Raw genomic sequence first — 880,255 nt, 5'->3', positions numbered from 1 at the left:
TCGCAGCCTCCCGCACCTACCCCGCGGGGGTCGCACGTTCGTTCGACATCGTGCTGCCCCTGCCGCTGCCGTACCTCTTCGCGCACCGGTACGCCGCGATCCCGCCCGTCACCGCGGTCCGGGACCAGGCCTCGTGGGACACGGCCGGCCAGGCCCGCACCATCGTGCTCGGTGACGGCGGCACGATCCTGGAGACCCTCACCGACGTGGACCGACCGCACGCGTTCGGCTACCGACTCACCGACATCACCGGCCCGATGAAGGGGCTCGCCACCGCCATCGACGGCCGCTTCACCTTCGACCCCGCCGGCACCGGAGTCCGCGTCACCTGGGCGTGGACCGTGCACCCCCGGGGCCGCCTCGGCGCCCTCGCGATGCCGGTGTTCGCCCGCATGTGGCGGCCCTACGCGCGCATCGCCCTGGAGCGTCTCGAGGACGTCCTGGTGGCCTGACGGGTCGATTCGGAACACCCGTGGGGCTGGTGCTAACGTTGCGCTCCGCAACATCCTGGGGCTGTGGCGCAGTTGGTAGCGCGTCTCGTTCGCAATGAGAAGGTCAGGGGTTCGAATCCCCTCAGCTCCACCAAAACCTGCAGGTCAGGCGGTAACTCCAGGCTCCTCCCCGAGGAGACGGAGTGAAAAGTCGGCACAAACTCGGCACTTCAGCCATTCACACCCTGGCGTCTCGGCGCCACACGGCGTGGCCTCGGCTGCTCTCGGCGCGGCCCGCGCACCTGAGGGTCATGGAGACCACCAACGCACACCCCTCCGCCCTCGAAGCCGTGCTGACGATCTCGGGGCTGGCCGCTGACCTCGGGGTGAGCGTCCAGGCGATCTACGACTTGCGCAGCCAGGGCCGCGGACCGCGCGGGTTCCGGGTCGGCCGGGAGCTCCGGTTCCGGATCAGCGAGGTCGAGGCCTGGCTCGCCGGTCTCGAGGACGCCGACCAAGAGCGCCACCCGCGCCGGAGCGCGCCGTGAGCGGCGGCCACCCGCGGACCTCGATCGGCGCGTACGGCGAGATCTACGCGAAGCCATGCGCTGCCTCAAGCGCAGGATCTCCGATGCCGTCTACCGAGAAACTGGTCGCCGACACGCAACTGGCGGCCGGCCGATTTCTCTGACACGGGCCCCGGAGGGCACTGCGGGGCGTTTCAAGAACCCAGCGCGGCCGACTCCCACCCGCACATCGCACGTCGGATCAGCCACTTCCCCCGACCCACGACGACGACGCTACGCCCGCCATAGGCGGCCGGAAGGGGACGCTCACAGCGACCGGTTGAAAACAGAAGGGAGCCGCCCGGGCTACTCGGTACTTGTACTGGTGGCGTCACGACCACCGGCGGGGGTGCGAGGCCCGCCGGTCACCTGAGCCTCAGCGCAGCGCGGATCGGCGGGCTCCCCGCTGCACTTCCCTTGCGACTTTGGCCGGTGCGAACATCTCCGCGCCGAGTGGATTGGGGTCCGTCGCGAGCCGTGTTGTCACATGTGTGACGACCAGGAGAAACGCCACCCGGGTGACCGGTTGCCTCTCTGCGGTGCAGGGTGAGGTCGACCGCTTCGCCGCGCTCCGGGGCCGCGTAGACAACGTGGGGATCGTGGTCGAGATGGCCCGCGCCCGGGGCTCAGTGACCCAAGCCGATGAGCAGGTCGGCGGCCCCGAGGTAGCCCGCGAGCATGGCGCGGGCAGTCAGATGCAGGTCCCCGTCGGTCGGGAGGAACGACGGGGAGTGCAGCGGCTCGTTGGTCTCGCTGCCCACGAACATCATCGCGGAGGGCATCCGCTCGGAGAAGAAGGAGAAGTCGTCGGAGCCCAGCGACCGCAGGGTGGTCGAGAGGCCCATCCCCTGGTCGGTGAGGTGCGCGGAGATGGCGCGCACGAGCTCCGGATCGTTCTCGAGCACGGGCTCGCCGTCGGTGATCGTCACCTCCGCCTCGCACCCGTGCGCCCGGGCGACGTGCTGCGCGACCGTGACGATGCGGTTCCGCAGCAGGGTGCGGGTGTCGGGGCCCAGCGCCCGGATGGTGCCCGTCGCCCGCGCCAGGCCCGGGATCACGTTCGCGGCCTGGCCCGACGAGAACGACGAGACCCCGACGACGGCCGCCGACATCGGGTCCACGGAGCGGCTGACGACGCTCTGGAGAGCCACCACGATCTCGGAGAGGGCGAGCAGCGGGTCGCAGCTCAGGTGGGGGTAAGCCGCGTGGCCGGACGCTCCGTGCACGCGGATCTCGAACTCGTCCGACGACGCGTTCACCCCGCCCGGCACGCATGCGACGACACCCGGCGGCAGCGAGGGCTGGATGTGGGCGCCGATCATCGCCGCGCACTCCTCGGCCTGGAGGATCCCGTGCTCTGCGATGTCCTTGGCGCCCGACGGGTAGGTCTCCTCCCGGGGCTGGAGCACGACGAGCAGGGGGACCGTGCCGCCCGCCTCGTGGACCGCCCAGGCGACGGCCACCAGCGCGGCGAGGTGGAGGTCGTGGCCGCAGGCGTGCATGGTGCCCTCGTGCCGCGAGGCCCAGGCGACGCCGGTCCGCTCACCCACCGGGAGCGCGTCCATCTCGCCCCGGATGCCGATGCTCCGGCCGGGTCCGCCCAGCCGGAGGACGGCGCCGGTCTCGGCGACCTTGGTCGGCGTCTGGTTGCCCGGCAGCGCCTGGAGCACCCGGTCCCGGGTCATCGACTCATCGCCGGAGAGGTCGGGCTCGCTGTGCAGCAGCCGCCGCAGCTCGGCGGCCCGTCCCAGGTGTCGCTCGAGCAGGTCCCACACGGTGGGGTCAGCCATGGTCGCTCCCGTAGAGGTGCTCGGCATTGGTGCGACCGACCATGGTCGCGACCCGGATGGCGTCCGCGACGGACCACTCGCCCTCGTCGACCCAGCCCGAGAGCGCGCGGGTCATGCCCCGGCGCCACAGCAGGGAGCCGAGGAGGTGGAGCTCGGGCGGGCCCCACGCGTCGGAGGAGTAGAGGACCTTGCCGAACGGCGCGAGCTCGAGCGACTCGGCGATCACGGCCGCGGAGGCCGCGCCGGTGTAGTTCACGGCGAGGCCGACGTCGAAGTAGACGTGGGGGAACGCCTGCGCCAGATAGCCCGCCTGGCGGTGGAAGGGGTAGCAGTGCAGCAGCACGACCTCGGTGCCCAGCGGCTCGACGAGCTTGATCCAGGCGGCGAGCAGGAGCGGGTCGCACCGCCGCAGGTCGAGGTCCGGGTCGCCGTAACCGGCGTGCAGCTGCACGGGCAGCCCGGTCTCGACACCGGCCCAGAGGGCCATCCGCAGCAGCACGGGGTCGGTGACTCGCGGCGTCGCGCCGCCCTCGAGCTCGGCCAGCCACTCCGCAGCGGCGGCGCGGACCTCGCCGGCCGACGGTCGCTGCGGGTCGAAGTCGAAGCCGTACCGGTAGGCGATCACGGACTTCAGCCCCGCCGCGCCGGCACTCGCCCGGTCGAGCGCGACCCGGAAGCGCTCCTCCAGGGTTGTCGCCTCGGCGCTCACGACGACGTCCTCGAGCAGGGTCTCGAGCCGGACGATCTCCTGGACCCTGGCGTCGGGCACCCGGGAGGCGAACGTGGGGAGGTCCAGGATCTCGTCGCCCTTGAAGCCCGTGTCGACCAGCCACCGGTCCACGCCGGCGGAACCCAGGAGCCGTCGGTCGAGCTCGGCAGGAGCAAGGAGCTGGCGGGCATGCCAGTACTCCTCGATGTCGGCATGGGGCGAGAGGCCGAGGAGCGGCGCGCAGTGACGACGTACGGCGAAACCCACCTGCGAGTCGAAGCGCGACGTCCCGCGAGCGGGTGGCCGGTCGGACTCGGTGAGCAGGTCGCCGAAGCCGGCCAGGCTCGGTGCGGCCGTCGAGCAGGTGTGCACGTGGTGGTCGACCAGCGTCAGGGCGGCGACCGCCTCCGCGATCTCAGTAGACATCGGCCATCTTGGCGCAGAGCTGGACGTCGTCGAGGCCCGCCACCGCGGCCAGCTCGGCACGCTTCACGGCGAGGTGGGTGGCGAGCAGGTCGGGGTCGAACCAGCGGGCGACGACGGGGTCGGCGGCGAGATTGTCGAGCGCCTCACCCAGGCCGGAGGGCAGGGTGGGGACCCCCGCCAGCTCCGGCTCGGTGACCGTCTCCGGCCAGATCGTGGGCTCGTCGTACTCCCCGGTGAGACCCGCCAGACCGGCGCGCACGAGCACCCCGAGGGTGAGCCACGGGTTGGCGGTGGCGTCGGAGGGACGGAACTCGAGGTTGTACTGCCCGGCGGTGTCGCCGCCGCCGACCGTGCTGGTGGGACAGATGCGGAGGAGCGCCTCGCGGTTGCGCTCGGCGAGGAAGATCCCGCCCGCGCTCCAGCGGTGCGGCGTCAGGCGCAGGTAGGAGGCGGGGCTGGGCGCCGTGAGTCCGAGGAGGGCGGGCGCGTGGGCCAGGACGCCGGCCGCGAAGCGGTGCCCGAGTGCGGAGAGCCCCGCGGGTCGGGTGGGGTCGTACAGCACCGGAGCGCCGGTGCTGTCGCGCAGCGAGAGGTGCACGTGGACGCCGTTGCCGCTCCCGTCGGGGTGGAGCAGGGGAGCGAAGGTGACGCGCCGTCCGTGGCGCCGGGCGAGGTCGCGCACCAGCTCCTTGACCAGCACGGCGCGGTCGGCAGCGACGAGGCCGGGGGCAGGCTGGAGGGTGATCTCGAACTGGTCGGCCCCGAACTCGGGGAGCCAGTTCTCAGGCTCCAGGCCGGCGCCCTCGAGGAGCGCGACCAGCTCGGAGCCGAAGGGCTCGATGCTGCGGTGCCGCTCGAACGAGAACGGGCCTGTCTTGGGCAGACCCGCCACCATGAACTCGTGCTCGAAGGAGGCGACAACGTCCAGACCCGTGGCCGCACGCAGGTCCTCGAGCGCCGTACGAGCGAACGTGCGCGGGCAGCACGCCCACGGTGTGCCGTCGGGGAGCGTCTGGTCCGCCAGGACGACGGTCACTTTCGGGTCGTCCTTGTGGGCGGGGATCTCGACCTGCGTCGCGGCGTCCGGCATCAGTCGCAGGTCGCCGGTCGAGCCGAAGACGTTGGCCGCGATGGCGCCGAACGCCGTGATCGCCAGGTCCGCCGGCACCCACCCGACGCCACGCCGCAGCACGGAGTCGAGGGCGCTCGCGGGGACGGAGCGACCGCGCATCTGGCCCGCGAGGTCACTGGTGGCGACGAACACTGTGGGGTCGGGGGTCATGCTCCACCTTCTCGGATCGCTGGGCGCCACGGAGCTCGACGAGCCAGCCGGTCAGGATGGCGTGGTGTCACGGCGTCGAACACACAACCAGATTGATATATCCATTTCAAAAATGCGTCAAGCGCGACGGTCTGAAATATTGGTTTCGAACTTCGGGGTCGAAGCCGCGGTGGCCGTGTCTGGCATCCGCGTTACAGAAAGTTCGTCGATTGCCATTGCCGTAAGAGATATTTCATCCTACCGTGAGGGTCGTCGCCCAGTGGAAGGAACCCGATGAGCACCAAGGTCCGCTTCAGGAACCTGGCCGAGGCCGAGCGCCTGGCCAAGCGTCGGCTGCCCCGTGCCGTGTGGCTGGCCGTCAAGGCCGGCAACGAGCAGGGCTGGACGCTCGACGAGAACCTGCGGGCGTTCAACGAGCTGGGGTTCTCACCCACCATCTTCGACCGGCCCACCACGTTCGACACGCGGACCAGCATCCTGGGCCTCGAGGTGGACTTCCCGGTGCTGGTCTCCCCGGTCGGCGCCCAGGCGATCCACCCGGACGGCGAGGTCGGCGTGGCCCGGGCCGCGGCCCGCGCCGGGACGGCGATGGGGCTGAGCTCGTGGGCGTCGGACGCGGTCGCCGACGTGACCCGGGCGAACGACAAGACGCTCTTCCAGCTCTACTGGGTCGGCACGAAGCCGCAGATCGAGGCTCGCGTCGAGGCGGCGCGCGCCGCCGGCGCGAAGGCCCTCATCGTCACCCTCGACTGGTCGCACACCCCGCGCCGCGACTGGGGCGTCCCGCCCGCTCCTCCCAGCGACATGGGGCTGCGGACGATGGCGAACCTGGCTCCCGAGGCGCTGTCGCGGCCCCTGTGGTTCGCCAGCTACCTCCGCCGTGGCCGGATCCCGGAGCTGAAGGTCCCCAACCTTTTCGAGGCCGACGGCACGGTGCCGTACTTCGGCAAGGCGTGGTCGGAGTTCGAGAACACCCCGCCGCCGACCTGGGCAGACGTCAAGTGGTTGCGCGAGCTGTGGGGCGGCCCGTTCATGGTCAAGGGCGTCAACACCATCAAGGACGCCAAGATGTCGGTCGACCTCGGCGCCGACGCCATCTCGCTCTCCAACCACGGCGGCAACAACATCGACGGCAGCCCCTCGCCGCTGCGCTACCTGCCGTACGTCGTCGAGGCCGTGGGCGACCAGGTCGACGTCATGGTCGACGGCGGGATCCGTCGCGGTTCGGACGTTGTCAAGGCCGTGGCGCTCGGCGCCAAGGCGGTGTTCGTCGGGCGTGCCTTCCTCTACGGGCTCGCCGTGTCCGGCGAGGAGGGCGTCCACGAGGTCCTCCAGATCCTGCGCCGCGGGATCGAGGAGACGATGTTCGGCATCGGGCACAGCAGGCTCTCGGACGTGTCCCGCGACGACCTGATGTTCCTCAACCCGCACTTCCTCGTCCCCCCGGCCAGCTGAGCGAACGAACAGAACCGGAGCAACTGATGGCACGCATCATCGTCGTGGGCGCGGGCAGCGCCGGCTGCGTCGTGGCCGCGCGGCTCAGCCAGCACCACGGCCACGAGGTGGTCCTGCTCGAAGGCGGGCCCGACCACGCCGGCACGGACGTCGGCACCCGGCTGGCATCGGCCAACTGGATCGACGCCATGGGCGCGACCGCGGCGTTCGACCCGGACCTGCTCGCGACCCGGCTCGCCACCGACGCGCCGCGGCAGTACCACCGCGGGCGCGGTCTCGGCGGGTCCGGCTCCGTCAACGCGATGCTGGCACTACCCGGGCTGCCGCGCGACTACGACCGGTGGGCCGAGGTCTACGGGCTCGACGACTGGTCGTGGTCGGCCGTCGAGGGCACGTTCCGCGCCCTGAAGCGCGACCTGGTCGCCACCCCGCCAGCGGGCTACACGCCGACGGACCGTGCGCTGGTGAGTGCCGCGGCGGAGCTCGGGCTGCCGAGCGACGTCGACACCCACACCCCGCAGGACGGCGCCGGCACCCTCTGGCGCCACGCGGACCGCACCGGACGGCGCTCGAGCCTGGAGACCTACCTCGCCCCGGCCCGCGACCGCGACAACCTGCTCGTCCGCACGGACGCCCGGGTCGACCGGCTGCTGGTCGAGGACGGCGACGTCACCGGCGTGCTGCTCACGGACGGCTCCCTGCTCCACGCCGACCAGGTCGTGCTGAGCGCCGGCACGATCGAGACGCCGGCGATCCTGCTCCGCAGCGGCTGCGACCGCCCCGGTGTCGGCAAGGGGCTGCAGGACCACCCGGCGGCCTCGATCATGCTGGCGCTCAAGCCCGGTCACCAGGACGTGCGTGCCGGGGAGTCCTGCATCAACGCGGTGCTGCGGCTCTCATCGCAGGTCGCGGAGGGCGACATCCACATCCTCCCGATGCAGGGGGCGCTGTCGGTGAGCTCGCCCCAGCACCACGCCGTCGTGATGGCGGCTGTGATGACGGTGACCTCCACGGGCGAGGTGCGGCTCGATCCCGAGCGGCCGACCGGACCGCCCGTGATCGCCGAGCGGATGCTCACGACCGAGCGCGACCGCGCCGTGATGCGCGAGGCCATCGGGCACGCCGTACGCCTGCTCGAGACCGAGGCCTTCCGGGAGATCGTCGAGGAGGCGTTCATCGACGCCGACGGGACGCCCGTCTCGGCGCTGGACGACCCCGACACCTACGAGCGCTGGCTCGCCGGATCGGTCGGTGACTACTTCCACGCGGTCGGCACGGCCCGGATGGGGTCGTTCGACGACCCGGGAGCGGTGGTCGACCAGCGCGGCCGGGTCCACGGCCTGGACCGGGTGCGGGTGATCGACTGCTCCGTCATGCCCGAGGTCCCCGCCGCCAACACCCACCTGCCGGCGGTGATGCTGGCCGAGCGGCTGAGCAGCGCCCTGCTGGCCGACCTCGCGACCGGGACCCAGCGCGGCCCGCTCGCCCACCACCAAGGAGGGACCCGTGTCCACAGTCTCTGAGCAGCTCGACCAGGCCGCCACGTGGCGGCGGGCCGAGGCGTCCGTGCCCCGCGGAGTGTCGTCGGGTCACCGGGTCGGCTGGCAGCAGGTCTTCGTGCGCACCCAGGGCGCCTACATCTGGGACCAGGAGGGCAACCAGTACGTCGACTACCTCAACGCCTGGGGTCCGATCGTGCTCGGGCACAGCGACCGCCGCGTCAACGAGGCGGTCCTCGCCGCCGTCAACACCTGCGACCTCACCGGCGTCGGTCCCCAGGCCGGGGAGATCGAGCTGGCGGAGAAGATCTGCGAGGTGATGCCGTCGGCCGACAAGGTCGCGTTCTGCACGTCCGGCACGGACGCCACGATGCACGCCGTCCACGTCGCCCGTGCGGCCACCGGCCGCCTCAAGGTCCTCAAGTTCCACGGGTCGTACCACGGCTGGAGCGACCACGTCGCGGTCGGCAGCTCGCGCAAGGACCTCACGGCGACGTCGGCCCTGAACACCCCGAACGGCGGTGGCCTGCACCCGGCGGTCGTCGACGACGTGGTCGTGGTCGAGTGGAACGACGAGCCCGGGCTCCGTGCCGCCTTCGAGCAGCACGGCCACGAGCTGGCCGTCGCGTTCGCCGAGGGCTACGTGCACAGCTTCGGCTGCGTCCCCGCCGCCCCCGGCTTCCTCGAGCTGCTGCGTGATCTCTGCACGCGACACGGAGCCGTGCTGGTCTTCGACGAGATCAAGACCGGCTTCCGGGCGGCCATGGGCGGCTACCAGTCGATCTGCGGCGTGACCCCCGACCTGACGGCCTTCGGCAAGGCGGTCGCCAACGGGTACTCGCTCGCGGGCCTCGCGGGCTCGGACGCGCTGATGGGCCACCTCGGTGCCTACAGCAAGAACGAGGCCACGATCGACGGCACCTTCAACGCCTCGCCGTACGCACTCGCGGCCGCGAACAAGACCCTCGAGCTGATGGAGTCCGACGACGTCTTCACCACCCTGTACGCCCGGGGGGCGCAGATGCGGGCCGGCATCCAGGCGGCCATCGACGAGACCGGCGCACCCGCGACGGTGACCGGGCTCGGCTCCGAGTGGTGCGTCTACTTCCGTCCGGAGCTGCCGACCAACTTCCGCGAGGCGATGGAGTCGGATCCGCACCTGTACGGCCGCTACCACGCGTCCCTGCTCGCCCAGGGCGTGCTCGAGCCCGCCTTCCCGACGGGCGACCGACGGCTCAACGCCTCCACCACCGAGGCCGACGTGGCCTCCACGATCGAGTGCGTCCGGGTCGCCCTCCGAGCTGCGATCAGCTGAGCTCACCGCACGGCACCACCCACCTCTCCACCCCTTCACACACCTAGGTAGGACAGATGCTCTCCTCAGCGCGCCCATTTTCGGGCCGGAAGGCGATCCTCGCGGCAGCCGCCGTGGCCTCGCTGGTCGTCACTGCCGGCTGTTCCGACAGCGCATCCGACAGCTCGGCGAGTGACGCCGACGTGATCACCATCGGGTTCGCCCTCAGCCAGAGCGGCAACATGGCGCCCTTCGACGTGGAACCCGGCAACGCTGCCATGCTCCGCATCAAGCAGATCAACGCCGACGGTGGCGTGGACGGCAAGCAGATCAAGACCGTCGTCAAGGACGTCCGCTCCGACCCCGACACGGTCGGCACCGCGGCCACCGAGCTGGTGGCGGACGGCATCGACCTGCTGGTGACCCCGTGTGACTTCGACCTGAGCGCCCCGGGCGCGGCGGTGGCGCAGGCGGCGTCCATCCCGTCGGTGTCGATCTGCGCGGGTGACCCCAAGATGGCCGACACCACGACCCTGGGTGACTACGTCTTCTCGGCCAACGCGGGCAGCGATGTCGAGGGCGCCACGGGCGCGGCCTGGGCCGACGCGCAGGGCTGGACCTCGGCGTACCTGCTCCAGGACGAGAGCATCGAGTACACGAAGTCGGCCGGCCGCTACTTCCAGGCGGAGTTCGAGGAGCTCGGCGGCACCGTCGTCGGGAATGACGCCTTCCCGGGCGGTGACAACGTCAACATCAGCAGCCAGGTCGCCCGGATCAAGGGCCTGGCGACGAAGCCCGACTTCGTCTACGTCGCCAGCTGGAACCCGGGCGGCGCCACGGCGATCCGCCAGCTGCGCGAGGCCGGCGTGGACGTGCCGGTCGTCGGCCCGGCCGCGCTCGATGGCCAGGTGCTGCTCGACATCGTCGGCGACGGCGCCAGCGACGTCTACTACACCGGGTTCGCCTGCTACGTGTACTGCACCGGTGCCGACTCCGCCGACCTGGACACGTTCGTGGCCGACTACGAGGCGGAGTACGACTCCAAGCCGGCCTCGAGCTACGCCCTCCTCGGCTACAACATGGTGTCGGCGCTCGCCGGTGCACTCGCAGACGCCGACTCGCTCGACGGCGCCGACATCAAGGCGGCGCTCGAGAACGCCGGTCCGGTGTCGACGCCCATCGGCGACGTCCAGTACTTCTCCGACACCTGCCACAAGATCATCGACATGCCGCTCTCGGTGGTCGAGGTCGACCACGGCGCGATGAAGTACGTCGACCAGCAGCGCGTCGACAGCATCCCGGACATCGGCGACGAGAACGCCTGCGCGTCATGACCGACGCCGCCCAGCTCTCCCGCCGGTCATCCGTTCTGCGGATGGCCGGCGGGGGGATCCACTTCGACGGCGTCAAGGCCGTCGACGGGGTCACCCTCGAGGTTCGCAGCGGCGAGGTGCTGGGGCTGATCGGCCCGAACGGCTCCGGCAAGACCAGCACGCTCAACCTGCTCAGCGGGATGCTCCGCGCCACGTCCGGGCGGATCCACCTCGACGACCACGACCTGACCCGCTCGTCGATGCGGCAGCGGGTGCAGCGGGGCGTCGTACGCACCTTCCAGAGCGGCCGCGTGTTCGGCCGCCTCACGGTGGCGGAGAACGTCGAGGCGGCCGCCCTCGGAGCGGGGTCTCGCCGCGGTCCCGCTCGGCGGCTGCGCGACGAGATCATCGACGAGCTGAGCCTCGGCGAGGTGGCCGCCACTCGCGCGGACAGCCTGACCGCCGGTCGGATCCGCACCACGGCCATCGCCCGGGCGCTCGCCGCCCGCCCCCGGTTCCTCCTCCTCGACGAGCCGGCCGCCGGGCAGAACGAGGCGGAGGCCGTCGAGCTCATCACCTCCATCCGTGGCTTCGCCCGGCGCCGTGACTGCGGGGTCCTGCTCGTGGAGCACGACATGTCCGTGGTGATGGGCACCTGCGACCGGCTGCACGTCCTGGACAGCGGCCGGACCGTGATCGAGGGCGAGCCCGCCACGGTCCGCAAGGATCCCCGCGTCATCGAGATCTACTTCGGGAAGCGACACTGACATGGTCCTGCGCATCGATGATGCCTACATCCAGTACGGCGCCTCCGTCATGGCGGTGCAGGGCTGCTCCCTGCACGTCGCCGAGGGCGAGCTGGTCTCCCTCATCGGCCAGAACGGCGCGGGGAAGAGCACGCTGGTCAAGGCCGTCATGGGCCAGGTCCCGCTGCACGGCGGCACGATCACGGTCGACAACCGGTCCGTCACGGACCGGACCTTCTCGACGGTGCGCAACCGCATCTCCCACGTCCCCGAGGACCGTGGCATCTTCGCCAGCCTGACCGTCGGCGAGAACCTGCGCCTCGGCGGGATCACCCGCAAGGACAAGTCGGCCCTGGCGGCCGACCTCGAGCGAGAGCTCGAGCGGTTCCCCGTGCTCCGCAAGTACTGGAGCAGGGGAGCGAGCCTGCTCTCCGGCGGTGAGCAGCAGCAGCTCGCCATTGCCCGGGCACTGCTCCTGAAGCCCCGGCTCCTGCTGCTCGACGAGCCCACCCTCGGGCTGGCGCCGATCATCGTCGACCTGATCTTCGACGTCGTGGTTCAGCTGCGCCAGGAAGGCATGACGATCCTGCTCGTCGAGCAGAACGCCGTGCGCTCCCTGGAGGTCTCGGACCGTTCGTACGTGCTCCAGGCTCCCGGGAAGGTGCTGGGCAGCGGCTCGGCAGCCGAGCTCGGGAAGCTTCCCGCCGTGGTCGAGTACCTCGGCTTCTCTGCTGCCGAAGTGGGTGTCGCCCGATGATTCTCGAGTTCCTGATCTCCGCGGTCGGCCTCGGTGCGCTCTACGCACTGCTGACCATCGGCGTCGCGCTGCTGTTCGGCGTCCTCGGCCTGATGAACTTCGCGTACGGCGAGATCGTCATGGCCGGCGCCTTCGCGATGTACCTGTTCCGCGACCAGCCGTGGTTCGTCGCCCTGCTGATGGCGATCGTGTTCGCGGTCGTCGTGGCCCTCCTGAGCGAGCGGCTCGCCTTCCACCCCTTGCGTAACGCCGACCCGGTCACCCTGATGATCGCGTCGTTCGCGGTCAGCCTGGCCATCCAGAGCCTCGCCCGGATGACGGTGCTGCCCCGCACGCGTGGCGTGCCGCCCGAGGACTTCCTCTCCCACCGGGTCGACCTCCTCGGCGCCGACGTGAGCGTGCTGGACCTGCTCACCCTGGCCCTGTGCGGCGCCATGCTGGTCGCGGTGGCGTGGATGATGGGCCGCACCAGCCTGGGCATCCAGCTCCGGGCCGCGGCCGAGGACTTCCAGATGGCCTCGAGCCTGGGCGTCCGGGCCAACCTCGTCATCCCGAGCGCGTTCGTCACCGTTGGTGTCCTGGCCGCGATCGGCTCGGCCGTGCTGGTGGCGCGGCAGGGCGCCGTCTCGGCGGACATGGGGCTCCAGCCGATGCTGATCGGCGTCGTCGGCGCCGTGCTGGGCGGCATGAGCAGCCTCAAGGGCGCGGCCCTCGGTGGCTTCCTGCTGGGCGCGGCGACCGCGCTCCTCGAGTCCCTGTTGCCGACCGACCTCATCGCGTTCCGCGACGCGTTCCTGTTCTCCGCCCTGATCGTGGTCCTCGTCGTTCGGCCCCAGGGCCTCCTCTCCGGTGCGAAGGTGCGTGTCTCGTGAAGAAGCTCGGTCCCGTCACCCGCACCGTCGAGACGCCCGTGCTGCTCGTCGGGCTCGTGCTGCTCGCCGTCCTCGTCGGTGTCGGCGGCGACGTCACCATCGCGCGGGTCGCCACCCTGGCGATCGTCTCGGTCGTGTTCGTCACCGGGCTGTCGATCTTCTCGGCCAACTCCGGGGTGATGTCCTTCGGGCACGTGGCGTTCATGGCGGTCGGCGCCTACACCACGGCGTACCTCATGATCCCGGTGAACCTGAAGGCCGCGCTCTTCACGGACCTGCCCGGCTGGCTCTCCTGGCTGGTCGACGTCCACGCCGGCTTCCTGGTCGCCCTCGTCGTGAGCGGCCTGGCGGCCGCGGCGGTCGGCGTGCTGACCTCGCCGATCGTGGCGCGACTCAGTGGCCTCCAGTCCGGCATCGCGACCCTCGCCCTGCTGCTCATCGTCTACAACGTCCTGAACAGCTGGACCGACGTGACGCGTGGGTCGTCGAGCATGATCGGCATCCCGCGCAACACCACCATCTGGCTGGCCTTCGCGGTCGCAGCCGTGTCGATCGCGGCGGCCTGGGGCTACCGTCGCTCGCGCAGCGGACTGCAGCTCCAGGCCTCACGCGAGGACTACTGGGCGGCGCAGGCGTCCGGGATCGCGGTCGGTCGGCACCGGGCGCTCTCCTGGATCCTCAGCGCCTTCGTCTGCGGCCTCGCGGGTTCGCTGTACGCCGGCTACCTGACGTCGTTCAACGTCAACGCGTTCTTCCTCTCCGCGACCTTCGCCTTCATCGTGATGGTGGTGCTCGGCGGCTACCTGTCGCTGAGCGGGGCCGTGATCGGTGCGCTCGCCGTGAGCGCTCTCCAGGAGGTGCTCCGCCGGCTCCAGGACGGCCAGTTCACGGGAGGCAGCGCGCTGCCCGCCGGGACCGCCGACCTGATCCTCGCGGCGGTGCTCCTGCTCGTCCTCATCAAGGCGCCGCTCGGACTGATGGGGGTCCGAGAGTTGAGCCTGCTCCGACGTCGCCCGGTGTCGGGCGAGCGCCCGGACAGCGGAGTCGAGGTCGTCAGCGAACCCCTGGACCGGGCGACGCAGGGCGTCGCGCGAGGCTGACTGCTCGCGACCCGTCGGCCTCGTCGGCCGGCGGGTCTTCGCGCGCCGGGAGCGGCGCGCGGGCCGTCACTCGACGGCTTCCTCGACGAGCTCGAGCCGGGCGATGCCGGCGGTGCCCAGGCGCTCGGCGACGCCGGCGACGATGCTCTCGGTGACGGCCATCGAGGCCACGAGCGAGTCGAACGGCGACGCCGAGTCGACGCGGGCCGGCAGCACCACCTTGGCGACCTTGGCGATGGGCGAGAGCCAGTTGTCGGTCATCAGGCAGACGACGGCGCCGCGCGCCGCCATCCGCTCGGCGAAGACCAGGTTCTGGTCGGTGTAGCGGCGGTAGTCGTAGATCACCAGCACGGTCCCCGGGCCGGCGTCTGCGACCGTCGTACGCCGGTCGATCTCGTCGTCGGCCCCGACCCCGTGGACCCCGGACCTCAGCAGACGCAGGTGGGCGACCAGGTAGTCCGCCACCGAGCGGCTGAACCGGCCGCCGGTGACTCGGATGTCCCGCGCCGGGTCGCACAGGAGTTTGACGGCCTTCTTGAACTCGGACTCGGGCAGCTCGGAGTAGGACGCCAGCAGCATCTCGGCGAAGGCTTGGTGGGTCTCGGGGAGGATGCCCAGCGCGGACGGGCCGCCCTTCTCGGGGTACTGCTTCAGGGGCGAGCCCAGCTCGCCGTTCAGCTCGTGCACGAGGGCGCGCTGGAAGGCCGGGAACCCCGTGAACCCGAGCCGGGTCACGAAGCGGACCACCGTGGGCGGGCTGACTCCGGAGATCTCCGCGAGGTCGACGACCGTCGTCAGGCCGGCGGTGGGGTACTGCGCCATCAGGGCGCGGGCCACCTTGCGTTCGCCGTTGCTGAGGTCGTCGAGGGTGGACATGAGCAGCTTGCGCACGGAGGCGTGGCCGCCCGGGATCTCACTCACCATTAGATTTTACCAAGATTCACTAGGTTGAGTAACTTTTGTTACAGAGTCCCCTGGTGGGTTCCTCTCAACCCATGTGCGGGTAGCCGTGCTCGGTCGCGGGGACGAAGGTCTCCTTGATGGAGCGGGGGCTGGTCCAGCGGAGCAGGTTGGTCGCGGCCCCGGCCTTGTCGTTGGTGCCCGACGCGCGTCCGCCGCCGAACGGCTGCTGCCCGACGACGGCGCCGGTGGGCTTGTCGTTGACGTAGAAGTTGCCGGCCGCGAACCGCAGCCGTTCCGAGAGCCGGTGCACCAGGGTGCGGTCGGTGGCGAGGACGGCGCCGGTGAGGGCGTACGCCGAGACGGACTCCAGCTGGTCGACCACCTGGTCGAGGTCCTCGTCGGCGTACACGTGGACGGCCAGGATCGGACCGAAGTACTCGGTCGAGAACGCCGGGTGGGCCGGGTCCTCGATCTCGAGGACCGTCGGGCGGACGAACCAGCCCCGGCTGTCGTCGTACTTGCCGCCGGCGATGACCTGCACGCCCTGGTCGGCGTGGGCGTCGTCGATCACCGCACGGTGCTTGGCGAACGCCCGGGCGTCGATCACCGCTCCCATGAACTGGGTGTGGTCGCGCACGTCGCCCGCATCGAGACCGTCGGTCGTCGCGACCAGATCGCTCCGCACCTGGGCCCAGAGGCTCCGCGGCACGTAGGCGCGGGAGGCGGCCGAGCACTTCTGCCCCTGGTACTCGAAGGCGCCGCGCACCAGCGCCGTCCGCAGGGCGACGGGATCCGCACACGGCGTAGCGAGCACGAAGTCCTTCCCGCCCGTCTCGCCCACCAGCCGCGGGTACGCGTCGTAGTCGTCGATCCGCGCCCCCACCTCGCGCCACAGGTGGCGGAACGTCGCCGTCGAGCCGGTGAAGTGGATGCCCGCGAGGTCCGGAGCGCCGAGCACCACGTCACTGACGGCCAGGCCGTCGCCGGTGACCATGTTGATGACCCCGGGCGGCAGTCCGGCCTCGGCCAGGATCTGCATCGTCAGGCTCGCGGCGAGCTGCTGGGTGGGGGAGGGCTTCCAGACGACGGTGTTGCCCATCAGGGCCGGGGCCGTGGCCAGGTTGCCCGCGATCGCGGTGAAGTTGAACGGCGTGATCGCGTAGACGAAGCCCTCGAGTGGGCGGTGGTCCGTCCGGTTCCACACGCCGGGGCTGTTCGCGATCGGCTGCTCGGCCATGATCTGCCGCGCGAAGTGGACGTTGAAGCGCCAGAAGTCGATGAGCTCGCAGGCCGCGTCGATCTCGGCCTGGTGGCTGGTCTTCGACTGTCCGAGCATCGTGGCCGCGACCAGCCGGGCCCGCCACGGCCCGGCCACCAGCTCGGCCGCGCGCAGGAAGACCGCGGCGCGCTCGTCGAAGGGCAGGGCACGCCACGCCGGCGCCGCCGAGCGGGCCGCATCGACGGCGGCCGCGGCGTCGCTGCGGGTGGCGTTCCGGCCTGTGCCGAGCAGCAGGGCGTGGTCGTGCGGTGCCCGGACCTCGAACGCCTCGCCGTCACCGACGAGCGGCCGCCCCGCGACGATGTGCGGGAGGTCCGTCGCCACCGACGCGAGATCCGCGAGGGCCGCGTCGAGGGCGTCGCGCTCGGGGCTCCCGGGAACGTAGTCCAGCACGCGCTCGTTCACGGGGGTGGGCACTCGGGTGGTGGCGTCCATGGGGGCTCCTGGCATCACGACAGTGGAGAAATATTTATTACAGACTAGCCTAGTTGACAGATATTGGTACAAATTGTTCTACTAGACGAGATGCCGGAGAACGCGCCCGGATGCTCGAGCACGCAGTGAGAGGTGGAGACCCGTGACCACGACTGAGAGTGACGTCGCGACGTCGACGTCGGCGCACATCGAGCAGACGGAGCGGTACGCCGCGCACAACTACCACCCGTTGCCCGTGGTCGTCGCCGAAGGCAGCGGCGCCTGGGTCACCGACGTCGAGGGTCGGCGCTACCTGGACTGCTTGGCGGGCTACTCGGCGCTCAACTTCGGCCACGCCCACCCGCGCCTCGTGGCCTGCGCCACGGAGCAGCTGCAGCGGCTGACGCTGACCAGTCGGGCGTTCTACAACGACCAGCTCGGCCCGTTCGTCGAGGCCCTCGCGGGACTCACGGGCAAGCAGATGGTGCTGCCGATGAACTCCGGCGCCGAGGCTGTCGAGACCGCCATCAAGGTGAGTCGCAAGTGGGGCTACCAGGTCAAGGGTGTGGCTCCCGGCGCTGCCACCATCGTCACGATGCAGGGCAACTTCCATGGCCGCACCACGACGATCGTGAGCTTCTCCGACGACGACGAGGCGACCGCCGACTACGGACCCTTCACGCCGGGCTTCGTGAGCGTGCCGTACGGCGACCTCGCCGCCGTGGCCGAGGCCATCGACGACACAGTGGTCGCCGTGCTCTTCGAGCCGGTGCAGGGCGAGGGCGGCGTCGTGATGCCGCCGGCGGGGTTCCTCCGTGGCCTCCGCGACCTCTGCACCGAGCGCGGCGTGCTCATGGTCGCCGACGAGATCCAGTCCGGCCTCGCTCGCACCGGGCGCACGTTCGCCTGCGATCACGAGGACGTCGTGCCGGACATCTACATCCTCGGCAAGGCACTGGGCGGTGGCCTCTACCCGGTGTCCGCGATCGCCGCGGACACTGACGTCCTCGGTGTCGTGCAGCCGGGCACTCACGGCTCCACGTTCGGCGGCAACCCGCTGGCCGCGGCCATCGGGCGCGAGGTAGTCGAGATGCTCGCCACCGGCGAGTTCCAGGCGCGCGCGCGGTCTCTCGGAGAGCGGCTGGAGCGCGGCCTCGCGCCGCTCGTCGGTGCCGGACTGCTCGCCGTTCGGGTCCGCGGGCTGTGGGCCGGAGTGGATGTCGACCCAGCACTGATGACCGGCCGGGAGGTCTGCGAGGCTCTGCTCGAGCGGGGCGTGCTGGCGAAGGACGCGCACGGCTCGACGGTCCGCTTCGCGCCCCCCATCGTGGCCAGCGAGGACGACATCGACCTGCTGGTCAAGGCGCTGCACTCCGTCCTGGACGAGCGCTGCCCCCTCCGAGCCGCCCGGCTCTAGTTCAGGGGAGTCACCGGAGAGATGACGTTGAGTGTCACGCGGTCATCGGCGACCGATCGCGGGTGTTTCGTCTGTGCGCCTGGATTCCAGATAAAAAACGAACGTTTCGTTTGACTCAGGATTTCGGCGGCCCGATCATCGTCGCGTGATCGACACCACGGGCGGTTCACCCACCGACCTCGACCGGCCCACCGGCGACCCGGACGTCATCGGAGTCCTCAAGGAGGCGAGCCCGGGGGAGACCAGGGTCGCTGCGACTCCCGCAACCGTGCGGCAGCTGGCCGCCCTGGGCTACGACGTCGTCGTGGAGGCCGAGGCTGGCGCGAGATCCGGCTTCGACGACGCTTCCTACGTGGCGGCGGGCGCCGTCATCGGGGACCCGTTGCGTGCAGGCGTCGTGCTCGGCGTGAACGCGCCCACCGACGAGCAGCTCGAGGGGCTCCGCGACGGTGCGACCCTGATCAGCATCCTCGGCCCGGCATCGAACCCCGACGTGGTCGAGGCGCTGTCGCGGCGTCCGATCACCGCACTGGCGATGGACGCGGTCCCTCGCATCTCCCGCGCCCAGTCGCTCGACGTCCTCTCCTCGATGGCCAACGTGGCCGGCTACCGCGCCGTGGTCGAGGCCGCCCACGTCTTCGGACGCTTCTTCACCGGCCAGGTCACCGCCGCGGGGAAGATGCCGCCGGCCAACGTCCTGGTCGTGGGCGCCGGCGTCGCCGGCCTGTCCGCCATCGGTGTGGCCGGAAGCCTCGGTGCCGTGGTCAAGGCGACCGACCCGCGGCCCGAGGTCGCCGACCAGGTCCGTTCGCTGGGCGGCGAGTACCTGCCGGTCGAGTCCGCGGACGTGGAGGTGTCGGCGACCGGCTACGCCCGAGAGATGTCCGATGACTACGGCTCCCGCGCCGCGGCGCTCTATGCAGCCACGGTCCCTGGCATGGACGTCGTCATCACCACCGCACTCATCCCCGGCCGGTCCGCGCCGGTGCTGGTCACCGCGGAGGTCGTCGCCGCCATGAGGCCGGGCAGTGTCATCGTCGACATGGCTGCGGCCAACGGAGGCAACGTGGAAGGCACCGTCCCCGGCGCCGCGATCGTCACCGCCAACGGCGTCACGATCATCGGTTACACCGACCTCGCCGGCCGACTGCCGGCGCAGGCCTCGCAGCTCTACGGCACCAACGTGGTGAACCTGATGAAGCTGTTGACGCCGGAGAAGGACGGTCGGCTGGTCCTCGACCTCGAGGACGCCGTCCAGCGAGCGATGACGGTCGTGCGGCACGGCGAGCCGACCTGGCCACCACCGCCGGTACACGTCTCGGCAGCTCCCGCGGAGCCCCCCGCCGCCGATCCGGCGGTCGCCCCACCGTCGAGTGCGAGACGCAATACGGCGGACCGCCTCGGGGGGACTCTGGCGCTCGGCTTCGCCCTCCTCCTCCTTGCGGCGCTCGCGCCCCCGACGCTGCTGCCGCACTTGACCGTCTTCGCCCTGGCGATCGTCATCGGGTTCTACGTCATCGGCCACGTGCACCACGCGCTGCACACCCCACTGATGTCGGTGACGAACGCGATCAGCGGCATCATCGTCGTCGGCGCCCTGCTCAACCTGGCCAACGACGAGCCGGCGGTGATCGTGCTCGCTGCCGCGGCGACGCTGCTGGCCTCCATCAACATCTTCGGTGGCTTCGCGGTGACGCGACGCATGCTCGCCATGTTCTCGAGGAGCTGACCGTGACCATCGAGACTGCGAGCCAGGCGGCGTACCTGGTGGCCGCCCTCTTGTTCATCCTCGCCCTCGGGGGACTCTCCAGGCACGAGACCGCCGGCGTCGGCAACCAGCTCGGCATCGCCGGCATGGCGCTCGCGCTCGCCACGACGACTGCCGTGACGGTCCACGACAACGTCCCGGTCACGAACCTCGTCGTGCTCGTCGTCGCGACGGCGCTCGGCGCGGGCATCGGCCTGCGGCGGGCCCGGGTGGTCGAGATGACCGGCATGCCCGAGCTCATCGCGCTGCTCCACTCGTTCGTGGGCCTGGCTGCCGTGCTGGTCGGATGGAACGGCTACCTGCTCGTCGAGCACGCCGCCCACGGGGCAGAAGCGCTGGACCTGCAGTCCCAGGACATGCTCGGCATCCACCATGCCGAGGTCGTCATCGGGGTGTTCATCGGCGCGGTCACCTTCACGGGGTCGATCGTCGCGAACCTGAAGCTCTCCGCGAGGATCAGGTCGGCCCCGCTGACGCTGGCGGGCAAGAACCTCCTCAATCTCGGCGCCCTCGCCGCCTTCGTCGGGCTGACGGCGTGGTTCTGCGCCCGCCCGCAATTGTGGGTGCTGGTCGCGGTCACGGTCGTCGCGCTGGCCCTGGGCTGGCACCTGGTCGCCTCGATCGGCGGCGGAGACATGCCGGTCGTCGTCTCGATGCTCAACAGCTACTCGGGCTGGGCCGCCGCGGCGTCCGGCTTCCTGCTCGACAACGACCTGCTGATCATCACCGGTGCCCTGGTCGGCTCCTCGGGCGCGTACCTGTCGTACATCATGTGCAGGGCGATGAACCGCTCGTTCGTCTCGGTCATCGCCGGTGGCTTCGGCATCGTCGGCGTTCCGGCCGAGGACGGGGACGTCGGCGAGCACCGGGAGATGAGCGCGGAGCAGGTCGCCGGGCTGCTCTCGGGTGCGTCCTCGGTGATCATCACCCCGGGCTACGGGATGGCGGTCGCCCAGGCCCAGTACGGCGTCGCGGAGCTGACTCGGAAGCTCCGCGACCGGGGCGTGCAGGTCCGCTTCGGCATCCACCCGGTCGCAGGTCGTCTGCCCGGCCACATGAACGTGCTGCTCGCCGAGGCGAAGGTGCCCTACGACATCGTGCTCGAGATGGACGAGATCAACGACGACTTCCCGGCCACCGACGTCGTGCTGGTGATCGGCGCCAACGACACGGTCAACCCGGCCGCCGCAGAGGACCCCACCAGCCCGATCGCGGGCATGCCCGTGCTCACCGTGTGGGAGGCATCGAACGTCATCGTCTTCAAGCGCTCGATGGCCGTCGGCTACGCCGGTGTCCAGAACCCCCTGTTCTTCCGGGAGAACAGCTCGATGCTCTTCGGCGACGCCAAGGACCGCGTCGGGGACATCCTCCGAGCCATGTGACCGCACCGACGACCCGTCACGACCAACCGAGCAGAGGAGAAAGAGATGCCCGAACCCTGGTTCGCGACGTCACCCTTCGGGCTGGAGCAGGCGCCCGAGGCGACCGGTCCGATGGACCCGTTGCTGTACCTGGTCCATGCCAAGACGGTCGGCACGTCCCGTTCCGCGTGCGGCCAGGATGCGAGTGGCTGGCAGAAGCACTGGGCCGCATTCGACACGGTGCCGCACGACCGGGCGTGCCCGGACTGCGCGGCCGCTGCGACCGTCGGCGTCGAGGCGTCCGCCTAGCCGCGAGGAGGGCGCGGGCGGCCCTGGTCGAACAGGGGCCCGACGTGCGCGGACCGGGCCTGCGCGCGGAGCTCGCCGTACAGGAACGGGGACCGGGCAGCGCCGATGACCACCACCCCCCTCCACAGGAGGTGGGCGACGTCGTGCGCCACGAGCTTCAGCAGAGCGGCCATGGGGGCCACGTCCTTTCGGTGCGATCCGTGTGATCGGTGAGACGTCATGACGACCTCGGCGTGAGGTCGTACTGGTCGCGAGCCTGGGACAGCTCGGCGAGGGTGCGCCGCACGACCCTCCTGGGACTGGCGGCAAGGCCGGCCCGGCGGCGGAGCCGGCGGCGCTCCCGCGGGGTGGTGCCGGCCCAGACGCCGTACTGCGCATCCGTGGTCACGGCGAAGGCGAGGCAGTCGCCGCGCACCGGGCAGCTCGCGCAGACGACGCGGGCCGCCTCGATCTGACGCTGTGCCCGGCTTCCTTCCCCGCGGGGGAAGAACAGCTCGGGATCTTCGTGGAGGCAGCTGGCGTCCGTGCTCCATTCGTGCATGTCCGTGCGCCTCCCAGGAGTGGCTCGGTGTTCGAGATGAGGAACAAAGATCATTATAACGAACATACGTCGTCGGGATCCGGATGTGAAGTGACGCTTGACACGGGTCTCCCGGCGACCTACGGTGTTCGAAATCCTGATGAAGGTTCAGGATAATGAACAAGGGATCGACGTGCAGGCACTCGAGGGCATCAAGGTGATCGACGCGGCGACCATGGTCGCCGGCCCCCTGGGTGCGTCGATCCTGGGCGACTTCGGAGCGGACGTCGTCAAGGTGGAGCCGATCGGCGGTGACGAGTCGCGTACCTTCGGCCCGGGCCGCGACGGGATGAGCGGGGTCTACTCCGGGGTCAACCGGAACAAGAAGGCGGTCGCGGTGGACCTGCGGACCGCCGAGGGCCGCGAGGTCTTCCACCGCCTCCTCGCCGGCGCCGACGTCCTCATCGAGAACATGCTCCCCGCGGTCCGCGAGCGGTTCGGGCTGACCGCCGAGGAGCTCGAGGCACGCCATCCGCACCTGGTCGCGCTCAACGTCAGCGGGTACGGCGACCAGGGTCCGCTGGCCGGTCGGCCGGCGATGGACCCGGTCGCCCAGGCGATCACCGGATTCATGGCCGCGACGGGGCCGCGCGACGGTGACGCCATCAAGGCGGGACCGCCGATCGCCGACAGCTCTGCCGGATACCTCGTCGCCGTCGCCGCGCTCGTGGCGCTGTTCGCGCGGCAGCGGTCGGGAGCGGGTCAGAACGGATCGGTCTCGCTCGTCGGCGCGCTCTTCCATCTCCAGGCGCCGTGGTTCGGCCAGTACCTCTTCGCCGACTACGTCCAGGAACGGCCGGGCAACGCGAGCAACTTCTACGCGCCGTACAACGCCTACCGGACCAAGGACTCGGGACTGGTCCACGTGGTCGCGTTCAACGACCGGCACTTCGCCAAGCTCGTGAACGCGACCGGACAGCCCGAGCTCCTCGAGGACCCGCGGTTCGACACCGCCGCACATCGGCTCGCCAACGCGGCGGCGATCGATGCGGCACTCGCGCCGTGGTTCGCCGAGCACGACCGCGACGAGATCGTGGCACTGCTGTCGAGCCACGACATCATCTGCGCCCCCGTCCTCGCCTACGACGAGGCGGTCGCCCACCCCCAGATCCGCGCGATGGACCTCGTGGTCGATGTCGCGCACGACGAGCTCGGTCCCCTTCGCATCCCGGGGATCCCGATCAAGCTCCAGGACACGCCGGGCAGCATCCGCCGGCCACCGACGTCCGTCGGGGAGCACAGCGTCGAGGTCCTCCTCGACCTGGGCTACTCGACGGAGGACGTCGATCGGCTGACGGCCGCGTCCGTCGTCCGATGACCACCGAAGCACTCACGAGAGGAACATGTAGATGAAGGTCGGAATCAGGATCCCGGGCGCAGGCCCGTGGGCTGGCCCCGATGCGATCACGGAGATCGCCCAATTCGCGGAGAGGGTCGGGTTCGACTCGCTCTGGATGACCGATCACGTCGCCCTGCCGACCAAGGTGGAGACGCCGTACCCCTACACCGCTGACGGCAAGTTCCTCTGGGCGCCCGAGACCCCGTACCTCGACTGCCTGACGTCCCTGACCTGGGCCGCGGCGGCGACCGAGAACATGGAGCTCGGTACGTCGTGCCTCATCCTGCCGTGGCGACCCCTGGTCCCCACCGCCAAGACGTTGGTCAGCATCGACGTGCTGTCCCGCGGACGGCTCACGGTGGCCATCGGCGTCGGCTGGATGAAGGAGCAATTCGAGGCGCTCGGCGCGCCCTTCAAGGACCGAGGGCGCCGGGTCACCGAGATGGTCGGGTTCATGCGCCACATGTGGGCCGAGGACGAGGTCGACTTCACCGGTGAGTTCTACGACCTGCACGACTTCAAGATGTACCCGAAGCCGGTGCGCGGCACGATCCCGATCTGGTTCGCGGGCTACAGCGACGCCTCGCTGCGCCGCATCGCCGCGATCGGCGACGGCTGGCACCCCCTGGCCGTCGGTCCCGAGGACTACGCGGGCTACCTGAAGACCCTCACGGAGCACGTCGAGAGCGCGGGCCGCGACATGAGCGAGATCACCCTGACGGCGCGACCGCTCCGCACGGCGCCGTACAACGCCGAGACCATCGAGGCCTACGGCGAGCAGGGTGTCAGCCACTTCATCTGCGACACCTCCTTCGAGCACGAGACGCTCGCCGAGGCGATGGACGAGCTCCAGGAGCTCGCCGAGGCCGTGCTCCCCACCGCACACCGGCTGTCCTGATCGGTGGTGACGGAGATGGAAGCACTGACAGACAAGGTGTCCATCGTCCTCGACGGTGAGCTCGTCGAGGCATCGACCGGCGCCCGCTTCGACACGGTCAACCCGGCCACGGGCGCCGTCCTCGCGTCCGTCGCGGAGGCGTCGGCCGACGACGTCGACCGAGCCGTCCGATCCGGACATGCCGCTGCCCGGAAGTGGCAGCGCATGCGTCCTTCGCAGCGTGCTCGGCTGATGGTCCGCTACGCGGCCCTGGTCGAGCAGCACGGCGACGAGCTCGCGCTCCTGCAGACCCGCGACATGGGCAAGCCGATCCGTGAGTCGCAGGGCATCGACGTCCCGGTGATGGTCGAGACCCTGGAGTACTTCGCCGGTCTCATCACGAAGATCGAGGGCAGGACGACACCTGCTCCGGGACGGTTCCTCAACTACACCGTGCGTGAGCCCATCGGGGTGATTGGCGCGATCACGCCGTGGAACTTCCCGGCGGTCCAGGCGATCTGGAAGATCGCGCCGTCGCTCGCGATGGGCAACGCGGTCGTCCTGAAGCCGGCGCAGCTGGCCCCGCTGGTCCCGGCTGCGCTCGGCGAGCTCGCTCTCGAGGCGGGCTTGCCCGCCGGCCTGGTGAACGTCCTCCCCGGTCGCGGTTCGGTGGCCGGCAACGCGCTGGTCGAGCACCCCGGGGTCGGGAAGATCAGCTTCACCGGTTCGACCGACGTCGGTCGACAGATCGGCCGGTCGGCGTCGGATCGGCTGATCACGGCGTCCCTGGAGCTCGGTGGGAAGTCCGCGCTGGTCGCGTTCGGCGACTCCTCGCCCGCAGTCGTCGCCTCGGTCGTGTTCCAGGCGATGTACAGCAACCAGGGAGAGACCTGCACCGCTCCGAGCCGCCTGCTGGTCGAGCGGCCGATCTACGACGAGGTCATCGCCCTGGTCGTGGAGAAGGTCGAGGCGGCGCGGGTCGGCAACCCCGAGGACCGGGAGACCGAGATCGGACCGCTCGTCGACGCAGCGGCTCGCACGTCCGTCCACTCCTACGTGACGGCAGGCGTGGCCGAGGGGGCGACCCTCGCCGCCGGCAGCGCCGCGGACCCGTCCAGTGCCGCGCCGGGGTTCTTCTACCAGCCCGCTGTCTTCACCGACGTGACCGCAGGCATGCGGATCGCCCAGGAGGAGATCTTCGGGCCGGTGCTCTCGGTCCTGCCGTTCGAGGGCGAGGACGAGGCGATCGCACTGGCGAACGACACCATCTACGGACTCGGCGCGGGCGTGTTCACCCGTGACGTCGGTCGCGCCCTGAGGTTCGCGCAGACCCTCGACGCCGGGAACATCTGGGTCAACAGCTGGGGAGTGCTCAACCCCGCGTCGCCGTACAGCGGCTTCCGGTTCAGCGGACATGGCAGCGATCTCGGGCAGGCCACGGTCGACGCCTTCACCAAGGAGAAGAGCGTATGGGTGCGACTGGACTGACCGCGCCCACGGTCATCTCGCGACTGCGGGACGCCCGGGACCAGTCGGACTGGCTCCCGGATCCCAGCTACTCCATGGTCAGGGACGCGCTCTTCGACCAGGATCCCCGGGGGGTCGCGATCCTGACGTCCGGGATCCACCAGTGCGGCGAGGTGACGTTCGGGGACATCCAGGACGCCGCCCGGCGCATCGCCGGGGCCTTGGCGTCCCGCGGGGTCGCGCCCGGCGACCGGGTCGCCGTGTACCTGGACCCGTCGCAGGCGGCCGCCGAGGTCGTGTGCGGTGTGCTGACCGCGGGAGCCGTGATCCTGCCGATCCCCCGGCTCCTCGGCGGGCACTCGGTCACCCACCGGCTGCGCGACGCCGGCGCGCTGGTCCTGGTCACGGATGCCGCAGGCAGCCGTCGGCTGATGGCGACCGAGGTCGCCACTGTCGGCATCGCGGTGCTGACCGTCGACGGCTCGTCGGCCGACGACCTCCTCCAGGAGGCGAAGCGCTCAGCACCTGCCGAGCCGCACGTGCCCCGGATGGACGACCCCGCACTCCTGATGTACACCTCGGGGACCAGCGGGGAGCCGAAAGGGATCGTGCACGCCAACCGGGTGCTGCTCGGTCATGCCGGCGTCGACTTCGCCTTCGAGCTCTACCAGGAGGGCGACGTCTACTACGGCACCGCCGACTGGGGCTGGGTCGGTGGGCTGATGCTCGGTCTCCTGATCCCCTGGAGCTTCGGGGTGCCGGTGGTCGCGTTCCGGCAGCAGAAGTTCGATCCGGTCACGACCCTCGCCATCCTCGAGCGGTTCGGAGTGACGATCGCGTTCCTCCCGCCGTCGGTGCTCCGCCTGCTGGCGGCCCACGGCCAGGGTCCGCGCCGGCGACTCCGGGCGGTCGTCACCGGGGGTGAGCCGGCCGGCCGGTTCGAGATGGCCTGGGCGCGACGTCACCTGGCGGCCGCCGTCAACAAGGCGTTCGGACAGACCGAGGCGAACGGACTCATCGGGGACTCCGTGGTGCTCGGGTCCGTTGACGACGCCACCATGGGCGCGCCGTACCCGGGCCACACGGTCCGGCTCCTCGACGACTCCGGGGCGGAGGTCGCGCCCGGCGAGGTCGGGGAGATCGCGCTGCTCCTTCCTGACCCGGTCGCGATGCTCGGCATCTGGAGCGCCGAGCTGGAAGCGCCCACGGTGGTCGAGGAACGCTGGCACCGGACGGGCGACCTCGCCCGCCGCGCGTTCGGGCAGCGGCTCGAGTACGTCGGGCGGGCCGACGACGTGATCAAGAGCCGCGGCTATCGCATCGGACCCGCCGAGGTCGAGGAGGCCCTCAAGCTCCACCCCGCGGTCTCGGACGCCGCCGTCGTCGGCGTGTCCGACCCGCAGCTCGGCCAGCTCGTCAAGGCGTTCGTCCAACTGGACCGCGCCGTGCTCGACGACTCGCTCGCGGGAGCCCTGCGCGAGCTGGTGTCCCGGACCGTGGGGCCGCACGCGCGGCCACAGGACATCGAGGCCATCGAGCAGATGCCCCGGACCGAGACCGGCAAGCTCCTCCGTCGCGAGCTGCCCGCCCACGCCTGAGACGCGCCGACCCCGGCGCGTCGTGCCCGCAAGCCCAGCTCTCGGATCAACCAGCCCCATCACATGAGGAGATGAAATGAGATCACGTCTACTGGCTGCGCTCGGCGCAGGTGCGGCTCTCGCGCTGCTTGCCGCGTGCGGGAACGGCGGCGCGGACGGCGCGCGGCCCGGGGTCACGGGCAAGGCCGCGGGGGATGAGGTGACCGTCGGCCTGGTTGCTCCCTCCACCGGCGTCTACGGCCTGTACGGTCCGGTGCTCGGCGGCATCATGAAGGGCGTCTTCGGCCACGACGGCACCTCCGGGCTCACCTTCGAGCAGGCCGACGACGCCGGCGACCCGCAGACCGCCCTCACCAAGGTCCGTCAGCTGGTCCAGCAGGAGGGCGCAGACGTGATCGTCTGCTGCGTCAACGGCGCCGCGACGCTCGCCGTCGCGCCCTACCTGGAGAGCGTGGGTGTCCCTCAGATCGCCCCGATCCCCGGCCCGGGAGGCCTCGACGAGTTCAGCACCGCCTACTCGGTCGGCTTCTACGCCCAGCAGCTGACGAAGCCCTTCGGGGCGTACGCCGCGCAGGAGCTCGGGTACAAGAAGGCCGTCATCATGGCGAGCGACTTCGTCCAGGGCCACGACGTGGCCGACGGCTTCAAGGAGGGCTTCACGTCGGCCGGCGGGACCATCGTCAAGGAGGTCTACCCGCCCCTCGACACCTCCGACTACGGGCCGTTCCTGAGCCAGATCTCCGGCGCCGATGTCGTCTTCGGCTTCTTCGGAGGCGCGGACGCGGTCCGCTTCGTCAAGCAGTACGCGGCGGCCGGCCTGAAGGACAAGGCTCAGCTGATCGGGCTCGGGCCCATGGTGTCCCGCCTGGTCCTCGACCAGATCGGTGATGCCGCCGTCGGTGTCGAAGGGGTCTTCCACTATGCGGAGACCGGCACCGCGAGCCCCGCGGACGAGGCCTTCGCTGCTGCGGCCGCCGCCGCCGCACCGCCGGAGGTGACGCCGAACTTCGTCCAGGCGAACGCGTGGACGACCGCGAAGGTGATCGAAGAGGCCATCAAGGAGTCCCGCAGCTCCGGGGACTCCCTGACCGAGGCGATCGCCGGCACGCACGTCGACGCGCCGTGGGGTCCGTTCTCGTTCGACCCGACCACGCACTACCCGGTGCTCAAGGGACTCCTCTTCCAGGTCGTCAAGGGCCCGCAGCGCCTCGACCACAAGGTCCTCGCCACGTTCGAGGGCGAGAAGTAGCGATGGGGCAGTGGCTGGCGATCGTCGTCAACGGCCTGGCGTTCGGGATGCTGCTGTTCATCCTGTCGTCGGGACTGACCCTGATCTTCGGGCTCGGGCGCTACGTGAACCTCGCCCACGGTGCGGTCTACCTGCTGACGGCGTACCTGACGATCGAGACCTACACGCGGACCGGCTCGTACTGGGCCGCGGCGGGTGTCGCGCTCGGTTCGGCGGCGTTGGTCGGGGCCGTTCTCTACGCGGCGTTCGTGCGGGGTCGTGCCTGGCTCAGGGGAAATCCGTTGCCCCAGGTGCTGCTGTCCTTCGGCATCATCTACGTGATCGCGGACCTGACCCAGGCGCGCTACCACGGCCTGGCCCAGTCACTGCCTCTTCCCACGTCGGTCTCCGGCTCCGTGACGGTGGCGGGAACCACCGTCACGGAGTACCGGTTGGTCCTCATCGCAGCGGGTGTCCTGGTGGCATCGGGACTCTGGCTGCTCCTGAGCCGCACGCTGTTCGGCTCCGCCGTGCGCGCCGGAGTGGACGACCACCAGATGCTGTCGGCGATCGGTCGCAACCCCGAGTGGCTCTTCGGGACGGTCTTCGCGCTCGGCTTCGCCCTGATCGGGGTGTCCGGGCTGCTCGGCTCGGCCTTCATCGGCGCCTCTCCCGGCGTCGAGTACACGATCATCCTCTACACCCTGCCGATCATCGTCGTGGGTGGCATGGGCAGCCTGTCGGGCGCGTTCGTCGCCAGCATCCTCGTCGGGGTGGGCGACTCGGTCGGCAAGGCGTACTTCCCCGAGGTCTCGCTGTTCCTCATCTTCGCGATCGTGGTGCTCACGCTCGCGTTCCGTCCGGAAGGGCTGGTGCGAAGTGCCTAGTCGTCCGCTCGTCATCGGCATCGTCCTCGCCGTGGTCGCGATCGCACTCGTGCGCAACGGGTCGAGTGGCTACGCGCTCTCGGTCTGGTCCCTCGCCATGGTCACCGGCGGACTGGGCATGAGCCTCAGCCTGCTCGTCACCCACGCCGGCATGCCCTCCCTCGCGCAGGCGGCCTTCTACGGCACCGGCGGCTATGCGGTGGGAGTCCTCGCCGTCCGCACGAGCCAGGACAACCTGTGGGTGGGCCTCCTGGTGGCTGCCGTGGTCGCAGGGGTCCTCGCCCTCGCCCTCGGCGCCGTCAGCCTGCGCACCCGTGGCATCTACTTCCAGATCATCACGCTGTCGTTCACTGCGATGATCTGGGGACTGGCGGTCAAGTGGCGATCGCTGACCGGAGGGGACGACGGCCTCGTCGGCATCTACCCGCCGAGCCTGTCGCCGCTTCCCGGGTACCTCGTCTCGCCACAGGACGTCTTCCTGTGCTCGGCGATCGCCCTCCTGGTCATCTGCCTCCTGGTCCGGACCGTGCGCCACTCCACGTTCGGGCACGTCCTGGTCGGCATCCGCGACAGCGAGTCCCGCATGGCGGCGCTCGGCTATCGCACCACTGCCTACCGCCTCGGCGCCTTCGTCATCGCCGGTGTCCTCGCAGCCATCCCGGGTGCGCTGCTCACCTACCAGCTCCAGTTCTCCAGCCCCGCCCAGCTGAACTTCGTCGTCTCCATCCAGGCCCTGCTCGTGGTGGTCCTCGGCGCCGGCACCCTGATGGGCCCTGCCTTCGCCGGGATCGGGGTCGTGTGGCTGCAGGAGCTCCTGCAGCGGCACACGAGCCACTGGCTGCTCGTGCTCGGCGGGATCTACATCGCTGTCGCGCTGCTCAACCCGCCTGTCCTCGCCCAGCGCGTCCGGCGCCGTCTGGCGCCGTCGCGCGGACGCCACGACGCGCCCGAAGGCTCGCTGGAGGTGGTGTCGTGATCGGCACGGGCCAGCACACTGCGGCGCTCGAAGCACACTCGGTCTCGGTGCGGCTCGGGGGCGTCCAGATCCTTCACGACCTGTCGATCTCGATCGACAGGGGCGAGCGGCGCGCGATCGTCGGACCGAACGGCGCCGGGAAGACGACCATGTTCAACGTCCTCGGCGGAGGCCTCCGTCCTGACTCCGGTCGCGTCTCCCTGAACGGTCGGGACGTCACTCGCTGGAACGTCAGTCGGCGGGCCTCGGCCGGCCTGGCGCGGACGTTCCAGGTGACCAACCTGATGCACACGATGAGCGTGGTGGACAACGTCGTCCTCGCGCTCGCCGCTTCACGACCGCGGGTACGTCGTGACGTGATCCGGCCGTTGCGGTCGAGATCGCTGGACGGATCGGCCGCGGAGCTCCTGGAGCGGTGGGGGCTGGGCGACAGGGGCAAGGCCCCGGTCGAAGCACTGTCGTACGGAGAACGGCGAGAGCTCGAGCTGGTCCTCGCGGTCGCCGGGTCCCCGGACGTCCTCATGCTCGACGAACCGGCGGCAGGTCTGTCGCCCGCCGAGACGGCGCGGGTCTGCGAGCTCATCGAACGGCTTCCCCGCAACACCAGCATCGTGCTGATCGAGCACGACCTCGACATGGCCCTCGCCCTCTCCGACACGGTGACGGTGATGGCCGAGGGGACCATCCGCGGGACTGGTCGCGCGGACGACCCGGGCGTCTCGGCGCTCGTGAAAGAGGTCTACCTCGGTACGGAACCCGTCCAGGAGGAGACACATGCTTGAGGTGAGGAGCCTGCGCTCCGGGTACGGCCACATCGAGATCGTCCGGGGCCTCGATCTGTCCGTCGCCCCGGGCGAGGTCGTCGCGCTCGTCGGCCGCAACGGTGCCGGCAAGTCCACCCTGGTGAACTCCCTCATGGGTTTCGTCCCGGCGCACGGTGGCTCGGTGCACGTGGAGGGTCGCGAGCTCACCCGGGCTGCACCGCACGTACGCAGCAGGGCGGGGCTCGCGGTCGTGCCGCAGGGACGACGCGTCTTCGGAACCCTCACGGTCGAGCAGACCCTCGACCTCGCCGGTCGTTCGGGCGGCTGGGACCTGGACCGGGTGGCGGCGGTCTTCCCACGGCTTGCCGAGCGACGGAACACGCGCGCTCGCAACCTCTCCGGCGGTGAGCAGAGTGCCCTCGCCATGGCGCGCGCCCTTGCGACCGGACCGCGAATCCTCCTGCTCGACGAACCGTCGGAGGGAATGTCTCCTCAGGTCCTGCGCGCGCTGTCGTCGGTGATCGCAAGCCTGCGCGACGACGGCGCCGGCGTCCTGCTCGTCGAGCAGAACCTCGCGTTCGCGCTGACCGTCGCCGATCGCGTCCTGGTGATGGCCCGGGGGCACATCGCCCTGACCATCGCTGGAGACGACGCACGCGCGGACCCTGACTCGCTCTCGCGGCACCTGGTGCTCCAGTCCGTCGCGACCGAGACCTGACTTCACCACACGACATCACAGAGAGAAAGGAAGTGATCACCGTGCGCAGGTTCTGGCACGTGGGCATCAATGTCACCGACATGGATGCCACGATCGAGTTCTACGAGAAGATCGGCTTCGAGGTCGTCCAGGACAAGGAGGTCGACGACGCCAACCTGGCTCGAGCCTTCATGTTCGACGGCGCGAGCAAGCTGCGCTTCGCACACATGCGCCTGCCGAACGACTCGGCCGACGAGGCGCTGCTCGACCTGATCCAGTGGCACGACGAGCGGGCGGCAGGCCGTTCGCAGACCGACCTGATCCACCCGGGTCTGTGCCGGTTCTCGATCCTGACCGATGACATCCAGGGTGAGTACGACCGGCTGAGTGCCACGGGAGTGAAGTTCCTGTCCGAGCCCCAGGCCGTGATGGACGCCGACGGGACGACGGGATGGAAGCTTCTCTTCGCCGAGGACCCGGACGGGACGCTGTTCCACTTCGTGGAACTGGTCGGTGCCGATACCGTCGACTGACCAGATCAAGAGGAGGCACGACGAGTGAGCACGGATGAGAGCCGGTCACCGGAGCAGAGCGACACGGAGTCTGCGGAGGCGCCCACGGGACTCGTACCCGCGGTGACCCGAGCGACCCGGGTTCTGGACGCACTCGTGCGCAGCCGCAACGGGGCCAGCCTCACCGAGCTGGCAGAGCGATGCTCCCTGGCGAAGAGCACCGCTTCCAACCTGCTCAGGACGATGGTCGCCGAGGACCTGGTGAGCTACGACCAGCAGACGCGGCGTTACAACCTCGGCTCGGTGCTGATCGAGTACGGCGTCGCGGCGATCACCCGGACGACGGCCGTGACCGAGGCGCGGCCCTACATGGAACGCCTCGCCGAGCAGAGTGGGCTGGCGTGCCTCGCGATCCAGCCGATGCCTGATGGTCACTTCACGGCGATCGCCAAGATCGAGAGCCGCAAGGCCATCAAGATCACGATCGAGGTGGGTGAGCGGTTCGACCGCACCGCCCCGCTGCTCGCCAGGCTCTCGGCGGCCTGGGGGACAGCGCCGGCGCCGCGCGGCGTCGACAAGGCCGTCCTCGCCGAGATCCGGAGCCAGGGTTTCGGCGTGGCATGGGGGGAGTACCGACCCGAGCTGAACGTGATCGGCTTCCCGGTGTTCGACCGGGACGAGCAGCCCTGCCTGTACATCGCCCTCCTCGCGATGGGGTCCGACCTCACGGACGCCAGCGTCCAGGAGATGTCCGAGTACATCGTGGAGGCTGCTCGCTCCATCACCGTCAGCAGCGGCGGGAACCTCCCTACTGACTATCCGACCGCCGGCACCCGGAGCGACTTGGTCGGCTGAACCTGGCTCGCGGCCCTCGAGGCGTCACCCACCGTGATGGACGTCCTCGGGTCCTGTTGCCCTGCCCTCACACGCATCCAAGGAACTGGAGAATCGACATGACTTTTCACAAGATCGCCATCATCGGTGGGACCGGCCCGCAGGGCCGGGGGCTCGCGCTCTGGCTCGCCCGCGCCGGACACACGGTCGTCGTCGGGTCCCGCTCGGCCGAGCGAGCCGCTGAGGCGGCCGCGGAGATCGAGGCGCGGAGCGGCGCGCAGGTCACCGGCACCGACAACGAGGGCGCGGCGAGCTCGGCAGAGGTGGTGTTCATCGTGGTCCCGTGGGACGGCCACGAGGCGCTGGTCAGGGCGCTGGCGCCAGTGCTCGACGGGAAGGTCGTCGTCAGCTGCGTCAACCCCCTCGGATTCGATGCCCGGGGTGCCTACGGGCTGGTCGTCGCGGAGGGCAGCGCTGCCGAGCAGACGCAGGGCCTCGTGCCCGGAGCTCGCGTGGTCGGCGCCTTCCACCACCTGTCCGCGGTCTCGCTCTGGGAGAGCGAGGAGCCGCTCGACCACGAGGACGTCCTCGTGTGCGGCGACGACGCCGAGGCGAAGTCCCTCGTGCTCGAGCTCGCTGCTGCGGTGACCGGGCGGGCAGGGATCGACGCCGGGGCCCTGCGCCTCGCCGGCCAGCTCGAGCCGTTGACGGCCGTGCTCATCGGGGTCAACCGCCGGTACAAGACGCGTTCCGGCGTCGCGATCGTGGGGATCGACCGTTGATCGACGAGCTGCGTGAGTACGTCGCGTGCCCGGGGCGCGCGGACCGGCTGCACCGGAGGTTCGCCGAGCTCACCTTCGAGCTGTGGGAGGAGATGGGCCTCGACGTCCGTGGCTTCTGGAACGTCGTCGACGACCCCGGCCGCATCGTCTACCTCGTCAGGTTCCCGAGCGTGGAGGCCGCCCGAACCCACTGGACGCACTTCAGCACGGATCCTCGCTGGCTCGCGATCAAGGCCGCCACCGAGCAGGACGGGCCGTTGATCGAGTCGATCAACGTCACCTACCTGAGCGCGCCGGACTACGCCGCTTCCTGAGCGTCCGGCTCTTGACCATGGCATCGCCCTGTCCATAATCTGTTCACAATGATGATCGAAGTTCAGTAAAATGAAATGAGTGCTCTCATGATCACAGGCATCCAGCTGCACGCGTGGGCCGGCGCGCCCGAGATGGTCGCCGTCGCGGAGATGGCCGCCCAAGAGTTCGAGACCGTCTGGGTGACCGACCAGCTGCAGTCCCGCAGCGTCGCCGCCGTGCTCGGTGCGGTCGCAGCGCGGACGGGGGTCGGCGTCGGCACGGCAGTGACGTTCCCCTTCGGCCGCAACCCGATCGAGCAGGCGTCGACCATGGCCACCCTCGCCGAGTTCATGCCGGCCGGCCGCCGGGTCAGCATGGGCATCGGGACCGGGGGTGGCCTGGTCAGCGCCCTGATGCCGCGCGAGAGGCCCGTCGACGCGGTCGCCGAGCTCATCACCCTCTGCCGTGCGCTGTGGCGCGGGGAACAGGTGCGCCTCGGCGACTACCCGCTGACCTGCGCCCGGCTGCGGATGCGTGAGGAGGGCAAGGTCGACTTTCCCTGGGTCGACGACGCCGATGTCCGTGTCATCGTGGCCGGTGCCGGACCGAAGGTCCTCGAGATGGCCGGCGAGCTCGCCGACGGCGTCATCTGCGCCAGCAACTTCCCGGCACACAGCCTCGCGGCCTTCCGTTGCGGTCAGTTCGACTCGATCAGCAACCTCGACAGCCTGGAGCTGGGTCGCGCCAGGAGCGAGCGGCCGGACTTCGCCCGGATCTACGGGGTCAACATCTCGGTCTCGCTCGACCGGGACGCCGCCTGTGCCGCGGCTCGGCGCCAGGCGACCTTGATCGTGAGCCAACAGCCGCACGAGAACCTGGAGACGGTCGGCTTCGAGCAGGCGGACTATGCCGCGACGCGCGAGGCGGTCCACAACGGCGAGAGCGTCGCCCGCGCCGCGGAGCTCCTGCCCCAGCACATCGCGGACCACCTGGTCGTCTCGGGCACTCCGGACGACTGCGTGTCCGCGCTCGGCGAGCTGCTCGACTTCGCGAAGGCCGCCGGCTTCACCGAGGCCTATGTCGGCGCGCCCGTCGGTCCTGATCCGCGCGAGGCCGTCGAGCTCCTCACCACCCACGTCCTCCGGGGGTTGATGTGAGCGTGGTGACCACCGGCTCGCAGGAGCTGTGCCGTCTCGAGCTCGATGCGCCGACGGCGACCATCTCGCTCAACCGACCCGAGGCGCGCAACGCGCTCGACCTCGGCCTGCTCGAGGCGCTCATCGGGCGCCTCGAGGAGTGCATCGCGGCCGGGATCTCCGTCCTCGTGCTCCGCGCCGAAGGGTCGGCCTTCTGCGCCGGTGCCGACATCCGGTCCGACGACGGCTCCGCGAGTGGCAGGCCCGGCAGGCGTCGCCAGCTGATCGAGGACGCCATCACCCTGGTGAGCTCGTTCCCGGTCGCCATCGCCGTCGTCCAGGGCCCCGCCGTGGGTGGCGGTTGGGGCCTGGCGTTCGCCGCGGACGTCGTGCTGGCGGACGAAGGGGCACTGTTCAAGTTCCCCGAGCTCGCCCTCGGCTTCCTCCCACCGGAGCCGATCGTGCGCCGGTTCGTCGAGGCCGCCGGGGCGGTCCGCTCGCTGCGTCTGCTCGGTTCGGGGGAGTCCTTCCGAGCCGACGACGTCGCGCTCCAGGGGCTCGTCGAGCCGGTGCCGCGCGACCTGCTCGACAGCCGGGCGCACGAGCTCGCCGCCCTGTTCTCCCGCGCGGCTCCTGACCTCCTCGGCGTCCTGAAGCAGCAGATCAACTCTTCCTCAGCACGAGAAAGGAAAAACGATGAGTGACACCGCCACGCTCGAGACCGACGACCAGGTCGAGCTGCGCCGTACCGCCCGAGCCCTGTTCGCCAAGCAAGCGCCGGAGCGGGACGTGCGGATCTGGGACGAGGAGGGTTCCTACCCCGGATCGCTCTACGAGGAGATCGCCCGGCTCGGCTGGTACGACATCGTCGCTGACGGCCCGATCGACGGGACGGCCGGCCTCCTGACCTCGTTGTGCGAGGAGATCGGTCGGTCGAGCTCTGACCTCGTGGCACTCTTCAACCTGAACCTGAGCGGCATCCGCGACCTCCAGCGCTGGGGCACCCCCGAGCAGCAGGCCAGGTACGCGGCGCCCGTGCTGCGCGGTGAGGGCCGGTTCTCCATCGCGGTGAGCGAGCCCGACGTCGGGTCCGACGCGGCCAGCGTGGTCACGCGTGCCGAGCCCGTCCGGACGGGCGAGGCGGGATGGATCCTGACTGGTCAGAAGACCTACTGCGAGGGCGCCGGCCTCCCGGGCGCCGTGATGGAGGTGCTCGCGAAGGTCGGCGACGGGGGGCGGAAGCGTGATCACCTGGCCGTGTTCCTGGTGCCCGTCGACTCGCCCGGCGTCGAGGTCCGGCGGATGCCGGCGCTGGGCCGCAACATCAGCGGGATCTACGAGGTCTTCCTGGAGAACGTCGCCCTGCCCGCCGACGCGCTGCTGGGCGAGGTCGGCCAGGGCTGGCAGATCCTCAAGGAACGTCTCGTGCTGGAGCGGATCATGATCAGCTCGGGCTTCGTCGGCAGCTCGAGCGCGGTCATCGACATGACCGTGGCGTACGCGAACGAGCGGGAGCAGTTCGGCAAGACGATCTCGTCCTACCAGGGGGTCTCCCTCCCTCTTGCGGAGATGCACGTGCGGCTCGACGCGGCGCGCTGCGCGGTGCGCAGGTCGGCGGACCTCTTCGACCGGGGCCTGCCGTGCGAGGTGGAGAGCACGATGGCCAAGTACCTCTGCGGTCAGCTCTACGCCGAGTCGTCGGCGCTGGCCGTGCAGATCCAGGGTGCCTACGGCTACGTGCGGGACCATGCGCTCCCGATGCACCACTCGGACGGGATCATCGCGCGCGTCGTGGCCGGTCCGCCGTCACTGCAGCTCGACTACGTGGCGCGGTCCATGGGCCTGCGTGTCGGCTCGTGAGCGCCCCGGGGTTGCGGCGCGCGCTCGCCCGGGTCACGGCGGGGAAGGCGATCGACCGCGCGGAGGCCGAGGTGTTGCTCTCGGCTCGCGACCAGGACCTGGACGTCCTGTGCGCCGCGGCAGCGGGCATCCGCGACGCCGGCCTCGCGGCCGCCGGCCGTCCCGGCCTGGTCACCTACAGCCGCAAGGTCTTCATCCCGCTGACCCGGCTCTGCCGCGACCGTTGTCACTACTGCACGTTCGCAACCACTCCGGGTCGCGTGGAGGCGCCCTACCTCTCGCCTGACGAGGTGCTCGAGATCGCCCGGCGGGGCGCCGAGCTCGGGTGCAAGGAAGCGCTGTTCACCCTCGGTGACCGCCCCGAGGATCGCTGGGGCGCTGCGCGGACCTGGCTGGACGAGCGCGGGTACGAGGACACCCTCGGCTACGTGCGGGCCATGGCGATCCTGGTCCTCGAGGAGACCGGCCTGCTTCCCCACCTGAACCCGGGTGTCATGACGTGGGCCGAGCTGCAGCGGATGAAGCCGGTCTCGGGCTCGATGGGCCTGATGCTCGAGTCGACCGCCACCAGCCTGTGGGCCGAGCCCGGCGGTTGCCACTACGGCTCGCCCGACAAGGAGCCGGCGGTTCGGCTGCGCTCGATCGAGGACGCCTCACGCAGCAACATCCCGTTCACGACCGGGATCCTGGTGGGTATCGGCGAGACGCTCGCCGATCGGGTGGAGTCGCTGTTCGAGCTGTGGCGGATCGCGCGCCAGTACGGCGCGATCCAGGAGGTGATCGTCCAGAACTTCCGTGCGAAGGACGACACGGCGATGCGCCTGGCTCCCGACGCGGAGGTCGAGGACTACCTCGCCACCGTCGCACTGGCGCGCGTCATCCTCGGGCCACGGATGCGCATCCAGGTTCCGCCGAACCTGAGCGACCCGGCCGAGTGCACCCGGCTGGTCGCTGCGGGGATCGACGACTGGGGTGGGGTCTCCCCTCTCACCCCGGACCACGTGAACCCGGAGCGGCCGTGGCCCCAGATCGAGGCGCTTGCCGAGCTCACCTCCCGGGCCGGCTTCACTCTCGGCGAGCGGCTGGCGATCCAACCCGAGTACGTGCTCGACCCCGAGCCCTGGGTGGACAACCGGGTGCTGCCGTTCGTACGCGCGCTGGCGGACCCGGTCACCGGGCTCGCTGCCGACATCCTTGCCGAGGGCCGACCGTGGCAGGTTCCCTCCGCCGAGGTGTTGTCGAGCGGGCGGACCGACCTCCATCTGGGCATCGACGACGAGGGTCGTCGCACGATCGCCCGTGGCGACTTCGCCGCTGCCTTCGGTTCGTGGGACGTGCTCGCCGAGGAGATCGACGAGCGCCACCTGGACGCTCGCCACAGCAGGCCGCCGGCGCGGATCGACGCCGACGTCCTCGAAGCGCTCCGCGCCGCCGAGCGCTCGCCCGGCGACCTCAGCGAGAAGCACGCCCTGACGCTCGTCCATGCCGACGACCACGACCTGGACGCCTTGTGCTCGCTGGCGGACGCGGTGCGCCGCGACACCGTCGGCGAGGCCGTCACCTACATCGTCAACCGGAACCTCAACTTCAGCAACGTCTGCTACGTGGGCTGCCGCTTCTGTGCCTTCGCGCAACGCGCCACCGACGCCGACGCCTATCGCCTCTCCCTCGAGGAGGTAAGGGCTCGCGTCGCCCAGGCCTGGGAGGTCGGGGCGACCGAGATCTGCATGCAGGGCGGCATCGACCCTGGGCTGCCGAGCGACTTCCACCTCGACCTGGCGCGCGAGGTCAAGCGCACCAGTCCTGACATCCACCTGCACGCGTTCTCACCGATGGAGGTGATCAGCGGCGCATCGAGGATGGGCATCTCGGTGGAGGAGTGGCTCGCGGAGGCCAAGGCCGCCGGACTGGACTCCATCCCGGGCACCGCTGCGGAGATCCTCGACGACGAGATCCGGTGGATCCTGACGAAGGGCAAGCTGCCTGCGTCCGAGTGGGTGCGGGTGGTGAGCACGGCGCACCGCCTCGGCATCCCGTCGACCGCGACGATGATGTACGGGCACGTCGACGAGCCGCGCCACTGGGTCGGGCACCTGCGCCTGCTGGCCCGTCTCCAGGACGAGACGGGTGGCTTCAGCGAGTTCGTCCCGCTCCCCTTCGTCCACCAGAGCTCGCCGATCTACCTGGCCGGCGTGGCACGCCCCGGACCCTCCCGGCGCGACAACCGGGCAGTGCACGCGATGGCTCGTCTGCTGCTCCACGGCCGGATCGACAACATCCAGTGCTCGTGGGTCAAGCTCGCGCCGGACGAGTGCGTGGAGCTCTTGGCGGCAGGTGTGAACGACCTGGGCGGGACCCTGATGGAGGAGACGATCAGCCGGATGGCCGGCTCGTCGAACGGCTCGATGAAGACGATCGCCGAGATCCGCGAGATGGCGACGCTGGCCGGGCGCCCGGCACGGCAGCGTGACACGACGTACGGGCCTGTCAGTACAGAGCGTGCCGCGGCAGCCGAGTCGTTCGACGTCAGCGCTCCGCGGGTTCTCCCGGTCAGCGTCGGCTTCGTCGGTTCGCCATGAGTGACTCCACGGTGCTGCTCGTGCCGCAGAAGAACCTCGACCAGGCGAAGAGCAGGTTGACCCTGCCGCGCGCTCGCCGGCGGCAGCTGGCGGTCGCGATGCTGCGAGCCGTGCTGACCAGCGCGACCGCGGCAGGGTTCGCAGCGGTGGTGGTGGTCCTCGACGAGCCGGACGACGAGCGGGAGGTCGCCGACCTCGACGTGACCGCGTTCCACCCGGGGTGCCACGGGCTGAACGCCTCGCTCGCCGCCGCCGACGAGGCCGCACGCACGTGGTACGGCCCGGTGCGCCTGGCGGTGGTGCCGGCGGACCTGCCGCTCGTGACCCCCGGGCTGCTCGACCTCTCGCTGCGGGCGGCGGAGCCGCACGCCCGGGCGTTCATCGCGGACCGGTCGTCGACGGGGACGACGCTCCTGTTCGCCGGAGCCGGCGTCGCGCTGCGGCCCGCCTACGGTCCGGGCTCCGCGGCCGCACATGCCGCCCAGGGCGCCCATCGAATCGACGACGCTGACCTCGACCTCCTCCGGCGCGACGTCGACGACCTGACGGACCTCGCGGCGGCGAACATCCATTTCCGACACACCGAACGATGGGGAGAGCAGCGTGAAGCTCTTGGACGGCAGGACAGCACTCGTCACCGGCGGGGCGCAGGGTCTCGGTCTGGCGACCGTGGAGGCATTCGTTGAGGCGGGTGCGCAGGTGGTCATCGCGGACCTCGACCTGGAGCACGCGCGTGCGGCAGCGGACGCCCTGCGGGACCGGGGAGCGGCGGAGGCGGTCCGCTGCGACGTGCAGGACGGCGACGAGGTGGGCGCTGCCGTTGCGACCGCTGTCGCGGTCTTCGGCTCCCTCGACGTCATGGTCAACAACGCGGGGATCGCGCGGGACGCAACCATGCGGCGGATGACCGAGAGCCAGTTCGACCAGGTGATCTCGGTGCACCTGAAGGGCTGCTGGAACGGCCTGCGGCACGCCGCCGCCGTGATGCGCGAGCAGCGATCGGGCTCGATCATCAACCTGTCGTCGATCTCCGGGAAGGTCGGCTTCGTCGGCCAGACCAACTACTCGGCCGCCAAGGCCGGGATCGTCGGCATGACCAAGGCCGCCGCCAAGGAGCTGGCACACCTGGGCGTCCGTGTGAACGCCGTCCAGCCCGGCCTGATCCGGACGGCGATGACCGAGGCGATGCCGCAGCACATCTGGGACACGAAGCTGGCCGAGATCCCGCTCCAGCGTGCGGGCGAGCCGTCCGAGGTGGCCTCCGTGAACCTGTTCCTCGCGTCCGACATGTCGTCGTACCTCACCGGGACCGTCACCGAGGTCACCGGCGGACGGTACATGTGAGATCGGGCCGACGTGGCGCCCCGGGGCCGCGGCCGCTGCCGCATGCCGGAACATTTCGCGGGACGCCTGTGTTCGAAATAATGATGCAAGTTCAGGATAGAGAACGAAGGACGTCATGATCCTCCTCGGTTACCGTGACCGGAACGTGCACGAGCTCATCGGTCACGCGGTGGCCGTCCGGGCGGGGAGCTACCGGCGCGTCGGCGTCGAGGTCCGGGCGGTGTCCGGCGCCGAGCACCCCGACGCAGCGCTCTCCGCAGGCCTGGGTGGGTCGCTGGTGGAGACGCTCAACGGGCAGCGGAGCTGGCGGGCTGCGCTCGTGCACACCCTGCACCCCCTGTTCTGGGGGTGGGGGCGCCCCGGCACCTCGTGGTCCGATGCCGGACGGGTCGCCGGTCACCCCCACGGATCGATCGTCTGGGCGTTCACGGAGAAGGTGCTCGGCGACCGCGGCGTCGCCACCGAGGCTCTCGACGTGCAGCGCTTCCCGGTCGGGACCGAGGGGGACCGCCAGCGCCTCGAGGCGCTGAGGGCCGGCGCCGCCGACGTCGCCGTCGTGGGCACGGCGTTCGCGCCCAGCGCCCTGGAGCGGCTGGGGCTCGTCCAGCTCGTGTTCTTCGGGGACGAGATCAGGTTCCCGACCGCCGGGGTCGCCGTCGACACGGAGCTCGTCCCCCCGGACGACCCGGGGGTGCGAGCGGTGGTGGAGGCGCAGCGAGAGGCCCTCGGCCTGATCCGGTCCCAGGCGCCGGTGGCGGTCGACGCCGCCCTCGAGCTCCTGCCGGGCGCGACGCGCGAGGACGCAGAGGGTCTGCTCAGCCACTACCTGGCCCCGCAGTACGGCCCGGCCCGCACGGACGTCGACGCCGTCGGCGGCGACGCGATCGCCTGGCTCTCGCAGGTCCTGACCGCGGCGCCGGGTCCGGCGCAGACCTTCTACGAGGAGATCCGATGACGTCGGCACGACGTGAGCAGCTGGTGGTCGAGGCGACGCACGCAACCAAGGGCCTCGCCGTCACCGCGCGCAGCCACGGGTTCACGATCGACGAAGCCGAGAAGTACGGCGGGCACGACGCCGGTGCGAATCCGGTCGAGCACATGCTCGCCGGTCTCGCAGCCGCCTCGCTGGTGGTCCTCCGGATCCTGGGCCAGCCCGACATCGCCGCTGCTGCGCGGCTCACGATCTCGGCGACCCTGAACGTCGATCGGGTGATGGGGGTCGACGACGGGGCCGCGTTCGACCTGATCACCCTCGACTGGGAGGTCGAGGACGAAGACCACGCCGCACGGCTGCGCCGGGTCCTTCCGGACCTGGCAGCGCGCCGGCCAGGACAGGCGCTCGTCGACGGCGCGGCGGTCGTCGTCGAGGAGATCACAGCTCGTTCATGAGCCCGGTCGCGAGGGAGCGACTGTCGGCTGCACGGAAGCAAGCAAGGAGACGAGTCGGGAGCTGATCCCGAGTCGAAGGTGGAGATGGCAATGACAGCAGAGACCCTGGACCCCCAGGCGAGGACGATCCCGGCACCGGTCAACGGCGTGCCGAGGCCAGCAGTGCCGGCGGAGCCTGTCGCCGGGGACGCGCGTGACGAGGCGACCGTCGAGCCTCTGCGGGGGGTGGCCCGGACGATCGCGGCGAACATGGACCTGAGCCTGGGCGTCCCGACAGCGACGAGCGTGCGGACGGTGTCCGCGAAGGTCCTGGTCGAGAACAGGGCCGCGATCAACGAGCACCTCGGCCGTACGGTCGGCGGCAAGCTCACGTTCACGCACCTGATCGGCTGGGCCCTGGTCAGGTCCCTGCGGACCTTCCCAGGGATGAACGCCCACTACGAGGAGCAGGGTGGGCGGCCGGTGCTCGTCACGCCGGCGCACGTGAACCTCGGTGTCGCGGTCGACGTCGTCCGGGCGGACGGAACACGGACCCTGGTCGTGCCCAGTGTGAAGCGCGCTGACGAGATGGGCTTCCGCGAGTTCGTCGACGCGTACGACGACCTCGTGCGGCGCGCCGGCCGGAACGCGCTCGTGCCGGCGGACCACGCCGGCGCCACGCTGTCGCTCACCAACCCCGGAGGGGTCGGCACCCAGCAGTCGATCCCCCGGCTGATGGCCGGACAGGGCCTGATCATCGGCGCGGGATCGCTCGAGCTCCCCGCCGGATACAGCGGAGCGTCCGGGCACGCCCTGGCTGACCTCGGCGTCGGGCCGGTCATCACCCTGACGAGCACCTACGACCACCGCGTGATCCAGGGGGCGGCGTCGGGTGAGCTGCTCCGCGCGGTCGACCGGCTGTTGAACGGTGCCGACGACTTCTACGAGGAGATCTACGCGGTCCTCAAGATCCCGTACGCCCCGGTCGAGGCGGCCACGGACGTCTACGTCCGCGAGGACTCCGAGGTCGGCCGGCAGGCGCGCGTCCAGGCGCTCATCGAGGCGTACCGGATGCGGGGACACCTGATCGCCGACGTCGATCCCGTCGCCTACCAGCAACGCTCCAACCTGGACCTCGCGCTCTCGAGCCACGGGCTGACCCTCTGGGACCTCGATCGGGAGCACGTCGCGGGTGACCTCGGCGGCTCGGGTCCCCGCCGACTACCGCTGCGCGACATCCTGAGCATCCTGCGCGACGCCTACTGCCGGACCCTCGGGGTCGAGTACATGCACATCGCCGACCCGGTCCAGCGGCGCTGGTTCCAGGAGCGGCTCGAGAAGCCGTACCGGCGCCCGAGCCACGAGCAGCAGGTCCGCATCCTGGCGAAGCTCAACCAGGCCGAGGCGTTCGAGACGTTCCTGCAGACCAAGTACGTCGGTCAGACGCGGTTCAGCCTGGAGGGCTCGGAGGCGCTGCTCCCGCTGCTCGACGAGCTGATGAGCGAGGCTGCTGTCGAGGGGTTCGACGGCGCGGAGCTCGCCATGGCCCACCGGGGCCGCCTGAACGTCCTGACGAACATCGCGGGCAAGCGGTTCTCGGAGCTCTTCCGGGAGTTCGACGGGACCCAGGAGCTCGACGGGTCCGGTGACGTGAAGTACCACCTCGGCACGTCCGGCGTGTACCGGGGCCTCCAGGGGCAGGAGCTGCCGGTCCACATGACCGCGAACCCGTCGCACCTCGAAGCCGTCGACGCCGTCCTGATGGGCACCACCCGGGCGCAGCAGGACCGGAGGGGGAGCCGGAGCTCGACGCTTCCGGTGATCATCCACGGTGACGCCGCGATGGCCGGGCAGGGTGTCGTCAGCGAGACCGTTCAGATGTCCAAGCTGGCCGCCTACGACATCGGCGGCAGCATCCGGATCACGGTGAACAACCAGATCGGTTTCACCACCCTGCCGAGCGACGCGCGGAGCTCGACGTACGCCACGGACGTCGTGAAGGCGGTGCAGGCGCCGGTCCTCCACGTCAACGGTGACGACCCCGAGGCAGTCGTGCGCGCCGCGCAGCTCGCCTTCGACTACCGCCAGACCTTCCACCGCGACGTGGTCATCGACCTCATCGGGTACCGCCGTCGCGGCCACAACGAGGCCGACGACCCGTCGATGACACAACCGGGGATGTACGACCTCATCGGTGGCAAGGCCAGCGTGCGGAGCGTGTACCTCGACGCACTCCTTCGCCGTGGCGACGTGAGCCAGGCAGAGTTCGACGCCGCCCACCGCGACTTCGAGACCGTCCTCGAGCAGGCGTTCGCGCAGGCGCGTGAGGACGAGCGGCGGCCCGCGCCGCCCGAGGAGCAACGCTCGGGGGCTCCGGCGCCGGACTCGACCCGACCGACCGTGCACGACCTGGGCCGGCTGGCCGAGGTGATCACGACACCGCAGGCCGGCTTCGTCCCGCATCCGCGGGTGGCGAAGCTGCTGGCGAAGCGACGGGAGTCCGTCCTCACCGGCGAGCTCGACTGGGCGACCGGTGAGCTGCTCGCCCTGGGCAGCCTGGCGCACGAGGGCACTCCGGTCCGTCTGGTCGGCCAGGACTCCGGTCGCGGAACGTTCGCGCAGCGGCACGCCCTGGTCTACGACCGCTTGACCGGCGCGCGCTGGTCGGCACTGGAGGCCGCCGCCGCGGACGGAGTTCGCGCAGGCGTCCACGACTCGTTCCTGAGCGAGTACGCCGCGATGGCCTTCGAGTACGGCTACTCGGTGGAGAGCCCCGAGTCCCTGGTGCTGTGGGAGGCGCAGTTCGGTGACTTCGCGAACGGTGCCCAGATCGTCGTCGACGAGTTCCTGTCGTCCGCCGAGCAGAAGTGGGGGCAGCGCAGCTCACTGGTGCTGCTGCTGCCGCATGGGCTCGAGGGCAAGGGCCCCGACCACTCGTCGGGCCGGATCGAGCGGTTCCTGCAGCTCTGTGCCGAGAACAACATGATCGTCGCTCAGCCGACCACGCCCGCGTCGTACTTCCACCTGCTCCGCGAACAGGCGGCCCGCTCGCCGCGGAAGCCCCTGGTCGTCTTCACGCCCAAGTCGATGCTCCGTGCCCGTGGCGCGACCAGCACCGTCGACGAGCTGGCCGGCGGGACCTTCGCCCCGGTCCTGGACGACGCGCGGATCAAGGACCCCGCAGCGGTGCGGCGCGTCCTCGTCGTGTCCGGAAAGATCTACTACGAGGTGCAGAGCCGCCTCGAGAAGCTCGCGCCGGAGGTGGCTCAGGCCGTCGCGGTGGTGCGGCTGGAACAGCTGTACCCCGCACCGGTGGACCAGCTGCGCGCAGTCCTGGACCGGTATCCGGCGGCCGAGTGCGTGTGGCTCCAGGAGGAACCCCGGAACCAGGGGGCCTGGACCTTCATGGCGACCGAGGTGTTTCCCGCGGTCGGTCGGACGAGCCGGGTCGTCTCACGGCCGCGCGCTGCTGCGCCGGCCACGGGCTCGCCGGCGCGTCATGCTGCCGAGGACGCTGCGTTGATCGCAGAGGCGCTCTCCATCGGCCCCGCCCCGCGGGAGCTGTGATGGAACCCGAGTCGGTCGTCTCGATGTCGGAGGAGGCGCTCAAGTCCTGCCCGGTGGGCGTCCGGCACTTCGAGGTCGCAGGCTTCGACCCTCCTGTCGACCGGGCGCCCCCTGAGGCCGGTAGGGCGAGGTCGAGGTACGCGGCGCCGGGGCCGCCGGCGCCGACGGTGAGGACCTCTGTCGAGCTCAACCTCCGTCTTCCGAGCCGGGCCGTGGTTCCGGCGCGCGTGATCACTTTCCGGGATCTCGCCGATGGTGGCGAGCACGTCGCGGTCGCCCTGGGGGAGCAGGTCGCGGCTCGCCGCGCGGGTCGTCCTCCGCTGGTCCGCATGCACTCCGAGTGCCTGACAGGAGACGTCTTGTGCTCGGCCAGGTGCGACTGCGGTCCTCAGCTGCGAGAGGCGCTGGAGGCACTTCATCGCGAAGGTGGGTACCTGCTCTACCTTCGCCAAGAGGGCCGCGGCATCGGTCTCTACTCGAAGATCGACGCCTATGCCCTCCAAGATGACGGGCTCGACACCTTCGCTGCCAACAGGGCGCTCGGATTCGCCGATGACGAGCGCGACTACGAGGTCGCGGCGCAGATGCTGCAGGCGCTCGGTGTGGGCGCCGTCGAGTTGCTGACCAACAACCGGACGAAGACCCGAGCGCTCGAGTCGTTCGGGATCTCCGTGGTGCGCCAACGCCCGACCGGGGTGTTCGAGACGCCGGAGAACTCCCGATACCTGGCGGCGAAGGCCGAGGCCGGGCGCGGCTGACGCGCAGCCGCACCACGAGGGCGCTCGAACTCGCTCACTCGCGCCCGTCGCGGTCCCGACGGGGCTACGAAGGCGCCCTCCGGGCCGCCACCTCGTCGGAGCGCCTCGCGCCCTGGTGTCGTCCCGGACGACCTCTGGTGCGTTCGGCGTCGGTTGGCCGCACACTGGTGGGAACCCCTGCCCCCTTCCTACGGAGCGAGACGATGCCCACCTACCGGATGATGTACGGCGAGACCGAGGCCGACGCGGTGACCGAGACCTATGACGGTGTCGACGTCGAACGTGAAGACGGCTGGGTGGTCTTCTTCCGTGGTCGCGAGGCCATCCTGCGCGTGCAGGAGGCTCACGTCTGGTCCCTCGAGCAGGTGTCCGACGACGACTCCTCGGCTGCCGACTAGGCGTCCGGCGGGCCGGCTGGACGCGGCCGGAGCGCTCACGACCCCGGTGTCGTGACCGCGACCTGGATCACCCGGTCCACTGCCGCGGGTCCGGCACCATCGCGCTCGACTTGCGTCCGGGCGCCGCGCCGTGTTCACTAAACAGAACATCTATTCTGTTTTGGAGGACGTCGTGCGCGCCAGACTCATGGCCCACCCGCCGTGGCGGCAGCTCTTGATCGTGTCCGTGGTCCTGCCGATGGTGGTGGTCCTGGCGGTCTGCGCCTTCGCGTGGCCCACGTCCCAGGTCCGCCCACGGGAGCTGCCGGTGGGTGTCGTCGGGTCCGATGCCGCCACGGAGCAGGTGTTGACCGCCCTCGACCAGTCCGCGCCCGGTGCGTACGACCTGCGGATCTACGCGGACGAGGACGCTGCCGAGCAGGCGATCGAGGCGCGCGAGGTCTACGGGGCGCTGGCCGTCTCGCGGTCCGGGGTCAGCGTCCTGACGTCCACTGCGGCCAGCCCGACGGTCGCCCGCCTCCTGACCGACCTCGCCGGGACGATGGCCGCGAGGACCGCGCAGGGGGACATCGACCCGCCGGTCCGTATGACGGACGTCGTCGCCGCCGATCCGGACGACCCGAACGGCGCGGTGCTGAGCTCGGCGCTCCTGCCGCTGTCCATCTGCAGCCTCATCATCGCGGCGGTCGTCGCGCTGCTCCTGGAGTTCGGTCCGGCCTGGCGGATGACACTGGCACTGGTCTGCGTCTCGGCGTTGGCCGGTCTCGGCGTCTACGCGGTGGGCCAGTGGTGGCTCGGCGTGCTCCCGGGCGAAGCCGTCGCGACCTGGGCGGCGCTGGCCCTGCTCGTGCTCGCGATGAGCTCGACCACCGCCGGCCTGATCTCGCTCGTCGGGTCACCGGGTCTCGGGATCGGCGCCGCCATCATGGTCTTCATCGGCAACCCCTTCTCGGGCACGACCTCGGCCCCCGAGCTCCTGCCCGACATCGCCGACCACGTGGGGCAGTGGCTGCCACCCGGCGCCGGTGCGAACCTGGTGCGCTCGACGACGTACTTCGGCGGCAGCGGCGCCGAGCCGCACGTCCTGGCGCTCCTGGTGTGGGTCGCCTTCGGGCTGGGCGCGATCGCCAGCGGACACCGCAGCTTCACGGGGTTCGCGGCGCGCCGTCAGCGCGCGCGGGCGGCCGGTCACGGAGCGGTGATCGCGACCAGGCCGTCGACGTAACGTTCCCGGTCGACCCCGCGATCGACGACTTGCTGGACGACCAGCCCGTCCAGGAGGCCGACAAGGACGAGTCCGACCGCTGCCGGGTCCGCTGCGGCGGAGACCGTCCCGTCCGCCTGACAACGCGCGACGGCCGTCGCCACCGCAGCCCGCAGCTTCGTGAACCGATCGGCCGCCATCGAGCCGACCTCCCGGTCCCGGGCCGCCTCCGCCCAGATCTGGACGGCGATCGTGGGTGAGATGTCCCCGTACGTCGAGGTCGCCGAGTCGATGAGCTCCTCCACGACGTCGCGCAGCGCGACCGGGGCGTCGCGCTCGGCGAGGCGGAGCAGCCGCTCGCCGGTGGGTTCGAGCGCTTCCCCGGCCAGGGCACGGATCAGGTCCTGCTTCGACGCGAAGTAGCCGTACACCGCGCCCGCCGAGAGGCCCGCCGCCGCGATGACGTCGGCCATCGTGGTCCGGTGGAACCCCTCCTTGGCGACGCACCGCGCGGCCGCCGCGAGGATCTGCGCCCGACGGTCGGCGCGGTACTGCTCGGAGACCTTGGGCACTCTCGCAGCATAGGACGGCGGGCAGGTCAGAGGCGCTCGCCGGCCTCGACGCGGGCCGCGACGGTGTTGCCCGCGGGCGCGAGCGGGCAGCGCCAGCGGTCGTCGTAGCGACACGACGGGTGGTAGGCGAAGTTGAGGTCGAGCACGAGCGAGCTCGCGTCACCGCCCAGCCAGGCGCCCTTCGCGGTGTCGAGCAGGTACCGACCGCCGCCGTAGCTGCCGGCGCCCGCCGTGCCGTCCCGCAGCGGCACGAAGATCCCGCCGGCGTACTGGTGCAGCCACCAGACGTCCAGGCTCGCCGCGACCGGCGCGGGGAGCTCGACCCGGCCGATCCGCTGCAGGGTGAGGGTCCCGTCGGCGCCGGTGTCGACCTCGCGCTCCTCCGGCTCCGCCTCGAGCAGGGGTACGACGAAGCGCAGGGCCGGGTCGTAGGGCCAGTAGCCCACGACCTCGGACGTCGGGCTGTCCGGATGCGTCGCGAAGAGCGCGGCGCGGCCCTCGCGCCAGAGCCGGTGGCCCTCCTCGGGATCGGCGGCGGCGCGGACGGCGGCGTACAGGTCGGCGACCCGCATCCGCCAGTCGACCAGGGTCAGCTCGGAGGTCGTCATCCCGCCAGCGTGCCAGCAACCGGCGCAGCGGTCCTCTGCCCCGTCGGCCGTCAGCCCGCCGAGCGCCTCCTGCTGAGCCGCGCGTCGCGGCGCCGGCGGAGGCGGCGGACCAGCCGCGGCGCGTGCGCCTCGGCGGCGGGGTTGTCGATGAGCCGGTTGAGGAGCTGGTGGTAGCCGGTCGGCGTGAGGTCGAACCGCTCGCGGACCACGGTGTCCTTGGCCCCGGCGTGAGCCGCCCAGTCCTGCTCGAAGGCGAGGATCTCGCGGTCGAGGTCGGTCAGGTCGTCTGCAGGCACGGGGAAATCCTCACACGAGGCCCCGGGACGCCAGGAACCGGTCCACCTCGATCCGGACGCCGACGCGCAGCGGGTTCGGGCTCGGCTCGCGGTAGCGGCCGGCGTACTGCACCTCGGCGCGCCGCACCGAGGCCTCGTCCGTGCGCACGGCCGCCCGCCCCTCGAGCGTCGACCAGTGGCGACCCTCGACCTGGCAGATCGCCACCACCGCGGAGTGCTCGAGGTTGCGCGCCTTCTGCGATGACGCGTTGGTGATCACCCACGCGCACCGCTCCTCGAGGTCCAGCACCGCCCCGACGGGTACGACGTGCGGCAGTCCGTCCGCCCGCAGCGTCGTGAGCGTGCACAGGCGGCGCTCGGTCCAGAAGTCCAGCAGGGCCTGGGGGAAGTCGTCCCAGCCGGGTCGCCATGAGGTCACGTGGCCGATGCTGTCACGACCGGCTGGCTAGGTTCGAGGCATGGCCCTCGCGTCCCTCGTGGACACCCTGCTCGACCGCACCGTGGTGCCCGGCTACACCCGCATCGGTCCCGCCGTACGGCGCCGGCTGAGCACCTGGCCGGCCGATCCGCCCGCGGACGCGCTCGCGGGTGCGCGGGTGCTGGTCACGGGGGCGAGCAGCGGGCTCGGGGTCGCGACGGTCGAGGGACTGGCCGCCCTCGGGGCCGAGGTCGTCCTCGTCGTCCGCGACACCGACAAGGCCGCGCGGGTGGTCCGCCAGCTCCACGGCCGCAACCCGCTCGCCCGGCTCGAGGTGCGGCGCTGCGACGTCGGCGACCTGGAGGACGTACGCCGGTTCGCCGGCGAGCTCGAGGGCGACGTCGACGTGCTCGTGCACAACGCCGGGGTGATGCCGGCCGAGCGCACCGAGTCGCCGCAGGGGCACGAGCTGTCCATGGCGGTGCACGTCCTCGGCCCGGTGCTGATGACCGACCTGCTCGGCGAGCGGCTGGCCGGCGGCCGCGTCGTGCTGGTGACGTCGGGCGGGATGTACACGCAGCGGCTGCGCGACGACGACCCGGAGTACCTCGACGGCGACTACTCGGCGACCACGGCGTACGCCCGCAGCAAGCGCGCCCAGGTCGAGCTGCTCCCGCTGCTCCAGCGCCGCTGGCCCGCGACCGACGTGCACGCCACGCACCCCGGCTGGGCGGACACCCCCGGCGTCGCCGACTCGCTGCCGACCTTCCGCCGACTCACGGCCCCGCTGCTGCGCGACGCGGCGGAGGGCGCGGACACGACGATCTGGCTCGCCGCGACGCAGCCCCCGCCGCCCGGTGGGCAGCTGTGGCACGACCGACGGCCGCGTCCCACCCAGCTGCTGCCGAGGACGCGCACCGGCGTGGTCGAGGCGGAGCGGATGTGGGCGTGGGTGGCGGCGCAGACCGGGCTGAGCGGCTAGCGCCACAGCTTGAGTCTCGATACGCCGGTCGCGGCCTCGTTCCTCGGCCGCGCGGCTACTCGACCTGGCACCGGGATCCCTGCCTTCGCAAGCTCAGACAGGGCGGTGCTCAGATCTCGATACGCCGGTCGCGGCCTCGTTCCTCGGTCGCGCGGCTACTCGACCTGGCACTGGGATCCCTGCCTTCGCAAGCTCAGGCAGGGCGGTGCTCAGATCCACCTCGAGAACCAGATCCGGTCCAGCCACTCCGAGTGCGTGAGCAGCTGGTTGGTCCAGATCGGCCAGAACCACGCGAAGTTGACCAGCGCGAGCACGAAGAACGCGCCGGAGACGATCACGCCGAACGTCCGTCGCCCCGACGGCACTCGCGCGGTGCCGATCAGCTTGCCCATCGCCAGGGTGAGCGCGAGCACGACGAAGGGCAGCGTGACGACGGCGTAGAACAGGAAGATCGGCCGGTCGTCGTACTGCAGCCAGGGCAGCCAGGTCGACGCGACACCGACCACCGCGACGCCGAACCGCCAGTCCCGCGCCCCGATCCACATCACCAGCGCGAACAGCAGCGCCAGGCAGCCGGCCCACCAGATCGTCGGGTTGCCGAGCAGCAGCACCTGGCGCAGGCAGTCGCTGCCCTCCGGGGCGTGGCAGCCCTGCGTGCCGGGCTTGATGCCGGTGTCGGCCGCGACGCCTACCGGCCGGTTCTGGAGCAACCAGCCGGACGGCTTCGACTGGTAGGTGTGCGTGCTGCCGTTCAGGAAGTGCGTGTGGAACGCGTAGACGTCGTGGTGGTAGTACCAGAGCGACCGCAGCGACTGGGTGACCTCGCCGAGGCCGGACGCGTCCGGTTCGGTGCGGGTCGGCCAGTCCTGGCCGCCGTGGTAATGCGTGTACTGGGTCGCGGAGAGGTGCTCCTCGTACTGGTGCGCGTGCATCAGCCAGCCGGTCCACGTCGCGACGTACACGACCAACCCGACCAGCACGAGGTGGACGAACGCCGGGATGCCGTCGGCGACCGCCGACCTCACGACCGGCCACCGGACGCCGAAGGACCGGCGCGCGCCGGCGGACCAGACCCAGCACAGCAGCCCGAACGCCGCGAGCGGGTAGATCGCCTCCCACTTGGTCCCGAGCGCCAGGCCCCACGCGAGGCCGCCGACCAGCAGCCAGGGCCGGAACAGCACCTGGGGGCCCCAGCCGTGGCGGACCGGCTCGTCCAGCCGGGACGCGAGCCGGAGCCGGAACCAGTCGCGGTCGGCGACGATGCAGTGCACGCCGCACAGCACGAAGAAGGCCACGAAGATGTCGAGGAGCGCGAGCCGCGAGAGCACGAACTGCAGTCCGTCGAAGCTGAGCAGCAGCCCGGCGATGACGCCTAGCGCGGTCGAGCCGGTGATCCGCCGGGCGAACCGGCACATCACCAGCACCATCAGCGATCCGACGACGGCCGCGGAGACCCGCCAGCCGAACGGGTCCATCCCGAACGCCTTGATGCCCAGCGCGATCAGCCACTTCCCGACCTCGGGGTGCACGATCATCTCCGGGCTGTCCTTGTAGACGCCGGTGAGCGTGGTCCCGTTGAGGATCAGGTCGTTGGCCTTGTCGGTGGCGTCCCGCTCGAAGCCGAAGTTCAGCAGCGACCAGGCGTCCTTGGCGTAGTACGTCTCGTCGAACTCGAAGACGTGCGGCTGGCCGAGGTGCCACAGCCGCAGGAACAGCGCCAGCAGCGCCACCGCGATGCAGGCCGTCCAGCCGACGAACGGGTCCTCGAGCCGGACCCGGGCCCGCGCCCGCTCCCACGCGGAGGGCACCGGCCGGCCGAGCGCGGTGCGGGAGAGACCGGCGCGCGGAGGCTCGGGCGGCGCGGCGGTCGTCACGGTGGAAGACTCTACGGCCGTGGCCCCCAGCACCGGCGTACTCGTCCTCGCAGCGACCCCCATCGGCCGGGTCGCCGACGCGCCACCCCGGCTCGCCGAGGAGCTCGCCACCGCCGACGTGGTCGCGGCCGAGGACACCCGGCGCCTGCGCCGCCTCACCGGCGACCTCGGCGTCACCGTGTCGGGCCGGGTCGTGTCGTACTTCGAGGGCAACGAGACCGCGCGGACGCCGGCCCTGCTGGAGGCCCTCCTGAACGGCGAGCGGGTGCTGCTCGTGACCGATGCCGGGATGCCGAGTGTGTCGGACCCGGGCTACCGGCTGGTCGCCGCCGCGGTCGAGCACGACGTGACCGTGACCGCGGTGCCGGGGCCTTCGGCGGTGCTGACCGCGCTGGCCGTGAGCGGGCTTCCGGTGGACCGGTTCTGCTTCGAGGGCTTCCTGCCCCGCAAGGCCGGCGAGCGGGCCCGCAGGCTCGGCGCCCTCGCGAGCGAGGAGCGCACGATGGTGTTCTTCGAGGCGCCGCACCGCACCGAGGCCGCCCTCGGCGCGATGGCCGAGGCGTTCGGGTCGGACCGGCCGGCGGCGGTCTGCCGCGAGCTGACCAAGACCCACGAGGAGGTACGCCGGGGGCCGGTCGGCGACCTGGTCACCTGGGCCGCCGACGGCGTGCGGGGCGAGGTCACCATCGTGGTGCAGGGCGCGGACCCGACTGCCGGGATCGCGACCGACCCGGACAGCCTCAGGGCAGCGGTCGCCGAGCTCGAGGCCGACGGCACCAGTCGCAAGGAGGCGATCGCGGAGGCGGCCAGGCGCGCCGGCGTACCGAAGCGTGAGGTCTACAACCTGGTGCACGGGGCAGGAGAGCGGGCATGAGCGAGCGGATCACGACCATCAGCAACGAGGGCCTGACCTTCGACGTCCTCGACGAGGGGCCGGAGGACGGCAGCCCCGTCGTGCTCCTGCACGGCTTCCCCGAGCGCAGCAGCACCTGGCGCGAGGTGGCCCCGATCCTGCACGCGGCGGGCCTGCGTACCTACGCGCTGGACCAGCGGGGCTACTCGCCGGGCGCCCGGCCGCGCCCGCGCTCGGCGTACAAGATGCACCATCTCGTGGGGGACGTCGCCGCGCTCGTCCAGCAGGTCGGCGCGCCGGTGCACCTGGTCGGCCACGACTGGGGCGCGGCGGTCGGATGGGCGGTGTCCGGCCGGTTCCCCGACCTGGTCAGCAGCTACACCGCGATCTCCGTGCCGCATCCGGCGGCGTTCGCCCGCGCGATGAAGGACCCGGCCCAGCGGCGCAAGTCGCGCTACATGGCGTTCTTCAACGTGCCGCTGATCCCCGAGCTCACGGCCCGCAGGGCCGGCGGGCGGTTCGACACGAGCATGGCCAGGGCCGGCATGACGCCCGAGGAGGTGGCGCGGTTCCGTCGCGAGATCGTCGAGTACGGCGCCCTGCCGCATGCGCTGGGCTGGTACCGCGCGCTGCCGCTGACGAGGCCGGGCACCACCGACTTCACCGTCACGGTCCCGACCACGCTGGTGTGGAGCACCCGCGACATCGCCATCGACCGGGTCGGCGTGGAGGGCACCGAGCGCTGGGTCGAGGCGCCGTACGACCTGGTCGTGCTCGACGGCGTGAGCCACTGGATCCCGACCCACGCGCCGCGGGAGTGCGCGGACGCGATCCTCGCGCGGGTCCGCGGGTGACCCGGCCGCCGGCGCCGGAGCCGCTGCCGCACCCGGTCGTCGACAACCACTGCCACCTCGACGTGGTCCGCTCGGGCGACGACGGCCTGCCGGTCGAGGAGGCGCTGGCGGCCGCGGCCGCCGTGGGCGTGACCCGGATCGTCCAGATCGGCTGCGACCTGCCCGGCGCCCGGTGGGCGGTCGAGGCCGCGCTGCGGTACGACGCCCTCGTCGCCGGCGTCGCGCTGCACCCCAACGAGGCGCCGCGGCTCGCCGACCTCGACGGCGCGATGGCGGTGATCGAGTCGCTGGCCGGTGCGCACGACAAGGTGCGCGCGGTGGGGGAGACCGGCCTCGACCACTTCCGCACCGGCGAGGAGGGGCGTGCCGTGCAGGTCGAGTCGTTCCGCCGGCACATCGACCTCGCCAAGCGGCTCGACAAGGCCCTGGTCATCCACGACCGCGACGCGCACGCCGAGGTGCTGCGTGTGCTCGACGAGGAGGGCGTGCCCGACCGCTGGGTGATGCACTGCTTCTCCGGCGACGCGGCGTTCGCCCGCCAGTGCCTGGACCGCGGCGCCTACCTGTCGTTCGCCGGGACCGTCACGTTCAAGAACGCCGAGCCGCTGCGCGAGGCGCTGGCCGTCACGCCCCGCGACCGGGTCCTCGTCGAGACCGACGCGCCGTACCTGACCCCGGTGCCGCACCGCGGCCGCACCAACGCGTCGTACCTCGTCCCGCTCACCATGCGCGCGATGGCCGAGGTGCGCGGCGACGACCTCGGCGAGCTGTGCGCCGCCGTCGACGCGAACACCGCGGTGGCGTTCGGTGGGGGTTGGGGCGACACGTCGGGTTTCACCGGCTGACCGGAGAAACCCGACGGACACGCCGAGGCCCCACGGCGTGTCCGTCGGTTTCAGCGGACAAGTACGTCGCACATGTGGCGGAAGATGCCAGTGAGGCCGGTGAGGCCGCCGCAGACAACAGGAAGCTCAGCGCGCCTCCGCGAGTACGGCGTCGCGGTCCTCGGGCAGCACGAAGCCGGCGGCGATGGCGGCGTCGGTGGCCGCGGTGTAGGCGGCGAGGTACTCCTCGTGCGACGACCAGATCGAGCGCGGCAGCGGCCGGGTGCTTCCGAACAGCCAGCAGATCGGCGGCCCGCCGGGGGCGGCGAAGCCGGACACCAGGTCGGCGGGTGCGTCCACGACCGGCGTCCGGACGCCGCCGCGCGCGTTGCCGACCTCGTCGAGCACCAACGACTCGCCGGAGACCTCGAGCAGCGGGGCGGACGGCGCCGACGGCCCGCCGCGCGCCCACGACTCCAGCCGGCGCAGCGCCGCCCGCACGACGTACACCTGCTGCCCGCGGTTGACCGGCTCCGGGCAGCCGAGGAACGGCTCGTGCCGTCCGATCTGGAACTTGTCGGCATGGGCCGTGCCCGCGACCTCCCAGGTCCGGAGCAGGTCGTCGTCGGGCTGCCGGCTGAGCACCGACCAGAGCGGCCCGAACAGGTCGGTCTCGGTCTGGAGCACGATGACCGGCGCCGTCAGGTCGCGGAAGAGCACCGGTCCGTGCTCGACGACGTCGTCGAGGCTGGCGCCGCGCCCGGGCACGCGGGCCGGCAGCCCGGCGTGGTCGCGGCTGTGCACGAGGAACCCGTCGAACGGGTGCTCGCGCACCGTGTCGAGATAGCTGGTCAGCCCCATCGCCGACTGCGACTCGCCCACCGCGAGCACGCAGTCCGACCCGAGATCCGCGGCCAGGCCGCGTGCGACCTGCGTGTAGAGGTCCAGGCAGTACGCGTCCCCCGGATGCGACAGGCTGCCGTAGCGCTCCGGGTCGAGGGCCGTCAGCCCGCGCGCCTCGAGCCCGCTCTCGACCGCCGGCGGTCCGCCGTGGACGCCGTTGAACTGCGCCGACACCCCCGCCCACGTGTGTCCCCGGCGCACGATCTCCTCGGCGAGGTAGTTCCAGTCAGGAGTGGCGTCCTGGCCGCCGCTGACATTGAGCCACTCCACCACCAGCGTGCCGCTGCCCTTGCCGGCCGGCCGGCGGACCGCCACCCGGGTCGCGTACGCCGCGGGCGGTTGGCTGGCGTACGAGAGGGCCGTCCCCGAGGCGCGAAGCTCCTCCTCGACGTACCCGCGCGCCGGAAGGTCTGGACCGGCGACCGGCGGGACCAGCGCGACGCCGTTCCCGCAGGTCAGCGCCGAGAAGTCGGCGCGAGCGGGTGCGGTCACGAGCGGACTTTACCGTCGAGATCCTGCTCACGTCCGGGCGAGATGTGGCAGGTTCGGCTTGCAATCGAGCGGAAAGGCTGGTGCGCTGGAACGACTTGAAGGCCGGGATCGGGACTGATTCCGCCAGTGCTGGTGGCCCACGGGCCCCGCAGAAGACACCCCCGAACGCATCGCCCCCCGCAGCCGCGGAAGCGCGCGTCCGGCGCGCTGGCACCCGAGGCCCGGGGAGTACGACGTTCGGAGAATCGTGCAGGACAGCAAGCCCACCAGGCTCAGCCGGATCGTCCGCAGCCGACCCCTCATGATCGCCCTCGCGGGCGTGGTGGTCCTGGCGGTCGCCGGCTCCACCTGGGGTTACAGCGCCCTCAGCAAGACCGTCACCCTCAGCCTCGACGGCAAGTCCGAGCGGGTGACCGCCTTCGGCGGCACGGTCGGCGACGTCCTGGAGGCGCAGGGGGTCGACGTCAGCAGCCGCGACGTGGTCGCCCCGAGCCTCGACGAGAAGGTCGAGGACGGCAGCAAGATCACCGTGCGGTTCGCCAAGCAGCTCCAGCTCGACGTGGACGGCAGCACCAAGACCTACTGGGTCACCGCCACCACCGTGTCCCGCGCACTCGACGAGATCGGCCGCAGCTACCGCGACGCCGACCTGTCGGTCAGCCGCGGCGGCAGCATCGACCGCGAGGGCATGACCCTCCAGGTGATCACCCCCAAGACGCTGCACGTGAAGCTCGGCGCCCACAGGATGGTCAAGAAGACCGTCACCGCCCTCACCGTCGAGGACGCCCTCGACGAGCTGGGGGTGCAGGTGGGCAAGCACGACGAGACCAAGCCGGCGCCGAAGCACACGCTCCAGGACGGCGACACGCTCGTCTTCACGAACGTCAAGATCGTCACGAAGCACGTCAAGGGCGAGGTCGTGGACTACCCGACCGTGGAGCAGGACGACTCCTCGATGTACGAGGGCCAGACCTCTGTCGCCCGCGACGGCAGCACCGGCCTGCGCGACGTGACCTACCGGATCGTCTACCGCAACGGCGAGGTCGCGGTGCGCAAGGTGCTGCACCAGCAGGTGCTGCGCCAGCCCGTCCCCGAGCTCGTCAAGGTTGGCACCAAGAAGCAGCAGGCGACGACCAACTTCGCCGGCGGGAGCACCGTCTGGGACGCGCTCGCGCGCTGCGAGTCGGGCGGCAACTGGGCCACCAACACCGGCAACGGCTACTACGGCGGCCTGCAGTTCAGCCTCGGCACCTGGCAGGCGTACGGCGGCTCCGGGCTGCCGAGCAACGCCAGCCGGGAGACCCAGATCGCGATCGCGACCAAGATCCGCGACGCGTCGGGCGGGTACGGCGCCTGGCCGGCCTGTGCCGCGTCGCTGGGGCTCCCGCGCTGACGGTTACCCTTCCGGACATGTCGACGTCCGCGGGCCCCCGTCTGCTGGGGCCCGCGGACGTTCGCGCGTTGGCGGCCCGTCTCGACCTGCGCCCGACCAAGCAGCGCGGGCAGAACTTCGTCATCGACGCGAACACGGTGCGCCGCATCGTCCGCGAGTCCGGGGTCGGCCCGGACGACGTCGTCGTCGAGGTCGGCCCGGGCCTGGGCTCGCTGACCCTGGCCCTGCTCGAGGTCGCCGGGCGGGTGGTCGCGATCGAGGTCGACGACAAGCTCGCCGGGCTGCTGCCCGAGACGATCGCCGACCACGCGCCGGCCCAGGCCGACCGCTTCGAGGTCGTGCGGGCCGACGCGATGCGCATCGAGGACGTGCCCGGCCCGCCACCGACCGCCCTGGTGGCGAACCTGCCCTACAACGTCTCGGTCCCCGTGCTGCTCCACCTGCTCGCCCTCCTGCCCAGCCTCGAGCGCGGCCTGGTGATGGTGCAGTCCGAGGTGGCCGACCGGCTGGCCGCGCCGCCGGGCTCCAAGGTGTACGGCGTGCCGTCGGTCAAGGCCGCCTGGTACGCCGAGGTGCGCCGGGCCGGCGCCATCGGCCGCAACGTGTTCTGGCCCGCGCCGAACGTCGACTCCGGGCTGGTCGCCTGGACCCGGCGCGAGCCGCCGGCCACCAGCGCGACCCGGCAGGAGGTGTTCGCGGTCGTCGACGCGGCGTTCGCGCACCGTCGCAAGGCGCTGCGCGGCGTGCTCCGCTCGCTCGCGTCCGGCGAGGCGGTCGACGCCGCGCTCGCGGCAGCCGGCATCGACCCGCTCGCGCGGGGCGAGTCGCTCGCGATCGACGACTTCGTGCGGATCGCGGAGGGGCTGACCGCCGCGTGAACGAGCTGACGGTCCGCGCGCCCGCGAAGGTCAACCTGCACCTCGGGGTCGGCGCCCCCCGCGAGGACGGCTACCACCCGCTGGTCACCGTCTACCAGGCGGTCGGGCTGTACGACGACCTCACCGCCCGCGCGGCGCCCGGCTGGGCGCTCGCGGTCGGCGTGCCCGACTGGATGGACGCGGCCGCCGTACCGACGGCGGGGGAGAACATCGTCGACCGGGCCGCGGACCTGCTCGCCGCGCACCACGGCATCGAGCGCACCGGCGAGCTGCACATCGCGAAGGCGATCCCCGTCGCCGGCGGGATGGCCGGCGGCTCCGCCGACGCCGCGGCCGCCCTCGTCGCGCTGGACCGGCTGTGGGAGGTGCGCACCTCCGACGAGGACCTGCTCGCGCTGGCCGCGCAGCTCGGCAGCGACGTGCCGTTCGCGCTGCTCGGCGGGACCGCGCTCGGCACCGGCCGCGGCGAGCTCGTCGACGCGGTCGAGGACCGCGGCACCTGGTGGTGGGTGGTCGTGCCCGCCGAGGTCGGCACGTCGACGCCGGAGGTGTACCGGCACTTCGACCGGATGTTCCCCGACGCGCCCACGGAGCCGGTGCCTGCCGACGCGTTGCTGACCGCGATCGCCGAGGGCGACACCTGGGCGCTCGCCGACGCGCTGCACAACGACCTGGAGGCCGCCGCCATCGACCTGCGCCCCGAGCTCGGCACGCTGATCGAGGCGGGGGAGGAGGCTGGGGCGCTCCGCGGCATCGTCTCCGGCTCCGGGCCGACCTGCGTGTTCCTCTGCGGGTCCGCCGACCACGCCCGATCCCTGGCCGCGGACCTCCAGGGCAGCGGCCACCCCGTCGTCCTCGCCGCCAACGGCCCGGTCGCCGGCGCCCACCTGGTGTCCTATGCCTAGGGGGCCGTGGTGACGGTCCCCAACCTGCTCAACCTGGAACGGGTGTCCAAGTCCTACGGCATCCGCCCGCTCCTCACGGACGTCTCGCTGGGCATCGCCGTGGGCGAGCGGATCGGCATCGTCGGCCGCAACGGCGACGGCAAGACCACGCTGCTCGAGGTGATGACCGGCCTCGAGGAGCCGGACACCGGGCGGGTGTCGATGCAGCGCGGGCTGCTGGTCGGCTACCTGCACCAGGGCGACCAGCTCGAGGACACGCACACCGTGCGCGAGGCGGTGCTCGGCGGCCGGTCCGACCACGAGTGGGCCGCCGACCCGCGCACCCGGGAGGTCGTCGACGTGCTGCTGGCCGGCGTCTCCCTGGACCGCGCGGTGGTCGGCCTCTCCGGTGGCGAGCGCCGCCGCTGCTCGCTGGCCGCGCTGCTGCTCGACGACCACGACCTGGTCGTGCTCGACGAGCCCACCAACCACCTCGACGTCGAGGCGGTCGCCTGGCTGGCCCAGCACCTGGCGAACCGCCCCTCCGCGCTGGCCGTCGTCACCCACGACCGGTGGTTCCTCGACGCCGTCTGCCAGTGGACGTGGGAGGTGCACGACGGCGTCGTCGACGCCTACGAGGGCGGGTACGCCGCGTTCGTGCTCGCCAAGGCCGAGCGCCAGCGCCAGGCCGCGGCCTCGGAGATCCGCCGGCAGAACCTGGTGCGCAAGGAGCTGGCCTGGCTGCGCCGGGGTCCGCCGGCCCGGACCTCGAAGCCGAAGTTCCGCATCGACGCGGCCAACCAGCTGATCGAGGACGTGCCGCCGCCGCGGGACCGGATGGAGCTCCAGCGCTTCGCGGCCCAGCGGCTCGGCAAGGACGTGATCGACGTCGAGGACGTCGACCTGTACCGCGGGGACCGGCAGCTGCTCGCGCACGCGACCTGGCGGCTCGGGCCGGGCGACCGGGTCGGCATCGTCGGCGTGAACGGCGCCGGCAAGACCTCGGTGCTCGCGATGCTGTCCGGCGAGCTCGCGCCGGCCGTCGGACGGGTCAAGCTCGGCCGCTCCGTCGCCCTCCAGCACCTCACCCAGCAGCTCGACGACCTCGACCCCGGGGGGCGGGTGCTGCCGACGGTCGAGTCGATCCGGCGCGTCACCCGCACGGCGGACGGCGAGATCACCGCGTCCGCGATGCTGGAGCGGTTCGGGTTCACCGGCGACCGGCTCACCGCACGCATCGGGGACCTCTCGGGCGGCGAGCGACGCCGGTTCCAGCTGCTCCGCCTGCTGCTCACCGAGCCGAACGTGCTGCTCCTCGACGAGCCCACCAACGACCTGGACATCGAGACGCTGAACGTCCTCGAGGACTTCCTCGACGGCTGGCCCGGCACGCTCGTCGTGGTCTCCCATGACCGGTACTTCCTCGAGCGGGTCACCGACTCGGTCTGGGCGCTGCTCGGCGACGGGCAGATCTCGATGCTGCCGCGCGGCGTCGACGAGTACCTCGAGCGCAGGGCCGCGGCGCTGCACCTGGAGATGACTCCGCCGACACCGCCGGAGCCGGCGCCCGCCGTATCCGTGAAGGTCAAGGCGGGCAGCGCCGAGGAGCGCAACGCCCGCAAGGTGCTGGCCCGGACCGACAAGCAGCTGGAGCGGATCGCCGAGCGCGAGGCGGCGCTCAACGCCGAGATCGCCGAGCACGCGCAGGACTACGTGCGGCTCGCGGAGCTGTCCGCCCAGCTGGACGAGCTGGCCGCCGAGAAGGAGGAGCTCGAGCTCGAGTGGCTCGAGGCCGCGGAGGTGCTCGAGTAGGTCAGCCGGCGAACGGCGACAACAGGGTCCGCAGCAGGCCGGCCAGGCGGGTGCGGTCGCGGTCCGGCAGGCCGGCGAGGAACCCCTGCTCGGCCGCGAGCAGCTCCTCGAAGGCGCGGTCGACGGTCGTCCGCCCCTCGGGGGTGAGCCGCACGAGCACGCCGCGGCGGTCGTGCGGGTCGGGCAGTCGCTCGACCAGGCCGCGGGCGGCGAGCCGGTCCACCCGGTTGGTCATCGTGCCGCTGGTCACCAGGGTCTCGCGCAGCAGCCGGCCCGGTGAGAGTTCGTACGGCGCGCCGGCCCGGCGCAGCGCGGCCAGCACGTCGAACTCCCACGACTCCACCTGCGCGGCCGTGAACGCGTCGCGGCGGGCCAGGTCCAGGTGCCGGGACAGCCGGCCGATCCGGCTGAACACCTCGACGGGCGCGAGGTCGAGGTCCGGGCGCTCGCGCGCCCACGCCTCGACCAGCTCGTCGACCTCGTCCCGCATGGCGGCAGCGTAGCGGATCCGTCGAGAATCTTGACATCAAGATAAATCGGACGCACGATGCTGCCATGAGCCACACCTGGGACCCCGAGCGCTACCTGGCCTTCGCCGACGAGCGGGGCCGCCCGTTCGTGGAGCTGGTGGCGCGGATCGGCGCCGCCGCGCCGCGCACCGTCGTCGACCTCGGCTGCGGACCCGGCAACCTGACAGCCCTGCTCGCGGACCGCTGGCCGGACGCCGAGGTCGCGGGCCTGGACTCCAGCCCCGAGATGATCGAGAAGGCCCGGGCGACCGGCGCGCGGGTGGGGTTCGACGTCGCCGACCTGCGCGACTGGGTGCCGTCCGCGCCCGTCGACGTCCTGGTGTCCAACGCGACCCTCCAGTGGGTGCCCGGCCACCTCGGGCTGCTGCCGCGGCTGGTGTCCGCGGTCGCGCCGCGTGGCTGGCTCGCCTTCCAGGTGCCGGGCAACTTCGACGAGCCGAGCCACACGATCCGCATCGAGCTGGCCGCGGAGGAGCCGTACGCCGCGCACACCGGCGGCGCCGCCGTGCCCTCGAGCCACGACCCCGCCGTCTACCTCGACGCGCTGGCCGGCCTCGGCTGCGCGGTCGACGCGTGGGAGACGACGTACCTCCACGTGCTCACCGGCCCGGACCCGGTCTTCACCTGGGTCTCCGGCACCGGCGCGCGGCCGACCCTCCAGGCGCTGCCCGAGGACCTGCGGCCGGCGTTCGAGACGGAGTTCCGGCGCCGGCTGGCCGCGGCGTACCCGCAGCAGGAGTACGGCGTCGTGCTGCCGTTCCGCCGGATCTTCGTCGTCGCGCAGGTGCCCGCATGAAGCTCCACCACGTCCAGCTGGCCTGCCCGCCCGGCGGCGAGGACGGCGCCCGGCGGTTCTGGGCCGAGGGCCTCGGCATGACCGAGGTCGACAAGCCGGTCGCGCTGGCCGGTCGCGGTGGCTGCTGGTTCCGCGCCGGGAGCGCGGAGGTCCACATCGGCGTCGAGGAGCCGTTCGCGCCCGCGCGCAAGGCCCACCCGGCGCTGCTGGTCGAGGACCTGGACGCGGTCGCCGCGCGGTTGGCGGCGCTCGGGTTCGACGTCGACCGGCGCGAGCGGCACACGTTCCCCGGGTTCGAGCGGTGCCACGTGCTCGACGCGCACGGCAACCGCGTCGAGCTGCTCGAATCGGCTTCCTGAGCGGCGCCGCCGCGCTAGCGTCGGGCCGCCTCCGGTCAGGGGCAGCCGAGCCCCGGAGGGTCCCCATGTCTTCTGCCCGGACGTCGACCCGGCTGCTGGTCGCCGGCCTGTCCCTGGCGCTCGGCGCCGCCGTCGGTCCGCCCGCGGCGACCGCCGGTGACCCCGCCCGCCCCGGCCACGCGGCGTACCGCGACCAGGTGCGCGCGCTGATGGATCACATGACCCTCCGGCAGAAGGTCGGGCAGCTGTTCGTCATCGAGGTGGCCGGTCGCGACGCCACCCTGGTGAGCGACGCGGCAATGGCCGTCAACCAGCAGCTGTACGGCGTCGACACGCCCGCCCAGGTGATCGCCAAGTACCGTCCGGGCGGCGTCATCTACTACACGGTCCGCAACAGCGACGACAACATCGGCGACCCCGCACAGGTGGCCACCCTGTCCAACGGCCTCCAGACCGCCGCGCTCGCGCAGCCGCGGCACGTCCCGCTCCAGATCTCGGTCGACCAGGAGGGCGGCTCGATGGTCGCCCGGTTCGGCGCGCCCGCGACCCAGCTGCCCGGCAACATGGCGCTCGGCGCGGGCCGGTCGGTGGTCGACGCCCGGCAGTCGGCGAAGGTCATCGGCGCCGAGCTGGCCGCGGTCGGGGTGACCCAGGACTACGCACCGGTCTCCGACGTCAACATCAACCCGAACAACCCCGTGATCGGGATCCGCTCCATCGGTGGCGACCCCGGCCTGGTGTCCGACCTGGCGGCGGCGCAGGTCAAGGGCTACCACGCCGGCGGGGTCTCCGCGGTCGCGAAGCACTTCCCGGGGCACGGCGACACCGGCGTGGACAGCCACTTCGGGCTGCCCGAGGTGACCCACACCCTGGCGCAGATCCACCAGATCGACCTGCCGCCGTTCGAGGCGGACATCGCCGCCGGCGTCGACACGATCGTGACCGCGCACGTCGTGATGCCGGCGATCGACCCGGGCGTGCCGGCGACGATGTCGCACCGGATCCTCACCGGGCTGCTGCGCCACGCGCTCGGGTTCGACGGGCTGATCGTCACCGACGCCCTCGACATGGCGGGCGCGACCGCGACGTACCCGCCCGACGTGGCGCCGGTGAAGGCGATCCTCGCCGGCGCCGACCAGCTCCTGGTCCCGCCGCAGATGGACACGGCGTACGCCGCGGTCCTCGCCGCCGCCCGCAGTGGCCAGATCAGCACGCACCGCCTCGACGCGTCGGTGTACCGGATCCTGCTGCACAAGTTCCGGCGCGGGCTCTTCGCGGACCCGTTCGTCGACCCGGTCACGGCGCCCGACGTCATGGGCGCGCCCGCGCACCTCGCCGTCGCCCAGGCGATCACGGACCGCACCACCACGCTGGTCAAGAACGACGCCGGGCTGCTGCCGCTCGCCACCGGCCCGCGCGACGTGCTGGTCACCGGCTGGGGCGTGACCACGACCGCGACGATGGCGACCTCGCTCGCCGCGCGCGGTGCGACCACGCAGGTCCTCCAGACCGGCACCACCCCGGCGAAGGCCGACATCGACGACGCGGTGGCGGCCGCGCGGGACGCCGACCTGGTCGTCGTGTCGACCAACAACGCCTACAACGTGGACGCGACGACCGGCCAGCCGACGGCGGCCGCCGCTGCCCAGACCCAGCTCGTGCGGGCGCTGCTCGCGACCGGGACCCCGGTCGTGGTCGCCGCGATGCGCAACCCCTACGACGTCGCCTCGTTCCCCGCGGCGCCGACCGTGGTCGACACCTACGGCTACACCGCGGACCAGGTCGAGTCGCTGGTGCGGGTGCTCTTCGGCGAGGTGGACCCGGCCGGCCGGCTGCCGGTCACGATCCCCGGCCCGGACGGCACCGGCGAGCTGTTCGAGTTCGGCCACGGCCTGGGCTACTGACCGGTCAGGTTACTGACCGGTAATGTGTCCGGCATGAGCCAGGTCCTCATCCTCTGGAACAAGGCGAGCGGGCTGCCGCTGGGCGGCCGGGTCTTCTCGCTGCTGTTCGCCCGGAAGGCGCCGTACTTCGCCACGATCCGCCCGCGGTTCACGGTCCTCGAGCCGAACCACGTCGAGCTGGTGATCCCGAAGCGGCGCCGGGTCCACAACCACCTCGGGACCGTGCACGCGATCGCGCTGTGCAACGGCCTCGAGGCCGCGATGGGCGCGCTCGCCGAGGCGAGCATCCCGCCCGACAGGCGGTGGATCCCGAAGGGGATGGAGGTCGCCTACACGGCCAAGGCCACCGGCGACGTCACCTGCATCGCCGAGACCGCCGCGGAGCAGTGGACCTCGCCGGACCCCGACCTCCCGGTCCGCGTCCGCGGCGAGCTCGCGGACGGGACGCGGGTGATCGAGGGCGTCATCCGGCTGTGGGTCACGAGCCGCCGCTAGTGCGGTCGCGCAGCCAGTGCCAGGCGAGCGCGCCGATCCACAGCTCGTAGGCGAGGCTGCTCAGCGCCAGCACGGGGAACGCCGCGCCGGCCACCAGGGTCAGCGTGCCGGCGGCGCTCGCGATCGCGATCGCGACGCCGGTCCGCTGCAGCCACGGCGAGTCGCCGGCCAGCCGCAGCCCGAGCACCAGGGCGAGCAGCAGGAAGATGCGGGGGAGCGCCGAGAACGCGAGCGCGTACGGCGCCGCCCCGTCCCACCCGGCGAGGATCCGGACGTCGGCGCCGGTCTCGGCGGTGTCGAGCGCGACGTCGTGCAGCACGCCGGCGAACGGCCAGATCAACGTCAGCAGCGTGCCCGCGGCGACTGCGACGGTCGCCAGCACACCGGTCGCGTCGACCCGGCGGAGCCGCACGTGGATCGCGCCGAGGAAGCCGAGCAGCAGCACCCCGGCGAGCATGAAGACGTAGTTGCCGACCCGGTAGGTGTCGGCGGCGTCGAGGACGCGTTGTCCCCGCTCGAGCGCGGGATCGCCCGGCGAGCCTGCGTGGGGCAGGACGAAGATCGCCATGCACACCATCACGGCGAGCTGGCAGATCGTGAAGGCGACGCCGCACCAGGTGCTGATGCGGGTCACGTCGGGGCCGGCGACGGGGGTCTGTTCCCGGTCGCGGGGAGTGTCGAGAAGTGTCATGCCGGGACCGTACGAACGGCCGCTGTCCCGTCGCATCGACCGCTGGGCGGCTCTCCGGCTCAGCCCCAGGGCTGAGGACCGCGGGGTCCTCCGGGCCCTACGCTGCCCGCGTGACACCGACTCCGGGCCGCCTCGGCATGGACCGCACGGACGCCGTCCTCGCGGCCGTGTTCGTCGTGCTGGGCTTCGCGCAGGTGACGCTCTGGCCGATCGCCGACTCGGTCCTGGGCCAGGTCTACGTGCTGGGCACCACGCTGCCGCTGGCCTGGCGCCGCACTCGTCCGCTCGCGGCCGCGCTGACGTCGACGGTCCTGTGGGCCGTGCCGACCGACGGCTTCCCGGTGCTCGGGTACGTCGTGGTGGTCCTGCAGTTCTTCGCGCTCGGGTCCTGGGGCCGGCCGCGTCGCGCGGTGGTCGCCCTGACGGCGTGGGCCTCGGTCGTGACCGCTGTGGTGACGCTGCTCGGGCCGGAGGCGCCGTTCGCGGCGATCGGGGCGGTGATCGCGGTGGTGGCGCCGGTCCTCGCCGGGCAGCTCGCCGCGCACCAGCGGGCCCAGAACGCCGAACTGGCCCGGCTCGCCGGGCGGCTGCGCTTCGAGCAGGAGCGGGCCGAGGAGTCCGCGGTCGAGGTCGAGCGCGCCCGGATCGCGCAGGAGCTCCACGACGTGCTCGGGCACGAGGTCACGCTGATCGCGGTGCAGGCCGAGGCGGCCGCCGCCGCCCTCCGGGTCGCGCCCGAGCGCGCGGTCGAGCCGGTCGAGGCGATCCGGGTGACCGCGCACCGCACGCTGGCGGAGATCAGGGGCGTGCTCGACGTCCTGTCGGCGGACGAGGACGTGCGGGCGGCGTACGACGACCTCGACGAGGTGTCCCGTCGGGCCGGCGCGGCCGGGATCGCCAACACCCTCACCCAGCGCGGTGCGCCGGTCGCGGGCCAGGAGCAGGTCCGGCTCGCGGTGAACCGGATCGTCCGGGAGTGCCTCACGAACGCCGGGCGGCACGCACCCGGTGCGCCCGTCGACCTCGAGGTCTCCTGGGACGAGCACGAGGTGCGGGTGGGTGCGGCGAACCCGACGGGGCTCGCCGCCGTCCCCGCGCCGGGTCGTGGCCTGACCGGCATGCGGCACCGGGCCGAGCTGCTCGGCGGCTCGTTCGACGCGGCGGTGTGCGACGGCCGGTTCACCGTGCGCGTGGTGCTGCCGCGATGACGCGCGTGCTGCTGGTCGACGACCAGGACCTGGTCCGGCAGGGGCTGCGCCTCATCCTCGAGCTCGCCGGGATGGAGGTCGTGGCGGAGGCGCGCGACGGCGAGGAGGGCGTCGCCGCGGCCGTCGCGTGCATGCCGGACGTCGTGCTCATGGACCTGCGGATGCCGGGCGTCGACGGCATCGAGGCGACCCGTCGGATCACCGCGACGCAGGCCGCCCGGGTGATCGCGCTGACGACGTTCGACGTCGACGAGCACGTCGTCGAGGCCCTGCGCGCCGGTGCGGTCGGCTTCCTGCTCAAGGACGCGACCGCGGACGCGCTCGTCGACGCCGTACGCCGGGCCGCGGCGGGCGAGCCGGTCGTCGCCCCAGCGGTGCTGGAGCGGCTGATGGCCAACTTCGCCACCCGCCCGCCGGTCACCGCGGTGGCGCCGCCCGGCTTCGCCGACCTCAGCGAGCGGGAGCGCGAGGTGCTGGCGATGATCGGTGCCGGCCGGTCCAACGCGGAGATCGCGGCCGCACTGGTGATCAGCATGGCGACGGTGAAGACCCACGTGCGCCACATCTTCGCCAAGCTGGACCTGCGCGACCGCGCCCAGGCCGTCGTGGTCGCCCGCGAGGCGGGGCTCAGCTGACGAAGATCGGGTTGGTCAGCGCGACCATCGGGTCGTTGAACAGCGGACCCTGCCGGATCTCCACGCGGACGAACGGCGTACCGCCCGCGACGTCGGCGACCAGGGTGATCGCGCCGCCGTCCGCCGTCGCGGTGGCCAGCGGCGTCTTCGTCCCCTGCGGGCCGACGAGCCGCGCGGTGCAGCCGTCGACGCCGGTGGCGTCGAGGTGGACGGCGACGTGCTGGCCGGCGCCGCTGGGCACCCGGTCGCCGCACTCACCGCTCACGTCGTCGAGCGTGGCGGTGAAGTGCAGGTCGACCGCCGACGACCCGGCGATCCAGGAGTGCCCGCCCCGGTAGCCCGCGACGAGTGCCTCGGTCGACAGTGACTCGGCGCGGACCACGGTCTGGGCGAGCCCGATCGTCTGGCTCTGCTTGTGGGTGTCGGAGTTGCCGACCGCCGGGACGAACGTGCCGGTCGTGAGCAGCTGGTGCCAGCGGGTGAGCGCCTGCTCGTCGAAGCCGTCCCACGGCCCGTTCCATACCTCGACGGCGTCCATGCCGGCCCAGTCGGTGCCGAAGTCCCACCGGATCGAGGGCACTGGGATGTAGGGGTGGGCGACGATCGCGAGACCGCTGAGGTCGTGCACCTGCTGGACGAACCCGGCCAGCGCGCCGTCCTCTGGGCGGTAGCGCCAGTCGATCCAGGTCCCGGCCGGGAGCCCGGTCGCCAGCCAGTGCCCGGCGCGGGTGGTGACCTCCTCGCCGCAGACCACCAGGAAGTCGTCCGGCACGTAGCGACCCCACGTCCCGGTCGCGGAGCTGGTGTTGTGCTCCGAGGTGCCGATGAAGTCGAGGCCCGCGGCCTTGGCGTACCCGATCACGTCGCGCTGGGTCTGGGCGCCGTCGGAGTGGACGGTGTGCACGTGCAGGTCGCCGCGGTACCAGCCGGTGCGGGTGCCCTCGACGCCGGTCGGCGCCGGGGACGGGTCGAAGCGCTCGCCCTTCCTGCCGAAGTGCAGCGTGACGGTGACCTCGTAGTCGACGTCGGTCACGATCTGGTACGGCCCGAGGGCGATCCGCCAGCGGCCCGAGCGGATCGGACCGGGCAGGTAGCCCGGCGTCGCCCAGGTCCGGCTGATCCGGAACTCCGTGCGGGCCCCGCCCGACCACCCGCGGAAGCCGTCGGCGTTCCCCAGGCCGGTGCCGGACTCGTCGAAGATGCCGATGTCGACGACGTTCTTGCTGTAGCCGAGGTGGGTGTCGATCGGCGGCGGGTACGAGTAGGACACCTGGATCTGCCGCACCCCGCTCGGCACCTGGAACGGCAGGTAGACCCAGTCCTCGGTGGTGCCGGCGGTGAACGTCCCGCGGAACCTCTTGGTCACCTTCGCCCCGGCTTCGGCGGGCTCGAAGGTGAGGACGGCGGCGGTGGTCGCGAGGCCGGCGCCGGCGAGGAGCAGGGCGCGGCGGTCGAGGTGCAGGTTGCTCATGTCGGGTCCAAGGATGGACTACCGACGGGCGCGGTGTACTGCGAACCCGGTCACCAGCGCCAGCGCGACCGCACCGGACGTACGCCGGCCCATCCGGGCGCGGTTGCTCTGGCTGCTCATCGTCGAGCGGTTGCTCTGGTGGGACATCAGCGACAGGTTGCTCTGGTACGACAGCGCCGAGCCCGTCGACATCCAGGAGCCGATCGAGAACGCCGACAGCGCGGAGCCGATGCTGGCCAGCGAGGCGACGGAGCCGATGCTGCCGACGGAGAGGATCGAGCCGGTCGAGCAGATCGAGAGGATCGAGTTCTGCGAGCGCCAGGAGAGCACGGCGTCAGCGTAGTCGGGACCGGCCGTCACCCGCTCCAGGCAGCTGCTCGGTTGGGCCCGGCCGGACGTCCCGCCGTACCCTGTGCGGGTCATGACACGCACCTACGAGGTCCGCACCTACGGGTGCCAGATGAACGTCCACGACTCCGAGCGGCTCTCCGGGCTGCTGGAGGACGCGGGCTACCTCCCGTTCGACCGGGAGAGCGTCCCCGAGGGCGAGCAGGCCGACGTGGTCGTGTTCAACACCTGCGCGGTGCGCGAGAACGCCGACAACAAGCTCTACGGCAACCTCTCCCACCTGGCACCGGTGAAGGCCGCGAAGCCGGGCATGCAGATCGCCGTCGGCGGCTGCCTGGCGCAGAAGGACCGCTCCACGATCACCGCGAGGGCGCCGTACGTCGACGTCGTCTTCGGCACCCACAACATCGGGTCGCTGCCGGTCCTCCTCGAGCGCGCTCGCGTGCAGGAGGAGGCGCAGGTCGAGATCCTCGAGTCGCTCGAGGTCTTCCCGTCGACCCTGCCGACCAAGCGCGACTCGGCGTACGCCGCCTGGGTGTCGATCTCGGTCGGGTGCAACAACACCTGCACCTTCTGCATCGTCCCGAGCCTGCGCGGCAAGGAGAAGGACCGCCGGCCCGGTGAGATCCTCGCCGAGATCGAGGCGCTGGTCGCCGAGGGCGTCTCGGAGGTCACGCTGCTCGGGCAGAACGTCAACGCGTACGGCGTGGAGTTCGGCGACCGCCGGGCGTTCTCGAAGCTGCTCCGCTCGTGCGGCTCGATCGAGGGGCTCGAGCGGGTGCGGTTCACGTCCCCGCACCCAGCGGAGTTCACCGACGACGTCATCGAGGCGATGGCCGAGACGCCGAACGTGATGCCCCAGCTGCACATGCCGCTCCAGTCGGGCTCGGACCGGGTGCTGCGCGAGATGCGGCGCTCCTACCGGCAGCGGAAGTTCCTCGGCATCATCGAGCGGGTCCGCGCCGCGATGCCGGACGCGGCGATCACCACCGACATCATCGTGGGCTTCCCCGGCGAGACCGAGGAGGACTTCCAGGAGACGCTGCACGTCGTGCGCGAGGCGCGGTTCTCGGGGGCGTTCACGTTCCAGTACTCCAAGCGGCCCGGTACCCCGGCCGCCGTGCTCGCCGACCAGGTCCCGCCGGCGGTCGTCAGGGACCGCTACGAGCGGCTGGTCGCCGTCGTGAACCAGATCGCCTGGGAGGAGAACAAGGCGCTCGTCGGCCGCCGCGTCGAGCTGATGGTCGCCGAGGGCGAGGGACGCAAGGACGCCGCCACGCACCGCCTCTCCGGCCGCGGCCCCGACAACCGGCTCGTGCACTTCGCCCCGCCGGCCGGCGTCCAGGTGCGCCCGGGCGACCTGGTCACCGTCGAGGTCACCCGGGCCGCCCCGCACCACCTGGTCGCGGACACCTTCGTCTCCGCGCGCCGGACCCGCTCGGGCGACGCCTGGGAGGCACGCACCGCCGCGCCCGGGTCGTCCGGTGTCGCGCTCGGCATGCCGGGCCTCGGCGTACCCGCACCGCTGCCGGACGCCCCCGCCTGCCGCTGAGGGTCCGTCGGGATCCCCGGTTAGCCGGGGATCCCGGCGCATGTGGGGCATTGCAACGCCCGAGAAGTGCAGGGAGTGCCCGTGAAGCGCGACCGGTCAGACCTCGTCGTCGTCCCGCGGGTCCTTCGAGGAGTAGCCCGCCTTGGGCGGGAGCCCCTCCGGGTTGTCCTCGGGGTTGCCGACCGACTGCTCCGGCGGCGCGTCGTCGGACGGGACCTCGGCACGCGCGACGTCGCGGAGCCCGTCGGTGGCCTCCTGGCCTGGGCCGGCGTGGCCGACCCGCTCGCTGCTGGCGCCGAGGTCGCCGGCCGCCCGGGAGGGTCCGCTGGAGTTCGGGGTCGAGGACTGCAGCTCCTCGTCGGAGTCGTCGCGGCCGGTCATGCCGGCGACTCCTTCTCCGGCTGGTCGTCCTCGCCGTCATCGCTGCGGGTGGCCTCGGTGGAGGTGTCCTCGCCCTCTTTGACCGACTCCTTCAGCGGGTCGGGGGCCTCCTCGATGGCGGGGTTCTCCTCGGGGGAGAGGTCGGGCACCGTGGGCCGGCCCTCGTCCGGAGGGATGGCGTCGACCCCGCCCGGGTTGGGCTCGCCGGGCTCGATCTCGGGGTCGGGCAGGGGTCCGAGGTCAGACATCAGTGCTCCTTGAAGCCGAACGTCGAGTACGCCGCCGACGTACCCGTTCGCAGCCCCTCCAACACGGCCAGCTCGTGGGGGACGACCGGGTCCGGCAGCGCGTCGAGCCGGGCCCACCGCAGCCCGCCCGACTTCTCGGGCTCGACGACCCGCGGCTCTCCCGACCACGACCGGGCCGTGAAGAAGAAGTCGATCCGCTCGTCGATCGGCTCGCCGCCCTGGGTGCGCTGCATCGCGGTCACGAAGCACAGCGCGAGGTCACCCACGCCGATCTCCTCGAGCGCCTCGCGGTGGGCGGCGTCGTACGCCGTCTCGCCCTGCTCGACGTGGCCGGCCGCGGCCGCGGCCCAGTGGTCGTCCATGTACCCGGTGTTCCGGCGGAGCTGGAGCAGCACCTCGGTGTCCGGGCCGGAGCCGCGCAGCAGGAAGACGTACGACGCAGGGACGACCACGAAGCGGCCGTGCGTCACTCGGGCACCTCGGTCTCCTCGGGATCATCGGGGTCCTCCAGGTCGTGGGGCGTCAGCTCCGCCTCACCCTCGGTGCCGTAGACCGTCCCGGTGTCCTCCGAGACCGGCGACTCCTCCTCCTCGGGCAGCGGATCCTCGTGGAAGTCGAACTCGCTCATCACTCACCTCCCGCGTCGTCCGACGGCTCGTCGAGCGACGTCTCGGCATTCTCCTCCTGGCCCTCCCGCGGCGGACCCTGCGGATCGCGCTCGTCGTGGTGGGGCTCGGGCGGCGTCGGGCTCTCGCTCATGCTTGTCACACTAACCACATGCCGCCGACGCCCAGCACCCCGATCGTGGCCGTGGTCGGGGCCACCGCGTCCGGCAAGACCGGTCTGTCCCTCGACCTCGCCGAGCGGCTCGGTGGCGAGGTCGTGAACACCGACGCCATGCAGGTCTACCGCGGCATGGACATCGGCACGGCGAAGCTCCCGGTCGCCGAGCGGCGCGGGATCGCGCACCACCTGCTGGACACCCTCACCGTCCGCGACCCGGCGACGGTCGCGGAGTTCCAGGGCTGGGCCCGCGCCGAGATCGACGAGATCCGCGGTCGTGGGCGCACGCCGGTGCTGGTCGGCGGCTCGGCGCTCTACACGCGGGCGATCCTGGACCGGTTCGAGTTCCCGGGCACCGACCACGCGGTCCGGCGGCGCCTCGAGGACGAGCTCGCCGACGTCGGCCCGGTCGCGCTCCACGAGCGGCTGCGCGCGGTCGACCCCGAGGCCGCGGACCGGATCCTGGCCGAGAACGGCCGCCGCGTCGTGCGCGCCCTCGAGGTCGTCGAGATCACCGGGCGGCCGTTCACCGCGTCGCTGCCGACCCTGGAGTACGCCGACCCGTGCACCGTCCAGATCGGGGTCGACATCGACCGGCCCACGCTCGACGCGCGGATCGAGGCGAGGGTCGAGACCATGTTCGAGTCCGGGCTCGTCGTCGAGGTCGAGCGCCTGCTGGCCGACGGTCTCGCGGAGGGCCGGACCGCCGGCCGCGCGATCGGCTACCGCGAGGTCGCGGCGTACCTCGCCGGCGAGATCTCGCTCGACGAGGCCCGGGATCGCACGGTCACGGCCACCCGGCGCTTCTCGCGTCGTCAGGACTCGTGGTTCCGCAAGGACCCCCGCGTGGTGTGGATCCGGTACGACGACCCCGACCTGGTCGAGAAGAGCCTGAGCAAGATCGGTCGGGCGCCGGAGGGCCGGCCGACGCCAGACTGAGCCCATGACCGGACGCGACCGACTCCGCGAGCTGCTCGACGCGGTGCTCGAGGAGGAGCACCGCAGCCTCGACGACATGGCCGGTGGCGCGTACACCTCGCCGTTCCACTTCACCCGCCGGCTCTCCCGCGAGGCCGGGGAGCCGCCGGTCGCGATGCGGCGGCGGGTGATGCTCGAGCGCGCCGCCTGGCAGCTGAGCCACGGCGAGAGCGTCACCGACGCGGCGTTCGCCGCCGGCTACGACTCCGTCGAGGGGTTCAGCCGCGCGTTCGCCCGCGCCTACGGACACGTGCCCAGCCAGCAACGGACGCAGCCGCGAGCAGGCAGCCACTGGCTGCCCGCACCGAACGGCATCCACTTCCACCCGCCCACCTCGCTGTGGGTCCACTCCGGGGAGCGCACCATGAGCCAGCCGATGGACCTGATGGTCCACCACGACCTCGACGACACCCGGGCGCTGCTGGACCTGGCCAAGCAGCTGCCCGACGAGGCGTACCGACGCCAGGTGCGCCCGGTGCTCTCCTGGGAGGGCGACGAGACGACGCTCGCGCGCGTCCTCGAGCGACAGGTCAGCACCCTGGAGGTGTGGCTGGCGGCCATCCTCGGCGAGGAGTTCCCGCCGGAGCGCCCGGACGACCCCGGGGCCCTGATCGCCCGGCACGACGAGGTCGCGCCGCGCTGGCTGGAGATGGTCCGCGACGTCGACCGGCGCGATGCCTGGGACGACCGGGTCGTCGACGCGCTCTGCGAGCCGCCGGAGAGCTTCGTGCTCGGGAGCATCGTCGCCCACGTCCTCACCTATTCCGCCCACCGCCGGCTCGGCGCCCGAGCGATGCTCGCCGAGCTCGGCGTCGAGGTCGACGAGGGCGACCCGATCAACTGGCTGCGGCGGCGGGGAGGTGCGGAGTGAAGACCGTCTACTACACGGCGAGCTCGCTCGACGGCTTCATCGCCGACCCGGACAACTCCCTCGGTTGGCTGCTGAGCCGCGACATCGACGAGCACGGGCCGATGAACTACGGCGAGTTCCGGGCGACCGTCGGCGCCTGTGCCCTCGGCGCCACGACGTACCGGTGGATCCTCGACAACGACCCGAACGGCTGGGACTTCACCCTGCCCGCCTGGGTCTTCACGCACCGCGAGCTCCCACCGCAGGAGGGGGTCACCTTCACGGCGGAGGACGTGCGCACCGTGCACGCCGCCATGGTCGAGGCAGCGGCAGGCAAGGACGTGTGGCTCATCGGCGGTGGTGACCTGGTGGGGCAGTTCTCCGACGCGGGCCTGCTCGACGAGGTGTGGGTGCAGTACGCGCCCCTGGCGCTCGGCGGCGGCGCGCCCTTGCTCACGCGGAGGGTCGAGATGCGGCTCGAGGAGCACGCCCGGAACCGCGAGTTCCTGTGCGCGCGGTACACCGTTTCCAGGCCGGGCTGACCGGGCACCGGGCGGTATGCGCCGTCTCGGGATCGTCGTACCGCTCGCCCTCCTCGCCACCGCCCTCGCCGCGCCCGCGCAGGCGACGCCGCCCAAGCACCCGACCGCCCGCGGGTACGGCGGTGCCGTCACCTCCGTCGACCCCGATGCCTCCGCGATCGGCCTCGAGGTGCTGAAGGCCGGCGGCAACGCCGTCGACGCCGCGGTCGCGACCGCCGCCGCCCTCGGCGTCACGGAGCCGTTCAGCAGCGGCATCGGCGGAGGCGGCTACTTCGTCTACTACGACGCGAAGACCCGCGAGGTCCACACCATCGACGGCCGCGAGACCGCGCCGGCCGCGATGCCGCACGACGCGTTCATCGACCCGAAGACCGGCAAGCCGTACGGCTTCTCGCCCGCCCGCGTCACCAGCGGCGTCTCCGTCGGCGTGCCCGGCTCGCTCGCGACCTGGCAGCGCGCGCTGAGGGAGTGGGGCACCCGCTCGCTCGCCCGCTCCCTCGCCCCCGCGGAGGCACTGGCCCGCCGGGGCTTCCGCGTGGATCCGACCTTCCATGGCCAGGTGGTCCAGAACCGGCGCCGGTTCGATGCCTTCGTGCCGACGAGGAGGCTCTACCTGCCGCACGGCCGGGCGCCGCGGGTCGGCTCGACGTTCCGCAACCCCGACCTGGCGCGCACCTACGACCTGATCGCCCACCGCGGCACGCGCGCGCTGTACGACGCGCGGCTGACGAGCGAGGTCGTGCACGCGGTTCGCAGGCCGCCGACGACGAAGGACACGACGCTGCCGGTCCCGAGGGGCTTCATGCGACGCAGCGACCTCACCGGCTACCGGCCGGTCGACCGGGCGCCAACCCGGGTCGGGTACCGCGGCCTCCACGTCTACGGCATGGCGCCCTCCTCGTCCGGCGGCTCGACGGTCGGGGAGGCGCTCAACATCCTCGACCGCTACCCGCTCGGGTCGATGACCAGGGCCCGCGCGCTGCACCTCTACCTCGAGGCCAGCGCGCTGGCGTTCGCCGACCGGAGCGCGTACGTCGGCGACCCGGCCCAGGTCGACGTACCGCTGAAGGACCTGCTCTCGCAGAAGTACGCCGACGAGCGCGCCTGCCGGATCAGGGTCGGCCGGGCGTTCCCGACGCCGGTCGAGGCGGGCGACGTCTCGTCGTACGACGGCCGCTGCGGCGCCGGCCGCGGGACCGCGACGTCCGCCGGGGACACCGAGAACGTCGAGACCACGAACCTCACGGTCGCCGACCGGTGGGGCAACGTCGTCGAGTACACCCTCACCATCGAGCAGACCGGCGGCTCGGGGATCGTGGTGCCCGGACGCGGCTTCCTGCTCAACAACGAGCTCACGGACTTCACCGCCGTCTACGACGACGCCGACCCGAACCGGATCGAGCCCGGCAAGCGCCCGCGCAGCTCGATGTCGCCGACCCTCGTGCTGCACCGGAATGGCAGGCCTGTGCTCGCGGTCGGCTCGCCCGGCGGCTCGACGATCATCACGACGGTGCTGCAGATCCTGGTGAACCGGCTCGACCTCGGCATGACCCTGCCGCAGGCGATCGCCGCCCCGCGCGCGACCCAGCGCAACACGGAGGACGACCTCGCCGAGCCGGCGTTCCTGCGGCGGTACGGCCACGCCCTGAAGAGGCTGGGCCACCACGTCGACAAGTACCAGGACATCTTCACCGGGACGACCGAGATCGGTGCCGCGACCGGCATCGAGTTCGGTCCCGGCGGGCTGCTGACGGTCGCCGCCGAGCCACGGCGGCGCGGGGGTGGCGCTGCGACCGTCGTCACACCGCAGCGTTGAGCGCAGGCGGGGCTGCGGCCGCCGGTACCGTGGTGGGGTGACGACCGCCGCCGCCTGGACCGAGCTCACCACCGTCGAGGAGCTCGTCGACCTGCTGGGCGAGCCGAACGCCCGTGCCCGCGACAAGGGCCGCACCGCGCTGCTCGACGTCGACCGGGCCTGGCTCGCGGCCACGCCGTTCTGCGTGCTCGCCACCGCATCCGCCGACGGCCGCTGCGACGCCTCCCCGAAGGGTGACCCCGCCGGCTCGCTCGTGCACGTCGTCGACGACACCACGATCGCGCTCGCCGAGCGGCCCGGCAACAGGCGCGCGGACGGCTACCGGAACATCCTGGACAACCCGTACGTCGGCCTGGACTTCTTCATCCCCGGCCGCGGCGACACCCTGCGCGTCAACGGCCGCGCCCGGCTGGTCGGCGCCGCGCCGTTCTTCGACGAGATGGTCGTCAAGGGACACCGGCCGGTCCTCGCCGTCGTCGTGGACATCGAGGAGGTCTTCTTCCACTGCGCGAAGGCCTTCCTCCGGTCCGGCCTGTGGAAGCCGGAGACCTGGGACCCGAACGGCGTCGTCCCGCGTCGCGCGGTGATCGCGCGTGACGTCGAGCCGAGCGGCATGACCCTGGAGCAGCTCGACGAGTACTACAGGCCCGAGAACTACGAGAAGGGCATGTATGCCTGACTACGAGTACCTGTTGGGGCACGGCACCGAGAACGACTTCGTGCTGCTGCCCGACCTCGACGGCACGGTCCACGGCGACCTGTCGCCGGAGCAGCTGGCGGAGCGGGTGCGGGCGCTCTGCGACCGCCGGGCCGGCATCGGCGGCGACGGCGTGCTGCGCGTGCTGCGCCAGGGCGACGGCTGGTTCATGGACTACCGCAACGCCGACGGCTCGCTGTCGGAGATGTGCGGCAACGGCATCCGCGTCTTCGCGCGCTACCTCGTCGACGCGGGCCTGGCCGACCCGGCGCGGCCGATCCCCGTCGACACCCGCGACGGCGTCAAGGTCCTCACGGTCGACGGCGACCTGATCACCGCCGACATGGGCACCCCGCAGGTGCTCGGGGAGACCAAGGTCGGCGTGGCCGGCCGGGCCTGGGTCGCGCGGCACGTCGACATGGGCAACCCGCACGCCGTCGCGTTCGTCGACGACCTCGCGGACGCCGGCCCGCTGCTGGAGGCGCCCGAGCACGACCCCGCGACGTACCCCCGGGGCGTCAACGTCGAGTTCGTCGTACGTCGGGGAGCCCGGCACCTCGCGATGCGCGTGCACGAGCGCGGCTCCGGCGAGACCCGGTCCTGCGGCACCGGCGCGTGTGCGGTCATGGTGGCCGCGGCCGTCGCCGACGGCGCCGAGCGCTCCGGCGCCTACCGCGTGGACGTCCCCGGCGGCACCCTCACCGTCACCTGGACCGACGACGACCGGGTGCTGCTCACCGGCCCCGCCCTCATCGTCGCGCGGGGCACCACCTCGCTCTGACGACACGTCGGGTTTCACCGGCTGACCGGAGAAACCCGCGCGACACGCCGCGGCCCACCGGCGTGTCCGTCGGGTTTCCCACGACAAGCACCCGCAGATCGTGACCCGACCGCGACAGTGCTGCTGTGAGCATGGTTATCCTCCGCAGCATGGACATCAACGGAGCCAGTGCCATCGTCACGGGTGGTGCGTCGGGCATCGGCGCGGCGGCCGCCCGCCAGCTCGCCGCGAAGGGTGCGGTCGTCGTGGTCGCCGACCTGCAGGCCGACAAGGGCGAGGCGCTCGCCGAGGAGATCGGCGGCGTCTTCGCCCAGGTCGACGTCACCGACACCGACCAGATCAAGGCCGCGGTCGAGGCCGCCGCCGCGATCGCACCCCTGCGGGCGTGCGTGAACTCGGCCGGGATCGGCTGGGCCCAGCGCACCATCGGCCGGGACGGCGAGTTCGACTCCGCCCACGACCTCGCGGCGTTCTCGCGGGTGATCGCCATCAACCTGATCGGCACCTTCGACATGACCCGCCTCGCCGCGACCGCGATGAGCCGCAACGAGCCCGACGCGGACGGGTGCCGCGGCGCGATCGTCAACCTCGCGAGCGTGGCGGCGTTCGACGGCCAGATCGGCCAGGCGTCGTACTCCGCCTCCAAGGGCGGCGTCGTCGGCATGACCCTCCCGGTCGCCCGCGACCTCGCCGCCTCCGGCATCCGCCTCAACACCGTCGCGCCGGGCCTGATCGACACCCCGATCTACGGCGAGGGCGAGGCGGCCGAGGCGTTCAAGGCCAAGCTCGGCGAGAGCGTGCTGTTCCCCAAGCGCCTCGGCGTCCCCGACGAGCTCGCCAGCATGGTCGTCGAGTGCATCACCAACAGCTACATGAACGGCGAGGTCGTCCGCGTGGACGGCGGTATCCGGATGCCCCCCAAGTAGCGCGTTCGGGTCGTCCGCCTCTCGCGCGTGAATACGCCGCCCTCAGGCGGACGACCCGCGCCGGCTCAGGCTCGCCGCCCCGTCCGGGCGAGGAGCCTCGCCTGCCGGTCGGCGTCCGCCGGCACCTGGGCGGGCCGCCTGAAGACGCCGTCGTCGTAGGCGTGGTCGCCGAAGCCCTCGAACGCCACCTCGATCGTGTCCATCTCCGCGTCGGTGAACGTCGTCGGCCGGCCGTTGGCCGCGCCGAGGTCCCAGCCGTGCACGACCAGGTCGAAGCCGTAGAAATCGTCGAGGGTGGCGCCGATCGTGGTGCGGCCGAAGAAGCCGTCGTACTCCCGCGCGCGAAGCTCGTCGGTGACCAGGGACCGTACGGCGGCCTGGTGCGCGGCCCACACGTCGGCAGGTGAGCCGGAGGGGCGGTCGCCGACCTCGACGTCCATCCGCGACAGGTAGTCGCGCTCGGTGTCCACCACGTGGTCGACGACGTCCGCGGCGGTCCAGCCCTCGCACGGGCTGGCGGCCGACCAGTCGGTGGTGGCGTCGACGGTGGCGGAGAAGCGGTCTGCGGCCCGGAGGAAGAAGTTCATGCCACCAGCATCGCGACGACGCTGTCGCCGGCTCTTGAAAGAATCCGACACATGAGCGGGAACCGCCGGATCGACCCCACGGAGCGCGCGCACCTGCTGGACGCGAGCGGCTACACGCCGCCGATCCACCGGTTCGCCCCGTCACCGGACCTCGCGCCGCTGGTCCGGCGCTACTGGATGCCGGTCTGGTCGCTGCCCGAGGGGGTCACGTCCACGCAGCGGGTGCTGCAGTACCCCGTCTGCCTGGTCGTCGTGTCGCCCGAGTACGCCCTGCTCGTCGGGCCGAGCAGCGGCCTGTCGACGCAGGAGCTGAGCGGCACGGGCTGGGCGCTCGGCACCATGCTCCAGCCCGCGGCCGGACTCGCGCTGGCCGGCGGGCCCGTCGAGCGACTGACCGACCAGGCGGTCACGCTGCCCGACGAGGACCTCGCCCGCCGGATCCGCGACGCTGTCGGGGACGTCCCGGAGGACCCAGAGCGCCAGCAGGCCGGCGTCGCCGCCATCGAGACGACGCTCCGGGCACTGGTCCCCGTCGACGAGGAGGGGCTGCTGGTCAACGCGATCGTCGAGTACGTCGAGGGCGACCCGGAGGTGCAGCGCGTCGGTCAGGTCTGCGAGAAGTTCGCCATCACCGAGCGCACCCTGCAGCGGCTGACCGCGCGCCGGATCGGCCTGAGCCCGAAGTGGCTGATCCAGCGCCGCCGCCTCCACGAGGCCGCCGAGCGGCTCGCGCGCGACGAGCGACCGGACCTGGCCCGCGTCGCCGCCGACCTCGGGTACGCCGACCAGGCGCACTTCGGCCGCGACTTCCGCGCGGTCACCGGCCTCACCCCGGGCGCGTTCGCGGCGGAGCCGCGTTAGACCTCCACGACCAGGTCGGCACGGTCACGGGCCGCCTCGACGAGCCGCGCGTTGGCCTCGTCGACCCGGGCCACCCAGGCGCGGGCCTCGTCCGGCGCCTTGCCGAACTCGACGTGCCGCGCGATCAGCCGTTCGACGCGCAGCGCGTCATCGGTGACCAGGTGCCACACGACGTCGATGGCCTCGCGCACCGCGCGCCAGCGCGGCTCGTCGAGCAGCAGGTAGTTCCCCTCGGTCACCACGGTGCCGGCCGGCGGCACCCAGGTCGCACCGGCCAGCGGCTGCTCGAGGTCGCGCTCGAACACCGGAGCGACGACGTCCTCCTCGCCCGCGCGCACCCGCCGCAGCAGCGCGGCGTACCCGGGAGCGTCGAAGGTCTCCGGCGCGCCCTTGCGGTCCCGGAGCCCGCGGCGGACCAACTCGACGTCGGCGTAGTGGAAGCCGTCCATCGGCACCACCGGCAGCCCGAGGGACGTGGCGACCGTCGACTTCCCGACACCGGGCGCCCCGGTGATGCCGAGCAGGCGGATGCCGGGCGGGACGTGCGGGGTCACCGCACCATGGTGGCAGCCTCGTCGACCGTCCCGGCGTAGCTCGCCATCTGGGCCGGCAGCACCGCGAGGACCTCGGTGGTGCGCGCCGCCCAGTCCCAGCGGATCAGCAGATGGTCGGTCGAGTCGGGCGGGACCAGGCTGATCAACGCCGAGTGGTCGTCCACGGCCAGCAGCTGGGAGAAGTCGACGCCGTCGACCGGGCTCATCCGCACACCGAGGAGCTCGCCGGAGTGCCGATCGACGGCGGCGACAGCCGTCCTGCCCATGTAGGTCGTGCTGCCGACGCGGTGGTTGAAGCCGGCCAGCTGGACGATGACCCCGTCGCCGACCAGGGGGACGGTCCGCTGGGCTCCGGAGTCGCCTCCGACGGCGGGCGTCCCCGCCAGTCCGTCGAGACCCCAGGTCACCGCGGTGCCGTCGGGCAGCACCCGTGTCGACTGCTCGAGGTCGGTGTCCACCAGGGACCCCGTGTCCAGGTCGAGCTCCCGCATCGTCTCCCGCTCCTCGACCCTCACCAGCAGGTGGTCGTCGCCGGCCCACGAGGTCGCCTTGTTCAGCCCCGGCACGTCGTACCGGTGCGACCGCCCGGTGGTCAGCTCGACCACCACCACGGCGCCAGGCTGGGCGAGCGCGAGCTCGGTGCCGTCGGCGCTCAGGCTGGTCGGCGTCAGGGGGTACCACTGGTACCCGCCGACATCGTGGGTCGGCACCAGGCCCTCGAGGTCCAGCGAGCGCCAGCGGCCGTCGTCGCCGAGCACGTCGATGGTGGTCCACCGGGCATCTCCCGGGCCCGCCGAGCTCGGGACCACGGCGAGCACCGCGCGGCCGACGGGATCCTCGGACAGCGGCACCGGGTCGGTGATCGCCAGCCGCGGCGCGCCGGAGGCGGCTGCGGTGTAGTCCGCGGACGTCCAGCGGGGACTGATCAGGGATCGCGGCACGGTGGCGTCGGCCACGGCCTCGGGCGACCGGGTCGGTGTGGTCACCGGCGGAGGCGTCGAGGTCTGGTGCCGGTCCCCGACCAGCGGGACCGCTGCGACCACGATCAGGGCCGCGGTCACCGTCGCGACGGCGGCCGCGGTGCGGCGCCGGCGTACCCGCGCCCGCGCCCGGTCCCAGGCGGCGTCGGCCACGCGGGTCTCCGGCAGCTCCATGGTCTCGGCGATCTCGGTCAGCCTCATGAGCGGTCCTCCGCGAGGTCGGCGAGCCCGGGGGCGTCGGCACGCAGCCGCGCCAGCGCCACCGAGCCGAGCTTCTTGACGGTGCCGACGGTCACCCCGAGCACGTCGGCGGTCTGGGTAGCGGTCAGGTCGTCGACGTACCGGAGCAGCACGACGGCTCGCTGCCGCGGGGTGAGCACGCCCAGGGCGTCGCGCAGCATCGCCGCCGCCTCTCCGGGTCCTGCCGACCCGCGCTCGTCCGGCACCTCCGCGACCCGTCGTTCGCGCCGATGTCGCCGCCACCACGAGACGTGGTCGCGGTACATCACCCGCCGCACCCAGGCCTCCGGCTGCTGACCACCGAGGGTGTCCCAGCGCAGGGCGGCCTTCACGAGCGCCTCCTGGAGGAGGTCCTCGGCGAGGTACAGGTCGCCCGTGAGGAGGTACGCCGCGCGCAGGAGGCGCTGCTGCGACACCCGGGCCCAGGATTCGAACGACTCGCGGTCTGTCTCGCGCACGGCCACCTCCTCACCACTGGAACGCGCGGGACCCGGCAGAGGGTTGACGCGGTGCGCAAACGTTTGGCCACGGCGTGGGGCCCGAACGTACTCTTGTGGACATATGACGAACGCTGAGCCTGACTTCAACCTCGACGACGAGCTCGAGGCGACCGACGACTGGGACTCCGAGGAGCTCGAGACGGACCTGTCCGACTCCTGGCCGGACGAGCCGGATCCCGAGGACGTCACCACCGGCGAGATGGACCTCGCCGAGCGCCACCAGCTGCGCCGCGTCGCGAGCCTGCGCACCGAGCTCGAGGACATCACCGAGGTCGAGTACCGCCAGCTCCGCTTGGAGCGCGTCGTGCTCGTCGGGGTGTGGACCGAGGGCACGGTCGAGGACGCCGAGAACTCCATGGCCGAGCTCGCGCTGCTCGCCGAGACCGCCGGCTCCGAGGTGCTCGACGCCATCTACCAGCGGCGCCAGTCGCCCGACCCCGCGACGTACGTCGGCCGCGGCAAGGTCGAGGGCATCGCCGAGATCGTGGCCGCGTCCGGCGCCGACACCGTGATCTGCGACGGGGAGCTCGCGCCCAGCCAGCTGAGGAACCTCGAGGACCGGCTCAAGGTCAAGGTCGTCGACCGGACCGCGCTGATCCTGGACATCTTCGCCCAGCACGCGAAGTCCGGCGAGGCCCAGGCCCAGACCGAGCTGGCCCAGCTCAACTACATGAAGCAGCGGCTCCGCGGCTGGGGTGGCAACCTCTCCCGGCAGGCCGGTGGCCGGGTCGCCGGCGGTGCCGGCATCGGTGGCCGTGGACCCGGTGAGACCAAGATCGAGACCGACCGGCGCCGGATCAACACCCGGATCGCGAAGCTCCGCCGCGAGCTGCGCGAGATGAAGGGGACCCGCGACACCAAGCGCCAGGAGCGCCGGCGCCACCACATCCCCAGCGTGTCCATCGCCGGCTACACGAACGCCGGCAAGTCCTCGCTCCTGAACCGGCTCACCGACGCCGGCGTGCTCGTCGAGGACGCGCTGTTCGCGACCCTCGACCCGACCACGCGGCGTACGACCACCGCCGACGGCCGGGTGTACACGATGAGCGACACCGTCGGCTTCGTCCGGCACCTCCCGCACCAGCTCGTGGAGGCGTTCCGCTCCACGCTGGAGGAGGTCGCCGACTCCGACCTGGTCCTGCACGTCGTCGACGGGTCGCACCCCGACCCGGAGGGCCAGCTCGTCGCGGTCCGCGAGGTGTTCGCCGAGATCGGCGCGGGAGACGTCCCCGAGCTGGTGGTGATCAACAAGGCCGACGCCGCCGACCCGATGGTCCTGGCCCGGCTCCGCCAGCGCGAGCCGCACTCGGTCGTCGTCTCGGCGAAGACCGGCGAGGGCATCGCCGAGGCCCTGCGGGTCATCGAGGGCGAGCTGCCCCGGCCCGACGTGGAGTTCAAGGCGCTGGTGCCCTACGAGCGCGGCGACCTGATCAACCGCCTGCACCAGCACGGCGAGATCGCCTCGATGGAGCACACCGGCGAGGGCACCGTCGTCGTCGGCCGCGCGAACGAGGACCTCGCCGGCGAGCTCGCCGCCTACGCGCTGGGCTAGGCAGCCGCCGGGACCTCGCCCCGGGCGGCCACGTCCTCGGCGCCGGCGATCCGTCGGCCCAGGATGCCGAACGCGAAGGCGATCGGCAGCACCACGCTGCCCATCGACGTCACCATCGGGATCAGGATCATCCCGGGGACGGCCAGCGTCAGCAGCGCGGCGGGCAGGCCCACGCCCCGGCGGAGCAGGACGATCCCCAGGAACGTCGAGCCGACCATGGTCAGCAGCACGAACGGGAGTGACGCCAGGAAGATCGGATCCATGAGCGCGTCGTCGACCGCGGTCCACTGGGTCCAGTACTCGAGCGCGACCGAGACGCAGGCCCCGACGTACGCCGTGAGCGTGAGCCGCCAGGCCCACTTCTCGACGCCGACCGGCCGGCGCCGGCGGCGTACGACGAACGCGCAGAGGGTGAACGCGACGAACACCGGCAGCCAGAGCTTCCCGTACGTCAGGTAGACCGTGTCGGGCGACGCCCAGCCCAGCAGGGGCGCGAAGATCTCGCGGGCGGGATCCGACCAGGCCCGCACGAGCCCGGACTCGAGGTCCTCCTTGCCGTCCGCGGTCTGGTGGCGCGCCATCGCGTGCAGCTGCCCCAGCACCAGCCCGAACCATGCCATCCACCACGCCACGCGCCCGATCCGGCGCTGGCTCTCGATCGACCCGAGCATCGTGTCCTCCTGTCGTCCGGCGCCCGGGCGGCGCCCTCGCTGACGACGCTAGGTAGGTCGCGCTGCCCGGTCGTCAACCCCGGTGCCGAACCGGGTGTCCACCCCAGGGTGGACGTCCCACGGCCGCGCCGGCCTTACGCTCGGTCCGTGGCTGTGCGCCTGCGCCTCGCGGACGTCCTCGTCCCTGCGATGCTCCTGCTGGTCGGGGGCGTCGAGCTGGTGCTCGCGCAGCCGGACGGCTGGGGGGTCGGGCTCCTGCTCGAGGGGCTGGCCGCGGCCGTGCTGGTCGCCCGTCGCCACGCGCCGCTGGTCGTCGGGACGACCGCCGCGGTGATCGTGCTCGCGATGCCCTGGGTCGGACCGGAGCTCGAGGACGTGGCCGCCCCGATCCTGTTCATCGCCGTGTGCGGCTACTCGTTCGCGCGCTGGATCCCAGGCCTGCGTGGGCTGCTCGGCATCGGCGTGATCCTCGCCGTGCTGCTGGCCGACTACCTGGTGGACCCGCGCGGCCACGACATCACCGACGTCGTGTTCGTCGCGGCCCTGGTGCTGCCGCCGTACGTCGTCGGCCGGATCACCCGGCGGCTGGCGGACCAGGCCCAGCAGCTGCGCGAGCAGCAGGCGGTGCTCACGGAGCTCGCGGTGCGCGACGAGCGGGATCGGATCGCCCGCGAGCTGCACGACGTGATCGCCCACTCGATCAGCGCCATGGTCGTCCAGGCGGCCGCGGCCGAGGACCTGGTGCGCACCGACCCGGAACGCGCCGCCGGGCTGCTCCGGTCCGTGACGGCGTGCGGCCGCAGGGCGCTCGACGAGACCGGGCGGCTGCTGCATCTGGTCCGCGACGACGCCGACGACGTTGACGAGCTCGGCCTGCACCCACCGCCGGGCGTCCGCGACCTCCCGGCGCTGGTGGAGTCGTTCCGCGCCGCGGGGCTGCAGGTGGACGCCGAGCTGGAGCCGCCGGACCCGCTCCCCGACGGCGTCGACCTCTCGGCGTACCGCATCGTCCAGGAGGCCCTGACCAACGCGGCCCGGCACGGTCGGGGCGCGGTCCGGCTCGGCGTGGGAGTCGAGCGTGGGCAGCTCCGCGTGCGCTGTGTCAACCAGGTCGCCGCGGACGACGAGCCGGGCAGCGGTCTGGGGCTGCGCGGCATGGGGGAGAGGGTGGCGATGCTCCGCGGCACCCTGGTCAGCGGCGTGACGGCCGAGGGATTCGTCGTCGACGTCCGGCTCCCGCTCGTCCCGGAGCCCGTGTGGTGACCCGGGTCGTCCTCGCCGACGACCAGGAGCTCGTCAGGTCCGGACTCCAGGTCCTGCTCGAGGCGCGGGGTTGCGAGGTCGTCGCCGCGGTCGGTGACGGCCGCTCCGCGGTCGAGGCGGTACGCCGCACGCTGCCCGACGTGGTGCTCATGGACATCCGGATGCCCGTGCTCGACGGGATCGCGGCGACGCGCGAGCTCTGTGCGACCGGGTCTCCGAGCCGGGTGATCGTGCTGACGACGTACGACCTCGACCGCTACGTGTACGAGGCGCTGAGCGCCGGCGCGTCCGGCTTCCTTCTCAAGGCGACCCCGCCGGACCGGCTCGTCCAGGGCATCCACACCGTGTGCGCCGGCGAGGCACTGCTCGCGCCGCAGCTCACGCGGCGGCTCATCGAGGAGTACCTGCGTCGGCCGCCGGCTGCCGAGTCACCCGCCCCGCTCGCCGGGCTCACCGACCGCGAGCGCGAGGTGCTGGTGCTGATGGCGCGCGGCCTGTCGAACGACGACATCGCCGCCGAGCTCGTCGTCGCGGTCGCCACGGTCAAGACGCACGTGAACCGGGTGCTCGCCAAGCTCGGCGCCGGGTCGCGGGTGCAGGCCGTGGTCGCGGCGTACGAGAGCGGACTCGTCCGCCCGGGCCTCGCCTAGCCCGGTTCAGCGTCCGCTCAGCCGCTTGAGGTCGACCAGGACGTCGTCGAAGCGAAGGAGCACCGACAGGTGGCCCTGGTCGTCGAACAGGTGGGCCTCCGCGCCGGGGACGTGCGCGGCGAGCCACTCGCCGTGCGCGAACGGCACCATCGCGTCCTGACGCCCCTGCCAGATCGCCACCGGCACCCGGATGTCCGCGAGGTCGAAGCCCCAGGGCGCGACCGCCGCGATGCCGTCGTCCCGCACACCGGTGACACCCTGCGCGCCGGCGTGGTGGAAGAGCCGGGCCATCCAGTCGGTGAACGCCGGCGTCATCGCCGCCTGGCCGACCGGTGTGACCAGGCCACCCATCGCCTCGGCGACCTCGTCGGCCGAGGCCTGCAGGATCGGCAGGAAGTTCTCGAGCAGGTACCGCTCGTAGACCTCCCGGCCCTGCTCGGCCGCGTGGTACTCGTCGTGGTTCTCCCCCGCCATGCCGTCGAACCAGTCGAGGCCCTCGCCGTGGTACGGCGCCACGCCCGCGATCGACGCCGCGGCCCGGCACCGCTGGGGCAGCAGCGCGGCGCAGGCCAGCGCGCGGGGGCCGCCGCCCGACCACCCGGCCGTCAGGAACTCGCCGATGCCGAGGTGGTCCAGCACGACGGTCGACTCCTCGACGTCGTCGACGTACGCCCCCGCCGCCGCGCGCGGCGTCGAGGCGCCGTACCCGGGCCGCGAGTAGGTCACGAACCGCAGCCCGAGGTCGTGGCAGGTCCGGTCGAACAGGTTGAACTCCGCGACCGCGGACGGCGAGCCGCCGTGGAACAGCAGCGGGAACCCGCCGGGGTCACCGGCCACCAGCACCTCGATGCTGCGACCGTCGGGACCGGGGACCTGCAGGCGCTCGCTCATGGCCCCAGCCTCACATTTCGTGCGCCGAGGTCACGGGTTGGCAACAACGCCGACGCCGCGGCCGGCGCGGCCGCACCATTGCTCTCGTGGTCCTCCGGGGGGTCGCGGGGCCGAGCCCGCACTGGTCAGCACGTCGACGCACCGTCACGGTCGCCGCGCTGGTGGCGTTCGTCCTCGCCTCGATCCTGGTCGTGCACGTCGCGGACCGGGCCGGCGCCGACGGCGACCGCTGTGACCGCTTCGAGTCCGACTCGCTGGCCCGGGCCGCGGCTGTCACCGGCTCCGGCCAGCGGGTGGTCGTGATCGGCGACTCGTGGTCGGCCGGCCTCGGCCTGGACCGGATCGCGTCCTCCTGGCCGTCCTGGCTGCCCGGCTCCGTGCACGTGGCCGGCTTCTCGGGCTCCGGCTTCAGCGAGCAGGCCGGCGACTGCCGCGACGTCTCCTTCGCCGACCGGGCCCCGGCCGCGCTCCGGGGCGGGGCCGACCTGGTCGTCGTCGAGGGCGGGCTCAACGACTACGACGTCCCGAACGCCGACATCCGCGCCGGGTTCGACCGCCTGATGGGCGAGCTGAAGGGCGACCGGGTGGTCATCGTCGGGCCGGCGAGCGCGCCGTCCCGCGCCACCGAGGTGCCGCGCGTCGACGCGCTGCTGGCCCGGTTGGCGGCGTCGCACGGCGTCGGCTACGTGCGTACGTCGGGCCTCACGCTGCCCTACCTCGACGACCGGCTGCACCTCACGCCCGCGGGCCACGAGCAGTTCGGCGACTTCGTCGCGGGGGAGCTCGCTGCGCTCACGGCCTAGGATCGCGCCGTGCGTCTATCCCTCGCGGGCCGCGCGGAGAACGCGATCCAGGCCCGCATCCTCGTCCAGCTGCGCGACGAGGGCCCGCTGTCGAAGGCCCAGCTCGCCGACCGCCTCCAGGTGTCCCGGACCACCGTCGCCGCCGAGGTCGCCCGGCTGGCCGAGATGGGGCTCGCCCAGGAGGCCGGACCGGCCGCGTCCCGGGGTGGCCGGCGCTCGACGCTGGTCGACCTGTCGCAGGAGATCCGCTTCGTCGGCATCTCGATCGGCGCGACCGGCCTGTCCGTCGGCGTGACCGACGGCCGGCTGTCCGTGCTCGCCACCCGTTTCAAGGCCTGCGACATCCGGCAGGGCCCCGAGGCGGTGCTCGCCGTCGCCCTGGCACTGGTCCGTGAGGTCCTGCACGAGGTCGGGGTCGACAAGCCGATGGGCGCCGGGATCGGCGTACCGGGCCCGGTCGACTTCCACCGCGGCGTCTCGGTGTCGCCGCCGATCATGCCCGGCTGGGACGGCTACCCGGTCCGGGACGCGGTCTCGCGGGAGCTCGGCTGCCCGGTCGTGCTCGACAACGACGTGAACGTGCTGGCCGTGGGGGAGCAGCACGCGGGCGTGGCCAAGGGCGCGCAGGACTTCCTGTTCGTGAAGATCGGCACCGGCATCGGGTGCGGCATCGTCATCGACGGTGAGCTCTACCGTGGCGTGAACGGCTGCGCCGGCGACATCGGTCACATCCGGGTCGAGGAGTTCGGGCCGACCTGCGCGTGCGGCAACTCCGGATGCCTGGAGGCGTTCTCGGGCGGCGCCGCGCTCGCCCGGGACGCCACGGCCGCCGCACGCAGCGGCCGCTCGCCCGCGCTGGCGGCGCTGCTGGAGGAGCGGAGCGAGCTGACCGCCGCCGACGTCGGCATCGCGGTCTCGCAGGGCGATGCCCAAGCGGTCCAGCTGATCCGCGACAGCGGCCGGCACATCGGCGAGGTGCTCGCCGGGCTGGTGTCGTTCTTCAACCCGGGCCTGATCGTGATCGGCGGCCGGGTCACCGGCCTCGGGCACGCGCTGCTGGCCGAGATCCGGGGTGTCACCTACCGGCGGTCGCTGCCGCTGGCGACCGGCAACCTGCCGATCGTGCTCTCCGAGCTCGGCGACGAGGGCGGCGTGATCGGCGCGGCCCGGCTCATCAGCGAGTCCGTCTACTCCCCGTAGCGGCGCCTCACCCAGCAGACTTTCGCAGGTAACTTTCAAAAGTTTGCGCAGCAGTGTGGATTCTTTCGCCTGAACCCCTTGCAGATCCTCGGTCCGGGCGCCTACTTTGTGCGACGTCACAACAAACGGGGTGACGGTCGTCACGAGGGAGGTCGCCGGTGCGCAGCACCAAGCTCTCCCTCGTCCTGCGGCAGCTGCGCGACGGCGGCCCCCGCTCCCGGGCTCGGCTCGCCACCGACCTCGGCCTGACCCGGTCCTCGGCCTCGGCACTGGTCGGGGAGCTCGAGGAGCTCGGCTTGGTCCGCGCGGCCGGCGTCGAGCGCGGTGGCCTGGGCCGCCCGGGCACTGCCGTGGAGCTCGACGGCCACCGGGTCTGCGGCATCGGCGCCGAGATCAACGTGAACCACGTCGCCACCATGGCGCTCGACCTCGCCGGTGACGTCGTCGCCGAGCACCGGGCCCCGATCGACTCCACCCGGCTCGCCGTCTCGGCGGTGCTGGACCTGCTCGCCGAGCTGGTCGAGCAGACCGACGCCGACGTCCGTGCCGGGGGCGGGCAGACCGTCGGCTGCGTGGTCGGCGTCGCCGGGCTGCTCGACCGCACCCACGAGGTGCTGACGGTCGGCCCCAACCTGGGCTGGAAGGACGTCCCGGTCGGCGCGGAGCTCCGCGGCCGCCTCGGCGCGGCGTACCCGGTCACCATCGAGAACGAGGCCAACCTCGCGGCGGTCGCCGAGGCCGTCCCGGGCGACGCGTCCCGCCAGGACATCCTGGTGATCTTCGGCGAGGTCGGCATGGGCGGCGGCATCGTCGCCGGCGGCCGGCTGCTGCGCGGCCACCAGGGGTACGCCGGCGAGTTCGGCCACATGATCGTCGAGCCCGGCGGTCGCCGCTGCGGCTGCGGCCGGGTCGGCTGCTGGGAGACCGTCGCCGCGCTCCGGCCGCTGCTCGACGCCGCCGCCGACCCTGACGACCCGATCCGGGACCCCGCGCTCGCGCTCGACGAGCGGCTCGCGGAGATCAACCGGCGAGCCGACCTCGGCGACAACCGCACCCTGGCCGCGCTCGACCAGGTCGGCAGCTGGGTCGGCATCGGCGCCGCGATGCTGACCAACGCGCTCAACCCCGCGGCGATCGTGCTCAGCGGCTACTTCGCCGAGATCGGCCACCACATGCGCCCCGCGATCCAGGAGCAACTCCTCGCCGGCGTGCTGGCACCGCAGGGCGGCGGCACCCGGGTGGAGTTCTCGACGCTCGGCTTCACCGCCGCGGTGCGCGGTGGCGCGACCGAGGCCCTCGAGTCCGTCTTCGACGACCCGACCACCGTGGCCCCGCGGCCCGACGTACTCCTGGGAGGAGCGCGATGAGTGTCCTGCTGCAGATGACGGGGATCGTCAAGGAGTTCCCCGGGGTCCGTGCCCTCGACGGCGTCGACCTCGACGTCCGCGCCGGGGAGGTGCACTGCCTGCTCGGGCAGAACGGCGCCGGCAAGTCGACGCTGATCAAGGTGCTCTCGGGCTTCCACCAGCCCGACGCCGGCACCATCACCTGGGAGGGCGAGCCGGCGCCGCTGTCCACGCCCGCCAAGGCGATCGAGCGCGGTGTGGGCACGATCTACCAGGAGCTCGACCTGGTGCCGCACCTCGACGTCGCCGAGAACATCTTCCTCGGCCACGAGGTGTCGGTCGGCGGCTTCACCCAGCGCGGCCGGGCGCACCAGCAGGCCCGCGAACTGCTGGACCGGCTCGGCCATCCGGAGATCTCGCCGACCCGCGTCGTCGGCGACCTGTCCCCGGCGAAGCAGCAGATCGTCAGCATGGCCAGGGCGCTGTCGCGGGACACCCGGCTGCTGATCCTCGACGAGCCGTCCGCGGTCCTCGACCAGGGCGAGGTCGAGAACCTGTTCCGCGTCATCCACGACCTCACCAGGGACGGCGTGGCCGTCATCTACATCTCCCACCGGCTCGAGGAGATCCGTCAGATCGGCGACCGGATCACCGTCCTCAAGGACGGCCGCACCGTCGCCACCGGGCTCGCGGTCCAGGAGACCCCGACCGCGGAGCTGATCAGGCTGATGACCGGCCGCCTCCATCGAGTACGTCTTCCCGCCCCGGCCCGACACCGCACTCGACCGTGGTGCCGCCGTCCTGGAGGTCCGGGACCTCGCCCTCGCCGGCGTGTTCACGGGGGTCGACCTCACCGTGCACGCCGGCGAGATCGTGGGGTTCGCCGGGCTCGTCGGCGCCGGGCGCTCCGAGATCATCGAGACCGTGTACGGCGCCCGCCGGGCCACCGGCGGCACCGTCACCGTCGACGGGAAGCGGCTGCGCCGCGGCTCCGTCGCCGCCGCGGTCAGGGCCGGCGTCGGGCTCGCCCCCGAGGAGCGCAAGAGCCAGGGCCTGCTGCTCGACCAGGCCGTGTACGCCAACATCACGGTCTCCTCGATGAGCCGCTTCGCCCGCCTCGGGTTCCTGGACCGGGGTGAGGAGCGGCGCCAGTCGCAGGAGCTGACCAGCAGTCTCGACGTACGCCCGGACGGGGTGACCCGGGCGGTCCGCACGCTGTCGGGCGGCAACCAGCAGAAGGTCGTGCTCGCCCGGTGGCTGATGCGCGACTGCCGGGTGCTGCTGCTCGACGAGCCCACCCGCGGCGTCGACGTCGGCGCGCGTTCCGAGATCTACCAGCTCATCCGGTCGCTGGCCGACCGCGGCGTCGCCGTCGTGGTCGTGTCCAGCGAGATCGAGGAGGTGCTCGGCCTGGCGGACCGGGTCCTCGTCGTCCGGGAGGGCGTGGTCGTCCACGAGTCCGCCGCCACCGCGATCGACGAGGCAGAAGTCCTCGACCTCGTCATGGAAGGAAAGGTTCCGGCATGAGCCAGGACAGTGTCCGCGTCGAGCGCGCCGCGCTCGAGACGAGCCGCGAGGAGAGCCGCTTCCGTGCGGTGATGAACAGCAGCGTCGGACGCAACTCCGGCCTCGTGATCGCGCTCCTGATCGTCTGCATCGTCGGGGCGGCGACCGCAGGCGACCGCTTCACCTCCACCGACAACGCGCTGACCATCCTGCGGCTCGCCGCCACGACCGGCGTGGTCAGCATCGGCATGACCTTCGTGATCATCGGCGGCGGCATCGACCTCTCCGTCGGCGCGATCGTCGCGCTGTCGTCGGTCTGGTGCACCACCATCGCCACCCAGCAGCTGGCCGAGGACACGCACTGGCTCTGGATGGTCGCGGTCGCGTTGCTCGTCGGGGCCGGCTGCGGACTGGTCAACGGGATCCTGATCGCCTACGGGAACGTCGTGGCGTTCATCGCCACGCTCGCGATGCTCGCCAGCGCTCGCGGTCTCGCGGAGATCATCAGCGACAAGAAGACCCAGATCCTCGGTGCGAACGGCATCGACGTCAAGGGATTCAAGGACTTCTTCACCGCGGACATCCTCGGCGTCGACGTGCAGATCTGGCTGTTCGCGCTCGTCGCGGTCGCCGGGTGGGTCCTGCTCAACCGCACGACCTTCGGTCGGCGGACCGTCGCGGTCGGCGGCAACCCCGAGGCCGCCCGCCTGGCCGGCATCAACGTCAGGCGGCACACGGTCTACCTCTACGTGCTGATCGGCGTCTGCTGCGGCATCGCCGCCCTGATGCTGGTCGCCAAGACCACGACCGGCAGCTCGACGCACGGCACCGGCTACGAGCTCGACGCGATCGCGGCGGTCGTCATCGGCGGGACGCTGCTCACCGGCGGTCGCGGCACCATCGTCGGCACCGTCCTCGGCGTCCTGATCTTCTCGACGCTCTCGATCATCTTCACGCTCAACAACCGCTCCTTCTCGGAGCAGTCGCTCCTCAAGGGAGCCATCATCGTCGCCGCCGTGCTGCTCCAGCAGCGCCTGGCGTCTCGGAGCAGCACCTAGCAGCACGCCCGCACCACCCCACCACCTCGGCACCACTCCTCTGCACGAAACAAGGAGCACCACCATGTCCCTGCGGTCCACCACCCGAAAGTCCAGGAAGGTCGCCGCCGGCCTGGTCGCCGGCATCGCGGTCCTCGCCCTGGCCGGCTGCACCAGCAACAGCGACGGCGGCGGCGACACCGCCGACACCTCCGGCGGCACGTCTGCCGCGACCGGCTCGAACGACGAGAGCGGCGACAAGGTCGTCATCGGCTTCTCCGCCCCGGCCGCCGACCACGGCTGGATGGGCTCGATCACCGAGTCCGCCAAGAAGGAGGCCGCGAAGTACGACGACGTCGAGCTCCGCGTCGCCGAGGGGACCAATGACGTCAACCTGCAGATCAGCCAGGTCGAGACGTTCATCAACGACAAGGTCGACGCGATCGTGCTGCTGCCGTTCGACGGCGCGGCGATGACCCCGGTGGCCCTGAAGGCCATGAAGGCGGGCATCCCGGTCATCAACGTCGACCGCGAGTTCGACGACCCGAACGCCGCGCGCGTCACGATCCTCGGTGACAACTACGGCATGGGCGTCTCGGCGGGCTCCTACATCTGCGACCAGGCCGGCGGCAACAAGGACGCGATCGTCGCCGAGATCGCCGGCATCGACTCGCTGCCGCTGACGCAGGACCGCAGCCAGGGCTTCAAGGACGCGCTCGCCGAGTGCGGTCTCGACGTCGACAACCGCGTCGCCGCCGACTTCACCGTCGAGGGCGGGTCGGACGCCGCCGAGCAGCTCCTGCAGGCCGCACCGAAGATCGACTACCTGTGGAACCACGACGACGACCAGGGCGTCGGCGTCCTCGCCGCGATCGACAACGCCGGCCGCGACGAGTTCACGATGATCGGTGGCGCCGGCTCCAAGAACGCGATGGAGGCCATCAAGAGCGGCGACAGCGTCCTCAAGGCGACGGTCATCTACCCGTCGACCCAGGCCGCCGACGGCGTCAAGCTGGCCCGTCTCCTCGTGCAGGGCAAGTCCATGTCGGACCTGGTCGAGGTCGAGGTCCCGCGCAAGGTCCAGCTGTACGCCCCCGTGGTGACGGCGGACAACGTCGACCAGTTCATCGGATCCGCGTTCGAGTCCTGACCGACAGCGTGCCCGCCCCCGGACTCCGTCCCGGGGGCGGGCACCACCCTCTCTCCCGGGAGCTCGCATGACTGACCCGAGCAAGCCCCTGCGCGTCGCCATGGTGGGCCACGCGTTCATGGGCAACGCCCACTCGCAGGCGTGGCGCACGGCGCCGCACTTCTTCGACCTCCCGCTCCGGCCCGAGATGGCCGTGGTGGTCGGCCGCGACGCCGACCGGGCCGCCGAGGCGGCCACCCGGCTCGGCTGGGCCGAGAGCTCCACCGACTGGCGCGCGGTCATCGCCCGCGACGACATCGACCTGGTCGACGTCTGCACGCCGGGCGACACCCACGCCGAGATCGCGATCGCCGCGCTCCGCGCCGGCAAGCACGTGCTCTGTGAGAAGCCACTCGCGAACACCGTCGCCGAGGCCGAGCAGATGACCGCGGCCGCCCAGGAGGCGCACGCCCACGGCGTACGCACCATGGTCGGCTTCACCTACCGCCGCGTGCCCGCCATCGCGCTCGCCCGCCGGATGGTCGAGGAGGGCCGGATCGGCGAGGTCCGGCACGTCCGCGCGCAGTACCTCCAGGACTGGATCGCCGACCCGGACGCCCCGCTGTCCTGGCGGCTCGACAAGGCGAGAGCCGGCTCCGGCGCCCTCGGTGACATCGGGGCGCACGTCATCGACCTCGCGCAGTACGTCACCGGCGACCCGGTCGCCGAGGTCACCGCGCGGCTCGAGACCTTCGTCAAGGAGCGGCCGTACCCGGCCGGCGACACCGCGGGCGGCCTGGGCGGCGGAGGTGCCGCCACCGAGCGCGGCCCGGTCACCGTCGACGACGCGGCGACGTTCCTCGCGACGTTCCGCTCGGGGGCGATGGGCGTCTTCGAGGCGACCCGCTTCGCGACCGGCCGGAAGAACGCCATCCGCCTCGAGGTCAACGGCTCGCTAGGGAGCCTGGCCTTCGACTTCGAGGACATGAACGTCCTGGAGTACTTCGACGCCCGTGAGGACGCCGAGGTCGCCGGGTTCCGGCGCATCCTCGCCACCGATCCCGGGCACCCGTACGTCGCCGCGTGGTGGCCGCCCGGCCACGGGCTCGGCTACGAACACGGCTTCACCCACCAGGTCGTCGACCTGGTGCAGGCGATCGCGGCGGGCGGAGACCCCGCCCCCTCGTTCGCCGACGGCCTGCAGGTCCAGCGCGTGCTGGCCGCGGTCGAGACCAGCTCAGACACCCGCACCTGGCAGGAGATCCCCCAGCAATGACTTCGGCGACCTACGACCCGACCCCCGACGACAAGTTCAGCTTCGGACTCTGGACCGTGGGCTGGCAGGGCGTGGACGTGTTCGGCCCCGCGTCCCGCGAGCTGCTCGACCCGGTGGAGGCGACGTACCGGCTCGCCGAGCTCGGCGCGGCCGCGGTGACCTTCCACGACGACGACCTGCTGCCCGACGACGGCACCCGCGAGGCCACGCTCGACCGGTTCCAGAAGGCGCTGGCCGACACCGGCCTCCGCGTCGAGATGGTCACCACCAACACGTTCTCCGACCCGGTGTTCAAGGAGGGCGCGATCACGGCCAACAACCGCGAGGTGCGCCGCTACGCGCTGGCCAAGGTGCTGCGCAACATCGACCTCGCCGCCTCGCTGGGCGCCGAGACGTTCGTGATGTGGGGTGGCCGCGAGGGCGCCGAGCACGGGGGCAGCAAGAACGTGCCGGCCGCGATGGACCGGTTCCGCGACGCGCTCAACATCGTCTGCGCGTACGTCAAGGAGCAGGGCTACTCGATGCGGTTCGCGCTCGAGCCGAAGCCGAACGAGCCGCGCGGCGACATCCTGCTGCCGAGCATCGGGCACGCGATCGCACTGATCTCCGAGCTCGACCACCCCGAGATGGTGGGCCTCAACCCCGAGGTCGGCCACGAGGAGATGGCGGGGCTGAACTTCGCGCACGGCATCAGCCAGGCGCTGTGGCACGGCAAGCTGTTCCACATCGACCTCAACGGCCAGCACGGGCCGCGATTCGACCAGGACCTCCGCTTCGGTGCGGGCAACCTGCGCGGGGCGTTCTGGACCGTCGACGCCATGCTCGGCGCCGGCACCGACCGGCGCTACGACGGCTACGTGCACTTCGACTACAAGCCCCCGCGGGCCGAGGCGATGGACGGGGTCTGGGAGTCCGCGCGGGCCTGCATGCGCAACTACCTGATCCTGCGCGACAAGGTGCAGGCGTTCCGCGCCGACCCGGAGGTCACCGCGGCGCTGGAGGCGGCCGGTGTCGGTGAGCTCGACATCCCGACGGTCGCGGCCGGGGAGTCGCTCGACGACGTCCGCAACGCGACGTACGACCTGGAGACGCTGCGCGGCCGCAGTGTCGCCATGGAAGCCCTCGACCAGCTCGCGATGGAGCACCTGCTCGGCGTGCGCTGAGCCCGTCACCGAAGGAGAGTCAGATGCCACGACCGATCACGCTGTTCACGGGCCAGTGGGCCGACCTGCCGTTCGAGGAGGTCGCCCGGCTGGCCGCCGAGTGGGGGTACGACGGGCTCGAGATCGCCTGCTGGGGCGACCACCTGGACCCGTGGCAGGCCGCCGAGGACGACGGCTACGTGCAGGGCAAGCTCGACCTGCTGGAGAAGTACGGGCTGAGCGTCTACGCGATCTCCAACCACCTCAAGGGCCAGGCGGTCTGCGACGACCCGATCGACGCGCGGCACGAGGCGATCCTGTCGGCGAAGGTGTGGGGCGACGGCGATCCCGAGGGCGTCCGGCAGCGGGCGGCCGAGGAGATGAAGATGACGGCTCGCGCAGCGCAGCGGCTGGGGGTCAAGACCGTCATCGGCTTCACCGGGTCCTCGATCTGGAAGTACGTCGCGATGTTCCCGCCGGCCACCGAGGAGATGGTGGCCGCGGGCTACCGGGACTTCGCGGACCGGTGGAACCCGATCCTCGACGTCTTCGACGAGTGCGGGGTGCGGTTCGCCCACGAGGTCCACCCCTCCGAGATCGCCTACGACTACTGGACCACCAAGGCCGCCATGGAGGCGATCGGGCACCGGGAGGCGTTCGGCCTGAACTGGGACCCCTCGCACTTCGTGTGGCAGGACCTCGACCCGGTCGGCTTCCTCTGGGACTTCCAGGACCGGATCTACCACGTCGACTGCAAGGACGCGAAGCGGCAGACCGGCAACGGCCGCAACGGCCGCCTCGGCTCGCACCTGCCGTGGGCCGACCCGCGCCGCGGCTGGGACTTCGTGTCCACCGGGCACGGCGACGTCCCGTGGGAGCAGTGCTTCCGGATGCTCAACACCATCGGGTACGACGGGCCGATCTCGGTCGAGTGGGAGGACGCCGGCATGGACCGCCTCGTCGGTGCTCCCGAGGCGCTCGAGTTCGTCCGCCGGCTCGCCTTCGACGCCCCCGAGGCCGCCTTCGACGCAGCGTTCTCGACGAAGGACTGACCGCCCGCCCACCGGTGGCTGGGGATGGCGCCGCCGCCCTGTCCACGGGCGCGGCTAGGGTTTCCGGGTGCCTGAGACGCCGTCCGTGACCGAGCTGCTGAGCACCGCGGTGGCGGCGCTCGGCGGCCAGGAGCGCGCGGGCCAGGTGGCCATGGCCGAGGCCGTGGCCGACGCGATGGAGAAGGGCGAGCACCTGCTCGTCCAGGCCGGCACCGGCACCGGCAAGTCACTCGCCTACCTGGTCCCGAGCCTGCTGCACGGCGACCGGGTCGTGGTCGCGACCGCGACGCTCGCCCTCCAGCACCAGCTGGTCGAGCGGGACCTGCCGCGGCTGGTCGAGGCGGTCAGTGAGAGTGGCGTCGACACGTCGTACGCCGTGCTCAAGGGCCGCTCCAACTACGCCTGCCTGCACCGGATCCGCGAGGGCGTGCCCGACGACCAGGGCGCGCTGGTCGAGCTGCCCGAGGGCTCGCTCGGCAAGAAGGTCCTCGAGCTGCGGTCGTGGGCCGAGCAGGAGTCCGAGGGCGGCGGCAGCGGCGAGCGCGACAACGCCCCGCGGCACACCGACAAGGAGTGGCGCCAGGTCAGCGTCAACCACCGCGAGTGCCTCGGTGCCTCGAAGTGCCCGTTCGGCCAGGAGTGCTTCGCCGAGCGCGCCAAGGAGAAGGCGCACCGCTCCCACCTGGTCGTCACCAACCACAGCCTGCTCGCGATCGACGCCATCGAGGGCGTGCCGATGATCCCCGAGTACGACGTCGTGGTGATCGACGAGGCGCACGAGCTGACCACCCGGGTGACCCAGGCGGCGACCGACGAGCTGTGGGCCGCCGAGGTCGAGCGGGCCGCCCGGCGCAGCCAGCGGCACGTCGACGGCTCCGAGGCCGACGACCTCGCCGACGCGGCGGACGCGCTCCGCCAGGCGATCAACGAAGTGCGTCCCGGCCGGTTCGACCGGATCCCCCAGGACCTCGGCGACGCGTTGGTGCTGGTCCGCGACGCGGCCCGCGCGTGCCTGTCGGCCTACCCCAAGGGCAGCGACGACGCTGACGCCGGCAGGCAGCAGGCCAAGGGCGCCGTGCAGGAGGTGTTCGCGACCGCCGAGCGGATGGCCGCCGACCTCGACTCCGACGTGCTCTGGATGAGCGAGGGCACCGAGCGGATGCCGCCGCGGCTCTGCGTCGCGCCGCTCCAGGTCTGGGGGCCGATGCGCCAGAAGCTGCTGACCGACAAGACCGTGGTGTTCACCTCCGCGACGCTGCGGCTCGGCGGTGACTTCGGCACCGTGGCGACCAGCTTCGGGCTGCGGCCGGACGACCAGGAGATGCCGTGGCGCGGCCTCGACGTCGGCAGCCCGTTCGACTACGGCCGGCAGGCGATCCTGTACGTCGCCCGGCACCTGCCGCCGCCGGGGCGCGACGGCCTGGGCGCAGCCCAGCTCGACGAGATCGTCGACCTCGTGGACGCGGCGAACGGCCGCACCCTCGGCCTGTTCTCGAGCCGGCGCGCGGCCGAGGCGGCGGCGGTGGTCGTCCGCGAGCGGCTGCCGCACCTGACCACGCTCGCACAGGGCGACGCGCAGCTGCCCGAGCTCGCGGCGCAGTTCGTCGGCGACCCGCACACCTGCCTGTTCGGCACCCTGTCGCTCTGGCAGGGCCTGGACGTCCCGGGCGACACCTGCCAGCTGGTGCTCATCGACCGGATCCCGTTCCCGCGCCCGGACGACCCGCTGCTCAGCGCGCGCCAGAAGGCCGCGGACGACGCCGGCGGCAACGGCTTCATGCAGGTCGCCGCGACGCACGCCGCGCTGCTGCTCGCACAGGGCTCGGGCCGGTTGATCCGGACCCACACCGACCGCGGTGTGGTCGCCGTCCTGGACCCGCGGCTCGCGACCGCGCGGTACGGCGGGTTCCTCAAGGCCAGCCTGCCGCCGATGTGGACGACGACCGACCCGGGCGTCGCCCGTCAGGCGCTGGCGCGGCTCTCGGCCACCGCCCTGGACCTCAGCGCAGCGCCTTCGCCCGCACCCTGAGCGCCAGGTCGTCGTCGAGCGGCTTGCCCTGGCAGGAGTAGCCGGTGTCCGTACGCCGCCAGCAGTCGTAGTCGGTGCCGGCGTTCGCGAGGGTCACCTCGACGTACTTGACGCCGTGGCCGAAGTCGACGCTGGCGGTGGCGTTGCCGGCCGCGTCGAGCCGGATCGGTCCCGTGGTCGGCCGGCCGGTGGTGCGGTAGACGGTCGCCACCGCACCGGAGCCCCGGGTGGTCGCCGGCAGGTCGAGCCTGAGCCTCAGCGAGCTGGCCCGCATCCCGGGCGCGCGACTGAACCGCACCGTGCTCGCCGCGAGGTGGTCGACGCGCCGGGTCTTCCAGCCGGAGTCGCGGGCGCTGCCGGTGAGGGCGACCCGGCCGCCGAGGTTGCCCGTCGGGTAGTGGTTCGCGCGGCCCTCGTCGTACGACGTCCCCGGCCGGCGGTTCGCGTCGGCGAAGTCGGCCCACACGGCGCGGAGGCTGGTGCCGCGGTCGCCGAGGGCGCCCGAGACCGCCTGGATCGAGTACTGGTTCGGCCCGCCCTTGGCGCCGTCGGCCAGCCCCCACATGTCGCGGATGATCGTCGGGAGCCCGCCCTCGGCGTTCGCATAGCGCTCGGTGAGGTAGCGGAAGAAGATCCAGTCGCCGTACTGCAGCACGCCGTAGTCCTCGAAGTGGTCCATCGAGCTGGCCGGCTGCGACAGCGGGCTCTCGGCGAGGTACTGGAGGTTGTCGTTGACGCCGTCGTAGAGCTCGTCCTCGGCCCAGGTCGCCGTCGCCTCCATGAACCACGTGTCCTCGTCGTAGTCGTAGGCGAACTGGACGGCGTGGAAGAGCTCGTGCGCCGCGGTCACCTGGAGGTTCTCCAGCGGCGTGTGGCTCGGGAACTCGGCGTAGTCGTTGTCGAAGGCGCAGTACGCCGGCGCGTCGTACGGGCCCGGGTCCGTCGGCGTGCGGTCACTGTCGCAGTAGCCGTACAGCCCCTGGCTGCCGAGGTCCGCGAGGTAGATGTCGAGCAGCGCGTTGCCGCCGAGGCTGCCGTCCGGCTCGGGCGCGCGGTAGCCGGCGGCGGCGTACGCCTTCAGCACCGACTGGGCGGTGCGGGCGACCTTGTCGACGTAGGTCTGGGTCGAGCGGTCGGGGCCGGAGGAGTACCAGTGCACGCAGACGGTCGTGAAGCACTCGGACTGGCCGCCGCCGGGCCGCTGCAGCAGCGCGTCGGCCCGAGCCCGGTCGGTCGCGCCGAGCTCGTCGCGGTGGGTCCGCAGGTCGCGCAGTACCAGGGTCTGGTCACGGCTGCCGTCCGGGTGCTCCGCCGCCGCGAGCGCCCGTGCGGCGAGCGGGCTGCTCAGCAGCCGGTGGGCCGGAGCGACCGGGTCGGGCTCACCGGCGTACGCCGGGGCGGCGACCAGGGGGAGGAGGGGGAGCGTGGCGGCGACCAGGACGGCGAGGGGGCGTCGGAGCACGCGCCTACTCAACCGCACGTGCCTGAGAATCCCCAACGGAGGCGTGCTCGAGCTCGACGGGCTCGCCGGCGGGTGGTCGTTGCCAGCGCCGGTGCAGCGGGATCCGGCCGATCGCCTCGGCGAGTGCCCACCCGACCAGGATGACCATCCAGCCGACGACCGCGTCGATCACCCAGTGGTTGCCGGTGCCGACGATCACGATCGCGGTGCCGAGCGCGTACAGCCAGCCCAGCGCGCGCACCCAGTAGCGCGTCGCGTAGATCTGCAGCGCGAGCGCGACCCACAGCGACCAGCCGGCGTGCAGCGAGGGGAACGCCGCGAGCTCGTTGGTGAGCCCGCCGAGTCCGCGCGGTGCGGAGGCGTCCGCGCCCCACCAGCCGTCGGCGGAGTGCAGGCTCAGCACGTCGACGTACCCGGCCAGGAAGCGCGGGGGAGCGGTCGGCATCGAGATGTAGGCGAGCAGGCCGAGCAGCGTGCCGATGACGAGGGCGCGGCGGGCCGGGCCGTAGCGGTCCGCGCCGAGGCGCCACAGCCAGATCAGGACCGCGCCGGTGACGACGTAGTGGAGGGTGGCGTACCAGTAGCTGCCGACCAGCCCGACCAACCGGTAGTCGGTGAAGAGCTGGTTGAGCGGACCCTCCCACCGGATGCCCATCAGGGTCTCGAGGTGGAGCAGCTCGTTGGCGCGGTGCAGCGCGGGATCCATGTTGGTGTCCGCGAGCAGCCGGGCCAGGCTGTAGAGAGCCCAGAGCCCGACGATCAGCACGAGCTCGAGGATGGCCCGGATCCACCGGGGCATCGTCCGGTGGTGGGCGTACGCAGGTGCCGTCGTCACAGCACCAGCGTCGTTCATGCATCCTCCCGCCGCATCCGGGTACTACCCGGAATCAACACCAGGGTCTGCTCAGGTATTTCCCCGTCTAGTCCGGAGTGTCAGACCCGGCGCAGCACCGCTGTCACTTTACCGAGAATAGTGGCGTGAGTGCCGTCAATAGGATCGTAGGCGGCGTTGTGCGGCAGGAGCCACACATTTCCGTCCTTGCGCTGGAAGGTCTTGACCGTGGCCTCGCCGTCGATCATCGCGGCCACGATCTCGCCGTTCTCCGCGGTCGGCTGCTGCCGGATGACGACGTAGTCGCCGCTGCAGATGGCCGCGTCGATCATCGAGTCTCCGCTCACCTCCAGCAGGAACAGCTGCCCGTCGCCGACGAGCTGCTTCGGTAGCGGGAACACGTCCTCGACGCGCTCCTCGGCCAGGATCGGGCCACCCGCGGCGATCCGGCCGACCACGGGCACGTACGCCGGCGCCGGGGCCGCGTCGCCCACCCCGGTCTCGTCGAACGCGGTCTCCTCCGCGCTCGACATCGAGCGGCGAGCCGCCATCACCTCGGGGAGGAAGACCTCGAGCGCCCGGGGCCGGTTCGGGTCGCGCTTGAGGAAGCCCTTCTCCTCGAGCACCTTCAGCTGGTGGGCCACGCTGGAGGAGCTGGTCAGGCCGACCGCCTCCCCGATCTCCCGCATCGAGGGCGGGTAGCCGCGCTTCTCGATGCAGTCCTTGATGTGCGCGAGCACGCGCTGCTGGCGCGGGGTCAGGCCCGTCGCGTCCGGCGGTCCGTCGGGGAGCTCGCTGACTGTGGGAGACGCCTTCTTCTGGGTGGCCATGGCCTGACGGTAGTCCTCCGGACCGTCCGGGTTCAAACATCTGTTCGAACGGCGTGTCGCCCGGGTGCGGACGGAAAAGCGTTCGAACAAATGTTCGTGTCGCTGCTTGTGTCGTTCGAACACCTGCTCTACCGTCGTACACACGTTCGATCGAACACCTGATCGAGAGTCCGGTCCAGACCGGTCCGCGAGGACTGTCGGTGGCCGCCTCTAGAACTGGTGTCAGGCCACTTCCCCCAGCCGTCCAGCCAGGAGCCTTCGATGAGCACGATGACCGCAACCCCCACGTTCCGCCCCAGCTCGTTCCAGCCCAGCTCGTCCCAGCCCAGCTCGTTCCAGCCCAGCTCGGGCCGGCACGGCAGCGTGCGGCTGACCCGTCGGGGCCGCCTCGTCGTGCTCGTCGTCGCCCTGCTCGCGGTCCTCGCCGTCGGGCTCGTGCTCGCCTCCGGTGCCGTGGGCACCGGCGAGGCGGGCACCCCCGAGCCCACCAGGGTCGTCCTGGTCGGCACCGGCGACACCCTCTGGGACATCGCGGCGGGCCTCGCCGACGACGGGGACGTGCGGGCGATGGTGGACAGGATCGAGAAGCTCAACGCGCTCGACTCGGGCATGGTCTCCGCCGGCCAGAAGCTGGTCGTGCCGCTGGGCTGAGGTCCGGTTGACGCTGGACAGAGACTTTCGCCGGTCGCTTCGACCCCGGCCGGCGAAACCGGGGAAGACGAGGGGCGGGACCACGCTGTGGTCCCGCCCCTCGCGGCGTCCGCGGCGCAGGCCCTACCGTCGGGCCATGGCCGGCTACTCGGGCACTCCGCTGGAGCGCAAGCTCGGGATCCGCGCCGGTCACACGCTGTTCCTCGACGGGGCGCCGGACGACCTGGCGCTCGACGTCCCCGGCGCGCACGTCGTACGCCGGCTCCCGGCCGTGGCCGACGTGACACTGACCTTCCACACCACGCTGGCCGGCCTCGCGGGCCGGCTGCCGGTCCTGCTCGAGCGGACCAGCACCGCCGGCATGGTCTGGGTGTGCTGGCCGAAGAAGGCCGCGCAGCGGGCCCTCGGCATCGCGAGCGACCTGGACGAGGGCCTGGTGCGCGACCTCGGGCTGCGGCTGGGGTTCGTCGACGTGAAGGTCGCCGCGATCGACGACACCTGGTCGGGGTTGAAGTTCGTGCGCCGGCTCGCCGACCGGTGACCGGTCGCTAGCGCGCCGCCCGTCGGCCGCCGATCGGGCGCGGCTCCTCCGGCTCGCCCGTCATCCTCGGCTCGGGACCGCGGGTGATGCCGAGCCGGCGCAGCACCCGCGCCACGAGCATCAGCCCGACGAACAGGCAGGCGACCGCGCCGACGGATGCGAGCGCGAGGAACCACCACGCGACCGAGTCGCCGTCGCGGGCGGTGGAGCCGAAGTCGATCGCGGCGTACACGAGGTATCCCCACGCGACGATGCACGCGGTGATGCCGAGCGCGAGCAGGAGCAGCATCGGCTGGAAGGAGCGCTTCGGGCGCGCGCCGCGGCGCGAGCCCGCGTGCTTGCTGCCCGTCCCCGATGCCACGAGGCCATCCTCCCCGATGGGGCCTGAGGTGTCTTAGCCTTGGGGGGTGGTGCACGACCCGGTCGACTCCGTCGACTCCGTCGCGAGCGCCGCGCTGCGGGAGCTGGTCGGCATCCCCGGCGTGCGGCGTGCCGCCATCGCGCTCAGCGAGGGTGGCGGCCGCCGGCTGCGGTTCCGCTCCAGCGACGGCGGCGCGTGGTGCCACATCGACGCCTACGACGACGTACCGCTGACCACCGTGGTGCGCACCGGCCGACCGCTCCTCGACCACCTGGACGGGCTGCGCGCGCAGTTCGCGGGCGTCGTCGAGCGGCAGCGGGCCGACGGCACGGTCGCGCTCGCGGCGCTGCCGCTGCCCGGCCGGCACTCACCGATCGGCGGGGTGGTCCTCTACTTCGACGTCGAGCAGGCGTTCGACGCCCCCCAGCGCGGGCTGCTCGATGCGGTCGCGCACCGGATCGCGGAGTCGGTACGCCGGGTCCGCTCGGCCGTGGCCCATGACGACCTCACCCAGCGCGCGACCCTGCGGCTCGAGGACGACCCGCGGGCGGCGGGCCGCGCGCGGCAGTTCCTGCGCGGCCTGCTGACGGCGTGGCAGGTCAGGCGCGACGTCGCCGACACCGCCGAGCTCTGCGTGTCCGAGCTGGTGACGAACGCCGTGATCCATGCCGGGACCGGCTCGGTGCTGACGGTCAGCCTGGCCGCAGGCGTGCTCGACGTGCAGGTGCGCGACCACGGCGCCGACACGGGCGTGGCGCTCGTCGACGACGAGGACCCGCTCCGGGTGTTCGGCCGCGGCCTCCAGCTCGTCGCCGCGCTCGCCGACCGGTGGGGCGCCGACCACGACGACGCCGGGACGACGTCGTGGTTCTCCCTCGAGGTCGGCGCCCCGGCGTACGCGTGATGCCTAGGCCGCGACCGTCAGCTCGGCGCGGAGCCGGGCGACCAGGCGGGCCAGCAGCCGCGAAACGTGCATCTGGCTGACGCCGATCTCCTCGCCGATCTCGGCCTGGGTACAGCCCCGGAAGAACCGCATCTCCACGATCAGCTGCTCGCGGCGCGACAGCTTCGCCAGCAAGGGAGCGAGGGTGGCACGGGCCTCCGCCAGGTCGAACTCGGGGTCGATGCCGCCCAGCCGGGCACCCACCGTCTCCTCGCCGTCGGCCATGCTCGGGGTGTCCAGGGACGCCGGTGCGAAGCAGCCGTTGGCGCCGAGCGCGTCGATGACCTGCTCGAGCTCGAGGCCCAGGTGCGCGGCGATCTCGCTCGGGCGGGGCGCGCGGCCCAGCTGCTGGTACAGCTCGCCCTCGCAGCCGGCGATCTTCTGCTGGGTCTCCTGGATCGACCGCGGCGGCCGCACGGTCCAGCCGAGGTCGCGGAAGTGCCGGCGGATCTCGCCGCGGATGGTCGGGACGGCGAAGCTGATGAACTCGCTGCCCTGGTCGTGCTTGAAGCCGCGGACGGCCTTGACCAGGCCGACGTACGCGACCTGCTCGAGGTCCTCGTCGGCGATGCCGCGGCCGCGGAAGCGGCGCGACAGGTCGCGAGCGAGCGGCATGTTCAGGCGGACGATCTCGTCCTCGATGGCGCTGCGCCGGGCCGGGCCAGCGGTGGCACGGTCGGCGATCAGGCGGGCGGTGGCCTCGGAGCGACTCTCGGGGGCCTCGGTGAGTACAGCTGACGCAGTCAACGAAGGAGCCTCTCTGATGCGGTGGTGCTGCGGCCGTTCTGGCCGCCTCAGAACACCTTCCGTATCTGGTTGAGGCAGAAACCACCCGTTCGGGTGGACCTTCGCGACCGGAGCCCGGCGGCCCGTGGTGGAGCCGCTCGCCAAGGCCGGGAGCAGGGCCGCGACACGCCCTCTCCGCGGACCGATTTCCGGCGCCGAAAGCGGGCCTGACCTGCGGCTTTACGGGACCGGGCGGACCTCCGTGAGGAACTTCTCCGGTTCTGCTTGCGCGCCCCCGGGTCCGGGCGTACGGTTACCCCAACATCTAGTAGTTACAACAATGTAGTTATCCACATCTAGTGCACAGCTCAGAGGTGGAAGCCCACAGCGTGACTGCTTGTTGTACACAGTGAGACCCCCGATATCCACAGGCGCCGCACCCTCGTCGAGGGTCTTCGTGGCACGCCCGGGTACCGGCGACGAGCACAACCCGACGAGCCACACCGAACCAGCGAGAGAGGAGGACCGGGATGCACTGTCCGTACTGCCGCAACACCGACACCCGGGTCCTCGACTCCCGCGTCGCCGAGGACGGCGGCTCGATCCGCCGCCGGCGTACCTGCTCGGCCTGCGAGCGCCGGTTCACGACCGTCGAGATGATGCAGATGACCGTGCTCAAGCGCTCCGGCGCCACCGAGCCGTTCACCCGGGACAAGGCCATCGCCGGCGTCCGCAAGGCGTGCAAGGGCCGCCCGGTCACCGAGGACCAGCTGGCCTGCCTCGGCCAGGAGGTCGAGGACGCGCTGCGGCTCGCCGGTACGGCGGAGATCCCGGCCCACGAGGTGGGCCTGGCGATCCTCGGCCCGCTGCGCCGCCTCGACGAGGTCGCCTACCTGCGGTTCGCGTCGGTCTACCGCGCCTTCGAGTCCGCTGACGACTTCGAGGACGAGATCGCCGTCCTGAGGGCCGAGCGCGACCTCGCCCCTGCACCCGCCTCGAGCGGGTGACCCAGACCGCCCGGCGTGTGTAGTGGGGAAGCTGCATGCGCCGGGCGCACCAACGTCGCCATCGACTGTCGGTGGCAGCAGCAATGATGGAACAGCAACCTCGAGAGACGGGACCAAGAGGGATGACCGAGACGGTGAGCGGGAAGGCCGCGCAGACGGGCGCAGGCCTGAAGATCGAGCGTGTCTTCAGCACGGAAGGGGTGCACCCGTACGACGAGATCACCTGGGAGCGCCGCGACGTCGTGCAGACGAACTGGAAGACCGGTGAGACGGTCTTCGAGCAGCGCGGCGTGGAGTTCCCCGACTTCTGGTCGGTCAACGCCTCGACCATCGTCACGACCAAGTACTTCCGCGGTGCGGTCGGCACCGACGTCCGCGAGTGGAGCCTGAAGCAGATCATCGACCGGGTCGTGAAGACCTACACGAAGGCCGGCGTCGACCACGGCTACTTCGCGAGCGCGGCCGACGCCGAGACGTTCGAGCACGAGCTCACCTGGCTGCTCGCCCACCAGTACTTCTCCTTCAACTCCCCGGTCTGGTTCAACGTCGGCACCCCGTCGCCGCAGCAGGTCTCCGCCTGTTTCATCCTCTCCGTCGACGACTCGATGGACTCGATCCTGAACTGGTACAAGGAAGAGGGCTTCATCTTCAAGGGCGGCTCCGGCGCCGGCCTGAACCTCTCCCGGATCCGCTCCTCCAAGGAGCTGCTCTCCTCCGGCGGTACGGCGAGCGGCCCGGTCTCCTTCATGCGCGGTGCCGACGCCTCGGCCGGCACCATCAAGTCCGGTGGCGCCACCCGTCGCGCCGCGAAGATGGTCGTCCTCGACGTCGACCACCCGGACATCGAGGAGTTCGTGCAGACCAAGGCGCGCGAGGAGGACAAGATCCGCGCGCTTCGCGACGCCGGGTTCGACATGGACCTCGGTGGCGCCGACATCACCTCGGTCCAGTACCAGAACGCCAACAACTCGGTCCGGGTCAGCGACGAGTTCATGCGCGCGGTCGAGGACGGCACCGACTTCGGGCTGCGGGCCCGCAAGACCGGCGAGGTCATCGAGCGCGTCGACGCCCGCGAGCTGTTCCGCAAGATCGCGACCGCCGCGTGGGAGTGCGCCGACCCGGGCCTCCAGTACGACGACACCATCAACGACTGGCACACCAACCCCGAGACCGGCCGGATCACCGCGTCGAACCCGTGCTCGGAGTACATGTCGCTGGACAACTCCTCGTGCAACCTGGCGTCGCTGAACCTGCTCAAGTTCCTCAAGGACGACGACACCTTCGACGCCGAGCTGTTCGCGCAGGCCGTCGAGCTGATCATCACCGCGATGGACATCTCGATCTGCTTCGCCGACTTCCCGACCGAGGCGATCGGCAAGACCACCGTCGACTACCGCCAGCTCGGCATCGGCTACGCCAACCTCGGCGCGCTGCTGATGGCGATGGGCCTCGGCTACGACTCCGACGGCGGCCGGGCGATGGCGGCCACGATCACCTCGCTGATGACCGGTACGTCGTACAAGCGCTCGGCGGAGCTCGCCGGCGTCGTCGGCCCGTACGCCGGCTACGCCCGCAACGCCGAGGCGCACAAGCGGGTGATGCGCAAGCACCAGGCCGCGAACGACACCGTCCGCACCCTCGGCATCGCCGACAACCAGGTGCACAAGCTGGCCACCCAGGCCTGGGCGGACGTGGTCGCGCTCGGGGAGACCAACGGCTTCCGCAACGCGCAGGCCTCGGTGCTCGCGCCGACCGGCACCATCGGCTTCATGATGGACTGCGACACGACCGGCATCGAGCCGGACTTCTCGCTGGTCAAGTTCAAGAAGCTGGTCGGCGGCGGCTCGATGCAGATCGTCAACCAGACGATCCCGCGGGCCCTGAGGAAGATGGGCTACCAGCCCGAGCAGGTCGAGGCGATCGTCGCCTACATCGCCGAGCACGGCCACGTGATCGACGCGCCGGGCCTGAAGACCGAGCACTACGAGGTCTTCGACACCGCGATGGGTGCCCGCTCGCTGAAGCCGATGGGCCACGTGCGGATGATGGCGGCGGCGCAGCCGTTCCTGTCCGGCGCGATCTCGAAGACGGTCAACCTGCCGGAGTCGGCGACCGTCGAGGAGATCGAGGAGGTCTACCTCCAGTCCTGGAAGCTCGGCCTCAAGGCGACCGCGATCTACCGCGACAACTGCAAGGTGGGCCAGCCGCTCGCCGATGGTGGCGGCAAGGCCAAGAAGGACGCTGCCGACGCGGCGGCCGCGGCCGACGACGCCGCGACCAAGGTGGTGGAGAAGATCGTCTACGCCCCGACCCGCAAGCGGCTCCCGAAGTCCCGCGTCTCGCGCACCACCTCCTTCACCGTGGGCGGCGCCGAGGGCTACATGACCTCGGGCGCGCACGAGGACGGCGAGCTCGGGGAGATCTTCCTCAAACTCGGCAAGCAGGGCTCGACCCTGGCCGGCGTGATGGACGCGTTCTCGATCGCGGTCAGCATCGGCCTGCAGTACGGCGTTCCGCTGGAGACCTACGTCTCGAAGTTCACCAACCTGCGCTTCGAGCCCGCCGGTCTCACCGACGACCCGGACGTGCGGATGAGCCAGTCGATCATGGACTACATCTTCCGCCGCCTGGCCCTGGACTACCTCGACTACGAGAAGCGCTCCGCCCTCGGCATCTACTCCGCCGAGGAGCGCCAGCGCTACCTCGAGACCGGCTCCTACGAGCCCGTCGAGGAGACCGGGTCCCCGGCCGAGCTGATCGAGGCCCCGGTCGTCGAGCTCGTCGACACGGTCGAGGCGGAGACTGTCGAGACCAAGGACACCCACGGCTCCGAGGCCCGCGAGGTCCCCGCCAAGCCCGCGGGGACCGCCCACACCTCGGCGGAGCTCCTCGAGCAGATCACCGGCCACGCGGTCGACAGCCCGCTCTGCTTCACCTGCGGCACCAAGATGCGGCCCGCCGGCTCCTGCTACGTCTGCGAGGGCTGCGGCAGCACCAGCGGCTGCAGCTGATTCGTCAACGCACGAACGTCGGGCTCGTCACCGGAAGGTGGCGAGCCCGTCTGTTTATCGATGATCGGAGCCCCAGAGGCAGGGTCTTCCTCGCACGGCCTACTGCACCGCCACCGCGGCGGCTTGGAAGAGGTCGACAGGCATGGGGTGTGCCAGCTTCCAGGTGATCGCGATAGGTCGCTCTCCTTGGTGGCCGGCGTAGGTAGCGGGGCCGAGGAACTCGTACGGCGCGGTGCCAAACGGGTCTTGGTGGGTGTCGCGGACGAAGAGCAGGATGTTGCTCGTGCCATCGAGATACCGCCGCCCAGTTGGCGACGCAACAGTGGTGGCGTTCTGGGACTCCCAGTGGAACAGGGTCGGGCTGATCGGGTAGTCGCGGTACATCGTGGTGGGGGAGTAGTCGGCCTCTGACTTCTTGAGGGTGGCCATGAGGAGGTCGGCGTTCGCTGCGGGAGCGTAGGCGACGCCTTGCATCATGCTCGTCGGCTTGCGGTCGAGCGTGGCGTAGTCGACGGCTGCCAGGATCTCTTCACGCTGGTAGCGACCGTGGACGCGCAACGGATAGCTGCTGAGGGTGCCTGCCAGTGGGCTCGTCACGTGATCGGCGGCATCGAGACCGAGGCCAATCACCAGGGCGAGCTCGTCGCGCACCGCTTCTTCTTGTCGTAAGGCCTCCAGACCGGCGTTGTACGACGAGAAGCCGCCGCCGTCGGGCCAGAGCGAGAAGAACAACATGCGCGCGTACCGCCGATCGACCTCATTCAGATCCGCGTACCGCGCTGCATTGTCGGCAAGCAGGCGGATGTACGCGGCGGCCCGGTCGGGGTCGTCGACGTGCGCGAGAGCCCGCCCGCGTTTGGTGAGGTTGATGGCGTTCTCGCCACGCACTCGAATGGGCAGTCCCGCGTCAACGCGGAGCTGCGTCCACGACTTCTGCCCCTGTCGGAGCACCTCGGAGAGTGGCAAACCGGAGCGGTCGAGAAACTCCGGCAGCGTGGTGTCGCCCATGGATCGCAACTCCTGAACCACCTGGGGCCAGCGCCTGGTGACCTGAGCCTTGACGTTCTCGAGGATGAGCTCCTGCGAGGTTCGGTCCAGGATGACCTGGCACCCAGACGGCAGGAACGGGAAGCCTTCCTCGACGTCTTTGATCAGCTCACCTCGAGCGCGTCCGGTCAGAGCCCGCAACTTGGCGTCCCATCGGAACTCGACGTGATGGTGCCCGACGAAGTCAAAGGCGGTGAGGACTGCCTTCTCGGTCGTACGCCGAAGGCCGCGGCCGAACTGTTGGAGGAACACCGTCGCGCTCTCGGTGGGACGCAGGAACAAGACGGTATCGATGTCAGGGATGTCCAGGCCCTCGTTGAAGAGATCGACTGCAAAGACAACATTGACGCGGCGACCCCGCAGATCGCTCAACGCCTGTTGTCGTGCCGTCGGGGCGGTCTCGCCGCTCACAGCCACAGAGGGAATCCCCGCATCGTTGAAGACCTTTGCCATGTAGTGCGCGTGAGCGACGCTCACGCAAAAACCCAAGGCACGGATCGACGACAGGTCGGCTACCTTGTCGCTGAGCTCGCGCAAGACGATTGCTGCGCGCGCGGCATTCCCGGTGTAGATCCGTTCCAACTCGGCGTCGTCGTACCGCCCGCGACGCCAGGTGACCGCCGAGAGGTCCGTGTTGTCGGCCACCGCGAAGTAGTGGAATGGGCAAAGAAGGTCCGATTCGAGGGCGTCCCATAGGCGCAGCTCGGTGGCGATCCGGCCATCGAAGAAGTCCCGAACATCAGTGCCATCCGCCCGCTCGGGGGTCGCCGTCAACCCCAAGAGTTCGCGCGGGGTCAGATGATTGATGATCCGCCGGTACGTAGGCGCTTGGGCATGGTGGAATTCGTCGATCACGACGATGTCGAACGCATCAGCCGGGATCTGATGGATTCCGTACGAGTTGAGCGACTGCACGCTGGCGAAAAGATGGTCACCACGCTCTGGCCGTGTGCCGCCGTACCACGCTTCTCCGAAGTTCCCATCCGCCAGCACCTCGCGGTAGGTGCGGCGCGACTGCTCGAGGATCTCGGAACGGTGCGCAACGAACAGGAGCGTCGGCCGGGGGCCTGCCGAGTCACGCGCCAGGCGCCGGTAGTCGAGAGCCGCGACGACCGTCTTGCCCGTCCCGGTCGCAGCCACGACGAGGTTGCGGTGCCGATCGCGGATCGTTCGCTCGACATCGAGGTCATCCAACATCTTCTGTTGGTAGCTGTACGGGCGAACCTCCAGCCCCGAAAGCGTGAGCGTGACCCGGTCGTGCTGCTTGCGACCACTCGCCTCGAGGAGTGCATCGTCGAGACGATCGCGATCCTGAGCGGGGTCGTAGCGCTCGAAGCTCGCGTCGTTCCAGTAGGAGTCGAAGGTGGCCTCGAACTTCTGGAGCAGGCTCGGCGTTGCGATCTTGGACAGCCGAACGTTCCACTCGACCCCGTCGAGGAGCGCGGCACGCGACAAGTTGGAGGATCCGACGTACGCCGTGTCGAACCCGGTGTTGCGTCGGAGCAGCCACGCCTTCGCGTGTAGCCGGGTCCGTTGTGAGTCGTACTGGACCCGAACCTCGGCACCGAACTCCTCGGCGAGCCGATCCAGTGCTCGTCGCTCGGTCGACCCAAGATAGGTAGTGGTGACCACGCGGAATGGGACCCCAGCTCGCTGGAGCTCGCGGAGGTCGCCCTCGAGCAGCCGGACACCGTGCCACCGAACAAAGGCACAGAGCAGGTCCACAGAATCCGCCGACGACATCTCCGCACGAAGCTCGGCCGCGAGGCTTGGTTCATCCCTGGCATTGGTGAGAAGCGCGGCGTCCGACAGCGGTGTCTTGGGTCGTGCCGCAAGGCGACCTGAGCCGCGCACGTCCCCATCGTCGAGCAGGGAGCCGAGCAGGCGGGTCGGAGCTTCGATGGTCTCGTGTGCATCGAGGGCCGTCAGCACGGCATTGACGGTGGTCAGTCGCCGGTCGCGGTCGGCGATGCTCTCGAGGTGTCGCTGCACGACGTGAGCGACATGCCGCGCAATGACGTGTGGTTCGTCCGCCTTGTCGACTGAGAGCTCAGTGGCCGCAAGATGCTGGGCCGCTGCGAGGCGGGCCCGAAGCTCCGGCGTGACGACTGATTCGTATAGGCCTTCGTCCACGGGGGGAGCTTGCCAGGGTCTGAGGCGTGGGACTGGGATTCCGGAGTGGACTCTGAAAGTTGCTCGCCTCAGATCCTTCATTCTGACGCTACAAGTCCCGATGATGCTTCTGACGGACATCGGGGAGCGGAGACGGGATGAGTGCGGGTGCTTCGGCGCACTACGAGGCTCAGCGCTCCCTCCTGGAGGCAGGCGAGTACGAGCGACTCGCGTGTCAAGCGCGTGATTTGGCGGCGAGGTATGAGGTCGCCAGTCGCAGTGAAGCCGCCGTCGGTGCCCGCCTACGAGCGCTTGAGGCAGTGGGGTGGCGCGTACTCGAGGACCGCCGCTGGGCCGGATCGCGACGCGCGAACGTTGACTTTCTGCTCGTCGGGCCGGGGGGCGTGGTGGTGGTGGACGTCAAAGCCTGGCGGGCGCTGCAAGTCGTCAACGCCAGTCTCTTTTGTGAGGATGAATGTCGAGACGACGAGGCGGCCAAACTCCTGAGTCTGGTCGACCGTGTCCAAGACTCGGTCGCGGAGCTTGGAGTGACTCCGCAGGCGCTCCACGCGGCACTGGTGTTCAGCGGTCGAAAGTTGGCGCAGCGACTACCGCGGATCGCCCTGCTCGGGGAGTACGACCTCGCCACGTGGGTTACCCAGCTCGGGTTCCGGTTCGACGCGGAGCAGGTTGAGCAGGTCTACCAAGTGCTCGACCGAGACTTCCCGACCTACGCCCTCGAGCCACTGGGCAAGGCAGTGGTGCCGCTCGTTCGGGTCGTCATGCCGTCGCACGTGCAGCAGCCCGCCGAGCCGCTCTTCGATGTGGACGAGTTGACGCAGGCGCTCCTGGAGTCGCATCTCGCTGGTCCGATCGAGGACTGGATGACGTTTCTCCATCCGGACCAGCTGAAGTTGATCTCCACCTCGTGGAGCGGGCCGGCGCGCGTCCGTGGCCCGGCCGGCACTGGCAAGACAGTCGTCGGACTCCATCGGGCGGTCTATCTCGCCCAACGCACGCAGGACCCAGTGCTATTTGTGACCTTCGTGCGCACACTTCCCGTCGTACTTGCCGGGCTCTGTCAGCGATTCGCACCGGCGGCACGGGAACGTATTCACTTCACCGGTCTGCATCGGCTCGCCATGGACGTCATTGAGTCCGCAGGTGCGCGGGTCCGGATCGACGACAAGGCTCGCAGACGGGTCTTCGCTGACGCGTGGAACGCGGTTGGTCGAGACAGTGTGCTGGTCAAGCTCGACGAGCGGTCGGCGTACTGGCAAGAAGAGCTTGACTACGTCATCAAGGGTCGGGGGCTGACCGACTTCCAGGAGTACGCCGATCTCGCCCGGGTCGGCCGACGTACCCCCATGCGTCTGGAGCATCGGGAGGCGATGTGGGCCGTCTACGTTGAGTACGAGCGGCTACTGAGGGCGGAAGGCATCCAGGACTTCAACGATGTGCTGATCACCGCCCGGGACCTGTTGAGGACCGGCCAAGCGAAACAGTCGTACGGCGCCGTGGTCGTTGATGAGGTTCAAGACCTGTGCCTCATCGGTCTCGAGCTCCTTCATCAGATCGCGGGCGACGGTCCCGATCGACTGCTCCTCATCGGGGACGGTCAACAGAACGTCTACCCTGGCGGATTCAGCCTCGCGGAGGCGGGAATCTCGGTCTCGGGGCGGGCCAGTGTGTTGAGGATCAATTACCGCAACACGGTCGAGATCGTCGAAACAGCCGCTTTGCTCGTCGCCGGCGATCAATTCGACGATCTCGACGGCGAGGTCTTCCAGGGAACGCGCGACGCGAAGGTGCATCGGCATGGGCATCCGCCGATGATCGTCCGCAGCGATAGCGAGTCGCGGATGGAGGAGGCGATGGTCGAGCAGATCCTCGCTACTCGCGACCGGTTGCGTGTGCCGCTCGGCGACATGGCTGTCCTGGTTCGGACGAACAAGGAACTGCAGCACTACTCTCGGTTGCTGACGAGGAAGCGGATCGACTGGGTGAATCTCCTCCATTACGACGGAGTTACTGTCGACCGACTGAAGGTCGGAACGTTGAAGCGAGCGAAGGGTTTGGAGTTCAAGTACGTCCTGTTGCCCGGCCTTCGCGGTGGATCGCTCGATCCGTGGCCGGGTGAATCTGATGCCGCGTTCCAAGAGCGATCTGAACGAACCCGCCGGGAGCTCTTTGTTGGCATGACACGGGCACGCGACGGACTCTGGCTCGGCTACGTGGACGACTAAGCGGTCTACCTACGGATCGGTCAGTTGTCAGCGGCCATGATGTGGCCGTGACCTTCGACATCGACCGCATTCGCAAGGACTTCCCGGCCCTCGGCGAGGGCATCGCGTACTTCGACGGCCCCGGCGGCACGCAGGTGCCGCGGCAAGTCGCCGCGGCGATCGCCGAGACGATGACGTCCGGCATCTCCAACCGAGGGACGGTGACCGCCTCCGAGCGGCGGGCGGAGGACGTCGTGGCGGGTGCCCGCCAAGCGGTGGCGGACCTGCTCGGCTGCGACCCGGGCGGGGTCGTGTTCGGGCGGTCGATGAGTCAGCTGACGTACGACGTGTCCCGGGCGCTCGCGAAGGAGTGGGGGCCCGACGACGAGGTCGTGGTGACGCGGCTCGACCACGACGGGAACATCCGGCCGTGGGTGCACGCGGCGGAAGCCGCGAGGGCGAGGGTGCGGTGGCTCGGGTTCGACCGGGAGACGGCCGAGCTGGGCGTCGACGACATACGGGCTGAGCTCTCGCCTCGCACGAAGTTGGTCGCGGTGACCGGGGCGTCGAACGTGCTCGGGACGCGGCCGGACATCACGGCGATCGCGGAGGCGGTGCACGAGGTGGGGACGCTGCTGTACGTCGACGGGGTGCACCTGACGCCGCACGCGCCGGTGGACGTCGCGGCGCTGGGCGCCGACTTCTACGCCTGCTCGCCGTACAAGTTCTTCGGCCCACACCACGGCGTGGTCGTCGCGGCGCGGGAGCTGCTGGAGCGGATCCAGCCTGACAAGCTGTTGCCGGCCAGCGACGAGGTGCCGGAGCGGTTCGAGCTCGGGACGCTGCCGTACGAGCTGCTCGCGGGCACCACGGCGGCGATCGACTACATCGCCGGGCTGGCGTCGGATGCCGGCGACCGGCGGACCCGGGTCCTGGAGTCGATGCGCGCGGTGGAGGAGTACGAGGATGCGCTGTTCGAGCGGCTGCTGGAGGGGCTGCGGGCGATCGACGGCGTGACGTTGTACGGCAACCCCGCGCGGCGTACGCCGACGGCGTTCTTCTCGGTCGCCGGCCGGGAGAACCGCGAGGTGTACGAGCACCTCGCCGCAGCCGGCGTGAACGCCCCGGCCAGCAGCTTCTATGCGATCGAGGCGTCGCGATGGCTCGGTCTGGGCGACGGGGGCGCGGTGCGGGCGGGCCTGGCGCCGTACACGAGCGCCGACGACGTCGAGCGCCTCCTCGCAGGCGTGGCGGAGGTCGCGAAGTGACGGCGCGCGGCGTTCTGGTGACCGGCGGCTCCCGCGGCATCGGCGCCGCGATCGTGCGCGCGTTCGCGGCGCAGGGCGACCAGGTGGCGGTGCACTTCGGGTCGTCGGCCGACCTCGCCGAGGGCGTCGTGGCATCGCTGCCGGGCGACGGCCACACCACCGTGCAGGCGGACATGACCGACGCGGAGGCGGTACGGCGCGCCGTCGACTCCGCCGCGGAGCGGCTGGGCCGGCTCGACGTGCTGGTCAACAACGCCGGCATCTTCGTGGCGCACCCGCCGCTGGAGACGTCGTACGACGAGTGGCAGGCGGCCTGGTCCCAGACGCTGGCCACCAACCTGGTCGGTGCCGCGAACGCGGCCTACTGCGCGATCCCGCACCTGCGGGCGGTCGGCGGCGGGGCGATCGTCAACGTGTCGAGCCGAGGCGCGTTCCGCGGGGAGCCGAGGAACCCGGCCTACGGGGCGTCGAAGGCCGGGATGAACGCCTTCGGCCAGTCGCTGGCGATCGCGCTGGCGCCGGAGGGGATCACCGTCGGGACGGTGGCGCCGGGCTTCGTGCAGACCGAGATGGCGCGCGAGGTGCTCGACGGCCCCGGCGGCGACGCCGTGCGGGCGCAGTCGCCGTTCGGCCGCGTGGCGCGGCCGGAGGAGGTCGCGGCGGCGGTGCTGTGGCTGGCCTCGCCCGAGGCGAAGTTCTCGACCGGCACGATCATCGACGTGAACGGCGCGTCCTACCTGCGTAGCTGAGCCCGTGCACGTACGGCGGTGCTGGCGCGCTCGCCGGCCGGTACCCGCTCGCGGCGGGTCAGTCGCAGTAGTCGCAGGCCCCGGAGGCAGGCAGGGCCAGGAAGCAGGTCGGGCAGGTCGCGACCACGGGCTCGATGCCGTTGGTCCGGCGCTGGTTCGGGATGCTCGTCGTCGGGACCGACGCGACCGAGCTGTCCTTCTCCGGAGACAGGACCTCGAAGTCGAGATCGCGCAGCACCCTCGCGGCACCCGACTTGCCGCCCGAGAAGTCACCGGACGTGGCAGCGGTGCCGGTGGCGTACCGGACCGCGGCGCCGAGGACGGCCTTCGAGTCGTAGCTGTGGTCGTTGTATCGCAGGACGTACTCGCGTGACCGGGCGAACCCGTAGCGATCGAGGAACGCATCCTGGCCGACCTCGTCGTACTCGTGGATCGCGGCGAGAACGTGCTGACGACCAACTGCTGACCACGCGACCATGTCCCCACAGTAGGTCCGCGACCCCCGGTTCCCCTCATCTCGGGCCGACGGTCGTCGGCGGCCTGTGATCGAATGCTGGCAGGGGCCACCGGGGTGGCCCGTTCTCGGGAGGACAGTCATGACATCAGGAGCACGAGTTCGCCGTACCGCTCTGGCAGTGGGTACGGCGTTGCTGTTGCCGCTCGGCGTCGCCCAGGCTGCGCCGGCCGGCGACACGACCGGAGCGCGGGGGATCGGCGATCCGTACTACCCGGACTACGGCAACGGCGGGTACGACGTCGACCACTACGGCATCCACATCACCTACAAGCCGAAGACCGACCACCTCGCGGGGCGGACGAAGATCACCGCGCACGCGACGCAGGACCTGACGAGGTTCGACCTCGACTTCGTGCTGCCGGTGTCGAGCGTGAAGGTCAACGGCGAGCGCGCGACGTACACGCAGGGCAAGCACGAGCTGGTCGTCACGCCGCGGCAGGCGTTGGCGACGGGCGAGGAGATGACCGTCGACGTTGCGTACGCGGGGAAGCCGTCGACGGTGCGGTCCGACGGGGTCCGGCCCTGGATCCGCACCGACGACGGCGCAGCCGCCGTCGGTGAGCCCGAGATCGCAGCGTGGTGGTACCCCGCCAACGACCACCCGCGCGACAAGGCGACGTACGACGTCAGCGTGACAGTGGCGAAGAGCCTCGAGGTGCTCGGCAACGGCGTCCTCGTCTCGCACGACGCCAGGAACGCGAGGCGGACCTGGCACTGGCGTGAGGCGAAGCCGATGGCGGCGTACCTCGCGTTCTTCGTGGCCGGGCAGTTCGACATCGAGCGGTCGCGGGTGGACGGCCTGCCGGTGATCACGGCGGTCGCCTCGCACGGGGGCCGCGAGGGCCGGTACGCGGCCAGGGACCTCCGGCGGACGCCGAGCGTGCTGCGGTTCGAGGCGCAGCAGTACGGCGCGTACCCGTTCGACGCGATGGGTGGCGTCGCGCCAGCCGCCGACTTCGGGTTCGCGCTGGAGAACCAGACCCGACCGGTCTACACGCGCGGGTTCTGGAGCACCGGCTCCAACATCTACGTCGTCGTCCACGAGAACGCCCACCAGTGGTACGGCGACTCGGTCTCGGTGCACAGCTGGCGCGACATCTGGCTCAACGAGGGCTTCGCGTCGTTCACCGAGTGGCTCTGGTCGGAGAAGCACGGTGAGGGCACGGCGAAGCAGCTGTTCCGCCAGTACTGGCGGGCCTACGGCCGCGGCAACGACATGTGGAAGGTGAAGATCGGCAACCCGGGGGCGCACAACGAGTTCCACTACGCCGTCTACGACCGCGGTGCGATGACGCTCCAGGCGCTGCGCACCCGGATCGGCAACGCCGACTTCATGGCCGTCATGCGGGACTGGGCGGCGCAGCACCAGTACGGCAACGGCTCGATCCCCGAGTACATCGCGCTGGCCGAGAGCGTGTCGGGCGAGGACCTCGGGTCGTTCTTCGACGCCTGGCTCTACAGCGACCGGCGGCCGGCGCCGACGGAGGCGAACGGCTTCCCGCCGGGCTTCCGCTCGCGGGTCGCGGCGACCGAGCGCTCTGCGGTCCCGGCCTCGTGGTCGAAGATCCAGCACACCCATGCCGTGCTCGCGCGGGTCGAGGGGCGCTGAGGGTTAGCCGACCCGCATCTCCCCGAGCTCGGACCACTCCGTGCCGTCGACCTGGAAGTTCACGATCCTCGGCGTCTCGACCAGGTACGGCCGCAGGTCGGCCTGCGCCTGCTTGAAGTGGTCCGAGCTCACGTGGGCTCCGGCTGCGTCGTCCTGGAACGCCTCGACCAGGACGTACTCGCTCGGGTCGTCGACCGAGCGGGACCAGTCGAACCACAGGTTGCCGGGCTCGGCGCGGGTGGCCTCGGTGAAGGAGCGGGTGATCTCGGGCCAGGCGTCGGCGTGCTCGGGCTTGATGCGGAACTTGGCGGTGATGAAGATCATTTGCCCTTCCTAGCACCGCCGGGCTCAAGGAACGCCCTCCGAGGCGCGGGTGGTGGACGGCGTCGACATCGTCCCGGGCCAGAAGCTCGTGGCCTGGCTCCGGTCGCTCGACGGCGACCAGGTCCCGAAGGACGCTGCGCGCGACGCCCTGCGGAAGCTGCGCGAGTACCGCGCGAAGTCCTGGGAAGCAGCCACTGCTGCGGAACGTCGGCGGGACGCGACGGCCGCCAACTGACACCGAGCCCCAGCGAGTCCGCGCAGTAGCGGATAGGCATTGCATTCGAACACATGTTCGAGTAGACTCGCGCCATGTTCTCCCTCACCGCGATCGCCACGGCCGACGAGGCCGTCGCGCGCTTGAGTGAGATCCGGTGGGACGAGGTGCCGGTCGAGGACCTGCCGGCCGCCGTGGTCGAGCTCGAGCGGGTGCAGGCGCGTCTGGATGCCGCGAAACTGAAGGCCGCGGAGCGGCTGGAGCGCACCGAGGCCGCCGCGACGGTGGGCTGGGCTTCGACGAAGGACTTCCTGACGGCGGTGTCGGGCGGCCGCAAGGGCGCCGGGGGCGGGGTGCTGCGCCTGGTGGCGGCGCTGCGCGAGCTGTCGCGGACCCAGCGGGCTCTCGCGGACGGCTGGCTGTCGGCCGACAAGGCGCGCGTGATCGGACGCCGGGTGGGGCAGCTGCCCGCGGTCGAGGAGCTGCGCGGCGCCGCCGAGGGGCTGCTGCTGGCGCGGGCGCGCGACCTCGACGCCACGGACCTGGACCACGCCTGGCCGGCCGTCGTGGCCGAGCTCGATCCGGACCACCGGTTGCGGGGTGCCGACCTGTCCCTGCCCCGGGCCGAGCGCGCCGCGCACCGCGCGCGCTTCCTCTCGTTCTCCGACGACGAGTTCGGCGGCGTCTGGATCAAGGGGTACGGCAGCGGTGAGGAGGTCGAGCAGCTGAAGTCGGTGCTGATGCCCTTGGCCGCGCCGGTGAGCGGCACGCCCGGCGCCTGCGGCGGCCGACGGCGCGACCTCACGGACCCGGGAGACCGGGGCACTCCGTGTCCCGAGCAGGCCTGCGCACACGACGGCCGTGACCCCCGCGACTTCGGCGTGCGGATGTGGGACGCGCTGGTCGAGGCCTGCCGCCGGCTGCAGACGGCCGACCTGCTGCCCGAGAGCCACGGTGCGACGCCGCGGATGGTCGTGACCATCTCCCTCGACGACCTGCAGCGTGACCTCGAGACCTCCGCCGGGCTCCTGCCCGGCGGCCGGCCGCTGTCGGCCCGGGCTGCCCGGCGGATCGCCTGCGACACCGAGCTGATCCCGATGGTGCTCGGCGCCACGGGCCAGGTGCTCGACGTGGGTCGCACGCAGCGGCTGGTGACGACGGCGATCTGGCACGCGCTGGTCGCTCGCGACGCCCACTGCGTCTTCCCCGCCTGCAGCCGGCTTCCCGAGGCGTGCGACGCCCACCACGTCGTCCACTGGGCCGACGGTGGTCCGACCAGCCTCGACAACCTGGCGCTGCTCTGCCGACGACATCACACCACCGTGCACCAGACAGCCTGGCGGCTCCGGATCGATCCGGTCACCCGAAGACCGGCCTGGTCCCCGCCACCGCGAGCCGACGACAGCGGCCGCTACACCTTCCTGGTCTCGCCACCGTACCGAGCTGCCTGAGCGCGCCCTCGACCGCTGCGATCTGCCCGGCTCACTTCCCCATGGGAGCCCAGGACAGGTCGGACCTGCCGACTCGGTAGAGGACGTGGGAGCCCGGGGAGCTGATGCTGCCCACCTGCCAGACGTAGATGTGGCCGGTGTCGACGACGTAGTTCTCCGCGGCCGAGCGGCACGCGACGGTGACGGTGTACTGGGTGAGCCCGTTCGTCCGCGGATAGGCGTGCTCGAGCGGGACGGTGGCCCTGCCGGTGACGTCGGTCTCGCCCATGTCGTCCCAGCTCGGGCTCGTGGAGGCGCCCAGCTGGCACTGCATCGAGTCGGTCACGCTCGACAGTGCGGTGACCCCCGCCGTGACGACGTAGTTGACGGACGGCGAGAGGGAGACCTGGCCGAGCACCGTGCCGCCCGGCGTCACCGTGGCGCCGGCCGGGATGACCACCGTCTGGACCGACGAGACCCCGGCAGGTCCCTGCGGACCCGCCGGCCCCTGGGGGCCAGCCGGTCCCTGAGGCCCGGCCGGGCCACCAGGCCCGGTCGCTCCCGGGAGACCGTCGGCGCCGGCGCTGCCCGGGTCGCCCTGCGGCCCCGACGGACCGGCCGGACCGGCCGGACCGGCCGGGCCGACCTCTCCCTGCGGGCCCCGCGGACCTTCCCCACCCTCCGGACCCTGCGGGCCCGGCAAGCCGAAGACGCGGCGGGCCGCGGTGCTGAGGTCCGCCTCCTGGAGCGTCCCGTCCTTGACGTCGACCGAGGCGACGGTGCCGTCCTTGATCTGCTTCGAGGTGATCAGGCTGCCTGCCGCCGCTCCGCCCACGCCACTCGCCGCGATCATCGCGGCGGCGGTGAGCACCACCGCTCCGGTCCGTGACCGCATCACCTTCACCGCTGTGTCGTCCCTTCGTCGTGGGTCGTGCCCTGTCGTCACGTCCCCGGACAGGGACGGCGACCGTCGGCCGTCATGACGCACTTCAGAGGTCGTGCCTGGAGCGGGTGTCACGGACCTCTCGCAACTGGGTACCAGAGGCCCATGACCGAGCAGCGGGTGGAACCGAGGACGGGCATCTTCCGGCGGAAGCCGGTGCAGACCGAGGAGAGCGACGGGGGGCTCGAGCGCTCCATCGGGCTGTGGCAGCTGACCGCGATCGGCCTCGGCGCGATCATCGGGGCCGGCATCTTCGCGCTGGCCGGGGCCGGTCGCGAAGGACACGGCGGGCCCGGCGGTGACGGTGTCGTTCCTGATCGCGGGCGTCGCGAGCGCGTGCGCGGCGCTGTCGTACGCCGAGTTCGGCGGGCTGATCCCGGTCGCCGGGTCGGCGTACACCTACGGCTACGCCGTCCTCGGCGAGGCGGTCGGGTGGTTCATCGGATGGGACCTGCTGCTGGAGTACACCGCGATCGTCGCGGTCGTCGCGATCGGGGTCTCGCAGTACATCACCTTCCTCGCCGACGCGATCGGGCTCGACCTGCCCGCGTGGATGCTCGGTGCGCCCGGGACCGGTGACGGGCACCGGATCGACCTGTTCGCGGTGCTGCTCTGCCTGGGCGTCGCGTGGCTGCTGAACCGCGGCATCAAGACCAGCGCCAAGGTCGAGACCTGGCTGGTCGGCGTGAAGCTCCTGATCGTGCTCGCCGTGATCGTGGTCGGCGTCTTCTACATCGACACCGACAACCTGACGCCGTACTTCCCGCACGGGCTGAGCGGCGCGGCGACGGGTGCGGCGACGGTCTTCTTCGCGGTCTTCGGGTACGACGCGATGAGCACGGCGGCCGAGGAGTCGAAGGAGGCCGAGCGGAACCTGCCCAAGGCGATCATCTACTCGCTCGCGATCGCGATGGTGCTCTACCTGCTGGCGGCGACCGTGCTGACCGGGATGGTCGACTACCAGGACCTGAGCAGCACCGCGGCGTTCAGCGAGGCGTTCCAGTCCGTCGGGCTGGGCGGGTTCTCCAAGGTCGTCGCCGTCGGCGCGATCGTCGGCATCGTCACCGTGCTCTTCTCCTTCACCCTGGGTGCGAGCCGGGTCTGGTACGCGATCAGCCGCGACGGTCTGCTGCCGGCCTGGTTCGCGAAGACCAACGAGCACCACTCGCCGAGTCGGCCGGTGTGGATCGTCGGGATCGTGTCGGCCGGCATCGCCGGCTTCGTGTCGATCGGGGATGCCGCCGAGCTCACCAACATCGGCATCCTGCTCGCCTTCGTGGTCGTGTCGGCCTCGGTGATCGTGCTCCGCTACCGCTCGCCGGAGCTGCCGCGCACGTTCCGGACGCCGCTGATGCCGTTCACGCCGCTGCTCGGCATCGCGTTCTCCCTGTGGTTGGTCACCAAGCTCCAGCCCGAGACGTGGGTGCGGTTCGCGGTGTGGTTCCTGATCGGCGTGGTGGTCTATGCGGTCTACGGCTACCGGCACAGCAAGCTCGGGCACGGGACGGTCGTGCAGACGAAGGACACCTGAGCCGGGGCCTGTGGAGAGCGCGCACGGCGCTCCGCGATCTGTGGTTGCGTTCCCGGCGGACCACACCGGGTGGTCCCTTCTCGGGAGGAAGCCACATGTCTTCACACGCACGCGTACGCCGCCTCGCCGTCGCTCTGGTGACCGTCGTGCTGCTGCCCGCGGGTGCCGCCCAGGCCGCGCCGGCGGACGCGCCCGACGCCGGCCGGGGCTACGACGTCGACCACTACAACATCCGGGTCGCCTACACACCCAGCACCGACCGGCTCACGGGGAACACCTGGATCCGCGCCCACGCCACGCAGGCGCTGTCCCGCTTCGGCCTCGACTTCGCGCTGCCGGTGTCCCGGGTCTGGGTCAACGACCGGCCGGCATCCTTCACGAGTGCTGGGCACGAGCTGGTCGTGACACCGTCGACGGCGCTGCGCGAGGGCCAGGCGATGATGGTCCGGGTCAAGTATGCCGGGGCGCCGTCGCGGATCCGGACCAGCAGCGGGGCGGTGGCGGCCGGGAGGTCCGGGACCTCGGCGTGGTGGTACCCGTCGAACGACCGGCCGACCGACAAGGCGACCTACGACGTGCGCGTCACCGTGGCCAAGGGCCTCGAGGCGATCGGCAACGGCAACCTGGTCTCGAAGCACGTCCGGCACGGCCTGCGCACCTGGCACTGGGGCGGGCCGGACCCCATGGCGCCGTACCTCGCGTTCTTCGTCGTCGGTCAGTACGACATCGCGCGCACCCGGATCGACGGGCACCCGGTGGTCACGGCGGTCGCCACCCACGGCCGCCGGGAGGGTCGCCGGGCCACGGCCGCGCTCGCCCGGACGCCGGAGGTGGTGGAGTTCGGCTCGCGCGAGTTCGGCGCCTACCCGTTCGACGCCATGGGTGGCGTCGCGACCGACGGGAGCACGGGGTTCACGATGGAGAACCAGACCCGGCCCGTCTACGCCCGGTCGTTCTGGCACGACGGGCCGAACATCTACGTCGTCGTCCACCAGGTCGCGCACCAGTGGTTCGGCGACTCGGTGTCGGTGGAGGACTGGCGCGACATCTGGCTGAACGAGGGCTTCGCGTCGTACGCCGAGTGGCGCTGGTCGGAGCTGCACTCCGGCGGGAACGGGCGCCAGCTGTTCCGCGCCGCCTGGGACGACCATGCCGGCGACAGCGCGTTCTGGAGCGTCCCCATCGGCGCCCCGACTGCTCGCCAGGAGTCCGGCCTCGCCGTCCTCGACCGTGGCGCCATGGCCCTGCAGGCGTTGCGCACCCGCATCGGCGGCCCGGCGTTCTTCTCGGTCCTGCGTGCGTGGGTGGCCCAGCACCGCCACGCGAACGCCTCGACCGACGACTTCGTCGCGCTCGCCGAGCAGGAGTCCGGGGAGGATCTCGGCTCGTTCTTCGACGCTTGGCTCTACACGGGCGAGCGGCCCGCGCCGACCCGGGCGAACGGGTTCCCCCGGGACTTCGACACGAGCTCGACGGGGCGGTCCTCGGCACCGCCGTCGTGGGCCGAGATCAGCCGCACCCACGCGCTGCTGACGTCGAGCCCCCGCTGATCCTCACACCGGGACGCCCGCGCGACGGCCAGCCGGGCCTCGTCGCCATCGAGGACGGCGCGACGATCGCGGTGTACGCGTTCGGGATCACCGACGCCCGGGTGCGGGTCCGGGTGATGCGCAACCCGGAGAAGCTCCGCGTCCGGCGGGACGACGCCTGAGCCCGCCTCAGCGGCGGCGCAGCCGGGCCACCTCGTCCTCCAGCGCCCGGACCCGGCCCTCGAGCCGGAGGACCTCGGCGATGCCGGCGAGGTTGAGGCCGTCGGCGAGCAGCTCGCGGATCCGGTGGAGCCGCTCGATGTCGTCGGCGCTGTAGAGCCGGGTGCCGCCTGACGTACGGTCCGGCTCGAGCAGGCCGCGGCGCTCGTAGACGCGCAGGTTCTGTATCTCCATGGACACCATCTCGGCGGCGACGGAGATCGCGAAGACGCCTTGGCTGCTGTGCGGCACGCTCTTGATCATGCCTGATGAATCGGGTATAAGAAACCTGTAACCATCGTTACAGATACGGACCCGGTCCCCGGGCCCCGGCAGAGAACCAGGAGGACAGTGATGTTGCTGCGCACCACCGACCCGTTCCGCGACTTCGACCGCCTGACCCAGCAGCTCCTCGGCACCACCAACCGTCCCGCGGTGATGCCGATGGACGCCTGGCGCGAGGGCGAGCGCTTCGTGATCGAGTTCGACCTGCCCGGCGTCGCGAAGGACAGCATCGACCTCGACGTCGAGCGCAACGTGCTGACCGTCCGCGCCGAGCGGGTGGCCCGCAACGGCGACTGGGAGGCCCTGGCCTCCGAGCGGCCGAAGGGCGTGTTCAGCCGGCAGCTCGTGCTCGGCGACAACCTCGACCTCGACCGGATCGAGGCGGAGTACGCCGACGGCGTGCTGCGCCTGGTCGTCCCGGTCGCTGAGAGGGCGAAGCCGCGCAAGATCGAGATCGGCGGGCTGAGCGAGCCCGATCGCGCCGCGATCGAGGCCTGACCCGCTCCCGGCCCCACATCCCCGGCACACAGCGGGGCCGCCCGTGCAGGGCGGCCTCGCTGCGCTGCGAACCCGGGGGGAACGTGCCTGGTGGGGCCCCTGCGGGATGTGGGGCCTGAGGGTCGCCTGAGGCTGTACTCGGAGAACCCGTGGCGCGGGGAAGGGGTGATCCGTGGCCCGGCCGGGCACACTGGCGACATGACCGTCACGATCGAGCCCACGCGTACGACGCCCGGTGGCCTGAGCGAGGCCGAGGTCGAGGTCCTGGGCAAGGAACTGGACGCGATCCGCCAGCAGGTGCTCGACAGCCGCGGCGAACGGGACGCGGCGTACATCCGCCGCCTCGTGAAGGTCCAGCGGCTGGTCGAGCTCGCGAGCCGGGCGACGCTGCTCCGCAGCCGCAACCGGACGGCGTGGGTGGCCGGGACGGCCGGTCTGGCGCTGGCCAAGATCCTGGACAACATGGAGATCGGGCACAACGTCCTGCACGGCCAGTGGGACTGGATGCGCGACCCCAAGATCCACTCCACGACGTGGGAGTGGGACCACGTCACGCCGGCGGCCCAGTGGCAGCGGGCCCACAACGACACCCACCACCGGTTCACCAACATCGTCGGCATGGACAACGACCTCGGCTACGGCATCATGCGCGTCGACGAGGCGCAGGAGTGGCAGCCGCGCCACCTCGTGCAGCCGGTCTGGAACTTCGTGACCGCCTGCATCTTCGAGTACGGCATCGCGATGTTCGACCTCGACCTCGGCGACCACATCCGGGACAAGCGCAACATGTCGCCGGAGAAGATGGCCGAGGTGCGGATCGCGCTGAAGAAGGCCGGCCGCCAGCTCGGCAAGGACTTCGTCGTCTACCCGGCGCTGTCCGGACGCGGCTGGAAGTCGACGCTCGCGGCGAACGCGACCGCGAACCTGGTCCGCAACCTGTGGAGCCACTCGGTGATCATGTGCGGCCACTTCCCCGAGGGCGTGTCCACCTTCGAGCAGGCGCAGCTCGACGAGAACGAGAGCCGCGGGCACTGGTACCTGCGGCAGATGCTCGGCTCGGCGAACATCTCCGGCTCCAGGGCGCTGCACCTGATGACCGGCAACCTGTCCCACCAGATCGAGCACCACATCTTCCCGGACCTGCCGAGCAACCGGTACTACGAGATCGCGCCGCGGGTGCGCGAGGTGTTCGCGAGGTTCGAGCTCCCCTACAACGCCCGGCCGATGGTCAAGCAGGTCGCGAGCGCGTGGCACAAGGTGCTCCGGCTGTCGCTGCCGAACGGCTGGCTGGCCGAGACCAACCGGCGCAACCTGCGCCCGCAGCTGCGCAAGCTGCTCAGCCCCGCTCCCGCCTGACGCCGCCGTAGATGCCGCGGCGCACGATCCAGGGCTGGAGGATCGTGTCGATCGACCACCCCGGGATGCGGAAGCCGCGCCCGGACGGCGTGAAGACGAGCAGGCCCTCGGGCTGGAAGCCCAGCACCGACCCCCAGCGGCGGCGGGCCGGGGTGTAGTCCCGCAGCGGGCGACCGTCGAGGTGGGCGCGGATGTTGCGCGCCAGGAGGCGGTCAGCGCGGTTGCGCGCGGTCGAGCGCAGCGGGTCCGTGGCGGCGACGTCGCCGATCGCGAAGACCCCGGGTGCGCCGACCACGCCCAGGTCGGGAGCGACCCGGACGAACCCGTCCTCGTCGAGCACCTCGGCCGGCAGCCACCCGGTGTTGGGGCGGACCCGGCCCACGGCCCACACGGTCGCGTCCGCGACGGCCGCCGGCTGCCCGGTCGTCCACTCGACCGGGTCGGCCGTGATCTCGTCACAGCCGGAGCCGGGAGGTACGACGGCGCGGTGACCCGCGTGGATCCGCACGCCGGCGTCGCGCAGGCGGCTCTCGACCTGGTGCCAGACCCGCCGGTGGTGCTGGGGGAGCGCGTGCTCGCCCGGGAACCAGAGGTCGATCTCCGTCGCGGGCCACGTGGTCGCGAGGTTGAAGGCGGTGTTCACGGCCGCCGCGCCGCCGCCGACGACGTTGATCGAGCGGGCCGCGGCGAGCCGGGCGTGCGCCGCGCCGACCGCCGCCCGGACCTCCGCGAGTGACTGGAGCTCGGGCCGCCGCCAGAAGCCGTTGGTGACCCCCGTCGAGATGACGAGCGCGTCGTACCGCTCCTGCTCGGTCGTGCCGCTGGCCGACCGGACCTCGACGGTGCGAGCGACCGGGTCGAGCCCGGTCAGCGTCCCGTGGACGACGCGCGCGCGGTCGAGCCGGCGGTACCGGTCGAAGCCGACGAAGTAGTCGCGCGCCCACGCGTCGGGGCGGGCGAGGCGGGTGCCGAGCTCCTGGCCGCTCACCAGTGCGGGCTTGGAGCTGATCCCGACGACGTCGGCGTGCCGCGACAGGTGGATCGCGGTGAGGAGGCCGGTGTCGCCCAGCCCGGCGATCACCACGCGTGGCCGCACGCCCACGTCAGCGGGCACGCCGCGGCGGGCGCGGGAGCAGCATCGGCACCCGGTCGATCACGTCCTGGTAGCTCGGCCGCCGCTCGAGGCTGCGGTTCTCCATCATCGGGATGCTCGCGAGCAGGAAGAGCAGGACCATGGCGAGGGCCCCGAGGAACACCAGCCACCAGTGCGACGGGGACGCCGCGAGGCCGAAGATCCCGAGCGAGACCCAGAAGAGGATCTCGCCGAGGTAGTTCGGGTGCCGCGACCAGGCCCACAGGCCGCGGTCCATCACCTCGCCCGGCTGCTTGATCCGGGCGAACCGGTACATCTGCGCGTCGGCGACGAGCTCCAGTGCGACCGCGCCGAGCCCGACCACGACCGCCATGGCGTCCAGCCAGCCGACGTCCCGGCCGGTCCGGGTGACCGCCACGTAGGCCGGCACCAGGCCGAGGAAGACCTGGAGCGTCGGGACCAGGTGGATGCCGAACAGGTCGACGACGAAGGCCGCGGCCGGGCTCTTCCCCTCCCGCAGCATCGGGTAGCGCCAGTCCTCGTGCGGGAAGCCCGGGAACGCGTAGACCCAGTTGCCGGTCAGCCGGACCGCCCACACCACGATGACGCCGATCACCAGCCACGCACGGACGTCGTTGGTGTCCGGGGTGCTCTCGGACCACCAGTAGACCGCCAGCAGCGGAGGCAGCGCGCTCCACCAGGCGTCGTAACAGCTCGAGTTGCGGTACGCGCGGCTGAACCCGAAGACCACCAGGGTGCCCAGCAGGTCCGCGATCAGCCCGTCGAGCCACAACCGGCCAGAGTCAGGGCCGAGGTACAGCCAGGCGGCGCCGACCCCGATCGCCAGGACGTAGCAGCAGCCGACGCGCGCCAGGGACGCCGCTTTGGTCATGCCCGAACCGTACTAGAACACGTTCCAGTTCGTGGCGGACGTGGTCAGCCGGACCGCGGCGCCGGTACGACGGCCAGCGGGCGCGCCTCGTCGGTGAAGTACGACGGGTCCTGCACGTACGTGCCGCGCACGGCCGGGTGCCGCAGGTAGGAGAGCCGGCTGACCTCGTGGCGGGACTTGCGGGTGCCGTCGATGACGACCCCCGCCAGCAGCAGCAGGGAGGCCATCATCACCAGGAACGACGCGACGATCAGCGAGGGGATGCGCGGCACCAGCCCGGTCTGGACGTACTCGACCAGCACCGGCGTCGCGAGCGCGATCGAGACCAGCGTGAGGAGCGAGGAGACCAGGCCGAAGAAGTAGATCGGGCGCTCGTGGCGGGTGAGCATCAAGATCACGTTCAGGATCTTCCAGCCGTCGCGGTAGGTGCGCAGCTTGGACTCCGAGCCCTCGGCCCGGTCGGTGAAGCCGACATCCACGGTGGCCGACGGGATGCGCAGCGCGAGCGAGTGCACGGTGAGCTCGGTCTCGATCTCGAACTCCCGCGACACCGCCGGGAAGCTCTTCACGAAGCGGCGTGAGAACACCCGGTAGCCGCTGAGCATGTCGCCCATCGTGTCGCCGAAGATCGCGCAGACGATCCGGTTCAGCAGCCGGTTGCCGAACTCGTGGCCGGAGCGGTACGCCGAGCCGCGGCGTACGCCGACGACCTGGTCGAGGTTCTCGGTCACCAGCCGCTCGATCATGGCCGGGGCCGCGGCGGCGTCGTAGGTGTCGTCACCGTCGATGATCAGGTAGATGTCGGCGTCGATGTCGGCGAACGCCCGGCGCACGACGTTGCCCTTGCCCTTGTGCGGCTCGGAGCAGACGATCGCACCGGCCTCGAGCGCGCGCTCGACGGTGCGGTCGGTGCTGCGGTTGTCGTAGACGTAGACGTCCATCCCGGGTACCGCGGCCCGCAGGTCTGCGACGACGGTGGCGACCGCCGCCTCCTCGTTGTGGCACGGCACGACCGCCGCGATGCGGTAACGCTCTGCCCATGACATAGGAGACCCCCGGTCGGTCGATGGTCCCGAGATCGCCAACGCCCTCCCAACGGGGCAGTCAACAGGGGGTTACGCCCCGGTAGCTCTGATCCAGATGCTGGACGTGGACGTCCCAGGAGTAGGACGCCGCGACGTGCGCGCGTCCCTCGGCCCCCATCCGCCGCATCTTCTCGGGATCCGCGACCAGCTCGCGCAGCGCGCCGGCCAGCTCGCCGGCGGCCATGTCCACGAACCACACCCCAGGACCGACGGTCCACGGCGAGTGCAGGGCCGGGTCCTCGCGGAGCAGCACGGGCAGCCCGGACGCCATCGCCTCGATCACGGTCAGCGGGCACTCGCCCACCGACGCGACGACCATCACGTCCGCGTCGCGGTAGACCTCGGGCATCGCGGCCGCGGGGACCGAGCCGAGGAAGGACAGCCGCGGGTCGTCGTACCCCGGGGGTCGCTGGCCGCCGGCGAACACCAGCTCGTACTCGTCGCCCGCGGCGGCTGCGACCACGTCGAAGCCCTTCTTCGGCACGAACCGGCCGGCGAACAGCACCCGGGGCCGGTCCCGCCCGACCGGGGGACCCGGGTGGAAGCGGTCGACGTCGACGCCGTTGCCGAGCACCTGCGCGCCCGCGAGGCCGCTCGCGACGTGCTCGTCGATAGCGAGCACGGCGCCCGCCCGCGACAGCACCAGGCGACCCATGGTGCCGAGCACGACCCGCTGCACCAGCCGCACCAGCGCGGAGGAGTGGTGCACGAAGCCGACGTGCCGGTGCACGACGTACGGCGTGCGCAGTGCGATGCACCACATCGCGGCGACCCAGCTGGAGAGGTAGAGGACGTCGTGGACGTGCACGACGTCGGCGCGGCGCACCTCGCCGTACAGCCGGGAGAGCAGTCGCGGCGAGAAGAGCGGGAACGGCACGCCGAACCGCTCCTCGAGGCCGTTCCACGCCCGCACCCGCACGGTGCGCACGCCGTCCTCGTCGCGGACGCCGGGGCCGACCTCGCCGGCGCTGCTGACCACCGCGACCCGCCAGCCGCGAGCGAGCAGCCCCTGGGTCTCCGCCGCGACCACCGTCTCCAGGCCGCCGACGTGCGGCAGCATCTGGTGCGCCACGTGCAGGACGCGAAGTGGTTCAGACCGGCTCACCCGCGCAGTATGCCGCGCGTAACCGGCCCGAGGGCCCTGCGTTGACCCGACGTGCTGAGGGAGCGCTGGTGGAGTCGCGTCGTCCCGGTCACCGCGCTGGCGGTCGGACTGGTGGCGCTGCTCGCCGTCCTCCTGCCCGGCGTCCGCCACCAGGTCGCGCTCTCGGCGTCCCACCAGCCGCAGCAGTACGTCGGCCTGGCGTTCGGCCACGCCGCCGACGGCACCGTCGTCACCTGTGCCGGCGCCGGTGACCGCTTGCGCGTCGCGTTCGACGTCAGCAGCCACCTCGACGAGGTCCGCGACCTGCGGTACGTCGTGTCGGTCGCCGGCCACGACACCCCCGGATCGGTCACCGTCGACCCGGGCGAGACGGCCAGCGTCGTCCGCGACCTCGACCGCCCCTCCCGGGACAGCTACGAGGTGCGCGTCGAGCTTCCGGGCGAGGACCGCCAGGTCTTCGCCCACTGCCCCGGGACCGCGACATGAGGCGGGCGACATGAGGCGGGCGACATGAGGGTGGCGATCGTGACGCCGCGGTTCCCACCGGACCCCGGCGGCGTCGAGCAGTACGCGGCCTGGGTGGCCCGCACCGTCCGTGACGCCGGCCACGACGTCCTCGTGGTCACCACCGGCCGCGGCCGGCGGCTGGTGCGCACGTCGTACGAGGGCATCCCGGTCGTCCGCCTGGGCACCTGGCTCACGCTGTCCAACACCCCGGTCAACCCGCTGTGGGCCTGGCAGCTGCGCCGGCTGCTGCGCGGCGCGGACGTCGTGAACGCGCACGCCCCGGTGCCCGGCCTGGCCGACCTGACGGCGCTCGTCGCCACGCAGCCGGTCGTGCTCACCTACCACTCCGGATCGCTGGCCAAGGGCGGCGTGGTCGACCCGCTGCTGCGCGCCTACGAGCGGCACGTGCTCCCGCGCGTCTTCCGCCGCTGCGCCGCGCTGGTCGCCGTCTCCCCGGTCTCGCTCGCGCACGCCACCGGCCGCGCGACGTTGATCCCACCCGGCGTCGACGGCGCGCTCTTCGCGCCGACCGGCGAGCCCCGCGGGCGGACCGTCCTGTACGCCGGCCGGGTCGAGCGCACCTCGCGCTGGAAGGGCCTGCAGGTGCTGGTCGACGCGCTGCCGCGGCTCCGCGCGCTGGTCCCGGACGTGCGCCTCGAGGTGGTCGGCGACGGCGACGACGTCGAGACGCTGCAGAAGCGGGCCGCCGAGCTCGGGGTCGCGGACCTGGTCGCGTGGCACGGACGGATCGCGCACGGCGAGCTCCCGGCGTACTACCGGCGCGCGGGCGTGACGGTGCTGCCGTCGCTGACCGAGTCGGAGTCGTTCGGGATGACGCTCGCTGAGGCGCTGGCCTGTGGGTGCCCGGTCGTCGGCTCGGACGTCGGCGGCATCCCGTTCGTGGTGCGCGACGGCGTCGACGGCCGGCTGGTGCCGCCGGGCGACCCGGCCGCGCTGGCCGATGCCCTGGCCGGCGTGCTGGCGAGCCCGATGGCCGTCGAGCCGTCGCGCTGGGACTGGGAGCAGCGGGTGGGACCGACGCTCTCCGTGCTGGAAGCAGTGAGGGAGGACGTGGCATGACCGCAGAGCAGATCGCCGCCCGGATCCGGGCCCGGGTGCCGACAGCGATGCTGCCGGCGGTGGTGGCCGCGCGCTCCCGCGCCGCCTGGCTGCGACCGGCCGCCCGCGAGGACGCCCTCGCCCAGATGCGCTTCCTGCTCGAGCACACCCGCCCCGGCGCCGACCTCGACGCGATCGCCCGCGACTACGTCCGCTACCAGGCCCGCCGCGGCGAGCTGCGGTGGCACCCCGAGCTGCTCACCAGCCTGCGCGTCGACGGCATCGGCTTCCTGCTCGGGGCCCGGTCGGCGGGCCGCGGCGTGCTGCTGAACTTCGTCCACCACGGCTACTACGACGGCGGCTTCCCGTCGATCGCACGGCGCGGCGCGCCGGCCCACATGGTCGTCTACCCGTACATGCTCGAGCCCGACGCCCCGCTCTGGCTGCAGCAGCACATCCGGATCGGCACGGCGAACGGCGGCACCGCCGTCAGCGCCGCCGTCGGGACCGCCGGGCTGCTCGACCTGCTGCGCGAGGGCCAGGTGCTCGCCATCGCCTCCGACGTCCCCGGCCGGACGCCGATGAAGTTCGTCGGCCGGGAGGTCCTCGGCTCGTTCGGTGCCGCCCGGCTCGCCGCCGAGGCCGGCGCGCCGGTCGTGGTGATGACCTCCGAGGAGGACGAGCGGGGGCCGGTCATCCGCCTGCACGAGCCCCTCGACCCCGCCGACTTCGACACCCCCCAGGCCCTGCTCGAGCAGATGCTGGCGATCCACGAGGACGTCATCCTGCGCTGGCCCGAGGCGACCGACCTGCCGCTGTCGCGGTGGGGCAGCCTGGAGGCCGGCCATGCGTGACGCCGGGGACACCGTGCTCCTCGACGGCCCGGTCCCGTCGTACGTCGAGCTCACGCCGGCGCCCCGGCGCACCGGGCTGCGCTGGCCGCTGCTCGCCCTGGTCCTCGCGCAGGCCGTCGTCGCCCTCGACCTGGACATCCCCGTGCTGCGCGCGGCGATCGCCCTGGTCACGTTCGTCGCGCTGCCCACGCTCGTGCTCCGGCGCCGGGCGACGACGCTGCCGTACGCGTTCGGGGTCACCCTGCTCGGCCTGGTCGTGGGCGGACTCGCCCTCGACACCGTGCTCGGGTGGGTCGGCGTCGACCACCCGCTGGCGCCGCTGCCGCTGGCGGTCACCTGGCTGGTGGTCGACGCCGCGCTGCTGGCCTGGCGGCGACAGGTCCCGGTCCTCACCCGGCGCGAGGTGCGCCGGGCGGCCCGGGCGGTCCTCGACGCCCGGTTCGAGCTCGCCCCGACCCTCGCCGCGGCCGCGCTGCTGCTCTCCGTTATCGGCGCGATCCGGCTCAACAACGGGGCTTCGGGCTTCGTGTCCGTGACCGCCGTCGTCGTCTCCGGCGGCGCGCTGCTGGCGCTGATGCTCGGGCGCGAGCGCTCCACGGCGTACGACGCCTGGATCGTCGGACTGGTCTCCGCGGGCCTGCTGCTCGCCACCTCGCTGCGCGGCTGGAACATCACCGGCCACGACGTCCAGGCGGAGTACCTCGCGTTCACGCTCACCAACACCGCCCAGAACTGGGAGATGTCGGCGCTCCCGAGCGCCTACAACGCCTGCCTGTCGGTCACCATCCTGCCGACGGTGCTGGCGCAGACGACCGGCCTCTCGGGGCTGGTCGTCTTCAAGCTCCTGCTGCAGCTGGCGTTCGCGCTCGTGCCGGTGCTGACGTACCTCTTCGCGCGGCGGCTCGTCGACCGCCGGACGGCGATCGCTGCGGCGGTGCTCACGGTCGCGTTCCCGACGTTCTTCACCGACATGCCGTACCTGGTCCGCCAGGAGGTCGCGTTCTTCTTCCTCGCGCTCGCGCTGCTCGCCGCGACCGAGCCGCGCAGCCGCACCACCCGGGCCCTGGTGCTCGCCTTCGGCGTCGGCGTGATCCTGTCGCACTACTCGACGACATACGTGCTGCTGATGGCGATGGTCGCCGCGCTCGCCGGTCTCGGCGTGATCGCGCTGGTACGCCGCCGGCGCGGCCAGGAGCGCCCCGACACCCACACGCTCGTGCTGCTGCACCCGGCGATGGTCGCCGCGCTGGTCGCGATCACCCTCGCCTGGGCCGGTCCGGTCACCCACACGGGCGGGCACGCGAGCGAGGTCCTGCACGACACGGTCCGGTCGCTCACCGGCCACGGCGCCGACGGGCCCGGCTCGTCGGACACGTCGTACGCCAAGCCGTTCGGAGACCGCACCTCGCCCGAGCAGCGGATGCACCTGTTCGTGCAGGCGACCCTGGACTACCGCGACCAGGAGATCCCGCCCGACCTGCGCGCCATCCCCGACCCCGGCCCGGCGGACCTCGCGCCCGCGGTGCAGACGCAGCCCGCGACCCCCGTGAAGATGGTCTGCGCGCTGCTGATGGAGGGCTTCCTGTTCCTCGGCCTGATCTGGCTCTTCCGGCGCCGCACTACCAGGTCCGGCGGAGACCAGGCCCTCCCGCGCGAGGTGACCTTCCTGACCTGGGGCTCGATGGCCGCGCTCGGCCTGATCGTCGTGGTGCCCAATCTCTCCGTCGACTACGGCGTGCTGCGCGCGTTCCAGCAGACCCTGCTCGTCGTGGCCCCGGTGATGGCCATGGGCATCTGCTGGGTCCTGCGCAAGCGGGTCCTGACCGCGGTCGTCCCGGTCGCGCTGCTCGTCGTGCTCGCCGGCACCCAGCAGCGGATCGGCCTCGAGAACGCCGGCACCTACTACGACCGGTTCTTCGCCAGCGACTCCGAGATGCAGGGCCTCACCTGGCTCGGCCGGGTCGACCACGCGGACCGCACCAACGAGCGGATCATCGCCAGCCGGAACCTCAACGTCCGGTTGCTCGCGCTCAGCGAGAACCGCGCCCCGGTCTCCGACCGGCTCTACCCGACCCTGCTGTCCCGCGACGCCTACGTGTTCGTGGACGGGCAGATCCTCGACCAGGGCGAGTCGACGGTCTTCTACACCGGTGACCTGCTCACCTACGCCTACCCGCTGCACGAGCTGGACCGGCACCTCGACCTGCTCTACGACGCACCGCAGGCACGGGTGTACCGATGAGGCTTCCCTCGTGAGCAGGCTGATGAGCAACTCGCTGCTCGTCTTCGTCACCACGATCCTGATGGCGGGGGCGGGCGCCGCCTTCTGGGTGATCGCGGCCCGCCTGGCGTCCCCGCAGGACGTCGGCCTGGCCGGGTCGCTGGTGGCGGCCGGCGACTCACTGGCGCTGTTCGCCCAGCTGGGCCTGAACATCGCGATCGTGCGCACCCTCCCCGCCAGCTCGCGCAAGGCGGCCGACGTCGTCACGGCCGCGCTGGTGGTGCTGACCGCCGGTGCGGCGTTCGCGCTGGTCTACGCCCTGCTGCTCCCGATGACCTCGCCCCGGCTCGCGGACGTGCTCTCCTCGCCGCTGACCATCGCGCTGTACGCCGTCCTCGTGGCGGTCACCGCGCTCAACGTGCTCACCGACAGCGTGTTCCTCGCCATCGACCGGGTCTGGTCGTTCCTGCGCCTCAACGGCGTGCTGATGGGCGTGCTCAAGTGCGGCCTGCCGTTCCTGCTCGCCGGTGCCGGCGCGTTCGGCCTCTACGGCTCGGTGGGCCTCGCCGTCGGCGCCTGCGGCGTGGCGAGCCTGCTCGTGATCCTGCGTCACGTCCCCGGCTCGCGGACCCCGCGCCCGTCCCCGCAGCTGCTCGCCAACCGCGGCTTCGCGGCCGCCGGCTACGTGACCTACGTGCTCACCGTGCTCCCGCTGCTGGTGTTCCCGCTGATCGTGGTCAACGCGCTGGGCTCGGCCCAGGCGGGCGCCTACTTCATCAGCTTCCAGGTCGCCGCGCTCCTCAATGCGGTCGTCCTGTCGGTGGCGAACCTCTCCTACGCCGAGGTCGAGCGCGCGCAGGACGGCCGGCACGCCGTCGTCCGACGCAGCGGGCTGCTCCTGCTCGGGGGAGCGGTGCTCGGCTGCGCGGCGATGGTCGTGCTGGCGCCGTACTTCCTCGCGATCTTCGGCAGCCACTACGTCGACGAGGGCACCACCACCCTGCGCGTCCTGGCGCTGGCGTGCGTCGGGGCGGCGTTCAACTACTGGGGCATGCTGCGGCTCCGGCTGGCCGCCCACCTGACCGCGATGATCGGCGTGCAGGTGATCAGCACCGTGGTGATGCTGGTGCTGGCGATCCTGCTCGCGCCGCACGGCACCGTCTGGGTCGGCGCGGCGTGGGGGATCGGCCACGCCGTCGGCGGCCTGCTCGGCTACCTCGCCACCGCGACCTTCGCCCGCTTCCCCGACCGGGCGCCGGACCTGGAGCTCGAGCCCGCATGAGGAACCTCGCCCTCACCGCCGTGCTCGGGACGCTGCGGCTGGTCCTCCACGCGCTCTCGCACGTGGTGCCGCAGAGCCGCTCGGTCGTCGTCTCCGCCTACCCGGAGACCGAGGGCAACGGCGTCGAGACCGCCCGCGCGCTGGTGCGGCGGTACGCCGGCCGGGTGGTCTGGCTCCGGGACCGGGGGCCGGTGCCCGCGGCGGTGAGCGAGCTCGAGGCGCAGGGGCTGGTGCTGGTCCCGAAGGCGAGCCTGCGCGGGCTCTGGGCCTACCTGCGCGCCGAGGCGGTGCTTTTCACGCACGGCCTGTACGGCAGCCCGCGGCCGGTGCCGCGGAAGCCGGTCGTCAACATCTGGCACGGTGACGGCCCCAAGGACATCACGCCCGGGAAGGGCGTCGGGGCGCACATCGCCAGCACGTACTTCGTCGGCAGCACCTCCCTGTTCTCGCCCTGGCAGGCCGCGGCCTTCGACGTACCAGCGGGGTTCGTGCTGGCGACCGGCAACCCGCGCACCGACCAGCTCTGGCAGGCCGTCCCGCGGGAGCGGCTGGCCGCGCTCGGCATCACCGGTCCGTTCGTGGTCTGGATGCCGACGTTCCGCACCCCACGCGCGGTCGGTGCGGTCCGCGTCCACGACACGCTCGCGACCGAGGACCGGGCGGGCCTGGACGTGCTCCTGGCCGGCCTGCAGGAGCGCGGGGTCCAGCTGGTCGTGAAGCCGCACCCGATGGACGCCGACCGCCGGCAGTGGCCGGGTGCGGTCACGGTCGACGAGGACGACCTGGCTGCCGCCGGTGTGTCGCTCTACGCGCTGCTGGGCGCCTCGGTCGGGCTGGTGACCGACTACTCCAGCGTGTGGGTCGACTACCTGCTGGTGGACCGGCCGATCGCGTTCCTGGTGACCGACCGGGCCCGCTACGACCGGCCGCTGTACCCCGCCGACATCCTGGAGTGGGTGCCCGGTGAGGTCGTCGACCTCGGCTGCCGCCCGTTCACGGGGTTCTTCACCGACCTCGACTCCGACGGCAACCGGGGCCGGACCAAGCGCCGCGCCGTCGCCGATCGGATCGGGCTCAACCAGACCGAGACCGCCGCCGACGACCTGGTGACCGCGTTGGTCAAGCTCGGGGTGCTGGGCTCCGCCTGATCAGGTGCGACGCTCGTTCGAGGGCGAGGGTGACGCGGGCCGGTCGTCGATCCGCCGCGGCGACAGCACGTCGCTGCGGGCCCGCAGGAACGGCTTCTCCAGGTAGCGGTAGCTCAGCGTCGTGAGCGCGATCGCGGACGCGACCGCGACCAGCCCGAGGAGGGGCTTGGGTGCTGGAGCGTCGGCGAGCAGCAGGAACGGCACGACGTGCCAGAGGTAGAGGCTGTAGCTGCTCCGGCCGATGCCGGCCAGCCAGGGGTGCGCGAGGAGGCGGTGCACGATGCCGGCCTGGTCGCCGTAGCCGGTGTGGATGATGGTCACCGCCGCGGCCACCGCGAGCGGGACGCCGACCAGCCGGTAGAGCGGGCTGTGCCCGTCCGGCCCCAGGAGCGCGTACGCCGCGACCGCGGCGAGAGCCGTCACCGAGGCGGCGGTGGCGCCGCGGCCGTGCGTGGGCTGCCCCGCGTGCTGGAACCACAGTGCGAGGGCGGCGCCGGCGAGCAGCTCGCCGCAGCGCTCGGTGGGACCGAAGTAGAGGACGAATGTCGGCAGCGGCAGCGACAGGGCGTACGCCGCCGCGGCGACCGCCACGCAGGCCATGGCCAGCCGGCGAGCGCTCCAGCCGCGGCGGCGGGCGGCGAGCAGGAGCACCGGCCAGAGGAGGTAGAAGTACCACTCGACCGCCAGCGACCAGGTCTGGCCGAAGGGCTGGAGGCCGGGCAGCCACAGGCTGCCGGACTGGCCGGCGGCCCAGACCGAGGTGGTCTGAGTCAGCACCAGCAGGCCGCGCTCGGCGACCTCGGCGGGGCTGTCCGGCGCCCAGGGCACCACGGCGTACAGGACCAGGGCGCCGACGACGAGCCCGACCAGGGCCGGGTAGAGGCGGACCACCCGGCGGCGGAAGAACGGCACCCACCCGGTCGGCGTCCGCCACAGCATCGTGGTGATGATGAAGCCGCTGAGCACGAAGAACAGGTCGACGCCGATCGAACCGCCGTGGAAGAGCGGCGTGTACCAGCTGGCCCAGTGCAGCGCGAGCACCACCGAGATCGCGACCGCCCGGATCCCGTCGAGGTAGTCGAAGCGCCCCGTCCCCGCCATGCGGGCGTAACGAAGAACACGGAGCGTCCGTTATGCGGGGCATGGGGAGGACTAGTCGAGCTCTGCTCGCGTCGCTGACCGCTGCCCTGGTGCCGGCGCTGGTGCTCGCGCCGGGGGCGGCCCAGGCCGCGCACCCGGCCCAGCGCGGCACGCACGACCGCGCCGTGGCACCGCTGCAGGCGATCTCGTCCGACTCGGTCGCCGACAGCTACGGCGTCGGCATCCACCTCAACTTCCTGAACACGCCGTACCAGGACGCCGGCGCGGTCGCGGACGCGCTGTCCGGTCTCGGCGTCCGGCACGTGCGCGACGACCTGTTCCTCGACTCGCCGCGGCAGTACCGCGCGATCAGGACCGTCGCCGACCGCGGGATCGGCTTCGACCTGATCATGGGCCGGCCGGAAAGCGGCGGGACGCCGGCCGACTACGTGCGGACCGTGGCCGACCAGCTGCCCGCCGGTGCGGTCGAGAGCCTGGAGGGCGCCAACGAGTGGGACCTGTCCGGCGGCGACGGCTGGGTCGACGAGGTGCGCGGCTGGCAGCAGGGGCTGTACGCCGCCGCGCACGCGAACGCCGCGACCAGGGACCTGCCCGTGCTCTCCCCGGCGCTGGCGTTCAAGTGGAACTACACCGACCTGGGCGACGTCTCGGCGATGGCGGACCTCGCGAACGCGCACATGTACCCGGGCGGCTACCAGCCGTCGAACCAGATCGGCGCAATCACCCACGCGGTCCGGCAGTCGATGCCCGACCAGCCGCTGGTCACCACCGAGGCCGGCTACACCAACGCGATGAACAGCTCCAGCAGCCACCGGCCGGTGCCGGAGGACGTGGCGGGCGTGTACCTGCCGCGGCTGCTGCTCGAGCACGTCGCCCGCGGCGAGCAGCGGGTGTACAGCTACGAGCTGATCGACTCCTTCGACGACCCGGACCAGACCAACGTCGAGGCGCACTTCGGCCTGCTCCGCCACGACCTGTCGCCGAAGCCGGCCTACACCGCGATGCGGGACCTGCTCGGCCTGCTGGCCGACCCGGGCCCGACCTTCTCGCCCGGCGCGCTGGCCGTCGGCGCCGAGGGCCTGCCGAACGACGCGAGGTACCTGCTCACCCAGCAGCGGGACGGGCGCTTCGTGCTGCTGCTGTGGCGCGACGTGCGCATCTACGACCCGGACCAGCAGAAGCGGATCCCGGTGACGCCGGCCGACGTCACGATCCGGCTGGACGTGCCGCACGACCTCACGGTCTACCGCCCCACCGACGGGCCCGACCTGGTGCGCGAACGCGTCGGCACGACGGTGCCCGTCGCGCTCGACGGGCAGGTCACCGTCGTCACGATCGACCCGACCGACCCGCCCGCGCCGGCGAACCTGACCGCGACCCCGGGCGACGGCAGCGCCACGCTGCGCTGGAAGCTGCCGCCGACGTCGGCCCACGTGACCGGCTTCGAGGTGACCCGCGGCGGCGGCGAGCCGGTCCGCCTGCCCCCTGGCGCCCGCTCGTACACCGAGAGCGGGCTGGTCAACGGCGCGGCCTACGACTACACGGTGCGCACCGTCGGCGCGGACGGCTCCTCGGACCCGGTCGCCACGACGGTCGTCCCCGCGACGGTCCCGACCGCGCCGGGCATCGTGAAGGTGACGCCCGGCAAGGGCCGGGTCGCCCTCACCTGGACGCCTGCCGATGGGAACGGCCGGCCGGTGACGGCGTACCGCCTGACCGCCGGGGGACGCACGATGACCGTCGGACCGGACGCCCGGCAGGCGACGGTCCGGAGGCTGGTGTCCGGCAAGCGGCTGCGGGTGACGGTGCAGGCGCGCAACGAGATGGGCTGGGGAGACGTCGCGAAGACCAGGCGGGTCCGCATCCGCTAGTTATCATTAACTGTGGTTAATGATATCGACCAGCTCCAGGTCGACCTCGGCGACGGCTTCCAGCTGGCCACCAAGGTCGTCATCGCGGCCTTCCTGTTCGGCGTGGCACTCGACGTCCGGCCGTCCGACCTGCGCGACGTCGTGCGCCGCCCACGCGCCATCGGCGCCGGGCTGCTGGCCCAGTACCTCCTGATGCCAGTGCTCACGGTGCTGCTCACGCTGGCGCTGGACGTCCGCGGCTCGGTCGCGATCGGGATGATCCTGGTGGTCTGCTGCCCGGCCGGGAACCTCTCGAACATCCTGACCCACCGGGCGGGCGGCGACGTGGCGCTCTCGATCTCGCTGACCACCGCGTCGAACGTCGTCGCGATCGTCCTCACCCCGGCGGCGGTCGCGTTCTGGTGCGGCCTGAACCCCGCCGCCGACGACCTCCTCAATGACGTGTCGATCAACGCGTGGGGCATGGCCGCGGAGGTCGCGCTGCTGATCGGGCTGCCGTTCGCGGGCGGGCTGCTCGTGGCCTGGCGGTTCCCAGGCTTCTCCGCGCGGGCCCGCCGCTTCGTCGAGCCCGGGGCGCTGGTGCTGCTCCTGCTGATCGTGGTCGGCGGCCTGGCCGGGCAGTTCGCGGCGTTCCGGACCTACGTCGGCGCCGTGGCGCTCGCGATCGTGCTGCAGAACGCGATCTCGCTGCTGGCGGGCTACGGCACGGGGCGCGGGCTGCGGCTCGCGGTGCCCGGAGTGCGCGCCATGACCTTCGAGCTCGGCGTCCGCAACACCGGTCTCGCGCTGGTGCTCGCGCTCGGGTTCTTCGGCGACCTCGGCGGCGTGGCGTTCGTCGCCGCGCTCTGGGGGCTGTGGGACGTCACGACCGGGCTGGTGCTCTCGAGCTGGTGGAGGCGGGCTACGGCTCCCGCAGCACCCGCGGGATCGCGGGGGACCCCCGCTGCGCGATGACCGTGAGCCCGCGGCGCAGTGCGGTCGCCCGACTGCCGAGCGACTCCTCGAAGTCGGCGTGGAACCGGCGCGCGTCGAAGAGCGCCGCGTGCCCGAGGGCGGTGGCCCTGATCGCGCGGACCCGACGGTCGCCGGGGGCGGCCACCCGCTCGACGTATCCGTCGCGCACCATCGCGTCCACCACCTTCAGGGCCGCCGGGCTGGACACCTCGAGCAGGTCCGCCACCTTCCGGAGGCTGAGGGCGTCGGTGCCGAGCACCCGGAGGACGAACCCGGTGCGGGTGCTGAAGCCGGCGTAGCCGGAGTCGCGCATGTGGGTCTGCAGCCCGTCGACGAACGTCGCGTTGGCGATCGCCAGCAGCACGCCGAAGTCCGGTTCGTCCACGAGGGCAACTCTAGGGAAGCCGCGACGGGACCGGTTCCTCGCTCAGCTGCAGCAGGTGCTGAACCGGGTCCCGGGCCAGCTCAACTCGGACGGACGGTCTCCGGCTCCACGTCGGCCTCGGCCTCCGCCCGGGGACCGGGGACGACGTGGGTCCGGACCCGCACGATCGGCACGAACGCCCCGACGACCGCGGCCCCGGCGGCGACGATCGCGAGGACGGCGAAGCCGTGGGTGTAACCGGACTCGTGGGGGAACCCCGACGGCTGCACGTTCGCGGTGATGACGCTGGTGACCACGGCGGCGCCGATGGCGCCGCCGACGGTGCGGATGTTGGTGTTCATGCCGGTCGCGACGCCGGTCTGGCTCTGCGGCACGGCGGCGACCACGAGGTTCGACATGGCGGCGAACGCGAGGCCGAACGCGAGGCCGAGGCCGCTGGTCGCGACGAGGACCTGCCAGATCTCGTCGTGGGCGAGCGTCAGCGCGAGGGTGGACGCTGCGGTCAGTGCCGCGCCGAACACCATCATCGCCTTGGACCCGAAGCGCACGGTCAGCCGGCCGGCCATCACCCCCGCGATGAACGACGCGACCGTCTGGGGGAGCAGCAGCAGGCCGGACTCGGTGACGCTCACGCCGAAGCCGTAGCCGGCGGACTCCGGCGTCTGGAGGAACTGCGGGAGGAACGCGTACGTCGCGTACATGCCGGCGCCGAACAGCAGCGCGACCAGGTTCACGGTCCACACGGTCGGGATCCGCATCATCTTCATGTCGACGAGCGGCTGGTCGCTGCGGGACTCCGCCCAGACCCAGACGACGAGGAGGATCGCGGCGATGACGAACAGGCCGATCACCCGCGCCGACGACCAGCCCCACAGGTGACCCTCGGTGACGCCGACGAGGAGCGCGACCAGCCAGCCGGACATGAGCAGCGCCGTGCCGACGTTGATCCGACCGGGCGTGCGCTCCGGGGACTCGGGGACGTAGAAGGCGGCCGCGAGTGCGGCCACGACGGTCATCACCATCGGGATCCAGAACAGCCAGTGGTAGCTCAGCGCGTCGACGACCGGCCCGGCGATCACCAGGCCGACGCCGCCGCCCACCGCGAGCAGCGCGGACGCCGTACCGATGGCGCCGGCGACCTTCTCGCGCGGGAACTCGTCGCGGACGATGCCGAACGTCAGCGGCAGCACGCCGCCGCCGATGCCCTGCACCACCCGGGCAGCGATCATCACGCCGATGCTCGTGGCGATCGCGGCCATGAATGAGCCGACGGCGAGCGCGGCGAGCGCGACGACGAGCATCCGCTCCTTGCCGACCTTGTCGCCGACCCGGCCGATGATCGGGGTGAACACGCTCGCGGACAGCAGGTACGCCGTCAGCACCCAGCTCACGGTCGCCTGGTCGGTGCCGAGGCCGGCCTCGATGGTCGGGAGCACCGGGTTGACCATCGACTGGAGCAGCGAGAACGCTCCGACGCCGAGGCAGAGGACGGCGAAGGTGACGCGGTAGTCCGCGCGTCGTTCCAGGGGAGCGGTCACGTGGTGCCGCAACCGCGTGGCCGCCCGATTCATTCCGTAGCCTTGGCCCGTCATGATCTGCGACCACTTCGATGCGGGCCGCTGCCGCTCGTGCAGCTGGCTCGGCACGCCGTACGACGCGCAGCTGGTCGCCAAGCAGCGGCAGGTCGAGGACCTGCTTCGCGGCCACCGGGTCGCGTGGGACGCGCCGGTCGCGAGCCCGCAGCTCGGCTTCCGCAACAAGGCGAAGATGGTCGTCCACGGCACGGTCGCCGAGCCGACGCTGGGGATCCTGAACCCGGCCGGCGCGGGGATCGACCTGCGCGACTGCCCGCTGCACACGGCCGGGATCCGGACCGCGCTCCCCGTCCTGGCCGCGTTCGTCACGCGGGCGGCGCTGACGCCGTACGACGTGCCCTCGCGCAGCGGTGAGCTGAAGCACCTGCTCGTGACGGAGTCGCCGGACGGCGAGCTGATGGTGCGGTTCGTGCTGCGATCGCAGGAGCCAGTCGCCCGGATCCGCAAGCACCTGCCGTGGCTCCAGGCGGAGCTGCCGGAGGTCGTGGTCGCGTCGGTGAACCTCCAGCCCGAGCACAAGGCGGTCCTCGAGGGGGAGCGGGAGATCCCGCTGAGCCGGCAGGAGACGCTGACGATGCGGTTGACGGGGCTCGCGCTGCACCTGCGGCCGCAGAGCTTCTTCCAGACGAACACGCCGATGGCGGCCGAGCTGTACCGGCTCGGGCGGGAATGGGTGGCGGCGGTCTCGCCGCGGTCGGTGTGGGACCTGTACACAGGAGTCGGGGGATTCGCCCTGGCGATCGCGGGCACCGGGGCCGACGTGACCGGCATCGAGATCAGCCGCGAGGCGGTGGCGTCGGCGACGCTGAGCTCAATGGAGATGGGCTCAATGGAGATGGGCTCAATGGAGATGGGCTCAATGGAGATGGGCTCAATGGAGATGGGCTCGACGGAGACGGGCGCCGCCGGGCCGGGTGCGGTGCGCTTCAAGGCGGGCGATGCGACGGCGTACGCCGTGGGCTCGGCCGCACCGCCGGACCTCGTGGTCGTGAACCCGCCCCGCCGCGGCATCGGCCCCGAGCTGGCCGGCTGGCTGGAGTCGTCCGGGGTCGGGCACGTCCTGTACTCGAGCTGCAACGCGCAGTCGCTGGCGAAGGACCTCGACGCGATGCCGTCGCTGCGGGCGGTCCGCGGCCGGCTGCTGGACATGTTCCCGAACACCGCCCACTACGAGGTGCTCACGCTCCTGGAGCGGGCGTGAGCGACCCGCGCGCACGGCTCGAGGCGGAGCACCGGCGGACGGCGGCGCGGCTCGCCGCGCTGCGCGGCGACCACCGCGGGTTCGTCGAGGCGTCGAAGGACTCGAACGCCGACGACGAGCACGACCCCGAGGGCGCCACGATCGCGTTCGAGCGGTCCCAGGTCGCGGCACTGGTGCGGCAGGCCGAGGAGCACCTGGCCGCGGTCGAGGCGGCGCTCGCGCGGGTGGACGCCGGGACCTACGGGGTGTGTGCCGTCTGCGGCCGGGACATCCCGGCCGAGCGGCTCGAGGCCCGGCCGACGGCGGCGACCTGCGTCGCGTGCGCTACTTCGGGGGCAGCGACCGGGCGTAGGTCACCCCGACGTTGACCCAGCGCCGGAGCTCGACGTCGGTGCCCACGCCCTCGGGGACGACGCGCAGCCAGCCGTTCATCGCCCGCCCGCGCATCACGAACGGGTCGGTGTGCGGGTGCGCGAGGTGCTGCTCGGCCTCGTCCGGGTCGACCCGGAGCAGCAGCCCGCCCTCGTGACTGGCAGCGACCGCCATGTTCCCGCCGACGAGGAAGGCCAGGCCGCCGAACATCCTCTGCTCGGTCACGCCCGGCTCGCCCTCGACGAGCTCGCGGATCCGCTCGGCCAGCCGCTCGTCGTACGCCATGCCTCGATTGTGGGACCCTCGAGCATGAGCATGGGAGAGGTGAGCGGCGCGTCGGTCTCGCTCGGGGCGGCGTTCCGGCCCGAGACCATCGGCGATGCCGCGGTCGCGCAGATGATCGCGGTGCTCGACGCCCAGGACGCCGCGCCGTCGATCGAACGACTGCGGGCGTGGATGCTGGCCGCGGGCGACGTACGGCGCGGGGAGGTCTGCGTGGACGTCGGCAGCGGCACGGGGACCATGACCCGCCGGCTCGCGGCCCTGGCCGGACCGGACGGCCGGGCGCTCGGCGTGGAGCCGAACGGCATGCTCCGCGTGGTGGCGGAGGCCCGGGCCGGGGAGGTCGACTCGGCCGCGGAGTTCTGCCAGGGCCTGGCGACCGAGATCCCGTTGCCCGACGAGAGCGTCGACGTGCTGTGGTGCGAGCGGGTGCTCCAGCACGTGCCGGAGCCGGCAGCGGCCATCGCGGAGTTCGGGCGGGTGCTGCGGCCCGGCGGTCGGGCGCTGCTGCTCGACTCCGACCACGAGTCCCGCGTCGAGTCCGATGTCGACCCGGCGGTGTCGCGGGCGATGACGACGGCGTTCATGGGCCAGCTCGCGAACCCGAGCGCCGCGCGCAACATCCCGCGCCAGGCGATCCAGGCGGGCCTGTCGGTCGACCCCGACGTCGGCTCGTCGGCGCTCGTCCAGTCACAGGACATGCTGCTCCGCTCGGACCTGAGCCGGATGTCGGCCGAGCAGGCGATCGGCGACGGCACGATCACGCCCGAGCAGGCCGCGGCGGCCCTGACCGCGCAGGCCGAGGCGGCGCGGAACGGCTGGGCCTTCTGGGCGGTCACGGTCTTCGGATTCGTCTGCCGCAAGGACTGAGGAGGACACTGTGGGAATGCGCCGTCTGCTCCTCGCCCCGGTGGCACTCATGGCGCTCGCGACCGCCGCGCCCGCCGCGCCGGCCGTCGCCTTGGCGCCGCCGACCGAGCGGACCATCACGGACCCGGTCGAGCCGCACAAGGCCTACGACATCGTCTCGGTGACGCTGAAGGCCGCCTCGGCGGCGGGCCGCAAGGCTCGGGTGACGGTGGTGCACGGCCGCCGGGTCGACGTCGGCGACGGCATCGACGTCTGGGTCGACACCGACGGCGACCGGGTGCCCGACCTGTTCATCACCGGGGTGTCCTTCAGCGAGTACGGCGTCTACAAGGCCCGCGACTGGGACCGCCACCACCGGGACATCAGCGACCGTGGGTGCGCCTCGGTGCGGATGATCGGGACGAAGTCGGTGATCCGGTTCGACCCGAGCTGCCTCGGTCCCTCCGAGCGGTTCTCGGTGTCCGTGCGGTCGCACGTCCAGGACCGGGCGGCCCGCACCGACGACTACGTCCCTGGGGTCCACCGGCTGACGAAGCGGGTCCTCTCCTACACCGGCTGAGCCACTCGAGTCCCAGGCCCGGCCCGGTGCCGCGCTCGGGACGCGGCGCCGGACCGGGTGGTCGGTCCCAGCCTCAGTCGTTCTGCTCCGGAGACCCCCGATCAGCCAAGGCGTTGGCGAGCGGGGACCGCTACGTCAATTCCGGGTAACTGCCGCGCGGCCGCCCGCCCACCGGCTTGTCAGACTGTGTCCATGGAGCAGCGCGTCCTCGGAAGGACCGGCCGCGAGGTCTCGGTCGTCGGTCTCGGCACCTGGCAGCTCGGCGCGGACTGGGGCTCGGTCTCCGAGGCCGACGCCCATGCCGTGCTGGAGGCGTCGGTCGAGTCCGGGGTGACGTTCTTCGACACCGCTGACGTGTACGGCGACGGCCGGAGCGAGGAGATCATCGGGACCTTCCTGCGGACCCACCCCGACGTCTTCGTCGCGACCAAGATGGGGCGCCGGATGGCGCAGGAGCCGGACAACTACCGGCTCGACAACTTCCGCTCCTGGATCGACCGCTCCCGGCGCGGCCTCGGCCTGGACCGGCTGGACCTGGTGCAGCTGCACTGCCCGCCGACGGAGGCGGTCGAGGCGGACCGGATCTACGACGACCTCGACACGCTGGTGGCCGAGGGCGACATCGCGGCGTACGGCCTGAGCGTCGAGACCGTCGACCAGGCGCTGGCGGCGATCGCGCGGCCGCACGTCGCCACGGTGCAGATCATCCTGAACGCGTTCCGGCTCAAGCCCCTGGACGAGGTGCTGCCCGCGGCCGCTGCGGCCGGGGTCGGCGTCATCGCGCGCGTGCCCTTGGCGTCCGGCCTGCTGTCGGGGAAGTACGACCGGTCGACGACGTTCGCCGCCGACGACCACCGCACCTACAACCGCGACGGCAGCGCGTTCGACGTGGGTGAGACGTTCTCGGGCGTGGACTTCGCGGTCGGCGTGGAGGCCGCGCAGGCCTTCGTCGACCTGATCGACACGGTCGGCCCCACGGGGCTCAGCCCCGCCGAGGTGGCCCTCGCGTGGGTCTGGCAGCAGCCCGGCGTCACGACGGTCATCCCCGGTGCCCGCAACGCCCGGCAGGCGCGCGCGAACGCCGCCGCCGGCGATGCGGACCCGCTCCCGCCGGCGTTCCTCGACGGGGTGCGGGACCTGTACGACCGGTACTTCCGGGCGGCCGTGCACGAGCGCTGGTAGGGCCGGTTCGCCTCCGAGCTGTCAGGCGAGCAGCTTGCGGAGCCGCGCGCCGGCCTGGAACCGGTGCTGCCGGCGGCGCAGGTCGCCGCGGCGGCTGCGAACCCGGCCGAGCTCGTCGACCTCGAGGTGGGTCAGCATCAGGGCGGTGGTGGGGTCGATGTTCAGTGAGGCGATCATGAGGGCGACGGTGCGCGCCTGAGGTGGTCGCCCACATCGGGCGACCTCCTTAGATCCCCCTGTCGGGTACCTCAGACCCCGGTCTAGGCTGGGTGCCGATGAGCGCCGAGGACTACTGCGACCTGTGTGACCTCCCGAAGTCCCAGTGCATCCACGGGAACCCACCGGCGCCCCCGCCGCCGCGCGCGACGGCCCGGACGGCGACGCCGCGGGCCGGCAGGCCGGTCGTCAAGAAGGCCGCGCCGAGCCGGTCGGTGCCGCGCAAGTGGACGCCGCCGGAGGCGTTCCGGCCCGACATCGTGGCGGTGCTGGAGGAGGCCGGTGGCCAGCTCGAGCAGGAGGAGCTGTTCCGGGCGCTGGAGGACCGGATGGCCGAGCGTCTCACCGAGGCGGACCACCAGACGACGCCCGAGGGCGAGCTGCGGTGGCGGTACGCCGCCCGCCGGGCGCGCCAGGCCCTGATCGCCGACGGCGAGATGACCAAGGGCCGGCCGGGCGTCTGGTCGCTGGGATGACCGGGCAGCCGGACGAGGTCAACGTCCTCGGCGGCGTCCTGGAGCCCTGCGGTACCGACCCGGTCACCGGCTACTTCCGCGACGGCAGCTGCCGCTGCGGGTCCGAGGACATCGGCCTGCACGCCGTGTGCGCGGTGATGACCGAGGAGTTCCTCGCCCACCAGCAGGCGGTCGGGAACGACCTGTCGACGCCGCGACCCGATTACGCCTTCGCGGGCCTGCACCCCGGCGACCGCTGGTGCGTGGTCGCCGCGCGGTGGCTGCAGGCGTACGCGGACGGGTTCGCCGCGCCCGTCGTGCTCGCCGCTACGAACCAGCGGGCGCTCGAGATCGTCCCGCTGCGCGCGCTCGAGGAGCACTCCGTCGACGTCCCCGGGGACCCCGGCTCGTTGCTCTGACTCCCCGTTGATCTGACTCAGGGCACGACCGAACAGCCGGGTGGCAGCGGCTGACGTCCGGTGAGAGCGAGCAGCACGTCGGTGCCGAGGCCCAGCTCGAGGGCGCTGGCGCTCGCGAGCTCGAGCGCCTCGGCGAGCGCGACGGCCGGCGGCGTGAACGCCAGCCCGGTCGCCCGGGCGATGTCCAGGCAGTGCACGGTCAGCTCGAAGGTGCGGGTCGGGAGGTAGTCGCTCACCCGCATCCCGCCGGCGATGGTCTCCACCACCGGGTCGCCGTCGAGTGCGCCCAGCGCCGCGTCGGCGTCGGCCCGGTGCTGGTGGAGGGCGGCGACCGGGTCGTCGCCGAGGGCCTGCCCGGCGTCCACCCCGCGCTGGTGGATGGCCGCGGTCGTCTCCGCCGTGGCGAACCGGTCGACCGCGACGTAGTACGCCGCGGGCGACGCCACCGCGACCGTGTCGGCGCGGGTGCGGAGGTAGGTCGCCACGGTCACCAGCGAGCGGCCCGTGTGCCCGATCAGCGAGCGCAGGTCCCAGTCGCCGACCCCCGGTCCGTCGTACCGCTCCCGAGGGACGGCGCCGACGAGGTCGAGGAACGCGTCGGCGGCGGCGTCGAAGCTGGCGCGGGGCTGCATGCCGCCATTCTCACAGCCGTGGGAGATTAATTCGGAGGCGCGGGGACAGGCTCCGGGCGCACGATGGGGGGCATGAACGGGCAGCTCGCGCGGCACCGGGCCTGGCACGCGCTCACCGGGGAGCAGAAGCAGCTGCGCCTCGACGAGCTCCGCCGCCGCCAGCAGGCGCAGATCGAGATGGAGCTGCGGTTCCTCCGCCGAGCCTGACTCCCACAGCCGGTCCAGTCCAGTGGGGTTTCGTCCCTCGCGGGGCCGGACGCGGATTAGCGTTTGCCGACGCCAATCGGCGACCGGCTCCCTGAGGAGGGACCTCTCCATGACCGACACCAACGAACCCCTACCGACCCAGTCGGCGGTTCCGCCGCCGTACGAAGCGGCCCCGGCCGCACCCGCGGCCGTTCCCGCGATGGCGGGCGGCGCCGCAGCCGCGCCGTACGCCGTCCCGAGCGGTGCGCCGCTGGGCAAGATCCGCAGCACGGGCACCTGCGTGCTGCTCACGATCGTGACGCTCGGCATCTACTCCTGGTACTGGTGGTACAAGACGCACGACGAGATGAAGCGTCACTCCGGCGACGGCATCGGCGGACCGATCGCCCTGCTCCTCGCGGTCGTGGTCGGCATCGTGATGCCGTTCATCACCTCCGCGGAGGTGGGCAAGCTCTACGAGCGCGACGGCAGGCCCGCGCCGGTCAAGGCCGCCACCGGCCTGTGGTACCTGCTGCTCGGCTGGCTGTTCCTCATCGGCGCGATCGTGTGGTTCGTGAAGACGAACGGCGCGCTGAACGACTACTGGCGCTCGAAGGGCGCCCGCGAGGACTGAGCCTCGCTGTCGGGACGTCGAGCGGGCGAGGCCTTCGGTTGGCCTCGCCCGTGTGACGTCAGGCGGACGTTCCGCCGTAGCCCGGTCGAGCAGGGGCGTACACCATGCGCTTGTCGTTGCCGGGCCATCCGTTCACCCAGTCGGGCCCGTTCCACCGCTCGATCTCGACCCGAACGTCCCCACCCGTGAGAGCGTCGATCTCCGAGGTCAGGTCCGACGGAAACTCAGGGTCGTCGAAGGCGCGCGTGGTGGCCACGTTGATCCGGAGGGTTCGAGTCGATGCGTCCGTCTCGATGGAGATCGCCTGGACCGCAGGGTCGATGACCCCGATCCCGGCTTGAACCACCGCCAGGACCATCTCGTTCTCGAACGCGAGGTCCTTCATCACTTCACCTTCGTGGCCGGACTTACGGGCACGACGCTGGGGTGCGCGGTGCCCTTGATCATGAACATGTGCGTCGGCTGGTCAACGTATCCGGCGTAGGCGTTGTTGTTGAACCCGGTGATTCCGTCGTAGCGGACGAGCAGGCCGCCGTTGGGCAGTCGACAGAGAATCGTTGCCGAACCATCGTGAACGGCATCGAGCACCGCCTGAGCTTCGTTCGGTGCGTGGAAGTAGCCACCACGACCGCGATCGATCCACAGGTCTGAACCGAAGAGATGCCGCTCCTGCCGCTGGAGACTGATTCCCCAGCTCAGGCCTCGGGTGTCGCGCAGCAAACGCACGGAGGGCGCGAGCGCCCGCGCGTCCGACGCGAGCACCAGCCCGGCGAACCTGCCGAAGGTCGACCGGGCGCGCAGCACGATCTCGCCCGCGGACCGCATCACCGCCGCCGCGGCGGCGGCCGCCGTGCGGACCGCCTCGACGAACTGCAGGATCCGGGGCATCTCGGCGCCGACGCGGGCGATGTTGATCGCGGTGGCGCCCGCGGCGGTGCCGCCCGCGGTGACGAAGCTCAGCCCGATGCCGATGCCCTCGATGATCAGCGAGTCGCGGAGCAGGTCGAACAGGAAGTCGAGCATCGCGGCGCGCTGCTGCTCGACCTGGTCGGCGTACTGCTCGCAGGCGCCGGCGATCGCGACGTACTGCTCGGCCAGGTCACAGGTGCCGCCCTTGAGGGTGCGCACGGCGTCGAGGGCGAGCGGGATCTCGGGAGAGTGCTCCTCGCCGAGCGCCGAGACGACCAGGTCGCAGTGGTTCACGAGGGCGGCGAGGCCCCCGGCGGCGCCGCGCCACGTCGCCCCGGCCGCGCGCAGCCTGTCGACGTCGGCGTCCGGCCAGATGAACGCCTCGACGTGGTCGAGGAGCCAGTTCAGCGTGTCCGGCAGGCCGGACGGATCGCCACCGAGCGAGGACGGCGGCGCTATGGGGCGTACGCCGGTGTACGCGACGTCGTCCAGGCCGGCCAGTCCCTCGGCGGCGCGGTGGTTCTGGTGCGAGCCGTGCGTGAGGCGGCCGAGGCCGGCGAACGAGTCGGCCAGGTCGGCCAGCGCCGCGAGGCCGTCGGCGGCGGCGGCGTCGTAGGTCTCGGCGAAGTCGGCCGAGCTGGAGGAGTCGCCGGCCATGGCGGCGTAGCCCGCGAGGGCCGCGGACAGAGAGTCGCAGCGCAGTGCCGCGGCGTGGTTGGCGTGCCCGAAGGCGCTCGTCGCGGTCGTGTAGCCGCCGCCGTCGATGAGGAGCCTCATGCCGGCAGGCTGCCCGCGAGGAGGTGCCGCGACGCGGTCACCGCCCGGGCTGTGGACAACCGGCGCCACGACCGTCACCGGCGCACCCCTCGGGGACCGCCGCTACCTCAGGTGACGATCCGGATCTCCTCGCCGAGCCGCGCACCCCGCAGCAGCTCCAGGTCGTCACCGGACCAGAACTTCCCCGGGTCGTAGTAGTTCGTCGGCCGGCTCCCGTCGAGCAGGCCCATCGCGGTGTACGTCGCCGCCACGACCTCGGCGCAGTACGTCAGCTCGGCGGAGGCCGCCCGGCGCACCCGCCCGCGCGCCCAGCGCCCGATCAGCTTGGCCGTGGCGGGGAAAGGCGTGCCGTCCAGCCGGGCGATCGTCCTCAGCACCGCGTCCTCCATCTCGCGGGTGACGGTCCCGTCCAGCTGGCGCAGCCAGGCCTGCTGTTCATACCGGCCGGTCCACTGGTCGACGGCGGCGCGCAGGTCGTGCAGCTGCACGCCGCGGTGGTGGCTGTTGGTCCAGACGTCCATCAGCCCCTTGCCGAGCTCGGCGTGCCACATCAGCGGTGGCAGGTCGTCGAGGACGACGGCCATCCCGACGTGGTTGACGGGTGCGTTGGTCAGGACCCGGATAGCGTGGTCCGCGGTCGAGTGGCCGCGGAACAGCCACAGGTCGCCGGTGCGGGTCAGGTCGACCGCCGTGTCGAGGTGCAGGTCGGTCATGGAAGGGGTCCTCGTGAAGCTGTGGAAGTGGCTCGGGCTCGCCGGGGTGGCCGGCGTCGCCGCCACCGGGGTCATCATCGCCCGTGACCAGCGCCAACGGGCGGAGCTCACGCCGGAGCAGGTGCGCGACCGGTTGCACGAGCGGATCGCCGAGCCTCCTGGCACCTCGGGGACCTAGCGGCTCCAAGTCGGCTCCCAGTCGCCTCCAAGGGCGCGCGCGCACGATGGGCGTGCCCGCCAGGGAGGTGGGCACAACCCGAGAGGAACCGACATGAAGACCACGCTGATCGAGCGGCGTACCACCTGGCGCGCCCTGCCGCCCCAGGACAAGCAGCAGCGCCTGATGGACCTGCGCCGGAAGCACCAGCGGCAGGTGGAGTTCGAGATGCTGCGACTGCAGACCATCCGGTGACCCCTGCCATCCCCGGCCCCGCCCAGGGCGGAGCCGCGACCCGCGGGGCGACCCGGGCACCGTGGAGGGGACGTGACGTCGTGCGCGCGTCCCGTCCTCGGTGCCCCGGCCCCCGTCAACCGGTGGCAGCGACCTGTTGCCACATCCGTACGTTCGTGTCGGCCGCCGAGCGGTAGCGGTCGTGCGCGGTCGAGCCGGCCGCGCGCATCGCGGCGAGGCCATCGCGCATCTCGCGGAACCCGGACTCCCACTCCGCCTGGGCCGTGGCCTGGGCGCCGGCGGCGCGGCCGCTCCAGGTGTCGTGCAGCACGGCGACCCGCCCCGCGATGGCGGCCAGCAGCTCGTCGAGCTCCTCGCCGCACCGGCCGAGCAGGTCGACGGTCGCGAGCAGCTCCTCGAGGTCCACGGCGTACATCAGCCCAGCCTCGTGGTGAGCCGGCCGAGCTCGGCGCCGGCGCCGGCGTCCGTGGCGGAGAAGTCGGCGTCGGCCGACTCGAGCAGGGTCGCCATCGAGCTCAGCCCCTCGAGGACCCGGGCGGCCCCGGCACACCACGCGTCCCACCCCTCGGCGTACGACGACGCGACGGTGCCCGACCAGGTGCCGAGGAGCGCGTCGACCGACCGGGCCGCGCGGTCCCGGTCGGCGGTGAGCCGCGAGGCGGCGTCGCGCAGGTCCGCCACGGCCGACCGGAAGGCCTGGTGATCAGTGGTCAGGGTGCCCATGACCTGACGATGCCCCGTGCCGACGGCCATCGACACGGGGCACCCGCGATCTGTGGAGAACTCCCCGGGCTCAGGGCAGCGGGTCGACCTCGTCGTACCCGCCCACGCCGGCGGCCAGCAGCGCCAGGTGGTGGTTGCCGTCGCCGAGCAGGTGGTCGAGCGCGGTGAGCCGGCTGGTGTAGGACCCGATGGAGTACTCCGCGGTCATGCCGATGCCGCCGTGCAGCTGGATCGCCTCCTGGCCGATGTGCCGGCCGGCCCGGCTGACCTGCAGGGCCGCCCGCGACGCCGCGACCGACGCCTCCTCGCCCGACGCGTCCGCGAGGACCATCGTCGCCCACACCGCCATGCTGCGGGCGAGCTCCAGCGAGACGTACAGGTCGGCCGCGCGGAAGGTCAGCGCCTGGAACGTGTTGAGCGTGACGCCGAACTGCTTGCGGCTCTTGAGGTACGCCGAGGTGGTCTCCAGCGCCACCTCCATCAGCCCGATCGCCTCGTTGCACGCGGTGATCCGAGCGATGTCGAGCACCCGGGAGACGACCCCGGTGGCGTCGCCGCCCGAGCCCAGCGGGACCGCGGCGGTGCCGTCGAAGGCGACCCGCGCGGCCCGGCCGCCGTCGTGCGTCGGGTAGCCCTCGCGGGCGGCATCGGTGCCCGCGACCACGAACAGCCCGGTGCCGCCGTCCGGCAGCGCCGCGCTCACGACCAGCACGTCGGCGCGGGCGCCCTGGACGACCGGCTCCTTGACCCCGCTCAGCGTCCAGGCGTCCCCGGAGGAGGTCGCCTGCACGGCGGTCGCCGAGGGCGACCAGCGCGAGCCCGGCTCGGCGTGCGCGAAGGCGAGCACCGTCTCGCCGGACGACAGTCCGCCCAGCAGCTCGGTCTTCTGCTCCTCCGAGCCCGCCGCCGCGACCAGTCCGCCGGACAGCACCACCGAGGTCAGGAACGGCTCGGGAGCGAGCACCCGGCCCAGCTCCTGCGCCACGATCCCGACCTCGATCGCACCGGCGCCCATGCCGCCGTACTGCTCCTCGAAGGGCAGGCCCAGCACGCCCATCTCGGCGAGCTGCTGCCAGACCTTGTCGCTGAAGCCCGGCTCCTCGGCGACCGTGCGCCGGCGGTTCTCGAAGTCGGAGTACGCCTTGCCCACCAGGCCGCGGACGGCCTCGCGGAGGGCCTGCTGCTCCTCGTCGTACGTGAAGTCCATGCGCTGCTCCTCAGAGTCCCAGGATCGTGCGGGCGATGATCTGGCGCTGCACCTCGTTGGAGCCGCCGTAGATCGAGGCCTTGCGGAAGTTCAGGTACACCGGCGTCGAGCGCCGGGTCCACCACGGCAGGTCGGAGTCGTCGCCTGCGCCGGAGGCGAGCGAGGCCGGACCGGCGACGTCGACGACCAGCTCGGTGACGGCCTGCTGGAGCTCGGTGCCCTTGAGCTTGAGGACGGAGGACGCCGGGTGCGGCTTGCCGTCCGCGGAGTGGGCGACCACCCGCAGCGCCGTGAGCTCGAGGGCGAGCAGCTCGTTCTCCAACTCGACGATCCGCGCCGCCAGCAGCGGGTCCTCCTCGAGCATCGGGCCGGCCCACTCCTTGGCCTGCGCGAGCACCCGCTTCGTGGCACCCACCGGTGCGACGCCGACGCGCTCGTTGCCGAGCAGGAACTTCGCGTAGTCCCAGGCGCGGTTCTCCTCGCCGACCAGGTTCTCGACCGGCACGCGGACGTCGGTGAACCACACCTCGTTGACCTCGTGGCCGCCGTCGATCAGCTCGATCGGCCGGACCTCGACGCCTGGGGAGCTCATGTCGATGAGCAGCATCGAGATGCCGGCCTGCTTCTTGGCCTCGGGGTCGGTGCGCACCAGGTTGAAGATCCAGTCGCCGTACTGCCCCAGGGTCGTCCAGGTCTTCTGCCCGTTGACGACGTACTCGTCGCCGTCGCGCACCGCCCGGCACTTCAGTGCTGCCAGGTCGGAGCCGGCGTCCGGCTCGGAGAACCCCTGCGACCACCAGATGTCGAGGTTCGCGGTCGGCGGCAGGAACTTCTCCTTCATCTCCTGCGAGCCGAACTGCGCGATCACCGGGCCGATCATCGAGGCGTTGAAGGCGAGCGGCACCGGCACGTAGGCGCGCTGCATCTCCTCGTGCCAGATGTGGCGGCGCAGTGGCGACCAGTCCCGGCCACCCCACTCCGTGGGCCAGTTGGGTACGGCGAGGCCGTGCGCGTTCATGACCTGCATGCTCTCCACGAGCTGCTCGCGGGTGAGCTCGCGCCGGTCGCGCACCGCGTCCCGGATCTCTTGGGGGATCTTCGTGGTGAAGAACTCCCGCATCTCGTCGCGGAACTCGGCGTCCTCCGCCGACAGCGCCAGCTGCATGGGTGGCCTCCTGATGGGTCGGTGGGGCCACGTTACCGGCCGGTATGGAGGCGCGCCTCGACCGGCCGGGGACTGGAAGCCATTCCGTCCGACGGCCTGCCGGGGACTGCGGCTACGACAGGCGCGGGACGAGCAGGTCGGCGAGGCCGATCCGGGAGAGGAACTGCTCGCGGACCCGGTCGCCGAGCAGGTTGACCTCCTCGGCGCCGTCACCCACCGGGTCGACGTGGACCCGGAACGGCCGGCGACCCTTGGGCAGGTCGACGACCCGGACGATCTCCCGGGCGACCTCGGTCGGGTCGGCGGACTCCGGGGCGAGCTCGGCGAGGCGCGCCGCCACCTGGTCGAGCAGCCCGGCGTACCGGGTCTCATAGGCGGCGGCGGTCCCGGCGTCCGTCGGCCCTCCGGCGTGGGCGAAGTGGTTGGTGCCGGTCGTGAACGAGCCCGGGACCACGATGGTGGTGTCGATCCCGAAGCGGGCGAGCTCGGCGGCGTAGCTCACCGCGAGGGCGTCCTCGGCGGCCTTGGCGGCGAAGTACGGCGCCAGGTACGGCGGAGTGCCGCCGCGGCTGCTGGAGGAGCCGACCCAGACGAGCAGGCCGTCGCCGCGAGCCCGAAGGTGCGGAAGCACCGCGCGGTTGACCCGCTGGGTGGAGAGCACGTTCACGTCGTAGACCTCCGCGAGCTCCTCGGGGGTGAAGGCCTCGGCTGGGCCCAGGACCATGTGCCCGGCGTTGTGCACGACCACGTCCAGGCGACCCGCGTCCTCGAGGATCTCCTTCACGGCGGCGTCGACGGACGCCTGGTCGCTGACGTCCATCTCGACGGCGCGGGCGTCGACGCCGTGCGCGCGGGCGTACTCGGCGAGCTCGGCGACCGCCGGGGCGTTGCGGGCGGTGGTACCGCGCATCCCGGCGTACACCCGGTGACCCGCGTCAGCCAGCGCCCGGGTGGTCATCGCGCCGAAGCCGCTCGACGCGCCGGTGACGACGATGTTCTTCTGCACGAGCTCTCTCCTCGGGGACTGGTGACGTGCCGGGAATCGCGGGTGCCGCTCAGGCGATGCCGCCGTTGACGTAGATCACCTGGCCGTTGACCCAGCGGCCCGGGCCGGCGAGGAAGGCGACGGTCTCGGCGATGTCCTCCGGGGTCCCCAGCCGCTGCGTCGGCGACATGTTCGCCAGGCGGTCGAGCGTCGCCTGGTCCTTGCCCTCGAAGAACAGCGGCGTGGCGGTCGGGCCCGGGGCGACGGCGTTGACGGTGATGTCGCGCCCGCGCATCTCCTTCGCCAGGATCATGGTGATCGCGTCCACGGCGCCCTTGGTGGCCGCGTAGCCGGTGTAGGTCGGGAAGGCGAGCTTGACCACCGACGAGGAGAAGTTGACGATCGCGCCGCCGCGGCGCAGCCGACGAGCGGCCTGCTGGTTCACGACGAAGGTGCCGCGGATGTTGGTGCGATGCATCCGGTCCAGGTCGTCCAGGCTGAGCTCGGCCAGCGGCGACAGCAGCATGATGCCGGCGGTGTGCACCACGACGTCGATCCCGCCGTGCTGCTCCTCGGCGCTGGCGAACAGGTCCTCGACCTGGTGCTCGTCCGCGACGTCGGCCTGGAAGATGCTGGCAGAGCCTCCCGCGTCCGTGATCGACGAGGCAACCTCCTCGGCGTGCGCAGGGTTGCCGGCGTAGTGCACCACCACGCTGACCCCGTCGGCGGCAAGTCGCTCCGACACGACCCGCCCGATCCCTCCTGATCCGCCCGTGACGATGGCTACCCGTGGGTCGCCGCTGCTGGTGTTGGTGGTCGGGCTGGACATGCGGGCTTCCTCCTCGAGCGCACGGGCAGGGGCTTGAGCTGAGGTCAGCCTCGTCGCGGTCCGGGCGGCTTCGCATCAGCCACTGGCCAGCGCAGACGCTCGGCCACCGGCTCGGCAGGTCCGGACCCACCCCGAGCGCCTCCCCGTGATCGGGGCCTGCGCTCCGTACAGTGCTGGAGTGCGACGCTTCCTCCCTTCCCCAGCCCTCGTCGTGGCGACCCTGGCCCTGGTCCTCTCCCTGGGCGGCGTGAGCTACGCCGCCGCGAAGATCGGCACCCGCGACATCGCCAACGACGCCATCATCAGCGTGAAGGTCAAGAACGGCTCGATCCAGCCGGCCGACCTCGGCCCCGCGGTCGCGAAGGTCATGCAGGTCCGCGCCTACACCAGCGTCGTGATCAGCCCGACGATGGCGATCGACACGACCCGGAGCAAGGGCTTCGCGACGGTGACGCGCCCCTCGACCGGGATCTACTGCCTGACACTGGACGACAGCATCGACGCCTCCCGCACGGCGCCCGTGGTGACCGTCGACTGGGACAACTCGTCCGGCAACAACCTGTCGGCGTTCGTCTCCAAGTCCGCCCATGACTGCCCGGCCGGGACCGACCTCGGCGTACGGACCTACGCGTTCAAGGCCGGCACGGCGAACGCGCTCACGAACATCGTGGCGTTCACCGTCGTCGTCCCCTAGGTGCGGCGGCTCGTCGACACCCGGACACCGCGGCACCCCGCTGCCGCGGTCCTGGTGCTGCACGGCGGCGCCAGCCGGGCCGACCGGCCCGAGGTCAGACCCGCCCAGCTCTCGGTGCTGCGGATGGTCCCGGTCGCGCGCCGGGTCGCCCTCGCGGGGCACGGCCGGCTGGCGGTGCACCGGCTGCTGAACTCCACGCGCGGCTGGGGCACCTCCACCACACCCGTCGACGACGTCCGGTGGGCGCTCGGCGAGCTGCAGGAGAGGTACGGCGACCTGCCGGTCGGCCTGGTCGGGCACTCGCTGGGCGGCCGGGCCGCGCTGCTCGCCGGCGGCGAGCCGGCGGTCCGCTGCGTGGTCGCGCTCAACCCGTGGGTCTACCCGGACGACGACGCGGACCTCACCGGCCGTGCCGTGCTGGTCGTGCACGGGACCGAGGACCGGGTGGCCTCGATCGGTCGCTCCCGCACGGTCGCCGCGCGCCTGGGCCGGCGTACCGACGTCGAGCTGCGCGAGGTCCCGGGCGGCACCCACGCGATGCTGCAGCGGCGCGGCGAGTTCGACGGCGCGGCCGCGACGTTCCTCGCGGAGCACCTGCTCGGCTAACGTGGCGACATGCCGCCTCCTCTCGTGGTGATGGGTGTGTCAGGGTCGGGCAAGTCGACCGTCGGCGCTGCTCTGGCGCAGCGGCTCCGGGTGCCGTTCGAGGACGCCGACGACCTGCACCCGCCGGCCAACATCGCCAAGATGTCGGCGGGGCACGCGCTCGACGACCACGACCGGTACCCGTGGCTGGAGAAGGTCGGGGAGTGGCTCGCGGCGCACCCGGACGGCGGCGTGATGAGCTGCTCCGCGCTCAAGCGGAAGTACCGCGACCAGCTGCGCCACCACGCGCCGCACCTGCGGTTCGTCCTGCTGGAAGGCTCCTTCGAGGTGATCTCGCGTCGGCAGGCGAGCCGGCCCGGCCATTTCATGCCCGCGTCATTGCTGCGGTCGCAGTTCGCGACCCTCGAGCAGCTCCAGCCCGACGAGGACGGGGTGGTCATCGACGTCGATCAGAGTGTCGATGCCATCGTCGAGGGGTACGTAAGGGGAACGCACCTCGAGGAGAACTGATGGACCTCACCGAGCCGGTCGCAGCCGGCTGGCAGCTGATCACCGCCGCGCTCGTCGCGATCGCGCTGATCGTCGTGCTGATCACGCTCGTCAAGATGCACCCGTTCCTGGCCCTGATCCTGGGCGGCCTGACGGTCGGCATCCTGGCCGGGCAGAACGTGAGCGACGTGCTCGTCTCGTTCACCACCGGCTTCGGCACGACGGCCGCCGGCGTCGGCGCGCTGATCGCGCTCGGCGCCATGTTCGCCAAGCTGCTCGCCGACTCCGGCGGCGCGGACCAGATCGTCGACACGATCGTCGGCCGGGCGTCCGGGCGGCTGCTGCCGTGGGCGATGGCCCTGGTCGGCGCGATCATCGGCCTGCCGATGTTCTTCGAGATCGGCCTTGTGCTGCTGATGCCGGTGATCTACCTGGTCGCCCGGCGCGCCCGGGTCTCGCTGATCACCGTCGGCATCCCCGCGCTGGCGGGCCTCTCCGCGATGCACGGCTTCGTGCCGCCGCACCCCGGGCCGGTCATCGCGATCCAGAACCTCGACGCGAACCTCGGCGTGACCCTGGGCCTCGGCATCGTGGTCGCGATCCCGACGATCATCGTCGCGGGCCCCTTGTTCGGGGTGCTGGCCGGCCGGTGGGTCGTCGTCGAGCCGCCGACCACATGGGAGCGAGAGGATCGCGAGGACATCCGGCGCCCGTCGTTCGGGATCACGCTCGCCACCGTGCTGCTCCCGGTGGTGCTGATGCTCGGCAAGGCGATCCTCGACATCGTCATCGACGACCCGGAGAACAACGTCCAGCAGGTCGGCGACGTGATCGGCAACCCGTTCATCGCGCTGCTGATCGCGGTCCTGGTCGCGATGCTGACCTTCGGCGTCGGCACCGGGATGGACCGGGCGCGGATCTCGACGTCGGTCTCGGAGGCGCTCCCGCCGATCGCCGGGATCCTGCTGATCGTGTCCGCGGGTGGCGGCTTCAAGCAGGTGCTCGTCGACACCGGCATCGGCACCCTGCTCGCCGACTGGGCCAAGGACGCGAACGTCTCGGTGCTCCTGCTGGCGTGGGTGCTCGCCGTGCTGATCCGCCTGGCCACCGGCTCCGCCACCGTCGCGACGATCACCGCGAGCTCGCTGATGGTCGGCCTGGTGCAGGGCCTCCCGACCGGTGAGGTGTCGCTCGTGGTGCTCGCGGTCGGCGCCGGATCCCTGTTCTTCTCGCACGTGAACGACGCGGGCTTCTGGCTGGTCAAGGAGTACTTCGGCATGACCGTCGGCCAGACCGTGAAGTCCTGGTCCCTGATGGAGACCGTGCTGTCGGTGACCGGGCTCCTGGCCGTCCTGCTGCTCGGGGTGTTCGTGTAGCGGTACCTCCGCCCCGGTGAGCACGCCGGACCGACCAGCCCGGGACCCGGCCGGGACGCCGCGATCGAGCAGGTCGAGGGCGCCCGGCGGGACGGGGCGATCAGGTACGACCCGACGGAGCATCGAGCCCGTCGAGGTAGCGGCTGGTCGGGACCAGGTCGAGGTCGTGGTCGGCGCCGATCCGGGCGACGCTGGCCATCAGCTCGCCCAGCCGGCGGTGCAGCTCGGCGTCGTCGCCGCCGCTGCCGTAGAAGGCGTGCATGTCCGCGATCCCCGCGCTCGGGAACAGCTCCTCGACGATCGCGTCGATGCCGGGGGCCGCCGCGGTGACCGCGCCGGTCACGACGTTCTGCACGTAGCCGAAGGTCGCCTGCGTGCGGATCGCGACCGGCGTGTGCTCGACCATCCAGCGGCGGATCCACTCGTCCCGTGCCAGCTCCTGCGGCCGCCGCAGGATCGCGACGTTGGCCAGCGCGTCCGCGCGGCTCCCGTCCCACGCCTCCGGCGGGTCCAGGCGGCGACGCTCGTCCACGGCGTACCCGTGGACCGTGGCCGCGACCTGTCCCAACGCAGCGGCGACCGCTGCCGGGTCCGCGTCCCAGGTGCTCACGATCGCCCGCACCGGCTCCTCGAACTCGCCGAACCGCATCGCGTCCGCCACGTGCTCGTCGTCGACGTTCAGCTGGAGCCGGCGGACGCCGGCCGCGTACAGCGCTCCGTGGAGGCCGTCGTCGTGCAGGCCGTCGTCGTGCAGGCCGTCATCGTGTAGGGCACTCGGGTCGACGCCCCACAACAGGAACATGTTCTTGTCCACGGGGTGACGGTAGCGGGCCGTCAGAGCACGGAGCGGTAGACCTCGACCGTGCGCTCGGCGATGGCGTCCCAGGAGAACGACGAGATCGCCCGCTCGCGACCCGCCCTCCCCATCTCGGCGGCCCGCGCCGGGTCGGAGACGACCGAGGTGAGCGCGGCCGCGAAGTCGGCGACGTACCGGTCCGGGTCGAGCGGCGTGCCGGTCCCGTCGGTCGCTTGGGAGATCGGCACGAGGACGCCGGTGGAGCCGTCGACCACCACCTCCGGGATGCCGCCGGTGGCGGTGGCGACCACGGCGGTCTCGCAGGCCATCGCCTCCAGGTTCACGATGCCCAGCGGCTCGTAGATCGACGGGCAGGCGAACGCCGTGGCGTCGGTCAGCAGCGCGACGACGTCGCGGCGCGGCAGCATCTCCGGGATCCACACGACGCCGGACCGCGACGAGCGCAGGGAGGCGACCAGCCCCTCGACCTCGGCCATGATCTCGGGAGTGTCCGGCGCGCCCGCGCACAGCACGATCTGCACGTCGGGCGGCAACGCGGCGCAGGCGCGCAGGAACAGCGGCAGCCCCTTCTGCCGGGTGATCCGGCCGACGAACACCACCGACGGGCGGTCCGGCTCCACCCCGAGCGCGCGCACCCGGTCGGGCGAGGGGACCGGCGCCCAGTCGACGGTGTCGATGCCGTTGTGCACCACGTGCACGCGAGTCGGGTCCACCGCGGGGTAAGACGCCAGCACGTCGTCACGCATCGCCGCCGACACTGCGATCACCGCGGCCGCCGCCTCGTACGACGTCCGCTCGACCCAGGACGAGATCGCGTAGCCCCCGCCGAGCTGCTCGGCCTTCCACGGCCGCAGCGGCTCGAGCGAGTGCGCGGAGACGACGTGCGGGACGTCGTACAGCAGCGCGGAGAGGTGGCCGGCGAGGTTGGCGTACCAGGTGTGGGAGTGCACCAGCTCGGTGCCCGCGCAGCCGTCGGCGATGGTGAGGTCGACTCCCAGGGTGCGCAGCGCGGCGTTCGCGCCGGAGAGCTCCGCGAGGTCGGGGTACGACGCCGTGAGGGCCTCGTCGCGGAACGCACCGAACGCGTGGACGTGCGCCTGCACGTCGGGCCGCGCGCGTAGGGCGCGGACCAGCTCGGCGACGTGCACGCCGGCGCCTCCGTAGACCTCGGGTGGGTACTCGCGGGACAGCACGTCGACTCGCACGCTCCCGAACCTATCCGGCGGGCACTACCTTGGGCACATGTCGCTCAGCTCCCGGAAGAAGGTCCTCGCGATCGTCCTGGCGGGAGGTGAGGGCAAGCGGCTGATGCCGCTCACCGCCGACCGGGCGAAACCGTCGGTGCCGTTCGCCGGCATCTACCGGCTCATCGACTTCGCGCTCTCGAACGTCGTCAACAGCGGCTACCTGAAGATCGTCGTGCTCACCCAGTACAAGTCGCACAGCCTGGACAAGCACGTCACCCAGACCTGGCGGATGTCGACCATGCTCGGCAACTACGTGGCGCCGGTGCCCGCGCAGCAGCGGGTGGGCAAGAACTGGTACCTGGGCAGCGCCGACGCGATCTACCAGTCCCTGAACCTGATCCGCGACGAGCGGCCCGACACCGTGGTCGTCGTCGGCGCGGACCACGTCTACCGGATGGACTTCGCCCAGATGGTGGCCGCGCACTGCGACAGCGGCGCGGCGTGCACGGTCGCCGCGATCCGGCAGCCGATCGAGCTGGCGGACCAGTTCGGCGTCATCGACGTGCACCCCGACGAACCGACGAAGATCCGGGACTTCCTGGAGAAGCCGAAGAACCCGGTCGGCCTGCCGGACAGCCCGGGCGAGGTGCTCGCGTCGATGGGCAACTACGTCTTCGACGCCGACGCGCTGGTCGAGGCGGTGACCCGGGACGCCACCGAGATCGGCTCGAAGCACGACATGGGCGGTGACATCGTGCCATCGTTCGTGCGCCGCCAGCAGGCGAACGTCTACGACTACAAGGACAACGACGTCGCGGGCTCGACGGACCGCGACCGCGGCTACTGGCGTGACGTCGGGACCCTCGGCTCCTACTATGCCGCGCACATGGACGTCGTCTCCCCCCTTCCGATCTTCAACCTCTACAACTTCGACTGGCCGATCTACACCTCCTACGGCCCGCAGCCGCCGGCGAAGCTCGTGAAGGGCGTCGCGGGCGAGAAGCCGTTCGTCGACGAGGCCGTGCTCTCGCCCGGGGTGGTCGTCACGGGCGGTCGCGTGCAGAGCTCGGTGCTGTCGCCGGCGGTGCGGGTCGGCGCGGGGGCGGAGGTCGTCGGCTCGGTGCTGATGAACGGAGTCCGCGTCGGCGACGGCGCCCGGGTGCACAACGCGATCATCGACAAGAACGTCGTGGTCCCGCCCGGGGCCGAGCTCGGGCTCGACCCGGCCGCCGACCGGGCGCGCGGGTTCGTCGTCGAGGACGGGCTGACCGTGCTCGGCAAGGACCAGGTGTTCCCGGGCTAGATCACGCCGGCGGCACGAGCGGCCTCGGCGTACGCCACCGCCAGCGACGCCGCCGTCTCGTGCGCGTTCAGCCCGCTCGGGTTCGGCACGACCCACAGCTCCGCGCCGGCGAGCGGCTCCGGCTGCCGGCCCGGCGTCGCCAGCTTGCGGTCGAAGGCGGTGCGGTACGCCGTGATGCCGAGGATCGCCACCACCCGGGGCGAGGTACGGCGCACGGTCGCCTCCAGCTCGGCCGCCCCCGCCCGCAGCTCGGCCCGGGTCAGCTCGTCGGCGCGGGCCGTCGCCCGCCGCACGATGTTGGTGATCCCGATGCCGCGCGAGCGGAGCAGGTCGCGGTCGGCGTCGGTCATCCCGCCGGAGGGGCTCAACGGCTCCTCGATGATCCCCGCGGCGTACAGCGCGGGGTAGAAGCGGTTCGACGGGGACGCGAAGTGGGTCCGGGTCGCCGCGGTCCACAGGCCGGGGTTGATCCCGACGAACAGCAGCTTGAGCCCGGGCCCGACCAGGTCGGGCACCTCGTGGTCGCGGTAGGACAGCAGCTCGGCGCGGGTGAAGCGGGGCACCCGCGCAGCCTGCCATGGCGGAACCCGGCGGCGGTCAGTACCGTCCCATCACCATGCGACGACTTCTCGGAACGCTCGCACTCCTGGTGCTGCTCGCCGGCTGCGGTGACGAGGCGGGCGGGCGGTCGCCCGATCCCCAGGACGCGCCGGAGCCCGAGATCATCCTGGTCCACGCCACCGCCGGGGGAGGGGACCCGGAGGCGCAGGCGACCGACGTGACCGACCCGGCCGACCTGGCGTCCTACGTCAGGCAGTTCAGCGACGGGCTGGCCGGGCAGGTGACGAAGGCCGCCGGTGCTGCGGGCGGCAACCCCGTCCTCGCGCAGGTCGTCTCGGTCGGCTGCGACGTGCCGCCCGGCGCCGACCTCGAGCAGGACGTGATCGTCCCCGAGACGGTCGCGAAGCCGATGCCGGAGTGCCTCGCCCCGGTGACGACCGTCGCCGTGGCGAGCGTGCCGGCGCTCCAGTGACCGTCAGGGCTTGTGGTACTCGATCGCCACGGCGTTCGCGACCCATCGCTGGAAGCCGTCGGAGGGCGTGTTGAGCACGGCGGCCGCGCCGTTGCGGTTCTCCCCGACCATCGTCGAGGAGCCACCGCCGTCGAGGTTGATCGCCTCGTCGGCGCCGAGATCGATCATCAGGTTCGCGAGCTCGACCATCGTGTAGCCGCGGCTGCGTGAGCTGCGGCCGTCGACCACCAGGATCAGCACCTCACCGGTGTCGGCGTCCACGCCGATCGCGGTGCGCGGTGCCAGCGTGCGGTCGTCGACCGCGCGGATGATGCCGTCGTGCACGAGGAAGTGGTTGCCGCTGATCGCCATCTGCGGGCGGCCCCGGAGCGACCACTGCACCTTGACGCGGGCGCCCTTGGGGAACTGCTTGCGCAGCAGCGCCGCGCCGTCCCCGCGGCCGACGAGCATCAGGCCGGGGATGACGGTGTCGTTCGCGAGCTTGCCGCGGTTGCTGACGACACGACCGTTCGCGACCATCACCTGGCGGACCCGCTCGGTCTGGCCCTGCGTGACGGCGTACCCCGCGGTGCGCCCGAACCGCGGCGTGTAGACGCCGAGCCCGCCGGGGATGACGAAGGACGAGTTCAGGTTGGTGACCGCGAGCCTCGGGTGGAACAGCACCTTCGCGGTCATCGGCACGTCGTCGATGCCGGCGCGCCCGTTCCGGTTGATGAAGAACGCGTTGTTCCAGCCGTCCTTGCGGGCGTGCAGCAGACCGCGCTGCCGGTCCTTGCCGAGCCCGAGCGGCGCTCCCGTGTGACCGATGTCGTAGAAGTCGCCGTTCACGCCGGCGACCGCGCCGTCCGCGGCGAGGATGTCCTTGACGGGCGCGACCCGGCGCACCGACGGCATGCTCGCGTAGTCGATCCTCAGCCCGGGGGTGCTCGGGTCGACGGTCAGCAGGTGCGCGACGATCGGGCCGCGTGCGTCGGTCTGCGTCCAGCGGGTGTACTTCACGCCCGGCGCCACCCGCCAGCCGACCCGGTCGTCGGTGGTCGCCCGGGGGTAGGTCGAGGTGCGGGGCGCCGCGGTCGCCTCCGGATAGCCCCCGGAGCTGTCCTTGGGATGCAGCTTGCGGGGGACGTCGGGGCCCTGGTGCCCGGGGCGTGCGGGGTCCCCGGCGAGGGCGGGCGCCCCCGCTGCGAGGGCGCACGCCACCAGGCCGGCCGAGAGGGTCAGGCGGATGCGCACCCCCGCAAGGCTAGGCCGTTCACCCGCCCACGACGGGGAGGTGGACGGCCGTGTCCTCGAGCACCACGGCCCCCGGGGTCCGGCTGCCCATCCCCACGAAGGTGTCGCTGACGGGGGTCGCCAGCAGGTACAGCGTCTGCCCGGCCGGCACGTCGATCGCGACCGACGGCAGGGCGATCCGGCGCTGCTCGCCGACCACCGGCGCGGTGGTGCTCAGCGGGAGGACGTTGTTCTGCACCAGGTGGGCGTCGGCCGGCGAGGTGCCGACCGCGAGGCCGTAGAACGCCCGGTTGTTCACCCCGAGCGCGGTCAGCGTGCCGGTGAGGAACGGCGTCCCGGCGACCCGGATGGGGCCCTGGGCGACGGCGTAGGCGATCGGGGCGCCGCCGGTCTCCGGGGTGGCGACCGTGCCGACGTCGTACGTCGTGTTGGCGCGGGGGGTCGCCACGGTGGTGCAGGTGCTGTCCGGGGTGGCCAGGTGCAGCTTGCCGTAGCCGCGGAGCCCGGTGTGCCGGCCCTCGAGCTGCTCGTCGAGGAACCGGATCGTCAGGTCGGTGAAGGTGCCACCCGCGAGCTGCTCGCTGCACGGGTCGGAGGCGACGCTGACCCCGCTGGGCAGCACGGCGGGCAGCGTGTGGCCGCCGTTGTACGCGACGAAGATGCTGTGCCGGCGCGCGTGCGGGGTGATCGCGGTGCGCCAGTTCGCCAGGCCCTGCTGCAGCGGGAAGAGCGTGTCGGTGGTGCCCTGCCCGAACAGGACCGGGATGTCGAGCCGGCGCCCGTGCTCGACGTGCCACCGGGGCCCGTTCTCGCGGAAGAAGGAATCCATGTCCTCGGTGCCGGGCACCGAGCCGTCCGGCCAGCTTCCGGTCGCCGAGCCCTCGACCAGCGCCTGGTAGACGTTGGTCGGCAGCGCGTCCGAGGGGACTGCCCCGGCGCTCAGCGCCGCCGCCCACTCGGTGCGGACCACGCCCTCCGGCGCGAGGCTGTCGCTGAGGTCGTTCCAGGTGATCTCAGGCGCGAGCGCGTCGAGGACCGGCTTGCCCTTCAGGCGCAGCTCCTCGAAGGCGGTGAGGAACTGGTAGCCGCCTCCGTAGCTGCCGCCGATCGCGGCCATCCTCGGGTCGCCCGGGCCGTCCTGCTCCACCCAGGGCAGACCGCTCACCAGGGTCACCAGCTTCCGGACGTCGTGTCCCTCGACGCGCGGGTTCTCGACGTACGCGTGCCCACCGCTCTCGCCGAAGCCGCGCTGGTCGAAGGAGATGACGGCGTACCCGCCGCGGAGGAGCTTCGTGAACGCCGAGGGGTCGGTCTCGCGCTGTCCACCCCAGCCGTGGCTGTGCATCACCATCGGCACCGGGCGGCGAGCGGTCGCCCCGGCCGGGCGGAAGATCGTGTAGCAGATCTGGACGGGGTTGCTGGTCCCCGGATCCGGGACGCTGGTCAGGCAGCCGTCGGTCGTGGAGGCGAGGGGGCGTGCGGCGGCGGTCGTCGTGGGTACGGCGACCAGCGTGGCGGCGAGCAGCGTGGTGGCGATCAGCGTCTTCATGGTGCGGTGTCAACGCCGTTCCCGAGGTCGGGGTTACTCACCAACGGGGATGCGGGCGGCTAGGTTGGCGCCGTGCCGTGGAACACGTTCGTCGAGGGCGACAACCTCGACGTGCTGCCCACCCTGCCGACCGTGGACCTCGTCTACATCGATCCGCCGTACAACACCGGCAACGACTTCGCCTACAAGGACGCCTTCGGCGGCCATGCCGCGTGGGTGGCGTTCATGCGGCCGCGGCTCGCGGCGGCCCGCGACGTGCTGCGCGAGACCGGCGCGATCTTCGTCAGCATCGACGACAACGAGGCCGCGCACCTGAGGCTGCTGATGGACGAGCTGTACGGCGAGCAGAACTTCCTCGCCCAGGTCGTGGTCAACCTCAACCCGAAGGGCCGGCAGCTGGGCAAGGGCTTCGCGACCAGTCACGAGTACCTCCTGGTCTACGCGCGGGACGCCCGGCGCACCGTCCTCGACGCGACCTCCGCGGACACCGTCGACGAGCGCGACTTCCCGCTGACGACCCAGGACGGCCGGCGGTACCGGCACCTGCCGCTGCGGAACACGAACAAGAAGTTCAACCCGGTGACCGCGCGGACCCTGCACTTCACGGTCTGGGGCGACCCGGAGAGCGGACGGGTCAGCACCACGCCGTTCGCGGGCGCCGTCGAGATCGGCCCCGTCTTCGGCGACGGGCGGCCCGCGGTCTGGCGGTGGAGCCGCCCGCGGATCGACGAGCGCCCCGACGACCTCGTGTGCCGTCGGGTGCAGGGCAGGCTGGGGGAGCGGGTCGACGTGTTCCAGCGCGACTGGCTGCATCCCGGAGTCCCGGGCGGGCGCCGCAAGAAGCTGCGCACGATCTGGCTCGCCGAGGAGGTCGGGTCGACGGACACCGCCGTGCAGGAGCTCAAGGACCTGGTCGGCCACGTCTTCGAGTCGCCCAAGCCGACCGGGCTGGTCCGCCGGATCCTCTCGACGATGCCCGACGACGCGGTCGTGCTCGACTTCTTCGCCGGGAGCGGGACGACGGGCCACGCGGTCGCGCTCCAGAACGCCGCGGACCGCGGCTCCCGTCGCTGCATCAGCGTCAACTCGGCGGAGCCGACCCGCGATGGATCGAACGCCCGCAACGCCGGCTTCCTCACGGTCGCCGACATCACCCGCGCCCGGCTGCGCGCCGTCGCTGAGACGGTCGGTGGCGGCCTCGAGGAGGTCGGGGGCAGGATCGACGCATGACCTCCGCCCGCGTCGCCCTCGTCACCGGAGCATCCAGCGGCATCGGGGCGGACGCGGCCCGCGGGCTGCGCAGTGCCGGCTTCGAGGTGTACGCCGTGGCCCGACGGGTCGACCGGATGGCCGGCCTCGAGAAGGACGGGGTCCGGGTCCTCGGGATGGACGTCACCGACGAGGAGTCGATGACGTCGGGGGTCGAGCGGATCCTCAGCGAGGGCGGTCGCATCGACGTCCTCGTCAACAACGCCGGCTACGGGTCGTACGGCGCGGTCGAGGACGTGCCGCTCGACGAGGCAAGGCGGCAGTTCGAGGTCAACCTCTTCGGCCTGGCCCGGCTCACCCAGCTCGTCACGCCGGGGATGCGGCACAACGGCGGTGGCCGGATCATCAACATCTCCTCGATCGGTGCGGTCATCTACGAGCCCTTCGGCGCGTGGTACCACGCCACGAAGTTCGCGGTCGAGGGCTTCAGCGACAGCCTGCGCGTGGAGCTCAGGCCGTTCGGCATCGACGTCGTGATCGTGCGCCCCGCCGGCATCGTCACCGAGTGGAACACGATCGCGCGGGAGCGGCTCGCCGCGACGAGCCGCGGCGGCGCCTACGCGCAGTACGCGGACAGCGCCGTCCGCACGCTGGCGAGGGTCGACAACCGGATGATGTCCAGCGGCCCGGAGGTGGTCGCCAGGACGATCGTCAGAGCGGCCACCGCCCCACACCCCCGCAGCCGCTACGCGACCGGCAAGGGTGCGCGGATCATCCCCGCCGTACGCCGGGTGCTGCCCGACCGGGCCTTCGACGCGGTGCTGGCCCGGGCGTTCCTCCGCTAGACGCCCGCTGCCCTCTCCAGGGCCGCGACCTCGTCGTCGAGGTGCGTCAGCAGCCGCTGGAGGTGCGGCACGGTCCGCCGGCAGCCGATCAGCCCGAAGCCGAGGTTGCCGTCGTAGGAGATGCAGGTGATGTTCAGTGCCATCCCGTTGATCGGGATCGACAGCGGGTAGTGGCCGACCAGCTTCGCGCCGTTCCAGTACTGCGTCGACCGCGGGCCCGGGACGTTGCTGATGATCAGGTTGTACGGCGGCCGGATGATCCCCGACATCCGCAGCAACGGCGCGACGATCGCCGGGGCCTGGCCGAGGGCGCTCATCGCCATGATCTGCGCCGGCGTCATGCCGGAGAGGGCCTCCTTGCCGTCGAGCATCGAGGCGTGGATGCCCTCGAGCCGGCCGGCGGGGTCGTGGAGGTCGGTGCCGAGCTGGCACATCACCGCACCGACGGCGTTCCCGCCCTCGGTCGAGGCGATGTGGGACTCCTTCGCCTTGAGGCCGACCGGCACCATCGCGACCAGGGGCGCCTCGGGCAGCGCATCGTGCTCGAGCAGGTAGCGGCGTACCGCGCCTCCGCACATCGCGAGCACGACGTCGTTGATCGTCGTCCCGGTGGCCTTGCCGATCCGGTGCAGCCGCTCGATCTCCCAGTCCTGGGCGGCGAACCGGCGCGAGCCGGTGATCTTCTGGTTGAAGATCGTGCGCGGCGCGTGCAGCGAGATCGACGAGGTCTCGTTGCGGACGCCCTTGCTGATGGTCTTGATCAGCGCGCCCGGCATGCCGGCCGCCTCGGCGGCGATGCCGAGGGCCGACCGCATCACCTGGGTCGGGATCTCGGCCAGGCTCGTCTCGTCGGACTTCGTGCGCTGGGGCCGGTCCCGCCGGGTCCGCGCGTCCCACGGCGGCGGCATCTCGCGGGTCGCGGCGTCGGGGCTGAGGGTGCTCTGGACGAGCCGCATCGCCGAGATGCCATCGACGAGGGAGTGGTGGACCTTGGTGTAGAGGGCCACGCGCCCGTCGCGGAGCCCCTCGATGATGTGCGCCTCCCACAACGGCCGCTCCCACGCGAGCCGCGTGCTGTGCAGGCGGCTGCTCAGGTCCAGGAGCTCCCGGACCCGGCCGGGCTTCGGCAGCCCGCTGTGCCGGATGTGGTGGTCGATGTCGAACTGCTCGTCCTCGACCCAGACGAGCTGCCCGCCCGTGGACAGGGAGCGGTGCGGTCGCTTGAGGAACAGCGGCGCGATCTCCTCGACGTCCCGCATCGACTCATACATCTCCCGGCCGTAGTTGCGGCCGGCGCCCTCGGGCTTCTCGAAGAGCTGGAGCCCGCCCACGTGCATCGGCATGCTGCGGTTCTCCGCCAGGAGGAACGCCGTCCCGGTCGGGTCGATCGGTGAGACCACGCTTCCCCCTGGTTTCGCTCCGGTCCCGGATGGTGCCGTCCGAGTGTGGCGGCTCGTGGCGACCGCCACAACCCGTCAGTGGTGCCGCCCGTGCTTCTTCGGGCCGTGCGGCTTCTTGTGGTGACCGGGACCGTGACCGTGCGGCTTCGGGTGGTGGTGCTCCGGACGGTGCTTCGGCGGCGGTGGAGGAGCGGAGCGCGCCGCCCCGGTCGCCGCCGGCTTCGTGGAGCCGGCGGTCGCCTGCACCGGGTGCGGCGTCGCCGACGTGGTGTGCCGAGCGGCCGCCGTGTCGGCAGCGGCCGCCGGAGCGGTCGGGTCGCGCCCCTGGAGCGCGGCCAGCAGGAGGGCCGCGACCAGGACGACCGCCCCGCCCGTGACGACGACGATCCGGCGCCGGGCCCAGGGCCCGACCACGACGGGCGGCGCCGGCGGTGTGGCGGGCATCGGCGGCACCACGACGGTGCGGGTCGTGGGTGCCACGGCGGCCCGCGCGGCGACCTCGGCCGCGGTCGGCCGCTCCTCCGGCGTACGCGAGAGCATCGCCCGGAGCAGCGTGCGGAGCCCGGCCGGTACTCCGCTGGGCAGCTCGGGCGGGTCGTCGCGCAGGTGGGCGAGCGCGGTGGCGACCGGTGTCTCGCGCTGGAACGGCGAGCTGCCGGTGAGGCACTGGTGGGCCACGACGCCGAGCGCGTAGACGTCGGACGCGGGTGTCGCCGGGGCGCCCTCGACCTGCTCGGGGCTGAGGTACTCCGCCGTTCCGACCACGAAGCCGGTCTCGGTGAGCGGCTCCGCGGTGTCGGACCGGGCGACGCCGAAGTCCACGAGGACCGGCCGGCCGTCCGACGTGAGCAGGATGTTCGAGGGCTTGAGGTCCCGGTGGACGACGCCGGCCGCGTGCGCGGCGGCGAGCGCCTGACCGATCCCGACCAGCAGGTGGGCGACCCGGCCCGGTGGGAGCGGGGCGGTGAGGGGAATGCCCTCCACGAGCTGCATGACGATGTACGGCGTCGTGCCGGCCGGGCCCTCCTCCTCGCCGTAGTCGTACACGCGCACGATGCCCGGGTGCTGCAGCCCGCCCGCGAACCGCGCCTCCGCCCGGAGCCGGGCGCGGTGGACCTCGTCGTCGGTCGTGCGCAGCACCTTGACCGCGACCGGCCGGTCCAGTCGCGTGTCGTGGGCCCGGTAGACGGTCCCCATGCCACCGGACCCGATCCGCTCGGTCAGCTGGTAGCGCCCGTCGAGCAGGCGCAGTCCGCCCGTCACACCCTCAGTCACGCCCCGGTGGTACCCAGGCGGGGTTGATCGGGAACGCGGACCCGTCGGCGTGCGCCGGCCCGCGGATCGTCCACAGCCCCGGCTCCGGCAGGGTTCTCCACAGCGGGAGGCCGACCCGGCCCGCGAGGTCCGCGACCGCTCCTAGCGTCGCCGGCATGAGATGGATCATCGGCATCGCCCTCGTCCTCGGCACCTGCGTCGGAGGAGCCGCGGTCGCGGCCGTCGACCCGCCGCCCGGCGACACCATCGTCGACGTCACCGGAGACCCCGCCAACGGCTTCGAGATCCGGCACTACGACGGCTCGGCGGAGTACCCACCGACCGACTCCGAGGCACGCGCCGAGTGCTCGGAGTACCACGCCCGGCTACGGGAGGTCCGGTGCCGGACCGAGGTGCGCACCTGGTACCGCGACCTCGGCGACCTGGAGCAGGCGCTCGACTGGGCGCACTCCTCTTGAACGACGCCGTGGACGGCATTTTCACGGCGCCGTGCTCGGCACCGTGCTCGGCGCCGTGACGGTGCGGGCCCGCGTGGCAGGATCGCCCGCATGGAGGCGGGGCCGCTCGACCGGATGTGGGACCGCGGGCGCACCTCGTTGCGCGCCCGGATCAAGCGGCTGGAGTCGAAGACCTGGCAGATCGGGCAGTGTGCGATCGCCGCCGGGGTGGCCTGGTTCGTCGCCGCCGACCTGTTCGGCCACCCGACCCCGTTCTTCGCGCCGGTCGCAGCGGTCGTCGCCCTCGGGACGTCCTACGGCCAGCGGCTGCGCCGGGTCGCCGAGGTCACCATCGGCGTCGCCGTGGGGGTCCTGCTCGCCGACCTCCTCGTGGCCTGGCTCGGGTCCGGCGGCTGGCAGATCGGGCTGATCGTCGCGCTGTCGATGTCGGCGGCGTTCCTGCTCGACGAGGGCCCGCTGTTCGTGACCCAGGCTGCGGTGCAGTCGATCGTGATCGCCGGGTTGGCGGCCGACCCCAGCCAGGCGTTCACCCGCTGGACCGACGCCGTGATCGGCGGCGCGGTCGCGCTGGTGGCGGCGACGATCGTGCCGGCGGCGCCGTTGCGGCGACCGCGTGAGCAGGCCGCGGTCGTGATGCGGAAGGTCGCGGCGCTGCTGCGGGCCGCGGGTGAGGTGATGTCCGACGGCGAGGCCGCGCGGGCGCTGGCGCTGCTCGCCGACGCGCGGTCGACGGACTTCCTGATCCGCGAGCTCCAGGACGCGGCGGACGAGGGCCTCTCGGTCGTCGAGTCGTCACCGTTCCGGGTCCGGCACCGCGACGACCTGCGCAAGATGGCCGAGCTCGTCGACCCGCTCGACCGGGCGCTGCGCAGCACCCGCGTGCTGGTCCGGCAGACCGCGGTCGCGGCGTACCACCGCCGCCCGGTCCCGGGCTCCTACGCGCTGCTCGCGCTCGACCTCGCCGACGCCGGCGATGCCGTGGCCGAGGAGCTGGCCGCCAACCGGATGGCCACGGCGGCCCAGCCGGCGCTGCTGGCGGTCGCCGAGGCGACGGGACAGGTGGAGCGCACCGACGTGCTCGCGGCCGAGGCGGTCCTGGCCCAGCTGCGGTCGGTCGTCGTCGACCTGCTCATGGTCACGGGCATGGACCAGCTGGAGTCGACCGACGCGCTGCCGCCGCCGCGATGAGCCCGGCCGTGGCGGGCGAGCGGTGGGTGCTGCACGTCGACCTGGACCAGTTCATCGCCGCCGTCGAGGTGCTGCGCCGCCCCGAGCTGGCCGGGCTGCCCGTCGTCGTGGGCGGACGCGGCGACCCCGCCGAGCGCGGGGTGGTGGCGACCGCGTCGTACGAGGCCCGCGCGTACGGCGTCGGGTCCGGGATGCCGCTGCGGGTGGCCGCCCGGAAGTGCCCGGACGCGGTGTTCCTGCCGGTCGACAAGGACGCGTACGACGCCGCGTCGGCCGAGGTGATGGCGACGCTGCGCGGCCTGGAGTGGGGTGGCGTGCCCGTCGTGCTCGAGGTGCTCGGCTGGGACGAGGCGTTCCTCGGCGCGGGCGCGGGGCACGCGGACCTCGGCGACCCGCGGGAGTTCGCGGAGCGGGTGCGGACAGCCGTGCTGGCCGCCACCGAGCTGCACTGCTCGGTCGGCATCGGCGACAACAAGCTGCGCGCCAAGATCGCGACCGACTTCGGCAAGCCGCGCGGTGTGTGGCAGCTGACGGAGGAGAACTGGTTCGAGGTGATGGGGGAGCGGCCGACCACGGCGCTGTGGGGGATCGGCTCGAAGACCGGCAAGAAGCTGGCCGCGCTCGGCATCGACACCGTCGCCCAGCTCGCGAGCTCCGACGCCCGGCTGCTGGCCGCCGAGCTCGGACCCACGATGGGGCCGTGGTACCACCGCCTCGCCCGGGGCGCGGACACCGGTCCGGTGGACGCCACGCCGTGGGTGCCGCGCGCGCACGGGCGCGAGGAGACGTTCCAGCAGGACCTCGAGACGCCGGAGGAGGTCGCGGCCGCGATCCGGGAGCTGACCCGGCGCGTGGTCGCGGACATCGACGCCGAGGGCCGGCCGGCGGCGCGGGTCGGCCTCAAGGTTCGGCTGAAGCCCTTCGTCACCGTGAGCCGCAGCCTGACCCTGCCGGCGCCCACGAACGACCCGTCCGTGCTCGGTGACGCGGCGGTCTCGCTGCTGGACCGGCTCGATGACCGGCACCGCGACCGGCCGGTGCGGCTGCTCGGCGTCCGGCTGGAGATGGTGCCCCCGGACGGGGGCTACTGAAGGCCGGCGCGCAGCTCCCGCACCACGGAGTCGACGACCGCGACCAGGTCGCCGTCGGTGGCCTCGGCGACCGCCCGCTGGCGCTGGTACGACGCGCCCCGGCGCGGGATGTCGGCCACCGAGTCCAGCTCGGCGGCGCAGCCCAGCCGGTCGGCGACCGGGCCGAGGCGCTCGAGCAGGTCGGCGAGGTCGTCGGTGACCAGTCGCTCGTTCGACGCCGCGTCCGTGATCACGATCGCGTCCAGGCCGTAGCGCGCGGCGCGCCACTTGTTCTCCTGCACGTGCCACGGCGGCATCGTCGGGAGGATCTCGCCCGCGGCGAGCCGGGTGTCCAGGTCGATCACGAGGCAGTGCATGAGCGCGACCAGTGCCGCGAGCTCGGTGAAGTTGGAGACACCGTCGCAGACCCGGTTCTCGAGCGTGCCGTGCGCCGGCGCCGGCCGGAGGTCCCAGCGGATCTCGGTGAGCTCCTCGATCACGCCGGTGACGACCTGGTCCTGGGCGAACGCCTCGAACTCCGACCACGTCTCGAACTGGAACGGCAACCCGGCCGTGGGGAGCTGCTGGAACATCAGGGCGCGGTTGGAGGCGTACCCCGTGTCCGTGCCGGCCCAGATCGGGGACGAGGCCGAGAGTGCCTGCAGGTGCGGGTAGTAGGTGAGCAGGGCCGAGAGCACCGGCATCACCCGCTCCTTCTCGGGCAGGCCCACGTGCACGTGCACGCCCCAGATCAGCATCTGCCGGCCCCACCACTGGGTGCGGTTGATCAGCTCCTCGTAGCGGTGGCCCTCGGTGAGCTGCTGCCCGGTCCAGGTCGCGAACGGATGGGTGCCGGCGCCGTACAGGTCGATGTCGAGGTCGTCGCCGGCCGGGAGGACCACCTCGAGGGTCTGCTGCAGGTCCGCCATCGCGGCACCGGCGGTGCGGCACACGCCGCTGACGAGCTCCACGGTGTTGCGGAGCATCTCCTTGTGCAGCTTGCCCGGGTCCGGGAGCCGCGGCTTCGCCCGGGCGAACAGGTGCGTGGCGTCGTTGCGCAGGTCGCGGGTGCGCCGGTCGACGAGCGCCAGCTCCCACTCCACGCCCAGCGTCGGCTCGGGAGATCCGTGGAAGTCGATGCGCACCCGACCAGCGTTCCACAGGTCAACTGAGGGGCATGTCCTCCACCCGGGCGATCCAGCTCGCGGCCACGCCGTGGTACGGCGCCGCGCCGGCCGCCACCGCGGCCTGCACGCGGTCGCACGACGCCATCGCCGCAGCCACCAGGTCGTCGGGGTAGCGGAACCGGATCCGGTGGTCCGCGAACTCGTCCTCGTCGTCGACCCAGACCCGGCCGGTGTTCCCGCGGACCACGTCCAGGTCCAGGTCCACTGCGCGCACGACGGTGCCGTCCCAGACCGGCGGGGTCGTGACGTCGACGTACACCTGCAGCGGTCCGTCGACGTCGTGGAAGGTCGCCAGCCAGCCGCGGCCCTCGTCCGGCCCGGCCGCCGGGATGAGCCCGACCTGGCGGGTGGGCGCGACGTAGGTCATGCCGGGCCGGGTCATCACGGTGCCCGGCCGGATGCCCAGCCAGTCGCCGTGCTCGTCGCTGCCGAGGTAGGTCGTGCCGAGCTCCCAGTGCGGCCGGTCACCCCACTTCGACATCACGATCCGGACGGGCGTTCCCGGTGGTGGGGTCACGTGACCTGTCTACCAGCCGGCTGCGACCATGACGGCCATGTTGGAGTCCCGCGAGCTCAACCTGACCCTGGACTTCTGCCTCCGCGTCGGCGAGCTCCTGCTCTCGTCCGGAGCCGGCGCGGCGGACGTCACGGCGACCATGCAGGCGCTGTCCTGGGAGTACGGCGTGCGCCGGCCCGAGGTCGACGTCACCTTCACCTCGCTCTCGATGAGCTTCCAGCCCGACCCCGAGGAGCCGGCGGTCGTGCTGATCCGGCAGGTCAAGCAGCGCGACATCGACTACGAGGACCTGACGCTCGTCGACCAACTGGTCCGCGACGTGCTGCGTGGCGAGGCCGATCTGAAGGACGCCCGGGCGCGGCTGGCCCGGATCGTCTCCTCCGGCCACATCCTGCCGCGCTGGGCGGCCACCCTCGGCTGGGGTGTGATGGCCGCCGGCGTCGGGCTCCAGCTGGGGGGGAACGCAGCCGTGGTCCTGATCGCGGCGGTCGCGGCGATCGCCATCGACCGGTTGCAGCTGGTGATGGGGCGGCGACGGGTCCCGTTCTTCTACCGCCAGGTCGCCGGTGGCGGGGTGGCCACCCTGATCGCCGTGCTCGCGAAGGCAGCCTGGGGCGACCTCGACCCGTCGCTGGTCGTCACCGCGAACCTGATCATGCTGCTCGCCGGCATCGGCTTCATGGGCGCGCTCCAGGACGCGCTCACCGGCTTCTACGTCACGGCCGGCGCGCGGCTCACCGAGGCACTGCTGGCGACGGCAGGGATCATCGCCGGCGTCAGCGGCGGCCTCACCGTGGCCGACCTGCTGGGCATCTCGGTCGGGAAGATCGAGGTGGGCGCCGCGTCCAACCTCCGGGACGTGACGATGATGGCGGTCGGGGCGGGGATCTGTGCCGCGGCGTTCGCGTTCGCGTCCTACGCCCCGCGCCGCACCCTGGTCTGGATCGGGGTGGTCGCCGCGGTGGCGATGTTGATCAGCCAGACGATCACGCTCGGCGGCGTCGGCAGCACCTGGTCGACGGCACTGGCGGCGTTCTTCGTCGGCCTCGTGAGCTACACGGTCGCCGGCCGGCTGCTGGTGCCACCGCTCGTCGTGGTGGTCTCCGCCGTCGTGCCGATGCTGCCGGGCCTCTCGATCTACCGCGGGCTGAGCCTGCTGGCCGAGGGCGGCCACTACACGTCGGAGGGGCTGCTGGCGATCATCACGGCCGCGTCGGTCGCGATCGCACTGGCCTCCGGCGTGATCCTCGGTGAGTACGTCGCCCAGCCGCTCCGGCGCGAGGCACGCCGGCTCGAGGGCCGGCTCGCGGGACCGCGCCTGGTCGGCCCGCTCAAGGTGCGGACCCGTCGGGTCAGACGACCGTCGTCCGGTCCGGAAGCACGCGACTAGCGGCCTTCGCCACGATGTCCTGGTAGCGCGAGCCGGTGAGCTTCGCGAGGTGGTGGACCGCGTGCGCGTCGAGCCCGACGAGCACCCGCGCCTTGTCGTGCAGCACGCCCTTGACGATGATCTCGGCGGCCCGCTCCGGGGTCATCTTGGCGAGCTTCTCGTCGAACAGCCTCGCCGTGCGCTCCTTGTCCTCCTTGGCGGAGACGCGGGCGTTGCGCGCGATCGCGGTCTTGATGCCGCCGGGGTGCACCACGGTCACGCCGACCGGGTGACCGGCGACCAGCATCTCCTCGCGGAGCGCCTCGGACATGCCTCGGACGGCGTACTTGGCGGCGTTGTACATGCTCTGGCCGGGCATCGAGACGAGCCCGAACAGCGACGAGATGTTCACGACGTGGCCGTCGCCCGACGCGATCAGGTGGGGCAGGAACTCCTTGGTGCCGTGCAGCACGCCCCAGAAGTTGATGCCGACGATCCAGTCCATGTCGCCGTACTCGAGGTCCTCGAGGTTCCCTGCGAGCGCGACACCGGCGTTGTTCACGACCACGTTCACCCGGCCGAGCTGCTCGGCCACCGAGGAGGCGTACGCCGCGAACGCGGCGCGGTCGGCGACGTCGAGGTGGTCGGAGCGCACCTCCCGGGCGCCGGCCGCCTTGACCAGGTCGACGGTCTCGGCCAGCCCGGCGTCGTCGACGTCGGAGATCGCCAGCAGCGCGCCCTGGCGGGCCAGGTTGATCGAGAGCGCCCGGCCGATGCCGGAGCCCGCTCCCGTGATCGCCACGACCTTGTCGTCGAAGGACTTCATGCGGGCTGTTCCTCCCTGCTGGTGGGGACCGGGGTGGTGTCGTAGGCGTCGGCGTCGAAGCGGGCGAGGTTGCGGCGGAACGTGAAGGTGGCCTTCGGCCACAGCGTGGTGTTGCGGCCGTGCTCGTCCAGGTACCAGCTCTCGCAGCCGCCCGTCGTCCAGACCGTGCGCTTCATCCGGCGCTGAACGCTGCGGTTCCACTTCCGGTGCGCCGCCTCGCGCGGCTCGATCGCGCCGAGGCCGCGCTCGCGCATGGTGCGCACGGCGTCGCGGAGGTAGGCGACCTGGGCCTCGATGATGAAGACCATGCTGGTGTGGCCCTGGCCCGTGTTGGGGCCGACCAGGACGAACAGGTTCGGGAAGCCGGGCACCGTCGTGCCCTTGTACGCCGCCATGCCCTGCTCGCGCCAGACGTCCGCCAGGCTCCGCCCGGCGGTGCCGGTGACGTGCTCGGCGAACGGCAGGTCGGTGGTGTGGAAGCCGGTTGCCACGACCAGGACGTCGACCGGCCGCTCCACCCCGTCGGCGGTGACGACCGCGCTGCCGGTGACCTTTGCGATGGGATCGGTCACGAGCTCGGTGTTGTCCGCGGCGAGTGCCGGGTACCACGTGTTGGAGCGCAGGATCCGCTTGCAGCCGATCTCGAAGTGGGGAGTCACGCGCTCGCGCAGCGCCGGGTCCTTGATGCCCTTGCGGATGTTCGCGAGCGCGGCCTGCTTGGCGGGGGCGGCGATCTTCGGCTCGATGGTGAACGCGGGCACGTAGGCCTCGTGCGCCCAGTAGATGCCGGTCCGGTAGACCTTCCGCAGCAGCGGGAGCCGGCGCAGCGCGCGTCGCTCGAGGGCGCCGTACCGACGGTCGTTGCGCGGGATCACCCACGGGGCGGTGCGCTGGTAGACGTCGAGGTGGCCGCCGCTGGCCGCCAGGGACTGCTGCAGCTCGGGGACGATCTGGATCGCCGAGGCGCCGGTGCCGATCACCGCGACCCGCTTGCCGGCCAGGTCGACGTCGTGGTTCCACCGCGCGGAGTGGAACAGCTCGCCCTGGAACGTCTCGATGCCTTCGATCTCCGGCGGCTTCGGCTCCGACAGGCTGCCCGCGCCGACGACCAGCGTGCGCGACACGACCGTGCGCTCGCCGTCCGGCCCGGTGATCCGCGACCGCCACACCTGGGCCGCCTCGTCCCAGGTCGCGTCCTCGAAGCGGGTGTCGAACTCGAACCGGTCGAGGGTGCCCGAGCTCTCGGCGACCGAGCGCAGGTAGGCCTGGATCTCCGGCTGCGGGGAGTACGACATCGACCACTCGGGATTGGTCGCGAACGAGTACGAGTAGAGCTGGCGCTCGGGACGTCGCACGCCGCGCCGGGGTAGGTGTTGTCACGCCACGTGCCGCCGACGTCCGACCCCTTCTCGACCACCAGGAAGTCGGTCTCGCCGTCCTCCTGGAGCTTGATGGCGGCGCACAGTCCGGCGAAGCCCGCTCCGACGATGAGGTGCTCCACATGCATGGGCCGACCGTACTGGCGTTATTGAAAAAGTGTCAATAGAGTGGTGGCCGTGAGTCAGCCTAACCTCCGCCAGACGTCTGGGGGCCGGACCCGCCTGTCGCCCGAGCAGCGGCGGGAGCAGCTCCTCGACCTGGGCGTGAAGCTGCTCGCCCACCGGTCCCTCGATGAGCTCTCGATCGACCTGCTCGCGGAGGAGGCCGGGATCTCGCGCGGGCTGCTCTACCACTACTTCGGCAACAAGCACGCCTTCCACGAGGCCGTCGTACGCCGGGCTGCCGACGACCTGATCGAGCAGACGGCACCCCCGGTCGACGGCGAGCCGATGGAGCGGATGCTGACCTCGTTGTCGGCGTACCTCGACTACGTCGTGGACAACCACGAGGGCTACCTGTCCCTGGTGAAAGCGGCGGCCGGCGGCAACGAGACGCTGCGCGAGATCTACGAGGAGGCCCGGTCGGCGCTGAACGGCCGGGTCTTCCGCGAGGACGCGCAGGGCGACATCATCCCCGACACCCCCGCGACCCGGCTGGTGGTGCGCGGCTGGTCGGCGATGGTGGAGGAGCTGGTGCTCTCCTGGATCGCCGAGCCGCGCGGGGTGACCCGCGAGGAGCTGCTCGAGATCATGGCCGCGTCGCTGCCCGCGATCGTCGAGGTCACGCCGGGCCGGTAGCCGGGGCGGGAGCCGGAGGTCTCGACACGCTCGCTGGCGCTCGCTACTCGACCACCGACGACTGCTTCGTTGGTCGAGTAGCCCGCCGCGAGGAACGAGCGGTGGGCGTATCGAGACCCGCCCGCCCGAGCGGGCGACGACACCCCGACGGTCCCCACGAGCGCCAGGGCAGTGACGAGGAGGGAGCGACGGGCAAGTGCTACGTGCTGGACCGCAGGTCCCGCACCGCGAGCGACGCGAAGACCATCGCGGAGCCGAGCGGCGCGCCGGGGCCGGGGTACACCGTGCCGAAGACCGACGCGGCGGAGTTCCCGGCGGCGTACAGGCTGGCGATGTGACTGCCGCCCTCTCGTAGCACGCGCCCGGCGGCGTCGGTGACGAGCCCGCCCTTGGTGCCGAGGTCGGAGAGCACGAAGCGGGCCGCGTAGTACGGCGCCTGTGTCACCGGGGTGAGGGCCTTGTTGGGGCCCTCGCCGCCGGCGAAGAAGGTGTCGTACTCGTCCTCGCCGCGGCCGAAGTCCTCGTCGACGCCCGACTCGCAGAAGCCGTTGAACCGCTCGGCGGTGGCCACCAGCTCCGCGGGCGGTACGCCGATCGCGGCGGCCAGCTCCGGCAGCGAGTCCGCTTGCACCCAGGTGCCGGCCGCGAGGTGGGCGGCCGGGTCGCCCTCGGGCATCGCGATGGCCGGCAGCCGGCCGCCCTCCCGGGAGTCGAAGACGTACCAGGAAGGGATCCGCTCCGGCGCCTCGGCCATCGCCCGGCCGAACCGGTCGTAGGGGAGGGACTCGTTGGCGTACCGGCGGCCGGCCTGGTCGACCATCAGCCCGGACCGGAAGCCGAGGGTGAACGAGCCGCCGCCGTCCGGCTGCTCGAGACCGGGGCAGAACCATCCGATGCCGCGGTAGTCGGTCGCGGCACCGATGGACGTGCCGGCGACGATCGGCTCGCCGGTGTTGGTGCCGGCCGGCGCCATCGTCCAGGCGACATCGCCCGGCACGCCGTGCTCCGCGCGCAGCCCGGCGTTGCCCTCGAAGCCACCCGCGGCGACCAGCACGCCGCGGCGTGCACGGATCTCCTTCGGACCCTCGGGGGTCATGCCAGCGACACCCACCACGCGGTCGCCGTCCAGCACCAGCCCGGTCACGGGCAGCTCGGTCAGGACGGTGCCGCCGTCGCGCAGGAATCCGTCCAGCAGTCGCGCGATCAGCGCCTGCCCGCCGCTCAGGGTGTTCCGGCCGCCCTCGCCCGCACGGTCGCGCTCGACCGGCGGCCGCACCAGCGCGCCGACCCGCTCCGGCAGGTCGCCGCGCTTGACGTTGGCCGGCTGGATCGACCTCCCGAACGGCACCCGGCCGGGCGCGGCGTAGTACTCGGGGAACGGCAGCCACTCGAAGTCGATCGCCTCGTCGGCCTCCAGCTCCGCGACGAGCTCGGGCGCGTGCGCGAGGAACGCCTCGACCTTCGCCTCGTCGGGGTCGACGAGGATCGCGCCGAGGTATTCCCGCGCGGACTCCGTCGAGTCCGCGATGCCCGCGCGCTGCTGCACGTCGCTGCCGGGCAGCCAGCACGCCCCACCGGAGTACGCCGAGGTCCCGCCGAGCAGGCCGGTCTTCTCGACCACCACGGTCGACAGCCCGGACTTCTGGGCGAGGAACGCGCCGGTCATCGCGCCCCCACCCGAGCCCACGACCACGACGTCGTACACATCGGTCATGCGGGCGATACTAGAACACGTTCCATTCCAGGCGCCGAATAGCGAGTGCAGGTCGGTGGCCGACGTCCGCCGCTCGTTCCTCGCGGCGGGCTACTCGACCAACGAAGCAGTAGTCGGTGGTCGAGTAGCGAGCGCCAGCGAGCGTATCGAGACCTGCGTGTGGCGGTGGGTCTCGATACGTCCGCCGCTCGTTCCTCACGGCGGCCTACTCGACCAACGAAGCAGTAGTCGGTGGCCGAGTAGCGAGCGCCAGCGACCGTATCGAGACCTGCGTGTGGCGGTGGGTCTCGATACGTCCGCCGCTCGTCCCTCGCGGTGGCCTACTCGACCAACGAAGCAGTAGTCGGTGGTCGAGTAGCGAGCGCCAGGGAGCGTATCGAGACCTGCGTGTGGCGGTGGGTCTCGATACGTCCGCCGCTCGTCCCTCGCGGTGGCCTACTCGACCAACGAAGCAGTAGTCGGTGGTCGAGTAGCGAGCGCCAGCGAGCGTATCGAGACCCGCTGTCCACAACTCCCGGAGACGCGGTGGCGCGGCCGCACTGCGATCGGCACCGTGGAGAGGTGACCGCCTACACCTACATGCTCCGATGCTCCGACGGCTCCCTCTATGTCGGCAGCACCTACAACCTGGGCCTCCGGCTGCACCAGCACCAAACAGGAGAGGGGTCGGTGTACACACGTCGCCGGTTACCGGTGGAGCTGGTCTGGCACGAGGAGCATGAACACATCGGTGACGCGTTCGCACGCGAGAAGCAGATCCAGAACTGGGGCCGCTCCAAGCGGCTGGCCCTGATCGACCAGGACTACGCCGCGTTGCCCGCTCTCTCGGAGAAGGACTTCGGAGGGTAGGTCTCGAGTAGCCCGCCGCTCGTTCCTCGCGGCGGGCTACTCGACCAACGACGTGTTCGGTGGTCGAGTAGCGAGCGCCAGCGAGCGTATCGAGACCTCCGTGAGGCGATGGGTCTCGATACGCCCGCCGCTCGTCCCTCGCGGCGGGCTACTCGACCAACGACGTGTTCGGTGGTCGAGTAGCGAGCGCCAGCGAGCGTATCGAGACCTGCGTGAGGCGGTGGGTCTCGATACGCCCGCCGCTCGTCCCTCGCGGCGGGCTACTCGACCAACGAAGCGAGCGCCAGCGAGCGTATCGAGACCCGCGTGTAGTGGTGGGTCTCGATACGTCCGCCGCTCGTTCCTCGCGGCGGGCTACTCGACCAACGAAGCAGTAGTCGGTGGTCGAGTAGCGAGCGCCAGCGAGCGTATCGAGACCTCCGTGAGGCGGTGGGTCTCGATACGCCCGCCGCTCGTCCCTCGCGGCGGGCTACTCGACCAACGAAGTGTGCAGTGGCCCGGCACAATGGACCGGTCATGACCGAGCTCCAGATCGCCTACCCTCCGGAGCTGCCGGTCACCCAGCGCCGCGAGGACATCGCCGCCGCCATCCGCGACCACCAGGTCGTGATCGTGGCGGGGGAGACCGGCTCGGGCAAGACGACCCAGCTGCCGAAGATCTGCCTCGAGCTCGGCCGCGGCACGAAGGGCCTGATCGGGCACACCCAGCCGCGCCGGATCGCGGCGCGCTCGGTCGCGGAGCGGATCGCCAGCGAGCTGAGGACCGACCTCGGCGACCTGGTCGGCTACCAGGTCCGCTTCACCGACCGGACGTCGAAGCAGAGCCGGGTGAAGCTGATGACCGACGGCATCCTGCTCGCCGAGCTCCAGCGGGACCGGCAGCTGCGGAAGTACGACACGATCATCATCGACGAGGCGCACGAGCGGAGCCTCAACATCGACTTCCTGCTCGGCTACCTCAAGCGGCTGCTGCCGAAGCGCCCCGACCTGAAGCTGGTCATCACCTCCGCCACCATCGACGTCGACCGGTTCGCGCAGCACTTCGACGCGCCCGTCGTCGAGGTGTCCGGCCGCACCTACCCGGTCGAGATCCGCTACCGGCCGCTGATGGCGCTGTCCGAGGAGGACGACGAGGGAGAGGTCGTCGTGCGTGACCAGACCGAGGCGATCGTCGACGCGGTCAAGGAGCTGTCGGCGGAGGGACCGGGCGACGTGCTCGTCTTCCTGCCGGGCGAGCGCGAGATCCGCGACACCGCCGACGCGATGAAGGACCTGCCGCGCACCGAGATCGTGCCGCTGTACTCGCGGCTGTCCGCCGCCGAGCAGCACAAGGTGTTCTCCTCCCACACCGGACGCCGGGTCGTGCTGGCCACCAACGTCGCGGAGACGTCCTTGACCGTCCCGGGGATCCGGTACGTCGTCGACACCGGTGTCGCGCGCGTCAGCCGCTACTCGGTGCGGACCAAGGTGCAGCGGCTGCCCATCGAGCCGATCAGCCAGGCGTCGGCCAACCAGCGGTCCGGACGTTGCGGCCGGGTCGAGGCCGGTATCGCGATCCGGCTCTACTCCGAGGAGGACTTCGAGGGCCGGTCCGAGTTCACGGACCCGGAGATCCTGCGCACCAACCTGGCCAGCGTCATCCTCCAGATGGCCTCGCTGGGGCTGGGTGACATCGCCCGGTTCCCGTTCCTCGAGCCTCCGGACCGCCGCAACGTCACCGCGGGGGTCCAGCTGCTGGAGGAGCTCGGCGCCCTCCGGGACGGGAAGCTCTCGCGGATCGGCCGCCGGCTGGCGCGGCTGCCGATCGACCCGCGGCTGGCCCGGATGATCCTCGAGGCCGAGCGGCTCGGCTGCGTGCGCGAGGTGATCGTGATCGCCGCGGCGCTGTCGCTCCAGGACCCGCGCGAGCGGCCGGCCGAGATGCAGGCGCAGGCCGACCAGCAGCACGCCCGGTTCAAGGCCGACGGCAGCGACTTCCTCAGCTGGCTCAACCTGTGGCGGTACGTCAAGGACCAGCAGCGCGAGCTGTCCTCGTCGGCGTTCCGCCGGATGTGCAAGCGCGAGTTCCTCAACTACCTGCGGGTGCGCGAGTGGCAGGACTTCGAGTCCCAGCTGCGCCAGGTCTGCAAGGAGATGGGTCTCGATACGAGCCGCTCGTCCCTCGCGGCTCACTCGACCACCGACCACGGGGCGGTCGACAGCGACGGCATCCACCAGGCGCTGCTGTCCGGGCTCCTCTCCCACATCGGCCTGCTCGAGGTGCGGGAGAAGGGCGAGCGAGGCATGCGTGAGTACCTCGGCGCTCGCGGCGCGAAGTTCGCGATCTTCCCGGGCAGCGGGCTGCACCGGAAGAACCCGCAGTTCCTCATGGCCGGCGAGCTCGTCGAGACGAGCCGGCTCTGGGCGCGGCAGAATGCCGCCATCAAGCCCGAGTGGGCCGAGCGGCTCGCCGGCGAGCTGGCGAAGCGGACCTACTCCGAGCCGCACTGGAGCAAGAAGCGGGCGGCCGTGATGGCCCACGAGCGCGTCACGCTGTACGGCGTGCCGCTGGTCGCGGACCGCCTGATCTCCTACGGCAAGGTCGACCCGCCGCTGGCGCGGGAGCTCTTCATCCGGCATGCGCTCGTGTACGGCGAGTGGAACAGCCGGCACCGCTTCCTGGAGACGAACCGCCGGCTGCTGGAGGAGGCCGAGGAGCTCGAGCACCGCGCCCGGCGGCGCGACATCGTGGTCGACGAGCACACGCTCTTCGAGTTCTACGACCAGCGGATCCCGGCGGACGTCGTGAGCGGCGCGCACTTCGACAGCTGGTGGAAGCAGGAGCGGCAGCGCCACGGCGGACTGCTCACGTTCGACCCGTCGATGCTCACCCACGACACGGCCGGGGAGATCAGCGAGGGCGACTACCCGGAGCTCTGGGAGGCCGAGGGCCTGACGTTCCCGATCAGCTACCACTTCGAGCCCGGCGCCGCCGACGACGGCCTGACCATCGACGTGCCCGTCGCGACGCTGAACAGGGTCGAGGCCGACGACTTCTCGTGGAACGTCCCCGGGCTGCGGGAGGAGCTGGTCACCAGCCTGATCCGCAGCCTGCCCAAGAACCTGCGCGTGAACTTCGTGCCCGCGCCCAACAAGGCGCGCGATTTCCTGGCCGCCGTGCCTCCGGGGGAGGAGGGGCTGCTCGACGCCCTGGAGCGGTGGTGCCGCTCGACCACCGGCGTGGTCGTGCCCCGCGACGCCTGGGACTGGTCGAAGGTGCCCGAGCACCTGCGACCGACGTACCGCGTCGTCGACGACGCCGGCCGCGAGCAGGCCCGCGGCAAGGACCTGGAGGCGCTCAAGGAGCCGCTGCGGCCGAAGTTCGCCGAGGCGATCCGCGAGGTCGCCAGCGAGAGCGGGCTGGCGCGCACCGGGGAGACCACGTGGGCGTTCGGCACCGTCGACGCCTCGTTCACCCAGCACCGCGCGGGCCACGAGGTGCAGGTCTTCCCGGCACTGGTCGACGAGGGCGAGACGGTCGGGCTGCAGGTGTTCGGCTCGGCCGACGAGCAGGAGGCCCGGCACCGTCTCGGCGTCCGGCGGCTGCTGCTGATCGAGCTACCCTCGCCGGTCAAGCGGGTGCTGGACGGACTCACCAACACCGAGAAGCTCGGTCTCGCCGGCTCGCCGTACCCGACCGTCGCGGAGCTGCTCGAGGACTGCCGTGCGGCCGTCGTCGGGGCCGCGGTCGACGCCCGGCCGCCGGTGCGGGACGAGGAGGCGTACGCCGCGCTGAGAGCCGAGGCGTCCCGCGACCTCGAGGCGCACCTGCGCGCGGTGATGGCCGACGTGATGCGCGTCCTCGACGCGTGGCGAGGAGTCGAGAAGAGCCTCAGCGGGCGGGCGGACCTGGCCCTGCTGCCCGCCCTGACCGACCTGCGCGCACAGCTGGCGCGGCTGGTGCACCGCGGGTTCGTGGGCGAGGCGGGGACGACCCAGCTGCGCCGCTATCCGACCTACCTCGCCGCGGTGGAGCACCGCCGGGAGCGGCTCGGGGCGCAGGTCAGCCGGGACCGGCAGCTGATGGACCAGGTCGCCGACCTCCAGGACGCCTACCTGCACCAGGTGGACGCGCTGCCGGAGGGCCGGCCGCTCGGCGAGCGGCTGCGCCAGGTGCGGTGGATGCTGGAGGAGTACCGCGTCTCGCTGTGGGCCCAGCAGCTCGGCACGCCAGCCCCGGTCAGCGACCAGCGCATCCGACGCAGCCTCGCCCCGGAGCGCGCCCCGTAGTGTGCAGGGCGTGAGTGATCGTCAGCACCACCGGCCGATGACGCCCGGCGGACCGTTCTTCGAGTCGCTCGTCGGCGGCACCGACCCGGCGCTCGTGAGCGAGGCGGCGGACCGGGCCGCGACCCTGCTGGTGCGCGGCGCCAGGGACTCCGACGACTCGGAGGTCGCGGACCGGCTGCTGCACCTGGCCGACACCGAGGGCATCGAGACGATCGCCGAGGTGTGGTCGGGGTCGCCCGCCGACTCGCTGGCCGGCTGCCTGTGGCGGCTCTACCTGCTGCGCTCGTGGGTGTACGCCGACCCGGTCGGCGTCGCGCGCGAGTTCGAGGCCGGCCGGCGCCCGGCCCAGGTGGCGCGCGTGGTCGCGGGCGTCGCCGACCCGCCGGGGCCGGACCAGCTCAGGGCGATGGTCGACGAGGTGCTCCGCGGGATCGCGGGCAGCGACTTCGCCGACGTCCTGCTGCGCGCGGCGGCGTTCGCCCGGGTGGTGGCGACCGGTCGCGCGGCGCTCGGCTCGAGCTCCACGGCCGAGGTGCAGCGGGTGCTGGTGCTCTCCGAGCAGCTCGAGTCCGCCGGACATGTGGAGATGGAACAAGGCCTGGCCTGATCCCGTTACACTCATCGCGAGTACGTCGGGCTGTGGCAGCCCCGGGTCCCACAATAAGCCGCTACGAGCGGCCACGCGCCGTGAGGCGCTCCCGGTCCGGCGTACTCCCTCATCTGCGGGCCTCCTCCGCAACCGTGCGAGTCTGGGCCCATGCGAGCCCTCCGCCGGCTGTTCCGCCGCAAGCCCGTCCAGGCCGTCTACGCGCCCAAAGCCGACGGGCGCCCCGACCCGGGCGAGGTCGTCTGGGGCTGGGTGCCCTACGAGGACGACCCGGCGGAGGGCAAGGACCGGCCGGTGCTGCTGCTGGCCCGGGACGGCAAGCGGCTGCTCGGCCTGATGCTGACCAGCAAGGACCACGACCGCGACGCCGCCCAGGAGGACCGTTGGGGCCGGCACTGGATGGACGTCGGCACCGGCGGCTGGGACCGTGAGCGGCGACCGAGCGAGGTCCGGCTGGACCGGCTGATCGTGCTGACCGCGTCCGGCGTACGCCGGGAGGGTGCCGCGCTCGACCGCTCGGTGTTCGACCGGGTCGTCACCGAGGCCCGGAAGTTCCACACGATCTAGGCCGCACTACCTAGAAGGTGCGCGCGATCCGGCGTACGGCTACCCGGGCCGGGTCCCAGTCGCGCGGGTAGCGGTCACCGTTAGCGGCGACCTCGACCATCGTCAGGTAGCTGCCGGTGCGGAGGATGCCGAGGCCGGCGGACCGGGCGCGGAAGGAGCCGCGATAGCTGTCGCCGGTGCCGGTCCGCACGGTCACGGGCTGGAGGGGGCCGACCGTCGAGCGCTGCACCCGGGACTCGCAGTCGTCGCGCCAGGCGACCAGGACCTGGTGGGCGCGCCAGGCCGACCTCGCGTCCGGGAACCGCGCGACCAGCTGGGTCGCGGTGAGCCCGTCGTCCGCGGTGAACGACCGGCGGGCGGTCGACATCGCGCCGATCGTCTCGAGCGCGGTCTTCTGGCAGGCGCCGACGGGGCCGACGGGCTGGTCGGTACCGATGGTCCAGGCGCGGCCGCCGATCGTCGGCAGCCGGTCGGCGGCGAGGAGGTGCACGTCCCCGGCCGTGCTCGTGCGAGTGCGTGGAGCGAGCGTGCCGACCTTGTGCCCGGGACGGCGGGTCGGGCCGGGTGCCGCGGTCGTCGAGGGGGTGGGCTCGGGTGTCGCGGTCGCGGTGTGGGTGGGGAGCTGCCTCGGCTCCGGCGCGGACGCGCGCTCCGGCGCACCACCGTCGCCGCAGCCGGCGAGGGCGAGGGCCGTGAGCATGGTCACGGCGGCGAGGGGAACCCGAGACACAGCGCTCATCGTACGGAGGAACGAGGTCGGAGCCGGGTTCCGACACTCGGTAGGGTGGCTCCGGCCGACGGAACGAGGAGGACGCAGTGCGGGGGACCCGGGTACGCCGCACGCTGGCGGGAGCACTCGCTGCCGGCGTCGTGCTGGCGGCCGTCGGTTGCACCGACGAGTCCGACCCGCCGGCATCGCGCCTCCCGACGTCCACGTCGCCGGCACCGGTCACGCACCTGACGTTCGGCGTCTACGGGCCGAGCACGCAGATCGCGGCGTACCGCTCCACGGTGGACCAGTGGAACGGCCTCACCGACGGCCCGGACGTGCGGCTCCGGGTGTGGAAGACCCGCGAGGCGTTCCGCGAAGCCGTCGAGTCCGGCGCCGACCTGCCCGACGTGTTCCTGACCTCGCGCACCGACCTGCGCTGGCTGCTCGACGACAAGCTGACCCAGCCGGTCGACGAGCTGCTCGACGAGCGCGGGGTGGACTTCGGCGACGGCTACTCCCGCGACGCCCTGCAGGCGTTCAGCGTCGACGACCGCCTGCAGTGCATGCCGTACGGCGTCTCGCCGATGGTCATCTACTACAACAAGCGCCTCGTGGACTTCGCCCGGATGACCAGGCGCGGCCTGGACGCACCGGACCCGGACTCGACCAGCTGGTCGTTCGACCAGTTCAGCGCCGCGGCGTCCTTCGCGAGCCGTCCCGGCCGCGGCACCAAGGGTGTGCACATCAGCGCCACGCTGCCCGGCCTCTCGCCGTTCATCGTGTCCGGCGGCGGCTCGGTCTTCGACGACGGCTCCGACCCGAAGTCGCTGACGCTGTCCAGCAGCGACTCCAGGGTCGCCCTGGACACCACGCTGCAGCTCCTGCGCAACCCGCAGGTCACGCTCGACGAGCAGCAGCTCGACCGGGCGACGGCGCTGAAGTGGTTCGAGCGCGGCAAGCTCGGGATGATCGCGGGGTACCGCTCCCTGGTGCCCGAGCTGCGCCTGGTCCCGGACCTCGACTTCGACGTGATGGCGATGCCGTCCCTCGGCAGCGCGGCCACGGTCGGCGACGTCAGCGGCCTCTGCCTCTCCCGGAAGGCGGCCAGCCCGCCGGACGCCGCGGACTTCATGGTCCACGAGCTGTCCGTCGACTCGGTGACCCGGGTGACCCGCACCGGCTACCTCGCGCCGGCCAACCTCCAGGTCGCGCTCTCCGACACGTTCCTCCAGCCGGCCCGCGAGCCGCAGCACAGCACGGTCTTCAACACCGCCGTGCGGAGCATGGTCCAGGCCCCGCTCGTCGACACGCTCCCAGCCCTCCAGGAAGCCGTCGAGCCGGACCTCGAGCAGCTCGTCTTCGGCGTGGGCGTGCTCGACCTCGACGGCATCACGCAGCGGATCGACGACACCTCCAAGCCGATCCTCGACCCGGAGTACTCGTCCTCGCCGGGGCCGTCGGAGTCGCCCTCCGACTGACGTCGGCGACCCGTAGCGGCGCGGTGCCTGTGGCTTGCGGGGTGGTGGTGGTTGCGACCGACGTGGCAGCGACGGGGACGGTGGGCGGGTGGTTGCGGTCGGCTCCCGGCTTCGGGTTCCGCGACGCGGATGCAGCCAAGATCGTGACCTGTTCGTGACCAAACCCCTGTGGAACAAGGGGTTCTGGGCCCGTCGAGTGTCGGTGGCCAGTGCTTGAGTAGGTGCCATGGTGGCCACCACGATCTCCCGCGAAGCGCAGGTGATCGACGCTGCCCGCGAGCAGCACCGGATCGAGAACGCCGCCGCGCTCCGCAAGCTCCAGCTCGCCATCGAGTGGGTGCTGCTGCATCCCGGGGACGAGGTCGGGGACGGGGTCGACGAGACCGTGGACTGGTCGATGCGAGACCTGCAGATCGCCGGCGAGGGCGCCCCCACGATCGATGAGGGCGCGGTGGCGGAGTTCGCGCTCGCGGTCGGGCTGTCCACCGACGCGGGCCGCAGCTACCTCGGGGACGCGGTCGAGCTGGCCTACCGGCTGCCGCGCACCTGGCGACGCGTCCTGGACGGCCGGCTGCCGGTCTGGAAGGCCCGGAAGATCGCCCAGGCCACCCAGTCCCTCCCGGTCGGCGGGGCCGGGTTCGTGGACCGGGCGTTATACTTCGTGGCCCACAGGTGCACGTTCGCCGAGATCGAGCGGCAGGTCGAGAAGGCCCGCGCCGAGTTCGACCCCGCCGAGACCGAACGCCGCCGCCGCGCCGCGGCCGAGCAGCGGCACGTGAAGACCTACCTGGGGTTCATGACCCACGACGGGCTGGTCCCGATCTCGGGGATGCTCGACGTCGCCGACGCGGTCTGCTTCGAGGACTACGTGGCCACCGAGGCCGAGAAGCTCGACCACGCCATCCCGCTCCAGGTCCGCCGCTCCCTGGTCCTGGGCATGCTCGGCAACCGGCCCGAGAGCACCGACACCCCGGTGGCCCAGCGGGAGGTGGTGATCTACGCCCACACCCGCCCCGGGCAGGCCATGGTCGACCTCGACAACACCCGCTCCACGATCACCCCCGAGCACCTCCGGGACTGGTGCCGGGCCGCCGGCACCCAGGTCACGATCCGGCCGGTGATCGACCTCAGCGAGGAGCTCTCCACCGATTCCTACCGGCCCACCCCGGTGATGCGGGAGCAGGTCCGGCTCCGGCACCCCCAGTGCCCGTTCCCGCTCTGCCACCGGCCCTCCTGGCGGCAGGGCCAGCACGCCGACACCGACCACATCACCGAATGGCCCGAAGGCGCGACGACCACCTCGAACCTCGCGCCCCCGTGCCGCCAGCACCACCGGCTCAAGACCTTCACCGACTGGACCTACCAGCACGTCCCCGGCACCGGGTTCGTCTGGACCAGCCCGCTGGGACACCGACATATCGGCTGACCCCACCCCGCCGACCACGGCCGGCGGGGCCATACTCGCGCCGTCGTGCCGCGTGGCGTCCGGCGGGTGCGAGCTCGTCACGCTCCAGGTAGCGGACACAGCCCGGTCCGCCGAGAGCACGGCCACGTCGGGACCGGCGCCCGCGACCCCGACGGCAGGTGGGCACCGTCGACGGCGGTGACCACGACCGAGTCCACGCTCAGTCCTCCGCCGGGCTCTCCTCGACCGGAGCGTCGTCCGCCACAGCGTCCTCGACCACGGTCTCCTCGGCGGGCGCTTCCTCCACCGGCTCCTCGGCCTTCAGGATCGCCTCGACCAGGATCGGTCCGGCGATCTCGACCTGCCACGGACGGGCGCCGTAGCCGGCGAGCTGGTCGGCGACGGCCGCGCCCAGGCGCTCGGCGTCGCGGGTGGACGGGGGAGTCCAGAGGGTGCGGCGCAGGTAGTCCGGGGTGAGCACGTTCTCGACGGGGAGGTTGAGCTCCTCGGCGCGGGCGGTCATCGCGTCACGGGCGAGGGCCAGGCGGCGGGCCGCGACCGGGTCCTTCTCGGCCCAGGCACGGGGCAGCGGCGGGCCGTCGCCCCGCGGCGAGCGCGTGGGCAGCTCGGACTCGGGCATCTCCGCTACCTCGCGGAGGGCGGCGACCCAGCGGCTGGCGTAGCGCTCGGCGCCGCGGCCGTGGAATCCCTTGGTGGACAGCAGCGTGTCGCGGTCGGTCGGCAGCGCCTGCGCGGCCGCGACGATGGCGGCGTCGGGGATGATCCGGCCCGGCGTCACGTCGCGCTGCTCGGCGAGGCTGTCCCGCACCTCCCACAGGGCGCGGACGGCGCCGAGGCCGCGGCGACCGCGCACCCGGTGCACCCCGGAGGTACGCCGCCACGCCTCGAAGCGCGGCGTCGGCTCGAAGCCGCGGAGGTACTCGAACTCCTGCCGCGCCCACTCGTCCTTGCCCGCAGCGATGAGCTCGGCCTCGAGGAGCGTGCGGAGCTCGACGAGCACCTCGACGTCGAGGGCGGCGTACTCCAGCCACGGCTGGGGCAGCGGGCGCGTCGACCAGTCGACCGCCGAGTGCTCCTTGGCGAGGCGCGCACCGAGCAGGCTCTCGACGAGGGTGGCGAGCCCGACCCGGGGGTAGCCGAGCAGCCGCCCGGCGAGCTCGGTGTCGAACAACGCCGACGGGCGGAGCCCGACCTCGGCGAGGCAGGGGAGGTCCTGGGTCGCCGCGTGCAGGATCCACTCGGCGCCGTCGAGCACCTCCTGCAGGGTCGGCAGCGAGCCGAACGGGATCGGGTCGAGCAGGAAGGTGCCGGAGCCCTCGCGGCGCAGCTGGATCAGGTAGGCGCGCGAGGAGTACCGGTAGCCGGACGCCCGCTCGGCGTCGATCGCGACGGGGCCGCTGCCGGCGCCGAGCTTCTCGACCAGGTCGGCGAGGCCGGCCTCGGTGTCGACGACGGCCGTCAGGCCGTCGCGCAGGGTGAGGAGGGGCGGTTCCGGGGCTTCCTCAGAGGTCATGTCAGCGCCCCGGGCCTCGCTGCCCGCGACGGCTCGGCATCACGGCGACGCCTTCCGGCACGGGCGGCAGCCCGACGGCGGTGCACAGCAGCTCGCCCCACGCCTCGACGTGCGGGGCCAGGTCGAGCGGCGCCAGCGCGGGCGCCTCGTCGGGGATCATCGGCGTCCACGAGGCGCGGATCTCGATCTGGGCGGTGCCGCCCTCGTCGGACATCCCGCCGAAGCTCTCGGTCGAGACCCGGGTGACGGTGCCGGAGATCGCGCCGTACGACGCGCCGTGCGCGTCGAGCGCCTCGGTCAGCCAGGACCACCCGACGGCGCCGAGCATCGGGTCGACCGCCAGCTCGAGGTCCACCTCGGCGCGGGCGTACGCGACGCAGCGGAAGGTGCCGTCCCAGGCGTCGTTGCCCGCGGGGTCGTGCAGCAGGATGATCCGGCCGGTGCCGAGATCGGTGTCGTCGACCGTCACGTCCGCGGACAGGGCCGAGGCGTACGGCGCGATCCGCTGGGGCGCGGGCATCTCCTCGCAGAGGATCTCGGGGCGCAGCCGCGCCGCGCGCATGGTCGACACCGCGTCCCGGAACTCCGGGGGCACGGCGCCCGCACCCGTTCCCGGGTGCGTCTCCTGACCGACGACCATGAAGTCACAGTAGGTCGATCCGGCCGGTCCCGATGTGCGAACACGCCGGGTGACCTGCGAGGCTTCACCCGTGACGAGCGCCTTCCTCCTCGCCGCACGGGGCGAGCCGGTGCCGCACACGCCCGTGTGGTTCATGCGCCAGGCGGGGCGCTCGCTGCCCGAGTACCTCGAGGTCCGCAAGGGCGTCGGCATGCTCGAGTCCTGCATGGACCCCGACCTCGTGACCGAGATCACGCTCCAGCCGGTCCGCCGCTACGGCGTCGACGCGGCCATCTTCTTCTCCGACATCGTGCTGCCGCTCAAGGCGGTCGGTGTCGACCTCGACATCAAGCCCGGCATCGGCCCGGTCGTCGCGAAGCCGGTCGAGACGCTCGCCGACGTCGAGGCGATCCCGGACCTCACCGCCGAGCACGTGCCCTACATCGACCGGGCCGTCCGCAACCTGGTCTCCGAGCTGGGCGAGACGCCGCTCATCGGGTTCGCGGGCGCGCCGTTCACGGTCGCGTCGTACCTCGTCGAGGGCGGGCCGTCCAAGGAGCACGCCCGCACCAAGGCGATGATGTTCGGCGCCCCCGACGTCTGGGACGCGCTGATGCGCAAGATCGCCGGCATCGCCGCGACGTACCTCGAGGTCCAGGTCGGCGCGGGCGCCTCCGCGGTGCAGCTGTTCGACTCCTGGGCCGGCGCCCTGACCCCGGCGGACTACGAGGCCTTCGTGATGCCGCACTCCGCGCGGGTGCTGGAGCGGGCGGGCGCGCTGGGCGTGCCGCGCATCCACTTCGGTGTCGGTACGTCGAACCTGCTCGGCCTGATGGGTGCGGCCGGCGCGGACGTGGTCGGTGTCGACTGGCGGACGCCGCTCGGCGACGCGATCGACCGGGTCGGCGACCGGTGCGTCCAGGGCAACCTGGATCCCACGCTGGTGTTCGCGCCGACCGAGGTGATGACCGCCCGCGCAGCGGAGATCGTCGAGGCCGGCCGGAGGGCGAAGGGCCACATCTTCAACCTCGGCCACGGCGTGATTCCGTCGACCGACCCGGACCAGCTCAAGCGGCTGACGGAGTTCGTGCAGACCTACCCGCGCTGATCCGGCGCCGGATCGCCCGGACCAGCAGGTACGCAGGCGGCCCGAGGATCCCGAGCACCACCAGCCACGGCAGCAGCGCGCCCAGCAGGGTCGCCAGCCCGATGGCGAACGCCGCCAGCGCGTCCCAGCCGGCCGACAGCCCGGCGAAGAACCCGGACCTGTCCTCCTCGGCCTTCGGGACCACCTTGGCGGGGGTCTCGTCGATGCTCACGGTGATCGTCGACATCGAGGTCTGGCCGCGCAGGTACGCCGCCTGCCGCTCCAGCGAGTCGAGGTCGGCCTGCCGCTGCGAGAGCTCCGACTCGATCGCCATGATGTCCCGGATGCTCTGCGCCCGGTCGAACAGCACGGTGATCCGGGCGATGCTGCGCTTCTGGGCCGCGAGCCGGCTCTGGGTGTCGATCAGCTTGGTCGTGACGTCGTCCTCGCTGGAGTTCGCCGACACCAGCTCGGTGCCCTCGGTGCCCTGGAGGTCGGCCATCGCGTCGCCGAAGCTCTCGGTCGGGATCCGCAGCACCATGTTCGTGTACGCCGGCTTGCCGTCGTCGTCGGTGGTGGTCTTCTCCTCGGTGACCTCGCCGGCGTAGCGGCCGACGACGCGGCGTACGTCGAACTGCGCCTTGCCGACGTCGTCGGCGCGCAGCTCCACGTTGCCCTTGCGGATCACTGCCCGCGACATCACCTCGGGACCGGGCTCGACCCTGTTCCTGGCGCCCGCGCCGTACGACTGCGCCAGGTCGGCGTTCGCGCGCACGCCGTCGGCGGGGGCCGGTGCCTCGGCGGCCACCGGGGCCGAGCCCGCGGCGCCCGAGTCGCCGCCACCGCCGGCACCGTCGCTGCCGCTGCACCCGGCCAGGGCGCCCGCCAGCAGCACGGAGAGCAGGGCGAGGCCGGGGAGGAGGGTGCGCTTCGGCGCACGGGACGGGGTCATGCGCTCTGGGACGTGACCTCCGCGAGATCGGTTCCCGCCCGGTGCGCACGGGCCCGGGCGACCAGGGCGGCCTCGAGGTCCCGGACCGGCCGCGGCACGTGCTGCAGGCGGCGCTGCTGCAGCACCAGGCTGACCGAGGTGCTGTCGTTCGCGAGCCGACGGGCGGTGATCAGCCCGGCCCGCTCCAGCGGGTCGCCCGCCACGCTGTAGTCGGGGAGCACGGCGAGACCGAGGCCCTCGGCGACCATCACCTTGCCCAGCTCCGCGCCGTGGGTCGTGTACGACGTCGAGGGCATGTCCGGGCCGAAGAGCCGGTTCGCGAACCGGTGCATCAGGTAGCCCTCGCGCATCGCCACGAACGGCTCGGCGCGCAGCTGGTCGGTCGTCACCTCGGCGTACGCCGTGAGCGGGTGGTGCGCCGGCAGCACGGCGACCGGTCGCCCGTGCACCAGGCTGGTGCCGACCACGTCGGTCGGCGGGTCGTCGCCCTCGAGCACGTTGACGAGGCCCAGGTCCAGGGCGCCGTCCAGCAGGCCCTGGTGGATGTCGGCGGGCTGGTTGCTGACCACCTCGACGGTGCAGCCGGGATCGGTGCCGCGGAGGTCGCGGACGGCCGGGACCAGCAGGGTGGCCGTCGCCGCGCTCACCGTGCCCACCCGCACGACGTGGTGCGCGGCCGCCTGGTCCCCGGCCGCGGTCCGGAGGCGGTCCACGGCCTCGAGCACCTCGGCCATGTTCTGCAGCAGCTCGCGACCGCGGCGGCTGATCCGCGCCCCGGAGCGGCGCCGGTCGAGCAGCGTCACGCCGAGCTCGCGCTCGAGCTTGGTGACCGCCTCGCTGAGTGCGGGCTGGGAGATGTGCAGCCGCTGGCTGGCCCGGCGCAGCGACCCGTGCTGGGTCACCGCGGTGACGTACTCGAGCTGTTCGATGCGCACCTGGTGGTCTCCTCTCGCGGTGGGTGAGAGGCGGTCCCTGTCACCCGATCACCGACTCCGCCCGCCGTGAGGGGCCGATCGGCTTGAACCGCCACCAAAAGTACAGCAATCTGATCGACATAAGTTGGAAAGAGCGGAGGTGGTCGGAATGTCGCAGCACGACCCAGCGGGTCGGCCCACGGCCCGGGTGTCCGTGGTCGTCGGGAACCCGAAGCCGCGCAGCCGCACGTTGGCGGCCGCGACGTACCTAGCCCGCGAGCTCGCGGGGCACCAGCCGGACCAGGTCGTCGACCTGGCCGACCTCGGGCGGCGGCTGCTCGACTGGCAGGACGCGCTGGTGGGCGAGCTGGTCACCGAGGTCGGCGCCGCCGACCTGGTGGTCGTCGCGTCGCCGACGTACAAGGGCACCTACACCGGGCTGCTCAAGCTCTTCCTGGACCGCTTCGCCACCGACGGGCTGGGCGGCGTGGCCGTGTCCCTGATGCTCGGCGCCGGGCCCGGCCACGCGCTGGCACCGGAGCTGACGCTGCGGCCGGTGCTCACCGAGATCGGCGGCATCGTGCCGGCCAGGGGCCTGTACGTCGTCGACTCGGCGTACGACGACCCCGCGGCGTACCAGCCCTGGCTCGACCTCGCCCGGCCCGTCATCGGCGCCGTCCTCGACAGCAGAACGGGAGCCACGGCATGACCGTCAGCCACCTGCCCACCAACCAGGACCTCGACCCCGGGCGGCTGCGCGAGGCGTTCGGGGTCTTCCCCAGCGGCGTGGTCGCGGTCGCCGCCGAGGTGGACGGCGAGCTGGTCGGCCTCGCGGCGAGCTCGTTCACCTCCGTGAGCCTCGAGCCGGCCCTGGTGTCGTTCTCCGTGGCGAACTCCTCCAGGACCTGGCCGACGCTGCGCCGGTCCGGCCACCTCGGCGTCACCATCCTCGCCGACCACCACGACGACGTGTGCCGGCAGCTGGCCGGCCCGGTCGCGAGCCGCTTCGACGGGCTCGCCGTCACCACGACCGACGACGGCGCGACGCTGCTGGACGAGGGCCTGGCGCGCTTCGACTGCACGATCTACCGCGAGGTGGAGGCGGGCGACCACACGATCGTGCTGCTGGAGCTGCACGCCGTGGAGCACGAGACCACGTCCTCGCCGCTGGTGTTCCACCGCAGCGGATTCGGCCGACTGGCCGGTTGATCTCCCGCGCCGCGGCCGCACGCACCCGCTGCCGCGGCGCGGGCCCCCTCTGGGACACTCGAGGGGTGAGCAGGGTGGTCGTGGTCGGCGCCGGTGTCGCCGGACTGACCGCGGCGCGTGACCTGGTCTCCGCGGGTCACGACGTCCTGGTGCTGGAGGCAGCGCCCCGCGTGGGCGGCAAGCTGCTCCGGGCGTCGGTCGGCGGCGTGACCGTTGACGTGGGCGCGGAGGCGATGCTGAACCGACGCCCCGAGGGCGTCGAGCTGGCCCGCTCCCTCGGGCTGCCCCTCGAGCACCCGACGCTGGCGTCCTCGCGGATCTGGACCCGGGGCGCGCTGCGGCCGCTGCCGCGGTCGCTCATGGGAGTGCCGCTCGAGGACCCCGGCCCGTCCGGCGTGCTCTCCCCGGAGGGCCTGGCCCGGTTCCGCGCGGCGGTGCCCGCGCCCGTGGAGGGCGACGTGTCGGTCGGCGACCTGGTCGACGCCGTCTACGGCCCGGAGGTCACCGACCGGCTGGTCGAACCACTGCTCGGCGGCGTGTACGCCGGGCACGCGCGCCAGCTGTCCGCCCGGGCGACCGTGCCGCAGCTGGTCCCGCTCGTCGAGGGCGGGGCGCTCCCCGCGCCGACCTCCGACGAGCCGGTGTTCGCGGGTATCGAGGGCGGCATGGGCCGGCTCCCGGAGCTGCTCGCGGCGACGCTCCCGGTGCGGACCGGTGCGACGGTGCGCGACCTGCGGCGCACCGACTCCGGCTGGGCGCTGACCGTCGGGCCGACGACCACCGCCGAGGAGCTCACCGCCGACGCGGTCGTCCTCGCCGTGCCCGCCGCACCGGCGGCGCGCCTGCTCGCCGGCGTGGCGCCGGTCGCCGCCGCCGAGCTCGGCTCGATCGACTACGCCTCGATGGCGGTGGTGACGTTCGCGTTCCGCGCGTCCGACGTCCCCGGGCTCGCGGGGACCGACTCGTCGGGCTTCCTGGTGCCCCCGGTCGACGGCCGGCGGATCAAGGCCTCGACGTTCTCGTTCGCGAAGTGGGGCTGGGTCCGCGCCGCCGGCGGGGGCCTGCTGCTCCTGCGCACCTCGCTCGGCCGGCACCGCGAGGAGTCCGCCCTGCACGCCGACGACGAGGACCTGGTCGCCTGGTCGCTCGCCGACCTCCGCGAGGCGGTCGGCGGGTCGGCGGCCCCCGTGGACGCCCACGTCCAGCGCTGGGGCGGCGGCCTGCCGCAGTACGCCGTCGGCCACCTGGACCGGGTGGCGCGGATCCGGGCCGCGGTGTCCGCCGTCCCCGGCCTCGCGGTCTGCGGAGCCGCCTACGACGGGGTGGGCATCCCGGCCGTCATCGCGTCGGCGCACCGGGCCGCCGCGGAGATCGACTAGGCGACCGGCGTCCCCTCGGACGCGGTCCGCTCGAGGTACGCCGCGGACAGCCGGGTGACGAGCGGACCGGGCCGGCCCGCGCCGATGGTGCGGCCGTCGACGGTCAGGACCGGGGTGACGCCGCCCATCGTGCCGGTCACGAACACCTCGTCGGCGGTGTACACCTCGGTCAGCGAGAAGTCCCCGACGACCGTCGGGATCCCGGCCGTCGCACACAGCTCGAGGATGGTCTCGCGGGTGATGCCCTCGGGGCAGGCGCGGGTCGTCGAGGTGCGCACCACGCCACCCTTCACGTGGAAGACGTGCGTGGCGTTCGTCTCGGCCACGAACCCGGCGTCGTCGAGCATCAGCGCGTCGTCCGCCCCTGCGACGTTCGCCTCGATCTTCGCGAGGATCGAGGTGAGCAGGTTGTTGTGGTGGATCTTCGGGTCGAGCGAGTCCGGGCGCGTCCTGCGCACCGACGACGTGACCAGCGAGATCCCGCTGTCGTCGTAGACCGGCGACTTGAACTCCGCGAGCACGATCAGCGTCGGACCGGACTGGTTGAGCCGCGGGTCCATGCCGCTGGTGACCTTCACGCCGCGCGTGAGCGTCAGCCGGATGTGCACGTCGTCGGTCATCGCGTTGGCGGCGAGGACGGCGCGGATCCTGGCGGTGATCTCCGCGTCGGACGGCACCGAGGTGAACGCCAGCGCCTGCGCCGACCGGCGCAGCCGGGCCAGGTGCTCGGTGAGCTTGAAGATCCGGCCGCCGTGCAGCCGCAGCCCCTCCCACACCGCGTCCCCGCCCTGCACGACCGAGTCGAACGGGCTGATCCCGGCCTCGTCGCGGTGCACCAGCCGGTCGTCGATGCCGACGACGAGGTCCCGGTTGCGCTCGTCCCAGTGCTGCTGCATCAGCCCTCCACTCGCTCTCCAGGTTGGTCCGCGGGGCGGAGGCGGTACGGCGCGAGCGCCTCGTAGTACGGCCGGCACTGCTCCAGCAGCGGCGCGAGCCGGTCCGGCAGCGGGTCGCCCGCCCCGGGGGAGTACGCCGTGAAGCCGGTCGACGCCTCGACGCCGGCGTACCAGTGCGGCGCCCAGACGCCGTCGGTGTCCCGCGGCCCCGCGGGCCAGGACAGCATGGCATCGTCGAACGCGATGCCGAGCGCCGAGCAGAGCAGGCCCAGCGTCCCGCGCGGGTCTCGCAGCACGTCCCCGGCGTCGACGACCGGTCCGCCGTACGTCTCGAACAGCTCCAGCTGCTGCGGCAACCCGAGGTCCTCGAGCGTGGGCTCGTCGCGGACCTTGGCGTACGACGTGAGGACCCGCTCGGGGTCTCGGACCAGGAACGCGTGCGCGAGCGATCCCAGCCCGGTGCGGGGGAAGCCGGGCAGCAGGTGGTGGGTCATGTGCTTCTGGTACTGCACGGGCGTGGGCACCGGGCCCGAGGTCAGCTCGCGCACCACGGTGGCCGGGTCGGTCGGCTGCGAGGCGATCACCTCGTCGCGGCCCGGGTGGTCGAGCCCGGTCGCGGCCAGGTACGCCGCGTACAACGGCTCGTCGACGACCGAGCAGTCGGCGCGGTTCTCGAAGCTGCGCATCAGGGCGGTCGAGAGGTTGCGCGGCCCGGACCACATCGCGATCCGCAGCGCGGGGGTGGCGTCCATCGGCAGCAGTCTGCCCGGTTGTCCCTGTCCCGTGGGACATCGGGCCCGACAACCTCGGGTCATCGGAAATACCCACCCTCAGAGAAAGCGCTCCGCGATGACCACCCACGTCACCACCCACGTCACCACCCACAACCCCGTCCGCACGGACCTGGCCGGCACCCCGGTCGCCCCCCGGACCTCCCGCGCCTGGACCCTCGCCGGACTGGGCGCCGGCCTCGCCGGGATCGCGACCATCGCGACCTCCTCGATGATCGACGTCGTCTACCGGGACGAGTACGCCGGCACGACCGCCGGGGTCGCCGACGCCCTGCAGGACAAGGCCGGCGTGATGTTCGCCTTCCACTCGATCACCACGCTCGGCGCCCTGCTCATGGTCGTCTTCGCCGCCGGCCTGCACCGCCGGCTGCGGGCCGTCGCCCCCCACGGACTGGCGCCGGTCGTCGCGCTAGCCGGCCTCGCCGGCACCGCCGTCGTGAGCGTGCTCGGCGCCGGGCTCGACACCGAGTTCATGATGCCGCTGGCCCAGGGCGACGGCATCGTCGACGACAGCACGGGCGCGATGTACAACCACTGGATCGGGACCATCCCGTGGGTCTGGGTCCTCGCGGGCCTGGCCGGCCTGGCCCTCCACGTCGTGGCGCGCAGCGGTGGCGTCCCGCGGTGGATCGGCCTCGTCGGCCTGGTGCTCGGCGGCCTCACGGTCGTGCTCGGCGTCTCGCCGCTGGAGTACATGGCCGGCGTCACCGGCTCGCTCTGGCTCGTCGTGACCGCTCTCGGGTTCTCCTTCGGTGACCGCGCGTTCCGGTCATGATGTGCGCGTGAGCAACGAGCAGCGACCGGCCACTTGGCCGGTCGCTGCTCTCCCTCCGGCCGCGACCGCGCTCTGCCTGGTCGCGATCGTCCTGCTCGACCTCGCGACGCGGGACCGCTCCGTGCTCTACGCGCTGGGCCCGGACAGCGACGTCGGCACCGGGCTCGGCACCGGGCTGGTCGGGCTGGTCCTCGGCGTGCTGTCGGCCGTCGTGCTGCGCAGCCCAGGGCACCGGGTGATCGGCTGGACGATGGCCGGCGTCGCGCTGTTCTGGAGCCTGGACGGGCTCTCGGAGGCCTACGTGCGGCTCGGGCTCGTCACCGAGGACGCGCTGCCGGGGATGACCTTCGCGGTCTGGTTCCTGTTCCGCTTCACCTCGCTGCTCATCGCGACCGTCGTGGTGCTGCCGCTGCTGTTCCCCGAGGGCCGGTTCCTCCCCGGCCGGTGGGGCGTCGCGAGCTGGGCCTGCATGGGCGCGATGGTGCTCAGCGCCCTGGCCCTCGACGTCGTGCCGTACCGATCGAAGACGACTCCCGGTCTCCTCCCTCCCGGCCTCGACCTGGACCCCACCACGATCGCGGCGACCGGGCCGATCGCGGACGCCCTGATCGGCACCCTCCAGGCCGTGACGTTCCTGGGGCTCGTCGTGCCGGTGGGCGTCGTCGTCAGCCGTTACCGGTCGTCGCGCGGCGCGGCCCGCGACCAGATGCGCTGGCTGCTCTGGGGCGCGCTCGTGACGGTGGCCGTCGTGGTCGTCTCGATCGCGCTCGACCTCGGGCCGCTGAGCGACGCCGCGTTCTTCCTGGCGATCACGCTGGTGCCGATCTCGATGACGGTCGCGATCGTCGACCCGTCGCTGGTCTCGATCGAGGACCTCCTCGGCCGGACCATCGTGGTGGCCGCGCTCGCGGTCGTGCTGGTCGGCGTCGACCTGGCGGTCGTCGCCCTCCTGACCGCAGTCCTCGGGGACTCCCTCGAGCAGCCGCAGGTGATCCTCGTGGTGCTGCTGCTGACGATCCTGCTCTACGGCCCGTTGCGGCAGCGGCTCTCGCGCTGGGTGCGCCGGCTGCTCCTCGGCGACCGTGCCAACCCCTACGACGCCGTCGCCGGCCTCGCCTCCACCCTCGAGTCCACCGACGAGGGCACCGAGCAGCTCGCGGCGGTCGCGCGCGCCGTCGCGAGCGCCTTCGGCGTCGGCTTCGTGAGCGTCGAGGTCGACCGGAGCGGCGGCGAGCGGCTCGTGGCGACGTACGGCGAGCGGCCGGCCGCGACGCGCACCCTGCCGATCGCCTACCGCGACAGCGAGGTCGGCCGGCTGGTGCTGCCCGCTCGCGGGCTGCGCAGCCGGCTCTCCCGCCGCGACGAGGAGCTGCTCGGCGACCTGGTCCGCCAGGCCGCCACCGCCGCCCGTACCAGCAGGCTGGCCGAGGAGCTCCAGGAGAGCCGGGAGCGGCTGGTCAGCGCCCGCGAGGAGGAGCGCCGGCGGATCCGCCGCGACCTGCACGACGGGCTCGGCCCCGCGCTCAGCGGCGTGGTGTTCCAGCTCGAGTCGGCGCGACTGCTGGTCGACAGGGACCCGGGCGCGGCCAAGGCCCGGATCCACGGCACCAGCCAGCACGTCCAGGAGGTCGTCGCCGACGTACGCCGCCTCGTGCACGACCTGCGGCCCCCGGCCCTGGACGACCTGGGCCTGGTCGGGGCGCTGCGCCAGCAGGCGGAGCAGCTGGACCCGCCCGCGACCGTCGAGGCCGGCGAGCTCGGCACCCTGCCGGCCGCGGTGGAGGTCGCGGCGTACCGGATCGCGGGCGAGGCGATGACCAACGTCGCCCGGCACGCCGGCGCGACCCGCGCCGCGGTCCGCCTCGACGTCGTCGACAGCGCGCTGCTCGTCGAGGTCGCCGACGACGGCGCCGGCATCCCCGCGGACGCGCAGGCCGGGATCGGCCTGGTCGGGCTGCGGGAGCGCGCCGCCGAGCTGGGTGGCCGCAGCGAGGTCACCTGCCCACCCACCGGCGGCACGGTCGTGCGCGCCTGGCTGCCCCTGAGGAGCGACCGATGACCGAGCCGTCCGACATCCGCGTGGTGGTCGTGGACGACCACCAGATCGTCCGCGAGGGGCTGGCCAGCCTGCTCGGGGCGCTGGAGGGGATCGAGGTCGTCGGGACCGCAGCCGACGGCCGGGACGCGATCCACGTCGTCGCCGAGACCGGGCCGGACGTGGTCGTCATGGACATCCAGATGCCGCAGCTGGACGGGATCGAGGCGACCCGGATGATCACCGGGCGCCAGCCCGGCGTCCGGGTCGTGATGCTGACCATGAACGAGGACGACGAGACCGTGCTCAGCGCCATGCGCGCGGGCGCGAGCGGCTACCTGCTCAAGGGGTCCGGTGCCGACGAGGTGCAGAACGCGATCCGCGCCGCGGCGTCCGGCGGCATGGTGTTCGGCGCCAGCATGGCGGCCCGCGTCGCGGCGTACGTCACCGGCGCGGTGACCCGTCAGGAGGAGCCGTTCCCGGAGCTGACCGCGCGCGAGCGCGACGTGCTCCGGCTGCTCGCCGCCGGGCGCTCGAACGACGCGATCGCCGCCGAGCTCTACGTCTCCGGCAAGACCGTCCGCAACGCGGTCTCCGGTATCTACGCCAAGCTGCACGCCGCCGGCCGGGCCGAGGCGATCATCAGGGCGAGGGAGGCCGGCTACGGCCGCGATTGAGCCCGGGGAGACAATGGAGGCATGAGCAGCAAGGCGCAGAAGGCACGGGAGATCAACGACAGCATCCGCTACACGATGTGGTCGGTCTTCGCGCTCGCGGACCCGCTCGGCACGCCCGACATGGGGGCCGACCGCGCCGCCGAGGGCGCCGAGGTCGAGAAGCTCTTCGCCGAGCTCGCCGAGTCCGACGTCGTCGTGCGCGGTGTGTACGACGTCTCCGGCCTGCGCGCCGACGCCGACCTGATGGTCTGGTGGCACGCCGCCACCTCCGAGCAGCTGCAGGCGGCGTACAACCGGTTCCGCCGGACGGCGTTCGGCAGCCGCCTGGACCCGGTCTGGTCGCAGATGGCGCTGCACCGGCCGGCGGAGTTCAACAAGAGCCACGTGCCGGCGTTCCTCAGCGACGAGGAGCCGAAGAAGCACGTCTCGGTCTACCCCTTCGTGCGGTCCTACGACTGGTACCTGCTCGAGGACGCCGACCGCCGCCGGATGCTCGCCGACCACGGCAAGATGGCGCGCGACTACCCGGACGTGCGGGCGAACACGGTCGCGAGCTTCTCGCTCGGCGACTACGAGTGGATCCTCGCGTTCGAGGCAGACGAGCTGCACCGGATCGTCGACCTGATGCGCCACCTGCGCGGGTCGGAGGCCCGGCGCCACGTCCGCGAGGAGGTGCCGTTCTACACCGGCGCCCTCGTCGGGGTCGCCGACCTCGTCGACCGGCTGCCCTGACCCCGGGCTCTGGTGCGGAACCGGTGCGGGCCGGGCGCCGTCGTACCGGCATGAAGCTCGCCCTCGCCCTGGCCGCCGTGCTCCTCGTCGCCGCGTGCGGCAGCGACAGCGGCACCACCGCGACCGACCCGGCCGGCGCGGCGAGCCCGACCGCCGTACCGGCCGCACCGGGCCAGGTCCGCACCCGCGCCATCGCCACGGTCATGGACACCGGCACACCCGAGCTCTGCCTCGGCGCCGTGGCGGAGTCCTGGCCGCCGCAGTGCAGCGGCCCGCCTGTCGACGGCTGGGACTGGACCCGGCACGAGGGCACCTACCAGAAGTCCGACAGCACCCGGTGGGGGCAGTACGTCGTGACCGGCACCTGGGACGGCACGACGCTCACCTACGAGGACGCCGTCCCCGGGGCCGCCTACGACCCGATGGCCGAGCCGTCGCCGACGTACCCGCTCCCTTCGGTCGAGCACACACGCGCCGAGCTGCAGGACATCGCCGACGAGGTCGGGCGCGACCTGCCCGGCGCGCAGGGCGCGTCCGTCGACGGCAGGCGCGTGCTCGTCGACGTGGTCTACGACGACGGCTCGCTGCAGGACCAGGTCGACGAGCAGTACGGCGAGGGCGTCGTCGTGGTCGTCCCGGCGCTCGTGGACTCCGAGTAGGCCGGGTCAGCCCACCGGGTGGTGCCCGACGAAGCGGCCGGCGGGGTCGACCGCGGCCTTGACCGCGCGCAGCCGTTCCCAGCGGTCGCCGTACATGCTCGAGACGTCGGCCACGGTCTCGGTGAAGTTGGTGACCCGGGTGCCGGTCGTCCACGGCGCGAGCGCGGCGCACGCCGCCAGGGCGTCGGCCCGGCCCTGGGCGGCGGCCGCCGGGAACGGCGCCATCGCGCAGCAGAACAGCGCGTAGCCGCCCTCGAGGTGCGAGGCCACGCCACCGTTCTCGGCCGGCCGGCCGAGTGCACCGCCGAGGTGGCGGAGCTCCGCGAACAGCAGCGACGTGTCCGAGCCGGGGCCGACCTCGGCGAGGTACGCCGCCACCGCCTCCTCGGGCAGGGCCGCGAGCACCGCGTGGTCCGCGACGGCCGGCACCGGCGCGGGCGGGTCCATGTGCACGTGGACGAGCCCTGCCGAGGGGATCCGGGCGAACGTGTCCATCTCCGGCTCGAGCGCCCGCAGCGGGGCGAGCAGCTCGGCCGCGCGGTCGTCGTCCTCGAGCACGGCGCCGTCGATCACGACGATCCGGCGCCCGCTGAGGAACGGCGGCAGGTCGGGCAGCGGCGGGAAGCTCATCACCCGCAGTGACGTGGTCACCGACTCGGGGAGGTCCGCGGTCCAGGCGGCCCACGCGCGCACGACCGCGGGTGCCCGCTCGCGGTCCCAGAGCAGCATCCCGGCGTACACCTCGGCGTACGGCAGCAGCTCGACCTCGAACGCGACGGCGACCCCGAAGTTGCCGCTGCCGCCGCGGACCGCCCAGAACAGCTCGGCGTTCTCGTCCGCGCTGGCGCGCACCAGCGCGCCGTCGGCGGTGACGAGCTCGACCGCGCGCAGGCTGTTGGTCGCGAGGCCGTGCCGGCGGCCGTAGAAGGACAGGCCGCCGCCGAGCACGTAGCCGGCGACCGCGACGTCCGGTGAGCTGCCGTGCAGGGCCGTGAGCCCGTGCGGCGCGCTGGCGTCGATGACCTCCTGCCAGAGGGTCCCGCCGAGCACCCGCGCGACGCGGGCCCCGGGATCGACCGTGACGCCGGTCAGCTCGTTGAGCCGCACCAGCACGACGTCCTCGAGGCCGCGCTCTCCGAGCGGGCCCGCGCCGTGGCCGCTGCTCTGCGGAGCGACGCGGAGGCCGGCGGCCGCGGCGGCCCGGACGACCTCGGCCACCTCCTCGGCCGAGTGCGGGACGGCGACGGCGGCCGGGCGCTGGTCGACGGCGAGGTTCCAGGGCGTCCGCGCGGCGTCGTAGCCGGGGTCGCCGGGCAGGTGCACGCGACCGCCGCAGAGGCCGCGCAGGTCGTCAGCGGGGGAGAGCGGGGTGGTGGTCATGCGCAGCACGATGCTCCGCGCCGGCGTGCCTCGTGGCGAGTTCGCCGACCCGCCACCTGTTGGTCTGGTCCAGTCGCGCCTACTGCTGGTCGGCGGGCTCCAGCGTGAGGCTGATCGAGTTGATGCAGTACCGGTCGCCGGTCGGGGTCCCGTAGCCGTCGGGGAACACGTGACCGAGGTGCGAGCCGCAGTTGGCGCAGCGGACCTCGACCCGCTTCATGCCGTGCGAGGTGTCCTCGATGTACTCGACCGTGTCGGTGATCGGCTGGTAGAACGAGGGCCAGCCGCAGCCGGAGTGGAACTTGGTGTCGGACTCGAAGAGCTTGGCGTGGCACGCCTTGCACGAGTAGACGCCCTTGGTCTCGGTGTCGGTGTACTCACCGGTGAACGCCCGCTCGGTGCCGGCCTTGCGGAGGACGGCGTACTCCTCGGGCGAGAGCTGCTCACGCCACTCGGCGTCGGTCTTCTCCACGTGGTGGGCCATGCCTCCATTCTAGGGACCGGGGAAAGGTCACCCTCAGGGGCGTTGACGCATTGGGAGAACAAGTGTTCACTGAGGAGACATGGCCGCCACCGTCCCCTGGGAACGGCTCCGCACCGCCGGAGCCAAGCTGACGACTCCGCTCCACCCGGACGACTACCTCCGCCTGCTCAACCCGCTGTGGAGCGAGCGTGAGCTGCGCGGCCGGGTCGAGGAGGTCCGGCCCGAGACCGAGGACGCCGCCACCCTGGTCATCCGGCCCGGGTGGGGGTGGCGCTACGACCACCGGCCGGGGCAGTACGTCGGGATCGGCGTCCAGGTCGACGGCCGGTTCCAGTGGCGCTCGTACTCCGTGAGCTCGCCCCCGCGCCGCTCGGGCCGCTCCATCTCGATCACCGTCCGGGCGATGCCCGAGGGCAAGCTCTCGAGCCACCTCGTCAACGGGCTCGCGCCCGGGACCATCGTCCGGCTGGCGCGGCCCGAGGGCGACTTCGTGCTGCCCGAGCCGCCGCCCGCGAAGATGCTGTTCCTCGTCGGCGGCAGCGGCGTCACTCCGGTGATGGCGATGCTGCGCACCATGGACCGGCGCTCCCAGAAGAGCGGCCGAGCGATGCCCGACGTCCTCATGCACTACTCGTCGCCGACCCCGGAGCGGATGATCTTCCGCGAGGAGCTGGACCGGCTCGAGGAGAAGCACGACGGCCTGACCGTGCACCGGCTGCACACCGACACCGAGGGCATGCTCGACCTCGCCGACCTCGACCACATCTGCCCGGACTGGCGCGAGCGCGAGACCTGGGCGTGCGGGCCGGGTCCGATGCTCGACGCGATCACCGAGCACTTCGAGGCCGCCGGCCTCGAGGACCGCCTGCACCTCGAGCGGTTCTCCCTCCAGCTCGGCGGCGAGGGTGGCGAGGGCGGGACGATCACGTTCCGCACCTCCGGCAGGACCATCGACGCCGACGGTGCGACCACCGTGCTCGAGGCCGGCGAGGAGGCCGGCGTCGGCATGCCGTACGGCTGCCGGATGGGCATCTGCCACACCTGCACGCTCACCCTCGTCAGCGGCACGGTCCGGGACCTGCGCAACGGCGAGGAGTACGACCAGCCCAACGAGCAGGTGCAGACCTGCGTCACCGCAGCGGTGGGCGACTGCACCCTCGACATCTGACGCGACGAACGACTCACGAACGACTCGACGAACGACTCGACGAAGGAGAGACATGGCGATCGCGGACGTGAAGGAGTACACCCACCTCACCGAGGAGGAGGTCGACCAGCTCGGCCGTGAGCTCGACGCGATCCGCGCCGAGATCGAGGAGTCCCGCTGCGACCAGGACGCGGCGTACATCAACCGGTTGATCACCGTGCAGCGCGGCCTCGCCGCCGCCGGCCGGGTCACCTTGATGGCGGGCCTGCACTCGAGGAGGACGCGGAAGCCGGCGTGGCTCGCCGGGGCCGCCATGCTCGGCGCGGCCAAGATCCTCGAGAACATGGAGATCGGCCACAACGTCATGCACGGCCAGTGGGACTGGATGAACGACCCCGAGATCCACTCCTCCAACTGGGAGTGGGACACCGCCCAGCCGGCCGAGCAGTGGAAGCACTCGCACAACTACATCCACCACCAGTTCACGAACGTCCTCGGCCACGACAACGACATCGGGTACGGCGTGCTGCGGATGGCGCGCGAGCAGCGGTGGCACCCGGTCTACCTGGGCCAGCCGGTCTTCAACGCGCTGCTCGCCGGCCTCTTCCAGTGGGGCGTCGCGCTCCACGACCTCGACCTCGAGGCGATCCGGAAGGGCAAGAAGGACCCGGTGGAGATGAAGCGCCAGCTCCGCCAGATCGCGCGCAAGGGCCGCAACCAGGTCCTCAAGGACTACGTCGTGTACCCCGCGCTGAGCGGCAAGCAGTGGAAGTCCACCCTCAAGGCGAACGCCACGGCCAACCTGGCCCGCAACCTCTGGTCCTACATGATCATCTTCTGCGGGCACTTCCCGGACGGGGCCCTGCACTTCACCGAGGAGGAGCTCGAGGACGAGACCCGCGCGGAGTGGTACCTGCGCCAGATGCTGGGCTCGGCCAACTTCGACGGCGGTAGGTTCCTGCACATCATGTCCGGCAGCCTCGGGTTCCAGATCGAGCACCACCTGTTCCCGGACCTGCCGAGCAACCGCTACCCGGAGATCGCGGTCAAGGTGCGCGCGCTGTGCGAGAAGTACGACATCCCGTACACGACCGGCCCGCTGCACCGTCAGTACGGCCAGGCATTGCGCACGATCATGAAGCTCTCGCTGCCGAACCACATGACCAGCTCCGACCAGCCCGAGCCGCCGTCGCCGTCGATCGACCGGGGCCGGCGCACCGACGCCGAGCGCCCGAGCCGGCGTACCGAGACCGGTGGCTACTTCCGCAAGCGTGCGTCGGCATGAGCGTCGCGACGATGGACCGCAAGTGGGTCACCCAGTGCGCGCTCAGCCGGATCTGCGGCGTGTGCGCGCGCCCGCTTGGCCGCCCGATCGCGTTCCTGGGCACGCCGCAGGAGGTCGGCCGCAATGCCTTCCACCTGCCGCCGATGCACGTCGCCTGCGCCGTCGGCCTGGGCGAGCGCGAGGAGACCGAGCTGGTCACGACCGCCGGCTTCGAGTTCGTCCGGCCGACCCGCGAGGACGACGACCGCCGGCCGACCTTCCAGCCGAACTCGCTGCTGTAGCGGTTGGCCGCGCACCGCGCGCCGCGCGCCCGTCGGCCCGACCGCTCGCGGCATAGCCCGTTTCGGGTATTCCACGACGACCCCGCTCGCCAGCCGTCTGTCTCGAGGGTAGGACGGAGAGCGGTATCCGATGCGAACGACGAGGAAGCGGGGAAGTCACATGGACGACACGGGGAAGGTCTCGGACGCTCTCGTTCATACCGCCTCGATCTTCAAGAGCGCGGCAGAGATCCTGGGTTACGTGACGATTGCCGTCATCCTGGTGACCGTCATGGCCCTGTTCGTCTCGGGCTTCTACGGCATCGTGCACGACGGCGACGACTTCGGCGTCGACCTGGGCTCCCACCACAGCCGGGGCGCCGGGGACTAGGACTCTTGCCGGCTGTCGTCGTTCGTGGACGCGCTGGCCGACGTCGGGCCTGCCTCCGATGAGCGCGCACCGACCTCGGAACCGCCGGCGTCGCGGGCTCGTCGTACGACCATGCCGTCGTTGAGCTCGTCGAACGTCTCGACTGCTGTCGGCGCGCTTCTCGGCCTTGCGTCCGCCGCACTGCTCCTCGCCGGATGCGATGTGCCCTGGTCGGACACCGCGACCGCGAACGAGCCGGAGGTACATCCCAGCGAACTCACCGAGGCGGATGGAAGACCCTGCCCACGGGAACTGCCCATCGGTGAGGACCCGTCCGGTCACGGCTTCGGCGCCGAGGAGGTCGCGGACGAGCTCCCGACGCTCCTCGCACCCCAAGAGGCGTGGGTCTGCCAGTTCAACTCCTTCGATGTCGGCACGACGCCCGACGGGGTTGTCTACGGGTGGAGACGCGCGGGGCACGCCGAGCCCGTCGCCGCGGCTGACCTTCCGGACCTGAAGGACGCCCTGGACGAGCTTGCCCCCGCTGACCACAGCGGCGGATGCGCCGCCGACCTCGGCCCGCGATGGATGGTCGTCTACAGCCATGCCGGCGACCTGACCGGAGTGGTCATCGACGACTACGGATGCCGCGACGTCCGTCTCACCGACAACCCCACCACGACGCCACCGGGAGCGGACGGCCAGGTCGGGACGGTCGGCGGCGTCCTCGACGGAGGTACCGCGATCCTGGACGTCCTCGGCCTCGGTCGCTCGAGCTGACCGTCCGCATCTGCCGCAGGCGGGCGGCCACGCGCCGCGCCGATCGGCCGGTCTGTGTGGTGCTTCGTCGGGCCGGTCGGTCTAGGGGCGTCGGTGGAACCTGGTGTGGTGTTTCGGGCAGAGGAGCCGGCCGTGTTGCACGTCGGTGGGTCGGCCCCTGCTGAACGGCGGTTCGTGGTGGACGTGACACATCGCGGGTGGCCAGTCGCAGCCGGGTTCGGTGCAGCCCTTGTCGCGGATCCCGATCGCGGTCCGTTGGGCCTTGGTGTGGAACCGGCGGGTGCGGCCCAGGTCGAGCACCTCGGAGGTGCCGCCGAGTACGGCGGGGATCAGGCCGGCCTCGCAGGCCAGCCGGCGGGCGGTGTCGGCGGTGATCTTCTCCCCGGTGTCCAGGAGTGCGGCCTGCTCGAGGCGGCCTTCCAGGGTCTCGAGGGTCATGGTCACCACGACGGTCGCGGAGACTCCGCCGGTCTGGGGGAGCTGGTGGGCGGGGTAGCGCTCGATCAGCTCGCAGAACGCCCGCCCCAGCCGTTCCCGACCGGGCAGGGGCACCACCCCGGCGCCGGGGGCTGCGGGGCCGTCGGTGGCGGTGCGGTGCTGGGGCGCGGCGATCGCGAGCAGCATCTTCTTCAGCGCGGCGCCGTGGAAGGACGGGACCGTGAACCGGCCGTGGCACTTGCCGTGGCCGTCGTCGACCATCGTGAAGGTGGTGGCCAGCAGCGCTTCGCGCTCTTCGCGTTCGAGCTGCCGCGCCTCGTACTCATCCGCCAGGTCGGGGGCGACCACGTCCATCAGCCGCTTGCCCAGGATCCGCAGGGTCGGGGCGGTGTGCTCGCATCCGGCGGCCACCAGGTGCCGCTCGGCCCGGTCGACCAGGGCCGGGTCGAGGTCGCCGGGGAGCTGGTCGAGCGCGGTGATGATGACCTTGGCCTGTTCGACCACCAGGTCACCCGCGGCCAGCGCGTCGCGGACCTGGCCGCGGGTGACCAGGGCCTGGCCGAGCTTCACCTGGCCGAGCACCGCGGGCTTGGTCTGCCGGGTCCGGTGCGCCCACGTATCGACCTGTTCGTCGTCGGCGTGCTCGGCGACCCGGGCCTCGAGCTCGGCGACCTGCGCCTTCAGCCGGGTGATCGAGACGAGGGTCGCGGTGGTCTCCGCGGCGTCCATGGACCACACCGACGCATCGGTCACCGAGCCGGCCAGATCGCGCATCTGCGCGACCGCCACCGAGACCCGGTGTCGAGGTCTGGCCATCGCTGTCATGGCTCTACTCAAGCACCGGCCACCGACACTGAGAGGCCCAGAACCCCTTGGCTCCACAGGGTCCTGGGTCACGAACAGGCCACGATTCCGAGCCGCTTTCCACAGCCGGCGCGGCCCCCCGGGACCGCACGCCGGAAAGCCGGGAACCGGTGACGAGCACCCACCCCCCCACCCTTCCCGTAGCTGCCCTGTCGGTCGCAACCACCCACGGCCAGCAAGCCACGGACACGGGGCCATCGACCCGCGAGCCGGGCAACAGCAGCGACCACCCGCCCGCCGTTCCGTTCGCTGCCTTTCGGTCGCCACCATCTACCAACCCGCAGGACCCGGGCAGCCGCCCGCATTCGTCCCGAGCACCGCAACGCGGTCCTTGCGGGGGTCCCGAAGGATCCCGCCCTGCCGGGTCGCGCCTCGTCATCCTGGGCCATGGCGCTCCGGGCGCGACGGGAGCATGATCGGTCTGTGGCGAAGTCCCTGCTGTGCCGTCTGGGCTGGCACAAGTGGCGTACGGAGACGAACGACTCCGGCGAGCACTTCAAGACGTGCCAACGGTGCGGGAAGTTCGACAACGGCCCCGGTGTCACGCCCTGGATGGGTGGGGGCTGAGCCCGGCACGGTCGCGGCCGTACCGGGAAAGCGACACCTCATCGTGCCCACCAGCACATGAAGACTTCTTCAGTTGATGTAGGCTGCATGTCGTGACCGTGCCGCTCTACCAGGCGAAAGCCGAGTTCTTCAAGACGCTGGGGCACCCGGCGCGGATCCGGATCCTCGAGCTGCTCTCCGAGCGTGACCACGCCGTTCACGAGCTGCTCGAGGCCATCGAGATCGAGCCGAGCAACCTGTCGCAGCAGCTCGGAGTGTTGCGACGTACGTCGTTGGTGGTCTCGCGTCGCGAGGGCGGCGAGGTCATCTACTCGGTCAGCGTGCCAGAGGTACGTGACCTGCTGCTGGCGGCCCGGCGCATCCTGACCGGGCTGGTCCACCTCGAGGAGCCGGGATCCGTCATGGCCTCGGCGCCCGGGACGCGATGACCACCGGAGCCCGACTGGCGACCCTGCTCCCGAGACCGTCGGACTGGACGCGCGCCGACCTGCGCCGGGACCCCGTGGCCGGCGTGATGGTCGGGCTGGTCGCGTTGCCGTTGGCACTCGGGTTCGGTGTCAGCTCCGGGCTCGGCGCCGAGGCCGGTCTCGTCACTGCGGTGGTCGCGGGCGCGATCGCTGCGATCTTCGGCGGGAGCCGGGTCCAGGTCAGCGGACCGACCGGTGCCATGACGGTGGTGCTGGTCCCCATCGTCGCCGCGCACGGCGCCGACGGCGTGCTGGTCGTCGGGCTCCTGGCCGGGGTCATCCTCATCGGGCTCGGGTGTGCGGGCGCCGGCCGGTTCATCCGGTACGTGCCCGTCCCCGTCGTCGAGGGCTTCACGGTCGGGATCGCCGCCATCATCGCGCTCCAGCAGCTCCCGGCCGCACTGGGCGTCAGCGTCCATGCGGACAAGGTCCTCGTCCTCGCCGCCCGGGCGGTCGCCGCCTGGGTCGCCAGCCCGGCCTGGGTCTCGCTCCTCCTCACCGGCTCCGTCATCGGCGTGATCCTGGTGGTCGCACGGCTGCGGCCCACCTGGCCCGGCGCCCTGCTCGCCGTACTGGTGGCAACCGTCGCGAACCAGTTCTTGGACCTCGGAGCGCCGACCATCGGCCACATCCCCAGCGGCCTCCCCGCACCGCACCTCCCGACCGTCCCGTTCGGCGACCTCGACGCGCTGCTGCTTCCCGCGGTCGCGGTCGCCGCGCTCGCAGCCCTCGAGAGCCTCTTGTCGGCGACCGTCGCCGACGGGATGAGCGTCGGTGAGCGCCACCAGTCCGACCGCGAGCTGACCGGCCAGGGGCTGGCGAACCTGGCTGCACCACTCTTCGGCGGCATCCCTGCCACCGCCGCGATCGCCCGTACGGCGGTCAACGTCCGGGCCGGCGCGACCTCGCGACTGGCGGCTCTGGTCCACGCGTTGTTCCTGCTCGCGGTCGTGCTGGTCGCGGCCCGCTGGGTGGCCCAGATCCCGCTCGCCGCGCTGGCCGGCGTCCTCATCGCGACCGCCGTGCACATGGTGCGCGTCTCGAGCCTGCTGGCCCTGGCCCGGGCGACCCGGGGCGACGCGCTCGTGCTCGTGGTCACCGCGACGGCGACGCTGCTGTTCGACCTGGTCACCGCCGTCATCGTCGGCGTGCTGCTCGCCGGAGTCGTCGCGATCCGCCAGACCGCCCTCACCGCGCGGCTCCACACGACGCCGCTGGACGACGCCGTGCCAGGTGACCACCGGGTCGAGGAACGCGCGCTCCTCGACGACCACATCGTCGCCTACCGCCTGGAGGGGCCGCTCTTCTTCGCCGCCGCCCACGACTTCCTCCTCGAGCTCTCGGACGTGAGTGACGTCCGGGTCGTCATCCTGCGGATGTCGCGAGTGACCACACTCGACGCGACCGGCGCGCACGTCCTCGCCGACACGATCGGGCGCCTCGAAGGTCGTGGCGTCACCGTGCTGCTCTCGGGAGTCCGGACGGGCCACGAGCGCGTGCTGCGCGGGCTGGGAGTCCACGACCGGCTCTCCCACGAGCGGCACCTCTTCGCGACCACGCCCGAGGCCATCGACCACGCCCGTCTCCACGCCTCCAGGACCGAGCACCGGCCCGCGGACGACACCGTGGCCTGAGGTCACTCGGACCGAACGGCGATGGGCTTCCGCATCACGGGACCATATGCGAGCGAGGAGCCGGTGCCGGATCGGCGGGTGCGTCGGCACGACTCGCTATCGTCGCCCCATGCCGAAGACCCCCGCAGCCGAGGTCGACGCCGGCGGTCGCGCCGTCCGCGTGTCCAGCCCGGACCGGGTGATCTACGAGGCGACCGAGCACACGCCGGAGGTCACCAAGCTGATGGTCGCGGAGTACTTCGCGAGCGTCGACGACGGGATCATGCGCGCGCTGCGCGATCGCCCGACCGCGCTCGAGCGGTGGACGTCCGGCGTCCGCGAGGGCATGAAGCTCGCCACCGGCCCGCAGGACAAGGACGCCGACGCGTTCTACCAGAAGCGGGTTCCCAAGGGCGCCCCCGAGTACGTCGAGACCGTCGAGATCACCTTCCCCTCCGGGCGGACGGCCGAGGAGATCTGCCCGACGGAGGTCGCCGTGCCGGTGTGGTGCGCGCACATGGGCACGCTCGTCTTCCACCCCTGGCCGGTGCGTCGCTCGGACGTCGACCACCCCGACGAGCTGCGGATCGACCTGGACCCGCAGCCGGGCACCTCGTTCACCGATGCGGTGCGCGTCGCCGGGGTCGCGAAGGAGCTGCTCGAGGAGCTCGGCCTCCGCGGCTACCCGAAGACGTCGGGCAACCGCGGCGTCCACATCTACGTGCGCATCAAGCCGGAGTGGGAGTTCACCGACGTGCGGCACGCCGCGATCGGGTTCGGCCGCGAGCTGGCGCGGCGCGACGAGGGCGTGACGGTCGCCTGGTGGAAGGAGGAGCGCGGGCAGCGGATCTTCGTCGACTTCAACCAGAACAACCGGGACCGCACGATCGCCTCGGCGTACTCCCTCCGGCCGCTGCCCGGCGCGCCGGTGTCGACGCCGATGACATGGGAGGAGCTCGCCGGCGTCACCGACCCGCGCGAGTACAACCTCTTCACCGTCCCCGATCGGGTGCGGGACGGTGACCCCTGGGCGACCATCGACGACACGGCGTACTCCCTCGAACCGCTGCTGCGACTGTGGGAGGAGCTGCCCGGCGGCGAGCTGAACTTCCCGCCGGACTACCCGAAGATGCCCGGCGAGCCGCCACGGGTGCAGCCGAGCAAGAAGGTGGCCGAGCACTGGGACGACGACGGCAACCGCGTGGAGTAGTTGGATTCACCCTTTGGGGTGAAACGTGTCGGGTTTTGACCGAATCGGCACCGGGAATGCCCTCCTCGGAGAGGTAGTCCTGGGAGGTGTCACATCATGGTCCGCGTGGGCCTGATCTCGGAGCAGTCCATCGTCCGAGCCGGCGTCCGCACCCTGCTGGCCGCGTACGCCGACCGCGTCTCGGTCGTCGACATCGGGCCGGAGGCCGACCTCGGTGAGGCCGACGTCGTCCTGTACGACGTGCTGGGGCTCCACCAGGGAGACGGCAAGGACCTGGAGACGGCGGTCAAGCAGCACCCCGGCAGGGTGCTCGCCCTGTCCCGCGATCTGCAGCCGGGACTGTCCGCCCGGGCGCTCGGGATCGGCGCGATCACCTCGATCTCGCTGGGCGTCGGGGCGGAGGAGCTGGTCGACGCGATCGAGGCGTTCGCCGCCGGCCATCTGGAGGACGGCTCGCGGGCGGACCTCGAGAACCGGGCCGACCGGCGCCGCCAGCAGGGCCGCGGCGTCAACCTCTCGCCGCGTGAGCTCGAGGTCCTCGGCCTGATCGTCCAGGGCCTCACCAACGACGAGCTGGCGGGCGAGCTCTTCCTCAGCATCAACACGGTGAAGTCCGTGATCCGGTCGGTCTACCGGAAGATCGGGGTGACCAGCCGCTCCCAGGCCGTCGCGTGGGGCGTCGAGCACGGCTTCCCGACCATGAGCACGATCGACGCGTGAGCGAGGACAACCGGGTCGCGAGTGCCGACGGCGAGCCGAGCAAGCACGGGCCGGCAGGCGCGCAGCGCTGGGCGGCGTACCTCGACTGGGTCCGGCAGGAGATCGCCGACGCCGTGCTCGGGCTGGACGAGCACGAGCGGCGCACGACCCGGCTGCCGTCGGGCTGGACGCCGATCGAGCTGCTCAGCCACGTGCTGCACATGGAGCAGCGATGGTTCGTGTGGGGGTTCCTGGGCGAGCACGTCGAGCAGCCGTGGGGCGACTGGACCGTCGACGAGCCGTGGGACGCAGAGCTCGGCGGCCGGTGGGCGGTGCCGGACGACGTCAGCGTCGAGGACCTGGTCGCCGCCCTGTGGGCGGTCGGGGAGCGGACCCGGACGATCCTGCGGGACTTCCCACCGGACGCGACCGCGTCGCCGGGCGGCCGGTTCGCGGCGGACCCGCCGTCCCTGGAGTGGATCTGCTTCCACGTGCTGGCCGAGTACGCGCGGCACGCCGGCCACCTCGACATCGCTGTGGAGCTCGCCGGCGGCTGACGCCGGCCCGAATGGAGAAGGCCCGCTCCGCCTTCTCGGGAACCGAGCGCGCGGAGCGGACCTTCCGGAACCGACCGGTGGCGCCCCCCCCGGCGCGCCCGCGGATCCCCACGTCCCGCGACGGTCGTTCCGAACCATGTTGCCGAGAACCAGGTGTCTGGCTTCCCGTGCCGGTGTTCCCCCTGACCGACAGGAGGACAGTACGACGGGCACTTCCACATCCGACCCACGGCACATCCACAGGACAGCCAGGATTCGGTGACGCGTTAGCCTCGGCGGGTGCTGCTCGCCTTCGACACCGCCACCCCGCTGGTCACCGTCGCCCTGCACGACGGGGAGGACGTCGTCCTGGAGCTGACGGCGGAGCGGCCGATGAAGCACGCCGAGCAGCTCGCGCCGCTGATCGAGCGGGCACTCACCGAGGCCGGGCTGGTCCGCCAGGACCTGACCGCGATCGCCGTCGGCGTCGGGCCCGGCCCGTTCACCGGCCTGCGGGTCGGTCTGGTGACCGCACGCACGCTGGCGTTCGCGCTGGAGATCCCGGTGTACGGCGTCTGCTCGCTCGACGTGCTGGCCGTCGAGGCCGCCGCGGCCGGGATGCCCGGCGAGTTCGTGGTCGCCACGGACGCGCGCCGCAAGGAGGTCTACCTGGCGTCGTACGACGAGCAGGGCGCTCGCCTGGACGGACCGGTCGTCGGCAGGCCGGCCGACCTCGCGACCGATGCCCCGGTGGTGGGGCTCGGGGGCGACCTGTACCCCGAGGCGTTCCCGCACCGGGCCGGGCCCGCGGCGCCCAGCGCCGGCTGGCTGGCCCGCGCGGTGGCCGAGGAGCGCGCGGAGCTGCTCGACCCGGAGCCGCTCTACCTGAGACGCCCCGACGTGGAGACCCCGCACGCGCCGAAGCGCGTGTCGTGACGGTCCGGCCGGCGCGCACCGACGACGTCGCCGCCATCGCGGCGCTCGAGCGCGACAGCCTCGGGGACGACGCCTGGTCGGAGGGGCTGGTCGCCGAAGGGGTCGCCGGCAACCTGCCGACGATCGGCTACCTGGTGGCGGACGTGGGCGGCGAGGTCGTCGGGCACGCCGTCGCCAGCGTCGTCGGCGACATCGCGGAGCTCCAGCGGATCGCGGTCGACCCGGCGCACCGGCGTACCGGTCTGGCGACGCTGCTGCTGGACGCAGTGATCGGCGCCGCCTGGGAGGGCGACGCCGATCGGTTGCTGCTGGAGGTGCGGGAGGACAACGCCGGGGCGCTGGCCTTCTATGCGGCCCGTGGCTTCGTGGAGGTCGACCGGCGCCGCCGCTACTACCGCGACGGCGCCACCGCGATCGTCCTCCGCCTGGGCCTCGGCCCCACCTGCGGCTAGGGCAGGTAGTACGTCGGGTTGGGCAGCTTGACGACCCGGTCGGACGAGCCGCCGATCAGGTCGCTGAACTGGTCACCGAAGTTGGCCACGATGTGCAGGCCGAGCTTGTCCTGCACGTACTTCCGGGTCGACGCCTTGTAGTCGATCGTCGAGCAGGACGCGGTGTTGCCGTCCAGCCCGCAGTCGACGTACGCCGGCGGGGTGTCGGTGCTCGTCCACTTCGTGAAGTAGAACGCCGACTTGAACAGCGGGTTGCCGTCGCTGTCGTGGTAGTACCGCGCCAGGTTGTCGAGGGTCGCGATCCGCTGGGCGTTGTTGCGACCGGTCAGGCCCACGATCTTGCAGCCCGCCTTGGCGGCCGCCTGCACGACGCCGGGCATCCGCGGGGTCGCCGGGAAGCGACCCTCCTGCACCCACGTGTTCTGGAGGGTCGGGTCGAAGTTGAAGTGCATCGCCCCGTCCTCCATGTCGTAGGTCATCAGCGTGGTGTCGTCCGCGTCGAAGACCACGGCGGGGTGCTGCTTCTTCTTCACGCCTCGGTTGCAGGCGTTCGTGAGCTTCTGCTTCCAGCGCTTGGCGATGTTGGTCATCTGGGTGATGTACGGCGAGGTGTCCTTGTTCGCGATCCCGTTGGTCGCCGCGTAGTACGCCCGGATCTCGGCCTTGACGTTGTCGATGTTCGGGATCTGGTCACCCGGCGTCGTCAGGCCGCTGGACCCGTCGGCCGCCATGTCGAACTCGGTCGGCAGCGCGAGGCTCGCGTCGGAGGCCGGAGCGCCCTGGACGTCCGGGCTCGGCAGGTAGTACGTCGGGTTCGGGAGCTTCACGTTCTTCAGCGCGTGCCCGCCCTGCAGGTCGGAGTACTGGTCGCCGATGTTGAGCACGATCGTCTCGCCGGTCGACTCGATGTACTTCCGGGTCCCGGACTTGTACTCGACCGTGGTGCACTTGGCCGGGTCGTCGTTGGGGTCGACGCTGGTGTGGCAGTCGAGGTAGTCCGGCTTCGGGGACGTGGCGTCGAACTTCGTGAAGAAGTTGTCCGCGTCGAACGCGTCGTAGCCGACCTTCGTGAGGTTGTCGAGGGTGGCCTGCTCCTGGCTCGCGCCGCGGCCGGTGATCCCGTAGACGTCGTACCCGCGGTCCTGGACCTCCTGGACGAAGTCGACCATGCCCGGGGTGGCCGGGAACTTGCCCGGGACCACCCAGTCGTCGTTCTGGATCTTGGGGTCGAAGTTGAAGTGCATCGCCCCGTCCTCCATGTCGTAGGTCCAGAGCGTCGTGTCGTCGGCGTCGAAGACGACGGCGAGGTGCTGCCCGGGGGCGGCGTCCGGCAGGTGGGCCAGCACGTCCTGCTCGATGCCCTCCATCTCGGTGATGTAGGGCGAGGAGGTCTTGTCCGCGATGCCGGCGCTGCTGGCGTTGTAGTACTTCCGGATCGTCGACTTCACCGAGTCGATGTTCGGGATCCTCTCACCGTTGGCCGGCGGGGCAGGGGTGCTGCCGTCCGGGTTGAGCGGCTGCACGACGAAGTGGGTGTGCGGCGTGAGCGTGGAGTCGTCGACGGTGCGGGCGGTGGCCAGCCCCGGCGACGAGATCACGAGCGCGGCGGCCGCCGTGGCGGCCAGGGCGACGCCCGTCCGAGATGTTCCCGGGATGTGCATGTGGTGGCTCCGAATCTTTCCGAGTGGCTGAAGCCCGGACAACGTACGTCCGGACGCGGGTCTTGGGTAGGGGGCGCACCGGGACCCAGCACCGGGACACAATGGTGCGGTGACGGAACCCCTAGTGCTGGGCATCGAGACCTCCTGCGACGAGACCGGAGTCGGGATCGTGCGCGGCCACACCCTGCTCGCGGACGCGGTGGCGAGCAGCGTCGACGAGCACGCGCGCTTCGGCGGCGTCGTGCCCGAGGTCGCCAGCCGGGCGCACCTCGAGGCGATGGTGCCGACCATCGAGCGGGCGTGCGACACCGCCGGGATCCGGCTCTCGGACGTGGACGCCATCGCGGTGACCAGCGGCCCGGGCCTGGCCGGCGCGCTGATGGTCGGGGTGGCGGCGGCCAAGGCGCTGGCCATCGGCGTGGGCAAGCCGATCTACGGAGTGAACCACCTCGCCGCCCACGTCGCGGTCGACCAGCTCGAGCACGGCCCGCTGCCGGAGCCGTGCCTCGCGATGCTGGTCTCGGGCGGTCACTCCTCGCTGCTTCGCGTCACCGACGTGACCGGGCAGGACGGCGGCGTGGACCCGCTCGGCGCGACCATCGACGACGCGGCGGGTGAGGCCTTCGACAAGGTCGCCCGGCTGCTCGGGCTGCCGTTCCCGGGCGGACCCCACATCGACCGCGCCGCCCGCGAGGGCGACAGCGTGTACGTCGACTTCCCGCGCGGGCTCACCTCCCGGCGTGACCTCGAGAGGCACCGCTTCGACTTCTCGTTCTCCGGGCTCAAGACCGCGGTCGCGCGCTGGGTCGAGGCGCGGGAGCGGTCGGGTGAGCCGGTGCCGGTGAACGACGTCGCCGCGTCGTTCCAGGAGGCGGTCTGCGACGTGCTCACGCGCAAGGCCGTCGACGCGGCCGTGTCCGAGGGGATCGAGGACATCCTGATCGGCGGCGGGGTCGCCGCGAACTCCCGGCTGCGCGCGATGGCCGAGGAGCGGGCGGCCGCGAAGGGCATCCGCGTCCGGATCCCGCGCCCCGGCCTCTGCACGGACAACGGTGCGATGGTCGCTGCGCTGGGGGCGGAGATGGTCAGCCGCGGACGGACCCCGTCCGCGCTCGACCTGCCCGCCGACTCGTCGCTACCGGTGACTGAGGTGCTCGTCTGACGGCTGCTCCGAGAGCTCCTTCGGAGCCTTCTCGTCCTCGTGGCCGGGCCACCAGGCGGCGTGCCCGAGCAGCGCCGTGATCGAGGGGGTGAAGAACATCGCCATCACGAACGCCGCGATGAAGATGCCGAAGCTGATCGCGAAGCCCATCTGGGTCAGCAGCGAGTTGCCGGCGAGCATGAGCGATGCGAACGTGCCGGCGAGGATCAGGCCGGCGGCCGCCACCGTCGGCCCGGCGTGCCGCACGGCCTGCGCCGCTGCCTCGCGTGGGGACTTGCCCTCGCGCGCCTCCTCGCGCAGCCGCGCGATCATCAAGATGTTGTAGTCGGTGCCGAGGGCGACGACGAACAGGTAGATGTAGATCGGCAGCAGGAACACCAGGCCCTCGTGGCCGGCGATGTGCTGGAAGACGATCACCGAGGCGCCGAGCGTCGCACCGAAGCCGAGGCCCACGGAGAGCATGAGGTACCACGGCGCGACGAGCGAGCGCAGCAGCAGCGCCAGGATCAGCATGATGATGAGCGCGGCGACCGGGAAGACGACCGAGTAGTCACGATTCATCGCCGACTGGAAGTCGACGAAGACCGACGTGATGCCGCCGACGTACGCCGTCGTGCCGTCGGGGGCGAGGTCATGGACAGCGGGCCGGACCGTGTCCCGGACGGCGACCAGCGCTGTGTCGGACGTCGGGTCGTCGTCGAGGACGGTCATCACGATCGCTGTCGAGGAGTCACTGGGGGACACCTGGGCGCCGATCACCTGGGCGATCCCGTCGACCCCCTTCAGGTCGGCAGCGAACTGGTCGACCTGCTCCTGGGTGAGGTCGCCGGAGGAGTGCAGCACGACCGGCGTCGGCTGGGTGGCGCCGGCCGAGAAGCCGCCGTCCTCCAGCGTCCTGGTGGCCTTCGCGGACTCGACGGTGCTGGACGAGGACGACGAGCCGAGGTCGAAGGTGGGGTTGAAGCCGAGCGCGAAGGCGGTGAGCACGGTCAGCGCACCACCGGCCGCCACGGCGTACCGGACCGGGTGCCGGCCGAGCGAGCCGCCGATCCGCGCGAAGCGGTCGCCGGTCGGGGCCTGCTTCCACTTCTTGGACGGCCAGAACAGGGCGCGGCCGAGCACGGACACCAGCGCCGGGAACAGCGTCAGCGCGGCGACCAGCGTGACCGCCACGGCGATGGCCAGCGACGGGCCGATCGAGCGGAAGATGCCCAGCGAGGACAGCACGAGGGTCATGAACGCGACGAAGACCGCGGCGCCCGCGGAGGCGATCGCCTCGCCCGCGCGCTCCAGCGCGTGGGCGACCGCGGCCCGGTGCTCCTCGCCCTCCCGCATCCGCTCCCGGTAGCGGAACAGGAAGAACAGGATGTAGTCGGTGCCGATGCCGAAGAGGACGACGATGAGGATGACCGTCGTCGAGTCGTCCTTCTGGAGGTCGAAGAGCTTCGCTGCGATGTTGATCAGCGCCGACGAGACCGGCGACAGGATGAACCCGACCGCGAGGATCGGCATCAGTGCGATCAGCACACTGCGGAAGATCACGCCGAGCAGCACGAGGATCAGGACGACGGTCGCGATCGCGACGATCGCCTCGGCGCTGCTGCCCGACTGGGCCTGGTCGTAGGTCTGCGGCAGGTTGCCGGTGGTCTGGGCGCGCAGGTCGGTGCCCTTCGTCGCGGCGGCGAGACCGTCGCGGAGGTCCTCGACCTGGTTGTACTCGTCGGGGTCCTGGCCGGTCGCGTCCGGGTCGAGCGTCAGGTTGACGATCGCGACCTGCTTGGTCGGGGATACCTGGATGTCCTCGGCTCCCGTGAAGACCGGCGGCAGGTCCAGGTCGTCGACGACCTTCTGGGCGGCGGCGACGTCGTCGTCGCCGAGCGGCTCGCCGTCTGTGCGCTCGAAGACGATCGTCGCGCCCGCGTCCTGCTGCTGCGGGAACGCGTCGGTCACGAGGTTCGTGGCCTTGATCGACTCGTACTTGTCGGGCAGGAAATCCGCCTGGTCGGTCGTCGAGTCGACCTTCGGGGCGAACATCACGAGGAGGATCGTGACGACGACCCAGGTGGCGATGATCCACCACGGACGACGGGCAGCGAGGCGACCAAGAGCGGCGAACACGTTGAGCAACCCTAGCGACGGCGGGTGTCCGGAGTCCCCCGACTTTCGGCTACTCCGAAAGGATGTACTCCGCGACCCGCTCGGGGTTGCTCCCGGTCGCGGGGCCCTCGAGGACGTCGGGATCGGCGCCGTCCAGCCCGACGCGCTCGAGCGTCCAGGTGCTGCTCTGCCAGTCCGTCACGCTCGCGAGCACGTGATCGGCGTCCGCCCACGCCACGCGGCTGACAGCGCTGGTGCGGCCGGCGGGCTTGACGGTGGCGACCGGTCGCAGGTCGAGGTCGAGGACCTTCACGCCGCCCACCATGTTGTTCTCGTAGTACCCGCTCACCAGGTGCTGGCCGTCCGGAGCGAACGCCAGCGTGTAGGCCGAGCAGCTCTGCGCGGTGATCTCGCGGGTCTCGGGGTCGTAGAGCCCGGCGCAGCCGCCGTCCTCGTGGGCCGCGTCCGGGACGAACGACACCGCCCAGAGCGTGCCGTCCGGGCTGACGTCGAGCACCCGGAACTTGTCGTGCTCCGCGAGATCGGTGGCGCCGCCCGGGGTCAGCTCGCCGCTCGTGGTCGTGCCGTCACCGACCAGGAGGTGCTCCGCGTCGAGCACGGCGTCGATGGTCCCGTAGGCCTCGCCGGGCATCGGGATCCCGGGGAGGACCGCCGGGTGCTCGATCCCGGTCGACAGCACCCGGACCGTGCGGTCCGGGTCGACCCACGCCACCGCGTCGTCGCGGGCGCTCATCGTGATCGCGTTGGACGAGACGGGGAACTCCTGCTGGAGCGTGCCGTCGGGCTGGTAGACCCGCACGACGTACGGCTTCTGCATCGCCACCACGATCCGGCCGTCGGTGAGCACGCCGAGCTGGGCGACGTGGGCGTTGTCGACCGGCAGGTCGACGGTGGTCCCGTCGGGCATCTCGACCTTCCGGTCGTGCAGGACTGCCGTGTGGCCCGGGACCGGGGGCGCCGGCTCCGGCGCCCGGGAGTCCTTGCCGTGGCCGCCGGTCAGCACGGACGGCACGATCACCACGAGGGCCACCGCGGCCGCGACCGTGCCGGCGACCGCCGCCCGGCGGCGGCGCTGGATCGAGCGGGCCCGGCCGCGCACGTCCTGGAAGGAGAGCGGCGCCGCGTGCACGTCGTCCGCCCGGCGAGCGAGCTCGCGCTCGAACGTCTCCTGGCTCATCGTGCCTCCTCCCCGATCCGCTCCCGCAACGTGGCGAGCGCCCGGCTCGTCTGGGACTTCACGGTCCCGACCGAGATGTCGAGTGCCTCGGCGGTCTCCGCCTCGGACAGCTGTTCGTAGTACCGCAGCACGACCACGGCGCGCGCCCGGCGCGGCAGGGTCTGGACGACCGCCCACACGGCGGCGCCGGTGCCCTCGTCGTACTGGTCGTGGAAGGGCGTGGCCTCCGGAACCGTGTCGGTCGTCAGCTCCCGGCGGCGCCATGCGCGCCGCCAGAGCGAGTTGTTCTCGTTGACCATGATCCGCCGGACGTAGGCGTCGACGGCGCCGCGGTCACGCACCTTGTCCCACGCCAGGTACAGCTTCGCCAGCGAGATCTGCAGCAGGTCCTCGGCCTGGTGCTGGTCGCCGGTGAGCAGGTACGCCGTGCGCAGCAGCCTCGCCTGGCGTGCCTCGAGGTACGCCGTGAAGTCGGTGTCCCGATCCACCGCAGTCGCTCCCGTCCGTTCCATCAACACACCACCCTGACGCGATCGCCCGCGGGATGGTTGCAATTCTCGCGCGATCCGCTTGGCTTGGCGCATGCATCAGGTGAAGGGCGTCGTCGCCCGTGGCAAGGGACAGCCGGTCGAGCTGACGATGATCAACGTGCCGGACCCGGGTCCGGGTGAGGCGCTGGTGAAGGTGCAGGCGTGCGGGGTGTGCCACACCGACCTGCACTACCGGGAGGGCGGCATCAACGACGACTTCCCGTTCCTCTTGGGCCACGAGGCCGCGGGCGTGGTCGAGGCGGTCGGCCCGGATGTCACCACGGTGGCGCCGGGTGACTTCGTGGTCCTGAACTGGCGCGCGGTGTGCGGTGACTGCCGGGCCTGCAACCGCGGCGAGCCGTGGTACTGCTTCAACACCCACAACGCGACCCAGAAGATGACGCTGGCGGAGGGTCCGGATGCGGGCACCGAGCTGTCCCCGGCGCTCGGGATCGGTGCGTTCGCCGAGAAGACCCTGGTCGCTGCGGGCCAGTGCACCAAGGTCGACCCGTCCGCGCGACCGGCAGCCGTCGGTCTGCTCGGGTGCGGCGTGATGGCGGGCATCGGCGCGGCGATCAACACCGGCGCGGTCACCCGCGGGAAGTCGGTCGCGGTCATCGGCTGCGGTGGGGTCGGCGTCGCAGCGATCGCGGGCTCTGCGCTGGCCGGCGCCAGCCCGATCATCGCGGTCGACGTCGACGCCGGGAAGCTCGAGGCCGCGAAGCGGATGGGCGCGACCGACACGATCGACTCCTCGAAGACCGACCCCGTCGCGGCGATCCAGGAGCTCACCGGCGGCAACGGCGCGGACGTCGTGATCGAGGCGGTCGGCCGGCCCGAGACCTGGCAGCAGGCGTTCTACGCCCGGGACCTCGCCGGCACCGTGGTGCTGGTCGGCGTACCGACCCCGGACATGAAGGTGCCCGACCTCCCGCTGATCGACGTGTTCGGCCGCGGTGGGTCGCTGAAGTCCAGCTGGTACGGCGACTGCCTGCCCAGCCGGGACTTCCCGATGCTGGTGGACCTCTACCTGCAGGGCCGGCTCGACCTGGACGCGTTCGTGTCCGAGGAGATCGGGATCGGTGACGTCGAGGCGGCGTTCGAGAAGATGCACCACGCCCCTGAGGGGCAGAGCGTCCTGCGGTCCGTGGTGATCCTGTGACTGCCCCTGGATCCACACGGGTCGACCACGGGACCACCAGCGGCACGTTCAGCCTCGACGGGCAGACCTTCGACGTCGAGAACAACGTCTGGGTCGTCGGCGACGACACCGAGTGCGTCGTCATCGACGCCCCGCACGACGTGGACGGCATCCTCGCCGTGGTGGGCGACCGGAGGGTGAAGGCGATCGTGTGCACGCACGCGCACGACGACCACGTCCGCGTCGCACCCGCGCTGCGCGAGCGGGTCGTCGCGCCGATCATGCTGCACCCCGACGACCGGCCGCTCTGGGAGCTCACGCACGCCGACCACCTGTGGGACCTCGACCTGGCGGACGGCGTCCGGATCGAGGTCGGCGGTACGACGCTCGAGGTGCTGCACACCCCGGGGCACGCCCCGGGCGCGGTGTGCCTCTACGCACCCGACCTCGGTTGTGTGTTCACCGGCGACACCCTCTTCAACGGCGGACCCGGCGCGACCGGCCGGTCCTACTCCGACGCCGACCAGATCGTGGCCTCGATCCGAGCCAGGCTCTTCGTCCTCCCGCCCGACACCGTCGTGCACACCGGCCACGGCGACGACACCACCATCGGCGCCGAGAGGTCGGCGCTCGGCTGATCCAGCGGGGGACCTAGGTCCCACCGCCTCCCACCTTCGGGCCCTGCTCCCAGTGCGCCGCCTTTCCTAACGTGATGGGTGAAGCGAGGACGACAAGGGAATCCCCGCCAGCAGAGGGAGGCGCATCATGCGCTCGGCATTCGACAAGTTCATCTCGTGGACGGGCCTGGCCATGGCCGCCGTCCTGATCCTGGCCGGCGGGCTGTTGTGGTGGGCCAACTCGTTCATCGGCGACCAGGTGCACGACCAGCTCGCCATGCAGTCCATCACGATGCCCTCCGGCGACGCGCTGTCCGGCCTGCCCAAGTCCGACGCCGACGCCCTGAAGCAGTACGCCGGGAGCCCGCTCGACACCGGGCCCGAGGCCAAGGCCTTCGCCAACCACTACATCCTCGTCCACATGAACGAGGCCAGTGGCGGCCAGACCTACGAAGAGGTCTCCGGCCAGTTCATGCAGATGTCGGCCGACAAGACCGCGAACCCCGACGACGTCGCGGCGCTCGGTCAGCTCCGGCAGACGCTGTTCATGGGCGACACCCTGCGCGGCCTGCTCCTCTACGGCTACGCGTTCGCGACCATCGGCACCATCGCCGGGATCGCCGCCATCGTGTCCTTCGCCGGCGCGGCCCTGCTGCTGGTGCTCTTCGGCCTCGGCATCTGGCACGCACGCCGGGCCGAGCAGACCGAGAAGGGCGAGGTCGTCGGCGCCGTTCCCCAGGCTGTCTGACCGACCTGCAGTCACCACACCGACACTCCCGGGAGTCCACCAGGGCTCCCGGGAGAGTCGCGTTCAGAACGGCGCGACGAGCAGCGCCGTACCCGATCCGGCGACCCGCGTCAGCACGAGCGTGGCCTCCTGCTCGCCGTGCAGGTCGAGCCGCTGGCGCAGCTGCTCGGGTACGACGTCGACGCCGCGCTTCTTGATCGTCAGCCGTCCGACGCCGCGCTCACGGAGCGCGGCGCGCAGCTGCTTCTCGCGGTAGGGGAGCTCGTCGAGTACCCGGTAGCCGCGTGCGAACGGGGTGCGGAACGACTCGTCGGACGTCACGTAGGCGATGTGCTCGTCGACCAGGCCGCCGTTCACGCCGGCCGCGACGGCAGTCACGAGTCCGGCCCGGATCACGGCGCCGTCCGGCTCGTAGAAGTACTGACCGATGCTCCGCACCGGCGCGCCGGGGTCGTCCTCGTCGGTGAGGGTGGCCAGCCCGCCCTCGCCGATCACGGTCGCGCGGCGGGCGGTGGTCGAGAGCCGGCCGGACCAGAGCGCGGCCTCCTTCACCTCGCCGTGGTCGCTGACCCACTCCGCCTCCACGCCCGCCGGGACGAGCGCGTGCGGGATGCCGGGCGCGACCTTCACGCACGCATCCCGGGACAGCAGGGCCGCCACGAACGACCACGGGGGAGTCCAGTCGTCGACGTCGAAGGTCCGCCCGCGGGCGCCCCGCCGGGCCGGGTCGGCGAACGCGACGTCGAACGGCGAGGTGTCGACCATGGTCGCGTCCGCGACCATGACCGCGCCGGGCAGGCCGAGGGCGGCCAGGTTCGCCTCGGCCACTGCGACGCGCACCGGGTCCAGGTCGACACCGGCCGCCGTGATGCCCGCGCGAGCGTTCGCGAGGAGGTCGCCGCCGATGCCGCAGCCGAGATCGACCACGGTTCGGGTCGAGGCGGCGACCAGGCGGGCCGCGCGGTGCTCCGCGACCCGCTGCCGGGTGGCCTGCTCGAGCCCGTCGGGGGTGAAGTACATCCGGTCGGCGTCCGCACCGAACTTCTCGCGTGCCCGGCGCCGGAGGGTGGCTTGGGTGACGGCGGCGGCGGCGTGCTCCGGCGCAGCGGTGCGCCGCAGCCGGGTCTGCGCGGCGAGCGGGTCGTCCCCGGCGTTCTCCAGCTCGCGGGTCGCCGCGGCCAGGAGTTGCTGGCCGTCCTCGGTGAGCAGCCAGCCGAACGCCTCGAGGTCCATCCCCGGATCCTGCCGCACGGGGGCCGCTCTGGCACTCAGTTGGTGAGAGTGCTAGTTTCTGGTCTGGCACTCTCCCCGTGAGTGTGCCAGCGCTTGCGACACGGTGCGACCCCCGCGACGGCGTACCCGAAACGCAGGCACCAGACGTGCACCCACCTCACCTACGAAGTGCCAGAAAGTGGAGGTTGATCAGTAGTGTCGGTCAACATCAAGCCCCTCGAGGACCGGATCGTCGTCAAGCCGCTCGACGCCGAGCAGACCACGGCCTCGGGCCTGGTCATCCCGGACACCGCCAAGGAGAAGCCCCAGGAGGGCGAGGTCCTGGCGATCGGTCCCGGCCGGATCGACGACAACGGCAACCGTGTCCCGCTCGACGTGAACGTCGGCGACAAGGTCATCTACAGCAAGTACGGCGGCACCGAGGTCAAGTACGCCGGCGAGGAGTACCTCATCCTCTCGGCTCGCGACGTCCTCGCAGTCGTTTCCTGATTTCACCGGGTCGTCCGCCTCTCGGCTGCCTCTGGCCAGCCCTGAGGCGGACGACCCGAACTCGTTAGAGGAGAGTCATGCCCAAGATCCTGGAGTTCGACGAGAACGCCCGCCGCGCGCTCGAGCGCGGCGTGGACGCCCTCGCCAACGCCGTCAAGGTGACGCTCGGCCCCAAGGGCCGCTACGTCGTCCTGGACAAGAAGTGGGGCGCCCCGACCATCACCAACGACGGTGTGACCGTCGCCCGTGAGATCGAGCTGGACGACCCGTTCGAGAACCTCGGTGCGCAGCTCACCAAGGAGGTCGCGACCAAGACCAACGACGTCGCGGGCGACGGCACGACCACCGCGACCGTGCTGGCCCAGGCGATGGTCCACGAGGGCCTGCGCGCCGTGGCCGCCGGTGCGAACCCGATGGGCCTCAAGCGCGGCATGGACGCCGCCGCCGAGGCCGTCGGCGACGCGCTCAAGGAGGCCGCCCGCGAGGTGGAGTCCGTGGAGGACATGGCGTCCGTCGCCACGATCTCCAGCCGCGACGCCGTGATCGGCGAGCTGCTGTCGCAGGCCTTCGACAAGGTCGGCAAGGACGGTGTCATCACCGTCGAGGAGTCCAACTCGATGGGCACCGAGCTCGAGTTCACCGAGGGCATGCAGTTCGACAAGGGCTACATCAGCCAGTACTTCGTCAGCGACCCCGAGCGGATGGAGGCCGTCCTCGACGACCCGTACATCCTGCTGCACCAGGGCAAGATCTCGGCCGTGGCCGACCTGCTCCCGCTGCTGGAGAAGGTCATCCAGTCCGGCAAGCCGCTGTTCATCCTCGCCGAGGACGTCGAGGGCGAGGCGCTCTCGACGCTGGTCGTCAACAAGATCCGCGGCACGTTCAACGCCGTCGCGGTGAAGAGCCCGGCGTTCGGTGACCGCCGCAAGGCGATGATGCAGGACATCGCGACCCTGACCGGCGGCCAGGTCGTCGCTCCGGAGGTCGGCCTCAAGCTCGACCAGGTCGGTCTCGAGGTGCTGGGCCAGGCCCGTCGCGTCGTGATCACCAAGGACAACACCACGATCGTCGACGGCGCCGGTGACGCCGCCGAGGTCGCCGGCCGCGTGAACCAGATCAAGGCCGAGATCGAGTCCACCGACTCCGACTGGGACCGCGAGAAGCTCCAGGAGCGCCTCGCGAAGCTGGCCGGCGGCGTGTGCGTGATCAAGGTCGGCGCCGCCACCGAGGTGGAGCTGAAGGAGAAGAAGCACCGCATCGAGGACGCCGTCTCCGCGACGCGTGCCGCGATCGAGGAGGGCATCGTCCCCGGCGGTGGCTCGGCCCTGATCCACGCCGTGTCGGTCCTCTCCGACGACCTCGGCCTGACCGGTGACGAGGCGGTCGGCGTACGCATCGTGCGCAAGTCCGCCGACGAGCCGCTGCGCTGGATCGCCGAGAACGGCGGCGAGAACGGATACGTCGTCACCACCAAGGTCCGCGAGCTCGGCGTCGGCAACGGCTACAACGCCGCCACCGGCGAGTACGGCGACCTGGTCGCCCAGGGCGTCCTGGACCCGGTGAAGGTGACCCGCTCCGCGCTGGTCAACGCCACCTCGATCGCGGGCATGCTGCTCACGACCGAGACGCTCATCGTGGAGAAGCCCGAGGACGAGGAGCCCGAGGCGGCCGGTCACGGCCACGGGCACGGTCACGGCCACTGATCCACCCCGAGTCGGCGCAGTCTCAGCTGAGACTGCGCCGACTCGGCATTTGGGGGGCTGAGACTGCGCCGACTCGGCGTTCGTAGCACGGGGGAAACACGGAGGACGCCGAGGTGTGATCCGGCCGGTGCACCCTGATCCCATGTTGTGGAGAGTGCGGACGACGCTGCCCGACCGGCCCGGTGCCCTGGCCGCGCTGGCGGCGGCCTGCGGCGATGCGGGCGTGAACATCCTGGGCCTACAGATCTTCCCCGGCGTGGAGGCGGTGACCGACGAGCTGGTGCTGCGCACGCCGGAGGACTGGGGGGCGCCGGAGATCGCCGACCTGCTCGCTCGCGCGGGCGGGCACTCGGTCAGCACGGCACCGTGCACCGAGGCGGCGCTGACCGACCAGCCCACCCGCTACGTGCAGGCGGCCCGGTCGATCCTGGCGCGCCCGGCGTCGTTCCCGGAGGTGGTCGCGCGGCTGTTCGACGCCGAGGCCGGCCCCGGTGCGCAGGACGTCATGGACCTGGTGGTCGGCGACGTGCAGGTGCAGGTCAGCCGGTCCGCGCCGTTCACGGCGACCGAGCACGCCCGCGGCGCGGCCATGGCCGACCTGGTGTCCGACGTGCTCGAGCGCGGCCACGCCGTACCGCGGCCCGCCGCCGGACGCGTCGGCACCGGCGCGACGCCGGAGTACGTCGCGGACGGGGACTCGGTCGCGGCCACGGTCGACGGCGTCCCGATCGGGCTGGCGACCGTGGGTGTGGACGGGGAGGTGGCGCTGCGCGTCGACCCGGCCTGGCAGCGACGCGGCATCGGGACGCGGCTGCTCGTGGACGCCGCGAGGCTCGCGAACGGGCTGGGCGTCGACGAGATCCTGCTGGCCACCCGGTCCGACAACCAGGCGGTGCTGCCGATGGTGATGGCGACCGGGCTGCGCGGCCGGATCCGGATGGCCGGGGACACGCTGACGGTGCGCATCGCCGTACGTGACCTGAAGCCGCTGCGCGCGTAGCCGGTCGGTAGGCTGGGGGAGTGGAGGTTCCCGAGAAGTTCGCCACCCTGGGCCTGACCTACGACGACGTCCTCCTGCTGCCCGGTCATTCCGACCTGGCGCCGGCCGACATCGACCTGACCACCCGGCTGACCCGCGAGCTCACGCTGAACGTGCCGCTGGTGAGTGCGGCGATGGACACCGTGACCGAGTCGCGGATGGCGATCGCGATGGCCCGCCAGGGCGGCCTCGGCGTGCTGCACCGCAACCTCTCGATCGAGGACCAGGCCTACCAGGTCGACCTGGTGAAGCGGACCCAGACCGGCATCATCCCGAACCCGGTCACGATCGGGCCGGACGCGACCCTGGAGCAGCTCGACCAGCTGGCCGGCGAGTACCGCATCTCCGGCTTCCCCGTCGTCGACAGCGACAGCCGGCTGCTCGGCATCATCACCAACCGCGACCTGCGCTTCACCCCGGTCGCGGAGTGGGCGACCACGAAGGTCGACGAGGTGATGACGCCGATGCCGCTGATCACGGCGCCGTCCGACATCAGCCGCGAGGACGCGACCCTCCTGCTGCGCAAGCACAAGCGGGAGCGGCTGCCGCTCGTCGACCCCGACGGCCGGCTCACCGGCCTGATCACCGTCAAGGACTTCGTCAAGGGTGAGCAGTTCCCCCTCGCGTCGTACGACGGGTCGGGCCGGCTGCTCGTGGGTGCCGCGATCGGCTACTTCGGCGACGCCTGGCAGCGCGCGACCACGCTCGTGGACGCCGGCGTCGACGTGCTCGTCGCCGACACCGCGCACGGCAACGTGCGGATGCTGCTGGACATGGTCCAGCGGCTCAAGTCCGACCCCGCCACCAGGCACGTCCAGGTCGTCGGCGGCAACGTCGCGACCAAGGAGGGCGCCCAGGCCTTCGTCGACGCGGGCTCGGACGCCGTGAAGGTCGGCGTCGGCCCCGGCTCGATCTGCACGACCCGGGTCGTCACCGGCGTCGGCGTACCCCAGGTCACCGCGGTGTACGAGGCGGCACTGGCCTGCAAGGCGGCCGGCGTGCCGGTCATCGCGGACGGTGGCCTCAAGCACTCCGGCGAGATCGCCAAGGCCATCGTGGCCGGGGCGGACACCGTGATGATCGGCTCGCTGCTCGCCGGCTGCGAGGAGTCGCCGGGAGAGCTGGTGTTCGTGAACGGCAAGCAGTTCAAGTCCTACCGCGGCATGGGCTCCCTGGCCGCGATGTCGAGCCGTGGCAAGAAGTCGTACTCCAAGGACCGCTACTTCCAGGCCGAGGTCGACAGCGACGACAAGATCGTCCCCGAGGGGATCGAGGGCCAGGTCGCCTACCGCGGCCCGCTCGCGGCCGTGGCGCACCAGCTCATCGGCGGCCTCAACCAGTCGATGTTCTACATCGGCGCGCGGACCGTCCCGGAGCTGCAGGAGAAGGGTCGCTTCGTGCGGATCACCCAGGCCTCGCTCCAGGAGAGCCACCCCCACGGCGTGCAGATGACCGTCGAGGCGCCGAACTACTCGGGCCGGTGACCTCGATAGTCTGAGCCGGTGACGGACATCGAGATCGGCCGCGCCAAGCGGGCCCGCCGCGCCTACTCCTTCGACGACATCGCGATCGTGCCCTCGCGGCGCACGCGCGACCCGGAGGAGGTCAGCACCGCCTGGCAGATCGACGCGTACCGCTTCGAGCTGCCGGTGCTCGCGGCGCCGATGGACTCCGTGATGTCCCCGGCGACCGCGATCGCGCTCGGGCAGTACGGCGGCCTCGGGGTGCTCAACCTCGAGGGCCTGTGGACCCGCTACGAGGACCCGGACCCGCTGCTCGAGGAGGTCGCCGGTCTCCAGGGCGCCGACGCGACCAGGCGGCTCCAGGAGATCTACACCGAGACGATCAAGCCCGAGCTGATCACCGAGCGGCTGCGGGAGATGCGCGAGTCCGGCGTGACGGTGGCGGGGTCGCTGTCGCCGCAGCGGACCAAGGAGTTCGCGAAGGCCGTCGTCGACGGCGGCGTCGACATGTTCGTGATCCGCGGGACGACCGTCTCAGCGGAGCACGTCTCGTCGCAGGCCGAGCCGCTCAACCTCAAGGAGTTCATCTACGAGCTCGACGTCCCGGTGATCGTCGGCGGCTGCGCCACCCACCAGGCCGCCCTGCACCTGATGCGCACCGGCGCGGCCGGCGTGCTGGTCGGCTTCGGTGGCGGGGCGGCGCACACGACCCGGACGGTGCTCGGCGTCGCCGTCCCCATGGCGTCAGCGGTGGCGGACGTGGCCGCTGCGCGCCGTGACTACCTCGACGAGTCCGGCGGCCGCTACGTGCACGTGATCGCGGACGGCTCCATCGGCAAGTCCGGTGACATCGCCAAGGCGATCGCCTGCGGGGCGGACGCCGTGATGGTCGGCTCGCCGTTCGCGAGGGCCTCGGACGCGCCGGGCCGCGGGTTCCACTGGGGTACGGAGGCCCACCACCACGACCTGCCGCGCGGCCAGCGGGTGCAGTTCGAGACCGTCGGCACGATCGAGGAGATCCTGTTCGGGCCCTCCCGGGTCGCCGACGGCACCATGAACCTGATGGGCGCACTGCGCCGCTCGATGGCCACCACCGGCTACACCGAGCTCAAGGAGTTCCAGCGGGTGGAGGTCGTCGTCGAGTGAGGGCCCCGGCCTCGCTGTCCGCCTGGTCCTCCCGGAGCCCGGGGTTGCCGCCGACGCCGCCGACTGCTGCGCGCACCGAGGCCAGGTGGCTGCCGGTCGCGTGCCGGATCCGGATCGGGTCGCCGCCGCTGTAGTGGTTCCACTGGGTCGGCAGGTACGACGCGCGCGTGACCAGCCAGCTGCCGTCCGGCTGCTCGGTGAGGTCGAAGTGCACCGTGATGCCCTCGTAGGCCGACGGCCGCTCGAGCTCGCTCTGCGCGACCATGTTGCCGAGGCCGTAGACGACCCACTTCCCGTTCACCTTCGTGACCGGCTGGACGACGTGCGCGTGCTCGCCGAGCACGAGGTCGATGTCCGGCGACGCGGTCAGCCCCCGGGCGAGCGCGACCTGGGTGGCGTCCGGGAGGTGGTCGTACTCGGTGCCCCAGTGCACGTGGGCGACCACGATGTCCGCGCCGGCCTCGCGGGCGCGGCGGGCCTGCGCGAGCAGGCCGTCGGCGTCGCCGAGCTGGGAGACGGCGTACTCGTGACCGGTGGGGAGCACGAACCCGTTGAGGCCGTACGTCGCCGCGACGATCCCGACGCGGACGCCGTTCGCGGTCGTGAGGATGACCGGCGCCCGGCGCTCGGCGGGCGATCGGAAGGTGCCGACGTGGGCCACCCCGGCCGCCTCCAGCAGGTCCGCCGTCTCGTCGACGCCCTCGACCCCGTCGTCCAGGCTGTGGTTCGACGCGGTCGTGCACGCGTCCCATCCCATCGACCCGATCCATCCGGCGATCTGGTGAGGCGCCCGGAACACCGGGTAGCTGCTGAGCCGCTCGCCCGGTGACGCGAACGGCACCTCCTCGTGGCAGATCGCGAGGTCCGCGGACTCGATGACCGGCTTCAGCCACGCGAACATGGGGTCGAAGTCGTAGCGGTCGCCCACGCCGGTGCGCCGGTGGTCCTCGGCGGCACTCGCCCAGACCGTGTTGTGCCAGAGCAGGTCGCCCCCCATCACCAGCGAGACCGTGCGCGGTGCCGGCGCCTGGCTGGTGGGCGGGGGAGGGGCGAGCGTGGGGACCGAGTCGACGGCGACCGGCTGCACGGGCGCCGGGGTCTCCTGGCAGCCCGTCGCCACCAGGGCGGCGACGAGTGCCAGGGCGGCCCCCGTCATCCGCATCCGGCCATTGAATCGGTTCCGGGTGGCGTGCGTGCGCACATCGGGAAGACGGCCGTTTGCGAGACTGGACACATGAGCGTGCCCAGGAGTGAGCCCAGCGCCCTCAGCCCGCAGGCTCGCGACGACGCCCTCGCGACGATGCAGGGGCTCGGCGGGCAGGCCGAGCTCGACGTGCTGGTCGTGGGTGGGGGAGTCGTGGGTGCCGGCGTGGCGCTCGACGCGGTGACCCGCGGGCTCTCCACCGGGCTGCTCGAGCAGCGCGACCTCGCCAGCGGCACCTCCAGCCGGAGCAGCAAGCTGGTCCACGGCGGCCTGCGCTACCTGGAGATGCTGGACTTCGGGCTGGTCCGGGAGGCGCTCGGGGAGCGCGGCCTGCTGCTGACCCGGCTCGCCCCACACCTGGTCCGCCCGGTGCCGTTCCTCTACCCGTTGACCCACCGGGGCTGGGAGCGGCCGTACGTCGCCGCCGGCCTCACGATGTACGACGGCATGGCGCGGCTGGGCGACGCCCCCGCCGGTCTGCCGCGGCACCGGCACCTCTCGCGCAGGAGCGTCGAGCGGATCGCGCCCGACTTCGACCCGGGCTCGCTGGTCGGCGCGATCAAGTACTGGGACTGCCAGGTCGACGACGCCCGCCTGGTGCTGACGATCGCGCGCTCCGCCGCCGCCCAGGGTGCCCAGGTGGCCACCCGGGTCAAGGTGACCGGGTTCCTGCGCGAGGGGGAGCGGGTCGTCGGCGTACGCGCGCGGGACCTGGAGCACGGTCGCGACCTCGAGGTCCGCGCAAGGGTCGTGATCAACGCGGCCGGGGTGTGGACCGACGAGATCCAGGAGCTGGTCGGCGGTCGGGGCGCCCTGCACGTGCAGGCCTCGAAGGGCATCCACCTGGTCGTGCCGCGGGACCGGATCCGGTCCGAGGCGGGGTTCATCGTGCGCACCGAGAAGTCCGTGCTGTTCGTGATCCCCTGGGGCCGGCACTGGATCATCGGCACCACCGACACGCCGTGGGACCTCGACAAGGCGCATCCGGCGGCGTCCCGGGCCGACATCGACTACGTCCTCGGCCACGTCAACGCCATCCTGCGCGAGCCGCTCGACCACTCCGACGTCGAAGGGGTGTACGCCGGGCTCCGGCCGCTGCTGTCCGGGGAGTCCGAGCCCACCTCGCGGATCTCCCGCGAGCACACGGTGGTCACGCCGGTCCCGGGCCTGGTGATGATCGCCGGCGGCAAGCTCACGACGTACCGCATCATGGGCCGCGACGCCGTCGACGCCGCCGCGCACTCCCTCTCCTCCACGCTCGGGCTCACGATCCGCTCCTCCATCACCGACCGGGTGCCGCTGGTCGGCGCCGCTGACTGGGAGACGCGCTCGAACCAGAGAGTGTTGCTGGCCCGGCGCTCCGGGTTGCACGTCGCCCGCATCGACCACCTGCTCGGGCGGTACGGCGGGCTCGTCGACGACCTGCTCGCGCTGGTCGCGTCGCGGCGACCGCTCGGGCTGCCGCTCGAGGGCGCCGAGGACTACCTCGCCGCCGAGATCGTGTACGCCGTCACCCACGAGGGTGCTCGGCACCTCGACGACGTCCTCACCCGGCGGACCCGGATCTCGATCGAGACCTTCGACCGCGGCGTCTCAGCCGCCCCCGTCGCCGCGGCCCTGATGGCCGCCGAGCTCGGCTGGGACGACGCCCGCACCGCCGAGGAGGTCGACCACTACCTGCGCCGGGTCGAGGCGGAGCGGCAGTCCCAGCTGATGCCCACCGACCAGGAGGCCGACGAGGCGCGGGTGTCGGTGCGCGACATCGTGTAGCGACTCCCCCTGAGTGGGCGGGCCGGCCCCGTTGACAACTAGAACACGTTCCACCGATGCTGAGACCCACGTCACAGCGTCACCTCAGGAGGGAACGTGACCCAGGCGCCCCCGCCGGCCGACATGAAGATGCAGCGCTCGAGCAGGGATTCGAGCACGTTGCCGACCCGGCTGGCCGACTGGCTGGCCACGCTCCTCCCGGACGGCGCCGACCCGGTGGTCACGCTGCACAGCGGCGTCGACGCCAACGGCATGTCCTCGGAGACGATCATCCTCGACGCGGACTGGACCGAGGGCGGCGTGCCCAGGCACGGGGAGTACGTCGCCCGCGTGGCGCCCGCCGCCGAGGACCTGCCGGTCTTCCCGAACTACGCGCTCCAGGACCAGTACGACGCCATCCGGCTGGTCGGCGAGCTGACCGGCGTGCCGGTGCCGGCGGTCCGCTGGATGGAGCCGACCGGTGAGGTGCTGGGCACGCCGTTCTTCCTGATGGACCGCATCGAGGGCGTCGTGCCGCAGGACGTGCTGCCGTACAACTTCGGCGACAACTGGCTCCACGACGCGAGCCCGGAGGACCAGAAGCGGCTGCAGGACAACAGCGTCGCCGTCCTCGCGGAGCTGCACGGCATCCCGGACGCCCAGCAGACCTTCGGGTTCCTCGCGCCGCACCACGACGGCGCGACCATGCTCGCGCGCAACGTCGCGCGCACCCGCGCCTGGTACGACTTCGCCGTCCCCGACATCGGCCGCAGCCCGACGGTCGAGCGCGCGCTGGCCTGGCTGGAGGCGAACCTCCCGGCCACCGACGAGGCCGTGCTGTGCTGGGGCGACTCGCGGATCGGCAACGTCATGTACCGCGACTTCGAGCCGGTCGCGGTGCTCGACTGGGAGATGGCCGCCATCGGGCCGCGCGAGCTCGACGTGTCGTGGATCGTCTTCGCCCACCAGGTGTTCGAGGCGATCACCGGGATGCTGGAGATGCCGGGCATGCCGCACTTCCTGCGCGAGGAGGACGTGAAGGCGGAGTACGAGCGGGTCGCGGGAGTCGAGCTCGGGGACCTGCACTGGTACCACGTCTACAACGGCGTGCAGTGGGCGATCGTCTTCATGCGCACCGGCGCCCGGCAGATCCACTTCGGCGAGGTCGAGCGGCCCGACGACATCGAGAGCCTGTTCCACCACAAGCCGCTGCTGGACCGACTGCTCGCGGAGGCCGGCGCATGAGCGACATCATCCCGCTCGACGAGTTCCCCCTGCACCAGGCGCCGCTGCCCCTGGCGTACGCCGACAGCAGCGACCGGAACTTCTACGACCGCTGGTACTTCAACGCCCACGACCGCACCGGTGACATCATGCTGGTCACCGGCATGGGCTACTACCCCAACCTCGGCACCAAGGACGCGTTCGTCCTCGTCGCCCGCAACGGCAAGCAGACCGCCGTCCACCTCTCGGACCTGATGGACCAGGACCGGATGAACCCGCGGGTCGGCAGCTACCGGATCGAGGTGCCGGACCCGCTGCGCCAGGTCCGCGTCGTCCTCGAGGAGACCGACGGCCTGGCGCTCGACCTCACCTGGGAAGGCACCTGCGAGGTGGTGCAGGAGCAGCCGCACGTGATGCGCAGCGGCAGCCGGGTGACCCTCGACGCCCAGCGCTTCGCGCAGCTCGGCGCGTGGAGCGGCACGATCGTCCTCGACGGCGAGGAGATCGCCGTCGACCCGGACGTCTGGCTCGGCAGCCGCGACCGCTCCTGGGGCATCCGCCCGGTCGGCGAGCCCGAGCCGCCGGGCGCGCCCGCGGACCCGCCGTTCGAGGGCATGTGGTGGCTCTACGTCCCGGTCCAGTTCGAGGAGTACGCCGTCGTCGTGATCATCCAGGAGGGCCCGGACGGCTACCGGACGCTCAACGACTGCACGCGGATCTGGAACGACGGGCGCGTCGAGCAGCTCGGCTGGCCGGTCATCGACGTCCACTACCGGTCCGGCACCCGGACCCCGACCGGCGCGACCATCCGGTGCGCGACACCGGAGGGCAAGCCGGTCGTGATGGAGGTCGAGTCACGGCTCGCCGTACCCCTGCACGTCGGCGGCGGGTACGGCGGCGACCCGGACTGGATCCACGGCACCTGGAAGGGCGAGCGCTTCGCGGAACGGGTCACCTACGACATGGCCGACGACGCCGTTCAGGGCCGCTTCATGTTCGGCTGCGTCGACCACGTCGGCCGGGCCACGATCGACGGCCACGAGGGCTTCGGCCTCTTCGAGCACTTCTGCATCGGCCGGCACGACCCGTCCGGCTTCACCGACTTCTTCACGCTCGCCCCGTAAACCCAGTCAGCAAACAGGAGACACCATGACCCTCGACCGCGACGCCTTCTTCATCGACGGCGACTGGGCGGCCCCCGTCACCGGCGACCTCATCGAGGTCGTCTCGCCCCACACCGAGCAGGTCGTCGCGACGGTCCCGGAGGGCAGCGCCGCCGACATCGACGCCGCGGTCGCCGCCGCCCGCCGTGCCTTCGACTCCGGCCCGTGGCCGCGGATGAGCCCCGAGGAGCGGATCGAGGTCGTCCAGGCCTTCTCGAACCTGTACGCCGGCCGGATGGGTGAGATGGCCGAGCTGATCTCCACCGAGATGGGCGCGCCGCTGTCCTTCTCCAACCTCGCGCAGGCGCCGGCCCCGTGGATGCAGATCGAGGCGTTCCTCGGCATCGCCCGCACGTACCCGTGGGAGGAGACCCGGGCGGGGTCGCTCGGCGAGGTCATCGTCCGGCGCGAGCCGGTCGGCGTGGTCGCGGCGATCCCGCCGTGGAACGTCCCGCAGTTCACGATCATGTCCAAGCTGGTCCCGGCGCTGCTCGCCGGTTGCACGATCGTGGTCAAGCCGGCGCCGGAGACCCCGCTCGACACCTACCTGATGGCCGAGCTGCTCCAGGAGGCCGGCGTGCCGGCCGGCGTCGTCAACATCGTGGCCGCGGGCCGCGAGGTCGGCGAGCACCTGGTCTCGCACCCGGGCGTCGACAAGGTCGCGTTCACCGGCTCCACCGCCGCCGGCCGCAAGATCGCCGCGGTCTGCGGCCAGCAGCTCAAGCGGGTCTCGCTCGAGCTGGGCGGCAAGTCCGCCGCGATCGTGCTCGACGACGCCGACCTGGCCGCCACCATGGAGGGCCTGAAGTTCACCGCGCTGATGAACTCCGGCCAGGCCTGCGTGGCGCAGACGCGCATCCTCGCGTCCCGCTCGAACTACTCGACGGTCGTGGACGCGCTGGCCGAGGCCGTCTCCGGCATGCAGGTCGGAGACCCGCTCGACCCGGCCACCGAGATCGGCCCGATGGTCGCGCAGCGGCAGCAGGAGCGCGTCGAGAAGTACATCGCGCTGGGCCAGGAGGAGGGAGCCCGCGTGGTCATCGGCGGCAACGGCATGCCCGACGGCCTCTCGTCCGGCTGGTACGTCCGGCCGACGATCTTCGCGGACGTCGACAACGGCATGCGGATCGCGCAGGAGGAGATCTTCGGCCCGGTCCTCTCGGTCATCCCCTTCGACGACGTGGACGACGCGATCCGGATCGCCAACGACTCGGAGTACGGCCTGGCCGGCACCGTGTGGACCGGCGACGTCGAGAGCGGCCTGGACGTGGCCCGTCGGGTCCGCACCGGCACGTACGGCGTGAACACCTACACGATGGACTTCGCCGCGCCCTTCGGCGGCTTCAAGAACTCCGGCATCGGCCGCGAGTTCGGCCCCGAGGGCCTCAGCCACTACACCGAGGTGAAGTCGATCTACAAGCCGTAGACCCGTTCGTAGACCCGTTCGTAGACCAGGTGGGTCAGTGCTGCCACCTGCCGGTACGGGTCCACCCCGCTGACCGCCAGCTCGGCGGCGACCCGCTCGTCGATGTCGTCGCCGGGCGGCGCGTCGCCGGGCAGGTGGTCGCTGAAGACCCGCACGCCCCACCAGTGGGTACGCCGGAGGCCGCGTGCCCCGCATGCCTCGTCGAGCTGCTGCGGGGTGTGCGCCCGGGCCGGCAGCCCGAGCCGGTTGGTGTAGCCGGAGGCCGACAGCGCCGGTCCGACCGCGGCCCAGTCGCCGAGGAGGCCGGGCCGCATCGCGAGCGCCAGGCCGTTGCGCACCAGCAGGCTGAGCCGGCCGCCGGGCGCCAGCGCCCCCACCAGCGCGTCCAGCATCGCATCGTCGTCGTCGAGGTACATCAGGACTCCGTGGCAGAGCACCACGTCGAACTCGCCCAGCGCGGCCGCCGTCTCCCCGGCGCCCTCGACGAGCGTCACGCGCCGTCGTACCTCGTCGGGCTCGTCCTCCAGCGCGGCGCGGAACCGGTCGAGCAGCTCGGAGGAGAGGTCCAGGCCCGTGACGGTGTGCCCGAGCCGGGCCAGCCGGAGCGCCTGGGTGCCCTGGCCGCAGCCGACGTCGAGCACGGCAGACGGCGGCCTCACGACCGTGTCGAGCTGGGTCGCGACCAGCGCCTGGCGAACGGCGTCGCGCAGCCGTCCGAGCTGGCGCGCCCACTGGTCCGTGCCCGCCCCGAACCTGTTCTCCACGAGACCCTCCCTCAGCAAACCTACCCGGAGGTAGCCTGACCCCATGAGCGCCCAGAACCCCGCCTCGCCCGGTGGCCCGGTGGTCGAAGGTCCGCACGACCCCGAGCACGACCCGCGAGCGTCGTACGCGCTCGAGCCCGAGTACACCGCAGCGCTGACCCGGCGCCTGGTCGCCACGTCGGGAACGACGGCGGAGGTTCGCTCGCCGCTCGACGACGCGCCGCTGGCGCACGTTCCTCAGAGCACCGAGGGCGACGTCGCCGACGCGTTCGCGCGGGCCCGGAAGGCGCAGCTCGCCTGGTCGCGCACCCGGCTCGACGAGCGGGCCGCCGCGCTGCTGCGGCTGCACGACCTGATCCTGGAGCGCCAGGAGGAGATCATCGACCTGATCGTGCTGGAGTCCGGCAAGGCGCGGAAGCACGCCTTCGACGAGCCCCTCCACGTCGCGCTGACCGCGCGCTACTACGGCCGGACGGCGCACCAGCACCTCGACAGCGAGCGCAAGAGCGGCGTCGTGCCCGGGCTGACCCGGGTCGAGGTCAACCGGGTCCCCAAGGGCGTCGTCGGCATCATCTCGCCCTGGAACTACCCGTTCACCATGGCGCTCTGCGACGGCCTCCCGGCACTGCTCGCCGGCAACGCCGTGGTCGCCAAGCCCGATGCCCAGACCATGCTGTCCGCGCTGCTCGCGGCCGAGCTGCTCGAGCAGGCCGGCTTCCCGAAGGACCTCTGGCAGGTCGTGTCGGGTCCCGGTCCGGAGATCGGCGGTGCCATCGTCGCGCGAGCCGACTACGTCTGCTTCACCGGCTCCACGGCGACCGGCCGGCTCATCGCGAAGGGCTGCGCCGAGCGGCTGATCGGCTGCTCGCTCGAGCTCGGCGGCAAGAACCCGCTCCTCGTGCTCCGCGACGCCGACCTCGAGAAGGCCGCCGAGGGCGCGGTGCGCGCGTCGTTCTCCAACTCCGGCCAGCTCTGCGTCTCGATGGAGCGGATCTTCGTCGCCGACCAGGTGTACGACCGGTTCGTCGAGAGGTTCGTGGCCCGCACCCAGGCGATGACGCTCGGGGCGACCATGGACTGGGGCAACGACATGGGCCCGCTGATCTCCCAGCAGCAGCTCGACACCGTCACCGCGCACGTGGAGGACGCGGTCGCCAAGGGCGCCCGGGTGCTCACCGGCGGCAAGGCCCGCCCCGACCTCGGCCCGTACTTCTTCGAGCCGACCATCCTCGAGGGCGTCACGCCGGACATGACCTGCTTCGGCAAGGAGACGTTCGGGCCGGTCGTGTCGCTCTACCGGTTCCAGGACGAGGCGGACGCGGTCGCCCGTGCGAACGACGGGCAGTACGGCCTCAACGCCTCGATCTACAGCCAGGACGGCGACCGGGCCCGCGCGATCGCCCGCTTCATCAAGTGCGGGACCGTGAACATCAACGAGGCCTTCGCAGCCACGTTCGCCAGCCTCGACGCGCCGATGGGCGGCATGCGCGAGTCCGGCATGGGCCGCCGGCAGGGCAGCGAGGGCATCCTGCGCTACACCGAGACCCAGTCGGTCGCGACCCAGCGGCTGATCCGCTTCTCGCCGCAGTTCGGCATGTCCGACGAGACGTACGCCAAGGTGATGACCGCCAACCTCCGCCTGATGAAGAAGCTGGGCCGGGCGTGACGGCTGAGCGGTTCGACTACGACGTCCTGGTCGTCGGGTCGGGCTTCGGGGGCTCGGTCACGGCCCTGCGACTCACCGAGAAGGGCTACCGGGTCGGCGTCCTGGAGGCCGGGGCGCGGTTCGAGGACGACGACCTCCCCGAGACGTCGTTCGAGGTCACCAAGTACCTCTTCAGGCCCGAGGTCGGCTGCTACGGCATCCAGCGGATCGACGCGCTCAGGGACTGCCTGATCGTCTCCGGCGCCGGGGTCGGCGGCGGGTCGCTGGTCTACGCGAACACGCTCTACGAGCCGCTGCCCGCGTTCTACGCCGACCCGCAGTGGAGCCACATCACCGACTGGCGCGACGAGCTGGCGCCGTACTACGACCAGGCCAAGCGGATGCTCGGCGTGGTGGAGAACCCGCTCCGCACCCCGTCCGACGACGTGATGGAGAAGGTCGCGACCGAGATGGGGGTCGGCGACACGTTCCACCCGACCCCGGTCGGGGTCTTCTTCGGCGGCCCGGGCGCCGGCATGGGCCAGCAGGTCGACGACCCGTTCTTCGGCGGCGCCGGCCCCGCTCGGCGTACCTGCACCGCCTGCGGCTCGTGCATGACCGGCTGCCGCCACAACGCCAAGAACACCCTGGTCAAGAACTACCTCTACCTCGCCGAGCAGAACGGCGCCCGGATCCTGCCGCTGACCACGGTCACCCGGGTGCGCCCGCGCTCGGGCGGCGGGTACGACGTGCACGTGCGCTACACGAAGGCGAAGGTCGACCGCAGGATCGGGCGGCGGGTCCTCACGGCCGAGCAGGTCGTCTTCGCGGCGTCCGCGCTCGGCACCCAGCGGCTGCTGCACCGGATGCGCGACGAGGGCCACCTGCCCCGGATCTCGCAGCGGCTCGGCTTCCTGTCGCGCACCAACTCCGAGTCGATCGGCGGCTCGATCGCGCCGGACCTCAGCGTCGACTACAGCCAGGGCATCGCGATCACCTCGAGCTTCCACCCCGACGCCAACACCCACGTGGAGCCGGTGCGGTACGGCCCCGGCAGCAACCTGATGTCGCTGCTCCAGTCGGTGCTGACCGACGGGGACGGCGACCAGTCGCGGTGGCGGACCTGGCTGCGGGAGATGTGGCGGCAGCGCCGCGAGGTCGCGAACCTCTACGACATGAAGCACTGGTCCGAGCGGACCGTGATCGCGCTGGTGATGCAGAGCCTCGACAACTCGATCACCACCTACACGAAGCGGATCCCGGGCACCCGCAGGCGCTACCTGACCTCCCAGCAGGGCCACGGCGTCCCCAACCCGACCTGGATCCCCGCCGGCAACGAGGCGATCCGGACCATGGCCGAGATCATGGGCGGCTTCCCGGGCAGCGCCGTCGGCGACGCGTTCAACAAGCCGCTGACCGCGCACTTCCTGGGTGGCTGCGCCATCGGCGACTCGCCCGAGACCGGTGTGGTGGACCCCTACCAGCGCGTGTACGGCCACCCCGGCCTGCACGTCGCCGACGGCTCGGCGGTGACCGCCAACCTGGGCGTGAACCCGTCGCTCACGATCACCGCCCAGGCGGAGCGGGCGATGTCGTTCTGGCCGAACAAGGGGCACACCGACCTCCGCCCCGACCTGGGCGCGCCGTATCGCCGGATCTCCCCGGTGAGTCCGCTCGCCCCGGTGGTGCCCGAGGACGCTCCGGGCGCCCTCCGGCTGCCCATCGTCGGCGTCAGCTGAGGTTCCGTCGGAAACCGTCGAAAAAACTCTTCGAAGAGGGTGTCCGACCCCGTAACCGCCGTCTGGACGCGTCGTTGAGAGGTCGGACCCGGTCAATACGCTCCCTCCCACCGCCGGGTCCCATGTCCAGGCTCTGTCCAGCAGATGCGTGGACGATCAGGGCCCGGCCATCCCTCCCTCCCCGGCCGGGCCCTGATGCGTTTCGCCAGTCGGGCGCGCGGAGCGCGTCCGGCGTCGGCGAAACGGGTCGAGTAGGCGCGATCCCCTGAGCCGAAGCGACGGGATCGACCGCCGTATCGAGACACCAGTCGATGGCGAGAGCGAGCGGCGACCTCGCTAGGCTCAGCGCATGACGCAGGCGGCGGAGCACGATCTGGTCCTGGTGGTCGACTTCGGGGCCCAGTACGCCCAGCTGATCGCCCGGCGCGTCCGCGAGGCGCGGGTGTACTCCGAGATCGTCCCGCACACCACGCCGGTGGCCGAGATGCTGGCCCGCAAGCCGAAGGCGATCGTGCTCTCCGGCGGCCCGTCGTCGGTCTACGAGGAGGGCGCGCCCGCCATCGACCAGGCGTTGTTCACGTCCGGTACGCCCGTGTTCGGCATGTGCTACGGCTTCCAGCTGATGGCCCGCGGCCTCGGCGGCGAGGTCGCCCACACCGGCGCCCGCGAGTACGGCCGCACCTCGGTCAGCGTGTCCAGCGAGGGCACCCTGCTCGCCGACGTACCCGCCGAGCACACCGTGTGGATGTCGCACGGCGACTCCGTGGTCGCGGCACCGGCCGGCTTCGACGTGCTCGCGTCGACCGACAAGACCCCGGTGGCGGCGTTCGAGGACGTCGGTCGCGGGCTCGCCGGGGTGCAGTGGCACCCCGAGGTGCTGCACACCGAGCACGGCCAGAAGGTGCTGGAGCACTTCCTGGTCCAGATCGCGCACTGCCGCCAGACCTGGACCATGGTCAACATCGTCGAGGAGCAGATCGAGAAGATCCGCGAGCAGATCGGCGAGCGCGGCCAGGCCATCTGCGGCCTCTCCGGCGGGGTCGACTCCGCGGTCGCCGCGGCCATCGTCCAGCGCGCGATCGGCGACCGGCTGACCTGCGTGTACGTCGACCACGGCCTGATGCGCCAGGGCGAGTCGGAGCAGGTCGAGCGGGACTTCGTGGCCGCGACCGGCGCCGACCTCAAGGTCGTGGACGCCGAGAAGCAGTTCCTCGACGCGCTCGCCGGCGTCTCCGACCCCGAGGAGAAGCGCAAGATCATCGGTCGCGAGTTCATCCGGGTATTCGAGGCCGCCGAGGCCGAGGTGCTGGGCGAGGCCGCGGCGGCCGGGGACAAGGTCGCGTTCCTCGTGCAGGGCACGCTCTACCCCGACGTCGTCGAGTCCGGCGGGGGAGCCGGCACCTCGAACATCAAGTCGCACCACAATGTCGGTGGCCTGCCGGACGACCTCGAGTTCGAGCTCGTCGAGCCGCTGCGCACGCTGTTCAAGGACGAGGTCCGCCTGGTCGGCGAGCAGCTCGGCCTGCCCCCCGAGATCGTGTGGCGCCAGCCGTTCCCCGGCCCCGGCCTCGGGATCCGGATCATCGGCGAGGTCACCCGCGAGCGCCTCGACATCCTCCGCGAGGCCGACGCGATCGCCCGCGAGGAGCTGACCCGCGCCGGCCTGGACCGCGACATCTGGCAGTTCCCGGTCGTGCTGCTCGCCGACGTCCGCAGCGTCGGCGTCCAGGGCGACCACCGCACCTACGGACACCCCGTCGTGCTCCGCCCGGTCACCTCCGAGGACGCGATGACCGCCGACTGGGCGCGGCTGTCGTACGACGTCCTGGAGCGGATCTCGACCCGGATCACCAACGAGGTGCGCGAGATCAACCGGGTCACCGTGGACATCACCTCGAAGCCGCCGGGCACCATCGAGTGGGAGTGACGCAGGTCTCTTCGGGAAATTGCGCGAAAAGCGGGACTTCACCCGTTCGGGTGGTTACAGTGGTACTCGAACCGCTGGGGACCCGAGACCCCGGCGGTTCTTCTATTTCCGGGATGGGTACTGCGCGGGCATGTCGACCAACACCCGCCTCATCCATGCCACGCCCGAGCAGGTATGGGACGTCCTCTCCGATGGCTGGCTCTACCCGCTCTGGGTGGTGGGAGCCACGCGGATGCGCGACGTCGACGACAACTGGCCCGAGGTCGGCTCGCGGCTGCACCACTCGGTCGGGACCTGGCCGCTGGTGATCGACGACTCCACCGAGGTGGTCGAGTCGGTCCCCGGACTGCGGCTCGTGATCCACGCGAAGGCCTGGCCGACCGGGACCGCCGGGGTCACGATCCGCCTCGAGGCGGTCGGCACGGAGACCGAGGTGACGATCGAGGAGGACGCCGCGCGCGGCCCGGTGCGGCTGATTCCCAAGCCGCTGCGCGACCTCCCCCTGAAGTGGCGGAACACCGAGTCGCTGCGCCGGCTCGCCTACATCGCGGAGCGGCGCAGCGCGGGCAGCACCTCGCTGGCGTAGAACTCGAAGAACGGCTCCTGGTCGGGACCGATCTGGCCGACGTAGAGCTCGTCGAACCCGGCCTCGGCGTACGCGCGTAGCTTCTCCACGTGCTCGTCGGGGTCCGGGCCGCACGGGACGGTCCCGCCGATCATCTCCGGCGTGACGAGTTCCGCCGCCTGCTCGAAGTGCGCCGGGCTGGGGAGCACCTGGGCCAGCTCGCCCGGGATCCCCGTGTTCGGCCAGAGGTGGTGGGCGAGCGCCTGCGCCTTCTCCCGGTCGGGGCCGAAGCAGGCCTTGGCGCCGGCCATCGCGGGCCCCCGGCCGCCCTGGTCCCGGTACGACGCCAGTCCCTCGGCGTCCGGCTGCGCGGTGACGAACCCGTCGCCGATCCGCGCCGCCAGCTCGATCGCGGCCGGGCCGAAGGCGGACACCGGGATCTCGACCGGTCGGTCGGGCAGCGTGTAGATCCGCGCGTCCTCGACGGTGTAGTGCCGCCCGTGGTGGGTGACCCGCTCGCCGGTGAGCAGCCGGCGGATCACCTCCACCGCCTCCTCCAGCATCTCGAGGCGCACGTCGGCGGTCGGCCACCGCGAGCCGGTCACGTGCTCGTTGAGCGCCTCGCCGGAGCCGACGCCGAGCCGGAATCCGCCTGCGCACATCCGGGCGCTGGTCGCGGCGGCCTGGGCGATCACCGCGGGGTGGATCCGCACGGTGGGGCACGTGACGGCCGTCGTCACCGGCAGGTCGCAGACCTGGGCGACGGCCCCGATCACGCTCCAGACGAACGGGCTCTGCCCCTGCTGGGTGTTCCACGGGTGGTAGTGGTCGGAGATCCACAGGCCCTCGAAGCCCGCGTCGGCGGCCAGCCTCGCCTGCCGGACCAGCTCCTCGGGCGGATGCTCCTCGCAGGAGAGGAAGTAGCCGATCCTCACCGGTCAGCTCTTCTTCTTCGCCGCCGCCTTGCCGCCCTTGCGGCCGGCCTCCTTCTTCTGGGCGGTGGTGCCGCCCTGGCTGCTGTCGCCGCCCTTCCCGGACTGCTGGCCCCCGTGCTTGGAGGAGTCCTTCGCGTTCGCGATCTTCGCCGCGCGCTGCTTGGACATGCCCTTGTCCTTGAGGGCCTCGTACTGCTTCTCGTTCTTGATGTTGCTGGACTTGTTCGGCATGCCACTGGGTACCCGTGTCCCGAGCGACCATGCAGACCATCGAGAACCTGGAGACCCGCGCCCAGGGCGCGGCCGCGATCTGGAGCAGGCGGGGATTCCTCGTGCTGCTCCTCGTCTTCGTGCTCGCCGGCGCAGCCGGGCTGCTCGGCGTGCGCACCGCCACGGACTCGGCCGCGGGCGACGGCTGGACCCTGGAGCTCGACCACGCGACGACGGCCCGCGCCGGGCTCGACGTTCCGTGGCAGGTCACCGTCACGCACCCGGGCGGGTTCGGCAAGGACCTGACCCTGGCGGTCACCGGCGACTACTTCGACATCTTCGAGACCCAGGGGTTCCACCCCGACCCGTCGGACTCGACCCGGGACGGGGACACGCTGTACCTGACGTTCGCCGCGCCGCCGGGCGACACGTTCGTGGTCGCGTACGACGCCTACATCCAGCCCGCCAGCCAGGTCGGCCGCGGCGGCTCGGTGAGCGTGATGACCGACGGACGGCGGGTCGCCACCGTGGACTTCGAGACGACGTTGCTGCCATGAGGGGACCGGCATGGAGATCGTGATCCGGGCTCTCGTGATCTTCCTGTTCCTGTGGCTGGTGACCCGGGCGGTCGGCCGCTCCACCCTCGGCGAGCTGAGCACCTTCGAGCTGCTCCTCTACGTCACGATGGGCGACCTCGTGCAGCAGGCCGTCACCCAGCAGGACTACTCGGTGACCGGCGGGATGCTGGCGGTGAGCACGTTCGCGTTGCTGACCGTCGGGCTGTCCTGGCTGCAGTGGCGCTTGCCGCGGTTCCGTCCGGTGCTCACCGGGCGGCCGGTCCTGGTCTTCGCCGACGGGCGACCGCTGGAGGACGGGATGCGCCGCGAACGGCTCTCGATGGCCGACCTGCTGGTCGCGGCCCGCGAGCAGGGCATCCGTAGCACCTCGGAGATCGAGTACGCCGTCCTGGAGGCGGACGGCCGGATCTCGTTCTTCACCCACGACGCCGACCAGGAGGGCGCTCCGGAGCGGCCCCCTGCTGGATGAGCGGACGAGCAGGGCAGGCTAGGAGCCGAGGGGCACGAGCACGTCCGCCGCGAACCGCGCCAGCCCGTCGAGCTTCTGCTCTAGCGTGCAGTCCAGCCCGTGGTACATCGCCCACGGCATCGTCCAGCAGTCGGTGACGCCGCCGGCCGTCGCGCGCGCGAAGTGCTCGGGGAGGAACGCGTCGCTGAGCGCGGCGACCACCGAGAAGTCGCCCTCGGCGCCGATCTGGCGGCGTACCTCCGCCAGCCGCGCGGCGTGCGCGATGGCCTCGTCGGTCGTGTAGATGTCGCCGACCCAGCCGTCGTGACGCGCCGCCCGGCGGAACGCGACCTCGGACAGCCCGCCGACGAGGATCGGGATCCGCTCGGTGGGCGTGGGCTCCATGACCAGCCGGGGTGCCGAGTAGAACTCGCCCTCGAACTCGGTCCACCCCTGCTCCCAGAGCTCGGCCATCAGCGCGAGCGCCTCGTCGGTGCGCTTCCCGCGGGTCGAGAAGTCCTGGCCGAGCAGCTCGAACTCCTCGCGGCACCAGCCGATCCCGACGCCGAGGCCGACCCGGTTGCCGGACAGCACCGCGGCGGTCCCGACGCTCTTCGCGACCTGGAAGGGGTTGCGGATCGCGGGTACGTACACGGAGGTGAAGAACCGCAACCGGGTGGTGACCGCGGCCAGTGCGCCGACCAGGACCCACGGGTCGGGCCAGGCCGCGTCGTGGCCCCACCGGCGGCCGCCGTCGGCGGTGTAGGGGTACGGCGTCTCGAGCTCCTCGAGGTCGACGACATGGTCCGGCACCGCCATCGAGTGGTAGCCCAGCTCGTCCGCCGCACGGGCCAGGGCGGGCAGGTGGTCGACCGGCTGGAACGCCGTGCTGATCGAGAAGCGCACGGACCCAGCCTAGCCGGAGAACTAGAACGCGTTCTATGAAAAATCACCCGAAAGGATAAGGATGGCAGTGCCCCCGGGGGGTACCTTCACGAGTGCGACGGGACCGCGCGGCTCACGCAGGCGTGCGGGTCCCGTCGCCCATGCCGGGCGAGGGCGAGGGCAGGAGCGGGTCCGGGTCATGGTCCGCCGGGCACCCGGGTACCCCGCCGTCATGTCCGAGGAACGACCTGGCGCAGCCGAGTGGGTGCCGGAGCGGCTGAGCCTGACGGCGCTGCGCGAGGCGGTCCAGGACTGCCGCGGCTGCGAGCTGTACCGGGACGCGACCCAGGGCGTGATGGGCGCCGGACGGCGTACCGCCCGCCTGATGGTGCTCGGGGAGCAGCCCGGGGACCACGAGGACCAGGAGGGCGAGCCGTTCGTGGGGCCCGCGGGGAAGGTGCTGGACCGGGCGCTCGCCGACGCCGGCATCGATCCCGACGACGTGTTCCGGACCAACGTCGTGAAGCACTTCCGCTGGTCGGGCACGCGCGGCAAGCAGCGGCTGCACAAGTCGCCCAGCAGGGCGCAGGTCGCCGCGTGCGCGCCCTGGCTGGCGGCCGAGCTGCAGCTGATCCGCCCGACCGGCGTCGTGCTGCTCGGGGGTACCGCCGGGAAGGCGGTCTACGGGTCGTCGTTCACGGTCGGCGACACCCGCGGCCGGCTGGCGACGTGGCCGGACGACTTCGTGGTGGGCCGGCCTCCGGCCTGGGTGCTGGCGACCACGCACCCCTCGGCGGTGCTCCGCGCAGACGACCGCCAGGCGGCGTACGAGGATCTCGTGGCCGACCTGGCGGTCGCTGCGCGTGAGTTGGGCTAGCTACTTGTGGAAGATGCTGTAGCCGCCGGGACCGACGGCGAAGCCGACGATGATCAGCACGATGCCCCACAGCCAGGCGCCCTTGAACAGCTGGACGATGCCGGCGATCACGAGGATCACGGCGATGATCCACAGCAGGAATGCCATGTGTTGGTACCTCCCTCTCGGATTCGGAGGAGAGTTACCCGTTCGGGTGGGGTTCTACTCGTCGGGGAAGTCCTCGACGATGTGCACGGCTGCCTCCTCGGCGGACGCGCCCGCGCCGTCGATGCCGACGTCGTCGCCCACCAGGTCCTTCTCGGTGTCCTCGCCGAGGCCCTCGTCGGAGTCGACCAGCCGCCCGGCGCGGCGGTCACCGACCTCACCGTCGTCCACGAAGTCGTCGTCGACCTCGGCGTACGGGTCCACGTCGGGCTCCTCCTGCGCGACCCGCTGGTCGATCCCCTCGCGGTGCTCCTCCTCCCAGGGCGTGTTGCCGTAGCCCTGGCCGGCGGAGTACTTCTCCGGTGGGGAGTAGCCGCGGTCGAGCTCGTCCTCGACGTCCCCGTCCGGGATGTCCTCCAGGTTCGAGGGCTGGTCCTCGTCGTCGACGCTGTAGTCGCCGTAGATCTCCTGGTCGCCGTCTCCGTGACTCATGGGGGACACGCTAGCGCTCAGGACCAACGTCCCGTCCCCTCACCCGAAACGACCCATTGCGTGGAGCGCGGCATCGCGGAACCGTGGGGTCATGGATCCGGAGTTCGTGACCCTCGACCGCTGGTGGCGCGCCGCCAACTACCTCTCCGTCGGCCAGATCTACCTGATGGCCAACCCACTGCTGCGCGAGCCGCTGGTCGCCGACCACGTGAAGCCCCGGCTGCTGGGCCACTGGGGGACCACTCCCGGGCTCAACTTCGTGTACGCGCACCTGAACCGCGCGATCATGGCGCGCGACCAGCAGATGATCTTCATCACCGGCCCCGGCCACGGCGGACCCGGCGTGGTCGCCTCGTCGTACCTCGAGGGCACCTACTCCGAGATCTACCCGGAGGTCGGCCTCGACGAGCGCGGCCTGGGCCGGCTGTTCACCCAGTTCTCGTTCCCGGGCGGCATCCCCAGCCACGCGGCTCCGGAGACGCCCGGGTCCATCCACGAGGGCGGTGAGCTCGGCTACGCCCTCTCGCACGCGTACGGCGCCGCGTTCGACAACCCCGACCTCGTGGTGGCCGCCGTGGTCGGCGACGGCGAGGCCGAGACCGGGCCGCTCGCGACCAGCTGGCACTCCACCAAGTTCGTCGACCCGCGCCGCGACGGCGCCGTGCTGCCGATCCTGCACCTCAACGGCTACAAGATCGCCAACCCGACGGTCCTCGCCCGGATCCCCGAGGAGGAGCTGGTCTCGCTGCTGCGCGGGTACGGCCACACGCCGTACATCGTCTCCGGATCGGACCCGGCCCAGATGCACGCGGACTTCGCCGGCACCCTGGACCGCTGCCTCGACGAGATCGCGGACATCCAGGGACAGGCCCGGTCCGCGTCGGCCGCCGTACCTCGACGGCCCTGGCCGATGATCGTGCTCCGCTCGCCCAAGGGCTGGACCGGCCCCAAGGAGGTGGACGGCAAGAAGGTCGAGGGCTACTGGCGCTCCCACCAGGTGCCGTTCGCGAACGCCCGCTCCGACGACGCGCACCGCGAGGTGCTCGAGGAGTGGATGCGCAGTTACGACCCGGAGTCGCTGTTCGACGAGGCCGGGGCACCCGCGCCCGACATCGCCGCCCTGCACCCCGAGGGCGACCTGCGGATGAGCGCGTCGCCGCACGCGAACGGCGGCCTGCTGCTGAAGCCGCTGCGGATGCCGGACTTCCGCGACTACGCCGTCGAGGTGGCCTCGCCCGGCACCGGCGCCGTGGAGTCGACCCGCGTGATGGGCACGTTCCTGCGCGACGTGATGGCGCGCAACATGGACAACTTCCGGATGTTCGCGCCGGACGAGAACTCCTCGAACCGGCTCCAGGACGTCATGGACGTCACCGACCGGACCTGGAACGCCGAGATCCTCGACTACGACGACCACCTGTCCCCGGACGGACGGATCATGGAGATCCTCTCCGAGCACACCTGCCAGGGCTGGCTGGAGGGCTACCTGCTCACCGGACGGCACGGGCTGTTCTCGTGCTACGAGGCGTTCATCCACCTCGTCGACTCGATGTTCAACCAGCACGCGAAGTGGCTCGAGAGCACCCGGCGGATCGAGTGGCGGCGGCCGGTGGCGTCCCTCAACTACCTGCTCACGTCCCACGTCTGGCGCCAGGACCACAACGGCTTCTCCCACCAGGACCCCGGCTTCATCGACCACGTCGTGAACAAGAAGGCCAACGTCGTCCGCGTCTACCTCCCGCCGGACGCGAACACGCTGCTCTCGGTCACCGACCACTGCCTGCGCAGCAAGCAGTACGTCAACGTGGTGGTCGCGGGCAAGCAGCCGGCGCTGCAGTACCTCTCGATGGACGACGCGATCGTCCACTGCACCAAGGGCGTCGGCATCTGGGAGTGGGCGTCGAACGACAGCGACACCGGTCCGGACGTCGTGATGGCGTGCGCCGGCGACGTGCCCACCATGGAGACGCTGGCCGCGGTGTCGCTGCTCCGGGAGCACGTGCCGGACCTGCGGGTCCGGGTCGTGAACGTCGTCGACCTGATGCGGCTGCAGCCCGCCAGCGAGCACCCGCACGGGCTGTCCGACGCGGACTTCGACGCGCTGTTCACGGCGGACCGCCCGGTGATCTTCGCCTACCACGGCTACCCGTGGCTGATCCACCGGCTGACCTACCGCCGCACCAACCACGAGAACATCCACGTCCGCGGCTACGTCGAGGAGGGGACCACCACCACGCCGTTCGACATGGCCGTGATGAACGGGATCGACCGCTTCGACCTGGCCATCGACGTGATCGACCGGGTGCCGCGGCTGGCCGCGACGTCGGGTGCGGCGCGCGAGATGCTCAAGGACTCGCTGATCCGGCACCGGCAGTACGTCCGCACCTACGGCGAGGACCTGGCCGAGGTCCGGGACTGGGAGTGGACCTCCTGACGTGCGCGTCCTGGTCGTGAACCCCGGATCGAGCAGCCTGAAGACCTCGCTCCTCGACGACGGGCAGCTGGTCGAGCACGCGGAGGGTCCGTACGACGCGATCGGCGTCCGGTTCGTGCACGGCGGCCCGGACCACACCGCGCCGGTGCTCGTCGACGAGGGCGTGCTGGACGCGCTCGAGGAGGTCTCGGACCTGGCGCCGCTGCACAACCCGCCGGCGCTGCGGGCGGCTCGCGACCTGCTCGCGCAGCATCGCGGCGTGCCGGTCGTCGCCTGCTTCGACACGACCTTCCACGCGACGATCCCGGCCGCGGCCTCGACGTACGCCCTGCCCCGGGAGTGGAACGAGCGCTGGCGGCTGCGCCGGTACGGCTTCCACGGCCTCTCGCACGCGTGGGCGTCGCGGCGCGCGGCGGAGCTCGTCGGGCGGCGGCCCGAGGACCTGCGGATGGTGACCTGCCACCTCGGGGGCGGCGCGTCGCTCTGCGCGGTGCGCGCGGGACGGTCGGTCGACACGACGATGGGGTTCACGCCGCTCGAGGGCGTCGTGATGCAGACCCGGAGCGGCTCGGTGGACCCCGGGCTGATGCTGCACCTGATGCGACGCGAGGGCGTCTCGGCCGACGAGCTGTACGACGTGCTCGACCGGGAGTCCGGCCTCAAGGGCCTGTCGGGGACCTCCGGCGACTTCCAGGAGGTACGTCGGGCGCGCGAGGCGGGTGACCCGGCGGCGGAGCTGGCGTTCGAGGTGTACGTGCACCGGCTGGTCCGCGAGGCGGGCGGGATGGCCGCGGCCGCCGGCGGGCTGGACGTGCTGGTGTTCACCGGCGGGATCGGCGAGCACGCACCCGAGCTGCGGTCGGCGGTCGCGGCCGGGCTCGCCCACCTCGGCGTCCGCATCGACGAGGAGCGCAACCGCGCGGCCGAGGGCGACGCGCTGCTGGGTGAGGGCGTCGCCGTGGTCGAGGCCCGAGAGGATCTGGAGATCGACCGGCAGGTGCGGTCCTTCCTGGCCTAGCCTGCTCCTCGTGCTCCCACGCCTGGCCGTCGCCGCCGCGCTCGTGCTCGGACTGGCCGGCTGCAGCGGCGACGGGCCCGCCGAGCCCGCTCCGACGCCCACCTCGGCGACGTCGGCCAGCGCCGACCCGAGCGGCACGATCGCGCTGCTGATGCCGGGCCCGCCCGCAATGCGCAGCGAGGCGTTCGACAGGCGCAGCTTCTCTGAGGCAGTGGCGGAGCGGTGCCCCGACTGCCGGGTCGTCTCCTACGACGCCCGGGGCGACGCGGCCCGGCAGTCCGAGCAGCTGGCCGGCGCGACCGACGCGGGCGCGCGGGTGCTCGTGATCGACGCGGTCGAGCCGCTCACCGTCGTCAACCAGCTCAGCGCGGCGCAGGAGCTCGGCGTGAAGGTCGTCGGCTACGACACCCTGCTCGAGGACCTCGACTACTACGTCGCCTACGACCGCGAGCAGGCCGGCGAGCAGCAGGCGCACGCACTGCTGAAGGCGGCGGGCGGCTCGGGCGACCTGGTGATGCTCAACGGCTCGCCGGCCGACGCCGGCGCGGTCCAGGTCAAGGGCGCGGCGCACCAGGTCCTCGACGCGAGCCGAGCGACGGTGGTGGGCGAGTACGACGCCCTGCCGGACCGGCCGAAGGCCACGCACACCTGGCTCTCGACGATCCTGACCTTCTTCCCGCCCAGCACGCTCGCGGGCCTGTACGCCGCCGACGACGCGCTCGCCGGTACCGCGATCCACGCGCTCGGCGGGGCCGACCTGCCGGTGACCGGTGCGGGCGCGACGCTCGCGGGCGTGCGGCGGCTGGTGAGCGGGCGCCAGCTGATGACGGTGTACCGCCCGGTCGACCCCGCGGCCACCACCACCGCGAGGATCGCGGTGGCGGCGCTGACGGGCGGCGACCCGGGCCAGCCCACGAGGACGCTCGACGGCGTGCCGACGTACCTCCTGGACCCCGTGCCCGTGACGCTCGAGAACCTCGCCGACACCGTGGTCGCGGACGGCTACTGGACCGTCGAGGAGATCTGCACCAGGCGGCTGCGTGCCGCGTGCGACGACGCGGGACTGCGCTAGCGGCGAGCGTAGGTCGTGGTGCGCTCGACCACCGGCCGGCCGATGCCGGCCCCGATGTCGACGAGCTCCTCGACGGTCTTGGCGGACCCGTGCTCGGAGCCGGCCATCCGCGAGATGGTCTCCTCCATCAGGGTGCCGCCGACGTCGTTGGCCCCGGCCCGCAGCATCGCGCGGGTGCCGTCGACGCCGAGCTTCACCCAGGACGTCTGGATGTTCGGGATCCGGCCGTGCAGCAGGATGCGGGCCATCGCGTGCACCGCGAGGTTGTCGCGGAGCGTCGGCCCGGGGCGGGCGACGCCGGCGAGGTAGATCGGCGCGCTGGTGTGCACGAACGGCAGCGGCACGAACTCCGTGAAGCCGTGGGTCTCGTCCTGGATCCGGCTCAGGACCCGGAGGTGGTTGACCCAGTGGCGCGGGTTGTCGACGTGGCCGTACATCATCGTGGAGGTCGTCGGGATGCCGACCCGGTGAGCGGTGGAGACGACCTCGATCCAGGTCCGGGTGGGGAGCTTGCCCTTGGTGAGCACCCAGCGGACCTCGTCGTCGAGGATCTCCGCGGCGGTGCCGGGCAGCGAGCCGAGTCCGGCTTCGCGCGCCTTGATCAGGAAGTCCTCGATCGAGAGGCCGGTGCGCGCCGTACCGTTCACGACCTCCATCGGGCTGAACGCGTGCACGTGCATGCCCGGGACCCGCTGCTTCACCGCGGTGACCAGGTCGAAGTACGCCGAGGCGGGCAGCTCCGGGTCGATCCCGCCCTGCATGCAGACCTCGGTCGCGCCGAGGTCCCAGGCCTCCTGGGCGCGGTCCGCGACCTCGTCCATCGAGAGCGAGTAGGCGTCCGCGTCGGTGCGCCGCTGCGCGAACGCGCAGAACCGGCAGCCGACGTAGCAGACGTTGGTGAAGTTGATGTTCCGGTTGACGACGTAGGTCACCTCGTCGCCGACGGTCTCGCGGCGGAGGTCGTCGGCGAGTCGGCAGACCTGCTCCAGCAGCGCACCCTCCGCGGTCATCAGCGTCAGCGCGTGCTCGTCGGAGAGGTTGCCCGGGTCACGCTCCGCCGCCCGGAGGGCGTCCATCCCGACGGTCTCGGTGCGTCCACCGACTCCACTCTCGATGGTCGAGTAGCGAGCGTCAGCGAGCGTATCGAGACCCTCGGCCGCCTCCTTGACCGAGTCCCAGTCGCCGTACACATTCGCGAAGTCCGAGCGGCGGTCCTCGGTGCGGCCCTCGGTGTCGACGGCCGCGAACAGGTCGGTGCGCCCGACGCTCGCGAACCCGCCGTCCGGCTCCTGCCAGGGCAGCCCGTTCGGACGTACGCCCGGCTTCGCCAGCCCCTCGTCGGTGGCGAGCGCGGCGACGTGGGCGGAGATGCGCGGGTCCAGCCAGGGCTCGCCGGCGCGGACGTACTCGGGGTGGACCGTGAGCCGCGCCTGGAGGTCGAAGCCGCACTGCGCGGTGATGTCCCGGAGGCGGTCCAGCGACGGCCACGGGCGCTCGGGGTTCACGTGGTCGGGGGTGAGCGGCGAGACGCCGCCCCAGTCGTCCACCCCGGCCTCCAGCAGGGCCCGGCACTCGGCGAGGTCGACGAGGTTCGGGGGCGCCTGGACGCGTGCCTTCGGTCCGAGGACGAGCCGGGTGACCGCGATCGCTGCGCGGTACTCGTCCAGGCCCAGGTCGTCGGCGTGCCGCATCGCGGTGTCGGGCTTGGCCCGGAAGTTCTGGACGATGACCTCCTGCACCGCGCCGTACGCCTTCATGGTCGCGCGGAGCGCGAAGATCGTCTCCGCGCGCTCGGTGAGGGTCTCGCCGATGCCGACCAGCAGGCCGGTGGTGAACGGGATGGACAGCCGGCCGGCGTCCTCCAGGACCCGGAGCCGGACGCGAGGGTCCTTGTCGGGTGAGCCGTGGTGCGCCTCGCCCTTGGTCTCGAACAGCCGCCGCGAGGTGGTCTCCAGCATCATGCCCATCGAGGGGGAGACCGGCTTGAGCCGGTTCATCTCCTCCCACGACATGACACCGGGGTTGAGGTGCGGCAGCAGCCCGGTCTCCTCGAGCACCCGCACCGCCATCGCGCGGACGTAGGCCAGCGTCGAGTCGTAGCCCTGCTCGTCGAGCCACGCCTGTGCCTCGGGCCAGCGATCCTCGGGCCGGTCGCCGAGGGTGAACAGCGCCTCCAGGCAGCCGAGCTCCGCCCCCTCGGCCGCGATCGCGAGGATCTCGTCGGGGGAGAGGTACGGCGCCCGCCCGTCGCGGGCCGCCTGGCCGGGTGTCTCGACGAACGTGCAGTAGTGGCACCGGTCGCGGCACAGCTTCGTGACCGGGATGAAGACCTTCGGCGAGTACGTCACGACGCCCGGCCGGCCGGCGGCGGCCAGTCCGGCGTCGCGCACCCGGGCCGCGACCACGGTGAGCCGGTCCAGGTCGTTCCCGGACGCCGCGAGCAGGGCGGCCGCCTCGACGACGTCGAGGGCGGCGCCCCGCTCGGCCCGGGCCAGCGCCCGGCGTACCTGCTGAGGGGTGGGCTGGTCGCTCACCCCTAGAGGCTAACCGGGACCGGCTCCTCCTCGTCGGTGGGCTCCGACGGCTGGACCGGTGGCTTGCGGTCGAGCGCGCTCGGCCACCAGATCTTGCCGCCCAGGTCGAGGTTGATCGCCGTGACCAGCACCGACCGGACGATGATCGTGTCCAGGATGACCCCGAAGGCGACGGCCGTGCCGAGCTCCGACAGGAACACCAGCGGCAGCGACCCGAGCACGGCGAACGTCGCCGCGAGGACCAGGCCGGCCGAGGTGATCACGCCGCCGGTGGCGCGGAGTCCGACCAGGCTGCCCTGCCGGGTGCCGTGGGTCTGGGTCTCCTCGCGGACCCGGGTCATCAGGAAGATGTTGTAGTCGATGCCGAGCGCCACGAGGAACGTGAACACGAAGAGCGGGAACGACGCATCCGTGTGCAGGAACCCGTTGCCCTCCGTGAACAGGTGCGAGTACACGCCCCGGAAGATCAGCGTCGAGATGCCCAGCGCGGCCCCGAAGGACAGGATCACGGTGAGGATCAGGATCACCGGGGACGCGACAGCCCGCAGCAGGAGCATCAGGATCAGCATCACGACGATGAGGACGACGGGGATGATCACCCAGTTGTCCCGGTGCGAGGCGTCCTGGATGTCCAGGTACAACGCGGACGTGCCACCCACCTCGGCGTCGGCGCCGGGCACCGCGTGCACGGCGTCGCGGACCTCCTTGACGATGTCGAAGGCCGCCTGGTCGGCGACGTCGCCCGCGACCGGGACGGTGATCAGCGCCGTGCCGTCCTGCGGCGGGATGTCGGTGCTGGGCTCGGCGGCCCCGTCGACCGTCCGGACCGCGTCGGCGACGGCCTGGGTCTGGTCGGCGTTCGCGACGATCATGATCGGGCTCGAGGTGTCGACCATGCCGTGCTGCTCGAGCAGCCGCTGGCCCTTCACGGACTCGAACGTCTTGGTGTACTGGTCGGTCGAGCTCAGCCCGCCGGTGTCGAGCTTGAAGATGCCGAGGCACGCGACCATCAGGATCACGGCGGTGGTCACCCACACCGTGCGCGGCCGCGGCGCGATGGAGCGGCCGACCCTGGACCAGAGGCCCGAGGCGGTCGGCTCGGCGGAGCCGAACGCCGGGCGCTTGGGCCAGAAGATCCAGCGGCCGAAGATCACGAGCCACGCCGGCAGCACGGTGATCATGACCAGCAGCGTCACGCCCACGCCGATGGCGAGGACCGGGCCGAGACCCGCCGTGGAGTTCATCTCGGCGAGCGTGAGGCAGAGCATGCCGACGGCGACCGTGGACGCGCTCGCGATGATCGCCGGCGCGGCACGGTGGAGTGCGAACGCCATCGCCTCGTGCCGGTCCTCGTGACGACGGAGCTCTTCTCGATATCGCGCCACCAGGAGCAGTGCGTAGTCCGTGCCCGCGCCCACCACCAGCACGGTCAGGATGCCCTGGCTCTGGCCGTTGACCGTCAGGTCGGCGTACTTGGCGAGCAGGTAGACCAGGCCCTGGGAGATCTCCAGGGCGCAGACCGCCGAGAGGATCGGGACGACCCAGAGGATGGGGCCTGCGGTAGGTGAACAGCAGGATCAGGATCACGACCCCGAGGGTCGCGAAGAGCAGCGTGCCGTCGATGCCGGCGAACGCCTCCGCGGAGTCGGCCGCCTGGCCGCCCTGGCCGGCGATGTTGACGTCCACGCCGTCGATCGCGGCGATGTCACGCAGCTCGTCCGCGGTGTCCGGCAGGTCGTTCCAGCCGTTCTTGCCGAAGTTGTAGGTGACGATGGTCTGGGCGACCTCACCGTCCTCGGACACGACCGGCCCCTTGGCCTCGCCGACCACGCCGTCCATCCCGGAGATGTCGGGCAGCTGTCCCTTGATCGCCGCCAGGTCGTCCGGCGTCAGCCCGCCGTCGCGGTGGTAGACGACGATCGTGGGGATGTCGTTCTGGTCCTGGAACGGCGCCAGCCGGTCCAGCGCCTTCGTCGACTCCGCGCTCGACGGGAGCCACGACGAGGCCTCGTTGTTCTGGACGTCGGTGAGCTTGAAGCCGAGGGCGGCCATCGGGAAGAAGACGAGGAGCGCGATGGCGGCGACGACCCACTTGGTCACGCGGTTGGTCAGGCTTCCGGCGATCTGACGGTGCATGGGGCAACTCTTTCAGGGAGCGGGGACAGTCGGCATCGGGGTTTTCCCCTAGTTCGACCTCCGCAGCGTGGCGGACTCATCGGACACCCTTAAGTCGAACGGCGCCGGCCGTTCTCGACATGGTCCGTGCGGGTGATCTCGGGGACGAGGTTGCCGCCGAGCTGCCGTCGGGGGACGCTGGCACGATGGCCGACCTGCTCGTGGACTTCATCACCTCCCTCGACGGGTACGCCGCGGCCGAGGGTTGGCCCGGCTTCTGGGGACTCGAGGGGCCCGAGTACCTCGGCTGGCTCGAGGAGTCGGCGGAGCGGGACTGGACGGTGCTGATGGGCGCCACGACGTACCGGCTGATGTCGGGGTTCGCCGACGCCGGCGCCGGGATGGCGGCGCTCGAGGCGGTCCCGAAGGTCGTCTTCTCCTCGACACTCGCGGAGCCGCTCTCGTGGGCGAACAGCCGGCTCGTCACCGGTGACCCGGTCGCGGCCGTGCGGGCGCTCAAGGACGCGGACCTGCGGGGGCTGCGGACGGTCGGCAGCGTGACGCTGTGCCGCTCGCTCCTCGCCGCCGGCCTGGTCGACCGCTTCCGGGTGGTCGTCTTCCCGGTCATCACCGGCGCCACCGGCGCCGAGCGGATCTACGACGCGTACCCGGACGTCGCCCTCGAGATGGTCGACCACCGCACCTTCGACGGCCGGATCCAGCTGCTCGAGTACGTCCCGACGGTCCTCGAGGGTCCGCCCGGGGGCTGATGCGCCTTCGGGCTTGCGCGTCCTTCGATCGGCTGCGGGTCCGCGCCTGGTCGCGTGCAGCTGTGCGTCGGCTGCGGGTCCGCCCGGGATTACGACCGAAAGGCGGCGAGGCGGGTACCGCGGGCGGGTGGCTGCGGTTGCTTGCCGGCTTGCGGGTCCGCTGCTGGGCGCGTGGGCTGCGGGTCCGCCTCGGGCTGCGACCGACGGGCAGCGAAGCGGGGACGGCGGGCGGGTGGTTGCGATGGCTTCCCGGCTTCAGCGTCCGCGGCTGGTGGCGTGGAGCTGAGCGGTGGGCTGCGGGCCAGCTCGGAGTTGCGGCCGAAAGGCAGCGAAGGGAAACCGCGGGCGGATGGTTGCGGCTGCTTCCCGGCTTGCCGGTGGTCGAGGAGGGCGCCTTCGAGAGAACTACTCGCCGCAGCTCAAAAAATAGTTTGAAAATTCTCAGAACCCCTGTGGAACAAGGGGTTCTGAGCCTCTCAGTGTCGGTGGCCAGTGCTTGAGTGGAGTCATGAACCAGCCCGGCACCCTGACTCCCGAGTCGGTGCTGGATGCTGCCCGCGCGACCCGCGCCGGCATCACCGATCTCGAGATCGCCCAGTTGCAGCAGGCCGTCGAGTGGGTGCTGCTCCACCCCGGTGACGAGGTCGACGAGAGCGTGGACTGGTCGATGCGGGAGATGGAGATCGCCGGCGACGGCGCGCCCACGATCGACGAAGGAGCGATCGCCGAGTTCGCGCTCGCGATCGGTGTGTCGACGGACTCGGGCCGGTTGTACCTGGGTGACGCGGTCGAGCTGAGGTACCGACTCCCTCGGATCTGGCGCAAGGTCCGGGCCGGTGTGGTGCCGGTGTGGAAGGCGAGGAAGGTCGCGCAGGCCACCCATTCCCTTCCCATGGCGGGTGCGGCGGCGGTGGACCGGGCGTTGTACTTCGTGCTCCACAAGTGCTCGTACGCCGAGATCGACCGGCAGGTCAACAGGGCACGGGCCGAGCACGACCCGGTCGAGGCCGGGCGCCGGTACGTGGACTCGCTCGAGAAGCGACACCTCCACGTCCACCTGAAATACATGACGAGCGATGGCCTGGTCCCGGTCTCCGGGATGCTCGACGTGGCCGACGCGGTCGCGTTGGACGCCAGCCTCGCCGCGAAGGCATCAGGGCTAGACCCCCGCCCTCAGCCTGGACGTGCGGCGATCGATGGCCGCCGGCATGCTCGGCACGGGTGAGACCCACCGCGAGGTGGTGGTCTACGCCCACACCCGCCCGGGCCAGGCCATGGTCGAGGTCGAGAACACCCGCTCCGTCATCACCCCCGGACACCTGAAGGAGTGGTGCCAGCAGTTCGGCACCAAGGTCACGGTCCGGCCGGTGATCGACCTCAACGAGGAGCTCTCCACCGACTGCTACGAGCCGACCGAGCTGATGAAGGAGCAGGTCCGGCTCCGCCGCCCGCGGTGCGTGTTCCCCCTGTGCCACCGCCCCGCCCGGCCCGGCGACGCCGACCACATCGTCGAATGGCCTCTCGGGAGGACGACCACCTCGAACCTGGCCCCGCTGTGCCGCGGCCACCACCGGCTCAAGACCCACACCGCTTGGACCTACTCCTGGGTGCCCGGGATCGGGTTCGTGTGGACCAGCCCCCTGGGCCACCGACATACCGGCTGACCCGGACCCCGCCGACCACGGTCGGCGGGGCCATTCGAACGCGCTGCGTCAGCGACGGTAGAGCCAGACGACGAGATCTCGACGTCCGGGTGGGAGTGGCCGCGTCGTACCTCGACCACGTCTCTCCAGCCCTAGGAACGAAGGTTCTCAGCGACCCCGGAGACACCGCGGTCCCCGTTGTTCTTGCCGACGATCAGGCGACCGCCCGGCGCGACGACCTCGGTGAGCAGGTGACGGACGTACGCCGCGCGCCGATCGTGCGGGACGTACTCGAGCCCGGTGCGGACGAACTCGAAGCGCATCGGGGGCCGCCAACCGGCGGCGTTCGCCGTCCAGATCCGGTTCCGCCAGTGCGGGTAGCGCTCGCGGGCCTGCTCAGCGAGGAGCGCTGAGATCTCGACGCCGTACGGCTCCACTCCGGCCCTCGCTCGCGTCCCCAGCGGGCAACGGACGCCATCAGCAGCCCGTTCGCGCACCCGACGTCGAGGAAGGTCCCGCCATGGTCGACCGCCTCCATGACCAGGCCGCGCGACGTCTCCCAATCCTCGGCGGGCCCGGAGTGTCCGGAGCCGAGCCGCTCTGAGGTTGCCGACAGGTAGGCGGGCTCGACGACCGCCCGGGCCCGCTCGTGCCACTCCTCGTGGGAGATCTCACCACGCTCGTACGCCGCGTCGATCGGTGCCAGGAGGTCGTACCCGCGCTCCTTGGCGCGCTCTCGATCGTGGTCGCGGTCCACGGCTCCATCCAACCCGCCGCCAACGGACGAGGACTAGGTTCGCGGGATGTATCCCGGGACATGGGCGGCGAAGAGCCCCGAGAAGCCGGCGCTGGTGATGGCCGGGTCGGGGCGGACCCTGACGTACGGCGAGCTCGACGACCGCAGCCTCCGGCTGGCGCACGTGCTGCGCGACGCCGGGCTGGGCGTCGGGGACGTGGTGGCCCTGCTGTCGGACAACCGGCCGGAGGCCTACGAGGTCTACTGGGCCGCGCTGAGGTCGGGGCTGTACGTGACGGCGGTGAACCACAACCTCTCGGCCGAGGAGGCGTCGTACATCGTCCGCGACTGCGGGGCGAAGGCGCTGGTCGTGTCCCCGGCCAAGGCGGACCTCGCGGAGCACCTGGACGTCGACGTGCCGACGAGGCTGACGTTCGAGGGCGACTACGAGGACGCGCTGGCCGGCGCCAGCACCGAGCCGCTGGCGGAGCAGCCGCACGGCGAGGACCTGCTCTACTCCTCCGGGACGACGGGCCGGCCGAAGGGCATCAAGCCGCCGCTGCCGCCGATCCGGGTCGACGAGCCCGGCTACGTGTACGTGCGCGTGTTCGGTGCGTTGTACGGGTTCGACGAGGACACGGTGTACCTCTCGCCGGCGCCGGTCTACCACGCCGCGCCGCTGCGGTTCGGGGGCGTGATCCACGCGCTCGGCGGGACGCTGGTGATGATGGAGAGGTTCGAGGCCGAGGGCGCGCTGCGGGCGATCCAGGAGCACCGGGTGACCCACACGCAGATGGTGCCGACGATGTTCGTGCGGATGCTCAAGCTGCCCGACGACGTACGCCTCGGGTACGACGTGAGCTCGCTGCAGGCGGTCGTGCACGCGGCGGCGCCGTGCCCGGTGGAGGTGAAGCGCCGGATGATCGAGTGGCTCGGCCCGATCGTGCACGAGTACTACGCGTCGACCGAGGCGAACGGCGCCACCTTCATCGACAGCCAGGCCTGGCTGTCGCACCCCGGCTCGGTCGGCACGGCGCTGATGGGCGTGCTGCACGTCTGTGACGACGACGGCCGCGAGCTCGCGGCCGGCGAGGTCGGGACGGTCTACTTCGAGCGCGAGCAACGGACTTTCAGCTACCACAACGACGAGGAGCGGACCCGCAGCACCGAGCACCCGCAGCACGACAGCTGGACCACGGTCGGGGACCTCGGGTACGTCGACGACGAGGGCTTCCTCTACCTCACCGACCGCAAGGCCTTCATGGTCATCAGTGGCGGGGTGAACATCTACCCGCAGGAGGTCGAGGACCTCTTCAGCCTCCACCCGGCGGTCACCGACATCGCGGTGATCGGGGTGCCGGACGACGAGATGGGAGAGCGCGTGGTCGCGTTCGTCCAGCCCGCGCCCGGTACGACGCCCGGCGACGAGCTCGCGCGGGAGCTGGCGGCGTACGCCCGCGACCGGATCGCACACTTCAAGGTGCCGGCGGAGTTCCACTTCCGCAGCGAGCTGCCCCGGACCCCCACGGGCAAGATGGTCAAGCGCCGGCTGCGGGACGAGTACGTTCAGCCGTAGAGCCGGTCGACCACGTCGGCGTACTTCTGGTGGACGACCCGGCGCTTCAGCTTCAGCGTCGGGGTGAGCTCCTCGGACTCGGCGGTCCACTCGACCGGCAGCAGCTCGAAGGACTTGATCTGCTCGGGCCGGGAGAGCCGCTCGTTCGCGGAGTCGACGGCCGCCTGGGCCATCGCCACGATCTGCGGGTGCTGGGCCAGCTCGGCGAGGCCGGTGGCCTCGATGCCGAGCTGCTGGGCGACCAGCGGCGCGATCTCGCCGTCGAGCGTGAGCACGGCGACGACGTACGGACGGCTGTCGCCGATCGCCATCGCGTGCCCGATGATCGGCGACTCCTTGAGGTAGTTCTCGATGTTCGACGGCGCGATGTTCTTGCCCGCCGAGGTGATGATCAGCTCCTTCTTGCGGTCGACGACCGAGAAGAAGCCGTCGTCGTCGAGGGTGCCGATGTCACCGGTGTGGATCCAGCCGTCCTCGTCGATCAGCGCGCGGGTGGCCTCCTCCTGGAGGTGGTAGCCGGGCGTGTTCACCGGGCCGCGGACCAGGATCTCGCCGTCCTCGCCGAGCACCACCTCCATGCCCGGGTTGGCGGCGCCGACGGTGCCGAGCTTGAAGCCGGAGGGCCCGTTGGCGGTCACGGCGCCACAGGTCTCGGTCATCCCGTAGACGTCGTACACCGTGAGCCCGAGACCGGCCATGAACTTCGCGACGTCGAGCGGCATCGGGGCCGCCGCCGAGCCCGCCCAGGTGACCTGGTCGAGGCCGAGCAGGAGCTTGAGGAAGCCGAGGATCTGCTCGTCCGCCCGGCGGTACGCCGCCTCGACCTCCGGGGTCATGGTGCCGCCGACCTCCTGGGCCTCGACCCACGCCAGCCCGGCGGCCATCGCCTTCTCGACCATCTCCCGGTTCGCCGGGTCCGGGTCGGCGGCGAGCTTCGCGGAGATCCCGGTCTTGATCTTCTCCCACACCCGGGGGACGCCGAAGAACGCCGTCGGGTGCACCTCCCCGAGCGCGCCGAGGAGCTCGGCGGGGTCGCCGATCGCGTACATGTGGCTGCCGGTGATCTGCGGGCCGTACAGGCCGAGCACCCGCTCGGCGATGTGGGCGAGCGGCAGGTAGCTCACCGAGCGCTGCGGGTCCATCAGCCCGGCCTTCTCCTGCGTGGAGATCGCCTCGTAGAGCACGTTGTGGTGGGTCAGGACGACGCCCTTGGGGTTCCCCGTGGTGCCGGAGGTGTAGAGGATGGTCGCCGGGTCCTCAGGGGTGAGCTGGGCGGCGCGCGCCTCGACGGCGCCGAGGTTCGCGGAGCGGTGGGCCGCGCCCGCGGCCACCAGCGCATCCCAGTCCTCGTCCAGCATCACGACGGTGCGGATGCTGTCGACCTCGTCGAGCGCCTTCGCCCAGCGCGCCCGGTGGTCGGCGCTCTCGAGGAACACCACGACCGGCCGTGCGTGCGCGGCGACGTACGCCACCTGCTCGGGGGAGAGCGTGTTGTAGATCGACATCGGTGTGGCGGCGGCGTGCACCGCGCCCATGTCGGCGAGGAAGTGCTCGATCCGGTTCGTCGCCATGATCGCGACGGTGTCGCCGGGCGCGACGCGGAGCTCCAGCAGCCCGGCCGCGACGTCGAGGGCGCGCTCCCGGGTCTCGGCCCACGTCAGCGTGCGCCAGGACTCGCCCTCCGGCGCGTGGTGCCGGTCGGAGTACGCCGGCTTCCCGCCGTGCTCCCGGACGGTGTCGGCCAGCGCGTGCACGAGGGTGCGTCCCTCGACCTGCTCCTGGATGCGCGCTCGCTCGCGGGCGATGTCCGGGGCCACGTGTGTCATGGCTCACAGGTTAGGACCCGTGTCTAGATCCCCAGGCTGCGGCCGATGATCTCCTTCTGGATCTCGGTCGTGCCGCCGTAGATCGTCTGGATCCGGCTGTCCGTGAAGGCCTTCGCGATCGGGTACTCCAGCATGTAGCCGTACCCGCCGTGCAGCTGGACGCCCGCATCGACGACCTGCTTCTGCAGCTCGGTGGTCCACCACTTCGCCATCGCCGCGAGCGTGGTGTCGACCTCACCCGCGTTCAGCTTGAGGATGCAGTCGTTGACGAACACCCGGGCCACGTGCGCGTTCGTCGCCATCTCCGCGAGCACGAAGCGGTTGTGCTGGAAGGAGCCGATCGGCCTGCCGAACGCCTGCCGCTCCTTGGCGTAGGCCAGCGACAGGTCCAGGACCTGCTCGATGGCGGCGACCGCCATCGCGGCGATCGAGATGCGCTCCTGGGGGAGGTTCATCATCAGCGAGATGAAGCCCGAGCCCTCCTCGCCGAGGAGGTTCTCCTTCGGCACCTCGACGTCGTCGAAGAAGAGCTCGGCGGTGTCCTGGGCCTTCATGCCGACCTTCTCCAGGTTGCGGCCCCGCTCGAAGCCCTTCATGCCGCGCTCGACGACCAGCAGCGAGATGCCCTTGTGGCCCGCGTCCGGGTCGGTCCGGCAGACCACGATCACCACGTCGGAGAGGATGCCGTTGCTGATGAACGTCTTGGAGCCGTTCAGCACGTAGCAGTCCCTGTCGGGCTCGAAGACGGCCGAGGTGCGGATGCCCTGGAGGTCGCTGCCGGCGCCCGGCTCGGTCATCGCGATCGCCGAGATGAGCTCGCCGCTGACCAGGCCGGGCAGCCAGCGCCGCTTCTGCTCGGGCGTCCCCAGCGAGGAGATGTAGGGGACGATGATGTCGCTGTGCACGGGGAAGCCGGGGCCGCTCGCGCCGACCCGGGCCATCTCCTCGGCGACGACGGTGTTGTAGCGGAAGTCCCTGACCCCCGCGCCGCCGTACTCCTCGTCGACGTCGAAGCACAGCAGCCCGGCCGCGCCGGCCCGTTGCCAGACCTCGCGGCTGACCTGGCCGTCCTTCTCCCACTGGTGGTGGTGCGGCACGACCTCCTTCTCGAGGAAGGTCCGCACGCTCTGCCGGAAGTCCTCGTGCTCCTGCTCGTAGATCGACGGGCGCTGGATCGACGCCGTCATCAGGACACCCACTCCTTGACCTGCGCGACGGTCGCGGCCGGGTCCTCGGTGACCGGGCTGATCTGGAGGTTGGTCACGCCGGCCTCCCGGAAGGCCGCGATCCGCTCCCGGACGTAGGACGCCGGTCCGACCAGGTTGCCCGCCTCGAGCCACTCGGTCGGCACGAGCGCCTCGGCGTCGCGCTTGTTGCCGTCGAGGTAGAGGTCCTGGATCTGCTTCGCCTCCTTCTCGTAGCCGTAGTGGCAGGCGAGCTCGTTGTAGAAGTTCTTGCCGCGGGCGCCCATGCCGCCGACGTACAGCGCGTACAGCGGCCGCATCAGGTCGAGCAGCTTCTTGGTGTCCTCGCCCTCTCCGATCGCGACCATGCCACCGGCGGAGACCTCGAGCGGCGCCAGGTCGGCGGAGCGCTTCGCCGCGCCCTTGGCGAGGGCCTCGCCCCAGACCTGGTGGGCCTTCTCGGGCAGGAACAGGAACGGCAGCCAGCCGTCGGCGAGCTCGGCGGTCATCGCGACGTTGGCGTCCCCGAGCGCGGCGACCCAGATCGGCACGACGTTGCGCTCGACCTTGGTGAGGATCTTCAGCGGCTTGCCGAGGCCCAGGCCCTGGTCGGCGGGCAGGGGGAGGGTGAAGATCTTGCCGTCGTGGACGAGGGTCTCGCGGCGCAGCCCCTGCCGGAGGATCGAGATGACCTCGCGGGTGCGTCCCAGCGGCCTGTCGTACGGCAGGCCGTGGAAGCCCTCGATGACCTGCGGACCGGAGGCGCCCAGGCCGATCACGGCGCGGCCGCCGGAGACGTTGTCGAGGCCCGCGGCGGTCTGCAGCAGCGCGCTCGGGGTCCGGGAGAAGACGTTGAGGATGCCGGCGCCGATCTCGATGGTCTCGGTCTTGGCGGCGAGGTAGCCCATCAGCGTGGGGGAGTCGAACCCGTAGGCCTCGGCCACCCAGACGGTGTCGAGGCCGGCCTTCTCGAGGCCCACGACCTGGTCGGCGGCCTCGCGGGGGTTGCCGGAGTACAACAGCGGCGTCGAGAGCTTCATGTTGACAGCATAACTGTCACAATCGGCCTAGTTGCCAGCCCCTCGTCCGTGCCAGCTGTCCCAGAGCGCCGCGTAGGAGCCGCCGGCGGCGACCAGCTCGTCGTGGGACCCGAGCTCGGCGATCTTCCCGTCCTCGACCACCGCGACCCGGTCCGCGTCATGCGCCGAGAAGAGCCGGTGCGCGATCGCGATCACGGTCCGGCCCTCCAGCACGGCCGCCAGCGACCGCTCGAGGTGGCGGGCGGCCCGCGGGTCGATGAGCGAGGTCGCCTCGTCGAGCACCAGCGTGTGGGGGTCCGCCAGCACGAGGCGGGCGAGCGCGACCTGCTGTGCCTGCGCGGCGGTCACCGCACGGCCGCCCGACCCGACGACGGTGTCCAGGCCGTCCTCGAGCGCGTCGACCCAGTCCAGCGCGTCCACGGCGTCGAGCGCGTCGCGGATGTCGGCGTCGGAGGCGCCCGGCCGGGCGAGCGCGAGGTTCTCCCGGATCGTGCCGACGAAGACGTGGTGCTCCTGGGTGACGAGCGCGACGTGGCCGCGCAGGTCGTCCAGCGGCAGCTCGGTCAGCCCGACGCCGCCGACGGTGACCGAGCCGGTGCGTGGCGGGTGGATGCCGGCGAGCAGCCGCCCGAGCGTGGACTTGCCGGCCCCGGACGGGCCGACCATCGCGATCCGCTCGCCCACGCCCACCGCCAGGTCGACGCCGTGCAGCACGTCCCGGCCCTCGACGTACGAGAAGCGGACGTCCTCGGCGTCCAGCTTCTCGCCCTCCGGCTCGCGGCCGCTGACCTCGCGGTCGTCCGGCACCTGGGCGACGCCGAGCAGTCGCGCGAGCGACGCGGCGCCGAGCTGCAGCTCGTCGAGGATCGAGACGATCCGGTCGACCGGGTCGATGAGCATCTGCACGTACAGCGTCGCGGTGGTGACGGCGCCCAGCGAGACCTCGCCCTGGGTGTAGAGGTACCCGCCGAACATCAGCGTCGCGACGGTCGGGACCAGGTAGGCGATCTCCATGTTGGGGAAGAACACGGTGCGCAGGTAGAGCGTGTAGCGCTCCGCGCGGAACGATCCCGCGATGTCCTCGTCGATCGCGCGGAGCCGCTCGTCACCGAGGCCGAGCGCCTCGACCGTGCGCGCGCCCTCGACCGTCTCGGTGAGGGTCGCGTTGATCTGGGAGTACGTCGCGCTCTCGCGCAGGTAGCCGTCCTTGGCGCGCCTGAGGTACCACCGCAGCCCGATCACCAGTGGGGGCACGCCGAGCACGCAGGGGATCGACACCCACCAGCCGACGCTCAGCGCCGCGACGAACGTGACCACCGCGGTGACCACGGCGATGGTCCACTCCGGCAGCGCCATCCGCACCGACCAGCCGAGCTGGTCGACGTCGCGGCTGGTCCGGGTGAGCAGGTCACCGGAGCCGGCGGCCTCGACGACGCCGACCGGGAGCGCCAGCGTGTTGTCGACGAAGTCCTCGCGCAGCTCGGCCAGCACCTGCTCGCCCAGCACCTGGCTCAGGTAGCGGGCGAAGCGGGTCAGCACCGTCTGGAGCACGAGGAAGCCGGCCAGGAGGGCGACGATCCGGTCGACGTGGCCGACCGTGGTGCCGTCCTCCACGGCCTGGACCAGGTCGCCCATCAGCCGCGGCGCGGCCAGCGCGGCGAGCGCGGCGAGCACGTGGAGCGACAGTGCGCCCCACAGCATCCTCGGGTGCCGGCGGGCCAGCGCGGCGGCGTACCGCCGCACGCCGCGGCTGTCGGCCACCGGCAGGTGGGTCGTGGCGCTCATCGCGGGGCCACCTCGCTCACGGCCAGCTCGGCCTCGGTCTCGCGGGTGACCACCCGGCGGTACTCGGCGTTCGAGCCGAGCAGCTCGCCGTGGGTGCCGGTCGCGACCACGCGGCCGCCCCGGAGGAACGCCACCACGTCGGCGCGGTCGAGCATCAGCGGGCTGGAGGTGGTCACCACCGTCGTGCGCCCCGCCCGGTGGCGGTGCAGCCGGTCCGCGACCCGGGCCTCGGTGTGGGCGTCGACCGCGGAGGTCGGCTCGACCAGCACCAGGATCTCCGGGTCGACGGCGAGCGCGCGGGCGAGCACCAGCCGCTGGCGCTGGCCGCCGGAGAAGCTGCGGCCGCGCTCGGCGACCACGGTGTCGAGGCCGTCGGGCAGGGCGTCCAGGATGTCGGCGGCGGACGCGGTGTCGAGGGCGCGTTCGACGTCGCCGCGACCGGTGACGTCCAGGCGGTCGCCGAGGCGGCCGGAGAAGAACAGTGCGCCGGTGTCGGAGACGACGATCCGGCGGCGGACCTCGGCGGAGGACAGCGCCGTCAGCGGCACGCCGCCCAGCGTCACCTCGTCGTCGACGGGCGCGTGCGTCATGCCGAGCCGGTCGGCCAGCTCGGCCGACTCGTCCGGCTGCTCGCTCACGACCGCCGTCAGCACGCCGTGGCGGACCAGGAGCCCGGTGCGGTCGTCGCGGAGCTCGGCCCCCGGTGCGGGCGAGCCCGCGGGGTGGGCCGGCTCACCGACCTCGGGCTCGAGCGCGAGCACCCGCACCACGCGGGCGGCGGCGACCCGGGCGCGGATGATCTTGTTGGCGTACTCGGTGGCCGTGCGCAGCGGGATCATCAGGAACGCCGAGTAGCCGTAGAAGGCGACCAGCTCGCCGGGCGTGATCGTGCCCTCCACGGCGTACCGGGCACCGATCCAGACGACGATCACCACGAACAGCCCGGGCAGGAACACCTGGAGCGCGTCGAGCACCGACTGCAACCGGGCGACCTGGACGCCCGCCTGCCGGGTGGTCTGCGACTCGCGGACGTAGCGCTCGTGGAAGACCTGCTCGCCGCCGATGCCGCGCAGCACCCGCAGGCCGCCGACGATGTCGCTGGCGGTGTTCGAGAGCGCGCCCATCAGGTGCCGCTGGTGGGCGCTCCGGCGCTGCAGCGGGCCGAGGATCGGGGCGACGCCGAGCATCAGCAGCGGGACGCCGACCAGCACCACGAGGCCGAGCGTGACCGAGGTCTGCAGCAGGATCACCGCGACCAGGACGAACGAGACGCAGGCGCCGGCGAAGCGGGCCGAGACGTCCATCAGCTGGCCGAGGTGGGAGAGGTCGTTGGTGCCGATCGCGACGACCTCGCCGGTCGACACCTTGCGGGGGAGGGTGCCGCCGAGCCGCACCGTCTGCCGACTCACCAGCTGGACGGTCCGGTACGCCGCGATCAGCCAGTTGGTCACCGCGAACCGGTGCCGCATGATGCCGCTGGCCGCCTGGACCAGGCCGATCGCGAACAGGATCGCCGCCCACTTGGCCAGCTCGGTCGTGTCCTTGTCGGCGACGCCGCGGTCGATCGCGAGTCCGATGACGGCCGGCATGACCGCCTGCGCGCTCATCCAGACGATGCCGAAGCACATCCCGCCGACGAGGGTCGGCCACTGCTGCCGGGCCATCCACCACAGGAAGCGCCCGGGGCTGCGGTGGTCCGGGACTCCGGGGTGGTCGTGGGGCAGGTGGTGCACGCTCCCACGCTACGGAGAAGAGTGTTTCGGGAGCGAATCATTTACGCGGTGAGCGTCGTCACGCCCGGAGGCTAGTCGTCGCTCCGCACCAGGGACAGCGGCAGCACCGCGAGCAGCAGCACGAGCACCAGGAAGATCGACCCCGACGCGACGACGGCGTAGGTGCGGTCCACCACGACGTCGAAGATCAGCATCACCATGCCGGACACGAGGAACGTCAGGCACGTGAGGACGCCGTACACGAGCCGGTGCGCGGTGTTGACGAGCCGCTCCTTGATGTGGCGACCGGAGAGCCGGCGGTGGATCGCGACCGGCGCCAGCACCAGCGCGGTCGTCAGCGCGGCCAGCACCACCAGCGTGAGGTAGAGGCCGGTCGCGAAGTCGTCCAGGTCCTGGAACGTCGACTGGAAGGGCAGGGTCAGCAGGAAGCCGGCGGTCAGCTGCGCGCCGGTCTGCATGACCCGCAGCTCCTGGAGGAGGTCGTTCCACTTCCGGTCGAGCCGCTCCTCCTCGGTCTCGTTACGCCCGTCGGTCACGACGCCAACCCTGGCACGACCTCGGCTCCCGGTAGCTCACCCGCGAGGGCGCCCGGGATCAGCAGCTTGGACCTGCGGACGCCGGAGCCGATCACGGCGACCTCGATGTCCAGGACGCGCGGGTCGACGAGCAGTCGCCACTCCTCGGGCATGCCGACCGGGGTGATGCCGCCGTACTCCATGCCGGACTCCTCCACGGCGCGGTCCATCGTGAGGAACGACGCCTTGCGGACGTCGAGGGTGCGCTTGACCAGGTTGTTGACGTCCGCGCGGGTGTCGGCCCGGACCAGGCAGGCCGCGACCCGCTCGACGCCGTCCCGGCGGCCGGCGACGACGACGCAGTTCGCGCCGGTGTCCATGCCGAGCGCGTACGCCTCCGCCAGCGCGGCCGTGTCGGCGAGGGCGGGATCGATCTCGACCACCCCGACGCGGTCGGCGTGCGACCAGGAGGTCAGTGCGGCGAGGACCGGCGCGGCCAGCAGGTCGGGGCGGTCCAGAGCGGGAACGGTCTCGATGCGTCCCAGGCTGGGCCCGAGGCGGGGACTGGTCATGGCCGTCATCCTGTCATCCGGGTGCACGTCCTTCCCGCCGTCAGCACGCTCGAGGCGTGCCGGCTTCAGACCTCCGGCATCAGGATCCACGCCGCGACGTAGGCGACGAGGGCGGCGCCGAAGCTGAACACCAGCCCCACGACGGCCGCGACCCGGACGAGCGTCACGTCCACGCCGAGGTGGTCAGCCACCCCGGCGCACACCCCGGCGACCATCCGGTCGTCGCGTCGGCGTACCAGGTTCTTCATGCGCAGGTCGTTCATCGGAGCTCCTCGGTGTCGTCGGTGTCGTCGGTGTCGGCTGTGGCGTCGTTGGTGACCCAGCCGGTCTGTCGGGTCGTCCACTTGCGGCTGCTGGACAGCCCGATTGCGAGCAGGCCGCCGAGGCCCGCGAGGACCCACGGGACCGGCAGCAGCCAGCGGACGTCGCCGTTCCCGACGGCGTCGGCCTGGACCAGGGCCCAGACACCGACCATCCCGAGGAAGGCGATGCCCATCACCAGGTGGCCGACGTTGACGGGGTGGCGTGCGGACTCGCGGTTCATCGGGTCACCTCGATCGTGCCGACGCTGAGCTCGAGGTCCAGCGTGACGGTGGGGTCGCCGGGGGCGCCGGCGGTGCGCTGCTGCTCGATGTCGATGCCGCCGTGCTCGTCCCCGAACAGCTTGATGTCGCCGGGTCCGTGGACGCGGGCGTCGACCAGCACGCGCACGCCCTCGGGCAGGGTCACGTCGATGGAACCGAGGTCACCGTCGACGTGGATCGTGCGCCCGTCGAGGCTGTCGAGGTCGGCGACCCGGGTGAGGTCGACGTGCTGCTCACCGACGCCGAGGGAGTACGTCGAGTCGACGGCTGCGGCCGTCGTGGGCGCGACCGACACCGAGTCGGTGTCGATCTTGTCGGCTGCGGTGGAAGCGGCCAGCGCGACCGCGGCGACCAGGCCGAGGAGGATGATGCCGCCCGCGCGACCGAAGAACGCGCCGAGGACCAGCATCGCGCCACAGATGGCGACGGCGAGGGCCGGGTACGCCGGGCCGGCGACGTTCGCCCCGGCCAGGTCGATGATCCCGAGCAGGCCCTCGCCGAAGGCGATCAGCGCCAGCGTGAACCAGAACAGGATCGGGCCGCGCTTGCGCGGGTTCGGCGGCCGCGTGTAGGTCACCGGCGGCACGTAGGGCTGGTAGGGCTGGTAGGTCTGGTAGGTCTGGGGGGCGGCGGGGTACGCCGGGGGCACCGGGCCGGAGGCGGCGGGCGGCGGCGGCGCCGCCGCGGGCGCGGCGGGGGACTGCGGATTGTTGCGCGTCAGCAGCCACAGGGCGATCAGCGCGACGACGGCGACCGGCCAGGGGAACCAGAAGGCGCCCCACGAGTCGCCGATGAGCGCCGCCGCGGCGACCACGCCGACGATCAGCAGCGCGACCGAGCGGCTGCGGTCGTCGAGGTGGATGGCCGCCCGCTCGGCGCCGTCGTCGGGGACCAACAGCCAGCAGGCGCCGTACAGGATCAGGCCGGCGCCGCCGAAGAACACCAGCACCACGAACGCGACACGCAGGATCAGCGGGTCGACGTCGAGGTGGCGGGCGAGGCCCCCGGCGACACCCGCGACCTTGCGGTCGGCGCGGGAGCGGCGGAGGCGGCCCAGGTCGCGGACCTGGTCGCCGGTGACCCGGGGGCCGGTCGGCCCGCCGGACGGTGCTTCGGGTGGGGTGGTGGTCATGGCACCAAGGTTGTCGCTCCGCACGCCTCGGGACCATCGGGGACGCCCCTGATCCTGGGCCGGGGGAGGCGATCCGCGGTCAGGGTCGGGCCGGGGTCCACCCTCATGGTGGGGGGCCTCCCGCTGTGTGACGATTGAGCCACGATGAGCAGTCCCCACACCACCGCCGACGCGACGGTCCCGCTCGGCGGCCGGCGCGCCGCCCGCGACACGCAGGAGCCGATCTTCGGCGGCGTCGCCTCCGGACTCGCCCGGCACCTCGGCGTCCCTGTCCTGTGGGTGCGCGCGGGCTTCGTGCTGGCGGCGTTCCTCGGTGGCATGGGCGTCGCGCTGTACGCCGGCCTGTGGTGGATGCTGCCGTCGGACTCGCACTTCGAGACCGGCGCGCCCGGCATCGAGAGCGCGACCCGCGGCGGCCGTCGCCCGGGCCGGATGCGCCGGCTGGGCGACATCGGTCCCGTGATCGCGCTGGCCGCGCTCGGTCTCGGCGCGATCCTCCTGCTCGACGCGGTGCTCGGCCGGGGCGCGGTCTTCTGGCCGCTGCTGATCGGCATCGTCGGCATCGGCCTGCTCTGGCGGCAGGCCGACGAGGCACAGCGTGAGCGGTGGCTGGACAGCTCCGGACGGATCGACCCGGTGCGAGTGGTGTTCGGCCGCGGCGGCTGGGCGTCGTACGCCCGGGTCGCGGTCGGCGTGCTGCTGATCCTGCTGGCCCTGGTGCTCTACTCGGCGCACGGCGGCTCGGTCTCGATGGCCCGCGACGTGGCGGTCGCCGCGATCCTCACGGTCGTGGGCCTCGGCATCGTGATCGGTCCGTGGATCTACCGGCTCGCCGCCGACCTCACCGACGAGCGTGCCGAGCGCGTGCGGACCCAGGAGCGCGCCGACGTCGCCGCGCACCTGCACGACTCCGTGCTGCAGACGCTCGCGTTGATCCAGAAGAACTCCGACGACGGCGCGACGGTCGCGCGGCTGGCCCGGGCCCAGGAGCGCGACCTGCGGGCCTGGCTGTACGCCGGGGAGTCGACCGACGAGCGCACCGTCGCCAGCGCGCTGCGCGGCGTCGCGGCCCGGGTGGAGGACGAGTACGCCGTCTCGGTGGACGTCGTCTCGGTCGGCGACTGCGACCTCGACGAGCAGCTCGGACCGCTCGTGAAGGCCGCGGGCGAGGCGGTCACCAACGCCGCGAAGCACGCCGGGACCGGCCGGGTCGACGTGTACGCCGAGGTCACGCCGGCCGCGGTCGACGTGTTCGTCCGGGACCGCGGCAAGGGCTTCGACCCGGCCGGCGTGCCGTCGGACCGGTACGGCGTCCGCCACAGCATCGTGGACCGCATGCAGCGCCACGGCGGGACGGCCGAGGTCCGGTCCGCTCCCGGCGAGGGCACCGAGGTCCGGCTGCACCTCGCCCGTCAGTCCCAGGAGGAGAGCCATGAGTGACCCGATCAGCGTCGTCATCGTCGACGACCACGCGATGTTCCGGCGCGGGGTCCGCGCGGAGCTCGAGAGCGCCGGCCACGGCCTCGTGGACGTGCTCGCCGAGGCGGCCGACGTCGACGAGGCGGTCGCGGCCGTGTCGGCGTACCGCCCCTCCGTCGTGCTGCTCGACGTGCACCTGCCCGGCGGCGGTGGGGTCGAGGTGATGCGCAAGGTCACGGCCACCGGCGCCTCTCCCGAGACCCGCTACCTCGCGCTGTCGGTGAGCGATGCCGCCGAGGACGTGATCGGCACCATCCGCGGAGGTGCGCGCGGCTACGTCACCAAGACCATCACCGGGCCCGAGCTGGTGCAGGCGATCCAGCGGGTGTCCGAGGGCGATGCGGTGTTCTCGCCGCGGCTGGCCGGCTTCGTGCTGGACGCGTTCAGCGGCACGATCGAGGTGTCCGCGGTCGACGAGGACCTGGACCGGCTCACCGAGCGCGAGCGGGAGGTGATGCGGCTGATCGCCCGCGGCTACGCCTACAAGGAGGTGGCCAAGGAGCTGTTCATCTCGATCAAGACCGTCGAGACCCACATGTCGAGCGTGCTCCGCAAGCTCCAGCTCTCCTCCCGGCACGAGCTCACCCGCTGGGCGTCGGACCGCCGTCTGCTCTGACCGGGAGCCTCACTAGGATCCCCGCATGGAGTTCCTGCGGCACCTTCTCCTCGTGATCCACATCCTCGGTTTCGCCGCCCTCCTGGGCGGTCTGCTCGTCCAGGCACGCAGCCCGGAGAAGTCGGTCAACGCGCTCATGCGGGACGGCATCGGGACGGCGTTCGTCGCGGGCCTCGCGCTGGTCGGCGTGCTCGAGGCCGACGACCAGGACGTGAACCACGCCAAGATCGCGGTGAAGGGCGTCGTCGCGCTGCTGATCCTGGTCCTGGTGATGGCCAACCTGCGCAAGCCGAGCATCTCGAAGGGCCTGTGGGCGCTGCTCCTGCTGCTGACCGTCGGCAACATCTGCGTCGCCGTCTTCTGGGTGTGAACCGGCCCCGGTGACGCGTCGGTGCCCCGCCGTAGGCTGGGCACCGAGATGAGCAGCCCGATACCGCTTCCCGGACTCGAGTCCGTCGCGCCCGACGAACCCCGCACCACCAGGAGCGGTCCCACCGCCGAGGAGCTCCTCGAGGGGCTCAACGAGCCGCAGCGCGCGGCCGTCGTCCACGAGGGCGCGCCGCTGCTCGTCGTGGCCGGCGCCGGCTCCGGCAAGACCCGGGTGCTGACCCGCCGGATCGCGTGGCTGATCCAGGAGCGGAAGGCCCACCCGGGCTCGATCCTGGCGATCACCTTCACCAACAAGGCGGCCGCCGAGATGAAGGAGCGGGTCGAGGAGCTGGTCGGCAAGCGCGCCCGGATCATGTGGGTCTCGACGTTCCACTCGGCCTGCGTGCGGATCCTCCGCAAGGAGGTCACTGCGTTCGACAAGGTGGGGCTGGGCTACAAGTCCAACTTCTCCATCTACGACGCGGCCGACCAGAAGCGGTTGATGACGCTGGTCTGCAACGACCTGGACCTCGACCCGCGCCGCTACCAGCCCGGAGCGCTGCTGCACTGGGTCTCGAACCAGAAGAACGAGCTGCGCGACGCCGAGGACGCGACCAAGGACGCGCGCAACCACCTCGAGGAGACGTACGCCGCGGCGTACACGACCTACCAGCGGCGCCTCCGCGAGGCGAATGCCCTGGACTTCGACGACCTGATCATGCTCACCGTGCACCTGTTCCAGCAGTTCCCGGAGGTCCGCGAGACCTACCGGCGGCGGTTCCGGCACGTGCTGGTCGACGAGTACCAGGACACCAACCACGCGCAGTACGCCTTCATCCACGAGCTGTGCGCGGACCCGCTGGAGGAGAAGGGGCTGACCGAGCCCGAGCGGGTCGAGCCGGCCGAGTTGATGGTGGTCGGTGACGCGGACCAGTCGATCTACGCGTTCCGCGGCGCGAACATCCGCAACATCCTCGACTTCGAGCAGGACTTCCCGAACGCCACCTCGATCCTGCTCGAGCAGAACTACCGCTCCACGCAGACCATCCTGACCGCCGCCAACTCCGTGATCGGGCACAACAAGGGGCGCAAGGACAAGCGGCTCTGGTCGGACGCGGGCGACGGTGAGCGGATCGTGGGGTACGTCGCGGACGACGAGCACGACGAGGCGCGGTTCGTCAGCGAGGAGATCGACAAGCTCACCGACGCGAAGGCCTACCGGCCCGGCGACGTGGCCGTCTTCTACCGGACCAACGCGCAGTCGCGAGTGTTCGAGGAGGTCTTCATCCGCCTCGGCATGCCGTACAAGGTCGTCGGCGGCGTGCGGTTCTACGAGCGGCGTGAGGTCCGCGACGCGCTGGCGTACCTGCGGATGCTGGTCAACCCCGCCGACCAGGTGTCGCTGCGGCGGATCCTGAACACCCCCAAGCGCGGCATCGGCGACCGCGCGGTGGCCTGCGTGAACGCGCTCGCCGAGCGCGACCGGATCACGTTCTGGGAGGCGCTGCGCAGGGCGGAGGACGCCCCCGGCCTCGCGACCCGGTCCCTGACCCAGATCCAGGGGTTCGTGGCGATGGTCGAGGAGCTCCAGTCGATGGTGGACGGGGGTGAGCGCCCCGACGTCGTCCTGGAGGCCACCCTCGCGCGGTCGGGCTACCTCACCTCCCTCGAGGAGAGCGACGACCCGCAGGACGAGACCCGGCTGGAGAACCTGGCCGAGCTCGTCGCGGTCGCCCGCGAGTTCGCCGACGACCCCCAGGCCGGCCCGTCCGCCGACCCCGCCGACGTCGAGGCGGGCACGGTCGCGCCCGGGCTCGGCGACTTCCTGGAGCGGGTCGCACTGGTCGCGGACGCCGACCAGATCCCCGACGACGACCCGGACCAGTCCGGCGTGGTCACGCTGATGACCCTGCACACCGCGAAGGGGCTGGAGTTCCCGGTGGTGTTCCTGACCGGGCTCGAGGACGGCGTGTTCCCGCACGCCCGCGCCCTCGGCGACCAGCCCGAGCTCGAGGAGGAGCGCCGGCTGGCGTACGTCGGGGTCACCCGCGCCCGCGAGCGCCTCTACCTCTCGCGTGCCGTCGTGCGGTCCGCCTGGGGCGCGCCGTCGCACAACCCCGGCTCCCGGTTCCTCGACGAGCTCCCCGTCGACCTCGTGGACTGGCGGCGCACCGAGGCCGCGCAGACTCGGTGGGGCCGGCCGGACCTCTCCGGCGGTCAGCGCTTCGGCGAGCCGACCGCGGCGGGCCGACGGAACTTCTCCGCGGCGGCCGTGCGCGCCGACGCCGCCGCACGGGCGAAGCCGGCCCGCGAGATCCCGAGCCTGGAGCCCGGCGACCGGGTGCTGCACGACTCCTTCGGCATGGGCACCGTGGTCGCGCTCGAGGGCGCCGCCGACAAGACCGTCGCGTCGATCGACTTCGGGTCCGAGGGCGTGAAGCGGCTGCTGCTGCGCTACGCGCCCGTGGAGAAGCTCTGACCCTCCTCGTTGGCGGATCGGGACCCGGTGAGGTGGGCCGCTCGTTGGTCGAGTAGCCGTCGTGAGGAACGAGCGACGGCGTATCGAGACCCGATGAGGTGCCGGGCCGAGGACGAGCCGCTCAACCCGACGGGTCTCGATACGCCCGCCGCGACTTCGTCCCTCAGTCGCGCCGAGCTACTCGACCACCATCGATCTGACCGGCTCCGCCGCTCAGATCACGGGTGCAGCCCGTGGACCACCAGGGCCTCGTACGGGTCGACCGGGTCGCCGGCGCCGGGCCGGACCTCGAGGTGGAGGTGCGGACCGGTGGTGTTGCCGGTGGAGCCGACGTAGCCGATCAGGTCGCCGGCGTGGACCTCCTGGCCGACGTCCACGGCGTAGGAGTTCTGGTGGCAGAACCAGAGCTCGGTGCCGTCGTCCAGGGTGATCACGGTCTTGTTGCCGTACGCGCCGTCGTACCCGACGGAGGTGACGACACCGTTCGCGACCGCGTGGATCGGGGTGCCGGTGGGCGCCGCGAAGTCCAGGCCGGTGTGGAAGTGCGACCAGAGGCCGGAGTACTCACCGAAGCCGGCGGTCAGGTGGTAGGCGCCCGGGTCGACCGGCAGCACCCACTGGTTGAGCTTGAGCTTGGCCGCCTGCTGCTCGGCCTGCTGCGCGAACTTCGCCAGCGCGGCGTCGCGCTGCTTGAGCTGGCTCTCGGCCTGGTCGACGAGCTGGGCGTCGGCAGCGTCCGCGAGGGCGTCGCGGCGCGAGTCGCGCGAGACCGTCTGGCGGTCGAGCAGGCTGACGCTGGAGACGTCGCTGGCGCCGCTGAGGGCGCTGGCCTGGCTGAACTTCGCGGCGTCGTCGCCCAGGCCGCCGCCCGCCGCCGTGAGCGCGCCGCCCGCGGAGATCGCGAGGGCCGCGACGCCGAGCAGGATCGGAGGGGAGGGCAGGCCGCGGAAGAGGGGGCCGCGCGTCGAGGAGTGGCGGCTGGCGACGCGCTTGCCGGCGGGGGTGCCGTGGGACTTCTGGCTCGGACGGGGCTGCTCGTTCTCGGTCGTGGGTGCGGCGGTGATCGCTGCGGCACGTTCGATGCGGTCGGCCTTCGCGGGCTTGTCGGCCCTGCGCTTCCCGACCGCGGTGGTCGCGGCGGCGACCGGGGTCGGGAGGTCCGAGGGACGGCGGCTGGGGCCGCGACGATCCGCTCGGTGGTTACCCATGAATATTCTCTCCGCTGCTCGGGGGTTCAGACGGCGAGGCCCGACTGTAACGGACTGATCACGGTCGTGGGGAATCGATGCGGCGCTCAGTGGGTAATTCTGGAGGTCGACCTCCGGTCGACCGACACCGCCCCCGCCCCGGGCCGAGGCGTGACCCTCCTCACGCGTCGGCTAGCCTGCGCTCATGACGAGCACCGCCCCCACGCGACGGATCCGGATCGTGGTCGGCAAGCCCGGCCTCGACGGGCATGACCGGGGCGCGAAGATCGTCGCTCGCGCGCTGCGGGACGCCGGCCACGAGGTGGTCTACACCGGCCTGCACCAGACGCCGGAGCAGATCGTCGAGACCGCGATCCAGGAGGACGCCGACCTGATCGGTCTCTCCGTGCTCTCGGGCGCGCACATGACGCTGTTCAAGAAGCTCGTCGAGCTGCTCCGCGAGCGCGACGCGTCGGACATCGTGGTGTTCGGAGGCGGGATCATCCCGGAGGAGGACATCCCGCTGCTCGAGGAGATCGGCGTCGCCAAGGTGTTCACGCCGGGCGCCCCGACCACCGAGATCACCGGCTGGGTGGCCGAGCACTTCGCCGAGTGACCGCGGGCCGAGACCTCACCGAGGGGTGCCCCACGTCACGTCGGCCCGCCCTCGTCGTACGCCCGAGGCCGGGACTAAGGTGCGACGGACACCCCTGAGCACGTCGCGGGCGCCCTGTGGAATGCCATGGGCAGCGCCCGCCCGCTCCGACTAGAGACTTGGTGGATCAGTGGATCTGATGGAGTACCAGGCGAAGGAGCTCTTCGCCAAGCACGGTGTGGTGACGACGCTCGGCGTCGTCGTCGAGACCGCCGAGGCCGCGAAGGCGGCCGCCGAGGAGATCGGCGGTGTGACCGTCGTCAAGGCGCAGGTCAAGGCCGGCGGCCGCGGCAAGGCGGGCGGCGTGAAGCTCGCCAAGACCGCCGACGAGGCGTTCGAGCACGCGTCGAACATCCTGGGCATGGAGATCAAGGGCCTCCGGGTCAACCGGGTCCTGGTCACGCCGGCGACCCCGCCGGAGGAGGAGTACTACTTCTCCTTCCTGCTCGACCGCGCGAACCGCCGGTACCTGTGCATCGCCTCCGTCGAGGGCGGCGTCGAGATCGAGGAGGTCGCCAAGACCAACCCGGACGCCGTGAAGCAGATCCCGATCGACCCCGGCGCCGGCGTCGACGAGGCGAAGGCCCGGGCGATCGCCACCGAGGCGAAGTTCCCCGAGCCCGTCTTCGAGCAGGCCGTGGCGATGATCCAGTCGCTTTACCGGGTCTTCGTCGAGGAGGACGCCACGCTGGTCGAGGTCAACCCGCTCGCGCGGCTGGCCGACGACAAGCTCGAGGCGCTGGACGGCAAGGTGTCGCTGGACGACAACGCCTCCGAGGTCCGGCACCCGGACCACGAGCAGTTCGAGATCCGCGAGGAGGCCGACCCGCTCGAGGCGAAGGCCAAGGACAAGGGCCTCAACTACGTCAAGCTCGACGGCCAGGTCGGCATCATCGGCAACGGCGCCGGGCTGGTCATGTCCACGCTCGACGTCGTCGCGTACGCCGGTGAGAAGCACGGCGGCGTGAAGCCGGCGAACTTCCTCGACATCGGCGGCGGCGCGAACGCACAGGTGATGGCCGACGGCCTCGACGTGATCCTGCACGACCCGCAGGTCAAGAGCGTGTTCGTGAACGTCTTCGGCGGCATCACGGCGTGCGACGAGGTCGCGAACGGCATCAAGGGCGCGCTGGAGATCCTCGGTGACGAGGAGAACAAGCCCCTCGTCGTACGCCTCGACGGCAACAACGTGGCGGAGGGACGCCGGATCCTCCAGGAGCTGGACCACCCGCTGGTGACCCTGGTCGACACGATGGACGGTGCGGCCGACAAGGCCGCCGAGCTCGCGAACGCGTAAGGACGAGAAGCAGATGTCTATCTACCTCAACAAGGACTCCAAGATCATCGTCCAGGGCATGACGGGCGGGATGGGCTCCAAGCACACCACCCTGATGCTCGACGCCGGCTCGAACATCGTCGGCGGCGTGAACGCGCGCAAGGCGGGCACCTCCGTCGAGCTCGGCGGCCAGGAGCTGCCGGTGTTCGGGACCGTCAAGGAGGCGATGGCCGAGACCGGCGCCGACGTGTCGGTCGTCTTCGTGCCGCCGGCGTTCACCAAGGACGCCTGCATCGAGGCCATCGACGCCGGCATCGGCCTGCTGGTGGTCATCACCGAGGGGGTGCCCGTCCAGGACACCGCCGAGGTGTGGTCCTACCTGCAGGGCAAGCAGACCCGGATGATCGGCCCGAACTGCCCCGGCATCATCACGCCCGGCGAGTCGCTGGCCGGGATCACCCCGCACACGATCGCGGGAACGGGCCCGGTCGGCCTGGTCTCGAAGTCCGGCACGCTGACCTACCAGATGATGTTCGAGCTGCGGGACCACGGCTTCTCGACCGCTATCGGCATCGGCGGCGACCCGGTCATCGGCACCACCCACATCGACGCGCTCGAGGCGTTCGAGGCGGACCCCGACACCAAGGCGATCGTGATGATCGGCGAGATCGGCGGCGACGCCGAGGAGCGTGCGGCGGCGTACATCAAGGACCACGTCACCAAGCCGGTCGTCGGCTACGTCGCCGGCTTCACCGCGCCCGAGGGCAAGACGATGGGCCACGCCGGCGCCATCGTGTCCGGCTCGTCCGGCACCGCCCAGGCGAAGAAGGAGGCCCTCGAGGCCGTCGGCGTCAAGGTCGGCAAGACGCCGTCCGAGACCGCCGAGCTGATGCGGGAGATCCTCAAGAGCCTCTGAGCTCGACACGCGAACGGCCCCGGACGGTCTCGTCCGGGGCCGTTCGCCGTCCGTCACTCGCCGGGGGCGTCCGGGCCTTCGGAGACCTGGCGCAGGGTCGCGACCATGCTGACCTCGGGCCAGTGCTTCGCGTGCAGCGCCGCGAACTCCTCCTGGTCGGCCACGGCCTCCTCCAGGGAGTCGTACTGCATCAGCGCCCAGCCGCCGACGACCTCCTTGGCCTCGGCGTACGGCCCGTCGACGCGGCTGACCTCGCCCTGACGGACCACGAAGTTCACGGCGTCCTCGGTGCCGAACAGGCCGCCCCCGTCGAGGAACACGCCCGAGGCGGCGCGTTCGCCGATGTGGGCGTCCATCGCGTCGAACAGCGCCTGCGGGGGCGTCCCGACGCCCTCTTCCATCCGCACGAATCCCATGAAACGCGGCATCTCGATCACTCCTCGTGGTTGCTGGTTCTGCTTCTCGCACGTACGTCGAACGGTCGCCGGGTTCTTCGACACCGATCTCCGGAATCTCATGCCGCCGCGGTCTGTCGCTACCGGGACATCGAGGCCGATCCTAGGACGCGCCGGGGTCTCGTTCGCCCCCAACCGCAGCCCGCGCGTGTCATCAGCAATCGCCGGGACCGAACTCGCACATCGCGGCGACGACGTCGGTCGAGCGCTCCTCGAGAAGGTCAGCGGTCTGCTGGACCACCTGCGGGTCGCCACCGCCCATGGCGTAGGTCGTGTCGACGAGGAGTGCGTTGCCGACGCGGACGACCTGGTGGACGAACATGTCGCCGGCGTCGGACATGTGGTCGGCGTACACGATCGACCCGTCGCCGATCTCCGACGGCACCACCTCTGCCGAGCGGTTCTTGCCGGTGGTCTGCGCCGCACACCCCTCGACGTTCGCGTCGAGGGCCTGGAGGGCGGCGTCGGCGTCGCGCTCGCTCGGGTAGAGCGCCAGCGTCCGGTCGGCCCCGCCCTCGGTCTCCCCGGTGTAGATGGCCTGGCGGATGTCGGTCGTGCTCCCGTCCGGGTTCCACGCCTCGCTCTCGCAGACGTCGACGGCCTGCTGCTCGTAGTCGTCCCGGGTCTTCGTGGAGGCCGGCATGCCCTCGGTGAGCGGGAAGCTCGCCGGGATCTCGTGCACCCACGTGACCGAGGGTGACGGGGACGGCGCGACCGGCGGCTCCGAGGACGTGCGGTCGTTCGCCATCACCGCGAACGGCGTGGCGATGGCCGCGATGACGGCGAGGCCGCCGACGGCGGCGATGGCGTTGTTGCGCCGGCGGATCCGGTCGCCGCGCCGGCGCACCTCTCCGGGAGGCAGCGGGGTGGTGTGGGGCATGGTGAAGCCTTCGAGCTCATCGATGGGGTCAGGCATGACTCGCTCCTTCGGTTCCGAGCAGTGCGGCGAGCGCGGTGCGGCCGCGGCTGAGCCGGGCCTTGACGGTTCCTTCGGGGACGCCCATCTCGCGGGCGACCTCCTGCACGGGCAGGTCGGCGATGTGGTGCAGCACCAGCGTCTGCCGCTGCGCCTCGGGGAGCCGCTTGAGCGCGGCGACCAGCGCCACGTGCGCCTCGCTGGGAGCGGCGGTCTCGGTGGGCAGCCCGACCGCCCGGTCCACCGGGCGGCGGCTGCGGACGGTACGCCGCCAGCGGCTGACAGCCAGCCGGTACGCCGTGGTGCGCACCCAGGCCTCGGGGTGCTCCGCCCGGTCCAGCTTCCTGCGGTGTGCCCAGGCCCTGGCGAACGCCTCCTGGACGCACTCCTGCGCCTCGTCGCGGTTGCCGATCATGGCGTACACCTGTGCCGTGACCCGCTGGAACGACGCGGAGTAGAAGTCGTCGAACTCGCGTTCGTCCATCGACCCGTCCCGTCTCGTGTGCGACTCAGCGGGGCGCTGAGTCGGGAGGGATACGCCTCACCCGCGCACACGGTTGCACGGCAACCGGGGGAATTTCCGGACTAGCCCTTCGGCGGCGGCATCGCGTCGAGCCGCGCCAGCGCGCGATCCACGATGGCGACGAACGCGCCGGGGGCGAAGCCGACCTTGGGGGCGGGGACGAAGCCGACCTGGGCGATCGAGGTGCCGTCCCGGGCGACGCCCATCAGGTACTCGACGGTCTGGTGGTCGCTGATCTCGGTGCTCACGTGCCAGACGGAGACGTCGCGACCCTTCTCCTCGACCTTCCTGACCGGGGTGACCTCGGTGCCCATCTGCTTGTCCGAGCACTTCGCGAGGTCGGCGCGGATGGCGTCGACGAACGCCGCAGCCATCTTGGCCGGCAGCGATCCGACGGTCTCGGTGAGCCCGAACTGGTCGGGGAGGTCTGCGCCCGGCACCAGGAACGTGCGGGTGACGTTGTTGGACGTCCCGCTGAAGTCCGTCTGGTCGCACCCGGTGGAGGCGGCGTTCGACCTCGCCTGCCGCGGCTCGGTGCCGACCCACGGGCGGTCGACACCGGTCACTGGCGGCAGGTCGACCTCGGCGAGCATCGCCGGCACCGGCGCTGCGGGCACGGGCGCGGCATCGCGGACGACCGGGTCGAAGGCACAGGAGCCGGCGTCCTGGAGGTTGCAGAGGCCCGACACCGCGTCCGCCAGCAGCCGGGCGGAGTGCTGGAGCGACGGCTGCTCGCCGACCGGCGTCCGGGTGAGGGTGGTCGTGGTGAGCTCGCCGGTGCGGGCGACGCCCGCGACCAGGCTCGACCCGGCCCCGTCCCAGGTGCGGAGCACGAGCAGCATCGCGTCGTCGCCGACCCCGCCGACGGTGTGCGTGCCGACCAGCTGGGCCCGGTCGTCGTGGCAGCCGGCGAACCAGCCGAGCGCGGTGGCGTACCCGCGGTTCGCCGCCTTCTCGGACGCCGAGGCCTGGACGGTCTGCACGGCGGTCGGGGCGGGCGCCGCCTTCGGCGCCTTCATCGGGTCGAAGGTCCGGACCAGGGCGGCCGTGCCGCGCGGGTCGGCGTACCGCTGGCCCTGGCACGGCATCACGATGCCGCTGCCGGCGCTGTTGTCGTCGGTCCTCGTCAGTGTCCAGGTCCTGCCCGGCGTCGCTTTGGAGACCTGCTCGGGGACGAGCAGCGCCTCCTCCGGCAGGTCCGCCGGCTCCGGGGTCGGCTGGGCCGCCTTGCTGTGCGGCTGGCCGGCCTCGACCCGCTCTCCGGTCAGCGTCGGCCGGACGCCGGCGGCGTCGCTCACGAGGGTTCCGGTGACGACCAGGGCCGCCACCGTGGCCACGGTGCCGATCACGGTGTGCGTACGACGACGGGTGGCGCCCGCGCGGCGGATGATCGTGGCGCGCGGCCAGCGGCCGGCGCCGACCACGTGGGCGCGGACCGGCTCGAACACCGACCGCAGCCCGGTCGTGGGGACGTCACGGGCGAGGGCGAACTGCGAGGCCGCCGTCTGCAGCGCGCGCTCCGCGTCGGTGCGGGGGAGGCCCGCCTCGCGTGCGATCTCGGCCATCGAGGCGGTGGACAGCTCGGTGAGCAGCAGCACCCGACGCTGGGCCAGGGGGAGCTTCCCGAGCGCGTCCAGGGTGGCCTTCACCTCGGGGTCGAGGCCCTTCTCGCGGTGCCAGAGCTTGGCGGTGTGCCGGCGCTGTGCGTGGGCGCACGCCCGCACCCGGGTCCACGCCTCGGGGTCCTCGAGCTTCGAGACCTTGCGCCAGTGGTGCCACGCGACGACGAAGGCGTCCCGCACGGCGGCGCGCGAGGACGGGAGGTCGCCGGTCAGGCAGTACGTCAGCACGAGCAGGCGGTCGCGGACGTCCTGGTAGAACTGGTCGAACTCGTCGGGGTCCTTCATGGCGCCGTCCACGGTAACCGAGCGTCGACGCTCCGCCCGAAATGACGGTCGGGGGCCGAAACGGCGTGGGAGCCCCGATCGCCGCCTGGCGGCGGTGAAGATGACAGGGTCATGACTTCGCTGCTCCCGGGATCCGCCTCCGCCGTCGCGGAGGACCGGTACGACGCGCGCCACCGCCGTCCGCTCGTGCCCGTCGCCGTGCTCGGCGGCGGCGCGGCGGCGCTGGCGACGCTCCTGGTCTGCCTGGCGCTCGGGGTCGTGGGCTGGTTCCTGGCCGATGCCGGCGCACACGGGACTCCGCGCGACGGGCTCCGCGTGGGGGCGCTCGGCTGGCTGCTGGCCCACGGCTCCGGCATCCGCGTGAACGGCGTCGCGGTGACCGTGGTCCCCCTCGGGCTCACCGCGCTGGCGGCCTGGTCGGTCTGGCGCCTCGGCCACCGGGTCGGGGACTCGGTCTCCGGGCACGGCCCCGACGCTCAGCGGATCGCGGACGGCGAGCGCGACTGGACCGTCCCCGCCGCGACGCTGGCGTTCACCGCCGGGTACGTCGCCGTGGCGTTGGTCACGCTCCGGCTGGCCGCCACGCCCGAGACCGCGCCGTCCCTGTCCCGGGTCCTGCTGTGGTCGCTGCTGCTGTGCCTCACCTTCGGGCTCGGCGCCATCGCGGTCGGATCCGGACGCGCCGCCATCTGGGCCGCCCTGCTCCCGCCGTCGGCGCGGGCGGCGGGGGCCACCTGCCTGCGGGTGCTCGGCGGCTACCTCGCGGTCGCCGCGATCGCGTTCGTCGCGGCCCTGGTCGTCGACTTCGGTACGGCCGTGAACGTGATGTCCAGGCTCCACACCGACGCCGGCGACGCGACCGTCTACACCGCGCTGAGCGCGACGGTCCTGCCGAACTCCGCGCTGTTCTCCGCGAGCTACCTGCTCGGGCCGGGCTTCGCGGTCGGCGCCGGCACGCTGGTCTCGCCGACGCTGGTGCAGGTCGGCGCGCTGCCGATGTTCCCGCTGCTGGCCGCGCTGCCCGACAACGGGCCCACGCCGGCCTGGACGGCGTACCTCATCGGGCTCGCTCCGGTCGTGGCCGCACTCGCAGCGGCCCGGTCGCAGCGGCGCAACCCGACGCTGCGCTGGGACGAGGGTGCGCTGCGCGGCTGTGCGGGCGGTGTGCTGGCCGGGCTGCTGCTCGGCCTCCTGGCGGCGGTGTCCGGGGGTGCGGTCGGCCCGGGCCGGATGCGCGTGGTGGGACCGGAGGCCTTCGACGTGCTGGTGCACGCGATCACGGCGTTCGGGATCGGCGGCCTGGCCGGCGGCGTGCTCATGACGTGGTGGCAGCGACGCGCCGCCAGGAGGGCATCTCTAGACTCCCTCGCGTGACCCCCCGCCCCGCCCGTCTCGTCGTGCTGGTGTCGGGCTCGGGCACCAACCTCCAGGCGCTGCTCGACGCGTGCGAGGACGCGTCGTACGGCGCCCGCGTGGTCGCCGTCGGGGCGGACCGGGACGGCATCGAGGGCCTGGCCCGGGCGGAGCGGGCCGGCGTCCCGACGTTCGTCAAGCAGGTCGGGCAGTTCACCAGCCGTGAGCACTGGGACCGGGCGCTCGCCGACACGGTCGCCGGCTTCGAGCCCGACCTCGTGGTGCTCGCCGGCTTCATGAGGCTCGTGGGGCAGGAGTTCCTCACCCGGTTCGACGGCGGGGTCGTCAACACGCACCCGGCGCTGTCGCCGTCGTTCCCCGGCATGCGCGGCCCCGCCGACGCGCTCGCCTACGGGGTCAAGGTGACGGGCTGCACTCTCTTCGTCGTCGACGCCGGGGTCGACACCGGCCCGATCGTCGCGCAGCAGGCGGTCGCCGTCGAGGACGACGACACCGTCGAGACGCTGCACGAGCGGATCAAGGTCGCCGAGCGCGGGATGCTCGTCGACGCGGTGGGCCGGATGGCCCGCGACGGATTCACCATCAACCACAGAAAGGTCCGGTTCGGACGATGACCACTCTCGACCAGGTCCCGATCAAGCGCGCGCTCGTCTCCGTCTACGACAAGTCCGGGCTCGAGGAGCTGGTCCGGGGGCTGCACGAGGCGGGGGTCGCGCTGGTCTCGACCGGGGGCTCGGCGACGCTGATCGAGGGCCTCGGCGTCCCCGTCACGAAGGTCGAGGACCTGACCGGCTTCCCCGAGTGCCTCGACGGCCGGGTGAAGACCCTGCACCCGAAGGTCCACGCCGGGATCCTCGCCGACCGCCGCCTCGACTCCCACGTGGAGCAGCTCGCCGAGCTGGGCGTCGAGCCGTTCGACCTCGTGGTCTCGAACCTCTACCCGTTCGTCCAGACCGTGAACTCCGGTGCCACCCCCGACGAGTGCGTCGAGCAGATCGACATCGGCGGCCCCTCGATGGTCCGCGCGGCCGCCAAGAACCACCCCTCGGTCGCGATCGTCACCTCCCCGGCGCGGTACGCCGAGGTCCTGGAGGCGGTCGCCGCCGGTGGCTTCACGCTGGCGCAGCGGCAGCGGCTCGCCGCGGAGGCGTTCACGCACACCGCGTCGTACGACGTGGCCGTGGCGTCGTGGATGGGCAACGTCCTCACCGACACCGGCGACGGCACCGGCTTCCCGGCGTGGACCGGTGCCACCTGGGAGAGGGCCGCGGTGCTGCGGTACGGCGAGAACCCGCACCAGCCGGCCGCGCTCTACCGGGCTCAGTCGTCGCCGGGCAGCGGCGGGCTGGCCGCCGCGGAGCAGCTGCACGGCAAGGAGATGTCCTACAACAACTTCGTCGACACCGACGCCGCGCGCCGGGCCGCGAACGACTTCGCCGAGCCCGCCGTCGCGATCATCAAGCACGCCAACCCGTGCGGCATCGCCATCGGCGCGGACGTCGCCGAGGCGCACCGGCGGGCGCACGCGTGCGACCCGGTGTCGGCGTTCGGCGGCGTGATCGCCGTGAACCGCCCGGTGTCGGTGGCGATGGCCCAGCAGGTGGCCGAGGTCTTCACCGAGGTGATCGTCGCCCCGGCCTACGACGAGGGCGCGGTCGAGGTCCTCCAGGGCAAGAAGAACATCCGGATCCTGGTCTGCCCGGTCGACGAGCACCCGGATCCCGTGGAGTTCCGGGGGATCAGCGGAGGGGTGCTGATGCAGCGCGTCGACCACGTCGACGCCGAGGGCGACGACCCGTCCACCTGGACGCTGGCGAGCGGCGAAGCCGCCTCGCCCGAGCTGCTCGCCGACCTCGCGTTCGCGTGGAGGGCCTGCCGCTATGTGAAGTCGAACGCGATCCTGCTCGCGAAGGACGGCGCCTCGGTCGGCGTCGGCATGGGCCAGGTGAACCGCGTCGACTCGTGCCGGCTCGCCGTCGAGCGGGCGGGGCAGCGGGCCGCGGGCTCGGTCGCCGCGTCGGACGCGTTCTTCCCCTTCGAGGACGGCCCGCAGGTGCTCATCGACGGTGGCGTGGCCGCGATCGTGCAGCCCGGCGGCTCCGTGCGCGACGAGCTGACCATCGAGGCCTGCAAGGCCGCCGGCGTCACGATGTACTTCACCGGCACCCGGCACTTCGCGCACTGAGAGGATCGGCATCGTGACTGCACAGAAGCTGGACGGCACCGCCACGCTGAAGGCGATCAAGGCGGACCTGACCGAGCGGGTGGCGAAGCTGCGCGAGCAGGGCGTCGTGCCCGGGCTGGGGACCGTGCTGGTCGGCGACGACCCGGGGTCGCAGTGGTACGTCGCCGCCAAGCACCGCGACTGCGCCGAGATCGGCATCGCCTCGATCCGCGTCGACCTGCCGGCGACGGCCACCCAGGCCGAGGTGGAGTCGGAGATCGACCGGCTGAACGCCGACCCCGCCTGCACCGGCTTCATCGTGCAGCAGCCGACCGGGCTCGACGAGTTCCGGCTGCTGTCCCGCGTCGACCCCGACAAGGACGTCGACGGCCTGCACCCGACCAACCTCGGCAAGCTGGTGCTCGGCGAGTCCGGCCCGTTGCCCTGCACGCCGATCGGCTGCATCGAGCTGCTGCGCCGGTACGGGGTCGAGCTGAACGGCGCGGAGGTGGTGGTGATCGGCCGCGGCATCACCGTCGGCCGGCCGATGGGCCTGCTGCTCACCCGGCGCAGCGAGAACTCCACCGTCACGCTCTGCCACACCGGCACCCGCGACCTCGCCGCGCACACCCGCGCCGCCGACGTCATCGTCGCCGCCGCGGGAGTGCCGGGCATCGTCCGGGGCGACATGGTCAAGCCGGGCGCCGCCGTACTGGACGTGGGCGTGTCCCGCGTGGACGGCAAGATCGCCGGCGACGTGGCCGCGGACGTCTGGGACGTCGCGGCCTGGGTGTCGCCGAACCCCGGCGGCGTCGGTCCGATGACCCGCGCGATGCTGCTCTCGAACATCGTCTCCGCGGCCGAGCAGTCGGTGGCGTGACCGAGGAGGAGCCGGAGCCGATCCCGGACGGACCGGTCGAGGAGGAAGGGCGTCGCTACCCGTCGACGATCGGGGGCGCGTTCTACCTCGTCGTGCTCGCCGTCGTGGCCATCTCGATCGGGATCGTCACGACCGGCGACTGGCGTCTCGGCGTGCGCTGGTTCGGCGGCGCGCTGATCTTCGCCGCCCTGGTGCGTGCGGTGCTGCCGGCCAAGGACGCCGGCATGCTCGCCGTCCGCCGGAGATGGTGGGACTGCCTGCTGCTGGCCGGGACCGGCGTGGCGCTGATCCTGCTCGCCGGCTCGATCCCCGACCAGCCCCTGTAGGGCGACGTATCAGCCGTTCGTCGGTCGAGTAGCCGCCGCGAGGTACGAGCGGCGGTGTATCGAGACCTCTCGGCCGCTGTGGTCTCGATACGCCGGTCGCGAGCTCGTTCCTCGCTCGCGCTGCTACTCGACCTGGCTGCTGGTCTTCGTCGCCCGAGCAAGCTCGGGCGACGAAGGCAGCTCAGATCAGGCCGAGCTCGGTGACGGCCTCGCGCTCCTCGGCGAGCTCCGCGGTCGAGGCGTCGATGCGAGCGCGGGAGAAGTCGTCGATCTCGAGACCCTGGACGATCGCCCAGCTGCCGTCCCTGGTGGTGACCGGGAACGACGAGATCAGGCCCTCGGGCACGCCGTAGGACCCGTCGGACGCGACCGCCATCGACACCCAGTCGCCCTCGGGGCTGCCGAGCAGCCAGTCGCGGGCGGCGTCGACGGTCGCCGACGCGGCGGAGGCGGCCGAGGAGGAGCCGCGCGCCTCGATGATGGCGGCGCCGCGCTTGGCGACGGTCGGGATGAAGGTGTTCTCGATCCAGTCCTGGTCGCCCACGACCTCGGCGGCGTTCTTGCCGCCGACCTCGGCGTGGAAGATGTCGGGGTACTGGGTGGCCGAGTGGTTGCCCCAGATCGTCATCCTCTTGATGTCGGTGACGGCGGCGCCGGTCTTCGCGGCGAGCTGCGAGATCGCGCGGTTGTGGTCGAGGCGGGTCAGCGCCGAGAACCGCTCGCGCGGGATGTCGGGGGCGTTGGTCATCGCGATCAGGGCGTTGGTGTTCGCCGGGTTGCCGGTCACGCCGACCCGGACGTCGTCGGCGGCGACGGCGTTGAGGGCCTTGCCCTGCGCGGTGAAGATCGCGCCGTTCGCCGAGAGGAGGTCGCCGCGCTCCATCCCCGCTGTGCGCGGTCGGGCGCCCACCAGGAGAGCGAGGTTCACGCCGTCGAAGATCTGCTCGGCGTCGTCGCCGATCTCGACGCCGGCGAGGTTCGGGAACGCGCAGTCGTCGAGCTCCATCACGACACCCTCGAGCGCCTTGAGCGCCGGGGTGATCTCGAGCAGCCGCAGCTCGATCGGGCGGTCACCCAGCAGCGACCCGCTCGCGAGGCGGAACAGCAGGCTGTAGCCGATCTGGCCGGCGGCGCCGGTGACGGCGACCTTCAACGGGGTTGAGCTCACGACGACTCCTCGATCACGGTCCGGTCCTGTCGGCTCCCGACGCTAGCAGCGGTTACGTACCCTGCGATGCTGGGGTCCATGACGGCGCGAGCGGTGGTGCTGCTCACCCTGCTCGCGTTCCTCGCCGGGTGCGGCACGGCGTCCGTCCCGAGCCCGCCCGCCGGCGTCGACGAGCTGGTCATCCCCACTCCGCGCCCGGATCCGGCCGACTTCGTGGGCACGGTCGACAACCCGTGGTTCACGCTCACGCCCGGCAGCCGGGAGGTGTACGACGTGGCGGACGCGGCCGGCGACCACCCGATGGTCGTCACCGTGGAGAAGGGGCCGGCCGTCGCCGGCGTACCGACCACGGCGCGGGTGCAGACCGAGTCCGGGAAGCGGACCGTCGACTGGTACGCCCAGGACGACCGCGGCAACGTCTGGTGGTTCGGCCGAAAGGGGGAGTGGGCGGCCGGCACCGACGGCGCCGAGGCCGGGCTCGCGATGGCCGCGACGCCGCGGGTCGGCGACGGCTACCGCACGGCGTACGCCGAGGGCGTGGTCGAGGACCACGCCACCGTCGAGTCGGTGGCCGACGACCTGGTCACCGTCGTCGTCCGGTCGGCGCTCCGCCCGGGCACGAGCGCCGAGCAGACCTACCTCCGCGGCACCGGGCTGGAGTCCGAGCGGGTGGTCGCCGGTGCCTACCGCGTCGTGAGGCTGCGGCAGTGACGCCTCGGTCGGCTACTGGGGCGGCCGGATCTGGGTCTGGTCGCCCGGGTCCTCGGCGCCCGCGCGCTGCTCGGCCGCGGCCTGCTGCGCCCGCCACTGCTCGGGCGTCTGCCCGACCGGGTGCCACTGCTGGCCGGCCGGGTCCCACTGCCATCCGTCCTGGATGATCGGCTGCTGCGCGGTGTAGCCGGTGGTGGTCTCCTGGTTCCACTGCTGCTGGTACTGGTCGGGTCCGACGACGACGGCCTGCGCCCGCGCCCGGGCCAAGGTGAGGCCGGAGCCCGGCACCACGTCACCGCCGCGACCGAACAGCGCCGGGTAGCCGAAGCCGGCGGCGGCAGCGCCGACCAGCGGCGCCAGGATGAAGAGCCACAGCTGGATGATGTGGTCGCCGCCGGCGAACAGGGCCGGGCCGATCGACCGAGCCGGGTTCACCGACGTACCGGTCGCCGGGATCATCACGAAGTGGATGGCGGCCAGGGTGAAGCCGATCGTCAGCGGCGCCAGCGCGGGGTGCTCGAAACGCTCGTCGGTGACCGCGAGGATCACGACGACGAACACGGCGGTCATCAGCGCCTCCATGAGGAACGCCGCCCACCACGCGTAGTCCGACCCGCCCTGGTCGCCGAAGAAGTTCTGTCCCATGTTGTTCCGGGCGCTGTACCCGTCGAAGCCGTGCATGAGGACGAAGAGCGCCGCCGCGCCGAGGATCGCCCCGAGCACCTGCGCGAGCGCGTAGAAGCCGGCGTCCCGCCACGAGATCCGGCCGCCGATCGCCGCACCCACCGAGACGGCGGGGTTGAAGTGCCCACCCGAGACCCGCCCGAAGGCGTAGGCCATGACCATCACCGCGATGCCGAACGTGAGGCCCACCGTGGTGATGGTGGAAGGCGCCCTCGTGTTGCTCGCGTAGACGACGCTGCCGCAGCCGAAGAAGACGAGGACGAACGTCCCGATCACCTCGGCGGTCAGCTTCTGCTGGACGCCCGGAAGGGCGGTCGACTCTGCCATGGCCCGACTCTAGTCACGTTTCGGGTCACGTTGCCCGGTCGCGAGTCGGATGCGAGTCTGGAACGTGGGACCTCATCAGGTATCTTGACGTCAAGGTAATTCCCCCAAGCCCCAGGAGTCGCGGAGCATGGCCACGATCATCTACACCCACACCGACGAGGCGCCGCTGCTCGCGACGTACTCGTTCCTGCCGATCGTCCAGGCGTACGCCGCGCAGGCCGGTGTGGACGTGGAGACCCGCGACATCTCGCTGGCGGGTCGGATCCTGGCGCAGTTCGGGCTGGCCGACGACGCGCTCGGCGAGCTCGGCGCGCTGGCCCGGACGCCCGAGGCGAACATCATCAAGCTGCCGAACATCTCGGCGTCCGTGCCGCAGCTGAAGGCTGCCGTCAAGGAGCTCCAGAGCCAGGGCTTCGACGTCCCGGACTACCCGGAGAGCCCCTCGACCGACGAGGAGCGCGAGATCCGGGCGACGTACGACAAGGTCAAGGGCTCGGCCGTGAACCCGGTCCTGCGCCAGGGCAACTCCGACCGCCGCGCGCCCGCCTCGGTGAAGAGCTACGCGAAGGCACACCCGCACCGGATGGGTGCCTGGACGTCGGACTCGAGGACCAACGTCGCCACCATGGGCCAGCACGACTTCTTCTCGAACGAGAAGTCGGTGGTCATCGGGGCGGACGACACCCTGACCATCAAGCACCTCGCCGCCGACGGCACCGAGACCGTCCTCAAGGACGGGATCAAGGTCCTCGCGGGCGAGGTCGTCGACGGCACGTTCATGGACGTCGCCGCGCTCCGCCGCTTCCTCACCGAGCAGATCGCCCGCGCCAAGGCCGAGGACGTGCTGTTCTCCGTGCACCTCAAGGCCACGATGATGAAGGTCTCGGACCCGATCATCTTCGGCCACGTCGTGCAGGCGTTCTTCCCGACGCTGTTCGAGCAGTACGGCGAGCAGCTGGCCGCCGCCGGCATCTCCCCGAACGACGGCCTGGGCGGCCTGCTCGGCGCCGCCGCCGGGCTGCCGGAGGGCGAGGCCATCAAGGCCGCGGTCGACACCGGCCTGGCCGAGGGCCCGCGGATGGCGATGGTCGACTCGGACAAGGGCATCACCAACCTGCACGTGCCGTCCGACGTGATCATCGACGCCTCGATGCCGGCGATGATCCGCACCAGCGGACACATGTGGGGCCCCGACGGCAACGAGGAGGACACCCTCGCGGTGATCCCGGACTCCTCCTACGCGGGCGTCTACCAGACCGTCATCGACGACTGCCGCGCCCACGGCGCCTTCGACCCGGCCACCATGGGCTCGGTGTCGAACGTCGGCCTGATGGCCCAGGCGGCCGAGGAGTACGGCTCCCACGACAAGACCTTCGAGGTCCCGGCGGCCGGCAAGGTCCAGGTCGTCGACGCAGCCGGCGAGGTGCTCATCGAGCACGACGTCCAGCCCGGCGACATCTGGCGCGCCTGCCAGACCAAGGACGCCCCGATCCGCGACTGGGTCAAGCTCGCCGTCACCCGCGCCCGCGCCTCCGGCACCCCGGCGGTGTTCTGGCTCGACGAGAACCGCGCCCACGACGCGCAGCTGATCGCGAAGGTGAAGGAGTACCTCCCCGAGCACGACACCGACGGGCTGACCATCGAGATCATGGCCCCGGCCGAGGCGACGGCGTACTCGCTGGAGCGGATCCGCCGCGGCGAGGACACCATCTCGGTCACCGGCAACGTGCTGCGCGACTACAACACCGACCTGTTCCCGATCCTCGAGCTCGGCACCTCGGCGAAGATGCTCTCCGTCGTCCCGCTGATGAACGGCGGCGGCCTGTTCGAGACCGGCGCCGGCGGCTCGGCCCCGAAGCACGTGCAGCAGCTGGTCAAGGAGAACTACCTGCGCTGGGACAGCCTCGGCGAGTTCTTCGCGCTGGTGCCGTCGTTCGAGCTGTACGCCGAGCAGGCGGGCAGGCCGGGCGCGAAGGTGCTGGCCGACACCCTCGACCGGGCGACCGGGACGCTCCTCAACCAGGACAAGTCGCCGACCCGACGCGTGGGCGGCATCGACAACCGCGGCTCGCACTTCTACCTGGCCCTCTACTGGGCGCAGGAGCTCGCGAACCAGTCCGACGACGCCGAGCTCGCCGCCGTGTTCAAGCCGCTCGCGGACACGCTCGCGGCAGCGGAGGACACCATCGTCGCCGAGCTGAACGGGGTGCAGGGCTCGCCGGTCGACATCGGTGGGTACTTCCGGCCCGACGACGAGAAGGCGTCGGCCGTGATGCGCCCGTCGAAGACCCTGAACGAGGCGATCGCGTCCCTTGGCTGACCACGAGCCCCGGGAGCAGCCGGCGTACGACCGCTGGTCCCGCCCGCAGGCACTGAGCAACCGGGGGTACGTCCTCGCGGTGGCGGTGCCCGTCCTCCTCGCAGCAGCCGCGTTCGGCGTCGTGTCGCTGGTCTCCGCCGGCGACGACGTGCGCTCCGGCGTCTCGGTGCACCTCCCGGTCTCGGGCTACGCGCCGGCCGGCGGTGCCGGCAGCGCGGTGATCGAAGGGGTGCTCTCGATCGACGCGGACCACTGCGCCTACCTGGCGCCGGTCCCCGGCTCCGACGGCCCCGCGAAGGTCTGGCCGGTCTGGCCGGCCGGCTACCACGCCACGCTCGACCACAACCGGCTGTCGTTGTACGACGACCACGACAAGTCGGTCGCCGTCGACGGTGACCACGTCCGGATGACCGGCGGCTCCGCCCCGGTCGGCAACTTCGCCTCCGAGCCGTGCCTCCCCGACACCGGCGACGTCCCCGTCGTGCAGTCCGACGTCGAGCTCGTGCAGTAGCTGCTTGTTCTCGTGGAATAGGTACGCAGCGGGTCCGGGTTGGAGACTGGGACGCCCGCGACCCGGAAAGAGCTGCCGCCACCCATGACGACGACCACGCCGAGTCCCACGACGGCGAGCACCCGCAGCCCCGCGGCGCACTTCACCCTCGCGGTGCTGGCGCTCGCGCTGGGCGGGTTCGCCATCGGGACGACGGAGTTCGTCACGATGGGGCTGCTGCCGCAGATCGCGGATGGCGTGGACATCACGATCCCGCAGGGCGGGCACCTGATCTCGGCGTACGCGCTCGGCGTGGTGATCGGCGCGCCCGTGATCGCGGTCTTCGGCGCCAAGCTGCCGCGGCGGGCGCTGCTCGTGGGCCTGATGGCGGCGTACGGCGCCTTCAACGTGCTGAGCGCGATGGCGTCGAGCTACCACGTGCTGTTCCTGGCGCGGTTCCTCGACGGGCTGCCGCACGGTGCCTACTTCGGCGTCGCCTCGCTGGTCGCGGCGAGCCTGGCCCCGCCGGGACGCGCGGGCCGCGCGGTGGCGAGCGTGATGCTCGGCCTGTCGGTGGCGAACGTCGTCGGCGTCCCCGCCGCGACCTGGCTGGGCCAGCAGGCGGGGTGGCGCGCGGCGTACCTCTCCACGGCCGTGCTCGCGGTCGCGACCATGGTGATGATCCTGGCGTTCGTGCCGAGCATCGCGGGCAACCCGCACGCGACGGGCCGCAGGGAGATGGCGTTCTTCCGCAACGGCCAGGCGATGCTGACCCTGCTCGCCGGCGCGGTCGGCTTCGGTGGGCTGTTCGCGGTGTACTCCTACATCGCCCCCACGGTCACCGAGGTGAGCGGGCTGCCGGAGTCCGCGGTGCCGGTGTTCACGGCGGCCTTCGGCATCGGGATGGTCGCCGGCACCTGGGTGGCCGGCCGGCTGGCCGAGTGGTCGGTGTTCCGCACCCTGATCCTGTCCGGGATCGCGTCGTTCTTCGTCATGCTCCTGGTCTGGGCGGTCGCGCCGTTCGGCTGGGCGCTGCTGCCGGCGGTCTTCCTCGTGACCGCGACCGGCTCGGTGCTGGTCGTGAACCTCCAGCTCCGGCTGATGGGCGTCTCCGGGGAGGCGCAGACGCTCGGCGCCGCCATGAACCACGCGTCGCTGAACATCGCCAACGCGCTCGGCGCGTGGCTCGGCGGCCTCGTCATCGCCGCGGGCTACGGCTACCGGTCGCCCGCGTTGGTCGGTGCGGCGCTGTCGGTCCTCGGCATCGGGGTGCTGTTCTGGTCCGCCCACTCGGACGCCAAGAGGTCGTAGCCGACCAGATCGACGGGAGTGCCGTCGCCGGTGTGCGCCGCCTGTCGTTGTACGCCGATCCGTTGCATGCCGAGCTTCTCCAGCACCTTGAGCGACGCCGCGTTGCCTGCTGAGGCGTAGCCCGCGAGCCGGGACAGACCGAGCTCCTCGAACCCGTGCCGTACGGCGAGCGCGGCGGCGCGCGTCGTGAGCCCGCGACCGCGGGCCTCCGGATGGGTCCAGTAGCCGATCTCGGGCTCGTCGCCGAACCGGTAGAGCCCGACCGCCCCGAGCAGCCGGTCGTCGTCCGTGGCGCTGAACGCCCACGTGATCGTGTGCTGGGTCGCCAGCCGCTCCTGCACCTGCTCGAGGTAGCGCCGGCCCTCGGCCTCGCCGGGCTCGCGCGGCATGAACGCCAGCCAGTACTGCGTGTCCGCATCACCGATGCCCTCGACCACGCGGGTCGCGTCCGCGTCGGTGAACGGGCGGAGCCGGACCCCGTCACCCTCGACGACCGGGTTGTCCAGCCAGGTGGTGCGCGGCTCCCGCGGGTCCTCGCGCAGCAGGGTGCCGACCCAGGAGGTGCGCAGCTCGCCACGCTGGGGCTGCCAGTCCCGCACCGTGCCCTCGAAGGTGAACCCGAGTCTCCAGGCCACCCGGCGCGACGCCCAGTTGCCGACGTGGGCCCACCAGATGACGGTGCGGACGTCCATCTCCTCGAAGCCCCACGCCAGCAGCAGCCGCAGCCCGCGCTCGACGTACCCCTTCCCGCGGGCGGCCGGGTGCGCGCCGTAGCCCAGCTCGGCCCGGCCCTCGCCGAGGTTCCGCAGCGAGACCGTGCCGGCGTACCGGCCCTCGGCCTCCAGGGCGAAGCCCCACTCGGTGTTCTCGGCCCAGCCGCGCGGCATCAGCTCGGTCACGAAGAACTCGGCGTCCGTGCGCTCGTACGGCACGGGGACGGTCGTCCAGCGCTGGGACTCGGCGTCCAGGGACTGCTCCATCGCGGCCACGACGTCCTCGGCCCGGTGGGCGCGCAGCGTGACGACTCCGTCGGTCAGCGTGGGGATCATGGCGCGACCCTAGACGGGTCACCCCGGATGCCCGAGCGACTTCCCGCATGGGTCAGAATGACGCCCATGTCCACCACGACCGCGCCCGAGGTCGCGACGTCCGCGGAGGGGACCGGGACCGCTCGTCCGCGGGTGCTCTCCGGCATCCAGCCGACCGCGGACTCGTTCCACTTCGGCAACTACCTGGGCGCGCTGCGGCAGTGGGTGGACCTCCAGCAGGACTACCAGCCGTTCTTCTTCATCGCCGACCTGCACGCGATCACGGTGGAGCAGGACCCCAAGGTCCTCCGCGGGCGCACGCTGCGCGCGGCCGCGCAGCTGATCGCGATGGGGATCGACCCGGACCGGTCGGCGATCTTCGTGCAGTCGCAGGTGCCCGAGCACGCCCAGCTCGGCTGGGTCCTCCAGTGCCTGACCGGCTTCGGCGAGGCGCGCCGGATGACCCAGTTCAAGGACAAGGCGGCCAAGGGTGGCGAGGGGGCCGCCAGCGTCGGGCTGTTCACCTACCCGATCCTCCAGGCGGCGGACATCCTGCTCTACCGCCCGCACTTCGTCCCCGTCGGCGAGGACCAGCGCCAGCACCTCGAGCTCACCCGCGACCTCGCGCAGCGGTTCAACAGCCGCTACAAGAAGACCTTCCGCCTCCCGGAGCCCTACATCCTCAAGTCCACGGCGAAGATCACCGACCTCCAGGACCCCACCGCGAAGATGTCGAAGTCGGCGTCCTCGCCGTCCGGCATCATCGAGATGCTCGACGACCCGAAGGCGTCGGCCAAGAAGATCCGGTCGGCGGTCACCGACTCCGGGTCCGACATCCGGTTCGACACGGCCGAGAAGCCCGGCGTCAGCAACCTGCTCACGATCTACTCGGCCCTCTCCGGCCGCAGCATCGCCGACCTCGAGGAGTCGTACGGCGGCCGCGGGTACGGCGACCTCAAGAAGGACCTGGCCGAGGTGGTGGTGGACTTCGTGACGCCCTTCCGGGAGCGCACCCTGGAGCTGCTCGACGACCAGACCTACCTGACCGAGGTGCTCCGCCGCGGCACGGAGCAGGCTGGTGCGGTGGCCAGGGCGACTCTCGGTGACGTCTACCAGAGGGTCGGCTTCGTGGCGGCGAGTCAGTAGGGTCGACGAGTGCCGACCATCGGTGTAGCAGTCGCGATCCCGGAGCCCTGGGCGACAGAGCTCCAGGACTACCGGACCGCGGTCGGGGACACCACTGCTGCCATGATCCCCACCCACATCACGCTCGTCCCGCCGACCGAGATCGACGACGTCCACCTCGCCGAGGTCGAGAAGCACCTCGAGGAGACGGCCGCCGAGTTCGGGGGCTTCCGCGTGCACCTGCGAGGCACCGGGACGTTCCGGCCCGTGTCGCCGGTGGTGTTCGTGACCCTGGTGGAGGGCATCTCGCGCTGCGAGCAGCTGGCCAAGTCGCTGCGCCGGGGTCCGCTGGACGTGGAGCTGCAGTATCCGTACCACCCCCACGTGACCGTCGCCCACCACCTCGGCGAGGAGCAGCTGGACCGGGCCTTCGCGGATCTCGCCGACTTCGAGTGCGAGTTCGACGTCTCGGCGTTCCACCTCTACGTCCACGACGCCGAGACCGGCTGGAGACCCACGCGGAACTTCCCGCTCCAGGCGGCCACGGCGCGCTGATGGCAGCCCTGGTCGAGCGGGTCCGGGCGCGCATCGACGACGTACGCCGACGGCGTCCACTCCTCGACCACCTGGTGCGGATGCAGGAGCACTACGGGAAGGTCAAGGCCGGTCAGCAGGCGGGCGCGGTCACCTACTTCGGGTTCCTCTCCTTCTTCCCGATCGTGGCCCTGTCGTTCTTCGTGGTCGGCTGGATCTCGCGGGTCTACTCCGGCGCACGCGCCGACCTCAGGGACGCGCTCAACGGCGTCATGCCCGGGCTGATCGGCAGCGAGCAGGGCCAGGCGACCCTCGGCCAGATCGAGAAGGCCGCGAGCACCCTCGGGATCATCGGTGCGGTGCTGCTGCTGTACTCCGGCCTCGGCTGGCTGTCGGCGATGCGCGCCGCACTGGTGACGGTGTTCGAGACGCCCGCGAAGGAGCAGCCCGGCTTCGTGAGCGCCAAGCTGCGGGACCTCCTCGCGCTGGTCCTGATCGGCACGGTGCTGTTCCTGTCGGTCGTCGTGGCCGGCCTGGTCGGCGGCTTCTCGAGCGCGCTGCTGGACCGGATGGGCGTCTCCGTCGACCTCGGCTGGCTGCTCACGCTCCTCACGGTCGTGCTCGGCTTCGCCGCCAGCCTGCTGCTGTTCCTCCTCATGTTCCGGCTCCTCGGCGAGCCGCAGGCGCCGCGCAGCGCGCTCGCCCAGGGCGCCGTGCTCGGCGCGCTGGCCTTCGAGGTGCTCAAGCAGCTCTCGAACCTGCTGCTGCGGGTCACCCAGGGCAGCCCGGCCTTCCAGGCCTTCGGCATCGCGCTGATCGTCCTGGTCTGGATCAACTACTTCTCACGCGTGGTGCTCTACGCGGCTGCGTTCGCCCAGACCGCGCCGGCGACCCGTGCGCTGCACGGGCCGGAGCCGGCCGCGCCCGTCCAGGGTCCGCCGTCGCCGGCGGTCGCGGCCGTGCCGGCGGGGGAGGCGCCGGCCTGGGTGACGCCGTACGTCGCCGGCGCGGTGAGCACCCTCGGCCTGGTCGCCCTGGTGCGGAGGTTCCGGCCTAGTGACCGTGGCGCAGCGCGGCGTGCAGGTCCCAGTTGAGCCGGGAGATCACGTCGAGCGGGATCTCCTTGGGGCACGCCGCGGTGCACTCGCCGATGTTCGTGCAGCCGCCGAAGCCCTCGGCGTCGTGCTGGGCGACCATGCCGACCACCCGCGAGTCGCGCTCGGGCTGACCCTGCGGCAGCTCGCCGAGGTGGGTGATCTTGGCGCCCATGAAGAGCGAGGCCGAGCCGTTGGGGCAGGCCGCCACGCAGGCGCCGCAGCCGATGCAGGTGGCCACGTTGAACGCGCGGATCGCGTCGTCGCGGGGGACGGGGACCGAGTGCGCCTCGGGCGCGGAGCCGGTGTTGACCGAGATGTAGCCGCCGGCCTGGATGATCCGGTCGAAGGCGCCGCGGTCGACCACGAGGTCCTTGACCACCGGGAACGCGTCCGCCCGCCAGGGCTCGACGACGATCTCGTCGCCGTCCTTGAACGACCGCATGTGCAGCTGGCAGGTCGTGGTGACCTCCGGGCCGTGGGCCTGGCCGTTGATCATCAGCCCGCAGGCGCCGCAGATGCCCTCGCGGCAGTCGGAGTCGAACGCGACCGGGTCCTCGCCCTTCGCGATCAGGTCCTCGTTGAGCACGTCGAGCATCTCGAGGAACGACATGTCGTCGGAGACGCCGTCGATCTCGTAGGTGTGCATCGCGCCCTGGGTCTCGGCGTTCGGCTGACGCCAGATCTTGAGGGTGAGTCTCACTTGTAGCTCCGCTGCTTCATCTCGATGGCCGTGTAGACGAGGTCTTCCTTGTGCAGGACCGGGAGCTCCTCGTCGCCCGCGAACTCCCAGGCGGCGACGTAGGCGAACTGGTCGTCGTGGCGCAGTGCCTCGCCGTCCTCGGTCTGCGACTCGCTCCGGAAGTGACCGCCGCAGGACTCGCGGCGGTTCAGCGCGTCGATGCACATGAGCTCACCGAGCTCGAAGAAGTCCGCCACCCGTCCGGCCTTCTCCAGGGACTGGTTGAGCGACTCGGCGGTGCCGAGGACCTTCACGTTCCGCCAGAAGTCGTCCTTGAGGCTGCGGATCAGGTCGATCGCCTTCTTCAGGCCGTCCTCGCTCCGCTCCATGCCGCAGTACTCCCACATGATGTTGCCGAGCTCGCGGTGGTAGGAGTCGACGCTGCGGGTGCCGTTGGTGGACAGGAAGTGCCGGACCCGGTCCTCGACGGACTTCCGCGCCTCGACGACCGCGGGGTGGTCCTCGTCGATCTTCTCGAACGGCCCGTCCGCGAGGTAGTCGCGGATCGTGTGCGGGAGCACGAAGTAGCCGTCCGCGAGGCCCTGCATGAGCGCGGAGGCCCCGAGGCGGTTGGCGCCGTGGTCGGAGAAGTTCGCCTCACCGGTCACGAACAGGCCCGGGATCGTCGACTGCAGGTCGTAGTCGACCCACAGGCCGCCCATCACGTAGTGCACGGCGGGGTAGATCCGCATCGGCGTCTCGTACGGGTTCTCGCCGGTGATCCGGGAGTACATGTCGAAGAGGTTGTCGTACTTCTCCTCGATCCCCTCACGGCCCAGCCGCTCGATCGCGGAGCTGAAGTCGAGGTACACGCCACGGCGTACGCCGTCGACGGCCGGGCCCACGCCGCGGCCCTCGTCGCACACGTTCTTGGCGGCGCGGGAGGCGATGTCGCGGGGGACCAGGTTGCCGAACGACGGGTAGATCCGCTCGAGGTAGTAGTCGCGGGCCTCCTCCGGGATCTCCCGCGGGTCCTTCTCGCAGTCCGCCTTGTTCTTCGGAACCCAGATCCGGCCGTCGTTGCGCAGCGACTCCGACATCAGCGTCAGCTTCGACTGGTGGGTGCCGGTCACCGGGATGCAGGTCGGGTGGATCTGCGTATAGCAGGGGTTCGCCATGTAGGCGCCCTTGCGATGCGCGCGCCACGACGCGGTGACGTTGGAGCCCATCGCGTTGGTGGACAGGAAGAAGACGTTGCCGTAGCCGCCGGTCGCGAGGACCACGACGTCGGCCAGGTGGGTCTCGATCTCGCCGGTGACCAGGTCGCGGGCGATGATGCCGCGCGCCTTGCCGTCGACCACGATCAGCTCGAGCATCTCGTGGCGGGTGAACTGCTCGACGGTGCCGGCCGCGACCTGGCGCTCCATGGCCTGGTAGGCCCCGATGAGCAGCTGCTGGCCGGTCTGGCCGCGGGCGTAGAAGGTGCGGGACACCTGGACGCCGCCGAAGGAGCGGTTGTCGAGGAGGCCGCCGTACTCACGGGCGAAGGGCACGCCCTGCGCGACGCACTGGTCGATGATGTTCGTGCTGACCTCGGCCAGCCGGTAGACGTTGGACTCGCGGGAGCGGTAGTCGCCGCCCTTGACCGTGTCGTAGAAGAGCCGGTGGACGGAGTCGCCGTCCTCCTTGTAGTTCTTCGCCGCGTTGATCCCGCCCTGCGCGGCGATGGAGTGGGCACGCCGCGGCGAGTCCTGGTAGCAGAACGACTTGACGTTGTAGCCGGCCTCGCCGAGCGTGGCGGCCGCCGAGCCGCCGGCCAGGCCGGTGCCGACGATGATGATGTCGAGCTTGCGACGGTTGGCCGGGTTGACCAGTCGCGCCTCGAACTTGCGGGTCTGCCAGCGCTGGTCGATCGGGCCGTCGGGCGCCTTGGTGTCGAGCAGCGGGCTGCCCGGCGTGTAGTAGCCCGCGGCGTCGTCGCCGTGCTGGCCCGGCGCGTCGTGGGAGGGGTCCCCGGTGAGGGTGGTGTCAGGCATGTCGGTCATGGCGAGACCCCTTACTTGGTGATGACGCCGGCGAGGACGAAGATCGGGACGAGGGAGAAGCCGCCGGCGATCACGACCGCCAGGATCCAGCCGAGGGCCTTGGCGTTGCGGCGGGCGCGGACGGTGTTCGTGAGGCCGAGGGTCTGCGACGCGCTCCACGTGCCGTGGTGCAGGTGCATGCCCAGCGCGAGCATCGCCAGCAGGTAGATGATCGTCATCCACCAGGTGTCGAAGGTGTCGACCAGCAGGTTGTAGGGGTCGTTGGTGGCGCCACCGCTGACGTTCACCTTGCCGATCGAGAAGTTCAGGAGGTGCCAGACCAGGAACAGCAGGATGGCCACTCCGCCCCACCGCATCCAGCGCGACGAGAACGACGAGGCGAGGTTCTTCTTCACGACGTACCGCTGGGTGCGAGCGCGCTTCGCCCGGCGCCACAGGGCGGCCGCGGCGTACACGTGCACGACGAGCGCGATGATCAGGCCCGCGCGCAGGATCCAGAGGAACCCGGAGGCCGGCAGCAACGGCTCGCCCAGCGTGCGTAGGTGCGCGGCGTACTCGTTGTAGGCGTCGTGGCCCGAGAAGGCCTTCAGGTTCCCGTACATGTGCGCGAGCACGAACAGGATGAAGGCGATGCCGCTCACGGCCATCAGGAGCTTGAGGGTGATCGTCGAGCGCGACGCCCGCGCTCCGGTCACCAAGGTCGTCGTTGCCACGAAGGGCCACGCTACCTCGCGGGTCGGGCCCCGCTGGTGCCGGGACGGTGTGACTTACGTCCGGTTACCCGCGGGTCGCCAGCGGCCCCGGCGATCGGCATGCCCCACCGTGGACCGGAGAGGTTGCCGGCCGGTCGCACCGAGGTCGACGCCCGGTGAACCGTCGGGCGCCACGCTCATGGAACACGTTCTCGGAAACTCGGTGTGGACCCTTTCGGATCGGGCCGCGAGTGTGCAGACTGCACAGGCACCCGACCCAGCGGAGGTGGCGATGGCGTCGACGGACGCGCGAGAGACGGCAGCAGGTTCGACAGGTGTCGACGGGCCCACCCGGGCCCGGATCGGGGCGAAGACGCTCCGCACGGACACCTGGTGGCTCTACCCGGCAGCGACGTTCGTGGTCTTCGCGGCGTTCGTCGTCTACGCCACCTGGCGGGCCTTCGACGGCGACAACTACTTCTCGGAGCCGTACCTGTCGCCGTTCTACTCGCCCTGCCTGACGGACTCCTGCACGGCGGGATCCTCGGACTTCGGCAACCCGATCACCTGGTGGAGCCTCTCGCCAGCGCTGATCATCCTGATCTTCCCGCTCGGCTTCCGGCTCACCTGCTACTACTACCGCAAGGCGTACTACCGGACGTTCTGGCTGTCGCCGCCGGCCTGCGCGGTCGCCGAGCCGCACGGCAAGTACACCGGCGAGACGCGATTCCCGCTGATCCTCCAGAACATCCACCGCTGGTTCTGGTACGCCGCGGTCGTGGTCGCGCTGATCCTCACCTACGACGCGATCCTCGCGTTCGGCCCCGCCCCGGGTGAGTCGGACGGCATCCACATGGGCCTCGGCACCGTGCTGATGTGGGTCAACGTCGCGCTGATCTGGCTGTACACGCTGTCCTGCCACTCCTGCCGGCACATCACCGGTGGCCGGCTGCGGCACTTCTCCAAGCACCCGGTCCGCTACCGGATGTGGACCTTCGTATCGAAGCTCAACGCCGACCACGCGCGGTACGCCTGGTACTCCCTGTTCTCCGTGGCGCTCGTCGACCTCTACATCTACCTGCTGGCGACCGGCACGTTCGACGACCCGAGGTTCTTCTAGTGACTGACCGACACCCGATGACCGGCAACGAGATGTCCGGCGCCAGCGAGGGCGGCATGGAGCGGCACCAGTACGACGTCGTCGTGGTGGGCGCCGGCGGGGCGGGGCTGCGGGCCGCGATCGCCGCGCACGAGGCCGGTGCGCGGACGGCGGTGGTCTGCAAGTCGCTGCTGGGCAAGGCGCACACGGTGATGGCCGAGGGCGGCATCGCGGCGGCGATGGGCAACCGCTGGCCCGAGGACAACTGGGAGGTGCACTTCCGGGACACCATGCGCGGCGGGAAGATGCTCAACAACTGGCGGATGGCGCAGCTGCACGCCCAGGAGGCTCCCGAGCGGGTCCAGGAGCTCGAGGACTGGGGTGCGCTGTTCGACCGCACGGAGGACGGGCTGATCTCCCAGCGCGACTTCGGCGGCCACAAGTACGCCCGGCTCGCGCACGTCGGCGACCGGACCGGCCTGGAGATGATCCGCACTCTCCAGCAGCGTACGGTCCAGCTCGGCATCGACGTGTTCATGGAGTGCACGGTCACCGAGCTCCTCAAGGACGGCGAGCGCATCAGCGGCGCCTTCGGCTACTGGCGCGAGACCGGCCGCTTCATCACCTTCGACGCCCCCACGGTGATCCTCGCGACCGGCGGCATCGGCAAGTCCTTCAAGGTCACGTCGAACTCGTGGGAGTACACCGGCGACGGCCACGCCCTGGCGCTCCGGGCGGGCGCCGCGCTGATCAACATGGAGTTCGTGCAGTTCCACCCGACCGGCATGGTCTGGCCGCCGTCGGTGAAGGGGCTGCTGGTCACCGAGTCGGTGCGCGGCGACGGCGGCATCCTGCGCAACTCCGAGGGCAAGCGGTTCATGTTCGACTACATCCCGGAGTTCTTCCGGTCCGAGACGGCCGACACCGAGGAGGAGGCCGACCGCTGGTACGACGACAAGAAGAACAACCGACGGCCTCCGGAGCTCCTCCCGCGTGACGAGGTCGCGCGGGCGATCAACTCCGAGATCAAGGCCGGCCGGGGCACGCCGCACGGCGGCATCTACCTCGACATCGCGTCGCGCCGTACGCCGGAGTTCATCCGCAAGCGGCTGCCGTCGATGTACCACCAGTTCAAGGAGCTGGCCGACGTCGACATCACCCAGGAGCCCATGGAGATCGGCCCGACCTGCCACTACGTGATGGGAGGCGTCGAGGTCGACGCGGACACCCAGGAGAGCGCGGTCACGGGCCTGTACGCCGTGGGCGAGTGCTCGGGCGGCATGCATGGATCGAACCGGCTCGGCGGCAACTCACTCGGCGACCTGCTCGTGTTCGGCAAGCGGGCCGGCGAGGCGGCCTCGGCGTACGCGGCAGGGCTCGGGGCCGCCCGGCCGGCGATCCGCGACGAGGACCTGAAGGCCGCGCAGGCGAGCGCGCTGGCCCCCTTCGAGGTCGAGGGCGGGGAGAACCCGTACACGATCCAGCAGGACCTCCAGCAGTCGATGAACGACCTGGTCGGGATCATCCGCACCGGCGCCGAGCTCGAGGAGTCGCTGCGCGAGATCGAGGCGTTCAAGGAGCGGGCCAGGACGATGGTCGTGGAGGGTCACCGGCAGTACAACCCGGGCTGGCACCTCTCCATCGACCTGCGCAACATGCTGCTGGTCTCGGAGGCGATCGCGAAGGCGGCGCTCGCCCGCGAGGAGTCCCGTGGCGGTCACACCCGCGACGACTTCCCGAAGACCGACAACGAGGTGTGGGGGACCAAGAACCTCGTGGTGACGCTGGACGCCGGCGGGACCGGCGTCGACCTGCACGAGAAGCCGCTCCCGGTGATGCCGGACGAGCTCAAGAAGTACTTCGACTGAGTGTGAGCAATGGGAGAGGCTAGGACATGGGCTACGACCTCAAGATGCGCGTCTGGCGCGGCGACACCGACGGCGGCGAGCTCGTCGACTACACGGTCGAGGTCTCCGAGGGGGAGGTCGTCCTCGACGCGCTGCACCGGCTGCAGGCCACCCAGTCCGGTGACCTCGCGATCCGCTGGAACTGCAAGGCCGGCAAGTGCGGCTCCTGCTCCGCCGAGATCAACGGCCGGCCGAAGCTGCTGTGCATGACCCGGCTCTCGGACTTCGAGCCGACCGAGACGATCACCGTCACCCCGATGCGGACCTTCCCGGTGATCCGCGACCTGGTCACGGACGTGTCGTACAACTACGAGAAGGCCAAGGAGCTGCCGTACGCCCAGCTTCCGCCGCGGGACGCGGACGGCAAGCGGCGGATGGCCCAGATCGACGTCGAGCGGGGCCAGGAGTTCCGCAAGTGCATCGAGTGCTTCCTGTGCCAGAACACCTGCCACGTCGTCCGCGACCACGAGGACAACAAGCCGGCGTTCGCGGGTCCGCGGTTCTTCCTGCGGTACGCCGAGCTCGACATGCACCCCCTCGACACCCACGACCGGCGGGCGCTCGCCCAGGGTGCCGCCGGCATCGGGATGTGCAACATCACCAAGTGCTGCACGGAGGTCTGCCCCGAGGGCATCAAGATCACCGACAACGCGATCATCCCGATGAAGGAGCGGGTCGTGGACCGCAAGTACGACCCGCTGGTGTGGCTCGGCAACAAGATCGGCATCCGCAACAAGGACAACGACGGACGGACCGAGGTCTAGCCCGAGGCGGCGCCGTTCAGCACGGCCACGAGGAGCTTGGCGAACACGAACGTCACGAGCCCGGCCGCGCCCGCGATCATCGCGGTGACCAGCACCAACGTGAGCAGTGCGCTGAGGATCGTCCCCGTGCGCGTGGGGGTGTCGCGATGGTGGAGCAGTAGTGCCATGGCCCGTCCCTCCCGAGTGACCGAGCTGTGGGTCCCCAGCGTGCGCCCGGTCGGCACGCGTCGGTATCGCCCGCTTCGGGTGATACCGGTGAGACGCCGGCGAGGCGCGGTCTCGTTGCCGGTCGGCGGGTTGCGATCGGGTCACGAAACGATCGAAAACGGGATCAGTCCGGTGTCGGTGGACGGTGCTTGGCTTGGCGCCATGGCGGATCGGGGCGTGGCGGTCAGGATCGACGAGGCGGGGCTGCACATCACCGGGGACGGTCCGGGGCTGGAGCGGTTCGTCGCGCTGCTGCGCGAGGAGGCCGCGAAGCTCGCCGCGCTCGGCGACCGCAGCCCGCTCGAGGTGCGGATGGCGCGGGCCCTCGGCGTGGTCGCGGACCGCCAGTCGGCGCTCGACCTGTCGGCCGGCTCGCAGGTCACCTGGTGCGGCTGGACCCGCACGGACGCCTAGCCCGGGGTCCGCACCTTCCAGGACCCGCTGGCCAGGCGGCGGGGGAGCGGAAAACGTCACACTGAGTGGCTGTGGCGCGGAACCACTCCTATCGTTCGCACCATGACCGAACCAGGGACCGTCGAGGGCGGGCTGGACGAGCCCGCCGACCTCGAGCCTGCGCAGGGCTCGCTCGACCTCGCGTCCCCCGAGGACCGGTGGACGGTGGCCGACTGGGAGCGCGAGGCCGCGGCCGTGCTCCGCAAGTCGCGCCGGGTGACCGACGAGGATCCGAACGACGTCGTCTGGGACCGGCTCACCCGCACCACGCTCGACGGGATCGCCGTCACGCCGCTGGGCACAGCGGCCCTCGTGGCTGACGTGGAGGTCCACGGACGGCCGACCCGGCAGGGCGACTGGGACATCCGGGCCCACGTCGACGGCCGCGACGCCGAGCTCGCCCACGACGAGGCGCTGGTCGACCTCGACGGCGGCGTGACCAGCCTCTGGATCACCGGCGGAGGCGACCTGGCGACGCTCCTGGAGGGAGTGCTCCTCGACCTCGCGCCGGTCGTCCTCGACGGTGCGGACCCGCAGGCCTTCCTGGCGTACGCAGAGAGACGGGAGCTGCACCCCGCGACGAACCTCGGCGTCCCGGTCGCCGACGCCACCGCGGACCTGGCGCGCCTCGCGCTCGAGCGCGGGATCCGGTGCTTCGTCGTCGACGCGACCGCGATCCACGACCGCGGCGCCTCGGACGCCCAGGAGCTCGGGTGGTCGATGGCCGCGGCGACGGCATACCTGCGCACCCTCGCCGAGGCCGGCGTCTCCGTCGACGAGGCGGCGGCGCTCGTGGAGTTCCGCTACGCCGCCACGGACGAGCAGTTCCCGACCATCGCCAAGCTGCGCGCCGCTCGCCGGCTCTGGGCGCGGGTGCTGGAGATGAGCGGGGCTCGGCACCGCGAGATGCGCCAGCACGCCGTCACCAGCCGGCCGATGATGAGCAAGTACGACCCCTGGGTGAACATGCTCCGGACGACCGTCGCGGCCTTCGCCGCCGGCGTCGGGGGCGCGGACGCCGTCACCGTGCTGCCGTTCGACAGCCCGCTCGGCCGCCCCGACGCGTTCGGCCGCCGGATCGCGCGCAACACCTCGCACCTGCTGATCGACGAGTCGCACGTCGCCCACGTCGCGGACCCCGCGGGGGGCGCGTACGCCGTCGAGAAGCTGACCGACGACCTCGCCTCCGTCGCGTGGGGGATCTTCGGCAGGCTGGACGACGGCGCGGACCTGGCCGACGAGATCGCGGCCACCGTCGCCGAGCGCGAGCGGCAGGTCGCCACCCGCCAGCGTCCGATCACCGGCCTCACCGAGTTCCCGAACCTCGCCGAGGTGCTCCCGCAGCGCGCAGGGGAGCCCGACCCGGTGCGGCGCTACGGGGCCAGCTTCGAGGCGCTCCGCGACGAGCCCGCCGGCAGGCCGGTATTCCTGGCCACCCTCGGCACCGTGGCGCAGCACACGGCCCGAGCGACCTTCGCCAGCAACCTGCTGGCGGCGGGCGGCATCGCCGTCGACGTGGCCGGCCCGACCGCGGGCGTCGACGAGCTCCTGGCGGCGTACGCCGGTCAGCCCGTGGTGTGCCTGGCCGGTGCCGACCCGACCTATCGGGAGTGGGGCGAGGCCGCCGCGCAGGCCCTGCGCGCGGCCGGAGCCACGCGCGTCGTGGTCGCCGGCAAGCCGGTCGACTGGGCCGACGACTCCTGCGCGATGGGCGTGGACGCCCTCGACTTCCTGACCCGGACCCGGGAGGTGCTCGGATGAGCGTCCCGAAGAGCTTCAGCGGCGAGCCCTGGCTGTCGCCCGAGGGCATCGAGATCAAGCCGATCTACGGCCCACGGGACCTCGAGGGCCTCGACGCGCTCGACACGCTGCCCGGCCTGAGCCCGTTCCTGCGCGGCCCCTACCCGACCATGTACACGACGCAGCCGTGGACGATCCGGCAGTACGCCGGGTTCTCGACCGCGGAGGAGTCGAACGCCTTCTACCGCCGCAACCTGGCGGCCGGGCAGAAGGGCCTCTCCGTCGCGTTCGACCTGGCCACCCACCGGGGCTACGACTCCGACCACCCGCGGGTGCGCGGTGACGTCGGCATGGCGGGTGTCGCGATCGACTCGATCTACGACGCGCGCACGCTGTTCGACGGCATCCCGCTCGACGAGATGTCGGTGTCGATGACCATGAACGGCGCCGTGCTCCCGATCATGGCGCTCTACATCGCGGCGGCGGAGGAGCAGGGGGTGAAGCCGGAGCAGCTCGCGGGGACCATCCAGAACGACATCCTCAAGGAGTTCATGGTCCGCAACACCTACATCTACCCGCCGGCGCCGAGCATGCGGATCATCAGCGACATCTTCCAGTACACCGCCGAGCGGATGCCGCGGTTCAACTCGATCTCGATCTCCGGCTACCACATCCAGGAGGCCGGTGCTACCGCCGACCTGGAGCTGGCGTACACGCTGGCCGACGGTGTCGAGTACATCCGCGCTGGTCTGGCCGCGGGCCTGGACATCGACCGCTTCGCGCCACGGCTGTCGTTCTTCTGGGCGATCGGCATGAACTTCTTCATGGAGATCGCCAAGATGCGCGCGGCCCGCGCGCTCTGGGCCCGACTGGTGCGCGAGTTCGACCCGAAGAGCCCGAAGTCGCTCAGCCTGCGCACGCACAGCCAGACCTCCGGCTGGTCGCTGACCGCACAGGACGTCTTCAACAACGTGCAGCGCACCTGCATCGAGGCGATGGCCTCCACCCAGGGACACACCCAGTCGCTGCACACCAACGCGCTGGACGAGGCGATCGCGCTGCCGACCGACTTCTCGGCGCGGATCGCCCGCAACACCCAGCTGCTGCTGCAGCAGGAGAGCGGCACGACCGGGACCATCGACCCCTGGGGCGGCAGCTACTACGTCGAGCGGCTGACCCACGACCTCGCCGAGCGGGCGTGGGCGCACATCCTCGAGGCCGAGGCGGCCGGCGGCATGGCGGCCGCGATCGAGCAGGGCATCCCGAAGATGCGCATCGAGGAGGCCGCCGCGCGCACCCAGGCCCGGATCGACTCGGGCGCGCAGAAGGTGATCGGCGTGAACACCTTCCGGCTCGCGGCCGAGGACAAGCTGGACGTCCTCAAGGTCGACAACGACGACGTCTACCGGCAGCAGGTCGCGAAGCTGGAGCGGCTCCGGGCCGAGCGGGACGACGAGGACGTCCGGCGCACGCTCGAGGCGCTCACCAACGCCGCGGAGCGTGGCGATGCCCGGTCCGGGGGAGGCAACCTGCTCGAGCTGGCGGTCGACGCGGCCCGGGCGAAGGCCACCGTGGGCGAGATCTCGGCTGCGCTGGAGAAGGTCTACGGGCGCCACCAGGCCGTGATCCGTACGATCAGCGGCGTGTTCAGGGACACCTCGTCCGAGTCGGGCGACACGCTGGTGCAGCAGGTGCTCGACGCGACCGCGGAGTTCGAGGAGTCCGAGGGTCGCCGCCCGCGCATCCTGGTCGCCAAGATGGGCCAGGACGGCCACGACCGCGGCCAGAAGGTCGTCGTGAGCGCCTTCGCGGACATGGGCTTCGACGTCGACGTGGGGCCGCTGTTCTCCACGCCGGAGGAGGTGGCCCAGCAGGCCGTCGACGCGGACGTGCACATCGTCGGGGTCTCGTCGCTGGCGGCCGGCCACCTGACCCTGCTGCCGGCGCTGAAGCAGGCGCTGGCCGAGCAGGGTCGCCCCGACATCATGGTCGTCATCGGCGGGGTCATCCCGCCCGACGACGTGCCCACGCTCACCGAGATGGGCGCGGCCGCGGTGTTCCTGCCCGGCACTGTGATCGCCGAGTCGGCGCTCGACCTGCTCGCGCGGCTGCGCGAGCAGCTCGGCCACTAGCCGAAGCCGAACACCGGCGGCAGCACGACGGTCACGGCGACCGCCCACGCGGCGTACACCGGCAGGTACGACGTCTGCCACCGCTCGAGCCGTCCCAGGCCGTGCCGGTGGCGCAGGAAGCCCCAGCTCAGCCACGCCGACCAGACCAGGTTGACCAGCAGCACCACGTTCAGCCCGAGGGCGGTGACCCGGTTCGCCGACCACCCCCACTCCGCGACCCGGCTCACCATGGCGACGGCGACGAGCGCGTCGACGAGCAGCGCGACCACGACCAGGCCGAGCTGGAGCGCGTCGAAGATCCCCGGCGGCTCGTCCCGCTCGCGCGCGGAGAGTGCGTAGAGCACCAGGCCGACCACGAGGACCAGGATCAGGTCCATCACCAGCAGCAGGCTCCGGTCGACCGCGAGGACGCCCGGGCTGGCGATGAACGCGCCAGCGACCGCGACCAGCATCACGACCGTCAGCGGCGTGAACACCTTGGTGAGCACCGGGGCGATGTTCTCGATGACGCCCTGCTTCGCCTCGACCAGCCAGGCCGCGACCACCACGGCGCCTGCGGCGCCGCAGGGCAGCACGGTCTGCGCCAGCCAGTCGTCGATGGTGACCCCTGCGGCCTCGAACGCGCCGGCGCAGAGTCCGACGAGGACGCCGCCGCCCAGCGCGAGCAGCGCGTAGTAGACAACGACCTCGCCGGTGAACCGGATGAAGTCCATCCGTCGCCGGTCCGAGCGCCAGCGCCCCCCGGCGTACGCGATCCCGACTCCGAGCAGCCACAGCGCGACCGCGGCGTGGATCGCGGCGATCGGGGCCGTGGTGCCGTCGACGTCGAAGGGGTAGACGTTGAGCAGGACCGCGGCCGCGGCGTACGCCGCGACCGCTGCGCCCACGGTCACGGCCGCGGCCCGGCGCTTGTGCAGGAAGTAGGCGGTGACGAACGGCAGGACCAGCAGCGCGGCGTTGAGGGCCGCCCGCTCGGGGCTGAGTACGGCCACCGCGAGCCGGACCGCGACCGCCGCGCCGATGGCGAGCGCGATCGTGAGCCAGAGGTCAGCGCTGGGACGGTACGCCGGCTCCTCGCTCGTGACGAGCTGCTTCCAGAGCCGCTCGGTGTGCTCCTGGGCGAACTCCTGCGAGACCGCGTCCAGGTTCCCGATCCGCTTCACGGCCACCAGGAACGCCTCGTCGTCCTCCAGTCCGACGGCGACCAGGTCGTTGACCTGGTCGCGCAGGTGGGCCTCCATCTCGTCCACGTCGCGCGCCGAGATCGCCCGGTGCCGCTCGACGTGGCCGCGCCAGCGACCGATCTCCTGGTCCAGGCTCATCGGGCACCTCCCAGCGAGACCGCGCGTGCGGGCGCCGGGCCGTCGCGCCAGAGCCGGTCCAGGGTCTCGGTGACCGCGGTCCACTGCCGCTGCTGCTCGCCGAGCGCGTCCCGGCCGGGTCCCGTGATCGCGTAGTGCTTGCGGCGCCGGCCCTGCTCGGAGACCTGCCAGGCGGCGTCGACGTACCCGAGCCGCTCGAGCCGGTGGAGCAGCGGGTAGAGCATGCCGTCGGTCCAGGCCAGCCGACCCTGCGAGAGCTCGTGGACGCGCTTGCCGATGGCGTAGCCGTAGGACTCGCCCTCGACCAGGATGCCGAGCACGAGCGGGGTGGCCGAGGCGGCCACCAGGTCCTTGTCGATGCGCACGGGTGCCTCCTGATACCTAGAAGTACGAGGTATGCATACCTTGCACCTCTAGGGGTCGCGACCGCAAGCCCTAGACTCGCGGCCGTGGCGGACGTGAGCGCGCTCCTCGAGGGCATCCGTGCGGGTCGGCGGGCCGCGGTCTCCCAGGCGATCACGCTGGTGGAGTCGACCAGCCCCCGGCACCGCGAGCAGGCCCGGGAGCTGCTGGCCGGGATCGAGCAGCGCGAGGCGGTCCGGGTCGGGATCAGCGGCGTGCCCGGGGTCGGGAAGTCCACGTTCATCGAGGCCCTCGGCACCCGCCTGACCGCCGCCGGCCACCGGGTCGGCGTGCTCGCTGTCGACCCGTCCAGCGTGCGCACGGGCGGGTCGGTGCTCGGCGACAAGACCCGGATGGCCCGGCTGGCCACCGATCCGGCCGCCTTCGTCCGGCCCTCGCCGAGCGCCGGCACGCTCGGTGGCGTGGCGCGGGCGACCGTGCAGGCGATGGCCGTGCTGGAGGCGTCGGCGTACGACGTCGTGCTGGTCGAGACCGTGGGCGTCGGCCAGTCCGAGGTGACCGTGGCGGGGATGGTCGACACCTTCCTCTTCCTGACCCTCGCGCGCACCGGGGACCAGCTCCAGGGGATCAAGAAGGGCATCCTGGAGATCTCCGACGTCATCGCGGTGAACAAGGCCGACGGCGACCGCCTCCAGGAGGCGCGGGTGGCCGCCCGGGACCTGGCCGGGGCGTTGCGGATGGTCCGCGGCAGGGGGGAGTGGGCGCCGCCGGTGGTGACCTGCTCCGCCCTGGAGGACGACGGCGTCGACGACGTGTGGGACCGGGTGCTCGAGCACCGCCACCACCTCGGAGCCGAGGGCCTGGCCCGCAAGCGTGCGGCGCAGCAGCTCGACTTCACCTGGGCGCTGGTCCGCGACGAGCTCGAGCAGCGGCTCCGGCACTCGTCCGCCGTCCGCGCGATCCGCACCGAGCTGAGCGAGGCCGTGCTGTCCGGCGAGCTGCCCGCGACCGTCGCCGCCGACCGGATCCTCCAGGCCTACGACGCCGGCTGACCGGGCCGATCGGTCTGGACCACTCCGGCCGATTTCCGGCTTCCGACGGACCCGTCCGCATATCCCGCGTATCAGGGACCCATGCCCCGTGCTCTTGGGACACCGGGCCGCCAAGACTGGCGACCTCATCGTGAACACCTACGGAGGAAGCACATGCGTCGAACCCCCCTGATCCCGCTGGCGGCAGCAGCGCTCTCGCTCGTGGCCACCGCGTTCGCCCCCGCGGCGAACGCTGCCGACCCGGACACCCTCGCCGACGGCCTCGTCTCGCCGCTCACGCTCGCCGTCGCGGCCGACGGCACCGTGTACGTGACGGAGAACAACAAGTCCGTCCTCGACAAGATCACCCCAGGCGGCGAGGCGACCCCGATCTACGCCGACGAGGCCCAGCGCGAGGTCGGCGGCGTATCGGTGTCCGGCGACGTGGTCACGTTCACCACGACCGGTTTCCACGACTCACGCGTGTACACCCTGACGCCGAACGGCGACGGGTACGACCAGGCCGAGATCGCGAACACGTGGGCCTACGAGAAGGCCCACAACCCCGACGGCAACCGGACCTACGGCATCAGCGGACTCTCGAGGTCCTGCAAGCACCGCATCCCGAAGGACGTGCGTCCCTTCGTGGTCAGGTACCACGGCATCAAGGACTCCCACCCGTACGCGACGGCCGTGGTCGGTGCGACGACCTACGTCGCCGACGCCGCCGGCAACGCCATCCTCGCGGTCGACGCGACCGGCATCAGGACCGTCGCGGTGCTCCCCGCGGTCAAGGTCACGGTCAACAAGAAGCTGCGCAAGGGGCTGGGGCTGCCGAAGTGCACGCAGGGCAGGACCTTCAAGGGCGAGCCGGTCCCGACCGACGTCGAGCTCGGGCCTGACGGCAAGCTCTACGTGACCACCCTGGGCGGCGGCCTCGGCGAGTTCCTGCCGGTCGGCGCCGTCTACCAGGTCGACCCGGCCACCGGGACGATCGCGTCGCAGGGCAGTGGGCTCTTCGGGCCCGTCGGCCTGGCGATCAGTCCCACCGGTACGGCGTACATCTCGCAGCTGTTCGCCGGCAACGTCCTGGCGAAGCCGCTCGGCGGGGACCCGTCGGTGTTCACCGAGGTCTCCGGTGGTCCCGGCGGCGTGGAGCTGAACGGCACGGACCTGTACGCGACCGACACCGACCTGCGCGGCAACCCGGACGACCCGCACGGCAAGGTCCTGAAGTTCTCGACGGTCGGCTGACCGCCGGCTGACGCCAGTCGGAACGCGGTGCGGGCCCAAGTCGATGGACGGGGCCCGCACCGCCACTCCCGGGTGAACTAGGCTCGACCCGATGCCTGAGGTCCCCGATGCCGGTGCGGTGGTCGACGCCGCCGTGGAGGAGTGCGCCGGCGAGCTGATCGCGCTGCGCCGCGACCTGCACGCCCACCCCGAGCTGTCATGGCGGGAGATCCGCACCACGGCGCTCGTGGAGTCCTGGCTCGGCCGGCACGGCTGGCGGGTGACGCAGCTGCCGCGCACCGGCCTGGTCGCCGAGATCGGCGAGACCGGCCCCGTCGTCGCGCTGCGCGCCGACCTGGAGCGCGCTGCCCGTGCCCGACCTCACCGACGACCCGTGGTCGAGCACCGTCGAGGGCGTCACGCACGCCTGCGGCCACGACGTGCACACCGCGGCGCTGGTCGGCGCCGCCGTCGCGCTCGGCTCCGTCCACGACCGGGGCCTGCTGCCCGGCCGGGTCCGGCTGCTGTTCCAGCCGGCCGAGGAGGTGATGCCCGGCGGGGCGTTGTCCCTCATCGAGCAGGGCGCCCTCGCCGACGTGGAGCGGATCTTCGGACTGCACTGCGACCCGAGCCTGGACGTCGGCAAGGTCGGGCTGAGGGAGGGCCCGATGACCGGCGCCGCGGACCACCTCGAGGTCACCCTGAGCGGTTCGGGCGGGCACACGTCGCGTCCGCACCTGACCGAGGACCTCACCTACGCCCTCGCCAAGGTCGTCACCGAGCTGCCCGCGATCCTGTCCCGTCGGCTGGACCCGCGGGCCGGCGTCAGCGTGGTGTGGGGCATCGTCGAGGCGGGCTCCGCCCACAACGTGATCCCGGCGACCGGGCGCATCGGCGGCACCGTGCGGATGCTCGACGCGGTGGCCTGGTCGGAGGCGGAGAAGCTGGTGCCGGTGCTGGTCGAGCAGATCGTGGCGCCGTACGGCGTCGTCGCGCAGGTCGACTACCAGCGCGGTGTGCCCCCGGTGGTGAACGACGTTGAGTCGATCGTGCTGCTCGGCCACGCGGTCGAGGGGGTGGTCGGCACGCGTGGGCACGTCCCCACCCAGCAGAGCCTCGGGGGCGAGGACTTCGGCTGGTACCTCGACCGCGTGGCGGGAGCGATGGGGCGCCTCGGCACCCGCACGCCCGGCGGCCCGGTCTACGACCTCCACCAGGGCAACCTGCAGGTCGACGAGCGCGCCGTCGCGATCGGCGCGAAGGTGCTCGCGCACGCCGGGGTCGCCGCGCTGGCCCGACCGGCAGACCGCTAGCCCTTGCGGTAGGGGATGCCGTCCGCCGCCGGCGGCCGGGAGCGTCCGACCAGTCCGGCGACCGCGAAGATCGTCACGACGTACGGCAGCATCAGCATGAACTGGCTGGGCACCGGCGACCCGATCACGGACAGCACGCCCTGCAGGTTCGACGCGAAGCCGAACAGCAGCGCGGCCAGCGTGGCGCGGATCGGGTCCCACTTGCCGAAGATGACCGCGGCGAGCGCGATGTACCCGGCGCCTCCGGTCATCTCCCGGTTGAACTGAGGGACGGAGACCAGGGTGTAGAACGCGCCGCCCATGCCGGCGACCGCGCCGGCGATCAGGATCGTGCGGTAGCGGGTCCGGTTGACCTTGATGCCCACGGTGTCGGCGGCCTTGGGGTGCTCGCCGACGGCGCGCACGCGCAGGCCCCACTTGCTGCGGTACAGCGACCAGGTCACCAGGGCGACGGCCACGTAGAGCAGGTAGACGATCACCGTCTGGCGGAAGAAGATCGGGCCGACCAACGGGATGTCGCCGAGCACCGGGATCGGGATCGCCTTGAAGTGCGGTGGGGCGTTCAGCGAGGCTGCGTTCGGCGCGAGCACCTGCGTGAACATGAAGCTCGTGAGGCCGAGCACGAGCACGTTGAGGACGACGCCGACGATGACCTGATCGACGAAGTAGGTGATCGCGAACAGGCCGAGGATCAGCGCCACCAGCACGCCGGCCGCGCTGGCGGCCACGAGACCGGCCCAGGCGGAGTCGAGGACCGACGCGACCATCGCGGCGGCGAACGCGCCGGCCAGCAGCTGGCCCTCGATGGCGATGTTGACGACGCCGGAGCGCTCACCGAGGACACCACCGAGAGCGCCGAACACGAGGGGTACGGCGAGCGCCAGCGACCCGGAGAGGAGACCGACGAGAGGGATCGTCCCGCCCGTGGCGGCCCAGGTGAGGAACCCGAACACCCAGGCCACCGAGTAGACGACGACCAGCCAGAGCGGGGTCGGCCGGTGGCGGCGGTACAGCACGACCGACCAGGCGGCGCAGAGGCCGCAGACGACCACGACGATCCAGGCGGTCAGGGTCGAGGGGACCGTCACGGTCGGCAGTTGCGCGAAGTCGCTCGGGACGGCCAGCCGGTAGGTGGTGTCGCCCGACTTCGGCCAGATCGCCACGATCGCCAGCAGGAGCAGGGCGAGGGTGCTCAGGAGCACCGGTGTCTTCTTCTCGATCACAGTGGTGACGCCCGCCAGCGGGGTCTCGTGGATCGGGATGCTGGCCTCACCGGTGGTGGTGCTCACTTCGCCTCCTTGGCGGGCAGGCGGAACAGGGTCCGGATCAGGGGTGGCGCCGCCAGGAACAGCACGATCAGCGACTGGACCACGAGGACGATGTCGACGGGGATGTTCTGGGACGCCTGCATGGCGAAGCCGCCCGCCTTGAGGGCGCCGAAGAGGATGCCTGCGGCGAGGATGCCCAGCGGCCGCGAGCGGCCGAGCAGCGCCACGGTGATCGCGTCGAAGCCGATGCCCGCGTCGAGGTCGACGGTGACACCGCCCGTGACCGTGCCGAGGACCTGGTTGGCGCCGGCCAGACCGATCAGGGCGCCGGCGATCAGCATGACCACGACGTACGTGCGGCCGACGTCGATGCCGTTCGCCCGGGCCGCCTCGGGATTGATGCCGACCGCGCGGATGCGGAAGCCGAGCGCAGACCGGTCCAGCAGCCACCAGGCGAACGCGACGGCGACCAGGGCGATGATGAAGCCGAGGTGCAGGTTGTACTGGTCACCGAGCAGCTTCGGCAGGACGGCGGAGTCCTTCATCGGCAGCGACTTCGGATTGAAGGAGTTCGGGGCCTGCAGCAGGCTCTGCTTCGAGAGCGCGAAGAAGACCAGGTAGAACCCCACGTAGTTGAGCATGATCGTCACGATCACCTCGTGGGCGCCGGTGCGCGCCTTCAGGAAGCCGGCGATGCCGGCCCACAGGGCCCCGCCGACCATGGCCGCGACGAGGGCCAGGGTCAGGTGCAGGACCGCCGGGAGGTCGAACTGGTAGCCGACCCAGCCCGCCGCCGCGCCGGCGATCAGCATCTGGCCGCGGCCGCCGATGTTGAACAGGCCCGCGCGGAACGCGACGCCGACGCCGAGTCCGGAGACGATCAGCGGCGCCGCGAACTTGGCGGTCTCGGTCAGCGGCTTGACGCCCAGCTGGAAGTTCTCGGCGTCGGTGTTGTAGACCGACCCGCGGAACAGCGCCGTGTAGGCGCCCCAGATGGCGTCCCAGGTCGCGTTGAAGAAGTCCCCAGGCCGCGCCCCGATGTAGCCGGCCGCCGACCGCACGTTCTCGTCGGTGACGGCGATGAGCACCGAGCCGACGAGGACCGCCAGGAGGACGGCGAGAAAGCCGTTGAACATGCTCCCGGAGGCGATCTCACGCAGGGCGGTGCCCCAGCGGTCCTGCTGCGGGGGCTGCTCCGGCTCGGTGGGCGGCTGCTCGGCCTCGACGGCGCTGCTCACGCGGGGTCCCCTCGGAAGTGTGGGCTGGAGGAGCGAAGCGGGGGAAGCCCGCAGTTTCGTGGGGTGTTCATGCGATCGCCCCTTCCGGACGCTCTCCGGTCATCATCAGTCCGAGCACCTCTCTGGGTGTGTCGCCGGGGACGATGCCGACCACCCGACCCCGGTAGAGCACCATGATCCGGTCGGCCAGGGCCGCCACCTCGTCCAGCTCGGTGGAGACCACCAGGACGGCGACGCCGGCGTCGCGGCCGGCCACGATCTGCTTGTGGATGAACTCGATCGAGCCGACGTCGACGCCGCGCGTCGGCTGGGCCGCGACGAGGAGCTTGATGTCCCGGGAGAGCTCGCGGGCCACCACGACCTTCTGCTGGTTGCCGCCGGACAGCTCCTCGGCGAGCGAGGTCACCCCGGCGGCGCGCACGTCGTACTCGCGCACCTTCTCCTCGGCGAACTTCTCCAGCTCGTCCAGCACGAGCGACCCGCGGCGGACGAACGGCCCGCTGTGGCTGCGGTTCAGCATGAGGTTCTCGGCGATGGTGAACTCACCGACCAGGCCCTCGACCTGCCGGTCCTCGGGGATGAAGCCGACGCCGGAGTCGAGCACGTGGCGGACCGAGCGGCCGACCAGCTCCTCGCCGTCGAGGCGGATGGACCCCTGGACGTGGTCCTGGAGCCCCATCAGGGCCTCGGTGAGCTCGGTCTGGCCGTTGCCCTGGACGCCGGCGACCGCGAGGATCTCGCCGGTTCGGATCGAGAAGCTGACGTCGTCGACGTGGACGCGTCCCGCGTCGTCGAAGACCCGGAGGCGGTCGACGACGAGCAGCTCGTCGCCCGGCGCGGCCGGGTCCTTGTGGACCGTCAGCTCGACCGGACGGCCGACCATCAGCGAGGCGAGCTCGGCGTTGCTCGCGGTGGGCTCGGCCTGGCCCACGACCTTGCCGAGCCGGATCACCGTGATCTTGTCGGCGACGGCCCGCACCTCGCGCAGCTTGTGGGTGATGAAGACGATGGCCTTCCCGGCCTCCTTGAGCTCACGCATGATCTGCATCAGCTCGTCGGTCTCCTGCGGCGTCAGCACGGCGGTGGGCTCGTCGAGCACCAGCACCTGGGCGTCGCGCGACAGGGCCTTGATGATCTCGACGCGCTGCTGGACGCCGACGGGGAGGTCCTCGACGACCGCGTCGGGATTCACGTCGAACCCGAACTGGTCGGAGATCTCCTTGACCCGGCGGCGGGCCGCGTCGAGGTCGAGGGAGCCCGCGAAGCCGGTCGACTCGTTGCCGAGCATGACGTTCTCGGCGACCGTGAAGACCGGGATCAGCATGAAGTGCTGGTGGACCATGCCGATGCCGGCGGCGATCGCGTCGCCGGGACCCGAGAAGTGCTGGACCGCGCCGTCGAGCTCGATCTCACCCTCGTCGGCCTGGTAGAGGCCGTACAGGACGTTCATCAGCGTGGACTTGCCCGCGCCGTTCTCGCCGAGGAGGGCGTGGATCTCGCCGGGTTCGACGGTGAGGGAGATGGCGTCGTTGGCGACCAGCGTGCCGAACCGCTTCGTGATGCCGCGGAGGACGAGCTTCATGGGACGGGATCCTAGTGGCGTGGGGGCGTAGGAGTGCGAGAAGGGGAAGGCCGGCGTGAGCCGACCTTCCCCTCTCGGTGGGACTGTTCGAACTACCGGGTCAGAGCCGGGATCAGGACGGGTTCAGGTAGGAGTTCACCGGGATGGAGCCGTCGATGATCCCCTTCTTGATGTCGTCCAGCTTGCCCTGCAGGCCCGGGTCGACCTTGCTGTCGAAGTTGTGGAACGGCGCGATGCCGACGCCGTCGTTCTCGAGCGTGCCGACGTACGGGCTGAAGTCGAAGTTGTCGGGGTCCTTCTGCGCGGACATGATCGCCTCGTAGGTCGAGACCTTCATGTTCTTCATGATCGACGTCAGCACGACGTCCTGCGTGGTCGGGTCGGTCTCGAACAGGTCGGCGTCGACGCCGATCATCGCGATGTCCTTGCCGGAGTCGCCGATGGCGGTGACGGCGCCCTGGTAGATCGGGCCACCGACCGGCAGGATCACGTCTGCGTCCTGGTCGATGATCTGCTTGGCGGTGTTCGTCGCCTTCTCGTTGGCCTCGAAGCCACCGGTGAAGGAGCCGTTCTTGCCGTCCCAGCCGACGACCTTGACGTCCTTGCCGTTCTGCTGGCTGTAGTAGTCGGCGCCCTGCTTGAAGCCGTCCATGAAGATGGTGACGGTCGGGTACGGCTGGCCGCCGTAGGTGCCGACGACGCCGGTCTTGCTGTAGTCAGCCGCGGCGTAGCCCGCGAGGAACGCGGCCTGTGCGGTGTCGTAGAGCAGCGGCTTGATGTTCGGCTCGTCGGCCTTGCCGTCGAACGTCTGGCCGTCGTCGCCACCGTCGGCGGCGTCGTCGATGAGGACGAACTTGATGTCCGGGTTGGCCTTGGCGGCGTCCTTGGTCGCGGCCGCGAGGTTGAAGCCGACGGTCACGATGACGTCGCAGTTCTGGGAGACCAGGTTGTCGATGTTCGGCGCGTAGTCCGCGTCGCTGTTGGACTCGACGGCCTTGAAGTCGGTGCCGAGCTCGTCCGCGGCCTGCTTCACGCCCTCGTAGCTCAGCTGGTTGAACGACTTGTCGTCGAAGCCGCCCGCATCGGAGACGATGCAGGGCAGGAAGTCCGACGCCGCGCTGGTGCTGCCGCCGTCGCTGCCGCCACTGGACTCGTCCGGTGCGCTGCCACATGCCGCCAGCATGGTCGCGGCCACCAGGGCGGCAACGCCGCCGCCTGCGGCCTTCCTCAACTTGTTCACTATTGCCTCCAGAATCTTCGCCCGTCGGATACGGCGCGACAGTCGGTCACCGTACCGTCCATCGTCGTGTCAGCCAGCCGTTACGCGGGAAAGATTGTGTAACAGTTAGGGTGGGCTCGTGGGGGCTACCGAGGCCGACTGGGCCGAGCTGCGTGCGGTCGCCGACGAGGCGGCCACGCACGCCTACGCGCCGTACTCGAAGTATCGCGTCGGCGCCGCCGCGCGGGTCTCGGACGGGCGGGTCGTCGCGGGCTGCAACGTCGAGAACGCGGCGTACGGCGTGACGCTGTGCGCCGAGTGCGGCCTGGTCAGCGACCTGCACCTGGGCGGTGGCGGACGGCTGACCCACTTCGTCTGCGTGAACGGCGACGGCGACGTGATCATGCCCTGCGGCCGCTGCCGGCAGCTGCTCTTCGAGAACGGCGGGCCGGAGCTCCTGGTCTGGACCGTGTCCGGTATCAGGACGATGGCCGAGGTGCTCCCGGATGCCTTCGGGCCAGAGGACCTCGCCTAGGGTTCCGGGCATGCCGACCCGACACGACGCCGTCGAGGTGATCCTCGCCAAGAGGGACCGCCACGAGCTCACCGACAGCCAGATCGACTGGGTGATCGACGCCTACACCCGCGGCGACGTCGCCGACGAGCAGATGGCGGCGCTGGCGATGGCGGTCCTGCTCAACGGCATGAACCGTCGCGAGATCGCCCGCTGGACCGGCGCGATGATCGCGTCGGGGGAGCGGATGGACTTCTCCAGCCTCTCGCGCCCGACCGCCGACAAGCACTCCACCGGGGGCGTCGGCGACAAGATCACGCTGCCGCTGGCCCCGCTGGTGGCCGCGTGCGGCGTCGCCGTCCCCCAGCTCTCGGGGCGCGGCCTGGGCCACACCGGAGGCACGCTCGACAAGCTGGAGTCGATCCCGGGCTGGCGGGCCGCGCTGTCGAACGAGGAGATGCTGGCCCAGCTGGAGTCGGTCGGCGCGGTGATCTGCGCGGCCGGCGACGGCCTGGCCCCGGCGGACAAGAAGCTCTACGCCCTGCGCGACGTCACCGGCACCGTCGAGGCGATCCCGCTGATCGCCTCCTCGATCATGTCCAAGAAGATCGCGGAAGGCACCGGCGCGCTCGTCCTGGACGTGAAGGTCGGCACCGGCGCGTTCATGAAGTCGCTCGACTCCGCGCGCGAGCTGGCCGAGACGATGGTGGCGCTCGGCCAGGATGCCGGGGTGCACACGGTCGCGCTGCTGACCGACATGTCGACGCCCCTCGGGCTGACCGCCGGCAACGCGGTCGAGGTGCAGGAGTCGGTCGACGTGCTGGCCGGCGGCGGACCCGCCGACGTGGTCGAGCTGACGCTGGCACTGGCGCGCGAGATGCTCGCCGGCGCCGGGCGTACCGACGTCGACCCGGCCGAGGTGCTGGCCTCGGGCCGGGCCATGGACGCCTGGAAGGCGATGATCCGGGCGCAGGACGGCGACCCCGACGCCGCGCTCCCGCAGGCGCGCGAGTCCCACGTCGTGACCGCGCCCTCGTCCGGCGTGCTCACCCGCCTGGACGCGATGGCAGTCGGCCTGGCCGCGTGGCGCCTCGGTGCCGGCCGGGCCCGCAAGGAGGACCCGGTGCAGGCGGGCGCCGGCGTCGTCTGGCACGCCCGCCCGGGCGACCCGGTGACCGCGGGACAGCCGTTGTTCACGCTGCTCACCGACGAGGCCGAGCGCTTCGACCGGGCGCTCGCGTCGCTCGAGGGCGGCTACGACGTCGCGCCCGAGGGCACGCCGTTCACGCCGGGTCCGATCGTCATCGACCGGGTGAGCTGACGCCGAGTCGGCGCAGTCTCAGCTGAGACTGCGCCGACTCGGCGTCAGACCAGCAGCAGGACCACGGTCTCGGCGACGCAGGCCGGCTTGGCCTCGCCGTCGATCTCGATGGTGTGGCGCAGGGTGACCTGCTTGCCCGAGGGGAGGTCCGCCACGTCACCGACGGTGACGGTGGAGCGGATCCGCTGGCCGACCTTGACCGGGTGGGGGAAGCGCACCTTGTTGGCGCCGTAGTTGAGCTTGGCGCCGGGGGTGTCGAACCCGAAGACCTGGCTGCCGAGGAACGGGATCAGCGACAACGTCAGGTAGCCGTGCGCGATGGTGCCGCCGAACGGCCCGTCCTTCGCGCGCTCCACGTCCACGTGGATCCACTGGTGGTCCCCGGTGGCCTCGGCGAACAGGTCCACCCGGTCCTGCTCGATGGTGAGCCAGTCGGAGGTCCCGAGCTCGTCGCCGCTCGCGGCAGCGACCTCGTCGAGGGACGTGAAGACGCGCATGCCCGAGAAAATAGCGAACTCTGGAAGGATCGCGGGCATGACCCCGTCCCTCGAACAGATCCGCCGGGCACCGAAGGTCCTGCTGCACGACCACCTCGACGGCGGACTGCGTCCCCAGACGATCATCGACCTGGCCGCCGAGGTCGGCCACGCGCTGCCCGCCGTCGAGGGGCCGATGACCGCGGAGTCGCTGGGACAGTGGTTCGCTGAGGCGAGCGACTCCGGGTCGCTGGAGCGCTACCTCGAGACCTTCGACCACACGGTCGCGGTCATGCAGACCGCTCCGGCGCTGGCCCGGGTCGCCCGGGAGTGCGTGGAGGACCTCGCGGCCGACGGGGTCGTGTACGCCGAGGTGCGGTACGCCCCCGAGCAGCACGTCGGCCAGGGGCTGACCCTCGACGAGGTGGTCGCGGCCGTGCAGGAGGGCTTCGACCAGGGCGTCGCCGCGGCGGGCGGCCGGATCGTCGTACGCCAGCTGCTGACCGCGATGCGCCACCAGGCCCGCTCGATGGAGATCGCGGAGCTCGCGATCGCGTGGCGGGACCGCGGCGTGGCGGGCTTCGACATCGCGGGCGCCGAGGCGGGCTACCCGCCGACCCGGCACCTCGACGCGTTCGAGTACCTCCAGCGCGAGAACGCGCACTTCACGATCCACGCGGGCGAGGGCTTCGGCCTCCCGTCGATCTGGCAGGCGATCCAGTGGTGCGGGGCGGACCGGCTGGGCCACGGCGTGCGCATCATCGACGACATCACCGTGCACGACGACGGCAGTGTGGAGCTCGGCCTGCTGGCGGCGTACGTCCGGGACAAGCGCATCCCGCTGGAGATGTGCCCGTGGTCGAACGTGCAGACGGGTGCCGCGCCGTCGATCGCCGAGCACCCGATCGGGCTGCTGAAGAAGCTCCGCTTCCGGGTCACGGTCAACACCGACAACCGCCTGATGAGCCGCACCTCGATGAGCCACGAGATGGCGTCGCTGGTGGAGGCCTTCGGCTACGGCATCGACGACCTGCGCTGGTTCACGATCAATGCCATGAAGTCGGCGTTCCTGCCGTTCGACGAACGGCTCGCGATCATCGAGGACATCGTCAAGCCGGAGTACGCCGCGCTGGCGGCCGAAGGCGGGCCCGAGGCCGAGACGTGAAGATCCACTACGTCCCCACGGTGCTGCTGCTCGGGTCGGCGGTCCTCGTCATCGTGGTGGCGGGCGTGCTGCTGCTCAAGGGCCGGTCGGTCCGGCGTACCGCCGCGACGTTCCGTGAGCGGGCGGTCACGGCCACGGCAACGGTGACCGCGCTCGAGGCCAAGGACCTCAGCTTCGGCGCTGAGCCGGACACCCGGTACTTCCCGAGGGTGAGCTTCACGCCCGACGGCGCCTCGGAGCCGGTGGAGGTGCTGACGCTGACCGACGTCCCCGCGCCGCCGCCCCGCGTCGGCGCGGAGATCGAGGTCGCGTACGACCCGCAGCGGCCGGACCGGGTCGACGTCGCGGCGACCGAGGGCGACGTCGAGGGGGCGGGCCGGACCTGGTTCGTGCTCAGCTCCCTCGTGGCGCTGGTCGGCCTCGGCATCGCCGCCGCCTGGCTGGTGCTGGTCCTCGTCGTCTGGACGAGCTAGGCCGATCCGGTGCCGGGCGCGGGAGAGTCGCTGTTCTGGATCGCCCTGTGTGCCGTGCTCGCTCCGCTGCTCGTCGGCCTGGTGCTGCGGAACAAGGTGCCGGAGGTGGTGCTGCTCCTCGTGCTCGGCGTCCTGATCGGCCCGAACGTGCTCGAGCTCGCCGTCGCAGGCGAGGGCGTCACGATGCTGCGCGAGCTGGGGCTCGGCATGCTGTTCCTGCTCGCGGGCTACGAGGTCGAGCCGGCCGAGCTCGTCGGCCGCGGCGGGCGCCGCGCGCTCGTCACGTGGGTCGCCTGCCTGCTCGTCGCGCTCGGCATCGTGCTGCTGCTCGACCGCACCGGCCAGATCGACGGTGAGATCGCGGTCGCGATCGCGCTGACCTCCACCTCGCTGGGCACCCTCCTGCCGATCCTCAAGGACACCCACCTGCTGGGCACCGGGTTCGGACGCGTCGTCATGAACCACGGTGCGTACGGCGAGCTCGGGCCGATCCTCGCCATGGCGGTGCTGCTCGGCGCCCGCGGTCCGCTGGAGTCCCTTCTCGTGCTGGCCGGGTTCGGCCTGCTGGCCGTCGTGCTGCACCGGTTCTCCGCGCGGTTCAACCCGGAGGGCTCGGTCCTGGCGGTGATCCGTCGTGGCGCCGAGACGTCCGGCCAGACCCAGGTGCGGCTCGTCGTGCTGCTGCTGGTGACGCTCACGGTGGCCGCCGCGGCGTTCGACCTCGACGCCGTTCTCGGTGCGTTCACCGCGGGATTCGTGCTGCGCCAGCTGGTTCCGGAGGGCCACGAGAGCCTGGAGCACAAGCTCGAGGGGCTGGCGTTCGGCCTGCTCATCCCGGTCTTCTTCATCACCTCCGGCATGGCGATCGACCCGCACGCCGTCGTCGAGGAGCCGGTCGCGCTGGTGGCCTTCGTGGCGCTGATCCTGCTGGTCCGTGGCGGTCTGGTCTTCCTCGCCACGGTCACCGAGGGTGGCCTCGGCCGGCGACAGAGCGCCGCCGCCGCCCTGTTCGCCGCGACCGGCCTGCCGATCATCGTCGCGGTGACGTCGGTCGCCGTGAGCGCCGGCGAGATGACGGCGACGAACGCCTCCGTCCTGGTCGCGGGCGGCGCCCTCACCGTGCTGGTGTGCCCGCTGCTGGGCCAGCGGCTGCTGTCGCCCGGTCACCCGGATCGGGTGAGCCTCCGGACGAGACCACCTGTCTAGGGTCGCCGCGTGGACAGCTTCTGGGACTTCTTCTGGTTCATCATCTCCTTCTTCCTGCTCATGGCGTACCTCATGGTGCTGTTCCAGATCCTCACGGATCTGTTCCGCGACAAGGGCGTCAGCGGCGGGATGAAGGCGGTCTGGGTCTTCTGCCTGATCTTCTTCCCGATCGTCACCTCGCTGGTGTACCTGATCGTCCGCGGGCAGGGCATGGCCGAGCGCAACGCCGCGGTGATGCGCGCTGCGCAAGCGGACACCGAGGCCTACATCAAGACCGTGGCCGCCGAGACGGGTGGCGGCGGGGGATCTGCCGCCGACCAGATCGCGCAGGCCAAGGGACTCCTCGACTCCGGGGCGATCACCCAGGCGGAGTACGACCAGCTCAAGGCCAAGGCGCTCAGCTAGTCATCCGAGTCGTCGTGCGAGTCGCCCGGGGTGACGGCGTCGACGACGCGCCCCGCGACGTCCGCCACCCTGTCGCGCACCTCCGAGACGCCGTCCACCACCCGTTCGGCGGCCCCCTCGACTGAGTCCTCGACCGTGTCGACGGCGCCCTCGATGGCGTCGCCGACAGCGCCGACACTGCCGGACAGCTTGTCCTCGACGACGTTCGCAGCCACGTCCCTGGTGAGCCTCTCGGCGCCTTCGGAGAGCGCGTCCGGCAAGGTCGCCCCTCCCTTGTTCCACAGGTCGAGTCGATTGGTGGCTTCGGCGAACCGCAGGTACGTGTCAGCGCTGGCCACGATCACTCGCGCGTCGATCGTCAACAGCTCGATGCCCACGACCGATACGCGCGCGTAGGCGTCGATGACGATCCCGCGGTCGAGGATGATGTCGACGACGTCCGCCAGTCCGCTCGGCGCGGGCCGGCTCAGGTATCCGCCGCTGGTCTCAGGCATGGCCCTCCCGCCGTGCCGTCCGAGTGGCCGGGAGGCCACCCCTCGAGGTCGGGCGGTACCCGCCCGATGCGCATCCAGTCGCCAAGGACGAGGATTTCACGTTCGTCGTCCTTCCGCCGAAGCTGCTGGGCGAAGGTGGGATGGACTTCCGGCCCCGGTCATGAACTGTCGAGACGTCGCTACTCTCGGCGGGTGGATGGGTTGGACTCTGTCTCGACGTGGCGTCAGCCGATGCCGCCGGCCGCCTCCTCGTCTCGGTCCACCCTGGTGACGCGGATGGCAGCGGAGATCCTGGCGCGTTCAGATCGACGGATCCGGGTCGCCGTCGACGGCCGGACCGCGGCCGGCAAGACCTCCTTCGGACACGAGCTCGCGGCGGCTGTCCGCGGGTTCGACCGACCGACCTTGCGGGCCTCCCTCGACGATTTCAAGCACGCGTGGCCGCACGCTGACGAGCACGGATACGACCGGCTCTCAGGCGAGGGCTACTACCGCAACGCCCACGACCACGACTCGGTGCGACGACTCCTGCTCGAACCCGCCGGACCGACCGGATCGGGCCAGGTCGTCCTGTGCGCGCATGACCCCCTGACCGGCATCGACCACCGCGACGTCGTCGTCGAGGCCCGTCCCGACGCGGTCCTGATCGTGGACACGGTCTTCGCGTTCCGCCCCGAGTGGGACGACCTGTGGGACTACAGGATCTGGCTCGAGGTCGCTGCCGCCGAGTCGCTGGCACGCGGCGTCGCCCGCGATGGTTCCAGGGACGGCGCGTTCGAGGCGGCTCGGGTGCACCAGGACCGGTACGCGGTTGCCGAGGCCCTCTACATCGCCGAGGTGGACCCCGTCTCCCGCGCCGACGTCGTCATCGACAACCACGACTGGGCGGCCCCGCGCGTCGTTGGGTGACCGGCGGCGTGAGGTCGGCGCCTAGGGTGTCCGGATGGGAGCCGAGAACGACGACGTCCATCGCGAGGAGTTCGTCCACCTCGTCGATCTCTCGCATGACCGGGTCCTGATCGGATGGGGAGCCTTCTGGTTCCGCCACGACCAGACGGCCGACCGGTGGAACATCCTCGATGACTCCGAGCTGCAGGGCGCCGTGGGCCGGCGTACCTCGATCGGGCATGGCGCGGAGCCGTTCGGTGACGCCCGCGTCGAGGTCCTGGAGTCCGGTGGCGAGGTCGTCGCCGAGGTGGGCACCGAGGATCGGACCTGGGTCTGGGTCGAGGGCCTGGAGCCGGACACGGAGTACCGCTACCGGATCCACGTCGACGGCCGCGAGTGGGCGTCGGGCGTGCGGTGGGACTGGGAGCCCACCGCGTCGGGCGGGTACGACCTTGGACCCGGCAGGGCTTACGACCTCCGGTTCCGCACCTTCCCGGCCCCGGACACCGCGACCCCGGTCGTGCGGTTCGTAGCCATGGGCGACTACGGCGTCGGGATCAGGTCGGACAGCGAGTCCAGCCGCCGGCAGCGCCGGATCGCGGAGGTGCTCGACGAGCTCGTGCGGCACCACGACGTCCGGTTCGTGCTGTCGTTGGGCGACAACATCTACCAGGGCGAGCTGGGTCAGGTGGACGACGAGAGCGGCGGGGAGGACGACGACTGGTACTCCAGCTTCTTCCAGCCGTATCGCTACGTCATCGCTCGGGTCCCGGTGTTCCCCGCCATCGGCAACCACGACACCACCGACACCGAGGGCAGCGACGACCGGGCGCAGATGGAGGACAACTTCCACGTCCTCGAGCGGTTCCGCGCTTGGCAGGACCGCGCCTCGGTCGGTCCGGGGCTGTTCTACCGCTTCGGCTACGGCAAGGACCTCGAGCTGATCTGCATCGACACCTCCCAGGACAGCGAGGATCCCGAGTACCACCGCTTCTTCGAGGTGCCGGACCACCAGCGATGGCTCGCGGACGCGCTGGCTGTGGCCGATCCCGGCTGGCGGATCCCCTTCTCCCACCACCCGCTGCTCTGCGCCGGACCGGAGCACGGGAACGACCAGGAGATGCTGGAGACCCTGTTGCCGCTCTTCGAGCGGGGCGGCGTGCGGCTCGTGCTGGCCGGCCACGAGCACAACTTCCAGGTCTCGGAGCTGGACGGCCGCACGTACGTCGTCTCCGGGGCGGGAGGCCAGCTCCGGGAGGAGATCCCCAGCGGGTTCGACGACGCCCACACCACCGCCTGGGCGGCTCAGGCGCACCTCCTGATGGTCGAGATCGACGGTGACGAAGCCCGCCTCACACCCGTCTCGGGTCTGCTGCCCGACGGGTCGCTGCACCTGATGACGGCGCTCACGAAGGACAACGAGGTCGTGCGCCCGCCGTTCCTCGTGCGCCGGCCATGACGGGAGGCGCCGGGCAACCGGCGGGCTCGGTCTGCTGGGCGACCGCACCTCGGAAAGACGCGTGCTGCCCCGCACGGCGCGTACCGGTTCGGTGTGGGCTTGTCATGCCCGAATTCGATGATTCGGGCGCCTTCACGACCGCGCTAGGTTCCATGTTTAGCCGGGAGCGGACGCACGCCACATGTGCGGGGGCCGCTCGCCGGGACGTGGCAGGAGACGGGCCATGCACCACGATCACCGAGCTCAACCACCGCCCTCGGACGTGGGGCGCCGCCGTGGAGTCACGAGAGCCGGCGCCTAGCGCCTGCTAGTGCTGTGCACACGTCCCGCCCGGCGTTCCTTGCCGGCGGGGACGTCTCGTTCGCTGCCCGGGTGACCGGGTCTCGGACGCATCGTGCGTTCGCGCGCCCGCGTGCGGACGTATTCGGGGTCCACACCCCCTTCGCGGCGGCTGTGCGGCCGATCGGACGGAGACCTACCTTGAGACACGCACGCACTACTCGTGGATGGCGGCCCTGGCTCGCCGTCTTCGCACTAGCAACGGCGACCAGCGCCATGGTCGTCACCCCCACCGCCGGGGCGCACGCGGCCGGCGGCTCCGGGCCGCCGCAGTGGCCGATGTTCGGGCAGAATCTCAACAACACGGCGAACGCGCCCGCCACCAAGATCGGCACCGGCAACGTGGGCGCCCTCAAACCGAAGTGGGCCTTCACAACGGGCGGTGACATCTCGGCACGCGCCGCGGTCGTCGACGGCGTCGCCTACTTCCCCGACTGGTCCGGCCACCTCTACGCGATCAAGTCGAGCTCCGGGAAGCTCGTGTGGTCGAAGACCATCCTGGCCGATTACCTGTCCGACGCGTTCTCGCCGGCACCGGCCAAGGTCGTCTCGCGCACGAGCCCGGCTCTCGACACAGCCACCAACACGCTCTACGTCGGTACGCAGAAGGGCGCCTATCTGCTCGCGATCAACGCGACCACCGGCGCGCTGAAGTGGCGGACGCAGCTCGACTCGCACCCGCTCGCCATCGACACCGCCTCCCCGGCCGTGTTCAACGGCGTCGTCTACGTAGGCGTGGCATCTCTCGAAGAGGGAGCAGCCGTCGACTCGACCTATCCCTGCTGCTCCTTCCGCGGCAGCGTGATGGCGGTGAACGCCACGACCGGTGCGGTGCTGTGGAAGACCTACACCGTGCCCACCGGCTACAACGGCGGTGCCGTGTGGGGCAGCACGATCGTCCCCGACCCGGCGCGGGGCTTCGTCTACGCCACGACCGGCAACAACTACTTCACCCCGACCGACCCGGACTACACAGCCTGCATCGACGCAGGTCGGACGCAGGAGCAGTGCAACTCGCCCGATGACCACGTCGACTCCGTCATGGCGTTGCGGATCGCCGACGGCACGATCGCGTGGAGTGACCGGTTCGCGACCTCCGACGACTGGACCGTCGCGTGCTTCTTCGGCGGAACGAACTGCCCGGTGAACTCCGGGCCCGACTTCGACTTCGGCTCCGGGGTGCAGCTGTTCACCGCCCAGACCGCGACCGGCCCGAAGACGCTGATCGGAGCCGGCCAGAAGAGCGGCGTGTACACCGCCATCGACCCGAGCACCGGAACGGTCGTCTGGGCCACCCAGGTCGGTCCCGGCTCCTCCCTCGGTGGGATGGAGTGGGGCTCGGCCACTGACGGCAAGCGGATCTACGTCCAGATCGCCAACTTCTACGGGATCCCGGACCAGGTCGGCAACGGCACCACGACCCAAGGTGGGGAGTGGGCGGCCCTCGACGCGGCCACCGGCAGAATCATCTGGAAGGTCGCCGACCCGAACGGCGCCGTCGACCTCGGCCCGATGACCGTGGCCAACGGCGTGGTGTACGCGGCGTCGATGGCTGGCGGAGCGACGAACAAGACGATGTTCGGCCTCGACGCTGCAACCGGCAAGACCCTCTGGAGCTACGCCGCAGGGTCTTCGGTCAACGCCGGAGCATCCATCGCCAACGACACCGTGTTCTGGGGCTCGGGATACTCGAACCTGGGGATTCCCGGCTTCACCGGCAACAACAAGCTGTACGCCTTCAGCATCGGCGGACAGTAGGAGTCGACGTTCGGCCGGGCGCGCTCGGGCGCTCCGGCCGGCGGCGACCCACCGCCCACGACCGACCCAGACCAACGGCCGGCCGAGATCGACCTGGCGCAACCCCGCACGCGTCCCGACGAGGTCGCTGTCTCGCGTCGCCGCCAGGACGATGCCCCGCCGGTCCCACGCGGGTCCTCCTGGCGCCTCTTGAGAAGCCAGACAATCCCGGAGGTCCACGAGACCACCACGCCGCCCACCGCGATGCCGAACCCGAGAAACGCTCCCAGGACGAAGACCGCCGGGACGGCTGGGCTCGTGGGGTGGCTGGCCGCCCTGATCAGGGATGGAGGTTGAGGTGGAGGTGGCCGTAGCCGGCGAACCCTCGGGGGTGGCCGATCTGCGCGTACCACCGCAGGTAGGTCCACTCGACCTGCACATGTCGGACGCTGTGAGCCGCGACCCGAACGGTGCGCTGGGCGCCCGCGATCTCGGGGTCGTCGATCCGGACACGGACACTGTCGCCGTTCCGGTTAGCGATCCGCAGGTCGCCGCCGTGGGCTGTGACGCCCACCGGCCTGGCGCGGCGCAGGTGGACGGTGACGGTGCCGGGGGCGAGGCGCGCAACGTTGCAGGCGTAGTAGGTGATGGTGAAGGTCCCGTTGCTGTCCTGATCCGTCGAGACCTGGAAGCCGGTGTTCGACAGCTGGGTGAAGGCGGAGACAGCGCGGCCGCTCGAGTCGATGCGGCAGACATCGAGGTGCTGCCCCTGCGGGTCGTGGTCGTTCGCGAGGACATGCACGCGGGCCTGGGCGCCGGCCCACCAACTCACCTCGTCGAACTGGGTGACCGGTGGCGCGACCGTGGTCGGGTCGATCCCATCGCCAGTGCGGCGTGCCCCCGTCGCCGCGTTCGAGCGGCGCGGTAGGGCCGCCCTGCCGTCAGCCCGCGTGTTGTCCAGCGCGTCGGCCAGCGGGTCAGCCAGCGCGTCAGCCAGCGCGGAGGGGACGCGGACGCGACCGACCGCGCTGGCGGGACGGGGGTTGCCGGATGGTTTCAGGCCGCGCACGGTGCCGTAGCCGGTGTAGACCCCGACCTCGCCTTCGGCGAAGCCGGCCGCCCAGTCAACCCGGGAGGTGCCTGCCCGGACCAGCTGCGAGCCACCTGAGGCGATCCGCACGATGCCGAGGAAATCGTCGGCGCTCGGCGGCCCCCACAAGAAGAAGACGCGGTGCTGGTCCGGGTTCGTCACCCGCAGCAGGCGCGGGCGTCGCGGTACCTTCTCGACCGTCGTCACGCCCACGGGCTGCACGTCCAGCGTCAGCGTGGCCGGGACGAGGTAGGAGCGATCGCAGACCTGGTAGTCGTAGGTGTAGACACCGGTCGCGCTCGGATCGAGGCTGACCTCGACCCGGCCGTTGCGCTCGCCGTCCTCGGGCTCGACGTCTAGGCGCCAGTCGGGCTGCGCCTCACCGAACCGGCAGACCTGCAGCTTCTCGCCATCTGGGTCGGAGTCGTTCGCGAGAAGCTTGACCACGGCCCCGGAGGTGCCGGCCCACAGCGTCACGGTCTCGCCTTGGGTCACCGGCACCTGGTCGACCTGATCGGCCGAAGCCGAGGACACTCCGAGCGCGACCCAGCCCACGGTTGCCAGGGCGAGGACGGCGCGGAGAGGACGGCGGCGGTGCATGCGGCACACCGTAGGCGACGGCATCGTCGCTCGGACCGATTCCGGGCAACACACGATCGCCGGCCTTGGACGCACCGAGACCAACTCGACGGCGACCACGTCGAGGGCAAGACGTGGGTCCATGCCATGGCATCAGCGCTCAGGAACTCGTCTCGACAGCGTCCGGATCTGGCCGCATTCCGCGCGGGTCGCGGCGCTGGGGTTTGTCAGGCAGGACCGCGCCCATCGGCCGGTCTGTGGTTGAGGGTTGTCGGACCGGTCGGTCTACGTCCGTCGGTGGTAGCGGGTGTGGTGCTGGGGGCAGAGCAGCCTGCCGTGATCTACATCGGTGGGTCCGCCTCGGCTGAACGGCGGCTCGTGATGGGTGTGGCACATCGCGGGGGGCCAATCGCAGCCGGGCTCGGTGCAGCCCTTGTCGCGGAGGGCGATCGCGGTCCGCTGGGCCTTGGTGTGGAACCGGCGGGTGCGGCCGAGGTCGAGGACCTCGGAGGTGCCGCCGAGCACGGCGGGGATGATCCCGGCCTCGCAGGCCAGCCGGCGGGCCATGGCGGCGGTGATCTTCTTTCCGGTGTCCAGCAGCGCCGCCTGCTCGAGCCGGCCCTCCAGGGTCTCGAGGGTCATGGTGACCACGACGGTCGCGGACACGCCGCCGGTCTGCGGGAGCAGGTGCGCGGGGTAGCGCTCGATCAGCTCACAGAACGCCCGACCCAGCCGCTCCGGGCCCGGCCGGGGCACCACCCCGGCGGCGGGGCCGTCGGTGGCGGTGCGGTGCTTGGGGGCGGCGATCGCGAGCAGCATCTTCTTCAGCGCGGCGCCGTGGAAGGACGGGACGGTGAACCGGCCGTGGCACTTGCCGTGCCCGTCGTCCCACATCTCCAGCCGGGTGGCCAGCAGCGCGTCGCGTTCCTCGCGGGCGAGCTGCCGCGCTTCGTAGGCGTCGGCCAGCTCCGGTGCCACCACGTCCATCAGTCGCTTGCCCAGGACCCGCAGTGTGGGGGCGGTGTGCTCGCGTCCGGCGGCGACCAGGTGCCGCTCGGCCTTGTCCACCAGAGTCGTGTCGAGGTCGCCGGGGAGCTGGTCCAGCGCGGTGACGATCACCCGGGCCTGCTCGACCACCAGGTCACCGGCTGCGAGCGCGTCGCGGACATGGCCGCGGGTGACCAGGGCCTGGCCGAGCTTCACCTGGCCCAGCACCACGGGCTTGGTCTGCCGGGTCCGGTGCGCCCACGCGTCCACGGCCTCGTCGTCGGCGTGCTCGGCGACCCGGGCCTCGAGCTCGGCGACCTGCGCCTTCAGCCGGGTGATCGAGACGAGCGTGGCGGTGGTCTCCGCGGCGTCCATGGACCACACCGACGCATCGATCACCGAGCCGGCCAGATCGCGCATCTGCGCAACCGTCACCGACACCCGGTGCCGAGGTGTGGCCATCGCTGTCATGGTCCTACTCAAGCATCGACCACCGACACTGAGAGGCCCAGAACCCCATGTTCCACAGGGATCTGGGTCACGAACAGGTCACGATTCCGAGCACATTTCCACAGGCCCGAAGACGGCGGGCCCGCAAGCCGGGGATCGGCGCCGACCACCCGCCCACCGTTCCGTTTGCTGCCTTTCGGTCGCCACCACCCACTGCCGGGAGGTCGCGGACATCACCCCGCCACCACCCGGTCGCCACCACTCACGAACCGGCCCAGCGCGTGCAGCTAGTCCGGCAGGACCGCCCACCAGGCCCGGTCCCACCCTGCCAGGCCGATGCGGGACCGGCGGAACTCCTCGCGACCGACGTCCATCAGTCGTCCGGCGGCGGGTTCGAAGAACCGCAGCCGGCTGCCCTCCTCACCGAGCGCGAGCACGACGTGGCGCGGCAGCCAGCGGCTGCCGACGTACACCGGCACCGGCCGGAGGTCCCGGGTGGCTGCGACGATCGCGTCGTACCCGGCCGCGGGGGAGGTCCGGATCCAGCGCACGTCGCGGTCACCCAGCTGGCGCGCGACAGCCCACGGCGGCGTGCCGAGCGCACGCGGCCAGGGCAGCTGGAGCCGGCCGTCGTTGACCAGCCCGGTGACGTGCTGGTGCATCATCAGCACCTCCGCGCGGAACCGGTCCGGAACCGACGGCGCGGAGCCGACGTACTCGCCGTACGCGTGGTCGGTGATCATCCGCGCCACGACCAGGCAGGTCGCACCGCAGCTCACCCGGTCCGGCTGGGCCAGCCGCTCCCGGAAGACCCGCTCGGGCCAGTCCTCGGTCACGCCTGCGACCCCTGGCCGAGGAGGGCGCGGATCGCGGCGAACGCCTGGTCCGGACTGACCGGCAGGCAGCCGCGCTCGACGGCGTGCGCCACGACGCGCTGCTGGTCGCGCATCAGGGCCAGGCCGCGCCGGACCAGCACCAGGGGCGGCTTGCGGTGCTCGCGCAGGTCGCGGGTGAGTCGCCGCCAGAACGTCACCATCGGGTGCTGCCGCACGCAGTACGCCGCCGCGAGCAGGCCCGCCTCCCGGCAGTGCGACACCACCTCCTGGGCGAAGATGCCCTCGGCCACGAAGAGGTCGTGCCCGCCGAGGTCCAGCGTCTGCCAGCCGCACCGGCCGTTCTGCGCGATCTCGTAGACCGGCACCTCGGCCCGCCCGGTCCGGCACAGCTCGTCGAGCGCGGCCATCGCGTCCTCGAGCAGCCACGACTCGGGATCGTCCCAGTCGACGATGCCGGCGTTCGCGCCCTCGGTGATGAGGGGGAGCGTGGGGTCACCGGCGCTCTTGTAGAAGTCGTCGAGCCGCAGCACCGGCAGGCCGATGCGCTCGGCGAGGCGGGACTTGCCGGCCCCCGAAGGGCCGGCCAGGACGATCACACGTGCGCGCACCGGCGGGTCAGACGCCGATGGGGTGCCAGACCGTCTTGGTCTCGAGGAACGCCGTCATCGGGTCGATCCCGGGCGCGGCAGCCCAGTCCGGCTCGGCGGCCGGCGCGCGGCGTACCCGCTTCAGGTTGTCGGCCGCGGCGACCTCGAGCTCGGTCGCGAGCGACGCGTCGCCGGCGATGCCGGTGAGGTCGATCGCGTTCACGTCCATGTGCGCCGCCAGCCACGGGCCGATCGTCGCTGCCGAGCCGGTCAGGATGTTGACCACGCCGCCCGGGACGTCGGACGTCGCGAGCACCTCGGCGAACGTCACCGCCGGCAACGGCCGCTCGTACGACGAGACCACGACGGCCGTGTTGCCCGTCACGACCACGGGCGCGACGGCGCTGACCAGGCCGAGCAGGCTCGACTGCTGCGGCGCGAGCACCGCGACGACGCCGGTCGGCTCCGGGGTGGACAGGTTGAAGAACGGACCCGCCACCGGGTTCGCGTTGCCGACCACCTGGGTGATCTTGTCCGCCCAGCCGGCGTACCAGACCAGCCGGTCGATGGCCTCGTCGAGCGCCTTGTCCGCCCTGGCGGCGGAGAGGCCCTCGGACTGGGTGATCGCCTGCACGAACTGCGGACGGCGGTCCTCCATGACCTCGGCGACCCGGTAGAGGATCTGCGCCCGGTTGTACGCGGAGCGTGTCGACCAGCCGCCGAACGCCTTGCGGGCGGCGACGACGGCGTCGCGCGCGTCCTTGCGGGACGCGAGGGCGGCGTTCGCCACGAACTTCCCCTTGCTGTCGGTCACCTCGTAGGAGTGGCCGGACTCGGACCGGGGGAACGCGCCCCCGATGTAGAGCTTGTAGGTCTTCCGGACGTCGATGCGGGCGCTCATCGCAGGTAGGCCTCCAGACCGTGCCGGCCGCCCTCGCGGCCGTAGCCCGACTCCTGGTAGCCGCCGAACGGGCTGGTCGGGTCGAACTTGTTGAACGTGTTGGCCCACACCACGCCGGCGCGCAGCTGGTTCGCCATGTGCAGGATCCGGGAGCCCTTGTCGGTCCAGACGCCGGCGGAGAGGCCGTACGGCGTGTTGTTCGCCTTCTCGACCGCCTCGGACGGCGTGCGGAACGTGAGCACCGACAGCACCGGGCCGAAGATCTCCTCGCGCGCGATCCGGTGCGCCTGCGAGACGCCGGTGAACAGCGTCGGCGGGAACCAGAAGCCCTTCGTCGGCAGGTCGCACGCGACCTCCCAGCGCTCCGCGCCCTCGGCGTCGCCGAGCTCGGACAGCTCGCGGATCCGCTTGAGCTGCTCGCCGGAGTTGATCGCGCCGATGTCGGTGTTCTTGTCCAGCGGGTCGCCCATGCGGAGCGTCGACATCCGCCGCTTCAGGCGCTCGAGCAGCTCCTCGGAGATGCTCTCCTGCACGAGCAGGCGGGAGCCGGCGCAGCAGACGTGGCCCTGGTTGAAGAAGATCCCGTTGACGATGCCCTCGACCGCCTGGTCGATGGGGGCGTCGTCGAAGACGATGTTCGCGGCCTTGCCGCCGAGCTCGAGCGTCACCTTCTTCTCGGTGCCGGCGACGGAGCGGGCGATCGCCTTGCCGACCTCGGTCGAGCCGGTGAACGCGACCTTGTCGATGTCCGGGTGGCCGACGAGTGCCTGACCGGTGCCGCCGGCGCCCGTGACGATGTTGACCACGCCGGGCGGGAGGTCCGCCTGCTGGCAGATCTCCGCGAACAGCAGCGCGGTCAGCGGGGTCGTCTCCGCCGGCTTGAGCACCACCGTGTTGCCGCACGCGAGCGCCGGGGCGATCTTCCAGGCCAGCATCAGCAGCGGGAAGTTCCACGGGATGATCTGGCCCGCGACGCCGAGCGGCTGCGGGTCGCTGCCGCGACCGGCGTACTCCAGCTTGTCGGCCCAGCCGGCGTAGTAGAAGAAGTGCGCGGCCACGGTCGGGACGTCGACGTCGCGCGACTCCTTGATCGGCTTGCCGTTGTCGAGCGACTCCAGGACGGCGAGCTCGCGGCTGCGCTCCTGGATGATCCGGGCGATCCGGTAGAGGTACTTGGCGCGCTCGCGGCCCGGCATCCGCGACCAGACCTTGTCGTAGGCCCGCCGGGCGGCCTTCACCGCGGCGTCCACGTCGGCCTGGTCGGCCTCGGCGACCTCGGCGAGGACCTCCTCGGTGGCCGGGCTGATCGTCTTGAACGGCGTGCCGTGGCCGTCGGTGAACTCGCCGTTGACGAAGAGGCCGTAGGACGGCTTGATGTCGACGATGCTCCGCGACTCGGGGGCCGGGGCGTACTCGAACGGGTTGGTGTCTGCCATCAGGAGATCAGTCCAGCGTGAAGTAGTCGGGACCGGAGTAGCGGCCGGTCTTCATCTTGGTGCGCTGCATCAGCAGGTCGTTGAGCAGCGTGGAGGCGCCGAAGCGGAACCAGGCCGGGTCCAGCCAGTCCGGGCCCGCGACCTCGTTGACCATCACGAGGTACTTGATGGCGTCCTTGGCGGTGCGGATGCCGCCTGCCGGCTTCACGCCGACCATGGTGCCGGTCTGCTCGCGGAAGTCGCGGACCGCCTCGAGCATCACCAGCGTGACCGGCAGGGTCGCCGCCGGCTGCACCTTGCCGGTGGAGGTCTTGATGAAGTCGGCGCCGGCCATCATCGCCAGCCAGCCCGCCCGGCGGACGTTGTCATAGGTCTGCAGCTCGCCGGTCTCCAGGATCACCTTCAGGTGGGCGCTCTCGCCGTCGGCCCGGGCGCACGCCTGCTTGACCGCCACGATCTCCTCGAACGCGTGCAGGTAGCGACCGGCGAGGAACGCGCCCCGGTCGATGACCATGTCGATCTCGTCGGCCCCGGCCTCGACCGCGTCGCGGGTGTCGGCGAGCTTGATGTCGAGGGCGGCACGGCCGCTCGGGAACGCCGTGGCGACGGCGGCCACGTGCACGCCGCTGGTGCCCAGCACCTCGCGGGCCGTGGCGACCATGTCGGGGTACACGCAGACCGCTGCGACCTGCGGCGTGGTCGGGTCCGCGGGGTCGGGCCGCATCGCCTTGGCGGACAGGGCGCGGACCTTGCCGGGGGTGTCCTGGCCCTCCAGGGTCGTCAGGTCGACCATCCGGATGGCGAGATCGAGCGCGTACGCCTTCGCGGTGGTCTTGATGGAACGGGTGCCGAGCCCGGCCGCGCGCGCCTCCGCGCCGACCTGGTCGACGCCGGGCAGCCCGTGCAGGAACCGCCGCAGTGCGGCCTCGGACCTGGTGACGTCGTCGAACGCCGGGTCGAGGAGGGTGGAGGTGCTGGTCACCGACCCAGCATAGGGTTGTGGTCGCGAAGCACCACAAACCAGGAGATGCCCCCATGACCGACCGGCCCGCCGAGCCCGCCGTCGAGCGGTTCCACGCCACGAACGGGCGGATCAGCGGGTACGTCGGGCTCGGCTGCACCGCCGTGGTCCTGGTCCTCGCGATCGCCGGCTGGAGCACCGGCCGGGCGCTCGGCGTGGCGATCGTCGCGGTCCTGGGCGCGCTGCTCGTGTGGGTGGTGATGCTCCGCCCCGGCATGTGGGTCGAGGACCGCGACCTGGTGATGCGGAGCATGTACCACACCGACACGATCCCGCTGGCCGCCATCGACCGGGTCGCGGTCGGGCAGGTCACCGCCGTCAGCGTGGGCGAGAAGCGCTACCTGTCGCCGGTAGTCGGCTACACGGCCCGGCAGACCGTCCGGCAGCGCTCCGCGGCGAAGAAGACCGGGTCGGCCGCGAGCCCCCTCGACACCTACCAGGTCTTCGTCGAGGAGCGGCTCACCCACCTCGCCACGGAGGCGCGGGAGAGGTACGGCGCCGTGACCGACGGCGTCCGCCGCGCCTACGCCTGGCCCGAGCTGGCGGGCACCGTCGCGCTGATCGTCGCGTTCCTGGTCTGGCTCCTGGTGTTCTAGCCCAGGATCCCGGCCGCGGTCCTGATCCCGTCGCGCAGCGCGTCGAGCCGCCCGACCGCCGCGATCCGGGCTGCGTCAACGTCGTCCTCGGAGCGCACCGGCACCACGACCTCGAGGTAGCACTTGAGCTTCGGCTCGGTGCCGCTCGGCCGCACGACGACCCGGGCGCCGTCGGCGAGCCGGTAGCGCAGTCCCTCGGTCGGCGGCAGGTCCGCGCTGCCGACCGCGAGGTCGTCGACCCGCTCGACCGCGAGCCCGCCCAGCTCGGCGGGAGGCGCGGCGCGCAGCCGCTCCATCGCGGCGGCGATCTCCGCGAGGTCGGTGACCCGCACGGAGAGCTGGTCGGTCGCGTGCAACCCGTGCTCGCGGGCCAGGTCGTCGAGCACGTCGACGAGGGTCCGGCCCGCGGCCTTGGTCTCGGCCGCGAGCTCGCAGAGGAGCAGGAGCGCGGAGACGCCGTCCTTGTCCTTCACGTGCTCGGGGTCGACGCAGTAGCCGAGCGCCTCCTCGTAGCCGAAGGCCAGCCCGTCGACCCGGCCGATCCACTTGAAGCCGGTCAGCGTCTCGGCGTACGGCTGGCCGGCGGCGGCGGCCATCTTCCCGAGCAGGCTGGAGGACACGATGCTGCACGCGTAGGTGCCCCGGGTGCCGCGGCTCAGGAGTGCGTGCGCCAGCAGGGCGCCGACCTCGTCGCCGCGCAGCATCCGCCAGCCGTGCGGGCCGGGCACGGCGGCCGCACAGCGGTCCGCGTCCGGGTCGTTGGCGACCACGAGGTCCGCGCGGCGGCGCTCCGCGAGCGCGACCGCGAGGTCCATCGCCCCCGGCTCCTCGGGGTTCGGGAACGCGACGGTCGGGAACTCGGGGTCGGGCTGCTCCTGCTCGGTGACGACCGCCGGCTCGTCGAAACCGGCCGCCTCGAGGACGCGGAGGACGGTCGTGCCGCCCACGCCGTGCAGCGGGGTGTAGACGAGACTCAGATCCCGCGGCCCGTCGACCGCGAGCCCGGCGACGGTGTCGAGGTAGCGGTCCACGATCTCCTCGTCGAGGACCGTGCCGCCGCTTCCGCGCGGCACCTCCGCGACCGCGCCGACCGCCTCGATCCGGGCCGCGATCTCCGCGTCGGCCGGTGGCACGATCTGGCTGCCGTCGCCGAGGTAGACCTTGTAGCCGTTGTCCTGCGGCGGGTTGTGGCTGGCGGTCACCATCACGCCGGCCGCGCAGCCGAGCTCGCGGATCGCGAAGGCGAGCAGCGGCGTGGGCAGTGGGCGGGGGAGGACGTACGCCGTGAAGCCGGCGCCGGTCATCACCTCCGCGGTGTCCCGGGCGAAGACGTCGGAGTTGTGGCGGGCGTCGTACCCGATCACGACCGAGGCGCGGGTGTGGCCCGTGTCGCGCAGGTAGGCGGCGAGCCCGGCCGCGGCCCGGGTGACCACGACCCGGTTCATCCGGTTCGGCCCGGCCCCCAGCGCGCCCCGCAGCCCGGCGGTGCCGAACTCGAGCGGTCCCGCGAACCGGTCGGCCAGGTCGGCGTCGCCGCCGCCGGCCTCGACCTGGGCGATGACCCGCTCGAGCTCGGCGCGGGTCTGCGGGTCGGGGTCGTCGGCGGCCCAGGCGCGCGCAGCCGTGAGGAGTTCGGTCATGGGGGGCACGATACGAGGGTGCGCGCGTCCTTCACCTTCTCCGGTACCTGGGAGATCCCTGCGCCCGTCGCCGCGGTGCACGCGCTGCTCATCGATCTCGAGCGCTACCCCGACTGGTGGCCCCAGGTCGTCGCGGTGGCGTCGCTGGGTCCGGACGACGCGCGGGTGCTGTGCCGCTCGGCGCTGCCGTACACGCTCGACCTGGTCCTGCACGCCGTCGACCGCTCGCCCGACCGCCTCGAGGTCGCCGTGTCCGGCGACCTCGAGGGCTCGGTGCGCTTCGTGCTGACGGCCACCCCGGGCGGCACCCGCCTCGACCTCAGCCAGGACGTCGCGGTCATCGGACTCCTCGCGCTGGGGTCGTACGCCGCGCGGCCGCTGCTGCGCTGGAACCACCAGCGGATGATGGCCGGCTGCGTGGCCGGGCTGCGGCGTCAGCTGTCGATCGTGGACATGTCCCCGTAGCGCTCGCCGACCACGGCGTCGCGCGGGACCGCCGCCTCGAGCGCCGCCAGGTCGTCGGCGGAGAGCACGACGTCGGCGGCCGCGGCGTTCTCCTCGAGGTACTTCACGCGCTTGGTGCCGGGGATCGGGACGACTCCCAGCCCGGCGTCGCCCTGGGAGAGGACCCAGGCGAGCGCGAGCTGACCGGGCGTGCAGCCCTTCTGCTCCGCCAGGGAGCGTACGGCGTCGACGAGCCTGAGGTTGGCGCGCAGGCCCTCGCCGTTGAGCCGGGGGAAGTACGCCGAGCGCCGCGAGTCGTCGGGGTCGAGGGAGTCCTCCGAGGTGATCGCGCCGGTGAGGATGCCGCGGCCGAGCGGGGAGTAGGGCACCAGGCCGATGCCGAGCTCGCGGATCGTGGGCAGGATCTCGTCCTCGAGGTCGCGCGTGAACAGCGAGTACTCCGTCTGCAGCGCGGTGATCGGGTGGACGGCGTGGCCGCGGCGGATCGTCTCCGGTGACGCCTCGGACAGCCCGAGGTGGCGCACCTTGCCGGCCTCGACGAGCTCCTTCATGGCGCCGACGGTCTCCTCGATCGGCACGGTCCGGTCGACGCGGTGCTGGTAGTAGAGGTCGATGTGGTCGACGCCGAGGCGCTGGAGCGAGGCGTCGCACGCGGTCCGCACGTACTCGGGCCGGCCGTTGATGCCGACGCGGGTGCCGTCGGGACGCCGCTCGTTGCCGAACTTGGTGGCGAGCTGGACCTCGTCGCGACGGCCCGCGATCGCCTTGCCGACGAGCTGCTCGTTCGTGAAGGGCCCGTACATGTCGGCGGTGTCGAGGAAGGTGACGCCGAGGTCGAGGGCGCGGTGGATGGTCGCGACCGCCTCGCCCTCGTCGCCGCGGCCGTAGAACTCCGACATGCCCATGCAGCCGAGGCCGAGGGCGGAGACGGTGAGGGACGAGGTGGTTCCGAGAGTGCGCTGGTGAAGGGTCATGCCGTCCACTCAAGCGGTTCGAGCGCGCTCCAGGTCAAGGTCCCGGCTCAGGAGCTTGTCCTCGTAGATCCCGATCTTCGCGTCGATGGCGCCCAGGTGCTCCTGGACCTCGGCGAGCTGGGCGAGCACGAGCTGGCGGTGCGCGCGCAGGAGCGCCAGCCGCTCCTCCTCGTTCCCGTCGCCGGTCCGCACCAGCTCGGCGTACCGGCGGACGTCGCGGATCGGCATGCCGGTCCCGCGCAGCCGGGTCAGCAGCTCGATCCAGCGCAGGTCGGCCTCGGTGTAGCGGCGGTGCCCGGAGGAGGTGCGCCCGACGGGCCGCAGCATCAGCCCGTCGTGCTCGTAGTACCGCAGCGTGTCCGGGGTCAGGCCGGTGCGCTCGGCGGCCGCGGCGATGCTCAGTCCGGTGCTCACGCCCCCCAGTGTCACTCCTGGAGCGCACTCCAGGTCAAGACCGGTCGAGCGCGGGGCGTTCCTGCGCGGGCGACGCGTAGTCACCACCGACGTACGCGCCGTCCGCCGTGTCGTCCGGACCGGGCGCGATGGACGCCGCGAACTCCTCCGCGTCGTCGAGCGGCTCGTACCCGAGCGCCCGGCCGGGCTCGAGGTCCCACCAGCCGCGGGTGTTGGCCGAGATGCCGTACAGGACTGCGAAGCCCGGGGCGGGGGCGGTGAGCGCGGCGTCGACCATCCGCACGCAGTCGTCGTGCGACAGCCAGGTCGAGAGGTGGCGGACGGTCTCCGGACGCTCGAGGTAGGACCCGATCCGGCACGCCACGGCGTCGATGCCGTAGCGGTCGGCGTACAGGCTCATCAGCGCCTCGGCCGCGACCTTGCCGACGCCGTAGAACGTGTCCGGGCGCGGCCTGGTGTCGACGCCGACCAGGTCGCTGCGCGGCGTCCGCCCGACCGCGTGGTTGGAGGAGGCGTAGACGAAGCGGCGCACGCCGTGCTCGACCATCGCGTCCAGCAGCGCGGCGGTGGTGATCACGTGGGAGGACAGCGAGTCGGGCAGGCTCGCCTCGTGCGGCCGGCCGGCCAGGTGTACGACGCCGTCGAACGACTCCTCGTCGAACACCGCGGCGACCGCGTCCGCGTCGGTGCAGTCGACGCTGAACCACGGCACGTCCTCGCCGGTGGGCTCGGGCACCCGGTCCAGGCCGACCACGGTGTGGCCACGGTCGGCGAGGCCGACCGTCACGACGCGTCCGATGCTGCCGGCTGCGCCGGTGACGAGAACCTTCACGCGGGAAGGCTAGCCGCGAGCTCGGTGAACAACGCCTGGTTGAGCCGGAACGCGACCCTCACCTCGTCCACGACCCGGGCGATCGCACGGGACGAGAGGCCGAGTGCGTCGAGCCGGGCCCGGTAGCCGTCCTTGTAGGCCTTCGGCCGCCCGACGGCCGGGAAGTCGTAGAACGCGAGGCCTCGGCCGGCCAGCCCGAACCCGCGGTCCAGGATCCGGCCGATCGCCTGCCCGCCGGAGAGGTCGCCGAGGTAGCGCGTGTAGTGGTGCGCGGCGAGCAGGTCGCCGCTGGTGGCGGCGGCCGTCAGCCGGTCGCGGTACGCCGCGGCGGCAGGGGAGTCCACCGTGCGCGGCCCGCCCGGCAGCCAGTGGTCGAGGTCGGCGTCGATCGCCGGGAGGCGTTCCAGTCCCGGATCGAAGACCGCGGCGACCGCGGGGTCGTCGGTGTTCTCGCGCACGACCGCCTCCATCGTGGCGTAGACGGTGCGCAGCCGGAGCAGGTAGTCGGCGTAGCCCCGCTCGTCCACGCGTCCCGCGAGGAGCTCGGACATGAACGCGGAGTCCTCGGCCTGCGCGTGCTCGGTCCGGGAGCCGTCGCGCATCGCCGCCGAGAGTGAGGAGGGCACGGACCGAGACGCTATCTCGCCGGGCCCTCGGCCTCCACCCGGCAGGTGGGCGCTTCAGACGTCGACGGGCGGGGCGGTGGCCATGCCGGCGGCCATCGCGACCAGGTTGCGGACGAACCGCTCGGTGGGCAGCTGGGCGCGGCCGGGGCTGTCGACCTGTCGGGCCCGGTCCGCGACCGAGCGCAGGATGAACCCGGTCACCAACGCCAGCCGCTCGTTGCGCAGCTCGTCGTCGAGCGGCGGCATCCGGTCCTCGAGCAGCGCGTACACGTCGTACCCGCCGGTGTGGCGGAGCGCCTCCGCCACGTCGGGGTGGACCCGGTCGTACTCCTCGACGAGCTCGCCGACGATGACCAGGTAGCGGCGGCCCGACGGGCCGGTCTCGGCGAGCTCGACCGCGGGCCGCACGATCGCCTCGAGGACGGAGCCGAGGTCGTCGTCGGGCGTGGTGCGGGCGTGCTCGAGGAGCTCGCCCTCGCGCTGGGCGAGGAACGCCGCGTGCTGCTCCAGCACCGCCGCGAGCAGACCCTCGCGGGAGCCGAAGTGGTAGTGCACGGCGCCCCGGTTGCGCTGGCCCGCACGGCGGGTCACCTCGACCAGGGACGCCGCGAAGACGCCGTGCTCCGCGAACACCTCGGTGGCCGCCTCGACGAGCGCGCGACGGGTGTCGGCCATCAGATCCGCGGGACGATCCGTCCGAGCAGGTCGCCCATCCGCGTGGCGGCCGCCCTGCCCGCCTCGAGGACCTCCTCGTGGTTGAGGGGCTGGTCGCTGATGCCCGCGGCGAGGTTGGTGACCAGGCTGATGCCGAGCACCTCCATGCCCGCCTCGCGGGCGGCGATCGCCTCGAGCGTGGTGCTCATGCCGACCAGGGAGCCGCCGATGATGCCGGCCATCCGGACCTCGGCCGGGGTCTCGTAGTGCGGGCCCGGGAACTGGACGTAGACGCCCTCGTCGAGGCTCGGGTCGATCTCGCGGCACAGCGTGCGGAGCCGCGGGCTGTACAGGTCGGTGAGGTCCACGAAGTTCGCGCCGACGATCGGGCTGGCGCCGGTCAGGTTGATGTGGTCGCTGATGAGCACCGGCGTGCCCGGCGTCCACGTCTGCTTGAGGCCGCCGCACCCGTTGGTGAGCACGATGGTGCGACAGCCGGCCCGGCCCGCCGTCCGGACCCCGTGGACGACGGCCGCGACGCCCCTGCCCTCGTAGTAGTGGGTGCGGCTGAGGAAGACCAGCAGCTGCCGGTCGCCGGCCCGGATCGAGCGGATCCGGCCGGAGTGGCCCGCGACCGCCGCCTTGCTGAAGCCCGGCAGGTCGGTCGTGTCGATCTCGGCCGTCGCCTCGCCCAGTGCATCGACCGCGGGCAGCCAGCCCGAGCCGAGGACCAGCGCGACGTCGTGCCGCTCCACCCCCGTGAGCTCGGCGAGCCTGTCGGCGGCCTCCTGGGCGAGTTGGTCAGGGGTCTGGTCCGTCACCCTGCGGACTCTAGTGCGGACTTCCCGCGGGGGCGATTTCGTGCAGGGTAGGGGCATGATCGACCACCTGGGCATCAACTGCTCCGACCTCCAGCACTCCGCGGACTTCTACGACGCCGTCCTCGGCGTCCTCGGCCACCGCCGCCTGACGGACCACGGTGTGGCGATCGGCTACGGCACGTCGCACCCGGCGTTCTGGATCGGCCGCCAGCCGGAGGAGGGCCCCGCTTCCGGGCCGAACCGGGAGATCCATGTCGCCTTCGGCGCCGCCTCGGCCGAGGACGTCCGGGCCTTCTTCGACGCCGCCGTCGCGTTCGGCGCCGAGGTGCTGCACGAGCCGCGCCACTTCCCCGAGTACCACGACCACTACTACGGCGCCTTCGTGCGCGACCCCGACGGCAACAACGTCGAGGCGGTCTGCCACACGGTCTCGCCCGGATGAGTCACCGGCCGGGGGCCGGCCGGCCCTACAGTCCCGTGGATCGACAGGGGCGGCGTCGGAGGGCGGCGACGTAGTCGGCCGGGGCGTCGGCGGCCTCGGCGGCGTCGGCGAGGATGCCGAGGTACGACGCGCTGGGCAGGCCGCCCTCGTAGGCGTCGAGGACGTAGGTCCACACCACCATCGAACCGGTCATGGTCGCGACCCGGACGCGGGTCTTGCGGTAGAGGCCGAGGTCGGCGCCCTCCCAGCCGTCCAGGGCCGCCTCGTCCTCGCGGGTGACGTCGTACACCGCCACGAAGACCTGCTCGATCGGGTCCTCGACGATCGTCGACAGGGCGCCGTCCCAGCCGTGCTCCTCCCCGCCGAACGTGAGCCGCCAGCCCTGCAGCCACCCGGTGGTGGACATCGGGGAGTGCGGGCACCGTTCGCTCATCCGGACGGGATCGAGGTTCGTCCCGTAGGCCGCGTAGAGCGTCATCGGGATCCCCGCGGCGATGCGAGCGCAGCGAGCAGCGTCGAGGGGTGAAGCGTCACGCCCGAAGACTAAACGACCGATGCGGAGTGGGCTGCCTCACGTCAGTACGCTGACTGCTGTGACCACGCACTTCAACGTCCTCGTCCTCGGCGCCGGCCCCGGAGGCTACGTCGCCGCGATCCGCGCCGCCCAGCTCGGCCAGACCGTCGCGGTCGTCGAGGACAAGTACTGGGGCGGTGTCTGCCTCAACGTCGGTTGCATCCCGTCGAAGGCACTGCTTCGGAACGCCGAGATCGCGCACATCATCACGAAGGAGAGGGACACCTTCGGGATCAGCGGCGACGCGGTCATGGACTTCGAGATCACCCACAAGCGCAGCCGGGGCGTCGCGGACGCCAGCGCCAAGGGTGTGCACTACCTGATGAAGAAGAACAAGATCCAGGAGATCGACGGCTGGGGCACGCTCAGGTCGGCCACGGAGATCGAGGTCGAGAAGGACGGTCAGAGGACCACCTACACCTTCGACAACCTGATCATCGGCACCGGTGCGAAGGTCCGGATGCTGCCGGGCATGAGCCCGAGCGAGAACGTCGTGACGTACGAGGAGCAGATCCTCGACGCCGGGCTGCCGAGGAGCATCATCATCGGCGGCTCCGGCGCGATCGGCGTCGAGTTCGCCTATGTGCTCGCCAACTTCGGTGTCGACGTGACCATCGTGGAGTTCCTCGACCGGATGGTCCCGACCGAGGACGCCGACGTGTCGAAGGAGCTGCTCAAGCAGTACAAGAAGCTCGGCGTGAAGGTCCTCCTCTCGACCAAGGTCGAGGACGTCGAGGACACCGGCAGCGGGGTCAGGGTGACGGTGAGCAAGGACGGCAACAGCGAGGTCCTCGAGGCCGACCGGATGCTGGCGGCGTTCGGCTTCGCGCCCCGCGTGGACGGCTACGGCCTCGAGAACACCGGCGTCAAGGTCTCGGACCGCGGCGCGATCGAGGTCGACGCACGCGGCCGCACGAACGTCGAGAACGTCTACGCGATCGGCGACGTGACCGGGAAGCTGATGCTGGCCCACACCGCGGAGGCGATGGGTGTCGTCGCCGCGGAGACGATCGCCGGCGCCGAGACCGTCGAGATCAACTTCGACATGATCCCGCGAGCGACGTTCTGCCAGCCGCAGATCGCCTCGTTCGGCTACTCCGAGGCCCAGGCCAAGGAGAAGGGGTACGACGTCAAGGTGGCCAGCTTCCCCTTCTCGGCCAACGGCAAGGCCCGCGGGATGGCCGAGGGCGTCGGCTTCGTGAAGATCGTCGCGGACGCGCAGTACAACGAGATCCTCGGCGCCCACATGATCGGCCCCGAGGTCACCGAGCTGCTCCCGGCGCTCACGCTGGCCCAGCAGTGGGACCTCACCGCAGACGAGGTCGCGCGGAACGTGTTCGCCCACCCGACCCTGTCGGAGGCGATGAAGGAGGCCGTCGAGGGCATCGCCGGCCACATGATCAACCTGTGACGAGCAGCCGGGTGCGAGGAACGAGCGCGCGGCGTGGGCTCGGCCAGATCGAGTAGCCGCCGCGGCTGAGGCACGAAGCCGCGGTGCGGCGTATCGAGACCTGACGGGACGTGGGAATGACCGGCAACAACGAGAGAGTCGTCATCATCGGCGGTGGCCCCGGTGGCTACGAGGCCGCGCACGTCGCCGCCCAGCTCGGCGCCGAGGTCACGATCGTCGACAGCGACGGGGTGGGCGGCTCCGCGGTCCTCACCGACTGCGTGCCGAGCAAGACGCTGATCGCCACCGCCGAGGTGATGAGCGAGCTGTCCGGCGCGGCCGAGCTCGGCGTCGAGTTCCACGACGCCGAGGGCGACGCCGCCACGACGATCCGGGTCGACCTCGAGCGCGTCAACGCCCGGGTCAAGGCGCTCGCCACGAGCCAGTCCGAGGACATCGGGCGGCGCCTCGCCCGCGACGGGGTCACGGTTCTCAGGGGCCGCGGCAGCCTGGCCGGCGCCGACCGGGTGGTCGCGCAGCTCGCCGACGGCTCCGAGCAGATGCTCCGCGCGGACGCCGTCCTGATCGCGACCGGCGCGGCGCCGCGCACGCTGCCGTCCGCGCAGCCCGACGGCGAGCGGATCCTCAGCTGGGAGCAGGTCTACGACCTGACCGAGGTGCCGACCGAGCTGATCGTCGTCGGCTCCGGCGTGACGGGTGCCGAGTTCGCCAGCGCCTACCTCAACCTCGGCATCCCGGTGACGCTGGTCTCCTCCCGGGACCGGGTGCTGCCCGGCGAGGACGCCGACGCCGCCAAGGTCCTCGAGGACGTACTCACGCGCCGGGGCATGACGGTCCTGTCCAGGTCCCGCATGGAGTCGGTCGCGCGTGACGGCGACGTCGTCACGGTCACCCTGACCGACGGGCGGACCGTCCAGGGCTCGCACTGCATCCTCGCGCTCGGCTCGGTCCCGAAGACCGACGACATGGGCCTCGAGGAGGCCGGCGTCATCCTCAAGGACGGCGGGTTCGTCAACGTCGACCGGGTCTCGCGCACGTCGGCCCGCGGGGTGTACGCCGCCGGCGACTGCACCGGCGTCCTGATGCTCGCCAGCGTCGCGGCGATGCAGGGCCGGATCGCGATGTGGCACTTCCTCGGGGACACGGTGCATCCGCTCGACCTGAAGACGGTCTCGTCCAACGTCTTCACCGCCCCCGAGATCGCCACCGTCGGCTGGTCGCAGCAGGCCGTCGACGCCGGGGAGATGCAGGCGGAGGTCGTGACGCTGCCGCTGTCGGGCAACCCGCGGGCCAAGATGCAGGGCGTCCGCGACGGCTTCGTGAAGCTGCTGTGCCGCCCCGGCACCGGGATCGTCGTCGGCGGCGTGGTCGTGGGCCCGCGCGCCAGCGAGCTGATCCACCCGGTCTCGATCGCGGTGGCGGAGTCGCTCACGGCCGACCAGCTCGCCCAGGCGTTTACTGTGTACCCGTCGATGAGCGGCTCGATCGCCGAGGCCGCTCGGCGCCTGCACCGCATCTGATCTCGGGGGTCACCACATGCTCGGACGGCTCGTCGTCGCCACCGCGACCCTGCTCCTCGCGTCCGCCGCGCCCGCGGCCGCGGCCGATGCGTGGGACGTCCCGCACTCGGCGACGATCACCATCGACGGCCACGGGCACGGTCACGGCCGGGGCCTGTCCCAGTACGGCGCGAAGCACGCCGCCGAGGACGGCGTCGGCTACCGGGAGATCCTCGACTTCTACTACCGCGGGACCTCGTGGGGGACCGCGACCGGGCAGGTCCGCATCTTCCTGGGCCGGGGCGACCTCGGCGACACCGTCCAGGTGGAGCCAAAGCGCGGCCTGGTCGCGCGCGCCGGCGGCCGCAGCTGGGACCTCAACCGGGCGAAGCCGCGCGCGCAGCGCTGGCGGATCGTGCCGAAGGGCGACGCCCGGAGCAGCCTGCAGTACCGCCGGTCCGGCTGGCACCAGTACCGCTCGGTCGCCGGGACGCTCGAGTTCGCCGCGAAGGGCAAACCGATCAGGCTCGACACGCAGGACGGTCCGATGTCCTACCGCGGCTCCGTCCGCTCGGTCCCGTCCAGCCCCGGCCACCGGATGGCGATCAACGTGCTGCCCATGGAGGCCTACCTCCGCGGCGTGGTGCCCGCCGAGGTGGTCGCCTCGACGTGGCCGCAGCAGGCGCAGCGCGCCCAGGCCGTCGCCGCGCGCAGCTACGCAGCCCTCAAGCGGTCGACCCGTCAGGACAAGCCCTACGACCTCGACGACACCACGAGCTATCAGCGGTACCTCGGCGTCGACCGCGAGTGGCCGGCCTCGGACACCGCGGTCGCCGCCACCGCCGGAAGGATCCTCACCTACGGCGGCGAGCCCGCGTTCACCGAGTTCACGGCGAGCAACGGCGGCTGGACGGTGGCCGGCGACGCGCCGTACCTCCAGGCCCGGGAGGACCCGTGGGACCGGACCCAGGCCTGGGAGGAGACGCTCTCCGACACCGACGTCGAGTCGGCGTGGCCGTCGGTCGGCGACCTCACCCACGTGGAGATCGCCGGGCGCGACGGCCACGGCGAGTGGGGAGGGCGAGCCGGGACGGTGACCCTGACGGGCACGGGCGGGACCGTCACGGTCAGCGGCGCGGCCTTCGCACTGCGGCTCGGACTGGCCTCGCCGTGGCTCACGATCCGGGTGAGCTGAACTACAGATCTGTAGTTACCGCGACTCCGTTGCGGGGCTGATGTGACGCATGGTGCGATTGTGACCATGCGTGCGATCCCCGGACTGCTGGCGACCGCGCTCGCCGCGTCGCTCGGCCTCGTCGCACCCGCGAGCGCGGCGAGCGCGGACGTCTGGAAGGTCCCCGCGGACGCGACGATCACCGTCCGCGGGCACGGCTACGGGCACGGCCACGGGATGTCGCAGTACGGCGCCGAGGGGGCGGCCCGGAAGGGCTTGACCTACCGGCAGATCGTGCGGTTCTACTACCCGGGCACGGACTGGGGGCAGGCCCGGGGCCGGGTGACCGTGCTGATCACCGCGGACACCACCGACGACCTGGTCGTCGTCGCCCGGAAGGGGCTCACGGTCCGCGACACCGCCGGGGGCAAGCGGCTACCGCTGCCGGACAACGGCGCGAGCCGCTGGAAGGTCGCGGTCGGCAGCGACGGCGTCAACCGGGTGCTGTTCCGCACCCACCGCTGGCACCGGTGGCACGCGCTCGACGGCCAGGGCGAGTTCTACGCCGCCGGCGAGCCGGTCACGCTCGTCACCCCGACCGGCGAGCGGGCGTACCGGGGCCGGTTGCGGGTCGGCGTCACGTCCTCCGGTGACCGGGTCACCGTCAACGACCTGGCCCTGGACAGCTACCTCCGGGGCGTCGTGCCGCTGGAGATCCCGGCGTCCTGGAGCCCCGACGCCGTCCGCGCGCAGGCGGTCGCCGCGCGCACCTACGCGGCGTACGAGCGCGCCCACCCGCAGTCCGCGGCGTACCAGCTCTGCGACACCTGGTCCTGCCAGGTGTACGGCGGGTACGACGCTGAGTACCCCGCCTCCGACACGGCGGTCCAGGACACGGCGAAGCAGGTGCTGCTCAGCGGCGGCGACCCGGCGTTCACGCAGTTCGGGTCGAGCAGCGGCGGCTGGACCTCGGCCGGGTCGGTGTCCTACCTGCCGGCGCAGAAGGATCCGTACGACGGGTGGGCCGGCAACCCGGTGCACACCTGGTCGACGCGGCTCGGCGACGAGGTGCTCGAGCGGACCTGGCCCGCGGTCGGCGACCTGCGGAGGATCGCCGTGACGAAGCGCGACGGCAACGGGGACTGGGGCGGACGGGTCGTCTCGCTGACGCTGAGCGGCACCGACGGCAAGGTCACGGTCTCCGGCGACACGTTCCGGTCCCTGCTGGGGCTGCGCTCGACGTGGATGACGTTCAGGGTGTCGTCAGCAGCTTGAGGGCGTTCCTGAACACCAGCCAGTCCATGAACAGCAGCACGCCGCCGAGCACCACGACCATCAGGCCACCTCGGACCGTGGTCGCCCAGACCAGCACCCCCACCCCGCCGACGAGGCTCAGGACGCCGAGGTCCCACACGATCTTGCCGGCCCGCACCGACGCCCACGCGAGCATCGTCGCGACCAGGCTGAGCGCGGCGAACAGCGCGAGCAGCCAGAACATCGTCGACCCGGGGTCGTCGCGGCCGATGTCGTTGGCGGCGAAGACGCCGAGGGCGATGATCAGCGCGTGGCCGACCGCGGACACCGCCGTACCGCGGTTGACGGCCCGGTCGTACGCGGCGAGTGCCGGCGTGCTCATCAGCCGATGACCGCGGACGGCCAGTTCTCGGCGCCGAAGTCGCCGGTCTCGTTCGCGACCTGGAGGAACGTCGAGTTCGCGCCCGAGGCCGCCGCACGGAGGTTGATGACCGCGCTGGCCAGGGCCGCGATGGCGACCACCACGGCGCCGAGGATGGTGGCGGGCACCGCCGGCAGCCCGATGATGCTGACGGTCTCGCCCCCGGCGGCGATGATCGCCACGACGAGGGCCGCCAGGGCGGCGGCGGTGAGGACGTAGAAGACGTACAGTGCCGACGCGACGGCGCCGAGGGCCGGACCGATCTGGGCGGTCAGCTTGCTCTGCACGGCCGAGAGCGCCTTGCCCTGGGGGCCGAGGGAGAGCGCGTAGCGGTCGGCCGCCCGGCCCTTCCACTCCGTGTCCACCGCGCTCTGCGAGCGGTCGGACTCGCTCGCCCGCGCGGCGACCGGCCCGCCGACCTCGATCCACGCGTCCTTCGCCGAGTCGAGGTCCCACGGCGCCCCGATGTTCGAGGCGATCTCGCCGACCTTGTCCCAGAACTCGCCCAGCTTCTCCATGGCCTTGTTCCAGAGGTCCTTGAACTTGTCGACGACCCAGCCCAGGCCCCACGGGACCCAGGACAGGATGTCGTTGACCTTGTCGGTGACCCACTGGATCTTCTCGTCGATCTCGTCGAGAAGGTCCATGATGCGGTCGACGGTCTCCGGTCCCATCAGCCTCTCCTCACTCCGGGATCCAGACGGACTGGACCTGGTGCACGACGTTCTCGTCGGTGCTCTGGAAGTCGCGACGCACCTCGCGCAGCGCGTCGGCGAGCTGCTTGGTCTCGCGGGTGCCGGCAGTGAGGACGTCCTGGACGTGCTGCCGGGCCCGGGCGTAGCTGGCGTCGAGCCCGACCATCCCGCACACGAAGGAGAACTGCGCGGCGGACAGGGTCAGGCCGGCCACGGTGCCCTCGGCGTCACCGAGCGCGCGGGACGTGTCGTCCCACTCGCCCGCCTCGCTGGTCAGGGCCTCGAAGCCCGCTTGCATCGTCATCGGTCGTTCCCCTCTGGCGTGGTCGTGGCGCCGATGGCACGCCGCGCGATGTCGGCGAGCCGGGACGCCTGGATGGCGGCAGCGAGGCCCTCCCGCCGGGCGCGCCGGGTCGCGGCGAGCATGGCCTCGGTGATCTCGCGGCCCAGGTTCGCCGGGTGCGCACGCGACACCCAGCCCAGGTCGAGGTCGAGGCTGTCGACGTCGCCGTTGCCGAGCGCGGTGGCGGCCACGTGGCCCGAGGTGCTGCGGGCGGTGAAGGTGCGGCCGGCGTGCTCGTCGAGCAGCCGGTTGGCCTCGTCGAGGCCCGCGCGGACATCCATCAGGACGTCCTCCGCGAGCTCCCGGGCGACGGCCGTGCCGTCGGCGCCGGCCGCGACCCGCTCGTCGAAGGCCTCCAGCACCGCGACGCTGGGACGGGCCGGGCGCGCCGGGGGTGCGGGCTCGTCCTCCAGGTCGCGCAGGGCATCGCCGTACTGCTCGATCTGGCGCACCTTCGCCTCGGCCACGGCTGCCAGGACGGCCGCTGGCAGCTCGGCCGCGGCCAGCTGCTGGTCCCAGGTGAACCCGATCCGGACCCACTCGAGCCGGCCCTCGGCGTCCACCCGGATCGTGACCTGTCCGCTGTCGTCGGCGGCCTCGAGGGGCCCGATCCGCTCCTGGGCGCCGGCCAGCTGCTGGAGCAGCACGTCGCTGCTCTCCCTGAGGACGGCCAGGTCCTCGATCAGGTCGGTCATCGTCTGTCTTCCCCCGAGTGGTCGTGACGCCCAGACCCTTGCCCGCACCTCCCAGGACTCAAACGCGGGCGCGCAGCAGGGGCCGCAGCACCAGTCCGGCGAGCAGCGCCCAGAACGCCGCACCGATGCCGAGCACGCTGATCCCGGACGCTGCCACCAGGAAGCAGACCGCCGCGGCCTCGCGACCGTCCTCGTCCGCGAGGGCGCCGGCCAGGGCCGTGCCGAACGTGCCGATCAGCGCGAGGCCGGCGGCCGCCGGGATCACGTCCCCCGGTGCCGCGGCGACCAGCGCGGCCAGAGCAGCGGCGGCCAACGCCAGCACGACGTACGTCGCCGCCGCGCTGGTGGACGCGATCCAGCGCCGGGATCGGTCCGGCCCGGCCATCGGGCCGGCCGTCATCGCGGCCGTGATCGCCGCCAGGTTGACCGCGTGCCCGCCGAACGGCGCGCCGACGAGCGTCCCCACACCGGTCACGGCCATCGACTCGCGCCACGGCACGGTCCAGCCGAAGCTCGACATCACCGCGACCCCCGGCACGTTCTGTGACGCCATCGTCACGACGTAGAGCGGCACCGCGATGCTGACCACCGCCGCGACCGTCCAGTGCGGGGTGGTCCAGGCGAGGGCCGGCAGCAGGTCGCCGCCGTGTACGTCGGAGCCCGCCTCGACCAGGACGACCACGAGTGCGACGACCAGGGCCACCGGCACCGCCCAGCGCCGCGAGACGCGGTGCATGACCAGCCAGGCCAGCACGACCGGCCCGACGACGGACGGCGAGTCCGCGAGCCCGGTGACCGGCTCGAGGCAGATCGGCAGCAGCACTCCGGCGAGCATCGCCCGGGCCAGCGAGACCGGGATCCGCGCGATCAGGTCGCCGAGCCAGGGCACCAGCCCGGTCAGCACGATCAGCACCGCCGTGACCATGAACGCGCCGACCGCCGCCGGCCAGCCGCCCTCGACGGCGCCGGTGGAGATGAGCAGCGCCGCGCCCGGCGTGGACCACGCGAGCGCGATGGGCTCCCGGGTGCGGACGCTCAGCCAGACCATGCCGAGCGCCTGCGTCACGCACAGCGCGAGCAGGCCGGAGGCCGCCTCGGCCGAGCTGGCGCCGACCGCGACCAGGCCGGCGAGCACGACCACGAACGCGCTGCTGAAGCCCACGACCGCGGTGACGATGCCGGCCACGACCGGCGTGCCGTGCGCGGTCGGCACCGCCGTGCTCAGGAGAGCACCAGCACCAGGTCGCCGCCGTCGACGGCCTGGGTGCCCGGCAGGGCCACGCGCTCGACCGTGCCCGCGACCGGCGCGGTGATCGCGGCCTCCATCTTCATCGCCTCGATGGTGGCGACCGTGTCGCCGGCGGCGACCTGCTGGCCGGCCTCGACCACGACCGTCACGACGCCCTGGAACGGCGCAGCGACCTGGCCCGGCTTCGAGGCGTCGGCCTTCTCGGCGGCGGCGACCTCCGACGCGACGCTCGTGTCGCGCACGTTGACGGGCCGGAGCTGGCCGTTGATCGTGGCGAGCACCGTCCTGATGCCGCGCTCGTCGGGGTCGCTGATGGCCTGCAGGCCGAGGATCAGCCGCTTGCCCTCCTCGATCTCGACCTCGTGCTCGACGCCCTGGCGCAGCCCGTAGAGGTACTCCAGCGTGGGCACCACCGACAGGTCGCCGTACCGCGCACGGGACTCGGTGAACTCGCGGGTCGGGCCGGGGAACAGCAGCTCGTTGAGCGTACGGCGGCGCGTGGGGCTGCCACCCGCCAGCGCGTCGCGCTGGTCGGCGGTGAGCTCCTCGGCCGGCGGCTTGTGGGTGCGGCCCTCGAGCGCCTTGGTGCGGAACGGCTCGGGCCAGCCGCCCGGCGGGTCGCCCAGGTCGCCGCTGAGGAAGCCGATGACGGAGTCGGGGATGTCGAACGACCCGGGATCCTCGGCGAAGTCGCGCGGGTCGGCGCCGACCGCGACCAGGTGCAGCGCGAGATCGCCCACGACCTTCGACGACGGCGTCACCTTCACGATGTTGCCGAGGATGTCGTTCGCGGCGGCGTACATGTCCTCGATCTGCTCGAACTTCTCGCCGAGGCCGAGCGCGATCGCCTGCTGGCGCAGGTTGGAGAGCTGCCCGCCGGGGATCTCGTGCCGGTAGACGCGGCCGGTGGGCGACGGCAGCCCGGACTCGAACGGCGCGTACACCCGGCGGGTCGCCTCCCAGTACGGCTCGAGGGCGTTCACCGCCGTCAGCGACAGCCCGGTCTCGCGCGGGCCGTGGTCGGTGGCGGAGACGAGCGCCGACAGCGGCGGCTGCGAGGTCGTGCCGGCCATCGAGGCGGTCGCGGCGTCGACCGCGTCGACACCCGCGTCGATCGCGGCGAGCAGGGTCGCGAGCTGGCCGCCGGGGGTGTCGTGGGTGTGCAGGTGGACGGGCAGGTCGAAGTTCTCGCGCAGCGCGGTGACCAGCGTGCGCGCGGCCGGCACCCGCAGCAGGCCGGCCATGTCCTTGATCGCCAGCACGTGCGCGCCGGCGTCGACGATCCGCTCGGCCAGCTTCAGGTAGTAGTCGAGCGTGTACAGCGACTCGTCCGGGTCGGACAGGTCACCGGTGTAGCAGAGCGCGACCTCCGCGACCGCCGTGCCGGTGGCGCGCACCGCCTCGATCGCGGGCCGCATCTGCTCGACGTCGTTGAGGGCGTCGAAGATCCGGAACACGTCGATGCCGGTGCTCGCCGCCTCCTCGACGAACGCGTTGGTCACATCTGTCGGGTACGGCGTGTATCCGACGGTGTTGCGGCCGCGGAGCAGCATCTGGAGGCAGATGTTCGGGACTGCCTGGCGCAGCGCGGCCAGCCGCTCCCACGGGTCCTCGGCGAGGAAGCGCAGCGCCACGTCGTACGTCGCGCCGCCCCAGGCCTCCAGCGACCACAGCTGCGGTGTGGTGCGGGCGACGTGCCCGGCCACCGCCAGCAGGTCCCGGGTCCGGACCCGGGTCGCGAGCAGCGACTGGTGGGCGTCGCGGAACGTCGTGTCGGTGACCGCGACGTCCTTCTGCCGCCGCAGCCGCCGTGCGAACTCCTCCGGCCCGAGCTCGAGCAGCAGCTGCCGCGAGCCGTCGGGCGCGGGGACCTCGAGGTTGACCTCCGGCAGCTTCGAGACCGGGTCGACCTTCACCGGCGCCGGGCCGTACGGCTGGTTCACGGTGACGTCGGCGAGGTAGTTGAGCACCTTGCTCCCGCGGTCGCCCGAGCCGCGCGCCTGCAGCAGCTGCGGGTGCGTCTCGATGAACGCCGTGGTGACCCGGCCGCCCGCGAAGTCCGGGTCGGCCAGCACCGCCTGGAGGAACGGGATGTTCGTCGACACGCCGCGGATGCGGAACTCCGCCACCGCACGCTGCGCCTTCTCCACCGCCTTCTCGAAGGTCCGGCCGCGACAGGTGAGCTTCGCGAGCATCGAGTCGAAGTGGGCGGACACCTCCGCGCCGGTGTACGTCGTGCCGCCGTCGACGCGGACGCCGGGCCCGCCGGGGGAGCGGTAGGTCGTGATCACGCCGGTGTCCGGACGGAAGTTGTTGGCCGGGTCCTCCGTGGTGATCCGGCACTGGAGCGCGGAGCCGCGCAGCTGGACGGTGTCCTGCGACAGCCCGAGGTCCGCCAGCGTCTCGCCGGACGCGATCCGCAGCTGGGACTGCACGAGGTCGACGTCGGTGACCTCCTCGGTCACGGTGTGCTCGACCTGGATGCGCGGGTTCATCTCGATGAAGACGTAGTTGCCCTGTGGGTCCACCAGGAACTCGACGGTGCCGGCGTTGCGGTAGCCGATCTCCCGGGCGAACCGCACGGCGTCCGCGCAGATCCGGTCCCGCAGGTCCGGGTCGAGGTTCGGCGCCGGCGCGATCTCGATGACCTTCTGGTGCCGGCGCTGCACGGAGCAGTCCCGCTCGAACAGGTGGATGACCTCACCCGTGCCGTCGGCCAGGACCTGCACCTCGATGTGGCGGGGGTCCACGACGGCCTGCTCGATGAACACCGTCGGGTCGCCGAAGGCGCCGTCCGCCTCGCGCATGCAGGTCTCCACCGCCTCCCGCAGGTCCCTCGGCTCGTCCACGCGTCGCATGCCGCGCCCACCGCCACCCGCGACGGCCTTCACGAACAGCGGGTACGGCAGCTCGGCCGAGGCCTCGACCAGCGCCTCGACATCGGTCGACGGGTCGACGCTGGCCAGCGTCGGTACGCCGGCGGCCTTGGCCGCCCCGATCGCGCGGGCCTTGTTGCCGGTGAGCGTCAGCACCTCGGCGCTGGGGCCGATGAAGGTGATGCCGGCGTTCGCACAGGCCTCGGCGAGGCCGGGGTTCTCCGACAGGAACCCGTAGCCCGGGTAGACCGCGTCGGCGCCCGCCCGGACCGCGACCGCGACGATGCCCTCCGGGTCGAGGTAGGCGCGCACCGGGTGGCCGCGCTCGCCGATCTCGTAGGCCTCGTCGGCCTTCAGCCGGTGCTCCGACCAGCGGTCCTCGTAGGGGAAGATCGCGACCGTGCGCGCTCCGAGCTCGTACGCGGCACGGAACGCCCGGATCGCGATCTCGCCGCGGTTCGCGACCAGCACCTTGGAGAACATGCGCACACGCTATAAGGGCGTGCCGCGACCCGGCCGGTCCCGTGGTCGTCGCGAGACGGGTCAGCGGCCGATGGTGATGCCCACCCGGTGCCCCGCGCGGAGAACGGTGTCGGCGGGGATGGACTGGCTGAGCACGTAGCCCCGCTTCCACGCGGCGGCGTGCCGGGTCCGGACCGCGCCGAGGCTGCAGTTCGCCCACTCCAGCTCGGTCCGGGCGACGCGGGCGCGGAGCCCGCGGAGCTCGGGGACCAGGCACCCGGTGCCGGAGCGGGTGGCAGCCGCGGTGGGCGGGTCGGCGAGGTCGACAGACGTCGCCCCGGCGGGCTGGACCCAGGCGAGGCACGCGGCCAGCGCGACGGCCGTGGCCAGGGCGCAGTCCAGCCCTCGACGACGTACGGCTCGGCTCGGCATCGATGCTCCAGGGGGCGCTGAGGTGCCCGAGCACCCGAGGAGCTCCCACGCTAGGCCACCGCGGCTCCGGGCAGGGCCACGTCAGCGACTGGTCCGGACCGGTTCCTCCTCCAGGAACTGGCCGACCATGTCGGGGTGTGCTTCCCGGGCCAGCGCCACGGCCGCCGGCTCGGGGACGTCGAGCGCGGTGACGGCCTGCCGCCCGCCCGCGGTCGTCGCGACCAGGGTGGTGAGCCCGGCGCGTCGCTGGAACCAGGTCGCGCGCAGGTTCCACCCGATGACGCCGTCGGTCTCCAGGGCCTCGCGGCGTCGGTCGAGGCTGCCGGAGCGGACCACGACGTACCCGCCGACCAGCGCGTGCCCGAGCGCGCGCACCCGGTCCGCGGCCAGGGCCGCCGCGGCCGGTACGCCGAGCGCGGCGAGGACCGGCAGCCACAGCGGCGCGTCCAGGAGCGGGACGACGGCGACGGCGGCGAGCAGGACGAGGACGGCGGGGCCGACCGCCCGGGTGTAGCGCCGGGTGCGGGCGCGCGGACCGTGGGCGACGAGCGCCACGTCGAGGGGACCGGGCGTGCGCAGCACGGCGCCGGCGGCCCGGTGCACGACGTCGCGCGGGGCGGGCGGGACCAGCAGCGCCGACTGGCCCCGGCCGAGACCCGTCGCGATGGCGGAGGCGCGGCCGCCGCCGGCCAGGCGCAGCCCGAGCGGCTCGCCGACGGCGACGCCACGCAGCCGCGCGTCGTCGATCGTGGTCTCGCGCGTGGTGAGCAGACCGCGGCGCAGGTGCCAGGCGCCGCCGGCGTGGGTGAGCGCGAAGCCCCAGTTGGTGACGACGTACCCGCCGATCGACAGCACGGACACGACGACCACGAGACCGGCGAGGGCGGCGGGGACCGCGACCCAGGGCGACCAGGCCTCCGCGTCGTGGGCGATCCGGTCGGGGTCCAGGCGCTGGAAGCCGCCGACGGTGTTGAGCGCCTGGCTGGCGACGGCCAGGACGCCGCCGGCGAGGGCCAGGCCGGCACTCGTGAACGGTGCGAACCGCACCCAGGACGGGTCGAGCACCAGCACCGGAGCCGCCTCCGGCACGTCGACCTCGGGGGCGGGCCCGGCGCCCAGCAGGTCCGTCCGGAGCTCGCGGGCCTGCTCGACCGGGAGCCCGTCGAGGACGAGCTGCTCGTCGTCGTCGGTCGACGCGGTCCCGGTGCCGACCCGCACGCTGGTCAGGCCGAGCAGCCGGTGCACGGGCGGTGCGGTGATGTCGACGCTGCGCACCCGGTCGAGCGGCGTGGAGAGCACGTGCCGGTTGACGAGCCCGCGGCGCAGCTCGATGCGTCCGCCGGCGACCCGGAAGAACGTCGTCCAGTAGCGCAGCACGCCGAGCCCGACCGGGATCAGCACGCCGACGGCGTTCCACCACTCGCCGGCCCCACCCGACGCCGTGCCGGCGATGAACAGGCCGATCAGCACCGGCAGGAACCGGACCAGCTCCTTGACCGGGTAGACCAGCAGCATCCGCGGGTCGAGCCGCCGCCAGTCGGCCGTCGAGCTCACGTGGCGTCGCCGGGGACGCTGTCGGCCATCACCGTCAGCTCGTCGACGAGGGCGAGGGCGCGGGCCCGTTCCAGGCCGGCGATCTCCAGCGCGCCCGCCGCCGACGCGGTGGTGACCGTGACCGTCGACAGGCCGAAAAGCCGGGCCACGGCCCCCTCGACGTGGTCGACGGTCTGGATCCGCGACATCGGGGCGATCCGGCGCTCGCGCGCCCACCAGCCCGTCTGCGTGTAGACGGCCGTGTCGGTGACCTCCCAGCGGTGCACGGCGTACCGCCACGAGGGCACGATGAGGACGTACGCGACGACCACGAGGGCGACAATGAGGACCGACCACCACGGCAGCGGCAGCCAGTCGGTCAGCGGACCGGCGACGGCGAGCGCGACGACGAGCACCAGCCCCTCCGCGGCGGCGGTCAGCGCCCACATCGTCCGGGCGCGCGGGCTCACCCGCTCGCGCGGCTCGCGAAGTCGCATGCAACCGACCCTACGGTCTGCGCGTATCCCCGGTATGAGCGCTCTCGGCCCCGTCTCGGGCGCCGCCCTGGTGGCCGCCCTCCTCGTCCCGATGTCGCCCGCTGGGGCGGCACCCGTCCCCACCTGCCAGGGCGAGCCGGCGACCGTCGTCGGCACGCCGCACGCGGACCGGCTGGTCGGCACTCCCGAGGCCGACGTCATCGTCGGCCTGAACGGCGACGACGTCGTGCGGGGGCGTGGTGGTGACGACCTCGTCTGCGGCGGCGACGGCGCCGACATGCTGCTGGGCGGTGCCGGCGCGGACCGGCTGTACGGCCAGCGCGAGGCGCGGATCTCCGACCGGGGCGGCACCTACTTCATCGCCGACCGCCCCGACGGCGGCCCCGGCGACGACCTGCTGGACGTCGGCGGCGACCGTCGCTGGGTCAACTGGGGCTCGCACGGCGACCTCGACTTCGGCAACGCGGCGTCCGGGGTGACCGTCGACCTCGCTGCCGGCACCGCCAGCGGCCAGGGCACCGACACGGTCGTCGCCTACAGCGGCACGGGATGCGACTTCAGCTGCTACGGCGTCGGGCTGCTCGGCTCGGCCCACGACGACGTCCTGTCCGGCACCGACGCGAGCGACCTGCTGGTCGGCAACGCGGGCGACGACCACCTCGTCGGCCTCGGTGGGGCGGACGAGATGCACGGGGAGGCGCAGTACGGCGGCGGCACCCCCGGCGACGACAGCCTCGACGGCGGTCCGGGCACCGACGCCCTCTACGCCTACGCGGGCAGCGACGTGCTCGAGGGCGGCGCCGGCCGCGACATCGTCTGGCAGACCGGCGGCGGGCCGAGCGAGCTGTACGGCGGATCCGGTGACGACCGGCTGTCGGGCTGGTTCGCGACCGAGCCGGGCCTCGTGCTCGACGGCGGGGAGGGCACCGACAGCGTGGCCGTCGCGGGTCCGTCGCGGCCGGGCGCCGGCGGACGGCCGGCATCCGCGACGCTGACCATGGCCGACGGGCTGATCGTCGCCGCCGGGGTCACGTGGGGCACGTTCGCCGGCGAGGACGTGGGCCTCTACACCGCGATGGAGTGGGAGTACCTGGGGACCGACGATCCCGAGGTCGTGCACACCAACGGCACGTGGCTGCACGCGACGACGTACGGCGGTGACGACGAGATCTGGGGCAGCGACGGCCCGGACCGGATCGATGCCGGGGACGGCACCGACAAGATCCGCGCCGGCCGTGGTCGGGACACCTGCCGGTCCGGCGAGAACGTCCGCGGCTGCGAGCGGATCGACTGAGGGTCGGGCGGCCCTACAGTGGCCCCATGACGGTGCGCGTCGTCTTCGCGGACGACAACTACCTGGTGCGGGAGGGTGTCGCGGGGCTGCTGGCCGAGTCGGCCGAGGTCGACCTGGTCGAGACCGCGGCCGACACCGAGGCGCTCCTGCGCGCCGTGGCCGTGCACCGGCCGGACGCGGTGCTGACCGACATCCAGATGCCCCCGACGTTCACCACCGAGGGCATCGACGCGGCGAAGCGGATCCGGGCGAGCTACCCGGGCACCGGGGTCGTCGTCCTCTCGCAGTACGTCGAGGGGGACTACGCGCTCGCGCTCCTGTCCGAGGGCGTGGAGGGTCTCGGGTACCTCCTGAAGGAGCGGGTCAGCGAGGTCGACGAGCTGGTCCGGGCGCTGCACGACGTCGCCCGCGGCGGCTCTGCGCTCGACCCGAGGGTGGTGGAGGGCCTGCTCGCGCGGAAGAACCAGGAGTCCGGCTCGGCGCTGCGCGGTCTCACCGAGCGGGAGAGCGAGGTGCTCCGCGAGCTCGCCGCCGGGCGCAGCAACGCGGCCACGGCGAAGGCCCTGTTCATGAGCGAGCGCGCCGTCGAGAAGCACGTGGGCTCGGTCTTCCAGAAGCTCGGCCTGTCCACCGAGGCGGACGTCAACCGCCGGGTGATGGCGGTGCTGGCCTACCTCGAGGCCACCGGAGGTACGGCGGCTCCGTGAGCGGCCAACCCCCGGCGGGCCTGCGGCCAGCCCCCCTGACGAGGGCACTCTCCGACGGGCACGATGTCGGCGAGGAGGTGGTCGCGTGGGCGACGTACGGGTGTTGATCGTCGACGACCAGGAGCCGTTCCGCCGCGCGATGACCGCTGTCGTCACGGCGACCGACGGGTTCAGCGTGGTCGGCTCCGCCACCACGGGGGAGGACTCCCTGGCGGCCGTGGCCGAGCTGAGTCCCGACCTGGTGCTGATGGACGTCAACCTGCCCGGCATCGACGGCATCGAGGCCACCCGGCGCTTGACCGCGGGCCCCGGTGGGCCCGTCGTCGTGCTGCTGTCGACGTACGACGTCGACCAGGTCGATCTCGCGGGCAGCGGCGCCGCGGCGTACCTCGCGAAGGCCGACCTCGGGCCGGACCGGCTCTCAGCCGCGTGGCTCGACGCCTGCGACGGCCTTCGCGACCACGGCTGACGCGGGAACCGACACGAGCAGGACCCGACCGTCGATCTCGACCGACCCGCCGGCGGCGCCCAACCGGTCGGTGATCGTCACGAGGTCGAGCCCGGGCGGGTCGACCTCGGCGATGCGCAGGCGGAGGTCGGGCCCGTCGAGCTCGAGCCGCAGGGAGGACACCGCGTGTTCGGGGCGGGTGGCCTCCACGCAGCAGAAGTAGAGCGCGGCCTCCACCCGCGGCGAGAACCGCAGGCCGGCAAGGCCCTCGACGGTCAGGGTCGGCGCGCCGTCGACCCGGGCGAGCATCGAGCCAAGCGCCGGGACCAGGCCGGCACGGGACAGCTGCGCGGGGAAGACGCCTCTGCTCAGCTCACGCAGCGACTCGAGGGCGGCGTTCGTGTCGGCCACGAGCGGGTCGATCCCGGGGTCGAGGCCACCCGCCGCGATCGCCGAACGGACCACGCCGACCCGGGCCGGCAGGTCGGCGATCAGGGGCAGCACCTCCCGCGCGATCGTCGCCTCGAGGCCGCGCCGGGCCTCGTCGTCGGCCTGGACCAGGCGAAGCCGGGACGCCGTGAGCTGCCTGGTCCTGCGCTCCAGCTCCTCGACGTGGGCCGCGAGCTGGCTGGCGAGGACCGTGTTCCGGAAGGCCATCGCGGCCTGCTGGGCCACCGCCTCGAGAAGCCGGAGGTCGCCGCTGTCGAGGGCGCGCCCGCGGGGGAGCGCCACGTCGATGGAGCCGAGCACGCGTCCCTCGAGGCGCACCGGGAGGGTGTGGTCCCACCGCTCGGTCGGGTCGCCCCAGACGCCGGTCAGTGGGTCGGCCCCGGGTACGACGAGCGTGGCGACGGCTCCGGTCCCGGACACCGCCCGGGCCGCGGTCTCCGCCACGGCCGGCAGGAGCGCGCCCGGCGGTGGGGCGGCCGCGAGGCGGCTGCTGAACGCGGCGAGCGCCTCGTAGGGTTGGGCGCGGCGACCGTAGGCGAGGCGGTTCGCGAGCCGGACCAGGCTGCGACGCAGCGGTTGGAACGCCAGCGCGACCACCGCCGTCCCCAGGAGCGAGAGCCAGAAGCCGCTCCCGTTGTCCTCCATCAACCGGCCCAGCAGGACGACGAGCACGGTGTAGCCGGCGGCGGCGAAGGCGATCCCGGCCACGACCACGACCGTGCGGTTGATGATCACGTCGAGCTCGTAGAGCTGGTGTCGCAGCACGGCGATCGCGAAGAGGATCGGGAGCAGGAAGTACGACACGAACAGCGGGAGCGACGCGGCCCAGGTCTGCTCGTCACCGTTGCCTCCCTGCACCACGAGCAGCCAGATCACCCCGAACGTGGGCAGCGCGGCCGCCACGGCGATCAGCCGGAGCTGCTGGCGCTGCTCGCCCGTGCTGCGGCGCAGGCGGATCAGCATCGACACGACCGAGGCGACGAGACAGCCGAGGATCGACAGGAACCCGACGTTCAGCGCCACCAGTCGGGCCGGTCCCAGCTGGTGGCCGTCGGTGTACAGCCGGAACTCCGTCGGCGGCACCGACAGCACGGCCAGCATGCACAGCAGAGCGCCGAACCCGGTCACCCACACGGCGTACCGCCAGCGCCGAGAGAGCAGCCGCCCGTCCGGGGCGACCAGGAACATCAGCGCCAGCCCCGCGATCTCGACCTGACCGCCGGTCAGCGTCGACACCCAGGCGGCCACGCCGCCGAGCGAAGCCGAGCCCGGCCCATCGCCCTCCTGGACCCAGTAGGCGTACGCCTCGGTGACGAGGGAGACGGCGCCAGCGGTGCCGACGATGCTCAGCAGCCAGCCGATCGGGTGCCCCGGGTAGCGCGCGACGATCAGCGCACCCATGACGGCCGAGCCGACGACCGCGCCGTGGATGAACGGAAACCCGTGCACGGCCACCGCCGTCTCGGACCAGAGCTGGACCGCTTGCGCCGAGATGACCACGTCGAGCGTGACCAGGACGACGGTGAGCCAGGCCAGTGCACGGGCCGCGCGGGAGGCACTCACGTCGTGCCCCCGCCCGGCAGGACGGCGTGGATCCGGGTGCCGAGCCCCGGGACCGAGCTGACGACGAGCGAGCCGCCGACGGACTCGACCCGCTCGCGGATGTTGGTGAGACCGGCGCCGCGGCTGCCGGTGCCCGGGTCGAAGCCGCAGCCGTCATCCTCGATGCTGATCTCCAGCCTCGTCGGGGTGCCCACCAGGACGACCTGGATGGACGTCGCGTGCGCGTGCTTGGCGGCGTTCTGGAGCGCCTCGAGGGAGCAGAAGTACGCGGTCGACTCGATCGCCGGGGCGTAGCGGCCGACCCCGTCGGCCCGCAACCGGACCGTCGGTCCCAGCGCGGCGACGGCCGGCCGGAGCGCCTCGGCGACGCCGAGGGCCTCGAGGCGCGGCGGGAAGATGCCGCGGGCGAGCCGGACCAGCGTGGTGATCGCGTCGGAGGCGGCCACCTCCTGCTCGGCGAGAAGGGCGTCGGCACGGTCGCGGTCGCGGGTGGCGAGGGTGCCGGCGAGCCGCAGGTTGACCGCGAGCGCGACCAGGTGCTGCTGGGCGCCGTCGTGGATGTCCCGCTCCAGGCGCCACCGCTCGGCGTCGTGGGCGTCGACCAGCCGCTCACGCGAGGTCCGCAGCTCCTCCGCGCGGGTCGACAGCGCCGCCAGCCGGAGCTCGAGCTCGGTGCGCAGCCGGGCGCCGCGCAGCACGAGCCCGGCCTGGTCGGCGAGTCCGGCGAACAGCCGTTCCTCGACCCGGGTCAGGGCGACGCCCGGGTGCTCGCGGACGACCAGGGCGCCGAGCACGTCGTCGCCGTGCCGCACCGGGACCCGCCGCGCGACCGATCCGGCGGTGGCGACGTGCGTCGGCGGCCAGGTGGCCGCGAGGACCGACCGGTCCCCGATCGCCACCCAGACCTGCGCGGACTCCGCGCCGGTCCCGTCGGCGAGCACGCGGGCCATCCGCTCGGGCAGTTCCTTGTCGGGGTGCTGGCCGGCGAGCGTCGTGGTGAACCGCCGCACCACCTCGTACGGCGAGGTCCGGCCGCCCAGCACGACCCGGGACACCCAGCGGTCAAGCCGGGACTGCACCGGGTCGAACGCCACGGCGACGACGGCGGTGGCGAGCACGGACAGCCCCAGGCTCGGGGAGGAGGTGCGCCCGAGGAGGGCGCCGCCGCCGAGCACGACCACGACGTACACGAGCACGACGAAGGCGGTCAGCCCGGTCCCGACCAGGCCGGTCGCGAGCAGCTCGCGCCGGCCGCGCCGACGCAGCAGCGGGGTCATGCCAGCAGTCTGCGCGCTCGGCCGCTCCGAAGGGAGGGAGGAACCCGAACGCCGGGGGTGGGGCCAGCCGTACGGGCAGCCCCGGGAAGCGCGCGGCCAGCGCCCCTGGTGGGGCGCTCAGCCCGATCCCGCCCGGCACTCGGCACGCGGTGTCCTCGATGCATGCCCTCCGACCGGAGTGCAACGACAAGGAGAGATCGCCATGACCCCCACCGCCACCGCCCCGACCACCGCCGGCTTCCCCGGCGCGGCCGACGGTGCCCACCTCGCCGCCCGCGCCGAGCACCTCAGCAAGGCGTATGGCGTCGGCGAGGCGACCGTCACCGCGCTCGACGACGTCAGCGTCGGACTGGACCGCGGTCGATTCACCGCGATCATGGGCCCGTCCGGCTCCGGCAAGTCGACGCTGCTGCACCTGCTCGCGGGCCTCGACCGGCCGTCGTCCGGCACGGTGCACCTCGGCGACACCGAGATCACCTCGTTGCGCGACAAGGCGCTCACGATCCTGCGCCGCGACCGGATCGGCTTCATCTTCCAGTCCTTCAACCTGTTGCCGACGATGACGGCAGCGGAGAACATCGTGCTGCCGATGCGGATCGCCGGGCGCCGCCCCGACCCGCACTGGGTCGCCTCGATCGTCGAGACGATCGGCCTCACCGACCGCCTCGGGCACCGTCCCTCGGAGCTGTCCGGCGGCCAGCAGCAACGCGTCGCCGCGGCGCGGGCACTCGCCTCGCGTCCCGACATCGTCTTCGCCGACGAGCCGACGGGCGCACTCGACTCCCGCTCCGGGACCGAGCTGCTGAAGTTCCTCCGCAGCGCGGTGGACGACCTCGGGCAGACGGTCGTCATGGTGACCCACGACCCCGGCGCCGCCTGCTACGCCGACCGCGTCATCTTCCTCGCAGACGGCCACGTCGTCGACGAGATGAGCGAGCCGTCGGCCGAGGGCGTCCTCGACCACATGAAGCGCCTGGGGGGCTGAGCGATGTTGACCGCAACCATCCGCAACATGGTGGCGCACAAGCTGCGCCTCTTCCTCACGACCATGTCGATCACCCTGGGCGTCGCGCTCCTCGCCGGCACCATGATCCTCACCAACACGATGGGGATCGCGTTCGACATGCTCTTCGGCAAGATCTCCGCCGGCACCGACGCGGTCGTCCGCGCCGAGGCGCCGTTCACCGCCACGGAGGGCGTCGGCACCGACCGCGGCCCGATCAAGGCCTCGGTCCTCGACCGGGTCCGTCAGGTCGACGGCGTCCGCGCGGCCGAGGGCTCGGTCAGCGGCTATGCGCTCCTGACCGACAACGACGGCAGGGCGATCACCACCAACGGTGGCGCACCGACCAACGGCTACTCGATGCCGGCCGACGACGAGCTGCTCGGCGACGTCGAGCTCCTGTCGGGCCATGCTCCGAAGGGTCCCCACCAGGTCGTCATCGACGGCACGAGCGCCGACGACCACGACATCGCCGTCGGCTCGACGATCAAGGTGCTGTTCCAGGGGCCGACGCAGGAGTTCACCGTCGTCGGCACGGTCGGGTACGGCGACGGCATCACCGACCTGGGCGGCACGACGTCGGCGTACTTCGACACGGCGACGGCTCAGCGGGTGCTGGGCAGCCCGGGTGAGTTCGACAGCATCGACGTCAGCGCCGACCCCGGCGTGTCCCAGGACGAGCTGGCCGACCGGTTGTCCGCGGTGATCCCGCAGGGCACGGAGGCGGTCACCGGCGAGGCCGTCGCGGCCGAGAACGCCGCCGCGACCAAGTCGAGCTTCGCGATCGTCGGGATGGTGTTCGGCATGTTCGCCGCCATCGCCCTCTTCGTCGGCTCGTTCATCATCTGGAACACCTTCACGATGACCGTCACGCAGCGCTCGCGGGAGATCGCCCTGCTGCGTGCGATCGGTGCTCGTCGGCGACAGATACTCGGCAGCCTGCTGCTCGAGGCACTCGTCCTCGGCCTGGCCGCGTCGGCAGCCGGGATCGGGCTCGGCGTGCTGGTCGCCAAGGGGCTGAAGTCGCTCATGGACGCCGTGGGGCTGGCGCTGCCGTTCACGACCCTGCAGGTCCCGACCAACGCCATCTGGGCATCGATCCTGGTCGGCACCGGCGTCACCGTCGTCGCCGCGCTCGTGCCCGCCCGCCGGGCCACGAAGGTGTTGCCGGTCGAGGCGCTGCGGGAGTCGACGCCCGGCGCCGAGAAGCCGTCGATGCGACGTGCCGTCATCGGCGTGACCGTCCTCGCCGCGGGTGTCGGCGGGATGCTGGCCTCGCTGTACGGCGACGCGAGCTTCCGGGTCTTCGGGCTGGGGCTGCTCGCGGTCATGGTCGGCGTCCTGGTCGCACTGCCGCTCGCGGTGCGTCCGCTCGCGGCCGCGATCGCGGCACCGCTCACGCTCCGCGGCATGCCGGGCGAGCTTGCGCGGCAGAACGCGACGCGCAACCCGCGCCGTACGTCGGCCACCGCCGCGGCGCTGATGATCGGCCTGACCCTGGTCGTCAGCATGGGTGTGTTCGCGTCCTCGCTGAAGACGTCGTTCGGCGACGTGCTGGACGACCGGACCGACGCCGACCTGTACGTCGCCACCTCGAGCGCCCAGGCGCCGGGCTTCAGCCCGTCGGTCGTGGACGCGGTGGCGGCCGTGGACGGGGTGGCCGAGGTCTCGGCCAGCGGTTGGGGCGAGGCGCACTTCGAAGGGGCGTCGTCGAGCTACTCCTCGATCGACCCGAGCAACGCGAACGAGGTCATGAACCTCGAGCTCTCGCAGGGCTCGTTCACCGACCTCGGTCGTGACGGCGTCGTCGTCGCGAAGTCGGCCGCGACGTCTCACGGCTGGAGCCTCGGCGACACGGTCACGGCCCAGTTCGCCCAGAGCGGTGACCACACCCTGAGGATCGTGGGCATCTACGACGCCAAGGGCTGGATCGGCGACGACTACGTGATCAGCCTTGCGGAGCAGCGCGCCTTCGCCGGCCCGCAACTGGTGTCGACGGCCTTGGTCACGGTGGCCACGGGTGCCGACGTGGGTCAGGTGCAGGACGCGATCGACGCGGCCCTGGCCGACCACCCGGACGCGCAGGTGCTCGACCAGGCCGGCTTCCAGAAGGTCGCCAGCGGGTTCATCGACGACCTGCTGACCCTGGTCACCGTGATGCTGGCCCTGGCCGTCCTGATCGCGCTGCTGGGCATCGTCAACACCCTGGCGCTCTCGGTCTTCGAGCGCACCCGGGAGCTGGGCCTGCTCCGTGCGGTCGGCATGACTCGCGGCCAGGTCCGGGCGATGGTCCGTTGGGAGTCGGCGGTGATCTCGCTGATCGGCGCCGTGAGCGGTGCGGTCCTCGGCATCGGCATCGGGCTGGCGCTCTCGCAGGTCCTGAAGGACGAGGGCATCAAGTCCGTCTCGGTCCCGGTCGTCCAGATCCTCGTCTACCTCGCCCTCGCCGCAGTGGCGGGCGTGGTCGCCGCGGTCGGCCCGGCTCGCTCGGCCGCGAAGGTGGACGTGCTCAAGGCGGTGGTGACCGACTGACCGACCGACCGGCGTACGACGGCTCCCGGGATCATCCCGGGGGCCGTCGTCGCACGCGCGCGGCTCGGGCCGGGGGAGCTCAGTCCTTCAGCTCGCAGATGACCGCGCCGTTGGCGACGGTCTGGCCGACCTCGGCCTGCAGGCCGGTCACGGTGCCGGCCTTGTGCGCCTTGATCGGCTGCTCCATCTTCATGGCCTCGATGACGACCACGGTGTCGCCCTCGGCGACCTCCTGGCCCTCCTCGACGACGACCTTGACGACCGTGCCCTGCATCGGGCTGGTGACGGCGTCGCCGCTGGCGGCCGCGCCGGACTTCTTGCCGGCCGTGCGCTTCGGCTTCTTCGCCCCGCCGGCCGGAGCGGCCGCCAGGCCACCGAGGCCGCCCGGCAGCACGACCTCGAGCCGCTTGCCACCGACCTCGACCACGACGCTCTGGCGCTCGCCGGCCTCCTCGGCTTCGGCGGAGTCGCCGGCGTAGGGCTGGATCTGGTTGTCGAAGTCCGTCTCGATCCACTGCGTGTAGACGTCGAACCTCTCGCCGTCGCCGACGAACGCCGGGTCGGAGACCACCGCGCGGTGGAACGGGATCACGGTCGGCATGCCGTCGACCACGAACTCGTCGAGCGCGCGCCGCGAGCGCTCCAGCGCCTGGGTGCGGTCGCGGCCGGTGACGATCAGCTTGGCGATGAGCGAGTCGAACGAGCCCGGGATCGTCTCGCCGTTCTCGTAGCCGCCGTCCAGCCGGATCCCCGGGCCGCTCGGCGGGCTCCAGGCCGACAGGGTGCCGGGCGCCGGCATGAAGTTGCGCCCGCCGTCCTCGGCGTTGATGCGGTACTCGATCGAATGGCCGCGGATCTCCGGGTCGTCGTACCCGAGCTCCTCGCCGGCCGCGATGCGGAACATCTCGCGCACCAGGTCGATCCCGGTCACCTCCTCGGAGACGCAGTGCTCGACCTGGAGCCGGGTGTTGACCTCGAGGAACGAGATCGAGCCGTCCTGGGCGACCAGGAACTCGCAGGTGCCGGCGCCGTAGTAGCCGGCCTCCTTCAGGATCCGCTTGGAGGACTCGTACAGCTCGGTCAGCTGCTCGTCGGTCAGGAACGGCGCGGGCGCCTCCTCGACCAGCTTCTGGTTGCGGCGCTGCAGGGAGCAGTCGCGAGTGGAGACCACCACGACGTTGCCGTGCTGGTCGGCCAGGCACTGGGTCTCGACGTGCCGGGGCTTGTCGAGGAACTTCTCGACCAGGCACTCGCCGCGGCCGAAGGCGCCGACCGCCTCGCGCACCGCGGACTCGAAGGCGTCCGGGATCTCCTCGAGGGTGCGCGCGACCTTGAGGCCGCGCCCGCCGCCGCCGAAGACAGCCTTGATCGCGATGGGCAGCCCGTTCTCCTCGGCGAAGGCCACCGCCTCGTCGGCGTCCTTGAGCGCGTCCTTGGTGCCGGGCGCGAGCGGCGCGTTCGCCTTCACCGCGATGTGCTTGGCCTTGGCCTTGTCGCCGAGCGCCTCGATGGCCGCCGGCGGCGGACCGATCCAGGTCAGGCCGGCGTCGATGACGGCCTGGGCGAATCCGGCGTTCTCCGCCAGGAAGCCGTAGCCCGGGTGCACCGAGTCGGCCCCGGTCTTCTCCGCGACCGCGATGATCTTGTCGATGTCGAGGTAGGAGTCGGCCGGGGTGGCCCCGCCCAGGGAGTGTGCCTCGTCGGCGAGCCGCACGAACAGCGCGTCGCGGTCGGGATCGGCGTACACGGCCACGCTCCCGATGCCGGCGTCCTTGCACGCCCGGATCACCCGGACCGCGATCTCGCCGCGGTTGGCGATCAGGACCTTCTGCAGCGGCTTCGTGTCCGGCACCTGCGACTCCTGCTCCTGCGAGGGGAAAGGGAGGGATCTCCGCGGGGCAGGGTATCGCCAGCGGGCCCGCCCCGGCGTGTGGGCCATGTCGCACCGCGAGGTTAACAATCGCTAACCGGTCGGGCTAGCATGCGCGACATGAGCACCCAGTCAGGCTTCGAGCTGTCCCGCGAGCACGAGGAGTTCCGCCGTACCGTCCGCGACTTCGCCGAGGCGGAGATCGCGCCGCACGCCGCGCAGTGGGACCGCGAGCACCACTTCCCGGTCGACGTGGTGCGGAAGATGGGCGCCCTCGGCCTGTTCGGCCTGACCGCTCCCGAGGAGTTCGGCGGCATGGGCGAGGACGGCGACTTCACCAGCCTCTGCGTCGCGATCGAGGAGATCGGTCGCGTCGACCAGTCGATGGGCATCACGCTCGAGGCCGCGGTCGGCCTCGGCATCAACCCGATCCTCACCTTCGGCACCGCGGAGCAGCAGCAGGCCTGGCTGCCCGACCTGGTCGCCGGCACCACCCTGGCCGGCTTCGGGCTGACGGAGCCCGGCGCGGGCTCCGACGCCGGCGCCACGAAGACCCGGGCGGTGCTCGAGAACGGCGAGTGGGTCGTGAACGGCGCGAAGCAGTTCATCACCAACTCGGGCTCCGAGATCACCAGCCTGGTCACGGTCACCGCGCGCACCGGCGAGCGGGAGGACGGCCGGCCCGAGATCAGCACCATCATCGTGCCGAGCGGCACGCCCGGCTTCATCGCCGAGAAGGCCTACGACAAGCTCGGCTGGCACGCCTCCGACACCCACCCGCTGTCCTTCCAGGACGTGCGGGTCCCCGAGGCCAACCTGCTCGGTGAGCGTGGCCGCGGCTACGCGCAGTTCCTGGCCACGCTCGACGACGGCAGGGTCGCGATCGCGGCGCTCGCCGTCGGCTGCATCCAGGCCTGCCTCGAGATGAGCCTGGCGTACGCCGGGGACCGGCAGACGTTCGGCGGGCCCATCGGGCGCAAGCAGGGAGTCGCCTTCCAGGTCGCCGACCTCGAGGTGATGCTGCACGCCAGCCGGATGCTCACCTTCCGGGCCGCGGCCATGAAGGACGGCGGCGCCCCCGTGAAGGACTTCAAGCAGGCGGCCGCCGTCGCCAAGCTCTACGCCACGGAGTCGGCCGTGACCGCGACCCGGATCGCCACCCAGGTGTTCGGCGGCTACGGCTTCATGGAGGAGTACCCGGTCGCGCGGTTCTACCGGGACGCGAAGGTCCTGGAGATCGGGGAGGGCACCTCGGAGGTGCAGCGGATGCTGATCGCCCGGGGTCTCGGCCTGCCCGTCGAGTGAGCGTTGACCTCAAGCGCGGTTGAGCTCCTAGGCTCGCCGCCATGGACATCTCCGTGCTCGGCACCGGGGCGGTCGGCCGGGCTGTCGCCGGCCGCCTCGACGACCTCGGCCACCACGTCACGATGGCGACCCGGGACCCGGAGGCGACCTCCGGCCGTGAGGACCACGCGGGCTGGGCGGCGGCGCACCCCGGCGTCCGGCTCGTCGCGTTCGCCGATGCGGGGGCCGACGCCGACCTGGTCGTGAACGCGCTCGGCGGCGACGTCGCCGAAGGGGTCCTGGCCGAGGTCGGGGAGGGGCTGGCGGGTCGGGTCCTGCTCGACATCTCGAACCCGCTCGACCACAGCCAGGGGTTCCCGCCCCGGCTCTTCGTGAAGGACGACGACTCGCTCGCCGAGCGGATCCAGCGAGCCCACGCGGAGGCCCGGGTCGTGAAGGCCCTCAACACCATGAACAGCGCCGTGATGGTCGACCCGGCCCGGCTGGGGGAGGAGACCACGGTCTTCGTCTCGGGTGACGACCAGCACGCCAAGGCCACGGTGGTGGGGCTGCTGCGCGAGCTCGGGCACACCGACGTGATCGACCTCGGCGGGCTCGAGACGGCGCGCGGCGCGGAGATGTTCCTCCCGCTCTGGGTGCGGACGGCCCTCGCGCTCGGCGGCTCCGACTTCAACATCAAGGTGGTGCGGGGCCCGTCGCTGCTCGACGCGAGGCCCAGCGGCTAGCCTTGGGCGCATGTCTCACCGGTGGCGTCGCCTCCTCACCGAGGTGTACCGGTTCCTCGCCGTCGGTGGTGTCGCGACGGTGGTCGCGTTCCTGATCTTCAACTTCCTCGTGCACGGGTTCGCCACGGGGTACGACGCCCCGCTGTCCGGCCAGCCCTACCTGGCCTACGCGATCGCGAACATCATCGGCATGGCGGTCAGCTACCGGGGCAGCCGGAGCTGGGTGTTCAAGGACCGCCCGCCCCGCACCGCCGACGGCGGCCGGCTGATGTTCATCGCGATCAACCTGGGCACGATGCTGATCCCGATGGCGTGCCTGTGGGTCAGCCGCAACGTGCTCGGGCAGGACGACCCGTTCTCGGACAACATCGCCGCGAACGTGATCGGCCTCTTCCTCGCCATGGTGGCGCGGTTCTACCTGTTCCGCACCCTGGTCTTCCGCCGGCCGGTCCACCTCGCCGAGCTCAAGCAGCACCCCATGCAGGTCTTCGAGCTCAGCGAGCTGCGGATGGACACCGGCCCGATCGTGCTGCCGCCCGACCTGCCGGGCGGGCTGGCGGACGGGCTGGTGGAGCGGGTCATGGACGGGTCCACAGCTCCGTCCACGAGTGACCCAGCTCCGCGGCGAGCTCCCTGACCAGCGGCAGGCTCACCCCGACCACGTTGTGGTGGTCGCCCTCGATGCCGGTGACGAACGCGCCACCGAGACCGTCGACCGTGAACGCCCCGGCCACCTCGAGCGGCTCGCCGGTCGCGACGTACGCCGCCACCTCCTCGTCGGTGACGTCGGCGAAGTGCACGGTCGTCGAGGCGGTCGCGGCGGCGACCCGGCCGGTCGCGGTGTCGCGCAGGCAGTGACCGGTGCGCAGGATCCCGGTGCGTCCGCGCATCGCGTGCCAGCGGCGTACCGCCTCGTCGGCGTCGCCGGGCTTGCCCAGTGCCTCGCCGTCGAGGTCGAGCACCGAATCGCAGCCCAGCACCAGCGCGCCCGCCGGCACCTCGTCCCGCGCGGCGACCGCCGCGCACTTGAGCTCGGCGAGCTGCAGCGCGAGCTCGGCCGGAGGCAGGCCGTCGAGCCGGGACTCGTCCACGCCGGAGACGATCACCACCGGGTCGATGCCGGCGTTGCGGAGGGTCTGGAGGCGGGCGGGGGAGGCCGAGGCGAGGACGAGCTGGGTCACGCGCCCGATTCAAGCAGTTCGAGCGCGTCGCCGAAGGCGCAGGCCGCGAGCACGCTCAGCGGGTCGTCCGGCGTCATGTGGTCGGCGGCCCCGATCGAGAGCATCACGTTGAGCAGCATCCCGTGGGCGACGAAGTCCCGGCACCGTTCGTCGTCCCAGCCGGTGCGCCTGATGGTCTCGAACACCTCGCCCATGCAGCGCCGGGCGGCGGCCGCGATCTCCGGGACCCCGGCGCTGGAGAAGCCGTGCATCTGGACCTGCAGGAAGTCGTGGTCGGCGAGCAGCTCGGCGTAGGCGATGCCCATCCGGGCCTTGTCGTCCTCGCTCTCCGGGTCGAAGGGGCCCGCGTCGAGGACCTCCTCGAAGGCCGCCTTGATCCGGTCGGCGGAGCGCTCGAACACCTCGAGGAACAGCTCGAGCTTGGTGCCGAACATGCGCACGACGTACGGCTGGGAGATTCCGGCCTCGCGGGCGACGGCGTCGGTGCTGGTGCCGTGGTAGCCGCCGCGGGCGAAGGCACGCGTCGCGGCCTGGAGGATCAGCTCGCGGCGGTCCTCGGCGTTCATCCGCGGGGCCGGGGGAGAGTTCATGGTTGACATGTTATCAGTCGATTACTTACTGTCGTCGCCAGTAGTAATCATTCAATGCCTACCTTCGGAGGTCGCGATGACCGCACTCGACACAGCACCCGCCGCCCCGGTCGACGTCGGCCCTACCCGCGGCCGGCACGTGCCGGTCTGGCTCGCGGTGGTGGCGGCGTCCGTCCCGATGTTCATGGCGACTCTGGACAACCTGGTGATGACCAGCGCCCTCCCGGTGATCCGCGCCGACCTGGGCTCGTCGGTCGGCCAGCTCTCCTGGTTCGTGAACGCGTACACGCTGTCCTTCGCGACGTTCATGCTCCCGGCCGCGACCCTGGGTGACCGGCTCGGCCGGCGCCGGATGATGCTGGTCGGGCTGACGGTCTTCACGCTCGCGTCCATCGCCTCGGCGCTGAGCACCACCTCGGAGGCGCTGATCGCCGCCCGGGCCGTGCAGGGCCTCGGCGCGGCCGCGATCATGCCGCTCTCGCTGACCCTGCTCGCCTCCGCCGTGCCGCCCGCGAGGCGGGCCGCCGCGATCGGGATCTGGGGAGGCGTCAGCGGCCTCGGCGTCGCGCTCGGCCCGGTCATCGGCGGCGCCGTGGTCGAGGGCGTCAGCTGGCAGGCCATCTTCTGGCTCAACGTGCCCGTCGCCCTGGTGGCCGGTCCGCTGCTGCTGATCGCGATCCGCGAGTCGCGCGGCACCTGGCAGAGGCTCGACGTGGCGGGGGTGCTGATGCTCGGTGGCGCCGTGTTCCTCGGCGTCTGGGGCATCGTGCACGGGAACGACGACGGCTGGAGCGACCCGCGTGTGCTGGTGCCGCTGGTGGTCGCCGCGCTGCTGCTCCCGGCGTACGTCCTCTGGGCTCGCGGCCGCTCGTACGCCGTGCTCCCGCTCCGGCTGTTCTCCTCGCGCAACTTCTCGGTGGCGAACGTGATCGCCCTGTTCTTCACCATCGGCATGTTCGGCACCGTGTTCCTGCTCGCCCAGTACCTCCAGATCGTGCAGGGCTACACCCCGCTCGAGGCGGGCGTCCGGACGCTGCCGTGGACCGCGGCCCCGATGGTGGTCGCGCCGATCGCCGGGGCGCTCGCCCCGCGGGTGGGGCTGCGGCCGCTGCTGTCGATCGGCCTGGTGATGCAGACGGCATCCCTGGTGTGGTTCGCGGTGCTGACCGAGACCGGCGCGGCGTACCCGGCGTTCGTGCCGGCGCTGCTGCTGGCCGGGGTCGGGATGGGCCTGACCTTCGCCCCGATGGCGACCGCCGTGCTCGACGGCTTGCCGGACAGTGACTTCGCGATCGCCAGCTCGGCCAACTCGACGGTCCGCGAGTTCGGCGTCGCGATCGGTGTCGCCCTGCTGACCGCGGTGTTCCTGGCCAACGGCGGCGAGCTGACGCCGTTCGGGTACGACGGTGCGATCGGCCCGGCGCTGCTCACCGGTGCCGCCGCCGTGGCGATCGCGGCGGTCGCCAGCGCCTTCGCCCCGGGTCGCGGGAAGGCAGTCTCGCCTCGGGCATGATGTGCCGGTGCCCCTCCACCTCCGCCGGCTCGCGGCCGGGCTGCTGTCCTGCGCACTGCTGGCCGGGTGCGGCGTCGGGGGCTCCGAGGGGCAGCCGGCCGACACCCGCGACCCGCAGTCGGTGAACCGGTACGCCGACGCCGCGGGCTACGCGGACCCCGACTCGCCGGCGGCACAGGCCGCCGCGCGGGCGAAGAAGGACGGCGACACCGGGGCCGAGGCGGTCTTCGAGCGCCTCGCCACCACGCCGAGCGGCATCTGGCTGACCCCCGAGCAGTACCCGGCCGGTCAGGTCGGTGCCTTCGTCTCGCACGTGGTGGAGGTGGCCGCAGATGCCGGCCAGGTGCCGACGTTCGTCGTCTACGGCATCCCCGACCGCGACTGCACCGGCGGGTTCTCCGAGGGTGGGCTGCCCGCCGACGACTACGGCCCCTGGGTGCAGGAGATCGCCGATGCCGCCGCGGCGGGGCCCTCCGTCGTGGTCGTCGAGCCGGATGCCGTGGCGTCCAGCCTCGAGTGCGCGCACCGCGAGGAGCGGATCCGGCTGATCGCCGACGCCGTCACGCGGTTCGACGACGCGGGGGTCACGACGTACGTCGACGGCGGCCACTCGAACTGGGTCGACCCGGACAAGCTCGCGCCGCTGCTGGAGCAGGTGGGGGTCGAGGACGTGCGCGGCTTCGCCAGCAACGTCTCGAACTACCAGTCGGACAGCGACGAGCGGAAGTACGACGAGGAGCTCAGTGGCCTGCTGAACGGCGCGCACTACGTCATCGACACCGGCCGCAACGGCAACGGCTCCACGGAGAACTGGTGCAACCCGGCGGACCGGGCCTACGGCACCGACCCGGCCGCCGCGCCGGCCGGCGACGCGGCGCACCTGGACGCCTATGTCTGGGTGAAGCCGCCCGGCGAGAGCGACGGCGAGTGCGGCGGCGGTCCGCCGGCCGGTGAGTTCTGGCCGGAGCGCGCTCTGGCGATGGCGGCGTCGTCCGGGTGGTGAGACTCTCCGGCAAGTCCCGACACACCTCCGGCCCGTCCACCGGGGGCCGTTGTTAGCATTCGCCCCATGCAGCCGGGCAACGACTGGGTGGCGGTCATCATCGAGGACGATCCCGATGTACGCGACCTCATCGACATCGTGCTCACCCAGTCCGGCTTCCGCACGGTGGTGACCGAGAACGGCCCCGAGGGCGTGGAGGCGGTGCGGCGGCACAACCCGCTGATCACGACCCTCGACGTCAACATGCCCGGCATGGACGGCTTCGCGGTGGCCAAGCGGCTGCGCGAGTTCAGCAGCACCTACCTGATCATGATCACCGCGCTGGCGGACGAGATCGACGTCGTCCAGGGCTTCGAGGCCGGCGCCGACGACTACCTGGTCAAGCCGTTCCGGCCGCGCGAGCTCCGCGCCCGTGCCGACTCGATGCTGCGCCGGCCGCGCACCCGCTTCGACACTCCGGCCGGCTGGGCCGAGGGCACCGACGCCGCCGAGCAGGCGGCCCCGGAGCCGCAGGAGGAGTCCTGGGCGGCGCAGGCCGCGCGGGACCTGACCGCGAACGCGCCGCTCCCGCCGCTCCACGAGCAGCCCGCCCCGCAGCCGCCGGCCCCGCAGCCCCCCACCCCACAGGCGGAGTACGAGCAGCCGGCGCCCGCGCCGCAACAGCCGGCGTACGAGGAGCCGCAGCCGCCGGCGCCGGTGCCGGTGCCGCCGCCGCAGTACCAGCAGCCGGTGGCGCCCGCGCCGCAGCAGTACCAGCCGGCCCCGCCGCCCCAGCACGTGCAGCAGCCCGCACCGCAGTCCCATCAGCCGGTCCCTCCGGACCCCGCCGCGCACGGCGCCCCGCCGAACCAGGGCGGCTGGACCCGCTTCAACGGCCTCGCGCTGAACAACGAGACGCGGGTCGTCACCGTCAACGGGGCTGCGGTCGACCTGACCCGGACCGAGTTCGACCTGCTCGCGTCGCTGCTCAGCACCGGTCGGCGGGTCCGATCGAAGGCGGACCTGGTGCTGACGATGCGCGGCCAGCAGTACGTCACGTCGTACTTCGTCAACGAGGCCGACAAGCGCTCGGTCGAGGTCCATATCGCGAACCTCCGCCGCAAGATCGGCGACGACGCGGGCACCCCGAGGTTCATCGAGACCGTCCGCGGCGTCGGCTACCGGCTGGCCGAGGCGGCCTGAGGCATCGTCCGCGGCTTCGCCTGCGGGCTGTGTCGGGGCCGTCGAGAATGTCCGACGTGTCCCGGATCCTGAGCAGTGCGACGGTCGTCGCGATCGTCTCGTTCGCCCTGGCGGCGCCCGGCGCGGCGTACGCCGACCGCTGGTCCGCGCCCGACGGCAGCGGTGACGTCGCCGGCTGGCACTTCGACCCGGATCCGGCCCCGTGCGGCACCTTCACCGACATCGACGGATCGGCCGACGCCAACGACGACATCACCGGGCTGACCGTCCGGCACACGCCGCGGGCGGTGCAGGTGGTGGTCCGGTTCCGCTACCTCTCGCCGAGGCTCGAGCAGTCGGTGTCGCTCCACCTCGCCGTGCCGGAGATCCGGGGCTGGACGGTCGACGTCGACCGGTTCCGCGCCCGGTCGGGGAAGTTCCGCGTCCTGGACTTCATGGCACGCGAGCTCCGCGAACCGGACCCGGAGGGCTCCGACGAGTGTGGCGGCGTCTCCGTGGTCGTGTCGGAGGGTGCCTGCCGGACGCACCCGGTCTTCGACTTCGCCGCCGACACCGTCCGGGTGACCGTGCCGCGGCACTGCCTGCGCGACCCGGAGTGGGTCGGCGTCGGTGCCGTCGCCAGCGCATGGGTCGACCCCGACGATCCCGACGACCCGACGTACGGCGGGTTCTGGGACGAGTGGGGCACTCCTGAGGAAGGTGCGTCGACGTGGCTCCCGCCGTTCGGACCGGAGGTGCCCGCCGCACCCGGTGCGACGGTCGGCGGCGCCGGTTCCGCACGGATGACCAGCGGACAGCGCGAGTACGCGGTCCAGCCGGGGATCCCGGTCCGGCACCCAGCACTCTGACGTGGACCGTCCCGCCACCCCTGCATGAGGGGGGCGGGACGTTTGTGCCTCGACCGCGGTGACCCCCGAGTCCTCACGGCCGCTGCGCAGGTGCGTAGTGCCCGGCGCACCCGCGCGCAAACCCGGCCGGCCGGCAACTTCTCGCGTCCCGACATCGTCCACGGAGCGTGATGACCACACGTCGGCCGAGGGCGGCACGGTGGGCGATCCGGGGCCTCGCGGTGTGCACGACGCTCCTCGCGCTCCGCGCGTGGCACGTGCACGACGAGACGTGGGACTGGCGACTCAGCCCCGCCGCGGCGCCGACCAAGGTCCAGTTCCTCGACCGTGACTACAGCAGGGGCTCCGATGCCACGGCCGTCGAGCCCGGGTTCGTGCGACGCGGCGAGACGGACGGTGGTGGGACGATCTACACGACTCCGGGACCGCTGACCCCGACGGTCCTCGACGTCGTCGACGGGGATCGGGTCGTGACGTACGAGCTGATGGGTGGTCCCTAGGCGCGCCAGCGCCTGTCTCGACACGACCCGATCGACGTGAGGGGGCTTGGGCGGGGTCTTCGGGCGTCTGGCGCCTGAAGTCCTCCGTGTGCGTTCGACGAGACCTTCGTCGGCCTACGTCCGTCGGTGGAACCTGGTGTGGTGTTTCGGGCAGAGGAGCCGGCCGTGCTGCACGTCGGTGGGTCCGCCGCGGCTCCAGGGGATGTCGTGATGGACGTGACACAGCCGGCCTCTTCCCGCTCGAGCTGCCGCGCTTCGTAGGCGTCGGCCAGCTCCGGTGCGACCACGTCCATGAGTCGTTTGCCGAGGATCCGCGGGGTCGGGGCGGTGTGCTCACGGCCGGCGGCGACCAGGTGCCGCTCGGCCTTGTCCACCAGAGTCGTGTCGAGGTCGCCGGGGAGCTGGTCGAGCGCGGTGACGATGACCTTGGCCTGGTCGACCACCAGGTCACCGGCGGCGAGTGCGTCCCGGACCTGGCCGCGGGTGACCAGGGCTTGGCCGAGCCTGACCTGGCCGAGCACCGCGGGCCTGGTCTGCCGGGTCCGGTGCGCCCACGCGTCCACCGCCTCCTCGTCGGCGTGCTCGGCGACCCGAGCCTCGAGCTCGGCCACGCGTGCCTTCAACCGGGTCAGCTGGATCAGGGCCGCGGTGGTCTCGGCAGCATCCATGGACCACACCGACGCGTCCGCGACCGCATCGATCTCGGAGTGGGCGTGCGCGACGGCCACCGAGACTCGGTGCCGGGGTGTGGCCATCGCTGTCACGGGACTACTCAAGCATCGGCCACCGACACTGAGAGGCCCAGAACCCCACGTTCCACAGGGTCCTGGGTAACAAACAGGTCACGATTCCGAGCACATTTCCACAGCCAGCGCGGCCCCGGAAGCCGCAAGCCGGGAGGCAGCAGCAACCACCCACCTTCCGGTCCCGTAGCTGCCCTGTCGGTCGCAACCACCCACGGCCAGCAAGCAACGGACAAGAGCCCCCGGCCGATGTCGAGGCCCGACGCGCCCCGGGTCGCCGGCGTCCCGGGTCGCCGGCGCGACCTGGCCCGAGCTCAGTTCGCGTCGACGGGGATCGACTGCGCCTTGGTGGGCTGGTCGCTCTGGAAGATCGCGATCGGGACCTTCTGCTTGATGACCTTCTTGACGAACTTCTCCGACCCGGGGGACTCCTGGACCCAGACGGTGGCGGTGAAGTGCAGGTCGATGCCCTTGGTGTCGTCCGACGTCGGCTTGATCTTCTGGTTGCGCAGCTCGAAGGCGCCCTTGGGCGAGGTGACGAGCATGCCGTACTTGGTGGACAGGGGCTCGGGGTCGAAGGTGATCGTCTTCGCGTCGGCGTCGAGCTCGTAGGGGTGCTGGACCTTGCCCCCGTCGTAGGTCACCGTGCTGGAGTCGACCTGGATCCGGGAGAGGTACGTCCGGCGCTTCGTCGAGAACGGGTCGCGGATCGCGCGGTTGAGGTCGTAGGCCTGGAACGTGAACGAGAAGTACTTGTCGCCCTTCGGGTACCACTCGTTCGTGCGCGGCGTCGACTTGGTCGGGTACAGCGTGTAGACGTAGTCCATCCCGTTGATCTCGATGTGCGACTGGAAGGTCCCGTCGCGGGTGAACTGGGAGGGGTACGGCGTCTCCGTGGCCGTCGGCGACGTGGTCACGGAGGGTGACGGGTCGTCGGAGCTGGTGAGCCCGTCGAACGCCGAGCAGCCGCTGAGCAGCGCCGTGGCGGTGAGCAGCAGGCCGGCTGCCACCGGGAACAGGCGCGAGCGGGTGCGGGTCATGGGTTCTCCTGCGGGTCGGGGGAGGAGGAGCGGGTCAGGCCTTGAAGCCGCGGTAGCGCTTCATCGACTTGAGGACCATCCAGGCGGTCTGGAGCACGGTGATCACACCGAGGATCGGCCAGCAGACGGCCAGGATGTCCGAGCGCAGCTGGATCGGCAGCAGCAACGTCCAGATCGCCGCGAAGATCACGAAGATCACGAGGAAGGCGACGTAGGGGTAGAGCCAGGCGACGCCCTTGCCGCGCTCGGCCTTCGCCTGCGCCGCCCAGTTGTCGGTCTGCTGGCGGCTGAAGAACTTCAGCCAGGCCCGGATGAAGTGGCCCATCCGGATCACCATGTACGTCTCCGCCGGGACGATCAGCAACGCGAACAGGTAGTCGCGCTTGTTCGCGAACTCCATCGATCGGGCGACGCGGAAGTTCAGCCAGATCGAGGCGAACGGCGGGATCAGCCACCACGGGCTGAACACGAACGCGTGGATGTTGAGCGAGCCGGCGAGCAGCAGCACGAACATCACCCGGGTGGTGATGTTGATGACCATCGACATGTGCTCGAACCAGCGGAGCCGGAGGTTCGGGTGGAACGGCTGGCCCTTGGTGTCGCCGCGCTGGCCGGGCCACATCAGGTCGATCGCGCCGAAGTTCCACTTCACCTGCTGGGCGTCCAGCGACCGGAGCGTGTCCATGCCGCCCACGTGGGCACGGGCCCTGGCACTGATCTTGGTGAGGTAGCCGGCGCTCTTGATCTGCAGCGAGAGGAGCGAGTCCTCGACCTCGCTGTCGTTGACCCACGGGGTGCGCTGGTGGCTGTCGCGCAGCACGTCGCGCAGCGCCTGGGTCGAGAAGATGGAGAACTGGCCGCCGAGCACCGCCATGTTGCGGCCCTTGAGCAGGTTCTGCATGTTGAACGCCGAGAACTGGGCGCGCTGTCCGGCGGTGAGGAACTTCGCCATCAGCCCGTCGAGGGCGCTGTCGTCGATCGAGTAGATCGCCGAGATGCCGCCGATCCGGTCGTCGCTGGAGATCTCCTCAACGAGGTGCTGGACGGCGTCGGGCTCCGGCGTGGTGTCGCCGTCGACGCCGAGCAGGTAGTCCATGTGCTCGACGAGGGAGTAGCCGTAGTTGAGCGCCCCGACCTTCTTGTCGGGGTTCTTGCCGATGTCGTGGACGTAGATGATCGTGCTCTGCTCGCCGGCCGCGGTCATCCGCGTGTGCGGACCGGCGTAGTGGCTGGCGATCTCGACGGAGTCGTCGGAGGTGTTGTTGACGATCAGGTGGATGACGTCGGGCAACCGGGTCTGCTGGAGCAGCGAGTCGAGCACGCCGGCGATCGTCTCGGCCTCGTTGTACGCCGGGATGATGCAGCCGACCGTCGGGCGGTACGTCGGCGCGTCCTCGAGCTCGTCGAGGAACTGGGGCTCGTAGTCGGCGAGGCCGGGGTCGGACATCCGGACGTACTCGTTTCCGCCCACGGTCGTGCCCGGCGGCGACTGGTGGGCCGGCTGGTACCCCCTGTCCGGGGCGTACGGGACGCCGTCGGGGCCTATCTGGTTCGCGTTCACGCCTTCGTCTCCTGCACTGCGCCGTCGATCGCGCGCTTCCAGAATGGGCGACCGGCCTCAAGACGCCACACGGAAAAGCTCAAAGGTTGGCTCAAGACTAGGGGTGCAGACCGGGCTCCGCGGGGATTCAGCGCGGCAGGCCGCTGGAGCGCCAGCCTCCGGGTCCGTGCGGCAGCGTACGGCGTACGACGCGGTGCGGAGCCTTCCACTCCGGATGGACCCGTGCCGGCGCCGCAGCCGGGGCCCGCAGCGCGGCCAGCACCGCGACCACCGCGGCGACCTCCTCGGGCGTCGCGTCGCCGCGGATGACCCGCAGGAACGGCTGCGGCTCGGCGGGGGAGCTGTCCGCGGCCATCAGAGCGGGATGTTCCCGTGCTTCTTCGCGGGCAGCGTCTCCCGCTTGGAGCGCAGCAGCCGCAGCGCGCGCACCACCTCGATGCGGGTCTCGTGCGGGGTGATCACCGCGTCGACGTACCCGCGCTCGGCGGCGATGTAGGGGTTGGCCAGCTTGGTCTCGTAGTCGTCGATCAGCTCCGCGCGGCGGGCCTCGACGTCGCCGCCCTCCTCCGCGACCTTCTTCAGGGTCTTGCGGTGCAGGATGTTGGCCGCGCCCTGGGCACCCATCACCGCGATCTGGGCCGTCGGCCAGGCGAGGTTCATGTCCGCGCCGAGGTGCTTGGACCCCATCACGTCGTACGCACCGCCGTACGCCTTGCGGGTGATGATCGTGACCAGCGGGACCGTGGCCTCGGCATAGGCGTAGATCAGCTTGGCGCCGCGGCGGATGATGCCGTTCCACTCCTGGTCGGTGCCGGGCAGGAACCCGGGCACGTCGACGAAGGTCAGCACCGGGATGTTGAAGGCGTCGCAGAAGCGGACGAACCGGGCCGCCTTCTCCGAGGCGTCGATGTCGAGGGTGCCGGCGAACTGCATGGGCTGGTTCGCGACGACCCCGACCGGGTGGCCCTCGACGCGGCCGAAGCCGACGACGATGTTGGGAGCGAACAGCTCCTGCACCTCCAGGAACTCCTGGTCGTCCATCACCGCGGTGATCACGTCGCGCATGTCGTAGGGCTGGTTCGGGGAGTCCGGGATGATCGTGTCCAGGGCCCGGTCCAGGTCGCTGACCTCGAGGTCGGCGACGTCCGGGTACGTCGGCGCCTCGTCCAGGTTGTTCTGCGGCAGGTAGGACAGCAGAGCCTTCACGTACTCGATCGCGTCCTCCTCGTCCGAGCCCATGTAGTGGGCGTTGCCGGACTTGGTGTTGTGCGTGCGCGCGCCGCCGAGCTCCTCCATCGAGACGTCCTCGCCAGTGACCGTCTTGATGACGTCGGGACCGGTGATGAACATGTTCGAGGTCCCGTCGACCATGATCGTGAAGTCGGTGACCGCGGGGGAGTAGACGTGGCCGCCCGCGCACGAGCCCATGATCAGGCTGATCTGGGGGATCACGCCGGAGGCGTGCACGTTGCGGCGGAAGATCTCGCCGTACAGGCCGAGGGAGACGACGCCCTCCTGGATGCGGGCGCCGGCGCCCTCGTTGATGCCGATGATCGGGCAGCCGGTCTTCATCGCGAGGTCCATGACCTTGGTGATCTTCTCGCCGTACACCTCACCCAGCGAGCCGCCGAAGATCGTGAAGTCCTGGGAGAACACGCACACCTGGCGGCCGTCGACGGTGCCGTAGCCGGTCACCACGCCGTCGCCGTACGGGCGGTTCTTCTCCAGCCCGAACGCGGTCGAGCGGTGCCGCGCGAGCTCGTCGAGCTCGACGAACGAGCCCTCGTCGAAGAGCAGCTCGATCCGCTCCCGGGCGGTCTTGCGGCCCTTGGCGTGCTGCTTCTCGACCGCCTTGGCCGAGCCGGCGTGCACGGCCTCGTCCAGCCTCCGGTCGAGATCCGCGAGCTTGCCCTCGGTGGTGTGCAGGTCGGGGGCGTCGGGGCCCACCGGGACGTCGGTTCCCTCGCCGGGGTGCGCACTCATCGGTCTGGCTCCTCACTGGCACTGATGTGGACCGTGGGCCAATGTAGTGCCCGTGACCCCCGCGCAGATGAGACGCCCATCACTCGACGCCGAGACGCTCGCCCGACTCGCTCCCGAGCTCACCGTGGAGGTGCTCGAGGCCGCGCCGTCCACGAACGCCGTCGCGGCGGAGCGGGCCCGCGCCGGCGCGCCCGAGGGGACGGTGGTCGTCGCCGAGCACCAGACCGCCGGCCGGGGCCGGCTGGACCGCACCTGGGAGACCCCGGCGCGGGCCGCCCTGACGTTCTCCCTGGTGCTGCGCCCGACCGTGCCGGCCGGGGAGTGGCCGTGGCTGCCGCTGCTCACCGGCCACACCGTCGCCAAGACCCTGCGCGGGGCGGGGTACGCCGCGGCCACGGTCAAGTGGCCGAACGACGTGCTCCTGGGCGACGACAAGGTCGCGGGCGTCCTGGTCGAGCTGGTCGACACCCCCGCGGGGCCGGCGGCGATCGTCGGCGTCGGCCTGAACGTCTCCTCCACGCGGGACGAGCTGCCGGTGCCCGCCGCGACCTCCCTGGCGCTGGCCGGCGGGGCCGAGCCGGACCGGACGGCGGTCCTCGTGGAGCTGCTCCGCTCGCTGCGCGAGGCCTACGACCTGTGGCAGACCGGTGGCGCCGACGCGACCAGGCACCTGCGTGCGTCGTACTCGGCGGGGTGCGTCACCATCGGCCGGGAGGTGCGCGTCGACCTCCCCGACGGGAGCGCGCTCACGGGCCGGGCCATCGGCATCGACGAGGTGGGCCGCCTGGTGGTGGTCGGCCCGGCCGGCGAGACCGTCGTCGGCGCCGGTGACGTGGTCCACGTGAGGGCGCCCGATCAGTGACATGATCGGCGCGTGGCCATCTCCCGCAAGCTGCTCAACGAGGGTGAGACCGTCGTCGTCGACACCCGCACGCACGTCAAGGCCCTGCTGTGGCCGCTCATCTGCCTGGTCGTCCTGCTGGCGGTCGGCACCTACGCACAGACGAAGATCGACAACGGCACGGTGATGCTCGTGATCTGGATCGTGCTCGCCTGCCTCGCGGTCTGGTTCGTGCTGCGCCCCGTGATCGTCTGGGCGACCGCGACGTACACCGTCACGAACCGCCGGCTGATCACCCGGCACGGCGTGATCGTGCGGCGCGGCCACGACATCCCGCTGGCCCGGATCAGCGACGTGGCCTACGAGTTCGGGCCGATCGACCGGCTGCTCGGGTGCGGCACCCTCGTGATCGCGGACGCGAGCACGCACGGGCAGGTGCGGCTGCACGACATCCCGCGGGTCGAGGAGACCCAGCGCCGGATCAACGAGCTGCTGCACGGGTCCAACGACGCTACGGCGGGACATGAAGGAACCTGACCGTCCGGCTCCCGAGGACCTCGAACGCGCGATCCTCGGGGAGGAGCCGGTCTTCAACGCCCCGCAGGTGGCGGAGCAGACCGGCGTGACGATCGACGAGGCCCGCCGGCTCTGGCGGGCCCTCGGGTTCCCCGAGCACGGGCTCGAGACCGCGTTCACGGACTCCGACACCGAGGCGCTGTCGACCCTGCTCGGGGTGGTCCGCTCGGGCCTGATCGACTTCGACATGGCGGTCAACCTGACCCGCGCGGTCGGGCAGACCATGGCCCGGCTCGCGGACTGGGAGGTCGCGACGCTCGTGCACCGGGTCGAGGAGCTCGAGGCCGGCGACGAGGCGACCGGCAGCCGGATCGGCTCCGCACTGCGGCTGATCGACGAGATCCAGGCGCCCTTCGAGGACCTGCTCGTCTACGTGTGGAAGCGGCACCTGGCCGCGGCCGTCGCGCGCGTCGAGGCGCTCGGCGCGAACGAGGAGGACCTCAACACCGTCCCGCTGACGGTCGGCTTCGCCGACATCGTGAGCTTCACCGCCCTGTCGAACCGGCTGACCGAGGAGCGGATCGGCGACCTGGTCGAGCTGTTCGAGTCGCGGTGCGCCGACGTGGTCGCGGCCCGGCGGGGCCGGATCATCAAGAGCATCGGTGACTCGGTGCTGTTCGTGAACGACGACCCGGTCCGCGCCTACGACACCGCCGAGGGCATCATCAACGTGATCGGCCGGGACTCGCGGATGCCCGACGTACGAGTCGGCCTGGCCAGCGGCTCCGTGGTGATGCGGCTCGGCGACGTGTTCGGGCCGCCGGTCAACCTCGCCTCGCGGCTCACCGCGGTCGCCCGGCGGAACCGGATCATCATCGACCAGGCCACCGCGGAGCTGCTGCCGGACACCGAGTTCGAGACCCGGCCGCTCCCGGCCCGGCCGGTGCGGGGGTTCGGCATCGTGGAGCCGGTGGCCGTCCGGCGCGCCTGAGGACGGGCGAGGACGCTCGGCGTCCGGATCACAGTTTCGTCGTTCGGGAGTCAGCCGGCCCCGGCATCCCTACCGTGGGTAGATGGTCGAGGTGCAGGACATCCGGCTCGATCCCGAGACCCGCCGCGCCTGGCGGGGTTCGGACGAGATCGTGCTGTCCCGCAAGGAGTTCGACCTGCTGCTCGCGCTGATGGAGCGCGCGGGCACGATCGTCTCCCGCGACGAGCTGATGCGCGAGGTCTGGCACACGACCTTCTGGACCTCCTCGAAGACCATCGACGTGCACCTCGGGTGGGTGCGCCGCAAGCTCGGTGACGACAGCAGGAACCCGCGGCTGATCACGACGATCCGCGGCCAGGGGCTGCGGTTCGAGACCGGGACCGACAACCCCTAGAGTCTCCGTGTGCCCAGCCACCAGCACCGGCTCGCCCCGACCCTCGCTGTCATCGGCGGCGGCCAGCTGGCCCGGATGATGGCCGAGCCCGCCGCCGCGATGGGGCTGCCGCTGCGGCTGCTCGCCGAGGCGGAGGGGGTCTCGGCCGCCCAGGTGATCCCCGACCACCTCGTCGGCGACTACCGCGACCTCGACACGCTGCGGAAGGTCACCGACGGCTGCCAGGTCGTCACCTTCGACCACGAGCACGTCCCGACCGAGCACCTGCACGCCCTGGCGGCCGACGGGACCGCCGTCCGTCCCGGCCCCGAGGCGCTCGTGCACGCCCAGGACAAGGGCGTGATGCGCGAGCGGCTCGCCGACCTCGGCGTCCCGTGCCCGCGCAACGCGCTGGTCGCCTCGGTCGCCGACGTCGAGGCGTTCGGGTTCCCCTGCGTCCTCAAGACCACGCGCGGGGGGTACGACGGCAAGGGGGTGTGGTTCGTGCGGTCGGCCGCCGACTGCGCCGAGGCGTTCGAGACCGCGGGGTCCTCGGGGGTGCGGATCCTCGCCGAGGAGCTGGTCGACTTCCGCCGCGAGCTGTCCGCGCTCGTCGTGCGCTCGCCGAGCGGCCAGGCCGCGGCGTACCCCGTCGTCGCCTCCACGCAGCAGGACGGCATCTGCGTCGAGGTGGTCGCCCCCGCCCCCGACCTGTCCGCAGCGCTGGCGGGCGAGGCGCAGCAGATCGCGCTGCGGATCGCCGGGGCGCTGGACGTGACCGGGGTGCTCGCGGTCGAGCTGTTCGAGACTTACGACGGCCGGGTGCTGGTCAACGAGCTGGCGATGCGGCCGCACAACACCGGGCACTGGAGCCAGGACGGTGCGGTGACCTCCCAGTTCGAGAACCACCTCAGGGCCGTGCTCGACCTGCCGCTCGGGTCGCCCGCGCCGCGCGCCCGGTGGACGGTCATGGTGAACATCCTCGGTGGTCCGGACCCCGCTGTCGGACGCCTGTACGACGGCTACCCGCACGCGTTGGCGCGCGACCCGTTCCTGCGGGTGCACCTGTACGGCAAGGACCTGCGGCCGGGCCGCAAGGTCGGCCACGTCAACGCCTACGGCGACGACCTCGAGGACTGCCTCGAGCGCGCGCGGCACGCCGCCGCGTGGTTCCGCGGCGACCTGGGAAACGAGAGTGAGTAGCCGATGAGCGCACGGGTGGGCATCGTGATGGGGTCGGACTCGGACTGGCCGGTGATGAAGGCCGCGGCCGAGGCCCTGACCGAGTTCGGTGTGGAGCACGAGGCGGACGTCGTCTCCGCGCACCGGATGCCGGAGGAGATGCTGGCCTACGGCCGGGAGGCCGCGGGGCGCGGGCTCGCGGTGATCATCGCCGGCGCCGGCGGTGCGGCGCACCTGCCGGGCATGCTCGCCTCGGTCACCCCGCTGCCGGTCGTCGGTGTGCCGGTGCCGCTGAAGTACCTCGACGGCATGGACTCCCTGCTCTCGATCGTGCAGATGCCGGCGGGCGTCCCGGTCGCCACGGTCGCCGTCGGCGGTGCGCGGAACGCCGGCCTCCTGGCCGTGCGCATCCTGGCCGCGACCGATCCCGCGCTCCGGGCGAGGATGGTCGACTTCCAGTCGGAGCTCAGGGAGACCGCGCGGGAGAAGGGCGCCGCGGTGCGCAACGACCTGCCCGGTCGGCGCCTCGGCTTCTGACCTGCCTCACGGCACGGCCGGCATGTACCTCTCGAACCAGGCGACCATCCGCGCGCACTGGTCGGCGAGCGCCGGCGGGGCCTGCACCCCGTGGCCCTCCTCGGGGTAGATCGCCAGCGCCGCGGGAACCCCGCGCTCGGTGAGCGCCCGGTACATCTGTTCGGCCTGGTTCGCGGGCGTCGCGAGGTCGCGGGACCCGGCGGTCAGGAAGGTCGGGGTCCGGATCCGGTGGTGGTGGGTCAGCGGGTTGCGGGTCTGGTACTGCGAGTCCGGGTCCCACGGGTCGCCGTCGAGGAACAGCCGGTCGAACTCCGCGAGGTTGCTGGTCAGGTGGAACGACCGCCAGTCCGTGCACGGCGACCGCGACACCGCTGCCCGGAACCGGCTGGACAGGACGGGCAGCCAGCAGGCCAGGTAGCCGCCGTAGCTCTGCCCGACCACGCCCACCCGCTCGGGGTCCACGAGCCCGGAGGCGACCAGGTGGTCGATCCCGCTGAGGATGTCCTGCGCGTCCAGGCCGCCCATGTCCCCGCGCACCGCCTCGGCGAACTCCGGGCCGCGTCCCGAGCTCCCGCGCGGGTTGGGCCGGAACACGGCGTACCCGCGCGCGACCAGCACCACGGTGTGTGCGTCGCGACCGATCCAGCCGTCGCGGTAGCCGCAGACCGGGCCGCCGTGCGGGTGCACGACGAGCGGGCGCGGCCCGGGCGTCCGGGGCAGGTCGAGAAGCCCGTCCATCGCCAGGCCGTCCGGGGCCGTCCACGACACCGGTCGCGCCTCGCCGTACGCCGCCCGCACCGCGTCGGTGCCGGGGCCGCGGCTGCTCAGGAGCTCGGCCGGCGTGCCGTCGGCCTCGATCCGCGCCAGCGTCGGCGGCAGGTCGTGCCGCTCGAGCACGAGCACCGGGCGGCCGTCGGCCGCGAGGCCGCCGAGCTCGGGCTGGTACCGGCCGGTCGTGGCCGTCCCGCTCCAGAGCTCCGTGCACTCGCCGGTCGTCACGTCGACGGTGCCGAGCACCGTGGCGAGGCTGCGCTGGCCGATGAAGAGGATCGTGCGGTCGTCGAGCCAGCGGTGCTCGGTGACGTGCACGCCGGGCGTCGCGACCCGCGACGCCTCGCCGTCGAGGCGGCCCACCAGCAGCTCGCCGGCGAGCAGGTCGCGGTCGCTCGCGAAGCCGGTGATCGCCGACCAGGTCCGCCCGTCCGGGGAGCCGCCGGGACGGGCGATCTGGAACCGCTCCTCGTGCAGCAACGCCACGGTGGCGTCGGGGGAGATCTGCACGAGCCAGGCGTCGTACCAGGCGCCTTCTCCGGCCCCGTCGCTCACCAGCGCCACGGCGTCGTGGCCGACCCAGTCGGCCTCCCAGACGTTCAGCCGGGTGAGGACGCGGTGGTCGGTCGACCCGACCTCCCACTCGACGAGACGCCGCCGGCCGGTCGCGGCCGGGAGCACGTGCGGCCGCCAGGACTCCGTCCCGACGCCTCCCACGGTGCCCGACCCCCAGACGTCGGAGATCTCGGCCCCGGGCTCGGCGACGACGAGCAGCAGCCGCCGGCCGTCGGGAGACCAGCGGGCGACCTCGACGAGGCCGCCGACGTCGGGTGTCCGGGCCGACTCGACGCCGTCGGTGTCGGTGATGACCGCCCCGTCGTCGGCGAGCACGCAGAGCCGGTCGCCGTCCGGGGACCAGACCGGGGACCAGCACCCGGCACCGGACAGCACCGGCCGCGGCGTCCCGGACCCGTCGACGAGCAGCACCACCCGCCGCTCCGCGGAGTCGGGCTCGGGCCGGAGCGCCGCGGTCACCGCGACCAGGTCACGCCGCGGGTGCGGGGCGGCCTGGGCGAGGTCACTGATCGCGTGGCCGGCGGTCTGCCGGAACGCGCGCTGCAGCTCCGCGACCCACGCCTCGATCGCGGGGTGGATCGGCTGGTCGAAGACGCTCACGCGCTCACGATGGCAGATCGCGGGCGCCGACTCACTGGCGTTGAGCAAATCGTTTGGCTAGCGTGCCGCTCGACACTCAGCGAGAGAGGAACCGCATGGACAGCACGCGCACCCGGCAGGCCCTGGTCGTCCGGGGTGGCTGGGAGGGCCACAGCCCCGTCGAGGCAACGGAGCGGTTCATCCCGTTCCTGAAGGAGCACGGCTTCGCCGTCGAGGTCCACGACGGACCGGAGGTGTACGCCGACGCCGACCGGCTCACCGCCACCGACCTGGTCGTGCAGTGCTACACCCAGGGCGAGGCGACCGACGAGCAGGTCCTGGGCTTGTCCGCGGCGGTCGCTGCCGGCACCGGACTGGCCGGGTGGCACGGCGGCGTCTGCGACTCGTTCCGCGGCTCGCCGGACTACCTGCACCTCACCGGCGGTCAGTGGGCCGCGCACCCCGGCGGCTTCGTGGACCACGAGGTCGCGGTGGTGCCGGCGAAGGCGGACCACGAGATCGTCGCCGGGCTGGACCGGTGGTCGCTGAACACCGAGCAGTACTGGGTCCTCACCGACGACCTCAACGACGTCCTCGCGACCACGACCTTCGGCGTGCGCGACGACACGCCGTGGCGCGAGGAGCTCACCTGCCCTGCGGTCTGGACCCGTCAGTGGGGTCGCGGCCGGGTCTTCGTCTCGACGATCGGCCACAAGCTCGAGGACCTCGACCACCCCGACGTGCGCACCCTCACCGAGCGGGGCCTCCTGTGGGCGAGCCGCTGACGCCGGGTCCCACGAGGATCATCCTCGACACCGACCTGGCGATGGGGGCGCCGGGCTCGGACATCGACGACGGCTTCGCGCTCGCGCTCGCCCTGGCCGACCCGGGCCTCCGGGTCGAGGTCGTCACGACCGTCGGCGGCAACAGCGACGTGGTCACCTCCACGCGACTCACCCACGAGCTGCTCGCGGTGCTGGGCCGCACCGACGTACCCGTCGTGCAGGGCCTGCCGGCCGACGAGGACGCGGCGACGGAGATCGTGCGCCGTGTCCTCGCCGAGCCCGGCGAGCTCACGCTCGTGACGATCGGACCGCTGACGAACGTCGCGAAGGCGCTGGAGATCGAGCCCGCCGTCGGGACCGCGGTGCGGGAGATCGTCGTGATGGGCGGGGTCTACCTCGAGCAGACGAACGTCGCGGCGATGCCGGGGGAGTACAACTTCTGGTGTGACCCCCCAGCAGCGCAGGCCGTGATGGAGAGCGGCGCACGACTCCGGCTGGTCGGGCTCGACGTCACCCGCCGGGTGCGGCTGAGCCGGGACGACGCCGAGCGCCTCGCCGACGGCGGCGCCTTCGGCAGGCTCGCATCGGAGCACACGCTCGCCTGGATCGCGTTCCAGGAGCGGGTGAAGCCGCGCGAGGAGATCGAGCAGGGCAGCTGCGCACTGCACGACCCGCTCGCCGTCGCCGTGGTGAGCCGCCCCGACCTGGTGACGTGGCGCGACGCGCACGTCGACGTCGAGACCGAGGGACGCTTCACCCGGGGAGTGGCGGTCGCGGACCTGCTGATGTGGGAGGACCCGCCTGCCCCCAACGCCCGGATCGCGACCGCGGTGGACGCCGAGGCGTTCCGCGCGCTGTTCGTCGAGCGGATGGCGGGCCTCCCGTGAGCCGTCTGGTCGACGTGGTCGTGGTCGGTTCCGTCAACCGCGACTACGTCTGCCGGGTGGCGGTGCTTCCCGCGCCAGGCGAGACGGTGCTCGGCGGCGAGGCCAGTGTCGGCTCGGGCGGCAAGGGCGGCAACCAGGCGGTCGCCGCGAGCCTGCTCGGAGCGCGCACGGCCATCGTCGCCCGGGTCGGGCGCGACGACGACGGGCGGGCGCTGGCCAAGGACCTCGCCGACGCGTGGGTGGACACCACGGAGCTGGTCGCCACCAGCGTCCGCACCGGACTGGCCTTCGTCATGGTCGACGCGACCGGTGAGAACTCGATCGTCGTGGCGCCGGGCGCCAACGAGCTGCTGGAGGCCGCGACCACGTCGCGCGCGGTGGGCGAGCTGCTCTCCGTGGGCGGGGTGCTCGTCACCCAGGCGGAGATCCCGCCCCCTGCCTTCGAGGCCGCGATCACGGCCGCAGAGGAGGTGGGCGCCCGGGCGGTGGTCAACCTGGCGCCGTACCGCCCGGTGCCCGAGGACGTCCTCGCGCTGTGCGATCCGCTGGTCGTGAACGAGTCCGAGGCCAGCGGTCTCCTCGGTCGTGAGGTGCGTGGTGTCGACGAGGCGCGCGCGGCGGCCGCCGAGATCGCCGGTCGCTGCCGCTCGGTCGTGGTCACCGTCGGCGCCGACGGGGCCGTGGTCGGCAGGGGGAGCGCGGTCGACCACGTGCTCGCGGAGGCGGCCGACGTGGTCGACACCACGGGCGCCGGCGACGCGTTCACCGGTGCCCTCGCCGCCGCCCTCAGCGCCGGCACGGACCTGGTCGAGTCCGTGCGGATCGGCGTCCGGGCCGGCACCTACGCCGTTGCGCGGCCGGGCGCTCAGGTGTCGTTCGCGCGCGCCGCGCAGATCGGCGTGGGCACCTTGCACGCTCGTCCGTGAGGGCCATTGACCCGGGCACCCGCAGCCCCTAGCGTTCCGTTAGCAAACCGATTTGCGCAATATCGCGGCCGAGCGTGACGAGCAGGTACGACGAGGGAGGGTCCGGATGGGCGTGCAGGAGACCGACGGCGCGGAGACCCCGACCCTGGGCGTGGCCATGATCGGCTACGCGTTCATGGGTGCCGCCCACGCACAGGCGTGGCGCAACGCGCACCGGTTCTTCGACCTCCCGCTGCGGCCGGCGATGAACGTCGTGTGCGGTCGGACGGAGTCCGCGACCCGCGACGCCGCCGAGCAGCAGGGCTGGGCCGCGTGGACCACCGACTGGCGCGACGTGCTCGAGCGCGACGACGTGCAGCTGGTCGACATCTGCACGCCCGGCGACTCGCACCACGAGATCGCGATCGCCGCGCTCGAGGCCGGCAAGCACGTGCTGTGCGAGAAGCCGCTCGCCAACACGGTGGCCGAGGCGGAGCAGATGACCGAGGCGGCCGAGGCGGCCCGGGCCGATGGCGTGCTGTCGATGGTCGGCTTCAACTACCGCCGCACGCCGGCCCTGGCGTACGCCCGACGGCTGATCGAGGACGGCGCGGTCGGCACCGTCCACCACATCCGCGCGCAGTACCTCCAGGACTGGATCGTCGACCCGGAGTTCCCTCTGGTCTGGCGGTTGCAGAAGGACAAGGCCGGCTCCGGAGCCCTCGGCGACATCGGCGCCCACATCGTCGACCTGTCCCAGTTCCTCACCGGCCAGCGGCTGACCGAGGTCGCGGGCCACCTCACCCGGTTCGTGGACCGCAGGCCGCTGCCCGAGGCGGCCTCCGGCCTGAGCGCCAGCGGTGGTGCGGAGACGGGGGAGGTGACCGTCGACGACGCGGCCGTCTTCTTCGCGCGCACCGACGGCGGCGCGCTGGCGACGTACGAGGCGACCCGCTTCGCGACCGGCCGCAAGAACGCCATGCGCATCGAGGTCAACGGCTCGAGGGGGAGCATCGCCTTCGACTTCGAGGCCATGAACGAGCTGCACGTCCACGACGCGACGGTGCCGGCCAGGGACGCCGGCTTCCGCCGGATCCTGGTGACCGAGCCCGACCACCCCTACACGGGGTCGTGGTGGCCGCCCGGTCACGGTCTCGGGTACGAGCACACCTTCGTCAACGAGATCGCCGACCTGGTCCGCGACATCGGGGCCGGTGTGCCGCCGTCGCCGTCGTTCGCCGACGGACTCCAGGTGCAGCGCGTGCTCGACGCCGTCGAGCGCTCGTCGGCGGACGGCGCCGCCTGGACCAAGATCTGAACCGCCCAACCACGAGAGGGAGCACGTTGAGCAAGCTTCGTGTCGGAGTGATCGGACTGGGCGAGGTCGCCCAGGTGATCCACCTGCCGATCATCGAGTCACTGCCGGACCGCTACGAGCTGGCGGCGGTCTGCGACATCTCGCCGGGCCTGGTCAAGCGGGTCGGCGACCGCTACCGCGTCGAGCACCGCTACACCGACTTCCACGAGATGCTCGCGGCCGGCGACCTCGACTGCGTGCTCGTGCTGAACAGCGACGAGTACCACGCCGAGTGCACGATCACCGCGCTCGACGCCGGCATCGACGTGCTGGTCGAGAAGCCGATGTGCCTCAGCCCACGCGAGGCCGAGGAGATCATCGCCGCACGCGACCGGTCCGGGAAGACCGTGATGGTCGCCTACATGCGCCGCTTCGCGCCGGCCTTCAACGAGGCGGTCGAGCGGCTGCCCGAGCTCGGCGAGCTCCGTTACGTCCGGGTCCATGACGTGATCGGCGAGAACCGGCTGATCGTCGACCAGACGTCGTACGTCGACCGCCCCGACGACGTGCCGCAGGAGGCCGTGGACGAGAAGTGGGCGCGTCGGTCGGCGCTGGTCAAGGAGGCGCTCGGGGACGTCCCGCAGGAGCTCGAGTGGACCTACGGCCTGCTCTGCGGGCTCGGCAGCCACGACCTGTCGGCGATGCGCGAGCTGCTCGGCTCTCCGCAGAAGGTCTCGGCCGCGAAGATGTGGCGCAACGGCGGGTACGTCGTCGCGCTGCTCGACTACGGCGACTTCGTCGTCACCTACGAGACCGGAGTCGACGACCAGCTGCGCTACGACACCTACATCGAGCTGTACGGCGCCAGCGGCACGATGAAGGTGCAGTACGACACGCCGTACGTCCGGCACTTCCCGACCACCCTGCAGCTCGAGCTCACCGACGGCGACTCCTACGAGCGGTCGGTGCGGCGTCCGCACCTGAAGGACCCGTACACCTACGAGCTCGAGTACTTCCACGACGTCGTCACGAACGGCGGGACGCCCAAGACCTCGCCCGAGGACTACGTCCAGGACATGGAGCTCTTCGTCGAGATCATCCGGGCCATCCAGCAGGGCTCCTGAAGATAAGTCGAACGGCACCGAGGATAGGCGTCGTGACCGGACGCACTCCCTCCGTAGCGTCGGCGACACCACTCCACGACCTGAGAGGCAAGACCGTGCTGACCGAGCAACACGTCGAGTCCTTCCGCACCAACGGATACCTGCTGCCCGGTCGGCAGCTCTTCTCCGAGGAGAAGCTGTCCCGGCTGGAGCAGATCTTCAACGAGCACCTCGCCGACAAGGGGGACAAGCTCTCCGACGAGCTGGACACCCCGCACTACCGCGACGAGCGGCTGCTGGACTTCCTCCTCTCCGACGAGGTCCTCGACACCGTCGAGCCGCTGATCGGCCCGAACATCGCACTCTGGTCGAGCCACTTCATCTCCAAGGACCCCTTCACCGGCCGGGCCACCCCCTGGCACGAGGACAGCGCGTTCTGGGAGGGCCGCTTCGACGCCTACGACAACATCGTCACGATCTGGCTCGCGCTCGAGGACGGCTCGTTCCGGGAGAACGGCTGCATGCGGGTCATCCCGGGCTCGCACCTCAACGGAGGATTCTCGGAGGGCTACCAGCCGGCGGACATCACCACCCAGACCTTCCACGCCGAGCTCGGCGGCGTCGACGAGGACCGGGCCGTCTACTTCGAGCTGAAGCGCGGCGAGTTCTCCATGCACGACGGGCGGATCGTGCACGGCGCGAAGGCGAACACCAGCCCGGTCCGGCGTACCGGGTACACCATGCGCTACTTCCCCTCGTCGGTGAAGATGCAGGACGTCCCGCAGAACGAGGGGTGGAAGATCTGGCTCGCCCGCGGTGAGGACCTCGCCGGCAACGCCTACGCCAACGTCCCGGCCACCGCATGAAGCTGGGACTCCTGACGGCCTGCCTGCCCGGCGAGTCCCTCGAGGACATCGCCGGGTGGGCGGGCAGCCACGGGTACGACGCGCTCGAGGTCGCCGCCTGGCCGGACCGGCCCGGCCGCGACTGGGAAGCGAGCCACCTCGACGTCGAGACGTTCGGGGTGGCCGATGCCGACAGGGTCAGGTCCCTCCTCGACCAAGCGGGCCTGACCCTGTCGGCGGTCGCCTACTACGAGAACAACCTGCACGAGGACCAGGAGACGCGCGAGGCGACCCATGAGCACCTGCGCCGGTGCATCGACGCCGCGCAGCTCCTCGGCGTCGGGCTCGTGGGCACGTTCGTCGGCAGGGACGTCTCGCGGACGATGACCGAGAACCTGCGGCTCGCCGAGAAGGTGCTGCCGCCGCTGGTCGAGTACGCCGCGGCCCGCGACGTACGCCTCGTCATCGAGAACTGCCCGATGGAGGGATGGCACCCCGACGGCTACCCCGCCAACCTCGCCTACTCACCCGAGCTGTGGGGCTGGATGGCCGACCTGGGGCTGTGGCTGAACTACGACCCGTCGCACCTCGTCTGGCTCGGCATCGATCCCGTCGCCGCGCTCGAGCCGGTCGTCGACCGGGTGCTGCACGTCCAGGCCAAGGACGTCGAGGTGCGCGCCGACCAGCGCAACCGGTACGGCGTCTTCGGCCGGGTGATCGAGAAGGAGCCCTGGGTGAGCGGCTGGTGGCGCTACCGCATCCCCGGCCTCGGCGAGGTCGACTGGCGACGCGTCCTGGACACGCTCCACCAGGCGGGCTACGACGGCGCCGTCTCGGTCGAGCACGAGGACCCGGTGTGGAGCGGCTCGCCCGAGCAGGTCCGTCGCGGCCTCACGATCGCCAGGCGCACCCTCGCGCCGTACATCCAGATCTGACCCTCCTCACCCCCGAGCCCAGGAAGGCCGCCCATGCATCGCGGTGTCTACTTCGACGCCTGGTTCCCCCGCCAGCACTGCTACCACCCGAGCCTGCCGCCACGACGGCTGCGGATGGTCGATGACCTCGTCGACTTCCGCGCCACCGTGCTGGTGTGGGCGTCGATGGGCGGCGGCTCGCTGGCGCTGCCGTACCTCGAGCAGGAGGCGTTCGGTCCCGTCGACGCGCGCTCGCGGTTCTACGGGTTCGTCAACGACAGCGAGTTCATCGCCGCCTGCCACGAGCGGGGCATCAAGGTGCTCGGCATCGTCTTCGAGGCGCAGGGCTGGGAGTTCCCGGTCGAGCTCACCGACGACGAGGACGCCGTGCTCGCCCTGAACGAGCTGCGAGGCGTCGGCAAGCGCGACTGGATGGGGCTGCGGGAGTTCTCGTCGAACCGCTACCCGAAGCTCTGGAAGCCGGTCGAGCACTACTTCCCGGACGGTCTCGTCAACAGCGACGGCGAGCCGGTCACGGACCTGATCGAGGAGTGCGTGGTCCGCGACATCCACCAGCAGCCGTGCCACGCGCACTGGGTGGAGTGCCCCGACCGCGAGCACCAGTGCTACTACATGGACCGCAACAACCCGGTCTGGCGCGAGTACCTCAAGGCCGTGATCCGGATCCAGCTCGACGCGGGCGCGGACGGCATCCAGCTCGACGAGGCCGAGCTCCCGATGGGCGCGTTCCAGTACGGCGCGTGCTTCTGCAAGGACTGCATGAAGGGCTTCCGGGCATACCTCCAGGCCCTGAAGCCTTCCCGGGTCGACATCGCGCTCGACGGCGTCGACCTCGCCACGTTCCACTACGGCGACTGGCTGCTGGCCCAGGGCTACGACTTCAAGTCGGGCCGCGAGTCGACGCCGCTGTTCGGCGACTACTACGCGTTCCAGTGCCTGCAGATCAAGAAGTACTTCGCCGAGCTCGCCGACTACGCTCGGGAGTACGGCCGGTCGCTGGGACGCGAGATCATCCTGTCCGGCAACTTCTTCAACCTCGAGCCGATGTACCTCGCGCTGGCCGACGACGTCGACCTGGTCATCACCGAGATGCGCAACACGACGTACCGCCAGCCGGAGTGGTACCGCTACGTCGCGGCGTTCGCGGGCGACAAGGACGTCGTGGTCGTCGAGAACCCATACGGCGGAGTCGTCCCCGAGCTGATCGACCTGCTGGGGAAGGGCCGCGGCTACGACCTGTTCCGGCTGTCGCTGTTCGAAGCGGCGGCGATGGGCGCGAACATGTCGGTGCCGTACGGCTCCTGGATGGGCAGCGTCATCGAGGATTCCTTCTACGCGCCGCACGAGCTGGCCAGTGGGGTCCAGGCGTTCCTGGCCGACCACGAGCCGCTGTTCGCACGGCGGACGGCCAACGAGGTCGCGGTCGTCTTCAGCGTGGAGAGCACGCGGGAGCTGATCGGCAAGGCGGACGCCAGCGACAACACGACGAACGCGCGCGACGAGTCGGTCGTGGTGCCGTACCGGGTCGCCACCGAGACCCTGGCGAACGCCGCCGTGCCGTACGACGTGGTGATCTGGCCGGACGGCGTCACGGCGCCCGACCGGTCCTCCTGCGAGGCCCTGCTGCGCTACTCGACGGTGGTCCTACCGGACGTCTTCGCCCTCACCGAGGGACAGGTGGCGGCGCTGTCGGGCTACCTCGACGCAGGGGGGACCGTCGTGGTGACCGACCGGGCGGCAGCGGAGCTGCCGTCGCACCCGAACGTCCGCACTGCACACCACGGCGTGCTCGACGAGCTGCTGCCGCACGGCCGGCAGGTGGCGACGGACGCGTCCGTCGCCGCGAACCTGCAGCACCTCGCCGACGGCTCGTACGCGCTGCACCTGGTCAACTACGACTACGACCGGGATGCTGACGCGGTGCGCACCCTCATCGACGTCCCGCTCCGGGTCCGGCTGCCCGAGGACCGCGAGCGCGCCACGGTCGTCGCCAGCGACGGATCACGGACCCCGCTCGAGCTCGGCCGCGAGGACGGTGCGCACCTGGTGTGCCTCGCCTCGCTGGGCGTCTACTCGATCGTGGTGTTCCACGACGGGGAGCTCCCGTGAGGATCGCGGCGCTGCACGGCCGCCAGTCGTTCGCGATCGAGGAGGCGCCGATCCCGTCGATCCGACCCGACGAGGTTCTCGTGCGCGTCGTCGTGTCGGGGGTCTGCGCCTCGGAGCTCGAGCCGTGGGTCGAGGGCCCGCCCGCCGGCGAGGTCCGGTACCCCGGGCACGAGGTGAGCGGCGTCGTCGCCTCGGTCGGTGAGGAGGTCACCTCGCTCGTCCTAGGGGACCGGGTCGGCGTCTGGGTCACCGAGCGTGGCTTCGCGGAGTACGTCGCGGTGCGCGCGGCGTACTGCTTCCCGGCCGGCGACGGGCCGCTGGACCTCGCGCTGGCCGAGCCGATCGCGTGCTCGGTGAACGCCGTCGAGGCCGCCGACGTCCGGCTCGGCGACGACGTGCTCGTCATCGGTGCCGGCTTCATGGGCAACCTCGTGCAGAGGCTCGCCGCCCTGCGCGGCCCGCGCCGGCTGATCGTCGCGGACGCCCGGGCGGACGCGCTCGAGCGCGCCCGCAAGCTCGGCGCGACGCACGTCGTCGACGTGACCCGCGAGTCGTTGCCCGACGTCGTCCGGACGCTCACCGACGGCCGCGGCGCCGACATCACGTTCGAGTGCACCGGCACCCAGAGCGCGCTGACGACCTGCGGCGACACGACGCGGATGAGCGGCACGATCGCGATCGTCGGCTACCACCAGGGCGCGGAGCGCTCGCTGCCGCTGGCGTACTGGAACTGGATGGCCTTCCGGATCGTCAACGCCCACTTCCGCGACCTCGCCGTGATCCTGCGCGGCATGTCCGTGGGGATGCGGCTGCTGTCCTCTGGTGTGCTCTCGATGGAGGGGCTGGTCACCCACCGGTTCCCGCTGGAGCGCATCGACGAGGCGTTCGCGACCCTGCGCGACAAGCCCGACGGCTTCGTGAAGGCAGTGATCACGTTCCCCGATGAGTGACGAGAGCCGGCAGGAGCGCGCGGCGCGGGCGAACGAGCACCGAGCCGCGCACGAGCGGCGCCGTGCTCAGGAGGCCGCGAAGGCCCAGATCCTGGTCGACCGGTTCGTGGCGGACGCCGTGTACGCGGGGCTGCCGGTCGAGGAGCTGACCGCCCGGCCGTGGCACGGTCGCGGCCGCTACCGCACCGGTGTCGTCGGCTGGTACCTCCGCAGCGACGGGTCCGTGGGCGTCAGCCGCGACGGCGGCTTCTACCTGCTCACCGTCCCGCCCGTGCGCTTCGGCCGCTGGCGCACGGTCCGTGTCGATCCGGTCCCGCCCCCGCTGCAGGTCGGCGAGGGCGCCCGCGACGGCGAGTCCGTGGCGCTGGAGCTGCTGCTGCGGATGCGGTTGGGCGGCGCCTAGGGGTGGTGCCTGCGGCTCGCGGACCGTGACGGGTCGGGATGTCGGCGGGTTTGCGGCCGGTGGGTGGTGGCGACCGATAGGGCGGCGAACGGGACGGCGGGCGGTTGGTTGCTCCCGGCTTGCGGGTCCGCGACTGGCCGGTGGCTTGCGGTCCGTGGGTGGTGGCGACCGACATGGCAGCTACGGGGCGGCTGGCGGGTGGTTGCGGTCGCCTCCCGGCTTGCGGTCCGCGACGCGTCGGCATGTCTGCGGGTTGCGGGCTGATCGGTGGTGACGACCGACAGGGCAGCTACGGGGACGGCGGGTGGGTGGTCGTCGTCGTCTCCCGGCTTGCGGTCCGCGACGCGTCGGCATGTCCGTGGGTTGCGGGTGGTCGGTGGTGACGACCGACAGGCAGCGAGCGGGGACGGCGGCTGGGTGGTCGCCGTTGCCTCCCGGCTTGCCGGCAGCCGGCCACCACCTGTGGAAACAGGCCGAAAACCGTGACCTGTTCGTTACCCAGACCCCTGTGAAATAAGGCCTTTCAGGCCTGTCAGTGTCGGTGGTCGATGCTTGAGTAGGTGTCATGGCAGCCACCACGATCACCCGCGCAGCCGAGGTGATCGATGCTGCCCGCGAGCAGCACCAGATCGAGAACGCCGCCGCGGTCCGCAAGCTCCAGCTCGCGGTCCAGTGGGTCGAGCTGCACCCCGGCGACGAGGTCGACGACGAGTCCGCGGAGGGCGTGGACTGGTCGATGCGGGACCTGCAGATCGCCGGGGCGGGGGCGCCCACGATCGATGAGGGCGCGGTCGCGGAGTTCGCGCTCGCGGTCGGGCTGTCCACCGACGCCGGCCGGGACTACCTCGGCGACGCGGTCGAGCTCGCGCACCGGCTGCCGCGGATCTGGCACCGCGTCCTGGACGGCCGGCTGCCGGTGTGGAAGGCCCGCAAGATCGCCCGGGCCACCCACTCCCTCCCTCCCGCGGGAGCAGCGTTCGTGGACCGGGCGCTGTACTTCGTGGCCCACAAGTGCACGTTCGCCGAGCTCGACCGGCAGGTCGAGAAGGCCCGCGCCGAGCACGACCCCGCCGAGACCGAGCGCCGCCGCCTCGCCGCGGCCGAGCAGCGGCACTTCAAGGTGCACCTGAAGTACATGACCGCCGAAGGCCTGGTCCCGATCTCCGGGCTGCTCGACGTCGCCGACGCGGTCGCCCTGGACGCCGTGGTCGCGGCGAAGGCCGACACCCTGGACCCCGCGCTGCCCCTCGAGGTGCGCCGCGCGATCGCGGCCGGCCTCCTCGGCGACCCACCGGCCGGGCAGCCGCGGCGGGAGGTCGTGATCTACGCCCACACCCGCCCCGGCCAGACCATGGTCGACCTCGACAACACCCGCTCGGTGATCACCCCCGAACACCTCCAGCACTGGTGCCAGCAGGCCGGCACCACCGTGACCGTGCGGCCGGTCATCGACCTCAACGACGAGATCTCCACCGAGACCTACCAGGCCACCCCGGTGATCAAGGAACAGGTCCGACTGCGGCACCCGGAGTGCCCGTTCCCGTTCTGCCACCGGCCCTCCTGGCGCCAAGGCCAGCACGCCGACACCGACCACACCATCGAATGGCCCACCGGTGCGACCACCACCTCGAACCTCGCGCCCCTGTGCCGGGGACACCACCGGCTCAAGACCTTCACCGACTGGACCTACCACCACGCCCCCGGCACCGGGTTCATCTGGACCAGCCCCCTCGGCCACCGACATACCGGCTGACCCCCACCCCGCCGACCACGGCCGGCGGGGTCACCGTCATGCGCACCGAGTCACGGAGGCCCCGGAGCAGGAGCGCATCCTCTGTGCCATCGTCGCGGGCCGGGCGGCAGCAAGCCTCGTCCACCCGGACGAGACGGTGGTGGTCTTCCTGGACCTGAACATGCCGCGACCCCGACTGCCCGATGACACTACGCACGTCCAGCGAGACACTCCCATCATGGAACGGAGCATCGCCGAACAGGCAGCCGACGCGATCGTCGAGCCGTCCAGCCTTCGGTGTCCATCGACGCCTGAGCCGCCATGGTCGCCTGGCAGCTGACGGTGGACGCCCGGGATCCTGGCCGGCTGATGGCCTTCTGGGCGCCGATCCTGGACTACGAACCGACAGACCCGGACGATCCGTACGTCCACCGGATCGTCGATCCGACAGGATGCGGGCCGCCGATCTGGTTCCAACAAGTCCCGGAGCCGAAGACCGGCAAGAGTCGCATCCACCTGGACATCTACCCGACCGGGCAGGACCGAACGCTTCCCCTGCCGGAGCGCAAGCGGGTCGTCGACGCCAGGGTCGTCGAGCTGATCGCCGCCGGTGCCGCCGTCGTCGAGCGCATCGCGGAGCCGGACGACTACCACGTCGTCATGCTGGACCCGGAGGGCAACGAGTTCTGCGTAGGCTGACCGGGTCGTGGCGTTCGGCAACACATCGAGGCGGACGATCCGTCGTGTCCGTCCTTGGGCAGGTCGTCAGTCTGGATGCACAGCTGCTGGTGCGCGGTCATGCCGCGGAATCGGTTGGCGCGCGGCCACGTCTCCGAGCAGGGTGACGCCTATGACCGACCAAGCCATGACGGCAACGCAGCTGGTCGAGCTCGTAGCGGCCGCGTCGGCAGCGGGCATCCGCTGGTGGATCATGGGCGGCTGGGGAGTCGATGCCCTCCTCGGGCAGGAGACGAGGGACCACCACGATCTCGATGTGCTCGTGAGCGTCCGTGATCTACCTGTCCTGCACGCCTTGCTCCGGGAGCAGGGCTTCGCGCGCGCCTACGAGTGGGAGGAGAACGACCCGATCACGCTCGACGGGCGAACCTGGGACACCGCGTTCGTCGAGCGCCATGGCGACGGGCGCGAGCTGGACGTGCATGCCGTCGAGGTCGAGCATCGCTCGGTGTCGCTCAGGACCATGGACCCGTGGGTGCTGCCTCCCGGCTGCCTCGATGCCACAGGGACGGTCGGCGGCCGGGTTGTCCCGTGCGTCAGCGCCGCGGCTCAACGCGCCATGCACCAGAGATACGACCTACCCCGGAAGCATCGCGAGGATCTGCGTCGAGTGGCTCACCTCTGACTCAGGCGCCACGCTCGACGTGCCAGACCATGATGGACGGCGTGTCCCAGGCGGTTCGCGCTGCTTCGGGCACCCAGTCGAGCAGCTCCCATGGCCACCAGCGCCACTCGCCGATGGCGCGGTGCGGCTCCGAGAAGTCCTCATGGGAGGGCACGGCGACCGGTTCCTCGACCAGCCCCCGAACGATGAGGCCTGCAGCGAGCGCGGCGCGAAGGTGGTCCGCCACCGTCCTGCGCGCCGCCCCAAGCACGCATCAGGGCCAGCCGGATGGTGGTACATCGCTCAGGCGGTGCCGCGGACGACCATCGGGCAGGGCAGGACCACGGTGCGGCCGGTGCCGCCGTAGCGCCCCGACATCCGGCTCATCAGCAGGTCGCCGGCGGTGCTGCCTGCCTCGTACGCCGGGTTGCGCACCGTGGTGAGCTGCGGAGTCACGATGGTGGCGGCGTCGACGTCGTCGAAGCCGACGATCGCGACGTCGCCGGGTACGTCGAGGCCGAGCTCGTGGGCGACGTCGAGGGCACCGATCGCCATCAGGTCGTTGGCGCAGAAGACCGCGTCCGGGCGGCTGGGGAGCGCCATCAGCGTGCGCATCGCCTCGTAGCCGCCCCTGCGGGTCCAGTCGCCGCGCACTAAGCGCTCCGTGGGCACCTTGCGACGGGCGGCCTGCATCGCGGCCCGGAAGCCGGCGGTGCGCTGCGAGCCGTGGCGGGGCGGCCCCTGGATCATCGCGATCCGCTCGAAGCCGCGACCGGCCAGGAACGCACCTGCCTCCCGCGACCCGGCCTCGTCGTCCGGGATGACGGCGTCGCAGAGCGGGTGGTCGAGGTGGTCGCCGATGCAGATGAGGGGTGTCGCGTAGTCGGCCGGCCCGAAGGTCACCTCCGACGCGGTCTCACCGGACGCGAACACGATGCCGTCCACGCCGCGGTCCATGACGTCCTCGAAGAACTTGCGCTCGCGGTCGTGCAGGCCGTCGGTGCTGCAGACGTAGGTCCCGTAGCCGGATGCGTCGACGGCGTCGGCGAGGCCACGGGTGAGCACCGCGTAGAAGGGGTTGGTGATGTCGGGGACGACCACCGCGATCATGTGGGACTGCCGGGTGCGGAGGTTGCGCGCGACGTGGTTCGGCCGGTAGCCGAGCTCCTTGATGGCGTCCATCACCGAGCTGCGCGTCGCCGCGCCGACCACGCGCTTGCCGGAGAGGACGTGCGAGACCGTCGTCGGGCTGACGCCCGCCAGATCGGCCACGTGGGCGATCGTCACGCGCGCAGGCAACGGCTGCGCATCGGTCCGCTCCGTCCGGTGCATGGCGGTACTGTACTGGACAACTGCCAAAACGATTTGAGGCGTGGAGGAGCCCCCGCATGACCGAGCCGATCGAGCGCTTCAGCGTCGCGTCGCTGCTCGCTCCGGCGCTCGGTGCACGGGTCATGCAGCAGCGGCTCCGGATGGTCGACGTGCACTGGCACGACTACTACGAGCTGTCGATGGTCGTCTCGGGCGAGGCGGAGCACGTCGTGAACGGCGTGCCGCGACCGATCAGTCCCGGGAGCGTGTTCCTGCTGTCACCGGCCGACTTCCACGCCCTCCGGGTGACCGGCGACGAGCCGCTGACCTGCTACAACACCGTGATCGACCCGAGCGTGATGGAGCGCCGGCTCGCAGGGGTGGGTGCCCCGGCACTGGAGGGGTTCCCCTGGCAGGCCGACGGCTTCCTCGACGCCGAGGCCGACTTCCGGCGGCTCCAGCAGGAGTTCGACGAGCCGCGGCTCGGCTCGGCGACCGTGACCGAGGCGCTCGTGTCGTGCCTGGTGGTCGAGCTGGCCCGCCGGTGCGGCCTGGACGACCCGCGCCGCGCGCGCCCGCCCGCCCCGACGGATGACCTCCGGGCCGCGGTGCTCTACGTCGAGCGCAACTTCCGGGAGCCGCTGACGCTGGCGGACGTCGCCGCGCGCGCCCACCTCTCGCCCAACTACTTCAGCGAGCGCTTCCGCCAGTACACGGGCACCTCGTTCCAGCTCCACCTCCAGGAGTGCCGGCTACGGTTCGCCCGGTCCCTGCTGGCCGCGACCTCGCTCAGCGTCTCGGAGGTGTGCCACGCCGCCGGCTTCAACAGCCTGTCGCACTTCGGCCGCGCCTATCGGAGGAGGTACGGCGCGCCGCCCTCCTGGCGTCACGATGCGACACCGATGTGACGGAAAGCACGCGAATCCATTGACAAAGCGGAGGGTGTTGACGATGCTTCCCGCCAAGGAGCCAAACGATTTGCATCGGGTCGCATCGACGGTCTCCGAGTAGCCACTTGAAGAGCAAGGGAGCTGATTCGGTGAGGTTCAAACTGTCCCGGAAGGTGGCCGCCGCCGCGGTCGCCGTCGCCGTCGCATCCATGAGTCTGGCCGCCTGTGGCGGTTCAGACAAGCCGTCAGGCCCGCCGAAGGGCGAGGGCCAGGGGCCCGTCGCGGAGCCCACCTCGCCCACCACGGTGACGTTCTTCTCCTGGCTCGGCAACGAGCCCGAGATGAAGAAGATGGCGGCCGAGTTCCACCAGCAGCACCCGATGATCACCATCAAGTTCGAGAACGTGCCGGCCGAGCAGGCAGCGCAGGTGCTCTCGACCCGGATCGCGGGCAACAACGCCCCCGACGTGTCCTACGTCAACGCCAGCGACACGGCCGACTACGCCTCGCGCGGCGCGGCGGTCGACCTGAGCGACTACATCAGTCGGAGCGACGTGGTGAAGCCGGACGACTACGTCGACGCCTTCAAGACCTTCGTCACCTACGAGGACAAGATGTACGGCCTCCCGGTCGACGGTGAGACCACCGGCCTCTTCTACCGCACGGACCGCTTCGCGGAGGCGGGCATCGACTCTCCCCCCAAGACCTGGGACGAGTTCGAGGCCGACGCCGCCGCGCTGACCGACCCGGCCCAGAACAAGTACGGCTTCGAGATGTTCGCGTCCGAGTCGGCGTACTACTGGTACCCGTGGCTCTACCAGGCCGGTGGCGACCTGCTCTCCGCGGACGGCAAGGACATCCTGTTCACCAGCGACGAGGCCAAGAAGGCCGCGGAGTTCTACGTGGGCCTGGCCAAGTACTCCCCGCCGGACTACTTCAACTCCAACTCCTACGACGGCCGCACGGCCTTCGCCGAGGGTGACGTGGCGATGTACGTCGCGGGGGCCTGGCTGGCCGGCACGCTGTCGGACGAGTTCCCCGGCATCGACGGCAAGTGGGCGACGGCGCCCCTGCCGGAGGGCGACGCGGGCTGCAAGACCACGATCGCCGGCGACGCGCTGATGATGTCGGAGCAGACCAAGGTCCCGGACGCGGCATGGCTCTGGATGGAGTTCCTCTCCACGCCCGAGAACATCGCCCGGTCCACCTACAAGACCGAGGGCACCCTGCTGCCGCCGCTGAACTCGCTCCTCCAGGGCGAGGAGATCGTGAAGGAGAAGCCGGTCCTCAAGGGCTTCATCGACCTCATGCAGTGCGGCGTGGCCAGCACCGTGTCGAACCCGAAGTTCCCGCGGATCGAGACGATCCTGAACGACGAGCTCGGCAAGGCGATCTACGGTGACCAGAGCGCCGACGAGGCCCTGGAGAACACCGCGAACCAGGCGCAGGCGATCCTGGCCCGCTGACCTCTGCACCACGCACCGCCCGTTCGCCCGGGCCGACTCGGCCCGGGCGGACGGTTTCCCTGACGAGAGAAGGAGCAGGTATGTCGACGGCGGTGGCGCCGGCTGCGAAGGGCGCGAAGAAGGACGTCCGGGAGACCCGGGTGCGTCGCTTCTTCTGGAGGATCTGGCGAGAGCGATCGGCGTACCTGTTCCTCGCCCCGGGCGTGATCCTGTTCTCGATCTTCACGCTCGCGGCCCTGGTCTTCGCGATCTACCTGACGTTCCACCGGTGGAGCATCATCGAGCCGACGAAGCCGTACGTCGGTCTCCAGAACTACGAGGACATGATCCACGACGAGCGGTTCGTCCAGTCGGTCCTCAACACCGCCTACTTCACCGGCGCGTCGATCCCCCTGACGATGATCATCGGCCTGGTGCTGGCGCTGCTGCTCAACCAGCCGATCCGCGGCCGTGCCGTCTTCCGGACCGCGTACTACCTGCCCGTCGTCACGCCGTTCGTGGTCTCCGCCCTGCTGTGGAAGTGGCTCTACAACGGCCAGTACGGGCTCTTCAACTACTACCTGATGAAGGGCCACCTCATCGACCACCCGCTGCTGTGGCTCTCGGACAAGAACCTCGCCATGCCGGCCGTCGTGCTGATGAGCGTGTGGAGCGGCGTGGGGTTCTCGATGGTCGTCTACCTGGCCGGCCTCCAGGCCATCCCCGAGCAGCTCTACGAGTCGGCGATGCTCGATGGCGCCGGGACGTTGCGTCGGCTGTGGTACGTCACCATCCCGATGCTCCGGCCGACGACGCTGTTCCTGCTCGTGATCAGCATCATCGGCTCGCTGCAGGTCTTCACCCAGATCTTCGTGATGACCAACGGCGGGCCCGTCAACAAGACGGAGACGATGGTGTACTACATGTACCTCTGGGCCTTCAAGTACTACGACATGGGCTATGCGAGCACGCTGGCCTTCGCGCTGTTCGCGATGCTGCTGGTGTTCACGGTCTTCCAGATCCGGCTGTTCCGCGACAACGAGGGCGTCTCATGACGGGGCTGACCGAGGAGCCCACCGCGAGCCGTCTCGTCAGCGAGATCGAGCCGATCCTGCCGGCCCCGCGGCGGCGGCGCCCCAAGCGCCCGCCGGGCGCACCCCGGGAGAAGGAGCACGTGTCCCTCCGGGCGAAGCTCCTGACGTACGTCGTCCTGGCGCCGATCGCGATCCTGTTCGTCGCGCCCTTCGCCTGGCTGATCAGCGCGTCGATGCAGCCGCTGAGCACGATCTTCTCGAACCCGCCGACGTGGATCCCCGGCGACCCCACGCTCGACGGCTACCGGGGCTTCCTGAACGTCGGTCACCTCACGAAGGCGCAGCAGGGCCAGGGGCACGGCGACTGGCGATGGTTCGCCAACAGCGCGTTCGTCGCGATCACCGTGACCGTGCTGCAGACGTTCTTCAACGCGCTCTGCGCCTACACGTTCGCGAAGCGGAAGTTCCCGGGTCGCAACGTGATCTTCGTGCTCTTCCTGGGGACCATGATGGTCCCTGGCCAGATCACGCTGATCCCCAACTACATCATCATCCAGCACATCCCGTTCTTCGGCGGGAACGACTGGCTGGGCAGCGGCGGGCACGGCTGGCTGGGCTCCTACTGGGGTCTGATCATGCCGGGCATCGTCGGCGCCTTCGGCATCTTCCTGCTGCGCCAGTACATGTCGACGATCCCCGACGAGCTGCTCGACGCCGCCCGCATCGACGGCGCCGGCGAGTTCCGGATCTTCTGGAGCGTCGTGCTGCCGCTCTGCGCTCCCGCGCTCGCCGCCAACGCGATCTTCACCTTCCAGTACTCGTGGGAGGACTTCCTCTGGCCGCTGCTGGTCACGTCGGGGGACCCGGAGCACACCACCGCACCGGTGGGGCTCGCGTTGTTCGTCGTGCAGAACCGGACGGACTGGAACCTGCTGTTCGCGGGCTCGGTCATCGCCACGCTGCCGATGGTCATCGTGTTCATCATCTTCCAGCGGCAGTTCGTCCGGGGCATCGCCGTGACGGGTGTCAAGGGTTGACGCGCGACGTCCTCGCCCGCCTGCTCGCGGACGGGAACGGCGTCCTGCGGTGCGAGCCGGCCTGGGTGGCGCGTGACTTCCTGCCGCCGGGACGCCGGCTCGGCCTACCCGAGGACGCGTACGACGTGGGGGACCGCGGCGCGATCTGCGAGCGGTGGCTCGCCTCGACCACCCGGGCCGACAACCGGGTCGGACCGGAGGACGAGGGACTGAGCCACCTCGTCGGCGACCACGGCGAGCGGATTCTGCTTCGCGACGCCGTGGCCGCCGACCCCGTGGCGCTGCTCGGCGAGGAGTACGCCGCGACGCATCCGGGCGGGCTCGGCCGGCTGGCCAAGATCTTCGACTACGGGTACCGGCTGCCGTACCACGTCCACCCGCCGCAGGAGTTCGCCCGGCTGGTCGGCTGCAACGCCAAGGACGAGTCCTACCACTTCCTGCCCGGTGTGGAGTTGGGCGCGCACCCCGAGACCTTCTTCGGCGTGCACCCGTGGATCGCCGAGCAGCGGGCCCACGAGACGCTGCTGCCGTACCTCGTGGACTGGGACAGCGACCTGATCCTGCGCCACGCCCGTGCCGAGCTCCAGGTGCCCGGCGAGGGGTTCCACGTGCCGTCCGGGGTGCTGCACGCCCCGGGCACCGCGCTGACGCTCGAGCTGCAGGAGGACTCGGACGTCCTGGCCATGTTCCAGGCACTCAACGCCGGGACGATCATCTCCAAGGACCTGCTCTTCAAGGACGTGCGCGACGAGGACCGCGAGCGCGAGGGAGAGCGGTTCCCGCTCCGCTTCGTGGACTGGGAGGTCAACGGAGACCCCTGGTTCTACGAGAACCGCCACCTCTCGCCGCGCCCGGTCGCCGGCGCGGCCGGCGACGGCGAGGAGGCCTGGGTCTTCTACAACACCAGCAGGTACGCCGGGAAGCGGCTGGTGCTGCCGCCCGGCGGCACCCACCGGCTCCGCGAGCCCGGGGCCTACAGCGTCTTCGCGTGGTCGGGGACCGGCACCTGGGCCGGCCACGAGGTCCGGGGCGGCGAGCCGGGCCTGGACGAGCTGGTCGTCACCCACGACGCCGCGACCCGCGACCACGAGGTCGTCAACACGGGAAGCGAGGACCTCGTGGTGTTCACGTTCTTCGGGCCCGACCTGCACACCGCGGCCCCGGCCATCGAGGTGCGCGGGCGATGAGCTCCGAGCTCACCGTCGGCCTGCTGGGGGCCGGCATGATCGCCGGGGTGCACGCGCACGCCTACCGGGCCGCGGCCGGCGTGCGGCTCGTCGCCGTCGCCGACCCGGTCCCGGGCAAGGCCGAACGGATCGCGGAGCAGTACGGCGCGCAGGTCGTGCCCGACCTGGATGCGATCCTCGACCTCGGCGTGGACGTCGTCGACATCTGCACGCCGCCGACCACCCACGCGGACGCCACGATCCGGGCGCTCGAGGCCGGCCGGCACGTGCTCTGCGAGAAGCCGATCACCCGCACGGTCGAGGAGGCGCGCCGCGTGCTCGCGGCGGCCGAGGCCGCGCCCGGGATCCTCTCGATCGGGCAGGTGGCCCGCTACGGCCCGGACCATCGGCTGGCCCGTGACGTGGCCGAGGCCGGCGAGATCGGGCAGGTCCGGATGATCACCCACTCGACGACCACCTCGCTGCCGGGGTGGAGCGAGGCCGGCTGGCTCGCGGACCCGGCGACCTCGGGCGGGCCGCTGCTCGACCAGGCGGTGCACAGCTTCGACTACGCGGCCTGGGTGATCGGCAGCCCCGCCGTACGTGTGCACTGCATGGCCGCCGACAGCGGCGCCGGGCCGAACACGTACACGCTCGCGACGGTCCGCTACGCCAACGGCGCGATCGCGCACGTGGAGTGCAGCTGGGCCCACCCGGTCTCGCGCGGCTTCAAGCTGCGCGCGGAGATCGTCGGCACCGAGGGCCGGATCTCGTGGGACTACGACCACCTGATGGGCGGCGTCCTCCACCAGCGCGAGAGCGACACGGAGTGGTGGGACGTGCTCGGCGACCGGGAGTTCACCCGTGAGCTCGGCGCCTTCTTCGACGCCGTACGCGCCGGCGGTCCGCCGCCGGTGCCGGCGACCGAGGCGACGGAGTCGTTGCGCACCGCCCTGGGAGCGCTGGAGTCGGCCCGCACCGGGCGGACGATCGACCTGACCACCTGGGAGACCCTGTGAACGGCACGCCGACCCGCGTCGCGATCCTGGGCGCCGCGCACATGGGCCACGCGTGGGCGTACGCGCGTGCGCTGACCCGGTCACCGAACGCCCAGGTCGTCGGCATCCACGACGTCGAGCCGGAGCACACCCGCTGGATCCGCCAGGACTTCGGCATCGAGGCCGCCGGGGACGCCGACGAGCTCGTCGAGTCCGCCGATGCGGTCCTGGTCTGCAGCGCGAACGCCGACCACCGCGCCCACGTCGAGCTCGCGGCCCGGCACGGCAGGCACGTGCTCTGCGAGAAGCCGATCGCCACGACGCTCGAGGACGCACACGCGATCGTGGCCGCCTGCGACGCCGCCGGCGTCCAGCTGCACCTGGCCTTCGTCTCGCGCTTCCTGCCCGTGGTCGCCCGCGCCCGCGACGCCGTCCGGGCCGGTCGGCTCGGCGACCTGATCGGCGTCGTGGGTGGCAACCGGGGCCGTCCGCCGCTGCCGCCGGCGTACCCGGCCTGGATCACCGACCCGGTCGCGGCCGGCGGGGGAGCGCTCATCGACCACTCGGTGCACGTCACCGACGTGATGCGGCACGTCACCGGGCTCGAGGTCGCCGAGGTCTCGGCCGAGGCCGGCGCGCTGCTCTGGGACTGCGGCGTCGACGACGTCGCCGTGGTGTCCCTGCGCTTCGAGAACGGCGCGGTCGGCAGCATCGACCCGAGCTGGTCCGTGCCGGCCGACCACCCGTGGGACTACGACTTCCACCTGCGCCTGGTCGGCACCGAGGGCGCCCTCGACCTCAACGACCTGGCCGAGTCGGTCCAGGTGGTCAGCACCCGCGACGGCGGGCCACGGGGCCTGCGGTACGCGTCGTTCGCCGAGGACGCCGACCGGGCGATGATCGAGGGCTTCCTCACCTCGGTCCGCACCGGCGTCCACCAGGAGCCCGGCGCCGACGGCGCGGACGGCGTGCGCGCCCTGGAGGTCGCACTCGCGGGCTACCGGTCCGCCGCCGAGGCGGCGGTCGTCCAGGTCCGGTAGCCCGCGAGCAGTCCCCTACTGGCCCTTCTTCAGCCTCCAGAGCTGGTGGCGGTGCGGCGCGTGCCGGAACGCGTGGCTGATCGCGTAGTACGCCGGCTTCGGCTTCATGCTCCGGTCGAAGGCGAGCGGCCGGCGGTGGCTGCCGTCCTCGCGCGGTCGGTCCTCGTCGAGCCAGGTGTAGCGGTCGGTCAGCCCGAACGCGTTGACCACCTTCACGGCCTTCTCATCGAGCGTCACGTCGAGGTAGCGACGGTAGACGTCGGCGACCATCCGGTCGCGCGGCTCGAAGGCCTTGGGCAGCCCGTCGTCGAGGACGTCCAGCTCGGTGACCAGGATGTGCAGCCCGCGGTCCGCGATGTCGCGCAGGAACGCCCGGTAGCCGCGCTCGTGGAACTTGTGGCCGAAGCCGTCAGCGAGCAGGTGTCCCTGGATGCCGACCGCCTGGACCGGCGCGCCCACGTGGTGCAGCCGGTCCAGCGCCTTGAGGAAGGCACGACGACGCGGCTCGGCACGGTCACCCCACTCGTTGACGGTCTCGAAGCCGAACTCGTTGATGATCCGCAGCGCCTTCGGGTCCTGCTCCCGGGTGATGTGGAAGGACTCGGCGATGTAGCCGGGGCCGATCGTGTTGTACCACGGCACGTTGGTGCGGAAGCCGTGCTTGTCGGCGTCGTAGGGATCGGTGACCTCGTTGGCGACGATCCAGCCGTTCATCCGGCCCCGGTAATGCCGGACCTCGCGGCCGATCACGCTGTAGAGCAGCTTGCGGGCCTTCTTCCGGCTGAGGCCCCACAGGTCGTCGTCGGACCAGCCGTCGCCGAAGCCCTCGTCCCAGGCGAGATGGGCTCCGATGGTGAGCTGGCGGTGCTGCTCGGCGAAGGCGATGATCTGGTCGCCCGGCCCGAAGTTGAGTCGAGAGTCGGGCGTCGGCTTGAGCTGGTACCAGAGCAGGTCGTCCTCGGTGAACAGCAGGCCGGCCTCCCGCGCGAACAGGTGGGGGTAGCGCTTGTCCAGCTGCCAGGTCGCGATCGACGACCCGAAGACGATGCCCTTGTTCTCGGCCTGGCGCCACAGCGGCGGACGGCCGGTGGCGTCCACGGTCCGGGCGGGCGACAGCGCCCCGGCGGCGAGCGCACCGGCTTCCGGCAGCCCCACGGTGGCCAGGCCGGCGGCGGCTCCGGCCGCGCCCAGGAGCAGGGAACGGCGGGCGACGGAGGGGGTGTCGTTCATGGCGGCTCCTCGGAGTGGCGGGCCGTCCCGACCGGCCCTGTACGGCGCTGTGTGACGAGAGTCACGCAAATCGATTGGCACGAACGTAGGCCGGGCGCGCCGCCCGCGCAAGCCCCCCCAGGGCTGAAATTCAGACGACGCCCTTGGTGAGGAGGAAGCAGCCGTAGGGCCGGGCCTCGGTCGTGGCGACCACGACGTACGCCGCGGCGGCGCGGCGGTAGAACTCGAAGCGCTCGACCGGCGCCGACGGGACGGGGCGTCCCTCGGCCTCGTCGACCACCGCCTGCAGGTCGGCATGGACCTCCTGGACGACGCCCTCGTCGCCGACGGCGCCCATCCGGAGGACGGCCGGCTCGACGAAGGTGTCGACGGGGAGGACCGACAGGATCGCCCGCGCGGCCGTGGGGACGTCCACCCCGGGCAGGCTGACCAGCCGACGGGCGGTCGACGCCGCCGGGTAGTTGCGGTCGACGATCGCCAGCACGTCCCCGTGCCCCATCGCGGCGAGGTGGCCGAGCAGCGCGGCGTCGAGGAGGGGGTCGATGTTCTTGAGCACCGGGATCCTCGCGTCCGTCACGCGTGGAGGACGACCTCGTCGCCCTCCTGGGTCACGCGATAGGTCCGCAGGCCGACCCGCTCCGGTTCGAGCAGGGACCGGCCGGTCTCCAGGTCGAACTCCCAGCCGTGCCAGGGGCAGCGGATCACCCGGTCGTCGCGTCCGTAGACGAGCTCGTGCGGCTCGGCCGGCAGGAAGGTGCCGCTCAACGAGCCGGTGCACATCGAGGCGCCCATGTGCGGGCAGCGGTCGTGGACGGCGAAGAACTCGTCCCCGACGCTGATCACGCCGACCGGGCGGCCGTGGACCTCGACGATCCGGCAGCCCTCCCGGCGTACGTCGTCGACGGAGCCGATCCGAACTTCCACGGGGAACCTCCTGGCGCGGACCTATCGCGGAGCCAAACGATTTGCTATGCATGACTCTGACGGTTCCGGGCCGTCCCCGCAACGGTTGTCCGCACAGGAGCCCACCCCATGACCGACCTGCTGACCTCCCCGACCGTCGACGACGACCAGCGCAGCCGCTACCGGCTGGTGGACTGCGACGTCCACCCGATCATGAAGGGCGGGATGGCCGAGCTGCGGCCGTACCTGTCCCGCGAGGGCCAGCGCCGGCTGGGCCTGGACGAGCGGCGCAACCTGACGACGGTGGGCCACCGCGAGGCCGTCTCGGTCCCGCGGAACATGCTGTACGTCAACCAGGCCGGGGTGCTGCGCGACGACGCGAGGGCGCCCGACGGCTCAGCGCCCGGTGCGGACCCGGCGTTCACGGCGCAGCAGCTGCTGGACGGCAACGGGATCGACCGGGCCGTGCTGATCGGCGGGGAGGTCCTCGGCCTCGGCGCGATGCCGGACCCGGACGCCGCGGCGATCATCGCGTCGGCGTACAACGACTGGCTGGCCGCGACCTGGCTCGGTGCGGACGATCGGTACCGGGGCAACCTCGTGGTGGGGGCCCAGGACCCGCAGCTGGCGGCGGCCGAGATCCGGCGGGCCGGCGCCGACGAGCGGTTCGTGGCCGTGCTGCTCCCGCTCACCAACATCTTGATGGGGCAGCGGCACTACTACCCGATCTACGAGGCGGCCGCCGAGCTGGGGCTGCCGATCACGGTGCACCCGAACTCCGGCGAGGGGATCTTCCGCACGTCGCCGCCGATGGCCGGCGGGACCCCGACCTACTACGTCGAGTGGCACACGGGCCTGAGCCAGGTCTTCCAGGCGAACGTGATCAGCCTGATCTGCCACGGGGTCTTCGAGCGCTTCCCGAACCTCAAGGTGATCATGACCGAGGGCGGGCTGGGCTGGATCCCGGACGTGATCTGGCGGCTGGACAAGAACGTGAAGGGCCTGCGCGACGAGGTGCCGTGGATCAAGCGGCTGCCGAGCGAGTACGTCGCGGACCACGTCCGCTTCACCACGCAGCCGCTGCCCGAGCCGCGCCGCCGCCACCACCTGCACGTGCTGTGCGAGATCGCCCAGGCCGAGCGGACGCTGATGTTCAGCTCCGACTACCCGCACTGGGACTTCGACGACCCGCGGCACGCGCTCACCGCGCTGCCGGCCGGGATCCGCGAGCGGGTCAGCGTCGACAACGCCGTCGAGACCTACGGCTCGCGACTCTGACCCTGTTCGGCGAGGGCCGCGATCCCGGGGACCTGGGCGATCGCGTTGACCGCGACGGAGAACACCAGGAAGCCGATCGCCTCGGTGGGGTGGCCGAGGTCCCAGAGCGCCCACGCCGCGAGACCGAACACGAGGACCTTGACGAGCGGGCGGAGGACCGGGCCGCCGTAGCGCGCCCTGGGTGAGGCGAACCAGAACCACGCCTGCATGGCGAGCACCGGCAGCAACCAGACCCACACCCACCACGGGTCCTGCGCGTAGCCCCAGAGGGCGAACGCGATCAGCGCGATGACCTCGTCGACGAAGACCAGGCCGAGCACACACCAGCCGAGAAACGTCACGAGGCCATCCTCTCCGCGGACTAGCGTCTGTGCATGCTCTTTCCCGAGTCCCGGCGCGCCCTCGACGCAGCCGCCGGCGAGACCCCGGTGTGGACCGACGGCTACGACGTCGCCGGAGCCCGTGAGCAGGCGCAGGCGGCGGCCGCGCAGGAGCCGCGCGAGGAGATCGCCGAGGTCGCCGACGTCGACGCGGACGGCGTACCCGCCCGCCTCTACACCCCCGCCGGTGCCGGTGCGGGCGGCATCGTGCACGTCCACGGCGGCGGGTTCGTCTTCAAGGACGTCGAGGTGCACGACGCGGCCGCGCGCCGGCTCGCGAACCGGAGCGGGCTGCGGGTCCTGAGCGTCGACTTCCGCCGGCCGCCCGAGCACCGGTTCCCCGCCGCCGTCGACGACGTCGCGGTCGCGGGGGAGTGGGCGCGGCACCACCTCGGTGGTCCGCTGCTCGCCCACGGCGACAGCGCGGGCGGCAACCTCGCGCTCGTCGACACGCTCCGCCATCCCGGCCGGTACGCCGCACTCGCGCTGGTCTACCCGTTCCTCGACCCGACCGCGGGCTTCGAGTCGTACACGACCGCTGCCGACGGCTTCGACCCGCGCGAGGCCGCGTGGTACTGGGAGCAGTACGCGACCGCCGCGGACCGGACGGACCCGGACCTGGCCCCCCTGCTGTCGGACCGGCTCGGGACGCTGCCGCCCACCCTGGTCGTCACCGCGGAGCACGACCCGCTGCGCGACGAGGGCGAAGAGCTCGCCCGGCGGATCGCGGCGGCCGGCGGCGAGGTGACGGCGACGCGCTACCTCGGGCAGCTGCACGGGTTCTGGCGGCACCCCCAGGCGTTCCCGTCGGCCGAGCCCGCGGTGCGGCAGGTCGCCGGATTCCTCCGGCTGCACGCCTGACCGGCACGGCTGAGAAGATGTCCGCATGCGCGTGCACCTCGGCTGCGACCATGCCGGACTCGACCTCAAGGACCACCTGACCCGCTGGCTCACCGAGCACGGCTACGAGCCCGTCGACCACGGCCCGGTCCGCTACGACGCGCTGGACGACTACCCGGTGTTCTGCCTGCGGACCGCGGAGGCCGTCGCCGAGGACCGTGCCGCCGGGCTGGACAGCCTGGGGGTCGTGATCGGCGGGTCCGGGAACGGCGAGCAGATCGCCGCGAACAAGGTGAGGGGCGTGCGCGCCGCGCTCGTCTGGTCCGAGGAGACCGCCCGGCTGGCCCGGCAGCACAACGACGCCAACGTCGTCTCCGTCGGCGGCCGGATGCACTCGCTGGAGGACATGACCCGCTTCGTCGAGGTCTTCCTGGCCGAGCCGTTCAGCGACGAGGAGCGGCACGTCCGGCGGATCGGGCAGCTGTCGACGTACGAGCAGACCGGCGAGCTGCCCCAGCTGCCGGCGTCCGCGGGCGACGCCTAGAGATGCCGGAGGGGCACACTCTCCACCGCCTCGCCGACGAGCTGGCCACGACCTTCGCGGGACGCGTCGTGCGCGCGAGCAGTCCGCAGGGCCGGTTCGCCGACTCGGCCGCCCTGGTCGACGGGCAGGTCCTCGAGGGAGCCGAGGCGTGGGGCAAGCACCTGTTCATCGCCTTCGCCGGTGAGCGGTTCGTGCACGTCCACCTGGGCCTGTACGGCACCTTCGACGTGCACGACCGCGTCGACGAGGTCCCGCCCCCGGTCGGGCAGGTGCGGCTCCGCCTCGTGGGTGACGGCTCGTACGCCGACCTCCGGGGCGCGACCACCTGCGAGCTCGTGACGGCGGAGCAGCGCGACGCGGTCGTCGCGCGCTCCGGCCCGGACCCGCTGCGCGACGACGCCGAGCCCGACCGGGCGTGGGAGCGGATCCGCCGCAGCCGGGCGCCGCTCGGCGGGCTGCTCATGGACCAGGCCGTGGTCGCCGGGGTCGGGAACGTGTACCGCGCCGAGCTGCTGTTCCGGCACCGGCTGGACCCGATGCGCCCAGGCAGCACGCTGCGCCGCGGCCAGTGGCAGGCGATGTGGACCGACCTGGCCGAGCTGATGCGCGAGGGCGTTCGGACCGGGCGCATCGACACCGTGCGACCCGAGCACACCCCCGAGGCGATGGGTCGGCCGCCGCGCAGGGACGACCACGGCGGCGAGGTCTACGTCTACCGGCGCACCGGCCAGCCCTGCCACGTCTGCGGTGCGACGATCCGCACCACCGAGCTCCAGGGAAGAAACCTGTTCTGGTGTCCCGGATGCCAGCGCAGGTTCCGTTCCCGGTCGCTACAGTGAGGCCGCCACCGACCCGGAGGAACGTTGCATGACGGCTCGCCCGCACGGTCTCAGCCGCGCGCTGCGACGTCGCCTTCCGCGGCACAACCGCACGCTGATCATGCTCGTGGCGCTCACGGTGCTGCTCACGGCGGCCGTGCTGGCGTGGCCGGACACCGTGGCGCTGACCGTGCTGATGGTGCCGCTGCTGCTGGGCAGCCTGCTGATCAGCCCGCGACAGCTGCCGTGGTTCGTGGTCTTCCTGATGCTGATGCTGATGGTCACCATCGGGCGGCAGACGGACATCACCCGGCGCACGGTCTTCGCGATCGCCGTCCTGTTCCTGCTGTGCTTCATCGTGCTGGTGACCTCCTTCCGCCGCTCGACGCTCGGTGTCGCGGGTGCGATGGGCGAGTCGATGCTGGTCGACCTGCGCGACCGGATCCTCAACCAGGGCGGGGTGCCGGTGCTGCCGGACGACTGGCTGGCCGAGACCGCGCTGCGGTCCGCCGGAGGCACGCCGTTCGCCGGCGACTTCGTCGTCGCCACCCGTCCCCGGCACTCGACCCGCGTCGAGATGGCCGTCGTCGACGTGTCGGGCAAGGGTGAGCAGGCGGGCACCCGTGCGCTCCTCCTCTCCGGTGCCTTCGGTGGCCTGCTCGGCGCGCTGCCGCCGGCCGACTTCCTCCCGGCCGCGAACGACTACCTGTTCAGGCAGGACTGGGCGGAGGGCTTCGCCACCGCGATCCACCTCTCCCTGGATGTGGCGACCGGGGAGTTCGAGGTCCGCACCGCAGGGCACCCGCCCGCCGCGCAGCTGACCGCGGGCGTCGGCCGGTGGACCGTGCACGAGGCCGAGGGCCCGGTGCTCGGGCTGATCGAGGACGCCGAGTTCACGGTCGCCACCGGGCAGCTCCGGCGCGGCGACGCGCTGCTGCTCTACACCGACGGCATGGTCGAGACCCCGCGCCGCGACATCGGGCTCGGCATCGACCGGATGCTCGGCCAGGCCGAGCAGCTGCTGCGCGGCAACTTCGACGGCGGCGCCGACCGGCTCGTCGAGGCGCTGGGCTCGGAGAACGACGACCGGGCGCTGGTGCTGATCCACCGACGGTGAGAGTGGGCGCTGATTCATGGGCGCCCGCCGTGGTGTGGCACCATGACTCCCGCACTCGTCCGGGATCACGAGCGGTCGAGCGTGCGCGGATGTAGCTCAATGGTAGAGCCCCAGTCTTCCAAACTGGCTACGCGGGTTCGATTCCCGTCATCCGCTCCAAGGGCCCGGTGGACGGGGCCTTGGCGGGGCGTAGCGTAGTGGCTAGCGCGCCTGCTTTGGGAGCAGGAGATCGCAGGTTCGAGTCCTGTCGCCCCGACTGCACCACCCACCCCCAGAACGATCTAGGAGAAGACCTGTGAAGAGCGCCGTCGAGACCTTGAGCCCGACCCGGGCCAAGCTGACCGTCGAGGTGCCCTTCGAGGAGCTCAAGCCGAGCCTCGACGCGGCGTACAAGCAGATTGCCAAGCAGATCAACGTCCCCGGCTTCCGTCGCGGCAAGGTCCCGCCGGCCGTGATCGACCGCCAGGTGGGCCGCGGCGCGGTGCTCGACCAGGCCATCAACGAGGTGGTCCCGCAGAAGTATGTCGAGGCGCTCGAGGCGAACTCCCTCCAGCCGCTCGCGCAGCCGGAGATCGAGGTCACGAAGTTCGAGGACAACGACACCCTGGAGTTCACCGCCGAGGTCGACATCCGCCCCGAGATCACGCTGCCGGAGTACGACGGCGTCGAGGCCGAGGTCGAGGACGTCGAGCTCACCGACGCCGACGTCGAGGAGCAGGTCGAGGCGCTGCGCGAGCGGTTCGCCACCCTGATCGACGTCGAGCGGCCGGCCGCCGACGGCGACTTCGTCGTCATGGACCTGGTCGCGACCAGGGACGGCGAGCCCGTCGAGGGTGCCGAGGTCAGCGGCATGTCGTACCGCGTCGGCCGGGGCGGCATGCTCGACGGCCTCGACGAGGCGCTGGTCGGCATGGCCGCCGGCGACGACAAGACCTTCACCTCGCAGCTGGTCGGTGGCGACCTGGTCGGCGAGGACGTCGAGGTCCAGGTCAAGGTCTCCCAGGTGCAGGAGCAGGAGCTCCCCGAGCTCGACGACGAGTTCGCGCAGATGGCGTCGGAGTTCGACACCGTCGACGAGCTCACCGCCGACGTGCGCGAGCGCCTCGGCCGCGGCAAGCGCCTCGAGCAGGCCGCCGCTGCCCGCGACGCGGTCCTCGAGGCCCTGCTGGAGAAGGTCGAGATCCCGCTGCCGGAGGTCGTGGTGACCGACGAGCTCAACGCGCGTCGCCGCAACATCGAGCAGCAGCTGGCGTTCGCCGGGATCACCATGGAGAAGTACCTCGAGGACGAGAAGCAGACCCAGGAGGAGTTCGAGGCCGACCTCGACCGCCGGGTCCGCGATGCGGTCGCCGCCCAGTTCATCCTCGACGAGATCGCCAAGAAGGAGGAGTTCGGCATCGACCAGGCCGAGCTCTCCGAGCACCTCGTGCGGCGCGCCCAGCAGTCCGGCCAGGACCCGCAGGAGTTCGCGAACCACATGTTCGAGCACAACCACATCCCCGAGCTCGTGCAGGAGATCCTGCGCGGCAAGGCCTTGGCGCGCATCGTCGAGGCCGCGGTGGTCAAGGACGCCTCCGGCAACGTGCTCGAGCTGAAGAACCTGCGCCCGGACGGCACCATCGGCGAGCCCGAGGACGAGACCGCCTCCGAGGAGGCCCCCGAGGCCGCCGCCGGTGCGGAGGTCGAGGAGACCGCTACCGAGGCGTGAGCCCAGCCGGTCGCGGGTGGACCGGGCGTACGACGCGGCGCGGTGGCGACACGCGTCCGGTCACGCCGTCATGGTGTACGACTGTTCACCCAGGTGACTAGCATCAGCGCCATGAGCACCCGGACCGGGCCCACCTACCTCGATGCGTTCTCGCTGCTCTCCGAGGTGGCCGACGGCCTCGTGGTGCGCAGCGTCCGTGACACCCACGACGCGTGGGCGGACCGGTTCGGCGGCTATCCCGGCCGCGGCATCACCACCGCGGTGTGCGCCGGGCTCGGGCTGGGGCTCCGCGCCGCGTCGTACGGCCTCGGCAAGGCGGCGGACACCGGAGTGGGCCCGCGGCTCGAGGACGGGCCGCGCGGCCGGTTCGTGAGCTCGGCGGTCCACGGGCTGATCGGCGACCGGCTCGCGGAGGAGCGGCCGCGGATGGCGATCCGGATGGCCGTGCGGTCCGGCGGGCGCGACATCGCGATGACCGAGCTGGACACCGCCTTCCCGGACGCCACCGGGCGGGTGGCGGTCTTCCTCCACGGGCTGTGCGAGACCGAGGCCTACTGGAACCGCGGCCGCGAGAAGACCGGGACGACCTACGGCGCCATGCTCGCCGAGCGCGGCTGGACCCCGGTGTTCCTGCGCGCCAACACCGGCCTCGGCCTCCGGGCGAACGGCGTCGCGCTGTCAGCGCTGCTGCAGGACCTCGTGGAGGCCTGGCCCGTGCCGGTCACCCGGGTCGCCCTGGTCGGGCACTCGATGGGCGGGCTGATCGTCCGGGCCGCGGGTGCGGTCGCCACCGAGGTCGACCGGCCGTGGACCGATCTGGTCTCGGACGTCGTCACCCTCGGGACCCCGCACCTCGGCGCGCCGATCGCGCGCGGGATCGGGCACGGTAGCCGCGGCCTCGGCCGGCTGCCGGAGACCGCGCCGTTCGGGCGGATCCTGGACTGGCGCTCGGTCGGCGTGCACGACCTCGTGGCCGGCCTGGCCGAGGACGTGCCACCGCTGCCGCACGCGAGGTACCGGCTGGTCGCGGCCACCGTCACCACGCGCCCCCGGCATCCCGTCGGCCACGTCGTCGGCGACCTGCTCGTGCGGGTGCCGTCGGCGTACGGACGGGACCGGTACGGCCAGCGGCTGTTCCCGGGCGCGACCGTGCTGCACGTGGGCCGCACCGACCACTTCGGGCTGCTCAACCACCCCGAGATCCATGCCGCTCTGCGAGAGTGGCTGGCATGAGTGCCCCCCAGGGTGCCCAGCGCGAGCTGCGCGCCGAGGCATACGTCGAGGCACCGCCCGACGAGGTGTGGGCGACGCTCGCCGACCTGTCGAGGATGCCGGACTGGAGCCCCGAGCTGGTCCGGATGGTGCCGCTGAAGCGCGGTGGCCTGCGCGTCGGGCAGTGGTACCTCGGCATCAACCGGCGCAAGGCCGTCGTCTGGCCGACCCGGTCCGTGGTCGCCGCCGTCGAGCCCGGGAAGGAGCTGACCTGGGACACGAGGTCGAGCGGCGCGCGGTGGATCTGGGAGCTGTCGCCCGAGGGCGCCGGCACCCGGGTGGTGCACCGGCGGCCGGTGCCGGACGGCATCACCGGGCTGTCGAAGGTGTTCGCGCCGCTGTTCCTCGGCGGCAGTGACGGCCACGCGGACGAGCTCGAGGCCGGGATGGCCCGCACCGTCGAGCGGCTGAAGGCGGCCGTCGGGACATGAGGGCGCTCGTCCCGGGACTGGTGGCGATCGTCCTCCTGTGCGGCTGCACGGGAGGGTCCTCGGACGGCGCACCGGCGACCTCCGTGCACCCGCTGCTCGCCCAGGTGGGCGAGGTGCTCGGTGCGGAGCCGACGGATCCCGAGGTCGAGCACCCGATCCCGCCGGAGTGCCCGGCCGCCTACCACCGGGTGCTCGCGAGCGCGACGTACGCCGGCGCGCGAGTGGCGGTGGACGTGGCCTCCGGACCGTGCCCCGGTCGCGACGGCGGCTACTACGCGTGCCGCGGCGTCCCGGACCTGCCGGGCCACGCGATCGAGCTGCGCGACTGCTCCCGCCGGAGGCTCGAGGACGGGAGCGTCCTGGTGGCGGGTCGGCAGCACGTGTACCAGGAGGGCGCGTACCGGGTCGCCGCGATCTGGCGGCACCAGCACACCTGCATCGTCGGGTCGCCGGCGGACAATGGGCTCGCGACCGAGGACCTGAGCCGGGTCGCCACCGAAATCCGCTGTGAGTGAACAGGGGCCCCTGGGTCGTGGAACTGTCGATCCTGACGGCTAGGGTCGCTCTCGTGACCCAGAACTCCAGCCCCCAGCTCAACGGCGGCGGGGGCATGAACGTCCTCGACGACCACATCTACCAGCGCCTGCTGCGCGAGCGGATCGTCTTCCTCGGCTCCGAGGTGCGCGACCAGAACGCCAACGCGATCTGCGCCCAGCTGCTGCTGCTCTCGGCGGAGGACCCCGAGGCGGACATCTTCCTCCACATCAACAGCCCGGGCGGCTCCGTGGACGCCGGCATGGCGATCTACGACACCATGAACTACATCCCGAACGACGTCGCCACGGTCGGCATGGGCCTCGCCGCGTCGATGGGGCAGTTCCTGCTCTGCGCCGGCACCAAGGGCAAGCGGTACGCGCTCCCGCACGCGCGGATCATGATGCACCAGCCGTCCTCCGGCATGGGCGGCTCGGCCTCGGACATCAAGATCCAGGCCCAGCAGTCCCTGCACATCAAGCAGGTGCTGCTCGACCTGATCGCCGAGCACACCGGCCAGACCCGCGAGCAGGTCGAGGCCGACGCCGACCGGGACCGCTGGTTCACCGCGGACCAGGCCAAGGACTACGGCCTGGTCGACCAGGTCATCAAGAGCGCCCGCGAGGCCGCCGACGACGGCCGCCCCGCCCACGGCAAGAACTGAAGGGCTGACCCGTGAACTACTACATCCCCCAGTGGGAAGAGCGCACGTCGTACGGCTTCCGCCGGATCGACCCCTACGCCAAGCTGTTCGAGGACCGCATCATCTACCTCGGCACCCCGATCTCCGACGACGTGGCGAACGCCGTGATCGCGCAGCTGCTGTGCCTGCAGTCGATGAACCCCGACCAGGACATCAGCATCTACATCAACAGCCCGGGTGGCTCGTTCACCGCGCTGACGGCGATCTACGACACGATGAAGTTCATCAAGCCCGACGTGCAGACGGTGTGCATCGGCCAGGCCGCCTCGGCCGCCGCGATCCTGCTCGCGGCCGGGACGCCCGGCAAGCGCCTCGCGCTGCCGAACAGCCGGATCCTGATCCACCAGCCCTACACCGAGGGCACCTTCGGCCAGACCTCGGACATCGAGATCCAGGCCAACGAGATCCTCCGGATGCGCGAGCTGCTGGAGAAGATGATCAGCGACCACAGCGGTCGGACCGTGGAGGAGGTCAGCCGCGACATCGAGCGCGACAAGATCCTCACCGCGGAGGGTGCGGTCGAGTACGGCCTCATCGACGCCGTGCTCCAGTCGCTCAAGGGCACCCCCGCCCTCACCTGACGACCCGCCGTACGCGTGCCCCGTGGAGTTCGTGTCTCTGCCCCCAACCGGGGGCGCCACGGGGTACGGTCGGAGGAGTCTGCACCACCATCCGGACCCGCTCGACCTGCTCGATCCAATCGGAGGATGACCGCCCGTGGCACGTATCGGTGACGGAGGCGACCTGCTCAAGTGCTCCTTCTGCGGAAAGAGCCAGAAGCAGGTCAAGAAGCTGATTGCTGGTCCCGGGGTCTACATCTGTGACGAGTGCATCGATCTCTGCAACGAGATCATCGAGGAGGAGCTCAGCGAGGGCACCGAGGTCGGCCTCGACGAGCTGCCGAAGCCGAAAGAGATCTTCGAGTTCCTCAACTCCTACGTGATCGGCCAGGAGCAGGCGAAGAAGTCGCTCGCGGTGGCGGTGTACAACCACTACAAGCGGGTGCAGGCCGGCCTCCAGCCCCTGTCGGGCAAGCACAGCAAGGAGGAGGTCGTCGAGGTCGCGAAGTCCAACATCCTCGTGATCGGACCGACCGGCTGCGGCAAGACCTACCTCGCGCAGACGCTGGCGCGGATGCTCAACGTCCCGTTCGCGATCGCGGACGCGACCGCGCTCACCGAGGCCGGGTACGTCGGCGAGGACGTCGAGAACATCCTCCTCAAGCTGATCCAGGCCGCCGACTACGACGTCAAGAAGGCCGAGACCGGCATCATCTACATCGACGAGATCGACAAGGTGGCCCGCAAGGCCGAGAACCCGTCGATCACGCGCGACGTCTCGGGCGAGGGTGTCCAGCAGGCCCTGCTCAAGATCATCGAGGGCACCACCGCCTCGGTCCCGCCGCAGGGCGGGCGCAAGCACCCGCACCAGGAGTTCATCCAGATCGACACGACGAACATCCTCTTCGTCGTCGGCGGCGCGTTCTCCGGCCTCGAGCACATCATCGAGCAGCGGGTGGGCAAGAAGACCCTCGGCTTCACCGCGGAGGTGCGCGGCAAGGCGGAGCGCGAGGCCGAGGACCTGCTCTCGCAGGTGCGCCCGGAGGACCTCACCAAGTTCGGCCTGATCCCCGAGTTCATCGGCCGGCTGCCCCTGATCGCGAGCGTCTCCAAGCTCGACCAGGAGGCACTGGTGCAGATCCTCACCGAGCCCCGCAACGCGCTGGTCAAGCAGTACCAGAAGCTCTTCGAGCTCGACGGCGTCGAGCTGGAGTTCACCCAGGACGCCATCGAGGCGATCGCCGACAAGGCGATGGAGCGGGGCACGGGTGCCCGGGGCCTGCGCGCGATCATCGAGGAGGTCCTCCTCTACGTGATGTACGACGTGCCCTCGCGCGGCGACGTCAGCAAGGTGATCGTGACCCGCGAGGTCGTCGAGGACGACGTCGCCCCGACGCTGGTCCCGCGCGAGTCCGAGGCGAAGAAGAAGAAGTCGGCCTGACCCCATGGTCCGCTAGGGCCATGACGGTCTAGTCCCTTCGAGTCATTTGTGGCCACGGGTTTGGCGGCGCCGGTCCGCGCCCGACAGACTCGGCCCGCCATGAACGCACGACGGAAGCCCCGGATCTTCGCCGACCACAAGCCCCCGCTCGTGGCGTTCGTGCTCATCGCGGTCATCTCGCTGGTGCTGCTCATGCACACGGCCCGCAGCGAGGCCGCCCCCGGCTGGCTGCGCCACGGCATGGCCGGCGTCGTCGCCGGCGGCTCGCCGCTCGGCCAGCGGGTCGTCACCGCCACCCTCCTGAAGCCGGCTCCGGAGCCCGTCGCGGTCGCGCGCGAGCCCGAGGCCGCCCCGGTCGCGACACCGGCGCCCACCGGCCCGGCCGCGCCGGACCGCACACCGCAGCCCGGGTCGGCTCCCTCGCCGCAGCACGTCGCTGCCGATCCGGCCGGTCCGGCCCCGTCGGCGGCCCCAGCCCCCGCGTCCACCCCGGGCGCGCCCGGTCCGACCGGGTCACCGACGACCCCGACGACTCCTCAGGGGCACGGTGCCCGCGGCCACGGTGTCGGCACACCGGCGGAGTGGGGCACGCACGGACACCCCGGCCACCCGGGGCACCCGGTCCGCGGCGACGGCCGCCACGAGCACGGCCAGCACCCGTGGTGGGGTGGCCACGACGAGCACGGGCACGGCCAGGAGCACGACGAGGGGCACGGCCCCGACGAGCACGAGCACGACCAGGGGCACGGCCACGAGCACGGCCACGGCCAGGAGCACGGCCACGACCAGCACGGTCACGGCCACCACCACTGACCAGTCCTCCCGGCGGTAGGCCGAGGCCTCCGGCTACTCGACCGCGGCCAGCTCCGCGGCCACCACGATCTCGGTGGCGGACGCGTCGGGGGTGAAGACCAGGTCGCCGGTGATCTTGCCGGTCTTGCGCAGGTCCTCGGCGGCCTGCTCGGCGGCACGGACCATGGCCTCGGGGCCGCGGATCTCGACCCGGGACAGCGCGGCGCGCATCGACACCTTGGCGTTCGACTTGGCGCCGCGGATGCCGATCAGCGCGGCCGAGACCGCGTCCAGGGTCGCGGACTCGGTCGCCGCGGCGGACCCGAGCTCGACCACCGTCGGCCAGGGCGCCCGGTGGATCGAGCGGGACCCCGCGGAGTCCGCTGCGTCGCCGGAGCGCCACCAGGACCAGACCTCCTCGGTCACGTACGGCAGGAACGGCGCGAGCAGCCGCAGCTGGACGTCGAGCGCGATGGCGAGCGCCGACTTCGCGGACTCGGTGGCGGCGCCGCCCTGCTCGTCGTACGCCCGCTCCTTGACCAGCTCGAGGTAGTCGTCGCAGAACTCCCAGAAGAACTTCTCGACGGTCTCCAGCGCGGTCGTGTAGTCGTAGGCCTCGAACGCGTCGGTCGCCTTCGTGATCACCTCCGCGAGCCGGCCGAGCAGGGCGCAGTCCACCGGCTCGGAGACCTCGAACGGGTTCACGCTGGTGGCGCCGACGCCGCCGAGGACGAACTTCGAGGCGTTGAGGACCTTCATCGCCAGCCGGCGGCCGACCTTCATCTGGCTCTCGTCGAACGGCGAGTCCAGGCCCGGCCGGGCCATCGCGGCGCGCCAGCGGACGGCGTCCGCACCGAACTTGTCGAGGATCTCGGTCGGGACCACGACGTTGCCCTTGGACTTCGACATCTTCTTGCGGTCCGGGTCCAGGATGAAACCGGAGACCAGCGCGTGCGACCACGGCGCGGCGTCGTTCTCGAAGTGCGCGCGGACCACCCGGGAGAACAGCCAGGTGCGGATGATGTCGTGCGCCTGGGTGCACAGGTCCATGGGGAAGACCCGCTGCCACAGGTCGTCGTCGGACTCCCAGCCCCCGGCGATCTGGGGCGTCAGCGACGAGGTCGCCCAGGTGTCCATCACGTCCGGGTCGCCGAGGAAGCCGCCCGGCTTGCCGCGCTGGTCCTCGGAGTAGCCGCTCGGCGCCGCCGTCGACGGGTCGATCGGCAGGTCCTCCTCGCGAGGGAGCAGGGGGTGGTCGTAGTCGGGCTCGCCGTCGGCGTCGAGCGGGTACCAGACCGGGAACGGGATGCCGAAGAAGCGCTGCCGCGAGATCAGCCAGTCGCCGTTCAGCCCGCCGACCCAGTTGTCGTAGCGGTGCTTCATGTGGGCCGGGATCCACTGGATCTCGGCACCGCGGTCGAGCATCTCGGTGCGCAGGGCGGCGTCGCGGCCACCGTTGCGGATGTACCACTGGCGGGTGGCGACGATCTCGAGCGGCTTGTCGCCCTTCTCGTAGAAGTTCGTCATCCGCCGGGTCGGCGTCGGCTCGCCGTCCAGGTCACCTGTCTCGCGGAGCTGCGAGACGACCGCCTCGCGGGCCGAGAAGGCGGTCTTGCCCTTGAGGTCCTCGTACGCCGTGGCCGCGGGCTCGTGCGCCAACCACTCCGGGGTGTCGCGGGACATCCGGCCGTCGCGGCCGATCAGCGTGCGGACCGGGAGATCGAGCTCGCGCCACCACGTGACGTCGGTGAGGTCACCGAACGTGCAGCACATCGCGATACCGGCGCCCTTGTCCATCTCGGCCGCGGGGTGGGCGAGGACCGGCACCTCGACGCCGAAGACCGGGCTGGTGACGGTGCTCCCGAACAGCGGCTGGTAGCGCTCGTCGTCGGGGTGGGCGATCAGGGCGACCACGCTGGGGATCAGCTCGGGGCGAGTGGTCTCGATGAAGACGGGACTGCCGTCCGGGCGGTGGAAGGCGACCCGGTGGTAGGCGCCGGCGTACTCCCGCGCCTCGAGCTCGGCCTGGGCGACGGCGGTCTGGAACGTGACGTCCCAGAGGGTCGGCGCCTCCTGGAGGTAGGCCTCGCCCCGGGCGAAGTTGCGGAGGAACGCGCGCTGGCTGACGGTCTGCGCCTTCGGTCCGATCGTCGTGTAGTGCTGCTTCCAGTCGACCGAGAGGCCGAGGATGCGCCAGAGCTGCTCGAAGACCTGCTCGTCCTGCTCGACGAGGCGTTCGCAGAGCTCGACGAAGTTCGGCCGGCTGACCGGGACCTGCCGCTTGGGGTCGGGCTTCTCCGGCGGGGTGAAGTCCGCGTCGTACGGCAGGCTCGGGTCGCACCGGACGCCGTAGTAGTTCTGGACCCGACGCTCGGTCGGCAGGCCGTTGTCGTCCCACCCCATCGGGTAGAAGACGGACTTGCCGCGCATCCGCTGGAAGCGCGCGACCAGGTCGGTGTGGGTGTAGGAGAACACGTGCCCGACGTGCAGGCTGCCGCTCACGGTGGGCGGGGGCGTGTCGATCGCGTAGACGTTCTCCCGCGGCTGCGTGCGGTCGAAGGCGTACGTGTCGTCGGCCTTCCAGCGCTCGCTCCAGACGGTCTCGAGCCCCTCCAGCGCGGGCTTGTCGGGTACCGCTACGACGCGCCGCGGAGCGGTCGTCGTCCCGGGAACCTGGTCAGCCTGCGTCTCGGTCATGGTAGAAATCCTAGGGCGGCCCCCGTCGCACGGAGAAACCGGTTGTGGCAGCGGGCCCCGACTGGCTGACTTCCGTCATGCATCTGGAGTTCACCGAGGATCCTTCAGCGTTCCTCGCCGCGACCCGCGACCACCTCGCCGCGGAGCCCGTCCTGACGACGGTGATCGCGACCGTCACCGCCCGGTTCGCGGCCGGCGGCGGCTCGGAGGCGCCGTACCGCTGGTGGGTGATCGCCCGCGACGACGCCGGCGACGTGACCGGGGTCGGGATGCGGACGGCGCCGTTCGCGCCCTACCCGGTGTACCTGCTGCCGATGCCCGACGAGGCGGCGGTCGGGCTCGCCCGGCGCCTCCACGAGCGCGGCGAGGTGGTCGGCGGCATGAACGGCGCGCTGCCGGCGGCGCAGCTGTTCGCCGACGAGACCGCCCGGCTCGCAGGGGGGGTGGCGAGGGTCGACGAGCACCTCCACCTGTTCGAGCTCGGCGAGCTGGTGCTCCCGCCGGCCCCTCCTGGGCGGCTCCGCCCGGCCGTCCGTGACGACGCCGACCTCTGCCTCACCTGGTTCCGGGCGTTCGGGGCCGACGCCGCCGAGCAGGCCGGCCGCGAGGGCGAGCACGCGATGGAGGAGTTCTCCCTCGACATGATGCTGACCCGCATCGACGACGGGCTGATCTGGCTGTGGGAGGACGAGGCTGGAACGCCCGTGCACCTGACCGGTGCCAATCTCCCGGCGAACGGCGTCACCCGCGTCGGGCCGGTCTACACCCCGAAGGCGCAGCGCGGCCGCGGCGTCGCCGGCCGGGCCGTCGCCGAGGTGTCGCGGGGGTACGTCGAGCAGGGCGTCCGGTGCTGCCTGTTCACCGACCAGGCCAACCCGACGTCGAACAAGATCTACGAGGCGATCGGCTACCGGCGCGTGGCGGACATGGTGAGTCTGCTCGTCGAGTGAGGTGTCTCTAGACTCGACGCGAGATGAGCCCGCATGAGTGAGACGCCCATGGCCCCCCGTCCGGCCGAGACCTTCGAGGAGGTCGAGGACGCGCTGCTGTCCCGCTGGCCGGAGACGAAGCTGGAGCCGACGCTCGACCGGATCCGCGCGTTCACCGAGGTGCTGGGCGACCCCCAGCGCGGCTACCCGGTCATCCACCTGACCGGCACCAACGGCAAGACCTCGACGTCGCGGATGATCGACACCCTGCTGCGGGCGCTCGACCTGCGCACCGGCCGTTTCACCAGCCCGCACGTGGAGCGGATGACCGAGCGGATCTCCGTGGACGGCGAGCCGCTCACCGACGAGGAGTTCGTCCGGGCGTTCAACGACGTCGCGCCGTACACCCACCTGATCGACGAGAGCGAGACCCACCCGCTGTCGTTCTTCGAGACGGTGGTCGGCATGGCCTACGCCGCCTTCGCGGACGCCCCGGTCGACGTGGCCGTGGTCGAGGTCGGCATGGGCGGGTCCTGGGACGCGACGAACGTCGCCGACGCGACCGTGGCGGTCGTGCTGCCGGTCGCGGTCGACCACGCGGCGTACCTGGGTGGGACGCCCGCCGCGATCGCGGTCGAGAAGGCCGGCATCATCAAGCCCGGCTCGATCGCCGTGCTCGCCGAGCAGACCCCGGACGTCGCCGCGATCCTGCTCGAGCGGGCCGCCGAGGTCGGTGCGACCGTGGTCCGAGAGGGCCTGGACTTCGGTGTCATCGCCCGGGTTCCCGCGGTCGGCGGCCAGGTCGTCTCGCTGCAGGGCCTCCGCGCACGGTACGACGACGTGTTCCTCCCGCTGTACGGCGCGCACCAGGCCCAGAACGCCGCGGTGGCGCTGGCTGCCGTCGAGGCGTTCGCCGCCGGCAACGAGCAGAGCCAGCCGCTGGACGACGAGGTGGTGCGCGCGGCGTTCGCGGAGGTGACCTCGCCGGGACGGCTCGAGATCGTCCGGCGCAGCCCGACGATCGTGCTCGACGCCGCCCACAACCCGCACGGCGCCGAGGCGGCCGCCGCCGCCCTCGAGGACTCGTTCTCGTTCTCCCCGCTGATCGGGGTGATCGGCGTGATGGCGGACAAGGACCACGAGGGGCTGCTCGCGGCGTTCGAGCCGCACCTCGCGCACCTGGTGTGCACCCAGAACTCCGCCGACCGGGCGCTGCCGGCGGAGCGCCTGGCGGCGGTCGCCCGCGAGGTCTTCGGTGAGGACCGGGTCAGCGTCGCGCCGCGGCTGTCCGAGGCGCTCGACCAGGCCGCGGCCCTCGCGGAGGCCGGCGAGGCGTTCGGTGACCCGCTCGGATCGGGCGCGGTGCTGGTCACCGGATCCGTGGTCACCGTCGGCGAGGCCCGCACGCTGCTGGTCCGCGAGAGGGGCGGCCGGTCGTGACCGACGAGCGGACCCGGTCGCCGCGGCGGGGCATGTGTGCCGCCGTGCTCAGCCTCGAGGCGATCACCCTCGGCCTCACGACGCCGGTGATGATCAGCGTGTCCGGCGTCGACACCTCGACGGCTCTGTGGGTCGGGCTCGGCCTGTGCGTCGCGTGCCTCCTGCTCGCCGGCCTGCTGCGGGCGGAGTGGGCCTACAGCCTCGGCTGGGTGATCCAGGGCGCCGCGATCGGCCTGGGCTTCGTGATCCCGCTGATGTTCGTCCTCGGCGGGATCTTCGCGCTGCTATGGGGCTCGGCCTACTTCCTCGGGAAGAAGATCGAGCGGGAGCGCGCCGCGGCGTTCGCGGCGTACGACGCCGCGCCGTCACCCCCGGAACCGACCGAGGGCTGAGGTCAGGGCCGCGAGCGCCCGGTCGAGCTCGTCGTCGGTGACCCCGCCGAACCCGAGCACCAGCCCGGTGAGCGTCGCGGTGCGGCAGTAGCCGGAGAGCAGGTTCAGCTCGAACCCGGCCCTCCGGGCCGCGTCGCGGGCGCGGAGCGCGTCGGCCTGGGGCAGCAGCCAGGTCGAGTACATGCCGGCCACCGGCCCGCCCGGGGTCGCGTACGGCGAGAGCGCGGCGGCGACCCGCGGGGCACGCTCGGCGTACACGCGGCGGGCGGTGCGCACGACCTTGTCGACGTACCCGTCGCGCAGCAGGGCCAGGAACGCCCGCTGCACCGGCCACGGCGCGCCCTCGTGGGTGACCACGCGGCGGGCGTTGATGCGGTCGAGCAGGTCGGGCGGGGGGACCAGCCAGCCGAGGCGCAGGGACGGGGCGACGGACTTCGCCGCGGTGCCGAGGTAGGCGACCCGTCCCCGGTCCAGGCTGGCGAGGGCGGGCACCGGCGCGACGTCGTACCGGAACTCCGAGTCGTAGTCGTCCTCGACCACCACCGCGTCCGCGGCCCGGGCGGCGTCCAGCAGCGCGACCCGCTCCGGGCCCGGGAGCACCCGGCCGAGCGGGTGCTGGTGGGCCGGCGTGACGTAGCAGGCCACGACGCCGGTGAGGTCGGTGACCGGGGCGAGCGCCGGGAGGTCGAGCACTGTGCGGCCGAGCCCGGCGACGGTCTCGACCGCGGCGCGGTAGCCGGGATCCTCGATCGCCACCGGACCGTGCGGCAGCGCGGTGAGCAGGTGCCGCAGCCCGTCGGTGGTGCCGTTGGTGACGACCAGCTCGTCGGGGTCCAGGAGGACGCCGCGGCTGCGGCCGAGCCGGTCCGCCAGCAGGGCGCGGAGCTCGGGGAGCCCGCGCGGGTCGTCGTACCCGCGAGGCGGCCGGGCGGTCGACACCTCGCGCCAGGCCCGCCGCCAGCCGGCGGCGTGCCGCGGGTCGATCCACGGCGTGCCGGCGTCGAGGCGGACCAGCCCCGCCGCCGCCGGTGCCGTGGGCCGACGGGGTACGGCGACCCGCGCAGCACCGGTCGCGGTGACGAAGGTGCCGGAGCCGCGCCGGGCCTCGAGCCAGCCCTCCGCGAGCAGCTGCTCGTAGGCCTGCTCGGTGACCGAGCGGCTCACCCCGAGCTCGGCGGCCAGTGCGCGGCTGCTCGGCAGTCGGTCGCCGCGGGCGAGCGTGCCGGCCACCACCAGGTCCCGGATCCGGCCCGACAGCTGGACGCCGAGCGACCCGCCGGCGGTGCGGTCGAGGGTCACCGGGAGGGTGCTGCTCACGAGATTGTCCTGTCGAACTGGCGTCGGATTGGCCCGTGCGTGCAGGCCACTTCTCCGACAGGCTAGCCGGTGTGACGACGACACCGCTGTCCCCGACGCCCCGCACGACCATCGGCCGCGGCCGCAACCGGATGGTCGAGGATCGGGAGGTGCTGCACGGGCTCCTCGAGGACGCGCTGGTCGCGCACCTGGGGGTGGTCGTGGGCGGGCACCCGCTGGTGCTGCCGACGGCGTTCGCCGTCGACCCGGACGGGCCGGACGCCGACGGCACGCTCTACGTGCACGGCTCGGTCGCGGCCGGCTGGCTGGCGGCCGCCGCCGACACCACCGTGTGCGTGACGGTGACCGAGCTGGACGGGCTGGTCGCCGGGCGGTCGGCGTTCCACCACTCGATGAACTACCGCTCGGCGGTCGTGATCGGGCCGGCCCGGGTCGTCGACGACCCCGACGAGCGGCAGCACGCGCTCGACCTGATGGTCGACCACATGGTCCCGGGCCGCGCGGCCACCCTGCGGCCGAGCACCCGCAAGGAGCTCGCGGCGACCGCGGTGCTCGCCGTACCCCTGCACGAGGCGTCGATGAAGTCCCGGGGTGGGGGACCGGGCGACGAGCCCGAGGACCTCGCGGCCGGGCTCTGGGGCGGGCACATCCCGCTGCGCCGGGTCGCGGACTCGCCGGTCCCCGACGAGGACGCGGTCGGGCCGGTCCCGGCCGACGTGCTCGCGCGGACCGCGTCTCTGTAGTCTCCCCGCCATGACCCAGCGCACGCTCGTCCTGCTCAAGCCCGACGCCGTCCGCCGTGGGCTGGTCGGCCAGATCCTGGGCCGGTTCGAGGCCAAGGGCCTGTCCCTCGTCGAGCTCGAGCTGCGCACGATCACCGGCGAGCAGGCCGACGCCCACTACGCCGAGCACCTGGACCGCGACTTCTACCCGCCGCTGCGCACGTTCATCACCAGCGGCCCGCTCCTGGCCGTCGTCGTCGAGGGTGAGGAGGCGGTGCCGGTCGTCCGCACGCTGATCGGCCCGACCGACGGCCGCCAGGCCCCGGCCGGCACGATCCGTGGCGACTACTCCCTCTCCAACCGCGAGAACCTGGTGCACGCCTCCGACTCACCCGAGTCCGCCGACCGCGAGATCGCCCTCTGGTTCCCGACCATCTGACGCCGAGTCGGCGCAGGGTCAGCTGAGTTGACGCCGAGTCGGCGCAGTCTCAGCTGAGACTGCGCCGGGTCGGCGTTCTGCGCGCCCCGAATGTGCTGGTCGGGCCGCGTGTCCTCCCCGCCGCACGCGGCGTCCCTTCGTAGCCTGTTGTCACTTCTTCCCCACCTGCACCACTGGTGCCTCCAGCGACAGGGCGACGCATGGCGAACAGCTTCATCGGCCGCGACATGGCCGTGGACCTCGGGACCGCCAACACACTGGTGTACGTCCGCGGCAGGGGCGTGCTGCTGGACGAGCCCAGCGTCGTCGCGCTGAACGCCACCACCGGCGAGATCCTCGCGGTGGGGCACGAGGCCAAGCGGATGATCGGCCGTACGCCGGACAACATCACCGCGATCCGGCCGCTCCAGGACGGCGTGATCGCCGACTTCGACGCCACCGAGCAGATGCTCCGGTACTTCATCCAGCAGGTGCACCGCCGCCGCTACTTCGCCAAGCCCCGGATGGTCATCTGCGTCCCGAGCGGCATCACCGCGGTCGAGCAGCGGGCGGTCAAGGAGGCCGGCTACCAGGCGGGCGCCCGCCGGGTCTACATCGTGGAGGAGCCGATGGCCGCCGCGATCGGGGCGGGGCTGCCCGTCCACAAGGCCACCGGGAACATGGTCGTCGACGTCGGTGGCGGTACGACGGAGGTCGCGGTCATCTCGCTCGGCGGCATCGTCACGAGCCTGTCGGTGCGCACCGCGGGGGACGAGCTCGACCAGGCGATCGTCGCGTGGATGAAGAAGGAGCACTCCCTGATGCTCGGCGAGCGCACCGCCGAGGAGGTCAAGATGACCCTCGGCTCGGCGTTCCCGACGCTCGACGAGCCGGAGGCGGAGATCCGCGGCCGCGACATGGTCACCGGCCTGCCCCGCACCGTGGTGGTCTCCAGCGCCGAGATCCGCCAGGCGATCGAGGAGCCGCTGCACGCGATCGTGGACGCGGTCCGGGCGACCCTCGACCAGACGCCGCCCGAGCTGGCCGGCGACATCATGGACCGCGGCATCGTGCTCACCGGGGGCGGCGCCCTGCTCCGCGGCCTCGACGAGCGGCTGCGCCACGAGACCGGCATGCCCGTGCACGTCGCCGAGGACCCGCTCACCTCCGTCGCGCTCGGCGCCGGCAAGTGCGTCGAGGAGTTCGAGGCGCTGCAGCAGGTCCTGGTCAGCGACCAGAGGCGCGCCGGATGAGGGAACGTCGCTGGCGCGGCCCGGAGGGGCCGAAGTCCCCGGTCGCCCTGCTGGTGGCCCTGGTCCTCGCGTCGTTCTGCCTGATGACGCTCGACTCCACCGCCGGCGGCCCGGTCGACTCCGCGCGCCGCGCGGCCGGCGAGGTCTTCGGCCCGGTCGAGGTCGCCACCGCGACCGCGGTCCGCCCGTTCACCGCCGTCCCGCACTGGTTCCGGTCCAAGGACGACATGCAGCAGGACCTGATCGCGCTGCAGGCCGAGAACTCCCGGCTGAAGTCCGACCTCGCCACCCACGACTACGACAAGAACCGCCTCGAGGAGTACGACGGCCTCACGGCGGCCGCCCGGAGCCTCGGCACCTCCCTCGTCCCGGCCCGCGTGGTCGGCATGGGCTCGTCGCAGTCGTTCTCACGCACCGTCACCATCGACGCGGGCTCCGACGCCGGCATCCGCCCCGACCTCACCGTGCTCGACAACGACGGCCTGGTCGGCCGGGTCCTGCGCGTCACCCACACCACCGCGACCGTGCTGCTGATCGTCGACGCCGACTCCGTGGTCGGCGCCCGGGTCGGTCGCAGCATGCAGGTCGGGCTGCTGCACGGCCGCGGGGCGCTGGGCACCGACGGCCGCCTCGACCTCGAGCTCGTCGACCAGACCGCCGTACCGTCCGAGGGCGACGCGGTCGTCACCTGGGGCAGCGAGGCCGGCGGCCCCTATGTCTCGGGCGTGCCGATCGGCAAGGTCACCCACGTCTACAGCAGCGTCCGTGAGACCACGCAGCGCGCGGTGATCGACCCGTACGTCGACTTCGGCGCGCTCGACCTGGTCGGCGTCGTCGTCCCGTCCGGTACGGCGAGCGACCGCGCCGTCATCGAGGCGAACGGGACGCTGCGATGAGGAGGCCCCGATGACCTGGCTCCGCGCGCTCGTCGCCTTCGCGATCGGCTCGTTCGCGCTGGTGCTCCAGGTGTCGCTGTTCCCGCACCTGGCCTGGCACGGCGTCGTCCCGAACCTCTGCCTGCTCGTGGTCGTCGGTGCCGCACTCACCCGCGGGCCGCAGTTCGCGATGGTGCTCGGCTTCGCGGCCGGCGTCGCCCTCGATCTCGCGCCTCCGGCCGACCACCTGGCCGGGCGCTGGGCGCTCGCGCTGGTGGTGGTCGGGTACGTCGCCGGCCAGGTCCGCCAGGGGAGCCGCGGGGACTCCCGACCCGCGAGCGGCACCGTGCTGGCGACCGTCGCCGCGTCGTCGTTCGTCGGCACCTCGGTGTTCGCGCTGTCCGGCGTGGTCCTCGGCGACCCGATCGCGATCCCGGAGCTGCTCGAGGTGATCGTGGTCGCGCTGCTGTGGGACCTGCTGCTGACGCCGCTCGTGCTGCCACCGGTGATGGCGCTGTTCCGCCGCCTCGAACCCGCCCTCGCCCACATGAACGGCTGACTGCCGATGGCCACTCGTTCCGGCCGGCTGCGGCTGGTCGTCGTCCAGGCGCTGGTGTTCTCCCTGTTCGCGACCCTGTTCGCGCGCCTCTACTACCTCCAGGTCGTCAGCGGCGACGAGTACCACGCCCAGGCCGCCTCGCAGTCGGTGCGCGACATCGTCGTCCAGCCGCAGCGCGGCCTGATCGTGGACGACATGGGTCGCCCGCTGGTCGCGAACCGGCTCTCGTGGGTCGTCTCGGTCGACACGACGATGCTCGGCAAGATGACCGCCCACCAGCAGGACGTGCTGCTCGGCCGGGTGGCCGGGGCCGTCGGTGAGCCCGTGAAGTCGCTCCACCACGACCTGGACACCTGGAACGGCTCGCCGTACCAGCCGGTCCCGGTCGCGACGGACGTCGAGCAGGAGGTCGCGCTGCGCATCCTGGAGCAGCCCGAGGACTACCCGGGCGTGCTCGCCGAGCAGCAGAGCGTCCGCGCCTACCCGCAGCCGTACGGCGTGAACCTCGCGCACGTGCTCGGCTACCTGAGCCCGGTCACCGAGGACGAGTACGACCGCGCCCAGAAAGACGGCGACCGCTCGGTGAACGGCGCGTCCGTGGTCGGCCGGGCCGGCGTCGAGAAGGAGTACGACCGCTGGCTGCGCGGCATGCCCGGCTACCGCAGCGTCGCCGTCGACTCGATGGGCCGGGTGCTCGGCGACGACAGCGAGGTCGCGGGCCAGCCCGGCGACACGCTGGTGACCACGATCGACGCCAAGGTGCAGGGCGTGGTCGAGAAGCAGCTCGAGCAGACGATCCGGACCGCCCGGCAGACCTACGACCCGGTGACCCACAAGAACTACGTGGCCGACTCGGGTGCGGTCGTCGTGATGGAGGCGAAGACCGGCCGGATCGTGGCGATGGCCAGCCAGCCGACGTACGACCCCGGCGTCTGGGTCGGCGGCATCACCAGGAAGCAGCTCGCCCGGCTGTACTCCGCCAAGGCCGGCAACCCGTTGCTCGGCCGCGCCACCCAGGGGCAGTTCGCCCCCGGCTCGACGTGGAAGCCGATCATGACCGTCGGCGCGCTCAACAACGGCTTCTCCCCGGACACGCGCCTCGACTGCTCGTCCGGCCTCCAGGTCGGCAACCGCTGGTTCAAGAACTACGAGTCGGCGTCGTACGGCCCGATCACGTTCGCCCAGGCGCTGCAGCTGTCCTGCGACACCTTCTTCTACCGGGTCGGCCTGCACTTCTGGCAGCGGTACGGCTCGGACCCGCAGGACGTCGACGCCAAGGACCCGCTGGTCCAGGAGGCCAAGAACTTCGGCTTCGGCAGCGAGACCGGCGCGGACATCCCCGGCGAGGCGAGCGGGCGGATCGCCGACCGGCACTGGAAGCTCGCCTACTGGAAGGCGATGAAGCACTACTACTGCACGATGGACGAGAAGGGCACCGCGAAGTCGCCGTTCCTCAAGCTGTTCGCGCACGAGTTCTGCCTCGAGGGCAGCTACTACCGCGCCGGTGACGCCGTGAACTTCGCCATCGGCCAGGGCGACACCATGGTCACGCCGCTCCAGCTGGCGCGCGCGTACGCCGCGCTGTCGAACGGCGGCACCCTGTACGCGCCGCGGGTCGCGAAGGCGATCGTGAGCCCCGACGGCACGGTGCTCAAGCGCTTCGACCCCAAGGCGGTCGGCAAGGTCGACGCCTCACCGGCCAGCATCCACTACGTCGACACCGCGCTGCAGGGCACGCCGAAGGTCGGCACCCTGGCCTGGAAGTTCGGCGGATTCCCGCTCGACCGGGTGCACATCCGCGGCAAGACCGGGTCGGCCGAGGTGTACGGGAAGCAGTCGACGTCGTGGGTCGCGTCGTACGACGAGAACTACGTCGTGATCATGATGGTCAGCCAGGCGGGCACGGGTTCCGGCACCTCCGGCCCGGCGGTCCGCAAGATCTGGGAGACGCTCTACGGCATCGACGGCATGACCGTCGACCCCGCGAAGGCCGCGATCCCCGGGACCACGCCCCCGGCCGGGCTCCCGGTCTTCATGAAGGACGGCAGCATCCTGCCGCCGGCCCGCGACGAGAAGGGGGACTGAGGTGCTCCGCACACCACGCGTGGACTGGATCCTGCTGATCGCCGTCCTGGCGCTCGTGACCCTCGGCAGCCTGCTCGTCTGGTCGGCGACCAGCCACCGCGAGGACCTCACCGGCGCCGACCCCACGGCGTACCTGAAGAAGCAGCTCGTGAACGTCGTGATCGGCCTGGTGCTCATGGTCCTGGTGATCGCCACCGACCACCGCTGGGTGCGGATCATGGCGCCGCTGGTCTACCTCGCCTCGGTCGCGGGCCTGGTGCTGGTGCTGGCCATGGGATCGACCGTCAACGGCTCGCGCTCCTGGCTCCAGCTCGGCGGCATGTCGATCCAGCCCTCGGAGTTCGCCAAGCTCGCCGTCGTCATCGGCATGGCGCTGTGGGTGGCCGAGCGCGCCGAGGTGCGCCAGCAGCGGGCGGTCACCACCGGTCACGTCCTCGGGGACGTCGTCGGCATGCTGGCCATCGCCGGGGTCCCGGCGTCGCTGATCATCCTGCAGCCCGACCTCGGCACCATGCTGGTGCTGTCGGCGACCGTGTTCGGCGTGCTCGCCGTCTCGGGCGCGCCGCGCCGGTGGCTCGCGCTGCTCGCGGCCGGCGGTGTGACCGCGGCGGCCGCCGCCGTGGCCGCGGGGTTCCTCAAGCAGTACCAGGTGGACCGGTTCCTCGCGTTCACGAACCCCGACCTCGACCCGCGCGGCGCCGGCTACAACGTCGAGCAGGCCCGGATCGCGGTCGGCAACGGCGGGTTGTTCGGCCAGGGCCTCTTCGACGGTTCGCAGACCCGCGCCGGCTTCGTCCCGGAGCAGCACACGGACTTCGTGTTCACGGTCGCCGGCGAGGAGCTCGGCCTGGTCGGCGCGGGCGTGCTGATCGCGCTGCTCGCGGTGGTGATCTGGCGGGCGCTGCGCATCGCCACGCACAGTGACGACGTGTTCGGCCGGCTGGCGGCGGCCGGCATCGCCTGCTGGTTCGGCTTCCAGGCGTTCCAGAACGTCGGCATGTGCCTGGGGATCATGCCGGTCACCGGCGTACCCCTGCCGTTCGTGTCGTACGGCGGCAGCTCGATGTTCGCGGGCATGCTCGCGATCGGCCTGCTGCAGAACATCCACCTGCGCTCGGCGACGACGGTGCCGAGCCGGTTCACGGCCGCTCCGGCGCGGACTCCCGTCAGGGCTTGATCGACAGGAACACGAACGCCGCCATCAGCACTAGGTGCACCATGCCCTGGAGCCCCTTCGCACGGCCCTGGACGACGGTGAGGATGGAGACCACCACCGTGATCGCGAGCAGGACCACCTGGGTCGGGCCGAGGCCGAGCTCGAGCGGTCCTTCCAGCCAGATCGACGCGACCGCGATGGTCGGGATGGTGAGCCCGATCGAGGCCATCGCCGAGCCGTAGGCGAGGTTGAGGCTGACCTGGACCCGGTCGTGGAGCGCGTTGCGCACGGCCGAGATCGTCTCGGGGGCGAGCACCAGCAGCGCGATCACGACGCCGACGACGGCGTAGGGGAAGCCGAGCCGGTCGACGCCCGACTCGATCGAGGGGGAGAGGAGCTTGGCGAGGCCCACCACCGAGACGAGCGAGAGGACCAGCAGGCCGAGGCTGAGCCACGCCTCCCGCGCCGGCAGCGGGTCGGCGTGCCCGTCACCGTCCTCGTCGAGGATGCCCGTCACCCGGCCGAGCTCGTCGCTCGTCACCGGCAGGAAGAAGTCGCGGTGCCGGACGGTCTGGGTGAAGACGAACGAGCCGTACAGCGCGAGCGAGGCGACGGCGGCGAACGCCAGCTGGGACGGCGAGAACTGCCGACCCTCGCCGGAGACCGTGACGCTCGGCAGCACCATCGTGACGGTCGCGAGCGTGACCACGGTCGCGAGCGCCGAGCCGGACCCGGAGGCGTTGAAGCTGACGAGGTGGTGCCTGCCGGCACCGAGGAGCAGGGAGAGCCCGACGATGCCGTTGAGCGTGATCATCACGGCGGCGAAGACGGTGTCGCGGGCGTAGGTGCTGGTGTGGTCCCCGCCGCTGGTCATCAGCATCACGATCAGGCCGACCTCGATGACGGTGACCGCGACCGCGAGGATCAGCGACCCGAACGGCTCCCCGACGTGGTGGGCGATCACCTCGGCGTGGTAGACCGCGGCGAGCACGGCGCCGACCACGCCCGCTGCCACGAGGGAGAGCACGACGGCGCCCTCGTGGTGACTCCAGCTCACGGCCAGCAGCGCCGCCGCGGCGACCGGTACGGCGACCGTCCACTGGAACCTGCCGCGTACCCGGGCGCCCACATCCATACCGTGACCCTACGGAGTTCCCCCCACGCCCTACGCTTGCGGACGATGAGCGACCACTCCGGCTCCGCGACGGGCGAGTACACCCACCGGCAGGTGCTGACCATCCTGTCCGGCCTGATGCTGGGCATGTTCCTCGGCGCCCTCGACCAGACCATCGTGTCCACGTCGATCCGCACCATCGCAGACGACCTCAACGGTCTGTCGGTGCAGGCCTGGGTGACGACGGCGTACCTGATCACCGCGACGATCACGACGCCGATCTACGGCAAGCTCGGCGACCTCTACGGCCGCAAGAAGCTGTTCATGTTCGCGATCAGCGTCTTCATCGTCGGCTCGGCGTTGTGCTCGTTCGCTAACTCGATGTACCAGCTCGCGGCGTTCCGTGCGGTCCAGGGCATCGGCGCCGGCGGCCTTTTCACGCTGGTCCTCGCGATCATCGGCGACATCGTGTCCCCTCGCGAGAGGGCCCGCTACTCGGGCTACTTCATGGCGATGTTCGGTACGTCGAGCGTGCTCGGCCCGCTGATCGGCGGGTTCTTCGCCGGCCAGGAGACGATCCTGGGGATCAGCGGGTGGCGCTGGGTCTTCCTCGTGAACGTCCCGATCGGCATCGCGGCCCTCTTCGTCGTGTTCCGCACGCTGCACGTGCACCACGACCGTCGCGACGTCCGGGTGGACTGGTGGGGCGCCGCCGCGCTGGTCGTCGGGCTGGTCCCGCTGCTGACCGTCGCCGAGCAGGGCCGCACCTGGGGCTGGGACTCGCCGCGCTCGGTCGCGTGCTTCGTCGTCGGAGCCCTCGGCGTGGTCGCGTTCTTCCTCGCCGAGCGCGCCATGGGCGATGCCGCGCTGATCCCGCTGCGGATCTTCCGGATCCGCGCCGCGTGGGTGACGATCTCGGCCAGCGTGATCGTCGGCGCGGCGATGTTCGGCGGCATCATGCTGCTGCCGCTCTACATGCAGATCGTGCACGGGGCCTCGCCGACCGAGTCCGGCCTGCTGATGCTGCCGATGGTGGTCGGCATGATGGCCGCGTCGATCGGGTCCGGCCAGTTCATCTCCCGCACCGGCCACGTCCGGCTGTTCCCGATCTTCGGCTCCGCGATCATCGTCACGGGCCTCGGCCTGCTCTCGCTGTGCGGTGCCGACACCCCGCTCGGCTGGGTGAGCGCCGCGATGTTCGTGCTCGGCATCGGCCTCGGCAACTGCATGCAGCCGCTGCTGCTGATCGTCCAGAGCGCGGTCCCGCCGGCCGAGATCGGGGTCGCGACCAGCTCGGCGACGTTCTTCCGCCAGATCGGTGGCACCCTCGGCGTCGCCGTTTTCCTGTCGGTGCTCTTCGGCAGCGTCGGCTCGAACATCGCGGACGCCATCAAGGTGGAGAGCCAGACACCGCAGTGGCAGCAGGCGGTCGCGGAGGGCCACGGGCTCGACCCGTCGGTGATCGCCCAGGTCCAGGACGACTCCTCGGTCATCGACCGGATGCACCCGGTCATCGCCCACCCGTTCAAGGTCGGCTTCGCCGAGTCCATGGACACCGTGTTCCTGCTGGCGGCCGGCATCGGGGTCCTCGCCTTCCTGATCCTGCTCCTGCTGCCGACCGTCGAGCTGCGGGCGACCTCCGCCAGCGTCGCGGCGCGCGCCCAGGCGGACGCCGCGGAACCCCAGCTCTGATCTGTTTGGATGGAGGCCATGAGCGACCAGACGATCGAGCCCGACATCGCCGACGCCGTTCAGCATGTGGCCAACCGGTACGGCGCCGCCGGCCTGGAGGACCTCATCGCCCGGGCGCAGGCGGCGCTGGACGAGGCCCGGCGTGCGTACGCCGAGCTGTCGCCGGACCCGGACTGACGGTTCGCTGCGACGACCGCTGCCGACGTAGGCTGGGGCGTTCCCCGAACCCCAGTGCTGCGAGGTAGCTCCATGTCCGCGCCCGTGAGCGTCTTCCCGCGACTCGAGCCCCGGCTCCCGTCGGTGTCGAAGCCGATCCAGTACGTCGGCGGTGAGCTCAACTCCACCGTCAAGGACTGGGACTGCGCCCCTGAGGGCGAGACCGTCCGCTGGGCGCTGATGTACCCGGACGCGTACGAGGTCGGGCTGCCCAACCAGGGCGTGCAGATCCTCTACGAGGTGCTCAACGAGCGCGAGTGGATCGTGGCCGAGCGCACCTACTCGGTGTGGCCGGACATGGAGAAGGTGATGCGGGCCGGAGACGAGCAGGGCAGCATCCCGCAGTTCACCGTCGACGCGCACCGGCCGGTGCGCGCGTTCGACGTCTTCGGCCTGAGCTTCTCCACCGAGCTCGGCTACACCAACATGCTCAACGCCCTCGACCTCGCCGGGATCCCGCTCCACGCGGCCGACCGCACGGAGGACGACCCGATCGTGCTCGCCGGCGGGCACGCGGCGTTCAACCCCGAGCCGATCGCCGACTTCCTCGACGCCGCCGTGCTCGGGGACGGCGAGGAGGTCGTGCTCGCGATCTCGGAGGTCGTCCGGGACTGGAAGGGCGAGGGCCGGCCGGGCGGCCGCGACGAGCTGCTCCGCCGGCTCGCGGTCAGCGGCAACATCTACGTGCCGCGCTTCTACGACGTCGTGTACGCCGAGGACGGCACCATCGAGGCCGTCGTCCCGAACCGCCCCGGCATCCCCTTCCGGGTCCGCAAGCACACGCTGATGGACCTCGACGCCTGGCCGTACCCGGCGAAGCCGCTGGTGCCGCTCGCCGAGACCGTCCACGAGCGCTTCTCCGTCGAGATCTTCCGCGGCTGCACCCGGGGCTGCCGGTTCTGCCAGGCAGGCATGATCACCCGCCCGGTCCGTGAGCGCTCCATCGGCACGATCGCCGACATGGTCGAGAACGGCATCCGCAAGTCCGGCTTCGAGGAGGTCGGCCTGCTGTCGCTCTCGAGCGCCGACCACACCGAGATCGGCGCGGTGGCCAAGGGCCTGGCCGACCGGTACGAAGGATCGAACGTCTCGCTCTCGCTGCCGTCGACCCGCGTCGACGCCTTCAACATCACGCTGGCCAACGAGTTCTCGCGCAACGGCCGGCGCTCCGGCCTCACGTTCGCGCCCGAGGGCGGCAGCGAGCGGATGCGACGGGTGATCAACAAGATGGTCACCGAGGAGGACCTGATCCGCACCGTGGCGACGGCGTACTCCCACGGCTGGCGGCAGGTGAAGCTCTACTTCATGGTCGGCCTGCCGACCGAGACCGACGAGGACGTGCTGCAGGTCGCCGAGCTCGCCAAGAAGGTGATCGCCAAGGGCCGCGAGGTGTCCGGGCGCAACGACATCCGCTGCACGGTCTCCATCGGCGGCTTCGTGCCGAAGCCGCACACGCCCTTCCAGTGGGCGGCCCAGCTCGACCACGAGACCACCGACGAGCGGCTGAAGAAGCTGCGCGACACCGTGCGGGACGACAAGCGGTTCGGCCGCGCGATCGGGTTCCGCTACCACGACGGGAAGCCCGGCACCATCGAGGGCCTGCTGTCCCGTGGCGACCGGCGGGTCGGCCGGATCATCGAGGCCGTCTGGCGCGACGGCGGCCGGTTCGACGGCTGGAGCGAGCACTTCTCCTACGACCGCTGGGTCACCGCCGCCGAGCAGGCGCTGGACGGGACCGGCGTCGACCTCGCCTGGTACACCACGCGGGAGCGGGAGTACGACGAGGTGCTGCCCTGGGACCACCTCGACTCCGGCCTGGACAAGGACTGGCTGTGGGCCGACTGGGAGGACGCGCTCGCGGCCGCGGACGGCGCCGACATCGAGGTCGAGGACTGCCGCTGGACGCCGTGCTACGACTGCGGCGTCTGCCCGGAGATGGGCACCGAGATCCAGATCGGTCCCACCGGCCAGACGCTGCTGCCCCTGTCGGTTGTCTGACGCCGGTCCGGTGCGTCAGGCCGGGTGCCCGGACGTCTCCGCGGTGGGCAGCTGGTCCTCGACCATCACCCTGCGGGAGACGTAGGCCGCGAGCGGGAACAACGGCAGCGCGAGCGCGAGCAGCAGCACCAGCGGCCACGTCCAGTCGCCGGTCGCGTCGTGCAGCACGCCCACGAGGAACGGGCCGACCGCGGCGATCAGGTAGCCGGTCGACTGGGTGAAGGCCGACAGCGAGGCGGTCCCCTCGGGGGTGCGGGCGCGCAGCCCGATCAGGGTGAGGATCAGCGGGAACGTCACCGTCGCGATGCCCACGATCACTGCCCACAGGATCGCGAGCGAGTGCGGGGCGATCATCAGGCCGACGAAGCCGACCGGGTACGCCGCGATCACGGCGAACAGCACCCGCCGGGGATCCTCGGTCCGCGCCAGCACGTTCGGCAGCCAGAGCGACAGCGGGATCGCCGTACCCGCGAGGACGCCGGCCAGGATGCCGGCGGTGGTCGCGGAGTAGCCGTTGTCACGCCACAGCTGGGCGAACCAGCCGAAGATCGCGTAGGCCTGCAACGACTGGAGCCCGAAGAACAGCGCCATCACCTGGCCGAGCCGGGTGCGGGCGACCTGGGTGAACGTGATCGTGCGGGGCGTGCGCTCGAGGTTGCGGTCGTGCGCCACCAGCGAGAGCCAGGGCAGAGCCGCGACGATCGCCAGCGCGGCCCACGCACCGAGCCCCCACCGCCAGCCGCCGAAAGCGTCGGAGACCGGGACCGTCAGCACCAGGGCCGCGGTCAGGCCGATCGACAGCGCGGTCGTGTAGATCGCGGTCACCCGGCCGATCCGGTCGGGGAAGTGCAGCTTGACCAGCGAGGGCAGCAGCACGTTCGCCATCGCCATCCCGCCCAGCGCGAGCAGGGAGAGCACCAGGAAGAGCGCCTCGCTGCCGGTGACCGCGCGGCCGAGCAGGCCGGCGACCGCGGCGATGATCGCGAGGAGGGTCACCCGGTGGATGCCGATCCGCCGCGCCGCCGCCGGGGCCAGCGCGCCGAACACCGCGAACGCGATCACCGGCAGCGACGTCAGCAGGCCCGCGACCGGTCCCGACATCCCGAACGAGTCGCGCACCTCCTTGAGCACCGGCCCGACACTCACGGCCGTCGGCCGGAGGTTGAAGGACAGCAGGACGATGCCGACCAGGACCAGGGCCGTCGCGCGGCGGGCGTTGGTGCTCACTCGCTCCATGCTCGCAGGGCGTCCGTCGGTGGTCTTCGGCAGGATGGACCACATGCGGACGGTGACGGACGGCGAGAGGCGACAACGGCTGGCCCGGAGGCACGCACTCGCGCCGGCGCACCACGCCGCCGACCCGCTCGAGGCCACCCGGGCGATGACCGTGCTGCACGCCACCGAGGCACCGTCGGTCTACCTGTCGCTGTGGGCGCGCGTCGACGGGCTCACCGTCGCGGACGTCGACCGCGCGCTGTACGACGACCGCAGCCTGGTCAAGCAGCTGGCGATGCGCCGCACCCTGTTCGTGTTCCCGCGGGACCTGCTGCCGGCCGCCTGGGGGAGTGCCTCGGCCCGGGTGGCGGCCGCCCACCGGGTCCGGCTGGCCAAGGACGTCGAGCGCGGTGGCGTCGCCACCGACGGCGCGGCCTGGGTCGACGCGGCCGAGGCGGCCGTCCTGGCCCGGCTCGCCGACGGCTCCGAGCTCTCCGCGTCCGAGCTGCGCGAGCAGGTGCCCGCGCTGGCGGGCCGGGTCGAGATGTCGCCGGGCAAGACCTACGGCGGCAGCTTCCCGATCGCGCCGCGCCTGCTCACCCAGCTCGGCGTCGAGGGCAAGATCGTGCGCGGGCACAACGGCGGTCACTGGCGCACGGCCCGGCCGCAGTGGACGGCGATGACGACCTGGCTGGGCGATCCCCCGGAGCCGCTGAAGGAGCGCGAGGGCTACGCCGAGCTGGTGCGCCGGTGGCTGGCGACCTTCGGACCCGGGACCGAGGCCGACCTGGTCTGGTGGCTCGGCTCGACCAAGACGGCCGTCCGCGCCGCCCTCGCCGACGTGGCCGCGGTGGAGGTCACGCTGGAGGACGGCACGGGCTGGGTGCTGCCGGACGACCCCGACGACCCCGACGACCCCGACGACCCCGGCGACCCCGACGACCCCGACGACCCGGTCGCGCCGTGGGCGGCGTTGCTGCCGGTGCTCGACCCGACGGTGATGGGCTGGAAGGAGCGCGGCTTCTACCTGGGCGACCACGGCCCGATGCTGTTCGACACCAACGGCAACGCCGGCACGACCGCCTGGTGGGACGGCCGGGTCGTCGGCTGCTGGGTGCAGGACCCCGACGGCGTCGTGAAGCTCAACCTGCTCGAGGACGTCGGTTCCGACGCCCGCGCCGCGCTGGACGCCGAGGCCTCCCGGCTGACCGGGTGGCTCGACGGCCACCGGGTCAGCACCGTCTACCCCTCGATTGCGATGAAGCAGGCCCTCGCCCCCTAACCTTGTGCGGTGCGTGACCAGCCCGAGCAGCAAGCCCCGCCCGTCCAGCGGCTGCGGATCCGCTACGCCAAGCGCGGGCGGCTCCGCTTCACCAGCCACCGGGACTTCAGCCGGGCGTTCGAGCGGGCCGTCTTCCGCGCCCGGGTGCCGATGGCGTACTCCTCGGGCTTCAACCCCCACCCCCGGATCTCGTACGCCGGGGCCTCGCCCACCGGATCGGCCAGCGAGGCGGAGTACCTCGAGATCGGCCTCGCCGAAGTGGTCGACCCGGCGGCGTTGCACGCCCGCCTCGCGGAGGCGCTGCCCGACGGGCTCGACGTGCTGGAGGTCGTCGAGTCCCCGGGCGGCTCGCTGGCCGACCGGCTCGAGGCCAGCCACTGGCTTCTGGACGTGGCCGCCCCGGTCGAGACCGCCGCGGCCGCCGTGACGGCGTTCCTGGACGCCGAGTCGGTGCCGGTCGAGCGGATGACCAAGAAGGGCCTGCGCCAGTTCGACTGCCGAGCCGCGGTCGTCGCCCTCGCGGCCGCGCCCCGCGAGGGCGGCACCCGCCTGGACCTGGTGCTGCGCCACGTCGAGCCCGCCGTCCGTCCCGACGACGTGCTGTCCGGGCTCGCCTCGGTCGGCGGCCTCGTGCTCGACGGCGCGCCGTTGCTCACCCGGCTCGCCCAGGGCCCGCTGGACCGGGCGACCGGAGAGGTCGGCGACCCGCTGCGGGTCTCGGAGTGAGGGAGTCCCGGGGTTCGTGTGCGATACTCGCCGTGGTCGCACCGGGCAGCCGTCCGGGACGACACGACGACGTTCTCGCCGGGCCCCCGTGGTCCGGCACACGTGTGACACGTTCGTCGCCAGACCGCGACGCGGCCCGGCAGGTCGGTGACAGCGACCCGCCACAGTGAACTGACTGAGGGCCCGGCGACCGCGGCAGGCGTACGTACGCGCCGCAGGTGACGCAGCCGCGGAGGGGTCGCCGCCACACGAAGGCTTTGCGTCAGCCGTCCTGAGTTCCCGGGCGGATGGCGTCGGACCGCCCGGGCGCGCAGCGCTGGGGCGCTAGGAGTGCAGCAATGGCCGACGACCTCCAGGTCGGATCAGACCAGACCACCGACGACGCGGCCCCGGCCGAGAAGCCGGTGAAGAAGACCGCGGCGAAGAAGGCCGCCAAGAAGGCGCCGGCCAAGAAGGCCGCCGCGAGGAAGACCGCGGCCAAGGCCGCGGCGCCGGCCGACGAGCCGCTCGACGTCACCGTCGACACCGCCGAGGCGCCCGCCAAGAAGGCGCCAGCGAAGAAGGCCGCCAAGAAGGCCGCCACCAAGAAGACCACCGCGAAGACCACCGCGAAGAAGAGCGCCGCGAAGGCTGTGGCGCCGGCCGAGGACGACCCGGCCGAGGGCGAGGCGCCCGTCGCCGGTGCGCCCGCGGTGCTGTTCCAGGCGCCGGAGACGACGCCGGAGACGACGCCCGCGAAGAAGTCGGCGGCCAAGAAGACGGCGGCGAAGAAGACCACCGCCAAGAAGGCCACCGCGAAGAAGGCCGACCCGGAGTCGGAGGCGCCCGCCGAGGCCGAAGCCCCTGCCGAGGAGGAGTCCGCCGACGCCGCCGAGGGAGACGGCACCGGCGCCCGCCGGCGCCGCCGCCGTGGCGGCCGCCGCCGCCGCAAGCCCGGCGGCGAGGGCGGCGACGCCCAAGCCGCCGAGGGCGAGGAGTCGGGCGACGACGAGGACGAGCAGGACGAGGAGTCCACCCCTGCCGAGGACGGCCACGGCGAGAGCACCTCGTCCCGCCGCCGGCGCCGTCGGCGTCGCTCCGGCGACGACAGTGACGGGAACGACGACCCCGACAACACCGTCACCCGGGTCCGCAGCCGCCGGTCCGCCGAGGACGAGATCACCGCGGTCTCCGGCTCGACCCGCCTCGAGGCCAAGAAGCAGCGCCGGCGCGAGGGCCGCGAGGCAGGCCGCCGTCGCGCCCCGATCGTCAGCGAGGCGGAGTTCCTCGCCCGGCGCGAGTCCGTGGACCGCGTCATGGTGATCCGCCAGCGCGACGAGCTCACCCAGATCGGCGTCCTCGAGGACCGCGTCCTGGTCGAGCACTACGTCGCCCGCGAGTCCCAGACCTCCCTGATCGGCAACGTCTACCTCGGCCGGGTCCAGAACGTGCTGCCCTCCATGGAGGCGGCGTTCATCGACATCGGCAAGGGCCGGAACGCGGTCCTGTACGCCGGCGAGGTGAACTGGTCCTCGCTGGGCCACAAGGACGGCCAGCCGCGCAAGATCGAGTCCGTGCTGTCGTCGGGCCAGACCGTGCTCGTGCAGGTCACCAAGGACCCGATCGGCCACAAGGGTGCCCGGCTGACCAGCCAGGTCAGCCTGGCCGGCCGCTTCCTCGTGTACGTGCCCGACGGCACCACCAGCGGCATCTCCCGCAAGCTCCCGGACACCGAGCGCAACCGCCTCAAGGCGCTGCTCAAGGAGATCGTCCCGGACAGCGCCGGCGTGATCGTGCGCACCGCCGCCGAGGGGGCCAGCGAGGACGAGCTCACCCGCGACGTGGAGCGGCTCAAGGCCCGCTGGGAGGACATCGAGCGCAAGGCCAAGGGCAGTGCGCCGCAGCTCCTCTACGGCGAGCCCGACCTCACGCTCAAGGTCGTCCGCGACCTGTTCACCGAGGACTTCTCCCGGTTGGTCATCCAGGGCGACGACGCCTGGGAGACCGTGCAGAGCTACGTCCAGCACGTGGCGCCGGACCTCGAGAAGCGACTCGAGCGCTACGAGCCCGGCGAGCACGGCCGCGGCGGCAAGGCGGACGTGTTCGCCGAGTACCGCATCGACGAGCAGATCGCCAAGGGGCTGGACCGCAAGGTCTGGCTCCCGTCGGGCGGCTCGCTGGTCATCGACCGCACCGAGGCGATGACGGTCGTCGACGTCAACACCGGCAAGTTCACCGGCTCCGGGGGCAACCTCGAGGAGACGGTCACCAAGAACAACCTGGAGGCGGCCGAGGAGATCGTCCGGCAGCTCCGGCTCCGCGACATCGGCGGCATCATCGTCGTCGACTTCATCGACATGGTCCTGGAGTCCAACCGCGACCTGGTCCTGCGGCGGATGGTCGAGTGCCTGGGCCGGGACCGCACCCGTCACCAGGTCGCCGAGGTGACCTCGCTCGGCCTGGTGCAGATGACCCGCAAGCGGATCGGCACCGGCCTGCTCGAGGCGTTCAGCGAGACCTGCGAGCACTGCCAGGGCCGGGGCGTGATCGTCCACGAGCACCCGGTCGAGCCGCGGCGCGGCGACGACGAGTCGCGGCGCCCGAGCAGTGGCGGTCGCCGCGGTCGCCGCGGTCGCGGCGAGGGCGAGCAGCAGTCGCAGCAGAAGGACGCCCCCAAGGCGGCACCGTCGCCCAAGGACGTGGCGGCGATGGCCAAGCCGGAGAACGGCGACCACGCCCCGTTCGACGAGCCGTTCGACGAGCCGTTCGACCAGCCGTTCGAGCAGCCGGCCGCCGAGCCGGTCGACGAGCCGGCCCAGCAGCCGGCCGCCGAGCCCGAGAAGCCCCAGGTCAGCACCCGCAGCCGCCGACGGAGCGCCAGCCGCCCGGCCGGCGAGCCGGAGGCCGACGCCGAGCCCGCCGAGGAGCCGGCCGAGGAGCCGGTGGAGCAGCCGGTCGAGCAGCCTCCCGCCGAGCCCGAGAAGCCGCAGGTCAGCACCCGCAGCCGCCGACGGAGCGCCAGCCGCCCGGCCGGCGAGCCGGAGGCCGTCGTCGCAACGCCCGAGCCCGTCGTGGCGCCGGTGGTGGAGCCGGTGGTCGAGGACGCTCCCGAGGAGGTCCCGGCCGCGCCGGAGCCGCCCAAGGTCGTGACGCGCACCCGCCGTCGTGCGGCCAGTCGTCCGGCCGGTCCGCCGGTGCGTGAGGAGCTGCCGGCTCCGGTCGGGACCCTCGGCAGCGTCGGCGCTCCGCCGGTGGACGGTGCCGTGGAGCCCGGTACGGCCGCTGCCGAGCCGGGCTCCGAGCCCGGTGTGGACGGCGACCACCCCCACATCGAGCACGTGCCGATCAAGAAGAAGGGCTCCCGGAAGCGCTGACCTCGTCCTCGGCAGCGGGGTCCGGCGCCGAGCGCCGGAGACCGGGCGTGTTCGCGACGGTGACCGCCACCGAGGCCAGGGCCATCAGGCCCATGGCGTGGGCGGGGGAGACCCTGGTCGCGGCCAGGCCGCCGAGCAGCGCACCGATCGCCTGCCAGACCATCAGCCCGGTGCCGTAGAGCCCCATGGCCTGGCCGTGGACGGCGTCGTCGGTCCGGGCGAACAGCCGCTCCTGCAGCGGCAGCGACGCGGCGTACCCGACCGACGCCACGAACGCCACGACCACGGTGACCCCGGCGGGCGGGCTCAGCAGCAGGAGCAGGTACGGCGCGGCCAGCGTGATCCGCAGCGGCCCGATCAGCCGGTCCCGCAGGTGGTGGGGCACGAACCGCCCGACGACCAGGTCGCCGAGCATCATGCCGGCGGCGGCCGCGGCGAACAGGTAGCCGGCGGTCGAGCCGTGCCCGTAGGGGACGTAGAGCGCCTCGGCGCCGACCACCAGGCCGTTGGGCACCCACATCGCGACGTACAGGGGCCGGGTCACCACGGAGCTGAGCAGCAGCCGGTTCACCCGGGCGGTGCGTCGCACGACGCTGCCCCCGCCCGTGCCCCGGGCCGGCCGGTCGCGGAGCCCGAGCCGCAGGTTGACCAGGCACACGGCGTCCGCGACGGCGGCGACGAGGAACAGGTCCCGCGGGGAGAGCCACAGCAGCGCGAGGCCGCCGAGTCCGTAGCCGACCACCTGCATGCCGCCCACGGCCAGGTTCAGCGCGGACCGGGCCAGCACGTACGAGCCCTCCGGCACCACGTCGCGCACCACGACCCACTGGGTGCCGGAGAACATCGCGTTGACGACGTAGGGGATCGCCAGGAGCACGAAGCGGCCCTGCCACGGCACGCCGGGCACCGCCTGCAGCGCGTTCGCGACCATCGGCGCGGCCATCTGCCACAGCAGCGCGGTCCGCGGCCGCACCGAGTCCGAGCTCGCGAGGAGCAGCTGGGAGGCGACCAGCGACACCAGGGGCCCGCCGAACATCGCCATCGCGGTGAGCACCGGTGAGCCGGTCGCCTCGTAGGTGATCGTGCCGAGCGCGAGCCCGGACGCGGCCACCGAGAGCATCACGACGCAGCGGTTGACGAACAGCACCCGGAACTCCGGCATCCCGAACAGCTGGCGGTACGTCGACACGCTCGGAAGTCTGCGAGGCCCGGGCACCGGTGCGACAATCATTCGCGAGGAGGCGAAACATGGGGACGTGGCTAGTGCCGGCCGACCTGCTCGCGCGCAGCAGGTTCCAGGTCTCACCGCTGGCCGAGACGGTGGCGGCGCTGACCGTGCTCGACGCGCCGGAGCCGCCCGGCGTGCCCTGGCAACGGACGTTCCACGTCACCCACCGTGAGGCGTACGCCGAGATGCTCGCCGACGACCCGCTCCGCGGCGCGATCTCCGGGTGGCTGTGGCGGCCTCGGCGGGGGTCGGTCCCGGGGTGGATGGGCGACTTCCTCACGGCGCCGCCGCTCGGCCCGGGCGCGTCGTTCGCCACCGAGCTCGCCCAGCTCGACGCCTGGGACGACGCGCGGATCCGGGCCGAGATCCGCACGATGCGGCCGGACGTGCCGCTTCCGGCGCTCCTGGAGGGCGGTGGCCTGCGGGCGGCGGTCGCCGCGATCCTGGCCTGGGTCTGGACCGCGACGGTGGCCGCGGACTGGCCGAGACGACGCCGGGTCCTGGAGGCGGACATCGTGTCCCGGACCGCACGGCTCGCGACCCAGGGGTGGGCGGGCGTCGTCCCGACGCTGGGCCGCCGGATGGACTGGAAGGGCGGCGGTCACCTCCAGATCAACTCCTACGACCTGCCCACCCGGGACCTCTCGGCCGCACGGGAGCTCACCTTCGTGCCGGTGCACAGCAACGGACAGTGGGTCGCCTGGGACCTGCCCGAGCGGTTCGCGGTCGTCTACCCGGTCACCGGCGCGCAGGCACCCGTCGACCGGGGCGCCGCGGACGGCCTGGCGCGGCTGGTCGGCACCAACCGGGCCCGGGTGCTGGTGCTGCTCGACGAGCCGCACTCGACCACCCAGCTGGCGGCGCTGACCGGCCTGCCCCTGGGCGCGGTCGGCAACCATCTCCGGGTGCTCCTGGACGCCGGGGCGGTGCTGCGCCGGCGATCGGGGCGGGAGGTGCTCTACTGGAGGACCTCGCTCGGGGACGGGCTGGTCGCGGCCGGGCGGTGACGTTTTGCCCGATCAGGCGTGGATCCGTAGTATTGACCCTCGGTGCGCGCTCTGGAGTGCGCCCAGTCTGTGCGGCGCCGCCCGAGCGTTGCGCCCCAGAACCTGATCAGGCTCGGAATCGACGAAGGAGACCGCGGTGTACGCGATCGTGCGCGCAGGCGCCACCCAGCAGAAGGTTGCCGTCGGCGACGTCATCGAGATCGACAAGATCGCGACCGAGGTGGGCGACTCGGTGACCCTGCCGGTGGTCCTCGTCGTGGACGGCGAGACGGTCACCTCCGACGCCACGAAGCTCGGCAAGGCCTCCGTCACCGCCGAGGTCCTCGGCGCCACCAAGGGCCCCAAGATCATCATCCAGAAGTACAAGAACAAGACCGGTTACAAGAAGCGCCAGGGGCACCGCCAGAAGTACACCCAGGTCAAGGTCACCGCGATCAACGCCTGATCGCCCACGACGATTCTGACGACTCCGAAGGACTGAACAGATGGCACACAAGAAGGGCGCGGCGTCCACCAAGAACGGCCGCGACTCCAACTCCCAGCGGCTCGGCGTCAAGCGGTACGGCGGCCAGGTCGTCAACGCCGGCGAGATCATCGTCCGCCAGCGCGGCACCCACTTCCACCCGGGCAGCGGCGTCGGCCGCGGCGGTGACGACACCCTGTTCGCGCTCGTCGCGGGTGCCGTCGAGTTCGGCACGCGGCGCGGTCGCCGCGTCGTGAACATCGTCCCGGGCGAGTGACCTGACGCTCGCACCCACGCTTCATCGCAGAACGGGCGTCCCGCATCCGGGACGCCCGTTCCTGCATTTCGAGAAACCGAGAGAGTAGGCATCATGGCCGTTCCCACCTTCGTCGACCGGGTGTCGCTGCACGTCAGCGCCGGCCGCGGCGGGCACGGCGTGGCGTCAGTGCACCGTGAGAAGTTCAAGCCGCTCGGTGGACCCGACGGCGGCAACGGCGGCCCCGGCGGCTCGGTGATCCTCCGGGTCGACCCCGACGTCACCACGCTGCTGGCCTACCACCACAGCCCCAAGCGCAGCGCGGAGTCCGGGGGCCACGGCGCCGGTGACCACAAGAACGGCGGGCACGGCGCGGACCTCGTGCTGCCCGTCCCCGACGGCACCGTGGTCACCGACCCGCAGGGCAACGTCCTGGCCGACATGGTCGGACCCGGCACTGAGCTCGTGGTCGCCCAGGGCGGCCGGGGTGGCCTCGGCAACGCGGCGCTGGCCAGCTCCAAGCGCAAGGCGCCCGGCTTCGCGCTGCTCGGTGAGCCCGGCGACGAGCTCGAGATCGTCCTCGAGCTCAAGGTGGTCGCCGACATCGGCCTGGTCGGCTTCCCCAGCGCCGGCAAGTCCAGCCTGATCGCCGCGATCTCGCGCGCCCGGCCCAAGATCGCCGACTACCCGTTCACCACGCTGGTCCCGAACCTCGGGGTCGTCACCGCGGGCGACACGACGTTCACCGTCGCCGACGTGCCCGGGCTGATCGAGGGCGCGAGCGACGGTCGCGGCCTCGGCCACGACTTCCTGCGCCACATCGAGCGCTGCGCGGCGCTGGTCCACGTCATCGACACCGCGAGCATCGAGCCCGGTCGGAACCCGGTCGACGACCTCGACGTGATCGAGAACGAGCTGGCGCGGTATGGCGGCCTGGAGGACCGGCCGCGACTCGTGGCGCTGAACAAGATCGACGTCCCCGACGGGCGCGACATCGCGTCGTTCGTGGTCGACGAGCTGCGGGCCCGTGGGCTGGACGTCTTCGAGGTCTCCGCGGCCTCCGGCGAGGGGATGCGCGAGCTCACCTTCGCGATGGCCGGGATCGTCCGGTCCGCGCGGGCGGCGAAGCCCGCCGTCGAGGCGACCCGGATCGTGCTACGCCCGCCCTCGGCGGACGGCAAGGACGAGTTCACCGTGACCCGGACCGCGGACGGCTGGCAGGTGCGGGGCGAGAAGCCCGAGCGCTGGATCCGGCAGACCGACTTCAGCAACGACGAGGCGGTCGGCTTCCTCGCGGACCGGCTCAACCGGCTCGGCGTCGAGACCCGCCTGGTGCAGATGGGCGCGGAGGAGGGCGACGCCGTCCTCATCGGCCATCCCGACAACGCCGTGGTCTTCGACTTCAAGCCCGGCATCGACGCCGGAGCGGAGATCCTCAGCCGCCGTGGCGAGGACCAGCGCTTCGACGACTCGCGTCCCGCAGCCCGTCGCCGCCGCGCCATCGACGAGGCCATGGACGACCGCGCCGAGGGTGAGACCCGGGCCGACGTCGCCCGCCGGCTCGACCGGCCGGTGACCGCGGGACCCACGTCGTACGAGATCGGCAGCGCCGACGACCCCGACTGGGCCGAGCAGGACCCGGGGGACGACGCGGACGGATGAGCACGCGCAGCGAGGTGACCGGGGCGAAGCGGGTCGTCGTCAAGGTCGGGTCCTCGTCCCTGACGACCGCTGCCGGCGGCATCGACCCCGCCCGGGTCCGCGACCTCGTCGACGTGCTGGCGAGGCTGCGCGCCTCCGGCAAGGAGGTGGTGCTGGTGTCCTCGGGCGCGATCGCCGCCGGACTGGCGCCGCTCGGACTCACCACGCGGCCCAAGGCACTCCCGGCCCAGCAGGCCGCCGCCTCGGTCGGACAGGGACTGCTCGTGCACCGCTACACCGAGGAGCTCGCCCGGCACGGCGTGATCGTCGGCCAGGTGCTGCTCACCGTGGACGACGTCACCCGGCGCTCCCACTACCGCAACGCCTACCAGACGTTCGCGAAGCTGCTCGACCTGGGCGTGCTCCCGATCGTCAACGAGAACGACACCGTCGCGACCAGCGAGATCCGGTTCGGCGACAACGACCGGCTCGCCGCCCTGGTCGCGCACCTGGTGCACGCCGACCTGCTGGTGCTGCTCTCCGACGTCGACGGCCTGTACGACGCCAACCCGTCGAGGCCGGGCAGCTCGCTGCTGCCCGACGTCGTGTCGGTCGACGACCTGACCGACGTACGCATCGGGAAGACGGGTGCGGCCGGCCTCGGCTCGGGCGGCATGCAGACCAAGGTCGACGCCGCCCGGATCGCGACCGGCGCCGGCATCCCCGTCGTGCTCACTGCGGCCGACCGCGCGGGCGCGGCGCTGGCGGGGGAGCCGGTCGGGACGCTCTTCCACACCACCGGCCGCCGCCGGCCCACGCGGCTGCTGTGGCTGGCGCACGCGACCGAGCCGAAGGGCACGCTGGTGCTCGACGCCGGCGCGGTCAGGGCCGTGGTGGAGCGGCGCGCCTCGCTGCTCGCGGCCGGGATCACCGGCGTCGAGGGCACGTTCCACGCCGGCGAGCCGGTCGACCTCGCCGGGCCTGACGGCACACCGGTCGCCCGGGGGCTGGTGAACTTCGACGCCGAGGAGATCCCGGCGCTGCTCGGCCGCACCTCGCACGACCTGAAGCGCGAGCTCGGCGCGGAGTACGAGCGTGAGGTCGTCCACCGCGACGACCTGGTGCTGCTCTGACTCGACCGCTCGAGCAGCGACACCGGTAGGTTCGCCTCCGTGCCGGTGCGTCGTCTCGTCCTCGGGGTCGTCGTCGCCCTGCTGCTCGGGCCGGCGCTCGTCCTGACCGTCGACCGGCTCGTCGAGCCGCACGCGTCGTTCTGGCTCCTGCTCGAGGGCTTCACCCCGCTCGCGATCATCCTGTACGGCGGGGCGGCGCTGGTGCTCGGCGTACGCCTGCTGTTCGTGCGGACCCGGGCGACCTGGGCCGCGGCGGCGGTGGCGCTCGCCGGGCTGGTCCTGCACTGCTGGTGGTTCGCACCGCAGGTGACCGGTCCGAACCCACCCCCGGCCGCCGGCGCCGAGCCGCTCGTCGTGATGAACGCGAACATCGCGCAGGACGACGGCGACCCCATCGAGCTGGTCCGGATGGCCGGCGAGGAGGACGTCGACCTGCTGGTCGTCGAGGAGATCACCGCCGCCGACCTGGCCGACCTGGACCGCTCCGGCATCGCCGACCTGCTGCCGTACCGCGTGGGCGAGCCCGGGACCGAGAGCGACGGGACGATGGTCTTCTCGCGCACCGAGCCCGGGCCGGCCGAGCGTCTCGACACCTGGCACGAGGGCTGGATCTTCTCGCTGGGGGACCTCACGGTGATCGCCACCCATCCCCAGGCGCCGACACTTCCCGACGTCTGGGCCGACGACCACGCGGCCCTGCTCGACGCCGTGCGCGGGCAGCGCCCCGACCTCGTCGTCGGGGACCTCAACGCGACCGCCGACCACGGCCCGATGCGGGCGCTGGCCGACGCCGGCTACCGCGACGTGGGCGAGCTCGCCAACGAGGGCTGGCAGCCCACCTGGCCGGCGAACGACCGGTTCACCCTGGTGCCCTGGCTCGGCCACCCGATGGCGCAGATCGACCACGTGCTGGTCGGTCCCCGGATGGCGGCGATCCGCATGAACACGGACCCGATCCCGGGCAGCGACCACCGCGCCGTCGTCGCGGAGGTGGCACGGAGGTGAACGCCCGCGGCGCGGGCCGTACGCTGGTCGGTGCGATGAACACAGAGCCCGATCCCCGCAGGACCGTCTACCTCGACCACGCCGCGACCACACCGATGGTCCCCGCGGCTGTCGAGGCGATGACCGCCCACCTGCTCGAGGTCGGCAACGCCAGCGCGCTGCACGCCTCCGGCCGGCACGCCCGGCGGATCGTCGAGGAGTCCCGGGAGACCATCGCCCAGGCGCTGAACTGCCGGCCCGGCGAGGTCGTCTTCACCTCCGGCGGGACCGAGGCCGACAACCTCGCGGTCAAGGGCATCTACTGGGCACGGCGCGCCGGCGACCCCCGGCGCACCCGCGTCCTCAGCACCGCCGTCGAGCACCACGCGGTCCTCGACACGCTGCACTGGCTCGCCGACGCCGAGGGCGCCGGGGTCGAGCTGCTGCCGGTCGACCAGCGCGGCCGGCTCGACGTCGATGCGCTGCGGGCCTCGGTCGAGCGCGATCCGGCGTCGGTCGCGATGGTCTCGGTGATGTGGGCGAACAACGAGGTCGGCACCATCCAGCCGATCGACGAGGTCGTCGCGATCGCCGCCGAGCACGGCATCCCCGTCCACACCGACGCGGTGCAGGCCGTCGGCCACGTGCCCGTCGACTTCGCGGCCTCCGGCGTCGACGCCCTGACCCTCACCGGGCACAAGCTGGGCGGGCCGTACGGCGTGGGCGCGCTCGTCGTCGGCCGCGAGGTCGAGGTGAGCCCGCTCGTGCACGGCGGCGGCCAGGAGCGCGACATCCGCAGCGGCACCCTGGACACCCCGGCGATCGCCGGGTTCGCGGCCGCGGTCGAGCTCGCGGTCAAGCAGCAGGGCGAGCACGCGGCCCGGATCGGCGCGCTCCGCGACGACCTGGTCCGCCGGGTGATCGAGGCGGTCCCGGACGCGCATGTCCACGGGCACCCGACCGAGCGGCTGCCCGGCAACGCCCACCTCGGGTTCCCAGGCTGCGAGGGCGACTCGCTGCTGATGCTGCTCGACGCGCGCGGGATCGAGTGCTCGACGGGGTCGGCCTGCTCGGCCGGCGTACCGCAGCCGTCGCACGTGCTGCTCGCGATGGGCTGCGACGAGGACCAGGCGCGGCACTCGCTGCGGTTCACCCTCGGTCACACCACGACCGCCGCCGACGTGGACGCGGTCGTCGAGGCCATCGTCCCCGTCGTCGAACGAGCCCGGGCAGCCAGGCGATGAGGGTCGTCGCTGCCATGTCCGGCGGCGTCGACTCCGCCGTCGCCGCGGCACGTGCCGCCGAGGCCGGCCACGACGTCACCGGCATCCACCTCGCGCTCTCGCGCAACCCGCAGTCCTACCGCACCGGCGCCCGTGGCTGCTGCACGATCGAGGACGCGAACGACGCCCGGCGCGCGGCCGATGTGATCGGCATCCCGTTCTACGTGTGGGACCTCAGCGACCGGTTCCACGAGGACGTCGTCGAGGACTTCATGGACGAGTACGCCGCCGGACGCACCCCGAACCCCTGCCTGCGCTGCAACGAGAAGATCAAGTTCGCGGCCGTCCTCGACCGGGCGCTGGCCCTGGGGTTCGACGCGGTGGCCACCGGCCACTACGCCCGGCTGCGGACCGGCCCCGACGGGCTGATCGAGATGCACCGCGCGGTCGACCACGGCAAGGACCAGTCCTACGTGCTCGGCGTCCTCGACCAGAACCAGCTCGCGCACTCGCTGTTCCCGCTCGGCGGCTCCACGAAGGCCGACGTCCGGGCCGAGGCAGCCGAGCGCGGCCTGCTGGTCGCCGACAAGCCGGACAGCCACGACATCTGCTTCGTCGCGGACGGCGACAACGCGGGCTGGCTCCGCGAGAAGCTCGGCGACCGGGCGCCCAACCAGGGCGGCGACATCGTGGACGAGGCCGGCGCCGTGGTCGGCTCCCACGAGGGCACCTACGCGTTCACGATCGGCCAGCGGCGCGGGCTCCGGCTCGGCCGGCCGGCGCCGGACGGCAGGCCGCGGTTCGTGCTCGACATCGAGCCGGTGTCCGGCACGGTCACCGTCGGACCGCGTGAGCGGCTCGCGGTGCACCGGCTGACCGGCATCCGCCCGCGCTGGTGCGGGACCGTCCCGCGGCAGCTGTCCGGCACCGTCCAGCTGCGCGCCCACGGCGTCGAGCTGCCGGCCCGGACGACCGTGGGTGCCACCGTGGACATCGAGCTCCTCGAGCCGGCGTACGGCATCGCTCCCGGCCAGGCCGCCGTCCTGTACGACGGCACCCGCGTCGTCGGCTCCGCGACGATCGCCGCGACCGCATGACGGCCGCGACCGGCGTCGGCTCCTACCCGGGAGAGGACTTCCATGAGGCGATCGCGATCGTCCTCGGCGAGCTCGCCCAGGACCAGCGCGGCCTGCCGCACCTGCCCGAGCTGCCCGACCGCGGTGCGGTCGCCGGCCTCACCGGCCGCGGGCTGGCGGTCGTCGCCGAGCTCGGCGCCGACCTCCAGCCGGCCGGGTGGCGGCTCACCGGCGGCGGCGCCGGCGTCGACCACCGTCGCGCCCGCAGCCTGCTCGCGCAGGACCTGGATGCCGTGGAGGAGCGTGCGGAGGGCTGGACGGGCCCGTTCAAGATCCAGGTCCCGGGGCCGTGGACGCTCGCGGCGACGGTCGAGAGGCCGCGCGGCGACAAGATCCTCGCCGACCACGGCGCCCGCCGCGACCTGGCCCAGGCGCTCGCCGAGGGCGTGCGCGGGCACGTGTCCGACGTACGCCGGCGGCTGCCGGGCGTGGACCGGCTCGTGGTGCAGGTGGACGAGCCTGCGCTGGCCGCGGTGCTCGACGCCCGGGTGCCGACCGCCTCCGGGTTCGGCCGGCACCGCAAGGTCGACGCGCCCGAGGCGTCGCAGGCGCTGGCGTGGGTGCTCGACGCGGTCGCCGGCGAGGGGGCCGAGCCGTGGGTGCACACCTGCGCGCCCGGGACGCCGCTGGACCTGCTGCGCGGCGCCGGCGCTCGGGCCCTCTCGGTCGACCTGACCGTGCTGTCGGCCGCCGACCACGACGTGCTCGGCGAGGCCCTCGAGGCGGGCGAGACCGTCGCGCTCGGCGTGGTCCCGGGGACCGACCCCGCCGACGAACCGACCGACGCGGGGCTCACCGAGTCGGTGCTGCGCTGGCTGGACATGCTCGGTCTCGACCCCGGTGAGGTGGGCGAACAGCTCGTCCTGACGCCCGCCTGCGGGCTGGCCGGCGCGTCGCCGGCGTGGGTGCGCCGGGCGCTCGCCCTGGTCCGGTCGGCAGCCGGGAACCTGACGGCCTGACCCCGTCCCCGCCTCGGTGGAATCCCCGTCCCCGAGACGGGTACCGGTGCCGCATGAGCGACCTGAGCGGCAAGACCGTGGCCATCATCGCGACCGACTTCTTCGAGGAGCCCGAGCTGGTCCAGCCTCGGGACCAGCTCCGCGAGGCCGGCGCGACCGTGAAGATCTACTCCGACACCGGCGACCCGATCCAGGCGGTGCAGGGCGACACCGAGCCGACGCAGAAGGTCGACGTCGACGGCTCGTTCGACGACCTCGACCCGAGCGCGATCCAGGCCCTCGTCGTGCCGGGCGGGACCGTGAACGCCGACCGGCTCCGCGTCGACCCGAAGGCCCAGGACATCGTGCGGAGGGTGATGGAGGACAAGCGGCCGCTGGCCGTGATCTGCCACGGTCCGTGGCTGCTGGTCTCCGCCGGGCTCGCCCGCGGGCGCAGCCTCACCAGCTTCCACACCCTCGCCGACGACATCCGGAACGCCGGCGCCACGTGGACCGACGAGGAGGTCGTCGTCGACGGGAACCTGATCACCAGCCGCAGCCCCGACGACATCCCGGCGTTCGTCAAGGCACTGGAGGACGCACTCTCCTGACCCCGGACGCGGCACCGCCCCGCCCGAGACGGTCGGGCGGGGCGGTGCGTCGGGGGAGAGGCTCAGCCCACGTGGACGGGCGCCTCCGGGCCGTCGGTCGCGAGCTCCTGGTGCTTGACGTTCAGGAACGCCCAGGTGACCAGCGAGGCGATCAGCATCAGGCCGGATCCGAGCAGGAACGCATCGGTCGCGCCTGCGGTGAAGATCTGGTGCTGCGCGATCACCTGCTGCGCCGGCGCGACCTGCGCGCCGGCCTTCGCCGCCGCGGCGCCGAGCCCGCCGACCAGGTCGTCGATGGTCTGGGTGGCCACCGTGGCGAGCAGCGACAGACCGAGCGCGCCACCGACCTGCTGCATCGTGTTCAGGACGCCGGAGCCGATGCCGGTGTCCTGGTCACGCAGGTGGTGGACGGCGGTGAGCGTCAGGGGCACGAACGTCATGCCCATGCCGAACGACATCAGCACGATGTACGGCAGGATGTCGGCCCAGTAGCTCGCCTGGATGTCGTGGATCGGCAGCGCCGAGGTGTCGTGCGGGATCAGGGAGAAGCCGTACAGCGCGACCGCCGCCATCAGCGTGCCGACGCCCGCCAGGAAGCGGGGGTCGATCCGGTTGATGAGGTTCGACGAGATGCCTGCGGCCGCCACCAGGCCGAAGCAGAACGGCAGGAAGGCGACGCCGGCCTGGATCGGGGAGTAGCCCATCACGGTCTGGATGTACTGGCTCAGGTAGAAGAACATCGCGAACATCGCCGCCGGGGCGAAGAACATCGCCACGAAGCTCGCGGCCCGGGTGCGGTTCGCGAAGACCCGGACCGGGAGGAGCGGGTGCTCGACGCGACGCTCGATGAGGAGGAACGTCGCGAGCAGCAGCAGGCCCGCGCCGATGCTGGCCAGGGTCCACGTGTCGCCCCAGCCGTCCGTCCCGGCCCGGCTGATGCCGTAGACGAGGCCCAGGACGCCGAGGGTTCCGGTGACCGCGCCGGGCAGGTCGAGCTCGCCGGGGTGCGACTCGGACTCGTTGAGGAAGCGCGGGGCGAGCAGGGCGGTGACGATGCCGATCGGGGTGTTGATCAGCAGCGTGAGCCGCCAGCCCTCGACGTCGAGCCCGAAGACGCTGTCGAGGCCGGTCAGCCAGCCGCCGAGCAGCAGGCCGACGGCCGCACCGACGCCGGACATGGCGGCGTACACGGCGAACGCGCGGCTGCGCGCGGGACCGGCGGGGAACGTCGTCGCGATCAGCGCGAGCGCGGCCGGCGAGGCCAGCGCCGCGCCGAAGCCCTGGAACGCCCGGGCCGTGAGCAGCAGGCCCTCGTTGGTCGCGAGGCCACCGAGGAGCGAGGCCACGCCGAAGATCACCAGGCCGGTCATGAAGACCCGGCGCCGGCCGTAGAGGTCACCGAGGCGGCCGCCGAGCAGCAGCAGGCTGCCGAACGCGAGCGCGTAGCCGGTGACCACCCAGCGCAGGTTGGCGGTCTCGATGTCGAGGTCGTGCTGGATGAACGGGAGCGCGATGTTCACGATGGTGCCGTCCAGCACCACCATCAGCTGCGCCACCGAGATGAGCACGAGTGCCCACCCGAGGTGCTGCTTGCTGCCGGAGCTCGTGCTCTCGGCACTGGCCACGTCGGTCATCGGGGTGTCCTTCTCTCGAGGGTCAGTGGGTCGGAGCCGACTCGCGGGTGGCGGCCGGCAGGATGATCTGGTCGATCACGCGGGTGATCAGGTCGGGTGTCGGCTGCTCGCCCATGATGAAGACGCGATGCAGCACGATGCCGGCGAGCGCCGGCTCGAGCAGGGTCAGGTCGAGGTCGTCGCGGAGCTCGCCCCGGTCGCGGGCGCGCTGCCAGATCTGCTGGGAGATCGCGATCTTGGGGCCGACCACCTCGGCGCGGAAGGCGGCGGCGAAGTCCGCGTCGCGGGCGATCGCCGTGATGACGCTGGCGAAGGTCGCCACGGTCTGGGGATCGACGAGCCCGCCCATCCCGCAGAAGACGCCCATCAGGTCACCGCGCAGCGAGCCGGTGTCCGGGACCTCGGCCGGTCCCTTGCTGTGGTGCAGGGCGTCGATCACCAGGCTGACCTTGTTGGTCCAGCGGCGGTACAGCGTGGCCTTGGAGGCCTTCGCGCGGGCGGCGACGGCGTCCATGGTCAGCCGGTCGTAGCCGACGTCGCCCAGGACCTCCAGGGTGGCGGCGAGGATCTCCAGCTCGCGGTCGCCCTCGATGCGGGGTCGCTCGGTGGGGGTCATTCGGGTTTCCTCGGCTGTCGTCGGCTGTTCACACGGATGAAACGAAACGGTTTCGTTTCATCGAGAACACCGTAGCCCCGGCCCCCATTCCGGCCCAACCGACTTTCTCGCGATTTCTTCCCGCCCCGCGGGGAGGTGGTCTGGACCGGAGCGTGGCGCGACGGGTGCCGGGGGCCGTCGGCGGGCACCGGCACAATGTCCCCGTGACCGACCCCCGCGAGGAGCACCGCCTGATCGCCGAGCAGGTCGAGGACGCCCGCTGGCGCTACTACGTGCTGGACAGCCCCACCCTCGACGACGCCGAGTTCGACCGCCTGATGCGGCGGCTCGAGGCGCTCGAGGAGGAGCTGCCCGAGCTCCGCACCCCGGACTCGCCGACGCAGAAGGTGGGCGGCGCGGTGTCGACCGAGTTCACGGCGGTCGACCACCTGCGGCGGATGGAGAGTCTCGACAACGCCTTCTCCTTCGAGGAGCTGGAGGCGTGGTACGCCCGGCTCGGCCGGGACGGCATCGAGTCGCCGGCGCTGCTGTGCGAGCTCAAGGTGGACGGCCTGGCGATCAACCTGCTCTACGAGGGGGGCCGGCTGGTCCGGGCCCTCACCCGCGGTGACGGGACCACGGGCGAGGACGTCACGCCGAACGTCAAGACCATCGAGGCGATCCCGCACCGGCTCACCGGCACCGACGAGTTCCCCGTCCCCGCCCTGATCGAGGTGCGCGGCGAGGTGTTCCTGCCCGTCGAGGCGTTCGAGCGTCTCAACGACTCGCTGCTCGAGGCCGGCAAGGCGCCGTTCGCGAACCCGCGCAACTCCGCCGCCGGGTCGCTGCGGCAGAAGGACCCGCGCGTCACCGCCTCCCGGGCGCTCGGCATGGTCTGCCACGGCATCGGTGCCCGCGAGGGCTTCGAGCCGGAGGCCCAGTCGCACGCCTACGAGGCGCTCGCCGCCTGGGGGCTCCCGGTCTCCGAGCAGGTCCGAGTGCTGCCCACGCTCGAGGGCGTCGAGGGCTACATCGAGAACGCGGGCGAGCACCGGCACACGATCGTGCCCTACGAGATCGACGGGGTCGTGGTGAAGGTCGACGACGTCGCGCTCCAGCGCCGGCTCGGGTCCACCAGCCGGGCGCCGCGCTGGGCGATCGCGTTCAAGTACCCGCCCGAGGAGGTCAACGCCAAGCTCCTCGAGATCCGGGTGAACGTCGGCCGCACCGGCCGCGTCACGCCGTACGGCGTGATGGAGCCGACCAAGGTGGCCGGGTCGACGGTCGAGAACGCCACGTTGCACAACTACTACGAGGTCGAGCGCAAGGACGTCCGCCCGGGCGACACGGTCATCCTGCGCAAGGCCGGTGACGTGATCCCGGAGATCCTGGGGCCGGTGCTCGCGCTGCGGCCCGAGGGGCTCGCCCCGTGGGTCGGTCCGACGGAGTGTCCCGCGTGCGGCACGACCCTCGCGGAGCAGAAGGAGGGTGACAAGGACCGGCGTTGCCCCAACCACCGGTTCTGCCCCGCCCAGGTGCGCGAGCGGGTCTTCCACGTCGCCGGTCGCGGCGCCTTCGACATCGAGGGGCTCGGCTACGAGGCCGCCGCCGCGCTGCTGGACGCCGAGGTCATCGAGAACGAGGGCGACGTCTTCGGCCTCGACGCGGCGATGCTGCTGCAGGCGCCGCTGTTCACCCGCGCGCCGAAGAAGGGCGAGGAGGGACCGCAGCTCAGCGCGAACGGCCAGCGGCTGCTGGACAACCTCGCGAAGGCGAAGCAGGTGCCGCTCTGGCGCGTCCTGGTCGCACTCTCGATCCGGCACGTCGGGCCGACCGCCGCGCGGGCGCTGGCGGCCGAGTTCGGCTCGATGGAGCGGATCCGCGCGGCGACCGAAGAGGAGCTGGCCGCCGCCGAGGGGGTCGGCCCGACGATCGCCGAGGCGGTGATCGAGTGGTTCGGTGTCGACTGGCACGCACAGATCGTCGAGAAGTGGTCCCGGGCCGGGGTATCGATGGAGGACGAGCGGGACGCCTCGACGCCGCGCACCCTCGAGGGGCTGACCGTCGTGGTGACCGGCTCGCTGGTCGGCTTCAGCCGCGACTCGGCCAAGGAGGCGATCCTGTCGCGGGGCGGCAAGGCCGCCGGGTCGGTCTCGAAGAAGACCGACTACGTCGTGGTGGGCGAGAACGCCGGCTCCAAGGCCGACAAGGCCGAGCAGCTCGGCGTGCCCGTCCTCGACGAAGCCGGCTTCCAGGCGCTCCTCGACGGCGGCCCCGACGCCCTGGGTTGACGGGGACGGTTGCCCTCAGCTCTCGAAGGTCTGGTTCCCGTAGCGCAGGTCCTTGGGTGCGACGCCGCCGCCCTCCTGCGGGATCGTCGTGGTGCCGGTGGTGCACTCCGCGGTGCTCGTCGAGCAGGTGATCACGTGATCGCCCTGCACGCGGAACAGGTCGCCGTCCGGTGACCAGCCGTAGCCGTACGAGTGGCCGTCCAGCGTGATGTGGGTGCCGGCGTCGACGTCGTACACGTCGACGGACTTCCCGTCCGCCGAGTCCATGGTCGCGAAGCGGCCGTCGGGGGAGAGGAACAGGTAGCCGAACCGGCCGGCGTCGACGCTGAGGAGGACCTTGCCGCTCGCGGCGTCGATGACGGTGGCCTGGCCGCCGGACCGCGCGACGGCGCGGCCGCCCTTCACGTCGGGGTAGCCGGGCGGCAGGTTGTCGGTCGTGCCGACCTCGCCGGTGCGCCAGTCGACGGTCCGCATCACGTCGTCCGTGCCGACGTAGACGGTGTCCCCGTTCAGGGCGACCGGAGGCGCGGTCCAACCGCCCCAGCTCTCCGCGTCCGCCACCGGCCAGCGGGCGACCTCCTCGTCGGTCGCGACGTCGTGGACGACGACCTGCACCTGGCCGTCGACGACCTCCGCGTAGGCGAGGTACGGCTGCGTCGGGTCGACACCCGGCACCACCTCCTCGGTCACGACCGAGACCGGGTGCACGGTGCCGTCCTCGGTGACCAGCGAGAACCGCTGCGGCCCGCCGCCGTCACTGGCGTTGTTGTTGCCGTGCCGGACCAGCAGCCCGGCGGAGGTGTAGTAGGTCGACTTGATCGCCTTGTCGTCGATCCGGGTGTGCTCGGTCCCGCCGTCCCAGTAGACGGTGGTGCCGATCGTGAAGACCGCCCCGTGGCCGGTGCTGGGGCCGGCCGGCTGGACGGCCCGGCCTCCGCCGTCCTCGCCGATCCGGGAGACGGCGTACCCGGTGCCGACGGTCACGACGGCCACGGCGGCGACGCAGGCGACCCCGGTCGCCAGCCGCCGGCGGCGACGCAGGCCGTGGCCGCGGCTGATGACCTCGGCGGCCGGCGGGGCGGGCACCTCGAGGCGCTCGGCCTCGGTGTGGAGGAGCGTGCTGAGGCGCTCAGTCATGACGGGCTCCTTCGGTCATCGGTACGACGGCATCGCCCAGCAGGGTGCGGAGGCGGGCGAGTGCCTCGGACGTCTGGCTCTTCACGGTGCCCTCGCTGATGCCGAGGGCCTGGGCGACGTCGCGGACGCCGAGGTCGTCGTAGTAGCGCAGCACCACGACGGCGCGCTGCCGCGGGGCCAGGGCCCGCAGGGCGTCCAGGACCGCGGGACGGGTGCTCGGGTCGTGCTCGCCGACCCGCTCCGGCAGCACCTCGGTGGGCGGCTCGTTGCGCCACGAGCGCCGCCGGAACCACGACGCCGCGGTGTTGGCCAGCACCACGCGGGCGTACGCCGGCGCAGCGGCCGGCTCGCGCACCTTGTGCCAGGACGCGTAGGTCTTCGCCAGCGCCGTCTGCACCAGGTCCTCGGCGAGCTGGTGCTCGCCGAGCATGAGGTACGCCGTGCGGTAGAGACTCGGCCACGCGGCATGGACGAACTCGGTGAACTCGTCGTCGGTCACGCTGGTTCTCGCCATCGATCCTCCTCGAGCGGGTCACAGCACAAGACGCCGCGGCGGCCCGATCGGTTGGGTCGGTCCACTCTCTCCTAGGATTGACCCCATGCCTGAAATCCCTGGATGGAGTGGCGCGCGAGGAACGAGCGCGCGTGTCGAGATCACCCGGGACGAGGTCGCGCACCTGGCGAACCTCGCCCGGATCGACCTCTCCGACGAGGAGCTCGACCACCTGGCGCCGCAGCTGAGCGTGATCCTCGAGTCGGTCGCCTCCATCAGCGGCGTGGCGGGCGACGACATCCCGCCGACCTCGCACGCGCTGCCGCTGACGAACGTGTTCCGCGAGGACGTCGTGACGCCCGGCCTCACCCCGGAGCAGGCGCTCGCCGGCGCCCCGGAGGTCGAGCAGCAGCGCTTCTCCGTGCCGCGGATCCTCGGGGAGGAGGCGTGAGCGCCGACTGGACCCGCAGGACCGCCGCGGAGCTGGCCGACGCGCTCGCCGCCGGGGAGACGACCTCGGTCGAGATCACCCGGGCCCACCTGGACCGGATCTCGTCGGTCGACGGCGCCGTGCACGCCTTCCTCCACGTCGACGCCCCCGGCGCGATCGCCCAGGCCGAGGCCTCCGACGCCCGGCGCGCCGCCGGCACGCTGCTGTCCTCGCTGGACGGCGTGCCGATCGCGGTCAAGGACGTGCTCGCCACCGAGGGGCTGCCCACCACCTGCGGCTCCAGGATCCTCGAGGGCTGGATCCCGCCGTACGACGCGACCGTGGTGCGCAAGCTCCGCGAGGCCGGGCTGCCGATCCTGGGCAAGACCAACATGGACGAGTTCGCGATGGGCAGCTCGACCGAGCACTCGGCGTACGGCCCGACCCACAACCCGTGGGACCTGGACCGGATCCCCGGCGGCTCGGGCGGTGGCTCGGCGGCCGCGGTCGCGGCCTTCGAGGCACCGCTCGCGATCGGGACCGACACCGGCGGCTCGATCCGCCAGCCCGGCGCGGTCACCGGCACGGTCGGGGTCAAGCCCACGTACGGCGGGGTGTCCCGCTACGGCCTCGTGGCGCTGGCCAACTCGCTCGACCAGGCCGGCCCGGTCACCCGCACCGTCCTCGACTCGGCGCTGCTGCACGAGATCATCGGCGGCCACGACCCGAAGGACTCCACGAGCATCGACCAGCCGCTCCCCGCCCTGGTCGAGGCCGCCCGTCTCGGCGCCGGCGGTGACCTCGCAGGCGTGCGGGTCGGCGTCATCCAGGAGCTCGCCGGCGACGGCTGGCAGCCGGGCGTGATCACCCGCTTCCAGGAGTCGGTCGACCTGCTGATCAAGGCCGGGGCCGAGGTGGTCGAGGTGTCCTGCCCGACGTTCGTGCACGCCCTGGCGGCCTACTACCTGATCCTGCCGGCGGAGGCGTCCAGCAACCTCGCGAAGTTCGACGCGATGCGCTACGGCCTGCGCGTGTGGCCCGAGGGAAGGCCGGACGCGAGCGCCGAGGAGGTCATGCGCGCGACCCGCGACGCCGGCTTCGGCGACGAGGTCAAGCGGCGCATCATCCTCGGCACCTACGCGCTCTCCAGCGGCTACTACGACGCCTACTACGGCCAGGCCCAGAAGGTACGCACCCTCATCGCGCGCGACTTCGACGCAGCCTTCGAGAAGGCCGACGTGCTGGTCTCGCCGACCGCGCCCACCACGGCGTTCAAGCTCGGCGAGAAGCTCGACGACCCGCTCGCGATGTACCTCAACGACCTCGCGACGATCCCGGCGAACCTCGCCGGCGTGCCGGGCATCTCGGTGCCCAGCGGGCTCGCCGACGAGGACGGCCTGCCGGCCGGGTTCCAGATCCTGGCCCCGGCGCTCGCCGACGACCGCTGCTACCGGGTCGGCGCGGCCCTCGAGGCGGCGCTGGCCGACCAGTGGGGCGGTCCGCTGCTCGACAAGGCTCCCGCTCTGGAAGGGGCATGACCATGACCGACACCCTGGTTGCCTTCGACGACGTCCTCGCGTCGTACGACCCGGCGCTCGGCCTCGAGGTCCACGTCGAGCTGAACACCGCGTCCAAGATGTTCTGCGGCTGCCCGACCGAGTTCGGCGCCGAGCCGAACACCCAGGTCTGCCCGACCTGCCTGGGGCTGCCCGGCGCGATGCCGGTCGTGAACGTCAAGGCGGTCGAGTCGGCGATCCGGATCGGGCTGGCGCTGAACTGCGAGATCGCGGAGTGGTGCCGGTTCGCGCGGAAGAACTACTTCTACCCGGACATGCCGAAGAACTTCCAGACCTCCCAATACGACGAGCCGATCTGCTTCGAGGGCTTCATGGACGTGGAGGTGGACGGCGAGACCTTCCGCGTCGAGATCGAGCGCGCGCACATGGAGGAGGACACCGGCAAGTCGCTGCACGTGGGCGGCGCCACCGGCCGCATCCACGGCGCCGACCACTCGCTGGTCGACTACAACCGCGCCGGCATCCCGCTCATCGAGATCGTCACCAAGCCGATCCTCGGCGCCGGCGCGAAGGCGCCCGACGTCGCCCGGGCCTACGTCGCCCAGCTGCGCGACCTGATCGTGGCGCTCGGCGTCTCCGACGCCCGGATGGACCAGGGCTCGATCCGCGCCGACGTGAACCTGTCGCTCTCGCCCAAGGGCTCGGGCGTCCTCGGCACCCGCACCGAGACGAAGAACGTGAACTCCCTGCGCTCGGTCGAGCGGGCCGTGCGCTACGAGATGTCCCGCCACGCGGCGGTCCTCGACGGCGGGACGAAGATCCTGCAGGAGACCCGGCACTGGCACGAGGACACCGGGGTGACGACCAGTGGCCGTGAGAAGTCCGACGCGGAGGACTACCGGTACTTCCCCGAGCCCGACCTGGTGCCCGTGGCGCCGTCCAGGGCGTGGGTCGATGAGCTGCGGGAGACGCTGCCCGAGAACCCGACCGCCCGCCGGGCCCGGCTGCAGGCCGAGTGGGGCTTCTCCGACCTGGACATGAGGGACACCGTCGGTGCGGGCGCGCTCGACGTCATCGAGCAGACCATCGCCGCCGGCACGCCGCCCCAGGCCGCCCGCAAGTGGTGGCTCGGCGAGCTGGCACGGCGCGCGAACGAGGACGGCATCGAGGTCACCGCGCTCGCGGTCACCGCCGCGGACGTCGCCCGGGTCCAGGCGCTGGTCGACGACGGCACCCTCAACGACAAGCTGGCCCGCCAGGTGTTCGACGGCCTGCTCGCCGGCGAGGGCAGCCCGGACGAGATCGTCGCCGGCCGCGGACTGGCGATCGTCTCGGACGACGGTGCGCTCTCGACCGCGGTCGACAACGCGATCGCGGCCAACCCCGACGTCGCCGCCAAGATCCGCGACGGCAAGGTCGCGGCCGCCGGTGCCCTCATCGGTGCGGTCATGAAGGAGATGAGCGGGCAGGCCGACGCAGGCCGGGTCCGCGAGCTGGTCCTCGAGAAGCTCCAGTAGCCCCCGAGTCGTACGGCGGGCAGGACGCGCCGACTCTCGCCGTACTGCGGGCACGTCTCTCGCCGTACTGCGGGCACGTCTCTGGGGCGGCCCGGCGACGGGATATGCTGCGCCCGCACAACTGAATCCATCACGCCCGCAGCGGGGGAAGCCGGTCGAAGTCCGGCGCTGACCCGCAACCGTAGGCACCCGGCCGTGGCCGGGGGCGAGCCGGAGCGCCTGTTGCGACGCGTCTTCACCCACGCTGTCGCGGAACGCAGCGGGTCGCTTCCGGGCAGGGTCCGGTGCCTCCCGCTACTGCAGCGGGAAGGAACACCATGAATCGCAGGACCCGTCTCGTCCCGGCACTCGTCGTCGGCGCGCTCGCCCTCGGCACCGCCGTCGGCACCACGCCCACCGCGTCGGCCGCTGGCGGCCGCTCCGGCGACTGGCTCGAGGGCCAGCTCACCGGGGGCCTCATCCACAACGACGTCTACGACTTCGACGACTACGGCCTCACCGCGGACACCGCGATGGCGCTCACCGAGATCGGCGGCCACCGGCCGGCGGTGAAGAAGGTCAAGCGGGCCTTGGCCCACCACGTCGACAGCTGGACCACCGGCGTCGACTTCGGCAGCAGCGACATCTACGCCGGGTCGGTCGCCAAGGCGGTCGTCTTCGCGCAGGTCGCCGGAGCCGACCCGACCGCGTTCGGCGGGGTGGACCTCGTCGACCGGCTCGAGGGGCGGATCAGCACCGCCGACGGGACCACGGGCCGGCTGCAGGACCAGACCGACGGCACCGACTACGCGAACACCCTGGGCCAGGCGTACGCGGTCGCGGCCCTGAGCCGCGCCGGTTCCTCCGCGGCGGCCACGGCCACGACCTTCCTCCTCGATCAGCAGTGCGACGCCGGCTTCTTCCGGCTGTACTTCGCCGACAAGGCCGCGGCCGACCAGACCTGCGACGGCGCGGCCCGTGCCGACCGCGCGCCGGACACCGACGCGACCGCGGTCGCGGTGGCCCAGCTGCAGTCGGTGCATCACCCCTCGCGTGTGGTGAAGAGCGCGATCGCGGACGCGCTGCGCTGGCTGGTGCGCCACCAGAAGGACAACGGCAGCTTCGGCGGCGGTCCCACGACCTCGGCGGCGAACACGAACAGCACCGGCTTGGCCGCCCGGGCGCTCGCCCGCGGCGGGAAGTGCCGCGCCGCCGACAACGCCACCGACTGGGTCGCCGGGCTGCAGAAGAAGAACGGCGCCATCGCCTACGACCGCAAGGCCTACCGGGCGGGGATCTCGGACGACACCCTCGACCAGTGGCGCCGTGCGACCAGCCAGGCAGCACCGTCCCTGCAGCTCCCGGGGTGCTGAGGTCCACGGTGGTCCGCCGGCTCCTCCACCCGGTGGCACCGGTCGCGGCAGTCCTCGTCGCGGCCGTCGCGGTGGCGTTCCCGGGCGCCCCTGCATCAGCCGCCGGCTGCCCGACCGCCGACGGCGTGACCGTCGTCGTCGACTTCCACCAGCTCGACGGCGGCGTGCAGACGGCGTGCGTCGCCGACGGTGGCGGGGAGACCGCGGCCCAGCTGTTCCCGGCCGCCGGCTTCCCGCTCACCTACGTGCAGCGCCAGCCGAGCTTCGTGTGCCGGGTGTCGGGCAAGCCCGCCGACAACCCGTGCGTGAACACGCCGCCCGCGGACGCGTACTGGGCCCTGTACTGGTCCGACGGCAGGTCGGGACGCTGGACCTACGCGACCAGTGGCGCCGGCGGCCAGCACGTCCCCGACGGCGGGTACGTCGCGTTCTCCTGGCAGGGCAGCAGCGACAGCGCGGCGCCGGGTGCGAGCCCGGCGCCGCACCCCAGCGCCAGCCCCACGCCGACGCGCGCGCCGACGCACACCGCCGCACCGGGCCACACCGGCCCCTCGAGCGCACCGCCGTCGGCCACCTCGCAGGCCACCTCGTCGGCCACCTCGTCGGCCGCCACCGCGGGCCCGTCCGGGTCGCCGTCGGCGACGTCCTCGCGGACGAAGGCCGGCGACGGTCCGCACTCCCGGGAGCCGCAGCCCTCGGGGTCGTCCGCCACGACCGCCGGTGACTCGCCCACCGCGAGCGACTCACCCTCGCTCCTCCCCGCCTCCGCCGACCCGGCGGATCCCGGCGGCGGCGGGCTGCCGGGCTGGGTGGCGCCCGTCGTGATCGTGCTGCTGTTCGGTGCCGCGGGCGCGGTCGCCGTCGTACGCCGCCGGGGAGCCGCGTGAGCGTGGACCGGCTGCCCCGCGACCTGCATCCCGTGGCCTGGTGGGCCTGGGCGCTCGGGCTCGCGGTCGCTGCGTCGTTCACCACGAACCCGCTGATCCTGCTGATGCTGGTGGGGGTCGCGGCCACCGTGGTGTCGCTGCGCCGGTCCGACCAGCCGTGGGGCCGGTCGTTCCGCCTCTACGTCTGGCTCGGCGTCGTGATCGTCGGCGTCCGGCTGGCGTTCTGGATCGTGTTCGGCGGCTGGACCGGCGGGCGGGTGCTGCTCCGGCTGCCGGCGGTCCCGCTGCCGGACTGGGTCGCAGGGATCACCCTCCTCGGTCCGCTGTACGCGGAGGCGCTGGTGTTCGCCCTGTACGACGGGCTCCGGCTCGCCACGATCGTCATCTGCATCGGGGCCGCGAACTCGGTGGCCAACCCCAAGCGGCTGCTCCGCTCGGTCCCGCCCGCGCTCTACGAGATCGGCACCGCCCTCGTCGTCGCGGTGACGGTGCTGCCGCAGTTCGCCGACAGCGCCCGCCGGGTGCGTGCCGCGCAGGCGCTGCGGGCGGGCGAGACCGGTCGGGTCCGGCGGCTGCGCCGGTTCCTCGTGCCGGTGCTCGAGGACGCGCTGGAGCGCTCGCTCGCCCTGGCCGCAGGCATGGACACCCGGGGCTACGGTCGCGCGAGCGGGGCGACCCGTGCGCAGCGCCGTACGACCGGAGCGCTGATGCTGACCGGCCTCGGTGGCATCTGCGTCGGCACCTACGCCGTGCTGGACACGACCGCCCCTCGGTTCCTCGCGCTGCCGATGCTCGGCCTGGGCGTGGCAGCAGCCGCCGCCGGCCTGCTCAGCGCGGGACGCCGGGTCGAGCGGAGCCGGTACCGGCCGGACTCGTGGCGCTGGCCCGAGCTCGCCGTGGTCGCCAGCGGCGTGCTGGTCGGCGCGCTGGGCTGGTGGCTCAACGCGCACCAGCCGGCCGTCGCCTACCCGGCACTGGACGCTTTCCCGCCCGTCAGCGGCGCCGCGCTGCTGCTCGCGGTCGTCGGCCTCCTCGGCCCGCTCTGCTCGCCGCCGCCGCGGCTGGCCGCCGCGACGCTGGAGGCGGCGGTCGCATGATCGAGCTGCGCGGCATCACGTTCCGCTACGACGAGCTGCCGGTCCTCGAGGGCGTCGACCTGGCCGTGGACGAGGGCGAGCTGGTGCTGGTGTCCGGTCCGACGGGCGTCGGCAAGTCGACGCTGCTGGGGGTGGTGACCGGCCTGGTGCCGCGGTTCAGCGGCGGCACCCTGGACGGCGACGTGCTGCTCGACGGCGTCAGCATCGTGCACGCTCCGCCGCGCGAGCGCGCCCACGCGATCGGGTACGTCGGGCAGAACCCGGCCGCCGGCTTCGTCACCGACACCGTCGAGGAGGAGCTGGCGTACGGCATGGAGCAGCTCGGGCTGCCCTCCGAGACCATGCGCCGCCGGGTCGAGGAGACGCTCGACCTGCTCGGCATCGCCGAGCTGCGCGCTCGGGACCTGCGCACGCTCTCGGGCGGGCAGCAGCAGCGGGTGGCGATCGGGTCCGTGCTCACGATGCACCCCCGGCTGCTGGTGCTCGACGAGCCCACCTCCGCGCTCGACCCCACCGCTGCCGAGGAGGTGCTGGCGACCCTGACCCGGCTCGTGCACGACCTCGGCGTCTCCGTGCTGCTCGCCGAGCACCGGCTCGAGCGGGTCGTGCCGTTCGCCGACCGGATGTGCCTGCTCACCGGCGACGGCCGCGTGCACGTGGGCGAGCCGGGGGAGCTGCTGGTCGACTCGCCCGTCGTACCCCCGATCGTGGAGCTGGGGCGCGCGGCCGGCTGGGACCCGTTGCCGCTCAGCGTGCGCGACGCCCGCCGCCGGGCGCGCGGGCTCGTGGAGCGGCTGCAGCCGCCGGTCACGGTCGACGAGGCGGTCGAGGTGGGCGTGTCGGTCAGCGGCCTGTCGGTCGTGCACGGGCGGACGGTCGCCCTGCGGCAGGTCGACCTGACCCTCGGCGCCGGCCGGGTGACCGCGCTGATGGGCCGCAACGGCGCCGGGAAGTCCTCGCTGATCTGGGCGCTGCAGGGCAGCGGCCGTCGCTCGGCGGGCCGGGTGTCCGCCGGCGGCGTGGACCCGAAGGACCTGGACGCCGCGGGCCGCCGCGCGCTGGTCGGGCTGGTGCCGCAGAACGCCGCCGACCTGCTGTACCTCGAGACCGTCGCGGAGGAGTGCGCCGCCGCCGACGGTGGCTCCGGCGCGTGCCGGGCGCTGCTGGACCGGCTGGTGCCGGGCATCCCCGACGACCACCACCCGCGTGACCTCTCGGAGGGACAGCGGCTGGCGCTCGTGCTCGCCCTGGTGCTCACCACCCGGCCTCGGTTGCTGCTGCTCGACGAGCCGACCCGCGGGCTCGACTACGCCGCGAAGCACGTCCTCGCGGGCGTGCTCCGCGGACTCGCCGCCGACGGCCACGACGTGCTGGTGGCCACCCACGACGTGGAGTTCGTCGCGCAGGTGGCCGACGACGTCGTCGTCCTCGCCGACGGCGACGTGGTCTCGTCCGGCCCGGTGCGCCGCGTGGTCGCCGAGTCGCCGTCGTTCGCGCCCCAGGTCATGAAGGTCCTCGGCCCGCCGTGGCTGCGGGTGGACGAGGTCGCAGCCCAGCTGGACGCGTCATGACACCGGCGGTCCGGATCTCGCCGCGATCCCTGGTCGTGCTCGCGGTCGCCTCGGCGGCCGGGTTGGCCATGCTCTGCTGGCCGCTGCTGCTCCGCGTCCACGACGCGACCCGGGTCGACCCGCCGTTCCTGTTCCTCGGCCTGCTGCCGGTGGTGCTCGCCGTCGTGCTCGCCGAGCTGAACGAGGGTGGGCTCGACCCGCGGGTGCTCGCGATCCTCGGCGTGCTCAGCGCGGCCAACGCGATCCTGCGCGGCGTCTCGCCGGGCACCGCCGGCGTGGAGCTGACGTTCTTCCTGCTGATCCTCGCCGGACGCGTGTTCGGCCCCGGCTTCGGGTTCGTGCTGGGCTGCACGTCGCTGTTCGCGTCCGCGCTGATGACCGCGGGCGTCGGCCCGTGGCTGCCGTACCAGATGCTCTGCGCCGCCTGGGTCGGCATGGGCGCCGGCCTGCTCCCACGCCGGGTCGCCGGTCGCGGCGAGATCGCGATGCTGGCGGCGTACGGCGTGGTGTCCGCCTACCTCTACGGCTTGTTCATGAACCTCTCGGGATGGCCGTTCATCGCAGGGATCGCCGTCGAGGGGCACGAGGGGTCGCTGGCCTACGTCGCCGGCGCGCCGGTGCTGGAGAACCTGCACACGTTCCTCGTCTACACCCTGCTCACCTCGACGGGCAGCTGGGACACCGCCCGCGCGATCACCAACGCCGTGGCGATCGTGGTGCTGGGTCCGGCGATCCTCACGACGCTGCGGCGGGCGTCGCGACGCGCGACCGTGACCGGCCGGGTGCTCACGGGTCGATGAGCAGGATCCGGTCGTCACCCGGTTGCGGGTCGCCGCGGCCGTCGCGGTTGCTGGTCGTGACCCACAGCCTGCCGTCCGGCGTCACCACCACGGTGCGCATCCGGCCGTACTTCCCGACGAAGTAGTCGACCGGGTGGACGGCGTGGTCGCCGTGCAGGTCGACGCGCCAGAGCCGCTCGCCGCGCAGCGACGCGAGCCACAGGTGCCCGTCGAGGTAGGCCAGCCCGGAGGGCGACGCGACGTCGGTCGGCCAGACGACCTGCGGGTTGGTGAGTCCCTCGCCCGAGCCGCGGCCCTCGACCATCGGCCAGCCGTAGTCGTGACCCTTCTCGATCAGGTTCAGCTCGTCGAAGGTGTCCTGGCCGAACTCCGAGGCCCAGAGGCGGTCGTCGTCGTCGAACGCCAGGCCCTGCACGTTCCGGTGCCCGTAGGACCAGATCTGCGAGCCGGGGAACGGGTTGCCGGGAAACCGGCTTCCCGTCGGTGGTCATCCGCAGGATCTTGCCGGCGAGCGTGCCCTTGTCCTGGGCGAGCTCGGCGTCTCCGGTCTCGCCGGTGGAGGCGTAGAGGTAGCCGTCGGGGCCGAATGCGAGCCGGCCGCCATCGTGGATGAAGCCGTTCGGGATGCCGTCCAGGATCACCGTGGTCGGGCCGAGCCGGCCGTGCTCGAGGGTGGCCTTCACGATCCGGTTGTCCACGGCCGTGCTCAGGTAGAAGTACAGGAGGTGGTCCTGCTCGAAGTCCGGAGACACGGCGACCCCGAGCAGCCCGGCCTCGCCGCCCTGGTCGCCCAGCGGCACGGCCGCGCTGATCAGGCCGACCTGGTGGACGTCGTACGTCGACCCGTCGATCACCAGCACCCGCCGGGTGTCGCGCTCGGTGACGACGGCGTCGCCGTCGGGCAGGAAGCCGATGCCCCACGGCACGGCCAGCCCGGTCGCGACCGTGTCGACGACTGTCGGAGGCGAGTCGTCCACCGACGGGGTGTTGTCGCCCGCCGGCCTGGACGGGCTGGTCGTGCCGGTCGGCGACTGGGGGGTGGCGGTCACGGTGTCGCCTGGGGCCGCGTCCGGCGGCTCGTCGTCGCTGCACGAGGAGAGCAGTGCCGCCGTGAGGACGGCGGAGGTGACGAGCGCGGCGGACCGTCCCATGTCAGCCGACTCTACGCAGGAACTCCCGGAGCAGGCCGTGGACGCGGTCGGGGTGCTCCATCTGGAGGAAGTGCGTGCCGCTGAGCTCGACGTACGTCGCGTCCCGCATCTTCGCGGCGGCCGACGCCATCGAGCGCGCGCCCGCGAGGAGGTCCCAGGTGCCCGCGACGAACACCGCCGGTGCGTCGATCCGGCTGAGCCGGACCCGGGGGTGACGGGAGGTGTGGAGGGCGACGTGGGAGTACCACTCGACCGGGGTCTGGAGGAACGCCGCGACCGCCCTGCGGGCGAGCTCGGGGTCGGCGACGGGCAGCATGAAGCCGCTGTGGCTGACCACGTCGATCGTGCGGCGGCCCACGGGCAGCCTGGTGGTGAGGGGCGTGACCAGGCGGCCGCAGTACTTGAGGGCACGCGCGAGGTTGACGGCGATCGCCTTGCTGGCGACGCCGGGCACGCGCAGCGGGCCGAGCATCGTGGCGAACGTGTCACCGGGGACACCGGCGACCGCGAACAGCCCGGTGACCCGCTCGGGGTGCCGGGCGGCGATCTCGAACGCGGTGTTGACACCCATCGACCAGCCGACGATCACGGCCCGGTCGATGCCGAAGTGGTCCATGACCGAGAGCCCGTCCTCGGCGAACTCCTCGATGCCGACCCGCTCGACGTCGTCGGGCCGCGCGGAGCCCCCGGTGCCACGGTGGTTCCACGAGACCACGCGGACGCCGCACTCGGGGTCGAGGAAGGCCGGCCAGGCCCAGGCACTCGTGCCCAGTCCGTTGCAGAGCAGCACGGTCGGCCCGTCCATCAGCCCGTCCGGGTCGTTGGTCCAGGCGCGCAGCCGGGTCCCGTCGTCGGAGAGCACGTCGTGGAACGCGAGGCGTGGCGTGACCTCGGTGCGGGTCGGTGAGGCGGACATGGACCCGATTCTGCCCCGCACCGCGTCCGCGATCGTGGAGGTGTGGCTGACCTCACCGGGCGGCCAGGGAGGTGGTTCCGCCCGGCGAGGTCAGCCGTGCGCAGCCCGAGCTGCTTCCTCCTGCGCCGTCGTCCTGCCGAGGGCGGCCAGGAACTCCTCGACGTCGTCGAGCTCGGCACGCCGTTGTGCGAGAGCGGTGGAGGCGACCATGGCGTTGCGTCTGGCACGGAGCTGGGACTCGACCGGCCACCGGCGTACCGCATCCACGAGCTGCGTCCCGAACATGCGCACCACCTTAGGAGCCGGGCGATTCCAGCCGGTCAACGTCGTGTGACGGTTGCGTGAACTCGCTGCGGAGCCGCGATCGGTCCGTAACACTGGCTCCACACGCGCGTTGCAGGTGTGGGGGACGGGTAAGGAGTGGGGGATGCGCAAGCGGGCGATGCTGCTCGTGGCCGCGGTCGTCGTGCTGTCCGGCTCGGCGCGGGCCGCGGCGGAGACGGTGGCGGACTGGCCGATGGACGAGAGCCGGAACGCGCAGGTCATGCACGACACGACCGGGAACCACGATGCCCCGATCGGCCGGAAGATCATCCCGGGCGGGGGTGTCTTCCACTTCCCGGGGAGCAGCAGCCGCTGGCGCTCGGACCACCAGCGCATCCTGGTCGTGGACGACGCCGACGACCTCGACCCCCAGAACGCCCGGTACGAGATCGAGATCCGGATCCGGACCACCGGCGGTTCCGAACCGAACCTGGTGCAGAAGGGCCAGCACGGCCAGCCGGGTGGGTACTTCAAGCTCGCGCTGTTCGATGGCCGGCACCCTCGTTGCGGCTTCCACGACGCGTCCGGCCGCGGACGTGCCACCGGCCGGCGTGACCTCGACGTCACCGACGGGCGCTGGTGGACGATCCGCTGCACCAGCACGGCACGGGCCACCCGTCTCGTCCTGCGGCACGAGGGAAAGCGGTACGTCGCCGTCCAGCGCGGCCCCCTCGGCTCGGTGGAGAACGACCAGCCGCTCGCGATCGGGGGGAAGCCGAACTGCAGCTTCTCCTCGCGCGTCGACTGCGACTACTTCCGGGGCGACTTCGACTACGTGACCATCCGCAAGGGGAAGTAGCCGGCCGCTCAGTCCGGCGCGGGCGCCACCGCCCGTGAGGAGCGCGTCGCGCCGACCGAGGCGACGACCACGCACGCCATCGCGACCCACTGCGGAGCAGTGAGGAACTCGCCGAGGACGACCATGCCCGCGAGGGCGGCCGCCGCGGGCTCGAGGCTCATCAGGATGGAGAACGCCGCAGGGGCGAGGCTGCGGAGCGCGACCAGCTCGCAGCTGTAGGGGATGACCGACGAGAGCAGGCCCACCACCGCGCCGAGCGCGAGGATGCGCGGGTCGACGAGGTCGGACCCGCCCACGCCGACCGCGGCGGGCAGGAGCAGGAGCGCGGCCACCACGGAGGCGACCGCGAGCCCGTCGAAGCCGGGCCAGCGGCGCCCGGTCTGGGCACTCAGCAGGATGTACGCCGCCCAGCACGCGCCGGCCACCAGCGCGAACAGCACGCCGGCCACGGTCAGGGACCCGCGGCCGCCTGAGAGGCCGAGCAGCGCGACGCCGAGACCGGCGAGCGCGACCCAGAGCAGGTCGCGACGACGGCGCGACCCGACCACGGCGAGCGTGAGCGGGCCCATGAACTCCAGCGTCACCGCGACGCCGAGGGGGATCCGGGCGAACGCCTGGTAGAACGACCAGTTCATGAGGCCGAGCGAGCCGCCGAACGCGAGGGCGACGTACCAGTCCTGGCGGGTCCGGCCCCGCAGCGCCGGCCGGGCCACCGCCACCAGCACGAGCGCGCTGGTCGCCAGCCGGAGCCAGACGATCGTGGTGGGCGCGGCCTCGTCGAAGATCGACTTCGCGACCGAGGCACCGAACTGCACCGACAGGATCCCGATCAGCACCAGCCAGACCGGCGAGACCAGGCGGAGCGATGAGTTCCGGGTGGCCACCGGGTCAACCTAGCGGCACAGTAGAGCCACGAGAGTGGAGGACGAGATGGCAGACCGGACCCTGCTGATGGTCGGGACCCGCAAGGGTCTGTGGATCGGCACGTCGGACGAGGCGCGCGAGGACTGGGAGTTCACCGGCCCGCACTTCGACATGGAGGAGGTGTACTCCTGCCTGGTCGACACCCGTGGCGGTACGCCGCGGCTGCTGGCCGGTGCCTCGTCGAGCTGGCTCGGCCCGCAGGTGTGGCGCTCCGACGACCTCGGCGGGTCCTGGGAGGGCACCCCGAACGGTGCGGTCCGGTTCCCCGACGACACCGGCGCGAAGGTCGAGCGGGTCTGGCAGCTGGCGCCGGGCTGCGAGGACGGCGTCGTGTACGCCGGCACCGAGCCGGCCGCGGTCTTCCGCTCGACCGACCGCGGCGAGACCTTCACCCTCGAGCGCGCGCTCTGGGACCACCCGCACCGCCCGGAGTGGAACGCCGGGTTCGGTGGCCAGGCCTTCCACACGGTGCTGCCGCACCCGCAGGACCCGCTCAGCCTGACCGCAGCCCTCAGCACCGGCGGTGTCTACCAGACCAGCGACGGCGGGCAGAGCTGGGCGCCGCGCAACCACGGCATCCGGGCGGAGTTCCTGCCCGAGGGCCAGCAGTTCCCCGAGTTCGGCCAGTGCGTGCACAAGGTCACCCGGCACCCCGCCCGCCCGGAGCGCCTGTACCTGCAGAACCACGGAGGCGTCTACCGCTCCGACGACCACGGCGCGAGCTGGGCCTCGATCGCGGAGGGCCTGCCGGCGGAGTTCGGGTTCCCGATCGTGGTGCACCCCCACCAGCCCGACACCGTCTACGTCTTCCCGATCAACGGCGGGGACAAGCGCTATCCGCCGGACGCGAAGGCCCGGGTCTGGCGCTCGCGCGACGCCGGCGAGACGTGGGAGGAGCTCGCCGACGGGTTGCCGGACGCCTTCTACGTCGCGGTGATGCGCGACGCGATGTGCGCCGACGACCACGAGCGCAGCGGGCTGTACTTCGGCGCCCGCAACGGCGCGGTCTGGGGCTCGCCCGACGAGGGCGAGACCTGGCACCAGGTCGTCGCCGACCTGCCGGACGTCATGTGCGTCCGGGCGGCCGCGCTCTGACGGGGTGTGTCGCTGCTGCCCGGAACGAGCTTGTCGGCCGGACGAGCTCGAAGCCGCGCGATCGTGACCGGTTCGGTCTCGTCGCGGCGGGTGGGCAACGGTTCCCGGCTTGCGGGTCCTGTGTCCGTGGCTTTCCGGCCGCGGGTGGTTGCGACCGACAGGCAGCTACGGGACCGGTGGGTGGGGGGTCGTCGCGGTCTCCCGGCTTCCGGTCCCTGGCCCTGTGTCCGTGGCTTGCTGGCCGTGGGGTGGTTTCGATCGACATGGCAGCTACCGGACCGGCGGGCGGGTGGTCTTCGTGGTCTCCCGGCCTGCGGGTCGACGGCTGTGGCTTGCTGGCCGTGGGTGGTTTCGACCGACATGGCAGCTACGGGAACGGCTGGTTGGTGGTCGTCGCGGGCTCCCGGCTTGCGGGTCGCGGGTGCCCCGCGCCGGCTGTGGAAAGCGGCTCGGAATCGTGACCTGTTCGTTACCCAGATCCCTGTGGAGCAAGGGGTTCTGGGCCTCTCGGTGTCGGTGGCCGGTGCTTGAGTGGAGCCATGACAGCGATGGCCACACCTCGACACCGGGTCTCGGTCGCGGTCGCGCAGATGCGCGACCTGGCCGGCTCGGTGACCGATGCGTCGGTGTGGTCCATGGACGCCGCGGAGACCACGACGACGCTGATCGAGCTCAGCCGGTTGAAGGCGCAGGTGGTCGAGCTCGAGGCCCGGGTCGCCGAGCACGCCGACGACGAACAGGTCGACGCGTGGGCGCACCGGACCCGGCAGACCAAGCCCGCGGTGCTCGGCCAAGTCAGGCTCGGCCAGGCGCTGGTCACCCGCGGCCAGGTCCGCGACGCGCTCGCGGCCGGTGACCTGGTGGTCGAACAGGCCCGGGTGATCGTCACCGCGCTGGACCAGCTCCCCGGCGACCTCGACCCGGCCTTGGTGGAGAAGGCCGAGCGGCACCTGGTCGCCGCCGGACGCGAGCACACCGCCCCCACCCTGCGGATCCTGGGCAAGCGGCTGATGGACGTGGTCGCCCCCGACCTGGCCGACGAGTACGAAGCGAAGCAGCTCGCCCGCGAGGAGGCCGACGCGCTACTGGCCACCACGTTCACGATGGTCGATGACGGGCACGGCAAGTGCCACGGGAAGTTCACCGTCCCGTCCTTGCACGGTGCCGCGCTGAAGAAGATGCTGCTCGCGATCGCCGCCCCCAAGCACCGCACCGCCACCGACGGCCCCGCCGCCGGTGTCGTGCCCCGGCCCGGCCGGGAACGCCTGGGCCGGGCGTTCTGCGAGCTCATCGAGCGCTACCCCGCCCACCAGCTCCGGAAGACCGGCGGCGTCTCCGCCACCATCGTCGTGACCATGACCTTGGACAGCCTGCTCGAGAAGCTCGAGCAGACCGCGCTGCTGGACACCGGGGAGAGGATCTCCGCCGCCACCGCCCGCCGGCTGGTGTGCGAGGCCGGGATCATCCCCGCCGTGCTCGGCGGCAACTCCGAGGTCCTCGACCTCGGCCGCACCCGCCGGTTCCACACCAAGGCCCAGCGGATCGCGATCGGCCTCCGCGACAAGGGCTGCACCGAACCCGGGTGCGATTGGCCACCGGCGATGTGTCACGTCCATCACGACATCCCGTGGAGCCGCGGCGGACCCACCGACGTCGAGCACGGCCGGCTCCTCTGCCCGAAACACCACACCAGGTTCCACCGACGGACCTAGGCCGACCGGCCCGACGAACCTCCACCACAGACCCGCCGGTGGGCGCGGTCCTACCTGCACAACGGCCTGAATCTTCGACGCCTGAACGCGTTTGCTCGCACCCCGCGGGTCGCGCGCAGCCTGACCACCCGCGTCACGAACCACGCGGAACGCCGCAGATCCGCGCACCCTGACCCCACGTCGCTCGCAGTCGGCACGCACGGCAAGGGCCTGCTCCGTCAGCCCGCAGGTGTTCGACGACGCCACCCGGGTGGTCGCCGGGGTCGACCTCGACCCCGAAACCTGAACGAATTGGTCAATGTGGGGGAAGCGGCGGGCCGGGCCCGCTTCTAGCGTGAGGAGCAATCGCGTGGTCTGTGCGGGGCAGTCGGCGCCTGACGACGGAGGAACCGCATGACCATGCGTCGCTCGAGCATCCGTATCGCGATAGGAGCCGTGAGCGCCGCCGCGCTCCTTCTCGGCTCGTCGGCGAACGCCGGAGTGCTGGGTCAGCAACAGCATCACCACCACGATCACCACATCTCCATCAAGCCGGTGCTCAGCGGTCTGGCCGCACCGCGCGGGATCGCGTTCGACAGCCGGGGCGACATGTACGTCGCGGAGTCGGGCATCGCGGGCTCCGGCACGGCGGGCCTGACCCACACCGGCAAGGTGAGCAAGTACCGCTGGGGCTCCGACACTCCGGCGTGGACCACCCGCTTCGACTCGTTCTACGCGTCCGAGGACCCGACTCAGCCGCCCGACGTCCTGGGTCCCGAAGGGCTCAGTGCGATGGGGAACGGATGTATGAAGGACGACGACGACCGCCACGGACGCGACCACGGCGACGGCCACCACCACGGCTGCCAGGTGCAGATGATCATGAGCGAGTCGACGCCGGGCATCCTCGCCGCCAGCAACGGTATGGTGAACGCGCCCCAGGCCGGCCACCTGTACCGGCTCGACGGCGTCAACGGCAGGGCCAAGTCGATCTCGGACGTCGGCTCGCAGATGTACCAGTGGACGACTGACCACTCCGACCTGTTCCCGGACGACTTCCCGGACTCCAACCCGTTCGGCCTGCTGATCACCAAGGGCCACCGCGGCGGGATCCGCACCTTCGTCGCGGACGCGGGCGCGAACACGATCAGCGAGATCATGCGGGACGGGACCGCCCGGGTGGTCGCGTACATTCCCAACGAGGACTTCGGGGCGATGCGCGACTCGACGCCCACCTGCATGGCACAGGGGCCGGACGGCTACCTGTACGTCGGCACGCTGGACCTGGTGTCCAACCTGTTCGTGCCCCCGGGCACCGGCGGCTTCTCCCGCGTCTGGCGGGTCGACCCGAACGCCGACTTCCCGACCGCGCCCACCGTCTGGGCGTCCGGCCTGACGACGATCACCGGGTGCACCTTCGACCGGCACGGCAACTTCTGGGCGGCGGAGATGTTCGCCGGTGGTACGACGGCCAACCCGCCGGGTGACGTCGTCGTCATCCCGTGGCGGCACCCGGAGTTCCAGAAGCACCTGGGCGCCGGGAAGTTGCCGCTGCCCGGGATGATCGCCCAGGGCCCGGACGGAGCGATGTACGTGACGACCGGATCGTCGGCACCTGACTCCGCCGGTGGCGTGTCGCGGATCAGCTTCCGCCACTGAGGCAGGTCGGTCGGCGAGATCCGACTGGCCGGCCGCCGGGTCGAACGACCGGAGGGCAGCGGCGACCGTCGCCGCGTCCTCCGGTCGCATCCCGTCCAGGATCTGCCGGACGTCCTGACGGCGTCGCTCGGTGACCGCGTCGAGCCGGACCCCAGGGTCCGCACGTCGGCTGAGCGGAGCACCGCCCACTGACTTCACAGCGCGGGCCGCACAGGACGCCGCCGGCTATGCGAGCTCGGCGGCGGCAGCTTCGAGAAGAGTGATCTGCGCGTCGTCGAGCGTGATGGCCGGCGCTGCCAGGAGGTCGTCGAGCTGCGCGCTGGAGGTGGCGGAGGCCAAGGGCGCCGTCACGGTCGGTTGGTGCATCAGCCAGGCCAGAGCGATGGTGGCGGCACGGACGTGGTGTTCGTGGGCGATCGCTTCGATGGTGTCGAGCAGGCGGAGTCCCTGTGGCGTGAGCAGAGGTCGTACGCCGGCTCCTCTGGCTCGGTCCTCGGTGTCAGCCTCGGTGCGGTACTTGCCCGAGAGGAAGCCACCGCCGAGAGCACGGTAGGGCAGCACGGCAAGACCGGCCTCGGCCGCCAGGGACGCGAGCCCCGTCTCGTACGGCCGTCGGTGGACCAGGCTGAAGTGCGGTTGGAGCGCGACCGGTGCGACGAAGCCGTTCGTGCACGCCGTCTCGATCCACTGACGGACGGCGTCTGCGGTGAAGTTGGACAGTCCGACGGCCCGGATCTTGCCCGCCCGGACCAGGGCGTCGAACGCCTCCGCACTCTCCTGGATCGGCGTTCGGTCGTCCTGGTAGTGCGCGAAGTAGAGGTCGATGTAGTCGGTGCCCAGCCGACGCAGCGACTCGTCGACCGCCGCGGCCACGGTGCTCGCGGACAGACCCTCGAAAGCCGGGTGGTTGCCGCACTTCGTCGACACGATCACCTGGTCGCGATTCCGCCGGTCTCGCATCCAATCTCCGAGGATGACCTCCGATGCTCCGTCGGAGTACGTGTCGGCCGTGTCCACCAGTGCACCTCCGGCGTCGGCGAAGGCGTCGAGGATCCGATGGGATCCAGCGGCGTCGGTCGTGCGGCCGAACGTGTTGCCCCCGAGACCCACCGCAACTGCGAGGTCGTCACCCCAGCGGCGCTCAGGTGCACGGTCGACGGGCTGGGTGGTGGCTCCGGGTCGGGTCACGAGGTCTCCTTGATCGGCTCAGGGATGAGCAATCCAAGCAGCCGGCCCCGACATCGGCCGACTCTGGGAGTTGCCGTCCCATGCCGGCGGATCCGGTAGCTGGGCCTGCACGCCCAGCTCCGAGAGGGTCACCCGGTGACACCCGTCAGGGCGCCGCTCCGAGCTCCTTCTCCTCGTACTCGGCCTCCCTGCGGGAGGCCTCGATGTGCTCCTCGATCTCCTCGCGCCGGAGCGGCACCAGGTACGCGATCACGTAGACGAGGACCGAGAGGGCGAACAGCGCCGGGATCGCCGTGCCGAAGCTGAGCACGTTCTGGTTGCCGGCGGCCGGCTCCGGGTAGTTTCCGAGCCAGGAGATGACCAGCAGGCCGGCCAGCCACGGGAGCACCCAGCTCGCGCCGGAGCGCAGGTCGAGCTTCGGGGTGTCGTGGCCCAGCACGTGGTAGATCGGGAGCAGCAGGAACCCGATGGCGATGGCCACCGCGAGCTTCCAGACGATGTCCCAGCCCGACCAGTAGATGATCAGGTTGGAGGACCAGAACGCCAGGAACGGGATGAGGTGCCCGCCCGGCACCCGGAACGGACGCTCGAGCTCCGGCATCCGCTTGCGCAGGGCGACGAGCACGAGGGGCCCGGAGGCGAACGACATCACGGTCGCCGAGGTGATGAAGCCGACCAGCTGCTGCCAGCTCGGGAACGGCAGGAACACGATGAGCCCCACCACGAAGGCGACCACGAGCGAGATCAGCGGGACACCGCGGTCGGTCGTGCGCTCGAGCGCCTTCGGCGCGTTGCCGTTGCGCGCCATGGCGTACGAGATCCGCGACGTGACGGTCGTGTAGATCAGGCCGGTGTCTCCGGGCGAGACGATGGCGTCGACGTAGAGCAGCACGGCCAGCCAGGACAGGCCGAGCAGGGAGGCGAGCGCGGCGAGCGGACCGAAGTCGTTCTCGAAGGTCAGCTTCGCCCAGCTGCCCGAGTCGCTCAGGACCTGCGTCGGCAGGGCGCCGATGAACGCCACCTGCAGGGCGATGTAGATGAGGCCCGTGAGCAGCACCGACCCGACGACCGCGAGCGGGACGTTGCGCCGTGGGTTGTCGGTCTCGCCGGCCAACTCGATGCCCTGTCGGAACCCGAGGTAGGAGAAGACGATCCCGGACGTGGCGATCGCCGTGAAGACTCCGTGCCATCCCGACGGCTTGAAGCCGTGGCTGGTGAAGTTCTCGCCGTGGAACGCGGAGATCAGGAAGGCCGCGATGACCAGCAGGATGATGCCCAGCTTCCACCACACCAGCGCGTTGTTGATCCGCGCGAACCAGCGGATGCCGAAGTAGTTGATGACCACGAAGGTCGCCATGAGCACCACGGCGGCGCCGTAGCCGAGGGCCGTCAGCGTGTGCACGATCTCGCCGTTGACCGTGTGCTCGCGCGTGAACGGCGCGTACTTGGTCGCGTACTGCAGCGCCGCCTCGACCTCGATCGGGGCGGTGGTCGCGACGGCGACCCACGTGATCCAGCCGGCGCTGTAGCTCGCGAACGAGCCGAAGGCCAGGTGCGGGAAGCGGACCACCCCGCCGGACACCGGGAACATCGTGCCCAGCTCGGCGTACACCAGCGCGATCAGCAGGATCATGAAGCCGCCGAGGGCCCACGAGATGATCGCGGCCGGACCGGCCTGCTGGGAGGCGTTGAGCGCACCGAAGAGCCAGCCGGAGCCGATGATCGACCCGACGCTGGCGAACAGCAGGCCGACGACGCCGACGTGCCGTTTGAGGTTGGGCTCCGTGGCCTCTCGGGTGGGTGTGGCGGTGGCCATCGAGGTCTCCTCCGTGTCGCGACACTTCAAACCCCGTGGGGGTGCCCGGCGCGACCGGCGGCCAAACCCGCTACGACTGCGAGATGTGCGTCCCGAGCGGCGGCGCGTCCATCGCGGCGATCGGGATCTCGCCGGTCGCCTCGAGCTCCTCCGGCGGATGGATGGGCTCGGGCACCCCGGCGGTGATGGTGCTGCCGTCCGCGCGCCGGCCGCCGACGACCGGGCGCTCCCCGAGCAGGCCGTCGATCCGCTCGCCCTGGTCGGACAGGACGACCTCGACCGGAGCGCCGGGGGTCACGACGTACTCGGTGCCGCGGACGGAGACCGGTACGGCGTCGTCGCCGGCGATGGCGGTGAACCGGATCCGGTCCTCGTCGAGCTCGACGAGGAGGCGGGAGCCCTGCCAGCAGATCCGGAACCGCAGGCTGTCCCAGGCGACCGGCAGCCGTGGGTCGAAGCTCAACCGGCCGTGGTAGTCGCGCATCCCGCCGAACCCGTACGCCAGCGCGCTCCAGACGCCGCCGCACGAGGCGATGTGCAGACCGTCGACGGTGTTCCCGTGCAGGTCCGCGAGGTCGACGTAGAGCGACTGGTGGAAGTAGTCGAGGGCCGCGTCGTGGTAGCCGACCTCGGCGGCGACCACGGACTGCACGACCGCCGACAGGGTGGAGTCGCCGGTGGTGATCGGGTCGTAGTACTCGAAGTCGGCGCGCTTCTCCTCGGGCTTGAACCGCTCGCCCTGGAGGAAGAGCGCGAGCACGACGTCGGCCTGCTTGAGCACCTGGAAGCGGTAGATCACGAGCGGGTGGTAGTGCAGCAGCAGCGGGAACAGGTCGTCGGGGGTCTTGGAGAGGTCCCAGACCTCCCGATCGAGGAAGTAGTCGTCCTGGGGATGGATGCCGAGGCCCTCGTCGTACGGGATCGTCATGCCGTCCGCGCAGCGCTGCCACTCCTCGACCTCGGCGGGGTCGAGGCGCAGGCGGGCGGCGATCCGGACGTACTCCTCGGGATGGGCGTCGCGGATCCGGGTGATGGCGGCGGCGGCCTGGTCGAGGTTGAAGCGCGCCATCACGTTGGTGAACAGGTTGTTGTTGACGACGGTCGTGTACTCGTCCGGCCCGGTGACGCCGTGGATGTGGAACGACGGGTCGCCGTTGCTGCGCCAGAAGCCGAGGTCCGCCCACATCCGCGCGGTCTCGACGAGGATGTCGATGCCCTCACGGATGAGGAACCCTTCGTCGCCGGTCGCGCCGACGTACTTCATGAGCGCGTACGCCACGTCCGCGTCGATGTGCACCTGGGCCGAGCCGGCCGCGTAGTAGGCCGAGGCCTCCTCGCCGTTGATGGTGCGCCAGGGGTACATCGCGCCGCTCCCCGCCATCTCGCGAGCGCGCTCGCGCGCGGACGGCAGCATCAGCGAGCGGAAGTGCAGGGCGTTCCGCGCCACCTCCGGGTTGGTGTAGCTGAGGAACGGGATGACGTAGATCTCGGTGTCCCAGAAGAAGTGACCCTCGTAGCCCGACCCGGTCACGCCCTTCGCCGGCACGCCGAGCCCGTCGATCCGGCCGCTCGCCTGGGCCAGGCTGAACAGGTTGAACCGCACGGCCTGCTGCACCGCGCGGTGCCCGTCGGTGTCGCCGCCGACCTCGACGTCGGCTCCCGCCCAGAAGTCGGCGTACCAGGCGCGCTGGTCCTCGACGTAGTTCTGGACGCCGTGCCGCTTCGCGCGGTCCAGGGTGCGCTCACAGCGGTCTGCGAGCTCACGGGCGGGGACGGCCCTGGACGTGTGGTAGGTGACGGTCTTCGTCAGGCGGGTGGTGGCGCCGCGGGTCGCGTCGACGCGGAACACCAGCTTCGCCTGGTCGGCGTCGGACCGCGCGACGATCTCGTGCTCGTCCTGGGTCTCGAGCACGTGGTCGGCCGCGACGGCGAGCGTCATGCCGGAGTGGGCGCACTGGTAGCCCAGCAGCAGCCGGTCGTTGGTCGCGTGGCTCATCCGCGGCTGCAGGACCCGCTCGGCGAACAGCATGGTCTTGCGGGGATCGGCGGTCGTCGCCGCGTGCTGGGGCATGCGGTACTCGTCCATGCCGTCCTGGCGGTTGAGGATCTGGGAGGAGATCACGACCGGTGCGTCGCCGGTGAGCACCTCGACCTCGAGCGTCATCACGGCGAGGTGGCGCTGGGTCATCGACACCATCCGGGTGGAGTCGATCCGCACCCGCTTGCCCGACGGCGTGCGCCAGATCAGGTTCCGCCGCAGCACGCCGTCGCGGAAGTCGAGCCGCCGTTCGTAGTGCTCGAGGTCGGCGGTGCCGAACGTCAGCGGCTCGTCGTCGACGTAGATCTTGAGCACCTTGGTGTCGGGCGCGTTCACGATGGTCTGGCCGGTGCGCGCGAAACCGAACGCCGTCTCGGCGTGCCGGATCGGCCAGGTCTCGTGGAAGCCGTTGACGAACGTGCCGTGGGCGTACGCCGGCCGTCCCTCCTCGGGGTTGCCGCGCATGCCCAGGTAGCCGTTACCGACGGCGAACAGCGTCTCGGCGACGCCCATGTCGTCGAGGCTGTAGCTGGTCTCCACCAGCGCCCACGGCTCGATCGGGAACCGGCCGCGGTCCATCGGGTTCGGGCCGACCGTGCGCCGGCTCATGCGGCGTCCCCGGCCGGGACGAGGTCGGCGAGGTCGGCGACCACGACGTCCGCGCCGGCCTCACGCAGCGCCTTCTCGCCCGCGCCCCGGTCGACACCGACCACGCGTCCGAAGTCGCCGGCCCGCCCGGCGCGGACGCCGGATACGGCGTCCTCGAGCACGACCGACCGCTGCGGCGTCGCCCCGAGCTCGGCGGCGGCGTGCACGAAGGTGTCGGGTGCGGGCTTGCCGGGCAGGCCCAGCTCGGTCGCCACCGCGCCGCTCATGACCGTGCGGAAGCGGGCGAGCAGGCCCGCGGCCTCGAGCACCGCCGGCGCGTTCGCGGAGGACGACACGACGCCGAGGGGCGTGCCGAGCCGCCCCAGGTGGTCGAGCAGCCGGACCGATCCCGGATAGGGCTGCACGCCGTCACGCGCGAGCACCACGTTGAACGCGTCGTTCTTCCGGTCGCCGAGCTCGCGGACGAGGTCCTGCGGCGCCGGGATGCCGCGCGAGGTCAGGAAGTCGCGGACGCCGTCGTACCGGGGCTTCCCGTCGACGTGGGCGAAGTAGTCGACATCCGTGTACGCCGCGGTGTCGCCCTCGCCGTCCCACGACGCGAGGAACTCGTTGAACATGTCCGACCAGGCGCGCATGTGCACCTCCGCCGTCGGCGTGATGACGCCGTCGAGGTCGAACAGGACGGCGTCGTGCTCCTGCCAGGTCACGGTCACGGTACGAGGCTAGTGTTCGCGGCGCTCCGGCGTCGCGACCAGGCGGTCACATCGTGACCTTCCGGTCCGGGGGCGGAGGCCGCGCCGATACCCTCGTGGCCATGACCAGCCCCGACATCAAGCCCCGCTCCCGCGACGTCACCGACGGCCTGGAGCGGGCCGCGGCCCGCGGCATGCTGCGCGCGGTGGGCATGGGCGACGAGGACTTCGCGAAGCCGCAGATCGGGGTCGCGTCCAGCTGGAACGAGATCACCCCCTGCAACCTGTCGCTGGACCGCCTGGCGAAGGCGGTCAAGAACGGCGTGCACGCGGCCGGCGGCTACCCGCTGGAGTTCGGCACCATCTCGGTGTCCGACGGCATCGCGATGGGCCACGAGGGCATGCACTTCTCGCTCGTCTCCCGCGAGGTGATCGCGGACTCGGTCGAGACCGTCATGATGGCCGAGCGGCTCGACGGCTCGGTCCTGCTGGCCGGCTGTGACAAGTCGCTGCCCGGCATGATGATGGCGGCCGCGCGGCTCGATCTCGCGAGCGTCTTCCTGTACGCCGGATCGATCATGCCCGGCCAGGTCGACGGCAACGACGTGACGATCATCGACGCCTTCGAGGCGGTCGGCGCCTGCCTGGCCGGCAAGATCAGCCGCGAGGAGGTCGACCGGATCGAGCGGGCGATCTGCCCGGGCGAGGGCGCCTGCGGCGGCATGTACACCGCGAACACGATGGCCGCGGTCGCCGAGGCGATCGGCATGTCGCTGCCGGGCTCGGCCGCCCCGCCCGCCGTGGACCGCCGTCGCGACGGCTTCGCGCACCGCTCCGGCGAGGCCGTGGTCAACCTGCTCCGCCACGGCATCACGGCCCGCCAGATCATGACCAAGGAGGCGTTCGAGAACGCCATCACGGTCGTCATGGCTCTCGGCGGCTCGACCAACGCCGTCCTGCACCTGCTGGCGATGGCCCGCGAGGCCGACGTCAACCTGACGATCGACGACTTCAACCGGATCGGCGACAAGGTGCCGCACCTCGCGGACCTGAAGCCGTTCGGCCGCTACGTGATGAACGACGTCGACAAGATCGGCGGCATCCCGGTCGTGATGAAGGCGCTCCTCGACGCCGGTCTCATGCACGGCGACTGCCTGACGGTGACCGGGCGGACGATGGCGGAGAACCTCGCCGACCTGGCGCCGCCGGACCTGGACGACGACGTGATCCGCAGGCTGGACCGGCCGATCCACAAGACGGGCGGGCTGACGATCCTCAAGGGCTCGCTGGCCCCGGAGGGCGCGGTCGTGAAGACCGCGGGCTTCGACGAGTCGGTGTTCACCGGCACCGCGAGGGTCTTCGACGGCGAGCGGGCGGCGATGGACGCGCTCGAGCGCGGCGAGATCCGGCCCCGCGACGTCGTGGTGATCCGCTACGAGGGCCCCAAGGGCGGTCCGGGCATGCGTGAGATGCTCGCGATCACCGGTGCGATCAAGGGCGCCGGGCTCGGCAAGGACGTCCTGCTGATCACCGACGGCCGCTTCTCCGGTGGTACGACGGGCCTCTGCGTCGGACACATCGCGCCCGAGGCCGTGGACGGCGGCCCGATCGCGTTCGTCCGCGACGGCGACACGATCACCCTCGACGTCGCCAACCGGCTGCTCGAGGTCGAGATGGGCGCCGAGGACGAGTGGGCGGAGCGGCAGGTCGGCTGGGAGCCGCTGCCCCCGAAGTACACCCGCGGCGTGCTCGGCAAGTACGCCAAGATCGTGCAGTCCGCGGCGCACGGCGCGATCACCAGCTGACGGTGTCGTCGTCCAGATGACCCAGCAGCCGGACAACCGCGGCCCGGTGCTGTTCCTCGTGCTCCTGGCCATCGTCGCGCTGATCGTCGTCGCCTGGGGCGTCGACGGATCCGACGGCGGCGCCGGCTCGGCGCGTCCGGTCGAGGTCGTGCGGCTCGAGGGCGCCGTTCCGGGGTCCGCCCCCACGCCAGGGACGGCGCAGCCCGACCCGGAGCCCGACCCGCGGCCCGGCGGCCGCCCGGTCCCGCTGCCCGACGGGGGCACCAGGGTGTTCGGCGGCAACCACTTCCTCGTCGCCTACTACGGCACCGGCCAGACCGCGGCGATGGGAGTGCTGGGCGAGAGCGATCCCGACACCATGGACGCGCGGCTGCACCACGCCGCGGCGCCGTTCGCGGGGACGGGTCGACCGCTGCGCCACGTGTACGAGCTGATCGTCACCATCGCCGACGGCAGCGCCGGCGCGGACGGTTCCTACAGCCACGACATCCCGCGAGAGGTGGTCGAGACCTACCTCCGCGCGGCCCACCGCAACCATGCCCTGCTGCTGCTCGACCTGCAGCCCGGCCGGAGCGGGTTCCTCGAGGTCGCGAAGCGCTGGGGCTGGGCCCTGCGGGACCCGTGGGTCGGCCTCGCGCTCGACCCGGAGTGGCGGATGGGGCCGCACCAGGTCCCCGCCCGCACGGTCGGGCAGGTCGGCGCACCGGAGGTGAACCGGACCTCGAAGTGGCTCTCGCACCTCACCCGGGAGGAGGGCCTTCCCCAGAAGCTGTTGGTGCTGCACCAGTTCCGGGTCGACATGGTCGAGCACATCGAGGACGTCGTCCGCCGCAGGGGCCTGGCGATGATCCAGCACGTCGACGGCTTCGGCACCCGCCGGCAGAAGCTCGCGACGTACCACGCGGTCGGCCGGCCACGGCAGTTCACGATGGGGTTCAAGCTCTTCTACGACGAGGACGTCGATCGGATGGGCGCGCCCGCCGTGCACGCGCTCCGGCCGACGGTGCGGCTCGTCAGCTTCCAGTGATCGTGAACGCCAGCCGGTGCGTGGCGCCCGGCTCGAGCACGACCAGGTCGGTGCCGGTGCGGAACGCGTCCGGCGGGCAGCTCATCGGCTCGATCGCCACCGCCCGCCGCGCCGGGTCGTGGGTGTCGCAGGTGAAGACGTGCAGCCACGCGCAGCCCTCGCCGAGCGTCATGCTGATGGCCCGGTCCCCGTGGCGCAGCGTCGCGGTGTCGCCCGTGAGACCGCCGAAGGGATGGTCCACGACCAGGTCGCCGATCGGGCGGGACTCGCGGAAGTCGTACGCCGAGCCCTCCACCGGCTGCGCCGGCGAGGGCAGGCCGCGCTCGTCCATCGCGCACCACGTGGTCGCCGGGAGCACGAGCTCGAGGTCGTCGGCGGGACGGTCGAGCGTGAAGTACGGATGGTGCCCGGCGCCGTACGGCGCGGGCGCCGAGCCGGCGTTCGTGGCCGCGATCGCCACGTGCAGGCCGTGGCCGTCCAGCCGGTACGCCGCCTCGAGGTCGAGCGCGAACGGGTAGCCCGCCTGCGGCACCAGCTCGTGCCGGAGCGTCGCGCTCGTGTCGTCGTGGTGCGCGACCCGCCAGTCGACCCAACCGGCCAGGCCGTGCAGGGCGTTGCCGTTCTCCGGCTCGGTGAGGGGGAGCTGGTGGGTGGACCCCCCGAAGTCGTAGCGGCCGTGGCCCACCCGGTTCGGCCAGGGCTGGAGCACCCAGCCCCGGTAGTCGGGGCAGATCTCACCGGGCCGGTAGCCGGCGACCAGGTCGCGCCCGCCGTACGTGAAGGTGCGGAGGCCCGCGCCCACGGTGACGACCTCGGCCCGGTACGGACCGTGATCGAGGACGAGGGTGTGGCCGGCGGGCTCGCGCATGGGGGAAGCCTGCCAGAATCGCCGCATGCCTCTCGTCGCCGGGATCGACTCCTCCACCCAGTCCTGCAAGGTCGTCGTCTGCGACGCCGATACGGGGGAGCAGGTGCGCATCGGGACCGCCCCGCACCCCGAGGGCACCGAGGTGCACCCCGACCACTGGTGGTCGGCGCTCGAGCAGGCGATCGAGGCGGCCGGGGGGCTCGACGACGTCGCGGCGATCGCGGTCGGCGGCCAGCAGCACGGCATGGTCTGCCTCGACGAGCACGGCGAGGTGGTCCGGCCGGCACTGCTCTGGAACGACACCCGCTCCGCCCGAGCCGCGCTCGACCTGATCGAGGAGCTCGGCGGGCCCGGGCCCTGGGTGGACGCGGTCGGGCTGGTGCCGGTGGCGTCGTTCACGGTCACCAAGCTGCGCTGGCTGCGTGACCACGAGCCCGAGAACGCCGCGCGGGTCGCGGCGGTCTGCCTGCCGCACGACTGGTTGACGTGGAAGCTCGCCGGCGCGTCAGGCCTCGACGCCTTGGCCACCGACCGCGGGGACGCGAGCGGCACCGGCTACTGGTCACCGCTCACGGGGGAGTACCGCCGCGACCTGCTCACCATGGGCCTGGGCCACGACGCGGTCGTCCCCCGGGTGCTCGGCCCGGCGGAGGTCGCCGGCCACACGCCCGCGGGTCAGCCGCTCGGCCCCGGCACCGGCGACAACGCGGCCGCCGCGCTGGGGCTCGGCGCGGTCAGCGGCGACGTCATCGTCTCGATCGGCACCTCCGGCGTCGCGTGCGCCGTGGCCGAGAAGCCGGTGGGCGACGTCACCGGCGCGGTGGCCGGCTTCGCCGACGCGACCGGCCGGTTCCTGCCGCTGGTCGCCACCATGAACGCCGCCCGCGTGCTCGACGCGGCGGCCCGGATGGTCGGCACCGACCACGCCGGGCTCTCCGACCTGGCGCTCTCCGCGCCGGCCGGTGCCGGCGGCATGGCCCTGGTGCCGTACCTCGAGGGCGAGCGCACGCCGAACAAGCCCGACGCCACCGGGGCGATCCACGGGCTGCGCCTCGAGACCGCGAACCCGCCGTACCTCGCGCGCGCCGCCGTGGAGGGGATGCTCTGCGGCCTCGCCGACGCGGTCGACGCCGTGCGCGCGCTCGGCACGCCGGTCGAGCGCGTGGTGCTGGTCGGCGGCGCCGCCCGGTCTCAGGCGGTCCGGGAGATCGCGTCCGCGGTGCTCGGGCTGCCGGTGACCGTGCCGCAGCCGGGGGAGTACGTCGCCCGCGGCGCCGCCCGCCAGGCCGCGTGGGTGCTGTCCGGCGCGGCCGAGCCGCCGGCGTGGCAGCTCGCCGACGTCGTCGAGACGGAGGTGGAGGCGACGCCGTTCGTGCGCGCCCGGTACGCCTCCGTGCGTGACCTGACGGCGGTGCGCCCGTGATCCGGGACCCGCTCGCGTCGTACCGCGACCGCTTCGTCGGCGCCTCGTCCTCGCTGGTCTACTTCGACGGCAACTCGCTCGGGCGGCCCCTGAAGGCCACCGGACCCCGCCTCGCGGCGTTCGTCGAGGAGGAGTGGGGCGGTCGGCTGATCCGCGGCTGGGACGAGCGCTGGTTCGACCTGCCGCGCACGATCGGCGACGAGCTCGGCCGCGTCGTGCTCGGGGCCGGCCCGGGCCAGGCCGCGATCGGCGACTCGACCACGGTCCTGCTCTACAAGCTGATGCGGGCCGCGGTCGCGGCCCGCCCGGGGCGCACCGAGATCGTGATCGACCGCGACAACTTCCCGACCGACCGCTACGTCGCGGCCGGGATCGCCGCCGAGTGTGGCCTGACGCTGCGCTGGATCGACGTCGACACCAGCGCCGGCGTGACGGCGGACCTGCTCTCGGACGCCGTCGGACCGGACACTGCGCTCGTGGTGCTGTCGCACGTCGCGTACCGATCCGCCTGGCTCGCGGACGTCCCGGAGCTGACCCGGATCGCCCACGACGCCGGCGCCCTCGTGCTCTGGGACCTCTGCCACTCCGTGGGGTCGTTGCCGCTGTCGCTCGACGACTGGGGCGTGGACCTCGCGGTGGGGTGCACGTACAAGTACCTGAACGGCGGGCCCGGCGCGCCGGCGTTCTGCTACGTGGCCACGCGGCACCTCGACGACCTGGTCCAGCCGATCCAGGGCTGGATGGGCGCGGTCGACCCGTTCCTCATGGGCCCGGCGTACGCGCCGGCGAGCGGGATCCGGCGGTTCCTCTCCGGGACGCCCCCGATCGTCGGGATGCTCGCGGTGCAGGACATGCTCGCGCTGATCGACGAGGTCGGGATGCCCGCCGTCCGGGAGAAGTCGGTCGCGCTGACCGAGCACGCGATCTCGGTCGCCGACGGGACGCTCGCTGCCGCGGGGGTGGAGGTGGCCTCGCCCCGCGACCCGGCCCGGCGGGGTGGGCACGTGACGCTGAACCACCCGCTGATGCGCGAGGTGACCGCCGCGCTGTGGGAGCGCGACGTGATCCCGGACTACCGCGACCCGGGAGGCCTGCGGATCGGGCTGTCGCCGTTGTCGACGTCGTTCGAGGAGGTCGACCGCGGCCTGGAAATGGTTCGCGGGGTGCTGGCGGACCTGACAGCCTGAGGCATGCCCCCGACCCGGAGTCCGCGACCGCTGCAGCCCGGTGACCGGATCGGCGTCACCGCGCCGTCGAGCGGCGTGCAGGAGCCGATGCGGGCCAGGTTCGAGGTCGCCGTCGCCTCGTTGGAGGCTCGCGGGTACGACGTGGTGCGTGGCTCGTGCCTCGGCACCTCCGGCGTGGTGTCCGCGCCGAAGGAGCAGCGCGCCGCCGAGCTCACCGAGATGCTGGTCGATCCCTCGATCCGGGCCGTGGTCCCGCCGTGGGGCGGGGAGCTGGCGATCGACCTGCTCGACCAGCTGGACTGGTCCGCGCTCGCCGGTGCCGAGCCGACCTGGTTCGTCGGCTACAGCGACCTGACCACGCTGATGGTGCCGATCACGCTGCGGCTCGGCTGGACCACGCTGCACGGCAGCAACCTGATGGACACGCCGTACTCCCCGCCGGACGGCCTGCTGCACTGGACCACGCTGGCCTCGGAGCCGGGTCCCTTCGTGCAGCGGAGCCCGGGCCGGTACCGCTCGACCGGCTGGGACGACTACGTCGCGCACCCCGACGTCTCGCGGTTGACGCTCGACTCGCCCGGCACCTGGCGGGTGCTGTCCGGGTCGTCGGTCGACGTCTCCGGCCGGCTGATCGGCGGCTGCATCGAGACGGTCGGGCCGATCGCGGCCACGCCGTACGGCGACGTCGCGGCGTTCGGCGAGGCGAGCCCGGAGGGGCTGGTCGTCTACCTCGAGGCCTGCGAGGACAACGCCTACACGATCGCCCGCACCCTCCACTCGCTGCGCTACGCGGGCTGGTTCGACCACGCCCGGGCCGTGCTCATCGGGCGCACGAACGCGCCGGACATGCCGGACCTCACCCAGGCCGAGGCGGTCGCCGACGCCCTCGGCGACCTCGGCATCCCGGTCGTGCTCGACGTCGAGTGCGGGCACGTCGCGCCGTACCTCCCGCTGGTGAACGGCGCGCTCGCCCGCGTCGTCGTCGACGGCGACCGGCACGAGATCACGCAGACACTGGCCTGATCGTCGACGGACGTCCGGTCAGGGCTGGAATCGGTAGCCCATGCCGGGCTCGGTGCGGAGGAAACGAGGCCGGGAGGGATCGGGCTCGAGCTTGCGGCGGAGCTGGGCGACGTACAGCCGCAGGTTGCCCTGAGCGGTCTCGTAGCCGGGGCCCCAGACCTCGGCGAGGAGCTGCCGGTGACTGAGGAGCTTGCCGGGATGGCGCACGAGGACCTCGAGCAGGTGCCACTCGGTGGGGGTGAGCCGGACCTCGGTGCCGCCGACGGAGACGCGCGTGGCGGCGAGGTCCACCCGCACGTCGCCGAACTCCACGGCGGGCTGCGACTCAGCAGGGGTGGTGCGGCGGAGCAAGGACCGCAGCCGCGCCATCAGCTCGTCCATCCCGAACGGCTTGGTCACGTAGTCGTCCGCACCCGCGTCGAGGGCGTCGACCTTGTCGACACTGTCGCTGCGACCGGAGAGCACCAGGATCGGCACGCTCGACCAGCCGCGGATGCCGGCGATGACGTCGACCCCGTCGAGGTCGGGCAGTCCCAGGTCGAGGATGACGACGTCTGGCGGGTGGGAGGCCGCGACCAGGAGTGCCTCGCCGCCGTCGCCGGCGGTGGACACCTCGTAGCCGCGAGCGCGGAGGTTGATGGCGAGGGCTCGGACGATCTGCGGCTCGTCGTCGACGACCAGCACGCGACTCACGGCGTCACCCGCGCTCTGCGACGACGGCCGGCGCGGCGGGAAGGGAGATGACCAGCGTCAGCCCGCCGCCGGGCGTCTCCGCGAGCGTCAGGCTTCCTGCCATGGCCTCGACCAGTCCGCGGGAGAGCGCCATCCCGAGACCGAGGCCGCTGGTGCCGCTGTCCCCGAGCCGCTGGAACGGCACGAACACCCGGTCGCGGTCGGGAACCGCGATACCCGGACCCCGGTCGACGACGCGGAGCTCCACGCGATCTCCGACGGCCCCGGCGGTCAGCAGCACGGGTCCGGGCGCATGGCGCTGGGCGTTGGCCACCAGGTTGACGACCACTCGCTCGAGCAGGCCCGGGTCCGCCACGACCTCGGGAAGCTGCTCGGGCAGGTCGATCGAGACGGCCACCGACCCGACCGCGAGCTCGTCGAGCGCCGCCGCGACGACGTCCTCGAGCGGGATCGGCCGGGTGCGGACCGGCATCGCGCCCGCCTGGAGCCGGCTGAGGTCGAGCAGGTTGTCGACCAGCGCGGCCAGTCGGTCGAGTGCGTCGTCGGCGGTCTCGAGCAGCTCCCTGCGGTCCTCCTCGGTCAGGGTCACCTCACGGCTGCGCAGCCCGGAGACGACGGCCTTCGCGGTGGCCAGCGGCGTTCGCAGGTCATGGCCGACCGCCGCCAGGAGAGCGGTGCGCAACCGGTTCCCCGCCTCGAGCTCCGCAGCCTCTCGCACCGCCGCTGCCCGGCGGGCGGCGAGGTCGACGACCCAGCTGACCATCACGGCCACCATCGCGAAGACCACCAGCGCCACGACATCGCCGGCCTCGTGGATCCGGAAGGTGTGGAGCGGCTCGGTGAAGAAGAAGTTCACGAGGGCCGCTCCGAGGGCGCCGGCGAGCACTGCCGGACCGATACCGCCGACGATGGCGGTGGTGACGACCAGCAGCAGGAACAGCATGGCCGCGCTCGCGAGGTCGACGTGGCTGCCCACGGGGACCAGCACCGCGACCAGGAGTGCACTCCCGGCGACGGCCGAGAGGTAGCCGTAGGCGCGTCGCCTCGGGCTGAGACTGCTCCGACCCATCGCACCTCCGGTCCTGTCGGCGCCGGTGGACCGGCGTCGGGCCGTGCTCCCGGGCGGGATGGGTTCGACGGCGTTCACCCCAGTGTGCCGCGTCGGCTGGTGACCAGGGCGGCGACGACGAAGACGACCAGGCGGAGCAGGTCGAGCTGCGCCAGGGTGAGCACGCCCGACGTGTTGACGGCGAAGCCGGTGGCGAACGCCCAGCCGGCCAGGCCCAGCAGCAGTGAGTGCCGCGTGTCCATTGCCGTCGCGAGCACGGTCGTGGCCAGGAACAGCACGACGACGCCGAGCGTTCCGCGCAGTCCGCTCGCGACGATGAGCGCCGCCAGGGCGAACAGCACCCCGCCGCTCATCCCGAACCGGACGCCGACCTCGTCGGTCATGACGCGTTGAGCCATGTCGTGCAGTCAAGTCCACGGCGTCCGGGAACGTCGTCGTCCTGACAGGATCCTGACGAGGTCGTCCCCGATCCGTGCGGGATCCTGACGCGCGAAGGACCCGGTGTTAGGGGTGTGTTAGGCCCCGCCCGATCCCGGTCGACGGCGAGTTGGATTGACGGCGTGAGTCTCGATCTCCCGCTGCGCGAGCAGCCCGGTGTCCGCTTCCGCCGGTGGCTCTTCTACCGGCCCGACGTCGCCGCCCGGCACGCCGGGCCACATGCGGTCGAGCACTCCGGCGAGGAGCCGCACCGCTGGTGGAAGGTGATGTGCCTGACCGGTGTCGACTATTTCTCGACCCTCGGCTACCAGCCCGGCATCGCGTTCCTCGCTGCGGGTCTCCTCAGCCCGCTGGCGACGGTCATCCTCGTGCTGCTCACCCTGTTCGGAGCCCTGCCGGTCTACCGACGGGTGGCCGCCGAGAGTCCGCACGGTCAGGGGTCGATCGCGATGCTCGAACGGCTGCTGCCCTTCTGGCGCGGCAAGCTCTTCGTGCTGGCGCTGCTCGGCTTCGCGCTCACGGACTTCGTCATCACGATCACGCTCTCGGCCGCCGACGCCAGCGCTCACGTCGTGGAGAACCCGCATGTGCCGAGCGTCCTGCACGGTCAGGAGCTGTGGATCACCCTCGGCCTCGTGGCCCTGCTCGGCGCGGTGTTCCTCAAGGGCTTCACCGAGGCCATCGGCGTGGCGGTCGCGCTCGTCGTGACCTACCTCGTGCTCAACGCCGTCGTGATCGGGGTAGCGGCCGGCCACGTGGTGTCGGCGGGCCACCTGGTCACCGACTGGACAGGCGCGCTCACCGCCGAACACGGGAACCTCGCGGTCATGGTGGCCGTCTCTCTCACACTGTTCCCCAAGCTGGCCCTGGGCCTGTCCGGGTTCGAGACCGGTGTGGCGGTGATGAGCCACGTCGAAGGCGGCGCGGTGGACGACCCGGCACATCCGGCCGGTCGGATCCGCAACACCAGGAAGCTCCTCACGGTGGCGGCCTGCATCATGAGCGTCTACCTGATCGCCTCCAGCCTGGTCACCACGCTGCTGATCCCCGCTGCGGAGTTCCAGGAAGGCGGATCCGCCAACGGACGAGCGTTGGCCTATCTCGCCCACCGCTACCTCGGCGACGGCTTCGGGACCGTCTACGACGCATCGACGATCCTGATCCTCTGGTTCGCCGGCGCCTCGGCGATGGCGGGCATGCTCAACCTGATTCCGCGCTACCTGCCCCGCTACGGCATGTCGCCGGAGTGGGCCGGTGCGGTGCGACCGCTCGTCCTCGTCCTCACCGGTGTCGCCGCCGCGATCACCTGGGTCTTCGATGCCGACGTCAACGCGCAGGGCGGTGCCTACGCCACCGGTGTGCTGGTCCTGATGACCTCGGCGGCCGTCGCGGTCACGCTCGCCGCGCGCAGGGCGGGCCAGCGCCGCCTGACCGTGGCGTTCGCCCTGATCGCGCTGGTGCTCACCTACACCACGCTCGACAACGTCCGCGAACGCCCCGACGGCGTCAAGATCGCCGCCTGCTTCATCGGCGCCATCGTGCTCGTGTCCCTGCTGTCGCGGATCTCGCGAGCGTTCGAGCTGCGTGCCACCGACATCACCTACGACGCACGGGCTGACTCCTTCCTCCGTGACTGCGCCCGCCGGTCCATCCGGTTGGTCGCCAACGAGCCCGACGCCCGGGACGTCGAGGAGTACCGCGAGAAGATCCAGCAGATCGTCGACGACCACGACCTCCCCAACGCCGGTGACATCGTCCTCGTCGAGGTGACCGTCGGCGACTACTCCGACTTCGAGAGCCGGATCGACGTCCGCGGCCTGGTCATGCACGACGAGTACCGGGTGCTCACCGTCACCGGCGCCTCCGTGCCGAACACGCTCGCCGCGCTGCTGATCGACATCCGTGACCGCACCGGCGTCCGGCCGCACATCTACTTCGAGTGGACGGAGGGCAACCCGTTCGGGCACCTGGTCCGGTTCCTCCTGTTCGGCGCCGGTGAGGTCGCCCCCATCACCCGCGAGGTGCTGCGCCGGGCCGAACCCGACCGGGCCAGGCGCCCCCACCTCCACGCCGGCTGACGCCGATCCAGGGACCATCGCGGCCGGAGCCGCCTCTCAGCAGGACGTGCTGGTGGCCAGGTCGAAGCAGTAGGTCCCGGCGGCGGTGCCGCCGGCGGTGAACGAGGTCACGGCGACCCGCGTGTAGCGCAGGCCGAGGGTGAGCCGGGGCGGCTTCGTCGAGCCCGACTGCGCGGTGCGCAGCTCGCTGATCGTCACGTCCGCGAGCTGCCAGACCTCCTGCTTCTTCGTCGTGCCCGGGCGGTAGAGGGTCACGGTGGCCTGCGCGATGTGGACGCCGGTCGTGACCGCGCGCAGCAGCAGGGGGTCGACGTCGTTCGCGTCGACGACCACCGTCGGGTCGTCGGGCACGAACTTGCCGGTGCCACCGCCGCTTCCGGCCGGCGCCGACGTGTTGACACCCCCGGCCCGGAAGGACAGGACCGGGAGCGTGGCCTGGACGCCGCCGGGGAGCGACGCGAACGCGATCTTCCCCGCCTGCGCGGTGCTGGCCGCACGGGCGGCCGGTGGACTCGCCTCGGAGTCGGCGCGGGTGGCCCACCACGCGAGCAGCGAGACGAGCAGCAGTGGGACCAGGACGAGCACGCGGCGGCGTGGGACGACGACAGCGGACATGGCGGACTCCTCGGGAGACGGACGACCATCGGACGTCTCGCAGTGTCCGCCCGGCCGGCGCCGCTGTCATCCGCCGGTCAGTCCTAGTGGATCTTGTCGCGCCAGTCCCCGGGCACCCGGTCGGCGGGCCCGGGCACCGTCTGGTCCTCGGGGTGGCACTCCGGCGGCGCCAGCCCGGGGCCGGCGAACCCGGACTCGGTGGTGTAGTCCCAGAACCACTCCTCGCCCGGCTCGAAGCTCCGGATCACCGGGTGGCCGGTCTCGCGGAAGTGCGCGGTGGCGTGCTGCATCGGCGAGGTGTCGCAGCAGCCGACGTGGCCGCACTGCGCACAGCGCCGCAGGTGCACCCACCAGCCACCGGTGGCCTCGCACTCGGCGCAGCCGCTGCCACTCGGCGGGACGGACTGGTCGATGCCGGCGCGCTGGGTCATCCTCCGAGACTACGTCCCCCGGGTGGATCCGGGCCCGGCCCACGTGGCTGTGCCAAGGTGAAGGACGTGGACCAACGGATCAGCTTCGTCACGCTCGCCGTCCGCGACCTCGACGCCACCCGCGCGTTCTACGTCGACGGACTCGGCTGGGGCGCGTCGCTCGACGTCCCCGGCGACGTGCTGATGATCCAGGTCGGCGAGCACGTCGTCCTCTCGCTCTGGCAGGACACCGCCTTCGAGGCCGAGGTCGGCACGATCGTCCGCGGGGACGGCGTCGCGCCGCTCACCCTCGCGCACAACGTCCCCACCCGCGAGGACGTGGACGCCGCGCTCGAGGCCGCACGGGCGGCCGGCGCGGACCCGGTCCACGCCGCGGTCGATCGCGAGTGGGGCGGCTACACCGGCTACTTCGGCGACCCGGACGGGTACCGCTGGGAGGTCGCCTTCAACCCCGGACCGATCGGACAGGTGGTACTGCCATGACCCAGCCGGACCCGAAGCAGGTGCTCCGCTACCCCCAGGTGCAGGCCGAGGACCTCGCCGACTGGCGGTTCTTCCTCATGAAGCTGCACGCCCGCTTCCGGACCGGCAGCTTCGTGAAGGGGCTCGAGCTGGTCACGCGCATCACCGAGGCTGCCGAGGAGGCGAACCACCACCCCGACGTGGTGCTCACCTACCCCCAGGTCGACGTCGACCTGCACAGCCACGACGTGCACGGGGTCACCAGCCGCGACATCGCCCTGGCCCGCCGGATCTCCGACATCGCCGCCGAGCTCGGCGTCGAGGCGGCGCCGCGGGAGGTCTCGACGCTCGAGCTCGCCCTCGACGTCCCGGATGGCGACGTGGTCAAGCCGTTCTGGGCGACGGTCCTCGGGTACGACGACGAGCCCTACCACCAGGTCGAGGACCCGGCCGGCCGCAACAACGCGCTGTGGTTCCAGGAGGCTCCGGACGCCACGGGTGAGGTCCAGCAGCGCTTCCACCTCGACATCGTGGTGCCCCGCGACGTCGCCGAGGAGCGGGTCGAGGCGGCCGTCGCCGCCGGCGGCACGCTGGTCACCGACGAGCACGCTCCGGCGTTCTGGGTGCTCGCGGACGTCCACGGCAACAAGGTCTGCGTCTGCACGGCCGACGGGCGCGAACCCGGCTCGTTCGACTGACACGGACTGAGACCGCCATCCCGGATGGTGGGACGCCTGCCACACTCGGATGCGGGCGGGAGGCCCGGGCGGCTACGGTGGCGTCATGCGCCAGGACATTCTTGTACGCACGCGACGTGTGAGCTGACCGGACACCGACTCAGCGCGCACGTCACCCCTCGCCGCCCACCAGGGCCGAGGGGTTTTTTGTTGGGCAGGCACGGACGAGACAGGACACAGTGATGAGCGAGCACATGACGGGCGCGCAGAGCCTGATCAGGTCGCTGGAAGCAGCCGGGACCACCGACATCTTCGGGATCCCGGGTGGCGCCATCCTCCCGGCGTACGACCCGCTGATGGACTCCTCGATCCGGCACATCCTGGTGCGTCACGAGCAGGGCGCGGGCCACGCCGCGCAGGGGTACGCCGCCGCCACGGGCCGGGTCGGGGTGTGCATGGCAACCAGCGGCCCCGGCGCCACCAACCTCGTCACGCCGCTCGCGGACGCGCACATGGACTCGGTCCCGATCGTGGCGGTGACCGGCCAGGTCGGCGCCGCGTCGATCGGCACGGACGCGTTCCAGGAGGCCGACATCCGCGGCATCACGATGCCGATCACCAAGCACAACTTCCTGGTCACCGACCCGGCCGAGATCCCGCGCACCATCGCGGAGGCGTTCTACATCGCCTCGACCGGACGCCCCGGCCCGGTGCTCGTCGACGTGGCCAAGTCCGCGCTCCAGGCGGCGACGACCTTCGACTGGCCGACCGAGCTGAACCTGCCCGGCTACCGCCCGGTGACCAGGCCGCACTCGAAGCAGATCCGGGAGGCGGCGAAGCTCATCCTGGAGTCCCGTCGGCCGGTCCTGTACGTCGGCGGCGGCTGCATCCGCGCCGGCGCGGCGCGCGAGCTCAGGGTGCTCGCGGAGCTGACCGGCATGCCGGTGGTGACCACGCTGATGGCGCGCGGCGCCTTCCCCGACAGCCACCCGCAGCACCTCGGCATGCCCGGCATGCACGGCACCGTGGCCGCGGTGGCGGGCCTGCAGCGCAGCGACCTGATCATCAGCCTCGGCGCGCGCTTCGACGACCGCGTGACCGGCAACCTCGACACGTTCGCGCCGAACGCCCGTGTCATCCATGCCGACATCGACCCCGCGGAGATCGGGAAGAACCGCGTCGTCGACGTTCCGATCGTCGGCGACTGCCGCGAGGTGATCAGCGACCTCGTCGTGGCGCTCAAGGCCGAGGCGGACGCCGGGCACACCGGCGACTACGAGGCGTGGGTGGAGTTCCTGGCGGGGGTGAAGAAGAAGTACCCGCTCGGGTACGACGCGCCGAAGGGCGAGCTCGCACCGCAGTACGTCCTCGAGCGACTCGGGGCGATCGTCGGCCCCGAGGCGGTGTACGCCGCGGGCGTCGGCCAGCACCAGATGTGGGCGGCCCACTTCGTCGGCTACGAGCACCCGAACACCTGGATCAACTCCGGTGGCCTCGGCACCATGGGCTACGCCGTCCCGGCGGCGATGGGCGCGAAGGTCGGCCGCCCCGACGCCACGGTGTGGGCGATCGACGGGGACGGCTGCTTCCAGATGACCAACCAGGAGCTCGCCACCTGCGCGATCAACGACATCCCGATCAAGGTCGCGATCATCAACAACGAGTCGCTCGGCATGGTCCGCCAGTGGCAGACGCTGTTCTACAACGAGCGGTACTCCAACACCGACCTGCACTCGAAGCGGATCCCGGACTTCGTCAAGCTCGCCGACGCCTACGGCTGCGTGGGCCTCGCGTGTGAGAGCCCGGAGGACGTGGACGCCACCATCACCAAGGCGATGGAGATCAACGACGTCCCGGTGGTGGTGGACTTCCGCGTGCACCGCGACGCGATGGTGTGGCCGATGGTCGCCGCCGGCACCAGCAACGACGACATCAAGTACGCCCGCGACCTGGCCCCGAAGTTCGACGACGACGCAGACCTGGAGCTCCGCCCGTGACGACGCCCATCAACACCCGGCACACGCTCTCGGTGCTGGTCGAGAACAAGCCCGGCGTGCTGGCCCGGATCGCGGGCCTGTTCAGCCGCCGCGGCTTCAACATCGACTCCCTGGCCGTGGGTCCGACGGAGCACCCCGAGGTCTCGCGGATGACGATCGTCGTGAACGTCGAGGACTCGCCGCTCGAGCAGGTCACCAAGCAGCTGAACAAGCTGGTCGAGGTGATCAAGATCGTCGAGCTCGACGGCCCCGCCTCGGTCAACCGTGAGCTGCTGCTGGTCAAGGTGAAGGCCGACGTCGACACCCGCGGCAGCGTGCTCGACGCCGTGCAGCTGTTCCGCGCCAAGGTGGTCGACATCGCACCCGACGCCGTCACCATCCAGGCCGTGGGCAACGCCGACAAGCTCGCCGACCTGCTGCGCGTGCTGGAGCCCTTCGGCATCCGCGAGCTCGTGCAGTCCGGCATGGTCGCGATCGGCCGCGGCTCCCGTTCCATCTCCGAGCGCAACCTGCGTCCGGTCACCGTGCCGGCTCCGCCGGCGGCAAGCTGAGCCCGTCCCGCCCGCAGCGGGGCTGACGACGTACTGAAGTCCCAACCAGAAGGAGAAGCCCCCGTGGCTGAGATGTTCTACGACGACGACGCCGACCTGTCCCTGATCCAGGGCAAGAACGTGGCGGTCATCGGATACGGCAGCCAGGGCCACGCCCACGCGCTGTCGCTGCGCGACTCGGGCGTCGACGTCCGCATCGGCCTGCAGCCGGGATCGAGGAGCCGCGCGAAGGCGGAGGCGGAGGGCCTCCGGGTCGTGACGCCCGCGGAGGCGGCCGAGGAGGCCGACGTCATCGTGATCCTCGCGCCCGACCAGCACCAGCGGAAGCTGTATGCCGAGGAGATCGAGCCGTCCCTCACCCCGGGCGACACCCTGGTCTTCGGCCACGGCTTCAACATCCGCTTCGGCTACATCACCCCGCCGGCCGGCGTGGACGTGTTCATGGTCGCGCCGAAGGGTCCCGGCCACCTGGTCCGGCGTGAGTACGTCGACGGTCGCGGCGTCCCGGTGCTCGTCGCCGTCGAGAAGGACGAGTCGGGCAAGGCCTGGGACCTCGCGCTGTCCTACGCCAAGGCGATCGGCGGGCTCCGCGCCGGCGGCATCAGGACCACCTTCACCGAGGAGACCGAGACCGACCTGTTCGGTGAGCAGGCCGTGCTCTGCGGTGGCGCGTCGCAGCTGGTCATGTACGGCTTCGAGGTCCTCACCGAGGCCGGCTACCAGCCCGAGGTCGCCTACTTCGAGTGCCTCCACGAGCTCAAGCTGATCGTCGACCTGATGTACGAGGGCGGCATCGCCAAGCAGCGCTGGTCGGTCTCGGACACCGCGGAGTTCGGCGACTACGCCTCCGGACCGCGCGTGATCACCCCTGAGGTGAAGGCGAACATGGAGGCGGTCCTCGCGGACATCAGGAACGGCTCGTTCGCCGAGCGCTTCATCACCGACATGGACAACGGGTCGCCGGAGTTCAACGAGCTGCGCAAGAAGGGCGAGCAGCACCCGATCGAGCAGACCGGGCGCGAGCTGCGCAAGCTGATGGCCTGGGTGAAGTCGCACGACTCGGACTACACCGAGGGCACCGCCACCCGCTGACGCCTGCCTCCACCCGGCGTCCACGCGCGCAGAGGCGACCACCTCGATGTGGTCTCGTCGCGTGCGTGGACCCCTGTGCTGGACCTGACTCGGCGTTTCCGGGGCGCGGGCGTCCGGGAATCGCTAGGTTGCGCAGGTGGAGCCCGGACCGACCGATCACGGGGGCTGGTCGGACTCGTCCGCGCGTGCTGTCCTGCAGCTGATGGTCGAGTCCGTGGCGGAGATGGTCGGCTTCGAGGTCGCGGTCCTCTCGGTGGTCCTCGACGAGCGCCTGGTCACCGTCGCCTACACGGGTCCCGAGCAGTACCGCGAGTATCTCGAGGAGTCCGACCCGATCTCGGTGCTCGACTCCGTCCTGCCGGCTGCCGTCGAGTGGGGGCCGCGGCTGCGCTTCATCCCGGCCGGGACCCACGGCGAGCTGGAGGGTCACTGGGTCCTGATCGAGCAGGAGTCCTCCGGCACGCCGGACGCGTGGCACATCGAGGACGCGCTGCTGGCGCTCCTCACCGACGACGGCGGCCGCCCCGTCGGCCTCCTGTCCGTCGACCGACCGGTCTCCGGTCGCCGCCCCGACGACCGCCAGCGCAGCCTCCTCGAGCGGTACGCCGCGCAGGCCGAGCGCGCGGTGCTGACCGCGTTCGAGCGCGAGGAGCTGATCCACCAGGTCGAGCACGCGGAGGCCGCGCGCCGGCTGATCCGGTCCTCCTCGACCCGCGCGCAGGCATCGCTGGAGGCGGTGCTCGAGCACACGCACCGCCCGCTCGTCGAGGGCTTCGGGGCGAGCGGCTCCTGGATCCAGCTGCTCGACGGCTCCGGCTACGCCCGCTCCCACGACGGCAGCCCCGTCCACATCTCCGACGGGGTACGCCGGACCTCGGAGGAGCTCGCGCCCCGGCTCTGGGCCGATGAGCGTCCGCTCCTCGTCTCGGCGGCGGATCCCGAGCAGCCCCGGCACGTCCGCCAGGAGCTCGCGGAGCTCGACCTGTCCTCGGTGCTCGCCGTCGCGCTGGGTGTCGGCACCGAGTGCGTCGGCTTCCTCGCGCTGACGCGGCGCTCCCAGGACCCGCCCTGGTCCCAGGTCGAGATCGACTCCGCGCTCCAGATCGGGCACGACCTCGGCGCGGCGCTGATGACCGCGAGGGCGCTGGAGCGCGAGCGGAACCTGGTCCGCGAGCTGCAGCAGCTCGACGACTACCGGAGCCAGTTGATCGCCACGCTCTCGCACGAGCTGCGCACCCCGCTCACCGTCATCGCCGGCAACCTCGAGCTCCTGGGCGCGGTGGATCTCGACGAGACCGCCGTACGACACCACCAGGCGATGACCCGCGGGACCGCCCGGATGGAGCGCGTGGTCGAGGACCTGCTGCTCCTGGCGCAGGTCAGCAACCCGCAGTACCCGCTGGTGCGCCGGCCCGTCGACCTCCGTGCGGTCACCGCCGACGTGATCGCGCTCGTCGACTCCGCCGCCCGGGCCAAGGGGATCGACGTGCGCCTCCAGCTCGGAGGCGGCGACCTGGTCGTGCCCGGCGACGAGAGTGAGCTGGACCGGCTGGTCGGGAACCTGGTGAGCAACGCCGTCAAGTACACGCCCGCCGGGGGCACCGTCGCGGTCTCGCTCACCTCCGGCGGCGACGACGTCGTCCTCCAGGTCTCCGACGACGGGCTGGGCATCTCCGAGGAGGACCAGATCGGGCTGTTCAGCGCCTTCTTCCGCACCACCAACCCGGACGCCCTCCGCGAGCCCGGCACCGGTCTGGGGCTCGCGATCGTCGCGACGATCGTCGAGCGGCACGCAGCCACCGTCGGCGTGCACTCGCGGCTCGGCGAGGGCACGACGTTCACGGTGACGCTGCCCACGGCCCAGCACCGACCGGAATAGCTCCGTCTGGTTGCCGGTTCAACCGGTCATGCGCATCGAGATCTGGAGCGACGTCGTCTGCCCGTGGTGCTTCGTCGGCAAGCGCCGCCTGGAGACCGCCCTCGCCGGCTTCGAGCACGCGGACGAGGTCGAGGTCGTCTACCGCTCCTTCGAGCTCGACCCGAGGGCACCCACGCACGGGCACGAGCTCTCGACCGGTGTGATCGCGCGCAAGTACGGCCGGTCGGAGGCGGAGATGCGCCAGCTGCAGCAGCAGCTCATCGACGTCGCCACCGAGGAGGGCCTGGCGCTCCGCCTCTTCGAGACCGTGCACACCAAGACCGTCGATGCCCACCGGCTCCTGCACCTCGCGCTCGACGCGGGCGGTCCGGCCCTCCAGCGCGAGCTCAAGGAGGCCCTCCTCTCGGCGTACTTCGAGCAGGCGCAGGACGTCGGTGACCACGAGGTCCTGACCCGGGTCGCGGTCGGCACCGGCCTCGACGAGGCTCGCGTGCGCGCCGTCCTCGCGGGGGACGAGTACGCCGACGCGGTGGCCGCCGACGTGGCGCAGGCCCGCGCCTACGGCGCGACCGGCGTCCCCTTCTTCGTCGTGGACCGGGCGTACGGCGTCTCCGGCGCCCAGCCCGCGGAGGTCTTCGCCCAGGTGCTCGACCAGGCCTGGGCGGCCTCGCACCCCGTGCTCCAGACCGTGGGCGGCGACGCCGAGGCGTGCGGCCCCGACGGCTGCGCGATCTGAGCTCCGGCCGCTCGGCGGCCGGGACGTGAGATGGGCAACCTTTGGTTAGGCAAACCTAAGTAATTGGCGTAGCATCCGGGTCGTGCTCGCGAACTACCTCATCGGTCTGCGCGAGGGCCTCGAAGCGGCCCTCGTGGTCAGCATCCTCGTCGCCTACCTGGTCAAGACCGACCGCCGACACCTGCTGCCGCGGATCTGGATCGGCGTGGGCATCGCGGTCGTCGTCGCGCTCGGGTTCGGGTTCGCGCTCGTCTACGGGCCGCGCAGCCTGACCTTCGAGGCGCAGGAGGCGATCGGCGGCACCCTCTCGATCGTCGCGGTCGCCCTCGTCACCTGGATGATCTTCTGGATGGCCCGCGCCGCCCGCTCGCTGAGCGGTGAGCTGCGCGGCCAGATCGACAGCGCGGCCGAGGGCTCGTGGTGGGCGCTGGTGCTCGTCGCGGTGCTCGCCGTCGGTCGCGAGGGCCTGGAGACCGCGCTGTTCCTGTGGTCCGCGACCGAGGCGGTCTCCCGCCACACCGACGCGACCTGGCAGCCGCTGCTCGGCGCCGCCCTCGGCATCGCCACCGCCGTGGTCCTGGGCTACCTCCTCTACCGCGGCGCGATCCGGATCAACCTGAGCACGTTCTTCACCTGGACCGGTGCGTTCCTGATCCTGGTCGCCGGCGGCGTCCTGTCGTACGGCGTGCACGACCTCCAGGAGGCCGGCGTGCTGCCCGGCCTGCACCGTCTGGCCTGGGACGTCTCGGACACGATCGACCCGACCACGTGGTACGCCACGCTGCTCAAGGGCGTCTTCAACTTCTCGCCGGAGACGACCGTCCTCGAGGCCACGGTCTGGGTGCTGTACGTCGTCCCGGTGATGACCCTGTTCCTGCTCGGCGCGCGCCGCCGCCGTACCCCTCCCCGGGCCGCCGCGCCCGCTGCCCCGACCACCGTCAGCCACTGACGCGAACAGAGAGACCCCGATGCGCAAGCCTGCCCTTGTGGCCCTGCTCCTGGCCACGCCCCTGCTCGCCGCGTGCACCGAGAACGTCAAGGCCGCGGACGACTCCGGCGACTCCCGCACCGTCTCGGTCACCTCGACCGACGACGGCTGCGAGCTGTCGAGCGCGCAGGCACCCTCCGGCACGCTGACCTTCGACGTGACCAACGACGGCTCGAAGGTCACCGAGTTCTACCTGCTCGGCGAGGACGGGCAGCGGATCGTCGGCGAGGTCGAGAACATCGGCCCGCAGCTCTCCCGCCAGCTGGTCGTGAGCGCCCCCGAGGGCGACTACGTCGCCGCCTGCAAGCCGGGCATGGAGGGCGACGGCATCCGCGCCGACTTCACGGTCACCGGGTCGGACCAGGAGCCGAGCGTCTCCGCCGGGGACCAGCAGCAGGTGGACCAGGCCCTGGAGAGCTACGAGGACTACGTGCAGGACCAGTCCGACCAGCTCGTGGCCAAGACCCGGCAGTTCGTCGAGCTCTACACGAACGGCGAGGACGACGCCGCCCGCGCGCTCTACCCCGAGGCCCGGGTGCACTGGGAGCGGATCGAGACCGTCGCCGAGTCCTTCGGTGACCTCGACCCCAAGACCGACGCGCGCGAGGCCGACCTCGAGCCCGGTCAGAAGTGGACCGGCTGGCACCGGATCGAGAAGGACCTCTGGCCGCCGGCCACCGGCTACACCCCCCTCTCGACGAAGCAGCGCGCGTTCTACGCCGATGACCTGCTGGGCAACATCGAGACCCTCGACGGCCGGGCCCAGAAGCTCACCTACACCGTCGACCAGATCGCCAACGGCTCCCGCGGCCTGCTCGAGGAGGTCGCCAGCGGCAAGGTGACCGGCGAGGAGGAGATCTGGTCGCACACCGACCTCTGGGACTTCCAGGCGAACGTCGACGGAGCCCGGGTCGGCTACGAAGGCCTCGAGCCGATCGTCGAGCAGAAGGATCCCGAGCTCGCCCAGACCCTGGAGGAGCGGTTCGCCGCGCTCCAGAAGCTGCTCGACGCGCAGAAGACCGACGACGGGTTCGTCTCCTACGACCGGCTCAGCCACGCCGAGGTCCGGCAGCTCGCGAACGCCGTCAACGCGCTGGCCGAGCCGCTCTCCGAGCTCACGGCGGTGGTGGTCTCCTGAGCACGCCGAGCGTCTCGCGCCGAGGCCTGGTCGGCGGGGGTGTCGCCGCCGGCCTGGCCGTCGGCGCGTTCGCGGCGGGACGGGCGACCGCGGCCGACGAGACGCCGGGGGCCACCGGCAGCGACGCCTTCGCCTTCCGCGGCGCCCACCAGGCCGGCATCACGACCCCCGCGCAGGACCGCCTCCACTTCGCGGCGTTCGACGTCACCACCGGTTCCCGGGCACAGCTGATCGCGCTCCTCGAGGCGTGGACCGAGGCCGCCGACCGGATGACCCGCGGCCTGCCCGCCGGCCGGATCGGCCCCACCGAAGGCGCCGTCGACCTGCCACCGGACGACACCGGCGAGGCGATCGGGCTGTCCGCGAGCGGCCTGACCATCACGTTCGGCTTCGGCCCCACGCTCTTCCGCGACGCCAGGGGCCGCGACCGGTTCGGCATCGCCGACCGGCAGCCGGAGGCGCTCCGCACGCTCCCGCACTTCCCGGCCGACGTGCTCGACCCCGAGCGGTCCTACGGCGACCTGTGCGTGCAGGCCTGCGCCGACGACCCGCAGGTCGCCGTGCATGCGATCCGCAACCTGGCCCGGATCGGGTTCGGCACGGTCGCCGTGCGCTGGTCGCAGCTCGGGTTCGGCCGCACGTCGACCACCTCGACCTCGCAGTCCACGCCGCGCAACCTGTTCGGCTTCAAGGACGGCACCGCGAACGTCAAGGCGGAGGAGACGTCGGACGTCGCCCAGCACGTCTGGGTCGCCGACGGCGACGACGCGAAGGCCGCGTGGCTGGCCGGCGGCTCCTACCTCGTCGCCCGCCGCTTCAACATGAACATCGAGATCTGGGACCGCCAGTCGCTCGGCGACCAGGAGGACTTCATCGGCCGCACCAAGGCCAGCGGCGCTCCGCTCTCGGGCGGCACCGAGTTCACCGAGCCGGACTTCTCGATGCCCGGCAGCGACGGCCCCGTCATCCCGCGCGACGCCCACGTCCGGGTCGTGCACCCCGACTTCAACGACGGCGTCCGGATGCTGCGCCGCGGCTACAACTTCGTCGACGGCAGCGACCCGCTCGGCGGGCTGAACGCCGGCCTGTTCTTCATCGCGTTCATGCGCAACCCGGACACCCAGTTCATCCCGGTGCAGAACCGGATGGCGAAGGTGGACGCGCTGATGGAGTACGTCAAGGTCACCGGCTCCGCCCTGTTCGCCGTGCCGCCCGGCATCGGTGCGGGCGAATACGTCGGCCAGGCGCTGTTCGCCTAGCGCCCGGCCGGGTCAGCCGAGGTCGACCACGCGGTCCACGCCGACGTCGTCGAGGAACGCCGGGTCGTGGCTCGCGAGCACGAGAGCGCCCCGGTACGACGCGAGCGCCGAGACGAGGGCGTCGTACGACGCGAAGTCGAGGTTGTTGGTCGGCTCGTCGAGCAGCAGCAGCTGCGGCGCCGGGTCCGCCAGCAGCAGCGCGGCCAGGGTCGCGCGGAACCGCTCGCCGCCCGACAGGTCACCCACCCTGCGGTCCGCGGTCGCGCCGCGGAACAGGAAGCGTGCCAGCCGGGCCCGGACCGTGTTCGCGTCCGCACCGGGTGCTCGACGGGCGACGTTGCCGTAGACGGTGTCGTCGGGGTCGAGCACGTCGAGCCGCTGGGGGAGCAGCGCCACCGGCACCCGCGCCTGGTCGACCAGCCGGTGCAGCAGCGTCGTCTTGCCGGAGCCGTTCGGCCCCACGACGCCGATCCGGTCGGGCCCGTTGATCCGGAGGTCCTCGCTCTCGAGCACGACCCGCCCCCGGGGCACCTCGGTGCCGGGCAGGTCGATCCGGATCTCGCGTTCCTCCCGGAGCCGGGTCTCGGCCTCGTCGAGCCGCTCGCGGGCCTGGCCGACGCGGTCGTCCTGCACGCGCCGGTGCCGCGCGGCCGACTCCTCGGCCTGCTGCTTCTTGGCGTTGATCACGGCCTTGCCGAGTCCCGTGGTGCGCTCGGCCTTGTGGGCGGCGCGCCTGCGACCCGCCAGCATCCGCTCGGCCTCGACCCGCTCGTTGCGCTGCTTGCGCAGGTCCGAGCGAGCGCTCGACACCGCCTGGGCAGCGGCGTCCTGCTCGGCCTGGACCTGCGCGGCGTAGGAGGAGTAGCCGCCGCCGTACCAGCGCACGGAGCCGTCCCGCAGGTCACCGATCCGGTCCATCCGCTCGAGCAGCTCGCGGTCGTGGCTGACCACGAGCAGCGACCGGCTCCAGCCCTCGACGACGTCGTACAACCGGCGGCGGGCGTCGGCGTCGAGGTTGTTGGTCGGCTCGTCGAGCAGCAGCACGTCCGGCCGCCGGATCAGCAGCCGCGCCAGGCCGAGCTGGGTGACCTCACCTCCGGAGAGCTCGCCGAGCCGCCGGTCGAGCACGTCGCCGGGCAGGCCGAGCCGGGCCAGCTCCGCCACCGCACGCTCCTCGACGTCCCAGTCGTCGCCGATGGTGTCGAAGTGGAACGGGTCGACGTCGCCGGACTCGACGGCGCGGATCGCGCGGCGTACCGCCCCGATGCCGAGGAACTCCTCGACCGGCTGGTGCACGTCGAGGGTGAGGTCCTGGGCCAGGTAGGCGATCTCGCCCGCCACGCTGATGTGCCCGGCGGTGGGCCGCAGGAGGCCTGCGACGAGGCGAAGCAGGGTGGACTTGCCGGCGCCGTTGACGCCGACCAGCCCGGAGCGGCCCGGGCTGACGAGCAGGTCGAGGTCGCGCAGGACGGGGGTGCCGTCGGGCCAGGTGAAGGTGAGGCCGGACGCGGAGACGACCGCGGCGGTCGAGGACATGGAGACTCCTGGGAGAGGTCGGGAAGGGACGGGACGTCTCACAGCTCCATGGCGCAAGGCTAGGTCGGCACGCTCGTGGACGCCAGCCGATTACGCGGACCGGTCGGGTACAGTCACGAGGAGCACAGCGCCGTGCCGTCACCTGTCCGCACCACGTCGAGGACAACCGCTGTGAGCATGCCCGTCGTACTCATCGCCGAGGAGCTCAGCCCGGCGACCGTCGAGGCCCTGGGGCCGGAGTTCGAGATCCGCCACTGCAACGGTGCGGACCGCGACGAGCTCCTCCGGTCGATCGTGGACGTCGATGCGGTCCTGGTCCGCTCGGCCACCCGCATCGACGCCGAGGCGCTCGGAGCCGCGACCCGGCTCAAGGTGGTCGCCCGCGCCGGCGTCGGCCTCGACAACGTCGACGTGCGGGCCGCCACCCAGGCCGGCGTGATGGTCGTCAACGCCCCGACCTCCAACATCGTCTCGGCTGCCGAGCTCGCGGTCGCACTGATGCTGGCCGCCGCCCGGCACGTCTCGCCGGCGCACGCCGCGCTGAAGAACGGCGAGTGGAAGCGCTCGCGCTACACCGGCACCGAGCTCTACGAGAAGACCGTCGGCATCGTCGGACTCGGGCGGATCGGCGTGCTCGTCGCGCAGCGTCTCTCGGCGTTCGGCATGAACGTGATCGCCTACGACCCCTACGTCCAGGCCGGGCGCGCCGCCCAGATGGGCGTCCGCCTCGTCGACCTGGACGTCCTGCTCGCCGAGGCCGACTTCATGTCCGTGCACCTGCCGAAGACCCCGGAGACCGTCGGGCTCATCGGCGCCGAGCAGCTGTCCCGGGTGAAGCCGTCCCTGGTGCTGGTGAATGCCGCGCGTGGCGGCATCGTCGACGAGGTCGCGCTGTACGCCGCCCTCAAGGAGGGGCGGGTCGCGGCCGCCGGTCTCGACGTCTTCGGCCAGGAGCCGTGCACGGACAGCCCGCTGTTCGAGCTCGAGAACGTCGTGGCCACCCCGCACCTCGGTGCCTCCACCGACGAGGCCCAGGAGAAGGCCGGCATCGCGGTCGCCCGTTCGGTGCGCCTCGCCCTGTCCGGAGAGCTGGTCCCGGACGCGGTCAACGTCCAGGGCGGCGTGATCGCCGAGGACGTCCGGCCCGGCATCCCCCTCACCGAGAAGCTCGGCCGCGTCTTCACCGGCCTCGCCGGCGAGGTCGCCCAGCAGGTCGACGTCGAGGTCCGCGGCGAGATCACCGAGTACGACGTCAAGGTGCTCGAGCTGGCCGCGCTCAAGGGCGTCTTCGCCGACATCGTGGAGGAGCAGGTCTCCTACGTGAACGCGCCGCTGCTCGCGGCCGAGCGCGGCTGCGCCGTACGCCTGGTCGCCGACCCGGAGAGCCCCGACCACCGGAACCTCATCACGATCCGCGGCACCCTCGCCGACGGCTCGCAGGTCTCGGTCAGCGGGACCCTCGTCGGGATCAACCAGAAGGAGCGGCTGGTCGAGGTGAACGGCTTCGACGTCGACATCGAGCCGGCCGAGCACCTGGCGTTCTTCACCTACCAGGACCGCCCGGGGATGGTCGGGACGGTCGGCGGCATCCTGGGGGACGCCGGCATCAACATCGGCAGCATGCAGGTCTCCCGGACCGCCCCCGGCGGCGATGCGCTCGTCGCGCTCTCCGTCGACACCGCCATCCCGCACGACGCCCTGGCCGACATCCAGCACGCGATCGACGCCGGCTCCGTCCGGGCCGTCAACCTGGTCTGACGGCTCGTCCGGGTGAGCCGGGCAGGGCAACCGTTCCCGGCTGCCCCGCCCGCCGCACTCAGAAGTCCTCGTCGAACCCGACGACCCCGGTGACGCCGACCTGGTAGGCGGACACCTTGCGCTCGAAGAAGTTCGAGAGCTCCTGCACGTCCTGGAGCTCCATGAACGCGAGCGGGTTCCGGGACCCGTAGATCGGCTCCAGGTCGAGGCGCTCCATGCGCCGGTCGGCGACGTACTCCAGGTAGGAGCGCATGTCGGCGGTCGACAGGCCGGCGACACCCCCGCCGAGGAGGTCGTCGGCGAACTGCGCCTCGGCGTCCACTCCGTCCACCAGCATCTGCCGGACCTGGGCAGCCAGCTCGTCGTCGAAGAGCTCGGGCTCCTCGGCACGGACGGTGTCGACGACTTCGAAGGCGAACGCCATGTGCATGGACTCGTCGCGGAACACCCAGTTCGTCCCCGAGGCGAGGCCGTTGAGGAAGCCCCGCGAGCGCAGGAAGTAGACGTAGGCGAACGCCCCGTAGAAGAAGAGCCCCTCGATGACGGCGGCGAAGCAGATCAGGTTGAGCAGGAACCTGCGCCGGTGCTCCCGGGTCTCGAGCCGGTCGAGGTCGAAGACCGAGTCGATCCACCGGAAGCAGAAGTCCGCCTTCGCCTTGATCGAGGGGATGTTGTCGACCGCGGCGAACGCCTCGTGTCGCTCGGTCTCGTCGGGGACGTAGGTGTCGAGCAGGGTCAGGTAGAACTGCACGTGCACCGCCTCCTCGAACAGCTGGCGGGAGAGGTACAGCCGGCCCTCCGGCGAGTTGATGTGCTGGTAGAGGTTCAGCACCAGGTTGTTGGCGACGATCGTGTCGCCGGTGGCGAAGAACGCCACCAGCCGCGAGACCAGGTGCCGCTCGGCGTCGCTGAGCCGCTGGAGGTCCTTGAGGTCGGAGTGCAGGTCGACCTCCTCGACGGTCCAGGTGTTCTTGATCGCGTCGCGGTAGCGGTCGTAGAAGTGCGGGTAGCGCATCGGCCGCAGGGTCAGGTTCATGCCGGGGTCCAACAGCATCTGGTTCATTCGCACGCCTCGCAGGTCTCGGGGTTCTCCAGGGAGCAGACGACGGCTGCGGTGTCGGACGCCGCGTCAGGGACAGCCACCGACACGGTCGTCTGCTGGATCCGCGTCGCGGGTCGCGAGCGCAGGTAGTACGTCGTCTTCAGCCCGGACTTCCAGGCGTGCAGGTACATCGACGAGAGCTTCCCGATCGACGGGCCGGCGATGAAGAGGTTGAGCGACTGGCTCTGGTCGACGTACGGCGAGCGGTCGGCCGCCATGTCGACCAGCGCGCGTTGCGGGAGCTCCCACGCCGTGCGGAAGAGCGCGCGCACGTCCTCCGGCAGCGCGGTGAGGCCCTGCACCGAGCCCTCGGCGCGCTTGATCGCCTCGCGCACCTCGGGTGTCCACAGCCCGCGCGCCTTCAGCTCGCGCGTGAGGGCGGCGTTGACCTGGAGGAACTCCCCGGACAGCGTCTCGCGCTTGAACAGGTTGGAGACCTGGGGCTCGATGCACTCGTAGCAGCCCGCGATCGAGGCGATGGTCGCCGTCGGTGCGATCGCGACGAGCAGCGAGTTCCGCAGTCCGTGCGCGGCGATGTCGGCTCGCACCGCCTCCCAGCGCTCGGTCTGGTGCGGCGTGGCCTCCCAGTGGTCGAGCTGCAGGACGCCGGCGGCCGCTCGGGTCTCGTCGTACGACGGGTGCGGGCCGTGTCGCCTCGCGAGGTCGCACGACACCTCGAGCGCGGTCAGGTAGATCTCCTCCTGGATCCGGGTCGAGAGCTCACGGGCCTCGGGGGAGTCGAAGGGCATCCTGAGCGCGAAGAACACGTCCTGCAGGCCCATCAGCCCGAGCCCGACCGGGCGCCAGCGCGGGTTGGACGCCGCCGCTTCCTCGCTCGGGTAGTAGTTGATGTCGATCACCCGGTCCAGCAGCGGCACCGCGGTGCGCACGGTCTCGCGGAGCTTGTCCCAGTCGACCGCGTCGGCGAGCAGGTGCTGGGCCAGGTTGATCGAGCCCAGGTTGCAGACTGCGGTCTCCCCGTCGGAGGAGACCTCGATGATCTCGGTGCACAGGTTCGACAGGTGCACGACCGGTCCGCCCGGCGTGTCCCGGGTCTGGTTGCAGGTGCGGTTCGCCGCGTCCTTGAAGGTGATCCAGCCGTTGCCGGTCTGCGCGAGGGTGCGCATCATCTTCGCGTAGAGGTCACGGGCCCGCACCTGGCGGACGAGACGACCGTCCTCCTCGGCCCGGCGGTACGCCGCGTCGAACGCCTCCCCCCACAGGTCCGGGAGCTCCGGGGCCTGGCCGGGGTCGATGAGGGACCAGGCCTCGTCGGCTTCGACCCGCCGCATGAACTCGTCGGGGATCCAGTTGGCCAGGTTGAGGTTGTGGGCGCGCCGGGCGTCCTCGCCGGTGTTGTCCCGCAGCTCGAGGAACTCCTCGACATCGGGGTGCCACGGCTCGAGGTACACGCACGCGGCCCCCTTGCGGCGGCCGCCCTGGTTGACCGCCGCGACCGACGAGTCGAGGGTGCGCAGGAACGGCACGATCCCGTTGGACTGCCCGTTGGTGCCGCGGATCAGCGCGCCGCGCGACCGGACCCGGGAGAACGCGATCCCGATGCCGCCGGCGAACTTGGACAGCTTCGCGACCTGTCCGTAGCGCGCGTAGATCGAGTCGAGGTCGTCGCGGGGGCTGTCCACCAGGTAGCACGAGGACATCTGGGTGTGCCGCGTGCCGGAGTTGAAGAGCGTCGGGCTGCTCGGCAGGTAGGCGAGCGAGGACATCAGCCGGTAGAACCGGATCGCCTCGCCCGGGCTCTGCGCCAGGCCGCACGCCACCCGGAGGAGGAAGTACTGCGGGGTCTCGACCACCAGCCGGGTCGAGGGATGCCGCAGCAGGTAGCGGTCGTAGACGGTCCGCAGGCCGAAGTACTCGAAGCGGCGATCGGCCCGGTCGTCGATCGCGAAGTCGAGCTTGCGGGCGTTGTCCTTCACGAACGCCGCGGTCTCGTCGCCGATCAGGCCCTCGGCGTGGCCGAGCGAGACCGACTGGCTGAACGACGCGACGCCCTGGTTGCGGACCTCCTTGTCGATGTAGCCCGACAGCAGCCGGGCGGCGAGGCGCGAGTACTGCGGCTCCTCGCCGATCATCTCCGCGGCCGTCTGGATCGACAGGCGGTCGAGCTCGGCGGTCGTGGCGCCGTCGTAGAGCCCGCTGATGGTCCGGGTCGCGACCCGCATCGGGTCGACGTCCGCCAGGTCGCCGCTGACGCGGTCCACCGCCCGCACGATCTTGTTGACGTCGACGGGCTCGCTGTCGCCGTTGCGCTTGCGGACCTGCATCGAGGTCCTGCCCACTGCTCGGCTGGATGCTGCTGTGACCGTCACTTCTCTCTCCTCGCGAGATCGGTCCCGACGGTCCGGGGTCGTGAGGAGACGACGGAGGTACGACTGCGGGTCCGGGCGAGCCGGGGACCTGCGTACGTCGTACGAGCCGTCGGCCGTCCCACGAGGCCTCGGACCACCCCGCCCGACGGGCGGGGTGCGCTGGCAGGTCTTCGGACTCGTGGGCACGTCGAACGATCTCGACCCCTACTGACCGTCGCTTCCCGGATCTCTCCAGTGCTGATGACGGCGCTCGTTCCCACTCACCGCTGCGGGGCAGTCCCGGTCTCTCACCGGGTTCCCTCTTGCCTCGGCGTCCCTGGCTGGAGCGCCGAACCAGCTGCGTCCGCCACCATATGTAGGACGGTCGGGGAAGTGTGGGACCACATCTTGTGTCGGCGTGTCCGGCTCAGGCCACCATCACCCGGCCTCCCGGCTCTCCGGTGGTCGAGCTTGTCGAGACCCCGGTACGGCGGGCGCGGCGACGTCGACTGCCAGCACCTCACCGGTCCGTCGGGGTTGCGGCCGACAGGCAGCGACGGGGACGGCAGGCAGGTGGTCGCCGTCGCTTCCCGGCTCGCTGACCGCACGCCCCGGGTTGAGGAGGTTGCGCAGCAACCGCCTCGAAACCACCACCTGAGGTCGACAGAGATTTGCCTTCCGAAATGTCCAGAACCCTGTGGATACAAGGGTTCTGAGCGCCGTCAATGTCGGTGGTCGGTGCTTGAGTAGTCCCATGAGAGCGATGGCCACACCTCGGCACCGGGTGTCGGCAGCGACCGCGCAGATGCGCGCCGCGGCCGACGCGGTGGCCGACGCGTCGGTGTGGTCCATGGACGCTGAGGAGACCGCCGCGACCCTGGTCGAGCTGACCCGGGCGATCAACCAGGCGACCGAGCTGCGAGCCCGGGTGGCTGCACACGCCGACGACCTGCACGTCGGCCAGGACAAGGGCGCATCCAGTGCGGCGGCGTGGTTGGCACACGAGACGAACACCACCCGTGCGGCGGCCCACGCGGCGGTGCGGTTGGGCCGGGACCTGGACGCGCATACCGCGGTCCGCGACGCCCTGGCCGCCGGCCACCTTCATGTGGAGCAGGCGCGGGTGATCGTCCACTGGATCGACGACCTGCCCGACACCGTCCCGGCCGAGAAGGTCACAGGAGCCGAGGCCCACCTGCTGGAGCAGGCCCGCCACCACGACGCGCACGCGTTGAACCGGCTGGGGAAGCGGCTGTTCGAGGTCATCGCCCCCGACGAGGCCGACGCCCGCGAAGCCGCGCTCCTGGCGAAAGAAGAGAACGCGGCGGCGAAGGCATGCCGGCTGTCCGGATACGACGACGGCAAGGGCAAGGCCCACTTCGCCGGCACCCTGCCCTCCTACCACTGGGCGGCGTTGAAGAGGATGCTGGCCGCGATCGCCGCGTCCAAACACCAGAACGCCACCAAGGGCGCCGGCGCCGCCGCCGACCGGCCGCCGACCCCCGAGGCGATGGGACAGGCGTTGTGCGAGCTCATCGAGCGGTACCCGGCCGACCGCCTGCCCCGCACCGGTGGGGTGTCGGCGACCACGGTGGTCCTGATCGACCTCGACGTCCTCCTCGGCCGCCTGGAGGAGAAGGCCTGCGTGCTGGACACCGGCGGCACGATCTCCCCCGGCGTGGCCCGCCGGCTGGCCTGCGAGGCCGGGATCATCCCCGTCGTCCTGGGCGGGGACTCCCAGCCGCTGGACGTCGGGCGCAAGCGCCGCTACTTCACCGAGGCCCAGCGCACCGCGATGCTGGTCCGGGATCGCGGCTGCCGCGCCGAGGGCTGCGACCGGAGCGCCAGCCTGCACGCCCACCACAAGACCCGTTGGATCGACGGCGGCCACACCGACCTCGCCGACGGCGTCAGTCTCTGCCACTGGCACCACAACCGCGCCCACGACACCAGGTACCAGACGAACTACCACCCCAACGGCGACGTCACCTTCCACCGACGGACGTAGGCCGAACGCGTTCAAAGTCGTGAGGCGCTGCAACTCTTGCGCGGTAAGACGCGGGTCGAAGAGTTCGCTGATCGCGGCAAGTGAGTGCGGTCGACCAGGGCCACTTGGGTGCGGCCATGAGTCGGCTGCCACCGTGCAGGGTGCCCTACTGCGTCGGAGTGATGCCGCAGAGGTCTGGGAACTTGGTGCACGGCCGCGGCGGGTCGTTGCGGTGACGGTCATCCTTCGGCTCCACGGCCGGCCGGGCGAGGGCGGCGTACCGCGCCCTGGCGGCGGCGTAGGCGACAAAGTCGTGGGCAGCCCGCGCCTTGCGCTGCCCGATCAGCTGGCCGGGGTCCGGCTCGGTCCGGACAGCGATCGTCTGCCCGTGGTGGTTGGTGGTGGCGTGGACCGGGCTGGCCCACGCGGTGCCGAGGCAGATCGTGATGGTGGTTGCGGCGATGATCTTCGTGGTGGTGTTCGTGTTCATGGCCCTGCTCCTTGCAGTGAGGTTGGACCACCACCGTCAAGCCGTCCGGGGCCCGCTTTACGCCGCCTGACAGAACTGGCCAACGAGAGGATGCTGGATTCCAGCGGTCGTGCGCGCGGGAGGTGCTGTGGGAGGTACTGGAGGACGGCTCGCACGTCCCGAGGTCCAGCCGGGTTCCCAACGAGACCTGGTCGATTCGCTCCATGCGCTGCACCACGAGGCGGGCTGGCCGAGCCTGCGGGCGCTCGCCCGGGAGGCGGGTTGCTCACATACAACGGTCGCCACGGTGTTCTCTTCACCCAAGCTGCCGTCGTGGGGGGTGCTGGAGCTGGTCGTGGAGGCGATGGGCGGTGACGTCGATGAGTTCCGCAGGATGTGGCTAGCCGCGAGTGGTCCCGCTTCGACTCCGGGGTCGCCGATCGCCGGGCGCCGTGACGAGCTGGCTACGGTCCGGCGGCACCTCGAGTCCGGCAGCGGTCTGTTGCTGGTCACCGGCGAGGCGGGGATGGGGAAGACCCGGCTGGTCGACACGGCGGCGGGGTTCGCGGCTGGCTCTGGGCGCAACATGTTCGTAGCCAGGGGTACCTGCCGTCCGTTGTCGACCCAGGTGCCGCTGCTTCCGATCGCCGACGTCCTTCGCTCGGCGTACCAGGTGGACGAGGGCCGGTGGCTCGAGGAGGGCCTCGCCGGGTGCGCGCCGTACGTGCGGGCGGTGCTGTGTCGGCTGCTGCCCGAGCTCGGCGAGGCCGACGACACCCCGGGGATGTCGGCGGATGACTGGTGGCGGCACCGGATGTTCTCGGCGGTCTCGGCGGCCTGGACTTCGCTCGCCGCGGTCCGGCCGCTCGCGGTCCTGGTGGAGGACCTGCATTGGGCCGACCCCTCGACCCTGGACCTGCTCGAGCATCTGGTGTCTCGCGGCGTGGATGTGCCAATGGTGGGGACGTGGCGTCTCGAGGACCCGGCCACGTCCGTGGCCACGGCCGACTGGGGTATTCGGGTGCGACGGATGCCGAGCGTCGAGACGTTCGTCCTGGGCCCGCTGAGCCGCGAGGAGACGGCCGTCCAGCTTGAACTGCTGGCTGGCGATCGCCCGGCAGCTGAGCTGTTGGAAAGGATCTACCGCCGTACTCGTGGGCAACCCCTGTTCACCGAACAGCTCGCGGCGCACGACGACGGCCAGCCCCTCCCGGAACTTCTCGCGGACCTGCTCGACCGGCGCATCCAAGGGCTCGGCGATCCGGCATGGTCCATCGTGAGTGCCCTTGGCGCGGCTGACCGTTCCCTGACCGACTCGTTGTTATCGGAGCTGACCCAGCTGCCGCCGACCGCGTTTGTCGCCGGCCTCCACGAGTTGGAGGCTCGGAGGTTGCTCCGTTCGGCCAAGGGCCACGAGGTCGAGTTGCGGCACCCGCTGCTGGCTGAAGCCGTGCGGCGGCACCTGGTGGCCCACGAGCTCGTCGAGGAACATCGCCGGCTTGCGACCGCACTCGCCCGGACTGCTGATCCATCCCCTGGTGAGGTCGCCGAGCAATGGCAGCTCGGCGAGGACCCTGCCCAGGAGATCGTCTGGCGTATACGCGCAGCCCAGGCTGCCGGCCAGCGACTCGCGATGAGAGCAGCGGCGGCGCACTGGCAGCGGGCCCTTCTGCTGTGGCCCGGAGACGACGAGCTGGCCGGCTCGCCGCCCGTCCGTAAGTGCGACGTCTATCTCGCGCTGATGGATGCACTGGGCCCCGTCGACGTCCTGCTCGCCGCAGCGGTAGCCCAGGAGGCGATGGAAGACCAGGCCGACTCCGAGAGTCCGGACGCGGCAGCGATCTATCAGCGCGCGGCCGAGTATCAAGGGAACCTCGGCGAGCAGGAGAGCGCCCTGCTTCTGATGGACAAGGCTCTCCACATCTACGAAGGGCTCGGACCCTCAGCGGACCACGTGCGTGCTCTGATCCGTCGGGAGTGGCTGCTTTGGTCTGTTGGTCGCGAGGAGGAGGGCGCCGCGACCGCACTGTTGGGAGCTGAGATGTGCGCCCTGATCGCGGCACCTGAACTGCATCGGTGGTTGCTGGCACTCCTGGCCTCGTATTCGGCCAAGGACGGCGACCTTGATCTCGCGCTCTCGCGGATCCGGGAGGCGGCTCGGATCCAGGTCCCGCAGCCGGATCCGGCTGGCGACGTCCACATCGCCATCGAGCACACCGTGATCTTGAACTGGGCTGCCGCTGACCCCGACTCGGTGATCGCGGCCGCACGTCCAGCACTGGATGTAGCAACGGCCTGGGGCTTCGACGCCCACATCGTCGCCGTCCTTCGGTACAACGTGGCACAGGCCCTGCGCCTGGCCGGTCACGTGGACCGGGCTGCCGAGCTGATCGACCCGATGACCGAAGGGATCCCCGTTCCACGCATCTTCGGCCTACACAGTGAACGCGCCCTCCTCGACCTTCTCCGTGGGCGTTTCGACACGGAGGCCATCGAGAGGTACGCGATGGTTGACCCGTCCCAGTTCGACGGCCTCGCCAACCTGATCGAGTCGACCGATGCGTTCGCCGCAGCCTCCCTGTGGTCCGGCCGACCGCAGATGGCACTTGACCGCCTCCTCATCGTCATCCGCAGGGCGGTGCGCACGGACGCTTCGGCGTTCATCGGTCCGCTGCTATGCCTTGCGGCACGCGCGGCCGCCGACAAGATGGAGATCTCGGCTGATCTCGACCACGACCGGGACCGCCTGCTCCACACCCTGCGTGACCTGCGCGACGCGACCGCAAGAGACCCGTTCCGGCCCAGTCTGGCGTTCGGAGCAAACAAGGCTCTGGCAGCGACCTGGGCGGCGGAGATCGCCCGCCTGGCTGGTCAACCCTCAGTGGACCGGTGGACCCGCGCTGCCAACGAGTGGCACCAGTTGCCCCGACCGCACGACGAGGCGTACTGCCTCTGGCGAGCGGGCCAGTCCGCCTTGACTCGCGGCCAGGCAACTACGGGAGCGAAGTTGCTACGGCGGGCACGAGTGCTCGCTCATCAGCATGTACCGCTACGGAACGCGATCGTGGGCGCCACCACGACTGCTCGCCCTGCTTGACCACGCGTTGATAGGTGCCCATTCGCGGCGGTTGGACACGAGAGCCAGCGCCGTACGTCAGGCCACCATCACGCGCCCGGTCGGCGTGCGGCCGGACGGGCGCTCACGGACGACGGACCACGCCTCCGCCAGCCGGCCGACCGCGGTGGTGAGCTCGTCGGCGGGGCGACCCCACGGGATGCGGAGGAAGCTGTCCAGGCCGCCCTCGACCGCGAAGACCGGGCCGGGGGCGACGATCGCGCCCCGCGCCTCGGCCTCGGCGGCGACCGCCGTGCCGAAGGACCCGGGCAGCCGGCACCAGAGCGCGAGCCCGCCGGTCGGGACGTGGAACGACCAGTCCGGAAGCTGGTCGCGCACGGCGGCGACCAGCGCGTCGCGGTGGCCCCGGAGCCGGTCGCGGTTGACGGGGAGGATCTCGCGGTCGGCGAGCAGCCGGACCAGCACCAGCTGCTCGAGCACCGGAGCACCGAGGTCGAGGCTCACCCGCGCCCGGGTCAGCCGGTCGCCCATGCCCTTCGGCGCCCGGATCCAGCCGAGCCGCAGCCCGCCCCAGTAGGCCTTGCTCGCGCTGCCGATCGTGATGGTGTCGGGCGCGTGGGCCGCGAACGGCCGTGGCATCTCCTGGCCCTCGAGAGGCAGCGCCTGGTGCGCCTCGTCGACGATCGCGGTGGTGTGCGTCCGGCGCAGGTGCCCGGCGTACTCCTCGCGCTGCGCCTCGGTCATCAGGTGACCGGTGGGGTTCTGGAAGTCGGGGATCAGGTACGCCATCCGCGGCGCGGTCTGGCGCAGCGCCGCCGCGGCCGCGGCCAGGTCCCAGCCGTCCGGGTCGACGGGGTACGCCGCGAGGCGGGCGCCACCGTGCCGCAGCGCGTCGGTCGCGTTCGGGTAGACCGGCGACTCCACGAGCACGCGCTCGCCGGGTCCGGTGAACGCCTGCGCGATGATCGACGCCGCGGCCAGCGCGCCGGGTGTCACCATGATCTGGTCGGGGTCGGTCGGCAGCCCGCGGTCGTCGTACGTCGCCGCGATCGCGCGCTGGAGCTCGGGCAGGCCGGCGGGGAAGTACCCGTGGCCACCGAGGTACGCCGGCAGGTCGGCGACCGCCGCGGCGTAGGCGGCCGCGATGCCGGGAGGCGCCGAGGGTGCGGCGCAGTTGAGGTCGATCGCGTCGGAGTCGCCGGCCCGGGGGAGCAGCGCCCGGTCGTGGGCCCGTGCGCGGCCGCCCGGCACCCGGGTGAACGTGCCGGCACCCTGCCGGGCGCGGGCGTACCCGGCGTCGCGGAGCTCGGCGTACGCCCGGGTCACGGTGGTCCGCGAGACCCCGAGCGCCTCCGTGAGCTCGCGCTCGCTGGGCAGCCGGGTGTCGAGCGTGATCCGTCCGTCGCCGATGAGCAGCACCAGCGCGTCGGCGAGCCCGGCGTACGCGGGGGAGCGGTCGAAGTCGCCGACCAGGGTGGCCACCCGGGCAGCGCTGATCGTGCGGGTCATGCAGGCCACTCTCGCACGATTGGCTATTCAGGAGAAGGCCAATCCCGCAGCAGAATAACGGGGTGAACCTCGTCGACCTCGGCCCGATCGCCCAGCTCCGCGCCGGCCGCCTGGCGCGCCGGCTGCCGCAGCTCTACGTCGGGCTCGTGGCGTACGGCGTCTCACTGGCGCTGATGTACCGCGGCGACCTGGGCCTCGCGCCCTGGGACGTCCTCCACTCCGGCCTGATCCAGCACCTGCCGATCACCATCGGCCAGGCCGTGGTCCTGATGAGCTTCGTGGTCCTGGTGCTCTGGATCCCGCTCCGCGAGACCCCGGGCCTCGGGACGATCTCCAACGCGCTGGTCGTCGGGTTCGCCGCCGACGCGACGCTCTCGCTGCTGGACAAGCCGGACCCGATCGTCCCGCGGGTCGCGCTGATGGTCGGCGGCATCCTGCTCTGCGGCCTGGCCAGCGCCCTCTACATCGGCGCCCAGCTCGGGCGCGGACCCCGCGACGGGCTGATGACGGGGCTGGCGCGGCGGACCGGCCGCTCGATCCGGCTGGTGCGCACCGGGCTCGAGGTCGCCGTGGTCATCGTCGGTGTCCTGCTCGGCGGCACCATCGGTCTCGGCACGGTGCTCTACGCGCTGGCGATCGGTCCGCTCACCCAGCTGTGGCTGCCGGCCTTCACGGTCGACCTGGGGGACGTCAGCGCTTGGTCGCGATCAGCGCCGACGCGTCCGGAGCCACCATCACCTCGACCGACGTGAACCGCTCGTCGGTGAGCCACTGCTCACGCAGGGAGTCGACGCGCCCGTAGCTGAGCGGCGGCCAGAGCTCGCATGGCGTGAAGTCGTCGAGCACGACGATGCCGCCCTCCTCGACGAGGTCTGCGACCGAGTCGACGCTCACCTCGGTGGGCTCGCCGGAGTCGAGGAAGAGCAGCGAGAACGGGCCCTTGTCGAGCAGCGTCGACCAGTCCGCGGACAGCACCTCGACCTGCGGGTCGTCCTCGAAGATCTCGGCAGCAGCGTCGGCGAGCTTCGCGTCCAGCTCCGCGGTCACGATCCGCGCGTCGCCGCGGACGCCCGAGCGCAGCCACGCCGTACCGACGCCGCAGCCGGTGCCGAACTCCGCCATCGTCCCGTCCCGGGTCGCGGCCAGGGTGGCCAGCAGGCGGCCGGTCTCGTTGCGGCAGAACGACGCGTACCCCGCCTTGCGGGACACGTCGAACGCACGCGCGACGACCTCGGGAAGCTCGGGAGGGGCGCTCATGGCCCCGAGTCTTCCATTTCGGACCTCGTGTCTCGCATGTCGAACACTCTGTGCGATCGCGTGGCCGGTGGCGGCCGGCTACCGTACGGTCAGAGCACCATGCGGAGCGTCTTCGTACTCATCGACTGCCGCGGCGGGGCCTGAGAGAGGCCACCTCGCCGCGGTGTTCGGCGTTGACGGTCTCTCCGCCCGACCTGGTTCGGGCACATCTGGATCGAAGATGTCTCCGCGGCGAACGAGCGCCCAGCAGCACGGCGCGACCCGCTTCCTGATGGTTCTCCCTCAGCTCGTGTGATCCACGAGCCGATCGCTCACTCGAGCGGATCATCTTCGTTCCAGGTGTACCGGGACCACGGACACCTGATGCAACGGAACGAACCCACACGAGAGAGAGCACTGCGATGTACGACATGTACCCCGACTGGGGTCCGGCCCAGCACCACCCCGAGAACCCCCGCAGCCACGAGAACGTCCAGGCCGCCCTGCAGGCCTCGCTCGACCTGCGGGACAACGGCGGCCAGCGCCCGGACGACAACTAGTCTCCGGCGCATGACTTCCTCGAACTCCAGCACCACGGGAGGCACCCTCCAGCTCGCCGTCATCCCCGGCGACGGGATCGGGCAGGAGGTGACCGCCGAGGCGCTCAAGGTCCTCGAGGTCGCGTCCCCCGACGGCGTGAAGTTCGAGCAGACCCGCTACGACCTGGGCGCCGAGCGCTACCTCGCCACCGGTGAGGTGCTGCCCGACTCCGTGCTCCGCGAGATCCGCGAGCACGACGCGATCCTCCTCGGCGCCGTCGGGGGCAGGCCCAACGACCCGAACCTGCCGCCCGGCATCCTCGAGCGCGGCCTGCTGCTCCGGCTGCGCTTCGAGCTCGACCACTACGTGAACCTCCGGCCGTCCCGGATCTTCCCGGGCGTCCCCGGACCACTCGCCAGCCCCGGCGAGGTCGACTTCGTGGTGGTCCGCGAGGGCACCGAGGGTCCCTACACCGGCAACGGCGGCGCGCTCCGCGTGGGGACGCCGCACGAGATCGCCACCGAGGTCTCGGTGAACACCGCCTTCGGTGTCGAGCGGGTCGTCCGCGACGCGTTCGCCCGCGCGCAGCGCCGGACGCGCAAGAAGCTCACGCTGGTCCACAAGACCAACGTGCTCGTGAACGCCGGCGCCGTGTGGTGGCGGCTGTTCCAGCAGGTCGCGGCGGAGTACCCCGACGTCACGACCGACTACATGCACATCGACGCGGCGATGATCCACATGACCACCGACCCCGCGCGCTTCGACGTGATCGTCACCGACAACCTCTTCGGCGACATCATCACCGACCTCGCCGCCGCCATTACCGGCGGCATCGGCCTGGCGGCCTCCGGCAACGTCAACCCCGACCGGACGGCCCCCTCCATGTTCGAGCCGGTGCACGGCTCGGCGCCCGACATCGCGGGCCAGCAGAAGGCCGACCCCACCGCCGCCATCCTGTCCGCGTCGTTGCTGCTCGACCACCTCGGGTACGCCGACGCCGCCGCGGCCATCGAGAGCGCCGTGATCGACGACCTCGCCGCCCGTCAGCCGGGCACCACCCGCCGTACTCCCGAGGTCGGCGACGCGATCGCGGGGCGTCTGGTCTGGCTGAGGCCGTCGGGATCCCCGGCTCGCCGGGTATGCCTGCACTTTTGGGCCGTTGCAATGCCCGTGAAGCGTCGGGATCCCCGGCTCGCCGGGTATGCCTGCACTTTTCGGCCGTTGCAATGCCCGTGAGGCGTCGGGATCCCCGGCTCACCGGGTATCCCGACGCATCCGACCCGTCTCCATTTCATCGGAAGGCCTACTAAGTTGTCCCCCATGGAGATCAGCACCACGTCGTCGAGCGCCCCCGTCTCCGACGAGCGCCTCGCCGAGATCCTCGCGAACCCGGGCTTCGGCCAGTTCTTCACCGACCACATGTTCACGGCCGAGTGGACCCCCGACGCCGGCTGGCACGCCGCGCGCATCGAGCCGTACGGCCCGCTCGCCCTCGACCCGGCGACCGCCGTCCTGCACTACGCGCAGGAGACGTTCGAGGGCATGAAGGCCTACCGCCACGACGACGGCTCGATCTGGTCGTTCCGGCCGGAGGAGAACGCCGCCCGGATGGTGCGCTCCAGCCACCGGCTCGCGTTCCCCGAGCTCCCGGTCGACGACTTCGTGCAGGCCGTCGACGCCCTGGTCGCGGCCGACCAGCGCTGGGTCCCTGACCCGGCGGGGGAGAAGAGCCTCTACGTCCGGCCGTTCATGATCGCGACCGAGGTGTTCCTCGGCGTCCGGCCGAGCCAGCACGTCACGTTCATGGTGATCGCCAGCCCCGCCGGCGCCTACTTCAAGGGCGGCGTCAAGCCCGTCACCCTGTGGCTCACCGAGGAGTACACCCGCGCCGGACGGGGTGGCATGGGTGCCGCGAAGACCGGCGGCAACTACGCGTCCTCGCTGGTCGCGCAGCAGGAGGCCACCGGCCACGGCTGCGACCAGGTGGTCTTCCTCGACGCCCAGCGCGGGCGGTACGTCGAGGAGCTCGGGGGCATGAACATGTACTTCGTCCACGACGACGGCACCATCGTCACCCCCGAGACCGGCACCATCCTGGAGGGCATCACCCGCTCCAGCATCATCGAGCTGGCCGGCAAGCTCGGCCACCAGGTGGAGGAGCGGCGGTTCTCGATCGACGAGTGGCGCGAGGGCGTGGCCAGCGGGCGGATCACCGAGATCTTCGCGTGCGGGACCGCCGCGGTCGTGACCCCGGTGGGCGAGCTGAAGTGGGACGGCGGGTCGGCCCCGGCGCCCGCGAGCACCGACCTGACGATGCGGATCCGCCAGGCGCTGGTCGACATCCAGTACGGCCGCGCCGAGGACCCGTTCGGCTGGATGCACCGCATCGTCTGAGTATCCGTACCGATTCCCCGCCGGGCGCCGCCCGGCAAGGCTTGCGGCATGCCGTACGCCGATCCGTTCGTGTGCCCCAGCTGCTCCTCCCGGCTGCCCGTCGATGCGTCCGCGTGCCCTGCGTGCGGGCTGCTCCTGCGGGTGCCCCTGGCCGTCGAGCTGCTGCAGGCCCTTCGCACCGCCGACCAGCTGCTCGCCCGGCTCCGGGTCGAGTCGGCGGGGGCGCCGGCACCCGTGCCGCTCCGGCCGCCCGTGCCGGTCACTCACCCGCCGCAGCGGCACCAGGTGTCCGCACTCTCGGTGCCGAAGATCCTCCTCGGGCTCGGCGCACTGTGCCTCCTGGTCGCCGCGGTCGCGTTCCTCGTGGCGGCCTGGTCGTGGCTCGGCGTCGGAGGCCGGACGGCGGTCCTCACCGGGCTGACCGTGGTCACCGGCGGCCTGGGTGCGTGGCTGGGCCGACGGGACCTGCGGATCGCGGGTGAGGCGCTCACCACCGTCGGCCTCGGGCTGCTCGTCCTCGACGTCGTGGGCGCCGACCACGCGGGCTGGTGGGGCGACCTCGCGGCGGAGGAGCTGCTCGCCGTGGTCGGCGGGACCGTCACGGTCGCCGCCCTGGCGCTCGCCGTCATCACGCGGCTGATCTCGCCCCAGGCCGGCGCCGTCCTCGGCCTGGGAGCGCTCGGCGCCGGACTGGTGGCGACGACCGACCACCCTGACCACCGTGGCGGTGGCCGTGATCCTCGGCCACGCGGTGCTGGCAGCCCTGGCACGGGCTCGTCGGCTCACCCCGCTGCTGGTCGCCGCGGCGGCCGGCGCGTCCTGCTGGTGGCTGGGGCTGCTCCTCGTCGGGCTGGCCGAGGCGGCCGACCTCGCCAGCCTGCGGATGCTCTGGCTCGACGGTCACGGCGCCTCGCTCCTCCTCGCCACGCTGCTCTCGCTGCTGCCGGTCGCCTTCTTGCGCGGGAACGTCGCGGCCGTCCGCGCGTGCGTCGCGGTGACCCTCACGCTGCTGACCGTGACCGTCGCACTGCCGGCGATCGACGAGGGCGCCACCGTCGTGGGGCTCGTGGCGCTCGCCGTGCTCGCGACCTGGGTCCTGGTCTCGCTGGTCCTGCCCGCTGCCTGGCGTCCGGTTGCGTGGCCGCCGATCGTCCTGGCCGGCGTGCCCCTCGGCCTGGTGACCACGGCTCTCGCCGTCCAGGCCCTCGGCAACGCGATCGACGTCGACGCGACCTTCACGGGCTCGGTGACCACGAGCCTGGGCGACCCCGACCCGGTCGCCGTGCCGGTGCTGCTCCTGCTCGGCGACGCGGGCCTGCTCGCCGCGGTCCTCGCGGTGCTCCCACGCCTCCCGAACCCCCAGCTGCCGGCCGGCGTGCTGGCCCTCGCGATGATCGGGACCCTCGCCCTCGGCCCGGTCCCGGTGTGGACGGTGGTCGCCGGGCTGGCCCTCCTGGGCGCCGCCCTGGTCGCGGACGCCCTCCGGCACGAGGGCACGTACGGCCTCGGCCAGTCGGTCGCCGGGGTCGCTGTGGGCGCGCTCGGCCTGCTCGTGGCCCTGCCGAGCGACGTGCTCACCGCGGTGGTGCTCGGCGTGCTGGTCCTGGTCGCGGCCACGTTGTGGCGCCTCGGCCGGGCCGACCAGCAGCTCGCCGGCGGTCTGTTGCTCCCGGCGACCGTGGCCGGGTTCGTGTGGGTGCTCGGCGAGGTCGCCGGCGTCGAGGAGAGCCACCTCGGCGTCCCTGTCCTGGTGATCCTGGGGGTGCTCGCGATCGCCCGGCCCCGCCCGGAGATCGAGGCGACCGCCGGGCCGGCCGCCACCGTGGCCGCGGCGTTCGCGGTCGGGTACGCCGACGACCCGAGCGTCGCGCTGGCACTGCACCTCACGGTCGCCGGCGTGCTGGTCTCGGTGAGCGCCCTGCTCCAGCCCGGGCGGCGCTCAATCGGCTGGCTGGGGGGCGCTCTCCTCGCGGTCGCCACCTGGGTGCGGCTGTGGGACGTCGGTGTCACGGCGCCGGAGCCGTACACGCTGCCGAGCGCCGTCGCGCTCCTCGTGGTCGGGGTGGTCCACCTCCGCCGGCACCCCGAGGCCTCCACCTGGGGAGCGCTCGGACCAGCCCTGCTGCTGGCGACCGTGCCGTCCCTGCTCTGGGTGCTCGAGGACCCGCTCAGCCTGCGGGCGGCGACGCTGGGGGCGGCCTGCCTCGTCCTGGTGCTCCTCGGCGCGCGGCTGCGCTGGAGCGCGCCGCTCGTCGTCGGGGCAGCCGTCGGCGCGACGGTCGTGCTGCGCGAGCTCGCGCCGTACCTCGCCGGGGTGCCGCAGTGGGCGCTGATCGGGTCGGCGGGGACGCTGCTCACCGTCGTCGGCGTGACGTGGGAACGCCGGTTGCGCGACCTCCGGGCGACGGGGAGCTACCTCGGGGCGCTTCGCTGACCTCGCCTCAGGAGGTGTGCCGGTGAATCCGACCGGCGCCGCGGGCAGGGGGTGCCGCCTACCTGATCGCGACCCGCCGCGCGGGTAGCCTCGGCGCGTGACGACGTCTCCGCCGGCCGAGGGGCCGTCCGCCAGCACGGTGGGCGGCTACACCCTGCTGGCCCGGCTCGGCGAGGGGGGCATGGGTGTCGTGCACCTGGCCCGGCGTGGCCCGGCGGGCCAGCGGGTGGCGCTCAAGGTGTTGCGCCCGCACATCGTCGGCGACCAGGAGGCGCGCCGGAGGCTCGAGCGTGAGGTCGGGTCCCTGCAGCGGATCCGGAGCCAGTGGGTGGCCGAGATCGTGGACGCCGACCCCTGGGCGGAGGTCCCGTACGTCGCCACCCGCTACGTGCCCGGCCTGTCGCTCCACGACCTGGTGGTCGAGGATGGGGCGATCGAGGGCGACGATCTTTACTGGCTGGCGGGCTGCCTCGCCGAGGGGGTGGCCTCGGTGCACTCCGTCGGCGTCCTGCACCGCGACGTGAAGCCCTCGAACGTGCTGATGGAGGGTCGGACGCCCATCCTCATCGACTTCGGCCTGGCCCGCGTCGCCGACGACCCGAAGCTGACCCACACCGGCTGGCTGCTCGGCACACCGGGCTACCTCGCGCCCGAGATCCTGTACGGCGAGGACGCGATCCCCGCCTCGGACGTGCACTCGTGGGCGGCGACGGTGGCGTACGCCGGCACCGGCCACCCGCCGTTCGGCCGCGGCCCCGCGATGGCGATCATGGACCGCGTCCGGCGCGGCCAGTTCGACCTCGACGGCCTGCCCCACGACCTGCGCCAGGTGGTCGCGGCCGCCCTCGACCCGGAGCCGCGGAACCGCCCCACGCTCGACCAGCTGCTCACCTGGTTGCGACCCCTGACCACCCGTCGCGGCGAGCGGCCGGCGGCCCCGCCGCCCAGCGCGCCGCCGCACGACCCGTACACCGTCCCGCTCGCACTCGCCGCCCAGGCGGCGGCCGACGACGAGACCGACGTCTGGCCGGGCCACGAGACCGCGGAGCCGCTCACGCTCGCACTGACGTCGTACCAGCCGCCGGTGGCGAAGGTCCCGGCCGCCGAGCGGTTCCGCCGGGGCGTGCTGCTGTCCGGGATCGCGCTGGTGTGCGGCGCCGGGTGCGCGGCGTACCCCTGGCTCACGACCGCGCTGATGCTGGTCCTGGCCTGGCTGCTGCGGAGCGGCTCGCTCGCCGCGTCGGCGCGGGACCAGCGCCGGGAGTACCGCGGCCGCAAGTGGTACGACGGTGTGCAGCTGCTGGTCGCCGCACCCTGGCACCTCGTGCAGTCCGTCCCGGGTGCGGTGCTGCTCGCCCTGTGGAGCCTCGGGCTGGCGGTCGCAGCGGCCCTGATCTGCTACGCGATCGCGACCGGCCTGGGCCTCGCGCTGTTCGTGTGCGGCGTCGTGCTCGCCGTCTCCCTGTGGCTCGGACCCGGTGGGTCCCGGGTGCGCGGACCGGTCGGGCGGGTCGTGAACCCGCTCGCCGCCGACGTCCGGCGGTGGACGGTCGCGCTGCTCGTGGTCCTCGCGGTCGCCGCGGTGCTGGGCTTCCGCGCGGACCTCGCCGGCGCGACGTGGACGCCCGCGAACGACCGCCCGCATGCCGAGATGCCGCGTCCGTGATCCGGTCGCCGTGGCACGATGGGCACGTGCAGCACCAGCAGATCATCATTTCCTAGCGCGCCGAGCTCCCGAGTGGAGCACCCGGCGCGCCGACCTCTCGTACCCCGAGAGGTTTTTTTGTGTCCGAAACCTGTACGAGAGAGAGCCCGATGGATCTCCACGGCGCGTTCCACGTCTACGACACCACCCTGCGCGACGGCGCGCAGCAGGAGGGCCTCAACCTCTCGGTCGCCGACAAGCTGTCCATCGCGCGCCAGCTCGACGGCCTCGGGGTCGGGTACATCGAGGGCGGCTGGCCGGGCGCGAACCCCAAGGACACCGAGTTCTTCCGCCGGGCCGCGGACGAGCTGGACCTGCGCCACGCGCGGCTCGCGGCGTTCGGCGCCACCCGGCGCGCGGGCGTCAAGGCCGCCGACGACCCGCTGGTCGCGGCGCTGCGCGACAGCGGAGCCGGCGTCGTCACGCTGGTCGCGAAGTCCCACGACCGGCACGTCGAGCTCGCCCTGCGCACCACCCTCGAGGAGAACCTCGAGATGATCCGCGACACCGTCAGCCACCTCCGCGCCGAGGGGCAGACCGTGTTCCTCGACGCCGAGCACTTCTTCGACGGGTACCGCGCGAACCGCGACTACGCGCTCGAGGTGCTGCGCACGGCGTACGATGCCGGCGCCGAGGTGGTCGCCCTCTGCGACACCAACGGCGGCATGCTGCCCGGCTGGGTGGCCGACGTGGTCCACGACGTCCGCGAGAGCGCGCAGGTGCGGGTCGGGATCCACTGCCACAACGACACCGGCTGTGCCGTGGCGAACACGCTCGCCGCCGTCGACGCCGGGGCGACGCACGTGCAGGGCACGATCAACGGGTACGGCGAGCGCACCGGCAACGCCGACCTCGTCTCGGTCGTGGCGAACCTCGAGCTCAAGCTGGGCCGCGAGGTGCTGCCCCAGGGGCTGCTCGGCGAGGCGACCCGGATCGCGCACGCGGTCGCGGAGGTCACCAACTTCCCGCCGGCGTCGCGGCAGCCGTACGTCGGGGCCTCGGCGTTCACCCACAAGGCCGGCCTGCACGCGAGCGCGATCAAGGTCGACCCCGACCTCTACCAGCACATGGACCCGGGCGGCGTCGGCAACGACATGCGGCTGCTCGTGTCCGACATGGCCGGCCGGGCCTCGATCGAGCTCAAGGGCCGCGAGCTCGGGTTCGACCTCTCGGGCGACCGGGAGCTCGTCACCCGGATCACCGACCGGGTCAAGGTGCTCGAGAGCCGGGGCTACACGTTCGAGGCGGCCGACGCGTCGTTCGAGCTGCTCCTCGTCGAGGAGGTCGAGGGCGCGCGCCCGGCGTACTTCGAGGTCGAGTCCTGGCGGGTGATCACCGAGACCCGCCCGGGCGAGGACGCGCTGTCCGAGGCGACGGTGAAGCTGAGGGCCGCCGACGTGCGGCACGTCGTGACGGGTGAGGGCAACGGCCCGGTCAACGCGCTGGACCAGGCGCTGCGGCACGCGATCGAGCGGGCGTACCCGGAGGTCGCGAAGTTCGAGCTCATCGACTACAAGGTGCGCATCCTCGACCAGGGCCACGGCACGGACGCGATCACCCGGGTGCTGATCGAGACCAGCGACGGCGAGTCGTCCTGGGTGACCGTCGGCGTCGGCGCCAACGTCATCGAGGCGTCGTGGGGAGCGCTCGTCGACGGCATGACCTTCGGCCTGCGCCGCCAGGAGGCGGCTACGGGCGGCGCGTGATCCTGCGGGCCAGGTCCACCCAGCCGTGGTAGACCCGGTCCACCGGGAACCCGTCGAGGCTCACCTGCTCGAGGATCGGCAGCTCGAGGGGCGCCAGCAGCGCCACGGCCAGGAGCGGCACGTCCCCGTCCACCTGGAGCTGGCTCAGCAGGTACCGCACGTGCGTCGCCGTGAACGAGTACGCGCCCGAGGCCCGCGCGCCCGACCGCCCGGCCTCGCGGATCAGCTCGGCGTGCAGGAGCGTGGTCTCGAGGCGGGTGCGGCCGAAGGCGAGCAGCCGGTCCCACGGGTCGGCGCCCGGGCCGAGCGGCGGCTCGCCGGACATCACCTGCGCCTGCCACTCGCTCTCGGAGTGGTCGAGGATCGCGGCCATCAGGCCCTCACGGGACTCGAAGCGGCGGAAGACCGTCCCCTTCCCGACCCCGGCGGCCGCGGCGACCGCGTCCATGGTGGTCGCGGCCGCGCCGCACCGCTCGACCAGCTCCTTCGCGGCGTCCAGCAGCCGCTCCCGGTTGCGCGCCGCGTCGCGGCGCTCCGCCGGGGGAGCGCCGAGGAGGGGCAGCAGCTGGGGCTCCCGGGACGGCTCGGACATGTCGGCGTTCACCCTAGTGAGAGCCGTGATGCAGCGCTCGCGAAATCGCCGGGTCGCGGCGGGAATGAAACCGGACCGTGGTCCGTTTTGGGACCATGACCGAAACCACCATCGCCGTCCTGGTCGGCAGCCTCCGGACGGACTCCGTCAACCGCAAGCTGGCCGAGCTCCTCGCCGAGCAGGCGCCCGAGGGCGTCACCGTCGACATCGTCGACGGCCTGGGCCAGATCCCGTTCTACAACGAGGACATCGACAACCCGAGCGACGTGCCCGCCCTCCGCGGCCGCCCTGCGTGAGCGGGTCGGCAGCGCCGACCGCGTCCTCGCGGTCACGCCCGAGTACAACGGCACCATGCCGGCGGTGCTCAACAACGCGATCGACTGGCTGTCCCGTCCGTACGGCGCGGGCGCCATCGTCGGCAAGCCGTTCGGCGTGGTGGGCGCGACCCCGACGCCGTTCGGCGGCAAGTGGGCGCACGAGGACACCGCCCGATCGGCGCGCATCGCCGGCGCGACCGTCGTCGAGGACGTCACCGTCTCGCAGTCGGCCATCGAGGTCGACGTGCTGACCGACCCCGACGTGATCGGCCGGCTCACCCGCGCGGTGCAGACCCTGGTCGAGTACGACCCCGCGACCGCCGCGGCCTGACCCCGGGTCCGGCTACGGTCGGGTCGTGGCCGAACTCCATGACCTGACCGCGCTGGAGCAGGGCGCGCTCGTGCGCCGCGGCGAGGTGTCGCCGCGCGAGCTCGTCGACCACTACCTCGAACGCGCCGACCGGCTCGACTCGGTCGGCGCGTTCGTCACGCTCACGCCCGACCTGGCCCGGGCGCGGGCGGACGCACTCGGCTCGCCCGACGGGTCACCGCTGTTCGGCGTGCCGACCGCGATCAAGGACCTCAACCTCACCGCGGGCGTGCGCACGACCTTCGGGTCGGCGGCGTTCGCCGACTTCGTGCCCGACGTGTCGGACGGCGTCACGCTGGCGCTCGAGGCGGCCGGGACGGTCAGCCTCGGCAAGACCAACACCCCGGAGTTCGGCTCGCCCTGCTACACCGAGCCGGACGTCGCGCCGCCGGCCGTCACGCCGTGGGACCGGACGCGCACGGCCGGCGGCTCCTCCGGCGGGGCCGCCGCGGCCGTCGCGGCGGGGCTGGTGCCGCTCGCCCAGGGCTCCGACGGCGGCGGCTCCATCCGGATCCCGGCCTCCTGCTGCGGACTCGTCGGCCTCAAACCCACGCGCGGGCGGATCAGCGGTCGCCCGACGTACGGCGACCCCGTGGGCCTGGCGACGGCCGGGACGATCGCCCGGACCGTGCGCGACGCGGCGGCGATGCTCGACGCACTCGCCGGTCGCGGGGTGGGGGACCCTGCCTGGGCGCCGCCTCCCTCCGAGAGCTTCCTGGCGGCCTGCGACCGGGAGCCGGGCCGGCTCCGGGTGGCGCGCTTCGGCACCCCCGTCATCACCGAGACGACGGTCGACCCCGCGTGCGTGCGGGCCTGGGAGGACGCGTCCCGGCTGCTGGAGTCGCTCGGCCACGAGGTGGTCGACGTCGAGGTGCCGCTGCCGCGGGAGGCGGTCGCCACCTTCGAGACCTGCTGGGCGGTGCTGACCGCGCTGGCCGTCGTACCGCCCGAGCGGGAGCACCTGCTGCGACCGCTGACCCGGTGGCTGTCCGCGCGCGGCCGCGCGGTGAGCGGCCCGGACTTCGGGCTCGCCATCGGCGCGCTGCGACGGTACGCCGCGGGCGCGCTCGAGGCGCTCGCGCCGTACGACGCCGTCCTCACCCCGACGCTCGCGAGCCCGCCGCTGCCGGTGGGTGCGATGCGCGACGACGATGATCCGGAGGCGGACTTCGAGGCGCAGAAGGCGTTCACCCCGTGGACGTCGGCGTGGAACGTCACCGGCATGCCGGCGGTCTCGCTGCCGCTGCACTGGACCGGCGACGGCCTGCCGGTCGGCGTGATGCTCGCGGCCCGGCCGGCCGAGGAGGAGCTGCTGCTCTCGCTCTCGGCCCAGGTCGAGGCCGCCGCGCCGTGGGCGGACCGCCGGCCGCCCGGCTGGTGACGGTCAGAGCGGTCGCAGCGCGCAGGTGTGGCGTCGCTTGATCTCCGGCGGCTCCCGGAAGTAGGACCGCAGCCCGGCCCGCCGGCCCTCCGGGAGCGTCTCCCAGTCGGCCCACTCCACGGCGTACCCGAGCGTTTCGGCCATCAGCTCCATGGCCGACCGGCTCGGGATGCCGGCCGGTGCCCGCACCTGGTCGGGGACGTGGGCGATGGAGTTGAGCCGGTTGTCGGTCTTCTCCCGGATCAGCCGGACGATCGGGTCCGGGCTGAGGGCGAACTCGCTGTCGACGATGACCAGCCGGGGCTCGAGCCGGGCGATCAGCTTGAGCAGGCCGTAGTGGTCCATCACGTGGTAGAAGAGCCCGAGCAGCGCCACCACGTCGAAGCGGCGTCCCTCCGCGACCAGCCGTGGCAGCTCTTCGTACACGTCGCCCTGGATGAAGCCGATCCGGTCCTTGACCGGGCCGTCCGGGTAGGCCGCGAACCCGGCGATGGACTCGGCGCGCGCCTCGATCCCGACGACCTCCCGGGCGCCGGCCGCGCTCAGCGCGTACGACCAGCGGCCGTCGTGCGAGGCCAGGTCGAGGACCGAGCTGCCCTCCAGCTCGGCGGCGTACGGCTTGACCAGGTAGCGGTGGCGCGTGTTGAGCCGCTTGACGCTGCCGGGGGTGGAGGCGTAGCGCTCGGCGTCGCGCAGGAAGTCGAAGAAGGGCACCGCGCCAACCTACGCGAGCCGCGGCCTAGGGTGGCGTCATGAGCAGGCCGGTGCTGGTGGTCGTCGCCGCGGGTCCCGGCGTGAGCGGGTCGGTGGCTCGACGCTTCGCGCGCGAGGGGTACGACGTGGGCCTGCTGGGTCGCGAGGAGGAGCCGCTCCGGGCGCTGGCGGCGGAGCTCGAGGAGCTCGGCGCCGAGGTCGGCCACGCCGTCGTCGACATCACCGACGCCGATGCGACGACCGCGGCGATCCGGCGGATGGGGGAGCACACGGGTCGGATCGACGTGCTGCACTTCAACCCGAGCGCGTTCCGCGAGAAGGACCCGCTCGAGCTCACCGTGCCCGAGCTGCTCGAGGACGTGACGCTCGGCGTCGGCGCGCTGCTCACGTCGGTGCAGGCCGCCCGCCCGTTCATGTCGGCCGGCGGCCGGGTCACCGCGACCGGGAGCATGGCGGCCGACAAGCCGTGGCACCGGGCCGCGTCCCTCGGCGTGCAGAAGGCCGGCCTCCGCAACCTCGTCCGGAGCCTGGACGCGACGCTCGTGGACGACGGGATCCGTGCGGTCTCCGTGACGGTGCGCGGCACGCTCGGCCAGGACGACCGCTTCACACCCGACCTGGTCGCCGACGCGATCTGGGACGCGGCCCGTCAGGATGAGGACGGCTGGCGGACCGAGGTGCCCTACTCGGGCTGAAGGAAGCCGAGCACGACCTCGGTGAACGCGGCGGGTTCCTTCGCGTGCACCAGGTGACCGGCCTCGATCGTCGTCATCGACGCCGACGGGACGCGGCGTACCAGCTCCTCGACCCGCTCCGGCGGCACCGGACTCGCGGTCCCGCCCCACACGACCAGCGTGTCGGCGGTGATCCGGGCGAGCCCGTCGAGCCAGGCCGGGTCGGGGTCGTCGAGCTCGGGACGTACGCCGACCACTACGTCCCAGTCGAACGCCAGCGCGCCGTCCGGCCGCACCGGGGCTGCCACCTCACGGGGAAGCGGCGCCGGGACGTCCTCGAGCACCAGCCGGCGAACCCGCGACGGCGCCTGCTGGGCCACGAGGTGTGCGACGAACCCGCCGAGCGAGTGCCCGACCAGGTCGACGGCCGGCAGGTCCAGCGCGTCGAGCAGCGCGAGCACGTCGTCGCGCATCAGCTCCAGTGAGTACGCACCCGGCCAGTCGGACCCGCCGTGGCCGCGCAGGTCGACGGCGTGCACGGTGAAGCGCTCCTCGAACGCAGGCAGCACCACGTCCCAGTCCGCTGACGTCTCGCCGAGTGCGTGCAGGAGGACGAGCGGCGGTCCGGAGCCGGAGACGCGGACGTCCAGCTCGATCCCGTTCGCGGCGACTCGCACGCGGCTACGGTAGCCGGGTGGCCACGGTCGAGGACGTGCACGCGCTCGCGCTGGCGATGCCCCACGTCACCGTCGTCCGCGGCGAGCGGGCACAGAATCCCGTCTACCAGGTCGGCGGGAAGTCGTTCGTGTTCTTCCGGACGCCCCGTCCGGACGCGTTCGATCCCGAGACCGGGGAGCGGTATGACGACGTGATCGTGCTCTGGTGCCCGCCGGAGGAGAAGGAGGCGCTGGTCCAGGACGAGTCGAGCCCGTTCTTCACCACGCCGCACTTCGACGGCCACCCGTCGGTGCTCGTCCGCGCGAGCCGGCTCGACGAGATCAGCCGCGAGGAGCTCGCCGAGATCATCCAGGACGCCTGGCTGTCACGAGCCTCGAAGACGCGTGGCCGGCTCTGGCTTCAGGAGAACCAGGCCGGCGCCTGAGCCAGGAACTGGTCGCGGTCGAGCGCGCCGACGCCGACCGGGATCGTCGCGAGCACGGGCAGACCCGTGTGGTGGGGGAGGTCCTCGGCGTTGCACCGCTCCGCCAGCCCGGGCTCGGCCGGCCACGCACCGATGACGAGGCCGGCCGGCTCCAGGCCCCGGGCGCGTACGGCGGCGACGGTCAGCTCGGCGTGGTTGAGGGTGCCGAGCTGCGGGCCCACGACGACCACCAGGTCGAGCGGGACGGACTTCGCGAGCTCGGCCGCGAGGTCGAGCAGCGTCCCGCCGTCGGCGTCGAGGCGGACCAGCAGGCCGCCCGCGCCCTCGACGACGACGGTGTCATGGAGCTCGGCGAGCGCCCGGATCCGGTCGGCGTACTCCGCGACCGGTGGGATCGCGACGCCCTGCCGGCGGGCAGCGGTGTCCGGGGCGAGCGGGTCGTCCAGCGTCGTGTACTCCTGCACGGCGCACCCGGTCAGCCGGTGCACCTCCTCGGCGTCCGAGTCGCCGTCGACGACGCCGGTCTGCACGGGCTTCACGACCACGACCGAGCCGCGGTCGGCATACCGCTGGGCGAGGGCCGCGGTGGCGACCGTCTTGCCGACGCCGGTGGACGTACCGGTGACGACCACGACGCGTCCGGTCACGCGCGGAACTCCTTCACGACGGCGACCAGCACCTCGGTGGCCCGCGCCCACTGCTCGTCCGACGGCCCGGCCGAGGCCGTGATCCGCAGGCGGGAGACGCCGTCCGGCACCGACGGCGGCCGGAAGCAGCCGACCCGCACGCCCTGCTCGAGCGCGGCGGCCTGCGCCGCCAGCGCCCCCCGCGGCGAGGGCATCGGCACCGAGAGCACGGCTCCGGTCGGTGGCTCGACGCCGAGGGCCGCGGCGAGGTCGGCGACCCGGTGCCGTACCCGGCTCGAGAGCTCCGGCGTCGCGGTCAGGACCCGCAGCGCGGCGAGCGCGGCGCCGGCCGCGGCCGGCGCCAGCCCGGTGTCGAAGATGAACGGGCGGGCCCGGTTGACCAGGTGGTCGAGCAGAGCCGGCGGGCCGAGCACGGCGCCCCCCTGGCTGCCCAGCGACTTGGAGAGGGTCGCGGTCACCACGACGTGCGGCGCTCCGGCCAGCCCGGCGGCGGCGACCAGGCCTGGGCCGTGCACGCCGAGGCCGTGCGCCTCGTCGACGACCAGGAGGGCGCCGTACGTCGCGCACACCTCGGCCAGCTCGGCCAGCGGCGCTGCGTCGCTGAGCACCGAGTAGACCGACTCCGCGAGCACCAGCGCCCGCTCGCCCGGCGCGGCGGCGAGTGCGGCCTCCACGGCGGCGACGTCGTTGTGCGGGTTGACCACCAGGCGCGCCCGCGAGAGCCGGACCGCGTCGACCAGCGAGGCGTGGATGTGGGCATCGGAGACGACCAGCGCTGAACGGTCGGCGAGCGCGGTGACGACCGACAGGTTCGCGTGGTAGCCGGTCGAGAGCACCAGCGCGGCGGGCTGTCCGGTGTACGCCGCCAGCTCGCGCTCGAGGGTCGCGTGGATCTGGAGCGTGCCGCTCACCAGGCGCGACGCGCCCGCACCGGCGCCGTACGTGCGCGCGGCCGCTTCTGCCCCGGCGATCACCTCGGGGTGGCGGGCGAGGCCCAGGTAGTCGTTGCCGGCGAGGTCGAGGACCGGGTCGTCGGCGGGTCGTACGACGAGCCGCCGGGTCAGCCCGGCCTCCTCGCGGGCGGCCGCCTGGGCCGCGAGCCACTCGTGCCAGCTCACGCGACCACCGCCGCTGCCTCGACGGCGGCACAGATGCGCGCCACGTCGTCGTCGGTCGAGACGTACGGCGGCATCGTGTAGACGAGGTCGCGGAACGGCCGCAGCCAGACGCCGTGCTCGATCGCCGCCCCGGTCGCCTTCACCACGTCGACCGGGTGGTCGAGCTGCACGACGCCGACGGCGCCGATGGTGCGGACGTCGGCGACACCGGCCTGTCGCCCGACCGGCTCCAGGCCGGCCGCGAGCCCCGCGCCGACCCGGGCGACCTGGGACCGCCAGTCGTTCTCGACCAGCAGGTCGAGCGAGGCGAGGGCGACGGCGCAGGCGAGGGGATTGCCCATGTACGTCGGCCCGTGCATGAGGACACCGCTCTCGGACCGCGAGAGCCCCTCGGCCACCCGCGTCGTGCACAACGCCGCGGCGAGGGTCAGGTAGCCGCCGGTCAGCGCCTTGCCGACGCACATCACGTCGGGGGAGACGCCGGCCGCGTCGGCGGCGAACAGCGTCCCGGTGCGGCCGAAGCCGGTGGCGATCTCGTCGAACACGAGCACCAGGTCGTGCCGGTCGGCGACCGCGCGCATCACGCGCAGGCACTCGGCCGGGTAGGTCCACATGCCGCCCGCACCCTGGAGGAGCGGCTCGACGATGATCCCCGCGAGCTCACTGGCGTGCTGCCCGGCGAGCGCCTCGAAGGCGCTCGCCCAGGCCGGGACGCCGGCCTCGTCCGCCGGCGGCTGTGGCGCGAACACCTGCTGGGGGAGCACACCCGCGAACATCGAGTGCATGCCTCCCACCGGGTCGCACACGCTCATGCAGCCGAACGTGTCGCCGTGGTAGCCGCCGCGGACCGTCAGCATCCGGGTGCGCTCGGGCCGCCCGGCGCCCCGCTGGTACTGCAGCACCATCTTCAGCGCCACCTCGACGCTGACCGATCCCGAGTCCGCGAGGAACACGTGCTCGAGCCCGTCGGGGGCGAGCTCGACGAGCCGCTCGGCGAGCCGGACGGCAGGTCCGTGGGTGAGCCCGCCGAACATCACGTGCGCGAACTCGCCGACCTGGGCGCGCAGTGCCGCGTCCAGTCGCGGGTGCCGGTACCCGTGGATCGCGGCCCACCACGAGGACATGCCGTCCACCAGCTCGGTGCCGTCGTCGAGGGTCAGCCGGGTCCCGGACGCGGCGGTCACCCGGCGCACCGGCGTCGGGTCGGTCATCGACGTGTACGGGTGCCAGACGTGGGCCCGGTCGAAGGAGAGGAGGTCGTCGTGCGTGGAGAGCATGCGCAGCCGGGTCAGGAGTTCGGGGCCACGGCGGTGCCGGCGCCGCGGCGGCGCTTGGCCGGGTCGTGGCCCCCGGTGTGCAGCGGCCGGGGGTCCTCGTCGGCGCCGAGCACCACGAAGCCGTTGTCGTGGATGAGCTCGAGGTCCGCTGCGGCATCCTGCCCCTCGGAGGTCAGGTAGTCACCGAGGAAGATCGAGTTGGCGACGTTCAGGGCGAGGGCCTGGAGCGACCGCAGGTGCATCTCCCGCCCGGCGGCGATCCGGATCTCCCGGTCGGGGCACACGAACCGGGCCATCGCCAGGATCTTGACGCAGCGGGTCGGGGACAGCTCCCAGGTGTTCTCGTACGGCGTGCCGTCGAACGGCATCAGGAAGTTGACCGGGATCGAGTCGGACCCGAGGTCGCGGAGCGCGAAGAGCGCCTCGACGAGCTGCTCGTCGGTCTCGCCCAGGCCGGCGATGAGGCCGCTGCACGCCGACAGCCCGGCGGTCTTCGCCTTGCCCACGGTGTCGACCCGGTCGGCGTACGTGTGCGTCTGCACGATGGTGTCGTGGTGGGACTCGGCGGTGTTGATGTTGTGGTTGTAGGCGTCGACGCCGGCCTCGCGCAGCCGCTCGGCCTGACCGTCCTTGAGCAGGCCGAGGCACGCGCAGATCTCGACGTCGGGGTGCTCCGCCTTGATGGTGCCGACCATGTCGGCGACGCGCTCGACGTCCTTGTTGGTGGGTCCGCGGCCGCTCGAGACCATGCAGACGCGGGTGGCGCCGCCACGCAGGCCCGCGGACGCCTGCTCCAGCGCCTGCTCGGTGTCGAGCCACTTGTACTTGAGGATGTCGGCCGTCGACCCGAGCGCCTGGGAGCAGTAGTTGCAGTTCTCGGGGCACAGCCCCGACTTGAGGTTGACGAGGTAGTTGACCTTGACGGTGTTGCCGAAGAACTCGCGGCGCAGGCGCCCGGCCGCCGCCACGACGTCGAGGAGCTCGTCGTCCTGCGCACGCAGCACCGCGAGCGCGTCGTCCTCGGTCGCCGGCTTCCCGTCGAGGATGCTGGTGGCGAGGTGGTCGAACGACGTGGTCATGGGCACTCCCGGCAGAGCGGTGGTCAGGTGAACGGTGTTCAGGTTAGGGTTCGGCTGATTCGCGGTCAACGTGAAGGGGAGTGTGCGATGGGCCACCGCCGGGCCGACGTCGTCGAGCACGCGCTCGGCGTCCTCGACGCCTACGGGCTCGCGGACCTCACCATGCGTCGTCTCGGTGCGGAGCTCGGCGTGCAGCCCAGCGCGCTCTACCACCACTTCGCCAACAAGCAGTCGCTGCTCGCGGCGGTGGCCGACGAGATCCTCGCGCGCGGCCCCCACGGCCCGCGTCCGGAGACCTGGGACGACCGCGCCACCGTCGTCTGCACGGAGCTGCGCGAGGCAATGCTCGCCTACCGCGACGGTGCCGAGGTCGTCGCGACCGTGCACGCCTTCGGGCTCGGCGCCACGGCACCGGGGGAGGAACTGGTCGCTGCGTGTCGCGACGCCGGTCTCGACCGGGCGCTGGCCGGCACGGCGGCCCGCACCCTCCTGCACTACGTCTTCGGCCACGTCGGTGACGAGCAGACCCACCTCCAGGCCGGCAGCGCTGGCGCGATCGACGGCGACCCTCGCCCGGAGTCCGACTTCGCCACGGGGCTCGGCATCGTCGTCGACGGGATCCGGCAGCGGGTCGGCGATCGGGTCGGCGATCGGTCAGGAATCGAGAAGCACCTCGGCGTACGCCGTCCGTAGCGTTGTCGTCATGACCACGACGACGAAGAACACCGGATTCACCGAGGCCGAGCGGGCCGCCATGAAGGCCCGCGCGGAGGAGCTCAAGGCCGAGGGCAGGAAGGGCGCCAAGAAGGCCGACGACCTCGAGGCGCTGCTGGCCAAGGTCGCGGAGATGCCCGACGACGAGCGGGTGATGGCCGAGCGCATCCACGCGATCGTCACCCGGGTCGCGCCGCAGCTCGACCCGAAGACCTGGTACGGCATGCCCGCCTGGGCCAGCGACGGCAAGGTCGTCTGCTTCTTCAAGCCGGCGTCGAAGTTCGGCAACCGGTACTCCAACCTCGGCTTCAACGACCCCGCGCTGCTGGACGACGGCAACATGTGGCCGACCGAGTACGCCCTGCTCCGGGTCGGCGACGACGAGGCGAGGCGGATCGAGCGGCTGGTCGAGCAGGCGGCCGGCTAACCGGCCTCGACCACCGCGCCGTGCACCTCGGCGAGCAGCACGGCGCCGACCAGGTCGAGCCTGGTCCGGCGCAGCCGCGCGGTCGAGAGGTCGACGCCGTCCAGGAGGGCGCCGCGCAGGTCCGCCTCGGCCAGGTTCGTCTCGCGGAGGGTCGCGCCCCCGAGGTTCGCCCCGCGCAGGGATGTGCCGGACAGGTCGGACATCGACAGGTCCGCCTCGCGGAGGTCGACGCCGTCGAGCTCGAGCCGGGTCAGCGTCGCGCGGCGCATGCTGACCCCGCGCCACTGGCCGCCGCGCACCGCGATCGGCCGCAGCGTGCACTCGCTGAACTCCGAGCCGGTCAGCTTGCAGCCGTCGAGGATCGCGTCGAAGAAGTTGCAGCGCCGGAAGTCGCAGGACACGAACGCCGTGGCGACGTGGGTGGACGCGTTGAACCGGCAGTTGTGGAACACGCAGCGCTCGAACGTCGCGCCCTTCGTGATCACCTCGCTGAGGTCGACGTCGGTGAACACGACGTCGGAGTGGACGACCGCGCCGAGGTCCTCGCCGTACCAGTCCTGGTCGCGGACCTCCTCAGACATCGAACGTCCCGCCGCTGCGCCAGTAGACCCCGGCCTCGCGGGTGAGGAAGCCGTTCTCGACCAGGTACCGCCGCAGGGCCGCGTAGTCGGGGTGTGCGCGCGTGAGGATGACGTTGACCTCGGCCTCCTCGTAGCGCCGGCCGGGCTCGAACTGCTGCGCGAGCCGGTCGAGCACGACCAGCAGCTTGGCGTGCTTGCTCGGGATCGTGTGCAGGGTCCCGTCCTCGTCGAAGAACGCCTTGAGCACCTTCTCGGTCACGACCGGTCCCGCGGCGTCAGGCGCAGCAGCGCGCGCGGCCACCCGGCGGTCGACAGCCCACCTCCGACCGAACGCTCCTCGAAGTGCAGGTGGCAGCCGTCCGGCGCGCCGCGGTCGTTGGCGCGCGCGAACATCGTCCCCTTCGCGACCATGTCGCCCTCCCGCACGTACACCTTCTTCGTGTGCCCGATCACCAGGTCGAAGTGCTTCTTGCGGTTGCGCAGCAGCACCGGGTTGTCGCCGTACGCCGGGCCGAGCGAGTCGTTCGGGACGACGCGGACCCGGACCGCGGCGTACAAGGGGGTCCCGCAGGGCATCGCGATGTCCATCCCGTGGTGGAACCCGTGGTGGTCCCGGCAGCGCGGGTCGGGGGAGTAGTAGGGCGCCGCGGTGCAGCCGAACGGCACCATGATCCGGTGCGCGCCCTGGAACCACGGGGACGTGTAGTAGGTCCGGTCCTTGGTGTAGAAGACCCAGCGGGGGTCGGCCCCGCGGGCGGGTGCGGCCAGCCCGGCCGCGATCAGCACGGTGAGGACGATCGCTCCGAGACGACGCATGCGCTCAACCTAACGGCCAGGACGTGACGAGGCGGGTGCGACGCGGCTCGTACCAGGCGAGGTCGAGCCGCGCCGCCCGGCAGTGCGCGGGAAGCACGCCGTCCAGCAGCGCCAGCGTCGACTCGACCGTCACGTCGTCGGACAGCCGGTCGAGCGTGAGGTGCGGGAAGACCTCGTCGTACGCCCCGGCGTACGGCGGGAAGCCCGGGAACTCCGCGACCAGCCGCGCGGTCAGCTTCCGGAACCCCTCGTCCGGCTCCGGCACCAGGTGCAGCGTGCCGTCGTCGAACCGCCCGATCCGCTCCAGCACGAAGCCGAACGGCTCGGTCTCCGCGGCGATCGCGGCCAGCCGTCGCTCGACGTCCGCGGTCAGCTCGTCCGTGAACGGTCCGAGGGCGGTGACGTGCGCGTGTCCGAACCCGGCCGCGCCGAGGTACGACGGGTCGTAGTGCGCGGTGCGGCCGCGGACGAACTCCTCCAGCGGCGGCACCGGCACCTGGAGCACGGAGTGGCCGGGATGCACGCGGCGATCCTGTCAGGGCGGCCGTCCCCGACCTACACTCCCCGGCGTGACGACCACGGCCTCGGACGAGCTCCCGAAGAGCCGGGTCCGCTCCCGGCTCGAGCTCGCGTGGCGCTGGGCGCTGATCGCCGGCTGGGTCGCGGTGCTCGCGGTCGCCGTCGGGACCGGCGAGCGCGAGGGGTCCTGGTCCGACCTCCAGCACGCCGTCTCGAGCGGTGACGTGCACGAGGTGTCGACCACGCCGGGCCTGCCGCCGCATGCCCGGGGCTCCGGACCCGTGGAGGTGAGCTGGCGGGACGGGATCATCCGCTACCGGACGACGGTCAGGGAGTCGCGGCCCGTCCGGCGGTGGACGCATCCCCGCGCCGTACCCGACGTCGACGCCGCCCTCACGCAGCTGCAGCCCGGCCTCACCATCGACCACCACGAGTGGGGCCACGCGACCTCGACCGTGCTGGGGTGGCGGGTGTCGGGGTGGTTCATGGCGGTGGGCGTCGCGCTGGGGGTTGCCACCCTCCTGCTGCTGATCACGCAGCCGGAGCCGTGGCGGGCGACCCGGTGGGCGTGGTTCTGGCTGCTGGGAGCGGCGACGCCGCTGGGGCTCACGGCGTACCTCCTGCTCAGTGGTCCGACCGGCCTCCTGCCGCCGCCGCGCGACCCCCGGCGCCGGCTCACCGGAGGCTGGGCCTTCCTCCTCGCGTTCGCCCTCTCCTCCCTCTCCAACGCCCTGGTCCTCGCCCTCACCTGACCCCCGGGCCATGTTGAATCAGACCTCCCGACTCGACGGTCGGAGATCGCGGCGCAGATCAGCAAGGCGAGCGCGGAGCTCGGGATCGCGCATGACCTCGGCGACCAGCGGGCAGTCCTCGGGACCCGTGGCACCGGGTACGCACAGCGAGCACGGATCGCCGGGCCGGACCGGGCACATCGCGACGGGCTTCCTCACGTCATCGACGTTAGGACTCGAGGTCCCCTGGCCCTAGGGACCGAAGTCACCTGACGCTGAGGAGCCGATCACACTCGGCGACCAGGCGCGCTCGCAGCGGTGCGCCGCGCGCGGCGAAGGAGCGCTGCGCCGCGGCGTACGCCGCCTTGCCGTCCGCGGTCTCGACGCGCACCGGCGTGAAGCCCAGGTCCGTCAGGTCGTACGGCGCCGCGCGCATGTCGAGCACCCGGATGTCGCGGGCCAGCTCGAAGCAGTCCGCGACCAGGTCGGAGCTCACCATCGGGGTCAGCCGGAACGCGTGCTTGTAGAGGTCCATGCCGGCGTGCAGACAGGCCGGCTGCTCGAAGGCGTCGCGGTCGGACGACGACGGCGAGAGCGAGTTGAGCGGCGCGGCGGCCGGCGTGAAGAACCGGTAGGCGTCGAAGTGCGAGCAGGCGATCCGGTGGGAGTCGACGACGGCGTCCGTGCCCGCGGCACCGAGCCGCAGCGGCCGGTCGTGCCTGGTCTCGTCCGCCCGGTAGACCATCGCCCACTCGTGCATCCCGAAGCACCCGAAGTTCGCCGGCCGGGCCGCCGTCGCCGCGAGCAGCCTGCGCAGGGCGACCAGCAGTGGCCGCTGGGAGGCGACGTACGCCGCGGTGACCGCGCCGTCGTCGTACCCCTTCAACCCGGCGTACGGCGGCGCGTCGGCCAGCCGGACGCCGTACCCCGGGTGCCAGCGCCGCAGCTGGGCCGGCCGCTGGGAGTAGTAGGTGAACAGGAAGTCGTGCACCGGGTGCTTGACCCGCGCCTCGCGCCGGGCCAGGTGCGGCGCCACGAGCTCGTCGACGCGGGCCGCGTGCGCAGCGGCCCGCGGCTCCCACTCCTCGCGACCCAGGACCTCCACGCCGCCCAAGGGTAGGTCGCTCAGCCGAGGCCCTGCCGGGCGCCCGGTCCTACGTGCACGCTGGCGAGGAACGCGACCATGGACTGCTCGTCCCACCCGGCTCCGAGCGGGTACTGGATCCGCACCACCCCAGCGGGTTCGCCCGCGACGGTGCGGGTGGCGATCGTCGTGTACCCCGAGTCGCCCGACACCCAGAAGCGGCGACCGTCGCGGTCCACCGGCCGGCCGTCGGGCGGGTTGGCGTCGAACAGGATGACGAGCTTGCCCCGGAAGTCGTCCGGCTCGTCCGACGTCGAGCCGTCGTCGGGCGCGATCGTGACCGCCGTCGGCTGCTGGGCCTGGACCGACCAGCCCTTCGGCGTCAGGTCGAAGGTGTACGGCGTCGCGTCGAGCCGGGCCGCGACGAGCCGGACGTGCTCGGGCGCCGGCGCGGGGGAGTCGGTCAGCACTGCGCCCGACCCCAGCCCGAGCACCGTCACGACGGCGGCACCGGCGAGCCCGACCCGGACCCGGCGGCGGAGGCGTGAGGACGCGGCGGCGTGGGCGCGCGCCAGGTCGGCGAGCGGGTCGGGGTCGCGGCGCTCGGCAGCGGCGGCGACACCCAGGACGTGCTTCAGGTCGTGCTCGGTCATCAGGGAACCTCCGACGTCAGGTGGGCGGCGCCGAGCAGGTCGCGGAGGTGGGCGAGGGCCCGGGCGTTCTGCGACTTCACGGTGCCGGTGGAGCAGTGGAGGATCCGTGCGGTCTCGGCGACGTCCAGGTCGTGCCAGTGCCGGAGCACCACTACCGCGCGCTGGCGTGGCCCGAGCGACTCCAGGGCCGCCAGCACCACGGCGCGCAGGTCGACGTCCGGGTCCGGGGCGAACGCCGGCTCGCCGGCCAGCGCCGGGTCCGCGACGGTCGTCTCGCGACGCCGGTGCGCCCGGCGGACCTCGTCGAAGAACACGTGGGTGAGCGTCGTCCGGGCGTACGCGAGCGGGCTCTCCGCCCTGCGTACCCGGTGCCAGGCCAGGTACAGGCGGGTCAGGGTGGTCTGCACGACGTCCTCGCCGAGCGCTTCGTCCCCGGCGCACAGCAGTGCCGCCGTCCGCACCAGGTCGGCCCGGTGGCCGCGGGTGAACGCCACGAACTCCGCTGATCGGTCGCTGTCTCGCACGGGCCTCCTCTCACCCCCCTGACCGGTGTCGCTCCTCGAAGGGTTGCATGCAACCTCCGATCCGTCCGCCCCCGTCAACCAGACGTGAGGACGAGAACGGCGCTGGCGGTCGTGGCCGCCCTGATCGGTACGGCGTGCAGCGCCCAGGGCCCACCCGCGGCCGCTCCCGGCCCGGACCCGGTCGACACGACCGCGGCGGCGGTCCGCACCACGAGCGCGCCGCGCCACGAGTTCGACCGGACCGCGCACTCGACCACCGACCCCGCGAGCATGTGGGTGATCGTGAACAAGTCACACCCGATCCACCCGCTGGACTACGAGCCGGCGATCACGCTGGTCCGCGGCTACCAGGTGGCGACGCCGGCCGCCGGTCCGCTCACCGCCCTCCTCGCCGCGAGCGACCGGCAGGGGCTGGGCCTCAAGATCGCCAGTGCGCTCCGGTCCTTCGGCTACCAGGAGGGCGTCTACGGGGACCTCGTCGCCGCTGACGGCCGGGAGGAGGCCGACCGGGTGTCCGCCCGCCCCGGCTACAGCGAGCACCAGACCGGCCTGGCCGTCGACCTCGTCACTCCCGCCAGTCCGGCCTGCGACTTCGAGGCCTGCTTCGCCAGCACGCCGGGCGGGCGTTGGCTCGCCCGCGACGCCTGGCGATTCGGCTTCGTGCTGCGGTACGGCCCCGGGACGGCCGCGGTCACCGGGTACTCGCCCGAGCCGTGGCACCTCCGGTACGTCGGCCGCGCGCTGGCCGCGGAGCTCCGGCGCACGCACACCACCACCCTCGAGGAGTTCTTCGGCGTCGCGGGCGGGGACTACCGCAGCTGATCCACTGAATCCGCGTCAAGAGCCGGACGAGACCAGTAGGTTCCGGTCGTGCATCCTCCGTATCGCCACCGCCACACTCGGGCCGTGCGAATCGCCCTGGCCACCCTGCTCCTGCTCACCCCCGCGACCGCGGCCGTCACCACGGCCCACGCCGCGTCGCCCCCGGGCGAGCGCACCGCGCCGTACGACGTGACGATCCGGATCACCGAGCACGGCATCCCGCACATCACGTCCGACACGTTCGAGGGCATGGCGTACGGCGCCGGGTGGATCACCACGGCCGAGGCGACCTGCAACCTGATGGACACCCTGCTGACCGCGCGCGGCGAACGATCCCTGTACGACGGCCCGGACGCCGTCTACAAGGACAACGTCGGCGGCTCCGGCACGAACCTGCAGTGGGACACGCTGGTGCGCGACATCCACGACCGCCAGGTGGTCGAGAAGCTCCTCACGGACCCGGTCGCGGGCCCGAGCGAGCGCGCCAAGGCGATGGTCGTCGCGGAGACCGCCGGCATCAACGACTGGCTGACGGACCACCAGGTCACCGACCCCGCGTGCGCGGACGACGACTGGATCCAGCCGAACGTCACGACGACGGACGTCTGGTACGCCTTCTACCTCGCGCAGCTGATCTCGTCGACGACCCAGCTGCTGCCCCAGGTCACCACCGCGACGCCTCCGACCGGCCCGACCAGGCCGGCACCGAGGCCGACCCGCGCCGCGCTGCGCGCGGCGTTCGGCACCGACGACCAGTTCGGCTCGAACGCCACGGCGGTCGGCGGCGGCGACACCTCGACCCGCAGCGGGATGATCCTCGGCAACCCGCACTTCCCGTGGTTGGGGCGCTACCGCTTCACCCAGATGCACCTGACCGTGCCCGGCAAGCTCGACGTCGCCGGCGGCGCGCTCACCGGCTTCCCGGCGATCAACATCGGCTTCAACAAGGACGTCGCCTGGAGCCACACGGTCTCGACGGGCTACCGCTTCACGCCGTACCAGTACCGCACCGCCGGCACGCCGACGAGCTACCGGACCGCCGACGGCGGCACCGCCGAGCTCGACCGACGCGACGTGCAGGTCCCGGTCCTGACCGACGACGGCGTGGAGACCGTGACCCGGACGCTCTGGCGGACCTCGGAGGGCTACGTCCTCAACGCGCCCAGCCTCTTCATGGGCTGGACCAAGGACAGCGTCTGGGCGTTCCGCGACGCCAACGCAGAGCACCTGCGCACCTTCGACACGTTCCTCTCGATGAACATGGCGAAGAACGTCCACGACCTGCTCCACCGCCAGGACAACGGCGGTGGCATGCCGTGGGTGAACACCATCGCCGCGGACCGCACCGGTGAGGTCCTGTACGCCGACCACGCGGTCACCCCGAACGTCACCAACGCGATGGCCAGCCGCTGCATGACCTCGGCCGGCGGGCTGATCTTCGCGGCCGCCGGGCTCCCCGGCCTCGACGGCACCCGCGCCGAGACCAGCTGTCGGTGGGGCAGCGACGCGGACGCCGAGCGTCCCGGCATCTTCGGGCCGAAGCAGCTGCCCGAGGTCTTCCGCCGCGACTGGGTGATGAACGCCAACGACTCCTACTGGATGCCGAACGACAAGGTCCAGCTGACCGGCTATCCCCGGATCATCGGCTGCGAGGACTGCCAGCGCACGATGCGCACCAAGGTCGTCATGTCCTACGTCCGCGACCAGCTGAGGAAGGGCAAGGAGACCCCGAAGACGCTGCGGTCGCACGAGTACGCCAACCGTGTGTACGCCGCCGAGGTGGCCCGCGCCGGTGGCCGGCTCGACGACGTGTGCGACGCCACCGGCCTGACGACGGCCTGCCAGGTCCTCCACGACTGGGACGGCCACTCCGACCCGACGTCGAACGCCGGCGCCGCGATCTTCGAGGAGTTCGTCTCGATCGCGAGCTCGCGCAAGGTCAGCCTGTGGGCCGTGCCGTTCGACAAGGACCACCCGCTGACCACACCGCGCACGCTGTCGACCTCGCAGGACGTGGTCGACGCCATGACGGCCGCGATCACGCGGGTCACCGACCGGGGCTACGACCTGTCCGAGACGTACGGCGAGCTGCACCGCTCCGGCGACCGGGGCTCCGCGGGCTGGCCGCTCGGAGGCGGCCTCGGCGACCTGTCCGGCGACGCCAACGCGGTCAGCAGCACGATCGGCGACGCGATCCTCGACCCGGCCACGCGCGGCTCGTCGTACATCCAGGCGGTCGCGTTCCGCGGGAAGACCGGCATCGAGGCGCGCACGATCCTCACCTACAGCCAGTACGAGGACCCCGCGTCACCGTGGTCGGACGACCAGACCCGGATGTTCTCGAACGAGCGCTGGGTGCGGTTCCCCTGGACGCCGGCCCAGATCAAGGCCCAGCTGATCACGACGCTGCACCTCACCGGAGGCTGACCAACGCTCGCTCGATAGGCTCGTCCGGTGCGCATCGCGAGATTCACCACCGGCGAGGACCCGATGTACGGCGTGGTCACGGGCGAGCTCGACCAGTTCGGCCAGCCGGACCCCGACAGCATCGTCGTCGCGCTGGCCGGCGATCCCCTGTACGTCGGCGTGAAGCTGCTCGACCAGGAGCACCGGCTCGAGGACGTGCGGCTGCTCGCGCCGGTGCTGCCGCGCAGCAAGGTGGTCGGCATCGGGCGCAACTACGCCGCCCACGCCGCCGAGATGGGCAGCGACGTGCCGGCCGAGCCGCTGATGTTCCTCAAGCCGAACACCAGCGTGGTCGGCCCGGGCGACCCGATCTTCTACCCGCCGCAGACGCGGAACCTCCACTACGAGGGCGAGCTCGCCGTCGTGATCGGCCGGATCTGCCGCGACGTACCCCCGGAGCAGGCCACCGACGTGATCCACGGCTACACGATCGGGAACGACGTCACCGCGCGGGACCTGCAGAAGAGCGACGTGCAGTTCACGCGGGCCAAGGGCTTCGACTCGTTCTGCCCGCTCGGGCCGTGGATCGAGACCGACCTGGACCCGCAGGCCTTCGCCGAGGGCAGGCAGGTCCAGACGCACCTCAACGGCGAGCTCAAGCAGGACGGCAGCACGGCGGACCTGATCTTCGACATCCCGACGCTGATCGCGCACGTCTCCAGCGTGATGACGCTGCTGCCCGGCGACGTCATCCTCACCGGCACCCCCGAGGGTGTCGGTCCCATGGAGGTCGGTGACGAGGTCGAGGTCTCGATCGCCGGCCTCGGCACCCTCACGAACAAGGTGGCTTCCCGATGACTGTCCGCGTCCGCATGGCTCCCAGCCCCACCGGGAGTCCCCACGTCGGCCTGGTCCGCACCGCCCTCTTCAACTGGGCCTTCGCGCGGCACGCCGGCGGCACGCTCGTGATGCGCATCGAGGACACCGACAAGGAGCGCAGCACCCAGGAGTCGTACGCCGCGATCATCGACCTGATGCGCTGGCTCGGCCTCGACTGGGACGAGGGCCCGGAGGTCGGCGGTCCGCACGCGCCGTACTTCCAGAGCGAGCGCGGCGACCTCTACCGCGACGCACTCGAGCGGCTGGCCGCCTCGTCGTACACCTACGACTGCTTCTGCACCAACGACGAGATCGAGGCGCGACGCAAGGCCTCCGGCTCGAAGGTGATGGGGTACGACGGCTTCTGCCGCGACCTCTCCGCCGAGCAGCGCGCGGCGTTCGAGGCCGAGGGGCGCCGGCCGGTCGTGCGGTTCCGGATGCCCGACGGCTCGATCGGCTGGAACGACCTGGTCCGCGGGGAGGTGACGTTCGAGGCGCGGTTCGTCCCCGACTACGCGCTCTGCCGCGCGAACGGCGACCCGCTCTACACGCTGGTCAACCCCGTCGACGACGCCTACATGGAGATCACCCACGTGCTCCGGGGCGAGGACCTGCTCTCCAGCACCCCGCGCCAGCTCGCGCTGTACGACGCGCTCAAGGAGCTCGGCATCGCCAAGGTGACGCCGGAGTTCGGCCACCTGCCGTACGTCATGGGCGAGGGGAACAAGAAGCTCTCCAAGCGCGACCCCGAGGCGCACGCGCTGGCGTACCGCGACCAGGGCTTCCTGCCCGAGGGGCTGCTCAACTACCTGGCCCTGCTGGGCTGGGCGATCGCCGCCGACCGCGACGTCTTCTCGCTCGAGGAGATGGTCGAGGCGTTCGAGATCGCCGACGTGAACCCGAACCCGGCCCGCTTCGACCTCAAGAAGGCCGACGCCATCAACTCCGCCCACATGCGGCTGCTGTCGGTAGAGGAGATGACCGACCGCGTGCTGCCGTTCCTCAAGGCCGGCGGCGTCGTGTCGGACCCGGTCGACGACGCGGACGCGCAGCTGCTCGAGCAGGCGATGCCGCTGGTGGCCGAGCGGATCAACAAGCTCACCGAGGCCGTCGACATGCTCGGCTTCCTGTTCGTCGCCGACGCCGACTTCGCGGTCGACCCCGCCGACGCCGAGAAGCTGCTGGACGACGACGGCAAGGCGGTCGTGCGGGCGTCGTACGACGTCCTCTCGGGGCTGTCGGCCTGGTCCACCGCCGCCATCCAGGAGGCGCTCCAGGCCAGGCTCGTCGACGAGCTGGGCCTGAAGCCGCGCAACGCGTTCGGACCCGTTCGCGTCGCGGTCACCGGTCGCCGGGTCTCGCCGCCGCTGTTCGAGTCGATGGAGCTGCTCGGTCGCGAGCGCAGCCTCGGCCGGCTGCAGAGCGCGCTGTCCTGACCATGGCCCGGGGAAGCGGCCGAGGGCCTGTCGTACCCGCTGATCCAGCGTGGTGGTCGGCCAGGTGCCTGGCGACCGATCGTCGGCGTGCTCGCCCTCATCGCCTGCTTCGTCGTGGTCGCTCCGGTGCTGGTGCAGATCCCGTTCGCGATCGGGCTCGCGCTCGCCGGCAGGGACGTCGGGGACGGGCTCGACCGGCTGCTCGAGCTCGACGACCCGACGCCGCTCGGGCTGGCGTACCTGAACCTCGCCCTCGCCTCTGCGATCCCGGTGACCTGGGCGATCACCCGGGTGCTGCACGGGCTGCGGCCCGGATGGCTGGCATCGGTGGTCCCGCGGATCCGCTGGCGCTGGCTGCTGATCTGCTTCGGGCTGTCCTTCGTGTCGCTGTTCGCCACGCTGCTCGTGTCCGCCTTGGTGCCCTCGTCCGCGGACAGTGCCGAGGTCAGCGGTCACCTCAACGACTTCACGTCGACCACGCGGAACTTCCTGCTCGTGGTCGTCCTGCTCACGCCGCTGCAGGCCGCGGGGGAGGAGTACGCGTTCCGCGGCTACCTCACCCAGGCGATGGGCAACCTGTTCGGCAGCTGGGGCGGGCGCCCGTGGGCGGCGGTGCTGTTCCCAGCGCTGCTGTTCGCGGCGGCGCACGGCGCCCAGAGCCCGCCGGTGTTCTTCGACCGGTTCGCGTTCGGCATCGTCGCCGGCCTGCTCGTCGTCCTCACCGGAGGGCTCGAGGCGGGCATCGCGATGCACGTGCTCAACAACTGGCTCGCGTTCGGCCTCGCGCTCGCGTTCGGCGACATGGCCTCGACCCTGAATCCCGTCGGCGGCAGCTGGTGGACGATCCCCGTGACCCTCACCCAGTCGCTCGTGTACCTCGCCCTGGTGCTGTGGGTGGCGCGCCGGATCCGGCTGCGGAACATGACCGAAACCCCAGCAGGGCCGGGCGTTTTGGTGGCCCGGAGAGGTCGCGTGTAGTGTTCTCCACCGTGCCCGACCGCCTCGGCGGAGAGGGCATGAACTAGTAAGTCAGTGGGATATGGTGTAATTGGCAGCACGACTGGTTCTGGTCCAGTTAGTCTAGGTTCGAGTCCTAGTATCCCAGCGAAGATCGCGGTCCTGAGGGGCCGAGATTTTGTGCGAACTCCGGCTTTCGCTAGAGTTTCGCAGGTTGCTCGCTGAGTCATCAGCTGGGCGACATGCCCCCGTTGTGTAGCGGCCTAGCACGCCGCCCTCTCAAGGCGGTAGCGCCGGTTCGAATCCGGTCGGGGGTACACAGGCACAAGGCCCCGGTCCCACGGATCGGGGCCTTTCTGCGTGCTGGCGTGCCGCGCCGTACGGCGGGGCGCGCGCGTTCACAGGCAGCGGTCGGCCATGGATCGTCGAGTGACGTGAACTGGCTGCAGATCAGCCGGAAAAGCAGCCAGTTGCCGTCACTCGACGGGAGATCGCCAGTACGGTCAGCGCGGCTCGCCGCGCACCGCGCGGCCGGGGTAGGCGGCGAGGTCGAGCGCGCCGTCGCGGATCACGAACGTGCCGCCGACCATCAGGTGCCGCACGCCGTGCGAGGGGCGGGTCGGGTCCGAGACGGTCGCCCGGTCCGTGACCGCCCCCGGGTCGAGCACGACCAGGTCGGCGTCGGCACCGGGTGCGAGGCGCCCCTTGCTCCGCATCGCGGGCGCCACGTCGTCGAGGACCCGGGCCGGCAGGTAGGAGCAGCGACGGAACGCCTCGGTCCAGGTCCACAGGGCGTGCTCGCGCACCATCAGCCGCAGGCTGCGGGCGAACGTCCCGGCCGTGCGCGGGTGGGTGGACGCTCCCGGCGGCAGCGGCCACTCGCGGGTGTCGTGGCGGTGGTCCGGCCACTCCAGCGGCATGGCGTCGCTGGCGACGATCGCGTCCGGGAACGCGAGGGCGCGCCGGAGCAGCTCCCGGTCCGCCTCGTCCCGCTCGTCGAGGAACTCGATCACGCAGGTGGCGCCCGGATCGAGCTCACGGACCTCGGCCAGGCGGCGTGCGTCGGCGATCCGCTCGCCGGTCCCGAGCATCACGATGCTCGAGGGGGTCAGGCCCCAGGCGGACAGGCGGTCGGGCGCGAGGAAGAAGGCCCCGACGCTGGTGCTGCCCATGCCGTAGGGGTAGGCCTCGACGGTGACCCGGGACCCGGCAGCGCGGGCCTCGTCCAGGGTGCCCAGCACGCGGTCGACGTGGCGGCGCGACGTGCTGTTCACGTGGCAGTGGTGCATCGCGGCGCCGGTCTCGGCGGCGGCGATCGCGACCTCCCTCGACCCGTCGACCGGCGTGGTCGGCTCGGCCTCCACCAGCTCTCGGACGTGGGTGAAGGTGGGAGCCCCGGCGGACGCGGCGAGTCGCGCGACCGCGACGTACTCCGCCGGGTCCGAGCGAGGTGCGTAGCCGATCAGTACGCCGATCCCGAGGGCGCCGGCGGCGAGCTCGCGCTCCAGCAGCTCCAGCCACGCCGCCAGCTCGGCGGGGGAGGACGTCCGCTGCCACTCGGGGTTGCCGAGGAGGTCCGTCGAGGCGTCGAAGCGTGCCGTGGGGACCACCCCGGCCAGGACCTGCCCGCGGGCGTCGGCCCACGAGGCGGAGAACCCGTAGTTCAGCACCCGTCCGGCGGCCGCGGCCTCGGCGTACGCCCGGTCAAGGGGCATCAGCCCGGCCTCGAGGTCGAGGTTGGTGGTCACGCCGTCGAAGGCCTGCAGGCGCTGGCCGGCGATCGAGTGCACGTGGCTGTGCAGATCGACGAAGCCGGGACCGACGACGAGGCCGCTGACGTCGACGACCGTCGCGCCGGCGTCCAGGACGGGGACGGTCGAGATCTCCGTGACGGTGCCGTCCCGGACGACGACGTCGGCCACCGTCTGCGTGGCCGCCGCGGGATCGATGACCTGGCCGCCCCGCAGGATCGTCGTCGTCATGGCGACGATTGTGGCGCGCGATGGCGCGGGCCGGCTTGGCGGGCCGCACAGGCCGGTGGGTGGCCGCTGGTCGGATCGGACGACGACCGGTGCCGGCTGGGTCCGGCTGGTTCCGGTTAGGCGCACAGCCCGTTCTCGAAGGCCGTGGCCTTGCCGCCGTTGGGGTTCTTCCCGGTCACGGCGCCCTTGCCGAGCTTGCCGAGCGGTTCGTCGTCCCGGACCTTCTTCCAGAGCTCCTGCGCGGCGGGTGCCAGCTGGAGCCGGCCCCAGTTCGGGTCGCCGATCGGGAAGTCCGTGGTGGGCACGGTGACGAACTTGATGTGGCCGAGGTCGGTGTGCCGCAGCGATGCCGCGAGCTGCACCAGCTTGCCGGCACTGGCGAGGTCGGGGCTCGCCTGCAGGGAGCCCGCGAGGCTGCTCGCGAACCGGTACAGCCGGTCCGGTCGGGTCAGCGTGTTGGCGGACATCACCTTGTTGATCATCGAGGCGATGAACGCCTGCTGGCGCTTCATCCGGCCGAGGTCGGAGTTCGCGGTCGAGTGCCGCTCGCGGACGTACTGCAGCGCCCGGTCGCCGTCGAGCTTCTGGGTGCCGGCGTCGAAGTGGATGTGCGCGACGCTGTCGTCGACGGGCTGGGGGATGCAGACCTCGACGCCGTTGATCGCGTCCACCATGTCCTTGAAGCCGCCGAAGTTCACCGTGATGTAGGAGTCGACGAAGACCCCGGTGACCGCCTCGACCTGGCGAGCCGTGCAGGCCGCGCCGCCGACGGTGTACGCCACGTTCCACGGGACGTCGGACGCGGCGGGGACCGACGTGCCGTCCGGGGCCTTGCAGGTCGGCCGGTCCACGAGCGCATCGCGCGGGATCGAGATGCCGTACGCCGAGCGCCGGCCGTCCGCGATGTGCAGCAGGATGGTGGTGTCCGACCCGCCCTCGCCCGCCTCGTTGTCGATGTCGCACCCGGCGCAGTCGCGGGAGTCGGTGCCCATCAGCAGGATGTTGAGCTCGCCCGACGGCAGTGGCGCCTTCCGGGTCTTGAGGTGCTCGATCGGGGCCCCGGTGTCGATCTTCTTGTCGACGTGGTTGTACGCGAACACCACGCCCGCCCCGGTCAGCAGCGCCACCACGAGCTCGGCGACGACGATCACGCGCAGCACCGCCAGGCGGTGCCGCGGCTTGGCGCTCGGTCGATCCTGGGGCAAGGTCGAGTTCCTCTCCGGATGCCCGAGATCCTCCGTCAACCCTAGAGGGCTCCACCACACCCCCCAGGGGTGAGAGACGGGCTAGGCTCGCGGCCGTGTCCGATTTCCGCCAGAGTGTGTCGGTGGCGTCGGTCAGGATGGGGTCATGACCAGCATCGACCCGGAGTCCTGCTACCGAGCGGTGAAGTCGCGGGATCGACGCTTCGACGGCGTCTTCTACACCGCGGTCCGGACGACCGGCATCTACTGCCGTCCGTCCTGCCCGGCGCGCACACCGGCGTTCCAGAACGTCTCCTTCCACCCGAGCGCCGCGTCCGCCCAAGCCGCTGGTTACCGCGCCTGCAAGCGCTGCCTGCCCGACGCGACGCCCGGCAGTCCCGACTGGGACGTCGCCGCCACGGCGGCCGGCCGGGCGATGCGGCTGATCGCGGACGGGGTCGTCGACCGCGACGGCGTCGAGGGCCTGGCCCGCCGGGTCGGCTACACACCCCGCCACCTCACCCGGATCCTCACCTCCGAGCTCGGCGCCGGACCCCTTGCTCTCGCGCGCGCCAGGCGGGCGCAGACCGCGCGGGTGCTCATCGAGACCACCGAGCTGACCTACGCCGACATCGCGTTCGCCTCGGGCTTCTCCAGCGTCCGACAGTTCAACGACACGATCCGCGAGGTGTACGCCTCGTCGCCGACCGACCTCCGCGGCCGGCGCGGCGGCCGGCCCGCCACGGGCACCGTGACGATGCGACTGGCCGTGCGCACGCCGTACCTCGGCAGCGCCCTGCTGGCGTTCCTCGCCACACGGGCGGTGCCGGGCGTCGAGGCGGCCGGCCCGGTCTGGTACGCGCGCACCCTGTCCCTTCCGCACGGGACCGGGACGGTCCGGCTCGAGGTCCCCGACGTCGAGGAGCCCGGGCTGACGGCGTTCGCGACCGCGAGGTTCACGCTGGAGGACCTGCGCGACACCACTGCGGCGACGGAGCGGGTGCGCCGCATGCTCGACGCGGACTGTGACCCGTTGGCCGTCGCCGACGCGTTCGCCGGCGACCCCGTGATCGGCCCGCTGGTCCGGGCCAACCCCGGCCTGCGCGTCCCCGGCCACGTCGACGGGCACGAGATCGCCGTCCGCGCGGTGCTGGGCCAGCAGGTCAGCGTCGCCGGCGCGCGCACGGTCGCCGCCCGGCTGGTGGCCGAGCACGGCCGCCCACTTCCGCAGCCGGTCGACGGTCTGACCCACCTCTTCCCGGATGCCGCGACGCTGGCCGCACTCGACCCCGAGGGCCTGCCGATGCCGCGCGCCCGCGGACGCGCACTCGTGGCGCTCTGCGCCGCACTGGCGGGTGGCGAGCTGGCGCTCGACCGCGGCCCGGACCGCGACGACGTGCGCCGGCGGCTCCTGGACATCCCGGGCATCGGCCCGTGGACGGCCGACTACATCGCACTGCGCGCGCTCGGCCACCCCGACGTCTTCCTCCCGACCGACGTCGGCGTCCGCGACGCGCTCGTCGGCCTCGGCCGCGACCCCGCGACGGCGACCCAGCTCAGCGCGGGTTGGGCGCCCTGGCGCTCCTACGCACAGCTGCACCTCTGGCAGAGCCTCGACCCCTCGGACAAGGAGAAATGACATGTGGACCGTGATGGAGTCCCCGATCGGGCCGCTGCGGCTCGTGGAGCAGGGCGGTGCGATCACCGCCATCGAGTTCACGCCGTTCCGCGACCCGGACGGTCGTCCGCGCGGCGACCGTGACGACGCGCATCCCGTGCTCGTCGAGGCCACGCGACAGCTGACGGCCTACTTCGACCGCGACCTCAAGGAGTTCGACCTGCCTCTCGCTCCCGAGGGCAGCGCGTTCCAGAAGCGCGTGTGGGCGGAGCTGCTCGGCATCGGATGGGGCGAGACAGCGTCGTACGGCGAGATCGCGCACCGGCTCGGCATGACGAACGCCGCGTCCCGCGCGGTCGGACTGGCCAACGGCCGCAACCCGATCCCGATCGTGATCCCGTGCCACCGGGTGATCGGCGCGAACGGCACGCTCACCGGGTACGCCGGCGGCCTCGACCGCAAGCAGCTCCTGCTCACCCTCGAGCAGGATGCCTTGTTCTGAGCGCCCCTCGCCCGAGCATGCTCGGGCGAGACGCGGGCGCCAGGTCGAGTAGCGCCCGCGACCGACCGAGGAGGGCGCGACGGCGTGTATCGAGACCCGTCGTTGCCATTCGGGTTACCAAGGAGGCTCCTATCTCGGCGCGAGCTCGTTCCTCGCTCGCGCGGCTACTCGACCTGGCTGCTGCATCGCAGCCCTCGCACGCTCGGGCTGGGGCAGCTCAGTCTCGATACGCCGGTCGCGAGCTCGTTCCTCGCTCGCGCGGCTACTCGACCTGGCTGCTGATCTCGGCGCGAGCAAGCTCGCGCCGAGGCAGCTCAGTCTCGATACGCCGGTCGCGAGCTCGTTCCTCGCTCGCGCGGCTACTCGACCTGGCTGCTGATCTCGGCGCGAGCAAGCTCGCGCCGAGGCAGCTCACTCCGCTGCGGCGCGCCGCAAGGACTCGCTGAGCCGCTCGGCGGCGGCCAGCACGGCGGGCGCGTGCATGCGACCGGGCTGCCGCGACAGGCGCTCCAGCGGGCCGGAGACGGAGACGGCGGCGATGATCTTGCCGCCGGGGGAGCGGACGGGTGCGGACACCGAGGCGACACCCTGCTCGCGCTCGCCGACCGACTGCGCCCAGCCACGGCGGCGGATGCCGGAGAGGGCGGCGGCCGAGAAGGCGGCGTTCTGGAGTCCGCGGTGCATGCGCTCCGGGTCCTCCCACGCGAGCAGCACCTGGGCGGCCGACCCGGCCCGCATGGTGAGCTGCGACCCGACCGGGATCGTGTCGCGCAGGCCGGAGGGTCGCTCGGCCGCGGCGACGCACACGCGGTGCTCGCCCTGGCGGCGCCACAGCTGCGCGGACTCGCCGGTGATGTCGCGCAGCCGCGCGAGCACCGGCCCTGCCGTGGCGAGCAACCGGTCCTCTCCGGCGGCGGCGGACAGCTCGGACAGTCGGGGGCCGAGCACGAAGCGGCCCTGCATGTCGCGCGCGACGAGGCGGTGGTGCTCGAGCGCGACGGCCAGTCGGTGCGCGGTCGGGCGGGCCAGGCCGGTGCCGGCGACCAGGCCGGCGAGGGTGGCCGGTCCCGACTCGAGGGCGGTGAGCACGAGGGCGGCCTTGTCGAGGACGCCGACGCCACTGGAGTTGTCCATATGGCAATACTGACGTCTCAGATCATGGGATGCAAGCGGTAAGGTCTGTGACCTAGCACGGCGAAACGCGGACGTGAGGGAGAGAGCTGGATGGGCAAGACCCTGTCAGAGAAGGTCTGGGACGAGCACGTCGTCCGGTCGGTCGAGGGGGAGCCCGACCTCCTCTTCATCGACCTCCACCTCATCCACGAGGTCACCTCGCCGCAGGCGTTCGACGGCCTCCGGCTCGCGGGCCGGCAGGTACGCCGGCCGGACCTCACGATCGCCACCGAGGACCACAACGTCCCGACCGTCGACTGGGACAAGCCGATCGCGGACCCCGTCTCCCGCACCCAGGTCGAGACGCTCCGCACCAACTGCGCGGAGTTCGGCGTCCGCCTCCACCCGCTGGGCGACGTCGAGCAGGGCATCGTGCACGTCGTCGGACCGCAGCTCGGCCTCACCCAGCCCGGCATGACCATCGTCTGCGGGGACTCGCACACGGCGACGCACGGCGCGTTCGGCGCGATCGCGTTCGGCATCGGTACGTCGGAGGTCGAGCACGTGCTCGCCACCCAGACGCTGCCGCAGGCCCGGCCGAGGACGATGGCCGTGACCGTGAACGGCTCGCTGCCCGAGGGCGTCACCTCGAAGGACCTGATCCTGTACCTGATCACCCGGACCGGCACCGGCGGTGGCCAGGGCTACATCGTCGAGTACCGCGGCGCGGCGATCGAGGAGCTCTCCATGGAGGGCCGGATGACCGTCTGCAACATGAGCATCGAGTGGGGCGCCAAGGCCGGCCTGATCGCGCCCGACGACGTCACCTTCGCCTACCTGAAGGGCCGCCCGGAGGCCCCGAAGGGTGCCGAGTGGGATGCCGCCGTCGAGCACTGGCGGAGCCTGCGCACCGACGACGACGCCGAGTTCGACCACGAGATCGTGATCGACGCAGCCGAGGTGACCCCGTGGGTGACGTGGGGCACCAACCCCGGACAGGGCGCGCCCCTGGGCGGCACCGTGCCGGCGCCGGGTGACTTCGAGGAGGAGACCGACCGGGTCGCCGCCGAGAACGCCTTGCGCTACATGGATCTCGCGGCCGGCACCCCGCTGCGCGAGGTCCACGTCGACACCGTCTTCGTCGGCTCGTGCACGAACGGCCGGATCGAGGACCTGCGCACCGCGGCCGCGGTGATCAAGGGCCACAAGGTCGCCGACGGCACCCGCATGCTCGTCGTCCCCGGCTCGGCCCGGGTGCGGCTGGAGGCCGAGGCCGAGGGGCTCGACCTCGTCTTCAAGGAGGCGGGTGCCGAGTGGCGCGGCGCCGGTTGCTCCATGTGTCTCGGCATGAACGCCGACACGCTCTCACCCGGCGAGCGCAGCGCATCGACGTCCAACCGCAACTTCGAGGGCCGGCAGGGCAAGGGCGGCCGCACCCACCTGGTGTCGGTCCCGGTCGCGGCGGCGACCGCGGTCCGCGGCACGCTGTCCTCGCCCGCCGACCTGGAACTCGTGGGGAGCAACTGAGATGGAGAAGTTCACGACGCACACCGGCGTCGGCGTGCCGCTGCGGCGCAGCGACGTCGACACCGACCAGATCATCCCGGCCGAGTACCTCAAGCGGGTCACGCGCACCGGCTTCGAGGACGGGCTGTTCGCGGCCTGGCGCAACGATCCGGCGTTCGTCCTGAACCAGCCGGCGTACGCCGCGGGCTCGGTGCTGGTCGCCGGCCCCAACTTCGGCACCGGCTCCTCGCGGGAGCACGCGGTGTGGGCGCTGCAGAACTATGGCTTCAAGGCCGTGCTCTCGCCGCGCTTCGGTGACATCTTCCGCGGCAACTCGGGCAAGGCCGGGCTGCTCGCGGGTCGCGTCGACGAGAAGGTCGTGCAGCGACTGTGGGACCACCTCGAGACCAACCCGGGTGCGACCGTCACCGTCGACCTGGAGTCACGCACCGTGCGTGCCGGTGACGGCCCGGACGCCATCGAGGACTCCTTCGACATCGACGACTACACGCGTTGGCGCCTGCTCGAAGGCCTCGACGACATCGGCATCACACTCGGGCACGAGAACGAGATCACCAGCTACGAAGCGCGGCGGCCGAGCTGGAAACCGGTGACCCAGCACGCCGGCTGAATTATCCTCGCAGAGGGCGAATCCCCAACAGGCACAGGGGATTCGCCCTCTTTCCACTTCGAGAACCATCGGCTCCAGGGGCGCGAAATCAGCCGAAAGTCCCTCTGCTGACAGGGTTCTGCGCACTTCGGCGCTCGAAAAACACTTCAAGAAACGCGGCTCAGGTGATTGTGAGTACGGGCGCGTTTACCTAGCGTGCGAGGAAGTTAGTCGAGCACGGGCTCGACCACTTGTCGTTCATTGGAAGGGAAGACAGTGAACAAGTCTGAGTTCATCGACGCTCTCTCGTCGCGTTTCGAGGGGAACAAGAAGGCTGCCTCGCACGCCCTCGAGTCCGTTCTGGACACGATCACCCGCGAGGTCGCGAAGGGTGAGAAGGTCGCCATCACCGGCTTCGGGTCGTTCGAGAAGCGCGTCCGCGAGGCGCGCTGGGTGCGCAACCCGCAGACCGGGGCGCGGATCAAGGCGAAGAAGACCGCGGTGCCGAAGTTCACCGCTGGAGCCGACCTCAAGAACGTCGTCTCGGGTGCGAAGAAGCTGCCGAAGCTGACGCTCTCCGCAGGCCCGGCGGCCGCCAAGAAGGCGACGGGGCCGGCGCGGAAGGCGGCTGCTGCCGCAGCGAAGAAGGCAACGCCGGCAAAGAAGACCACGACCGCGAAGACCGCGGCCAAGAAGGCGCCGGCGAAGAAGGCGGCACCGGCCAAGAAGACGGCCCCCGCCAAGAAGGCCCCGGCGAAGACGACCACGACGGCCAAGAAGGCACCGGCGAAGAAGGCACCTGCCAAGAAGACGGCTCCGGCCAAGAAGGCACCTGCGAAGAAGACCACGACGGCCAAGAAGGCACCTGCGAAGAAGGCGCCGGCGAAGTCGGCTGCCAAGAAGGCACCCGCCAAGAAGGCGCCGGCCAAGAAGACCGCCAAGAAGTCCTGACCCCGGTCCGGATCCACGGCACACGGGCCGTCACCCTCGCGGGTGGCGGCCCGTCGTGCTGCTCGCGTCAGGTCAGGGCTCTGGTGGCCCGGCCGACGCCGAGCGAGATCGCGTCGTCCAGATCGGCCAGGTCGTCGACGTCGCGGCGCACAGACGGCGCGGCGCCCGTGAGCTCCCGGGCACCGGAGTCCAGGTGGGCCGCACGCGAACCCGGCCCGAAACGAGGAGTGAACTCGTCATGTCCGGCGACGTAGAGCGTGGTCCCGACGCCGGCGGCGTCCGGGACGAACGCCGGGTGCGGTCCGACCCGCCCGAGTACCTCGTCGAGGTCGGCGGGCCGCAGCGCAGGCAGGTCGGCGCAGAGCGCGACCGGGCGCAGGTCCGGCCAGCGTCGGTGTGCCTCGGCCGCGGCCAGACGCAGGGTCCCGTTGAGGTCGCCGGCGACGCCGTCCGGGATCGCCGAGGTGCCGAGCCCGGTCAGCCGTGCGGAGAATCGCGCATCGTCGGTGACGACCAGCACCTCTGCCACGGACGCGGCCGCGACGCAGGCCGCCACCGTGTCCACCGCGAACGCCTCGGCGAGGGCGCGCCGGTCCGCGGTCGCGATCCCGGACAGACGGGACTTGCCGACCGCCGGCGGCTTGACGGGCACGAGGACGACGTACTGGGGAGGCTGCGAAGACACGGGCATCACGCCGATCCTGTCAGGTGTCGACCGAGTAGCCTGCGCACGTGGTCGTTCGACGGATGCAGGAGAAGAAGAGCTGGGCGTGGCGGCTCGCGGAGCCCATCGTCCGGGCGGCCCTGCTCTCGACCACGCGGCACGACTGGATCGACGGCGAGAACATCCCCGCCACCGGCGGCTGCATCATCGTGCTCAACCACGTGTCGCACGTCGACCCGCTGACCGCCGCCCACCTCGTCTACGACCACGGCCGGTTGCCGCACTACCTCGCGAAGTCCGGGTTGTTCAAGAACAAGGCATTGGGAGCCTTCTTCCGCGCCGCCGGCCAGATCCCCGTCGAGCGGTTGAGCAAGAACGCGGTCGGCGCCTTCGACGCTGCGGTGCAGGCCGTGCACGAGGGCAAGTGCGTGGTCGTCTACCCCGAGGGCACCATCACCCGCGACCCGGACGGCTGGCCGATGACCGGGAAGTCCGGGGCAGCGCGGATCGCCCTCGAGACCGGTTGCCCCGTGGTCCCCGTCGGCCAGTGGGGCGCGCAGCAGCTGCTCGCGCCGTACGCGAAGAGGCCCGACCTGTTCCCGCGCAAGCTCGTGACGATGAAGGTCGGCAAGCCGGTCGACCTCGGCGACCTCGCGGATCGGGAGCCTCGGACGGTCGCGGTCATCCAGGAAGCGACCGACCGGATCATGGACGCGATCACGGCGCTGGTCGCCGACGTGCGCGGCGAGCCCGCACCCGGCGAGCGCTTCGACATGAAGAAGGCTGGCGTCCGGCAGATCGGCAACCCGAACAAGCGCGAGGGGAAGAAGTGAGCGGATCCCACGGCAAGGTCGCGATCTTCGGCGCGGGATCCTGGGGCACGGCGTTCTCGATCGTGCTCGCGGACGCCGGCAACGACGTCACCGTCTGGGCACGCCGCGAGGAGGTGGCGGAGGCGATCAACGAGCGCCGCGAGAACGCCGACTACCTCCCGGGCATCGAGCTGCCGCCGCAGGTATCGGCGACGCACGACGTCGAGAAGGCCGCGCACGGAGCCGACCTGGTCGTCTTCGCCACGCCGTCGCAGTCGCTGCGCGGGAATCTCACCGAGTGGGCGCCGTACGTCGAGCCGGGCTCGGTGCTCGTCTCGCTGATGAAGGGCGTCGAGCTCGGCACCCTGGACCGGATGAGCCAGGTCATCGGCGAGGTCACCGGAGCCGGACCGGAGCGGATCGCGGTGATCAGCGGGCCGAACCTGGCCAAGGAGATCGCGAAGCGTGAGCCCGCCGCGTCGGTCGTCGCCTGCGCCGACGAGGACGTCGCCCGGCAGATCCAGCGCCGGATCCACTCGCCGGCCTTCCGGCCCTACACCAGCCCGGACGTGCTCGGCTGCGAGCTCGGCGGCGCGTACAAGAACGTCGTGGGCCTCGCGGTCGGCATGGCCGTCGGCCTGGGCTTCGGCGACAACACCACCGCGTCGGTGATCACCCGCGGACTGGCCGAGACCGCCCGGCTCGCGACCGCGCTCGGCGCGAACCCCCTCACGCTGATGGGCCTGGCCGGCCTCGGCGACCTCGTCGCCACCTGTTCGTCACCGCTGTCCCGGAACCGCACGTTCGGCGAGAAGCTCGGGCGGGGGATGTCGACCGACGAGATCCTCGCGACGACCAGGCAGGTCGCCGAAGGCGCGAAGTCCTGCTCGTCGCTGCTCGCGCTCGCCGACCGGACCGGCGTGGACGCGCCGATCGCGCACCACGTCGACGCGGTCGTCGCCGGTCGGATGACGGCCCCCGAGATGATGGACGCCTTCATCGCGCGCGAGACGAAGGCCGAGACGGACTGAGCAGGCCCGCGCCGGCGACGGCTACTCGACCAGCGAGGAGAGGGCGTCGCGCAGGTCGTCCCACAGGTCGTCGACGTCCTCGACGCCGACGGACAGGCGAACGAGCCCGTCCGGGATCGTCGCGGGCTCGGCCTTCCAGCGCCGGCGTCGCTCGAACGTCGACTCCACGCCGCCCAGGGACGTCGCGTGCACCCAGATGCTGGTCTTGTGCACGAGAAGGTCAGCGGCCATCGCACCCTGGGCGAGCACGACCGAGACGATCCCGCCGAAGCCGGGGTACCGGACCTCGCCGATCGCGGGGTGGGTCGACAGCCGGCGTACCAGCTCCTGGGCGTTGGCCTGCGACCGCTCGACGCGCAGGTGCAGGGTGCGCAGGCCGCGCAGCGCGAGCCACGCCTCGAGGGTGCCCGGCGTCGACCCGAGCAGGTCGCGCCGCCCCTTGAGCACGCCGTGCAGCTGGTCGTCGTTCGTCACGACCGCGCCCATCAGCACGTCGCTGTGGCCGGCGAGGAACTTCGTCACCGAGTGCACGACGATGTCCGCGCCGAGGTCGAGGGGCTGCTGGAGCAGGGGAGTGGCGAAGGTGTTGTCGACGACGACGTACGCCCCGGCCTCGTGCGCGGCCGCGGCGATCCGGGGGATGTCGGCGACCTCGAGCGCGGGGTTCGTGGGCGACTCGAACCACACCAGCGCCGCGTCCTCGCACGCCGCGACGACGGCCTCGGTGTCGGTGATGTCCACGAGCCGGGTGCGGACGCGGCCACGGCTCTCCAGGTCGCCGAGCTGGAGCAGGGTGCCGGTGTAGGAGTGGGCGGGCGCGACCACCAGGCCGTCGTGGCCGACCAGGTCGAGCACGGTCGTCACCGCGGCCATCCCGGACGAGAACGCCAGCGCCCGGCCGCCCTCGAGGGCGCCGAGGGCCTCCTCGAACGCCGCCCAGGTCGGGTTGGCGTAGCGGCCGTACTCCCGCTCACCGCCTGCGACGTACGTGGAGGCCATCGTGATCGGCTCGCTCAGCGGCTGGTCCACCTCGTGCGGCGGGCGTCCGGCGGTCACGGCGACGGTGGCGGGCTTCATGGACCCGAGCGTAGGGCCGATAGGGTCGTCGCGATGAACGAGCCCAGCCGGAAGCCCCGCGTCGCCGTCGTCTTCGGTGGCAAGTCCAGCGAGCACGCGATCTCGTGCGTGACGGCGGGCAGCGTGCTCGCCGCGATCGACCGGGACACCTACGACGTGGTGCCGATCGGCATCGCCACCGACGGCCGCTGGGTGCTGGAGTCCGGCGACCCGGAGCGGCTGCGCATCAGCGGACCGGACCGGCTGCCGCAGGTCGACGGCGACCGCGCGACGATCGCGCTCGCCCCCGAGGCGACGTCCACGGATCTCGTCGTCACGGAGCCGTCCCGGCCGCCGCACACGCTCGGCGAGGTGGACGTGGTCTTCCCGCTCCTGCACGGGCCGTGGGGCGAGGACGGCACCATCCAGGGCATGTTCGAGATGGCCGGGGTGCGCTACGTCGGCGCGGGCGTGCTCGCCTCCGCGGTCAGCATGGACAAGGCGTACATGAAGGTCGTGCTCGCGGCCGCGGGGCTCCCGGTGCTGCCGTCCACGACCGTCACCGCCCGCCAGTGGGAGCAGGACCAGGTCGGCTGCCGCGAGCGCGCCGCGGGGCTCGGCTACCCGCTGTTCGCGAAGCCCGCCCGCGGCGGCTCCAGCATCGGCATCTCCAAGGTGCACGACGACACCGAGCTCGCCGCCGCCCTCGAGGAGGCGATGCGCTACGACCCGAAGGTGCTCCTCGAGGCGTACGCCGAGGAGGCCCGCGAGGTCGAGTGCGGCGTGCTCCAGGCCATGGACGGCACGCCCGAGACCAGCGTGCCCGCCGAGATCCGGATCTCCGGCGACCACGAGTTCTACGACTTCGCGGCCAAGTACCTCCCCGAGGAGCACACCGAGCTCGACGTACCGGCGCTGCTGCCGGACGCCGTGACCGCGCAGATCCGCGACCTGTCGGTGCGCGCGTTCGAGACGGTCGGCGGCGAGGGCCTGGCGCGCGTGGACTTCTTCGTGCTGCCGGGCGACCGCGTGGTCGTCAACGAGATCAACACGATGCCGGGCTTCACGCCGACCTCGATGTACCCGCGGATGTGGGCGGCCTCCGGGGTCGACTACCCGGCGCTCGTCGACCGGCTCGTGAAGCTCGCGCTGCAGCGGGACACCGGCCTGCGCTAGACGCAGTGCCCGGTACGCCGGAGCGTCTGCGCGATCACCGCGCCGATCTCCCCGACGGCGTTCGTGAAGCCGTCGGGGCGGTACTCGCCCGGGACGAGCAGCTGCACCCGGGGCCGGTAGTTCAGCTCGGTCGTCGTGACGTCGAGCGCCTGGTCGTCGGTGACCCGGCCGATGTCCGGCACGAACCAGCCCGTGCTGTCGACCTGCAGGCAGGTCGAGGTGTCGGTGAAGCCGCCGGGCCGGCCGACGCCACAGGTCAGGACGATCGCCGGATCTCCCCAGGCGGCGCCGTACCCCGCGTCGCCGGTGACGTCGACCTCGTCGTGGCCGGCCAGCGTCTTCGGCAGCGCGGCCACGAGGTCGCGGCACGCGCTCGCATCGGCGGCGGACAGGTCGGGAGCGTCGATCTCCGGCGAGCTGTCGTCGCAGCCGGTGGCGAGCAGGACGAGGGCGCACGCGACGACGCCCCGTGTCCGCAGGGACACGGGGCGCCGCCGGCGTACTGCGGGATGCACCTAGATGTGCACGACCGGGCAGGTCAGCGTGCGGGTGATGCCGTCGAGGTTCTGCACCTTCGAGACCACCAGCTTGCCGAGCTCGTCGACGTTGCGGGCCTCGGCGCGGACGATCACGTCGTAGGGCCCGGTGACGTCCTCGGCGAGGGTCACGCCCTTGACCTGGGCGATGGCGGCAGCGACCTCGGCGGCCTTGCCGACATCGGTCTGGATCAGGATGTACGCCTGGACGACCATCGAGTGTCTCCTCGTGCGATCAGCGGCTGTGTCGTGCGCCAACCTACCGTGAGGTACAGACCCCGTCATCTGGTGGGATGGGGCCATGCCGATCCCACCAGATGCGACGCTCGCCGACGTCGGCGAGTTCGGACTGATCGCCGAGCTCGTCGGACTCTTCCCGCAGGGCGAGCAGGTGATCGTCGGGCCGGGCGACGACGCGGCCGTGCTGCGGGTGCGGACCGGGCACGTCGTTGTGTCCACCGACCTCGTCGTCGAGGGCCGGCACTTCCGCCGCGACTGGGCCAGCGCGGCCGACGTGGGGCACCGCGCCGCGGCGCAGAACCTCTCCGACATCAACGCGATGGGCGGCCGCGCCACGTCGCTGACGATCGGCCTGGCGGCGCCGGCCGACCTCCCTGCGCAGTGGGCGCTGGACTTCGCGCGCGGGTTCGCGGAGGAGTGCGCCCTGGTGGGCGCCTCGGTCGTCGGAGGCGACCTGACCCGCGCCGACCAGGTGGTGATCGCGGTGGCCGTGCTCGGCGCCTGCACCCGGTCCCCGGTGCTGCGCTCCGGCGCCCGGCCCGGCGACGTGCTGGCGATCACCGGCCGGCAGGGCTGGGCCGCGGGCGGCCTTGCGGTGCTCGGCCGCGGCTTCCGGTCACCGAGGGTGCTGGTCGAGGCCTACCGCCGGCCCGAGCCGCCGTACGACGCCGGCCCGATCGCCGCCGAGGCCGGCGCGACCTCGATGATCGACGTCTCCGACGGGCTGCTCGCCGACGCCGGCCACCTCGCGTCGGGCTCCGGGGTCGCGATCGACGTGCACACCGCGGCCTTCGACGTGCCGGAGCCGCTCGAGGCGGTCGGCGCGGCCACCGGGGCCGAGCCGATCTCGTTCATCCTCGGCGGGGGAGACGACCACGCCCTGCTCGCGACGTTCGAGGACCTCGGCGCCGTCCCCGACGGCTGGTCCGTGGTCGGCTCGGTCGCGGAGGGCTCGGGAGTCACGGTCGACGGTGCGGAGTACGACGGGCCCACGGGCTGGACGCACTTCTGAGCTGAGCTGAGCCGGGACCCCGAAATGCAGAAGACCCCGACCACCAGGTCGGGGCCCCGCGGAGAGTGCGTGGGGTCAGCGGGTGACCTTGCCGGCCTTGAGGCAGCCGGTGCACACGTTCAGACGCTTCGGGGTGCCGTTGACGGTGGCCCGGACGCGCTGGATGTTGGGGTCGAAGCGGCGCTTCGTGATCTTGCGCGACCACGGGCGGTTGTTGCCGAAGCCGGGCTTCTTGGCGCAGATGTCGCAGACGGCAGCCACCGTGTACTCCTGAAACGAATCGATGATGTGGGAACTGAGCTGAAATCGTGGGGCCCGCCGGGCGGGCAACCGCACAAGAGTATCCGATGCGCCCGCCCCGCCTGAAATCGAGCGGGAGCCACTAGCCTGTGGCACTCATCAACACCCGGCCAGTGTCCCCGATCGAGGACGACGATGGAAACTCCCCGCAGCGGACGCATCACGCTCGCGGTCGTGCTGCGGTTCGTCGACATCGCGGTGGACGCGCTGGCCGCGGCGCGCGAGGAGATCGACGCGCTGAACGTCTACCCGGTTCCGGACGGCGACACGGGGACGAACCTCTACCTGACCATGTCGGCCGCGCGGGACGCCGTCCGGGACGCCGTCCGGGACGCCGCCGGCGGTGACGCGGACGCCGACCCGGGCACCGCGCTGGCGGCGTTCGCGCGCGGTGCGCTGCTCGGGGCGCGGGGCAACTCGGGCGTGATCCTCAGCGAGATGCTCGGGGCGATCGGCCGGCGGATCGCGCAGGCGGATCCGGGGGAGCGGAACGCCCACGTGATGGCCGACGCGATCCGGCGCGCCTCCGACGCCAGCTACGCCGCGGTCGGCACCCCGGTGGAGGGCACCATGCTCACGGTCGGCCGCGCGGCGGCCGAGGCCGCAGCCGAGGCCGCGAAGGCGCCCGACGCACGCGCCCGGGACGTGTTCACCAGGGCTGCGGCAGCTGCCCGGGAGGCCCTGGCGCGGACGCCGGACCAGCTGCCCGCGCTCCGCGCCGCCGGTGTCGTCGACGCCGGGGGACGCGGGGTCTGCGTGATCCTGGACGCCGCGGAGACCGTCCTCACCGGGCGCCGTCCGACGCCGGTCACGGCACCCATCGGCAGCCATCAGATCCCGATCCCGCACGCTCCGAGCGGAGACCTCACACCCGAGGGCCCCGCCTACGAGGTGATGTACCTCCTCGACGCCGAGGACTCCGCCGTGCCTCCGCTCCGCGAGGCGCTCGCCGGCCTCGGCGACTCCCTCGTGGTCGTCGGCGGCGAGGGGCTCTGGAACGTCCACGTCCACGTCGACGACGTCGGAGCAGCCGTCGAGGCGGGCATCGCGGCCGGCCGGCCGTACCGGATCCGGGTGACCCACTTCGCCGAGCAGGTCGTCGAGGCGCGCCCTCGCGCCACGACCCGCACCGGGCGCAGGGTCGTCGCGGTCGCCGCCGGACCCGGCCTCGCGGCGCTGTTCGAGGAGGCCGGTGCGGTCGTCGTGACCGGCGGTCCCGGGCAACGGCCGTCCACCGGGCAGCTCCTGGAGGCGATCACCACGTGCAACGCCGCGGAGGTGATCGTGCTGCCCAACGACCAGGACACGGTGCGGGTCGCGCAGATCGCAGCACGGACGGCGGAGGCCGACTCCGGCGGCGCGATCCGGGTCGCGGTGATCCCGACCCACGCGCAGGTCACCGGCCTGGCCGCCGTCGCCGTGCACGAGCCCGGGCGCGCGTTCGACCAGGACGTGCTCGAGATGACCGCGACCGCGCGGCACGCCCGCCAGGGCGCGGTGACGGTCGCCGTCCGGCAGGCGATGACGATGGCCGGGCCGTGCGAGGCCGGCGACGTCCTGGGGGTGGTGTCGGGCGACTTCGTCGTCGTCGGGCAGGAGCTCTACGACGTCGCGACCAGCGTCCTCGACCGCCTGCTGGCGGGCGGTGGTGAGCTGGTCACGGTCGTCGCCGGCGCGGACGACGCGGAGGGCTCGCTGGCCACCCGGTGTGCGGCGTACGTCGAGGAGCACCACCCCGTTGTCGACGTCGTGGTGTACGACGGTGGCCAGGAGCGGTACCCGCTCCTGGTGTCGGTCGAGTGAGCGGACGGACGGAGTGACGGGGTGATCGATCTCGACTCGCCGGTGGTCGCCGTGCTCGGCGACCACAAGAAGAAGCGCGAGGCGATCGAGGAGAAGCTCGGCCTGCGCACGGTCGGCGACCTGCTGCACCACTTCCCTCGCCGGTACGTCAAGACCGGCGAGCTGACCCGCATCGACGAGCTGCACGAAGGCGACGTGCTCACCGTCGTCGGCCAGATCGCCAGCAGCAACCTGGCCACCTACAAGGACCGCCGCACCGGCCGCCCGGCGTACCGCGTGGACGTCACGGTCCGCACCGACGGCCCGTCGTTCCGCATCTCGATGTTCGCGAAGAACGAGAAGGTCGGCCGCTGGCAGCAGCAGCAGCGGATGCCGGTGGGGCGGCGCGGCATCTTCCTCGGCAAGGTCAGCAGCTTCCGGGGGGAGTGGCAGCTCACGCACCCCCAGGTCGTGCTGTTCGGGACGCCGGACGAGGACGCGGCCCAGCTCTCGCTGGACGCGATCGGCGAGTTCTACCCGATCTACCCGCTGACCAAGGGCGTGGACTCGTGGGACCTCCAGCGCGCGGTCGCGTTCGCGCTCACGATCCTCGAGGACGTCCCCGACGTGGTGCCGGAGGCAGTACGCCGGCAGTACGACCTGCTCGACGTCCGCACGGCGCTGGAGCGCGTCCACAACCCGCACGACCAGGGCGAGATCAGCAGCGCGCAGCGGAGGTTCCGGTTCGAGGAGGCGCTGGTCACCCAGCTGGTGCTCGCGAAGCGCCGCCGGGTGCTGCGCGAGCAGGGTGCTCGGGCACGCACCGGCGACCAGGGCGGCCTGCTGGCCGCCTTCGACGAGCGGCTGCCGTTCGAGCTGACCGACGGCCAGCGCGAGATCGGGGCCCGGCTCGAGGAGGACCTCGCCCAGCCGCACCCGATGAACCGCCTGCTCCAGGGCGAGGTCGGCTCCGGCAAGACCGTGGTCGCGCTCCGGGCGATGCTGCGTGTCGTCGACTCCGGGGGCCAGGCCGCACTGCTCGCCCCCACCGAGGTGCTCGCCCAGCAGCACCACCGCTCGATCACCGCGCTCCTCGGCGACCTCGCCACCGGGGGCATGCTCGGCGGCGTCGCCGACGCCACGAACGTCGAGCTGCTGACCGGCTCGATGACCAAGGCCCAGCGGACCGGGCCGATGTCGCGGATCGCCACCGGCGAGGCCGGCATCGTGATCGGCACCCACGCGCTGCTCGAGGAGAAGGTGATCTTCGCCGACCTCGGCCTGGTGGTCGTCGACGAGCAGCACCGGTTCGGCGTCGAGCAGCGCGCCGCGCTCACCGACAAGGCCGGCACCCCGCCGCACGTGCTCGTGATGACGGCGACCCCGATCCCGCGCACCGTCGCGATGACGGTCTTCGGCGACCTGGAGACCTCGACGCTCACCGAGCTGCCGGCCGGCCGCGCGCCGATCCAGACGAACGTCGTGGCGCTGGCGGAGCGCCCCACGTGGTTCGGCCGGGTGTGGGAGCGGGTGCGCGAGGAGGTCGGCAAGGGCCACCAGGCGTACGTCGTGTGCCCGCGGATCACCGGCGACGAGCAGGAGCAGGGCGAGAGCGACCAGCTCGACCTCGACGAGGACGGCGACGTCGTGCCCGCCGCCAGTCCCGCCGGCGGACTGGCCGCCGTCGAGGAGGTCGCGGTCCAGCTCGCCGAGGGACCGCTGGCCGGCCTACGGGTCGAGAAGCTGCACGGCCGGATGCCGCCGGACGAGAAGGACCGCGTGATGCGCGCGTTCGCCGCCGGCGAGATCGACGTGCTGGTCTCCACGACCGTGATCGAGGTCGGCGTCGACGTCGCCAACGCGACCGCGATGGTGCTGCTCGACGCCGAGCGGTTCGGCGTCTCCCAGCTGCACCAGCTCCGCGGCCGGGTCGGACGCGGCGGCCTGCCCGGCCTGTGCCTGCTGGTCTCCCACGCCGAGCCCGGCTCGCCCGCACGCGACCGGCTGGACGCCGTCGCCGCGACGACCGACGGCTTCGAGCTCAGCCGCGTGGACCTCGAGCAGCGCCGCGAGGGCGACGTTCTCGGGAAGTCGCAGTCGGGATACCGCTCGGGGTTGCAGAATCTCCGGGTGCTACGTGACGAGAAGACGATCCTGCAGGCCCGCGAGGCCGCGAACGCCCTCCTCGACGCCGACCCCCGGCTCCGCCAGGCGCCCGACCTGGCCGCCGAGGTGGCCCGCCTCGAGGAGTCGGTCCAGTCCGGCTTCATGGAGAAGTCGTGATCCCGCCCGACGCGTGCTCGCTCGGCTCCGTTCCGACAGAGGACGCCGGAACGCCATGACCCGCATCATCGGGGGAGCGGCCGGTGGCCGTCGCATCAACACGCCTCGAGGCGCGGCCACCCGTCCGACCAGCGACCGGGTGCGTGAGGCGTTGTTCTCGGCGATCGAGTCGTGGTGCGGTTCCCTGCACGGCTTGCGCTTCCTCGACCTGTACGCCGGCTCCGGCGCCATCGGCCTGGAAGCCTGGTCGCGCGGTGCGGGCGTGGTGACGCTGGTCGAGTCGGACCGCCGCACGGCCGCGCTGATCGCCGACAACGCCCGCACGCTCGGGTTCGCGAAGGCCGACGTCGTGTGCGCGCCGGTCGGCAGCACCCTGGCGCGGCCCCCGACCGCGCCGTACGACGTGGTCTTCATGGACCCGCCGTACCCGCTCGGCGACGCCGCGGTCGCGGAGGACCTCGGCCGGCTGGCCGCCGGCGGCTGGCTGGTGCCCGGCGCGATGCTGGTCGTCGAGCGCTCGTCGCGGAGCCCGGAGCCGGTCTGGCCGGCCCACGTCGCCGGCACCCGCTCGAAGAGGTACGGCGAGACGACGCTGTGGTACGCCGAGTCCGACTCCGTGAAGCGATAGCCTCCACGCCATGACCCGCGCGGTGTGCCCCGGATCCTTCGACCCGGTGACCAACGGGCACCTCGACATCATCCGGCGCGCGGCCGTGATCTTCGACGAGCTCGTCGTCGCGACGGGGACGAACCCGTCCAAGTCCCGGCTGTTCCAGCCCGACGAGCGGCTCGAGATGCTGCGCGAGGTGTGCTCCGGCCTCCCGAACGTGACGGTCAGCGGCTTCAGCGGCCTGATCGTCGACTTCTGCCGCGAGATCGGCGCCCAGGCGATCGTGAAGGGGCTGCGCGGCGGCAGCGACTACGAGTACGAGCTGCCGATGGCCCAGATGAACGCCCACCTGACCGGCGTCGAGACCGTGTTCCTCACCACGAACGCCTCGTGGGGGTACGTCTCGTCCAGCCTGGTGAAGGAGGTCGCCTCGCTCGGTGGAGACGTCTCCGCCCTCGTTCCGCCCGGCGTGCACACCCGGCTGCTCGAGCGGCTGTCCTGACGCATTTGGCCGCGCGCCCGGCCGACCGGTACGCTTCTCGCTGATCTGTTTGTGCCTGAATCCGGAAGTGAAAACCTGAGCAGCCTGGACCCGAGAGCGCCGCTCGTGCTCGACACCCGCGAGCTCGGCCGCCGCCCGGGGTCCCAGCGCGAGGTGACGCGGACGGTTCCGGCACCGGCAGATCTGGGCATCGAAGTCCTCCATGTCCCGGAAGGATCGCCGGTCGAGCTCGACCTGCGGCTGGAAGCGGTCATGGAGGGTGTGCTGGTCACCGGTTCGGCCTCGGCCGAGCTCGCCGGTGAGTGCGCGCGGTGCCTGGAGCGGATCGACGACGAGATCGAGGTCCGGTTCCAGGAGCTGTTCGTGTACGACGACCAGGACTACTCCTCCGGGGAGGACGACGAGGTCAGCATGCTCGAGGGAGACCTGGTCGACCTCGAGACCCTGCTGCGGGACGCGGTGGTGCTCGCACTACCGTTCCAGCCCTTGTGCGAGGACGACTGTCCCGGACTGTGCCCCGACTGCGGGGCCCGGCTCAAGGACGACCCGGACCACTCGCACGAGGAGCCGGTGGACCCCCGTTGGGCAGGGCTGGCCGCCCTGAAGCAGGACGAGCAGGACCAAGACTGACGTTCAGGACCGGAGACCCGGTCTCGATAGAGGAGAAAACAGTGGCTGTCCCGAAGCGGAAGATGTCGCGCAGCAACACGCGCCACCGTCGTTCGGCCTGGAAGGCCGTCGCGCCGACCCTGGTGACGTGCGCGAACCCCGCCTGCGGTGCCAAGCACCTGCCGCACCGGGCGTGCGGCGAGTGCGGTCAGTACGGCGCACGCGCCGACCGTCGTCAGGTCCTCTGACCGGACCCGGTCCGCTGACCAACTACGCCGAGCTCCGAGCAGCGCTCGGGGATCCTGTCCTGGACCCCGAGCTCCTCGAGCGTGCCCTCACCCACCGTTCCTTCGCGTACGAGAACGGTGGCCTGCCGACCAACGAGCGGCTGGAGTTCCTGGGGGACTCCGTGCTCGGCGTGGTCGTCACCGAGACGCTGTACCGCACCCACCCGGACCTCTCCGAGGGTCGGCTCGCGAAGCTCCGCGCCGCCGTCGTGAACGCTCGTGCCCTGGCCGAGGTCGGTCGTGACATCGGCGTCGGCGGCCACGTGAAGCTCGGCCGCGGCGAGGAGTCGACGGGCGGCCGCAACAAGGCATCGATCCTCTCCGACACGGTCGAGGCCGTCATCGGCGCCGTGCACCTCAGCGGCGGCTTCGAGACCTCCGCGGACGTCGTCCACCGCCTCTTCGACCCCCTGATCGAGGCTGCGTCCGCGCTGGGCGCCGGCCTCGACTGGAAGACCTCCCTCCAGGAGCTGTCCGCCGAGCACGGGCTCGGTGTCCCCGAGTACGTCATCGAGGACGACGGTCCCGACCACATGAAGACGTTCACCGCGCAGGTGCGGGTCGGCGACGGCCTCTACGGCAACGGCGTGGGCCGTTCCAAGAAGGAGGCCGAGCAGGCCGCCGCCGAGACGGCGTACGGCGAGATCGCCACGGACCTCGGGGTCGAGGACCCGGCGCTCGACGCCGCTGCCCACGCCGTCCGCAAAAGCTGATCCCCGGCCGCCGTGCCTGAGCTGCCCGAGGTCGAGGTCGTCCGGGCCGGCATCGAGCGCCACGTCGTCGGCGCCACGATCGCCCGCGTCGACGTCCTCCACCCGCGCCCGGTGCGTCGCGACCTGCGCGGCCCCGACGGCTTCGCCGCGGCCCTGGCCGGGCGCCGGGTCGAGGCCGCCCGGCGGCGCGGCAAGTACCTCTGGCTCCCGCTCGACAACGGCGACGCGCTGCTCGGCCACCTCGGCATGAGCGGCCAGATCCTCGTCCAGCCCGCCGACGCTCCCGACGAGCGGCACCTCCGGGTCCGGTTCGCCCTCGACGGGGCGGACGAGGACCGCGAGATGCGGTTCGTCGACCAGCGCATGTTCGGCGGGCTCTCGATCTCCGATGCCGGCGCCGACCTGCCGCCGGAGATCGCACACATCGCCCGGGACCCGCTCGACCCGGAGTTCGACGAGGACCTCTTCGTCCGCAAGGTCCGCAAGCGGTCCTCCGGCATCAAGCGCCAGCTGCTCGACCAGAACCTCGTGTCCGGCGTCGGCAACATCTACGCCGACGAGGCGCTCTGGCGGGCCCGGCTGCACGGCGAGCGGCCCGGCGACCGGCTCACCGCCACCCAGGTCCGTGAGCTGCTCGGGCACGCCCGCGCGGTGATGGTCGCCGCGCTGGGGGAGGGCGGGACGTCGTTCGACGCGCTGTACGTGAACGTGAACGGTGAGTCGGGCTACTTCGACCGCTCCCTGCACGCCTACGGCCGTGAGGGAGAGCCGTGCGACCGGTGCGGCGCACCGGTGCGGCGGGTCGCCTTCATGAACCGCTCGTCGTACTTCTGCCCGGTCTGCCAGCCCCCTCCGCGGCGGCGCCGGCCACGCCCGGAGGCGTCGGCCGTCCCGGATTGACCATGCGGGCCCCGGGTGGGACTCTTGAAGACGGCCCGCCACCGCGGGCGACCCCTCACGACCCGGAAGGTCCATCCATGGCCAAGGCGCTGATCGGATACATGAACAGCGACCTGCGGACCCCCGCCCGACTCGTAGCCGAGAACGACCGGTTGCGTGCGCGCGTGGGCGAGCTCGAGGCGCTGGTCCTGCGCCTCACCGAGGAGAACGACAGGCTGACGGCCGCACAGGCCGCGACGCTTCTCGACATCGAGGCCGCCTCGATGCACCAGGAGATGCAGCCCGCCTGATCCCCGAAATCGAGTCGCCTCCCGAGGACTCGGCCGACTAGTCTCGCTCCCTTGTGAGCAGCCTGGTCGAGATCGTCGCGCCCCGCCGGTTCGGCGTCGGGTTCCGCTGGCTGCTCGCGTCCTCGTGGGTCTCGAACCTCGGCGACGGCATCGCGCTGGCCGCCGGCCCGCTGCTGGTCGCCTCGATGACGCACGACCCGTTCCTCGTCGCCCTCGGCGCGCTGCTCCAGTGGCTGCCGCCGCTGGTCTTCGGGCTCCTGGCGGGCGCGCTCGCCGACCGGCTCGACCGGCGGCTCATCATCGTCACCGTCGACCTGCTCCGCGCCGGCGTCCTGGTGCTGCTGACCGTCGCGGTCGCCACCGACGTCGCCTCGATCGCGCTGGTGCTCCTGGCGATGTTCCTGCTCGGGACGGCGGAGGTGTTCGCCGACAACACCTCCTCGACGCTGATGCCGATGCTGGTGCACCGCGACGACCTGGCGATCGCGAACTCGCGGCTGGTGACCGGCTTCATCACCGTCAACCAGCTCGCCGGGCCGCCGATCGGGGCGGCGCTGTTCGCGGTCGGCCACGCCGTGCCGTTCGCCGCCCAGGCGAGCGTGGTCGCACTGGGCGCCGTGCTCATCTCCAGAGTGGTCCTCCCGCCGCACCGCCGCGAGCGGACCCGCGACACGCAGCTGCGCCACGCGCTGTCCGGTGACATCGCCGAGGCGTTCCGCTGGGTGCTGCACAACGCGGCGGTGCGGACCCTGGTCCTGACGATCTTCGTCTTCAACATCACCTTCGGCGCGGCCTGGTCGATCCTCGTCCTCTACGCGACGCAGCGGCTGGGGATGGGCGCGATCGGGTTCGGCCTGCTCACGACCTTCTCGGCGGTCGGCGGGCTGGTCGGCACCCTCTCCTACGGCTGGATCACCCGGCGGCTCAGCCTCGGCAACATCATGCGGATCGGGCTCGTCTTCGAGACCTTCACCCACCTGGCCCTGGCGCTGACCCGCACCCCGTGGGTCGCGCTCGGCATCTTCTTCGTGTTCGGCGCCCACGCGTTCATCTGGGGGACCACGTCGATGACGGTGCGCCAGCGTGCCGTGCCGACCGAGCTCCAGGGCCGGGTCGGCAGCGTGAACCTGGTCGGCACGTACGGCGGCCTCGTGATCGGCTCCGCCGTCGGCGGCGTGCTCGCCCAGCACTGGGGCGTGACCGCTCCGTTCTGGTTCGCGTTCACCGGCTCCGCGCTCTTCGTGGTGCTGATCTGGGGGCAGCTCACCCACATCGCGCACGCCGACGAGGCGAGCGAGCCTTCGCCGGCGTAGCCGCTCGGTGCAGCTGGTCCTCCCGGGCCCGTGTCGGAGAAGTACCGGACGACTCGGCGATGACGCGGATGCCGCACCTGGAGCGTGGCTGCCGGTATCGTGAGGCTCGCTGAGCTTCCCCCTTGGCCTGCTGCGATGATGCAGCCTTCGTCCTCAGCGGTGACGAAACCGACGACCGATGAGCTGGGAGCCGCACGTTGTACCTGAAGAGCCTGACCCTCAAGGGGTTCAAGTCCTTCGCCTCGTCGACCACGCTGCAGCTCGAGCCCGGGATCACCTGCATCGTGGGTCCGAACGGCTCCGGCAAGTCCAACGTCGTCGACGCGCTCGCCTGGGTGATGGGTGAGCAGGGCGCCAAGTCGCTGCGGGGCGGCAAGATGGAGGACGTCATCTTCGCCGGCACCTCGGGCCGCCCGCCGCTGGGCCGCGCCGAGGTCGTGCTGACCATCGACAACACCGACGGCGCGCTGCCGATCGAGTACGCCGAGGTCACGATCAGCCGCACCATGTTCCGCTCCGGCGGCTCGGAGTACGCCATCAACGGCAACTCGTGCCGGCTGCTCGACGTCCAGGAGCTCCTGTCCGACTCCGGCATCGGCCGGGAGATGCACGTGATCGTCGGGCAGGGCCAGCTCGACACGATCCTGCACGCGACCCCCGAGGACCGCCGCGGGTTCATCGAGGAGGCCGCCGGCGTCCTCAAGCACCGCAAGCGCAAGGAGAAGGCGCTCCGCAAGCTCGACTCCACCGAGGGCAACCTGACTCGGCTCAACGACCTCCTCAGCGAGATCCGCCGCCAGCTCAAGCCGCTCGGCCGGCAGGCCGAGGTGGCCCGCCGCGCGCAGACCGTGCAGGCCGACGTGCGCGACGCCCGCGCCCGGCTGATGGCCGACGACCTGGTCGTCGCCCGCACCGCGCTCGAGCAGGAGATGGCCGACGAGTCGATCCTGGTCGCGCGCCGCGAGCAGGTGGAGGCCCAGACGGCGACGGCCCGTGAGCACGAGGCGCAGCTCGAGGCGGCCCTCCGTGAGGACCTGCCGGCCCTGGCGCGGGCGCAGGAGACCTGGTTCGCGCTCTCCGGGCTGCGCGAGCGGCTGCGCGGCACCCAGTCGCTGGCCGCCGAGCGGGTCCGCAACGCCGCCGGCACCGCCGACGTCGAGGCCGCCCGGTCGGGCCGCGACCCCGAGCAGCTCGAGGCCGAGGCGGCGCAGGTCCGAGAGCAGGAGCAGCGGATCGCCGCCGAGGTCGATGCCCACCGCACGGCGCTCGAGCACGCGGTCACGGCCCGCAGGGCCGCCGAGGACGCCGCCGCGGAGGAGGACCGCAAGATCGTCGCCCTCCAGCGCGCCGCCGCCGATCGCCGCGAGGGGCTGGCCCGGCTGCACGGCCAGGTCAACGCGATGAAGTCCCGCGCCTCCGCCGCCGACGAGGAGGTCGGCCGCCTGACCCTGGCGCGCGAGGAGGCGGTCGCGCGAGCCGACCGCGCCCAGCGCGACTTCACCGCGCTCGAGACCAAGGTCGCCGGCCTGGACGCCGGCGAGGAGGGCCTCGACGCGGAGCACGAGGCCGCCACCGCCCTCCTCGACGACGTCGAGGAGCGGCTGGCCAAGGCCCGCGACGAGGCACGCCAGGCGGATCGGGACCGGACCGCGCTCGCGGCCCGCAAGGACGCCCTCGAGATGGGCCTCAACCGCAAGGACGGCGCCGGTGCTCTGCTGGCCGCCTCCGACCAGGTCTTCGGCCTGCTCGGCTCGGTCGCCGCCCTGCTCACGGTCCGCAGCGGCTTCGAGGCCGCCGTCGCCCAGGCGCTGGGCGCGGCCGCGGACGCGGTCGCGGTGGCCGACGCCGACGCCGCGGTCCGCGCGATCGGCCACCTCAAGGACGACGACCTCGGCCGCGCCGGAATGCTCCTCGGCGCGGGCCCCCCCCTGAATGACGGAGCCGACCGAGACTGGCCCGGCCTCCCCGTCGGCGCGTCGTACGCCGTCGACGTCGTCGAGTGCCCCGAGCCGCTGCTCCCGGCTCTGACCCGCCTCCTGGACCGGGTCGCGGTCGTCGACGACCTCGACGCCGCGCGGGCGCTGGTCCGCGACCTGCCGGCGCTCACCGCGGTGACCCGCGAGGGCGACGTGCTCGGCGCCCACTACGCGTCCGGCGGATCGTCCAGCCAGCCCAGCCTGATCGAGGTGCAGGCTGCGGTCGACGAGGCCGCGGAGCAGCTCGCCGAGGCGATCGCCTCCTCCGAGCGGCTCGGGTTCGACATGTCGCGCCTCGAGGCGGAGCGGCTGGACGCGCAGAAGCGGGTCGACGTCGCACTCGCCAAGCTGCACGAGTCCGACGCCACGCTCGCGGCGGTCGCCGAGGAGCTCGGGCAGTACGGCTCCCAGGCCCGCGCCGCACGCGGCGAGGCCGACCGGCTCGCCGCGGCCATCGAGAAGGCCGAGGAGGCCCGCACCCAGGCGGTCGCCGGGCTCACCGGCCTCGAGACCCGGCTGGCCGCCGCGGAGGACGCCCCCGACGAGGAGCCCGACACCAGCACCCGGGAGCGCCTGGTCGAGGAGGCCCGGGACGGGCGCCAGGCCGAGACCGACGCCCGGCTCGCGCTGCGGACGTCGGAGGAGCGCGCCCGGGCGATGCACGGCCGCGCCGACGCGCTGGTGCGCGCCGCGAACGCCGAGCGGGAGGCCCGCGCCCGGGCGGCCGAGAGGCGGGAGCGGCTGGTCCGCGAGGGCCGGGCCGCCGAGGCGGTCGGCGTCGCGGTCGCCTTCGTCCTGGCCCGGCTCGAGGTCTCCGTCCACCGGGCCGCCGAGGCACGCGCCGCGGTCGAGCAGTCGCGCAGCGGCCGCGAGCAGGAGCTCCGCGACGTCCGCGCCACGCTGCGTGACCTCGCCAAGGAGCACGACGAGCTGGTCAACTCCGTCCACCGCGACGAGATGGCCCGCACCCAGCAGCGGATGCGGATCGAGCAGCTCGAGGAGCGCGCGCTGGAGGAGCTCGGCCTGGACGCCGACGGGCTGGTCGCCGACTACGGCCCCGACCAGCCGGTCCCGTTCAGTGGCGAGCCCGAGGAGGGCCAGGAGGCACCGGAGCCCGTGCCCTATGTCCGCGAGGAGCAGCAGAAGCGGCTCCGGATCGCGGAGCGTGCGCTGCGCGAGCTCGGCCGGGTGAACCCGCTCGCCCTCGAGGAGTTCTCCGCGATGGAGGAGCGGCACAAGTTCCTCACCGAGCAGCTCGAGGACCTCCGCAAGACCCGCAAGGACCTCCTGGACATCGTCCGCGAGGTCGACCAGCGGGTCGAGCAGGTCTTCACCGAGGCGTACGCCGACGTCAGCAAGGCGTTCGACGCGACGTTCGCTCGGCTGTTCCCGGGAGGTGAGGGCCGGCTGGTGCTCACCGACCCCGACGACATGCTCGCCACCGGGGTCGAGGTCGAGGCCCGCCCGCCCGGCAAGAAGGTCAAGCGCCTCTCGCTGCTCTCCGGCGGTGAGCGGTCGCTGGTCGCGGTGGCGTTCCTGGTGGCGCTGTTCAAGGCGCGGCCGTCGCCGTTCTACATCCTCGACGAGGTCGAGGCGGCGCTCGACGACACGAACCTGGGCCGGCTGCTGGAGATCTACGAGGAGCTGCGCGAGAACTCCCAGCTGCTCGTCATCACCCACCAGAAGCGGACCATGGAGGTCGGTGACGCCCTGTACGGCGTGACGATGCGCGGCGACGGCGTGTCCGCGGTCATCAGCCAGCGGCTCAGGGAAGCCGAGCCGGCCTAGTGCCGGCCGACCGACCGACCCGCGACCGGTACGTCCACTGGGAACGGGTCACCACCCGCTGGGCCGACATCGACGTCTACGGGCACATGAACAACGCCCGCTACTTCGAGATCATCGACACCGTCGTCAACAACCACATGGACCGGTCCCTGGGCGTCGACATCCGGACGCTGCCGGTCGTCGCCGTGGTCGCCGAGGTGGGCTGCCGCTACTTCGCGGAGGTCGGCTACCCGGACCCCGTCGACGTCGGCCTGTACGTCGAGCGCCTGGGCAGGTCCTCGGTCGTCTACAAGGTCGGGATCTTCCAGGGCGACGGCGACGAGGCGTCGGCCGAGGGCACCTTCGTGCACGTGTACGTCGACAACACCGACCCCGCGCGTCCCGTGACGCCCGTCCCCGACGTGATGCGCGCCGCACTCGCCCCGCTCCTGCGTGCCTGAATTCGTCCGCGTCCGGGTATGTGGCACGGTGGAGGAAGCCGATCTCGGGAGGTAGTCCGTGCTGTTCGTCGTCGTCGCCATGCTGGTCGTGCTGGTCGTGGCGGGACTCGTCGTCGTCTACGTTGCGTTCCCGCACCGTGGCGAGGAGGTCCCCAACGCTCCGTGGCTCGGCGAGATGATGAACCGGGCGGCCGACGCCGTGCCGGTCCTGGAGCTCGAGTACGAGGACTCCGAGCACCGCCTCTGAGCCCTGCTCTGCTTGGATTGAGCCATGGGTGACTGGCTCTACCTGATCATCGCCATCGCGGTCGTCGCGGTGGCGTCCGTCGTCGGCCTGGTCGCGTCCCGGCGCGGCCGCGGGCCCGCCGAGGTCGCCGCGCCGCCGCCGGTGGCGGTCGAGGCGCCGACCGAGGTCGAGCCCGTCGCGCCCCCACCCGAGCCGGTCCTCGAGCGCCCGGAGGGTACGGCGTCCCGCCTGGTCCGGCTGCGCCAGCGGCTGGCCGGCTCGCAGGGTGGCCTCGGCCGCGGCCTGCTCGCGCTGCTCTCGCGCGACCGTCTCGACGAGGACACCTGGGAGTCGATCGAGGACACTCTGCTCACCGCCGACGTCGGCGTCGCGCCGACCCAGGAGCTGGTCGAGCACCTGCGGACCCGCCTGCGGGTCGCGGGCGGTCCCGTGGACGCCCGCACGGTGCTCCGCGAGGAGCTGCTGAACCTGGTCGGCCCGGACATGGACCGGCGCCTGCAGGTGAGCGGTGCCGACGGCAACCCCGGCGTCGTCCTCGTCGTCGGCGTGAACGGCTCCGGCAAGACCACCACCGTCGGCAAGATCTCGCGGATCCTGGTCGCGGAGGACCGCAAGGTCGTGCTCGGCGCCGCCGACACCTTCCGCGCCGCCGCCGTCGAGCAGCTCGCCACCTGGGGCGAGCGCGTGGGCGTCGACGTGGTCCGCGGCCCCGAGGGCACCGACCCCGCCAGCGTCGCGTTCGAGGCGGTCAAGGAGGGCGTCGCCACCGGAGCCGACACCGTCATCGTCGACACCGCCGGCCGGCTGCAGAACAAGGCCGGCCTGATGGACGAGCTCGGCAAGGTCAAGCGCGTCATCGAGAAGCAGGCGCCGGTCACCGAGGTGCTGCTCGTCCTCGACGCCACCACCGGCCAGAACGGCCTGATCCAGGCACGCGTCTTCAGCGAGGTCGTGAACGTCACCGGCATCGTGCTCACCAAGCTCGACGGCTCCGCCAAGGGCGGCATCGTGGTGCAGGTGCAGCGTGAGCTCGGCGTACCCGTGAAGCTGGTCGGCCTCGGCGAGGGTCCCGACGACCTGGCGCCGTTCGACGCCGGTGCGTTCGTCGACGCGCTCCTGGGCTGAGGACGCCCTTGAGGTTGTCGTAACACCGAAGTTACACACGGCGGGAACTCGTTGCACGACCGCAACAAGTGGCCACCGGTCCTGAAACCTCCGCCGCCGAGGGTCTTCCCCAATGGGGCGGACCCCGGGGCCGACAGCGCTGTCGCGGCCGAGCTCGCCCTCCCGAGATGTGATCCCTGGAGGTTCAGTGGACGGCTACTACGCCTGGATGATCGTGGCGACCGCCCTCGTCCTGATGATGACGACCCCGGCACTGGCTCTGTTCTACGGCGGCATGAGCCGCTCCAAGTCCGTGCTGAACATGATGATGATGTCGTACGTCGCGCTCGGCATCGTCGGCATCGTCTACGTGCTGTGGGGCTGGTCGATGGCCTTCGCCGGCGACGACGTCGGCAGCCTGTTCGGCAACCCGTTCGACGCCTGGGCGCTCAAGGACGTGCCGTGGGAGTCCTACATCGGCGGCGTGATGTTCCAGATGACGTTCGCGGCCATCACGGTGGCGCTGATCTCGGGTGCGATCGCGGACCGCGTCAAGCTGTCCGCCTGGGTGGTGTTCGTCCCGGTCTGGGTGACGATCTGCTACTTCCCGATCTCCCACCAGGTGTGGAGCACCGGTGTCGGCTTCGTGTCCAAGCACTTCGGCGCGCAGGACTACGCCGGTGGCACGGTCGTGCACATCAACGCCGGCGTCGCCGGCCTGGTGCTCGCGCTGGTGATCGGCAAGCGGGTCGGCTTCGGCAAGGAGCCGATGCGGCCGCACAACCTGACGCTGACCATGATCGGGGCCGGCCTGCTGTGGTTCGGCTGGTACGGCTTCAACGTCGGCTCGATGGTCTTCCTCGAGGGTGACGGCGGCGAGAAGGACATCGCCCAGTTCATGTCCGAGACCGGCGTGACGTTCCTGAACACCACGATCGCCACCTGCGCCGCGATGCTGGCCTGGCTGGTGATGGAGCGGGTCCTGCACGGCAAGGCCACCTCGCTGGGCGCCGCGTCCGGCATCGTGGCCGGCCTGGTCGCGATCACACCCTCCTGCGGCGCGGTCGACATCGCCGGCGCGATCGTGATCGGCCTGGTCGCCGGCGCGCTCTGCGCCTGGGCCGTCGGCCTGAAGTTCAAGCTCGGCATGGACGACTCGCTCGACGTCGTCGGTGTGCACCTCGTCGGCGGCCTCGTCGGCACGCTGCTGATCGGCCTCTTCTCGACCGCCAGCGCCCCCGGCGGCATCGACGGCCTGTTCTACGGCGGCGGACTCGGTTCACTCGGGGACCAGGCGGCCGCGGCGGGGTGGGCGATCCTCTGGACCGGCGTCCTGACCACGATCATCGCGTACGCCATCAAGTTCACGCTCGGCTGGCGGATCAGCGAGGAGGCCGAGGTCGAGGGCATCGACTCCGACCAGCACGGCGAGTCGGCGTACGACCTGCACGCCGGCCTGGGCGGGAGCACCGGCGGCGCCGGTTCCATCCTCGCGAAGAGCACCGTGACCGAAGGAGTGAACGCATGAAGCTCGTGACCGCGGTGATCAAGCCGCACAAGTGGGAGGACGTGCGCGAGGCGCTGGAGACCTTCGGCGTCACCGGCATGACCGTCAGCGAGGTCAGCGGCTATGGCCGGCAGAAGGGCCATACCGAGGTCTACCGCGGGGCCGAGTACGACATCGCGCTGGTGCCGAAGATCCGCATCGAGATCGTCGTCGGCGACGACGACGCGGACGACGTGGTGGGCATCGTGGTGAAGACCGCGCAGACCGGCCGGATCGGTGACGGCAAGGTGTGGGTCAGCCCCGTCGACACCGTGGTGCGGGTCCGCACCGGCGACCGGGACGACGCCGCGCTGTGAGGGCACACCGTGGCCCGGCTCCTCACGCAGGGGCGGGGCCACGGCGCCCCTCCGGCATGATCGGGCCATGAAGCTCGTCACGGCGGTCATCAAGCCGCACAAGTGGGAGGACGTCCGGACGGCGCTCGAGGCCGCCGGCGTGTCCGGGATGACCGTCAGCGAGGTCAACGGCTACGGGCGGCAGAAGGGCCACAAGGAGGTCTACCGGGGGGCGGAGTACGACGTGACCCTGGTGCCGAAGCTCCGGATCGAGATCGTGGTCGCCGACGAGGACGCCGCGGACATCGTGGACACGATCGTGCGCTCGGCCGTCACCGGCCAGATCGGCGACGGCAAGGTCTGGGTCACGCCGGTGGCGTCCGTCGTGCGGGTCCGCACGGGGGACCGGGACGAGAGGGCGATCTGACCACCCGATGACCTCCGACGACCGGGCCAGCAGGACGGCCGACGCCGACGCGCTGTGCGCGAAGGCCTACGAGCAGAGCGGCGGCCCGGAGTCGGGCGCGGCCCTCGTCGCCGTGGGCGGCTACGGCCGGGGCGAGCTCGCGCCGTACTCCGACCTCGACGTCGTGCTCGTCTCCGACGACGGCGTCGACGTGGCGGGGGTCGCGCAGCAGGTCTGGTACCCGCTGTGGGACTCGGGCACCAGGCTCGACCACTCGGTGCGGACGATGGCCGAGATGGTCGAGGCCGCGGATGCCGACCTCAAGGTGGCGCTCGGGCTGCTCGACGCCCGTCACCTGGCCGGTGACACCGGCCTGACGATGCGGCTGCGGACCACGATGCTGGCGCACTGGCGGCGCGGGTCCCGCGACCGGCTGCCGGCGCTGCGTGAGCTGGTGCGGACCCGGCACGAGCTGGTCGGCGAGCTCGCCCACCTCTCGGTGCCGGACGTGAAGGAGGCCGAGGGCGGACTCCGGGACGCGACCGTGCTCAAGGCGCTGGTCGCCACCTGGCTGGTCGACGTCCCGCACGTCGAGCTGGAGCGCAGCCGGCTGGCGCTGCTGGACGTGCGCGATGCCGTGCAGGTCGCGGCCGGGCGGGGGACCGACCGGATCGGCCCGGAGCTGTGGAGCGAGGTCGCGCACCGGCTCTACCTGTCGGACGCGCGCGCCGCCCAGGTGCACGTCCGCGAGCTCGGCCGGCGGATCGCGCACCTCTCCCACCTGACCTGGCGGCGGGCCGACGCCGCGCTCGCCGAGCCGGCCCGGCTCCGCGGGCCGCGCCGCCCGCAGCTGGAGCCGCTGGCGCCCGGCGTCGCGCTGTCGGCGGGCGAGGTCGTCCTCGACGCCCGCGCGAAGCCCGCCGAGGACCCGCTGCTGCTGCTCCGCGCCGCCGCGGAGGCGGCCGAGCGCGACGTCGTCCTCGCCCCCGCGACGGCCGCCCGCCTGGCCCGCCAGTCCGCACCGATGCCTGAGCCCTGGCCCGCGGAGGCACGGCGGCTGCTGGTGCGGCTCCTCGCCTCCGGTCGCGGGCTGCTGGCGGTCTGGGAGACACTGGAGGAGACCGGCGCGCTGCCGGCGGTCCTGCCCGAGTGGGAGCGGATCCGGCTGCTGCCGCACGCGTCCGCGATCCACCGGTTCACCGTCGACCGGCACGTCGTCGAGACCTGCGTCGAGGCGTCCGCGCTGATCCGCCAGGTCGGGCGGCCGGACGTGCTCATGGTCGCCGCGCTGCTGCACGACATCGGCAAGGGTGGCCTGACCGAGCACAGCGTCGCGGGCGAGCCGATCGCCCGCGAGATCGCGCGCCGGATCGGCTTCGATGCGGAGGCGGTGGACCTCGTGGCGAGCCTGGTGCGCTGGCACCTGCTGCTCGCCGAGACCGCCACCACCCGGGACCCCGACGACCCCGCGACCGTGGCCCTGGTCGTGTCCCGGCTCGGGTCGGTCGAGGCCCTGGACCTGCTGCTCGCGCTCACCGAGGCCGACGCGCGGGCCACGGCGCCCAAGGCGTGGTCCTCCTGGCGCTCCGGGCTGGTGCGCGACCTGGCCCGCCGGGCGCGGGTCGCGCTGGACACCGGCACCACGCTGCCGCCGATCGCGACCGACGACGTCGAGGTGCCGACGGTGGTCCGCCAGGGCGGCACCTCGGTCGCCGTGGAACCGGCTGCCGACGGCTGTCGGGTCACCGTCGTGGCGCTCGACCGGCTCGGGCTGCTGGCCGACCTCGCGGCGACGTTCGCGCTCGCGCGGATCCCCGTGCGTGCCGCGCGCGCGTGGTCGCAGGACCAGTACGCCGTGTCCGTCTGGGAGGTGGGGGAGCCCGGGCTCGACCCGGCCGTGCTGAAGCAGCGGTACGACGGGGTGGTCGACGGCCGCCGCGACGCGGGCCGGCGGCTGCGGCCGACCGACGTCGCCGGGCTCGAGCCGACGGTCGTCGTACGCCCCGAGGCCTCCGCCCAGGCGACGGTGCTGGAGGTGCGGACCGCGGACCGGCCGGGTGTGGTCTACCTGGTCTGCGCCGCACTGGCCGCGCTCGACGTCGCCGTCCGATCGGCGCACGTGGACACCCTCGGCCCGCAGGCCGTGGACGTGTTCTACCTCCAGGAGCCGGGCGCCGGTGCCCTCCCCGACACCCGGGCGGCCGAGGCCGCGCACGCCGTACGCGCCGCGCTTTCGGGTGGTTCGAGGCCCCCCGGTTAGGCTGGGCGGACGCTCACGAACGACTGCTGAGGACGATCTTGTTCGCCACACTCTCCGACCGGCTCGCCGACACCTTCAAGAACCTCCGGGGGAAGGGCCGGCTCTCCGAGGCCGACATCGACGCCACCGCGCGCGAGATCCGGATCGCGCTGCTCGAGGCGGACGTCGCGCTGCCCGTCGTCAAGGAGTTCGTCGGTGCGGTCAAGGAGCGCGCCCGCGGCGAGGAGGTCAGCCAGGCGCTGAACCCCGCCCAGCAGGTCGTCAAGATCGTCAACGAGGAGCTCGTCACGATCCTCGGTGGCGAGACGCGCCGGCTGCGGTACGCCAAGACCGGCCCGACCGTGATCATGCTCGCCGGCCTCCAGGGCGCCGGCAAGACGACGCTGGCCGCCAAGCTCGCGCTGTGGCTCAAGGAGCAGGGCCGCACGCCCCTGCTCGTGGCCGCCGACCTCCAGCGCCCCAACGCCGTCAACCAGCTCCAGGTCAACGGCGAGCGCGTCGGCGTACCGGTGTTCGCGCCGGAGCCGGGCAACGGCGTGGGTGACCCGGTCGCGGTGGCCCGCCAGTCCCTCGAGGAGGCCCGGCGCACCCTCCACGACACCGTCATCGTCGACACCGCGGGCCGCCTGGGCGTGGACGCGGAGATGATGAAGCAGGCCGCGGACATCCGCGATGCCGTGCAGCCCGACGAGATCCTGTTCGTGGTCGACGCGATGATCGGGCAGGACGCGGTCACGACCGCCCAGGCGTTCCTCGACGGGGTGGGGTACGACGGCGTCGTCCTCACCAAGCTCGACGGCGACGCCCGCGGTGGTGCGGCGCTCTCGATCGCCTCGATCACCGGCAAGCCGGTCATGTTCGCCTCGAACGGCGAGAAGCTGACCGACTTCGACCTGTTCCACCCCGACCGGATGGCCTCGCGGATCCTCGACATGGGCGACGTGATGACGCTCATCGAGCAGGCCGAGAAGGCGTTCGACTCCGAGCAGGCGGCCAAGGCCGCGGCGAAGCTGACCGGGCAGGGCGGCGAGTTCACCCTCGACGACTTCCTCGAGCAGATGCAGCAGGTCCGCAAGCTCGGCTCGATGTCGAAGATCATGGGGATGCTGCCCGGGATGGGCCAGTTCCGCGACCAGCTCGAGAACTTCGACGAGCGGGAGATCGACCGGATCCAGGCGATCATCCAGTCGATGACGCCGGCCGAGCGGGCCAACCCGAAGCTGATCGACGGCTCCCGGCGGGCCCGCATCGCCCGCGGCTCCGGCCGTCAGGTGTCTGACGTGAACCAGCTCGTCGACCGGTTCTTCGAGGCCCGGAAGATGATGATGTCCTTCGCCCAGGGCGGCGGGATCCCCGGCATGCCGGGCATTCCGGGGACGGGCAAGCGGGGCAAGGCCAAGCAGGCGCCCAAGAAGGGCAAGGGCAAGCGGGTCTCCGGCAACCCGGCGAAGGCCGCCCAGCAGGCCGCGGCGGACAAGGAGCGGGCGGATGCCGCCAAGGCGAACCCGTTCGGCAAGCCAGCCGGCGAGGAGGAGCTCGACTACGAGAAGGCCGCCGCGCAGCTGAACCTGCCGAAGGACTTCTCCAAGTTCCTGAAGTAGTGGCCACGACGCTCGTCGTCGACGGCGCCAACGTCGTCGGCAGCCGCCCGGACGGGTGGTGGAAGGACCGGGCCGGCGCGGCCCGGCGCCTGCACGAGCAGCTGCTCGTCGCCGACCTGCCGTACGACGAGGTCGTGCTGGTGCTCGAGGGGCAGGCGAAGGGCGGGGTCAGGGCCGGCCGCGACGGCCATGTCCGCACCGTGCACGCGCAGGGCGAGGGCGACGAGGCGATCGTCGAGCAGGCCCGGGTCGCTGCCGGGCAGGGGCGCACCGTCGTGGTCACCGCGGACCGGATGCTCCAGGCCCGGGTCGGGGGCGTGGGTGCCCAGGCGCTCAGCCCCTCCTGGCTCCTCGACCACCTCTAGACGCTGATCCGGGCGATGGCGAGCGACACGGCGCCGACCACCTCCGCCCGGTCCCCGAGCTCGCCCGGCACGATCCGGAGCACGGCGGCGGTGTCGGGCTGGGCGTACCGCTCGACCGAGGAGCGGATCCCGTCGTGGAGCGACGCCGACGCGCCGAGCGAGCCGCCCACGACCACCACCTCGGGGTTGAGGCTGTTGCACAGGTCGGCCAGCGCCCGGCCGACCGCCCGGCCGCCGTCCGAGAGCACCCTGCGCACCCCGGCGTCACCGGACTGCTCGAGCTCGAGCACCCGCTCGACGGACAGCTCCTCGTCGTACGCCGGCTGCAGCAGGGCCAGCAGGCGGGGCGCCGACACCAGGGTCTCGAGGCAGCCCCGGTTGCCGCACCGGCACACCTGGCCGTCCTCGCCGACCTGCACGTGCCCGAGCTCGCCGGCGATCCCGCTCGCGCCGCGGTGCAGCCGGCCGCCGAGGACGATGCCGGCGCCGAGGCCGCTCGCGACCTTCACGTAGACGACGTCGCTCGCGCCGCGGGCCGCGCCGTGGCCGAGCTCCGCCAGCGCACCGAGGTTCGCGTCGTTGTCGGCGAACACCGGCACGCCGAGCCGGCGGTGCAGCTCCTCGGCCGGCGAGATCTCCCGCCAGCCCGGCAGGATCCCGGTGCGCACGCGCGCGGACCTCCGGTCCAGCGGAGCCGGTACGCACATGCCGGCGGCGGCGAGATCGGACGCCGGCAGCCCGACCGCCTGCAGGCCCTGGCGGACCATCCGGGCCGCGCGGTCCAGCGCCGCGACCCCGTCCTCGTCGACGTCGACCGCCTCGCTCTGCTCGGTGAGCACGACGCCGCGCCGGTCGGCGACCGCGACCCGGACGTGCCGGTGCCCGATGTCGACCCCGGCGACGCCGCCGCCGGGCGACACGAGCGCGACGAGCAGCGGGGGCCGCCCGCTGCCGCCCTTGTGCGGCCGGCCGCGGTCGCTGGTCTCGACGACGTGACCGGCCGCGATCAGCTCGCCGACCAGGCTGGAGACCGTGGTGCGGGACAGCCCGGAGCCGCGTACCAGGTCCGCGCGGCTCATCGGTCCCTCCACCGCGAGGAGCGCCGTGATCGCGCGCCGGTTGCCGTCGCGGAGCCGTTCCAGGGAGCTCGAGTGCGGCATCCCGCGACGGTACGCCGATTCATCCGGACCTCGCACGGATGAGCGGCTCCGCCAGCGGCCTTTCCGCATGGACCCGGAGGATCCGCGATCGCACTCGACCGCGGACCTGTACGGGCTCGGGCTGCGGGCGCACCAGCACCCGGTAGCGTCCGGGGACATGCGCGCCCTGCGGTTCTCCGGTCCGGTCCTGCCCGACGGCGAGCCCCGCACGCTGTACGTCGCCGACGGCCACGTCACCTTCGACCACGTGCCCGGGGCCGAGGGTGGCGTCGACGGCTGGATCGTCCCGGGACTGGTCGACGCGCACTGCCACCTCGGCCTGGACGACGACGGCGCGGTCTCCGACCAGGCGACCGAGCAGCAGGCGATCGAGGACCGCGACGCCGGCGCGCTGCTGATCCGCGACTGCGGCTCCGCCGCCGACACGTCGTGGATCCACGATCGCGACGACCTGCCCCGGCTGATCCGGGCCGGCCGCCACATCGCCCGGACCAAGCGGTACATCCGCGGCTACGCGCACGAGGTCGAACCGGCCGAGCTCCCGGCGTACGTCGCCCGGGAGGCCGAGCGCGGCGACGGCTGGGTGAAGCTGGTCGGCGACTGGATCTCGCGCGAGGACGGGGACCTCCGGCCGTCGTTCCCGCCCGAGGCGTTCGCCGCGGCCATCCGGGTCGCGCACGAGCACGGGGCCCGGGTGACCGCCCACTGCTTCGGTCACGAGGTGCTGAGCGGGCTCATCGAGGCCGGCATCGACTGCATCGAGCACGGCACCGGCCTGCACCAGGACCAGGTCGAGGCGATGGTCGCGGGCGGGGTGGCGCTGGTGCCGACCGTCATGCAGACCGACAAGTTCCCCGAGCACGCGGCGTCGGCCGCGGGGAAGTTCCCCGACTACGGCCGCACCATGACCGACCTGTTCGTGAGCCGGCGCGACACGATCATGGCGGCGTACGAGGCCGGGGTGGCGTTGTACGCCGGCTCCGACGGCGGCGGCATCAGCCGGCACGGCAACATCGCCGGTGAGGTGGTCGCGATGGCGGCGTTCGGCATGCCGCCCGAGTACGCCCTCGGGGCTGCGTCGTGGCGCGCGCGGGAGTGGCTCGGGTGGAACGCCGGCCTCGAGGAGGGGGCGCCCGCGGACTTCGTCGTCTACGACGCCAACCCGCTCGAGGACCTCTCGGTGCTGATGCGCCCGTCGGCCGTCGTCCTGCGCGGTGCCGTCGTGGCGTAGCTGCACCGGACATCCCCAATCTGCACCATGCCGAGCCCCACCGGCCGGACGTAGCGTGACGTCGCTCACATCGTCTGCTTGAGAGTTGGTGGTTCTCGTGTGGCAGTCACGGCGGGCCCGGATCGCGAAGGCGGTCGGCCTGGCAGCAGTGGTGGCGCTGGTCGCCGCGCCCTTCGCGGGCGCGACGCCGCACCAGCGAAGCATCTCGCCCGACGGGCTGGGACCGGCGGCCGGCAAGCTCTCGTCGGCTCCGGTCACCCGCTACCTGATCGCGCATCCCGAAGCGGCGCCCGAAGGAGCCCGGCCACGGTACGAGGAGCTGCGCGCGCTGATCGAGCAGCACCGCGCGGCATCGACGAGCTCCGGTCCCGGGACCGGGCCGCTGTCGTCGGCCGTGTTCAACCACGACGACACGGGGCTGCCGCAGAACGAGGAGTCGATCGCTGCCTGCGGACACCACGGGCAGAACGTCCTGGGCGGTACCAACGACTACCGCGGACTGCTCGACCCGGAGGAGAACTTCACCGGCTGGCACTTCTCGACGAACGGCGGGTCGTCCGTGCGCAACGAGGGTCTCCTGCCGGCGATCGACTTCGGCGGCGGCACGATGGTCCCGTCCGGAGGCGACCCGGTCGACATCTCGACCCGCGACTGCACGTTCCTCGCCGTCGACCTCAACTACGACCCCGAGGACTTCTTCCCCAACGGCGTCGGGATCTACCGCTCGGACGCGGCCACGCTCGCCCGCTGCCCGGGTGGTACCGACCCGTCGTGCTGGCCCGACCGTGAGGTCGTGGCCCAGTCGACCGATCCGCACGTGCTGCTCGACAAGCCGTGGGCGTACACCGACGGCAAGTACGTGTGGGTGGTCTACAGCGAGTTCCGGTGCCCCGACGTCGGCTGCACCGGCGTGTACACCTCCAACAGCATCATGGCGGTCCGGTGCACCCTGGACCTCGCCTGCACCGACCCGATGCTGATCAGCGGTGACCAGCCCAGCATCCAGTTCGGCGACGTCACGATCGCGCCCGACGGGTCGACGTACATCACGTGGGAGCAGGACAACGACCTGGAGACCGGTTTCGAGCCCCCGGAGCACATGACGTTCTGGCTGCGGGTCGCACCGCCGGGCAGCACCACGTTCGGCCCGCCGCGCCAGGTGGCGGAGGAACCTCTCAACATCGGCATCGCACCGCTGCACGCCAACGACTTCCGGGTGGCGACGTATCCGAAGAGCGACGTGAAGGTCGTGAACGGGAAGACACGGGTGTTCGTGGTCTGGGACGGGTGCCGGGCACGGGCACTGGGTGACAGCGTCTGCGAGGAGCCCGCGATCCGGATGCGGTACTCCGACAACCAGGGCGTCAGCTGGAGCGGCACGAGGACGTTGTCCGCGGGCGGCGACAATTACTTCCCGACCATCTCGGCCAACGAGGGCGGGCGGAATCTCGCGGTCGCCTGGTACACCAGCCGCTTCGACCCGGTGTTCCACAACCGGCAGGACGTCGAGGTCACCGAGGTGACCCCGGAGGGCCGGGTCGTGGACCGGCAGCGCCTCACCCGTGTGTCGAACGAGACCGAGGCTGACCCCCTGCTCGGCGGGGCGTTCATCGGCGACTACTTCGAGGTGCTGGCCCGGCACGACGTGGCGCTCACGCACTTCAACGCCAACTACCGCTCGGTCAAGCTGCTCGGCGAGGGCTTCCCGATTCCCCAGCAGGACAACTTCCTGATCCGCTCGCACCTGTAGGACCCGCACGACCGCGACCCCGGTCCGGCGCCCGGCGGCGCCCGGCCGGGGTCGCGGACTGGCGGTGCGCCGAGGGCGACGAGCAGGTGCCGACGGCCCGGGCCCTCAGACGCCCTTCGGCCTCGGCTGCCTCGTGGACCAGAGGATGCCGTTGACGATGATGATCACCAGTCCGGCCAGCCCGAGGAGCGCGGGCACGAGGATCGCGATCAGCACGCCGGCCACGAGGCTGCCGATCCGGGGCATCGGCCCGATCAGCACGGAGCCGGGGGAGCTGCCGTCGGTCTGCACGCAGGTGATCACGACGTGCCCGGATCCCGGTGAGAAGCGCAGGAAGCCCTCGAAGTCTCCGTGGCTGTCGGAGCGGGAGAAGTCGCCGCTCACCCGGTGCAGCGGGATCGGCTCCCCGCTGTCGAGGTCGATGAGCCGGCAGCTCTGGGCGGTGGAGTCGGTCCAGAGCATCCGGTCCCGGTCGGTGCCGACCGTGACGTTGTGCGGCTGCCCGTCGGCGTCGACGATCGCGTCGAAGTCCAGGAACGCCGCCAGCAGCCAGACGAACACCCCGACCGCGATGCCGATGGCGAGGACGACCAGGCCACTGCCGAGCACGAACCACCAGCCGCTCGGGCGGTACTTCTGCGGCCGCGCCGGGTACGCCGCCGGGTAGCCTCCGGGCGGCGGCGGGGGTGGCGCAGCGCTGCTCACGGGCCCACTCTGCCCGATTTCGGTCTCGGCCGGGGAGTCTGGCAGACTTGGCCGCTGAGTCCTGCGCGCCCGGACCCTCTCATCCGGACGCCGCAGTGCCCATCGAAGGTCTCTGCCGGTGCTTTCCCCACCTGGTCAGGACACTTCACCCACACACGAGTTCGAGGAGACACCACAGACGTGGCCGTCAAGATCCGTTTGAAGCGCCTGGGCAAGGTCCGGGTGCCGCAGTACCGCATCGTCGTCGTCGACTCGCGCAAGAAGCGCGACGGCCGGGTGATCGAGGAGATCGGCAAGTACCACCCCAAGGAGGACCCGTCGTACATCGACGTCGTCTCCGAGCGGGCGCAGTACTGGCTGGGCGTCGGCGCACAGCCGTCCGACGCGGTCGCCAAGATCCTGACGATCACCGGTGACTGGCAGAAGTTCAAGGGCATGTCGGGCACCGAGGGCACCCTCAAGGTCGCCACTCCGAAGCCGGACAAGCTCGACCTCTTCAACCAGGCCCTCAAGGACGCGCAGAGCGAGCCCCGGGGCGAGGCCGTGACCAAGAAGGCCGCCGCGAAGAAGAAGGTCGAGGCGCCCGCCGAGGAGGCCCCCGCCGCCGAGGCTCCTGCTGAGACTCCTGTCGAGGAGACCGCTCCGGTTCCCGCCGACGAGACCCCCGAGGTCGCCGCCGAGCAGGCCGAGGCCGCGGAGACCGCTCAGGTCGACGCGGAGAAGACCGAGTCCTGAGCGCCATGCTCGCCGAGGCGCTCGAGCACCTGGTGCGCGGAGTCGTCGACCACCCCGATGACGTGAGCGTGCGCGACAAGCAGCTTCGTCGCGGCTCGATCCTCGAGGTCAGGGTCCACCCCGACGACCTCGGGAAGGTGATCGGTCGGAACGGTCGCACCGCGACCGCCTTCCGCACCGTGGTCTCCGCGCTCGCGGGCCGCGGCGGGGCGCGGGTCGACTTCGTCGACACCGACCGCCGCCGCTAGGTCTCGACACGCGTTCGCTCGTCCCTCGCGATCGCTGCTCGACCAACGACATCGTTGGTCGACCGGCCGCGAGGGACGAGCGGTGTGTCGAGACCTGCTGTCATTTCCGAGAGAGTGGGATCTGTGGAGACCATCGAGGTCCTCGTCGGGCGGATCGGCAAGCCGCACGGCATCCGCGGTGAGGTGACCGTCGACGTCCGCACCGACGAGCCCGACCGCCGGTTCGCGGCCGGATCGGTGCTCCGGGTGGAGGCTCCGCGGGGATCCCACTCGCCGCTGCGCACCCTCACCGTCGCGGCCGCGAAGTGGCACACGTCCACGCTGCTGGTCCGCTTCGAGGAGATCGGTGACCGGAACGCCGCCGAGGCGGCGCGCGGCATCCTGCTGCACGCGGACATCCCGGCCGACGCCGTGCCCGACGACCCCGACGAGTACTACGACCACCAGCTGCTCGGGCTCGCGGCGTACGACCTCGACGGCCGCGCCCTCGGCGCGGTCACCGGCCTCGTGCACGGCGGTGCACAGGACCTGCTCACGATCCGGACCCCGGACGGGCGGGACGCACTGGTGCCGTTCGTCAAGGCGCTGGTCCCCGAGGTCGACCTGCCCGGACGCCGGGTGGTCGTCGCGGACCGACCCGGGCTCGTGACGCCGCTGGAGGACGACGAGTGAGGATCGACGTCGTCACCATCTTCCCCGACTACCTGGCCCCGCTGGAGCTCTCGCTCGCGGGCAAGGCACGGGACAAGGGCCTGATCGACGTCCGCGTGCACGACCTCCGACAGTGGACCCACGACCGCCACCGCACCGTCGACGACACGCCGTACGGCGGGGGCGCCGGCATGGTGATGAAGCCCGAGCCGTGGGGCGAGGCGTTCGACGACCTGCTGCGGGACGCCCCCGAGGCCGTCACGGTGGTCTTCACGACCCCGTCCGGCCGGCCGTTCACCCAGGCCGTCGCCCGCGAGCTCGCGAGCCGGGAGCGGATCGTGTTCGCGTGCGGCCGCTACGAGGGCATCGACCAGCGGGTCCTCGACGACCTGGCCGCGCGTGCCGAGGTGCACGAGATCTCGCTCGGTGACTACGTGCTCAACGGGGGCGAGGTCGCCGCGCTGGCGATCACCGAGGCCGTGGTGCGGCTCGTGCCCGGCTTCATGGGCAACGCCGACTCGCTGGTCGAGGAGTCCCACGAGGACGGGCTGCTCGAGTACCCGGTCTACACGAAGCCCGCCTCCTGGCGCGGCCACGACGTGCCGCCCGTGCTGCTGTCCGGCGACCACGCCGCGATCGCGTCGTGGCGTCACGACCGGGCGGTCCGGCGTACGGCGGAGCGCCGACCCGACCTGCTGCCCGCCTCGAGCCTGCTGGACGACGTCGAGATCCGCCCGGTGCGGCCGTCCGACGTAGGGGAGCTGTACGTGCTCCAGCTCGCCTGCTGGGTGCAGGAGCAGCACGACAACCCCGGGATACGGATCCCCGCGCTGCACGAGACGTACGACGACGCCCGCGCCTGGGCAGCGCGCGACACGGTGCTCGTGGCCCGGTCCGCCGGCCGGCTGGTCGGCGCGGTGCGCGCGTCGCTGGACGGCGAGTCGTGGGAGGTCGGCCGGCTGATGGTCGCTCCCGACCTGGCCGGGCGCGGCCTGGGACGCACGCTGCTCGAGCGGATCGAGGCGCTGGCGCCGGAGCAGGCGACGACGTACGCCCTGTTCACCGGCGCGGGGAGCGCGCGCAACCAGCGGATGTACAAGAGGGCCGGCTACCGGCTGCGCGGCGAGATCGCGCCGGGCACCGTGCGGATGACCAAGCAGATTCGTCGGCCCTGACCCCGCTGTGGCAGACTTGACCCTCGGCCCAGCCGGCCAAACAAGGGTCGTCCCGAGGACGCGTCCGAAGGGGACCCGCACCGCTTCCTGCCACAGGGGGAACGCGGCGCCGCCGGCCACACCAGCTGGGCCCACAACCGAACGCACCAGTTCCTGCAGCGCGGCTGACCTGTGGCACTCGCGAGGAGAGACAATGAGCAACGTCATTGCCGAGCTCGGCAACGCCATCAAGCGCGACGACGTCCCCGCCTTCCGCGCCGGCGACACCGTCAAGGTCCACGTCAAGGTCGTCGAGGGCAACCGCTCCCGCATCCAGGTCTTCCAGGGCGTCGTGATCCGCGTCCAGGGCTCCGGCATCGGCCGCAGCTTCACGGTCCGCAAGGTCTCCTTCGGTGTCGGCGTCGAGCGGACCTTCCCGCTGAACTCCCCGATCTTCGAGGAGATCGAGGTCGTGACCCGCGGCGACGTCCGCCGGGCGAAGCTCTACTACCTGCGCAACCTCCGCGGCAAGAAGGCCAAGATCAAGGAGCGCCGGGAGGCCTGAGGGCCTTTCTCAGCCTTCGTGGTTAGCCTCTGCCCGTGACTTCCGACGACCGCGACCCGACCACCGTCGCTGAACCCGACGAGCCGGTGTCGCGGTCGTCGTCCGTCTCTGCCGGGAAGCCCAAGAAGCACCTGCCGGTCTGGCAGGAGACGATCCTGCTGCTCGGGATCGCGCTGGTGCTCGCCATCGTCATCAAGGCGCTGTTCGTCCAGGCGTTCTACATCCCGTCGCAGTCGATGGAGCCGGGGCTGGTCAAGAACGACCGGATCCTGGTCCAGAAGATGTCGTACTGGTTCGGCGGCGGCCCCGAGCGCGGTGACGTCGTGGTCTTCAAGGACCCGGGTGGCTGGCTCGACGCCGAGGAGTCGGCGGGTCCGACGAACGGCGTCGCGAAGCTGATGTCCAAGGTGGGGCTCTACCCCTCGGGCGGCCACCTGGTGAAGCGGGTCATCGGCGTCGCCGGCGACACCATCAAGTGCTGCGACAGCCAGGGCCGGCTGATGGTCAACGGACAGCCGCTCGACGAGAAGGACTACGCCCGCCTCGGCGGCGCGGACTGCTACGGCCCGATGCCCTCCGGCACCTCGCACTGCTCCTGGCAGGTCGGTCCCGTGCCGGCCGGTCACGTGTTCGTGATGGGGGACAACCGCAACAACTCCGCGGACTCGACGGTCCACATGTGCCTGAAGACCGACCGCGACTGCACGAAGAACCCGTACGTCGACGTCGACGACGTGGTCGGCAAGGTGTTCGTGCTGCTCTGGCCCAGCGACCACTTCACGTTCCTGCACCGTCCGGACACCTTCGCGGACGTGCCGGACGCGTCCTGAGGCGATCGCCGTGAGTGTGCTGCCCCGCGGGTCCACGGTCCGGAAGGACGCCGGCCTCTACGGCTACGAGCGAGCGCTCCGGCGGCACGGGATCGAGCCGATCGCCGGGGTCGACGAGGCCGGCCGCGGCGCGTGTGCCGGACCACTGGTCGCGGGCGCGGCGATCCTGCCGCCCGGCAAGGCCGGGATCGTCCCCGGCCTGGCCGACTCCAAGCTGCTCACCGAGCGGGCCCGCGAGCGCTGCTACGAGCAGGTCGTGAAGCGCGCGGTGGCCTGGTCGGTGGTGGTCATCTCGCACGAGGAATGCGACCGGCTCGGCATGCACGTTGCGAACGTCGAGGCGCTGCGCCGGGCCGTCGCGCTGCTCGAGCTGCCGCCGGCGTACGTCCTCACCGACGGGTTCCCGGTGGACGGCCTCGGCGTGCCCGGGCTCGCGGTCTGGAAGGGCGACCGGGTGGCGGCCTGCATCTCGGCCGCCTCGGTGCTCGCGAAGGTCACCCGCGACCGGATCATGACCGAGCTCGACGCCGAGTGGCCGGCGTACGACTTCAAGACCCACAAGGGCTACATCACCGACGACCACGCGGCCGCACTCACCGAGCACGGGCCGTCGCCGGTGCACCGGATGCGGTTCGTGAACGTTCGCCGTGCGGCGGGCCTCGAACCGCTGCAGCCGGATATAGAGTCAACATCGTGAACACCCCACGAAAGCGCACGATGGGGGCGCTGCGCGCGGAGGCACGCTTCCGCGGGGACCCCGAACGAGCATGAGCGCCGAGGACCTCGAGAAGTACGAGACCGAGATGGAGCTGACGCTCTACCGGGAGTACCGGGACGTCGTCGGGATCTTCAAGTACGTCGTGGAGACCGACCGCCGCTTCTACCTCTGCAACCAGGTCGACGTGAAGGCCCGCACCGAGGCCGGCGACGTGTTCTTCGAGGTGTCCATGACCGACGCCTGGGTGTGGGACATGTACCGCCCGGCCCGGTTCGCCAAGAACGTCAAGGTCCTCACGTTCAAGGACGTGAACGTCGAGGAGCTCAGCCCCGCGGAGATCGACCCGCCCAAGGCCTGACCGCGCGACCGGACCCCGCGGCCTGGACCAGACCAGCGCGTCAGCCCGGCCCCGGCAGGGTATGACGTTGCCATGTGGGGTGGGGTGACCCGGCGCACTCGCAGAGGGGAGCGGGGCGCCGCGGCAGTGGAGTTCGCGCTCGTCGTACCGTTCCTGCTGCTGATCCTGTTCGGGATCATCAGCTACGGCTACCTGCTCAGCTTCCGCCAGGCGCTGAGCCAGGGCGCGGCCGAGGGCGCGCGCGCGGCGGCCGTGTCGGTCGCCGACGACGACGCGAGCCGGACCGCGGCTGCCCTCGCGTCGCTGAACGACAGCCTCGACCTGTACGGCGTCTCCTGCTCGGCCGGCAGCCTGCTCAAGGGCGCCACGACCGTGGGGACCTGCTCGCTGACGATCGCCGCGTGCGCGAACGACGCGACCGCGGACTGTGCGACCGTCGACGTGGACTACGCGTACGCCGACCACCCGCTGCTGCCGGACTTCCCGTTCGTGCCGCTGCCCGACTCGCTGCACTACTCGGCCGTCGCGCGGGTGAGCTAGTGCGCAGCCGGGACGAGCGCGGCGCGGTGGTGCCCATCGTCGCGGTCATGCTGACCGTGCTGGTGGCGATGACCGCGTTCACCGTCGACATCGGACTCCAGCGCGTGGCGCGCACGGACATGCAGTCGGTGGCCGACGTGGTCGCTCTCGACCTGTCCCGCGAGCTCGACGGCCGCGCCGCGTCGGCCATCTCGCCGACGCTGCAGGCGGCCGCCGACCGGGCACTCGCGCGCAACCCCGACGCGATGGGCGACGACGTCGCGGTCACCCCGGAGCTGGGGACCCTCGACGCGGACGGGGTGTTCAGCACGGTCAGCGACACGACCGTGCCCGACGCCGTACGCGTGACGGCCGCGACGAGCGTCGCGTTCCACTTCACCTCGGGCAGCGGCGGCGCGAGCCGCACGGCGGTCGCCGTCGCGCGGGCCCAGGGTTGCTACAAGCTCGGGTCGTGGGGCGCCCGGCTCTCCACCTCCGCGAACGCGAACCTGCTGTACCGCGCCCTCGCTGCCCACGGCATCGGAGCCTCGGTCGGCGCGGCGACGTACCAGGGCCTGGTCGGTGCCCACGTGGACGCCGCGGACCTCGCGACCGCGCTGGGGCTGGCGTCACCGGAGGCCCTGGGCACCGCGTCCGTGACGCTGTCGGCACTGCTCACGGCGACGGCGCAGGTGATCGGCACGAACGGCGCGAGCTCGGGCCAGATCGCTGCGCTGAACACGATCAAGGCCGATCTCGGCACCCTCGGCAGCAAGCCGGTCGGCCTCGCCAACCTCTTCTCGGTCGCGTCGGGGGCCGGCTCCGGGCTCTCGGCCGCCCTCGACCTCGCGGACCTGGTCGTGGGCGGGATCCTGGTCGCCGACGGGAACTCGGCCGTCACGGTCGACCTCGGCTCCGGCCTCCCGGGAGTCGGATCGTTCACGTCGTCCGTCGGGCTGATCCAGGCCGCGCGCACGGCCTGCGGGTTCGTCGGCTCGACGCCGAACTCCAGCAACCAGGCGTCGGTCTCGTCGAGCACGACCCTCACCTCGAACCAGACCGTCGCGAGCTCGCTGATCAGTGGCATCACCAACCTGCTGGGTGTCTCGGTGAGCTCGCCCACGGGGTCGCCGACCACGCTGACGGTCACGACGGCGTCGGCGACCTCCACGCTCGACGCGATCTCGTGCAACGCGTCCAGCAAGTCGGCGACGGTCGACACGACCGGCGGGCTGCTCTCCGCCCAGCTGGTGGTCCCGGTCCGGGTCAAGGTGACGGTGGTGCTGGGGTCGGTCGACGTGGACGGGACGATCCGCGCGACGCTCACCCCGTCGGGGACGCCGGGCAACGTGACGATCACCGTGCCGTCGCAGGCCTACGACACGGCGTACTCGAACGGCGGCTCGCGGGCCCAGCTGTCCCCGGTCACCGTCGACACCCCGACGGCCGGTGTGAGCGCCGGTCTCGTGACGCTCACGCTCGCCCAGGTCAAGACCGTCCTGAACGCCGTGGCGTCCTCGATCGTGCAGCCGCTGGCCACCGCCCTGAACGCGAACGTCATCGGACCGCTCTCCGACCTCGCCGGGCTGCGCACCTCGGGCGCCGACGTCCTGCTGCTCGACCACCCCAGCTGCACCACGCCTGCGCTGCGCGGCTGACCGGCCTACGGAGCCAGCTGGCCTTCGTGGAGCCGCTCGATGGCGGCGTCGATCCTTTCGGCGTGCTCGTACCTCCAGGCCTCGCTGGCGGCGAGGTCGTGGGTGCCGGTGGGATCGACGAGACGGGTCAGGCCATGGGGGCTGGTCCAGACGTAGCTGCCGTCATCCAGCTGTCTGGCGCGATAGCGACGGTGCGTCTTCGCCCGATGGTGACCGCGGGACAGGGGAGCGTCGTTGTGGTCCCCGGTCTGGCCGGGCGGCCCGGTGGGGTCGTAGGCGACGGGGTGGTCGTCGTCGAAGCGACCGGTGATCGTCGAGGTGTTGGTGGCGTGGGGGAAGACGTCGCCGCCGCATCGCAGCCGCGTGCGTTCGCGGACCGCGGTGGGGAACTCGTACGCGTCGACGCGCGTGTGCTCGTCCAGGTCGATGACCGGCTTGACGGTGACCCGGGCGTGGCCGAGGAGCCGGACGATCTGCTCGAGGATCATCGGCCCGTGGTGCTCGACCCGGGCGACCCCGTCGGTGGTCCCGGTGACCGCGCTCTCGTGCAGGTGCAGGTAGATCACGGCTCGCTGACGGCCCGTCTGCCGGGAGTTCCGACCCGTGGTCTCGCCGTCGCCCGGCTGTGCGGCAGCGCTGAGCAGGGCCTGGAGGTCCTCGGGGCGGGCGAGCCAGCCGAAGGCGAGCGCACGCAGCTCGTGGTGGGTGAGGTCGTCGAGCTCGGCCGGCAGGTCGCGGTGGTGGGCGCGCAGCAGGTCGGGCCGGGCGCGGAAGACGTCGACGACCTGCTCCAGCAGCACGTCGACGCCGGCGGCGTCAGCGGGATCCGTGCGGGCGAAGACGTCGCGGTTGCCGGTCTCGGCGTTGGTCTCGCCGACCCACACGCCGCGTGCGCGGCGGGCCTCCTCGAGGCGGGCGGCGTGCGCCGCCGTGTCGGCCTCGATCACCTTGGCCTCGGCGAGGGCGAGCACCCGGCCCGGGGAGCACCCGCCGATGGCGTCGGCAACGGCCGTGTCGACCAGGGCCGCCCGGTCGCGGTCCAGACGGCGGGTCATCCGGGCGACCTTGCCCGCCACCCACGGCTCGCAGGACAGCCCCTGCACCTGGGCCCAGGTGCGGGGCAGGCGGTGCCGCAGGTCCAGGGCGTCGGCCATCGTCGAGCGCGCCGCCAGGGAGTGGCAGCGCCGGGCGATGGCGAGCTCGTGGACACAGAGGTCGCGCACCGGCGGAGTCCCCTCGCCGCCGATCTCGACCAGCCGGTCGCCGCCGTAGCGGACGGGGATCGCACCGGGCTCCGCCTGGGGATCGCTGCCGTGGAGGTCCGCCCAGCGCAGCGCCAGCAGCAGGTCCTTCACGTCGGCGGCCCGCCTCTCCATCACCGCGGCCTCGGCGGCGGCCAGCGTGGCAGCCGGGTCGAGGTCGTCGGTGACGAGTGGCTCCATGCTCCGATTCTAGTCGAACATCTGTTCGATTGCCATGCGTTGATGAGGTTTCTCGGGGCGAGTCGCAGCCCTTGCACCGCTTTCCGTCCACAGGATCGGCTCCGTACGGCCAGCTCCACAGGCTCGCCCGTCCGTGCCGCCACCCGTCGCCGCTGCCGGAGACGCTGGCGCCATGACGCGAACGACGACTGGTGCGATCAAGCAGGCACTCGGTGCGTACGGCGAGGTCCTCGCCGCCCGGCACCTGGTCGAGCAGGGCATGGTGCTGCTCGACCGCAACTGGCGGTGCGAGACCGGCGAGATCGACCTGGTGCTGCGCGACGGCGACGTGCTGGTGGTCTGCGAGGTGAAGACCCGCAGCAGCACCCTGTACGGCACCCCGCACGAGGCCGTCACCGACATCAAGGTCGCCCGGCTGCGCCGGCTGGCGATCCGCTGGCTGGAGGAGCGCGGCGTCGCCGCCCGTGACATCCGCATCGACCTGGTCGGCATCGTCCGGCCGCGGCGGGGCGCCTCGCTGCTCGAGCACGTGCGGGGGATCGGCTGATGCCCTTCGCCACCGCCCACACCGTGTCCCTGCACGGCGCCGTCGGCCACCTGATCGACGTGCAGACCGACGTCTCGCCGGGTCAGGTCGGTATCACGATGGTCGGCCGCGCCGACACCACCATCAACGAGGCCCGCGACCGGTGCCGGATGGCGATCATCAACAGCCATCTCGACTGGCCGGCGACCCGCCGGATCACGATCCTGCTCTCGCCCGCGGACCTGCTCAAGCGCGGCACGCACTTCGACCTGGCCATCGCGGTCTCGGTGCTCGCCGCCGCCGGCACGGTGCGGGCCGAGTCGCTCGAGCAGACGGCGTTCGTCGGCGAGCTCACCCTCGACGGCAACCTCCGCTCGGTCACGGGAGTGCTGCCGATGGTGCTGGCCGCGGCCGAGCGGGGGATCCGCGCGGTGTTCGTGCCCGAGCCGCAGGCGGCCGAGGCCGCGATGGTGCCCGACATGAGCGTGCTCGGCGTCCGCTCGCTGGGCCAGGTGGTAGCCGTGCTGTGCGGCGAGGAGCCCCCGGACGCGCCGCCCGTGGCGCCGGCGTCCGGCGCCCGGGTGCTCGCCTGGCGCGGTCAGGAGCGGCTGGAGGAGCTCGATCTCGAGGACCTGCTCGGGGTCGCGGACGCCCGGTACGCCGTCGAGGTCGCCGCCGCCGGCGGCCACCACCTCCTGCTCTCCGGTCCGAAGGGCTCCGGCAAGACGAGCCTCGCGGAGCGGATCCCCGGCATCCTGCCCGACCTCAGCAGTGCGGAGTCGCTGGAGCTGAGCGCGATCCACTCGCTCGCGGGCACGCTCGACCCGGCGGGCGGCATGCTCACCCGACCCCCGTTCTCCGCACCGCACCACGACGCCAGCAAGGCCAGCCTGATCGGTGGCGGCTCGGGGATCGTCAGGCCGGGTGAGGTCAGCCGCGCCCACACCGGAGTCCTGTTCCTGGACGAGTTCCCGCTGTTCCGCTCGGACGTCATCGAGGCGCTGCGCCAGCCCCTCGAGAGCGGCGACGTCACGGTGGCCCGCAGGGACGAGTCGGTGACGCTGCCGGCCCGCGGCATGGTCGTCCTCGCCTGCAACCCGTGCCCGTGTGGGGACTACAGCGGCGACGTGCGGTTCAACCGGTGCACCTGTCGCGAGGTCCAGCGGCGCGACTACAGGAACAAGGTCACCGGTCCGGTGGCCGACCGGGTCGACATCGTGCGGCACCTGCCCCCGCTCCGGAAGCACGACGGCGTCGTCGACCTCGAGCCGCCCGAGTCCTCGGCCACGGTGCGCGGCCGGGTCGAGGCGGCCCGGGGCCGGCAGGCCGAGCGGTACGCCGAGGAGAGCTGGCGGCTCAACGGCCACGCGCCCGGACCGGTGCTCCGGGAGCGCTGGCCGCTCACGAAGGCCGGCCAGCAGGCCGTCGACAACCAGCTCTACGACGGCAAGCTCAGCCGCCGGGGCGCTACCCGCGCGCACCGGCTGGCCTGGACGGTCGCCGACCTGCGCGGCCTCGAGCGGCCGGGCATCGACGAGGTCGAGACCGCTCTGCGGCTGCGCACCGGTGAGCCGCTGCTGCTCTCGATGCTGGAGCGCACCGGGTGACCGCGGCCGACGACGACCGCCTCGCCCGGATCGCGCTCTCCGCGGTGGGCGAGCCCGGCGACCCACGCCTCGCCGACCTGGTGACCGCCCACGGCGCCCTCGCGGTGCACGACCGGCTGCTCGGCGACCACGGGATCGACGACCTGCAGACCGACCCCGCCGCGCGGCGCTCGGCCACGGATCCGCAGCGGACGCTGGCCGATGCCGCGCGGCTCGGCCTGCGCTTCCTCGTGCCGGGCGATCCCGAGTGGCCGGTCCAGCTCGATGACCTGGCCGCCGCGGCGCCCCTGCAGCGTCGCGGTGGCGTCCCCCTGGGGCTCTGGGTACGCGGTCCGGCGCGGCTCGACGAGCTCGTCTCGTCGGTGGCGGTGGTGGGCTCGCGCTCCGCGACGACGTACGGCGCGGACGTCGCTGCCGACGTCGCCGCCACGGTCGCCGAGACCGGCCGCGCGGTCGTCTCCGGCGCCGCGTTCGGCATCGACCAGGCCGGCCACCGGGGCGCGCTCGCCGGCGGCGGGACGACGATCGCCGTGCTCGCCTGCGGCGCCGACCGCGCGTACCCGGCCGCCCACCTCCAGCTGATCGAGCACATCGCCGCGCACGGCGCGGTCGTCTCCGAGGCGCTGCCCGGCTGGGCACCGACACGACTGCGGTTCCTGGCCCGCAACCGGCTCATCGCCGGCCTCACGACCGGGACCGTGGTCGTCGAGGCGGCGGTCCGCAGCGGCGCGCTCAACACCGCGAACTGGGCGTCGCGGCTCAACCGGCACCTGCTCGGCGTGCCCGGACCGGTCACCAGCGGGCCGTCCCAGGGCGTGCACCAGCTGATCCGCTCGGGCGCGGCGACCCTGGTCACGTCCGGTGCCGAGGTGCTGGAGGCAGTCGGAGCGGTGGGGGAGCACCTCGCGGCCGAGCCGCGCGGCCGGGACCGCGCCCGCGACCGGCTCAGCACCCGCCAGCAGCAGGTCCTCGACGCAGTGCCGGCCGTCCGGCCGGCGCCGGAGGCGTCGATCGCCCGGACCGCCGGCCTGGGCCTTGCCGACGTGCGCGGCATGCTCGCTGTCCTCGCCGAGCTGGGACTCGTCGAGCAGGAGCAGGGTGGCTGGCGGCTCGCCGCGCTCGCTCACGAGTGAGGGGCCGATCGGTTCCTAGACTCGGTGCGTGGGCGTCCAGGAGCAGAGCGAGCAGCCGGACCCGCTGCCAGAGCCGATGGCGCGGGTGCTCGGCGAGTACGAGCGGCACCTCTCCGCCGAACGCGACCTGACCCCGCACACCGTGCGCGCCTACCTCTCCGATGTCGGCGGTCTGCTCGACCACGCCGCCCGGCTCGGCCACACCACCGTCGAGACGGTCGACCTGCGCACGTTGCGCAGCTGGCTCGCGAAGCAGCAGACGCTCGGCAAGTCGCGCACCACGATCGCCCGGCGAGCCACCGCCGCCCGGGTGTTCACCGCCTGGCTGGCCCGCACGGGTCGCACGCCGCTGGACGCCGGCGCCAGCCTCGGTTCCCCGAAGCGGCACAAGACGCTGCCCCCGGTGCTGCGAGCGGACGAGGCGAGCGACCTGATCCGTGCGGCCGCGGAGCGGGCGGACGACGGTAGCCCGGTCGGGCTGCGCGACGTCGCGATGCTCGAGCTGCTCTACGCCACCGGGATCCGGGTCGGCGAGCTCGTCGGGCTCGACGTCGACGACATCGACCGCGAGCGGAACGTGGTCCGCGTGTTCGGCAAGGGGCGCAAGGAGCGCAGCGTGCCGTTCGGCCGGCCGGCGGCCCGGGCACTGGACTTCTGGCTGAAGCACGGCCGCCTGCAGCTGGCGGTCCCCGGCAGCGGGCCCGCGGTGTTCCTCGGCGCCCGCGGCGGGCGGATCGACCAGCGCGCGGTGCGGACCATGGTGCACCAGCGGATCGCGGACGTCCCCGGGGCACCGGACATCGGTCCGCACGGCCTCCGGCACACCGCCGCCACGCACCTGCTCGAGGGCGGTGCCGACCTCCGCTCGGTCCAGGAGCTGCTCGGTCACGCCTCGCTCGCGACCACCCAGCTGTACACGCACGTCACCACGGACCGGCTACGGCGGGCCTACCAGCAGGCACACCCCAGAGCATGAGCGGCGGCACCCACCGGGCGTAGGGCACCGGCACCGGCTCCCCCCGCCAGAGCGGCAGCAGCCGCACGGGACCGGCGCCGACCAGCCGCAGCGGGTCGAGGTACTCCTCGGCGCCCCGGATCCAGCCCCAGTGCAGGCACGCGCGCGGCAGGCAGTGCGACCCGACGGGGGAGAGGCGGCCGATCCGGTCGCCCGCGTCGACGCGCGTGCCGACCGCGACCGTGGCCTCGACCGGCTCGTAGGTCGTGCGCGTGCTGTGGTGGTCGACCACCACGACGCCGCGGCCGGCGAGCACGCCGGCCCAGCGCACCGTCCCGGGCAGCGCCGACCGGACCGGCTGGCCGGGAGAGCCGAGCAGGTCGACGCCCCGGTGACCGGCGCCCCAGGGATCGTCGGGCGGGTCGAACCCGCGGACCACCTCGGGCTCGGGCACCAGCGGCCAGACGCCGACCGGATCGGCGTCGGTGGCCGAGGCGGACGCCGGCGCCAGCAGCGTCAGCAGCGTCAGCAGCGTCAGCAGCGTCAGGAGGAGCGTGACGAGCGGGGCGGGACGGATGGCCATGCGTCGACCCTGCCCCGCGCCGGGGACGAGCGGGACGATGATGAGGAGCCTGGGGAGAACCGGGGAGCTGCAGGCTGTCTGTGGACGACAACCGGCGATTAGCCCGCTCCGCCGTCCGTCGACTACTCTGGACGACGCAATCCTTGCGGATTGACTACGCACGCTCGCTGACCGCGACGGGCCCTGGAGCTCCGAGGACCCGACCACCCGTGGGCGACGACCCTCAGTCCGGTTCCCAGCAATGCATGGGGGCGCCGGTGGGGTCGCGCGCGAGCGTCAGGGCCGTCGGCACCCGCCGGGGGCAGCAACTGAAAACAACAGGATCACACCTCCGGCCGGACCTGCCTCAAGGACGGCTCGAACGGCGGTGTGCTCCGCGAAACCAGGAGATCCACATGGCAGTCGTGACCATGCGCCAGCTTCTCGAGAGCGGCGTGCACTTCGGACACCAGACCCGGCGCTGGAACCCGAAGATGAAGCGCTTCATCATGACCGAGCGCAACGGCATCTACATCATCGACCTGCAGCAGTCGCTGGCCTACATCGACCGCTCGTACGCCTTCATCAAGGACACGGTCGCCAAGGGCGGCACGATCATGTTCGTCGGCACGAAGAAGCAGGCCCAGGAGGCGATCGCCGAGCAGGCGACCCGCGTCGGCATGCCCTACGTCAACCAGCGCTGGCTCGGCGGCATGCTCACCAACTTCCAGACGGTGCACCAGCGGATCAACCGCCTCAAGGAGCTCGACGAGATCGACTTCGACGACGTCGCCGGCAGCAGCCGCACCAAGAAGGAGCTGCTGCAGATGCGCCGCGAGCGCGACAAGCTGAACAAGTCGCTCGGCGGTATCCGCGAGATGACCCGGACCCCCTCCGCGGTCTGGATCGTCGACACCAACAAGGAGCACCTCGCCGTCGAGGAGGCGCGCAAGCTGCACATCCCGATCGTCGGCATCCTCGACTCCAACTGCGACCCGGACGTCGTCGACTTCCCGATCCCGGGCAACGACGACGCGATCCGCGCCGTCGGCCTGCTGACCCGGGTGGTCGCGGACGCCGTCGCCGAGGGCCTGATCGCCCGCTCCGGCGCCAAGCCGAGCGAGGGCACGGAGGCCGTGGGCGCCGAGGAGCCGCTGGCCGAGTGGGAGCGCGAGCTGCTGGGCGGCGATGCCGAGAAGGCCGCCGTCGAGGCCACCGGTGGCGACGCCGCGGCCGCCGAGGCCCCCGCGGCCGAGTCGACCGGCGCGTCGACCGAGGCTGCCGAGGCCACCGAGGCCGCCGCCGAGGTGACCGAGGCCCCCGCTGCCGAGGCCACCGAGGAGGCTCCGGCTGCTGCCGAGGCCACCGAGGCTCCCGCCGCCGAGGCGACCGAGGAGGCCCCGGCTGCTGCCGAGGTCGCCGAGGCCGCCGAGCAGGCCTGAGCCACCCCCACCGCACATCGGTTAGAACTTCGAGGAAGAAGGACCATGGCTAACTTCTCCGCCGCCGACGTCAAGAAGCTCCGTGAGCTGACCGGCGCCGGCATGATGGACTGCAAGAAGGCGCTGGAGGAGTCCGACGGCGACTTCGACAAGGCCGTCGAGCTGCTCCGCGTCAAGGGCGCCGCCAAGGCCGCCAAGCGCGGTGCCGAGCGTGAGGCCACGGCCGGCCTCGTCGCCCACTCGGCGGGCGTGCTCGTCGAGCTGCGGTGCGAGACCGACTTCGTGGCCAAGGGCGAGGACTTCGTCGCGACGGCGCAGAAGATCGCGGACGCCGCTGCGGAGGCCAAGCCGGCCGACATCGAGGCGCTCAAGCGGGTCCCGCTCGACGACCAGACCGTCGGCGACGTGGTCGAGGGCCTGGCCGTGTCGATCGGCGAGAAGATCGAGCTCGGTCAGTACGTCCACTTCGACGGCCCGGTCGTGGCCTACATGCACAAGCGTGCGGCCGACCTGCCGCCGGCCGTCGGGGTGCTCGTCGAGTACGACGGTGACGCCGACGCCGCCCGCGGCGCCGCGATGCAGATCGCGGCGATGCGCCCGCAGTACCTCACCCGCGAGGAGGTGCCCGCCGACATCGTCGCCAAGGAGCGCGAGATCGCGGAGGCCACCTCGCGCGAGGAGGGCAAGCCGGAGCAGGCGATCGCCAAGATCACCGAGGGCCGCCTGAACGGCTTCTTCAAGGACGTCGTCCTCCTGGAGCAGCCGTCGGTCACCGAGAACAAGAAGTCGGTCAAGACGGTCCTCGACGAGGCCGGCACCACCCTGAAGCGGTTCGCCCGTTTCGAGGTCGGGGCCTGACCGGATAGGTTCTAGCCAGACGACACGAGGAGGCCGGTTCGATGACAGCAGACCTGATCATCGGACCGGCCTTCTTCGTCCCCCGACCGCGCCCCACTCCACGAAGGAGCCGCCCGTGACCGGTTACCACCGCGTCCTGCTCAAGCTGTCCGGCGAGGTCTTCGGGGGTGGCAAGGTCGGGGTCGATCCCGACGTCGTCCAGACGGTCGCCCGCGAGATCGCAGCGGTCGCGCGGGCCGGGGTGCAGATCGCGGTCGTGACCGGAGGTGGCAACTTCTTCCGCGGCGCCGAGCTCCACCAGCGCGGCATGGACCGGGTCCGCGCGGACTACATGGGCATGCTGGGCATCGTCATGAACTGCTTGGCCCTGCAGGACTTCCTGGAGAAGATGGGCGTCGAGACGCGTGTCCAGACCGCGATCACGATGGGCCAGGTCGCCGAGCCGTACATCCCGCGGCGCGCGATCCGGCACATGGAGAAGGGTCGCGTGGTCATCTTCGGTGCCGGCATGGGCATGCCGTTCTTCTCCACGGACACCGTCGCCGTCCAGCGGGCGCTGGAGAGCAGGTGCGACGTCGTGCTCGTCGCCAAGAGCGGCGTGGACGGCGTCTACACCGCCGACCCGCACCTCGACCCGACCGCGACCAAGTTCGACGAGCTCACGTACGCCGAGGCGATCGGCCGCGGATTGCGGATCATGGACCAGACGGCGTTCGCCCTGTGCGGCGAGAACAAGCTGCCGATGGTCGTCTTCGGCATGGAGCCCGAGGGCAACATCCTGCGCGTCGTGCAGGGTGAGAAGATTGGCACGCTCGTCAGCGCCGGCTGACCCGCGCCCGAGCCAGCAACCAGCGACCCAGCGTGACTGAGCAGGAGAAGCCGTGATCAACGACATCCTCAACGAGGCCGACAGCAAGATGGACAAGTCGGTCGAGTCGACGCGCGAGGAGTTCGCGGCGATCCGGGCCGGCCGGGCACACCCGAGCATGTTCAGCAAGATCGTCGTCGACTACTACGGCTCGCCCACCCCGATCCAGCAGCTCGCGTCGTTCACGGCGCCCGAGGCGCGCGTCATCCTGATCGCGCCGTTCGACCAGGGCTCCATGCAGAACATCGAGAAGGCGATCCGCGAGTCGGACCTGGGCGTGAACCCGGCCGACGACGGCAAGGTGATCCGCTGCGTGTTCCCCGAGCTCACCGAGGAGCGCCGCAAGGAGTACATCAAGGTCGCCAGGGGGAAGGCGGAGGACGGCCGGGTGGCGGTCCGCAACCTCCGGCGTACGGCGAAGCAGCAGCTCGAGAAGCTCGAGAAGGACGGCGAGGTCGGCAAGGACGACGTCACGGGCGCCGAGAAGCGCCTCGACGGCATGACCAAGAAGCACACCGACGCCATCGACGAGATGCTGAAGAACAAGGAGTCCGAGCTGCTCGAGGTCTGAGCCGCTCGACACCCATGACCGAGGTGAAGAACCACGGCCGCGCCGGTCGTGACCTGCGCGCTGCCTTCGCGAGCGCGATCGTGCTGCTCGTGGCGATCGCGGTGTCGCTGCTGTTCTGGAAGACGGCGTTCATGTTCATCGTCGCGGCCGCGGTGGTCGTCGCGATCTGGGAGCTCGGTCGCGGCTTCTCCGCGAAGGGCATCGACCTGCCCGAGCAGCCGCTGATGCTCGGCGGCGTCGTCATGGTCGTCGTCGCCTACTTCTGGGGCGCCCCCGCGCTCGTGACCGCGACGGCCGTCACCGCGCTGGTGACGATGCTGTGGCTGCTCCGGCGCGGCGTCGAGGGCTACGTCCAGGACGCCACGGCGTCGGTGTTCAGCCTGGTCTACGTCCCGTTCCTCGGCTCGTTCGTCGCGCTGCTGCTGTCCGAGGGCGGGGGCGTGAACGGCCACGGCCTCGACGACGCCGGCGTGCAGGGGATCATCGCGTTCATCGTCGTCACGATCGCCTCCGACATCGGCGGGTACGTCGCCGGCGTGCTGTTCGGGCGGCACCCGATGGCTCCGGTCATCTCGCCGAAGAAGTCCTGGGAGGGCTTCGCCGGCTCCGTGGTGTTCTGCCTCGCCGCCGGCTGGGCGCTCGTCGTCTACCTGCTCGACGGCGACTGGTGGGTCGGGCTCCTCCTGGGCCTGATCGCGGTCGTGATGGCGACCCTGGGCGACCTCTGCGAGTCGGTCATCAAGCGCGACCTCGGCATCAAGGACATGAGCCAGGTGATCCCGGGCCACGGCGGCCTGATGGACCGGCTGGACTCGCTGCTCGCGACAGTCGCGCCGATCTGGCTGCTGCTGCACTACCTCGTGTTCTGATGCTGTACCTCGTGCGGCACGGCCGACCCGTCGTCGACGAGGGACTGCTGGCCAGCGCCTGGGAGCTCGACCCGGCCGGGTTCGACGACATCTGGGCGCTGCGCGAGTCCGGCCGACTGCCGCGGCGCGCCCGGTGGTTCACCTCGCCCGAGGCCAAGGCGATCGCGACCGCGCAGCTGCTGACCGACGACGACGTGGCGATCGTGGACGGCCTGCGCGAGCAGGTCCGGGAGACCTCCGACTGGCTGGACGACGTCGAGACGACCGTTCGTCGCGCGTTCGCCGAGCCAGGCGTACCGGCCCACGACGGCTGGGAGCCGCTGGCACACACCCGGGACCGGGTGGTGACCGTCGTGCGGGGTCTCATCGACGAGCACCCGGGCGAGGACCTGGTCCTGGTCGGCCACGGCACGGCGTGGACCTTGCTTGCCGCGGAGCTGACGGGCTCCGAGCCCGACCTCGACCGCTGGGCGGCGCTGCGGATGCCCGACGTCATCGAGGTCGCGTGATCGGTCACACCTTGCACCTCCGACGGCATGCCGCGACGGCCGCTCGGGGGTGGGACACATAGCATCGAGGTGATGTCGACCGAGCAGGAGAACGCCGAGCAGGCCGCGACCGATGACGCGCGTGCCCCGGACTGGTGGCACCGCGACCACCCGACGTTCACCGCGCTCACCGGGTTCTTCACGGGCCTCGCCTTCGTGATCGTGGTGCCGGGGCTGTTCGCGGCGGTGCTGGGCCTGGTCTTCGAGTCCCACACGGCCGAGGACCTCTTCCCGTTCGTGCTCGTGACGCTGGTGATCCCGTTCGGGCTGGTGATCGCACCCCGCACCCGGCGGTTCGGGGCGTACATGCTGATCGGCATGGTCACGACCGGCCTGGTCATCGGCGGCGTGGCGGGTCTCGTGCTCTGGTACCTGGTCAACCGCCAGAGTTAGGGCGCACCGCCCCCCGGATGGGATGATCGGCGTCTGATGTCCGACGACGAGCGCACCCCCCTTCCCCTGGTCTTCGACGAGCCCGTCGGGCGGCGGAAGCCGCCGCGGCACCTGGCCGGCTGCACACCCGACGAGCGGGTCGAGTGGGTCAAGGAGCTCGGCCTGCCGGGCTTCCGGGCCAAGCAGCTCGCCACCCACTACTTCGCCCGGCTGACCGACGACCCAGCGGAGATGACCGACCTCCCGGCCGGCCAGCGCGACGAGCTGGTCGGCGCGCTGCTGCCGACGCTGATGACGCCGCTGCGCACCATGGAGGCCGACCGCGGCACCACCCGCAAGACGCTCTGGAAGCTCTTCGACGGCGCGCTCGTCGAGTCGGTCCTGATGCGCTACCCCGATCGGGCCACCGTCTGCGTGTCCAGCCAGGCCGGCTGCGGCATGGCCTGCCCGTTCTGCGCCACCGGGCAGGGCGGGCTGCAGCGGAACATGTCGACCGGGGAGATCGTCGAGCAGGTCGTGGCCGCTGCGCGGTCGCTGGCCCGCGGCGAGGTGCCGGGCGGTCCGGGCCGGGTCTCGAACGTCGTCTTCATGGGCATGGGCGAGCCGATGGCCAACTACCGCGCGGTGATCGGCGCCGTACGACGGCTCACCGACCCGCAGCCCGACGGCCTGGGGATGAGCGCCCGCGGCGTCACCGTCTCCACGGTCGGCCTCGTGCCCCGGATGCTCCAGCTGGCCGAGGAGGGCATCCCGGTCACGCTCGCGCTCAGCCTGCACGCCCCCGACGACGAGCTGCGCAACGAGCTGGTCCCGATCAACACGCGCTTCTCGGTCGCCGAGACCGTCGACGCCGCGTGGAACTACGCCCGGGTCACCAAGCGTCGCGTCTCGATCGAGTACGCCATGATGCGCGGCATCAACGACCAGGCCTGGCGCGCCGACCTGCTCGCCGACGTCCTGCTCGCGCGCGGCGACTGGGGCTGGGTCCACGTGAACCTGATCCCTCTCAACCCGACCCCCGGCTCGAAGTGGACGGCGTCCGAGCCGGCCGACGAGCGCGAGTTCGTGCGCCGGCTGGAGGCGAAGGGCATCCCGACGACGGTCCGCGACACCCGCGGCCGCGAGATCGACGGGGCCTGCGGACAGCTCGCCGCGACCGAGGCCTGAGCGGTTTCCCCACCAGCCGCGCCGGGAACGCTCGCCGCATGACGACGGACCGCCCACCCTTCCCGCCCGTGGTGTACGCACCCACGCTGGCGCCGGGCGAGGGCGACGAGACGCGGCTGGCGGTGCACCGCACGGACGATGGTCGGGTCGCGCTGTTCGTGTACTCCGCGCTCGACCGGCTCGTCGAGTACTACCGCTCCGACTCGCCCTGGGTACTGCTGACGGTCCCGGACCTGCAGCGCGCGTACGACGCCGCGCCGTACGACCTGATCTTCCTCGACCAGCGTCCTGCCCGCGTGGAGGCGTCGTGACCATCGACCTGACGTGGGCGACCGCCGAGTCGATCGCGACCAGCCTCGACCACGCCCGGACGGACCTGGACGGTACGGCGGGGTCGGCACCTGCCGGCGTCGACGCCGGTGAGGCGACCGCGATGGTCGAGGCGCTCCTGGCCCGGGTCAGCGAGAGCGCCGCCGGTCTCAGCGAGGGGCTGGCCGCGGCGAGCGGCAAGGTGCGGATGTCGGCGACGTCGTTCCTCGACGTCGACCTCGGCGTCCAGCAGGGCTTCCTGACGGGAGAGCCGTGATGCCGGTCGATACCGAGATCAAGGGCTCGCCCGGCTCCATCGAGGCCGCGGCCGACTGGCTGCGCAGCTCCCTGGGCAAGGCCGTCTCGTCCAGCGCCGACGCGCTCGCGGCCGCGCGGTCGACCGCGGCGTCGGACTGGCAGGGCCAGACCGGCAGCACGTTCGCGGGCACGATGGGCACCGCGGTCGGTCGCGCCGACGCGCTCGCCTCTGCCGCCTCCGGGGTCGCCGGCGCCCTGGACGCCTTCGCCACGAAGCTGGCCAACCTCCAGAACCGGATGGCCGACATCAGGGGAACGGCGCAGGGCGCCGGCCTGGTCGTCACGGCGTACCTCATCCAGGAGCCCGGCGCCGGCCCCGCCGACCCGGGACCGCCGCCGACCGGCCCGATCTCGCCGGAGGCGGCGAACGCCTACAACGCCGCGGTGGACGCCTGGAACGAGCAGCAGGACAAGATCCGCGCCTACAACAAGGCCGCGGCCGACGCCGCCGAGACGCGCTCGGAGCTGACGGCCGCCACGCAGGGCCTGCAGGACGAGTACCGCGGGCTCGAGGGACCGGACTGGGTGCTCAATGCGGCCGACATCGCGGGCGGCTTCGCGGGCGGGGTCATGGAGTTCAACGCCTCCCGCCCTGCGCGGCACCTCGCGGTACTTCGGCGATCTCGCCGCCGAGAACCTCTCCCGGCTCCGGGCCGACCCCGGTGACCTGAGCCGGCTGTACGACGACCTGGACCACTGGGGCCAGACCGCGAGGAACGCCGACGAGATGGCCGCGGGCGCCGACGACCTGGCGAAGGCCGGCAAGTCGATCCCGCTCAAGGGCAGCGGTGCGCTGGCGATCGCCGGCATCGGCCTCGACATCGCCGGTGGCGAGGACCCCGTCCAGGCGACGGCGTCCGGCGCCGGCGGCTTCCTCGCCTCGGTCGGCGCCGGCGCCGCGACCGGTGCGGTCGTGGGCAGCTTCGTCCCGGTGCCCGGCGTCGGTACGGCGGCCGGGGCGGTCGTCGGTGCCGGCGTCGGCATCTTCACCTCCGGCGCGATCGACTCGCTGTTCGAGAACGGTCCGGACGTCGGCGCGGCGGTCGACTCCGGTGTCGACGCGCTCGAGGACACCGGCGGCGCGATCGCGGACGGCGCGGGCGCCGTGGTCGACGGCATCGGAGGGCTGTTCGGCTGATGAGCGACGCACGCAACGGCCGCAACCTGGTCTACGCCCTCGGCTACATCCTCCTGGCCCTGCTCGGGGCAGCCGTGGTCGGGTACGCCAGGGACCGCACGCTCGGGCTCGTCGGCGGCACTCTGCTGCTCCTGGTCGCCGCGGGTGGATTCGCGCTCGTCGGCTTCGACAGCTGGTACGTCCGCCACCGGCCCGGCCTCACGACGGCCGAGGCGCCGTCCGGCGCGTCCGCCACGGCGTTCCTGCGCTCGCCGGTGCCGTTCGTCCTGTCGGTGGTCGTGCCCGTGCTGCTCGCCCTCTGGGCGCTGGCCGGCAGCCTGGTCGCCGACCAGATCGCGACCCGGGTCGTGCTGCTGGTGATCGCGATCGGGTTCGCCACGCCGCTGGTCGCCGCCGTGCGCGGCCGGGTGGCGCCGGGCGGGCTCTACCTCACGCCGAGCGGCATCGAGCAGCGCAAGGAGGCCGTCAGCTGGTCGGTCCCGTGGGAGCACGTCTCCGGTGTCGTGCCGGGCGAGCCGCTGGCGCTGACGCTGAGCGGCCCGCCGCCGCAGCCCGTTGTCCGCACCCGGTGGCTGTGGCGTCGGGAGCCGAGCGCCCCCGCCGGCGTCCTCGCGGTCGACAGCCGCTACCTGGCCGAGCCCCCGGTCGTCGTCGCCGAGCTGGTCGCCCGGTGCCTGGTCGACCCCGGCGTGCGAGCGCGGATGGGCACGCCCGAGGTGGTCGCGGAGATCCGGCGCAGCTAGCACGAGACGTTCACCGCGGCGCCACGTCGATCCGCCGTCCGGCCAGCACCGCTTCCTGGCGTCGGCGCCGTGGACGAGCTTCCCTGCGGGACGCTACGTCGGGCGCCGCGCCGCCTCGCTCAGCGCAGGAACCTCGGCGTCCGCACCACCAGCTCGACGTTGCGCGCCGTGCGCGCGCCCCGGCGGTCGCGGTTGCGCTCCTGCCAGTCGTTCGCGGCGAGCTCGCGGGACAGCGCCGCGAGCTGGATCGGCTCGTCGAGCTGGTCCGGCGACCACGCGGTGGGCGCGGCGTGGTCGAGCATCGTGCAGAAGATCGAGAGCGTGTCGTCCTTGTTGTCCGCGATCTCCACGACCCGGCCCTGCTGCGGCCAGTCGATGTGGGAGGCGGTGTTGACCTCCCAGAAGCCGTTGACGACCTGCCCCTTCCGCTTGCGGACGTGCGCCTTGATGTTGTTCGTGTGGGTGTGGCCGTTGATCCAGGCGATCACGTTGTCGTGCTTCAGCAGCTCCGCGACCAGTGCCGTGCCGAGGACCCGCGGGCCGGGGTCGACGTCGCCCTCCAGGGTGTTGACCATGCTCCACGACGGGTGGTGGCTCGAGAAGACCAGCAGCTTGCGCTTCGACGACGCGATGACGTCCTTGATCCAGGCGAACTCGGACCTGCTCAGCGAGCCGTCGTCACCGCCGTTCGCGTTCACGGTGTCCATCACGACGAAGCGGACCAGGCCCTTGTCGAAGGTGTAGTACGCCGTGCCGTCGGCGCGGTTGTCCTCGGTGTAGCCGTGGCCGACGGGGAAGCCGGTCGTCGTGAAGTGTTCGTCGACGATCTCGGCGGTGCTCAGCTCGCGGCGGTTGGGGTCGGCGGTGACGGTGAGCTTCTTGGTGCTGAGCGTCTTCTGGTTCCCGGTCGCCCGCGACTGGCTGGAGTCGTCCGGATGGTTGTTGCCCTGGACGAGCTTGTCGTGGTTGCCGATCACGCTGTACCACGGCATGTCGAGCCCGGTGGCGTCGAACGGCGCCCGGGCCTTGGTGAGCAGCCCCGGGATGGTCGGGTAGCCGTACTTGGTGCGCGGGTCGTCGTCGACCAGCCCCGCCGGCGTGCCCTCGGGATGCCAGAACATCACGTCGTACAGCGCCGGGTCGGTCTCCGCGACGCTCTCCGTCCTGGTGTGGTCGCCGGAGTCCGGGGTGATGGCGCCGCCGTCGAGGATGTCGATGTTCCAGCGGACCTCGTTGTACTGCGCGTTGTCGGCGTTGTCGCCGGTCTGCAGCGTGAACGCGATCGGCTTGCCGGTGGCCGGACCGTTCTTCACGGCGTTGATGCCCTGGACCATCGACTCCGCGACGTGCAGGGTGAGGAACTCCTGCGGGCGGTACGCCGAGCTGCTGAACGACTCGGCGTTCTCGACCCGCATCGGGGACTCGGAGTCGACGAGGTGGACGTCGCTGACCTGGGCGAACGCGACCAGCGGCTTGCGACGCTTCGCGCGGCCCCGCTTCGGCTTGGTGCCGAGGTCGGAGCGCACCAGCCACGACTCACCCGCGGCGGTGACGACCGGGCCGTACCCGCCGGCACCCGGCGTACCTCGGACGAGCACCGCCTGGCGCGTGGTCAGGGCGCCGCCGTCCACGCGTCCGACCGGGTGGACGGTGCCGGCGACGGCAGCGGCGGAGAGCCCGCCGACGCCGCTCAGGACGGTGGCGCTGCCGGCTACGGCGGCGGAGGAGCGGAGGAGGTCGCGACGAGAGATCTGCACCGCGTCAATCTAGGGTTCGCCGCGCGTTCACGTCCCCGGAATGAGCAGGTTCACGGCCTCGGCGGGGGAGTCGACGAGGTGGACCCGGCCCTCCATCGGCCGGCCGCGCGCGAGCCGCTCGAGGAGCGGCCACGCCGGGAGTTCCTCGGTCCAGTACGCCGCGCCGACCAGCACCATCGGCGCCACCGTCGCCGCGTCGGCGTAGTAGTTCTCGCAGGCATCCTGGAACACCTCCTGCACGGTGCCGCCCACGCCGGGGAGGAACACGATCCCGGCGTCGCAGACCTGGAGCAGGATCGCCTCGCGCGTGGAGTTCCTGAAGTACTTCGCGATCGCCGACGCGAAGGCGTTCGGCGGCTCGTGGCCGTAGTGCCAGGTGGGGATGCCGAGCGTGTCGACCTCGCTCGGGAACCGCTCCCGCACGTCGAACGCCCGACGTACCCATGCGTCGACCGACGGGCGGTACGACGGCACCTCGGCCAGCATCGCCAGAGCCGCGTCCAGGTCGTCGGGACGGTCGCTGAACTGCGCGCCGAGGTTGGCCGCCTCCATCGCGCCCGGGCCGCCCCCGGTCGCGACGACCAGGCCCCGGCCCAGCCCGGCGCCGAGGCGGGCGGCGTCGGCGTACGCCGGTTGGTCGCGCTCGGGCCGGTGCCCGCCCATCACGCCGACCAGCCGGCGACCGGACACCCAGTCCTCGAGCGCGACGTCGATCGCGTGGTCGTGCAGCGCCCTGGCCAGCGCCGCGTCGCGCGTGAACGGCGACCCCGACCAGGCGTGGGCGCGGGCGTCCAGCGAGTCGGCGTACCGCTCGGTGTCGTAGAGCTCGCGCGCTGTGTAGAGCGCCTCGCGCGTGGTGTCGACCGGGATCTCCGGGTGGTCGGCGAACCACTGCTCCACCCCGAGCTCGGTCGTCGACGGCACGGCGCGTGGCTTCACGCCGCGACAGTAGTCTGACGGCGCCGGTGGCGACCTCCCACCCTTCCTCGGTCCCTGATGGCGACCGGATCCCAGCTGTCGTTGGTCGAGTAGCCGTCGCGAGGGACGAGCGGCGGCGTATCGAGACCCGGTGGGGCTCTCTCGTCGTTGGTCGAGTAGCCGTCGCGAGGGCCGAGCGGCGGCGTATCGAGACCCGGTGGGGCTCTCTCGTCGTTGGTCGAGTAGCCGTCGCGAGGGACGAGCGGCGGCGTATCGAGACCCGGTGGGGCAGGTCGGTCTCGATACGCCGGTCGCGAGCTCGTTCCTCGCTCGCGCGGCTACTCGACCTGGCTGCTGATTCCCAGCCCTCGCAGGCTCGGGCTGGGGCAGCTCAGAACGCGTGGGACATCAGGTCTCCGAAGAGGTCGTGCTCGTCGACCGCGAGTCCCCGCGCGCGGAACCACGAGCAGACGTTCGTGCAGTCGCGCAGCAGGAAGTCCATGCCCTCCGGGTTGCCGACCAGGTCCACCATCTGCGGCAGGTCGATCACGACCAGCTGCTCGCCGGCGGCGAGGATGTTGTACGGCGACAGGTCGCCGTGCACCAGTCCGTGTCGCGCCAGCTCGGAGAGGAAGTCGCGGACCTGGTCGAAGTACGAGGCCAGCAGGTCCTCGCCGGGCCGGGTCTGCGCCAGGCGGGGCGCCGTCTCGCCGTCCACGGTGATCCACTCCATGAGGAGCTCGGTGCCGTCGATCTGGACCGGGTAGGGGACCGCGAGACCGAGCCCGTGGCAGCGCACGAGCGCCTGCCACTCGGCCCACGCCCACTGCCCGGCGGCGACCGCCCGGCCGTGTGCGGACTTGCGGACCATCGCCCGGTTGTCGCGGCTGTTGCGGACCTTCCGGCCGGCCGTGTACGCCGCGGATCGGTGGAAGTCGCGGTGGTCCTCGCCGCGGTAGCGCTTGGCGACCATGACGACGGACTCACCGGGGGCGTCGCTGCCGGGGACCGCCCGCTCGAGCAGGAACGCGTCGGCCTCCTTGCCCGTCTTGAGGATGCCGAGCTCGGTGTCGACCGCGGCCTGCGAGGTCACCACCCAGTCGGGGCGGGGCTCCGGGCCGCGGCAGAGCGGCTCCACGCTGAGCCAGGTCGACCAGCGCTGGCCGTCGCCGACCTCGTCGTAGGTCTGGAACTCGAAGACGAAGGTGGGGTCGAGATCAGAGGTCTCGGAGAAGTCGTGGGACATCGGTGGTGGTGCTCCAGGTGTGGGAGAGGAGGCGGTCTGCGGACAGGCCAGCAACAGTCGTGGACATGTCGCGCCTCCTCTCGTGGAGCACCCGGCCGGTCCGGACGCTGGTGCGATCCTTCCGGCCCGGCCCGGGACGGGCAACCGAATTACGCCGCTACGCCGCGACACCGCCGGTCGCGACGGTCGGGATGGCCAGCTCGACGACCCGGTCCCACGCGTCGTCCACGTGGACGACGCTGCGGCCCATCCGGTGCAGCAGGCTGGCGGCGATGCCCGCGCGGTAGCCCGACCGGCAGTGGACCCAGAGCTCGCCGGACGGCAGGTCCCGGCCGCGGACGTCGACGTCCTGCACCGGGACGTGCAGCGCGCCGGGCAGGTGCCCGGCGTCGAACTCGTGCTGCTGCCGCACGTCGACGACGACCTTCGGTCCGGCCGCCTCGAGGTACTCCTGCCACCCGGCGCGGCGGTACGTCGCGGTGAGCGCCGACCCGGTGTCCAGCACGTGCGTGTCGGGCCCGTCGATGCCGATCGCCGCCAGGTCGGTCAGCGCCCGCTCGATCTCCTCGGGCCGGTCGCACAGCAGCACCAGGTCGTCGTGCCACGGCACCAGCCAGCCGACGTACGTCGCGAACTGGGTGCCGTACTCCACGCTGACCGTCCCCGGCAGGTGTCCCCGGGCGAAGGCATCGCGGGACCGCAGGTCGATGACCCACACCCCGGCGAGCACGGCGTCGGTGACCTGCTCGGCCGTCACGGGACGGGCCGGCCGGGGGAGACCGGCGCCGGCGGCGGCCCGGTTCAAGGGGGCCATGTGACCGTAGTACGACGGGACCGGTCCGAACCCGGCGACCAGCTCGGCGACGAACCGCTCGCGGTTGGTGGTCAGCGCCGGGTTGGTGCGCAGTTGGTCGCCGACGGTCCGGCCGCCGTCCGTGGCCGGTGCGGCCGCGCAGAAGCTGCCGAAGCCGTGGGTGGGGTGCAAGGTCGTGGCCGGGTCGAGCGCACCGAGCAACCTCGCGCTGGCCCACTGCTGACGCGCGAGGTCGTGGGTGAGCCGGTCGTCGACCAGGTCCGTCCGGCCGACGGTGCCGCGCAGCAGGCTGCCGCCGCTGAAGAGCGCCGCCGGATCGGTCGGCTCGTCGTGGTGGCGGACCAGGAAGGCCTGGTGGTGACGGGTGTGGCCGGGCGTCGCCACGACGGTCACGTCGAGCCGCCCGACGGGGACCACGTCGCCGTCGCGGACCCCGACCCGCTCGAAGCGGACCGGCTCGTCGGCGGCGAGGAGGTAGTCGGCGCCGTGCCGCCGGGCCAGCGCGAGCGCCCCCGACAGGTAGTCGTTGTGCACGTGGGAGTCGGCCACCGCCGCGATCTCGACGCCGGCCGCCTCGGCGGCGCGCTCGACCACCGTGACGTCCCGGGGCGGGTCGACGACCAGGGCGCGCACCCCGTCGTGGACGAGGTGGGAGCGGTTGCCGAGCTCCGGGATCTCCAGCGTGACGACCTGCATCGGCGTACTCCTTCTTCTTAAAGTCGAGTGACTTACTAAAGTTATAGCATGCCGAGGTGACCCGACGCCGCGTGCTCGCACTCACTGTCGCCGCCGGTCTGGCGGTCTCCTCGCTGGCCGGCTCGCCGGCGTCGTACGCCGCCGCGCCGCACGGCGCCCCGGGGATCGGTGACCCGTACTTCCCGCTGGACGGGAACGGCGGGATCGACGTGCAGTCCTACGACATCCACGACCGCTACCGCTTCGCCTCCGGGCGGCTCTCCGGGTGGACGGCCCTGCGGTTGACCGCGACCGAGGCACTGTCCGGGTTCGACCTCGACTTCCTGCTGCCGGTGTCGCGGGTGGAGGTCGACGGGCACCGCGCCCCGTTCGACCAGACCCACCACGAGCTGTCGATCGACGCTCCGCTCGCGGACGGCGAGTCCGCGCGGGTCGTCGTGCGCTACGCCGGCGCGCCCGGCCACTACTCCTACGCGGGCGAGAGCAACTGGCTCGCCGACCGGCACGAGGTCGTCGCGATGAACCAGCCGCACATGGCGCCCTGGTGGTTCCCCGCCAACGACCACCCGCTCGACAGGTCGACGGTGCGGATGTCGATCACGGTGCCGAAGCAGAAGCAGGTCGTCGGGAACGGCCGCCAGGTCGGACGCACCGTGCGGCGCGGCCTCGCCACCACGACGTGGGAGGCGGGCGAGCCGATGGTGCCCTACCTCGCGTTCTTCGCGGCCGGCTCCTACGAGATCGCCAGGGGCCACGCGGGCGGACGGCCCTGGTACGTCGCGGTCTCGAAGGGCCTGGGCACCACGTCGCGGCAGGTGGCCATGGGGCTGATGAAGCAGACCCCGACGCTGCTGCACTGGCTCGAGGGCGTCATCGGCGACTACCCGTTCGCCGAGGCCGGGGGGCTGACCACCGCGCTGCCCGTCGGCTTCGCGCTGGAGAACCAGACCCGCCCGACGTACCCCTTCATGGGCGACAGCCCCGGCGCCGTGCGGACCGTGGTGCACGAGCTCGCGCACCAGTGGTTCGGCGACTCGGTCGCGGTCCGGGGCTGGACGGACATCTGGCTCAACGAGGGCTGGGCGACCTACTTCGAGAACTTCTACACCGAGACGCACGGCGGTCCGACGACCGATGAGCTGATGCGCGACGAGTACGGCGACATCCCTGCCGGCGACGCGTTCTGGAACCACGAGGTCGCGGACCCGTGCCCGGACCACGAGGACTGCGTGGGGCCGATCTTCGCGTCGTTCGTGTACGACCGCGGCGGGATGGCGCTTGCCGCGCTGCGCAACCGGATCGGCGACCAGCACTTCTCCGAGCTGATCCACCAGTGGGTCACCGACCACCAGGGCGGCAACGGCGACACGACCGAGTTCGAGACGCTTGCGGAGTCGGTCAGCGGCGCGGACCTGACCGGCTTCTTCGACGCCTGGCTGCACTCGGACTCGAAGCCGGCGGACACCGCGGCCAACGGCCTCGGCTGACGGCTAACCGAGGAGCGGCGAGACGACCTTGGCGGCCAGGCTGGGGAGGCGGGTCACCGACTCCTCGGCGTCGGCGAGCGTCATCGCGCGCAGCCCGGCGTTGATGCCCAGCCAGCGCAGCGGCTCACGCTCCCAGGCGCGGGACCGGTGCCCCACCCAGGGCAGCCGGGCGAGCTCGGTGTCGCGCTCGAGGACCAGGTCCCGCAGCGTGCGGCCGGCGAGGTTCGTGGTGCTCACCCCGTCCCCGACGTACCCGCCGGCCCAGCCGACGCCGGTCTCGCGGTCCAGGCCGACCGAGGCGCACCAGTCGCGGGGGATGCCGAGCGCGCCGCCCCACGCGTGCGTGACACGGGTGCCCTCGAGCACCGGGAACAGGTCGATGAGGGTGGCGTAGAGCCGCGCGAACACCTTCTGGTCCTGGTCGAACTCCGGCTTGGTGCGCGATCCGAAGTGGTACGGCGCGCCCCGGCCGCCGAACACCAGCCGGTCGTCGGCCGTGCGCTGCCCGTAGACGATCAGGTGCCGGTGGTCGCTGAACGTCTCGCGCCGCGCGAGCCCGATCTCGTCCCAGGTCGACGCGGAGAGCGGCTCGGTCGCGATCACCAGCGAGTAGACCGGGATCATCGCGCGCTCGTGCCCGGCCAGCGTCGCCGTGTAGCCCTCGGTCGCCCGGATCACCGTGCGCGCCCGGACGTCGCCGTCGGCAGTGTGCGCCCGGCCCGGCGCGATGGCGTGCACCCGCGTGCGCTCGTGGATGGTGACCCCGCGGCGCTCGACCGCGTCGGCCAGCCCCCGCACGAGCTTGGCCGGATGGATCGCGGCGCAGTCGGGGGTGTACGTCGCCCCGACCGTGCGGGTGCCGCGCAGCACGGCCTGCGCCTCGGCCTTGCCGAGCAACCGTAGGTCGTCCTCGTCGCGGTCCCATGTGCGGGCCTCGGCGACCTCCCGACGTGCCCGGCGCAGCTGGGCGCGACTGCGGGCGAGCACGATGGTGCCGCCCTTGGCGAGATCCGCGTCGATGCCCTCGGCAGCCGCCGCGCGAGCGACCTCGTCGACGGTCTCGCGCATCGCCCGGTGCTGCGCGAGTGCGCCGTCGCGGTCCGACATCCCTGCCAGCGTCGACAGCGACGCGGGGAAGAGGGCCGAGCACCAGCCGCCGTTGCGGCCGGACGCGCCGTACCCCGCGGTCTCGGCCTCGAGCACGACGATCCGCAGGGACGGGTCCGCCTCGGCGAGGTAGTACGCCGTCCACAGGCCGGTCAAACCGGCTCCCACGATCGCCACGTCGGCGTCCGTGTCCCCACGCAGGCCGGCCCGGGGCGACCAGTCCGTGATGACCGTGTCGTGCCACAGCGAGAGGCGCTCCCAGTGCGGGTCCTTCTCCGTCAGGTTCAGCGGACACCCCACGAGTAGGTCTGCTTGCGCAGTCGCAGGTACATGAAGGTCTCGGTCGCGGCGACCCCCTCGATCGCGCGGATCCGCTCCGAGATCAGCTCGAGCAGGTGCTCGTCGCTCTCGCAGACGACCTCGACGAGGAGGTCGTAGGAGCCCGCGGTCACCACGACGTAGTCCACCTCGTTCAGCTCGGCGATCTTGTCGGCGATCGGCTCGAGGGCGCCCGTGACCCGGATGCCGACCATCGCCTGGCGGGCGAACCCGAGCTCCAGAGGGTCGGTCACCGCGACCACCTGCATCACGCCGCTCTCGATCAGCCGCTGGACCCGCTGGCGGACCGCGGCCTCGGAGAGCCCGACCACCTTGCCGATCGCGGCGTACGAACGGCGCCCGTCCTGCTGGAGCTGCTCGATGATCGCCTTGGACACGTCGTCGAGCTGCGTCGCGGGACGTCCGGGCTTCCTGGTCATGGGCGTGATGGTTCCCCATCGGCGCAGGCGGGTCAAAGGTCTTCGCGGCGTGTGGACAAGCGATTTCGTTGCGAGCGTGTTTCGGATCGACGGTTTCGCTTGTCGCGAGGGCGTCCACGTGACACGATCCGAGGGATCCAGCTGCCTTCGCGATAGGAGCCGCATGACCGGACTGACCCGCAGGGGACTGCTCCACGGAGGCGGCGCCGTTGCCTTCGCCGGCGTCAGTCTGGCGGCGCTCAAGCTCCCGCTCTTCGGCGTCTCCGGTGCCAAGCAGGTCCCGGCAGACTGCCGGGCGACCGACCTCTCGGACACCGAGAAGAAGGTCATCGTCTCGAACTGGCCGGCGTACATCGACCCGCGCAAGAAGTCGACGTCGACCGCGTCGGTGTTCACCGAGCGCACCGGCATCGAGGTCGACTACACCGACGACATCAACGACAACGCGGAGTTCTTCGCGAAGGTGAAGAACCAGCTCGGGTCCTGCCAGACCATCAACCGGGACATGATCATCATGACCGACTGGATGGCGGCCCGGATGATCGGGCTGGGCTGGATCCAGCCCCTGGATGCGGACAAGATCCCGAACGTCCACCAGAACCTCATCGAGCCACTGCGCAACCGGCAGTGGGACAAGGACCTGAAGTTCCACGCACCGTGGCAGGCGGGCCTGACCGGCATCGCCTACAACGCCGCGAAGGTGCCGGAGGTCAAGAGCTTCGAGGAGCTGCTGACCCGCTCCGACCTCAAGGGCCGGATGACGCTGCTCTCGGAGATGCGCGACACGATGGCGTTCATGCTGCGCGTCGTCGGCGCCGATCCCGACAAGTTCACCGACGCGGAGTGGAGCAAGGCGATCGACCGGCTCCAGGAGGTCGTCGCGAGCGGCCAGGTCCGGTCGTTCACCGGCAACGAGTACATCCAGGACCTCGCGGCGGGGAACATCGTCGCCTGCGAGGCGTGGTCCGGCGACGTGATCCAGGCGCAGTTCGACAACCCCGACATCAAGTTCGTCACGCCCGAGGAGGGGCTCTCCCTCTGGGCGGACAACATGATGGTGCCGAACCTCGCGGAGCACCAGGCGAACGCCGAGGCCTGGATGAACTACTACTACGAGCCCGAGGTCGCGGCGAAGCTCGCCGCCTGGGTCAACTACATCTGCCCGGTCGAGGGGGCGAAGCAGGAGATGGAGAAGATCGATCCCTCCCTCGTCGACAACAAGCTGATCTTCCCGGACAACGAGGACCTCGTGGACGCGTTCGACTTCATGCCCCTGACCGACCAGCAGTCCCAGCAGTACGAAGGAGACTTCAACGATGTCATCGTCGGCTGACGTGGCGCAGGAGCGGAGGGCGCCGGCGCGCGCGTCCTTCGACGGACTGCGGCTGGAGAACCTCACCAAGTCGTTCGGCGCCTTCACGGCGGTCGACGACCTCGACCTCGACGTACCCCGGGGCTCGTTCTTCGCCCTCCTCGGCCCGTCGGGGTGCGGCAAGACGACGACCCTGCGGATGGTCGCCGGCCTGGAGACGCCCACCTCGGGCGGGATCACGCTGGCCGGCCAGGACATCACCTACGCGAAGCCCTACAAGCGCCCGGTGAACACCGTCTTCCAGAACTACGCGCTCTTCCCGCACCTCGACATCTACGAGAACGTCGCCTTCGGCCTCAAGCGGCGCAAGGCCGGGAACGTCGACGCGCAGGTCAAGGAGATGCTGTCCCTGGTCGAGCTCGACAGCCAGACGCGCAAGCGGCCGGCACAGCTCTCGGGCGGCCAGCAGCAGCGGGTCGCGCTGGCCCGGGCGCTGATCAACAAGCCCGAGGTGCTGCTGCTCGACGAGCCGCTCGGCGCACTCGACCTCAAGCTCCGGCGCAACATGCAGATCGAGCTCAAGCGGATCCAGACCGAGGTCGGCCTCACGTTCATCCACGTGACCCACGACCAGGAGGAGGCCATGACCATGGCCGACACGGTCGCGGTCATGAACGCCGGCGTCATCGAGCAGATGGGTGCTCCCGAGGAGCTGTACGAGAACCCGCGCACGACGTTCGTCGCGAACTTCCTGGGCCAGTCGAACCTCATCGAGGGCACCATCAAGGGCCGCTCGGGAGACCTGGTCACCGTCGACATGCACGGGATCGACGTGTCGGTCCCGGCGGCCCGCTCGCACGCCGACGGCGACAAGGGCTGGATCGGCATCCGCCCGGAGAAGGTGCTGATCGGCGACCCGGGCGAGCAGCTCGATGCGCCCGGCAACTCGGTGCCGGGGGGTGTGGTGAGCGACGTCAGCTTCGTCGGGGTCAGCACCCAGTACCTCGTCCGGATGCCGTGGGGCCAGGAGCTCCAGGTCTTTGCGCAGAACACCGGCCACCGGCGGATCTATCGCTCCGGCGAGCAGGTCGACCTGTCCTGGCGGCCGGACTACGCCTTCCTCCTCGATGCCAGCCAGGACGCCAGGGCCGGGGCCCAGGAAGGCACGGACTGATGGCCAGCACCGCCGGCACGGCGCCGGTGACGACCGCTCCCGCCTCCGACGACTCGAGTCGGCGCCGCGGCCTCACCGGCTACGTCCTGCTGGTGCCGGGAGTCGTCTGGCTCGCGCTGTTCTTCGTCATCCCGTTCTACTCGTTGGTCGCCACGAGCCTGTACGACCCGGGCGGGTCGGTGTTCAGCGGCTACGAGATGAGCTACCAGTTCTCCAACTACTGGCACGCGATCCAGGACTACTGGGAGCCGCTGCTCCGCTCGCTCTGGTACGCCGGGCTCGCGACGCTGATCTGCCTGGTCCTCGGCTACGTGCTGGCGTACGCGATCGCGTTCAAGGCCGGCCGTTGGAAGAACCTCATGCTGGTGCTGGTCATCGCGCCGTTCTTCACCAGCTTCCTGGTCCGCACGCTGTCGTGGAAGCTGATCCTGGCCGACGGTGGCCTCATCGTGAACTCGCTGCGGGCGGTGCACCTGCTGGGGCCTGACGGCCGGCTGCTCGCCACGCCGTTCGCCGTGATCTGCGGCATCGTCTACAACTTCCTGCCGTTCATGGTGCTGCCGCTGTTCGCCAGCATCGACAAGATCGACCACCGCCTGATCGAGGCGTCGAGCGATCTCTACGCGAACCCGTTCGTCGGCTTCTGGAAGGTGACCTGGCCGCTGTCGCTGCCCGGTGTCGTCTCCGGCACGCTGCTGACGTTCATCCCGGCGGCCGGCGACTACATCAACGCCCAGCTGCTCGGCAGCCCGAACCAGCGGATGGTCGGCAACGTGATCCAGAACCTCTTCACGCAGGCCAACGACTACCCGGCGGCCGGTGCCCTGTCGATGATCCTGATGATCCTGATCGTCGCGATGGTGCTGTTCTACGTGCGCCGGGCCGGCACGGAGGAGCTCCTCTGATGCGGTGGCTGCGCGATCACCTGGTGCTGATCCTCGGGATCCTGATCCTGCTCTACACGTTCGTCCCGATCTTCGTGGTCGTCCTGATGAGCTTCAACGACCCGAGCAGCAAGCTCATCTACCGCTTCGACGGCTTCACCCTGCACAACTGGCTGAACCCGTGCGAGCCGGAGGGCATGTGCCACGCGCTGGGGACGAGCATCCAGATCAGCCTGCTGGCGACCATCGGCTCGACGATCCTCGGCACGCTGATGGCCTTCGCCCTGGTCCGGCACGACTTCCTCGGCAGGTCTTCGATGAACCTGCTGATCTTCCTGCCGATGGCGACACCCGAGATCGTGATGGGCTCCTCTCTGCTGGCGCTGTTCGTCGCGGCGGGCTTCGCCGGCCAGCTGGGCTTCTGGACGATCCTCATCGCGCACGTCATGTTCTGCCTGTCGTTCGTCGTCGTCACGGTGCGCGCCCGCCTGGCGGGCATGGACGACAACCTCGAGCAGGCGGCGATGGACCTCTACGCGACACCGCGGCAGACGTTCTGGCGGATCACGTTCCCGTTGGTCTTCCCGGGCATCCTGGGCGCGGCGCTGCTGTCGTTCTCGCTGTCCTTCGACGACTTCATCGTCACGAACCTCAACGCCGGCAACACCACGACGTTCCCCATGTACGTCTGGGGTGTCGCCCAGCGCGGCATCCCGATGCAGGTCAACGTCATCGGCACGCTGATGTTCATGGTCTCGGTGCTGATCGTGGTCGGCAGCGAGGTCAACTCCCGCCGCCGGACCGCCAAGCTCGCCACCCGTTAGCCGAGTCGGCGCTGTCTCAGTCTCGAGCGATGCCGAGTCGGCGCAGTCTCAGTCTCGATCGATGCCGAGTCGGCGCAGTCTCAGCTGAGACTGCGCCGACTCGGCGAGGCGTTTCAGTCGCAGGTCGGCGTCCTGGTGGTGACCGAAGACGTGCTCACGGCGGAACACCTCGATCTGCCAGCGCTCCACGTCGATCAGGTGCGCCCGCCGTACGGTGTCGTGCTCACGTTGCTCCGGGCTCGAGTGCCACGCCTCGCCGTCGTACTCCGCGCCGATGCCGAGCTCCTCGAGACCCATGTCGATGTAGTACAGGACTCGTTCGCCCACGACCACCGGGATCTGGGTGCGCGGAGCGGGCAGTCCGGCGTCGTACCAGCGAAGCCGCAGGGCTGACTCGCCGAACGACTGGGAGCCGGGGTCGGCGAGCGGTGCGAGCACGCGGAGGAGGACGACGCCGCGCCGCCGGTTGAACCGGGGCACCTCAGCGAGCAGCTCGTCGTGACCGAAGGCGCCGAGCCCGAGCATGCTGTCCATTCCGTGCAGCCTCAGGTCGCGCGTGGGCTGCAGGCGTCCGAGATCGAGCGCTGTTCGCAACGGCGTCGTGACGGTGAGGCCGTGGAGCTGCATCAGGTCGTGCGGCGCGATCTCGCGTTCGCCACTGTCGGTCAGGGAGTTGCGCAGGCGGCCACCATCGCTGGGGCGGAAGCAGCAGAGGGCTGGTACGGCGAGATGTTCGCCCGGCCCCAGCGCCCGGTCTCCGGCGTGAAGCCACGCCGCGGTCCGATCGCAGATGAAGCAGTCCGGTGGTACGACGAGGCGCACCACATCGCAGCGCATCGAGATGGTGTCGGGCACCGCCGCGTCGACGTACACCCCGGCCACCGGGCGCCGCAGGGCGCCGGTCCGCGTCAGGTACGACAGCGCCTGGTAGCTGAGGCCGGCCGAGCGGGCCGTCGCGGTCGTGAACGGCACACCCCGAGGGAGGCCGTCGAGGCGGTCCAGCCATCTCTTCGTCATGCATCTCGCCTGCCCCTCCCGGGGCACCCGTCACCACGGAGCGTCGTCGCCTGTGGATGACGGCTGAGACTGCGCCGACTCGGCGGGCGGCGGGACTGAGGCTGCGCCGACTCGGCGGGCGGCGGGACTGAGGCTGCGCCGACTCGGCGGGCGGGAGGACTGAGACTGCGCCGACTCGGCGGGCGGGAGGACTGAGACTGCGCCGACTCGGCGGGCGGGAGGACTGAGACTGCGCCGACTCGGCGGGCGGGCAGACTGAGACTGCGCCGACTCGGCCTAGAGGAGCGACCAGGCCTTGTCGAGGACGACGCGGAGGACCTGCTCCATCTCGTCGAAGTGCTGCTGGTCGCAGATCAACGGGGGAGAGAGCTGGATGACCGGATCGCCGCGGTCGTCGGCGCGGCAGTAGAGGCCCTCGGCGAACAGCTGCTTGGAGACGAAGCCGAACAGGATCCGCTCGCACTCCTCGTCGGTGAAGGTCTCGCGGGTCGCCTTGTCCTTGACGAGCTCGATCCCGTAGAAGTACCCGTCGCCACGGACGTCGCCGACGATCGGCAGGTCGCGCAGCCGCTCGAGGGTGGCGCGGAAGGCGTCCTCGTTGCTGCGGACGTGCTCGAGGATCTTCTCCTCCTCGAAGATGTCGAGGTTCTTCATCGCGACCGCGGTGGAGACCGGGTGGCCGCCGAAGGTGTAGCCGTGCGCGAACATCGCGCCGTCCTCGAGGAACGGCTCCATCAGCTCGTCGGAAGCGATCATCGCGCCGAGCGGGGCGTACCCCGAGGTGATGCCCTTGGCGCAGGTGATCATGTCCGGCTCGTAGCCGTAGCGCTCGGCGCCGAACATGTGGCCCAGCCGGCCGAAGGCGCAGATGACCTCGTCGGAGACCATCAGGACGTCGTACTCGTCGCAGATCTCGCGGACCCGCTGGAAGTAGCCGGGCGGGGGAGGGAAGCAGCCGCCGGCGTTCTGCACCGGCTCGAGGAAGACGGCGGCGACGGTGTCCGGGCCCTCGTTCTCGATCGCGACCGCGATCTGGTCGGCGGCCCAGCGCCCGAACGCCTCGGGGTCGTCGCCGAACAGCGGCGCCCGGTAGATGTTGGTGTTCGGCACGCGGAACGTCGAAGGCACCAGCGGCTCGAACTGCTGCTTCAACGGCGGCAGCCCGGTGATCGACAGCGCGCCCTGGGTGGTCCCGTGGTAGGCGATCGCCCGTGAGATCACCTTGTGCTTCATCGGCCTGCCGGTGAGCTTGAAGTAGTTCTTCGCGAGCTTCCAGGCGGTCTCGACGGACTCGCCGCCGCCGCTGCTGAAGAAGACGCGGTTCAGCGAGCCGGGCGCGTAGCCCGCGATCCGCTCGGCGAGCAGGATCGCGTTCGGGTGCGCGTAGGACCACAGCGGGTGGAACGCGAGCTCCTTGGCCTGCGCGGCGGCCGCCTCGGCGAGCTCGGTGCGGCCGTGGCCCAGCTGGGACACGAACAGCCCGCCCAGGCCGTCGAGGTAGCGCTTGCCCTGGGCGTCGTAGATGTAGGCGCCCTCACCGCGGACGATGATGGGCACGTCGGCGTTCTCGTACGACGAGTGCCGCGTGAAGTGCATCCACAGGTGGTCCTTCGCGGCGCGCTGGAGGTGCTCGTAGTCCGGGTGAGTGTCCGAGTGCATGCCTCCATGATGCTCGGTCGGCTACGCCAATTGCAAGTGAATCCGTCGCGTGAAGGGGTGATTTGCGCGGAATCCGTCGTGATCGACGTGACAGGATGTGCGCATGACACGGTACGGCGCGCAGTTCGGCCCCGACATCACCTTCCTCGGGGTCGACCCCGTCGACCTCGACGACGCCGAGGCGCTGGCGGGCGCGGACGTGGTGGTCGTGGGTGCGCCGTTCGACGGCGGTACGTCGCACCGGCCCGGCACCCGCTTCGGGCCGATGGCGATCCGGCAGACCGACTACCTCCCGCAGGACGGCTCCCGCCCGCACCTCGCGCTGCGCGTCGACGCGCTCCGGGACCTCCGCGTCGTGGACGCCGGCGATGTCGAGATGCCGCCCGGTGAGATCGAGCGCGCGCTCGGCGCCCTCGAGCAGGCGGTCTACCGGGTCTCCGCCGCGGGCGCGATCCCGCTGGTCCTGGGCGGCGACCACTCGATCGCGCTGCCCGACGCGACCGGCGTCGCCCGCCACCACGGCTACGGCAAGGTCTCGATGATCCACTTCGACGCGCACGCCGACACCGGTGACATCGAGTTCGGCTCGCTCTACGGCCACGGCCAGCCGATGCGCCGGCTGATCGAGTCCGGCGCGCTGCGCGGGGACCGCTTCCTCCAGATGGGCCTGCGCGGCTACTGGCCCGGCCCCGAGACGCTCGACTGGATGGCCGAGCAGGACATGCGCTCCTACGAGATGACCGAGATCGGCAAGCGCGGCCTCGACGCCTGCCTCGACGAGGCGTTCGAGATCGCGCTGGACGAGTGCGACGCCGTCTTCCTCTCGGTGGACATCGACGTCTGCGACCCGGGCCACGCACCGGGGACGGGTACGCCGGAGCCGGGTGGGCTCTCCAGCCGCCAGCTGCTCGACGCCGTACGCCGGATCTGCCGCGAGCTCCCGGTCGCCGGCATCGACGTGGTCGAGGTGTCGCCGCCGTACGACCACGCCGAGATCACGGCGTACCTCGCGAACCGCGTCTGCCTCGAGGCCCTGTCCGGGCTGGCTGCCCGCAGGCACGGCATCTCCCACGACCCGGCGGGCCCGCTGCTGGAGGGCCGATGAGCATCCTCTTCCGGGCCGGTGCCGTCTTCGACGGCCGCCGCCACCTCGGTCGCGCCGACGTCCTCGTGGAGGACGGCCGGATCGTCGCGGTCGGCGAGGGGCTGTCCGGCGACGAGGTCGTCGACGCCCCCTTCGTCTCGCCCGGGTTCACCGACGCGCACGTGCACCCGATCCAGGGCGGCCTCGAACGGCTGCGCTGCGACCTGTCGGAGCCCGAGACCCGCCAGGAGTACCTCCGCGCGATCAGGGAGTACGCCGACAGCCACCCCGACGTCGAGTGGATCCTCGGTGGCGGCTGGGCGATGCCGGCGTTCCCGGGCGGCACGCCGACCGCGGCCGACCTCGACGGTGTGGTGGCGGACCGGCCGGTGTTCCTGCCCAACCGCGACCACCACGGCGCGTGGGTCAACAGCCGAGCGCTCGAGATCGCGGGCATCGACGAGCACACGCCCGACCCGCCGGACGGCCGCATCGAGCGCGACGCCGACGGCCGGCCGAGCGGCACCCTGCACGAGGGCGCGACCGCGCTGGTGTCGCGCCACCTCCCGCGCACGACCGGGGAGGACTACTACGCCGCGCTGATGGCCGGGCAGTCCTACCTGCACTCGGTCGGCGTCACGTCCTGGCAGGACGCGATCGTCGGCGCCTACTCCGGCATGGACGACCCGGCCTCGACGTACCAGACCGCGGCTGCCAACGGCGACCTGAGGTCGTACGTCGTCGGCGCGCTCTGGTGGGAGCGGCGGCTCGGCGTCGAGCAGGTCGCCGACCTGGTCGGCCGCCGGGAGACGATGAGCAGCGGACGGTTCCGCGCGACGACCGTGAAGATCATGCAGGACGGCGTCGCCGAGAACTACACGGCCGCGATGCTCACGCCGTACCTCGACCGGTGCGGCCACCCGACCGACAACAGCGGTCACTCGTTCCTGACCGCCGAGGCGATCCGCGACGCCGTGCAGGCGCTCGACGCTGCCGGGTTCCAGGTGCACGTGCACGCGATCGGCGACCGCGGCGTGCGCGAGGCGCTCGACGCGTTCGAGGGCACGTCTCCCGAGCGGAGGCACCACGTCGCGCACCTCCAGGTGGTGCACCCCGACGACGTACGCCGGTTCGCCGGGCTCGGCGTCGCCGCGAACCTGCAGATGCTCTGGGCCTGCCTCGACGAGCAGATGGCCGAGCTGACGATCCCGTTCCTCGGGGCGGAGCGGAGCCGCTGGCAGTACCCGTTCGGCGACCTCGCCCGCGCGGGCGCGCGGCTGGTGGCCGGTAGCGACTGGCCGGTCAGCACCCCGGACCCGCTCCAGGCGATCCAGGTCGCGGTGACCCGGCTCGAGCCGGGAGCCGGTGCCGCGCCGTTCCTGCCCGAGCAGGCGCTGACGCTCGAGCAGGCGTTCACGGCCTACACCTCGGGGTCGGCGTGGGCGAACCACCGTGACGACGCGGGCACCGTCTCGCCCGGGGCGGTCGCGGACCTCGTCGTGCTCGATCGCGACCCGTTCGCCGGGGCGTCCGAGGACACCGGATCCGCGCGCGTGGTGTCCACCTGGATCGACGGAAGTGCTGTCTACGAGGCCTGAATCAACGAAATCCGCGCGCGAACGCCGCGAACCCCTACAGATTCCGTTGCGGCATCACTAGGCTCGCCCGCATGGCCGACCAGACCTTCAAGAACGTCATCAACGGAGAGCTCGTCGACAGCGTGTCGGGGGAGACCTACGACATCGTCGACCCGACCACCGGCGAGGTGTACGCGCAGGCGCCCAAGTCGGGTGACGAGGACGTCGACCGGGCGTACGCCGCGGCCGCGGCGGCGTTCGAGTCATGGGGGAGCAGCACGCCCAGGGAGCGGTCGGAGGCGATGCTGAGGATCGCCGACGCGATCGAGTCCCGGGTCGACGAGATCAACGCCGTCGAGTGCAGGGACACGGGCAAGCCAGTCCAGATCACGCTCGACGAGGAGATGCCGTACGCCTCCGACCACTTCCGGTTCTTCGCCGGCGCGTCCCGGATCCTGGAGGGGCGGTCCGCGGGCGAGTACATGGCCGACCACACCTCGTGGGTCCGCCGCGAGCCGGTCGGCGTCGTCGGGCAGGTGACGCCGTGGAACTACCCGCTGCTGATGATGATCTGGAAGATCGCCCCGGCGCTCGCCGGCGGCAACACCATCGTCCTCAAGCCGAGCGACACGACGCCGGCGAGCTCCACGCTGCTCGCCGAGCTCGCCCAGGAGTTCCTGCCGCCCGGCGTCCTCAACGTGGTGACCGGTGACCGCGACACCGGCCGCGCGCTGGTCGCCCACAAGACCCCGCAGATGGTCGCGATCACCGGCTCGGTGCGCGCGGGCATGGAGGTCGCGGAGGCGGCCTCCCACGACCTCAAGCGCGTCCACCTGGAGCTGGGTGGCAAGGCCCCGGTGATCGTCTTCGACGACGCCGACATCGAGAAGGCCGCCGAGGGCATCGCCGGCGCGGGCCTGTTCAACGCCGGCCAGGACTGCACCGCCGCGACCCGGGTGCTCGTGGGCCCGGGCATCCACGACGAGTTCGTCTCCGCGCTCACCGCGGCCGCGAAGGGAATGCCGACCGGCATGCCCGACGACGAGAGCACCTACTACGGCCCGCTCAACAACCAGAACCAGCTGGACCGCGTCTCCGGCATGGTCGACCGGCTGCCCGACCACGCGAGCGTGCAGACGGGCGGGTCCCGCAAGGGCGACCGCGGCTACTTCTACGAGCCGACCGTGCTGTCCGGCCTGAAGCAGGACGACGAGCAGATCCAGACCGAGATCTTCGGCCCGGTGATGACCGTGCAGAGGTTCAGCGACGAGGCCGAGGCGCTCCGCTGGGCGAACGGCGTGGAGTACGGCCTCTCCTCCAGCGTCTGGACCAGGGACCACGCCCGCGCGATGCGGATGTCGCGCGGCCTGGACTTCGGCGTCGTCTGGATCAACACCCACATCCCGTTCATCAGCGAGATGCCGCACGGCGGGTTCAAGCACTCCGGCTACGGCAAGGACCTGTCCATGTACGGGCTCGAGGACTACACCCGGATCAAGCACGTGATGTCGTACATCGGTGAGTGATCCGATGCGGATCCTGCTCGTCGGTGCCGGCGGTGTCGGGTCGGCGTTCTGCGCGATCGCCGCTCGTCGCGACTTCTTCGAGGTGATCGTGATCGCCGACTACGACGAGTCGCGTGCCGAGAAGGCGGCCGCCGAGGACGAGAGGTACCTCGGCGCCCAGGTCGATGCCTCCTCGGCCGACTCGGTGGCGGCGCTGTGCCGCGAGCACCGGATCACGCACGTGATGAACGCGGTCGACCCGGTCTTCGACATGTCCGTCTTCGACGGCGCGTTCGCCGCCGGCGCGGACTACCTCGACATGGCGATGTCGCTGTCGCGGCCGCACCCGACCTCGCCGTACGAGAAGACCGGCGTGAAGCTCGGTGACGAGCAGTTCGCGGTCGCCTCCGACTGGGAGGCGGCCGGCCGACTCGCGCTCGTCGGCATCGGCGTCGAGCCGGGCCTGTCCGACGTGTTCGCGAGGTACGCCGCCGACCACCTGTTCAGCGAGATCGACGAGCTCGGCACCCGCGACGGGGCGAACCTGGTCGTGACCGACGACGACGGCAACGAGATCTTCGCGCCGTCGTTCTCGATGTGGACCACGATCGAGGAGTGCCTCAACCCGCCCGTCATCTGGCAGGACGGGGAGTGGTTCACGACGCCGCCGTTCTCCGAGCCGGAGGTCTTCGACTTCCCGGAGGGCATCGGCCCCGTCGAGTGCGTGAACGTCGAGCACGAGGAGGTCCTCCTCATGCCGCGCTGGGTGGAGTGCAGGCGCGCGACGTTCAAGTACGGCCTCGGCGACGAGTTCATCAACATCCTCAAGGTGCTGCACACCCTCGGTCTCGACTCGACGGAGAAGGTGCGGGTGAAGGGCGTCGAGGTGTCACCGCGTGACGTGGTCGCGGCCGTGCTGCCGGACCCGGCCACGGTCGGGCCGCGGATGACGGGCAAGACCTGTGCGGGCCTGTGGGTCACCGGCCGTGGCAAGGACGGCGCCGCGAGGTCGACGTACCTCTACCACGTGGTCGACAACGAGTGGACGATGCGCGAGTACGGGCACCAGTGCGTCGTCTGGCAGACCGCGATCAACCCGGTGGTGGCGCTCGAGCTGCTGTCCCGCGGGACCTGGCAGGGCGCCGGCGTCCTCGGCCCGGAGGCCTTCGACGCGGTCCCGTTCCTCGAGCTGCTCACCGAGTACGGCAGCCCGTGGGGGATGAAGGAGCTCTAGCAGAGCCGGCCGGCGGCGAGCTCGACCTCGAGCTCGACGCCGAGGCGCTTACGCGCCGAGCCCGCACGAGCGGATGCCGGAACCACGCGTCGCCGCCGGCTCCGGGCACGAGGAGCAGGGTCGTCACGGCAGGTTGACCGCCGGGCGACCCACTCGTCGTCCTACAGCTTGGCCATCTTGCTGTAGGGGCTGGTGATGCGCACCTTCTGTGAGCGGAAGTCGACCGTCACGGCCGCCGCCTCGAGTTGGATGACGCGACCCATGCCGTAGGAGTCGTGGGAGACCAGGTCGTCGACCGCGTAGACCTCGATCGTCGGCTCGGGCTTGGGCTGGAAGGGGCTGCTGGCCAGGTGTCGGCGTACCCCGGGCGAAGTTGTCATCGGCTCCAGTATCGCAGGCCTTCGGCTGTCCGGCGCAATTGTTGCGATACCGGTGTGGATCCGATTCTGCTCCGTCGTCGCGCGCGTGCGTCCTCCGGAGCCGATCGGGTCGTTCAGAAGATCGGCCGCACCCTCACGTCCGGCCAGCGCACGCGCGCCACCGCGGCCCGCGCGGCCTCGAGCCACGTCCGGCCGGACGGCTCGATCGTCAGGGTCGCCGACGAGGCGCCGGCGGCGTGCAGGGCGACCTCGCGTCCACGAGCCGTGGCGGGGACGCTCACCGTGCCGACGCCGTGCCGGGAGAACGCCGGCACCGTGATCCGCGCCGGGCCGAGGTCGCTCCGGACGACGACCCGGGTCGGCCGGTCCCGGGGGCGGTCCAGGTGCACCGCCACGGTGGCGGCCACAGGCACCAGGGGAGAGGCCGTGACGGTCGCATCCACGACCGAGACGACGGGCGGCGGGTCGTCGTCGACGACCCGGACCACGGTGCCGGCGAAGACCGTGACGTCCTCCGGTCTCTCGTCGGCGCGGTCCTGCGGGGCCCGGAACCAGAGGTGCGCGACCTGACGGCCGGCCGCGACCTCCACGCTCCCTGCCGCCGTGTGCACCCGGGTGGCCCGGGTCGTCGGCCGGTCCAGCCGGACGGTGAGCCGCACCCGGTCGCCCTCCGTGATCCGGCGCCGATCCGGGGAGACCGAGATGACCGGGACCGGCGCGGCCGGCTCACCGTGGGCGTCGAGCGAGGCGAAGCAGTAGCCCCGCTGCTGCAGGGTCGCGATCTCGTGCGGCAGCGCCCGCACCGTGGCCGGGGAGTTGGTGACACCGTCGTGCTGGAGCACGACGTTGATGCGGTGCCGCCGCACGTGACCGACGACGCCGTTCGCGATCCGGCGCGGCGACAGCCCGGTCCAGTCGCGCGAGTCGATGGTCCACAGCGTCGGCACCAGGCCCAGGCCCGCCATCACCCGCCGGACCCGGTCGTCCACGGCGCCGTACGGCGGGCGCGCGAGGTCGGTCGGCTGCACGCCCGCGTCGAGGAGCGCGTGTCGGGTGGTGACGAGGGCGTGCCGGGCCTCCGCAGGCGTCTGTGTGGTGAGGTCGGTGTGCGCCCAGGTGTGGTTGCCGATCGCGAACCCGGCGCGGTCGACGAGCCGCACCAGCTCGGGGTGTGCGGCGACCCGGTCGCCCACCATGAAGAAGGTCGCGGGCACGTCCAGCCGCACCAGCAGCCGCACCACACGCGGGGTCACCGACGCGAGCGGTCCGTCGTCGAACGTCAGCGCCACCAGCCCGCGCGAGCACGGGCGCGCCGGCGCAGCCGTCGCAGGAGCCGGCACCAGCACGGCAGCGACCAGTGCCACGAGCAGTGCCACGAGCACGAGACGCACCCTCACGAGGGTCTGACGCCCCGGCGCGGCGCACGGTTGTCGTCGCTGTCATCCGACGTCACAGGAGCGTGACGCTGGTGATGTTCCCGGGCGCGGCGCGGTGGGTACACGCCGGTCGTGGTAGCCCCCCGATGGACGAACGGCCCCGCGAGCCTGACGCTCGTCCGGCACGGCGAGAGTGTCGGCAACCTCGCGGACGGACGCGCCCGCGAGGCCGCGGCCGAGGTGCTGGACCTCGACGAGCGGGACGCCGACGTCGAGCTGTCGCCGGCCGGCCGCGACCAGGCCGCCGCCCTCGCGACCTGGCTCGAGGAGAAGGCGCCCGACGACTGGCGGCCGACGATCGCGCTGGCCTCGCCGTACCGCCGGGCCGCGGAGACCGCCCAGCACGCCCTGCGCCCGGTCGGCCTCGAGGCGGTCCTCGACGAGCGGCTGCGGGAGCGCGACCTCGGGGTCTTCGACGGACTGACCGGCGCGGGCATCCGGGCCCGCCACCCCGACGAGGCCAAGCGCCGGACGAAGGTCGGGAAGTTCTACTACCAGCCGCCGTCCGGTGAGAGCTGGGCCGACGTGGTGATGCGTGTGCGGAGCCTGCTCACCGACCTGCGGCACGGGTACGACGGCGAGCGGCTGTGGCTGTTCACGCACCAGGCGGTGATCATGGCGTTCCGCTACGCCCTCGAGCGGCTCGACGAGAAGGAGCTGCTCGACATCGACCGGACCACGCCGATCCCGAACGCGTCGTTCACCAGGTTCTGCCGCGACGGCGACCGCTTCGAGCTCGACGTCTTCGCTGACGCGCGGGCGATCGACGACCTCGACGCGCCGGTGACCCACGAGGACCCGCAGCGCGGGCGGGGCCATGACCACTGAGCTGCTCACGGCGGGAGCCCTGCGCGACTGGCCGCTGCCCGACGCCTCGGGCGGCAAGGAGTCGCGCGGGCAGCTGCTCGTGCTGGGCGGCACCCGGACGACGCCGGGCGCGGTGCTGCTCGCGGGGGAGGCCGCGCTGCGTGCCGGAGCCGGCAAGCTCGCCCTCGCCACCACGGCGACCACGGCCGGCCCGCTCGGCGTCGCGGTCCCGGAGGCGCAGGTCGTCGGCCTGGACGAGGACGACGACGGCAACGTCGCGCCCGGCTCGGCGGGGGTCGTCGTCGACCGGGCCGGCCCCGCTGCCGCAGTGCTCGTCGGCCCGGGCTTCGGGGACCCCGACGCCGCGGTCGCGCTCCTGCGCCGCGTGCTGCCGCACCTCGACCTGCCCGTCGTGCTCGATGCGGTCGCGTCGGCGTACCTGACGGAGGATCCCGACGGCCTGGCCCACCTGTCGGGTCGCGCGGTGCTCACCGTCAACGTCTCCGAGCTCGCGCGCACCGCCGGCGTCGAGGGGTCCCGCGTCGAGCGCGACGTGGCCGACGTCGCCGTCCAGGTCGCCCGGCGGAGCGGCGTGGTCGTGCTGTGCGGCGGCGAGGGCAAGTGCATCGCGGCGCCCGACGGCCGCACGTGGGGTGTGGACGGGGGTGGGCCCGGTCTCGGGGTGTCCGGGTCCGGCGACGTGCAGGCCGGCATCGTCGCGGGACTGCTGGCTCGCGGGGCCGAGCCCGCTCAGGCAGCCGCCTGGGGCGGCTATGTGCACGCCCGGGTGGGCGAGCGGCTGGCGGCCGCGGTCGCCACGGTCGGCTACCTCGCGCGAGAGCTGCCGGCACAGGTGCCGGCAGCGCTCGCGGAGATCGGCTGACCTCAGCCCGACCTGGGTCCCTGTCGTCAGTCGCCCTGCGCGTCCGAGCGCACCGAGTCGACGGCCGAGCCGCTCTCGGACCGGATGCGCTCCGCGCCGCCGGTGGCGGTGTCCCTGACCTCCTGGACGGCGTCGCCCGCCGAGGCGCCGACCTGCTGGACCACGTCCTGGCCGGCTGCCTTGGCCTCGTCGAGGAGCGGGGCCGCCTTCTCCTTCGCGGTGTCGACGGCCCGGGCTGCGGCCCGGGCCTCCGCATCGGCAGCGGGGACGAGCGAGGCGAGCACCATGCCCGCTCCGAAGGCCACCAGGCCGGCCGCGAGCGGCGAGCCCTCCACCTTGTCCTGCATCGCGCCGACCGCGTCCTTGGCGGACCCGGCGGCGGACCCCGCCGAGCCGGCTGTCGTCGTGCGGACGTCGTGGGCGGTGCCCATCACCCGCGAGCGCACGCTGCTCAGGCGGCTGCGGGCGGCGGCCTTGCGGCGCTCGATGATCGCCGTCGGGCTCACCCGTTCCTGGAGCGCGTCGACGTCCGCCGTCAACGCCTCCCTGGTCTCGGCGATGTTGCTGCTCAGCTCTTCTGTGCTCTGACCCATGCCGCGTCCTCCTTGAGTGTCTGCTGCGTGGTCGGTAGCTGGGGGTTGCTCTCCCGGAGCGCCTTGCGGCCGGTGAGCGCGAGGATGCCGGCAACGGCGGCCCAGATCAGGGTGACGATCAGGAACGCGAGCTCCACGGGCATCCAGTTCTCGAGCAGGTAGACCACCGCGAACGTGGCCGAGACCAGGAGCAGGTGCCCGGCGACGCCGGCGCCGCCGAGCAGGCCCGCGCCCTTGCCGGCGCGCGCGGCCTCCTGCTTCAGCTCGGTGCGGGCCAGCTCCAGCTCCTGCTTGACCAGCGTCGTCAGGTCCTGGGACAGGTCGCCCACGATCTCCCCGAGGCTGCGCTGGTCCATCTGGCGGGGGGTCGGGTCGCTCACGAGCCAGCACCCTCTGCGCCGGGTACGCCGACCGGCTGGCCGGGGACCGGGATGGGCGCCGTCGGCGAGGCCGCCGGCGGCGGCAACGGCGGCGTCGTCGTGACCGCCCCGGTGGAGCGCGCCCCGCCGGTCGGCGCCGTCGCCGGCGGCGTGACGGGCGTCGTCGGCGTCGGAGCGCTGGGCGCGGCCGGAGCGAGGCTGGCCGCCGCCGCGCCGTCGGCGGCGCCACGGAACAGCCGTCCGGCGACCACGCCCGCCGCGAGGGCGCCGAGCAGGAACGTCCCCGGCCGGCGCCGCGCGAAGTCGCGCGCGTCATCGAGGAGCTGGCGCGGCTCCCGGCTCTCGAGCTGCGCACCCAGGCTCCGGGCCCGCTCGGCGACCTCGTGCGCCAGGTTGCTCGCCAGCCCGGAGCTCGGGGACTGTGACGCCATCTGCTCCAGGTCGTCGCCGAAGGTGCGGAGCGTGCCGGACAACCGGTCGCGCTGGGTGGTCGCCTGCTCGCCGAGCTGGCTGCCGACCTGGTCCACGGCGTCGCCCATCACGGAACGAGCCTGGTCGGCGGCCGTGGCCGCGACGTTCGTCGCCTCTTCCTTCGCGACGCCCGCCACGTGTCGCCCTTCGTCGGCGGCCGTCGACGCTGTCTCCTTGGCGCGCTCGGTGGCGCCGGTGTTCGTCGTCATGTGCCCTCCCATGGGTCGGATAGAGCGCAGTAGCCAGTCGTGCCCACCGCACTCTCACCCGGACGGGCGTGATTGGATCCCAGCAGACCGGCCAGAGCGTTCCCGCCGCACGGAAATGGGGGGACGGGCGTCGGTGCCGCGACATAGCGTCGTACCTCGCCATGACTGCCACCGATCTCGACGCCCAGCGCCCCGTCGGCACCCCGCCCCGGGTCACGCCGCCTGCGGAGCGCACCGTGGACTGGCGCCGGCTGCGCAGCCCGGTCGCGACCGTGGCACTGGTCGCCTGCGCGATCGCGGCGGTCGGCACGTCGCTGGGGTCGCTCGTCGCGGGCCACCTGGCCGAGGACGCCACGAGCCAGCTCGTGGAGCTGCTGGCACTCTGCGTGGTCGGCGCGGCGGTGCTCGACACCGGGGCACGCACGTTGTGGGCGGGCGTCGTCGATCGCGCCGAGGGGCGGCTGCGCGCCGACCTGCTCGACGCCGCGTTGCACCCCAGCCGCTCGCGACGCTCACGGAGCAGGCCGTCGGCGAGGTGCTCGACCGGGTCGACGACGACACCCACGAGGTCGGCACGCTGCTGCGCCAGAGCGCCTGGCTCGCGATCCGGACGCTGCTCGCCTCCGGCCCGCTCTGGGTGGTGGCCAGCGTGACCTGGTGGCCGGCGTTCTTCCTCTTCCCGCTCGCGGGCCTGGCCGCCCTGCTGACCGTCCGCCCGCTGCTGCCCCAGCTCTCCGCCCGCAAGGTGGAGGAGGAGGCGGCGTGGACCGATCACGCCGCCGCGCTGGAGGAGGGCATCGCCGGGCGTGACGACGTGCGCACCAGCCTCGGCCGCGCGCACGTCCTGCGGCGGTGCACGGCGCTGGCGGCCGAGGTGAACCGCCGCTTCGCCGTCGTGGTCGGCCTCGAGGCACGCATCAGCCGCCGCACGGGCACCCTCCTGCACGGCGTCCTCGCGGCCACCGCGCTCGTCGGCGTCGCGCTGGTCGCCGACGGCGACCTGGACACCGCGTCGCTGGTGACCCTGTACCTCGTCACGACCATGTTCGTCGGCCAGGTGGACAACCTGGCCCGGCACCTGCCCGACCTCCAGGCCGGCTTCGGTGCGGTGCTGCGGCTGCGCAGCCTCCTCGGGGGCGAGCGGGAGCCGGTCGGCGGGTCGGAGCTGCCCGACGGCCGGCTCGACGTGCAGTTCCACGACCTCCACTTCGCGTACGTCGAGGGCCGGTTCGCCCTCGAGCACGTCGACCTCAACGTCCCGGCGGGGACCACCTGCGCGCTGGTCGGCCGCACCGGCTCCGGCAAGTCGACGCTGGCGTCGCTGCTCTCGCGGGCAGTCGAGCCGGAGCGCGGCTCGGTGTTCCTGGGGGGCGTCGACGTCCTCGACCTGGACCTGCAGAAGCTGCGCTCCTCGGTGGGCGTCGTGACCCAGCGCACCGAGATCCTGGCGGGCACGCTCGCCGAGAACATCACGTTGTTCGAGCCGGTCCCGCGCGCCGAGGTCGAGGCCGCCGTCGCCGAGCTCGGGCTGGACGCCTGGGTCGCCGGTCTGCGAGACGGCCTGGACACCCTGCTGGGTCCCGGCGGCACCACGCTGTCGTCGGGCGAGGAGCAGCTGGTCGCCTTCGCCCGGCTGCTCGTGCGGCACGTCCGCGTGGTGGTGCTCGATGAGGCCACGGCGCGGATGGACCCGGTCACCGAGGGCCACGTGGTCCGCGCGGCCGAGCGGCTGCTCGCCGGGCGCACCGGGATCCTGGTCGCGCACCGGCTCTCGACCACCGAGCGGGCCGAGCAGGTCGCCGTGCTCGACGGCGGCCGCGTCGTGCAGCTCGGTCTGCGGGCGGTGCTCGCCGCGGAGCCCGGCCCGTTCCGGGACCTTCTCGAGGCATCCGCCGAGGACGGGGTCGTCCGCCCCGTCGACGAGTCGGCGGACCGGAGCGTCGGCACCGCCCGGCGTACCGGTGAGCCACCCGCGCCGCCCCGGCTGCGCGACATCCCGGGGCTGGCGCGCGCGACGTACTCCGCCCTGGTCGTCGAGCCCCGCTGGGGGCTGGTGAGCGTCGCGCTCTTCCTCTTCTCGGTGCTGACCGGTGCGCTGGGTGCTGTGAGCGGCTGGATCTGGGGCCACCTCGTGGTGGCGCTCCAGCGCGGCGAGACCCCGACGGTCCTCACTGCGGCGCTCGTCGTGTCGCTGCTGACCTCGCCCCTGCTGCTCGCCGAGGCGATCCGCCGCTACCCGCGCTGGTGGGTCTCGGTGATGCTGCGCGTCCGCACCTCGGTCCTCGCCGGCCAGACCGCCCAGCACCGCCTCGAGCGCACGCCCGCCGGCGAGGTGGTCGCCCGGACGATGGACGCCGACCGGCTGGCCCGGTACGCCGACCGCTGGGTCGACTTCGTCAACGGCCTGCTGATCGCGGTCGTGACCGCGATCCTCGCGCGGAGCCTGCTGGCCGGCGGCGTGCTCCTCGGGGTGATGGTCGCGTCGTCGCTGGCGTCGTCGCTCGGTCGCCGGGTGGCCGGCCGCTCCGCCGCGGCGTCGGCCGCCGCGCGCGCCGGGTTCGGCCGCTCCCTGGTCTCCGCCCTCGACTCGGTGCGCACCGTGAAGCTCGCCGCCTCGACCCCCAGCGTGCACGCCCACCTGAGCCGGGTCGACGGAGGTCGCGTCGACGCGGCGGTCCGTGAGCACCGGGTCCAGGCACTGCTCGACGGCGTCCCGATCGTGATGGTCCAGTGCGGCGTGGTGACCGCGTGGGCGGTCCTGGTCGGTGGCGGTTGGGGCCTGGCCACCGCGCTGCTGGTCGCCGGGGCGGTCAACGGGTTCGACTGGTTCGGCCGGGTCGCCGGCTCGGTGATCACCGAGGCCCCGGGCACGCGCGCCTGGATGCAGACCACCAGCCGGCTCGCGGGGGGTGGCGACCTGATGGAGCTGCCGGCCGATGTCGACCTCGTCACGGGCGCCTCGCCCGCGCCCGAGCCCGGGGTCCGCGACCCGCTGCGCACGCTGGAGCTGCGCGGCCTCACGGCGGTCCACGACGACGGCACGATCGGCGTCAGCGACGTCGACCTGACCGTCGGGTCCCGGGAGCTGGTGCTGCTGCTCGGCCAGGTCGGCTCGGGCAAGTCGAGCCTCCTGTCCGCTCTCGCCGGCCTGGTCTCCAGCCACGGCCAGATCCGCTGGAACGACGAGGCGGTCGCGGACCCGCAGACGTTCCTGCGGCCCGGGCGCGTCGCCCACGTCGCCCAGGTGCCGAGGGTGATGTCGGGGACGTTCGCCGACAACGTCAGCCTCGATCATCCCGATCGCGCCGTCGTCCCGTCCCTCGAGACCGCGCGGCTGACGCCCGACGTCGAGGCGGCGGGCGGGCCGGACGCGCTGGTCGGGCACCGCGGGGTGCGGCTGTCCGGGGGACAGGTGCAGCGCCTCGCCCTCGCCCGCGGGCTCGCGTGCGAGGCCGAGCTGCTGCTGGCCGACGACGTGTCCTCGGCGCTCGACGCCGCGACCGAGGTCGAGCTCTGGACCGCGCTGCGCGAGCGCGGCGCAACCGTGGTCGGCGCGACCTCGAAGCGCGCGGCGCTGGTCCAGGCCGACCGGGTCGTCGTGCTCGTCGAGGGCAGGGTCGCCGCGGTCGGCCCGTGGACCGAGCTGTCGGCGTCCTGGGGGCATCTCGCGGGCTAGCGCGAGCCGGATCGAGCTCCTCCGCTGCCGCCCAGAGCGCCGCCCAGCAACCGCTCGATCGGGTCGGCGCCGCTGCCGACGCGCGAGGGCCGCGAGCGGTTACGGTGTGCCCCTCATCTCGGACACGGGGGTCCTCATGCGTCGTACCTTGCTCGCGCTCGCCGTCCTCGCCGCCGCGCTCGTCGCGGCACCCGCCACCGCAGGACCGCCGCCGGGCCGCCCGTCGGGGCCGGCCGCCCGACCGCTGGCCGTGACCCAGGTCCGGACGGTCCACCTGATCACCGGCGACACCGTGCTGCTGACGACCCGCGCGGACGGCTCGCGGGTGTCGCGGATCGTGTCGGGACCGCACCTCGGCGGGCAGGTGATGCACGGGGACGTCGGGACCTCGAGCTACCTCGTGCCCCGGCTGCCGGCGGCGCTCCGGTCGAAGCTCGACCCGTCGCTCTACGACGTCACGCGCCTCGCGCGGCTCCACGGGTCGCGAGTCCCGGTGGTGGTGACGCTGCGGGACGACGCGGCGCCACGTGCCCGCAGCGCCGCCGGCGACGCGCTGCACCTGCGGCGTACGTCCTCGGGCACGGTGCTCGGGTCCTACTCTGCGGCCGGTGTGCAGGCCGCCGACCTCCAGGCGGTCCGCTCAGTGCGGCTCGCCGGGGCAGCGACGACCCACACCGCCTCCCGTGCCCGGCACACGCTGACGATCGAGCTCCACAGCGGCGGCGGCAACCCGGTCGGGTACGCCGACGTGCTCCTGATGGACCTCGACGATCCCGCGTTCGGCGGCTTCCTCACGACCGGCGCCGACGGCACCGTCACGGCGAAGGTTCCCGAGGGCAGGTACGTGCTCGTCGCCTCGACGTTCAGCGCGGTGCTGCTCCCGCCAGAGTTCGCCGTGACCGACGACAGCACCGTGTCGCTGAACCTGGCGGACGCGACCGCACGGCCCCACGTCTCGATGCCCGGCCACCGGGTGGTCGAGGCGGACCTGACCATCAGCGCCGAGGTCGGCGACTCCAACGGCTACTCGTTCGGATTCTCCGGGAAGCACTTCTTCACGCGCGTGCAACCGGTCGCCGCGCAGCCGACCTACGGCACCGTGCACACGGGTGTCGCCGCCCAGCTGGTCCGGACGGGCAGCGGACCTGCCCGCACCGCGCACCGGCTCGCGGTGACCGCCGACGTCGCCGACGGGGTCCCGGCCGACTTGACCTTCGTGCACCACCACGACGACTTCGCGCGCGTGGTCCAGGAGTTCTACGCCAACGGCCCCGCGGGCCGCCGACCCACGTTCGTGGAGGTCGGGACGTCGGACCTGGGCCTGTCCGGTAGCCAGTTTTTCGAGACGCGGGTGCCCGGCCGGCGGGTGCTGCTCCTCCAGGCCTCGCGGGAGCTGTCCTACACGCAGGTCGTCATGCCCCTGATGACCCGGCGCCACGAGAACCTCACCCAGCTGATCGACGTCCACCGCTATCCCCGTGCCGGGCACACCTACCGGACCGTCTTCGCCCACGGCCCGGTCGGACCGGGCGCGGAGGGGTCGAGCCCGTTCGCGCTCACCGGGCGCTACCGCAACGTGCTGTACGGCCAGCTCCCGCTGTTCTCCGGGGCCGGGTCGGAGATGCTCGGCTTCGTGCCGGACGAGGACGGTGAGTGGGCGCTCCGGCAGGACGGCCGGGTGATCGCGGACGGAACGGGCCTGATCTCCTACGCCGTCGAGGTTCCCCGGGACCGGCGGACCTTCGAGCTGACCGCCGTCTCGCACCCGAGCGCCCGCACCTGGACGCTCTCGACGAACGTCGAGGACGTGTGGACCTTCCACTCGGCGCACGGCGCTGCCCGCCAGCCGATCCTGACGCCGTCGTACGTGCCGCCGTCGACGCTGGCGGGGTACGTCGCCCCGGGCCGCACCACGTTCGGCCTCTCGTTCAGCACGCCGGCCCGCGACCAGCATGTCGCCCGCGCCACCGTCGAGGTGTCGACCGACGGCGTGCACTGGCGGGACGCGCGCGTCGTCCGGACCTCGACGGACTCGTTCCGGGTGCGGTACGCCACCCCGCGTGCCCTCGGCGACCGGGGGACGATGAGCATCCGGGTCACGGGTCGCGACCGGCACGGCAACGCCGTGCGGGAGACCGCGCTGGACGTGTACCGCCTGCGCTAGACGGACCTCGGCCGTCGTCCCCGGCCCGCCGGCCGGGCACGGCCACGTGCACGTCGGCCGTCCGGTGGGCGCCTACAGCTCCCCGCTCGCGTCGTACACCCAGCTGGTGTCGGCGGTGGCGAGCCCCTCGACCCAGGAGGCCGGCGCGGCGCTCATGATCGCGCCGTAGTCCCAGTAGTCCTTCCAGAGGCACACGCGGCCGTCGCGCACCCGGTGGACGGTCACGAACGGCAGCGTCACGACCTCGCCCGAGGCGAACGTCCACGTCTCGGAGTGCTCGTACATCACGTCCGCGCCCTGGGCGACGAGCACGCCGTCGTGGTTCTCGTACGCCGCGAGATCGCCCCAGCCGACCTCGAGCCGCTTGGCGATGTCCACCGGGCCTCGGGCGGCCAGGGTCGGGCCGACCGGCACGTCCAGGTAGACGCAGTCCTCGGTCACCCACTCCGCGATGCCGTCGTAGTCCCGCTCGGACAGCGTCCGCCAGAGGCCCCGGACGGCCTCCTCCGGGGTCCGGCTCACGAGGCCGCCTCGACGGCCGGAGCCGGTACGGCAGCGCCGTCGCGCCCGGCCCGCAGGAACTGCCCGGTCCGCTCACGCCCGAGCAGCGCCGTCGGCTCGCCGTCCTCAACGACCCGACGCCCGCTGACGAACACGGCGGGGACGGCGGCGTCGTTGCGGTTCACCATCCGCGACAGCCCGCCGTACTGCTCGACCGGAGCCTCGTGGTACTCCTCCAGCGCGGCGTCGAGGCGGTCGGGGTCCAGCACCACGAGGTCCGCCCGGTCGCCGACGCGCAGCGTGCCCGCGTCGATCCGGTACCACTCGCCGAGCTCCCCGGTGAGCCGGTGCACGGCCTGCTCGACGCTCATGAACGGCGTGCCCGCGGCGTCGGCGTCGCGGACGTGCTTGAGCAGCCGCAGCCCGAAGTTGTAGAACGCCATGTTCCGCAGGTGTGCCCCGGCGTCGGAGAACCCGACCTGGATGCCCGGGTCCCGCGCGAGCTTGCGCAGCACCGCCGGCCGGTGGTTGCTGATCGTCGTGCGCCAGCGGATCGCCGTCCCGTGCTCGAGCACCAGGTCCAAGAAGGCGTCCACCGGGTGCTTGCCGCCGCGCTCGACACCGACCTGGCCGAACGACTTGCCCACCACGGAGCCGTCCGGGCAGGCGACGATCTCGGCGTCGAAGAAGTCCCGGTGCCAGACCCGGGGGCCGTACTTGCTCTCGTAGTCCTTGCGGAACTGCCGGCGGTACGCGGGATCGCGCATCAGCTCGTCGCGGGCCAGCTTCTCCTGCAGGTGCAGGGCGGCGGCTCCGGAGCCGAACTCCTCGAAGATCACCAGGTCGATGCCGTCGGCGTACACCTCGAACGGCACGGGCAGGTGCTGCCAGCGGAAGTCGGCGCCGAGCCGGTTCACGACCCGGGCGAGCGGCCGCATCAGGTGGATCACGAACGGGATCGCCTTGATGTCCGCGGCGGACAGCAGGCTGGTGCGCAGGGCCGGCCGGCCGAACCAGCCGATCGAGCCGACGGCCTGGGTGATGATCGTGTGCGGGTGGCTCGCGTCCGGCCCCGCTTGGAGCGCCCGGCGCCGGCGGCGGAGGATCGAGCGCAGCCCGCGCATCTCCTTGCCCTTCGCGTACGTCAAGGGCAGCGTGCGCGAGCGGCACAGGTCGCCGTCGATCTTGTCGAAGAGCAGCTGCTGGGCCGACATGCCGACGAACCCCGCGTCCAGCGCCTCGGCCAGCATCCTCTCCATCCGGGCCCGCTCGCGGCGGCTGGGCCGCACCTCCTTGCGGGTCGCGCGGTCCAGGCCCATGGTCGCGGTGCGCATGTCGGAGTGCCCGATGAACGCGGCCAGGTTCGGTCCGAGGGGCAGCGACTCCAGCGCGGCGGCGTACTCCTCGGCGCTCGACCAGGTCCGGTGCTCGTCGACGGCGCGGATCACGTGCTGGCGGGGGATCGCCTCGACCCTCCCGAACAGGTCGCCGGCGTCGACGCCACCGACGTGCACGGTCGACAGCGAGCACGACCCCAGCAGCAGCGTGGTCACCCCGTGCCGCACCGACTCGGCCAGCCCGGGGCCGTCGAGCACCTCGACGTCGTAGTGCGTGTGGATGTCGACGAGCCCCGGGATCACCCACTTCCCGGCCGCGTCGACCACCTCGGGGCAGCCCGTCGCGTCGAGCTCCTCGCTGGTGACGGCCACGACGTGGCCGTCCCGGATGCCGAGGTTGCGGACCGCGGACGCCGCGCCCGTCCCGTCGAACCAGCGGCCGCCCTTGATGATCGCGTCGAAGGTCATGCCTCGGAATGGAACCGGTTCCAGTTGACACGCGTCAAGAGCGGGAGCTTTCGAGTCTCCTCATCACCGGCGCGGCGAGCGCGCCGTGCACGAAGACGGACAGCACGATCGCGAACGACACCGTCGACCACATCCAGTCGGTGGCCAGGCCCTCGGCCTCCCCGCCGGCGTACGCGAGGTAGTAGATCGAGCCGATCCCGCGCACCCCGAAGAAGGCCACCGTCCGCCGCTCATCAGGCTCGAGGCAGCCGTGCAGCCCGACCGTCCCGGCGAGCGGCCGCACGACGAGGACCAGTGCGACCGCGATCGCGACGCCCTTCCAGTCCAGGCTCCCGAAGAGGCCGCGGGTCGTCGCGATCCCGAGCACCAGCAGCACGAACAGCGTCAGCAGCCGCTCCAGGCGCTCGGCGACCTCGTGCATCGCCGCGTGGTAGTCGTGGGAGCGCTCGGCGGAGCGGAAGGTCATCGCGCACGCGAAGACCGACAGGAAGCCGTAGCCGCCGACGACCTGGCCCACGCCGTACGCCGACACGAGCGCCGCGAGCGCCATCAGGGACTCGCCGCGCTCGGCCACCCGCAGCGACGCGCTGCTCGAGCGGAACGCCGCGTACGCCAACACCCGGCCGACGAGGATGCCGGCGAGTACGCCGAGGAGGACCTTGCCGACGAGGTACCAGCCCACCCACTCGAGCACCCAGCCGGACAGGGCGCCGTGGGTCGCGAGCAGGATCGCGGCGTACACGAACGGGAAGGCCAGGCCGTCGTTCAACCCGGCCTCGGAGGTGAGCGTGAACCGCACCTCGTCGTCCTCGTCGACCTCATGGTCCCCGGTCTGCGGCCCGGCCACCTGGACATCGGAGGCGAGCACCGGGTCGGTGGGCGACAGCACCGCGCCGAGGAGCACCGCGGCCGCGGCCGGGAGCCCGGCCGCCCAGCCGAGGAGGCCGATCGCGCCGATCGTCAGCGGCATGCTGATGCCGAGCAGGCGCCAGGTGGCGCCCCAGCGCCGCCACGACGCCCAGCGGCGGACCTCCAGCGGCCGGTCGAGCGCCAGGCCGACCCCCATCAGCGCGACCAGCACGACCAGCTCGGTGACGTGCTCGATCGTGGCCCGGTTCGCCTGGGGGTCGAGCGGCATCCCGTCGGGGAGCGGGGTCAGGCCCAGCAGCAGTCCGACGGTGACCAGCACCATCGGCGCCGACACCGCCCAGCGGTCCAGGAGCGCGGGGAGCACGATCGCCAGCAGGAGGCTCGCGCCGGCGACGAGGTAGACGAGGTCGGCGGTCACGGGCGCGTGGTACCCGATGCCTGCGGTTCCGCACCTCGTCACCGCCCCGGAATGACAGGAGCGTGAACGCGGTCAGACCCGGGTCGCGGCCGGCGGGGAGGGGTGGACCGGTCAGCCGGCCGTCGCCGCGAACGCCTCCGCCACGACGTCGAACCCCTCGTCGAGCAGCTCGTCGCCGATCGAGAGCGGAGGGAGGAACCGGAACACGTTGCCCCAAGTGCCGCAGGTCAGGGTGACCACGCCGTTGCGGTGGCAGTACGCCGAGACCGCCGCGGTCCGGACCGGGTCCGGCTCCGTGGTGCCCGGCCTGCAGAGCTCGATCGCCATCATCGCGCCACGGCCCCGGATGTCCGCGACCACGTCGTGCTCGGCCCGCAGGTCCGCCAGCCGCTTCTCCATGCGGGCACCGATCTCGCGGGCGCGGGCGCCGAGGTCGTGCCGGCGCATCTCCTCGATCGCGCCGAGGCCGGCGGCGCAGGCGACGGGGTTGCCGCCGTACGTGCCGCCGAGACCGCCGACGTGCACGGAGTCCATCAGCTCGGCGCGCCCGGTGACGGCGGCGAGCGGCAGGCCCCCGGCGATGCCCTTCGCGGTCGTCACCAGGTCCGGCACGACCGCCTCGTGGTCGACGGCGAACCAGTCGCCGGTGCGACAGAAGCCGGACTGGATCTCGTCGGCGACGAACACCACGCCGTTCTCCTTCGCCCAGGCGGCGAGCGCGGGCAGGAACCCCGGCGCCGGTACGACGAAGCCGCCCTCGCCCTGGATCGGCTCGATGACCAGGCAGGCGAGGTTCTGGGCGCCGACCTGCTTGTCGAGCACGTCGATCGCGCGGGCCGCGGCCTGCTCGCCGGTCAGCCCGTCACGCAGCGGGTACGACATCGGCGCGCGGTAGACCTCGCCGGCGAACGGGCCGAAGCCGTTCTTGTACGGCATGTTCTTCGCGGTCATCGCCATCGTCAGGTTGGTGCGGCCGTGGTACGCGTGGTCGAAGACCGCCACCGCGTCGCGTCCGGTGGCCACGCGCGCGATCTTCACGGCGTTCTCGACGGCCTCGGCGCCCGAGTTGAACAGGGCGCTCTTCTTCGCGTGGTCGCCGGGGGTGAGCTCGGCGAGCGCGGCGCACACGTCCACGTAGCCGTCGTACGGCGTGATCATGAAGCAGGTGTGGGTGAACGCCTCGACCTGCGCGGTGACGTTCCGGACCACCGCCGGTGCCGCGTTGCCGACCGAGGTCACGGCGATGCCGGACCCGAGGTCGATCAGCGAGTTCCCGTCCACGTCGACGAGGACGCCGCCCCCGGCCGCGACCACGAACACCGGCAGCATCGTGCCGACGCCGTCCGCGACGTGCGCCTTCTTGCGGTCCAGGCGCTCCAGCGAGCCGGGGCCCGGGATCTCGGTGACGAGGCGGCGCTCCTGGGGGAGCGAGGGCCCGCCAACAGCAGATTCGGTCATGCATCGAAGCCTCTCACGAGTGGTTCCGTTCCCGGCAGGGGGTTTGGCTGAGGATTTCGTGACCACCAGCCCCCGTGCGGGAGACTGGGGGCGTGAGAGACGTCGCGATCCTGGGCAGCACCGGGTCCATCGGCACCCAGGCCATCGAGATCGTGCGCGCCAACCCGGACCGCTTCCGGGTCGTCGCGCTGACGGCGGGCGGGTCGAACCCCGGCCTGTTCGAGGAGCAGGTGGCCGAGCTCGCCCCGGCGTACTCCGGTCTGGGGGAGGACGCGAGCATCGAGGCCGCGTCGATGTACTGCGACGTCGTCATCAACGGCATCACCGGCGCGGTCGGCCTGCGCCCCACGCTCGCCGCCCTCGACGCCGGCAACACGCTCGCGCTCGCCAACAAGGAGTCGCTGATCATGGGTGGCCCGCTGGTGCTGGACCGCGCCGCGCCCGGCCAGATCGTGCCGGTCGACTCCGAGCACAGCGCGCTCGCCCAGTGCCTGCGCGGCGGGTCGGCCGAGGAGGTACGCCGGCTGGTGCTGACGGCCAGCGGCGGCCCGTTCCGCGGCCGCACCCGCGAGGAGCTCGCCGGCGTCACGGTCGAGGAGGCGCTCGCGCACCCGACCTGGGACATGGGCCCGGTCGTCACCATCAACTCCGCGACCCTGGTCAACAAGGGCCTCGAGGTGATCGAGGCGCACCTGCTCTTCGGCATCCCGTTCGACCGGATCGAGGTCGTGGTGCACCCCACGAGCGTCGTGCACTCGATGGTGGAGTTCGTGGACGGCTCGACGCTGGTGCAGGCCAGCCCGCCGACCATGCTGATCCCGATCGCGCTCGGCCTCGCCTGGCCGGACCGGGTGCCCGGCACCGCCCCGCCCGTCGACTGGTCGCGGCCGCAGACGTGGGAGTTCTTCCCCCTCGACGACGAGGCGTTCCCGGCGGTCGCGCTCGCGCGCTCGGCAGGGGAGCGGGGCGCCACGGCGCCGGCGGTCTACAACGCCGCGAACGAGGTGTGCGTCGAGGAGTTCCGCCGCGGGCGGCTCGTCTTCGCGGAGATCGTCCCCACGGTTCAGGCGGTTCTCAGCCGCCACGACGTACCCTCTGAGGTGACGGTCGAGGGCATCCTCGACGCAGATGCCTGGGCTCGGGAGACGGCCCGCCAGCTGATCGAGGGAACCAAGTGACCACTCTGTTCTACGCGCTGGGCGTGCTGATCTTCGCGGTCGGCATCCTCGCGTCGATCGGCCTTCACGAGCTCGGCCACATGATCCCCGCGAAGAAGTTCGGCGGGAAGGTCACCCAGTACTTCGTCGGCTTCGGCCCGACGGTGTGGAGCAAGCAGGTCGGCGAGACCGAGTGCGGCGTCAAGGCGATCCCGCTCGGCGGCTACGTCAAGATCGTCGGGATGCTCCCGCCGGGCGCCGCGCAACTGGCCGACGAGGTCACCACCGACGCCGAGGGCAACCAGGTCGTCAAGGTCCGCAAGTCCAACACCGGGCTGTTCACGCAGCTCATCTCCGACGCCCGCGCGGCCGAGTGGGAGACGATCGGCCCGGAGGACAGCGAGCGCCTCTTCTACAAGATGGTCTGGTGGAAGAAGGTCATCGTGATGGCCGGCGGGCCGACGGTGAACATCCTGATCGCGTTCACGCTGTTCTGGATCGTCTTCGGGACCTACGGACAGCGCAGCATCGAGCCGGACGCCGGCCGACCGGTCATCGACGAGGTCTCGCAGTGCGTGATCCCGTACGTCGACAACCGGACCACCTGCACCTCGAGCGACCCGATCAGCCCCGCCGCCGAGGCCGGGCTCCGGCCGGGCGACGTCGTCACCACCTTCAACGGCACCCCGATCGCCGACTGGGACCAGCTCCGCACGCTGATCCGGGGCAACTCAGACGGTGACGCGGTGATCGGCTACGAGCGCGACGGCAGGCAGCTGACCGGGACCGCCAACACCACCGTCGAGGCCCGCCCCACCTCCCAGACCGACCAGACCCTGCGCCAGGTCGGCTTCCTCGGAGTCACGCCCACCACGCACACCCAGATTCAGACCGGCGGCCCGCTCTACACCCTCGACCAGATGGGCACGATGACCAAGCAGAGCGTGCAGGCGCTCGCCACGCTGCCGGTCAAGGTGTGGGGGGTCGCCGAGGCGATCGCCGGCGTCAAGGACCGTGCCGTCGACAGCCCGGTCAGCATCGTGGGCGGGAGCCGGATGGCCGGCGAGACCGTCTCGGACGCGGGCTTCCCGCTCGCCGAGAAGGCCGTCTTCCTGATGCTGCTGCTCGCCGGGTTCAACCTGTTCATCGGCCTGTTCAACTTCATCCCGCTGCTCCCGCTCGACGGTGGCCACATCGCCGGCGCGCTCTGGGAGGCGATCCGCCGCGGGTTCGCCCGGCTGCGCGGCCGTCCCGACCCCGGGTACGTCGACGTCGCCCGGCTGCTGCCGATCGCCTACTGCGTGGCCGGTGTGCTCCTCGTCATGGGCGTGGTGCTGATCGTCGGGGACCTCGTCGTACCGATTCACATCGAGTCCTAGGCTTAGTGCCATGACCGAGATCAGCCTGGGCATGCCCACGGCCCCGCCGCCGGTGCTCGCCCCCCGGCGCAAGACCCGTCAGATCAAGGTCGGCAAGGTCGGCGTCGGCAGTGACTCTCCCGTCTCGGTCCAGTCGATGACGACGACCCTCACCGCGGACGTCAACGCGACGCTGCAGCAGATCGCGGAGCTCACCGCCACGGGGTGCGACATCGTGCGGGTGGCGTGCCCGAGCCAGGACGACGCCGAGGCGCTGCCCGCGATCGCCCAGCACTCGCAGATCCCGGTGATCGCCGACATCCACTTCCAGCCGAAGTACGTCTACGCCGCGATCGACGCCGGCTGCGCGGCCGTCCGCGTGAACCCCGGCAACATCCGGCAGTTCGACGACCAGGTCAAGGAGATCGCGGCGGCCGCCAAGGACCGCGGCACCTCGATCCGGATCGGCGTCAACGCCGGGTCGCTCGACAAGCGGCTGCTCGAGAAGTACGGCAAGGCCACGCCCGAGGCACTGGTCGAGTCGGCGGTGTGGGAGGCCAGCCTCTTCGAGGAGCACGACTTCCACGACTTCAAGATCTCGGTCAAGCACAACGACCCGGTCGTGATGGTGCGCGCCTACGAGATGCTCGCCGAGCGCGGCGACTGGCCCCTGCACCTGGGCGTCACCGAGGCCGGCCCGGCCTTCCAGGGCACGATCAAGTCCGCGACCGCCTTCGGCGCGCTGCTCTCCCGGGGCATCGGCGACACGATCCGCGTCTCCCTCTCGGCCCCGCCGGTCGAGGAGGTCAAGGTCGGCATCCAGATCCTGCAGTCGCTCAACCTCCGCCCCCGCAAGCTCGAGATCGTCTCGTGCCCCTCGTGCGGGCGCGCGCAGGTGGACGTCTACAAGCTCGCGGACGAGGTGACGGCCGGTCTCGAGGGCATGGAGGTCCCGCTCCGGGTCGCCGTGATGGGCTGCGTCGTGAATGGTCCCGGCGAGGCCCGCGAGGCCGATCTCGGCGTCGCCTCGGGCAACGGGAAGGGTCAGATCTTCGTCAAGGGCGAAGTCGTCAAGACCGTGCCCGAGTCGCAGATCGTGGAGACCCTGATCGAGGAGGCCATGCGGATCGCGGAGGGCATGGAGTCCGTCGACGGCGCCGCCGCGCAGGTCACCGTCTCCTGAACGACGGACGAACACCACCCGTTCGGGGGTGACGGACGGCGTCCGCTGCCCCAGACTTCGCCTGTGACCATCTCCCGCAGGCGGCTGCTCGGCACCGCGACCGTGTCCGGAGTGGCGACGGCCACGGGTGCGACCCGCTGGCTCCCCGCGACCGCAGCCGTCGACCTCCCGTCGCCGGAGGACTCCGGCATCGAGCACGTCGTGCTCGTGATGATGGAGAACCGCTCGTTCGACCACTACCTGGGCTGGCTGCCCGGAGCCGACGGGAAGCAGGCGGGGCTCAGCTACGTCGACCGGCACGGCGTACGCCACGACACCCACCACCTCACGGCGCCCGACGGCTGCGGGTTCGAGGACCCCGACCACTCCTGGGAGGGCGGCCGGATCCAGCTCAACGGCGGGAAGCTGGACGGCTTCCTGAAGTCCGGCAACAACGACCTGATGGCGATCGGCTACTACACCGACGAGGACCTGTCGTTCTACTCCGGCGCCGCCCGGGACTGGACCGTGTTCGACCGGTACTTCTCCGCGGTGATGGCCGAGACGTACCCGAACCGCTTCTACCAGCACGCCGCGCAGACCGACCGGCTGCACAACAACACCGACAAGTCGACGCTGCCGACGATCTGGGACCGGCTGGCCGCGAAGGGCCTGACCGGGACCTACTACTACAGCGACATCCCGTTCACGGCGCTCTGGTACGAGAAGCACCTCGACATCTCCCAGCACTTCGCGCAGTTCCTGCTCGACGCGGCCACCGGCACCCTGCCCCAGGTGTCCTTCGTCGACCCCCGGTTCCTCAACGAGGAGAGCGGGATGTCGAACGACGACCACCCGCTCGCCGACATCCGGGCCGGCCAGATGTTCCTGAACCAGGTGTACGACGCGGTCCGCAACGGTCCCGGCTGGGAGAAGACCGTGCTCGTGATCAACTACGACGAGTGGGGAGGCTTCTACGACCACGTCCGGCCGCGCCGGGCGCCGGACGTCTCGAAGAAGACCGCACTGCGCGGCTTCCGGACACCGGCCCTGATGATCTCGCCGCTCGCGCGGCGCGGGCACGTCTCGCACCACGTCTACGACCACACCTCGGTGCTGAGGATGATCGAGTGGCGGTGGGGGCTGAAGCCGCTGACGCCCCGCGACAAGGCGGCCCGGAACATCGCGGAGGCCCTCGACTTCGGGAGCGGGCCCGACCTGTCCTCGCCGACGTACGACGTCCCGGTGATCGTGCCGGCCGCGTGTGCACCGGACGAGACGAAGTCGGCGGACTGGGCGGACCTCAAACGGCTGGCCCGCGACGTCGGCTTCAGGTTGCCGCGATGATCGCGCGCCCGCTCCTCGCCCTCGCGATCGTGCTCACCGGGGCGTTGCTCTCGCCGGCGAGCAGTGCCCTCCCGGACACGCCCGCCCGACCGACGGCGTACGTGCCACCGGTCAAGCACGTCTTCGTGATCAACATCGAGAACAAGGGCTACGACGAGACCTGGGGCGGCGACTCCGCGGCGCCGTACCTGGCGCGGACGCTGCGGGCGAAGGGCGTCCTGCTCAACCACTACTACGGCACCGCGCACAACTCGCAGCCGAACTACGTCGCGCAGGTATCCGGCCAGGGCCCGAACCCGGAGATGCAGGCCGACTGCCAGCTGTTCACGGACTTCACCCGCACCTCGACGGTCGATCCGGACCAGGCCGTGGGCTCGGGGTGCGTCTTCCCGGCGGACGTGCCGACGCTGCCGGGGCAGCTGACCGCGGCGGGCCGGACCTGGAAGGGCTACATGGACGACATGACGAAGCCCTGCCAGCATCCCGACGTCGGTGCGGTGGACCCGACCCAGCGCGCGACGGCGGAGCAGAACTACGCGGCGCGGCACAACCCGTTCGTCTACTTCCACTCGATCATCGACGACCCGGCGTACTGCAAGCGGCACGTCGTCCCCCTGGGCGGCCTGGTGCACGACCTGAAGCGGGTCCGTACGACGCCGAACCTGACCTACATCACCCCGGACCTGTGCCACGACGGCCACGACGCCCCGTGCGCCGACGGCCGGCCGGGAGGCCTGGCGTCCGTGAACGCCTGGATGAAGCGGTGGGTGCCGAGGATCCTCGCGTCACCGGCGTTCCGGAAGAACGGGGCGCTGATCATCACCGCCGACGAGTCGGACGGGCCGGAGGCGGACGCGGACGCGTGCTGCGGGCCGGCGACGTCGGCCAACAGCCCGATGCCCGGCATCCTGGGACCGGGTGGCGGCAAGATCGGCGCGCTGGTGATCTCGAAGTTCGTGCAGCCCGGCTCGTGGAGCACCACGCCGTACAACCACTACTCGCTGCTCGGCTCGCTCGAGGAGATCTTCGGGCTGCCGAAGCTCGGGTATGCGCGCGACGAGGGCGTCGACACGTTCGGCCTCGACGTGTGGAACGACTACTCCTCGTCGAGCTCGGCGTTGCCGATCACCCGCTAGGGCTGCGGCCGCGCGGGTCGCCGTTCTGCCGTGCGGCTGCCCCAGGTCCGCACCCTGCCGGCGGCACCCGTCGTCCGTGGCGCTGCTGCCCGCCTGCGCGGCATCGGAACGCTGGCAATGATCGTGGCGAGAGTGCGCCTCGGCCCGCCCCAGGGACGTAGGCTGCCGCCGTGCTCACCACTCGCCACGGTGTCCGCCCCCTCGGGGCGGCGGATCTCGACGCGTTCCTGGCGCTCGCCCGGCGCGACCCGGTGGTCAACGTGTTCGCCGACTACCGGGCGACCACGACGAACCTGGAGCCGCGCTGGCTCGGCGGCGAGATGTGGGGCCGGTTCGAGAACGGCGAGCTCGCCGCGGCCTGCCATGTGGGCGCGAACCTGGTGCCGGTGCAGGCCACGGCGGACGACGCCGCCGCGTTCGCGGAGCGCGCACTGACCCGCGGCCGCACGGTCTCGACGATCGTGGGACCGCAGGAGGCGGTCCGGGTGTTCTGGAACGGCGTCTCGGCTGCGTGGGGACGCCCGCGCGAGGCGCGCTGGGAGCAGCCGCACCTCGAGATCGCGGCGCTGCCGAAGGTCGCGGCCGACCCGCGGGTGCGGAAGTCGACCCGGTCGGACCTCAACGCGCTCTACCCGGCCTGCGTCGCGATGTACACCGAGGAGGTCGGCATCTCGCCGGAGTACGGCGGGGGAGCGGAGCTCTACCGCGCGCGGGTCACCCAGCTGGTCAGCCGCGGCTGGTCGTTTGCGCGGTACGACGAGGGGCGTCTCGTCTTCAAGGCCGAGGTCGCCTGCGCCACGCCGTACGCCGCCCAGATCCAGGGGGTCTACGTGCCGCCGTCCGAGCGTGGGCGCGGGCTCGCGACCGCCGGCATGGCGGCCGTGGTGAACATCGTGCGGCGCGAGCTCGCACCGGTGGTGTCGCTCTACGTCAACGACTGGAACACGTCTGCGCGGGCGGTCTACGAGAAGGTCGGCTTCCGGGAGACCGCGCGGTTCGCGACAGTGATGTTCTGATGCCGCGCGGCGTGCGGCTGCTCGCCCTCATCCTCGGCGTCAGCGGCGTGGTCCACCTCCTCCGGCCTCGCGCGTACGCCTTCCTGATGCCGTCCTGGGTCCCCGCCCACCGCGAGGTCATCCTGGCCAGCGGGGTCGCCGAGCTCGCCTGCGCCGCCGGCCTCGTCGTACCCGCCACCCGCCGCCCCGCCGGCTGGGCCAGCGCCGCCCTGCTCCTCGGCGTCTACCCGGGCAACCTGAAGATGGCCGCCGACGCCGCCTCGTCCTCCTCGACCGGCTTCAAGGTCCTCGCGTTCGCCCGCCTGCCGCTGCAGCTCCCGATGGTCCGCTGGGCGCTCCGCGCCGCCCGCGGCTGAGGTTCTCCACAGGCTCGACGCGGGCAGTTTCGCAGGCGCCCCGGCCGGGGAATGATCGTGCCGTGACCGGTACTCGGGCGGTCATCGCCGCTGTTGGTGTTGCGCTGGCGCTCGGGGTCTCCGCCTGTTCGGGCGGCGACCCCGAGCCCAGGGTCGCGCCCCCCTCGACCTCGCCGCCCACCTCGCCCAGCACCACCCCCGCCTCCGACACCGTCCCCCCGACGATGCCGCCGGAGGCGCGCGGCACCGACGCGGCCTCGGCTGAGGCGTTCGTGAAGTTCTACTGGGAGATGGTGAACTACGCGCAGGCGACGGGGGATGTGGGTGGGCTGAAGGAGCTAGCGACGAAGTGCAACGGCTGCGACGCGGCGGTCGAGTTCGTCCAGGAGTCATACGACGGCGGCGGCCGCATCATCGGCGGTACTGGACATCTCAGCTCGTTCAAGACTGTGTTTGTCGCCATGCATGGTTCCTCGTGGGCGGCCGTCGAGTGTCGCATCCGAAGCAGCAGCCAGACGGTCGACAAGCCAGGCACGAGCGCCGACAAGAGCTATCCCGGTGGACTCACGGACGTGCGTCTGTACCTCGAGCCGACAGACGGTGCGTGGCTCGTACGTTCGCTGGTGACGAGATGAGGCTCCTGAGCTTGCTGGTTGCAGGACTCACGCTCGGTGCGATCCCAACCGCGCCCGCCTACAGTGACCCGATAGTTACGCCGAATGCCACGGGGCTCCTCACCTCGATCAGCGACGCTCAGGCGGGACACCTGAGCTCAGGGCATTCCGGGAGCAGCCCGAGCACGGTGGCGTACGTCGATGAGAACACCGTCTGTGCGCCAGGCGGGGCACAGACTTGCGGCGAGGTCGCACTCTGCGACAACGGCGACGTCATGGTCATGAGCGCCTACTTCGACGCCGAAGGCCATCTGATCGACCGCGGCGCTAACTGCCCGGAGGATGTCGCGCCGCCGGCGCCGCCGCAGGTCACGCCGGGTGTGGTGCTCACGGCACTGCGACAGATCGGTCTGCCGCCGTCAGAACTCGAGGTCCAACCGCCCAACGGCCGCACCCTGGTGAACTTCGACACGAACTTCTACACGCACAACGGGGAGTTCAGCCGCACGGTGACCCTGCTCGGTCGGCGGGTGGAGCTGCGGATCTGGCCGGCCCGGTACGGGTGGCGGTTCGGGGACGGCCAGCGGCGCTGGACCACCACACCCGGCGACAGGTACCCGCACCTGGAGGTCACCCACCGCTACCTCCGCGAGGGCCGGGTCAGCCCGAGCGTCGACACGACGTACGCGGCCGAGTTCCGGGTCGGCGGCGGTCCGTGGCGCGACGTGAACGGCACCGTGACGATCCCCGGCTCACCACAGGCCCTGCGAGTGGTGACGGCGCGGCCGGTGCTGGTCGGCGGTTGAGGGAACCGTACGTTCCCGGGTCCGTCCAGCACCGGACCAGGCGTCACCGGGCGATCACAGTTCCACCATGGGATCCGGGGAAACCCGCACATCCCACGGTCTGCTCGCCATGGGAGGTGCAGGCTCCCCTGCAGACCATGGTGAAGCTGCGACGGGCGGAACCGACGCACCCGACCCTCAGGAGATCGGGCTGCGAACGGTCTTCGACGCGCGCTCGCACGACTCCAGGACGCAGCGGACCGTGGTGACCTTCCGGGTCGTGTAGGTGTCGAGGAGGAGGGTGGAGTCGTCCTCGAACGAGACCCGGCCGAAGACGTACGGCGCCTCGTACCGGACGAGGGCGGCACCACCGGACGCGCGGCGGAGCACCGCCGCGCTCGCCCCCGGTCCGTCGGAGAGCAGTCCGACCGTGGCCACGCGGCCGCCCGATGGCGACACCGCGACGACGCGGTAGGAGCAGGAGCGCCCCTGCCGGTCGCCGTCCAGGGTGGTCAGCACCGAGCAGCCGCCGTCGTACGGATCACCCGTGTACGCCGCAAGGCGGTCGGCGGCGATCGAGGCGACGTAGCCCACGCGGTGGTTCACCGTCACCGTCGTGTCGGAGCGGTAGTTCCACCAGAACGTCCGGTCCGGCCCCCAGCCGCCCAGGACCGCGCGGCTCTCATCGGCGTCCAGCACGTCGACCGCGCCGGCGAAGGTCCGCGCCCCGACGACTCGCCCGGTCCGGGCGTCGAGCACGCGAAGCGTCGTCTCCTCCGCGGTCTGCTTCGGCGCCGTCAGGAGGTCCTTGCCGTCGTCGCTGAGCCACACGAGCTCGGAGGCGAGCCCGCGCACCAGGACCTTCTGCCGCTCCGACGGCGTGATCCAGAGGACCCGGGCGTGGCCGCCGGTGCGCCGCGACAGGTGCACGTAGTAGCGGTTGCCGGACTTGCCGAGGTAGGTCACCACCGGTGCCCGGAACGTCATCCGCATCGGCCCGTCGACGAGCACCCGCCCCTCGACGTGCGGGCCGGTCACGTCGGGACCACGGTCGAGGGACGAGGGATGGACCGACACCGTCGGCGCGGCGACGGCGAGGAGCAGGGACAGCAGTGCGGTCTTCATGCCAACCAGACGCGATAACCCGGAGGAAGGTTGCACCTCCCGGCAAGTAGCCTTCTCCGCATGATCATGCGGATGTCGAGCCTGTTCGTGCGCACCCTCCGGGAGGACCCGGCGGACGCCGAGGTGCCGTCGCACCGGCTCCTGGTGCGGGCCGGCTACATCCGCCGCGCCGCGCCCGGCATCTACACCTGGTTGCCGCTCGGGCTCAAGGTGCTGCGCCGGATCGAGAACGTGATCCGCCAGGAGATGGACGCCATCGGCGCCCAGGAGCTGAGCTTCCCGGCGCTGCTGCCGCGTGAGCCCTACGAGGCGACCGGCCGGTGGACCGAGTACGGCGACGGCATCTTCCGCCTCCAGGACCGCAAGGGCGCCGACTACCTCCTCGGCCCGACGCACGAGGAGATGTTCACCCTCGTGGTGAAGGACCTGTACAGCTCGTACAAGGACCTGCCGCTGTCGATCTACCAGATCCAGACCAAGTACCGCGACGAGGCGCGACCGCGCGCCGGCCTGCTGCGCGGCCGCGAGTTCGTCATGAAGGACTCCTACTCCTTCGACATCGACGACGCCGGTCTCGAGGCCAGCTACCAGGCCCACCGCGACGCCTACGTCCGGATCTTCGACCGCCTCGGTTTCGAGTACGTCATCGTCAAGGCGATGTCGGGCGCGATGGGCGGCTCGAGGTCCGAGGAGTTCCTCGCCAAGGCCGCGGTCGGCGAGGACACCTACGTCCGCTGCTCGCTGTGCGACTACGCCGCGAACGTCGAGGCCGTCGAGCTCCCGCCGCCCGCCCCCGTGCCGTACGACGACGCGCCCGCCGCCCACGCGGAGCAGACGCCCGACACGCCGACGATCGACACGCTCGTCGACCACCTCAACGAGAAGTTCCCGCGCGACGACCGCCCCTGGCACGCCGGCGACACGCTCAAGAACGTCGTGTTCTCGGTGCGCCACCCCGACGGATCGACCGAGGCGATCGCCGTCGGCCTGCCCGGGGACCGCGACGTCGACGCGAAGCGGCTCGAGGCCAACCTCGGCGAGGGCGTGGTCTTCGAGCCCTTCGGCGAGGAGGACTTCAAGGCGCGCCCGACCCTCGCGAAGGGCTACATCGGGCCGGGTGCGCTGGGGGAGAAGAAGCCCGCCGGCGTCCGCTACCTGCTCGACCCCCGCATCGTCGAGGGCACCCGCTGGGTCACCGGCGCGGACGTCGCCGGCAGCCACGTGCTCGACCTCGTGGCCGGCCGGGACTTCAACGGCGATGGTTTCATCGAGGTCGCCGAGGTCCGCGACGGCGATCCCTGCCCGCGCGGGGACGGCGGGGTGCTCGTGACCGCCCGCGGGATCGAGATGGGCCACATCTTCCAGCTCGGCCGCAAGTACGCCGACGCGCTCGACCTGAAGGTGCTCGACGAGCACGGCAAGCTCGTCACCGTCACCATGGGCTCCTACGGCATCGGTCCCTCGCGCGCGGTCGCGGCGATCGCGGAGAACACCCACGACGAGCTCGGCCTCGTCTGGCCGCGCGAGGTGGCGCCCGCCGACGTCCACGTCGTCGCCACCGGCAAGGACGAGCACGTGTACGCCGCCGCCGAGCGGGTCGTGCACGAGCTCAACAGCCAGGGCATCGAGGTCCTGTACGACGACCGGCCGAAGGTCAGCCCCGGCGTGAAGTTCAAGGACGCCGAGCTGATCGGCGTCCCGACCATCGTGGTGGTCGGCAAGGGCCTGGCCGACGGCACCATCGAGGTCAAGGACCGCGCGACCGGCGAGCGCGAGGACGTGCCCGCCGACCACGTCGTCGACCACGTCGTCCGGCTCGTGCGGGCATGACCACCCCACCAGATCGCTCGCTACGCTCCGGACCGGACGGGGTGCCCGCGTGACCGTCCGGGCGGTCATCTTCGACTGGGGCGGCACGCTCACCGCCTGGCACGACGTGGACTTCCACGCGGAGTCGCTCGCGCTCGCCCAGGCGGTCGTGAACGTCGACCACGAGGTCGAGGTCTCCCAGGCCCGGCTGCACGAGGCGAACCAGGCGATCTGGGGCCGCTCCCGCGACCACCAGCAGAGCTCGACGCTCGCGTACCTCTTCACCGAGGCCGGGCTCGAGCACGACCCCGACCTGCTCACGGCGTACTACGAGTTCTGGGAGCCGCACACCCGGACCGACCCCGAGGTCGGCCCGCTCTGGGAGGGGCTCCGGGCGGAAGACATCAGGGTCGGGGTCCTCTCCAACACCATCTGGCCCCGCGCGTGGCACGAGGGCTTCTTCCGGCGCGACGGGGTCCACCACCTCATCGACGGCGACGTCTACACGAGCGAGATCCCGTGGACCAAGCCGTCGCCGCACGCCTTCCGGGCCGCGATGGCCGCCGTGGGCGTCGACGACCCGGCCACCTGCGTCTACGTCGGCGACCGGCTCTTCGACGACGTGTACGGCGCGCGCAGCGTCGGGATGCGCGCGATCCACATCCCGCTGAGCCGGATCCCCGCCGAGCAGGTCGGCCACACCGAGGGCGATCCGGACGCCGTCGTGCACCGCCTGGCGGAGATCGCGGACGTGGTCCGCGCCTGGTCCTGACCGGCGCCGAACTGCACCTTTCTGCAATGCAGAAAGGTGAGGAACGGAAGTGGTCGCGCCTCGCTGCACCCTGTTGCATAGTTTTGCAAGAGCGGTCCTCCCGTCAGTCCCCCCACATCCCGGCGGGGAACCGCTCACCGGCCTCAGTCCAGGCCTCAGCGGTCCGCGTACTCGTCGCCTCCGGGGAACGTCTCGGGAGTTCCCCGGAAGACGAGTTCGCGGACCGCTGTCTCTCTCAGCGCGTCGATCGCCCAGCGCCGTCGGTCCTCGACCGTCGTGGCCACCAGGTACGCGTACGTCGCGGCGCACGACCGTTCCAGGTCCAGGGCGGCGCGCTCGACCTGCGCCGGTGTGTCCAGCGGCTGTGGCACGTCGTACGCCGCCTCGCCCGCGACCGGGTCCTCGCCGAGCCCCGTGAGCTCGCGGACCAGGTGGTCGCGGCGGGCCCGGTGCGCGGCGTAGGCGGCGGTGACGGAGTCGAACAGCTCCGGCGTCGCGGCGCGTGAGGTGCGGCCGCCGAGCACGCCGTACACGAAGACGGCCGCGTGCTCGGCGGCGAGCGTCGTCTGGAGGGCGTCGGTCTCGCTCATCCGAGCCCCTGCGCCAGCCGCTGGGCGACGGCCGCCGACATCGAGGCGAGCAGCCGGGCGAGGGCCCCGCTGGCCGCGGCGAGCGCGGCGCCCTCCAGGTACTCCTGGAGCCGCTGCTCCTCGCCACGGACGGCGCCCGGAGCCGACTTCGCGGGCGAGCTGCCCTCGGAGGTCGTGCCGTCGAGAGCCTCGATGTGGGTGCGGTGCAGGACCGCCAGTTCCGACTCGCCGCCCGCCTCGGCGACGTGCTGGGCGTGCCGCAGCCGGCGGATCACCTTCTCCACGAGCGCGACGTCCGGGTCGGCCGTCGGGGTGGCCGACGGCGTCGGGGTCGCCCGGTCGTCGCAGCCCGTCACGGCGACCAGTCCGGCCGCGGCCAGGGCGAGCGCCGTACGGCGGGGGAGGAGCGGACCGACGGACACGGCGCCGACCCTATCGAGTGGATCGTCAGCCGCTATCGTGGCGACCAACAACAGCACAAGGAGGTCGCCCGCCCGTGAGCAGCGCCAAGCAGGACGCCACCAGGGACCGGATCGAGGCGGAGCTCGACGACCCCCTGCGTGCCCTGGGCCTCGACATCGAGGCCGTCGAGATCACTCCGGCCGGCAAGCGCCGGATCCTGCGGGTCGCCGTGGACAAGGACGGCGGCGTGACGCTGGACGAGGTCGCCGAGGCGACCCGGGAGGTGAACCGGGTCCTCGACGGGTCCGAGGTGATGGGTGAGCACCCCTATACGCTCGAGGTCACCTCGCGCGGCGTGGACCGGCCCCTGACGCTGCCGCGCCACTGGCGCCGCAACGCCGGCCGGCTGGTCAAGGTCACCTTCGCCGACGGCGGATCGGTGACCGGGCGGATCGGCGGTTCGACCGAGGAGCAGGTCACGCTCGACGTCGACGGCGCGCAGCGCCAGGTCGAGTACGCCGAGGTGCAGAAGGCGCTGGTGCAGGTGGAGTTCAACCGCCGTGCCAGTGACGACGGGGACGACGTGGATGGCGAGGAGGCCTGATGGACATCGACATGAGCATCCTGCGGATGCTGGAGCGCGAGAAGGAGATCTCCTTCGACGTGCTCGTGGAGGCCATCGAGCAGGCCCTGCTGACGGCGTACCACAAGACGCCGGGCGCCCAGGAGAAGGCCCGCGTCGAGCTGGACCGCAAGACCGGTCACGTCACGGTGCTGGCGGCGGAGGTCGACGACGAGGGCAACACGCTCGGCGAGTACGACGACACGCCCGAGGGGTTCGGCCGGATCGCGGCCACGACCGCCAAGCAGATCATGCTGCAGCGGCTCCGCGACGCGGAGGACGACATCCGGTTCGGCGAGTTCTCCGGCAAGGAGGGCGACATCATCTCCGGGATCATCCAGCAGGGCCGGAACCCCGACGACGTGATGGTCGACCTCGGCAAGCTCGAGGCGCTGCTCCCGGCCGGTGAGCGCGTCCCCGGGGAGCGGTACCAGCACGGCACCCGGATCAAGTGCCTGGTCGTGTCGGTCCGCAAGGGCATGCGCGGCCCCCAGATCACGCTGTCGCGGTCCCACCCGAACCTGGTCAAGAAGCTGTTCGCGCTCGAGGTCCCCGAGATCGCCGACGGCACGGTCGAGATCGCGGCGATCGCCCGCGAGGCGGGACACCGCACCAAGATCGCCGTGAAGTCGACCGCACCCGGCGTGAACGCCAAGGGCGCCTGCATCGGCCCGATGGGCCAGCGGGTCCGCAACGTGATGTCGGAGCTGCACGGCGAGAAGATCGACATCGTCGACTGGTCCGACGACCCCGCCGACCTGGTCGCGCACGCGCTCTCGCCGGCCCGGGTCACGTCGGTGGAGGTCGTCGACGCCGAGGCCAGGTCCGCCCGGGTGGTGGTACCGGACTTCCAGCTCTCGCTGGCGATCGGCAAGGAGGGCCAGAACGCCCGGCTCGCCGCGCGCCTGACGGGCTGGCGCATCGACATCCGCTCCGACGAGGCGCCCGCCGACGACTGAGCGGTCCCGGCCACCCCGACCGGGGGCGGCAGGGGCTCCCGGTTCGAATAGCTGGCGCGATCGCGGTAAGGTTGACGGCAGTGGCGCGTGAACACACTCCTTCTGCATGCCCGGAACTCCCCGCCCCGGCGGGGCCGGTCCGGACCTGCGTGGGATGTCGGGCACGGGCCGCCAAGGCTGAGTTGTTACGGGTGACCGTCGGCTCGGACGCGGAGGGCCACCCGGCCGTCGTGCCCGATCCGGAGGCCACCGCTCCCGGCCGCGGGGCGCACCTGCACCCCACGACCGAGTGCTTTGAGCTCGCGGTGCGCCGGCGAGCCTTCGCCCGGGCCCTGCGGTTCGCGGGGAAGGGGCCAGGGCTGACCAGCGCCCCGCTCGCTGAACACCTCGGCGCAGACATCTGATCGACCGACCTGACACAGAAACTGGAGCAGCAGCTCATGAGCACTCGATGAGTACTTCCCGATGAGCATGCACAACCACTAACGGTCTGAATCACCCCCCGGCGACAAGGCTGGACCCGGGTCTCAGGCCAGAAGGAGAAGCGTGGCTAAGACCCGAGTTCACGAACTCGCCAAGGAGTTCGGTGTCGAGAGCAAGTTCGTTCTCGAGAAGTTCAAGGAGATGGGGGAGTTCGTCAAGTCGGCGAGCTCGACCGTCGAGCTCCCCGCGGAGATGCGGTTCCGCAAGGAGTACGGCGACAAGCTGAAGTCCGAGGCGTCGGCGGCTCCCGCCGCGCCGGCCGAGCCGGCCGCGGGGAAGCCCGCGCCGGCCAGGAAGGCGCCGGCCAAGAAGGCTGCCGCCGCTCCGGTCGCGGAGCCCGAGGCCGTCGAGGCGCCCGCCGAGGCGCCCGCGGAGGAGGCTGCTCCCGCCGCGAAGACGGCGGCGCCGAAGCCCGGCCCCAAGCCGGCCCCGAAGGCCGAGGAGCCGCCGGCCGAGCCGACCTCCGAGCCCGAGGCCCCCGCGGCCGAGGGTCCGGCCGACGGCACGCCCAAGTCGCCGGCCCCGCGGCCGGTCGGCCGTCCGGGGGCACCGCGCCCGGGCAACAACCCGTTCGCGCCCAGCCAGGGCATGGGCCGTCGGCCCGAGCCCGCCCGCCCGGCGCCCGCGACCGGTGGCGGCGACAACCGCCCGCCGCGTCCGCCGGCTGCCGGCGCGCGCCCGGGCATGCCGCGCCCGAACCCCGCCATGATGCCCAAGTCCCCGGCCGCCTTCGGCCAGGGCCCGGGTGGTCGCTCCGGCGCCCCGGCGCGCGGTGGCGCTCCGGGTCGCGGTGGTGCTCCGGGTCGTGGCGGCGCTCCGGGTCGCGGTGGCGCCCCGGGTGGTGCCGGTGCCGGTGCTCCGGGTCGTCCCGGCGGCTTCGGCCCGAGCGGCGGCGGTCGCCCCGGCGGCGGTCGCCCCGGCCAGCGTGGCCAGACCCAGGGTGCCTTCGGTCGCCCGGGCGGCCCGTCGCGCCGTGGTCGCAAGTCGAAGCGGGCGCGTCGCCAGGAGTTCGAGGCCATGGAGGCCCCGACGATCGGCGGCATCCGCGTCCGCAAGGGCAACGGCGAGACCGTCCGCCTGCCGCGCGGCGCCTCGCTGACCGACTTCGCCGAGCGCATCGGTGTCGACGCCGCCTCGCTGGTGCAGATGCTGTTCAGCCTCGGCGAGATGGTCACGGCGACCGAGTCGGTGAACGACGAGACCCTCGAGCTGCTCGGCGAGGAGCTCAACTACGTCGTCCAGGTCGTCTCCCCCGAGGACGAGGACCGCGAGCTGCTCGAGTCCTTCGACATCGAGTTCGGTGACGACGAGGACACCAACGAGGAGGACCTGGTGGCGCGGCCGCCGGTCGTCACCGTCATGGGTCACGTCGACCACGGCAAGACCAAGCTCCTCGACGCGCTCCGCAGCGCGAACGTCGTCGCGGGCGAGGCCGGTGGCATCACCCAGCACATCGGTGCGTACCAGGTGCACACCGAGGTCGACGGCGACGACCGCAAGATCACGTTCATCGACACCCCGGGTCACGAGGCGTTCACCGCCATGCGTGCCCGCGGCTCGCAGTCGTCGGACATCGCGGTCCTCGTGGTCGCGGCCGACGACGGCGTGATGCCGCAGACCGTGGAGGCGCTCAACCACGCCAAGGCGGCCGGCGTCCCGATCGTGGTCGCGGTCAACAAGATCGACAAGCCGGAGGCGGACCCGACCAAGGTCCGTGGCCAGCTGACCGAGTACGGCCTGGTGCCCGAGGAGTACGGCGGCGACACGATGTTCGTCGACGTCTCGGCCAAGTCCGAGCTCAACCTCGACAAGCTGCTCGAGGCGATCGTGCTCACGGCCGACGCGTCGCTGGACCTGCGTGCAGACGCGGGTCGTGAGGCGCAGGGCCTGGTCATCGAGGCGCACCTGGACCGCGGTCGCGGCCCGGTCGCCACCGTGCTCGTCCAGCGCGGCACGCTCAACGTCGGCGACTCGATCGTCGCCGGACCGGCCCACGGCCGCGTCCGCGCGATGCTCGACGAGTACGGCAACGAGCTGGCCGAGGCCGGTCCGTCGCGGCCGGCGATGGTGCTCGGCCTGTCCGCCGTCCCCGGCGCGGGTCAGAACTTCATCGTGGTCGACGACGACCGGATGGCGCGCCAGATCGCCGAGAAGCGCGAGGCGCGGGAGCGGGCGGCCATGCAGGCCAAGCGTCGCGTCCGCCGTACCCTCGAGGACTTCATGGCCTCCATGGAGAAGGGCGAGAGCCAGGAGCTCAACCTCATCCTCAAGGGCGACGTGTCCGGCTCGGTCGAGGCGCTCGAGGACGCGCTGGCCAAGATCGACGTCGGCGACGAGGTCAGCCTGCGGGTCATCGACCGCGGTGTCGGTGCGATCACCGAGACCAACGTCGACCTGGCGGCCGCGTCCGACGCGATCATCATCGGCTTCAACGTCCGCCCGCAGGGCAAGGCGACGGAGCTGGCCGACCGCGAGGGCGTGGAGATCCGGTACTACACCGTCATCTACCAGGCCATCGAGGAGATCGAGGCCGCGCTCAAGGGCATGCTCAAGCCGGAGTACGAGGAGTCGACCCTCGGCCAGGCGGAGATCCGCGCGATCTTCCGCTCGTCGAAGATCGGCAACATCGCCGGCTGCATGGTCACGAGTGGCGTGATCCGGCGCAACGCCAAGGTGCGCGTCATCCGTGACGGCGCCGTGGTGGCCGACAACCTCGACCTCGCGTCGCTCAAGCGGGAGAAGGACGACGCGTCCGAGGTCCGCGAGGGCTTCGAGTGCGGTCTGGTGCTGCGCAACTTCCAGGACATCAAGGAAGGCGACGTGATCGAGGCGTTCGAGATGCGGGAGATCCCCCGCAGCTGATCCATCCCGAGTCGGCGCAGTCTCAGCTGAGGCTGCGCCGACTCGGCGTCCAGGAGTAAGAAGGAACCATGACCAACCCTCGCGTCCGCAAGATCGCGGACCGGATCCAGGTGATCGTCGCGGAGATGCTGGAGCGCCGGATCAAGGATCCGCGGCTCGGCTTCGTCACCATCACCGACGTGCGCGTCACGGGCGACAGCCAGCAGGCCACGATCTTCTACACGGTCCTGGACGCCGGTGAGGACGACTCCGCCCGCGAGGCGTCCGCGGCCGCGCTCGAGTCCGCCAAGGGACTGCTGCGCTCCGAGGTCGCCAAGCAGCTCGGCATGCGGCACGCGCCGACGCTGACGTTCATCCACGACGCGCTGCCGGAGAACGCGCGGCACCTCGACGAGGTGCTCGCGAAGGCCAAGCAGCTCGACGAGCAGCTCGCGGCCGAGCGCGGCGCGGCGTACGCCGGCGAGCCCGACCCCTACAAGAAGCCGCGCGAGGCCGGGGACGACGAGCCCGACGAGGACGAGTGACCGACGGCCTCGTCGTCGTCGACAAGCCCGGGGGGATGACGTCGCACGACGTCGTCTCGCGGGTACGCCGGCTGGCCGGCACCCGCAAGGTCGGGCACGCCGGCACGCTGGACCCGATGGCGACCGGCGTGCTGGTGCTCGGCCTCAACCGGGCGACCCGGCTGCTCGGGCACCTGATGCTCACCGAGAAGCGGTACGACGCGACCGTCCGGCTCGGCGTGGCCACGACGACCGACGACGCCGAGGGCGAGGTCGTCGCGACCAGCACCACCGACGGGCTCGACGAGGCGACGATCCGGGCGGCGGCCGCGGAGCTGGTCGGTGACCTGATGCAGGTCCCGACGGCGGTGTCCGCGATCAAGGTCGACGGCAAGCGCGCCTACCAGCGGGTGCGCGAGGGCGAGGACGTCCGGCTCGAGGCGCGCCCCGTGACGGTGCACGAGCTCACCGTGACCGACGTGCGGGTCTCCGACGCCACCGAGCTCGACATCACGGTGCGCTGCTCCAGCGGCACCTACGTCCGCGCGATCGCCCGTGATCTGGGTGCGCGACTCGGCGTCGGGGGACACCTGACCGCGCTGCGGCGTACCGCCGTCGGGCCGTACGACCTGGCTGCGGCCCACACCCTCGAGGAGCTCGAGGAGGAGCTCGCGGTGCTGCCCATCGCGGCCGCGGCCCGGGCGGCGTTCAGCTCGCTCGAGCTCGACGACGCGCGGGCGATCGACGTCCGGTACGGCCGCGCGCTCGACCTCGAGCTCGCCGGGCTGACCGCGGTCTTCGCACCGGACGGCGAGTTCCTCGCGCTCTACGAACCCCGCGGCGGCGTGGCGAAAGCGGTCGCCGTCTTCACCGGCTGACCCCGCTCGGTAGTCTTCCCGGCGTGCAGATCTGGCGAAGCCTCGACGAGGTCCCGGCCGACCTCGGCCCGACCGCCGTCGTGATCGGCAACTTCGACGGGGTGCACCTCGGTCACCGGCACGTCGTCTCCCGGGCTCGGGAGCTCGCCGACGAGCGCGGCCTCGCGGTCGTGGCGGTCACCTTCGACCCGCACCCGATGGCGGTGCTGCGCCCCGAGCACGCTCCGACCACCCTCACCTCGCTGGAGGAGCGCGCCGAGCTGCTCAGCGACTGCGGTGCCGACGCGGTCTTCGCGCTGCCGTTCGACCGCGACGTCGCCTCGTGGACCCCGGAGGAGTTCGTCGAGCGCGTGCTCGTCGACGGACTCCACGCGGCCGCCGTCGTCGTGGGCGCGAACTTCCGGTTCGGGAACAAGGCGGCCGGCGACGTCGCGACGCTGCGCGAGACGGGGGAGCGGTACGGCTTCACCGCCGAGGGCATCCCCTTGGACGGTGGCCCCCAGGTGTGGTCCTCGACGTACGTCCGGATGAGCCTGGCCGCCGGTGACGTCGCGGGTGCCGCCGAGGCCCTCGGCCGCCCGTACACCGTGCGCGGCACCGTCGTGCAGGGCGACCAGCGCGGCCGCGAGCTCGGCTTCCCGACCGCGAACGTGCCCACGTCCGTGATGACCGCCGCCCCACCGGACGGCGTGTACGCCGGCCGGCTGCGCCGCCTGGACACCGGTGAGTCCTACCCGGCCGCGATCAGCGTCGGCACCAACCCGACCTTCGACGGGGTCCGCGAGCGCCGCGTGGAGAGCTACGTGCTCGACCGCGACGACCTGGAGCTGTACGGCGTCCAGGTCGAGGTGAGCTTCGTGGAGCGGCTGCGCGGCATGGTGGCGTTCGACTCGATCGAGGCCCTGGTCGAGCAGATGACGGCCGACGTCGACCGCGCCCGCGAGCTGCTGACGTGACCCGCGAGGAGACCCTCGCGGCCACGGACGCGTGGTTCCTCGCGCACGGCCTGTCCTACTTCGTGCCGGAGCGGCGGGCCGACGTGCGGAAGGCGCTGCGGCTCCGGCGCACGCTGCCGCTCGTGGTGCTGGTCGCGCTGCTCGCGGCCGCCGCGGGCGTCGCGCTCGCGTGGGTGTCCGGCGAGTTCAGCGCCGCGCCCGCGACCCTCGTCGCGCTCGGCGCCGCGGCCACGCTCTGGTACGCGCTGACCGCGCTGCACGCCCGGCAGATCGTGACGTGGAGCCTCGGCCGGACTCTCGGCAGCCTCCGGCGGGTCCTGCCGATGACCACCAGGGCGCTGCCGCTCCTGCTGCTCGCGATCACCTTCCTGTTCATCAACACCGAGGTGTGGCAGGTCGCCTCGAACCTGTCGGTCGCGTCGCTCTGGCTGGTCGTGGCCCTGTTCTCGGCGCTGGCGATCGGGTTCCTGCTCGTCCGCCTGCCCGAGGAGGTCGACCGCGCCGACGACGACGTGAACGACGCGCTGCTGCTGCGGGCCTGTCGCGGCACGCCGCTCGAGGCGCACTGCCGTGAGCTCGTCGAGGACCCCGACGCCGACCCGGCGGCGTACGCCGAGGTGACCGGCTACGAGCGCTGGAACCTGATACTGGTGCTGATGATCGTCCAGACGGTCCAGGTCGTGCTGCTCTCGCTGACCGTCTTCGCCTTCCTCATGCTGCTCGGGTCGATCACGATGACGGATCCGGTGCTGAACACCTGGCAGACCAGCCCGCCGTTCACGCAGTCGCGCGCGCTGCTCCAGGTGTCGGTGTTCCTGGCGTCGTTCTCCGGCCTGTACCTGATGGTCTCGACCGTGACCGACGAGGACTACCGCAAGCAGTTCTTCGGCGGGGTCACCCGGGAGCTCGAGCGGGCCGTCGGCGTGCGTGCGGTGTACCTCGACCTGCGCGCCGCGGGCTGAGCACGTCGGACGCCGCGGCCTGGAGCCGTTCCATGAGCGCGCGGACCGCGGGCACGGACTCGGCTCCGGGCCGGTGCACCATGCCGACGTGCCGCTCGCCGAACGCCGGAGCCGGCCGGGCCTCGACGTCCGGGTGGCGGAACGCCGTCAGCGCGAGCTGGGGGAGCACCGTGACGCCGAGACCGTGGGCGACGAGGTTCTGCACCACGACGTAGTCGTCGCTCTCGTGCAGGAGGCGGGGCTCGAACCCGGCGTCGCGGCAGCGCTCGACCAGGTGCTGCCGGCAACGCTCGCACCCCGCGACCCAGTCCTGGCCGGCCAGCCAGGTCGAGGTCGCGCGGGCCGGGACCGCCCCGTCGCGGGCGAGGACCAGGTGCAACGGCTCGACGCCGAGCGGCACCCAGGCCAGCGACCCGTCGTCGTCGGACGGCCCGTCGTACCCGAAGACCAGGGCGACGTCCACGTCACCGGCCAGCACCGCGGCCGACGCCTCCGGCGGCTCCTGCTCCACGAGCGTCACCTGGACGCCGGCGTGCTCGTCGTGGAGGGCGCGGACGGCCGACGGCACGAGGGTGGCCGCGGCCGACGGGAACGCCGCGAGCCGGACGGTGCCGGAGCGCAGGTCCGCCAGGGCGCCGAGCTCCTCGCGCGCGTCGTGGAGGGCGTTGTGCACGGTGTCCGCGCGGGCGAGCAGGGTCGCGCCGGCCTCGGTGAGCTGGGTGCCGCGCGGGGTGCGCACCAGGAGCGGGCCGCCCGCCTCCCGCTCCAGGAGCCGCAGCTGCTGGCTGACGGCCGACTGGGTCGTCCCGAGGTCACGCGCGGCCGCGCTCAGTGAGCCCGACCGGGCGACGGTGCGGAAGAGCAGCACGCGACGCGGGTCCATGAGGGTATTAGACCAGCTAAGGGATGCGTTCAGGAATCACAGTCTTCCTCGGGGTCGGTCCATCGCGCAGCATGGACGTCATGGAGACCCTGGGACTGATCGGCGGGATGAGCTGGCACTCGACCGCGACCTACTACCGGCTGATCAACGAGGAGGTCGCCGCCGCCGGGGGTGGCCACGCGTCGGCCCGCATCGCCCTGCAGTCGCTGGACTTCGCCGAGGTCCGCGACTGCCAGGTGCGCGGCGACTGGGACGCCGCGGCGGCGCTGCTCGCCGAGGCGGGGCGCCGGTGCGTCGCCGGTGGCGCGACGACGGTGGCGATCTGCACCAACCTGATGCACAAGGTCGCACCGCAGGTCGAGGCGGCGATCGACGTACCGCTGCTGCACATCGGCGACGCGGTCGCGGCCGAGGCGGCGCGCCACGGCTGGGGCACGCTCGGCCTGCTGGGGACCCGGTGGGTCATGGAGGAGACGTTCTACTCAGACCGCCTCGCGCGGCACGGCGTCACGACGGTCGTCCCGGGCCAGGAGGAGCGGGCGATGGTCGACGCGATCGTGTTCGACGAGCTGACGCAGGGCGTCGTGCGTGAGGCGTCCCGCCAGCGGTACGTCGAGGTCATCGACCGGCTGGCCGAGCAGGGGGCGGAGGCCGTCGTGTTCGCGTGCACGGAGATCGGCCTGCTGATCGGGCCCGAGGACAGCGCGCTCCCGGTCATCGACAGCGCCGAGGTGCACGCGCGCGAGCTGGCGCGCGTGCACCTCCGCTGAGCCCGTCAGGCGTCCAGGTCCTTCTCGACGAGGGCGACGATCGTGTCCAGGGCGCCCGGGTCGTCGCTGCTCACCTCGACCAGGTCGCCGGGACCGGCGCCCAGGGTCATGATCAGCAGCGAGGAGCTGGCGTCCACCGGCTCGTCGCCGGGGATGCCGATCAGCACCTCGACGCCGAGCTCCTCGGCTGCCTCGGCGATCAGCTGGGCGGGCCGGGCGTGCAGGCCGACGGACGAGCCGACGGCGACGGTCTTGCTGGGCATTCGTGCTCCTTGGTTGACGATCCGGGGTTGACGATCAGGCGTTGACGATCCGGGCTTGACGATCAGGCGGTGACGAGCTCGCGGTCGGCGGTCTCGGGATCCTCGGTGCCGATGGACTTCAGGACGATGACGGCGATCGCGCCGACGACGGTGCCGGCGACCAGGGCGATGAAGTAGCCGAGGATGTTGTGGACGGCGAACAGCACGAAGATGCCGCCGTGCGGCGCCCGGACCGCGACGTCCAGCGCCATGGACAGCCCCCCGGTCACGGCACTGCCCAGCATGATCGCCGGGATCACGCGCAGCGGGTCCGCAGCGGCGAACGGGATCGCGCCCTCGGTGATGAACGAGAGCCCGAGGGCCCAGCCGGCCTTGCCGTTCTCGTCCTCGGCCGAGCTGAACAGCCGCGGCCGCAGGACGGTGGCCAGCGCGAGCGCGATCGGCGGGACCATTCCCGCGAGCATCACCGCGGCCATGATCTTCAGCTCCGGGGAGTCGCTCGCGGCGCCGGCCGTGCCCACGCCGGCTGCGGCGAAGCTGTACGCCACCTTGTTCAGCGGGCCACCCATGTCGAAGGCCATCATCAGGCCCAGGATCACGCCGAGCACGATGGCGCTGCCGCCGTTGAGCGAGTTCAGGCCCTGGGTGAGCTGGTCCATCAGCCAGGCGATCGGCTTGCCGAAGACGATGATCATCAGCAGGCCGACGATCACCGAGGTGAAGAGCGGGATCACCATCACCGGCATCAGGCCGCGCGCCCAGGTGGGCACCTTCCAGCCGCCGATCCAGTGCGCGACCACCCCGGCGAGCACGCCGCCGATGATCGCGCCGATGAAGCCGGTGGCCGGCATCGCGACCGGGCTGTCGCCCGACGACTGCACGGCGAAGATGTTGCCGGCCAGGCCGCCCATCACGAAGCCCGGTGCGATGCCGGGGCGGTCCGCGATCGCGTAGGCGATGTAGCCGGCCAGCGCCGGGATGAACAGCATGAACGCGGTCTTGCCGATGACGAAGAACAGTGCGCCGATGTAGGCCGCGAGCCCGGACCCGAACAGGGCGTGGTCCAGGCCCAACGCGGACGGGCTCGGCAGGTCGAACAAGGAGTTGTTGACCGCGATCTCGCCGTAGTTGTTGTCGTTGGCGATCTCGTAGCCGCCCAGCAGGAAGGACAGGGCGATCAGCAGGCCGCCGGCCGCGACGAACGGGATCATGTACGACACGCCGGTCATCAGCACCCGGCGGGTGCGGCCGCCCCAGCTCTCGCCGGCCCCGCCGCCCGTGCCGACGGAGTCACCGGCGCCGGCACCCGAGCCCTCGACGCGCGGGGCGTTCGGGTCGTCGGCGTACCGAAGGGCCTCGGCGATCATCTGGTCGGCCTGGTCGAACGGCCGCTTCACGCCGGAGGAGACGAGCGGCTTCCCCGCGAACCGGTGCCGGTCGCGCACGCCGACGTCGACGGCGAAGATCACCGCGTCGGCCGCGGCGATGGTGCCGGGCGCGAGGGGCTTGGCGCCGGCCGAGCCCTGGGTCTCGACCTGGAGGTCGACCCCGGCGCGGGACGCGGCGGCCTCGAGGGCCTCGGCGGCCATGTAGGTGTGCGCGATGCCGGTCGGGCAGGCGGTGACCGCGACCAGCGAGTGCTTCTTCTCCGGTGCGGCCGGGGCGGCGTGCTTGGCGGCGGGCGCCGCGCTCACCACGTCGTTCACGAGTACGGCGACCTCGTCGGGCGTCGTGGCGGCGCGCAGCGCGTCGGTGAACGCGGGCTTCACCAGTGCGCGGGCGAGCTTGGTGAGCAGCTGGAGATGGGTGTTGTCGCCGCCGGCCGGTGCCGCGATGAGGAACACCAGGTCGGCCGGGCCGTCCTTGGCGCCGAAGTCGACCGTCGGGGACAGCCGCGCGAAGCCGAGGACCGGCTCGGCCACCCCGGCGGTCCGGCAGTGCGGGATCGCGATGCCCCCGGGGAGGCCGGTCCCGGACGTCGCCTCGCGGGCGAACGCGTCCTCGACGAGCTGGTCGACGTCGGTGGCGCGCCCGGCGTCGCCGACGACGCCGGCGAGCGCACGGATCACGTCGTGCCGGTCCGCGCCGAGATCGGCGTCGAGGCGCACGAGGTCGGCAGTGATGAGGTCCTGCATGGGTGTCACCCTCCCTGGGTGATGTCCAGGTCGCGCACCGGGACGAGCTCGGGGCGGACCTGATGGGGTTGCGGGATCGTTGTCCCTGGTAGGCCTGCGGCGGCACTGCCGTAGGCCACGGCCAGTGCGAGTCGCTCCTGCGGACGACGTCCGCGCAGCTCGCCCAGCAGATATCCGAAGAGGCTCGAGTCGCCGGCACCGACGGTGCTGACGACCTCGACCGGCACCGGCTCGGCGGACCAGGCGCCGTCGGCGGTGACGAGGACGGCGCCGCGGGCGCCGAGGGTGGCGAGCACGGTCTCGACGCCGGACTCGACCAGGGTGCGGGCCGCCTTCGCGGCGGCCAGCGGGTCGGCCTCGAGCAGGTCGGGGTCGTCCCCGGTGAACGAGGCGAGCTCCTCGCCGTTGGGCTTCATCAGGTGCGGCGCCGAGTCCGGCAGCCGGTCCACCAGTGCGCGCAAGGGCTCGTCGCTGGTGTCGACGGCGACCCGGGCGCCGCTGGCGCGGAGCAGCACGACGAGCTCGGCGTACCACGCGGGCGGGGTGCCGGGGGGCAGAGAGCCGGCGAGCACGACCCAGTCGGCCGCGGCGGCGCGGCGGCGCAGGGACTCGCCGAGCTCACGGCGTACGGCGTCGGTCAGCTGCGGGCCGGGGCTGTTCAGCTTGGTGGTGGTGCCGTCGGGCTCGGTGACGGTGATGTTCACGCGCAGCGCGCCGTCGTGGTGGACGGGGCGGCAGTCGATGCCGGCGGTCAGGAGCTCGAGCACGAACGGGTCGTCCTTCGCGGCGGGGAGCACCGAGATCGTCGGCACGCCGGCGGCCACGCAGGCGCGGGAGATGTTGACCCCCTTGCCGCCGGCCTGCGAGGTCACCGCGTCCGCGCGGATGACCGCACCCCGCTCGAGCGGCCCGCTGAGCACGACGGTGCGGTCGTGGCTGGGGTTGGCGGTGAGGGTCAGGATCACGCGACCACGACCTCGGGACCAGCGGCCTCGAACGCCTCGCGGTCCGCCGGGTCGACGCCGCCGTCGGTCACGACCACGTCGATCTCGTCGAGGGCGGCGAACCGGATCGCGGCCTCGGAGCCGACCTTGCTGGCGTCGGTCAGGCAGACGACGCGGCGCGCCGCGCCGACCATCGCGCGCTTGGCCGCGGCCTCGTCGTGGTCGGGGGTGGAGAGGCCGTGCTCGACCGTGATGCCGTTGGTGCCCAGGAAGGCGACGTCGACCCGCAGGCGGTGCAGCGCCGTGACGGTGTCGGCGCCGACCGCGGCCTGGGTCGTGGTCCGGACCCGGCCCGGCAGCAGGTGCAGCTCGATCTGCGGGTGCGCGGCGAGCCGCGCCGCGATCGGGACCGCGTGGGTGATCACCGTGAGGCGGTGGTCGCGGGGGAGGAGGCTGGCGAGCCGGGCGGTGGTGGAGCCCGCGTCGAGCAGCACGGTGCCGCCGGGCGGCGGGAGCTGCTCGAGGGCGGCCTTGGCGACCAGCTCCTTCTGGGCGGTGTTCGCCTGGTCGCGCTCGCCGAGCCCGGACTCGATGACCGCGAGCGAGCTGGCCGGCACCGCGCCGCCGTGCACGCGGCGCAGGAGGCCCATCCGCTCGAGCACCGAGAGGTCGCGGCGGACCGTCTCGGTGGTCACGTCGAACCGCTCGGCGATCGCGGCGACGGAGAGCCGGCCCTGCTCGGTGACGAGCTGGGCCATGGCCTGCTGGCGCTCTTCGGCGTACATTGTCGGCTGGCTCCTTCGATCTTTGTATCTGTTGTTTTACGCCCGAATGTGTTGACTGTCAAGGGCGGTCGGGCGTTTACTGTGGTCATGGCCACCGACACCCTCCTGCGCGGCACCCCGGTCGTCCCCGGCGTCGCGTTCGCGCCGGCCCTCGTCGTGCGTGCCGAGGTCTCGCCCGAGGCGGTCGCCCGCTTCGACACCTCGCAGTACGCCGACGCCGAGGCCGCGCTGGCGGCGTACGACCAGGCCGCGCAGGCGGTCGCGGACGGGTTCATCCGCAAGGCCGCCGGGGTGTCCGGCGACGCCGCTAAGGTGCTCACCGCCAGCGCCGGGCTGGCCCGCGACAAGGGGCTGCGCGGTGCGGTGAGCAAGCACCTGCGCGGCGGTGACGACCTGCTCGCGTCCGTGCACGCCGGGGTCGAGCAGTTCGTCACCGTGTTCACCGGCATGGGTGGCCTGATGGCCGAGCGGGTGACCGACCTGCGCGACATCGAGCGGCGGATCACCGCGCACCTCGTCGGTGAGCCCGAGCCGGGCGTCGGCGCACCGGAGGCGCCCTGTGTCCTGGTCGCCGAGGACCTCGCGCCGTCCGACACGGCCGGGCTGGACCCGGCCGTGGTGCTGGCACTCGTGACCGAGCGCGGTGGGCCGACCAGCCACACCGCGATCATCGCCCGCCAGCTCGCGATCCCGTGCGTCGTCGGCGTCGGCGGCGCGACGGCGCTCGCGAACGGCACCCCGCTGCTCGTCGACGGGGCAGCCGGCACCGTCGAGACCGACGCGGCGGACGCCGAGGCGCGGGTCGCCGCAGACGCCGAGCAGCGGGCCGCGCTCGCCGCGTGGGAGGGACCGGGCCGGACGGCGGACGGCGTGCCGGTCAAGATCCTCGCGAACGTCGCCGACGCCGAGTCCGCCCGCCGGGCCGCGAGCGCCCCGGTCCAGGGGGTGGGGCTGTTCCGCACCGAGCTGTGCTTCCTGAACCGGAAGGAGGAGCCGTCGGCCGAGGAGCAGGCGTCGATCTACGGCGGGGTGCTCGACGCCTTCCACGGCGGGGGTCGGTACGTCGTCGTGCGCACCCTGGACGCCGGCTCGGACAAGCCCGTCGGCTTCGCCACCCACGACGGCGAGGAGAACCCGGCGCTCGGCGTGCGCGGCCTGCGGCTGTCGTTCGACAACCCCGGACTGATGGACCGGCAGCTCGATGCGATCGCCGCGGCGGCGGCCGCCACGGGGACCGAGACGTGGGTGATGGCGCCGATGGTCGCGACCGTCGCCGAGGCCCACGAGTTCGCCGGCAAGGTGCACGCCCGCGGATTGAAGGCCGGGGTGATGGTCGAGGTGCCCAGCGCCGCCCTGCTCGCCCACCGGATGCTGGAGGCCGTGGACTTCCTCTCGATCGGCACCAACGACCTCACGCAGTACACGATGGCCGCCGACCGGATGGCGACCGACCTCGCGCACCTGACCGACCCGTGGCAGCCCGCCGTGCTCCAGCTGATCGCGATCACCGCGGAGGCCGGCCGCCAGGCCCGCAAGCCGGTCGGCGTCTGCGGCGAGGCGGCCGCCGACCCGCTGCTCGCCTGCGTGCTCGTCGGCATGGGCATCACGTCCCTGTCGATGGCCGCGGCCGCCGTACGACCGGTGGGCGCGCGGCTCGCCGGCGTCCCGCTCGACCTGTGCGAGGAGGCCGCCGAGGCCGCCCTCGCCGCGTCCGACCCCGGGGCCGGCCGGACGGCGGTCCGCGAGCTCCTGGACTAGAGCTCCGGGGCCACGAGCGGCCAGTAGTCGTGGTCGGCGAGCAGCCGCGCCACCATCTCGGCGCGCGAGGAGACCGCGAGCTTCGCGAAGATCCGGCGCAGGTGGGTCGACACCGTCCAGACGCTGATGTCGAGGGAGGTCGCGATCGCCTGGTTGGTCCGGCCGTGCGCGACCATCAGCGCGATCTGCCGCTCGCGCGGCGACAGGGTCACGCGTAGCGCGGGTTCCTGGTGGACGAGCAGGCACCGCACGTTCCCGACCGTGACGTCGAGCAGCACGCCCTCGCGCTCGTCGGTCGTGTACTCGCCCGATCTCAGCAGCACGCCGACCTCGGCGAGCAGCGCGTCGAGACGTCGGGGATCCGTGGTCCCGGGCGACAACGGTGTCGTGTCCCCGAGCCGGGTGGGCATGGTCATGTGGGCTCCCGAGCTCGCTCACGCCCGCGTCCTGTGCCCCATGCGACGGCAGGCCTTTGGACGGTAGCACCGTAGGTCAGCTGGGTGCCGTGGCCCAACTGAGTGGTTCCGGTGGCGGCAACCCGGTCCAGCAGGACCACGTGCGCATCGACCTGGGCCCGCCACTCCCGCACGTCCAGGTACTCGTCCGGGCCGTGCGCCGCGGGCAGGAACGAACGAACTGCCCGTCCTCGCCCTCAGCCCGGCGGGGGCTCCAGGACCCAGTTGACCGGACGGTCCGGGTCCGACTCGTAGCGGCACTCGAAGCCGGTGTGGACGCGGTCCCGCAGATGGCGTCCCAGCCACGGGTCCGCCTCGGCGATCCTGGCCAGCGCGGCGACGATGGCCTTGCGCACGGCGACCCTGGCCCGCTCGGCGTGCGACCCCGTGGTCCGGCTGCGGCCACGCAACCCGGACCCGCCCGCGAGGTACGCCGCGACCGCGTCGCGCTCCTCGCGGAGCTCCGGTCGGTCGCGGTCCGCGAGCTCGGCGTCCAGCGCCGAGAGGCGAGCGCCCAGGACGCGGCGGGACTCCTCGTCCAGGATCTCCAGCGGGGCCTGCTCGACGACGACGTCGCCCATCAGTGCCGCGGCAGGCAGGTCGGCGTCGGGCCGGTCGAGCAGCGCGTGCAGGTGGACGAGGCCGCGCATCCGGGGCAGCACGAACGTCGCGCCCTCGCGCCCGACCAGCCACAGGCCACCGGGCTGCTGGTGCAGATGGACCGTCACGACGTCCGCGGCCGCCACCGCCCCCGCGGGGAGCGCGCCGAGCAGCCGGTCCCGCCACCAGGTCGCGCCGACCCGCTCGTACGTCGCCAGCGCGGCCGCTCGGTACCGGTCAGCCGCGTCCGCGTCACCGAGCAACGCGTGCGCCCGGGCGAGGGTGTCGTCGGTGACCCCGTGCCACATCACCGCACCGGCGTTGACCACCGAGCGCCCGGCGTACGGTGCCAGCAGCGCGAGCACCGCCGCCGTCGTGCCGGTGTCGCCGATGGCCAGTGCGCCCTCGAGGACACACTGGAGGACGAGCAGCCAGTCACTGTCCCGCGGCAGCGTCGCAAGCACCTCGGGCGTGAAGGCCCCGATCATCTCCGCGACCTTGTCGAGCCGACCGGCGCCGAGCCAGATCACGGTCGCCTCGGCCCGCACGGTCGCGACCCCCAGGTCGACGCCGTAGTGCTCGAAGGCGGGTGCCTCGGCGGCGCACCCGTCGCGATCGCCGCTGAAGTAGGCCGTGTAGCCGCGCATCGAGTGGAGTACGCCGGACGCATCGGGGATCACCGCCTCGTCAGCCGCGGCGGCAGCGCGTTGAGCGAGGACACCGGCGGCGTCGAGGTTCCTGCGCAGCAGCTCGACCGGCAGCCGGCGGCTCGCGGCGAAGAACGCGGCCCGCGGTGACTCCTCCGCCAGCTGCTCGAGCGCGTGCACCGACCGGTGCATCCGCGGCAGGTCGAGCACCTCCCACGCGACGGTGAGCGACCAGAGCTGGGCCTGCAGCCGGGCACCCGGGTCGGCCAGGTGGGCCGCGGCGTCGTCCAGCCGGGCCGCCCAGTCCCGGCGGAGCGCGATGTCGTCGGGTCCCCAGTGTGACGCGAGCGCCGCGTCGAGGGCGTCCGCCAGCAGCACCGGTTCGTCCTCGCGCTCGGCGAGGTGCAGCGCCTCGATCGCGAACGGCCGAGCCCGGCGGGGCTGGTTCGCGTAGGCCCAGCAACGTGCGAGGGCCGCGGCGAGCCGGGCCCGGAGCACCGGGTCCTCGACGGCGTCGTACGCCGCGTGCAGCCGGACCGGCAGCAGCCCCGGCGTCAGGTTGTACTCCTGGCCTCGAGCCAGGCCGAGGACCGCGGCCGCCCGGCGCGGGAGGTCGTCCTGCTGCTCCGCGACCTCCGCGGCCCGGTCGAACCACGTCATGGCGGACGCGCCGTCCCCGCTCGCCCACGCCGCCTCGGCACGGGCCAGCAGCGACGACGCGGACGCCGGGACGCTCGCCATGGTCGTGAGGCTAGGTCACGGCCGCAGCAGCCGCACCTGGTCGGCGTGGCGGCGCTGCCGCTCCTCGTCCCAGTCGCCGGTGCACGAGACGGTGAGCTCGCTGATCCGGCCGTCGGTGACCCCGCAGTGGATCAGCTCGCGGCAGTACCACCGCTGCCCCTCGGACTCCCACCGCTCCTCGAACTGCAGGAGGAAGCCGCGCGCGGTGCGATCCAGGGCCTCGACCCGGACCTCGCCCGGGAACGGGTGGCTGTCCTCGCGCAGGTGGAACGCGGCGTCCGCACCCTGCGCCTGGAGCCGCCACTGAGGGACGGTGAGGTCGGCGAATACGTCGTCGGCGAACATCGAGTCCGGGCGGACCCCCGTCTCCAGCCAGGTCACGACGTCCCGGGCGAGGTCGCCCAGGCCGCCCTCAAGCGCGGGCAGCGCCTCGACGGCCGTCATGACCCGGCACCCGCCATCGCCTCGATGTTGCGGCCGATGGCCGCCATCACCGGCTGCAGGTCAGCCGTCCGGCTGAACTCAACGACCGACGTACCGGCGGCGATCAGCGGACGGTGGCCCGGGCCGGCGACGTAGGCGTCGCCTTCGACGTACGTCTCCTCGTGGTCGGGCCACCGGAACGTGATCTGCCCCGAGATCACGTACCCGACGTGCTCGCAGGTGCAGGCGTCGCCGGGCAGGCCGCGGAAGTACGGCGTGACGTCGAGGTCCTGCTTGAACGTCTCGAAGGAGACGGTGTGGTCGTCGAGCTCGGCGTAGCGGCCCTCGACGACGTCCATGTCGATGCCGACCGGTGTGGTCGAGCGGGATGCGCTGGGCATCAGGTCCTCCTCGGATGGTGGGTTGGTGGTGCACTCATCCGTGAGGCGTGACTTCGGCCGTCACATCGTGACGACTACACGCGCAGCCACGCGAGCACCGCGCGGACGCGCCGGTGGTCGTCCTCGTCGAGGGGCAGGTCGAGCTTCGTGAAGATGCTGTTGATGTGCTTGGCGACGGCCTTCTCGGTGACCGACAGGCGTACGCCGATGGCTGCGTTCGAGCGCCCCTCCGCCATCAGGGCGAGCACCTCCTGCTCGCGTGGGGAGAGCCGGTCTCGCGGCTCCTCGCGCTGCCGGGCCATCACGGTCGCGACCACCTCCGGGTCCAGGACGGTGCCGCCCGCGGCCACCCGGCGCACGCCGTCGACGAACTCGGCGACGTCCGAGACCCGGTCCTTGAGCAGGTAGCCGACGGCGCCCACGCCACTGGCCAGCAGTTCGCGGGCGTAGAGCTGCTCGACGTACTGCGAGAGCACCATCACCGGGAAGCCGGGCCGGGCGCCGCGCGCCTCGATGGCCGCGCGCAGTCCTTCGTCGGTCTGGGTCGGCGGCAGGCGTACGTCGAGCACGGCCGCCTCGGCCGCGGGGTCCCGCAGCGCGACGGCGAGGGACGCGGCGTTGTCGACCGCGTGCAGGATCTCGAAGCCGTTGCCCTCGAGCAGCTGGATCAGCCCGGCGCGGAGGAGGGCGTGGTCTTCGGCGAGGACAAGACGCACGGGACCTCCAGGGTGACCAGGGTCGGGCCGCCGGCCGGGCTCGACACGGACATCGTGCCGTCGAACGCGGCCATCCGCCGCATCACGCCCAGCATGCCGGTTCCGGACTCGGGGTCCGCGCCGCCGCGCCCGTCGTCGCCGACGGCGGCCCGCAGCACGCCGGCTCCATCGACGGTCTCGTGCGAGAGCGTGATCCATGCGTTCGCGGCGCCGGAGTGCTTGCCGACGTTCGCCAGGCACTCCGCCACGCCGAAGTAGACCGCCGACTCCACCGGCGCCGGCGGCCGCCCGTCGAGGCGTACGGCGACGCTCACCGGGATCGCCATGTCCAGCGCGATCGCCTGCACCGCGCCGCCGAGGCCGCGGTCGGCCAGCACCGGCGGATGGATCCCGCGGACGACGGAGCGGAGGTCGCCGATCGCACCCGCGGTCGTCGCCCGGGCGTCCTGCACCAGTCGCCGGGCCGCGTCCGGGTCCTCGTCGAAGGCCGCGTCGGCCATGCCGAGGCTCATCGACAGGGCGACCAGCCGAGCCTGCGCGCCGTCGTGCAGGTCGCGCTCGAGCCGACGCAGCTCGGCCGCGGAGTGGTCGACCAGGTCGGCGCGGGTCTCGGTGAGCTGCTGCACCCGCTGCTCGAGCTTCTCGGTGCGGCTGTAGGCGAGGAAGAACCGGTCGAAGTGCGCCCGAGCGACCATCAGCGGCGGCGTCGCGAACCACCAGATGAAGCCCGTGACGATCCCCAGCAGCAGGATCAGGACGACCAGCGACACCACGATGCCCACGACCGGCGCTACGAACAGCCAGGCCAGGTCGCGCCAGGTCATCGGGTCGGCGAGGACCGACCGTGCCCGCTGGAAGAACCCGCCGTCCGGCAGCGGTCGGTACGGGACCGGGACCGGCTGGCCCAGCGTGCGCGCGGCCATCTCGCGGTGCAGGTTCGCGACCCAGCGGGTCGCGACCACCGTCCCGGCCAGGATGGGCAGCCCGACCCAGATGACGACGAGCACGCCGCCGACGATCCAGAGCACCAGCAGCACGATCAGCACGAAGGCGAGGACGAGCTGGGCAACGGCGTACCCGGTCAGGCGCAGGCGATCCACGCCCCCATCCTGCTGGCGCGCCCGACGTCGCGCAGGGGTGCTGGCACCACCAGCGCCCGGGTTCCTACGCCCCTGACCCGCGGCGCCGGCGACCCGAGGCTGGGAGCACCACACCGAGACCCGAGGAGAGACGGCCATGGGCAACCCGTTGACGGCAGTGCCGATGCGAGCGGCGAGATGGAGCGCCGAGCACCCGTGGCGCGCGATCCTCGCGTGGATCGCGTTCGTCGCGGTGGCGGTCGGTCTCGCGATCGCCGTACCCACCACCGAGACGACCGACGCCGACTACCGGGTCGGCGAGTCCGGCCGGGCGGACGCGATGGTCGCGGAGGCCGGCCTCACGCCGCCGGACACCGAGAACATCCTGGTCGAGGGCGCCCACGGCGAGCAGGCCGCGGCCGAGCTCGTCGCGAAGGCGAAGGCCGTCGCCGGCGTCGCCCACGTCTCCGACCCGCAGCCGAGCCGGAACGGTACGGCGCTGCTCGTCGCCGTCGAGCTCGAGCACGGTGTCGAGGACGCGGACCCCGTCCAGGCGGTCACGACGGAGGTCGCGGGGGAGCACCCCGACCTGACCATCCGCGAGGCCGGTGACCTGAGCATCGACGCGGCCATCAACGACCGCGTCTCCGAGGACCTCGGCTCCGCCGAGACGATCAGCCTGCCGATCACGCTGGTCCTGATGCTGCTGGCGTTCGGTGCGCTGATCGCCGCCGGCATCCCGGTGCTGCTCGCTGCGACCAGTGTCGCCGCGACACTCGGCCTGATGGCGCCGTTGTCGCACCTCGTCCCGGCCGACCTGACGGTGTCCAGCATGATCGTGCTGATCGGCATGGCCGTCGGCGTCGACTACTCGCTCTTCTACCTCAAGCGCGAGCGCGAGGAGCGCGCCAAGGGCCGCACGACGCTGGAGGCGGTCGAGATCGCCGCGCAGACCTCCGGCCACTCGATCCTGGTCTCCGGCGGCGCCGTGATCGCCTCCATGGCCGGCCTGTTCGTGGTCGGTGACGCGACGTTCAACTCGCTCGCGATCGGCTCGATCCTCGTGGTCGCGGTGGCGGTGCTCGGCTCGATCACCGTGCTGCCCGCACTGCTGGTCAAGCTCGGCCGTTGGTCGGACCGCCCGCGCGTCCCGCTGCTGTGGCGGCTCAACCGCCGCATCGGCCGGGGCGGCATCAGCCGCCGGCTGCTCGGCCCGGTCGTGCGGCACCCCGCGGCCGCGCTCGCGCTGTCGAGCCTCGTGGTCGTCGGCCTGGCGATCCCGGCGTTCGGCATGAAGACGCACTCTGGGACGCTCGACACGCTGCCCCAGTCGATCCCCGAGGTGCAGACCGTGAAGGCGATCAGCGCCGGCTTCCCGGCCGACGAGGGCGCCAACGCGACGGTCGTGGTCAGGGCCGGCGCGTCCGAGCAGGCGCGGGTGAGGGCCGCGCTCGAGCAGCTCACGAGGAACGCGGTAGGCACCGGCACGTTCGTCGCCTCCGGACAGGGCGTGCAGGTCTCGGACGACGGCACCACGTCGATGATCCTGCTCGGCATGCCGTACGACGAGACCGACGCCCGGGTCCCGGCCGCGATCCACGAGCTGCGCGGTGAGCTGGTCCCGGCCGCGCTCGACGACCTGCACGCCGATCACGCCGTCGGCGGCGGGGCGGCCGAGGAGGTCGACTTCATGAAGCAGCAGGAGGGCCGGCTCGCGCTGGTGATCGGGTTCGTGCTCCTGCTGACCATGCTGATCATGGCGGTGACGTTCCGCAGCATCCCGCTCGCGATCGTCTCCACGGTGCTGAACCTGGCGTCGGTCGGCGCGGCGTTCGGCGTCCTCACGCTGGTCTTCCAGCACGGCTGGGGGAGCGGGATGCTCGACTTCACCAGTCCGGGCTTCGTGATCGACTGGCTGCCGCTGTTCGTGCTGGTCGTCCTGGTCGGGCTGTCGATGGACTACCACGTGTTCGTGCTGAGCCGGGTCCGCGAGCACCTGGACCGCGGGCTCCCGACGCGGCTGGCCGTCGAGCGCGGCATCACCGACACCGCCGGTGTGGTCACGAGCGCCGCCGCGGTCATGGTCTCGGTGTTCGCGATCTTCGCGACGCTCTCCATGATCGAGATGAAGATGATGGGCGTCGGCCTGGCTGCCGCGATCCTGCTCGACGCGACCCTGGTCCGCCTGGTCATGCTGCCGGCGATCCTGGTGCTGCTCGGTGACCGGGTCTGGTGGCCGCTCAGGCCCCGTGCGCCGCGCGGCGACGTCGTCGCCGAGCCGGAGCCGGCGTACGCCGGCAGCTGACCTGTCGCCCCCGGTGCGGGTTTGCGCGAAGCCCGCACCGGGGACTAGGGGGGCATGGGATATGGACTGGGAGTTTTCCTGCTCGCGCTGGGCCTGATCCTGGCGCTGGCCGTGACCGACAGCATCAACGGCGTCGACCTCACGATGGTCGGCTGGATCCTCGCCGCCGCGGGTGTGCTCTGCATCATCCTCGTCGCGGCCACGACCGCAAGCCGGCGCCGCAGCACGGCGGTCACGACGCACGCCGACGGCAGCCGCACGGTCAGCGAGCGGAACGACGTCCCGCCGGCCGTCTGAGCCGGCGGAGCTGCCCGACCCGGGGCGTCGCCCCGGGTCAGAGGCATGTGGATTCGGTGGGTGGAGCACCCCCGCGCTAGAGTTCTGAGGTTGCCTCCAGGGGCGACGACTGCCGTCCAACGGCCGCGGAACCAGAGTGCCCGGGTGAACAGGCCCCGGCGCGCCGCGCAGCAAACCCACCGGAAGGAGCCCGCATGTCGATCGGTACCGACGCGGAGACCAAGAAGAAGATCATCGCCGAATACGCCACGACCGAGGGCGACACCGGTTCGCCGGAGGTCCAGGTCGCGCTGCTGAGCCACCGGATCAGCCACCTGACCGAGCACCTCAAGCAGCACAAGCACGACCACCACAGCCGTCGCGGCCTGCTGCTGCTCGTCGGCCAGCGCCGCCGGTTGCTGAACTACCTGCAGAAGACGGACATCAACCGTTACCGCTCGATCGTCGAGCGTCTCGGCCTCCGCCGCTGATTTACCGTGAAGGGCCTGCCTCAGGTGGGCCCTTCACGCTTTCTCGGGAGCGTCTCCGGACGCTAGATTCACCAGCAGACCCACTCAGAAGTACATCTGAACACCAGGAGCGACCCGCACGTTCTGGCTCGGTCCTCGGTAGTGGCTCTCAGAGCACGGCTCTGCGGGCCTCGATCGAAGACCAGGCCTCTGCATGACGCGGGACGCCGCGGATCGCTCCGCGAGCAGAACAGGGACATCCCTTGACTGAACCCGTCATCCACGTTGTCGAGACCACTCTCGACAACGGCAAGTTCGGCACCCGGACCATCAAGTTCGAGAGCGGGCTCCTCGCCCGCCAGGCTGCCGGTGCCGTCACCGCCTACCTCGACGACGACACGATGCTGCTGTCCGCGACCACCGCGGGCAAGCACCCCAAGGACCACTTCGACTTCTTCCCCCTGACGATCGACGTCGAGGAGCGGATGTACGCCGCGGGCAAGATCCCCGGCTCGTTCTTCCGCTCCGAGGGCCGGCCCGGCGAGGACGCGATCCTCACCTGCCGCCTGATCGACCGGCCGCTGCGCCCGACGTTCAAGAAGGGCCTCCGCAACGAGGTCCAGGTCGTCATCACGGTGATGGCGCTGAACCCGGACGCGCCGTACGACGTCCTCGCGATCAACGCCGCGTCGCTGTCGACGCAGCTCTCCGGCCTGCCGTTCTCCGGCCCGGTCGGCGGCGTCCGCGTGGCGCTGATCGACGGCCAGTGGGTCGCGTTCCCGACCCACAGCCAGCTCGAGGACGCCGTCTTCGACATGGTCGTGGCCGGCCGCGTCACCGACACCGGCGACGTCGCGATCATGATGGTCGAGGCCGAGGCGACCGAGCAGACCATCGAGCTGGTCCGGGGCGGCGCCACCGCGCCGACCGAGGAGGTCGTGGCCGGCGGCCTCGACGCCGCCAAGCCCTTCATCAAGCAGCTCGTCGAGGCCCAGGCCGAGCTGGCGAACGTCGCCGCGAAGCCGGTCCAGGAGTTCCCGATCTTCCTCGACTACGAGGACGACGTGTTCGCCGCGGTCGAGGCGGCCGTCAAGGACGACCTGGTCGCCGCGATGAAGATCGCCGACAAGGAGGAGCGCAACGACCGCACCGACGAGCTCAAGGACGGTGTGCTCGAGCAGCTCGCCGGCCAGTTCGAGGGTCGCGAGAAGGAGATCGGCGCGGCCTTCCGCTCGGTCAACAAGCAGGTCGTCCGCGAGAGCATCCTCAAGGACAAGGTCCGCATCGACGGCCGTGGCCTGGCCGACATCCGCCCGCTGCACGCCGAGGTCGGCGTGATCCCGCGCGTGCACGGCTCGGCGCTCTTCGAGCGCGGCGAGACCCAGATCCTGGGCGTCACCACGCTGGACATGCTGAAGATGGAGCAGCAGCTGGACACGCTCTCCCCGGAGAAGCACCGCCGCTACATGCACAAGTACGTCTTCCCGCCGTTCTCGACCGGTGAGACCGGCCGGGTCGGCTCGCCGAAGCGCCGCGAGGTCGGCCACGGTGCGCTCGCGCGCCGTGCGCTGCTGCCGGTGCTGCCCTCCCGCGAGGAGTTCCCGTACGCCATCCGCCAGCTCTCCGAGGCGATGGGCTCCAACGGCTCGACCTCGATGGGCTCGGTCTGCGCCTCGACACTGGCGCTGCTCCAGGCCGGCGTGCCGCTGAAGGCCCCGGTCGCGGGCATCGCGATGGGCCTCGTCTCCGGCGAGATCGACGGCTCGATGCAGTACGTCGCGCTCACCGACATCCTCGGCGCCGAGGACGCGTTCGGCGACATGGACTTCAAGGTCGCCGGCACCCGTCAGTTCGTGACCGCACTCCAGCTCGACACCAAGCTCGACGGCATCCCCGCCGAGGTGCTCGCGCAGGCGCTGCAGCAGGCGCGTGACGCCCGGATGGCGATCCTCGACGTGATGGCCGAGGCCATCGACGAGCCCGAGGAGATGTCGATCCACGCCCCGCGGATCATCACGATCAACATCCCGGTCGACAAGATCGGCGAGGTCATCGGCCCCAAGGGCAAGATCATCAACCAGATCCAGGACGACACCGGCGCCTCGATCTCGATCGAGGACGACGGCACGATCTACATCGGCGCCACCAACGGTGAGGCTGCGCAGGCGGCGAAGGACCAGATCAACCAGATCGCCAACCCGACGATGCCGGAGATCGGTGAGCGCTACCTGGGCACCGTCGTCAAGACGACCAACTTCGGTGCGTTCGTCTCGCTGATGCCGGGCAAGGACGGGCTGCTGCACATCAGCAAGCTGCGCGGCCTGGCCGGCGGCAAGCGCGTCGACGCGGTCGAGGACGTCGTGTCCGTGGGCCAGAAGATCCAGGTCCAGATCGCCGAGATCGACGACCGCGGCAAGCTGTCGCTGGTCCCGGTGGTCGACGAGGCCGAGTCCTCCGAGTCCGCCGAGTCCTCCGACGCCGAAGGCGCGGACGACTCCGAGTGACCAAGGCTGCACCGGTGACCCGCCAGAAGGTCTCTTCTGGCGGGTCACCGTCTTCTCCGGGCACCCGCACGCTCTTCACCGAGCGCGATGCGGACGGCCAGGTGACCTCGCGCATCCGGCGCACGGTCCTGCCGTCGGGGCTGCGCATCATCAGCGAGCACCAGGCGGGCGTGCGCTCGGCCGCGATCGGGGTGTGGGTCGGCGTCGGCTCGCGCGACGAGTCGCCGACCCTGCACGGCTGCTCGCACTTCCTGGAGCACCTGCTCTTCAAGGGCACGGGTGAGCGGTCGGCGCTGGACATCTCGATCGCGCTGGACGCGGTCGGTGGTGAGTTCAACGCGTTCACCGCCAAGGAGTACACCTGCTTCCACGCGCGGGTCCTCGACGAGGACCTGCCGCTGGCGGTCGACGTGCTCGGCGACATGATCACGGGGTCGACCCTGCTCCCCGAGGACGTCGAGGCCGAGCGCGACGTGATCCTCGACGAGATCGCGATGCACGACGACGACCCGGACGACGTCGTGCACAACCTCTTCGCGGCGCAGGCCTGGGGAGACACGCCCCTCGGCCGCCCGATCGCCGGCACCGACGCCTCGATCCAGGCGATCACACGCGCGCAGATCGTCCGGTTCCACCGGCGCCACTACCGTCCGGAGAACATCGTCGTCTCGGCGGCCGGCAACGTCGACCACGCCGCCCTGGTGCGCCAGGTCAGGAAGGCGTTCGCCCGCAACGACTGGCTGGCCGGCACGGCCAGCCCGCTGCCCGCACGGCGTGGCTCGCGCAAGCGCGTGCAGCCCGGCGAGGTGCACACCACCCGCCCGTTCGAGCAGGTGAACGTCGTGCTCGGCATGGAGGGCCTGGTCCGCGACGATCCCCGGCGCTTCGCGCTCGGGGTGCTCAACACCGCGCTCGGGGGCGGCACGTCCTCCCGACTCTTCCAGGAGGTCCGCGAGCACCGCGGCCTCGCGTACTCGGTCTTCTCCTTCGCCTCCCACCACGCCGACTCCGGCCTGGTCGGCGTCTCCGTCGGTTGCCTCCCGTCCAAGCTCGACGACGTGCTCGCCGTCGTGCGGGAGGAGCTGGCGAAGGTCGCCACCACGGGCATCACGGCCGAGGAGCTCGCCCGCGGCAAGGGGCAGCTCCGCGGCGGGCTGGTGCTCGGCCTCGAGGACTCCGCATCCCGGATGTCGCGTCTCGGCAAGGCCGAGCTCGTCCACGACGAGCTGCTCAGCATCGACGAGGTGATGGCCCGCGTCGAGGGCGTCACCCTGGACGACGTGCGGTCGGTCGCCGCCGACGTCTTCACGAAGCCGGAGATCCTCGCGGTGGTCGGGCCGAGCTAGGACCGCCCGCGGTGAACCGCGGGCCGCGCGATCCCGTGTGCACGGATGACCCGACTGTCCGGGTTGCCGACGAACGGAGAATCACCATGAGGATGCGTGCCCTGGCCGCCCTGGGAGTGCTCGTCTCGGGGTTGGTGCACTTCAAGCTCTACTTCGACTGGGCGCACGAGGACAGCCAGATCGGCCCGGCGTTCCTGCTGAACGCCGGCGCCGGGCTGGTGATCGCCGTGCTCCTGATGACCTGGCGGCACTGGCTGCCGCCGCTGCTCGCCGTGGGGTTCGGCCTCTCCACCCTCGCCGCGTTCGTCACCGCCGCGACGGTCGGCCTGTTCGGGGTGTCGGAGGTCTGGACGGGGTGGGCCGTCTGGACGGCGGCGATCGCCGAGATCGTGGCCGTGGTGGCGGGCGTGGCGATCCTCCTGCAGGAGCCGCGGCCACAGCTGCGGCGCAGCCGGCCGGTCGCTCAGCCGGACAGGTCGCGGTAGGCGACCGCCGCACGGCCGCGGTGCTCCTCCCGGCTCATCCCGTGGGGTCCTGACCTCGCCACTCCCGCCGGAGCAGCCCGTAGACCCACGAGTCCGAGACGTCGCCGTTCACGACGCAGTCCTCACGCAGCGTGCCCTCCCGCACGAAGCCGAGCTTCTCCAGGACGCGGGCGGACGCGACGTTGCGGGTGTCGGTCTCCGCCTGGACCCGGTTCAGGTCCAGGGTGTCGAACGCCCAGGCCAGCACGGCGCCGGCGGCCTCGGTCGCGTAGCCGTGGCCCCAGGCCGCTCGGTCGAAGCAGTAGCCCATCGCCGCGCTCCGGTGGTCGGGGTTCCACCGGACCAGTGCGCACCATCCGATGAACGCCCCGTCCGAGGTCCGGTCGACGGCCAACCTGGCGCCGGCGCCCTTCTCCGCCAGCCGGTGGGACATCGCGATGAAGCGCGTGGCGCGCCCCCGGTCTGTCCACGGCGGCGAGTCCCAGTACCGCAGCACGTCGGCGCTGCTGTGCATCGCGAAGAGGGCGTCGGCGTCCGCGTCGGCCACCGCGCGCAGCCGGAGGCGCGCCGTCTGCAGTGCGGGGGTGGGCAACGACATGGACGCCATGGTGCCCTGTCCTGGGTGCCCGGCAACTTCTCGGGCGTCGACGGAACCCGCGACCGGCCTCACAGCTCTTGACTGGTGAGGACACCGACCGGACAGGAGCCAGGGTGGGACGCACGCCGGCATGGGAGAGCGCGTACCGCGAGTTCTTCGTGGTCCGGCAGCGTTCGCTGATGCGGACGGCGTACGCCGTCCTGGGCAGCTGGCCGGCGGCGGAGGACGCCGTGCAGACGGCGTTCACGCAGCTCTACGTGCACTGGCCCCGGATCCAGCCGGGGGCCGTGGACACCTACGCGCGACGAACGGTGGTGCACACGTGCTTCCGGATGGCTCGGCAGCGCAACCGGGAGCCGGCCACCGGCGAGCTGCCCGAGCGCCAGGTGGCCGGTCCCGAGACCGGGCTCGAGCGGCTCGACCTGATGCGGGCGCTGGCCGGGCTCTCTCCGCGCGACCGGGCGGTGATCGCGCTGCGGTTCCTCGACGACCTCCCGGTCGCCGAGGTGGCGCGGGTCCTCGACCTGCCCGAGGGCACCGTCAAGAGCCGGACCGCGCGTGCACTCGACCGTCTCCAGGCGGTGCTCGCCGCACCCCAGACCTCCGAAGGGAGCTCCCATGACCTCTGAGCAGATCCTCCGCGACCAGCTCGACCGCGTGACCAGCGACGTACCCGGCGCACCCGACCTGGAGCAGGCCGTCCGGCGCGGGCGGCGCCAGCGCCTCCAGCGGCGCGCCCGCCTGGGCGCCGCCGTCGCGGTGGTGGGCATCGCCACCGGCGGGGTCCTCGCGGCCACCGGAGGCGACGGCGGCCCGACCGTGGCGCACGACGCGCCGCTCGCCGGCGCGCCCGCTCCCGACTTCGTGCCGGGCACCGACATCGACGAGCGGATGACCGGCGTGATCGCCGAGCACCTGCCGTCGCTGCCCCCGCCCGATGACGTCTACCCCAGCGACAGCCACACCGCGGGGCCGATCGCCGACCCGGACTTCGCGCAGGCCGAGGACTGGCAGGCGTCCTACACGCTGGCCGGCAGCAAGCTGCTCGTGATCATGGCCGCGCCCAGCGAGGGCGGCCTGCAGTGCGACGGGTGCACCGAGCAGGAGGTCCAGGGCGGCACGGTCTACCGCCAGGCGTTCAGCTCCGGCGATCCCGTGGAGTGGTACTTCGGCGTCTACTTCGTCCGCCCGGACGGCTCCGCCGTCAACGCCTTCGAGTCCGTCCCGGCCCAGAGCGAGCAGGCCGGCACGGCGGGCCGCCAGCTCTCCGACGCCGACCTCGCGGACCTGGTGCGAGACCCGCGGCTGCACTTCACCGGCTCCTGAGCGCGCGCCGCCGGCGTCGGCGCCGGTTTGAGGGGGTGACCCGTTGGGCACGTTCAGGCATCAGCCCGGCTGCTGCGAGGTCACACATCCCGTGCGGACCTGGCGGACCTGTCGGCTGTCGGCACGACAGCTCATCCAACGGAATGGAGTTTCGCCATGTTGTGGACCATCCTCATCATCCTCGCCATCGTCGCGCTGGTGCTGTTCATCCTGGGTCGCGTCCGAGGAGGCCGCGGAGTCTGATCCACAGCCACTCGCGTCACGAGGCACCGTCTCCGGTGGGGACGGTGCCTCGTTCGTCGTCCGCGCATGCGGCTCGGGCTAGCGGACGAGCACGACCACTCCGGCGCACCCGCACGCCCACAGCACGCTGGCGAAGGTCCCGATGATGAAGCGCTCGGCGGCGCCGGTGCGGACGCCGTCCTCGGCCGCGCGGAGCTCGGGGTAGCGGCCGAGGCCCTTGACGGCGAGGACGACCGCGAGGCCCTCGGGCCAGCCGGCGACGAGGGTGGCGAAGATGGCGACCCGCTCCAGGGCCCCGATCCAGGCGCCGCCGCGGAGGACGTGGCCGGCGCGGTCCAGGGAGTCGGCCGGCGTCTCACGACGGTCGACCAGGTCGAACACCAGGGAGGTGAGGGGGCCGCCGCCGGCGATGGCGAGGATGCCGCCGAAGGCGACGAGGACGACGGTCTGCCAGCCCGGGGAGACGTCGACGGTGGCGGGGACCGCCGCGACGGCACCGGCGGCGACCAGGACCGCCAAGCTCGCGGGCGCGAAGATCCGGCGGGCAGGCGCGTGCCAGGCCATGGTGCCGGTGAGGACGGCGAAGCCGAGCAGGACCAACAGCAGCGCGCCGTAGTCGGACGGGCTCATGAGGGCTCCTTCCCGAGCAGGCGAGCGGTGAGGTCGGTGGCGAGCTCGCGGGCCCGCCGCGACTCCACGATGCCAGCCGCGGCGGCTCGCTGGCTCACCGCGGAGGGGGTGATGCCGAGTCGGTGGGCCGTCTCCTCGTACGACAGCCCGTCGGCGACGAGGTCGGCGACCTCCCAGCCCCGGGCGGTACGCCGCGCGAGCACGCTCGCCCACAACCAGAGGACGGTCTCGAGCGCGCGGGTGCCGGGATCGTCGCCGAGGACCCGGAGGTGCCACGGGCTGGACTTCGCGGCCGTGACCGCCGCGCGGGCGTGCAGGTAGGCCGGGCCGCGGCCGGCGCGGGCGTGCGCCGGCAGGGGCTCCTCGACCGGGCCGACCCCGATGCCGACGTGCCAGGTGCTGTGGCGGAGCAGGGTCTCGACGACGGACGGCAGGGCGGCGGGGGAGTCGAGGACGCCCTGGAACTCGTCACCCACGGTCTGCTCGAACGGACGCAGTACCGGGACGTCCCCCAGCGCGGTGAGGGCGGCCTGGACCAGGTCGGGAGAGCGACGGCTGCCCTGCTGGTCGACGGTGAGCACCAGGACGGACATGCGATCCAGGTTAGTTCAGGAAATAGCCTAATGCAAGATGAGTTCAGGGAATTGCCTTCACCGACGGCCGATAAGGCCGACCACCGGCGGCGCCTTCTGGTCCACCACGGAGACCCGGAAACCACCCTCGACGAGCGCGGCCGAGGCCTTCTTGACGATGGTCGGCACCAACTCGGGCTGGGTCGCCTCGTAGAAGAGGTAGACGGCGCCGCCCGGCACCACCCGCTCGTGCAGGAGCGCGACCTCGTCGGCGCAGTCGCGCACCCAGAACAGGTTGACGTTGAACGCGAACACCTTGTTCAGCCGCTTCACCGGCACCCGCAGCGTGGCCAGGTCGATCTGGCGGACGGTGAGCCGGCCGGACTCGACGAAGCGGGCGCACCGGCGCTTGGTGCGGTCCACGCCTGACTCGGAGCGGTCGATGGCGAACAGCTTGCCGGTCTCGAGCTTCTCGCAGATCAGCTCCGCGCCGGCCCCCGGCCCGCAGCCGATCTCGAGGACGTGGTCGCTCGGCTGGACGTCCATCATGTCCACCGCCCACCGGATCCGGGGCGGGATGGTCTGCAGCGCCATGGACCCAGACTGCCAGATAGGTTGGCCCCCGTGATCAGGGTGGGCGTGCTGGGCGCACGCGGCAAGGTCGGGATCGAGGTGTGCCGCGCCGTCGCCGCGGCCGACGACCTGGAGCTCGTCGCCGAGATCGATGCCGGGGACGCGATCGACACGCTGGTCTCCGAGGGCGCGGAGGCGGTCGTCGACTTCACCCACCCCGACGTCGTCATGGACAACCTCCGGTTCTGCATCGAGCACGGGATCCACGCGGTCGTGGGGACCACGGGCTTCGACGAGCAGCGGCTCGACACAATCCGCGGCTGGCTCGAGGGCGCGGCCGGCACCGGCGTCCTGATCGCCCCCAACTTCTCGATCGGCGCCATCCTGATGATGCGGTTCGCGGCCGTCGCGGCGCCGTTCTACGAGTCGGTGGAGGTCGTCGAGATGCACCACCCGACCAAGGCGGACGCGCCGTCCGGCACCGCCCGGCGCACCGCCGAGCTCATCGCTGCCGCCCGCCGCGAGGCCGGGACGGGGCCGGTGCCGGACGCCACCACGACCGGGCTCGACGGAGCCCGTGGCGCGGACGTCGACGGGATCCGGGTGCACGCCCTGCGGGTGCGCGGGCTGGTCGCCCACCAGGAGGTGCTGCTGGGCGGCGTGGGGGAGACGCTGACGATCCGGCACGACTCGCTGGACCGGGTGTCGTTCACCCCCGGCGTCCTCGCCGGGCTGCGCGCGATCGCGGACCACCCCGGTCTCACCGTCGGGCTGGAGCACTTCCTCCCGCTGGACTGATCCCTCGCGGATCTGCAGGTTCGTGCATTGCACGTATCCGCAGGTAACCGCGTCTTCCGTCGGCCGTTGGAGCAGGCGAGGCTTCCGCCCCCAGCAGTTCCCGACGAACGAGAAGGACCAGTCCATGCGCAAGATCTCGGGCTTCGCATCCCTCGCTGTCCTCGCCCTGACGGCCGCCACCTTCCAGGCCGTCGACGGCGCGTCAGCCGCCCCACCGGCTCGCCCATCGGCGGCCGACGTCCTCCGGCAGCACCCGGCTGCCGCGCTCACCAGCGCGGGCACGACCTACCGGGTCACCGACCGCATCACCGACGCCAACGGCGCCACCCACGTCCGGATGGACCGCTTCTACCGCGGCCTCCCGGTCCTCGGCGGCGACCTGGTCGTCCACGAGGGCTCGGCGGGCGCGCTCACCGGCGTCAGCAGGACCCTCGACCGGGCGGTCCGCCTGTCGGTCAAGCCCGAGGTCAGCAGGGCGACGGCCCGCAACGAGCCGGCTCGCAAGGCCCAGTCGACCCGCCTGGTCGTCGACGCGACGTCCGGGACCGGCCGGCTCGCGTGGGAGGTCATCACGGGAGGCACGCAGAAGGACGGCACCCCGAGCCGGCTCGCGACGTACGTCGACGCGAAGACCGGCGCGGTGATCCGCCGCGAGCAGCAGATCGAGACCGTGGACGGCTCCGGCCAGACGCTCTACTCGGGCACCGTCCCGCTCAGCGTCACGAAGTCCGGCTCGACGTACCAGCTCAAGAACGACGGCCTGCGTGGCAACACGTACACGACCGACATGAACAACAAGTCCGACTCCTATGCCTGCCAGCTCTTCGGGATCAACTGCTCCACCGGCACCCTGATCACCTCCGCCACCACGGTGTTCGGCAACGGCACGAACAGCAACCGGGCCAGCGCAGGTGCGGACGCGCAGTACGGCAGCAACGAGACCTGGGACTTCTACAAGGCCACGTTCAACCGGGACGGCATCTTCGGCAACGGCGCCGGCTCCTACAACCGGGTCCACTACGGCAGCAAGTACGTCAACGCGTTCTGGGACGGCGCCAAGATGACCTACGGCGACGGCGACGGCACCAACTACGGCCCGCTGGTCTCCCTCGACGTGGCCGGTCACGAGATGAGCCACGGCGTCACCGAGAACACCGCCGGTCTCGACTACAGCGGTGAGTCCGGCGGCCTCAACGAGGCCACATCGGACATCTTCGGCACCATGGTGGAGTTCTTCGCGAACAACGCCAACGACCCGGGCGACTACCTGATCGGCGAGGAGTTCGACCTCAAGAAGCACCTCGGCTTCCGGCGAATGGACAACCCGGCCTCGGACGGCAGCTCGCTGAACTGCTGGTCCGCGACCGCCGGCAACGCCGACGTGCACTACTCCTCGGGCATCGGCAACCACTTCTTCTACCTGCTGTCCGAGGGCTCGGGTGCCAAGACCCTCAACGGCGTCTCCTACAACAGCCCGACCTGCAACGGCTCCACCGTGACCGGCATCGGGCGGGACGCCGCTGCCGCCATCTGGTACCGCGCCCTGACCGTCTACATGACCTCGAGCACGAACTACGCGGGTGCCCGCACGGCCACCCTCAACGCGGCCAAGGACCTGTACGGCGCAGGCAGCGCCCAGTACAACGCCGTCGCCGCGGCCTGGAGCGCGGTCAGCGTGAGCTGACCGGCTGCCGACGCACAGGGGTTCGCGCCCACGGAACGGGCGCGGGCCCCTGTGCCCGTTCTAGAGGAGGACTCGCGCGACCGCGGCGACCAGGGCGGCGCCGAACACCACGACCAGGAACGGCGCGCGCAGGAGCAGCAGCACCACCGCGACGCCCAGCCCGAGGGCGCGAGCATCGACCACGATCTCGTGCCCTCGGGTGAACACCTGGACCGCCACGAGCGCGGACAGCAGGGCGACCGGGATCAGGTCGGCGACCCGCTCGACCACGGGTCGCTCGAGGACCCACGGCGGCACCGACAGGCCGCCCAGCTTGAGCAGGTAGCAGCCGACCGCGGCGACGATCACCGCCGTCCACATCATGCGTCCCGCTCCCGGGTGAGCACGCCGGCGACCAGGGCCACGCCGGCCGCGGCGAGCACCGGCACGCCGGCGGGTGCCATCGGCACGATCCCGAGGGCGACCGCGGCGGCAGCGACCGCCACGAGCTGGTTGCGGCGGCGGTGCAGCCGCGGCCAGAGCAGCGCCAGGAACGCCGCGCCGACGGCCGCGTCGAGGCCGTACCGGCGCGGGTCCCCGAGCTCGTTGCCCGCGACGGCGCCGGCGAACGTGGCGACGTTCCAGAGCACGAAGACCGAGACGCCGGTGACCAGGAAGCCGAGCCGGGCGGCGCCGCGGGTCTCGCGGGTCACCGACATGGCGGTGGACTCGTCGATCAGCACGTGTGCGGCGAGCACCCGCCTGACGCCACGCCAGGCGAGCAGCGGGGCGAGCCGCAGCCCGTAGAGGGTGTTGCGGGTGCCGAGCAGCAGGGCGGTCAGCGCGCCCGAGATCGGTGCACCGCCGGCGGCCACGACACCGACCAGGGCGAACTGGCTGGCGCCGGTGAACACCAACAGGGACAGGGCGCACGTCTGTGCCACCGAGAGTCCGGACGCGACGGAGATCGCGCCGAAGCTGACGCCGTACGCCCCGGTGGCGACGCCCACGCCGAGGCTGTCGCGGATGATGGCGGACCGCGCGCGAGGCTCGAGGGGCGCGTCGGTCACCGGGCCGAGGTTAGCGCCGGCGTACCCGCACCGGCATGGGGCGGTGGTGGAAGTCGTGCAGCAGCACGTAGGTGAGCAGCAGCCCGGCGAGCAGACCCCAGCCGACCCCGGCGGCGATGAGCGCCGGCACCTCGGTGACGTGGACCAGCCAGATGCCGGAGAGCATGCCCACGATCAGCGCGGTGGCCACCACCAGGAGGCGGTGGAGCGGGGGCAGTGGACCGAACACAGGTCCATCGTCTCCCCGGATCCCCGGAAATCAAGGGGTACGGGCTAGGAGATTGCTGTGTGCAGCCGGACCTGCTTGACGACGGTGGTGCCCTCGCCGTCCAGGTCGAGCTCGCGGTGGGCCTGGTCGGCAGCCCAGCCGGCGTCGGCGAGGAAGGTGCGCAGCGCGTCGTCGGACGCGATCGCCCACAGCACGGCACGCGAGAACCGGTCGGCCGCCATCGTGTCCACCGCCGCCTGGAGCAGCCGGGATCCGTGCCCCTGGCCGCGCGCGTCCGGGTCGACGGTCAGGTCGGCGAGCTCGGCGTCGACGACCGGGTCGCAGTCCGGGTCCGCAGCGGGCGAGGTCAGCGCGAAGCCCACGACCCGGTTGCGCTCGAGCGCGACGAGCACCCGGTTGCGGGCGTCGCGTGGCCTGGAGAGCGCCGCGTGCCAGGCGGCGGCCGCCGCCTCGACGTCGCTCGGGAGCGCCTCGGCCGGCAGCACCCCGGCGTACGTCGCCCGCCAGGTGCGGAGCTGGACCTCGGCGATCGCGCGGGCGTCGTCGGCCCAGGCGACGCGGACCGACACGTCACTCATGGACGCATCCTGTCAGCCGGTCCCGCTGTTACAAATCTCTGTCATGGATGCAGACATCTGTAACACGGTCGGGTAGCGTCGTCGTGTGGACTTCGACGACCTCCTCGCCGGTGACGGACGGGTGGAGCCGCGGGACGAGATGCCCGACGGCTACCGCCGCACCCTGGTCCGCCAGATCGCCCAGCACGCGCACTCCGAGATCATCGGCATGCAGCCCGAGGGCAACTGGATCAGCCGCGCGCCGAGCCTGCGCCGCAAGGCGATCCTGATGGCGAAGGTGCAGGACGAGGCGGGGCACGGTCTCTACCTGTACGCAGCCGCCGAGACGCTCGGCGTCGACCGCGAGGACCTGCTCGACCAGCTGCACACCGGCCGGCAGAAGTACTCCTCGATCTTCAACTACCCGACGCTGACCTGGGCCGACGTCGGCGCGATCGGCTGGCTGGTCGACGGCGCCGCGATCGTGAACCAGGTGCCGCTGTGCCGCTGCTCCTACGGGCCGTACGCCCGCGCGATGGTGCGGGTCTGCAAGGAGGAGTCCTTCCACCAGCGGCAGGGCTTCGAGATCCTGCACACGCTGTCGCACGGCACCCCTGCGCAGCGGGCGATGGCGCAGGACGCCGTCGACCGCTACTGGTGGCCGTCGCTGATGATGTTCGGGCCGCCGGACGACGACTCGCCGAACTCCGCCCAGTCGATGGCGTGGGGCATCAAGCGCTTCTCCAATGACGACCTGCGCCAGCGCTTCGTCGACATGACCGTGCCGCAGGCGGAGGCGCTCGGCCTGACGCTCCCGGACCCGGAGATCCGGTGGAACGAGGAGCGCGGCCACTACGACTTCGGCACGGTGGACTTCACCGAGCTGTTCGAGGTGATCAAGGGCAACGGTCCCTGCAACCAGCAACGACTCGCGCACCGTGTGGGGGCGCACGAGGACGGAGCCTGGGTGCGGGAGGCCGCCTCGGCGTATGCCGCCAAGCAGGCGGTTCGGGAGGGTGCCGCGTGAGGGACTGGCCGCTCTGGGAGGTGTTCGTGCGGTCTCGGAGGGGGCTGTCGCACGTCCACGTCGGGTCGTTGCACGCGCCCGACGCCGAGATGGCGCTCCGCAACGCGCGCGACGTCTACACGCGGCGCCAGGAGGGCGTCTCGCTCTGGGTCGTGCCGGCGGCCGAGATCGTCGCGTCCGACCCGGGGGAGCGGGACGCGTTCTTCGACCCCGCGGACGACAAGGTCTACCGGCACCCGACCTTCTACGAGGTCCCCGAGGGGGTGGAGCACCTGTGAGCACTCCCTCGAAGACACTCGGTGACTACGTCCTGGGACTCGCCGACGACGCGCTGGTCTCGGCCCAGCGGATGGGCTGGTGGATCAGCCGCGCGCCGCAGCTCGAGGAGGACCTCGCGCTCGCGAACATCGGCCTCGACCAGCTCGGCCAGGCGCGCACGCTGCTGTCGTACGCCGGGCAGCTCGAGGGCGACGGCCGGACCGAGGACGACCTCGCCTACCTGCGCGACGAGCGCGAGTTCCGCAACGTCTGGCTGGTGGAGCGCGCGCAGAGCGACTTCGGCGTGACGATGGCGCGGCTGCTGCTGTTCGCGGCGTGGCAGTCCGAGCTGTACGCCGCCCTCGCCTCCTGCCCGGACCCGACACTGGCCGGCGTGGCCGGCAAGGCCGTGAAGGAGGTCGCCTACCACCTCGACCACGCCGCGCGCTGGGTCGTGCGGCTCGGCGACGGCACCGAGGAGTCGCACCAGCGCATGCAGGCGGCGCTCGACGCCGAGTGGCCCTACCTCGACGAGCTGTTCCGGCCGGTCGAGGGAGCAGTCGTCGACCCGGCTTCGCTGCACCCGCTCGTGCTGGCCCGGATCGAGCCGGTGGTCGCCGAGGCGACCCTCGAGGTGCCCCAGGTCGCGCCGGCGCGCGGCGGCGGCCGCGCGGGCCTGCACACCGAGGAGATGGGCTACCTGCTCGCCGAGATGCAGCACCTGCACCGCTCGCACCCGGGGGCCACCTGGTGAACACGATGAGCAGTGCCTGGAAGATCGTCGCCGACCTGCCCGACCCCGAGCTGCCGGTGGTGACCATCGCCGACCTCGGGATCCTGCGCGACGTCACCGAGGACGACCAGGGCCGCGTGCACGTGCAGATCACCCCGACGTACTCCGGCTGCCCGGCGATGGAGACCATCAGCGAGGACCTCGTCGAGGCGCTGCTGTCGGCCGGCTACCAGCACGTCGACGTCGAGTTCGTGCTGTCGCCGGCGTGGACGACCGACTGGATGACCGAGGACGCCAAGCAGAAGCTGCTGGCGTACGGCATCGCGCCACCCGGCGCCGTCGGCCACGGCGGCGCCGTGGCGCTGCCGCTGAGCGTGCGCTGCCCCCAGTGCGGGTCGATCGACACCCGTGAGTCGAGCCGGTTCGGGTCGACGGCCTGCAAGTCGCTGTGGGTCTGCCGCAGCTGCCACGAGCCCTTCGACCACTTCAAGGCACTCTGATGGGGCGACTCTGACGTGTCGGCCACCTTCCACTCGCTGCGGGTCGCGGCGATCGACGAGCTGACCGACGATGCGGTCGCCCTGACCTTCGACGTGCCCCCGGAGCTGGCCGGCGAGTTCCGCTTCGTGCACGGCCAGCACCTCTCCATCCGGGGCGGCGACGACGTGCGCCGCTCGTACTCGATCTGCTCGCCGCCGTCGTCCGGGGTGCTGCGCATCGGCGTGAAGCGGCTGCCGGGTGGCGCCTTCAGCGAGGGCGTGGTCTCGCGGCTGGCGGTCGGCGACACGCTCGAGGTGATGACGCCCGCCGGGCGGTTCACCTCGCAGCTCGACCCGACGGCCCGCCGTACGTACGTCGCGATCGCGGCCGGCTCCGGCATCACGCCGGTGCTCTCGATCCTCGCCGCGATCCTCGAGGGCGAGCCGGGCGCTCGGGTGATGCTGGTCTACGCGAACCGCACGCACCGCTCGGTGATGTTCCTCGACGAGGTGCACGACCTCAAGGACCGCTTCCCGGAGCGGTTCCAGGTGGTGCACGTGCTGTCGCGCGAGACCCAGGACGTCGAGCTGTTCTCCGGGCGGCTCGACGGGGAGCGGCTCTCGCGGATCCTCGGCGCGCTGATGCCGCCCGCCGAGGTCGACCAGTGGTTCCTCTGCGGGCCGCAGGTGCTGGTGACCGAGCTCCGCTCGACGCTCTCGTCGCTGGGCGTGCCGGCCGACCACGTGCACACCGAGCTGTTCCACGCCGACCCGGTGCCGCGCGCGCCGATCGAGGCGCTCGACGTCCCCGACGGCGCTGCCCACGTGACGATCCGGCTCGACGGCCGCACCTCGACGCTGGACCTCCGGCCGGACGGCGAGCCCGTGCTCGACGCCGCCATCGCCGTACGCTCCGACCTGCCGTTCGCCTGCAAGGGCGGCGTCTGCGGCACCTGCCGTGCCCGGCTCGTCGAGGGGACCGTCGCCATGGACGCCAACTACGCGCTGGAGCCGGACGAGATCGAGCGCGGCTACGTGCTCACCTGTCAGTCGCACCCCACCTCCGAGAAGGTCGTGCTCGACTTCGACGGCTGAGGTTGGGGGCGCCACTAGGGTCGGACCCATGCAGACTCGCAACCTCGGCAAGAGCGGCCTCAAGGTCTCGGAGATCGCGTACGGCAACTGGCTGACCCACGGGTCCCAGGTCGAGGAGGACGCCGCCCTGGCCTGCGTGCGCCGCGCGCTCGACGAGGGCATCACGACCTTCGACACCGCGGACGTGTACGCCAACACCCGTGCGGAGTCGGTGCTCGGCCGGGCACTCCAGGGTGAGCGCCGCGAGGGGCTCGAGATCTTCACCAAGGTCTTCTGGCCCACCGGCCCGGGGATGCACAACGACCACGGGCTGTCCCGCAAGCACATCATGGAGTCGATCGACGCCTCGCTGAAGCGGCTGGGCACCGACTACGTCGACCTCTACCAGGCCCACCGGTACGACGACGAGACGCCGCTCGAGGAGACCATGGAGGCGTTCGCCGACGTGGTGCGCCACGGCAAGGCGCTCTACATCGGCGTCTCGGAGTGGCGCGCCGACCAGATCCGCGCCGCGCACGCGCTGGCCCGCGAGCTCCGCATCTCGCTGGTCTCCAACCAGCCGCAGTACAACCTGATCTGGCGGGTCATCGAGGCCGAGGTGGAGCCGACCTGCCGCGAGCTCGGCCTGGGGCAGGTCGTGTTCTCACCGATCGCGCAGGGCGTCCTCACCGGCAAGTACGTCCCGGGGCAGCCGCACCCGGAGGGTTCGCGGGCGACCGACGACAAGGGCGGCGCGGACATGATCAGCCGCTGGATGCAGGACGACGTCCTCGAGCGCGTCCAGCAGCTCAAGCCGATCGCCGACGGGGCGGGCCTCACGATGGCGCAGCTCGCCGTCGCGTGGGTGCTCCAGAACGACAACGTCTCGTGCGCCATCGTCGGCGCCAGCCGGCCGGACCAGGTGAGCGACAACGCTCGCGCGGCCGGCGTACGCCTCGATGCCGACGCGATGAAGGCGATCGACGAGGTGATCGAGCCGGTCGTCGTCCGCGACCCGGAGCAGACCCAGCAGATCAGCCGGGCCGCGCTGATGCAGCGCTGAGTCTGCGGGCTAGCGGTAGGTGTCGGGCAGCTTCTGCCCGAGCTTGACCTGCGACTTGGGCAGCCGCATGAACTTCATCTGCAGCGCCCGGGTGATCGCGTAGTAGGTCAGGCCCTTGGTCGACTCGTCGGGGAACCGCCGCGCGAGCTCGCGGCGCAGCCGGAACCGCAGCATCACCATGTCGAGCAGCACGAACAGCACCATCACCATCAGCAGGGTGTTGCCCCACTGGCGCAGGGTCGTGTTGCCGGAGTAGCCCAGGATCAGCGTCACCAGCAGCAGCGGAATCACCAGCTCGATGAGCGAGAACCGGGCGTCGACGAAGTCGCGCACGAACCGGCGGACCGGGCCGCGGTCGCGCGCGGGGTAGTAGCGCTCGTCGCCGCTCTTCATCGCCTGCCGGACCTTCTGGCTGGACTCCGAGCGGGCGCCGCGCTGCGCGGTGGCGACCTCCTTGCGGCCCTGGGGCGCCTTGGCGCGAGCCTTCGCGGCCGCCTCCGCCTCCTTGCGCGTGGGAGTGGGCCGGCCCTTGCCGCCCACCTTGTCGGTAACGGTGGTGGCGGGGGTCTCGGTCTTCGAGCGACGGAACAACGCAGGGCCTCACACAGCAGGGGGACGACGGGCTGACACCAGACTACCGGCGGGGCTGCTCGTCTACGCTGGGGCCATGGGACTCTGGCAGCGCTTCACCCTGATCTTCCGCTCGAAGGCGAACAAGGCGCTCGACCGCGCCGAGGACCCGCGCGAGACCCTCGACTACAGCTACCAGCGGCAGCTGGACCTGCTCTCGAAGGTACGCCGGGGCGTTGCCGACGTGGCCACCAGCCGCAAGCGGGTCGAGCTGCAGATCAATCAGCTCGACCAGCAGTCCGCGAAGCTCCAGGACCAGGCCCAGAAGGCGATCTCCGTCAGTCGCGAGGACCTTGCCCGCGAGGCGCTGACCCGCAAGTCCGGGCTGACCACCCAGATCAACGACCTCAAGGCCCAGCACGCGCAGCTCCAGGCGGAGGAGGAGAAGCTCACCCTCGCGCAGCAGCGGCTGCAGGCGAGGGTCGAGTCCTTCCGCACCCGCAAGGAGACGATCAAGGCGACGTACACGGCAGCAGAGGCTCAGACGCGGATCAACGAGGCGTTCTCCGGCCTCGGTGACGAGCTCGGCGACGTCGGCCAGGCGATCCAGCGCGCCGAGGACAAGACCGCGCAGATGCAGGCCCGGGCCGGCGCCATCGACGAGCTGATCGCCTCCGGTGCATTGGAGGATGTGACCGGCGGAGGCGGGGACGACATCGCGCGCGAGCTCGAGGCGATGAGCTCAGAGGCCGACGTCGAGGCCGAGCTCGCCGCGCTCAAGGCCGGCGGCGCCCCGCCGCCCCCGCAGGCGATCGAGCCCGCCGAGGCCGGCGGCGACATCATCGCGACCGAGCCCGAGGCGACCGAGCAGCCGAAGGGCGACGCCTGACGGCTTTGGGGGCACCGGCAACAATCGGTGGCATGGCACGTACGCGCTTCGTCGGGGACCCGGGGCTGACGGCCCGGATGACCACGGTCATGTTCCTCCTGGGCGGACTCTTCGTCGGGCTGATCGTCGCGCTCATGCTCGCGGTGCAGTCCCCGGCCCTCTCGCTGCTGATCGGCGTCGTCGGCCTGGGCATCGCGTGGGGCCAGTGGTACTTCTCGGACACGGTCGCGATGAAGGCGATGCGCGCCCGCGAGGTCTCTCCCGAGCAGGCGCCCGAGCTGCACGCGATGATCGAGCGGCTCTGCGCGCTCGCGGACATGCCGAAGCCGAGGGTCGGCGTCGCCGACACCGAGCTGCCGAACGCGTTCGCCACCGGTCGCTCGCCCCACCGGTCGGTGGTCGTGGTGACCACCGGCATCCTGCGCCGGCTCGACGCCGAAGAGCTCGAGGGCGTCCTCGCGCACGAGCTGTCCCACGTCGCCCACCGCGACGTCCTGGTGATGACCGTGGCCGCCAGCGCCGGCATCCTCGCCGGCATGCTGACGCGCGGCGCCCAGTACGGCGCGATCTTCGGCGGCGGACGCCGGGACAACAACTCGGGTCTCCCCGTGTGGCTGGTCGTCCTCGCGGTGAGCCTGGTGACGTACGCCGTCAGCTTCGTGCTGCTCCGCCTCCTCTCCCGCTACCGCGAGCTGTCGGCGGACCGGGCCGGCGCGTACCTCACGCTGAAGCCGCACGCCCTCGCGTCCGCCCTCCAGAAGATCACCGGCGAGATCAACCAGATCCCGGACCGCGACCTGCGGGCGACCCAGGCCATGAACGCGTTCTTCATCGCGCCCGCCGCGCGCGGCGTCTCGCTCCGCACGCTGACCTCGACGCACCCGTCCCTCGAGCAGCGGCTCGAGCAGCTGGCCAGGATCCAGGCCGAGCTCGACCGGCCCGCCTGACGGCCCGGCTGACGACATGGGCTTCTGGGACGTCATCGCCGGCAGGAGCCGGCCCAAGCAGGCCAACCTCGACGCGCTCTTCGGCGTACCGAGCGCCGCGATCACGCTGCAGGTCTCGCTGGGGCTGGAGCCGACCGGGAGCGGCGCCGTCTGCTACCGGGCGGCCGAGGGCCCGGCGTTCCGCCAGACCCAGGACGAGGTGGTCGCGCTCCTGGACGCCGATCCGGGTGCGCCACCGGTCGAGGTGACCCGGGACGAGTTCGGCTACACCTGGCTGCTCAACCGCCACGATCCGGCCGACGTCTCCGGGCTCGTCACCGACCTGCACGCGGTGAACACCTCGCTGGAGGCGCAGGGCTTCGGTCCCGGCCTCCTGTGCTCGCTGGTGCCGTTCGCCGACGCCGGTGGTCGACGGGTCGGCCTGGTGTACCTCTACAAGCAGGGCACGTTCTACCCGTTCGCGCCGAAGCCGGGAGCGAACCGGCAGCGCGACAACCTGCTGGAGATCCAGGTCCGCGACACCCTCGGCGGCGAGCTGCCCGTCGAGGAGGACCTGAGCCGCTGGCTCGCGATCTGGGGCGCCCCCGGGCTGTAGCCGCCGCCCGCCGTACCTCCCCGCCCGTCAGAGGTCCCGACTCGACCGGCGTCAGCCCTTGGCGGTCTTGCCGGGGAGGGCGAGCATCCGCTCGAGGGCGACCAGGGCCCAGCGGGAGGTCTCGGGGTCGACCTCGATCCGGTTCACGACGGTGCCCTCGACCAGCGCCTCCATCGCCCAGACGAAGTGCGGCAGGTCGATGCGGTTCATCGTCGAGCAGTAGCAGACGGTCTTGTCGAGGAAGACGATCCGCTTGTCCGGGTGGGCGGCCGCCAGCCGCTGCACGAGGTTCAGCTCGGTCCCGATCGCCCAGGCGGAGCCGGCGGGGGCGGCCTCGATGGTCTGGATGATGAACTCGGTCGAGCCGACCAGGTCCGCCTTGAGGGCGACCTCGTGGCGGCACTCGGGGTGCACCAGGATGTTGATGCCGGGGATCTCGGCGCGCAGGTTGTCGACCACCTCGGGGGAGAAGCGGCCGTGCACGGAGCAGTGGCCCTTCCAGAGGATCATCTTCGCGTCGCGCAGCTGCTCGGGGCTGAGGCCGCCGTTGGCGCGGTGCGGGTCCCAGACGACGCAGTCGTCGAGGGTGAGGCCCATCTTCAGCACCGCGGTGTTGCGACCGAGGTGCTGGTCGGGCAGGAACAGGACCTTGGCGTCCGGCTTCTGCCCGAACGCCCACTCCAGCGCCGTCTCGGCGTTGCTCGACGTGCAGACGACGCCGCCATTGCGCCCGCAGAAGGCCTTGATGTCCGCGGAGGAGTTCATGTAGGTGACGGGTACGACGCTGTCGGCAACGCCGGCGTCGGCCATCGCCTGCCAGGCCATCTCCACCTGGGTCAGCCGCGCCATGTCGGCCATCGAGCAGCCGGCGGCGAGGTCGGGCAGGATCACCTGCTGGTCCGGACCGGTGAGGATGTCGGCGGACTCGGCCATGAAGTGCACGCCGCAGAAGACGATGTACTCGGCCTCGGGCCGGGCCGCCGCGTCCCGCGCGAGCTTGAAGGAGTCGCCGGTGACGTCCGCGAACTGGATGACCTCGTCGCGCTGGTAGTGGTGGCCGAGGACGAACACCTTGTCGCCGAGCGCCTCCTTGGCGGCCAGCGCCCGCGCCACCAGGTCCGGGTCGGACGCCGCGGGCAGGTCGCCCGGGCACTCCACGCCACGCTCGCTGTTGAGATCGGTGCCGCGGCCGAGCGGCAGCAGCGGGAGGTCCACGGTGGTCATGGCTCGATCCTATTCTCGCGGTGATCTGCTCAGAGCAGCGCACCGTTGTGAACGTACGGCGAGGGCGGCTTCATCCCGCGCAGCGCGAGGTAGCCCTCTTGGTGCAGTGCCAGCCGGGCCGCGAAACCCACGTCGAGCACCCACTGGTTCGCGCCCGTCACGTGGCTGATCGTCGCCTCGTCCGGGCCGTCGGCCAGCGCGGCCCACAGCAGGCGGGTCGCCGTACGCCGGTTCGACGCGGCCAGCAGCGCCGGCGAGCCGCGCTCGTTCAGGTAGGCGTAGCCCGAGCCGGTCGAGGTGTCGCTGACCAGCAGCCGCCACGTCGACAGCATCAGCTCGTGGTCCGGCCCGTGGCCGGCGCCCCGGGCGGCCCGGTCGAGGGAGTCCATCAGCTCGAAGTCCGACGCCGTGCCCTCACGCACCTTGTCGACCGTCGGGATCGCCGAGCGGTCGAGCGTGCCGGTCAGGTACATCTGCGGGTGCAGCTGAAACCCCGCCTGGTGGTACACCCGCACCGCCCGGGTGTCCGACGACGCGGACAGCATCGCGCGGGTGCAGCCGCGGCCGTGGCTCATCGCGGCGGCCATCAGCGGCTTGCCGATGCCCTGGCCCTGGCGGCCGGGCAGGACGGCGTACGTCGCCAGGCACCACAACGTCTCGCGGCGGTACGACGTGGCCATGCCGACCAGGCCGGTCTCGTCCTCGGCGACCCAGCAACCGCCCGGATCGGTCTCGACGAAGTGCCGGGTCCGCCTCATCCAGACCTCGCGGTGCGGGTCCGAGCGGCGCTGCGGCTCGGGGCCGTCCAGCCGCCGGGTCCGGCTGTCCAGCTCGAAGAAGCCCTCGTCGCTGATCCGCTCGGCCTCGGGCACGTCGGCCAGGGTCATCGGGCGGATCTGCACGTCCGACAGACTAGGTGCATGCGCATCCTGGTCGCCCCGGACAAGTTCGCGGGCACGCTCACGGCGGTCGAGGCCGCCGACGCCATCGCGGCCGGGTGGCGTCGTCGCGCTCCCGACGACGAGCTCGACCTGGCGCCGATGGCCGACGGCGGCCCGGGATTCGTCGACGTCCTCCACGCGGCGCTCGGCGGCGAGCTGCTGGCGGTGACCGTCCGCGGCCCGCACGGCGAGCCGACACCCGCGACCGTGCTGCTGACCGGCACCACGGCGTACGTCGAGGCCTCGCAGGCGTGCGGTCTCGAGCTGACCGGCGGCGAGCGGCCCGAGTCGGCCACGACGTACGGCGTCGGCGAGCTGCTGCTCGCGGCCGTCGACGCCGGCGCGACGAAGGTCGTGGTCGGCCTCGGCGGCAGCGGCACCAACGACGGGGGCGCCGGCTTGCTCGCCGCCCTGGGCGCGACCGCGGACCGGCCGCTCGACCACGGTGCCGCCGGGCTGCCGGGCATCACGACCGTCGAGCTGCCGGCGCTCGCCGTGGAGCTGGTCGCGGCCACCGACGTGGACAACCCGCTGACCGGGCTGTTCGGTGCGACCAAGGTGTTCGGCCCGCAGAAGGGCATCGCGGAGGACCGGCTCCCGGTCGTGGACGGCTGGCTCGAGGAGCTGGCCGTGGCGGCCGACCGCCGGATCGCGCTCGAGAAGGGCGCCGGGGCCGCGGGCGGTCTCGGGTTCGCCCTGCTGCTGCTCGGCGCCACCCGCGAACCCGGCATCGGGCTCGTCGCCGGCGCGCTGCGCCTGGCCCAGCGCGCGCGGGCCGCCGACCTCGTGGTGACCGGCGAGGGAGCGTTCGACTACTCCAGTCGCGGCGGCAAGGTCCCGTACGGCGTCGCCGAGGTCGCCGCCGCGGCGCTCCGGCCCTGCGTGGTGCTGGCCGGCCAGGTGCACGTCGGCTCGCGGGAGATGCGGGCGCTCGGCGTCGAGTCGGCGTACTCCCTCGTGGACGCCGTGGGGGAGCAGCGGGCGTTCGCGGATCCCGTGGGGGCGCTCGGTGACCTCGCGGAACGCGTCGCGCGCACGTGGTCACGGGAATAACCGGCCGTGTGCGACCATTGACCGAGCAAGACCTTTCCACCTACTTCGGGAGAAGCAGCCCATGACCGAGCAGGTCGAGACCAGCACCGAGCGTCGCACCGACTCCATCAACCTGAGCCCGGTGGCCGCCGGCAAGGTGAAGAGCCTCCTGGAGCAGGAAGGCCGTGACGATCTCTCGCTGCGCATCTCGGTGCAGCCGGGCGGGTGCTCGGGCCTCCGCTACCAGCTGTTCTTCGACGAGCGCAGCCTGGACGGCGACGTGGTGACCGACTTCGACGGCGTCTCCGTCGTCGTGGACCGGATGAGCGTCCCCTACCTGAACGGCGCGATGATCGACTTCGTGGACTCGATCGAGAAGCAGGGCTTCACGATCGACAACCCGAACGCCACCGGCTCCTGCGCCTGCGGCGACTCGTTCCACTGATCGAGGACGCGTGAGCGGCCTCGATGATGGTGGTTGAGCGAGCCGCTCTGACTGAGCCTGCGAAGTCAGCAGGCGGGTGTCGATACCACGTGAGACAGCTGCAGCCTGAACCGACAGATCAGCCCCGGACCTCCTCGGTCCGGGGCTGATGTGCGTCTGGAGCGCGGGGCGTCCGACCGGGTCTCGATACGCTCGCCGCGACCTCGTGCCTCGGTCGCGCCGTGCTACTCGACCACCGATGAGGTGGGTCCGCTGGCGCGGCCTCACTCCCCGTCGAGCTGGAGGTTCAGCGCCGCGGCCAGTCGCGCGGCCGCCGCGGGGATCTCCACCTCGCGCTTGGTCGCCTCCCGCGGCACGTAGGTGCCCGGCAGCCAGCCGAGCGCGGTGAGGACGGCGAGAGCGTCGGTGCCCATCTCGGCCGGGGTCGAGATGTCGTCGTACACGAGTCGCTGAGGCGTCATGCCACCGACGCTAGGGCCTACCGATTGGTACCGGGAGCAGTACCGCTCGGTAGTGTTCCGTCACGTGTCTCTGCTGATCGCGGGCTCCATCGCCACCGACCACCTGATGAGCTTCGGCGGCAAGTTCGCCGACTCCCTGGTCGTCGAGCAGCTCGACAAGCTCTCCGTGTCGTTCCTCGTGGACGACCTGGAGATCCGGCGTGGGGGTGTCGCCGCCAACATCTGCTTCGGCCTCGGCCAGCTGGGCGTCCGTCCGGTGCTGGTGGGCGCGGCCGGCGAGGACTTCGCGGGCTACCGTTCCTGGCTCGAGCGGCACGGCGTCGACTGCGGCCACGTGCGCATCTCGGAGACCCGGCACACGGCGCGGTTCGTCTGCACCACCGACCCGACCGGCGCCCAGATCGCGTCGTTCTACCCCGGCGCGATGAGCGAGGCCCGGCTGATCGAGCTCGGCCCGATCGCGGAGCGCGTCGGCGCGCCGGACTACGTGCTGATCGGCGCCGACGACCCCGACGGCATGCTCCGGCACACCGAGGAGTGCCGCCAGCGCGGCTACCTGTTCATCGCCGACCCGAGCCAGCAGCTGGCGTTCAGCGGCGGGGAGCTGATCCGTGAGCTGATCGACGGCGCGGCGATCCTGTTCTCCAACGAGTACGAGTCCGCGATGATCGAGCAGAAGACCGGCTGGTCCGCCGACGAGGTGCTCTCCCGGGTCGGCATCCAGGTCACCACGCTCGGCAGGAACGGCGCCCGGATCCTGCGCCGGGGCGAGGAGCCGATCGAGCTCGCGGCCGCCCGCGGCGTCACCGCGCTCGAGCCGACCGGGGTGGGCGACGCGTTCCGCGCCGGGTTCCTGGCCGCGATGGAGTGGCAGGTCGGGCTCGAGCGCGCGGCGCAGGTCGGCTGCGTGCTCGCGGCGTACGTCGTCGAGACGGTCGGCACCCAGGAGTACGCCTTCACGCCCGCGCAGTTCCTCGGCCGCCTCGAGGAGTCCTACGGCGCCGCGGCCGCCGACGACGTGGCGCCGCACCTCAAGGCGCTGGGCTGACCTCGGGGCTGACCCGGGCCTTCACGCAGCACTGTCCCGGCTCGGGCTCCAGGCACGCGGTGACGCCGCACCCGATCCCGTCGGCCACGCCCTGGACGAACGCGCGGTTCAGCCCGCACACCAGCGCCGTGTGGCTCTTCGCGAGCGTGTCGAACGGGCAGTTGGCGAGCAGCACGGTGTCGCCCTCCACCCGGGGCTCGAACCCCTGCGCGGCGAGCAGCTGGGCGAACGCCGCGACGTCGCCCGGCGCCGCCTCCGCCCCGAGGTCGCGGCCGGTCTCGCCCGCGGCTGCGTCGATCGCCTCGTCGAGGGACGTCCCTGCGCTGGCGCGCTCGACCCCGCTGGCCAGGATGTGCCCGACCAGGTCGTACCTGCGGTCGGGCAGCGACACCGACACCTCGCCCTCGGCCCGCCGGTAGAGCTTGCTCGTCCGGCCCGCGCCCGGCCCGGTCCGGTCGCCGAGCCGTCGGAACTCCGTCGCCAGCAGCCCGGCCCCGACCAGCTTGTCGAGGTGGAACTTCACCGTGTGCAGGGGGAGCTCCAGGGCGGCCGCCGCCTCCTCGCGGCCGACCGGCGCGTGTCGCGTCGCGACGTACTCGTAGAGCGAGCGGCGGGTCGGGTCCGCGAGGGCGCCGACGCTGGCGGCCCGGGAGAGGTCCATGCGCCACCCATTTCTCGAGGCGAAAACCGTTGACGCAATGGTGTCACAGGTTCTAACGTCTAATCAAATCTCTTTTAGATATCGGAGGGGCCCATGACCACCCTGCACCGGCCGTCCGTCGTGACGGCCGACCACACCGAGCAGGCCTTCCTGCTGCTGCGCACCGCGTTCGTCGTGGCGCCGATCCTGTTCGGCCTCGACAAATTCCTGACGATCCTCACCGACGACTGGGAGGGGTACCTGGCCCCGTGGGTCAACGACCTCGTCCCCGGGTCGGCGCACGACGCGATGCTGATGGTCGGCGTCGTCGAGATCGTGGCCGGCCTGGTCGTGCTGGTCACGCCGCGGTGGGGCGGCCTGCTGGTGGCCGCCTGGCTCGCCGGCATCATCGTGAACCTGGTCAGCACGGGGGAGTACTACGACATCGCGCTGCGCGACTTCGGCCTGATGCTCGCGGCCCTCGCCCTCACGCTGCTCGCGATGGGCAGGTCGAAGGCATGAGCGAGGCGCCCCAGGACCTCGCCCGCTGGCGGGTCGAGCACCACTCGCGGGTGGACCTCCGGGCGGCGGAGGTCGCCGCAGCCGACCTGCTGACCGCGCTCGGCATGGACCTCGCCGACGAGTCCACGGCCGAGACGCCCGGCCGGATGGCCCGGGCGCTCGCGGAGATGCTCAGCCCGACCGACTTCGAGATGACGACGTTCCCCAACACGGAGGGGTACGACGAGCTGGTGCTCGTCCAGGACATCCCGGTCCAGTCGCTGTGCGAGCACCACGTCCTGCCGTTCGTGGGCGTCGCGCACGTCGGCTACCTGCCGGGGGAGCGGATCCTCGGCCTGTCCAAGCTCGCCCGGACCGTGGAGTACCACGCGCGGGGCGCGCAGACCCAGGAGCGGCTGACCCAGCGGGTCGCCGACCACCTCCGGACCGCGCTCGGGGCCAAGGGCGTGGGTGTCGTCATCGAGGCCGAGCACACCTGCATGTCGCTGCGGGGCGCGCGGGTGCCGGGGAGTCGTACTGTGACGTCAGCACTGTTCGGAAGGCTCCGGGACGACGCGGCGTCCCGCGCGGAGTTCCTCGCGCTGACCCGCTCGGGAAGGTGAACCCATGGCACACGTGATCGTCGGTGGAGGCCTCGCGGGCGCGTCCGCGGTCGAGGAGCTGCGCGAGCAGGGGTACGACGGCGACGTGGTGGTCCTGGGTGCGGAGTCGTACCTGCCCTACCATCGGCCACCGCTCTCCAAGGAGGTCCTGCTCGGCAAGGAGGAGGCCGACGGCACCGACGTCCACGACGCGCAGTGGTACGCCGACCAGGGCGTGGACATGCGCACCGGCTCGGCGGCGCGCCGGATCGACCGGCTCCGGCAGGTCGTCGAGACCGATGCCGGCGACGTCGCGTACGAGCGGCTCCTGCTCGCCACCGGGTCGGAGCCGCGGCGGCTCCCGGTCGAGGGCGCCGTCTACCTGCGGACCCGCGACGACTCCCGCGCCCTGCGCGCGGCCCTGCTCCAGCAGCCGCGCGTGCTGGTGGTGGGAGGCGGCTGGATCGGCCTCGAGGTGACCGCCGCCGCCCGGGCCGCGGGCTGCGAGGTCACCGTCGTGGAGCCCCAGGCGCAGCCGCTGCTCGGCGTGGTGGGCGAGCGGGTCGGGTCGATGTTCGCCGACCTCCACCGGGAGCACGGCGTCGACCTCCGGCTCGGCACCTCCTTCGACGGGACGCCGCCCGTGCCGGCCGACCTCGTGCTCGTCGCCGTCGGGGCCGTGCCGCGGGTCGACCTGGCCCGCGACGCCGGGCTGGACGTCGACAACGGGGTGCTCGTGGACGCGACGTTGCGCACGTCCGACCCGCTCGTCCTCGCCGCCGGCGACATCGCCGCCCACGACCACCCGGTGTTCGGCCGGCTGCGCGTCGAGCACTGGGACAACGCGATCGAGCAGGGCAAGGCCGCCGCCCGGGTGATGCTCGGCGGGACCGAGGCGTACGAGCGGTCGCCGTACTTCTTCACCGACCAGTACGACCTCGGTATGGAGTACGTCGGCCACGTCCCGCGCGAGCACCTCGGCAGCGTCGTGGTGCGCGGCGACCTCGCCGCCCGACAGGCGGTGGTCTTCTGGCACGACGCCGGCCGGGTGCTGGGCGCGATGCACGTCAACGAGTGGGACGCGATCGACGAGATGAGGGAGCTGGTGGGGCAGACCGTCGACCCGGATCAGCTGAGCCGGCGGACGACGTAGCGACCTGTCGGCTCCTCGCCGACGTACTCCTGGCCGCGCATCCGGCACCAGGCCGGGATGTCGGTGCGGGCCGCGACGTCGTCGGCGAGCACGGCGACCAGGCCGCCGACCGGCACCTCGGCGTACCGCTTGCCGAGCTCGATGACCGGCAGCGGGCAGAGCATCCCGCGGCAGTCGAGCTCCAGGTCGGCGCCGGTCACAGCCCCACCCGGGACCGGATCTCGCGCACGACGTCGGGCAGCACGGCCAGGAACCCGTCCACGTCGGCCGCGGTGGTCTCCCGGGTGAGCGAGACCCGGACGTTGCCGTGGGTGAGCACGCCCATCGCCTCGAGGACGTGGCTCGGCGCGAGTGTCGAGGCGGTGCAGGCCGACCCGCTGGCGACGCCGTACCCGCGCCGGTCGAGCTCCGTCACGATCGCCTCACCGTCGACGTAGAGGCAGGAGAAGGTGACGAGGTGGGGGAGGCGGTCGACGGGGTCACCGACCACCTCGACGTCCGGGATCTCCGCGGCCGCCGCCCGGATCCGGTCGACGAGCGCGTGCTGGCGAGCGTTCGTCTCGGCGCGGTCGGTGACCACCGCCCGGAGGGCGGCGGCCGCGGCGAGCGCGGCGGGGACGTTCTCGAAGCCGGCCGACCGCTCGTCCACGCGGTCGTCGCCGGGGAACGGGTTCACCCAGAGTGCGCCCTTGCGCACCACGAGCACGCCGACCCCGGCCGGGCCGCCCCACTTGTGGGCGGAGCCGGCGACCACGTCCCACCGGTCCGGGAGCGGCAGCCGGCCCATGCTGGCGCAGGCGTCCACGAAGAGCGGTACGCCGACCTCCAGGTCGGCGAGCGGCTGGACGGTGCCGACCTCGTGGTTGGCGTGCTGGAGCGCGGCCACCCCGCCGGTCGACCCGGCGAACCCGGACGGGGCGACCCGGCCGAGCCGGTCGACCGGCGCGACGACCGGCTCCACGCCCGTCCAGCGGGCCGCGTGGAGGACGGAGGAGTGCTCGACGGCCGAGTGGGAAACCGGGGTGTCGGCACCGTGCGGCAGACCCAGCCGTAGGCCCAGCAGCCCGCGATGGACCGCGTCGGTGCCGGAGGAGGTGAAGGTGACCTCGTCGGCGCGCACCCCGAGGCACTCCGCGACGACCGCCCGCGCGTTGTCGAGCAGCAGCCGGGCGTCCCGGCCGGGCCCGTGCAGCCGCCGCGGGTCGGCGTACCCCCGGTCGAGCGCCGCCGCCAGGGTCTCCCGGGCGGCCGGGTGGAGCGGCTCCGACGACGCGGCGTCGAGGTACCCGGAGGCGTTTCTCACACCCGCAACGTACCGGCCCCCCACCAGTCGATCCGGGGCCCGGTTCCGATAGTGTTCTGCGTATCCGTGATCGTGCTGAGAGAGAGGCTCAAGCGTTGAGTCTGCAACTCCCCAAGCGTGTGGCCGCCCTGGCCGCCGTGGGCGTCGGTGTCCTCGCGTTGGGCGGCTGTTCGTCCGAGACCCAGGGCCAGTGGGAGCGGTTCGCCATGCCGGACCCCGCGTCCGAGCAGGGCGAGCACATCCTCAACCTCTGGCAGGGCGCGTGGATCGCCGCGCTGATCACCGGAGTCGTCGTCTGGGGCCTCATCTTCTGGGCGGTCTTCCGGTTCCGTCGCCGCAGCGATGACGAGATCCCGATCCAGACGCGCTACAACCTGCCGCTCGAGATCTTCTACACGGTCGCGCCGATCATCATGGTGATCGTGTTCTTCGCGCACACCGTGAAGGTCCAGAACTTCGTGCTCGACGACGACCGGCCCGTCGACAACACCATCGAGGTCACCGGCCAGCAGTGGTCGTGGACCTTCAACTACGGCATCGGCAACCAGGACCGGTCCGCGGACGACGACCTGTTCGACGACAACTTCCCGTACCAGTCGTACGTCCACGACTCCGGCACCGGCTCTCACTTCCCGCTGCTGGTCCTGCCCGTCGGCGAGACGACGCGGTTCAACCTGCACTCGCCCGACGTCATCCACGACCTCGGCGTGCCGGCGTTCCTGATGAAGATGGACGTCGTCCCGGGTCGCGTGAACCACTACGAGATCACCCCCACCCGCATCGGCGACTACCGCGGCAAGTGCTACGAGCTGTGCGGCGTCTACCACTCGCGGATGCTGTTCGACGTGAAGGTCGTGTCCCGCGAGGACTACGACGCCTACGTGCAGAGCCTCCAGGACGCGGGCGCCGAGAGCGACAAGCCGCTGATCGGCGGCCAGAACGCCAGCACCCAGGTCGGACTGGACGAGGAACCCGAGGGAGAAGGCAAGTGACCGCCACCGCCGCCACGCCCACCAGCGTCGCGAAGCGTCGTCCGCTCGGGCAGGAGCTCGCGCGGATCCTGACCACGACCGACCACAAGCTGATCGGCAAGCTGTACCTCGGCACGTCGTTCGCCTGGTTCCTGATCGCTGGCCTGATGGCCATGCTGATCCGCTCGGAGCTGGCGTACCCGGGCATGCAGATCGTGAACGACGAGGTCTACAACCAGCTCTTCACGATGCACGGCACGATCATGCTGCTGCTGTTCGCGACCCCGCTGTTCTTCGGCTTCGGCAACGTCATCATGCCGCTGCAGATCGGCTCGCCCGACGTCGCGTTCCCGCGCCTGAACATGTTCAGCTACTGGCTGTTCCTGTTCGGTGGGTTGATCGCGGCCTCCGGCTTCCTCACCCCGCAGGGCGCCGCCGACTTCGGCTGGTTCGCCTACACCCCGCTGTCGGACGCCGTCCGGTCGCCGGGCGTCGGTGGTGACCTCTGGATCATGGGCCTCTGGATGGCCGGTCTCGGCACCATCCTGGGCGCGGTCAACTTCATCACCACGATCATCTGCATGCGCGCGCCCGGCATGACGATGTTCCGGATGCCGATCTTCGTCTGGAACACGCTGGTCACCAGCCTGCTGGTGCTCATCGCGTTCCCGGTGCTCGCCGGCGCGCTGCTCTCGCTCGAGGCGGACCGCCAGCTCGGCGCGCACGTGTTCGACACCTCGCACGGCGGCGCCATCCTCTGGCAGCACTTGTTCTGGTTCTTCGGTCACCCCGAGGTCTACATCATCGCGCTGCCGTTCTTCGGCATCGTGACCGAGATCCTGCCGGTGTTCAGCCGCAAGCCGGTGTTCGGCTACATCGGCCTCGTCGGCGCGACCCTCGGCATCGCGATCCTGTCGGTCGCGGTGTGGGCGCACCACATGTTCGTCACCGGCGCCGTGGACCTGCCGTTCTTCTCGGGCATGACCTTCCTGATCGCGGTTCCAACAGGAGTGAAGTTCTTCAACTGGATCGGGACGATGTGGGGCGGGTCGATCTCCTTCGACACGCCCATGCTCTGGTCGATCGGCTTCCTGACGACGTTCCTCTTCGGCGGCCTGACCGGCGTGATCCTGGCGAGCCCGCCGCTGGACTTCCACGTGTCCGACTCCTACTTCGTGGTCGCGCACTTCCACTACGTCGTCTTCGGCACGGTGGTGTTCGCGATGTTCGCGGGCTTCTACTTCTGGTGGCCCAAGATGACCGGGCGGATGCTCGACGAGCGCCTCGGCAAGCTGCACTTCTGGCTGCTGTTCATCGGCTTCCACACGACGTTCCTCATCCAGCACTGGCTGGGTGTCGAGGGCATGCCGCGGCGGTACGCCGACTACCTGCCGGGCGACGGGTTCACGACGCTCAACCAGGTCTCGACCATCGGAGCGTTCCTGCTCGGTGCCTCGACGCTGCCGTTCCTCTACAACGTCTACGTCTCGCGGCGCGCCCCGCTGGTCAACACCGACGACCCGTGGGGCTGGGGCCGCTCGCTGGAGTGGGCGACCAGCTGCCCGCCACCACGGCACAACTTCGTGTCGATCCCGCGGATCCGCTCGGAGTCGCCGGCGTTCGACCTCCACCACCCGGAGGTCGCCGCGATCGAGCTCGAGGACAACGAGATGGCGCGGGTCGGCGGGCCGGCCGACGCGCCTGACATGGAGGGTCGCGAGGAGATGCTGCGCGACCGCAACCACGACAACCCGGAGGGCAACGCCTGATGAAGTCCGAGGCCTGGATCTTCGGGATCGTCACGATCTTCTTCCTGCTGGTCAGCCCGGCGTACTGGTTCATCACCTCTGAGTGGACCGGCACCTCCGCCCTCACCATGACCACCCTGCTCGCGGGCATGATGACGCTCTACCTGGGCTTCCACGCGAAGAAGATGGACCCGCGCCCCGAGGACCGCAAGGACGGCGAGATCGCCGACGGCGCGGGCGAGCTGGGCTTCTTCCCGCCGTACTCCTGGTGGCCGCTGTGGTGCGCCGCCACGCTCGGCGTGTGCGTGTACGGCGTGGCCATGGGCGCGTGGTGGCTGTTCATCATCGGCGTCGTCCTGGGCGCGCTGGCGCTGTCGGGGTGGATCTTCGAGTACTACCGGGGCGTGCACGCGCACTGAGGCAACTCTCACGCCGCGCCGAATCGGATCCTGTGGTGGGTCCGGTTAGTCTGGTGGTGATCGATCAGCACGCTCGTCACGGGGAGTTCCTGCATGTCCGACAGTCGTCTGCTCCTGCGCGCGGCCACCTTCGTCACGGTGGGCGCTCTGAGCCTGACCCTGGCCGCGTGCAACACCGACGACGCGGTCCCGGGCGCCGCCGGGAGTGACGAGCCGTCGTCGGCCTCTCCCTCGGAGCCGGTCCCGGCGCTCCGGCTCACGACGAGCATCAAGAAGGGCGCCCAGGACGTCCCGGTGGACCACGCGGTGAGCGTGTCCGCCCAGGGCGGCACGATCGACGCCGTGAAGGTGTCCTCCTCGGGCGCCACCCTGGCAGGCGAGTTCGCGAGCGACGGGTCCAGCTGGACCGCCACCGACCGGCTCGAGCCCGGCACGTCGTACACGATGACCGCGACGGCGGAGAAGACCGACGGCTCGAAGGTCACCCGCACCGCGAACTTCCACACCCAGGCGCTCACCCTGGACCAGCAGACCTACCCCTCCGTCGCGCCTTTGGCCGGCGAGACCGTCGGGGTCGGCATGCCGGTGATCGTCACGTTCGACGTCCCGGTGACCGACAAGGCGGCGTTCGAGAAGCACATGACGGTCACGTCGAAGCCGGCCCAGCCCGGCGCGTGGCACTGGCTGAGCAGCACCGAGGCGCACTGGCGCCCGAAGTCGTACTGGAAGGCCGACACCGACGTGCACGTCGACGTCGACGTGAACAGCGTCCCGGCCGGCAACGGCATCTACGGCCAGGAGAGCCGTGAGCTGAACTTCCACGTCGGCGACGCGCACGTCTACCGCGTGAACATGGTGTCGCACCAGATGAAGGTCTTCAGCAACGGCAAGCTGCTGCGCACCATCCCCATCACGACCGGCCAGCAGCCGACGTACACGACGCGCTCCGGCACCAAGGTCATCATCGAGAAGTTCGCGTCCAAGGACATGAACTCCGAGACCGTCGGCATCACCGGCGCCGACGCCTACAACATCGAGGGCGTCCAGTGGGCGATGCGCCTCACCTACTCCGGTGAGTTCATCCACGCCGCCCCGTGGTCGGTCGGCTCGCAGGGCTACGCCAACGTCTCCCACGGCTGCACCGGCATGAGCACCGCCAACGCCGCCTGGCTCTACGCGATGTCCCGCCGCGGCGACGTGGTCGAGTACACCGGCAGCGACAAGCCGATGACCCTCGACAACGGCTACGGCGACTGGAACGAGTCGTTCAAGCAGTACGAGCAGGGCTCCGCCCTGAGCTGAGCCCCTCAGCGACGCCGAGTCGGCGCCAACTCAGCTGCAGCGACGCCGAGTCGGCGCCATCTCAGCTGAGACTGCGCCGACTCGGCGGGCGGGCTGGCTGAGACTGCGCCGACTCGGCGGGGAACACGAAGGCCGCCCGACTCCCGGAGGGGGAGAGGGGCGGCCTTCGCAGTGGTACGGCCTTCTCAGTGGTACGGGTACGCCGAGGCGCGGGGGGCCTCAGTGGTGGCGCAGGCCCTCGTCCTCGACGAGGTGGTGGCCGTCGAACTGGTGGCCGTCCGCGGCGTGGCCGTCCAAGGCGGTCTGGAGCTCGTGCTCGTGCTCGGCGTGGTGGTGGCCCGCGTCCAGCTCCTCCGCGGTCGGCTTCTGCACGTTGTCCGACCACATCAGGGTGCGGAGCCGGTTGCGGACCCCGGACAACCGCCCGGTGTGCGGAGTGGGTACGCCGTTGCCGTCCACCTCGTGCTGCACCTCGCCGTCGACGATCGGGTCGCGGTCGCGGGCGGTGAGGACGTAGGCGCGGGTGGCGTCGAGCGGCAGGTGCCGCTCCGTGTAGCCACCCTCCGGGGAGCGCATGATGATGCCGGTCTCGTAGCCGTGCAGCAGCGTCTCGTTGTCCTTGCGCTGGAGCGAGATGCACCAGCGCCGGGTCACCAGGAACGCGATGACCGGTCCCACGATCACGGCGGCCCGGAGGAAGTACGTGATCTGGTTGATCGAGGCGTGCAGCCGGATCGCGATGATGTCGTTGCCGCCGGCCGCCCAGAAGAGGCCGTACATCGTCATCAGCGCCACCATCACCGCGGTGCGGGTCGGGGCGTTCCGCGGCCGGTAGAGCAGGTGGTGGTCGCGCTTGTCGCCGGTCACCCAGGCGTCGATGAACGGGAGCAGGAGCAGCACCGTGAACGCCACGACCGGGAGGATCAGGATCGGCAGCATCACGTTCCAGGAGATCGTGACCCCCCAGATGTGGGTCTCGATGCCGGGCATGATGCGCAGCGCGCCGTCCGGCCAGCCCATGTACCAGTCCGGCTGGGAGCCCGCGGTCACCTTCGATGGATCGTAGGGACCGTACTTCCACACCGGGTTGATCGAGAGCAACGCACCCATCAGGGCGGTCACGCCGAACACGATGAAGAAGAAGCCACCGGCCTTGGCGGCGTACACCGGGAGCATCGGGAAGCCCACGACGTTCTTCTCGGTGCGGCCGGGACCGGGCCACTGGGTGTGCTTGTGGTACACGAGCAGCAGCATGTGCGCGCCGACCAGCGCGAGCAGCAGGCCCGGGATCAGCAGCACGTGGATGATGTAGAGCCGCGGGATGATCGACTCACCCGGGAACTCGCCACCGAACAGCAGGAACGACATGTAGGTGCCGACCACCGGGCTGGCCTTGATGAAGCCGTCCGCGGCGCGGATGCCGGTGCCGGAGAGCAGATCATCGGGGAGCGAGTAGCCGGTGAAGCCCTCGAGGGTGCCGAGGAGCAGCAGCAGGCAGCCGATCACCCAGTTCAGCTCGCGCGGCTTGCGGAACGCGCCGGTGAACCAGACGCGCAGCAGGTGCACCATCATCGAGGCGACGAACAGCATCGCGGACCAGTGGTGCATCTGGCGCATCAGCAGGCCGCCGCGCACGTCGAAGGAGATCTTCAGGCTCGAGGCGTACGCCTCGGACATCTGGATGCCCCGCAGCTGCTCGTAGCTGCCGTTGTACTGGACCTCGCCCATGCTCGGGGTGAACCACAGGGTGAGGAACACGCCGGTCAGCAGGAGTACGACGAAGCTCCAGAGCGCGATCTCGCCGAGCATGAACGACCAGTGGTCAGGGAAGACCTTGCGGAGGTTCTTCTTCGCCATGGTCGCGAGACCGAGGCGATCATCCGCCCAGGACGCGACCGCGCCCGCACGACTCGGCTTCGCCGCGATCGCCGGCTCGGTGCCGTTCGTGTTGGCGACCTTGGTGGTGTCCATGTTCAGCCACGCTCCCAGAAGCTCGGTCCGACCGGTTCATCGAAGTCCCGCTGCGCCACGAGGTAGCCGTCGGCGTCGACCTGGAGCGGCAGCTGCGGCAGCGGCCGCCGCGGCCGGGCCGAACACGACCCGGGCCGAGTCGGCCAGGTCGAAGGTCGACTGGTGACAGGGGCACAGCAGGTGGTGGGTGGTCCGCTCGTACAGCGAGATCGGGCAGCCCACGTGCGTGCAGATCTTGGAGTAGCAGATGATGCCGTCGACCGACCAGTTCTCGCGGCCCTTGCCCGGGATGATCTCCTCGGGCTCCATCCGGACGACGACGACCGCGCCCTTGGACTTGCCGACCTGGAGCGCGACGCCCTCCAGCGGCTCGCCGTCGGGGCCGCCGTTGAACAGGCCCTCGGGCTCGGCGTTCACCAGGTCGCCGATCTGCAGGTCGCCCGGCCGGATCGGGGTGCCGACGACGTCGCGTACGACGCGCATGCCGGGGGCCCAGATCGTGTGCTCGAGGCCGGCGCCGGGGTAAGGCTGCTCCTTGGTGACCTTGGCGTTGGTCGGGCCGAGGTCCCACAGCGGGACGACCGCGGTCACGCCGACGAGGCCGACCGCGCCGAGCAGCGAGTTGCGCACCAGCGGGCGCCGCCCGATGCCGGACTCCGCGATGCCCTGGTCGAGGGACTCGAGGGTGGCCGCGCGGTCCGCCTCGGAGGACGAGGCCGGGTGCCGGTTCTCGACGATCTCGAGGTCGGCCATCAGCTTGCGGGCCCACTGGATGACGCCGATGCCGATGAAGAGCAGCGCACCCGCCAGGGTCAGGCCGAGGGTGAGGTTCTGCGCGCCGAGGCCGGCGAAGGTGTCGGTCTTGTCGACGGTGAAGTAGGAGACCACGAAGAGGATCGTGCAGATCGTGGAGAGGCCGAACAGGATCGCGACCTGGCGCTCGGCGCGCTTCTCCATCTTCGGGTCGACGTCGGTCGGCCGCCAGTGGTGCTCGGCCAGGCCCGGGTTCGCGTACAGGTCGTCCGTCACTGTCGCGTCGGGGACAGTGTCGAGCTCGTGGGCGTCGTCGCTCACGCCTCCACCTTCTTCTTGTTCGAACGGGTCGTGTGGGCCGCGATCCAGACCGCGAACCCGACACAGATGCCGATGCCGCCGATCCAGGCCGCGAGGCCCTCCGGAACGGGGCCGAGGCCGCCGAGGCCGAAGCCGCCGTAGCTCGGCATCTCCTCCAGCGAGCCCAGGTAGGCGATCACGTCGCGCTTCTCGTCGGGCGAGAGGTTGCCGTTGGAGAAGTTCGGCATGTTCTGAGGGCCGGTCAGGAGCGCCTCGTAGATGTAGCGCGGCTCCACGCCGCGGATCCGCGGGGCGTAGCCGCCACGCGGCATGGCCCCGCCCGAGCCCTCGAAGTTGTGGCAGGCGGTGCAGTTCGTCAGGAAGATCTGGCCGCCGCGGGTGATCGCGGCCTGGCGCTCCTCGTCGGACATCCCCGCCAGGCTGTAGTCGCCCTCGTCGGGGACGGCCGGGCCGGGGCCCAGCGAGGCGACGTACGCCGCGAGCGCGGCGACCTCGTCGTCGTCGAAGGTCGGCGGCTTCTCCTGTGCCTGCGCGCCCGGCTGGGCCAACGGCATCCGACCGGTGCCGACCTGGAAGTCGACCGCGGCGGCGCCGACCCCGACCAGGGACGGGCCGATCTGGTTGCCGTCCTCGCTGCGGACGCCCTCGCCGTTCTGCCCGTGGCAGAACGAGCAGCTCACCAGGAACAGCTCACGGCCCTTCGCGATCTGGTCCGCGCTGGAGGCGGTCTCGTCCGCGGACGCGGGGGAGAAGGCGGCGTACAGGCCACCGGTCATCAGCAGCCCCAGCAGGAGGACGACGAGGCCCGCCAGGGGACCACGGCGGTGCCGGGAGAGGCGACCTGCGGATCGGTTCAGGAGACGCACATCAAGTCCTTGCGATTCAGTCGTGCGGCGGTGGGGACTACTGGACGAGGTAGATGGTCGCGAACAGGCCGATCCACACCACGTCGACGAAGTGCCAGTAGTAGGAGACGACGATCGCGCTGACCGCCTGCTCGTGGGTGAACTTGCGCGCCACGAACGTGCGGCCGAGAACGAAGAGGAAGGCGATCAGGCCGCCGGTCACGTGCAGGCCGTGGAACCCGGTGGTCAGGTAGAACATCGTGCCGTACGCCGAGTCCTGGATCGTGACGCCCTCGCGGACCAGGGAGGCGTACTCGGTGGCCTGGCCGGCGATGAAGACCGCGCCCATGATGTAGGTGAGCACGAACCACTCGCGCAGGCCCCAGCCCTTGACCTTGAGGACCGAGCCGGTGCGGCCGACCTGGCCGCGCTCGGCCGCGAAGACACCGAGCTGGCAGGTGAGCGAGGACAGCACCAGGATCGTGGTGTTCACCGAGGCGAACGGGACGTTCAGGATCGCGGTGTTCTTGGCCCACAGGTCGGGGCTGACGGCGCGGATGGTGAAGTACGACGCGAACAGCGCCGCGAAGAACATCAGCTCGCTGGAGAGCCAGATGATCGTCCCGACGCTGACCATGCTCGGTCGGTCGTGGTGCCCGTGCAGTCGGGATGCCGGAATCGCGGTTGCTGTCGCCACCCGTTCATTATGTCGTGACCGCTTCCCGAGGGCACCCCGGCCCCCCGTGTTTCGAGGTCATAAAGTTCACACCGTGCTCCAACCCCTGTCCGGGGCCCTGCTGACGGCCACCGGTGACCTTCCCCGCTTCACCCTCGGCACCGTCTTCACCGGCTGGTCGCTCGAGCCGGTGCCCTTCGTGCTGACCGTCTGGGTGGCCGGCCTCTACCTGTACGGCGCGTCCCTGCTGCGGCGGCGCGGCGACCGCTGGCCGGTGGGCCGGACCGTCGCGTTCGTGCCGGCCGGGATGGGGCTGTTCTACTTCGCGACCGCATCGGGGCTGGGCACCTACGACACCACGCTGCTGAGCGTGCACATGGTCCAGCACATGATCCTGTCGATGCTGGTGCCGATGGCCCTCGCCCTCGGCGCGCCGGTGACGCTCGCGCTGCGCACCCTGCCGCCGCGGCCGCGACGCTGGCTGCTCGCCGTGCTGCACTCGCGGGTCGCGAAGGTGCTGTCCTTCCCGCCGCTGACGCTGCTGCTGTACGTGACCTCGCCCTGGGCGCTCTACTTCTCGGGCTGGTACACCGCCACGCTGCACTCGGCGTACCTCCACGAGGTGATGCACCTGCACCTGGTGCTGGTCGGCTGCCTGTTCTTCTGGCCGATCATCGGCATCGACCCGGTGCCCGGGAAGGTCGCCTACCCCTTCCGGATGCTGCTGGTGGTGCTGACGCTGCCGTTCCACGCCTTCCTCGGCGTGACGATCATGGGGGAGGAGACGCTGATCGGCGGCGACTGGTACCCGAACCTGCACGACGGCCCGATGGGCGCCTGGCTGCCCGACCCGCTCGACGACCAGCACCTGGCCGGGGGGCTGCTGTGGGGGTCCGGCGACCTGGTCGCCCTGGCGCTGTTCGGGGTGCTGTTCACCCAGTGGGTGCGGTCCTCGCTCCAGGAGGCCAAGCGGGAGGACCGGCGCCTGGACCTGCTCGAGGCGCGGGAACGGGCGGCGTCCCAGCGCGCCGCCGACGCCGACTAGTAGCATCGCGGCCGTGAGCGACTCGACCTCCCGGCGCGAGCCCCTGCGGGTGCTCGTCTACAGCGACGACGTGAACACCCGCCAGCAGGTCATCCTGGCCCTGGGCCGCCGCCCGCACCCCGACCTGCCCGAGCTCCAGTACGTCGAGGTCGCGACCGAGCCGGTCGTGATCTCGAACATGGACGCCGGCACCATCGACCTCGCCATCCTGGACGGCGAGGCGGTCCCGGCGGGCGGGATGGGCATCGCCAAGCAGCTCAAGGACGAGATCTACCAGTGCCCGCCGGTGGTGGTGCTGACCGGCCGGCCGCAGGACGCCTGGTTGGCGACCTGGTCCCGCGCCGAGGCCGCCGTACCGCACCCGCTGGACCCGATCCAGCTCGCCGACACGGTCGTCTCGCTGCTGAAGTCCCGCGTCCCCGCCAGCACGTGAGCAGCTGGCCCGAGGTCCTCACGGCGCTGGTCGGCGGCTCGGACCTCAGCGCGGCGCAGGCCGCGTGGGCGATGGGCGAGATCCTCGCCGGCGAGGCGACGCCGTCGCAGATCGCCGGCTTCGCGGTCGCGATGCGCGCCAAGGGCGAGACCTCCGAGGAGGTCACCGGGCTGGCCGCCGCGATGCTGGCCCGCGCCAACCCGATCGAGGTGCCCGGCCGGCTCCTCGACGTCGTCGGCACCGGTGGCGACCGGTCGATGTCGGTGAACATCTCCACGATGGCCGCGATCGTCGCGGCCGGGGCGGGCGCCAAGGTCGCCAAGCACGGCAACCGGTCGGCCTCGTCGCAGTCCGGGTCCGCCGACGTGCTCGAGCAGCTCGGCATCCGGCTGGACCTGCCCGTGGACCGGGTCGCCGAGGTGGCCGAGGAGGCCGGCATCACCTTCTGCTTCTCGGCCGCGTTCCACCCGGCGATGCGGCACGCCGCGGTGCCCCGCCGTGAGCTGGGCATCGCCACGTCGTTCAACCTGCTCGGGCCGCTGACCAACCCGACCCGGCCGGCCGCCCAGGCGATCGGCTGCGCCGACGCTCGGGTCGCGCCGGTGATGGCCGGCGTCTTCGCCCGCCGCGGCGTCGACGCCTGGGTGTTCCGGGGCGACGACGGACTGGACGAGCTGACCACCACGACGACCTCCCGGCTGTGGCGCGTGCACGCCGGCGAGGTCAGCGAGACGACGGTCGACGCGGCCGCGCACGGCATCCCGCGCGGCACCGCCGAGGGGCTCCGGGGCGGCGACGCGGCCCACAACGCCGAGGTCGTACGCCGGCTGGTCGACGGTGAACAGGGACCGGTGCGCGACGCCGTGCTGCTCAACGCCGGGGCCGCCCTCGCCGTCCACGAAGCGCCGGGCGCCGACCCGGACGAGGCGCTGGCGGCCGGGCTCGAGCGGGCCCGCGAGGCGGTCGACTCCGGCGCGGCCCGGGCGACGCTGGACCGCTGGGTCGCCGCGACCTCGGCCTAGCCGGTCGCCGTCAGAGGTCGAGCACGTACGCCGAGCCGCTGCTGCGGAAGCCGACCTTGTCGTAGTAGGCGCCGACCATCGTCGGTGAGGTCTCCACCCGGGTGAAGCCGAGCCCGTTGAGCAGGCCGCTGCGCCGCCAGACGAACTCGCCCGGGGTGAAGTCGCGGTACTTCGGCGTCACGTAGTCGAGCACCACCCGGGCCACGTCGCCGTCGCGGTGCACGACCACCACGCCGACGGTCTCGTCGCCCTTCATCACGATGAAGGCGCCCTCGTCGGGCTGCGGCGCGGTGAAGTCGGGCTGGTGCTGGCGGATGTCGTCGCCGTGCATGGTGAGCACGTGCCGCAGGTAGTCGTCGCCGGTGCCCACCCGCAGCACATCGAACGCCGCCTCGTCGTGGCGCTGCCGCTGCAGCTGCGCGATGAACCAGAGGTTGATCGCGGCGAGCACGATGTTCATCGCGACCATCGGCCAGACGCCGATCAACGCGTTGAAGAACACCAGCACACAGCAGGCGATCGTGTTCAGCACCCGGAAGCGCAGCACGCGCGCCTGGAGGAGCGAGAAGACCAGCAGCGCGCTGCCGGCCCACCCGACGATGTCGAGCCAGTCCATGGGCTAGTCCAGGCCGAGGGAGAACGCCGACTCGAGGTCGTGGCGCGAGTAGGTGCGGAACGCGATGTGGGTCTCGGTGGCGTTGACGCCGGGCACCTTGTTCAGCTTGTCGGCGACGACGCTGGCGACGTCCTCGTGCGCGCGCACCCGGACCAGCGCGATCAGGTCGATCTGCCCCGTCACGGAGTAGACCTCGCTGACGCCGTCGAGGGCGGCGATCTGCTCGGCCACCTCGGGGATCCGGGCGACGTCTGCCTTGACGAAGACGATGGCGGTGATCACAGGACGGACCCTAGCCCGTCAGCGCGCCGGCTGGTGCACCGTCGTGAGGCCGCGGCGCTCCGCGAACGGCACCAGGGACAGCCGGGACTGGTTGACCGCGTCGTGGACGGCGAGGTGGCGGGTGGCGCCCGCGACCGGGCAGGTCCACTCGCCGTCGACGTCGACCAAGCGGATGCCGGGGGACTCGAGCCAGCGCAGCACCTTCTCGGTCTCCTCGGCCGTCGCCGCCGGCGTCGGCCCGGGCGCGGGGGAGACGGTCTCCGCGGAGAGCCGGAGCGTGGTGACGTAGGAGGGCGCGTCCGCGCCCGCCGGGATCACGCCGGCGGCGGCGAGCCGGCCGTAGCGGACCACGTGGACCGCCCACCTCCCGTCGTCCTCGCGCCGAGCGGCCACCACCTCGGGGCAGCGGGTGAGGGCGGTCAGGCGCTGGGTCCGGGCGGCCGCCCGGACGAACGCGGAGAGCCGGTCGCGGTGGATGCCGGCCTCCTCGAACCGCTCGTCGGCGGCGAGGGCGGCCATCCGGTGGTTGATCGCGTCGACCACCTCGTCGGGGCGGCGGAGCAGGGAGTCGCGCAGCTGGCGGACGACCGCGGCGTACGTCGTGTCGTCGACGCTGCCGTCGCACGGCGACAGGCAACGGCCCATCTCGGCGAGCACGCAGGGGGCCCGCGACGGGTCGCGCGGCAGCCGGTCGGAGCACTGCCGGACCGGGAAGGTGTCGTGCAGCGCGGCCAGGCACTTCTCGGCGGTCTTCTTCGACGCGAACGGGCCGAGGTAGTCGGCGTCGTCGTCGAGCACCCGGCGCACCAGCGACAGCCGTGGCCAGGGCTCCCGGGTGAGCTTGATGAAGTGCACCTTCTCGGGGAACCGCGAGCGCCGGTTGTAGCGCGGCTTGTGCTCCGCGATCAGCCGCAGCTCGCGCACCTCGGCCTCCAGGGCGGTCGCGCACTCGATGCCGTCGACGCGGCTGGCGATGTTGACCATCTCGCCCATCCGGGACCGGGTCTCCGAGGCGGTGAAGTAGGAGCGGACCCGGGTGCGCAGGTCGCGCGAGGTGCCGACGTACAGGACCCGGGCGCGCTCGTCGCGGAACAGGTAGACACCGGGAGCGTGCGGCAGCCCCTCGGCCAGGTGCCGCTTGCGGCGCTGCGCCGCGGTGACCCGCGAGGAGAACGTCTGGAGCTCCTCGAGCGTGTGCACGCCGAGCCCGCCGAGGCGCTCCATCATCCCGTGCAGCACGTGCACGGTGGCGCGGGCGTCCTCGAGCGCGCGGTGGTTGGGCGTGACGGGTGAGCCGAACGCCTTGGCCAGCGAGGAGAGCTTGCAGTTCGGGGCGTCGTCGCGGGTGACGACCCGGCGCGCGAGCCGGGCGGTGTCGAGGACCTCGAACCGCGGCCACGGGCGGCCCTGCTGCTCGGCGAAGTGCTTGAGGAAGCCGACGTCGAACGGCGCGTTGTGGGCCACGAGCACGGTCCCGACCGCGAACTCCAGGAACGCCGGCAGCGCCGACTCGATCGGCGGAGCATCAGAGACCATGGTGTTGGTGATGCCGGTCAGGACCGCGATGAACGCCGGGATCTCGGTGCGGGGGTTGACGAGGGTCTGGAACTCGCCCAGCACCTCGCCGCCGCGGACCTTGACCGCCCCGATCTCGGTGATCATCGCGCCGCCCTCGGCCGACCCGCCGGTCGTCTCGAGGTCGACGACGCAGAACGTGATGTCCCGCAGCGGACGCCCCAGCTCGTCGAAACTCCGTTGCGACTCCCACCGGGAGGTCGCACGCTGGACGCCGCTGCTCATGGCTTCGACGCTAGATCCGGCCACCGACATTCGCGGGGACGACGCGCGGACCCGGGCATTGACTACGCTCGGGGCCACCACGAGAGAGGAGCCGGCGATGAGCCCCGCGATCCCTGACGACCAGCGCTGGCGCTGCGCCGGCTGCGGCAACCTCACCCGGTTCGACGTGACGCGGACCCAGCGGACCACGGAGTTCTGGCACTTCGACCTCGCGGGGGAGCACCGGGTCGAGGAGACCGACGTGCACGGCGAGTCGGTCGACCAGGTCACCTGCCGCTGGTGCGGGCGCTCCGACGCGATCGAGCTCGTGCCCCGCCACCAGCCCGCGCCATGACCGACCGACGCGGTCCCGCCCTGGCCGAGCTGCCCGAGCCGGTCCGCGCCCGGATCGTCGCGCTGACGGCCGACGTGCTCCCCGACGTACCCAAGCTCCCGCCGGCGGTACGCCGGGTGGCCGGCTTCGCCCCCGCGCGCCGGGCCCGGCTGGGGGCGACCGCGATCGCCGACGCGCTCGGGGACGACGAGCTGCGCGAGCGGGTGGGCACCCAGGTCGCCGCGCGACCGGCGCCGGACCCGGCCGATCCCGCGGCCGACGCGGCGCTGCGCTGGCTGACCCGGCCCGAGCACTGGGAGGACGGCTTCGAGGACGCGCTGCGCCGTGTCGCCGAGCGGCCGGCCCCGGCCGGTGACCGGACCGAGCGGGAGCTGGAGCGGCTGCGGAGCCGGCTGGCCGAGGCGGAGCAGTCGGCCCGCGAGCTGCGTGCTGCGCACAAGGCGCAGCTCGACGAGGTCAAGGCCGACAACACCGCGCTGCGCCGCAGGCTCGGCGAGAGCCGGGTCACCGAGAAGGAGGCGCGGGCGTCGGCCGAGGAGGCCGCCGCCGCCGGACGGGCCGCGGGGGAGCGCGCCACGGCGCTGGAGCGGGAGAACAAGCGGCTGCGCGCGCAGGTCGAGCGGCTCGAGGAGGGCGCCCGGGAGGGACGCCGCGACGCGCGGGCCGAGCGCGACGAGGTGACGCTGCGCGCCCGGATCCTGCTGGAGACCGTGATCGACGCGGCGACCGGGCTGCGCCGCGAGCTCGCGCTGCCGCAGGTGAGCGGCGCGCCCTCGGACCGGGTCGAGGCCGACGTGGCCGAGGCGGGCCAGCGGGTGCCGAGCCAGGCGTCGCTCGAGCAGTACCTCGCGATGCCGCGCGCCCGCCTGGTCGTCGACGGCTACAACGTGAGCAAGGCCGCGTGGCCCAGCTCGTCGCTGGAGGCCCAGCGGGTCCGCCTGATGGGCTCGCTCGCCCCCCTGGTGGCTCGCACCGGTGCCGAGACCACCGTCGTGTTCGACGCCGCCGAGACCGACCACCGACCGCCGGTGAACGCGCCGCGCGGCGTCCGGGTGCTGTTCAGTCCGCGCGGCGTGATCGCCGACGACGTGATCCGCGACCTGGTCGCGGCCGAGCCCGAGGGCCGGGTGGTCGTGGTGGTCACCGCTGACCAGGCGGTCGCCCGCGACGTGGCCCGCGACGGCGCCCGCGTCGTACCGCCCGACGCGCTCCTGGACCTGGTCACGCGGTAGCGGCGACACGCCGGTGCCCCGGGCGGCCGGTCCCACTGTCGGTGGTGCCTGCGACCGTTCCCGGCATGACGAGAATCGACTGCGACTCCTGCACGGTGCGGGGTCTCCACTGCCACGACTGCGTGGTGACCGTCCTGCTCGGGCCGCCACCCGAGCTCAGTCTCGACGACGACGGCGCCCGCGCGCTCGACGTCCTGGCCGCGGGCGGGCTGGTGCCACCGCTGCGCCTGGTCCAGCCGGTCGACACGCCACACGTGGAGTCCGCATGAGCCGGCCGCCCCTGTGACTGCTGTGACTGGTGTGACCTGTGTGACACCTCATGCCCATCTCGCGGCGAAACACGCCCACCTTTTACGTTGAAAGTTTGGTCGTCCTGCGAGACCCCCGTTAACGTGTGGCACTCAGGTGGCCGGACCGTGGATCACTCGGATCCTCGCGGCCACCGCGCTGAGTCTCGGACCGGTTCGCCGGCCCGGGAGCCGGGGAACCAACCGGTGGCCGTGCTCGGACGACCACCACTGGGGTGAATCCTCCGCGATGCGGAGGTAGGGCAAATGTCGTGCCCGAATCCGTCAGCTCACCCGGTAGGCGTACGACGTAACAAGGAGAGCGCCGGCTCGTGCTGAACGCCCGGAAGCGACTGATCACCCTGGTGTCCGGAAGTGCCCTCGTCGCAGTGGTGGGTTTCATGCCCTCCACGCCGGCGAGCGCGGAGCCGGACATCGGCGACGTCCAGGCCCGGGTGGACCGGCTCTACCACGAGGCCGAGCAGGCCTCCGAGCGCTACAACGAGGCGAAGCTCGAGCTGACCTCGCTCAAGCGCGACCTCGGCCTCCTCAAGGCCGACCAGGGTCGCCAGGGCAACCGGCTGGAGAAGGTCCGCCGGCAGGTCCAGGACTCCGTCATCCGGCAGTACGAGGGCCAGAGCCTCTCCGCCATGGGCCAGGTCGTCCTCTCCGACGACCCGCAGAAGTTCCTCGCGCAGCTGAGCACCATGTCGTCGTACAACGACATGCAGGACCAGCTCTTCGACGACTACGCCACCGAGCTCAAGTCGCTCGACATCCGCAGCGACGCGACCGCCAAGCGGGCCGCGCAGGTGGCGGAGCTCCAGAAGGACCTCGGCGCCGAGAAGGCGACCGCCGACAAGAAGCTCGCCGAGGCCAAGACCCTCCTCGGGCAGCTGCAGGCCGAGCAGCGCCAGGAGATCCTCTCCCGCGGCACGGTCCGCACGCCCTCCGACATCCCTGTCTCGGGGCGGGCCTCGGCCGCCGTGGCGTACGCGATGGCTCAGGTCGGCAAGGCCTACGTCTACGGCGCCGCCGGCCCGAACGCGTTCGACTGCTCCGGCCTCACGATGATGGCCTGGGCCCAGGCCGGTGTGGCCCTGCCGCACTCGTCGAGCGCGCAGTACTCCTCCGGGCCGCACATCGCCGAGAGCGACCTCCAGCCGGGCGACCTGGTCTTCTACTACAGCCCGATCAGCCACGTCGGCATGTACATCGGCAACGGCCTGATCGTGAACGCCGAGAACCCCGGCTCCGGCATCCGGGTCACCGGCCTGCACGCCATGCCGTACGTCGGAGCGGTCCGCCCCGGCTGAGATACTCCTTCGCGTGAAGACCGGTCGTCCCCTCTGGTGGGTGGCCGGTCTTTCGCTGTGCCTGCTCGTCGCCGTCGGCGTCGTCTCCTGGGTGGTCGTCGTCGACGACGGTCCGTACGTCGTCCCGACGCAGCCGGCCGCCACCCGGTCGAGCCCGTCGCCGGCACTCGCGAGCGAGGTGCTGCGCGCCTTCGAGCGCGCCGTCCGCACCGGTGACGAGGACGCCGCTCGCGCGCTCGCGCCGACGGGCGACGACGCGGCCGCCGACCGCCTGGCCGGCATCGTCGCCAACGCCCGCGCCGCGCGGGTGGAGGACTTCACGCTGCGCTACGTCGACGCCGAGGGTGCGTACGCCGACGGTGGGTGGCACGCCGCCGCGGACGCGACCTGGCGGTTCGCCGGGTTCGACCGGGCGCCGGCGCACGCGGAGGTGCTGGTGGCTCTCCAGGACGACGGCGACCGGGTCGCGCTGACCGGGTTCGGCGGCGGCGACCGGGTGTCGCCGTTGTGGCTGTCGGGTCCGCTCCAGGTACGGCGTACGCCGGGGACGCTGGTGCTGGTCGACGGGACGCCGGCCGAGGCGCGGCAGTACGCGCTGCGGGCGGCCACCGCCGTGCCCGTCGTACGACGCGTGCTCCCGGACTGGCGGCGCGGGCTGGTGGTCGAGGTGCCGGCGTCCGAGAAGGCGCTGGACGGGGTCCTGGATGCCGACCCGGGCAGCTACGACCAGATCGCCGCGGTCACGACGTCCGACGACGGGCAGCTCACCGCGGACGCACCGGTGCACGTCTTCGTGAACCCCGACGTCTTCGGCGGCCTGAAGCCGACCGGTGCGCAGGTGGTGATGAGCCACGAGGCGACGCACGTCGCGACGGGTGCGTTCACCAGCCCGATGCCCCTGTGGATCCTGGAGGGCTTCGCCGACTACGTCGCGCTCCGTGACGTCGACCTGCCGGTGCCGCGGTCCGCGTCGCAGATCATCGCCGAGGTGCGCAAGGACGGCGCGCCGCGATCGCTCCCGTCCGAGGACGATTTCGGCACCCGCACGCCGGACCTCGGTGCGACGTACGAGAGCGCCTGGCTCGCCAACCGGCTGCTCGCCCGGGACGGCGGGGAGCCCGCACTGGTGCGGTTCTACCGGGAGGTGGACGGTGGTGCCCCGGTCGGCCGCGCGATGCGGTCGACGTTCGGCTTCGGCGTGCCGGCCTTCACGGAGCAGTGGCGGACGCTCCTGCAACACTTGGCCGGGTGAGCAGCGCAGACCGCCGCGTGGCGTGGGTCGTGACCGCGGTCGGGGGCATCGCGTTCGTGGTGATCGCAGCGGTGCTCGTGCCGTGGCACCCGGTCCCGGGCGGGACGCCGCCGCCGGTGGCGGCGAGCTCGGTCCTGACATCGGAGCAGGTCCGGCGCGCCGAGGACTTCTCCGCGCTGGCCCGCACCTGGGGGTGGTCCTCGCTCGCGGTCTCGCTCGTCGTGGCGTGCGTGCTCGGCTTCAGCAGCTGGGGCCGCCGGATCGTGGCGAGGCTGCCCGGCTGGTGGTGGGTGCGGGTGGTGCTCGCGGTCCTGGTGGTCGCGCTGATCGGCCGGCTGGCGACCCTGCCGCTCGCCGTGCTGGCCCGCCGGCACGTCCTCGACTATGGGCTCAGCACCCAGGCCTGGTCGGGCTTCGCGCGCGACGTCGCCCTCTCGTTCGGCGTCTCGGCGGTCGTCACGTCGGTGCTGCTGGTCGTGCTCGTCGGGTGCGCGCGACGCTGGCCGCGGGCCTGGCCGGCCGTCGCGGGTGGCGCCCTCGGCGTCTTCGTGATGGTCGCGTCCTTCGGCTACCCGGTCGTGGTCGAGCCGCTCTTCAACAGCTTCACCTCGCTGCCCGACGGCGACCTGCGCACGAAGGTGTTCGCGCTCGCCGACCAGGAGGGCGTGCCGATCGACGACGTGCTGGTGGCCGACGCGTCCCGGCGTACGACGACGCTCAACGCCTACGTGTCCGGCTTCGGCGACACCCGCCGCGTGGTTCTCTACGACAACCTGGTCGACGACGTGCCGGAGGACCAGACCCTCTCAGTCGTCGCGCACGAGCTCGCGCACGCCAAGCACGACGACGTGCTGACCGGTTCGCTGCTCGGCGCCGCCGGCGCCGTCCTCGGGGTCGGGCTGCTCGCGCTGGTGGTCGGGGCAGTGGGGGAGCGTCGTGGCGTGCGGATGCGAGACCCGGAGGTCGTGCCGCTCGTGCTCGCGCTGATCGCGGTCGGGACGCTGCTCTCCATGCCGGTCCAGAACGGCATCAGCCGGCACATCGAGACCCGCGCGGACGTCGACGCGCTCGAGGTGACCCGGGACCCCGGCGCCTTCCAGGCGGTGCAGCGGCAGCTGATGGTGCGCTCCCTCGCCGATCCGACCCCACCCGCCTGGGCGCAGCTCTGGTTCGGCTCGCACCCGCTGGGCCTGACCCGGATCGCGATCGCCCGGCAGTTGGCAGCGAAACCCTGACATACACCGGAGGCCGCGGACCTCGCGGTCCACGGCCTCCGGTCTCGGGGGATCTTGCGTCAGGTCAGCAGGTCGCCGCCGTCGTGCTGCTGCCGGTCTTCACGGCGTCGCAGGTGCCCTGGAACTTGTCCTTGACCTGGCTGCCCAGGGCGAAGACCAGGACGACGATGACGGCGGCGATGCCGCCGACCAGCAGGCCGTACTCGACGGCGGAGGCGCCACGCTCGTCGCGCTCATGGCGAGACAGCAGGTTCCGGATGAACTGCATCATGATCGTCGCCTCAGCAGGTCTGAGCCGTGCCGCCGCCGGTCTTGACGGCGTTGCAGGTCGTCTGGAACTTGCCCTGGATCTGGCTCCCGAGTGCGAACACGAGAACGACGATGACGGCGGCGATGCCGCCGACCAGAAGGCCGTACTCGACGGCGGACGCGCCGCGCTCGTCCCTCTCCCGGTGGCCGTTCATCAGGTTGCGGATGTACTGGAGCATGTGGTTTCCCTCCCACTTGTTCTTGCGAGTGCCCGGGGCCCTCACCCCTCGGAACCACAACATTCCCCGCAGACGGGTGACCCGAACCGGACGATCGCCCTGGTTCATCTAGTCATTTATGACTAGGTCCGCGCGTCGATCGGCCATCGGTCGCGGGGCACGCGCGGGCCATCCCGGTGGCAGCTGCCGCCGGGGTCGAGCCGCCGGGGTCAGGCGTCGAGCGGGCCGACCGACGAGAGCAGGCCGACCCGCATCGCGGTCACCAGGGCCTGGGCCCGGTTCGAGACGCCGAGCTTCTGGTAGATGTGCCCGATGTGCGACTTCGCCGTCGACTCGCTCATGAACAGCCGCTCGGCGATGCCGGCCGTCCCGACGCCGTCGGCGAGCAGCAGCAGCACCTCGTGCTCGCGCTCGGAGAGCCGGGTCGAGCCGGACCCGGCCCGGCGCAGCACGACCTCGGACAGCCCGCTGCAGACGAACGAGCGCGGCGCCACCGCGGCGTGCCGGGCCGTGCGGACGACCTCGGCCGCCGGGGCGTCCTTGCCGACGAACCCGGACGCGCCGGCCTCCATGGCCGCGAAGATCTGATCGTCCCCCGAGTGCAGGGTGAGCACCACCAGGCCGGTGGCCAGGTCGGTGCGCCGCACCGCGCGCACGATGTCGAGCCCGGTGCCGTCGGGCAGCTGGAGATCGGTGATCACGACGCCCGGACGGAGGTCCTCGTACGCCGCGAGGGCCTCCGCGACGGTGCCGGCGGTCCCGAGGACGTCGAGATCCGGCTCGAGGTCGAGCACGGCGGCCAGGCCGTTGCGGATCAGCTCGTGGTCGTCGACCAGCAACACGGACGTCGTCATGCGGTGACCGCCTCCTCCCGGGTGGCTGCCGGCGTGGCACGGGTTCCCAGACGGACGGTCACGGTGGTGCCGTGAGGGTGCCGCTCCGCGATGTCCAGGCGGGCGCCGATGAGGGTGGCGCGCTCGCGCATGATGTCGAGGCCCTGGGAGTCCGGGCGCGCGGGCTGAAGCCCGCGGCCGTCGTCGGCCACGGTGATGACCGCCCCCGGTGGCCGCACCCGGCAGTGCACGTGGATGGCCGTGGCGCCCGCGTGGCGCACCGCGTTGCTCATCGCCTGCTGGGCGATCCGGAACAGCTCCGCCTCGATCTCCGGACGGAGCCGGGTCTCCCGCTCGTCCAGCGTGACGTGCACGGGGACGCCGAACGACTCGGTCAGGTTCCGCGCCACCGTGCCGAGTGCGGCGCCCAGGCTGGCCGCCTCGCCGACCCCGGTGCGCAGGGTGACCACCGAGCTGCGCACCTCCGCCACGACCGCGGTGATGCTCCTCCGGAGCGCATCGATCCGGGCCGCCTGCTCGGGCGAGCTCGGGGTCGCCGCCAGCGCGTCGGTGAGGTAGCCGAGGGAGGCGATGTCCTGGGCCAGTCCGTCGTGCATCTCGCGGGCCAGCCGGCGCCGCTCGGTCGCGGCGGCCCGGTCGCGCAGCTCGGCGAACAACAGCGCGGTGTCGAGCCGGACCGCGCTGGGGCCGAGCCGCCTGCCGAGCTCGCGCACGCGGTCCGCCAGCCCGATGCCGGTGGGGTCGACGCGCTCGGAGAACCGGCCGGCAACGACCGCGACCACGCTGTCGTCAGCAGTCAGCGGGAACGCGAACGCAGGTCCGTCGAGCACCGGCTCCCTGCCCGTCCAGCAGTTGAGCGCGACCTCGGTGACGGCAGGCGCCTGGGCAGTGGACACCAGAGGGGTCAGGTCCGGCCCGCGGGGCACGTACAGGACGAGCGCGGTCGTCGGCAGCTCGTCGCGGACGGCGTCGAGCAGGGTCGTGGCCAGCGTGGTCGGGTCGAGTCCGGAGCTGAGTCCGTCCGACACCCTGATCAGCTGGCGGATCAGCTCCCGGGCGTCGTGGTACGGCGTCAGAGGATCCGGGTCGCGACGCAGGGCCGAGTGCAGGAAGGCCGCGATCATCGCGAACCCGACCGCCGCGAACGCCCAGGTCGTGAGCGCGCGGACCTCGGTGCCGGACATCCGGTCGCCGACGAGCAGGGCGGCGACCACGGCAGCGGCCAGCTCCACGGCGAGCGAGAACCCGGAGCCGCGCGACCCCCGGCGTACGCCCGCGGTGAAGGGTGGGACCACCAGCGTGGCGAGGACCGCGGTGGTCGTCGGCAGCGTGGCGCCGCAGAGCGCTCCGAGCGCAAGCGACTCGATCGCGATCGAGGCCCACCCGCCGGGCAGGTCGACCAGCTCGGCGACGAACCACAGGCCCCCGATGGCGAGCAGTGCGACCACTGCCGTGAGGTCGCGGGTCCACAGCGCGGGGGCGAGCAGCACGACGATGGCCGCGAGGCGGGTGATCCTGACGAGCCGGTTCATCCGAACGAGTCCATGATGCTCAGTGCCGCCGGCCCGAGGACGACGACGAACAGGCAGGGCAGGATGCAGAAGATCAGCGGGATGGTCATCTTCACCGGCACCTTCTGGGCGCGCTCCTCGGCCAGCTGACGGCGCTTCACGCGGATCTCGGCAGACTGGACGCGCAGCACCTGCGCGATCGGGATGCCGAGCGAGTCCGCCTGCACCATGGCGCCGACGAAGGCGCGCAGCTCGGGGACGTTCGAGCGGGCGGCGAGGCCGCGCAGTGCCGCGGCCCGGCCCTGGCCGAGCTGCATCTCGCGGATCACCCGCGAGAGCTCGTCGGCGAGCGGTCCCTCGGTGTTGTGCGCGACCTGCTGGACGGCCGCGTCGAACCCGAGCCCGGCCTCGACGCTGATCGTGAGCAGGTCGATTGCGTCGGGGAGCGCGCGGCGCACCTGCTCGGAGCGGTCGTACGCGCGCTGGTACAGGAGCAGTCCGGGGGAGTAGAACCCGAGCACGGCACCCCCCGCGACGAGCACGAGCAGCACCGGCACCGAGGCGCCGAGCAGCAGCCCGAGCACGCCCGCGCCGCCGGCTCCCGCGAGCGCGCCGAGCACGGTCCAGGTCAGGACGCGGTCCACGTTCCACCCGGGCGGGTTGCCGGCCAGGTCCAGGCGGCGACGGATCCGCTCGGGTGCGTCCGCGCCGGCCAGGCGCCGGCCGAGCCCCCGGAACCAGTCCAGGGCGGGGTCGAGGACGCGTTCGCGGAACGGCGGACGCGCATCCTCGAGCAGCCGCTGAGGCGCCGTCGAGGAGGCCTCGACGAGCGCCAGCGACCGCGCCACACCCCGCTGGTCGGGCTCCTCCCGCAGCGCGACCGACAGCAGCCCGATCGCGACCGCAACGAGGAGCGCGCCCAGCAGGAGGACCACGTCAGACCTCCACCTTCACCATGCGGCTCATCCAGAACACGCCGACGGCCATCAGGAGGGTCCCGAATCCGAACAGCACCAGGCCACGCGGGTCGGTGAACAGCGGCATGATGTACGCGCGGTTCGCCAGCAGCATGTAGAGCAGGAACAGCACCGGCAGGCAGCCGAGCACCCACGCCGACAGCCGGCCCTCCGCGGAGAGCGCGCTGACCTGGCGCCGGACGTACTCCCGCTCGCGCATCGTCGCGGCCACCGTGTCGAGCAGCTCGGCCAGGTTGCCGCCGACCTCCCGCTGGATCCGGATCGCCATCACCGCCCAGTGCAGGTCGTCGCTGTCGAAGCGCTGCGCCACGCCCTCCAGCGCGTCCTCGAGGGGTACGCCGAGGCGGGTCTCGACCAATGCGCGGCGGAACTCGCCCGAGACCGGCTCGGAGCCCTCGCGGGTCACCGTCTCCGCGGCCTGGGCCAGCGACAGGCCGGCCGCCAGCGAGCCCGACATCAGCTGCAGCGTGTCCGGGACCGCCGCCGCGAAGGCCTTGCGGCGCCGCCCGTGCCGGATCCCGAGGTAGAGCCAGGGTCCGATCGCGCCGAGCGCGCCGACCAGCAGGAAGAGGGGCACGTTCCCGCCGCCGAGCAGCAGCCCGGCGAGGCCGGCGAGCACGAAGATCGCGGTGTGCAGGAGCAGCCACTCGGCCGAGGTGAGCCGGCTGCCCGCCCCCTCGAGCCGGTGGTGGATCCGCTGCTCGAGGCCGCGGTTGCTGCCCAGCACGTGGGCGGCCGCGCCGGTCGCCTGGGCGACCGCGCCGGGGCGGTGGGCGGCCGCCGCGGCCGCGATGTCGGCGCCCGGCCCTGCGTACGTCGTCACCCGCTCCTCGGCCGACATCGCCCGTGGGCCCGATGCCGGCACGAGGAGCACGAGCACGGCGAGGACGCCGAGGCCCAGGGCCGCGGCGCCGACGACCAGCTGCCAGCTCACCGGCGCCTCGCGGGCGGGGTCGGAGGCACGGCGAACAGGGCAGGGTCGACCTCCACATCGGCGTACGCGAGCTTCTCGAGCACCTTGGGCCGCAGCCCGCTGGGCACCAGCGTGCCCCCCGCGCGGTCGAGCACGAACACGTCCTGGAGGGTGACGACGTCGCCCTCCATCCGCTCGACCTCGGTGACGTGCGTGACCCGTCGCGAGCCGTCCTTGAAGCGGGTCTGGTGCACGATCACGTCGATCGCGGAGGCCATCTGCTCACGGATCGCCCGCATCGGCAGGTCCATGCCGGCCATCAGCACCATGGTCTCGATCCGGGACAGCGTGTCGCGCGGCCCGTTCGAGTGGACGGTGCAGATCGAGCCGTCGTGGCCGGTGTTCATGGCCTGGAGCATGTCCAGGGCGGACGCGTCCCGGACCTCGCCGACGACGATCCGGTCGGGGCGCATGCGCAGCGCGTTGCGCACCAGGTCGCGGGTGTCGATCGCGCCGCGCCCCTCGATGTTCGGCGGCCGCGACTCCAGCCGGACGACGTGCTCCTGCTTGAGCTGCAGCTCGGCGGCGTCCTCGATGGTGACGATCCGCTCGTCCTCGGGGATGAACGACGACAGCACGTTCAGCGTGGTGGTCTTCCCGGCGCCGGTGCTGCCGGAGACGATGATGTTGAGGCGCCCGCGGACACACGCCGAGAGGAAGTCGTGAGCCCCGGGAGTGAGGGTGCCGTTCGCCACCAGGTCGTCGGCGCCGAGCGGGTCGGCGGCGAACTTCCGGATCGTCAGTGCCGAGCCGTCGACCGCGAGCGGCGGCACCACGGCGTTCACCCGGCTGCCGTCCGGCAGTCGGGCATCGACCATCGGGCTCGACTCGTCGACGCGCCGGCCGATCCTGGACACGATCTTGTCGATCGTCCTGCGCAGGTGCGACTCGTCGACGAACCGCGCCGCGGTCGGCTCCAGCCGCCCGTTCCGCTCCAGCCAGACCTGGTGCGGGCCGTTGACCATCACCTCGGAGACGGTGGGATCGCGCAGGAACGGCTCGATCGGGCCGTAGCCGAGGATGTCGTCGGTGATCTCCTGGGTCACGCGAGCTCGGTCGGAGTGGCTGAGCGGCTTCTCCTGGGCGCCGAGGACGTCGGCCAGCACGGCGCGGACCCTGCCGGCGAGCTCGTCCTGGTCCATCTCGGCGTCGTACAGCTGCGGTCCCAGCTCCTGGAGGAGCTCGGCGTGCACCGTGCCCTTGATCTCCTCGAGCCGGTCCTGCTTGCCCAGCTGCGACATCCGCTCGGTGAGCGGCGTCGGCTCGGAGGGCTCGGGTCCGGCATCCTCACGGGCAGCGGCGAGGCGGTCGGCGAGGCTCATCGGGTCACCTCCGGATCCGGAAGCGGCGGCCGGCCGGCGTCAGCTGCTCGGCGGCCGGCTCGGCCGGGTCCCCGGTCAGCCGCGTCGCCAGGCCGCGGATCGCGGTGCTGGAGGGGTGGTCCGGCTTGCCGACGACGATCGGGGTGCCGGCGTTGGTGGACGCCGCGATGTCGATGGACGTGGCGACCTGGGTCGCGACGGACAGCCCGAGGATCGCCTCGACCTTGTCCGGCCCGATCCCGACCGCGTCGTCCGCGCGGTTGAGCAGCAGGTGCCGGTGGCCGCGGGCGATCCCGAGCATCTCCAGCGTCTCGAGCGCGACCCGCACGTTCTTCAGCGTCGGTACGTCGAGGGTGGCGATCACCACGCACTCGTCGGTCTCGTCGAGCGCGGCGAGCGTCGGCTCGTCGAACGCCGGGGCGGTGTCGATCACGACGTAGTCGAACGACTCCCGCAGCAGCGCCAGCACCCGGCTCACCAGCGCGGGCGTCACCCGCTCGCGGACGTCGGGCTGGCTCGGGGCGGCGAGCACCATGAGCGCGTCCTGGTGCCGGGTCAGCAGGGTGCCGACCAGTGCGGCGTCCAGGGCGTCCTCGGAGCCGATCGCGTGCTCGATCGTGTGCGACGGGAACAGCTGCAGCGTGATCGCCACGTCGCCGAACGCGAGGTCGAGGTCGACCAGGCACACCCGTCGGGCGCCCCGGTCGGCGAGCGCCAGTGCGAGGTTGACCGCCATCGTGGTCTTGCCGACGCCGCCCTTGGGCGAGAAGACGGTGACCACCTTCCCGTGCTGGGTGGCGCCGGACGGCCCGCGCAGGGCGACGTACAGCTGGTGGGCGCGGTTCGCGGCGGCCGCGACGGCATCGAGGTCGTGGTCCGGTACGACGTCGCGGGCGCCGGCCTTCATGGCCCGGCCGAGCAGCCCCGCGTCGATCGCGTCCCGCGCGAGCACGACGCTGACCGTCGGCCGGCCCGTGCGCAGGCCCTCGCATACCGCGAGCGCGTCGTCCAGGTCGAGGTGCGGACCGAGCAGCACCAGGTACTCCTCGGTGTGCTCGGCGAGCCAGGCGGCCAGCCGCTCGGTGGAGTCGACGCCGTGCGCGGAGTCGGGCATCGCCGTCAGCAGCTCGGCGACGGCGGTCGGGTCGGGATCGACGACGACGGGCATCAGCTCACCCTCACTCGAAGAGATTCGTCGAGGTCACGCCGCCGCCGCCGCCCTTGACCTTGCTGTCCCCGTTGATGAGGGCGAACGCCAGCTCGCCGTTCGAGGACGCGTAGAGCACCTTCTGGGCGTCCTTCTGGTCGACGGCGACGGTGAGCAGCGTGCGAGGCAGCTCCTCGGTCGTCGGGGCGCCGTCGTCGCCGGTGGTCGTCGTGGTCACGGGTGCCGTCGAGCCGACGCCGAGCACGGTCACCCGGGGCAGCAGCAGCCGGGTGAACGTCTGGCCGGTCTGCGGGTCGGTGCCGTTGAGGAACACCGACACCTCCGAGCCCGGCTCGAGGAACCCGGATACCCGCGCCGCGTCGGTGAGGTTGACCGAGACGGCCATCTTCCCCGGCGGGATCGGCAGCGTCGCGGCAGCCTCGGCGGAGGACCCGAACTTCGCGGCGATCAGCTGCTCGCCGGGGTAGATCGGCACCAGCGCGACCTCGCCCTTCAACGCGTCCGCCGTGGCGCCGGCGCCGTCGAGGACGTCGCCGCGCGCGACCTTGGCGGTGCCGATCTTGCCGGCCGCCTCGGCCGCCTCGATGGTCTCGCCGGGTGCGAGCTGCTGGGTCGCGACGAGCACGTCGACCCCGCCGAAGCGGTCCTCGGCGCGCGCGTCGGCGCTGCGGGCGTACGTCAGTACCAGTGCCACCCCCAGCACGGCCACCACGGCCGCGCCCAGGATCAGCAGTCGTCGTCGGTCCATCCCCGGATGCCCTCCCATCTGACGACGGCGGACAACCGGACTCTCACCCCCGACAGTCCGGTTCCTCAGCCGGACTGTAGAGCCGTTCTTGACGCGTGTGAATCGGCGGAGCAGACCACTGCGGGACCAAGGTTTGGAAACCCGCTACTCCTGGGTAATGGACCTGGATTCACTGGTACAAGGCGGCAACGTCGTCCTTGAACTCGCGCATCACGACGTTGCGCTTGAGCTTGAGGCTCGGCGTGAGCTGGCCGTTCTCCTCGGTCCACTCGTCGGCGAGGACGGCGAACTTTCGGATGGCCTCGGCCTTCGACACGGCCTTGTTGGCGTCGTCCACGGCCTCCTGCATCGCGGCCCGCAGGTCGGGGTCGTCGACGAGGTCGGCGACGGTGCCGGTCTTGCCGTGCTGCTCGGCCCACATCGGGAGGGACTCGCGGTCGATGGTCACCAGGGCGCCGATGAAGGGCTGCCCGTCGCCGACCACCATGCACTGGTCCACGAGGAAGTGCAGCCGGACCCGGTCCTCGAGCACCGAGGGCGCGACGTTCTTGCCGCCGGCCGTCACGATGATCTCCTTCTTGCGGCCGGTGATCCGGACGAAGCCCTCGTCGTCGACCTCGCCGAGGTCGCCGGTGTGGAACCAGCCGTCCCGCTCGAACGCCTCGATCGTCGCCTGCTCGTTGTGCCAGTAGCCGGCGAACACCTGGCCGCCCTGGAAGAGCAGCTCGCCGTCGTCGGCCACCCGGACGGCGGTGCCGGGCAGCGGCCGCCCGACCGAGCCGACCTTGATCGCGGCCGGGAGGTTCGCGGTCAGGGCGGCCGTGGTCTCGGTCAGGCCGTAGCCCTCGAGGACGGTCAGGCCGATGCCGCGGTAGAAGTGGCCGAGCTTGTCGCCCAGCGGAGCGCCGCCGGACACGGCGTACACGCACCGGCCGCCCAGCGCGTCGAGGAGCTTGCCGTAGACCAGCCTCTTGAACACCACGTGCTTCGCGCGGGTCGCGACCGAGGGCCGGCCGCGGTCGAGCCCGCGTGAGTAGTCGATGGCGGTCTGTGCGGCCTGGTCGAAGATCTTGCCGCGGCCGTCCGCGGTGGCCCGCTGCGAGGCGGTGTTGAAGACCTTCTCGAACACCCGCGGCACGGCGAGGATGAACGTCGGCCGGAACGCCTGGAGGTCCGGCAGCAGGTTCTTGATGTCGGCGCTGTGACCCAGCCGGGTGCGGGACTTGATGCAGCCGACCTGGATGATCCGCGCGAACACGTGGGCCAGCGGGAGGAAGAGCAGCGTCGAGGCGTCGTCGGTGTCGAACAGCTCGGGCAGCTCCTCGAGGGCCACCGCGAGCTCGAACATGAAGTTGCCGTGGGTGAGCATGCAGCCCTTGGGCCGCCCGGTGGTGCCCGAGGTGTAGATCAGGGTGGCGAGGTCGAGGGGCGTCGCCGACGTACGCCGCTTCTCCAGCTCCTCGTCCGAGATGTCGTCGCCCAGGCTGGTGAGCGTGCCGATGGCGTTGTCGGAGATCGACCAGACGTGGTTGAGCTCGTCGAGGCCGCCGCGCACCTCCCGGATCCGGGCGAGGTGGTCCGGACCCTCGGCGACCACGGCCCGGGCTCCGGAGTCCTGGAGGATCCAGGCGATCTGCTCGGCGGACGAGGTCTCGTAGACGGGAACGGTGACCGCGCCCGCGAACCAGATCGCGTAGTCGAGGAGTGTCCACTCGTAGCGGGTCTTGGAGACCAGGGCGACGCGGTCGCCCACCTCGATGCCGGCCGCGATGAGGCCCTTCGCCACGGCGCTGACCTCGGCGAGGAAGCCGGCCGCGGTGACGTCCTCCCAACCGTCGGCACCGGGACGGCTGAACTGCACCCGGTCGCCGGCGTCGCGGGCGTTGTTCACGACGTCGTCGGTGAGGTTGCCGGTGGCCGGGACACCGGTCGTCATCGGGGTCGAGAACTCACGCACGAGCCGACGTTACCGCGTGGCGAGGGGCCCCGGTCCATCCGGTACGCTCGCTGCCCGAGTCACACCAGCCCGTGGAGCAAGGGGACCCGATGGCCGAGCAGACCACCTCGTCGATCGTCATCGACGCCGACCCGGCGGACATCATGGGCGTGATCGGCGACTTCCCGGCGTACCCCGAGTGGGCGAAGGGCGTGACCAGGGCCGAGGTCGTCAAGGACGGACCCGACGGCTGGGCCGAGCAGGTGTTCTTCGCGCTGGACGTCAGCCCGATCAAGGACGAGTACACGCTGGCCTACGAGTGGGACGGGTACGACGAGGTCACCTGGACGCTGGTCGAGGGCAAGATGCTGCGTGCGCTCGACGGTGCCTACGTGCTCCGCGACCTGGGCAACGGCTCCACCGAGGTGACCTACCGGCTCTCCCTCGACGTCTCGATCCCGCTGATCGGCATGCTCAAGCGCAAGGGCGAGAAGATCCTGATCGACACCGCGCTCAAGGGCCTGAAGAAGCGCGTGGAGTCGCTCTGAGGATCCTGCTCTTCACCGGCAAGGGCGGGGTCGGGAAGTCCACCGTCGCTGCCGGGACCGCGGCTCTGGCGGCTGCCGAGGGTCGCCGCACGCTGGTGCTGTCCACCGACGCGGCGCACTCGCTGGCCGACGCCTTCGGTTGCCCGACCGGTGCCATCGGGGCAGAGCCGACCGAGGTGGCGGAGCAGCTGTTCGTGCAGCAGGTCGACGCGCAGCTGCGGTTCGAGCAGTCCTGGGCCGACATCCAGCGGTACCTCCTGTCCGTGCTCGACGCCGCGGGCGTCGACCCGGTCGCGGCCGAGGAGCTCACGGTCATCCCGGGCGCCGAGGAGGTGCTGGCGCTGCTCGAGCTGCGCCACCAGGCGCTGTCGGGGGACTGGGAGGTGATCGTCGTCGACTGCGCGCCGACCGCCGAGACGCTGCGGCTGCTGGCGCTCCCCGAGGCGCTCGGCTGGTACATGCACCGCGTGCTCCCGGTCGAGCGGCGGGTGGTCAAGGCGCTGCGGCCCGTCCTGAACCGCGCCGCCGGTGTCCCGATGCCCGGCGACACCGTCTTCGACGCCGTGGAGCGGCTGCACGCCGAGCTCGAGGAGGTCCGCCAGCTGCTCAGCGGACCGGACTCGAGCGTCCGGCTCGTGCTCACCCCGGAGAACGTCGTGCTCGCCGAGGCCCGACGCTCGTACACGACGCTCTCGCTCTTCGGCTACCGCGTCGACGGCGTGGTCGCGAACCGGGTGTTCCCCGCCGACGGCGCCGACGACTGGCGGGCCGGCTGGGTGGTCGCGCAGGACGAGGTGCTGGAGCGGGTCGGCGAGTCGTTCGCAGGGCTGCCGATCTGGCGCTCGGAGTACCGCGCGAGCGAGCCGGTCGGGGTCGAGTCCGTGGTGACGATGGCGCGCGACCTGTACGCCGGCGCCGACCCGCTGGCGACCGGGACGGGCCGTGGACCGTTCCGGATCCGGCGTACCGAGGCCGGCGCGGTGCTCCGCCTCGCGCTGCCGCTCGTCTCACCCGCCGACGTGGACCTGGCGCGCAATGGCGACGATCTGGTCGTGACCGTGGGATCGTATCGTCGGCTGCTGACGCTCCCGTCCGGGCTGGCGCGCTTCCGCATCGCCGGGGCCCGGGTGGAGCAGGGGGAACTGCAGGTGCGGTTCGTCGAGGACCCCGCGGACGAGGCCGGAAGGTGACATGAGCGGGGACCGGGATGACGTCGGGTCCGTGGCCGACGAGGCGGCGAAGCTGCTGGCTGCCCTCTCGGAGTGGGCGAAGGACGCGGCGCACGATGTCGAGAGCCACGTCGCGACCGGCGCCGAGGAGTGCACGTACTGCCCGATCTGCCGGACCGTGCACGCGGTGCGCGGGCTGAGCCCGGAGGTGCGGACGCAGCTCGCGACGGCCGCGACGACGTTCCTCCAGGCCGCGGCCGGACTGATGGCGAACGCCTCGCCCGACGCCCGGGGTGGCAGTGTCGAGCACATCGACCTCGACGGCCACGATGACGACGGTGACTGGCCCGAGGACACTGATCCCGAGGAGGGTGAGCGATGAGCCTGGCCTGCGGGATCGATGTCGGGGGCACCAAGATCGCCGGCGGCGTGGTCGACGAGGACGGCAGCATCCTCGAGGAGCTGCCGGGTCGAGTCGCCGGCGACCGACGCGGAGGCGATCGAGGAGGCGATCGCGGGCCTGGTCACGGAGCTGCGTTCGCGGCACCCGATCGCGACGGTCGGGGTCGGTGCGGCCGGGTACGTCGACAAGGCGCGCGCGGTGGTGCTGTTCGCCCCCAACGTCGCGTGGCGCAACGAGGACCTGAAGGCCGAGCTCGAGAAGCGCGTGGAGCTGCCGGTGGTCATCGAGAACGACGCGAACGCCGCGGCGTGGGGTGAGTTCCGGTACGGCGCGGCCCACGACGCCGATGACCTGCTGCTGGTCACGGTGGGGACCGGTGTCGGCGGTGGCCTGGTGCTGGACGGCGAGGTCTACCGCGGTGCGAACGGGGTGGGTGCGGAGATCGGGCACATGCGGGTGGTGCCGAACGGGATCCTGTGCGGCTGCGGGAAGCACGGCTGCTTCGAGCAGTACGCGTCCGGGTCGGCGCTGGTGCGCGAGGCCCGGGCGCTGGCGATGAGCGGCGCGCAGATCGCGCAGGGGATGCTGCGGCGGGCCGGCGGCGACCTGACGGGGATCACCGGGCCGCTGATCACCGAGGCCGCCCAGGCCGGCGACGCCGGGGCAACCCAGCAGCTGGCCGAGCTGGGCCGCTGGCTCGGCGAAGGCATCGCGTCGCTGACCGAGATCCTCGACCCGGAGGTCGTCGTGATCGGCGGCGGTGTCAGCGAGGCGGACGAGCTGCTGCTCGACCCGACCCGGACGGCGTTCGCAGGGCAGCTCGTCGGCCGCGGCTTCCGGCCGATCCCCGAGATCCGCAAGGCCCGCCTGGGCAACAAGGCCGGCATGATCGGTGCGGCGGACCTCTCCCGGCGCTGAGGACCCGGGGTCGCGCCCGCCGCGGCCGACGATGCCATCCTGTGCGCATGCATCCCCTCCAGGTGTGGATCCGGTCCGAGTCCCGCGGCACGGAGCGACGTGCGCCCGTCGTACCTGCCGACGTCCCGGTGTTGCTGGACGCGGGGATCGAGGTGACCGTCGAGGAGTCGCCGCAACGGATCTTCGACGTCGAGGAGTACGCCGCGGCTGGAGCGTCCGTCGTGGCCGAAGGCACCTGGGTCGACGCACCCGACGACGCCTACGTCCTCGGGATCAAGGAGCTCCCGGACGAGCCGGCGTCGCTCCGGCACCGGCACATCTACTTCGCGCACGCATTCAAGGGCCAGGAGGACGCCCGGCGCACCCTGGAGCGGTTCCGCCGCGGCGGAGGCCGGCTGCTCGACATCGAGTACCTCACCGACGAACACGGCAAGCGGGTCGTCGCCTTCGGCTACTGGGCCGGCTACGTCGGGGCCGCGCTCGGCGTGCTGCACCTGGCCGGCATGCTGGCCGCGCCGCTCGCCCCGATGGCCAAGCACGAGCTCGACACCGAGCTGGAGCAGGCCGGGAAGGCGGGAGCCGACCAGCTGCTGGCGTTGGTCACCGGCGCGCGTGGACGGTCCGGTCGAGGCGCCCAGAGGGCGCTGATGACCGCTGGTCTGCCGATCACCCGGTGGGATCGCCCGGAGACGCGGGACCTGCACAAGCAGGCCCTGCTCGGCCACGACCTGCTGGTGAACTGCGTCGTCACGCACACCCCGACGACTCCGTTCGTGGAGCAGGCGGACCTGGACCACGAGCGCCGGCTCCGGGTTCTCGCGGACGTGACCTGCGACGTCACCGGCCCGACGAACATGCTCCCGGTGAACACCGAGATCACCACCTGGCAGGAACCGGTCCGGCGACTGCACGACGGCACCTCCGAGCACGGCAGCGCGCCGTTGGAGGTCATCGCCATCGACAACCTGCCCTCGCTGCTCCCGCGCGAGGCCAGCGAAGGGTTCAGCGCGGAACTGACCCCGCAGCTGCTCGGCCTGGCCGGGGAGGTCGGGCCGTCGGGACCGTGGCAGGCGGCCGGCCGCGCGTTCGACCAGGCGCTCGAGGAGTTCGACGCGCCGACGGCTTCCTAGCGGGACGCTCGCCCGCCCGCGGCCTTGCGTCTCCGGAGAACGGGTACTGCCCGTTCTTTGCAGGCCAAGGCCCCGGAAGGTGGAACGAATGTCCCGCAGGAACTACGGCATCGGCAGCTTCGCCCTCGACGTGATCCTCGTCCTCATCACCGGAGGTCTGTGGCTGATCTGGATCTTCGTCCGGGAGATGCGGCGACGTTGAGGACCTCGGCTCCCGGCTCTCGTCGAACCGCGCGGGGCATCAGAGGCTCACGTGATGGCCCAGTCCACGGCCCCAACCCCGAACGCCTCGAGCCGACGGTTGACCTCGGTGAACGTCCCTGCCCTGCCGAACTCTCTCTGACTGGGTGGTGTGTCCCTATTCGCGCGGATCGCGGCAGATGAGTGCGTTTCCCGAGTCAGCGTTCAGCAGCGCCACAGCAGCGCCAGGGTAGGCCAGGACGTAGATCGGGGTGGTCCCCGAGGGTCTGCTGCACGAACGGGTGACAGTCGGGGTTAGGCCGCCTGGGTGGAGGCCGGTGTCATGATCAACTCGTATTTGACCGGTGTCAACCGGCCGAGAGCGGCCTGCCTGCGGCGGCGGTGGTAGTTCCTCTCGATCCAGGTCACGATCGCTATCCGCAGTTCCTCGCGGGTGTTCCAGAGCCGCCGGTCGAGGACGTTCTTCTGCAGCAGCGAGAAGAACGACTCCATTGCAGCGTTGTCGCCGGCCGCGCCGACTCGGCCCATCGATCCGATCATGTGGTGATGGTTGACCTGATGGACCAGCTTCCTGGACCGAAATTGCGACCCTCGGTCCGTGTGCAGCACGCAGCCGGCCACGTCCACACCTTCGGCGTTGCGGCGCGCGACGGCGTTGTCGAGTGCAGCGACTGCGATCCGCGACTTCATGCGTGAGTCGATGGGGTAGCCGACGATCCGGTTGGAGTAGACGTCCTTGATCGCGCAGAGGTAGAGCTTGCCTTCGCGGGTCCAGTGCTCGGTGATGTCCGAGAGCCACAACGTGTTCGGCCCATCAGCCGTGAAATGCCGTTCCACCAGGTCGTCATGGACCGGTGGCCCGGGCTTCTTGCCGTTGCGGCCGCGCCTCTTCCCGAACGCAGACCACCAGCCAAGCTCGGAGCAGATGCGCCACGCGGTCCGTTCCGCCATCGGCTGACCGGGGTCGCGAGCCTCATCGACTAGGAACCGGTAGCCGAACTCCGGGTCGTCCTTATGTGCGTCGAACAGGGCGTTGGCCCTGTACGCAGCCGTCCGTTCCGCGTCGCTGACCGGCTGGGCGAGCCAGCGGTAGTACGGCTGGCGGGCGAGGTTGAGGACCCGGCACGTCACCGCGACGGGGATCCCGTCGGCGGCCAGCTCGCGGACGAGCGGGTACATCATTTTCCCGGCAGGTGCGCCTGGGAAAGGTAGGCCGCTGCGCGGCGCAGCACCTCGTTCTCCTGCTCCAGGAGCTTGATCCGCTTGTTCGCCTCACGCAGCGCATCGGACTCGTTGGCGGCCCGGGCAGCAGGCGACGGGTCGGTCGAGTTGCGGTCATCGATCCTGATCCACCGCTTGAGGCACGACGGCGAGATGCCGAAGTCCTTCGCGACCCGAGCAAGGGAGGCATCTGAGTCGCGATAGACCCGGATGACGTCCTCGCGGAACTCCTTGGGAAACGCCTTCGGCATGGCGCACACCCTTCCAGCGTCGACACACATCGACGCAGATCAGATGTCACCTACTCGTGCAGCAGACCCCGATGTTGATTGCGGCATGCTGTGGCCCTGAACAAGGTTCCGCTGACGGCGCCCGAAGGAGCAAGACATGAGATGGCCGCACAAAAGCGACAAAGCTGTGGAGTCCCAGCATGTGCCTGCGAGCGCGGCAGTGGCAACGAGGGGGCCGATCCCGACCCCTGCGTTCGGGGAGCGGGTCGTGGGCGCGGCGGCGATCGCGTTGGTAGCGTCGTTGGTCATCCAGAATGCGGTGCTGGTCTGGGCCGGAGCGCCCGGCTTCGGCGACCCGATCGAGAAGGTGCTCGCCTTCCACGCGGAGCACCGGGGCGCGGTCGCGATCGCGGTCGGCTCAGAGGCGCTGAACCTGCCGCTGCTGCTCGTGTTCGTGACCGGTCTCCACGGGCTGGTCGGGCGTCGCGGGGGTGCGGGCGCCGACTGGTCGCGCCTCGCGGTGGCCGCGGGCGCGACTGTCGCGGCGCTCCTCGCGCTCTACGCCGTTCTGTGGAACGGAGTCGTATTGTCCGCCGGCGAGCTCGCCAAGCCGAGCCCGCTGTTCGAGCTCGTCTGGCAGCTGCATGCAGGAGCATTCGCTCTGGCGCTGTCGGCGCTCGGCACCACCTTCATCGGCGCTGCGCTGGCGGCGCATGCGAGTCGGCTGGCGGCGCCGTGGCAGCGTGTGCTCGGCGTGGCCGGGGGAGGCCTGCTGATCGCCGCCGGGGTGGCCAACCTCGCGATCGCTGACGGCTCGCCGATCCTGTTCGTGGGGCTGCTCGGCTACGCCGCCTGGCTCGTGTGGCTGCTGGTGACCGGGGTACGGCTGGTTCTGATGCCCAGGAAGGTCGGCGCTGCCTAGGAACCGTTCCCGCCACGCGGCAGCCCCGATACAAGGATTGCGTCAATCTGGGCGAGCCGAAGTGACACGACCGCTCATCGGCAGATCCGGTAAACGTGTCTGCCCAAGGCGAGCCTCAATGAGGACACACCCGGTGAGAGCGCCCTCGCGCGGCCGGGTGAGGGGCTCGTTGCCCAGCACGTCCGGCCACGCCGCATCGCGATGCGGCCGCCGCGGGACCTACCGCCGCCGCTTGGTCCTCGCCTCTACGCACGGGCGTGCGGTCGTCTGCCTCGTTGCTGCCTGTGCGTCGTGCACGATGTCTGCTCTTCCTCGGCCGTCTCTTACGTTCGCCGGTGGAAGGTGACGTCGCCGTTGGGGTGGTGGGTGGTCTGGTAGTTGGTGTCGTGGGCGCGGGCGTGGTGCCAGGGACAGAGGGAGATGCCGTCGGCGAGGTTGGTGTGGCCGCCGTCGGTCCAGCGGGTCTTGTGGTGGGCGTGGAGGCCGGTGGCGCGGTCGCAGCCCTGGGCGCGGCAGCCGCGGTCGCGGACCAGCATCGCGGTCCGTTGGGCCTCGGTGAACAGGCGCCGCTTGCGGCCCACGTCGAGCGGCTGGGAGTCGCCGTCCAGGACGACGGGGATGATCCCGGCCTGGCAGGCGAGCCGGCGGGCCATGCTCGGGGAGATCTTCTCCCCGGTGTCCAGCACCCCGGCCTTCTCGAGGCGGCCGAGCAGGACGTCGAGGTCGAGGAGCACCACCGCGGTGGCGGAGACGCCGCCGGTGGTGGGGAGCTGGTCGGCGGGGTAGCGCTCGATCAGCTCGCAGAACGCCCGCCCCAGCGCCTCGGGGGTGTCCGGCCGCTCCACCCCGGGACCCTGGGTGGCGGCCACGTGTCGGGGTGCGGCCAGGGCGCCGAGCATCTTCCGCAGTGCGGCCCAGTGGTAGCTGGGCAGGGTGCCCTTGAAGTGCGCCTTGCCGTGGCCGTCGTCGTAGCCGGTGAGCCGGCAGGCCTTGGCGGCGGCGGCCTCCTCCTTGGCCAGGAGCGCGGCTTCGCGGGCGTCGGCCTCCGCGGGTGCGACCACCTCGAACAGGTGCTTCCCGAGCCGGTTCAACGCCTTCGCGTCGTGGTGCCGGGCCAGGGCCAGCAGGTGCGCCTCGGCCTCGGCGACCTTCCCGGCCGGGACCGTGTCCGGGAGGTCCTCGACCCACCGGATCACCACCCGCGCCTGGTCGGCCAACACGGCACCGGCCGCCAACGCCTCCCGGGTCAGCGAGTGGGCCTCGAGGTCGCGGCCGAGCCGCACCGCGGCGTACGCCGCGGCCCGGGTCGCCTTCGTCTCGTGCGCCAGCCAGTTCGCCGCGGACGAGGCACCCACCTCCCGGCCCACCCCGATGTCCTCGGCGTGCGCCGCCACCCGGGCCTTCAGCTCGCAGACCTGCGCCTCCAACCGGGTCAGCTCGATCAGCGTCCCCGCCGTCTCGATGGCATCCATCGACCACACCGACGCATCCGCCACGGCGTCGGCCGCACCCCGCATCCGCGCGACCGCGACCGACACCCGGTGCCGAGGTGTGGTCATCGCTGTCATGGTTCAACTCAAGCACCGACCACCGACACTGAGACGCTCAGAACCCTTGTTTTGACCAGCATTCGGACACTTCCGGAAGATTCTTCAGCAGAAATTTCGCGGCCCCTCGCGACCCGCGAACCCTCGCGACCGCAAGCCGGGAAGCAGCCGGAACCACGCGCCCGCCTCGTCCGCGTCGGTGCCTGTCGGTCGGCACCACCCACGGACCCGCAGCCAGCTGTCACCGACGCGGACCCGCAAGCCGGCAAGCCACGGCGACCTCCAGCTCGCCGTACCCGCTTCGCTGCCTTCGGTCGCCACCACCCACGGACCCGCAGCCAGCCGTCACCGACGCGGACCCGCAGCCCGATGTCACCGACGCGCCCGACGTTCATCGCGACGATCCCGTCGACACCGTCGCCTCCGAGCGCGTTCCCCCACCACCGGCGACTCGGTCTGGTCGAATAACCCCCATGGCGCTCTTCATCGGTGTCGACATCGGCGGCACCAAGGTCCTCGCGGCCGCGGTCTCCTCGACCGGCCGGGTCCTGCGGACGGCACGGCGGACGACGCCGGGCCGGCGGGTCGAGGCCCGGCTCGTCGAGGACGCGCTGACCGAGGCGGTCCAGGAGATCGCGGGCGTACGGCGTCCCTCGGCGATCGGCATCGCCGCGGCCGGCTTCGTCGACGCGCAGGGGGAGCGGGTGCGGTTCGCGCCGCACCTGCCGTGGCGCGACGAGGGTGTGCGCGCCCGGCTCGCCGAGCGCTGGAGCGCCCCGGTGGTGCTCGACAACGACGCGAACTGCGCGGCCCGCGCGGAGGTCGTGTACGGCGCGGTCGGCAACGTCGAGGACGCCCTGGTCATCACGCTCGGCACCGGGATCGGCGGTGCGGTCGTGCTCGACGGCGCCGTGCACCGCGGCTACAACGGCATGGCGGGCGAGTTCGGCCACATGCAGGTCGTCCCCGGTGGCCGGGCGTGCGAGTGCGGGGGCACGGGCTGCTGGGAGCAGTACTGCAGCGGCAACGCGCTGGGCCGGTTCGTCCGTGAGAACGGCGGCCCCGAGGACCTGACCGGTCCCCAGGTGATGGAGGCGGCCGAGGCGGGTGACCCGGTGGCGCGGGCGGCGTTCGAGTCGATCGGCACCTGGCTGGGCGTCGGCACCGCCAACCTGGTGGCCGCCTTCGACCCGCAGATCGTGGTGGTCGGTGGTGGCCCGTCGATCGCAGGCGACCTTCTCCTCGAGCCGGCGCGCGCCGCGCTGCGCGAGTCCCTGGTGGGTGCGGAGCACCGGGTCGTGCCGCCGCTCGTCCGGGCGGGACTCGGACCGGAGGCGGGCGCCATCGGGGCGGCGTACCTGGCCCGGCAGACCTTCAGGAACGCCGGTACTCGGGCACGAGCTCGACTGCAAGCTGCTCGAGGAACAGCCCCACGTCGGTGACGATGCCGCGCGCCTGCGACGACCCTCGGTCGGCGAGCTTGGTGACGGTCGCCGGATTGATGTCCACGCAGACCAGGGGTATCGAGGCCGGCAGGATGTTGCCGGTCGCGACGGAGTGCAGCATGGTCGCCACCATCAGGCAGAAGCCGACGCCCTGAAGCTGGGCGCGCATCGCCCGCTGGCCCTCGATCACGTCGGTGTAGACGTCCGGCAGCGGACCGTCGTCACGGACCGAGCCGACGAGGACGAACTCCTTCCGGTGCGTGACGAGCGCGTGCATGATGCCGCCGGTCAGTACGCCGCTGTCCACGGCGGCCTTGATCGAGCCCTCCTTGCGGATCGTGTTGAGCGCGCGGATGTGGTGCTCGTGACCGTGCTCGACGCCGCGGCCCATGGCCAGGTCGATGCCGAGGCTGGTGCCGTACAGCGAGGACTCGATGTCGTGGGTGGCGAGGGCGTTGCCCGCGAAGAGCACGTCGACGAAGCCGGCGTGGACCATCGCGACCAGCGCCGGCGCGGCGCCGGTGTGCACGACGCCGGGGCCGCCGACCCAGAGGACCTTCTTGCCCTCCGCCTTGGCCTCGCGCATGCCGTCGGCCACCTGGCGGACCAGGACGGCCTGCGGCTTCTCGGAGGACACCTCGGACTCCATGAACCCGAACGCGCCCGCGGTCCGGTCCGGCTCGGGGACCGACACCTTGACGCCGGACGCACCGGTGATCACCAGCATGCCCTCGCGCACGTCGGACATCGGCAGCGTGTAGACGCGCGTGGGTCGCCCGTCGGCGTTGCGCTCGAGCACCAGGCCGCAGTCCATCTCCGGGTTCTCGACCTCCAGCCAGGTGCCGTCGACGCGGACCCGGGTGTCGAGGTTGGTGGTCGAGTAGAAGCTGTCGGGGAACACGCCGTCGCGGTCCGCGACGGCCACGGACGCCTCGCCCGGGTCCACCTGGTTCACGCCACGGGTCTGCAGCCGCATCAGCAGCCGCTGGAGCGACTCCTCGTCCTCGGCGACCACCGTGATCACCGCGTGCGACGGGTCGTCGGTCTCCCGGCCGACGTCGAAGCGGTCGATCGAGTAGTCGCCGCCGTACTCGCGAATGTCGTCGAGGACCCGCGACAGGATGCCGTGGTCCATCAGGTGGCCGGTGATCTCGACCGTCTCGTTGGCGCTCACGTTGCGCACACTAACCGTCAGACTTGCGCGCCGTCGTCCCAGGGGTCACGCGGCTCGCGGGGCATCTTCACCACCAGGTAGAGGAACCCGCCGACGAACCCGGCGACCAGCAGGTAGCCCAGCCACTCGGGCAGGCTGATCGCGAAGACCAGGGCACAGAGCAGCACCACGGGGGAGCCCAGGACCCCCACCCAGGCGAGCATCCGGTCCGGCTCGACGCGGGGGAGCGGTGGCGGCTCGGGCGGGACGAAGCCCTCGTCCTCGTCCGCCGCCACGAACGGCTCGTCCTCGTTCTCGGACGGGAACGCCCGCAGGTCACCGAAGCGGCCGGCGAACGGCGCACCGGACGCGGGCGGCGCCGTCGGCGGAGCCGTGGGCGGGGCGGAGTCGTCGATCTCGGCGCGGTCGCCGTAGTTGTCCACGATCGCGCGCCAGGCCTGGTCCTCGGCCTCGTCGTCGTGGTGGTCGGGCTGCACACTCCGAGGGTATGCCCCCGGCGTTAGGACGCCGAAGTCACGCGGGCGATGAACGCGGACGACTCCGCGACGATCTTGTCGAAGTCGTTGTCGAGGGTCGCCACGTGGTAGCTGTCCTCGAGCGGTACGACGGTCACGTCGGTCGACGAGACGCCGCCGGTGATCAGCGGCTGGGACTTCTCGTCGACGACGTGGTCCTCGGTGGAGCGCAGGTAGAGCAGCGGCGCGGTCACCTTCGACAGGTCGGCCACGAGCAGCGGCCACGCCTGCATCATCGAGTGGGCGGCCTTGAGCGGCGTCTTCGTGTAGCCGTACTCCTCGCCGCCCTCCTTCTTGATGTCGTTGGCGATCCCGGGGAACGACTTCACCAGGTGCTTGAGCACCGGCAGCAGCTTCACGTCGAGCCGCTTGGTCGCGACCGCGGGGTTGACCACCACGACGCCGGCGACGTCGTCCGGCCGGTCGGCGGCGAGGCGGAGCACCAGGGCGCCGCCCATGGACAGCCCGCAGAGCACGACCGCGTGGTTGTCCGCACGCAGCTTGTCCAGCGCGCCCGACACCTCGGCGTACCAGTCCGCCCAGGTCGTGGAGTTCATCTCCTGCCAGGTCGTGCCGTGGCCGGGCAGGCGCGGCACCTCGACGGCGTACCCCAGGGCCGCGAGCGCCTCGCCCCAGGGCTTCATCGAGGCCGGCTGCCCGGTGAAGCCGTGGCTGAGGAGGACGCCGATGCTGCGCCCCCCGGTGAGCTCCGGCCGGGCCGGGGCGGAGTACGGCGAGGCTTGGGGATGCACAGTCATGGCGGCATGATGCCCCACCGGAGCCATCCACGGACTGGGGTATGGGGAAGTCCCCGGCGACGGTCTAGGCTGCCCGCGTCGGGTCGTCTCGGGATCGCGTGCGGAGGTGTCGGGTGTTCTACTGGTTCCTGAAGTGGATCGCCCTGGGTCCGTGGCTCAAGCTGGTGTTCCGCCCGAGGGTCTCCGGGGCCGAGAACGTGCCGCTCGAGGGCCCGGCCATCCTCGCGAGCAACCACCTCTCGTACGCCGACTGGCTGTTCATGCCGCTCACGCTGCCGCGCCGCGTCACGTTCGTCGCGAAGGCGGAGTACTTCACGTCGCCCGGCCTCAAGGGCTGGCTGCAGAAGACGTTCTTCAAGGGCTCCGGCCAGGTGCCGATCGACCGGTCCGGCGGCAACGCGTCCGAGGGCGCGATCATCTCGGCCAAGCGGCTCCTCGACCAGGGCGAGCTGTTCGGCATCTACCCCGAGGGCACCCGCTCCCACGACGGCAAGCTCTACCGCGGCAAGGTCGGCGTCGCGCGGCTGGCGCTCGAGACGAAGGCGCCGGTCATCCCGGTCGCGGTCGTCGGCACCGACGTCGTCGCGCCTCCCGGCAAGACGTTCGGCCGGTTCACGCGTCCCGTCGTCCGGTTCGGCAGGCCGCTGGACTTCAGCCGCTACGAGGGCATGGAGAACGACCGCTACATCCTGCGGTCGATCACCGACGAGATCATGTACGAGATCATGCGGCTCTCCGGCCAGGAGTACGTCGACATGTACGCCTCCCGCGCCAAGGAGGAGTCCAAGAAGGACAAGGACGGCGGCTCCGAGGCCGACAAGCTGGCGTCTTGACCATCCACTCCAGCCACCCGTTCGCCGATCCCGAGCCCGACCCGGTACGCCGGCTCCGCGGCCGGCTCACCGGGACGGTCGCCCTGGTCACGGCCGGAGGGGACGGTGAGCGCGCCGGCCTGACGGTGAGCTCGCTGATGGTCGCCAACGGTGAGCCGGCGCGGGTGCTGGCGCTGGTCGACCCGGACAGCGACCTGGCCGAGGAGGTCGCGCGCACCGGGCGGGCCGTCGTGCAGCTGCTGTCCTGGTCGCACCGCGACCTCGCGGAGGCGTTCGCCGGCACCGCCCCCGCACCGGGCGGTCCCTTCCGCACCGGGACCTTCGAGGACACCGCGTGGGGCCCGCGGCTGGCCGACGCCGCGACCTGGGTCGGCACCACGCTCGAGTCGGCGGCCCCGGTCGGCTGGTCGACGCTGCTCACGCTGGCCGTGGACGAGATCGCGGCCGGCGACGACCCGGAGCCGCTCGTGCACCGGCGCGGGCGCTACGTGCGCCCCGGCCGGTGAGCGCGACCGCGGCGTACCTGAGCCGCCTCGGCTTCGACATCCCGCCGCCACCGACCCTGGAGACCCTGGTGCTCCTGCACCGGCGGCACCTCGAGCGGGTGCCGTACGAGAACCTCGGCGTGATGCTCGGCCGGCCGCCGTCCGTGGACGCCGTCGCGTCGCTGGAGCGGGTCGGCGAGCTAGGCCGGGCCGGGTACTGCTTCCACCAGAACGGCGCGATCGAGCTCGTGCTGAGGGAGCTGGGGTACGACGTCACCCGGCGCCACGGTCACGTCTGGACCGACGAGTGGGACCGCCACGGGGACTTCCTCAACCACCTCGTCCTCCAGGTCGCGGGGCTGCCGACCTCCGCCAACCCCGGCGGCGAGTGGTGGGTCGACGTCGGGCTCGGCGACGCGTTCCGCGATCCGCTGCCGCTGATCGTGGGCGAGCACCGGCAGGACCCCTTCACCTACGTCGTCGACGAGGTGCGCCCGGACGGCTGGTCGTTCCGCCACGACCCCACGGGCAGCTTCACCGGCGTCGAGGTCACGTCGCGCCCGACGGAGCCCGCGGACCTGCTCGCCTCGCACGCGGAGCTGTCCGCGCCCGGGACCGGACGGTTCTCGAAGGTGCTCGTCGTCCAGCGCCGGTACGCCGGCGGTGCGGCCACCCTGCGCGGCTGCCTGCTCACGCGGGTCGGCGCCGGCGGCACCACCGAGACCGAGCTGGCGACGTTCGGGACGTGGTGCACGGCCCTCGCCGACCTGCACCTGCCGCTCGACGACCTCGACGAGGACGAGCTGCGCGAGCTGTACGAGCGGATGTGGGCCGCGCACCTCGTCCGGCGGGACTCCTAGGATCACCCGCATGGCCGACCAGTCCACGGACCTGCTGAGCATCGCGGACGAGCTCTACGGCCTGTCGCTGCCCGAGTTCACCCCCGCCCGGGACGCGAAGGCGAAGGAGCTGAAGGGCACGGACCTCGGCAAGCAGGTCAAGGCCCTGCGCAAGCCGTCGGTCGCGGCGTGGGTCGTGAACCTCCTGGTCCGCCGCGAGACCGAGCAGGTGGAGCAGGTGCTGTCCGTGGGTGCCGCGCTGCGCGAGGCGCAGGCGTCGATGTCGGGCGACGCGCTGCGCGAGCTGACCCGGCAGCGGCGGCAGCTCACCGCGGCGGTCACCACCCAGGCCCGGCGCACCGCTCGCGAGGAGGGCACCAAGGTCACCGACGCGGTCGCCGACCAGGTCGAGGCCACGCTGACCGCGGCGATGGTCGACGAGCAGTGCGGCCTCGCGGTGCGCAGCGGAATGCTGGTCGCCGCGCTGTCCTCGACCGGCCTCGACCCGGCGGACCTCGCGGGAGCGGTCGCCGTGCCGGAGGCGATCGGGTTCACCGCCAGCGCCCGGGAGGCCGAGCCGCCGCCGCGGCCCGAGCTGCACGTGGTGCCCGACCCCGAGGCGGACCGGAAGGCGGTCGAGGCCGCCGAGCAGGCGCTCGCCGCCGCCCAGTCCCAGCTGGACGAGGCCACCCAGGCGTACGACGGCGCGCGGTCGGCGTATGACGAGCTCGAGGCCCGCAGCCTGCAGCTCCAGGCCGAGATCGACGAGCTGCGCGGGAGGATCGCGGAGCTCGAGTCGACGGCCGAGGAGGTCGACGACGAGCTCTCCGACGCCGAGGACACCCGCGACGAGGCCGAGGCCGGCGTCCGGGAGGCGACCAGGTCCCGGGATGCCGCGGCCGCGGCGCTCGAGAAGCTGCGGAGCTAGGCCCAGCCCTTCGAGCGCTCGACCGCGTCCCGCCACCGGGCGTGCGCCGCGTCCGCGGCCGCCCGGTCCCCGCCCGGCTCGAAGCGGCGGTCCAGGCTCCAGGTGTGCCGCAGGTCGTCGGTGGAGTCCCAGACGCCTGCGCCGAGGCCGGCGAGGAACGCTGCGCCCAGGGCGGTGGTCTCCACGACCTTCGGCCGCTCCACCGGTACGCCGACCTGGTCGGCCTGCACCTGGCAGAGCAGGTCGTTCGCGGCCGCGCCGCCGTCCACCCGCAGCGACGACAGCGCGGGCATCGTCTCCAGCACGTCGCGGACCTCGAACGCGATCGCCTCGAGCGTCGCCCGGACGATGTGGGCGCGGGTCGTGCCCCGGGTGATGCCGATGATCAGGCCGCGGGCGCGCGGGTCCCAGTGCGGGGCGCCCAGCCCGGTCAGCGCGGGCACGAACACCACGCCCTCGGTGTCGCGGACGGTCCCGGCGATCGCCTGCGTCTCGGCGGCCGAGCCGACGATCTGCAGCCCGTCGCGCAGCCACTGCACGGCGGCGCCGGTGACGAAGATCGCGCCCTCGCTGGCGTAGGTCAGCTCGCCGTCTGGGGAGCGCCACGCGGCGGTCGCCAGCAGGCCGGCGTCGGAGCGCTGGATCGACGTTCCGGTGTTGGTGAGCACGAACGAGCCGGTGCCGTAGGTGCACTTCGAGTCGCCCCCGTCGAAGCAGGTCTGGCCGAAGAGCGCGGACTGCTGGTCGCCGGCGACCCCCGCGATCGGGAGCGACAGGTCGAGGAACGACTTCGGGTCGGTCGTGGCGATCTCGCCCCAGTTCGGCACCAGCTCCGGCAGCGCGTCGCGGGGGACGCCGAACAGGTCGCAGAGCTCGTCGGACCAGTCTCCGGCGGCGAGGTCCATCAGTAGCGTGCGCCGACGCGTTCGAGACGTCGGTGACGTGGTAGGTCCCGCGGGTCATCCGCGCGATGAGGTACGAGTCCACGGTGCCGACGGCGTACCGCCCGGACTCGACGAGCGCCCAGGTGTGCGGCTCGTTCTCGCGCAGCCACATCAGCTTGGTGCCGGAGAAGTACGGGTCGAGGCGCAGCCCGGTCAGCTCGCTGACCCGCTCCTCGTGGCCCTCGTCGCGCAGCCGCGTGCACAGGTCGGCGGTACGCCGGTCCTGCCAGACGATCGCCCTGCGTGGCGAGCCGAGGGTCTCGCGGTCCCACAGCAGCACGGTCTCGCGCTGGTTGGTGATGCCGACCGCCCGGAGCCGGCCGGCGTCGTGGGAGGCCAGGACCTGGCGGGTCGCCTCGAGGGTGGCCTGCCAGATCTCCTCGGGCGCGTGCTCGACCCAGCCCGGCCGGGGGAAGTGCTGCGCGAACTCCTGGTAGCCCTTCGCCGCGATCGACCCGTCCTGCTCGACGACGACCGCGGTGACGCCGGTCGTCCCGGCGTCGATCGCGAGGACGCTCATGCGCGGGCGGCCCGGATGATCTCCAGGACCTTCCGGTCGATCCAGGAACCGTCCGCGGCGACGCGCATCTCGTAGTTCTGGGTGCCGACCCAGGCCGGGAAGTCGCGGGCGCCGGCGGCCCGGGCGAGCTCCTCGAGCTCGGCCTCGAGCTCGGGCGTGACCGGCACCTTCTCGTCCTCGGTGGAGGCCGTCAGGTAGAGGTCGCTGAGGTCGAGCAGCCGGGTCAGCTCGGGGATCGGCTGCTCGTGGTCGTCGACCCGTAGGTCGACGGCGATGTCGTCGAGGCCGCCGTACCCGGCACCGTCCTCCACGACCAGCACGGCCGCCGACTGCCGGCCGCGGGAGTCACCGCCGGCCTCGTCGCCCGCGACCAGCGCCGCGAGCAGCCGGCGGGCGAGCGGGGCGTCCTCGGGCGAGGCCAGCCACGCGGCCTGCATCGCCTGGACGACCTCCTCGCCGGTGAGGATGTTGCCCTGGATCGCGTACCCGTGGCCGGTCACGCCGCCCGCCCAGTCCAGGCACGCGGGGCCGGTGTGGCTGGCGGCGCCGCCGTCGACGTCGACGATCCCGACCTGCCGGTGGTCGCGGCCCTCGTCGTCCTCGAGCAGCCGCTGGAGCGCGACGGACGCGGTCGCGCCGTCGTCGAGGTGGGCCAGCGCCTGGCCCTTGTAGGCCACGTTGGCGTCGGCCTGGGTGGCGATCGCACCGACTCCGGCGACGGCTGCGGGGACGGGGGAGCCCACGGCGAGGAACTTCGAGGCGACGGCCACGCCCCAGGACCGGCCGTCGGCGGAGCGGGCCACGATCGAGAACGTCATGACGCGACACTACCGATAACGATTTGCTCTCGAGCGGGGTAGAAGCCGGAGGATGGGCGGGTGCTCGATCGCGTCACCGACAAGCTCGGCTTCCCCTCCCTCGGCCACCACCGCCGGTTCGTCACCGCCATCGCGATCGACGCGGTCGGCAGCGGCGTGTTCATGCCGGTGTCGATGCTCTACTTCCTCGTCACCACCGACCTGAGCCTGGTGCAGATCGGCGCCGCGATCTCGGTCGCGTCGGCAGCCGCCATCCCGGCCGGCCCGCTCCTCGGCGGCATCGTCGATCGGTACGGCGCGAAGCGGGTGCTGCTCGCCGGCAACCTGGCCCAGTTCGTCGGCTTCCTGGCCTACCTGGTCACCGACTCGTTCCTCGGCCTCACGCTCTGGACCGTGGTGGTCGCGGTCGGCCGCACCGCGTTCTGGGGCTCGTACGGCAACATCGTCGCCGCGATCTCCCAGCCGGGGGAGCGGGAGAAGTGGTTCGGCTTCCTCGGCGCACTGCGCAACGTCGGGTTCGCGGCCGGCGGCCTGCTGTCCGGCCTCGCGATCACGATCGGGACGCACGAGGCGTACCTGTCGGTCGTGCTGGTCAACGCGGTCTCGTACGCCGTCGCCTTCCTGCTGCTGCTCGCCGTGCCGCCCACCGCGCCGAGCGGGCACCGGTCGCCCGAGGGGGCCTGGGCGACCGTGCTCCGGGACCGGCCCTACCGGCTGCTGTGGCTCGTCCAGCTCTGCTACTCGACCGCGATGATGGCGCTCAACTTCGCGATGCCGATCTACGCGGTCACGGTGCTCGGCCTGCCGGGCTGGGTGACCGGCGCGGTGTTCACGATCAACACGGTGATGGTCGGCTTCGGCCAGGGCCTGGTCGTCCGCGGCATGACCGGCCACCACCGCTGGCGGGTCCTGGTGCTGACGAACCTGGTGTTCGCTGCCTCGTTCGTCGTGCTGGTGGGCGCGACCGCGGTCTCCGTCGTGCTCGCGACCATCGTGGTGCTGGTGGGCTCGGTCGTGTACACCGGCGGTGAGCTGCTCGGCGGCCCGGTCCTCGGCGCGCTCGGTGCCGAGGCCGCGCCGGAGCACCTGCGCGGCCGCTACCTCTCGCTGATGCAGCTGGCCTGGACGATCTCCGGCGCGGTCGCGCCCGTCGCGTTCGCCTGGCTGCTGGCCCGTGGCTCGTCGCCGATCTGGCTGGCGCTCGCCGCGCTGAGCCTGGTCGGCTCCCTGCTCGCCGTCCAGCTCGGCCGGGTGCTGCCGGAGGCCGCGCTGCGGGTCACGAACCGGGCGGGGCAGCAGGCCCCGGCCTGACCAGCCGCCACGAGACCGGGTCCAGCCGGACGTCGAAGGTGGCGAGGCCGAGCGCTCGCGCGTCGACGGCGACCTCGGCCGGCTCGGTCGAGCGGTTGACGAGCACCAGCGCCACGGCGCCCGACGCCTCGTCGTACGTCGCCGTCGCGTCGACCAGGGGCACGTCGCCCGACTCGCTCTCGTACGTCGCGACGCGGGGCCGCACGTCGAGCACGTCGCCGCGCGCGGCACCCGCGATCGCCGCGAACGGCTCGAAGATGCTCTGCTTCCACGCGCGCCCGCCCGGCTCGGTGCGGATCGGCGCGATCACGTTCACCAGCTGGGCCAGGCAGGCCAGGTGCACCCGGTCCGCGTGCCGGAGCAGGGTCACGAGCAACGAGGCGACCATGGTCGCGTCCACGTCGTCGTAGGTGTCCTCGATCAGCGGCCCGGCCTCGCGCCACTCGGCGACCGCCTCGGGGTCCCACGCGGAGTAGTACCAGACGTTCCACTCGTCCACCGAGACCCCGAGCCTCCGGCGAGACCTGAGCCGGGCGCCGACGTGGTCGGCGGTCGCGACCACCGCGTCGATGGCCCGGTCCAGATCCGCGGCGCCGGCGAGGAACTCGCCGACGGACTTCCCGGTGGGGTCGTAGTAGCTGTGCAGCGACACGTGGTCGACGGCGTCGTAGCAGTGCTCGAGCACCGTCGCCTCCCAGGCGCCGAACGTCGGCATGCCGCTGTTCGAGCTCCCGCACGCGACGAGCTCGATCCGGGGGTCGAGCATCTTCATCGCCCGGGCGGTCCGGCCCGCGAGCGCGCCGTACTCCGCCGCCGAGCGGTGCCCGATCTGCCACGGCCCGTCCATCTCGTTGCCGAGGCACCAGACGCGGACCTCGTGCGGGTCGGGAGAGCCGTTCGCGCGCCGCTGGTCCGACAGGCGGGTCCCGCCGGGGTGGTTGCAGTACTCGAGGAGGTCGACGGCCTCCTGCACGCCGCGGGTCCCGAGGTTGACGGCGAGCATCGGCTCGACGGCGGCCGCGCGGCACCACGCGACGAACTCGTCGGTCCCGAACGTGTTCGGCTCGACCGCGTGCCACGCGAGGTCCAGCCGCCTCGGTCGCTCGGCCACCGGGCCGACGCCGTCCTCCCAGCGGTAGCCGGACACGAAGTTGCCGCCGGGGTAGCGGATCATCGACGGCCCGAGCTCGCGGACCAGGTCGAGCACGTCGGCCCGGAAGCCGCGCTCGTCGGCCGCGGGGTGGCCCGGCTCGAAGATCCCGGTGTGGACGCAGCGGCCCATGTGCTCGACGAACGACCCGAAGAGGCGGCGGTCGACGGGGCCGACCCGGGCAGCCGGGTCCACGGTCAGGGAGGCTCTGGTCACGGGGGGCACCGGGCCTTTCTACCGGTCCGCGCGTCCCACTAGAGTCGCCCTGTTTGTTGTGAACGATCCAAACCTTTCGATCAGGAGTGGTCATGCGCGTCGGAGTGCTCACCGGAGGCGGGGACTGCCCCGGCCTGAACGCCGTCATCCGGGCGGTCGTGCGCAAGGGGGTCAAGGAGCACGGCTTCGAGTTCGTCGGCTACCGGGACGGCTGGCGCGGCCCGCTCGAGGGCGTGACGATGGAGCTCGGCATCGAGCAGTGCCGGGGCATCCTCCCGCGTGGCGGCACCATCCTCGGCTCGTCCCGGACCAACCCGTTCAAGCTCGAGAACGGCGTGGAGCGGATCAAGCAGAACCTCGCGACCGACGGCGTCGACGCGTTGGTCGCCATCGGCGGCGAGGACACCCTCGGCGTCGCCACCAAGCTCGCCGACCTCGGGGTGAACGTCGTCGGCGTCCCGAAGACGATCGACAACGACCTCTCCGGCACCGACTTCACCTTCGGCTTCGACACCGCGGTCAACATCGCGACCGAGGCGATCGACCGGTTGCACACCACCGCCGAGTCCCACCACCGGGTGCTCGTCGTCGAGGTGATGGGGCGGCACGCGGGCTGGATCGCACTGCACTCGGGCATCGCCGGCGGCGCGAACATCGTGCTGATCCCCGAGCAGCCGTTCGACATCGAGGAGGTGTGCGCCCTGGTCGAGAGCCGGTTCGAGTCCCACTACGCGCCGATCCTCGTCGTGTCCGAGGGAGCGGTCCCGCGCGAGAGCACCTCCGACGGGGAGGGCATGACGCTGGTGTCCGGGGAGCTGGACGCCTTCGGGCACGTCCGGCTCGGCGGCATCGGGGACCGGCTCTCCCACGAGATCGAGCAGCGCACCGGCAAGGAGGCGCGGGCGGTCGTGCTCGGCCACATCCAGCGCGGCGGCACGCCGACGGCGTTCGACCGCTGGCTCGCCACCCGCTTCGGGCTCCAGGCGATCGACGCGGTCGCGGACGGCGACTTCGGCACCATGATGGCGCTGCGCGGCACGAAGATCGTGCGGGTGCCGCTCATCGAGGGCACCGGCGCCCTGAAGCTGGTCAGCCCCGAGGAGTACGCCGAGGCACAGGTCTTCTTCGGCTGACGGCGTCAGCCTGGCGCCAGGTCGACGACCAGCGCCCGGTGGTCGGACAGCGGGAAGCGGGCGGCCGCCGTGGCGGTCACGCCGAGGTGCCCGTCGAGGAGCACGTGGTCGATCTGCTCGCGCGGCGCGTCGGCGGGGAACGTCGCGTGCACCGCGATCGGTCGCAGGCGCGTGACCGCCCTGGCCGGCGCCGGGCCCATGTTGAGGTCGCCGACCAGCACGAGCGGCCGCGGCGCGGTGCCGACGGCGGCGACGACCCGGCGCAGCTGCCGCCGGTTCCACGACCGCAGGAACGACAGGTGGGTGTTCACGACCGTCACGCACCCGAGCGGCGACTCGACCTCGGCGGCGACGGCGACCCGCGGCTCGTCGCGCACCAGCGTCGGCAGCCGGCTGCCGCGGAACCACATCGGCACCGGTGTCGGCGCCGGGGCCAGCCGGACCACCTGCCAGGCGCGGACCGGGTAGCGGGTGAGCAGGGCGATGCCGTAGGCGGCCGCGTCCGGCTGCTCGTCGCCGGTCGCGGCGGTCCAGGTCGCCGGACTGCCGTGGAGGGCCGCGACGAAGCGGTGGTCCACCGCACCCATCGCCTCCGCCGCCACGGCGGTGAGGTCGGCGTGCGCGGACCTCGCCTGGTTGCGGTCCACCTCCTGGAGGGCGAGGACGTCGGCGTCCAGGTCGCGGACCGCGTCGGCCAGCCGCGCCGGCTCGACGTGGTCGTCGGCGGGGTGCCGCCCGTGCAGGATGTTGAAGGTCGCGAGGCGCATCGGGACACCGGTACCCCGTCGTACCGCACCGGCATGCCGCGCGGCTGGGCGGGTACGCGGGGGCATGAGCGACGGGCAGCGGCACCTGCGTGAGGCGTTGAAGCTGGTCGCGGTGGCGCTCAAGGGCGGCGACGCGCCGTTCGCGCTCACCGGCGGCTACGCGCTGTGGGCGCGCGGCGGGCCCGAGCCCGACCACGACGTGGACTTCCTGGTCGCCGAGGAGGACGCCGCCGAGACGGCCGCCCTGCTCGCCGGCCGAGGACTGGACGTGGTGCAGCCCCCCGAGGACTGGCTCTTCAAGGTGTACGTCGACGACGCGATGGTCGACGTGCTCTTCCGGGCCGGGAGCGAACCGGTGAGGCGGGAGCGGTTCGAGCACGTCGACCAGCTGGAGGTCGAGTCCGTCCTGATGCCCGTGCTGTCGGCCACCGAGCTCATGGTCGACAAGCTGGGGGCACTCGAGGAGCACGCCTGCGACCTCGGCAAGACGGTCGCCGCCGCGCGCGCCGTGCGCGAGCAGGTGGACTGGGACGAGGTCGCGCGGCGCACGGAGGGCAACCCGTTCGCCGAGGCCGCGCTGTTCCTGCTCCGCCGGCTGGAGGTGGTCGAGCCGTCCGCCTGAGGACGCCGAGCTGGTTCTGGTTAGAGGCGCCGGTCCCGGGGCAGGGTGGGGCCCATGACCACCCAGAGCTCGGACTCCGTGGACGTCAACGGCCCCACCCCGGACCTCAAGCGGGTCCTCGGTCCCCGGCTGCTCCTGCTGTTCATCGTCGGCGACATCCTCGGCGCCGGCATCTACGCGGTCACCGGCGAGATGGCGCTCGAGGTCGGCGGACTGGTGTGGCTGCCGTTCCTGGTCGCGTTCGCGGTCGCGACGCTGACGGCGCTCTCCTACCTCGAGCTGGTCACCAAGTACCCGCAGGCCGCCGGTGCGGCGCTCTACACGCACAAGGCGTTCGGGATCCACTTCGTCACGTTCCTCGTCGCGTTCGCGGTGATCTGCTCCGGGGTCACCAGCGCGTCGACGTCCTCCAACCTGCTGGCCACCAACCTGCTCGCGGGCTTCGACGGCCTGGGCTGGGACGTGCCGCAGGGCGACACCGCCATCACGGTCGTGGCCATCGCCTTCATGCTGCTGCTCGCCGGCATCAACCTGCGCGGCGTCGGCGAGAGCGTGAAGTTCAACGTCGTGCTGACGCTGATCGAGATGGCGGCCCTGGTGATCGTGATCGTGATCGGCTTCTGGGTGATGGCCCAGGGCGACGCCGACCTGGGCCGGATCGTGGTGTTCGACTCGAAGTCCGACCGCGGCCTGTTCCTGGCGGTGACGGTCGCGACCGCCATCGCGTTCTTCGCGATGGTCGGCTTCGAGGACTCCGTCAACATGGTCGAGGAGACCCGGGAGCCGGAGCGGATCTTCCCGCGGATCATGCTCAGCGGCCTCGGCATCGCGGTCGTGTTCTACGTGCTGGTCGCGATCTCGGTGATCGCGGTGATCCCCGAGGGCGAGATCGAGTCCGTCGTCGCCGACGAGGGCAAGGTGCTGCTCGCGGTCGTCCAGACCGGCGCGCCGGGCCTCCCCATCGACAAGATCTTCCCGTTCCTGACCGTGATCGCGGTGGCGAACACCGCCCTGCTGAACATGCTGATGGCCAGCCGGCTGCTCTACGGCCTCGCCCAGCAGGACGTGCTGCCCCGCACCCTCGGGAAGGTGCTGCCGGGCCGCCGGACGCCGTACGCCGGCATCGGCTTCTCGACGGTGCTCGCGCTGGGGCTGATCGTCGTGGTGACCTTCCTCGCCGACACCTCGGTCATCTCGGCACTGTCCGGCACGACCGCGCTGCTGCTGCTGTGCGTCTTCGCGGTCGTGAACGTCGCCTGCGTGGTCCTGCGCCGTGACTCCTCCGCGGAGAGCCGGTTCAGCGCGCCCGGCTGGACGCCGTTCGTCGGCGCCGCCGCGTGCGTGTTCCTCGCCGGGCCGTGGGCCCGGGACCGCGAGGACTGGGTGCAGTACCAGGTCGCCGGCGGCCTGCTGGTCCTCGGGATCGCGCTCTGGGCGTTCACGTGGCTGACCAACCGGGCGGTGCGGGCGAAGAGGACCGGCTTCCGCGACATCGAGCACGTCGACGGGGAGTAGCCGTCTCGCGCCGGGCTGCCGAATCGGGCCGGGACCGGGCCGCGCCGTACCCTTGCCGGGTGAGTGTCGTCCCGTCCCTGACCGACCTGCACGCCCTCGGCCCGGCGCAGCAGCCGTCGTACCCCGACCGTGCCGCGGTCGACGCCGCCGTCGCCCGCCTGCGCACGGTGCCGCCGCTGGTGTTCGCGGGGGAGTGCGACGAGCTCAAGGCCAAGATCGCCCAGGTCGCGCGGGGCGAGGCGTTCCTGCTCCAGGGCGGCGACTGCGCCGAGACGTTCGCGGGCGTGACCGCCGACAACGTCCGCAACAAGCTGCGGGTGCTGCTGCAGATGGCGGTCGTGCTGACGTACGCCGCCTCCGTGCCGGTCGTGAAGGTCGGGCGGCTCGCCGGGCAGTACGCCAAGCCGCGCTCGTCGGACCTCGAGACCCGCGACGGCGTGACGCTCCCGGCCTACCGCGGCGACGCCGTCAACGGCTACGACTTCAGACCCGAGTCGCGGATCCCGGACCCGCAGCGGCTCGTGGACGTCTACAACTCCAGCGCCGCGACGCTGAACCTGGTCCGCGCGTTCGTGACCGGCGGCTACGCCGACCTGCGCCAGGTGCACACCTGGAACACCGACTTCGTGCGGGAGTCCTCGGTCGGCCAGCAGTACGAGGCGATGGCGAACGAGATCGAGCGCGCGCTGACGTTCATGCAGGCGATCGGCGCGGACCCGGACGAGTTCCACCGCGTCGACTTCCACTCCAGCCACGAGGCGCTGGTGCTCGAGTACGAGCACTCCATGACGCGCATCGACTCGCGGACCAGCACGCCGTACGACGTGTCGGCCCACTTCGTGTGGATCGGCGAGCGGACCCGGCAGCTGGACGGCGCGCACGTCGAGCTGATGAGCCACATCCGCAACCCGATCGGCGTGAAGCTCGGCCCGACGACCAGCCCGGACGACGCGCTGGCGCTGGCCGCGAAGCTGAACCCCGCCAACGAGCCGGGCCGGCTGACGTTCATCACCCGCTTCGGCGCCGGCAGGATCCGGGACGGGCTGCCGGACCTCGTCGAGAAGGTCACCGCCGCGGGCCTGGAGGTCGCCTGGGTCTGCGACCCGATGCACGGCAACACCTTCGAGGCGTCCTCGGGCTACAAGACCCGCCGCTTCGGCGACGTGATCGACGAGGTCCAGGGCTTCTTCGACGTGCACCGCTCGCTCGGCACCTGGCCCGGCGGCCTGCACGTCGAGCTCACCGGCGACGACGTCACCGAGTGCGTGGGCGGTGGCGAGGAGCTCACCGATCTCGACCTGGCGCACCGCTACGAGTCGGTCTGCGACCCGCGCCTGAACCGGGTCCAGTCCCTCGAGCTGGCGTTCCTCGTCGCGGAGATGCTGCGCCAGGCCTAGTCTGCGGGGCGTGACCGAGGTGCTGCGCACTCCCGACGAGTGCTTCGCGGACCTGCCCGGCCACCCGTTCGAGCCGCACTACGCCGAGGTCGTGGCCGACGGCCTCGACCCCGTGCGGATGCACCACCTCGACGAGGGTCCGGCGGACGGCCCGGTCGCGCTGCTGCTGCACGGCCAGCCGACCTGGTCCTACCTGTACCGGTCGCTGGTGCCGGTCCTGGTCGCGCGGGGCATCCGGGTCGTGGCCCCGGACAACATCGGCTTCGGCCGCTCCGACAAGCCGGCGCGCCCCACGGACTACACCTTCGCCCGGCACATCGAGTGGATGCGGAGCCTGGTCACCACCCTCGACCTGCGCGACGTCACGCTGGTCGCGCAGGACTGGGGCGGGCCGATCGGCTTCAGCGTGCTGGCCGCGGAACCCGACCGGTTCTCGGCTGTCGTCGCCGCGAACACGATCCTGCACACGGCCGACCCCGCGCTCGCCGGCCGGCTCGACTGGGCCGTGCACGGCTCCGGGGAGAGCCGGGTCGTGCTCGAGCAGGCGCTGGTCGACTACCTCCTCCACACCCAGCGGGCGCCGCGGCTGCGGGCCAGTGACTTCGTCGGCGCCGCGACCGCCCGGCCGCTGCCGGTCGAGGTGCTGGCGGCGTACGACGCGCCGTACCCCTCGGACGACCTCACGGCCGGGCTGCGCCAGATGACCGCGCTGCTCCCGCTGACCCGCAACGACGTGGGCGCGCGGATCGGCCGCCGGACGATGCGCGCACTCGAGGAGTTCGAGCGGCCGTTCCTGACCTGCTACTCCGACGGCGACCCGGCCACGCGGGGCTGGGACCGGATCTTCCAGGAATGTGTCCCCGGCGCGCGCGGCCAGGACCACGTGACGCTCGCCGGGGCCGGGCACTTCCTCCAGGAGGACGCGGGGGAGGAGCTGGCGCTGATCGTCGCCGCTCTCATGAAGCGGGTCTAGCGTCCCCGCCATGATCACTCGCGTAGTTGCCGGCCTGCTGCTGGCGGCCGGGCTCAGCGTCGTACCCGCTGCCTCAACGTCGGCCGGCGGGCCCACCGTGTCGGTGGCGGACATGCAGTTCACCCCGGCCACCCTCAAGACTGGGCTCGGCGCCACGCTCACGTGGAGCTTCCCGGACTCGATCGCGCACACCACGACCTCCACGCAGGGCTTCTGGAACAGCGGCCCGAAGTCCGGCGGGGCGTCCTACCAGCGGACCTTCGGCTCGGCGGGCACGTATCCGTACCACTGCACGATCCACCCGGAGATGCGCGGCTCGATCCGGGTCCCGGTGTCCCGCTCCGGCTCGACCTCGTCCGGCTGGACCCTGCGCTGGGCGACCGGCTCCGGCGCGACGTACGACGTCCAGGTCCGCAAGGGACACCGCGCCTGGAAGGCGCTGAAGAACGACACCTCCGCCACCTCGGCGTCGTTCCACCGGGTCGGCACCTGGTCGGTGCGCGCGCGGACCCAGATCGGCTCCTCGACCTCCGGCTGGTCCCCGGCGGTGAAGGTCAGATCGAGCTGAGCAGCTGCCACGTCCCCTCGGAGACCACGTCGACCTGGCCGTCGACGACCCGGATCGCGGTCTGGTCGTCCATCGCGTACGCCGGCCCGCCGATGTCGCCCGCCCACCGCTCGGCCGCGGCCAGGGTGTTGTCCGGGAAGACGTCGAGGTGCGGGAAGATCGAGAAGTCGACGATCCCCAGCGTGCGGTCGGTCTCGCTGTGGGTCCAGCTGACGAAGTCCGCGCCGATCCGCGGCGTCATCACCATGCTGCCGGCGCTCACGCCGACCCAGACGGTGTCCTCGAGCGTCGGGAGCAGGTCGGCCAGCCCGGACTCCCGCATCCAGTGGCACAGGTAGGTCGCATCGCCGCCGTCCACGAGCAGGACGTCGGCGACCCGGACCCACGGGACCCAGCGCTCCGCGCCGATCGTGGGCAGCGCCGTGAGCTCCAGGACGCCCACGGACCTCCAGCCCATGCTGGTCAGGCCCCAAGGCGGCTCGCCCGTGACGAATCCGCGCACCGATGCCGGACCGCACATCTGGTGGCCCCACTGGGCGGTGGGGATGCAGAGTGCCGTGGACTCGGCGATCGGCTTGCCCAGCATCTCGACCAGCGCGTCCCGGATGCTCGGGTTCGCGACACCCCCGGACGTCAGCAGCAGCTTCACGTGGCCTCCTGGTGCGGTTGCGATGGATGGGTACGGCGTACGGACCGGCGGCCGGCGCCGGAATCATCGTCTCGTCCGGTGTCGTCCTCGTCCCGCACCGCTCAGGCGAGGGACTCGACCAGGTCCCGGTAGGTCCGGTCTTCCGCACCCTCGACGCTCCTGACGATCTTCGCCCGGGATCGCCGTGCCGCCAGCTCCTCGAGCGCCCTGTGGCACTGCACCAGGCGCTGGTCCCCGCCCTCCCCGGCCACGATCTGCCGCACCTGGTCGTGCCACGGGTCCGGGTCGCCACCGGCTCCGCGGCGGTGGAACCGCGCGATCGTCGAGTCGGCGGAGTCCATGAGGAACCGCTCGACGAAGTCGGCGCCGGCGTCGGTGGCTGCCTTCTCGAAGCGCGCGAGCTCGGCCGGGTCGACCAGCATCTGGGGCATCACGACGTCCCGGCCCTCGGCGAGGTACGCGTGGATCATCGCCAGCGCTGCGGGCCGGATGGCGGCCCCGGCACCGGCGAAGTCGTCCTGCCAGCCACCGACCAGCGTCCGCAACACGTCGATGTCGCAGTTCAGCACGCCCGGGTGATCGGCGCCGTAGCGCCGGGCCATGGTCGACTTGCCCACTCCCGGTGGACCGTTGAGGTGGATCAGTCGGCTCACCGACCGAGGCTAGCGCCGGCTCACGTCCGTCGGTGGTAGCGGGCGTGGTGGCGGGGGCAGAGCAGTCTGCCGTGCTCGACGTCGGTGGGTCCGCCTCGGCTCCACGGGATGTCGTGATGGACGTGGCACATCGCCGGTGGCCAATCGCAGCCGGGTTCGGTGCAGTGCTGGTCCCGGATCCCGATCGCGGTCCGTTGGGCCTTGGTGTGGAAGCGGCGGGTGCGGCCGAGGTCGAGGACCTCGGAGGGTCCGCCGAGCACGGCGGGGATCAGGCCGGCCTCGCAGGCCAGCCGGCGGGCCGTCGAAGCTGAGATCCGCTCCCCGGTGTCCAGGAGTGCGGCCTGCTCGAGCTTCCCGAGCAGGCTGTCGAGGGTCATGGTGACCACGACGGTGGCGGAGACGCCGCCGGTCTGGGGGAGCTGGTGGGCGGGGTAGCGCTCGAGGAGCTCGCAGAACGCCCGCCCCAGGCGTTCTCTGCCGGGCCGGCACACCACTGCGGCGGCGGGGGCGGCGGGGCCGTCGGTGGCGGTGCGGTGCTTGGGGGCGGCGATCGCGAGCAGCATCTTCTTCAGCGCGGCGCCGTGGAAGGACGGGACGGTGAACTTCCCGTGGCACTTGCCGTGCCCGTCGTCGACCATCGTGAAGGTGGTGGCGAGCAGCGCGTCGCGCTCTTCGCGGGCGAGCTGCTTGGCCTCGTAGGCGTCGGCCAGGTCGGGGGCGACCACGTCCATCAGTCGCTTGCCCAGGATCCGCAGGGTGGGGGCGGTGTGCTCGCGTCCGGCGGCCACCAGGTGCCGCTCGGCCTTCTCCACCAAGGCCGGGTCGAGGTCGCCGGGGAGCTGGTCGAGCGCGGTGACGATCACCCCGGCCTGCTCGACCACCAGGTCACCGGCCGCCAGCGCGTCCCGGACCTGGCCGCGGGTGACCAGGGCTTGGCCGAGCTTGACCTGGCCGAGCACCGCGGGCTTGGTCTGCCGGGTCCGGTGCGCCCACGCGTCCACGGCTTCGTCGTCGGCGTGCTCGGCGACCCGGGCCTCCAGCTCGGCGACCTTCGCCTTGAGCTTGCTGATCTCCACGAGCGTCGCGGTGGTCTCCGCGGGCTCCATGGACCACACCGAGGCGTCCGCGACCGCATCGATCTCGGCGTGGGCGTGGGCGACGGCCACCGAGACCCGGTGCCGGGGTGTGGCCATCGCTGTCATGGTCCTACTCAAGCATCGAGCACCGACACTGAGAGGCCCCGAACCCCTTGCTCCACAGGGCCCTGGGTAACGAACAGGTCACGATTCCGAGCCGCTTTCCACAGGCCCGGTGGCACGGCGGACCCGCAAGTCGGCAACCGGCGACGACCACCCACCGACCGTTCCCGTAGCTGCCCTTTCGGTCGCCACCACTGGCGACCGGAAAGCTGCCGACACGTCCTCAACCACCAGCGCTGGCGGTCCGGAGCGCGTCGACGACGGCCGCGACGGTCGGGGTGGTGCCGCGGCGGGTCTGGACGTAGACGTGCCGCTCGACACTTCCGTGGGCGAGCTCGCGCACCACCACACCGGGGGCGTCCTGGGGGTGGATGAGCTCGGGGAGCAGAGCCGCGGAGCCGGTGGCCCGCGCCAGCTCGAGCAGGATCACGAAGTCGTCCGAGGTGTGCCGGATGCGCGGCTCGAAGCCGCCGAGCTGGCGACAGACCCGCAGGTGCATCTGGTGGTGTCCCGTCCCGGGCTGGCACGCGGCCCAGGGTGTGTCGGCCAGGTCGCGGAGCGCCACCTCGGCACCCGACGCCGCGGGATGGTCCTCGGGGAGCACGAGGTTGATCTGCTCGCGCAGCAGGGTGACGAGGTTGAGGTCGTCGTAGACGGGGCGAGGTTGCTCGGCGTACTCGTCGCCGATGAGGAGGTCGAGGTGCTGGAGGCGCAGCGCAGGGACCGACTGCTCGACCTCGGCCTCGGTGACCTCGACGGTGATGTCGGGGTGCGTGACGGCCAGGGCCCGTACGGCGGGCGCCACGATGCGGAGCACGGCGGACTGGAACCCGGCCACGCGGACCACACCGGCCAGCCGTCCGGCGGTGACCTCGGCGACCGCCGCCTCCGCCGCCTCGGCCTCGGCCAGGAGCACGTCGGCGCGCGCCGCGAGGAGCTCGCCGACCGGGGTGAGCCGGACGTTGCGACCGACCTTCTCGAGCACCGCAGCCCCGACCTCGCGCTCGAGGACGGCGAGCTGACGGGACACCGCGCTCGTGGAGTACCCGAGTGCTGTCGCGGTGGCGTGGATCGTCCCCAGCTCCCGGAGCTCTCGGAGCAGGTGCAGGCGGCGCAGGTCCATCACCGTCCCGATCATAGGGACGATACCGTTCGAAAGATTGCGCTGGACGCACAAGTTTCGGGGGCCGGACGATGGTGGCGTGGGTCCCGTCTTCTGCCTCTTGTCCGCCGTCGGCTTCGGCCTGATGGCCGTGTTCGCGAAGCTGGCGTACGCCGACGGGGCGTCGGTCGACGGGCTCCTCGTCGTCCGGTTCGGGCTGGCGGGCCTGGTCCTGCTCGTCATCGCGGCGGCGACGGGCGCGCTGCGCCGGCTGGACCGCCGCACGGTCCTGACCGGCCTCGCGATGGGCGGGCTCGGCTACGCGCTGCAGGCCGGCCTGTACCTCGCCGCCGTGTCCCGCGTCGACGCGTCCCAGGTCGCCCTGGTGTTCTGCGTCTACCCGGTGCTCGTGATGGTCGCGGCGATCGCGATCGGTCGCGAGAGGTCCTCGGCCCGGCGCCTGGCGGCACTTGTCCTGGCGCTCGCCGGGATCGTGCTCGTGCTCGGTGGCGCCGCCGGGGGTGGGTTCGACCCGGTCGGGGCCGCACTGTCGTTCGGCTCCGCCCTGGTCTACTGCGTCTACATCCTGGTCGGCGACCGGGTCGTCACCGACATCCCGCCCCTGCCGCTGGTCGCGTTCATCTGCGTCGGTGCCTTCATCAGCTGCCTCGCGGCGAGCCTGCTCGCCGGCGGTGGACCCGACCTCGATCTCGGCCGGGCGGCCTGGGGCTGGCTGAGCGCGCTGGCCCTGGTCAGCACCGTCGGCGCGATCCTGCTGTTCTTCGCGGGCATGGCGCGGGTGGGCCCGACGCTGGCCGCGCTGCTCTCCATCATCGAGCCGGTCGTCACGGTCGGCGCCGCCGCCATCGTCTTCGGGGAGGCCCTGGCCGCAGGACAGGCCCTCGGTGGGCTGCTCGTCCTGTCCGCGGTCGCCGTCGTCCAGTGGCCCGTGCGGCAGCAGGGGCTCGATCTGGAGCCCGCGTCGGCCTGACAGGATGGCTCCGTGATCGACCTCCGCTCCGACACCCTGACCCGGCCCACCGACGAGATGCGCGCGGCGATGGCGCGCGCCGAGGTCGGCGACGACGTGTACGGCGAGGACCCGACGGTCGCCGCGCTGGAGGAGAAGGTCGCGGGGATGTTCGGGCACGAGGCGGCGCTGTTCACGCCGACCGGATCGATGGCGAACGTCCTCGCCGTACGGTCCGTGGTGAACGCCGGCCAGGAGGTGCTCTGCGAGGCGAGCGCGCACATCGCGCGCGCGGAGCTGGGTGCGCACGGCGCGTACACGGGCCTGACGATGCGCACCTGGATCCACCCGCGTGGCCAGGTCGACCTCCCGACGATCCGGACGATCTTCGCCCCGGACATGGGGCCGTTCTTCGTGCCTACCGCGGCGATCTCGGTCGAGAACACCCACAACTTCGCGGGCGGCGCGGTGCTGCCGCTGGCGGACCTCCGCGACCTGCGCGAGTACGCCACCGGTGTCGGGGTCCGGGTGCACATGGACGGCGCCCGGATCTGGAACGCGCACGTCGCGACCGGCACGCCGTTCGAGGAGTACGGCGCGGTCGCGGATGTCATGAGCGTCTGCCTCTCGAAGGGCCTCGGCGCCCCGGTCGGCTCGCTCATGATCGGCAGCCGCGACGCGATCGCCGAGGCGAGGGTGTGGCGCAAGCGGATGGGCGGCGGCATGCGCCAGATCGGCATCCTCGCCGCGGCCGGGCTGCACGCACTGGACCACCACGTCGAGCGGCTGGCCGACGACCATGCACACGCGAAGCTCCTCGCCGAGGCCTGCGGCGTGGACCCGGCGACGGTCGACACCAACATCGTGGTCGTGCACCGGTCCGACGCCGCGGACTTCGTGGCGAGGGCCCGCGACGAGGGTGTCGTGATCTCCACGGTCGGCCCCACCGCCGTGCGCCTGGTCACGCACCTCGACGTGACCCGCGAGGATGCCGAGAAGGCCGCAGCGGTCCTCGGGGCGCTCTAACGGAGCGCCGGCCAGGCGTACCGCACGCCGTTGTCGACCACCACGACGGTCCGCGGCTGCTCCGCCAGTCCTCGAACCACCGCGACGACCGCGCTGGCCTCCATCGTGCAACCGCGGCCCGGTTCCCCCGGGTCGGAGACCAGCTCCACGACCAGGGCGTCGTGCTCGTACGACGTGGTCGCGTCGGCGCCGCAGCCGCCGTACGAGAACGAGCTCAGGTAGCGCAGCGTTCGGGTCGTGCCGTCCCACACGGGACGGGCGGTTGGCTCCAGGCCCGACGCCGCCTTCGCGAACGCGTTCTCGTTGTGGTTGACGACCTCCGTGACTGGACTGAGCGGTCCCGCCGGCTGGACCGCCCGATCGTCGTCCGCGACCGGGCGCGAGCCGACGGCGATCCCGCCGGTCACCAGTACGCCGGTCAGCGCGCCCACGACGACCAAGCCGCGGCGGCGACGGCGGCGTCTCCCTCCGGTCGCGATGAGCTCGCCCACAGGAGCCGGAGCAATCGGCAGGTCGAGGAGGAGGCGGTCGAGATCGGTCATCACTCTGCTCCTGGGACGAGGTGGGGACTGAGGGACAGCTGCGCGACCGCGCGGGACATCCGCGACTTCACGGTGCCGGTCGCGATCCCGAGGATCGCGGCCGTCTGCTTCTCCGAGAGGTGCGCGAAGTACCGGAGCACGACGACCTCGCGGTACGCCGGCCCGAGGTCGGCCAACGCCCGCCGCACGGCGTCGGTCGTGTCGACCGACGCGGTGGGGTCGTCGCCCGCGAGGTCAGGCACGTCCGCGGTGGCCCGCTCGCCCCACCACATCCGGCGCCGGTTGCTGCGGTGGCAGTTCAGCAGGACCTTGTAGACGTACGCGTCCCGGTCGTCGGCGCGCTGCACCCGGCGCCACGACGTGTAGCACCTCAACAGCGTGGGCTGAGCCAGATCGTGGGCCTCATCGACCGTGCAGCCGAGCACCACCCCGGCCCGCACGAGCGACGCCCATCTCGCGCGGGCGTACTCCGAGAAGTCGGCGTCCTGGTCCACATCCCTAAGACGCGGTGGGATCGCGGTCAGGTTCCCGCCACGAACGACAGGTCGCTGATCGCGGTGTAGTCGCGGGCCGCCCGACCCGTCCCCGGCGGCGAGACCGTGACCAGCCGCAGGACGACGGTCGTGGTGGTGACGTCGACGTCGAGCCACTGCACGGCCCGGGTGTCCGAGAGGTCCTGCTGCTCCGTCGTGCCGTCGTCGAAGACCCACTCGACGCTGAGCACGCGGCGGTTGCCGTGGTACCAGTCGAGCTCGTTGCCCTGCGCGTCCCGTGCGGTCTTCGCGTACCCGTTGATCAACCCGACCCGGCGCAGGCGTGTCTCCTGCGGCAGCGTCACGGTGATCTCCTCGCCGGTGCCGTCGCCGGGCATCCGCCAGCAGGTCTCGGGCACGCCGTCGAGCATGTTGTCGCCGTCGTACGTCGTGGGCCTGCCGGTGACGTCCTGGTTCGGCGGTGCCGTGGCCGGGACGGAGACCGTCGACCCCGTGGCCAGGTCGGCGCCGGACGGCGTGGCCGAGGAGGAGTGTCCGTGCCCGGTGCTCCCGGGGGTCGCGGCCGGCGGGGGGTCGTCGTCACCGGACAGCGCGGCGATCCCGGCCAGCACGGCGACCGCCAGCACCAGCGCGGCCGCGGCGACCGCGGCGGGCCAGACCGGGCGGCGACGGCGCCGGGGAGGTGAGGGCGGCGGAGCGTCGTACGTCGGCTCCGACTCGTCGGCGAACAACGGGTACCGCGGAGCCGGCTGCGGCACCTGACCCGCCTGCGGGGGCGGGGGAGTCGAGGGCGGGGGCGGGGGCGCGCCGACCGGGCGGCCGCAGCTCGTGCAGAACCGGCCGCCCCCGAGCTCGTGGCCACAGCTCGCACAGGTGCCCATCGACCCTCCTCCGAGCCTTCCGGCCCGCGGGTCAGGGTAGTGCGCCCGTGCTGCTGCCCAGGAGGGTGCCCGTGGCATCGTCCACCGCTGCGCTGCGGGCGAGGACGCCGAGCACCCTCCGGGAGCTCGATGGCCGGCACCGGGCGTGGGACGAGAGCAGTGGGGTCGACCGAGGCACAGGCTAGGGCCGCGGGACGGCCGTCCACCGGCATTTGGGTGGTACTAGGACCAAAGGGCAGTTTCGCCCGGTACGGGTGAACCGCGCCGTCCGGGGGCGGCGGAGAGTGCGGGCATGGTCGACAACACAACGCCCCGCGAGCGTGCCTGGGCCGAAGGCACCGGCATCTTCGCCGGCACGATCCTCGCGACGCTCGGCGTCTTCCAGTTCCTGGAGGGCCTGTCCGCCGCCGCCAAGGACGACGTCTTCGTGCGGACGCAGAACTACCTGTTCGACGTCGACGTCAACGCGTGGGGCTGGGTCCACATGCTCATCGGCGCTGCCGCCGTCGTCATCGGTGTCTGCGTGCTGCTCGGCCAGTACTGGGCGATGGTCGCCGGCATCTGCGTCGCGGTCCTCTCGGCGCTCGCCAACTTCGCGTTCCTGCCGTTCTACCCGTTCTGGACCCTCGCGATCATCGCCTTCGACCTCGCGGTCATCTGGGCCATGACGGTGATGATGGGCCAGCGCCGCTAGCCCGGCTCAGGGAAGCACCGGCTCGAGACCGAGCCAGGCGGCCAGGTCGTCGACCTCGGCCAGCACCGCGTCGCGCGCGGTGTCGTCGAGGGGCTCGTCCTCGTGCAGCGCGTGCACGATCAGCTCGCCCTCGGCCCGGTCGGCGGTGGCGTCGAGCTTGCCGACGAACCGGTCGCCGTACAGGACGGGGAGGGCGTAGTAGCCCCAGCGCCGCTTCTCGGCCGGCTTGTACATCTCGAGCTGGTACTCGAAGCCGAACAGGTCCGCCAGCCGCTTGCGGTCGAACACCAGCCGGTCGAACGGCGACAGCAGTGCCGCCCGGGCCGTCAGCTGCGCGTCGAGCAGGGACGGCTCGACCCGCCAGGTCCCGCGCACGCCGTCCACCTTCGCCGGCTCGCCCGCGTCGCCGCGGCGGACGATGCCGAGCGCCTGCAGCTCACGCTCCGCCCGGATCCGCCGGGCCTCCTCGAGGTCCGGCACCGGGTCGTCGGGGTAGACCCGCTCGGCCAGGTCCCACAACGGCTCGCGGCCCTGCCGGCCGACCGTCACGACCTCGCCCCTCTCGACCATCAGGTTCAGCAGCCGTGGCAGGTTGCGGTTGTCGTTCCAGCCGCTGGAGCGCCAGGGCACCTCGCAGGTGTCGGGCAGCGCGCTGGTCGGCAGCGGCCCGTCGGTGCGCAGCAGCTCGAGGACCTCGCGCCGGCAGCCGTCGTTCGCCTCGACCCACCCGGCCCGCCAGACCTCCCAGTCCTTCAGCTCGCCGGTGCCCGGCCACACCGCCATCTCGGCGCGGAACAGGGCCAGGTCCTCGACCGGCCGGACGAAGCCCTGGTGCTCGACCAGCACCTGCTCGTCGAGCGCGGCGCGGAGGTCGGCCGGGTCGTACGCCGAGCCGAGCCGGCTCCACAGCACCAGGTCGGCGCTCGGCGCGACGGCGTTCGTCGGCTCTGCCTGAAGCGCGGTCAGGTGCCGGACGACCTCGAGGAGGTCGCTCGGCCGACGTGCGTCGAGCAGCTGCGCACGCACGGCGACCCGGCGGGCGTCGTCGCGGGTCAGCTCGTGCACCGGACGAGCGTAGTCAGACGGCGATGTGGGGGACCTCGGCCTCGACCTTGCGGCGCGGCCCGAGCTCCACGATCAGCATCGCGGTCAGCACCAGGACGCCGCCGGTGACCATCCGCACCGTGAACGACTCCCCGCCGAAGAGCACTGCGAAGAAGGCCGCGAACACCGGCTCCATGCTCATCACGATCGCGGTGCGGGTCGCCGACAGGTGCGCCTGCGCCCAGGTCTGGCCGAGAAGCGCGAGCGCCGCCGGGAACACCGCCATGTAGACCACCGACAGCCAGTCGCGGCCGTTGTCGGGCAGCACGATGCCGTGCGGCGCGCTGGCGACCAGGCAGATCACCGCGACCACGACAACCTGGAGGATCGACATCCCGAGCGCGTCCCGGACGCTCGACCAGGCGCCGAGCCCGACGATGTGCAGCGCGTAGAGCATCGCCGCCACGAAGGTCAGCGCCTCGCCGTACCCGACCGAGAGCCCGTCGAGGGTCAGCACCGCCAGCCCCACGAACGCAAGCAGCACCGCCGCCCAGGTCAGCCCGGTGATCCGGTTGTGCAGCAGCACGGCCGCGAACAGCGGCGTGGCCACGACGTACATGCCGGTGATGAAGCCGGACACGCTCGCCGGGGTGTGCGCGAGGCCGAGGGTCTGGAGGATCTGCGCGACGCCGTACAGGCCGCCGAGCACCACGGCCTGGCGGCGCGCCTGCGGCGAGAGCCGGAGGACGGCCTTCGGCGCGACCACGAGCAGCAGCACGCCGGCGATCGAGAACCGCACCGCGAGGAAGTCGACAGCGGGGATCCGGTCCAGCAGGTCGTGGATGAGGAAGAAGGTCGACCCCCAGCACGCGGTGATGCCCAGCAGGGTGAGCGTGGCGAGCAGCGAGGTACGGCGGCTCATCCGCGCAGCCTCTTCAGCAGCGGGATGTCGCGGGTGTCGGCGTCCCGCGAGTCGGGGGTCTCGAGGATGAACGGCACGCCCTCGGTCGCGGGATGCGCGAACAGCTCGACGAACGCCGCCTCGCCGATGTGCCCCTCGCCGATCCGCTGGTGCCGGTCCCGGAACGCGCCGCGCACGTCCATGGAGTCGTTGGCGTGGACCAGGCGGAGCCGCCCAGGGCCGCCGATCTCGACGACCCGGTCGACGGTGGCGGTCGTGCCGCCGGGCTCGTCGAGCGGCGCCCCGGCTGCAAATACGTGGCAGGTGTCGAGGCAGATCCCGGCCTTGGGGTGGAAGTCGAGGGCCGCCAGGTACGCCTCGAGGTCGTCGACGCCAGCGCACAGCGACCGCCCCTGGCCGGCGGTCGGCTCCAGCAGCAGCCACGGCGCGGCGTCGTCCGCGATCGCGTCGAGGATCGGCAGCAGCCCTTCGCGGACCTGCCTCATCGCGCGGGTGTCGTCCACGTCCCCGACGTACGACCCGGTGTGCACGACGACGCCCTCGGCGCCGATCTCGGCGGCCCGCCTGAGGTTGTGCGCGACCGACGCCACCGAGCGCTCGTACGTCGCCGGCGTCGGGCTGCCGAGGTTCACCAGGTACGGCGAGTGGATGAAGGTGCGCGTGCGCCGCTCGGCCATCAGGTCGCGGAACCGCGCGTCCTCCGCCGGCTTCCCGTCGCTCAGCGCCCAGCCGCGTGGGTTGCCGACGAAGACCTGGAAGGTCTCGCAGCCCACGAGGTCGGCGTTCGCGACGGCTCCGTCGACCAGCCCCTTGCCGACCAGCACGTGGGTTCCGATCGGGTTGCGCACCGCGTCAACCTATCGAGCACGGCGCGGACGGTCAGATCAGGGTGAGCGTGATCGTCGAGCCCTTCGGCACCCGCGCGCCGCCCTCGGGGTCCTGGGACCAGACGAAGCCGAGGCCGAGCGAGCCGGACGCCTCCCGGGTCACGACGTGGAAGCCGAGGCCCTCGAGGGTCTGGGTCGCCGCGTCGACGCCCTGGCCGCGCACGGACGGCACGTCGACCAGCTCCGGGCCCTTCGAGACCACGAGGCGCACCGTGTCGCCGCGGTGCAGCGTGGTGCCTGCGGTCGGGTCCATCGAGATGACGTCGCCGTCGTCCACGGTGTCGGAGTACTCCGAGCTGGTCACCTTGCCGTCCAGGCCCCTGCTGTCGAGCCACGCCAGCGCGTCGTCGGCGTCCTTGCCGACCCAGTCCTTGAGCGTGACCGGCTTCGGCCCCTTGCTCACGACCAGGTCGACGGCGGTGTCCGGGCGCAGCGTCGTACCCGCGCCGGGCTTGCTGGTGATGACCTGGCCCTCGGGCACGGTGTCGGACCAGCGCCCGGTCGAGGTCCCGTACGCCAGGTGCGTGCCGGCGAGCTCGTCCTGCGCCTCGTCCTCGGTCATCCCCTTGAGCTTCGGTACGTCGTAGCGCTCCTTGCCCAGCGAGAGCGTGAGCGTGACGGTGCCGCCGTCGAGCACCTTCGCGCCCGGGTCCGGGTCGGTCGCGACGACGTGCCCCGCGGGGACCGTCTCGGAGTACGCCGGGTCGCCGGTCTCGGCGGTGAGCCCGGCGTCCTCGAGCTCGTGCTCGGCGGCCGCCTTCGTCATGCCGAGAACCCCGGGGGTCGAGGTGTAGCGCCCGTCGAGGAACCACCACGCGCCGACCCCGAGGCCCGCGACGAGGAGGACGGCCAGGACCGTGGCGAGCAGGCCGCGGCGACGCCGCCGAGGCCCCGAGGCCCGGCCCGGCGGCGGGGGCACCGGGGGAGACGTGCGCAGCTGCGTGGTCCGCTCCTCGGCGAGGTCCGACGGCGCCATCAGCGTGGCCATCTCGCGGGAGTCGAAGGGGTCGGCCGCGGTGTCCTCGTGGCCCGCGGTCATCAGGAGAGGCGTGAGGTCCGCGGTCAGGTCCGGGTCCTCGGCCACGCCCTCGGCGAGTGCGTGCGTGACCCGGTGGACCTGGTGCAGCAGCACGCCCGCGTCTGCGGGCCGCAGGCTGCGGTCGCGTGCGGTGGCGCGGGCGACGAGCGCGTCGACGTACGCCGGGATGCCGGGCTCGAGGCTCGAGGGCGGGGGGACGTCCTCGTGCACGTGCTTGTAGGCGACCTGGATCGGGGTCTCGCCGTCGTGCGGCTTGACCCCGGTGAGCAGCTCGAACAGCACGATGCCCGCGGCGTACACGTCCGCGCGCGCGTCGGCGCGGCCGTCGACGACGAGCTCGGGCGCGAGGTAGGAGACGGTCCCGATCAGCACGCCGCCGGTCGCGGTGTGCTGGGTCTCGGCGCTGACCGCGCGGGCCAGGCCGAAGTCGGCGACCTTGACGCGGATCGCCCCGGAGTCGGACTCGGAGGCGATCAGGACGTTCTCGGGCTTCACGTCGCGGTGGATCAGCCCCGCCCGGTGCGCGGCGGCGAGGGCCGAGAGGACCGGCTCCAGCAGCGCCAGCGCCCGAGCCGGCGACATCGGCGCCTCCTTGCGGATGACGTCACGCAGCGTGATGCCGTCGATCAGCTCCATCGCCAGGAACACGGTTCCGTGGTCGTCACCCTGGTCGTAGACCGCGACCACGTTCGGGTGCGAGAGGCGGGCGGCGGCGCGCGCCTCGCGCACGAACCGGGCCGCGAACTCCTCGTCGTCGCCGAGCCCGGGGTGCATCACCTTGACCGCGACGGTGCGGTCGAGCCGCATGTCGGTGGCCTCGTAGACACTGGCCATCCCGCCGCGAGCGATCCGCGGCCCGATCCGGTAGCGACCGTCGAGCACCCGGCCGGTCATGGGGTCGACGGGGGCGTCGGCAGCGCCCTTCTGGGCGTGCCGCTCCGAGCGCCGGTCAGGCGTCACAGCGACCCTCCTGTGGCCGGATGGGGAAGGATCCGGTGCCCCAATCGTACGGACGCGGAGGCGTGGCGCCGTGCTCAGCCCTCCCCGGCGTGGCGCGGGCCGACGGTGCAAGACTGATCCCATGAACGACCCGAGCCTCGCCGACGCCGATCTCGCCGCCCTCGTGCCCGAGTGGATCGACTGGGCCGCGGCCGCTGAGCAGCTGGGCGTCACCGTCGCGAAGGTCCGCACGATGATCCGCGAGCACGAGCTGGCCGCCGCGGTGCCCGCGCCCGGCGCCGGCCAGCAGGTGCCGGCCGACTTCTTCCAGGACGGACTCCCCGTGAAGGGCCTGCGGGGGCTGCTGACGATCCTGCACGACGCCGGCTTCGACGACCGCGAGTGCATCGCGTGGATCTTCACCGACGACGACCTCCCGGGCCGCCCGATCGACGCGCTCCGCGAGAACCGCGGCTCGGAGGTCAAGCGCCGCGCCCAGGCGATGCTCTAGCCAGGTGCTCCGGTCAGACGACCCGTTGGGTCGCTGACGACGCCAGACCGCGCAGCACGCCGCGGGCGCGTTCGTCGAGGTCGGCCCGGCCGAGCGCGGCGACCGCATGGCCGGCGAGCTCCTCGATGACGGCCTCGACCTGCGCGTGCGCGCCGGAGGCGTCGATGATCGCGCGCAGCTCGGCCACCTGCTCCTCGGAGAGGTCGGTGCCGAGGGCGGCATCGAGCTTCGCGGCGTCAGCGGGGCCGGCGGCATCGAGGGCGAGCGCCACGAGCACGGTGCGCTTGCCCTCGATCAGGTCGTCCCCGGCCGGCTTGCCGGTGGCGGACGGGTCGCCGAAGACACCGAGCAGGTCGTCGCGGAGCTGGAACGCCTCGCCGAGCGGGAGGCCGAACCGGGACAGCTCCGCCATCGTGGTGGGCGACGCGCCGGCGAGCGCGGCGCCGATGTGCAGCGGCCGCTCGATGGAGTACTTCGCGGACTTGTAGCGCAGCACCGTCATCGCCGCCTCCACGTCGGCGCGGCCACGTGCCTGCACCGAGACGTCGAGGAACTGGCCGGCGATCACCTCGGCGCGGCACGTGTCGAAGACCTCGAGCGCCGGCGCCACCTGGGCGAACGGGAGCCCGCAGCGACGCAGCAGCTCGTCGGACCAGCTGAGCAGCAGGTCGCCGAGCAGGATCGCCGCGGCGGCGCCGTACTGCCCGGGGTCGCCGCGCCACCCCGCCCCGCGGTGCTCCGCCTCGAACTGCCGGTGCGTGGCCGGCCGGCCCCGCCGGGTGTCGGAGGCGTCCATGAAGTCGTCATGCACCAGCGCGCTCGCGTGCAGGAGCTCAAGCGAGGCGCAGGCGCGGACCAGGGCGTCCTCGTCGGCCACGTCCGGCGCGACGGCGCGGTGGCCCCAGTAGCAGAACGCGGCGCGGAACCGCTTGCCCCCGGCGACGGAGGTGTGCGCCTCACGGACCAGGCGGTCGGCGTCGGGGCCGAGCGGCGCGAGGGTGGTGGCCCGCTCGTCGATGAACGCGTCGAGCGCGGACTGGACCCGGTCGCGGAACCCGGCGCTGTCCCAAGCGGTGTCGCAGCCGTCCTCGCCCGTCACGGCGTCGAGACTAGCCAGTGGACGGCGTCGGGCCCGACGCGGCCCCGTCCCTAGACTGTTGCGCATGGTGCACGGGCAGACTCGGCGGATCGGTGACCTGGTCCGGGACGGCGAGCGGTCGTTCTCGTTCGAGTTCTTCCCGCCGCGTGACGCCGCCGGCGAGGAGCAGCTCTGGCAGGCGATCCGCGACCTCGAGCCGTACGCCCCCACCTTCGTCTCCGTGACGTACGGCGCCGGCGGCTCCACCCGGGACACCACGGTGCGGGTGACGGGCCGGATCGCCGCCGAGACGTCGCTGACCGCGATGGCCCACCTGACCTGCGTCGGCCACACCCGGGCCGAGCTCGAGGGCATCCTCGACGCGTACGCCGCGGCCGGCATCGGCAACGTGATGGTGCTCCGTGGCGACCCGGAGGAGGGCCCGCGCGCGCCGTGGACCCCGACCGAGGGCGGCTTCACCTACGCACGGGAGCTGGTCGAGCTGGTCCGCGAGCGCGGTGAGTTCAGCATCGGCGTCGCGGCGTTCCCGGAGGGGCACCCGTCGGCGGAGTCGCTCGACCACGACGCGGACGTGCTCGTGGCCAAGGCGCGCGCGGGTGCCGAGTTCGCGGTCACCCAGATGTTCTTCCGGGCGGAGGACTACTTCGGGCTGGTCGACCGGGTGCGGGCACGTGGCGTCGACCTGCCGATCCTGCCGGGGATCATGCCGATCCTGAACCTGGCCAACATCCGCCGCCAGGGCGAGCTGATCGGCACCGAGGTGCCGGCCCCGGTGGTCGCCCGGATCGCCGCCCACGACGGCGACCCGGCGTCCATGCGCGCCGCGGGCATCGAGCTCGCCGCCGAGCTCTGCGACGAACTGCTGGCGGGTGGCGCGCCCGGCCTGCACTTCTACACGTTGAACCGGTCCAAGGCGACGCGCGAGATCTTCGCCGCGCTGAACATGTCGGTCTGATCGCCGGTCAGGCAGGGCCGATCTCCGCCGCCACGAGCGCCGCGGACAGCCCGACGAAGGGGATGCCGGCCCCGGGGGTGGCGTGCGCCCCGGCGGCGTACACGCCGGCGACCGGCGTGCGCGGCCCGAGCCGCCGGCGGACGGTCCCGCGCCCCTGCCAGCGCACGCCCATCGGCGAGCTGCCCCAGAGCTCGACCTGGTCGCGTGGACTGCGGTCCACCCGGGCCGCGACCTGGGCGCGCACGTCGATCCGGTGCCGCGCCAGTGCGCGCAGGATGTCCTCGGAGAGCCGGCCGCGTCCGTGCACGGTGAGCGCGTCGCCGCTCCGGCGGACGACCAGCATCGGATCGCCGTGCAGGACGAGCTCGTGGGGGAGGTCGGGCGTCTCACCGGACAGCCCGACGTGCACGACGACCGGCGGGATGGCGGGCATCGTGCGCTCGACGTACGGCGCGAGCGTCGGCAGGCCTCGCGGGTCGATCGCGCACACGACGGCGTCCGCGTCGAGGTCGCCGGTGGCCGTGCGCACCGCGGTCACCCGGCCCTCGCGGACCACGAGGTCACGCGCCTCGGTGCCCGTCACCGTGGTCACGCCACGGGTCGCGAGCCGGTCAGCCAGCGCGGCACCGAGCCGGTGCATGCCCCCCTCGACGGTCCATGCGCCGAAGCGCTGCTCGACGTACGCCGTGACGCCCAGCCAGGCCGGCACGTTGCGCAGCTCGTGCCCCTCGGCGACGAACGGGTGGCCGGCGACCAGCCGCAGGCGCTCGTCCTTGAACGCCTTCTTCAGGCGCTTGTGCAGCATCTCCCGGCCGTCGAGGAGCCGCGAGGGGGCGGCCGGGTCCCACGGGTTCTCCAGGTAGGTGCGGCGCAGCACGTCCCAGTCGTCGGCGTACGACTCCACGTAGTCCACCCAGCGCCGGCCCAGGCCGGAGCCGAGCTCCTCGAAGGCCGCGAGCTGGGCCGCGCGCCCGGTCTCGACGCGGACCGACGAGCCGTCCTCGAAGCGGTGCTCGCGGACCAGGTCCAGCGGGACCAGCTCGAGCTCGCGCTCGACCGGGCGGCCGGACTTGCGGAACAGGTCGCGCACCACGGCGGGCAGCAGGGTGTACGTCGGCCCGGCGTCCCAGCTGAAGCCGTCCTCGGTGACCTCGGAGAGCGCGCCGCCGACGGTCGGTGCGCGCTCGACGACGGTCACGGCGTGACCGAGCTTGGCGAGCCGCACCGCGGCGGCGAGGCCGCCGAAGCCCCCACCGACCACCACGACCCGCATGGGCCGTGACTCTAGGGCTTGAGGTCGGGAGCGGCCTCGAGGTGCCCGGCCGACACCGCGAGCCGGTCGCCGGGTCGGAGCAGCCGGTCGGTGCTGCTGCGCCGCTCGGCGTCCATGTCCGGAAGGAAGCCCTCGACGTCCGGCACCGTGACGCCGGCGTCGATACCCATGAGCAGGTTGGCCTGGAGCAGCTGGAAGAAGTCGGGGTCGACGCCGGTCAGGAGGGTGCACCCGGCCGACATCCGGGGGTTGAGCTCGGTGGGCCGGAAGCCGTCGGCGGTGAGCACGCCGTCGACGCCGAACGCGCCGCGGAACCCGTGCTCGGCGCGCAGGTGCTCGCCCACCCGGCGGGCGACGTCCCGCAGGTGCTCCCGGTCGGCGGGTGGCGGGTCCCAGCCTGAGCCGACGCCGGCGTACTCGAACGTCCGCGCGGCGCGGTCGCGCAGCACCGCGATCTCCACGGGGCGCAGCACGGCGGTGCCGTCGGGCAGCACGAAGCCGTGGATCGAGCACGGCACCCCGTCGAGGAACCGCATCACCCGCACGCGCTCGCACCGCGGCGCGAAGAACGCGCGGGCGCGGACCCGGTCGTCGCGGTCGAGCACCCAGCGCACGTAGTCGCCGCCGCCGGTGAAGCCGTCGCCCGACCACACCGCGCCCAGCGGACCGGCGACCTCCCGGGTGGCCTCCGCGAGCGCGTCCTCCTGCAGCGGCACGATCCGGTACGGCGCGGCGTCGACCCCGGCGGCGGCCCAGATCGCGTCGGCGCGCAGCTTGTCCTCGAGGGCCAGGAACGCGCGCGGCCGGCCGCCCGTCACCGGGCGGCCGAGGACCGGCTCGTCGCTGGTGACGAACGGAGAGGTGCGGAACACCCCGCGCCGGTCGGGGTCGAAGCGCTCCACCGCCGCCACCGTCCCGGGTGGCAGGTCGCGCAGCAGCCGGTCGTGCAGCCGGGCGCCGTCGGTGGCCAGCACGGTCGCGGGTGCCGGCAGGTCGAGCGCCAGCGTCGGGCAGCCGAGCCGGCCCAGGCGCTCGACCCAGGGCGCCCAGGCGGCCACCGGTCCGGGGCCGAGGACGACCGGGCGGCCGGCGTACAGCTCGGCCAGTCGATCGCGGAGCTCAGCCCTCCGCATCGAGCACCCGCCGCAGCGAGTCCTCGTCGCGTCCCACGACGGTGGTGCCGTCGGCAGCGGTGATGATCGGCCGCTGGATCGCCCGCGGGTGTGCGGCCAGCGCGGCCAGCCAGTCGTCGCGGTGGGCGGCGTCCTTCGGCAGGTCGATGCCCTCCTGGCGGGCCTCCTTGTCCCGGGCCACGTCCCAGGGCTGGAGCCCCAGCCGGGCCACGACCTCGCCGAGCTCGGCGGCGGTCGGCGGGTCGTCGAGGTAACGGCGCACGGTGTACTCGACCCCGGCGGCGTCGAGCTCCGAGACCGCGGTGCGGCACTTCGAGCAGGCCGGGTTGAGCCAGATCTCCATCACTCGACCTCGATCTCGGTCGCGCCCGTCATCGCGGCGAGCTCGTCGAAGGTCGTCGAGAACACGGCGGAGGGGTGGCCGGCGGCGGCCCAGACCACGGGATAGCGGCGCAGCCAGGAGTCGAGGTACGTCGGGACCGGCGCCGGGTGGGCGATGGGGGAGACACCGCCGATCACCTGGCCGGTGTGCGCACGCACGAACTCTGGCGTCGCGCGGCTGAGCCTCCCCACCCCGATGAGCGCCGCGACCTTGCCGGTGTCGACGCGGTGCGCGCCGGAGGTCAGGACCAGGACCGGTCCGCCGTCCGCGTCGAACAGCAGGCTGTTCGCGATCGCGCCGACCTCGCAGCCGAGCGCCTCCGCGGCCAGGGCCGCGGTGTGCACGGCGTCGGGCAGGACCACGATCTCCCCGGCGCCACCGCGGGCGGAGTGGTCCTCGCGGAAGCGGCCGATCGAGGGGTGCTCGGTCGTCATACAGCGAGACCCTAGGGTGTCCAGCGGACAGCGACACCCGAGGGACCAGTGAGGAGAGCGGATGACCCCGCAGCGCCCGGCCGTGGTGACCGGTGCGACCTGGCTCGCCGCCGCCGCCGTGGCGATGACCGGCCTCACCGCACTGATGACCGTCGTGTTCAAGGACGAGCTGGTGCGGGCGTGGGCCGCCGACCGCTCCGACGCCGGAGCGGTCGAGCCGCCGGCGTTCGTGCCGGTGGCGATCACGATGTTCGTCGTGGTCGCGCTGCTCGCCATGGTGCTGATCTCGTTCTTCCGCGGCGGGCACAACTGGGCCCGGATCCTGCTCAGCGCCCTGGTCGTGATGATCGGGATCGCGACGTTCGCGATCCTGCGCACCAACCCGCCGGCGCTGTTCCTCGTCGTCGCGATCGTCTCGCTCCTCGTCGACGTCGCGGCCGTCGTCGGGCTGTGGCACAAGGACACCCGCGTCTTCTGCGGCACCGGGGACCGCGCCGCCTGACCGGCCCTTGACGCCCTGTCCGGGGGCAGGTGTAGCGTGAGGGTCTGTTCGAACATGCGTTCGAACAGACCCGGCGGGGGCGACCTCGACCCCCGCCCCCGCCGGGGTCGCACGACGCACGTCCAGGGGTCGCGGTCCCGGGGTCGAGGAGAGGTCAGCGATGAACCCGTACGCCCTGCCCGCCACCACACACTCCTACCTCGCCCGTGCCGCCGAGTCGCTCAGCGAGGCGATCGCCGCGACGGAGGTCCCGACCCGCTACGCCTGCGCGCACGTCGCCGCGCTCCGGGCGGCGGCGGCGCTGCTCGCGGCCCGCGCCCAGCCCACGCCGGCCCGGCGGCGCCGCCAGAAGAACGCGTGGGTGCTGCTCGCCGAGGTCGCGCCCGAGCTCACCGAGTGGGCGCAGTTCTTCGCAGGGGGAGCGGCGAAGCGGGCGGCCGCGGAGGCCGGCTCGACCCGCTCGGTCAGCGAGCGGGAGGCCGACGACCTGGTCCGCGACGCGGACCGGTTCCTCGCCGTCGTCGAGCGGTCGCTCGGGCTGGTCCCGCACGCGACCGGGCCCGCGCGGTCGGTGGCGATGCGGGCCGGCTGAGCCCTCTAGGGTGGGGCCATGCCCGACAGCGTCAAGCCCAGCGAGCGCCGCAGCTCCGCCCGGACCTCGCTGGTCTGGACGGCGCTCGAGCAGGTGCTGGCCGGTGCCGGCGATGTCCTCGACATCGGCGGGGGCACGGGCGGGTTCGCGGTCCGGGTCGCCGAGCTCGGCCACCGGGTCACCGTGGTCGACCCGAGCCCGGACGCACTCGCCGCCCTCGACCGCCGGGCGCGTGAGCTCGGTGTGGCCGTCACCGGCGAGCAGGGTGACCTGTCCACGCTGCTCGACGTCAGCGGCCCCGCGAGCGCCGACGTGGTGCTCTGCCACGGGGTGCTCGAGGTGGTCGACGACCCGGCTGCCGCACTGACGACGCTGCGCCAGGTGCTGCGGCCGGGCGGCACGTTGAGCCTGCTGGTCGCCCAGCGGTACGCCTCGGTCGTGGCGCGCGCGATGGCCGGCCACTTCGCCCAGGCGCTCGCGATGCTCGACGATCCCGCCGCCGGAACCGGCCGCGCCGGGCACCGCTTCACCGAGGAGGAGGTCCGCGCCCTGCTGGTCGGTGCCGGCTTCGAGATCGGGACCGTGCACGGCGTACGCGTGTTCGCCGACCTGGTGCCGGGGTCACTGCTCGACCTGGAGCCAGGGGCGACCGCCGCCCTCGTGGAGCTGGAGCGGGCGGTCGCAGAACGGACGGAGTTCCGGCCGCTGGCGACGCAGCTGCACGTGCTTGCGCGCTGAGCCCTCGTTTCGGGTCCGTGAGAACGGGAACGGTTGAATCACGAATTTACGATCCCGCCTACCGAGTTGCCCGGCCGCTGCCTAGACTTGCCACAACCGGACCCGGACCGGCGCTGACATGGCAGGGGAGGCACAGTGCCACTCTCGGAAGAGGAGCTCCGACTGCTCGAGCAGATGGAACGTGCCCTTGTCGAGGAGGACCCCAAGCTCGCCTCGACGCTGCGCGGCACCGCGTTCCGTCGCTCCGCCCGTCGCCGCGCGATCGTCGCGGGTGTCGGCTTCGTGGTCGGCGTGGTCGTGCTGATGACCGGTGCGGTCGCCCAGATCACCCCCGTCGGCATCGTCGGGTTCGTGATCATGCTCGTCTCGGCCACCGTGGCGCTCACCGCGATGCGCGGCCAGCAGGGCCACGGCCACGACCCGCGGTCCGCCCACCCCAGCCACGGGTTCACCGTCATCGAGGGCGGCAAGACCGGCAAGACCGGCAAGGCCAGGCGCCTGCGCCGCAGCCACTCCGGCCACTCCTTCATGGAGCGGGTCGAGGAGCGGTGGCGTCGCCGCCGCGAGGACGGCGGGTTCTAGCGTCCTCGCCCCGAGCTTGCTCGGGGTGAAAGACAGACGCAAAGGTCGAGTAGCCGTCCGAGCGAGGAACGAGCTCGGATCCGGCGTATCGAGACCGATCCAGACGCGCTGACCAGCTGACCCTCAGTTGACGTGGTCGACGACCCCGCCGTACCGCGCCTCGACGGTGGTGGGTGCGGGGCCGGTCGGGCGGGAGGCGAAGGCCAGCACCGACCGCGGCCACCAGGTCGCGCGGCGCCGCGCGGACCGCATCGCGCCCCCGGCGAGCGAGTCGAGCAGGGTCTGGGCGTCGGCACGCACCCGCACCGGGTCGGGTGCCCAGCCGGGGCGGGCGTAGCGGAGCCGCTCGAGGTCGTGCACCAGCCGGTCCAGGGCCGCCACCGCCGCGGGCGCCTCGACCGGGCCGTGCGCCGGTCGGTCCGGGGTGTGGGGACCGAGCGGGGCGCCGAGGTGGTCGACCAGCAGGTTCCTGGTCGCGCGTGGTGACCGGCCGGCCGGCCACGGGACGCCGAGGTCGACCGCGGTGTCGCGGAGCTCGACCCACGCCTCCTCCGGCGCGCCGGCCGTCAGCCGTCGCTCGCGGCGCCGCCCCCGGACGGCCCGGGGGAGGAGCAGCAGCCCGCCGACGACCAGCGCCGCGACCAGCGCGCCGCCGAGCGGGAGCCACGGCCCGTTGCCGCCGTGGTCGTTCGGGCCGGCACCGGCCGCGGACTGCTCGTCCAGGCTCGGGCGGTTGTTGGTGGGCTGGATCGCGCTCTGGCCACCGGTCGGACCGGCCGGGTCGGTCACGCCCTCGCCCGGCCCGGTCGCGATCCGGGTGTAGGTCGGCACCGTCTCGGCGCGCCCTGCGGGGGTGGGCTCGAACCGCACCCAGCCGGCGCCCTCGAAGAAGAGCTCCGGCCAGGCGTGCATGTCGTCGGAGCTGTAGATCCAGGTGTCCGGGCCGGCCGGGTCGGGATGGAGGAAGCCGATCGCGACCCGGGCCGGGATGCCGAGCAGTCGCGCCATCACCGCCATCGCGGAGGCGAACTGCTCGCAGTAGCCGGTGCGCCCGCCGGGACCGTCGCTGAGGAAGCTGACCAGCGCGTCGTACCCGCTGCCGTCCGCGTTGGCGAGGGAGTAGGTGAAGCCCCCGCCCGAGCGGAACCAGTCCTGCAGCGCGACCGCCTTCTCGAACCGGGTGGTGGCGTCCTGCGTCACCTCGACGGCGAGCTCGCGCACGATCGGCGGGACGTCGGCGGGGACGTCGGTGAACGCCTCGCTGACCCGGCCGACCGCGCTGCCCGCGTCCTCGAGCCGCTGGGAGGTGAGCCTCAGGTCCAGCGCGCTCATCGTGTAGTGCATGCCGGAGGTCGACAGGTCGTCCGGTACGGCGAGGAAGTCCATGGTCTTGCTGTCGTAGCGCCAGTCGCCGGCGGCCTGGATCCTGCTGATCGGCGCCTGCGTGGGCAGCCAGCGGGAGTTGAACGCCGGGAGGATCGTGACGTCGTACGGCGTCTCCTGGCGTCCGACCGACGCGGACACCCCCTCGGGCGGGGGCACCGCGCCGTCCGCGCCCTGGTCCGCCGGCACGTCCCGGTTCCCCGGGCTCCACTCGGTGTCGCTGAAGCGGGTGAGCGCGAGGATGCGGAGGTACGACGGGTCCGGATCGGTCGTGGTGATCTGCACCAGGGGAGTGTCGGCGCCGCGCTTGAGGTCGCGCACCAGGTCCGCGGTCGGGTTGTCGATCCGGATGTCGTTGCCGCCGCCGTGCCCCGGTCCGAAGTCGAGGAGGTGCACGCCGGCGGTCGGCACCAGTGCGGGCAGGAAGACCGCGAGCGCGGTGGCCACGCCGCCGATCGCGCCGGCGGTGCTGCGGACGACGTGGGCGCCGGCGCCGAAGGAGATCGGGTCGCCGGTCTCGCGGTCGATGCCGATCGGCCGTCCCCAGCGGGCCACGCGGTCGCCCTCCTGGAGGAACAGCATGACGAGGAAGCCGGCCGCGGTCGCGACGAACACCCACCAGCTGATGCCGTGGCCGACCATGCTGACCGGGATGCTGTAGATCGTCAGCAGCGGCAGGCCCGCCAGCGGGACCCGGCGCAGCGTGCAGGCCAGGAGGTCGACGAGCAGCAGGCAGAGCAGCCCGCACAGGATCAGCAGCGGGTCGATCGGCGGGGCGGTGTCGGGCACCGGTGCCGCGAACTGGCGCGAGGTGTCGAGCGCCTCCGAGATCGCGCGGTGGAGCTCGGTCCACCCCCCGCCGACCGGCAGCGGCGACCCGGTGATGAGCAGCATCGCCACCAGGCCGGACGCCAGGACCTGGACCGTGACGACGAGCGGCGCCGGCGTCCGCCACCAGCGCAGCGCGGTGCCCGTGCCCGCGACGACGATCGCCAGCAGGAACAGGGGATTGAGGAAGCCACCCGGGGTGGCGGCGAAGTCCCGCCAGGCGTACATCGCGATCCAGGTGGTGCCGGCGGCGACGGCCGGGAGCGTGACCGACGCGGCCAGGCTGCCGCGGTTCCTGCTCATCCGACGACCCCCTCGCGTGGGTGGGCGGCCCCGCGGGAGGAGTGGGCGCTGCTGCGGCCGAGCTCCTGCCAGACGGCGTCGAGACGGTCGCGGGGCCCGAGCACGACCGAACGCCAGCCCTGCTGGGCGAGCGCCCTGGTCGCCCCCGGGCTCGCGGGCGCGCCGGCCCACGCGTCCGCGTCGACCGCGACCGCCAGCGCGGAACCGGCCTGGTGCTGCATCCGGCGCATCGCCGGGAGGTCGGAGGCGTCGACCTTGCCGAACACCGAGACCGTGAGGCCGCCGTGCGAGCCCTCCGTCAGCCAGGACGTGTCGAGCCGCAGCTGCGGGACCGCCTGCACCACCGCGAGCGCCTCGAGCAGCGGACCGGTGTTGAGGTCGGCGTTCCGGACGTGCCAGGCGCTGCTGGGGTCCTCGCCCGTCGCCGTCACCAGGCGTACGGCGAAGCCGCGGTGGGTCAGGTGGACCGCGATCGACGCCGCGGCGGACACGGCCGCCTCGAGCGAGGACGCGATGCCGTGGCCGCGGTGGGCGCTGGAGCGGTTGTCGAGGAACAGCGTCGCCCGGGACTGCCACGGCTGCTCCTCGCGGCGCACCATCAGCTCGCCGACCTTGGCCGAGCTGCGCCAGTGCACGCGGCGCAGGTCGTCGCCGCGGCGGTACTCGCGCACGGTGACGTCCTCCGCCGAGCCGGTCGCGAACGCGCGCGGCCGGTTGTCGCCGGAGCCGGTCCAGGCACCCCCGAGCGGGATCTGGGGCAGGACGACGGTGCGCGGGGTGACCGTGAGCGGCACCGTGGTGCGGAACGCGCGACCGAGCTCGACGAGGCCGAACGGGTCGGTCACCCGCACCGACATCGGGCCGATCTCGAAGTGGCCGCGGATGTCGGACCGGACCTGGTAGGTCACCGTCTGCTTCCAGCCCATGCCGATGCCCTCGACGATGAAGCGCGGTCGGGTGCCGAGCACGTAGGGCACCTGGTCCTCGAGCAGCAGCACGCCGTTCGGCGTACGCCCCTCGTTGGTGACGCTGAGCGTCACCCGGGCGGGCTGGCCGGCGGCGACCAGCTGCGGGGTCACGGTGCGGACCAGCGCGAGGCGATACCGGTTGCGGCCGACGACCCACGCGGTGATCAGTGGCAGCGCGACGACGAGGATCCCGACCCGCGTCAGCGCGGACTGGTCGAGCACGATGGCGCAGACCAGCGCCGTCACCCCGGCGGCCAGGAACGCCCGTCCGCGGACGGTCAGGCCGGCCAGTGCCTCTTTCATGACGTGCTCACGGCTGAGGGACCGGTACGCCGGTGAGCACCGCCTCGAGGATGGCGGCGGTCGAGCGGCCGCTCATCGCGGCCTCGACGCTCGGGAGCAGCCGGTGCGACAGCACCGGTCGGGCGAGGCGGAGCACGTCGTCGGGGAGCACGTAGTCCCGGCCGTCCATCGCGGCGACGGCCTTGGAGGCGCGGACCAGGTGCAGCGACGCGCGCGGCGACGCACCGAGGGTGAGCTCGTCGGAGCGACGGGTGGCGGAGGTGATCGCCACGGCGTACCGCTGCACGGCCTCGGACACGTGCACCTGGCCGACGATGCCCACGAGCTTGCGCACCTCGGCGGCGTCGGTCACCGGCTCGAGGTCGTCGAGCGGGTTCTGGCCCGTGTGCGAGGTGAGCATCGCGATCTCGGCGGCCTCGACCGGGTAGCCGATCGACACGCGCGCCATGAAGCGGTCCCGCTGCGCCTCGGGGAGGGCGTAGGTGCCCTCCATCTCGATCGGGTTCTGGGTCGCGATCACCATGAACGGCTGCTCGAGCTGGTACGTCGTGTTGTCGACGGTGACCTGCCGCTCCTCCATGCATTCCAGGAGGGCGGACTGGGTCTTGGGCGACGCGCGGTTGATCTCGTCGCCGACCACGATGTTCGCGAAGACGCCGCCGGGGCGGAACTCGAACTCCCGGGTGTTCTGGTTGAACACCGAGACGCCGGTCACGTCGGAGGGCAGCAGGTCCGGGGTGAACTGGATGCGCCGCACCGAGCAGTCGATGCTCCGCGCCAGGGACTTGCTCAGCATCGTCTTGCCGACTCCCGGCACGTCCTCGATGAGCAGGTGGCCCTCGGCGAGCAGCACCACGAGCGCGGCGTTGACGACGTCGGGCTTGCCCTCGATGACGCGCTCGATGTTCGACCGCACCCGGCCGACCACGCGGGCCAGGGTCTGCAGGTCCGCTCCGCCCGTCGCCCCGTCTGACTCTGTTCCCACTGGTGTCCCTTCCCCGATCCCCCGCGTGACCCACGCCACTTGCTGACCTCACCGTAGTCGTGCCGGAGAAACCTACGTGGACCGAGCACCGATGCGTTCGACTCCCCGGGTCACGAATTGGTTGCAGTGGGGGAGTGCGGGGGTTCCACCCCTCCCTCCACTCCGCCCCAGGCGCCCTGCGCCGAGCCCTCCACCACGCCCCACTCTCCGTGGGTCGTCTGGGCTTCGCACGCGCTGACCTGCACAAACGGACTCCTCCCGTTGCCGGCTCCCGGTGCGATCGACGTGGAGAACCGGGCGGAAACAGCGGGGAAACGCGCGGAAGATGGTTGACGGTGGGGGAAAGTGGCGTAAAGTGGAGCGCAGTGGAGGAAGGGTCAGGAGTGGAGGTGCCCGATGTTCTTCATGGGCACGTACACGCCGAAGCTCGACGACAAGGGCCGGCTGTTCCTCCCGGCGAAGTTCAGGGACCGACTCGCGGAGGGGCTCGTGGTGACCCAAGGTCAGGAGAACTGCCTGGTCGTGTGGCCCACGGACGTCTTCATGGAGGAGGCCCGGCGGGCGCAGGCCACGCCGTTGACGGTGCGAGGAGCGCGTGACTACGCGCGCATCCTGTTCGCCGGCGCCGACGAGGGCTCGCTCGACAAGCAGGGCCGGATCGGCATCCAGGCCTCGCTGCGGGAGTACGCCGGGCTCGACCGCGACGTGGTCGTGATCGGCGTGATGGACCGCATCGAGATCTGGGACCCGGCCCGGTGGCAGGACTACTCCTCCGGTGCGCAGGCGAAGTTCGCCGAGCTGGACGAGCAGCCCAACCCGCAGCAGCACCAGCAGAACTAGCACCACGAACTCAACAGCGATCCGCAGGACGAGGTCTCGAGCCCGCTCCCGCTGCCATCTGGGTCAACTTCCCCGGTTCCAGATGGCCTTCCCCAGGGAGCGGGCAGGGACCTGGTCAGGCGGATCGCCATCGGATTTCCGGGACACACGAGGGTCGAGGCAGGGTCGAATGAGCATCGCGCACGCGGCGGTCACGCCGCTCCGGGTCGAGGAGGAGGCTCCGGTACGCCGGGTCCGCCACCAGGCTCGCGACGCCGCGGCGCTGATGGCCTTCTCGGCCGTGACCTCACTCGGGGTAGCCGGGGGCTTCCTGCTGCTGGCACTGCTGGCGCGTCAGGCCTGACATGAGCAGCCCCTCCCACGTCCCGGTCCTCCTCGACCGGGTCGTCGCCCTGCTGGCGCCTGCGCTCGACCGCCCGGGCGCCGTGCTCGTGGACTGCACGCTGGGCCTCGGTGGCCACAGCGCCGCGGTGCTCGAGCGGCTCGACGCGGTCCGGGTGGTCGGCATCGACCGCGACCCCGAGGCGCTGCGTCGGGCGGGCGAGCGGCTGGCGCCGTTCGGCGACCGGTTCACCGGCGTGCTCGCGGTGTACGACGAGCTGCGGGAGGTGCTCGACGACCTCGGCCTGCCGACCGTGGACGGCGTGCTCTTCGACCTCGGCGTCTCCTCGATGCAGCTCGACGTGCGTGAGCGCGGGTTCGCCTACGCCGAGGACGCGCCGCTCGACATGCGGATGGGCGGCGACGGCCCGACCGCCGCCGACGTCCTCAACACCTACGACGCCGCCGAGCTGACCCGGGTGCTGCGGGAGTACGGCGAGGAGAGGTTCGCGCGCAAGATCGCCGCCGCCGTCGTGAGGGAGCGTGCGAAGGAGCCGTTCACGACATCGGCCCGGCTGGTCGAGCTGCTCTACGCCGAGATCCCGGCGCCGGCCCGGCGTACCGGGGGGCACCCGGCGAAGCGGACCTTCCAGGCCCTCCGCATGGAGGTCAACGACGAGCTCGCGGTCCTGCGCCGCGCCCTGCCGGCCGCCATCGACGCGGTCAGCGTCGGCGGGCGAGTGGTGGTCGAGTCCTACCACTCGCTGGAGGACCGGCTCGTGAAGCAGGCGTTCGTCGCGGCCACGCGGCTCGACGTCCCGGAGGACCTGCCGTTCGTGCCGGAGGGGCACGAGCCGGCTCTCCGGCTGGTCACCCGGGGCGCCGAGAAGGCGAGCCCGGAGGAGATCTCACAGAACCCGCGCGCGGCCTCGGTCCGGCTGCGCGCGGTCGAGCGTGTCACCCAGGGAGGGGTTGCAGCATGAGCAGTACGGTCGCCCAGATCCGCACCAGGATGCCGCGGATCGCCGAGGTCGCCGTCGAGCGCGCCCGGCTCACCGTGGTCCCGCGCCGGCGCACGCGCGCGGCCCGGATGCCGTTCGTGGCGCTCGTCTCGATGGTGCTCCTCGGCGGCGTCGTCGGGCTGCTCCTCTTCAACACCTCGATGCAGCAGGCGTCGTTCGCGTCGACCGCCCTCGAGGACCAGGCGAGCACGCTGGCCGCCCGCCAGCAGACGCTCCAGATGGACCTCGACCAGCTGCGCAACCCCCAGCGGATCGCCAAGGCCGCGATCGGCCTGGGCATGGTGCAGGCAGGCAACCCGGCGTTCCTCGAGCTCGGCACCGGCAAGGTCACCGGGGTCCCCTCACCGGGCGACGGCACCACCGCGCTGCGGATCAACCCGCTGCCGCCGAAGAAGCCGGCGCTGCTGAACCCGCCGGCGCACGTCGTCACGGTCACGCCGGAGGAATCTCACGACACGGGGCAGCAGAGCACCGGAAACGGGCGGCACCGCGACAAGAATCACCAGTAGTCACACCCGCCCCACCTGACCCGCGGAAGAATCGAGCAGACGTGCGCCAGACCCGCCCGCCGCGCGGATCCCGTCGTGGCTCGCCGCAGCTGCGGCTGCGCGTCGGGTTCGTCTTCATCGCGATGGTGCTGTCGCTGTTCGGCGCCCGCCTGGTGCAGCTGCAGGGCCTCGACCCGAACTCGTACGCCGCGATGGCGGCCGCCGAGGGTCTGGTCCGGGTCGACCTGCCCGCCGAGCGCGGCGACATCCTGGACCGCAACGGCGAGCCGCTCGCGGACTCGGTCGACGGGATGATGGTCGTGGCGGATCCGGCCCTGACCGCCGCGAAGGCCCCCGAGCTGGCGCGGTTCCTCTACAAGCGCCTCGACATCGACTACGTCTCGACGCTCACCAAGCTGCGCGCGCCCGGCAGCCGGTTCGAGTACATCGCCCGCCGGGTCCCGTCGACGCTCGCGACGGCCGTCATCGCGGCGGCGGAGAAGCACGGGTACGACGGGCTCGACACGCGCCGCGACCCGGTGCGCGACTACCCGGCCGGCGACGTCGCGGCGAACCTGGTCGGCTTCATGGGCACCGACGAGCCGCTCGCCGGCTTCGAGCGGACCTTCGACACCCAGCTCTCGGGCACCGACGGCTCGGCCCGGTACGAGGTCGGGGGTGGCAACCGGATCCCCCTCGGCGACCAGACCGTGACCAAGCCGGTCGACGGACAGGACCTGAGGACCACGATCGACCTCGACCTGCAGTGGTACACCCAGCGGGTGCTGCGCCAGACCGTCGAGGACGCCGGCGCGGAGTCGGGCTTCGCCGTCGTGATGGACAGCCGCACGGGCGAGCTCCTCGCGGTCGCGGACGACCCGACGTACGACGCCAACGACCCGACGGACGCGCCCAGGGCGGACCTCGGCTCGCGTGCGATGCAGGACGTCTACGAGCCGGGCTCGGTCGAGAAGGTGCTCACGGTGAGCTCGCTGCTCGACGAGGGCCTCGTGACGCCGCAGACGCGGATCGTCGTGCCCCCCATGCTGATGCGCGAGGACCGCCCGATCCACGACTGGTTCCCGCACGGCACCATCCACCTCACCATGGCCGGCGCGATCGCGAAGTCGTCGAACATCGCGACCGTGCTCGCCGCCGACCGGTTCAAGCAGGGCCAGCTCTACGACTACCTGCGCCAGTTCGGCCTCGGCCAGCCGACCGGCATCGGCGTCCGCGGCGAGACCGCAGGTCTGCTGCCCGCCAGGAGCGTGTGGACCCACCAGACCCAGGACCGGATCGCCTTCGGCCAGTCGCTGTCGGTCAACGGCGTCCAGATGGCCGCCGCGATCAACACCATCGCGAACGACGGGGTCCGCGTGTCGCCCAGCCTCATCGAGGGGTCCGCGACCACCGACGACGGCCAGCCCGTCGGCACCGACCACACCACGAAGCGGCGGGTGGTCAGCTCCCGCGCCGCGACCCAGATGACGCACATGATGGAGCGGGTCGTCGACCCCGAGGTCGGCGTCGCCCCGGCCGCGCAGGTGCCCGGCTACGTGGTCGCCGGCAAGACCGGCACGGCCCAGCGCGTGGGCAAGGCCTGCGGCTGCTACGACGGCACGTTCACAGTGTCGTTCGCCGGCTTCGCTCCGGCCGACGACCCGCGCTTCACGGTCTACGTCGTGGTGCAGAACCCCAGCAACGGTGGGGGTGGCGGCTCGGTCGGCGGCCCCGCCTTCTCCAAGATCATGAGCTACGCGCTCAAGCGCTACGCGGTCCCGCCGACCGGTGCGAAGCCCTCCACCCTCCCTGTGGAGTGGTGAGGGTTTCGCAGCGATAGGTTCACGTGGTGAGCGACTCCACCCGGCCCGACGCACCTGCGCGGACGCCGCTCCCGACCGTCGCGGCCTGGCTCGACGCGGGCCTGCGCGGCGACGCCGAGGGCGTCGAGGTCACCGGGATCTCGCTGTCCTCGCAGCGGATCCGGCCCGGTGACCTGTACGCCGCCCTGCCCGGCTCCCGCGCGCACGGGATCGAGTTCGCGGCCGCCGCGGTGCGGGCCGGCGCCGTCGCCGTCCTGACCGACCCCGCCGGCGCGGATGCGGTGTCCGTCGACGTGCCGCTCCTCGTCGTCGACCAGCCCCGCGCGGTGCTCGGCCGGCTCGCGGCGCGGCTGTACGGCGAGCCGGCGGCCGCGATGCGGATGGTCGGCGTCACGGGCACGCAGGGCAAGACCACGACCACACGCCTGCTGGAGAGCGGGCTGGCCGGCGCCGGCGTCCCGGCCGCCGTGATCGGCACCGTCGGCACCCGGGTCGGCGGCGAGGACGTGAGGACCACGCTCACCACGCCCGAGGCGCCGGACCTGCACGGGTTGTTCGCGATGATGCGCGAGCGCGGGGTGCAGGCGTGCGCGATGGAGGTCTCCAGCCACGCGCTGGTGATGGGACGCGTGGACGGGGTCGTCTTCGACGTCGCGGTGTTCCTCAACCTCGGCCGCGACCACCTCGACTTCCACGCCGACGTCGAGGACTACTTCCTCGCCAAGGCGTCGCTGTTCACCCCTGGTCGCGCCCGGCTCGGGCTGGTCAACGTCGACGACGAGCACGGCCGGCGGCTGGTCCGCGAGGCGACGGTCCCGGTGCGCACCTTCTCCGCCACCGGGGCGGAGGCGGACTGGCGGGCCGGCGAGGTCCAGCTGAGGCCGGACGGCTCGACGTTCGTGGTCACCGGGCCGGAGGGTGAGACCTTCGCGGCCGGCTGCCCGCTGCCCGGCGGCTTCAACGTCGCCAACACGCTGGCTGCCGTGGCCGCCGCCGGTGAGGCCGGGCTCGACGCGCCCGCGGTCGCGGCTGCCATCGCGGCGGGCGGCGGCGTACCCGGGCGGCTCGAGCGCATCGAGGCCGGCCAGGACTTCGTGGTCGTCGTCGACTACGCCCACAAGCCGGACGCCGTCGAGGCCGCGATCGGGACCCTGCGCCCGCTGACCGACGGTCGCGTGATCATGGTGCTCGGCGCGGGCGGGGACCGGGACCCCGGCAAGCGCCCGATCATGGCGGGGATCGCCGCGCGGCTCGCGGACCTCCTCGTCGTCACCGACGACAACCCGCGCACCGAGGACCCGGCCGCGATCCGGGCCGCCATGCTCGCGGGTGTCGGGGACGACGCGGGTGGCGAGGTGCTCGAGGTCGGCGACCGGCGGCTCGCGATCCGCGAGGCGGTGCGCCGGGCCCGGCCCGGCGACATCGTGCTGATCGCCGGCAAGGGCCACGAGACCGGCCAGGAGGTCGACGGCGTGGTACATCCCTTCGACGACCGCGAGGTCGCCCGGGAGGAGCTCGCGTGCTTGCGATGACCCTGCAGGAGATCGCCGAGGTCGTGGGCGGCACCGTCCACGGCGACCCGGATCTCGTGGTCGACGGCCCCGCGTTCCTCGACAGCCGGAAGGCCGAGCCGGGCGGGCTGTTCGTGGCGGTCGTCGGCGAGCACGTCGACGGTCACGAGTACGCCGCCGGGGCGCACGCCGTGCTGGGCAGCCGGCCGATCGGCGCACCGACCGTCGTCGTCGGCGACCCGGAGACGGCGCTCGCGGCGCTCGCGCGTCACGTCGCGCGCCGCCTCGACGCGACGGTGCTGGCGCTGACCGGTTCGCAGGGCAAGACCGGGACCAAGGACTACCTCGCGCAGGTGCTCGCCGCGGCGGGCCCGACCGTCGCCACCGCGGGCAGCTTCAACAACGAGCTCGGCCTGCCGCTCACGGTGCTCCGCGCGGACGCGGGCACCGAGTTCCTCGTGCTGGAGATGGGCGCCCGCGGCATCGGCCACATCGCCTTCCTCTGCGAGATCGCACAGCCGTCCATCGCCGCCGTGCTCAACGTCGGCACGGCGCACCTCGGCGAGTTCGGGAGCCGAGAGGCGATCGCGATCGCGAAGGGCGAGATCGTCGAGGCGCTGCCGTCCACGGGCACCGCCGTCCTCAACGCCGACGACGAGCTCGTGGCCGCGATGGGCGCTCGCACGTCCGCGACGGTCCTGACCTTCGGCGCCGCCGGCGACGTCGCGTGGCGGGGCGTCGAGCTGGACGACCTGGGCCGACCGTCGTTCGAGCTGGGGCACGCGGGGGAGTGGCGGCCCGTGCGGCTCACGCAGTCCGGCCTCCACCAGGTCGCGAACGCCACCGCGGCGGCGGCGATGGCGGTCGCCGCCGGTGTCGCGCTGGCGACGGTCGCCTCGGCGCTCAGCACGGCGACGGCGGCGTCGCCGATGCGGATGGAGCTGCACGAGCGCGGCGACGGGCTGCTGGTCGTCAACGACGCCTACAACGCCAACCCCGCCTCCATGACCGCGGCGCTCGAGGCGCTGGTCGCGATCGGCGCGCGCCGGTCCCGGCGCACGGTCGCGGTCCTCGGCGAGATGCGCGAGCTCGGCCCGACGTCGTACGACGAGCACGTGGGTGTGGGGCGCACCGCGGCCGACCTGGGGGTGGACCTGCTCGTGGTCGTCGGCGAGGGCGCGGCCGGCATCGCCGTCGGCTTCGGACGCGAGACGATCGTCACGGCGGGGCGTGCCGAGGCACTGGCGTGGGTGCGGGAGAATGCGTCGGGCGCCGATGTCGTGCTGGTCAAGGCATCGCGCGGCGCCGCGTTGGAGACGATCGCTGAGGGTTTGCTGGTGGAGGGAGACGGAACCGCGCCATGAGAGCCATCCTGCTCGGCGGCGGCCTCGCCCTGCTCGTCTCGCTGCTCGGCACCCGGGTCGCGATCACGCTGTTCACCCAGTGGGGGTACGGCCAGGAGATCCGCGACGACGGTCCGACCAGCCACCACACCAAGCGCGGCACGCCCACGATGGGGGGCGTCGTCATCATCCTCGCCACCGTGATCGGCTACTTCGCCGCGAAGCTGATCACCCAGGACATGCCGACGGCCTCGGCGCTGCTGCTGCTGTTCCTGTTCGTCGGCACCGGCCTGGTCGGCTTCCTCGACGACTTCATCAAGATCTCCAAGCAGCGGAGCCTGGGCCTGCGCAGCAAGGCGAAGATGATCGGGCTGACCGTGATCGCGCTGGTCTTCGGCGCGCTCTCGCTGTCGCCGTGGCTGGAGGACGACCGCGGCCAGACCCCGGCGTCCAAGCACATCTCGTTCATCCGCGACATCGGCTGGATCACGCTGCCGACCGTCGTCGTGCTGGTGCTGATCTGGCTCGTCATCGCCGCCACGTCGAACGGCGTGAACCTCACCGACGGCCTCGACGGGCTCGCCAGCGGTGCGTGCGTGATGGTCTTCGGCGCCTACATGTTCGTGAACATCTGGCAGAACAACCAGTGGTGCGGCCAGTCCGGCCTCGACCAGCCCAACCTCTGCTACGAGGTCCGGGACCCCCTCGACCTCGCGGTGGTCGCCGCCGCGATCACCGGCGCGTGCTTCGGGTTCCTCTGGTGGAACGCGTCGCCCGCCGCGATCTTCATGGGCGACACCGGGTCGCTCGCACTCGGCGGGGCGCTCGCGGGGCTCGCGATCCTCACCCGCACCGAGCTGCTGCTGATCATCCTCGGCGGGCTCTTCGTCCTCGAGACGGTCTCGGTGATGCTCCAGGTCACGACGTTCAAGGTCACCAAGAGGCTGACCGGGACGGGGCGGCGGGTCTTCCGGATCGCGCCCGTCCACCACCACTTCGAGATGCTCGGCTGGGAGCAGGTGACGGTCGTGATCCGGTTCTGGATCATCACCGGCATCTGCGTCGCCGCCGGCCTCGGCATCTTCTACGCCGAATGGGTCGCGGGCATCTGATGGACCCGCGCAGTCTCGGACGCCACGACTCCTGGGAGGGTGTCCACGCGGTCGTCGCGGGCTTCGGCGTGTCCGGGTTCGCCGCCGCCGACAACCTCAACCACCTCGGCGCGCGGGTGGTCGCGCTCGACGAGTCCGAGGCGGGCGACCGCCCCCAGAAGGCCGAGCTCCTGGAGGTGCTGGGCGCCGACGTCCGCCTGGGGCTCGGGAGCACCGCGACGCTGCCGGACGACGCCGACCTGCTCGTCACCTCGCCCGGCTGGCGGCCGGACGCGCCGCTGCTGGCGCAGGCGCGAGCGCGCGGCGTGCCGGTCTGGGGCGAGGTCGAGCTCGCCTGGCGGTTGCGCGACCCGAACCACCACACCCCCTGGCTCTGCGTCACCGGCACCAATGGCAAGACCACGACCGTGCAGATGCTCGACGCGATCCTGCGCGCCGCCGGCCTGCGCAGCATCGCGGTCGGCAACGTCGGCCTGCCGATCGTCGAGGCCGTGATGGACCCCGAGCCGTACGACGTCTTCGCCGTCGAGCTCTCCAGCTTCCAGCTGCACTACACCGACTCGATGGCCGCGGAGTCGGCCGCGGTGCTCAACGTCGCCGAGGACCATCTCGACTGGTACTCCTCGATGGCGGACTACGCGGCCGACAAGGGCCGCATCTACGAGCGGGTCAGCCGGGCCTGCGTCTACAACGTCGCCGACCCCGAGACGGAGCGCCTGGTGCGCGAGGCCGACGTCGTCGAGGGGGCACGGGCCGTCGGCTTCACCCTCGGGATGCCCGGCGTCGGCATGCTCGGCGTCGTCGAGGACATCCTCGCGGACCGGGCGTTCATCGAGCAGCGTGAGTCGAGTGCGGCGGAGCTGTGCACGATCTCCGACCTCGCCTCGCCCGCGCCGCACAACGTGCAGAACGCCCTCGCGGCCGCCGCGCTGGCCCGGGCCCACGGCGTCTCCCAGGCCGCGGTCCGCGAGGGGCTCCGCAACTTCCGTCCCGACGGCCACCGGATCGCGGTCGTCGGGGAGCGCGACGGCGTCACCTGGGTCGACGACTCGAAGGCCACCAACCCGCACGCCGCCCAGTCGTCGCTGCAGGCCTACGACCCGGTCGTCTGGGTCGCCGGAGGCCTGGCCAAGGGTGCGCGCTTCGACGAGCTCGTCCTCGCGGTGCGCGACCGGCTGCGCGGCGTCGTCCTGCTCGGCCGGGACCGCGACGTGATCGCGGGTGCGCTTTCGCGACACGCCCCCGATGTGCCCGTGATCGTGGTCGGTGCCGACGAGACTGGTCCCGTAGACGGTGTGCATGCCATGGAGCGTGCCGTGGGGGCCGCAGCCGAGTTGGCTCGACCCGGCGACACGGTCCTGCTGGCTCCCGGGTGCGCGTCCATGGACATGTTCACCAACTACGCCGAGCGCGGCGACGCGTTCGCAGACGCCGTACGCCGCAGGCTCTAGCCGGCTCGACCCCGAGGAGGACGCGATGACCACCGCGGACCCCCTCGACCAGACGCGGCGCCGCTCCGCCCTCGGGAGCTGGTACGCGTCGGTCCGCGAGGCGCTCGACCGCCCGCTCACGGCGTACTACCTGCTGCTCGGCGCCTCCGGGCTGCTGCTCACCATCGGGCTCGTCATGGTGCTCAGCGCGTCGAGCGTCTACTCCTACGAGCAGAACGGCAACTCCTACGCGGTCGTCGAGCGGCAGCTGGTCTGGGTGCTGATCGGCATCCCGTGCGCGTTCGTCGCCTCGCGGCTGCCGCACTCGCTGATCCGGCGGTTCGCGTGGCTCGGCCTGTTCACCTCGATCGTGCTGCTCGGCCTGACCCAGACCGGACTCGGCCGTACGGTGAACGGCAACCAGAACTGGCTCGGCGTCGGGCCGTTCGTCGTCCAGCCCGCCGAGATCGCCAAGCTCGCGATCGTGCTCTGGGCGGCCCACGTGTACGCGATGAAGGACAAGCGGCTGGGCAGCTTCCACGAGGTCTTCATGCCCGTGGTGCCCGGCCTGCTCGCGGTCATCGGACTGGTCGTCTTCGGCAAGGACCTGGGCACCGCGCTGGTGCTCTTCGCGATCCTGCTGGCGATGCTGTGGGTGGTCGGCGCTCCCGGCCGGCTCTTCACGTTCGCGCTGACCATCGTGGGCGTGGTCGCGATCGGGCTCGCGTCCACGAGCTCGGAACGGCTGCAGCGGATCACGAACTTCGCGGATCCGTTCAAGGACTACCACAACGCGGGCTGGCAGCCCGCGCACGGACTGTTCGCGCTCGCCAGCGGCGGCATCTTCGGCGAGGGCATCGGCGCCAGCCGGCAGAAGTGGGGCGAGCTGCCCGAGGCGCATACCGACTTCATCTTCGCGGTGCTCGGCGAGGAGCTGGGGCTGGTCGGCACGCTGCTGGTGATCGCGCTCTTCCTCACCATCGCCTACGCCGCCATCCGGGTCGCGGCGCAGACCAAGGACTCGTTCGTCCGGTACATGACCTTCGGCATCGTGGTCTGGCTCCTCGGCCAGATGATCATCAACGTCGGCATGGTGCTGGCCCTCCTCCCCGTCATCGGCATCCCGTTGCCGCTGGTGTCGTACGGCGGCTCGGCCCTGGTGCCCTCGCTCGTCGCGCTCGGCATCCTGGTCGGCTTCGCACGCCGCGAGCCCGAGGCCGCGCGCGCCCTGGCGCAGCGCAGGAAGGCCCGCTCCGCCGGACTGTCGGCGGGTCGCGTCTCCTAGGGTTGACCGCGATGCGCGTACTCCTCGCCGGCGGCGGCACCGCCGGCCACACCTCACCCCTGCTCGCCACCGCCGACGCCCTGCGTCGCCTGGCGCCCGGCGTCGAGGTCACCTGTCTCGGCACGCCGCGCGGCCTGGAGAACAAGGTCGTCCCCGAGGCGGGCTACCCGCTCGAGCTGATCCCGCCGGTGCCGCTGCCGCGCCGCCCCAACGCCGACTTCTTCAAGGTCCCCGTCCGGCTCCGCGCCGCGGTGCGCGAGACCCGCGCGGTGCTCGATCGAGTGCGGCCCGACGTCGTCGTCGGGTACGGCGGCTACGTCTCGATGCCGGTCTACCTCGCGGTCCGCAAGGGCCAGGTCCCGCTGGTGATCCACGAGCAGAACGCCGTCCCCGGCCTGGCGAACAAGGCCGGTGCCAGATTCGCCGAGCGGGTGCTGGTGAGCTTCCCGGACACCCCGCTGAGGAAGGCGGAGTACGTCGGCCTGCCGATCCGCACGATGATCTCCGGCCTCGACCGGGCCGCGCGGCGCGCCGAGGCCCGGGCGTTCTTCGGCCTCGACCCCGACCGCCCCACGCTGCTGGTCACCGGCGGCTCCCAGGGCGCCCGCCGGCTCAACCAGGCGGTCTCCGGAGCAGCGGCCTCGCTGGCCGCGGCCGGCGTGCAGGTGCTGCACGCGCAGGGCAAGCACGGTGGCGCCACGCCGGGCGCGACCGACCTGCCGTACGTCGTCGTCGACTACATCGACCGGATGGACCTCGCGTACGCCGCCGCCGACCTCGTCGTCTGCCGGGCGGGCGCCTCCAGCGTGACCGAGGCCGCCGCCGTCGGCCTGCCCGCGGTCTTCGTGCCGCTGCCGATCGGCAACGGCGAGCAGGAGAAGAACGCCGCGCCCGTGGTCGCCGCGGGCGGCGGGCTCCTGGTGCGGGACGCCGACCTGACGACGGAGTGGGTCGTCGCGAACATCCCGGACCTCGCCGCCGACACCGCGAGGCTGGCGGCGATGGGCGCTGCGGCCGCGGCCCTGATCCCACGCGACGCCGACGAGAGGCTCGCGCGCATCGTCCTCGAGGCGGCGCGTCCGTGAAGGTGCCCGTCCCGGACGAGATCCTCCCCGCCGACCGGCTCGGCCACGTCCACTTCGTCGGCCTCGGCGGGGCCGGCCTGTCCGGCATCGCCCGGATCATGCTGGCCCGCGGCATCTCGGTGAGCGGCAGCGACGGTGCCGACTCGCCGGCGCTGGCCGCCCTGCGGGCGCTGGGCGCCTCCGTCTTCGTCGGGCACTCCGCATCCCAGCTGGGCGACGCGGACACGGTGGTCGTGTCGACGGCGGTCCGTGCGGACAACCCGGAGTACGCCGAGGCCGTCCGCCGCGGGCTGCGCGTCCTCCCGCGGTCGGCGGCGCTGGCCGCGGTGATGGCCGGGCGTCGCGTCGTCGCGGTCGCGGGCACGCACGGCAAGACGACGACCACCTCCTTGCTCACGGTCGCGCTGCAGGCGGCGGGCGCGGACCCGACGTACGCGATCGGCGGCGACCTGGCGGCCACCGGCGTGAACGCCGCAGAGGGCACCGGACTCGACTTCGTCGCGGAGGCGGACGAGAGCGACGGTGCGTTCCTGCACTACGCGCCGTACGCCGCGATCGTCACGAACGTCGAGGCCGACCACCTCGACCACTGGGGGACCGAGGAGGCCTACCGGCGCGCGTTCGAGGACTTCGCCGACACCGTCGCGCCCGACGGCTTCCTGGTCTGCTGCGTGGACGACCCGGGGGCCGCCGCGCTCGCGTCGCGTGCGGAGGACCGGGGCCGGCGGGTCGTGCGGGTGTCGGCGTCGTCGCCCGGCCTGCTGACGGACGTCACGCTCTGGTCGCCGGGGGAGCACTACCTCGTCGACGCCCTGGCGGCGCTGGCCGCCGGTGTCGCGCTGGGCTACGACGCCGACGACCTGGTGCGCGGCATCGCGGCGTACACCGGCACCAAGCGCCGGATGGAGCTCAAGGGCGAGGCCGGGGGAGTGCGCGTCTACGACAGCTACGCGCACCACCCGACCGAGATCGCCGGGGACCTGCAGGCCGCGCGGGCGCTCGCCGGGTCGGGCCGGGTCGTGGTGGGCTACCAGCCGCACCTGGTCTCGCGCACCCGGATCTTCGGTGTGCAGATGGGCGAGGCGCTGGGTGCCGCGGACGAGGTCGTCGTGCTCGACGTCTACCTCGCCCGCGAGGACCCGGACCCGGACGTGACGGGGGCGATGGTGGCGGCCGCCGTACCGCTCCCGGCCGATCGGGTGGCGTTCGTGCCGTCGTTCGACGACGTCGCCGCGGCGCTCGTCGCCCGGGCCCGGCCCGGCGACCTGGTGCTCACGCTGGGCGCGGGCACCGTGACGGCGATCGGCCCTCGGGTCCTGGAGCTGCTGGGATGACCGAGACGTCGACCGACCTGCGCACCCGGAAGCGGTTCGCGCGCCGCCAGTGGGCCCGCCGGTGGCTGAACTGGAAGCCCGTGCTCGCGGTGGTGCTGGTCCTGGTCCTCCTGGTCGGCACCGTCTGGCTGGTCTTCTTCTCCTCCTACCTCTCGGTCACGGGCGTCGACGTGCACGGCGCCCGGCTGCTCTCGGACAGCCAGGTCCGCCAGGCGGCCGCGGTGCCCGAGGGCCAGGCCCTCGCCCGGGTGGACCTCGAGCGGATCCGCACCCGGGTCGAGGCGCTCGCCGCCGTACGCTCCGCCGACGTCTCGCGCGAGTGGCCGGACCAGGTCCGCATCGACGTCACCGAGCGCGTCCCCGTCGCGGTCGTCGAGATCGCCGGACAGCTGCGCGGCATGGACGCCGACGGCGTGGTGTTCCGCGACTACGCCCAGGCCCCACCCGACCTCCCGCGTGTGGTGACCGGCAACGACACCGGGAACGCCGCCCTGCGCGAGGCCGCCCTCGTCGTCGCCGCCCTGCCCGCCGACCTGGCCGCGAAGATCGACCACGTCGAGGTCGAGACCGTCGACGAGATCACCCTCGACCTCCGTGACGGTCGGACCGTCCGCTGGGGGAGCTCCGCCGACTCCGATCTCAAGGCCGAGGTGCTCGCCCAGCTCCTGGTCGCCCGCAAGGCCCAGACCTACGACGTCTCCGTCCCGGGTCAGCCGACCACGAAGTAGGAGCAGCGCCCGCACCCACCGGCGTGTCTCCATCGATCGAGCGCGGCGGCTGCCTAGTGTCGTGACCACGGCGAGGTTGACATAACTATAACCCTCAGGCTGAGGGTCAGAGTTAACGGACAGGCCGACGCCGACTTCCCCGAGTCACGCAGACACACCCGAGACACAGCACATCGACCAGCATCCGACGAGCAGCGAAGGGCGAAAGCCGTGGCAGCAGCGCAGAACTACCTGGCCATCATCAAGGTCGTGGGCATCGGCGGTGGTGGTGTCAACGCCGTCAACCGGATGATCGAGGTCGGCCTCAAGGGCGTCGAGTTCATCGCGATCAACACCGACGCACAGGCGCTCCTCATGAGCGACGCCGACGTGAAGCTCGACATCGGTCGTGAGTTGACCCGCGGGCTCGGCGCCGGGGCGAACCCCGACGTGGGCGCCCGGGCGGCGGAGGACCACGCCGACGAGATCGAGGAGGTCATGAAGGGCGCCGACATGGTGTTCGTGACCGCCGGCGAGGGCGGTGGCACCGGCACCGGCGGCGCACCCGTCGTGGCCCGGATCGCCCGGAGCCTCGGCGCCCTGACCATCGGCGTCGTGACCCGGCCGTTCTCGTTCGAGGGCCGGCGTCGCGCCAACTCCGCCGAGGAGGGCATCGCGCAGCTGCGCGAGGAGGTCGACACCCTCATCGTGATCCCGAACGACCGGCTGCTCTCGATCAGCGACCGCAACGTCTCGGTGCTCGACGCGTTCAAGCAGGCCGACCAGGTGCTGCTCCAGGGCGTCTCGGGCATCACCGACCTGATCACCACGCCCGGACTGATCAACCTCGACTTCGCGGACGTGAAGTCCGTGATGTCGAACGCTGGCTCCGCGCTGATGGGCATCGGCTCGGCCCGGGGCGAGGACCGCTCCGTGGCGGCGGCCGAGATGGCGGTGTCGAGCCCGCTCCTCGAGGCCAGCATCGACGGAGCGCACGGCGTGCTGCTCTCGATCGCCGGCGGCTCCGACCTGGGCCTGTTCGAGATCAACGAGGCGGCCGCGCTGGTCGCCGAGGCCGTGCACGCCGAGGCGAACATCATCTTCGGCGCGACCATCGACGACGCGCTCGGCGACGAGGTGCGGGTCACGGTCATCGCGGCCGGGTTCGACGGCGGCCAGCCGAAGCGTCGTGACGAGGGCGCCGTGCTGCGCCGCGACACCCGGCCGGCCCAGGCCCCCTCCGAGACGAAGGCGCCGGCGCAGGCCGGCCCCGCCGCCCCGCCGGCGGCCGACAGGGACAAGGGCCGGAACCAGGACCGCGAGAAGGAGAAGGAGAAGGTCGGCACGACCGCTTCCCAGGCCAGTACGCCGCGACCCGCTCCGCACCAGGTGCAGTTCGACGACGACGACCTGGACGTGCCCGACTTCCTCAAGTGACCTTCCTCTTCCAGGACACCGTGCCGGTCACGACCGGCACGGTGTCGGTCGCGTTCACCGACCGCACCCTCGACCTCGGCGACCTCGCGACGGACCACGTCCGTGGCGCGGCTCTCGCGACGGTCGCGGCCGAGACCGGCGCGACGCCGTACCTGATGCACCAGGTGCACGGCACCGCCGTCCACCTCGTCGATGGCTCGTACGAGGCGGCGCCGGACGCGGACGCCCTGCTCACCACCGAGCCGGGGATCGCACTGCTCGCGCGCGCGGCCGACTGCGTGCCGGTGCTCCTGGTCGCCGCCGGCGGCGAGATCGGGGCGGTGCACGCCGGCCGGGAGGGCGTACGCCGGGGCGTCGTCACCGCCGCCGTCGAGCGGCTGCGCGAGCTCGGCGCGACCGGTCTCCGGGCCTGGGTCGGGCCGCACATCTGTGGCCGCTGCTACGAGGTGCCCGAGGAGCTGCGGGCCGAGGTCGCGGCGGCCGTGCCCGAGACCGGCGCCACCACCAGCTGGGGCACTCCTGCCCTCGACCTCGGTGCCGGCGTCCTGGCCCAGCTCGCCGCGGCCGGCGTACCCGCGACCGAGGTCGGCGGCTGCACCCGCGAGGACGAGAGCCTGCACTCCTACCGCCGCGACGGCGTGGCCGCCGGCCGGCTCGCGGGCGTGGTCTGGAGGAGTGCATGACCCGCCAGGAGCAGGTCGCCTCCGGGCTCGAGGTCGTCCGGGGCCGGATCGCGGGCGCCTGCGCCGACGCCGGCCGCGACCCGGGCGAGGTCCGGCTCGTCGTGGTCACCAAGTTCTTCCCGGCCTCCGACGTCCGGATCCTCGCCGACCTCGGCATCACCGACGTGGGGGAGAACCGTCACCAGGAGGCCCAGGCGAAGGCAGCTGAGTGCGCCGACCTCGGGCTCACCTGGCACTTCATCGGCGGCCTGCAGAGCAACAAGGCGGCGGCCGTCGCGTCGTACGCCGACGTCGTCGAGTCCGTCGATCGCGCGAAGCTGCTCACCGGCCTGGACCGCGGCGCGCACGAGCGTGACCGCGCCCTCGACGTCCTGCTCCAGGTCAGCCTCGACCCGCCCGGGCGGGAGGGCCGGGCCGGCGTCGACCCCGACGGGCTGGCCGCCCTCGGCACCGCGGTCGCCGCGGCCGGCATGCTCCGGCTGCGGGGGCTGATGGCCGTCGCGCCGCTCGGTGAGGATCCGGCGTCCGCGTTCGAGCGGCTCGCCGGGATCCGCGGTGACTTCCTCGCCGACCACCCCGACGCGACCTGGCTGTCGGCCGGGATGAGCGGCGACCTCGAGCACGCCGTCCGGGCTGGCGCGACACACGTGCGCATTGGCTCGGCGGTCCTCGGTTCGAGGCCACAGGTCAAGTAATGTCCCAACCACCACACCACCACCGGAGGGCACAGTCATGAGCGGCGCTATGCGCAGGATCGGCGAGTACCTCGGCCTGCTCGAGGACACCGGCCGGTACGACGACGAGTACGCCTACGAGGGCGAGTACGAGACCCAGGAGACCGCTCCTGTCCGTGCGCCGAAGCGCGAAGTGCGTCCCGCACCCGTGTCCGACATCTCCGAGCGCCGGCGTCCGGCTCCCGGACCGACCGGAGTGGTGGCCGAGCTGTCCCGCATCACGACCCTGCACCCGCGCACCTACAACGAGGCGCGCACCATCGGCGAGAACTTCCGCGAGGGCACGCCGGTGATCATGAACCTCTCCGAGATGGACGATTCCGACGCCAAGCGGCTCGTCGACTTCGCGGCCGGGCTGGTGTTTGCCACGCGTGGCACGATCGAGCGCGTCACCAACAAGGTGTTCCTGCTCTCGCCGCCGAACGTGACGGTGGCCGCCGAGGACAAGCAGCGGATCGTCGCAGGCGGGTTCTTCAACCAGAGCTGACGCCGTCCAGAGCGAGGATCCGTCGTACGTGAATGTTGCCGGTGGCTTGATCGAGGCCGTGCTGTGGTTCTTCATCGCCCTGCTGTGGGTCCGGTTCGTGGTGGACTGGGTGCAGGTGTTCGCGCGGGCGTGGGTGCCCCACGGCGTGCTCCTGGTGGCGCTCGAGGGCGTGTACTCCACCACGGATCCGCCGATCAAGGCGCTGCGCCGGGTGATCCCGCCACTGCGGATCGGGAGCATCTCGCTCGACCTGAGCTTCCTGATCGTGATCATCGCCGCGTACGTCCTGCTCCGGGTCAACCGCGAGATTTTCCTGGCCTGAACCGGCCGGGAGCAGGGGAGCGCCGGCGCCGATGAGCCGGTCACCTGTGCAAGCGCTATTGTTCGACCGACAGTAACTTTGACGACGAGAATGGGTGAGGTCATGCCGCTGACGCCTGAGGACGTGAGCAACAAGCGCTTTACTCCCGTCCGGCTCCGCGAGGGCTACGACATGGGTGAGGTCGACCAGTTCCTCGACGAGGTGGAAGCCGAGCTGGCGCGTCTCACGAAGGAGAACGACGACCTCAGGGCGAAGCTGTCCACGGCCCAGGGTGGCGTCTCGACCGAGACGGCCCCGCAGCCGCGCGCCGAGGAGAAGGCACCCGAGCCGACGCCGGCGCCGGAGCCGGAGGTGGTCGCCACGCCGGCCCCCGTGGTCGCCGCGACCCCCGTCGAGACGATCCGGGTCGAGACCGTCCCGCAGGCCTCGAACGCCGCGGCTCGGCTGCTCGAGATCGCGACCCGCAACGCCGACGAGCTCGTCGAGGACGCGAAGAACGAGGCCGACAAGATCGTCGGCGAGGCCCGCACCAAGGCCGAGCGCCTGGAGTCGGAGTCGAAGACCAAGGCCGACCGCCTCGAGTCGGATGCCCGCACCCGTGCCCAGATGCTCGACTCGGAGACGGCCGAGCGCCGTCGCCAGATGTTCGGGGACCTCGAGCGCGAGCGCGACATCCTGAACGGCGAGGTCGAGAAGCTCCGCTCCTTCGAGCGCGAGTACCGCTCCCGCCTCAAGAGCTACTTCAGCCAGCAGCTGGAGGCGCTCGGCAGCGGCACGTCCGACGGCCCGGCGGGCGAGGACACCCCGGCACCGAAGCGGTTGCGCTCGATCCTCGGCGAGGACGACGCCTGACCGCCGTACCATCGCTTGGCGCGAGCGGCCGGCCCCCGAGGGGGCCGGCCGCTTTCGCATTCCGCGGTGTGGCTGATTTGAGGCCCTTGGAGTCACCGGCTACCCTCCCCGCACACGCTGTGGTTGAAGCCACAGTCGCCGAGGCCTGAGGAGGCCCGACCATGGCTCGCAGCACGAGGAAGTCGCTCGCTGGGCAGGCGGCCTCCGCCGCTCGCAAGGTGATCGGCCGCAAGCCGGCCGCCAAGGCAGCCACGCCGGCCAAGAAGGCGGTCCCGAAGGCCACGTCGACGAGGAACGGCGCCGTGGCGAAGGCCACTCCGACCAAGAGGACGGTCGCCGCCAAGGCTCCGGCGAAGAAGGCGGCGCCGGCGAAGAAGGCGGCTCCGGTCAAGAAGGCGACCCCGGCGAAGAAGGCGACCCCGGCGAAGAAGGCGGCTCCGGTCAAGAAGGCGGCTCCGGCGAAGAAGGCGACCCCGGCGAAGAAGGCGACCCCGGCGAAGAAGGCGGCTCCGGTGAAGAAGGCGGCGGCACCCGTGAAGAAGGCGGCTCCGGCGAAGAAGGCGGCGGCACCGGTCAAGAAGGCGGCTCCCGCGACGAAGGCCGTGCCCGCGAAGAAGGCAGCCCCGGCCAAGAAGGCCGCTCCGCGCAAGGCCGCCCGCAGCTCGCTTGTGGTCAAGGAGGGCGAGGGCGCCTGGACCAAGGCCGAGCTCAAGGAGCTCGTCGCCGAGCTGCACGAGCAGCTCGAGCACAGCCGCTCGATCGTCGAGGCGCAGGAGACCGAGCTCAGCGGCCTGATGCGCGACTCCGGCGACGGGGCCGGCCAGGACCAGGCCGACCTCGGCGCCACCAGCTTCGAGCGCGACCACGAGCTCACCGTGCTCAACAGCGAGCGCGACAAGCTGGCCCAGATCGAGCGCGCGCTCGCCCGGATCGACGACGGCACGTACGGCGTGTGCGAGTCGTGCGGCAACCCCATCGGCAAGATGCGGCTCATGGCGTTCCCCCGTGCCACACTGTGCATGACATGCAAGCAGCGCGAGGAGCGTCGCTGACCGGCGACGAGAACGACAGCGGAACGACCCGTCCCCACGGCCCTCGCGGCCGGTACCTCGCGGTCTTCGCCGCGGTCGCGATCGCGGCGTACGCCGTCGACGTCGTCGCCAAGGTGGTCGCGGTCGAGAAGCTGACGGACCGCGCCGACGTCGAGGTCGTGGGGGATCTGTTCGTCCTGCACCTGGTGCGCAACCCGGGCGCCGCCTTCAGCACCGGCACCGCCTACACCGAGGTGTTCAGCGTCGTGGCGATCGCCGCCGTGCTGGTGATCGCGTGGTTCTCGCGGAAGCTCGGCAACGCCGTCTGGGCGGTCGCGTTCGGCCTCCTGATGGCGGGCGTCGCCGGCAACCTGACCGACCGGCTGGTCCGCGCGCCCGGTCCGCTGCGTGGGCACGTCATCGACTTCTTCATGCTGCCGCACTGGCCGGTCTTCAACGTCGCTGACATGTGCATCGACGTCGCGGCCGCGCTGATCCTGGTGCAGGTCTACCGCGGCATCCGGCTCGACGGCAGTCGCGCATCCCGGGAGGGCGCGACGTGATGGCCGCCGCCGACCACCGGGTCCTGTCGGTGCCCGAGAGCCTGGACGGTGAGCGGGTGGACGCCGCCATGGCGCGCCTGTTCGGGCTGTCCCGCACCCGGGCAGCCGACCTGATCGCCCGCGGCAACGTCGAGCTCGACGGCAGGGCGGTCGGCAAGAGCGACCGGGTCGTCCCGGGCGCCGTGCTCGACGTGCGGATCCCTGTCGAGGCCAACCCCCTCGAGGTCGTCCCCGAGGTCGTCGAGGGGATCAAGATCATCCACGACGACGACGCCATCGTGGTGATCGACAAGCCGGTCGGCGTCGCCGTGCACCCCTCGCCCGGCTGGTCCGGGCCGACGGTGGTCGGGCACCTCGCCGGTGCCGGCTTCCGGATCTCGACCAGCGGCGCCTCGGAGCGGCAGGGCATCGTGCAGCGACTGGACGTCGGGACCTCGGGGGTGATGGTGATCTGCAAGTCCGAGCACGCCTACTCCGTGCTCAAGAACGCGTTCCGCCACCGGACCGTCGACAAGGTCTACCACGCGCTGGTCCAGGGCCACCCGGACCCGCTCGAGGGCACCATCGACGCGCCGATCGGGCGCCACCCGCGCGCGGACTACAAGTTCGCGGTGATGGCAGACGGCCGGCACAGCGTCACCCACTACGAGACGCTCGAGGCGCACCGCTTCGCCAGCCTGCTCGAGATCCACCTCGAGACCGGGCGCACCCACCAGATCCGGGTCCACATGGCCGCGCTCAAGCACCCGTGCGTGGGCGACCTGACCTACGGCGCGGACCCCTCGCTCGCCAGGCGGGTCGGCCTCGAGCGGCAGTGGCTGCACGCCGTGCGCCTCGGCTTCGAGCACCCCGACTCGGGGGAGTACGTCGAGTACGAGACCGCGTATCCGGAGGACCTCGCGCACGCGCTCGAAGTGATCCGCGATGCCGACTGACGAGCTCCAGCTGCGACCGGCGACCGCCGACGACCTGCCGGCGATCGCGAACATCTACCTGCTGGTCCGCACCGCCGCGGTTCCCGCGATGCCACCCCAGATCCACACGCCCGACGAGGTGCACGCCTACGTCGGCGGTTGGGACCTGGCCCGCCGGGACGTCTGGCTCGCCGAGCTGGACGGCCGCCCGGTCGGGTTCCTGGTGGTCGAGGACGCCTGGCTGAACTCGCTGTACGTGCTGCCCGAGGCCGCGGGCCACGGTGTGGGCAGCGCCCTGCTCGACGTCGCGAAGGGCCTGCGCCCGGAGGGGTTCTGCCTCTGGGTGTTCGAGAGCAACCTGCCGGCCCGCGGCTTCTACCAGCGGCGTGGCCTGGTCGACCTCGAGCACACGGACGGATCCACGAACGAGGAGCGGTCGCCCGACCTGCGGATGGCCTGGCCGGGGCAGGACCCGCTGGCGTTCTACCGGCGCCTGATCGACGAGGTCGACGAGCAGCTCGGTGACCTGCTGGCCCGGCGCGCCGCGCTCACCCACGCGGTGCAGGCGCACAAGGACGACTCGTCCCGCGATCCCGAGCGCGAGCAGGAGATCGCCGCCGCGCTGGCACGGCGCGCGCCCGCGCTCGGCCACGACCGGCTGTCGCGGATCGTGCACGCGATCATCACCGAGAGCCTGGACGCCGCCACCGAGCTCTGAGCTGCCCTGATCCGAGCGTGCGAGGATCAGGACCCAGCAGCCAGGTCGAGTAGCCGCGCGAGCGAGGCACGAGCTCGCGACCGGCGTATCGAGACCGGTATCTGTCGGCTGTCGGTGCGTCCCCCTACCGTGGGTCTCGCGGTCGCGTAGGCTGGCGCCCTTCCCCAACAGCGGCGCCACGACGCGACCGTGGCTCTGTGCAGCATGCCCGAAGATCGACTCGAGGAGTGGCCCGCGACCATGGCCAACGGCGCCCAGGACTCGTTCGTCCACCTCCACGTGCACACCGAGTACTCCATGCTCGACGGGGCCGCCCGGCTCCAGGCGATGGCGGAGCGCACGGCCGAGCTGGGGATGCCCGCGATCGCGATGACCGACCACGGCAACGTGTTCGGCGCCTACGAGTTCTACCGCAAAGCGAAGGCGGCCGGGGTCAAGCCGATCATCGGCATCGAGGCCTACTTCACGCCCAACATCAGCCGGTTCGAGCGCAAGGGCGTCAACTTCTACGGCGGCGGCCCGGACGACGTCTCGGCGCGCGGCGCCTACACGCACATGACGCTGCTCTCGGAGACCACCGAGGGCATGCACAACCTGTTCCGGCTGAGCACTGGCGCCTGGCGCGACGGCTTCTTCAAGCAGCCGCGCATGGACCGCGAGCTGCTCGCCCAGCACGGCAAGGGCATCATCGGCACGACTGGCTGCCCGTCGGGCGAGGTGCAGGTGCACCTGCGGCACGGCCAGTACGACGCCGCCCGCAAGGTCGCGGGCGAGTTCCAGGACATCCTCGGCAAGGAGAACTACTTCCTCGAGCTGATGGACCACGGGCTCGACATCGAGAACCGCGTCCGCGACGGGCTGCTGCGGCTCCACAAGGACCTCGGCATCCCGCTGCTCGCGACCAACGACTCCCACTACGTGATGCGGGAGGACGCGCCCTCCCAGGAGCACCTGCTCTGCATCAACTCGGGCTCGACGATGGACATCCCGGCCGGCGACGGGCCGGGGCAGCGGTTCGCGTTCTCCGGTGACGGCTACTACATCAAGTCGGCCGAGGAGATGCGCGCTCTCTGGGTCGACAAGCACGGCCTCCGGGAGGCCTGTGACAACACGCTGCTGATCGCCGAGCGGTGCGACGTCTCCTTCACCGAGGGCAACGGCACCTTCATGCCCCGGTTCCCCTGCCCGCCCGGGGAGAACGAGGACTCGTGGCTGGTCAAGGAGGTCGAGACCGGCCTGAGCCGGCGCTACCCCGCGGGCGTGCCGGACAAGGTCCGCAGGCAGGCCGAGTTCGAGATCGGCGTGATCACCCAGATGGGCTTCGCGGGCTACTTCCTCGTGGTCGCGGACTTCATCAACTGGGCAAAGGACCACGGCATCCGGGTCGGCCCCGGGCGTGGCTCGGGCGCGGGCTCGATGGTCGCTTACGCCATGCGGATCACCGACCTGGACCCGCTCGAGCACGGCCTGATCTTCGAGCGCTTCCTCAACCCCGACCGCGTCTCGATGCCCGACTTCGACATCGACTTCGACGAGCGCCGGCGCGGCGAGGTGATCAGGTACGTCACCGAGAAGTACGGCGACGACCGGGTCTCCTACATCGTCACCTACGGCACCATCAAGGCGAAGCAGGCGGTCAAGGACTCCAGCCGGATCCTCGGCTACCCGTTCGCGATGGGCGACCGGATCACCAAGGCGATGCCCGCCGCGGTGATGGGCAAGGACGTCCCGCTCCAGGAGATCTTCAACTCCGAGCACAAGCGGTACGGCGAGGGCGGCGAGTTCCGCTCGCTCTACGACGCCGACAACGACGTCAAGCGCGTGGTCGACACCGCGATCGGGATCGAGGGCCTCAAGCGGCAGTGGGGCGTGCACGCAGCCGGCGTGATCATGTCCAGCGAGCCGCTGCTCGACATCATCCCGATGCTCAAGCGGCCCGCCGACGGGGCGATGATCACGCAGTTCGACTACCCCACCTGTGAGGCCCTCGGCCTGATCAAGATGGACTTCCTGGGGCTGCGCAACCTCACGGTGCTCGACGACGCGGTCAAGAACATCAAGGCGAACCGGGGCGAGGACATCGTCCTCGAGGACCTGGCGCTGACCGACGAGGCGACGTACCGCCTGCTCCAGCGTGGCGACACCCTGGGCGTCTTCCAGCTCGACGGCGGCCCCATGCGGGCGCTGCTGCGCAGCATGCGCCCGGACACCTTCGAGGACATCTCCGCGGTCGGCGCGCTCTACCGGCCCGGCCCGATGGGCGCGGACTCCCACAACAAGTACGCCCGCCGCAAGACCGGCCGCGAGCCGGTCGAGGCGATCCACCCCGAGCTGGCCGAGCCGTTGGCGGACATCCTGGGGGAGACCTACGGCCTGATCGTCTACCAGGAGCAGGTCATGGCGATCGCCCAGAAGCTCGCGGGCTACAGCCTCGGGCAGGCGGACATCCTGCGCCGGGCGATGGGCAAGAAGAAGAAGGAGGAGCTGGACAAGCAGTTCGAGGGCTTCTCCGCCGGCATGCGCGAGCGGGGCTACTCCGCCGGTGCCGTCAAGACGCTCTGGGACATCCTGCTGCCGTTCTCCGACTACGCCTTCAACAAGGCGCACTCCGCGGCGTACGGCCTGGTGTCGTACTGGACCGCCTACCTCAAGGCGAACTACCCGGCCGAGTACATGGCCGCGCTGCTGACCTCGGTGAAGGACGACAAGGACAAGTCGGCGATCTACCTCAACGAGTGCCGCCGGATGAAGATCCAGGTGCTGCCGCCGGACGTCAACGAGTCGGCCCACAACTTCACCCCCGTCGGCCACGACATCCGCTTCGGCCTGACCGCCGTGCGGAACGTCGGCGCCAACGTCGTCGACGGGATCGTCGCGGCCCGCGAGGAGAAGGGCCGCTACGAGACGTTCAACGACTTCCTCGAGAAGGTCCCGGCCCAGGTCTGCAACAAGCGGGTCATCGAGTCGCTGATCAAGTCCGGCGCGTTCGACGACATGAAGCACCGGCGCCGTGCGCTGGTGGCGGTGCACGAGACCGCCGTGGACCAGTACGTCGACATCAAGCGCAACGAGGCGATCGGGCAGGACTCGCTGTTCGGCGGGCTCGACGACGCGGACGGCGGCTTCGGCGTCTCGGTCGCGATCCCGGAGATCGACGAGTGGGACAAGACCACCCTGCTCGGCCACGAGCGCGAGATGCTCGGTCTCTACGTCTCCGACCACCCGCTGCTCGGCCTCGAGCACGTCCTGTCGAACAGCTCCGACTGCACCATCGGCCAGCTGATGCTGGACGAGGAGCGTCCCGACGGCGCCTCGATCACGATCTCCGGCCTGGTCACGACCGTGCAGCGCAAGATCACCAAGCGTGGTGACGCCTGGGCGATGGTGACGCTGGAGGACCTGGACGGCGCCATCGACGTCCTGCTGTTCCCGAGCGCCTACCAGCTCGCCGGGCCGCACCTGGTCGAGGACGCGATCATCACGGTCCGGGGCCGGCTGTCGCGCAGCAAGGACCAGCCGGAGATCCACGGCCAGGAGGTGTCCGTCCCGGACCTGTCCGACGGCCCGTCCGGACCGGTGGTGATCAGCCTCCCGTCGACCAGGTGCACGCCACCGGTGGTCGAGCAGCTGAAGGACGTGCTCGGCACCCACCCCGGCATGACCGAGGTGCGCCTGCGACTCTTGACCCGTGAGCAGACCATGGTCATGCGCCTCGACGACCGCCTGCGGGTCAGCCCGAGCCCCGCGCTCTTCGCGGACCTCAAGCAGCTGCTGGGGCCCGGATGCCTGACGGGCTGAAGCCGGCGCTGCTGCAGGTCGGCCTCGCCGTCATCGTCCTCGCCGTCACCGGCGCGCTCGCGGGCGTGGTGTGGGAGTGGGTCTGGACCGCGCCCATCGGCGTCGTGGTCGACCACAAGTGGGTCGCGCTCGACGAGGCCAGCCTGCGCGGGCAGTTCTCCGCCACCGGCCTGTACGTCGTCGTGGGCTCGGTCGCCGGGCTCGTCGGCGGCGCGCTGGTCGCGTTGTTCCTCGACCGGGTGCCGATCGCGACCCTGATCGGCGTGACGGTCGGCTCGCTCCTCGGCGCCGCCCTGATGTACCGCGTCGGCGTCCTCCTCGGCCCGTCGGACCCGACGAAGGTGGCGCTCAGCCAGAAGCAGGGCGCGCACCTGCCCGCCCAGCTCTCGATCTCGGGCGGCAGCCCGTGGGTCGCGCTCCCGGCCGCCGCCCTGGTCGCGCTGGCGCTGGTGTTCATCGGCCTGTCGGCCGTGCACCGGTCCGAGGTCACCGCCGACTGATCCCGGCGACGGTCGCGCCGGTGACCCGCACGAGGTCCGCCGGCGCGATCCCCAGGTCGAGCCCGCGCCGCCCGCCGGAGACGTACACGACCGCGAAGCCCGTCGCGCTCTCGTCGAGCACCGTCGGGTGGGGGCGCTTCTGACCGATCGGCGAGATCCCGCCGGCGACGTACCCGGTGGCGCGTTCGGCCGCGGCGACGTCGGCCATCGCGGCCCGGCTCCCGCCGCTCGCCCGAGCCAGGGCCTTGAGGTCGAGCTGGCCGGAGACCGGGACGATGCCGACGGTGAGCTTCCCGTCGACGGTGGCCACCAGCGTCTTGAGGACGCAGCCCGGGTCGAGCCCGAGCGCCGCCGCGGCCTCGAGGCCGAAGGACTCCGCACGCGGGTCGTGCTCGTACTCGTGCACGCTGAAGTCGATGCCGGCGCGCGTGAGCGCGACCGTGGCGGGCGTGCCTGCCATCAGTTCGGTGACCAGCGGGTGCGCGCGACCTCGGTCGCCGGCAGCGACGGGATCACGTTCATCGCGCGGAGCTCCGCACGCAGCAGGTCGGTGACCATGACCAGCCGCACCCCGGCGTCCTCGGCCTCCAGCAGTGCCTGACGCTCGGGCATCGGCAGCGGCGCGACGGCGGCCAGCGTCCACGAGAGGTACGTCGGGTCGCGGGGGAGCGACCCGGAGTACGGGTCCGCCCGGATGTCGGCGAGCGCGGCGCGGTACGCGGTGAACGCGATCCGCGCCTTCTCCAGGACGGCCTCGGCGACCTGCGCCTCGGGGTCGGGACGATCGGTGACGTGGCCCACCGGGAAGAGATCGCCCGGGTCGAGGCTGTCCAGCTGGATCCGTTCCAGGCCGACGGCGACCACCTCGAACGTGCCGTCGGCGTTCTCCTCGATCTCCGTGAGCTGCATCCGGACGCCGACCCGGTAGAGCGACTGGGCCCCGTGCTCGCCGACCTCGTAGCCCTCGCGGATGCCGACGGTCCCGAAGACCCGGTGCGCGGGGTCGGGGATGCGCTTGAGGTGGTGGACCAGCGCGCGGTACCGGTCCTCGAACACGGTCAGCGGCACGGTCACGCCGGGAAAGAGCACCGCGTTCAGCGGGAACATCGGCAGTGGGTCGGCCACGAGCCCAACCTAGGCCACGACACCCGCCCCGGACGCCCGCCCCCGCGGCGTTTCCCGGTCTGCGGTCAGTCCAGCCGCTGTCGCGGATCCGGCGAGACCGGCGCCCGTCCGTAGAATCGAGCCATGATCCAGCGCATCGACCTGCGAGGAGCCGACCGGTCGACGGTCGACTACTGCGCAGCCGTGCCCCGTGCCGACTTCGACGTCGAGGCGGCGGTGCCGGCGGTGCACGCGATCTGCGAGGCGGTGCGCACCCGTGGGGTGGACGCGATCCGCGAGTACTCCGAGCGCTTCGACGGCATCGTGGTCGACGACCTGCGGATCGCGCCCGCGGCGATCACCCGCGCGCTCGACGAGCTCGACCCCGACATCCGGGCCGGTCTCGAGGAGTCGATCCGCCGCCTGCGGGCGACCTGCGCGAACGAGCTCGAGCAGGACGCCGTCACCGACCTCGGGCCCGGCGCCCGCGTCACCCACCGCAAGGTGGCGATCGACCGGGTGGGGCTCTACGTCCCCGGCGGCATCGCCCCGCTGGTCTCCAGCGTGCTGATGAACGTCGTCCCGGCGCAGACGGCCGGCGTCGGGTCCATCGCGCTCGCCAGCCCGCCCCAGAAGGAGTTCGGGGGCTCGGTGCACCCGACGATCCTGGCGGCGTGCGCGCTGCTGGGCGTCGACGAGGTGTACGCCGTCGGCGGCGCCCAGGCCATCGCGATGTTCGCCTACGGCACCGGCCCGTGCGCCAGGGTCGACCTGGTCACCGGGCCGGGCAACATCTACACGGTCACGGCCAAGCGGCTGCTGAAGGGCCAGGTCGGCATCGACTCCGAGGCCGGCCCCACCGAGATCGCGATCCTCGCCGACGACACCGCCGACCCGGCGTACGTCGCAGCGGACCTGATCAGCCAGGCGGAGCACGACCCGCTCGCGGCGTCGGTGCTGGTGACGCCGTCGACGACCCTCGCCGCCGCGGTCGAGGCCGCGCTGGAGGACCAGGTCGCCGTGACCAAGCACGTCGAGCGGATCCGCACCAGCCTGTCGGGCAACCAGTCGGGGATCGTGCTCGTCGACGACCTCGAGCAGGGACTCGACGTCGTCAACGCGTACGCCGCCGAGCACCTCGAGGTCCAGACCGCGGACGCGTCCGCGTGGGCCGCCCGGGTCCGCAACGCCGGCGCGATCTTCGTGGGTCCCTACGCCCCGGTCAGCCTGGGCGACTACTGCGCCGGCTCCAACCACGTGCTGCCCACCGCCGGGTGCGCCTGCCACTCCTCGGGGCTGTCCGTGCGTGCGTTCACCAAGTCGGTGCACGTCGTGGACTACTCGCGCGACGCGCTCGAGGAGGTCGCCGGCCACGTCGTGACGCTCGCCGACGCCGAGGACCTGCCCGGCCACGGCGCCGCGGTCTCCGTCCGGTTCCGGGACTGATCGCCGTGTCCTGGCCACCGCTCCGCGAGGAGCTGCGGGGCATCGAGCCCTACGGCGCGCCCCAGCTGGACGTCCCGGTCCAGCTCAACGTCAACGAGAACCCCTACGGTCCCTCGCCCGAGTGCGCCGCCGACATCGCGCGCTCCGTCGCCGAGGCCGCGGCGACGCTCAACCGCTACCCGGACCGCGAGTTCACCGAGCTCCGGACCGCGCTGGCGGCGTACCTCGCCAAGGACACGGTGCACGGCGTCACACCCGAGCAGGTCTGGGCCGCGAACGGCTCCAACGAGGTGATGCTCCAGCTGCTCCAGGCCTTCGGCGGCCCGGGGCGGGTGGCGCTGAGCTTCGCGCCGACGTACTCGATGTACCCGGAGTACGCCCGCGACACGGTCACCGAGTGGGTCGTCGGCCACCGCGAGACCGACTTCGCGCTCGACCTCGACCACGCGCGCGACCTGGTGAAGGAGAAGCAGCCGAGCGTCGTGCTGCTGCCGAGCCCGAACAACCCGACCGGCACCGCCCTGCCGCCGGAGGCGGTCACCGCGCTGTGCGAGGCCGCCGGCGACGGGATCGTCGTCGTCGACGAGGCGTACGGCGAGTTCCGCCGGACCGGTGTCCCGAGCGCGGTCGAGCTGCTGCCGCGGCACCGCAACCTGGTCGTGACCCGCACGATGAGCAAGGCGTTCGCCGCGGCCGGCCTGCGGCTCGGCTACCTCGCCGCGGACCCGGCGATCTGCGACGCGATCCGCGTCGTACGGCTGCCGTACCACCTCTCGTCGGTCACCCAGGCGGCCGCCCTGGCGGCGCTGCGGCACGCCCCCGAGCTGCTCGGGAGGGTCGAGGAGCTGCGCGCCGAGCGGGACCGCACCGTCGACTGGCTGCGCGCCCGGGGACTGACCGTCGCGGACAGCGATGCGAACTTCGCGTTGTTCGGGACGTTCCCGGACCGCCATGCTGTGTGGCAGGGGCTGCTCGACCGGGGTGTGCTGATCCGGGAGACGGGCCCCGACGGGTGGCTGCGGGTCTCGATCGGCACCGCCGACGAGATGGACGGGTTCAAGAATGCACTGATGGAGGAGCTATGAGCAGGACTGCCCGCCTCGAGCGGCAGACCAAGGAGTCGAAGGTCCTCGTCGAGGTCGACCTCGACGGGACCGGCCGCACCGACGTCTCCACGGGTGTCGGCTTCTACGACCACATGCTCGACGCGTTCGGCCGGCACGCCCTGGTCGACCTGACCGTGCAGACCGAGGGCGACACCCACATCGACGCGCACCACACCGTCGAGGACACCGCGATCGTGCTCGGCCAGGCGCTGCGCGAGGCGCTCGGCGACAAGCAGGGCATCCGCCGCTTCGGCGACGCCACAGTGCCGCTCGACGAGGCGCTGGTGCAGGCCGTGGTCGACGTGTCGGGCAGGCCCTACTGCGTGCACACCGGCGAGCCCGAGGGGCAGCAGTACGTCGTCCTCGGCGGCGACTACCTCGGCTCGCTGACCCGCCACGTCTTCGAGACGGTGGCGTTCCACGCCCACCTCGCGCTGCACGTGCGGGTGCTGGCCGGCCGCGAGCCGCACCACATCGTGGAGGCGCAGTTCAAGGCGTTCGCCCGCGCGTTCCGCGACGCCGTCGCGCTCGACCCGCGCGAGACCGGGGTGCCCAGCACCAAGGGAAGTCTGTGAGCACCCCCCGACGTTCTTCGGTTCCCCCGCTTCGCTCCTCCACCGAACAACGCCGCGGGGACCCCGCATGACCGCTCGGAACGTCGTGGTCCTCGACTACGGGTCGGGGAACCTCCGCTCCGCCGTGCGCGCCGTCGAGCGGGCGGGTGCCGAGGTGACCCTGACGGGCGACTTCGACGCGGCACTCGAGGCCGACGGGCTCGTCGTACCGGGCGTCGGGGCGTTCGCCGCGTGCATGGCGGGGCTGCGGGCGATCAGGGGCGAGCGGATCATCGGCCGGCGGCTCGCCGGCGGGCGGCCGGTGCTCGGCATCTGCGTCGGCATGCAGATCCTCTTCGAGCGCGGGGTCGAGCACGGCGTCGAGACCGACGGCTGCGACGAGTGGCCCGGCGTCGTCGAGCGGCTCCGGGCGCCGATCGTGCCGCACATGGGCTGGAACTCCGTCGAGGTCCCCCCGGGCACGACGCTGTTCGACGGCATCGAGGACGAGCGGTTCTACTTCGTGCACTCGTACGGGGTGCGCGACTGGACGCTGGTCACCAACGACCGCACCCGGGCGCCGCTGGTGACCTGGGCCGAGCACGGTGGTGACCGGTTCGTCGCGGCGGTCGAGAACGGGCCGCTCAGCGCGACCCAGTTCCACCCCGAGAAGTCCGGTGACGCCGGCGCCGCCCTGCTGCGCAACTGGGTGGAGTCGCTGGCATGAGCAAGGAGCGCGCCCAGCGTCGCGCCGAGCGAGAGCGGGAGGCGGCGGTCCTCGCCGCCGCCCGCGCCGCGGAGGCCGAACGCAAGGAGCGCCGCGACGCGCGGGTCCGCGCGGTCACCTCCAAGCTGCCCCGGCGGCGCCGCGGTCCCGCCGGCATCCTGGCCGAGCGCCGCCGCAAGCAGAACGGCGCCCTGTTCGCCGTCCTCCTCGCGATCAACGTGCTGGTCTGGATCTTCAGCGACGACTGGGCGCTGCGCCTCGCCGCACTCGTGGTGAGCGTGCTCGCCGCACCCGTGATCCACACCCTCCTGTTCCGCCGAGGCTGAAGGACACCATGGCTGACTACCTCGAGCTGCTCCCCGCCGTCGACATCACCGAGGGCCGCGCCGTCCAGCTCGCCCAGGGCGTCGCCGGCTCCGAGCGCGCGTACGGCGACCCGGTGGCGGCGGCGATGCGCTGGCAGGACGCCGGCGCGGAGTGGATCCACCTGGTCGACCTGGACGCGGCGTTCGGCCGCGGCAGCAACCGGGAGCTCCAGGCCGACATCGTCGGCGCCCTGGACATCAAGGTCGAGATGAGCGGCGGGATCCGGGACGACGAGTCGCTGGCCGCCGCGCTGGCCACCGGCTGCCGGCGCGTGAACATCGGCACCGCCGCGCTCGAGCAGCCCGAGTGGTGCGCGCGGATCATCGCCGAGCACGGAGACCGGGTCGCGATCGGCCTCGACGTCCGCGGCCGCACCCTCGCTGCGCGCGGCTGGACCGAGGACGGTGGCGACCTCTACGAGACGCTTGCTCGCCTGGACTCCGAGGGGTGCGCGCGGTACGTCGTCACCGACGTCAACAAGGACGGCATGCTGCAGGGTCCGAACCTCCAGCTGCTCCGTGACGTCTGCGCGGCCACGTCCGCGCCGGTCGTCGCATCGGGAGGGGTCACCACGCTCGACGACATCCGCGCGCTGATGGACCTCGTGCGTCCTGCGGGATCTCCGGGAGGCGTCGAGGGCGCGATCGCCGGGACCGCGCTGTACGAGGGCCGGTTCACCCTCGAGGACGCGCTCGCCCTGACCAGGGGCGCGCCATGACCCTCGCCGTACGCGTCATCCCGTGCCTGGACGTCGACGCCGGCCGGGTGGTCAAGGGCATCAGGTTCCAGGAGCTCCGCGACGCCGGTGACCCCGTCGAGCTGGCGCGCACCTACGACGCCGAGGGCGCCGACGAGCTGACCTTCCTGGACATCTCGGCCGCGCACGAGGGCCGCACCACGACGATGGAGGTCGTGTCGCGGTGCGCCGAGGAGGTCTTCATCCCGCTGACCGTGGGCGGGGGAGTGTCGTCGGTCGAGGACGTCGACCGGCTGCTCCGCGCGGGCGCGGACAAGGTGGCGGTCAACACCGCCGCCATCCACCGGCCGGAGCTGGTCGCCGAGGTTGCGGACCGGTTCGGCAGCCAGGTCCTGGTCCTCTCGGTGGACGCGCGCCGCGCCACGGGGACGGACTCGGGCTTCGAGGTGACCACGCACGGCGGCCGGAAGTCGGCAGGCCTCGACGCGATCGGCTGGGCGGTCCGCGCGGCCGAGCTCGGCGCGGGCGAGATCCTGCTCAACGCGATGGACGCCGATGGCACCAGGGACGGTTTCGACCTCGACCTGATCCGCGCGGTCCGCCGCGAGGTCACGATCCCGGTGATCGCGTCCGGAGGTGCGGGCGCGCTCGGCCACTTCCCGCCGGCCGTCGACGCGGGCGCCGACGCGGTGCTGGCCGCCACGGTCTTCCACTTCGGCACGTTGCGGATCGCGGACGTGAAGAGCTCGCTCTCGCAAGCGGGTCACCCGGTGCGCTGACGCCGCTCTCGACACGGGCCACTCCGAGGAGGAGCATCGGAAGACACTCCGGGAGGGAGTCGGCCATGGTGTGGATCGTGCTCGTGCTCGTCGTCCTGGCCCTTGCGGGCCTGGGGCTGTGGGTCGACCGCAAGAGGAAGCAGGCCGGCGGACCCGGCACCGACCGGGGTCATGGGCCAGAGTCCCGCTTCTTCGACCGGTACGGATCCGGCGGCGGAGGCGGCGGGATGAGTGGCGGGGACGGTGGTGGTGGTGGCGGCGGCTTCTGACACCCGGAGTCATGGCGGCGGCAGCGAGTAGATCTTCTGCTCGTCCGGGTGGGTGACGACCAGCTCGTCGTCGACGAGGGCGGCACCCACGTTCTCACTCGTCGGCATGGCGTCGCCGAGCCGCACGGTGTCCCGCAACCTCCCGCTGGCCGCGTCGAGGACGTAGACGGTCGGGCCGGACTGGCCGACCACGTAGACCGTCGAGCCGTTCGCCACGACGGCGTCCGCGTCGGGGAGGTTCGGAACCTCGGCCACCTGCTTCATGGTCCGGGCATCGAGGGAGACGGCCTTGCCGCTCAGCGTGCAGGAGACCCACACCCGTCCGGCGACCTCGGCGATGCCCTGCGGCCCGACGCACGAGGTGAGGGGCACGGTCCTCACGCGGCCGTCGGCGATGCGTGAGACCGACGTACCGCCGTAGTTCGCGACCCAGATCCCGGAGTCGCCCGCGGCGACCAGCCGGGGCTCGTCGTCAGTGGTGTAGGAGCCGACGACCTTGCCGGACGGGTCCAGCTCGACCACGCGGCCGCCGGCCTGGTCGACCACCCACAGGTGGGTGCCGTCCCATGCCAGGCCCTCCGGTTCGCTGCCGGCCGGCCTCAGCGCGACGGTGGCGTCGACCTGGAGCGTCTCCGGGTCGATGCGGACGACCGTGCCGTCCCGGATCACGCTGACCCACACACCGCCGGGCGTGCTGACGATCCGCAGCGGAGCGTCGCCGACCGCCACCCGCCGGTCGTCCGCCGTCCGCACCTCCCCGGCGTCCGTCAGCACCGTCCAGGCCTCGCCGTCCACGTCGGCCACGCCGACCGGGCCGGAGTCCAGCTCGGTCGCGTCCGGGCTGGGCGGCGCCGCCGGCGCCAGACCGGTGTCAGAGCCGCCGCAGCCGGCGAGGGCGAACGCCAGCACCACGGCCCAGGGGAGGAGGCGTCTCATGAGCAGAGTGTGGGGGAGACGGCGCCGGACCGGGTGGGTGAGCGGCGAGTCGTGACCGCTTCGTTGCCGGGCAGGTGTGGCGCGGCGCCGGACGGGGTACGTCGACGCCGACCATCCGAGGCCGAGCGGCCGCGGTTTGCACGGGGGGTGAGTGTGGCGTCAGCGCTGGCCGGAGACGAGCTGTTCTCGCTGTCGGTGGAGGACCTCGGCTCGTACTGCCTGCTCCGCCTCGAGGGCGAGCTCGACGTGCTCACGACCGCGAAGCTGCGGGCCGCGCTGAGCGAGCTGCTGGTCGATGCCGGTCAGGTGCACCTGGTCGTGGACCTGACGGGCCTGACGTTCATGGACTCGTCCGGGCTGGGCACGCTGGTGCGTGCGCAGCGGCAGGCCCGCGGGTTGCGCGGCTCGTTCGCCGTCGTCTGCCCCGAGGGACCCGTGCGGCGGGTGCTGGCCCTGACCGGGCTCGTGCACGTGCTGCGGGTCTTCGGGTCGCTGGACGCCGCGACCGCCGAGCGTGCCGCGTCCGGGACCGATCAGGCGACGGGCGCGACCAGCTCGTCGTGAAGGTGCTCGATGACCGCGTCGAGCTCGTCGGCGTGCTCGAGCCGCCACGCCTCGAGCTCGCAGAGGTCGTGGGTGCCGGTGGGGTCGACGAGACGACGCAGGCCGTGGGGTGTGGTCCACACGTAGGTGCCGGCATCGACCTGCCTGACCAGGTAGCCGCGGCGATGGGTCTTGGCCCGGTGGTGGGAACGGGAGAGCGGGGCGTCGTTGTGGTCCCCGGTCTGGCCCGGTGGACCGCCCGGATCGTACGGAACGGCGTGGTCGTCGTCGTACCGGCCGGACATCGTCGCCGTGCCGACGGCGTATGGGAACACGTCGCCGACGCAGCGCAGCCGGGTGCGCTCGGAGACCTGCGCCGGGAACTCGTAGGCGTTGACGCTCGTGCGCTCGCCGAGGTCGATGACCGGCTTGAGGGTCACCTGGGCGTGGCCGAGCAGCCGGGTCACCTGCTCGAGCAGCATCGGGCCGAGGCGCTCGACGCGGGCGACGCCGTCGGAGGTGGCGGAGAGCGCACTCTCGTGCAGGTGCAGGTAGACGACCGCGCGGTGGTGCGGCCTGCGCCGGACCTCGGTGTCGCCGGCCAGGAGGTCGTGGACGTCGTCGGGCCGCGCGAGCCAGCCGAACGCGATCGCGCGCAGCTCGTCGTGGGTGAGGTCGTCGAGGGCCGCGGGCAGGTCGGGGTGGTGCGCTCTCACGATGTCGGGCCGGGCGAGGAGCGCGTCGACAACGCGCTCGACGGTCGCGTCGACCCAGACGGCGTCGCCGGGCTCCACCCGGGCGACCACGGTTCGCGTGCCGGTCTCGAGGTCGGTGCGGCCCAGCCACACTCCGCGCCGCCGGCGCTCCTCCTCCAGTCGCGTGGCGTGCCCCGCGGCGTCGGCCTCGATCACCTTGGCCTCGGCGACCGCGAGCACACGGCCGGGTGACTGTCCGCCGATCGCCTCGGCGACAGCCAGGTCGACGAGCTGCACCTGCTGCCGGTCGAGCCGCCGCGACATCCGCGCGACCTTGCAGGCCGCCCACGGCTCGCAGGTGAGCTCGAGGACCTGCGCCCAGACGTGGGGGAGCCGGTGCCGGAGGTCGAGCGCGTCCGCCATGGTCGAGCGGGTCGAGGCCGGGTGAGTGTGCCGGGCGATCGCCAGCTCGTGGATGCAGAGGTCCTGGACCAGCGGGGTCCCGTCGCCGCCGAGCCCGACCAGCCGATCACCTCCGAACCGGGCCGGCACCGCACCCGGCACCAGCTGCGGGTCACCGCCGTGCAGGTCCGCCCACTGGAGCACGAGCAGCAGGTCCTTCACCTGCGCCGCACGACGCTCGACCAGGGCAGCCTCGGCCTCGGCCAGCACGCCGGCCGGTGCGAGATCGTCGCTGATCGAGAGCTCCATCCCTCCATGATAATCGAACATCTGTTCGAAGACAAGGCCTTCCTTCTCGGAACACCCCAGTTCTCACGGTCGGTCGGGTCGCGCTCCCGCCTGACCCCACCTCTCGCGAACAAACGCCGCCAGGGCCTCTCGGGAGGGATGCCCCCAGCCGATACAGAACGGGTGGCGGGCTGGGTCGGCGTACACCTGGTGCCCCTCGTCGCTGCCCAGGTCATCGGCACGGAGGAGGCGCGCACCGAGCCTCGTCGCCTGCTCGTGCGCCGGCTTCGGGTCGGCGACGTGGAGATCCAGGTGCACCTGCTGCGGAGCACCGTCGGGCCAGTCACGGGAGACCGACTCCGGGGCGAGCTGGACACCGATCCGCCACTCCCCGGCCGCATCGAACACGCTGTGGAACGTCTCGTCGGCAAAGACGTGCCCGTCGAGCATGCCCGCCCAGAACCCACTCTCAGCTGGTAGGTCGGCCGCGTCGAACACGACCACGCTTCGCACCGGTTCCATACCTGGACATGAGGGGGGTGCGCCACGGTCGGCGGAGGCCACAATTGGTGATGCTGGGACGTTCGTCCGACGGATACCGTCCACGGTACGTGGGACCTGCCGGTTCGACGTGTGGACAGGGGTGCTGATGCGACGACTCCACTCGCTGCTCGTGGCCACTGCGTTGATCGCGGCGGTCCCGATCGCCGGTGCGAGTCCCGCTGTCTCAGCAGCGGTCGCCGCGCCGGAGAACGGCCTCGTACTCCACTACTCGATGGAGACGCTGTCGCAGGGCACGATCGCCGACACGTCCCCGAGCTCGCTGGACGGACAGGTCGTGGCGGGCTCGGGCACGGTGCGGCTGGTGACCGGCCTGGCGGGCTACGGACGGGCGCTGCAGCTCACGGGCACCCAGCACCAGTTCGTCGACGTCCCTTCCTCGACGGTCCTGGATCTGGACACCTACACGTTGTCCGCCTGGGTGCGCTACACCGGGATCCCGAACGATCAGACGCTCGGGCGCTGGGAGGTCCTCGAGAAGGCCGGCGCGTACTGGATGAACGTCAGGACCAATGGCCTCGTGCGGGTCGGTGGCTTCTACGGCGGCTGCGCGAGCGCCAGCTGGACGTACTTCGACAGCACCCGCGCGCTTCCCGTCGATCGCTGGAAGCACGTGGCGACGACGTACGACGGCACGTGGTTGAGGATCTACATCGACGGCCGCGCCGCCGGGGCGAAGCGGGTCTCGGGCCGCACGTGCATCAGTGGTGAGCCGTTGGCGGTCGGCGCGAAGAACAACCCGACCAAGGGGTTGCTCGAGGCGTTCTGGGACGGGCGTCTGGACGAGGTCCGCGTCTATGACCGCGCGCTCGACGCCACCGAGATCGGCCAGCTCGCGTCGCGATCCTGACGACGCGCGATGGCCTCGGAGCTGGAGGTGCTGACGAGAGGTCGGCCCCGCCAGTCGGTGGTTCCAGGTCAGTTCTGGAGGGCCGCGAACAGGTAGTCGCCCGAGCCGAAGGTGATCTCTCCGTGATCGGCGTCGGGCTGAACGGCGAGGGTCGCGGTGGGGAGTTGTCCGGCGAGCCACTCGCCGTTGGTCGCTGGGACCATGGCGTCCGCGTCGCCGTAGCAGAGGAGGACGGGGGAGACCACGTCGGCGAGGTCGAAGTCCCAGGACCCGAGCCAGCTGAGGTTGTCCCGTACGAACCCGTCGTAGCGTTCCAGGCTGCGGCGGAAGTCGGCCACGAACTCAGCGCGCCGTTCGGGACGTGTGTCGAAGTAGTGCTCGCTGGGGGGTGCCATCTGGTCCAGCGCCTCCTCGAACCCACCATCGGGAAGCTGGCGCCAGGGGTCGAAGTCTCGCTGGGCCTCGGCAGTGACCAGGGCGACGGCGCCATCGACGTCGCCGGCGGCCAGCCGTTCGAGGGCCAGCACGTCGTCCGGTTCGAGGTGCTGCGGGGCGAGCAGGTGGACCGGGCCCGGGCCGGCGGCCACCAGGACGCGGTGCACCCGAGCCGGCAGCGCGGCGGCGGTGGCCAACGCGAACGGTCCACCGCCCGAGGTGCCGAGCACCGCGAACTCATCGACCCCCAGCCAGCCGGCAAGCTCGCCGACGTCGCGTGCCACCGACAGCAGTCCCGGCGGCGTCGTGGTCGACCGGCCGTATCCGGGCCGCGAGACCGCCACCAGCCGTACGCCCTTGCGGTGGGCGGCATCCGCCAGGAGTCTCACCGACCCAGCGGTGCCCGGCGTGCCGTGCAGGTGCACGACAAGCTGGCCGCCCGGATCGCCGACCTCGACGTACTCCAGGTCGCGGCCATCGGCCGTCCGGAACAGCTCCATGGCTCGACGCTACTCCCGGCAAGCGGCCACGCACCGGATCTCGGCGAACGACGACCCACGCCTCCTCTGTCGCCGCCCCGCAGCCGACGCGCCGGTGATGGAGGTTTGACGGGGAGGAGCGCCGTCGCGGCGGTCAGACGCGCCTCGCCGGAGCTCTGGTGCATGTCGGCGCCGCGTCAGGGAGAGTCGCCCCGCGCCAGCCCAGCAGATGTAGTCCGACCGGGTCTGGTGCGGCGCTTGCCGGCCTGAGACGCTTGATCAAGCCTAAGAAGCTTTCCATTCCGTCGCGCCGATCGCGCCCACCGCGGCGACGCCGCATTCGGGTTGAGGGCCCCGGCCAAAAGGGGGGGGCCGGAAATGGTCCGTCGACAGCTGGCTTCTGGATCCACCCGACCGACCAAGACCAGGCCGCGCCCCAGGCGGCGGCGTACCGCTGCGATAGCGGCGCCAGCTGCGCTCTGCACCGCGCTGGCGGGCGCAGGCCTCGTGAGCGAGGGGTCGGCGGCTGCTCCGCCGTCCGGCACTGCGGCACCCTCCCGGCAGCGAGCTTTGCCAACGGTCGGCGATTGGCAGCTTCGCGACGTCGACATCAACGTCGTCGACCCTCGCGGGCCGCTAGCCTCCTTCAGGCTCGATGCCGTATCCGCGAACGGCCGGTTCGTCGTGGTCACCTGGGCACCGACCGCCGGCAATCCAGGAGACGCATGGGAGCAGGTGTCGGTCGTCGACACCGTCGCAGGTACCGCCGAGCTGGTCTCGGTGGCCCGTAACGGGAGGAGCTACGGGAACTCGTTCAGCCTCGGGCACGACCTGTCCGATGACGGCCGCTACGTGCTGTTCGACTCCTTCTCCGACAACCTCGTGCGCGGCGATACGAACGACAGCACCGACGTGTTCGTCCGCGACACGAAGACCGACAAGACCACCCGCGTGTCCGTGTCCACTGCCGGCCGCCAGCACGACTCGCCGTCGAACATCGGTGCGACCGCCTCCAGCATGACCGCCGACGGGCGCCTCGTGACATTCACCGCGCTCACCACCAAGCTCGTCCCGGGCAACGCACCCGCCACTTTCCGCGAGTACGCCCACAACCTCGAGACCGCCCGCACGACGCTCATCTCTCGCGGACCCAAGGGCAAACCCGTCCAAGCCAACGGCTCCGACATCTCCGACAACGGCCGATACGCCCTCTTCAACTCCATCCAGCCCATCACCCGCCAGGACCACGACGACCGCAACTACGATGCCTACACACGCGACCTCAAGACCGGCCGCGTACGCCTCGTCGTCGTTCGGCACACCAAGCCCTTCAACGACGACATCACCGGCACCTTCTCCGGGAACGGCAACATCGTCGCCCTCTCGGTCGGGCATTCCACCCGGACCTCAGCGAGATACTTCCCGTACCTCGCCGACCTCGATACCGGCACGCTGGTGCCCGCCGCCGTTGACGCCGGAGGCGCCCGGCGCCCAGCCGCGGTATCCGTCCCCTCCCGCACCGGCGAGGTCGCGGTCGTCGAATCGACCGCCGACCTGACGGGCGAAGAGGGTGGCACGGACACCCCGCGCGACTACGACACCTACCTGCGGCTCCCCGACGGACAGCTGGTCCGCATCAGCGGCGGCCCGTTCCCCGAAGACGTGCGCCAGAACTTCTCCGGCCTCGTCACCCCGAACCTGCGCCACTTGTTGGGCGTATCCGCGGACAAGCTCTCACCCGACGACACCGACGAGCAGACCGACTTCTACATACGCAACATCACCCCGTGACCGGCACGAGCGGATTCGCGGCCGCCCTCTTGCCTGCGCCGGCGGGAAAGCGAGCCTCCCGCTATCGCGGGGCCAGTCGCGGTTCGGCATGCGCGACGGAAGACGCACGTCGTGGACGCACGGGTCGCGGCAGTCCCGGCCTCCTGCGGCGATGTGATGAGACCAGGCGACCAGGTGCCGACCGGTTCGTCCAGTGGGTGCATCAGCGGTCGATGGTGGCCATGTTGGCTTCGTCGTGCCGCTCGCCCGCGGCGGGCTGGAGCGAGTCGAGTCGGCGGAGCTGGTCGGCGGTGAGCTGGATGCCCTCGGCTGCGGTGTTCTCCTCGACGCGTGCGATGCGCCGGGTGCCGGGGATGGGGGCGATGTCGTCGCCGCGGGTGAGTAGCCAGGCCAGTGCGGTCTGGGCGGGGGTGGCGCCGTTTTCGGCGCCGATCGCGGTGACCTCGTCGACGATGGCGAGGTTGCGGTGGAAGTTGTCGCCGGTGAAGCGCGGGTTCGTCTTGCGCCAGTCGTCGTCGCCGAAGTCGTCGACCGAGCGGATCTGCCCGGTGAGCAGGCCGTGGCCGAGCGGGGAGTACGGCACCAGGCCGATGCCGAGCTCGCGCAGCAGGGGAAGGATCTCGTCCTCCACGTCTCGCGTCCACAGGGAGTACTCGGTCTGGAGCGCGTCGACCGGGTGGACGGCGTGGGCACGGCGGATCGTGGCGGGAGCTGCCTCGGAGAGCCCGAAGTGCCGGACCTTGCCCTCGGCGATGAGCTCGGCGACGGCTCCCGCGGTCTCCTCGATGGGCGTGTCCGGGTCGACGCGGTGCTGGTAGTAGAGGTCGATGTAGTCGGTGTCGAGTCGTCGCAGTGATCCCTCGACTGCCGCCCGGATGTTCGCCGGACTGCTGTCGGTGCCGAACGAGTGCCCGTTTCCGTGATGCTGGACGAGGCCGAACTTGGTAGCGATCTGAACCTTGTCGCGGCGGCCCTTCACGGCGCGTCCGACGACTTCCTCGCTGTGGAAGGGCCCGTAGACCTCGGCGGTGTCGATGTGGGTGACGCCGAGATCGAGTGCCCGGTGGATGGCGCGGACCGACTCGGTGTCGTCCAGCGGTCCGCCGGTCGTGTAGGTGCCGGCCATGGTCATGGCCCCCAGGCCGATGCGGGACACCACGAGGTCGCCGAGGTGTGCGTTCTTCATCAGACTGCTTCCTTGGATGGTGGATGGATGGTGGATCTTGGGCGGTGGTCTGGGCGAGCTGCTGCCCGTGACCACAGAAGCAGCACGCGACAGCCTGCGGGAGTCCCTGGCGTGGGGGCCACCAGCAGTGACTCCCACGCCGGGTCCGGCGTTCGTACAGTGGTTGCATGACCGCCTCGGAGCCGAACCCCCGCGACGCCGTCCGGGCCGAGATCCGGGAGTTCCTCAGCACCCGCCGGGCGCGGATCACCCCGGAGCAGGCTGGGCTCCCGTCGTACGGCGGAGAGCGTCGTCGGGTGCCAGGGCTACGCCGAGAGGAGGCCGCGCTCCTGGTCGGGGTCTCGCCCCAGTACTACATCCGCCTGGAGCGTGGCGACGCCGCCGGAGTCTCCGACGGCGTCATCGACGGGATCGCCCACGCGCTCCGCCTCGACGACGCCGAGCGAGCACACCTGCTCGACCTGCTTCGCACCGCGGGCGCACCCGCAGGGACCAGGAAGCAGCGGCGCCCGTCCCCGGACCGGGTGCGACCGACGGTCCAGCGCCTCCTCGACGCGATGCCCACCGTGCCGGCCGTCGTGCTCAACGGACGCCTCGACGTGCTCGCCCACAATTCGCTCGGGCGCGCACTCTTCACACCGTTCTACGACTCCGACGCGCCGGTGAACAACGCCCGTCTCGTCTTCCTCGACCCGCGCGCGACCTCGATCTTCCGCGACTGGGAGACCGTCGCCAACGACACCGTCGCCCTGCTCCGTGCCGAAGTAGGCCGCGACCCCTACGGCCGTCAGCTCTCCGACCTCGTCGGTGAGCTGTCCACGCGCAGCGAGGACTTCCGGCACCGGTGGGCCGCCCACGACGTCCGCATCCACAACATCGGCGTCAAGAAGCTGCGCCACCCGGTCGTCGGCGACCTCGACCTGCCCTTCGAGTCACTGCCCCTCGAGGCCGGCGCCAGCACCAATCTGGTCACCTACCTGCCCGAGCCGGGCACCCCGTCCCACGACGCGCTCGCCCTGCTGGCCAGCTGGGCCGCCAGCGAGATCCACACGACCCTCGACGACAGAACTCAGCAACGGCGACCCTGAGTGCGCCAGCGGCGCGCGGCGACGCCAGACGACGGTTGCACTCGAGACATGCCGCGGTCATTCGTTCGCGCCGGATTGGTCACCCCACTAGGCGGCGGAAGGACCCACCTGACCGGGCACGTTGCAGTGAGTCGCCCAGGACGCGCGCAGCGGTGTGGTGGGATCAGTCTGCCGGTGCCAGCATGGACGGATGGCGGGGCTGCGTTCCGTTCCGATGGTGGGCCGCGACGCGCCACTCGCCGACCTGCTGAGGTTGGCGGCTGACGCGGCGGCCGGCAGACCCCGGGTTGCGGTGGTGCTCGGCGAGGCCGGGATCGGGAAGACCCGCCTCCTGGACGAAGTGTCGGCCAGGCTCCAGCGAAACCGCGCGCAAGTCGGCTGGGGCAGCTGCTCGGTCGGCGCCGCCGGCACCTTGCCGCTTGCCCCTATCCGCGAAGTACTCGAAGACCTCCACCGGATCCTGGGGCCGCGAATGGGGCGCCTCGCCGGAGCCAGCGGACAGCTCGCCATCGGCGCCCTTGTGCCCAGGCTCGCCGTCGTAGGGGATGCCAGCAACCCCGACGCACCGGTCCCGTCACAAGCCCAGCTCTTCGACGTCGTCGCCCGGCTCCTGCGAGACGCCGGCCGCGCCCGGTTGCTGGTGATCGTCGTCGAGGACGTGCACTGGGCCGACGAGACCAGCCGCGACCTCCTCGACTTCCTGGCCCGCTCGCTGCGCGATGAACGCATCCTGCTCCTCCTCAGTGCCCGCACCGACGACCCGGCCTTCACCAACTGCCAACCCCTCGTCGCCGAGCTGACAAGCCTCCGCCACGGGCTACGCCTCGAGCTCCTCCGCCTCTCGGCCGAGGAGATCGCGACCCAGGTGGCCGCGCTACGCCAGGGCGCCCGCCCATCGGCGACCGAGCTGGCACGGATGACCGAGATCACCGGTGGCATCCCCCTCCTGGTCGAGGAGGTCGTCGACGCCGACCTCGCCGACGTCGGCGGACTCGCGGACCGGCTCCTCGGCCATCGACTCGCCCGACTCTCGCCTGACGCCCGCGCTGTCGTCGACGCGGCAGCGGTCGCCGCATTCGCGGCGTCAGCTGACGAGCTCGCCTCAGCCGTCCCAGAGGTCCAAGACTTCGATGCGGCGTTCGCCGCGACGGTGTCCGCCGGCGTCCTGGTCCGCCGGGGCGAGATCGTCAGGTTCCGACATGAGCTGCTCCGCGAGGCGGCCCTGGCACGGATCCTTCCCCAGGCCGAGAGGGCGCTGCACCGGCGGTGGAGTGGTGTGCTCGGGGACAACCCCGCCGGCCTGGGTCCGCTCATTGCCGCCGCGCGGCACCGGAAGGGGGCCGGCGACGCCGCCGGAACGCTGGTGGCCTACGTGCGCGCGGCCGACGCCGCCCAGCGACTCTCGGCGTACGCGGAACAGAAGCAGCTGCTCGTGCAGGCCACCGAGATCTGGCCCGCTGTCCAGGACGCGGAGGCGCTGACCGGCACCAACCTTGTCGACGTGTACGGCGACGCGGGGTGGGCGACGTACCTGACGTTGGGGCCGGTTGAGGAAGCTCAGCGGCTCATCGACGTCTCCGCCAAGGCGATGCCAGCGGACGCCTCACCGCACCGCAAGGCCATGCATCGGCTGCTGTGGCACCGGACCCGCGCCTCCAGCCCCGAACGCCTCTCGCCCGACGAGCTGCTGGCATGCGTCGCCGACGTCTCGATGGACCCGCCGAGCGAGGACGCGATGCTGGCGTGCCTGGAGGCAACCGACGCGCACCGCAGGCTCGGACAGATGGAGCTGGCCGCGTCGGCCGCGCAGCAGGCGGTCGCGGTCGCCGACGCCCTGGGCCGCCCCGAGCTCCTCGCCCGGGCCCTTGCGGGCGCCGCGCACAGCGACGCCCGCCTGGGTGAGACCGCGGCCGCCGCGAGAGAGGCGCAGCAGGCGGTGACGGCCGGCGAGCTCGCTGATGACCTCTTCGTCCACGCGGAGGTACTCCAGTGCCTGGTGGACGTTCAGAAGCTGTGCGGGGAAGACTCGCTCGACATCATCCACCGGCTTCTGACAATCCTCGGCGGTGACCGTCCCGGCCCGCTGTCGGGGTGGTGGGGGATCGCCCACCTGAACCATGCGGACACTCTGATCGAGCTCGGCCGGTGGGACGAAGCCCAGGCGGCCCTGGCGCTGGTGCTCGGCGAGGACCTGCCGGAGTGGGTGCTCGGGGAAGCGAGGCGGCTGGCGGACCACCTCTCGGTATGGCGCGACGGCCACCTGAACCGGGCAGACGGTGAGCCGCCACGACCCACAGGGGAGTCGCTCGTCGACCCGGACCTCAACGACCTGCTCGCCGTATGTCTCACCGACGCCGACATCGAGGCCCGCCTGGGCCACCTTGCCTCCGCCCGCGTGCACCTGGCCGCGGTGCTCGGAGACGACCGGCTCGCCACCTATCCCGGGTTCGTTCACCTGCTGCTGTGGGTGGCCGCCCGGGTCGAGGCAGAGCTCGCCGCGTCAGGGACGGACCCCGCCACCTCCGACGGGGACTGGGTGATCCAACGCATCCAGCACCTCCTGTCCCTCGTGCCGCCTCGGAACCGTCAGGACCACGCCTACGCGGCGCACGCGCTCGCGGACCTCGAACGACGCGGCCGTGTCGACACCCCCGAGCTGTGGGCGGGCGTCGTCGACGCCTGGCGCAAGGTCAACCGCCCGTTCCCACTGGCAACCGCTCTGGTCCGGTCCGGCGCAGCGTTCGCAGCTGCTGGTCGGACGGACGAAGCAGGTGTGCTGCTCCGCGAGGCGCACGACATCGCCGAGCAGCTCGGCGCTCGACCGCTCTCCGAGGAGGCGGCGACCGTGGCTCGCGCGGCCCACCTCCGGATGCACGCCAGCGCATCCCACCCGGGCACGGGTCTGGGGCTGACCCCGCGGGAGCTCGACGTGCTCCGACTGGTGGCCGAAGGCGCATCGAATCCGGTGATCGCGACCACGCTGGTGATCTCCCCGAAGACCGCGTCGGTGCACGTCTCGAACATCCTCGCCAAGCTCGGCGTCGCCAACCGCGGAGAGGCCGCGGCCATCGCCCACCGAGCCGGCCTGGTGTGAGCGCCACCGAGCCTGAGTGTCTCGAATAGGGCGATCGCCCTATGTCGCAGTGCCCCGCTCAGCGTCAGTCTGCGGGTACCAAGAACTCTGCCGAGCTGAGGAGGACGCCATGTGGGCATGGGTGTTGGGACTGATCGTCACGGGGGTCGTCGGCTGGGGCGCCTATCGCAGCATCCGACCCAGTCGCCGGAAGGCGTGGCTCTCACCCGACACGATCCGGACACGGGTCGAGGGAGGCATGGTCACGGGACGGGACTGGCAGTCCGGACCGCACTGAGGCCTTGGCGCTGAAGCGCCGATGTTGGCTGGGTGGGGCGTGTCTCAGTGGGCGGAGGGCCCACGCCCACCAGAACGCCACCGGCCCGCCGTCTCGAGGACGACGGGCCGACGGGCCGTAGGGGACCAGGCGGTCAGCCTTTCTTCAGCACCACGAAGCTGATCTCCTTCGAGACCTTCTGGTTGTCCGCGCTGCCCAGGTAGGTCACCTCGAGGGTCACCTTGCCGTTCTTGGTGAAGACCGGCAGCTTGATCCTCACCGAGCCGCCCGAGAGCGTCGTCAGGATCGAGCCGCCCGGGGCACCGGTGACCTTGACGTCGCCCGTGACCACCTGGCCGGGGGCGGTCAGGGCGACGTCAAGGACCACTCGGGTCTTCTTGCGCACGACCTGGTCCGGACCTCGGTCGATGGACATCTTCGGCTTCGCCCGGGTGACCTTGACCGCGCCGCTCGCCTGCGACCCCGTCGTGTTGCCGTCCCCGGTGTAGCGCGCGGTGACGTCGTGCGTCCGGACCGTGTCGAGCGGCCCGACCTGCGCCGTGGCGGTGCCGTCGGCGCCGACCGGGACGGTCGCGACCAGGATGCCGTCGGCGGTGAACTCCACCGAGCCGGTCGGTACGCCGGCCGGCGAGGTCACCCGCGCCGTGACCGAGACCGTGCCCTGGTGGACCGTGACCGAGCGCGGGCTGACCGAGACGGCGGTGACCGAGGCGGCCTTGCGGACCTCGACCGTGACCGCGGCCGTGGCGGGCTTGTTGCTCGCGTCCCCCGCGTACTGGACGGTCAGCGGGTGGCTACCGACGGCCAGGGCCTTGGCCGGGAGCATCACGTCGGCGGTGCCGTTGCTCGCGACGCTGGCCGTGCCGAGCGTGGTGGAGCCGTCGAGCAGCGTCACCGTGCCGGTCGTGGCCTTGGTCGAGGTCACCGTGACGTGGACGCTGCCGGGGTCGCCCCAGACGATCGGGTCCGCGTGACCGGAGACCGTGGTGTCGACCGGCGTATCCCCGCCGCCACCGCCGGGCGCGGTCACGTTGATCGCCACCGTGGTTCTGCCCGCGGTGGTGTTGGCGTCACCGGGGTAGGTGAGCGTCACCGTCTTAGGGCCGGTCGTGCTGAACGGGCCCACCGTGCAGGTAGCCGTGCCGGACGTCAGCGTGACGTCGGCCGGTGTGCCGTCGTCGCAGCTGACCGTGCCGGTCGGCGTCGCGCCGGAGGAGGACACGGTGACCGTGACCTGCGAGGTGCCGGTGCCCCGCGTGACCGTGGTCGGGTCGGCCACGGCGCTGACGGTCGACGTCGCCTTGTCGACCGAGACGGTCTCGGTCGTCTGGCCGGACGCCGTGTGGCCGTCGCCGCTGTAGTCGACCGTGACGGTCCGGTCGCCGGCCGTGGTCCACGGCCCGACCTCGCAGCTGGCCTCGCCGCCGCTGAGCGTGGCGTCGACGTCGGTCATACCGGGCGCCGAGCAGGTGACGGTGCCGGTCGGGGTGGACCCCGTCGCCGAGACCTGCACCTGGACCGTCGAGGTCTCGCCGGGGGCGACGGTGGCGGGGGAGGCCGCCGCGTCGACCGTGGGCGTGGCCTTCGACACCGTGACGTCCACCGGGGAGGTCGACGGCGCGTAGGTCGCGTCGCCGCCGTACGCCAGGCTCAGCGTGTGGTCGCCGGGCTCGAGAGACCCGGCCGCCAGGGTGTAGGTCGCCTCACCGCCGGCCAGCGTGGCCGTCCCGAGGACCGTCGAGCCGTCCTTGACGGTGACCGTCCCGGTCGCCGCGGCCGGGGCCACGGTGATCGCGAGGTCCCCGGACTCGCCGTACGTGACGGCGGCGTCGTCGGCCGAGACCGTCGTGCTCGTGCGGTTGTCCCGCGTCGGGATCGTGATCGGGAACGCCGTACCGGTCCGGTCGCCCTCGAGCAGGAACGTCGTGGTCGGGCCGGTGACGCCGGCGGGGACCGTGAACGTCACGTGGGCGGTGCCGGCCTCGTCGTCCGGCAGGCTGCGCAGCGTGTTGTCGACGGCCGCCGCCGGGCCGACCGGGTCGCTGCCGTCGTAGACCCGGAGGGCGGTGTCCTGGGTGTCGGACTGCACCTGGTCGCCGGTCATCGCCAGCGACGCCACGTCGAGGGTGACCGTGTCGCCGGTGCCGTAGCCGCCGCCGGGGGTGGCGCTGGTGACCTGGACGTCGACCGCGTGCTGGCCGAAGTCGGGGCTCACGGTCGGGTGCGCCGCGAGGTAGTCGACCGTCGCCTGCAGGTCGGAGAACCCGGTGTCCTGCTGGTGCGTGCCGGCGATCAGCCCGCGGAAGTTGTCACCGCCCTCGAACAGGAAGTTCGTCGCGGAGACCCGGTACGTCGTGGCCGCGTCGAGCGGGTCGCCGTCCAGCCACATCCCGGTGATCCGGTCGCCCTCGGGGCGGGTCGGGTCGTAGGAGAACTGGAAGCCCTTCGAGGTGCCGAGCCTCAGGAACGGGCGCGACGGCACGTTGCCGTCGGGGTCGCGCTGCCACTGCTGCTCCAGCACCGTCTTGATCTGCGCGCCGGTCAGGTCGGCGGTCATCAGCGTGTTGGCGAACGGCTGCACGTCGGCCGCCTGCCGGTAGGTGATGTCCGAGGGGTAGCTGCCCGAGCCCATCAGGTCGGCCCGCAGCCCGCCCGGGTTCATGAACCCGATCTCCGCGCCGGTCTTCCAGCGCTGGATCTCCGCGACCAGGTTGCCCAGGGTCGACTCGCCACCGCGGTTCTCGACCACCGTGCTGGTGGCCGGGTCCTGGCGACGCGCCCGCTGGAACGGGCCGTCCTCGGAGCCGAGGCTGACCTGGCCCTGGACGTTCGCGTTGTCGACGGCGTCGGCGACGATGTCCTGGGTGGCGCTGTCCGGGTCGTAGTCCTTCATCGCCAGGACGTGCTGGCGGACGTCGAGCAGGTTGTCGGTGCCCGGCTCGAAGTCGAACTCGAGCTGGTTGAGGTACGAGCCGTACTGGCCGGCCGACACCACAGG

General features: G+C 72.0%; 864 protein-coding genes, 5 tRNA genes, 10 pseudogenes and 2 riboswitches (1 of these 881 cut by a window edge). Of the genes and pseudogenes, 554 read left to right on the top strand and 325 right to left on the bottom strand.

The window, feature by feature from the left end:
* The 3 genes from ACVW2K_RS22370 to ACVW2K_RS22360 all read left to right on the top strand — a co-directional run.
* Positions 1–452, top strand: a 452-nt coding sequence (locus ACVW2K_RS22370; protein WP_457204030.1) for an SRPBCC family protein, incomplete at its 5' end; no start/stop codon positions are given.
* 57 nt (positions 453–509) lie between these two features.
* A tRNA-Ala gene (locus ACVW2K_RS22365) sits at positions 510–585 on the top strand.
* Between the two features lie 157 nt (positions 586–742).
* On the top strand, positions 743–979 hold the full coding sequence (locus ACVW2K_RS22360; protein WP_457204029.1) for a helix-turn-helix transcriptional regulator: 237 nt from the start codon (positions 743–745) through the stop codon (positions 977–979).
* 644 nt (positions 980–1,623) lie between these two features.
* Here ACVW2K_RS22360 and ACVW2K_RS22355 read toward each other — a convergent pair.
* Genes ACVW2K_RS22355 through ACVW2K_RS22345 form a run of 3 tightly spaced genes read right to left on the bottom strand, consistent with a single transcriptional unit; the run spans position 1,624 to position 5,204 of the window.
* Positions 1,624–2,787 (bottom strand): M20 metallopeptidase family protein, encoded by a 1,164-nt coding sequence (locus tag ACVW2K_RS22355; protein ID WP_028637374.1) that lies wholly within the window; start codon positions 2,785–2,787, stop codon positions 1,624–1,626.
* Positions 2,780–3,922 (bottom strand): amidohydrolase family protein, encoded by a 1,143-nt coding sequence (locus ACVW2K_RS22350; protein ID WP_457204028.1) that lies wholly within the window; start codon positions 3,920–3,922, stop codon positions 2,780–2,782. The genes ACVW2K_RS22355 and ACVW2K_RS22350 overlap by 8 nt, the downstream gene beginning before the upstream one ends.
* Positions 3,912–5,204: a glutamine synthetase family protein gene (locus ACVW2K_RS22345; RefSeq protein ID WP_457204027.1), complete on the bottom strand. Its 1,293-nt coding sequence runs from the start codon at positions 5,202–5,204 to the stop codon at positions 3,912–3,914. The genes ACVW2K_RS22350 and ACVW2K_RS22345 overlap by 11 nt, the downstream gene beginning before the upstream one ends.
* A gap of 273 nt (positions 5,205–5,477) precedes the next feature.
* On the opposite strand from ACVW2K_RS22345, the gene mftD reads away from it, so the two are divergent.
* From mftD to ACVW2K_RS22305, 8 genes are read left to right on the top strand one after another with little or no spacing between them, the layout of a single operon-like run.
* Complete coding sequence (mftD, locus tag ACVW2K_RS22340) at positions 5,478–6,659, top strand: pre-mycofactocin synthase MftD (protein WP_028637377.1); 1,182 nt, start codon at positions 5,478–5,480, stop codon at positions 6,657–6,659.
* 26 nt (positions 6,660–6,685) lie between these two features.
* Complete coding sequence (locus tag ACVW2K_RS22335) at positions 6,686–8,182, top strand: GMC family oxidoreductase (protein WP_457204026.1); 1,497 nt, start codon at positions 6,686–6,688, stop codon at positions 8,180–8,182.
* A complete protein-coding gene (locus ACVW2K_RS22330; protein ID WP_457204025.1) occupies positions 8,166–9,473 on the top strand; it encodes an aspartate aminotransferase family protein in 1,308 nt (435 codons plus the stop codon). Before ACVW2K_RS22335 ends, ACVW2K_RS22330 begins: the two co-directional genes overlap by 17 nt.
* Before the next feature lie 56 nt (positions 9,474–9,529).
* The gene (locus tag ACVW2K_RS22325) at positions 9,530–10,786 is read left to right on the top strand and encodes an ABC transporter substrate-binding protein (protein ID WP_028637380.1); all 1,257 of its coding nucleotides are present in this window, start codon (positions 9,530–9,532) and stop codon (positions 10,784–10,786) included.
* A complete protein-coding gene (locus ACVW2K_RS22320; RefSeq protein ID WP_051549186.1) occupies positions 10,783–11,532 on the top strand; it encodes an ABC transporter ATP-binding protein in 750 nt (249 codons plus the stop codon). The genes ACVW2K_RS22325 and ACVW2K_RS22320 overlap by 4 nt, the downstream gene beginning before the upstream one ends.
* Position 11,533: 1 nt before the next feature.
* Positions 11,534–12,268 carry an ABC transporter ATP-binding protein gene (locus ACVW2K_RS22315; protein WP_028637382.1) on the top strand — a complete coding sequence of 245 codons (735 nt, stop codon included), beginning with the start codon at positions 11,534–11,536 and terminating at the stop codon, positions 12,266–12,268.
* Positions 12,265–13,140: a branched-chain amino acid ABC transporter permease gene (locus ACVW2K_RS22310; protein WP_028637383.1), complete on the top strand. Its 876-nt coding sequence runs from the start codon at positions 12,265–12,267 to the stop codon at positions 13,138–13,140. Before ACVW2K_RS22315 ends, ACVW2K_RS22310 begins: the two co-directional genes overlap by 4 nt.
* Entirely contained in the window at positions 13,137–14,240 is a 1,104-nt protein-coding gene (locus tag ACVW2K_RS22305) for a branched-chain amino acid ABC transporter permease (protein WP_457204024.1), read from the top strand. The genes ACVW2K_RS22310 and ACVW2K_RS22305 overlap by 4 nt, the downstream gene beginning before the upstream one ends.
* Positions 14,241–14,306: 66 nt before the next feature.
* Here the strand turns inward: ACVW2K_RS22305 and ACVW2K_RS22300 are convergent, their stop codons facing one another.
* The gene (locus tag ACVW2K_RS22300; RefSeq protein WP_197025307.1) at positions 14,307–15,161 is read right to left on the bottom strand and encodes a MurR/RpiR family transcriptional regulator; all 855 of its coding nucleotides are present in this window, start codon (positions 15,159–15,161) and stop codon (positions 14,307–14,309) included.
* A 67-nt stretch (positions 15,162–15,228) separates the two neighbouring features.
* Positions 15,229–16,857 (bottom strand): L-glutamate gamma-semialdehyde dehydrogenase, encoded by a 1,629-nt coding sequence (gene pruA, locus ACVW2K_RS22295; protein ID WP_457204023.1) that lies wholly within the window; start codon positions 16,855–16,857, stop codon positions 15,229–15,231.
* A gap of 142 nt (positions 16,858–16,999) precedes the next feature.
* Here pruA and rocD point away from each other — a divergent pair, with 142 nt between their 5' ends.
* The 4 genes from rocD to ACVW2K_RS22275 all read left to right on the top strand — a co-directional run bounded on the left by rocD (position 17,000) and on the right by ACVW2K_RS22275 (position 21,691).
* Positions 17,000–18,253 (top strand): ornithine--oxo-acid transaminase, encoded by a 1,254-nt coding sequence (gene rocD / locus ACVW2K_RS22290; RefSeq protein ID WP_457204022.1) that lies wholly within the window; start codon positions 17,000–17,002, stop codon positions 18,251–18,253.
* 148 nt (positions 18,254–18,401) lie between these two features.
* Positions 18,402–19,982, top strand: a complete 1,581-nt coding sequence (locus ACVW2K_RS22285) for a Re/Si-specific NAD(P)(+) transhydrogenase subunit alpha (protein ID WP_457204102.1) — start codon at positions 18,402–18,404, stop codon at positions 19,980–19,982.
* A gap of 2 nt (positions 19,983–19,984) precedes the next feature.
* Entirely contained in the window at positions 19,985–21,403 is a 1,419-nt protein-coding gene (gene pntB / locus ACVW2K_RS22280) for a Re/Si-specific NAD(P)(+) transhydrogenase subunit beta (protein ID WP_457204021.1), read from the top strand.
* 45 nt (positions 21,404–21,448) lie between these two features.
* Positions 21,449–21,691 carry a hypothetical protein gene (locus tag ACVW2K_RS22275; RefSeq protein WP_457204020.1) on the top strand — a complete coding sequence of 81 codons (243 nt, stop codon included), beginning with the start codon at positions 21,449–21,451 and terminating at the stop codon, positions 21,689–21,691.
* On the opposite strand, the gene ACVW2K_RS22270 is transcribed toward ACVW2K_RS22275, so the two are convergent.
* Both ACVW2K_RS22270 and ACVW2K_RS22265 read right to left on the bottom strand, forming a co-directional pair.
* The gene (locus tag ACVW2K_RS22270; protein WP_155992058.1) at positions 21,688–21,864 is read right to left on the bottom strand and encodes a hypothetical protein; all 177 of its coding nucleotides are present in this window, start codon (positions 21,862–21,864) and stop codon (positions 21,688–21,690) included. The two genes, ACVW2K_RS22275 and ACVW2K_RS22270, sit on opposite strands and share 4 nt — an antisense overlap.
* A gap of 44 nt (positions 21,865–21,908) precedes the next feature.
* Positions 21,909–22,232 carry a WhiB family transcriptional regulator gene (locus ACVW2K_RS22265; RefSeq protein WP_457204019.1) on the bottom strand — a complete coding sequence of 108 codons (324 nt, stop codon included), beginning with the start codon at positions 22,230–22,232 and terminating at the stop codon, positions 21,909–21,911.
* A 139-nt stretch (positions 22,233–22,371) separates the two neighbouring features.
* On the opposite strand from ACVW2K_RS22265, the gene ACVW2K_RS22260 reads away from it, so the two are divergent.
* The 25 genes from ACVW2K_RS22260 to ACVW2K_RS22140 all read left to right on the top strand — a co-directional run bounded on the left by ACVW2K_RS22260 (position 22,372) and on the right by ACVW2K_RS22140 (position 48,761).
* Positions 22,372–23,589, top strand: a complete 1,218-nt coding sequence (locus ACVW2K_RS22260) for a CaiB/BaiF CoA transferase family protein (protein WP_051549191.1) — start codon at positions 22,372–22,374, stop codon at positions 23,587–23,589.
* A 31-nt stretch (positions 23,590–23,620) separates the two neighbouring features.
* Complete coding sequence (locus ACVW2K_RS22255) at positions 23,621–24,508, top strand: LLM class F420-dependent oxidoreductase (RefSeq protein ID WP_457204018.1); 888 nt, start codon at positions 23,621–23,623, stop codon at positions 24,506–24,508.
* A gap of 15 nt (positions 24,509–24,523) precedes the next feature.
* Positions 24,524–25,975: an aldehyde dehydrogenase family protein gene (locus ACVW2K_RS22250; RefSeq protein ID WP_457204017.1), complete on the top strand. Its 1,452-nt coding sequence runs from the start codon at positions 24,524–24,526 to the stop codon at positions 25,973–25,975.
* Positions 25,957–27,552 (top strand): AMP-binding protein, encoded by a 1,596-nt coding sequence (locus tag ACVW2K_RS22245; protein ID WP_457204016.1) that lies wholly within the window; start codon positions 25,957–25,959, stop codon positions 27,550–27,552. The genes ACVW2K_RS22250 and ACVW2K_RS22245 overlap by 19 nt, the downstream gene beginning before the upstream one ends.
* Before the next feature lie 76 nt (positions 27,553–27,628).
* Positions 27,629–28,801 (top strand): ABC transporter substrate-binding protein, encoded by a 1,173-nt coding sequence (locus tag ACVW2K_RS22240; RefSeq protein WP_457204015.1) that lies wholly within the window; start codon positions 27,629–27,631, stop codon positions 28,799–28,801.
* A gap of 2 nt (positions 28,802–28,803) precedes the next feature.
* The gene (locus tag ACVW2K_RS22235) at positions 28,804–29,667 is read left to right on the top strand and encodes a branched-chain amino acid ABC transporter permease (protein WP_028637395.1); all 864 of its coding nucleotides are present in this window, start codon (positions 28,804–28,806) and stop codon (positions 29,665–29,667) included.
* Complete coding sequence (locus ACVW2K_RS22230) at positions 29,660–30,643, top strand: branched-chain amino acid ABC transporter permease (protein ID WP_457204014.1); 984 nt, start codon at positions 29,660–29,662, stop codon at positions 30,641–30,643. The genes ACVW2K_RS22235 and ACVW2K_RS22230 overlap by 8 nt, the downstream gene beginning before the upstream one ends.
* Complete coding sequence (locus ACVW2K_RS22225; RefSeq protein ID WP_036570171.1) at positions 30,640–31,425, top strand: ABC transporter ATP-binding protein; 786 nt, start codon at positions 30,640–30,642, stop codon at positions 31,423–31,425. The genes ACVW2K_RS22230 and ACVW2K_RS22225 overlap by 4 nt, the downstream gene beginning before the upstream one ends.
* Complete coding sequence (locus ACVW2K_RS22220; RefSeq protein WP_028637397.1) at positions 31,418–32,125, top strand: ABC transporter ATP-binding protein; 708 nt, start codon at positions 31,418–31,420, stop codon at positions 32,123–32,125. Before ACVW2K_RS22225 ends, ACVW2K_RS22220 begins: the two co-directional genes overlap by 8 nt.
* A gap of 59 nt (positions 32,126–32,184) precedes the next feature.
* On the top strand, positions 32,185–32,637 hold the full coding sequence (locus ACVW2K_RS22215) for a VOC family protein (RefSeq protein ID WP_457204013.1): 453 nt from the start codon (positions 32,185–32,187) through the stop codon (positions 32,635–32,637).
* 24 nt (positions 32,638–32,661) lie between these two features.
* Positions 32,662–33,471, top strand: a complete 810-nt coding sequence (locus ACVW2K_RS22210; protein ID WP_457204012.1) for an IclR family transcriptional regulator — start codon at positions 32,662–32,664, stop codon at positions 33,469–33,471.
* Between the two features lie 98 nt (positions 33,472–33,569).
* The gene (npdG, locus tag ACVW2K_RS22205; RefSeq protein WP_028637399.1) at positions 33,570–34,232 is read left to right on the top strand and encodes an NADPH-dependent F420 reductase; all 663 of its coding nucleotides are present in this window, start codon (positions 33,570–33,572) and stop codon (positions 34,230–34,232) included.
* The gene (locus ACVW2K_RS22200; protein WP_028637400.1) at positions 34,229–34,546 is read left to right on the top strand and encodes an NIPSNAP family protein; all 318 of its coding nucleotides are present in this window, start codon (positions 34,229–34,231) and stop codon (positions 34,544–34,546) included. The genes npdG and ACVW2K_RS22200 overlap by 4 nt, the downstream gene beginning before the upstream one ends.
* Before the next feature lie 87 nt (positions 34,547–34,633).
* Entirely contained in the window at positions 34,634–35,683 is a 1,050-nt protein-coding gene (locus ACVW2K_RS22195; protein WP_457204011.1) for an LLM class flavin-dependent oxidoreductase, read from the top strand.
* Between the two features lie 5 nt (positions 35,684–35,688).
* Positions 35,689–36,366 carry an enoyl-CoA hydratase/isomerase family protein gene (locus ACVW2K_RS22190; protein ID WP_457204010.1) on the top strand — a complete coding sequence of 226 codons (678 nt, stop codon included), beginning with the start codon at positions 35,689–35,691 and terminating at the stop codon, positions 36,364–36,366.
* Positions 36,359–37,522 (top strand): acyl-CoA dehydrogenase family protein, encoded by a 1,164-nt coding sequence (locus tag ACVW2K_RS22185; protein ID WP_457204009.1) that lies wholly within the window; start codon positions 36,359–36,361, stop codon positions 37,520–37,522. The genes ACVW2K_RS22190 and ACVW2K_RS22185 overlap by 8 nt, the downstream gene beginning before the upstream one ends.
* Entirely contained in the window at positions 37,519–40,101 is a 2,583-nt protein-coding gene (locus tag ACVW2K_RS22180; RefSeq protein WP_457204008.1) for a bifunctional FO biosynthesis protein CofGH, read from the top strand. Before ACVW2K_RS22185 ends, ACVW2K_RS22180 begins: the two co-directional genes overlap by 4 nt.
* Positions 40,098–40,787: a 2-phospho-L-lactate guanylyltransferase gene (cofC, locus tag ACVW2K_RS22175; protein WP_457204007.1), complete on the top strand. Its 690-nt coding sequence runs from the start codon at positions 40,098–40,100 to the stop codon at positions 40,785–40,787. The genes ACVW2K_RS22180 and cofC (ACVW2K_RS22175) overlap by 4 nt, the downstream gene beginning before the upstream one ends.
* Positions 40,705–41,445, top strand: a complete 741-nt coding sequence (fabG, locus tag ACVW2K_RS22170; protein ID WP_028637405.1) for a 3-oxoacyl-ACP reductase FabG — start codon at positions 40,705–40,707, stop codon at positions 41,443–41,445. The genes cofC (ACVW2K_RS22175) and fabG overlap by 83 nt, the downstream gene beginning before the upstream one ends.
* A gap of 115 nt (positions 41,446–41,560) precedes the next feature.
* Positions 41,561–42,400 (top strand): hypothetical protein, encoded by an 840-nt coding sequence (locus ACVW2K_RS22165; protein ID WP_457204006.1) that lies wholly within the window; start codon positions 41,561–41,563, stop codon positions 42,398–42,400.
* Complete coding sequence (locus tag ACVW2K_RS22160; protein WP_028637407.1) at positions 42,397–42,834, top strand: OsmC family protein; 438 nt, start codon at positions 42,397–42,399, stop codon at positions 42,832–42,834. The genes ACVW2K_RS22165 and ACVW2K_RS22160 overlap by 4 nt, the downstream gene beginning before the upstream one ends.
* Positions 42,835–42,924: 90 nt before the next feature.
* Positions 42,925–46,380 carry a multifunctional oxoglutarate decarboxylase/oxoglutarate dehydrogenase thiamine pyrophosphate-binding subunit/dihydrolipoyllysine-residue succinyltransferase subunit gene (locus ACVW2K_RS22155; protein WP_457204005.1) on the top strand — a complete coding sequence of 1,152 codons (3,456 nt, stop codon included), beginning with the start codon at positions 42,925–42,927 and terminating at the stop codon, positions 46,378–46,380.
* A 167-nt stretch (positions 46,381–46,547) separates the two neighbouring features.
* Positions 46,548–47,138: a GTP cyclohydrolase II gene (locus tag ACVW2K_RS22150; RefSeq protein WP_028637408.1), complete on the top strand. Its 591-nt coding sequence runs from the start codon at positions 46,548–46,550 to the stop codon at positions 47,136–47,138.
* Positions 47,139–47,341: 203 nt separating this feature from the next.
* Complete coding sequence (locus ACVW2K_RS22145; RefSeq protein WP_028637409.1) at positions 47,342–47,536, top strand: hypothetical protein; 195 nt, start codon at positions 47,342–47,344, stop codon at positions 47,534–47,536.
* A 172-nt stretch (positions 47,537–47,708) separates the two neighbouring features.
* Complete coding sequence (locus ACVW2K_RS22140) at positions 47,709–48,761, top strand: ABC transporter permease (RefSeq protein WP_457204004.1); 1,053 nt, start codon at positions 47,709–47,711, stop codon at positions 48,759–48,761.
* Here ACVW2K_RS22140 and ACVW2K_RS22135 read toward each other — a convergent pair.
* Genes ACVW2K_RS22135 through ACVW2K_RS22120 form a run of 4 tightly spaced genes read right to left on the bottom strand, consistent with a single transcriptional unit; the run spans position 48,725 to position 50,634 of the window.
* The gene (locus tag ACVW2K_RS22135; RefSeq protein ID WP_457204003.1) at positions 48,725–49,312 is read right to left on the bottom strand and encodes a TetR/AcrR family transcriptional regulator; all 588 of its coding nucleotides are present in this window, start codon (positions 49,310–49,312) and stop codon (positions 48,725–48,727) included. The genes ACVW2K_RS22140 and ACVW2K_RS22135 overlap by 37 nt on opposite strands.
* Before the next feature lie 26 nt (positions 49,313–49,338).
* Positions 49,339–49,920, bottom strand: a complete 582-nt coding sequence (locus tag ACVW2K_RS22130; RefSeq protein WP_457204002.1) for a DUF1684 domain-containing protein — start codon at positions 49,918–49,920, stop codon at positions 49,339–49,341.
* A 50-nt stretch (positions 49,921–49,970) separates the two neighbouring features.
* Complete coding sequence (locus tag ACVW2K_RS22125; protein ID WP_051549198.1) at positions 49,971–50,216, bottom strand: DUF3263 domain-containing protein; 246 nt, start codon at positions 50,214–50,216, stop codon at positions 49,971–49,973.
* A 10-nt stretch (positions 50,217–50,226) separates the two neighbouring features.
* Positions 50,227–50,634, bottom strand: coding sequence for a pyridoxamine 5'-phosphate oxidase family protein (locus ACVW2K_RS22120; protein WP_036570175.1), 408 nt, complete (start codon positions 50,632–50,634; stop codon positions 50,227–50,229).
* A gap of 40 nt (positions 50,635–50,674) precedes the next feature.
* Between ACVW2K_RS22120 and ACVW2K_RS22115 the strand changes: the two genes are divergently transcribed.
* Positions 50,675–51,616: an SDR family NAD(P)-dependent oxidoreductase gene (locus ACVW2K_RS22115; RefSeq protein WP_457204001.1), complete on the top strand. Its 942-nt coding sequence runs from the start codon at positions 50,675–50,677 to the stop codon at positions 51,614–51,616.
* A gap of 209 nt (positions 51,617–51,825) precedes the next feature.
* Here the strand turns inward: ACVW2K_RS22115 and ACVW2K_RS22110 are convergent, their stop codons facing one another.
* Positions 51,826–53,490 (bottom strand): dolichyl-phosphate-mannose--protein mannosyltransferase, encoded by a 1,665-nt coding sequence (locus tag ACVW2K_RS22110; RefSeq protein WP_457204000.1) that lies wholly within the window; start codon positions 53,488–53,490, stop codon positions 51,826–51,828.
* Positions 53,491–53,509: 19 nt separating this feature from the next.
* Between ACVW2K_RS22110 and rsmI the strand changes: the two genes are divergently transcribed.
* The 3 genes from rsmI to ACVW2K_RS22095 are packed head-to-tail and all read left to right on the top strand — an operon-like array spanning position 53,510 to position 56,042.
* The gene (gene rsmI, locus ACVW2K_RS22105; protein ID WP_457203999.1) at positions 53,510–54,364 is read left to right on the top strand and encodes a 16S rRNA (cytidine(1402)-2'-O)-methyltransferase; all 855 of its coding nucleotides are present in this window, start codon (positions 53,510–53,512) and stop codon (positions 54,362–54,364) included.
* Positions 54,361–55,197, top strand: coding sequence for an alpha/beta fold hydrolase (locus ACVW2K_RS22100; RefSeq protein WP_457203998.1), 837 nt, complete (start codon positions 54,361–54,363; stop codon positions 55,195–55,197). The genes rsmI and ACVW2K_RS22100 overlap by 4 nt, the downstream gene beginning before the upstream one ends.
* Entirely contained in the window at positions 55,194–56,042 is an 849-nt protein-coding gene (locus ACVW2K_RS22095) for a TatD family hydrolase (RefSeq protein ID WP_457203997.1), read from the top strand. Before ACVW2K_RS22100 ends, ACVW2K_RS22095 begins: the two co-directional genes overlap by 4 nt.
* 126 nt (positions 56,043–56,168) lie before the next feature.
* Here ACVW2K_RS22095 and ACVW2K_RS22090 read toward each other — a convergent pair whose 3' ends face one another.
* Entirely contained in the window at positions 56,169–57,416 is a 1,248-nt protein-coding gene (locus tag ACVW2K_RS22090) for an alpha/beta hydrolase domain-containing protein (RefSeq protein WP_457203996.1), read from the bottom strand.
* A 247-nt stretch (positions 57,417–57,663) separates the two neighbouring features.
* Between ACVW2K_RS22090 and ACVW2K_RS22085 the strand changes: the two genes are divergently transcribed.
* From ACVW2K_RS22085 to ACVW2K_RS22070, 4 genes are read left to right on the top strand one after another with little or no spacing between them, the layout of a single operon-like run.
* On the top strand, positions 57,664–58,809 hold the full coding sequence (locus tag ACVW2K_RS22085) for a ubiquitin-like domain-containing protein (protein WP_457203995.1): 1,146 nt from the start codon (positions 57,664–57,666) through the stop codon (positions 58,807–58,809).
* A gap of 17 nt (positions 58,810–58,826) precedes the next feature.
* Positions 58,827–59,687: a 16S rRNA (adenine(1518)-N(6)/adenine(1519)-N(6))-dimethyltransferase RsmA gene (gene rsmA / locus ACVW2K_RS22080; protein ID WP_457203994.1), complete on the top strand. Its 861-nt coding sequence runs from the start codon at positions 58,827–58,829 to the stop codon at positions 59,685–59,687.
* Complete coding sequence (locus ACVW2K_RS22075) at positions 59,684–60,592, top strand: 4-(cytidine 5'-diphospho)-2-C-methyl-D-erythritol kinase (RefSeq protein WP_036570179.1); 909 nt, start codon at positions 59,684–59,686, stop codon at positions 60,590–60,592. The genes rsmA and ACVW2K_RS22075 overlap by 4 nt, the downstream gene beginning before the upstream one ends.
* Positions 60,593–60,601: 9 nt before the next feature.
* Positions 60,602–62,383 (top strand): ABC-F family ATP-binding cassette domain-containing protein, encoded by a 1,782-nt coding sequence (locus ACVW2K_RS22070; RefSeq protein WP_457203993.1) that lies wholly within the window; start codon positions 60,602–60,604, stop codon positions 62,381–62,383.
* A 1-nt stretch (position 62,384) separates the two neighbouring features.
* Here ACVW2K_RS22070 and ACVW2K_RS22065 read toward each other — a convergent pair whose 3' ends face one another.
* Positions 62,385–62,873: a MarR family winged helix-turn-helix transcriptional regulator gene (locus ACVW2K_RS22065; RefSeq protein WP_457203992.1), complete on the bottom strand. Its 489-nt coding sequence runs from the start codon at positions 62,871–62,873 to the stop codon at positions 62,385–62,387.
* Positions 62,874–62,938: 65 nt separating this feature from the next.
* Between ACVW2K_RS22065 and ACVW2K_RS22060 the strand changes: the two genes are divergently transcribed.
* The 4 genes from ACVW2K_RS22060 to ACVW2K_RS22045 all read left to right on the top strand — a co-directional run bounded on the left by ACVW2K_RS22060 (position 62,939) and on the right by ACVW2K_RS22045 (position 66,467).
* The gene (locus ACVW2K_RS22060) at positions 62,939–63,709 is read left to right on the top strand and encodes a trans-aconitate 2-methyltransferase (protein WP_457203991.1); all 771 of its coding nucleotides are present in this window, start codon (positions 62,939–62,941) and stop codon (positions 63,707–63,709) included.
* A complete protein-coding gene (locus tag ACVW2K_RS22055; RefSeq protein ID WP_028637425.1) occupies positions 63,706–64,068 on the top strand; it encodes a VOC family protein in 363 nt (120 codons plus the stop codon). Before ACVW2K_RS22060 ends, ACVW2K_RS22055 begins: the two co-directional genes overlap by 4 nt.
* A 65-nt stretch (positions 64,069–64,133) precedes the next feature.
* A complete protein-coding gene (locus ACVW2K_RS22050) occupies positions 64,134–65,972 on the top strand; it encodes a glycoside hydrolase family 3 protein (RefSeq protein ID WP_457203990.1) in 1,839 nt (612 codons plus the stop codon).
* A 33-nt stretch (positions 65,973–66,005) separates the two neighbouring features.
* Positions 66,006–66,467: a hotdog fold domain-containing protein gene (locus ACVW2K_RS22045; protein WP_457203989.1), complete on the top strand. Its 462-nt coding sequence runs from the start codon at positions 66,006–66,008 to the stop codon at positions 66,465–66,467.
* On the opposite strand, the gene ACVW2K_RS22040 is transcribed toward ACVW2K_RS22045, so the two are convergent.
* A complete protein-coding gene (locus ACVW2K_RS22040; protein WP_457203988.1) occupies positions 66,451–67,158 on the bottom strand; it encodes a hypothetical protein in 708 nt (235 codons plus the stop codon). The two genes, ACVW2K_RS22045 and ACVW2K_RS22040, sit on opposite strands and share 17 nt — an antisense overlap.
* Before the next feature lie 110 nt (positions 67,159–67,268).
* Here ACVW2K_RS22040 and ACVW2K_RS22035 point away from each other — a divergent pair, with 110 nt between their 5' ends.
* Both ACVW2K_RS22035 and ACVW2K_RS22030 read left to right on the top strand, forming a co-directional pair.
* Positions 67,269–68,366 (top strand): sensor histidine kinase, encoded by a 1,098-nt coding sequence (locus tag ACVW2K_RS22035; RefSeq protein ID WP_457203987.1) that lies wholly within the window; start codon positions 67,269–67,271, stop codon positions 68,364–68,366.
* A complete protein-coding gene (locus tag ACVW2K_RS22030; RefSeq protein ID WP_457203986.1) occupies positions 68,363–69,001 on the top strand; it encodes a response regulator in 639 nt (212 codons plus the stop codon). The genes ACVW2K_RS22035 and ACVW2K_RS22030 overlap by 4 nt, the downstream gene beginning before the upstream one ends.
* On the opposite strand, the gene ACVW2K_RS22025 is transcribed toward ACVW2K_RS22030, so the two are convergent.
* Positions 68,994–70,472 carry a CehA/McbA family metallohydrolase gene (locus ACVW2K_RS22025; protein ID WP_457203985.1) on the bottom strand — a complete coding sequence of 493 codons (1,479 nt, stop codon included), beginning with the start codon at positions 70,470–70,472 and terminating at the stop codon, positions 68,994–68,996. The genes ACVW2K_RS22030 and ACVW2K_RS22025 overlap by 8 nt on opposite strands.
* Positions 70,473–70,490: 18 nt before the next feature.
* Positions 70,491–70,895 carry a hypothetical protein gene (locus ACVW2K_RS22020; RefSeq protein ID WP_457203984.1) on the bottom strand — a complete coding sequence of 135 codons (405 nt, stop codon included), beginning with the start codon at positions 70,893–70,895 and terminating at the stop codon, positions 70,491–70,493.
* Between ACVW2K_RS22020 and miaB the strand changes: the two genes are divergently transcribed.
* Entirely contained in the window at positions 70,894–72,372 is a 1,479-nt protein-coding gene (miaB, locus tag ACVW2K_RS22015; RefSeq protein WP_457203983.1) for a tRNA (N6-isopentenyl adenosine(37)-C2)-methylthiotransferase MiaB, read from the top strand. The genes ACVW2K_RS22020 and miaB overlap by 2 nt on opposite strands.
* A gap of 96 nt (positions 72,373–72,468) precedes the next feature.
* On the opposite strand, the gene ACVW2K_RS22010 is transcribed toward miaB, so the two are convergent.
* From ACVW2K_RS22010 to ACVW2K_RS21990, 5 genes are read right to left on the bottom strand one after another with little or no spacing between them, the layout of a single operon-like run.
* Positions 72,469–72,753, bottom strand: coding sequence for a hypothetical protein (locus ACVW2K_RS22010; RefSeq protein ID WP_457203982.1), 285 nt, complete (start codon positions 72,751–72,753; stop codon positions 72,469–72,471).
* Positions 72,750–73,001: a hypothetical protein gene (locus tag ACVW2K_RS22005; RefSeq protein WP_028637433.1), complete on the bottom strand. Its 252-nt coding sequence runs from the start codon at positions 72,999–73,001 to the stop codon at positions 72,750–72,752. Before ACVW2K_RS22005 ends, ACVW2K_RS22010 begins: the two co-directional genes overlap by 4 nt.
* On the bottom strand, positions 73,001–73,471 hold the full coding sequence (locus tag ACVW2K_RS22000) for an NUDIX domain-containing protein (RefSeq protein ID WP_457203981.1): 471 nt from the start codon (positions 73,469–73,471) through the stop codon (positions 73,001–73,003). Before ACVW2K_RS22000 ends, ACVW2K_RS22005 begins: the two co-directional genes overlap by 1 nt.
* Positions 73,468–73,629 carry a hypothetical protein gene (locus ACVW2K_RS21995; RefSeq protein WP_457203980.1) on the bottom strand — a complete coding sequence of 54 codons (162 nt, stop codon included), beginning with the start codon at positions 73,627–73,629 and terminating at the stop codon, positions 73,468–73,470. The genes ACVW2K_RS22000 and ACVW2K_RS21995 overlap by 4 nt, the downstream gene beginning before the upstream one ends.
* Complete coding sequence (locus ACVW2K_RS21990; protein WP_269320329.1) at positions 73,629–73,760, bottom strand: hypothetical protein; 132 nt, start codon at positions 73,758–73,760, stop codon at positions 73,629–73,631. Before ACVW2K_RS21990 ends, ACVW2K_RS21995 begins: the two co-directional genes overlap by 1 nt.
* Positions 73,761–73,778: 18 nt before the next feature.
* On the opposite strand from ACVW2K_RS21990, the gene miaA reads away from it, so the two are divergent.
* From miaA to ACVW2K_RS21955, 7 genes are all read left to right on the top strand, one after another.
* Positions 73,779–74,723 carry a tRNA (adenosine(37)-N6)-dimethylallyltransferase MiaA gene (miaA, locus tag ACVW2K_RS21985; RefSeq protein WP_457203979.1) on the top strand — a complete coding sequence of 315 codons (945 nt, stop codon included), beginning with the start codon at positions 73,779–73,781 and terminating at the stop codon, positions 74,721–74,723.
* Between the two features lie 4 nt (positions 74,724–74,727).
* Positions 74,728–75,633 (top strand): helix-turn-helix transcriptional regulator, encoded by a 906-nt coding sequence (locus ACVW2K_RS21980; protein WP_457203978.1) that lies wholly within the window; start codon positions 74,728–74,730, stop codon positions 75,631–75,633.
* Positions 75,630–76,154 (top strand): dihydrofolate reductase family protein, encoded by a 525-nt coding sequence (locus ACVW2K_RS21975; protein WP_457203977.1) that lies wholly within the window; start codon positions 75,630–75,632, stop codon positions 76,152–76,154. The genes ACVW2K_RS21980 and ACVW2K_RS21975 overlap by 4 nt, the downstream gene beginning before the upstream one ends.
* A 16-nt stretch (positions 76,155–76,170) precedes the next feature.
* Positions 76,171–77,970 carry a gamma-glutamyltransferase gene (gene ggt / locus ACVW2K_RS21970; protein ID WP_457203976.1) on the top strand — a complete coding sequence of 600 codons (1,800 nt, stop codon included), beginning with the start codon at positions 76,171–76,173 and terminating at the stop codon, positions 77,968–77,970.
* Positions 77,971–78,007: 37 nt separating this feature from the next.
* Positions 78,008–78,649 (top strand): MSMEG_1061 family FMN-dependent PPOX-type flavoprotein, encoded by a 642-nt coding sequence (locus tag ACVW2K_RS21965; RefSeq protein ID WP_457203975.1) that lies wholly within the window; start codon positions 78,008–78,010, stop codon positions 78,647–78,649.
* Positions 78,642–79,448 carry a diaminopimelate epimerase gene (dapF, locus tag ACVW2K_RS21960; protein WP_457203974.1) on the top strand — a complete coding sequence of 269 codons (807 nt, stop codon included), beginning with the start codon at positions 78,642–78,644 and terminating at the stop codon, positions 79,446–79,448. The genes ACVW2K_RS21965 and dapF overlap by 8 nt, the downstream gene beginning before the upstream one ends.
* 149 nt (positions 79,449–79,597) lie before the next feature.
* Positions 79,598–80,374: an SDR family NAD(P)-dependent oxidoreductase gene (locus tag ACVW2K_RS21955; RefSeq protein ID WP_028637440.1), complete on the top strand. Its 777-nt coding sequence runs from the start codon at positions 79,598–79,600 to the stop codon at positions 80,372–80,374.
* Positions 80,375–80,439: 65 nt separating this feature from the next.
* On the opposite strand, the gene ACVW2K_RS21950 is transcribed toward ACVW2K_RS21955, so the two are convergent.
* Positions 80,440–80,961: a maleylpyruvate isomerase family mycothiol-dependent enzyme gene (locus ACVW2K_RS21950; RefSeq protein WP_457203973.1), complete on the bottom strand. Its 522-nt coding sequence runs from the start codon at positions 80,959–80,961 to the stop codon at positions 80,440–80,442.
* Between the two features lie 51 nt (positions 80,962–81,012).
* On the opposite strand from ACVW2K_RS21950, the gene ACVW2K_RS21945 reads away from it, so the two are divergent.
* Complete coding sequence (locus ACVW2K_RS21945) at positions 81,013–81,822, top strand: helix-turn-helix domain-containing protein (RefSeq protein ID WP_457203972.1); 810 nt, start codon at positions 81,013–81,015, stop codon at positions 81,820–81,822.
* Here the strand turns inward: ACVW2K_RS21945 and ACVW2K_RS21940 are convergent.
* The 3 genes from ACVW2K_RS21940 to ACVW2K_RS21930 are packed head-to-tail and all read right to left on the bottom strand — an operon-like array spanning position 81,819 to position 84,054.
* Complete coding sequence (locus ACVW2K_RS21940) at positions 81,819–82,376, bottom strand: nucleoside/nucleotide kinase family protein (protein ID WP_028637443.1); 558 nt, start codon at positions 82,374–82,376, stop codon at positions 81,819–81,821. The genes ACVW2K_RS21945 and ACVW2K_RS21940 overlap by 4 nt on opposite strands.
* Complete coding sequence (locus tag ACVW2K_RS21935) at positions 82,373–83,557, bottom strand: hypothetical protein (RefSeq protein WP_457203971.1); 1,185 nt, start codon at positions 83,555–83,557, stop codon at positions 82,373–82,375. The genes ACVW2K_RS21940 and ACVW2K_RS21935 overlap by 4 nt, the downstream gene beginning before the upstream one ends.
* On the bottom strand, positions 83,554–84,054 hold the full coding sequence (locus ACVW2K_RS21930) for a SigE family RNA polymerase sigma factor (RefSeq protein ID WP_457203970.1): 501 nt from the start codon (positions 84,052–84,054) through the stop codon (positions 83,554–83,556). Before ACVW2K_RS21930 ends, ACVW2K_RS21935 begins: the two co-directional genes overlap by 4 nt.
* A gap of 103 nt (positions 84,055–84,157) precedes the next feature.
* Between ACVW2K_RS21930 and hflX the strand changes: the two genes are divergently transcribed.
* The gene (gene hflX, locus ACVW2K_RS21925) at positions 84,158–85,648 is read left to right on the top strand and encodes a GTPase HflX (protein ID WP_457203969.1); all 1,491 of its coding nucleotides are present in this window, start codon (positions 84,158–84,160) and stop codon (positions 85,646–85,648) included.
* Here the strand turns inward: hflX and ACVW2K_RS21920 are convergent.
* The gene (locus ACVW2K_RS21920; RefSeq protein ID WP_457203968.1) at positions 85,645–86,319 is read right to left on the bottom strand and encodes a hypothetical protein; all 675 of its coding nucleotides are present in this window, start codon (positions 86,317–86,319) and stop codon (positions 85,645–85,647) included. The genes hflX and ACVW2K_RS21920 overlap by 4 nt on opposite strands.
* Positions 86,320–86,466: 147 nt before the next feature.
* Here ACVW2K_RS21920 and ACVW2K_RS21915 point away from each other — a divergent pair, with 147 nt between their 5' ends.
* Positions 86,467–87,582, top strand: a complete 1,116-nt coding sequence (locus ACVW2K_RS21915; protein ID WP_457203967.1) for a sensor histidine kinase — start codon at positions 86,467–86,469, stop codon at positions 87,580–87,582.
* Positions 87,579–88,232 (top strand): response regulator, encoded by a 654-nt coding sequence (locus ACVW2K_RS21910; protein ID WP_028637449.1) that lies wholly within the window; start codon positions 87,579–87,581, stop codon positions 88,230–88,232. The genes ACVW2K_RS21915 and ACVW2K_RS21910 overlap by 4 nt, the downstream gene beginning before the upstream one ends.
* A gap of 6 nt (positions 88,233–88,238) precedes the next feature.
* Here ACVW2K_RS21910 and ACVW2K_RS21905 read toward each other — a convergent pair whose 3' ends face one another.
* Complete coding sequence (locus ACVW2K_RS21905; RefSeq protein ID WP_457203966.1) at positions 88,239–89,123, bottom strand: alpha/beta fold hydrolase; 885 nt, start codon at positions 89,121–89,123, stop codon at positions 88,239–88,241.
* Between the two features lie 86 nt (positions 89,124–89,209).
* Here ACVW2K_RS21905 and ACVW2K_RS21900 point away from each other — a divergent pair, with 86 nt between their 5' ends.
* The 11 genes and pseudogenes from ACVW2K_RS21900 to ACVW2K_RS21850 all read left to right on the top strand — a co-directional run bounded on the left by ACVW2K_RS21900 (position 89,210) and on the right by ACVW2K_RS21850 (position 101,643).
* A complete protein-coding gene (locus ACVW2K_RS21900; protein ID WP_028637451.1) occupies positions 89,210–89,926 on the top strand; it encodes an SGNH/GDSL hydrolase family protein in 717 nt (238 codons plus the stop codon).
* A 9-nt stretch (positions 89,927–89,935) separates the two neighbouring features.
* Entirely contained in the window at positions 89,936–91,126 is a 1,191-nt protein-coding gene (locus tag ACVW2K_RS21895; protein WP_028637452.1) for an ROK family transcriptional regulator, read from the top strand.
* A gap of 158 nt (positions 91,127–91,284) precedes the next feature.
* Entirely contained in the window at positions 91,285–92,493 is a 1,209-nt protein-coding gene (locus ACVW2K_RS21890; RefSeq protein ID WP_051549204.1) for an ROK family transcriptional regulator, read from the top strand.
* Positions 92,490–92,936 (top strand): annotated as a pseudogene (locus ACVW2K_RS21885) (ATP-binding cassette domain-containing protein); the annotation flags it as partial. The gene ACVW2K_RS21890 and the pseudogene ACVW2K_RS21885, both read left to right, overlap by 4 nt.
* Positions 92,937–93,303: 367 nt before the next feature.
* On the top strand, positions 93,304–93,999 hold the full coding sequence (locus ACVW2K_RS21880; protein ID WP_457203965.1) for an ATP-binding cassette domain-containing protein: 696 nt from the start codon (positions 93,304–93,306) through the stop codon (positions 93,997–93,999).
* Complete coding sequence (locus ACVW2K_RS21875; protein WP_036570188.1) at positions 93,996–95,036, top strand: ABC transporter permease; 1,041 nt, start codon at positions 93,996–93,998, stop codon at positions 95,034–95,036. The genes ACVW2K_RS21880 and ACVW2K_RS21875 overlap by 4 nt, the downstream gene beginning before the upstream one ends.
* 64 nt (positions 95,037–95,100) lie before the next feature.
* Positions 95,101–96,165 carry a substrate-binding domain-containing protein gene (locus tag ACVW2K_RS21870; protein ID WP_457203964.1) on the top strand — a complete coding sequence of 355 codons (1,065 nt, stop codon included), beginning with the start codon at positions 95,101–95,103 and terminating at the stop codon, positions 96,163–96,165.
* A 67-nt stretch (positions 96,166–96,232) separates the two neighbouring features.
* A complete protein-coding gene (locus ACVW2K_RS21865) occupies positions 96,233–97,420 on the top strand; it encodes a Gfo/Idh/MocA family protein (protein WP_457203963.1) in 1,188 nt (395 codons plus the stop codon).
* Positions 97,417–98,583, top strand: coding sequence for a xylose isomerase (gene xylA / locus ACVW2K_RS21860; RefSeq protein WP_457203962.1), 1,167 nt, complete (start codon positions 97,417–97,419; stop codon positions 98,581–98,583). Before ACVW2K_RS21865 ends, xylA begins: the two co-directional genes overlap by 4 nt.
* 23 nt (positions 98,584–98,606) lie before the next feature.
* The gene (locus tag ACVW2K_RS21855) at positions 98,607–99,614 is read left to right on the top strand and encodes a sugar phosphate isomerase/epimerase family protein (protein ID WP_028637457.1); all 1,008 of its coding nucleotides are present in this window, start codon (positions 98,607–98,609) and stop codon (positions 99,612–99,614) included.
* 67 nt (positions 99,615–99,681) lie between these two features.
* Entirely contained in the window at positions 99,682–101,643 is a 1,962-nt protein-coding gene (locus ACVW2K_RS21850; protein ID WP_457203961.1) for an ATP-dependent DNA helicase, read from the top strand.
* Here the strand turns inward: ACVW2K_RS21850 and ACVW2K_RS21845 are convergent.
* The 3 genes from ACVW2K_RS21845 to lexA all read right to left on the bottom strand — a co-directional run bounded on the left by ACVW2K_RS21845 (position 101,615) and on the right by lexA (position 104,767).
* Complete coding sequence (locus ACVW2K_RS21845) at positions 101,615–103,105, bottom strand: MXAN_6640 family putative metalloprotease (RefSeq protein WP_457203960.1); 1,491 nt, start codon at positions 103,103–103,105, stop codon at positions 101,615–101,617. The genes ACVW2K_RS21850 and ACVW2K_RS21845 overlap by 29 nt on opposite strands.
* Before the next feature lie 4 nt (positions 103,106–103,109).
* Positions 103,110–103,940 carry a phosphatase PAP2 family protein gene (locus ACVW2K_RS21840; protein WP_457203959.1) on the bottom strand — a complete coding sequence of 277 codons (831 nt, stop codon included), beginning with the start codon at positions 103,938–103,940 and terminating at the stop codon, positions 103,110–103,112.
* A gap of 98 nt (positions 103,941–104,038) precedes the next feature.
* Positions 104,039–104,767, bottom strand: a complete 729-nt coding sequence (gene lexA / locus ACVW2K_RS21835) for a transcriptional repressor LexA (RefSeq protein WP_028637460.1) — start codon at positions 104,765–104,767, stop codon at positions 104,039–104,041.
* A 261-nt stretch (positions 104,768–105,028) separates the two neighbouring features.
* Here lexA and ACVW2K_RS21830 point away from each other — a divergent pair, with 261 nt between their 5' ends.
* Complete coding sequence (locus ACVW2K_RS21830) at positions 105,029–105,418, top strand: LysM peptidoglycan-binding domain-containing protein (protein ID WP_457203958.1); 390 nt, start codon at positions 105,029–105,031, stop codon at positions 105,416–105,418.
* Positions 105,419–105,554: 136 nt separating this feature from the next.
* Positions 105,555–105,959, top strand: a complete 405-nt coding sequence (locus ACVW2K_RS21825; protein WP_028637461.1) for a hypothetical protein — start codon at positions 105,555–105,557, stop codon at positions 105,957–105,959.
* Positions 105,960–105,966: 7 nt separating this feature from the next.
* Here the strand turns inward: ACVW2K_RS21825 and ACVW2K_RS21820 are convergent, their stop codons facing one another.
* On the bottom strand, positions 105,967–106,320 hold the full coding sequence (locus ACVW2K_RS21820) for a hypothetical protein (protein ID WP_028637462.1): 354 nt from the start codon (positions 106,318–106,320) through the stop codon (positions 105,967–105,969).
* Positions 106,321–106,366: 46 nt separating this feature from the next.
* On the opposite strand from ACVW2K_RS21820, the gene ACVW2K_RS21815 reads away from it, so the two are divergent.
* The gene (locus ACVW2K_RS21815; RefSeq protein ID WP_457203957.1) at positions 106,367–107,224 is read left to right on the top strand and encodes an ATP-binding protein; all 858 of its coding nucleotides are present in this window, start codon (positions 106,367–106,369) and stop codon (positions 107,222–107,224) included.
* A 3-nt stretch (positions 107,225–107,227) separates the two neighbouring features.
* On the opposite strand, the gene ACVW2K_RS21810 is transcribed toward ACVW2K_RS21815, so the two are convergent.
* Positions 107,228–108,010 carry a SigB/SigF/SigG family RNA polymerase sigma factor gene (locus ACVW2K_RS21810; RefSeq protein WP_457203956.1) on the bottom strand — a complete coding sequence of 261 codons (783 nt, stop codon included), beginning with the start codon at positions 108,008–108,010 and terminating at the stop codon, positions 107,228–107,230.
* 509 nt (positions 108,011–108,519) lie between these two features.
* On the opposite strand from ACVW2K_RS21810, the gene nrdR reads away from it, so the two are divergent.
* Together nrdR and ACVW2K_RS21800 are read left to right on the top strand one after the other, a co-directional pair.
* A complete protein-coding gene (gene nrdR / locus ACVW2K_RS21805) occupies positions 108,520–108,996 on the top strand; it encodes a transcriptional regulator NrdR (RefSeq protein WP_457203955.1) in 477 nt (158 codons plus the stop codon).
* 122 nt (positions 108,997–109,118) lie between these two features.
* The gene (locus ACVW2K_RS21800) at positions 109,119–112,007 is read left to right on the top strand and encodes a vitamin B12-dependent ribonucleotide reductase (protein WP_028637464.1); all 2,889 of its coding nucleotides are present in this window, start codon (positions 109,119–109,121) and stop codon (positions 112,005–112,007) included.
* Positions 112,008–112,106: 99 nt separating this feature from the next.
* On the opposite strand, the gene ACVW2K_RS21795 is transcribed toward ACVW2K_RS21800, so the two are convergent.
* Positions 112,107–115,187: a DUF3427 domain-containing protein gene (locus ACVW2K_RS21795; RefSeq protein ID WP_457203954.1), complete on the bottom strand. Its 3,081-nt coding sequence runs from the start codon at positions 115,185–115,187 to the stop codon at positions 112,107–112,109.
* Positions 115,188–115,324: 137 nt separating this feature from the next.
* Between ACVW2K_RS21795 and ACVW2K_RS21790 the strand changes: the two genes are divergently transcribed.
* Genes ACVW2K_RS21790 through ACVW2K_RS21780 form a run of 3 tightly spaced genes read left to right on the top strand, consistent with a single transcriptional unit; the run spans position 115,325 to position 119,408 of the window.
* Positions 115,325–117,412 (top strand): UvrD-helicase domain-containing protein, encoded by a 2,088-nt coding sequence (locus tag ACVW2K_RS21790; RefSeq protein WP_457203953.1) that lies wholly within the window; start codon positions 115,325–115,327, stop codon positions 117,410–117,412.
* Between the two features lie 47 nt (positions 117,413–117,459).
* Complete coding sequence (locus ACVW2K_RS21785; RefSeq protein WP_457203952.1) at positions 117,460–118,659, top strand: cysteine desulfurase-like protein; 1,200 nt, start codon at positions 117,460–117,462, stop codon at positions 118,657–118,659.
* A gap of 17 nt (positions 118,660–118,676) precedes the next feature.
* Complete coding sequence (locus ACVW2K_RS21780; protein ID WP_457203951.1) at positions 118,677–119,408, top strand: SDR family NAD(P)-dependent oxidoreductase; 732 nt, start codon at positions 118,677–118,679, stop codon at positions 119,406–119,408.
* Positions 119,409–119,466: 58 nt separating this feature from the next.
* On the opposite strand, the gene ACVW2K_RS21775 is transcribed toward ACVW2K_RS21780, so the two are convergent.
* Entirely contained in the window at positions 119,467–119,886 is a 420-nt protein-coding gene (locus tag ACVW2K_RS21775; protein WP_457203950.1) for a hypothetical protein, read from the bottom strand.
* Positions 119,887–120,055: 169 nt separating this feature from the next.
* Between ACVW2K_RS21775 and ACVW2K_RS21770 the strand changes: the two genes are divergently transcribed.
* On the top strand, positions 120,056–121,534 hold the full coding sequence (locus ACVW2K_RS21770; protein WP_197025315.1) for a M1 family metallopeptidase: 1,479 nt from the start codon (positions 120,056–120,058) through the stop codon (positions 121,532–121,534).
* Between the two features lie 3 nt (positions 121,535–121,537).
* Here ACVW2K_RS21770 and ACVW2K_RS21765 read toward each other — a convergent pair whose 3' ends face one another.
* Positions 121,538–121,858: a putative quinol monooxygenase gene (locus tag ACVW2K_RS21765; protein WP_457203949.1), complete on the bottom strand. Its 321-nt coding sequence runs from the start codon at positions 121,856–121,858 to the stop codon at positions 121,538–121,540.
* A gap of 52 nt (positions 121,859–121,910) precedes the next feature.
* Between ACVW2K_RS21765 and ACVW2K_RS21760 the strand changes: the two genes are divergently transcribed.
* Positions 121,911–122,093: a hypothetical protein gene (locus tag ACVW2K_RS21760; RefSeq protein ID WP_457203948.1), complete on the top strand. Its 183-nt coding sequence runs from the start codon at positions 121,911–121,913 to the stop codon at positions 122,091–122,093.
* Positions 122,094–122,167: 74 nt separating this feature from the next.
* Positions 122,168–123,523 (top strand): DUF222 domain-containing protein, encoded by a 1,356-nt coding sequence (locus ACVW2K_RS21755; RefSeq protein WP_457203947.1) that lies wholly within the window; start codon positions 122,168–122,170, stop codon positions 123,521–123,523.
* 31 nt (positions 123,524–123,554) lie between these two features.
* Here the strand turns inward: ACVW2K_RS21755 and ACVW2K_RS21750 are convergent, their stop codons facing one another.
* Positions 123,555–124,397, bottom strand: a complete 843-nt coding sequence (locus ACVW2K_RS21750; protein WP_457203946.1) for a hypothetical protein — start codon at positions 124,395–124,397, stop codon at positions 123,555–123,557.
* 343 nt (positions 124,398–124,740) lie between these two features.
* On the opposite strand from ACVW2K_RS21750, the pseudogene ACVW2K_RS21745 reads away from it, so the two are divergent.
* Positions 124,741–125,976, top strand: a pseudogene (locus ACVW2K_RS21745) (amino acid permease); the annotation flags it as partial.
* Between the two features lie 95 nt (positions 125,977–126,071).
* Positions 126,072–127,526: a M1 family metallopeptidase gene (locus ACVW2K_RS21740; RefSeq protein WP_457203945.1), complete on the top strand. Its 1,455-nt coding sequence runs from the start codon at positions 126,072–126,074 to the stop codon at positions 127,524–127,526.
* Between the two features lie 168 nt (positions 127,527–127,694).
* On the opposite strand, the gene ACVW2K_RS21735 is transcribed toward ACVW2K_RS21740, so the two are convergent.
* Positions 127,695–127,988 carry a MerR family transcriptional regulator gene (locus ACVW2K_RS21735; RefSeq protein WP_028637475.1) on the bottom strand — a complete coding sequence of 98 codons (294 nt, stop codon included), beginning with the start codon at positions 127,986–127,988 and terminating at the stop codon, positions 127,695–127,697.
* A gap of 90 nt (positions 127,989–128,078) precedes the next feature.
* Between ACVW2K_RS21735 and ACVW2K_RS21730 the strand changes: the two genes are divergently transcribed.
* Both ACVW2K_RS21730 and ACVW2K_RS21725 read left to right on the top strand, forming a co-directional pair.
* Positions 128,079–128,507: an Hsp20/alpha crystallin family protein gene (locus tag ACVW2K_RS21730; RefSeq protein ID WP_457203944.1), complete on the top strand. Its 429-nt coding sequence runs from the start codon at positions 128,079–128,081 to the stop codon at positions 128,505–128,507.
* Positions 128,508–128,705: 198 nt separating this feature from the next.
* Complete coding sequence (locus tag ACVW2K_RS21725; protein ID WP_028637477.1) at positions 128,706–129,863, top strand: fatty acid desaturase family protein; 1,158 nt, start codon at positions 128,706–128,708, stop codon at positions 129,861–129,863.
* Here the strand turns inward: ACVW2K_RS21725 and ACVW2K_RS21720 are convergent.
* From ACVW2K_RS21720 to ACVW2K_RS21705, 4 genes are read right to left on the bottom strand one after another with little or no spacing between them, the layout of a single operon-like run.
* A complete protein-coding gene (locus ACVW2K_RS21720) occupies positions 129,844–130,977 on the bottom strand; it encodes an FAD-dependent oxidoreductase (protein WP_457203943.1) in 1,134 nt (377 codons plus the stop codon). The genes ACVW2K_RS21725 and ACVW2K_RS21720 overlap by 20 nt on opposite strands.
* Positions 130,967–131,848, bottom strand: a complete 882-nt coding sequence (locus ACVW2K_RS21715; RefSeq protein ID WP_457203942.1) for a DUF1295 domain-containing protein — start codon at positions 131,846–131,848, stop codon at positions 130,967–130,969. Before ACVW2K_RS21715 ends, ACVW2K_RS21720 begins: the two co-directional genes overlap by 11 nt.
* Before the next feature lie 44 nt (positions 131,849–131,892).
* Positions 131,893–132,894 carry a glycosyltransferase family 2 protein gene (locus ACVW2K_RS21710; RefSeq protein ID WP_457203941.1) on the bottom strand — a complete coding sequence of 334 codons (1,002 nt, stop codon included), beginning with the start codon at positions 132,892–132,894 and terminating at the stop codon, positions 131,893–131,895.
* A 58-nt stretch (positions 132,895–132,952) separates the two neighbouring features.
* Positions 132,953–134,005 carry a glycosyltransferase family 4 protein gene (locus tag ACVW2K_RS21705; RefSeq protein ID WP_457203940.1) on the bottom strand — a complete coding sequence of 351 codons (1,053 nt, stop codon included), beginning with the start codon at positions 134,003–134,005 and terminating at the stop codon, positions 132,953–132,955.
* A gap of 84 nt (positions 134,006–134,089) precedes the next feature.
* On the opposite strand from ACVW2K_RS21705, the gene ACVW2K_RS21700 reads away from it, so the two are divergent.
* Genes ACVW2K_RS21700 through ACVW2K_RS21675 form a run of 6 tightly spaced genes read left to right on the top strand, consistent with a single transcriptional unit; the run spans position 134,090 to position 141,109 of the window.
* A complete protein-coding gene (locus ACVW2K_RS21700) occupies positions 134,090–134,524 on the top strand; it encodes a hypothetical protein (protein WP_457203939.1) in 435 nt (144 codons plus the stop codon).
* Positions 134,525–134,548: 24 nt separating this feature from the next.
* Positions 134,549–135,625, top strand: a complete 1,077-nt coding sequence (locus ACVW2K_RS21695; RefSeq protein WP_457203938.1) for a glycosyltransferase family 4 protein — start codon at positions 134,549–134,551, stop codon at positions 135,623–135,625.
* Positions 135,622–136,458 (top strand): hypothetical protein, encoded by an 837-nt coding sequence (locus tag ACVW2K_RS21690; RefSeq protein WP_457203937.1) that lies wholly within the window; start codon positions 135,622–135,624, stop codon positions 136,456–136,458. Before ACVW2K_RS21695 ends, ACVW2K_RS21690 begins: the two co-directional genes overlap by 4 nt.
* Complete coding sequence (locus tag ACVW2K_RS21685) at positions 136,451–138,700, top strand: hypothetical protein (RefSeq protein WP_457203936.1); 2,250 nt, start codon at positions 136,451–136,453, stop codon at positions 138,698–138,700. Before ACVW2K_RS21690 ends, ACVW2K_RS21685 begins: the two co-directional genes overlap by 8 nt.
* A 10-nt stretch (positions 138,701–138,710) precedes the next feature.
* The gene (locus ACVW2K_RS21680; protein WP_457203935.1) at positions 138,711–139,961 is read left to right on the top strand and encodes a lipopolysaccharide biosynthesis protein; all 1,251 of its coding nucleotides are present in this window, start codon (positions 138,711–138,713) and stop codon (positions 139,959–139,961) included.
* Positions 139,958–141,109: a CDP-glycerol glycerophosphotransferase family protein gene (locus tag ACVW2K_RS21675; RefSeq protein WP_457203934.1), complete on the top strand. Its 1,152-nt coding sequence runs from the start codon at positions 139,958–139,960 to the stop codon at positions 141,107–141,109. The genes ACVW2K_RS21680 and ACVW2K_RS21675 overlap by 4 nt, the downstream gene beginning before the upstream one ends.
* Here the strand turns inward: ACVW2K_RS21675 and ACVW2K_RS21670 are convergent, their stop codons facing one another.
* Positions 141,110–142,210 carry an acyltransferase family protein gene (locus tag ACVW2K_RS21670; RefSeq protein WP_457203933.1) on the bottom strand — a complete coding sequence of 367 codons (1,101 nt, stop codon included), beginning with the start codon at positions 142,208–142,210 and terminating at the stop codon, positions 141,110–141,112.
* Positions 142,211–142,251: 41 nt separating this feature from the next.
* Between ACVW2K_RS21670 and ACVW2K_RS21665 the strand changes: the two genes are divergently transcribed.
* Together ACVW2K_RS21665 and ACVW2K_RS21660 are read left to right on the top strand one after the other, a co-directional pair.
* Positions 142,252–144,081, top strand: coding sequence for a fibronectin type III domain-containing protein (locus tag ACVW2K_RS21665; RefSeq protein WP_457203932.1), 1,830 nt, complete (start codon positions 142,252–142,254; stop codon positions 144,079–144,081).
* A 12-nt stretch (positions 144,082–144,093) separates the two neighbouring features.
* Positions 144,094–145,035, top strand: a complete 942-nt coding sequence (locus tag ACVW2K_RS21660; protein ID WP_457203931.1) for a bile acid:sodium symporter family protein — start codon at positions 144,094–144,096, stop codon at positions 145,033–145,035.
* Here ACVW2K_RS21660 and ACVW2K_RS21655 read toward each other — a convergent pair.
* Both ACVW2K_RS21655 and ACVW2K_RS21650 read right to left on the bottom strand, forming a co-directional pair.
* Positions 144,983–145,420 carry a MarR family winged helix-turn-helix transcriptional regulator gene (locus tag ACVW2K_RS21655; RefSeq protein ID WP_457203930.1) on the bottom strand — a complete coding sequence of 146 codons (438 nt, stop codon included), beginning with the start codon at positions 145,418–145,420 and terminating at the stop codon, positions 144,983–144,985. The two genes, ACVW2K_RS21660 and ACVW2K_RS21655, sit on opposite strands and share 53 nt — an antisense overlap.
* Positions 145,421–145,500: 80 nt before the next feature.
* Positions 145,501–146,958 carry an MFS transporter gene (locus ACVW2K_RS21650; protein ID WP_457203929.1) on the bottom strand — a complete coding sequence of 486 codons (1,458 nt, stop codon included), beginning with the start codon at positions 146,956–146,958 and terminating at the stop codon, positions 145,501–145,503.
* Between the two features lie 52 nt (positions 146,959–147,010).
* Here ACVW2K_RS21650 and rlmC point away from each other — a divergent pair, with 52 nt between their 5' ends.
* A complete protein-coding gene (gene rlmC, locus ACVW2K_RS21645; RefSeq protein WP_457203928.1) occupies positions 147,011–148,216 on the top strand; it encodes a 23S rRNA (uracil(747)-C(5))-methyltransferase RlmC in 1,206 nt (401 codons plus the stop codon).
* Complete coding sequence (locus ACVW2K_RS21640; protein WP_457203927.1) at positions 148,213–148,584, top strand: TraR/DksA family transcriptional regulator; 372 nt, start codon at positions 148,213–148,215, stop codon at positions 148,582–148,584. Before rlmC ends, ACVW2K_RS21640 begins: the two co-directional genes overlap by 4 nt.
* Here ACVW2K_RS21640 and ACVW2K_RS21635 read toward each other — a convergent pair.
* Complete coding sequence (locus ACVW2K_RS21635) at positions 148,541–148,873, bottom strand: TfoX/Sxy family protein (protein WP_457203926.1); 333 nt, start codon at positions 148,871–148,873, stop codon at positions 148,541–148,543. The genes ACVW2K_RS21640 and ACVW2K_RS21635 overlap by 44 nt on opposite strands.
* Positions 148,874–148,903: 30 nt before the next feature.
* On the opposite strand from ACVW2K_RS21635, the gene ACVW2K_RS21630 reads away from it, so the two are divergent.
* The 3 genes from ACVW2K_RS21630 (at position 148,904) to ACVW2K_RS21620 (ending at position 151,481) form a co-directional block, all read left to right on the top strand.
* On the top strand, positions 148,904–149,740 hold the full coding sequence (locus ACVW2K_RS21630) for a methyltransferase domain-containing protein (protein ID WP_457203925.1): 837 nt from the start codon (positions 148,904–148,906) through the stop codon (positions 149,738–149,740).
* Between the two features lie 16 nt (positions 149,741–149,756).
* Complete coding sequence (locus ACVW2K_RS21625) at positions 149,757–150,299, top strand: hypothetical protein (RefSeq protein WP_457203924.1); 543 nt, start codon at positions 149,757–149,759, stop codon at positions 150,297–150,299.
* 192 nt (positions 150,300–150,491) lie between these two features.
* Positions 150,492–151,481 carry an aldo/keto reductase gene (locus ACVW2K_RS21620; RefSeq protein ID WP_457203923.1) on the top strand — a complete coding sequence of 330 codons (990 nt, stop codon included), beginning with the start codon at positions 150,492–150,494 and terminating at the stop codon, positions 151,479–151,481.
* A 21-nt stretch (positions 151,482–151,502) separates the two neighbouring features.
* Here ACVW2K_RS21620 and ACVW2K_RS21615 read toward each other — a convergent pair whose 3' ends face one another.
* Complete coding sequence (locus ACVW2K_RS21615; RefSeq protein WP_457203922.1) at positions 151,503–151,658, bottom strand: hypothetical protein; 156 nt, start codon at positions 151,656–151,658, stop codon at positions 151,503–151,505.
* Between the two features lie 98 nt (positions 151,659–151,756).
* On the opposite strand from ACVW2K_RS21615, the gene ACVW2K_RS21610 reads away from it, so the two are divergent.
* Positions 151,757–152,173 (top strand): hypothetical protein, encoded by a 417-nt coding sequence (locus tag ACVW2K_RS21610; RefSeq protein WP_028637493.1) that lies wholly within the window; start codon positions 151,757–151,759, stop codon positions 152,171–152,173.
* Positions 152,170–152,571 carry a DUF2237 family protein gene (locus ACVW2K_RS21605; RefSeq protein ID WP_457203921.1) on the top strand — a complete coding sequence of 134 codons (402 nt, stop codon included), beginning with the start codon at positions 152,170–152,172 and terminating at the stop codon, positions 152,569–152,571. The genes ACVW2K_RS21610 and ACVW2K_RS21605 overlap by 4 nt, the downstream gene beginning before the upstream one ends.
* Positions 152,572–152,588: 17 nt before the next feature.
* Here the strand turns inward: ACVW2K_RS21605 and ACVW2K_RS21600 are convergent, their stop codons facing one another.
* Positions 152,589–153,203 carry a maleylpyruvate isomerase N-terminal domain-containing protein gene (locus tag ACVW2K_RS21600; RefSeq protein ID WP_457203920.1) on the bottom strand — a complete coding sequence of 205 codons (615 nt, stop codon included), beginning with the start codon at positions 153,201–153,203 and terminating at the stop codon, positions 152,589–152,591.
* A gap of 72 nt (positions 153,204–153,275) precedes the next feature.
* Here ACVW2K_RS21600 and ACVW2K_RS21595 point away from each other — a divergent pair, with 72 nt between their 5' ends.
* Together ACVW2K_RS21595 and ACVW2K_RS21590 are read left to right on the top strand one after the other, a co-directional pair.
* Positions 153,276–153,410 (top strand): hypothetical protein, encoded by a 135-nt coding sequence (locus tag ACVW2K_RS21595; protein WP_269320330.1) that lies wholly within the window; start codon positions 153,276–153,278, stop codon positions 153,408–153,410.
* A 109-nt stretch (positions 153,411–153,519) separates the two neighbouring features.
* Positions 153,520–154,023 (top strand): DUF4234 domain-containing protein, encoded by a 504-nt coding sequence (locus ACVW2K_RS21590; RefSeq protein WP_197025317.1) that lies wholly within the window; start codon positions 153,520–153,522, stop codon positions 154,021–154,023.
* A 58-nt stretch (positions 154,024–154,081) separates the two neighbouring features.
* Here ACVW2K_RS21590 and ACVW2K_RS21585 read toward each other — a convergent pair whose 3' ends face one another.
* The 3 genes from ACVW2K_RS21585 to ACVW2K_RS21575 all read right to left on the bottom strand — a co-directional run bounded on the left by ACVW2K_RS21585 (position 154,082) and on the right by ACVW2K_RS21575 (position 156,422).
* Positions 154,082–154,408, bottom strand: a complete 327-nt coding sequence (locus ACVW2K_RS21585) for a hypothetical protein (protein ID WP_457203919.1) — start codon at positions 154,406–154,408, stop codon at positions 154,082–154,084.
* The gene (locus ACVW2K_RS21580; protein WP_457203918.1) at positions 154,408–155,709 is read right to left on the bottom strand and encodes a WXG100-like domain-containing protein; all 1,302 of its coding nucleotides are present in this window, start codon (positions 155,707–155,709) and stop codon (positions 154,408–154,410) included. Before ACVW2K_RS21580 ends, ACVW2K_RS21585 begins: the two co-directional genes overlap by 1 nt.
* 107 nt (positions 155,710–155,816) lie before the next feature.
* A complete protein-coding gene (locus tag ACVW2K_RS21575) occupies positions 155,817–156,422 on the bottom strand; it encodes a hypothetical protein (RefSeq protein ID WP_457203917.1) in 606 nt (201 codons plus the stop codon).
* A gap of 13 nt (positions 156,423–156,435) precedes the next feature.
* Here ACVW2K_RS21575 and ACVW2K_RS21570 point away from each other — a divergent pair, with 13 nt between their 5' ends.
* Positions 156,436–156,600: a hypothetical protein gene (locus tag ACVW2K_RS21570; protein WP_197025318.1), complete on the top strand. Its 165-nt coding sequence runs from the start codon at positions 156,436–156,438 to the stop codon at positions 156,598–156,600.
* A gap of 93 nt (positions 156,601–156,693) precedes the next feature.
* Positions 156,694–156,834 carry a hypothetical protein gene (locus ACVW2K_RS21565; RefSeq protein WP_155992071.1) on the top strand — a complete coding sequence of 47 codons (141 nt, stop codon included), beginning with the start codon at positions 156,694–156,696 and terminating at the stop codon, positions 156,832–156,834.
* A 115-nt stretch (positions 156,835–156,949) separates the two neighbouring features.
* Here the strand turns inward: ACVW2K_RS21565 and ACVW2K_RS21560 are convergent, their stop codons facing one another.
* From ACVW2K_RS21560 to ACVW2K_RS21535, 6 genes are all read right to left on the bottom strand, one after another.
* Positions 156,950–157,249, bottom strand: coding sequence for a WXG100 family type VII secretion target (locus ACVW2K_RS21560; protein WP_457203916.1), 300 nt, complete (start codon positions 157,247–157,249; stop codon positions 156,950–156,952).
* Entirely contained in the window at positions 157,249–157,557 is a 309-nt protein-coding gene (locus tag ACVW2K_RS21555; protein ID WP_457203915.1) for a WXG100 family type VII secretion target, read from the bottom strand. The genes ACVW2K_RS21560 and ACVW2K_RS21555 overlap by 1 nt, the downstream gene beginning before the upstream one ends.
* Positions 157,558–157,627: 70 nt before the next feature.
* On the bottom strand, positions 157,628–158,764 hold the full coding sequence (locus ACVW2K_RS21550) for an acyl-CoA dehydrogenase family protein (protein ID WP_457203914.1): 1,137 nt from the start codon (positions 158,762–158,764) through the stop codon (positions 157,628–157,630).
* Between the two features lie 10 nt (positions 158,765–158,774).
* Entirely contained in the window at positions 158,775–159,929 is a 1,155-nt protein-coding gene (locus ACVW2K_RS21545; RefSeq protein ID WP_457203913.1) for an acyl-CoA dehydrogenase family protein, read from the bottom strand.
* A 112-nt stretch (positions 159,930–160,041) separates the two neighbouring features.
* Complete coding sequence (locus ACVW2K_RS21540; protein ID WP_457203912.1) at positions 160,042–160,935, bottom strand: SDR family oxidoreductase; 894 nt, start codon at positions 160,933–160,935, stop codon at positions 160,042–160,044.
* Positions 160,936–160,984: 49 nt separating this feature from the next.
* The gene (locus tag ACVW2K_RS21535) at positions 160,985–161,743 is read right to left on the bottom strand and encodes an SDR family oxidoreductase (protein WP_457203911.1); all 759 of its coding nucleotides are present in this window, start codon (positions 161,741–161,743) and stop codon (positions 160,985–160,987) included.
* A 178-nt stretch (positions 161,744–161,921) separates the two neighbouring features.
* On the opposite strand from ACVW2K_RS21535, the gene ACVW2K_RS21530 reads away from it, so the two are divergent.
* Genes ACVW2K_RS21530 through ACVW2K_RS21515 form a run of 4 tightly spaced genes read left to right on the top strand, consistent with a single transcriptional unit; the run spans position 161,922 to position 164,908 of the window.
* Positions 161,922–162,437 (top strand): hypothetical protein, encoded by a 516-nt coding sequence (locus tag ACVW2K_RS21530; protein ID WP_457203910.1) that lies wholly within the window; start codon positions 161,922–161,924, stop codon positions 162,435–162,437.
* Positions 162,438–163,043: an alpha/beta hydrolase gene (locus ACVW2K_RS21525; RefSeq protein ID WP_457203909.1), complete on the top strand. Its 606-nt coding sequence runs from the start codon at positions 162,438–162,440 to the stop codon at positions 163,041–163,043.
* 9 nt (positions 163,044–163,052) lie between these two features.
* Positions 163,053–163,553, top strand: coding sequence for a gluconokinase (locus ACVW2K_RS21520; protein ID WP_028637526.1), 501 nt, complete (start codon positions 163,053–163,055; stop codon positions 163,551–163,553).
* The gene (locus ACVW2K_RS21515; RefSeq protein WP_457203908.1) at positions 163,553–164,908 is read left to right on the top strand and encodes a GntP family permease; all 1,356 of its coding nucleotides are present in this window, start codon (positions 163,553–163,555) and stop codon (positions 164,906–164,908) included. The genes ACVW2K_RS21520 and ACVW2K_RS21515 overlap by 1 nt, the downstream gene beginning before the upstream one ends.
* 100 nt (positions 164,909–165,008) lie before the next feature.
* Here the strand turns inward: ACVW2K_RS21515 and ACVW2K_RS21510 are convergent, their stop codons facing one another.
* Both ACVW2K_RS21510 and glgA read right to left on the bottom strand, forming a co-directional pair.
* A complete protein-coding gene (locus tag ACVW2K_RS21510) occupies positions 165,009–165,722 on the bottom strand; it encodes a hypothetical protein (protein WP_457203907.1) in 714 nt (237 codons plus the stop codon).
* A 20-nt stretch (positions 165,723–165,742) separates the two neighbouring features.
* Positions 165,743–166,930: a glycogen synthase gene (gene glgA, locus ACVW2K_RS21505; RefSeq protein ID WP_457203906.1), complete on the bottom strand. Its 1,188-nt coding sequence runs from the start codon at positions 166,928–166,930 to the stop codon at positions 165,743–165,745.
* A 37-nt stretch (positions 166,931–166,967) separates the two neighbouring features.
* On the opposite strand from glgA, the gene glgC reads away from it, so the two are divergent.
* Positions 166,968–168,215 carry a glucose-1-phosphate adenylyltransferase gene (glgC, locus tag ACVW2K_RS21500; protein WP_028637511.1) on the top strand — a complete coding sequence of 416 codons (1,248 nt, stop codon included), beginning with the start codon at positions 166,968–166,970 and terminating at the stop codon, positions 168,213–168,215.
* Here the strand turns inward: glgC and ACVW2K_RS21495 are convergent.
* Positions 168,212–168,778, bottom strand: coding sequence for a mismatch-specific DNA-glycosylase (locus ACVW2K_RS21495; RefSeq protein ID WP_028637512.1), 567 nt, complete (start codon positions 168,776–168,778; stop codon positions 168,212–168,214). The genes glgC and ACVW2K_RS21495 overlap by 4 nt on opposite strands.
* 53 nt (positions 168,779–168,831) lie before the next feature.
* Between ACVW2K_RS21495 and ACVW2K_RS21490 the strand changes: the two genes are divergently transcribed.
* On the top strand, positions 168,832–169,248 hold the full coding sequence (locus tag ACVW2K_RS21490; RefSeq protein ID WP_155992073.1) for a hypothetical protein: 417 nt from the start codon (positions 168,832–168,834) through the stop codon (positions 169,246–169,248).
* 3 nt (positions 169,249–169,251) lie between these two features.
* Here ACVW2K_RS21490 and ACVW2K_RS21485 read toward each other — a convergent pair whose 3' ends face one another.
* Together ACVW2K_RS21485 and ACVW2K_RS21480 are read right to left on the bottom strand one after the other, a co-directional pair.
* A complete protein-coding gene (locus ACVW2K_RS21485) occupies positions 169,252–170,481 on the bottom strand; it encodes a phosphodiester glycosidase family protein (RefSeq protein ID WP_457203905.1) in 1,230 nt (409 codons plus the stop codon).
* Between the two features lie 19 nt (positions 170,482–170,500).
* Positions 170,501–172,030 carry an alpha/beta hydrolase family protein gene (locus ACVW2K_RS21480; protein WP_028637515.1) on the bottom strand — a complete coding sequence of 510 codons (1,530 nt, stop codon included), beginning with the start codon at positions 172,028–172,030 and terminating at the stop codon, positions 170,501–170,503.
* Positions 172,031–172,102: 72 nt separating this feature from the next.
* Between ACVW2K_RS21480 and ACVW2K_RS21475 the strand changes: the two genes are divergently transcribed.
* Positions 172,103–173,260 carry a site-specific DNA-methyltransferase gene (locus ACVW2K_RS21475; protein ID WP_028637516.1) on the top strand — a complete coding sequence of 386 codons (1,158 nt, stop codon included), beginning with the start codon at positions 172,103–172,105 and terminating at the stop codon, positions 173,258–173,260.
* Complete coding sequence (locus tag ACVW2K_RS21470; RefSeq protein WP_028637517.1) at positions 173,257–174,084, top strand: oxidoreductase; 828 nt, start codon at positions 173,257–173,259, stop codon at positions 174,082–174,084. The genes ACVW2K_RS21475 and ACVW2K_RS21470 overlap by 4 nt, the downstream gene beginning before the upstream one ends.
* Here the strand turns inward: ACVW2K_RS21470 and ACVW2K_RS21465 are convergent.
* The 3 genes from ACVW2K_RS21465 to ACVW2K_RS21455 all read right to left on the bottom strand — a co-directional run bounded on the left by ACVW2K_RS21465 (position 174,081) and on the right by ACVW2K_RS21455 (position 176,916).
* The gene (locus ACVW2K_RS21465) at positions 174,081–175,484 is read right to left on the bottom strand and encodes a WS/DGAT/MGAT family O-acyltransferase (RefSeq protein WP_028637518.1); all 1,404 of its coding nucleotides are present in this window, start codon (positions 175,482–175,484) and stop codon (positions 174,081–174,083) included. The genes ACVW2K_RS21470 and ACVW2K_RS21465 overlap by 4 nt on opposite strands.
* A gap of 75 nt (positions 175,485–175,559) precedes the next feature.
* Positions 175,560–176,759 carry a serine/threonine-protein kinase gene (locus tag ACVW2K_RS21460; RefSeq protein ID WP_457203904.1) on the bottom strand — a complete coding sequence of 400 codons (1,200 nt, stop codon included), beginning with the start codon at positions 176,757–176,759 and terminating at the stop codon, positions 175,560–175,562.
* Positions 176,752–176,916: a hypothetical protein gene (locus ACVW2K_RS21455; RefSeq protein ID WP_457203903.1), complete on the bottom strand. Its 165-nt coding sequence runs from the start codon at positions 176,914–176,916 to the stop codon at positions 176,752–176,754. The genes ACVW2K_RS21460 and ACVW2K_RS21455 overlap by 8 nt, the downstream gene beginning before the upstream one ends.
* On the opposite strand from ACVW2K_RS21455, the gene ACVW2K_RS21450 reads away from it, so the two are divergent.
* The 3 genes from ACVW2K_RS21450 to ACVW2K_RS21440 all read left to right on the top strand — a co-directional run bounded on the left by ACVW2K_RS21450 (position 176,915) and on the right by ACVW2K_RS21440 (position 179,496).
* Positions 176,915–177,217 (top strand): hypothetical protein, encoded by a 303-nt coding sequence (locus ACVW2K_RS21450; protein ID WP_197025319.1) that lies wholly within the window; start codon positions 176,915–176,917, stop codon positions 177,215–177,217. The genes ACVW2K_RS21455 and ACVW2K_RS21450 overlap by 2 nt on opposite strands.
* A gap of 90 nt (positions 177,218–177,307) precedes the next feature.
* Positions 177,308–178,405, top strand: a complete 1,098-nt coding sequence (locus tag ACVW2K_RS21445) for an FUSC family protein (RefSeq protein WP_028637519.1) — start codon at positions 177,308–177,310, stop codon at positions 178,403–178,405.
* Positions 178,406–178,413: 8 nt separating this feature from the next.
* On the top strand, positions 178,414–179,496 hold the full coding sequence (locus ACVW2K_RS21440) for a DNA polymerase IV (protein ID WP_457203902.1): 1,083 nt from the start codon (positions 178,414–178,416) through the stop codon (positions 179,494–179,496).
* Here the strand turns inward: ACVW2K_RS21440 and ACVW2K_RS21435 are convergent.
* Entirely contained in the window at positions 179,490–180,620 is a 1,131-nt protein-coding gene (locus ACVW2K_RS21435) for a glutamate--cysteine ligase (RefSeq protein WP_457203901.1), read from the bottom strand. The genes ACVW2K_RS21440 and ACVW2K_RS21435 overlap by 7 nt on opposite strands.
* A gap of 19 nt (positions 180,621–180,639) precedes the next feature.
* Complete coding sequence (locus ACVW2K_RS21430) at positions 180,640–181,179, bottom strand: DUF402 domain-containing protein (RefSeq protein ID WP_457203900.1); 540 nt, start codon at positions 181,177–181,179, stop codon at positions 180,640–180,642.
* Between the two features lie 37 nt (positions 181,180–181,216).
* Between ACVW2K_RS21430 and ACVW2K_RS21425 the strand changes: the two genes are divergently transcribed.
* Complete coding sequence (locus ACVW2K_RS21425) at positions 181,217–182,569, top strand: threonine/serine ThrE exporter family protein (protein ID WP_457203899.1); 1,353 nt, start codon at positions 181,217–181,219, stop codon at positions 182,567–182,569.
* Here ACVW2K_RS21425 and ACVW2K_RS21420 read toward each other — a convergent pair.
* From ACVW2K_RS21420 to ACVW2K_RS21410, 3 genes and pseudogenes are all read right to left on the bottom strand, one after another.
* Positions 182,532–183,374, bottom strand: a complete 843-nt coding sequence (locus ACVW2K_RS21420) for an SDR family NAD(P)-dependent oxidoreductase (RefSeq protein ID WP_457203898.1) — start codon at positions 183,372–183,374, stop codon at positions 182,532–182,534. The two genes, ACVW2K_RS21425 and ACVW2K_RS21420, sit on opposite strands and share 38 nt — an antisense overlap.
* Positions 183,371–184,729, bottom strand: coding sequence for a flavin-containing monooxygenase (locus ACVW2K_RS21415; protein ID WP_457203897.1), 1,359 nt, complete (start codon positions 184,727–184,729; stop codon positions 183,371–183,373). The genes ACVW2K_RS21420 and ACVW2K_RS21415 overlap by 4 nt, the downstream gene beginning before the upstream one ends.
* Before the next feature lie 41 nt (positions 184,730–184,770).
* A pseudogene (locus tag ACVW2K_RS21410) lies at positions 184,771–184,881 on the bottom strand (FAD-binding protein); the annotation flags it as partial.
* Between the two features lie 49 nt (positions 184,882–184,930).
* Here ACVW2K_RS21410 and ACVW2K_RS21405 point away from each other — a divergent pair.
* Positions 184,931–185,551 (top strand): TetR/AcrR family transcriptional regulator, encoded by a 621-nt coding sequence (locus ACVW2K_RS21405; protein ID WP_457203896.1) that lies wholly within the window; start codon positions 184,931–184,933, stop codon positions 185,549–185,551.
* 199 nt (positions 185,552–185,750) lie between these two features.
* Here ACVW2K_RS21405 and ACVW2K_RS21400 read toward each other — a convergent pair whose 3' ends face one another.
* Positions 185,751–187,265 carry an FAD-dependent oxidoreductase gene (locus ACVW2K_RS21400; RefSeq protein WP_457203895.1) on the bottom strand — a complete coding sequence of 505 codons (1,515 nt, stop codon included), beginning with the start codon at positions 187,263–187,265 and terminating at the stop codon, positions 185,751–185,753.
* 561 nt (positions 187,266–187,826) lie between these two features.
* On the opposite strand from ACVW2K_RS21400, the gene ACVW2K_RS21395 reads away from it, so the two are divergent.
* From ACVW2K_RS21395 to ACVW2K_RS21380, 4 genes are all read left to right on the top strand, one after another.
* Complete coding sequence (locus ACVW2K_RS21395) at positions 187,827–188,114, top strand: GIY-YIG nuclease family protein (protein WP_457203894.1); 288 nt, start codon at positions 187,827–187,829, stop codon at positions 188,112–188,114.
* Between the two features lie 516 nt (positions 188,115–188,630).
* Entirely contained in the window at positions 188,631–192,383 is a 3,753-nt protein-coding gene (gene hrpA / locus ACVW2K_RS21390; protein WP_457203893.1) for an ATP-dependent RNA helicase HrpA, read from the top strand.
* Positions 192,384–192,393: 10 nt separating this feature from the next.
* Complete coding sequence (locus ACVW2K_RS21385; RefSeq protein WP_231496092.1) at positions 192,394–192,990, top strand: hypothetical protein; 597 nt, start codon at positions 192,394–192,396, stop codon at positions 192,988–192,990.
* A 150-nt stretch (positions 192,991–193,140) separates the two neighbouring features.
* Complete coding sequence (locus tag ACVW2K_RS21380; protein ID WP_457203892.1) at positions 193,141–193,557, top strand: type II toxin-antitoxin system PemK/MazF family toxin; 417 nt, start codon at positions 193,141–193,143, stop codon at positions 193,555–193,557.
* Positions 193,558–193,567: 10 nt separating this feature from the next.
* Here the strand turns inward: ACVW2K_RS21380 and ACVW2K_RS21375 are convergent, their stop codons facing one another.
* Positions 193,568–194,287, bottom strand: a complete 720-nt coding sequence (locus ACVW2K_RS21375; protein ID WP_457203891.1) for a hypothetical protein — start codon at positions 194,285–194,287, stop codon at positions 193,568–193,570.
* Between the two features lie 86 nt (positions 194,288–194,373).
* Here ACVW2K_RS21375 and ACVW2K_RS21370 point away from each other — a divergent pair, with 86 nt between their 5' ends.
* A complete protein-coding gene (locus ACVW2K_RS21370) occupies positions 194,374–195,747 on the top strand; it encodes an ABC transporter substrate-binding protein (protein ID WP_457203890.1) in 1,374 nt (457 codons plus the stop codon).
* A gap of 226 nt (positions 195,748–195,973) precedes the next feature.
* Positions 195,974–197,173, top strand: a complete 1,200-nt coding sequence (locus ACVW2K_RS21365) for an HNH endonuclease signature motif containing protein (protein ID WP_457203889.1) — start codon at positions 195,974–195,976, stop codon at positions 197,171–197,173.
* 199 nt (positions 197,174–197,372) lie between these two features.
* Here the strand turns inward: ACVW2K_RS21365 and ACVW2K_RS21360 are convergent, their stop codons facing one another.
* Positions 197,373–198,686, bottom strand: a complete 1,314-nt coding sequence (locus ACVW2K_RS21360) for an HRDC domain-containing protein (protein ID WP_457203888.1) — start codon at positions 198,684–198,686, stop codon at positions 197,373–197,375.
* 1 nt (position 198,687) lies between these two features.
* Positions 198,688–199,326 carry a DUF3000 domain-containing protein gene (locus ACVW2K_RS21355; protein WP_457203887.1) on the bottom strand — a complete coding sequence of 213 codons (639 nt, stop codon included), beginning with the start codon at positions 199,324–199,326 and terminating at the stop codon, positions 198,688–198,690.
* Positions 199,327–199,396: 70 nt separating this feature from the next.
* Here ACVW2K_RS21355 and hemE point away from each other — a divergent pair, with 70 nt between their 5' ends.
* Positions 199,397–200,413, top strand: coding sequence for a uroporphyrinogen decarboxylase (gene hemE / locus ACVW2K_RS21350; RefSeq protein ID WP_231496093.1), 1,017 nt, complete (start codon positions 199,397–199,399; stop codon positions 200,411–200,413).
* On the opposite strand, the gene ACVW2K_RS21345 is transcribed toward hemE, so the two are convergent.
* Positions 200,373–201,344, bottom strand: a complete 972-nt coding sequence (locus ACVW2K_RS21345) for a DUF4349 domain-containing protein (RefSeq protein ID WP_457203886.1) — start codon at positions 201,342–201,344, stop codon at positions 200,373–200,375. The genes hemE and ACVW2K_RS21345 overlap by 41 nt on opposite strands.
* On the bottom strand, positions 201,341–202,279 hold the full coding sequence (locus ACVW2K_RS21340; RefSeq protein ID WP_457203885.1) for a LysR family transcriptional regulator: 939 nt from the start codon (positions 202,277–202,279) through the stop codon (positions 201,341–201,343). The genes ACVW2K_RS21345 and ACVW2K_RS21340 overlap by 4 nt, the downstream gene beginning before the upstream one ends.
* 148 nt (positions 202,280–202,427) lie before the next feature.
* Here ACVW2K_RS21340 and ACVW2K_RS21335 point away from each other — a divergent pair, with 148 nt between their 5' ends.
* The 3 genes from ACVW2K_RS21335 (at position 202,428) to ACVW2K_RS21325 (ending at position 204,846) form a co-directional block, all read left to right on the top strand.
* A complete protein-coding gene (locus ACVW2K_RS21335; protein WP_457203884.1) occupies positions 202,428–202,967 on the top strand; it encodes an NADPH-dependent FMN reductase in 540 nt (179 codons plus the stop codon).
* On the top strand, positions 202,964–203,467 hold the full coding sequence (locus tag ACVW2K_RS21330; RefSeq protein WP_457203883.1) for a flavin reductase family protein: 504 nt from the start codon (positions 202,964–202,966) through the stop codon (positions 203,465–203,467). Before ACVW2K_RS21335 ends, ACVW2K_RS21330 begins: the two co-directional genes overlap by 4 nt.
* Before the next feature lie 65 nt (positions 203,468–203,532).
* Positions 203,533–204,846 (top strand): protoporphyrinogen/coproporphyrinogen oxidase, encoded by a 1,314-nt coding sequence (locus ACVW2K_RS21325; RefSeq protein WP_457203882.1) that lies wholly within the window; start codon positions 203,533–203,535, stop codon positions 204,844–204,846.
* Here the strand turns inward: ACVW2K_RS21325 and ACVW2K_RS21320 are convergent.
* Both ACVW2K_RS21320 and ACVW2K_RS21315 read right to left on the bottom strand, forming a co-directional pair.
* Positions 204,843–205,742 (bottom strand): aminotransferase class IV, encoded by a 900-nt coding sequence (locus ACVW2K_RS21320; RefSeq protein ID WP_457203881.1) that lies wholly within the window; start codon positions 205,740–205,742, stop codon positions 204,843–204,845. The two genes, ACVW2K_RS21325 and ACVW2K_RS21320, sit on opposite strands and share 4 nt — an antisense overlap.
* A complete protein-coding gene (locus tag ACVW2K_RS21315; protein ID WP_457203880.1) occupies positions 205,742–206,494 on the bottom strand; it encodes a sulfotransferase-like domain-containing protein in 753 nt (250 codons plus the stop codon). The genes ACVW2K_RS21320 and ACVW2K_RS21315 overlap by 1 nt, the downstream gene beginning before the upstream one ends.
* A gap of 97 nt (positions 206,495–206,591) precedes the next feature.
* Here ACVW2K_RS21315 and ACVW2K_RS21310 point away from each other — a divergent pair, with 97 nt between their 5' ends.
* From ACVW2K_RS21310 to ACVW2K_RS21290, 5 genes are read left to right on the top strand one after another with little or no spacing between them, the layout of a single operon-like run.
* On the top strand, positions 206,592–207,308 hold the full coding sequence (locus ACVW2K_RS21310) for a hypothetical protein (RefSeq protein ID WP_051548505.1): 717 nt from the start codon (positions 206,592–206,594) through the stop codon (positions 207,306–207,308).
* Between the two features lie 7 nt (positions 207,309–207,315).
* The gene (locus ACVW2K_RS21305; protein WP_457203879.1) at positions 207,316–209,367 is read left to right on the top strand and encodes a sensor histidine kinase; all 2,052 of its coding nucleotides are present in this window, start codon (positions 207,316–207,318) and stop codon (positions 209,365–209,367) included.
* On the top strand, positions 209,364–210,020 hold the full coding sequence (locus tag ACVW2K_RS21300; protein ID WP_457203878.1) for a response regulator: 657 nt from the start codon (positions 209,364–209,366) through the stop codon (positions 210,018–210,020). The genes ACVW2K_RS21305 and ACVW2K_RS21300 overlap by 4 nt, the downstream gene beginning before the upstream one ends.
* 21 nt (positions 210,021–210,041) lie before the next feature.
* Entirely contained in the window at positions 210,042–210,752 is a 711-nt protein-coding gene (gene hemQ / locus ACVW2K_RS21295) for a hydrogen peroxide-dependent heme synthase (RefSeq protein ID WP_028635590.1), read from the top strand.
* 50 nt (positions 210,753–210,802) lie between these two features.
* Positions 210,803–211,411 carry a hypothetical protein gene (locus ACVW2K_RS21290; RefSeq protein WP_457203877.1) on the top strand — a complete coding sequence of 203 codons (609 nt, stop codon included), beginning with the start codon at positions 210,803–210,805 and terminating at the stop codon, positions 211,409–211,411.
* A 6-nt stretch (positions 211,412–211,417) separates the two neighbouring features.
* On the opposite strand, the gene ACVW2K_RS21285 is transcribed toward ACVW2K_RS21290, so the two are convergent.
* Entirely contained in the window at positions 211,418–212,791 is a 1,374-nt protein-coding gene (locus ACVW2K_RS21285) for an FAD-binding oxidoreductase (protein WP_028635592.1), read from the bottom strand.
* Between the two features lie 79 nt (positions 212,792–212,870).
* Complete coding sequence (msrB, locus tag ACVW2K_RS21280) at positions 212,871–213,275, bottom strand: peptide-methionine (R)-S-oxide reductase MsrB (RefSeq protein WP_457203876.1); 405 nt, start codon at positions 213,273–213,275, stop codon at positions 212,871–212,873.
* 79 nt (positions 213,276–213,354) lie between these two features.
* Between msrB and ACVW2K_RS21275 the strand changes: the two genes are divergently transcribed.
* The 5 genes from ACVW2K_RS21275 to ACVW2K_RS21255 all read left to right on the top strand — a co-directional run bounded on the left by ACVW2K_RS21275 (position 213,355) and on the right by ACVW2K_RS21255 (position 217,117).
* Positions 213,355–214,443, top strand: a complete 1,089-nt coding sequence (locus ACVW2K_RS21275; RefSeq protein ID WP_028635594.1) for a ferredoxin reductase — start codon at positions 213,355–213,357, stop codon at positions 214,441–214,443.
* 52 nt (positions 214,444–214,495) lie between these two features.
* Complete coding sequence (locus ACVW2K_RS21270) at positions 214,496–215,707, top strand: fatty acid desaturase family protein (RefSeq protein WP_028635595.1); 1,212 nt, start codon at positions 214,496–214,498, stop codon at positions 215,705–215,707.
* Positions 215,704–215,988, top strand: coding sequence for a hypothetical protein (locus ACVW2K_RS21265; protein ID WP_457203875.1), 285 nt, complete (start codon positions 215,704–215,706; stop codon positions 215,986–215,988). The genes ACVW2K_RS21270 and ACVW2K_RS21265 overlap by 4 nt, the downstream gene beginning before the upstream one ends.
* Before the next feature lie 160 nt (positions 215,989–216,148).
* Complete coding sequence (locus tag ACVW2K_RS21260; protein WP_457203874.1) at positions 216,149–216,358, top strand: hypothetical protein; 210 nt, start codon at positions 216,149–216,151, stop codon at positions 216,356–216,358.
* 120 nt (positions 216,359–216,478) lie between these two features.
* Entirely contained in the window at positions 216,479–217,117 is a 639-nt protein-coding gene (locus ACVW2K_RS21255; protein WP_457203873.1) for a hypothetical protein, read from the top strand.
* An 81-nt stretch (positions 217,118–217,198) separates the two neighbouring features.
* Here ACVW2K_RS21255 and ACVW2K_RS21250 read toward each other — a convergent pair whose 3' ends face one another.
* Positions 217,199–218,380: a DUF222 domain-containing protein gene (locus ACVW2K_RS21250; protein WP_457203872.1), complete on the bottom strand. Its 1,182-nt coding sequence runs from the start codon at positions 218,378–218,380 to the stop codon at positions 217,199–217,201.
* Between the two features lie 462 nt (positions 218,381–218,842).
* Between ACVW2K_RS21250 and ACVW2K_RS21245 the strand changes: the two genes are divergently transcribed.
* From ACVW2K_RS21245 to rimI, 8 genes are all read left to right on the top strand, one after another.
* The gene (locus ACVW2K_RS21245; protein WP_155991888.1) at positions 218,843–218,986 is read left to right on the top strand and encodes a DUF1660 family phage protein; all 144 of its coding nucleotides are present in this window, start codon (positions 218,843–218,845) and stop codon (positions 218,984–218,986) included.
* A 92-nt stretch (positions 218,987–219,078) separates the two neighbouring features.
* Complete coding sequence (locus ACVW2K_RS21240; protein WP_028635600.1) at positions 219,079–219,414, top strand: ArsR/SmtB family transcription factor; 336 nt, start codon at positions 219,079–219,081, stop codon at positions 219,412–219,414.
* Positions 219,411–221,087 (top strand): SulP family inorganic anion transporter, encoded by a 1,677-nt coding sequence (locus ACVW2K_RS21235; RefSeq protein ID WP_036568963.1) that lies wholly within the window; start codon positions 219,411–219,413, stop codon positions 221,085–221,087. Before ACVW2K_RS21240 ends, ACVW2K_RS21235 begins: the two co-directional genes overlap by 4 nt.
* A gap of 109 nt (positions 221,088–221,196) precedes the next feature.
* Entirely contained in the window at positions 221,197–222,276 is a 1,080-nt protein-coding gene (locus ACVW2K_RS21230; protein WP_457203871.1) for a DNA polymerase domain-containing protein, read from the top strand.
* Positions 222,277–222,381: 105 nt separating this feature from the next.
* Entirely contained in the window at positions 222,382–222,996 is a 615-nt protein-coding gene (locus ACVW2K_RS21225; protein WP_231496094.1) for a helix-turn-helix transcriptional regulator, read from the top strand.
* Complete coding sequence (locus ACVW2K_RS21220; RefSeq protein ID WP_028635602.1) at positions 222,993–223,532, top strand: mycothiol transferase; 540 nt, start codon at positions 222,993–222,995, stop codon at positions 223,530–223,532. The genes ACVW2K_RS21225 and ACVW2K_RS21220 overlap by 4 nt, the downstream gene beginning before the upstream one ends.
* 279 nt (positions 223,533–223,811) lie before the next feature.
* Positions 223,812–224,447, top strand: coding sequence for a tRNA (adenosine(37)-N6)-threonylcarbamoyltransferase complex dimerization subunit type 1 TsaB (tsaB, locus tag ACVW2K_RS21215; RefSeq protein ID WP_457203870.1), 636 nt, complete (start codon positions 223,812–223,814; stop codon positions 224,445–224,447).
* Positions 224,444–224,899 carry a ribosomal protein S18-alanine N-acetyltransferase gene (gene rimI / locus ACVW2K_RS21210; protein WP_457203869.1) on the top strand — a complete coding sequence of 152 codons (456 nt, stop codon included), beginning with the start codon at positions 224,444–224,446 and terminating at the stop codon, positions 224,897–224,899. Before tsaB ends, rimI begins: the two co-directional genes overlap by 4 nt.
* Here the strand turns inward: rimI and ACVW2K_RS21205 are convergent.
* Complete coding sequence (locus tag ACVW2K_RS21205) at positions 224,896–226,560, bottom strand: HAD family acid phosphatase (protein ID WP_457203868.1); 1,665 nt, start codon at positions 226,558–226,560, stop codon at positions 224,896–224,898. The two genes, rimI and ACVW2K_RS21205, sit on opposite strands and share 4 nt — an antisense overlap.
* 109 nt (positions 226,561–226,669) lie before the next feature.
* Between ACVW2K_RS21205 and tsaD the strand changes: the two genes are divergently transcribed.
* Positions 226,670–227,722 carry a tRNA (adenosine(37)-N6)-threonylcarbamoyltransferase complex transferase subunit TsaD gene (gene tsaD, locus ACVW2K_RS21200; protein WP_457203867.1) on the top strand — a complete coding sequence of 351 codons (1,053 nt, stop codon included), beginning with the start codon at positions 226,670–226,672 and terminating at the stop codon, positions 227,720–227,722.
* On the opposite strand, the gene ACVW2K_RS21195 is transcribed toward tsaD, so the two are convergent.
* The 3 genes from ACVW2K_RS21195 to ACVW2K_RS21185 are packed head-to-tail and all read right to left on the bottom strand — an operon-like array spanning position 227,696 to position 231,505.
* Complete coding sequence (locus ACVW2K_RS21195) at positions 227,696–229,840, bottom strand: MMPL family transporter (protein WP_457203866.1); 2,145 nt, start codon at positions 229,838–229,840, stop codon at positions 227,696–227,698. The two genes, tsaD and ACVW2K_RS21195, sit on opposite strands and share 27 nt — an antisense overlap.
* 49 nt (positions 229,841–229,889) lie before the next feature.
* Positions 229,890–231,017, bottom strand: coding sequence for a WD40 repeat domain-containing protein (locus ACVW2K_RS21190; RefSeq protein ID WP_457203865.1), 1,128 nt, complete (start codon positions 231,015–231,017; stop codon positions 229,890–229,892).
* On the bottom strand, positions 231,014–231,505 hold the full coding sequence (locus ACVW2K_RS21185) for a SigE family RNA polymerase sigma factor (RefSeq protein ID WP_028635608.1): 492 nt from the start codon (positions 231,503–231,505) through the stop codon (positions 231,014–231,016). Before ACVW2K_RS21185 ends, ACVW2K_RS21190 begins: the two co-directional genes overlap by 4 nt.
* Before the next feature lie 94 nt (positions 231,506–231,599).
* Here ACVW2K_RS21185 and ACVW2K_RS21180 point away from each other — a divergent pair, with 94 nt between their 5' ends.
* The 3 genes from ACVW2K_RS21180 (at position 231,600) to ACVW2K_RS21170 (ending at position 234,053) form a co-directional block, all read left to right on the top strand.
* On the top strand, positions 231,600–232,709 hold the full coding sequence (locus tag ACVW2K_RS21180) for an S-(hydroxymethyl)mycothiol dehydrogenase (RefSeq protein ID WP_457203864.1): 1,110 nt from the start codon (positions 231,600–231,602) through the stop codon (positions 232,707–232,709).
* A complete protein-coding gene (locus ACVW2K_RS21175) occupies positions 232,706–233,326 on the top strand; it encodes an MBL fold metallo-hydrolase (RefSeq protein WP_457203863.1) in 621 nt (206 codons plus the stop codon). The genes ACVW2K_RS21180 and ACVW2K_RS21175 overlap by 4 nt, the downstream gene beginning before the upstream one ends.
* Before the next feature lie 127 nt (positions 233,327–233,453).
* Positions 233,454–234,053, top strand: coding sequence for a hypothetical protein (locus ACVW2K_RS21170; protein WP_051548509.1), 600 nt, complete (start codon positions 233,454–233,456; stop codon positions 234,051–234,053).
* Positions 234,054–234,116: 63 nt separating this feature from the next.
* Here the strand turns inward: ACVW2K_RS21170 and ACVW2K_RS21165 are convergent, their stop codons facing one another.
* A complete protein-coding gene (locus ACVW2K_RS21165; RefSeq protein ID WP_457203862.1) occupies positions 234,117–235,286 on the bottom strand; it encodes a THUMP-like domain-containing protein in 1,170 nt (389 codons plus the stop codon).
* Between the two features lie 195 nt (positions 235,287–235,481).
* On the opposite strand from ACVW2K_RS21165, the gene groES reads away from it, so the two are divergent.
* The 5 genes from groES (at position 235,482) to ACVW2K_RS21140 (ending at position 241,126) form a co-directional block, all read left to right on the top strand.
* Entirely contained in the window at positions 235,482–235,775 is a 294-nt protein-coding gene (groES, locus tag ACVW2K_RS21160) for a co-chaperone GroES (protein WP_028635613.1), read from the top strand.
* Positions 235,776–235,852: 77 nt separating this feature from the next.
* The gene (groL, locus tag ACVW2K_RS21155; protein ID WP_028635614.1) at positions 235,853–237,478 is read left to right on the top strand and encodes a chaperonin GroEL; all 1,626 of its coding nucleotides are present in this window, start codon (positions 235,853–235,855) and stop codon (positions 237,476–237,478) included.
* 142 nt (positions 237,479–237,620) lie between these two features.
* Positions 237,621–238,478 (top strand): GNAT family N-acetyltransferase, encoded by an 858-nt coding sequence (locus ACVW2K_RS21150; RefSeq protein ID WP_457203861.1) that lies wholly within the window; start codon positions 237,621–237,623, stop codon positions 238,476–238,478.
* 20 nt (positions 238,479–238,498) lie between these two features.
* Positions 238,499–240,001: an IMP dehydrogenase gene (gene guaB, locus ACVW2K_RS21145; RefSeq protein ID WP_457203860.1), complete on the top strand. Its 1,503-nt coding sequence runs from the start codon at positions 238,499–238,501 to the stop codon at positions 239,999–240,001.
* Between the two features lie 18 nt (positions 240,002–240,019).
* Entirely contained in the window at positions 240,020–241,126 is a 1,107-nt protein-coding gene (locus ACVW2K_RS21140; RefSeq protein ID WP_028635617.1) for a GuaB3 family IMP dehydrogenase-related protein, read from the top strand.
* Here the strand turns inward: ACVW2K_RS21140 and ACVW2K_RS21135 are convergent.
* Positions 241,089–242,288, bottom strand: a complete 1,200-nt coding sequence (locus ACVW2K_RS21135; RefSeq protein WP_457203859.1) for a CapA family protein — start codon at positions 242,286–242,288, stop codon at positions 241,089–241,091. The genes ACVW2K_RS21140 and ACVW2K_RS21135 overlap by 38 nt on opposite strands.
* A gap of 72 nt (positions 242,289–242,360) precedes the next feature.
* Here ACVW2K_RS21135 and ACVW2K_RS21130 point away from each other — a divergent pair, with 72 nt between their 5' ends.
* The 4 genes from ACVW2K_RS21130 to ACVW2K_RS21115 all read left to right on the top strand — a co-directional run bounded on the left by ACVW2K_RS21130 (position 242,361) and on the right by ACVW2K_RS21115 (position 247,892).
* Positions 242,361–244,100 (top strand): glycerol-3-phosphate dehydrogenase/oxidase, encoded by a 1,740-nt coding sequence (locus ACVW2K_RS21130; protein ID WP_457203858.1) that lies wholly within the window; start codon positions 242,361–242,363, stop codon positions 244,098–244,100.
* A gap of 96 nt (positions 244,101–244,196) precedes the next feature.
* Positions 244,197–245,324 carry a phosphotransferase family protein gene (locus ACVW2K_RS21125; protein WP_457203857.1) on the top strand — a complete coding sequence of 376 codons (1,128 nt, stop codon included), beginning with the start codon at positions 244,197–244,199 and terminating at the stop codon, positions 245,322–245,324.
* Positions 245,321–246,427: a hypothetical protein gene (locus ACVW2K_RS21120; protein WP_457203856.1), complete on the top strand. Its 1,107-nt coding sequence runs from the start codon at positions 245,321–245,323 to the stop codon at positions 246,425–246,427. The genes ACVW2K_RS21125 and ACVW2K_RS21120 overlap by 4 nt, the downstream gene beginning before the upstream one ends.
* A gap of 25 nt (positions 246,428–246,452) precedes the next feature.
* Positions 246,453–247,892, top strand: coding sequence for an aldehyde dehydrogenase (locus ACVW2K_RS21115; protein ID WP_457203855.1), 1,440 nt, complete (start codon positions 246,453–246,455; stop codon positions 247,890–247,892).
* Here the strand turns inward: ACVW2K_RS21115 and ACVW2K_RS21110 are convergent.
* Positions 247,880–248,656 (bottom strand): class I SAM-dependent methyltransferase, encoded by a 777-nt coding sequence (locus tag ACVW2K_RS21110; RefSeq protein WP_457203854.1) that lies wholly within the window; start codon positions 248,654–248,656, stop codon positions 247,880–247,882. The two genes, ACVW2K_RS21115 and ACVW2K_RS21110, sit on opposite strands and share 13 nt — an antisense overlap.
* A gap of 43 nt (positions 248,657–248,699) precedes the next feature.
* Here ACVW2K_RS21110 and ACVW2K_RS21105 point away from each other — a divergent pair, with 43 nt between their 5' ends.
* The 4 genes from ACVW2K_RS21105 to ACVW2K_RS21090 all read left to right on the top strand — a co-directional run bounded on the left by ACVW2K_RS21105 (position 248,700) and on the right by ACVW2K_RS21090 (position 254,553).
* Entirely contained in the window at positions 248,700–250,322 is a 1,623-nt protein-coding gene (locus ACVW2K_RS21105; protein ID WP_457203853.1) for a succinic semialdehyde dehydrogenase, read from the top strand.
* Positions 250,319–252,040 carry a GMC oxidoreductase gene (locus ACVW2K_RS21100; protein ID WP_457203852.1) on the top strand — a complete coding sequence of 574 codons (1,722 nt, stop codon included), beginning with the start codon at positions 250,319–250,321 and terminating at the stop codon, positions 252,038–252,040. Before ACVW2K_RS21105 ends, ACVW2K_RS21100 begins: the two co-directional genes overlap by 4 nt.
* 349 nt (positions 252,041–252,389) lie before the next feature.
* Entirely contained in the window at positions 252,390–253,967 is a 1,578-nt protein-coding gene (gene guaA, locus ACVW2K_RS21095; protein ID WP_457203851.1) for a glutamine-hydrolyzing GMP synthase, read from the top strand.
* A 130-nt stretch (positions 253,968–254,097) separates the two neighbouring features.
* Positions 254,098–254,553, top strand: a complete 456-nt coding sequence (locus ACVW2K_RS21090) for an SRPBCC family protein (RefSeq protein ID WP_457203850.1) — start codon at positions 254,098–254,100, stop codon at positions 254,551–254,553.
* Here the strand turns inward: ACVW2K_RS21090 and ACVW2K_RS21085 are convergent.
* Positions 254,508–255,467, bottom strand: a complete 960-nt coding sequence (locus ACVW2K_RS21085; RefSeq protein WP_457203849.1) for a TIGR03557 family F420-dependent LLM class oxidoreductase — start codon at positions 255,465–255,467, stop codon at positions 254,508–254,510. The genes ACVW2K_RS21090 and ACVW2K_RS21085 overlap by 46 nt on opposite strands.
* A gap of 3 nt (positions 255,468–255,470) precedes the next feature.
* On the bottom strand, positions 255,471–255,698 hold the full coding sequence (locus tag ACVW2K_RS21080; RefSeq protein ID WP_028635627.1) for a DUF7218 family protein: 228 nt from the start codon (positions 255,696–255,698) through the stop codon (positions 255,471–255,473).
* A 14-nt stretch (positions 255,699–255,712) separates the two neighbouring features.
* Between ACVW2K_RS21080 and ACVW2K_RS21075 the strand changes: the two genes are divergently transcribed.
* The gene (locus tag ACVW2K_RS21075; protein WP_028635628.1) at positions 255,713–256,234 is read left to right on the top strand and encodes a hypothetical protein; all 522 of its coding nucleotides are present in this window, start codon (positions 255,713–255,715) and stop codon (positions 256,232–256,234) included.
* 10 nt (positions 256,235–256,244) lie between these two features.
* Positions 256,245–256,724, top strand: a complete 480-nt coding sequence (locus ACVW2K_RS21070; protein WP_457203848.1) for a DUF421 domain-containing protein — start codon at positions 256,245–256,247, stop codon at positions 256,722–256,724.
* 18 nt (positions 256,725–256,742) lie between these two features.
* On the opposite strand, the gene ACVW2K_RS21065 is transcribed toward ACVW2K_RS21070, so the two are convergent.
* Complete coding sequence (locus ACVW2K_RS21065; protein WP_457203847.1) at positions 256,743–257,609, bottom strand: TIGR03619 family F420-dependent LLM class oxidoreductase; 867 nt, start codon at positions 257,607–257,609, stop codon at positions 256,743–256,745.
* 61 nt (positions 257,610–257,670) lie between these two features.
* Between ACVW2K_RS21065 and ACVW2K_RS21060 the strand changes: the two genes are divergently transcribed.
* On the top strand, positions 257,671–258,465 hold the full coding sequence (locus ACVW2K_RS21060) for a UdgX family uracil-DNA binding protein (RefSeq protein ID WP_081790187.1): 795 nt from the start codon (positions 257,671–257,673) through the stop codon (positions 258,463–258,465).
* Here the strand turns inward: ACVW2K_RS21060 and ACVW2K_RS21055 are convergent, their stop codons facing one another.
* Entirely contained in the window at positions 258,466–258,612 is a 147-nt protein-coding gene (locus ACVW2K_RS21055) for a GPGG-motif small membrane protein (protein WP_197025192.1), read from the bottom strand.
* 54 nt (positions 258,613–258,666) lie between these two features.
* Positions 258,667–259,101, bottom strand: a complete 435-nt coding sequence (locus ACVW2K_RS21050) for a DUF5709 domain-containing protein (protein ID WP_028635632.1) — start codon at positions 259,099–259,101, stop codon at positions 258,667–258,669.
* Between the two features lie 91 nt (positions 259,102–259,192).
* Here ACVW2K_RS21050 and ACVW2K_RS21045 point away from each other — a divergent pair, with 91 nt between their 5' ends.
* From ACVW2K_RS21045 to ACVW2K_RS21035, 3 genes are read left to right on the top strand one after another with little or no spacing between them, the layout of a single operon-like run.
* On the top strand, positions 259,193–261,535 hold the full coding sequence (locus tag ACVW2K_RS21045) for a phosphoketolase family protein (RefSeq protein WP_457203846.1): 2,343 nt from the start codon (positions 259,193–259,195) through the stop codon (positions 261,533–261,535).
* Between the two features lies 1 nt (position 261,536).
* Positions 261,537–262,553 carry an acetate/propionate family kinase gene (locus ACVW2K_RS21040; protein ID WP_457203845.1) on the top strand — a complete coding sequence of 339 codons (1,017 nt, stop codon included), beginning with the start codon at positions 261,537–261,539 and terminating at the stop codon, positions 262,551–262,553.
* A gap of 10 nt (positions 262,554–262,563) precedes the next feature.
* Complete coding sequence (locus ACVW2K_RS21035) at positions 262,564–263,625, top strand: substrate-binding domain-containing protein (protein ID WP_457203844.1); 1,062 nt, start codon at positions 262,564–262,566, stop codon at positions 263,623–263,625.
* On the opposite strand, the gene ACVW2K_RS21030 is transcribed toward ACVW2K_RS21035, so the two are convergent.
* The 3 genes and pseudogenes from ACVW2K_RS21030 to ACVW2K_RS21020 all read right to left on the bottom strand — a co-directional run.
* Entirely contained in the window at positions 263,622–266,159 is a 2,538-nt protein-coding gene (locus tag ACVW2K_RS21030; RefSeq protein ID WP_457203843.1) for a bifunctional FO biosynthesis protein CofGH, read from the bottom strand. The two genes, ACVW2K_RS21035 and ACVW2K_RS21030, sit on opposite strands and share 4 nt — an antisense overlap.
* 2 nt (positions 266,160–266,161) lie before the next feature.
* Entirely contained in the window at positions 266,162–267,652 is a 1,491-nt protein-coding gene (locus ACVW2K_RS21025) for an MMPL family transporter (protein ID WP_457204101.1), read from the bottom strand.
* 124 nt (positions 267,653–267,776) lie between these two features.
* Positions 267,777–268,115 (bottom strand): annotated as a pseudogene (locus tag ACVW2K_RS21020) (MMPL family transporter); the annotation flags it as partial.
* Between ACVW2K_RS21020 and ACVW2K_RS21015 the strand changes: the two are divergent.
* From ACVW2K_RS21015 to ACVW2K_RS21000, 4 genes are all read left to right on the top strand, one after another.
* On the top strand, positions 268,087–268,287 hold the full coding sequence (locus tag ACVW2K_RS21015; protein ID WP_457203842.1) for a hypothetical protein: 201 nt from the start codon (positions 268,087–268,089) through the stop codon (positions 268,285–268,287). The pseudogene ACVW2K_RS21020 and the gene ACVW2K_RS21015 overlap by 29 nt on opposite strands.
* Positions 268,288–268,480: 193 nt before the next feature.
* Positions 268,481–269,044, top strand: a complete 564-nt coding sequence (locus ACVW2K_RS21010) for a dihydrofolate reductase family protein (RefSeq protein WP_457203841.1) — start codon at positions 268,481–268,483, stop codon at positions 269,042–269,044.
* 508 nt (positions 269,045–269,552) lie between these two features.
* A complete protein-coding gene (locus tag ACVW2K_RS21005; protein ID WP_457203840.1) occupies positions 269,553–270,269 on the top strand; it encodes a DUF222 domain-containing protein in 717 nt (238 codons plus the stop codon).
* Positions 270,253–270,708, top strand: a complete 456-nt coding sequence (locus ACVW2K_RS21000) for an HNH endonuclease signature motif containing protein (protein WP_457203839.1) — start codon at positions 270,253–270,255, stop codon at positions 270,706–270,708. Before ACVW2K_RS21005 ends, ACVW2K_RS21000 begins: the two co-directional genes overlap by 17 nt.
* Positions 270,709–270,839: 131 nt before the next feature.
* Here ACVW2K_RS21000 and ACVW2K_RS20995 read toward each other — a convergent pair whose 3' ends face one another.
* Positions 270,840–271,124: a hypothetical protein gene (locus tag ACVW2K_RS20995; protein WP_457203838.1), complete on the bottom strand. Its 285-nt coding sequence runs from the start codon at positions 271,122–271,124 to the stop codon at positions 270,840–270,842.
* A 366-nt stretch (positions 271,125–271,490) separates the two neighbouring features.
* Between ACVW2K_RS20995 and ACVW2K_RS20990 the strand changes: the two genes are divergently transcribed.
* Positions 271,491–272,999, top strand: coding sequence for an acyl-CoA synthetase (locus ACVW2K_RS20990; protein ID WP_457203837.1), 1,509 nt, complete (start codon positions 271,491–271,493; stop codon positions 272,997–272,999).
* Here ACVW2K_RS20990 and ACVW2K_RS20985 read toward each other — a convergent pair.
* From ACVW2K_RS20985 to ACVW2K_RS20940, 10 genes are all read right to left on the bottom strand, one after another.
* On the bottom strand, positions 272,990–274,825 hold the full coding sequence (locus tag ACVW2K_RS20985) for an AMP-dependent synthetase/ligase (protein WP_457203836.1): 1,836 nt from the start codon (positions 274,823–274,825) through the stop codon (positions 272,990–272,992). The two genes, ACVW2K_RS20990 and ACVW2K_RS20985, sit on opposite strands and share 10 nt — an antisense overlap.
* A 23-nt stretch (positions 274,826–274,848) precedes the next feature.
* Positions 274,849–276,012, bottom strand: a complete 1,164-nt coding sequence (locus ACVW2K_RS20980) for an acyl-CoA dehydrogenase family protein (protein ID WP_457203835.1) — start codon at positions 276,010–276,012, stop codon at positions 274,849–274,851.
* Positions 276,012–277,049: an LLM class F420-dependent oxidoreductase gene (locus ACVW2K_RS20975; protein ID WP_028635642.1), complete on the bottom strand. Its 1,038-nt coding sequence runs from the start codon at positions 277,047–277,049 to the stop codon at positions 276,012–276,014. Before ACVW2K_RS20975 ends, ACVW2K_RS20980 begins: the two co-directional genes overlap by 1 nt.
* Positions 277,050–277,076: 27 nt before the next feature.
* The gene (locus ACVW2K_RS20970; protein ID WP_457203834.1) at positions 277,077–278,834 is read right to left on the bottom strand and encodes an ABC transporter ATP-binding protein; all 1,758 of its coding nucleotides are present in this window, start codon (positions 278,832–278,834) and stop codon (positions 277,077–277,079) included.
* The gene (locus ACVW2K_RS20965; RefSeq protein ID WP_457203833.1) at positions 278,831–280,567 is read right to left on the bottom strand and encodes an ABC transporter ATP-binding protein; all 1,737 of its coding nucleotides are present in this window, start codon (positions 280,565–280,567) and stop codon (positions 278,831–278,833) included. Before ACVW2K_RS20965 ends, ACVW2K_RS20970 begins: the two co-directional genes overlap by 4 nt.
* A gap of 71 nt (positions 280,568–280,638) precedes the next feature.
* On the bottom strand, positions 280,639–281,103 hold the full coding sequence (locus ACVW2K_RS20960; protein ID WP_457203832.1) for a DUF6328 family protein: 465 nt from the start codon (positions 281,101–281,103) through the stop codon (positions 280,639–280,641).
* On the bottom strand, positions 281,100–281,654 hold the full coding sequence (locus tag ACVW2K_RS20955; protein WP_457203831.1) for a YbaK/EbsC family protein: 555 nt from the start codon (positions 281,652–281,654) through the stop codon (positions 281,100–281,102). The genes ACVW2K_RS20960 and ACVW2K_RS20955 overlap by 4 nt, the downstream gene beginning before the upstream one ends.
* Positions 281,655–281,719: 65 nt before the next feature.
* Positions 281,720–281,917, bottom strand: coding sequence for a PspC domain-containing protein (locus tag ACVW2K_RS20950; RefSeq protein WP_028635647.1), 198 nt, complete (start codon positions 281,915–281,917; stop codon positions 281,720–281,722).
* The gene (locus ACVW2K_RS20945) at positions 281,914–282,198 is read right to left on the bottom strand and encodes a hypothetical protein (protein ID WP_457203830.1); all 285 of its coding nucleotides are present in this window, start codon (positions 282,196–282,198) and stop codon (positions 281,914–281,916) included. Before ACVW2K_RS20945 ends, ACVW2K_RS20950 begins: the two co-directional genes overlap by 4 nt.
* On the bottom strand, positions 282,195–283,370 hold the full coding sequence (locus ACVW2K_RS20940; RefSeq protein WP_457203829.1) for a PspC domain-containing protein: 1,176 nt from the start codon (positions 283,368–283,370) through the stop codon (positions 282,195–282,197). The genes ACVW2K_RS20945 and ACVW2K_RS20940 overlap by 4 nt, the downstream gene beginning before the upstream one ends.
* Before the next feature lie 144 nt (positions 283,371–283,514).
* Here ACVW2K_RS20940 and ACVW2K_RS20935 point away from each other — a divergent pair, with 144 nt between their 5' ends.
* Genes ACVW2K_RS20935 through pcrA form a run of 4 tightly spaced genes read left to right on the top strand, consistent with a single transcriptional unit; the run spans position 283,515 to position 288,313 of the window.
* A complete protein-coding gene (locus ACVW2K_RS20935; protein WP_457203828.1) occupies positions 283,515–284,810 on the top strand; it encodes an ATP-binding protein in 1,296 nt (431 codons plus the stop codon).
* Positions 284,803–285,465 carry a LuxR C-terminal-related transcriptional regulator gene (locus ACVW2K_RS20930; RefSeq protein WP_457203827.1) on the top strand — a complete coding sequence of 221 codons (663 nt, stop codon included), beginning with the start codon at positions 284,803–284,805 and terminating at the stop codon, positions 285,463–285,465. The genes ACVW2K_RS20935 and ACVW2K_RS20930 overlap by 8 nt, the downstream gene beginning before the upstream one ends.
* Positions 285,466–285,490: 25 nt before the next feature.
* On the top strand, positions 285,491–285,835 hold the full coding sequence (locus ACVW2K_RS20925; protein ID WP_028635652.1) for a hypothetical protein: 345 nt from the start codon (positions 285,491–285,493) through the stop codon (positions 285,833–285,835).
* Between the two features lie 48 nt (positions 285,836–285,883).
* Entirely contained in the window at positions 285,884–288,313 is a 2,430-nt protein-coding gene (pcrA, locus tag ACVW2K_RS20920) for a DNA helicase PcrA (protein WP_036568976.1), read from the top strand.
* 218 nt (positions 288,314–288,531) lie between these two features.
* On the opposite strand, the gene ACVW2K_RS20915 is transcribed toward pcrA, so the two are convergent.
* Complete coding sequence (locus tag ACVW2K_RS20915; RefSeq protein ID WP_051548516.1) at positions 288,532–289,521, bottom strand: M23 family metallopeptidase; 990 nt, start codon at positions 289,519–289,521, stop codon at positions 288,532–288,534.
* Between the two features lie 184 nt (positions 289,522–289,705).
* On the opposite strand from ACVW2K_RS20915, the gene ACVW2K_RS20910 reads away from it, so the two are divergent.
* The 3 genes from ACVW2K_RS20910 to sucD all read left to right on the top strand — a co-directional run bounded on the left by ACVW2K_RS20910 (position 289,706) and on the right by sucD (position 292,347).
* Entirely contained in the window at positions 289,706–290,116 is a 411-nt protein-coding gene (locus ACVW2K_RS20910; RefSeq protein WP_028635654.1) for a cobalamin B12-binding domain-containing protein, read from the top strand.
* A 169-nt stretch (positions 290,117–290,285) separates the two neighbouring features.
* On the top strand, positions 290,286–291,452 hold the full coding sequence (gene sucC, locus ACVW2K_RS20905) for an ADP-forming succinate--CoA ligase subunit beta (RefSeq protein ID WP_028635655.1): 1,167 nt from the start codon (positions 290,286–290,288) through the stop codon (positions 291,450–291,452).
* A gap of 13 nt (positions 291,453–291,465) precedes the next feature.
* Complete coding sequence (gene sucD, locus ACVW2K_RS20900; RefSeq protein WP_028635656.1) at positions 291,466–292,347, top strand: succinate--CoA ligase subunit alpha; 882 nt, start codon at positions 291,466–291,468, stop codon at positions 292,345–292,347.
* A gap of 53 nt (positions 292,348–292,400) precedes the next feature.
* Here sucD and ACVW2K_RS20895 read toward each other — a convergent pair whose 3' ends face one another.
* The 4 genes from ACVW2K_RS20895 to ACVW2K_RS20880 form a co-directional block, all read right to left on the bottom strand.
* Positions 292,401–292,775 carry a YciI family protein gene (locus tag ACVW2K_RS20895; RefSeq protein WP_036569016.1) on the bottom strand — a complete coding sequence of 125 codons (375 nt, stop codon included), beginning with the start codon at positions 292,773–292,775 and terminating at the stop codon, positions 292,401–292,403.
* Between the two features lie 181 nt (positions 292,776–292,956).
* Positions 292,957–293,718: a hypothetical protein gene (locus ACVW2K_RS20890; protein WP_457203826.1), complete on the bottom strand. Its 762-nt coding sequence runs from the start codon at positions 293,716–293,718 to the stop codon at positions 292,957–292,959.
* Positions 293,711–294,202 carry an RNA polymerase sigma factor gene (locus ACVW2K_RS20885; RefSeq protein WP_028635659.1) on the bottom strand — a complete coding sequence of 164 codons (492 nt, stop codon included), beginning with the start codon at positions 294,200–294,202 and terminating at the stop codon, positions 293,711–293,713. Before ACVW2K_RS20885 ends, ACVW2K_RS20890 begins: the two co-directional genes overlap by 8 nt.
* 101 nt (positions 294,203–294,303) lie before the next feature.
* The gene (locus tag ACVW2K_RS20880; protein ID WP_457203825.1) at positions 294,304–296,148 is read right to left on the bottom strand and encodes a hypothetical protein; all 1,845 of its coding nucleotides are present in this window, start codon (positions 296,146–296,148) and stop codon (positions 294,304–294,306) included.
* Positions 296,149–296,259: 111 nt separating this feature from the next.
* Between ACVW2K_RS20880 and ACVW2K_RS20875 the strand changes: the two genes are divergently transcribed.
* Genes ACVW2K_RS20875 through ACVW2K_RS20855 form a run of 5 tightly spaced genes read left to right on the top strand, consistent with a single transcriptional unit; the run spans position 296,260 to position 300,892 of the window.
* Positions 296,260–297,522, top strand: coding sequence for a cell division protein PerM (locus ACVW2K_RS20875; protein WP_457203824.1), 1,263 nt, complete (start codon positions 296,260–296,262; stop codon positions 297,520–297,522).
* Positions 297,519–298,136: a phosphoribosylglycinamide formyltransferase gene (purN, locus tag ACVW2K_RS20870; RefSeq protein ID WP_457203823.1), complete on the top strand. Its 618-nt coding sequence runs from the start codon at positions 297,519–297,521 to the stop codon at positions 298,134–298,136. The genes ACVW2K_RS20875 and purN overlap by 4 nt, the downstream gene beginning before the upstream one ends.
* Complete coding sequence (purH, locus tag ACVW2K_RS20865) at positions 298,133–299,707, top strand: bifunctional phosphoribosylaminoimidazolecarboxamide formyltransferase/IMP cyclohydrolase (RefSeq protein WP_457203822.1); 1,575 nt, start codon at positions 298,133–298,135, stop codon at positions 299,705–299,707. Before purN ends, purH begins: the two co-directional genes overlap by 4 nt.
* 13 nt (positions 299,708–299,720) lie before the next feature.
* Complete coding sequence (locus tag ACVW2K_RS20860; RefSeq protein WP_028635664.1) at positions 299,721–300,566, top strand: bifunctional methylenetetrahydrofolate dehydrogenase/methenyltetrahydrofolate cyclohydrolase; 846 nt, start codon at positions 299,721–299,723, stop codon at positions 300,564–300,566.
* Positions 300,563–300,892, top strand: a complete 330-nt coding sequence (locus tag ACVW2K_RS20855) for a DUF3017 domain-containing protein (protein ID WP_051548518.1) — start codon at positions 300,563–300,565, stop codon at positions 300,890–300,892. The genes ACVW2K_RS20860 and ACVW2K_RS20855 overlap by 4 nt, the downstream gene beginning before the upstream one ends.
* A 181-nt stretch (positions 300,893–301,073) precedes the next feature.
* On the opposite strand, the gene ACVW2K_RS20850 is transcribed toward ACVW2K_RS20855, so the two are convergent.
* Entirely contained in the window at positions 301,074–302,060 is a 987-nt protein-coding gene (locus tag ACVW2K_RS20850) for a malate dehydrogenase (RefSeq protein ID WP_457203821.1), read from the bottom strand.
* A gap of 78 nt (positions 302,061–302,138) precedes the next feature.
* Here ACVW2K_RS20850 and ACVW2K_RS20845 point away from each other — a divergent pair, with 78 nt between their 5' ends.
* Complete coding sequence (locus ACVW2K_RS20845) at positions 302,139–302,771, top strand: hypothetical protein (RefSeq protein WP_155991892.1); 633 nt, start codon at positions 302,139–302,141, stop codon at positions 302,769–302,771.
* Between the two features lie 12 nt (positions 302,772–302,783).
* Here the strand turns inward: ACVW2K_RS20845 and ACVW2K_RS20840 are convergent, their stop codons facing one another.
* Positions 302,784–303,782 (bottom strand): MIP/aquaporin family protein, encoded by a 999-nt coding sequence (locus ACVW2K_RS20840; RefSeq protein WP_028635667.1) that lies wholly within the window; start codon positions 303,780–303,782, stop codon positions 302,784–302,786.
* Between the two features lie 127 nt (positions 303,783–303,909).
* Here ACVW2K_RS20840 and ACVW2K_RS20835 point away from each other — a divergent pair, with 127 nt between their 5' ends.
* From ACVW2K_RS20835 to ACVW2K_RS20825, 3 genes are all read left to right on the top strand, one after another.
* Positions 303,910–306,102, top strand: a complete 2,193-nt coding sequence (locus tag ACVW2K_RS20835; RefSeq protein WP_457203820.1) for an NADP-dependent isocitrate dehydrogenase — start codon at positions 303,910–303,912, stop codon at positions 306,100–306,102.
* Positions 306,095–306,613 (top strand): hypothetical protein, encoded by a 519-nt coding sequence (locus tag ACVW2K_RS20830; RefSeq protein WP_028635669.1) that lies wholly within the window; start codon positions 306,095–306,097, stop codon positions 306,611–306,613. Before ACVW2K_RS20835 ends, ACVW2K_RS20830 begins: the two co-directional genes overlap by 8 nt.
* Positions 306,614–306,697: 84 nt before the next feature.
* Positions 306,698–307,903, top strand: coding sequence for an MFS transporter (locus ACVW2K_RS20825; RefSeq protein ID WP_457203819.1), 1,206 nt, complete (start codon positions 306,698–306,700; stop codon positions 307,901–307,903).
* Here ACVW2K_RS20825 and ACVW2K_RS20820 read toward each other — a convergent pair.
* Entirely contained in the window at positions 307,810–308,952 is a 1,143-nt protein-coding gene (locus ACVW2K_RS20820) for a GNAT family N-acetyltransferase (RefSeq protein WP_457203818.1), read from the bottom strand. The genes ACVW2K_RS20825 and ACVW2K_RS20820 overlap by 94 nt on opposite strands.
* Positions 308,953–309,018: 66 nt before the next feature.
* Here ACVW2K_RS20820 and trpS point away from each other — a divergent pair, with 66 nt between their 5' ends.
* Genes trpS through ACVW2K_RS20805 form a run of 3 tightly spaced genes read left to right on the top strand, consistent with a single transcriptional unit; the run spans position 309,019 to position 311,684 of the window.
* Positions 309,019–310,077, top strand: a complete 1,059-nt coding sequence (trpS, locus tag ACVW2K_RS20815; protein ID WP_457203817.1) for a tryptophan--tRNA ligase — start codon at positions 309,019–309,021, stop codon at positions 310,075–310,077.
* Positions 310,078–310,086: 9 nt separating this feature from the next.
* Positions 310,087–310,611: a 2'-5' RNA ligase family protein gene (locus ACVW2K_RS20810; protein ID WP_028635672.1), complete on the top strand. Its 525-nt coding sequence runs from the start codon at positions 310,087–310,089 to the stop codon at positions 310,609–310,611.
* On the top strand, positions 310,611–311,684 hold the full coding sequence (locus ACVW2K_RS20805) for a YihY/virulence factor BrkB family protein (RefSeq protein ID WP_457203816.1): 1,074 nt from the start codon (positions 310,611–310,613) through the stop codon (positions 311,682–311,684). Before ACVW2K_RS20810 ends, ACVW2K_RS20805 begins: the two co-directional genes overlap by 1 nt.
* Here the strand turns inward: ACVW2K_RS20805 and ACVW2K_RS20800 are convergent.
* The 3 genes from ACVW2K_RS20800 to ACVW2K_RS20790 are packed head-to-tail and all read right to left on the bottom strand — an operon-like array spanning position 311,644 to position 315,124.
* Positions 311,644–312,387, bottom strand: a complete 744-nt coding sequence (locus ACVW2K_RS20800; protein ID WP_028635673.1) for a succinate dehydrogenase/fumarate reductase iron-sulfur subunit — start codon at positions 312,385–312,387, stop codon at positions 311,644–311,646. The genes ACVW2K_RS20805 and ACVW2K_RS20800 overlap by 41 nt on opposite strands.
* A complete protein-coding gene (locus ACVW2K_RS20795) occupies positions 312,384–314,402 on the bottom strand; it encodes a fumarate reductase/succinate dehydrogenase flavoprotein subunit (RefSeq protein WP_457204100.1) in 2,019 nt (672 codons plus the stop codon). Before ACVW2K_RS20795 ends, ACVW2K_RS20800 begins: the two co-directional genes overlap by 4 nt.
* 20 nt (positions 314,403–314,422) lie before the next feature.
* Entirely contained in the window at positions 314,423–315,124 is a 702-nt protein-coding gene (locus ACVW2K_RS20790) for a succinate dehydrogenase cytochrome b subunit (RefSeq protein ID WP_028635675.1), read from the bottom strand.
* Between the two features lie 271 nt (positions 315,125–315,395).
* Between ACVW2K_RS20790 and ACVW2K_RS20785 the strand changes: the two genes are divergently transcribed.
* From ACVW2K_RS20785 to ACVW2K_RS20775, 3 genes are read left to right on the top strand one after another with little or no spacing between them, the layout of a single operon-like run.
* A complete protein-coding gene (locus ACVW2K_RS20785; RefSeq protein WP_457203815.1) occupies positions 315,396–316,223 on the top strand; it encodes a hypothetical protein in 828 nt (275 codons plus the stop codon).
* The gene (locus tag ACVW2K_RS20780) at positions 316,223–318,070 is read left to right on the top strand and encodes a fumarate reductase/succinate dehydrogenase flavoprotein subunit (protein WP_231496095.1); all 1,848 of its coding nucleotides are present in this window, start codon (positions 316,223–316,225) and stop codon (positions 318,068–318,070) included. The genes ACVW2K_RS20785 and ACVW2K_RS20780 overlap by 1 nt, the downstream gene beginning before the upstream one ends.
* 26 nt (positions 318,071–318,096) lie before the next feature.
* Positions 318,097–318,873, top strand: coding sequence for a succinate dehydrogenase/fumarate reductase iron-sulfur subunit (locus ACVW2K_RS20775; protein WP_028635678.1), 777 nt, complete (start codon positions 318,097–318,099; stop codon positions 318,871–318,873).
* Here the strand turns inward: ACVW2K_RS20775 and ACVW2K_RS20770 are convergent.
* Positions 318,870–319,040 (bottom strand): hypothetical protein, encoded by a 171-nt coding sequence (locus tag ACVW2K_RS20770; RefSeq protein ID WP_155991894.1) that lies wholly within the window; start codon positions 319,038–319,040, stop codon positions 318,870–318,872. The two genes, ACVW2K_RS20775 and ACVW2K_RS20770, sit on opposite strands and share 4 nt — an antisense overlap.
* A 217-nt stretch (positions 319,041–319,257) precedes the next feature.
* Between ACVW2K_RS20770 and ACVW2K_RS20765 the strand changes: the two genes are divergently transcribed.
* The 3 genes from ACVW2K_RS20765 to scpA all read left to right on the top strand — a co-directional run bounded on the left by ACVW2K_RS20765 (position 319,258) and on the right by scpA (position 323,405).
* On the top strand, positions 319,258–319,494 hold the full coding sequence (locus ACVW2K_RS20765; RefSeq protein WP_155991895.1) for a hypothetical protein: 237 nt from the start codon (positions 319,258–319,260) through the stop codon (positions 319,492–319,494).
* Positions 319,495–319,596: 102 nt separating this feature from the next.
* The gene (locus ACVW2K_RS20760) at positions 319,597–321,294 is read left to right on the top strand and encodes a methylmalonyl-CoA mutase family protein (protein ID WP_457203814.1); all 1,698 of its coding nucleotides are present in this window, start codon (positions 319,597–319,599) and stop codon (positions 321,292–321,294) included.
* Positions 321,291–323,405: a methylmalonyl-CoA mutase gene (scpA, locus tag ACVW2K_RS20755; protein ID WP_155991896.1), complete on the top strand. Its 2,115-nt coding sequence runs from the start codon at positions 321,291–321,293 to the stop codon at positions 323,403–323,405. Before ACVW2K_RS20760 ends, scpA begins: the two co-directional genes overlap by 4 nt.
* Here scpA and ACVW2K_RS20750 read toward each other — a convergent pair.
* Together ACVW2K_RS20750 and ACVW2K_RS20745 are read right to left on the bottom strand one after the other, a co-directional pair.
* Positions 323,402–324,727: a permease prefix domain 1-containing protein gene (locus ACVW2K_RS20750; RefSeq protein ID WP_457203813.1), complete on the bottom strand. Its 1,326-nt coding sequence runs from the start codon at positions 324,725–324,727 to the stop codon at positions 323,402–323,404. The genes scpA and ACVW2K_RS20750 overlap by 4 nt on opposite strands.
* Positions 324,724–325,092, bottom strand: a complete 369-nt coding sequence (locus ACVW2K_RS20745) for a PadR family transcriptional regulator (RefSeq protein WP_028635682.1) — start codon at positions 325,090–325,092, stop codon at positions 324,724–324,726. Before ACVW2K_RS20745 ends, ACVW2K_RS20750 begins: the two co-directional genes overlap by 4 nt.
* Positions 325,093–325,176: 84 nt before the next feature.
* On the opposite strand from ACVW2K_RS20745, the gene meaB reads away from it, so the two are divergent.
* The 3 genes from meaB to ACVW2K_RS20730 all read left to right on the top strand — a co-directional run bounded on the left by meaB (position 325,177) and on the right by ACVW2K_RS20730 (position 328,667).
* A complete protein-coding gene (gene meaB / locus ACVW2K_RS20740) occupies positions 325,177–326,142 on the top strand; it encodes a methylmalonyl Co-A mutase-associated GTPase MeaB (RefSeq protein ID WP_457203812.1) in 966 nt (321 codons plus the stop codon).
* A gap of 153 nt (positions 326,143–326,295) precedes the next feature.
* Entirely contained in the window at positions 326,296–327,375 is a 1,080-nt protein-coding gene (locus tag ACVW2K_RS20735; RefSeq protein WP_457203811.1) for a ScyD/ScyE family protein, read from the top strand.
* A gap of 350 nt (positions 327,376–327,725) precedes the next feature.
* Positions 327,726–328,667 (top strand): amidohydrolase, encoded by a 942-nt coding sequence (locus ACVW2K_RS20730; RefSeq protein ID WP_457203810.1) that lies wholly within the window; start codon positions 327,726–327,728, stop codon positions 328,665–328,667.
* Here the strand turns inward: ACVW2K_RS20730 and ACVW2K_RS20725 are convergent.
* The 4 genes from ACVW2K_RS20725 to ACVW2K_RS20710 form a co-directional block, all read right to left on the bottom strand.
* A complete protein-coding gene (locus tag ACVW2K_RS20725; RefSeq protein WP_457203809.1) occupies positions 328,664–329,956 on the bottom strand; it encodes an ABC transporter permease in 1,293 nt (430 codons plus the stop codon). The two genes, ACVW2K_RS20730 and ACVW2K_RS20725, sit on opposite strands and share 4 nt — an antisense overlap.
* On the bottom strand, positions 329,953–331,173 hold the full coding sequence (locus ACVW2K_RS20720) for an ABC transporter permease (protein WP_457203808.1): 1,221 nt from the start codon (positions 331,171–331,173) through the stop codon (positions 329,953–329,955). The genes ACVW2K_RS20725 and ACVW2K_RS20720 overlap by 4 nt, the downstream gene beginning before the upstream one ends.
* Positions 331,174–331,240: 67 nt before the next feature.
* Positions 331,241–332,755, bottom strand: a complete 1,515-nt coding sequence (locus ACVW2K_RS20715; protein WP_457203807.1) for an ABC transporter ATP-binding protein — start codon at positions 332,753–332,755, stop codon at positions 331,241–331,243.
* A gap of 112 nt (positions 332,756–332,867) precedes the next feature.
* Positions 332,868–333,995: a BMP family lipoprotein gene (locus tag ACVW2K_RS20710; protein ID WP_457203806.1), complete on the bottom strand. Its 1,128-nt coding sequence runs from the start codon at positions 333,993–333,995 to the stop codon at positions 332,868–332,870.
* A gap of 118 nt (positions 333,996–334,113) precedes the next feature.
* Here ACVW2K_RS20710 and ACVW2K_RS20705 point away from each other — a divergent pair, with 118 nt between their 5' ends.
* Positions 334,114–334,509: a cytidine deaminase gene (locus ACVW2K_RS20705; RefSeq protein WP_028635688.1), complete on the top strand. Its 396-nt coding sequence runs from the start codon at positions 334,114–334,116 to the stop codon at positions 334,507–334,509.
* Between the two features lie 10 nt (positions 334,510–334,519).
* Positions 334,520–335,809 carry a thymidine phosphorylase gene (locus tag ACVW2K_RS20700; protein WP_457203805.1) on the top strand — a complete coding sequence of 430 codons (1,290 nt, stop codon included), beginning with the start codon at positions 334,520–334,522 and terminating at the stop codon, positions 335,807–335,809.
* A gap of 44 nt (positions 335,810–335,853) precedes the next feature.
* Here ACVW2K_RS20700 and ACVW2K_RS20695 read toward each other — a convergent pair whose 3' ends face one another.
* Positions 335,854–336,306, bottom strand: a complete 453-nt coding sequence (locus ACVW2K_RS20695; RefSeq protein WP_457203804.1) for a MaoC family dehydratase — start codon at positions 336,304–336,306, stop codon at positions 335,854–335,856.
* Positions 336,307–336,343: 37 nt separating this feature from the next.
* Between ACVW2K_RS20695 and ACVW2K_RS20690 the strand changes: the two genes are divergently transcribed.
* From ACVW2K_RS20690 to ACVW2K_RS20675, 4 genes are read left to right on the top strand one after another with little or no spacing between them, the layout of a single operon-like run.
* Positions 336,344–337,450 carry an adenosine deaminase gene (locus ACVW2K_RS20690; RefSeq protein WP_457203803.1) on the top strand — a complete coding sequence of 369 codons (1,107 nt, stop codon included), beginning with the start codon at positions 336,344–336,346 and terminating at the stop codon, positions 337,448–337,450.
* Entirely contained in the window at positions 337,447–337,923 is a 477-nt protein-coding gene (locus ACVW2K_RS20685; protein WP_457203802.1) for a DUF3592 domain-containing protein, read from the top strand. Before ACVW2K_RS20690 ends, ACVW2K_RS20685 begins: the two co-directional genes overlap by 4 nt.
* 9 nt (positions 337,924–337,932) lie before the next feature.
* On the top strand, positions 337,933–339,129 hold the full coding sequence (locus ACVW2K_RS20680) for a cation:proton antiporter (RefSeq protein ID WP_457203801.1): 1,197 nt from the start codon (positions 337,933–337,935) through the stop codon (positions 339,127–339,129).
* A 9-nt stretch (positions 339,130–339,138) separates the two neighbouring features.
* Positions 339,139–339,534: an SHOCT domain-containing protein gene (locus tag ACVW2K_RS20675; RefSeq protein WP_457203800.1), complete on the top strand. Its 396-nt coding sequence runs from the start codon at positions 339,139–339,141 to the stop codon at positions 339,532–339,534.
* Here ACVW2K_RS20675 and gvpJ read toward each other — a convergent pair.
* The gene (gene gvpJ, locus ACVW2K_RS20670) at positions 339,531–340,028 is read right to left on the bottom strand and encodes a gas vesicle protein GvpJ (RefSeq protein ID WP_457203799.1); all 498 of its coding nucleotides are present in this window, start codon (positions 340,026–340,028) and stop codon (positions 339,531–339,533) included. The genes ACVW2K_RS20675 and gvpJ overlap by 4 nt on opposite strands.
* 276 nt (positions 340,029–340,304) lie before the next feature.
* On the opposite strand from gvpJ, the gene ACVW2K_RS20665 reads away from it, so the two are divergent.
* The 3 genes from ACVW2K_RS20665 (at position 340,305) to ACVW2K_RS20655 (ending at position 344,472) form a co-directional block, all read left to right on the top strand.
* On the top strand, positions 340,305–340,937 hold the full coding sequence (locus ACVW2K_RS20665) for a uridine kinase (RefSeq protein WP_457203798.1): 633 nt from the start codon (positions 340,305–340,307) through the stop codon (positions 340,935–340,937).
* Between the two features lie 34 nt (positions 340,938–340,971).
* Positions 340,972–342,375 carry a metallophosphoesterase gene (locus ACVW2K_RS20660; protein ID WP_457203797.1) on the top strand — a complete coding sequence of 468 codons (1,404 nt, stop codon included), beginning with the start codon at positions 340,972–340,974 and terminating at the stop codon, positions 342,373–342,375.
* 555 nt (positions 342,376–342,930) lie between these two features.
* Complete coding sequence (locus tag ACVW2K_RS20655; RefSeq protein WP_457203796.1) at positions 342,931–344,472, top strand: outer membrane protein assembly factor BamB family protein; 1,542 nt, start codon at positions 342,931–342,933, stop codon at positions 344,470–344,472.
* Positions 344,473–344,791: 319 nt separating this feature from the next.
* Here ACVW2K_RS20655 and ACVW2K_RS20650 read toward each other — a convergent pair whose 3' ends face one another.
* The 7 genes from ACVW2K_RS20650 to deoC form a co-directional block, all read right to left on the bottom strand.
* Positions 344,792–346,141, bottom strand: a complete 1,350-nt coding sequence (locus tag ACVW2K_RS20650) for an Ig-like domain-containing protein (RefSeq protein WP_457203795.1) — start codon at positions 346,139–346,141, stop codon at positions 344,792–344,794.
* 264 nt (positions 346,142–346,405) lie between these two features.
* A complete protein-coding gene (locus tag ACVW2K_RS20645) occupies positions 346,406–347,569 on the bottom strand; it encodes a DUF222 domain-containing protein (RefSeq protein WP_457203794.1) in 1,164 nt (387 codons plus the stop codon).
* Between the two features lie 275 nt (positions 347,570–347,844).
* The gene (locus ACVW2K_RS20640) at positions 347,845–348,393 is read right to left on the bottom strand and encodes a hypothetical protein (RefSeq protein ID WP_028635701.1); all 549 of its coding nucleotides are present in this window, start codon (positions 348,391–348,393) and stop codon (positions 347,845–347,847) included.
* Positions 348,390–349,001, bottom strand: a complete 612-nt coding sequence (locus ACVW2K_RS20635; protein WP_457203793.1) for an ATP-binding protein — start codon at positions 348,999–349,001, stop codon at positions 348,390–348,392. Before ACVW2K_RS20635 ends, ACVW2K_RS20640 begins: the two co-directional genes overlap by 4 nt.
* A 7-nt stretch (positions 349,002–349,008) precedes the next feature.
* Positions 349,009–349,881: an aldehyde dehydrogenase family protein gene (locus ACVW2K_RS20630; RefSeq protein ID WP_457203792.1), complete on the bottom strand. Its 873-nt coding sequence runs from the start codon at positions 349,879–349,881 to the stop codon at positions 349,009–349,011.
* Entirely contained in the window at positions 349,878–351,317 is a 1,440-nt protein-coding gene (locus ACVW2K_RS20625) for an aldehyde dehydrogenase family protein (protein ID WP_028635704.1), read from the bottom strand. The genes ACVW2K_RS20630 and ACVW2K_RS20625 overlap by 4 nt, the downstream gene beginning before the upstream one ends.
* A gap of 7 nt (positions 351,318–351,324) precedes the next feature.
* Entirely contained in the window at positions 351,325–352,299 is a 975-nt protein-coding gene (deoC, locus tag ACVW2K_RS20620) for a deoxyribose-phosphate aldolase (RefSeq protein WP_457203791.1), read from the bottom strand.
* 53 nt (positions 352,300–352,352) lie between these two features.
* On the opposite strand from deoC, the gene ACVW2K_RS20615 reads away from it, so the two are divergent.
* Positions 352,353–352,934 (top strand): hypothetical protein, encoded by a 582-nt coding sequence (locus ACVW2K_RS20615; protein WP_457203790.1) that lies wholly within the window; start codon positions 352,353–352,355, stop codon positions 352,932–352,934.
* On the opposite strand, the gene ACVW2K_RS20610 is transcribed toward ACVW2K_RS20615, so the two are convergent.
* Positions 352,931–354,574 (bottom strand): phospho-sugar mutase, encoded by a 1,644-nt coding sequence (locus ACVW2K_RS20610; protein ID WP_457203789.1) that lies wholly within the window; start codon positions 354,572–354,574, stop codon positions 352,931–352,933. The two genes, ACVW2K_RS20615 and ACVW2K_RS20610, sit on opposite strands and share 4 nt — an antisense overlap.
* Positions 354,575–354,592: 18 nt before the next feature.
* Between ACVW2K_RS20610 and ACVW2K_RS20605 the strand changes: the two genes are divergently transcribed.
* The gene (locus tag ACVW2K_RS20605; RefSeq protein ID WP_457203788.1) at positions 354,593–355,039 is read left to right on the top strand and encodes an SRPBCC family protein; all 447 of its coding nucleotides are present in this window, start codon (positions 354,593–354,595) and stop codon (positions 355,037–355,039) included.
* On the opposite strand, the gene ACVW2K_RS20600 is transcribed toward ACVW2K_RS20605, so the two are convergent.
* From ACVW2K_RS20600 to ACVW2K_RS20575, 6 genes are read right to left on the bottom strand one after another with little or no spacing between them, the layout of a single operon-like run.
* Positions 355,009–356,013 (bottom strand): aldo/keto reductase, encoded by a 1,005-nt coding sequence (locus tag ACVW2K_RS20600; RefSeq protein WP_028635708.1) that lies wholly within the window; start codon positions 356,011–356,013, stop codon positions 355,009–355,011. The genes ACVW2K_RS20605 and ACVW2K_RS20600 overlap by 31 nt on opposite strands.
* A gap of 9 nt (positions 356,014–356,022) precedes the next feature.
* Positions 356,023–356,427: a MerR family transcriptional regulator gene (locus ACVW2K_RS20595; protein ID WP_231496098.1), complete on the bottom strand. Its 405-nt coding sequence runs from the start codon at positions 356,425–356,427 to the stop codon at positions 356,023–356,025.
* Between the two features lie 34 nt (positions 356,428–356,461).
* On the bottom strand, positions 356,462–357,259 hold the full coding sequence (locus tag ACVW2K_RS20590; protein ID WP_457203787.1) for an NAD-dependent epimerase/dehydratase family protein: 798 nt from the start codon (positions 357,257–357,259) through the stop codon (positions 356,462–356,464).
* Complete coding sequence (locus ACVW2K_RS20585; protein ID WP_457203786.1) at positions 357,256–357,885, bottom strand: biliverdin-producing heme oxygenase; 630 nt, start codon at positions 357,883–357,885, stop codon at positions 357,256–357,258. The genes ACVW2K_RS20590 and ACVW2K_RS20585 overlap by 4 nt, the downstream gene beginning before the upstream one ends.
* 54 nt (positions 357,886–357,939) lie before the next feature.
* The gene (locus ACVW2K_RS20580; protein ID WP_457203785.1) at positions 357,940–358,560 is read right to left on the bottom strand and encodes a TetR family transcriptional regulator; all 621 of its coding nucleotides are present in this window, start codon (positions 358,558–358,560) and stop codon (positions 357,940–357,942) included.
* Positions 358,560–359,360, bottom strand: a complete 801-nt coding sequence (locus tag ACVW2K_RS20575; protein ID WP_457203784.1) for a purine-nucleoside phosphorylase — start codon at positions 359,358–359,360, stop codon at positions 358,560–358,562. Before ACVW2K_RS20575 ends, ACVW2K_RS20580 begins: the two co-directional genes overlap by 1 nt.
* Before the next feature lie 55 nt (positions 359,361–359,415).
* Here ACVW2K_RS20575 and ACVW2K_RS20570 point away from each other — a divergent pair, with 55 nt between their 5' ends.
* Positions 359,416–359,802, top strand: coding sequence for a VOC family protein (locus tag ACVW2K_RS20570; protein WP_028635714.1), 387 nt, complete (start codon positions 359,416–359,418; stop codon positions 359,800–359,802).
* 25 nt (positions 359,803–359,827) lie between these two features.
* Here ACVW2K_RS20570 and ACVW2K_RS20565 read toward each other — a convergent pair whose 3' ends face one another.
* Entirely contained in the window at positions 359,828–360,280 is a 453-nt protein-coding gene (locus ACVW2K_RS20565; RefSeq protein ID WP_028635715.1) for a gamma-glutamylcyclotransferase, read from the bottom strand.
* 115 nt (positions 360,281–360,395) lie between these two features.
* On the opposite strand from ACVW2K_RS20565, the gene lpdA reads away from it, so the two are divergent.
* From lpdA to ACVW2K_RS20545, 4 genes are all read left to right on the top strand, one after another.
* Positions 360,396–361,787 (top strand): dihydrolipoyl dehydrogenase, encoded by a 1,392-nt coding sequence (gene lpdA, locus ACVW2K_RS20560; RefSeq protein ID WP_036568990.1) that lies wholly within the window; start codon positions 360,396–360,398, stop codon positions 361,785–361,787.
* 116 nt (positions 361,788–361,903) lie between these two features.
* Positions 361,904–363,307, top strand: a complete 1,404-nt coding sequence (locus ACVW2K_RS20555) for an NAD(P)H-quinone dehydrogenase (protein ID WP_457203783.1) — start codon at positions 361,904–361,906, stop codon at positions 363,305–363,307.
* Between the two features lie 16 nt (positions 363,308–363,323).
* A complete protein-coding gene (locus ACVW2K_RS20550) occupies positions 363,324–364,481 on the top strand; it encodes a SpoIID/LytB domain-containing protein (RefSeq protein ID WP_457203782.1) in 1,158 nt (385 codons plus the stop codon).
* A 66-nt stretch (positions 364,482–364,547) separates the two neighbouring features.
* Positions 364,548–365,735 carry a SpoIID/LytB domain-containing protein gene (locus tag ACVW2K_RS20545; RefSeq protein WP_457203781.1) on the top strand — a complete coding sequence of 396 codons (1,188 nt, stop codon included), beginning with the start codon at positions 364,548–364,550 and terminating at the stop codon, positions 365,733–365,735.
* Here ACVW2K_RS20545 and ACVW2K_RS20540 read toward each other — a convergent pair.
* The 9 genes from ACVW2K_RS20540 to ACVW2K_RS20500 form a co-directional block, all read right to left on the bottom strand.
* Complete coding sequence (locus tag ACVW2K_RS20540) at positions 365,713–366,096, bottom strand: hypothetical protein (protein WP_457203780.1); 384 nt, start codon at positions 366,094–366,096, stop codon at positions 365,713–365,715. The two genes, ACVW2K_RS20545 and ACVW2K_RS20540, sit on opposite strands and share 23 nt — an antisense overlap.
* Positions 366,096–366,809: a hypothetical protein gene (locus tag ACVW2K_RS20535; protein WP_028635719.1), complete on the bottom strand. Its 714-nt coding sequence runs from the start codon at positions 366,807–366,809 to the stop codon at positions 366,096–366,098. Before ACVW2K_RS20535 ends, ACVW2K_RS20540 begins: the two co-directional genes overlap by 1 nt.
* Before the next feature lie 10 nt (positions 366,810–366,819).
* A complete protein-coding gene (locus ACVW2K_RS20530) occupies positions 366,820–367,134 on the bottom strand; it encodes a hypothetical protein (RefSeq protein ID WP_457203779.1) in 315 nt (104 codons plus the stop codon).
* Positions 367,131–367,868 carry a hypothetical protein gene (locus ACVW2K_RS20525; protein WP_457203778.1) on the bottom strand — a complete coding sequence of 246 codons (738 nt, stop codon included), beginning with the start codon at positions 367,866–367,868 and terminating at the stop codon, positions 367,131–367,133. The genes ACVW2K_RS20530 and ACVW2K_RS20525 overlap by 4 nt, the downstream gene beginning before the upstream one ends.
* A gap of 58 nt (positions 367,869–367,926) precedes the next feature.
* Positions 367,927–369,081, bottom strand: coding sequence for a benzoate/H(+) symporter BenE family transporter (locus ACVW2K_RS20520; RefSeq protein WP_457203777.1), 1,155 nt, complete (start codon positions 369,079–369,081; stop codon positions 367,927–367,929).
* Between the two features lie 8 nt (positions 369,082–369,089).
* Positions 369,090–372,476, bottom strand: coding sequence for a pyruvate carboxylase (locus tag ACVW2K_RS20515; RefSeq protein ID WP_457203776.1), 3,387 nt, complete (start codon positions 372,474–372,476; stop codon positions 369,090–369,092).
* A gap of 60 nt (positions 372,477–372,536) precedes the next feature.
* A complete protein-coding gene (locus tag ACVW2K_RS20510; protein WP_028635722.1) occupies positions 372,537–372,887 on the bottom strand; it encodes a PASTA domain-containing protein in 351 nt (116 codons plus the stop codon).
* 81 nt (positions 372,888–372,968) lie between these two features.
* Positions 372,969–374,441: a PH domain-containing protein gene (locus ACVW2K_RS20505; protein WP_457203775.1), complete on the bottom strand. Its 1,473-nt coding sequence runs from the start codon at positions 374,439–374,441 to the stop codon at positions 372,969–372,971.
* On the bottom strand, positions 374,438–374,917 hold the full coding sequence (locus tag ACVW2K_RS20500) for a PH domain-containing protein (RefSeq protein WP_036568996.1): 480 nt from the start codon (positions 374,915–374,917) through the stop codon (positions 374,438–374,440). The genes ACVW2K_RS20505 and ACVW2K_RS20500 overlap by 4 nt, the downstream gene beginning before the upstream one ends.
* Before the next feature lie 34 nt (positions 374,918–374,951).
* Here ACVW2K_RS20500 and ACVW2K_RS20495 point away from each other — a divergent pair, with 34 nt between their 5' ends.
* The 3 genes from ACVW2K_RS20495 (at position 374,952) to ACVW2K_RS20485 (ending at position 377,387) form a co-directional block, all read left to right on the top strand.
* Positions 374,952–376,211, top strand: coding sequence for a calcium-binding protein (locus ACVW2K_RS20495; RefSeq protein ID WP_457203774.1), 1,260 nt, complete (start codon positions 374,952–374,954; stop codon positions 376,209–376,211).
* A 26-nt stretch (positions 376,212–376,237) separates the two neighbouring features.
* Positions 376,238–376,918 (top strand): response regulator transcription factor, encoded by a 681-nt coding sequence (locus tag ACVW2K_RS20490; protein WP_028635725.1) that lies wholly within the window; start codon positions 376,238–376,240, stop codon positions 376,916–376,918.
* 85 nt (positions 376,919–377,003) lie between these two features.
* Positions 377,004–377,387 carry a response regulator gene (locus ACVW2K_RS20485; RefSeq protein WP_051548549.1) on the top strand — a complete coding sequence of 128 codons (384 nt, stop codon included), beginning with the start codon at positions 377,004–377,006 and terminating at the stop codon, positions 377,385–377,387.
* On the opposite strand, the gene ACVW2K_RS20480 is transcribed toward ACVW2K_RS20485, so the two are convergent.
* Both ACVW2K_RS20480 and ACVW2K_RS20475 read right to left on the bottom strand, forming a co-directional pair.
* Complete coding sequence (locus ACVW2K_RS20480; protein ID WP_457203773.1) at positions 377,340–379,379, bottom strand: hypothetical protein; 2,040 nt, start codon at positions 379,377–379,379, stop codon at positions 377,340–377,342. The two genes, ACVW2K_RS20485 and ACVW2K_RS20480, sit on opposite strands and share 48 nt — an antisense overlap.
* On the bottom strand, positions 379,376–380,656 hold the full coding sequence (locus ACVW2K_RS20475) for an ATP-binding protein (protein ID WP_457203772.1): 1,281 nt from the start codon (positions 380,654–380,656) through the stop codon (positions 379,376–379,378). Before ACVW2K_RS20475 ends, ACVW2K_RS20480 begins: the two co-directional genes overlap by 4 nt.
* Here ACVW2K_RS20475 and ACVW2K_RS20470 point away from each other — a divergent pair.
* Both ACVW2K_RS20470 and ACVW2K_RS20465 read left to right on the top strand, forming a co-directional pair.
* Positions 380,655–381,641: an ABC transporter ATP-binding protein gene (locus ACVW2K_RS20470; RefSeq protein ID WP_457203771.1), complete on the top strand. Its 987-nt coding sequence runs from the start codon at positions 380,655–380,657 to the stop codon at positions 381,639–381,641. The two genes, ACVW2K_RS20475 and ACVW2K_RS20470, sit on opposite strands and share 2 nt — an antisense overlap.
* Positions 381,642–381,644: 3 nt before the next feature.
* Positions 381,645–384,191 carry an ABC transporter permease gene (locus ACVW2K_RS20465; protein ID WP_457203770.1) on the top strand — a complete coding sequence of 849 codons (2,547 nt, stop codon included), beginning with the start codon at positions 381,645–381,647 and terminating at the stop codon, positions 384,189–384,191.
* Positions 384,192–384,270: 79 nt separating this feature from the next.
* Here ACVW2K_RS20465 and ACVW2K_RS20460 read toward each other — a convergent pair whose 3' ends face one another.
* The gene (locus ACVW2K_RS20460; RefSeq protein WP_028635729.1) at positions 384,271–386,043 is read right to left on the bottom strand and encodes an acetyl/propionyl/methylcrotonyl-CoA carboxylase subunit alpha; all 1,773 of its coding nucleotides are present in this window, start codon (positions 386,041–386,043) and stop codon (positions 384,271–384,273) included.
* A gap of 138 nt (positions 386,044–386,181) precedes the next feature.
* Between ACVW2K_RS20460 and ACVW2K_RS20455 the strand changes: the two genes are divergently transcribed.
* The 3 genes from ACVW2K_RS20455 to ACVW2K_RS20445 are packed head-to-tail and all read left to right on the top strand — an operon-like array spanning position 386,182 to position 388,728.
* Complete coding sequence (locus ACVW2K_RS20455; RefSeq protein ID WP_457203769.1) at positions 386,182–387,366, top strand: acyl-CoA dehydrogenase family protein; 1,185 nt, start codon at positions 386,182–386,184, stop codon at positions 387,364–387,366.
* Between the two features lie 41 nt (positions 387,367–387,407).
* Positions 387,408–388,091 (top strand): NADPH-dependent F420 reductase, encoded by a 684-nt coding sequence (locus tag ACVW2K_RS20450; RefSeq protein WP_457203768.1) that lies wholly within the window; start codon positions 387,408–387,410, stop codon positions 388,089–388,091.
* Between the two features lie 10 nt (positions 388,092–388,101).
* Complete coding sequence (locus tag ACVW2K_RS20445; RefSeq protein WP_457203767.1) at positions 388,102–388,728, top strand: GtrA family protein; 627 nt, start codon at positions 388,102–388,104, stop codon at positions 388,726–388,728.
* Here ACVW2K_RS20445 and ACVW2K_RS20440 read toward each other — a convergent pair.
* Both ACVW2K_RS20440 and ACVW2K_RS20435 read right to left on the bottom strand, forming a co-directional pair.
* Positions 388,670–389,272: a Maf family protein gene (locus tag ACVW2K_RS20440; RefSeq protein ID WP_028635732.1), complete on the bottom strand. Its 603-nt coding sequence runs from the start codon at positions 389,270–389,272 to the stop codon at positions 388,670–388,672. The two genes, ACVW2K_RS20445 and ACVW2K_RS20440, sit on opposite strands and share 59 nt — an antisense overlap.
* The gene (locus ACVW2K_RS20435; protein ID WP_028635733.1) at positions 389,269–389,862 is read right to left on the bottom strand and encodes a TetR/AcrR family transcriptional regulator; all 594 of its coding nucleotides are present in this window, start codon (positions 389,860–389,862) and stop codon (positions 389,269–389,271) included. The genes ACVW2K_RS20440 and ACVW2K_RS20435 overlap by 4 nt, the downstream gene beginning before the upstream one ends.
* 76 nt (positions 389,863–389,938) lie before the next feature.
* Between ACVW2K_RS20435 and ACVW2K_RS20430 the strand changes: the two genes are divergently transcribed.
* From ACVW2K_RS20430 to ACVW2K_RS20410, 5 genes are all read left to right on the top strand, one after another.
* Positions 389,939–391,375, top strand: coding sequence for a DHA2 family efflux MFS transporter permease subunit (locus tag ACVW2K_RS20430; RefSeq protein ID WP_457203766.1), 1,437 nt, complete (start codon positions 389,939–389,941; stop codon positions 391,373–391,375).
* Positions 391,376–391,382: 7 nt separating this feature from the next.
* On the top strand, positions 391,383–392,378 hold the full coding sequence (locus tag ACVW2K_RS20425) for a glycoside hydrolase family 6 protein (RefSeq protein ID WP_457203765.1): 996 nt from the start codon (positions 391,383–391,385) through the stop codon (positions 392,376–392,378).
* Between the two features lie 66 nt (positions 392,379–392,444).
* Complete coding sequence (locus tag ACVW2K_RS20420) at positions 392,445–393,560, top strand: response regulator transcription factor (RefSeq protein WP_457203764.1); 1,116 nt, start codon at positions 392,445–392,447, stop codon at positions 393,558–393,560.
* A gap of 56 nt (positions 393,561–393,616) precedes the next feature.
* The gene (locus tag ACVW2K_RS20415) at positions 393,617–394,408 is read left to right on the top strand and encodes a hypothetical protein (protein WP_457203763.1); all 792 of its coding nucleotides are present in this window, start codon (positions 393,617–393,619) and stop codon (positions 394,406–394,408) included.
* 170 nt (positions 394,409–394,578) lie between these two features.
* Positions 394,579–394,908, top strand: coding sequence for a hypothetical protein (locus ACVW2K_RS20410; protein ID WP_457203762.1), 330 nt, complete (start codon positions 394,579–394,581; stop codon positions 394,906–394,908).
* On the opposite strand, the gene ACVW2K_RS20405 is transcribed toward ACVW2K_RS20410, so the two are convergent.
* From ACVW2K_RS20405 to ACVW2K_RS20385, 5 genes are all read right to left on the bottom strand, one after another.
* Positions 394,905–395,672: a hypothetical protein gene (locus ACVW2K_RS20405; RefSeq protein ID WP_457203761.1), complete on the bottom strand. Its 768-nt coding sequence runs from the start codon at positions 395,670–395,672 to the stop codon at positions 394,905–394,907. The genes ACVW2K_RS20410 and ACVW2K_RS20405 overlap by 4 nt on opposite strands.
* A gap of 293 nt (positions 395,673–395,965) precedes the next feature.
* Positions 395,966–396,691: a hypothetical protein gene (locus ACVW2K_RS20400; protein WP_457203760.1), complete on the bottom strand. Its 726-nt coding sequence runs from the start codon at positions 396,689–396,691 to the stop codon at positions 395,966–395,968.
* A 34-nt stretch (positions 396,692–396,725) separates the two neighbouring features.
* Entirely contained in the window at positions 396,726–398,252 is a 1,527-nt protein-coding gene (locus ACVW2K_RS20395; RefSeq protein WP_457203759.1) for a glycosyltransferase family 2 protein, read from the bottom strand.
* Positions 398,253–398,379: 127 nt separating this feature from the next.
* Entirely contained in the window at positions 398,380–398,607 is a 228-nt protein-coding gene (locus tag ACVW2K_RS20390; RefSeq protein ID WP_457203758.1) for an acyl-CoA carboxylase epsilon subunit, read from the bottom strand.
* The gene (locus ACVW2K_RS20385) at positions 398,607–400,235 is read right to left on the bottom strand and encodes an acyl-CoA carboxylase subunit beta (protein ID WP_457203757.1); all 1,629 of its coding nucleotides are present in this window, start codon (positions 400,233–400,235) and stop codon (positions 398,607–398,609) included. The genes ACVW2K_RS20390 and ACVW2K_RS20385 overlap by 1 nt, the downstream gene beginning before the upstream one ends.
* 52 nt (positions 400,236–400,287) lie before the next feature.
* Between ACVW2K_RS20385 and ACVW2K_RS20380 the strand changes: the two genes are divergently transcribed.
* The 6 genes from ACVW2K_RS20380 to purE all read left to right on the top strand — a co-directional run bounded on the left by ACVW2K_RS20380 (position 400,288) and on the right by purE (position 404,675).
* Positions 400,288–401,097 (top strand): biotin--[acetyl-CoA-carboxylase] ligase, encoded by an 810-nt coding sequence (locus tag ACVW2K_RS20380; protein WP_457203756.1) that lies wholly within the window; start codon positions 400,288–400,290, stop codon positions 401,095–401,097.
* A gap of 12 nt (positions 401,098–401,109) precedes the next feature.
* Positions 401,110–401,613 carry a PH domain-containing protein gene (locus tag ACVW2K_RS20375; protein WP_028635743.1) on the top strand — a complete coding sequence of 168 codons (504 nt, stop codon included), beginning with the start codon at positions 401,110–401,112 and terminating at the stop codon, positions 401,611–401,613.
* Positions 401,600–402,583 (top strand): adenylate/guanylate cyclase domain-containing protein, encoded by a 984-nt coding sequence (locus tag ACVW2K_RS20370; RefSeq protein WP_028635744.1) that lies wholly within the window; start codon positions 401,600–401,602, stop codon positions 402,581–402,583. The genes ACVW2K_RS20375 and ACVW2K_RS20370 overlap by 14 nt, the downstream gene beginning before the upstream one ends.
* A gap of 82 nt (positions 402,584–402,665) precedes the next feature.
* Entirely contained in the window at positions 402,666–402,977 is a 312-nt protein-coding gene (locus ACVW2K_RS20365) for a winged helix-turn-helix domain-containing protein (protein WP_028635745.1), read from the top strand.
* 75 nt (positions 402,978–403,052) lie between these two features.
* Complete coding sequence (locus ACVW2K_RS20360; RefSeq protein ID WP_457204099.1) at positions 403,053–404,159, top strand: 5-(carboxyamino)imidazole ribonucleotide synthase; 1,107 nt, start codon at positions 403,053–403,055, stop codon at positions 404,157–404,159.
* A gap of 3 nt (positions 404,160–404,162) precedes the next feature.
* The gene (gene purE / locus ACVW2K_RS20355; protein ID WP_028635747.1) at positions 404,163–404,675 is read left to right on the top strand and encodes a 5-(carboxyamino)imidazole ribonucleotide mutase; all 513 of its coding nucleotides are present in this window, start codon (positions 404,163–404,165) and stop codon (positions 404,673–404,675) included.
* 6 nt (positions 404,676–404,681) lie between these two features.
* Here the strand turns inward: purE and ACVW2K_RS20350 are convergent, their stop codons facing one another.
* Positions 404,682–406,622 carry an alpha/beta fold hydrolase gene (locus ACVW2K_RS20350; RefSeq protein ID WP_457203755.1) on the bottom strand — a complete coding sequence of 647 codons (1,941 nt, stop codon included), beginning with the start codon at positions 406,620–406,622 and terminating at the stop codon, positions 404,682–404,684.
* Between the two features lie 95 nt (positions 406,623–406,717).
* Here ACVW2K_RS20350 and ACVW2K_RS20345 point away from each other — a divergent pair, with 95 nt between their 5' ends.
* From ACVW2K_RS20345 to ACVW2K_RS20285, 13 genes are all read left to right on the top strand, one after another.
* Positions 406,718–407,386: a ThuA domain-containing protein gene (locus ACVW2K_RS20345; RefSeq protein WP_457203754.1), complete on the top strand. Its 669-nt coding sequence runs from the start codon at positions 406,718–406,720 to the stop codon at positions 407,384–407,386.
* On the top strand, positions 407,371–408,273 hold the full coding sequence (locus tag ACVW2K_RS20340; RefSeq protein ID WP_457203753.1) for a nucleoside hydrolase: 903 nt from the start codon (positions 407,371–407,373) through the stop codon (positions 408,271–408,273). The genes ACVW2K_RS20345 and ACVW2K_RS20340 overlap by 16 nt, the downstream gene beginning before the upstream one ends.
* Positions 408,270–409,199 carry a ribokinase gene (locus ACVW2K_RS20335; RefSeq protein WP_457203752.1) on the top strand — a complete coding sequence of 310 codons (930 nt, stop codon included), beginning with the start codon at positions 408,270–408,272 and terminating at the stop codon, positions 409,197–409,199. Before ACVW2K_RS20340 ends, ACVW2K_RS20335 begins: the two co-directional genes overlap by 4 nt.
* 106 nt (positions 409,200–409,305) lie before the next feature.
* The gene (locus ACVW2K_RS20330; RefSeq protein ID WP_051548555.1) at positions 409,306–410,496 is read left to right on the top strand and encodes a Gfo/Idh/MocA family protein; all 1,191 of its coding nucleotides are present in this window, start codon (positions 409,306–409,308) and stop codon (positions 410,494–410,496) included.
* Positions 410,497–410,522: 26 nt separating this feature from the next.
* Complete coding sequence (locus tag ACVW2K_RS20325; protein WP_457203751.1) at positions 410,523–411,599, top strand: Gfo/Idh/MocA family protein; 1,077 nt, start codon at positions 410,523–410,525, stop codon at positions 411,597–411,599.
* Between the two features lie 95 nt (positions 411,600–411,694).
* Positions 411,695–412,444 carry a phytanoyl-CoA dioxygenase family protein gene (locus ACVW2K_RS20320; RefSeq protein WP_457203750.1) on the top strand — a complete coding sequence of 250 codons (750 nt, stop codon included), beginning with the start codon at positions 411,695–411,697 and terminating at the stop codon, positions 412,442–412,444.
* Positions 412,441–413,358: a sugar phosphate isomerase/epimerase family protein gene (locus ACVW2K_RS20315; protein ID WP_457203749.1), complete on the top strand. Its 918-nt coding sequence runs from the start codon at positions 412,441–412,443 to the stop codon at positions 413,356–413,358. The genes ACVW2K_RS20320 and ACVW2K_RS20315 overlap by 4 nt, the downstream gene beginning before the upstream one ends.
* Positions 413,359–413,391: 33 nt before the next feature.
* A complete protein-coding gene (locus ACVW2K_RS20310; RefSeq protein ID WP_457203748.1) occupies positions 413,392–415,467 on the top strand; it encodes a hypothetical protein in 2,076 nt (691 codons plus the stop codon).
* The gene (locus ACVW2K_RS20305) at positions 415,464–416,417 is read left to right on the top strand and encodes a zinc-binding dehydrogenase (protein WP_457203747.1); all 954 of its coding nucleotides are present in this window, start codon (positions 415,464–415,466) and stop codon (positions 416,415–416,417) included. The genes ACVW2K_RS20310 and ACVW2K_RS20305 overlap by 4 nt, the downstream gene beginning before the upstream one ends.
* Entirely contained in the window at positions 416,410–416,820 is a 411-nt protein-coding gene (locus ACVW2K_RS20300; protein ID WP_028635756.1) for a hypothetical protein, read from the top strand. The genes ACVW2K_RS20305 and ACVW2K_RS20300 overlap by 8 nt, the downstream gene beginning before the upstream one ends.
* 565 nt (positions 416,821–417,385) lie before the next feature.
* Entirely contained in the window at positions 417,386–418,573 is a 1,188-nt protein-coding gene (locus ACVW2K_RS20295) for an HNH endonuclease signature motif containing protein (RefSeq protein WP_457203746.1), read from the top strand.
* A gap of 300 nt (positions 418,574–418,873) precedes the next feature.
* Positions 418,874–419,251, top strand: coding sequence for a VOC family protein (locus tag ACVW2K_RS20290; RefSeq protein WP_457203745.1), 378 nt, complete (start codon positions 418,874–418,876; stop codon positions 419,249–419,251).
* Positions 419,252–419,402: 151 nt separating this feature from the next.
* A complete protein-coding gene (locus ACVW2K_RS20285) occupies positions 419,403–419,915 on the top strand; it encodes a nucleotidyltransferase domain-containing protein (protein WP_457203744.1) in 513 nt (170 codons plus the stop codon).
* 1 nt (position 419,916) lies between these two features.
* Here the strand turns inward: ACVW2K_RS20285 and ACVW2K_RS20280 are convergent, their stop codons facing one another.
* Both ACVW2K_RS20280 and ACVW2K_RS20275 read right to left on the bottom strand, forming a co-directional pair.
* The gene (locus ACVW2K_RS20280; protein ID WP_457203743.1) at positions 419,917–420,069 is read right to left on the bottom strand and encodes a hypothetical protein; all 153 of its coding nucleotides are present in this window, start codon (positions 420,067–420,069) and stop codon (positions 419,917–419,919) included.
* 128 nt (positions 420,070–420,197) lie between these two features.
* Positions 420,198–421,226, bottom strand: coding sequence for a LacI family DNA-binding transcriptional regulator (locus ACVW2K_RS20275; protein ID WP_457203742.1), 1,029 nt, complete (start codon positions 421,224–421,226; stop codon positions 420,198–420,200).
* A 56-nt stretch (positions 421,227–421,282) separates the two neighbouring features.
* On the opposite strand from ACVW2K_RS20275, the gene ACVW2K_RS20270 reads away from it, so the two are divergent.
* From ACVW2K_RS20270 to ACVW2K_RS20240, 7 genes are all read left to right on the top strand, one after another.
* A complete protein-coding gene (locus tag ACVW2K_RS20270; protein WP_457203741.1) occupies positions 421,283–422,113 on the top strand; it encodes an AraC family transcriptional regulator in 831 nt (276 codons plus the stop codon).
* Positions 422,114–422,244: 131 nt separating this feature from the next.
* Positions 422,245–423,561, top strand: coding sequence for an ABC transporter substrate-binding protein (locus ACVW2K_RS20265; RefSeq protein WP_155991959.1), 1,317 nt, complete (start codon positions 422,245–422,247; stop codon positions 423,559–423,561).
* Positions 423,562–423,641: 80 nt separating this feature from the next.
* Positions 423,642–424,595 (top strand): carbohydrate ABC transporter permease, encoded by a 954-nt coding sequence (locus ACVW2K_RS20260; protein WP_051548723.1) that lies wholly within the window; start codon positions 423,642–423,644, stop codon positions 424,593–424,595.
* Entirely contained in the window at positions 424,592–425,611 is a 1,020-nt protein-coding gene (locus ACVW2K_RS20255) for a carbohydrate ABC transporter permease (RefSeq protein ID WP_457203740.1), read from the top strand. The genes ACVW2K_RS20260 and ACVW2K_RS20255 overlap by 4 nt, the downstream gene beginning before the upstream one ends.
* Entirely contained in the window at positions 425,608–426,798 is a 1,191-nt protein-coding gene (locus ACVW2K_RS20250) for a hypothetical protein (protein WP_457203739.1), read from the top strand. The genes ACVW2K_RS20255 and ACVW2K_RS20250 overlap by 4 nt, the downstream gene beginning before the upstream one ends.
* A complete protein-coding gene (locus ACVW2K_RS20245) occupies positions 426,795–427,796 on the top strand; it encodes a Gfo/Idh/MocA family protein (protein ID WP_028636293.1) in 1,002 nt (333 codons plus the stop codon). The genes ACVW2K_RS20250 and ACVW2K_RS20245 overlap by 4 nt, the downstream gene beginning before the upstream one ends.
* Entirely contained in the window at positions 427,793–428,815 is a 1,023-nt protein-coding gene (locus tag ACVW2K_RS20240; protein WP_457203738.1) for a Gfo/Idh/MocA family protein, read from the top strand. The genes ACVW2K_RS20245 and ACVW2K_RS20240 overlap by 4 nt, the downstream gene beginning before the upstream one ends.
* Before the next feature lie 15 nt (positions 428,816–428,830).
* On the opposite strand, the gene ACVW2K_RS20235 is transcribed toward ACVW2K_RS20240, so the two are convergent.
* The 3 genes from ACVW2K_RS20235 to ACVW2K_RS20225 all read right to left on the bottom strand — a co-directional run bounded on the left by ACVW2K_RS20235 (position 428,831) and on the right by ACVW2K_RS20225 (position 430,969).
* A complete protein-coding gene (locus ACVW2K_RS20235) occupies positions 428,831–430,045 on the bottom strand; it encodes an endo-1,4-beta-xylanase (protein ID WP_051548717.1) in 1,215 nt (404 codons plus the stop codon).
* A 130-nt stretch (positions 430,046–430,175) separates the two neighbouring features.
* Positions 430,176–430,622, bottom strand: a complete 447-nt coding sequence (locus ACVW2K_RS20230) for an RbsD/FucU family protein (RefSeq protein WP_457203737.1) — start codon at positions 430,620–430,622, stop codon at positions 430,176–430,178.
* Positions 430,619–430,969, bottom strand: coding sequence for a Rieske (2Fe-2S) protein (locus ACVW2K_RS20225; protein WP_028636290.1), 351 nt, complete (start codon positions 430,967–430,969; stop codon positions 430,619–430,621). Before ACVW2K_RS20225 ends, ACVW2K_RS20230 begins: the two co-directional genes overlap by 4 nt.
* A 108-nt stretch (positions 430,970–431,077) precedes the next feature.
* Between ACVW2K_RS20225 and ACVW2K_RS20220 the strand changes: the two genes are divergently transcribed.
* Entirely contained in the window at positions 431,078–432,226 is a 1,149-nt protein-coding gene (locus tag ACVW2K_RS20220) for an amidohydrolase family protein (protein ID WP_051548715.1), read from the top strand.
* On the opposite strand, the gene ACVW2K_RS20215 is transcribed toward ACVW2K_RS20220, so the two are convergent.
* Positions 432,208–432,567, bottom strand: coding sequence for a YrdB family protein (locus tag ACVW2K_RS20215; RefSeq protein ID WP_457203736.1), 360 nt, complete (start codon positions 432,565–432,567; stop codon positions 432,208–432,210). The genes ACVW2K_RS20220 and ACVW2K_RS20215 overlap by 19 nt on opposite strands.
* 33 nt (positions 432,568–432,600) lie before the next feature.
* Between ACVW2K_RS20215 and ACVW2K_RS20210 the strand changes: the two genes are divergently transcribed.
* The 14 genes from ACVW2K_RS20210 to ACVW2K_RS20145 all read left to right on the top strand — a co-directional run bounded on the left by ACVW2K_RS20210 (position 432,601) and on the right by ACVW2K_RS20145 (position 443,387).
* On the top strand, positions 432,601–433,467 hold the full coding sequence (locus ACVW2K_RS20210; protein ID WP_457203735.1) for an alpha/beta hydrolase: 867 nt from the start codon (positions 432,601–432,603) through the stop codon (positions 433,465–433,467).
* Positions 433,468–433,492: 25 nt separating this feature from the next.
* Positions 433,493–433,990 (top strand): ribose-5-phosphate isomerase, encoded by a 498-nt coding sequence (locus tag ACVW2K_RS20205; RefSeq protein WP_457203734.1) that lies wholly within the window; start codon positions 433,493–433,495, stop codon positions 433,988–433,990.
* Between the two features lie 2 nt (positions 433,991–433,992).
* Positions 433,993–434,829, top strand: a complete 837-nt coding sequence (locus tag ACVW2K_RS20200; RefSeq protein ID WP_028636286.1) for an Fpg/Nei family DNA glycosylase — start codon at positions 433,993–433,995, stop codon at positions 434,827–434,829.
* A gap of 28 nt (positions 434,830–434,857) precedes the next feature.
* The gene (locus tag ACVW2K_RS20195; RefSeq protein WP_457203733.1) at positions 434,858–435,925 is read left to right on the top strand and encodes a PP2C family protein-serine/threonine phosphatase; all 1,068 of its coding nucleotides are present in this window, start codon (positions 434,858–434,860) and stop codon (positions 435,923–435,925) included.
* Between the two features lie 85 nt (positions 435,926–436,010).
* Positions 436,011–436,084, top strand: a tRNA-Gly gene (locus ACVW2K_RS20190).
* A gap of 24 nt (positions 436,085–436,108) precedes the next feature.
* A tRNA-Pro gene (locus ACVW2K_RS20185) sits at positions 436,109–436,181 on the top strand.
* Positions 436,182–436,220: 39 nt separating this feature from the next.
* The gene (tig, locus tag ACVW2K_RS20180; protein ID WP_457203732.1) at positions 436,221–437,633 is read left to right on the top strand and encodes a trigger factor; all 1,413 of its coding nucleotides are present in this window, start codon (positions 436,221–436,223) and stop codon (positions 437,631–437,633) included.
* Positions 437,634–437,744: 111 nt separating this feature from the next.
* Positions 437,745–438,866 carry a lipase family alpha/beta hydrolase gene (locus tag ACVW2K_RS20175; protein ID WP_457203731.1) on the top strand — a complete coding sequence of 374 codons (1,122 nt, stop codon included), beginning with the start codon at positions 437,745–437,747 and terminating at the stop codon, positions 438,864–438,866.
* Positions 438,863–439,336 (top strand): SRPBCC family protein, encoded by a 474-nt coding sequence (locus tag ACVW2K_RS20170; protein WP_028636284.1) that lies wholly within the window; start codon positions 438,863–438,865, stop codon positions 439,334–439,336. The genes ACVW2K_RS20175 and ACVW2K_RS20170 overlap by 4 nt, the downstream gene beginning before the upstream one ends.
* Complete coding sequence (locus ACVW2K_RS20165) at positions 439,333–439,851, top strand: hypothetical protein (protein WP_457203730.1); 519 nt, start codon at positions 439,333–439,335, stop codon at positions 439,849–439,851. Before ACVW2K_RS20170 ends, ACVW2K_RS20165 begins: the two co-directional genes overlap by 4 nt.
* 95 nt (positions 439,852–439,946) lie before the next feature.
* Positions 439,947–440,534, top strand: coding sequence for an ATP-dependent Clp protease proteolytic subunit (locus tag ACVW2K_RS20160; RefSeq protein WP_051548769.1), 588 nt, complete (start codon positions 439,947–439,949; stop codon positions 440,532–440,534).
* Positions 440,535–440,545: 11 nt separating this feature from the next.
* Positions 440,546–441,154, top strand: a complete 609-nt coding sequence (locus ACVW2K_RS20155) for an ATP-dependent Clp protease proteolytic subunit (protein WP_028636281.1) — start codon at positions 440,546–440,548, stop codon at positions 441,152–441,154.
* Positions 441,155–441,290: 136 nt separating this feature from the next.
* On the top strand, positions 441,291–442,574 hold the full coding sequence (gene clpX, locus ACVW2K_RS20150) for an ATP-dependent Clp protease ATP-binding subunit ClpX (protein ID WP_028636280.1): 1,284 nt from the start codon (positions 441,291–441,293) through the stop codon (positions 442,572–442,574).
* Between the two features lie 99 nt (positions 442,575–442,673).
* Positions 442,674–443,387, top strand: coding sequence for a hypothetical protein (locus tag ACVW2K_RS20145; RefSeq protein WP_457203729.1), 714 nt, complete (start codon positions 442,674–442,676; stop codon positions 443,385–443,387).
* 33 nt (positions 443,388–443,420) lie between these two features.
* Here the strand turns inward: ACVW2K_RS20145 and valS are convergent, their stop codons facing one another.
* The gene (gene valS, locus ACVW2K_RS20140) at positions 443,421–446,063 is read right to left on the bottom strand and encodes a valine--tRNA ligase (protein WP_457203728.1); all 2,643 of its coding nucleotides are present in this window, start codon (positions 446,061–446,063) and stop codon (positions 443,421–443,423) included.
* A gap of 77 nt (positions 446,064–446,140) precedes the next feature.
* Here valS and ACVW2K_RS20135 point away from each other — a divergent pair, with 77 nt between their 5' ends.
* The 3 genes from ACVW2K_RS20135 to ACVW2K_RS20125 are packed head-to-tail and all read left to right on the top strand — an operon-like array spanning position 446,141 to position 448,824.
* Complete coding sequence (locus ACVW2K_RS20135) at positions 446,141–447,013, top strand: GNAT family N-acetyltransferase (RefSeq protein ID WP_457203727.1); 873 nt, start codon at positions 446,141–446,143, stop codon at positions 447,011–447,013.
* Positions 447,014–447,046: 33 nt separating this feature from the next.
* Positions 447,047–448,432: a bifunctional tetrahydrofolate synthase/dihydrofolate synthase gene (gene folC / locus ACVW2K_RS20130; protein ID WP_457203726.1), complete on the top strand. Its 1,386-nt coding sequence runs from the start codon at positions 447,047–447,049 to the stop codon at positions 448,430–448,432.
* A complete protein-coding gene (locus ACVW2K_RS20125; RefSeq protein ID WP_457203725.1) occupies positions 448,429–448,824 on the top strand; it encodes a DUF4233 domain-containing protein in 396 nt (131 codons plus the stop codon). Before folC ends, ACVW2K_RS20125 begins: the two co-directional genes overlap by 4 nt.
* Here ACVW2K_RS20125 and ACVW2K_RS20120 read toward each other — a convergent pair.
* Positions 448,798–450,141, bottom strand: coding sequence for an aminotransferase-like domain-containing protein (locus tag ACVW2K_RS20120; protein ID WP_457203724.1), 1,344 nt, complete (start codon positions 450,139–450,141; stop codon positions 448,798–448,800). The two genes, ACVW2K_RS20125 and ACVW2K_RS20120, sit on opposite strands and share 27 nt — an antisense overlap.
* A gap of 71 nt (positions 450,142–450,212) precedes the next feature.
* Here ACVW2K_RS20120 and ACVW2K_RS20115 point away from each other — a divergent pair, with 71 nt between their 5' ends.
* From ACVW2K_RS20115 to rodA, 7 genes are all read left to right on the top strand, one after another.
* On the top strand, positions 450,213–450,884 hold the full coding sequence (locus ACVW2K_RS20115) for a pyridoxamine 5'-phosphate oxidase family protein (protein WP_028636274.1): 672 nt from the start codon (positions 450,213–450,215) through the stop codon (positions 450,882–450,884).
* 10 nt (positions 450,885–450,894) lie between these two features.
* A complete protein-coding gene (ndk, locus tag ACVW2K_RS20110; RefSeq protein ID WP_457203723.1) occupies positions 450,895–451,302 on the top strand; it encodes a nucleoside-diphosphate kinase in 408 nt (135 codons plus the stop codon).
* Between the two features lie 200 nt (positions 451,303–451,502).
* Positions 451,503–452,534 (top strand): rod shape-determining protein, encoded by a 1,032-nt coding sequence (locus ACVW2K_RS20105; RefSeq protein ID WP_457203722.1) that lies wholly within the window; start codon positions 451,503–451,505, stop codon positions 452,532–452,534.
* Positions 452,531–453,430 (top strand): rod shape-determining protein MreC, encoded by a 900-nt coding sequence (mreC, locus tag ACVW2K_RS20100; protein WP_457203721.1) that lies wholly within the window; start codon positions 452,531–452,533, stop codon positions 453,428–453,430. The genes ACVW2K_RS20105 and mreC overlap by 4 nt, the downstream gene beginning before the upstream one ends.
* A 10-nt stretch (positions 453,431–453,440) precedes the next feature.
* A complete protein-coding gene (mreD, locus tag ACVW2K_RS20095; protein WP_457203720.1) occupies positions 453,441–453,968 on the top strand; it encodes a rod shape-determining protein MreD in 528 nt (175 codons plus the stop codon).
* 6 nt (positions 453,969–453,974) lie between these two features.
* Positions 453,975–456,053: a penicillin-binding protein 2 gene (gene mrdA, locus ACVW2K_RS20090; RefSeq protein ID WP_457203719.1), complete on the top strand. Its 2,079-nt coding sequence runs from the start codon at positions 453,975–453,977 to the stop codon at positions 456,051–456,053.
* A 1-nt stretch (position 456,054) separates the two neighbouring features.
* Positions 456,055–457,230: a rod shape-determining protein RodA gene (rodA, locus tag ACVW2K_RS20085; RefSeq protein ID WP_457203718.1), complete on the top strand. Its 1,176-nt coding sequence runs from the start codon at positions 456,055–456,057 to the stop codon at positions 457,228–457,230.
* Here the strand turns inward: rodA and ACVW2K_RS20080 are convergent.
* Entirely contained in the window at positions 457,220–458,344 is a 1,125-nt protein-coding gene (locus tag ACVW2K_RS20080) for a calcium:proton antiporter (protein ID WP_457203717.1), read from the bottom strand. The genes rodA and ACVW2K_RS20080 overlap by 11 nt on opposite strands.
* Positions 458,345–458,389: 45 nt before the next feature.
* Between ACVW2K_RS20080 and ACVW2K_RS20075 the strand changes: the two genes are divergently transcribed.
* The 3 genes from ACVW2K_RS20075 to ACVW2K_RS20065 all read left to right on the top strand — a co-directional run bounded on the left by ACVW2K_RS20075 (position 458,390) and on the right by ACVW2K_RS20065 (position 462,229).
* Positions 458,390–460,015: an MDR family MFS transporter gene (locus ACVW2K_RS20075; protein WP_028636268.1), complete on the top strand. Its 1,626-nt coding sequence runs from the start codon at positions 458,390–458,392 to the stop codon at positions 460,013–460,015.
* Between the two features lie 18 nt (positions 460,016–460,033).
* On the top strand, positions 460,034–460,192 hold the full coding sequence (locus ACVW2K_RS20070; RefSeq protein ID WP_155991956.1) for a hypothetical protein: 159 nt from the start codon (positions 460,034–460,036) through the stop codon (positions 460,190–460,192).
* A gap of 72 nt (positions 460,193–460,264) precedes the next feature.
* Complete coding sequence (locus tag ACVW2K_RS20065) at positions 460,265–462,229, top strand: TIGR03960 family B12-binding radical SAM protein (protein WP_457203716.1); 1,965 nt, start codon at positions 460,265–460,267, stop codon at positions 462,227–462,229.
* 15 nt (positions 462,230–462,244) lie between these two features.
* Here ACVW2K_RS20065 and ACVW2K_RS20060 read toward each other — a convergent pair whose 3' ends face one another.
* A complete protein-coding gene (locus ACVW2K_RS20060; RefSeq protein ID WP_442937140.1) occupies positions 462,245–463,465 on the bottom strand; it encodes an MFS transporter in 1,221 nt (406 codons plus the stop codon).
* A 43-nt stretch (positions 463,466–463,508) separates the two neighbouring features.
* Between ACVW2K_RS20060 and ACVW2K_RS20055 the strand changes: the two genes are divergently transcribed.
* From ACVW2K_RS20055 to ACVW2K_RS20045, 3 genes and pseudogenes are all read left to right on the top strand, one after another.
* Positions 463,509–464,726, top strand: a complete 1,218-nt coding sequence (locus ACVW2K_RS20055; RefSeq protein WP_457203715.1) for a winged helix DNA-binding domain-containing protein — start codon at positions 463,509–463,511, stop codon at positions 464,724–464,726.
* 9 nt (positions 464,727–464,735) lie between these two features.
* Complete coding sequence (locus ACVW2K_RS20050) at positions 464,736–465,452, top strand: TIGR03936 family radical SAM-associated protein (RefSeq protein ID WP_028636265.1); 717 nt, start codon at positions 464,736–464,738, stop codon at positions 465,450–465,452.
* 803 nt (positions 465,453–466,255) lie between these two features.
* A pseudogene (locus ACVW2K_RS20045) lies at positions 466,256–468,805 on the top strand (Rne/Rng family ribonuclease); the annotation flags it as partial.
* On the opposite strand, the gene ACVW2K_RS20040 reads toward ACVW2K_RS20045, so the two are convergent.
* Positions 468,777–469,994: an MFS transporter gene (locus tag ACVW2K_RS20040; RefSeq protein ID WP_457203714.1), complete on the bottom strand. Its 1,218-nt coding sequence runs from the start codon at positions 469,992–469,994 to the stop codon at positions 468,777–468,779. The pseudogene ACVW2K_RS20045 and the gene ACVW2K_RS20040 sit on opposite strands and share 29 nt — an antisense overlap.
* Before the next feature lie 59 nt (positions 469,995–470,053).
* On the opposite strand from ACVW2K_RS20040, the gene ACVW2K_RS20035 reads away from it, so the two are divergent.
* The 10 genes from ACVW2K_RS20035 (at position 470,054) to ACVW2K_RS19990 (ending at position 479,425) form a co-directional block, all read left to right on the top strand.
* Complete coding sequence (locus ACVW2K_RS20035) at positions 470,054–471,040, top strand: helix-turn-helix domain-containing protein (protein ID WP_457203713.1); 987 nt, start codon at positions 470,054–470,056, stop codon at positions 471,038–471,040.
* A 136-nt stretch (positions 471,041–471,176) separates the two neighbouring features.
* Positions 471,177–471,485 (top strand): 50S ribosomal protein L21, encoded by a 309-nt coding sequence (rplU, locus tag ACVW2K_RS20030; protein WP_028636262.1) that lies wholly within the window; start codon positions 471,177–471,179, stop codon positions 471,483–471,485.
* 40 nt (positions 471,486–471,525) lie between these two features.
* On the top strand, positions 471,526–471,780 hold the full coding sequence (rpmA, locus tag ACVW2K_RS20025) for a 50S ribosomal protein L27 (protein ID WP_028636261.1): 255 nt from the start codon (positions 471,526–471,528) through the stop codon (positions 471,778–471,780).
* Between the two features lie 93 nt (positions 471,781–471,873).
* Positions 471,874–473,421 (top strand): GTPase ObgE, encoded by a 1,548-nt coding sequence (gene obgE, locus ACVW2K_RS20020; protein ID WP_457203712.1) that lies wholly within the window; start codon positions 471,874–471,876, stop codon positions 473,419–473,421.
* Positions 473,418–474,533, top strand: coding sequence for a glutamate 5-kinase (gene proB, locus ACVW2K_RS20015; protein ID WP_028636259.1), 1,116 nt, complete (start codon positions 473,418–473,420; stop codon positions 474,531–474,533). The genes obgE and proB overlap by 4 nt, the downstream gene beginning before the upstream one ends.
* A gap of 39 nt (positions 474,534–474,572) precedes the next feature.
* Positions 474,573–475,538 (top strand): endonuclease/exonuclease/phosphatase family protein, encoded by a 966-nt coding sequence (locus ACVW2K_RS20010; RefSeq protein ID WP_457203711.1) that lies wholly within the window; start codon positions 474,573–474,575, stop codon positions 475,536–475,538.
* 35 nt (positions 475,539–475,573) lie between these two features.
* Positions 475,574–476,761 (top strand): cysteine desulfurase family protein, encoded by a 1,188-nt coding sequence (locus tag ACVW2K_RS20005; protein WP_457203710.1) that lies wholly within the window; start codon positions 475,574–475,576, stop codon positions 476,759–476,761.
* The gene (gene mnmA / locus ACVW2K_RS20000; protein ID WP_457203709.1) at positions 476,758–477,837 is read left to right on the top strand and encodes a tRNA 2-thiouridine(34) synthase MnmA; all 1,080 of its coding nucleotides are present in this window, start codon (positions 476,758–476,760) and stop codon (positions 477,835–477,837) included. The genes ACVW2K_RS20005 and mnmA overlap by 4 nt, the downstream gene beginning before the upstream one ends.
* The gene (locus tag ACVW2K_RS19995; RefSeq protein WP_457203708.1) at positions 477,834–478,835 is read left to right on the top strand and encodes a methionine synthase; all 1,002 of its coding nucleotides are present in this window, start codon (positions 477,834–477,836) and stop codon (positions 478,833–478,835) included. The genes mnmA and ACVW2K_RS19995 overlap by 4 nt, the downstream gene beginning before the upstream one ends.
* A 53-nt stretch (positions 478,836–478,888) precedes the next feature.
* Positions 478,889–479,425 (top strand): type 1 glutamine amidotransferase domain-containing protein, encoded by a 537-nt coding sequence (locus ACVW2K_RS19990; RefSeq protein ID WP_028636254.1) that lies wholly within the window; start codon positions 478,889–478,891, stop codon positions 479,423–479,425.
* 62 nt (positions 479,426–479,487) lie between these two features.
* On the opposite strand, the gene ACVW2K_RS19985 is transcribed toward ACVW2K_RS19990, so the two are convergent.
* Positions 479,488–481,059, bottom strand: coding sequence for an MFS transporter (locus ACVW2K_RS19985; protein ID WP_457203707.1), 1,572 nt, complete (start codon positions 481,057–481,059; stop codon positions 479,488–479,490).
* A gap of 22 nt (positions 481,060–481,081) precedes the next feature.
* Entirely contained in the window at positions 481,082–481,675 is a 594-nt protein-coding gene (locus tag ACVW2K_RS19980) for a TetR/AcrR family transcriptional regulator (protein WP_028636252.1), read from the bottom strand.
* Positions 481,676–481,878: 203 nt separating this feature from the next.
* Between ACVW2K_RS19980 and ligA the strand changes: the two genes are divergently transcribed.
* Entirely contained in the window at positions 481,879–483,945 is a 2,067-nt protein-coding gene (ligA, locus tag ACVW2K_RS19975) for an NAD-dependent DNA ligase LigA (RefSeq protein WP_457203706.1), read from the top strand.
* Between the two features lie 15 nt (positions 483,946–483,960).
* Here ligA and ACVW2K_RS19970 read toward each other — a convergent pair whose 3' ends face one another.
* Positions 483,961–485,082 carry a hypothetical protein gene (locus ACVW2K_RS19970; RefSeq protein ID WP_457203705.1) on the bottom strand — a complete coding sequence of 374 codons (1,122 nt, stop codon included), beginning with the start codon at positions 485,080–485,082 and terminating at the stop codon, positions 483,961–483,963.
* Complete coding sequence (locus tag ACVW2K_RS19965; protein ID WP_028636249.1) at positions 485,075–485,596, bottom strand: SigE family RNA polymerase sigma factor; 522 nt, start codon at positions 485,594–485,596, stop codon at positions 485,075–485,077. The genes ACVW2K_RS19970 and ACVW2K_RS19965 overlap by 8 nt, the downstream gene beginning before the upstream one ends.
* 85 nt (positions 485,597–485,681) lie before the next feature.
* Between ACVW2K_RS19965 and gatC the strand changes: the two genes are divergently transcribed.
* The 8 genes from gatC to ACVW2K_RS19925 all read left to right on the top strand — a co-directional run bounded on the left by gatC (position 485,682) and on the right by ACVW2K_RS19925 (position 494,746).
* A complete protein-coding gene (gene gatC, locus ACVW2K_RS19960; protein ID WP_457203704.1) occupies positions 485,682–486,026 on the top strand; it encodes an Asp-tRNA(Asn)/Glu-tRNA(Gln) amidotransferase subunit GatC in 345 nt (114 codons plus the stop codon).
* The gene (gatA, locus tag ACVW2K_RS19955) at positions 486,023–487,543 is read left to right on the top strand and encodes an Asp-tRNA(Asn)/Glu-tRNA(Gln) amidotransferase subunit GatA (RefSeq protein ID WP_457203703.1); all 1,521 of its coding nucleotides are present in this window, start codon (positions 486,023–486,025) and stop codon (positions 487,541–487,543) included. Before gatC ends, gatA begins: the two co-directional genes overlap by 4 nt.
* A 2-nt stretch (positions 487,544–487,545) precedes the next feature.
* Positions 487,546–489,039, top strand: coding sequence for an Asp-tRNA(Asn)/Glu-tRNA(Gln) amidotransferase subunit GatB (gene gatB / locus ACVW2K_RS19950; protein ID WP_457203702.1), 1,494 nt, complete (start codon positions 487,546–487,548; stop codon positions 489,037–489,039).
* A gap of 317 nt (positions 489,040–489,356) precedes the next feature.
* Positions 489,357–490,391: a prenyltransferase/squalene oxidase repeat-containing protein gene (locus tag ACVW2K_RS19945; protein WP_457203701.1), complete on the top strand. Its 1,035-nt coding sequence runs from the start codon at positions 489,357–489,359 to the stop codon at positions 490,389–490,391.
* Entirely contained in the window at positions 490,385–491,278 is an 894-nt protein-coding gene (locus tag ACVW2K_RS19940) for a hypothetical protein (RefSeq protein WP_457203700.1), read from the top strand. The genes ACVW2K_RS19945 and ACVW2K_RS19940 overlap by 7 nt, the downstream gene beginning before the upstream one ends.
* Positions 491,275–492,375, top strand: a complete 1,101-nt coding sequence (locus tag ACVW2K_RS19935; RefSeq protein ID WP_457203699.1) for an energy-coupling factor transporter transmembrane component T — start codon at positions 491,275–491,277, stop codon at positions 492,373–492,375. The genes ACVW2K_RS19940 and ACVW2K_RS19935 overlap by 4 nt, the downstream gene beginning before the upstream one ends.
* On the top strand, positions 492,372–493,946 hold the full coding sequence (locus ACVW2K_RS19930; protein WP_457203698.1) for an ABC transporter ATP-binding protein: 1,575 nt from the start codon (positions 492,372–492,374) through the stop codon (positions 493,944–493,946). The genes ACVW2K_RS19935 and ACVW2K_RS19930 overlap by 4 nt, the downstream gene beginning before the upstream one ends.
* Entirely contained in the window at positions 493,943–494,746 is an 804-nt protein-coding gene (locus ACVW2K_RS19925) for an ECF transporter S component family protein (protein WP_028636241.1), read from the top strand. Before ACVW2K_RS19930 ends, ACVW2K_RS19925 begins: the two co-directional genes overlap by 4 nt.
* On the opposite strand, the gene ACVW2K_RS19920 is transcribed toward ACVW2K_RS19925, so the two are convergent.
* The 4 genes and pseudogenes from ACVW2K_RS19920 to ACVW2K_RS19905 form a co-directional block, all read right to left on the bottom strand.
* Positions 494,733–495,185 (bottom strand): PQQ-dependent sugar dehydrogenase, encoded by a 453-nt coding sequence (locus ACVW2K_RS19920; protein WP_457204098.1) that lies wholly within the window; start codon positions 495,183–495,185, stop codon positions 494,733–494,735. The genes ACVW2K_RS19925 and ACVW2K_RS19920 overlap by 14 nt on opposite strands.
* Before the next feature lie 103 nt (positions 495,186–495,288).
* Positions 495,289–495,897, bottom strand: a pseudogene (locus tag ACVW2K_RS19915) (PQQ-dependent sugar dehydrogenase); the annotation flags it as partial.
* A 1-nt stretch (position 495,898) separates the two neighbouring features.
* A complete protein-coding gene (locus tag ACVW2K_RS19910) occupies positions 495,899–496,813 on the bottom strand; it encodes an alpha/beta fold hydrolase (RefSeq protein ID WP_457203697.1) in 915 nt (304 codons plus the stop codon).
* A gap of 90 nt (positions 496,814–496,903) precedes the next feature.
* Positions 496,904–497,098: a hypothetical protein gene (locus ACVW2K_RS19905; protein ID WP_155991954.1), complete on the bottom strand. Its 195-nt coding sequence runs from the start codon at positions 497,096–497,098 to the stop codon at positions 496,904–496,906.
* A 142-nt stretch (positions 497,099–497,240) separates the two neighbouring features.
* On the opposite strand from ACVW2K_RS19905, the gene ACVW2K_RS19900 reads away from it, so the two are divergent.
* Positions 497,241–497,936, top strand: a complete 696-nt coding sequence (locus ACVW2K_RS19900) for a LamG domain-containing protein (RefSeq protein WP_028636237.1) — start codon at positions 497,241–497,243, stop codon at positions 497,934–497,936.
* A gap of 8 nt (positions 497,937–497,944) precedes the next feature.
* Here the strand turns inward: ACVW2K_RS19900 and ACVW2K_RS19895 are convergent, their stop codons facing one another.
* Entirely contained in the window at positions 497,945–498,820 is an 876-nt protein-coding gene (locus tag ACVW2K_RS19895; protein ID WP_457203696.1) for an EamA family transporter, read from the bottom strand.
* Positions 498,821–498,866: 46 nt separating this feature from the next.
* Between ACVW2K_RS19895 and ACVW2K_RS19890 the strand changes: the two genes are divergently transcribed.
* The 3 genes from ACVW2K_RS19890 to ACVW2K_RS19880 all read left to right on the top strand — a co-directional run bounded on the left by ACVW2K_RS19890 (position 498,867) and on the right by ACVW2K_RS19880 (position 503,305).
* Positions 498,867–499,955 (top strand): WD40/YVTN/BNR-like repeat-containing protein, encoded by a 1,089-nt coding sequence (locus ACVW2K_RS19890; RefSeq protein ID WP_457203695.1) that lies wholly within the window; start codon positions 498,867–498,869, stop codon positions 499,953–499,955.
* A gap of 539 nt (positions 499,956–500,494) precedes the next feature.
* Positions 500,495–501,667, top strand: a complete 1,173-nt coding sequence (locus ACVW2K_RS19885) for a DUF222 domain-containing protein (RefSeq protein ID WP_457203694.1) — start codon at positions 500,495–500,497, stop codon at positions 501,665–501,667.
* 393 nt (positions 501,668–502,060) lie between these two features.
* Complete coding sequence (locus tag ACVW2K_RS19880; protein WP_457203693.1) at positions 502,061–503,305, top strand: ScyD/ScyE family protein; 1,245 nt, start codon at positions 502,061–502,063, stop codon at positions 503,303–503,305.
* Between the two features lie 225 nt (positions 503,306–503,530).
* On the opposite strand, the gene ACVW2K_RS19875 is transcribed toward ACVW2K_RS19880, so the two are convergent.
* The 4 genes from ACVW2K_RS19875 to ACVW2K_RS19860 all read right to left on the bottom strand — a co-directional run bounded on the left by ACVW2K_RS19875 (position 503,531) and on the right by ACVW2K_RS19860 (position 509,663).
* Positions 503,531–504,493: an aldo/keto reductase gene (locus ACVW2K_RS19875; protein ID WP_457203692.1), complete on the bottom strand. Its 963-nt coding sequence runs from the start codon at positions 504,491–504,493 to the stop codon at positions 503,531–503,533.
* A 145-nt stretch (positions 504,494–504,638) separates the two neighbouring features.
* Positions 504,639–506,309, bottom strand: coding sequence for an APC family permease (locus tag ACVW2K_RS19870; RefSeq protein WP_457203691.1), 1,671 nt, complete (start codon positions 506,307–506,309; stop codon positions 504,639–504,641).
* A gap of 70 nt (positions 506,310–506,379) precedes the next feature.
* Positions 506,380–508,956 carry a glycoside hydrolase family 65 protein gene (locus tag ACVW2K_RS19865; RefSeq protein WP_457203690.1) on the bottom strand — a complete coding sequence of 859 codons (2,577 nt, stop codon included), beginning with the start codon at positions 508,954–508,956 and terminating at the stop codon, positions 506,380–506,382.
* Positions 508,953–509,663, bottom strand: coding sequence for an HAD family hydrolase (locus ACVW2K_RS19860; RefSeq protein WP_457204097.1), 711 nt, complete (start codon positions 509,661–509,663; stop codon positions 508,953–508,955). Before ACVW2K_RS19860 ends, ACVW2K_RS19865 begins: the two co-directional genes overlap by 4 nt.
* Before the next feature lie 107 nt (positions 509,664–509,770).
* Between ACVW2K_RS19860 and ilvD the strand changes: the two genes are divergently transcribed.
* Together ilvD and ACVW2K_RS19850 are read left to right on the top strand one after the other, a co-directional pair.
* On the top strand, positions 509,771–511,453 hold the full coding sequence (ilvD, locus tag ACVW2K_RS19855; RefSeq protein ID WP_457203689.1) for a dihydroxy-acid dehydratase: 1,683 nt from the start codon (positions 509,771–509,773) through the stop codon (positions 511,451–511,453).
* 16 nt (positions 511,454–511,469) lie between these two features.
* Complete coding sequence (locus ACVW2K_RS19850; RefSeq protein WP_457203688.1) at positions 511,470–512,480, top strand: hypothetical protein; 1,011 nt, start codon at positions 511,470–511,472, stop codon at positions 512,478–512,480.
* Here ACVW2K_RS19850 and ACVW2K_RS19845 read toward each other — a convergent pair.
* Positions 512,467–513,348 carry an aldose-1-epimerase gene (locus ACVW2K_RS19845; RefSeq protein WP_457203687.1) on the bottom strand — a complete coding sequence of 294 codons (882 nt, stop codon included), beginning with the start codon at positions 513,346–513,348 and terminating at the stop codon, positions 512,467–512,469. The two genes, ACVW2K_RS19850 and ACVW2K_RS19845, sit on opposite strands and share 14 nt — an antisense overlap.
* Before the next feature lie 25 nt (positions 513,349–513,373).
* Here ACVW2K_RS19845 and xylB point away from each other — a divergent pair, with 25 nt between their 5' ends.
* From xylB to ACVW2K_RS19830, 3 genes are read left to right on the top strand one after another with little or no spacing between them, the layout of a single operon-like run.
* Positions 513,374–514,771, top strand: a complete 1,398-nt coding sequence (gene xylB / locus ACVW2K_RS19840) for a xylulokinase (RefSeq protein WP_457203686.1) — start codon at positions 513,374–513,376, stop codon at positions 514,769–514,771.
* Positions 514,768–515,958: a kynureninase gene (locus tag ACVW2K_RS19835; protein WP_457203685.1), complete on the top strand. Its 1,191-nt coding sequence runs from the start codon at positions 514,768–514,770 to the stop codon at positions 515,956–515,958. Before xylB ends, ACVW2K_RS19835 begins: the two co-directional genes overlap by 4 nt.
* 3 nt (positions 515,959–515,961) lie before the next feature.
* Complete coding sequence (locus tag ACVW2K_RS19830) at positions 515,962–516,981, top strand: S66 family peptidase (RefSeq protein ID WP_457203684.1); 1,020 nt, start codon at positions 515,962–515,964, stop codon at positions 516,979–516,981.
* 18 nt (positions 516,982–516,999) lie between these two features.
* Here ACVW2K_RS19830 and ACVW2K_RS19825 read toward each other — a convergent pair whose 3' ends face one another.
* The 3 genes from ACVW2K_RS19825 to ACVW2K_RS19815 form a co-directional block, all read right to left on the bottom strand.
* Positions 517,000–517,674 (bottom strand): response regulator, encoded by a 675-nt coding sequence (locus ACVW2K_RS19825; RefSeq protein ID WP_457203683.1) that lies wholly within the window; start codon positions 517,672–517,674, stop codon positions 517,000–517,002.
* Between the two features lie 4 nt (positions 517,675–517,678).
* Positions 517,679–518,743 (bottom strand): sensor histidine kinase, encoded by a 1,065-nt coding sequence (locus tag ACVW2K_RS19820; RefSeq protein ID WP_457203682.1) that lies wholly within the window; start codon positions 518,741–518,743, stop codon positions 517,679–517,681.
* A gap of 74 nt (positions 518,744–518,817) precedes the next feature.
* Positions 518,818–519,141 carry a hypothetical protein gene (locus tag ACVW2K_RS19815; RefSeq protein ID WP_457203681.1) on the bottom strand — a complete coding sequence of 108 codons (324 nt, stop codon included), beginning with the start codon at positions 519,139–519,141 and terminating at the stop codon, positions 518,818–518,820.
* Between the two features lie 162 nt (positions 519,142–519,303).
* On the opposite strand from ACVW2K_RS19815, the gene ACVW2K_RS19810 reads away from it, so the two are divergent.
* Entirely contained in the window at positions 519,304–521,259 is a 1,956-nt protein-coding gene (locus tag ACVW2K_RS19810; RefSeq protein WP_457203680.1) for an amino acid transporter, read from the top strand.
* A gap of 36 nt (positions 521,260–521,295) precedes the next feature.
* Here the strand turns inward: ACVW2K_RS19810 and ACVW2K_RS19805 are convergent, their stop codons facing one another.
* Together ACVW2K_RS19805 and ACVW2K_RS19800 are read right to left on the bottom strand one after the other, a co-directional pair.
* Positions 521,296–521,874, bottom strand: a complete 579-nt coding sequence (locus ACVW2K_RS19805; RefSeq protein ID WP_457203679.1) for a type VI secretion system tube protein Hcp — start codon at positions 521,872–521,874, stop codon at positions 521,296–521,298.
* An 83-nt stretch (positions 521,875–521,957) separates the two neighbouring features.
* The gene (locus ACVW2K_RS19800) at positions 521,958–522,305 is read right to left on the bottom strand and encodes a UBP-type zinc finger domain-containing protein (protein WP_028636222.1); all 348 of its coding nucleotides are present in this window, start codon (positions 522,303–522,305) and stop codon (positions 521,958–521,960) included.
* 66 nt (positions 522,306–522,371) lie between these two features.
* On the opposite strand from ACVW2K_RS19800, the gene ACVW2K_RS19795 reads away from it, so the two are divergent.
* The 10 genes from ACVW2K_RS19795 to efeB all read left to right on the top strand — a co-directional run bounded on the left by ACVW2K_RS19795 (position 522,372) and on the right by efeB (position 533,084).
* The gene (locus tag ACVW2K_RS19795) at positions 522,372–522,788 is read left to right on the top strand and encodes a VOC family protein (RefSeq protein WP_457203678.1); all 417 of its coding nucleotides are present in this window, start codon (positions 522,372–522,374) and stop codon (positions 522,786–522,788) included.
* A complete protein-coding gene (locus ACVW2K_RS19790; protein ID WP_036569314.1) occupies positions 522,785–523,465 on the top strand; it encodes a 4a-hydroxytetrahydrobiopterin dehydratase in 681 nt (226 codons plus the stop codon). Before ACVW2K_RS19795 ends, ACVW2K_RS19790 begins: the two co-directional genes overlap by 4 nt.
* A gap of 221 nt (positions 523,466–523,686) precedes the next feature.
* Positions 523,687–525,441 (top strand): acetolactate synthase large subunit, encoded by a 1,755-nt coding sequence (locus tag ACVW2K_RS19785; RefSeq protein WP_028636219.1) that lies wholly within the window; start codon positions 523,687–523,689, stop codon positions 525,439–525,441.
* A complete protein-coding gene (gene ilvN, locus ACVW2K_RS19780) occupies positions 525,438–525,992 on the top strand; it encodes an acetolactate synthase small subunit (RefSeq protein WP_028636218.1) in 555 nt (184 codons plus the stop codon). The genes ACVW2K_RS19785 and ilvN overlap by 4 nt, the downstream gene beginning before the upstream one ends.
* Positions 525,993–526,055: 63 nt before the next feature.
* Complete coding sequence (ilvC, locus tag ACVW2K_RS19775; protein ID WP_457203677.1) at positions 526,056–527,084, top strand: ketol-acid reductoisomerase; 1,029 nt, start codon at positions 526,056–526,058, stop codon at positions 527,082–527,084.
* A 202-nt stretch (positions 527,085–527,286) separates the two neighbouring features.
* Complete coding sequence (locus ACVW2K_RS19770; RefSeq protein WP_457203676.1) at positions 527,287–528,963, top strand: sensor histidine kinase; 1,677 nt, start codon at positions 527,287–527,289, stop codon at positions 528,961–528,963.
* Positions 528,964–528,991: 28 nt separating this feature from the next.
* On the top strand, positions 528,992–529,699 hold the full coding sequence (locus ACVW2K_RS19765) for a DsbA family oxidoreductase (RefSeq protein ID WP_457203675.1): 708 nt from the start codon (positions 528,992–528,994) through the stop codon (positions 529,697–529,699).
* Positions 529,700–529,781: 82 nt separating this feature from the next.
* Positions 529,782–530,648: an iron uptake transporter permease EfeU gene (gene efeU / locus ACVW2K_RS19760; protein ID WP_457203674.1), complete on the top strand. Its 867-nt coding sequence runs from the start codon at positions 529,782–529,784 to the stop codon at positions 530,646–530,648.
* Positions 530,649–530,667: 19 nt separating this feature from the next.
* Positions 530,668–531,825 (top strand): iron uptake system protein EfeO, encoded by a 1,158-nt coding sequence (gene efeO / locus ACVW2K_RS19755; protein WP_457203673.1) that lies wholly within the window; start codon positions 530,668–530,670, stop codon positions 531,823–531,825.
* Positions 531,822–533,084, top strand: coding sequence for an iron uptake transporter deferrochelatase/peroxidase subunit (gene efeB, locus ACVW2K_RS19750; RefSeq protein WP_457204096.1), 1,263 nt, complete (start codon positions 531,822–531,824; stop codon positions 533,082–533,084). The genes efeO and efeB overlap by 4 nt, the downstream gene beginning before the upstream one ends.
* A gap of 12 nt (positions 533,085–533,096) precedes the next feature.
* Here the strand turns inward: efeB and ACVW2K_RS19745 are convergent, their stop codons facing one another.
* Entirely contained in the window at positions 533,097–534,620 is a 1,524-nt protein-coding gene (locus ACVW2K_RS19745; RefSeq protein WP_457203672.1) for an ABC-F family ATP-binding cassette domain-containing protein, read from the bottom strand.
* Between the two features lie 177 nt (positions 534,621–534,797).
* Here ACVW2K_RS19745 and serA point away from each other — a divergent pair, with 177 nt between their 5' ends.
* Positions 534,798–536,378 (top strand): phosphoglycerate dehydrogenase, encoded by a 1,581-nt coding sequence (serA, locus tag ACVW2K_RS19740; protein WP_457204095.1) that lies wholly within the window; start codon positions 534,798–534,800, stop codon positions 536,376–536,378.
* A gap of 58 nt (positions 536,379–536,436) precedes the next feature.
* On the opposite strand, the gene ACVW2K_RS19735 is transcribed toward serA, so the two are convergent.
* Together ACVW2K_RS19735 and ACVW2K_RS19730 are read right to left on the bottom strand one after the other, a co-directional pair.
* The gene (locus ACVW2K_RS19735; protein WP_457203671.1) at positions 536,437–537,441 is read right to left on the bottom strand and encodes a ribonucleotide-diphosphate reductase subunit beta; all 1,005 of its coding nucleotides are present in this window, start codon (positions 537,439–537,441) and stop codon (positions 536,437–536,439) included.
* Positions 537,438–539,780 (bottom strand): ribonucleoside-diphosphate reductase subunit alpha, encoded by a 2,343-nt coding sequence (locus ACVW2K_RS19730; protein ID WP_457203670.1) that lies wholly within the window; start codon positions 539,778–539,780, stop codon positions 537,438–537,440. The genes ACVW2K_RS19735 and ACVW2K_RS19730 overlap by 4 nt, the downstream gene beginning before the upstream one ends.
* A gap of 174 nt (positions 539,781–539,954) precedes the next feature.
* Positions 539,955–540,163, bottom strand: a riboswitch (cobalamin riboswitch).
* A 389-nt stretch (positions 540,164–540,552) separates the two neighbouring features.
* On the opposite strand from ACVW2K_RS19730, the gene ACVW2K_RS19725 reads away from it, so the two are divergent.
* Positions 540,553–541,797, top strand: coding sequence for a DUF222 domain-containing protein (locus tag ACVW2K_RS19725; RefSeq protein ID WP_457203669.1), 1,245 nt, complete (start codon positions 540,553–540,555; stop codon positions 541,795–541,797).
* Between the two features lie 145 nt (positions 541,798–541,942).
* On the opposite strand, the gene ACVW2K_RS19720 is transcribed toward ACVW2K_RS19725, so the two are convergent.
* Complete coding sequence (locus ACVW2K_RS19720) at positions 541,943–542,266, bottom strand: hypothetical protein (RefSeq protein WP_028636206.1); 324 nt, start codon at positions 542,264–542,266, stop codon at positions 541,943–541,945.
* Positions 542,267–542,585: 319 nt separating this feature from the next.
* On the opposite strand from ACVW2K_RS19720, the gene ACVW2K_RS19715 reads away from it, so the two are divergent.
* On the top strand, positions 542,586–545,342 hold the full coding sequence (locus tag ACVW2K_RS19715; RefSeq protein ID WP_457203668.1) for an ATP-binding protein: 2,757 nt from the start codon (positions 542,586–542,588) through the stop codon (positions 545,340–545,342).
* 57 nt (positions 545,343–545,399) lie between these two features.
* Here ACVW2K_RS19715 and yczR read toward each other — a convergent pair whose 3' ends face one another.
* On the bottom strand, positions 545,400–546,830 hold the full coding sequence (gene yczR, locus ACVW2K_RS19710) for a MocR-like transcription factor YczR (protein WP_457203667.1): 1,431 nt from the start codon (positions 546,828–546,830) through the stop codon (positions 545,400–545,402).
* 62 nt (positions 546,831–546,892) lie between these two features.
* Here yczR and yczE point away from each other — a divergent pair, with 62 nt between their 5' ends.
* Positions 546,893–547,582, top strand: coding sequence for a membrane protein YczE (gene yczE, locus ACVW2K_RS19705; protein WP_457203666.1), 690 nt, complete (start codon positions 546,893–546,895; stop codon positions 547,580–547,582).
* Here the strand turns inward: yczE and ACVW2K_RS19700 are convergent.
* Positions 547,521–548,087, bottom strand: coding sequence for an O-methyltransferase (locus tag ACVW2K_RS19700; RefSeq protein ID WP_028636203.1), 567 nt, complete (start codon positions 548,085–548,087; stop codon positions 547,521–547,523). The two genes, yczE and ACVW2K_RS19700, sit on opposite strands and share 62 nt — an antisense overlap.
* 410 nt (positions 548,088–548,497) lie before the next feature.
* On the opposite strand from ACVW2K_RS19700, the gene ACVW2K_RS19695 reads away from it, so the two are divergent.
* The 6 genes from ACVW2K_RS19695 (at position 548,498) to cimA (ending at position 556,845) form a co-directional block, all read left to right on the top strand.
* Complete coding sequence (locus ACVW2K_RS19695) at positions 548,498–548,626, top strand: hypothetical protein (RefSeq protein WP_457203665.1); 129 nt, start codon at positions 548,498–548,500, stop codon at positions 548,624–548,626.
* 10 nt (positions 548,627–548,636) lie between these two features.
* Positions 548,637–549,842 carry a 3-isopropylmalate dehydrogenase gene (locus tag ACVW2K_RS19690; protein WP_457203664.1) on the top strand — a complete coding sequence of 402 codons (1,206 nt, stop codon included), beginning with the start codon at positions 548,637–548,639 and terminating at the stop codon, positions 549,840–549,842.
* Between the two features lie 84 nt (positions 549,843–549,926).
* On the top strand, positions 549,927–551,000 hold the full coding sequence (locus ACVW2K_RS19685) for a branched-chain amino acid aminotransferase (protein WP_457203663.1): 1,074 nt from the start codon (positions 549,927–549,929) through the stop codon (positions 550,998–551,000).
* A gap of 721 nt (positions 551,001–551,721) precedes the next feature.
* Positions 551,722–553,434, top strand: coding sequence for an SCO7613 C-terminal domain-containing membrane protein (locus ACVW2K_RS19680; RefSeq protein ID WP_457203662.1), 1,713 nt, complete (start codon positions 551,722–551,724; stop codon positions 553,432–553,434).
* A gap of 97 nt (positions 553,435–553,531) precedes the next feature.
* Positions 553,532–555,100, top strand: coding sequence for a serine/threonine-protein kinase (locus ACVW2K_RS19675; protein ID WP_457203661.1), 1,569 nt, complete (start codon positions 553,532–553,534; stop codon positions 555,098–555,100).
* Positions 555,101–555,249: 149 nt separating this feature from the next.
* Positions 555,250–556,845: a citramalate synthase gene (gene cimA / locus ACVW2K_RS19670; RefSeq protein ID WP_457203660.1), complete on the top strand. Its 1,596-nt coding sequence runs from the start codon at positions 555,250–555,252 to the stop codon at positions 556,843–556,845.
* On the opposite strand, the gene ACVW2K_RS19665 is transcribed toward cimA, so the two are convergent.
* On the bottom strand, positions 556,829–557,437 hold the full coding sequence (locus ACVW2K_RS19665) for a TetR/AcrR family transcriptional regulator (protein WP_028636197.1): 609 nt from the start codon (positions 557,435–557,437) through the stop codon (positions 556,829–556,831). The two genes, cimA and ACVW2K_RS19665, sit on opposite strands and share 17 nt — an antisense overlap.
* Positions 557,438–557,532: 95 nt before the next feature.
* Between ACVW2K_RS19665 and ACVW2K_RS19660 the strand changes: the two genes are divergently transcribed.
* From ACVW2K_RS19660 to ACVW2K_RS19650, 3 genes are read left to right on the top strand one after another with little or no spacing between them, the layout of a single operon-like run.
* Positions 557,533–557,733, top strand: coding sequence for an NADPH-dependent FMN reductase (locus tag ACVW2K_RS19660; protein ID WP_457203659.1), 201 nt, complete (start codon positions 557,533–557,535; stop codon positions 557,731–557,733).
* 55 nt (positions 557,734–557,788) lie between these two features.
* Positions 557,789–558,085, top strand: a complete 297-nt coding sequence (locus ACVW2K_RS19655; protein ID WP_457203658.1) for an NAD(P)H-dependent oxidoreductase — start codon at positions 557,789–557,791, stop codon at positions 558,083–558,085.
* Between the two features lie 25 nt (positions 558,086–558,110).
* On the top strand, positions 558,111–559,505 hold the full coding sequence (locus tag ACVW2K_RS19650) for an amidase (protein ID WP_457203657.1): 1,395 nt from the start codon (positions 558,111–558,113) through the stop codon (positions 559,503–559,505).
* A 3-nt stretch (positions 559,506–559,508) separates the two neighbouring features.
* Here ACVW2K_RS19650 and ACVW2K_RS19645 read toward each other — a convergent pair whose 3' ends face one another.
* Positions 559,509–560,219, bottom strand: a complete 711-nt coding sequence (locus ACVW2K_RS19645; protein WP_457203656.1) for a class I SAM-dependent methyltransferase — start codon at positions 560,217–560,219, stop codon at positions 559,509–559,511.
* A 38-nt stretch (positions 560,220–560,257) separates the two neighbouring features.
* Between ACVW2K_RS19645 and ACVW2K_RS19640 the strand changes: the two genes are divergently transcribed.
* Positions 560,258–560,914 carry an SDR family oxidoreductase gene (locus ACVW2K_RS19640; RefSeq protein WP_028636193.1) on the top strand — a complete coding sequence of 219 codons (657 nt, stop codon included), beginning with the start codon at positions 560,258–560,260 and terminating at the stop codon, positions 560,912–560,914.
* Here the strand turns inward: ACVW2K_RS19640 and ACVW2K_RS19635 are convergent.
* Complete coding sequence (locus tag ACVW2K_RS19635; RefSeq protein WP_457203655.1) at positions 560,902–561,570, bottom strand: alpha/beta fold hydrolase; 669 nt, start codon at positions 561,568–561,570, stop codon at positions 560,902–560,904. The genes ACVW2K_RS19640 and ACVW2K_RS19635 overlap by 13 nt on opposite strands.
* 17 nt (positions 561,571–561,587) lie before the next feature.
* Between ACVW2K_RS19635 and ACVW2K_RS19630 the strand changes: the two genes are divergently transcribed.
* The gene (locus tag ACVW2K_RS19630; RefSeq protein WP_457203654.1) at positions 561,588–561,995 is read left to right on the top strand and encodes an MmcQ/YjbR family DNA-binding protein; all 408 of its coding nucleotides are present in this window, start codon (positions 561,588–561,590) and stop codon (positions 561,993–561,995) included.
* Here ACVW2K_RS19630 and bioD read toward each other — a convergent pair.
* Genes bioD through bioB form a run of 4 tightly spaced genes read right to left on the bottom strand, consistent with a single transcriptional unit; the run spans position 561,971 to position 566,116 of the window.
* Positions 561,971–562,642 carry a dethiobiotin synthase gene (gene bioD, locus ACVW2K_RS19625; RefSeq protein ID WP_457203653.1) on the bottom strand — a complete coding sequence of 224 codons (672 nt, stop codon included), beginning with the start codon at positions 562,640–562,642 and terminating at the stop codon, positions 561,971–561,973. The two genes, ACVW2K_RS19630 and bioD, sit on opposite strands and share 25 nt — an antisense overlap.
* A complete protein-coding gene (locus ACVW2K_RS19620) occupies positions 562,639–563,760 on the bottom strand; it encodes an 8-amino-7-oxononanoate synthase (RefSeq protein WP_457203652.1) in 1,122 nt (373 codons plus the stop codon). The genes bioD and ACVW2K_RS19620 overlap by 4 nt, the downstream gene beginning before the upstream one ends.
* On the bottom strand, positions 563,757–565,037 hold the full coding sequence (locus ACVW2K_RS19615) for an adenosylmethionine--8-amino-7-oxononanoate transaminase (protein WP_457203651.1): 1,281 nt from the start codon (positions 565,035–565,037) through the stop codon (positions 563,757–563,759). Before ACVW2K_RS19615 ends, ACVW2K_RS19620 begins: the two co-directional genes overlap by 4 nt.
* Before the next feature lie 11 nt (positions 565,038–565,048).
* Positions 565,049–566,116 (bottom strand): biotin synthase BioB, encoded by a 1,068-nt coding sequence (gene bioB / locus ACVW2K_RS19610; protein WP_457203650.1) that lies wholly within the window; start codon positions 566,114–566,116, stop codon positions 565,049–565,051.
* An 87-nt stretch (positions 566,117–566,203) separates the two neighbouring features.
* Here bioB and ACVW2K_RS19605 point away from each other — a divergent pair, with 87 nt between their 5' ends.
* Together ACVW2K_RS19605 and ACVW2K_RS19600 are read left to right on the top strand one after the other, a co-directional pair.
* Positions 566,204–566,809 carry a TetR/AcrR family transcriptional regulator C-terminal domain-containing protein gene (locus ACVW2K_RS19605; protein ID WP_457203649.1) on the top strand — a complete coding sequence of 202 codons (606 nt, stop codon included), beginning with the start codon at positions 566,204–566,206 and terminating at the stop codon, positions 566,807–566,809.
* A 10-nt stretch (positions 566,810–566,819) separates the two neighbouring features.
* On the top strand, positions 566,820–567,257 hold the full coding sequence (locus ACVW2K_RS19600; protein ID WP_457203648.1) for an iron chaperone: 438 nt from the start codon (positions 566,820–566,822) through the stop codon (positions 567,255–567,257).
* Here ACVW2K_RS19600 and ACVW2K_RS19595 read toward each other — a convergent pair.
* Genes ACVW2K_RS19595 through ACVW2K_RS19580 form a run of 4 tightly spaced genes read right to left on the bottom strand, consistent with a single transcriptional unit; the run spans position 567,254 to position 569,177 of the window.
* Positions 567,254–567,838, bottom strand: coding sequence for a pentapeptide repeat-containing protein (locus ACVW2K_RS19595; RefSeq protein ID WP_457203647.1), 585 nt, complete (start codon positions 567,836–567,838; stop codon positions 567,254–567,256). The two genes, ACVW2K_RS19600 and ACVW2K_RS19595, sit on opposite strands and share 4 nt — an antisense overlap.
* The gene (locus ACVW2K_RS19590) at positions 567,831–568,097 is read right to left on the bottom strand and encodes a DUF2087 domain-containing protein (RefSeq protein ID WP_028636186.1); all 267 of its coding nucleotides are present in this window, start codon (positions 568,095–568,097) and stop codon (positions 567,831–567,833) included. The genes ACVW2K_RS19595 and ACVW2K_RS19590 overlap by 8 nt, the downstream gene beginning before the upstream one ends.
* Positions 568,094–568,654 (bottom strand): M23 family metallopeptidase, encoded by a 561-nt coding sequence (locus tag ACVW2K_RS19585; protein WP_457203646.1) that lies wholly within the window; start codon positions 568,652–568,654, stop codon positions 568,094–568,096. The genes ACVW2K_RS19590 and ACVW2K_RS19585 overlap by 4 nt, the downstream gene beginning before the upstream one ends.
* A gap of 4 nt (positions 568,655–568,658) precedes the next feature.
* Positions 568,659–569,177 (bottom strand): 2'-5' RNA ligase family protein, encoded by a 519-nt coding sequence (locus ACVW2K_RS19580; protein WP_457203645.1) that lies wholly within the window; start codon positions 569,175–569,177, stop codon positions 568,659–568,661.
* A gap of 46 nt (positions 569,178–569,223) precedes the next feature.
* Between ACVW2K_RS19580 and ACVW2K_RS19575 the strand changes: the two genes are divergently transcribed.
* Positions 569,224–569,925 (top strand): hypothetical protein, encoded by a 702-nt coding sequence (locus ACVW2K_RS19575; protein ID WP_457203644.1) that lies wholly within the window; start codon positions 569,224–569,226, stop codon positions 569,923–569,925.
* A gap of 18 nt (positions 569,926–569,943) precedes the next feature.
* Here the strand turns inward: ACVW2K_RS19575 and ACVW2K_RS19570 are convergent, their stop codons facing one another.
* Genes ACVW2K_RS19570 through ACVW2K_RS19555 form a run of 4 tightly spaced genes read right to left on the bottom strand, consistent with a single transcriptional unit; the run spans position 569,944 to position 572,165 of the window.
* Positions 569,944–570,123 (bottom strand): DUF6767 domain-containing protein, encoded by a 180-nt coding sequence (locus ACVW2K_RS19570; protein WP_457203643.1) that lies wholly within the window; start codon positions 570,121–570,123, stop codon positions 569,944–569,946.
* Positions 570,124–570,169: 46 nt separating this feature from the next.
* Positions 570,170–571,009: a 3-methyladenine DNA glycosylase gene (locus ACVW2K_RS19565; RefSeq protein WP_457203642.1), complete on the bottom strand. Its 840-nt coding sequence runs from the start codon at positions 571,007–571,009 to the stop codon at positions 570,170–570,172.
* 20 nt (positions 571,010–571,029) lie between these two features.
* Positions 571,030–571,641, bottom strand: a complete 612-nt coding sequence (locus ACVW2K_RS19560) for a hypothetical protein (protein ID WP_457203641.1) — start codon at positions 571,639–571,641, stop codon at positions 571,030–571,032.
* Positions 571,641–572,165 carry a SigE family RNA polymerase sigma factor gene (locus tag ACVW2K_RS19555; RefSeq protein WP_457203640.1) on the bottom strand — a complete coding sequence of 175 codons (525 nt, stop codon included), beginning with the start codon at positions 572,163–572,165 and terminating at the stop codon, positions 571,641–571,643. Before ACVW2K_RS19555 ends, ACVW2K_RS19560 begins: the two co-directional genes overlap by 1 nt.
* An 84-nt stretch (positions 572,166–572,249) precedes the next feature.
* Here ACVW2K_RS19555 and ACVW2K_RS19550 point away from each other — a divergent pair, with 84 nt between their 5' ends.
* The 7 genes from ACVW2K_RS19550 (at position 572,250) to ACVW2K_RS19520 (ending at position 578,982) form a co-directional block, all read left to right on the top strand.
* A complete protein-coding gene (locus ACVW2K_RS19550; RefSeq protein ID WP_457203639.1) occupies positions 572,250–572,987 on the top strand; it encodes a M15 family metallopeptidase in 738 nt (245 codons plus the stop codon).
* 84 nt (positions 572,988–573,071) lie between these two features.
* Positions 573,072–575,414, top strand: coding sequence for a penicillin acylase family protein (locus ACVW2K_RS19545; RefSeq protein WP_457203638.1), 2,343 nt, complete (start codon positions 573,072–573,074; stop codon positions 575,412–575,414).
* A 27-nt stretch (positions 575,415–575,441) separates the two neighbouring features.
* Positions 575,442–576,251, top strand: coding sequence for a fumarylacetoacetate hydrolase family protein (locus ACVW2K_RS19540; RefSeq protein ID WP_028636178.1), 810 nt, complete (start codon positions 575,442–575,444; stop codon positions 576,249–576,251).
* A complete protein-coding gene (gene gltX / locus ACVW2K_RS19535) occupies positions 576,248–577,708 on the top strand; it encodes a glutamate--tRNA ligase (protein ID WP_457203637.1) in 1,461 nt (486 codons plus the stop codon). The genes ACVW2K_RS19540 and gltX overlap by 4 nt, the downstream gene beginning before the upstream one ends.
* A gap of 87 nt (positions 577,709–577,795) precedes the next feature.
* Positions 577,796–578,686, top strand: a complete 891-nt coding sequence (locus ACVW2K_RS19530) for a CPBP family intramembrane glutamic endopeptidase (RefSeq protein WP_457203636.1) — start codon at positions 577,796–577,798, stop codon at positions 578,684–578,686.
* 55 nt (positions 578,687–578,741) lie between these two features.
* Positions 578,742–578,813, top strand: a tRNA-Gln gene (locus ACVW2K_RS19525).
* Positions 578,814–578,909: 96 nt separating this feature from the next.
* Positions 578,910–578,982, top strand: a tRNA-Glu gene (locus tag ACVW2K_RS19520).
* 186 nt (positions 578,983–579,168) lie between these two features.
* On the opposite strand, the gene ACVW2K_RS19515 is transcribed toward ACVW2K_RS19520, so the two are convergent.
* Together ACVW2K_RS19515 and ACVW2K_RS19510 are read right to left on the bottom strand one after the other, a co-directional pair.
* Positions 579,169–580,647 carry an amidohydrolase family protein gene (locus ACVW2K_RS19515; RefSeq protein WP_457203635.1) on the bottom strand — a complete coding sequence of 493 codons (1,479 nt, stop codon included), beginning with the start codon at positions 580,645–580,647 and terminating at the stop codon, positions 579,169–579,171.
* A 116-nt stretch (positions 580,648–580,763) separates the two neighbouring features.
* Positions 580,764–581,852 (bottom strand): LCP family protein, encoded by a 1,089-nt coding sequence (locus tag ACVW2K_RS19510; RefSeq protein ID WP_457203634.1) that lies wholly within the window; start codon positions 581,850–581,852, stop codon positions 580,764–580,766.
* Positions 581,853–581,997: 145 nt separating this feature from the next.
* Between ACVW2K_RS19510 and ACVW2K_RS19505 the strand changes: the two genes are divergently transcribed.
* Together ACVW2K_RS19505 and ACVW2K_RS19500 are read left to right on the top strand one after the other, a co-directional pair.
* Positions 581,998–583,470 carry an AlkA N-terminal domain-containing protein gene (locus tag ACVW2K_RS19505; RefSeq protein WP_457203633.1) on the top strand — a complete coding sequence of 491 codons (1,473 nt, stop codon included), beginning with the start codon at positions 581,998–582,000 and terminating at the stop codon, positions 583,468–583,470.
* Position 583,471: 1 nt separating this feature from the next.
* Positions 583,472–583,951: a methylated-DNA--[protein]-cysteine S-methyltransferase gene (locus tag ACVW2K_RS19500; protein ID WP_457203632.1), complete on the top strand. Its 480-nt coding sequence runs from the start codon at positions 583,472–583,474 to the stop codon at positions 583,949–583,951.
* Between the two features lie 411 nt (positions 583,952–584,362).
* On the opposite strand, the gene ACVW2K_RS19495 is transcribed toward ACVW2K_RS19500, so the two are convergent.
* Positions 584,363–585,085, bottom strand: a complete 723-nt coding sequence (locus tag ACVW2K_RS19495; protein WP_028636173.1) for an IclR family transcriptional regulator — start codon at positions 585,083–585,085, stop codon at positions 584,363–584,365.
* A 90-nt stretch (positions 585,086–585,175) separates the two neighbouring features.
* Here ACVW2K_RS19495 and leuC point away from each other — a divergent pair, with 90 nt between their 5' ends.
* From leuC to ACVW2K_RS19480, 3 genes are all read left to right on the top strand, one after another.
* On the top strand, positions 585,176–586,591 hold the full coding sequence (leuC, locus tag ACVW2K_RS19490; protein WP_457203631.1) for a 3-isopropylmalate dehydratase large subunit: 1,416 nt from the start codon (positions 585,176–585,178) through the stop codon (positions 586,589–586,591).
* 1 nt (position 586,592) lies between these two features.
* Entirely contained in the window at positions 586,593–587,201 is a 609-nt protein-coding gene (gene leuD, locus ACVW2K_RS19485; protein ID WP_457203630.1) for a 3-isopropylmalate dehydratase small subunit, read from the top strand.
* Positions 587,202–587,456: 255 nt separating this feature from the next.
* A complete protein-coding gene (locus ACVW2K_RS19480) occupies positions 587,457–588,131 on the top strand; it encodes an HU family DNA-binding protein (RefSeq protein ID WP_457203629.1) in 675 nt (224 codons plus the stop codon).
* Between the two features lie 67 nt (positions 588,132–588,198).
* On the opposite strand, the gene cofC (ACVW2K_RS19475) is transcribed toward ACVW2K_RS19480, so the two are convergent.
* Positions 588,199–588,822 (bottom strand): 2-phospho-L-lactate guanylyltransferase, encoded by a 624-nt coding sequence (gene cofC, locus ACVW2K_RS19475; protein WP_457203628.1) that lies wholly within the window; start codon positions 588,820–588,822, stop codon positions 588,199–588,201.
* Positions 588,823–588,863: 41 nt separating this feature from the next.
* On the opposite strand from cofC (ACVW2K_RS19475), the gene ACVW2K_RS19470 reads away from it, so the two are divergent.
* Together ACVW2K_RS19470 and ACVW2K_RS19465 are read left to right on the top strand one after the other, a co-directional pair.
* Positions 588,864–589,628 (top strand): lysophospholipid acyltransferase family protein, encoded by a 765-nt coding sequence (locus ACVW2K_RS19470; protein ID WP_457203627.1) that lies wholly within the window; start codon positions 588,864–588,866, stop codon positions 589,626–589,628.
* A complete protein-coding gene (locus ACVW2K_RS19465) occupies positions 589,625–590,638 on the top strand; it encodes an NAD(P)H-dependent glycerol-3-phosphate dehydrogenase (protein WP_028636167.1) in 1,014 nt (337 codons plus the stop codon). Before ACVW2K_RS19470 ends, ACVW2K_RS19465 begins: the two co-directional genes overlap by 4 nt.
* A 21-nt stretch (positions 590,639–590,659) precedes the next feature.
* Here the strand turns inward: ACVW2K_RS19465 and ACVW2K_RS19460 are convergent, their stop codons facing one another.
* A complete protein-coding gene (locus ACVW2K_RS19460) occupies positions 590,660–591,715 on the bottom strand; it encodes a trans-sulfuration enzyme family protein (protein WP_457203626.1) in 1,056 nt (351 codons plus the stop codon).
* A gap of 33 nt (positions 591,716–591,748) precedes the next feature.
* Here ACVW2K_RS19460 and ACVW2K_RS19455 point away from each other — a divergent pair, with 33 nt between their 5' ends.
* Complete coding sequence (locus ACVW2K_RS19455) at positions 591,749–592,870, top strand: D-alanine--D-alanine ligase family protein (protein WP_457203625.1); 1,122 nt, start codon at positions 591,749–591,751, stop codon at positions 592,868–592,870.
* Here ACVW2K_RS19455 and ACVW2K_RS19450 read toward each other — a convergent pair.
* Both ACVW2K_RS19450 and ACVW2K_RS19445 read right to left on the bottom strand, forming a co-directional pair.
* Entirely contained in the window at positions 592,867–593,355 is a 489-nt protein-coding gene (locus ACVW2K_RS19450; protein WP_457203624.1) for a DUF3515 domain-containing protein, read from the bottom strand. The two genes, ACVW2K_RS19455 and ACVW2K_RS19450, sit on opposite strands and share 4 nt — an antisense overlap.
* Positions 593,356–593,385: 30 nt before the next feature.
* Entirely contained in the window at positions 593,386–593,622 is a 237-nt protein-coding gene (locus ACVW2K_RS19445; protein ID WP_028636164.1) for an Lrp/AsnC ligand binding domain-containing protein, read from the bottom strand.
* Between the two features lie 91 nt (positions 593,623–593,713).
* Here ACVW2K_RS19445 and ACVW2K_RS19440 point away from each other — a divergent pair, with 91 nt between their 5' ends.
* Entirely contained in the window at positions 593,714–594,658 is a 945-nt protein-coding gene (locus ACVW2K_RS19440; RefSeq protein ID WP_457204094.1) for a thiamine-phosphate kinase, read from the top strand.
* 75 nt (positions 594,659–594,733) lie between these two features.
* On the opposite strand, the gene rpmB is transcribed toward ACVW2K_RS19440, so the two are convergent.
* Positions 594,734–594,919, bottom strand: coding sequence for a 50S ribosomal protein L28 (gene rpmB / locus ACVW2K_RS19435; RefSeq protein ID WP_011756723.1), 186 nt, complete (start codon positions 594,917–594,919; stop codon positions 594,734–594,736).
* Positions 594,920–595,093: 174 nt separating this feature from the next.
* Here rpmB and ACVW2K_RS19430 point away from each other — a divergent pair, with 174 nt between their 5' ends.
* The 20 genes from ACVW2K_RS19430 to ACVW2K_RS19335 all read left to right on the top strand — a co-directional run bounded on the left by ACVW2K_RS19430 (position 595,094) and on the right by ACVW2K_RS19335 (position 616,276).
* Positions 595,094–596,761, top strand: coding sequence for a DAK2 domain-containing protein (locus ACVW2K_RS19430; protein WP_457203623.1), 1,668 nt, complete (start codon positions 595,094–595,096; stop codon positions 596,759–596,761).
* A gap of 21 nt (positions 596,762–596,782) precedes the next feature.
* Entirely contained in the window at positions 596,783–599,023 is a 2,241-nt protein-coding gene (locus ACVW2K_RS19425) for an ATP-dependent DNA helicase RecG (RefSeq protein ID WP_457203622.1), read from the top strand.
* 55 nt (positions 599,024–599,078) lie between these two features.
* The gene (rsmD, locus tag ACVW2K_RS19420) at positions 599,079–599,651 is read left to right on the top strand and encodes a 16S rRNA (guanine(966)-N(2))-methyltransferase RsmD (RefSeq protein ID WP_457203621.1); all 573 of its coding nucleotides are present in this window, start codon (positions 599,079–599,081) and stop codon (positions 599,649–599,651) included.
* A 10-nt stretch (positions 599,652–599,661) separates the two neighbouring features.
* Entirely contained in the window at positions 599,662–600,135 is a 474-nt protein-coding gene (coaD, locus tag ACVW2K_RS19415; RefSeq protein ID WP_028636159.1) for a pantetheine-phosphate adenylyltransferase, read from the top strand.
* Positions 600,136–600,240: 105 nt separating this feature from the next.
* Entirely contained in the window at positions 600,241–600,765 is a 525-nt protein-coding gene (locus ACVW2K_RS19410; protein WP_231496125.1) for a YceD family protein, read from the top strand.
* 41 nt (positions 600,766–600,806) lie between these two features.
* Positions 600,807–600,992 (top strand): 50S ribosomal protein L32, encoded by a 186-nt coding sequence (rpmF, locus tag ACVW2K_RS19405; RefSeq protein ID WP_081790257.1) that lies wholly within the window; start codon positions 600,807–600,809, stop codon positions 600,990–600,992.
* Positions 600,947–601,744 carry a ribonuclease III gene (rnc, locus tag ACVW2K_RS19400; protein ID WP_081790256.1) on the top strand — a complete coding sequence of 266 codons (798 nt, stop codon included), beginning with the start codon at positions 600,947–600,949 and terminating at the stop codon, positions 601,742–601,744. Before rpmF ends, rnc begins: the two co-directional genes overlap by 46 nt.
* A 12-nt stretch (positions 601,745–601,756) precedes the next feature.
* Positions 601,757–602,644, top strand: a complete 888-nt coding sequence (gene mutM / locus ACVW2K_RS19395; protein ID WP_028636157.1) for a bifunctional DNA-formamidopyrimidine glycosylase/DNA-(apurinic or apyrimidinic site) lyase — start codon at positions 601,757–601,759, stop codon at positions 602,642–602,644.
* Between the two features lie 77 nt (positions 602,645–602,721).
* The gene (locus ACVW2K_RS19390; protein WP_457203620.1) at positions 602,722–602,934 is read left to right on the top strand and encodes a hypothetical protein; all 213 of its coding nucleotides are present in this window, start codon (positions 602,722–602,724) and stop codon (positions 602,932–602,934) included.
* A 53-nt stretch (positions 602,935–602,987) separates the two neighbouring features.
* Entirely contained in the window at positions 602,988–604,247 is a 1,260-nt protein-coding gene (locus tag ACVW2K_RS19385; protein ID WP_457203619.1) for an MFS transporter, read from the top strand.
* Positions 604,248–604,444: 197 nt separating this feature from the next.
* Positions 604,445–608,011: a chromosome segregation protein SMC gene (gene smc / locus ACVW2K_RS19380; RefSeq protein WP_457203618.1), complete on the top strand. Its 3,567-nt coding sequence runs from the start codon at positions 604,445–604,447 to the stop codon at positions 608,009–608,011.
* Positions 608,011–608,451 (top strand): acyl-CoA thioesterase, encoded by a 441-nt coding sequence (locus tag ACVW2K_RS19375; RefSeq protein ID WP_028636153.1) that lies wholly within the window; start codon positions 608,011–608,013, stop codon positions 608,449–608,451. Before smc ends, ACVW2K_RS19375 begins: the two co-directional genes overlap by 1 nt.
* Positions 608,452–608,509: 58 nt before the next feature.
* Positions 608,510–608,698 carry a hypothetical protein gene (locus tag ACVW2K_RS19370; protein ID WP_028636152.1) on the top strand — a complete coding sequence of 63 codons (189 nt, stop codon included), beginning with the start codon at positions 608,510–608,512 and terminating at the stop codon, positions 608,696–608,698.
* A gap of 24 nt (positions 608,699–608,722) precedes the next feature.
* A complete protein-coding gene (ftsY, locus tag ACVW2K_RS19365) occupies positions 608,723–609,823 on the top strand; it encodes a signal recognition particle-docking protein FtsY (protein ID WP_457203617.1) in 1,101 nt (366 codons plus the stop codon).
* Positions 609,824–610,010: 187 nt separating this feature from the next.
* Positions 610,011–611,330 carry an ammonium transporter gene (locus ACVW2K_RS19360; RefSeq protein WP_231496124.1) on the top strand — a complete coding sequence of 440 codons (1,320 nt, stop codon included), beginning with the start codon at positions 610,011–610,013 and terminating at the stop codon, positions 611,328–611,330.
* Entirely contained in the window at positions 611,327–611,665 is a 339-nt protein-coding gene (locus ACVW2K_RS19355; protein ID WP_028636149.1) for a P-II family nitrogen regulator, read from the top strand. Before ACVW2K_RS19360 ends, ACVW2K_RS19355 begins: the two co-directional genes overlap by 4 nt.
* Positions 611,666–611,732: 67 nt before the next feature.
* The gene (locus ACVW2K_RS19350; protein WP_457203616.1) at positions 611,733–612,071 is read left to right on the top strand and encodes a P-II family nitrogen regulator; all 339 of its coding nucleotides are present in this window, start codon (positions 611,733–611,735) and stop codon (positions 612,069–612,071) included.
* A 7-nt stretch (positions 612,072–612,078) separates the two neighbouring features.
* Positions 612,079–614,310 (top strand): [protein-PII] uridylyltransferase, encoded by a 2,232-nt coding sequence (locus ACVW2K_RS19345; RefSeq protein WP_051548684.1) that lies wholly within the window; start codon positions 612,079–612,081, stop codon positions 614,308–614,310.
* A gap of 38 nt (positions 614,311–614,348) precedes the next feature.
* Positions 614,349–615,911, top strand: coding sequence for a signal recognition particle protein (ffh, locus tag ACVW2K_RS19340; protein ID WP_028636147.1), 1,563 nt, complete (start codon positions 614,349–614,351; stop codon positions 615,909–615,911).
* Positions 615,911–616,276, top strand: coding sequence for an NYN domain-containing protein (locus ACVW2K_RS19335; protein ID WP_028636146.1), 366 nt, complete (start codon positions 615,911–615,913; stop codon positions 616,274–616,276). The genes ffh and ACVW2K_RS19335 overlap by 1 nt, the downstream gene beginning before the upstream one ends.
* Here the strand turns inward: ACVW2K_RS19335 and ACVW2K_RS19330 are convergent.
* A complete protein-coding gene (locus ACVW2K_RS19330; RefSeq protein WP_457203615.1) occupies positions 616,273–617,436 on the bottom strand; it encodes an ROK family protein in 1,164 nt (387 codons plus the stop codon). The genes ACVW2K_RS19335 and ACVW2K_RS19330 overlap by 4 nt on opposite strands.
* Before the next feature lie 67 nt (positions 617,437–617,503).
* Between ACVW2K_RS19330 and ACVW2K_RS19325 the strand changes: the two genes are divergently transcribed.
* Complete coding sequence (locus ACVW2K_RS19325) at positions 617,504–618,667, top strand: amidohydrolase family protein (protein ID WP_331279512.1); 1,164 nt, start codon at positions 617,504–617,506, stop codon at positions 618,665–618,667.
* A gap of 97 nt (positions 618,668–618,764) precedes the next feature.
* Positions 618,765–620,417: a hypothetical protein gene (locus ACVW2K_RS19320; protein WP_155991946.1), complete on the top strand. Its 1,653-nt coding sequence runs from the start codon at positions 618,765–618,767 to the stop codon at positions 620,415–620,417.
* A 105-nt stretch (positions 620,418–620,522) separates the two neighbouring features.
* Here the strand turns inward: ACVW2K_RS19320 and ACVW2K_RS19315 are convergent, their stop codons facing one another.
* Positions 620,523–621,122, bottom strand: coding sequence for a hypothetical protein (locus ACVW2K_RS19315; RefSeq protein WP_028636142.1), 600 nt, complete (start codon positions 621,120–621,122; stop codon positions 620,523–620,525).
* A gap of 180 nt (positions 621,123–621,302) precedes the next feature.
* Here ACVW2K_RS19315 and rpsP point away from each other — a divergent pair.
* The 10 genes and pseudogenes from rpsP to ACVW2K_RS19265 all read left to right on the top strand — a co-directional run.
* A pseudogene (rpsP, locus tag ACVW2K_RS19310) lies at positions 621,303–621,740 on the top strand (30S ribosomal protein S16); the annotation flags it as partial.
* A 122-nt stretch (positions 621,741–621,862) separates the two neighbouring features.
* Positions 621,863–622,105: an RNA-binding protein gene (locus ACVW2K_RS19305; RefSeq protein ID WP_028636140.1), complete on the top strand. Its 243-nt coding sequence runs from the start codon at positions 621,863–621,865 to the stop codon at positions 622,103–622,105.
* Between the two features lie 123 nt (positions 622,106–622,228).
* The gene (gene rimM / locus ACVW2K_RS19300; RefSeq protein ID WP_197025224.1) at positions 622,229–622,777 is read left to right on the top strand and encodes a ribosome maturation factor RimM; all 549 of its coding nucleotides are present in this window, start codon (positions 622,229–622,231) and stop codon (positions 622,775–622,777) included.
* Complete coding sequence (trmD, locus tag ACVW2K_RS19295; RefSeq protein WP_028636138.1) at positions 622,774–623,931, top strand: tRNA (guanosine(37)-N1)-methyltransferase TrmD; 1,158 nt, start codon at positions 622,774–622,776, stop codon at positions 623,929–623,931. The genes rimM and trmD overlap by 4 nt, the downstream gene beginning before the upstream one ends.
* Before the next feature lie 193 nt (positions 623,932–624,124).
* A complete protein-coding gene (gene rplS / locus ACVW2K_RS19290; protein ID WP_028636137.1) occupies positions 624,125–624,475 on the top strand; it encodes a 50S ribosomal protein L19 in 351 nt (116 codons plus the stop codon).
* Positions 624,476–624,510: 35 nt separating this feature from the next.
* A complete protein-coding gene (gene lepB, locus ACVW2K_RS19285; RefSeq protein WP_028636136.1) occupies positions 624,511–625,305 on the top strand; it encodes a signal peptidase I in 795 nt (264 codons plus the stop codon).
* 10 nt (positions 625,306–625,315) lie between these two features.
* Positions 625,316–626,002, top strand: a complete 687-nt coding sequence (locus ACVW2K_RS19280) for a ribonuclease HII (protein ID WP_028636135.1) — start codon at positions 625,316–625,318, stop codon at positions 626,000–626,002.
* 70 nt (positions 626,003–626,072) lie between these two features.
* The gene (locus ACVW2K_RS19275; protein WP_028636134.1) at positions 626,073–626,381 is read left to right on the top strand and encodes a DUF2469 domain-containing protein; all 309 of its coding nucleotides are present in this window, start codon (positions 626,073–626,075) and stop codon (positions 626,379–626,381) included.
* Positions 626,382–626,465: 84 nt separating this feature from the next.
* Entirely contained in the window at positions 626,466–626,921 is a 456-nt protein-coding gene (locus ACVW2K_RS19270) for a TadE family protein (protein WP_197025223.1), read from the top strand.
* A complete protein-coding gene (locus ACVW2K_RS19265; RefSeq protein WP_028636132.1) occupies positions 626,921–628,558 on the top strand; it encodes a pilus assembly protein TadG-related protein in 1,638 nt (545 codons plus the stop codon). Before ACVW2K_RS19270 ends, ACVW2K_RS19265 begins: the two co-directional genes overlap by 1 nt.
* A 5-nt stretch (positions 628,559–628,563) precedes the next feature.
* Here ACVW2K_RS19265 and ACVW2K_RS19260 read toward each other — a convergent pair whose 3' ends face one another.
* The gene (locus tag ACVW2K_RS19260) at positions 628,564–630,000 is read right to left on the bottom strand and encodes a hypothetical protein (protein WP_028636131.1); all 1,437 of its coding nucleotides are present in this window, start codon (positions 629,998–630,000) and stop codon (positions 628,564–628,566) included.
* A gap of 172 nt (positions 630,001–630,172) precedes the next feature.
* Here ACVW2K_RS19260 and ACVW2K_RS19255 point away from each other — a divergent pair, with 172 nt between their 5' ends.
* The 4 genes from ACVW2K_RS19255 to ACVW2K_RS19240 all read left to right on the top strand — a co-directional run bounded on the left by ACVW2K_RS19255 (position 630,173) and on the right by ACVW2K_RS19240 (position 634,242).
* Positions 630,173–630,547 carry a YraN family protein gene (locus tag ACVW2K_RS19255; protein WP_028636130.1) on the top strand — a complete coding sequence of 125 codons (375 nt, stop codon included), beginning with the start codon at positions 630,173–630,175 and terminating at the stop codon, positions 630,545–630,547.
* On the top strand, positions 630,547–632,133 hold the full coding sequence (locus ACVW2K_RS19250; RefSeq protein ID WP_457203614.1) for a YifB family Mg chelatase-like AAA ATPase: 1,587 nt from the start codon (positions 630,547–630,549) through the stop codon (positions 632,131–632,133). Before ACVW2K_RS19255 ends, ACVW2K_RS19250 begins: the two co-directional genes overlap by 1 nt.
* Complete coding sequence (gene dprA, locus ACVW2K_RS19245; RefSeq protein WP_028636128.1) at positions 632,130–633,266, top strand: DNA-processing protein DprA; 1,137 nt, start codon at positions 632,130–632,132, stop codon at positions 633,264–633,266. Before ACVW2K_RS19250 ends, dprA begins: the two co-directional genes overlap by 4 nt.
* A gap of 76 nt (positions 633,267–633,342) precedes the next feature.
* Positions 633,343–634,242 (top strand): tyrosine recombinase XerC, encoded by a 900-nt coding sequence (locus ACVW2K_RS19240; RefSeq protein ID WP_036569426.1) that lies wholly within the window; start codon positions 633,343–633,345, stop codon positions 634,240–634,242.
* Here ACVW2K_RS19240 and ACVW2K_RS19235 read toward each other — a convergent pair.
* The gene (locus ACVW2K_RS19235) at positions 634,190–634,804 is read right to left on the bottom strand and encodes a murein hydrolase activator EnvC family protein (protein WP_457203613.1); all 615 of its coding nucleotides are present in this window, start codon (positions 634,802–634,804) and stop codon (positions 634,190–634,192) included. The genes ACVW2K_RS19240 and ACVW2K_RS19235 overlap by 53 nt on opposite strands.
* 395 nt (positions 634,805–635,199) lie before the next feature.
* Here ACVW2K_RS19235 and rpsB point away from each other — a divergent pair, with 395 nt between their 5' ends.
* From rpsB to ACVW2K_RS19170, 13 genes are all read left to right on the top strand, one after another.
* Positions 635,200–636,225 (top strand): 30S ribosomal protein S2, encoded by a 1,026-nt coding sequence (rpsB, locus tag ACVW2K_RS19230; RefSeq protein ID WP_028636126.1) that lies wholly within the window; start codon positions 635,200–635,202, stop codon positions 636,223–636,225.
* A 45-nt stretch (positions 636,226–636,270) separates the two neighbouring features.
* Positions 636,271–637,083 carry a translation elongation factor Ts gene (gene tsf, locus ACVW2K_RS19225; protein ID WP_028636125.1) on the top strand — a complete coding sequence of 271 codons (813 nt, stop codon included), beginning with the start codon at positions 636,271–636,273 and terminating at the stop codon, positions 637,081–637,083.
* 115 nt (positions 637,084–637,198) lie between these two features.
* Complete coding sequence (gene pyrH / locus ACVW2K_RS19220) at positions 637,199–637,912, top strand: UMP kinase (protein ID WP_028636124.1); 714 nt, start codon at positions 637,199–637,201, stop codon at positions 637,910–637,912.
* A gap of 55 nt (positions 637,913–637,967) precedes the next feature.
* A complete protein-coding gene (gene frr / locus ACVW2K_RS19215) occupies positions 637,968–638,522 on the top strand; it encodes a ribosome recycling factor (protein WP_197025233.1) in 555 nt (184 codons plus the stop codon).
* 14 nt (positions 638,523–638,536) lie between these two features.
* A complete protein-coding gene (locus ACVW2K_RS19210) occupies positions 638,537–639,391 on the top strand; it encodes a phosphatidate cytidylyltransferase (RefSeq protein ID WP_028636122.1) in 855 nt (284 codons plus the stop codon).
* Positions 639,391–639,900: a histidine phosphatase family protein gene (locus ACVW2K_RS19205; protein WP_028636121.1), complete on the top strand. Its 510-nt coding sequence runs from the start codon at positions 639,391–639,393 to the stop codon at positions 639,898–639,900. Before ACVW2K_RS19210 ends, ACVW2K_RS19205 begins: the two co-directional genes overlap by 1 nt.
* A gap of 72 nt (positions 639,901–639,972) precedes the next feature.
* Positions 639,973–640,332, top strand: a complete 360-nt coding sequence (locus ACVW2K_RS19200; protein WP_028636120.1) for a hypothetical protein — start codon at positions 639,973–639,975, stop codon at positions 640,330–640,332.
* Between the two features lie 36 nt (positions 640,333–640,368).
* Positions 640,369–641,499 (top strand): 23S rRNA (adenine(2503)-C(2))-methyltransferase RlmN, encoded by a 1,131-nt coding sequence (gene rlmN / locus ACVW2K_RS19195; RefSeq protein ID WP_028636119.1) that lies wholly within the window; start codon positions 640,369–640,371, stop codon positions 641,497–641,499.
* A 38-nt stretch (positions 641,500–641,537) separates the two neighbouring features.
* On the top strand, positions 641,538–641,810 hold the full coding sequence (locus ACVW2K_RS19190) for an SAV_915 family protein (RefSeq protein WP_036569284.1): 273 nt from the start codon (positions 641,538–641,540) through the stop codon (positions 641,808–641,810).
* Positions 641,807–642,085 (top strand): hypothetical protein, encoded by a 279-nt coding sequence (locus ACVW2K_RS19185; protein ID WP_036569282.1) that lies wholly within the window; start codon positions 641,807–641,809, stop codon positions 642,083–642,085. The genes ACVW2K_RS19190 and ACVW2K_RS19185 overlap by 4 nt, the downstream gene beginning before the upstream one ends.
* Positions 642,085–642,792: a hypothetical protein gene (locus ACVW2K_RS19180; RefSeq protein WP_457203612.1), complete on the top strand. Its 708-nt coding sequence runs from the start codon at positions 642,085–642,087 to the stop codon at positions 642,790–642,792. Before ACVW2K_RS19185 ends, ACVW2K_RS19180 begins: the two co-directional genes overlap by 1 nt.
* 61 nt (positions 642,793–642,853) lie before the next feature.
* Positions 642,854–643,264 (top strand): hypothetical protein, encoded by a 411-nt coding sequence (locus tag ACVW2K_RS19175; RefSeq protein WP_457203611.1) that lies wholly within the window; start codon positions 642,854–642,856, stop codon positions 643,262–643,264.
* Positions 643,264–644,007, top strand: a complete 744-nt coding sequence (locus tag ACVW2K_RS19170; protein WP_028636117.1) for a hypothetical protein — start codon at positions 643,264–643,266, stop codon at positions 644,005–644,007. The genes ACVW2K_RS19175 and ACVW2K_RS19170 overlap by 1 nt, the downstream gene beginning before the upstream one ends.
* A 119-nt stretch (positions 644,008–644,126) precedes the next feature.
* Here the strand turns inward: ACVW2K_RS19170 and ACVW2K_RS19165 are convergent, their stop codons facing one another.
* The 4 genes from ACVW2K_RS19165 to ACVW2K_RS19150 form a co-directional block, all read right to left on the bottom strand.
* A complete protein-coding gene (locus ACVW2K_RS19165) occupies positions 644,127–645,764 on the bottom strand; it encodes a TIGR03767 family metallophosphoesterase (RefSeq protein ID WP_028636116.1) in 1,638 nt (545 codons plus the stop codon).
* A 27-nt stretch (positions 645,765–645,791) separates the two neighbouring features.
* Positions 645,792–646,703 carry an LOG family protein gene (locus ACVW2K_RS19160; RefSeq protein ID WP_457203610.1) on the bottom strand — a complete coding sequence of 304 codons (912 nt, stop codon included), beginning with the start codon at positions 646,701–646,703 and terminating at the stop codon, positions 645,792–645,794.
* A 370-nt stretch (positions 646,704–647,073) separates the two neighbouring features.
* Positions 647,074–647,928 (bottom strand): serine protein kinase RIO, encoded by an 855-nt coding sequence (locus tag ACVW2K_RS19155; protein ID WP_028636115.1) that lies wholly within the window; start codon positions 647,926–647,928, stop codon positions 647,074–647,076.
* Between the two features lie 157 nt (positions 647,929–648,085).
* Entirely contained in the window at positions 648,086–649,438 is a 1,353-nt protein-coding gene (locus ACVW2K_RS19150; RefSeq protein WP_028636114.1) for a rhodanese-like domain-containing protein, read from the bottom strand.
* A gap of 56 nt (positions 649,439–649,494) precedes the next feature.
* Here ACVW2K_RS19150 and ACVW2K_RS19145 point away from each other — a divergent pair, with 56 nt between their 5' ends.
* Entirely contained in the window at positions 649,495–650,925 is a 1,431-nt protein-coding gene (locus tag ACVW2K_RS19145; RefSeq protein ID WP_457203609.1) for a M1 family metallopeptidase, read from the top strand.
* Between the two features lie 3 nt (positions 650,926–650,928).
* Here the strand turns inward: ACVW2K_RS19145 and ACVW2K_RS19140 are convergent, their stop codons facing one another.
* The gene (locus tag ACVW2K_RS19140) at positions 650,929–652,332 is read right to left on the bottom strand and encodes an NAD(P)/FAD-dependent oxidoreductase (protein ID WP_457203608.1); all 1,404 of its coding nucleotides are present in this window, start codon (positions 652,330–652,332) and stop codon (positions 650,929–650,931) included.
* Positions 652,317–652,790: an Lrp/AsnC family transcriptional regulator gene (locus ACVW2K_RS19135; RefSeq protein WP_028636112.1), complete on the bottom strand. Its 474-nt coding sequence runs from the start codon at positions 652,788–652,790 to the stop codon at positions 652,317–652,319. The genes ACVW2K_RS19140 and ACVW2K_RS19135 overlap by 16 nt, the downstream gene beginning before the upstream one ends.
* A 163-nt stretch (positions 652,791–652,953) precedes the next feature.
* Between ACVW2K_RS19135 and ACVW2K_RS19130 the strand changes: the two genes are divergently transcribed.
* From ACVW2K_RS19130 to ACVW2K_RS19115, 4 genes are read left to right on the top strand one after another with little or no spacing between them, the layout of a single operon-like run.
* On the top strand, positions 652,954–654,123 hold the full coding sequence (locus ACVW2K_RS19130; protein ID WP_457203607.1) for a polyamine ABC transporter substrate-binding protein: 1,170 nt from the start codon (positions 652,954–652,956) through the stop codon (positions 654,121–654,123).
* A complete protein-coding gene (locus tag ACVW2K_RS19125) occupies positions 654,107–655,276 on the top strand; it encodes an ABC transporter ATP-binding protein (protein ID WP_081790251.1) in 1,170 nt (389 codons plus the stop codon). The genes ACVW2K_RS19130 and ACVW2K_RS19125 overlap by 17 nt, the downstream gene beginning before the upstream one ends.
* Positions 655,276–656,181: an ABC transporter permease gene (locus ACVW2K_RS19120; RefSeq protein WP_457203606.1), complete on the top strand. Its 906-nt coding sequence runs from the start codon at positions 655,276–655,278 to the stop codon at positions 656,179–656,181. Before ACVW2K_RS19125 ends, ACVW2K_RS19120 begins: the two co-directional genes overlap by 1 nt.
* Positions 656,181–656,984 carry an ABC transporter permease gene (locus tag ACVW2K_RS19115; RefSeq protein ID WP_028636108.1) on the top strand — a complete coding sequence of 268 codons (804 nt, stop codon included), beginning with the start codon at positions 656,181–656,183 and terminating at the stop codon, positions 656,982–656,984. The genes ACVW2K_RS19120 and ACVW2K_RS19115 overlap by 1 nt, the downstream gene beginning before the upstream one ends.
* Positions 656,985–657,032: 48 nt before the next feature.
* Here the strand turns inward: ACVW2K_RS19115 and ACVW2K_RS19110 are convergent, their stop codons facing one another.
* Together ACVW2K_RS19110 and ACVW2K_RS19105 are read right to left on the bottom strand one after the other, a co-directional pair.
* Positions 657,033–658,001, bottom strand: a complete 969-nt coding sequence (locus tag ACVW2K_RS19110; RefSeq protein WP_457203605.1) for a type IV toxin-antitoxin system AbiEi family antitoxin domain-containing protein — start codon at positions 657,999–658,001, stop codon at positions 657,033–657,035.
* Between the two features lie 276 nt (positions 658,002–658,277).
* Complete coding sequence (locus tag ACVW2K_RS19105; protein ID WP_457203604.1) at positions 658,278–659,660, bottom strand: aspartate aminotransferase family protein; 1,383 nt, start codon at positions 659,658–659,660, stop codon at positions 658,278–658,280.
* Between the two features lie 103 nt (positions 659,661–659,763).
* Here ACVW2K_RS19105 and speB point away from each other — a divergent pair, with 103 nt between their 5' ends.
* The 4 genes from speB to ACVW2K_RS19085 all read left to right on the top strand — a co-directional run bounded on the left by speB (position 659,764) and on the right by ACVW2K_RS19085 (position 665,060).
* Positions 659,764–660,765 carry an agmatinase gene (gene speB / locus ACVW2K_RS19100; protein WP_457203603.1) on the top strand — a complete coding sequence of 334 codons (1,002 nt, stop codon included), beginning with the start codon at positions 659,764–659,766 and terminating at the stop codon, positions 660,763–660,765.
* Entirely contained in the window at positions 660,762–662,342 is a 1,581-nt protein-coding gene (locus ACVW2K_RS19095; RefSeq protein ID WP_457203602.1) for an amidohydrolase, read from the top strand. The genes speB and ACVW2K_RS19095 overlap by 4 nt, the downstream gene beginning before the upstream one ends.
* 71 nt (positions 662,343–662,413) lie before the next feature.
* The gene (locus tag ACVW2K_RS19090; RefSeq protein WP_457203601.1) at positions 662,414–663,847 is read left to right on the top strand and encodes a gamma-aminobutyraldehyde dehydrogenase; all 1,434 of its coding nucleotides are present in this window, start codon (positions 662,414–662,416) and stop codon (positions 663,845–663,847) included.
* Positions 663,840–665,060, top strand: coding sequence for a saccharopine dehydrogenase family protein (locus ACVW2K_RS19085; RefSeq protein ID WP_457203600.1), 1,221 nt, complete (start codon positions 663,840–663,842; stop codon positions 665,058–665,060). Before ACVW2K_RS19090 ends, ACVW2K_RS19085 begins: the two co-directional genes overlap by 8 nt.
* A 161-nt stretch (positions 665,061–665,221) precedes the next feature.
* On the opposite strand, the gene ACVW2K_RS19080 is transcribed toward ACVW2K_RS19085, so the two are convergent.
* Positions 665,222–665,440 carry a hypothetical protein gene (locus ACVW2K_RS19080; RefSeq protein ID WP_028636103.1) on the bottom strand — a complete coding sequence of 73 codons (219 nt, stop codon included), beginning with the start codon at positions 665,438–665,440 and terminating at the stop codon, positions 665,222–665,224.
* Between the two features lie 113 nt (positions 665,441–665,553).
* Positions 665,554–666,831 (bottom strand): polysaccharide deacetylase family protein, encoded by a 1,278-nt coding sequence (locus ACVW2K_RS19075; RefSeq protein WP_197025222.1) that lies wholly within the window; start codon positions 666,829–666,831, stop codon positions 665,554–665,556.
* Positions 666,832–666,948: 117 nt separating this feature from the next.
* Here ACVW2K_RS19075 and ACVW2K_RS19070 point away from each other — a divergent pair, with 117 nt between their 5' ends.
* Positions 666,949–667,704 (top strand): histidine phosphatase family protein, encoded by a 756-nt coding sequence (locus ACVW2K_RS19070; RefSeq protein WP_028636102.1) that lies wholly within the window; start codon positions 666,949–666,951, stop codon positions 667,702–667,704.
* A complete protein-coding gene (locus ACVW2K_RS19065; protein ID WP_457203599.1) occupies positions 667,694–668,566 on the top strand; it encodes an ADP-dependent NAD(P)H-hydrate dehydratase in 873 nt (290 codons plus the stop codon). The genes ACVW2K_RS19070 and ACVW2K_RS19065 overlap by 11 nt, the downstream gene beginning before the upstream one ends.
* 26 nt (positions 668,567–668,592) lie before the next feature.
* Here ACVW2K_RS19065 and ACVW2K_RS19060 read toward each other — a convergent pair whose 3' ends face one another.
* The 3 genes from ACVW2K_RS19060 to ACVW2K_RS19050 are packed head-to-tail and all read right to left on the bottom strand — an operon-like array spanning position 668,593 to position 670,219.
* Positions 668,593–669,159: a DUF3618 domain-containing protein gene (locus tag ACVW2K_RS19060; RefSeq protein ID WP_457203598.1), complete on the bottom strand. Its 567-nt coding sequence runs from the start codon at positions 669,157–669,159 to the stop codon at positions 668,593–668,595.
* On the bottom strand, positions 669,135–669,539 hold the full coding sequence (locus tag ACVW2K_RS19055) for a phage holin family protein (protein ID WP_457203597.1): 405 nt from the start codon (positions 669,537–669,539) through the stop codon (positions 669,135–669,137). The genes ACVW2K_RS19060 and ACVW2K_RS19055 overlap by 25 nt, the downstream gene beginning before the upstream one ends.
* A complete protein-coding gene (locus ACVW2K_RS19050; RefSeq protein ID WP_457203596.1) occupies positions 669,536–670,219 on the bottom strand; it encodes a hypothetical protein in 684 nt (227 codons plus the stop codon). The genes ACVW2K_RS19055 and ACVW2K_RS19050 overlap by 4 nt, the downstream gene beginning before the upstream one ends.
* A 161-nt stretch (positions 670,220–670,380) precedes the next feature.
* Between ACVW2K_RS19050 and ACVW2K_RS19045 the strand changes: the two genes are divergently transcribed.
* The 3 genes from ACVW2K_RS19045 to ACVW2K_RS19035 all read left to right on the top strand — a co-directional run bounded on the left by ACVW2K_RS19045 (position 670,381) and on the right by ACVW2K_RS19035 (position 676,059).
* On the top strand, positions 670,381–670,872 hold the full coding sequence (locus tag ACVW2K_RS19045; RefSeq protein WP_457203595.1) for a hypothetical protein: 492 nt from the start codon (positions 670,381–670,383) through the stop codon (positions 670,870–670,872).
* Positions 670,755–673,895, top strand: coding sequence for an ATP-binding cassette domain-containing protein (locus tag ACVW2K_RS19040; protein WP_457203594.1), 3,141 nt, complete (start codon positions 670,755–670,757; stop codon positions 673,893–673,895). Before ACVW2K_RS19045 ends, ACVW2K_RS19040 begins: the two co-directional genes overlap by 118 nt.
* Before the next feature lie 136 nt (positions 673,896–674,031).
* The gene (locus ACVW2K_RS19035) at positions 674,032–676,059 is read left to right on the top strand and encodes a hypothetical protein (RefSeq protein WP_457203593.1); all 2,028 of its coding nucleotides are present in this window, start codon (positions 674,032–674,034) and stop codon (positions 676,057–676,059) included.
* A 72-nt stretch (positions 676,060–676,131) separates the two neighbouring features.
* Here the strand turns inward: ACVW2K_RS19035 and ACVW2K_RS19030 are convergent, their stop codons facing one another.
* From ACVW2K_RS19030 to gabT, 4 genes are all read right to left on the bottom strand, one after another.
* Positions 676,132–676,581 carry a nuclear transport factor 2 family protein gene (locus tag ACVW2K_RS19030; protein WP_457203592.1) on the bottom strand — a complete coding sequence of 150 codons (450 nt, stop codon included), beginning with the start codon at positions 676,579–676,581 and terminating at the stop codon, positions 676,132–676,134.
* Entirely contained in the window at positions 676,578–678,365 is a 1,788-nt protein-coding gene (locus ACVW2K_RS19025) for an N-acyl-D-amino-acid deacylase family protein (protein ID WP_457203591.1), read from the bottom strand. Before ACVW2K_RS19025 ends, ACVW2K_RS19030 begins: the two co-directional genes overlap by 4 nt.
* 34 nt (positions 678,366–678,399) lie before the next feature.
* Complete coding sequence (locus tag ACVW2K_RS19020) at positions 678,400–679,653, bottom strand: cation:proton antiporter domain-containing protein (protein WP_028636094.1); 1,254 nt, start codon at positions 679,651–679,653, stop codon at positions 678,400–678,402.
* Positions 679,654–679,764: 111 nt separating this feature from the next.
* The gene (gabT, locus tag ACVW2K_RS19015) at positions 679,765–681,111 is read right to left on the bottom strand and encodes a 4-aminobutyrate--2-oxoglutarate transaminase (RefSeq protein ID WP_457203590.1); all 1,347 of its coding nucleotides are present in this window, start codon (positions 681,109–681,111) and stop codon (positions 679,765–679,767) included.
* Between the two features lie 92 nt (positions 681,112–681,203).
* On the opposite strand from gabT, the gene ACVW2K_RS19010 reads away from it, so the two are divergent.
* The 9 genes from ACVW2K_RS19010 to ACVW2K_RS18970 all read left to right on the top strand — a co-directional run bounded on the left by ACVW2K_RS19010 (position 681,204) and on the right by ACVW2K_RS18970 (position 690,063).
* On the top strand, positions 681,204–682,289 hold the full coding sequence (locus ACVW2K_RS19010) for a 1-deoxy-D-xylulose-5-phosphate reductoisomerase (RefSeq protein ID WP_457203589.1): 1,086 nt from the start codon (positions 681,204–681,206) through the stop codon (positions 682,287–682,289).
* On the top strand, positions 682,286–683,647 hold the full coding sequence (locus tag ACVW2K_RS19005) for a M50 family metallopeptidase (protein ID WP_028636092.1): 1,362 nt from the start codon (positions 682,286–682,288) through the stop codon (positions 683,645–683,647). The genes ACVW2K_RS19010 and ACVW2K_RS19005 overlap by 4 nt, the downstream gene beginning before the upstream one ends.
* Before the next feature lie 10 nt (positions 683,648–683,657).
* Entirely contained in the window at positions 683,658–684,809 is a 1,152-nt protein-coding gene (gene ispG, locus ACVW2K_RS19000) for a flavodoxin-dependent (E)-4-hydroxy-3-methylbut-2-enyl-diphosphate synthase (protein WP_036569272.1), read from the top strand.
* A gap of 63 nt (positions 684,810–684,872) precedes the next feature.
* On the top strand, positions 684,873–686,135 hold the full coding sequence (locus ACVW2K_RS18995; protein WP_457203588.1) for an alkaline phosphatase family protein: 1,263 nt from the start codon (positions 684,873–684,875) through the stop codon (positions 686,133–686,135).
* On the top strand, positions 686,132–687,271 hold the full coding sequence (locus tag ACVW2K_RS18990) for an alkaline phosphatase family protein (RefSeq protein ID WP_457203587.1): 1,140 nt from the start codon (positions 686,132–686,134) through the stop codon (positions 687,269–687,271). Before ACVW2K_RS18995 ends, ACVW2K_RS18990 begins: the two co-directional genes overlap by 4 nt.
* A 170-nt stretch (positions 687,272–687,441) precedes the next feature.
* On the top strand, positions 687,442–688,287 hold the full coding sequence (locus ACVW2K_RS18985) for a GNAT family N-acetyltransferase (RefSeq protein WP_028636088.1): 846 nt from the start codon (positions 687,442–687,444) through the stop codon (positions 688,285–688,287).
* Entirely contained in the window at positions 688,287–688,643 is a 357-nt protein-coding gene (locus ACVW2K_RS18980; RefSeq protein ID WP_457203586.1) for a DoxX family protein, read from the top strand. Before ACVW2K_RS18985 ends, ACVW2K_RS18980 begins: the two co-directional genes overlap by 1 nt.
* Before the next feature lie 62 nt (positions 688,644–688,705).
* Positions 688,706–689,278, top strand: a complete 573-nt coding sequence (locus tag ACVW2K_RS18975) for a DUF6318 family protein (RefSeq protein WP_457203585.1) — start codon at positions 688,706–688,708, stop codon at positions 689,276–689,278.
* Positions 689,279–689,538: 260 nt separating this feature from the next.
* Positions 689,539–690,063, top strand: coding sequence for a hypothetical protein (locus ACVW2K_RS18970; RefSeq protein WP_457203584.1), 525 nt, complete (start codon positions 689,539–689,541; stop codon positions 690,061–690,063).
* Positions 690,064–690,240: 177 nt separating this feature from the next.
* Here the strand turns inward: ACVW2K_RS18970 and ACVW2K_RS18965 are convergent, their stop codons facing one another.
* Positions 690,241–691,167, bottom strand: a complete 927-nt coding sequence (locus ACVW2K_RS18965; RefSeq protein ID WP_457203583.1) for a hypothetical protein — start codon at positions 691,165–691,167, stop codon at positions 690,241–690,243.
* Between the two features lie 60 nt (positions 691,168–691,227).
* Between ACVW2K_RS18965 and ACVW2K_RS18960 the strand changes: the two genes are divergently transcribed.
* Together ACVW2K_RS18960 and ACVW2K_RS18955 are read left to right on the top strand one after the other, a co-directional pair.
* The gene (locus ACVW2K_RS18960) at positions 691,228–692,997 is read left to right on the top strand and encodes a proline--tRNA ligase (RefSeq protein WP_457203582.1); all 1,770 of its coding nucleotides are present in this window, start codon (positions 691,228–691,230) and stop codon (positions 692,995–692,997) included.
* Between the two features lie 49 nt (positions 692,998–693,046).
* Positions 693,047–693,748 (top strand): HAD family hydrolase, encoded by a 702-nt coding sequence (locus tag ACVW2K_RS18955; RefSeq protein WP_457203581.1) that lies wholly within the window; start codon positions 693,047–693,049, stop codon positions 693,746–693,748.
* A gap of 155 nt (positions 693,749–693,903) precedes the next feature.
* Here the strand turns inward: ACVW2K_RS18955 and ACVW2K_RS18950 are convergent, their stop codons facing one another.
* On the bottom strand, positions 693,904–694,338 hold the full coding sequence (locus ACVW2K_RS18950; protein ID WP_036569270.1) for a ferritin-like domain-containing protein: 435 nt from the start codon (positions 694,336–694,338) through the stop codon (positions 693,904–693,906).
* Entirely contained in the window at positions 694,335–694,760 is a 426-nt protein-coding gene (locus ACVW2K_RS18945) for a hypothetical protein (protein ID WP_457203580.1), read from the bottom strand. The genes ACVW2K_RS18950 and ACVW2K_RS18945 overlap by 4 nt, the downstream gene beginning before the upstream one ends.
* A gap of 74 nt (positions 694,761–694,834) precedes the next feature.
* On the opposite strand from ACVW2K_RS18945, the gene rimP reads away from it, so the two are divergent.
* From rimP to ACVW2K_RS18905, 8 genes are all read left to right on the top strand, one after another.
* On the top strand, positions 694,835–695,344 hold the full coding sequence (gene rimP / locus ACVW2K_RS18940) for a ribosome maturation factor RimP (RefSeq protein WP_028636082.1): 510 nt from the start codon (positions 694,835–694,837) through the stop codon (positions 695,342–695,344).
* Positions 695,344–696,321: a transcription termination factor NusA gene (gene nusA, locus ACVW2K_RS18935; protein WP_028636081.1), complete on the top strand. Its 978-nt coding sequence runs from the start codon at positions 695,344–695,346 to the stop codon at positions 696,319–696,321. The genes rimP and nusA overlap by 1 nt, the downstream gene beginning before the upstream one ends.
* 80 nt (positions 696,322–696,401) lie before the next feature.
* Complete coding sequence (locus ACVW2K_RS18930) at positions 696,402–696,725, top strand: YlxR family protein (RefSeq protein ID WP_457203579.1); 324 nt, start codon at positions 696,402–696,404, stop codon at positions 696,723–696,725.
* Positions 696,726–696,867: 142 nt separating this feature from the next.
* Entirely contained in the window at positions 696,868–699,666 is a 2,799-nt protein-coding gene (gene infB, locus ACVW2K_RS18925) for a translation initiation factor IF-2 (protein WP_457203578.1), read from the top strand.
* 68 nt (positions 699,667–699,734) lie between these two features.
* Positions 699,735–700,190 (top strand): 30S ribosome-binding factor RbfA, encoded by a 456-nt coding sequence (gene rbfA, locus ACVW2K_RS18920; protein ID WP_457203577.1) that lies wholly within the window; start codon positions 699,735–699,737, stop codon positions 700,188–700,190.
* Positions 700,191–700,225: 35 nt separating this feature from the next.
* Complete coding sequence (gene truB / locus ACVW2K_RS18915) at positions 700,226–701,047, top strand: tRNA pseudouridine(55) synthase TruB (protein ID WP_457204093.1); 822 nt, start codon at positions 700,226–700,228, stop codon at positions 701,045–701,047.
* A gap of 23 nt (positions 701,048–701,070) precedes the next feature.
* On the top strand, positions 701,071–702,003 hold the full coding sequence (locus ACVW2K_RS18910) for a bifunctional riboflavin kinase/FAD synthetase (RefSeq protein ID WP_457203576.1): 933 nt from the start codon (positions 701,071–701,073) through the stop codon (positions 702,001–702,003).
* Positions 702,000–702,965 carry a hypothetical protein gene (locus ACVW2K_RS18905; protein ID WP_457203575.1) on the top strand — a complete coding sequence of 322 codons (966 nt, stop codon included), beginning with the start codon at positions 702,000–702,002 and terminating at the stop codon, positions 702,963–702,965. The genes ACVW2K_RS18910 and ACVW2K_RS18905 overlap by 4 nt, the downstream gene beginning before the upstream one ends.
* Here the strand turns inward: ACVW2K_RS18905 and ACVW2K_RS18900 are convergent.
* Positions 702,898–703,848, bottom strand: a complete 951-nt coding sequence (locus ACVW2K_RS18900; protein ID WP_457203574.1) for a LysR family transcriptional regulator — start codon at positions 703,846–703,848, stop codon at positions 702,898–702,900. The genes ACVW2K_RS18905 and ACVW2K_RS18900 overlap by 68 nt on opposite strands.
* A gap of 80 nt (positions 703,849–703,928) precedes the next feature.
* Between ACVW2K_RS18900 and ACVW2K_RS18895 the strand changes: the two genes are divergently transcribed.
* Positions 703,929–704,618, top strand: coding sequence for an aspartate/glutamate racemase family protein (locus tag ACVW2K_RS18895; protein WP_457203573.1), 690 nt, complete (start codon positions 703,929–703,931; stop codon positions 704,616–704,618).
* A 5-nt stretch (positions 704,619–704,623) separates the two neighbouring features.
* On the opposite strand, the gene ACVW2K_RS18890 is transcribed toward ACVW2K_RS18895, so the two are convergent.
* The 4 genes from ACVW2K_RS18890 to ACVW2K_RS18875 form a co-directional block, all read right to left on the bottom strand.
* On the bottom strand, positions 704,624–704,881 hold the full coding sequence (locus ACVW2K_RS18890; RefSeq protein ID WP_028636073.1) for an HPr family phosphocarrier protein: 258 nt from the start codon (positions 704,879–704,881) through the stop codon (positions 704,624–704,626).
* A 62-nt stretch (positions 704,882–704,943) separates the two neighbouring features.
* The gene (locus tag ACVW2K_RS18885) at positions 704,944–707,016 is read right to left on the bottom strand and encodes a PTS fructose transporter subunit IIABC (protein ID WP_457203572.1); all 2,073 of its coding nucleotides are present in this window, start codon (positions 707,014–707,016) and stop codon (positions 704,944–704,946) included.
* A 5-nt stretch (positions 707,017–707,021) separates the two neighbouring features.
* Positions 707,022–707,981 (bottom strand): 1-phosphofructokinase family hexose kinase, encoded by a 960-nt coding sequence (locus ACVW2K_RS18880; RefSeq protein WP_457203571.1) that lies wholly within the window; start codon positions 707,979–707,981, stop codon positions 707,022–707,024.
* A complete protein-coding gene (locus tag ACVW2K_RS18875; protein WP_457203570.1) occupies positions 707,978–708,745 on the bottom strand; it encodes a DeoR/GlpR family DNA-binding transcription regulator in 768 nt (255 codons plus the stop codon). Before ACVW2K_RS18875 ends, ACVW2K_RS18880 begins: the two co-directional genes overlap by 4 nt.
* A gap of 87 nt (positions 708,746–708,832) precedes the next feature.
* On the opposite strand from ACVW2K_RS18875, the gene ptsP reads away from it, so the two are divergent.
* The gene (ptsP, locus tag ACVW2K_RS18870; RefSeq protein ID WP_457203569.1) at positions 708,833–710,503 is read left to right on the top strand and encodes a phosphoenolpyruvate--protein phosphotransferase; all 1,671 of its coding nucleotides are present in this window, start codon (positions 708,833–708,835) and stop codon (positions 710,501–710,503) included.
* On the opposite strand, the gene ACVW2K_RS18865 is transcribed toward ptsP, so the two are convergent.
* From ACVW2K_RS18865 to ACVW2K_RS18840, 6 genes are all read right to left on the bottom strand, one after another.
* A complete protein-coding gene (locus ACVW2K_RS18865; protein ID WP_457203568.1) occupies positions 710,500–710,919 on the bottom strand; it encodes a helix-turn-helix domain-containing protein in 420 nt (139 codons plus the stop codon). The two genes, ptsP and ACVW2K_RS18865, sit on opposite strands and share 4 nt — an antisense overlap.
* Positions 710,920–711,155: 236 nt before the next feature.
* On the bottom strand, positions 711,156–712,946 hold the full coding sequence (locus ACVW2K_RS18860; protein WP_457203567.1) for a hypothetical protein: 1,791 nt from the start codon (positions 712,944–712,946) through the stop codon (positions 711,156–711,158).
* A 15-nt stretch (positions 712,947–712,961) separates the two neighbouring features.
* Positions 712,962–713,390 (bottom strand): hypothetical protein, encoded by a 429-nt coding sequence (locus ACVW2K_RS18855; protein WP_457203566.1) that lies wholly within the window; start codon positions 713,388–713,390, stop codon positions 712,962–712,964.
* A complete protein-coding gene (locus ACVW2K_RS18850; RefSeq protein ID WP_028636065.1) occupies positions 713,387–713,770 on the bottom strand; it encodes a cupin domain-containing protein in 384 nt (127 codons plus the stop codon). Before ACVW2K_RS18850 ends, ACVW2K_RS18855 begins: the two co-directional genes overlap by 4 nt.
* 74 nt (positions 713,771–713,844) lie before the next feature.
* On the bottom strand, positions 713,845–714,486 hold the full coding sequence (locus ACVW2K_RS18845) for a LuxR C-terminal-related transcriptional regulator (protein WP_457203565.1): 642 nt from the start codon (positions 714,484–714,486) through the stop codon (positions 713,845–713,847).
* Positions 714,438–715,586, bottom strand: a complete 1,149-nt coding sequence (locus tag ACVW2K_RS18840; RefSeq protein WP_457203564.1) for a sensor histidine kinase — start codon at positions 715,584–715,586, stop codon at positions 714,438–714,440. Before ACVW2K_RS18840 ends, ACVW2K_RS18845 begins: the two co-directional genes overlap by 49 nt.
* 136 nt (positions 715,587–715,722) lie before the next feature.
* Here ACVW2K_RS18840 and ACVW2K_RS18835 point away from each other — a divergent pair, with 136 nt between their 5' ends.
* The 6 genes from ACVW2K_RS18835 to ACVW2K_RS18810 all read left to right on the top strand — a co-directional run bounded on the left by ACVW2K_RS18835 (position 715,723) and on the right by ACVW2K_RS18810 (position 722,951).
* Positions 715,723–717,870, top strand: coding sequence for an MMPL family transporter (locus tag ACVW2K_RS18835; RefSeq protein ID WP_457203563.1), 2,148 nt, complete (start codon positions 715,723–715,725; stop codon positions 717,868–717,870).
* 54 nt (positions 717,871–717,924) lie between these two features.
* Positions 717,925–718,167, top strand: coding sequence for a DUF6458 family protein (locus tag ACVW2K_RS18830; RefSeq protein WP_457203562.1), 243 nt, complete (start codon positions 717,925–717,927; stop codon positions 718,165–718,167).
* A gap of 194 nt (positions 718,168–718,361) precedes the next feature.
* Positions 718,362–718,637, top strand: coding sequence for a 30S ribosomal protein S15 (rpsO, locus tag ACVW2K_RS18825; protein WP_028636061.1), 276 nt, complete (start codon positions 718,362–718,364; stop codon positions 718,635–718,637).
* A 242-nt stretch (positions 718,638–718,879) separates the two neighbouring features.
* Complete coding sequence (locus ACVW2K_RS18820; RefSeq protein ID WP_197025220.1) at positions 718,880–721,120, top strand: polyribonucleotide nucleotidyltransferase; 2,241 nt, start codon at positions 718,880–718,882, stop codon at positions 721,118–721,120.
* A gap of 14 nt (positions 721,121–721,134) precedes the next feature.
* Complete coding sequence (locus tag ACVW2K_RS18815) at positions 721,135–722,466, top strand: M16 family metallopeptidase (RefSeq protein ID WP_028636059.1); 1,332 nt, start codon at positions 721,135–721,137, stop codon at positions 722,464–722,466.
* A gap of 86 nt (positions 722,467–722,552) precedes the next feature.
* Entirely contained in the window at positions 722,553–722,951 is a 399-nt protein-coding gene (locus ACVW2K_RS18810; RefSeq protein WP_028636058.1) for a hypothetical protein, read from the top strand.
* Between the two features lie 34 nt (positions 722,952–722,985).
* On the opposite strand, the gene ACVW2K_RS18805 is transcribed toward ACVW2K_RS18810, so the two are convergent.
* On the bottom strand, positions 722,986–723,549 hold the full coding sequence (locus ACVW2K_RS18805) for a GNAT family N-acetyltransferase (RefSeq protein WP_457203561.1): 564 nt from the start codon (positions 723,547–723,549) through the stop codon (positions 722,986–722,988).
* 113 nt (positions 723,550–723,662) lie between these two features.
* On the opposite strand from ACVW2K_RS18805, the gene ACVW2K_RS18800 reads away from it, so the two are divergent.
* Both ACVW2K_RS18800 and ACVW2K_RS18795 read left to right on the top strand, forming a co-directional pair.
* A complete protein-coding gene (locus ACVW2K_RS18800; protein ID WP_457203560.1) occupies positions 723,663–724,178 on the top strand; it encodes an RNA polymerase sigma factor in 516 nt (171 codons plus the stop codon).
* Positions 724,168–724,875 carry a hypothetical protein gene (locus ACVW2K_RS18795; protein WP_457203559.1) on the top strand — a complete coding sequence of 236 codons (708 nt, stop codon included), beginning with the start codon at positions 724,168–724,170 and terminating at the stop codon, positions 724,873–724,875. The genes ACVW2K_RS18800 and ACVW2K_RS18795 overlap by 11 nt, the downstream gene beginning before the upstream one ends.
* 321 nt (positions 724,876–725,196) lie before the next feature.
* On the opposite strand, the gene ACVW2K_RS18790 is transcribed toward ACVW2K_RS18795, so the two are convergent.
* Genes ACVW2K_RS18790 through ACVW2K_RS18780 form a run of 3 tightly spaced genes read right to left on the bottom strand, consistent with a single transcriptional unit; the run spans position 725,197 to position 726,914 of the window.
* Positions 725,197–725,748 carry a hypothetical protein gene (locus ACVW2K_RS18790; protein ID WP_457203558.1) on the bottom strand — a complete coding sequence of 184 codons (552 nt, stop codon included), beginning with the start codon at positions 725,746–725,748 and terminating at the stop codon, positions 725,197–725,199.
* Complete coding sequence (locus ACVW2K_RS18785) at positions 725,745–726,341, bottom strand: transposase (RefSeq protein ID WP_036569265.1); 597 nt, start codon at positions 726,339–726,341, stop codon at positions 725,745–725,747. The genes ACVW2K_RS18790 and ACVW2K_RS18785 overlap by 4 nt, the downstream gene beginning before the upstream one ends.
* Before the next feature lie 57 nt (positions 726,342–726,398).
* On the bottom strand, positions 726,399–726,914 hold the full coding sequence (locus tag ACVW2K_RS18780) for a class I SAM-dependent methyltransferase (RefSeq protein ID WP_028636052.1): 516 nt from the start codon (positions 726,912–726,914) through the stop codon (positions 726,399–726,401).
* A gap of 30 nt (positions 726,915–726,944) precedes the next feature.
* Between ACVW2K_RS18780 and dapB the strand changes: the two genes are divergently transcribed.
* A complete protein-coding gene (gene dapB, locus ACVW2K_RS18775) occupies positions 726,945–727,691 on the top strand; it encodes a 4-hydroxy-tetrahydrodipicolinate reductase (RefSeq protein WP_457203557.1) in 747 nt (248 codons plus the stop codon).
* 124 nt (positions 727,692–727,815) lie between these two features.
* Complete coding sequence (locus ACVW2K_RS18770; RefSeq protein ID WP_457203556.1) at positions 727,816–729,375, top strand: M4 family metallopeptidase; 1,560 nt, start codon at positions 727,816–727,818, stop codon at positions 729,373–729,375.
* Positions 729,376–729,435: 60 nt separating this feature from the next.
* Here ACVW2K_RS18770 and ACVW2K_RS18765 read toward each other — a convergent pair whose 3' ends face one another.
* From ACVW2K_RS18765 to ACVW2K_RS18750, 4 genes are read right to left on the bottom strand one after another with little or no spacing between them, the layout of a single operon-like run.
* Complete coding sequence (locus ACVW2K_RS18765) at positions 729,436–729,738, bottom strand: AzlD domain-containing protein (RefSeq protein ID WP_457203555.1); 303 nt, start codon at positions 729,736–729,738, stop codon at positions 729,436–729,438.
* The gene (locus tag ACVW2K_RS18760) at positions 729,735–730,424 is read right to left on the bottom strand and encodes an AzlC family ABC transporter permease (protein ID WP_457203554.1); all 690 of its coding nucleotides are present in this window, start codon (positions 730,422–730,424) and stop codon (positions 729,735–729,737) included. Before ACVW2K_RS18760 ends, ACVW2K_RS18765 begins: the two co-directional genes overlap by 4 nt.
* Before the next feature lie 10 nt (positions 730,425–730,434).
* Positions 730,435–730,653, bottom strand: a complete 219-nt coding sequence (locus ACVW2K_RS18755) for a hypothetical protein (protein ID WP_457203553.1) — start codon at positions 730,651–730,653, stop codon at positions 730,435–730,437.
* Positions 730,654–730,697: 44 nt separating this feature from the next.
* On the bottom strand, positions 730,698–731,231 hold the full coding sequence (locus ACVW2K_RS18750; RefSeq protein WP_457203552.1) for an N-acetyltransferase family protein: 534 nt from the start codon (positions 731,229–731,231) through the stop codon (positions 730,698–730,700).
* Between the two features lie 85 nt (positions 731,232–731,316).
* Here ACVW2K_RS18750 and paaA point away from each other — a divergent pair, with 85 nt between their 5' ends.
* From paaA to ACVW2K_RS18720, 6 genes are read left to right on the top strand one after another with little or no spacing between them, the layout of a single operon-like run.
* Positions 731,317–732,237 (top strand): 1,2-phenylacetyl-CoA epoxidase subunit PaaA, encoded by a 921-nt coding sequence (paaA, locus tag ACVW2K_RS18745; RefSeq protein ID WP_028636046.1) that lies wholly within the window; start codon positions 731,317–731,319, stop codon positions 732,235–732,237.
* The gene (paaB, locus tag ACVW2K_RS18740; protein ID WP_457203551.1) at positions 732,234–732,515 is read left to right on the top strand and encodes a 1,2-phenylacetyl-CoA epoxidase subunit PaaB; all 282 of its coding nucleotides are present in this window, start codon (positions 732,234–732,236) and stop codon (positions 732,513–732,515) included. Before paaA ends, paaB begins: the two co-directional genes overlap by 4 nt.
* Complete coding sequence (paaC, locus tag ACVW2K_RS18735; RefSeq protein ID WP_457203550.1) at positions 732,512–733,249, top strand: 1,2-phenylacetyl-CoA epoxidase subunit PaaC; 738 nt, start codon at positions 732,512–732,514, stop codon at positions 733,247–733,249. The genes paaB and paaC overlap by 4 nt, the downstream gene beginning before the upstream one ends.
* 5 nt (positions 733,250–733,254) lie before the next feature.
* Complete coding sequence (gene paaD / locus ACVW2K_RS18730) at positions 733,255–733,728, top strand: 1,2-phenylacetyl-CoA epoxidase subunit PaaD (protein WP_457203549.1); 474 nt, start codon at positions 733,255–733,257, stop codon at positions 733,726–733,728.
* A gap of 15 nt (positions 733,729–733,743) precedes the next feature.
* A complete protein-coding gene (gene paaE, locus ACVW2K_RS18725; protein ID WP_457203548.1) occupies positions 733,744–734,802 on the top strand; it encodes a 1,2-phenylacetyl-CoA epoxidase subunit PaaE in 1,059 nt (352 codons plus the stop codon).
* A gap of 28 nt (positions 734,803–734,830) precedes the next feature.
* Positions 734,831–735,844: an aldo/keto reductase family protein gene (locus ACVW2K_RS18720; protein WP_457203547.1), complete on the top strand. Its 1,014-nt coding sequence runs from the start codon at positions 734,831–734,833 to the stop codon at positions 735,842–735,844.
* A 9-nt stretch (positions 735,845–735,853) separates the two neighbouring features.
* On the opposite strand, the gene ACVW2K_RS18715 is transcribed toward ACVW2K_RS18720, so the two are convergent.
* Positions 735,854–736,435 carry a DUF3043 domain-containing protein gene (locus tag ACVW2K_RS18715; RefSeq protein ID WP_028636040.1) on the bottom strand — a complete coding sequence of 194 codons (582 nt, stop codon included), beginning with the start codon at positions 736,433–736,435 and terminating at the stop codon, positions 735,854–735,856.
* Positions 736,436–736,511: 76 nt separating this feature from the next.
* On the opposite strand from ACVW2K_RS18715, the gene ACVW2K_RS18710 reads away from it, so the two are divergent.
* From ACVW2K_RS18710 to pspAB, 3 genes are read left to right on the top strand one after another with little or no spacing between them, the layout of a single operon-like run.
* Positions 736,512–737,303, top strand: a complete 792-nt coding sequence (locus ACVW2K_RS18710) for a PspA/IM30 family protein (RefSeq protein ID WP_028636039.1) — start codon at positions 736,512–736,514, stop codon at positions 737,301–737,303.
* A gap of 32 nt (positions 737,304–737,335) precedes the next feature.
* A complete protein-coding gene (gene htpX / locus ACVW2K_RS18705) occupies positions 737,336–738,250 on the top strand; it encodes a zinc metalloprotease HtpX (protein ID WP_028636038.1) in 915 nt (304 codons plus the stop codon).
* A gap of 16 nt (positions 738,251–738,266) precedes the next feature.
* Positions 738,267–738,845 (top strand): PspA-associated protein PspAB, encoded by a 579-nt coding sequence (pspAB, locus tag ACVW2K_RS18700; RefSeq protein WP_457203546.1) that lies wholly within the window; start codon positions 738,267–738,269, stop codon positions 738,843–738,845.
* Positions 738,846–738,896: 51 nt separating this feature from the next.
* Here pspAB and nadA read toward each other — a convergent pair whose 3' ends face one another.
* Positions 738,897–740,069 carry a quinolinate synthase NadA gene (gene nadA / locus ACVW2K_RS18695; RefSeq protein ID WP_457203545.1) on the bottom strand — a complete coding sequence of 391 codons (1,173 nt, stop codon included), beginning with the start codon at positions 740,067–740,069 and terminating at the stop codon, positions 738,897–738,899.
* Positions 740,070–740,098: 29 nt separating this feature from the next.
* Positions 740,099–740,971, bottom strand: a complete 873-nt coding sequence (locus tag ACVW2K_RS18690; RefSeq protein ID WP_457203544.1) for a GNAT family N-acetyltransferase — start codon at positions 740,969–740,971, stop codon at positions 740,099–740,101.
* A gap of 18 nt (positions 740,972–740,989) precedes the next feature.
* Between ACVW2K_RS18690 and ACVW2K_RS18685 the strand changes: the two genes are divergently transcribed.
* Together ACVW2K_RS18685 and erpA are read left to right on the top strand one after the other, a co-directional pair.
* Complete coding sequence (locus ACVW2K_RS18685) at positions 740,990–742,063, top strand: glycerate kinase family protein (RefSeq protein WP_457203543.1); 1,074 nt, start codon at positions 740,990–740,992, stop codon at positions 742,061–742,063.
* Between the two features lie 61 nt (positions 742,064–742,124).
* Complete coding sequence (gene erpA / locus ACVW2K_RS18680; RefSeq protein WP_028636034.1) at positions 742,125–742,487, top strand: iron-sulfur cluster insertion protein ErpA; 363 nt, start codon at positions 742,125–742,127, stop codon at positions 742,485–742,487.
* 263 nt (positions 742,488–742,750) lie between these two features.
* Here the strand turns inward: erpA and ACVW2K_RS18675 are convergent, their stop codons facing one another.
* Positions 742,751–742,948, bottom strand: a complete 198-nt coding sequence (locus ACVW2K_RS18675) for a hypothetical protein (RefSeq protein WP_155991943.1) — start codon at positions 742,946–742,948, stop codon at positions 742,751–742,753.
* A 64-nt stretch (positions 742,949–743,012) separates the two neighbouring features.
* On the opposite strand from ACVW2K_RS18675, the gene ACVW2K_RS18670 reads away from it, so the two are divergent.
* Complete coding sequence (locus ACVW2K_RS18670; protein WP_028636029.1) at positions 743,013–743,996, top strand: carbohydrate kinase family protein; 984 nt, start codon at positions 743,013–743,015, stop codon at positions 743,994–743,996.
* Here the strand turns inward: ACVW2K_RS18670 and ACVW2K_RS18665 are convergent.
* Complete coding sequence (locus ACVW2K_RS18665; protein ID WP_457203542.1) at positions 743,980–744,657, bottom strand: helix-turn-helix transcriptional regulator; 678 nt, start codon at positions 744,655–744,657, stop codon at positions 743,980–743,982. The two genes, ACVW2K_RS18670 and ACVW2K_RS18665, sit on opposite strands and share 17 nt — an antisense overlap.
* A 93-nt stretch (positions 744,658–744,750) precedes the next feature.
* On the opposite strand from ACVW2K_RS18665, the gene ACVW2K_RS18660 reads away from it, so the two are divergent.
* Genes ACVW2K_RS18660 through ACVW2K_RS18650 form a run of 3 tightly spaced genes read left to right on the top strand, consistent with a single transcriptional unit; the run spans position 744,751 to position 746,892 of the window.
* On the top strand, positions 744,751–745,158 hold the full coding sequence (locus ACVW2K_RS18660) for a hypothetical protein (protein ID WP_036569258.1): 408 nt from the start codon (positions 744,751–744,753) through the stop codon (positions 745,156–745,158).
* Complete coding sequence (gene folE, locus ACVW2K_RS18655) at positions 745,155–745,760, top strand: GTP cyclohydrolase I (RefSeq protein WP_028636027.1); 606 nt, start codon at positions 745,155–745,157, stop codon at positions 745,758–745,760. The genes ACVW2K_RS18660 and folE overlap by 4 nt, the downstream gene beginning before the upstream one ends.
* Before the next feature lie 4 nt (positions 745,761–745,764).
* Entirely contained in the window at positions 745,765–746,892 is a 1,128-nt protein-coding gene (locus ACVW2K_RS18650) for an NAD(P)/FAD-dependent oxidoreductase (RefSeq protein WP_028636026.1), read from the top strand.
* Here ACVW2K_RS18650 and ACVW2K_RS18645 read toward each other — a convergent pair.
* Together ACVW2K_RS18645 and ACVW2K_RS18640 are read right to left on the bottom strand one after the other, a co-directional pair.
* Positions 746,868–747,092 carry a sulfurtransferase TusA family protein gene (locus ACVW2K_RS18645; RefSeq protein WP_457203541.1) on the bottom strand — a complete coding sequence of 75 codons (225 nt, stop codon included), beginning with the start codon at positions 747,090–747,092 and terminating at the stop codon, positions 746,868–746,870. The genes ACVW2K_RS18650 and ACVW2K_RS18645 overlap by 25 nt on opposite strands.
* Positions 747,089–748,195, bottom strand: a complete 1,107-nt coding sequence (locus ACVW2K_RS18640; protein WP_457203540.1) for a cysteine desulfurase family protein — start codon at positions 748,193–748,195, stop codon at positions 747,089–747,091. The genes ACVW2K_RS18645 and ACVW2K_RS18640 overlap by 4 nt, the downstream gene beginning before the upstream one ends.
* Before the next feature lie 95 nt (positions 748,196–748,290).
* Between ACVW2K_RS18640 and ctaC the strand changes: the two genes are divergently transcribed.
* From ctaC to ACVW2K_RS18620, 4 genes are all read left to right on the top strand, one after another.
* On the top strand, positions 748,291–749,187 hold the full coding sequence (ctaC, locus tag ACVW2K_RS18635; protein WP_457203539.1) for an aa3-type cytochrome oxidase subunit II: 897 nt from the start codon (positions 748,291–748,293) through the stop codon (positions 749,185–749,187).
* Positions 749,184–750,935, top strand: coding sequence for an aa3-type cytochrome oxidase subunit I (gene ctaD, locus ACVW2K_RS18630; RefSeq protein WP_457203538.1), 1,752 nt, complete (start codon positions 749,184–749,186; stop codon positions 750,933–750,935). The genes ctaC and ctaD overlap by 4 nt, the downstream gene beginning before the upstream one ends.
* Positions 750,935–751,333: a cytochrome c oxidase subunit 4 gene (locus ACVW2K_RS18625; RefSeq protein WP_028636022.1), complete on the top strand. Its 399-nt coding sequence runs from the start codon at positions 750,935–750,937 to the stop codon at positions 751,331–751,333. The genes ctaD and ACVW2K_RS18625 overlap by 1 nt, the downstream gene beginning before the upstream one ends.
* 93 nt (positions 751,334–751,426) lie before the next feature.
* Entirely contained in the window at positions 751,427–752,635 is a 1,209-nt protein-coding gene (locus ACVW2K_RS18620; RefSeq protein WP_457203537.1) for an Ig-like domain-containing protein, read from the top strand.
* 219 nt (positions 752,636–752,854) lie between these two features.
* On the opposite strand, the gene qcrB is transcribed toward ACVW2K_RS18620, so the two are convergent.
* From qcrB to ctaE, 4 genes and pseudogenes are all read right to left on the bottom strand, one after another.
* Positions 752,855–754,606, bottom strand: a complete 1,752-nt coding sequence (gene qcrB / locus ACVW2K_RS18615; RefSeq protein WP_457203536.1) for a cytochrome bc1 complex cytochrome b subunit — start codon at positions 754,604–754,606, stop codon at positions 752,855–752,857.
* A gap of 2 nt (positions 754,607–754,608) precedes the next feature.
* A pseudogene (gene qcrA / locus ACVW2K_RS18610) lies at positions 754,609–755,680 on the bottom strand (cytochrome bc1 complex Rieske iron-sulfur subunit).
* Positions 755,677–756,546: a cytochrome bc1 complex diheme cytochrome c subunit gene (gene qcrC / locus ACVW2K_RS18605; RefSeq protein ID WP_457203535.1), complete on the bottom strand. Its 870-nt coding sequence runs from the start codon at positions 756,544–756,546 to the stop codon at positions 755,677–755,679. Before qcrC ends, qcrA begins: the two are co-directional and overlap by 4 nt.
* Before the next feature lie 37 nt (positions 756,547–756,583).
* Entirely contained in the window at positions 756,584–757,222 is a 639-nt protein-coding gene (gene ctaE / locus ACVW2K_RS18600; protein ID WP_036569254.1) for an aa3-type cytochrome oxidase subunit III, read from the bottom strand.
* A gap of 73 nt (positions 757,223–757,295) precedes the next feature.
* Between ctaE and ACVW2K_RS18595 the strand changes: the two genes are divergently transcribed.
* From ACVW2K_RS18595 to trpD, 3 genes are read left to right on the top strand one after another with little or no spacing between them, the layout of a single operon-like run.
* Positions 757,296–758,246 (top strand): cytochrome c oxidase assembly protein, encoded by a 951-nt coding sequence (locus tag ACVW2K_RS18595; RefSeq protein WP_457203534.1) that lies wholly within the window; start codon positions 757,296–757,298, stop codon positions 758,244–758,246.
* Between the two features lie 13 nt (positions 758,247–758,259).
* The gene (locus ACVW2K_RS18590; RefSeq protein ID WP_028636015.1) at positions 758,260–758,679 is read left to right on the top strand and encodes an Rv3143 family two-component system response regulator; all 420 of its coding nucleotides are present in this window, start codon (positions 758,260–758,262) and stop codon (positions 758,677–758,679) included.
* Positions 758,676–759,701, top strand: coding sequence for an anthranilate phosphoribosyltransferase (gene trpD / locus ACVW2K_RS18585; protein ID WP_457203533.1), 1,026 nt, complete (start codon positions 758,676–758,678; stop codon positions 759,699–759,701). The genes ACVW2K_RS18590 and trpD overlap by 4 nt, the downstream gene beginning before the upstream one ends.
* A gap of 10 nt (positions 759,702–759,711) precedes the next feature.
* On the opposite strand, the gene ACVW2K_RS18580 is transcribed toward trpD, so the two are convergent.
* From ACVW2K_RS18580 to ACVW2K_RS18570, 3 genes are read right to left on the bottom strand one after another with little or no spacing between them, the layout of a single operon-like run.
* Positions 759,712–760,317 (bottom strand): hypothetical protein, encoded by a 606-nt coding sequence (locus ACVW2K_RS18580; protein WP_457203532.1) that lies wholly within the window; start codon positions 760,315–760,317, stop codon positions 759,712–759,714.
* 3 nt (positions 760,318–760,320) lie between these two features.
* On the bottom strand, positions 760,321–760,599 hold the full coding sequence (locus ACVW2K_RS18575; protein WP_028636012.1) for an Lrp/AsnC family transcriptional regulator: 279 nt from the start codon (positions 760,597–760,599) through the stop codon (positions 760,321–760,323).
* Positions 760,600–760,617: 18 nt separating this feature from the next.
* A complete protein-coding gene (locus tag ACVW2K_RS18570; protein WP_036569249.1) occupies positions 760,618–762,399 on the bottom strand; it encodes a DEDD exonuclease domain-containing protein in 1,782 nt (593 codons plus the stop codon).
* Between the two features lie 97 nt (positions 762,400–762,496).
* Here ACVW2K_RS18570 and ACVW2K_RS18565 point away from each other — a divergent pair, with 97 nt between their 5' ends.
* The 6 genes from ACVW2K_RS18565 (at position 762,497) to ACVW2K_RS18540 (ending at position 768,055) form a co-directional block, all read left to right on the top strand.
* Positions 762,497–762,733 carry a hypothetical protein gene (locus ACVW2K_RS18565; protein WP_028636011.1) on the top strand — a complete coding sequence of 79 codons (237 nt, stop codon included), beginning with the start codon at positions 762,497–762,499 and terminating at the stop codon, positions 762,731–762,733.
* Complete coding sequence (locus ACVW2K_RS18560; RefSeq protein ID WP_457203531.1) at positions 762,730–763,965, top strand: NYN domain-containing protein; 1,236 nt, start codon at positions 762,730–762,732, stop codon at positions 763,963–763,965. Before ACVW2K_RS18565 ends, ACVW2K_RS18560 begins: the two co-directional genes overlap by 4 nt.
* Before the next feature lie 65 nt (positions 763,966–764,030).
* Complete coding sequence (locus ACVW2K_RS18555) at positions 764,031–764,234, top strand: hypothetical protein (RefSeq protein WP_036569248.1); 204 nt, start codon at positions 764,031–764,033, stop codon at positions 764,232–764,234.
* Between the two features lie 166 nt (positions 764,235–764,400).
* A riboswitch (cyclic di-AMP (ydaO/yuaA leader) is annotated at positions 764,401–764,572 on the top strand.
* A gap of 81 nt (positions 764,573–764,653) precedes the next feature.
* Positions 764,654–765,568, top strand: coding sequence for an NlpC/P60 family protein (locus tag ACVW2K_RS18550; RefSeq protein ID WP_457203530.1), 915 nt, complete (start codon positions 764,654–764,656; stop codon positions 765,566–765,568).
* A gap of 13 nt (positions 765,569–765,581) precedes the next feature.
* Positions 765,582–766,820 carry a hypothetical protein gene (locus tag ACVW2K_RS18545; protein WP_457203529.1) on the top strand — a complete coding sequence of 413 codons (1,239 nt, stop codon included), beginning with the start codon at positions 765,582–765,584 and terminating at the stop codon, positions 766,818–766,820.
* The gene (locus tag ACVW2K_RS18540) at positions 766,817–768,055 is read left to right on the top strand and encodes a M48 family metallopeptidase (RefSeq protein WP_457203528.1); all 1,239 of its coding nucleotides are present in this window, start codon (positions 766,817–766,819) and stop codon (positions 768,053–768,055) included. The genes ACVW2K_RS18545 and ACVW2K_RS18540 overlap by 4 nt, the downstream gene beginning before the upstream one ends.
* A 64-nt stretch (positions 768,056–768,119) precedes the next feature.
* Here ACVW2K_RS18540 and ACVW2K_RS18535 read toward each other — a convergent pair whose 3' ends face one another.
* The 10 genes from ACVW2K_RS18535 to ACVW2K_RS18490 form a co-directional block, all read right to left on the bottom strand.
* Complete coding sequence (locus tag ACVW2K_RS18535; protein WP_457203527.1) at positions 768,120–768,326, bottom strand: Flp family type IVb pilin; 207 nt, start codon at positions 768,324–768,326, stop codon at positions 768,120–768,122.
* A 10-nt stretch (positions 768,327–768,336) separates the two neighbouring features.
* Positions 768,337–768,543 carry a Flp family type IVb pilin gene (locus ACVW2K_RS18530; protein WP_457203526.1) on the bottom strand — a complete coding sequence of 69 codons (207 nt, stop codon included), beginning with the start codon at positions 768,541–768,543 and terminating at the stop codon, positions 768,337–768,339.
* Between the two features lie 209 nt (positions 768,544–768,752).
* Positions 768,753–769,397, bottom strand: a complete 645-nt coding sequence (locus ACVW2K_RS18525) for a response regulator (RefSeq protein ID WP_457203525.1) — start codon at positions 769,395–769,397, stop codon at positions 768,753–768,755.
* Entirely contained in the window at positions 769,394–770,929 is a 1,536-nt protein-coding gene (locus tag ACVW2K_RS18520) for a sensor histidine kinase (RefSeq protein ID WP_028636004.1), read from the bottom strand. The genes ACVW2K_RS18525 and ACVW2K_RS18520 overlap by 4 nt, the downstream gene beginning before the upstream one ends.
* On the bottom strand, positions 770,926–771,843 hold the full coding sequence (locus tag ACVW2K_RS18515) for a type II secretion system F family protein (protein ID WP_457203524.1): 918 nt from the start codon (positions 771,841–771,843) through the stop codon (positions 770,926–770,928). The genes ACVW2K_RS18520 and ACVW2K_RS18515 overlap by 4 nt, the downstream gene beginning before the upstream one ends.
* 1 nt (position 771,844) lies before the next feature.
* Positions 771,845–772,819 (bottom strand): type II secretion system F family protein, encoded by a 975-nt coding sequence (locus tag ACVW2K_RS18510; protein ID WP_457203523.1) that lies wholly within the window; start codon positions 772,817–772,819, stop codon positions 771,845–771,847.
* A complete protein-coding gene (locus tag ACVW2K_RS18505; RefSeq protein WP_457203522.1) occupies positions 772,816–774,180 on the bottom strand; it encodes a CpaF family protein in 1,365 nt (454 codons plus the stop codon). The genes ACVW2K_RS18510 and ACVW2K_RS18505 overlap by 4 nt, the downstream gene beginning before the upstream one ends.
* Positions 774,181–774,184: 4 nt before the next feature.
* Positions 774,185–775,348, bottom strand: coding sequence for an AAA family ATPase (locus ACVW2K_RS18500; RefSeq protein ID WP_457203521.1), 1,164 nt, complete (start codon positions 775,346–775,348; stop codon positions 774,185–774,187).
* A gap of 10 nt (positions 775,349–775,358) precedes the next feature.
* Positions 775,359–776,096, bottom strand: a complete 738-nt coding sequence (cpaB, locus tag ACVW2K_RS18495) for a Flp pilus assembly protein CpaB (RefSeq protein WP_457203520.1) — start codon at positions 776,094–776,096, stop codon at positions 775,359–775,361.
* 169 nt (positions 776,097–776,265) lie between these two features.
* Positions 776,266–778,053: an AMP-dependent synthetase/ligase gene (locus ACVW2K_RS18490; protein WP_457203519.1), complete on the bottom strand. Its 1,788-nt coding sequence runs from the start codon at positions 778,051–778,053 to the stop codon at positions 776,266–776,268.
* A gap of 89 nt (positions 778,054–778,142) precedes the next feature.
* Here ACVW2K_RS18490 and ACVW2K_RS18485 point away from each other — a divergent pair, with 89 nt between their 5' ends.
* The 5 genes from ACVW2K_RS18485 to ACVW2K_RS18465 are packed head-to-tail and all read left to right on the top strand — an operon-like array spanning position 778,143 to position 782,200.
* Positions 778,143–778,580 carry an SRPBCC family protein gene (locus ACVW2K_RS18485; protein ID WP_457203518.1) on the top strand — a complete coding sequence of 146 codons (438 nt, stop codon included), beginning with the start codon at positions 778,143–778,145 and terminating at the stop codon, positions 778,578–778,580.
* A complete protein-coding gene (locus ACVW2K_RS18480; RefSeq protein WP_457204092.1) occupies positions 778,577–779,770 on the top strand; it encodes an ArsA family ATPase in 1,194 nt (397 codons plus the stop codon). Before ACVW2K_RS18485 ends, ACVW2K_RS18480 begins: the two co-directional genes overlap by 4 nt.
* A 1-nt stretch (position 779,771) precedes the next feature.
* Positions 779,772–780,131 carry a hypothetical protein gene (locus tag ACVW2K_RS18475; protein WP_028635996.1) on the top strand — a complete coding sequence of 120 codons (360 nt, stop codon included), beginning with the start codon at positions 779,772–779,774 and terminating at the stop codon, positions 780,129–780,131.
* Between the two features lie 18 nt (positions 780,132–780,149).
* Positions 780,150–781,070 carry an ROK family glucokinase gene (locus tag ACVW2K_RS18470; protein WP_457203517.1) on the top strand — a complete coding sequence of 307 codons (921 nt, stop codon included), beginning with the start codon at positions 780,150–780,152 and terminating at the stop codon, positions 781,068–781,070.
* Between the two features lie 47 nt (positions 781,071–781,117).
* The gene (locus tag ACVW2K_RS18465; RefSeq protein ID WP_457203516.1) at positions 781,118–782,200 is read left to right on the top strand and encodes a saccharopine dehydrogenase; all 1,083 of its coding nucleotides are present in this window, start codon (positions 781,118–781,120) and stop codon (positions 782,198–782,200) included.
* Positions 782,201–782,695: 495 nt separating this feature from the next.
* Here ACVW2K_RS18465 and ACVW2K_RS18460 read toward each other — a convergent pair.
* Positions 782,696–783,873, bottom strand: a protein-coding gene (locus tag ACVW2K_RS18460) for an IS3 family transposase (RefSeq protein WP_457203515.1) whose coding sequence is annotated in 2 segments (ribosomal slippage) — positions 782,696–783,586 and positions 783,589–783,873 — 1,176 coding nt in all. Because the reading frame shifts where the segments join, the coding sequence is not laid out codon by codon here.
* Between the two features lie 199 nt (positions 783,874–784,072).
* On the opposite strand from ACVW2K_RS18460, the gene ACVW2K_RS18455 reads away from it, so the two are divergent.
* Entirely contained in the window at positions 784,073–784,774 is a 702-nt protein-coding gene (locus ACVW2K_RS18455) for a hypothetical protein (RefSeq protein ID WP_457203514.1), read from the top strand.
* A 323-nt stretch (positions 784,775–785,097) separates the two neighbouring features.
* On the opposite strand, the gene ACVW2K_RS18450 is transcribed toward ACVW2K_RS18455, so the two are convergent.
* Positions 785,098–786,333 (bottom strand): DUF222 domain-containing protein, encoded by a 1,236-nt coding sequence (locus ACVW2K_RS18450; protein ID WP_457203513.1) that lies wholly within the window; start codon positions 786,331–786,333, stop codon positions 785,098–785,100.
* 461 nt (positions 786,334–786,794) lie between these two features.
* Here ACVW2K_RS18450 and ACVW2K_RS18445 point away from each other — a divergent pair, with 461 nt between their 5' ends.
* Positions 786,795–787,763, top strand: a complete 969-nt coding sequence (locus tag ACVW2K_RS18445) for an ROK family protein (protein WP_457203512.1) — start codon at positions 786,795–786,797, stop codon at positions 787,761–787,763.
* Here the strand turns inward: ACVW2K_RS18445 and ACVW2K_RS18440 are convergent.
* Genes ACVW2K_RS18440 through ACVW2K_RS18430 form a run of 3 tightly spaced genes read right to left on the bottom strand, consistent with a single transcriptional unit; the run spans position 787,696 to position 790,213 of the window.
* Complete coding sequence (locus tag ACVW2K_RS18440; protein ID WP_457203511.1) at positions 787,696–788,940, bottom strand: ornithine cyclodeaminase, nickel-pincer nucleotide-dependent; 1,245 nt, start codon at positions 788,938–788,940, stop codon at positions 787,696–787,698. The two genes, ACVW2K_RS18445 and ACVW2K_RS18440, sit on opposite strands and share 68 nt — an antisense overlap.
* Before the next feature lie 17 nt (positions 788,941–788,957).
* Positions 788,958–789,416, bottom strand: coding sequence for a hypothetical protein (locus tag ACVW2K_RS18435; RefSeq protein WP_457203510.1), 459 nt, complete (start codon positions 789,414–789,416; stop codon positions 788,958–788,960).
* A 23-nt stretch (positions 789,417–789,439) separates the two neighbouring features.
* Positions 789,440–790,213: an alpha/beta hydrolase gene (locus tag ACVW2K_RS18430; protein ID WP_457203509.1), complete on the bottom strand. Its 774-nt coding sequence runs from the start codon at positions 790,211–790,213 to the stop codon at positions 789,440–789,442.
* 113 nt (positions 790,214–790,326) lie between these two features.
* On the opposite strand from ACVW2K_RS18430, the gene ACVW2K_RS18425 reads away from it, so the two are divergent.
* From ACVW2K_RS18425 to ACVW2K_RS18410, 4 genes are read left to right on the top strand one after another with little or no spacing between them, the layout of a single operon-like run.
* A complete protein-coding gene (locus ACVW2K_RS18425) occupies positions 790,327–791,046 on the top strand; it encodes a lysophospholipid acyltransferase family protein (RefSeq protein WP_028635982.1) in 720 nt (239 codons plus the stop codon).
* Complete coding sequence (locus tag ACVW2K_RS18420; protein ID WP_457203508.1) at positions 791,043–791,552, top strand: flavin reductase family protein; 510 nt, start codon at positions 791,043–791,045, stop codon at positions 791,550–791,552. Before ACVW2K_RS18425 ends, ACVW2K_RS18420 begins: the two co-directional genes overlap by 4 nt.
* The gene (locus ACVW2K_RS18415) at positions 791,549–792,391 is read left to right on the top strand and encodes an arylamine N-acetyltransferase family protein (protein ID WP_457203507.1); all 843 of its coding nucleotides are present in this window, start codon (positions 791,549–791,551) and stop codon (positions 792,389–792,391) included. Before ACVW2K_RS18420 ends, ACVW2K_RS18415 begins: the two co-directional genes overlap by 4 nt.
* Positions 792,392–792,401: 10 nt before the next feature.
* Positions 792,402–793,298, top strand: a complete 897-nt coding sequence (locus ACVW2K_RS18410) for a hypothetical protein (RefSeq protein ID WP_457203506.1) — start codon at positions 792,402–792,404, stop codon at positions 793,296–793,298.
* Here ACVW2K_RS18410 and ACVW2K_RS18405 read toward each other — a convergent pair.
* From ACVW2K_RS18405 to ACVW2K_RS18395, 3 genes and pseudogenes are all read right to left on the bottom strand, one after another.
* Complete coding sequence (locus ACVW2K_RS18405; RefSeq protein ID WP_457203505.1) at positions 793,295–794,203, bottom strand: FGGY family carbohydrate kinase; 909 nt, start codon at positions 794,201–794,203, stop codon at positions 793,295–793,297. The genes ACVW2K_RS18410 and ACVW2K_RS18405 overlap by 4 nt on opposite strands.
* Positions 794,204–794,276: 73 nt before the next feature.
* Positions 794,277–794,762: pseudogene (locus ACVW2K_RS18400) on the bottom strand (FGGY family carbohydrate kinase); the annotation flags it as partial.
* Positions 794,759–795,580 (bottom strand): DUF1028 domain-containing protein, encoded by an 822-nt coding sequence (locus ACVW2K_RS18395; RefSeq protein ID WP_457203504.1) that lies wholly within the window; start codon positions 795,578–795,580, stop codon positions 794,759–794,761. The gene ACVW2K_RS18395 and the pseudogene ACVW2K_RS18400, both read right to left, overlap by 4 nt.
* A gap of 60 nt (positions 795,581–795,640) precedes the next feature.
* On the opposite strand from ACVW2K_RS18395, the gene ACVW2K_RS18390 reads away from it, so the two are divergent.
* Positions 795,641–796,891: an MFS transporter gene (locus tag ACVW2K_RS18390; RefSeq protein WP_457203503.1), complete on the top strand. Its 1,251-nt coding sequence runs from the start codon at positions 795,641–795,643 to the stop codon at positions 796,889–796,891.
* Here the strand turns inward: ACVW2K_RS18390 and arfA are convergent.
* Positions 796,857–798,257 (bottom strand): arabinosylfuranosidase ArfA, encoded by a 1,401-nt coding sequence (gene arfA / locus ACVW2K_RS18385; protein WP_457203502.1) that lies wholly within the window; start codon positions 798,255–798,257, stop codon positions 796,857–796,859. The genes ACVW2K_RS18390 and arfA overlap by 35 nt on opposite strands.
* Before the next feature lie 92 nt (positions 798,258–798,349).
* On the opposite strand from arfA, the gene ACVW2K_RS18380 reads away from it, so the two are divergent.
* A complete protein-coding gene (locus tag ACVW2K_RS18380; protein ID WP_028635975.1) occupies positions 798,350–799,390 on the top strand; it encodes a 6-phosphofructokinase in 1,041 nt (346 codons plus the stop codon).
* 5 nt (positions 799,391–799,395) lie between these two features.
* Here the strand turns inward: ACVW2K_RS18380 and ACVW2K_RS18375 are convergent, their stop codons facing one another.
* Entirely contained in the window at positions 799,396–800,157 is a 762-nt protein-coding gene (locus ACVW2K_RS18375) for an endonuclease/exonuclease/phosphatase family protein (protein ID WP_457203501.1), read from the bottom strand.
* A 64-nt stretch (positions 800,158–800,221) separates the two neighbouring features.
* On the opposite strand from ACVW2K_RS18375, the gene ACVW2K_RS18370 reads away from it, so the two are divergent.
* Genes ACVW2K_RS18370 through ACVW2K_RS18350 form a run of 5 tightly spaced genes read left to right on the top strand, consistent with a single transcriptional unit; the run spans position 800,222 to position 805,232 of the window.
* Positions 800,222–800,779: a hypothetical protein gene (locus ACVW2K_RS18370; protein WP_457203500.1), complete on the top strand. Its 558-nt coding sequence runs from the start codon at positions 800,222–800,224 to the stop codon at positions 800,777–800,779.
* Between the two features lie 54 nt (positions 800,780–800,833).
* A complete protein-coding gene (locus ACVW2K_RS18365) occupies positions 800,834–802,294 on the top strand; it encodes an APC family permease (protein WP_028635972.1) in 1,461 nt (486 codons plus the stop codon).
* 59 nt (positions 802,295–802,353) lie between these two features.
* Positions 802,354–803,691, top strand: coding sequence for a class II 3-deoxy-7-phosphoheptulonate synthase (locus tag ACVW2K_RS18360; protein ID WP_457203499.1), 1,338 nt, complete (start codon positions 802,354–802,356; stop codon positions 803,689–803,691).
* A 10-nt stretch (positions 803,692–803,701) separates the two neighbouring features.
* Positions 803,702–804,664 carry a haloalkane dehalogenase gene (locus tag ACVW2K_RS18355; RefSeq protein WP_457203498.1) on the top strand — a complete coding sequence of 321 codons (963 nt, stop codon included), beginning with the start codon at positions 803,702–803,704 and terminating at the stop codon, positions 804,662–804,664.
* Positions 804,665–804,674: 10 nt separating this feature from the next.
* Entirely contained in the window at positions 804,675–805,232 is a 558-nt protein-coding gene (locus ACVW2K_RS18350) for a plastocyanin/azurin family copper-binding protein (protein WP_457203497.1), read from the top strand.
* Here the strand turns inward: ACVW2K_RS18350 and ACVW2K_RS18345 are convergent.
* From ACVW2K_RS18345 to ACVW2K_RS18330, 4 genes are all read right to left on the bottom strand, one after another.
* A complete protein-coding gene (locus ACVW2K_RS18345) occupies positions 805,219–805,881 on the bottom strand; it encodes a Type 1 glutamine amidotransferase-like domain-containing protein (protein WP_457203496.1) in 663 nt (220 codons plus the stop codon). The two genes, ACVW2K_RS18350 and ACVW2K_RS18345, sit on opposite strands and share 14 nt — an antisense overlap.
* Positions 805,882–805,982: 101 nt before the next feature.
* On the bottom strand, positions 805,983–806,534 hold the full coding sequence (locus tag ACVW2K_RS18340; RefSeq protein ID WP_028635968.1) for an AAA family ATPase: 552 nt from the start codon (positions 806,532–806,534) through the stop codon (positions 805,983–805,985).
* Between the two features lie 20 nt (positions 806,535–806,554).
* Positions 806,555–807,727, bottom strand: coding sequence for a DUF222 domain-containing protein (locus ACVW2K_RS18335; RefSeq protein WP_457203495.1), 1,173 nt, complete (start codon positions 807,725–807,727; stop codon positions 806,555–806,557).
* Between the two features lie 229 nt (positions 807,728–807,956).
* Positions 807,957–808,856 (bottom strand): LysR family transcriptional regulator, encoded by a 900-nt coding sequence (locus ACVW2K_RS18330; RefSeq protein ID WP_457203494.1) that lies wholly within the window; start codon positions 808,854–808,856, stop codon positions 807,957–807,959.
* A 79-nt stretch (positions 808,857–808,935) separates the two neighbouring features.
* Between ACVW2K_RS18330 and ACVW2K_RS18325 the strand changes: the two genes are divergently transcribed.
* Both ACVW2K_RS18325 and ACVW2K_RS18320 read left to right on the top strand, forming a co-directional pair.
* Entirely contained in the window at positions 808,936–809,826 is an 891-nt protein-coding gene (locus ACVW2K_RS18325; protein ID WP_457203493.1) for a DMT family transporter, read from the top strand.
* A 12-nt stretch (positions 809,827–809,838) separates the two neighbouring features.
* Positions 809,839–810,831: a threonine aldolase family protein gene (locus ACVW2K_RS18320; protein ID WP_457203492.1), complete on the top strand. Its 993-nt coding sequence runs from the start codon at positions 809,839–809,841 to the stop codon at positions 810,829–810,831.
* On the opposite strand, the gene ACVW2K_RS18315 is transcribed toward ACVW2K_RS18320, so the two are convergent.
* The 3 genes from ACVW2K_RS18315 to ACVW2K_RS18305 are packed head-to-tail and all read right to left on the bottom strand — an operon-like array spanning position 810,828 to position 812,625.
* On the bottom strand, positions 810,828–811,373 hold the full coding sequence (locus tag ACVW2K_RS18315; protein WP_457203491.1) for a hypothetical protein: 546 nt from the start codon (positions 811,371–811,373) through the stop codon (positions 810,828–810,830). The two genes, ACVW2K_RS18320 and ACVW2K_RS18315, sit on opposite strands and share 4 nt — an antisense overlap.
* Positions 811,373–811,867, bottom strand: coding sequence for a SigE family RNA polymerase sigma factor (locus ACVW2K_RS18310; RefSeq protein WP_457203490.1), 495 nt, complete (start codon positions 811,865–811,867; stop codon positions 811,373–811,375). Before ACVW2K_RS18310 ends, ACVW2K_RS18315 begins: the two co-directional genes overlap by 1 nt.
* A 26-nt stretch (positions 811,868–811,893) precedes the next feature.
* Positions 811,894–812,625, bottom strand: coding sequence for an NADase-type glycan-binding domain-containing protein (locus ACVW2K_RS18305; protein ID WP_457203489.1), 732 nt, complete (start codon positions 812,623–812,625; stop codon positions 811,894–811,896).
* A gap of 415 nt (positions 812,626–813,040) precedes the next feature.
* On the opposite strand from ACVW2K_RS18305, the gene ACVW2K_RS18300 reads away from it, so the two are divergent.
* On the top strand, positions 813,041–813,442 hold the full coding sequence (locus ACVW2K_RS18300) for a DUF7144 family membrane protein (protein ID WP_036569223.1): 402 nt from the start codon (positions 813,041–813,043) through the stop codon (positions 813,440–813,442).
* Between the two features lie 6 nt (positions 813,443–813,448).
* Here ACVW2K_RS18300 and ACVW2K_RS18295 read toward each other — a convergent pair whose 3' ends face one another.
* Genes ACVW2K_RS18295 through pknB form a run of 4 tightly spaced genes read right to left on the bottom strand, consistent with a single transcriptional unit; the run spans position 813,449 to position 818,294 of the window.
* Positions 813,449–814,507 (bottom strand): DNA glycosylase AlkZ-like family protein, encoded by a 1,059-nt coding sequence (locus ACVW2K_RS18295; protein WP_457203488.1) that lies wholly within the window; start codon positions 814,505–814,507, stop codon positions 813,449–813,451.
* Between the two features lie 13 nt (positions 814,508–814,520).
* A complete protein-coding gene (locus ACVW2K_RS18290; RefSeq protein WP_457203487.1) occupies positions 814,521–815,408 on the bottom strand; it encodes a DMT family transporter in 888 nt (295 codons plus the stop codon).
* On the bottom strand, positions 815,405–816,256 hold the full coding sequence (locus tag ACVW2K_RS18285) for a deoxyribonuclease IV (protein ID WP_028635963.1): 852 nt from the start codon (positions 816,254–816,256) through the stop codon (positions 815,405–815,407). The genes ACVW2K_RS18290 and ACVW2K_RS18285 overlap by 4 nt, the downstream gene beginning before the upstream one ends.
* A gap of 31 nt (positions 816,257–816,287) precedes the next feature.
* Positions 816,288–818,294, bottom strand: coding sequence for a Stk1 family PASTA domain-containing Ser/Thr kinase (pknB, locus tag ACVW2K_RS18280; RefSeq protein WP_457203486.1), 2,007 nt, complete (start codon positions 818,292–818,294; stop codon positions 816,288–816,290).
* Between the two features lie 121 nt (positions 818,295–818,415).
* Between pknB and ACVW2K_RS18275 the strand changes: the two genes are divergently transcribed.
* Positions 818,416–818,784 (top strand): Rv2175c family DNA-binding protein, encoded by a 369-nt coding sequence (locus ACVW2K_RS18275; protein ID WP_028635961.1) that lies wholly within the window; start codon positions 818,416–818,418, stop codon positions 818,782–818,784.
* A gap of 13 nt (positions 818,785–818,797) precedes the next feature.
* Here the strand turns inward: ACVW2K_RS18275 and ACVW2K_RS18270 are convergent, their stop codons facing one another.
* Positions 818,798–819,883, bottom strand: a complete 1,086-nt coding sequence (locus tag ACVW2K_RS18270; protein WP_028635960.1) for a polyprenyl synthetase family protein — start codon at positions 819,881–819,883, stop codon at positions 818,798–818,800.
* Positions 819,884–819,947: 64 nt separating this feature from the next.
* Between ACVW2K_RS18270 and metF the strand changes: the two genes are divergently transcribed.
* On the top strand, positions 819,948–820,838 hold the full coding sequence (gene metF / locus ACVW2K_RS18265; protein WP_457203485.1) for a methylenetetrahydrofolate reductase [NAD(P)H]: 891 nt from the start codon (positions 819,948–819,950) through the stop codon (positions 820,836–820,838).
* Between the two features lie 7 nt (positions 820,839–820,845).
* Here metF and ACVW2K_RS18260 read toward each other — a convergent pair whose 3' ends face one another.
* Genes ACVW2K_RS18260 through ACVW2K_RS18245 form a run of 4 tightly spaced genes read right to left on the bottom strand, consistent with a single transcriptional unit; the run spans position 820,846 to position 824,060 of the window.
* A complete protein-coding gene (locus tag ACVW2K_RS18260; protein WP_457203484.1) occupies positions 820,846–822,111 on the bottom strand; it encodes a phytoene desaturase family protein in 1,266 nt (421 codons plus the stop codon).
* An 11-nt stretch (positions 822,112–822,122) separates the two neighbouring features.
* Entirely contained in the window at positions 822,123–823,244 is a 1,122-nt protein-coding gene (locus tag ACVW2K_RS18255) for a hypothetical protein (protein WP_457203483.1), read from the bottom strand.
* The gene (locus ACVW2K_RS18250; protein WP_457203482.1) at positions 823,231–823,587 is read right to left on the bottom strand and encodes an ArsC/Spx/MgsR family protein; all 357 of its coding nucleotides are present in this window, start codon (positions 823,585–823,587) and stop codon (positions 823,231–823,233) included. The genes ACVW2K_RS18255 and ACVW2K_RS18250 overlap by 14 nt, the downstream gene beginning before the upstream one ends.
* Positions 823,587–824,060, bottom strand: a complete 474-nt coding sequence (locus ACVW2K_RS18245; RefSeq protein ID WP_457203481.1) for a YbaK/EbsC family protein — start codon at positions 824,058–824,060, stop codon at positions 823,587–823,589. Before ACVW2K_RS18245 ends, ACVW2K_RS18250 begins: the two co-directional genes overlap by 1 nt.
* Before the next feature lie 61 nt (positions 824,061–824,121).
* Here ACVW2K_RS18245 and ACVW2K_RS18240 point away from each other — a divergent pair, with 61 nt between their 5' ends.
* The 4 genes from ACVW2K_RS18240 to ACVW2K_RS18225 all read left to right on the top strand — a co-directional run bounded on the left by ACVW2K_RS18240 (position 824,122) and on the right by ACVW2K_RS18225 (position 826,474).
* Entirely contained in the window at positions 824,122–824,562 is a 441-nt protein-coding gene (locus ACVW2K_RS18240; RefSeq protein WP_457203480.1) for a hypothetical protein, read from the top strand.
* Positions 824,563–824,722: 160 nt separating this feature from the next.
* The gene (locus ACVW2K_RS18235; protein WP_457203479.1) at positions 824,723–825,154 is read left to right on the top strand and encodes an SAV_6107 family HEPN domain-containing protein; all 432 of its coding nucleotides are present in this window, start codon (positions 824,723–824,725) and stop codon (positions 825,152–825,154) included.
* A gap of 18 nt (positions 825,155–825,172) precedes the next feature.
* Positions 825,173–825,892, top strand: a complete 720-nt coding sequence (locus ACVW2K_RS18230) for a methyltransferase (protein WP_457203478.1) — start codon at positions 825,173–825,175, stop codon at positions 825,890–825,892.
* 135 nt (positions 825,893–826,027) lie between these two features.
* The gene (locus ACVW2K_RS18225) at positions 826,028–826,474 is read left to right on the top strand and encodes a DUF3040 domain-containing protein (protein ID WP_028635952.1); all 447 of its coding nucleotides are present in this window, start codon (positions 826,028–826,030) and stop codon (positions 826,472–826,474) included.
* A 123-nt stretch (positions 826,475–826,597) separates the two neighbouring features.
* Here ACVW2K_RS18225 and ACVW2K_RS18220 read toward each other — a convergent pair whose 3' ends face one another.
* The 3 genes from ACVW2K_RS18220 to ACVW2K_RS18210 are packed head-to-tail and all read right to left on the bottom strand — an operon-like array spanning position 826,598 to position 831,244.
* A complete protein-coding gene (locus ACVW2K_RS18220; protein WP_457203477.1) occupies positions 826,598–828,988 on the bottom strand; it encodes a transglutaminase family protein in 2,391 nt (796 codons plus the stop codon).
* Positions 828,985–830,259 carry a DUF58 domain-containing protein gene (locus tag ACVW2K_RS18215; RefSeq protein ID WP_457203476.1) on the bottom strand — a complete coding sequence of 425 codons (1,275 nt, stop codon included), beginning with the start codon at positions 830,257–830,259 and terminating at the stop codon, positions 828,985–828,987. The genes ACVW2K_RS18220 and ACVW2K_RS18215 overlap by 4 nt, the downstream gene beginning before the upstream one ends.
* Before the next feature lie 7 nt (positions 830,260–830,266).
* Positions 830,267–831,244, bottom strand: a complete 978-nt coding sequence (locus ACVW2K_RS18210; protein WP_036569219.1) for an AAA family ATPase — start codon at positions 831,242–831,244, stop codon at positions 830,267–830,269.
* 396 nt (positions 831,245–831,640) lie between these two features.
* Here ACVW2K_RS18210 and mraZ point away from each other — a divergent pair, with 396 nt between their 5' ends.
* From mraZ to ACVW2K_RS18085, 25 genes and pseudogenes are all read left to right on the top strand, one after another.
* Entirely contained in the window at positions 831,641–832,084 is a 444-nt protein-coding gene (gene mraZ, locus ACVW2K_RS18205; protein WP_028635948.1) for a division/cell wall cluster transcriptional repressor MraZ, read from the top strand.
* A gap of 169 nt (positions 832,085–832,253) precedes the next feature.
* Positions 832,254–832,427 (top strand): hypothetical protein, encoded by a 174-nt coding sequence (locus ACVW2K_RS18200; protein WP_457203475.1) that lies wholly within the window; start codon positions 832,254–832,256, stop codon positions 832,425–832,427.
* A 1-nt stretch (position 832,428) separates the two neighbouring features.
* The gene (rsmH, locus tag ACVW2K_RS18195; protein WP_457203474.1) at positions 832,429–833,388 is read left to right on the top strand and encodes a 16S rRNA (cytosine(1402)-N(4))-methyltransferase RsmH; all 960 of its coding nucleotides are present in this window, start codon (positions 832,429–832,431) and stop codon (positions 833,386–833,388) included.
* Positions 833,385–833,936 carry a hypothetical protein gene (locus ACVW2K_RS18190; RefSeq protein WP_051548638.1) on the top strand — a complete coding sequence of 184 codons (552 nt, stop codon included), beginning with the start codon at positions 833,385–833,387 and terminating at the stop codon, positions 833,934–833,936. Before rsmH ends, ACVW2K_RS18190 begins: the two co-directional genes overlap by 4 nt.
* Positions 833,937–833,977: 41 nt before the next feature.
* A complete protein-coding gene (locus tag ACVW2K_RS18185) occupies positions 833,978–835,738 on the top strand; it encodes a peptidoglycan D,D-transpeptidase FtsI family protein (RefSeq protein WP_457203473.1) in 1,761 nt (586 codons plus the stop codon).
* Positions 835,739–835,764: 26 nt separating this feature from the next.
* Positions 835,765–837,270: a UDP-N-acetylmuramoyl-L-alanyl-D-glutamate--2,6-diaminopimelate ligase gene (locus tag ACVW2K_RS18180; protein WP_457203472.1), complete on the top strand. Its 1,506-nt coding sequence runs from the start codon at positions 835,765–835,767 to the stop codon at positions 837,268–837,270.
* Positions 837,267–838,613, top strand: coding sequence for a UDP-N-acetylmuramoyl-tripeptide--D-alanyl-D-alanine ligase (locus ACVW2K_RS18175; protein WP_457204091.1), 1,347 nt, complete (start codon positions 837,267–837,269; stop codon positions 838,611–838,613). The genes ACVW2K_RS18180 and ACVW2K_RS18175 overlap by 4 nt, the downstream gene beginning before the upstream one ends.
* On the top strand, positions 838,610–839,704 hold the full coding sequence (gene mraY, locus ACVW2K_RS18170) for a phospho-N-acetylmuramoyl-pentapeptide-transferase (RefSeq protein ID WP_028635943.1): 1,095 nt from the start codon (positions 838,610–838,612) through the stop codon (positions 839,702–839,704). Before ACVW2K_RS18175 ends, mraY begins: the two co-directional genes overlap by 4 nt.
* Positions 839,704–841,155: a UDP-N-acetylmuramoyl-L-alanine--D-glutamate ligase gene (gene murD, locus ACVW2K_RS18165; RefSeq protein WP_457203471.1), complete on the top strand. Its 1,452-nt coding sequence runs from the start codon at positions 839,704–839,706 to the stop codon at positions 841,153–841,155. Before mraY ends, murD begins: the two co-directional genes overlap by 1 nt.
* Before the next feature lie 25 nt (positions 841,156–841,180).
* Complete coding sequence (gene ftsW, locus ACVW2K_RS18160; RefSeq protein ID WP_028635941.1) at positions 841,181–842,419, top strand: putative lipid II flippase FtsW; 1,239 nt, start codon at positions 841,181–841,183, stop codon at positions 842,417–842,419.
* 11 nt (positions 842,420–842,430) lie between these two features.
* The gene (murG, locus tag ACVW2K_RS18155) at positions 842,431–843,504 is read left to right on the top strand and encodes an undecaprenyldiphospho-muramoylpentapeptide beta-N-acetylglucosaminyltransferase (protein WP_457203470.1); all 1,074 of its coding nucleotides are present in this window, start codon (positions 842,431–842,433) and stop codon (positions 843,502–843,504) included.
* The gene (locus ACVW2K_RS18150) at positions 843,501–844,838 is read left to right on the top strand and encodes a UDP-N-acetylmuramate--L-alanine ligase (protein ID WP_457203469.1); all 1,338 of its coding nucleotides are present in this window, start codon (positions 843,501–843,503) and stop codon (positions 844,836–844,838) included. The genes murG and ACVW2K_RS18150 overlap by 4 nt, the downstream gene beginning before the upstream one ends.
* Positions 844,835–845,566 (top strand): cell division protein FtsQ/DivIB, encoded by a 732-nt coding sequence (locus ACVW2K_RS18145; protein ID WP_457203468.1) that lies wholly within the window; start codon positions 844,835–844,837, stop codon positions 845,564–845,566. Before ACVW2K_RS18150 ends, ACVW2K_RS18145 begins: the two co-directional genes overlap by 4 nt.
* Before the next feature lie 210 nt (positions 845,567–845,776).
* Positions 845,777–846,724, top strand: a pseudogene (gene ftsZ / locus ACVW2K_RS18140) (cell division protein FtsZ); the annotation flags it as partial.
* A 254-nt stretch (positions 846,725–846,978) separates the two neighbouring features.
* Complete coding sequence (locus ACVW2K_RS18135; protein ID WP_028635936.1) at positions 846,979–847,665, top strand: polyphenol oxidase family protein; 687 nt, start codon at positions 846,979–846,981, stop codon at positions 847,663–847,665.
* Positions 847,662–848,360 carry a YggS family pyridoxal phosphate-dependent enzyme gene (locus tag ACVW2K_RS18130; RefSeq protein ID WP_457203467.1) on the top strand — a complete coding sequence of 233 codons (699 nt, stop codon included), beginning with the start codon at positions 847,662–847,664 and terminating at the stop codon, positions 848,358–848,360. The genes ACVW2K_RS18135 and ACVW2K_RS18130 overlap by 4 nt, the downstream gene beginning before the upstream one ends.
* 37 nt (positions 848,361–848,397) lie before the next feature.
* A complete protein-coding gene (locus ACVW2K_RS18125; RefSeq protein WP_028635934.1) occupies positions 848,398–848,886 on the top strand; it encodes a cell division protein SepF in 489 nt (162 codons plus the stop codon).
* A 28-nt stretch (positions 848,887–848,914) separates the two neighbouring features.
* Positions 848,915–849,208, top strand: coding sequence for a YggT family protein (locus ACVW2K_RS18120; protein WP_457203466.1), 294 nt, complete (start codon positions 848,915–848,917; stop codon positions 849,206–849,208).
* Between the two features lie 102 nt (positions 849,209–849,310).
* Positions 849,311–850,060, top strand: a complete 750-nt coding sequence (locus tag ACVW2K_RS18115; protein ID WP_036569365.1) for a DivIVA domain-containing protein — start codon at positions 849,311–849,313, stop codon at positions 850,058–850,060.
* Positions 850,061–850,221: 161 nt separating this feature from the next.
* The gene (locus ACVW2K_RS18110) at positions 850,222–851,112 is read left to right on the top strand and encodes a TraR/DksA family transcriptional regulator (protein ID WP_457203465.1); all 891 of its coding nucleotides are present in this window, start codon (positions 850,222–850,224) and stop codon (positions 851,110–851,112) included.
* Positions 851,085–851,654, top strand: coding sequence for a signal peptidase II (gene lspA, locus ACVW2K_RS18105; RefSeq protein WP_036569213.1), 570 nt, complete (start codon positions 851,085–851,087; stop codon positions 851,652–851,654). Before ACVW2K_RS18110 ends, lspA begins: the two co-directional genes overlap by 28 nt.
* Positions 851,654–852,589, top strand: a complete 936-nt coding sequence (locus ACVW2K_RS18100; protein WP_036569211.1) for an RluA family pseudouridine synthase — start codon at positions 851,654–851,656, stop codon at positions 852,587–852,589. Before lspA ends, ACVW2K_RS18100 begins: the two co-directional genes overlap by 1 nt.
* Positions 852,579–853,286 (top strand): GNAT family N-acetyltransferase, encoded by a 708-nt coding sequence (locus ACVW2K_RS18095; RefSeq protein ID WP_051548636.1) that lies wholly within the window; start codon positions 852,579–852,581, stop codon positions 853,284–853,286. The genes ACVW2K_RS18100 and ACVW2K_RS18095 overlap by 11 nt, the downstream gene beginning before the upstream one ends.
* A gap of 204 nt (positions 853,287–853,490) precedes the next feature.
* Positions 853,491–857,084 (top strand): DNA polymerase III subunit alpha, encoded by a 3,594-nt coding sequence (dnaE, locus tag ACVW2K_RS18090; protein WP_231496114.1) that lies wholly within the window; start codon positions 853,491–853,493, stop codon positions 857,082–857,084.
* Positions 857,069–857,584, top strand: coding sequence for a hypothetical protein (locus tag ACVW2K_RS18085; RefSeq protein ID WP_457203464.1), 516 nt, complete (start codon positions 857,069–857,071; stop codon positions 857,582–857,584). The genes dnaE and ACVW2K_RS18085 overlap by 16 nt, the downstream gene beginning before the upstream one ends.
* Here the strand turns inward: ACVW2K_RS18085 and ybaK are convergent.
* Complete coding sequence (gene ybaK / locus ACVW2K_RS18080; RefSeq protein ID WP_457203463.1) at positions 857,571–858,044, bottom strand: Cys-tRNA(Pro) deacylase; 474 nt, start codon at positions 858,042–858,044, stop codon at positions 857,571–857,573. The genes ACVW2K_RS18085 and ybaK overlap by 14 nt on opposite strands.
* Complete coding sequence (locus ACVW2K_RS18075; protein ID WP_028635926.1) at positions 858,044–858,709, bottom strand: LON peptidase substrate-binding domain-containing protein; 666 nt, start codon at positions 858,707–858,709, stop codon at positions 858,044–858,046. The genes ybaK and ACVW2K_RS18075 overlap by 1 nt, the downstream gene beginning before the upstream one ends.
* 123 nt (positions 858,710–858,832) lie before the next feature.
* Between ACVW2K_RS18075 and hisD the strand changes: the two genes are divergently transcribed.
* From hisD to ACVW2K_RS18035, 8 genes are all read left to right on the top strand, one after another.
* Positions 858,833–860,134: a histidinol dehydrogenase gene (hisD, locus tag ACVW2K_RS18070; protein ID WP_457203462.1), complete on the top strand. Its 1,302-nt coding sequence runs from the start codon at positions 858,833–858,835 to the stop codon at positions 860,132–860,134.
* A complete protein-coding gene (locus ACVW2K_RS18065; protein WP_457204090.1) occupies positions 860,134–861,219 on the top strand; it encodes a histidinol-phosphate transaminase in 1,086 nt (361 codons plus the stop codon). Before hisD ends, ACVW2K_RS18065 begins: the two co-directional genes overlap by 1 nt.
* Positions 861,216–861,815 carry an imidazoleglycerol-phosphate dehydratase HisB gene (gene hisB / locus ACVW2K_RS18060; protein WP_028635923.1) on the top strand — a complete coding sequence of 200 codons (600 nt, stop codon included), beginning with the start codon at positions 861,216–861,218 and terminating at the stop codon, positions 861,813–861,815. Before ACVW2K_RS18065 ends, hisB begins: the two co-directional genes overlap by 4 nt.
* Positions 861,816–861,882: 67 nt before the next feature.
* Positions 861,883–862,521, top strand: a complete 639-nt coding sequence (gene hisH, locus ACVW2K_RS18055) for an imidazole glycerol phosphate synthase subunit HisH (RefSeq protein WP_028635922.1) — start codon at positions 861,883–861,885, stop codon at positions 862,519–862,521.
* Positions 862,518–862,847: a hypothetical protein gene (locus ACVW2K_RS18050; RefSeq protein ID WP_457203461.1), complete on the top strand. Its 330-nt coding sequence runs from the start codon at positions 862,518–862,520 to the stop codon at positions 862,845–862,847. The genes hisH and ACVW2K_RS18050 overlap by 4 nt, the downstream gene beginning before the upstream one ends.
* Positions 862,848–862,855: 8 nt before the next feature.
* Positions 862,856–863,605 (top strand): bifunctional 1-(5-phosphoribosyl)-5-((5-phosphoribosylamino)methylideneamino)imidazole-4-carboxamide isomerase/phosphoribosylanthranilate isomerase PriA, encoded by a 750-nt coding sequence (gene priA, locus ACVW2K_RS18045; protein WP_028635920.1) that lies wholly within the window; start codon positions 862,856–862,858, stop codon positions 863,603–863,605.
* Complete coding sequence (gene hisF / locus ACVW2K_RS18040; RefSeq protein WP_457203460.1) at positions 863,602–864,363, top strand: imidazole glycerol phosphate synthase subunit HisF; 762 nt, start codon at positions 863,602–863,604, stop codon at positions 864,361–864,363. The genes priA and hisF overlap by 4 nt, the downstream gene beginning before the upstream one ends.
* A gap of 65 nt (positions 864,364–864,428) precedes the next feature.
* Complete coding sequence (locus ACVW2K_RS18035; RefSeq protein ID WP_457203459.1) at positions 864,429–864,632, top strand: hypothetical protein; 204 nt, start codon at positions 864,429–864,431, stop codon at positions 864,630–864,632.
* A 9-nt stretch (positions 864,633–864,641) separates the two neighbouring features.
* Here ACVW2K_RS18035 and ACVW2K_RS18030 read toward each other — a convergent pair whose 3' ends face one another.
* Positions 864,642–865,568: a Vgb family protein gene (locus ACVW2K_RS18030; RefSeq protein ID WP_457203458.1), complete on the bottom strand. Its 927-nt coding sequence runs from the start codon at positions 865,566–865,568 to the stop codon at positions 864,642–864,644.
* Between the two features lie 147 nt (positions 865,569–865,715).
* Between ACVW2K_RS18030 and ACVW2K_RS18025 the strand changes: the two genes are divergently transcribed.
* On the top strand, positions 865,716–866,132 hold the full coding sequence (locus ACVW2K_RS18025) for an STAS domain-containing protein (RefSeq protein ID WP_231496113.1): 417 nt from the start codon (positions 865,716–865,718) through the stop codon (positions 866,130–866,132).
* Here the strand turns inward: ACVW2K_RS18025 and ACVW2K_RS18020 are convergent.
* Entirely contained in the window at positions 866,102–867,517 is a 1,416-nt protein-coding gene (locus ACVW2K_RS18020; protein WP_457203457.1) for a hypothetical protein, read from the bottom strand. The two genes, ACVW2K_RS18025 and ACVW2K_RS18020, sit on opposite strands and share 31 nt — an antisense overlap.
* A 63-nt stretch (positions 867,518–867,580) precedes the next feature.
* Entirely contained in the window at positions 867,581–868,009 is a 429-nt protein-coding gene (locus tag ACVW2K_RS18015; protein ID WP_457203456.1) for a VOC family protein, read from the bottom strand.
* Between the two features lie 136 nt (positions 868,010–868,145).
* On the opposite strand from ACVW2K_RS18015, the gene ACVW2K_RS18010 reads away from it, so the two are divergent.
* Positions 868,146–868,907 (top strand): LamG domain-containing protein, encoded by a 762-nt coding sequence (locus tag ACVW2K_RS18010; protein ID WP_457203455.1) that lies wholly within the window; start codon positions 868,146–868,148, stop codon positions 868,905–868,907.
* Positions 868,908–868,975: 68 nt separating this feature from the next.
* On the opposite strand, the gene ACVW2K_RS18005 is transcribed toward ACVW2K_RS18010, so the two are convergent.
* Positions 868,976–869,842, bottom strand: a complete 867-nt coding sequence (locus ACVW2K_RS18005) for an alpha/beta fold hydrolase (protein ID WP_457203454.1) — start codon at positions 869,840–869,842, stop codon at positions 868,976–868,978.
* 324 nt (positions 869,843–870,166) lie between these two features.
* Between ACVW2K_RS18005 and ACVW2K_RS18000 the strand changes: the two genes are divergently transcribed.
* Complete coding sequence (locus ACVW2K_RS18000) at positions 870,167–871,612, top strand: hypothetical protein (RefSeq protein WP_457203453.1); 1,446 nt, start codon at positions 870,167–870,169, stop codon at positions 871,610–871,612.
* 202 nt (positions 871,613–871,814) lie between these two features.
* Here the strand turns inward: ACVW2K_RS18000 and ACVW2K_RS17995 are convergent, their stop codons facing one another.
* The gene (locus ACVW2K_RS17995) at positions 871,815–872,798 is read right to left on the bottom strand and encodes an aldo/keto reductase (RefSeq protein WP_457203452.1); all 984 of its coding nucleotides are present in this window, start codon (positions 872,796–872,798) and stop codon (positions 871,815–871,817) included.
* A gap of 167 nt (positions 872,799–872,965) precedes the next feature.
* On the opposite strand from ACVW2K_RS17995, the gene ACVW2K_RS17990 reads away from it, so the two are divergent.
* Positions 872,966–873,886, top strand: coding sequence for a helix-turn-helix transcriptional regulator (locus tag ACVW2K_RS17990; RefSeq protein WP_457203451.1), 921 nt, complete (start codon positions 872,966–872,968; stop codon positions 873,884–873,886).
* Positions 873,887–874,076: 190 nt separating this feature from the next.
* Entirely contained in the window at positions 874,077–876,980 is a 2,904-nt protein-coding gene (locus ACVW2K_RS17985) for a helix-turn-helix transcriptional regulator (protein WP_457203450.1), read from the top strand.
* A 410-nt stretch (positions 876,981–877,390) separates the two neighbouring features.
* Here the strand turns inward: ACVW2K_RS17985 and ACVW2K_RS17980 are convergent, their stop codons facing one another.
* A protein-coding gene (locus tag ACVW2K_RS17980; RefSeq protein WP_457203449.1) for an ExeM/NucH family extracellular endonuclease crosses the window boundary here: on the bottom strand, positions 877,391–880,255 show its 3' portion. 4,161 nt of this gene lie beyond the right edge of the window; only the last 2,865 of its 7,026 coding nucleotides appear in the window; its start codon lies off the right edge, out of view — the gene reads right to left on this strand; the stop codon is at positions 877,391–877,393.

Source organism: Nocardioides sp. HB32, assembly GCF_054058995.1.
This window is presented reverse-complemented; position numbering and strand designations above follow the sequence as displayed.

Coding starts and splice junctions, on each gene's coding strand:
- ACVW2K_RS22360 (WP_457204029.1), top strand. CDS start 743: ATGGAGACCACCAACGCACACCCCTCCGCCCTCGAAGCCGTGCTGACG.
- ACVW2K_RS22355 (WP_028637374.1), bottom strand. CDS start 2,787: ATGGCTGACCCCACCGTGTGGGACCTGCTCGAGCGACACCTGGGACGG.
- ACVW2K_RS22350 (WP_457204028.1), bottom strand. CDS start 3,922: ATGTCTACTGAGATCGCGGAGGCGGTCGCCGCCCTGACGCTGGTCGAC.
- ACVW2K_RS22345 (WP_457204027.1), bottom strand. CDS start 5,204: ATGACCCCCGACCCCACAGTGTTCGTCGCCACCAGTGACCTCGCGGGC.
- mftD (WP_028637377.1), top strand. CDS start 5,478: ATGAGCACCAAGGTCCGCTTCAGGAACCTGGCCGAGGCCGAGCGCCTG.
- ACVW2K_RS22335 (WP_457204026.1), top strand. CDS start 6,686: ATGGCACGCATCATCGTCGTGGGCGCGGGCAGCGCCGGCTGCGTCGTG.
- ACVW2K_RS22325 (WP_028637380.1), top strand. CDS start 9,530: ATGCTCTCCTCAGCGCGCCCATTTTCGGGCCGGAAGGCGATCCTCGCG.
- ACVW2K_RS22320 (WP_051549186.1), top strand. CDS start 10,783: ATGACCGACGCCGCCCAGCTCTCCCGCCGGTCATCCGTTCTGCGGATG.
- ACVW2K_RS22315 (WP_028637382.1), top strand. CDS start 11,534: ATGGTCCTGCGCATCGATGATGCCTACATCCAGTACGGCGCCTCCGTC.
- ACVW2K_RS22310 (WP_028637383.1), top strand. CDS start 12,265: ATGATTCTCGAGTTCCTGATCTCCGCGGTCGGCCTCGGTGCGCTCTAC.
- pruA (WP_457204023.1), bottom strand. CDS start 16,857: ATGGACGCCACCACCCGAGTGCCCACCCCCGTGAACGAGCGCGTGCTG.
- ACVW2K_RS22275 (WP_457204020.1), top strand. CDS start 21,449: ATGCCCGAACCCTGGTTCGCGACGTCACCCTTCGGGCTGGAGCAGGCG.
- ACVW2K_RS22270 (WP_155992058.1), bottom strand. CDS start 21,864: ATGGCCGCTCTGCTGAAGCTCGTGGCGCACGACGTCGCCCACCTCCTG.
- ACVW2K_RS22265 (WP_457204019.1), bottom strand. CDS start 22,232: ATGCACGAATGGAGCACGGACGCCAGCTGCCTCCACGAAGATCCCGAG.
- ACVW2K_RS22260 (WP_051549191.1), top strand. CDS start 22,372: ATGAAGGTTCAGGATAATGAACAAGGGATCGACGTGCAGGCACTCGAG.
- ACVW2K_RS22255 (WP_457204018.1), top strand. CDS start 23,621: ATGAAGGTCGGAATCAGGATCCCGGGCGCAGGCCCGTGGGCTGGCCCC.
- ACVW2K_RS22250 (WP_457204017.1), top strand. CDS start 24,524: ATGGAAGCACTGACAGACAAGGTGTCCATCGTCCTCGACGGTGAGCTC.
- ACVW2K_RS22245 (WP_457204016.1), top strand. CDS start 25,957: ATGGGTGCGACTGGACTGACCGCGCCCACGGTCATCTCGCGACTGCGG.
- ACVW2K_RS22240 (WP_457204015.1), top strand. CDS start 27,629: ATGAGATCACGTCTACTGGCTGCGCTCGGCGCAGGTGCGGCTCTCGCG.
- ACVW2K_RS22235 (WP_028637395.1), top strand. CDS start 28,804: ATGGGGCAGTGGCTGGCGATCGTCGTCAACGGCCTGGCGTTCGGGATG.
- ACVW2K_RS22220 (WP_028637397.1), top strand. CDS start 31,418: ATGCTTGAGGTGAGGAGCCTGCGCTCCGGGTACGGCCACATCGAGATC.
- npdG (WP_028637399.1), top strand. CDS start 33,570: ATGACTTTTCACAAGATCGCCATCATCGGTGGGACCGGCCCGCAGGGC.
- ACVW2K_RS22195 (WP_457204011.1), top strand. CDS start 34,634: ATGATCACAGGCATCCAGCTGCACGCGTGGGCCGGCGCGCCCGAGATG.
- ACVW2K_RS22185 (WP_457204009.1), top strand. CDS start 36,359: ATGAGTGACACCGCCACGCTCGAGACCGACGACCAGGTCGAGCTGCGC.
- cofC (WP_457204007.1), top strand. CDS start 40,098: ATGAGTGACTCCACGGTGCTGCTCGTGCCGCAGAAGAACCTCGACCAG.
- ACVW2K_RS22165 (WP_457204006.1), top strand. CDS start 41,561: ATGATCCTCCTCGGTTACCGTGACCGGAACGTGCACGAGCTCATCGGT.
- ACVW2K_RS22160 (WP_028637407.1), top strand. CDS start 42,397: ATGACGTCGGCACGACGTGAGCAGCTGGTGGTCGAGGCGACGCACGCA.
- ACVW2K_RS22155 (WP_457204005.1), top strand. CDS start 42,925: ATGACAGCAGAGACCCTGGACCCCCAGGCGAGGACGATCCCGGCACCG.
- ACVW2K_RS22145 (WP_028637409.1), top strand. CDS start 47,342: ATGCCCACCTACCGGATGATGTACGGCGAGACCGAGGCCGACGCGGTG.
- ACVW2K_RS22130 (WP_457204002.1), bottom strand. CDS start 49,920: ATGACGACCTCCGAGCTGACCCTGGTCGACTGGCGGATGCGGGTCGCC.
- ACVW2K_RS22115 (WP_457204001.1), top strand. CDS start 50,675: ATGGCCCTCGCGTCCCTCGTGGACACCCTGCTCGACCGCACCGTGGTG.
- ACVW2K_RS22100 (WP_457203998.1), top strand. CDS start 54,361: ATGAGCGAGCGGATCACGACCATCAGCAACGAGGGCCTGACCTTCGAC.
- rsmA (WP_457203994.1), top strand. CDS start 58,827: ATGTCGACGTCCGCGGGCCCCCGTCTGCTGGGGCCCGCGGACGTTCGC.
- ACVW2K_RS22065 (WP_457203992.1), bottom strand. CDS start 62,873: ATGCGGGACGAGGTCGACGAGCTGGTCGAGGCGTGGGCGCGCGAGCGC.
- ACVW2K_RS22060 (WP_457203991.1), top strand. CDS start 62,939: ATGAGCCACACCTGGGACCCCGAGCGCTACCTGGCCTTCGCCGACGAG.
- ACVW2K_RS22055 (WP_028637425.1), top strand. CDS start 63,706: ATGAAGCTCCACCACGTCCAGCTGGCCTGCCCGCCCGGCGGCGAGGAC.
- ACVW2K_RS22050 (WP_457203990.1), top strand. CDS start 64,134: ATGTCTTCTGCCCGGACGTCGACCCGGCTGCTGGTCGCCGGCCTGTCC.
- ACVW2K_RS22045 (WP_457203989.1), top strand. CDS start 66,006: ATGAGCCAGGTCCTCATCCTCTGGAACAAGGCGAGCGGGCTGCCGCTG.
- ACVW2K_RS22040 (WP_457203988.1), bottom strand. CDS start 67,158: ATGACACTTCTCGACACTCCCCGCGACCGGGAACAGACCCCCGTCGCC.
- ACVW2K_RS22030 (WP_457203986.1), top strand. CDS start 68,363: ATGACGCGCGTGCTGCTGGTCGACGACCAGGACCTGGTCCGGCAGGGG.
- ACVW2K_RS22025 (WP_457203985.1), bottom strand. CDS start 70,472: ATGAGCAACCTGCACCTCGACCGCCGCGCCCTGCTCCTCGCCGGCGCC.
- miaB (WP_457203983.1), top strand. CDS start 70,894: ATGACACGCACCTACGAGGTCCGCACCTACGGGTGCCAGATGAACGTC.
- ACVW2K_RS22020 (WP_457203984.1), bottom strand. CDS start 70,895: ATGACCCGCACAGGGTACGGCGGGACGTCCGGCCGGGCCCAACCGAGC.
- ACVW2K_RS22010 (WP_457203982.1), bottom strand. CDS start 72,753: ATGACCGGCCGCGACGACTCCGACGAGGAGCTGCAGTCCTCGACCCCG.
- ACVW2K_RS22005 (WP_028637433.1), bottom strand. CDS start 73,001: ATGTCTGACCTCGGACCCCTGCCCGACCCCGAGATCGAGCCCGGCGAG.
- ACVW2K_RS21995 (WP_457203980.1), bottom strand. CDS start 73,629: ATGAGCGAGTTCGACTTCCACGAGGATCCGCTGCCCGAGGAGGAGGAG.
- ACVW2K_RS21990 (WP_269320329.1), bottom strand. CDS start 73,760: ATGAGCGAGAGCCCGACGCCGCCCGAGCCCCACCACGACGAGCGCGAT.
- miaA (WP_457203979.1), top strand. CDS start 73,779: ATGCCGCCGACGCCCAGCACCCCGATCGTGGCCGTGGTCGGGGCCACC.
- ACVW2K_RS21980 (WP_457203978.1), top strand. CDS start 74,728: ATGACCGGACGCGACCGACTCCGCGAGCTGCTCGACGCGGTGCTCGAG.
- ggt (WP_457203976.1), top strand. CDS start 76,171: ATGCGCCGTCTCGGGATCGTCGTACCGCTCGCCCTCCTCGCCACCGCC.
- dapF (WP_457203974.1), top strand. CDS start 78,642: ATGCCTGACTACGAGTACCTGTTGGGGCACGGCACCGAGAACGACTTC.
- ACVW2K_RS21955 (WP_028637440.1), top strand. CDS start 79,598: ATGGACATCAACGGAGCCAGTGCCATCGTCACGGGTGGTGCGTCGGGC.
- ACVW2K_RS21950 (WP_457203973.1), bottom strand. CDS start 80,961: ATGAACTTCTTCCTCCGGGCCGCAGACCGCTTCTCCGCCACCGTCGAC.
- ACVW2K_RS21945 (WP_457203972.1), top strand. CDS start 81,013: ATGAGCGGGAACCGCCGGATCGACCCCACGGAGCGCGCGCACCTGCTG.
- ACVW2K_RS21935 (WP_457203971.1), bottom strand. CDS start 83,557: ATGAGGCTGACCGAGATCGCCGAGACCATGGAGCTGCCGGAGACCCGC.
- hflX (WP_457203969.1), top strand. CDS start 84,158: ATGACGAACGCTGAGCCTGACTTCAACCTCGACGACGAGCTCGAGGCG.
- ACVW2K_RS21920 (WP_457203968.1), bottom strand. CDS start 86,319: ATGCTCGGGTCGATCGAGAGCCAGCGCCGGATCGGGCGCGTGGCGTGG.
- ACVW2K_RS21905 (WP_457203966.1), bottom strand. CDS start 89,123: ATGAGCGAGCGCCTGCAGGTCCCCGGTCCCGACGGTCGCAGCATCGAG.
- ACVW2K_RS21875 (WP_036570188.1), top strand. CDS start 93,996: ATGAGCCAGGACAGTGTCCGCGTCGAGCGCGCCGCGCTCGAGACGAGC.
- ACVW2K_RS21870 (WP_457203964.1), top strand. CDS start 95,101: ATGTCCCTGCGGTCCACCACCCGAAAGTCCAGGAAGGTCGCCGCCGGC.
- ACVW2K_RS21865 (WP_457203963.1), top strand. CDS start 96,233: ATGACTGACCCGAGCAAGCCCCTGCGCGTCGCCATGGTGGGCCACGCG.
- xylA (WP_457203962.1), top strand. CDS start 97,417: ATGACTTCGGCGACCTACGACCCGACCCCCGACGACAAGTTCAGCTTC.
- ACVW2K_RS21855 (WP_028637457.1), top strand. CDS start 98,607: ATGCCACGACCGATCACGCTGTTCACGGGCCAGTGGGCCGACCTGCCG.
- lexA (WP_028637460.1), bottom strand. CDS start 104,767: ATGGCCACCCAGAAGAAGGCGTCTCCCACAGTCAGCGAGCTCCCCGAC.
- ACVW2K_RS21830 (WP_457203958.1), top strand. CDS start 105,029: ATGAGCACGATGACCGCAACCCCCACGTTCCGCCCCAGCTCGTTCCAG.
- ACVW2K_RS21825 (WP_028637461.1), top strand. CDS start 105,555: ATGGCCGGCTACTCGGGCACTCCGCTGGAGCGCAAGCTCGGGATCCGC.
- nrdR (WP_457203955.1), top strand. CDS start 108,520: ATGCACTGTCCGTACTGCCGCAACACCGACACCCGGGTCCTCGACTCC.
- ACVW2K_RS21800 (WP_028637464.1), top strand. CDS start 109,119: ATGACCGAGACGGTGAGCGGGAAGGCCGCGCAGACGGGCGCAGGCCTG.
- ACVW2K_RS21790 (WP_457203953.1), top strand. CDS start 115,325: ATGAGTGCGGGTGCTTCGGCGCACTACGAGGCTCAGCGCTCCCTCCTG.
- ACVW2K_RS21775 (WP_457203950.1), bottom strand. CDS start 119,886: ATGGTCGCGTGGTCAGCAGTTGGTCGTCAGCACGTTCTCGCCGCGATC.
- ACVW2K_RS21765 (WP_457203949.1), bottom strand. CDS start 121,858: ATGATCTTCATCACCGCCAAGTTCCGCATCAAGCCCGAGCACGCCGAC.
- ACVW2K_RS21755 (WP_457203947.1), top strand. CDS start 122,168: ATGTTCTCCCTCACCGCGATCGCCACGGCCGACGAGGCCGTCGCGCGC.
- ACVW2K_RS21750 (WP_457203946.1), bottom strand. CDS start 124,397: ATGCGGTCACGGACCGGAGCGGTGGTGCTCACCGCCGCCGCGATGATC.
- ACVW2K_RS21740 (WP_457203945.1), top strand. CDS start 126,072: ATGTCTTCACACGCACGCGTACGCCGCCTCGCCGTCGCTCTGGTGACC.
- ACVW2K_RS21735 (WP_028637475.1), bottom strand. CDS start 127,988: ATGATCAAGAGCGTGCCGCACAGCAGCCAAGGCGTCTTCGCGATCTCC.
- ACVW2K_RS21730 (WP_457203944.1), top strand. CDS start 128,079: ATGTTGCTGCGCACCACCGACCCGTTCCGCGACTTCGACCGCCTGACC.
- ACVW2K_RS21725 (WP_028637477.1), top strand. CDS start 128,706: ATGACCGTCACGATCGAGCCCACGCGTACGACGCCCGGTGGCCTGAGC.
- ACVW2K_RS21715 (WP_457203942.1), bottom strand. CDS start 131,848: ATGACCAAAGCGGCGTCCCTGGCGCGCGTCGGCTGCTGCTACGTCCTG.
- ACVW2K_RS21710 (WP_457203941.1), bottom strand. CDS start 132,894: ATGTCATGGGCAGAGCGTTACCGCATCGCGGCGGTCGTGCCGTGCCAC.
- ACVW2K_RS21695 (WP_457203938.1), top strand. CDS start 134,549: ATGAGGGTGGCGATCGTGACGCCGCGGTTCCCACCGGACCCCGGCGGC.
- ACVW2K_RS21690 (WP_457203937.1), top strand. CDS start 135,622: ATGACCGCAGAGCAGATCGCCGCCCGGATCCGGGCCCGGGTGCCGACA.
- ACVW2K_RS21685 (WP_457203936.1), top strand. CDS start 136,451: ATGCGTGACGCCGGGGACACCGTGCTCCTCGACGGCCCGGTCCCGTCG.
- ACVW2K_RS21675 (WP_457203934.1), top strand. CDS start 139,958: ATGAGGAACCTCGCCCTCACCGCCGTGCTCGGGACGCTGCGGCTGGTC.
- ACVW2K_RS21670 (WP_457203933.1), bottom strand. CDS start 142,210: ATGGCGGGGACGGGGCGCTTCGACTACCTCGACGGGATCCGGGCGGTC.
- ACVW2K_RS21665 (WP_457203932.1), top strand. CDS start 142,252: ATGGGGAGGACTAGTCGAGCTCTGCTCGCGTCGCTGACCGCTGCCCTG.
- rlmC (WP_457203928.1), top strand. CDS start 147,011: ATGATCTGCGACCACTTCGATGCGGGCCGCTGCCGCTCGTGCAGCTGG.
- ACVW2K_RS21635 (WP_457203926.1), bottom strand. CDS start 148,873: ATGGCGTACGACGAGCGGCTGGCCGAGCGGATCCGCGAGCTCGTCGAG.
- ACVW2K_RS21630 (WP_457203925.1), top strand. CDS start 148,904: ATGGGAGAGGTGAGCGGCGCGTCGGTCTCGCTCGGGGCGGCGTTCCGG.
- ACVW2K_RS21625 (WP_457203924.1), top strand. CDS start 149,757: ATGCGCCGTCTGCTCCTCGCCCCGGTGGCACTCATGGCGCTCGCGACC.
- ACVW2K_RS21620 (WP_457203923.1), top strand. CDS start 150,492: ATGGAGCAGCGCGTCCTCGGAAGGACCGGCCGCGAGGTCTCGGTCGTC.
- ACVW2K_RS21615 (WP_457203922.1), bottom strand. CDS start 151,658: ATGATCGCCTCACTGAACATCGACCCCACCACCGCCCTGATGCTGACC.
- ACVW2K_RS21610 (WP_028637493.1), top strand. CDS start 151,757: ATGAGCGCCGAGGACTACTGCGACCTGTGTGACCTCCCGAAGTCCCAG.
- ACVW2K_RS21605 (WP_457203921.1), top strand. CDS start 152,170: ATGACCGGGCAGCCGGACGAGGTCAACGTCCTCGGCGGCGTCCTGGAG.
- ACVW2K_RS21600 (WP_457203920.1), bottom strand. CDS start 153,203: ATGCAGCCCCGCGCCAGCTTCGACGCCGCCGCCGACGCGTTCCTCGAC.
- ACVW2K_RS21595 (WP_269320330.1), top strand. CDS start 153,276: ATGAACGGGCAGCTCGCGCGGCACCGGGCCTGGCACGCGCTCACCGGG.
- ACVW2K_RS21590 (WP_197025317.1), top strand. CDS start 153,520: ATGACCGACACCAACGAACCCCTACCGACCCAGTCGGCGGTTCCGCCG.
- ACVW2K_RS21585 (WP_457203919.1), bottom strand. CDS start 154,408: ATGAAGGACCTCGCGTTCGAGAACGAGATGGTCCTGGCGGTGGTTCAA.
- ACVW2K_RS21580 (WP_457203918.1), bottom strand. CDS start 155,709: ATGAGGCTCCTCATCGACGGCGGCGGCTACACGACCGCGACGAGCGCC.
- ACVW2K_RS21575 (WP_457203917.1), bottom strand. CDS start 156,422: ATGACCGACCTGCACCTCGACACGGCGGTCGACCTGACCCGCACCGGC.
- ACVW2K_RS21565 (WP_155992071.1), top strand. CDS start 156,694: ATGAAGACCACGCTGATCGAGCGGCGTACCACCTGGCGCGCCCTGCCG.
- ACVW2K_RS21560 (WP_457203916.1), bottom strand. CDS start 157,249: ATGTACGCCGTGGACCTCGAGGAGCTGCTCGCGACCGTCGACCTGCTC.
- ACVW2K_RS21555 (WP_457203915.1), bottom strand. CDS start 157,557: ATGGGCACCCTGACCACTGATCACCAGGCCTTCCGGTCGGCCGTGGCG.
- ACVW2K_RS21550 (WP_457203914.1), bottom strand. CDS start 158,764: ATGGACTTCACGTACGACGAGGAGCAGCAGGCCCTCCGCGAGGCCGTC.
- ACVW2K_RS21545 (WP_457203913.1), bottom strand. CDS start 159,929: ATGCAGCTGGCGCTGTCGGCGGAGGACGCCGAGTTCCGCGACGAGATG.
- ACVW2K_RS21535 (WP_457203911.1), bottom strand. CDS start 161,743: ATGTCCAGCCCGACCACCAACACCAGCAGCGGCGACCCACGGGTAGCC.
- ACVW2K_RS21520 (WP_028637526.1), top strand. CDS start 163,053: ATGCCGCCTCCTCTCGTGGTGATGGGTGTGTCAGGGTCGGGCAAGTCG.
- ACVW2K_RS21515 (WP_457203908.1), top strand. CDS start 163,553: ATGGACCTCACCGAGCCGGTCGCAGCCGGCTGGCAGCTGATCACCGCC.
- glgC (WP_028637511.1), top strand. CDS start 166,968: ATGTCGCTCAGCTCCCGGAAGAAGGTCCTCGCGATCGTCCTGGCGGGA.
- ACVW2K_RS21490 (WP_155992073.1), top strand. CDS start 168,832: ATGCGACGACTTCTCGGAACGCTCGCACTCCTGGTGCTGCTCGCCGGC.
- ACVW2K_RS21480 (WP_028637515.1), bottom strand. CDS start 172,030: ATGAAGACGCTGATCGCCACCACGCTGCTCGCCGCCACGCTGGTCGCC.
- ACVW2K_RS21470 (WP_028637517.1), top strand. CDS start 173,257: ATGACCTCCGCCCGCGTCGCCCTCGTCACCGGAGCATCCAGCGGCATC.
- ACVW2K_RS21450 (WP_197025319.1), top strand. CDS start 176,915: ATGAGATGGATCATCGGCATCGCCCTCGTCCTCGGCACCTGCGTCGGA.
- ACVW2K_RS21455 (WP_457203903.1), bottom strand. CDS start 176,916: ATGCCGGCGACGCTAGGAGCGGTCGCGGACCTCGCGGGCCGGGTCGGC.
- ACVW2K_RS21445 (WP_028637519.1), top strand. CDS start 177,308: ATGGAGGCGGGGCCGCTCGACCGGATGTGGGACCGCGGGCGCACCTCG.
- ACVW2K_RS21425 (WP_457203899.1), top strand. CDS start 181,217: ATGTTGGAGTCCCGCGAGCTCAACCTGACCCTGGACTTCTGCCTCCGC.
- ACVW2K_RS21420 (WP_457203898.1), bottom strand. CDS start 183,374: ATGAAGTCCTTCGACGACAAGGTCGTGGCGATCACGGGAGCGGGCTCC.
- ACVW2K_RS21400 (WP_457203895.1), bottom strand. CDS start 187,265: ATGACCGATGTGTACGACGTCGTGGTCGTGGGCTCGGGTGGGGGCGCG.
- hrpA (WP_457203893.1), top strand. CDS start 188,631: ATGACCGAGCTCCAGATCGCCTACCCTCCGGAGCTGCCGGTCACCCAG.
- ACVW2K_RS21380 (WP_457203892.1), top strand. CDS start 193,141: ATGCGAGCCCTCCGCCGGCTGTTCCGCCGCAAGCCCGTCCAGGCCGTC.
- ACVW2K_RS21365 (WP_457203889.1), top strand. CDS start 195,974: ATGGTGGCCACCACGATCTCCCGCGAAGCGCAGGTGATCGACGCTGCC.
- ACVW2K_RS21360 (WP_457203888.1), bottom strand. CDS start 198,686: ATGACCTCTGAGGAAGCCCCGGAACCGCCCCTCCTCACCCTGCGCGAC.
- ACVW2K_RS21355 (WP_457203887.1), bottom strand. CDS start 199,326: ATGGTCGTCGGTCAGGAGACGCACCCGGGAACGGGTGCGGGCGCCGTG.
- ACVW2K_RS21345 (WP_457203886.1), bottom strand. CDS start 201,344: ATGACCCCGTCCCGTGCGCCGAAGCGCACCCTCCTCCCCGGCCTCGCC.
- ACVW2K_RS21335 (WP_457203884.1), top strand. CDS start 202,428: ATGTCGCAGCACGACCCAGCGGGTCGGCCCACGGCCCGGGTGTCCGTG.
- ACVW2K_RS21330 (WP_457203883.1), top strand. CDS start 202,964: ATGACCGTCAGCCACCTGCCCACCAACCAGGACCTCGACCCCGGGCGG.
- ACVW2K_RS21320 (WP_457203881.1), bottom strand. CDS start 205,742: ATGCAGCAGCACTGGGACGAGCGCAACCGGGACCTCGTCGTCGGCATC.
- ACVW2K_RS21315 (WP_457203880.1), bottom strand. CDS start 206,494: ATGGACGCCACCCCCGCGCTGCGGATCGCGATGTGGTCCGGGCCGCGC.
- ACVW2K_RS21310 (WP_051548505.1), top strand. CDS start 206,592: ATGACCACCCACGTCACCACCCACGTCACCACCCACAACCCCGTCCGC.
- ACVW2K_RS21300 (WP_457203878.1), top strand. CDS start 209,364: ATGACCGAGCCGTCCGACATCCGCGTGGTGGTCGTGGACGACCACCAG.
- hemQ (WP_028635590.1), top strand. CDS start 210,042: ATGAGCAGCAAGGCGCAGAAGGCACGGGAGATCAACGACAGCATCCGC.
- ACVW2K_RS21290 (WP_457203877.1), top strand. CDS start 210,803: ATGAAGCTCGCCCTCGCCCTGGCCGCCGTGCTCCTCGTCGCCGCGTGC.
- ACVW2K_RS21285 (WP_028635592.1), bottom strand. CDS start 212,791: ATGACCACCACCCCGCTCTCCCCCGCTGACGACCTGCGCGGCCTCTGC.
- msrB (WP_457203876.1), bottom strand. CDS start 213,275: ATGGCCCACCACGTGGAGAAGACCGACGCCGAGTGGCGTGAGCAGCTC.
- ACVW2K_RS21275 (WP_028635594.1), top strand. CDS start 213,355: ATGGCCGCCACCGTCCCCTGGGAACGGCTCCGCACCGCCGGAGCCAAG.
- ACVW2K_RS21270 (WP_028635595.1), top strand. CDS start 214,496: ATGGCGATCGCGGACGTGAAGGAGTACACCCACCTCACCGAGGAGGAG.
- ACVW2K_RS21265 (WP_457203875.1), top strand. CDS start 215,704: ATGAGCGTCGCGACGATGGACCGCAAGTGGGTCACCCAGTGCGCGCTC.
- ACVW2K_RS21260 (WP_457203874.1), top strand. CDS start 216,149: ATGGACGACACGGGGAAGGTCTCGGACGCTCTCGTTCATACCGCCTCG.
- ACVW2K_RS21250 (WP_457203872.1), bottom strand. CDS start 218,380: ATGACAGCGATGGCCAGACCTCGACACCGGGTCTCGGTGGCGGTCGCG.
- ACVW2K_RS21235 (WP_036568963.1), top strand. CDS start 219,411: ATGACCACCGGAGCCCGACTGGCGACCCTGCTCCCGAGACCGTCGGAC.
- ACVW2K_RS21230 (WP_457203871.1), top strand. CDS start 221,197: ATGCCGAAGACCCCCGCAGCCGAGGTCGACGCCGGCGGTCGCGCCGTC.
- ACVW2K_RS21205 (WP_457203868.1), bottom strand. CDS start 226,560: ATGCACATCCCGGGAACATCTCGGACGGGCGTCGCCCTGGCCGCCACG.
- ACVW2K_RS21190 (WP_457203865.1), bottom strand. CDS start 231,017: ATGAGCCAGGAGACGTTCGAGCGCGAGCTCGCTCGCCGGGCGGACGAC.
- ACVW2K_RS21180 (WP_457203864.1), top strand. CDS start 231,600: ATGCATCAGGTGAAGGGCGTCGTCGCCCGTGGCAAGGGACAGCCGGTC.
- ACVW2K_RS21170 (WP_051548509.1), top strand. CDS start 233,454: ATGCGCTCGGCATTCGACAAGTTCATCTCGTGGACGGGCCTGGCCATG.
- ACVW2K_RS21165 (WP_457203862.1), bottom strand. CDS start 235,286: ATGGACCTCGAGGCGTTCGGCTGGCTGCTCACCGAGGACGGCCAGCAA.
- groL (WP_028635614.1), top strand. CDS start 235,853: ATGCCCAAGATCCTGGAGTTCGACGAGAACGCCCGCCGCGCGCTCGAG.
- ACVW2K_RS21150 (WP_457203861.1), top strand. CDS start 237,621: ATGTTGTGGAGAGTGCGGACGACGCTGCCCGACCGGCCCGGTGCCCTG.
- ACVW2K_RS21135 (WP_457203859.1), bottom strand. CDS start 242,288: ATGCGGATGACGGGGGCCGCCCTGGCACTCGTCGCCGCCCTGGTGGCG.
- ACVW2K_RS21130 (WP_457203858.1), top strand. CDS start 242,361: ATGAGCGTGCCCAGGAGTGAGCCCAGCGCCCTCAGCCCGCAGGCTCGC.
- ACVW2K_RS21120 (WP_457203856.1), top strand. CDS start 245,321: ATGAGCGACATCATCCCGCTCGACGAGTTCCCCCTGCACCAGGCGCCG.
- ACVW2K_RS21115 (WP_457203855.1), top strand. CDS start 246,453: ATGACCCTCGACCGCGACGCCTTCTTCATCGACGGCGACTGGGCGGCC.
- ACVW2K_RS21105 (WP_457203853.1), top strand. CDS start 248,700: ATGAGCGCCCAGAACCCCGCCTCGCCCGGTGGCCCGGTGGTCGAAGGT.
- guaA (WP_457203851.1), top strand. CDS start 252,390: ATGACGCAGGCGGCGGAGCACGATCTGGTCCTGGTGGTCGACTTCGGG.
- ACVW2K_RS21090 (WP_457203850.1), top strand. CDS start 254,098: ATGTCGACCAACACCCGCCTCATCCATGCCACGCCCGAGCAGGTATGG.
- ACVW2K_RS21080 (WP_028635627.1), bottom strand. CDS start 255,698: ATGCCGAACAAGTCCAGCAACATCAAGAACGAGAAGCAGTACGAGGCC.
- ACVW2K_RS21070 (WP_457203848.1), top strand. CDS start 256,245: ATGGAGATCGTGATCCGGGCTCTCGTGATCTTCCTGTTCCTGTGGCTG.
- ACVW2K_RS21060 (WP_081790187.1), top strand. CDS start 257,671: ATGGCAGTGCCCCCGGGGGGTACCTTCACGAGTGCGACGGGACCGCGC.
- ACVW2K_RS21055 (WP_197025192.1), bottom strand. CDS start 258,612: ATGGCATTCCTGCTGTGGATCATCGCCGTGATCCTCGTGATCGCCGGC.
- ACVW2K_RS21050 (WP_028635632.1), bottom strand. CDS start 259,101: ATGAGTCACGGAGACGGCGACCAGGAGATCTACGGCGACTACAGCGTC.
- ACVW2K_RS21045 (WP_457203846.1), top strand. CDS start 259,193: ATGGATCCGGAGTTCGTGACCCTCGACCGCTGGTGGCGCGCCGCCAAC.
- ACVW2K_RS21015 (WP_457203842.1), top strand. CDS start 268,087: ATGTCGTTCTGGTCCTGGAACGGCGCCAGCCGGTCCAGCGCCTTCGTC.
- ACVW2K_RS21010 (WP_457203841.1), top strand. CDS start 268,481: ATGGCCGACCTGCTCGTGGACTTCATCACCTCCCTCGACGGGTACGCC.
- ACVW2K_RS21005 (WP_457203840.1), top strand. CDS start 269,553: ATGAACCAGCCCGGCACCCTGACTCCCGAGTCGGTGCTGGATGCTGCC.
- ACVW2K_RS21000 (WP_457203839.1), top strand. CDS start 270,253: ATGCTCGGCACGGGTGAGACCCACCGCGAGGTGGTGGTCTACGCCCAC.
- ACVW2K_RS20990 (WP_457203837.1), top strand. CDS start 271,491: ATGTATCCCGGGACATGGGCGGCGAAGAGCCCCGAGAAGCCGGCGCTG.
- ACVW2K_RS20985 (WP_457203836.1), bottom strand. CDS start 274,825: ATGACACACGTGGCCCCGGACATCGCCCGCGAGCGAGCGCGCATCCAG.
- ACVW2K_RS20980 (WP_457203835.1), bottom strand. CDS start 276,012: ATGACGGCGTCGATCCAGCGCCCGTCGATCTACGAGCAGGAGCACGAG.
- ACVW2K_RS20975 (WP_028635642.1), bottom strand. CDS start 277,049: ATGAAGCTCTCGACGCCGCTGTTGTACTCCGGCAACCCCCGCGAGGCC.
- ACVW2K_RS20970 (WP_457203834.1), bottom strand. CDS start 278,834: ATGAGCGCCACGACCCACCTGCCGGTGGCCGACAGCCGCGGCGTGCGG.
- ACVW2K_RS20955 (WP_457203831.1), bottom strand. CDS start 281,654: ATGACCAGTCCCCGCCTCGGGCCCAGCCTGGGACGCATCGAGACCGTT.
- ACVW2K_RS20950 (WP_028635647.1), bottom strand. CDS start 281,917: ATGAACGACCTGCGCATGAAGAACCTGGTACGCCGACGCGACGACCGG.
- ACVW2K_RS20945 (WP_457203830.1), bottom strand. CDS start 282,198: ATGAACCGCGAGTCCGCACGCCACCCCGTCAACGTCGGCCACCTGGTG.
- ACVW2K_RS20940 (WP_457203829.1), bottom strand. CDS start 283,370: ATGACCACCACCCCACCCGAAGCACCGTCCGGCGGGCCGACCGGCCCC.
- ACVW2K_RS20935 (WP_457203828.1), top strand. CDS start 283,515: ATGAGCAGTCCCCACACCACCGCCGACGCGACGGTCCCGCTCGGCGGC.
- ACVW2K_RS20930 (WP_457203827.1), top strand. CDS start 284,803: ATGAGTGACCCGATCAGCGTCGTCATCGTCGACGACCACGCGATGTTC.
- ACVW2K_RS20925 (WP_028635652.1), top strand. CDS start 285,491: ATGGAGTTCCTGCGGCACCTTCTCCTCGTGATCCACATCCTCGGTTTC.
- pcrA (WP_036568976.1), top strand. CDS start 285,884: ATGAGCAGCCCGATACCGCTTCCCGGACTCGAGTCCGTCGCGCCCGAC.
- ACVW2K_RS20915 (WP_051548516.1), bottom strand. CDS start 289,521: ATGGGTAACCACCGAGCGGATCGTCGCGGCCCCAGCCGCCGTCCCTCG.
- ACVW2K_RS20910 (WP_028635654.1), top strand. CDS start 289,706: ATGACGAGCACCGCCCCCACGCGACGGATCCGGATCGTGGTCGGCAAG.
- sucD (WP_028635656.1), top strand. CDS start 291,466: ATGTCTATCTACCTCAACAAGGACTCCAAGATCATCGTCCAGGGCATG.
- ACVW2K_RS20895 (WP_036569016.1), bottom strand. CDS start 292,775: ATGCCGCGTTTCATGGGATTCGTGCGGATGGAAGAGGGCGTCGGGACG.
- ACVW2K_RS20890 (WP_457203826.1), bottom strand. CDS start 293,718: ATGCCTGACCCCATCGATGAGCTCGAAGGCTTCACCATGCCCCACACC.
- ACVW2K_RS20885 (WP_028635659.1), bottom strand. CDS start 294,202: ATGGACGAACGCGAGTTCGACGACTTCTACTCCGCGTCGTTCCAGCGG.
- ACVW2K_RS20880 (WP_457203825.1), bottom strand. CDS start 296,148: ATGAAGGACCCCGACGAGTTCGACCAGTTCTACCAGGACGTCCGCGAC.
- ACVW2K_RS20875 (WP_457203824.1), top strand. CDS start 296,260: ATGACTTCGCTGCTCCCGGGATCCGCCTCCGCCGTCGCGGAGGACCGG.
- purH (WP_457203822.1), top strand. CDS start 298,133: ATGACCACTCTCGACCAGGTCCCGATCAAGCGCGCGCTCGTCTCCGTC.
- ACVW2K_RS20845 (WP_155991892.1), top strand. CDS start 302,139: ATGACGGCGCGAGCGGTGGTGCTGCTCACCCTGCTCGCGTTCCTCGCC.
- ACVW2K_RS20840 (WP_028635667.1), bottom strand. CDS start 303,782: ATGGCAGAGTCGACCGCCCTTCCGGGCGTCCAGCAGAAGCTGACCGCC.
- ACVW2K_RS20835 (WP_457203820.1), top strand. CDS start 303,910: ATGGCCACGATCATCTACACCCACACCGACGAGGCGCCGCTGCTCGCG.
- ACVW2K_RS20825 (WP_457203819.1), top strand. CDS start 306,698: ATGACGACGACCACGCCGAGTCCCACGACGGCGAGCACCCGCAGCCCC.
- ACVW2K_RS20820 (WP_457203818.1), bottom strand. CDS start 308,952: ATGATCCCCACGCTGACCGACGGAGTCGTCACGCTGCGCGCCCACCGG.
- trpS (WP_457203817.1), top strand. CDS start 309,019: ATGTCCACCACGACCGCGCCCGAGGTCGCGACGTCCGCGGAGGGGACC.
- ACVW2K_RS20805 (WP_457203816.1), top strand. CDS start 310,611: ATGGCAGCCCTGGTCGAGCGGGTCCGGGCGCGCATCGACGACGTACGC.
- ACVW2K_RS20795 (WP_457204100.1), bottom strand. CDS start 314,402: ATGCCTGACACCACCCTCACCGGGGACCCCTCCCACGACGCGCCGGGC.
- ACVW2K_RS20785 (WP_457203815.1), top strand. CDS start 315,396: ATGGCGTCGACGGACGCGCGAGAGACGGCAGCAGGTTCGACAGGTGTC.
- ACVW2K_RS20775 (WP_028635678.1), top strand. CDS start 318,097: ATGGGCTACGACCTCAAGATGCGCGTCTGGCGCGGCGACACCGACGGC.
- ACVW2K_RS20770 (WP_155991894.1), bottom strand. CDS start 319,040: ATGGCACTACTGCTCCACCATCGCGACACCCCCACGCGCACGGGGACG.
- ACVW2K_RS20760 (WP_457203814.1), top strand. CDS start 319,597: ATGACCGAACCAGGGACCGTCGAGGGCGGGCTGGACGAGCCCGCCGAC.
- scpA (WP_155991896.1), top strand. CDS start 321,291: ATGAGCGTCCCGAAGAGCTTCAGCGGCGAGCCCTGGCTGTCGCCCGAG.
- ACVW2K_RS20750 (WP_457203813.1), bottom strand. CDS start 324,727: ATGAGCCTGGACCAGGAGATCGGTCGCTGGCGCGGCCACGTCGAGCGG.
- ACVW2K_RS20735 (WP_457203811.1), top strand. CDS start 326,296: ATGCGTCGAACCCCCCTGATCCCGCTGGCGGCAGCAGCGCTCTCGCTC.
- ACVW2K_RS20715 (WP_457203807.1), bottom strand. CDS start 332,755: ATGAAGCTCGTCCTCCGCGGCATCACGAAGCGGTTCGGCACGCTGGTC.
- ACVW2K_RS20700 (WP_457203805.1), top strand. CDS start 334,520: ATGCCGACCCGACACGACGCCGTCGAGGTGATCCTCGCCAAGAGGGAC.
- ACVW2K_RS20695 (WP_457203804.1), bottom strand. CDS start 336,306: ATGCGCGTCTTCACGTCCCTCGACGAGGTCGCTGCCGCGAGCGGCGAC.
- ACVW2K_RS20690 (WP_457203803.1), top strand. CDS start 336,344: ATGACCCCGTCCCTCGAACAGATCCGCCGGGCACCGAAGGTCCTGCTG.
- gvpJ (WP_457203799.1), bottom strand. CDS start 340,028: ATGCCTGAGACCAGCGGCGGATACCTGAGCCGGCCCGCGCCGAGCGGA.
- ACVW2K_RS20665 (WP_457203798.1), top strand. CDS start 340,305: ATGGCAGCGGAGATCCTGGCGCGTTCAGATCGACGGATCCGGGTCGCC.
- ACVW2K_RS20660 (WP_457203797.1), top strand. CDS start 340,972: ATGGGAGCCGAGAACGACGACGTCCATCGCGAGGAGTTCGTCCACCTC.
- ACVW2K_RS20655 (WP_457203796.1), top strand. CDS start 342,931: ATGGTCGTCACCCCCACCGCCGGGGCGCACGCGGCCGGCGGCTCCGGG.
- ACVW2K_RS20650 (WP_457203795.1), bottom strand. CDS start 346,141: ATGCACCGCCGCCGTCCTCTCCGCGCCGTCCTCGCCCTGGCAACCGTG.
- ACVW2K_RS20645 (WP_457203794.1), bottom strand. CDS start 347,569: ATGGCCACACCTCGGCACCGGGTGTCGGTGACGGTTGCGCAGATGCGC.
- ACVW2K_RS20630 (WP_457203792.1), bottom strand. CDS start 349,881: ATGAGCGCCCGCATCGACGTCCGGAAGACCTACAAGCTCTACATCGGG.
- ACVW2K_RS20625 (WP_028635704.1), bottom strand. CDS start 351,317: ATGGCAGACACCAACCCGTTCGAGTACGCCCCGGCCCCCGAGTCGCGG.
- ACVW2K_RS20615 (WP_457203790.1), top strand. CDS start 352,353: ATGACCGACCGGCCCGCCGAGCCCGCCGTCGAGCGGTTCCACGCCACG.
- ACVW2K_RS20610 (WP_457203789.1), bottom strand. CDS start 354,574: ATGACCGAACTCCTCACGGCTGCGCGCGCCTGGGCCGCCGACGACCCC.
- ACVW2K_RS20600 (WP_028635708.1), bottom strand. CDS start 356,013: ATGACCCTTCACCAGCGCACTCTCGGAACCACCTCGTCCCTCACCGTC.
- ACVW2K_RS20580 (WP_457203785.1), bottom strand. CDS start 358,560: ATGGCCGACACCCGTCGCGCGCTCGTCGAGGCGGCCACCGAGGTGTTC.
- ACVW2K_RS20570 (WP_028635714.1), top strand. CDS start 359,416: ATGATCGACCACCTGGGCATCAACTGCTCCGACCTCCAGCACTCCGCG.
- ACVW2K_RS20565 (WP_028635715.1), bottom strand. CDS start 360,280: ATGACGCTCTACGCGGCCTACGGGACGAACCTCGATCCCGTCCGGATG.
- ACVW2K_RS20555 (WP_457203783.1), top strand. CDS start 361,904: ATGACCGGCAACAACGAGAGAGTCGTCATCATCGGCGGTGGCCCCGGT.
- ACVW2K_RS20550 (WP_457203782.1), top strand. CDS start 363,324: ATGCTCGGACGGCTCGTCGTCGCCACCGCGACCCTGCTCCTCGCGTCC.
- ACVW2K_RS20545 (WP_457203781.1), top strand. CDS start 364,548: ATGCGTGCGATCCCCGGACTGCTGGCGACCGCGCTCGCCGCGTCGCTC.
- ACVW2K_RS20540 (WP_457203780.1), bottom strand. CDS start 366,096: ATGAGCACGCCGGCACTCGCCGCGTACGACCGGGCCGTCAACCGCGGT.
- ACVW2K_RS20535 (WP_028635719.1), bottom strand. CDS start 366,809: ATGGGACCGGAGACCGTCGACCGCATCATGGACCTTCTCGACGAGATC.
- ACVW2K_RS20530 (WP_457203779.1), bottom strand. CDS start 367,134: ATGACGATGCAAGCGGGCTTCGAGGCCCTGACCAGCGAGGCGGGCGAG.
- ACVW2K_RS20525 (WP_457203778.1), bottom strand. CDS start 367,868: ATGACCGACCTGATCGAGGACCTGGCCGTCCTCAGGGAGAGCAGCGAC.
- ACVW2K_RS20515 (WP_457203776.1), bottom strand. CDS start 372,476: ATGTTCTCCAAGGTGCTGGTCGCGAACCGCGGCGAGATCGCGATCCGG.
- ACVW2K_RS20510 (WP_028635722.1), bottom strand. CDS start 372,887: ATGCCGAGCCGAGCCGTACGTCGTCGAGGGCTGGACTGCGCCCTGGCC.
- ACVW2K_RS20500 (WP_036568996.1), bottom strand. CDS start 374,917: ATGCGACTTCGCGAGCCGCGCGAGCGGGTGAGCCCGCGCGCCCGGACG.
- ACVW2K_RS20495 (WP_457203774.1), top strand. CDS start 374,952: ATGAGCGCTCTCGGCCCCGTCTCGGGCGCCGCCCTGGTGGCCGCCCTC.
- ACVW2K_RS20490 (WP_028635725.1), top strand. CDS start 376,238: ATGACGGTGCGCGTCGTCTTCGCGGACGACAACTACCTGGTGCGGGAG.
- ACVW2K_RS20470 (WP_457203771.1), top strand. CDS start 380,655: ATGCCAGCAGTCTGCGCGCTCGGCCGCTCCGAAGGGAGGGAGGAACCC.
- ACVW2K_RS20475 (WP_457203772.1), bottom strand. CDS start 380,656: ATGACCCCGCTGCTGCGTCGGCGCGGCCGGCGCGAGCTGCTCGCGACC.
- ACVW2K_RS20465 (WP_457203770.1), top strand. CDS start 381,645: ATGTTGACCGCAACCATCCGCAACATGGTGGCGCACAAGCTGCGCCTC.
- ACVW2K_RS20455 (WP_457203769.1), top strand. CDS start 386,182: ATGAGCACCCAGTCAGGCTTCGAGCTGTCCCGCGAGCACGAGGAGTTC.
- ACVW2K_RS20450 (WP_457203768.1), top strand. CDS start 387,408: ATGGACATCTCCGTGCTCGGCACCGGGGCGGTCGGCCGGGCTGTCGCC.
- ACVW2K_RS20445 (WP_457203767.1), top strand. CDS start 388,102: ATGTCTCACCGGTGGCGTCGCCTCCTCACCGAGGTGTACCGGTTCCTC.
- ACVW2K_RS20435 (WP_028635733.1), bottom strand. CDS start 389,862: ATGAACTCTCCCCCGGCCCCGCGGATGAACGCCGAGGACCGCCGCGAG.
- ACVW2K_RS20430 (WP_457203766.1), top strand. CDS start 389,939: ATGACCGCACTCGACACAGCACCCGCCGCCCCGGTCGACGTCGGCCCT.
- ACVW2K_RS20420 (WP_457203764.1), top strand. CDS start 392,445: ATGCAGCCGGGCAACGACTGGGTGGCGGTCATCATCGAGGACGATCCC.
- ACVW2K_RS20410 (WP_457203762.1), top strand. CDS start 394,579: ATGACCACACGTCGGCCGAGGGCGGCACGGTGGGCGATCCGGGGCCTC.
- ACVW2K_RS20400 (WP_457203760.1), bottom strand. CDS start 396,691: ATGACCCGCACCCGCTCGCGCCTGTTCCCGGTGGCAGCCGGCCTGCTG.
- ACVW2K_RS20390 (WP_457203758.1), bottom strand. CDS start 398,607: ATGGCCGCGGACAGCTCCCCCGCCGAGCCGCAGCCGTTCCTGCGGGTC.
- ACVW2K_RS20385 (WP_457203757.1), bottom strand. CDS start 400,235: ATGAGTGCGCACCCCGGCGAGGGAACCGACGTCCCGGTGGGCCCCGAC.
- ACVW2K_RS20370 (WP_028635744.1), top strand. CDS start 401,600: ATGAAGGAACCTGACCGTCCGGCTCCCGAGGACCTCGAACGCGCGATC.
- ACVW2K_RS20365 (WP_028635745.1), top strand. CDS start 402,666: ATGGTCGAGGTGCAGGACATCCGGCTCGATCCCGAGACCCGCCGCGCC.
- ACVW2K_RS20360 (WP_457204099.1), top strand. CDS start 403,053: ATGATGGCCGAGCCCGCCGCCGCGATGGGGCTGCCGCTGCGGCTGCTC.
- purE (WP_028635747.1), top strand. CDS start 404,163: ATGAGCGCACGGGTGGGCATCGTGATGGGGTCGGACTCGGACTGGCCG.
- ACVW2K_RS20345 (WP_457203754.1), top strand. CDS start 406,718: ATGGACAGCACGCGCACCCGGCAGGCCCTGGTCGTCCGGGGTGGCTGG.
- ACVW2K_RS20330 (WP_051548555.1), top strand. CDS start 409,306: ATGGGCGTGCAGGAGACCGACGGCGCGGAGACCCCGACCCTGGGCGTG.
- ACVW2K_RS20315 (WP_457203749.1), top strand. CDS start 412,441: ATGAAGCTGGGACTCCTGACGGCCTGCCTGCCCGGCGAGTCCCTCGAG.
- ACVW2K_RS20310 (WP_457203748.1), top strand. CDS start 413,392: ATGCATCGCGGTGTCTACTTCGACGCCTGGTTCCCCCGCCAGCACTGC.
- ACVW2K_RS20300 (WP_028635756.1), top strand. CDS start 416,410: ATGAGTGACGAGAGCCGGCAGGAGCGCGCGGCGCGGGCGAACGAGCAC.
- ACVW2K_RS20295 (WP_457203746.1), top strand. CDS start 417,386: ATGGCAGCCACCACGATCACCCGCGCAGCCGAGGTGATCGATGCTGCC.
- ACVW2K_RS20290 (WP_457203745.1), top strand. CDS start 418,874: ATGGTCGCCTGGCAGCTGACGGTGGACGCCCGGGATCCTGGCCGGCTG.
- ACVW2K_RS20285 (WP_457203744.1), top strand. CDS start 419,403: ATGACCGACCAAGCCATGACGGCAACGCAGCTGGTCGAGCTCGTAGCG.
- ACVW2K_RS20275 (WP_457203742.1), bottom strand. CDS start 421,226: ATGCACCGGACGGAGCGGACCGATGCGCAGCCGTTGCCTGCGCGCGTG.
- ACVW2K_RS20270 (WP_457203741.1), top strand. CDS start 421,283: ATGACCGAGCCGATCGAGCGCTTCAGCGTCGCGTCGCTGCTCGCTCCG.
- ACVW2K_RS20260 (WP_051548723.1), top strand. CDS start 423,642: ATGTCGACGGCGGTGGCGCCGGCTGCGAAGGGCGCGAAGAAGGACGTC.
- ACVW2K_RS20255 (WP_457203740.1), top strand. CDS start 424,592: ATGACGGGGCTGACCGAGGAGCCCACCGCGAGCCGTCTCGTCAGCGAG.
- ACVW2K_RS20245 (WP_028636293.1), top strand. CDS start 426,795: ATGAGCTCCGAGCTCACCGTCGGCCTGCTGGGGGCCGGCATGATCGCC.
- ACVW2K_RS20235 (WP_051548717.1), bottom strand. CDS start 430,045: ATGAACGACACCCCCTCCGTCGCCCGCCGTTCCCTGCTCCTGGGCGCG.
- ACVW2K_RS20220 (WP_051548715.1), top strand. CDS start 431,078: ATGACCGACCTGCTGACCTCCCCGACCGTCGACGACGACCAGCGCAGC.
- ACVW2K_RS20210 (WP_457203735.1), top strand. CDS start 432,601: ATGCTCTTTCCCGAGTCCCGGCGCGCCCTCGACGCAGCCGCCGGCGAG.
- ACVW2K_RS20205 (WP_457203734.1), top strand. CDS start 433,493: ATGCGCGTGCACCTCGGCTGCGACCATGCCGGACTCGACCTCAAGGAC.
- ACVW2K_RS20200 (WP_028636286.1), top strand. CDS start 433,993: ATGCCGGAGGGGCACACTCTCCACCGCCTCGCCGACGAGCTGGCCACG.
- ACVW2K_RS20195 (WP_457203733.1), top strand. CDS start 434,858: ATGACGGCTCGCCCGCACGGTCTCAGCCGCGCGCTGCGACGTCGCCTT.
- ACVW2K_RS20175 (WP_457203731.1), top strand. CDS start 437,745: ATGAGCACCCGGACCGGGCCCACCTACCTCGATGCGTTCTCGCTGCTC.
- ACVW2K_RS20170 (WP_028636284.1), top strand. CDS start 438,863: ATGAGTGCCCCCCAGGGTGCCCAGCGCGAGCTGCGCGCCGAGGCATAC.
- ACVW2K_RS20165 (WP_457203730.1), top strand. CDS start 439,333: ATGAGGGCGCTCGTCCCGGGACTGGTGGCGATCGTCCTCCTGTGCGGC.
- ACVW2K_RS20160 (WP_051548769.1), top strand. CDS start 439,947: ATGAACGTCCTCGACGACCACATCTACCAGCGCCTGCTGCGCGAGCGG.
- ACVW2K_RS20145 (WP_457203729.1), top strand. CDS start 442,674: ATGAACGCACGACGGAAGCCCCGGATCTTCGCCGACCACAAGCCCCCG.
- valS (WP_457203728.1), bottom strand. CDS start 446,063: ATGACCGAGACGCAGGCTGACCAGGTTCCCGGGACGACGACCGCTCCG.
- ACVW2K_RS20135 (WP_457203727.1), top strand. CDS start 446,141: ATGCATCTGGAGTTCACCGAGGATCCTTCAGCGTTCCTCGCCGCGACC.
- folC (WP_457203726.1), top strand. CDS start 447,047: ATGAGTGAGACGCCCATGGCCCCCCGTCCGGCCGAGACCTTCGAGGAG.
- ndk (WP_457203723.1), top strand. CDS start 450,895: ATGACCCAGCGCACGCTCGTCCTGCTCAAGCCCGACGCCGTCCGCCGT.
- ACVW2K_RS20105 (WP_457203722.1), top strand. CDS start 451,503: ATGGCGAACAGCTTCATCGGCCGCGACATGGCCGTGGACCTCGGGACC.
- mreC (WP_457203721.1), top strand. CDS start 452,531: ATGAGGGAACGTCGCTGGCGCGGCCCGGAGGGGCCGAAGTCCCCGGTC.
- mreD (WP_457203720.1), top strand. CDS start 453,441: ATGACCTGGCTCCGCGCGCTCGTCGCCTTCGCGATCGGCTCGTTCGCG.
- mrdA (WP_457203719.1), top strand. CDS start 453,975: ATGGCCACTCGTTCCGGCCGGCTGCGGCTGGTCGTCGTCCAGGCGCTG.
- ACVW2K_RS20080 (WP_457203717.1), bottom strand. CDS start 458,344: ATGGATGTGGGCGCCCGGGTACGCGGCAGGTTCCAGTGGACGGTCGCC.
- ACVW2K_RS20075 (WP_028636268.1), top strand. CDS start 458,390: ATGAGCGACCACTCCGGCTCCGCGACGGGCGAGTACACCCACCGGCAG.
- ACVW2K_RS20070 (WP_155991956.1), top strand. CDS start 460,034: ATGAGCGACCAGACGATCGAGCCCGACATCGCCGACGCCGTTCAGCAT.
- ACVW2K_RS20065 (WP_457203716.1), top strand. CDS start 460,265: ATGTCCGCGCCCGTGAGCGTCTTCCCGCGACTCGAGCCCCGGCTCCCG.
- ACVW2K_RS20060 (WP_442937140.1), bottom strand. CDS start 463,465: ATGGAGCGAGTGAGCACCAACGCCCGCCGCGCGACGGCCCTGGTCCTG.
- ACVW2K_RS20055 (WP_457203715.1), top strand. CDS start 463,509: ATGCGGACGGTGACGGACGGCGAGAGGCGACAACGGCTGGCCCGGAGG.
- ACVW2K_RS20035 (WP_457203713.1), top strand. CDS start 470,054: ATGGGGACGTGGCTAGTGCCGGCCGACCTGCTCGCGCGCAGCAGGTTC.
- rpmA (WP_028636261.1), top strand. CDS start 471,526: ATGGCACACAAGAAGGGCGCGGCGTCCACCAAGAACGGCCGCGACTCC.
- obgE (WP_457203712.1), top strand. CDS start 471,874: ATGGCCGTTCCCACCTTCGTCGACCGGGTGTCGCTGCACGTCAGCGCC.
- proB (WP_028636259.1), top strand. CDS start 473,418: ATGAGCACGCGCAGCGAGGTGACCGGGGCGAAGCGGGTCGTCGTCAAG.
- ACVW2K_RS20005 (WP_457203710.1), top strand. CDS start 475,574: ATGAACACAGAGCCCGATCCCCGCAGGACCGTCTACCTCGACCACGCC.
- mnmA (WP_457203709.1), top strand. CDS start 476,758: ATGAGGGTCGTCGCTGCCATGTCCGGCGGCGTCGACTCCGCCGTCGCC.
- ACVW2K_RS19995 (WP_457203708.1), top strand. CDS start 477,834: ATGACGGCCGCGACCGGCGTCGGCTCCTACCCGGGAGAGGACTTCCAT.
- ACVW2K_RS19990 (WP_028636254.1), top strand. CDS start 478,889: ATGAGCGACCTGAGCGGCAAGACCGTGGCCATCATCGCGACCGACTTC.
- ACVW2K_RS19985 (WP_457203707.1), bottom strand. CDS start 481,059: ATGACCGACGTGGCCAGTGCCGAGAGCACGAGCTCCGGCAGCAAGCAG.
- ACVW2K_RS19980 (WP_028636252.1), bottom strand. CDS start 481,675: ATGACCCCCACCGAGCGACCCCGCATCGAGGGCGACCGCGAGCTGGAG.
- ACVW2K_RS19970 (WP_457203705.1), bottom strand. CDS start 485,082: ATGACTGAGCGCCTCAGCACGCTCCTCCACACCGAGGCCGAGCGCCTC.
- ACVW2K_RS19965 (WP_028636249.1), bottom strand. CDS start 485,596: ATGGCGAGAACCAGCGTGACCGACGACGAGTTCACCGAGTTCGTCCAT.
- gatC (WP_457203704.1), top strand. CDS start 485,682: ATGCCTGAAATCCCTGGATGGAGTGGCGCGCGAGGAACGAGCGCGCGT.
- gatB (WP_457203702.1), top strand. CDS start 487,546: ATGACCGACACCCTGGTTGCCTTCGACGACGTCCTCGCGTCGTACGAC.
- ACVW2K_RS19945 (WP_457203701.1), top strand. CDS start 489,357: ATGAATCGCAGGACCCGTCTCGTCCCGGCACTCGTCGTCGGCGCGCTC.
- ACVW2K_RS19930 (WP_457203698.1), top strand. CDS start 492,372: ATGATCGAGCTGCGCGGCATCACGTTCCGCTACGACGAGCTGCCGGTC.
- ACVW2K_RS19925 (WP_028636241.1), top strand. CDS start 493,943: ATGACACCGGCGGTCCGGATCTCGCCGCGATCCCTGGTCGTGCTCGCG.
- ACVW2K_RS19910 (WP_457203697.1), bottom strand. CDS start 496,813: ATGTCCGCCTCACCGACCCGCACCGAGGTCACGCCACGCCTCGCGTTC.
- ACVW2K_RS19905 (WP_155991954.1), bottom strand. CDS start 497,098: ATGTTCGGGACGCAGCTCGTGGATGCGGTACGCCGGTGGCCGGTCGAG.
- ACVW2K_RS19900 (WP_028636237.1), top strand. CDS start 497,241: ATGCGCAAGCGGGCGATGCTGCTCGTGGCCGCGGTCGTCGTGCTGTCC.
- ACVW2K_RS19890 (WP_457203695.1), top strand. CDS start 498,867: ATGGCAGACCGGACCCTGCTGATGGTCGGGACCCGCAAGGGTCTGTGG.
- ACVW2K_RS19885 (WP_457203694.1), top strand. CDS start 500,495: ATGACAGCGATGGCCACACCTCGACACCGGGTCTCGGTCGCGGTCGCG.
- ACVW2K_RS19880 (WP_457203693.1), top strand. CDS start 502,061: ATGACCATGCGTCGCTCGAGCATCCGTATCGCGATAGGAGCCGTGAGC.
- ACVW2K_RS19870 (WP_457203691.1), bottom strand. CDS start 506,309: ATGGCCACCGCCACACCCACCCGAGAGGCCACGGAGCCCAACCTCAAA.
- ACVW2K_RS19865 (WP_457203690.1), bottom strand. CDS start 508,956: ATGAGCCGGCGCACGGTCGGCCCGAACCCGATGGACCGCGGCCGGTTC.
- ilvD (WP_457203689.1), top strand. CDS start 509,771: ATGACCAGCCCCGACATCAAGCCCCGCTCCCGCGACGTCACCGACGGC.
- ACVW2K_RS19850 (WP_457203688.1), top strand. CDS start 511,470: ATGACCCAGCAGCCGGACAACCGCGGCCCGGTGCTGTTCCTCGTGCTC.
- ACVW2K_RS19845 (WP_457203687.1), bottom strand. CDS start 513,348: ATGCGCGAGCCCGCCGGCCACACCCTCGTCCTCGATCACGGTCCGTAC.
- xylB (WP_457203686.1), top strand. CDS start 513,374: ATGCCTCTCGTCGCCGGGATCGACTCCTCCACCCAGTCCTGCAAGGTC.
- ACVW2K_RS19830 (WP_457203684.1), top strand. CDS start 515,962: ATGCCCCCGACCCGGAGTCCGCGACCGCTGCAGCCCGGTGACCGGATC.
- ACVW2K_RS19820 (WP_457203682.1), bottom strand. CDS start 518,743: ATGGGTCGGAGCAGTCTCAGCCCGAGGCGACGCGCCTACGGCTACCTC.
- ACVW2K_RS19815 (WP_457203681.1), bottom strand. CDS start 519,141: ATGGCTCAACGCGTCATGACCGACGAGGTCGGCGTCCGGTTCGGGATG.
- ACVW2K_RS19805 (WP_457203679.1), bottom strand. CDS start 521,874: ATGTCCGCTGTCGTCGTCCCACGCCGCCGCGTGCTCGTCCTGGTCCCA.
- ACVW2K_RS19800 (WP_028636222.1), bottom strand. CDS start 522,305: ATGACCCAGCGCGCCGGCATCGACCAGTCCGTCCCGCCGAGTGGCAGC.
- ACVW2K_RS19790 (WP_036569314.1), top strand. CDS start 522,785: ATGACCCAGCCGGACCCGAAGCAGGTGCTCCGCTACCCCCAGGTGCAG.
- ACVW2K_RS19785 (WP_028636219.1), top strand. CDS start 523,687: ATGAGCGAGCACATGACGGGCGCGCAGAGCCTGATCAGGTCGCTGGAA.
- ACVW2K_RS19770 (WP_457203676.1), top strand. CDS start 527,287: ATGGTCGAGTCCGTGGCGGAGATGGTCGGCTTCGAGGTCGCGGTCCTC.
- ACVW2K_RS19765 (WP_457203675.1), top strand. CDS start 528,992: ATGCGCATCGAGATCTGGAGCGACGTCGTCTGCCCGTGGTGCTTCGTC.
- efeO (WP_457203673.1), top strand. CDS start 530,668: ATGCGCAAGCCTGCCCTTGTGGCCCTGCTCCTGGCCACGCCCCTGCTC.
- ACVW2K_RS19745 (WP_457203672.1), bottom strand. CDS start 534,620: ATGTCCTCGACCGCCGCGGTCGTCTCCGCGTCCGGCCTCACCTTCACC.
- serA (WP_457204095.1), top strand. CDS start 534,798: ATGCCCGTCGTACTCATCGCCGAGGAGCTCAGCCCGGCGACCGTCGAG.
- ACVW2K_RS19735 (WP_457203671.1), bottom strand. CDS start 537,441: ATGAACCAGATGCTGTTGGACCCCGGCATGAACCTGACCCTGCGGCCG.
- ACVW2K_RS19725 (WP_457203669.1), top strand. CDS start 540,553: ATGGCCACACCTCGGCACCGGGTGTCGGCAGCGACCGCGCAGATGCGC.
- ACVW2K_RS19720 (WP_028636206.1), bottom strand. CDS start 542,266: ATGAACACGAACACCACCACGAAGATCATCGCCGCAACCACCATCACG.
- yczR (WP_457203667.1), bottom strand. CDS start 546,830: ATGACCCGCACGATCAGCGCTGCCCGGGTGGCCACCCTGGTCGGCGAC.
- ACVW2K_RS19700 (WP_028636203.1), bottom strand. CDS start 548,087: ATGAGCGCCCCTCCCGAGCTTCCCGAGGTCGTCGCGCGTGCGTTCGAC.
- ACVW2K_RS19695 (WP_457203665.1), top strand. CDS start 548,498: ATGTACCCCGACTGGGGTCCGGCCCAGCACCACCCCGAGAACCCCCGC.
- ACVW2K_RS19690 (WP_457203664.1), top strand. CDS start 548,637: ATGACTTCCTCGAACTCCAGCACCACGGGAGGCACCCTCCAGCTCGCC.
- ACVW2K_RS19685 (WP_457203663.1), top strand. CDS start 549,927: ATGGAGATCAGCACCACGTCGTCGAGCGCCCCCGTCTCCGACGAGCGC.
- cimA (WP_457203660.1), top strand. CDS start 555,250: ATGGATCTCCACGGCGCGTTCCACGTCTACGACACCACCCTGCGCGAC.
- ACVW2K_RS19665 (WP_028636197.1), bottom strand. CDS start 557,437: ATGTCCGAGCCGTCCCGGGAGCCCCAGCTGCTGCCCCTCCTCGGCGCT.
- ACVW2K_RS19660 (WP_457203659.1), top strand. CDS start 557,533: ATGACCGAAACCACCATCGCCGTCCTGGTCGGCAGCCTCCGGACGGAC.
- ACVW2K_RS19655 (WP_457203658.1), top strand. CDS start 557,789: ATGCCGGCGGTGCTCAACAACGCGATCGACTGGCTGTCCCGTCCGTAC.
- ACVW2K_RS19640 (WP_028636193.1), top strand. CDS start 560,258: ATGAGCAGGCCGGTGCTGGTGGTCGTCGCCGCGGGTCCCGGCGTGAGC.
- ACVW2K_RS19615 (WP_457203651.1), bottom strand. CDS start 565,037: ATGCTCTCCACGCACGACGACCTCCTCTCCTTCGACCGGGCCCACGTC.
- bioB (WP_457203650.1), bottom strand. CDS start 566,116: ATGACCACGTCGTTCGACCACCTCGCCACCAGCATCCTCGACGGGAAG.
- ACVW2K_RS19605 (WP_457203649.1), top strand. CDS start 566,204: ATGGGCCACCGCCGGGCCGACGTCGTCGAGCACGCGCTCGGCGTCCTC.
- ACVW2K_RS19600 (WP_457203648.1), top strand. CDS start 566,820: ATGACCACGACGACGAAGAACACCGGATTCACCGAGGCCGAGCGGGCC.
- ACVW2K_RS19595 (WP_457203647.1), bottom strand. CDS start 567,838: ATGTCTGAGGAGGTCCGCGACCAGGACTGGTACGGCGAGGACCTCGGC.
- ACVW2K_RS19585 (WP_457203646.1), bottom strand. CDS start 568,654: ATGCGTCGTCTCGGAGCGATCGTCCTCACCGTGCTGATCGCGGCCGGG.
- ACVW2K_RS19560 (WP_457203641.1), bottom strand. CDS start 571,641: ATGACCGAGCACGACCTGAAGCACGTCCTGGGTGTCGCCGCCGCTGCC.
- gltX (WP_457203637.1), top strand. CDS start 576,248: ATGACTGTCCGCGTCCGCATGGCTCCCAGCCCCACCGGGAGTCCCCAC.
- ACVW2K_RS19515 (WP_457203635.1), bottom strand. CDS start 580,647: ATGACGACGACGATCCTGCGGGGCGGCCAGGTCATCGATCCCGCGGCG.
- ACVW2K_RS19505 (WP_457203633.1), top strand. CDS start 581,998: ATGACCAGCATCGACCCGGAGTCCTGCTACCGAGCGGTGAAGTCGCGG.
- ACVW2K_RS19500 (WP_457203632.1), top strand. CDS start 583,472: ATGTGGACCGTGATGGAGTCCCCGATCGGGCCGCTGCGGCTCGTGGAG.
- ACVW2K_RS19495 (WP_028636173.1), bottom strand. CDS start 585,085: ATGGACAACTCCAGTGGCGTCGGCGTCCTCGACAAGGCCGCCCTCGTG.
- leuC (WP_457203631.1), top strand. CDS start 585,176: ATGGGCAAGACCCTGTCAGAGAAGGTCTGGGACGAGCACGTCGTCCGG.
- leuD (WP_457203630.1), top strand. CDS start 586,593: ATGGAGAAGTTCACGACGCACACCGGCGTCGGCGTGCCGCTGCGGCGC.
- cofC (WP_457203628.1), bottom strand. CDS start 588,822: ATGCCCGTGTCTTCGCAGCCTCCCCAGTACGTCGTCCTCGTGCCCGTC.
- ACVW2K_RS19460 (WP_457203626.1), bottom strand. CDS start 591,715: ATGAAGCCCGCCACCGTCGCCGTGACCGCCGGACGCCCGCCGCACGAG.
- ACVW2K_RS19455 (WP_457203625.1), top strand. CDS start 591,749: ATGAACGAGCCCAGCCGGAAGCCCCGCGTCGCCGTCGTCTTCGGTGGC.
- ACVW2K_RS19445 (WP_028636164.1), bottom strand. CDS start 593,622: ATGGTCGTCCAGGCGTACATCCTGATCCAGACCGATGTCGGCAAGGCC.
- ACVW2K_RS19430 (WP_457203623.1), top strand. CDS start 595,094: ATGGAAACTCCCCGCAGCGGACGCATCACGCTCGCGGTCGTGCTGCGG.
- rsmD (WP_457203621.1), top strand. CDS start 599,079: ATGACCCGCATCATCGGGGGAGCGGCCGGTGGCCGTCGCATCAACACG.
- coaD (WP_028636159.1), top strand. CDS start 599,662: ATGACCCGCGCGGTGTGCCCCGGATCCTTCGACCCGGTGACCAACGGG.
- ACVW2K_RS19390 (WP_457203620.1), top strand. CDS start 602,722: ATGGCCAAGGCGCTGATCGGATACATGAACAGCGACCTGCGGACCCCC.
- ftsY (WP_457203617.1), top strand. CDS start 608,723: ATGGGTGACTGGCTCTACCTGATCATCGCCATCGCGGTCGTCGCGGTG.
- ACVW2K_RS19355 (WP_028636149.1), top strand. CDS start 611,327: ATGAAGCTCGTGACCGCGGTGATCAAGCCGCACAAGTGGGAGGACGTG.
- ACVW2K_RS19350 (WP_457203616.1), top strand. CDS start 611,733: ATGAAGCTCGTCACGGCGGTCATCAAGCCGCACAAGTGGGAGGACGTC.
- ACVW2K_RS19345 (WP_051548684.1), top strand. CDS start 612,079: ATGACCTCCGACGACCGGGCCAGCAGGACGGCCGACGCCGACGCGCTG.
- ACVW2K_RS19330 (WP_457203615.1), bottom strand. CDS start 617,436: ATGCCGCACTCGAGCTCCCTGGAACGGCTCCGCGACGGCAACCGGCGC.
- ACVW2K_RS19325 (WP_331279512.1), top strand. CDS start 617,504: ATGGACCCGGAGGATCCGCGATCGCACTCGACCGCGGACCTGTACGGG.
- ACVW2K_RS19305 (WP_028636140.1), top strand. CDS start 621,863: ATGCTCGCCGAGGCGCTCGAGCACCTGGTGCGCGGAGTCGTCGACCAC.
- rplS (WP_028636137.1), top strand. CDS start 624,125: ATGAGCAACGTCATTGCCGAGCTCGGCAACGCCATCAAGCGCGACGAC.
- ACVW2K_RS19275 (WP_028636134.1), top strand. CDS start 626,073: ATGAGCGCCGAGGACCTCGAGAAGTACGAGACCGAGATGGAGCTGACG.
- ACVW2K_RS19260 (WP_028636131.1), bottom strand. CDS start 630,000: ATGGAGCCACTCGTCACCGACGACCTCGACCCGGCTGCCACGCTGGCC.
- ACVW2K_RS19255 (WP_028636130.1), top strand. CDS start 630,173: ATGACGCGAACGACGACTGGTGCGATCAAGCAGGCACTCGGTGCGTAC.
- ACVW2K_RS19250 (WP_457203614.1), top strand. CDS start 630,547: ATGCCCTTCGCCACCGCCCACACCGTGTCCCTGCACGGCGCCGTCGGC.
- ACVW2K_RS19240 (WP_036569426.1), top strand. CDS start 633,343: ATGGCGCGGGTGCTCGGCGAGTACGAGCGGCACCTCTCCGCCGAACGC.
- ACVW2K_RS19235 (WP_457203613.1), bottom strand. CDS start 634,804: ATGGCCATCCGTCCCGCCCCGCTCGTCACGCTCCTCCTGACGCTGCTG.
- rpsB (WP_028636126.1), top strand. CDS start 635,200: ATGGCAGTCGTGACCATGCGCCAGCTTCTCGAGAGCGGCGTGCACTTC.
- tsf (WP_028636125.1), top strand. CDS start 636,271: ATGGCTAACTTCTCCGCCGCCGACGTCAAGAAGCTCCGTGAGCTGACC.
- ACVW2K_RS19210 (WP_028636122.1), top strand. CDS start 638,537: ATGACCGAGGTGAAGAACCACGGCCGCGCCGGTCGTGACCTGCGCGCT.
- ACVW2K_RS19205 (WP_028636121.1), top strand. CDS start 639,391: ATGCTGTACCTCGTGCGGCACGGCCGACCCGTCGTCGACGAGGGACTG.
- ACVW2K_RS19200 (WP_028636120.1), top strand. CDS start 639,973: ATGTCGACCGAGCAGGAGAACGCCGAGCAGGCCGCGACCGATGACGCG.
- rlmN (WP_028636119.1), top strand. CDS start 640,369: ATGTCCGACGACGAGCGCACCCCCCTTCCCCTGGTCTTCGACGAGCCC.
- ACVW2K_RS19190 (WP_036569284.1), top strand. CDS start 641,538: ATGACGACGGACCGCCCACCCTTCCCGCCCGTGGTGTACGCACCCACG.
- ACVW2K_RS19180 (WP_457203612.1), top strand. CDS start 642,085: ATGCCGGTCGATACCGAGATCAAGGGCTCGCCCGGCTCCATCGAGGCC.
- ACVW2K_RS19175 (WP_457203611.1), top strand. CDS start 642,854: ATGGCCGCGGGCGCCGACGACCTGGCGAAGGCCGGCAAGTCGATCCCG.
- ACVW2K_RS19170 (WP_028636117.1), top strand. CDS start 643,264: ATGAGCGACGCACGCAACGGCCGCAACCTGGTCTACGCCCTCGGCTAC.
- ACVW2K_RS19155 (WP_028636115.1), bottom strand. CDS start 647,928: ATGTCCCACGACTTCTCCGAGACCTCTGATCTCGACCCCACCTTCGTC.
- ACVW2K_RS19150 (WP_028636114.1), bottom strand. CDS start 649,438: ATGCAGGTCGTCACGCTGGAGATCCCGGAGCTCGGCAACCGCTCCCAC.
- ACVW2K_RS19135 (WP_028636112.1), bottom strand. CDS start 652,790: ATGACCAGGAAGCCCGGACGTCCCGCGACGCAGCTCGACGACGTGTCC.
- ACVW2K_RS19130 (WP_457203607.1), top strand. CDS start 652,954: ATGACCGGACTGACCCGCAGGGGACTGCTCCACGGAGGCGGCGCCGTT.
- ACVW2K_RS19125 (WP_081790251.1), top strand. CDS start 654,107: ATGTCATCGTCGGCTGACGTGGCGCAGGAGCGGAGGGCGCCGGCGCGC.
- ACVW2K_RS19120 (WP_457203606.1), top strand. CDS start 655,276: ATGGCCAGCACCGCCGGCACGGCGCCGGTGACGACCGCTCCCGCCTCC.
- ACVW2K_RS19115 (WP_028636108.1), top strand. CDS start 656,181: ATGCGGTGGCTGCGCGATCACCTGGTGCTGATCCTCGGGATCCTGATC.
- ACVW2K_RS19110 (WP_457203605.1), bottom strand. CDS start 658,001: ATGACGAAGAGATGGCTGGACCGCCTCGACGGCCTCCCTCGGGGTGTG.
- ACVW2K_RS19105 (WP_457203604.1), bottom strand. CDS start 659,660: ATGCACTCGGACACTCACCCGGACTACGAGCACCTCCAGCGCGCCGCG.
- speB (WP_457203603.1), top strand. CDS start 659,764: ATGACACGGTACGGCGCGCAGTTCGGCCCCGACATCACCTTCCTCGGG.
- ACVW2K_RS19095 (WP_457203602.1), top strand. CDS start 660,762: ATGAGCATCCTCTTCCGGGCCGGTGCCGTCTTCGACGGCCGCCGCCAC.
- ACVW2K_RS19090 (WP_457203601.1), top strand. CDS start 662,414: ATGGCCGACCAGACCTTCAAGAACGTCATCAACGGAGAGCTCGTCGAC.
- ACVW2K_RS19080 (WP_028636103.1), bottom strand. CDS start 665,440: ATGACAACTTCGCCCGGGGTACGCCGACACCTGGCCAGCAGCCCCTTC.
- ACVW2K_RS19065 (WP_457203599.1), top strand. CDS start 667,694: ATGACCACTGAGCTGCTCACGGCGGGAGCCCTGCGCGACTGGCCGCTG.
- ACVW2K_RS19060 (WP_457203598.1), bottom strand. CDS start 669,159: ATGGGTCAGAGCACAGAAGAGCTGAGCAGCAACATCGCCGAGACCAGG.
- ACVW2K_RS19050 (WP_457203596.1), bottom strand. CDS start 670,219: ATGACGACGAACACCGGCGCCACCGAGCGCGCCAAGGAGACAGCGTCG.
- ACVW2K_RS19045 (WP_457203595.1), top strand. CDS start 670,381: ATGACTGCCACCGATCTCGACGCCCAGCGCCCCGTCGGCACCCCGCCC.
- ACVW2K_RS19035 (WP_457203593.1), top strand. CDS start 674,032: ATGCGTCGTACCTTGCTCGCGCTCGCCGTCCTCGCCGCCGCGCTCGTC.
- ACVW2K_RS19025 (WP_457203591.1), bottom strand. CDS start 678,365: ATGACCTTCGACGCGATCATCAAGGGCGGCCGCTGGTTCGACGGGACG.
- gabT (WP_457203590.1), bottom strand. CDS start 681,111: ATGACCGAATCTGCTGTTGGCGGGCCCTCGCTCCCCCAGGAGCGCCGC.
- ispG (WP_036569272.1), top strand. CDS start 683,658: ATGACCGAGATCAGCCTGGGCATGCCCACGGCCCCGCCGCCGGTGCTC.
- ACVW2K_RS18990 (WP_457203587.1), top strand. CDS start 686,132: ATGATCGCGCGCCCGCTCCTCGCCCTCGCGATCGTGCTCACCGGGGCG.
- ACVW2K_RS18980 (WP_457203586.1), top strand. CDS start 688,287: ATGCCGCGCGGCGTGCGGCTGCTCGCCCTCATCCTCGGCGTCAGCGGC.
- ACVW2K_RS18970 (WP_457203584.1), top strand. CDS start 689,539: ATGAGCGCCTACTTCGACGCCGAAGGCCATCTGATCGACCGCGGCGCT.
- ACVW2K_RS18965 (WP_457203583.1), bottom strand. CDS start 691,167: ATGAAGACCGCACTGCTGTCCCTGCTCCTCGCCGTCGCCGCGCCGACG.
- ACVW2K_RS18960 (WP_457203582.1), top strand. CDS start 691,228: ATGATCATGCGGATGTCGAGCCTGTTCGTGCGCACCCTCCGGGAGGAC.
- ACVW2K_RS18950 (WP_036569270.1), bottom strand. CDS start 694,338: ATGAGCGAGACCGACGCCCTCCAGACGACGCTCGCCGCCGAGCACGCG.
- nusA (WP_028636081.1), top strand. CDS start 695,344: ATGGACATCGACATGAGCATCCTGCGGATGCTGGAGCGCGAGAAGGAG.
- rbfA (WP_457203577.1), top strand. CDS start 699,735: ATGACCAACCCTCGCGTCCGCAAGATCGCGGACCGGATCCAGGTGATC.
- truB (WP_457204093.1), top strand. CDS start 700,226: ATGACGTCGCACGACGTCGTCTCGCGGGTACGCCGGCTGGCCGGCACC.
- ACVW2K_RS18900 (WP_457203574.1), bottom strand. CDS start 703,848: ATGGACCCGCGTCGCGTGCTGCTCTTCCGCACCGTCGCCCGGTCGGGC.
- ACVW2K_RS18895 (WP_457203573.1), top strand. CDS start 703,929: ATGGAGACCCTGGGACTGATCGGCGGGATGAGCTGGCACTCGACCGCG.
- ACVW2K_RS18890 (WP_028636073.1), bottom strand. CDS start 704,881: ATGCCCAGCAAGACCGTCGCCGTCGGCTCGTCCGTCGGCCTGCACGCC.
- ACVW2K_RS18885 (WP_457203572.1), bottom strand. CDS start 707,016: ATGCAGGACCTCATCACTGCCGACCTCGTGCGCCTCGACGCCGATCTC.
- ACVW2K_RS18875 (WP_457203570.1), bottom strand. CDS start 708,745: ATGTACGCCGAAGAGCGCCAGCAGGCCATGGCCCAGCTCGTCACCGAG.
- ptsP (WP_457203569.1), top strand. CDS start 708,833: ATGGCCACCGACACCCTCCTGCGCGGCACCCCGGTCGTCCCCGGCGTC.
- ACVW2K_RS18865 (WP_457203568.1), bottom strand. CDS start 710,919: ATGACCATGCCCACCCGGCTCGGGGACACGACACCGTTGTCGCCCGGG.
- ACVW2K_RS18860 (WP_457203567.1), bottom strand. CDS start 712,946: ATGGCGAGCGTCCCGGCGTCCGCGTCGTCGCTGCTGGCCCGTGCCGAG.
- ACVW2K_RS18855 (WP_457203566.1), bottom strand. CDS start 713,390: ATGACGGCCGTCGAGGCGCTGCCCGCGCTTGAGGGCGGCCTGGGCGAC.
- ACVW2K_RS18850 (WP_028636065.1), bottom strand. CDS start 713,770: ATGCCCAGCGCATCCCGCTCGACCACACCGGTCGGCATCGACATGGAC.
- ACVW2K_RS18835 (WP_457203563.1), top strand. CDS start 715,723: ATGGGCAACCCGTTGACGGCAGTGCCGATGCGAGCGGCGAGATGGAGC.
- ACVW2K_RS18830 (WP_457203562.1), top strand. CDS start 717,925: ATGGGATATGGACTGGGAGTTTTCCTGCTCGCGCTGGGCCTGATCCTG.
- rpsO (WP_028636061.1), top strand. CDS start 718,362: ATGTCGATCGGTACCGACGCGGAGACCAAGAAGAAGATCATCGCCGAA.
- ACVW2K_RS18810 (WP_028636058.1), top strand. CDS start 722,553: ATGAGGATGCGTGCCCTGGCCGCCCTGGGAGTGCTCGTCTCGGGGTTG.
- ACVW2K_RS18805 (WP_457203561.1), bottom strand. CDS start 723,549: ATGTCGTTGCCCACCCCCGCACTGCAGACGGCGCGCCTCCGGCTGCGC.
- ACVW2K_RS18795 (WP_457203559.1), top strand. CDS start 724,168: ATGACCTCTGAGCAGATCCTCCGCGACCAGCTCGACCGCGTGACCAGC.
- ACVW2K_RS18790 (WP_457203558.1), bottom strand. CDS start 725,748: ATGAGCCCGTCCGACTACGGCGCGCTGCTGTTGGTCCTGCTCGGCTTC.
- ACVW2K_RS18785 (WP_036569265.1), bottom strand. CDS start 726,341: ATGTCCGTCCTGGTGCTCACCGTCGACCAGCAGGGCAGCCGTCGCTCT.
- ACVW2K_RS18780 (WP_028636052.1), bottom strand. CDS start 726,914: ATGGCGCTGCAGACCATCCCGCCCCGGATCCGGTGGGCGGTGGACATG.
- ACVW2K_RS18770 (WP_457203556.1), top strand. CDS start 727,816: ATGCGCAAGATCTCGGGCTTCGCATCCCTCGCTGTCCTCGCCCTGACG.
- ACVW2K_RS18765 (WP_457203555.1), bottom strand. CDS start 729,738: ATGATGTGGACGGCGGTGATCGTCGCCGCGGTCGGCTGCTACCTGCTC.
- ACVW2K_RS18750 (WP_457203552.1), bottom strand. CDS start 731,231: ATGAGTGACGTGTCGGTCCGCGTCGCCTGGGCCGACGACGCCCGCGCG.
- paaD (WP_457203549.1), top strand. CDS start 733,255: ATGAGCAGTGCCTGGAAGATCGTCGCCGACCTGCCCGACCCCGAGCTG.
- ACVW2K_RS18720 (WP_457203547.1), top strand. CDS start 734,831: ATGCAGACTCGCAACCTCGGCAAGAGCGGCCTCAAGGTCTCGGAGATC.
- ACVW2K_RS18710 (WP_028636039.1), top strand. CDS start 736,512: ATGGGACTCTGGCAGCGCTTCACCCTGATCTTCCGCTCGAAGGCGAAC.
- htpX (WP_028636038.1), top strand. CDS start 737,336: ATGGCACGTACGCGCTTCGTCGGGGACCCGGGGCTGACGGCCCGGATG.
- pspAB (WP_457203546.1), top strand. CDS start 738,267: ATGGGCTTCTGGGACGTCATCGCCGGCAGGAGCCGGCCCAAGCAGGCC.
- nadA (WP_457203545.1), bottom strand. CDS start 740,069: ATGACCACCGTGGACCTCCCGCTGCTGCCGCTCGGCCGCGGCACCGAT.
- ACVW2K_RS18685 (WP_457203543.1), top strand. CDS start 740,990: ATGCGCATCCTGGTCGCCCCGGACAAGTTCGCGGGCACGCTCACGGCG.
- erpA (WP_028636034.1), top strand. CDS start 742,125: ATGACCGAGCAGGTCGAGACCAGCACCGAGCGTCGCACCGACTCCATC.
- ACVW2K_RS18675 (WP_155991943.1), bottom strand. CDS start 742,948: ATGACGCCTCAGCGACTCGTGTACGACGACATCTCGACCCCGGCCGAG.
- ACVW2K_RS18665 (WP_457203542.1), bottom strand. CDS start 744,657: ATGGACCTCTCCCGGGCCGCCAGCGTCGGCGCCCTCGCGGACCCGACC.
- ACVW2K_RS18660 (WP_036569258.1), top strand. CDS start 744,751: ATGACCACCCTGCACCGGCCGTCCGTCGTGACGGCCGACCACACCGAG.
- folE (WP_028636027.1), top strand. CDS start 745,155: ATGAGCGAGGCGCCCCAGGACCTCGCCCGCTGGCGGGTCGAGCACCAC.
- ACVW2K_RS18650 (WP_028636026.1), top strand. CDS start 745,765: ATGGCACACGTGATCGTCGGTGGAGGCCTCGCGGGCGCGTCCGCGGTC.
- ACVW2K_RS18625 (WP_028636022.1), top strand. CDS start 750,935: ATGAAGTCCGAGGCCTGGATCTTCGGGATCGTCACGATCTTCTTCCTG.
- ACVW2K_RS18620 (WP_457203537.1), top strand. CDS start 751,427: ATGTCCGACAGTCGTCTGCTCCTGCGCGCGGCCACCTTCGTCACGGTG.
- qcrB (WP_457203536.1), bottom strand. CDS start 754,606: ATGGACACCACCAAGGTCGCCAACACGAACGGCACCGAGCCGGCGATC.
- ACVW2K_RS18580 (WP_457203532.1), bottom strand. CDS start 760,317: ATGGACTGGCTCGACATCGTCGGGTGGGCCGGCAGCGCGCTGCTGGTC.
- ACVW2K_RS18570 (WP_036569249.1), bottom strand. CDS start 762,399: ATGAGCAGCGGCGTCCAGCGTGCGACCTCCCGGTGGGAGTCGCAACGG.
- ACVW2K_RS18565 (WP_028636011.1), top strand. CDS start 762,497: ATGAGCCCCGCGATCCCTGACGACCAGCGCTGGCGCTGCGCCGGCTGC.
- ACVW2K_RS18560 (WP_457203531.1), top strand. CDS start 762,730: ATGACCGACCGACGCGGTCCCGCCCTGGCCGAGCTGCCCGAGCCGGTC.
- ACVW2K_RS18555 (WP_036569248.1), top strand. CDS start 764,031: ATGACGAGAATCGACTGCGACTCCTGCACGGTGCGGGGTCTCCACTGC.
- ACVW2K_RS18550 (WP_457203530.1), top strand. CDS start 764,654: ATGCCCTCCACGCCGGCGAGCGCGGAGCCGGACATCGGCGACGTCCAG.
- ACVW2K_RS18535 (WP_457203527.1), bottom strand. CDS start 768,326: ATGATGCAGTTCATCCGGAACCTGCTGTCTCGCCATGAGCGCGACGAG.
- ACVW2K_RS18530 (WP_457203526.1), bottom strand. CDS start 768,543: ATGCTCCAGTACATCCGCAACCTGATGAACGGCCACCGGGAGAGGGAC.
- ACVW2K_RS18525 (WP_457203525.1), bottom strand. CDS start 769,397: ATGACGACGTCCGTGTTGCTGGTCGACGACCACGAGCTGATCCGCAAC.
- ACVW2K_RS18520 (WP_028636004.1), bottom strand. CDS start 770,929: ATGAACCGGCTCGTCAGGATCACCCGCCTCGCGGCCATCGTCGTGCTG.
- ACVW2K_RS18505 (WP_457203522.1), bottom strand. CDS start 774,180: ATGAGCCTCGCCGACCGCCTCGCCGCTGCCCGTGAGGATGCCGGACCC.
- ACVW2K_RS18500 (WP_457203521.1), bottom strand. CDS start 775,348: ATGCCCGTCGTCGTCGATCCCGACCCGACCGCCGTCGCCGAGCTGCTG.
- cpaB (WP_457203520.1), bottom strand. CDS start 776,096: ATGGACCGACGACGACTGCTGATCCTGGGCGCGGCCGTGGTGGCCGTG.
- ACVW2K_RS18485 (WP_457203518.1), top strand. CDS start 778,143: ATGGCCGAGCAGACCACCTCGTCGATCGTCATCGACGCCGACCCGGCG.
- ACVW2K_RS18475 (WP_028635996.1), top strand. CDS start 779,772: ATGAGCGGGGACCGGGATGACGTCGGGTCCGTGGCCGACGAGGCGGCG.
- ACVW2K_RS18470 (WP_457203517.1), top strand. CDS start 780,150: ATGTCGGGGGCACCAAGATCGCCGGCGGCGTGGTCGACGAGGACGGCA.
- ACVW2K_RS18465 (WP_457203516.1), top strand. CDS start 781,118: ATGCATCCCCTCCAGGTGTGGATCCGGTCCGAGTCCCGCGGCACGGAG.
- ACVW2K_RS18450 (WP_457203513.1), bottom strand. CDS start 786,333: ATGACCACACCTCGGCACCGGGTGTCGGTCGCGGTCGCGCGGATGCGG.
- ACVW2K_RS18445 (WP_457203512.1), top strand. CDS start 786,795: ATGGCGCTCTTCATCGGTGTCGACATCGGCGGCACCAAGGTCCTCGCG.
- ACVW2K_RS18430 (WP_457203509.1), bottom strand. CDS start 790,213: ATGACTGTGCATCCCCAAGCCTCGCCGTACTCCGCCCCGGCCCGGCCG.
- ACVW2K_RS18410 (WP_457203506.1), top strand. CDS start 792,402: ATGGCCGACCAGTCCACGGACCTGCTGAGCATCGCGGACGAGCTCTAC.
- ACVW2K_RS18405 (WP_457203505.1), bottom strand. CDS start 794,203: ATGGACCTCGCCGCCGGAGACTGGTCCGACGAGCTCTGCGACCTGTTC.
- ACVW2K_RS18395 (WP_457203504.1), bottom strand. CDS start 795,580: ATGACGTTCTCGATCGTGGCCCGCTCCGCCGACGGCCGGTCCTGGGGC.
- ACVW2K_RS18380 (WP_028635975.1), top strand. CDS start 798,350: ATGCGCGTCGGAGTGCTCACCGGAGGCGGGGACTGCCCCGGCCTGAAC.
- ACVW2K_RS18375 (WP_457203501.1), bottom strand. CDS start 800,157: ATGCGCCTCGCGACCTTCAACATCCTGCACGGGCGGCACCCCGCCGAC.
- ACVW2K_RS18370 (WP_457203500.1), top strand. CDS start 800,222: ATGAGCGACGGGCAGCGGCACCTGCGTGAGGCGTTGAAGCTGGTCGCG.
- ACVW2K_RS18365 (WP_028635972.1), top strand. CDS start 800,834: ATGACCACCCAGAGCTCGGACTCCGTGGACGTCAACGGCCCCACCCCG.
- ACVW2K_RS18350 (WP_457203497.1), top strand. CDS start 804,675: ATGATCACTCGCGTAGTTGCCGGCCTGCTGCTGGCGGCCGGGCTCAGC.
- ACVW2K_RS18335 (WP_457203495.1), bottom strand. CDS start 807,727: ATGGCCACACCCCGGCACCGGGTCTCGGTGGCCGTCGCCCACGCCCAC.
- ACVW2K_RS18330 (WP_457203494.1), bottom strand. CDS start 808,856: ATGGACCTGCGCCGCCTGCACCTGCTCCGAGAGCTCCGGGAGCTGGGG.
- ACVW2K_RS18315 (WP_457203491.1), bottom strand. CDS start 811,373: ATGACCGATCTCGACCGCCTCCTCCTCGACCTGCCGATTGCTCCGGCT.
- ACVW2K_RS18300 (WP_036569223.1), top strand. CDS start 813,041: ATGGTCGACAACACAACGCCCCGCGAGCGTGCCTGGGCCGAAGGCACC.
- ACVW2K_RS18290 (WP_457203487.1), bottom strand. CDS start 815,408: ATGAGCCGCCGTACCTCGCTGCTCGCCACGCTCACCCTGCTGGGCATC.
- ACVW2K_RS18275 (WP_028635961.1), top strand. CDS start 818,416: ATGAACGACCCGAGCCTCGCCGACGCCGATCTCGCCGCCCTCGTGCCC.
- metF (WP_457203485.1), top strand. CDS start 819,948: ATGGTGCACGGGCAGACTCGGCGGATCGGTGACCTGGTCCGGGACGGC.
- ACVW2K_RS18260 (WP_457203484.1), bottom strand. CDS start 822,111: ATGCGGGTCGTGGTGGTCGGTGGGGGCTTCGGCGGCCTCGCCGCCGCG.
- ACVW2K_RS18255 (WP_457203483.1), bottom strand. CDS start 823,244: ATGCGGAGGGCTGAGCTCCGCGATCGACTGGCCGAGCTGTACGCCGGC.
- ACVW2K_RS18250 (WP_457203482.1), bottom strand. CDS start 823,587: ATGGAGATCTGGCTCAACCCGGCCTGCTCGAAGTGCCGCACCGCGGTC.
- ACVW2K_RS18245 (WP_457203481.1), bottom strand. CDS start 824,060: ATGACGACCGAGCACCCCTCGATCGGCCGCTTCCGCGAGGACCACTCC.
- ACVW2K_RS18240 (WP_457203480.1), top strand. CDS start 824,122: ATGACCCCGCAGCGCCCGGCCGTGGTGACCGGTGCGACCTGGCTCGCC.
- ACVW2K_RS18235 (WP_457203479.1), top strand. CDS start 824,723: ATGAACCCGTACGCCCTGCCCGCCACCACACACTCCTACCTCGCCCGT.
- ACVW2K_RS18230 (WP_457203478.1), top strand. CDS start 825,173: ATGCCCGACAGCGTCAAGCCCAGCGAGCGCCGCAGCTCCGCCCGGACC.
- ACVW2K_RS18220 (WP_457203477.1), bottom strand. CDS start 828,988: ATGAGCAGGAACCGCGGCAGCCTGGCCGCGTCGGTCACGCTCCCGGCC.
- ACVW2K_RS18215 (WP_457203476.1), bottom strand. CDS start 830,259: ATGAAAGAGGCACTGGCCGGCCTGACCGTCCGCGGACGGGCGTTCCTG.
- mraZ (WP_028635948.1), top strand. CDS start 831,641: ATGTTCTTCATGGGCACGTACACGCCGAAGCTCGACGACAAGGGCCGG.
- ACVW2K_RS18200 (WP_457203475.1), top strand. CDS start 832,254: ATGAGCATCGCGCACGCGGCGGTCACGCCGCTCCGGGTCGAGGAGGAG.
- rsmH (WP_457203474.1), top strand. CDS start 832,429: ATGAGCAGCCCCTCCCACGTCCCGGTCCTCCTCGACCGGGTCGTCGCC.
- ACVW2K_RS18190 (WP_051548638.1), top strand. CDS start 833,385: ATGAGCAGTACGGTCGCCCAGATCCGCACCAGGATGCCGCGGATCGCC.
- ACVW2K_RS18175 (WP_457204091.1), top strand. CDS start 837,267: ATGACCCTGCAGGAGATCGCCGAGGTCGTGGGCGGCACCGTCCACGGC.
- mraY (WP_028635943.1), top strand. CDS start 838,610: ATGAGAGCCATCCTGCTCGGCGGCGGCCTCGCCCTGCTCGTCTCGCTG.
- murD (WP_457203471.1), top strand. CDS start 839,704: ATGGACCCGCGCAGTCTCGGACGCCACGACTCCTGGGAGGGTGTCCAC.
- ftsW (WP_028635941.1), top strand. CDS start 841,181: ATGACCACCGCGGACCCCCTCGACCAGACGCGGCGCCGCTCCGCCCTC.
- murG (WP_457203470.1), top strand. CDS start 842,431: ATGCGCGTACTCCTCGCCGGCGGCGGCACCGCCGGCCACACCTCACCC.
- ACVW2K_RS18145 (WP_457203468.1), top strand. CDS start 844,835: ATGACCGAGACGTCGACCGACCTGCGCACCCGGAAGCGGTTCGCGCGC.
- ACVW2K_RS18130 (WP_457203467.1), top strand. CDS start 847,662: ATGACCCGCCAGGAGCAGGTCGCCTCCGGGCTCGAGGTCGTCCGGGGC.
- ACVW2K_RS18125 (WP_028635934.1), top strand. CDS start 848,398: ATGAGCGGCGCTATGCGCAGGATCGGCGAGTACCTCGGCCTGCTCGAG.
- ACVW2K_RS18115 (WP_036569365.1), top strand. CDS start 849,311: ATGCCGCTGACGCCTGAGGACGTGAGCAACAAGCGCTTTACTCCCGTC.
- ACVW2K_RS18110 (WP_457203465.1), top strand. CDS start 850,222: ATGGCTCGCAGCACGAGGAAGTCGCTCGCTGGGCAGGCGGCCTCCGCC.
- lspA (WP_036569213.1), top strand. CDS start 851,085: ATGCAAGCAGCGCGAGGAGCGTCGCTGACCGGCGACGAGAACGACAGC.
- ACVW2K_RS18100 (WP_036569211.1), top strand. CDS start 851,654: ATGGCCGCCGCCGACCACCGGGTCCTGTCGGTGCCCGAGAGCCTGGAC.
- ACVW2K_RS18095 (WP_051548636.1), top strand. CDS start 852,579: ATGCCGACTGACGAGCTCCAGCTGCGACCGGCGACCGCCGACGACCTG.
- dnaE (WP_231496114.1), top strand. CDS start 853,491: ATGCCCGAAGATCGACTCGAGGAGTGGCCCGCGACCATGGCCAACGGC.
- ACVW2K_RS18085 (WP_457203464.1), top strand. CDS start 857,069: ATGCCTGACGGGCTGAAGCCGGCGCTGCTGCAGGTCGGCCTCGCCGTC.
- ybaK (WP_457203463.1), bottom strand. CDS start 858,044: ATGGCAGGCACGCCCGCCACGGTCGCGCTCACGCGCGCCGGCATCGAC.
- hisD (WP_457203462.1), top strand. CDS start 858,833: ATGATCCAGCGCATCGACCTGCGAGGAGCCGACCGGTCGACGGTCGAC.
- hisB (WP_028635923.1), top strand. CDS start 861,216: ATGAGCAGGACTGCCCGCCTCGAGCGGCAGACCAAGGAGTCGAAGGTC.
- hisH (WP_028635922.1), top strand. CDS start 861,883: ATGACCGCTCGGAACGTCGTGGTCCTCGACTACGGGTCGGGGAACCTC.
- ACVW2K_RS18050 (WP_457203461.1), top strand. CDS start 862,518: ATGAGCAAGGAGCGCGCCCAGCGTCGCGCCGAGCGAGAGCGGGAGGCG.
- priA (WP_028635920.1), top strand. CDS start 862,856: ATGGCTGACTACCTCGAGCTGCTCCCCGCCGTCGACATCACCGAGGGC.
- hisF (WP_457203460.1), top strand. CDS start 863,602: ATGACCCTCGCCGTACGCGTCATCCCGTGCCTGGACGTCGACGCCGGC.
- ACVW2K_RS18035 (WP_457203459.1), top strand. CDS start 864,429: ATGGTGTGGATCGTGCTCGTGCTCGTCGTCCTGGCCCTTGCGGGCCTG.
- ACVW2K_RS18030 (WP_457203458.1), bottom strand. CDS start 865,568: ATGAGACGCCTCCTCCCCTGGGCCGTGGTGCTGGCGTTCGCCCTCGCC.
- ACVW2K_RS18020 (WP_457203457.1), bottom strand. CDS start 867,517: ATGGAGCTCTCGATCAGCGACGATCTCGCACCGGCCGGCGTGCTGGCC.
- ACVW2K_RS18010 (WP_457203455.1), top strand. CDS start 868,146: ATGCGACGACTCCACTCGCTGCTCGTGGCCACTGCGTTGATCGCGGCG.
- ACVW2K_RS18005 (WP_457203454.1), bottom strand. CDS start 869,842: ATGGAGCTGTTCCGGACGGCCGATGGCCGCGACCTGGAGTACGTCGAG.
- ACVW2K_RS17995 (WP_457203452.1), bottom strand. CDS start 872,798: ATGAAGAACGCACACCTCGGCGACCTCGTGGTGTCCCGCATCGGCCTG.
- ACVW2K_RS17990 (WP_457203451.1), top strand. CDS start 872,966: ATGACCGCCTCGGAGCCGAACCCCCGCGACGCCGTCCGGGCCGAGATC.
- ACVW2K_RS17985 (WP_457203450.1), top strand. CDS start 874,077: ATGGCGGGGCTGCGTTCCGTTCCGATGGTGGGCCGCGACGCGCCACTC.